Raw genomic sequence first — 917,083 nt, forward strand, 5'->3', positions numbered from 1 at the left:
GTAGAAATTGTAGGCCGGGCAAGGCGCAGCCGCCACCCGGCTTTCTTTTAGCGCTTCTCCCACCCGCTCTCCTGCGCCGTAAACCCTAACGCCTGCATAAACGCCGCCATGACGCCGCGGTCTTCCACGCCCACGTCGGCCATCCACCATGAGGTGACGCCCGGGTTTTCGCGGAGCACTTCTTCAATTAAATACTGCCCCACGCCGCGACGGCGGGTCACGTCACGCACGCGCAGCGAGTCCAGCGCCCCTTCCGTGCCGCTCAGCGTTACGCGAACGGCGGCCAGAAGACGCTCGTTAAAGCGCGCGGCATAGATACGGTGATTTTCGTCGACGGCCAGCGACGAAGGGGAATATTCCGGCCAGATCTTGCCCAGGTCGATATGATCCTGGTCGCTAAAGGTCACCAGACGCACGATTGTCAGTTTCATTAGCTGCTTGTCCAAATCAAATTGAGTAGGGGCAGTGTACTCAATTTATTCGCTCAGCGGCTTCCTCTTTTTATCGCCGTTTGCCAGGTGATTAGTTTTTTGGCAGCGCGTTGGGCAGTTTGAAAACACATGGATCGAAAAATAAGCAGGATTTTAACCTGAATGGCAGTGATTTATTCGGCGCTTTGTACCGTTATTTTATGCTGCAAACTGCACTTTTATTTGTTTATCTCTGCCTGATTTCAGAATATTATCTTTGCTTAATCGCCTGAAAAATAGAGATTTTAGTCTGGTTTTTGACAAAAACCTGCGCTAAACCATTAAAGGCACTGGTAAAAATAGCGTTGTTCATTAAAAGTACAGAATGCTTTTTAACCATAATAAAACAAAATATAAACACGACATCACGAATGGGGATTCAGAGATGAAAAGGAACGCGAAGACGTTAATCGCGGGGATGGTCGCACTGTCGATCTCGCATGCCGCCATGGCGGAAGACATAAAAGTTGCGGTAGTGGGTGCGATGTCCGGCCCTGTTGCCCAGTGGGGTGACATGGAGTTCAACGGTGCGCGCCAGGCCATCAAAGACATCAACGCTAAGGGCGGCATCAAGGGCGACAAGCTGGTGGGCGTGGAGTATGACGACGCCTGCGATCCGAAACAGGCCGTCGCGGTCGCCAACAAAATCGTCAACGATGGCATCCAGTATGTGATCGGCCACCTGTGCTCATCGTCCACCCAGCCCGCGTCTGACATCTACGAAGATGAAGGCATTCTGATGATCACCCCTGGCGCCACTAACCCTGAGCTGACCCAGCGCGGCTACCAGCACATCATGCGCACCGCCGGTCTGGACTCCTCTCAGGGGCCTACCGCCGCCAAATACATCCTTGAAACCGTCAAGCCGCAGCGTATCGCCATTATTCATGACAAGCAGCAGTACGGCGAAGGCCTGGCGCGCTCCGTTCAGGACGGCCTGAAAAAAGGCGGCGCGAACATCGTCTTCTTCGACGGCATTACCGCCGGTGAGAAAGACTTCTCCGCGCTGATCGCCCGTCTGCAAAAAGAGAATATCGACTTTGTTTACTACGGCGGCTACTACCCGGAGATGGGGCAGATGCTGCGTCAGGCGCGCGCCACCGGTCTGAAGACCCAGTTTATGGGGCCAGAGGGTGTGGGCAATGCTTCCCTGTCCAACATCGCCGGGGATTCTGCCGAAGGCATGCTGGTGACGATGCCAAAACGCTATGACCAGGATCCGGCCAACAAGGCTATCGTGGATGCGCTCAAGGCGCAGAAGAAAGATCCGAGTGGTCCGTACGTCTGGATCACCTACGCCGCCGTGCAGTCTCTGGCCACCGCGCTGGATCGTACCGGCAGCAAAGAACCGCTGGATCTGGTGAAAGATTTAAAAGCACACGGGGCGAACACCGTGATTGGGCCGCTGAACTGGGATGAGAAAGGCGATCTGAAGGGATTTGAGTTTGGTGTCTTTAAGTGGCACGCCGACGGTTCGTCTTCGGCCGCCAAATAATTATCCCACCGCCCGGCATGACGGGCGGGTATAAAAAGGTTTGCATATGTCCGAGCAGTTTCTCTATTTCCTGCAGCAGATGTTTAACGGCGTCACGCTGGGAAGCACCTACGCGCTGATCGCCATCGGCTATACGATGGTTTACGGCATTATCGGCATGATCAACTTCGCCCACGGCGAGGTCTACATGATCGGTAGCTATGTCTCCTTTATGATTATCGCCGCCCTGATGATGATGGGCATCGACAGCAGCTGGCTGTTGGTCGCCGCCGGGTTTGTCGGCGCGATTGTGATTGCCAGCGCCTACGGCTGGAGCATCGAGCGCGTGGCCTACCGGCCGGTGCGCAGCTCCAAGCGTCTGATTGCACTGATTTCCGCCATCGGGATGTCGATCTTCCTGCAAAACTACGTCAGCCTGACCGAAGGCTCGCGCGACGTGGCGCTGCCAAGCCTGTTTAACGGCCAGTGGATTGTGGGAGCCAGCGAAAACTTCGCGGCCTCTATCACCACCATGCAGCTGGTTATCTGGGTCGTGACCTTTATTGCGATGCTGGCCCTGACGCTGTTCATCCGCTACTCGCGGATGGGACGCGCCTGCCGCGCGTGCGCAGAAGACCTGAAGATGGCGAGCCTGCTCGGCATCAACACCGACCGCGTGATTGCCCTGACCTTCGTGATTGGCGCCGCGATGGCGGCGGTAGCGGGCGTGCTGCTCGGCCAGTTCTACGGCGTGATCAACCCGTACATCGGCTTTATGGCCGGGATGAAAGCTTTTACCGCGGCGGTGCTGGGCGGTATCGGCAGTATTCCGGGCGCGATGATTGGCGGCCTGATCCTGGGCGTGGCGGAAGCGCTCTCTTCGGCGTACCTGAGCACGGAATATAAAGACGTGGTGTCGTTTGCCCTGCTGATTCTGGTTCTGCTGGTCATGCCTACCGGTATTCTGGGCCGTCCGGAGGTAGAGAAAGTATGAAACCGATGCATTTTGCAATGGCGCTGCTCTCTGCCGCCATGTTCTTCGTGCTGGCGGGCGTCTTTATGGGCGTCCAGCTTGAGCTGAATGGCACCAAACTGGTGGTGGATACCGCCCCCGACATCCGCTGGCAGTGGGTGTTTATCGGTACCGCCGTGGTGTTCCTGTTCCAGCTGCTGCGTCCGCTGTTCCAGAAGTCGCTGAAAAACGTCTCCGGGCCGAAATTCGTCCTGCCGGCCATCGACGGGTCTACCGTTAAGCAGAAGCTGTTCCTCGTGGCGCTGCTGGTGGCTGCCGTGGCGTGGCCGTTCGTGGTGTCTCGTGGAACCGTGGATATCGCTACCCTGACCATGATCTACGTGATCCTCGGTCTCGGTCTGAACGTGGTGGTGGGGCTCTCAGGCCTGCTGGTGCTGGGCTACGGCGGCTTCTACGCCATCGGCGCCTACACCTTCGCGCTGCTGAACCACTATTACGGGCTCGGCTTCTGGACCTGCCTGCCGCTGGCAGGGCTGGTCTCTGCCGCCGCAGGCTTCCTGCTCGGTTTCCCGGTGCTGCGCCTGCGCGGTGACTACCTGGCGATTGTGACCTTAGGCTTCGGTGAAATCGTCCGTATCCTGCTGCTGAACAACACCGAAGTGACCGGCGGCCCGAACGGCATCAGCCAGATCCCGAAACCAACCTTCTTCGGCCTGGAGTTCAGCCGCACCGCCCGCGAAGGCGGCTGGGACACCTTCAGTAACTTCTTCGGCGTGAAGTATGACCCGTCCGACCGCGTCATCTGGCTCTATCTGGTGGCGCTGCTGCTGGTGGTCATCACCCTGTTCGTGATTAACCGCCTGCTGCGCATGCCGCTGGGCCGCGCGTGGGAAGCGCTGCGCGAAGATGAGATCGCCTGCCGCTCCCTGGGCCTGAACCCGACCCGCATCAAGCTGACCGCGTTTACCATCAGCGCCGCGTTTGCCGGTTTCGCCGGGACGCTGTTTGCCGCGCGTCAGGGCTTCGTCAGCCCGGAATCGTTCACCTTTGCCGAATCCGCCTTTGTGCTGGCGATTGTGGTGCTGGGCGGGATGGGCTCGCAGTTTGCCGTTATCCTCGCGGCCATCCTGCTGGTGGTCTCGCGCGAGCTGATGCGCGACTTTAACGAATACAGCATGTTAATGCTGGGTGGTTTGATGGTGCTGATGATGATCTGGCGTCCGCAGGGCTTGCTGCCGATGACCCGTCCACAGCTGAAGCTGAAGAACGGGCAAGCGAAAGGAGAGCAGGCATGAGTCAGCCATTATTATCCGTTAACGGTCTGATGATGCGTTTTGGCGGCCTGCTGGCGGTCAACAACGTGAATCTGGATTTGCACAAGAAAGAGATTGTCTCCCTGATTGGCCCGAACGGCGCGGGGAAAACCACGGTCTTTAACTGCCTGACCGGCTTCTACAAGCCGACGGGCGGCACCATCATGCTGCGCGATAAGCATCTTGAAGGGCTGCCGGGCCAGCAGATTGCCCGCATGGGCGTGGTGCGTACCTTCCAGCACGTGCGTCTGTTCCGCGAGATGACGGTGATTGAGAACCTGCTGGTGGCGCAGCATCAGCAGCTGAAAACCGGGCTGTTCTCCGGCCTGCTGAAAACCCCGGCCTTCCGCCGCGCGCAGGATGAAGCGCTCGATCGCGCCGCCACCTGGCTCGACCGAATTGGCCTGCTGCAGCACGCCAACCGTCAGGCGAGCAACCTGGCCTACGGCGACCAGCGTCGCCTGGAGATTGTGCGCTGCATGGTGACGCAGCCGGAAATCCTGATGCTCGACGAACCGGCGGCGGGCCTCAACCCGAAAGAGACCAAAGAGCTGGACGAGCTGATTGCCGAACTGCGCGATCACCACGACACCACCATTCTGCTGATTGAGCATGACATGAAGCTGGTGATGGGCATTTCCGACCGTATCTACGTGGTTAACCAGGGTACGCCGCTGGCAAACGGCACGCCGGAAGAGATCCGCAACAACCCGGACGTGATCCGCGCATACCTGGGTGAGGCATAAGATGGAAAAAGCGATGTTAACGTTCGACAAGGTCAATGCGCACTACGGCAAGATCCAGGCGCTGCACGACGTCAGCCTGCATATCAACCAGGGTGAAATCGTCACCCTGATTGGCGCCAACGGCGCGGGTAAGACCACGCTGCTCGGCACCCTGTGCGGTGACCCGCGCGCCACCAGCGGGCGGATTGTGTTTGACGGCAAAGACATTACCGACTGGCAGACCGCCAGAATCATGCGCGAGGCGGTGGCGATTGTTCCGGAAGGGCGTCGCGTGTTCTCGCGTATGACGGTGGAAGAGAACCTGGCGATGGGCGGCTTCTTCGCCCACCGCGATGAATACCAGACCCGCATCAAGTGGGTGTACGAACTCTTCCCGCGCCTGTGGGAGCGTCGCATCCAGCGTGCAGGCACCATGTCAGGCGGTGAACAGCAGATGCTGGCGATCGGCCGCGCGCTGATGAGCCAGCCGCGCCTGCTGCTGCTGGATGAGCCGTCGCTCGGCCTGGCGCCGATCATCATCCAGCAGATTTTCGACACCATTGAGCAGCTGCGTAAAGAGGGGATGACCATCTTCCTCGTTGAGCAGAACGCCAACCAGGCGCTGAAGCTGGCTGACCGTGGCTACGTGCTGGAGAACGGCCGCGTGGTGCTGGAAGACACCGGCGACGCGCTGCTGGCGAACGAAGCGGTGCGGAGCGCTTACCTGGGCGGCTGAGCCGTCTGTATCGCCCGGTGGCGCTGCGCTTACCGGGCCTACAGGGATCGACCAGGCCGGGTAAGGCGTAGCCGCCACCCGGCTTTTTTAACCACTACACCCCTTCACACAACCATCATCCCCCTGACCCTTTGCTGTCACTTATCTGTAAACAAACAGTTATTTTTCTGTCATTCGAGCATGTCATGTTACCTCGCGAGCATAAAACGCGTGATATCGCGCATCCGGCACAATAAGAGAGATGACAATGACATCGTTACGACACACAGCTTTGGGTCTGGCACTGGGTCTGGCTTTTGCGACGAATGCAATGGCTGTGACGACCATTCCGTTCTGGCATTCCATGGAAGGGGAGTTGGGTAAAGAAGTTGACTCCCTGGCGCAGCGTTTCAACGACACCCATCCGGATTACAAAATTGTGCCGGTGTACAAAGGCAACTACGAGCAGAGCCTGAGCGCGGGCATCGCCGCCTTCCGTACCGGCAACGCGCCTGCACTGTTACAGGTTTATGAAGTGGGCACCGCCACCATGATGGCCTCCAAAGCCATCAAGCCGGTCTATGAAGTGTTCAAAGAAGCGGGTATTAACTTCGATGAATCCCAGTTCGTGCCAACCGTAGCGGGTTACTACACCGATTCCAAAACCGGACATCTGCTGTCTCAGCCGTTTAACAGCTCCACGCCGGTGCTGTACTACAACAAAGACGCCTTCAAGAAAGCCGGTTTAGACCCGGAGCAGCCGCCAAAAACCTGGCAGGACCTGGCCGAATACACCGCGAAGCTGAAAGCGGCGGGAATGAAGTGCGGCTACGCCAGCGGCTGGCAGGGCTGGATCCAGATCGAAAACTTCAGCGCCTGGCACGGCCTGCCGGTGGCGACCAAAAACAACGGCTTCGACGGCACCGACGCGGTACTGGAGTTTAACAAGCCGGAGCAGGTGAAGCACATCGCGCTGCTGGAAGCACTGAACAAGAAGGGCGACTTCAGCTACTTCGGGCGTAAAGACGAATCCACCGAGAAGTTCTATAACGGCGACTGCGCCATTACCACCGCCTCGTCCGGCTCGCTGGCGGATATCCGTCACTACGCCAAATTCAACTACGGCGTGGGCATGATGCCGTACGATGCCGACGTGAAGGGCGCGCCGCAGAACGCCATCATCGGCGGGGCGAGCCTGTGGGTGATGCAGGGTAAAGACAAGGGCACCTACAAAGGCGTGGCCGAGTTCCTCGACTTCCTGGCGAAGCCGGAAAACGCCGCCGAATGGCACCAGAAGACCGGCTACCTGCCGATCACCAAAGCCGCGTATGACCTGACCCGCGAGCAGGGCTTCTACAGCAAGAACCCGGGCGCGGATATCGCGACGCGTCAGATGCTGAACAAGCCGCCGTTGCCGTTCACCAAAGGCCTGCGCCTGGGCAACATGCCGCAGATCCGCACCATCGTGGATGAAGAGCTGGAAAGCGTCTGGACCGGGAAGAAAACGCCACAGCAGGCGCTGGATTCCGCGGTAGAGCGCGGGAATCAGCTGCTGCGCCGCTTTGAGCAGTCGACGAAATCGTAATCCGTGATTCGCCCGGTGACGCGTAGCGATCCGGGCCTACGGGGATCGTGCGGGCTGATGCCCTCACCCCAACCCTCTCCAACGGGGAGAGGGAGAAATATTTGTAGGCCGGGTAAGGCGTAGCCGCCACCCGGCATTGCTCAGGAACCCAATCTCAATGTCATCATCCCGTCCGGTGTTCCGTTCCCGCTGGCTGCCGTACCTGCTGGTCGCGCCTCAGCTGGTCATCACCGTTATCTTCTTTATCTGGCCTGCGGGCGAAGCGCTGTGGTACTCGGTACAAAGCGTCGATCCGTTTGGGCTCTCCAGCCAGTTTGTCGGGCTGGACAACTTTACCGCGTTGTTCCATGACAGCTACTACCTGGACGCCTTCTGGACGACGATCAGGTTCAGCGCGCTGGTCACCGTCAGCGGCCTTGTTGCCTCGCTGTTTTTCGCCGCGCTGGTGGACTATGTGGTGCGCGGCAGCCGCCTGTATCAGACCCTGATGCTGCTGCCGTACGCCGTGGCGCCCGCCGTCGCCGCTGTGCTGTGGATCTTCCTGTTTAACCCGGGGCGCGGGCTGATTACCCATTTCCTGGCAGAGTTCGGCTACGACTGGAACCACGCCCAGAACAGCGGCCAGGCCATGTTCCTGGTGGTGTTCGCCTCGGTGTGGAAGCAGATCAGCTACAACTTCCTGTTCTTCTTTGCCGCGCTGCAGTCCATCCCGCGTTCGCTGGTGGAGGCCGCCGCGATTGACGGCGCAGGGCCGATTCGTCGCTTCTTCAGGCTGTCGCTGCCGCTGATCGCCCCGGTGAGCTTCTTCCTGCTGGTGGTTAACCTCGTGTACGCCTTCTTCGACACCTTCCCGGTGATCGATGCGGCCACCGCAGGCGGTCCGGTGCAGGCGACCACCACGCTTATCTATAAGATCTACCGCGAAGGCTTCGCCGGGCTGGATCTCTCGGCCTCCGCCGCGCAGTCGGTGGTGCTGATGTTCCTCGTCATCATCCTCACGGTGGTGCAGTTCCGCTATGTTGAAAGTAAGGTGCGCTACCAATGATTGAGAACCGTCGCGGGCTGACGATTTTCAGCCACACCATGCTGATTCTGGGGATCATCGTCATCCTGTTTCCACTGTACGTGGCCTTTGTCGCCGCCACGCTGGACACCAAAGCGGTGTTCGACACGCCGATGACGCTGATCCCAGGCACGCATCTGTTCGAGAACATGAAGACCATCTGGACCCAGGGCGTGGGCGCCAACAGCGCGCCGTTCTGGCTGATGATGCTCAACAGCTTCATCATGGCGTTCGGCATTACGGTCGGCAAAATTACGGTGTCGATGCTCTCGGCCTTCGCCATCGTCTGGTTCCGCTTTCCGCTGCGCAACCTCTTCTTCTGGATGATCTTCATTACCCTGATGCTGCCGGTGGAGGTGCGTATCTTCCCGACGGTGGAAGTGATCGCCAACCTGAAGATGCTCGACAGCTACGCGGGCCTCACCCTGCCGCTGATGGCCTCGGCGACCGCCACCTTCCTGTTCCGCCAGTTCTTTATGACCCTGCCGGACGAGCTGATTGAAGCCGCGCGCATCGACGGCGCCTCGCCGATGCGCTTCTTCCGTGACATCGTGCTGCCGCTGTCGAAAACCAACCTTGCGGCGCTGTTTGTGATCACCTTTATCTACGGCTGGAACCAGTACCTGTGGCCGCTGCTGATTATTCAGGACGTCAATCTCGGCACCGCCGTGGCGGGCATCAAAGGCATGATTGCCACCGGCGAAGGCACCACCCTCTGGAACCAGGTGATGGCGGCGATGCTGCTCACCCTAATCCCACCCGTAGTCATTGTTTTAGCCATGCAGCGCGCGTTTGTCCGCGGCCTGGTCGATAGCGAGAAATAAGATGGCAGGTTTAAAACTTCAGGCAGTAACCAAAAGCTGGGACGGCAAAACCCAGGTGATTCAGCCGCTCACGCTCGACGTGGCGGACGGGGAGTTTATCGTGATGGTCGGCCCGTCCGGCTGCGGCAAATCTACGCTGCTGCGCATGGTGGCGGGGCTGGAGCGCGTGACGTCCGGGGATATCTGGATTGACCGCCAGCGCGTCACCGAGATGGAGCCGAAAGACAGGGGCATCGCGATGGTGTTCCAGAACTACGCCCTCTACCCGCACATGAGCGTGGAGGAGAACATGGCCTGGGGGCTGAAAATCCGCGGCATGGGCAAAGGCCATATTGAGGAGCGCGTGAAAGAAGCGGCGCGTATTCTGGAGCTGGACGGCCTGCTCAAGCGCCGCCCGCGCGAACTCTCCGGCGGCCAACGCCAGCGCGTGGCGATGGGGCGCGCCATCGTGCGCGATCCGGCGGTATTCCTCTTCGACGAGCCGCTCTCTAACCTCGACGCCAAGCTGCGCGTGCAGATGCGTCTTGAGCTGCAGCAGCTGCACCGTCGTCTGAAAACCACGTCACTGTACGTCACCCACGATCAGGTTGAGGCCATGACCCTCGCCCAGCGCGTGATGGTGATGAACAAAGGCGTTGCCGAGCAGATTGGTACCCCCGTGGAAGTCTACGAGAAACCGGCCACCCGCTTTGTGGCGAGCTTTATCGGCAGCCCGGCGATGAACCTGCTCGAAGGGCGCATCAGCAGCACGGGCACGCACTTTGAGCTGGAAAGCGGGATGGCATTGCCGATCAACTGGTACTATCGTGGCTACGCCGGGCGTAAGATGACGCTCGGTATCCGCCCGGAACATATCGGTTTAACCTCTCAGGCGGAAGGCGGCGTGCCGCTGGTGATGGACACGCTGGAGATGTTGGGTGCAGATAACCTGGCGCACGGGCGCTGGGGCGAGCAAAAGATGGTGGTGCGTCTGGCGCATCAGGAGCGCCCGAAAGCGGGCAGCACGCTGTGGCTGCACCTGCCGGAAAATCATCTGCACCTTTTTGACGGTGAAACAGGACAACGAGTATGAGCAACTGGCCTTATCCCCACGTCGTCGCCCACCGCGGCGGCGGTAAACTGGCGCCGGAGAACACCCTGGCGGCGATTGATGTTGGCGCGCGTTACGGCCACACCATGATCGAGTTCGACGCCAAGCTGTCGAAAGACGGCGAGATTTTCCTGCTGCATGACGATAACCTCGAACGCACCAGCAACGGCTGGGGCGTGGCGGGCGAGCTGCCGTGGCGCGATTTGCTGAAAGTCGACGCCGGAAGCTGGTACAGCGGCGAATTCAAAGGCGAACCGCTGCCGCTGCTGGCGGAAGTGGCCGATCGCTGTCGCCAGCACGGCATGATGGCCAATATCGAAATCAAACCGACCTCCGGCACCGGGCCGCTGACCGGCAAAGTGATTGCCCTTGCCGCGCGCGAGCTGTGGGAAGGGATGACCGCGCCGCTGCTCTCCTCGTTTGAAATTGACGCCCTGGAGGCGGCACAGGCGGCCGTGCCGGAGCTGCCGCGCGGGCTGCTGCTGGACGAGTGGCGCGAGGACTGGCGCGAGCTGACGACGCGCTTAGCGTGTGTCTCTATTCATCTTAATCACAAGCTGCTGGATGAGGCGCGGGTGAAGATGCTGAAAGACGCGGGACTGCATATTCTGGTTTACACCGTCAACAAACCCCAGCGTGCGGCCGAACTGCTGCGCTGGGGCGTGGACAGCATCTGTACCGATGCGATTGACCTGATTGGCCCGGACTTTAGTTCTGCGGATTAAGCATACTGCCATTCGACTGCGGCGGCAGCATATGCTGCTGTCCGCTGCCTGACGAAGTCATTCCACCTAACATTCCGCCGTTTCTGTTCGGCAGCGGCTGCTCGCGCACCTGCCCCTGCTGCACGCGCTGGGTGTTGGCGTTCATCTGATTTTGCAGGCTTTGCTGCTGCATCTGGGTCTGCGTTCTCAGCTGCTGATTCAGCATCCCTTTTTGCTGCTGTTGCTGGCTCATCATCTCGGTCTGCATACGCTGCTGGCTCGGGATAACGTAACCCGGCTGGTTCGGGTTATTCATCGTATTGAGTGGCTGTGCGAGCGCGGCAAACGGGATCAGCGCCGTAAGAATCAATAAGCGTTTCATTGTCATTTCCTCCTTTTGAGGTCTCTCTTAAGTTTACCCTGATTTCACCATGACGATGATTTTTTAGGAGTTGTGAACCAGGCTTAAGCGGGGAATATGGATCCCTTCACCTGGAGAACAATAATGATGAAACCAACGTTTTTGCGCTGGGTCGCCCTCGCCGCGCTGATGGCAGGCGGTACATTTAGCGTGGCGGCCAACCCGCCCGCGGCGCCTCCGGTCTCTTACGGCGTGGAGGAAGATGTCTTTCATCCCGTGCGGGCAACCCACGGCATGGTGGCGTCGGTGGATGCGCTGGCGACCCGCGTGGGCGTCGATATTCTCAGGCAGGGCGGTAACGCGGTGGATGCGGCGGTCGCCGTCGGCTATGCGCTGGCGGTGACGCACCCGCAGGCGGGGAACCTGGGCGGCGGCGGCTTTATGATGCTGCGCACCAAAGACGGGAAAACCACCGCCATCGACTTCCGTGAAATGGCGCCTTCTCAGGCGTCACGGGACATGTTCCTCGATGACCAGGGCAACCCGGACAGTAAAAAATCCCTGACCTCGCACCTGGCCTCCGGCACGCCGGGCACCGTTGCGGGCTTCTCGCTGGCGCTGGAAAAATACGGCACGATGCCGCTGAACAAGGTGGTGCAGCCTGCTATCAAGCTGGCGCGGGAGGGCTTTGTGGTGAATGACGCCCTGGAAGACGACCTCAAAACCTACGGCAGCGAAGTCATTCCGAATCACGAAAACAGTAAGGCGATCTTCTGGAAAGACGGTGAACCGCTGAAGAAGGGCGATAAGCTGGTGCAGAAGAATCTCGCCAAAAGCCTGGAGCTGATTGCGGAGCACGGTCCGGACGCTTTCTACAAAGGGGCGATTGCCGACCAGATTGCACAAGAGATGCAGAAGAACGGCGGGCTCATCACCAAAGCGGATCTGGCGGACTACAGGGCGGTGGAGCGCGAGCCGATTAGCGGCACCTACCGCGGGTACGAGGTCTTCTCCATGCCGCCGCCGTCTTCCGGGGGCATTCACATCGTGCAGATCCTCAACATTCTTGAAAACTTCGATATGCACAAGTTCGGCTTCGGCAGCGCGGATGCCATGCAGATAATGGCGGAGGCGGAAAAACGCGCCTACGCTGACCGCTCGGAATATCTCGGCGACCCGGACTTCGTGAAGGTGCCGTGGCAGGCGCTGACCAACAAAGCGTATGCCAAATCTATTGCCGATCAGATCGACATCAACAAGGCTAAGCCGTCGAGCGAGATCCGTCCCGGCAAGCTGGCGCCGTATGAAAGCAACCAGACCACCCACTTCTCGGTGGTGGATAAAGACGGTAACGCGGTGGCGGTGACCTATACGCTCAACACCACCTTCGGAACCGGGATTGTGGCGGGCAACAGCGGCATTCTGCTGAACAACGAGATGGATGACTTCTCTGCCAAGCCGGGCGTGCCGAACGTCTACGGGCTGGTCGGCGGCGATGCGAACGCGGTAGGGCCGAAGAAACGTCCGCTGTCGTCCATGTCGCCCACCATCGTGGTGAAAGAGGGCAAAACCTGGCTGGTAACCGGTAGCCCGGGCGGCAGCCGGATTATCACCACCGTATTGCAGATGGTGGTGAACAGCATCGACTTTGGGATGAACGTCGCCGAAGCGACTAACGCCCCGCGTTTCCACCACCAGTGGCTGCCGGACGAGCTGCGCGTCGAGAAGGGCTTTAGCCCGGACACCATTAAACTGCTTGAGCAGCGTGGGCAGAAGGTGGCGGTGAAGGAGGCGATGGGCAGCACCCAGAGCATTATGGTGGGGCCGGACGGAGCGCTGTTTGGCGCATCAGACCCGCGTTCGGTGGATGATTTGACGGCGGGGTATTGATGTATTGCCCGGTGGCGCTGCGCTTACCGGGCCTACAACTGCACGAACGTAGGCCGGGTAAGGCGAAGCCGCCACCCGGCAAATCACTACTTCATTCTCGCCATATAATACGCGTCCACATGTTCGCCGTTGCGCAGGGCAAATTTCTTGCCGGTCCCTTCGATTTCAAAACCAAAATTTTTATAGAGGGCAACAGCCGCGGGGTTATCGGCAAAGACCGTCAGTTCGATACGTTCAATGCGCAACCAGTTGTCACACAGGTTGATCATCTCGCTCATGAGCCTGCGGCCTACGCCGCGTCCCTGCATATCCGCAGCCACGCTGATGCCGAATGTGGCAACATGGCTGCGACGCGGGTTTTCCATCACGTCCAGCGCCATATGCCCGATAACGCGCTGGTCCAGACAGGCAACGAGATGGCGCCGGCCTGGTTTTGTCGCAACGCGTTCGTGCCATATTTCCATAGAAGGATGAGGGAGCTGTAGCGTGTCGTGATACACATCAGGATGCGACATGATGTCACGTAAAGCTTCTGCATCGCTGGGTTCGATGTGGCGTATCACTATCTCACTCATTCCTTGTTCCTCAGTCAGTTAAACGTCCCTTCCAACATCAATGACTTTAAAATTTGAGTCAACCGCTATTTTTTGCAAAAAGTATTGGACAAGTGCGAATGAGAATGATTATTATTGCTCTGCATTCAGGAAGACTGCTACGGGAACCTGAAAGCACGACATTGCTCACATTGCTTCCAGTATTACTTTAGCCAGCTTTTAGCTGGCTTTTTTTTTGTTATGGTTAGACTCAGTAACCTTCCAAAAGGACTGAGCCATGACACTACACTGTGCATTTATTGGATTTGGCAAAAGCACCACCCGCTATCACCTGCCGTATGTCCTCAACCGTAAAGATACCTGGCATGTGGCCCATATCTACCGCCGCCGCGCGAAGCCGGAAGAGCAATCTCCTCAGTATTCCCACATCCACTTCACCAGCGATCTCGATGAGGTGCTTAACGATCCGCAGGTCACGCTGGTGATTGTCTGCACCCACGCCGACAGCCATTTTGACTATGCGAAACGCGCGCTGGAAGCGGGCAAAAACGTGCTGGTAGAAAAGCCGTTCACCCCGACCATCGCCGAAGCGAAAGCGCTGTTCGCGCTGGCGAAAAGTAAAGGGTTGACCGTCACGCCGTATCAGAACCGTCGCTTTGACAGCTGCTTCCTGACGGCAAAAAAAGCGATTGAAAGCGGCAAGCTCGGCGACATTGTGGAGATAGAAAGCCACTTCGATTACTACCGTCCGGTGGCGGAAACGCAACCCGGACTGCCGCAGGATGGTTCGTTCTATGGTCTGGGGGTGCATACCATGGACCAGATCATCTCCCTGTTTGGCCGCCCGGACCACGTGGCGTATGACATTCGCAGCCTGCGCAACAAAGCCAACCCGGACGATACCTTCGAAGCCCAGCTGTTCTACGGTGACCTGAAGGCCATCGTCAAAACCAGCCATCTGGTGAAAATCGACTACCCGAAATTTATCGTTCACGGCACTAAAGGTTCGTTTATCAAATTCGGCATTGACCAGCAGGAGACCAGCCTGAAGGCCAATATCATGCCGGGTGAGCCAGGCTTTGCCGCGGACGATTCCGTGGGCGTGCTGGAGTATGTGAACGACGAAGGCGTAACGGTCAAAGAAACGCTGAAGCCGGAAACCGGCGACTATGGCCGCGTCTATGATGCGCTGTTTGAGACTCTCACAAACGGCACGGCGAATTACGTCAAGGAATCTGACGTTCTGACCAACCTCGAAATCCTTGAACGGGCCTTCGAACAGGCTTCTCCTGCCACGGTAACCCTCGCGAAATAAGCAAAAACGGCTCCTCTGCACTTGTTCACAATTTTTGAACAGAGGAGTCAATTTTCACCCCCTATGATCCCAGGCCGTTTGCGTCCACACTTACTCCATCGAAACGAACTGAGGGTGAAACAATGATCTACTTACGCAAAGCAAACGAACGTGGTCACGCGAATCATGGCTGGCTGGACTCATGGCATTCATTCTCGTTTGCCGACTACTACGACCCGAACTTCATGGGCTTCTCCGCACTGCGCGTGATTAACGACGACGTGATTGATGCAGGCCAGGGCTTTGGTACCCACCCGCACAAAGACATGGAAATCCTGACCTATGTGCTGGAAGGCGCGGTTGAGCACCAGGACAGCATGGGCAACAAAGAGCAGGTTCCGGCGGGCGAGTTCCAGATTATGAGCGCGGGTACCGGGGTGCGTCACTCCGAGTACAACCCAAGCAAAACGGAAAAACTGCACCTGTATCAAATCTGGATCATTCCAGAAGAGACCGGCATCACGCCGCGCTACGAGCAGCGCCGCTTCGACGCCAAACAGGGTAAACAGCTGGTGCTCTCCCCGGATGCGCGTGAAGGTTCCCTGAAAGTGCATCAGGATATGGAGCTGTACCGCTGGGCGCTGGCGAAAGATGAACAGTCCGTGCATCAGATTGCCGCTAACCGCCGCGTCTGGATCCAGGTGGTTAAAGGCGACGTGTCCATCAACGGCACCAAAGCGACAACCGCCGATGGTCTGGCTATCTGGGATGAGCAGGCGATCTCCGTGCATGCCGACAGCGAAAGCGAAATTCTGCTGTTTGACCTGCCGCCGGTGTAATAAAACATAAATAAATCCCCATCCTTCCCTTTGACAGGGGAAGGATGGGCTTTGTCCGTGGTAAACTGAGCGAATCTCTCACTTCAAGATTTCTCAGGACGATGAAAAAGAAACGCCCCGTACTTCAGGATGTCGCCGATCGCGTCGGTGTGACCAAAATGACGGTCAGCCGTTTTTTACGTAACCCGGAACAGGTTTCCGTGGCGTTACGTGGCAAGATTGCCGCTGCCCTTGATGAACTGGGTTATATCCCCAACCGTGCGCCCGATATTCTCTCCAATGCGACCAGCCGCGCGGTGGGCGTTCTGCTTCCTTCTTTGACCAACCAGGTTTTCGCCGAAGTATTACGTGGAATTGAAAGCGTCACCGATGCGTTTGGCTACCAGACCATGCTCGCCCACTACGGGTACAAGCCGGAACTCGAAGAGGAACGTCTTGAATCGATGCTTTCCTGGAACATTGACGGCCTGATTTTAACCGAACGAACCCACACTGCCCGCACGCTCAAAATGATTGAAGTGGCCGGTATTCCGGTCGTGGAGCTGATGGACAGCCAGTCGCCGTGCCTCGACATCGCCGTCGGCTTTGATAACTTCGAAGCGGCGCGCCAGATGACGGCGGCCATTATCGCCCGCGGGCATCGTCATATCGCCTATCTGGGTGCGCGTCTTGATGAACGTACTATCATCAAACAGAAGGGATACGAGCAGGCGATGCTCGACGCGAACTTAACCCCGTACAGCGTGATGGTGGAGCAGTCCTCTTCCTATACGTCGGGTATTGAGCTGATGCGTCAGGCGCGACGCGAGTATCCGCAACTGGACGGTATTTTCTGTACCAACGATGACCTCGCGGTCGGCGCAGCGTTTGAGTGCCAGCGTCTGGGGCTGAAGATCCCTGATGATATGGCGATCGCCGGTTTCCACGGCCATGACATCGGTCAGGTGATGGAGCCGCGTCTGGCGAGCGTCCTGACGCCGCGTGAACGTATGGGCCGCATTGGCGCAGAACGCCTGCTGGCGCGCATTCGTGGCGAGACGGTGACCCCGAAAATGTTAGATTTAGGTTTCACCTTGTCACCGGGTGGATCTATTTGAACTGACAAATTTGAAGTAGCTCACACTTATTCACTTCGCGCACGTTTGGATATTGCTTCTCTTTTGCCCCAGCAGGACAATGTTACCGATAACTGTTACCCGTAACAATTGACTGAGGGACACCCTTTGAGCACGACTAATCACGATCACCACGTCTACGTCCTGATGGGCGTTTCCGGTAGCGGGAAATCAGCCGTGGCCAGCGAAGTGGCGCATCAACTCCAGGCTGCGTTTCTTGATGGCGACTTCCTCCATCCGCGCAGCAACATCATGAAAATGGCCTCCGGCGAACCGCTGAACGATGACGACCGCAAACCGTGGTTGCAGGCGCTGAATGACGCCGCGTTCGCGATGCAGCGCACTAACAAAGTCTCCCTGATCGTCTGCTCCGCGCTGAAAAAAACCTACCGCGACCTGCTGCGCGACGGCAACCCAAACCTCTCTTTCATCTACCTGAAAGGAGATTTCGAGGTGATTGAAAGCCGCCTGAAGGCGCGCAAAGGTCACTTCTTCAAAACCCAGATGCTGGTAACGCAGTTCGAAGCGCTGCAGGAGCCGGGTGAAGACGAGAAAGACGTCTTAGTGGTTGATATCGATCAGTCACTGGAGGGTGTTGTTGCCAGCACCATCGAGGTCATTAATAAAAGGCAGTAAGTTTTGAGTACATTAACGCTAGTTTTGACAGCAGTGGGTTCGGTATTGCTGCTGCTGTTTTTAGTGATGAAGGCGCGCATGCACGCCTTTGTTGCTTTGATGGTGGTTTCTATTGGTGCAGGTCTCTTTTCCGGTATGCCGCTCGACAAGATCGCCGCGACAATGGAAAAAGGGATGGGCGGTACGCTGGGCTTCCTGGCGATTGTGGTCGCGCTGGGCGCGATGTTTGGCAAGATTTTGCACGAGACGGGCGCGGTCGACCAGATTGCCGTTAAGATGCTGAAATCCTTCGGCCACAGTCGTGCGCATTACGCGATTGGTCTGGCCGGTCTGATTTGCGCGCTGCCGCTGTTCTTCGAAGTGGCCGTTGTGCTGCTGATAAGCGTCGCCTTCTCCATGGCGCGCCATACCGGTACTAACCTCGTGAAGCTGGTCATTCCGCTGTTTGCGGGCGTGGCGGCAGCCGCAGCGTTTCTGCTGCCGGGGCCTGCCCCGATGCTGCTGGCCTCCCAGATGCACGCCGACTTTGGCTGGATGATCCTGATTGGCCTGTGCGCGGCAATCCCGGGGATGATTATCGCCGGTCCGCTGTGGGGCAACTTCATCAGCCGTTACGTTGAGCTGCACATTCCGGACGACATTACCGAGCCGCACCTGGGCGAGGGCAAAATGCCATCCTTCGGCTTCAGCCTGTCGCTGATCCTGCTGCCGCTAGTGCTGGTGGGCCTGAAAACCATCGCCGCGCGCTTTGTGCCGGTCGGTTCTACCGCCTACGAATGGTTTGAGTTCATTGGTCATCCGTTCACGGCGATCCTGGTGGCGTGCCTGGTGGCGATTTACGGCCTGGCGATGCGTCAGGGGATGCCAAAAGACCGGGTGATGGAGATCTGCGGTGCGGCGCTGCAGCCTGCGGGGATTATCCTGCTGGTGATCGGTGCAGGCGGCGTGTTCAAGCAGGTGCTGGTGGATTCCGGCGTGGGCCCGGCTCTGGGCGAAGCGCTGACCGGGATGGGCCTGCCGATTGCGGTCACCTGCTTTGTGCTGGCTGCGGCGGTACGTATCATCCAGGGTTCCGCCACCGTGGCGTGTTTAACCGCCGTGGGTCTGGTGATGCCGGTGATTGAACAGCTGAACTACTCCGGTGCCCAGATGGCCGCGCTCTCTATCTGTATCGCGGGCGGTTCGATTGTGGTCTCTCACGTTAACGACGCCGGCTTCTGGCTGTTCGGTAAGTTTACCGGCGCCACCGAAGCGCAAACCCTGAAAACCTGGACGCTGATGGAAACTATCCTCGGCACGACGGGTGCAATTGTCGGGATGATTGCCTTTACGCTGCTCAGCTAAATGCGGTGATTTAACAAGGCTAAAAATAAGGCCCGGTAGCGTCAGCGCTTACCGGGCCTTTTTATTATCCAGGGCATCAGGCCGGGCCATAACCCGGCATTGTGTTACTCACCCTGCGTGGCGCTCTCAATCGTCAAGCGCACGTCCGAGGTAATCAGCTCCGCCAGCATCTGGTACACCTTCAACGTCTCTTCCGGCTCGGCATCACCCGTATCGCTGATGAAGCCTTCATCGCGCAGCGTCAGCACCAGAGAACTGAAGACCGCTTTGTCGAAGAATTCAGGGGCGTTAATACCGTGCAGAACGGACAGGCGCTGGGCCAGCGTCCGGCTCTCTTTCTCCAGCGTACCGCGGTTGATGGACGGGTTCGCGCTCAGCAGCCAGAACGTGATGGCGTAGCGCTGCAGCGTTTCGCGCGCACCGGCCGCCAGCAGCTGCAGGGTGCGGGAGCGTGACGGATTGATGTGCAGCTCGTCGTTGTTCAGGGTAATCAGCCCCTGGCGACGCATCTCTTCCGTCATCTTATCCAGTTCTGTCGCCAGCTCATCCTTACTCCAGCGCAGGAACAGCTCCGCTTTCAGCATTGGATAGATGGTCTCAAGATGGCGCAATAGCTCCTGACGGGAGATATGACGATGCTGGGTAATAATGGCGGCCATGAGCGACGGCAGCATCAGCATATGCGTGATGTTGTTGCGGTAGTAGGTCATCAGCACCGCCTGCTCGCGCGGCAGAATGATGATGTCGCCGATCGTGTCCTTCTCCACTTCAAACTTGTTCATCTGCAACGCGTGATCGATAAGTTCACTGGCGGTTGCAGAAGGCACGGTCGAGTCAACCGAATACGGCACGTTACGCATCATGTCCAGATAGCAATCCAGCTGCTCCGTGAGCTGTTCACGGGTCAGCGAGCGCTGACGTGAAGCCAGCAGCGCCGTACAGCAGAGGTTCATGGCGTTAGCCGCACCGGCGTTGTTAATGCGCACCATCAGCTCGGACGCGATGCCGTTAACCGTTGGCGTTAGCCAGGCCGGACGCACCGCTTCGATAGGATCGATGGACTCGCGCCACTCCGGCACGTGATGGTTCAGGTAGGTCATCAGCGGCATCGGCTCGCCGAAGTTCACGTAGCCCTGACCGAGATTGCGCAGCTTGCTCAAGCCGCGCAGCATCTGCGGCAGGCTCTCTTTCTCTTTGGTCGCGCCACGCAGCTCTTTCGCGTACGTGCCCACTTCCATCACGTGCTCGTAGCCGATGTAGATAGGCACCAGCGTGATCGGACGGGTACCTCCGCGCAGCATGGCCTGGATGGTCATCGACAGCGTGCCGGTCTTCGGATCGAGCAGACGACCGGTACGGGAACGACCGCCCTCCACGAAGTACTCCACGGAATAGCCGCGGCTGAACAGCTCGCCCAGATACTCGCGGAACACGGTGGAGTAGAGCTTGTTGCCCTTGAAGGTACGACGAATAAAGAACGCGCCCAGGCGGCGGAAAATCGGGCCCGCGGGCCAGAAGTTCAGGTTGATACCGGCTGCGATGTGCGGTGGCACCAGCCCCTGGTGATAGAGCACGTAGGAAAGGAGCAGGTAGTCCATGTGGCTGCGGTGGCAGGGGACATAGACAATCTCATGGCCATCGTGCGCCAGCTGACGCACGCGCTCGGCGTTATGGACGTTGATACCCTGATACAGGCGGTTCCAGGTAAAGCCGAGAATACGATCGGACAGGCGAATCATCTCGTAAGAGAAGTTCGCTGCGATCTCTTCCATCAGCGCAATGGCGTTCTGCTGAGCTTTCTCATGCGAAATTTTCTTGCTGCGCGCTTCATCTTCAACGGCGCGGGCAATCGCTTTTGAAGCCAATAGCTTGTTGAACAGGTCCTGACGCGCCGGGAGGCGTGGCCCTACGGCCGCCAGGCGCTGACGGGCGAAGTGCATACGCGCCACGCGCGCCAGTTTTTGCGCGATGATCTTGTCGGTGCCGTGCTCGTCCGCCATGCGACGCAGCGAAACGGAAGGGGAGAAGCGCACGAAGCTGTCGCGTCCCAGCCAGGAGACCGCGAAGAACTTCTGGATGCCGTTAAGCATGCGCAGCGGCGGATTCTCTTCGCCTTTTTCACGACCCGGACGACGACCAAACATCACCGATACCGGCACCATCTGCACATCCAGATCGGGGTTGCTGCGGTGCAGATCGAGATAGTCATGGAACAGCTTGATGGACTCTTCTTTCGGCGTGTAATAGGTAAACACGCGCGGCCCGCCGTGGATGAAGACGTAGCGCGGGAGCAGCGTACCGTCAACTTCCAGCGGTTCAAGCGGGTCAGGTAAGTCATGCGCCAGACACTGGGCGCGAAGCGTCAGTAAGTCTGCCTTCGAGTTATAAGGCAAAACGTACATAATGGGGCGCGACGTATCGAGCCCCAGTTCCAGCGCGGGTTCTGCTGGGATAGACTTGCTTTTTACCAGGATGCTTAATGGTAAATTAAGTAATTTGTAGTAAATTCGTGGCCAGCCGGACATAAACGATGTAAAGCCTCTGGTTAATAATGCAATTGCGGCGCAAGGATAACAGAAAGCGCGCAAAATTTCTGTTGTTACCCGTCATACTTCAGGCTGTAGCGAAACGCGCTCCGCCTCATGTTAATGACGCTCTTTTTTAAAAAAGGTTCTTTTAATGGCCAATAATACCACTGGGTTAACGCGTATCATCAAAGCCGCCGGCTATTCATGGAAAGGTTTCCGTGCCGCATGGGTCAACGAAGCCGCTTTTCGCCAGGAGGGCGTCGCCGCAATCATCGCGGTGATCGTCGCCTGTTTCCTTGATGTTGATGCGATTACCCGCGTACTGCTTATCGGTTCCGTACTTCTGGTGATGATAGTGGAAATTCTTAATAGCGCTATTGAGGCCGTTGTTGATCGCATTGGTTCCGATTTCCATGAGCTTTCTGGCCGTGCAAAAGACATGGGCTCTGCTGCCGTGTTGCTGGCGATTATCACTGCCGTTATCACCTGGGTCACCCTGCTTTGGTCACATTTCCGATGAGCCTCGAGGAATAATTAAGTCCCTGGTTTTTTGTGCAGTTTTTGGTTCCAAAATCGCCTTTGACTGTATATACTCACAGCATAACTGTATATACACCCAGGGGGCGGAATGAAAGCGTTAACGACCAGGCAGCAAGAGGTGTTTGATCTCATTCGGGATCATATCGGCCAGACGGGTATGCCACCCACGCGTGCGGAAATCGCGCAGCGTCTGGGCTTCCGTTCTCCGAATGCTGCCGAGGAACACCTGAAAGCGCTGGCGCGTAAGGGTGTGATTGAGATTGTGTCAGGCGCGTCGCGTGGTATCCGCCTGCTGGTGGAAGAAGAGACGGGCATTCCGCTGATAGGCCGCGTTGCTGCAGGTGAGCCGCTGCTGGCACAACAGCATATTGAAGGTCACTACCAGGTCGATCCCGGCATGTTCAAACCGAGCGCTGATTTCCTGCTGCGCGTCAGCGGCATGTCGATGAAAGACATCGGCATTCTTGATGGCGATCTGCTTGCGGTGCATAAAACCCAGGACGTGCGAAACGGCCAGGTCGTGGTCGCACGCATTGATGACGAAGTGACCGTTAAGCGTCTGAAAAAGCAGGGTAACACTGTTCAGTTGCTGCCCGAAAACAGCGAGTTCACCCCGATTGTGGTCGACCTCCGCGAACAGAGCTTCTCTATTGAAGGTCTGGCGGTAGGCGTGATTCGCAACGGTGAATGGCTGTAATCTCTTCCTGACAGGCTATGGCACCGCTGTAGCCTGATTCATTCCCCACTCCCGGTATCTTTCATGTCACTGCTGACGGCATCCGATAAGGCATTGTGGCGTCTTGCTCTGCCGATGATTTTCTCCAATATTACCGTGCCCTTGCTGGGGCTGGTTGATACTGCCGTTATAGGCCATCTTGATTCACCGGTTTATCTTGGCGGCGTGGCGATTGGCGCGACGGCAACCAGCTTCCTGTTTATGCTGCTGCTCTTTTTGCGCATGAGTACCACCGGTCTTACCGCACAGGCTTATGGCGCGAAAGATCCGCTGCGTCTGGCGCGCGCACTGGTGCAGCCGCTGATCCTCGCGCTTGGCGCGGGTGCGTTAATCGTTGTATTGCGGGCCCCCCTGATCGATCTTGCGCTTCATATCGTCGGTGGCAGCGAAGCGGTACTGGCGCAGGCGCGACGGTTCCTGGAAATCCGCTGGCTCAGCGCACCCGCCTCGCTGGCAAACCTGGTTCTGCTGGGGTGGCTACTGGGCGTGCAGTACGCCCGCGCGCCCGTGATTTTGCTGGTGGTGGGTAATCTGCTCAACATTGTTCTGGACGTCTGGCTGGTCATGGGTCTGCATATGAACGTGCAGGGCGCGGCGCTGGCGACGGCGATTGCCGAATACGGGACCTTTATCATTGGCTTGTGGATGGTCCGGCGTGTGCTGGCCATGCGCGGGATCTCCCTGGCGCTGCTCAAAACCGCATGGCGCGGCAATATCCGTAAGCTGCTGGCGCTCAACCGTGACATCATGTTGCGCTCGCTTCTTCTTCAGCTCTGCTTTGGTGCGCTGACGGTTTTCGGGGCTCGACTGGGGCCGGAAATCGTTGCGGTGAATGCGGTATTGATGACGCTTCTGACCTTTACCGCCTATGCGTTGGACGGATTTGCCTACGCGGTTGAAGCGCATTCCGGGCAGGCGTACGGCGCGCGCGAAAGCGGGCAGCTTCGGGAGGTGTGGCGGGCTGCCTGCCGTCAGTCGGGGCTGGTGGCGCTGGCCTTTGGTCTGGTTTACGCCTGCTTCGGTGAGCAAATCGTTGCATTGCTTACCTCTCTCCCTGCGCTGCGCGAGCTGGCGAGCCACTATCTGATCTGGCAAGTCGTCTTACCGGTGGTTGGCGTCTGGTGTTATCTGCTGGACGGCATGTTTATTGGGGCGACGCGCGGAGCCGAAATGCGCAACAGTATGGCTGTCGCGGCGGCCGGATTTGGCCTGACGCTGCTGACGCTCCCCTGGCTGGGTAATCATGGCCTGTGGCTGGCCCTGGCCGTCTTCCTCTCGCTGCGCGGGTTATCGCTGGCGTTTATCTGGCACCGGCACTGGCAAAACAATACCTGGTTTCCCTCGCGCTCCGATATATCGTGACGGTTAAAGATTCCGAATATGAAATTAACCACGGAATCCTTAACTACAATAATTATCACGTCCAGCAGAAAAGAACGTAACGGACGTTACGACCCGACGCTTAACGAAGAGGACACGATGATGAATAAAGACGAAATCGGCGGCAACTGGAAGCAGTTCAAAGGTAAAGCGAAAGAACAGTGGGGTAAGCTGACGGATGACGACATGACCGTTATCGAAGGTAAACGCGATCAGCTTGTCGGTAAAATCCAGGAGCGTTACGGCTACGCAAAAGACCAGGCGGAAAAAGAAGTGGGCGACTGGGAAAAACGCAACGACTACCGCTGGTAACCGGGCTACACCCGAAAGTACAAGGAAGTACACCCTGAGGGCGGCCATGAGCCGCCTTTGCTTTTGACGCTAACGCGGCTTTTTCTTCACCAGGATAGAGTGGTCGTGCTGACACGCGTCCTGATGGCGACAGGCTTCCACCTCCACGCACGCGGAACAGAGCCCGTGCGCTTCAATCACGTTATGACGCAGGGCAAAGCCCATTTTCGCTGCCAGCGTATGCATAATATCTTCCACGCCTTCCGCAGCCTCTTCTTTCACCACGCCGCAGCGGTCACAGATAAACATCGCCGATGTGTGGGTGGGCTGATCGAACAGATGGCATAGCACATAGCTGTTGGTGGATTCCACCTTGTGCACGAACCCTTGTTCAAGCAGGAAATCCAGCGCGCGATAGACCGTCGGCGGCTTTGCCTGCGGCTCGCTTTCGCGGAGGAGATCCAGCAGATCGTAGGCGCTGATGGCACCCTGCTGCAGGCTCATCAGACGTAATACTTCAAGGCGCTGCGGAGTCAGGCGCACATTGCGTTGCGCACACAGCTTTTCGGCCTGCGCTAACAGCTCTTTTGTGGACTTATCCATGTAGCACCCCGGATGTTATAGGACGGAAAACCTTCACTTTATCATGTTCTGCTAAAAACACCGAGATCCGCCAGTCTGTGCTATACCTGACCCATCGAAAACCGGGAGAACCAGAATGAAAAGACCTGACTGCATTCGACACTGGCGCGACGTGGAAGGCGCGGATGACTCGACCTACCCCGACAGCGATGAGCTGTTTTCCATTGGCGCACCGCTGGCTCGCAAGCTTGGGCTCGGGCGTATTGGCATCCATCATGAGCGCCTGCCGCCTGGGCGCAGAACGTCCTATCCGCATGCGGAGAGCGACGAAGAAGAGTTTGTTTACGTGCTCGAAGGCTACCCTGAAGCCTGGATTAACGGCCACTTGTGGAAACTGGAGCCTGGCGACAGCGTAGGCTTTCCCGCCGGAACCGGCATCTGTCATACCTTTATCAACAACACGGACGATGAGGTTCGGCTCCTGGTCGTTGGCGAGGCCAACAAGAAGCACAACCGCATCTACTACCCGCTCAACCCCGTGTATGCCGCCACGCGGGAAGATCGCTGGGTAGATCATCCCCCGCAGTTTTTTGGACCGCATGATGGAAAACCTGGGAAAAAATAATTTCCTCTTCTATAAATATTGAGGGCCGTCACAAAATATAACAGGCCGTAAGGGAGTTTTACTTAGGGAAAGAAATAGCGGGTCTTTTACTACTTATTCACAGCAATAGTTCGTTCCTGTTTGGGTGATAACAGACAGGGGTTATTTCATAACAGACTATAACGGGCATACTGTGAAAAAAAATTTTAAATTTTCGGTGGTTAGCATTGCTGTCTCCTTGTTTATGGCAAATCAGGCGGGAGCAGCCAATACCTGGACAGAATCACGCAGCGACGCAATGGGTGGCACCGGCGTGGCTTCGGGAAGCTATGGCAGTGGGGCGTTAATCAACCCCGCGCTGCTGGCAAAGGCAAAACCGGACGATGATGTGACGGTCATATTGCCTTCGGTTGGCGCGCAAATCACGGATGAAGACAATCTTCAGGACGAGATTGATAACATCAACGACAAAATTAATCACTACAAGGATGTGGTTGATAATCTCACGCCACGAGAAATTATCACCAATCCATTAGGTTCCATTAATCAATTCCAGGGCGCGGCCAAAGATCTGGCCGATGAGCTGGACTATCTCAAAGGCAAAACCGCACGCGCAACGGCAGGGGCAGGGCTTGCGGTGAGTATCCCTAACGATGTCCTTTCGGTAGCCTTCATGGCGAAAGGCTATGCCCATGGCCGGGTGAGCTCGTCTATCGATCAGCAAGATATTGATTACCTTCGCCGTATTCAACGAAGCAATGTCGTGGCTGCCGGTGTCGCGCTGGACGCTGCGCTGAATGGTACGGATCAGATCACCAAAAACCTCAACTCAACGGCATCCGGCCGGGCGGCGATAGTCTCCGATTACGGTGTTGCTGTTGCCCGTCAGTTCGATCTGGGTGGCGTCCCGGTTTCCGTGGGGGTTACGCCAAAACTGCAAAAAACCTGGGTCTATAACTACACCACGTCAATCTACGATTACGACAGTAACAAGTGGAACGACAGCCGCTACCGCACTGACGATACGGGCTTCAACGTGGATGCCGGTATTGCGGCCGATTTCGGCGAACACTGGACCGTGGGCGTGAGCGGACAAAACCTGATGTCGCGTGATATCGACACCAAAGACATCCGTATCCGCAACGGCCGTACGGGAGAAGTGGTGAGCTATAAAGACACCTACCAGATCCGTCCGCTGGTGACCGCCGGTGCTGCCTGGCACAACGACCTGGTGACGCTGACCGCCGATGGCGATCTGACCGAAACCAAAGGCTTCAAGAGCGAAGATACGTCGCAGTACGTGGGTGTCGGTGCCGAGGTGACGCCGCTGAGCTGGCTGGCGGTGCGTGCGGGTTATCGTGCCGACGTGAAGGGTAACGACAGCAATGTCTTTACCGGCGGTGTCGGTTTCGCGCCGTTTAGCACCGTGCATGTTGACCTGATGGGCCTGTACGGTGAAGACGAAACCTGGGGCGCAGGGGCTCAGCTGAGCATGACGTTCTAAAGTCCACCGGAGGCGCTGCGCCTCCGGCTTTTCTTTGTGCTATAGTAGCGCCCCTTTTCCACCAGATGCTTAAAACTTCGCCATGTCGTCAGAATTACAGACCGCTTTCCCTGCACACCGTTTTTCCATTGCGCCGATGCTCGACTGGACGGACAGACACTGCCGCTATTTCCTGCGCCAGCTCTCCCACCGTACGCTGCTGTACACCGAAATGGTGACCACAGGCGCAATCATTCACGGCAAGGGCGACTATCTGGCCTATAGCGAAGAAGAGCATCCGGTTGCCCTGCAGCTGGGCGGCAGCGATCCGGCCGCGCTGGCGCAGTGCGCGAAGCTGGCTGAAGCGCGCGGCTACGACGAGATCAACCTCAACGTTGGCTGCCCGTCCGATCGCGTGCAAAACGGCATGTTCGGCGCCTGCCTGATGGGGAACGCGCAGCTGGTGGCGGACTGTATCAAGGCGATGCGCGACGTCGTTTCCATTCCGGTGACGGTCAAAACCCGCATCGGCATTGACGACCAGGACAGCTACGAATTCCTGTGCGATTTCATCAATACGGTCTCCGGCAAGGGCGAATGCGAGATGTTCATCATCCATGCGCGAAAAGCCTGGCTCTCCGGCCTGAGCCCGAAAGAGAACCGTGAGATCCCGCCGCTGGACTACCCGCGCGTGTATCAGCTGAAGCGTGACTTCCCGCACCTGACGATGTCCATTAACGGCGGCATCAAGTCGCTGGAAGAGGCCAAAGCGCATCTTGAACATATGGATGGGGTGATGGTCGGGCGCGAGGCGTATCAGAACCCGGGCATTCTGGCGACGGTCGATCGCGAAATCTTTGGCATCGAAGGTGCAGACACCGATCCGGTTGGCGTGGTGCGTGCGATGTATCCTTACATTGAGCGCGAGCTGAGCAACGGTACGTATCTCGGCCATATCACTCGCCATATGCTTGGGCTGTTCCAGGGCATTCCGGGCGCGCGTCAGTGGCGTCGCTACCTGAGCGAAAATGCCCATAAAACCGGGGCCGATATTGAGGTGCTGGAACATGCGCTGCGCCTGGTGGCGGACAAGCGATAACTTTCGCTAAAAGTTCGTCAAATTCACCACGCCCTGCGAATTCTCGCGGGGCGTTTTGCTTTAAGAACAACACGTTATGTCTGGCATGATTCTTGTAATGTTTGCTGCATCATTCGGGAACTCGTGGGAGAGCACCATGCTGGAACTACTTTTTGTGATTGGCTTTTTTGTCATGCTGTTAGCAACGGGCATTTCGCTGCTCGGCATTCTGGCGGCTATCGTGGTGGCGACGGTCGTCATGTTTATTGGCGGATTGTTTGCCCTGACGATCAAACTGCTGCCGTGGTTACTGCTGGCCGTGGCGGTGGTATGGGTGATACGGGCGATTAAATCGCCAAAAGTGCCCATTTATCAGCGCAATAACCGCTTCCGTTACTAAGGTATTGAGGGGTTCGTCACAGAGTTGTAACTTTTCCGGCAGCCTGGCTTAGAACAGAATAGGATTTACTTATCGAATCTGTCACTATGACTGCCGTTAAAGAATTCATCGCGCTGTACCCTACATACAGCCGAACTAAAAAAAGAAAGGGCTTCCCACGGGAAGCCCAATTTCTTTTTTGGGCTCAGGGAATCAACAAGCTCGATCCCTGCGTTGCCCGGCTCTCCAGCACCTCATGCGCGCGCTGCGCGTCGGCTAGCGGGTATTTCTGCGCTTCTGCCACATCCACCTTAATGACGCCGCTGGCGATCAGCGAGAACAGCTCGTTGCTGGCTTCCTCAAGTTCTTCCCGGTTGGTGATGTAGCCTTGCAGGGAAGGGCGCGTGACGTACAGCGAGCCTTTCTGGTTCAGGATGCCGAGATTCACGCCGGTGACAGCACCTGACGCATTCCCGAAGCTCACCATCAGCCCACGACGCTGCAGGCAGTCCAGCGACGCTTCCCAGGTATCTTTCCCTACCGAGTCATACACCACGCGCACCTTTTTGCCGCTGGTGATCTCCTTCAGCCGTTCGACAATGCTCTCTTCACGGTAGTTAATCACCTGCCAGGCGCCCGCCTGCAGCGCGCGCTGGGCTTTTTGGGCATTGCCCACGGTGCCGATCAGTTTTGCGCCCAGCGCTTTTGCCCACTGACAGGCGATGAGCCCGACGCCACCCGCCGCGGCATGAAACAGGAACTGCTCGTCGGGTTTAATTTCATAGGTTTTGCGCAGCAGGTAGTAAACGGTTAACCCTTTCAGAAAGGAGGCCGCCGCCTGCTCAAAGGAGATGGCGTTGGGCAGCAGGGCGGCTTTATCCGCCGGGACGTTGTGGACGGAGCTGTAAGCGCCCAGCGGAGATTGCGCGTACACCACGCGGTCGCCTTCTTTAATATGCTTAACCGCGCTGCCCACTTTGACGACGACGCCGGCCGCCTCGGTGCCCAGTCCGCTCGGCATCGACGGAGGCGGGTAGAGCCCGCCGCGAATATAGGTGTCGATGTAGTTTATGCCGATGGCTTTGTTTTCAACCTGCACTTCGTTTTCGCCAGGCGCGGCAGGGGTGAACTCCACCGCGTTGAGTACGTCAGGGCCACCATGCTTGTGAAATTCAATACGTGTTGCCATGCTTCCTCCAGAATGTGGTAATCTTTCGACCCACTCTTTATCTCGGTAACTCCATTCACTATGGCAGGAAACAAACCCTTCAACAAACAGACTGAACCTCGCGAGCGTGATTTCCAGGTCGCAGGGTTAAAAGTCCCGCCGCACTCGATTGAAGCGGAACAGTCGGTGTTGGGCGGTTTAATGCTGGATAACGAACGCTGGGACGACGTCGCCGAGCGCGTGGTGTCTGAGGATTTCTACACCCGTCCGCACCGTCATATCTTTACCGAAATGGCGCGCCTGCAGGAGTCGGGTAGCCCAATTGACCTGATCACGCTCGCGGAATCGCTGGAGCGTCAGGGACAGCTGGACAGCGTCGGCGGGTTTGCCTATCTGGCAGAACTGTCAAAAAACACGCCAAGTGCGGCAAACATCAGCGCTTATGCCGACATCGTGCGTGAACGTGCCGTTGTCCGCGAGATGATCTCGGTGGCGAATGAGATCGCCGAAGCCGGTTTTGATCCGCAGGGTCGCACCAGTGAAGACCTGCTCGATCTTGCCGAGTCCCGCGTCTTCAAAATCGCCGAAAGCCGTGCCAACAAAGACGAAGGCCCCAAAAACATCGCCGATGTCCTCGACGCCACCGTCGCCCGTATCGAACAGCTGTTCCAGCAGCCGCACGACGGTGTGACCGGGGTGAACACCGGTTATGACGATCTCAACAAAAAAACCGCCGGTCTGCAGCCGTCGGATTTGATTATCGTCGCCGCGCGTCCGTCGATGGGTAAAACGACATTTGCGATGAACCTCGTCGAAAATGCGGCGATGTTGCAGGATAAGCCGGTACTGATTTTCAGCCTTGAGATGCCCTCCGAGCAGATCATGATGCGTTCTCTGGCATCGCTGTCGCGCGTGGACCAGACCCGCATCCGTACCGGTCAGCTCGACGATGAGGACTGGGCGCGCATCTCCGGCACCATGGGCATTCTGCTGGAAAAACGTAACATCTATATTGATGACTCCTCCGGCCTGACGCCGACGGAAGTCCGTTCCCGCGCGCGTCGTATCGCCCGCGAACACGGCGGTATCGGCCTTATCATGATCGACTACCTTCAGCTGATGCGCGTCCCGTCGCTCTCCGACAACCGTACGCTGGAGATCGCCGAAATTTCCCGCTCGCTCAAGGCGTTAGCCAAAGAGCTGCACGTGCCGGTGGTGGCGCTGTCGCAGCTTAACCGCTCTCTGGAACAACGTGCCGACAAACGTCCGGTCAACTCCGACCTGCGTGAATCCGGCTCGATCGAGCAGGATGCCGACTTAATCATGTTTATCTACCGTGATGAGGTTTATCACGAGAACAGCGACCTGAAAGGGATCGCCGAAATTATTATTGGTAAACAACGTAACGGCCCGATCGGGACGGTGCGTCTGACCTTTAACGGCCAGTGGTCGCGTTTCGACAACTATGCCGGTCCTCAATATGATGATGAGTAATTTCTAAGGAATTCAAATGCAAGCGGCAACTGTTGTCATTAACCGCCGCGCTCTGCGACACAACCTGCAACGTCTGCGTGAACTGGCACCCGCCAGCAAGCTCGTTGCAGTCGTGAAAGCGAACGCTTACGGACACGGTCTTCTTGAGACCGCGCGAACGCTCCCCGATGCCGACGCCTTTGGCGTCGCCCGTCTTGAAGAAGCCCTCCGCCTGCGCGCGGGGGGGATTACCCAGCCGATTCTGCTCCTCGAAGGCTTTTTCGAAGCCGCCGATCTGCCAACTATCGCGGATCAGCATCTGCACACGGCGGTACACAACGAAGAACAGCTGGCCGCGCTGGAAACCGCTGAGCTGAGCGAGCCGGTGACCGTGTGGATGAAGCTTGATACGGGCATGCACCGTCTGGGCGTGCGTCCGGAAAGCGCCGAAGCGTTTTATCAGCGTTTATGCCGGTGCAAAAACGTGCGCCAGCCGGTGAATATTGTCAGCCACTTCGCCCGTGCCGATGAGCCCGAGTGCGGTGCGACCGAGCGACAGCTGGATATCTTTAATACCTTCTGCGAAGGCAAGCCGGGGATGCGCTCGATCGCCGCATCCGGCGGTATTCTGCTGTGGCCGCAGTCGCATTTCGACTGGGCGCGACCGGGCATCATTCTTTACGGCGTATCGCCGCTGGAGAATAAACCCTGGGGGCCGGACATGGGTTTCCAGCCGGTGATGTCTCTGGTGTCTACTCTGATTGCCGTGCGAGAACACAAAGCCGGTGAACCGGTGGGCTATGGTGGCACCTGGACCAGCGAGCGCGACACGCGTCTCGGCGTGGTGGCGATGGGCTACGGCGACGGCTATCCGCGCGCTGCACCAACGGGTACGCCGGTGCTGGTCAACGGTCGCGAGGTAAAGATCGTTGGCCGCGTGGCGATGGACATGATTTGCGTCGATCTGGGGCCAGAAGCGCAGGATAAACCCGGCGACGATGTGGTGATGTGGGGGGAAGGTTTACCCGTTGAACGTATTGCTGAAATCACTAAAGTGAGTGCTTACGAACTTATCACCCGCCTGACGTCGCGGGTGGCGATGAAGTACATCGACTAACATTTCATTCCAGGGAAGGATAATGTCCCCTTCAGAAATCGCTGCATGTCTGGCCTATGCTCTCTCCGTCTGGCTGGCCGCCAGAAACAATATCCATACGTGGTGGATAGGCATCATCGGTAGCGGGCTTTATGCCTGGGTCTTCTATTCTGTGCAGCTTTATGCTGACGTTACCCTTCAGTTCTTTTTCATCATAACGAGCATAAGCGGCTGGCTGCATTGGCTTAAAGGCAATCATGGAGAGGTCTTGCCTATTCGTCGTACCAGACCGGGACATTTTTTTATGCTTTTAGCCTGCGCCGTAAGCGTAGCAGCGGCGTACGGGTGGATATTGAATCTCTATACCAATGCATGGGCCCCCTGGCTGGACTCCATCATTTTGACATTCAGCATTCTTGCTCAGTTTATGTTGATGGGACGGCGTCTGGAAAACTGGTACATCTGGCTTGCCGTTAACACGCTGGCAGTACCGCTGTACGCGACGAGAGAACTGTATCTGACCGCCGGTTTATATCTGGTGTTTTGGTTTAATGCGTGGCACGGACTGTATCAGTGGCGCAAGGAGATCCGTGCGCAATGACGCTGTATGCCAACGGCCTGGTGGTAGGCAAATTCGCACCATTACATGCAGGCCATGAAGCGCTTATCAATACGGCACTTGAGCAGTGCGAGACGGTCTGTATCATCAGCTATTCGTCGCCGGAAATACGCGGTTACGAACCTGAAAAGCGGCTTAACTGGTTAACAACGCGCTTCCCACAATGTCGCCACCTCGTGCTTTCGCCGCAAGTGTTGGCTTCATATGGCCTTGCGCCACCGCCACCGAATGACGCTGATGACGATCTTCACCGGCATTATGTTGCAACGCTATGTGAGGACATTCTGCACTGTCAGCCAGAGGCGGTATTTACTGCCGAAGACTATGGAGACGGGTTTGCCACTGTCCTGAGCCAGCGTTTCGGACGACCGGTTGCGCACGTGCGTCTCCAGCGTCAACAGGGACCAGAAGCTCCATCGGGAACGCTCATCCGCTCTGATGTTCATCGTTATCGCAAGATGATGTCCCCTGAGGTGTATCGCAGCTTTGTTTTTCGTATCTGCTTATTAGGTGGAGAATCGACGGGCAAAAGCACGCTTGCAAAGGCACTGGCGCAAACGCTAAACGTTCCGTACGTTGCAGAGTATGGTCGTGAACACTGGGAAGAGAAGAACGGCATCCTTGATCTGGAGGATTTGCTGCATATTGCCCGCGAGCAGGTGCGTCGGGAAGAATCAGCCTGCACGGCGCCTTATCTGGTCTGTGATACGTCACCTTTAACGACCCTGTTTTACGCGCTCGATCAGTTTGGCTGCGCGCCGCAGGCGTTAATGGCGCTTGCTGAACGAGACTATGCACTGGTCGTGCTTTGCGGAGATGATTTTCCGTTTGTGCAGGATGGCACCCGGCAGGGGGAGGCGTTTCGCCACAGACAGCAGGTATGGTATGAAGCAGAGCTATCACAACGAAACATTCCTTTTCTGCGCGTGCAGGGCTCGGTGCCTGAGCGAATCGATTGCATTTGCCGATATATCGAGTGTCTGGCCTGATATCGCACTCGACCTTCACCTGCTTCCGGTTTATTGTTGAAATCCCTGCCTCATCGAATTCCGGAGAACCATCGCGTGTTTCAGAAAGTTGACGCCTATGCCGGCGACCCTATCCTCTCCTTAATGGAGCGTTTCAAAGAAGATCCTCGCAGCGACAAAGTGAACCTCAGCATCGGTCTGTATTACAACGAGGATGGCATTATTCCTCAATTAAAAGCCGTAGCTGAAGCCGAAACGCGTCTGAACGCTGTTCCACACGGCGCTTCTCTGTATCTGCCGATGGAAGGGCTAAACGCTTATCGCAACACCATCGCGCCGCTGCTGTTCGGCGCCGATCACGCGGTGCTCGCGCAAAAACGCGTGGCGACCATCCAGACGCTGGGCGGCTCGGGTGCGCTGAAAGTGGGCGCAGACTTCCTGAAAAAATATTTCCCGGATTCAGGCGTGTGGGTCAGCGACCCGACGTGGGAAAACCACGTTGCGATCTTCGAGGGCGCGGGCTTTAAGGTGGCGACCTATCCGTGGTTCGACAGCGAAACGAACGGCGTGCGCGTTGACGCGCTGCTGGAAAAACTGAACACCCTGCCGGAGCGCAGTATTGTGCTGCTGCATCCGTGCTGCCATAACCCGACCGGTGCCGATCTCACCAATGCCCAGTGGGATGCGGTGATTGAGGTGCTGAAGGCCCGTAACCTGATCCCATTCCTCGATATCGCCTATCAGGGCTTTGGCGCAGGTATGGAAGAAGACGCCTATGCCATCCGTGCCGCTGCCAGCGCCGGGCTGCCTGTTCTGGTGAGTAACTCCTTCTCTAAAATCTTCTCCCTGTACGGTGAACGCGTTGGTGGTCTTTCCGTGGTATGTGAAGACGCCGAAGCAGCCAGCCGCGTGCTGGGTCAGCTGAAAGCGACGGTGCGCCGTATCTACTCCAGCCCGCCAAACTTTGGTGCGCAGGTGGTGGCAACGGTTCTCGGTGACGAAACGCTGAAAGCGTCCTGGCTTGGCGAAGTGGAGGCGATGCGTAAGCGCATCCTGTCGATGCGTCAGGAGCTGGTTAATGTCCTGAAAGAGGCTGTGCCTGGGCATAACTTTGATTATCTGCTCAAGCAGCGCGGGATGTTCAGCTATACCGGACTGAGCGCGGCGCAGGTCGATCGCCTGCGCGAAGAGTTCGGCGTCTACCTGATCGCCAGCGGCCGTATGTGCGTGGCGGGCCTCAATGCCGGCAACGTTCATCGCGTGGCGCAGGCGTTTGCCTCCGTAATGTAAGTATTCACTTACTTGCATGCTTATATGTAGGCCGGGTAAGGCGCAGCCGCCACCCGGCTTTTTTGTTCGCGCCGGTGCCAGTCATTGCCCGGTGGCGCTGAGCTTTGTGATCGTCTTCTTTTTATTCCGCTTCATAAGCAAAAACTCCTTCCTTTCACCTCCCGCTGGGGTTATGGTCGGATAGTTTTTTGACCATTCACTCAAAATAAAACAATAACAAGCTGAATATTCAGGGGAAAATATGCGCAAGATCACACTGGCGCTCAGCGCCGCCTGCTTATTGTTCTCACTTAACAGCGCCGTCGTCGCGCGAGCTTCCGCCCCGACGCCGCTTTACACCGGCACTACCGCCGCCATTCTCGCCGAGCAGGCGCCCATTCACTGGGTTTCCGTGGCCCAAATCGAAAACAGCCTGATGGGGCGCCCACCAATGGCCGTGGGCTTCGATATTGACGATACCGTGTTGTTCTCAAGCCCGGGATTCTGGCGCGGCAAAAAAATGTATTCTCCCGACAGCGAAGCGTATCTGAAGAACCCGGAGTTCTGGGAAAAGATGAATAACGGCTGGGACGAGTACAGCATTCCGAAAGAGGTCGCCCGGGCGCTTATTGCTATGCACGTTAAGCGCGGTGACAGCATTTACTTCGTTACCGGCCGTAGCCAGACCAAAACGGAAACCGTCTCCAGAACACTGCAGGACGATTTCCAGATCCCGGCTGCCAATATGAATCCGGTCATTTTTGCGGGTGACAAAGAGGGGCAAAACACCAAAATCCAGTGGCTGGAAAAGAAAAACATCAAAGTGTTTTATGGCGATTCGGATAACGACATTACCGCCGCGCAGGATGCTGGTGCCAGAGGGATCAGGGTGTTACGCGCGTCTAACTCGACCTATCGACCGCTGCCGATGGCCGGAAAGTTTGGTGAAGAGGTGATCGTCAACTCGGAGTATTAAGCCTCTGGCAGCGAGTTTGACTCTTTTTTAATCAAATCTCGCTGCTGCGGGTTTTACCTTTCGCCTTCTTGCTGCACACTTAGAAAGATTCATCTTTCATTACGGAGCAGCAGATGTGGTACCAACAGACCCTGACCTTAAGCGCTAAACCACGCGGTTTTCACCTGGTGACGGATGAAGTCATCGGGCAACTCCGCGACCTGTCGCGGGTCAAAACGGGTTTGCTGCATCTGCTGCTTCAGCACACGTCAGCCTCTCTCACGCTGAATGAAAATTGCGATCCCACCGTCCGGTCTGACATGGAGCGTCATTTTCTGAAGAGCGTCCCGGACAACGCGCCCTACGAGCATGACTATGAGGGGGCGGACGATATGCCTTCGCATATCAAATCTTCCCTGCTGGGCGTATCGCTGATGCTGCCGGTCCACAACGGACGGCTGCTGTTGGGCACGTGGCAGGGGATCTGGCTGGGAGAACATCGCATTCACGGTGGTTCGCGTAAAATTATCGCCACGCTACAAGGGGAATAAAGATGACAATTTCGGAGATACTTCAGTACTGCATGAGCAAGCCCGGCGCGGAGCAGAGCGTCCATAGCGACTGGAAAGCCACGCAGGTTAAGGTGGGGGATGTGCTGTTTGCGATGGTGAAAGAGGTGGAGGGCCGTCCGGCGGCGTCGCTGAAAACCAGCCCTGAACTGGCGGATTTACTGCGTCAGCAGCATGATGACGTGAGGCCGAGCCAGCACCTCAATAAGGCGCACTGGAGCACCGTCTATCTGGATGGATCGATTCCAGGCTCGCAAATTTACTACCTGGTGGACGCGTCCTATCAGCAGGCGGTTGAGCTGCTGCCGGAAACGACCCGACAGCAACTCTCCGTGTGACAATTACAGCAACGGTTTAAGGAAGCGCGCGGTGTGCGAGGCTTCGCACTCTGCAACGGTCTCTGGCGTACCGGAGACGAGGATTTCACCGCCGCCGCTGCCGCCTTCCGGGCCAAGATCGACAATCCAGTCCGCGGTTTTAATCACGTCCAGGTTATGCTCGATGACCACGATGGTGTTGCCCTGATCGCGCAGCTGATGCAGCACGTCCAGCAGCTGCTGGATGTCGGCAAAGTGCAGACCGGTGGTCGGCTCATCCAGGATATACAGCGTCTGGCCGGTGCCGCGTTTTGACAGCTCGCGCGCCAGCTTCACGCGCTGCGCTTCACCGCCGGACAGCGTCGTGGCGGACTGCCCCAGACGAATGTAGGTCAGGCCGACGTCCATCAGCGTCTGCAGCTTACGCGCCAGCGCAGGGACGGCGTCAAAGAACTCACGCGCCTCTTCGATGGTCATATCCAGCACTTCGTGGATGGTCTTGCCCTTGTACTTAATCTCCAGCGTTTCGCGGTTATAGCGCTTGCCTTTGCACTGGTCGCACGGCACGTAGATATCCGGCAGGAAGTGCATCTCAACCTTGATCACGCCGTCGCCCTGGCAGGCTTCACAGCGGCCGCCGCGCACGTTAAAGCTGAAACGGCCTGGCGTATAGCCGCGTGAACGCGCTTCCGGCACACCGGCAAACAGTTCACGTACGGGCGTGAAAACACCGGTATAGGTTGCCGGGTTAGAGCGTGGCGTACGGCCAATCGGGCTCTGGTCGATGTCGATAACCTTATCGAAATGCTCCAGCCCCTGGATGTCGCGGTACGGTGCAGGTTCGGCCAGCGTCGCGCCGTTCAGCGCCGTCTGAGCAATCGGGAACAGCGTATCGTTGATCAGCGTCGACTTACCGGAACCGGACACGCCGGTAATGCAGGTAAACAGGCCCACCGGCAGCGTCAGGGTAACGTCTTTCAGGTTGTTGCCGCGCGCGCCGGTCAGCTTCAGCACTTTTTCCGGGTTCGCCGCCACGCGCTGTTTTGGTACTTCAATCTTGCGCTTGCCGCTCATGTACTGGCCGGTCAGCGACTCGGGCACCGCCATAATGTCCTTCAGCGTGCCTTCCGCCACCACCTGGCCGCCGTGCACGCCAGCGCCCGGGCCGATGTCGATCACGTGGTCTGCGGCGCGGATCGCGTCTTCGTCGTGCTCGACCACAATCACCGTGTTGCCGAGGTTACGCAGGTGGACCAGGGTGCCGAGCAGGCGCTCGTTGTCGCGCTGGTGCAGGCCGATGGACGGCTCATCCAGCACGTACATCACGCCCACCAGGCCCGCGCCAATCTGGCTCGCCAGACGAATACGCTGGGCTTCACCGCCGGAGAGCGTTTCTGCCGAGCGTGAAAGCGTCAGGTAGTTCAGGCCGACGTTCACCAGGAACTTCAGGCGATCGCCAATCTCTTTCAAGACTTTTTCGGCAATTTTGGCGCGCTGGCCGGACAGCTTCAGGTTATTGAAGAAGTCCATCGCGTGGCCGATGCTCATGTCTGAGATGGTCGGCAGCGCCGTATTTTCCACAAACACGTGGCGCGCTTCGCGACGCAGGCGCGTGCCCTCGCAGGTGGCGCAGGAGCGGTTGCTGATGAACTTCGCCAGCTCCTCGCGCACCGCGCTGGATTCGGTCTCTTTGTAGCGGCGCTCCATATTGTGCAGCACCCCTTCGAACGGGTGGCGACGCACGGAGGTATCGCCGCGATCGTTCATATACTTGAACTCGATGTTCTCTTTGCCAGAACCGAACAGGATCACTTTGTGTACGTTCGGGCTCAGGCTCGCCCACGGCGCTTCCACGTCGAACTTGTAGTGCTCCGCCAGCGACTTCAGCATCTGGAAGTAATAGAAGTTACGCTTGTCCCAGCCGCGAATGGCGCCACCCGCCAGCGACAGCTCCGGATTCTGGATCACGCGGTCCGGGTCGAAATACTGCTGGACGCCCAGACCGTCACACGTCGGGCAGGCGCCCGCCGGGTTGTTAAACGAGAACAGGCGCGGTTCCAGCTCGCGCATGCTGTAGCCGCAAATCGGGCAGGCAAAGTTGGCGGAGAAGAGCAGCTCTTCCGCCTGCGGGTCGTCCATGTCGGAAACCACGGCCGTGCCGCCGGAGAGCTCCAGCGCCGTTTCAAACGATTCTGCGAGACGCGTGGCGAGATCGTCACGCACCTTAAAGCGGTCAATCACCACCTCAATGGTGTGCTTCTTCTGCAGTTCCAGCTTGGGTGGGTCGGACAGGTCACACACCTCGCCGTCAATACGGGCGCGGATATAGCCCTGGCTTGCCAGGTTCTCCAGCGTTTTGGTGTGTTCGCCCTTACGCTCTTTAATGATTGGCGCCAGCAGCATCAGGCGTTTGCCTTCCGGCTGAGACAGCACGTTATCCACCATCTGGCTCACGGTCTGTGCCGCCAGCGGGACGTCGTGGTCCGGGCAGCGCGGCTCACCCACGCGGGCATACAGCAGACGCAGGTAGTCATGAATTTCAGTAATGGTACCGACCGTGGAGCGCGGGTTATGCGACGTGGACTTCTGCTCGATAGAGATAGCAGGAGACAACCCTTCAATGTGGTCGACATCCGGTTTTTCCATCAGCGACAGGAACTGACGCGCGTACGCCGAGAGCGATTCAACGTAACGACGCTGTCCTTCGGCATACAGAGTGTCGAAAGCCAGTGAGGATTTGCCAGACCCCGAAAGCCCGGTCACGACAATGAGTTTGTCGCGAGGGATTATGAGGTTGATATTCTTGAGATTGTGGGTGCGGGCGCCCCGAACTTCGATCTTATCCATTCACCTTTCCCGGTTGGAACACGGATTGCCTGGTTTGTTTGAAGGACAAACGGCTGTCAGAAACGGCTAATTATGACACAATTTGACCTGTTTGAATATACAGTATTGGAATGCATTTTCTGACGGACTGTGTAACAATGTTATGTTCGCACGAGAACTCTGGAATCCATCTCGCAGCTATCAAAATGCAGCGTGGAAATGGTACACTCGCGCGTTTACACTATTAAGAAACGTATTCAGGAGACACGAACATGGCCAGCAGAGGCGTAAACAAGGTGATTCTCGTCGGTAATCTGGGCCAGGACCCGGAAGTACGCTACATGCCGAGTGGTGGCGCAGTTGCCAACATTACGCTGGCTACTTCCGAATCCTGGCGTGATAAAGCGACCGGTGAGATGAAAGAGCAGACCGAATGGCACCGCGTTGTGCTGTTTGGCAAACTGGCAGAAGTGGCCGGTGAGTATCTGCGTAAAGGTTCTCAGGTCTATATCGAAGGCCAGCTGCGTACCCGCAAATGGACCGATCAGTCCGGTGCTGAGAAGTACACCACTGAAGTCGTGGTTAACGTCGGCGGCACCATGCAGATGCTGGGTGGCCGTCAGGGCGGTGGCGCACCAGCAGGTGGCGGCCAGCAGCAGGGCGGTTGGGGGCAGCCTCAGCAGCCACAGGGCGGCAACCAGTTCAGCGGCGGCGCGCAGTCTCGTCCGCAGCAGCAGTCTGCTCCGGCGCCGTCTAACGAACCGCCAATGGATTTCGACGACGACATTCCGTTCTGATTTGTGCGTCCTTCAAACAAAAAACCCAGACATCGTCTGGGTTTTTTTATTCCATAAAGGGATCAGGTAATCACCATTGGCCAGTCTGGTGGCGTGTGGCTCATCGCTTCAACCATCACCACTTTGATATTTTCCCAGACGGCGGCGATATCCAGCAGGGTAATGCCAAGCAGCCCCGTTGCAAACCAACATGCTGCACCCAGCCCCAACAGCGTGCTGATGACAGCGAGACCCGCGTAGTCAGATTTACGAAACTGAATGTTCAGCGTGCTGGCCAAAAACATCAGTACCGCACTCAACAAAGGCCAGCGCAGGAGAACCATGCTGGTAGTAATGGTTGCCATAAACCCATCCTCTACAAAACAGACGACCTGAATGAAACGGTGTTTCTCGTTACAGAATATGTGTGAACTATATCACATTTGTTGATTTATTCGCCAGTGTCTGTGCGATCAAAAAACGGTTTTTATTCCTCAGGTAAAGAGTGTGTGCAGGCTGGCCCTGCCTTCGGCGCGCGAGGAGGCGCCCCCCAGCGTGCCGGAAACGTCCATCGGGCTAGTGGTGATACCTCAAAATCGGTTTTTATAAGAGGGGGCTCAGTCGAATCATAAAATAGTGCGGCGAAGACTGATTATTTATAAATCAACGCACACAATGCCCCACAGTAAATAGCATAAAACGTCATGATAAAGGTGCGCTTTTTTCATGCTGCCAGAAGTTTGGCTTAATCAACGATCGTCTGTTGTGTTATCTTCCCTCCGTCCTCGAGGGCTGGATAATTATTTTCCTTAATTGAAACGGAACGAATACTTACAGTTTCACTTACGGGAAAATATTATCGTCATAACGAAATTTAAGATTTTTAATACGAAAAGTCAGTTGCTAACTTCGCATGATTCATGCAACGTAATCACCTGTTTAACACAGCATCCGGCCTTCATTACTACAGGCGTACAACATGCAGGGATATAGGGCGGGAAATGAATCGTAGCGCGCGGCGCAAGATGCTCAGGGTGGTAGGGATCATCATGGTAGTTATGCTGCCGGTGATGCTTGCGCTATGGTTTGCCCAGCTAAGAGCCGTGTCTGAAACAAGCGCCCAGCTACGGACATTTGCTGAACTGGCTTTAGACAAAACTGAGCTGGTTATACAACAGGTTGATCTGGCCAGGGACGAGGCAGAAAAATATCGGGGCGAGCTCTGTACCCCGGGACACCGTCAATATATGTTGAACGTTGTTCGTGGTCGCCTGTTTGTTGCCGATTTAATTTACGCTGAAGGTCAGAATTTTCTTTGTTCGACCGTTTTTACACCGGATCAACCCTACGCCATACCCGTCGCTAATTACACGCGAAAACCTGACGTCGCTATCTATTATTATCGCGACACCCCATTTTATACTGGCTATAAAATGACATATATGCAGCGCGGAAATTATGTAGTGGTCGTTAATCCACTTTCATACAGCGAAGTCATGTCCGCGGATCATTCTCTCTCGTGGGGGGTTTACGACACGGTAACCAATGCTTTCTTTTCCGTCAGTCAGAAAGCCAACGTTTCGTTATTAAATTCGCTGATTCGGGATAAGGAATCGGTATTTCAAAAAGATAACCGCTTTTATACGATCGTCACATCCCCTAAAAGACCGATTGCGGCCATCGTGTCGACATCGAATAAACGCTTTTATGAAACGCTTTATCATCAGGCGACATTAACGCTGCCGCTGGGCATGATCTGCAGCATTATTATTTTGCTGGTCTGGTCCCGTACTCATCGTGAGCTTAATTCGCCGGGGCGTTTACTGCATCGGGCGCTGAACAAACGCCAGCTTTGCGTGCACTATCAACCGATTATTGATATTAAGAACAACCGGTGTGTCGGCGCGGAGGCGTTGTTACGCTGGCCGGGTTTTAACGGGCAGGTGATGAGCCCGGCTGAGTTTATTCCGCTGGCTGAAAATGAGGGGATGAGCGAGCGGATTACGGATTACGTCGTTGAGGAAGTGTTCAGCGATTTGGGCCATTTCCTGGCCGAGCATCCGCATCTCTATATTTCGATTAACCTGTCGGCCACGGATTTCCACTCCTCGCGGCTGATCGCCATGATTTCTGAGAAGGCTCGCCACTACGCCGTCCGCGCGCAGCAAATCAAAATTGAAGTGACGGAACGCGGTTTTATCGATGTGCCTAAAACCACGCCGGTGATTCAGGCTTTCCGTCAGGCGGGGTATGAAGTGGCGATCGATGATTTCGGTACCGGCTATTCGAACCTGCACAACCTCTACTCGCTGAACGTCGATATTCTGAAAATCGATAAATCGTTTATCGATACCTTAACGACCAACAGCACCAGCCACCTGATCGCCGAGCATATTATCGAGATGGCGCAAAGCCTGCGGCTGAAAACCATTGCGGAAGGGGTCGAGACGGCAGAGCAGGTGAGCTGGCTGTTGAAGCGCGGCGTCCAGTTTTGTCAGGGATGGCACTTCGCGAAAGCGATGCCGCCCCAGGAATTTATGACCTGGCAGCAGCAACCTTTGCACTGAGAGTAATTAATTCAACTGGTGGCGATAGTCGCTCGGCGTGCGGTCAAACTCGCGGCGAAACACGCGGGAAAAGGTTTGTTGCGACACATAGCCAAGATCCATCGCGATATCAAAAATCGGCCGCTGCGTTGAGCGTAGCGCCTGCGCCGCCAGCAGCAGCCTGCGCTGACGAATGTACTCACCCAGCGTCTGGTGCATGACCGTGCGGAACATTCTCTGTAAATACCATTTCGAATAGCCCGACTTTTTCGCGACCACATCAATGTTCAACGGTTGGTCGATATGATCGTCAATCCATTCAATAAGCGTCTGAATAATCTGCTGATGCGACATAAGGTTGCCCCTCTGTAGATACAACTTTCTCGGTTGATTCGTCGTTTTCTCTGCGGGGGAGTATAATTCCTCAAGTTAACTTGAGGTAAAGAGGTTTTATGGAAAAGAGATTGCCGCGCATTAAAGCGCTGTTAACCCCCGGCGAAGTGGCAAAGCGAAGCGGCGTTGCGGTATCGGCGCTCCACTTCTATGAAAGCAAAGGGTTAATTAAAAGCATCCGCAACGGCGGCAACCAGCGTCGCTATACCCGCGACGTGCTCCGCTACGTGGCGATTATCAAAATTGCGCAACGAATCGGCATTCCCCTGGCTACCATTGGCGAGGCATTTGGCGTGCTGCCGGAAGGGCATACGCTGAGCCCGAAAGAGTGGAAAGAGCTTTCATCCCAGTGGCGAGAAGAGCTGGACAGGCGTATCCATACGCTGGTCGCGCTGCGTGATGAGCTGGACGGTTGTATCGGCTGCGGCTGCCTGTCGCGCAGCGACTGCCCGTTGCGTAACCCCGGCGACAAACTGGGCGAACAGGGGACGGGGGCGCGGTTGCTGGAAGAGGATTGAGATTGTGCGGCCAGTTTGCCGGGTGGCGGCTGCGCCTTACCCGGCCTACAACACCGAGAACGTAGGCCGGGTAAGCGAAGCGCTACCCGGCAAAACCCCGCATACATAAAGAACTAAAGCGCCACAAAGGGCGCTTTAGTTTTTCCCGGTCTTTGTCTTTCTCTCTATCCCGCTGGTTCACGGGAGGGTTTCCCCCGACGTCAGCACCCCTCATGTCGAGCTGGTTGGGGAGGTTCCGGATTGTGCTGACACTTTAATTCTATGCAAGACCCGTTTTTTCGCCAGCGTCGCTGACCGGTTTTTAGCCGAATTTTTTTCGCGGTGTTGTTCGATTTTCTATAGTTAAAAAGTATGAATAACAGGAGAAAACCATGCTCACGGTACACCACCTTAACCAGTCGCGCTCGCACCGCGTGATCTGGGCGCTGGAAGAACTCGGTCTGCCTTATGAGATCGTTCACTATCAGCGCGAAAAGAACATGCTTGCGCCGGAGGCTCTCAAAAAGGTGCATCCGTTGGGCAAATCGCCGGTCATCGAAGATAACGGGCTGATCCTCGCGGAGTCTGGTGCCATTCTGGAGTATCTGCAGGAAACATACGATGCCGAGTCGCGGCTTAAGCCTTTAGATCCGGCGCATAAGGTGCAGTATCGCTTCTGGCTGCACTACGCGGAAGGATCGCTGATGCCGCTGCTGCTAATGAAGCTGGTCTTCAGCAGTCTCGGCAAGCCGCCGGTGCCGTTTGGTATCCGAACCCTGGGCAAAGCGCTTGGGCAGGGGGTGCAGAAAGCGTACCTTAACCGCCAGCTGGAAACCCATGCGCGCTTTATTGAGTCGCACCTTGCTAAAAACAGCTGGTTTGCCGGGGATTCGCTCAGCATGGCCGACATTCAAATGAGCTTCCCGATCTTTGCCCTGCTGGCGCGCGGCGGTATCGACAACCTGCCGCATAGTCAGGCATGGAAAACGAAGGTTGAAAACAGCTCCGGCTGGCAACGAACCCTGGCACAAGGGGGACCGTTATCCATCCCGGGTGAGGATTGAAATGTAAACAAATTGCGCATAGACGATAACGTTTGCGCATCCTCTGTTTATTTCTTCAGCGTCATAAGGGAATTTTAGCGAAAAACGATAAAGTTCAGTTGAAAAGGGCGGGGATTAGGCTAGATAATCGTTTGCCTTAATTTGACCACCCGTTTGTAAGCGCGGAGCTAAACGTTTGCTTTTTCTGTGAGGCCCTTTCGTCGCAAACGCAACACAAGGATTTGACGTTTAGCTGGCAGTGGCGTCTCCACCTCGCTTACGGACTTCCTAAAAAACTCTCAGGGGATGTTTTCTATGTCTACGCCATCTGCGCGTACTGGCGGTTCACTTGACGCCATGTTTAAAATTTCGGCCCGCGGCAGCACCGTGCGCCAGGAAATCGTTGCCGGTTTGACAACGTTTCTGGCGATGGTTTATTCCGTCATCGTTGTGCCGGGTATGCTGGGCAAAGCGGGCTTCCCGCCAGCGGCTGTCTTTGTGGCGACCTGCCTTGTGGCCGGCGTGGGCTCTATCGTGATGGGCCTGTGGGCGAACCTGCCGCTGGCGATTGGTTGCGCCATCTCCCTGACCGCGTTTACCGCGTTCAGCCTGGTGCTGGGCCAGCACATCAGCGTACCGGTTGCGCTGGGCGCCGTGTTCCTGATGGGTGTGCTGTTTACCGTTATTTCAGCGACCGGCATCCGTAGCTGGATCTTGCGCAACCTGCCGCAGGGCGTGGCGCACGGTACCGGCATCGGCATCGGCCTGTTCCTGCTGCTGATCGCCGCCAATGGCGTCGGTCTGGTTATCAAGAACCCGCTGGACGGCCTGCCGGTTGCGCTGGGCCACTTCGCCAGCTTCCCGGTGATCATGTCGCTGATCGGCCTGGCGGTGATTATCGGTCTGGAAAAACTGAAAGTCCCGGGCGGCATTCTGCTGACTATTATCGGCGTGTCCATTGTGGGCCTGATTTTCGATCCGAACGTCCATTTCTCCGGCATTTTCGCCATGCCGTCGCTGAGCGATGACAAAGGCAACTCTCTGATTGGCAGCCTGGATATCGTTGGCGCGCTCAACCCGGTGATCCTGCCAAGCGTGCTGGCGCTGGTGATGACCGCCGTGTTTGACGCGACCGGTACCATTCGTGCGGTGGCCGGTCAGGCGAACCTGCTGGATAAAGACGGTCAGATTATTGACGGCGGCAAAGCGCTGACGACGGACTCCCTGAGCAGCGTCTTCTCGGGCCTGGTGGGCGCAGCGCCTGCGGCGGTGTACATCGAGTCCGCAGCGGGTACGGCGGCGGGCGGTAAAACCGGCCTGACGGCGATCACCGTGGGCGTGCTGTTCATGCTGATCCTGTTCCTCTCCCCGCTCTCCTATCTGGTTCCGGCGTACGCGACCGCGCCAGCGCTGATGTACGTTGGCCTGCTGATGCTGAGCAACGTGGCGAAAATCGACTTTGCGGATTTCGTTGACGCGATGTCTGGCCTGATTACCGCGGTCTTCATCGTACTGACCTGTAACATCGTGACCGGCATTATGATCGGCTTCGCGTCGCTGGTGATTGGTCGTCTGGTCTCCGGTGAATGGCGCAAGCTGAACGTTGGCACCGTTGTGATTGCCGTTGCGCTGGTGGCGTTTTACGCGGGCGGCTGGGCAATCTGAGTTGTCCTTTGATGCGAAAACGGGTGGCTCAGGCCGCCCGTTTTTATTTTCAGGACTCATCCTGTTGCCTTTTGCGTTACTCTGGGGAAGATAGAATAAAAGGCACGACGCCTTCCGGAGTACATAAGCAACACAGCAAACAGGGAACGCATGGAAATCTTCTTCACAATACTCATCATGACCCTTGTGGTCTCGCTATCCGGGGTGGTTACACGCGTACTGCCCTTTCAGGTCCCCCTGCCATTAATGCAAATTGCCATCGGCGCGCTGCTGGCGTGGCCAACGTTTGGCCTGCACGTGGAATTTGACCCCGAACTGTTCCTCGTGCTGTTCATCCCGCCACTGCTGTTTGCCGATGGCTGGAAAACGCCCACGCGCGAGTTCCTTGAGCACGGGCGAGAGATCTTCGGCCTGGCGCTTGCCCTGGTGGTGGTCACCGTCGTCGGGATTGGTTTCCTGATCTACTGGACGGTACCGGGTATCCCGTTAATTCCTGCCTTTGCGCTGGCCGCCGTGCTATCGCCAACCGATGCCGTGGCGCTGTCCGGCATTGTGGGCGAAGGCCGCATTCCGAAGAAAATCATGGGGATTTTACAGGGTGAGGCGCTGATGAATGACGCCTCCGGCCTGGTTGCCCTGAAGTTTGCCGTGGCCGTTGCGATGGGCACGATGGTCTTTACCGTCGGCGGCGCGACGCTTGAGTTCTTTAAGGTAGCCATCGGCGGTATTCTCGCGGGCTTCGTGGTGAGCTGGCTGTACGGCCGCTCATTGCGCTTCCTCAGCCGCTGGGGCGGCGATGAACCCGCGACGCAGATCGTGCTGCTGTTCCTGCTGCCGTTCGCCTCTTATCTGATTGCCGAACATATCGGCGTGTCGGGCATTCTGGCCGCGGTCGCGGCAGGGATGACCATCACCCGCTCCGGCGTGATGCGCCGCGCGCCGCTGGCGATGCGCCTGCGTGCCAACAGCACCTGGGCGATGCTGGAGTTTGTCTTTAACGGCATGGTGTTCCTGCTGTTGGGCCTGCAGCTGCCGGGCATTATGGAATCCTCGCTGGTGGCGGCGGAGGCCGATCCGAACGTTGAAGTCTGGATGCTCTTTACCGACATCGTGCTGATCTACCTGGCGCTGATGCTGGTGCGTTTCGGCTGGCTGTGGACGATGAAAAACTTCAGCGTCCGCTTCCTGAAGAAAAAACCGATGGAGTTCGGCTCGTGGACAACGCGTGAGCTGCTGATTGCCTCTTTTGCGGGCGTACGCGGGGCGATAACCCTCGCCGGTGTGCTCTCCATTCCGCTGCTGCTGCCGACGGGCGATGTCTTCCCGGCGCGTTACGAACTGGTGTTCCTGGCGGCGGGGGTGATTCTGTTCTCCCTGTTCGTCGGCGTGATTATGCTGCCGATTTTGCTCCAGCATATTGATGTTGGCGATTCGACCCAGCAGCACAAGGAAGAGCGTATTGCGCGTGCTGCGACCGCCGAAGTGGCGATTGTCGCCATCCAGAAAATGGAAGAGCGCCTGGCCGCGGATGCGGAAGAGAACATCGACAATCAGCTGCTGACGGAGGTGAGTTCCCGCGTAATTGGTAACCTGCGTCGCCGCGCGGACGGGCGTAACGATGTAGAAAGCTCGCTGCAGGAGGAGAACCTGGAACGCCGGTTCCGTCTGGCCGCGCTGCGCTCAGAGCGTGCCGAACTGTATCACCTGCGCGCCACGCGCCAGATCAGCAACGAGACGCTGCAAAAGCTGCTGCACGATCTGGACCTGCTGGAAGCGCTGTTGATAGAGAATCAGTAGCGCTGTTTTGCCGGGTGGCGGCTTCGCCTTACCCGGCCTACGGTTCGAATGTAGGCCGGGTAAGGCGAAGCCGCCACCCGGCACTATTCAGACCGCACCCAAAACCCCTCACAACACTGCAGCCACGCCTGCGCGCTCTGCGACAAATAGACCCCTTCACGCCAGATCATCCCTAACTGCCAGTGCAGATCGCTCTCCAGCGGGATCCAGCGCAGCGTGTTTTTATCCAGACGCTCGCAAATCGGCTGCGGCAGAATGGCAATCCCCACGCCCGCCTGCACCATCGCGGCCAGGAAATCCCACTGACCGCTGCGCACCGCGATGCGTGGCTTGACGTTATGTTGGTTAAACAGCGTCATCAGCTGGCGGCTGAGAGCGAAGTCTTCGTTGTAGATCAGCAGAGGGTGTTCGCCGAGCAGCTCAGGCTTCACCGCGTCCCTTTTCAGCCAGTCGCCGGAGCGGGGAACCAGCACGCACAGCGGGTGGCTAAAGAGCGGAAGCGTCGCCAGGCCGCTCTCTTCCTCAACGGGGAGGGCGGTCATGGCCACGTCGAGCTCGCCGTTAGTGACGGCCTGCTGGACGGTTAAGCCACCAAACTCCGAAATCTTCAGCTCTACGCCAGGATAGCGCTGGCGAAACAGGCTAATCGGTCCGGCCATCATCATGCCGACCATCGGGGGAATGCCGAGGCGAAGCACCCCTTTGGTCAGATGATTAATATCGTCCAGCTCTGCTTCCAGCTGGCGGAACTCCGCCAGAATCGCCAGCCCGCGTTCGAACACCACGCGTCCGGTGTCGGTCAGCAGAAGCTTGCGCCCGTCGCGGATCAGCAGGGTACAGTTCAGTTCATCTTCGAGGTTTTTCAGCATCTTGCTGATGGTGGGCTGGGTAACAAACAACTTCTCCGCTGCGCGGGTAAAACTTTGCTGGCGAACCACTTCGACAAAATAGCGCAGCGTTCTTATGTCCATGATTATTCCTCGAAACTATACCTGTGATGATTTTAATTCATTTCAGTCCATACCGTGCGCTCACTATACTGGCGCCTCGTCTCATTTTTGAGGAAAACCCCCATGGCCGTGGCGTTAAGCCGTGTTACGCCTGCCGTTGTACAACGACTCCAGGTCCCGGTTCAGGTACTGCTCTACGCGGGACTGTTTGTTTTCGCCGAATATCTTGTCGGCTGGCTCCACCTGCCGCTGCCTGCCAACCTGGTGGGGATGCTGCTGATGTTGACGCTCATCCTCTGTCGCGTGATCCCCCTTAACTGGGTGCGCGCCGGGGCGCGCTGGCTGCTGGCGGAGATGCTGCTGTTCTTTGTGCCTGCCGTGGTGGCGGTGGTGAACTATGCGCAGCTGCTGATGGTGGACGGCTGGCGCATCTTCGCGGTGATCGCGCTGAGTACGCTGATGGTGCTGGGAGCGACCGCCTGGGTGGTGGATAAAGTGTATCGCTTTGAAATCAGCAGGCACAAACATGACTAACTTTCAGATCAGCGTCTTGTGCCTGATCGCGACGCTGGCGATCTACTTTGCCAACAAGTGGCTGTATCGCCGGTTTCATGCGCTGCCGCTGATGCCGCTGGTCTTCACGCCGATCCTGCTGGTGCTGATGCTGGTCTTCGGCCACATCTCCTGGCAGAACTACATTGGTGAATCCCACTGGCTGCTGTGGCTGCTCGGCCCGGCGACCATCGCCTTTGCCGTGCCCGTTTACGACAACCTGGCGATTATCAGGCGCCACTGGATGTCGCTCAGCGCAGGCGTCATCACCGCTACGGTGGTCGCGGTCTGTAGCTCCGTCTGGCTGGCGAGACTGTTTACGCTGCCCGATGAAATTCAGCGCAGCCTGGCCGTGCGCTCGGTGACCACGCCGTTTGCGCTCGCGGCGGCGAAACCCCTCGGCGGACAGCCGGACCTGGTGGCGCTGTTTGTGGTGGTGACGGGCGTCTTTGGGATGGCGGTGGGCGATATGCTCTTTCTGCGGCTTTCTATTCGGGAAGGAATGGCCAAAGGCGCGGGGTTTGGCGCGGCGTCGCACGGCGCGGGCACGGCACGCTCCTATGAGCTGGGCCAGCAGGAGGGGGTTGTCGCGAGCCTGGTGATGATGCTGTCAGGCGTGGTGATGGTGCTGATTGCGCCGCTGGTGGCGTGGGTGATGTTTTAAGCTCCCCGGCCAGAATGGCCGGGGAGAAAGGTTTAGTGCGCGCGGCCCTGCTCAACGCCAAGACCGGTTTGTGAACGAATAAACTGGGCGCGGAATTTCTCGCGCTCCAGGTTACCTTCCGGCGAATTGTCGGTAGCCGAGAAGACCCAGATACCGATAAACGCCACGGCAATGGAGAACAGCGCCGGATATTCATACGGGAAGATGGCGCTGGCGTGACCGAGGATCTGCACCCAGATCGTCGGGCCCAGAATCATCAGGATCACCGCCGTCAGCAGCCCCAGCCAGCCGCCAATCATCGCGCCACGGGTGGTCAGCTTCGACCAGTACATGGAGAGCAGGATGATCGGGAAGTTACAGCTTGCCGCGATGGAGAAGGCCAGCCCCACCATAAAGGCGATGTTCTGCTTCTCGAACAGAATGCCCAGCAGGATCGCCACGACGCCCAGCACCAGCACGGTGATTTTGGAGACCTTCAGCTCATCGCGCTCGCTCGCGCCTTTGCGGAAGACGTTGGCGTAGAGGTCATGCGAAACCGCCGACGCCCCGGCCAGCGTTAAACCCGCAACCACCGCAAGAATGGTGGCGAAGGCCACGGCTGAGATAAAGCCGAGGAACAGGTTGCCGCCCACCGCGTCGGCCAGATGCACCGCCGCCATGTTATTGCCGCCAATCAGCGCGCCCGCGGCGTCTTTAAACGCCGGGTTTGCCCCCACCAGCATGATCGCGCCAAAGCCGATGATAAAGGTCAGGATATAGAAGTAGCCCATGAAGCCGGTCGCGTAGAAGACGCTCTTGCGCGCTTCACGCGCGTCGCTCACGGTGAAGAAGCGCATCAGGATGTGCGGTAAGCCTGCGGTACCAAACATCAGGCCCAGACCGAGCGACAGGGCCGATATCGGGTCTTTCACCAGCCCGCCCGGGCTCATGATGGCTTCCCCTTTCGGGTGGACCGCCATGGCTTCGGTAAACAGGTTATTGAAGCTGAACCCGACGTGCTTCATCACCATAAAGGCCATAAAGCTGGCGCCGAATAGCAGCAGCACGGCTTTGATGATCTGCACCCAGGTCGTCGCCAGCATGCCGCCGAACAGCACGTACATCACCATCAGCACGCCCACCAGCACCACCGCGATGTGGTAGTTCAGGCCGAACAGCAGTTGGATCAGTTTACCCGCGCCCACCATCTGCGCAATCAGATACAGCGCCACCACCACCAGCGAACCGCAGGCGGAGAGGGTGCGAATCGGTCCCTGCTTCAGGCGATACGAGGCCACGTCGGCGAAGGTGTAGCGGCCCAGATTGCGCAGGCGCTCGGCAATCAGGAACAGAATGATCGGCCAGCCGACGAGGAAGCCGAGGGAGTAAATCAGGCCGTCATAGCCGGAGGTGTAGACCAGCGCGGAGATCCCGAGGAACGAGGCGGCGGACATAAAGTCACCCGCAATCGCCAGCCCGTTCTGGAAGCCGGTAATGTTGCCGCCTGCGGTGTAGTAATCGTTACGGGAGCGCACGCGTTTCGACGCCCAGTAAGTGATGTACAGCGTCAGCACCACGAAAATCAGGAACATCACAATCGCCTGCCAGTTGGTTGGCTGGCGCTGTACCTCGCCGGTAATCGCATCTGCCGCGTGGGCGGCAAAGGGAAGCGTGGCGGCGAGCGCCGTCAGAATTCTCTTCATGATGCTTTTACCTCTTGCAGTACCGCTTTATTAAGGCGATCGAATTCACCGTTCGCGCGCCAGACGTAGACGCCGGTCAGCACAAATGAAATCACGATGACGCCAATGCCAATGGGAATACCGCGCGTCACGCTGGTGCCCTCGTGCAGCGGGGTGCCCAGCCAGTGCGGCGCAAAGGCGATCAGCAGAATAAAGCCGACATAGATAATCAGCATGATGATGGAAAGGGTGAAGGCAAACCGTTGCCGCTTATCGACGAGCTCCCTGTAGTGCGCACTATTCTCTATCTGCTGACAAATATGGTCATTCATCACAGAGTCTCCAAAGGTAAGGTTGGTTTGTTTTTATCCCCTCTCCCCTATGGGGAGAGGGTGAGGGGAGAGGGAGAAAACACTAGGAAGGCATTGCGATGGCCTGCTTCTCTTCGAGCAGTTTTTCCACCACGCCAGGATCTGCGAGCGTTGAGGTATCACCGAGGTTGCTGGTGTCCCCTGCCGCGATTTTGCGCAAGATACGGCGCATGATTTTGCCGGAGCGGGTTTTCGGCAGCGAGTCGGTCCAGTGCAGCACGTCCGGCGTCGCCAGCGGGCCAATCTCTTTACGCACCCAGTTGCGCACCTCAGCATAGAGCTCTGGCGACGGCTCTTCCCCGTGGTTCAGGGTGACGTAAGCGTAAATTGCCTGGCCCTTGATGTTGTGTGGAATGCCGACAACGGCGGCTTCGGCAATCTTCGGATGCGACACCAGCGCCGATTCAATCTCCGCGGTGCCCAGACGGTGGCCGGAGACGTTCAGCACGTCGTCCACGCGTCCGGTGATCCAGTAATAGCCATCTTCATCACGACGCGCGCCGTCGCCGCTGAAGTACATGTTTTTAAAGGTCGAGAAGTAGGTCTGCTCGAAGCGATCGTGATCGCCGAACAGGGTACGCGCCTGACCCGGCCACGAGTCCGTGATCACCAGGTTGCCTTCGGTGGCCCCTTCCAGTGGGTTGCCTTCGTTATCCACCAGCGCAGGCTGTACGCCGAAGAACGGACGCGTTGCCGAGCCCGCTTTCAGCTGCGTGGCGCCCGGCATCGGGGTGATCATAAAGCCGCCGGTTTCGGTCTGCCACCAGGTGTCCATGACCGGGCATTTCTCGTTGCCGATTTTCTTCCAGTACCACTCCCAGGCTTCCGGGTTGATGGGCTCACCCACGGAACCGAGGATGCGCAATGAAGAGCGGTCGGTGCCTTCGATGGCTTTGTCGCCTTCCGCCATTAATGCGCGGATGGCCGTTGGTGCGGTGTAGAGAATGTTGACCTGATGCTTATCGACCACCTGGCACATACGCGCCGGGGTCGGCCAGTTCGGTACGCCTTCAAACATCAGCGTTGTTGCGCCACAGGCCAGCGGGCCGTACAGCAGATAGCTGTGCCCGGTGACCCAGCCCACGTCGGCGGTACACCAGTAGATGTCGCCCGGGTGGTAGTCGAAGACGTATTTGAAGGTGGTGGCCGCGTAGACCAGATAGCCGCCGGTGGTGTGCAGCACGCCTTTCGGTTTGCCGGTTGAGCCAGAGGTGTAAAGAATGAAGAGCGGATCTTCCGCGTTCATCTCTTCCGGCTGATGCTGGTCGCTCGCCTTTTCAATCAGATCGCTCCACCACAGGTCGCGCCCCTCGTGCCAGTCGATTTTGCCGCCGGTACGCTTAAGGACGATGACGTTGCTGACCGTGTTGACGTTCGGGTTTTTCAGCGCTTCGTCGACGTTTTTTTTCAGGGGGATACTGCGTCCTGCGCGCACGCCTTCATCGGCGGTGATCACCAGTTTTGAGCTTGAATCGACAATACGACCCGCAACCGCCTCTGGCGAGAACCCACCGAAAATAACGGAATGAATCGCGCCGATACGCGCACAGGCCAGCATGGCCACCGCCGCTTCCGGCACCATCGGCATATAGATAGCGACCACGTCGCCTTTTTTAATGCCTTTATCCAGCAGGACGTTGGCAAAGCGGCACACGTCGCGGTGCAGTTCTTTATAGGTAATGTGTTTGCTCTGCGAGGCATCATCGCCTTCCCAGATAATCGCCGTCTCGTTCCCGCGCGCGGCAAGGTGACGGTCCAGACAGTTTGCCGCCAGGTTCAGCGTGCCATCTTCATACCATTTAATGGAGACGTTACCGGGCGCAAAGGAGGTGTTCTTTACCTTCTGATAAGGTTTGATCCAGTCAAGGATATGGCCCTGCTCACCCCAGAAGGTGTCCGGGGCGGTGATAGATTGCTGATATTTCTCGTGGTACTGCTCCGGGTTGATCAGGCAACGGTCCGCAATGTTTGCGGGAATGTCATGTTTGTGTATTTGGCTCATGGCTTTTTTTCTCCTTGTAAGATGTTAATAATATGTCGCAAAAACGTTAATAGTAGGGGCTTTACAAGCTTTGTTTATTATTTGGGCGACAGATCACGCATTGTTTGAACAGGTTGAAAAATGAGCGAATGAAACTTTGAAGGAAAATAATTTATGCTGACGATTATTCACATTTATGTTTAAAAAAGGTTTTTTATAACAAAAGGTTATTTATTAGAATCAGGAGAAACTCCCGTCACAGACGCTTTTACGAGTGAAATGCGTCGTTCTTTAAGGCTTGCGCAACAGGCCGCGCAAATGATACTCATACGCCGCGTTAAAAAATCCCATAAATCGACGCAACACAATTCATACCCTTTCAGTATGTCCCCATATTCATGCAGTTTAAGTGAATAAGGCGCTTCATTGAGGAAGTCAGTTTCTATGAAAAACGTTAAAGTCAGCCTGGCCTGGCAGATCTTAATCGCCCTTGTGCTGGGCATCCTGCTGGGCAGTTACCTCCACTATCACAGCGACAGCCGCGACTGGCTGATTGCGAACCTGCTTTCACCGGCAGGGGATATCTTTATTCACCTGATCAAGATGATCGTAGTACCGATTGTGATCTCGACGCTGGTGGTGGGTATTGCAGGCGTCGGCGATGCGAAGCAGTTAGGTCGTATTGGTGCGAAAACCATTATCTATTTCGAAGTGATCACTACGGTTGCGATCATTCTCGGTATCACCCTGGCGAACGTTTTCCAGCCGGGTTCCGGGATTGATATGTCGCAGCTGGCGACGGTGGATATTTCGAAATACCAAAGTACGACCGCTGACGTGCAAAGCCATGCACACGGCCTGATGGGCACGATCCTTTCTCTGGTGCCGACCAACATCGTGGCGTCGATGGCGAAGGGCGAGATGCTGCCTATTATCTTCTTCTCGGTTCTGTTTGGTCTGGGGCTCTCTTCACTGCCCGCGACGCACCGCGAACCGCTGGTGACCGTGTTCCGCTCGATCTCCGAAACCATGTTTAAAGTGACCCACATGGTGATGCGTTACGCGCCGGTAGGGGTGTTTGCGCTTATCGCCGTCACCGTGGCGAACTTCGGTTTTGCCTCCCTCTGGCCGCTGGCGAAGCTGGTACTCCTGGTGCACTTTGCCATCCTGTTCTTTGCGCTGGTGGTGCTGGGAATTGTGGCGCGTCTGTGTGGGCTGAGCATCTGGATCCTGATTCGTATCCTGAAAGATGAGCTGATTCTGGCCTACTCCACGGCAAGCTCTGAGAGCGTGCTGCCCCGTATTATTGAGAAGATGGAAGCCTACGGCGCGCCAGCGTCGATCACCAGCTTCGTGGTGCCGACGGGTTACTCCTTTAACCTGGATGGTTCCACGCTGTATCAGAGTATCGCCGCTATCTTTATTGCGCAGCTGTATGGCATTGACCTGTCGCTGTGGCAGGAGATCGTCCTGGTGCTGACCCTGATGGTGACGTCTAAAGGTATCGCAGGCGTACCGGGCGTTTCGTTCGTGGTACTGCTGGCGACGCTGGGCAGCGTAGGCATTCCGCTGGAAGGCCTGGCCTTTATCGCGGGTGTGGACCGTATCCTCGACATGGCGCGTACGGCGCTGAACGTGGTGGGGAATGCGCTGGCGGTGCTGGTTATCGCCAAGTGGGAACACAAATTCGACCGTAAAAAGGCGCTGGCGTATGAACGCGAGGTGCTGGGTCGTTTTGATAAGACGGCTGACCAGTGATGTAAAAAGCCGGGTGGCGGCTTCGCCTTACCCGGCCTACACAAGCCGTAGGCCCGGTAAGCGCAGCGCCACCGGGCAAGGGTTTACTCCCCGCTCAACGCATCAAACTCTTCGCACCCCGTATCAAACCCTTCCGTACAGCTCAGGTTTAACCAGTACAGCGCTTTCTGTTTATTGGGCGTGATAAAGCCTTTCTCCCCCTGCCTGAACAACATCCCTGCCCAGTACTCGGCATAGCCCGTACGCGAAAGGGCTGAACTCCGCTTGAACCACGAGGCGGCCTGCACGTCATCCTGCGCTACCTCGACGCCGTTGGCATAAATCAGCCCCAGCAGCAGCTGTGCATCGACCGCAGAGTCGCTGTCGATATCTTCGGTTGCCGTTTGCAACAGTCTGATAGCCTGCGGATAGTCAGTTTTCCCCGCCTGAGTATTCACCAGAATGCGCGCCAGCATGATCGCGCCGCGTTTGCTGCCAGCAATGTTTGCCTGTTGGGCCAGGGCTTTGGCCTGTGAGTAATCGGCCTGCGTAAAGAGGATTTGCGAGAGCAACCCCATGGCGTCGACATCGCCGCCTTTCGCGGCTTTCTCGGCCCACTGCGCGGCCTGCTTGCTGTCGCCGGAGCTGAAGTACGTATCGGCAAGATAATACTGGGCACGCGCATCACCGGCTTCCGCCTGTTTCCGATACTGGCTGCCTATCTCATCGGCGCGGGCGAAGGACGTTAAAAACACTAACAACAGAAAAATGGCTTTCATGGATTCTTATCATCTGGGTACACGCCGCGCAGTATAATCGCGGGCGCAAAAGAAAAAAATGGGTGCATTAAGACCTCAGCATCCTACAAGCCGGGCGGAACCGTTGTTCCGCCCATAGAGGTTAGCCTGGGTTGCAGGCTAATTTAGCCGCCACCTCCTGATGTTCACTCTTTATTGAAAACTCGCAGAGCCTGCCGCGAGTAATAAAGGTAAAGATCACTATCGTCAGGCAAATAATAAAGACGATGCCTAACGCAGTTTTTAATGGCGTCATGCCTTTTACTCCTTGTGTAAAAAAGAATAAGAGGCTACTCTCAACCTGTTGGGTGTTGAGGGGTAGCCTCGGGTGAATGCAAATTTCCCGGGGCTTTCCACTTTCTGTCCCTCAACAATGCTCAAGACAGAAAGTCTTAAGCACCCGCCGCACATCTTATCCCTCTGAATTAAAATGCAAAGATGTAATTCCTTTTCGCGAAAATTACATTATTTCTGCGAGCCGCTTTCCAGAATGATAATTTCTATTTCTTATGAATTAATCGGAAATAAAAAGGGAGTGAATATATCACTCCCTTTATTCAACGATAAATTAACGGCTTCAACCCATTGCGCTTTCGCGCAGTCGGGCTTTCAGCTTGTTATATTCGTCGATCACGTACTGTTCCGCCGCGTGCTGATCCGCAATCGGCTCAACGTTTACGGCGCAGTATTTATACTCCGGCGTTTTGGTTATCGGGCTTAAGTTCTCCGTTACCAGCTCGTTGCAGGCACCAATCCACCACTGGTAGGTCATATAGACCGCCCCTTTGTTTGGACGATCGCTGACCTGCGCACGGGTGATAATCCGCCCTTTGCGCGAGTTCACCCACACCAGCGCTTCATCCTCAATACCGAGCCGTTCCGCATCGGCGGTGTTGATCTGCGCGTAGCCGGGCTCGTCCGCCAGCGCGGCCAGCGCGGCGCAGTTTCCGGTCATCGAACGACAGGAGTAATGGCCCACTTCGCGTACGGTGGAGAGCACCATCGGATACTCATCGGTGAGTTTATCGATCGGCGCGACCCAGTCGCAGGTGAAGAACTGCGCCAGCCCGTTCGGGGTGTCGAATTTCTCCTTAAAGAGATAGGACGTCCCCTGATCGGCCTCTGACTCGTCCCGGCATGGCCACTGGATGTATCCCAGCTCGCCCATTTTTTCATAGGTGGCGCCGTAGAAGTCCGGACACAGGCTGCGCAACTCATCCCAGATCTCCTGGGTGTTGTTGTAGTGCATCGGGTAGCCCATGCGGGTGGCGATTTCACTGATGATCTGCCAGTCCGTTTTCAGATCCCACTTCGGCTCGACCGCCTTGAAGAAGCGCTGGAAGCCGCGGTCGGCCGCCGTGTAGACGCCTTCATGCTCGCCCCAGGAGGTCGACGGTAAAATGACATCCGCCGCCGCCGCGGTTTTGGTCATGAAGATATCCTGGACAATCACCAGCTCCAGATCCTCAAACCCTTTACGCACTGCAGAAAGCTCGGCGTCGGTCTGAAGCGGATCTTCACCCATGATATAGGCCGCACGCACTTCGCCATGCGCCGCGCGGTGCGGCAACTCGCTGATGCGATACCCGGTGTGTTCCGGCAGGCTTTCCACGCCCCACGCCTTCGCGAACTTGGCGCGGTTTTCCGGGAACTTCACGTACTGGTAGCCCGGATAAGTATCCGGCAGCGCGCCCATATCGCAGGCGCCCTGCACGTTATTCTGACCACGCACCGGGTTCACGCCAACGTGCGCTTTACCCAGATTACCGGTCAGCATCGCGAGGCTGGTGAGCGAGCGCACGGTTTCCACGCCCTGGTAGAACTGGGTCACGCCCATGCCCCAGAGAATGGCGGCGGTTTTTGCCCCGGCATACATTCTGGCCGCTTGACGAATCGCCTGCGCGCTGACGCCGGTTATCGCTTCGACGGATTCAGGCGTATAGCCCTCGACTATTTTCTTATACTCTTCAAAGCCTTCTGTACGGGTCGCGACAAACGCCTGGTCGTACAGGTTCTCCTCAATAATGACGTGCCCCATTGCGTTCAACAGCGCGATGTTTGAGCCGTTTTTCAATGCAATGTGCATATCCGCAATGCGCGCGGTTTCAATTTTGCGCGGATCGCAGACGATGATTTTCGCCCCATTCTGTTTAGCGCGAATAACGTGGTTCGCGACGATAGGGTGAGAATCCGCCGGGTTATAACCAAAGATGAAGACGAGATCGGTATTATCTATCTCGTTGATGGCATTACTCATTGCGCCGTTACCGACCGACTGGTGCAGACCTGCAACCGATGGGCCGTGTCAGACGCGAGCGCAGCAGTCGACGTTATTGGTACCAATAACGGCGCGCGCGAATTTTTGCATCACATAGTTGGTTTCATTTCCCGTCCCGCGGGAAGAGCCGGTGGTCTGAATCGCATCCGGGCCATACTTGGCCTTAATGGCACTCAGGCGCGTGGCGACATAATCCAGCGCCTCGTTCCAGGAGACGGCTTCCAGCTTGCCGCCGCGCTCGCGGCGGATCATAGGGGTTTTCAGGCGCGGGGTAAGAATTTGGGTATCGTTAATAAAATCCCAGCCGTAGTACCCTTTCAGGCACAGCGTGCCCTGGTTGGTTTTCCCCTGCGCGGCCTCCGCCCGGACGATTTTGCCGTTATCGACCACCAGGTGGATCTTGCAACCTGAGGCACAATAAGGGCAAACCGTGACGACTTTTTTCATCAGTCTGCTCCAGTTAATCGAATCGTTCGCACCCACTATGCAGCTTCTATGCCATGTTTTTTGTATGGGTATCCCCTGACTTTACGGCCCATCCGGGGTGAAAACCCTGACAAAAAGCAGTCAATCGTCAAAATTGACGTGTCGACAGGGCGGCGGATGTGACATGGGTTGAATTTCCGTCACTGAAAAAACCTTTTGACTGGAGCCAACGGCAGAATAGTTCAGACTTAACATAATCCCCTGACGGAAGCATACGATGAAACCGGCGATTCTGGTGGTTGATGACGATACGGCAGTCTGCGAACTGCTTCAGGACGTGCTGAGCGAGCACGTCTTTAGCGTGCTTGTCTGCCATAACGGCCAGGATGCGCTGCGCCAGGTGCAGCAGGAGCCGAATATCGCGCTTGTGCTGCTGGATATGATGCTGCCGGATATCAACGGCCTGCAGGTTCTGCTGCAGCTGCAAAAGCAGCGTCCGGCGCTACCGGTTGTGATGTTAACCGGCCTGGGCAGTGAGTCAGACGTGGTGGTGGGGCTGGAGATGGGGGCCGACGATTATATTGGCAAACCGTTCAACCCGCGCGTGGTGGTCGCCCGGGTGAAAGCGGTGTTGCGCCGAACGGGCGCGCTGGCGGCAGAAGCCTCCGCAGCGCCCGTCGCGGGCATTGCGTTTAACGGATGGACGCTTGATACCACCCGCTGTGAGCTGATTGATCCGCAGCGTAATACCGTGCCCTTAACCCAGGGCGAGTACGGCCTGCTGCTGGCGCTCACGCAAAATGCCCGCCGGGTGCTGAGCCGCGATCGGCTGCTTGAGCTGACCCACAGCGAAAGTGCCGACGTGTTCGACCGCACGATTGACGTGCTGATCATGCGCCTGCGCCGGAAAATAGAGGCTAACCCGCATCAGCCTGCGCTCATCAAAACCATCCGCGGGCTGGGTTACGTGTTTGCCACTGACGTGAGCCGGCCCGAACAGGCGGCATAAGGCTTACGTTATCGCCGGAACAATGATGGCGGCAAAAATCGCGATGATGCACAAATACTTGAGGGCGTAATAGGCCTTACGGTTCCTTTTTTTCAGACGCTGCCCCCGTTCGCGGCCCGCATGAACGTATTTAAAAATGCGGTTAATGCCGCCGGTGCTGTCATTCTCGTCATTCGGTGACCTGGCCGCAGACATCAGCGTGGTTCCCACCCAATGGTTAACCGCCTGCGCCCAGCGCCATTTCATCGGACGCTCGATATCGCAGAAGAGAATAATGCGCGTTTGATCCGATTTATTTTCTGCCCAGTGGACGTAGGTCTCATCAAAAATAACGGCTTCACCATCCCGCCAGCTGTGGCGCTGCCCGTCGACTTCAATAAAGCAGCGATCGTCATTCGGGGTGAATAAGCCCAGATGGTAACGAACCGAGCCCGCATACGGATCCCGGTGCTTGCCAAGCTTTGCACCCGCCGGCAGCTCGGCAAACATGGCCGCCTTCACCGAAGGGATTTCACTCACCAGCCGGGTCGTCACCGGGCATAAAGACTGCGCGGAGGGATGGGCATCGGCATACCACTTCAGATAAAAACGTTTCCAGCCGCGTTTAAAAAAGGTGTTAAAGCCGGCGTCGTTATTATTTTCCGCTGCCTTAATATGATGCTGCAAACGCAGCGCCTCTTCGCGAATAACCAGCCAGTTTTCCGTCAGCTTATTTAATTCCGGGAAGCGCTCTGTTTCAAAGAAAGGCTGCCTGGCGGGCAGGGAAGAAAACGCCGTCATAAACATATTGATGGGCGCCATAAACGTCGAATGGTCGAAGAGCTGACGGGAAAGCGTCTGTTTTTCTTTGCCGCGGGAATGCGCATAAATAACGCTGATAATGAAAATACCGATGATGATGACTGCGAACATTTTTCCCTTGTCCTCTTTCTATCTCATTTCGGAAAAGCGTGCGGACAGAGTGCTGCCCACGCCGAATATGCCAGATGGAGAGAGTGTAGTTCGGGAATATAAAATTCATAGAACTGTAATGAAAAATCGCAATTATTGTTAAATTAAATGCTCTCGCGAATAAACGCCTGCAGCTCGGCCAGCGTTTTTGCGCCGTCAATCGCATTGGCGGCCAGCAGGCTTGCCCGCGCGCAGGCGTGCGCCAGATAAATACTCTCTGTCAGCGGGAGCGATTCATGGCAGCCGTATAAAAAGCCCGCGCAAAAGGCATCGCCCGCGCCGACGCTGCCGATAATCTCTTCCTGCTCCAGCATCCATGACGGGATCCAGCGACCCGCTTCACCGCGAGCTTCTCCCCATGCGCCTTCCGGACAGTGGATCACCACCCGCTGGCGTACGCCGGCCGCCAGCAGCTGCGCCGCGGCGTCCGCGATATGGGCAATGTGCGGGGCGTCGTTTTCGTCACGCATTGTCAGGCCGCTAAACTCACCGGCCTCCAGCTCGTTAATCACCAGATAGTCGAGATGGCGAAGGGCAGGGAGCACCAGCGGCTGATAGCGCGGGTCGCCCTTACGGGAAACCAGATCGAGCGAGGTTTCATACCCCTGGTCACGCATCTGCGCCAGCAGCCGCGCGCTGCGGGTGCCAAATTCGTCATCGGGCATATCCAGGCTGTCGAGCAGCAGGAGATAGCCGAGATGGAAGATCTTCATCGATCCGTCTAAGCGATCGAAGGCGGGAAGATCCAGCAGGCGGTTGGCCCCCGGCGAGTGGAAAAAGGTGCGCTGTCCGCTGGGGTCGGTCATCACCTGCGACATGGAGGTTGGCGCAAAGGTGGTGCGCTGTACGCGCTGGCGGTTGACGTGGTACTGGTCGAGCATCGCCAGAATGTAGTCCCCGTCGCCGTCTTCGCCAATCAGCCCCACCGCCTGCAGCGGCAGGCCAACGTGCATTTTTGCCAGCGTCAGCAGGACGTTGAGCGGCGCGCCGCCGGTTGAGCGTTCGCTGTGGGTGATTTCCGCCAGCCAGCCGCGCTCCGGCCACTGCACGATCTGGTGGACGTGGTCCACCAGCATATTGCCTGCGGCGATGATGCCTTTGCGTTCCATCATGCCTGCCCCGCGCTGCCGAAGATGCGCATCTGTTCGGCGACCGTATCGGTAATCGCTTCTTCAATGCCGAGCAGCAGTTCGGCAAACTCGTCGTACAGCGGCTGGCGGTTCGCCATGCGCTGCTCCACGGCGGCGAGCGCGGCCTGCGACATGCCGGTATAGAAATTGATTTTATGAATGCCCAGCTCGATGGCGCGGCGGAAGTCGGCATCGCTAATCCCGGAGCCGCCGTGTAAAACCAGCGGCAGCCCCGTCTGCTGACGAATGGCGTCCAGACGCGGGAAATCGAGCTTCGGCTCGCCTTTATACTTGCCGTGTGCGTTGCCGATGGCGACGGCCAGCGCGTCGATGCCGGTTGAATCAACAAATTCGCGCGCCAGCTGCGGATCGGTGAAGAAGGCTTCATCCGCATGTCCGTAAAGCGCGCCCCCTTCATCCCCCCCGACCGCGCCCAGCTCTGCCTCCACGGAGACGCCCACCGCATGGCACATTTTCACCACTTCTCGCGTCTGGCGAACATTTTCCTCATAGCTCAGCGTAGAGCCATCGAACATCACGGAGCTGAACCCTAAGCGCAGGGCGCGCACGACGGCGTCATAATGCAGGCCGTGGTCGAGGTTGAGCACCACGGGAATAGCGTGACGGGCGGCCTCGAACTTCACCGCTTCGACAAGGGAATCCAGCGATACGTACTTAAAATGCACTTCCGCGATGTTGATGATAAACGGCGAGCGTTCCTGCTTTGCGGCGGCGAACAGCGCGCGCAGGAAGTGGGAGTCGAGCACGTTAAACGCGCCCAGCGCATAGCGGTGTTGTCTGGCGTGCGCAAGACCGTCGGCAAGAGAAATCAATGGCATCATTCACCCCTTATATCCGGAACAGGTTGTACTCGTTGCACAGCACCAGCAGCGCCGGTTCGTCTTCTTCGATGTTGTTATAGCGGGCAACGGGCTGCAAAAAGTGGTTGTCGTGTTCATCGTCATTAACCGAGGAGACTTCCCCCACCAGCACGTCGCCGAAGCCGCGTTCGCCCCAGAAACTGTGGTAAAGAGTGGGCGTCAGGCAGATGCTTTCCCCTGGCGTGAGGCGCAGCTGGCTGCCGGGGGCGTGGGTCTGGCGGCAGCCGTCGACGGTGACGGTCACGTCGGTGTTTTCCGTCTCTTCATGCGCTCCGGCATTCCATAACTCAATGATCAGATTCCCGCCGCCCCGGTTGATGATGTCTTCGCGCTTGCGCCAGTGAAAATGCATCGGCGTCACCTGGCCGTCGCGCACGTGCATGATTTTTTCGGCATAGCTTTTTTCATAAGGCACGCCGTTGGGCGAGCCGTTGCGCAGGGTAAACAGCGTCAGGCCCTCAGCGGCAAAGTTGTTGCCGCCGAACGCCGTCACGTCCCAGCCGAGCTTGAGGTTGAACACTTCCTGCCATGCGGCCTGGTCAAGCTGCTGCCATTTCGTTGGCGGAAAGCTGGCAAAAGGCGGGAGATGAACGTCGTGCATGGAGAAAAACTGCCGCGTGTGGCCGAGGATTTCATTGATGTCGGAGCGTTTCATGGGGACTCCTTGAAAACAGTACCCTCTCCCTGCGGGAGAGGGAAAAGGATCATTTAACCGTCCACCCCTTATACGTGCCGACGTTCTTTTTATCGATCATCGTCACCGGGATCAGCACGGGCGCTTTCGGCGCGGGTTTGCCCTGGAGAATGTCATAGCCGATCTCCACCGCCTTTGCCGCCATGACCTGCGGATCCTGCGCCGGGGTTGCGACAAACAGGGAATTTTCGCGCTTCAGCGCTTCCTCACCGTCCGGCGATCCATCCACGCCAACGATAAAGAACTCATTGCGCTGCGCCTGTTTCGCGGCCAGATCGGCGCCGATCGCGGTCGGATCGTTAATCGCAAACACGCCGTCGATCTTCGGATTGGCCGCCAGCAGGGAGGTCATGACTTCCAGACCGCCTTCACGACTGCCCTTGGCGTTCTGGTTATCCGAGAGCACCTTGATATCAGGATGTTTTTTGAACTCCGTCTGGCACCCTTCCACGCGGTTTTGTACCGCAGAGACCGGCGGTCCGTTGATGATCACCACGTTGCCTTTCCCTTTCAGGCGGTCGGTAATGTACTTACAGGCCATCTCACCCGCCTGGGTGTTATCGGAGGTGATGGTGGCATCAGCCCCTTCCGCCGCCACGTCAACCGCCACGACCACGATCCCGGCGTCCTTCGCGCGCTTCACCGCCGGGCCGATCCCTTTGGAGTCCGCGGCGTTGAGGATGATCATGTCCACCTTCGCGGCGATGAAGTTATCGATCTGCGAAACCTGCTGGCCCAGATCGTACCCGCTGGAGACCAGCGTCACCTTGACGTTATCCCCCGCCAGCTTGCGCGCTTCCAGCTCGGCACCTTTGGTGATCTGCACGAAGAACGGGTTAGCCAGGTCGCCCACCGTCACGCCAATGGACTTCAGATCTTTCGCCTGCGCAAACGGCGTTGCGGCAAGCAGCGCGCCAGCACAGAGCGCGGTCACTAAGGGTTTCAAACGCATCTTGTCTTCCTCACTCGTAGGGTATTGTTGTTATGCACTTTGATGGTGTCGGGTACGGTATTTGTCGATCAGCACCGCAATGATGATCACCGCCCCTTTGATCACCAGCTGCCAGAAGTAGGAGACGCCCATCAGCGTCATGCCGTTGTTGAGGGTGGCGATGATCAAGGCACCGACCAGCGTGCCGGTGATCGTGCCGATCCCGCCGACGAAGCTGGTGCCGCCGAGGATCACCGCCGCAATTGCATCCAGCTCGTAACCCGTGCCGAGGTTGCCGTTGGCACTGTACAGGCGTGAGGCACTCATGACGCCGCCGAGGCCGGAGAGCAGGCCGCTCATGCCGTAGACAAACAGCAGCACCAGCCAGACCTTAATGCCCGTTAAGCGCGCCGCCTGCATGTTGCCGCCCACGGCGTAGATGTGAACGCCGAGCGTGGTGCGGCGCAGGATGAACCAGCACACCACAATGACCGCCAGGGCGATCGCCACCAGCCAGGGGATCGGGCCGAGGTAGTTATTGCCGATCCACTCGAAGTTGATGTTGGAGTTAATGACCGTCGTGCCGTCGGCCAGCAGATAGGCCGCGCCGCGCAGCGCCGTATAGGTGCCGAGCGTGACGATGAAGGGGGGCAGCCCGGCAAAGGCCACCAGTGCGCCGTTGAACAGGCCCAGCACCATGCCGAGCATCAGCGCGGCCGGAATGGACAGCCCGGCGAATTCGGGAATGAGCGACACCACCATCGCCGCCACCGCCGTGGTGCCGAGAATCGACCCCACCGAGAGGTCAATCCCGCCGGTGAGGATAATAAAGGTCATTCCCGCCGCCAGCACGATGTTGATCGACGCCTGACGGGTGATGTTGAGCAGGTTGCTCTCAGTGAAGAAGTTGGGCGCAATAAAGCCAAAAACCGCCACAATCAGGATCAGAATCGGCAAAATACCGACCGTTTGCATCAGATCGCTCATCAGCATTTTTTTGGCGGAGGCGGATTTCGCCACCTGCTGCGGTTGGGTTGGAGTTGTCATGATTGCACCGCCTGATGATGAGTGTCGTTCACGCCGGTTGCCAGCGTCATAATGTTTTCCTGAGAGATGTCACGCCCGTGAAGCTCGCCCGCGATGCTGCCTTCCCGCATCACGTAAACCCGGTCGCTCATGCCCACCACTTCCGGCAGCTCGCTGGAGATCATCAGGATCGCCACGCCTTTGCGCGCCATCTGGTTCATGATGCGGTAGATCTCGCTTTTTGCGCCGACGTCCACGCCGCGCGTGGGTTCGTCCAGAATCAGAATGCGCGGGCCGATGGCGACCCAGCGGGAGATGAGCAGTTTTTGCTGGTTGCCGCCGGAAAGACCGCCTGCGCGCACCTGCGAATGGGGCACGCGGATATTGAGCAGGGCAATGGCGTCATCGGAAATGGACTGGGCTTTTTTGCGGTTCAGCCAGCCGAAGGTGGCGTCGCGCTCCAGCGTCGCCATAGTGATGTTCTCCTGCGCCGCCAGCTCCAGAAACAGCCCCTGCTCCTTGCGGTTCTCGGTGAGAAAACCGATGCCGTTTTCGATGGCCGCGCGCGGGGAGTGGATCACCACCGGCTCGCCGTCGACCTCAATCATGCCGCCCGTGGCTTTACGCACGCCGAAGATAAGCTGTGCCAGCTCGGAACGTCCGGCCCCCACCAGTCCTGCCAGCCCGACGATTTCGCCGGAACGCACCTGCAGGCTGCACGGCTGTACTTTTTTACCGTCGGTGAGGTGGTGGACGTTGAGACGCGGGCTGCCGAGGGGAATATCACGCTCCTTGTTGAACAGGTCGCTTAGCGGGCGGCCCACCATCATCTTTACCAGTTCCGACGCGTTCAGCTTGTCGCGCGTCAGGCTCCCGACGTACTGCCCGTCGCGCAGAACGCTGACGCGGTCAGAGAGTTCATAGACCTCCGCCATGCGGTGGCTGATATAGATGATCGCCATCCCTTCATCGCGCAGGCGCAAAATCAGTTCAAACAGGCGATGGGTTTCGCGGGAGGAGAGGGCGGCGGTGGGTTCATCCATCACCAGAATGCGGCTGTTGCGGTGCAGCGCGCGAGCAATTTCCACCTGCTGCTGTTCGGCGATGGTGAGCTTCATCACCAGATCGGTGGCGCTAAACTGCGCGCCGAGGCGGTCAATCACCGCCTGCGCCTGGGCGGCCATCTCCTTGCGCTGGACCAGCCCGCCGCGCGACAGCTCGCTGCCGAGGAAGATATTTTCGGCTACGGTCAGATTGGGCGCGAGCTGCATCTCCTGGTAAATCAGCGTGATGCCTGCGGCCAGCGCATCCTTCGGCCCTTTAATGTGAAACGGCTGGCCGTCGATCAGGATCTCGCCGCCGGTGGCGGTATAGGCGCCCGCAAGGATTTTCATCAGCGTGCTTTTGCCTGCGCCGTTTTCACCCATCAGCGCGTGGATCTCACCGGCAAAGACCGTCAAATCCACACCCTTGAGCGCGTGGAAACTGCCAAACGTTTTGGCAATGCTGCGCATCTCTAATACCGGGGTTCTGCTCATGGCGGATCTCCTGTGAATGCCGATTTCTGCACTTCATCACAGGTGCGTAAATGCAAAATGTCAGAAGCTGTTCATATTTGTCATAGTTATGAATAGCTAATCGCCGTCACATTTTCCTTTTCCCTCTCCCTGTGGGAGAGGGCCAGGGTGAGGGCACCAAACCGCACAGGAGCCCAACCCCATGCCATCACGCCCCCCGTTCTTCGCCAGCGCCCGAGGCCGCCTGCTGATTTTCAATCTGCTGGTGGTCGCCGTGACGCTGATGGTGAGCGGCGTGGCGGTGCTCGGCTTCCGCCACGCCAGCCAAATCCAGGAGCAGGTCCAGCAGCAAACGCTGGACGACATGACCGGCAGCATGAACCTGGCCCGCGACACCGCCAGCGTGGCAACGGCGGCGGTGCGGCTCTCGCAGGTGGTAGGGGCGCTCGAGTACAAAGGTGAAGCCGAGCGCCTGAAGCAGACGCAAATGGCCCTGCGCCACTCGCTGGAGCAGCTTGCCGAGGCGCCGCTGGCGCAGCAGGAGCCAGCGCTGGTGGCGCGTATTATTCAACGAAGCAATGAGCTACAGCAGAGCGTGACGGAGATGCTGGAGCGCGGACAGCGACGCCATCTGGAGCGTAACGCGCTGCTGAGCTCGCTGTACCAAAGCCAGAGCTACCTGCGCCATCTGCAGGATATCAACCGCCGTTATCACAGTAACGTACCCGATGCGCAGCAGCTGATGGAGATGGACCGGCTGATCGCCGCCGCCATCGACACCCCGTCGCCGCGCGCAACCGTTCAGCAGCTGGACGCGGTGGCCGCAACGCTGTCCCGGAGTGCCGCACAGCCGGTTGTGAAGGCGGTTCTGCCTGATTTTAATGCCGAGCTAGGTCAGCTCGCCCCGCTGTCGAAGCAGCTGGAAGAGAGCGATCTGGCGATAAGCTGGTACATGTTCCACATCAAGGCGCTGGTGGCGATCCTCAACAGCGATATTAATCAGTACGTTGAGCAGGTGGCGCAGGCCTCCCGGCTTCGCACCGACCAGAGCCATCACGAACTGCAATCCATCAGCGTATTTATCACCATTTTCGCCGTGCTGGCGCTGATCATCACCGGGTGTGCCTGCTGGTATATCTACCGCCATCTGGCCTCCAACCTGACGGCCATTTCCCGGGCGATGTCACGCCTTGCGCACGGCGAACAGGATGTTTCCGTTCCCGCGCTGCAGCGGCGCGATGAGCTGGGTGAACTGGCACGCGCGTTCAACGTTTTTGCCCGCAACACCGCCTCGCTTGAGCACACCACGCGTCTGCTGAAAGAGAAGACCACGCAGATGGAGATCGACCGCATTGAGCGTCAGGGGCTGGAAGAGGCGCTCCTGCACAGCCAGAAAATGAAGGCCGTCGGACAGCTGACGGGCGGGCTGGCGCATGATTTTAATAACCTGCTGGCGGTGATCATCGGCAGCCTTGAGCTGACCGACCCCGAATCAAACGACGCGCCGCGCATTACCCGGGCGCTGAAGGCGGCCGAGCGTGGCGCCTTGCTGACCCAGCGCCTGCTGGCGTTTTCCCGCAAGCAATCCCTGACCCCGCATGCGGTAGAGATGCAGCCGCTGCTGGAGAACCTCCGGGAACTGCTGCGTCACTCCCTCCCTGCCACCCTGACCCTGGAGATCGAAGCGCAATCCCCGGCATGGCCCGCCTGGATAGACGTTAGCCAGCTGGAAAACGCCATCATAAACCTGGTGATGAACGCGCGCGATGCAATGGAAGGGCAAAGCGGGGTGATAAAAATCCGCACCTGGAATCAGCGCGTCACCCGCAGCGACGGGCGCAGGCAGGATATGGTGGCGCTGGAGGTCATTGACCGCGGCTGCGGGATGTCTCAGGAGGTGAAATCCCGCGTCTTTGAGCCGTTCTTCACCACCAAACAGACCGGGAGCGGGAGCGGGTTAGGCCTGTCGATGGTGTACGGCTTTGTCCGCCAGTCCGGCGGCCGCGTGGAGATCGAGAGCGCACCGGGGCAAGGGACGACCGTCCGGCTTCACCTTCCGCGATCGACGCTACCTGTAGTTCCTGAAGATGAAACGCTCTCTGCCACCGCCTCCGTCGATAACGAGCGGCTGGTACTGGTGCTGGAAGATGAAGCCGATGTCCGTCAGACCCTGTGCGAGCAGCTGCACCAGCTTGGCTACCTGACGCTCGAAGCGGAAAACGGCGAGCAGGCGCTGAACATGCTGGCGGCGTCGCCGGATATTGGCATGTTTATCAGCGACCTGATGTTGCCGGGAAGCCTGAGCGGGGCCGAGGTGATTAGCCATGTGCGCAGCTACTATCCGCAGCTTCCGGTGCTGCTGATCAGCGGACAGGATTTACGGCCCACGCATAATCCTCAGCTGCCGGACGTTCAGCTACTGCGCAAGCCGTTTACGCGGGTGCAGCTGGCGCAGGCGCTGCGGAAAATATGTTTTTAAATGCCCCTGTTTAGGATTTCATCAAGAGCAACGTTGACGCCGGTGATGTTAATCTGCGCAAAATTTAGCAGATTGGGATATAAAAGGAATTATGCCGGTACTCACAAAGGGGGACTCACAAATGATCGTGATGCCTACAACATACAGCCCGAGCACAATTGCCAGGTCGTTTAAACTCGTTGATGAGTTTGAGCTTTCCGGGCGAGTGCTACATGTTATTTTTGATAGCCAGACGCCAAGAGCTGCGATTATTGAAGCGGATATCGAAACCTTCGATGGGGTGCCCCGGCATCGGGTTGTTGCTGCCCTGGATTTACAACGTAAAACGCATTTGGGTGAAGATATCATTGCCGTCGAGCGCTGTTGGGAAGATGCCAATGTCATTCAGGTAGAAGGTATCTGTGTTGATCCCGCCGAGCGTGACAAGGGACTGGCAACTCGCCTGTATGAAGCCCTGGTATTACAGTGTGGCGTGACACTTGTCAGCGACTTTGAACAATATGAGGGTGGGAAGATGCTCTGGCAGAAAATTGCCCGCGAGTCTGACCAAATCGCTGTATTTGTTCTTGATACCGAGCAGGGCGCATTTTGGCCGTATGATGGTAGCAAGGTTATCTATGACGGAGGGTGTATCCCCGAAGATCGTATCTGGAGCCATTCGCCGGATCAAAAATGCTACGGCATCGTCCTGGTCGCAGAAAATAAACAGCGTGCGAATCAACTGATGAAAGTCCCAGGACATAACTGAATTTGAGATTCCTCCGCTACCCCCACACCCTGCTGTTCATTACCTTAAGGCCAGTTTACCTGCGAGTCTGGCCTTATGAAACGTTACTCTTCCGCTCTGTTATTTGGTCTGCTGTCACTCACCAGCCAACTGGCGCATGCCGATATCGTTGATGATGCTATTGGCAATATTCAACAGGCAATCAACGACGCCTATAACCCCAGCAGCAGCCGCAGCAACGATGATGACGATCGTTATGACGATAACCGTCGCATGGATAGCCGTCAGTATGACGATCGCCGTCGGCAGCTTGAAGACAGACGCCGCCGTTTAGACGAGCGTCAGCGCCAGCTGGATGACGACAGACGCCGTCTGGAAGAGGATGAGCGCAGGTTAGAAGACGATTACGATCGAGGCTAAAGCCTGGTGGCGCTTCGCTGACGCAGGCCTGCAAAACCCTGGCGCGTAGGCCGGGTAAGGCGCAGCCGCCACCCGGCAAAACTCAGTCGAGAACCAGCACCATCCCGTCATACCCCGCTTCAATGCCGGACGGCAGCGGGTTATCCATCATCCACACGTCAAACTGATGGCTGATGTGCGTCAGGATCACCTGCGGGCAGCCAATCACTTCGTTTAACGCCATCACGGTATTTAAGTCGCAATGGTTTCGCGGCGTCTCGTCGCGCGGTTCGTGGCTGCAGTCGATAATCATTGTCTGCGGCTGATTGTTAAGCAGGAACTTCACCGTTTTTTCCGGCAGCCCGGCGGTGTCGGACAGCCAGGCCACGCGGCTGTGGGCCGATTCCAGCAGATACCCGAAGGTCAGTTTCGAATGGTTGAGCGGCAGGGGCGTAACCCGCATACCCTGAAGCTCAAACATGACAAAGGGGTCGACCGTGTGGCTGAAATCCAGAATCCCCGGATGTTTAAACAGGTCGTCACAGCCCACGTCATCCGGCGGACCGTAGACGGGGATCGTCGCGCCAACGCCCCAGCGGAGGGGGAAGAGTCCCTGAACGTGATCCATATGGTAATGGGTCAGCAAAAACTGCTGAAAGCTGCCCGCGGGCCAGTCGTCCATCAGATGTGGAATACCGGCATCCAGCAGGGTCACCGCATCGTTGAATTTGACCACCGCGCTACAGGGGCGACGGCGATAGGTCTCCTGCAGGCGCGCCCGGCGGCACGCCGCGCAGTCGCAGCCAAAGACCGGCACGAGTTGCGCGCTTCCGGTTCCTGTTAACGTGATTGTCAGACTCATAACGCACCTCTACAGCGGTTTGGTGAATCGGAAATGGCTCTGCGTATATCCTTCACGGACGTAAAAACGGTGGGCGTCCACGCGCTTCACGCTGGTGGAGAGTTCGGTCAGCTCCGCACCGGCCTCTCGTGCCACCCCTTCCGCCCAGGCCAGCAGCTGGCTGCCCACCTTTAACCCGCGCGCCTGCGGCATCACCACCAGCTCCTGGATCTCGCCGATCCAGCGTGCGTGGTGGAGGTGAAACTGCATGTGCAGGCCGATCATGCCGATGACCTGGCCGTCCAGTTCGGCAAGCTGGTAGCGCATGTTGTGATCCTGCAGATTGGCAAGATAGCCCGCGTGAAACGCCTGGTGATCAAATTCGGCCTGCTTTAATTCGCAGATTAACGCATAGACGATTTGCGCATCGTCGGCGGTGGCGGGGCGAAGCGTGCAGTCAGGCATGCTGTTTTTCCTTCTGACGGATAAGCGATAAAAAGGTCTCGACTGACTGTAGCAAACTTCCGTCGTTATTAAGGATATGGCAGTCGGACGGGGTGTAGCGCGCCGCACGCGCAAGCCGCTGATCGATCTCACGGGCGGATTCACGACCCCGGCTCTGCAACCGGCTGCGCAGGACGTCCGGTGAAACCTGCAGGCAGACCGGCAGCAGGGCCGCCCCATAGCGGGCGCGCGCTTGCGAAAGATGCGCCCGCGAGCCGTTGACCAGCACGTCGAACCCCGCATGCAGCCACAGATCGGTCTCGATGCCGATCCCATAGTAATAGCCGTTGGCGTGCCAGCTCAGCGCCAGCAGGTTTTGCCCGGCACGAATGAAAAACTCCTGCTCGCTCAGGGCGATATGGTTTTCACTCCCCGCATTCGCCGACCGGGTAATGTACCGGTGCGCCACCAGCAGTTGCGGATGCTCCTGCTGCCGTAAGGCGGACAGCAGGCTGTCCTTACCGGAGCCGGACGGCCCCATTAACCAGATAAGTCTTCCCATCAGAACACCCTTTTTCCCTGACGCCAGACGTGGTCAATATGGATGTGCTCGCCCCTGCGGTGGGCCAGCACCAGATCCGCCCGCTTGCCTTCGGCTATCTCGCCGCGATCCTGCAAGTTAAGCGCCGAGGCCGGGTTTTTCGTCACCAGGCGAATCGCCTGCGGCAGCGTAAAGCGGTTGCCCTCGTCGTCGGCCACCCGGAACGCCGCGTCGAGCAGGCTGGCGGGGTAATAGTCAGAGGAGAGGATATCCAGCAGGCCGAGCGAGGCGAGCTTGCTTGCCGCCACGTTGCCGGAGTGCGACCCGCCGCGCACGATGTTCGGTGCGCCCATCAGGACGTTCATGCCGTGCTTGCGGGAGGCTTCAGCCGCCTCGAACGTGGTGGGGAATTCGGCGATCACGCTGCCAAGCTGGTGGGATTCAAGGACGTGATCGTGCGTGGCATCGTCATGGCTGGCCAGCGCGATATTGCGGTCCCGGCACATCGCCGCAATTCGGACACGGTTAGGCTGCGACCACCGTGCCGCAAGCGCCAGCTGCTCTTCTTCATAACGGGCCATCTCCGCGTCGCTGAGAGAATATTTGCCCTGATAGTATTCGCGATACTTTTCAATGTTGGCGAACTGACGCTGCCCCGGCGAGTGGTCCATCAGGGAGACCAGCGACACCGGCTCGCGGCCGACCAGCTTTTCAAACAGCGGCAGGGTAGTGTGGTGCGGTAGCTCGCAGCGCAGGTGCAGGCGGTGCTCGGCGCGGTTGAGGCCGCGCTTTTGCGTCTCCTCGACGGCGTTGATCATCTTCTCCAGGTTCTCCAGACGGTCGCCGCCGTCGCGCACGTCGCCAATAGCCACCGCGTCCAGTACGGTGGTGATGCCGCTGGCGACCATCAGCGCGTCGTGGCTGCTCATCGCCGAATGCGCGGGCCAGTCCACCTTCGGGCGCGGGGTGAAGAACTTGTCCAGATTATCGGTATGCAGCTCAATCAGCCCCGGCAGCAGCCAGCCGCCGTCGCCGTCCATCGCCTCGGGCGAGCGGCTCTGGGTTTCAGCAAACGCGCGGATTGTTCCGTCCTGGATCTCAATCGAGCCGTCAACCACTTCATTATCCAGTATCAGCTTGACGTTATTGATAATCATGCGGGAGTCCCCATTGGGTGCAGCCTGTCCGCGACGCGGGTGCGAACACTCTCGTCGTGGAAGATCCCGACGATCGCCGCGCCGCGCGCTTTGGCCTGTTCGATCAGCGCCACCACGGCCGCGCTGTTTTTAACGTCGAGCGAGGCGGTAGGTTCATCCAGAAGTAAAATCGGGTAGTCGACGATAAAGCCGCGGGCGATATTGACGCGCTGCTGCTCGCCGCCGGAAAAGGTCGACGGGGCAAGGTGCCACAGGCGCTCCGGCACGTTGAGGCGCGTCAGCAGGCTGGCGGCTTTGGCGGCACAGGGTTCGCGCGGCACGCCAAGATCCAGCAGGGGCTGCATCACCACGTCCAGGGCGGAGATCCGCGGGATCACCCGCAGAAACTGGCTCACCCAGCCGATCGTCGAGCGGCGTACCTCCAGCACTTTGCGCGCGGGAGCCTGGACCAGATCAACCCATTCATTGTTATGGCGGATATGGATATGGCCTTCGTCCGGCAGATAATTGGCGTACAGGGAGCGCAGCAGGGTGGATTTTCCGCTGCCGGAATGGCCATGCAGCACCACGCATTCGCCGTTGCTGACCTCTAATGAGGCATTTTGCAGTACCGGCAGGCGGACACCGTTTTGCTGGTGGAGCACAAAGGTTTTACTGACATTTTCAACGTGGATCATGTTGGCCTCTTAATTCTGTAATACCGAGGACACCAGCAGCTGGGTGTACGGATGATGGGGATCGTCGAGCACGCGGTCGGTTAACCCACTTTCCACCACCTGACCCTGCTTCATCACCAGCAGGCGGTCCGCCAGCAGGCGCGCGACGCCCAAATCGTGGGTGACAATCACCACCGCCAGGTTCAGCTCCACCACCAGACCGCGCAGCAGGTCGAGCAGGCGGGCCTGCACCGAGACGTCCAGCCCGCCGGTCGGTTCATCCATAAACACCAGCTTCGGATGGGTGACCAGGTTGCGGGCAATTTGCAGGCGCTGCTGCATGCCGCCGGAGAAGGTTGTCGGCAGGTCGTCGATACGCGAGGCGGGGATTTCCACTTCTTCCAGCCAGTGCTGTGCCGTGGCGCGGATGTTGCCGTAGTGGCGCGCGCCGGTTGCCATCAGGCGTTCGCCGATATTGCCTCCGGCAGAGACCTGACGGCGCAGGCCGTCCATCGGGTGCTGGTGCACCACGCCCCACTCGGTGCGCAGCAGGCGGCGGCGCTCGGCCTCGCTCATGCCGTAGAGCGAGGCGCCCTCATACAAAATGTCGCCGTTCTGCGGCGTCAGGCGCGCGGAGATGGATTTCAGCAGAGTGGTTTTGCCGGAGCCGGACTCGCCGACGATCCCCAGCACTTCGCCCGGCCACAGCTCGAACGACACGTCGCTGAAGCCTTTGCCCGGCGCATACAGGTGGGTCAGGTGATTTACCGAAAGCAGCGGTTTCATTGGCCGTTCGCCTCGCTCTGTTGGCGGCAGAAATCGGTGTCGGAGCAGACAAACATCCGTTTGCCCGTGTCGTCCAGCACCACTTCATCCAGATAGCTGTGTTTGGATCCGCAGATGGCGCACGGCTCGTCCCACTCCTGCACCGTAAACGGGTGATCGTCGAAATCCAGGCTTTCGACACGCGTGTAGGGCGGGACGGCGTAGATGCGTTTTTCACGTCCGGCACCGAACAGCTGCAGGGCGGGCATCATGTCCATCTTCGGGTTATCGAATTTCGGGATCGGCGACGGGTCCATCACGTAGCGGCCGTTCACCTTCACCGGGTAGGCGTAGGTGGTGGCGATATGGCCGAAGCGGGCGATATCCTCATACAGCTTCACCTGCATCACGCCGTACTCTTCCAGCGCGTGCATGGTGCGGGTTTCGGTTTCGCGCGGCTCGATAAAGCGCAGCGGCTCCGGGATCGGCACCTGGAAAATCAGAATCTGATCTTCAGCCAGAGGGGTTTCCGGAATGCGGTGGCGGGTCTGGATCAGCGTCGCGTCTTCGGTTTTTTCGGTGGTCGTGACGCCCGTTACCCGCTGAAAGAAGGTGCGGATCGATACGGCGTTGGTGGTGTCGTCCGCGCCCTGGTCGATGACCTTCAGCACGTCCGCCTCGCCGATCACGCTGGCGGTAATCTGGATGCCGCCCGTCCCCCAGCCGTAGGGCATCGGCATTTCTCGACCGCCGAACGGCACCTGATAGCCAGGAATCGCCACCGCTTTTAAGATGGCGCGCCGGATCATGCGTTTGGTTTGCTCATCCAGATAGGCAAAGTTGTAGCCGCTTAAGTTAGCCATGTTTGCGCTCCCGTTGCAGGCGTTTCAGCAGTTCCAGTTCGGCCTGGAAATCGACGTAGTGCGGCAGCTTGAGGTGCGAGACGAAGCCCGCGGCCTCGACGTTATCTGCGTGGGCCAGCACAAACTCTTCGTCCTGCGCCGGGCCAGCAACGTGCTCGCCGTAGTCCGGTGCCTGCAGGGCGCGGTCGACCAGCGCCATGGCCATCGCCTTGCGTTCGCCGAGGCCAAACACCAGCCCGTAGCCGCGGGTAAAGTGCGGGTCTTCATTTTCGGGCGCGACAAAACCGTTCACCATTTCACACTCGGTCATCAGCAGTTCGCCGACGTTTACGGCAAAACCCAGCTCTTCCGGCACGATTTCGACGTCGATATAGCCGCTGCGAATTTCGGCGGCAAACGGGTGGTTGCGCCCGTAGCCACGCTGGGTGGAGTAGGCCAGCGCCAGCAGATAGCCTTCGTCGCCGCGCATCAGCTGCTGCAGGCGGGACGAACGCGAGCACGGGTAAACCGGCGGCGTGCGGGTGATGTCATCCGGCTGCGCGCCGGAGTCCTCTTCCGCCTTCGCCAGGCCCTGTTTCGCCAGCAGGCTGAAGACGTGCGGAGACGGTTCCTGTTCGGCGTCAGAGGTACTGAGTCGTGGCGCCTCGCCGTTCGCCAGCAGGGTAAAATCCAGCAGGCGATGGGTGTAGTCATAGGTAGGGCCGAGCCGCTGGCCGCCGGGAATGTCTTTATAAACGGCAGAAATGCGACGCTCCAGGCGCATCTCCGCCGTGTTGATGGGTTCGCTGACCGCCAGCTTCGCCAGCGTGGTGCGGTAGGCGCGCAGCAGGAAGATGGCTTCCACGTTATCGCCGCTGGCCTGCTTGAGGGCCAGCGCCGCCAGCTCGCGGTCGGCGATACCGCCCTCGGTCATCACCCGATCGACGGCAAGATTAAGCTGCTGTTCAATCTGGGCGACGCTCAGCTCAGGGAGCTGTTCATCACCCCGTCGTCTGTGCGCCTGCAGCGCATGGGCGGCGGCGATGGCCTTCTCGCCCCCTTTGACGGCAACGTACATCAGCACACCTCCACGTGGGTGGTCCGCGGGATGGCCAGCAGGCGCTCGCCGCAGGTCAGGATCAGGTCAATGCCCAGCGGGAACGGGTGCGGGCGCTCGGTCAGCTCGTGAATGATGCACTCCGGCAGCTGCGGCGCGACCATGCGTTCGTCGGCGATGCCTGCGCCCGTCAGGCGCAGCATGCGGCCGCCGCTCAGGCTGGCGACCTGCAAAATCAGCGTGGCGCTGGTTTCCGGGGCGACGGCGGTGCCTTCGCTCAGGGCATTCAGCTGTTCATGGCTGATTTGTTCGTCGGCCACGGCAAAGATTGCCTGCTGCGGCTGTTCAACAAGCGGGGCGCCGGTGTGAAAACGCAGGTTCTGGTTGGCGATATCGTTCGACAGCGCGCCCGAAAGCCATACCGGGGTATCGTTATCGGCAAGCGTCAGCAGCACGCTGGTTGTCGCCAGGTTCAGCGGCAGCCAGCCCTGAGAGAGCTGGTGCAGCGAGACAATCACGCCCGGCTCGCTCATGGCCTTCAGCAGGCGACGGAAACTGTGTTGGGCATCCTGGACGGCCAGGGTAAAAGCAGGTTGAAGCGTCATGCGTTGTCTCCGCGAACGAGCGTAAAGAAGTCGACCCGGCTGGTATTTACTTCGGCCTGACGCGCGGCAAGGCGTGCGGCGCGGTCGGCCTCCAGCGGGGAAATAAGGGTTTCCATCAGCGTCTGGAAATGCGGTTGTTCCTGTAAAAGCGCGTCGATGACCGCGCAGCGCTCGGCGTGCGCTTTATCACGCCCCAGCACGTAGCCGTAGCCCAGCGTGCCGCTGTGCAGGCGGATCGCTGCGCGGGTGAGGGTGGCATCCCCGGCGAAGAAGCGCTCGCCGGTGCCGCCCATGCGCGCCTGGATCTGAACGAGGCCGATCTCCGGCGCGCGGAGGAGGTCGTACCCGGGAGCCAGGCTAAGGGCGTTCATGCGGGCAGAGAGCGCAGCAGGCTGGCTGTGGGCCAGCACGCGCATCCAGCGCTGTCGGGTGGCGGTGTCGAAGTGCATTCAGTGCTCCATGGTGAATTCGATCATGTCGGCGCGGGTCAGGCTGACGGAGTATTCCGTCGCGTCGATCTCGCCGTCACGGTGGTTGAGGGTGCGCACGCAGAGCAGCGGGGCCATATTGGGGATCTCCAGCACCTTGCTCTCTTTCGCCTGCGCGCGGCGGGCGCTGATGCGCGTCTGGGTGCGTTTCAGCGCAATGCCTGTCGCATTCTGGAGAAAATCATGCAGCGAACCGCTGGAGAAATTCTGCAGCACCGGCCAGAGGGTGAGATCCGCGAAGTAGTGATCGATCTGGCACACCGCGACGCCGTTGACCCGGCGCAGCGTGCGCAGGTGGATGACGTTGTCGCCCTCCTGAATACCCAGCGCGTCCGCCACGTGGCTGGAGGCCGGGCGTAATACCGAGAGCAGCTTTTCGCTGGTCGGGTGGCTGCCCTGATCCAGCAGGTTCTGGCTAAAGCGCGCCTGGGCGTTAAGCGGGTAGTCGAACGGGCGCATCAGCACCAGCACGCCCACGCCCTGACGGCGCTGGACCCAGCCGCGCTCGACCAGCTGGTCAATGGCGCGGCGCAGGGTGTGTCGGTTCACCTCATAGCGGTCAGCAAGCTGCTGCTCGGCAGGAAGGTAGTCTCCGCAGCGGTAGTGCGTGCGCAGCTCCACTTCGAGCTTTGCCGCGATCTCTTGCCAGCGGGTGGGGTAACTGGTCGGATGTCTGGATAAGTGCATAGAAAACAAAGCCTCGCTTCTCAGATGAAGTGCTTACGCAAACGTTGAGAGAGGAAATCCAGCAGGCTGACGGTGACGATGATGAGCACCATCAGGGCGCAGGTTTGCTGGAACTGGAAACCGCGAATCGCTTCCCACAGGGTGACGCCAATCCCGCCTGCGCCGACCATGCCGACGACGGTGGCGGAGCGGACGTTGGACTCAAAGCGGTACAGGGAGTAGGAGATCAGGAGCGGCATCACCTGCGGCAGGACGCCGTAAAGGATCTCTTCGATTTTATTGGCGCCGGTGGCGCGAATGCCTTCCACCGGACCGGGCTCGATGGCTTCGACCGCCTCGGAAAGCAGCTTGGAGAGCACGCCGGTGGTGTGAATGAACAGCGCCATGACGCCCGCGAACGGACCGAGGCCGACGGCGACCACGAACAGCATCGCAAAGACCATTTCGTTGATCGCCCGACAGGCGTCCATCAGGCGGCGCATGGGCTGGTATATCCACCACGGCACGATGTTTTCAGCGCTCATCAGGCCAAACGGAATGGAGAGAATAACGGCCAGCGCGGTGCCCCAGACGGCGATTTGCAGGGTGACCGCCATTTCACTGAGGTAGTCCTGCCACTGGCTGAAGTCCGGCGGGAAGAAGTCGGCGGCGAAGGTCGCCATATTGCCCGCGTCTTTGAAGAGCAGCAGCGGGTCCATTTCCGCGCCCTTCCAGGAGATAACCAGCACCGCCAGCAGGATGGCCCAGCTTATGAGCGAGAACCAGCTGCGCTTCGGCGGCGGGAGGGTGATGGTTTGCATGTGTAACTCCGCAGGTCTTTGTGTGCCGGATGGCGCTACGCTTATCCGGCCTACGATCCAAAATGTAGGCCCGGTAAGCGCAGCGCCACCGGGCGAAAAGCGTTACTGCACCGCTTTATTCACGCTGGTCATCGCGCCGAGCGCGGCGGTCAGGCGGTCGAGGTCTTCAAGCTGGGCCTGAATCGCGGCCACTTTGCTGGTCTTCTCCTCGTCCTTCAGGCCTTTGTTGTCCTTCACGCCCTGCATCTCTTTAAACAGCGCCAGCTGGCGAATCGGGACCAGCTGCAGGTCGCTTGACGGGCGGAACGGTGCCCAGCCCAGACGTTCGAGGACCGCTTTCTCTTCCGGCGTTTTGCCATAGGTCATAAAGAAGTCGTACACCTTGTCCTTGGTGCTTTCGGACAGGTTTTTACGCCACACAATCGGGTCGCCGGGGATCAGCGGGGATTTCCAGATAACCTTCAGCTCTTTCAGCTTGTCCGGTGCGGAGGTCTTCAGCTTGTCGAGGTTCTCGGTGTTGTTGGTGGCAACGTCCACCTGCTTGTTGGCCACGGCCAGAGCGTTGGTTTCATGGCTGGCGTTTACCGTGCGCTTGAAGTCGCTGGCGGAGGCGTTGTTTTTGGCGAAGACGTAGTAGCCAGGGACCAGGTAACCCGAGGTGGAGTTCGGATCGCCGTTGCCGAAGGTCAGCTCTTTGCGTTTGGCGAGCATGTCGTTGAGGTTGTTGATCGGGCTGTCTTTGTTGACGATCAGCACGCTCCAGTAGCCCGGGGAGCCATCTGCCGCGACGGTCTGGGCAAAGACCTGGCCGTTCGCGCGGTCCACCGCTTCCATGGCGGAGAGGTTGCCGTACCAGGCGATGTCCACTTTATTAAAGCGCATCCCCTGGATGATGCCCGCGTAGTCCGGGGCGAAGAAGGCGTTCACTTTGATCCCCAGCTTGGTTTCCATATCTTTCAGGAACGGTTCCCACTGAGGTTTCAGGTTCTGCTGTGATTCCGTCGAAATAATGCCGAAGTTCAGCGCTTTTTCCTGCTCTTCCGCATACGCCGGGCTTAACAGGGTGCTGAGGCTGAACATGCTGGTAAAGGCCAGCGCGGCAACGGCTTTGTAGCTCATGTACTTTCCTCGGATCGGGTTTATTTAAGCAGCCTGCGCGTTCTCTTCGACGCGGTTAATGCTGCGGTAGAGATGGTCAAAACGTTCGTTATCAAACTGATGGCTCGCGCCATCAAAGAACACGTGCCCCTGACGCAGGGCGACGATGCGTTCGCAGTAGCGCAGGGCGTAATCCACCTGATGCAGCGTGACCACCACGGTAATGCCGTCGTTCTGGTTAATGTCGCGCAGGGTCTCCATCACGATGCGGGCGGACTCCGGGTCCAGCGAGGCGATGGGTTCGTCAGCAAGAATGATTTGCGCTTTTTGCATCAGCGCGCGCGCAATCGCCACGCGCTGCTGTTGTCCACCGGACAGGGTGGAGACGCGCTGGTGGGCGAAATGCGCCATGCCGACGCGGGTCAGCGCCTGTAAAGCTTCCTGCTTCTGGGAAGGGGTGAACCAGCGCAGACAGGTGCGCCAGAACGGGGTGCTGCCGAGCGCGCCAATCAGCACGTTCTCCAGCACCGTCAGGCGGTTTACCAGGTTGAACTGCTGGAAGATGTAGCCCGTCTGGGCGCGGCTCTTGCGGATATCGCTCGCCAGACGCCCGGCGCGCTGTACGGTATTGCCCAGCAGCTCGACGTGGCTTTCCGGCGTTTTATCGCCGGTGATAAGCCCGCTCAAATGGCGCAGAAGGGTGGATTTACCCGAGCCAGAAGGCCCGAGAAGCGCCACCATGTCGCCCTGCCGGACGGTCAGATCAACGGCATGCAGAGCCTTGTTATGATTGAAGGTCTTGCTCAGTTTCTCGACGCGGATGACAGTTTGCATGTGCTGGGCCTCACGATAAATGTGGCCTCATGCTGGCGCATCAATGTGACATTTGGGTTAAGTGCAGGTTGCGGGAGTTTGAAGAGTTGAGCGGAGTTTGATGACAATCATCGTAGGCCCGGTCAGCGCAGCGCCACCGGTCGCTGTTGCCGGCTGCGCTGCGCGTGTCCTGCCTACGACGTTTGTTGCTTGACGACGTTAATCATCCACGGCACGCCGTATTTGTCGGTGACTTTACCGAAACCGTGCGCCCAGAAGGTCTCCTGCCACGCCATGTCGATATTCCCGCCATCGGCAAGGTTGTCGAACCAGCGCTTGCCTTCATTGACGTCCTGGGTGTCGAGAACCAGCGTAAAGCCCGCGTACTGCGCGTTGCTGCCGGGCGGCATCCCGTCGCTCATCATGATATCGCTGCCCGCAATGCGGACGTTGGAGTGGGCGATAGCCGAATCCGGAAACTGCATACCGGACGGACAGCCTTCTTCGCTGTTATCGCTTTTTGGCATTTCGCCGAAGGTAATTTTATAGAGAAGTTCTGCGCCGACGGCTTGCTGGTAAAAGGCGGTGGCCTCAGCGCAGTTGCCGGCGAAAGAGATGTAGGGACTTAACGGCATAATCTTTACCTCACGTAAGAAAAGCCCGTTAAGTTTAGTTCTTTTTTTGTAGGCCAGATAAGCGTAGCGCATCCGGCAAAATCGCCCGGTGGCGCTTCGCTTACCGGGCGTACAGGTGAAAAATCAGTTCTTTTTCACGAACTCAGATTTCAGTTTCATTGGACCGAAGCCGTCAATTTTGCAGTCGATATTATGATCGCCTTCAACCAGACGGATATTCTTCACTTTGGTGCCGATCTTCAGCATGGAAGAACTGCCTTTCACCTTCAGGTCCTTAACGACGGTAACGCTGTCACCGTCCGCCAGCAGGTTGCCGTTCGCATCTTTTACGATGAGCGCATCAGCATCCTGAGCCGGCTCGGCATCATTCCATTCATGAGCGCATTCCGGGCAGATGAACATGCCATTATCTTCATAGGTGTATTCAGAATTGCATTTTGGGCAGTGTGGGAGAGACATATCGGTATCCTCAAAAGTGTAAACGCGCTGGAAAGTGCCAGCTAAATGACGGCAGGGTGCCGAAAAAGGCGGCAAGTATAGCGCAAATCCACACCGTTGTCGGTGATATTGTGAATTAAAAAAGCCAAAAAGCGTATCGGGAGTGACACGTTCTGTCAGTCAGTTACGCGAAGCTTATGTCCATTAACACGGTGGGAAGAAATGACGATAAATATATCGAATATTTTATTGCAGCAAATTGCTACGCTCTGCCATTTCGGATAAGGTGAAGCGACACATTGTTATTTATCTCCGGACTTTGCTGCCATACATATCTTATGGCAGTGGTGCATTACCTCTCTTTTTAGGTGGGTAAATAATGGTGATATATCCTGAAGTTTCTTAAAAATGGGCTACGCTTTTTTCTTTTGGCTATCAGGCCTGGAGAAGAGTTCTACACGCCATGCAAGGATAGGGAATTATTCCTGATTATCTTCAATCAGTTATATTTCGGCGAACATGTTTTCCACACGTGATCATATAAGCCTGAACAACATAATTAAAACCAGTGGCTTAATAAAAGTAATAAATTTGCGTTAAGGAAAGGCTTTTATCATGCACACACAGACCATTTTTGAATTAAGCCAGGAAGCCGAGCGTTTGTTACAGCTTGCCCTGCAAAATCTTGATACGTTGAAATCAATGCCCACTGAGATGCTGGAGAGCACAGAGGCTGCTATTACTGGCGAAACAAACAACGTTTTACCTTTGCATTTTAGCGCGCGCGGTGTCGACGCCCAGCAGGCGATGCTGAATAATGAATTACGCAAAATAACCCGGCTGGAAATGGTCCTGGCCATTGTTGGCACCATGAAAGCGGGGAAATCGACCACCATTAATGCGATTGTGGGTACCGAAGTGTTGCCGAACCGCAATCGTCCAATGACGGCGCTTCCGACGTTGATTCGCCACACGCCGGGTCAGAAGGAACCGGTGCTGCATTTCTCTCATGCCTCCCCGATTGATGAATTGATCCAACTGCTTCAGAAACAGCTCTGTGATTACGACCGCGGGAAGCTGGCTCAGCGTCTGGAAATTGATAAAGACATGAATACGCTGCTGGAGCGCATTGAAAAAGGGGAAGCGTTTGAGAAGCATCACCTGGGCGCGCAGCCGATATTTCATTGTCTGAAAAGCCTCAACGATCTGGTGAGACTTTCCCAGGCGCTGGGTGTGGAGTTTCCGTTCTCTGAATATACGGCTATTGAACATATCCCGGTGATTGAAGTGGAGTTCGTGCATCTTGCGGGCCTGGATGCCCACCTCGGGCAGCTGACGCTGCTCGATACGCCCGGGCCGAACGAGGCCGGACAGCCGCATCTGCAAAAAATGCTCAGCGAGCAGTTGTCCCGCGCATCGGCGGTGCTGGCCGTAATGGATTATACCCAGCTTAAATCCATTTCTGATGAAGAAGTCCGCCAGGCGATTTCCGCGGCGGGAAAATCGGTGCCGCTGTATGCGCTGGTCAATAAATTCGATCAGAAAGATCGCAATAGCGATGATGAAGAACAGATTCGGGCGATGATCTCCGGCACCTTAATGAAAGGCAATATTTCGCCCGGCCAGATTTACCCCGTGTCGTCCATGTGGGCGTATCTGGCGAACCGCGCGCGCTATGAGCTAAGTTCGCATGGACGACTGCCGGATCATCAGGAGCAACCCTGGGTGCAGGATTTTGCCGAAGCCGCACTCGGACGTCGCTGGCGTACGGCGGACCTGGACGATATCGACCATATCCGACATTCTGCCGATTTGCTCTGGGAAGATTCGCTCTTCGAGCAACCGATACGGAAACTGATTTACGCCGCCTATGCCAATGCCTCGCTCTACGCGCTGCGTTCGGCCTCGCATAAGCTTCTTAACTACGCGCAAAACGCCCGCGAGTATCTCGATTTCCGCTATCAGGGGCTGACGGTGGCCTTTGAGGCGCTGGAGGTGAATATCGCACGTCTGGAAGAGGACATGGCGCTTTTGCAGACGCGTCAGCGCGTGGTGAGCGATGAGGTGAAACACGAGGTTGAGGAAGCGCTGAACGCCACCGCGGACTTTATGGGATCCCAAAAAACCGCGCTTCACCAGGCGATTGACCAGGTGTTCAGCACGCCCCCGATTCTTGATTCGGCAGGCACCGAACGGCAGCAACTTCGCGGTGAGAGGGTGAGGCAGCTGGTGCTGGACGATGAAGGGCAGGCGCAGATTGCGCTGAGTAAATTACGCGCCTCCTGCGAGCGGGTGATGCTGGATGCCCAGACGAAGATCGGCCGGGAGCTGGCGTTACGTTTCGATCAGCTGGAGTCCACGCTGGCGCGTTCTCTTAACGAAGCCATGCGTCCCATTGAAACGCGTATTAAAGAGCATCTGAGCCATGCGGGTTTTCGGGCGCGGATCAGCTTCCCGGCGTTTCAGGCAAGCCAGCTTAACTTCAATACGCGAGCGCTGTTTAACGATGCGATTGCGCAGGACGACAGCCGGGCCGCCCCGCCTTCCGGCGGGAGCAGCATGCGCGAAACGGTCTCTCGCTGGCTCAATAATCCTGGCTGGGGCTGGGACGAGTATGTGGAAACGCGCACGCGCTATGTTATCGACATTGCGCAGCTACATGACAAATTTAAGCAACATATTGATCAGTTTTGTGAACAAATACGTAAAGCTTTGTCCGCGCAGGTCGATGTCTCTGTTACGGCAGGAATGGCGACGTTCTTTGCAGAATTTTCGTTGTGCCTGACCGGGTTACAGGAAAGCTTGCGTGATAGCCTCGCAGTGCGTCAGCAAAATGAGCACTCAACCCGAGCGCTCTGCCAGTTGTTGAAGCAAAGCATCACTACTGCGACGTGGATACAGGAAGATACCCGACTGTTACGCGATGATATTCAAACTCTATTCGCGGCAGAGCAACCATGACAACACCACTACTGGACGGCCCCGGGCGAACGCTGGAGTGTATTAATCCAAAATTTATGGTCGATCTGGTGCAGGGGGGAGACGCGGCGCGTCATCCTCGCCTGGGACCACAGCAGCTGCAGTTTCGCGAGCGTTTGACGCAGGAAATCATGACGCATACCCGGCTACGCCCCTGGGCGATGGCGGGGATGCTCAATGAAAATGCGGCGCTGCGCCTGGGGCTGGCGGAAAAGCTGGCCGGGATGCTTGATCCGGGCCATCTCGCGCTGACGCTGATGGCAGAGAAGCTGATCGCGCTGCGTCAGCAGACTCACCCACGCACCCTGCAGTCTCCCGGACTGACGCAGCAGTACGCCGATCTCGTGTCTCATTTTACCCAACGCGCAGCCTGGAAAGAAAAGGCGCTGACCCAGCGCGGGCTAACGGTGCAGGCAGGTGAGCACAGCGAGCAAATTTTTACCCGCTGGCGGGCCGGACATTATGATGGCTGGTCGCTGGCCGGACGCTGTTTTATCGTTCTGGAAGAGCTGCGCTGGGGAGCATTTGGCGACGCATGCCGCCTCGCGAAAGAAGATGTGGCGGCCATGCTTAAGGATAACCTGCGCAGCATGGCGGCTAACTATCTGGCGCAGGGCATTAATGCCTCACCCACGACCCGCCATTTTTATCACCAGTGGCTGACTGCGCCTGCTTCTCCCGGATCGATCGATCATAAAGACATGCTGGGCTGGCTGGGGGACTGGTGTCAGGCGGATAAGCATCCGGTGAGCTGGTCAGTGACGCAAAACTGGCAGACCGTCGCACTGGGGATGCCGAGGCTCTGTTCGGCAAAACGGCTGGTGGACGGGATGGTGGAAGAGATTTTTGGGTAAATCCCTTACCCCTCACCCTCTCCCCGCAGGGAAGAGGGGAGGGTTTGGTGCGGTGTGTTAATGGCGGAGTTCGACCGCTTTTCGTTCGATATTCTGCTCGGGGGTATTGGCGTAGCGTTTCGCATATAGCGCCGTGATGATCGGCACCAGTAGCGCAGTGACAATCACGCTGGCGGCAACCAGCGCCGTCGCTGAAGCGGCTACCGGTTCGAAGGCCGGGTTAATCTGGGCAATAATCACCGGGTTGGCGACGGCAGCGCCTGCGGCTGAAGAGGCGGCGACGCCCGCCGTGCCGTTTCCTCCCCCGATCACGCGGTCGGCAACGATCAGCGGAATACCGGTAATGACGATTACGGCGACACCCAGCACAATACCCAGCAGGCCGGTATCAAGGATAACCTTCAGGTTGATGGTGTTCCCCAGCGCAAAGCCGAAGAACGGGATCAGCACCGGCGTGGCTTTGCTGAAGAAATCACGCAGATCGTGATCGAGGTTGCCAAGGGCAAAGCCGATCAGGAAGGGCAGGATTGCGCCGACAAAGTGGTGGGGTTCAAAAGAGGCCAGGCCAGCTGACCCCAGGATCAGCATCGTCATCAGCGGGCCTGATTCGAGAGACATCAAGACAAATGCGCCGGACTCTTCTTTCGTCCCGTACTGGTTCATCAGGCTGGCGTACAATCCGCCGTTAGTCATATCCATCGCGGAGACAATCGCCAGCACCGATAACCCCGCGAAGAACCCGGTCTGAATTCCATTCTCCGGGATGAACATCGCGCATATCATCGCCACCGCCCAGGCTACCGCTATTTTGGTTATTACCAGCGTGCCGGATTTCCGTAATACGGTACCGGTCGCCCGCAAATTAATGGATGCACCGATACAAAAAAACCAGACGGCAAGAATTGGAACCGTGCCCGTTATCATGCCTTTTGTGAAACCACCAAAATATGCCCCGGTATCAGGGGCAAGGGTATTCAGGATGGCGCCCAGCACCAGCGGAACCAGCATCATACCGCCGGGTATGCGTTCTATCGTGGCTTTAATCTTCATGGACAATCCTCACATCTGACCCCGCAGGACGGGCGTTCGGTGTTAAAAATTAGTCAATAAATTCAATTGATTGGCATTTGTGTTTGAGAGGTGCTTCTCGATTACCCTGCCAGGAAAATAAATGTTTTCTCTCGATTAACTTTCTTAGAAAACACATGAAATGCTGTGTTCGGATTTATCATGCGATCATTGGAATATTGATTCAATCAAAATAAAACATCGTTTTAGTTATCTTTGTCACATATTCAATGTAAAACTATCGGCGGCTTCCTGATGAAGAAAATTTATGTAAATTGAATGTGAGTAAACGTGGTTTGTTTTTTTGTTGCGAAAGAACTCATGACGTGCGTGAGAGAGCTCATGAGGCGGGGATGAGAAAGGGCTTATTTGCACTGATTGACAAATACCGGACTGAGTTGACCTGATGCTGAAATATGTGTGAAGTTGATCACAAATATAAACGCTGGTAGGGTAAAAAGGTCATTAACTGCCCAGGCAGGCGTCAACAGGTTCGGTTGTATCGACGTAAAACGTCAATGTAAGTAAACCTGCTACGCTTGAATAAGGCGATTCGCATGGAGCGGATCCCATGGTTCACAGAACGCACACTGGACTGTGAAACAGACAGGGCCGAGTCAACGAGGATAGCTATGCTGAGAAGGAAAAAGATTAAACCCATCACGCTTCGCGACGTCACCATTATTGATGACGCCAAACTGCGTAAAGCGATTACCGCAGCCTCGCTCGGTAATGCGATGGAATGGTTCGATTTTGGTGTCTACGGCTTTGTGGCCTATGCGTTAGGTAAAGTGTTTTTCCCCGGGGCCGATCCCAGCCTGCAGATGATTGCGGCACTGGGTACGTTCTCCGTTCCCTTCCTGATTCGCCCGCTGGGTGGTCTGTTCTTCGGTATGCTCGGTGATAAATATGGTCGTCAGAAGATCCTGGCTATCACCATCGTCATTATGTCGATCAGTACATTCTGTATCGGCCTTATACCGTCTTACGCCACTATCGGCATTTGGGCACCGATTCTGCTGCTGATCTGTAAGATGGCACAGGGCTTCTCCGTGGGCGGTGAATATACTGGCGCCTCGATCTTCGTTGCCGAGTATTCTCCTGACCGTAAGCGCGGGTTTATGGGAAGCTGGCTGGACTTCGGCTCCATTGCCGGTTTTGTCCTGGGCGCGGGCGTGGTGGTGCTGATTTCAACCGTGGTGGGGGAAGAGAACTTCCTCGACTGGGGCTGGCGTATCCCATTCTTCCTGGCACTGCCGCTGGGGATCATTGGTCTCTACCTGCGTCATGCGCTTGAAGAGACGCCTGCGTTCCAGCAGCACGTTGATAAGCTGGAGCAGGGTGACCGCGAAGGGCTGCAGGACGGTCCGAAGGTATCGTTCAAAGAGATTGCCACTAAGCACTGGCGAAGCCTGCTGGTCTGTATCGGTCTGGTGATCTCCACCAACGTGACCTATTACATGCTGCTGACCTACATGCCGAGCTATCTGTCGCATAACCTGCACTACTCGGAAGATCACGGTGTGCTGATCATTATCGCCATCATGGTGGGTATGCTGTTTGTGCAGCCGATTATGGGCCTGTTGAGTGACCGCTTTGGTCGTCGACCGTTCATTATTCTGGGAAGCGTTGCGCTGTTTGCCCTCGCCATCCCGGCATTTATTCTGATCAACAGTAATGTACTGGGGCTGATTTTTGCCGGTCTGCTGATGCTGGCGGTGATCCTTAACTGCTTTATCGGGGTGATGGCCTCAACGCTGCCCGCGATGTTCCCGACCCATATTCGCTACAGCGCGCTGGCCGCGGCCTTCAACATCTCGGTGCTGATTGCCGGTCTGACCCCGACGCTTGCCGCCTCGCTGGTGGAGAGCACGCAGAACCTGATGATGCCTGCTTATTACCTGATGGTGATCGCGGTGATTGGTTTGATTACCGGTATTACCATGAAGGAGACGGCGAATCGCCCTCTGAAAGGCGCAACGCCTGCGGCATCGGATATCCAGGAAGCGAAAGAGATCCTCCGTGAGCACTACGATAATGTAGAGCAGAAGATTGAGGATATTGACGCCGAGATTGAAGAGCTGCAGAAAAAACGTTCCCGACTGGTGGATCAGCATCCACGCATCAACGAGTAACAAAAAACCCGCCGCTGGCGGGTTTTCTTTTATTAGCATCCTGCGGCGATGTAGTCACCATTGGCGCTGATGGGGATCACCGTCAGGAACAGCACCGTCGCGAACAGGATCAGGACTATCCCTCCGGCTATTTTGACGGTCGGCACCAGCCATTTTAACGAGGCGCTTTCTCCGAACCAGGCCACCGTGCGTTCGCGGGCGTAACGTACAGCCAGTGAAAGCCCCATAATAGAGAGCGCGGTTCCCAGCGACATGGTCATGACTGCGGCCATCCCCCAGGTAACAATGCCCAGCGCGTTCGAAAACATCAGAATCATAATCGCCCCGCTGCACGGGCGTGCGCCAATCGCCAGTATCACGCCCAGACGGGTTTTCCAGTCGCCCTGCGTCAGGTCTGCACCTACGCCGTGATGACCGCAGCCACAGTGTTCGTCGTGCTGATGAAGCGGCTTAATGGCAGAGACAGACATCCTGCGCGGGCGCAGGCTCTTCAGCGCCCGGTAAATGACGAATGCGCCGAATGCGCCAATAAGCACTGCGCTGATCTTCTCCACATACCAGCGGCTGGTACTGATATCCCCAGAGGCGAGGTTAAATCCTACCGCCAGGATAAAGACAAACAGAATAGCGCTGACGCCCTGCATCAGGCTGCCCAGGAAAGGGACGACCCGGGCGGCCAGCTCGCTTTCCTTATTGGTAGTCAGATAGGTCGTCACAATGAATTTTCCGTGCCCGGGGCCAATGGCGTGGAGTACGCCATAAAGGAAAGCCCCCGTTAACAACCATAATCCGCCGCTGTACTGGTGGTTATTCAGCTGCAGCAGGTACATCACCAGATAGCGGTGAAGCGTAATTTGTGTGGCGAGACACCACTGGATAAAGGCGTTCCAGTGCGCATGCAGGGTAAAACCGGCAAAGAGAATTGCCAGCAGCATCAACCCAGCGGTAGGGAGACGCCAGTCACGGGTGAGGCGTTGTGTGGTCATGAAGCGGCCTGCACAGAGAAGAGTATTTGCCGCCAGTATAGTTGATCTTCCCGCTCAGTTCGTGGGATCGCATTGGGATTCGTGCAGAATTGTGGATAACTTTGTGCATAAATGGGTATAAGGAGGGGTTTTGCTGGGGAATGCAGCAGTCAGTCATTTTTTTGCAACTTTTCGGTTGCGGTCGTTCGCGAACTCCCTATAATGCGCCTCCATCGACACGGCGGATGTGAATCACTTCACAGACAACGCGGTCGGTTGAAGAGAAAAAATCCTGAAATAACGGGTTGACTCTGAAAGAGGAAAGCGTAATATACGCCACCTCGCAACGGTGAGCGAAAGCCGTGTTGCACTGCTCTTTAACAATTTATCAGACAATCTGTGTGGGCACTCAAAGTGACATGGATTCTTAATGTCTTCGGACAATAAATGAATACCAAGTCTCTGAGTGAACATACGTAATTCATTACGAAGTTTAATTCACGAGCATCAAACTTAAATTGAAGAGTTTGATCATGGCTCAGATTGAACGCTGGCGGCAGGCCTAACACATGCAAGTCGAGCGGCAGCGGAAAGTAGCTTGCTACTTTGCCGGCGAGCGGCGGACGGGTGAGTAATGTCTGGGAAACTGCCTGATGGAGGGGGATAACTACTGGAAACGGTAGCTAATACCGCATAACGTCGCAAGACCAAAGAGGGGGACCTTCGGGCCTCTTGCCATCAGATGTGCCCAGATGGGATTAGCTAGTAGGTGGGGTAACGGCTCACCTAGGCGACGATCCCTAGCTGGTCTGAGAGGATGACCAGCCACACTGGAACTGAGACACGGTCCAGACTCCTACGGGAGGCAGCAGTGGGGAATATTGCACAATGGGCGCAAGCCTGATGCAGCCATGCCGCGTGTATGAAGAAGGCCTTCGGGTTGTAAAGTACTTTCAGCGGGGAGGAAGGTGTTGAGGTTAATAACCTCAGCAATTGACGTTACCCGCAGAAGAAGCACCGGCTAACTCCGTGCCAGCAGCCGCGGTAATACGGAGGGTGCAAGCGTTAATCGGAATTACTGGGCGTAAAGCGCACGCAGGCGGTCTGTCAAGTCGGATGTGAAATCCCCGGGCTCAACCTGGGAACTGCATTCGAAACTGGCAGGCTAGAGTCTTGTAGAGGGGGGTAGAATTCCAGGTGTAGCGGTGAAATGCGTAGAGATCTGGAGGAATACCGGTGGCGAAGGCGGCCCCCTGGACAAAGACTGACGCTCAGGTGCGAAAGCGTGGGGAGCAAACAGGATTAGATACCCTGGTAGTCCACGCCGTAAACGATGTCGACTTGGAGGTTGTGCCCTTGAGGCGTGGCTTCCGGAGCTAACGCGTTAAGTCGACCGCCTGGGGAGTACGGCCGCAAGGTTAAAACTCAAATGAATTGACGGGGGCCCGCACAAGCGGTGGAGCATGTGGTTTAATTCGATGCAACGCGAAGAACCTTACCTACTCTTGACATCCAGAGAACTTAGCAGAGATGCTTTGGTGCCTTCGGGAACTCTGAGACAGGTGCTGCATGGCTGTCGTCAGCTCGTGTTGTGAAATGTTGGGTTAAGTCCCGCAACGAGCGCAACCCTTATCCTTTGTTGCCAGCGGTTCGGCCGGGAACTCAAAGGAGACTGCCAGTGATAAACTGGAGGAAGGTGGGGATGACGTCAAGTCATCATGGCCCTTACGAGTAGGGCTACACACGTGCTACAATGGCGCATACAAAGAGAAGCGACCTCGCGAGAGCAAGCGGACCTCATAAAGTGCGTCGTAGTCCGGATTGGAGTCTGCAACTCGACTCCATGAAGTCGGAATCGCTAGTAATCGTAGATCAGAATGCTACGGTGAATACGTTCCCGGGCCTTGTACACACCGCCCGTCACACCATGGGAGTGGGTTGCAAAAGAAGTAGGTAGCTTAACCTTCGGGAGGGCGCTTACCACTTTGTGATTCATGACTGGGGTGAAGTCGTAACAAGGTAACCGTAGGGGAACCTGCGGTTGGATCACCTCCTTACCTTAAAGAACCTGCCTTTGTAGTGCTCACACAGATTGTCTGATGAAAAGTAAATAGCAAGGCGTCTTGCGATTGAGACTTCAGTGTCCCCTTCGTCTAGAGGCCCAGGACACCGCCCTTTCACGGCGGTAACAGGGGTTCGAATCCCCTAGGGGACGCCACTTGCTGGTTCGTGAGTGAAAGTCACCTGCCTTAATATCTCAAAACTCATCTTCGGGTGACGTTTGAGATATTTGCTCTTTAAAAATCTGGATCAAGCTGAAAATTGAAACGACACATCTTTAAGGTGTGTTCGAGTCTCTCAAATTTTCGCAATCAGAAGTGAAACATCTTCGGGTTGTGAGGTTAAGCGACTAAGCGTACACGGTGGATGCCCTGGCAGTCAGAGGCGATGAAGGACGTGCTAATCTGCGAAAAGCGCCGGCGAGGTGATATGAACCTTTGACCCGGCGATGTCCGAATGGGGAAACCCAGTGCAATTCGTTGCACTATCGTTAACTGAATACATAGGTTAACGAGGCGAACCGGGGGAACTGAAACATCTAAGTACCCCGAGGAAAAGAAATCAACCGAGATTCCCCCAGTAGCGGCGAGCGAACGGGGAGCAGCCCAGAGTCTGAATCAGCTTGTGTGTTAGTGGAAGCGTCTGGAAAGTCGCACGGTACAGGGTGACAGTCCCGTACACGAAAACACACAGGTTGTGAACTCGAAGAGTAGGGCGGGACACGTGGTATCCTGTCTGAATATGGGGGGACCATCCTCCAAGGCTAAATACTCCTGACTGACCGATAGTGAACCAGTACCGTGAGGGAAAGGCGAAAAGAACCCCGGCGAGGGGAGTGAAAAAGAACCTGAAACCGTGTACGTACAAGCAGTGGGAGCACCTTCGTGGTGTGACTGCGTACCTTTTGTATAATGGGTCAGCGACTTATATTCTGTAGCAAGGTTAACCGTATAGGGGAGCCGAAGGGAAACCGAGTCTTAACTGGGCGTTAAGTTGCAGGGTATAGACCCGAAACCCGGTGATCTAGCCATGGGCAGGTTGAAGGTTGGGTAACACTAACTGGAGGACCGAACCGACTAATGTTGAAAAATTAGCGGATGACTTGTGGCTGGGGGTGAAAGGCCAATCAAACCGGGAGATAGCTGGTTCTCCCCGAAAGCTATTTAGGTAGCGCCTCGTGAACTCATCTTCGGGGGTAGAGCACTGTTTCGGCTAGGGGGCCATCCCGGCTTACCAACCCGATGCAAACTACGAATACCGAAGAATGTTATCACGGGAGACACACGGCGGGTGCTAACGTCCGTCGTGAAGAGGGAAACAACCCAGACCGCCAGCTAAGGTCCCAAAGTCATGGTTAAGTGGGAAACGATGTGGGAAGGCACAGACAGCCAGGATGTTGGCTTAGAAGCAGCCATCATTTAAAGAAAGCGTAATAGCTCACTGGTCGAGTCGGCCTGCGCGGAAGATGTAACGGGGCTAAACCATGCACCGAAGCTGCGGCAGCGACACTTATGTGTTGTTGGGTAGGGGAGCGTTCTGTAAGCCGTTGAAGGTGTGCTGTGAGGCATGCTGGAGGTATCAGAAGTGCGAATGCTGACATAAGTAACGATAAAGCGGGTGAAAAGCCCGCTCGCCGGAAGACCAAGGGTTCCTGTCCAACGTTAATCGGGGCAGGGTGAGTCGACCCCTAAGGCGAGGCCGAAAGGCGTAGTCGATGGGAAACAGGTTAATATTCCTGTACTTGGTGTTACTGCGAAGGGGGGACGGAGAAGGCTATGTTAGCCGGGCGACGGTTGTCCCGGTTTAAGCATGTAGGCGGAACGATTAGGTAAATCCGGTCGTTTATTAACGCTGAGGTGTGATGACGAGGCACTACGGTGCTGAAGTAACAAATGCCCTGCTTCCAGGAAAAGCCTCTAAGCATCAGGTAACATCAAATCGTACCCCAAACCGACACAGGTGGTCAGGTAGAGAATACCAAGGCGCTTGAGAGAACTCGGGTGAAGGAACTAGGCAAAATGGTGCCGTAACTTCGGGAGAAGGCACGCTGATATGTAGGTGAAGCCCCTGCGGGTGGAGCTGAAATCAGTCGAAGATACCAGCTGGCTGCAACTGTTTATTAAAAACACAGCACTGTGCAAACACGAAAGTGGACGTATACGGTGTGACGCCTGCCCGGTGCCGGAAGGTTAATTGATGGGGTTAGCGGCAACGCGAAGCTCTTGATCGAAGCCCCGGTAAACGGCGGCCGTAACTATAACGGTCCTAAGGTAGCGAAATTCCTTGTCGGGTAAGTTCCGACCTGCACGAATGGCGTAATGATGGCCAGGCTGTCTCCACCCGAGACTCAGTGAAATTGAACTCGCTGTGAAGATGCAGTGTACCCGCGGCAAGACGGAAAGACCCCGTGAACCTTTACTATAGCTTGACACTGAACACTGGTCCTTGATGTGTAGGATAGGTGGGAGGCTTTGAAGTGTGGACGCCAGTCTGCATGGAGCCGTCCTTGAAATACCACCCTTTAATGGCTGGTGTTCTAACGTAGACCCGTAATCCGGGTTGCGGACAGTGTCTGGTGGGTAGTTTGACTGGGGCGGTCTCCTCCCAAAGAGTAACGGAGGAGCACGAAGGTTAGCTAATCCTGGTCGGACATCAGGAGGTTAGTGCAATGGCATAAGCTAGCTTGACTGCGAGAGTGACGGCTCGAGCAGGTGCGAAAGCAGGTCATAGTGATCCGGTGGTTCTGAATGGAAGGGCCATCGCTCAACGGATAAAAGGTACTCCGGGGATAACAGGCTGATACCGCCCAAGAGTTCATATCGACGGCGGTGTTTGGCACCTCGATGTCGGCTCATCACATCCTGGGGCTGAAGTAGGTCCCAAGGGTATGGCTGTTCGCCATTTAAAGTGGTACGCGAGCTGGGTTTAGAACGTCGTGAGACAGTTCGGTCCCTATCTGCCGTGGGCGCTGGAGAATTGAGGGGGGCTGCTCCTAGTACGAGAGGACCGGAGTGGACGCATCACTGGTGTTCGGGTTGTCATGCCAATGGCACTGCCCGGTAGCTAAATGCGGAAAAGATAAGTGCTGAAAGCATCTAAGCACGAAACTTGCCCCGAGATGAGTTCTCCCTGAGACTTTAAGTCTCCTGAAGGAACGTTGAAGACGACGACGTTGATAGGTCGGGTGTGTAAGCGCAGCGATGCGTTGAGCTAACCGATACTAATGAACCGTGAGGCTTAACCTTACAACGCCGAAGGTGTTTCGGCGAAGAGACAGATTTTCAGCTTTGATACAGATTAACAGAATTTGCCTGGCGGCTTTAGCGCGGTGGTCCCACCTGACCCCATGCCGAACTCAGAAGTGAAACGCCGTAGCGCCGATGGTAGTGTGGGGTCTCCCCATGTGAGAGTAGGGAACTGCCAGGCATCAAACAAGAAGAACCCCGTACCGAAAGGTGCGGGGTTTTTTGCTTTGTGCGCCAGAAAACATGCCGGATGACGGCTTCGCCTTATCCGGTCTACAAAACCTGTAGGCCCGGTAAGCGCAGCGCCACCGGGCATGGCAGACCGCACGATCCCACGGTAAAAAGAAGCAAGAATACTAAAGAAGGGATTTATAAACGCAGAAAAGCAAAAACCCAGCCATAGGCTGGGTTCTTTAAATAGTGGTGCCCGGACTCGGAATCGAACCAAGGACACGGGGATTTTCAATCCCCTGCTCTACCGACTGAGCTATCCGGGCAACGGAGCGCATTAAACCGCAATCGCGCCTTATCGTCAACATTATTTCGGGAAAAGCTGTTCAATTGCTTAACTTTGCGGCAATCTGATGGTTTACGCGTCGAATACGTCAAATTTAACAGGTTCGCTTACGTTAACGCCCCGCCCATACGGCACTGAGCAAAGCGCAGAATATCTTCTGCCAGCCGGTGCGCCGTATCCACATCGGCCTGGCTACGGTTCACCAGCATGCGGCTCAGGCAGCCCTCCAGCACCAGCTCCATCTGTTTCGCCACCATTGCCGGGTCATCCACTTCAAGACGGGTAAGCAGCTCGTGAGTGAAGTCATGCGCAGCCCGTTTTTGCTGATCCGCCAACTGATGGACAGGATGGTCGGGATCGGGATAGAACGTACAGGCCGCAATAAACAGGCAGCCCGGATAGCGGTTGTTGCTGACACATTCCGTCAGGGCGGTATAGCGCGCCAGAAGCTTTTGTTCCGCAGTCAGTTCTTCATTCAGCATCAGCTGCCTGCGCCAGATATCAACCTGCTGGCTGAGATAGCGCAGAGCATCATAAACGAGCGCCTCTTTATCCGGCCAGAAGCGCTTAAGATCATCCAGGGGGTAATCGATACGGTCGGCTACCATCTCAAGCGTGGTGCTGGCGATCCCATAAATCTCAAGTAATTGCAGGGCTTGTCCCAGTACGTCTTCACGTTGCACGGTTATCTCCTCCGCTATTCCCAACGGTATGTTCCGTTTAAAGTGTTGTTTACGGTTGGCGATTGCGCAAATGCGCGCTAAATGCCGCTGCATCCATAAACCCGGTTACACGCTGTTCTGGCTGCTCCTGACCCTGTTGATTGAAGAACAGAATGGTTGGCAGCCCGAGCACGTTAAGCTGTTTTAGCAGAGCCTTATCCTGCGCATTATTGGCGGTTACGTTCGCCTGGAGCAGAACCGTCTCTTTCAGGGCATTTTGCACCTGTGGATCGCTAAAGGTGTATTTTTCAAACTCTTTGCAGGCGACGCACCAGTCGGCATAGAGATCGAGCATCACCGGTTTGCCCTTCGCCTGCGCAAGCGCGCTGTTGAGCTCATCGACGTTCTTAATCTGCATAAAGTTCAAATGCGCCTGCGTCTGGCCGACCGGCGAGCCGAACGCCCAATCCTGCAGAGGACGCACGCTCACCAGCGCGGCGGCGAGCAGGAGAATTTGCACCAGGCGCATCCACGCTTTTTTGGCCCCCAGACTGACGATAAATGCCCAGGAGAAGAACGCTACGCCGAGCATCGCCCACAGGCGAGTGCCCCATACGTCACCCGTAATGCGTTCCAGCAGGAACACCGGCAGCGCCAGAATCACAAAACCAAATGCGGTTTTCACCGTCTCCATCCACGGGCCGCTCTTCGGCAGCAGGCGGTTGCCAAAAACCGTGACCAGAATGAGCGGCAGGCCCATGCCCAGCGCGTAAAGGTATAACGTACCGCCGCCGAGCCACAGATTGCCGCTCTGGGCAATATAGAGCAGGATGGCGCTCAGCGGGGCAGTGGTGCAAGGGGAGCAAATCAGTCCGGCGATGGCCCCCATCATAAACACGCCGCCTGCCGAACCACCCTGCTGACGATTGCTCATCAGCGTTAAGCGGGTTTGCAGAGCTGACGGTAACTGCAGCGTGAACAGGCCAAACATCGACAGTGCCAGCAGGATAAATATCGCCGACAGGCCAATCAGCACGTACGGGTGCTGAAGCGCGGCCTGGAACTGCAACCCGGCAGCGGCGACCACAAGGCCGAGCGCCGTGTAGGTCAGCGCCATACCCTGCACGTAAATAAAGGCCAGCAGCAGCGCGCGTGCGGTGGAAAGGCGCTGTTTGCCGCCCAGTACGATGCCAGAGATGAGCGGATACATCGGCAGCACGCAGGGGGTAAAGGCAATGCCAATGCCAATCAGTAAGGCCCACAGCGCGGAGAACGGAAGGTCAGCGGTATCCTCATGCTTCTCGCCTGAAGGAAGAGGTGAAATCGTGGGCGACGCTTTCACCTCACTAAGCGGAACCACCTTTGTTTCCGGCGGATAGCAGAATCCGGCATCCGCGCACCCCTGATAGGTCACCGTCAGGGTCGCGCCTTTATCCGCCTGGTTCACCGTAACGGGCACGCTCAGGCGCTGGCGATAGATTTCGCTTTTGCCGTAAAACTCATCTTCATGCCACTCGCCAGCGGGCATCTGTAATGCGCCCACGCTGGCCTGAGCAGGCGTAATGCTCACCTGCTTGCGATAGAGGTAATAGCCCTCTTTCACCTGCCAGTTGAGCGTAAGGTCGTGCTGGTTTTGCTGGAAATCGAAAACAAACGCCCGATCGGCAGGAATGAAGTTCGAACGGCCGGGCGCGTCAAACAGCCCGGCAAAAACTGATGTGCTGCAAAGCAGCAGGATCAGCGTAAGGAAGCGTTGAGCCATGAGAGATAGTCGTTATCGCCATGAACCACTGGCAAGACCAGCAGTTCCGGGGTTTGGTAAGGATGATGAGATTTGAGGCAGTCCAGGAGTGCCTGCTGATTCGCCAGATTGGTTTTAAGCAACATCTGGACTTCGTACTCTTGCTCCAGCTTACCTTCCCAATAGTAAAGAGAGGTAGCGCCGGGGAGGAGCGTGACGCAGGCTGCCCGTTTTTCGGCCAGCACTTTGGCGGCGAGATCCTGGGCAGAAGCTTCATCAGGGGCGGTGCACAGTACGACAACGGCATCAGGCGTGTTCACAAGTCGACCTCCTCATCACGAAAGTCTTCACTATATCACGCAAGACGACTGGTCATTAATGAAACGGGCCGCTGAGCGGCCCGATTTTAACTATTTTTACAACGGCTAACCGTTTACAGCACAATGCCGCCGATGATAAAGCCGAGGACCACGCAAAGCGTAATCGCCACCACGCCCGGGATGAGGAACGCGTGGTTAAACACGTACTTACCGATACGGGTTGAGCCGGTGTCGTCCATCTCCACCGCCGCCAGCAGGGTTGGGTAGGTTGGCAATACGAACAGGGCAGAAACCGCCGCAAAAGAGGCAATTGCCGTCAGCGGCGTCACACCCAGCATCAGCGCCGCAGGCATCAGCGCTTTGGTGGTCGCCGCCTGGGAGTAAAGCAGAGTAGCCGCGAAGAACAGCACGACAGCCAGCAGCCACGGATAGTTGTGCAGCAGGTCACCAGCGACGGTCTGGATATCGCTGATGTGCGCTTTCACGAAGGTATCACCAAGCCACGCCACACCCAGTACGCACACGCAGGCGCTCATACCGGATTTGAAGGTGCTGGCGTTCAGCACTTCGCTGGTATCAATTTTACAGGTGATGCTAATCAGCGTCGCGATGGTCAGCATGAACACCACAATCGCTTCGTTACGCGGCAGGACCGGGTTCTGGATCAGCCCCACGGTATCGCTGATGGCGGTCGCATAGAACATGACGGCGACAATACCAATCAGGAACAGCAGCACGGAGCGTTTCGCATGTGGCTTCAGTTCGAAGACCTGGCTGCCGCGCAGGCTCACTTCACCTTTTGCCAGACGCTCCTGATAAACCGGATCGTCTTTCAGTTCAGCACCGAGGAAGTTACACAGCACGGCGGTAATCATCACCGCAATCAGCGTCACCGGGATACAGATCGCCAGCAGCGTCAGGTAGCTCACGCCCATCGGCTCCAGGATACCGGCGAAGAAGACCACCGCCGCGGAAATCGGCGAGGCGGTAATCGCGATCTGGGACGCGACGACGGCAATAGAGAGCGGACGCGACGGACGGATACCCTGTTCTTTCGCCACTTCGGTAATCACCGGTAACGTGGAGAAAGCGGTGTGGCCAGTACCGGCGAGAATGGTCATAAACCAGGTCACCAGCGGAGCAAGGAAGGTAATGTATTTAGGGTGGCGGCGCAGCATGCGCTCCGCCAGGCTTACCAGGTAGTCCATACCGCCTGCCACCTGCATGGCGGCAATAGCGGCAATAACAGCCATGATGATTTCGATAACGTCGAACGGGATAGCGCCGGGTTTAATCTGAAAGATAAGGGTAAGAACGAGCACTCCAAGACCGCCGGCAAAACCGATGCCGATACCCCCGAGTCGTGCTCCCAAATAAATCGCCAACAAGACGATGACGAGTTCTGCTCCAAACATAAGGACCTGCCTTGCTTATTAACAAGTTGATATTGAATTGTTGTATTTTGGTAACGCCTAAAAAGAAAAAAGGCACGTCACAAGTGACGTGCCTTAAGAAGCCTAGCCTGAACGGTTACTGTTCGCTTTCATCGGTATATCGTTTCGCTTTATAGGCCGGGTGCATCAGGTTCTGGGCTGAGAAAATATCGTCCAGCTCGGCTTCGGTCAACAGCCCGCGCTCCAGCACCACTTCACGCACGCTCTTACCGGTTTCGGCGCAAATCTTACCGACGATGTCGCCGTTATGGTGCCCGATGAACGGGTTGAGGTAGGTGACGATACCGATGGAGTTATAGACATAACCCTCGCAGACTTCTTTATTCGCCGTGATGCCGTTGATGCATTTTTCCAGCAGGTTGTAGCAGGCGTTGGTCAGAATGTGGATAGATTCAAACATCGCCTGGCCAATGACTGGCTCCATCACGTTCAGCTGCAGCTGACCCGCTTCAGAGGCCATGGTCACGGTCGTATCGTTACCGATGACTTTGAAGCAAACCTGATTCACTACTTCTGGCACGACCGGGTTCACCTTGGCTGGCATGATGGACGAACCTGCCTGCAGTTCTGGCAGGTTGATTTCGTTCAGGCCAGCGCGCGGGCCGGAAGAGAGCAGTCGCAGGTCGTTACAAATTTTGGACAGCTTCACCGCCAGACGTTTCAGCGCGCTGTGTACCATGACGTAGGCGCCGCAGTCGGAGGTCGCTTCAATCAGGTCTTCTGCAGGCACAACCGGCAGGTTGGACACTTCAGCCAGCTTCTGTACCGCCAGCTGCTGATAGCCATCCGGGGTGTTCAGACGCGTACCGATGGCGGTAGCGCCCAGGTTCACTTCCAGCAGCAGCTCGGAGGTGCGCAGCAGATTTTTAGTCTCTTCGTTCAGCAGGACGTTAAACGCGTGGAATTCCTGGCCGAGGGTCATCGGCACCGCATCCTGCAGCTGGGTACGACCCATTTTCAGAATGTCCTGGAACTCAACCGCTTTACGCTGGAAGCCATCACCCAGTTGGTTGATCGCATCCACCAGTTTCACCACGGAGGCATACACCGCGATACGGAAGCCGGTAGGGTACGCGTCGTTGGTGGACTGGCATTTATTGACGTGGTCGTTCGGGTTCAGGTACTGGTATTCACCTTTCTGGTGACCCATCAGCTCCAGGCCAATGTTTGCCAGTACTTCGTTGGTATTCATGTTGACGGAGGTGCCCGCGCCGCCCTGATAGACGTCAACCGGGAACTGATCCATGCATTTGCCGTTGTTCAGCACTTCATCGCAGGCTGCGATAATCGCATTTGCCGCGCTTTTAGGAATGGTTTGCAGCTCTTTGTTGGCCAGGGCTGCGGCTTTCTTCACCATCACCATGCCACGAACAAACTCAGGGATGTCGCTGATTTTGCTGTTGCTGATGTAGAAGTTTTCAATCGCTCTCAGAGTGTGGACACCGTAGTAGGCATCCGCTGGAACTTCCCTGGTACCCAACAAGTCTTCTTCGATACGAATGTTGTTTAACATGTGAACCTTCTTTTCAAGCTGCCGATGGATTGTACTAAACACACAGTATTTATGTGGTTTTGAATATTTTCTGACCGACGATTATTCCCTCAATCAGCCAGATGCTCGAGATCATATGCTGATGATAGCGAATTGCCGTAAGCTGGATCACTTATTATCGAGCCGATTCCATGATAATTATTAATCTGTGAAATGGGTCACCGCTTTAATATTTCCAAAAAAAATATCCGTGCAAACTGATTGAATTTTCGCTAACCGTCACCATCTCATACAAACGCGCGTCGCGAACACATTCAGACAGGGGCCGATGGCCTCTGCCACACAGGAGATGCCAGTGCGCTGGATACCGTTTATTGCTTTCTTTCTCTATGTTTACATTGAGATTTCCATTTTCATCCAGGTTGCCCATGTGCTGGGCGTCCTGCTGACGCTGATTCTGGTGATTTTCACCTCCGTCATCGGCATGTCGCTGGTGCGTAATCAGGGTTTCAAAAATTTCCTGATAATGCAGCAAAAGATGGCCGCAGGCGAAAGCCCGGCGGAAGAGATGATCAAAAGCGTGTCGTTGATTATTGCGGGGCTGCTGCTAATTCTGCCCGGGTTCTTCACCGACTTCCTCGGCCTTCTGCTGCTTCTGCCGCCGGTGCAAAAGCACCTGACCATGAAGCTGCTGCCGCATCTGCGCTTTAGCCGTATGCCGGGCGGTGGGTTCAGCACCGGGCCAGGCGACACGTTTGAAGGGGAATATCAGCGTAAGGATGAACAGCACGACCGTCTAGATCACAAAGACGATCGGTGATTTTGTTGCCCGGTGGCGCTTCGCTTACCGGGCCTACTAAAGCGCCAGCCACAACACCGCCAGCATGACGATGGCGTACATACTTTTCCACCCCACCATTGCCAGCAACAGCAGGCACAGTAGCCCCCCGACAAGCGCCAGTGCTTTATAACGGCCTTTCAGCAGACGACAACCTGCCAGCATGCACAGCAGGTAGATCATGATGAAAATGCCATTGGCGTAGACGAGCAGCGTATCCAGATTGACCTTCAGGGCGTAAATGCACAGCGTACTCACCACGCAGCAGCCCAGTACGGCATTCAGGGCATTCAGCGGCAGCTGGCGTTTAGACAGCCGTGCGAGGCGGTTATCAGGTCTGTAAAGCGCCTGAGACCACACCAGACGGGCAAAGCTCTGGATATAAATGTTAAGGCTGGCAAAACAGGCCAGATAGCCGATAACGCAGGCGATCCACAGCGCCTTCACACCAAACAGTTCAACCACGATACCCGGCAGCGATGCCGCGGCGGCGAGATCGGCTCCGAAAGCCTTGAAGTGCAACACCAGCACGGTACACGCCCAGTACACCGTGCCTGCCAGCAGCAGGCCGATCATCAGTGCGCGGGGGAAATCACGTTCAGGCTGCTTAAATTCCGACGCCAGATGAGCAAAGGCTTCCAGACCGACAAAACACCAGAACATGACGGAGAGCGCGGCAAAAAGCTGTGAGTGGTCGACGTCTGTCACGGCCGGAAAGGGAATCTCTTTTACGGTGATATCGCCCGCCCACCAGATAGCGGCAACGAGCGCGACAATCAGCACCGCAACCAGTGTCTGCAGGTTGGCGCTGGAGCGGGCTCCGCGTGAACCCACCCACCAGACGATAACCAGCGTACCCAGTTCGGCCAACAGCAACTGCTCGTCATGCCAGCCAAACAGCGCCTGGCCAAAGCCGGTTGCAATGTGCAGCGCCGCAGGAAGCCCAACCGGAATAACGGAGAGAAACAGCCAGCCGGTCACACGCTCCAGTCGCGGGCCAAATGCCAGCCCGACAAAATGCGCCACGCCGCCCGCGCTGGGGAAATGCCGCCCCAGGATGGCAAACACAATGGCAATCGGGAAAACCAATACAATCAGAACGGGCCACGCCCACAGACTGTTATTTCCGGCTACCAGTGCCGCCAGTGCAGGTACGGCGAACACGCCCGTCCCTAATAAGGAGGTTGAGAGCAGGCCGACGCCCTGCGCCAGCCCCAACTCCTGCTTGAGTCCACTCATTGACATCGTCCTGCCAATTCCAAAAGAGAGGCGATGGTAACACTTTCGCAAAATTTTTTTTCAACTCCCCCTTGAAGGGGTAAAAAGCTATCCCCATCTCTCAGGGCACTAGTCGGAAAACCGCATGCGGGCCGGCGTCATCCATAACTGATAATGACTTTCTCAAAGGAGAGCTATCAATGAGTATTCGTCCGTTACATGATCGTGTGATCGTCAAACGTAAAGAAGTTGAAACCAAGTCTGCTGGCGGCATCGTTCTGACCGGTTCTGCAGCAGCCAAATCAACGCGTGGCGAAATCATCGCTGTCGGTAAGGGCCGCATCCTGGAAAACGGAACTGTGCAGCCACTGGACGTTAAAGTTGGTGACATCGTAATTTTCAACGATGGCTACGGCGTGAAATCCGAGAAGATCGACAATGAAGAAGTGTTGATCATGTCCGAGAGCGACATTCTGGCAATTGTTGAAGCGTAATTTACGCACGAGAATTTGAGGAAATAAGAACATGGCAGCTAAAGACGTAAAATTCGGTAACGACGCTCGTGTAAAAATGCTCCGCGGCGTAAACGTACTGGCAGATGCAGTTAAAGTGACCCTGGGCCCGAAAGGCCGTAACGTAGTGCTGGATAAATCCTTCGGCGCGCCAACCATCACCAAAGACGGTGTTTCCGTAGCACGTGAAATCGAGCTGGAAGACAAGTTCGAAAACATGGGTGCGCAGATGGTGAAAGAAGTGGCCTCTAAAGCGAACGACGCTGCAGGCGACGGTACCACCACCGCGACCGTTCTGGCGCAGGCCATCATCACCGAAGGTCTGAAAGCCGTTGCGGCGGGCATGAACCCAATGGATCTGAAACGTGGTATCGACAAAGCTGTCGCCTCCGCTGTGGAAGAACTGAAAGCGCTGTCCGTACCGTGCTCTGACTCTAAAGCGATTGCTCAGGTTGGTACCATCTCCGCTAACTCCGACGAAACCGTAGGTAAACTGATCGCGGAAGCGATGGACAAAGTCGGTAAAGAAGGCGTAATCACCGTTGAAGACGGTACCGGTCTGGAAGACGAACTGGACGTGGTTGAAGGTATGCAGTTCGACCGCGGTTACCTGTCCCCATACTTCATCAACAAGCCAGAGACTGGAGCTGTTGAGCTGGAAAGCCCGTTCATCCTGCTGGCTGACAAAAAAATCTCCAACATCCGCGAAATGCTGCCAGTGCTGGAAGCCGTTGCGAAAGCAGGCAAACCGCTGGTTATCATCGCTGAAGATGTTGAAGGCGAAGCGCTGGCGACCCTGGTGGTTAACACCATGCGCGGCATCGTGAAAGTGGCTGCGGTTAAAGCACCTGGCTTCGGCGATCGTCGTAAAGCGATGCTGCAGGATATCGCTACCCTGACCGGCGGTACCGTGATCTCTGAAGAGATCGGTATGGAGCTGGAAAAAGCGACCCTGGAAGACCTGGGCCAGGCGAAACGCGTTGTGATCAACAAAGACACCACCACCATCATCGATGGCGTGGGTGAAGAAGCCGCTATTCAGGGCCGCGTTGGTCAGATCCGTAAGCAGATCGAAGAAGCGACTTCCGATTACGACCGTGAAAAACTGCAGGAGCGCGTAGCGAAACTGGCAGGCGGCGTTGCGGTAATCAAAGTCGGTGCTGCGACCGAAGTTGAAATGAAAGAGAAAAAAGCGCGCGTTGACGATGCCCTGCACGCGACCCGTGCTGCGGTAGAAGAAGGCGTGGTTGCGGGTGGTGGCGTTGCGCTGGTGCGCGTTGCCGCTAAACTGGCTGGCCTGACCGCTCAGAACGAAGACCAGAACGTGGGTATCAAAGTTGCGCTGCGTGCAATGGAAGCGCCTCTGCGTCAAATCGTGTCTAACGCCGGTGAAGAGCCATCTGTGGTAGCAAACAAGGTTAAAGCGGGCGAAGGTAACTACGGTTACAACGCGGCAACTGAAGAATACGGCAACATGATCGACTTCGGTATCCTGGACCCAACTAAAGTGACCCGTTCTGCTCTGCAGTACGCGGCCTCTGTTGCTGGTCTGATGATCACCACCGAATGCATGGTGACCGACCTGCCTAAAGGCGATGCGCCTGACTTAGGTGCTGCTGGCATGGGCGGCATGGGTGGAATGGGCGGCATGATGTAATCATGTTGTTCTGAACCTCTCAGAACGAACCCCGGGCAGAAATGCCCGGGGTTTTTTATTATGTGCTATTCGAAAGTCCCTTTGACGCACACGGCACCTTCTCGCACCATCTGGCGACCTTTGGCCCAGACCTCGCGAATCTTCAGATCGTCCGTCAGTACCAGGAAATCCGCGTCGCATCCGGGCGCGAGCCGTCCCTTATGCTCCAGCCCGAGAAACGCCGCCACGTTTCGCGTAAAGGGAAGAAGCGCCTCTTCCAGCGGCAGCTGATGTCGGCTGACCAGCTGCTGCAGCGTTTCGAGCAGGGATTCGAACCCCGCCACGCCCATACCCACCAGATTGCCGCGCTCATCAAATTTCGGCTGACTGCCGTTGCCGTCCGAACTGAGCGTAAGCCGGTTAAACGGCACCTGCGCCTCGCGGGCCATCACGATGGCGCTGGCGGCGTCAATCGGTTCACTGATGCTGGTCGTGATGTCGATAAAGCCGCCTTCGCGGGCATAGCTCAGCGCGGCAAGGAACAGCGCCTGGGCGCGGTTTACGTGCGTTGGCAGCAGTTTCACGCGGGGAACGTCGGCGTTATTCAGGATGCTAAATAGCGGCTCCAGCAGCTTTGGGCTGTTGCCGAGGTGAAACACGGAAATGCCCGCTTTGGCACCCAACAGCCCGCCTACGCGTGACTGGGCAGCCATACTGGCGAGCTGGTCCTCTGCTGGCGCGGAAGAACGATGGTCAGAGATCGCGCATTTCACGCCAATGATTTTATCAATCAGCGCCACGTCTTTTTCGACACTGCCGGTGATGGTCGGCGAAGGCAGCCCGTACGCCCCCGTCAGCATCCATGCGCTGATCCCTTCATGTTCAAGGGCCCGCGTTTTTGCCAGCAGCGATTCAGGATGCCGGGTCACGCCGTCGGTGCCGAGCAGGCCAACAACCGAGGTGATGCCTGCGGCAACGAGTGCAGACAGGCGAACCTCTGGCGTGCGGGTGTGAGGGCCCGCCTCACCGCCGCCACCGATCAAATGCACATGCTGGTCGATAAACCCCGGGCAAACCACCGCCCCAGCCAGATCGCTTTCCGGGCAGTCTGGCCTCGTTGTTCCGTGGTTCGCTTTTTCGATCGCCACGATTTTTCCCGCAGCGATCAGCAGATCGCAACGTCCCTTATCCTCCGGGGCGTAGAGATGTGCGTTGCGGAAAAGGTGAGGGTTCAGCACTGAAAAATCCATTTTTATCTCCTCAGAAGAGTAGCTGCATCACCCACATTGAGAGCAGGGCATTAATGACACAAAGAGTAATAATATGCGGATAATATTTCGGGTTTACGCCGGCGGTACCCAGGCAGCGGCCGGTGTTTTGCACCGGATTGCCCATCAGATAGATGGCGGGCAGCAGGATGGTGGCATCGTGGCCGTTGAGCGTGCCGGCGGCGACCAGGCTGGCGCAGACGCCCACGCCGCCGCCCATACTCATCACCGAGGCCAAAAGAACCGTTGCCGCCGCACCCGGAAGGCCCCACAGCGCCATAATTGGCTCGCATATCTTGCCGACAATATCCAGCAGGCCGGTGACCTTGAGCGCCTGAATGATGACAAACGCCATAACGACGTTCGGCAACAGGCTGGTGGTGGCGATGGTAAAGCCGCGGCGGGCGCCATCAATAAACATATCCATGATATTTTTACGCGGCTGGGCGATCATGTTCTTCCTCCTGAAGACGATTTTCCATGTGGGCGATCCACAGGCGCAGGACGTTCGCGCCAACGAATTTAAACACCAGAATAACGGCCAGCGGCGTAATCACCGGGATGGTGATAACGGTGAAGAGCGCGGCACCGGAAGAAAAATAGTTGGTAATGATGGCGCTACCGCTGGTCTGAAAGGTGGCGAAAATAGCGCGCTCCTGGTCCGTAATCGCGCCTTCATCGGTTAACTCTTTGGTCATCCCTGCCGCCGCATCGGTGTTTTGCAGGTTGGCTATCAGCGCCAGGGAGCAAACGCCCGGCACACCCAGCAGCGGACGTAAAATGGGAGTCATAAGCTGCTGTGCGGCACGCAGCCCGCCCAGACCTTCGGTGACGGCGATGATACCAAGCGATAAAATGACCGAGGGAGCCAGCTCAAGGGCAAAGAGGAAACCGTCTTTCGCCCCCGTTCCGCCCGTTCCGCGAAACGTCAGAGCGCCGTTGACCGGGCCAAAGCTGCCGTTTAAGACGGTAAAATCCAGCACGCGCCACCATTCGGTGCTTTTGGCGAAAAAGCCCGAGAAAAAAACGATGGTAAGTACAAACGCCACATAACCCACCCATGTCACTTTTTCCTCTCCTGAGGATGATGCACTCATAAAACCTCCTTTTTTAGTCGCGTACAAAAGTTGTACGTTGCATCACTAAAAACGATCGGGGGCTAAAACACGATATCCCAAAGGTTATTATCAGAATTCATTTAAGATGTCGGAGGAGTGCCTCGCGGAATCTGGCTCGCAGAAATGCGCGGGGGTTTTTCTTTTAGTCATCTTTTAGGTATAAGATTTACACACGGACAATTACTGTCCAGCTTATTGAAAACGAGGAATAACATGCGCGTAAAAGTCTGTGCAGGGATTGTAGGGGCAGCACTGCTGCTGGCGGGTTGTAGCTCCAGCAATGAGCTGTCGGCAGCGGGCCAGGGCGTTCGCTTTGTGGAAGATAAGCCTGGCAGTGAATGCCAGCTGTTAGGCACGGCAACCGGTGAACAAAGTAACTGGATGTCGGGTCAGCACGGTGAGGAAGGCGGTTCTATGCGCGGAGCGGCGAATGCCCTGCGTAATCAGGCTGCGGCAATGGGCGGCAACGTGATTTACGGCGTAAGTAGCCCAACGCAGAGTATGCTGTCCAGCTTCGTGCCGACCGCCAGCCAGATGACGGGCCAGGTCTATAAGTGCCCGAACTGATGTAATGTGCTAATGGCGCTGCGCCCGGCCCTGTAGGGCGGGTAAGCGTAGCGCCACCTGCCTTTTTAGTGCTGCCGCAGCTGCAAATCGAGCGGCGTCTTGCTCGGCTCTCCGCCAATCTCGCGTGCCAGCTTCGGCACCATATAGCCTGAAACCAGCGTTAACAGTTCGCGCATAATCTGCCGGGCTTCTTCATCCGTCACCATGAAATGCGCCGCGCCCTGAACGCGATCCAGCACGTGCAGGTAATACGGCATCACGCCCGCATCAAACAGAGCATTGCTCAGATCGGCCAGCACGCGGGCGCTATCATTCACGCCGCGCAGCAGCACGCTCTGGTTCAGCAGCGTCACGCCCGCTTTACGCAGTCGCGCCATCGCCGCGCGAAACGCATCGTCAATTTCGTTCGCATGGTTAATATGATTCACCAGCAGCACCTGCAGGCGGGATTGCTCCAGGCGTGCCACAAGGCCGTCGGTGATACGTGCCGGAATAACAATCGGTAAGCGGCTATGAATGCGCAGGCGCTTAATGTGCGGGATGGCTTCAAGCTGAGTCAGTAGCCAGTCCAGCTCATGATCTTTCGCCATCAACGGGTCACCGCCGGAAAAAATAATCTCATCCAGCTCCGGATGGGCGGCTATATAGTCCAGCGCGACCTGCCAGTTGCGTTTATTGCCCTGGTTTTCGGCATAGGGGAAGTGCCGACGGAAGCAATAACGACAATTTACCGCACAGCCGCCTTTTACCAGCAGCAGGGCGCGGTTGAGATACTTGTGCAGTAAACCCGGCACCACGCTGTTCTGCTCTTCCAGCGGATCGGTGCTGTATCCCGGCGCAGTAATGAATTCATCCTGCGAAGTAAGCGTTTGTTTTAATAGCGGATCGTCGGGGTTGCCTTTCTCCATCCGCGCCACAAACGCACGGGGAACGCGCAGGGCGAAAAGGCGCTTTGCCTCGCGGCCTGCAAGCAACTCTGGGTGCTGATCGAGGTCTAAAAGACGCAGCAATTCATCAGGACTGGTGATTACATCGGCAAGTTGCGATAACCAATCTTCTCTGGACGGGGTGTTTAGGGTTACAATATGCGCCATTTTGTGGCTTAGCTACCAGTTAACAAATTTAGAGGGCCTTATGGCAACGTACTATAGCAACGATTTTCGTGCTGGTCTTAAAATCATGATGGACGGCGAACCGTACGCGGTTGAAGCCAGCGAATTCGTTAAACCAGGTAAAGGCCAGGCATTCGCACGCGTTAAGCTGCGCCGTCTGCTGACCGGTACCCGTGTTGAGAAAACCTTCAAGTCTACTGACTCTGCTGAAGGCGCTGATGTTGTTGATATGAACCTGACCTATCTGTACAACGATGGCGAGTTCTGGCATTTCATGAACAACTCCACTTTCGAACAGCTGTCTGCTGATGAGAAAGCGGTAGGTGACAGCGCTAAATGGCTGCTGGATCAGGCTGAGTGCATCGTGACCCTGTGGAACGGCCAGCCTATCGCAGTGACCCCACCAAACTTCGTAGAACTGGAAATCGTTGAAACCGATCCAGGTCTGAAGGGTGATACCGCAGGTACCGGCGGTAAGCCAGCCAAACTGTCTACCGGCGCAGTGGTGAAAGTGCCACTGTTCGTACAGACTGGCGAAGTGATCAAAGTGGATACCCGCTCCGGCGAATACGTATCCCGCGTGAAGTAATTTACGTATGATTGAAGGCGCAGCGCCCGCTGCGCCCGATTTTTTGCAGGCAGGGATGATGAAACGTACCGTTAAAATTCTGCTTCTGTTAGCGCTCTCCAGTGCATTGCTTTCTGGCTGTAACACCACGCGTGGAATGGGACAAGATATCCAGGATCTGGGTCATATCATTTCTCACGCCGCCAGCTAAGTTCGTCTAATTTTCCTAAAAATGCTTCCTCTTCCGTCAACCGGCGGGATTTTGTCTATTCTTAAGTTGCTATACACAAAACAACTTTGGCTATAAAAGGAAGATATTATGGTTAAGAAGACAATTGCAGCGATCTTTTCAGTCCTGGTACTTTCTTCAGTGTTAACGGCCTGTAATACCACGCGTGGCGTCGGTCAGGATATTTCTGAAGGTGGTAGCGCAATCTCTGGTGCGGCAACAAAAGCTCAGCAGTAATGAATAAACGGTACGGGACCAGCCGGGTTTCGTACCGTCAGCTTTCTGATTCCTGCAGGGATAAGAACGGAGAAAAACGCGTATCCATATGTAATTTCATGCGGATATTGCGTTTATAGGTATAAACCGTTTTTCCGTTGATGCTCAGGTAAGCGGCAATTTTTTGATTGCTCGCGCCGTCCATCCATAACGTCAGCACCTTCTCTTCCTGTCGGGTCAGCAAAGGGGCTGCCGCCGTTGGCCTGTCAGCGCTGGCGCGCGAAATTAACGCATCGTTGATAACCGTTGCCACCTCTTCGAGACTGGCGTTTTTTAACAGCGACGACCAGACCGGAAACTTCCCAAGCCAGTCGGTCATCCCGCTGTCCTCTCCCGACTGCAGCAAAATAAACGGTAATCTTTCACTGGCGTTAAGCAGGGAAGAGAGCTGCTGAAAATGGTGAATATCCTGCCTGAAGCCGTACAGGTCAGCGATAACCAGCGTCGGTTTCCATTGCAGAATGTGTTCTCTGGCAAGAAACAGATTATTCAGCCCGGTCACTACGTAGTGTCCCGGGAACAAACCGGAATGATTGAGCCATGCTTCAAACCCCGCGCGGGTGAAGTGACAACGGTCAATCAAAAGAATTTTGAACATATTTTATTCGCAGTCGGCTAGTGGTTTGGCTTCCTGCCATCAGAAAGCACATCATCATAGAGAAGTCGGATGAGTGCTAAAAGCCGGAACTCCGCGCCATACTGCGGCTATTTCTTGCCTTAACGTGTTCAGCAAAAAAGGATTGAAAAAAAATAGCACGCTAACCACAATAGGTGGCGTAATCTCTGCCTTACGGGACGACCCGTAAGCGTTTCTTTCACCGGGGACGGCCCCAACTTGCATTAAGTTAAGGAGCCTGACATGTCCTGGATCATTCTTTTTATTGCTGGCCTGCTCGAAGTGGTATGGGCGATTGGTCTCAAGTACACCCACGGATTTACCCGCCTGACGCCCAGCGTCATTACCGTTACCGCCATGATAGTCAGTATTGTTCTGCTATCCTGGGCGATGCGCTCTTTGCCTGTGGGAACGGCTTATGCCGTCTGGACGGGTATTGGCGCAGTGGGGGCCGCCATCACAGGCATTTTGCTACTCGGCGAGTCAGCGAGTCTGGCGCGTATCGCCAGCCTCGCTCTGATTGTGGCCGGGATCGTTGGGCTTAAGCTCAGCACCCACTAATGGGGCTGTTTTACCCAGATAAGTTTTGATACATCAAACCCTTGCCGGGTCGCGACGTCCAGCATCTGCTGCTTCATTTCTGGTGAAATAGTTGGCGTGCGGGAGAGTATCCACAGGTAGTCGCGATCCGGCCCACAGACCAGCGCATGGCGATACGCTTTGTCGAGCGCTATCACGTTATAACCGCCATAAAACGGACCAAAGAAAGAGACCTTAAGCGCGGCCCGTCGCGGGTCGCCAGTGAAGTACGCTTTTCCCACCGACTGCTGCCACATCTCCCGATCGGGATTATAGCCCCGGTTGATCACCTGAATACCGCCATCATCCATCGGACTGTAATTCGCCGTGACCTTATCTAAACCCTGCTCAAACCGATGGTCGAGGCGCGCGATTTCATACCATGTTCCAAGGAAGCGTTGTGCATCAAAAGGCGTGACGACGGTGACGCCAGGAGGCGGGGTAGGGGAACTGCAGGCAACCACTAAAAACGCGGCTGTCACCGCGGCGATAACAGGCAGAATGCGCATAGGAGTTTCCTTACTGTTTTTTGTTAAGTGTAGATGACAGCAGGAAAAATGCGGAAGATTGTGCGGCGAATTTCGCCGCACATCGTGGTTTTGTAGGCCGGGTAAGGCGAAGCCGCCACCCGGCAATGTTTTACTGCAGCGCGTCAAGGATACGGTATGCCGCCTCAACGCGTGCCGGGTTCGGATAGCTTTTATTCGCCAGCATCACAATGCCGAGCTGCTTTTCAGGAATAAATGCCACGTAGCTGCCAAACCCGCCCGTCGAGCCTGTTTTATGGACCCAGGAGGCCTTGACCGGCGGTGCGGGTGGATTCACTTCTGCCACGGGCAATGGTGCCAGCGCCACCTTGTTATCACTGCCTCCGACGACGGTTTTGGCATCGACCGGCCAGTTGAGCATCTCCCAGCCCAACCCCTGATACATAGCCCCCACGCGCCAGTAGCGAGACTGCGCCAGAGCAATGCCTTGCTTGAGTGAGGGAGCCTGAAGAGAATCCGGCTTCATGTTGGCTATCACCCAGCTCGCCATATCCTTCACGTTAGTTTTTACGCCATAGGCTTCCGCGTCCAGCATCCCTGGCGAAACGTGGACCGCTTTACCCTCACGGTATCCCCAGGCGTAATGCGCCTCTTCCGCTTTCGGGACGTTAATCCAGGTATGGTCCAGCTTGAGGGGTTTAAAGACCCGCGTCGTCATGGCCTGCTCATAGCTCATGCCGGAAGGTTTAACCGCCAACGCACCAAAAAGACCGATGCTGGCGTTAGCGTAAAGACGCGTGGTGCCCGGCTTCCACTGCGGCTGCCAGTTTTGATAAAAGCGCAGCAGAGAGGCGGTATCCGTGACCTCATCCGGCACCTGTAACGGCAGACCGCCTGCGGTATAGGTTGCCAGATCCAGCATGCGAATGCTCTGCCACTGCTTGCCCGTGAGCTCAGGCCAGTATTTTGCTACCGGATCGCCCAGCGCTATTTCACCCCGGGCAATGGCATCGCCGCCCAGTACGCCGGTGAAGGTTTTACTTATAGAGCCCAGCTCAAACAGGGTTTGCGGGGTGACGGGTTTGTTCGCCGCAACATCGGCTTTACCGAAGGTAAAGTAGTGTGGCTGACCCTGATAAATTACCGCCACCGCCATACCCGGAATGGCCTGCGCGTTCATCAGCGGCGTAACGGTACGTTCCACCACCTCAGCCAGCTGTTTTTCGGACATCGGTGCGGCGAATGCAGAACTGGCGACGCTGAGCAGCAGGGCACAGCTTAGGGATTTTGTCATCATCGGTTATCTTCCGTAATAGCAGTTCAAGGGAGTGTCCGGGCCCGTCAGACCGCTGTAGTCTGTTGGATTTGACTGTGGCTGACAAACGGTTAAATTTAGCATTAGCTGTTAATTTTTCTAACGGATGGGACCATGACCCGCAGCTATCTTCCGCTTAATTCGCTTCGCGCCTTCGAAGCGGCCGCAAGGCACCTCAGTTTTACGCATGCCGCTATCGAGCTGAATGTCACCCATTCCGCGATTAGCCAGCACGTAAAGGCGCTGGAGCAGCACCTTAATTGCCAGCTGTTCGTCCGCGTTTCGCGTGGGCTGATGCTGACCACGGAAGGCGAGAATTTGCTGCCGGTACTGAATGACTCGTTCGACCGAATTGCCGGAATGCTGGATCGCTTTGCCAGCCAGCGCGCCCAGGAGAAGCTGAAAATTGGCGTGGTGGGTACCTTTGCTACGGGGGTGTTATTCTCGCAGCTCGCTGACTTTCGTCGCTGCTATCCGCATATCGATCTTCAGCTGTCGACGCACAACAATCGCGTCGATCCGGCAGCCGAGGGGCTTGATTACGCCATTCGTTATGGCGGCGGGGCGTGGCACGGCACGGAAGCGACGTTTCTTTGCCCTGCACCGCTTGCGCCGCTTTGCACGCCTGACATTGCAGCCGCGTTGCACACCCCTGCCGATATTCTGAAGTTTACCCTCCTGCGTTCTTACCGGCGCGACGAGTGGACCGCCTGGATGCAGGCCGCGGGAGAAAACCCGCCTTCGCCGACGCACCGGGTAATGGTATTTGATTCGTCCGTGACCATGCTGGAAGCCGCGCAGGCAGGTACGGGCATCGCGATTGCCCCTGTCGATATGTTCACCCATCTGCTGAACAGTGAGCGCATTGTGCAACCCTTCGCGACGCAGATTGACCTTGGCAGCTACTGGCTCACGAGGCTGCAGTCACGCGCAGAAACGCCCGCAATGCGCGAGTTTGCCCAGTGGCTGGTGGGGAAGATGCAGAAATAAAAGGCCCGCCGGATGGCGGGCCAGAGGCGTCAGATAGTGATCACGGCAATCAGCGTGACCACGGTCAGGATGGTCGCCAGTCCGTAGAAAACCCATTTCCCGCTCGGTACATGGATTTTCAGGTCATGCATCGCATGGTGAATACGGTGCAGGCCACACCACAGCGGCAGGACGATCATCAGGAAGATGAACACGCGGCCGATAAAGCTGCTCGCGAATGCCAGTACGCGTTCGTAGCTCAGCGCATCGCCCGGGAACAGCCCCAGCGGCAGCATAATGCCCACCAGCAAAATGATGACGGGGGCAATGATGGCACTCCACATGCCGCCTGCGCCAAAGAGGCCCCAGAAGACCGGCTCGTCAGAACGTTTTGGATTTGGATTGATCACAGTAGTCTCCTTACCAGAACAGTGCGACAAACAGAATGACCACAGTGACCAGAATCGTCACCGCCCAGAGCCCCTTAATCACCGGCTCTGGCCCCATTTTCTCGCCTTTTACGATGATGTTCGCCGCTTTTGGTGCCAGTTCAAACCAGGTTTTGGTATGCAGCAGCGCGGCCGCAAGCACGATCAGGTTCAGAATGACAATGATCGGGTTTTGCAGGAAACCGATAAAGCTGGCCCAGGTTTCCGGGCCATGCTTGAGGGCAAAAACGCCGTACATCAGCTCAAGGCTGAACCAGACCGCCGGTACCGCTGTGCCTTCACGCAGCATGTAGAAGCGATAAAACGGCAGGTTTTTCCACCAGGTGGACTGCACAGGCCGCACATAGGCTTTGCGTTTAGTCGTCATCATGCACTCCTTAGCGTGGTTTCAGGGTAGCGATAAGAAAGTCTTTCGAGCTTTCCACTTTACCCTGCTGAATAGCGGCGGCCGGGTCGACGTGCTTCGGACAGACTTCGGAGCAATAACCCACAAAGGTACAGGTCCAGACGCCGTTCTGGCTGTTAAGCTGCGCCATACGTTCTTTTTTACCGTGGTCGCGGCTGTCTTCGTTATAGCGGTGCGCCAGCGTAATGGCGGCCGGGCCGATGAACTCGGGGTTCAGGCCAAACTGCGGACAGGCGGCGTAGCAAAGACCGCAGTTGATGCAGCCTGAGAACTGATGGTATTTCGCCATCTGAGCCGGGGTCTGGTTGTTTGGCCCCTGATCCGGCGTGCGCGGGTTGCCAATAATGTAAGGCTTAATGGCTTCCAGACTTTCGATAAAGTGGGTCATATCGACCACCAGATCGCGCTCGATAGGGAAGTTGCCCAGGGCTTCGACCTTGATGCCTTTGGTGTAGTCACGCAGGAAGGTCTTACAGGCCAGCTTCGGCACCTTGTTGACCATCATGCCGCAGGAGCCGCAGATCGCCATGCGGCAGGACCAGCGGTAGCTCAGGTCTGGCGCCAGGTTGTCTTTGATATACCCAAGCGCGTCCAGCAGGGAGGTTTGCTCGTCGTAAGGAACTTCATAGAAAGCGCTGTGCGGTGCGGCATCCACTTCCGGGTTGTAGCGCACCACTTCAACTTTCAGTTTTTGCATCTCAGCCATTCGCCTTCTCCTTCTTCTCGGCGGCTTCTGCTTCTGCACCGTACACGCGTTTAGCCGGCGGCAGCGTGGTGATTTTCACGTCGCTGTAGTCCAGACGTGTGGTGCCATCCGCATCGCGCCAGGCGAGAGTGTGTTTCAGGAAGTTGACGTCGTCACGTTCGGTACAGCCTTCATCAAGACGCTGGTGCGCCCCACGCGACTCTTTACGCGCCAGCGCAGAGTGCGCCATACATTCCGCCACGTTCAGGCCGTGGCCCAGCTCGATGGTGTAGAGCAGGTCGGTGTTGAATACGCTGGAGGTGTCGGTGATGCGCACGCGCTTGAAGCGCTCCTGCAGTTCCGCCAGCTTATCGACGGTTTTTTGCATCAGCTCAGGGGTACGGTAGATACCGCAGCCTTCTTCCATCGACAGGCCCATCTCGTCGCGGATCTTAGACCAGTTCTCGTTACCTTCCTGGTTCACCAGATCTTTCAGGCGTTTTTCAACGTCTGCGACCTGCGCATCCAGCGCGGCACCGTTAGCCTCGCCTGCGGTTGCCGCTCGTTCCATCGCGCGCTCGCCCGCCATGCGGCCAAAGACCACCAGCTCGGCCAGCGAGTTTGAGCCGAGGCGGTTAGCACCGTGCAGGCCCACGGAGGAACATTCACCGACGGCGAACAGACCCTTAATACGGGTTTCGCACTGCTGGTCGGTTTCGATCCCGCCCATGGTGTAGTGCGCCGTTGGGCGTACCGGAATTGGCTCTTTCACCGGATCGACGCCGACATAGGCTTTCGCCAGCTCGCAGATGAACGGCAGACGTTCCAGCAGCTTTTTCTCGCCCAGGTGACGCAGGTCGAGGTGAACCACGTCGCCGCGCGGTGTGGAGATGGTGTTGCCTTTGCGCCACTCGTGCCAGAAGGCCTGAGAGACTTTGTCGCGCGGGCCGAGTTCCATGTACTTGTTCTTTGGCTCGCCGAGCGGGGTTTCCGGGCCCATGCCGTAATCCTGCAGGTAGCGGTAGCCGTTTTTGTTGACCAGGATACCGCCTTCACCGCGGCAGCCTTCCGTCATCAGAATGCCGGAGCCCGGCAGACCGGTTGGGTGATACTGCACGAACTCCATATCGCGCAGCGGCACGCCGTGGCTGAGCGCCATACCCATACCGTCGCCGGTAACGATGCCGCCGTTGGTGTTATAACGATAAACACGGCCCGCACCGCCCGTCGCCATCACCACCGCATTGGCGCGGATCTGGACGAGCGTGCCTTCCATCATGTTCATCGCCACCAGGCCGCGCGCGTGTCCATCATCCACCAGAATGTCGAGGACGAAATGCTCATCAAAGCGCTGGATTTGTGGGAACTGAAGGGAGGTCTGGAACAGGGTGTGCAGCATGTGGAAGCCGGTCTTATCGGCGGCGAACCAGGTACGTTCGATCTTCATGCCGCCGAAGCGACGAACGTTGACGCTGCCGTCCGGGCGGCGGCTCCACGGACATCCCCACTGCTCAAGCTGGGTCATCTCCGTTGGACAATGGTGCACAAAGTAGTCAACGACATCCTGTTCGCAAAGCCAGTCGCCCCCTGCAACCGTGTCGTGGAAATGGTATTCAAAGCTGTCATGATCCTGCGCAACGGCGGCGGATCCTCCTTCTGCGGCCACCGTGTGGCTGCGCATTGGATAGACTTTTGAAATCAATGCGATTTTAGCGTTGGGATTAGCTTGCGCTGCAGCAATCGCAGCACGTAATCCAGCCCCGCCAGCGCCTATTACGGCAAGATCGGCCTGAAAAGTTTGCACGACATTCCTCCAGATTTTTGTTATTTCGCAACGCGACAAACTAAAGGTAGTTCACCCGTCCAAAAGGACGATTGCGAAAGCGTTTCCACTGCTCCTTTATGGGTAAAACAGTATAACCGTGTAGATGTCAGGGAAATTTGACGTGTTCGATTTTTTTGCTGTTCTGTCCGGCGATTTATCATTGAGATTGATGAATTGCATCACGCAATTGTTCACCTAAATGAAATGCGCTTTTTTACTGCGCAAAATTTGTCTCTGTCCCTGCTAACGAGTAGACTTCGTGCCCTTGTCTGAAATCGGAGAACAACTCATGAGCGAAACGGCCACCTGGGAGCCGAGCGCATCCATCCCTAATCTGTTAAAACGCGCTGCAATTATGACGGAGATCCGCCGTTTCTTTGCCGACCGCGGCGTCCTGGAGGTGGAAACCCCGTGCATGAGTCAGGCAACGGTAACGGATATTCATCTGGTCCCGTTTGAAACCCGTTTTGTTGGCCCCGGCCACTCTCAGGGCATGAATTTGTATCTGATGACCAGCCCGGAATACCACATGAAACGCCTGCTGGCGGCGGGATGTGGTCCGGTCTATCAGCTGTGCCGTAGCTTCCGCAACGAAGAGATGGGTCGTCACCACAACCCGGAATTCACCATGCTTGAGTGGTACCGCCCGCATTATGATATGTACCGCCTGATGAATGAGGTGGACGATCTGCTTCAGCAGGTTCTGGATTGCTCAGAAGCGGAAACGCTCTCTTATCAGCAGGCCTTCCAGCGCCATCTGGAAATCGATCCGCTGTCGGCGGACAAAACCCTGCTGCGCGAAGTGGCGGCAAAACTGGATCTGAGCAACGTGGCAGATACCGAAGAGGACCGCGACACGCTGCTGCAGCTGCTGTTCACCTTCGGCGTGGAACCGCAGATTGGCAAAGACCGTCCGACGTTTGTCTATCACTTCCCGGCAAGCCAGGCGTCACTGGCGCAGATCAGCACCGAAGACCACCGTGTGGCAGAGCGTTTTGAGGTCTATTACAAAGGCATTGAGCTGGCGAACGGCTTCCACGAACTGACCGACGCGCGCGAGCAGGCGCAACGTTTCGAGCAGGATAACCGCAAGCGCGCCGCGCGCGGCCTGCCGCAGCAGCCTATTGATGTTAATCTGCTTGAAGCATTAAAAGCAGGTCTGCCGGATTGCTCCGGCGTGGCGCTGGGTGTTGACCGTCTGGTCATGCTGGCCCTGGGCGCAGAGCAGCTTGGCGATGTGATTGCCTTTACGGTCGATCGCGCTTAAAGAATTGCCGGGTGGCGCTGTCGCTTACCCGGCCTACTCGGTCATTTGGCCCTGCCACATTAAAAACTGCCATATTATTAATATACGGGTCTTTTTCTTAATTTGCCCCTTATAGCCACAATATTAGTCTGGTCATCTGCTACCATCCGCGCAGTTTAATTCCTTTTCGGATGGTTCTATGTCCCAGTCACTCAAAAAGATGACCCTCACCGGGCTCATCCTGATGATATTTACCTCAGTCTTTGGCTTTGCCAACAGCCCATCAGCGTTCTATCTGATGGGTTACAGCGCGACGCCGTTTTATATCGTTTCGGCTCTGTTCTTCTTTATCCCGTTTGCGCTGATGATGGCGGAGATGGGCTCGGCTTACCGGAAAGAAGAGGGCGGGATCTACTCATGGATGAACAACAGCGTCGGCCCGCGTTATGCCTTTATCGGCACGTTTATGTGGTTCTCCTCTTATGTCGTCTGGATGGTCAGCACGGCGGCCAAAGTCTGGGTGCCATTCTCCACGTTTCTTTTCGGTGCCGATAAAACGCAGGTCTGGTCTCTGGCGGGGCTGAGCTCCACGCAGGTCGTCGGTATCCTGGCGGTATGCTGGATGGTGGTGGTCACGCTGGTGGCGTCAAAAGGCATCAACAAAATTGCCCGTATCACCGCCGTTGGCGGTATTTCCGTGATGTGTCTGAACCTGGTGCTGCTGTTGGTGAGTATTACCATTCTGTGCCTGAACGGTGGTCATTTTGCGCAGGAGGTGAACTTCGTTTCCTCGCCTAATCCAGGTTACCAGTCCGGGCTGGCCATGCTCTCCTTCGTGGTGTTTGCCATCTTCGCCTACGGCGGTATCGAAGCGGTGGGCGGGCTGGTCGACAAGACCGAGAACCCGGAAAAGAACTTTGCCAAAGGGATTATTTTTGCCGCTATCGTGATTTCCATCGGCTATTCACTGGCGATTTTCCTCTGGGGCGTCAGCACCAACTGGCAGCAGGTATTGAGTAACAACACCACCAACCTCGGGAACATTACCTACGTGCTGATGAAAAGCCTGGGGATGACGCTGGGTAACGCCATGCACCTGACGCCGGAAGCATCGGCCACCATGGGGATCTGGTTTGCGCGCATTACCGGCCTGTCGATGTTCCTTGCCTATACCGGCGCATTCTTCACGCTGATCTACTCGCCGCTGAAAGCGATCATCCAGGGTACGCCAAAAGCGCTGTGGCCGGGACGCATGACCCAGCTCAATACCGCAGGCATGCCTGCCAACGCCATGTGGATGCAGTGTCTGCTGGTGTGCGTGTTTATTCTGCTGGTCTCATTTGGCGGTGATACCGCATCGGCGTTCTATAACAAGCTGACCCTGATGGCGAACGTGTCGATGACCCTGCCGTACCTGTTCCTGACCCTGGCGTTCCCGTTCTTTAAGGCGAAGCAGGAGCTTGAACGTCCGTTTGTGATCTTCAAAACCCGCGCGGCAACGCTGCTGGCCACCACGGTGGTGCTGCTGGTGGTGGCGTTTGCCAACATCTTCACCATTATTCAGCCGGTGATTGAGGCGAACGACTGGAACAGCGCGCTGTGGATGGTGGGCGGCCCAATCTTCTTCTCGCTGTTAGCGATGGGAATTTATGAGAATTACCGTCGACGCGCGACGGCGTACGTTGCAGAAGTGGCGTAGCGGGAATATTCCCCTCCCGAAAGGGAGGGGAGACGCGTTATAAGCTGCCCGCCGGGCGCGTACGCGCCGCTGACGTCAGCGTTCTTCCCGTTTTACGCCCGTCCAGAGTTTCCAGACGCATCTGGAACGGTGGGAACGGCATATCAATACCGTGTTCGCGGAAGCCCGCCAGAATCAGCTGGTGGATCTCATGGCGCAGCGGCATACGGTGGCCCATTTCGGCGGCGTAGATACGCAGCTCGAAAATCTGAATCCCCTGCTGTAAATCCACAAGGAAGACTTCTGGCGCCGGGTTGTCGATCACCAGCGAGCAGCGCTCCGCGGCAGTGTAGAGGATCTGGGTGACCTCTTCGCTGTTCGCGTCCGACGGTGCCGGTACCGTCAGCACCACACGGGTAACGGAGTCTGAGAGCGACCAGTTGATGAACTGCTCGGTAATAAACGCCTTGTTTGGCACGATGATCTCTTTCCGATCCCAGTCGCTGATCGTCGTCGCTCGGGTGTTGATCTTCGTGATGCTGCCGGTCAGATCGCGGATCGTGACGGTATCGCCAATACGGATCGGTTTCTCGAACAGAATAATCAGGCCCGAGATGAAGTTGGCGAAGATCTCCTGTAAACCAAAACCTAACCCAACGCCGAGCGCTGCGACGAGCCACTGGAGCTTCGACCACTCAATGCCGATCATCGAGAAGCCAACCAGACCGCCAAACAGCATGATCAGATACTTGGTAATGGTCGTGATCGCATAGCCCGTACCCGGCGTTAAATCCAGATGCTGCAGCAGCGCCAGCTCCAGCAGTGCCGGGAAGTTGCGCACAAGTTGGGTGGTGATGATCAGCACCAGAATGGCAATCAGCACCGCCCCTAAGGTAATCGGCTCCAGGCTTTCAACGCCCTGCACCGTCGAGGTCACGTCCCACAGCGAGATGTTCTCCAGGAAGCCAAATGCCGAGTGGATCTCCGACCACAGGAAGATGACCGACAGGAGGGCAATCAGCATCAGGATGGAGCGAACCAGACGCAGGGACTGGGTACTGATGGCATCCAGATCCAGCTCGACCTCATCCGCCTCCGTCGTACCTTCCGTACTGTTAACGTGGTTTGGCTCCTCCTCACCCCGCGCGCGCTGGGCGAGGATCTCCGCCCGGCGATGCTTGGCACGGTCAAACGCCAGACGGCGGCGCTGAATCAGCATCCAGCGGCGGATAACGTGATACACCACCAGCAGCAGGAACCAGATGGCCACCGAGGTTTCGAGACGTGCCAACAGCGCCTGCGACGTCGCCAGGTAACCCACCGCGGCTGCCAGCATCGCAATCAACGGTGCGCTGAGCAGCAGGTTCCAGAGCAGCCGGTTGAACATGTTGTCGCCGCTGCCGGTTTTATCCAGATAGAGCGGAATACCCGCGCGCTTCAGGCTGAGCGTGACGATGGCCAGCGCTCCGCATATCAGCATAAAGCAGAGGCGGCCCAGCGAGCCTGAAAACTCCCGGTCGTTGAGATTATCGAACATGATCAGCGCCATAATCAGCGGCACAATCAGCCCGATGCTCATCAGATAGTAACGCATGGCGCGCGCCACGCGATTACGCGGCCAGCCAAAGTGGGCGATAAACAGGCCATTGGGTCGCGCAAAGGTGGCGCAAATCATCACCACCCACAGCAGCGGCACCGTGGCGGTGACGCCATCGCCAATCGCTACCGCGAGCGGATAGGGCCAGGCTTCCCGCAGGCCATAGCCCAGCGTCATCCACAGCACCGGCAGCGGGGAGGCGACGAGAATCGACCAGAATACGGTGCGCAACGTCAGCCAGAAGTGATCCTGGGTAACCTTCCCCACCCGGGAACTGGAACGCTCGAGGAAGCGGGTGAAATGTCTGCGCGAGTAAATGCTGAAGCCCACCAGAATTAACGCCCCCAGCAGCGGGAAAATGGTCTCTTTGCTGGTGAGCATCATCACGCTGGCCTGTCCCAGCTGGCTGAAGGTATCCAGCGAAATCAGACGGCGCAGATCCTGGACAATCTCAATTGGCCACGAGAAGGTCATCGGACGCACGTCGGACGTCCAGAAGAGGTAACGGTGCGTCGCCTCGTTCACCTCTTTCAGGGCATCTTCCAGCTGGCTGTTGGACACTTTTAGCTTGGTCAGCTCAAGAATCAGCGTATCCCCGCCCTGGAGCAGAGAGTTCAGCAGTTCACGCTGGGTACGCAGCTGGGCTTCCAGAATGCGGCTTTGCTCGCCGGTCAGAGGCTGTCCGTCAGCCTGACGGATCTGGCGGATTTGCGGCTGCTTATTGAGAAGATCTTCAAAATGCAGTCGCTGAACACGTAGCTGGGCCATTTCGGTATCCAGCTGCTGCGGCTTCGGCATCTCCGGCAGGCGCGCGACCTGGGCGCGTAGCGCTTCGCCCAGCAGGTTTGACGATCCGAGCCACTGGGACTGTTCGCGCAGGGTGTTGAGCGCCTGGCGAACCTGAAGGGTTTGATTAGTGGCCTGACGCTGCTGCGAGGCCACCAGATCCATACGCTGCGCCTGTTGATTCAGCGCGGCCGAAAGCTCACGGTTGACCTTAAACTGCTCGACGATGCCGGCAGGCAGGTTATCGCTATTTTCTGCCAGCAGCTCGGTACTTTCCAGCGCGCGCTCCGCTTCACGCTGGCGCTGGCTATTGAGCTGGTTGCGCAAGGCCTGAAGATAGGCGTCCAGCTGCTCGCTCTGCTTCTGAGCGAGTTCTGAGCGCATCCGCGACAGCTCCTGGCGGTTATTGGCGGAAAGCTGCGCCAGCTCGAGCTCATCGACAAGGGCCTTCAGGCGAGCCGATTCTGCCTGCAGGCCCAGATTTTGGGCCTGCGCCTGTGGCGTGTTGCCGTTTTGTGTCCCCACGCGGCGCTCAACTTCATTAAGCTGGCGGCGGGCGTCGGTTTGCTGCTGCGGAAGCTGGCTGAGGGAGTCGGCAATTTCGCGCGCTCGCTCCTGCTCCTGCTGAGCAAGGCGGCTCTTTTCCAGAAGCTGGCTGCTGACCTGCAGGATCTCCTGGTTCAACGCGTCGGAGGTCATCCCTGCCGGCACATCGCGCGGTTCGTCGCGCAAGTTATTGAGCTGAGCGCGCAGCGTCTGCGAGAGTTTGGGGAAGTTGTCGATAACCTGCTGATACTGCTGAGCGCGCTCAAGCGAGCCTTTCCGCTCCTCAAGCGCGTTCAGTGCTGACTGGAGCGACTCGACGGTCTCTGGCTGAGCGGGTTTGGCCGCTTTTGCCTGCTCCAGTTCCTGGGTTATCTGTTTGGCGTCGGGGGCTGTCGCTGCGTACGCCCCCATGCTGAGGCACCAGGCCATCAGTAGAACGATAATCGGGCGCACGTCAGCGATCCTTCTGTTGTTAGCCTTCGTCTTTTTTGTCGTCAACCAGCGGGCTGGCGTCGTGCTCGGCGTGAATCTCTTCCTGTGACAGCGGAGCAGGCTCTGCATCCGGCGTCACGAAGGTTTCGGTAGAGACCGCCAGCGGCTGGCCCAGCTTTGTCACCGACAGGCTTTCAAGCTGTTCAGCCAGCTTCACTTTGCCCGGCGCAAACAGGTTGATCACGGTGGAGCCCAGCTTAAAGCGTCCCATCTCCTGACCTTTCAGCAGGGCCACAGAGCCTTCCGCTTCACCGGCAGGCCAGGTCCAGCGTTTGATCACGCCTTCGCGCGGCGGGGTGATGGTGCCTGCCCAGACGGTTTCGATGCTGCCAACGATGGTCGCACCGACCAGAATCTGGGCCATAGGGCCAAATTCAGTATCGAACAGGCAGATGACGCGCTCGTTACGGGCAAACAGGTTTGGCACGTTCTGCGCGGTCAGGTGGTTCACGGAGAACAGATCGCCCGGGACGTAAATCATTTCACGCAGGATGCCGTTACACGGCATGTGCACGCGGTGGTAGTCGCGCGGTGACAGATAGGTGGTGGCAAAGGTACCGTTGCGGAACAGATCCGCCATCAGGTAGTTACCCGCCAGCAGCGCTTCCAGGCTGTAGTTATGGCCCTTCGCCTGCAGAATTTTGTCGTCTTCGATGTTACCCAACTGGCTGATCACGCCGTCTGCCGGCATCACCAGGACGTTAGGGTCGGTGTTCACCGGGCGCACGTCGTCACGCAGCGGGCGCACGAAGAATTCGTTGAAGGTGCGGTAGCTGGCGGTATCCGGCTTCTGCGCCTCTTTCATGTCGACCTTGTAATATTTTACGAAAAGGTCGATGACCAGTTTGGTCAGCCAGCCTGCGCGTTTGCTCGCGCCCCAGCCCGCCAGGCGAGTGAGCCACAGTTTTGGCAGAATGTATTGAAGCGAAAGTTTAAATGCGTTTAACAAGGTAGCCTCCAGGCCATTGTTTTGTCGTTCCTGATCCGGCGGTAAGCCACCGGAACCTGAAAAAAGGGGACGATTTTAGCGATGCTTAGCTTAGTTGTCAGTTATCAGAATCAGAAAAGTTTTTACGCGTTTTTACCTGATCCATGCTCTCAAGAATGCGGTGATAATTCTCGAAGCGGGTCTCCGCGATTTCGCCTTTCTCAACCGCTTCACGGATAGCGCAGCCTGGATCGTTATCGTGTTTACAGTCGCGGTACTTGCAAGCGCCTAAATAATCATGGAATTCGACAAATCCGTTAAAGATTTGTTCCGGCTCCAGGTGCCATAAACCGAACTCTCGCACGCCCGGGGAGTCGATCACGTCGCCGCCATGTGGGAAGTGATACAGGCGTGACGCGGTGGTGGTGTGCTGGCCGAGGCCCGAGACGTCAGACACATCGTTGGTGAGGATCTCTTGCTGGAGGCCAAGCAGGTTGTTCAGCAGGCTCGATTTACCCACGCCGGACTGGCCCGCAAAGATGCTGATGCGGTCGGTCAGTGCCTCTTCAAGCGGTTTCAGGCCATCTTTGGTGTAGCTGGAGACCATCAGGACGCGGTAGCCAATTTTGCGATAGATATCCATCTGCTCATTGACGAAAGCCATCCCGTCGTCGTCCAGCAGATCGATTTTGTTCAGCACGATGATAGGTTCAACCTGCAGCGTTTCGCAGGCGACGAGGTATCGGTCGATAATATTGAGCGACAGTTCGGGCAAAATCGCCGATACGATAACAATCTGGTTAATGTTGGCGGCAATCGGTTTGACCCCGTCGTAGAAATCGGGACGGGTTAACACGGACGTGCGCTCATGGACTGCTTCAACAATACCTTTTACCGTTACGCCTTCCGCCGCCTCTTTACCCGGTCGCCAGACGACGCGGTCGCCGGTCACCAGAGAACGAATGGTCCGGCGGATGTTGCAGCGGTGAATCGCACCATCGGCGGATTCCACGTCAGCGTGCATACCGAAACGGCTGATGACTACGCCTTCCGTTGGGTCGCCAAACAGGTTGTCGTCGTAATCGACCTTCTCCGCAGTGGTTTTAAGACGGCGCTGGTGATTGGCATTCACGCGGCGCTGCTGCCCTTTGGAGAGTTTATTTTTACTCAATCGCACTGGCTCCTGGTCGCCCGTAGGGGGCAAAACCTCTATGATACACTCTAATTAATACTAGTTAACCTGCTACTGCCGGTTATGCGAGAAGGGTGGAAAATAACATGAGCGCGGATGAAAACAACCTGATTTGGATCGATCTCGAAATGACCGGGCTGGATCCCGAGCGCGATCGCATCATTGAAATTGCAACCCTGGTGACGGACGCCAACCTGAATATCCTGGCGGAAGGGCCAACGATAGCGGTGCATCAGTCCGATGACCAGCTGGCGTTGATGGATGAGTGGAACGTGCGTACCCACACCGGCAGTGGTCTGGTGGAGCGCGTGAAGGCGAGCACCATGGGTGACCGTGAGGCGGAGCTGGCGACGCTTGAGTTCCTGAAAAAGTGGGTTCCGGCGGGCAAATCGCCTATCTGTGGGAATAGTATCGGTCAGGATCGTCGTTTCCTGTTTAAGTACATGCCGGAGCTGGAGTCTTACTTCCACTACCGCTATCTGGATGTCAGCACGTTGAAAGAGCTGGCGCGTCGCTGGAAGCCTGAAATCCTCGACGGCTTTAAAAAGCAGGGGACGCATCAGGCGATGGACGATATCCGGGAGTCCGTGGCGGAGCTTTCCTACTACCGCGAAAACTTTATTAAGCTGTGATTTTGAGATCCGGCGCCTTGCGTGGCCGGGTTTTTGTCGTTAAATTGTTCAGCTTGCCGATTAAATAAGCATTTGAACTGAATTTCGAAAAAATCGCTTTAAGGGGGGTTGCAGCTAAAAGGATTTCTCGTATAATGCGCCTCCCGTAACGACAGAGAATTACACGTTACGACAGCAACAAAAGCAGTGCAGATTTGCGGGAATAGCTCAGTTGGTAGAGCACGACCTTGCCAAGGTCGGGGTCGCGAGTTCGAGTCTCGTTTCCCGCTCCAAAATTTGAAAGTGCTTTCACAGCACAGACTGCCCAAGCGGGAATAGCTCAGTTGGTAGAGCACGACCTTGCCAAGGTCGGGGTCGCGAGTTCGAGTCTCGTTTCCCGCTCCAAAATTTGAAAGTGCTTCCACAGCACGGACCACCCAAGCGGGAATAGCTCAGTTGGTAGAGCACGACCTTGCCAAGGTCGGGGTCGCGAGTTCGAGTCTCGTTTCCCGCTCCAAATTCTTCTTCATCTCTAAAATATCCACAGCGAAAAGCGTCGCTGGGGACGTTTTCTATTGTCTCTGAAATACTCTTGTGAACAGAGTTATCCACAGAAACTGCGCTTAACCGAAACAGGGTTAAAACTTAGCAGGGTGAATAATATCTTCATAACGCGCTGTATTTTCAGTATAAAATTTGATTTCAAAATGTTATTGAGATCACTTGACCTCATCTCCAGCCCAGATGGCGCTTGAGTTTGTAATTTTATTCACAGGCTGTGAATAGTTCAGGCATCCCGCGGAAGCCCTTTCTCAATCACCCTCACCAGACGCTGTTTCTTCGGTAGCTGCACCTCGACCACGCAGGCATTACGCTTCTCTATCTGCTGCGCAATCGCCCATTCTATGTGTTCATCAAGAAGTGGGTGCTCACCTCGACGGCTTTCAAGCGCCCGAATATTGGCTTCATCCCACGGGGCATTCCCCAGCGCGACGGCGACATTTCGCAGCCAGCGCAGATGGCCAATACGGCGAATAGCCGAACCCTCCGTCACTTTCAGGAACCAGGCCTCGGACCAGGCGAACAGCTCAATGAGCGGCGGGGCATGGAGCGCCTTACGCGGGCTGAAATCCTCTTCGTCAGTAAGCTGCGAATAGCGGTTCCATGGGCAGATGAGCTGGCAATCATCGCAGCCGTAGATGCGGTTGCCGATAAGCGGTCTGAATTCCTCTGGAATGGCTCCTTCCAGTTCGATAGTCAGGTAGGAGATACAGCGGCGCGCATCAACGGTGTAGGGCTCAACGATGGCGCCGGTAGGGCAGATGGTCATACAGGCCACGCAGCGGCCACAGCCTTCCTCTACCGGGCCGTCTACTGGCAGCGGTAAATCGATCAGAAGTTCACCGAGAAAGAAGAACGATCCGGCGTCGCGGCTAAGGATAAGTGAGTGCTTACCTGTCCAGCCAAGCCCGGCTTTTTCGGCGATCGGACGCTCAAGAATAGGCGCGGAATCGACAAAGGGTCTAAAATTCAGCGAAACACAGTGCTGCTGAATAGTTTCCCCGAGTTTTTTTAAACGGTTACGCAGAAGCTTATGGTAATCACGTCCCAGGGCGTACCGGCTAACGTAACCCAGCGAGGGGTCTTTTAGCGTGCGCGCAAAGGCCGCGTTGGCGGGCAGATAATTCATGCGCACGCTGATGACGCGTAATGTGCCCGGCAAAAGCTCGTGTGGACGGGCGCGCATCATGCCATGACGCGCCATCCACTCCATTTCGCCGTGGTATTGTTTATCCAGCCAGGCCTGCAGTTTCGGCTCGCTGGCGGAAAGGTCGGTATCGGTAATGCCCACCTTCTGGAAGCCAAGCTCAGCACCCCACTGTTTTATTTTATGCGCTAATTCATTGAGATCGAGGGGCTGTGACATGACGGACCATACGGTGAAGAAAAACCCCGCAAGTATACCACATTCCATCTGGCATGCGGATGACCTCCGGCGCGCCGAAAAAGAGGCCGCAGACAGCCTCGGGATTACCCTGTATGAACTGATGCTGCGCGCGGGTGAGGCGGCGTTTGACGTAGCCCGAAGCGCCTTCCCGCAGGCGGCCCACTGGCTGATTCTGTGCGGGCACGGCAACAACGGCGGTGATGGCTACGTCGTTGCCCGTCTCGCGGTGGCTGCGGGTCTCCGCGTGACCTTGCTGGCTCTCGAAAGTGATAAACCGCTGCCGGAAGAGGCCAGCGCGGCGCGGGAGGCATGGCTGAACGCAGGCGGTGTGATTCATGCGCCTGATATCGTCTGGCCAGAGGATGTTGATCTGATTGTTGACGGGCTGCTGGGCACCGGGCTGCGCAGCGCGCCGCGCGAAAACGTTGCCGCGCTTATTGAACACGCTAACAGACATTCCGCGCCGGTAGTCGCCTTGGATATTCCCTCTGGCCTGATGGCACAAACCGGCGCGACGCCGGGGGCGGTGATTCAAGCGGCACATACGGTGACCTTCATCGCCCTCAAGCCGGGGTTACTGAGCGGCAAAGCGCGGGATGTCGTCGGCGTGCTGCACCACAGTGCGCTGGGACTGGAGAGCTGGCTCGCCGGGCAGGACATGCGCATCGCGCGTTTTGATGCATCGCAGCTTGCTGAATGGCTCCCGCCGCGCCGGCCGACGTCCCATAAGGGCGATCACGGCAGGCTGGTCATTGTGGGCGGCGACCACGGTACGGCAGGTGCGATTCGCATGACCGGTGAAGCGGCTTTGCGCAGCGGTGCCGGATTAGTGCGAGTGCTCACTCGCATTGAGAATATTGCGCCAATCATCACCGCCCGACCGGAGCTGATGGTCCATGAGCTTACGCTCCAGACGCTGGAGGAAAGCCTCGAATGGGCGGATGTGGTGGTGATCGGTCCCGGGCTTGGACAGCAGGCGTGGGGTAAACAGGCCCTGCAAAAGGTCGAGAATTTTCGCAAACCGATGCTGTGGGATGCCGACGCGCTTAACCTTCTGGCAATAAACCCGGATAAGCGTCACAATCGCATTCTGACGCCACACCCCGGCGAAGCCGCGCGGCTGCTTAACTGCAGCGTGGCAGAAATTGAAAGCGATCGCTTACTTTCTGCTCAGCGTCTGGTAAAACGTTACGGAGGTGTTGCTGTTTTAAAAGGGGCAGGAACCGTTGTCGCCTGTGACGAGACGCTGGGCATTATTGATGCCGGAAATGCGGGCATGGCGAGCGGCGGCATGGGCGATGTGCTTTCCGGCATCATCGGCGCATTGCTTGGACAGAAACTTCCCCTTTATGATGCAGCCTGTGCGGGCTGCGTGGCCCACGGCGTTGCGGCAGATAAACTGGCTGCGCGTTACGGTACGCGCGGTATGCTGGCCACCGATCTCTTTTGCACGCTGCGGCGTGTAGTTAACCCGGATGTGATTGACGTAGAAAATGACTAATCGAGCGATTCCTTTACCTGATGAACAAGCCACTTTAGATCTCGGCAAGCGCGTGGCGCAGGCCTGTCAGGGGGCAACCGTCATTTATCTGTATGGTGATTTAGGGGCGGGTAAAACCACCTTCAGCCGGGGTTTTTTGCAGGCGTTAGGGCATAACGGGAATGTGAAAAGCCCAACCTACACGCTGGTAGAACCGTACACCCTTGAAAATCTCATGGTGTACCACTTCGATTTATACCGCCTTGCGGATCCTGAGGAGCTGGAATTTATGGGGATCCGTGATTATTTTGCCAACGACGCCATTTGCCTGGTGGAGTGGCCGCAACAAGGTGCGGGTGTGCTGCCTGACCCGGATGTCGAAATTCACTTAGATTACCAGGCTCAAGGGCGTGAGGCACGCATCAGTGCTGTTTCCTCATCAGGCAGTTCCTTACTGGCGCGTCTGGCCGGTTAAGCGTAGGGATGACGGGATGATAAATCGCGTTAAAGGTTGGTTGTTGGCTGCCACCGTGCTGCTGTGCGCGCAGGCCGGGGCGGCAAATCTTTCAGATATTCAGGTCTCGAACGGCGAAAGCCAGGCCCGGATCACGTTCAGCTTTATGGGCGATCCTGAGTATGCGTTTTCACAGCCAGACAGCCACAGCGTGGCGCTGGATATCAAACAGACAGGCGTGATCCAGGGATTACCGCTGCAGTTCAGCGGCAACAACCTGGTGAAAAGTATCCGTTCGGGTACGCCGCAGGATAGCCAGTCGTTACGCCTGGTGGTCGATCTGACCGAAAAGGGCAAAACGAAGGCGGTGAAGCAGCAAAACGGGGCGAACTATACGGTGGTCTTTACCATCAATGCCGATGTCCCGCCACCGCCTCCACCGCCGCCTGTCGTTGCCAAACGCGTGGAAGAACCGGTGTATACGCCGCGTCCTGCTGAACCTGCGCGTAATCCGTTTAAATCGCAGAACGATCGCATCACTGCGGCAACCAGCAGCAATACGGTGACCCGTCCGGCGGTGAGTACGCGCCGTGCTGCGACCAGCGGTGACAAAGTGATTATCGCCATTGATGCAGGTCACGGTGGACAGGACCCGGGTGCGATTGGCCCGGGTGGGACGCAAGAGAAAAATGTCACCATCGCCATTGCCCGTAAGCTGCGTGCACTGCTCAACGACGATCCTACGTTCAAAGGCGTGTTGACCCGCGACGGGGATTACTTCATTTCGGTAATGGGGCGTTCGGACGTCGCGCGCAAGCAGAATGCGAATTTCCTGGTTTCCATCCACGCAGATGCTGCGCCTAACCGTAACGCGACCGGTGCCTCGGTATGGGTACTCTCGAACCGTCGCGCCAACAGCGAAATGGCCAACTGGCTGGAAGAGCATGAGAAGCAGTCTGAACTGCTAGGCGGCGCGGGCGATGTGCTGGCAAACAGCCAGTCAGACCCGTACCTGAGCCAGGCGGTGCTGGATTTACAATTCGGTCATTCTCAGCGCGTCGGGTATGATGTGGCCACTAACGTATTGAACCAGCTGCAAAGCATTGGTGTGCTGCATAAGCGTCGTCCTGAACATGCCAGCCTCGGCGTTCTGCGCTCGCCAGATATCCCATCCATCCTTGTAGAGACGGGCTTTATCAGTAACAACGGTGAAGAGCGTCTGCTGGGAAGCGACAGCTATCAGCAGCAAATTGCCGAAGCGATTTATAACGGTCTGCGTAAATACTTTGATGCCCATCCGCTGCAGTCTGCGCCACAGAGCGGCGCTGCCCAGACGGCCAGCGCAGCGCTACCGGGTGAGATGACCGCGACCAACTAAGGAGAATTCATGCCGATTCAGGTTCTGCCGCCGCAGCTTGCGAACCAAATCGCCGCCGGTGAGGTGGTGGAACGTCCCGCGTCGGTCGTGAAGGAGCTGGTGGAAAACAGCCTCGATGCGGGCGCGACCCGCATCGATATTGATATCGAGCGCGGCGGCGCGAAGCTTATCCGCATTCGCGACAACGGCTGCGGCATTAAAAAAGAGGAGCTGGCGCTGGCGCTGGCCCGTCACGCCACCAGTAAAATTGCTTCTCTGGATGACCTGGAAGCGATTATTAGCCTCGGCTTTCGCGGTGAAGCGCTGGCCAGTATCAGCTCGGTTTCGCGCTTAACGCTGACCTCCCGTACCGCCGAACAGCAGGAAGCCTGGCAGGCTTACGCCGAAGGGCGCGACATGGATGTGACGGTCAAACCCGCGGCGCACCCTGTCGGCACGACGCTTGAAGTATTAGATCTCTTCTACAACACCCCCGCCCGACGCAAGTTCATGCGTACCGAGAAGACCGAATTCGGACACATCGACGAGATCATCCGCCGCATCGCGCTGGCGCGTTTCGATGTCACCATCAACCTCAGCCACAACGGCAAGGTGATGCGCCAGTATCGCGCGGTGGCGGAAGGTGGGCAGAAAGAGCGTCGGCTGGGCGCCATTTGCGGGACCCCGTTTCTGGAACAGGCGCTGGCCATTGAGTGGCAGCACGGCGATCTGGCGCTGCGCGGCTGGGTAGCCGATCCGAACGCGAGCAGCGCTGCGTTTGCGGAGATCCAGTATTGCTACGTCAACGGCCGCATGATGCGCGACCGTCTCATCAATCACGCCATTCGCCAGGCCTGCGAAGACAAGCTCGGGGCCGATCAGCAGCCTGCTTTCGTGCTTTATCTGGAAATCGACCCGCATCAGGTGGATGTGAACGTCCATCCTGCCAAGCATGAAGTGCGGTTCCACCAGTCGCGACTGGTGCATGATTTTATCTATCAGGGCGTGCTGAGCGTGCTGCAGCAGCAGGGTGAAACGCCGTTGCCGCTGGAACACGCAGAACCTGCGCCACGCCCAATTCCTGAAAACCGTGTCGCTGCGGGCCGCAACCATTTTGCGGAGCCCGCCGTTACGCGTGAACCGGAAGCGCCGCGCTTTTCCTCCGCAGGGGCCGCGCCGCGTCCAACGGGCGCCAACTACCCGAATGCCCAGCCTGGCTATCAAAAGCAGCAGGGCGCGTTGTACCGCAAACTGCTGGAGACGCCAGCCGTAGAGCGTAAAGAACCCATTCCGGCACCTCAGCCTTCTCTGGACGGCCATAGCCAGAGTTTTGGCCGGGTGCTGACGATTATCGCGCCGGATATGGCACTGCTGGAACGTGACGGCAAATTGATGCTTCTGGCACTGCCGGTTGCCGAACGCTGGCTTAAACAGGTGCAGCTCACGCCGGGCGAAAATGCCGCCTGTGCGCAGCCGCTGTTAATTCCGGTTCGCCTGAAAATATCCCCTGATGAAACAAGGATATTGCAGCGTGCCGAAGCACAGCTGGCGCAAATGGGTATTGAAATTGTGCTCGAACCACAACATGTGACAATTCGTGCAGTGCCTTTACCCTTACGCCAACAAAATTTACAAAACTTGATTCCTGAACTGATAGGCTACCTGGCGCAGCAAACATCGTTTGATGCCGCTAACACCGCGCAGTGGATCGCCCGCCATCTGGCCAGCGAACACGCGCCGTGGAGCATGGCACAGGCCATCAGCGTGCTGGCGGAGGTGGAACGCCTCTGTCCGCATCTGGTGAAAGCGCCGCCGGGTGGGTTATTACAACCTGTTGATTTAAAAACGGCGATGAACGCCCTGAAACATGATTGACGTAAGTAAGGCGAGCCTGCCTAAGGCAATTTTTTTAATGGGCCCAACGGCCTCCGGCAAAACGGCGCTCGCCATTGAGTTGCGTAAAGTTTTGCCTGTAGAGTTGATTAGCGTCGACTCCGCCCTCATCTACCGAGGGATGGACATCGGCACGGCGAAGCCTGACGCAGAAGAACTGCGCGCGGCACCGCACCGTTTGCTGGATATCCTCGACCCGGCTCAGGCTTACTCCGCAGCGGATTTTCGCCGGGATGCCTTAGCCGAGATGGCCCAGATAACGGCGGCGGGGCGTATACCGCTGTTGGTTGGCGGAACCATGCTCTACTTCAAGGCGCTGCTGGAGGGGTTATCACCTCTGCCATCCGCGGACCCGGAAGTAAGAGCGAAAATTGAGCAGCAGGCGGCAGAGCAGGGGTGGGACGTTTTGCATCAGCAACTGGCGGAGATTGACCCGGTTGCCGCAGCGCGGATCCATCCAAATGATCCGCAAAGGCTTTCCCGGGCACTGGAAGTTTTTTTCATTTCGGGTAAAACTTTAACGGAACTGACGCAAACGTCAGGAGACGCTCTGCCGTATCAGGTGCATCAGTTCGCCATCGCCCCGGCGAGCCGTGAACTGCTCCATCAGCGAATTGAGCAGCGTTTTCATCAGATGTTAGCTTCAGATTTTGAAGCAGAAGTGCGGGCGCTATTTGCCCGTGGAGATTTGCATACGGACATGCCTTCCATTCGTTGTGTGGGATACCGCCAGATGTGGTCGTACCTTGAAGGTGAGATTTCATACGATGAAATGGTTTATCGAGGTGTTTGCGCCACGAGACAGTTAGCGAAGCGCCAGATCACCTGGTTGCGCGGTTGGGAAGGGGTTCACTGGTTAGACAGTGAAAAACCACAACAGGCGTTAAGCGACGTGATTGAGGTTGTTGGTGATATCGCTCACTGAATGTGTACAATTGAGGCGTATCGTGCGCAATTTTTCAGAATCGCAAGGTTCTAAGTACAAAACAAGCATATAAGGAAAAGATAGAATGGCTAAGGGGCAATCTTTACAAGATCCGTTCCTGAACGCATTGCGTCGGGAACGTGTTCCAGTTTCTATTTATTTGGTGAATGGTATTAAGCTGCAAGGTCAGATTGAGTCTTTCGATCAGTTCGTGATTCTGTTGAAAAACACGGTCAGTCAGATGGTCTATAAGCACGCTATTTCTACTGTTGTTCCGTCCCGTCCGGTATCTCATCACAGCAATAACGCTGGCGGCGGCACAGGTAGTAACTACCATCATGGCAGCAACGCGCAGGGTTCTTCAACGCCAGCGCAGGACAGCGACGAGACCGAATAAGGTTTCGCACTGTTATCCACACGGGGAGCCAGGGATCCTGCGTTCCCCGCTGATCTTTTTAGAGAGGTTTACGCTTGTTTGACCGTTATGATGCCGGTGAGCAGGCGGTGCTGGTACACATCTATTTTTCGCAAGACAAAGATATGGAAGACCTCCAGGAGTTTGAATCTCTGGTCTCTTCCGCCGGTGTCGAAGCAATGCAGGTGATTACCGGTAGCCGTAAAGCGCCGCACCCAAAGTATTTTGTTGGTGAAGGTAAAGCAGTCGAAATTGCGGATGCCGTAAAAGCAACCGGCGCGTCAGTCGTGTTGTTTGATCATGCGCTGTCTCCAGCTCAGGAGCGCAACCTGGAAGCTCTCTGCGAATGCCGTGTTATCGATCGCACGGGATTGATTTTAGACATTTTTGCTCAGCGTGCACGTACCCACGAAGGGAAACTGCAGGTTGAGCTGGCGCAGCTGCGTCATCTGGCAACGCGTCTGGTGCGTGGCTGGACCCACCTTGAAAGACAAAAAGGCGGGATTGGTTTGCGCGGCCCGGGTGAAACCCAGCTCGAAACCGACCGTCGTTTGCTGCGTGGCCGAATTACCCAGATCCTCTCACGTCTGGAAAGGGTTGAGAAACAGCGTGAGCAGGGGCGTCGGGCACGCACCAAAGCCGACATCCCGACGGTGTCGCTGGTGGGGTATACCAACGCCGGTAAATCCACCCTGTTTAACCAGATAACCGAGGCCCAGGTTTATGCCGCAGACCAGCTGTTTGCGACCCTGGACCCGACGCTGCGCCGTATTGAGGTTGCAGACGTCGGTGAAACGGTGCTGGCGGATACCGTAGGGTTTATCCGTCACCTGCCGCATGACCTGGTGGCGGCGTTCAAGGCCACCTTGCAGGAGACGCGACAGGCGACCCTGCTGCTGCACGTGATTGATGCGGCAGACGTGCGCGTGCAGGAGAACATCGACGCGGTGAACGTGGTGCTCGAAGAGATCGACGCCCACGAAATCCCAACGCTGTTGGTGATGAACAAGATCGATATGCTGGACGATTTCGAACCGCGTATCGACAGAGATGAAGAGAACAAACCGATTCGGGTCTGGCTTTCTGCCCAGACCGGTCTTGGTGTGCCACTGCTTTTCCAGGCTTTGACAGAACGTCTTTCCGGTGAGGTAGCTCAGCACACGCTGCGACTGCCGCCACAGGAAGGCAGGCTGCGCAGCCGGTTTTATCAGCTTCAGGCGATAGAAAAAGAGTGGATGGAGGATGACGGCAGCGTGGGGATGCAGGTGCGTATGCCGATCGTTGACTGGCGTCGCCTCTGTAAACAAGAACCTGCGCTGGTCGACTATATCGTCTGATCAGAAAGGGGATGCCTGAATAATTCGCCCTTGCATAACAAATATGGAGCATATACATGGCGTGGAATCAGCCCGGTAATAACGGACAGGACCGCGACCCGTGGGGAAGCAGCAATAATCAAGGCGGCAACTCTGGGGGAAATGGCAACAAAGGTGGTCGCGAGCAGGGGCCGCCGGATCTGGATGATATCTTCCGCAAGCTGAGCAAGAAGCTTGGTGGTCTTGGCGGAGGTAAAGGTTCTGGCTCAGGTGGAAATTCCACCCAGGGGCCGCGCCCGCAAATGGGTGGCCGCGTAGTCGGTATTGTTGCCGCTGCAGTGGTAATCATCTGGGCTGCTACCGGGTTCTACACCATTAAAGAAGCGGAACGCGGTGTCGTTACGCGTTTTGGCAAGTTCAGCCATCTGGTTGAGCCGGGCCTGAACTGGAAACCGACCTTCATTGACGACGTGACCGCGGTCAACGTGGAATCGGTCCGTGAACTGGCGGCGTCTGGTGTGATGCTGACGTCTGATGAAAACGTGGTGCGCGTTGAGATGAACGTGCAGTACCGCGTGACCGATCCTGAGCGTTATCTGTTTAGCGTGACCAGCGCTGATGACAGCCTGCGTCAGGCGACCGACAGCGCCCTGCGCGGGGTGATCGGTAAATACACCATGGACCGTATCCTGACCGAAGGTCGTACCGTTATCCGTAGCGATACCCAGCGTGAGCTGGAAGAGACCATTCGTCCATACAACATGGGGATTACCCTGCTGGACGTCAACTTCCAGGCCGCTCGTCCGCCGGAAGAGGTGAAAGCGGCCTTTGACGATGCGATTGCTGCACGTGAAAACGAACAGCAGTACATCCGTGAAGCAGAAGCCTACACCAACGAAGTTCAGCCACGTGCTAACGGTCAGGCGCAGCGTATTCTGGAAGAAGCGCGTGCGTATAAGACGCAGACCATCCTGGAAGCACAGGGTGAGGTCGCTCGCTTCGCGAAGATCCTGCCGGAATATAAAGCGGCGCCGGAAATTACCCGTGAGCGTCTCTATATTGAGACCATGGAAAAAGTGCTGAGCCACACCCGCAAAGTGTTGGTTAACGACAGTAAAGGCGGAAACCTGATGGTGCTGCCGCTGGATCAGATGCTGAAAGGCAGTTCTGCATCGGCAGCAAAAGACAACAGCGGTGCGAACAACCTGCTGCGTCTGCCACCTGCGTCATCCGGTAGCACAAGCGCAACAACCACGTCTTCTTCGAGCGATGGTGACATTATGGACCAACGCCGTGCTAACGCGCAGCGTAACGACTACCAGCGTCAGGGGGAATAAGGATGCGTAAGTCAGTTATTGCGATCATCGTCATCGTACTGGTCGTGCTTTATACCTCGATCTTTGTGGTGAAAGAGGGCGAGCGTGGGATCAAGTTCCAGTTCAGCAGCGTCGTGCGTGATGGCGACAAACGCCCGGTGATCTACGAGCCGGGTCTGCACTTCAAGGTGCCGTTCATTCAGTCAGTGAAAACGCTTGATGCGCGTATCCAGACCATGGATAACCAGGCCGACCGTTTCGTGACTAAAGAGAAGAAAGACCTGATCGTTGATTCCTATATCAAATGGCGCATCAGCGATTTCAGCCGTTACTTCCTGGCAACGGGCGGCGGTGACGTTTCTCAGGCAGAAGTGCTGCTGAAACGTAAGTTCTCTGACCGTCTGCGTTCTGAGATTGGTCGTCTGGATGTGAAAGACATCGTGACCGATTCCCGTGGCCGTCTGACCCTGGAAGTTCGCGATGCGCTGAACTCCGGCACAGCGGGCACGGAAGATGAAGTTTCAACGCCAGCAGCAGATGATGCGATTGCCAAAGCGGCTGAACGCGTTCAGGCTGAAACCAACGGTAAAGTGCCGGTGATCAACCCGAACAGTATGGCTGCGCTGGGTATCGAAGTGGTGGACGTGCGTATCAAGCAGATCAACCTGCCGGTGGAAGTGTCCGAGGCGATTTACAACCGTATGCGCGCTGAGCGTGAAGCGGTCGCCCGTCGTCACCGTTCACAGGGCCAGGAAGAGGCGGAGAAGCTGCGTGCTGCTGCGGACTACGAAGTGGCCAAAACGCTGGCGGAATCTGAGCGTCAGGGCCGTATCCTGCGTGGTGAAGGTGATGCCGAGGCGGCGAAGCTGTTTGCCGATGCCTTCAGTCAGGATCCTGACTTCTATGCCTTTATCCGTAGCCTGCGTGCTTACGAGAATAGCTTCCAGAGCAACCAGGATGTGATGGTGCTCAGCCCGGACAGCGATTTCTTCCGTTATATGAAGACGCCGACTAACGCAACGCGATAAACTCAGGCTCGTTTGAGTATTCAAACCACCGCTCCCCACGGAGCGGTGGTTTTCTTTTATAAGGAACAAAAATGAATTCAACGATCTGGCTCGCGCTGGCCCTGGTCCTGGTGCTGGAAGGTCTGGGACCGATGCTCTATCCACGCGCCTGGCGTCGAATGATCGCCACCATGAGCCAACTGCCGGATAATATTTTACGTCGTTTTGGCGGCGGTCTTGTGGTTGCGGGCATCGTGATCTACTACATGTTGAGGAAAACGATTGGCTGATCAAAAAGTGGTCGGATTTGGGATATTCTGAGGTCAAAAAGTGCTGTATATCTGAAAAAGCGATGGTAGAATCCATTTTTAAGCAAACGGTGATTTTGAAAAAAATGGGTAACAACGTCGTCGTACTGGGCACCCAATGGGGTGACGAAGGTAAAGGGAAGATTGTTGATCTTCTGACTGAACGGGCTAAATATGTTGTGCGCTACCAGGGCGGTCACAACGCAGGCCATACTCTCGTAATCAACGGTGAAAAAACCGTCCTCCATCTTATTCCATCAGGCATTCTTCGCGAAAACGTCACCAGCATCATCGGTAACGGCGTTGTGCTGTCTCCAGCTGCGCTGATGAAAGAGATGAAAGGTCTGGAAGACCGTGGTATCCCGGTTCGCGAGCGTCTGCTGCTCTCCGAAGCCTGCCCGCTGATCCTGGACTATCACGTGGCGCTGGACGTTGCGCGTGAAAAAGCACGCGGCGCGAAAGCGATCGGCACCACCGGTCGTGGTATCGGTCCGGCTTACGAAGATAAAGTTGCACGCCGCGGTCTGCGCGTGGGTGACCTCTTCGACAAAGCAACCTTCGCTGAAAAACTGAAAGAAGTGATGGAATATCACAACTTCCAGCTGGTGAACTTCTACAAAGCTGACGCTGTTGACTACCAGAAAGTGCTGGATGACGTCATGGCGATTGCAGACATTCTGACCGGTATGGTTGTGGATGTGTCCGATCTGCTGGACCAGGCGCGCAAGCGTGGCGATTTCGTCATGTTCGAAGGTGCGCAGGGTACGCTGCTGGACATCGACCACGGTACCTATCCGTACGTAACCTCTTCCAACACCACCGCGGGTGGCGTGGCGACCGGCTCTGGCCTGGGTCCACGTTATGTGGATTACGTTCTGGGCATCATCAAAGCGTATTCCACTCGCGTGGGTGCAGGTCCATTCCCGACCGAACTGTTTGATGAAACCGGCGAGTTCCTGTGCAAGCAGGGTAACGAGTTTGGCGCGACCACCGGTCGTCGTCGTCGTACCGGCTGGCTGGATGCGGTTGCCGTGCGTCGTGCAGTGCAGATCAACTCCCTGTCTGGCTTCTGCCTGACCAAGCTGGACGTGCTGGACGGCCTGAAAGAAGTGAAAATCTGCGTAGGCTACCGTATGCCTGATGGCCGCGAAGTGACCACCACGCCGCTGGCTGCTGACGACTGGGAAGGCATTGAGCCAATCTACGAAACCATGCCGGGCTGGTCTGAGACCACTTTCGGTGTGAAAGAGCGTAGCGGCCTGCCGCAGGCGGCGCTGGATTACATCAAGCGTATTGAAGAACTGACCGAAGTGCCGATCGATATTATTTCTACCGGCCCGGATCGTACTGAAACGATGATCCTGCGCGACCCGTTCGACGCATAATCTTCGTGACTGCTGGCCTGCGGGGAGACCCGTAGGCCGGATAAGCGTAGCGCCATCCGGCGACCGCTCCTGGATCTCCGCTTTTTCGCCCCGTCTGTCAAATAAATTAGCCGCTAACTATCTGGCTGGTTTATCATCATTAATGAATATCTCTGCGGTTTGTCCGCGATTTCCCTTTTTCCTGAGGTTGATGTGCAGTTAACAAGTTTCACCGATTACGGCTTACGCGCCCTGATCTACATGGCGTCGTTACCCGATGGGAAAATGACCAGTATCTCTGAAGTCACAGAGGTCTACGGCGTATCCCGTAATCATATGGTCAAAATAATCAATCAACTTAGTCGTGCCGGATACGTTGCTGCCGTCCGCGGGAAGAATGGTGGGATCCGTCTCGGTAAACCGGCACAGAATATTCGTGTTGGCGATGTGGTACGTGAACTGGAGCCGCTGTCTCTGGTGAACTGCAGCAGCGAGTTCTGCCACATCACGCCCGCTTGCCGCCTGAAAAAGGCGCTTTCTAAGGCCGTGCAAAGTTTTCTCAAGGAGCTGGATAACTACACGCTGGCCGATTTGGTTGAAGAGAATCAACCGCTTTATAAATTATTGCTGGTGGAATGAAGAAAATTTCCACCGGAGCTGACAACGGAGGAACCGACATGTCACACGATCCTTTCCAGGAACGCGAAGCCGAAAAATACGCGAATCCTATCCCCAGCCGCGAGTTCATCATTGAACACTTAACAAAACGCGAAAAACCCGCCAATCGTGAAGAACTTGCTGTTGAATTAAACATTGAAGGTGAAGAGCAAATTGAAGCCCTTCGCCGCCGCCTGCGCGCGATGGAGCGTGACGGGCAGCTGGTCTTTACCCGCCGCCAGTGCTACGCGCTGCCAGAACGCCTCGATCTGCTGAAAGGGACCGTCATTGGTCACCGCGATGGCTTCGGCTTCCTGCGCGTGGAAGGCCGTAAAGACGATCTGTATCTCTCATCTGAACAGATGAAAATGTGCATCCACGGTGACCAAATTCTGGCGCAGCCGCTGGGCGCTGACCGTAAAGGTCGCCGAGAAGCGCGCGTCGTGCGCGTCCTGGTGCCAAAAACCAGCCAGATTGTTGGCCGCTACTTTACCGACGCGGGCGTGGGCTTCGTGGTGCCGGACGACAGCCGTCTGAGCTTCGACATTCTGATCCCACCTGAAGAGGTGATGGGCGCCCGCATGGGCTTTGTGGTGGTGGTGGAACTCACCCAGCGCCCAACCCGTCGCACCAAAGCGGTAGGTAAAATCGTCGAAGTGCTGGGCGATAATATGGGCACCGGCATGGCCGTTGATATGGCGCTGCGCACCCACGAAATTCCATACATCTGGCCGAAAGCGGTTGAAGAGCAGATCGAAAGCCTGCGTGAAGAAGTGCCGGAAGAATCCAAAGTGGGCCGCGTGGATCTCCGCTCCCTGCCGCTGGTTACGATCGATGGTGAAGACGCCCGTGACTTCGATGACGCCGTCTACTGCGAGAAAAAACGCGGCGGCGGCTGGCGTCTGTGGGTAGCGATTGCAGACGTAAGCTACTACGTTCGTCCGCATACTCCGCTGGATAACGAAGCGCGCAGCCGCGGTACTTCGGTCTACTTCCCGTCGCAGGTTGTACCGATGCTGCCGGAAGTGCTGTCTAACGGCCTGTGTTCCCTGAACCCGCAGGTTGACCGCCTCTGTATGGTTTGCGAGATGACCATCTCCACCAAAGGGCGCTTAACTGGCTATAAATTCTACGAAGCGGTGATGAGCTCGCACGCGCGTCTGACCTACACCAAGGTCTGGCATATGCTGCAGGGCGACCAGGATCTTCGCGAACAGTACGCGCCGCTGGTCAAACACATCGAAGAGCTGCATAACCTCTACAAAACGCTGGATCAGGCGCGCGAAGAGCGCGGCGGGATCTCCTTTGAGAGCGAAGAGGCGAAATTTATCTTCAACGCCGAGCGTCGCATTGAGCGCATCGAGCAGACTCAGCGTAACGATGCGCACAAGCTGATTGAAGAGTGTATGATCCTGGCGAACATCTCGGCGGCACGCTTCGTTGAGAAAGCCAAAGAGCCTGCGCTGTTCCGTATTCACGATAAACCGTCGACGGAAGCCATCACCGCGTTCCGCTCCGTGCTGGCTGAACTGGGCCTGGAGCTGCCGGGCGGCAATAAGCCAGAGCCGCGCGATTACGCCGAGCTGCTGGAATCCATTAGCGATCGTCCTGATGCAGAAATGCTACAGACAATGCTGCTGCGCTCGATGAAGCAGGCGATTTACGATCCGGAAAACCGCGGTCACTTCGGCCTGGCGCTGCAGTCTTACGCCCACTTTACGTCGCCGATCCGTCGTTACCCTGACCTTTCGCTGCACCGTGCGATCAAGTATCTGCTGGCGCAGGAGCAGGGCCATAAAGGGAACACCACCGAAACCGGTGGCTACCACTATTCGATGGAAGAGATGCTGCAGCTGGGTCAGCACTGCTCCATGACCGAACGCCGTGCCGATGAAGCTACCCGCGACGTGGCGGACTGGCTGAAGTGTGACTTTATGCTGGACCAGGTCGGTAACGTCTTCAAAGGCGTGATTGCCAGCGTGACCGGCTTTGGCTTCTTCGTTCGTCTGGATGAGCTGTTTATCGACGGTCTGGTGCACGTCTCCAGCCTGGATAACGACTACTACCGCTTCGACCAGGTCGGTCAGCGTCTGATCGGCGAATCTGGCGGCCAGACCTATCGTCTGGGCGACCGTGTGGAAGTGAAGGTTGAGGCCGTGAATATGGACGACCGTAAAATCGACTTCAGCCTGATCTCCAGCGAGCGCGCACCGCGTAACGTCGGTAAAACCGAGCGCGAAAGAGCGAAAAAAGGCGGAAACGGCAAAACGAGCGGCAAGCGCCGTCAGGCCGGTAAGAAGGTGAACTTCGAGCCGGACAGCGCCTTCCGCGGCGAGAAGAAGCAGAAGCCGAAGGCGGCAAAGAAAGAAGCCCGTGCCGCGAAGAAACCTTCCGCGAAGACACAGAAAATAGCGGCCGCCACCAAAGCGAAGCGCGCGGCTAAGAAAAAGCAGGCGGAGTAAATTCTCCCCTCACCCTGACCCTCTCCCCAAGCGGGAGAGGGGAAATACTTATTACGAGAACCATCAATGAGTGAAATGATTTACGGCATCCACGCGGTGCAGGCCCTTCTCGAGCGCGCACCGGAGCGTTTTCAGGAAGTGTTTATTCTGAAAGGGCGTGAAGACAAACGTCTGATGCCGCTGATCCACGCCCTGGAAGCGCAGGGCGTGGTGATCCAGCTGGCTAACCGCCAGTTCCTGGATGAGAAAAGTGAAGGCGCGGTTCACCAGGGGATCATTGCCCGCGTGAAGCCGGGCCGTCAGTATCAGGAAAACGATCTGCCGGATCTGATCGCTGAGCTCGAGAATCCGTTCTTCCTGATCCTCGATGGCGTTACCGATCCGCACAACCTCGGCGCGTGTCTGCGTAGTGCGGATGCGGCGGGCGTGCATGCGGTGATCGTGCCGAAAGATCGCTCCGCGCAGCTGAACGCGACGGCGAAGAAAGTGGCCTGCGGCGCGGCGGAAAACGTTCCGCTGATCCGCGTGACCAACCTGGCGCGCACCATGCGTATGCTGCAGGAAGAGAACATCTGGATCGTCGGTACTGCCGGTGAAGCGGATCATACCCTGTATCAGAGCAAAATGACCGGCCGTCTGGCGCTGGTGATGGGGGCGGAAGGTGAAGGTATGCGTCGCCTGACGCGCGAGCACTGCGACGAGCTGATCAGCATCCCGATGGCGGGCAGCGTGTCCTCCCTGAACGTGTCTGTTGCGACGGGCATCTGCCTGTTTGAAGCGGTGCGTCAGCGCGGGTAGCCTGTTATGCCGGGTGGCGGCTTCGCCTTACCCGGCCTACAAAGGCACGGTACCGTAGGCCCGGTAAGCGTAGCGCCACCGGGCATTAACCTCATTCCTCCAGTGACCGCAGATGGTCATCCTTCCTCAGCGTCATCAGCGCGAAAATACTCATTACTGCCGTCGCCATCACGTAGTACGCCGGAATATCCAGATTGCCCGTCTGCTTAATCAGCCCGGTTATGATTAACCCTGCGCATCCCGAGAAAATCGCGTTCGATAACGAATAGGCCAGCCCCAGCCCCGTATAGCGCACGCGGGTCGGGAACATCTCAGAGAGCATCGCCGGGCCCGGCCCCGCCAGCATGCCCACCAGACCGCCCGCAATCAATACTACTATCGCTTTCACCGCCAGCGTGCTGGACTCCGCCTGCAGAAGTTTCAGCAGCGGCAGGGCGAGGATCAGCAGCAGCGCGGTGGCGATAATCATCACCGTGCGACGCCCGATCCGATCGCTCAGGATCCCCGACGGAATGATCGTCAGCGCAAACCCAACGTTCGAAATCACTGCGATCAACAGCGCCTGATTAAACCCGGTGTGCAGCGCCGACTGCAGATAGGTCGGCATAATGACCAGGTAGGTGTACCCCGCCGCAGACCAGACCATCACGCGGCCAATCCCCATCACGATGGCCCGGAGCGTGGCGGCAATGTCCGCCTGAGCGACGGCCGGTTTGTCCTGCTGCTGCACAAAGCTGGGTGTCTCCTCCATGCTGACGCGAAGCCACAGCGCAACAGCGCCCATGGGCAGCGCCAGGAAGAAAGGAATGCGCCAGCCCCAGTCGTGCAGGGCTTCAGGCGTGAGGAGTGCGGAGAGCAGCGCCACGATGCCGGCGCCCGCTAACAGCCCCAGCGCCACGGTAAAGGACTGCCAGGCACCATAGAGCCCGCGCTTGCCTCGCGGGGCGAACTCCGTCATCAGCGAGACTGCACCGCCGTACTCGCCGCCCGCGAACAGCCCCTGCAGGATCCGAAGCAGCGTAACGATCAGCGGTGCGGCAATCCCGATGCTGGCGTAGACCGGCACAATGCCGATGGCGGCGGTGGCCAGCGTCATCAGCACCAGCACAATAATAAGCGTCGGCTTACGGCCAATTCGGTCACCGATGCGGCCAAACACCACCGCGCCCAGCGGACGGAAGAAGAAGGCGATGGCAAATGAGGCGTAGGTGAGGATCAGGCTGGTAAGCCCCGCTTCCCCTTCAAGCTGAAAGAAGTTCTTCGCAATGACGGTCGCCAGAAAACCGTAGACCGCAAACTCATACCACTCGATAAAGTTACCAATGGAGCCGGCAATTAATGCTCGCTTGTGCGCATCCGGTTGCATAACTTTCCTCACTGAAAGGGGGAGAGAATAAATTATTCAACAAAAGCGAAGTCATGAAATAGTTTATTCTTATGTTCTGTGAGCTATTTCACGAATGATATCAGCGGGATCGTGAACGTGTGACTCCCCTCCCATGCAGCGTGTGCGCGGTCTGTCCATACTTATCGTCATTGCCACTGAAGGAGGGAGACAGTATGCACTGGCAGACTCATACCGTTTTCAATCAACCTGCACCACTCTCTAACAGCAACCTTTTCCTCTCGGACTGCGCGCTGCGTGACGCAGTCTCGCGTGAGGGTGCCGAGTGGGATATCGAACTGCTCGCCAGCATCGGGCAGCAGTTAGGCACCGCAGAGTCGCTGGAGCTGGGCAGGCTGGCGAACGTGAATCCGCCGGAGTTGCTTCGCTATGACGCCACCGGAGAGCGACTGGATGACGTTCGCTTTCACCCGGCATGGCACCTGCTTATGCAGGGGCTGTGTGCCAATCGGGTACATAACCTGGCATGGGAAGAGGAGGCGCGTAAAGGGGCTTTTGTCGCCCGGGCCGCACGCTTTGTGCTTCATGCTCAGGTTGAGGCAGGCACGCTTTGTCCCGTCACCATGACGTTTGCCGCGACACCGCTCCTGCAGCAGGCGCTCCCTAAACTATTTCACGACTGGCTGACGCCGCTGCTCAGCGATCGCTACGATCCTCATCTGGTGCCTGGCGCGCAAAAACGCGGCCTGCTGATCGGTATGGGGATGACGGAAAAACAGGGCGGCTCGGACGTGCTGAGCAACACCACCAAAGCGGAAAAATGCAGCGACGGCAGCTACCGGCTGGTGGGCCATAAATGGTTTTTCTCCGTCCCGCAAAGCGATGCGCATCTGGTGCTGGCACAGGCGAAGGGCGGGTTGTCCTGCTTTTTTGTGCCGCGCTTTTTACCTGACGGACAGCGCAACGCCGTCCGGCTGGAGCGCCTTAAGGACAAGCTCGGGAACCGCTCCAACGCCAGCAGCGAGGTAGAGTTTCTTGATGCCTCCGGCTGGCTGCTGGGGGAAGAGGGCGAAGGGGTACGGCAGATTCTCAAAATGGGCGGCCTGACGCGCTTTGACTGCGCGCTGGGCAGCCACGGACTGATGCGTCGTGCGCTGTCCGTGGCGCTGTACCACGCGCATCAGCGTCAGACCTTCGGCAAAAATCTTATCGATCAGCCGCTCATGCGTGAGGTGTTAAGTCGGATGGCGCTGGTGCTGGAGGGGCAAACGGCGCTGCTGTTTCGCCTGGCCCGGGCGTGGGATAAACGCGCGGATCCCCAGGAAGCGGCATGGGCGCGGCTGTTTACCCCGGCCGCGAAATTTAGCGTGTGCAAAGCGGGCATCCCGTTTGTGGCGGAAGCGATGGAGGTGCTGGGCGGAGTCGGGTACTGCGAGGAGAGCGAACTTCCCCGCCTGTATCGCGAGATGCCGGTGAACAGCATCTGGGAAGGGTCCGGCAACATCATGTGCCTGGACGTGCTGCGCGTGCTAGCGAAGCAGCCGGGTATTCACGATCTGCTTGCCGAGGAGTTTGCACAGGTAAAAGGGCAGGACAGACACTTCGACCGCAGCTGGCGACAGCTTCAGCAAAAACAGCGTAAACCGCAGGAGGCGCAGGGGCGGGAAATTGCGCAGCAGCTTTTCCTGCTGGGTGCCGGAAGCGAAATGCTGCGGCACGCATCGCCCCCGGTGGCGCAGGCGTGGTGCCGCATGATGCTGGATACCCGTGGCGGTACGCTGATGAGCGAGCAGGTGCAAAATGACCTGCTGCTACGTGCGACGGGCAGAGTCGGTTAGTCTTTTAGCTGGAACAGACTCACCAGTTGAGCCAGATGTGACCCTTTCTCGCGCAGCGTTTGAGCGGTTTGTTCGCTGCGTGAGATACGATCCGCATTAATATGCGACGCTTCGCCAATGTGGGTCATGGCGAGATTCACCTGGCCAATCCCTGCGGACTGCTCGCGTGAGGCATGGTTAATCTCGGTGACCAGCTGGCTGATGTTATCGATATGAATGATGATGTCATCCATCGCCAGGCGCGTCTGTTCAGACAGCGCATGGCCTTCGCTCACTTTCCTGAGCGTATCGCCAATCAGCTGTTCAATCTCCTTCACCGCGTTGGCGCTGCGTCCGGCCAGGGCGCGAACTTCCTGCGCAACCACCGCAAACCCTTTCCCATGCTCGCCCGCGCGGGCCGCTTCCACTGCCGCATTCAGCGCCAGGATATTGGTCTGGAAAGCGATGGACTCAATCACGCGCGTGATGTCTTCGATGCGTTTTGACGCCTCGCGAATGTCGTCCATGGTCGACACGGCATGAGTGACCGTCTCACCGCCCTGATGGACCGCGAGGGAGGTTTCACCCACCAGCTGCTGCGTTTGCTCCATGTTGGCGGCATTTTGCTGTACGGTGGCGGCCAGCTGCTCCATGCTGGCGGAGGTCTCTTCCACGCTGCTGGCCTGCTTGTTGATCTGCTCAGAAATCTCGCCGGTATCGGAAGCCAGCGCGTTAGTGCCCAAATGGATCTCGCCTGCGGCCTCGCGAACCTGAAGAACAATTTTTTGCAGGCCGCCGCCGATGCCGTTAATGGCATCGATCAGCTGGCCGACCTCGTCCTGACGCGTCACGGGCAGGCTGGAACGGAGATCCCCTGCAGCATATTGCCGGGCAAGATGGATCACATTGCTCAGCGGTCGGGTCAGCACACGGCGAATAAGGACCACGAACAGACCAGCAAACAGGATAGATAAGACCACGCCGGCCAGCAGGAAGCGATCGCGCATGGCGTTAACGCTTGAGAGCAGCACCGATTTATCCACTTCGCCCACGATAGTCCAGTTCCAGCCTGGCAACGGGGTATACGCCATTTTAAGCGTGCGGCCGTCGTCGCTTACGCGTTCCAGGGTGCCGGGCTTGTCACCCAGAAGCTGCTGCTGCGTCGCGTCGTCCCACTTCGGCAACTGCCCCTCTTCACCGGCATGGAACAGGTATTGCCCGCGCGTTTTGCCGTTGCTGCGATCCAGCACGAAGAAGTGACCGCTCTCGCCCAGGCGGCGGGTGAGGATTTTCTCGCGCATGACGTTCCAGGAGTGCGTAATGTCCACGCCAACAAAGACGATCGCAATGACCTGTCCTTCGGCGTTTTTAACCGGCTGATACTGGGTGATATAGCGTTTGCCAAACAGCAGCGCCAGTCCGCGGTAGACTTCCCCTCTGTTGACGGCGGCAAAGGCCGGGCTGGCGGTATCCAGCACGGTGCCCATCGCCCGCTCGCCATTCTCTTTGCGCAGGGAGGTGGCTACGCGAACAAAGTCATTACCGCTGCGTACAAACAGCGTCGAAATGGCTCCCGTACGGTTCAGGAACTCGTCAGACAGGGTGTTGTTTTGATGCAGTCCGGTGTCACCGCCTTTCAGAAGCGGGACGCTGAGTCCGTTAATCGTCTGAGCCTGGGAAGTATCAATATTCAGTGGCTGCGGTAAAAAGGTGGTAAACAGCCGGGTATAACTCTCAACCTCTTCACTCAGGCTGGTGTTAAACATCTGCACCATGTCGACCATGCCGGTGGACTGATTGTGCAGGTCTTCTACCGCAAGGGCTTCAAGCTGCTGGCTGGCTTTTTGACTGAGCAGAAAAGTGAAAAGCAGAAACAGCGTGGCGACACTGACGCCCGTAAGCAGCGACAGCTTCGCCCCCAGGCCTGCACGGCGAAAAACGTTGATCATAAATTGCTCATCATTGAATAGGTGTGGTTCTTCAACGGCAGAGCGGAGATTACGTTTACTGAATTAATGTAACAAAATGTTATTTTGCTGTTATTGATTGGTTTTTCATAAGATAAAAAATTTGCAAAAGCGAAAAGCCACTAAAAATAAGTGGCTTTTATCAGGAGGGAGTTTACACGTAGAGAATGGCCTGTACCCGCCAGTGGTCGATATGGTTATCTTCCTGCATCTGGATGATGCGATACCAGGAAGCACCCTGCTCATCGGCCTTTAATGCCACGACGCGTTCAACGTCTTGCGGGCTCCCCGAGATATTATTCACGGAGATCTGGCCAATTTCATTCAGGCCAGTTACACAGTCAGCACTGGCGAATTCTGCTGACTGCGCGGTGGTGCTCACCAGGCCTGCGGAGAGCAACAGAGAGGTCAAAGCAAGAGTTCGTTTCATCGTCAGCTCCATTTCACATATTTCCGGTATCCGCCGGGCAATCCTTCGCGAATAAACCCCCATTCCTTGTCGCTGGCATGGAGTTTATTGTGGACAGGAAAATGTCTATGGACGCAAAGCAGTGTAAATGTCGTTCAAAGGTAAACCATTATTTTCGGTACAAAATGGCCTGTGAATACCACTGCCCCGTTATGATGGTTTCGTCGATCATGATAATGACGTAATAATCTGCTTTGGCGGCGACGGCTTGTGCCTTTATTGCCTCTTCTGCGTCATCCGGCGAACCGCGAACCAGCGCGGAGACGGTGCCCATTCGTTGTAATCCTTCCGTCTGATTACGACGAATCTCCTGCGGATGATCGGCAACCGGGGGAGCGGGTTGCGGTGTTCCCTGCAGTGCGCTACAGCCGCTGAGCAGAAACACCAGCAATAAAGCAGCAAACCTGTGCATAACCATATCTCGTTTCCTGATAGCCATAGTGTAGTTGTCTGTGAATTTAGTTTTGGGGGAATGTTCCCGAAGTGTTAGCTGGGACGTAATTTTCGAATGAAAATAGCCTGAAACCGTAATCCAGTTCTCAACATTATGAATCATCCATTCGTGCAGGGTCGACAATGATTGAAATTGAAATACGCCATCTCGGCGACCATGAAATTTTACACGCTATGCCAGCGGGTAAACGTGATAAATCGCTGCCTGTTGTGGTTTTTTATCATGGATTTACCTCATCGAAGCTGGTTTACAGTTACTTTGCGGTCGCGCTGGCGCAGGCAGGTTTTCGCGTGGTGATGCCGGATGCGCCTGACCACGGCGCACGATTTATGGGTAATGAGCAGGCGCGCCTTGGGCAGTTCTGGCACATACTGCACGGGAGTCTGACCGAGTTTGCCAGATTGCGCGATGCGCTTTATGAGGCAGGGCTGGTGGCCGAGAATCGTCTGGCCGTGGCCGGGGCGTCGATGGGCGGTATGACAGCCCTGGGGATCATGACGCACCATCCAGAAGTGAGGTCGGTCGCCTGTCTGATGGGCTCGGGTTATTTTACCTCGCTGGCTAAGACCCTTTTTCCCCCTCAGGATTTAGCGGAAATCACCGCGAGGCTGGAAGAGTGGGAAGTAACCCGGGCATTGCCGCGCCTCGCAGATCGCCCGCTTTTGCTGTGGCACGGTGACGCGGATGATGTGGTGCCACCTGACGGTACCTTCCGCCTGCAGCAGGCGTTAAAGAAGGAAGGGCTGGACGGTAATCTGACCTGTTTGTGGGAATCAGGCGTTCGCCACCGCATTACGCCAGCGGCGCTGGACGCCACGGTAGCGTTTTTCCGCCAGCACCTTTAAACGCGCAGCACTTTTACTCCCTGATCTTCCAGCTTCTGGAGGATCTCGGGGTTAGCCCCTTTGCCGGTGATCACCAGGTCGATCTGTTCTGCGCGGCTGAACAGCATGCCTGCGCGTTCACCGACTTTACTGCTGTCGACCAGCACCACGAGTTTGCCTACCACGTTGAGCATGTTTTGTTCCGCCATCGCGGTCAGCATATCGGTTTTATACAAACCTTCAGCGGTCAGGCCTTTGCCGCTGGTAAACATCCAGTGTCCGGCGTAGAGACTGTTTTCGCTGTCCTGTGGGCTAAGCGTAATCGACTGACTTTTATTGTACTGACCACCCATGATCACCACGCTCTCATGCTCCTGATCGATGAGATAGTTGGCGAGCGGTAAGTAGTTCGTGATGATTTGCACCGGCTTGCCGCACATCTCGCGGCCCAGCAAAAACGCCGTAGAGCCGCAGTTGATAACGACGCTCTCACCGGGATTCACCAGCTGCGACGCGGCTCTGGCGATCCGTACTTTTTCATCGTGATTCTGCGCCTGATGAATGTTCATCGGCGTCCAGCGGGGGCGCTGCTGGCTAATGGCTTCCGCACCGTTGCGAACTTTTTTCAGCTTGCCGCTTTCATCCAGCTTGTTAATGTCTCGCCGCGCGGTGGCAGGGGAAATCCCTAAACGTTCGATCACTTTCTCGACGGTGATAAACCCTGTTTGCGCCAGGAGTTCCAGTAAAATTTGATGCCGTTGCGCTTCCGTCATGAGCTATTCCGATAAGAATTGATTTGAAAAGATGATATTTGAAATAGCGTGAAATTACTAAAATAAATATGAAATCGCCAGACACAAGTCTGGCGATGTGGCCTCGGAATCAGAGGAAGGACTTAAACGGCAGGTCAGGCTCAATGGTGAAGCAATCATCGAAACCACGCGGGTAGTGGTACTCAAGATTGTCTTTGTCCAGCGGCCAGGTGAACTTGCCGCCTACCTGCCAGATAAATGGCTTGAAGCCGTACTTCAGGCGGTCTTTTTTCATCTCCCACAACACGCGAATTTCCTGCGGATCGGCCTGGAAGTTTGACCAGATATCGTGGTGGAACGGAATAACGACTTTGGTGTTCAGCGCTTCCGCCATGCGCAGCATGTCGGCACTGGTCATTTTATCCGTAATACCGCGCGGGTTCTCGCCGTAGGAGCCCAGGGCCACGTCAATCTGATGCTCGTTACCGTGCTTAGCGTAGTAGTTGGAGTAGTGGGAGTCACCGCTGTGATACAGGGAGCCGCCCGGCGTTTTGAACAGGTAGTTCACCGCACGCTCGTCCATGCCGTCTGGCAGTACACCTGCCGCTTTTTGATCGGCCGGCAGCGTAATCAGAGCGGTACGGTCAAAGGCATCAAGAGCATGGATTTCAATGTCTTTGATTTTCACCACGTCGCCCGGTTTCATCACGATGCAGCGCTCTTTCGGCACACCCCAGCCAATCCAGAGATCCACGCAGGTCTGCGGCCCGATAAACGGCACATCGTCCGCGCAGTTTTGCATCACCGCTGCCGCCACGTTCACATCGATATGATCGTTGTGATCGTGAGTGGAGAGCACGGCGTCGATCTGGCGAATGGCAAACGGATCGAGCACAAACGGCGTGGTACGCAGGTTCGGCTGCAGTTTTTCCACGCCCGCCATGCGCTGCATCTGGTGGCCCTTTTTCATCAACGGGTTGCCGTGGCTCTGCTTGCCGGTGCCGCACCAGAAATCGACGCAGATATTGGCGCCGCCTTCTGATTTCAGCCAGATACCGGTGCAGCCCAGCCACCACATCGCAAAGGTACCAGGAGCAACCTGTTCCTGCTCGATCTCTTCATTCAGCCAGCTGCCCCATTCCGGGAAGGTGCTCAGAATCCATGACTCACGGGTGATGGTGTTCACTTTACTCATCGTTTTGACTCCTGGTTTAATCAAAAGTAATCACTTAGTGATTTGTTGTGATTAATGCTGTCACCATTTGATGCGCTTTGCAATGGTAAAAATGCGGATTTTTATCCGTTCAACTTCACAGATTCTCCGCCTCTTACTTGTTATAGTAGTACGCATAAATCATTAATTTGATGAATTATAAGGATTAATTTGCTTCCATAATGCGGTAGTGAAAATCATTATTAACCGCATGGAAATAAATTGCGTGATACGTCACAAATAATCAAATGCAATCTTGTGGTGATTATTTGTGATTAATAGAGTGATGACACCAACCGCACAGGGATTACCCCTCGTGTTCTCATTTCTGGAGAGAGTTATGGAGATCCTCTACAACGTCTTTACCGTGTTCTTTAATCAGGTAATGACCAACGCCCCGCTGCTGCTGGGTATCGTGACGTGTCTGGGCTATATCCTGCTGCGCAAAAGCGTCAGCGTGATTATTAAAGGCACCATCAAAACCATTATCGGTTTCATGCTGTTACAGGCGGGGTCTGGCATTCTGACCAGCACCTTTAAGCCGGTCGTCGCCAAAATGTCCGAAGTGTATGGCATCAACGGTGCGATTTCTGACACTTACGCGTCAATGATGGCGACCATCGAGCGCATGGGTGATGCCTATAGCTGGGTGGGGTATGCAGTGCTGCTCGCCCTGGCGCTGAACATCATCTACGTTCTCCTGCGCCGCATTACCGGCATTCGCACCATCATGCTCACCGGGCACATCATGTTCCAGCAGGCGGGGCTGATCGCGGTTTCTCTCTATATCTTCGGTTACCCAATGTGGACCACGATTATCTGCACCGCGGTGCTGGTCTCGCTCTACTGGGGTATCACCTCCAACATGATGTACAAGCCGACTCAGGAGGTGACGGACGGCTGCGGTTTCTCCATCGGCCATCAGCAGCAGTTTGCTTCCTGGATTGCCTATAAAGTTGCGCCGTACCTGGGCAAAAAAGAAGAGAGCGTTGAAGACCTCAAGCTGCCTGGCTGGCTGAATATCTTCCATGACAACATCGTGTCGACCGCAATTGTCATGACCATCTTCTTCGGTGCCATTCTGCTCTCCTTTGGTATTGACGTGGTGCAGGCGATGGCAGGCAAAACCCACTGGACGGTTTACATCCTGCAGACCGGTTTCTCCTTCGCGGTGGCGATCTTCATCATCACTCAGGGCGTACGTATGTTCGTTGCCGAACTGTCGGAAGCGTTCAACGGTATCTCCCAGCGCCTGATTCCTGGCGCGGTACTGGCCATCGACTGTGCCGCTATCTATAGCTTCGCGCCAAACGCGGTGGTCTGGGGCTTTATGTGGGGCACTATCGGCCAGCTGATTGCGGTGGGCATTCTGGTCGGCTGCGGCTCCTCAATCCTGATTATTCCAGGCTTTATCCCGATGTTCTTCTCCAACGCCACCATCGGCGTATTCGCTAACCACTTCGGCGGCTGGCGTGCGGCGCTCAAAATCTGCCTGGTTATGGGCATGGTGGAAATCTTCGGCTGCGTGTGGGCGGTCAAGCTCACCGGTATGAGCGCCTGGATGGGCATGGCGGACTGGTCAATTCTGGCACCGCCGATGATGCAGGGCTTTGCCTCCATCGGGCTGGTCTTTATGGCCATCATCATCCTGATTGCTCTGGCTTATATGTTCTTCGCTGGCCGTTCGCTGCGAGCAGAAGAAGACGCGGAAAAACAAACAGCAGAAGTCTCTGCTCATTAAGGAGTTTCGATTATGACCGTACGTATCCTGGCTGTGTGTGGTAATGGGCAAGGCAGCTCCATGATCATGAAGATGAAAGTGGACCAGTTTTTAACCCAGTCCAACATCGACCACACGGTGAACAGCTGCGCAGTGGGTGAATACAAAAGTGAGCTGAACGGCGCGGACATCATCATCGCCTCTACTCATATCGCCGGCGAAATCAGTGTGTCGGGTAATAAATACGTGGTGGGCGTGCGCAACATGCTGTCGCCTGCGGATTTCGGACCAAAACTGCTGGAAGTGATTAAAGAGCACTTTCCACAAGACGTGAAGTAAGGACGCCATATGAAACTACGTGATTCGCTGGCAGAGAATAACTCCATCCTTTTACAGGCTGAGGCCAGCACCTGGCAGGAAGCGGTAAAACTGAGCGTGGATCTGCTGGTTAAGGCTGACGTTGTCGAGCCGCGTTACTACCAGGCCATTCTGGATGGCGTGGCGCAACATGGCCCTTATTTTGTGATTGCGCCAGGCCTGGCGATGCCGCATGGCCGCCCGGAAGAGGGCGTCAAGAAAACCGGCTTCGCGCTGGTGACGCTGAAAACGCCGCTGGTGTTTAACCACGAAGATAACGACCCGGTCGACATCCTTATCACTATGGCGGCTGTCGATGCCAATACCCACCAGGAGGTGGGCATCATGCAGATCGTCAATCTGTTTGATGACGAAGCCAATTTTGACCGTTTACGCGCCTGCCACACCGCGCAGGACGTGCTGGATTTAATTGATAACGCCACTGCGGCGGCCGTTTAAGAGGAATTGAATATGTCATTACCCATGTTGCAAGTTGCGCTGGATAACCAAACGCTGTCTCACGCTTACGAAACCACCCGCCTGATTGCGGAAGAAGTGGACATCATTGAAGTGGGCACCATTCTGTGCGTGGGCGAAGGCGTTCGTGCGGTTCGTGACCTGAAAGCGCTCTATCCGCATAAAATCGTGCTGGCGGATGCCAAAATCGCCGACGCAGGCAAAATCCTCTCCCGCATGTGCTTCGAAGCCAACGCCGACTGGGTCACCGTGATCTGCTGTGCGGATATCAACACCGCCAAAGGCGCGCTGGACGTGGCAAAAGAGTTTAATGGCGACGTGCAGATTGAGCTGACCGGCTTCTGGACCTGGGAGCAGGCGCAAGAATGGCGTGACGCAGGCATTCAGCAGGTGGTGTATCACCGCAGCCGTGATGCGCAGGCCGCAGGTGTGGCGTGGGGCGAGGCGGATATCAGCGCCATCAAACGTCTGGCCGATATGGGCTTCAAAGTGACCGTCACTGGCGGTCTGGCGCTGGAAGATCTGCCGCTGTTCAAGGGCATTCCGATTCACGTCTTTATTGCCGGTCGCAGCATTCGTGATGCGGCGTCCCCGGTGGAAGCGGCGCGTCAGTTCAAACGCTCAATCGCTCAGCTTTGGGGCTAAGGAGCGGGTATGTTGTCAAAACAGGTCCCGCTTGGCATCTATGAAAAGGCACTCCCTGCGGGGGAGTGCTGGCTGGAGCGGTTACAGCTCGCAAAACAGCTGGGCTTCGATTTTGTCGAAATGTCGGTGGATGAGACGGACGAGCGTCTTGCTCGCCTCGACTGGAGCCGCGAACAGCGCCTGGCACTGGTAAGCGCCATCGCGGAAACGGGCGTGCGCGTGCCGTCCATGTGCCTGAGCGCTCATCGTCGTTTTCCGCTCGGCAGCGAAGATGATGCCGCGCGCGCGCAGGGGCTGGAGATCATGCGTAAAGCCATCCGCTTTGCGCAGGACGTGGGTATCCGCGTGATCCAGCTGGCGGGTTATGACGTTTACTATCAGGAAGCCAACAATGAAACGCGCCGTCGTTTCCGTGATGGTCTGAAAGAGAGCGTTGAGATGGCCAGCCGTGCGCAGGTGACGCTGGCAATGGAGATCATGGATTACCCGCTGATGAACTCCATCAGTAAGGCGCTGGGCTACGCGCACTATCTGAACAACCCGTGGTTCCAGCTTTATCCCGATATCGGCAACCTGTCGGCATGGGATAACGACGTGCAGATGGAGCTGCAGGCAGGCATAGGGCATATCGTGGCGGTGCACGTCAAAGATACCCGTCCAGGCGTGTTTAAAAACGTACCGTTCGGCACCGGGGTGGTGAATTTCGAACGGTGCTTCGAGACGCTCAAGCAGACAGGCTATTGCGGGCCTTACCTGATTGAGATGTGGAGCGAAACGTCGGACAACCCTGCTGCGGAAGTAGCAAAGGCGCGGGACTGGGTGCGCGAGCGTATGGCGCGCGCGGGATTACTGGAGGCTGAACATGCTTAAGCTTAAACAGCAGGTCTTTGAAGCCAACATGGATCTGCCCCGCTATGGCCTGGTCACCTTCACCTGGGGTAACGTCAGCGCTATCGATCGCGAGCAGGGGCTGATCGTGATTAAGCCGAGCGGTGTGGCGTATGACACCATGAACGCTGACGATATGGTGGTGGTCGATCTTGAAGGAAACGTCGTTGACGGTAAATGGCGTCCTTCTTCGGACACGGCGACCCATCTGGCGCTGTATCGGCGTTATCCGTCCCTTGGCGGTGTGGTGCATACTCACTCCACGCACGCGACCGCCTGGGCACAGGCGGGGCTGGCGATTCCGGCGCTGGGCACGACACATGCGGACTACTTCTTTGGCGACATCCCCTGCACGCGCGCATTAACGCAGGATGAAGTGGAAGGAGAGTACGAGCTCAACACCGGAAAGGTGATTATCGACACGCTGGGAGAATGCGAGCCGCTGCATACGCCGGGGATTGTGGTGTATCAGCACGGCCCGTTCGCCTGGGGAAAAGATGCCCACGACGCCGTTCATAATGCGGTCGTCATGGAGGAAGTGGCACGTATGGCGTGGATTGCCCGCGGCATTAACCCACAGCTTCAGGGCATTGATGATTACCTGATGAACAAGCATTTCATGCGCAAGCATGGCCCGAATGCCTATTACGGGCAGAAGTGAATAAGTGCTCTGGAATACCGAAAAACAGTTGTAACCGGTGGTATTCCGGAGCCATTCACAAAAAAAGCCCCCGGGCAGGGGGCAACGTCAACTATGGCTATGTTCTCGTTGTTGGCTTTCCTGGTGCTAGCGTTAAGGCGTTATCGGTAAATATCTGCACTGGCGTGCATATTGCCGTTGCTGCCGGGCTCACGGATTAACATCACGTGGTAATAGGTTGCGCCCTGGGCGTCGGTCTCTTCATTTAGTGCCTGATCTGCTTCGCTTTCGGTGGCGAAATTATGATTAATATAGATTACGCCTAAGCTATGCACATCATCCATGTTTCTGGCCTGTCGGCTGTCTATCTTGATGGCTGCCATCGCGTTTGCACTGAGCAAAAGCGCCGCCATTATGGCTAATGCGATTTTTTTCATGATATGCGCTCCACGACTGCGTGCTGTGAGAGGGGGATGCTCCTTCTTCTGTTTCGGTTATCTCTGATTAAAGTGTAATCACTCCTCCGGCGGGGATGCGTGACCATTTCTGATGCAGTTGTTCAAAAAAACACCGCTTACGGATGTGAGTAATTTTAAATCACCCACTTAGACCCGCTTCGCGCTTTGTGCGAATTATTTGTGCAATCAGCTTGAGTTTCCAGGGGCGCGCAAGTATTATGACGCGTCAATTTTTCAGCCGACCTTTAACACGTTCCTTGCCTCCCCGGGCCTCGGCTGACCCAGACAGGAGGCTGAATAATCCGTAAGGAGCAATTCGATGCGTCATTACGAAATCGTTTTTATGGTCCATCCTGACCAGAGCGAACAGGTTCCGGGTATGATCGAGCGCTACACTGGTGCAATCACTGCAGCAGCGGGCACGATCCACCGTCTGGAAGACTGGGGCCGCCGTCAGCTGGCTTATCCGATCAACAAACTGCATAAAGCACACTACGTTCTGATGAACGTTGAAGCGCCGCAGGAAGTGATCGATGAGCTGGAAACTAACTTCCGCTTCAACGATGCCGTTATCCGCAGCATGGTTATGCGTACCAAAAACGCAGTGACCGAAGCATCTCCGATGGTTAAAGCGAAAGACGAGCGCCGTGAGCGTCGCGATGATTTCGCAAACGAAACCGCAGATGATTCTGATGCTGGGGATTCTGAAGAGTAATTTCTGATGACCAACCGTCTGGCGTTGTCCGGCATCGTATGCAGGGCTCCCCTTCGAAAGGTCAGTCCATCAGGAATTCCGCATTGCCAGTTCGTGCTTGAGCATCGTTCTGTGCAAGAGGAAGCCGGGTTTCACCGGCAGGCGTGGTGCCAAATGCCCGTTATTATTAGCGGACACGAAAACCAGGCCATTACTCACAGTTTAACGGTCGGTAGTGCAGTAATCGTTCAGGGGTTCATCTCTTGCCACAAGGCAAAGAACGGTCTGAGCAAAATGGTTCTGCATGCCGAGCAGATTGATTTGATAGATTCTGGAGACTAGCCATATGGCACGTTATTTCCGTCGTCGCAAGTTCTGCCGTTTCACCGCGGAAGGCGTTCAAGAGATCGACTATAAAGATATCGCAACGCTGAAAAACTACATCACCGAAAGCGGTAAGATTGTCCCAAGCCGTATCACCGGTACTCGTGCAAAATATCAGCGTCAGCTGGCTCGCGCTATCAAACGCGCTCGCTACCTGTCCCTGCTGCCGTACACTGATCGTCATCAGTAATCGGGCACGGTCCATTAATACGACTTTAAGAGGATAAGGTAATGCAAGTTATTCTGCTTGATAAAGTAGCAAACCTGGGCAGCCTGGGTGATCAGGTAAACGTTAAAGCGGGTTACGCTCGTAACTTCCTGGTTCCACAGGGTAAAGCTGTTCCAGCTACCAAGAAAAACGTAGAGTTTTTCGAAGCACGTCGCGCTGAACTGGAAGCCAAACTGGCTGACGTTCTGGCGGCTGCTAACGCTCGCGCTGAAGCAATCAACGCACTGGGCACCGTTACCATCGCGTCCAAAGCTGGCGACGAAGGTAAACTGTTCGGTTCCATCGGTACCCGCGATATCGCTGATGCAGTTTCTGCAGCAGGCGTTAAAGTGGCTAAGAGCGAAGTTCGTCTGCCGAACGGCGTTCTGCGTACCACTGGTGAGCACGAAGTTGACTTCCAGGTTCACAGCGAAGTGTTCGCTAAACTGGTTGTTAACGTTGTAGCTGAGTAATTTTTTACTCTGCTCACGTTGGAACGCCGGCCTTGTGCCGGCGTTTTGCTTTTTACAGAACCCCGCCCTTAACGTACCCTGATAAAGCTGCCGTCTGGCTGGCGGGTAAACAGCACCTGTTGTCCATTTCCGGTATCAATCGTTAATCCTGTCACCACCCCGCTGGCATTCTGGCGAATTTGCACCATCTGGCCATTCTGCAGGTTACTGAGCGGTTTACCCGCGCCTTCCACCTTCGCCATGGCATACACGTCTGTCGGCGGCAGGTTGTGGTCACGGAACAGCTGCGCCAGCGTTTTCCCCGGCTCTACGCGATAGGAACGCCACTGTTGCTCAATGCCGGTGGGCTGTTGGGTCTGAGGCTGAGACGGGGCGGCGGCCTGATCCTGTGGCTGTTCGTCCTGAATCGGCTCTGGCTCAACCGGCGCGACCTGACCCGGATCGTTAGACGGGGTAACGAGCTGCGTCTGCATCGGCTGTGCGTCAGGCTGCGGTCGCGTTTGCGACTGAAGGTCCAGCTGAGCATTGCGGGTGACGGGGGCAGTATCAACATCATCGCCACCGGAAGGAAGCAGGAAGCCCACAATCACCATCAGCGCACCAATGATGATCCCTCTGCGATGCAGAGGAGGCAGCGGATCCATGATGCGAAAATTGTCCGGCGCCTGCCAGATTTTCGCCAGGGTAGGTTTCAGTTCAAATCGCCCGGGCATGGCACTCCTCCTGCTCCGCGTATTTTTTATCCTGTGCCCCGAAGTATAGTTTGCTAACTGCCTGAACGGCGTAGTAAACCCGACATCCGTGACATCAGTTCGGGATTAATCCTGGTTCTCTCTATTGTTTCTGTTTCGTCGCGGTTTGTCACCTTAACTTCAGACAAAGTTTTACCCATAAGGGCATGGCTGATATGCTGCCCGCTACTTTAAATGTGATGGAAGGAAAACCCATGACCACCCCGACTTTTGACACTATCGAAGCGCAGGCAAGTTACGGTATCGGCTTGCAGGTAGGACAGCAGCTGAGCGAATCCGGCCTGGAAGGTCTGTTACCTGAAGCGCTGGTGGCGGGTATCGCTGACGCGCTGGAAGGTAAACAGCCTGCCGTTCCGGTTGACGTTGTGCACCGTGCGCTGCGTGAAATCCACGAGCGTGCTGACGCCGTGCGTCGCGCGCGCTTTGAAGAGATGGCCGCCGAAGGTGTGAAATATCTGGAAGAGAACCGTGAGCGTGAAGGCGTGAACAGCACCGAGTCTGGTCTGCAGTTCCGCGTGATCAATCAGGGCGATGGCGCAATCCCGGCGCGTACCGACCACGTTCGCGTACACTACACCGGTAAGCTGATCGACGGTACCGTCTTCGACAGCTCCGTCGCGCGCGGCGAACCGGCTGAGTTCCCGGTGAATGGCGTTATCGCGGGCTGGATCGAAGCGCTGACCCTGATGCCAGTCGGTTCCAAATGGGAACTGACTATCCCGCATAACCTGGCTTACGGCGAGCGCGGCGCTGGCGCGTCCATCCCGCCATTCAGCACTCTGGTCTTTGAAGTCGAGCTGCTGGAAATTCTGTAATCGACTTTTCTTATTTCCTCTCCCCGGCTGGGGAGGGGAAAATAGCGTGAAAACCTATAGTTAAGTCGGAATCAATATTTTATCTTGCAAACGAAACTGTTGCGTGTATTTTTGTGAGCTGTTTCGCGCTGCATGAGTGATATGACACTCACTTTCAACATATTATTAACATAATATCTAAATCATAGTATTCATCCCGCCGATTCTTACCTAATATCGATTAGCCCTAACAAGGGAACGTCATTTTTTTGACGTATTTAAAGGCCAGAAGAGCCTTAACAACACAGACAGGCATAAACAGGAAAATATCACATGGTAGATCAGGTCAAAGTCGTCGCCGACGAAGAGGCGTCGTCTGAACAGTCGCTACGGCGCAATCTCACAAACCGTCATATTCAGCTCATTGCTATTGGGGGTGCCATCGGTACCGGGCTGTTTATGGGGTCAGGCAAAACCATCAGTCTCGCCGGACCGTCAATCATATTCGTTTATATGATTATCGGTTTTATGCTGTTCTTCGTGATGCGTGCAATGGGTGAGCTGCTGCTCTCGAACCTCGAATACAAATCCTTCAGCGACTTCGCTTCAGACCTGCTCGGGCCATGGGCGGGCTATTTCACCGGCTGGACCTACTGGTTCTGCTGGGTCGTGACCGGTATGGCGGACGTCGTGGCGATAACCGCCTATGCGCAGTTCTGGTTCCCCGGGCTGTCGGACTGGGTGGCCTCGCTGGCGGTTATTGTTCTGCTGCTGAGCCTGAACCTCGCCACCGTTAAAATGTTCGGTGAGATGGAGTTCTGGTTCGCGATGATCAAAATCGTGGCCATCGTTGGGCTCATCGTAGTAGGCCTGGTGATGGTGCTCACCCACTTCCAGTCACCAACCGGCGTTCAGGCGTCGTTTACCCATCTGTGGAATGATGGAGGCTGGTTCCCGAAAGGCATTAGCGGCTTCTTTGCTGGCTTCCAGATTGCGGTGTTCGCGTTTGTAGGGATTGAGCTTGTCGGAACGACCGCTGCGGAAACCAAAGATCCGGAGAAATCTCTCCCGCGCGCCATCAACTCCATTCCGGTGCGTATCATCATGTTCTACGTCTTCGCGCTGATCATCATTATGTCCGTGACGCCGTGGAGCTCGGTGGTGCCAAGCAAGAGCCCGTTCGTTGAGCTGTTCGTGCTGGTGGGGCTGCCTGCGGCGGCGAGCCTGATTAACTTCGTGGTGCTGACCTCAGCGGCGTCTTCCGCGAACAGCGGCGTGTTCTCAACCAGCCGTATGCTGTTTGGTCTGGCGCAGGAAGGCGTGGCGCCGAGCGCGTTCGCCAAGCTGTCTAAGCGTGCGGTACCTGCGAAAGGGCTGACCTTCTCCTGCATGTGCCTGCTGGGCGGCGTGGTGATGCTCTACGTAAACCCAAGCGTGATTGGCGCGTTCACCATGATTACCACGGTCTCAGCGATCCTGTTTATGTTCGTCTGGACCATCATCCTCTGTTCCTATCTGGTGTACCGCAAACAGCGCCCACACCTGCATGAAAAATCGATCTACAAGATGCCGCTGGGCAAGCTGATGTGCTGGGTGTGCATGGCGTTCTTCGTCTTCGTGCTGGTTCTGCTGACGCTGGAAGATGATACCCGTCAGGCGCTGATCGTCACGCCGCTGTGGTTTATCGCGCTGGGGCTGGGCTGGATGTTTATCGGTAAGAAACGGATGGCTGGCATGCGTTAAGCATGTTGCCGGGTGGCGCTGACGCTTACCCGGCCTACGTTCGAGGACCTTGCAGGCCCGGTAAGCGCTAGCGCCACCGGGCTTTTTTATTCCCCCGCTAATGCCCGCGGGAACAGAACGTTGTTCTCAAGGCTGATGTGTTCCATCAGGTCGTCAATCATCTCGTTAATGCCGTTGTACATCGCTTTCCACGTTGTGCACGCTTCTGGCGGCGGCGTGACGTTGTGGGTGGTGTGTTTGATCACTTCCAGCAGTTCGCCCGCGTCATCATGCTCGCTTTCCATCACGCTGATGGGCCCCATTGCCTGGCTTCCCATTCCCTGTTTAATCATCGGGAAGAGGATCTGCTCTTCTTTCATTATGTGGCTGGAAAGCTCTTCGTGCAGCAGGGTCAGGTATTTCGCCAGACCGCGCGGAACGGAAGGTTTGTCGGCATGCACGCGCTCGACTTTGGTCGCCTGCAGGATCAACTCCGGCAGCTGTTCACGGTGACGGTCATGGTAACGCACGATGATGTGGTCGATGATTTCTGCGAGCGGAGCGGTTCGCCAGTCTTTGTCGACGGGCTGCTCGGCCAGCTTCGCCAGCTCGGCTTCAATCACCTCAACGTTCAGCTCTTTGCGTAAGGCCGCCCGTGCCAGGGTTTGCTTACCGCCGCAGCAGTAGTCCATATCGTATTTGCGAAACAGCGCAGAAGCGCGAGGAATGGAGAGCGCCAGCTCGCCCAGGGGTTGGTCGCGAAAGGCCATAGCAGTTACCTCATCATCAATAATATAAGATGCATATTAAATGCATCTTATAAACGACGCTATAACCCTTTAGAGGGACGGGTAAAAGTGAGATGCAGATCACAAAAAAATATCCGATTTAACTCTCTGAATGGGTTCAGGAAAGTGGTTTCGAAACTTTTTAAAGGTGGAGAAACAGTAAACAACCCGCTGCACCTGCCGATATATCCACGTCAGACAAACCTGCATATAACAAAGGCAACGCATGTTTAAACGTATAAAAGTCATTACCCTTCTGATTTCGGTGCTGCTTGTGCTCGGCATCATGCAAGTGATTTCCGCCGGTATCTTTATCAACGCCCTGAATAACGATAAAGACAACTTTACCGTGTCGCAGCTCTCCAGCAAGAACGTGGCGGAGTTTACCGATGCGTGGATCAGTCTGAACCAGGCGCGCGTCACCCTGAACCGCGGAATGCTGCGCCTGCAAAGCAGCATGGCCTCGCAAATTAACGGCGGTCAGCTGAATGAGCTGGTGACCACGGCGAAAAATCTGCTGACTGAAGCCCAGGTTCATTACGATAAATACTATGCCTTGCCGAATACGCCAGGCCTGGATGAGAACCTGACCAACCAACTCGAGGAGCAGTACCGCATTTACTCTGCAACGCTGACGCAAATGAATGTTCTGCTGAGCCAGGGCAATCTGGAAGATATGTTCAAGCAGAATGCCGAACAAAAACAGAATGCGATGCAGACGGTTTATCGTGAATGGCGTGAAGCGCAGGCCGCGCTCACGGATAAAGGCATTCAGGATAACGAAAGTGATTACAAGCGCATCCTGTGGATCCTCTCTGCGGTCATGCTGCTGGTGATCGTGGTGATTATCTCCAGCTGGATTGCGATGCGCCGCGTGCTGCTGCTGCCGCTGGAAGAGGTGATCAACCATATTCGCGCCATTGCGGCAGGCGATCTCACCCAGCCGATTCAGGCAGACGGAAAAAATGAAATGGCCATCCTGGCGCGCAACGTGCAGGAGATGCAAACTTCGCTGGCGAACACCGTGGGCGTGGTGCGCGAAGGCGCAGATACGATTTACACCGGTGCAGGCGAAATCTCCGCAGGCAGTAACGATCTCTCTTCCCGTACCGAGCAGCAGGCCGCGTCTCTGGAAGAGACGGCAGCCAGCATGGAGCAACTGACGGCAACCGTGAAGCAGAACGCCGATAACGCGCGTCAGGCTTCCCGTCTGGCGCTGGATGCCTCCTCAACGGCGAAGAAGGGCGGTCACGTGGTGGAAGGCGTCGTGCGGACGATGGACGAAATCGCCACCAGCTCCAGCAAAATTGCGCAAATTACCAACGTGATCGACGGGATTGCCTTCCAGACGAATATTCTGGCGCTGAACGCGGCGGTGGAAGCGGCCCGTGCAGGCGAGCAGGGCCGTGGCTTTGCGGTGGTGGCAGGGGAAGTGCGTACCCTTGCGCAGCGCAGCGCTCAGGCGGCGAAAGAGATCAAAGCGCTGATCGATGACTCCGGCGAACGCGTGAACGCGGGCTCGCAGCTGGTTAACGAAGCCGGGGCCACGATGGCTGAGATCGTCAATGCGGTTACTCGCGTCACCGACATTATGGGCGAAATTGCTTCGGCCTCTGACGAGCAGAGCCGCGGTATCGACCAGGTGGGCCAGGCGGTAGCCGAGATGGACCGCGTGACCCAGCAGAACGCCTCGCTGGTGGAGGAGTCTGCGGCGGCGGCGGCGGCGCTGGAAGATCAGGCTGCACGCCTGAACGAAGCGGTGGCGGTGTTCAAAATTACCCGCAACCAGGCGGTCAAAGCGGCGCCGGTAAAAACCTATGTGCCAAAAGCGCAGCCTGTCGCGGCGGCGTCTGAAGCAAACTGGGAAACGTTTTAACATCATGCCGGGTGGCGCTGGCGCTTACCCGGCTTACGAAACGGCTCCTTGTAGGCCGGGTAAGGCGGAGCCGCCACCCGGCAAATATCACACCTCCGACGCCGGAACGACCCTCGGTTTTTCCGGCTTCGCTCTCACCGCCATCACCACCCCCACCACCAGCAGCACGATCCCGCAGGCAGTGAACAGCGGCGGCACGCTCTGGCGCATGAGGAAGGTATAAAGCAGTCCGGCCAGGGTTTCGAAGACAATCAGCGGCCCTAAGATCACCGTCGGCAGCTTCTGGCTGGCAATGTTCCAGCACAGCGCGCCTACCCATGAACACAGCACCGCGATCGCAACCATCAGGCCAATGAACACCCACGGTCTTGGCCCGAAGGGCTGGGTGAAGTCCGGCTGCTGATGGCCCAGCCAGAGGCATGCGCCGAGATACCCCACGACGGATACGGGCAGCGTGACCAGCGCCTGCGCCGTCGCCCACATCATCGGGTGCTTGTCCGGGTTCTCACGCAGCCAGCGCGCGTTGCGCAGGGCATACCACGCCCAGCACGCCACGGAAACGAACGCCAGCAGAATGCCAGAACCGTACCGCCACAGGTCAACGTCCACCTGCCCATGTCGCAGCTCGGCAATATTAACGCATATCAGCCCCAGGGCGGTGCAGACCAGCGCCGGGGCCATTTTTGACCACGCCAGTTTGCCATCGCGGTGGCTGTAGAGCAGGTTAGCAAAGACGGGAATGACGACCGGCAGCGTGCCGATAATCATGGTCGATACCGGCGCACCGGTACGCTGAATGGCACTCGCGAGGCAAACGTAATAGATAAGATTGCCCATCATGGTCAGCGCCAGTGCGGTCCCCCAGTCCTGACGGCTGAGCTGGCGCAAGCGCGCGCGTCCCAGCCACGCCAGGGGCAGGGCAATCAGCCCCAGCGCCAGATAACGTCCGGTCGACTGTAATATTGCCGGATACTCGGGCACGATCAGCGGGCCGACAAAAATCAGTCCCCACATCATCCCGGCCAGCAGGGCATACAACACTCCACTAATCATTTTTCCATCCACAGGTATTTACGCTGTAGTCAGTGTAGGAGGGGCGAATGCGCGCGTATTGTATGAGATTGCGCATTAGCGCCGTGTAACCTGCTTCTGGTAGCGCACGGGCGTAATGCCGTAGCGGTGGGTAAACGCGCGGGTCAGATGTGACTGATCGGTCAGCCCGGTTGCGGCGGCAACCTCTGCGGCGGGCATGCCGTGGGTGAGAAACGCTTTGGCGCGCCAGAGTCGAATGGCCATCAGCATCTGATGCGGCGTCACGTGAAAATGGGCTTTGAACTGGCGCTGGAAATGATACGGGCTGAGCGAGACGACGCTGGCCAGCTCGTCCAGCGTCAGAGCGCGCATATAGTTGTCGTGCAGGTACTCGCGTACCCGTTCGAAGCGGTGCGCGCCTTCCTGAACCCGTGGCGCGTGGTGGGCAAACGGCTGGAAGGTCTCAATCAGATCCAGCAGTAAACCTTTTTGCGCAAGCGGATCGTCCGTGTGCCACAAGCCGTAAATAAGCCTGCCGATTTGCTGTGAGCGTAACGGATCATGACGGGTCACGTCGCTGAACCACCAGTGTCGGAGGCCGGTCACCTCTTCCAGCAGATCGGGTTCGATATAGACCATCCGGTAGCGCCAGCCGCCCTCGGTGGCGGATTCGCCGGTGTGGATCTCGTCCGGGTTCATGGTAACGACGGATTTCTCCGCCGCGAGATGCTGGCTGCCGCGATAGCGAAAGCGTTCGGCACCGGTTTCAATCGTGCCGATGCCGAAGGCTTCATGGGTGTGAGGCTCAAAGGCGTAGTCAGAAATATGCGCGTGATACAGCTCCAGGCCCGGCAGCTGCGCCAGATGGCGAAAGCGCGCGCTGTCTCTTTCATCATTAAACTGTTCCGGTACGCCTTGCACGGTGAGCCTCCTTGTGGGTCATCTTTTCATTATCAAAGATGACCCGAGGGGATGCCACAAAAAATAACCATCCCGTAACAATTACAGAATGGCTTTAATGCTCTCCGCCAGCGTAGTGGTTGGGCGCCCGATCAGTTTGCTCAGCGTATGGCTGTCGTCAAAGAGCCCGCCTTTGGAGGCCCCGATATCGGAGTCCGCCAGCATATCGGCCAGACCGGCAGGCAGGCCGACGCTCTTCAGCGCGGCGGCAAAGTCCGCTTCGCTGAGATTCTGGTAGGTGACCGGCTTTCCGCTCTGTTTGCTCAGTTCAGCCGCCAGTTCGCTCAGCGTCCAGCCGTGGTCGCCCGCCAGTTCATACACCTTGCCCGCATGGCCCTCTTCAGCAATCACTTTCGCTGCCGCCGCGGCATAGTCTCCGCGGGTGGCAGAGGCAATTTTGCCTTCGCCTGCCGCACCAATAAACACGCCGTGTTCCAGCGCAGGCGGCGCGCTCGCCAGATAGTTTTCGGTATACCAGCCGTTGCGCAGCAGGGCATAAGGAATGCCTGACGCCGCCAGCGCTTTTTCAGTGGCAACGTGTTCAACGTGCAGACCGAGCGGCGAGGTATCCGCATGCAGCAGGCTGGTGTAGGCGATAAATTTCACCCCTGCCGCTTTGGCGGCGTTAATCACGTTCTGGTGCTGGATCGCGCGCTGGCCGACTTCGCTGGACGAGATCAGCAGCAGCTTATCCACGCCGTTCAGCGCGGCGGTGAATGCGGCTTCATCCGTGTAGTCCGCCTGACGAACCACAATTCCCTGCTGGCTTAAGGCTTCAGCTTTTGCCGGGTTACGTACGATGGCCACAATCTGGTTAGCCGGTACGGTTTTCAACAGCTGTTCGATAACGAGATGGCCAAGCTGGCCGGTGGCGCCGGTAATCGCGATCATGATGAATCTCCTTCGTGTTTGTCTGGTGTTGTGGCACACTAGCACCATAGCTAACTTTTAGTAAGTACGTACAAAAAGGTAAGTATGAAAACAACGATACCGACGCTCAGCGAACAATTGCGCGATGGCAATCTCTTCGCGGAACAGTGCCCTTCACGAGAGGTGCTCAAACACGTTACCAGCCGCTGGGGGGTACTGATTCTGCTGGCGCTGCGCCAGGGAACGCATCGCTTTAGCGATCTGCGCCGTAAAATGGGCGGGGTGAGCGAAAAGATGCTGTCCCAGTCGCTTCAGGCGCTGGAGCAGGACGGGTTTGTCGATCGCGTATCGTACCCGGTTGTGCCGCCGCACGTAGAGTATAGCCTGACCCCGATGGGGATCGAGGTCAGCGAGAAAGTCGCCGCGCTGGCGGACTGGATTGAGGTGAATACGCCGAAGGTGATGGCGAATCGGGACGATCGCGCGGCGTAAAAGCCGGGTGGCGGCTTCGCCTTACCCGGCCTACCCATAATCTTCCATCCCGTAGGCCGGGTAAGCGAAGCGCCACCCGGCACAATCGCCGCTACTTACTTAAATCCAGGTGATAAATCGCGAACCCAATATCATCCGTCGCGACCTGTTTCATCGGATACTGCGCCTTCTCCTTAATAAACGCGGCTGCCTTCTCGGACGGTGACGTTTCAAAGCGGATATCCAGCGGCGTATCGCTGTGGATCGGCGCCAGACGCCAGTTGTTATCCACCGCCGGATGAATTTCGCCGGCCTTTTTCGACTCCGCGCTGATCCACGCCGCCAGCACAGAGCGGTTCTCGTCCGGCGAGGCAAAGGCGATGTGTCCATCTCCCGTACCGGCAAACTTACCGCCGTAGGCACGGTAGTTATTGGTCACCACCAGGAAAGTGGCATTCGGGTCGATCGCCTTGCCGTTGAAGGTCAGGTTTTTAATGCGCTCCGCCTGCGGGTTGATCGCCTGACACTCGCCGTCATATTTCGCCGGCTGGGTGACGTCAATCTGGTAGTTCACGCCGTCGATCACGTCGAAGTTGTAGGTGCGGAAGCCGTCCCAGTTAATCAGCGACTGCGGCTTGCTGCTGTGTGGGTCAATCTGGTTAAACTGTCCGGCAGAACACTCCAGCCACTCTTTTACCTCTTTCCCGGTGGCTTTAACCACCACCAGCGTATTCGGGTAGAGATAGAGATCGGCGGCATTACGGAAGGTGAGCTGGCCCTTTTCGACCTCCACATAGCTTGCCGGGTCATTCTTACGTCCGCCCACTTTGAATGGCGCTGCGGCGGAGAGTACCGGCAGTTTCGCCAGATCCGGATCGCCCTGCACAAAGTGTTCGGCATAGGCTTTCTGCGCCATGTTGACGACCTGAACGGTCGGATCGTCCTGCACCAGCGCCAGGAAGCTGTACATGCTGTCGGCGGATTTGCCGATCGGCTTGCTGACGAATTCGCGCGTGGCGTCGTGATCGTGCTTCAGCACGTCGACCAGTTTTTTATCTTCCGCCGCCAGCGATTTTTTCGCCGCCGCGTCGTAAATTGGGCGCGCTTCGGCTTTTGACTGCGTGACCTTCCAGCGGCCGCCGTCGTTATTCAGCACCAGATCCACCACGCCAAGATGGTCGCCCCACATGCCCGGCATCACCGACGGCACGCCGTTAAGCGTCCCTTTCTCTATATCGGCCCCTTTGATGCTGGCAAAGTCTTTGCCCGGGAAGACCGCGTGGGCGTGACCGAACAGGATCGCATCGACGCCCGGGACCTCACTCAGGTAGTAAACGGAGTTTTCTGCCATGGCCTGGTATGGGTCGGCGGAGAGGCCCGAGTGGGCGACAACGACCACCAGATCGGCGCCTTTTTCGCGCATTTCCGGCACGTATTTACGCGCGGTTTCGGTGATGTCGTTAACGGTCACCTTACCGTCGAGGTTGGCCTTATCCCACGTCATGATCTGCGGCGGGACAAAACCGATATAGCCGATTTTCAGCGTCTGTTTTTTCCCGTCCTGATCGACAACCTCAGTCTCTTTAATCAGGTAAGGCGTAAAAAGCGGCTTTTGGGTCTTAACGTCGATGATATTGGCGTTAACGTACGGGAATTTTGCGCCTGCCAGGGCATCATGCAGGTATGTCAGACCGTAGTTGAATTCATGGTTGCCGAGGTTACCGACGGTATAGTCCAGGGTGTTCATCGCTTTATAAACAGGATGGATCTCGCCTTTTTTCAGCCCCCTGGTCGCCATGTAGTCCCCGAGCGGACTGCCCTGAATCAGATCGCCGTTATCGACCAGCACGCTATTTTTCACTTCGCCGCGTGCGGCATTGATCAAACTCGCCGTGCGTACCAGTCCGAATTTTTCCGTCGGGGTATCTTTGTAGTAATCGAAATCCATCATGTTGCTGTGCAGATCGGTCGTTTCAAGAATACGTAAATCGACCGTCGCTGCCTGCACGCTCGCCGCAATCAGCGTCGCCAGGAGCGTTGCGCTAAACTTAATCATCAGAAGAGTCCTTTTTTCGATCCAGGCCACAAAAGAGTATGTATCTATAACGTGTTGCTTACATAAATGTGAATCCTGACAGAAAAAAGCAACCTGAAACCGGAATTGCTTCACAGATAGCGGAATTGTTCACATTACGATATAACTAAAACAAAGAGTTAACCTCACTGCGTTAACAAAGAGGTGGAAAATGCTAGATAAAATTTGTCAGCTCGCACGGGATGCGGGGGATGCCATCATGCAGGTGTATGACGGTAGTAAACCCATGGAGGTTGTCAGCAAAGCGGACGACTCTCCGGTCACGGCGGCAGATATCGCGGCGCATAAGGTGATCCTGAAAGGGTTACAGGCCTTAACGCCGGACATCCCCGTCCTGTCAGAAGAAGCGCCGCAAAGCTGGGAAGAGCGCCAGCACTGGCAGCGCTACTGGCTGGTGGACCCCCTGGACGGGACAAAAGAGTTCATCAAGCGCAACGGTGAATTCACCGTCAATATCGCCCTGATTGAGAAGGGTAAAGCGGTGCTGGGCGTGGTCTACGCGCCGGTCATGAAGGTGATGTACAGCGCTGCAGAAGGGAAGGCGTGGAAGGAAGAGTGCGGCGTGCGCAAGCAGATCCAGGTGCGCGACGCGCGTCCGCCGCTGGTGGTGATTAGCCGCTCGCACAGCGACAGCGAGCTGCAGGAGTATCTGCAGCAGCTGGGTGAACACCAGACCACCTCGATTGGCTCATCGCTGAAATTCTGCCTGGTGGCGGAAGGACAGGCGCAGCTCTATCCGCGCTTTGGGCCGACGAACGTCTGGGATACTGCGGCTGGTCACGCCGTGGCTGCGGCCGCCGGGGCGCACGTTCATGACTGGCAGGGCAAGCCGCTGGACTACACCCCGCGCGAATCCTTCCTCAACCCCGGCTTCCGCGTCTCTCTTTATTGAGCCAGCAGCTTATGCAGCAGGTCGACAACCTGCTGCACCTCTTCCTGGGTTAGCGCCCCGTCTTTCACCCACTGTACGCGGCCGTTCTTATCCAGCACGACAATCGCAGAGCTCTCTTCCTCCAGCTGCCAGGCCTTACGGGTGACGCCGTTGCTGTCGACGATAAACTGCGACCATGGGTAGAGCTTTTTATTGCTCTCAAGGCTTGAACGCACAAACATCCCGGAGCCCGGAATGGCGTCATCGGTATTCACGATCGTGGTGGTCTGGTAACGGTCGTGTGGGAATTTTGCCGCCTTGATCGCTTCCACCAGGTTGGCATTTTTCTCTTTTGCGGATGTACGACCGGCAATATGTTGTACAACTCTCACTTTGCCCGCGAGCTGCGCGCTATTCCAGGCTTTATAGCTAAACTTATCATTGTCGAGAATCAATTCTCCCCGGTCAGCAATGCCGACTGGCGGTACACGTTGTCCTTTTTCAATGTTGTGAGCACTCGCCCACAGGGGCAGCAGCAGGCAGGCTGCTGCAAGGATAGTACGTAGGGTCATGGCGTTTCCTTATTGTTTGCAGGTGATCCGACCACTTGGTCATGCACTTTTAATGATAAGTGCGATCAATGTGGTTTTCCCGCAATCCCGATGCCAGTTTGCGGGCGAACGCACATATCCATGAAAAAACGACGGCTTATACTGCTCTCTATCACGCTTTGCAAAGATTATTCTGAATAATTGTAATCAAACGGTAAATAAACTTATGCACACTGGGTAACACCGTAGTTCTGGTCTATAGTCATTGGGCATCAAAATTTGCGCTCAGGACAGTCGGGCCGATTGTGGCACCGCAAGAGCGTATGATTCGCAGGAGATACAAGAATGAAAATTTTCCAACGCTACAACCCGCTTCAGGTGGCGAAGTACGTGAAAATCCTGTTCCGTGGACGGTTGTATATCAAGGATGTTGGCGCTTTTGAGTTTGATAAGGGCAAAATCCTTGTCCCAAAAGTGAAGGACAAACAGCACCTGTCTGTGATGTCCGAAGTCAACCGTCAGGTTATGCGTCTGCAAACTGAGATGGCTTAACCAACGTGCTATGCAGTAGTTAAAAAAACGGCTCCCGATGGGAGCCGTTGATGTTTGTGGAGGCAGGAACCTTACGCCGACACCTTCTCTTCCGCATCCGGCAGCTTCGGCACCAGTACGGTCGGTTTGTTGTCGATGCGCGTCACCAGCAGCTGGTCGATGCGGTAGTTATCAATATCCACCACTTCAAACTTGTAGCCGGAGAACTTCACCGAGTCGGTACGTTTCGGGATCTTACGCAGCATAAACATCATAAAGCCGCCGATGGTCTCGTAGTTTCCGGACTGCGGGAACTCGTCGATATCCAGCACGCGCATCACGTCTTCAATTGGCGTGCCGCCATCAATCAGCCATGAATTATCGTCACGCTGAACAATCTGCTCTTCCAGCCCCTGGCCTACCAGGTCGCCCATCAGCGTGGTCATGACGTCGTTCAGGGTAATAATACCCACCACCAGCGCGTATTCGTTCATGATCACCGCGAAGTCTTCCCCGGCGGTTTTGAAACTTTCCAGCGCTTCTGAGAGCGTCAGGGTGTCCGGCACAATCAGGGTATTGCGGATCTGCACGCCGCTGTTCAGCGCCAGGCTCTGGTTTGCCAGCACGCGGTTCAGCAGGTCTTTGGAGTCGACGTAACCGATGATGTGGTCAATATCTTCATTACAGACCAGGAACTTGGAGTGCGGATGCTGCGCCACTTTGTTCTTCAGGCTCTGCTCATCTTCATGTAAATCGAACCAGATAATGCTTTCACGGCCCGTCATGGAAGAGGGCACGGTACGGGATTCCAGTTCGAATACGTTCTCAATCAGCTCGTGTTCCTGCTTGCGCAGTACCCCGGCCAGGGCACCGGCTTCCACGACCGCATAAATGTCGTCAGAGGTGATGTCATCTTTACGCACCATCGGCAGCTTAAAGATGCGGAAAATGACGTTTGCCAGGCCGTTGAAGAACCACACCAGCGGGCGGAACACAAACAGGCAGAAGCGCATCGGGTTGATGATACGCAAAGCCACGGCTTCTGGCGCAATCATACCGATGCGTTTCGGGGTCAGGTCGGCGAAGAGGATGAACAGCCCGGTCACCAGCGAGAAGGAGAGGATAAAGCTCAGCTGTTCGGCCAGTTCGGCGGACATGTACTGCGCAAAGAGGCTATAAAACGCCGGGGAAAACGCCGCATCGCCCACGATACCACCCAGGATAGCCACCGCGTTCAGACCAATTTGCACCACGGTAAAGAACGTACCGGGGTTTTCCTGCATTTTGAGAATGCGTGAGGCGTTGATGTTGCCCTCGTCGGCGAGCAGCTTCAGTTTGATTTTACGGGACGCGGCCAGCGAAATCTCGGATATCGAGAAAAATGCACTGACGGCAATCAGACAAAGTATTACTAAAATACTGTTTAACATAGTTTATCCGGCTTCTCGCCAGATCCTCAGAAGGGGAGTTGATACCATTTGTGTGGAAACACATTGAACATCAGCTCGTAGCGTTGAGCCGATTATTTCAGCGGCTAGTATAGCGTAAAGAGATGTAAATCTGCCAGAGGTCACATTTTTACATAAAACAGACCGGACAGCGGGTGCTGCCCGGTACGGGCGACGATCTAACGGCTGATAATCAGGCCAGCTGTGGCGGCAGGCAGACGCCGATACCTCCGATTCCGCAGTAGCCGTACGGGTTTTTATGCAGATACTGCTGGTGATCGTCCTCGGCGTAGTAGAACGGTTTCGCGGTGGTGATTTCCGTGGTCACCTCGCGCGTATCGCCCGCTTCACGCATGGCCTGCTGGAAACGCTCAAGGCTGGCGCGCGCGGCGGCATCCTGCTCAGGGGTGAGCGGATAGATAGCCGAGCGGTACTGCGTGCCGTGGTCGTTGCCCTGACGCATGCCCTGCGCCGGGTCGTGGTTTTCCCAGAAGACCTGCAGGAGCTGTTCGAAGCTGATTACCGTCGGGTCGTACACTACGCGTACCGCTTCCGCATGGCCGGTTTCGCCGGAGCAGACTTCGCGGTAGGTTGGATTCGGCGTGTAACCGCCCGTGTAGCCGGCTGCCGTGCTGTAAACGCCAGGCAACTGCCAGAAGAGGCGCTCAACGCCCCAGAAGCAGCCCATAGCGAACAGGGCGATTTCCATGCCATCAGGAACGTTAGTCATGGAATGGCCATTGACGGCGTGTAAAGTCGCCACAGGCATAGGGGTGTTGCGTCCCGGTAATGCATCAGCTTGTGAAACCAGATGCTTTTTGTCGAATAAACTCACGGTGGGGCCTCCCGGGGTGCGATGTTTCGGTTAAGGTTGTCACGGCGCGTTTAATTGAACACAATAAATGCGCTGAATGAGTCTAGATTTAATCATAAGAAATATTTGGGTGTTACACCCATTTTCAACCCGAGATTCGGGTTTTTGGCCAACAGGCCGTATTTTGCCGCGGAGCGGCACTTCATTTGCTTCCAGGGTGGAAACAGGGATATTCAGGAGAAAACGTGACAAAAATCCGCCAGTTATGTTTAGTCAGTCTGTTGCTGACAAGCGGGATTGCCAGCGCGGCGAATGTCCGTTTGCAGGTTGAGGGGTTATCCGGGGCGCTACAAAAAAACGTGCGTGCGCAGCTATCGACCATCCAGAGTGATGAGGTGACGCCGGACCGGCGTTTCCGCGCGCGCGTCGATGATGCCATCCGTGAAGGACTAAAAGCGCTAGGGTATTACGAACCCACCATTGATTTCGATCTCCGCCCGCCCCCAAAGAAGGGGCGCCAGGTGCTTATTGCCCGCGTTTCGCCGGGCGAGCCGGTGCTGATTGGCGGCACCAACGTCATCCTGCGCGGCGGGGCGCGTACCGACCGGGATTACCTGGACCTGCTCAGCACGCGGCCGAAAATCGGCACCGTGCTCAACCACGGTGACTACGACCACTTCAAAAAAGAGCTGACCAGCGTTTCCCTGCGTAAGGGCTACTTTGACAGCCAGTTCAATAAAAGCCAGCTGGGCATTGCGCTGGCGCGACGTCAGGCCTTCTGGGATATCGACTACGACAGCGGAGAACGCTACCGCTTTGGCGACGTGACGTTCGAAGGGTCGCAAATTCGTGAAGAGTACCTGCAAAACCTCGTGCCCTTTAAAAAAGGGGATTACTACCAGTCGAGCGACCTGGGAGAGCTGAACCGACGGCTCTCAGCCACCGGCTGGTTTAACTCCGTGGTTGTCGCCCCTGAATTTGATAAGTCTCGCAAAACCAAGGTGTTGCCGCTGCACGGCGTTGTTTCGCCGCGCACCGAGAACACCATTGAAACCGGTGTGGGCTATTCGACGGACGTTGGCCCGCGCGTGAAGGCCACCTGGAAAAAGCCGTGGATGAACTCCTACGGCCATAGCCTGACCACCAGCGCCAGCATTTCCGCCCCGGAACAGCAGCTCGATTTCAGCTATAAAATGCCGCTGTTGAAAAATCCGCTTGAGCAATATTACCTGGTTCAGGGGGGCTTTAAGCGCACCGACCTCAACGATACCGAGTCCGATTCCACCACGCTTGCCGTGTCGCGTTACTGGGATCTCTCCAGCGGCTGGCAGCGCGCCATCAACCTGCGCTGGAGCCTGGATCACTTTACCCAGGCCAACGTCACCAACACCACCATGCTGCTCTATCCTGGGGTGATGATCAGCCGCACCCGTTCGCGCGGCGGCCTGATGCCGACCTGGGGCGATTCCCAGCGTTACTCTATCGATTACTCCAACACCATGTGGGGTTCCGACGTGGATTTCTCGGTGATTCAGGCGCAGAACGTCTGGATCCGCACGCTGTATGACAAACACCGCTTTGTGGTGCGCGGCAACCTCGGCTGGATTGAAACCGGCGACTTCGACAAGGTTCCGCCGGACCTGCGCTTCTTCGCCGGGGGCGATCGCAGCATCCGCGGCTATAAATACAAATCCATCGCGCCTAAGGACGATGACGGCAAGCTGATCGGTGCCTCTAAGCTGGCTACCGGCTCGCTGGAGTACCAGTACAACGTCAGCGGAAAATGGTGGGGCGCCATGTTCGTCGACGGCGGCGAAGCGGTGAGCGATATCCGCCGCAGCGATTTTAAAACCGGCGCGGGCGTCGGCGTACGCTGGCAGTCACCCGTCGGGCCCATTAAGCTCGATTTCGCCGTGCCGGTGGGCGACAAAGAAGAACACGGATTACAGTTTTACATCGGTCTGGGGCCTGAATTATGAGTTTATGGAAGAAGATAAGCCTCGGGGTGCTGATTTTTATCGTGCTGCTGCTCGGTACGGTGGCGTTTCTGGTAGGAACGACGACCGGGCTGCATCTGCTGTTTAACGCCGCGAACCGCTGGGTGCCGGGGCTGGAGATTGGCCAGGTGACGGGCGGCTGGCGCGACCTGCGCCTGAAGAACATCCGCTATGAGCAGCCGGGCGTGGCGGTGAACGCCGGGGAGTTTCACCTGGCGGTGAAGCTGGGCTGTCTGCGTGACAGCAAGCTCTGCGTCAACGACTTGTCGCTAAAAGACGTCAACGTGGCGATAGATTCGAAGAAAATGCCGAAGTCTGCCCCGATAGAGGAAGAGGACAGCGGTCCGCTGAATCTCTCCACGCCGTACCCGATCGCGCTTTATCGGGTGGCGCTTGATAACGTCAATATCAAAATCGACGACACCACCGTGTCCGTGATGGATTTCAGCTCTGGCCTGCGCTGGCAGGAGAAAAACCTCACCCTGACGCCAACCTCCCTGCAGGGCTTGCTGATCGCGCTGCCGAAAGTGGCCGACGTGGCGCAGGAAGAGATCGTCGAGCCGAAGATCCAGAACCCGCAGCCGGAAGAGAAGCCGCTGGGCGAAACGCTGAAAGACCTCTTCTCGAAGCCTGTCCTGCCGGAAATGACCGATGTGCATCTGCCGCTGAACCTCAATATTGAAGAGTTCAAAGGCGAGCAGCTGCGCCTGACAGGCGATACCGACCTGACGGTCTATAACATGCTGCTGAAAGTCAGCAGCATTGACGGCAATATGAAGCTCGACGCGCTGGATATCGACACCAATCAGGGCTCGGTGAACGCGTCAGGCAACGCCCTGCTGCGCGACAACTGGCCGGTGGATATCACGCTGAATAGCGCCCTGAACATTGACCCGCTCAAAGGCGAGAAGGTGAAGGTCAAAGTGGGCGGGGCGCTGCGCGAGAAGCTGGATGTCGGGGTCAATCTCTCCGGCCCGGTAGACATGGTCCTGCGTGCGCAAACCCAGCTGGCGGAAGCCGGGCTGCCGCTCAATCTTGAGGTGGTCAGCAAGCAGCTTTACTGGCCATTCACCGGCGAAAAACAGTACCAGGCCGATGACCTGAAGCTGAAGCTGAGCGGTAAGATGACCGACTATACGCTCTCGTTCCGCACCGCAGTGAAGGGGCAGGGCGTGCCGCCCGCGAACATCACCCTGGATGCGAAGGGCAACGAACAGCAGGTTAACCTCGACAAGCTGACCGTCGCGGCGCTGGAAGGCAAAACCGAGTTGACCGCGCTGCTCGACTGGCAGCAGGCGATCAGCTGGCGCGGCGAGCTGAAGCTGACGGGCATTAACACCGCCAAAGAGGTGCCGGACTGGCCGTCGAAGCTGGATGGCCTGATCAAAACCCGCGGCAGCCTGTACGGCGGCACGTGGCAGATGGACGTGCCGGAGATCAAGCTCACCGGGAACGTGAAGCAGAACAAGGTAAACGTTGAAGGCTCGGTGAAAGGCAACAGCTACCTGCAGTGGATTATCCCGGGTCTGCACGTGGCGCTGGGCCGCAACACGGCGGATATCAAAGGTGAGCTGGGGGTGAAAGATCTCAATCTGGACGCCACCATCGACGCGCCGAATCTGGATAACGCCCTGCCGGGCCTGGGCGGTACGGCGAAGGGGCTCCTGAAGGTGCGCGGCACGGTAGACGCGCCGCAGCTGCTGGCGGACATTACCGCCAATAACCTGCGCTGGCAGGCGCTGAGCGTTGCCCGCGTTCGTGTGGAAGGGGATGTGAAATCCACTGACCAGATCGGCGGAAACCTGAACCTGCGCGTGGAGCGCATTTCTCAGCCGGACGTCAACATTAACCTGGTGACCCTGGACGCCAAAGGGAACGAGAAGCAGCACGATCTCCAGCTGCGCGTGCAGGGCGAGCCGGTCTCCGGCCAGCTTCACCTGACCGGCAGCTTTGACCGCAAAGAGGAGCGCTGGAAAGGGACGCTGGATAACACCCGTTTCAACACGCCGGTCGGGCCGCTGGCGCTGTCGCGCGCCATCGCGCTGGACTACCGCAACGTCGAGCAGAAGATCAGCATTGGGCCGCACTGCTGGACCAACCCGAATGCGGAACTGTGCGTGCCGCAGACCATCGACGCGGGCGCGGAAGGACGCGCGCAGATCAACCTCAACCGCTTCGATCTGGCGATGCTGAAACCGTTTATGCCGGATACTACCCAGGCCAGCGGCGTCTTCAGCGGAAAAGCCGATGTCGCCTGGGACACCACCAAAGAGGGGCTGCCGCAGGGTAGCGTCACGCTGTCCGGGCGTAACGTGAAGGTGACGCAGGAGGTGAATGACGCGCCGCTGCCGGTGGCCTTCGACACCCTGAACCTGAGCGCGGACCTGCATAACAACCGTGCGGAGCTGGGCTGGCTGATTCGTCTCACCAACAACGGTCAGTTTGACGGCAAGGTTCAAATTACCGACCCACAGGGACGGCGAAATCTGGGCGGCAACGTCACTATCCGCAACTTCAACCTGGCGATGGTGAACCCGATTTTCGCACGCGGGGAAAAAGCCGAGGGCATGGTGAACGCCAACCTGCGCCTGGGGGGCAATGCGCAAAGCCCTCAGCTGTTCGGCCAGCTGCGCCTCAGCGGCGTGGATATTGACGGCAACTTTATGCCGTTTGACATGCAGCCCAGCCAGATCGCGATGAACTTCAACGGCATGAGCTCGACGCTGAGCGGATCGGTACTGACGCAGCAGGGGCAAATCAATCTGAGCGGCGACGCGGACTGGAGCCAGCTCGACAACTGGCGCGCCCGTATTGCCGCGAAGGGCAGTAAGGTGCGCATCACCGTACCGCCAATGGTGCGCCTGGACGTCTCGCCTGATGTGGTCTTTGAAGCTACGCCAAGCCTCTTCACGCTTGACGGTCGCGTTGACGTGCCGTGGGCGCGCATCGTGGTTCACGACGTGCCGGAAAGTGCGGTCGGCGTCTCAAGTGATGAAGTTATGCTCAATGAAAATCTGAAACCGGTCGAACAGAAGAGCGCGGGCATACCGATTAATAGTAACCTTATCGTGCACGTGGGGAATAACGTGCGGTTGGATGCGTTTGGGCTGAAGGCGAGGCTTACGGGCGACCTGAAGGTGGCGCAGGATAAACAAGGGCTTGGCCTGAACGGGCAGATCAATATCCCTGAAGGGCGATTCCACGCCTATGGTCAGGATCTGATTGTCCGCAAAGGCGAGCTGCTGTTCTCCGGTCCACCGGATCAACCGCTGCTGAACATCGAAGCGATTCGTAACCCGGAAGCGACGGAAAACGACGTCATTGCCGGGGTACGCGTCACCGGTTCCGCCGACGAACCGAAGGCGGAGATCTTCTCTGACCCGGCGATGTCCCAGCAGGAAGCCCTCTCTTACCTGCTGCGTGGTCAAGGTCTCGACAGCGGTCAGAGCGACAGCGCGGCGATGACTTCGATGTTAGTGGGGCTGGGGGTTGCACAAAGTGGGCAGGTTGTGGGTAAAATCGGCGAGACGTTCGGCGTAAGCAATCTGGCGCTGGACACCCAGGGCGTGGGTGACTCCTCGCAGGTGGTGGTCAGCGGCTATGTACTGCCGGGTCTGCAGGTAAAATATGGTGTGGGGATCTTTGACTCACTGGCAACACTCACGTTACGCTATCGCCTGATGCCTAAGCTATATCTGGAAGCAGTGTCCGGCGTAGACCAGGCACTTGATCTGCTCTATCAGTTTGAGTTTTAGCAATGCGAATATTTGTCTACGGCAGTTTACGAACCAGGCAAGGCAACAGTCACTGGATGACCAATGCCCAGCTACTGGGGAATTACAATATCGAGAACTACCAGTTGTACAGCCTGGGCCACTATCCAGGCGCGGTTCCGGGCGAAGGAACAGTACAGGGTGAAGTTTATCGTATTGATAACGCGACGCTTGCCGAACTTGATGCCTTGCGCACCAGGGGCGGTGAATACGCACGCCAGTTGATCCAGACGCCGTACGGAAGCGCGTGGATGTATGTCTACCAGCGTCCAGTCGACGGGTTAACGCGGATCGTAAGCGGTAACTGGTTAGACAGAGACCAGTACTGAAAAACGACAACGCCACCGTAAGGTGGCGTTGTTTTTTGTGTCTGGCAGTAAGAATTACTTCTTAGCAGCGCGTTCGAAAGAGGCGATGATTTCCGCTTTCGCTGCTTCTGCGTTGTCCCAGCCGTCAACTTTAACCCACTTGCCTTTTTCGAGGTCTTTGTAGTGCTCGAAGAAGTGAGTGATCTGCGCTTTCAGCAGCTCTGGCAGGTCGTTCACATCTTTGATGTGATCGTATTCTTTGCTCAGCTTGGTGTGCGGTACCGCAACCAGCTTCGCATCTTCACCGGATTCGTCGGTCATTTTCAGCACGCCAACTGGACGGCAGCGAATCACTGCGCCTGGCTGCAGTGGGTATGGCGTTGGGACCAGCACGTCAACCGGATCACCGTCCAGAGACAGGGTGTGGTTGATGTAACCGTAGTTGCACGGATAGAACATCGCGGTAGACATGAAGCGGTCTACGAACAGGGCGCCGCTCTCTTTGTCCACTTCGTATTTGATCGGATCTGCGTTAGCCGGGATTTCGATAACTACGTAGATGTCTTCTGGCAGTTCTTTACCCGCTGGGACGTTGAGTAAGCTCATGTCGGTGTCCTTTAAAATGGATGGTAAACAAGTGGCAGGTATTATAGCCAACTCGCGCTGAATGTCTCCGCCTGTTTTCGCCTTCTCTCCACGTTCTTCCCACTTTTCAGACCGATTCCATGACAGAAAAATCCATAAACTCAGCCGCATTTTTCATGGAGAAATGAAAGCGATTACAAACTTGTGATTAACGTTTTATTCACTTTTCTGAAGTGTGATGTAACGCAATTCGTTACATATTTCATGGGCTATAGTCATTCCGCAGAACATCTTTTAACCAACAATAACTCACCCTACGAGGACGTTCATATGTGGAAGCGCTTACTCCTTGTCACAGCAGTTTCGGCAGCCATGTCGTCTATGGCGATGGCCGCTCCCTTAACCGTAGGTTTTTCGCAGGTCGGCTCTGAATCTGGCTGGCGAGCGGCAGAAACCAACGTGGCGAAAAGCGAAGCTCAGAAACGCGGCATTACCCTGAAAATCGCCGATGGTCAGCAAAAACAAGAGAATCAGATCAAAGCCGTGCGCTCCTTTATCGCCCAAGGCGTGGATGCCATCTTTATTGCACCCGTCGTGGCGACCGGCTGGGAACCCGTCCTGAAGGAAGCGAAAGACGCTGAAATCCCGGTCTTCCTGCTCGATCGTTCCATCGACGTCAAAGACAAATCTCTCTATATGACCACCGTGACGGCCAACAACGTGCTGGAAGGGCAGCTAATCGGCGACTGGCTGATAAAACAGGTCGACGGCAAGCCGTGTAACGTTGTTGAACTGCAGGGCACCGTCGGGGCGAGCGTGGCCATCGACCGTAAAAAAGGCTTTGCTGAAGCCATCGCGAAAGCGCCAAACATCAAGATTATCCGCTCTCAGTCCGGCGACTTTACCCGCAGCAAAGGTAAAGAGGTGATGGAGAGCTTCATTAAGGCTGAAAACAACGGCAAGAACATCTGCATGGTTTACGCCCACAACGATGACATGGCGATCGGTGCGATTCAGGCGATTAAAGAAGCGGGCCTGAAGCCGGGCAAAGATATCCTCACCGGCTCTATCGACGGCGTGCCTGATATCTACAAAGCGATGATCGACGGCGAAGCCAACGCCAGCGTGGAGCTGACGCCAAACATGGCCGGCCCGGCATTCGACGCGCTGGAGAAATTCAAGAAAGACGGCACGATGCCGGAGAAAGTGACGGTCACCAAATCCACGCTCTACCTGCCTGACACGGCGAAAGAAGAGTTAGAGAAGAAGAAAAATATGGGCTACTAAGCCTGTCTGAACATGCCGGGTGACGCTGCGCTTACCCGGCCTACGATACGCTCTTTTGTAGGCCGGATAAGCGTAGCGCCATCCGGCTTGATGCAGGGGGAAACCATGACCACTGAACAACACCAGGAAATCCTCCGCACAGAGGGCTTGAGTAAATTCTTCCCCGGCGTAAAGGCGCTGGATAACGTTGATTTCAGCCTGCGGCGCGGGGAGATCATGGCGCTGCTGGGGGAAAACGGCGCGGGAAAATCGACGCTGATTAAATCTCTGACCGGCGTTTATCACGCCGACCGCGGCACCATCTGGCTGGAAGGTAACGCCATTTCGCCAAAAAACACCGCCCATGCCCAGCAGTTGGGGATCGGGACGGTATACCAGGAAGTGAACCTGCTGCCGAATATGTCCGTGGCGGATAACCTGTTTATTGGCCGTGAGCCACGACGCTTTGGCCTGCTGCGCCGTAAAGAGATGGAGGCGCGGGCGACAAAGCTGATGGAATCCTACGGCTTCTCTCTCGACGTTCGCGAGCCGCTAAACCGCTTTTCCGTGGCGATGCAGCAGATCGTCGCCATTTGCCGCGCGATCGATCTCTCGGCAAAGGTGCTGATCCTCGACGAACCCACCGCCAGCCTCGATACCCAGGAGGTGGAAATGCTCTTTACCCTGATGCGCCAGCTGCGCGATCAGGGCGTCAGCCTGATCTTCGTTACCCACTTCCTCGATCAGGTGTACGAGGTTAGCGATCGCATTACGGTGCTGCGCAACGGCAGCTTTGTCGGCTGCCGCGAAACCCGCGAGCTGCCGCAGATCGAGCTGGTCAAAATGATGCTGGGCCGCGAGCTGGAGACCAACGCCCTTCAGCGCGCGGGCCGCACGCTGCTGAGCGAGAAGCCGGTCGCCGCGTTCAGCGATTACGGCAAAAAAGGGGTCATCTCGCCATTTAACCTTGAGGTGCGGCCGGGCGAAATTGTTGGGCTGGCGGGCCTGCTGGGCTCGGGCCGAACCGAGACCGCCGAGGTGATCTTCGGGATCAAGCCCGCCGACAGCGGCAGCGCGCTGATCAAGGGCAAACCGCAAACCCTGCGATCGCCGCATCAGGCCTCCTGCCTGGGCGTCGGCTTCTGCCCGGAGGACCGGAAAACGGACGGCATTATTGCCGCCGCCTCGGTGCGGGAAAATATCATTCTGGCGCTTCAGGCGCAGCGCGGCTGGCTGCGGCCGATCCCACGCAAAGAGCAGAACGCCATTGCTGAGCGCTTTATCCGCCAGCTCGGCATCCGCACCCCGAGCGCGGAACAGCCCATCGAGTTCCTCTCCGGTGGTAACCAGCAGAAAGTGCTGCTCTCCCGCTGGTTGCTGACCAAACCCCAGTTCCTGATCCTCGACGAACCGACCCGCGGCATTGACGTAGGGGCGCATGCCGAAATTATCCGGCTTATCGAAACCCTGTGCGCAGACGGTCTGGCCCTGCTGGTCATTTCGTCCGAGCTGGAAGAGCTGGTGGGCTATGCCGATCGCGTCATCATCATGCGCGATCGTAAACAGGTGGCAGAGATCCCGCTGGATAAGCTGTCCGTTCCGGCGATCATGAATGCCATCGCGGCATAAGGAGTGAATCGTGATGTCCCGTTCGCTTTCGCAAACCGGTGAGTCAAAGCGCCGCTTCAGCTGGCCGACCGGCACGCCGCAAATCGCGGCGCTGCTGGTGGTTTTACTGGTGGATAGCCTGGTCGCGCCGCATTTCTTCCAGATTATCGTGCAGGATGGCCGCCTGTTTGGCAGCCCGATAGACATTTTAAACCGCGCCGCGCCCGTGGCGCTGCTGGCCATCGGGATGACGCTGGTCATCGCCACCGGCGGGATTGATCTCTCCGTCGGCGCGGTGATGGCTATCGCCGGGGCCACGGCAGCCTCCATGACCGTGGCCGGGCATAGCCTGCCGGTGGTCCTGCTTGCAGCCTTAGGCACTGGCGTGCTGGCCGGATTATGGAACGGCATTCTGGTGGCGGTGCTGAAAATCCAGCCCTTTGTCGCCACGCTCATTTTAATGGTGGCCGGGCGCGGCGTCGCGCAGCTGATTACCTCCGGACAGATTGTCACCTTTAACTCGCCGAGCCTGGCGTGGCTCGGCAGCGGCAACCTTCTGTTCTTCCCGACGCCGGTGATGATTGCCCTGGTGACGCTAGTGGTGTTCTGGCTTTTCACCCGCAAAACGGCGCTGGGCATGTTCATTGAGGCCGTCGGGATCAATATCCGCGCCGCGCGCAACGCCGGGGTTAACACGCGGCTGATGGTGATGCTGACCTACGTGCTGAGCGGTATTTGCGCTGCCATCGCCGGCGTGATCGTCGCGGCGGATATTCGCGGAGCCGATGCCAACAACGCCGGGCTCTGGCTGGAGCTGGATGCGATCCTGGCGGTGGTGATCGGCGGCGGGTCGCTGATGGGCGGGCGCTTTAACCTGCTGCTCTCGGCGATCGGCGCGCTGATCATTCAGGGCATGAACACCGGGATCCTGCTTTCGGGATTCCAGCCGGAACTCAACCAGGTGGTGAAAGCGGTGGTCGTGCTCTGCGTGCTGATCGTCCAGTCGCCGCGCTTTGTCAGCATCATTAAGGGGATCCGTGGCCATGATAAAACGTAATTTGCCGCTAATGATCACGCTGGGCGTGTTTGTGCTGGGCTATCTCTACTGCCTGACCCAGTTCCCGGGGTTTGCCTCGACGCGCGTGATCTGCAATATCCTGACCGATAACGCCTTTTTAGGCATCATCGCCGTCGGGATGACCTTTGTGATCCTCTCCGGCGGGATCGACCTCTCCGTCGGCTCGGTGATCGCGTTTACGGGCGTGTTCCTCGCGAAAGCGATCGGCTTCTGGGGCATCTCACCGCTGCTGGCGTTCCCGCTGGTGCTGGCGATGGGCTGTGCGTTTGGCGCCTTTATGGGGCTGCTGATCGACGCGTTAAAAATTCCTGCGTTTATCATTACCCTCGCGGGGATGTTCTTCCTGCGCGGGGTGAGCTACCTGGTGTCGGAAGAGTCGATTCCCATTAACCATCCGGTGTACGACACGCTCTCCAGCCTGGCGTGGAAAATCCCCGGCGGCGGCCGCCTGAGCGCGATGGGGCTGCTGATGCTGGGCGTGGTAGTGATTGGCATCTTCCTCGCCCACCGCACCCGGTTTGGCAATCAGGTTTACGCTATTGGCGGCAACGCCACGTCGGCCAACCTGATGGGGATCTCGACCCGCAGCACCACCATCCGCATTTATATGCTCTCGACCGGCCTGGCGACGCTGGCGGGGATCGTCTTCTCGGTGTATACCCAGGCGGGCTATGCCCTTGCAGGCGTTGGCGTGGAGCTGGATGCGATTGCTTCTGTGGTCATCGGCGGCACGCTGCTCAGCGGCGGCGTGGGTACGGTGCTAGGGACGCTGTTCGGCGTGGCGATTCAGGGGCTGATCCAGACCTATATCAACTTTGACGGCACGCTCAGCTCCTGGTGGACGAAGATCGCCATCGGCATTCTGCTGTTTATTTTTATTGCCCTGCAGCGCGGCCTGACGGTGCTCTGGGAGAACCGCCAAAGCTCGCCTGTTACCCGTGTGAACACATCGGTAACAGAGCGATAACATGCTGAAAGTCTAAACATTTTCCGGTAGCGGCCGATACTCTTTTTTTATGCCCAGAAATATCTCGCTACCGGAAATAATATCATGCTGAAAACGCTATCGATTCGTACCGGCTTGCTCTCTTTACTGGCCGTTATGACCCTTCTGCTGCTGATTGTCAGCGGCATTGGCATTTATGCCCTCACACAGAGTTCTTCTTCGCTGCAGCGCATTAATCATCTTCAGGGTGAGCAGATGGTGCAGCTTAATTCAGGCTATACGCTGATCCTCCGCGCGCGCAATGAAGCGGGTCAGGCCGTCCGCATGATGGAAATCGGCATGCTGGACGATGCGGCCAGCGCGGTAAAAAACATCAATCAGGAAGTCGCTCTGGCCCAGAAAACGCTGAAGGGCGTGATCGACGGCGGCGTGGCTGACGAGCAGGGGCAGCAGCTGCTCGATAAAGTGGCAGCCAGCCTGGCGGCGTATAACCAGCAGGGGATCAACCCGATGCTGAAAACCCTCAGTGACCAGAGCGCGGACGGGTATTACGACCTGCTGGAGAAGACGCTGATCCCGCTGGCGTCAGCGTTTGATAACGACATGCAGGCGTTTCAGAAATGGAGCGAAGCGCGAGGTCAGGCGGAAGTGAGTGCCGTGCAGGCGAGCAAAACCCGCGTCCTGATCCTGATTATCGTGGCGGCGCTGCTGACGGCGGGCATTATCGTGCTGGCCTGGCTGGCGCTGCGCCATATGCTGCTCAAGCCGCTCTCGGCGTCGATTGCTCAGCTGGAGAACGTGGCGGCGGGCGATTTAACCCATACGCTGGCCGCGCCCGCGAGCCAGGAGTTTAACCGCCTTAACGCGGTCATTGAGGAGATGCGTCAGTCGCTGATGAACTCGGTTCTGCGGGTACGCGATGCCAGCGCGCAGATTGACACCGGCAGCCGCGAGCTGACGCTGGGGAACCGGGATCTCGCCGAGCGAACGGAATCCACCGCCACGTCGCTGGAGCAGACGGCGGCCAGCATGGAACAGATCACCGCCACGGTGAAGCTCAACGCCGATAACGCCGAGCAGGCGCACCAGCTGGCGAAGTCGGTGTCCGACACGGCCGATCACGGCAGCGAAATGGTCTGCTATGTGATTGAAAAAATGCGCGATATCTCCGGCAGCTCGGCGCGCATCGCCGACATCCTGAGCGTGATCGACGGCATTGCCTTCCAGACCAATATCCTGGCGCTTAACGCCTCCGTAGAGGCGGCGCGCGCGGGCGAGCAGGGGCGCGGGTTTGCCGTCGTCGCGGGCGAGGTGCGAAACCTGGCCAGCCGCAGCGCCGACGCGGCGAAGGAGATTCGTTCTCTTATCAGTGATTCGCAAACCCACGTTAACGAGGGCAGCGAGCTGGCCCAGCAGGCGGGCGAAACGATGGATGAGATCGCAACAGAAGTGCTGCGCATGACCAAACTGATGCGTGAGATTGCGACCGCGTCTCAGGAGCAAAGCCGCGGCATTGAGCAGGTGAATATTGCGGTAAACCAGATGGACGAAACCGCGCAACAGAATGCGGCGCTGGTGCAGCAATCCTCCGCCGCGACCCGCTCCCTTGAGGAGCAGTCGCGTCAGCTGATGGAAGCCATGTCATCATTCAAAGTGACGACTCAGAACGCGGCATAATATTACCCAGCCCCGGTACGTTCTGTGCCGGGGTTTTATTCCTTCCGGAATTAAGCGCCCCGATATTATCGTGAATTTCGCCCATTAATATTTCCAGCGAGCTGGTTAAGGCTAATGCTTTTTCAGTCGGCTCAAGATATAAGCCTTTGCGGAGAAATAACGGCTCATCAAAGAGTTGATTAAAACGCTTTAATGCCAGACTCACCGCAGGGCGTGACATCTCCAGACGCAAAGAGGCCTTTGCCATGCTGCCGCAGCGGACGATTTCAATAAATACAGGGATAAGATTTAAATCAATGCCGGTATTAGCACGGGAATAATTTTTCATTGCGTTTCTGCTCCACGAAATATCTGTCAAACTGTTATGGAAATAATGCAGGAGCAGTGGCGAATATTAAAGCGTGTTTTTTATAAACACTTATACGGTAAAATATATAAATGAACAGGGGAGCCGGATCGGCTCCCCTGAAGAGAGGGATTACGCGTCCGGGTACTCGCGGATAAAGCGTTCAACGTCTTCAACCATGTGGTTGTTGCCGACGAAGAACGAACGGCGCTGGTGAAGGCTTTCCGGCACGATCTCCAGAATACGCTCTTTACCGTCGCTCGCCTTACCGCCCGCCTGTTCGGCCAGGAACGCCATCGGGTTGCATTCGTACAGCAGACGCAGTTTCCCGTCCGGGTGGCTGGCGGTGCTTGGGTAGAGGTAGATGCCGCCTTTCAGCAGGTTACGGTGGAAATCCGCGACCAGAGAGCCAATATAGCGGGACGTGTACGGGCGCTGCGTCGCTTTATCTTCTTCCTGGCAGAATTTGATGTACTTCTTCACGCCGTTCGGGAAGCGGATGTAGTTACCTTCGTTAATGGAGTAGGTATTGCCCTTCTCCGGGAAGCGCATGCGTTCCTGGCTCAGACAGAAAACGCCCAGGGAAGGATCGTACGTAAAGGCATGTACGCCGCAACCGGTGGTGTAGACCAGCATGGTGGAGGAGCCATAGACGACGTAACCGGCAGCAACCTGATTAATGCCCGGCTGCAGGAAATCTTCTTCGGTCACCGGCGTGCCAACAGGCGTGACGCGGCGGTAGATGGAGAAAATGGTACCGACAGAAACGTTAACGTCGATGTTGGAGGAGCCGTCGAGCGGATCCATCAGAACAACGTATTTCGCGTGTTCACACCCTTCGAAAACAACAATTTCATCTTCTTCTTCGGAGGCGATACCCGCAACGATGTCGCGCGCGCGCAGTGCAGCTTTCAGTTTTTCATTTGCGAACAGATCGAGTTTCTGTTGAACCTCGCCCTGAACGTTCTCGGCACCGCTGGCACCCAGGATATCGACCAGACCGGCCTTGTTGATATCACGGTGGATGATCTTAGCGCCCAGCTTTATTGCCGACAGCAAAGCAGTGAGTTCACCGGTAGCATGAGAGAACTCGTGCTGCTTTTCGACAATAAATTCACCTAACGTTTTCATAACACTTTCCCTGCATCTTTGTGAGTAGAGCGATTGTATGTTCACTAAAACGACTAAAGCCCAACAATCTTAACAAATATTCAAATAGTAGCGCAGAGGTGAATCGCGCCAGCAACATACGGATTTACCTGAAATGCGTTTCACAGCCGCTAACATGTGAGTAAAATGTGCGCCACATTGAAGAAGGATAGTGACGTATGCGCATTCATATATTGGGGATTTGTGGCACTTTCATGGGCGGACTGGCAATGCTGGCGCGCTCGCTGGGCCATGAGGTGACAGGTTCGGACGCCAATGTGTATCCGCCAATGAGCACACTTCTGGAGAAACAGGGCATCTCTCTTATTCAGGGCTACGATGCCAGCCAGCTGGATCCCGAGCCGGACCTGGTGATTATTGGCAACGCCATGACCCGCGGCAATCCGTGCGTTGAGGCGGTACTGGAACGCAATATTCCGTTCATGTCCGGCCCGCAGTGGCTGCATGACTTCGTCCTGCGCGACCGCTGGGTGGTTGCCGTTGCCGGTACCCACGGCAAAACGACCACCGCGGGCATGGCGACCTGGATCCTCGAAGCCTGCGGCTACAAGCCGGGCTTCGTCATCGGCGGCGTACCGGGCAACTTTGACGTTTCTGCGCGCCTGGGGGACAGCCCGTTCTTTGTGATCGAAGCCGACGAGTATGACTGCGCGTTCTTCGACAAGCGCTCCAAGTTCGTGCACTACTGCCCGCGCACGCTGATCCTCAACAACCTTGAGTTTGACCACGCGGATATTTTTGACGATCTGAAGGCCATACAGAAACAGTTCCACCACCTGGTGCGCATCGTGCCGGGCCAGGGCCGCATCATCCTGCCGGAAAACGACATCAACCTGAAGCAGACCCTGGCGATGGGCTGCTGGAGCGAGCAGGAGCTGGTGGGCGAGCAGGGCCACTGGCAGGCGAAGAAACTCAACGCCGATGCCTCCGAGTGGGAAGTGCTGCTCGACGGCGAAAAAGTGGGCGAGGTGAAGTGGGGCCTGGTGGGCGAACACAACATGCACAACGGCCTGATGGCAATCGCTGCCGCACGCCATGTGGGCGTTCAGCCTGCGGATGCGGCGAATGCGCTGGGCTCGTTTATCAATGCCCGCCGCCGCCTGGAGCTGCGCGGTGAAGCCCACGGCGTCACCGTGTATGACGATTTCGCGCACCACCCAACGGCCATTCTGGCGACGCTTGCCGCCCTGCGTGGCAAAGTCGGCGGTACCGCGCGCATTCTGGCGGTGCTGGAACCGCGTTCGAACACCATGAAGATGGGCATCTGCAAAGACGATCTCGCGCCGTCGTTAGGACGTGCCGATGAAGTCTTCCTGCTGCAGCCGCAGCATATTCCGTGGCAGGTGGCGGAAGTGGCCGATGCCTGCATTCAGCCGGCACACTGGAGCGCGGATGTGGATGCGCTCGCGGATATGGTGGTGAAAGCCGCTCAGCCCGGCGACCATATTCTCGTGATGAGCAACGGCGGTTTTGGTGGGATCCATCAGAAGCTGCTGGACGGTCTGGCGAAGAAAGCGGAAGCGGCCGCCGAGGCGTAAAAAAAAGCCCGGTGGCGCTCACGCTTACCGGGCCTACGTTCTTTTCCCCCTCGCCCCTCCGGGGTGAGGGGAACGGATTACTCTTCGTTCTCAGACAGCTCGCGCAGATACTGGAAAATCAGGCGCGCAGACTTCGGCGGCTTATTCCCTTCTTTCTCTTTCTTCGCGTTGCGGATAAGCGATCGCAGCTGCTGGCGGTCGGCATCCGGCCACAGGTTCAGCACTTCCGGTACGGCGTCATCACCCTGTTCAATCAGACGATCGCGGATCTGCTCCAGCTTATGGAACAGCGCAACCTGCTGGTTGTGGCGGTTTTTCAGCTTGTCCAGCGCCTGGCGGATCGGATCGACGTCGCGCTGACGCAGCATTTTCCCGATAAGCTGAAGCTGGCGACGACGGCCTTCTTTTTTGATTTTCTGTGCCAGTTCAATGGCATCGCGCAGATCCTGGTCGAGCGGGATCTTATCCAGCGCGTTTTTACCCAGTTCTACCATTTCCGCGCCAAGCTGTTTTAACTCTTCGGCGTCACGTTTAATTTCACTTTTACTGACCCAGATGATCTCATCATCTTCGTCTTCGATGTCATCACCGGGAACGTCGTCGAGCCAGTCTTCGGGCTGCTTAGTCATGTCAGGCTCCTTAAAAAAAGAGGCTAATGTTACCAGTTAAGACGCGCACTGAAAAACGGTTCTCTGTTAGACTTCAGTTAACTCTCTCTTACAGTATGGCATTTGCGATGAAAGTAACCTCACAAGTTGAAGCGCAGCGTAAGATTCTGGAAGAAGCCGTCTCCACCGCGCTGATGCTTGCTTCAGAAAAATCAGATGGCGCCGAAGTGGCGGTCAGCAAAACCACCGGCATTAGCGTGAGCACCCGCTATGGCGAAGTGGAGAATGTTGAATTCAACAGCGACGGCGCGCTGGGTATCACGGTATATCACCAGAATCGCAAAGGCAGTGCGTCATCCACCGATCTCAGTCCGGATGCCATCGCCCGTACGGTGCAGGCCGCGCTGGATATCGCCCGTTATACCTCACCGGATCCTTACGCCGGCGTGGCGGATAAAGATCTGCTGGCGTTTGACGCGCCGGATCTCGACCTGTTCCATCCGGCGGAAGTGACGCCGGACGAAGCGATTGAGCTGGCCGCCCGCGCCGAGCAGGCGTCCCTGCAGGCCGACAAGCGCATCACCAATACCGAAGGCGGCAGCTTTAACAGCCACTACGGCATCAAAGTCTTCGGCAACAGCCACGGCATGCTGCAGGGCTACTGCTCTACCCGCCACTCGCTCTCCAGCTGCGTCATCGCCGAAGAGAACGGTGACATGGAGCGCGACTACGCCTACACCATTGGCCGCGCGCTGGGGGATTTGCAGTCTCCTGAGTGGGTGGGTAAAGCGTGCGCCGAACGCACGCTGTCTCGCCTGTCGCCGCGTAAACTCTCCACCATGAAAGCCCCGGTGATTTTTGCCAACGAAGTGGCGACCGGTCTGTTTGGCCATCTGGTGGGCGCTATCGCGGGCGGCTCCGTTTACCGTAAATCGACCTTCCTGCTCGACTCGCTGGGCAAGCAGATCCTGCCGGAATGGCTCACCATCGAAGAGCATCCGCACCTGCTGAAAGGCCTGGCCTCCACGCCGTTCGACAGCGAAGGCGTGCGCACCGAGCGTCGTGACATCGTGAAAGACGGCATTCTGACCCAGTGGCTTCTGACCAACTACTCCGCGCGCAAGCTGGGGCTGAAAAGCACCGGGCACGCGGGCGGCATTCACAACTGGCGCATTGCCGGGCAGGGCCTCAACTTTGAGCAGATGCTGAAAGAGATGGGCACCGGTCTGGTGGTGACCGAGCTGATGGGTCAGGGCGTCAGCGGCATCACCGGCGATTACTCTCGCGGCGCGGCGGGCTTCTGGGTTGAAAATGGCGAAATCCAGTATCCGGTGAGCGAAATTACCATCGCTGGCAATCTGAAGGATATGTGGCGCAATATCGTTACGGTCGGTAACGATATTGAAACACGCAGCAATATACAGTGTGGTTCTGTATTACTCCCGGAAATGAAAATCGCCGGACAATAGAGATAGCGTTTTGTTAATAATAAAAAAGGAAGTGAGCAATGCGTAAACATCTGTTAGCGATCGTCGCGGCTTCAACGCTGGTTCTTGGCTCTTCTGCGTTTGCTGCCGATCTTGAAGACGACATGGGCATCCTCGGGCAAAACCTGAAGGTGGTGCAGAAAACCGACAATGCGGCGGAAATGAAAGACGCGCTGACCAAAATGCGTGAAGCGGCGCTGGACGCACAAAAAGCGACGCCTCCTAAACTGGAAAGCAAAGCGGCAGACAGCGCAGAGATGAAAGACTACCGCCACGGCTTTGACGTGCTGGTCGGCCAGATCGACGGCGCGCTGAAGCTCGCTAACGAAGGCAAAGTGAAGGAAGCCCAGGCGGCGGCCGAGCAGTTTGTGACGACCCGTAATACGTATCACAAGAAATACCGTTAACCGATCGCGCATCTGACAAACAACCAGCGGGGGCCAGTGGCCCCCGTTTTTTTTTGCGCGGTAATAAGTAAACCCTATCGCCATCACATTTTTGCGTCACCACGCCTGAACGTTTTCGTTTCCCCGGCGCGCGTTTTGCCGCTGGAATACGTGATATTCATCACGCAAATGCCGTGATTAATCCAGATTCACCGTATTTATGTGGCACAGATCACTGCTGCGGCTCCCCTTTCCACTTCGAAGTGGAAAACAACTCGCTACAAACAATTCTCCCCCAACGTTAGTTTTATTCCAGAGCCATTAACGGGGTAAGACCAGTGATTAACGGAGCGGTAATGAACGACGTTGGGGAACAGGCAGAGCAAACAGAACAGCTCGCGAACACCATGCTGCAGCAGGTTTATGCCCTGCTGGCCCGGAACAACATCATCCCCAATGCGGTACAGGAGCAGATGCTTACTTCCCACGTGCGCGCCATGGCGCACCGGTCCGTGACCGGCGAGCCGCTGCCGGAGGTTGAAGCAGAGCTGTTTGACGAAATTTCACCGGATTCAATGCGGCTTGCCCGTGAAGTGGTGGCGCAGTTTGGCAACCTTCCAGATGAAGAGGCCTGGCTGCTCTCCGTTCACTTTGAAGTCGCGAAAGACAACCTTTAAGGAGCAACACATGGAACAGATTACAGTCGTGATTGGCGATCGCCTGGGTAAAGGTCAGAAAGTGGCGGCCGGTGTGGAAAAAGCAGGTGGACGCGCGGTTGTCGTACCGGGCATGGCGGCAGACATGAAGCTCGGCGACGTGATGAAAGCGGAAAACGCCACCTTCGGCATCTCCTTCTGCGGCAGCGGCGGCGCGGGTGCCATCACCGCCCAGACCAAATATGGCTACAAAGCCAAATACGGTATGCGTTCCGTGGATGAAGGCGTCACCGCCATCAACGAAGGCTGCAACGTGCTGGGCTTTGGCTTTATGGATAAAGAAGAGCTGGGCGAGCGTCTGGTACAGGCGTGGCAGAAAAAATACGGCGCATAAGCATGAAAGAACAGTTCACAACCACGGTGAGAGTGAAGGGGAAGGGCGACGCCAAAGCGCGCGCCTTTGCTGACGCGCTCAACCACGTTCAGGCCGCGGTGATGAAAGCCTCACCGCATATCTTACTGCGTATTGAGCCACAGGATGTGCAGGTCGTTCAGGCGCAAGAAGCGGTGCGAAAAGAAGCGTTTCTGTTCTTCTTTCTGCGCCGGGAAAGACGCACCTACAGCGTGGAGCTGGATGTGACCGTCAACGTGACAGCCATCAATCTCGACCAGGTGGATTTCGTCACGCAACGCTGATTATTCATAAAAGGGCAGACTGATGTTCTTAATTATATTAATAAAATCGCTCATCATCGGCGGCCTGGTAGGCGTCGGTGTCGGGGCCGGGGCTGCACGCATGTTTCATGCGCCTACCACTCAGGGTATGGGCGCGTTTCGTACGTTGGGGGAACTGAACTCCTGCGAAGGGGATCCGGCGTCCCACTTCTCCTTTGGGTTAGGCTTCTTCTTTAACGCCTGGGCCTCTTCCGTGGCCGCAGGGGCTTTCACACAGGACGTTGACCACCGCATCATCCCAAACTGGGGTGCTGCCGCACTGATGATCAAAAACCGTAACGTCGGCGAAACGCTGCACGATCCGCGCAAAATGGCGATTGCCTGCGGCGTGATCGGCATGATCGTCGTGACCTTCCTTAACCTGACCGCCTCCTCCGTGCCCGCTGCGCTTCAGGTCACCGCCGTGAAGGTGCTGGTGCCTGCCGCGAACCTGCTGGTCAACACCGTGATGCCGGTGATCTTCTGGCTGGCGGCCATCGACGCGGGTAAAAAATCGGGCTTCTGGGCCACCATCTTTGGCGGCGCGGCGCAGCTGATTATGGGCAACGCCGTACCGGGCCTGGTGCTGGGGATCCTGATCGGTAAAGGCGTGGAAGAGAGCGGCTGGAACCACGTCACCAAAGTGATGATGGCGGCGATCGTTCTGCTCTTCGTGCTGAGCGGCTTCTTCCGCGGTTTCGACATGAAGATGATCGAATCCTTCCATCTGACCGTGCCGAACTGGCTCGACATGATCCACAACTCGCTCAGCGGTAAATAACAGGAGCCTCGACATGGAACAGAATAAAGGTTTTTGGTATGCCGACTGGTCGTTCCCGATCTTCGTTGGCCTGCTCTCCTCCGGCGTGTTTGCCGGGACGCACATGTACTACCTCTACGGCATCGGCGCGTTTAACGAAGTGGCCTTCGTGGCGATGCTGAAAGCGGGCATTGATACCGGCGTTTACGGCGCGGTGGCAGCGTTTGGCGCGAGCTTCCTGTTCGCCCGTATTATCGAAGGCTCGCTGGTCGGTATTCTCGACATCGGCGGGGCGATCCAGACCGGCGTGGGCCTCGGGGTTCCGGCGCTGCTGCTGGGCGCGGGGATCATGTTCCCGGTGACCAACTTCATTGCCGCGCTGATTACCGGCCTGGTGATTGGTCTGGCGATTGGCTACGTCATCATCCTGGCGCGTAAGTTCACCATCAACCAGAGCAACTCCACCTACGGCGCGGACGTGATGATGGGGGCGGGCAACGCTTCCGGCCGCTTCCTCGGACCGTTGATTATCCTCAGCGCCATGACCGCCTCCATTCCGATTGGCGTGGGTTCTCTGCTGGGCGCGCTGCTGTTCTACATCTGGCAGAAGCCCATTACCGGTGGCGCTATCCTCGGCGCAATGATTCTGGGCTGGCTGTTCCCGGTTGCCCTTTAATACCCGCGGGCGCTCCGGCGCCCGCCTTTTCAGGAGATCCTCATGTTTGATTTACTCCTGCGCCGTGCGCGCCTCGCCGACGATACCCTGACCGATATCGCCATTCAGGACGGGAAGATCGCCGCGACGGGCGACATAGACGCTCCCGCCCGCAAAACGGTGGAGCTAAACGGTGACGTGTTCGTCAGCGCAGGCTGGATTGACTCCCACGTACACTGCTACCCGAACTCCCCGATTTACCACGACGAGCCGGACAGCGTGGGCATTGCCACCGGCGTGACCACCGTGGTGGACGCGGGCAGCACCGGGGCCGACGACGTGGACGATTTCTACGCGATTACCCGCAAGGCCTCCACCGAGGTCTTTGCCCTGCTGAACATCTCCCGCGTGGGGCTGATTGCCCAGAACGAGCTGGCCAACATGGCCAATATTGACGCCGACGCGGTGAAGCAGGCGGTGACGCGCTACCCTGATTTTATCGTCGGCCTGAAGGCGCGCATGAGCAGCAGCGTGGTCGGTGAAAACGGCATCACGCCGCTGGCGTGCGCCAAAGCCATTCAGAAAGAGAACGGCGACCTGCCGCTGATGGTGCACATTGGCAACAACCCGCCGAACCTCGATGAAATTGCCGAGCTGCTGAGCTCTGGCGACATCATCACCCACTGCTACAACGGCAAGCCTAACCGCATTCTGACGCCCTCCGGCGAGCTGCGCGCCTCCATTACGTCTGCGCTGAAGCGCGGCGTGCGTCTGGATGTCGGCCACGGCACGGCGAGCTTCAGCTTTGAGGTGGCGAAACGCGCCATCGCGATGGGCATTCTGCCGCACACCATCAGCTCTGATATCTACTGCCGCAACCGCATCAACGGCCCGGTCGGCTCGCTGGCAAGCGTGATGTCGAAATTCCTCGCCATCGGCATGTCATTGCCGCAGGTGATTGACTGCGTCACGGCGAACGCCGCCGACGGCCTGCGCCTGACGCGTAAAGGCCGCATTCAGCCGGGTCTCGATGCCGACCTGACGCTGTTCACGCTCAAACGCCAGCCGACGGTGCTGACGGATGCCGAAAACGACAGCCTGCAGGCTGAACACATTCTGGTGCCGCTTGCCGCGATCCGCGCAGGCAAGGGCTACATGACCGAACAAGGGAGCACGGAACATGCCTTCGATTTATGAGAAGTACAACTTAAAGCAGGTTATCAACACCTCTGGCCGCATGACGGCGCTGGGCGTCTCCACGCCGCGTCCGGAGGTGGTACAGGCGGCGATGGACGGCATGAATCACTATTTCGAGATGAAGGATCTGGTCAATAAAACCGGGGAATACATCGCGAAGCTGCTGGACGTGGAAGGCGCGACGGTGGTCTCCTGCGCGTCGGCGGGCATTGCCCAGTCCGTGGCCGCGGTGCTGGTGAAAGACAGCGACTGGCTGCTGGAAAACCTGCACGTGACCCCGATTGAGAACAACGAGATCGTCCTGCCGAAAGGCCACAACGTGAACTTTGGCGCGCCGGTGGGCACTATGGTGGCGCTTGGCGGCGGCAGGCTGGTGGAAGCGGGCTACGCCAACGAATGTTCCGCCGATCAGCTGGCGGCGGCGATTACCCCGCGCACGGCGGCGATCATGTACATCAAATCTCACCACTGCGTGCAGAAAAGCATGCTTAGCGTCGAGCAGGCGGCGGTTGTCGCACGTAAACACGACTTGCCGCTCATCGTCGATGCCGCGGCGGAAGAAGATCTGCACGCGTACTACCGCGCCGGCGCGGACCTGGTGATCTACAGCGGTGCGAAGGCGATCGAAGGCCCCACCAGCGGGCTGGTGATCGGCAAGACCCAGTACGTTGAGTGGGTGAAGCGCCAGACGGCGGGGATTGGCCGCGCCATGAAGGTGGGTAAAGAGGGCATTCTTGGCCTGACCTGCGCCATCGAACACTATCTGACGGCCACCAAAGAGAGCGGTGCCGAGATGGTGGCGAAAATGACGCCGTTTATCGAGGCGCTCAACACCCTGAACGGTGTGACCGCGCGCGTGGTCTGGGACAGCGCCGGACGCGACATTGCCCGCACCGAGATTAAGTTTGACGAAGCCACCACCGGCGTCGGCACGGGTGACCTGGTGGCGAAGCTCAAGCAGGGCGAGTACGCCATTTACTTCCGTGGCTACAAGGCCAACGAAGGGATTATCGAAGCGGACGTGCGCAGCGTAAACGCTGACCAGCTGAACATTGTGTACCGCCGCATTAGTGAAGTATTAGGACAGGAGAAAAACGCATGAAACTGACCCCCAACTTTTACCGTGACCGCGTCTGTCTGAACGTGCTGGCTGGCTCAAAGGCCAACGCCAGCGCCATCTACGAGGCGGCGGAAGGTCATGTGCTGGTGGGCGTGCTCTCCAAAAATTACCCGGACGTAGCCAGCGCGGTAGCGGATATGCGCGAGTACGCGGCGCTGATTGATAACGCGCTCTCCGTTGGCCTGGGCGCGGGCGACCCGAACCAGTCGGCGATGGTGAGCGAGATCTCCCGTCAGGTGCAGCCGCAGCACGTTAACCAGGTCTTTACCGGCGTGGCCACCAGCCGCGCGCTGCTGGGGCAGAACGACTCTGTGGTCAACGGTCTGGTCTCTCCGACCGGCACCGTCGGGATGGTGAAAATCTCCACCGGCCCGCTGAGCAGCGCAGCTATGGACGGCATTGTGCCGGTGGAAACGGCGATTGCTCTGCTGAAAGATTTCGGCGGCAGCTCTATCAAATACTTCCCGATGGGCGGCCTGAAGTGCCGTGACGAGTACAAAGCGGTAGCGGAAGCCTGCGCCCGTCACGACTTCTGGCTGGAGCCGACCGGAGGTATCGATCTGGAAAACTATGAGGAGATCCTGCAGATCGCCCTCGACGCGGGCGTGAGCAAAATCATCCCGCATATCTACAGCTCGATTATCGACAAAGCCAGCGGTGATACGCGTCCGGAAGATGTGCGTACCCTGCTGGCGATGACGAAGAAGCTGGTGAAGTAGAACTCACACCTATACAGGAGCCACCATGCACACCCGTACCTTGCTTGTCGCTTCACTCTCAATGTTCGCCACCGCCGCTGTCGCCCAGACGCAATACGCCTGGGTGGGTACCTATAATCCAAACGGTGAAGGGCTGTACCGTTTTACTGTTAACCCGCAAACCGGCGCGCTGAACGATAAAACGTTGGTAAGCAAACTGCCGAATGCGGCGCAGTTGACCCTTTCACAGGACGGCAAAACGCTGTATCTGGCAAGCGAAGTGGAGCAGGGCGTGGTGCAGGCGCTGCGCGTCGGCGATAACGGTGAGCTGAGCGAGCTCAGTCAGGTGGCCTCCGGCGGTGCGGGGCCGGTTTACCTGTCGCTGACGCCGAACGGTCGCCATCTTCTGGTGGCGAACTACGTCAGCGGATCTATCGCGGTGCTGCCCGTTAACGCAGACGGCAGCCTGGGTGACGCCACGGACACACATCAGGATCAAGGCGAACCGGGCGCGGCGAAGCCGGCAGCTGCCGTCGAGGGCAGTTTCGCGATCAGCGATCATAACGGCCCGCATGCGCACATGATCGCCGCCGATCCGAGCGGGAAATACGTTTTTTCCACCGATCTTGGGCTGGATCGCATCTACCAATACCGCTTTGACGATCGGACAGGAAAGCTGACGCCGAACGATCCGCCGTTTATCAGCGCCTCCTCGAAAGGTGCCGGGCCGCGCCACTTTGTCTTTACGCCGAAGGGCGATGCCCTGTGGCTGATTAACGAAGAGGCGTCTACGCTCACCCGGTATACCGTGAATACCAACGGCACCCTGAAAGAGGGTAAAACGGTTTCTGCCCTGCCGGAAGGCTACAAAGGCACCAGCTTTGCTGCCGGGCTCGCATTAAGCGCCGACGGTAAGCAGCTGTATGTGGCTAACCGTTTGCATAACAGCATCGGGCACTTTACCGTAACGGCAGAGGGCACGCTGACGCATCAGGATGACGTGTGGACGCGCGGTGACTACCCGCGCACCCTGACGCTCGATAAGCAGGGGCGCTGGCTGTACGTCATGAACCAGCGCAGCGACAACATTACCCGCTTCCGCGTGGCGCAGGACGGGAAATTGAGCTTTGAGCCAGACTATACCCCGGTCGGCAGCCCATCCCAGATGGTCATTTCACCTTAAGCCGTAAGAGGACAACGACGTGCGATTTCCGAACCAACGTTTGGCGCAACTTTTCGACCTGTTGCAAAACGAGACGCTGCCGCAGGACGAGCTGGCGCAGCGGCTGTCGGTCTCCACGCGAACCGTCCGTGCGGACATCACCGCCCTGAACGCGCTGCTGGCCAGCCACGGCGCGCAGTTCATCCTGAGCCGGGGCAACGGCTACCAGCTCAAAATTGAAGATGCCGAGCGCTATCAGCAGCTTCAGGCATCCCACCCGCGCGCGCTGCGTATCCCGCGAACCGGGCCGGAGCGCGTGCATTATCTGGTGGTGCGTTTTCTGACCTCGGCGTTTTCTCTTAAGCTGGAGGATCTGGCGGACGAGTGGTTCGTCAGCCGCGCCACGCTGCAAAGCGATATGGCGGAGGTGCGCGAGTGGTTTCATCGCTACAACCTGACGCTGGAAACCCGTCCGCGCCACGGCATGAAGCTGTTTGGCAGCGAGATGTCGACCCGCGCCTGCCTGACCGATCTGCTCTGGGAGCTGGCGCAGCAGGACAGCCTGAACCCGCTGGTAACCGACGTGGCGCTCAATGCGGGCGTGGCGGAGCAGATGGTGCCGGTGCTGCACGACGCCTTGACCCGTCACCACATTCGCCTGACCGATGAAGGCGAGCTGTTCCTGCGCCTGTACTGCGCGGTGTCGGTACGTCGCATCAGCGAAGGTTACCCGCTGCCGGAATTCCATGCCGAAGACGTGGAAGAGAACGTGCGCGAGGCGGCGAAGGATATCGCGGTGACCCTCCAGCAGCTGGCCGGCAAGGCGCTTTCGCCGTCGGAGGAGAGCTGGCTGTGCGTGCACATTGCGGCGCGGCAGATTCAGGAGATCGCGCCCAGCGCCATTAACGCTGACGACGACGAGGCGCTGGTCAACTATATCCTGCGCTATATCAACACCCACTATAACTACAATCTGCTCAGCGACGCGCAGCTGCACGCGGATCTGCTCACGCACATCAAAACCATGATCACCCGCGTGCGGTATCAAATCATGATCCCCAATCCGCTGCTGGATAACATCAAGCAGCACTACCCGATGGCGTGGGACATGACGCTGGCCGCGGTGTCGAGCTGGGGCAAATACACGCCGTATGTGATCAGCGAAAACGAGATTGGCTTCCTGGTGCTGCATATTGGCGTCGGGCTTGAGCGCCACTACAACATCGGCTACCAGCGTCAGCCGCGCGTGCTGCTGGTATGCGACGCCGGTAACGCCATGGTGCGCATGATTGAGGCGGTACTGCAGCGTAAATACCCGCAGATTGAGGTGACGCGCACGCTCACCCTGCGCGAGTACGAGCTGGCAGAAACCATTAGCGAAGACTTTGTGATCGCGACCGCCCGCGTCAGCGAAAAGTCAAAACCGGTGGTAATGATCGCCCCGTTCCCGACCGACTACCAGTTAGAGCAGATTGGCAAGCTGGTGCTGGTGGACCGCACCCGCCCGTGGATGCTGGATAAATACTTCGACGCGGCCCATTTCCGCATTATCGACAAGCCGATCGATCAGCAGACGCTCTTCCGCGAGCTGTGTGAACAGCTTGAAGCAGAGGGCTTTGTCGGCGCGGAGTTTCTGGATTCGGTTGTTGAACGTGAAGCTATCGTCAGCACCATGCTCGGCGACGGCATCGCGCTGCCGCACTCCCTCGGCCTGCTGGCGCAGAAAACGGTGGTCTACACCGTGCTCGCCCCGCACGGCGTGCAGTGGGGCGACGAAACCGCGCACGTTATCTTCCTGCTCGCCATCAGCAAAAGCGAGTACGAAGAGGCCATGGCGATTTACGATATTTTCGTCACTTTCCTGCGCGAGCGGGCGATGTCACGGCTCTGTAGCTGCGAGGATTTCGCCGGGTTTAAGGCGGTGGCGATGGAGAGTTTGAGTCGTTTTTGAGAGGCGATATCCAGAATTCGATGTAATGCGAATGTAATGCTAAACTGCATTACACATTCGATTTTTCTGGAGGCATAATGGCCACGCTAAACGTCCGTTTGGATGACAAACTCAAAAACGAGGCTTATGCCGTGCTGGAAAAACTCAATATTACCCCAACGGAAGCGGTGCGATTGCTGTTTCAGTACGTTGCTGAAACGGGGCGCATGCCGGTGAAAACGGTCACCATCAGCGACAGCGAAGATGCGCTGATACAGACAGTCCGGGAGCGACTGGCTAATCCGCAAAAGGGGATAAAGGTTAGTCTGGATGACTTATGAGTTTGAGTTTGCCTGAGGGCGTTATAATGAGTGATACAGAAAAAGAGAAAAATCAGCCGTTTATCATGACGCAAACAAACGGCTCTAACGCTCACCGCAAATGATGCACAACCTGGTTGCTGCTGCCGCGCCAGATGAGCGCCGGGTCTTTTAAATCCTGCACGAACTTGCCGTCGACCAGCACGTTAATCAGATCCACGACTTCCATTTGCTGCGCATTCAGTTCATCCAGCTTGTAGCCCGTCCAGACCCAGATATCTTTTCCCGGACACTCTGCGCGAATGCGCTCCACCAGCTTCAACATATCCGGCACGTTTTGCGGGTGCAGGGGATCGCCGCCGGAGAGCGAGATCCCCTGGCGTTTGATGCGCGTGTCGTTCAGGTCGTTGATGATTTTATCTTCCATCTCCGCGGTGAACGGCATGCCGGAATTGAGTCGCCAGGTGCTTTTGTTGTAGCAGCCGGGGCATTCGTGGACGCAGCCTGAAACAAACAGGGTGCAGCGGGTGCCGGGGCCGTTGACGATGTCGACAGGGTAGTACTGGTGATAGTTCATTGCGAATAACCACGCCGGGTGGCGCTGCGCTTACCCGGCCTACAAAAGAGAGCGGTCCGTAGGCCCGGTAAGCGCAGCGCCACCGGGCATTAATGTGGCAGCGGATTAACCGATCTGCCCATTTCCCAGATGCTTCACGCGGCGCTTCACTTCTTCCTGTTTGCCAGCGTTAAACGGACGGGCGTCCGGGCTGCCGAGATAGCCGCATACGCGACGGGTCACGGAGACGCGAGCCGCATCGTGGTTGCCGCATTTCGGGCAGGTGAAGCCTTTACTGGTACATTCAAACTCACCGGTGAAGCCGCACTCGTAACACTCATCAATTGGCGTGTTGGTCCCGTAATACGGCACGTGCTGGTAGCTATAGTCCCACACGTCCTCCAGCGCCTTGAGGTTGTGCTGAATGTTTGGGTACTCGCCGTAGCAGATGAAGCCGCCGCTGGCGATCGGTGGATACGCTGCTTCGAAGTCGATCTTGTCGTACGGGTTCACCTTTTTCTCGACGTCGAGGTGGAAGCTGTTGGTGTAGTACCCTTTATCGGTCACGCCTTCCACAATCCCGAACTCGGCGGTGTCCAGGCGGCAGAAGCGGTCGCACAGGTTCTCGCTTGGGGTGCTGTACAGGCTGAAACCGTAGCCGGTTTCCTCTTTCCACTGGTCTACCGCGTCGCGCAGGCGCTGAACGATGGCGATGCCTTTCTCACGCAGGGCTTCGCTGTCGTACATGTGCGTGTCGCCAAACAGGGCGTTGATGGTCTCGTGGATGCCGATGTAGCCCAGCGAAATCGACGCGCGGCCGTTTTTGAAGATCTCGGATACGTCATCGTCCGCCTTCAGGCGCACGCCGCAGGCCCCTTCCATATAGAGGATCGGCGCCACGCGGGCTTTGACCCCTTCGAGGCGCGCAATGCGGGTCATCAGTGCCTTACGCGCCAGCTGCAGGCGCTCATCCAGCAGTTTCCAGAATTCAGCTTCATTACCTTTTGCCTCCAGCGCGATGCGCGGCAGGTTGAGGCTGATCACGCCCAGGTTGTTACGCCCGTCGTGGATCTGCTCGCCGTTTTCATCCTCGTACACGCCGAGGAAGCTGCGGCAGCCCATTGGCGTTTTAAACGAACCGGTCACTTTGACGACCTGATCGTAGTTCAGGATGTCCGGGTACATGCGCTTGCTCGCGCACTCCAGCGCCAGCTGTTTGATGTCGTAGTTCGGGTCACCAAACTTGTGGTTCAGGCCGTCGCGAATCGCGAACACCAGTTTCGGGAACACGGCGGTTTTACGGTTTTTGCCGAGGCCGGAAATACGGTTGCGCAGGATCGACTGCTGGATCAGGCGTGATTCCCAGCTGGTGCCCAGCCCAAAGCCGAAGGTTACAAACGGCGTCTGGCCGTTGGCGGTGTGCAGCGTGTTCACCTCATATTCCAGCGACTGGAAGGCGTCGTAGCACTCTTTCTCGGTACGGGAATGCGCATAGCCGTCCGCGTCCGGAATCTGCCACTCTTCGGCGGTTTTACGGTGCTTGTTGAAGCTCGCCGTCACGAACGGGGCCAGCACTTCGTCAATGCGGTTAATGGTGGTGCCGCCGTAAATATGGCTGGCGACCTGGGCGATGATCTGCGCCGTGACCGCGGTAGCCGTGGAGATCGACTTAGGCGGTTCAATCTCCGCGTTACCCATTTTAAAGCCGTGGGTCAGCATGCCTTTGAGATCGATCAGCATGCAGTTGAACATCGGGAAGAACGGCGAATAGTCGAGATCGTGGTAGTGGATCTCGCCGCGCTCGTGCGCCGAGACCACATCGCGCGGCAGCAGATGCTGACGGGCATAGTGTTTGGCGACGATACCGGCCAGCAGGTCGCGCTGGGTGGGTATCACTTTACTGTCTTTATTGGCGTTTTCATTGAGCAGCGCAGAGTTGGTCTGCTCCACCAGGCCACGGATCTCCTGGTTCAGACGGCCGCGCTTCTCGCGCTGCACGTCACGATCGTGGCGGTACTCAATGTAGGCGCGCGCCAGCTGCTTGTAAGGCCCCGCCATCAGCTGGTTTTCAACCGCGGTCTGGATCTCGTTGATATCAACCTGGCTGCGTTCATTCATCTGGCTGCTAACGACTTCTGCGACGGTGGCGCAGTAATCTGCGTCATCGACTCCCGCTGCTTTAGCTGCACGCAGAATGGCTTCCTGGATGCGCTCTGATTTAAACGGCACTTTACAGCCATCACGTTTCATCACATGCGGTGTCATGATCACTCCATTTTTAAAAACAGGTTATCCACAGAGGTGGAGAAGTATTCACCGGACGCATTTCCCGCCAGGCCAAAGACTTCCCGCGTTCCCAGCTCGTGTTATCCACAATTCCGGCCAGCGTAAGCGCCGTCTTGTTGTTGGAATAGTAGACGATAAATACAAGATGTTGGGTCGGCGTGCATTTTAAGTGCTACATATAGTGATTTGCATCAAACATGTTTGCGATTTATTTGATGCAGAACAAAGTAAAAAGACGAGAGTACAAACGACGGGCGCTTCAGCGATTGTAAAGGCGGGCGAGAAAAATCTGATTAATTATTCAACAAAAACAGTAAAGTAAGCCGGGTGCTGAGCCGCACCCGGCAGGGAAAGTTACTGCTGCAACCACCAGACGGCTTCAAACGGACGCAGCGACGTCGTTTGCGGTGCCGGGTAGTTACTCATCAGCACCTGCGACTTATCGCTGAGAGCCTCTGTCTGCCATTCCTGCGGCGTATGACTCAGGTTCGCCACCACCATCAGCGTCTGCCCCTGCCACTGGCGGCGATAGCACCACAGGGAAGGGTGTTCCGGCAGGAGATCCTCATAATCCCCCCACGTCAGCACCGGCAGGGTTTTGCGCAGGCGAATCAGCGACTGGTAGGTGTAGAACACCGAATCCGCATCGTCCAGCGCCGCGCGGGCGTTCACGGTTTCGTAGTTATCGCAGACCCCAATCCACGGCTCGCCCTCGGTAAAGCCCGCGTTGTGCGACGCGTCCCACTGCATTGGGGTTCGCCCGTTGTCGCGGGATTTACTCGCCAGAATCGCCAGTAATTCATCCGGCTCGCGGCCGCTGGCGCGCAGTTCGGCGAACATGTTCAGACTTTCCACGTCGCGGTAATCGGTGATGCGGCTGAAGTGCGGGTTGGTCATGCCAAGCTCTTCACCCTGATAGATATACGGCGTGCCCTGCATCCCGTGCAGCACCATGCCGAGCATTTTCGCGGCGTGAACCCGGTATTCTCCTTCGTCACCGAAGCGCGACACGATGCGCGGCTGATCGTGGTTACACCAGAACAGCGCATTCCAGGCTTTGTTGTGCATCCCCTGCTGCCAGTGGCGGAAGAGGGTTTTTAGCGCCACGAAGTCCGGCTTCGCCAGCGTCCACTTTTCGCCGCCGGGGTAATCCACCTTCAGATGATGGAAGTTAAAGGTCATCGACAGCTCGCGCCCGTCGAGAGACGCATACTGCTGGCAGTTCTCCAGCGAGGTCGAGGACATCTCGCCTACCGTCATCAGGTTGCGCGGGGTAAAGACGTCGCGGCTCATCTCCTGCAGATATTCATGGATGCGCGGCCCGTCAGTGTAGAAGCGGCGACCGTCACCCGTCTCGTCATTCGGGAAATCCTGATCTTTCGAAATCAGGTTAATGACATCCAGACGCAGGCCGTCGACGCCGCGATCGGCCCAGAACTCGCACACCTTTTTCAGCTCGGCGCGCACGGCCGGATTCTCCCAGTTGAGATCCGCCTGCTCCGGGGCGAACAGGTGCAGGTAATACTGTTCGCTCTCCGCGTGCCAGCGCCAGGCGTTGCCGCCAAACTTGGAGCGCCAGTTGTTGGGCAACTGCTCCGGCGTGCCGTCTCGCCAGATGTAGAACTGGCGGTACGGGCTCGCTTTGTTCAGCGACTCGCGGAACCAGGCGTGCTGCGTGGAGGTGTGGTTAAACACCATGTCCAGCACGATGCGAATGCCGCGCGCGTGCGCCTCAGCGACCAGCTCGTCGAAATCATCCAGCGTGCCGTAGGCCGGATCGATGGCGGTGTAGTTCGCCACGTCGTAGCCGTTGTCCACCTGCGGGGAGATATAAAACGGCGTCAGCCAGATGGCGTCGATGCCGAGGGTTTTCAGGTAGTCCAGACGCTGCGTCACGCCGCGTAAATCGCCGGTGCCGCTGCCGGTGGTGTCCTGGAAACTCTTGGGGTAAATCTGGTAGATAACGCCGTTTTGCCACCAGTGAGGAAGGGTATTCATAATGCGTTCCTGCAAATGCGAAGGGGCGCAACTGCGCCCCGAAAGATGAAGTTAAACAATCTGCAGCGAGCCCTGACGGAACTTACGCTGGTAAACCACGGTGGTGAGCGCCATTGGGACGATAATGGCGATGGCCATTGCCAGGGCAAACACCTGCCAATAAGCGGGCTGGATGGAGAGGATGCCCGGTAAGCCGCCGACGCCAATCCCGTTCGCCATCACGCCGTTCAGTCCACATACCAGGCCTGCCAGACCGGAACCGATCATCGCGCAGAGCATCGGGAAGCGGTATTTCAGGTTGATACCGTACATTGCCGGTTCGGTGACGCCGAGGTAGGCGGAGATGGCCGCCGGAACGGAGATCTCGCGTTCGTTGTGCTTGCGGCTGACGATAATGATGCCGGTCACCGCGGACGCCTGGGCAATGTTAGACAGGGCGATAATCGGCCAGACCGGCGTGCCGCCGAGGCTCTGGATCATCTGCATATCAATTGCCAGCGTGGTCTGGTGCACGCCGGTGATCACCAGCGGGGCATACAGGAAGCCAAACAGCGCGGCGCCAATCGGGGCGAAGCTGCCGGTCATCAGGTGACGCACCGCGAAGGCCACGCCGTCGCCAATCATGCGGCCAAACGGACCGATAAAGGCGTGCGCCAGGAAGACCGCCAGAATCAGCGAGCACACCGGCACCACCACCAGATAAAGGTAGTCCGGCACGATGCGCTTCAGGCGCGTTTCAATAAAGCCCAGCGCCAGGCCCGCCAGCAGGGCCGGAATGACCTGCGCCTGATAGCCCACTTTGGCGATGGTAAACAGGCCAAAGTTCCACACCTCCGGCACCTGTTGACCAAGTAAGTAAGCGTTCATTAACTGCGGAGAGACCAGCGTGACGCCGAGTACAATACCGAGGATCGGCGTACCGCCCATCTTGCGCACTGCGGACCAGCAAATCCCGACCGGTAGATAGAAGAAGATCGCTTCGCCAATCAGCCACAGGAAGTCGTACACGGTTTTCAGCGCCGGGTACATCTGCGCCAGGGTCTTGCCGTCGCTCATCGGCACGTCGCCGATGACGTTACGGAAGCCTAAAATCAGGCCTCCGCTGATCAGCGCCGGCAGCAGCGGGAAGAAGATCTCCGCGAAGTGGGAAATCAGCTGCTCGTGCCACTTCATATTCTGGCGCGCAGCCTTCTTGGCCTGCTCTTTATCCGCCGCGCTGTGCCCGGTGGTCGCCAGCAGAGCCTGATAGTAATCGCCCACTTCGGTACCAATCACCACCTGGAACTGACCGGCGTTGGTGAAGCAGCCTTTTACCATTTTCAGCTCTTCAATCGCCTTCGGGTTCGCTTTGGCCGGATCGTTCAGCACGAAGCGCAGGCGGGTAATGCAATGGCTGACGGTTGCGATGTTTTCGCGGCCGCCGACCAGGACGATCAGCTGATCAATATCTGCTTGTTTGACTTTACTCATCATGAAACCTCATGACAGATGGTGAGGGGTGTAATGACCTGAGCGCAAGCCTACTCCTTCAGCGTGACGGCGAAAATGGGAACGTTCCCGAAATCGGGCGAAGATCACAATAAACCGATTGGTGGGGGTTATGAAAGGTGGGCAGGAATAACGATCTGACGTGGCTCTGCGCGCCCGTTGATCTGCTCGATCAGCTGCGCGGCGGCCTGTCTGCCGGACTCAGCGTAGCCCGGATCGACGGTGATGATCTCCGGGTGCAAAAACTTCATCAGCGGCGTGCTGCCGACGCTCGCCACCTGCAGACCGTCGATACGCTGCTCCTGCAGATATTTACTCGCGCCCAGCGCCAGCGTATCCGTGGCGCACACCAGCGCGGTGGTCTGCGGCGTCAGGACGCTGGCGACCTGCTCGTAGCCCTGCTTCATGCCCAGCCCCGGCAGGGAGGCCACGGCGGAGAGGTTGTGCTTTTTGCAAAACGCCAGATAGGCCTCATGGCGTCGCTTGCCGGTGGTAACGTCCGCGTGCGGTACGCCGAGGAAGCTGATGTGGCGATGGCCTTCGTCAAACAGGCGCTGCATCAGGGTGATAATCGCGCCCTCGTCGTCATAGCAGACGGAGGCAAAACCGTGGGCATCGCGCGCCAGCAGCACCAGCGACGGTTGCCAGGGTTTTAGCATCTCGTCTTTGATGCCGGTAAAACCGAACAGCACCACGCCGTCAATGTTGCGCCGCTGGAGCATCCCCAGATGCTCTTCTACCAGCTGGGGCGAGAACTGGCTCTCCATCATGATCGGGTCATATCCCTGCTCGTAGAAGGCGGGCAGCATGGTCTGCACGGCGAGGTTTTCAGACAGAGAATCCAGACGCGAGACAATGATGGCGACCACTTTGTCACTCTGCCCGCGCATGGCGCGCGCGGAGCGGGAAGGGGAAAAGCCGTGCTGATTCATGACCGCCTCAACGCGCTCGCGGGTGCGTTCGCTGACGCCGCTTTCGTTGTTCAGCACGCGTGAGACGGTCGATTTCCCCACGCCGCTTAAACGCGCGATGTCTTTAATCGTAAGGCGGTTCTGCATGCTGTATTCCCTGTAACAACGACAATGTAATATATTGAGCCTAATGCTATAGCGCGATTTCGCTATGGGCTAAATCTGGTTTACGTTCGGTTTATTTGCAGGGGGGTATAATACCGCCCGAATCATCAAAAAGGGTACGCTTAAATCCTTATACTGCGCGGCGACACCCTACTTTTTACTTACCGGAGGCTTCATGGATCCCGATCCCACACCTCTCCTGAACGGGAGAATGCGTTCTTTCCGGTAAGCCAGCCTGTTGCTGACTCACCGGTGATGTGAGGCAGCAGCGTCCCAAACGTTCCTGCTTGAAAAATTGAGTGCCTCTCAGGTACGGCTTTGCCACGCCTGAAGGAAATGCTGCGTCCGCCTTTGCGGATGCGGAGGAATGACGATGTTTAAAAATATCACCCGGCAGCTGCAGGCCCTGCTGAGCCGCCACCTGCCACACCGTCTTGTTCAGCGCGACCCGCTGCCAAACGCCAAAAACATGGCGGGGGCGGCGATCCCCGCGTCCCTGACCGAACGCTGCCTGAACGTGGCGGCGATGGATGAAAACGAAGTCTGGCGCGCCTTTGGCGGACACCCGGAAGGGCTGAACGCGGCAGAAGTGGAAAAAATCCGCGCCGTGCATGGCGATAACCTCATTCCGGCGCAAAAGCCGTCTCCGTGGTGGGTGCATCTGTGGCTCTGCTACCGCAACCCGTTCAACCTGCTGCTGACCGTGCTCGGCCTCATCTCCTACGCGACGGAAGATCTGTTTGCCGCAGGGGTGATTGCCCTGATGGTGGGCATCTCCACGCTGCTGAACTTTATTCAGGAGGCCCGCTCCACCAAAGCGGCGGACGCCCTGAAGGCGATGGTCAGCAACACCGCGACCGTCTCGCGCGTGATCAACGATCTCGGCGAAAACGCCTGGGTGGAATTGCCTATCGACCAGCTGGTGCCGGGCGATCTGGTGAAGCTGGCCGCGGGGGACATGATCCCGGCGGATTTACGCATCATCCAGGCGCGCGATCTGTTTGTGGCGCAGGCTTCCCTGACCGGCGAATCCCTGCCCGTTGAGAAGGTGGCGCGCAGCCGCGACCCGCAGCAGATGAACCCGCTCGAGTGCGACACCCTCTGCTTTATGGGGACCACGGTCGTCAGCGGCACCGCGCAGGCGATTGTCACCGCCACCGGGGGCAACACCTGGTTTGGTCAGCTTGCCGGGCGCGTCAGCGAGCAGGAGAGCGAGCCGAATGCCTTCCAGAAAGGGATTGGCCGCGTCAGCATGCTGCTGATCCGCTTTATGATGGTGATGACGCCAATCGTGCTGCTGATCAACGGCTACACCAAAGGCGACTGGTGGGAGGCGGCGCTGTTCGCGCTCTCCGTAGCGGTCGGCTTAACGCCGGAAATGCTGCCGATGATTGTCACCTCTACGCTGGCGCGCGGGGCGGTGAAGCTCTCTAAACAGAAGGTGATCGTCAAACACCTCGACGCCATCCAGAACTTTGGCGCGATGGACATTCTCTGCACCGATAAAACCGGCACCCTGACGCAGGACAAAATCGTGCTGGAGAACCACACCGACATTTCCGGCAAAACCAGCGAGCGCGTGCTGCACAGCGCGTGGCTGAACAGCCACTACCAGACCGGGCTGAAAAACCTGCTCGACGTCGCCGTGCTGGAAGGCGTGGACGAGGAGGCCGCCCGCACGCTCTCCGGCCGCTGGCAGAAGGTGGATGAGATCCCGTTCGACTTCGAGCGCCGCCGTATGTCGGTGGTGGTGAGCGAGCAGCCGAACGTGCATCAGCTGATCTGCAAAGGGGCGCTGCAGGAGATCCTCAACGTGTCGACGCAGGTACGCTATAACGGCGACATCGTGCCGCTGGACGACACCATGCTGCGCCGCATCAAGCGCGTCACCGACAACCTCAACCGTCAGGGGCTGCGCGTGGTGGCGGTGGCGAGCAAGTTCCTGCCCGCGCGTGAGGGGGACTATCAGCGTATCGACGAATCCGATCTGATCCTCGAGGGCTACATCGCCTTCCTCGATCCGCCGAAAGAGACCACCGCCCCGGCGCTGAAGGCGCTGAAGGCGAGCGGTATTACCGTGAAAATCCTCACCGGCGACAGCGAGCTGGTGGCGGCCAAAGTGTGCCACGAGGTGGGGCTGGACGCGGGCGACGTGGTGGTGGGGAGCGATATTGAACATCTCTCCGATGACGAGCTGGCGAAGCTGGCCCAGCGCACCACGCTTTTTGCCCGCCTGACGCCGATGCACAAAGAGCGCATCGTTACCCTGCTTAAGCGCGAAGGGCACGTGGTGGGCTTCATGGGCGACGGCATCAACGACGCGCCCGCCCTGCGTGCGGCGGATATCGGTATCTCCGTAGACGGGGCGGTGGATATTGCCCGCGAAGCGGCGGATATCATTCTGCTGGAAAAGAGCCTGATGGTGCTGGAGGAGGGCGTGATTGAAGGGCGCCGTACCTTTGCCAATATGCTCAAGTACATCAAGATGACCGCCAGCTCCAACTTCGGTAACGTCTTCAGCGTGCTGGTGGCGAGCGCGTTTCTGCCGTTCCTGCCGATGCTGCCGCTGCACCTGCTGATCCAGAACCTGATGTACGACGTGTCTCAGGTGGCGATCCCGTTTGATAACGTGGACGACGAGCAGATCCAGAAGCCGCAGCACTGGAACCCGGCAGATCTTGGGCGCTTTATGCTGTTCTTTGGCCCGATCAGCTCCATCTTCGACATCCTGACCTTCTGCCTGATGTGGTTTGTGTTCCACGCCAACACCCCGGAACACCAGACGCTGTTCCAGTCCGGCTGGTTCGTGGTAGGTCTGCTGTCCCAGACGCTGATTGTGCATATGATCCGCACGCGCCGCATTCCGTTTATCCAGAGCCGTGCCGCGTGGCCGCTGATTATGATGACGGGGATTGTGATGGCGCTCGGCATCGCGCTGCCGTTCTCACCGCTGGCAAGCTACCTGCAGCTGCAGGCGCTGCCGCTGAGCTACTTCCCGTGGCTGGTGGCGATCCTCGCCGGTTATATGGTGCTGACCCAGATGGTGAAAGGGTTTTATGCGCGTCGGTATGGGTGGCAGTAACGGCAAGCCCGGTGGCGCTGCGCTTACCGGGCCTACGATCCGAACGTAGGCCGGGTAAGGCGAAGCCGCCACCCGGCAATAGCTTTCCTCCCAAATTCAACAACCTGTGATCTCCGTCGGCGCATTCGCTTGACGACAAATTGAGCGCATGTTAACAGAATGTTTTGCCTTTATTTGGCCCGTCAGATAAGGAACATTCATGTTACGGTACAGCCTCTTAACCGCCGGGCTGATGCTCGGCGCCTCTGCCTTTGCCGCCCCGGCAGGGGATCTCCCCTTAATGCCCTGGCCTGCGAAGGTCGAACGCCCGACGACCCAGGGCGCACTGGTGCTTAGCAACAACGTTTCTGTAAGCGTCAGCGGGGACGATCTCGGTGACGCCGTCAACCGACTGCGCCAGCGCATCGCCCTGCAAACCGGCTGGACGCTGCAGCCTCAGGCTGAAAAGCCAGACAAACCAACTATCCGCATCGCCATCGCTAAAAAGGTGAAGCCGCAGCCGCTGCCGGACAGCGATGAAAGCTATAAGCTCACGGTGGACGCCAACGGCGTGAACATCTCCGCCAACACCCGCTTCGGTGCCTTGCGCGCCATGGAAACTTTGCTCCAGCTGGTGCAGAACGGAGCGGAAAACACCTCGATCCCGTGGGTGACCATTGAAGATTCACCGCGCTTCCCGTGGCGCGGGCTGCTGCTCGATTCGGCACGCCACTTTCTCCCGCTGCCGGATATCAAACGCCAGATCGACGGCATGGCCGCGGCGAAGCTCAACGTGCTGCACTGGCATTTGACCGACGACCAGGGCTGGCGCTTCAGCTCGAAGCGTTATCCAAAATTAACCCAGCTTGCCAGCGACGGGCTGTTCTACACGCCTGAGCAGATGCGCGAGGTGGTGCGTTACGCCGCCGAGCGCGGCATTCGCGTGGTGCCGGAGATCGACATGCCGGGCCACGCCTCGGCGATTGCCGTGGCCTACCCGGAGCTGATGAGCGCCCCGGGACCGTACGCCATGGAACGCCACTGGGGCGTGCTGAAGCCGGTTCTCGATCCCACCAAAGAGGCAACATACGCTTTTGCTGACGCGATGGTCAGCGAACTGGTGGCGATCTTCCCCGATCCGTATCTGCACATCGGCGGCGACGAAGTGGACGACAGCCAGTGGAAAGCGAACCCGGCTATCCAGCAGTTTATGCGCGACAATAGGCTGGCGGACAGCCACGCGCTGCAGGCGTACTTCAACCGCAGGCTGGAAACGATCCTCGAGAAGCATCACCGCCAGATGGTCGGCTGGGATGAGATCTACCATCCCGATCTGCCGAAAAGCATTCTGATCCAGTCCTGGCAGGGCCAGGACGCGCTGGGGCAGGTGGCGCAGAACGGCTACAGGGGCATTCTGTCGACCGGCTTTTATCTCGACCAGCCCCAGTCCACCGCCTATCACTACCGCAACGAGATCGTCCCGCAGGGGTTAAACGGCGTGGACGTGATAGCGGACACCGACAGCGCCCAGAGCTGGGCCTTCTCCATGCCGCGCCTGAAGGGCAAGCCGGTGGAGGGGAGCTTCACGCTGGTGAAAGGGGATGCCGGCTGGCGCGGGTTTATTGATTTTGCCGGGAAATCCCGCCGCGCGGTGCAGGATATTGAATGGCGGGATGACAATCAGGTGACCTTCACCGTCGATACCTGGATGGGCGAAACGCGCCCGGTTGTCACCGTTGATAACGACAAACTCTCCGGTTATTTCCTCGTCGGGAATACGCGCTACCCGATTAGCGGCACGCGTCTGGACGACGTGCCGAAAGGCGTTCCGCCCGTCGTGCCGGACGTGGCGAACCAGTCCAACCTGCTCGGCGGCGAAGCGGCGCTGTGGGCGGAAAACGTGGTGGCGCCGGTGCTGGATATTCGCCTGTGGCCACGTACGTTTGCGGTGGCGGAGCGGCTCTGGTCCGCGCAGGACGTCAACGACGTCGACAACATGTACACCCGCCTGCAGGCGATGGACAGCTGGTCGACGGTGTCGGTCGGGCTGCAGCAGCATACCCAGCAGCAGGTGCAGTTCACGCGCCTCGCCGGTAATGCCGACACCCTGCCGCTGCAGGTCCTCGCGCAGGCGATTGAACCGGCTCAGTATTACACCCGCCAGCACCTGAAGTTCCGGGCCGGAAACTACCATCAGTTCGAGCCGCTCAACCGCTTTGCGGATGCGCTGAACGCCGAAAGCACCACCGTGCGCCAGATGCACAAATGGGCGGACCGTCTGGTGAGCGATGCGGAAGACACGGAAAGCGCCGACGCCCTGCGCCACATCTTTAACCGCTGGCAGAGCAACACCAGCGACGCGCTGGCCTTAAGCGAAAACAGCTATCAGCTGAAGGCGATGAAGCCGGTGATCCAGGAGGTGGATAAGCTGGCCTCGATTGGCCTGCGGCTCACCGACCTGGTGGCGCGTCAGGGCACGCTGGATGACAAAGAGATCGCCTCGATTCAGAGCGAGCTGGATAACGCGGCGAAGGTGCAGGACGAAGTGGTGATTGCGGCGGTGTACCCGCTGGAGACGCTGCTGCGCGCCACGCGGAATCAGTAGCAAGCAACAAAAAAGGCAGCCTGGGCTGCCTTTTTTCATCGCCAAAGCGAATTAGCGACGAACGGCAATCGCTTCGATTTCAATTTTCACGTCTTTTGGCAGACGCGCCACTTCCACGCAGGAGCGCGCCGGGAAGGTGGCGTTATGCTCGGTGAAGAACGCTTCGTAGGTGGCGTTAACGGTCGCGAAATCGTTCAGATCCTTCACGAACACGGTGGTTTTCACGATATCACCCACTTTCAGACCGGCAGATTCCACGATAGCCTGCACGTTTTCCAGCGACTGACGCGCCTGCGCCGCGACATCTTCCGGCACCGCGCCGGTTTTTGGGTTCACGGGGATCTGACCTGAAGTGATGATCATGCTGCCCAGATCAACGCCCTGAACGTAAGGGCCGATAGCGGCTGGTGCATTTTCCGTCGCGAGTACTTTGCTCATGTTTTCTCCAGAATTACAGCGTTAAGAATGTTCCCGGCCATTATAACAGCCGGGATTTCATTACCAACCTCAATTAGTTGGCCAGCACCACATAATGAGAAAACTCTTTTTCGCAGTATTTGCATTTGAGCGCGATGTCATTCGCGCGCTTTTTCACTGCGAAACTGGAGGAAACCGGTTCAGCGTGACTGATGCAGTTGCTGTTCGGGCAGACCAGCACGCTTTCGATACGTTCTGGCAGGCTCGGGCGGGATTTGCCGACCACTTCGTACTCGTCGATGCGGTTGACGGTGGCGTCCGGCGCGTACAGCGACAGCTGGTTAACCTGCTCGTCGGTCAGGAAGGTGTTCTCGATTTTGATCAGGTCTTTGCGGCCCATCTCGCCCGACGGCAGGTTCAGGCCGATGGTGATGCGCTGGTCAGTTTCGGTCAGTTTGAACAGCGTCAGCAGCTTAAAGCCCACCTGCGCAGGGATATGGTCAATCACGGTGCCACGCTTGATGGCTTCAACCTGGAGTTTGTTATCGTGTGTCATGGTCGTCTCCCCTTACAGAGCTAATTCGCGATTCAGAACCAGTGCCAGTAACGCCTGGCGAGCGAAGATGCCGTTCCCGGCCTGCTGGAAGTACCAGGCGTGCGGCGTTTTATCCACATCTGTGGTGATCTCATCGATGCGCGGCAGCGGATGCAGGACCTTCATGTTGTCGCGCGCGCCTTCCAGGTCGCTGGCGCGCAGCACGAACTGCGCCTTCACGTTGGCGTATTCGGACGGGTCAAGACGCTCTTTCTGCACGCGGGTCATGTACAGAATATCCACGTGGCTCATCACCTCTTCGATGCTGGCATGCAGGCTCCACGCAATGCCTTTCTCGTCCAGCATGTCGAGAATGTACTGCGGCATCGCCAGCGCCTCCGGGGCGATGAAGTAGAAGCGGTTGCCGTTAAATTTCGCCAGCGCCTGGGTCAGGGAGTGGACGGTGCGGCCATACTTCAGGTCGCCAACCATGGCGATGTTCAGGTTCTCAAGCGTGCCCTGCGTCTCCTGAATGGTGAACAGATCCAGCAGCGTCTGCGTTGGGTGCTGGTTGGCACCGTCACCGGCGTTCAGCACCGGAATGCCGCCGGAAAACTCGGTTGCCAGGCGCGCCGCGCCCTCCTGCGGGTGACGCATCACAATCGCGTCGACGTAGGTGCTGATCACTGAAATGGTATCCGCCAGGGTCTCGCCTTTTTTACCCAGCGACGTGTTGCTGCTGTCAGAGAAGCCCACCACGCTCGCGCCCAGGCGGTGCATGGAGGTCTCAAAGGAGAGGCGGGTGCGGGTCGAGGCTTCAAAGAAGCAGCTCGCAATCACCTTGTGCTTCAGCAGCTCCGGTTGCGGATTGGCCTTCAGTTTTGCCGCGGTTTCCAGAACCAGTTCCAGCTCTTCGCGGCTGAGGTCGTTTATGGAAATGATGTGTTTTTGATAAAGCGGATTCATGTTTATCTCCTGACGCCGGGCAAAAAAAAGCCCCTCAAATGAGGGGCTCTGGGAATAGGTTTAGCAACGGGAAGAAAAACGGCAGGCCAGCGTCTGATTTCAGACGCGGTAAGACGTTATGTCGTACACGCTTGACCATGCTTCCTCCCGGCAAATTGTCGGGCATTATACGCAGCTCGCTTTTCTGATCAAGCGATTTAATGCACGCTTTACTCAATGCAAACGGTTCTTTGTGAATATTAATGCGTTCTGAGTAAATAATTAATTTGCTTATGCACCAGCGCGGTGCGCTTTACCACCCGGGGGGCGACCCAGACAATACTGCTGCCGGCCACCACGCCTAAAATTTCCGGAAGCTGGTGATAATCCAGAATACGCGCCACCGCGCGGCCATATCCGGCGACGGTGTGGACAAGGATAAACTCGCTATTATGCTCAACGCTGACCACCATTTCCGAAACGGTACGCGCGGCGTCGGGGGCAGGGCGCAGTTGAGGATTCAACGAATAAATCTTTAGCCCTTTGGCATTTCGAATTTTTATGACTCCGAGCAACTTCAGCAATCGCGAAACGGTCGACTGGCTGATGCTGTCAAACCCTCTCTCCTGCAGGTCGCGGCGAATCTCTTCCTGCGAAAGGTAACTCTTTTCGGCGATCAAACGCTGGCACACCGTGAGCTGCAGCTGTTCTTTGGGAGAGTACTCTTCGTAATCCATCATGTTTCCCATATCAGTTCCCGAAATAACCGGTGACACCGCACCGATCCGTAGGCCGGATAAGCGCAGCGCCATCCGGCAAATTACAACAACGCCCCCAGACTTAACGCCACCATAATCACCACCGTCAGGATCGCCAGCAGCGGCGCCACCCATTTCAGGTAGCGCACGTAAGGTACCCGGGCGATAGCCAGCCCGCCCATAACCACCGCAGAGGTCGGCGTGACGAGGTTAACGATGCCGGAGGCCGACTGGTAAGCCGTAACCACCAGGTCGCGGTTGACGTTAGCGAAATCAGCAAGCGGCGCCATGATCGGCATCGTCAGAACGGCCAGGCCGGATGAAGAAGGCACAAGAAACGACAGCACGACTTCCAGCCAGTACATCACGTTGATAAACGCTACCGTGGACAACCCGCTGACCAGCCCTTCCGCGCTGTGCAAAATGGTGTGGGTAATCATGCCCTTATCCATGATGACTACGATACCGCGCGCGATGCCGATAATCAGCGCGACGCCCAGCAAATCTCGCGCGCCGTTGATAAACGTCGACGTCAGCTCCTCTTCGCTCATGCGGGCAATCAGGCCGACGATGATCGCGCTGGCGAGAAATACCGCTGAAATCTCCGCCATCCACCAGCCCAGCACCGCCACGCCGTAAATCATCACCGCGAAGGCCAGAGCGAAAATCACCAGGATGATTTTGCGCACCGGGGTGAATTCCAGGGACTGTTCGCCCTTGTTGCCGAGGAAATGGGCGAGGTTCTCTTCCTGCTTGTCTGCAACGATGGACTGCGAGGGATCCTTACGCACCTTGCGGGCGTAGCGCATCACCCACGCCACGCAGATGATCCAGCCGATGACCAGCAGCGCCACGCGCAGGGCGATGCCGTTGGTGAAGGGGATCCCGGCGGCGTTGGCGGCGATCACCGTGGCAAACGGGTTAATGGTGGAGCCGAGGGTGCCGATCCCCGCCCCGAGCAGCACGGTAGAGGCGGCGACAACCGGATCGAACCGCGCGGCCAGCATCACCGGCACCAGTAAGGTATAGAAGGGCAGTGACTCTTCGGCCATACCGTAAATCGTGCCGCCTGCGGCAAACAGCGCCATCAGGATCGGGATCATCCACTCCTCGCGTCCGCGCAGCCGGGTGGTCACCCGCTCGATCCCGGCGTCAATCGCCCCGGTTTTGGTGACGATCCCGAGGAATCCCCCGATGATCAGAATAAACAGCGCCACGTCGATCGCCCCGGCCTGGCCGGATTCCGGATCGTACAGCCCGGCAATCGGCGCCATCAGCACCGAAACCAGCCCCTGCGGATGCGCCGCGACGTGCGCGTAGGTGCCTGCAACGGGGACGTCTTTGCCGAGCGCCTCGTTCATTGCCATATGGTACTGCCCGGCCGGGACAATCCACGTCAGCACGGCCACGACGGCAATCAGAAAAAAGAGAATGGTGTAAGCGGAGGGAAACTTGAACTTGCCCATGATGTTCTCCTGAAACCCGGCGCACCCCGCGGCGCGCCGGGCGGTGATTAGTCGCCGAGTGTCGCCACCATGACCGCTTTAATGGTGTGCATGCGGTTCTCTGCTTCGTCGAAGACGATGGAGTTCGGTGATTCGAAGACCTCTTCCGTCACCTCCAGCCCCTTCAGCCCGTACGCCATCTCGATTTCGCGGCCCACCTTCGTGTGCTCGTTGTGGAATGCCGGCAGGCAGTGCATGAATTTGACGTTCGGGTTGCCGGTGGCCTTCATCACCTGCGCGTTAATCTGATACGGCTTCATCAGGCTGACGCGCTCGGCCCAGGCTTCCTTCGGCTCGCCCATAGAGACCCACACGTCGGTGTAGAGGAAATCGGTCCCCTGCACGCCTTCTTCCACGTCGTCGGTGAGGGTGATGCGCGCGCCCGTCTCTTTCGCAATGGCGCGGCACTGCTCAACCAGTCCCGCTTCCGGCCAGAAGGATTTCGGCGCAACGAGGCGGATATCCATCCCCATCTTGGCCGCGCCGACCATCAGGGAGTTCCCCATGTTGTTGCGCGCGTCGCCGAGATAGGCAAAGCTCAGCTCCGGCAGGGTTTTGCCCGGGGAGTGCTCCAGCATGGTCATCAGGTCGGCGAGAATTTGCGTTGGGTGGAACTCGTCGGTCAGGCCGTTCCATACCGGCACGCCCGCGTACTCGCCCAGCTCTTCGACGATGACCTGGCCGTAGCCGCGGTATTCGATGCCGTCGTACATGCGGCCCAGCACGCGGGCGGTGTCTTTCATCGACTCTTTGTGACCGATCTGCGAGCCGCTTGGGCCGAGGTAGGTCACCTGCGCGCCCTGGTCGAACGCGCCCACTTCGAAGGCGCAGCGGGTGCGGGTGGAGGTTTTTTCAAAGATCAGGGCGATGTTTTTCCCGACCAGGGTTTGCTTCTCGCGTCCGGCTTTTTTGGCGGCCTTGAGCTCAATGGCGAGGTCGATCAGGTACTGGATCTCCGCCGGGGTATAGTCCAGCAGTTTGAGGAAGTTGCGGTTTTTCAGGTTGATGGTCATGGCTAAATCCTTTTTAAAATGAGTGTTCAGTTACGAATCAGCGTGCCTTTCTCGCCCGCGAGGATCTCCGCGCCGTCGGCCAGCGCGCCGATCCCGGCTATCCCATTGCAGGCTTCAACGAACTCGCGGCAGGCGGCCACCTTCGGCCCCATCGATCCGGCGTCGAACTGCATGCCCCTGAGCAGCTCCGGCGTTACCTGCGCCAGCGGACGCTGGGTTGGTTTGCCCCAGTCGAGGTACACCGCGTCGGCATCGGTCAGGATCAGCAGGGCATCGGCTTCGATCTGGCGCGCCAGCAGGGCGGCGGAGAGGTCTTTATCGATTACCGCCTCGATCCCGCGATAGCCGTTGGCCTGTTCCACCACCGGCACCCCGCCGCCGCCGTTGCAGATCACCAGGTGGTCGCGCTGGATCAGCGCCGTGATGGCGTCGCTCTCGACGATGCGCTTCGGCTGCGGCGACGGCACCACGCGACGGACGTAGCTGCCGTCGGCCTTAAACACCCAGCCTTTCTCGGCGGCCAGCGCTTTTGCCTGGGCTTCGCTGTAGACCGGGCCGATGTATTTGGTCGGGTTACTGAAGGCCGGGTCGGCGGCGTCCACTTCTACCTGGGTGAGCAGAACGCTCACCTCCCGCTGCGGCAGGCTGTTTTTCAGCGCCTGCTGGAGCATGTAGCCGATCATTCCCTGGCTTTCGGCGCCGAGAACGTCCAGCGGGTAGGGCGTGACTTTGTCGTAGGCGCTGTTCTGCAGCGCCAGCAGCCCGACCTGCGGGCCGTTGCCGTGCACCAGCACCACGCGCCACTGCGCCGTTAAGCCGGCGATGGTGCGGGCGGCCTGCTCGATGTTCTGGCGCTGGATCTCCGCTTCCAGCGGCTCGCCGCGCTTGAGCAGCGCGTTGCCGCCCAGGGCCACAACCAGAGTGGGTTTTCGTTCCATGATGGCTCCTTTAAATTCCGTCGCGTTCCAGCGGGCAGCTCATGCAGCGCGCGCCGCCGCGGCCGCGTCCGAGTTCGTCGCCCGGGATGGGCAGCACGGTGATACCCGCTTTGTCGTATTTCTCGTTGGTCCAGACGTTGCGCTCGTAGCCGATCACCACGCCGGGGCGGATGGTCAGGACGTTGTTGGCGTCGTTCCACTGCTCGCGTTCGGCCTCAAAGGCGTCGCCGCCGGTGGTGATCAGACGTACCTGGTTAATGCTGAGCGCTTTCTCGATGGCGTGCAGCAGGTCGGTTTCCTGGGTGCGCAGCAGGCCGCCGCGTCCGTCCGGGGTGAGCGTCCAGCACTGGGCGTCTTTGCGCACCACTTCCGGGTAGACGGAGAAGGTATCCACGTCGATGTGGGTCATGACGGTGTCGAGGTGCATGCAGGAGCGGTGTTTTGGCAGCTCAACGGCGATCACGCGCTCGGCCTGACGGTGTTTGAACAGGCTGTTGGCGAGAAACTCCACGCCCTGCGGCGTCGTGCGTTCGGACATGCCGATCAATACCGCGCCGCGGCCAATCACTAATACGTCACCGCCTTCTAAGGTGGCGTGGTCGTAATTAATATTCTCGTCGCCGAAATACTTAATAAAATCGCCGTCGGCGAACGCCGGGTGCCAGCGATATATTGCCCGCAGGTTATTGGTTTCACGCTGACGCGCCGGTTTGGCCATTGGGTTAATAGAGACGCCGTTATAGATCCAGCAGGAGGTATCGCGGGTAAATAAATGGTTCGGCAGTGGCTTCATAATAAAATCATTCGCCGTGTGGGTATCCACCACCATATTTTTAATGGCTGCCGGAATTTCACCGTAGGTTAATCCGCCGCTTAATCTGCGCGCCAGTTCCCGGTGCGGCATATCCGCCAGCCAGCCGCGTACGTCGCCAGCAAAGGTTGGGCCGAGGCGGTAGTCAGAGATTTGCGTCTCCAGCAGCCAGGCTTTCGCCTCAGCGATATCAAGGGTTTGTGTCAGCAGGTCGGTCAGCAGCAGGACTTCCACCCCCTGCTCGCGCAGCGTGTTGGCGAAGATGTCATGCTCCTCACCCGCCCGCTCAACCGAGAGCACGTCATCAAATAGCAGCTCCTGACAGTTTGATGGCGTTAAGCGTTTCAGACTTAAATTTGGGCGGTGCAGCATAACGCTACGCAATTGACCAATTTCAGAACCGACGTAATGCTTTTCCATAATTATTCCTTTAACTGTTTTTCAGAATAAAAAGGGCATGCGCCATGTCATGTATTTAATTGCATGGCGGCTAAGCTCAATTGATTTCGTGGTTCATACTAGGCAGTTAAATAATCCGTATTGTGATGTTGCTCACGCGAAAATGGATATTATGCGGTTTGTTTTCATTAGCATGATTCGCATCAGATAATGATTAATTGGCTATTCTGGCGAGGTGAATAGCTAAGCACTATCCGTTGTCATTATTTGCAGTTGTTAGTGTTTTGTAGAATTTAATGCTTTGAAATATTTTGTTAAGCCATTGATTTTAAATGTCTTTGTGGTTTTCGTGGAATGACTATGCAATATTGCTAATTAACTATTTTTGGCTTAAGGAAAATCAATAAATATTTATTGAATTTAATAGCAAATTATCAAAGTGCTAAAATGTGAAGCGGTAGCCAGTTTTGTTGTTAAGGCATGACGATCAGTAAGTTAGCGCAAGGCCGTGATAACGAAGAACTGAAGATATGCATAATGACTGCATAAATGCCTGCGAGGGCTTAACAGCAAATTAACACCATTCCCGATAAACATGCGCTCGCGCAAATCCCGCCTAAAAAGGACTGGTATGGCAGTCGGGATTCTCGTATAAAAGATAAAAATGAAACGTTGTTTTATATTGAGGGTATTCTGATGATTATCGGCAACATCCACCATCTGCACTCCTGGCTGCCTGACGAACTGCGACAGGCCATTGAGCACGTTAAAACTCACGTCACCGACGCCACGCCGCTCGGCAAGCACGACGTCAACGGCAACAGCCTGTTTTATCTGGTCTCCGAAGACACGACCCAGCCGTTCGCCGAGCGCCGCGCCGAGTACCACGCGCGCTATCTGGATATTCAGATCGTGATGAAGGGTCAGGAAGGGATGACCTTCAGCACCCTGCCGCCCGGCACGCCGGACACCGACTGGCTGACGGACAAAGACATCGCGTTCCTGCCGGAAGGCGAGCAGGAGAAAACCGTCGTGTTGAGCGAAGGGGATTTTGTGGTGTTCTGGCCGGGTGAGGTGCACAAGCCGCTGTGCGCGGTGGGGGCACCTGCTAAGGTCAGGAAAGTGGTGGTGAAGATGCTTGTAGAGTAACCCCTCTCCCAAGGGGAGAGGGTGTAAAAGTTCCCTCTCCCTGTGGGAGAGGGTTAGGGTGAGGGCATCAGGCCGCCCCTTCCAATTTGTGATCCAGCTTAAATTTCCCGCACTCCTTCTTCCCTTCCCATTTACCTCTCCTTTTTCTGCGTCATAGTATGATCGTTAAATTAATGAACGCTGTTCTATAATGTAGAACAAAATGATTCAGCAAGGAGATCTCATGCCGCAGTCCGCGTTGTTTACTGGAATCATTCCCCCTGTCTCCACCATTTTTACTGCCGATGGCCAACTCGATAAGCAGGGCACCGCCGCGCTGATCGACGATCTCATCAAAGCAGGCGTTGACGGCCTGTTCTTCCTGGGCAGCGGCGGCGAGTTTTCCCAGCTCGGCGCCGAAGAGCGTAAAACCATTGCCCAATTTGCTATCGATCATGTCGATCGTCGCGTACCGGTCCTGATCGGCACCGGCGGCACCAACGCCCGGGAAACCATTGCGCTCAGCCAGCACGCGCAGCAGGCAGGGGCGGACGGCATCGTGGTGATCAACCCTTACTACTGGAAAGTGTCGGAAGCGAACCTGATCCGCTATTTCGAGCAGGTGGCGGACAGCGTCACGCTGCCGGTGATGCTCTATAACTTCCCGGCGCTGACCGGACAGGATCTGACCCCGGCGCTGGTGAAAACCCTGGCCGATTCGCGCAGCAACATCGTCGGCATTAAAGACACCATCGACTCCGTCGCCCACCTGCGCAGCATGATCCACACCGTCAAAGGTGCCCATCCACACTTCACCGTGCTGTGCGGCTACGACGATCATCTGTTTAATACCTTGCTGCTCGGCGGCGACGGGGCGATTTCGGCGAGCGGCAACTTTGCCCCGCAGGTGTCGGTGAATCTTCTGAAAGCCTGGCGGGATAAAGACGTGGCGAAAGCGGCTGAGTATCATCAGACCTTACTGCAAATACCGCAGATGTATCAGCTGGATACGCCGTTTGTGAACGTCATTAAAGAGGCGATTGTGCTCTGCGGCCGCCCGATTTCCACGCACGTGCTGCCGCCCGCCTCTGCGCTGGACGAGCCGCGCAAGGCGCAGCTGAAAACCCTGCTGCAACAGCTCAAGCTCTGCTGAGCCGGACGATAACCATGACCATCGAGAAGATTTTCACCCCGCAGGACGATGCGTTTTATGCGGTGATCACCCACGCGGCGGGGCCGCAGGGCGCGCTGCCGCTGACCCCGCAGATGCTGATGGAATCCCCCAGCGGCAACCTGTTCGGCATGACGCAGAACGCCGGGATGGGCTGGGATGCCAACAAGCTGACTGGCAAAGAGGTGCTGATCATCGGCACCCAGGGCGGCATCCGCGCCGGGGACGGACGCCCGGTCGCGCTGGGCTACCACACCGGGCATTGGGAAATCGGCATGCAGATGCAGGCGGCGGCGAAAGAGATCACCCGCAACGGCGGGATCCCGTTTGCGGCCTTCGTCAGCGATCCGTGCGACGGGCGCTCTCAGGGCACGCACGGCATGTTCGACTCCCTGCCGTACCGTAACGACGCGGCGATCGTGTTTCGCCGCCTGATCCGTTCCCTCCCGACGCGCCGGGCGGTGATTGGCGTCGCCACCTGTGATAAAGGGCTGCCCGCCACCATGATTGCCCTGGCCGCGATGCACGACCTGCCGACCATTCTGGTGCCGGGCGGGGCGACGCTGCCGCCAACCGTGGGGGAAGACGCGGGCAAGGTGCAGACCATCGGCGCGCGCTTTGCCAACCACGAACTCTCCCTGCAGGAGGCCGCCGAGCTGGGCTGTCGCGCCTGCGCCTCGCCGGGCGGCGGGTGTCAGTTCCTCGGCACGGCGGGCACCTCGCAGGTGGTGGCCGAAGCGCTGGGTCTGGCGCTGCCGCACTCCGCGCTGGCGCCGTCCGGGCAGGCGGTGTGGCTGGAGATCGCCCGCCAGTCGGCGCGGGCGGTGAGCGAGCTGGATAACCGCGGCATCACCACGCGCGATATCCTCACCGATAAAGCCATCGAAAACGCCATGGTGATCCACGCGGCGTTCGGCGGCTCGACGAATTTACTGCTGCACATTCCGGCCATTGCCCACGCGGCGGGCTGCACAATCCCGGACGTAGAGCACTGGACGCGCGTCAACCGTAAGGTGCCGCGCCTGGTCAGCGTGCTGCCCAACGGCCCGGACTATCACCCGACCGTGCGCGCGTTCCTCGCGGGCGGCGTGCCGGAGGTGATGCTCCACCTGCGCGATCTCGGTCTGCTGCACCTGGACGCCATGACCGTGACCGGCCAGACGGTGGGCGAAAACCTCGACTGGTGGCAGGCCTCCGAGCGCCGGGCGCGCTTCCGCCAGTGCCTGCGCGAGCAGGACGGCGTGGATCCGGATGGCGTGATCCTGCCGCCGGAGAAGGCAAAAGCGAAAGGGCTGACCTCAACGGTTTGCTTCCCGACGGGCAACATCGCGCCGGAAGGCTCGGTGATCAAGGCCACGGCGATCGACCCGTCGGTCGTCGGTGAAGATGGCGTTTACCGCCACACCGGCCGGGCGCGGGTGTTTGTCTCGGAAGCGCAGGCGATCAAGGCCATCAAGCGGGAAGAGATTAAGCAGGGCGATATCATGGTGGTGATCGGCGGCGGGCCGTCCGGCACCGGCATGGAAGAGACCTACCAGCTTACCTCCGCGCTGAAGCATATCTCGTGGGGCAAAACGGTGTCGTTAATCACCGATGCACGCTTCTCGGGCGTGTCGACGGGCGCCTGCTTCGGCCACGTGTCGCCGGAGGCGCTGGCGGGCGGGCCGATTGGCAAGCTGCGCGATAACGACATCATCGAGATAGCCGTCGACCGACTGACATTAACGGGCAGCGTGAACTTTATCGGCACCGCGGATAACCCGCTGACGCCGGAGGAGGGCGCGCGCGAGCTGGCAATGCGGCAGACGCACCCGGACCTGCACGCCCACGACTTTTTGCCGGACGATACCCGGCTGTGGGCGGCGCTGCAGTCGGTGAGCGGCGGCACCTGGAAAGGCTGTATTTATGACACCGATAAAATTATCGAGGTAATTAACGCCGGTAAAAAAGCGCTCGGCATTTAATTATTTTCTAAGATAAAACCGTCTGCGGGAAATATTCCGCGGACGGTTTTCGCATGTCTGTAATTTGCTAATTTAAACAATACGTTGCGATATATCGTTGGCGTCACAAAAGCAAAATAACGTAATTCGGAAATAAGATATGACCATTGCTGGTTAATTGAACAGCTCATTACACTCCATTAACACGATGTTGTAATTCAGCACACTACATAAGGGTGTAATTCTGATGACGCAATTAACCATGAAAGACAAAATTGGCTACGGGCTGGGTGACACCGCCTGCGGCTTCGTCTGGCAGGCCACGATGTTCCTGCTGGCCTATTTCTACACCGACGTCTTCGGCCTGTCGGCGGGCATTATGGGAACGCTGTTTTTAATCTCCCGCGTGCTCGACGCCGTGACTGACCCGCTGATGGGGCTACTGGTCGACCGCACCCGCACGCGGCACGGCCAGTTCCGCCCGTTCCTGCTGTGGGGCGCCATCCCGTTTGGCATCGTCTGCGTGCTGACCTTCTACACGCCGGACTTCTCCGCGCAGGGCAAAATCATCTACGCCTGCGTGACCTACATTCTTCTGACCCTGGTCTACACCTTCGTTAACGTGCCCTACTGCGCCATGCCCGGCGTCATCACCGCCGACCCAAAAGAGCGTCACGCCCTGCAGTCCTGGCGCTTCTTCCTGGCGGCGGCGGGCTCGCTCGCCATCAGCGGCATTGCCCTGCCGCTGGTGAGCATCATCGGCAAGGGGGATGAGCAGGTGGGCTATTTCGGCGCCATGTGCGTGCTGGGCCTGACCGGCGTGGTGCTGCTCTACGTCTGCTTCTTTACCACCAAAGAGCGCTACACCTTTGAGGTGCAGCCGGGCTCGTCGGTGGCGAAAGATCTGAAGCTGCTGCTCGGCAACGGCCAGTGGCGGATCATGTGCGCGTTCAAGATGATGGCGACCTGCTCCAACGTGGTACGCGGCGGGGCGACGCTCTACTTCGTGAAATACGTGATGGATCACCCGGAGATGGCGACCCAGTTTTTACTTTACGGCAGCCTTGCCACCATGTTTGGCTCGCTCTGCTCCTCCCGCCTGCTGGGCCGCTTCGATCGCGTTACCGCCTTCAAGTGGATCATCGTCGCCTACTCGCTCATCAGCCTGCTGATTTTCGTCACCCCGGCGGAACATATCGCCCTGATTTTCGCTCTCAACATCCTGTTCCTGTTCGTCTTTAACACCACCACGCCGCTGCAGTGGCTGATGGCCTCTGACGTGGTGGACTACGAGGAGAGCCGCAGCGGGCGCCGCCTCGACGGCTTGGTGTTCTCCACCTACCTGTTCAGCCTGAAGATTGGCCTGGCGATTGGCGGGGCGGTGGTGGGCTGGATCCTGGCGTACGTGAACTACTCCGCCAGCAGCAGCGTGCAGCCGGTAGAGGTGCTGACCACCATTAAAATTCTGTTCTGCGTGGTGCCGGTGGTGCTCTACGCGGGCATGTTCATCATGCTGTCGTTCTACAAGCTCACCGACGCCCGCGTGGAGGCCATCAGCCAGCAGCTGATCAAGCACCGCGCGGCGCAGGGCGAGGCCGTTCCCGACGCCGCGACAGCCGCATCCCATTAACCGGAGGCAATATGGAAATCACTAACCCGATACTCACCGGCTTTAACCCGGACCCGTCCCTGTGCCGTCAGGGTGAGGACTACTACATCGCCACCTCGACCTTCGAGTGGTTCCCCGGCGTGCGCATCTACCACTCTCGCGACCTGAAAAACTGGTCGCTGGTCAGCACGCCGCTGGACCGCGTGTCGATGCTGGACATGAAGGGCAACCCGGACTCCGGCGGCATCTGGGCGCCGTGCCTGAGCTACGCCGACGGCAAATTCTGGCTGCTCTACACCGACGTAAAGATTGTCGACTCGCCGTGGAAAAATGGCCGTAACTTCCTGGTTACCGCGCCGTCCATCGAAGGGCCATGGAGCGAGCCGATCCCGATGGGCAACGGCGGGTTTGACCCGTCCCTGTTCCACGACGACGATGGCCGCAAATATTACCTGTATCGCCCGTGGGGGCCGCGCCACCACAGCAACCCGCACAACACCATCGTGTTGCAGGCGTTTGACCCGCAGACCGGCACGCTCTCGCCGGAGCGCAAAACCCTGTTTACCGGCACGCCGCTCTGCTACACCGAAGGCGCGCACCTGTATCGCCACGCGGGATGGTACTACCTGATGGTCGCCGAAGGCGGCACCAGCTACGAGCATGCCGTCGTGGTGCTGCGTTCCAAAAACATCGACGGACCGTACGAGCTGCACCCGGAGGTGACGATGATGACCAGCTGGCACCTGCCGGAGAACCCGCTGCAGAAGAGCGGCCACGGCTCGCTGCTGCAGACCCACACCGGGGAGTGGTACATGGCCTACCTCACCAGCCGCCCGCTGCGTCTGCCCGGCGTGCCGCTGCTGGCCTCCGGCGGACGAGGCTACTGTCCGCTGGGGCGCGAGACCGGTATCGCCCGCATTGAATGGCGCGACGGCTGGCCGTACGTGGAAGGGGGCAAGCACGCGCAGCTGACCGTGAAAGGCCCGCAGGTGGCCGAGCAGCCCGCTGCCGTTCAGCACGGCTGGAGGGACGATTTCGACGGCAACACGCTTGATCCAGAGCTGCAGACCCTGCGCATTCCGTTCGACGACACCCTCGGCTCGCTCACCGCGCGGCCGGGATACTTACGGCTCTACGGGAACGACTCGCTCAACTCCACCTTTACCCAGTCGACCGTGGCGCGCCGCTGGCAGCACTTTGCCTTCCGGGCGGAGACGCGGATGCAGTTCTCGCCGGTCCACTTCCAGCAGAGCGCGGGGCTGACCTGCTACTACAACAGTAAAAACTGGAGCTACTGCTTTGTGGACTACGAGGAGGGGCAGGGGAGAACCATCAAGGTTATTCAGCTCGACCACAACGTGCCGTCATGGCCGCTGCACGAGCAGCCGATTCCGGTGCCGGAGAGTGCGGAGAGCATCTGGCTGCGCGTGGACGTGGATAAGCTGGTCTACCGCTACAGCTACTCGTTCGACGGCGAGACGTGGCACACCGTGCCGGTAACGTATGAGGCGTGGAAGCTGTCGGACGACTACATTGGCGGGCGCGGCTTCTTTACCGGCGCGTTTGTGGGGCTGCACTGCGAGGACATCAGCGGCGACGGCTGCCACGCGGACTTCGACTACTTCACCTACGAGCCGGCCTAACGGCTCAGGCCGGGTAGCCCAGCGCGCGTGAAAGCTGAAGCCCGGCCTGCTGAAGCTGCTCGCGGAAGTTAGCCAGCTCAGCGTCGTCCACGCGCGAGGTCAGGGTCGACAGGCTCAGGGCGGCAATCACGCGGGATTCATGGTTCCACACCGGCACCGCCACGCAGCGCACGCCCTGCTCGTTCTCTTCGCTATCCAGGGCGTAGCCCTGCTCGCGGGTCTGCGCCAGGGCGTTCATTAAGGCTTCGCGAGAGGAGAGAGTGGCGGGCGTAAAGGTGGTGTACTGATAGCCCTCCAGCAGGGCGTTCAGCTCGGTCTCGCCCAGCCAGGCAATCAACACCTTGCCGATGGCGGTGGCGTGAACCGGCAGGCGGCGGCCAATGCGCGAATAGGCGATGGCGGCCAGCTTGCCTTCAATCTTCTCGATATAAACCCCTTCACGCCCGTCCAGTATCCCCAGATGGGTGGTCTGCCCGGTACGCTGGGACAGCTCCGTCAGCCAGCCTTTCGCCTTCTGACGAATATCGATGGAGCCCACGACAAAATGGCCGCGCTCGACCAGCTTCATGCCGAGGCGATACTTACCGTTTTCCGGGTTCTGATCGATATAGCCATGCAGCTGCAGGGTTTTTAGCAGCGAGTGGAGGGTACTCTTGCTCAGCCCCATCAGTTTGCTGATGTCGGTGATCTTAAGCTCGGTGGCCTGCTCGTTGAACAGGTCGAGGATCTGCAACGCACGTTCAACAGACTGAATAATCGGCATAATGCTGGTATGTCCACGCTGGAATTAAGGCGAAAACGTACCTTTTTCGGGGTGAAAAATCAATGAAATGGAGCTGGCCTGAATCGCCCGGCGGCGCTACGCTTGCACGGGCCTACGGGTTTTGTAGGCCGGGTAAGCGCAGCGCCACCCGGCTACATTATTGTTAGCGGAGGAATCAATTATTATCCCGTGCAGCGACAGACTGAATTTTCCAGATCCCATCTTCTTTAACCATGCAATCAATAACTGTGTGCTGGGTCTTTTTGCCAAACGTGATATTCACATTTACACAGACCGGATCAGAATCATACGAATCAATAGCCACATTCTCAGCCCAGTCCTCGCCGATATACTGCGATTTCATAAAAAAATCAGCCTCGTAAAATTCAGCATCGGCATAACGGGGATCGTCTGCATGACGTAATTTTTTCATGGTACTGGCCGTAACGAACTTATCGATTTCATTTCCCTCCTGGATAGGATAATGATCGTTGTTCACCTGTTTGACGTACCAGCGATTGAATTCAAGAGCGCGCTGCATCGGTATCTGAAAATCTTCGGCCCCCAATGCGGCTGTACTGAATAACACAATTAAGATGAGCTTATTCATATTAATAATGCCTGTATAAGGTGACGGCTGGCTGGAGTTGGCGATACGTTAGCCCCGGGTACATTGTTCTCTGTTTAAAATCTGAATACCAGGTTCCAGCACCATCGTAAATGCAGACATGCCCGTACTGATTCGGGCCGGGCAAGGCATCAATCACCGCGATATCCCCCTCTATGGGGGGGCCATAGACTTTTGAGAACCCTGCTTTTTCAAGAGAACGCCAGAAATCCTTAGCGTTTGCCCCTTCGATTTTAAGCCCTCCGGCTCGAATGGCGGCGGCGATTGCGCGAGCGCAATAATGTCCAGTATGGGTTAGTGCGTGGCTACGGGCGTATGACACAGCTTCATGCTTATTCCATGACATAAATAATCCTTATTAACGAAATGCAGCAATAAGGAAATATTACGCCGATAATATACGGTGTTTTGTAACTGATAATGATCTGATATTAACCATTATCTACTCAGTAAATAATGGTTAATAAAAATATAAATATCTATTATGGTTAATGCGTATCTGAGAAAGCGTCAGTAAAATGAATTTGTCTGCCCGACGATAACGCTGTTGTCGTTTTTAGTGTTTTCTCCCTCTCCCCGTGGGAGAGGGCACCAGACCGCAGAGGGGTCAATCACTCTCCAAGCGTCGCCACCATCACCGCCTTAATCGTATGCATCCGGTTTTCCGCCTGGTCAAACACAATGCTCGCCGCCGACTCAAACACCTCGTCCGTCACTTCCATCCCGCCGTGCAGGTCGAACTCCTTCGCCATCTGCTTGCCGAGCGTGGTCTGGTCGTCATGGAACGCCGGCAGACAGTGCAGGAACTTCACGTCCGGATTGCCGGTGAGCGCCATCATCTGCGCGTTCACCTGATACCCGCGCAGCAGCGCAATCCGCTCCGCCCACTTCTCTTTGGCTTCGCCCATCGACACCCACACGTCGGTATAGATAAAGTCCGCGCCCTTCACGCCCGCCGCCACGTCTTCCGTCAGCGTGATTTTCCCACCGTGCTTTTCCGCCAGCGCGCTGCACTCTGCCACCAGGCTCTCTTCCGGCCAGCAGGCTTTCGGGGCCACCAGGCGCAGATCCAGCCCGGTCAGCGCCGCCGCTTCCAGCATCGAGTTGCCCATGTTGTTGCGCGCGTCGCCCGCGTAGACCAGCGTCATCTCGTTAAACGCCTTGCCCGGCAGGTGCTCCTGCATGGTCAGCAGGTCCGCCAGCAGCTGCGTCGGGTGGAACTCATTGGTCAGCCCGTTCCACACCGGTACGCCCGCATACTGCGCCAGCGTTTCGACGACTTCCTGGCCGTGGCCGCGATACTGAATGCCATCGTACATCCGCCCGAGCACGCGCGCGGTGTCCTTAATTGACTCTTTATGCCCAATCTGGCTGCCGCTCGGCCCTAAATAGGTAACGCGCGCGCCCTGGTCAAATGCGGCAACTTCGAAAGAGCAACGGGTACGGGTCGAGTCTTTTTCGAAGATGAGCGCGATGTTCTTACCGGTAAGCTTCTGTACTTCCTTGCCATTTTTCTTATCGGCTTTGAGCTGTGCGGCAAGGGTCAGCAGAGAAGTGAACTGTGCAGGGGTAAAGTCGAGCAATTTCAGAAAGTGTTTCTTGTACAGATCAGACATTTTATCCTCACATGGCGAACGCCACTTATTGAATTAAAATTCACTTTATATGTGTAATTATTCATTTGCAACCCCGTTTCACAAATCTTTCCAACAAAGGTGGAGGCAAACCCGTCCGTGTGTGAAAATAGAAGTATCTGCCGCACTTTAAAGAGGATTGAGCCATGGCAAACCCGGAATTACTGGAAGAGCAACGCGAAGAGACGCGTCTGATTATTGAAGAGCTGCTGGAAGACGGTAGCGATCCGGACGCGCTGTACACCATCGAGCATCATTTCTCTGCGGATGATTTCGACGCGCTGGAAAAAATGGCCGTGGAAGCCTTCAAGCTGGGTTACGAAGTGACCGAGCCGGAAGAGCTGGAAGTGGAAGAGGGCGACACCGTCATCTGCTGCGACATCCTGAGCGAAGGCGCGCTGAAGGCGGAGCTGATCGACGCGCAGGTAGAACAGCTGATGAACCTGGCCGAGAAGTTTGACGTGGAATACGACGGCTGGGGAACCTACTTCGAAGATCCGAACGGTGAAGACGGCGAAGAAGGCGACGACGAAGATTACGTCGACGAAGACGACGACGGCGTGCGTCACTAAGCGTTTCAGGCGGTGGCGCGCGCCACCGCTTTTTCAAGGCAGAACCATGGATTACCCGCAGATACTCGCCCCCGTACTCAACTTCCTCCAGTGCCCGACCCCGCAAGCATGGATTGATAAAGCCCGCGACCCGGCGAACCTGCCGCTGCTGCTCACCGACCACATGGTGTGCGAGCTCAAGGCCGCCCAGACCGCGCTGCTGCTGGTGCGCAAATACGTCGCCGACGAAAGCGGTGCCGACGCGCTGCTCGACTGGCTCAAACCCTACGAACAGTTCACCTTCCGCGACGGCCCGGAGCCGGACTTCATCGCCCTGCACAAGCAGATTGGCAAAAGCGTGATGCCCAAAACCGACGACCCGTGGGGCCAGGCGCTCATCGACAGCATGGTGCTGTTGATTAAAGAGGAGCTGCATCACTTCTGGCAGGTGCGCGAGGCGATGCTGGCCCGCGACATTCCGTACGTCAAAATCACCGCCAGCCGCTACGCCAAAGGGATGCTGAAGGAAGTGCGCACCCATGAACCGCTGACGCTGATCGACAAGCTCATCTGCGGCGCCTACATCGAAGCCCGCTCCTGCGAACGCTTCGCCGCGCTGGCCCCGTTCCTCGACGACGACCTGCAGAAGTTCTATCTCTCGCTGCTGCGCTCGGAAGCGCGCCACTATCAGGACTACCTGACGCTGGCCCAGCAGGTGAGCGACGACGATATCTCACCGCGCATACAGCTTTTTGGCGAAATTGAAGCCACACTTATCTCGACACCGGACAACGAGTTTCGCTTCCACAGCGGCGTGCCGGTGTAAACCGGCATAGCGAAAGGATAAGGATGCGAGATGAATAAAACGTGGACCCGTATTGTGATTGTCGTCGTCGCGGCCGCCGCCGTGGCGTTCTGGGTATTCTTTGATAAGCAGCGCGCCCCCGAACACCAGATTGATACCACCCTCAACGCGATGCCCGCCTGGCAGGTGATTAAGGAGCAGGAGCCCGCGCTGCATCAGCGCATCCTCGACCAGATGGCCGCCCTGCAAAAGGCCGGCGAGCCGGAGCAGCAGATTATCGACACCATCCAGCCGCAGATCCTGCATCTGCAGATGTCGCGCCTGCAAAACGCCCCGGACGCCAACGTGGTGAACTACATGACCATCAACATGGAGCAGACCGCCGCCATCCAGAAGGTGAGCGACGACGCCTGCTTCCGCTTCCTCTACCCGATGGTGAAGGGCGGCGTGAACCCGATGCGCATGCTGGATAAAGACCTGATGACGCGGCGCATGCAGGCCGACGCCGACATGATGCGCGCGGCCTACGGCAAAAACCGCCACACCGTGACCCCGGCCGAACGCGAGGCGGCTGTCGAGGACGTGCGGCCGATTATGAAGGAACTTGCCGATAAGTACGGCGAGGACATCCAGCTGCTGCAGATGCCGGAGAAGGCCGCGGGCAAAGAGAAGCTCTCTTGCGATATGGTGCAGGAGATGTGGGCGAAGGTGCTGGCGCTGCCGGAGCAGAAGGCGGCGGGTGTGATTCGGCTGGCGGTGTCTGAGCTGGAGTGACAAAGGGCGCTGGTTTTTTGGGCACTTAGCGTGGGTTTCGCGCGTCGTCGCTTGCATGGCGGCGCGCGACAGGTATAATCCACAACGTTTCCGCATCCCCTTCAGTGCCGAAGTGGCGAAATCGGTAGACGCAGTTGATTCAAAATCAACCGTAGAAATACGTGCCGGTTCGAGTCCGGCCTTCGGCACCATCGGAACATCAATAGACGTCAACGGACGTCTTTTTTTGTGCCTGAAATCCAGTATCTGCAAGGCTTTCCTCGCTTTTTAACTCAACCTACGTCAACCTGATTCAATCTACATCAACTTACTGATGCGGGTACAACTGCGGGTATATCCTGGTTCGATAATGTTTGTACCCACACAGAACCCTTGAAAGGATACTCATCATGGCACTGAGTGATGTAAAGGTTCGTTCGGCAAAGCCTGAAGCAAAAGCCTATAAACTTACTGATGGTGAAGGCATGGTTTTGCTGGTTCACCCTAACGGTTCTAAATACTGGCGACTTCGTTATCGCTTCGGCGGCAAAGAGAAGATGCTGGCGCTGGGGAAATACCCCGAAGTCTCGCTGGCGGATGCACGGGCTCGCAGGGATGAGGCCCGTAAGCTATTAGCGAATGGCGTCGATCCTAGTGAGAACAAGAAAGTCGTTAAGGTAGAGCAGGAGCAAGAGGCGATAACATTTGAAGTGGTTGCCAGAAACTGGCACGCCAGCAATCAGAAGTGGTCTGCATCACATAGCGCTCGTGTGTTGAAAAGCCTGGAAGATAATCTCTTTGATGCTATCGGAAAGCGGAACATTGCGGAACTGAAGACTCGGGATCTTCTTGTACCCATCAAAGCTGTGGAATCATCCGGACGACTCGAAGTCGCCGCCCGTTTACAGCAACGTACTACTGCCATTATGCGGTTTGCTGTGCAGAGTGGTTTAATCGGCTACAACCCTGCACAAGAAATTGCCGGTGCAGTTGCTACGGCGAAAAGACAGCATCGCGCTGCACTTGAGCTTAATCGCATTCCTGAACTACTTAATCGCATTGATCACTACTCTGGCAGACCGTTAACCCGACTTGCTGTCGAACTTACCTTGTTAGTCTTTATCCGCTCGAGCGAGCTGCGATTTGCCCGTTGGTCAGAAGTGGATTTTGAAACTGCTATGTGGACGATACCAGGAGAGCGTGAGCTTCTGGAAGGAGTCAAGCATTCTCAGCGTGGTTCGAAGATGCGAACTCCCCATCTTGTACCCTTATCACGGCAGGCCTTAGCTATTTTGGAAAAGATCAAAAGCATGAATGGGAACCGAGAGCTGATCTTCGTTGGCGATCACAATCCGCGTAAGCCCATGAGTGAGAACACGGTGAATAAGGCGCTGAGAGTGATGGGTTATGACACGAAAACGGAGGTCTGTGGGCATGGATTCAGGACGATGGCTTGTAGTTCATTGATTGAATCGGGTCTATGGTCGAGGGATGCCGTAGAGCGTCAGATGAGTCATCAGGAACGTAACTCTGTGCGTGCGGCCTATATCCATAAGGCGGAACATCTGGGAGAGAGGAGACTGATGCTGCAGTGGTGGGCGGATTATCTGGATGCTAATCGGGAGAAGGGGGTTAGTCCGTTTGATTTTTCGAAGATTGATAGAGTGAATCGACAGAGCGATAGTTCCGCTCTGTAAAATTTACTTCTTAAAGTTGGGAAGCTAAATAAAAGGACGCCTGGCCGTAAAGATGGCTAAGCGTCTTTTGATCCTGGGATTGATAAAGATCGATATTGTGCGATATCGATCCTTACCTCACTTTTTATTATTTTATTACAGTAGCTTGTGGTCATATGCGGTGTGGCTCAGACATGAAGTCATTTTTTAGAACAATTGATAATTCAGGTCAAAATCTAACTGTGAAAAATGGAATAATTCAGTTTTTCAACGCTACTGCTTCAAAATATCGATTGCTGAAGGGCTCTTGTTTCGATAAAGCAAGATGCAAGAGTTTGTAATCCTGTACCACCAGTGCGGCCTGGCATTAGCAACACAGTAAATTCTATTGCTGACTCCCCCTTACCAATCCTAAGCGGAAGGCAATCCAAGCTTGTCGAAAAATGCCCGGTTACGCTCTCTAGCCGCTTTTACTAATTGATCAAAACTAATCACTTCAATATAGGCATGGGAAGGTTCGTTATAACCGAAATAGCCCATTCCATCAGATGTTATCCGCAGATTGGCTCGACGACAGCGCCGGTGCATGGATTCAGTAAGGTCACAAAGTACATAACAATATCCCGGTATATCATTATTTCCCGGAATTGGGCGACCGGATTTTGTAGTTACTTTACCCTCGCGTATCCGCTCTAAATAACTGAGAGCCTGATCAATAGGGTCTTTATCTTCACCTTCTCGCATATCATTACGCATGGGGCGTTTAATTTCGATAACTGTGATGGCGGCAAGTGGAAAGCTGATCTGGTCGTTAACAAGAAGTGGATTATCAAATACTCTTAGGCTGAGTAAGTCTGGCTCTTTGGTTGATTCATTACCAGTGATTGGCGTAGAATTGAGCGTTTTATCAGAAGCCAAATAGTTATGAAATGCCAAGCGCTCATCAATTAGCCAAAGGTTACAAGAGTCTAGGAAAACCTCGACAGAATCCTTGCGCATAGGCATGATTAGTTCGTGAATCATATCTTCACGGGCGTACTTTCCGTCCTCTAGTCGCTCAATAGATTTTTGTAACAGGTCGATAATAACCTTGCGGTGTGAAACGTAATTGGCAAGATCTGATTTTTTAATGTCTCCTGCTTTGCGTAGGTAGTCGCCTAACCGTTCTTTATATTCTTCTACATGCTCCTTATTCTGAGGCAGCATGATGTCATGGCCTTCGCTCACCAACTGACGCTCCACCTCATACCACTGAGCATGCAGATGTAACTCCAGCTCTTTGTCTGATTTTTCTGGGTCAACGATCAAAAATTCTTCTGCAACATAATTGGCAATGGGGCGATAGCGTGGAGCATGATTGTTGATAAAATCATCCACTCGTCTGCGGCCAGCCGACACGTTTTCTGCCAGAACATCTTGCAGGTACTCTTTGGTACGAATCAACACGGCTTCTCTAATGTCTTTAAAGCTTACTTCGTTGAGCATGTCCTCAACATCTTCAGCAATATCAAACGAGGTACGCTCACTACGCACATGTTGGTTCAGGTAGTCGGAGGATATGTAGCATGTATAAGTAAACTCACCGGAAACGTCAGAAATTTTTCCGTACAGTCCAGGAATTTTTCCTTGAATGGACTCTTCTTTAACCAGCCGATTAGCTGCACAGAGTGCCAGTTGGTGTTTTTTATTAACGGATGCACGAAATTTGATATGAGTTAATTCGAACTGGTGGCCACGAATTTTTATTGTTTCGAGAAAGGCGCTGGCATGCATATGCTCTTGGAGCAAAAGATCTAGGTCAAACACTTCGTCCGCGTCTTCTAGAAGTATCTTAGGTGCGCTTCCTTGTCGTACGAAATACCATAGAACATGTTCCAGCAACTGATTGGCTATGGACTGGCCTTTTGCAGGAACCTGCTTTCGAAAGTTTTCATCAAAATCAAGCAGTTTTATAATAGTGCCAGGTTTTTGGTATGTGGCTTCTAAAACCTTTTCACCGTGGACTCCCGATTTATCGTCGAAGCGGAATATGCGTTTTTTAAGCTCACCATCAACATCAAAAAAGTGGCTTTCCACTTCGACCAGACCAAACACTTTGAGCCACATCAGGCGGCCAACACCCCTGCACCCCTTATCAATTTTGTGGTCAGAATCTAGGGTTTCAAATGACTTAAAGTTGGCTTCGTCAAAACCACAGCCATTATCAATTATAGTGAAGCCGATGATTGGTGATTGTGATTTTGCGTCTAAATCTAGACTGCCTTGAGTGGTGCGATTAATGCGAAGAACAATCTTTCCATCAGTGGTGTTATTAGTCTCCTCAATAGAATGAATGGAGTTTACCACCGCCTCAAATACTGGCATTAGGCCGTGACTCTTAGGTAATGAAGTATTTCGTAAGCGGCCTTTTAAATTTGTTTGTAGGCTCACGGCGCAGCCTCCTCATTGTCATCGCTATTATCGAGAAACTTGTGCAGTTGCTTTAACTTGAGTAAGAGCTCATCAAATGTGGTGATTTGTACGTTCTTCGAATTACGTCGGTACATCTCAAAAGACTTCTTCTCGTCTTCATCACTCGGTATCTTACCAATTACTAAAATACAGTGAATAGCATATGATTCAATGTCATAAATTCGATTGTTATTTTTAATCATAGCGATATTTTGCTGAAGCTGATAACACTGATCGAGTATTTGTGTTACAGAGCCTGTAAGTTCTGTGGAAGCGGAGTATACTGAGCCTCGATAGGGCGTTTTGTTCAGTAAGGCGGAAGAAGGTTTTTTAATTTCAATTAAAGCTAAGTTGTTCGTGATACCATTTTTTATTAGATAGTCCGTTATTTTTTCGCCATCCCCCGTCAAGCGTTTGCCGCCAACACTTGCTTGGTCTGATATTTTTATTGCCGGGTAGCCGAAGGCAAGACTCAAGATAAATGGGTTCTGATTAAATAGTTTCTGCCAGGTATCTTCTTTAGTTTTTGTGTTTAGCAAGCCTTCATAAGAATCAATCAAACGCTCTAATGAGACCAACTCGATATCATTTTTCAACTTGGCCAAGGTGAGTGAGTCAGTTTGTTTTACCACTGATTTGTCTTCCGTGACTAGGCTCATAGCTGCTTGTTTATCAGTATCCGTTATCTTGATCCGAAGCATCTTGCTAATGGTGTCATTATCTGTAGGCAATCGTTTTTGTTCGTTTCCCAAACGATGGGCGATATGGTTGTAAGCGGCTGTTGCTTTTGTAATACGGGCAACTTTCCTTGCTCTTTCTGTAATGCGGTTACAAGCACGGCGCATTTCATCATAATCATTTAAATTAAGAACAAAACATTCATCATCAGTATCGCCCGTTTCCGCCATATTAATCAGAAGGCATTGGTGATCCGTATGCTCTTCAATAGCTGAAATTATCGCACGATATTCTTTTGTCAATCCTAGGCCATAGCGAATGTCTTTGATAAAACCTGCTGGTAGAAATTGTAAACATTCAGATACCTCGCCCTTTGTATAGGGTGCAGAGTCAAGGTTAACTTCGATACCAATTTCATTTATTTGGTCATACTTCTGGCTCAAGTAGTTAGGATGGGTAGCTAGAGTATATATGGGGAAAACCGAGATAAATCCATCCTGACCGCTAAATAGAGCAATCTTTCTTTTATACTTACTGGGATCAACCGAATCTATTCCTGCTTCTTCAAGCTCACTTATACTCGGAAGATAGAATACTTCCGTGCAGTTTGGGAATACTTCTTCAATCTCAATATTCAGATCTTCAGGTCTGAAATATTCAGGTAATAGCTTGGCCATATTCTCTCCTTAGAACTCGCCTTTGAAAGCAGAATCTAGAATTGATGCTTTTAAGCTTTTTAAATAAGCCAATTTGCCCTCTAGTTCATTACTTGCTTCGTTAGTTTTCTCAACTAAACCATCAAGAGATTCACATATAGATACTTGTTCATCTAATGACGGCAAATGGAACGCAAAGCTAAATAAATGGTTGCGGTTGACTTTTGGCATTCCGGCTCGACTGGAGCCTTCTATTGCATATTGAGTAAATTGTTCAGATAGCAGAAGATAGAACAAAAAATCTCTCGTCATCTTTTCCCTAACAGGTGTGAGCGGATAAATATCTGCACTACAAATACCTGATATCATTGGTCTAGCGACTTTCATTAAATAAGGTCGGATCTTGCTATACAAAACCATACTTGTATCAAAAGGAAATTTTCCTGAAATCAGTTGCTCTTCTTTTGCTGTTTTTACATTTATTAGTGAGCCGCTAAACTGTGTGATGTTAGCCCCACCAATATGGAACATATCTAAGTACTGTTCTTCCCTTGGGTCACATAGTTTTGAGGTAATCTGGCAAACATCATTCATTCTAACCCACTCCCAATTCTCACGTGGGGTCAGCATTGAATTCAAAGAGCTTTTCAACAGAGTATCAGCCAGTGTGATGCTTCCTTGCAAATGCTCAATGGTTGCATCGATCCGGGTGAGAAGTGCATCAAGTTTCTCGACGATGAATTTTTGTTCTGAAATTGGAGCTACTGGAACTGGAGTGCTCTTTAGTTTTTTAATATTCGTTCGAGTAATTGCTGCACCAGAAATATCTCCCAAGAGAAAGTTCTGCCCAACATGTGACTGGAGGTAATAGTTCAAGTATTTAGGCAAAATGACTGAACGTTTTTGCTTGATCAATGCGACACTAGACAAGAGAGAAAACGGCTCATCTAATTCGTTTAGGCAGCACGTTCCAGTCATCGCACCATCTTTTGTCAATAACTGGTCTTCAACTTCAGGGGCGCATCTTGCGTAAATTTCATTGTGAATGTCTTGATCAATATATGAGATATCATCCAGCTTCATTCCATTATTTTTGATATTCTTGGATGTGACGTATTTAAATCTGCCTGGTTCCCATTCTGAGTATTGAACCTTTGGGCTGTGATGGGTTCCGTCAGTAATCTTTTCAGATACGTCATCAAGGGTCTTCCAGAACCAATTTTTAGGCAGTGAATATTGTAACTGTTTCATGCTTATTTACCCGCCAAAAGGTCTTCAATTTCATCTAGTAAACTAGATATCAGCTTTTCTTTAGTGCGAATCTTTTTAAGGATATCGCTTGGCGCTAAGTGTTCAGCATCTTTCAGTTTGGCTGGATTTTTGGCAGATAGGTCATAATCTTCAGCCAACTTGCTAGCTGAAACCGTCCACGAATTTTCTGTGGCTTCCCGCCTGCTATATAGCGTAACAAACTCTTTCAGATGGTCATCAGTGATTGGTTTGTTTTTGGTTAGCTTCTGATCTGGTTCGCACTCGTAATACCAAACATCGTTAGTGCCGCCGCTGCGTTCAAAAAACAGTACGTTGGTTTTTACGCCGGAATACGGCAAAAAAACCCCAGCAGGTAAGCTTAAAATGGTGTGTAGGTTAAAGTTTTCCAGCAGTTCTTGTTTTACCTGTTTAAATGCGCTATTGGTTTGGAATAACACACCTTCTGGTACTACGACCGCCGCCTTGCCGCCGCTTTTTAGGGTCTTCATAAAATGTTGTAAAAACAGCAATTCGGTGGCGTTGCTTTGGATAGGGAAGTTTTGCTGAATCTGTGACTTTTCTTTGCCGCCAAACGGCGGATTGGCCAGAATAATGTTGTAACGGTCTTTTTCCTGAATATCGCGAATATTTAGGGTTAAGGTGTTACCACGGAACAGGTTGGGTGATTCGATGCCATGAAGGATCATATTCATCATCCCCATCACATAGGCCAACGAGGTTTTTTCATAGCCGAAGAAAGTATCGCGCTGAATGAAATCCCATTGCTCGGTGGATAGTTCGTTCTTTTTGCTCTTCAGATGTTCAAAGGCTTCGACCAAAAAACCGCATGAACCTGCCGCCGCGTCGTAAATGCTTTCTCCGGGCTTGGGGTCTATCGCCTGCACCATAGCGCGCACTACAGGGCGAGGGGTATAAAACTCACCCGCATAACCACCAGCATCGCCCATGTTTTGCAATAAGCCTTCGTAGACCAGTGAGAGCTCGAACAAATCGGACTCAGATTGGAAGTCCAGACTATCCACAATATCCAGCACTTCGCGCAGGGTATGGCCAGAGACCACTTTGTTATCAAGATACTGAAATATAGCGCCAATTTTGTAGATGAACGACTTTGTATCTGCGCCATTTACGGTTACGTTGGCGAAGCTTTTCAGGTAAGGGAAAAGCTGACTGTTCACATAATCGGTAAGATCATCTCCTGTTTTGGCGCGCGCCAAATCCAGCTTGCCATCGGCTGTCTTGGGGCAAGCCCAGGTTGTCCAGCGGTGCTCCTCATCCAGTACGGGTTGATAGTTTTTGCCGGACAATACTGCTTCGTCTTCTTTTTCGGACTCGTAATCATCGAGAAACTTCAGGAACAATACCCATGAGGTTTGTTCTGTGTAATGCATGGCACCGCTGATACCATCGTCACGGCGCAGAATGTCGGTAATACGGTCAATTTTTGGTTGCAATGACATATTTACTATTTCCCGATGATAAAATCATACATACTTTTGATGTCTTCGCTTATTTCGCTAGGATGCATCATGGATATATATTCTAACAGCAATTCCCGATTTAACCCATAGGGAGGTGCATCAACATTCTCAATAAATGGCGACAGTATGTTTTTTACAAATCTTGATGGTAGTGAAGCAAGATAGTGATTGTAAACTGGACCGCTGGTAATAGTTGTTATTTTCCCTTTGGTTACTTCTTTGTCTTCTATTAACAATTGATAGTCATTATTTTTATATTCTAGTAAGTAATCACTGCTATAGCCTTCACGTAAATATGAAGCTTCAGGTAATCTATTTTTATTATTCAATACAGCAACACAACCGCCGAGTGCGGAATAAGAAAGAAGATAGTGTTTTATTTCACGTCTCCGCCAGCTTAAAACACTTGTTTTAATATTGTTATCACTTCCTATTTTTATACCCTGCACTATAAGAGGTGACTCATCAGTACCTATGCCATCTATAGGGAGATTATCTCTATCACACACTAAGAAAATATCTTTGGTTTTTATGTCCAAACCTTCGCAAAATTTGATGAAATTTTGTACCCAGGAAATTTTTGACTCTGCAAATTTAGCGTTGTGTGTATTCCAGCCAGAGTTAACCTTAACTACTGCGACTTGATCAAAAAGGTGATCAAATGTTGCATCATAATCAAAATCAGGTACGCCGATTATTCTTTTATATTGCTTGTAAAGCTCTTTAAAAATAAACCAATCATTGGTATCATCAATGAGTACTATTTTTTCATAATACGTCAAAGCTCGAAATTCAGATTTTTTTATATTTGATAACTGTGCGAGTCGAGTAATTAATTCACCAGAGTCAGAAGGAAGGTAAATTTTACCTTTATTTATAATTCTTATGTTTTCAACGCCCACGCAATATATTGAATCTAGTAGGTGTGTTGTCGAAATTGTTTTTCCTTTAGTTTCTTTTAGGCAATTCCAAAATCTTTCGACGTTTTTAAAATGAAGATGAGAGTCTGCCTCATCAAAAATAAATATAGTTTCTTCACTATCGAATAGATCAATGATTGAATATAAAAAAAGAATTTGAAACTCACCATCACTTAAGTCTCCGAGCTCTAGACCATTTTTTAAAAATAAAGAGGACGCTTCTTTATCCAAAAAATTAGTGTTATGACAAGCTCTGATAAAGAAACCTATCTCTGGATCAAAAGTTATCTTTGATGCATCACCATCCTCTAATCGCTCAGTGTCAAAAGATACGGATAGCACATCATCTTGACGTATATCAAAAACATTTTTCTTGATTGGTTCATCAAAGTCATATTGATCCTGTATACAATTTTCAATAAAACTTTCCAGTGTGCGATGAAATGCGGTCTGTCTTATCGTGTTCGTATCTCCTCTGACCTCTCTGTTTAGAGCGTCTTGAACTTGCCTAACATATTGTGAGTCTACCCGAAAGGCAATTTTCAGAATACTTGTGGTGTCCAACCCATCGACTACATCGGCATAACCGGAGCTGATGAGAAATTGTCTAACCTTGCCTGATTTTTTTATAGAACTTGCAAGGAATATCAATAACTTAGACCATGATTTATCGAAATAGAAACAAGAGAATTGCAAATTATTCTCATCTGTTTTTGTCTGTCTTAAATAGCGAAGGAATTCATTTGAAAACTTCTCGTTTTGGCCAGAAGAGAAACAAACAATCTTTTGACCTGTATAGTCTTTTTTAGAGAGTTTTTGATTGAAAATTGATTGGAGAACACTTGACTTCCCTGAACCATTTTCACCAATTAAAGTGGTAACTTTATTGAGGTATATTGTTTGTGGATGATCGTATAATACATTAGGTATTAAGTTTAATTCCATTTTAGTTCACATGATAAAGTTGCTGTTGTAATTGTTTAAATGCTGCTAATACAAATGCAGGTTTACCGCCAAAAGCTATTGAAGCGTCTTTGATAGTACCCAAACCCGAGAGCTCGATCAGTGCAGGTAGGCGCTCTCTGGATAATTCCATAACGCCAATCTTCTCATAACGACTCAAAACAAAGTGCAGAAATTTATTAGCTCTGTCCTGTGGATACTGAGCAAAGAAAACAGTATTCGACCGAAGCGCCTCAACTCTGGATTTACGCGTTGCCATCGGTCTTTCAAACGCTAAAAATGCTAGTAGATCGAATATGTCACAGTCGTCGGCCTCGAACATGCGACGCAGAGCGGATAGCTGCTCTGTGTCAAAGCCAGCTTGTACCAGTTTGGTTAGCAGTTGTTCGCGTAAGTCAGGGTCTGACCAAATATCTCTGAGTTCATCGATACTTTTGAATAGTCCTGGCAATTGTTGAATTAGCCGTTCGACAAACTCCTGAATCGAGAGAGGCTTACCGCTCTCGTCGATATAGCGAGTTTCAATATCGATGACCTTGAGTTCACGGTGTTTACCGAGTTTTACTTTCAGTCTTGGGCGTGATTCGCTTGGTTCAGATTCTGTCCTATCTCCACCTTCTGGTAGCTCGGGGGAATAGGGCGGCGGTGTAGGTTCTCTGGTTCCGCCCGGCTCTGGAGCTTGCGGCTCGCCATCCCATTCTTCGTCATAGAAGTTATTAGTCGCACCACGAAAATCCACGATGGTGAAGTAGTCTTTACCGTCGAACACTCGAGTACCACGACCAACAATCTGTTTGAACTCCACCATTGAGTCTATGGTTCGATCCAGCACTACGTTGCGTACGTTACGGGCATCAACTCCGGTAGTGAGCATTTGTGATGAGGTAATAATGGTAGGGATGTTTTTGTCATTGTCCTGAAATTTTTCCAGCAGTTCGCGACCGATCTTGCCTTCGTCACTGGTGACCCGTACACAGTAATGCGGATCTTTAACTGCTTTGTTTTTATTAATCATGTCGCGCATGGTTAGCGCATGATTTTGGTTTTCACAGAAGACAATAGTTTTATCCAGCGGGTTGATGTTTTGCAAAATTGCTTTCGCAACCAACTCAGTGCGTTCATCTACAATGATTTTGCGGTCGTAATCTTCGACCTGATATAAATCTTGACTAGATTCACCTTCGACGATGACATCATCATTGGTGAGAACTAATTCATCCAAATTAGTTCTAATGCGCTTAACCCGGTATGGTGTGAGAAAACCGTCGTTGATACCATCCTTTAGTGAATACACATAGGCAGGCTGGCCAAAATATTCATAGGTGTCCACGTTGTCTGAGCGTTTTGGTGTGGCAGTCAAACCCAAATGCACAGCGCTACTGAAGTGATCAAGAATTGCTCGCCAGGAACCAGCTTCATTGGCAGCACCTCTGTGACATTCATCAATCAATACAATGTCAAAGAAATCTTTGGGATAGGCTTTATAGTAGCCATCAATGTTTTCCCGTTCCGCAATCGCCTGATAGATCGCAAAAAAGATGTGTGCGTTGGTGGGCACCACGCCATTGCGCTTGCGAACTTCCTCCCCATTAATTTTAATCAAATCTTTTTCATAGGGGTTGAAGGTGTTAATGGCTTGGTCTGCAAGGATATTACGATCGGCCAGAAACAGAATGCGTGGTCTGCGCGAACCGGGGTTGTCGCGGTTCCAGCGAGCCTGAAATACTTTATGAACGATTTGGAAGGCAATGAATGTTTTACCAGTGCCAGTAGCTAGTGTGAGCAAGATTCGGGATTTACCCTCACCGATTGCGTCTGTAGCGGAATGGACTGCCAGTTCCTGGTAATAACGTGGTTGCATTGCTCCTTCCAGGTGAAACGGGATGTTTCTTAGTTCTTGACTTAATCCCGTAGTTTCACTTGTATAGCGTTTTTCTAGCTCTACAGGTGTTGGATAGAACTCAATATAGTCGCCTTTGCCTGTTTCCAGATCGAATTCGTAGGTTTGCTTACCGTTGCTTGAATAGACGAAACGAACGCAAAGCTTCTTAGCGTAGTCGATGGCTTGTTGCAGGCCTTTCGTAGGATGCTCGGATTCTTTTTTAGCTTCCACCACTGCCAAATAGCGACTGTCTTTATGAAGCAGATAATCCACAAAACAACGCCGCCCACGCACACCACCTGCCATCTTTCTACCGTCGGTGAAGTAATGCTCCCGGCTGATGTTGCTCGATAGCCAACCAGCTGAAACCAAAGCTGGATCAATATAGTTCGCTCGAGTATCTGCTTCAGAGGCCATTAGGCTGCTCCTTAGTCATTTTGGCTTGGCATCAATTCCAATAGCTCACCAACAGTGCAATCGAATAGTACGCAGATCTGCTTAATGGCATTTAGATCTACCTTCTGTGCCGTCTCTTTATAGAGCAGGGTCACTGTAGCGCGGCTGAGCCCAGTTTCCCTGGCAACGTCTGCAATGCGCAATTTGTGTTCGCCCATCATTCGGGCGAGGTGGCAGCGGATCATGGCTGTGACTCTGGGTATAGTGGTAACTTAAGAGAATACCACGACTTACTGATTTACAAAGTGTTTTGTGAGTTGAAGTTGAATTTTGACGTTTAAACTACGTTTTTAGGTATTGGTAACAATAGGGCTGGCAAAGAAATGACACAGATTGAAGATCGTCGAGTTGGCTTAACTAAGGACCCCTATTAATTGATAACTCTTTGCTAGTTAAAATCTTTGTATCATTTGTCAAATGTACCAGACCAAACAAAAATTATTGCGAACGATACCGCATCGTGGCCAATGCTTAACCATATGTTGCATTTATATCAACGATATCAATAAATTTTATTCAGTCATGGGATGAGCAATGGACAGGAACACTCAGGGATTTGCATCATAACCAACTGCGAGAACAAATACCTCATTTCGCAAACGTCACCGGTATCGTCAGGGTATCAAGGTCATTCATTTCTGTGCTGTAGATATGTTCTCCGCACTCCGGGCAACACCGCTGACCATGATAATCACGTTGACAGAGTACGCAGAAGTAATCTTTTTCTGAAGGTGCTATGACGGATACATCATCACGTTCAATAAGTGCCTTCACTGCCTGCTCAAAGGCTGATATTGGTTTGTACTGCGAAATAACACGGTATTCACAGTGCATCAACCTGTGTACTTCTGCTTCTTCTAGGTGATGTTCAAAATAACCGCCGCAGTCATGCGTCCAGTGTAAGCGCAGGGGATTGTTGCAGGAACGACAGTACCAGGCTCCCCGCGATCGCGGGCTTAAGTTTCTGGTGTGAGCGACTTGGCCCTTGTGGTCAAGGGCGGTACGAATTGTGCGAAATTGCATGGTGTAAATCCTGTGATGATATCGAGATGGCAAGTGGCAGATAGCGCAGCCTCATTCTGCGCAACGTTCAGTGCTGTGGTCACCGGTCCGGCAGTTCTGGCAGTAACGTTCACCGTGGTAATCACTGCCACAACCGCAACAATTCCATTCGGCCCTGCATACCAGCGGTAAGACTTCCGGCACATAGCGACGCAGCATGCGTATCCGTCTGGTTTCTTTCGGCTCAGGGCGTACGTATGGGCAGTGGTGGCGCCCGTTCTCGGTCAGGTCTTCCCGGGTATGCTCGAACCACGGGCGGTTAGTGGCCCATTCCGGGTGGAATACCAGAGCGCTGCCGCAAAGGTGGCAGGTGTATCGGTCGTAAGGATGAAGCTGTGCAGTGACCGCGCCCGTGAGGCGCTGATTGCCGTCAAGCGCGATAAAAGATTTGGCGTATATCGTCATAGTATTGGTCCTTTGCCATACGACAGGGGGCAGTGAGCCGTCCCGGGTAGGGCAGCAGTGCAGGTCATACAACTGGTGGCGTTAATTCAGATGGGGAATGTGATTCCGTTCGATAGATTACTGACGGGACTGCGCGATGCGTTGCTGTAGCCAGGCTTCCACTTCGCTTTCAAGCCAGCGAGAGCTTCTGCCCAGCTTAATTGGCTTCGGGAATTCCCCCGATGAAATCAGTTTGTAGAACCATTTGTCCGTTAAGCCGGTCAGTTTTGTGATAAACGCCATATCGACAAATTTGTCGTTAAGAAGACTGGCAGGAGTGGTCATCGTTTTTCTCCGTTGGTGGTAAGGGAGAAGAAGTCAGGGATGCGAATGGTGCAGACTTCTTCAAACGATGAGGGACTGGCGTAATTTTTTATTCGCTGATGGCACACCTGCGACGTCTACCACCCACCGCAGGAGCGGGAATGTCACTCAACTGGCAAACCACTTTCTCGCCCTTCTGGTCCTGCTTGCTCAGGTAGCTCAGAATGTACAGCATGCCCTTACGGCCTTTCATATCACTATGCGACGTCACCCGCTCGCCCTGCACTTTGTAATACGTCTGAGGCGTACAGCGGTAAGCACAGCCTTCCTCTCTTGTTATCTCACTCCAGAGGGTTTGCAGGGTTTTAAAGGTCGGCCATATCTTCCGATGCTTCTGACCGTTGAGATAAAACGCAGCGTGGATGTGATAGCCATGCTGTTCGGTATATTCAAGTACCCAGGTAAACCCGACAAGCCCTGTTATCGTGTTACACCGCTGGAGTAACAGAATCATATCCGCCGTCGTGGAATGTTTATCAGCGTGGCACCAGGCATTGCTGTCTACCCGGTAGTAGAAATCAACCCGGAACATGAGCAATTTGGAATAGCGTGCAAATAATTCTGAGAGATGATGACGCTGGTAACGTTGTAGCGTGCGGTGCTGGGCGTAGTTAAGATTGGTATCGGTAATGTTGTGGTAAGCCATATGTCGTTTCCTGGTGAATACTTGTCACGGGAATGGACGCAGACTTCAGATTTGACGGATGTATATATCACGAGGTTCAGTAGCGATATGTCGATCTGATGGAAGGCCATTGCTGGATAGCATCAGTCATCAGCATTGGGATAATGTGATAACAGCTAGGGGGAAGCGAGGATTATTAGAAATATATATTCTTTAGAAACAGTATTATTTACCTTAATGACAGCGTATGCCGGATCAACAACACAGCATCGAAACTACTCAATTTATCGTAAGGAAACACCGTTTATGCGTCATTTTTTGACAACTTACCGGGACTCAATCCTCGCACTTACAGGGATCATCATTGCCATTATCTCACTTGGGTTCGCTATCTGGCAGGGCAGAGAGGAAATCAGGCACAACCATATTTCTGTCGAACCGAGAATAAATGCCTATTTCTCCAATGATGGGCGAAAAAATCAGTGGGGAATTTATGCCATCAACAACGGTATGGGAACGGCCTTTGTTAACAGGGTGGTCGTGATGGTCAATGGTAAACCCGTGGAGCCCGTTGACAACAATATCTTCTTTGGAGCAGTTCTGGCACTCGGCCTTAACGCTAAATGTTTTGTGATTGGTGGTCCGCGTCCGAATGATTCCTTCAAGGTTGGAGAAGAAATATTTCTGGTTGAGGCAAGAGGGTCAGATAAAAACTGTGCTGAAGACCGACTACGAGTGAAGTGGGCTTCACAAGATCCACATCTGCTGGACTTTGTGCTGGATACGGAATCCATCTACGGTGATAAATTTCGTTATACCTATTCTCAGAACCGTCAGGTAAAACTGGATTAATGGCTGGAAACACATGAGTGCGGTCTGCCACTCACCGCCGGTGCTGGAACTGAGCTGACTCATATCCGGCTTTCTGTCCGCTGCGAGGGCTTATCCAAAAAGCTCAGGATTCATTGTATGCCCTCCAGTCCTCTGTAGTCGGAAAAGTTCACGTCTCGTTCGCCTCTTACAGAGTCGTGTCCTTTAGGCTCGCATAGCCTTCTTCATCCACGATGCCCTTCCACAGAAACTGTATGGGCTCCCGGAAGCACCAGACCTTCCTGTAACGCTGACCATTGAGATAAAACGCAGCATGGATCTGGTAATGATGATCTTACCCGCATTCCAGCTCCCAGACGTTACCCACCAGCCCCGATAGTGTCGTATATCGTTCCGTCAGCCAGATCATATCTGGCGACCAGTTGATTCACGTCACCTGATTAACATCACCACGCATTCACGAAAGCTGCCGTACAGGTGTTATATGACGCAAATCAAACCGTCACTTACGATAATTTTATGATAAATGCATATAGTAAGAACAAACTTAAATGTATAATTTATTGTTTTGTAAGTGTTTTTTGTAGTTATGCATTGTGTGATATTCGCATTGAATCACGCAAAAATAATCATGAAAGACATATATAAGCAAGCACAAAGTCCCTTTAAAAACATGCTAAATCTGCAATGTATTTGTAAATTAAAACCATTACAAATTGAGTATTATATCGCTTTTTTCATAGTAAATTCCTTGTATGCTTGCCGTTGTAAATCATACATTTTTTATCAGAGGAAGCAGGATGAACAGGCATGTTGAAGTAAGGTCTATCAGAGAGGGTGTCTATATTTTGTGGTATCTCGGCTATACTGATTTAGCCAGCTTGTATGCATCAGGGAGTGAGAGAGAACTTCTCCGTTTCAATGGAGCCATTAACAGACTTATTGAGCAAAATTTAACAGAAAATGATAAATCAGAGATCATTCAGAATTTTCTAGAAAACCAGGGGATGTACAGAAAGTACTGTGTTGATGAAACAATTGCATCCTGGTTCTCTCACGATGAAAAATCCAGTGTCTTTTTTTGGCTTTATCTTTTAAAAAAATTCAGAGAGCAACGGCTTGGTGATGAGATCATATCACTTGCTGGCAACAGTTATTATGACAAAAAAATAGTATGTGATAAAAGTAACTCAAGAATTACCGTTAATGAACTTCCAATCCGAACGCCAGATAATCCAAAGAAGTGTTTTATGGCTGGATTATATATTCTTGACCTGCTCAGCTTTTCACCTGACAAGTTGCAACGTACACTCGACGAAATAAAAATCGATTACTCGCATATAAGAGACCTCCGCCGAAAAGATTTCGCCTGGTTTACAGATGCTGGGCCGGAAGATGTCAAATGGGTCTGGAAACAGTTTAATGGTCACCCGAACTTATTAAATAACATAAACAAGTGGGATCTTAGTGAGTCTCTTCTGTCTCAGGCTATACCATTACTTTACTACTTATGGGATGGTCGAGAAGACACGAAAGTTCTTTACCTTAATACATTGCGTAAGCGTTACGCAAATATGAAACATCGTAAGAAAGTTGCCGATAAGGCACCGGTTAATATTCGTATTTCTCCAGGTGCTAAAAATACGCTGGTCAAACTGGAGAAGCGTTTTAACCGTAACAGGGCTGATGTCATTGAATATTTGATAGAAAAAACCTGGTCTGAGCTGAATCAGAAAAACTAAAAAAGTATCAGTTATATATCACCTTACTGAATTCCCTCCCGTTTATATTTAACAGGCCATCCCCTCCGGATGGCCTTTTTTCATTCAGAGGCCGATATGAAACATCCCTCAGGATATGCCCTTATCCGCCGCCATCTGCGGCGTTATCCGCACGCGCTGCGCCAGCATCTAATCCAGGAACTTAACCGTCTGGTCACTTATGAACCGGTGATTGGCATCATGGGTAAAACTGGTGTCGGTAAATCCTCGCTGTGTAACGCGCTGTTCCGCAGTGAAGTCTGTGCAGTCAATGCAGTGGAGGCCTGTACCCGCCAGCCACAGCGTGTACGGCTACGTTTCGGTAATCATTTCCTGACGCTCGTTGATTTACCCGGCGTGGGTGAAAGTTTTACCCGTGACGGTGAATATCGTGAGCTGTACCGGGACCTCATGCCGCAACTCGATATGGTGCTGTGGGTGCTCAAGGCCGATGACCGGGCTTATGCGGTAGAAGAGCAGTTTTATCGGGACGTGTTCGTGCAGTACTGTGGGCCGCAGCCGCCGGTGTTATGGGTGCTCAATCAGGTGGACAAAACCGAACCGGCGGAGCAGTGGAACTGGTTATCGGCTCAGCCCGCGGCGTTACAGGCTGAGCGTATTGTACAGAAGCAGCAGGCTGTAGCCCGTCAGTTAGGGATTGCTGAGCAGGATATTCTGCCGGTCTCGGTGCGGGGGCGTTATCGCCTGTCACGTCTGGTGGAAGCGATGATTACCCGCCTCCCAAAGCAGGCCCGCAGCCCGCTGGTTCCCCACCTGCAGAACGGGTATCACACCGAAGCCATCATCAGCACCGCCAGCAGCAGCTTTGGCGATGCCGTGGTGGAAGTGATTGATAAAATTATTGATCTGGCCCCGCTACCACAGGTGGCTCGCATTGCGCTGCAGTCTGTAACACACACTGTCGCCCGTGCGGCACGCTCCCTGTGGGGATTTTTCTTCGGTTAGACACTTCGCTTTCGATGAATGGCCTTATCGGTTTCGATAAGTTTTCTTGTTTCATTACGATCGATTTTGTCGATCGAGCCGATCGATATTCATCGTTGTACATGATTAATCCGGTAGCCACATAATCCACAGGGCATTATGTGATTTGTTAATTTTAATCATCAAAATCAATGCGATGTATCGCTGGGATTGTCACGCATTAAGGGAAGTATATGCCGTTAATTCTGTTATGGGGCGCGCTGGCGCTGTTGCTGGGTTTCGTGGCGTCCGCTAACGGACGCTCGTTCTGGGGCTGGTTCATTCTCGGTCTGATAATCGACCCGATACTGGCGGGGCTGCTGTACTGGCTTATTGCAAGGGACCGCACATGAAAACATTTCTGCGTCTGTTCGGTAAGTTAACCCGCTGGTACATCACCCTCATTATCTTTATGGCCTGCCTGCTGTTCATTATCACCACCCTGGGCAATATGGCTGGCTTCTGACAGGACACTCCAATGAAAAATAAACTGTTTATTTCATTTTTACTGACTTCAGTGCTGACGCCTTCTGTCTCGCATGCGTTTGGCAACCGTGATAGCTGGGTAAGTGGCTATGCCCAGGGAACGTCTGAATACACCATCCTCGGTAAAGGGCAATCACAACTATACCTCGCCTGTGACAGTTCCGGCTCACAGCCAGCGACCATTATCTTCACTGACGTGAACGGCCATCAGGTCAGGATAGACAGTGGCCAGACACTTACCATGAGAATTGATAATGCTGAAGAAGTGAATATCAGCGAGAGCGAGTCTCATGTGGGGTCTGACAATGTGATGTGGGCATGGAACAAATTACGCACCGGCAAACGTGTTGTGGTTTCAGGTAGCGGGGTAAAACCTGTCACTTTCACTTTAGCGGGGGCTGCTGCAGTTCTTCCTGCGTTCGGTGACAACGGCTGCGTGCCCGGATTTGCACTGTAGTTCTGCCTCACACTTACAGGTTAAAGGACATTTAATGAAGAAAATCATCACAGTCGCAGCACTCTGTCTGCTGTCATTTTCTTCGCTGGCCGCTTCTTCACCGGTTAGCGTCAGTGTTAGTCCCGGAAGCTACAGCCACTACTCATTGATTCGGATTACATCAAAAGTCGATTCGATTGTGATTAAACAACTCATTGTCAACCGGGGAAACTGCCAGGATGCAGAATTCGCCAGCCCGTGGAAACCAGTACGTCTGGGATTTGGCGGTGCTGTATCCCATGAATTTACCGGCAAGGGGCTGATGGTTCCCTGTAATGTACTGGAAGTGGTGGTCCAGACAAGCGAAGGCGCATGGCAATTTGATTTTGACAGCTGACACTGCGCGCTTTTCCACCCTTCTTTTCTATCTGAACGCCCTGCTCAAACGAGCGGGGCGTTTTCTTTTGCCTCTTTTAAAGGAATTACTCATGAGATTAGCCAGCCGCTTTGGCCATATTAACCAGATTCGCCGTGAACGCCCTCTGACCCATGAAGAGCTGAAGAGTCATGTTCCCAGTGTATTCGGGAGTGACAAACATGAATCGCGTTCAGACCGTTACACCTACATTCCGACCATCACCATCCTCGAAAGCCTGCAGCGCGAGGGTTTTCAGCCGTTCTTTGCCTGCCAGACAAAGGTTCGGGACCAGAGCAAGCGGGAGCATACCAAACACATGCTTCGCCTGCGTCGCGCCGGGCAGCTAAACGGTCATCAGGTACCGGAAATCATTTTACTCAACAGCCATGACGGCTCCTCTAGCTACCAGATGCTGCCGGGGCTATTTCGCGGCGTCTGTACCAACGGCCTGGTTTGCGGTCAGTCATTCGGAGAAGTGCGGGTACCGCATAAAGGTAATGTCGTCGATAAGGTGATTGAAGGGGCTTACGAAGTGCTTGGGGTCTTTGACCGGGTGGATGAGAAACGCGATGCAATGCAGTCTCTGGCGCTACCTGTACCCGCCCGTCACGCACTGGCGAATGCTGCACTGAAGTATCGATTTGGTGAGGACCACCAGCCGGTCACGGTATCGCAGTTGCTGACTCCGCGTCGTCGGGAGGACTACAGCGATGACCTGTGGACCGTTTACCAGCGCGTGCAGGAGAACCTGATGAAAGGTGGTCTGTCAGGGCGAACCGCTCAGGGGAAAAGGAGCCGCACCCGTGCCGTTACCGGCATTGACGGCGATGTGAAGCTCAACCGCGCTCTGTGGGTTATGGCAGAAAACATGCTCGAATTTTTCGGGCGTTAAACAATCATTCCGGCATAAGGAGATAGTTTGATGGATACACAAAACCTTCAGTTCGCTGAGCAGACAGCAATCACGGCCTCAGTGGTCCCTGACGAGTTACGCATCGGCTTCTGGCCACAGCACTTTGGCTCCATCCCACAATGGATAACCCTTGAACCTCGCATTTTCGCCTGGATGGACCGCCTGTGTACCGATTATCACGGTGGTATCTGGAACTTCTCGACGCTCAGCAACGGCGGCGCTTTTATGGCTCCTGAGGCAGAAAGCAATGAGAAGTGGACATTGTTCAATAGTATGAACGGCAACGGCGCGGAACTTACTGGTGAAGCGGCAGGGATAGTCGCCTGTCTGATGGCTTACAGCCACCACGCCTGTCGTACCGAATGTGACGCGATGACTGAGCACTATTATCGCTTACGCGACTACGTGCTAAACCATCCGGAATGCAGCGCCATTATGCATCTAATCGACTGAGGAATACCTGACATGAATATCGCATTATCCCCGGTATCATCACAGCCTGAACTTTTTCCGCTGGCGGTTATGGCCCAGCATGGTTGCCTGCTTCCCGCGACATACGGATTGACACCTTATGCCCAACGGACCATCCGCCGGGCTATCAACCTGCTGGATAAATATCTGCGCCAGCCTGGGATAGCCTTTACCTCAAGCACTGCTGCCCGTGACTGGCTTCGGTTACAACTGGCAGGACAAGAACGGGAAGTGTTTATGGTGCTCTATCTCGATAACCAACACCGTTTACTGGAGAGCGAAACGCTATTTGCCGGTTCGGTTAACCATGTCCAGGTCCATCCTCGTGAGATAGTGAAGTCAGCGCTTCGCTTCAATGCTGCAGCTGTCGTACTGGCGCATAACCATCCATCCGGTGACCCGAAGCCAAGTCAATGCGATCGCAACATTACGGGCAGGCTTAAAGAAGCGCTAGCACTGGTTGATGTGAATATGCTCGATCATTTGGTCATCGGTTCAGAGGGCATTGTGTCGTTCGCAGAGCGAGGCTGGATATGAAAATCATCAGCAAACGCCAGGCAATGACCCTGTACCGGCAACAACCTGGCTCCCGACTGTTTCGCTTCAGTACGGGCAAATATAAATGGTCAGGCAGTATCTGCCATTATGCTGGCCGCGAGGTGGAGGACATACGCGGCGTTCTGGCCGTGTTTGCTGAACGTCGTCAGGACCGCAATGGTCCCTATGTCATTCTTCGAAGCGTTACTCTCAATTAATCCTTTACTTTAATCAGGAACAATAATGAACAATCACTCAGAATCTGGTGACGAGCCGGAGAATCCAGCCTGCCAGCAGTGGGGGCTAAAGAGTGCGATCACACCCTGTTTTGGAGCTCGTCTGGTGCAGGAAGGCAACAGGGTGCATTTTCTCGCTGACCGGGCCGGATTTTACGGTGCTTTCAGCGACGATGACGCGCTACACTTGGATCAGGCCTTTCCGTTGATAATCAAGCAACTTGAGTTGATGCTCACCAGCGGAGAACTCTCTCCCCGGCATGAGAACTGCGTCACGCTATATCACAACGGGCTTACGTGCGAAGCCGATACGCTTGGTAGCTGTGGTTATGTATACATCGCTGTTTATCCCACTCAACGTAAATTACTTTCACGAGAACCATAATGAAATTTCAACCTGCAACAACTCTACGTGCAGCGGAGTCATCCCGTCACTATCTGGCAAATGTTACTTACTCATCTACTATCGGCATCTTCTTTAACAGGATGACTATAAACGGTGACTTAGTGTCCGCTTCGTGCCAGGAACGGATGTTCGTTGCGCTCCTGGATAAATATACAGCATTATTTGCTTTAATCATTAAAAGCTAGCTTTGAGCAAATGATCAGGTATATTTATTTGTTGCTGATTAAGAAAAATAACTATAATTTAGGTGCTTAGCTTGTAACAAACTAGAAATTTTAGGTCAGATATAGACATTACTTTTTCAACACATTTTGGTTGCAGTTAGCAGTAGTTAATTTTAAATAACTACATTTCACCAGCAAGTTACCATACGACGTGTCATCTGGTTAAACCAGAGAAAGCGGGCCAGTACAATATACAACTGTTAGGCTGACAATTAACTTTCCCGAAAATTATAGAGGTAGCAGTGAGCGGAACAAATCGCGCAAAGATAACATTTTTAGAACTAGTTATCCCTCCCATTTCTAATCAAGAAGCAGTTTGGTTTAAAGACGAACCTTTTGCCGAATATATGAAGCAAAGCGATTTCTACATAATTGGTGGAAAAGCCAAGTCAAAATTTTCTAATATTCGTGCCAATGAAGACAATAGCCAAATTTTCTTTGATGTTTTTGTAGGTGGTGATCATAAAAGCAGCGGGGTCATTCATATATATAAGTTGAAGCCAGTTATTGATTTTGAGGGTAATGATTTTGGTGTTGGTTGCGGGGGGGAAGCAATAGAGTTTTTCTACAAAAAAGATGGCGAAAAATTCTTATTGGCTCGATTTACACCAGAAAATATTCTATGGTATCGATCTAGAGAAGAAGAAGGCATATCAGGTTTAGATAATTATGCAGATATTATGGTCTATGATCTACTTTATGTCGGAATAGCAAAAAAAGGAGATAGTTATAGTCGTCTAATAGCTAAAGGACATCATGCGCGTCAAGAAATACTTTCTAATGAGCCACAGCGCTATCCTGGAGCTAGAGTTACTGATGAGATTTTTCTTTTCCTATTCCGCCCGGAGCCTTTATTTATCACTACGTTCGGTCCTGATAGTGATATAGATCTGGACTTTGGTTACGATCACAAAAAAATTATTGCAGATGCAGAGAAAGCCTTCGTAAGTTTGTTGCAGCCAAACTATAACACAGTCAGATTTAAACAATATCCAAAAGGATCAGACGGATTATATGACTCTAAGCTAGATAGGTATGGTTACTCTATAGGTGAAGCTATCACTTTTAATACCCCTCACGGTCAAATTAAAGGAGGTAGAAATGGAGATTTAAGGGGGTTAAGTAACAAAGCTGATTTTATATCAGTCGATAAGGAATCTGCCAAACTTTTCATTTCAGGCGTTGATTTTCCTAATGATGAACCTAATGTCTAACAATCGCACGTTGTCGGACTGGTTTTTTGCTGCGATCTAATCCAGCCGCAAATATGGGCCTTATGTCTGCAATTCGCTTATAGAAGTCTACAAGCGATTAATTTATACCCAGCTTGTACCAGAAGCTATCAATGCCAGTATTGCGATGTATCGAACAACGAGTGAAGGTTAGGAGAAATGATTGTAACTAGGGAAAGCATGAAAAATGGCTCATCGAGTGTCTTCAAGAACGGGGTGGTAGTGCTTGGCCACGTGAAGTCTCAAAGTATGTATGGGACAGCTACGAGGCTGAGCTTAGGGATTTCGGCGATATGTTGTATACGTGGCAATATGACATTCGTTAGGCCGCTCAACAATTGAGAAATGAGGGTACTTTAAAACCAGTAAATAGACGCAGAGATTTGCCATGGGAACTAGCATAGTAACAGTGAGTGTTCGTTTTGCACCGACAGCTGACTTTGCCCTGAGGGAGTTAGTGCCTCTGAAGAAAACTTTCCTACTTGTCTGAATCTTGCTTTGATAGCCATATCGGTGTTCAACTGGTATTGTTTTATACCCACTCGTAATGTCTATTTTTTGTACGGATTTAAACTTGTGGGTACAAGTGTGGGTATAACTATCTGCTATTGATTATAAAATACATTGATATCAGTCTATTGGGTGTGAAATTCGAGTCCGGCCTTCGCACCATAAGATGCAAATTAAAGTCGCTTAAGGGCGGCTTTTTTTGTGTCTGAAATTCCATATCCACCCAATTATTTTCCTTCATGAACAGCAAGCAGAATCCACATTACTCACTCTGCTGATAATCAGTGATTCAATATCATTGTTCATTTCTTTGCCCTGTATCGTTTGCGATAGCCTTTATAGCGGGTATTATTTTGCGCATTGCATTCCAAAACTGAATTTTTGCCTGTGCACATTTGCATTATGGCTGCGATCTCCCCGAGGGTTTCATGACTAACACTAACTTTTCTCAAACGGCTGCGTTTATCTGGTCGGTAGCTGATTTGCTGCGCGGTGATTTTAAACAGTCTCAGTACGGGCGCGTGATCCTTCCCTTTACGCTGCTGCGCCGCCTTGAATGTGTGTTGGCAGAGACTAAAGACGCGGTGGTGGCGAAATATGATGAATTAAAAACCAGCCCGCTGCCGGAAGATGCCAAAGAGAAGTTTCTGCTGCGCGCCAGCGGGCTCTCCTTCTTCAACACCTCGAAGATGGACCTGGGCAAGATGGGCCAGAACGACATCAAAGCTAACCTTGAAAGCTACGTACAGGCGTTCTCTCCGGACGCGCGTGAAATCTTCGAGCACTTCAAATTCAGTGAGTTTGTCGGCCTGCTGGAAGATGCCAACCTGCTGTTCAAAGTGGTGAAGAAATTCGCTACCACCGATCTCAGCCCGAAAGCGATTTCCAACTATGAAATGGGCCTGGTGTTTGAAGAGCTTATCCGTCGTTTCGCGGAGAGCTCTAACGAGACCGCCGGTGAGCACTTCACCCCACGCGATATCGTACGTCTGACCACCTCGCTGGTGTTTATGGAAGATGATGAAGCCCTGACACAGGACGGTATCATCCGCACCATTTACGACCCGACGGCCGGAACCGGCGGTTTCCTCTCTGCGGGCATGGAGTATGTGCACGAGCTGAATCCTAAAGCCGTCATGCGTGCTTTTGGCCAGGAACTGAATCCGGAATCCTATGCTATCTGTAAAGCCGACATGCTGATCAAAGGTCAGGACGTCAGCCGCATTAAGCTGGGGAACACCCTCTCTAACGACCAGCTGCCGCTGGACCAGTTCGACTACATGCTCTCTAACCCACCGTTTGGCGTGGACTGGAAAAAGATTGAGGGCGAGATTAACGACGAACATACGCAGAAAGGCTTTAACGGTCGCTTTGGCCCTGGCCTGCCGCGTGTATCCGACGGCTCTCTGCTGTTCCTGATGCACCTGATCAGCAAAATGCGCGACAACCACAACGTGGATGGCACCGTGAGCAACGGCGGGCGTATCGGGATTATCCTTAACGGTTCACCACTATTTACCGGTGGAGCGGGCAGCGGAGAGAGCGAAATCCGTCGCTACATTCTGGAAGCCGACTTGCTGGAAGGCATTGTCGCGCTGCCAACGGACATGTTCTATAACACTGGCATTGCCACCTACGTCTGGATACTCTCCAACAAGAAAGCGCCTGAGCGTAAAGGCAAAGTGCAGCTGATTGATGGCACTAACCTATGCGGAAAAATGCGTAAATCGCTGGGTTCCAAGCGCAACCTGATGGGCGAAGACGATATTAAACTGATCACCCAGACCTTTGGCGATTTTAAGGTGGTGGATACCACAACTCTGGAAGAACTGGGTCTGGAAAAAGCCACCGAGCAAAAATCCAGCCGTGGCCGTCAACCTGTGACTGCCAAAACCGAAGCGCCGAAAACCTTCGCCAGCAAAATCTTTAACAGCACCGACTTTGGCTACCGCCGCCTGACCATTGAACGTCCGCTGCGTTTATCCGCTCAGATCACGGATGAGGCGATTGCAACTCTGCGTTTTGCACCGAAGCCGTTTAACGCGCCGATGGAACGTCTGTGTGAAGAGTTCGCAGCCCAATGGCAGGAAGATAGCTATGGTGATTTCTCCGAACTGGAAGCCGAAGCGCGCGCCATTATCAAAGCTGAATTTGCCGAGTTGAAAGAGAAGCAGATTAAAGACCTGCTCGACAGCAAGCTGTGGCAGGCACAGCGCGCCTTGATGGAAAAAGCGCAGCAGATTCAGACGGCTCTGGGTTCGCAGGCGGGTGGTAAAACGCTGGCAAGCAATGACTTTAACCAGTTCCAACTGACCCTGAAAGGGGCCATCAAAACGGCTGGCGTGAAGCTGGATGCGAAAGAGAACAAGCAGTTTATCGATGCAATCACCACGAAAAACCCGGATGCTGAGCCAGTGGTGAAGAAGGTGCTGAAAGAAGCCGCTCAGCCGCTGTACGGTGCGTTTGAATACAAAGGCAAAGTGGTGGAGTTTGAGCAGGACGGCGAGCTGCGTGATAACGAGAACGTGCCGCTGAACCCGGCGGTATCCACCAGCGACCTGATTGAAAACTATTTCGAGTCTGAAGTACTACCGCACGTGAATGACGCGTGGATCAACGCTGATAAGCGTGATGCGAAAGATGGTGAGGTGGGGATTGTGGGTTATGAAATTCCGTTTAACCGCCATTTTTACGTCTATCAGCCACCGCGCCCGTTAGAAGAGATTGATGCCGATCTGGATGCAGTGAGCTCCGAGATTATGAAGCTGCTGCAGGAGGTGCATTCCTGATGGCTAAATATACGGCATATCCGGAGTATAAGGATTCAGGGGTTGAGTGGTTGGGGGAGATTCCTAAGGGCTGGACTATCAGTAAAGTAAAGTATCTTGCTCCATTTCAGGTTGGTTGGACCCCGCCAACAAAGAATGATGCCAATTTCATTGGTGATAATCTATGGGTCAATATTTCTGACTTAAAAGATAAATTTATTTCATCTACAGCAAAATGTATCTCTGATAAAGCTGCAAAAGAAGCATCAATGGTTATCACTCCTAGGGGGTCTCTGCTATATAGTTTTAAACTATCGGTTGGCGCAGTTTCATTTGCAGGATGTGATCTTTATACAAATGAAGCTATCGCATCATTTTTGGACCAAGCTCAACTGCCTCTATCATATTTGTACTATGCACTTCCGATATTTATTATTGAAAATGCATCAACTAATATCTATGGTGCAAAGATATTAAACCAAGAGCTTATAAAAAACTCATTTTTACTTGCACCTTCACGTAGTGAAGCAGAGAAAGTTGCTAATTTTTTGGAGCACGAAACCGCAAAAATCGACAACCTGATCGAGAAGCAAAAGCAACTGATTGAACTGCTGAAAGAAAAACGTCAGGCTGTGATTAGCCATTCCGTTACCAAAGGGCTAAACCCTGATGTGCCGATGAAAGATTCTGGTGTTGAGTGGTTGGGGGAAGTTCCGGAGCATTGGAAAATATGCCGCATTAAGCAATTATCAAAACAGATATCTAAAGGTACAACACCGAGCACCATTGGTGGTGATTTTGTTGATGAAGGTATTCGATTTTTAAAAGCAGAAAATATTGGTAAGTCAAAGTTTGTTAATTCATTACCAGAATTCTATATTAGTAATGACGTAGATAAACAAATCTCAAGAAGTCGGCTTCAAGAACGGGATGTCTTAGTTATCATAGCGGGTGCAACTACTGGTATGGCTTCAGTTCTTCAAAAAGAGATACTGCCTGCGAACACAAATCAGGCAGTAAGTTTCATTCGCACTAAAAATAGTAATCATGCCGATTGGGTCTATTACTGGCTTGGGACGGATACCATCCAGAGGATAATAGGAATGGGCGCGGTTCAGGCTGCCCAGCCGAATCTATCAATGGAAGATCTTGGGAATATCCCAATTTTACTTCCATAACAAGATGAACTTGCCTCTATATGCATGGAAATAGAAAAGCAGTTTGTTCAATTTGAGTCCTTAATTTGTAAAGCGGAATCTGCAATAGATTTAATGCAAGAGCGCCGCACCGCTCTTATCTCCGCCGCCGTCACCGGAAAAATCGACGTCCGCGACTGGGTTGCCCCGGACACGCAAAATGTTGAGGAGCCACAGGAGGCCACCGTATGAGCATGGACAGCACCAAAGAGCTGATTTTCCAGAATGAGATGATTGCTCAGATGGAAGCAAGAGGCTGGATTTGTGGCAAAACCGACGGCTACGATCGCGAACGTGCGCTGTATTCCCAGGATGCACTGGCCTTTGTGCAGACCACACAGCCGCAGGAATGGAAGAAATTTGCCAAAATTTACCCTACCGATACCGAGCGTCATTTCCTCGATGCGCTGGTGGCGCAGCTGAAAAAAGCGGACATCAACGCTACCGATATGCTTTCGCGCACTTACGGCACCCTAGGCGTGCTGCGTCATGGTATCAAAAGCCATAATGCGCGTTTTTCCCTGTGTCAGTTTAAGCCGGAACATAATCTCAATCCGGAAACTCTGACGCGCTACAAACAGAATATCTGCCGCATTGTACCGGAGCTGGTTTACAGCCCGCATGCGTCGAGCGCCGTATTTGAAGAGACAGGTGTAAAGGCGAAGAAATGGCGTATCGACCTGGTGTTGTTCGTCAATGGCCTGCCAATAGCGACGCTGGAACTGAAGTCTGAATTTAAGCAAACGGTACAAAACGCCATTACGCAATATAAGAAAACGCGTTTGCCGAAAGATCCCGGCACCAATAAGCCCGAGCCGCTGCTGACCTTTAAACGCGGGGCGCTGGTGCACTTTGCCGTCAGCCAGTACGAAGTATTTATGGCGACCAAACTCGATGGCGATAAAACCTTCTTCCTGCCGTTTAACAAAGGCACCCATGACGGCGGTGCGGGGAACGATATCCCGGAAGATGCCAACGACTACGCCACCAGCTACCTGTGGAATGAGGTGCTGCTGCCGGACAATCTGCTGAAAATTCTCGCGAGGTTCGTGCATCTGCAAATCGTCGAAAAAGAAGATGCCATTGGCCTGAAGTACAAAAGCGAGAGCCTGATTTTCCCGCGCTATCATCAGTGGGATGTGGTGAACAAACTGATCATCGCCGCCACGGTGGAAGGCACCGGCAATAAATACCTGATTCAACACAGTGCCGGGTCGGGCAAATCGAACTCTATCGCCTGGACGGCCCACCAGCTTTCCCGCCTGTACGATGAGAATGGCGAGAAGCAGTTCCACTCGGTGATTGTGGTGACGGACCGCACCGTGCTTGATGACCAGTTGCAGGACACCATCTATCAGTTTGAGCATCAGGATGGCGTAGTCGGGCGTATCAATAACAAAGAGGGCGACGGTTCTAAATCGGAGAAGCTGGCCAGCGCGCTGGAAAACTCGCAGCCAATCATTATCGTCACCATTCAGACCTTCCCGTTTGTCCTGAAGGCGATTGAAAACAGCGTCAGCCTCAAGCAGCGTAAATACGCGGTGATTGCCGATGAAGCGCACTCCTCGCAGAGCGGCTCTACGGCGCGTCAGCTGAAAGAAGTGCTGATGACGGAAGAGGCGGATGACGATGTGGAGATGTCTTCAGAAGATATTCTGGATGCCACCGTCGCCGCGCGTAAAGGCAGCAACAATCTCAACTATTACGCCTTTACCGCTACGCCAAAAGCCAAAACGCTGGAGCTGTTTGGCCGTCGCCCGAATCCGCAGGAACCTGCATCGAAAACGAACAAACCGGAAGCGTTCCACATTTACTCCATGCGCCAGGCCATCGAAGAAGGCTTTATTCTTGATGTGCTGAAGAACTACACCAACTACAAGGTGGCGTATAAGCTGCTGCAAAAGCTGGGCGATCCTGACCGGGAAGTGGACAGCAAGAAAGCGAAGATCAAACTCAACCAATGGGTGTCGCTGCACGATCATAACGTGTCGCAGAAAGTGAAGGTGATTGTTGAGCACTTTCGCAAGCATGTGATGCACTTACTGGCAGGCCAGGCGAAAGCGATGGTAGTAACCAGTTCGCGTAAAGCAGCGGTGCGTTACAAGCTGGCGTTTGATAAATACATCGCCGAGCACAAGTACGACAAGATCAGCGCGATGGTGGCGTTCTCCGGGGAAGTGGAATTCCATGAGGATGACCACAACAGCCTTGCGTTGCTCAACCAGAAATTTACCGAGATCAATATGAATCCAGGCCTGAAAGGCCGGGATATGCGTAAAGCGTTTGATACTGACGACTACCAGGTGATGCTGGTGGCCAACAAATTCCAGACCGGTTTTGATCAGCCTAAGCTGTGCGCCATGTATGTGGATAAAAAGCTGGGCGGCGTGGAATGCGTACAGACGCTTTCGCCTGAACCGTACCTATCCTGGGAAGGCACAGTCCGGCACCTTTGTGCTTGATTTTTACAACGAACCTGACGAGATTTTGGGGGCTTTCCAGCCGTACTACCAGACAGCAGAGCTGATGGATGTCAGCGATCCGCAGTTGGTCTTTGAGCTTTATGAAAAGCTGCGTACCAGCGGTATTTTCCTGTGGAACGAGGTAGAACAGTTCTGTGAGGCGTTCTTCAGTAAAAACAAATCCAACGCGGCCATTAGCAATATCTGCAAACCTGCGGTAGAGCGCTGGAAGCATCGTTACACCTCAGCGATTGATGCCTATGTGCTGGCCAAAGAGATGTTTGAACGCACTAAGAAAACCGGCGATGTTGTGCTGATCACCAATGCGGAAAACACCTTTAAGGACTGCGAGAAAGAAAAAAGTAAGCTGGATATCTTTAAGAAAGATCTCGGCAGCTTTGTCCGCTTCTACGAGTTTATGTCGCAAATCGTCGATTATGACGACAAGAATCTTGAAAAGCTGAGTCTCTTTGCTCGTCATTTGCGTCCGTTACTGCATGAACAGCGTATTGAAGAAGATGAAATTGATTTAAGCAACGTGGAGATGAGCCATTACCGCCTGTCCAAACTCCACGAACAGCACCTGAAGCTGCAAGAGGATGCTGAAGAATACAAAATCAAACCGGGTAATGATGTCGGAACGGCGAAACCAAAGGACAAGAAAGAGGAGTTTCTTTCAAATATCCTGGCTCGTCTGAACGAGCTTTTTGTCACCGATAATCTGACCGATAAAGACATGATCAATTATGCCTTTGCGGTGCGCGACAAGCTGTCAGAAAACCAGGCGGTGATGACCCAGATCGCGAACAATACGCGCGAACAGGCGATGTTGGGGGATTTCCCGAAGGCGATTGATGACGCTGTTATGGACAGCAACGAAGCCCAGCAGGAGATGATGGTGCAATATCTCTCTAATCCTGAACTGGCGAAGGGCTTTGCCCGCGTGGTGTTTGATATGTTGAAAGGGGCATAAGGTTTCACTTTCTGTCAGAATGAGGGATGTTATGTCAGGTGTAAAATAAGACATTTCATCCCTATTCTTAGATTATCAAAATATGTACTGTTGACCGTCAGTAATTAATTCGTGTTGTTTTTTGAACTTCAAATGTAAATTTATCGTGAAAACCAATCAAGTTTTTTTGTTATTTTAGGTTGTTCTATTTCATAGATATCATTGTATGTTAACTTTAATTCGAGATTGGATAATTCAGAACGCAATTGTTGTCTAATGAAATTTTGGCCTGCTTCAAAGCTTGCTTGTATAAGAGTTATTTCTTTATCTACAGAAATAATTCTGCCATCAATATTTCCAGTAAAACGGTCCCAGACAAGATCTCGTTTGATGTGACTTATTGCATCCAGGAGCTGATGGTGATGATTGTTATCTTTCTGCGTTAAAAACTCTTTTATAATTAAAGGGCCTGTTCCTTGATTTTTTATTTTTAAAAAAATTACGTCTTCATAATCCCCGATTAAAAATTCTGCCAATGGTTTTACCGATAATTGATTGTGCTTTTGCTGATTAACTTGTGCTTTATATGCTATGAATAACGATATTATTGAGGTTACCATTGCACAAAATGAAACGATTAATTCTGATTTACTTGCCAAGAAATTTAACATCATTGCTTTTCCTTTAATGTCATATATATTAGTGAGCGTTTTTTTCTATTTTTGTGTTTTTTTCATCAAGGCCTTCAATTCCTCAATAGTAAGTGAGGGTTTTCGCCTGTGGATCATTGCATGGCAATTGGGGCAGACAGGGCGAAGATCATTTACAGGATCGAGTTTGTAGCGCTCTCCAATCTCAGAGAGAGGGGTGATATGGTGGACGTGAATATAGTCCTTGCCGGTTTCACCATACGTTTTCTCAAAGTCCATATTGCATACGCTACATTGACAGCCGTAGTGGTCTATACATTTGTCTCTTGCTGTTTTGCTCCGTTCGTACTTGTTAACTTTGATCTGTTTTACGGCCCCTTCATAAAAGGTTTCGGGCACATCATCTGGATAATCGATATCTAACTTGGTAGAAAGCGATTCTGCTTTTTTGATGCCCTCATGGGTGAGTTTCCAGATGCCAAGGCCTGATTCTTTGGCATTATGAAGATACTTGTAATCAACAAGCTTTTTACGCGCCCATTGGACCATGTTGTTCCATTGGGGACGGTTGCTATCATCAGGAAGTAAGATGCTCATTTCTTCATCGGTAAGGCCGAACTCCCTCCCCAACGGTTCATAACATGAGGAAGAACTAACTTCTCCCCCTCGGTTATAAATATTTAAAAGTAAGGGAATTTCAATCTCTTTATAACTCGGGAATGCCATGTTTATCACCATTAAATGAATATGTTACCTTCTGAAAATTTCGCGTATATGCCACTCTATATAATTAGCCTGCGGATAATTTTCTTTCTGTAGTGGGAGGTGAATTTGAGCTCCTGCGAAGTCCCAAAAGAATCTGGATACAACGCTATTACCATTTACAGCGGAAGATATTTGAACGCGCATGTTTTCATCCACTCCAAGAGAGCCTTTATCAAAGGCTTTATGGTGGATTGAGCAGAGAGCTAAGCCATTCGCGATCTCACATGGCCCTCCAAATTGCTTCCATTTAATATGAGCGGCTTCAAGTGCGACAGAGGTATTATCATGTCGCATATTGAAACCGCAAACGGCGCACTGATAGTTATAGGCTCGCAGTACCTGCTGTCGAAATAAGGGATCGCGCTGTTTGCGAATTTGCAGGAGATTGAATCCCAACTCGTCGGCGAGTTCTTCCTGGATGCTTTCGGTAAAGTGTGCTTCGAGAATTTGCTGAGCTATAGAGTTAATCAGATTCTTACTGTTTATCAAACGAGTGTAATGCGGCTCGTCAAAACCGCCTGCAACATGATTTTCAACCAGCTCTCCCGCAGGAGGTTGTTTGCTGGTACCTGATGTGGAACAGCGCTCCGCATTTTGTAGTTCCCAAAAGCCATCACCTTGTAAACGCCAGAACGGCATATCAGGACGGTACTGTGCACGCTGTGGTCCAAAACGTTCCAACAGGCTGTGCAGCTGATCGCGTACTTCCGTACCGTAATCAAACAATCGCGCATGTCCCTGCTGATAGTTCGCCAGCACGTACAGAAGCAATAAAGGCTTATGCGGCGCACGCTGTTCGCCTTTGCGCCAGATGGTGATGTCGGCAATTGCCTGTTCGAGAGTTTTGCTGGAAGCCATCGCGTTACGGAAGAAGGTAAATAATTGCGATGATGCTCGTAAAACCCGGACCAATCAACCCGCAGTCAACAAAAACATGACCTTACCGCACACTATGTTATTTCCTGAATCCACCTCGCAAATTCCAAATTTACCCCACCCAAAACCGCTGTATTTATATTCAGCCCTGTATAATGATCACCAGAAATTACGCCGAATGGCAAAAGGAAGTATCAAAGAATATTTAAAGAAGAATTCGCGATATGAAGGTGCTGCAACACCCCCATACCGCTAACCACAACCAACTAGTAAGGAGTTGTATATGGCTGCGACGAATTTTAAGCCAGAGTTTACTGTTTGCAAAACAGAATCAGACGCTTTCACCGGCATGATTGAAAACCGCGAGCTGGTACGCAAAAACAGCGCCCGCCGTCTTCACGGCAACCAGACCAACGCGGTGCCCGTCCATCCCCGCGCGGAAACGCCGCAGGACAGTGCCGCCTGTTGCGAACTGTATGCACGCATAGACATGAAATACCTTCTGCTGGGCGGAGACTGGTTAACCCGCGCGGGCTTTATCAACGGCATGCCGGTGAAAATCCGCGCCATGAAAGACTGCATTGTGATTACCCCACAGCATACAAGAGAATTATGGGGATGTCTGGAAGGGATGAGTGTGGTGAATATAAATAAGCAAAAAGTCGCGCAGTGGTTAAAAACGTTTCCGGGGGCGTTGAATGATACTGGCGATATCCCTGTGGTGAAGCGCGGAACTGGTCGGGCAGAATAATATCTAAAATCTCCTTTCATTAATCCTGTAAAAGGATGAGTTAATACGGACGTGAATACACATGTCCGTATTTTTTGTTTTTTACATGAATTATCTAACTCCGCTGGTGCACTCTATAAATCGGTTGTAACATTCTCCGCAAAGCGACAGGGAGGATTGCTATGCAGATTTGTAGGATGGATTACAACGATGTCTCAGCCGATGGAAGAAGGCTGAAACTACACGTTTATGGCGTTGGGACGTTTCCCGTTTTTTCAGGGATAGAACCCGTAACCAATATTGCTGAGTGTGCCTTTATCAGGAATGCTGCATTACCAGTGGGTACGTACTGGATCGTTGATGCACCGGAAGGCAGTATTGCTAATCGGGTTGAGCGGTTTGTAAAAGACTTCAAGAACGGTACCAATCATTCTGAATGGTTCGGCTTGTTTAATGCTTCGACCATGGCTGATAACGTATTTGTGAATGGGGTCGACAGAGGCTCATTTCGACTTCATCCATTGAGGCCGAATGGTAAGGGAGAGTCGTGGGGATGCATAACGTTCTATAATATCCCTGATTTTCAACTGGTCAGACAATCTTTGCTTGCACGTAAGAAGATTCGTGTTCCTGGTGGTAAAGGGTTGATGGCATATGGACGTATTGATGTGACAGGAAGGGCTGATTATGCTTCATGCAAAGTTAAAAAATAATATCCTGATTGGTCTGGCATGCCTCATTGCTTCCTTCTTTATCGTCCTGTTTCCCCTGGGAGGTTTACTCGATTACTTATCTCAAGCCAGCAATGATTTTTTAAATCGTACCGGTTTGGGGTTTGCTGATGGTGAAGCAGACCCATCATTCCTGTGGGTGTTGGGTGGGATGATGGTCGTCGTTACCGCGTTACTGATGTTCGCCATTCGGAAGATATGCAATCTGAGGCAGGGATAAGACATTTCATGGGCATTTTCTATGACAATCCTTTTAAACGCCCTGAAGTTGTCAGCGCTCACGGTTGCCACTGTATGTATCCTCGGAGGGTTGTTTGTATGGCTTGTGGCATCTGATTCTGATGCGACGACCGTTTATACGGAAAACGATTTTTTCCACTACCGGATACTGACAGACAAGGATATTAAGAACGCCCCAAAAGTAACGGACGACTATTATTTTGAGGCGCATTCGGGCGATGGTTACGAACCTTCAAACAGTATCATTTTTAAAGGCGCTACCAGTGCTGCGCCGTTGCGCGCTTATCTCGAAACGTTAGGGTATGTGAAGGAAAAGCGTAGCCTGGAAGTGAAGGAGGTTTGGTCGAAACCCGAACGGTTAAACGCAGATTTTTTCTATCTGTACTTTAATACCGCTACGGGTGACATTGAACTGACCAAAGTGATAGGTTACGGGCATGTCATCCCATGCTCGTAGTAAGAAAAAATCACTCGTGCTTTATCTGCTCTTTCACAGCCTTAATCAATACAGCATGGAGTTCACCAACGGTTAAATCGCGGATAACAGGTTCGGGAATGCCACGTATTCTGCGAATCAAGCGGCAGATACCAAAGTAATCTATGCCCTCGGTGCTAAATAGAAGCTCGTTATCAGCGAGGGAAAACGTTTTCTCATAGCCATCTTCTTCAGTGACAAGCGTAACGCCAAACGCTGCCTCGCAGTCTTCAATAAGGGCTTCGCCATCCATGCCGCATATATCAAGGTCGGCTTCGATTAGGGTATTCGCATCAATGTGCTTGTGATAATGTCCAGAGGACTGACGTACAACCTCAATGACCTGCGAAAGAGTGGGAAGCATTATGTTGGATTCCGTGGGGGAAGAAATGGCGCAGACATTTATGAAGAGACCGAATTAACGCCTGGGACTTATTATTGATGGTCCAAAGAAAATCAAAACAACCCATACAAACATCCCAATGATTTTTAACGGCCAGGGTTCGAACACATCAATACACACCATTGTGCCTATAACTAATAGTGGCCCTCCTACTAATTCCATTATCCCATCGAAAATATTTAACTTATGAGGCAATACACGATTCAGTAAAACGGCCATGAAATGTGCGCATCCTAAAGTAATGATTATAGCTATAGTGCATTCTTTCCAGTTATCAGTGACGCCCACGCATATGAGGCATAACACAATCACAAAAACACAAAGTAACGTATTCAGCATGGAAATAATAAACTTGCTCATAACAGTTGCCGCGACGTTTAAAATATAAAGAGTTTATGAATATCGTGCTCTCAGTAGAATGACAAACAACAATGGCTAATAATGCATTTCAGAATTTATTGCGCCTCGCTGATTTCAGTAATAATCGATCTAGCGGCGTCATGCATATCCCACACACTCCACCGCCCAACCTTAATCAACTCACCTAATCAAAACACCGGCACCCCCAGCCCAACCTTCACCTCCCTCAACGTCGCCTGCGTCACCCCTTGCGCCCGCTCCGTCCCGCGCTTCAGCATCGCCATCAGCTCTCCCTTGTCCCGCATATACATCGCCCTCCGCTCCCGCATCGGCGCAATCAGCTCCTGCAGGCACGCCTCCAGCTCGTTCTTGCACGCCCGGTCACCCAGCCCGCCCGCCTGATAGTGCGCCTTCATCGCCGCCACTTTCTCTTTGTCCGGATGAAACGCGTCGAGGTACGTAAACACCACGTTCCCCTCAATCTGCCCCGGGTCGCTCACCTTCAGGTGGTTAGGGTCGGTGTACATGGCGCTGACCGCACGGTGAATGGTCTCTTCACTGGCAGAAAGGTGCAGCGTGTTACCCAGCGATTTCGACATCTTGGCGCTGCCGTCGATGCCGGGCAGGCGGCTGGTGTCGCTCAGCATCGCCTTGCAGTGGCGCAGCACCGGGGAGGGCAGCAGGCTGTTCATCTTGTGCACAATCTCGTTGGTCTGCTCAATCATCGGCAGCTGGTCGTCGCCGACGGGCACGCACTCGGCCTTAAACGCGGTGATGTCCGCCGCCTGGCTGATGGGGTAGGCCATAAACCCGACCGGCAGCGAGCGGGCGAAGCCTTTCTGCACAATCTCGTTTTTCACCGTTGGGTTACGCTCCACGCGGGCGACGGTGACGATGTTCATATACAGCATCGTCAGCTCGGCGAGGGCGGGCAGGGCGGACTGCAGGCAGATCGTGGTCAGGTTCGGGTCGATGCCTGCGGCGAGGTAGTCGGCCAGCACTTCGGGGATGTTGTCGCGGATCTTCTGCGGGTTGCTGCCGTTGTCGGTCAGCCCCTGCAGGTCGGCAATCAGCACAAACTGGTTGTGCGTCTGCTGGAGCGCCACGCGCTGGCGCAGCGATCCGACGTAGTGGCCGAGGTGCAGCGGGCCGGTTGGGCGGTCGCCGGTGAGGATGGTTTGCGGGTTCATAAAGACTCCTTAACGTTGTAATGCCGAAAGGGGTCTTAGATGTGAGAAAGCCGCCTTTCGGCGGCTATCTGAAAATGGGGAAAACTACTCCGTGCCGCCTTTAAAAAGGCAGCCACCAGCGGTTTACGGTGAGCACGGCGTGGTTTATGTTCATCTCTTTACCGTATCACGTCCGGCGCGAAAAACAAAAGGGCACGTCATGCTGCAATCACTCAACCACCTGACCCTCGCGGTCAGCGACCTGCAAAAAAGCGTCACCTTCTGGCACGAGTTGCTGGGCCTGACCCTGCATGCCCGCTGGAATACCGGGGCCTATCTCACCTGTGGCGATCTGTGGGTCTGCCTGTCGTACGACGAGGCGCGCCAGTATGTGCCGCCGCAGGAGAGCGACTACACCCACTACGCGTTTACCGTGGCGGAAGCGGATTTTGAACCGTTCTCGCAAAGGCTTGAGCAGGCGGGCGTCACCGTCTGGAAGCAGAACAAAAGCGAGGGGGCGTCGTTCTATTTTCTCGACCCGGACGGGCACAAGCTGGAGCTGCACGTGGGCAGCCTCGCCGCGCGGCTGGCGGCGTGTCGCGAGAAGCCCTACGCGGGCATGGTGTTTACCTCAGACGAGGCTTGAGGCGCGCACCTTCAGCCTGCCCGCCAGCGTCACGTGCGTGGCGGCATCTTCCTGATTGCACAGGTACTCCACCGCCAGCCGTCCCAGCTCGCTGTAAGGCAGCTGGATACTGGTTAGCGGCGGGGTGAGCTGCTCGGAGATCTTCTGGTCGTCGTAGCCCGCCAGCAGCATGTCCTGCGGGATGCGCACGCCGTTCACCGCCAGCGCCTGATAGCAGCCAATCGCCAGCCAGTCGCTGGCGCAGAAGATGGCGTCCGGGCGCTCGGCCAGTTCCAGCAGGGAGGTGGTTGCGGTAAAGGACTCGCTGAACTGCCAGTTGGTCTGGCGCACCAGGTCGTCGTCGCACGCGAGTCCAGCCTGCTGCAGCGCGGCCTGGTAGCCCGCCAGACGCTGGCGCGAGGCCTCCATCCAGCTCTCGCCGGTGATGTGGGCGATGCGCGTCGCCCCGCAGGCGATGAGGTGTTTCGTCACCTGGAAGGCGTTGGCGTAGTCGTCCGGGATAAACGACGGCAGCAGCGGCGAGCCGGGGTCGCGCTGGTTGAGCAGCACCAGCGGGATGCGGGTGCAGTCCTGGAAGGCGGTCATGTCCACCAGCGTGGTGACCGGAGAGGCTAGAATAATCCCGATGCAGTTGCGTTTTTCCAGCTGGCGGATAATGTTCAGCGCCAGCTCGATGTCGTCGCCGTAGTCGTAGACGGTGAGCAGGGTCTCGTTGCGCCACGCCGCTTCCCGCGCCTGGCTGATGGCGTCGATAAACGGGTCGAAGCTCTGCAGCGAGCTGACCAGCAGGGCGATCTCTTCCTGGTTGCGCGGGGCGTGAACAGCGGGGAGGCGGTCGTAGCCGAGCTCGGTAGCCACACTAATCACCCTATGACGGGTATCGTCGCTGAGCTTGATGTTGCGGGACTGGTTGAGCACCAGCGATACCGTCGCCTGCGACACCCCGGCCGCCCGCGCAATATCGTTCATCGTCACTTTCGTTTTTCGCTTCATCCGTCCTCTCCCTTTCGCGACTTCGCATCATACCCTAACCGCACGCTTACGCGCCGTCGATCACGTTTCTCATTCATCGAAGCGCGAACTTTGTGAGGGGCATCGCTTTTCTTCGTGCGAGAAATTGCGCATTTATCCCGCAACTAATATTTATTAGCTAAATATTATCAGTAAGAGGACGCGTAATGAAAGAGCAGTGGAGCAGGGAGCAGGCACAGGCGTGGTATCAGCAGAAGGGCTGGCTGTGCGGGTTTAACTATCTGCCGTCGACGGCGGTGAACTGGACCGATATCTGGCAGGCAGAGACCTTCGATGCCGCCACCATCGAGCGCGAGCTGGGCTGGGCGGCGGACGCGGGTTACAACACCTTGCGCATCAACCTGCCGTTTATCGTCTGGGAGCACGACCGCGACGGGCTGATGGCGCGCATCGACCGCTTTTTGACGATTGCCGACGGCCACGGGTTCAGCACCATGCTGACCCTGATGGACGACTGCGGCTTCTCCGGCGACGAGCCGTACCTCGGCCCGCAAAAGCCGCCGGTACCGGGCAAGCACAACAGCCAGGCGGCGGCGAGCCCGGGGCGCGACAAGGTGTGCGATCCCGACTGCTGGGCAGACATTGAACGCTATATCCGCGACGTTGTACGCCAGTACCGCGACGACAGGCGCGTGCTGCTGTGGGATCTCTACAACGAGCCGGGCAACCGCGGCATTTTCGCCACCGGCACGCAGGAAGTGCAGTACGACGCGAAGCTGGAGACCTGCGCCCACGCGCTGATGAAGCTGGCGTTCCAGTGGGTGCGTGAAGAAGATCCGACCCAGCCGCTCACCGTCTGCGCGTGGCGTCTGCCGCCGGAAGAGGAGGGCGAGACGTTCTTTCAGCATCCGCTGGACCAGACCGCGCTGGCGCTCTCGGACGTGGTGAGCTTCCACGCTTACACCCACACCGGGCGCATGACGGCGATTATTCAGCAGCTGCAGGCGCTTGGTCGTCCGCTGTTCTGCACCGAATGGCTGGCGCGCCACGTGGGCAGCACCATCGAAGAGCAGCTTCCGCTGATGTACGCGGCGAAGGTCGCGCCGTACCAGTGGGGTCTGGTGCGCGGCAAAACCCAGACGTGGCTGCCGTGGCCGGTGGTGATGAAGGAGTCCACGGACTACTGCCGCCTCTGGTTCCACGACGTGTTTGAGGAGAACGGCATTCCTTTCTCGCGCCGTGAAATCGCCCTGATGCAGCAGCTGCGCAAGATCGCCCCGCAGGCGCAGGACTCATAATATCGACCCGGCGGTCCACCGCCGGGCAACCAGGCAGGCATATAACAATGGCAATGACAATGAAAATACCGTCTCGCGAGTTGTGGTCTTATTTTGGCTATGGTTTAGGTCAGTGTTTTAGCTTTGGTTTAGTGGGTTCGTTTATTAACTATTTTTACACCGACGTGCTGGGGATCTCGGCGCTGGCGGCGAGCACCATCTTCCTGATTGCCCGCGCGTGGGACGCGGTTCACGATCCGCTTTTTGCCAGCATTATGGACACCATTAACAGCCGGTTCGGTAAGTTTCGCCACTTTTTGCTGATCGCCCCGCTGCTGATCGCCCCGCTGCTGATCACCGGCGTCACGCTGCTGTCGTTCTATAAAATCGAAGCGGACATGACCACCAAAATCCTCTACGCCGGGGTGACCTACATCCTGTGGGGGACGCTGTACGCCATCTCCGATATCCCGTTCTGGTCGATGTCGTCGGTGATGACCAACGACTCCGCCCAGCGCACCCGCGCGGTGACGGCGGCGATGCTCGGGGTGAACGCGGGCATTGCCTGCGCCAACATCTTCTTCCCGAAGCTGGCGGCGTTCTTCGCCCAGTACAGCAACGATAAAGGCTACTTTATGGCGGCGCTGGTGATGATGCTGGTGGGCCTGCCGCTGATGCTTAACGGCTTTATGCAGATCAAAGAGCGCGTGCCGCCGAGCCCGGAAAAGGTGACCATCCGCGACACCTTCCACAACCTGCGCCAGAACAAGCCGCTGTTTATCGTCCTGCTGTCGTTCTTTTTCTGCGTGTTCCACAACGTGGCGGGCGGGCTGTATATCTACTTCTTTATCAACAATCTGGGCGACGGCAGCCTGCAGATGGCGATTGGCGTGATGGGGATTGTGGCGGCGGTGCTGTGCCTGGTTGCCCCGATGCTGACGCGCCGGATGCAGAAGCGGAAGCTGTTTATGATCCTCTGTGGGCTGGACGTGGCGGTGCGCGTGGTGATGTGGTGTGTCGGGTATCAGCAGGTGACGATGCTGTTTATTCTCCTCGGCCTGAGCACGCTGTTCGTGATGATGACCAACATCCTCACCTCGTCGATGATTGCCGACACCATCGAGTACGCGGAGTACCACACCCACAAGCGCTGCGCGGCGATCACCTTCTCCGGGCAGACCTTTACCGGCAAGATGTCGGTGGCGGTAGGCGGCGGGTTAATCGGCGTGTTTCTGACGATGATCGGCTACGTGCCGCAGGCGCAAATCCAGAGTGCAGGCGTGCTGTCGGGGCTGTTCTTCGGGATTTGTTTGTTACCGGCGATTGGCTCGTTGATCCGCATGGGCTTTATGTCGCGCTTTACCTTTACCGAGGAGAAGCACGCGGAGATTTGTCGGCTGCTGGCGGAGCGCAACGCGTCTGCGAAAGCGCCGGGTGGCGGCTGCGCCTTACCCGGCCTACAGGACCAGCCCTTGTAGGCCTGATAAGCGAAGCGCCATCAGGCTTCGCATTTAAAGAGTTAAAGCGACTTCACAAACGCCAGCAGATCTTCGTTAAGCTGGTCCTGGTGGGTCAGCGCGAAGCCGTGCGGCGCGTTGTCGTACACCTTCAGCGTGGCGTTTTTGATCATCTCTGCCGCCAGCTTGCCGGTGCTTTCAAACGGCACGATCTGGTCGTTGCTGCCGTGAATAACCAGCGTCGGCACGTCGATTTTCGCCATATCCGGGCGGAAGTCGGTTTCGCCGAACGCGGTCACGCAGTCGATGGTGCCCTTCAGGGACGCCAGCAGGGCGATGTTCAGCGTCTGGGTCAGGGCACCGGCGGAAACGGTCTGCCCGGCGTTGATGCCGTAGAACGGGGTGGCGAAGTCGCTGATGAACTGGGCGCGATCCTTACGCAGCCCGTCGCGAATGCCGTCGAACACGCTCTGATCCACACCCTGCGGGAAGGAGTCGGATTTACCGAAGATCGGCGTGACCGCGCCCAGCAGCGCCAGACCGGCCACGCGCGCGCTGCCGTAGTTGTTGATGTAGCGGGTCACGTCGCCGCCGCCCATGGAGAAGCCCACCAGCGTCACGTCCTGGAGGTCAAGGGTGGTGATCAGGTCGTTGATGTCGGACGCAAAGGTGTCGTAGTCGTAACCGTTCCACGGCTGATCCGAGCGGCCAAAGCCGCGGCGGTCAAAGGCGATGGCGCGGAAGCCGCGCTCGGCCAGGTAGTTCAGCTGGCTGTCCCACATGTCGCCGTCCAGCGGCCAGCCGTGGCTGAAGAGAACCGGTTTGCCCGCGCCGCCGTCCTTGTAGTAAATCTGCGTGCCGTCTTTTGCCTTAAACGTTGCCATAGTGTGTTCCTGTACAGGTGATGGTTGTGGTTATACCGGCGCGACCAGGTAGCGAATAGCCGGTGATGTTGTGCCCTGATGAAAAGCCAGAACGCGGCTCTGCAGCAGGAGGTCATTCATGGTGTGGCGCTCCTGCTGGCGCAGATGCTCAATCCAGGAGCCCATCAGGAAGGTCTCGATAAACAGTCCGGGACGTTCGATATCCTCATACACCGCCCAGCTCATCGCTCCGGCGCGGCGGCGTACCCGGCGCAGCTCGTGCACTGCCTGCAAAAACGCTTTCGCGTTGTGCGGGTCGATGATGTACTCGTGCGATACCAGCACCGGGCCGCGCTCGTTCGGCAGGTCGATCTCCACGCCGTCCAGCGGCTGACCGCTCAGGTCGAGGTTCAGGTCCGGATCTTTCTCCAGCTTCCAGCGGAACACCGTCGCGCTCGCCAGCACCATCCCCAGCGTGGCGACCACCAGCGCGGTCGGGGTGCCGAACCGGGAGGCAATCTGCCCCCAGAGGGCGCTGCCGGCGGTCATCGAGCCGAAGAACACCGTCAGATAAACCGCCAGCGCGCGGGCTTTCACCCAGCGTGCCGCACTGCGCTGCGCGCCGAGATTGAGGGTAGAGAGCACCGCAATCCACGCGAAGCCGGTGAAGAACTCAAACAGGTTCAGCAGCCAGAAGTGGCGTACGAACGCCAGCGCCAGCATGGTAAGAGCAAACGTCAGGCTGGCGGCCACCATCAGCCGGTCGGCGTTCAGCCGCTGGCGCAGTCGCGGCAGCAGGATGGCCCCGGCGATCGCCCCCAGGCCAATGCAGGCCAGCATCACGCCGTAGCCTGCCGGGCCTAAGCCCAGCTCGCGACGCGCCACCAGCGGCAGCAGGGCCCAGCCCGCGCTGCCAAAAACGAAGAAGGCCACCGTGCGCACCAGCACGTTGCGCAGCACCGGGGCGGCGTGCACGTAGCGGATGCCGGTGCGCACCGCAGAGAAGAAGTGCTCCGGCGGCAGACGCTGAATGGACGGGGCCGGACGCCAGCGCCACAGCACCCATGCCACGCCCACCACGGACAGCGCGTTCAGGGCAAACACCATCCACGGCCCGGCGAGCGACAGCAGGAAACCGCCCAGCGCGGGGCCAATCGCCCGGCTGATGTTCACCCCAAGCGAGTTCAGCGCCACGGCGGCGCCCAGCTCCGGCTTGCTCACCAGATCGGGCACCACGGCCTGGAACGGCGGCGAGCTCATCGCCGCCCCCACGCTCAGCAGAAACGTCGCCACCAGCAGCACGGTGGGGGTAACGTGTCCGGTGAAGGAGAGCGCCGTCAGCCCGGCGGCGGCGATGAACACCCACAGCTGGGAGAAGAGCAGGTATTTACGTCGGTCGACGATGTCCGCCATCACCCCGGACGGCAGGGCGAAAAGGAACATCGGCAGGCTGCTGGCCGCCTGCACCAGGGCGATATCCAGCGGATCGGCGCTCAGGCTCAGCATGCTCCAGTTGATGCCGACGTCGCTCATCCATGAGCCGACGTTAGAGACCACCGTGGCGATCCACAGCATGCGGAACACCGGCTGGCTCAGCGGCTGCCACGGCGAAACCATCGGTGCGGGCGTCGTCTCGACGTGTGCGTCGCGAACGTCGTTAACCTGGGTCATGCGAACCTCTCCGTTGCCTTACGCTGCAGCCGCCACTGGCCTGGCCCGGTGAGGGCGAGAGTGGTGAAGATAATCAGCAGCAGCCAGCCAAACTGCCCTTCGGCAATCGACCAGTTGGGGTGGACCGCCAGCATCGCCACCAGCAGCACGGCGATAATCGGCAGGCACGCCAGGCGGGTGTAAACGCCCGCAATGATCAACAGTGGGCAAACCACCTCGGCAACAATCGCCGGGATCAGGCTGGCGTAAGGCCCGAAGCCGAACGGATCCTCAATGCGCGTCAGCTCTTCGCTGAAGTGCAGCACCTTCGGCAGGCCGTGCACGTAGAGCAGCAGCAGGCTGCCGGTCAGGCGCAGGAAGAACAACCCCAGGTCGACCCGGGGCGGCATAGTGGTGTTTTTCATCAGAATGCAAAGCAGCTGCAGCCCAGCGCCCCCCAGAAAGCGTTATCGTCGGACACCGGCATCGCTGACGTGCGGGCGAAATCGTGCTGGTGGCTGTGAACACCGCACGGGCCGCTGCAGTGGTGGACGGCGCTCATGCCCACGCGTGCGGCCTGCGGCGGCGCGCTGCGGTAGTGGCCCGGCACCTTGACCACCGGGGACCACTCGGGCAGGACCGGGATGGCCGGCGGCGCGAGCGGGCCAAAGTTGCCCGCGGCGTAAACGATATCGCCGTTGACCACCGTGAGAACGGACTCGATGCCCTTGATCTCCTCTTCCGGCACGCGGAAGTAGTCTTTGCTCAGCACGGCCAGATCGGCAAGTTGGCCGACCTTTATCTGCCCCTTCTGGTTCTGCTCGCTGGAGAACCACGCGCTGCCCTGGGTCCAGAGCATCAGGGCGGTATCGCGATCCAGTCGGGCGCTGTGATCGTACATCTGCATCCCGCCGACGGTGCGGCCGGAGACCAGCCAGTAGAGCGCGGTCCACGGGTTGTAGCTCGCCACGCGGGTGGCGTCCGTTCCTAAGCCTACCGGCACGCCGGTCTCGAGCATTTTCGCCACCGGCGGCGTGTGGCGGGTGGCTTCGATGCCGTAACGCTCGGCAAAGTACTCCCCCTGGAAGGCCATGCGGTGCTGCACGGCAATGCCGCCGCCCAGTTCTTTGATGCGGTCGATGTTGGCCTGGGTGACGGTTTCCGCGTGGTCGAAGAACCAGTGCAGGCCGTTGAACGGAATGTCGCGGTTCACCTTCTCGAACACGTCCAGCATGCGGCTGATGGATTCGTTATAGGTGGCGTGCAGGCGGAACGGCCAGCGGTGCTCCACCAGATGGCGCACCACGCGCTCCAGCTCATCCTCCATGCCCGGCGCGAGGTCCGGGCGCGGCTCGAGGAAATCTTCAAAATCGGCGGCAGAGAAGACCAGCATCTCGCCCGCGCCGTTGTGGCGGAAGAAGTCACTGCCCTGGCCCGGCGTGAGCATGTCGGTCCATTTTTCAAAGTCTTCCAGCTCGTGGCCCGGACGCTGGGTAAACAGGTTGTAGGCGATGCGGATGGTCATCTGCTTCTTCTCGTGCAGCTCGGCAATCACATCGTAATCTTCCGGGTAGTTCTGGAAGCCGCCGCCCGCGTCGATGGCGCTGGTCAGCCCCAGGCGGTTCAGCTCGCGCATGAACTGGCGGGTGGAGTTAACCTGTTGCTCCAGCGGCAGCTTCGGCCCTTTGGCCAGCGTGGCGTAGAGGATCATGGCGTTCGGACGGGCAATCAGCATCCCGGTCGGGTTGCCGTTGGCGTCGCGTTGGATCTCGCCGCCCGGCGGGTTTGGCGTGTCTTTGGTGTAGCCGACCACCTTCAGCGCGGCGCGGTTGAGCAGGGCGCGGTCGTAGAGGTGCAGGATGAAGACCGGGGTGTCCGGCGCAGCATCGTTAATTTCGTCAAGGGTCGGCATACGGCGCTCGGCAAACTGGAACTCGGTCCAGCCGCCCACCACGCGCACCCACTGCGGCGACGGGGTGCGCAGCGCCTGCTCTTTCAGCATCCGCAGGGCGTCGGCCAGGGACGGCACGCCTTCCCAGCGCAGCTCGAGGTTGTAGTTCAGCCCGCCGCGGATCAGGTGCAGGTGCGAGTCGTTCAGGCCGGGGATGGCGGTGTGGCCTTTCAGATCGACCACTTTGGTGCCGTCGCCGTGGTGTTGCATCACCTCGGCGACGGTACCCACTTCCAGAAATTTTCCGTCGCGCACGGCAACGGCTTCCGCGACGGGGTTCTCGCGATCGACGGTGTGAAACTGGCCGTTAACCAGAATGAGATCGGCTTTACCGAGGGTAACCATAACTGCTCCTGACTGAGAGGGGAATGGTCAGGATTATGGGAACCGGTTTCGGCAAAGATCCAGTTATACAATAGGATAGGTATACCAAAGTATAACTATACCTAAGGTTAACTATACGAAGAGATAATTACGCGCGGAGAAGGAAAACCGCAGGATGAGGGTGACTTTATCGCCGCGGCGCTCGCGGCGATTTCTACCCTTAACCACTGGAAAATGCTATGACCTCTTCAAAGCTCGAAGTGTTAACCCCTGCGAACTGTCAGATCATCTTTATCGATCACCAGCCTCAGATGGCGTTTGGCGTGCAGTCGATTGACCGCCAGGTGCTGAAAAACAACACCGTGGCGCTGGCGAAAGCGGCTAAGGTGTTCAACATCCCGACCATCATCACCACCGTAGAGACCGAAAGCTTCTCCGGCAATACCTATCCTGAGCTGCTGGACGTGTTCCCGGGTCAGGACATTCTGGAGCGTACCTCCATGAACTCCTGGGACGACCAGAAGGTGCGCGACGCGCTGAAGGCCAACGGCAAGAAGAAGGTCGTGGTGGCCGGTCTGTGGACCGAAGTGTGCAACAACAGCTTTGCCCTGTGCGCGATGCTGGAAGGCGACTACGAAATTTATATGGTGGCGGATGCGTCCGGCGGCACCTCGAAAGAAGCCCACGACTACGCGATGCAGCGCATGATCCAGGCGGGCGTGATCCCGGTGACCTGGCAGCAGGTGATGCTGGAGTGGCAGCGCGACTGGGCGCGTAAAGAGACCTACACCGCGGTGATGGACATCGTGCGCGAGCATTCCGGCGCGTACGGCATGGGCGTGGATTACGCCTACACCATGGTGCATAAAGCGCCGTCTCGCCAGAAGAGCGAGCACCGCACTTTAGCGCCGGTCCCGGCTCGCTAAGTCCCGTCGGCGGGCTGGTCCCTCATCCGGCTCGCCGCTGCCTCTTTCTCTGGAGTTCACGATGAGTACTGGGCTGATATCCCTTGCGGCAGGCGTGTTGATTGGCCTGATGTATGTCGTGCTGAAGGTGCGCTCCCCCGCGCCGCCCGCGCTGGCGCTGATTGGTCTGCTGGGGATGCTGGCGGGTGAACAGGCGACGCGCCATCTCTTATCCCGCGACGGCGCCCCACCTCCTCAGGTGACCGTTCCGCAGGCGGCATCGCAGACGGGAGCGTCATCATGAAAGCATGGATAATTTCGCTGGTGTGCGGCGTGGTTGCTGGGGTAATTTACGCTCTGCTCGACGTCCATTCCCCGGCACCGCCGGTTGTCGCCCTGCTTGGCCTGTTCGGCATGCTGGTGGGCGAACAGCTCATCCCGGTGGGACGACGTTTACTGAGTCGCGAACCGCTCACCCTCGCCTGGTTTCGTCACGAATGCGTACCGAAAATCAGCGGCACGGCGCCCCCTGCGCCCGCGAAGGACCCTCGCGACGTTAAATGACTGGTTAGAGGAATAACAGCATGACGCTGCCGTGGCGCATTGCCATCATTGATGACGAACGTTCCGTCCGCAGCGGGTTGAGTAATCTCCTGGAGTCGGAAGGCTATTCAACCGACACGTTTGATTCGGCAGAGGTATTTCTGAGCCATCCGCTTGCCCTGTCCGGCGCGGCGCTGGTGATCACCGATATCAAGCTCCGGGGCATGAGCGGCCTTGAGCTGTTTGACAAGCTGCGGCTGCTGGCCGTACCGCCTCCGCCCGTGCTCTTTATCTCCGGTCATGCTGATGAAAATATGCAGCGGTACGCTCTCGGTCTGGGCGCCGCTGCTTTTTTGCGTAAGCCGATTAACATCGATATTCTGCTGGATCATATTCAGCGGGAGCTGGCCCGCCGACAATAAGGATCGCGGATGAACGAACACGAGCAGCCTGCATTCTGGCCCGCCCAGGGAAATTTTCACCAGGGGCGGGTTTTTGTCCTTAAAGAGGATGTGATTTTTACCGTGCTGGCGCAGGAGGGCGGAATCGCCTGGATGCATGCGCGACATCCTCATTCCGGCGGCTCGTTCATTATCGCCACCGCGGTCAGCGACGAAGAGGAAGAGCGGGCCACCCGGCTGCTGAAAAACGAGTTTGCGCTGCGTGACGCGCTGCAGGACAGCTGGGCCATTCGCGCCGTCGCGTCCACCCAGTACCGGGGACGCTTCGCGCTGGTGTACGCCCCGTTTTCGTTTGAGCTGCTGGCGCGGCGCGCGGGCAGGGCGATCTCGGGGATCGCGCGCTTTATCGAGCTGGCGATCCAGATCTGCGTTCCTCTGCGCCAGATGCATCTGCAAAACCTGATCCACGGTGATATCAAGCCTGGCAATATTTTTGTTCAGCACGATGCCACCTGCCGTCTGGGCAGCTTTGGCCTTTCATGCAGCCTCTCCGGCGCCTTCGCGCAGACCCGGCTTGCCGTTTCAGGCGGCACGCCGGCGTATATGTCCCCGGAGCACACCTCCCGCACCCAGCGCCCCGTCGATGGCCGCAGCGATCTCTACAGCCTCGGCGTGGTGCTGTATGAACTCCTGACCGGACGCCTGCCGTTTGAACTGGGGGAGGACGATCGGACCAACTGGGCGCACTACCATATTGCCTCGGCGCCGCTGGCCCCGGACGCGATACGCCCGGACGTGCCGGGAATGCTGTCGACCATCATCCTGAAGCTGCTGGAGAAGCACCCCGATAATCGCTACCAGACGGTTGACGGGCTGATTGCCGACCTCCGCCGCTGCCAGGCGACGTTGACCGGTGAGGGCGAGATCGTTGCCTTTACCCCCGGCCAGCAGGACCGCACACCGGCGATTCTTCTGGCGGACTCGCTGTTCGCGACGCATCCGCAGGCGAATGACGTCATTGCCGCGTTTGAGCGGGTGGGGGAGAACCGCGTGCCGGAGCTGGTGACCATCGGCGGGCCGTCGGGGATCGGCAAATCCTCCATCATTGCGACGGCGATGAAAACGCTCCAGCAGCGTACGGTGCTGCTGGCGGTGGGCAAAGTGGATCAGTTTTCACCGTCATTACCCTACGGCGTATTAAGCTCCGCATTCCGCCCCCTGACGCTGCACCTGCTGGGCCTGCCAGCAGACGAGGTGGCGAAGTGGAAAATCCGTCTTTCTCGCGCCCTGGAAGGACACGAGGCGCTGGCCGTCAGCCTCGTGCCCGAGCTGGGCCTGCTGCTTGAGCGCAAGCCGCGCTTCCCGGCGGATACGTTTTCCATTGATGCCCGGGCGCGCTTCAGCCATATGGTGCTGGTGCTGGTGAAAACCTTTGCCTCGCAGGGCTGCCCGCTGGTGCTGGTGCTCGACGATCTCCAGTGGAGCGACGCCGCCAGCCTGCATACGCTCAACTACCTGCTGGTGAACTGCGGCGCGATCCCGCTGCTGGTGGTTGTGGCTCACCGCGACATCGGTTCGTTGTCCGAACCCACACTGCAACAGCAGCTGGCGAGCCTGCCGCAGGCGGCACAGCACGCGAGCGAAATTGTCCCGCAGGCACTCTCTGTCAAAGCCGTGTCCCGCTGGCTGGGGACGGTATTTCGTACCCGCAGCACGGCGACGACCGACCTCGCCACGCTGATCCATGAAAAGACCGGGGGCAACCCGCTCTTTGTACACGAATTTTTCCGCCGCATCGTCGATGATGGGCTGGTGGTGCACAACAAATATCAGGACAAGTGGCACTACGATCTGCAGGCGATCCGCGCCCGGCATTACACCGAAAACGTCGTCACCCTGGTGCTGGAGAAGCTGGAAGAGTTGCCCGACGAGACGCGTCGCCTGCTGGGCAGCCTTGCCTGCCTCGGCGGCACGGGCGAAATGGAGATGATCTGCCGCGTGGTTGGTATATCGATGGCGGAAATGCGCTACGCGCTGCATCCGGCGGTCATGGCGCAGCTGATCGTGCTGACGGAGAAAGCGTACTCCTTCACCCACGACCGGGTGCAGGAGGCCGCCTTTGCGCTGCTGGATCGGCATGAGAAAAGCCATCTTCATCTGACCACCGCCAGCCTGCTGGCTGACGCCGCGCGGCAGGCGGCGGGGAACGAGCTGCTGTTTCGCGCCGTACATCACGTCACGGCCGCGCTGGACAGCATCCAGCCCGCCCCGCAGCGCCAGAGGTTCCGCGAGCTGAGCCTGCTGGCCGCGCGACGCGCGAAGCGTTCGGGAGATTATCTTTCGGCGCTGAGCTATATCCAGACCGCCAGAGCGCTGGGCAACGCCGGGACGGTGTCGGACTTTATGCTCGATATCGAAGAGGCGGGCTGCGAGTTTGCGCTGGGGCACCTGGAGCGGACCCGCGAGCTGTGTGACGCCATCCTCGGCTGCCCCGGCGGGCTGACCGAAAAAGCGCTGGCGGCCAACCTGCTGGTGGAAGTCTACATTCGCCAGTCGGACAGCCGTCTGGCGCTGGAGGCGGCGCTCTGCTGGCTGGGGGTGTTTGGCATCCAGATTGGCCGCTATCCGGAAGATGCCGACTGCGACGAGGCCTGGGAACGCTTTTGCAACCGCGCAAATGACGCGCCGCAACATCTCTTTGCCCCGCTCTCGCGGATGGAGAACCCGGAAACGGAAGCGGTGATGAACCTGCTCTACAGCGCCAGCATTTGCGCCAGCTTCATCTGCCCGCGCCTGCACTTTTTACTGCTCTGCCGCATGATGCACCTGACCCTCGATCACGGCATCACCGGCGCCTCCACCACGGCGATGGCCTGGTTTGGCGTGCTGATGGGTCACCGCTACGCCGAGTATCGCCTCGGGTTTCAGTACGGCACGCTGGCCCGCGAGCTGGTGACCCGCCACGGCTACGATGCCTTTGAAGCCAAGACCCTGCTGCCGCTCGACCAGCTCAGCGTCTGGACCCAGCCTTTGTCGTTCACCATCGAGTGCGCGAAAGCCTGCTTCAGCGCGGCGGTCACCCACGGGGATATGACGATGGCCTGCTTTGCGGCCTGCCACCAGGTGATCAACTTCCTCTCGCGGGGCGATCACCTGGACGGGGTGCTGACCAGCATCGATCGCGGCCTGGCGTTCGTGCGTAAAACCCACTTCCAGGACGTGGAAAGCATTTTGATGGTGCAGCGCGGCTACGTTGAGTTCCTGCGCACGCCGGTCATCGGCACCTGGACCGCGTCGCAGGTCTTGCCCGAGGCGCTGCTTCCCGCGTCGCCGGAGCAGGCCCCGGAGCAGACCTCCACCATGCTGTTCTGGTACTGGCTCTATCGCGGCATGGCGCACTTTACCTGCGGCGAGTACGCCGACGCGCAGGCGGATCTGGAGATGGCGGGGTGGTACGCGTGGTCCGCGCCGGGGCACATCCATCTGCTGGATTACCATCTCTACAGCGCGCTGGCGCTTTCGCGTCAGCTGACGCCGGAGACCTTCTCGGCGAACCACCGCCGCAGCATTCACGCCCACTACGACAAAATCGCCCTCTGGGCGCGCATTAATCCCGGCACGTTCGCGGATAAAGAGGCGCTGATCTACGCCGAAATCGTGCGTCTGGACGGGATGAACAGCATCGCGCTTGAGCAGTACGAGAAGGCGGTCCGGCTCTCCCGCGAGGGCGGGTTTAATCCGATTAACGCCCTGGCCCACGAGCTGGCGGGCCGCTTTGCGCTGGCCTGCGGCTATCCAACCGCCTCGGACGCACACTTCCGTGGCGCCATTGCCGCCTGGGGTCGGGCGGGCGCGCAGGCCAAAGTGCGCCAGCTGGAGCAGGATTTCCCGCACCTGCTGGCCTCCGGGCAGGCGAGCGCCTATGACACGGTAGCGTTCGCCCAGAACGAGACCATCCGCGATCTGCAGAGCGTCATCAAAGCCTCCCGCGCGCTGTCGGAAGAGATCAACCTTGAGCGCTTAATCGAAAACCTGATGACGATCCTCCTCGAACGCGCCGGGGCGCAGCGCGGCCTGCTGCTTCACGTGAGCGATAGCCTCATTCCGGAGATCGAGGCCAGCGCCTGGACCAGCACCGACGGCGTGCGGGTGCGGATCCTGAAAGACGTGCCGACGGCGACCGACCTGCCGCTGTCGGTGCTCGCGGCGGTGATCCGCACCGGGCAGGAGATCCGTACCGGCAGGCCGGAGGAGTTTCACCCCTTCAGTCAGGACCCCTATCTGGTGACCTCGGGGGCGGCGGTGATGTGCGTCCCGATGTTCAAACAGGCGCGGCTGGTGGGCGTGCTGTACCTGGAAAACCGCCTGATGCCGGAAGTGTTTACCGCCGAGCACTCGCGCGTGGTCAGCCTGCTGGGCGCGCAGGCGGCGGTCTCCCTGGAGACGGCGCGGCTGTACGCCGAGCTGCTGGCGGAGAACATCCAGCGCCGCCGGGTGGAGAAAGAGCTGCGCGCCAGCCAGACCTCGCTGATGCTGGGCGAGCAGATCAGCCACACCGGCAGCTGGCGCTGGGAGCTGGAGCAGGATCTGATGTTTGTCTCGGACGAGTACGCCCGCATTCTCGGCCTGCCCGAGCAGCAAAAGACGATCTCCATGGCGGAGTTTTTGACCTTCGTCCATGAGGACGATTACGCCCGCATCAGCGCCATTGTTACCCAAAGCGTGCGCGACGGGCTCTCGATGCGCGCGGAGTTTCGCGTTAAGCGTCCCGACGGCTCAACGCGCTACATCCTCGGCATTGGCGATCCGGTGGGCGTGGGCAGCGAGGTGAACGAGTATTACGGCATCATCACCGATATCACCAGCCAGCGCGCCGCGGAGGATGCCATGCGGGTGGCGCAGGCGGATCTGGCGCGGGTGTCCCGGGCCACCACCGTCGGACAGCTGACCTCCTCCATCGCCCATGAGATCAACCAGCCGCTGATGTCGATCGTCTCGAACGCCGGAGCGAGCCTGCGCTGGCTCAACCGCGAGCCCGCCCGGCTGGATAAAGTGCGGGAAGGGCTGGAGGAGATCGCCGCGGAAGGCGCGCGGGCGGGGGAGATCATTCGCAGCATCCAGTCCCTGACGCGCAAGCAGGATCCCACCTTCTCGCGCATCGATCTACACTATCTGATCCACCATATCATCGCGCTCTCCCGCAGCGAGCTGGAGCAGCGACACATTAGCGTTGATTACCTGTTGAAGGCGCAGGACAGCTTTATCACCGGCGATAGCGTGCAGATCCAGCAGGTGCTGCTTAACCTGGTGATGAACGCCGTTGAGGCGATGGCCGAGGTGAAGGATCGCGCCTGCACCATCACCCTCAGCACCAGCAACGCGGACGGGAAAGCGATCGTTGAGATCGCCGATACAGGGAGCGGCATTGAGCCCGAGCGGCTGGAGCAGATTTTTGACTCGTTCTACTCCACCAAGCCACAGGGAATGGGGATGGGGCTGACCATCAGCGCCAGCATCATTGAGCGCCATTGCGGGAAGCTGAGCGCGCGCCGCCGGGAGCCTTACGGCACGGTGTTTGCCTTTGCGCTGCCGCTGGCGGTACAGGAAGGGTAAACGTTACTCCGCAGGCTGGCTTTTGGTCAGGCGCTCAACGGCCCTGACCAGCTCTGCCACGGAGCGCACCTGCATTTTCTCCATTACGCGGCGGCGATGCACTTTCACCGTGATCTCACTGACGCCCAGCTCGGCGGCAATTTGCTTGTTCAGCATGCCGCTTATCGCCAGCGTGAGCACCTCGTGTTCGCGCGGCGTGAGGGAGAGATGGCGCTGCTTCAGGGCGTAGTGCTCTTTATTGCGCTCGGCGTTGTTTTCCGCCAGCTGCAGCGCGGACTCAATGGCGTCGATAAGCGCGGTGGATTCGACGGGCTTGGTGAGAAATTCGTAAGCGCCGCCTTTTATGGCGCGCACCGACATCGGAATGGTGCCGTGGCCGGTGAGAAAGATAATCGGGATTTCACGCCCGCTGTCCTTGAGGGCATCTGCCACCTCAAAACCCGAGATGGTGGGCATCTGCATATCCAGAACCACGCACGAGGGGAGCTCTTCAAAGCGGTGCTGAAGAAACGCTTCTGCCGATGAAAAGCCGATGGCGTTTAAGTCTGCGGATTCCAGCAGCCCGATTACGGACTGTCTGACTGCGTCATCGTCATCAACCACATACACAATGTGTTCCATTCACCGCCCCGGTGCTGTTTTACATGTCGAGGATGCAAACAGCCCCCAGGAGAGACGTAAGGGACTGTTTATGCTGACTTTCATCTTAACACATTAAATATAATTATCATTTAACAATATGATAATCATATGAAGTATAGCGATCCGGGCGGGGCGGTGAAGGAACGAAACGCGTGCAACATAGGCAATGTGCATAAGCTCCCTCGTTATTTGTCTGTGAGGACTTTGATCGGTAAAACAGGCTACACTCTGGTTTTGAGCGCGACAAGCTGAGGAAAAGACAATGCACTACACACTGAAAGAAAGCGACAAGGATAAAGCGGAAGGGTCAAACGGCGCGGGCGCTCTGCAGCAAAAACTGCTGGAGTCCCGTTCGATTGTGATCTCCGGTGAGATCAACCAGGAGCTGGCGCAGAAAGTGATCACCCAGATGATCCTGCTGCAAAGCGTCAGCAACGATCCGATTAAGCTGTACATCAACAGCCAGGGCGGCCATGTGGAAGCGGGCGACACCATCCACGACTTCATCAAATTCATTCGCCCGGAAGTGCACGTGATCGGCACCGGCTGGGTGGCGAGCGCCGGGATCACCATCTTCCTGGCCGCGAAAAAAGAGCACCGCTACTCGCTGCCAAATACCCGCTTTATGATCCACCAGCCGCTGGGCGGCGTGCGCGGCCAGGCGACGGATATTGAGATCGAAGCGCGCGAGATCATCCGCATGCTGGATCGCGTGAACAAGCTGATCGCTGACGCTACCGGCCAGCCGCTGGAAAAAGTGAAAAAAGACACCGACCGCAACTTCTGGATGTCCCCGGCGGAAGCGCTGGACTACGGCATCGTGGGCAAGCTGATCACCCATTATGACGAGCTGAAGCTGGACTAAGTTTTTACCGCCGTGTACGTGTCGGGTGGCGGCTACGCCTTACCCGACCTACACGCCCTCGTTTGACCCATGACAAGTTCCCCCTCTGCTTTCTTACCTATAATCGCGCCTGTTTCCCCTCTCACTGGTGCTACCCATGGCGTATCAACTGAACCTGAACTGGCCGGAATTTCTTGAGAAATACTGGCAAAAACAACCCGTTGTGCTGAAAAATGCCTTCCCGAATTTTGTCGATCCGATTACCCCGGACGAGCTGGCAGGGCTGGCGATGGAGCCGGAGGTCGATAGCCGTCTGGTGAGCCATTTCAACGGTAAATGGCAGGCCAGCAATGGCCCGTTTGAGCACTTCGACGATCTGGGCGAAACCGGCTGGTCGCTGCTGGCGCAGGCGGTGAACCACTGGCATATGCCCGCCGCGGAGCTGGTGCGTCCGTTCCGCGTTCTGCCGGACTGGCGTCTGGACGATCTGATGATCTCCTTCTCCGTGCCGGGCGGCGGCGTGGGTCCGCATATCGATCAGTACGACGTGTTTATCATTCAGGGGATGGGCAGCCGCCGCTGGCGCGTGGGCGACAAGCTGCCGATGCGTCAGTTCTGCCCGCATCCGGCGCTGCTGCATGTGGATCCGTTTGAGCCGATTATTGACGAAGATCTGGCTCCGGGCGATATCCTCTACATCCCGCCAGGATTCCCGCACGACGGCTTTACCCATGAAACGGCGCTTAACTACTCCGTCGGCTTCCGCGGGCCGAACGGCCGCGATCTGATCAGCAGCTTCGCCGATTATGCGCTGGAAAACGATCTGGGCGGCGAGCACTACAGCGATCCGGATCTGACCTGCCGCGAACACCCGGGCCGCGTGGAGCAGTACGAGCTGGATCGCATTCGTCAGATGATGATCGACATGATCGGCAAGCCTGATGATTTCACAAAATGGTTCGGCAGCTTTGTCTCCACGCCGCGTCACGAGCTGGATATTGCCGCCGCCGAGCCGCCGTACGCGCCGGAAGAGGTGCTGGACGCGCTGCAGGGCGGCGAAACGCTGTCTCGCCTGAGCGGGCTGCGCGTGCTGAACGTTAACGGCAGCTTCTTCATCAACAGCGAACAGCTCGAGACGGTTGACGCGAAGGCGGCGGATGCGCTGTGCCGCTACACCGAACTGGGCCAGGCCGAGCTGGGCGATGCGCTGAAAAACCCGGCGTTTGTCGAGGAGCTCACCGGGCTGATTAATCAGGGGTACTGGTACTTCGACGAGTAGTGCGGCCTGTTGCCCGGTGGCGCTGCGCTTACCAGGCATACAACGGCGAGAACGTAGGCCGGGTAAGGCGAAGCCGCCACCCGGCAAAAACTACTCCTCCATCGCAATCACAATCGCTTCACCCATCTTCCTCAACGCCTCGCGATTTTTCTCCGTTGGCGGCAGCGCCACGTTGATCCGCAGGCAGTTGCGGTACTTCCCGGAGGCGGAAAACAGCGACCCGGCCGCCGCCTGGATTTTCAGCCGGCACAGCTGCTTGCTAACGCACACCATATCCACGTTTTCCGGCAGCTCCACCCACAGCAGGAAGCTGCCCTGCGGGCGCGTGACGCAAATCTCTGCCGGAAAATACTGCCGCACCCAGCAGGTGTAGGTTTCCATATTCTGCTGATAAATCTGGCGCATACGGCGCACGTGGCGATGGTAATGGCCGTCGCGGATAAACGCCGCCACCGCCATCTGCGTGCCCGGCACGTTAAATCCGCCCGCGGCGTATTTCATGTGCATCACCCGGTCGTAGTAGCGCCCCGGCACAATCCAGCCGACGCGCAGGCCCGGCGCCACGGTTTTGGTAAACGAGCTGCAGAGGATCACGCGGCCGTCGATATCCATGGAATGAATGGTGCGCGGGCGTGGGTACTCCGCCGCCAGCTCGCCGTAAATATCATCCTCGACAATCACGATATCGTGCCGCTGGGCGAGGGCCAACACCTGCTTTTTCCGCGCCTCCGGCATGATAAACCCGAGCGGGTTATTGCAGTTGGGCACCAGGATCACCGCCTTGATCGGCCACTGCTCCATTGCCAGCTCTAGCGCTTCGATGCTGATCCCGGTTTCAGAGTCGGTGGGAATTTCAATCGCCTTGATGTCAAACCCGCGCAGCATCTGCATGGTGCCGTGAAACGACGGCGATTCCACCGCCACGATATCCCCCGGTTTGCATACCGACAGCAGGGCGATCGACAGCGCGCCGTGGCAGCCGTTGGTGATCACAATGTCGCTTGCCGAGACGGTGGAGCCGCCGTCCAGCATCAGACGGGCGATCTGCTCGCGCAGCTCCAGGCGCCCGTCGAGCACGTCATAGCTCAGCATCTCGCTTGGGTTATGCTGCGCAAGGCGGCTCATCTCGCGCCACAGGGGCTTCAGGCTCGGCTGGTTAATGTCCGGCGAACCGCCACCAAAGGAGATCATCTCTTTGTCGGCGCGGGCGTCCAGCAGCATCATCACCTCATCCCACTGGGTGACGTCCACCGGGCGCTGCACCGGGCGCGTCATCGCCGGGACGGGCGGCTGGGCTTTGCGTTTCGAGACAAAATAGCCGGAGCGCGGCTGGGGGGTGATCAGCTGAAGGTTTTCGAGGATCTGGTAGGCCTGCTGTATGGTGCTGATGCTCACGCCATGCTCCTGGCTCAGGGCGCGCACCGACGGCAGACGCTCGCCGCTGCGATACAGCCCTTGTTCAATGCGTTCTGCCAGAAGGTTGGCCAGGTGTTGATAGCGTGTCATGCTGTATCCTTTATTTTCACCATACAGATTTTTAAACCAGTACAGATTGCCGCAAAAAACGGCATGCAGATACCGTTTTAGCGGATCTGTATGTTAAAAAAAAGTTGTTTTTGCATCTGTATTGCGCAGGTCGATTTCCAGGATGATAACCCCACTGGCACAGTGAGGAGAGCATTATGGAATTCTACGAGAATCGTTCAAAACGTCCGTTTATTGTGTTTGTCTGGATCGCAAAAACGCTGCGTAGCTGGTATCGCATCAACCGCACCCGCCGCATCCTGAGCCAGATGAGCGACGAGCAGCTCAAGGACGTTGGGTTGTCGCGATATGATGTGTGATCCACATCGTCGCCGGGTGGCGGCTGCGCCTTACCCGGCCTACTCGATCCCGTAGGCCCGGTAAGCGTAGCGCCACTGGGCGATTTTCAGCGCAACAGCGCAAGCGTCTGCCGCTTCGGCCTTTCCAGCAAATCCAGCGCCTCCTGATAAGAACGCACGTTGTTATAGCCCATCACCAGCCCGTAGCGTTTGCCCGACCCGCGATACCACTCCGAGAGCGCATTGACCTGCAGCTGCTGTTCCTGCCAGCAGCGCGCGATTTCCCGGTCACGACTTCCTTTGGTCAGGAACGCCACGATATGCATCCCGCCGTCGTTTTGCTCGGTGAAAAACAGATCGCCATATACCTCCTGCAGGGCGGCAATCATCCAGTCGCGGCGGGTCTGATACAGCGCGCGCATCTTTTTCAGGTGACGAAAAAAATACCCTTCGTTGAGAAACGTGGTGAGGATCTTTTGCGTCAGCACCGGCTGGCCGCTGGTGGTGATGTCCGCGCAGTCGGTAAAGGCCCCGACGGTGCTGGCGGGCATCACCACGTAGCCCATGCGCAGCGACGGCATAATGGTTTTACTGAAGGAGCCCATAAAAATCACCCGATCGCGCTGGTCGAGGCTTTTCAGCGACGGCAGCACCTTGCGCGTATAGTGAAACTCTCCGTCGTAATCGTCTTCGATAATCCACGCCTCGTTCTGGCTGGCCCAGTCGAGCAGCTGCTGTTTACGCGGCAGCGAGAGCGTGACCGCCAGCGGACTCTGGTGCGACGGGGTGACGATGGCAAAACGGGCGTCGCGATGGTGGCGGAGCAGGTAGTCCGTGTCGATGCCGCAGCGATCGACCGGCACCGTGTGCAGGCGCGGCACGATCCGCTTCAGCAGCTGCTGGCCCATAAAATAACCCGGATCCTCAAACACCACCTTGTCGCTGCGGCTGGCGAGGGTATCGAGGATCAGCCGCAGGCTGCCGCTGTAGCCGCTGGTGATCAACACCTGTTCAGCGGTGCAGGACAAGCCGCGCGAGATGTTGAGGTAGCTGGCGATGGCCTGGCGCAGCGGATACCAGCCCAGCACCGGCGGGTTGAGCATCTCCTCCTGACGCATGGCCCGCGTCGCCTGGCCCGCCAGCAGCAGCCACTTTTTATACGGGAAGCTGTCGAGGGCGGGGATGCCTGGGCGCAGAAACCCCGCCCGCTCGCGCTGGCTGATGAGCGAGGCCGGAAGCGTACCGGTGGGCTGCTCCGCCGGGGCATGCTTGTCCGGCAACAGTAAGTCCGGGTTAACCCGCGTGCCGCGCGCCCCCTGGCTCACCAGATACCCTTCACCCGTCAGAATGGCATACGCCGTTTCGACGGTTTTACGCGCCACCTTCAGCTCTTCCGCCAGCACGCGGATGGCAGGTACCTTATCGCCCGGCTTCAGCACGCCGCGCATAATGTTGTCGCGATAGCGGGAATAAATCTCGTGATAGCCCGGCTTCATGTCCTACCTCGTTTCACGCTTTTTGTATCTTTTTACTATGTCATGAACGGCGTAGATTTGCCTCATCGCATGACACATGCCGCACAAAAAGAGGAAAGACCATGAGCACTCGCGTTAACCACCATAAAGTTACACCTGCCCTCGCCAACGCGCTGTCTGCCCTGAGCATGGAGGTGGCAAAAACCTCCATCGATCCGGCGCTGAAGCACCTGATCGACATTCGCGTGTCGCAGCTGAACGGCTGTACGTTCTGTCTGGATATGCATTCAAAAGAGGCGAAAATCGCCGGCGAGCGCGAGCTGCGCCTGTACCATCTGGCGGCCTGGCGCGAGTCCCCGCTGTTTAGCGCCCGCGAAAAAGCGGCGCTGGCCTTCACCGAAGCGCTAACCCAGATTGGCGTTCACGGCGTGAGCGATGCGCTCTACCGCAGCGTGGCGGAGCACTTCTCGGACGTGGAGATTTCAGAGCTGAACTTTGCCATCGTGGCGATCAATGCCTGGAACCGCCTGGGGATCACCTCCCGCATGGCGCCCGGCTCGCTGGACGCGGCGTACGGGCTGAATAAGGCTAACCTGGAATAATCCCGCGCTCGCGGATCATCGCCACCAGCGCCCGCAACCCCGGCGGGACGTGGCGATGGCCTGGATAGTACAGGCGCAGCCCGGCAAACGGCTGCGCCCAGTCGTTTAAGACGCTCACCAGCTCCCCGCTTTTCAGCTCGTCCTGAATATAGAGTTCCGGTAAAAATCCCACCCCTAACCCCGCTTTTACGGCGCGGATCGAGGCAAAAAGATCGGACGTCGCAAAGCGCGGCGGCACGGCAAGCGCGTACGTTTCACCCCGACGGGCCAGCTCCCAGCGGTAGATCCCGCCGTGGGCCATACGCATGCCGATCCCCTGATGTGAAAGCAGATCGTCCGGCGTCTCGGGTATGCCGTGAAGGGCGAAATAGTCCGGCGTGGCGGTGACGAGCTGGCGGATCTCACCGGTCAGCGGCACGGCGATCATGTCCTGCGGAACGGACTCTTCGAGGCGGATCCCCGCGTCATAGCCTTCGGCGACGATGTCGATCATCCTCGCTTCGCTCACCGTTTCCACGCGCATTTTAGGGTAGCGGATCATGAAGTCGATCAGCAGCTGGTCCAGAAACAGCGTGCCGATATGGTTCGGCACGTTGAGGCGCAGCGTTCCGGCGGGTTCCCCGGTGTCGCTGTGGATCTCTTCCCCGGCGAGACGGATCTCCTGTAGCGCCGGGCCGATACGCGCCACGTAGCGCTGCCCGGCGTCGGTGAGCGCCACGCTGCGAGTGGTGCGGTTGAAAAGTCGCGTCTGAAGGCGGCTCTCCAGCCCGGCGATGGCGTTGCTGACCGCCGTGGCGGACATCCCCAGCTCCTGCGCCGCACCGCGAAAGCTGCCGCGCCGCACCACCGCCATCACCACTTCCAGCTCTGTCAGACCTGAACGATGCATAGATTATCCTGAAAATCGAAACAACCCTTGCAGCATAGCGTGGATTATCGCAACGGAGAAGCCGTGACAGACTGGTCTCACACAGCCTGAGGAGGTTTATATGCACACCATCGAACAGATCTTTATTAACGGCGAATTTGTTACCCCGCACGGTACCGAGTGGTTTGATTTGTACAACCCGGCGACGGCGCAGGTTATGGGTCAGGTTCGTCTGGCGGATGAGGTTGACGCAGCGCGCGCCGTTGCGGCGGCGAAAGCGGCGTTTCCGGCGTGGTCCCGGACCACAAAGCAGGAACGCATCGCCGCGCTGAAGCGCATGCACGCCGCCGTGGCCGCCCGTCACGACGATCTGCTGGAAGCGGTCATTGAAGAGTACGGCGCGCCCGCCTCGCGCTCGGCGTGGATGGCAAGCTATCCGGCAGAGGTGATTGCTCAGGCCATCGAGGCGCTTGAGGCGTTTGAGTTTGTCACCTCCGCAGGTGCCGCAACGGTGCAGATGACGCCGCTCGGCGTGGCCGGGCTGATTACGCCGTGGAACAGCGATGCAGGGTTTATCTGCGGCAAACTGGCGGCCGCGCTGGCGGCGGGCTGCACGGCGGTCATCAAGCCGAGCGAAATGAGCGCCCTGCAAACGCAGATTGTCACCGAAGCGCTGCGCGACGCCGCGCTGCCGCCGGGCGTGTTTAACATCGTCACCGGACGCGGCGAGACGGTAGGCGAAACCCTCAGCCGCCATCCGGACGTCGCGAAAATCTCGTTCACCGGTTCCACGAATACCGGCAAGGCGATCCTGCGCAACGCGGCGGAAAGCTTTAAGCGCGTCACGCTGGAGTTGGGCGGTAAATCGCCGACGATCCTGCTGGATGATGTGGATCTCGAGCAGGCGATCCCGCTGGTGATCCAGGCCGGGTTTATGAACAGCGGGCAGGCGTGCGTGGCCGGGACGCGCATTCTGGTGCCTCACTCGCGCAAGGCGGAGATCGAAACCGCGCTGGCGCAGGCCGTGACGGCGGTGAAATCCGGCGACCCGCGCAACAGCACGACAGACGTCGGCCCGATGGTCAGCGAAAAGCAGTGGCTGCGGGTGCAGGGCTATATCCGCAAAGGAATCGCAGAAGGGGCGCGCCTGCTGGCGGGCGGCGAAGGGCGACCGGAAGGCACGCGGGACGGCTGGTTCGTGCGTCCGACGCTGTTTGCCGACGTGAACAACCAGATGACGGTTGCCCGCGACGAGATTTTCGGCCCGGTGCTGTGCGTAATCCCTTATCAGGACGAGGCGGAGGCGATCGCCATTGCCAACGATACCGAGTACGGCCTGAGCGCGATGGTGCTGGGCTGCGATGTGGACCGCGCGCGACGCGTGGCACAGCAGATTGTTTCCGGTCGCGTGCTGGTGAACACCCTGGCTCATGAACCGAAAGCGCCATTTGGTGGCTTCAAACACTCCGGCGTGGGGCGCGAGATGGGCGAGTGGGGAATTCGGGCGTTTATGGAGCCGAGGTCGATGGTGGGCTAAAACCCGCCCGGTGGCGCTGCGCTTACCGGGCCTACATGAGCCGTAGGCCGGATAAGCGCAGCGCCATCCGGCACAACGCTTCGCTCCTTGCCGAAGCATTGTGCTTTTCCCTCCTGCATTCTCTCCCCAACATCACAACGGAGAGAAAACCATGATCGCAGTCCTTTTCGAAGCCAAAGCCGCGCCTGCCCATCAGGCGCGCTATCTTCAGCTTGCCGCAGAGCTTAAGCCGCTGCTGGCGGACATCGACGGCTTTATTGATATCGAACGGTTCCAGAGCCTGACGACCGACGGCAAAATCCTCTCTCTTTCCTGGTGGCGGGATGAAGAGGCCGTCCGCCGCTGGAAGCAGAACGTCTTTCATCAGGCGGCGCAGGCCGAAGGGCGGGCGTCGATTTTTTCTTTCTACCGTATTCGGGTGGCGCAGCTGGTGCGGGAATACAGTTCCGAAACCGGAGGGCACGCGGCGTGTCTATCCTGACTCAGTACAGCGACCATGCGAATCACCTTATTCTGCTGACGGATGATGATAAGCTGGCCGCAGAGATCACCGAACCCTGGGCGGCCCATGCTTAAGACGAGTTTACCCTCCGATAACAGCGCGATGCTGGAAAAGGCGATTGCCGCGGTGGCGGCTGCCATGGCCGATCCGTCGCGCGTGAAGATGCTCTGTGCGCTAATGGACGGGCGGGCGTGGACGGCCACTGAACTGAGCGCGGCGGCAGATGTCGCGCCGTCGACCGCCAGCGGGCATCTTGCCCGGCTGGTTGAAGGGCAGCTAATAACCTGCCTGTCGCAAGGGCGGCATCGCTATTATCGTCTTGCCGGGCACGACGTGGCGGCGCTGGTGGAACAGATGATGGGGCTTTCGTGGAGCCGCATTACCCCGCCGGAAACCACCGCGCCGAAAGCCATGCGTGAAGCCCGGACCTGCTACGACCATCTCGCAGGCGCCGTGGCGGTGCAGATCTATGATTTCATGCAGGCGGAAGGCTGGCTGGAGGCTGACGGTTCCGCATTGACCCTCTATGGCCGGGAGCAGTTCCCGGCGCTCGGTATTCCGTTAAGCGCGCATCCGCGCCGGAAGGCCTGCTGCGCCTGCCTGGACTGGAGCGAGCGACGGTTTCACCTGGGCGGAGAAGCCGGTGCGTTGTTGCTCGACCATCTGGAAAGTAAAGGCTGGATCCAGCGGGTGGCGGGGTATCGGGAGGTGGTGGTGACGGCGTCGGGGAAGGCCGCTGTAAAAAGACTTTTTAGCCGCTAAAAATGCCCGGTGGCGCTGCGCTTACCGGGCCTACGCGTACATCGCCTCCAGTAACACCTTTCGCAATTCCTGCGCTTTAACTTCTCGTTTCTTGATACTTACCCTGATAACTATTATCTTGACCGCGTGTGACGAGAGGTTTCCCCATGAGTGAAGAAGAACTGTTCTGCCGCAGGCCGATGGGCATGCGGATGGCGATGATCGTGCGCCAGTGGCGTGCCGTCATCGACGACGCCATTCTCGATACCGGGTTAACCCAGTCGAGCTGGACGGTGATGATGCAGCTTCATCAGCTCGGGGATAACGTCTCAATGAGTGAGCTGGCGGAGGTGCAGGGCATTGAACTGCCGCCGCTGATGCGCACCCTGACACAGCTGGAAAAACAGGGTTACCTGCTGCGCACCACATCGCCTTATGACAAGCGCATCCGGCTTCTGACGCTGACGCCTGAGGGAAAAGCCATATTACAAAGGCTCACTCAGGTGATTGAGACGTATCAGGCGCGCGTATCGCAAAACATCGCGCCGGAACATCTCGACATTTTCAGCGCCACGTTGAATCAAATCGCCTGCAATTTGCGGACAATCCGCGAAGAAGATAACAAGACCGAAAAATAATGACCCCTGAACAAAAGTTTGCCCGCTGGGTAAGGGTGAGTATTGCCTCTTTCCTGCTGATGTTTGTCTACTTTATCGTCGCGGATATCTGGATCCCGCTGACGCCGGACTCCACCGTGATGCGCGTGGTGACGCCGGTGTCTCCGCGCGTCTCCGGCTACGTGGCGGCGGTACATGTCCATAACAACAGCCAGGTGAAGAAAGGCGATCTGCTGTTTGAACTCGACGACACGCCGTTTCGCAATAAGGTGGAAGCGGCGCAAATCGCGCTCGAGCAGGCTCGCCTGTCTAACGAACAGCTGGATGCGCAGATCGCTGCCGCGCAGGCCAGCCTGAAAACCGCCGTGCTGACCGCGCGTAACGACAAAGTGACCTTTGATCGCTACCAGAAGCTGAGCACCCTGCAGAACGTCTCGCAGGCGGATCTGGATAAGGTTCGCACCACCTGGCAGAGCAGCGAGCAGTCCGTCAGCACGATTCAGGCCAACATCCGCAACCTGCGCATCCAGCGTGGTGAGCGCGAAGAACACCGCAACGTGACGCTGCAAAAATACCGCAACGCGCTGGATGACGCTGAGCTGAACCTCGGCTGGACGAAGGTCTACGCCCAGGCGGACGGCACGGTCAGTAACCTGCAGCTGAGCCCGGGCTTCTACGCTTCCTCCGGTTCGGCCGCGCTGGCGCTGGTAAACAACCAGACCGATATCGTGGCCGATTTCCGTGAGAAGAGCCTGCGCCATACCCATCAGGGCACCGATGCGGCCGTGGTGTTTGACGCCTTCCCGGGACACGTTTTCCGCGCCCACGTCACCAGCAGCGACGCGGGGATCCTGGCAGGTCAGGAGGCCGTTAATGGCCAGCTCTCCGAGCCGGAAACCTCTAACCGCTGGGTGCGCGATGCCCAGCGCATGCGCATTCACGTCTCGCTGGACGAGCCGCTGCCGAAGCATCTGCCGACCGGCGCCCGCGCGACCGTGCAGCTTTACAACAGCGAAGGGCCGTTTGCGCGCTTCTTCTCCGGGATGCAAATCCACCTGGTGAGCCTGCTTCACTATGTCTATTAGCACCCTGGCGCGAGTATTTACCCCGCACGGTAACATCGTCTACACGGCAAACGACTTTCGCCAGACCCTGCGCATCGTCTTTGCCGGGATGATTGCGCTCAGCATCTCCAGTTTCTACAACACCAGCTACGGCGTCTTTTTCGTGGTCTATCCGATCATGCTGCTCTCGCTGGTGCCGGTGTTTAACCGCCACGTGGCGAAGCAGTTTATCTTCAGCGCATCGCTCAACTGCGTCGAAATGGTGATTATCATCGGCTATCTGTCGCAATGGCCGGTCATCATGACGCTGGTGGTCTTTGCCCTGTACGTGATGCGCTTTCGCTTTATGAGTAAAGGCCCGCTGTTTCTGTTCGGTTCGATGGGCGTGGTGTGCCAGAGCGTGATGCTCAACTTTATGAGCTACCCCACCACCAACTGGCACACGCTTTTGTTCTCGAACATCGAAGCCAGCGTGATGGCGGTGTGCCTGAGCGCGCTGATGAACTATCTCCTGCCGGACGTGGAGCCCCGCAAGCCGCCGCCGCTGATCGAGAAAGACGACGCCCGCGTGCGCCACGAGTCGCTGCTCTCCGGCACCGTCGCGACGCTGATATTCGTCGTGTTTCAGATTAGCGACTTAAGCGATTCGCTTTCGGCGCTGATGGCAGGGATTCTGATCCTGTTCCCGATGCACTATCGCGGCGCGGTGATGAGCTCCATCTGGCGCGTGGTCGGCGTGGTGCTGGGCTGCCTCTATATTCTGGTGGTGCAGCTGATCCTCTACGATCACAGCAGTCATATGCTGTTGATGATGCCGCTGATCGGCCTTGGGCTGGCGTTTGGCGCGCGACTCCACGTGATGGAGAAGGTCGGGGCGGGCGTAGGCTTCTCCAGCATCACCACCATCGGGATAATGTTCGGGCAGAACATGCACCCGGACACCGACCTGGTGTTCAGCGATCTGTACCGCATCACCTCCGTCACCTTTTCGCTGGTGGCGACGCTGACGATGGTCTTTCTGATGCACCTGATCCTCAACCGCTTCGAGGCGACGCGCTACGTCATCGCGCCGCCCAAAGTAGATTAATGTCCCAGCACGGCAGGCAGCTGCGAGAGTAAAAACAGGATCAGGCCAATCGTCCCGCCCACAAGGGTGCCGTTGACGCGGATAAACTGCAGATCCTTGCCAATGTTCAGTTCAATCTGGCGGGACATGTCTTTGGCGTCCCAGCTTTTGACCGTGTCGCTGATGTGGCGGGTCAGAAACGCCGCGAAATCCGGCGCCACGCGATGCGCGGCCTGCTCCAGATGCTCGTTCAGCGACGCCCGCAGGCTGGCGTCGTTAGACAGCGTTTCGCCAAACCACAGCCCGGCGTTGGCGATGCGCTGCTTCACGCGCGAGTCCTCACTCTGCATATCCGCCTTCAGCCACTGGCGCAGGTCTGCCCACATCTCCCCCAGATAGCGGTTAAACGCCTCGTCGTTTTTCAGGTAGTGCTTAATGTTGTCGGCTTTTGCCGCCATCTCCGGATCGTTTTTCAGGTTGTCGATAAGCTTCAGCGTGGCGCGGTCAAACGCCTGGCGGATCTGGTGCGTGCGGTCGTGGCTGATATCGTCCAGCAGCGTGTTAACCGCGTTCGATACCATCTCCGCACTCTGATCGCCCAGCCACTCGGTAGGCAGCACCATCGCCTTGCGCGGGTGCTCGGTCTTCAGCCAGTGGACAATCTGGTCGGCAATAAAGTCCCGCGTGCTTTCCCGCTGAATCAGGGTAATCAGACGGTTGATGATGGCGTCCAGCAGCACCTGGTGGCGGTTGTTTTTGGTCATGCTCTCCAGCATCACGGCGCTGGTTTCGGTGAAGTCGACCTTGTCGATGGCCTTATGCACCGCGCGTTTGAGCAGGCGCTGAATGCGCCCGTCGTCGGTGAGTTCGAGAAAACCGCTCATCACCTGCATCAGATGCAGCCCGACGCGCTGGGCGTTGTCGGGCTTGCTGAACCAGGCGCCAATCATCTGTGCGGGCTCATAGCGGCGGATCAACGCCACCAGCGACTGGGTATCCAGAAACTTCTCCTGCACGAACTGGCCGAGATTGTCGCCGATCCGGTCCTTATTGCGCGGGATGATCGCCGTATGGCGGGAGATAAAGGGAATCGGCACCCGGCGGAACAGCGCGACCACCGCAAACCAGTCCGCCAGCGCGCCGACCATTGCCGCCTCGGCAATGGCCTTGACGCCGCGCACCCAGAAGGTCTGCGGCAGGAACAGGGTGGTGATAAAGGCCGCGGCGGCAACCAGCAGCAGCGACAGCGCCAGCAGCTTGGCGCGTTTGAGTTCAGCTATTTTTTCCATGGGTTAAGGATAGAGGGAAGCGGGGGGAAAGTGCAAAATATGTTGTGTAATAAACGAAATAGTCATTTCGCTTTTATACTTATGTGAAAAAAACTGCTTGCATTTTGTCATAATGTAGCAATAGATTTTTTGAAGATTAAATCGATTGTCTTATTCATAGAGTGAAATTAAATGACTTTAAAGATTCGCATCATCAATGGAGTGAAAAGTAAATCTGTCGATCTCTTTTTGTTGTTTTTCTATGTGGTTTGCCTCATTCTTATAAAAATAAAAAGCCCTGCAAGTATATACATATCTTATGTATTATTTGCTGCGCTTATCATCGTAATATATGTAAGAAAAGAAAGAAGTAGCGAGATTGTTAATCTTTTTACACGCTTTGAAAATGAACTATGGATTAGTAAGGTAGCAGGATGGACATCTCTTATTGCATGGTGTTCTTTTATATTAATTCCGTTTTTAATTAATATAAAGTTTATTTATATGGCGAAAGTGCTCCTTATGATTTTCGTCGTTCTAATTGCGATAAGTAGTATTCTTACAATTTTTATCCTGGAAATAAACGGATACAAGAGTATCAAAAAAATAAGGCTGGTATTATTTTCTTTTATATCATTATGCTATGCGTTATCAAGCGCCTTCTCAGCAAGTCTTTTTTTTCAAATCAGCAATCTGGATTTATCTTCTAGCCCTTGGGTTGAGTTCTTATGGAAGCTTACTGCATTCTTCGTGTTATTCTCTTTTATTTTGCAGTTAGTAACCTATGTGATATTTGTTACGACTGCAGATAAATTTCAAGGATATACACTTTTCAATATTTTGGGGGCTTTGATGTTACTGACTTTACTTATGACGTTTGTCACTGGCAGTCTTGACGTTGTTGCCTATTATGTGTTGAATTATTCTACTGATGTTGAGTGGAGGGATAATTTCTCTTGCGGCAGTAAAACTTTCAAGCATCCAAATGAGAAATATTTTGGTTTTGATACTGAGAAATATACAGTTTATTTTTCTGACCGTAATGGTAAATGGGGTTTTGATGAAATAAAATGTATTAAAGGCAATCAGGGGAATGATGGCTACACTGTGAAAAACGTGTCAGAACAAACTATTCCTACATGGGCAAAGTAAGAAGTGTTGAAGGAATATGAAGCAAAGATACGATACTGACCCCTGTCTGTGGATGGCAGGGTCGTAATGTCTTTCAGAAATCTCCGGATATACCCAACTTTACGTCCACAGCCAGTCATGTTGACTACCCTTAATACCCTAAGCGGTAAAACAAGGAGATTCGACATGGCTTATCAGACAGTAAATCCTGCCACTAACCAGCTCATCAAAGAATACCCCTCACATACCGACGCGGATATCGAAGCGGCGCTGAAGGCGGCCGATGCGCTTTACCATTCGGACTGGGCGAAAGGCGACATCAATCAGCGCCTGCCGGTGCTGCATAAGCTTGCCGATCTGATCGACGAGCGCACCGAGGAGCTGGCGAAAATTGCCAGTCAGGAGATGGGTAAGCTCATCGAACAGAGCCGTGGCGAAGTGAAGCTGTGCGCGCAGATCGCCCGCTACTACGCCGACAACGCGAAGCAGTTCCTGGCCCCGGTGAAGTATCAATCCGAACTCGGGGAAGCGTGGGTGGAACATCACCCCATCGGCGTGCTGATGGCCGTTGAGCCGTGGAACTTCCCGTATTACCAGCTGATGCGCGTTCTGGCGCCAAACCTGGCGGCGGGTAACCCCGTTATCGCCAAGCATGCCAGCATCGTGCCGCACTGCGCCGAGACCTTTGCGCACCTGGTGCGCGAGGCGGGGGCGCCGGAAGGCGCATGGACCAACCTGTTTATCTCGTCCGAGCAGGTGGCGAACATCATTGCTGACGATCGCGTGCAGGGTGCAGCGCTGACCGGCTCCGAAAAAGCCGGCAGCGTGGTGGCCGCGCAGGCGGCGAAGCACATCAAGAAATCCACCCTTGAACTGGGCGGTAACGACGTGTTCGTGGTGCTGGACGATGCGGACCTGGACAAAGCCGTCAGGATTGGCGTGAATGCGCGGCTCAACAACGCCGGGCAGGTCTGTACCGCGGCGAAGCGCTTTATCCTGCATGAAAAGATTGCCGACGCCTTCCTGAGCAAATTCACCGAGGCATTTAAGCAGGTGAAGATTGGCGATCCGCTCGACGAAAGCACCACGCTGGGGCCGCTGTCGTCGAAAGATGCTCTGGAAACGCTGACCAAACAGGTCAACGAGGCGGTGAAAAACGGCGCGACGCTGCACTATGGCGGCAAGCCGGTGCAGCGCGACGGGAGCTTTTTTGAACCGACGATCCTGACGAACATCTCGCGCGACAACCCGGCGTACTTTGAAGAGTTCTTCGGCCCGGTGGCGCAGATGTACGTGGTGAAAAACGACGACGAGGCGGTCGCGCTGGCGAACGACTCCCACTACGGCCTGGGTGGGGCGGTATTCAGCCAGAATATCGAGCGTGCGAAGAAGATGGCGTCGCGGATTGAGACCGGGATGGTGTATATCAACTGGCTCACCGATACCGCGCCAGAGCTGCCGTTCGGCGGCGTGAAGCGCTCCGGTTACGGACGCGAGCTGTCGGATCTGGGGATCAAAGAGTTTGTGAACCAGAAGCTGGTGGTGGTGCGTCAGTAAGAGGCCATAAAAAAAACCTGCCAACCGGCAGGTTTTTTTATGGAGTTATTGCACTTCGATCTTGTCCCAGCCGCTTTTGAACATGCAGCTGTCAACCAGCGTATCCCGGCGATATTCATTCGCGTCTTCAACCGTGTAGCTCGTGGAAATATCCTTTTTCTTTTTCGATTTGTCCGTTTTTTCCGAGCTCGAACCGGTCACCACGTTATCCGGGGGAAGATCGATCAGCGCCTGCGCTTCGCATTCCGTGAGCTTTTTATTCATTTCCGCATCGCTGACGCCCGGTTTCACCCATTTGTACTGGACGCAGCCGGTGAGCATCAGCGTGAGGCTCAGAACGCAAAGCGCGGTCATGCGGTGTTTCATCAGAAGGTGACTCCACCGCCTACATATGCGCCGTCAATCAGCGTGTGGCCAGGGCGGCCGTCCTTGCCATCAACGCTCACGTGGCGGTAGCCCACTTTCAGGGTCACTGGCGTAATCGGCGTCCAGCTTACGCCGCCGTTGGCTTCCACGTAGTTTTTCACGCTGTTGTTCAGCCCTTCTGGCGCCACGTAGCCTTCACCGTACACGTGGATGCTGTCGGTCAGGGCAACGTTCACACCGCCGCCGATCGGGAACGCCACGCCGTTATCGCCTTTCTTCGGGCCGATGTAAATGGCTTTGGCACCCGCATTCAGCATCACTGGGCCCACTTCCAGGTTGTAGCCTGCGCCCACGCCGCCGGTCTGGGTACCGTCATCGGTGTTTTTAAGCCAGTTGCTTTCGGCATACAGGCCGGATGAGGATTTCCCCATCTCGAGGTTAAGGTTGGTAAAGTTTTTACCCTGCTCAATGCTGCCGCCCATTGCCAGAGCGGAACCCGAGAGGGCGGTCAGAGCAGAAAGAAGAAGGATATTCAGTTTTTTCATGTTTTATGCCTCGTCATTAAATTCATCTGGGGGCACCTTAACAAGCGATGTTTATGACTGCAAATGTGATGAAGGTCGCTGTTTTATGCTGATATTGTTAACTTTTTTATTTGAAATGTTGCATCGATGTTTGATTGTCGAGGTGTCAACGCGTGATGTTCGGACGTTTAGGCACCGTTTAATTTTTTGACTAAACATAAACTGAACGAGGAAGGGATAGTGATTAGAGGTGAATTAATTGGGTTTCTAATAATTTCCAGAAGTATTTCAGATGTCACACAATACAACACAACCTTACATTTCAGGGCAATGAATATACGTTCACCCGCGCACGCCGGTTGCCTTTCTATGTCATTTTTCTGACACGTTTATTCTTTACGTTGTTGGCTTCACTCACTGGACACTAACAATATGAAAAGAAAAATTATTCCTGTGCTTATCGGTTGTGCGCTCTCTTTCTCTGGCCTGGCTGCGCAGCCTACCGCTGAGCGCTATATCGTCAGCTTCCCTGACGGCTCCCATGTGAAATACAGCGGCGCGTTTGCCGATGCGTTCCCGAACGGGCTTCCGGTGGGGATTGGCTCTGGCCTGCTGTTTACGGGCAAGCAGGGCGATGCCCTGACGTTTGCGACCGTGACCGATCGCGGTCCCAACGCCGATGCGCCAAAAATGGGTAAAAACGAAGCCAAAATCTTTGTTACGCCGGATTTCGCGCCGCTCCTGATGACCATCCGCGTCCAGAACGGCAAAGCGGAGGCGGTTGATGCCCGCCCGCTGCACGACGATAAAGGCGAGATTAACGGTCTGCCGCTGCAAAGCGGCGTGATTGGCTCCACCAATGAAGTGGCGTTCAGCGACACCCTCAAGGTTCTGAAAGGTGATAACCGCGGACTGGATACGGAAGGCATTACGCCGGACGGCAAAGGCGGCTACTGGCTGTGCGACGAGTACGGCCCGTTCCTGATTAACGTCGACAGCAAAGGCAAGATCCTCGCGATCCACGGGCCGCAGGCCGCGGAAGGGGAAAAATCTATCGCGGGCGGTCTGCCAAACATCATCAAATGGCGCCAGCCCAACCGGGGCTTTGAAGGCCTGACCCGGATGCCGGACGGGCGGATTATCGCCGCCGTGCAAAGCACGCTGGACATCGACGGGAAGAGCAAAAAGCAGGCGCTGTTCACCCGTCTGGTGAGTTTCGACCCGGCGACCGGCAAAACCGCGATGTACGGTTACCCTATCGACAGCGCGGCCTACGACAAAAACAGCGATGCCAAAATCGGCGACATCGTGGCGATCGATAATCAGCACATCCTGCTGATTGAGCAGGGAAGCGATAAAAACGACGGGATGCGTAACCTGATTTACAAGGTGGATCTCAGCAAGGCGAGTGACCTGACCGCCTTCGACAAGCCGGGCGAATATCCGGAGTTTGATGATGAGAAAACCCTGGCGCAGCGCGGCATTACCCTTGCGGCAAAAACGCAGGTGGTCGATCTTCGCGCGCTGGGCTGGCAGCAGGAGAAGGCTGAAGGACTGGCGCTGATCGACAGCAAAACGCTTGCGGTGGCGAACGATAACGATTTTGGCGTGAAGGTCGCGATGCAAAACCCGGTCGAGGGCAAGAAGCTTAAGGATTACCGGGTGAACGCGGAAGGCAAGCTGACGCTGGATGATAAACCGGTGGAAACCACGCTCAGCGTGAAGCCGCTGAAGAAGCCGGAGTCCGACAGCGAGCTGTGGATTGTGACGCTGCCGGAGGCGGTGAAATAAGTTTACCGCTCACCCCTCTCCCCATAGGGGAGAGGGGATTGTTCGGATCGCATAGTTAAGCGGGGAGGCTATTTCTTCAGCCCCGCAAACGCCGCCCGAATCTCCTCTTCCGGCAGTTGGATGCCTATAAACACCATCACGCTGTGCGGCGGTTCATCGCCCCACGGTCGGTCCCAGTCGGCGCTGTACAGGCGCTGCACGCCCTGGAACAGCAGGCGGTTGGGCTCGCCGTCAATCCACAGCATCCCTTTGTAGCGCAGCAGCTTGTCGGCAAACGACAGCAGCAGGTTCTCCATTACGCGGGAGACTTCGCTGATATCCACCGGATAATCCAGCTCCACCACAATTGACGCCACGTCGTTTTGCTTGTCTCCCATAAAGTGGAAGCGCGGTTTCGCGGTGACATTCTCCTCCAGCATAAAGCCGTTGGTGTTGAACAGCTGGGACAGGTCGATATCGCCGTGCGTCACCGTGTAAATTGGCGCGCGGGAGTTGATGCGCGTCAGGCGCTCGCGAAGCTTAACGCTTTCGCCCGCCACGTCGGTTTTGGTCAGCAGGATGCGGTCGGCGTAGCCCACCTGAGACTGGGCGATGGTGAACTGGTTCATCTGCTCGTCCGCGTGGACCGCATCGACCAGGGCAATCACGCCGTCCAGCAGGTAGCGCTGGCAGAGGATTTCGTGAGAGAAAAAGGTCTGAATAATCGGGCCGGGGTCAGCCATGCCGGTGCACTCGATCACCAGACGGTCAAAGTCGATTTCACCGCGATCGCGGCTGTCGAGCAGGTCCAGCAGGGCGTCTTCCAGCTCGTTAGAGCGGGTGCAGCAGATGCAGCCGTTGGTCAGGGTTTTGATCTGCGTGGCGCGATCGCCAATCAGCTGGTCGTCTACGGAGACTTCGCCAAATTCGTTTTCGATGACGGCGATTTTGAAGCCGTGCTGCTCGTTCAGAATGTGGCGCAGCAGGGTGGTTTTACCGGCGCCGAGGAAACCGGTCAGCAGGGTAACGGCAATCGGGGTCATGGTCTCTCCTTTAGCAGCAGCGGACGCCGCCTTCTCCACTTCCGCCGTAGCGCGCTTCCTGACGCTCGCGGAAGAATTCGGTGTAGGTCATGTATGGCTTATCCGGATGGTTGGTCTTCATATGCTCAACGTAGTTGTCATAGTCCGGAATGCCAATCAGCATTTTCGCCGCCTGACCGAGGTATTTTTTTGCTTCGCCTAAGTTACCAAACATAACGTGTCCTGATAAGAAAAAGCCCGGTGGCGCGCAGCGATCCGGGCCTACAGTACCGTTGTAGGGCGGGTCAGCGCAGCGCCACCCGCCATTGTTTTAGTGGTGTGAAGAGGTCTTCACGCCGCCTTCCGGCACCGGCACGTACGGGGTTTCTTTATCCGTGCGGCCTTCAGCGTTACGCACTTTCAACCAGGTGTTGATGCCGTAGAAGATAATGCTGTATACCACCACCAGGAACAGAATGCTCAGACCCGCGTTGGTGTAGTTGTTCACCACGATATGGTTCATGTTGGCAATCTGCTGGGCAGTCAGGTCTGCGCCGCCTGCGGCAATCTTCTCTTTGTACTGGTTAGCCATGAAGAAGAAGCCTTCCAGCTGCGGGTTGGCGCTGAACAGCTTCAGGCCAAGCGCCCAGGTGGTGCAGAGCAGCAGCCACAGCGCAGGCACCACGGTGACCCAGATGTATTTGGTGCGCTTCATCTTCACCAGGACCACGGTGCCGAGCACCAGCGCCACGGCAGCCAGCATCTGGTTAGAGATACCGAACAGCGGCCACAGGCTCTTCACGCCGCCGAGCGGGTCGACAACGCCCTGATACAGCAGGTAGCCCCAGAGGCCGACGCAGCCCGCCGTACCCAGAATGCCCGCCACCAGAGAGTCGGTTTTCTTCAGGAACGGCACGAAGTTACCGAGCAGGTCCTGCAGCATGAAGCGGCCCGCACGGGTACCGGCATCCAGCGCGGTCAGGATGAACAGCGCTTCGAACAGAATACCGAAGTGGTACCAGAAGCCCATGTCCGCCCACGGCAGCACTTTGTGGAACACGTGTGCGATACCGACGGCCAGCGTCGGTGCGCCACCGGCGCGGTTCAGCACGGACGGTTCGCCGATGTCCTTCGCGGTCTGCATGATCTGCTCAGGCGAAATCACGAAGCCCCAGGAGCTGACGGTCGCCGCCGCGTGTGCGCTGGCGTCTTTCAACTGCGCCATAATCAGCGCCGCGTTGTCGCCGCCCATCTCATGCAGGTTAGGCATAGTGATGCCGAGACCCGCCGGTGGGGTGTTCATCGCAAAGTACAGACCCGGTTCGATGATGGACGCGGCAACCAGCGCCATGATCGCTACGAAGGACTCCATCAGCATCGCGCCGTAGCCGATCAAGCGTGCGTCTTTCTCGTTCGCCAGCAGCTTAGGCGTGGTACCGGAGGAGATCAGGGCGTGGAAGCCGGAGACCGCACCGCAGGCAATGGTGATGAACAGGAACGGGAACAGGGCGCCTTTCCACAGCGGGCCGGTACCGTCGATGTACTGCGTTACCGCAGGCATTTTCAGATCCGGGTTGATCAGCAGGATGCCGATCGCCAGACCGACGATAACGCCGATTTTAAGGAAGGTGGCCAGGTAGTCACGCGGGGCCAGAATCAGCCAGACCGGCAGCAGCGCGGAGATAAACGCATAGCCAATCAGCGCGAAGGTAATGGTGGTGTCCTTGAAGGTCAGCGCCGGACCCCAGTACGGGTCGTGCGCAATCACGCCGCCGAAGTAGATGGAGGCGACCAGCAGCACGATACCAATCACCGACACTTCACCCACGCGTCCCGGACGCAGGAATCGCATGTAGATCCCCATGAACAGCGCAATCGGTACGGTAGAGCAGACGGTGAAGACACCCCACGGGCTTTCGGCCAGCGCTTTCACCACGATCAGGGCCAGCACCGCAAGGATGATGATCATGATCAGGAAGCAACCGAACAGGGCGATAGTTCCCGGCACGCGGCCCATCTCCTCTTTGACCATCTCACCCAGAGAGGCGCCGTTACGGCGAGAAGAGATAAACAGCACCATAAAGTCCTGCACCGCACCCGCCAGCACCACGCCCGCCAGCAGCCAGAGCGTACCCGGCAGGTAGCCCATCTGCGCGGCCAGTACCGGGCCGACCAGCGGGCCCGCACCGGCGATCGCGGCAAAGTGGTGACCAAACAGCACGTAGCGGTTGGTTGGCACGTAGTTCAGGCCGTCATTGTTAATGACCGCCGGGGTGGCACGCGTCGGGTCGAGCTTCATGACCTTCTGCGCGATGTATAAGCTGTAGTAGCGATAAGCCACAAGATAGACTGAAACCGACGCGACCACGATCCACAGGGCGCTTACGTGTTCGCCCCGGCGTAATGCGACAACCGCCAGACAAAAAGCGCCGAGGATCCCGAGTAAGGCCCAGGGCACGTGCTTCAGTAGTTTTTTAGTATCCATAGTAAGACCTGGTTTTTTATGTAAAGAAAAAAGGGTCAGGGTTCGTTGTGAGGAGGTATTGATTAATGCTGGAGCGATCGTGCCAGATCAACGCGCGCGTAAAGGACGGTAAATGAATGAGTGGTTGAAAGTGCCGGGTGAGCGGTCAAAGGCGGCGACGAGCGGTTTCGGCGCGCCGCCAGTGGGCGAAATTATGTGATTGAGATCACTTGATTATTCGGGGTACGCTCCACGGCCAGATAGCTTTCCAGCGTCCTGATGAGCTTCTCCTTCAGCCAGCTTGGTTCCAGTATCTGAATATGGGGGAGCCAGTAGAACAGCAGCGGCAGGATCTGGTTCTCGTGGGCCGCCTGGCAGCGCAGCGTGACGCCGCCCTGTTGCTCCTCCAGCAGCTCCTGTTCCGGCAGAAGATCGCGGCGCAGGAAGTAATGTGAAATATTATCTTTAATGAATATTTTCACCACGAAAGTATCTTCGGACACCCAGGGATCAAGGCTTTTTTCCAGCAGCTCAAGGACATTTTCTTCAGGAGTGAAGGTCGTTTTCTGAATATCAAACCAGCTAATCTGGCTCAATGAGAAGGATTTCAGCCGGCTATTTTCGGTGGCTTGTAAATACCATATATTTTTTTTGTTAATGAGTTTATAGGGATTAATCAGGCGGGTTTTGCCCTTATAAACGATCTGGCAAACATTATGGTTTTTAATCGATTTCTCGACTTTCGTTAAATGACGGCGAATATCGCGTTCTAACGTGTGTTCCGCTTCATTACCAAGAATAAGAATATGGTTTTCGTCTACGCGCGTTTCAAGCTTTTGCCAGAATTCCGTATTTCTTTCAGGGAAAAAGCTGTCGGCATTCATAAAGTTAGCCAGAGTGTGGTGCAATCCTTGTCCGCCGGGCGATTGTGCAGAATGAATCAGACGATATAGCCCGTTACCGGTATGTTCAACAATGGGCGAGAGGGCATTTAAATCCCGGTAGACGGTGCGCTCGGTAATTTTAAATTTCTCCATTAGCGCACTGCGGTTTACCACACCGTTTAAATGTAGCTCAAGGAGAATATCGACCAGACGTTCAGCCGAGCGGCTCCGCGTCGTTTTAGCCATAAGGTCATCCTGTATATATAGGCATGCGCTGAATGATGCGGGGGCACTGACACAACCTGTCAGTATTCAGGCACAGAAAATTTCTCTTATGGGTATATAACGGCGTGATTTAGCGGAAACCTTAGGAGTTTTTGTAGAAAGCGGCGCTGGCCGGAAAAAAGGGCCAGCGCGAGGGAGATCACACGGCGGCTTCCGTCTCCAGCATGACCGGGTGGAAACGTCGCCTGAAGTAGATCAGGCCGTGGCCCGCATCACTCAGGATGATGTTTTTAATTTCAACAAGATAAACCAGATGCGTGCCGATGGTTTGTACCTGGCTTATTTCACCTTCAAGGCTGGCCAGCGCGCCCTTGAGCACCGGCTGCGCCAGCGGGCCTTTCTGCCAGCAGGAGAGGGCAAAGCGATCCTCCATCGTCATACCGGTCATCCCGGCGAAATGGCGCGCCATGATCTCCTGCTCGTGGTTCAGCACGTTAACGCACAGCCTGCCGTTGCCCTGGAATACCGGGTTCATGGCGCTGTTGGCGTTGATGCATACCATCACCGACGGCGGGGTGTCCGTGACCGAGCAGACGGCGGTGGCGGTGATGCCGCAGCGTCCGGCCTCACCCTCGGTGGTGACAACATTGACCGCGGCCGACAGGCTGGCCATCGCGTCGCGAAAACGCAGGCGTTGTTCTGATTGCATGAAAACCTCCCGCTGCGCTATTTCAGCAGCTTATCCAGCATGTTGATATCGCTGTTATTGTGCAGGTGCGGCACCGTCCAGCCGTGTTGGTCGTATTCGGACATGCAGCGGTCGACCATCGCCATCATCTTGTCCATGTTGCCGGAGCTCTGCGCCTGGCGCAGACACTGCAGGCGGATCTCATCCTGGCTGCCGGAGTAGTTAATTTCGTACAGCTCGTGACGACCGCCAAACTCGCTGCCGATGGCATCCCACATCAGCTTCAAAATCTTGATGCGTTCGACGTGATCCATGCCGTTGGAGCCGCGCACGTATTTCGCCAGATACTGGTCGATCTGCGGGTTGTTCAGATCCCGGGCGCTGGACGGCAGGTAGATCAGCCCGGAGGTGACGTTACGCTCGATGATGTTCTTGATCTTCGCGTAGGCCATTGGGGCCATCACGCGGTAGGTCTGCAGCGCGGCGTGATCCGGCAGATACGCGCCGTTGACCCACGGCGTGGCTTCGGAACACATGGAGTCGCTCAGCGCCCAGAACATGTTGCGCCAGGCCACCACTTCGCCGAGATCCGCCTGCACGCCGCGGAACTCCAGGGTGCCGGTGCACTCCAGGGATTTCTTCAGCAGAGCGGTGATGAAGTCGAGCTTCACCGCCAGGCGCACGCAGGCCTGCAGCGGGTACATTCGCGCAAAGCCGCCTTCCATCGTCCAGCGGCGGCAGCGGTCGAAATCGCGGTAGATCAGCACGTTTTCCCACGGGATCAGCACGTGATCCATCACCAGGATGGCATCGTTCTCGTCAAAGCGGCTGGAGAGCGGATAGTCGTACGGGGATCCGGTTGCGCCTGCCACCATCTCGTAGGAGGCGCGGGAGATCAGCTTCACGCCCTCGGCATCCATCGGCGCGACGAACATCAGCGCGAAGTCCGGGTTTTCGCCCATCACCTGCGCGGATCCAAAGCCGATCATGTTGTAGTGGGTCAGGGCAGAGTTGGTGGCCACCACTTTCGCGCCGCTGACGATAATCCCGGCGTCGGTCTCTTTCTCCAGCTTGATGTAGACGTCTTTTACCTCGTCCGCTGGCTTGTGGCGGTCGATCGGCGGGTTAACGATGGCGTGGTTGAAGTACAGGCCGGTTTCCTGAATGCGGGTGTACCAGTTCCGGGCGTTCTGCTCGAACTGGCCGTAGAAGGCCGGGTTGGCGCCCAGCGCACAACCGAACGCGGCTTTGTAGTCCGGCGTGCGGCCCATCCAGCCGTAGCTCAGTCGCGACCACTCGGCGATGGCATCGCGCTGCTGGCGCAGGTCGTCGGCGCTTTTCGCCACGCGGAAGAACTTGTGGGTATAGCCGCCGCTGCCGGTGTCGGTGCCCCAGCACAGCGTGTCCTGCATGTCCGGCTTGTGCAGCGCGTCGTACATCTGCGCGATGGAGGCTGCCGCATTGCGAAATGCCGGATGGGTGGTGACGTCTTTGACGCGCTCGCCGTAGATATAAATCTCACGCCCGTCCTGCAGGCTTTTTAAATACTCTTCACCGGTTAACGGACGTTTGGTATCGGCGCGGAACTCTTCAGGCTTCATAGGGACCTCGTATCGGAATAGTGTTGTTAAATTTATGTTTTGTTTTTGTTGTTTAATTGAAGCCTGAGAGGGACGTAACGTGAAGGGACGATTGGGACAACGACGGGTACTTTTCGGGTGGGATGTGGTTTTGTGATCTGTGCGGCTTTTCGGCGGGTGGCGCTGCGCTTACCCGCCCTACGAACCGTGATGCGTTCAGGAAACCGGTACTTTCTGCGCCCGATACGCGCTGGGCGAGCACCCCACTAAGCGGTTAAAAAAGCGGGCGAAATAGGCCGGATCTTTGAACCCCAGCTGCCAGGCAATCTCGCTGACGGTGCTGTCGGAGAAGAGCAGCAAGCGTCTGGCCTCCCGCAGCTGGCGGTCGAAGATCAGGCGTTTTGGTGGGCGGTTGGCGAAGCGGCGGCAGATATCGGTCAGGCGAGATTCGGTCAGGTGCAGCTCGCTGGCGTATTCCGGCACCGTCCAGTGCTGGTGGTAGTGGGTGTCGATCAACTGGGTAAAGCGCTGGAACAGCTTCAGCTCGCCGCGCATGCCGCCTGACGCGTGGTCGTCGAGCTTCGCGTTGCGCAGCAGCAGGGTGAAAACTGCCTGGGCCAGCAGGACCAGCGTATGCTCGCGCCCGGGCAGCTGCTCCGTGGATTCCCGGGCAATCAGCTGCCAGTAGTGCTTCAGCGCCGCCAGCTCGTCCGGCCTGTCGGCAAGCGAAAGGCAGATCCCCGGCAGGCCAAACGCCTCCCGCGTGCCGGGGTAGAGCACCTCAAGCAGCGGCCAGATCAGATCCTCGCGCACCGTCAGCACGTGTCCGTCGCTGTCGGATTCGGTGATAAACGCGTGCGGCACCGACGGCGGCGTGAGGACGAACAGCGGGGCCTGCACCGAATAGCGGTGATCGTCGAGCTGGAGCTCAATCTGCCCGGTATCGAGAAAGTGCATCTGAAAATACTGGTCGTGACGATGCGCCTGCATGTCGCGGCCAAAAAAGGCCGCCATGCGGGCGAACGACTGGTAGTGCACATCGTCGGTGCCCAGACTTTCGTCGTACTCCTTGCTGATATCAATGTTGGCGATAGGGCTCTGGCACATGATCGTTCCTCTGTTGATCCCGCTGCGTCATCGGAATACGCGTCAGCACCAGCGCGCCGACCACCAGCAGCCCGGCCACAAACCACAGTCCCGAGCTGAAGCTGCCGGTCGCGTCGCGCAGGATCCCAATCAGCAGCGGGCTAACGGCGGAGCCGACGTTGCCGATGGCGTTGATCACCGCCAGCGCCACCGCGCGGGACTGCAGGCTAATCACCCGATCCGGCGTGGTCCAGAATATCGCCATGGCGGTAAACGATCCGGTTGAGGCCATGATGATGCCAAGCAGCTGGATCAGGCTGTGATCGGTCGCGGAGGCCAGCATCCATCCCGCCGCGGCGAACAGGTACGGCAGGATGGTGTGCTTTTTTCGCTCTTTCAGCCTGTCGGAGCGGCGGCTCCACCAGATCATCCCGAGGATGGTGCAGAACTGCGGGATCGCCGCCAGCAGGCCGATGACGATGTTGCTGCTCCCCGTGTTGAAGCTCTGCAGGATCTGCGGCGTCCAGATGTTGATCGCGCTCAGCGTATTGGTCAGGCAGAAGTAGGCCAGCGTGTAGAGCAGCACCGCCGGGGTCAGCACCTCGCGCAGCGTCGAGCGCGGCGTGACGGATTGGGCAATGGCAACCTCCTGCTCGCGGGCGATCATCGTTTTGAGCGCCCGCTTTTCGTCCTCATCCAGCCAGGTGGCCTGATCCGGCGTGTCGTTGAGGTAAAACCAGGTCACCACGCCGAGCACCACCGACGGCAGCCCTTCCAGCAGGAACAGCCACTGCCAGCCCTTGAGGTTCCACAGTCCGTCCATCGCCAGAATGTACCCGGAGAGGATTGAGCCGAGCATCATGGTGACCGGCATGGCAATCATAAACAGCGCGTTGGCGCGGGCGCGGTGATAGGCCGGGAACCACCAGGTGAGGTAGACCAGAATCCCCGGCAGGAAACCGGCTTCGGCAATGCCCACCAGCATGCGCAGAACGTAGAGGGTTTCGGGGCTGGTGGCGAACATGGTGCAGGTGGAGGCAATACCCCACACTACCATGATCCCGGCGATCCAGCGGCGCGCGCCGATCTTCGCCAGCATGATGTTGCTCGGGATCCCGCACAGCACGTAGGTGACGTAAAAGAGCGTCGCGGCCAGGCCAAACATGGTTGAGGTGAGGCCCAGATCTTTGCCCATCGTCAGCCCGGCGAAGCCGATGTTGATGCGATCGAGAAACGAGAAAACAAACAGGATAAAGAGAAAGACGATCAGGCGTCGGAACAGCTTGTGAATGGCGCGATGTTCAACAGCTTTATTATCATGGGTTTGCAGGGTAGAGGTCGTCATGGTGCGCTCCAGATCTTACGTTTAGTAGACGGATTTATTGTTATTAACTGACGTAACCGGTTTTTCGATAAAGCGTGCCGCCAGCGCTTCCGCGCCGCGGGCGAGCAGGGTCGTGTCGACCCCGACGGCGACAAACCGCGCGCCGAGTTCAAGATAGCGTTTTGCCAGCTGCTCGTTCGCCATCAGGATGCCGGGGGCTTTACCCGCAGCGCGTATCTGTGCGATCGCCTGTTCAATGGCGGCCTGCACCTCCGGGTGCTGAGGATTGCCGGCAAAGCCCATGTCGGCGCTGAGATCCGCCGGGCCGATAAACACGCCGTCGACGCCTTCCACGTCCAGGATCTGCGGCAGGTTTTTCAGCGCCTCGCGGGTTTCGATCTGCACCAGCACGCACATGGCGTCGTTGGCCTGCTGCAGGTAATCCGGAATGCGGTTCCAGCGCGATGCGCGCGCCAGGGCGCTGCCGACGCCGCGAATGCCCGCGGGCGGGTAGCGGGTGGCACGTACCGCCTGCCGCGCTTCGTCGGCGTTTTGCACCATCGGCACCAGCAGGGTTTGCGCACCCACGTCCAGCAGCTGTTTGATTTGCACCGGGTCGTTCCACGACGGGCGCACCACCGGCTGGCTCGGATAAGGGGCGATAGCCTGCAGCTGGGTTAAGACGGTCTGCACGCTGTTCGGCGCGTGTTCGCCGTCGATCAGCAGCCAGTCGAAGCCTGCCCCGGCCAGCAGTTCGGCGCTGTAGCTGCTGGTCAGCCCCAGCCATAACCCAATTTGCGGACGGCCTGCTTTCAGCGCCGCTTTAAATGCGTTTTGCATTGTGCTCTCCTAGACAAAGCGGCAGCTGATGGAGCCCATGTTGCCGTAATCGACGTGGAAGGTGTCGCCTCTGCTGGCGGGCACCGGGCGGGTAAACGAGCCGCCGAGAATGATTTGGCCAGGCTCAAGCTGCACGTCGTACGGCGCAAGCTTGTTGGCCAGCCACGCCACGCCATTGGCCGGGTGGTTCAGGACGCCTGCGGCCACGCCGGTCTCTTCGATCACGCCGTTGCGGTAGAGCAGGGCGGAGATCCAGCGCAGGTCCAGCTCGTCGGGCTTAATCGGACGGCCGCCGAGGATCACCCCCGCGTTGGCGGCGTTATCGGAGATGGTGTCGAAGACCTTGCGCGGACGCTGGGTCTCCGGGTCGACGTTGTGGCAGCGGGCGTCGATCAGCTCCAGCGCGGGGATGACGTAATCCGTGGCGTTATAGACGTCGAAGATCGTGCAGTTCGGGCCGCGCAACGGTTTTGCCAGCACGAACGCCAGCTCCACTTCAATGCGCGGGACGATAAAGCGATCGACGGGAATGTCGCTGCCGTCGTGGAAGAACATGTCGTCCAGCAGCGCACCGTAGTCCGGCTCGCTGATTTGCGAGCTGGCCTGCATCGCTTTGGAGGTCAGGCCGATCTTGTGGCCCTTCAGCACGCGGCCTTCGGCGATCTTCAGGCTCACCCATTCGCGCTGGACGGCGTAGGCGTCTTCAATCGTGATCTCCGGGTAGTCCAGCGAGATCGCGCGGATCTGCTCCCGGGACTGTTCCGCCTGATGCAGACGGTGGGCGATCAGGGTATGGGTATGTTTGTCGAGCATGGCGATATCCTGTTGTTGCCGGGTGGCGCTGCGCTTACCCGGCCTACGTTCGGGGCCGTTGTAGGCCCGGTAAGCGAAGCGCCACCGGGCAAGCAGACGGCTACTTAAACAACGCGTGCACGTTGTTTTGTTTGTAATTGAGCGTCGGATGTAGCTCGTCGAGCTCAAACGACAGCGCCAGGTAGCGGCTCGCCATCAGTTCCGCAAAGTGCGCTTTGATCAGCCCAAACAGCATCTCCCCCACGGCTTCCCGGCTCTCCAGACTGCGCCCCGCGCCAATCTTCAGCGTCATATGGACAAAGGCGTAATCATGCTTGCCGTCGGCCATCTGCCAGGTGTCCAGCCAGTGGGCGCGGCTGCGGATACCGCCGAGCGGGAAGATGCCCGTGGCGGCGAGCGCCTCGTTCACTTTGGCGAACAGCCCCGGCAGGTCGGCCTGCTCGCGGATGTTGTCGGTACATTCAGCAATAAAGTGCGGCATAGTGGCTCCTTATGCGGGCAGCGGGAAAACGGCGTTGACCTGGCCGGTGCCGGAGCTGGCGAACAGCTCGGTGAGAAACTCCACCTTGCCGTCGTATTTGTCCCAGCCGAGCATGCCCAGCAGCATCACCGTGTCGTGCATGTTGCCCTCGCCGTAGCAGTAGTCGGCGTACTCCGGCAGCATGCTGCAAAACTCCTTAAACTGGCCCTCGCGCCACAGCTTCACCACGCGCTCGTCCATCTGGCGGTCGAACTCACGGGTGTAGCTGTTCATCCCTTCTTCCGCGCGCTGGTCGTCGATAAAGCGGTGCGACAGCGAGCCGCTGGCGAGCACCGCCACGGTGCCGTCGTATTTTTCAATGGCGCTGACGATGGCCTCGCCCAGCCTGCGGCTGTCGGCGAAGTCGTGAACCGTGCAGAACGCCGAAATAGAGACCACTTTGAAGTGCTTATCCGCGTTCATGTAGCGCATCGGCACCAGCGTGCCGTACTCGAGCTTCAGGCTTGGAATGTTGTGCGCTTTGGCGCGCACACCAAGCTTCACCGCCTCGTCGGCAATCAGCTGGCCGAGTTCCGGGTTGCCGTCGTAGTCGTAAGTCATGTCGCGAATAAAGTGCGGCAGCTCGTTGCTGGTGTAGACGCCCGAAAAATGGTCCGCACAGTTGATGTGGTAGGCGCTGTTCACCAGCCAGTGGGTGTCGAAGACGATAATGGTATCGACGCCCAGCTCCCGGCAGCGCTTGCTGATCTCTTTGTGTCCGTCGATGGCGCCCTGGCGGCAGCCGTGGTTTTTGCCCGGCAGTTCGGAGAGATACATCGACGGCACGTGGGTGATTTTTGCCGCTAACGCTAATTTGCCCATTTTCAGATCCCCCACTTTGGAATCGGATGGTCGCCCATGGAGATGCAGACGTTCTTCATCTCCGCGAATACCTCGAAGCTGTACTCGCCGCCCTCGCGGCCGGTGCCGGAGGCCTTCACGCCGCCAAACGGCTGGCGCAGGTCGCGCACGTTCTGGGTGTTGACGAACACCATGCCCGCTTCAATGTTGCGCGCCAGGCGCAGCACTTTGCTGACGTCCTGGGTCCAGATGTATGACGCCAGGCCGTACTCCACGTCGTTGGCCAGGCGCAGCCCTTCCGCTTCGTCCTTGAACGGCAGCAGGCAGGCCACCGGCCCGAAGATCTCCTCCTGCGCCACGCGCATGCGGTTGTCGACGTCCGCCAGCACGGTCGGACGCAGGAAGTTGCCGCCCTTCAGGTGCGCAGGCAGATCGGTCGGTTTGTCCGGGCCGCCCGTCAGCAGGGTTGCGCCTTCCTCGATGCCGAGGCGGATATAGCCGGAGACTTTCTCCCAGTGCTGCTGGCTAATCAGCGCGCCAATCTGGGTGTTCGGATCGGTCGGGTCGCCCACGCGCAGGCGGCTGGCGCGCTCGGCAAAGCGCTTGACGAATTCCGGGTAGATGCTCTGCTGGATAAAGATGCGCGAGCCCGCGGTGCAGCGCTCGCCGTTGATGGAGAAGATGGTGAACAGGGCGGCGTCCAGCGCGCGCTCGATATCCGCGTCTTCAAAAATCAGTACCGGGGATTTGCCGCCCAGCTCCATGGAGTACTTCTTCAGCCCGGCGTTTTTCATGATGTTGCGCCCGGTGGCGGTGCCGCCGGTGAAGGAGACGGCGCGCACGTCGTGATGCCGCACCAGCGCATCGCCTGCCGTCGCGCCGTAGCCCTGCACCACGTTGAGCACGCCCGCCGGAATACCCGCCTCCAGGGCGAGCTCGCCCAGACGGTCGGCGGTGAGAGGGGAGAGCTCGGACATCTTCAGCACCGCGGTATTGCCTAAGGCCAGACAGGGCGCGACCTTCCAGGTGGCGGTCATAAACGGCACGTTCCACGGCGACACCAGCGCGCAGACGCCCACCGGCTGCACCAGGGTGTAGTTGAGCATCTTGTCGTCGACCGGGTAGGTCTTGCCGTTCATCTGCTGGCACACCTCGGCGAAGAATTCGAAGTTGTGCGAGGCGCGCGGAATGAGCACGTTTTTGGTCTGGTGGATCGGCAGGCCGGTGTCGGCGGTTTCCATGGCGGCGAGCTCCGGCACGTTCTGGTCGATCAGATCGCCCAGACGACGCATCAGGCGCGCGCGCTCCTTCATCGGCAGGTTGGCCCACTTCGGAAACGCCTCTTTGGCGGCGGCAACGGCCTGATGGATTTCGGCTTCGCCGCCGGAGGCCACTTCTGCCAGGACCTCGCCGGAGGCCGGGTTAGTGGTGTGGAAGTAGTCGCTGCCCGCGACGTTTTTACCGTTGATCCAATGGTTTATCTTTTTCATTTTGCCGTCTCCTCACTCACAATTCGGTTCACCAGGCGTCCCACGCCTTCCACTTCCACCACCACCTCATCGCCCGGCACCACGTCGGACAGCCCCTTCGGCGTGCCGGTGGCAATCATGTCGCCCGGCTGCAGGGTCATAAAGTCGCTCAGGTAGGCGATCAGGTACGGGATGCTGAAGATCAGATCCGCCGTGGTGCCTTCCTGGCGCAGCTCGCCGTTGACGAAGGTGCGCAGGGCGAGGTTGTGCGGGTCGGGAATGGCCTCTTTTGGCACGATGTTGGGGGAAATGGGGGTCAGCCCGTCGCGGCTTTTCACCCGCAGGTTCGGGCGGTAGTAGTTTTCCAGGTAGTCGCGGATGGCGTAGTCGTTGCAGACCGTGTAGCCCGTAACATAGTCCATCGCCTCGGCTTCGCTCACCTTGCGGGCGGTTTTGCCGATGACCACCACCAGCTCCGCTTCATAGTGCATGTACTCGACGTTGTTCGGGCGCACCGAGGTCTGGTTGTCGCCGTTGAAGGTGTTCGGCGCTTTGATAAAGACCAGCGGCTCGGTGGGCGGCTTGAAGTCCAGCTCGCTGGCGTGATCGGCATAGTTCAGGCCGAGGGCAAACAGCGTGGCGTGCGGCGGCGTGCTGTGCGCAATAGTGACGTCGCGCTCGTCCACCACCGGGTTTTCCAGCGGCGGAAACCCTTCTGCCAGAATACGCACGCGATCGCCCGGGCGGATCTCAACGCGGCTGTGCGGGGTACCGAGCAGGATCGCATCGCCGGGATTAAGGGTGGCGAACTCGCTCAGGGCGCTCAGCAGTTCGGCAGCGTTACGCTGCAGATCGGCGGTATTCCAGTGGTCCGCTTCGCGGCCGTTGATCTCCGTGATGATGGTCAGGCTATCCACGTTATCAACGGCGACCGGTTCGCCGAGCGGGCAGAATCCGTCCCGGCATTTGGCCTTGATGGCCGGGCGGTAGAAGCTCTCTTCCGGCAGGCTCACCTCGTTGGCCAGCGCATATCCGGCGATGTACGCCGCGGCGTCCTCCACGCGCACCTTGCTGGCGGTTTTACCGACCACCAGCGCTACCGTGGCGCCGCTCAGCACCGTTTCCCCCTGCGGGTACGGAATGGGGTCGCCCGCGCGAATCACGGTGTTATGCGGTTTGATAAACCACACCGCCGTTTTCGGCGGCGTGTTGTAGGGGGCTTTTTCAAACGCCTCTCGCCAGGCTTCGCGCTGGCTCTGATGGTTGAGGGCGACGGCAAAGACGGTACCTTTCATTCACATACTCCTCAGGCCGGAGGTCCGGTTTGGATTTCATTAATATATTAATGATCTGGTTTTATGCTTTTGCTGATTATTTCGCAATCAGAAGTGAAAGATTTGTGATACGAATAACAATAAATTTACATGTTGGTGTTTATTGATATTAAAATCAGAGAGTTAATAAACTTAATGGGTTTCTGTTAGACTTTTTGACGGAAAACGTGTTGTTTATAAAAGCATCTTTTATGAATTGTTTACGTGTTAATGATGTGAAGGGGAGAGGCTATGCATGATTCATTAACCATCGCGCTGCTGCAGGCGCGGGAAGCGGCGATGTCCTACTTCCGACCGATTGTGAAGCGCCATAACCTGACCGAGCAGCAGTGGCGCATTGTGCGCGTGCTGGCTGAACATCCGTCGATGGATTTTCACGATCTGGCGTTTCGCACCTGTATTTTGCGCCCGAGCCTGACCGGCATTCTGACGCGAATGGAGCGCGACGGCCTGGTGCTGCGCTTAAAGCCGCTGAACGACCAGCGCAAGCTGTACGTCTCGCTGACCAAAGAGGGCAATGCGCTGTATGAGCACGCCCAGGCGCAGGTGGAGGAGGCGTATCAGCAGATTGAGGCGGAATTTACGCCGGAGAAGATGAAACAGCTGACGGCGCTGCTGGAAGAGTTTATTGAACTCGGAAACCGACATAACGCAGCGCGGGAAGAAGAGTAAAAACCACAAATTTCAGGATGAATTTCGTAAAGTTTTCCCTTTCCAGGCCGAAAATTCTGTATCTGTCTGAGGAAAGAGAAAACATGTTAAACCGTATCAAGATTGTCACCAGCTTAATGCTGGTTTTAGCGATATTTGGCCTTTTACAACTCACATCCGGTGGTCTTTTCTTTAATGCTCTGAAGAATGACAAAGAGAATTTCACCGTCCTGCAAACCATTCGCCAGCAACAGTCCACGCTGAACGGCAGCTGGGTAGCGTTGCTGCAAACCCGTAATACCCTGAACCGTGCGGGTATCCGCTACATGATGGATCAGAGCAATATCGGCAGCGGCGCGACCGTTAACGATTTGATGCAAATTGCCTCTGCGTCTCTGAAACAGGCGGAAAAAAACTGGGCTGCCTACGAAGCCCTGCCGCGCGATCCGCGTCAAAGCGATGCGGATGCCATGGAGATCAAGCGTAACTATGATATTTACCACGGCGCGCTGGCGGAGCTGATTCAGCTGCTGGGCGCGGGCAAAATCAACGCCTTCTTCGACCAGCCGACCCAGAGCTACCAGGACGGTTTTGAGAAGCAGTACGTGAGCTATCTGCAGCAGAACGACAAGCTGTACCAAACGGCGGTTGAAGACAGCAACAGCTCCTACAGCCAGGCTATCTGGGTGCTGATCAGCGTCCTGATTGCCGTGCTGGTGGTGATCGTGGCCGTCTGGCTCAACATCAAGCAGACGCTGATCTCTCCGCTGAATCGTCTGATCGACAACATTCGCCATATCGCCAGCGGCGACCTGGTGAAGCGTATTGAAGTTCAGGGCACCAACGAGATGGGTGAACTGGCCGACTCGCTGCGTCATATGCAGGGCGAGCTGGTGCGTACCGTCGGCGACGTGCGTAACGGCGCGAATGCGATCTACAGCGGCGCGAGTGAAATCGCGATGGGCAATAACGACCTCTCCTCCCGTACTGAACAGCAGGCCGCTTCCCTGGAAGAGACCGCTGCCAGCATGGAGCAGCTGACGGCGACCGTTAAGCAGAACGCCGAAAACGCTCGTCAGGCAAGCCACCTTGCGCTGAGCGCCTCTGAAACCGCGCAGAAAGGCGGCAAAGTGGTGGATAACGTGGTGCAGACCATGCGCGATATCGCGGGCAGTTCGCAGAAAATTGCCGACATTATCAGCGTGATCGACGGCATTGCTTTCCAGACCAACATTCTGGCACTGAACGCGGCGGTAGAAGCGGCGCGTGCGGGCGAGCAGGGCCGTGGTTTCGCGGTGGTGGCAGGTGAAGTGCGTAACCTGGCCCAGCGCAGCGCCCAGGCGGCACGCGAGATCAAGAGCCTGATTGAAGACTCCGTGGGTCGCGTGGAAGTGGGTTCAACGCTGGTCGAGAGCGCCGGTGAAACCATGGGTGAGATCGTGAACGCGGTTACCCGCGTAACGGACATCATGGGTGAAATCGCCTCTGCGTCTGACGAGCAGAGCCGCGGTATCGACCAGGTGGGCCTGGCGGTGGCAGAGATGGATCGCGTGACCCAGCAGAACGCCTCGCTGGTGGAAGAGTCTGCCGCAGCGGCAGCCGCACTGGAAGAACAGGCAAGCCGTCTGACCCAGGCCGTGGCGGTGTTCCGCATTCAGCAGGAGCAGATGAAAGCGCGTGAGTTCGCTTCTGCGAAAACCGTTGCAGCACCGGCGATGGCGCGTAAAACGGTTACCGCTGATGCAGGTGATAACTGGGAAACGTTCTAACGCCGTATGTTGTGCCGGGTGGCGGCTGCGCCTTACCCGGCCTACGGTTTGTGGTTTTGTAGGCCCGGTAAGCGCAGCGCCACCGGGCGATATTACAGAGGCAGGCGCATGGCGCAGCGCGTTTCATACGCGAAACCGTGCGCCGTCTCTTCTTCCCTTTTCCGACGCAGTTCAGGCGTCAGGGTCGTCATTTTTTCAAACCCCAGCCGCGCATAGAACGGCGCATTCCACGGTACGTCCCTGAACGTCGTCAGCGTCAGCGCGGTCAGCCCCCTTTTACGGGCGCAATCTGCCACGCGGGCGATGAGCTGCCTGCCGATCCCTTTTCCCTGCCAGTCCAGATCAACCGAGAGTTCGACAATAAACAGTGAAGACGGATGGGCTTCGGCAAGGATAAACCCGACGGGCTGGTCGTTTGCCAGCGCCAGCCAGCTTAACCCGCGTTCGACATAGTCGAGGTGTTGCTCAGCGGAAATGACCTCGCCGTCGGCAAGCCAGGCGAGTGCCGGGAAGTCACGGAAGCGCCCGGCCGCCGCGCGTTCAATGGCGGGCAGGGCGGCAATGTCGTTGAGGGTGGTGGGGCGAATGCGAAGAGTCATGGCGGCAAGTATAGCCTGACCCGTCGACATTATTCCGAGCAGATCAGCACCGGCGAATAGAAATTGCTGATCACCAGCGCGTCTTCCGGCGTGCGCTCGATCGTCAGAAGCCTTTTATTGCCCAGCGTCAGGCCGGCAACGTATTTTTCAAAGACCCCGGGCGGCATGGCGTCATGGCTAAAACGCTCCACTTTTTGAATAGCGATCTCATACAGTTCGCCCTCCACGTGACGCCATTTAAACATCTCCTGGCGAGAAACCTCCCAGCTGCGTGGGGCATTTACCACGCTGCCGTTAACCGTGATGTACCCGGTTTTGTCGGGATGAAAACGCATAATGATCTCACCGTCAAAGGTGAAATCGTGGTTGTCGCGCCGGTCGGAAAAGGTCAGGTTTCCGTCGCAGGCCACCGACAGCGGGGGCGTGTGAAAGTACCACGCCAGCACGGCGCCCAGCAGCAGCAGGTTGAGGATCAGGGTTAGCCAAACTTTTTTGTGTCTCATCATCACCACTCGTAATAGTAAAGCGTACGACAGGCGCTGGCTTTACCCTGCGTGAGGGAACATTGGGAGAGCACCAGCCGCCCTTCGTGGCCGTAGAAAAGCGTTCTCTGAATGTGCATGTAGAAAATTGAATTTTTCAGGCACGGAAGATGGCCGTCCTTCTGAAGCGTTTGCGCCAGCGCTATTGCCTTCCCGTGAAATACGTCCGCCAGCGGCGTAAAGGTGTAGACCGGGCAGGTGCCGATATGCGTCAGCAGATGGATCTCCCTTTGTGAATTTTCTGGCTTGATCAGCACGATCCAGAGGCATAGCGCAACGACGACCAGCGTGAGCGCGCCGCAGAACAGCCATTCAGGGCGAACGCGCCATGCAGGTTTCGCCGTTTCGGCGGTCGGTGGAGCCTCCTCCAGCGGAGTGACCGTAACGTCCGCGCTGAGCATAAAGCCCGTTTTCGGTACGGTAACGATAAGCAGCGCGTCGGGAAGCAGGGCCGCCAGCATCTTGCGCAGAATGCTGATGTACTGGTTTAAGGAGTTGTTAGACCCCTGAAGCCCTCGCCGATCCCAGACTTCCTGGAGAAAGGTTTCCCGTTCAACCACGTTCCCATGATGCTGAACCAGCAGCTTCATGATGGTATTGGCCGTACAGGTGAGGAGCTGCGCATCCTCATCCGGCGCATTGATAAGAGAAACAGAACCGTCCTCGTCGTTATAGACGATGGCGTCAGCAAGCAGGTATTTCATAAGTTGTTGTAATAAAAACAGAGATAAAAAATAAAAAGAGAAGGTCTACGCCTTCCGGGCTGCATTGCTGGCTATTTTAACGCCACTGTTACCGATAACATTGATCCAGACAGGATTTTGGGTGGTTTAATAAGTCAGCGTGATAATCACGTCATCAATAAATTCCCCGGTACCGGTTAGCGGCTGTGCCGGGACCTCGCCGTAAACGGTGTAGTTCTGGGTGCCGCCAGCGGGATTGGTGACCTGCAGCGCATCGCCGCTGCTTTGATCTCCCCAGCGTTGCGTGGCCGCCTCATCCTGCCAGAGCCCGTAGCGCAGGCACTGGCCCTCGTTGTTGCAGAGCTGCCGCTGATTACCGCTGGCATGGTTGCCTTTGCCCATGGCAAGGGTGAATGCGGTTCCGGCCGGACAGCGCGTGGTCAGGGTGGCGGTGGAACGCGTCGGACGCAGGGTCGCGGTGCTGGTCAGGGTGCCGAAGTTAAGGGGCGTCACGCGCTCGATGTAGCATCCCTGGCTGATTTCGGCCTGCGCGCTGGTGCCGCCCTGCACTTGCTCCCCCTCTGCGGAACCGTCCGAGCAGTTTTGCAGGGCATCCTGACGCAGGGCGCTGTGCCAGGCGATGCGCAGATTCATGTTGTAGTTGTAATAGTGGTAGGCCGGAAGCTGGCTTTGCCCTGCCGGAATGGTGGCGATAAGCGGAAAGGTACCGCTGACGTTGGCATTGCTTTGCGCGGCCAGAGTCTGCTGAATCAGGTTCCCGCTGCTGGCAGGCCCCAGCTCCTGAGAGCGTGCTGCGCCGTTCAGCAGGCGGAAGAGGAGGGTGTACTGTTTTCCCTCCTGGTCCCCCGGCGAGATCATCTCAAAGGGCGGGGCGTCTACGCTGCTCAGGCAGACGTTGAGATATTCCGTCCTGCCCTCGTTGTCGGCCTGGCAGCTAAACTTGACCTCGGTGTTGACGGAGGTGGTATTGCCCGCCACGACGTTGCCAAAGTTAATGGCGGGCATGGACGTAATCCAGCAGGCTGCCGCCATCGCCTTCACGGACAGGACGAGCAGCAATAATAACGGTGCTCTTAATGACACAGTTGTTCTCCGATATTCTGTATAGATGACCCGATGCGCGGCGCCGGAAGCGTGACCCGGCACTCCCCTTCACCGGTCTTCACCACCAGCTCACCCGGCAGGGGCGGATCTTCAAGCCAGATAAAGCCGTCGCGTCCCACGATGGTGGCACCCTGCGGCGTTGACACAACGCTGCCCAGCGGGAGCGGCCTGCGGCGGCTGTCGACCAGCTGGGCCTGAACCGTGACGGCGTGATGGACGTTAAACTCGACTTTGACCGCGCTGCTGTTGCCCGGTCTGGCATGCATGTCGGTGACGGGGGCGATCACATCGGCGGGCAGATCGAGCGGGTTAATGCTGACTTTGCTGTTGTGGTAGCGCGGCAGGTCGGTCAGCAGGAGATAACCGTCCTCATCCGTTTCACCGGCCGTGCGGTTTTCCAGCATCACCGGTACGTGCCCAATACCGTGCGTGGACACCAGCGCCATGCCCTGCTGGATGTAGCGCAGCGCGTGCAGGCTGCCGTCCAGCAGCGTCAGGCTCCCTTCGGCTGAGGCGTACTGGTTGCGCTGGCTGGCACCTTGCTGCAGCCCAACGTGCCATTCGCCCGCGCGGCCCAGATAGCCTGCGTCTGCATATCTTTCACGTCGTTCGCCAAAGCCCTGGCCCAGCTCCCATGACCAGCCGCCGGCCTCATCGTCCGGCTGGTGGCGGTAATCCATGCGTGGTTTATCCCGGCTGGCCTGAACGGAGAGCGTGTCCTCGCGACCCAATGGGACGGAAAGCAGTAGCTGAACCTGACTCGACGCATCCGTAAACGAGCGGGTATAGCTCAGCGTGGTGGAGATGTGTGCCGGCAGCGACACCGACCAGGAGGCATTGAGGTAGCGCTGCGTGCTGCCCTGAATGTTCTGCTGTACCCAGCCCGCGCCCACGGTGCCGAAGTGGGGGACGGACTGGCTTACCCAAACGCTGTCGCTGCGTCTGACGGGGGCGGCACCGCTCATGCGGGCGTTGTCGGCGAAATCCGCCTCGGTGCGGACGGTGCTGGCAGAAATGCCCGTTCCTCTGCCGTTCCACTGCCAGCCGAGGCCCCACTGAACGCCCTGACCGTAAGGGCTGTCGCTCACGGCAACGTGCTGGCTAACCACCCCCACGGCGGGAGAGACCAGCCAGTCTGCGCCCGTGCCCACGTTGTGCAGCCTGCGCTGCTGCTCCGTATGCAGCGCCAGCGTCAGGTGATTATTCACTCCATAGCGCCAGCCCGCGTCCAGCAGCGGCGAGGCGGCATAGTCGTCGGAGTGCAGGGCGTAGTTTTCCCGCATCCAGCCGATGTCCAGCGAACCGCTGCTGAGCCCTTCCGCCAGCATGCCCGGCGCGCCGTAGAGATCGAGCTGTACGGTGCGACGCTGGCCGTTGATATCGGTAATCACCACCTCCGCCTGCCCGCTTCCGGTGAAGGAGGGCAGGGTATCCAGCAGAAAGTCACCCGGCGTGACGAGCTGGCTGCTCTGCTTAAGGCCGTCGATATACAAATCGACCGTGGAAGGCAGTACGGCCGTGTCGCTGTAGCGGCTGCGCGGTTCAGTATTGAGTTGCGGATTGAGCTCAAAATTACGTGCCCAGTGCAGCCCGCCAAAGCGCACCTGTCGGCTCCAGCGGGCGCCGGTGGTGATGCTGTCGCCCAGCGCCAGCGTGGTCAGCGAGTCGGTGTTGTCCCACTGCCAGCGGGTTTCGAGACGCGTGTGGGTCGGTCGACCGGCGCTGTTTTCCTCCCCGGCATGGCTTGAGAAACTGCTGCTGAACGTTCCGGGTAATCCTCCGGATGCGGTCAGCATGGTCTGGGCGTTGAGCTGGCGCTGCCCCTGCGCATCGCTGGCGTAGAGCGCGTATCCGAGCGTATAGGCGCTGACGGGTTGCGCATCAGGGTAGCGATACATCGGCGCGGGCTTTGAGGCGGTGAGATGCTGCTGGCCCTCGAGTGCGTCTGCCTCTGCGGTAATCGACACCTGCTGGGACAGCACGTCGAGATTAACCTTCAGGCCCGGCAGGGACGTCAGCTCAACCCATTCGGCGCGATCGTCCGGGGCGTGAAGCCCCAGCTTTTTCATGTCGCTGCGGCTTATCCATAACGCATTATTCACCACCCGGCAGGCCCAGAGCTCGCCTCGCGGGGCGTGGTTTACGGTAATGGCCAGCCATTGTACGGTGTCGGCGGGTTCAGTCCGGGCTGACAGCATGAGCGGTAGCCAAAACAGGAGCGCGAGAAGCGAGCGGGCGCAGGGGTATCTGGCTGGCATGGTGGTCTTCATTGAGATAGACGCGCAGCGTGCTGAGCGCGTGACGTGAAGCGTGTTTAAGCGGCAAAAGGGCGGTTTGTCCCGGGAGCACATAGCCCGCCAGGCCTTTAATCGACCCGACAACCTGCCCATCGGCCGTCAGGGCCTCAAGGTGGCTCAGACGGATGTGGCGGTTTCCGGCATTAAAGCAGCGAAGGGTGGCCGGTATTTCAGACTGCTCACAGCTCAGGGCATCGTGGCTGACGGGCGCGCTCTGGTTCCCGGCAATAAACACCGGAATCGAGTAGCGCAGCAGGAAGTGCACCGCGGTGGGATTGGCGGCACGGGACGTAGCGTCCGGCAGTTCGTCGATGACCAGCCGGTAACTTTGCTCCTGTGCACGGATGCCGGGCTGCATGACGATAATACGCACCAGCTGCTGCTGGCCCGGCGCCAGTGATGTCATCGCCGGGCTGCTGACCACCTCCCCGGTGGCCACCAGAACATCTTTACCGTTTTTTTGCGTCCATTCGTACACCCGAATCTGCGCATGGATGGCCGCTTTCCCACTGTTAGTGAGATAGATAGCCGCTGCCCGCTGGTCGCTCTGCAGATCGAGCGTTACCGGGGCCACCTGAAGCGTGGCGGCCAGCGCGTAGCGTGACAGCAGCGCCAGCATCATGAGCCACAGAATGAAGCAGGAAAGATAGCGACGCACGATCAGTACTCCAGTTTTAACGTGATATCGTCGCTGTAGGTACCTGCCTGGGCGGTTGTCAGCGCCCCGGCGTCAATCACGCCATACAGCGTTTCTTCCTGTTCCGCACCGTTGCCGGTATCGTCCAGGCCATTCGTGCCGGTGATTTGCGTCTGTTTGCCTTCGTCAGCAAAGAGTTTCCACGCAATCTTCTGCGCGCCCGTGTCGCCGTTTTCCGGCTTCAGCCAGAAGGTTCCATTTTCGCCGTCGTTGCTGGTGGCGGTCAGAGTGAACGGCGTGCCGTTGGTGCAGACGATATCGACCTGCGTTTTGGCCTGGATTTCGCTCGACTCATCGGAGCCGTGACGCGAGAAGTTGAGGTCGTTGGCTTTGAGGGTGCACGACTTCACGACCTCAAGTGATACGTGCATCGTCGCGCTTGCGGTGCTGTCTGCGGCGATCGCAGCAGCAGGAAGCAGGAGAACGGAACAACATACAACGGTGGGAATAATTTTCATGATCTTATTTCCTGACGTGAGTAACAGTGCAATTACAAAGCGAATGACTGAGCGTCCAGCAGGCAGCGTTTTTGATGGAATGCCGCCAGGTTGTGGCAGCAACAAGTGGGGCAAGGCCATAAACAGGCATTGCCGCGCAGAACGATGACCTTATCGCCAGCATTCGGAATGAGAGGGGTCATTTTCTGCCCCACAGATAGCCCTGGCCGTAATCGGCCGCGCTGGCGCGGGCCAGCGCGAAATCACCCGCGGTTTCAATGCCTTCGATCAGCACCTTGCTGGCGACGCGCTTGCACTGGCGGGTGAGATGCAGAAACTTCGCCTGCTCGGTCCGTCCGTTCCAGAAGGTATGTTTGTCAATTTTGATGCCGCAGAAGCGGATCTGGCTGGTCAGAAGTTCGGGAAGAAGGTCTTCGCAAACATCGTCTGCCCACACTTCTATCCCCCACTGATGGAGCGTTGCGATGCATTTCCGCAGCGCCCGGCTTTGCGTATCGTCGAGTTGTACCATCGAATGGAGATCGGTGACCTCGATAGCAAGTCTCTCCGGGCAGGGTGTTTCTTCTTTGAGCCTGTCGAGGAAGTCCGTGTCCAGCAGTAAATCCGATGTCGCATTGAGGTAATACTTGTCGCCATCCTTGCAAAACATGGCGTGACGAAGCTGCGCAAAGAAGTGCGCTTTACGCTGGGTCGCGGTCATCGAGCCAAAGTAATCTTCAAGATTGACGTGGGGCTTTGCCGTGGACAATACCTCCCAGGCAATCACATTTTCACTGCGCAGTGCCCGGATGGATTCGAACTTATAGCCGGTTAGCATGATAAAAGTGCGTAACGCTCCGTGGTGATTTCAGGAGCTGCACATTTTATAGATTTGGTTTTTGACAGGATATTTATAGATAAAAATGGCTTATATAAAGTGTTTTTATCTGTTTTATAAGATTTATAAAGGATTATTTATTTTCATAAGCGCCCGGCAGAACGCCGGGCGCGACGCGCATTAACCCGCTTTGCTGATGATTTTGATTTCGACCATGCCAATTCCGATCTCGCGCGGCGAATGCCCAAGGATATTCCCCTCGTTCGTCGACTGCGGGTCCGGCGGTACAATCACCAGGGTATTGCTGCGTGAAGGATTCTCAAAATGCAGCGTTTGTGTGCTCACGTCGTTTCCAAGCGTTAACGTCTGCTCCCGATCGCCCACGCGCACGGGTACGGGCTTGTTAGCATTAGGCCCATAGGCCCTGGCGGTGATCACCAGATCAAATTGTTCCGGCAGGGGATGGGTGTACTCAATTTTCACCTCATTGCCCAACTGCGCGTTGGACCAGCGTCCCCACGACTCCGGCCGCGAGATGCCGCTAAACTGTTTCACTTCCTCCGGCGCGCCGGCCACGTTAAAGATAAAGCTGTCCGCTTTGTAGCGAATATCGTTGTCGACGATTTTCAGCATGTCGACGTTACGCTGATAGCGCGCGGTATCAATCACCGTATCTTTAAAGGCGGTTTTGCCCTTCCACTGCGCCTTATCCACGTGCTGAACGGTTTGCTCTCCGCCAAGCTGGCCCTGCGAGACGCACCAGTCGGTCGAGAGCGCCAGCGGCTGCGACCAGAGCTGGCCCATTTTGTAGCACCGGTCGACCCAGACGAAGTTATCGCGTGGCGCAAAATCGGCCAGCTGGTAGCGCAGCGGCGCGGAATACTCGCTTTCCGGCAGCGGCTCAACGCGTCCTTCCGAGACGCGCAGCAGCAGCGGCAGACGGAAGTTGCTGCCCGAGAAGGCAATGGTGTTTTTATCCCGATCGACGGTGAAGTCCTTCATCTCTTTCGGGAAGTTCCACAGGCGGATGATGTCTGGCTTCCAGGCGAGAATTTTTTCCTTCATGTTGAGGAACACTTCCGACAGGGATTGCCCCGACAGCGTGCTGCGGCCCAGGCCAATAAAGTTGTCGCCGCCCAGAATGTCCAGCACGGTGGCGCCGTTATCCATGGAGTTGCGTTTGGTGGCGATCTCCTCCTGCTGCGGCTTGTCGCCGCGCAGGACGAAGAACAGGTTGCTGCGATCCTGCTTGTTGAGCTGATCCCACGCGCTGTTTTTCATCGCCAGATGGTCAGATGAGACGACGATGACGGTATTTTTAAACCAGGGCGAGGCTTTGATTTTCTCGACCAGTGCGGCGATGTGCTCCTGACTGCAGGTGACGGCGCTGAACGATTTGTTGTTTTTGCCATCAATCTCATAGCTTTTGCGCTTACAGGTGCGCGAGACAAACCCGTCCGGATGGTGGGTATCCACCGTCAGCGCAAAGAGAGAGAAACGCTTGCCCGCGCGGGACAGCTCCTCGAATTTCTTCCAGGTTTCGTCGAGTACCGTATCGTCATAGAAGCCCCAGTCGTTGCGGTAGCTCGGATCGGCAACCGTCGTTTTTAACTCTTCTGAGCCGTACAGGTGGTCAAAACCGTGGGATTTCAGGAACACATCTTTTCCGGCGAAGCGCAGGTTTGCTCCCTGCATAAAATAGTTTTCGTAGCCGGAGTTTTTCAGGATATCGCCGAGGCAAATATTCTGCGGGAAGAAGGTCGACATGGAGGCTGAGGCGTTACCTTCAAAAGGCGCGAACAGCGGGATACCACACTGGGAGGCAACCATCCCGGCAATCGTATAATCCGTGCCGGGCAGCTGCATGGTGTGGCTGAAATCGAGACCTTCATTTTTCAGGGCGCCCAAATCTGGCGTCAGGTCCGGGAAGGCATCGTTATCAAAGTAGGTGCGCTCCAGGCTTTCACCGTAGATATAGACCAGATTGAGCGTCGGGTTGGCGATCGTTTTCGACGGCTCTTTGTAGTAAGCCGCGAAATCCGGATCGCCATCGCGCGACTGGGATTTCACCAGCTCGGTGATTTGATGGAACGCCGGGCTGGCGTCGACGGAGGCCAGCGCCAGGAATAACGCCAGCAGGCTGTAGCCATGATGGTGTGGATGATGGCGACGGCGACGCAGCACCCAGGCCAGCGTGCCAAAAATCATCACCAGCGCGACGATAAGGCCGAGCCCCGGAAGTATGTACTTACCCACACCTGCGCCCGTCAGGCTGTTCGTCAGGGTGTAGAGCACCGCATCGTTAATACCGTCACCGGTAAAGTAATCGCTGGCGTATAAGGTAATGTTTAAAATAATAAAAATGCCGAGCACCACCAGCGTGGCGATAAACCACCAGGTGTGACGGCCGGCTTTCCAGGCGTAAACGCCGACAGAAGCCAGAAAAAGGATAAGAGACAAGAATTCTGACAACAGCATATCCTCATGACGCCAGGTGCTTCGCTGGCTAACTGTTTATTTTTTGGGTGATACAATGTAATTGCGATGTCGTTAAGCTGCAATTTTAGTGTCACGAAAGTGTGCTGTTGTTAGGATTTGGTTTAGAAAATCGTTTTTATGAAGATGTGCACATCCTGACAAACGGACGCTGAGACGGTGGCAGGCAGGAAAAACGCTCATTTAGCGCCGCGCTGCAAGACTATCGCACTAAACGCGGCGTGTTGTGGCAGAAAATGGGGTGGATCAGGAGATGAAATTAACGCCTTGTTTCAGCACCAGATCGCAGGCTTTGGTTTTCACCTGTTTGGCCAGAGAAGAGTTGCCGAGGGTGCTCAGGTTAAGCTGCTGACCGTTCTGCGCGTTAAGCAGGCCCTGAATGCCGTCCATATAGTTGGTGTCCGCTTTTTGCTCCTGAGTATCCAGACCCAGTTTACCCAGCACCTGGTTTTTTACATTTTGCGCGTCGGTCACGGAGGCCAGCTTTTGCTTCGCGCAATATTCCAGAATCCCCGCCGCGTTGTTCATCGTCCCCGCGCTCAGGCTCTGGGAACTGTTGCCCAGCAGGCTGGTGAGGGAAGAGGCGGAGAGTCCGCCCTGCGTGCTGCTGCTCTCTTTGGTCAGCTCATTTGCTGCGCTTGACAGGGATTCCTGCCAGGACGCCGCCTGCGCTGCGCCGGTTACCAGCAGCGCGCCTAAAAAGGTGCTGATTAGAATCTGTTTTTTCATCATGGCTCTCTCAAAAAGGTCCGTTTTGGGCCGAAGGGGTTCCAGTATATACCTGCGACCTGTCGGCGATTCCTGGAACTGTCTTAATACTCTTTCCCGGTGACGCGGCTGCGGTAACTGTCCCAGTCGAAGATGACATAGAGACTGTTACCCAGCTTCATGCGGTCCATGACGCGTTCCCCCAGCAGGCGGGTCATCTCGTCGATGTTGTGGTTCGTCAGCATGCCGGTAGGGCGCTTGGACGAGGAGCGGCGATCGACAATCTGGTTGATGATGACTTTTTCATAGCGGGATTCCGTCTGAACGCCAATCTCATCGATGACCAGCAGGTCGACGTTACTCAGATCGTTAAGCAGCTGTTCTTCGCTGGTTTCACGGTTGCTGAAGGTGTCTTTCATCGCGGACATGATATCGGCCACGGTGATGATGAGGACCGATTTACCGCGCAGAAGCAGCTCGTTGCAGATGGCGGCAGCAAGGTGGTTTTTGCCGGTGCCCGGTTTGCCGCTAAAGATGAAGCTGGCGATATTGCCGTCGAACTCATCCACGTACTGCCGCGCGGCGGCGAGCGCGTTCATCTGCCCGGTGGTCTCAATTTTATAGTTATCGAACGAGCAGTTCTGGTGCAGGGGACGAATACCGGAACGGTTAAAGGTGCGCTGCATTTTCATCGCCCGATTTTCGCGGGCGAGCGCGGCGGCGCGGATCTTGCCTTGCTCTTTTTGCCACGCCAGCAGCTCTTCACCGGTGGTGAAAGCAGGCTTCACGTTGGCAGGCATCATTTTTTGCAGACGTTTCATCAGGTCGCCGACGTTCTTCATTTCGCACCTCGGAATCCGCTGGGGATCTGTTTATCCGGTTCTGAAAAGGCATTGATATCACGTTTTGGCTGGCCGTTGTTGCCGGCGCGGGTAATCTGAAGATGACGCGCGAGCTTTTGCTGCCACTGAATATGGGTGAACACTTTACCCTCCGCCTGCCACCAGGCGGTAAACGCGGCAAGCTCTTCCGCGGTGGCGGGTTGGGTTAACGCAATGCCCCACAGCGCGGCCTGCCGCTGAAAATCTGCATCCGGCTGCCAGCCCGCATAGAGGGCAAATTTACCCATCGGAACGGTCACGGGAACGTTAACCGGTTCATCAAAGAACTGGGTATCCAGCGTGACATCGCTTGCCGGGCGTGCCAATTGCGCTTCGATCTCCAGAAGCTGTGCCAGACGTTCCGGTGTGATTGCGTAAAACGCCGGCGCGTTGTCGGCAAAAACCGCAACCGTGCCGCCTTCGGCGTGGGTCAACACACCACGTGGGTCGCGCATAAAGGCATCAATACCAGCAATGCTGGTGGTCAGAATTCTGGAGGACATAACGCTTACTCTACTGATTACTACGGGCGTGATATGGGCTTATGGTAGCACAGAGAGGGGAAAGGAAAGGAGGGGATTTCCCCGCTGGCGCTGCGCTTACCGGGGCTACAGTCGTAGGCCGAATAAGCGCAGCGCCATCAGGCAGTTATCACGCAATGATGTTCAGCGTGACGTCGATGTTGCCGCGGGTCGCGTTAGAGTACGGGCAAACAATGTGTGCCGCATCGACCAGCTTTTTAGCTTCCGCAGGATCCATACCTTCAACATGGATGTTCAGTTTTGCTTCGATACCAAAACCGGTAGGCAGCGGGCCAATACCCACTTCGCCTTCAATAAAGGCATCTTTTGGCAGGGTAAATTTGTCGCGTGCGGCCACGAACTTCATCGCGCCCAGGAAGCAGGCAGAGTAGCCCGCGGCAAACAGCTGCTCAGGGTTGGTCACGTCTCCCCCCATGCCGCCCATCTCTTTTGGCACACCCAGTTTGACGTCCAGTACGCCATCGGAGGAGGTGGCACGACCGTCACGGCCACCGGTGGCTTTTGCTTTGGCGGTATAAACAACTTTTTCTAAAGACATGGCAGGTTCCTCATTTTGTTTAGATGCGTGCTATTAAATAGCGTGCGATATATACAGGTAAATAATGACGCGTAAAGTATAGCGTTACGCGCGGTGTAGCTGTTGTCGCAAAAGTTCGAGCTGCTGTTTGAGTGCCAGCAAGGTGTCTGTATCACACTGCGCTGCGCAACCCACCGCATGGGGGATACCCAATGCCTGCTGCTGGAGTTCACGTCCCGCTTCACTCAGGGTGACGGCGACCTGACGCTCGTCTTTGCGCGAACGGTGGCGGTTGATGAGCCCGGCGCTTTCCAGACGTTTCAACAGCGGCGTCAGGGTCGCAGAGTCAAGGAACAGCCGTTCACCGATGTCCGACACCGTCATATCATCCTGCTCCCACAGCACCAGCATCACCAGATATTGCGGGTAGGTCAGGTTCAGCGGTGCCAGCAGCTGCCGGTACAGCTTGTTAAGCGCCAGGTTTGCCGAATAGAGGGCAAAGCAGAGCTGGTTATCCAGCTTGAGCGCAGCGGTTGCATCGTTCGTTTTCGCGTTCATGAGAAGAATATAGATAGTGTGCGATTTAATTGCAAGCAATTTTATGGGCAGGTGTAACGGAGCGCCACCTGAACGGCCATTTTACGGTAGTGCTGGCGCTGCGCCTGCTCGTCTGCGCCTTCTTCAAACAGCAGCGTAAAGGTGTAGCTGTTGGCAACGTAGTGAAAGCTGAAGCTGCTTATCAGACGATGAAGATCGCGGGCGTCAACCGTCTCACTGAAGAGCTGTTTTTCTTTCCCCCGGCGCAGGATCTCCTCCAGCAGATCGAGCGCGCTGCGGTTGACCTGGCGGAGATAGCTCGACTGCTGCATAAAGCGGCCGCGCTGCATGTTTTCCATGCAGATAATCCGGATGTAGTCAGGGTGGTCGGCATGATAGTCAAAGGTGGCTTCAACCAGATTGACCAGCGCTTCGACCGGGGGCATTCCCGTCAGGCTTAGCGCTTTTTCGCTGGCGCGAATCTGGGTGTAAACATGTTCAAGTACGAGGAGATAGAGGTTCTCTTTATTCTTGAAATGGTAAACCACCATGCGTTTGGTGGTGCCCGCTTTCTCTGCGATCTGCTCCATCCGTGCACCGTTCAATCCATACTCGGCAAAAAGCGCGATGGCGCTCTGAAAGATTTTCTCTTTCAGGCTGGATTCTTCACTGTGCTCGGGGTGTTCGCTGCCAGGGTTAGCCACATCCTTTCCTTATTTTCACCAAACGGACCAGACGGATTATCTCCACGGCAGCGAAATAACACAAATATCAAACGCGTGGGCGTTTACGGTACAGCCACAGGCCGGGGATCGACAGCCCGATGGAGAGCGCGCCGACGATGGATGACGCCTTAAGAAAGTTGCTGAGAAGAAGGATCATCTGAGGCTCGGTATAGCCGAAATGGCTGATTTTCACCGCGGAAATCATCGCGGTATAGGCCGATATCCCCGGAAACATGGGGATCACGGCCGCAACGGTGAATACTTTGGGATGCGCCAGATACCAGCGCGACCACTGGATGCCGATACTGCCGACCAGCATGGATGCCATAAATGTTGACCATTCGATGTTAAAACCCGCCGTCATCATCACCATTCGCGAGCCATGGCCAATCGCGCCCAGCAGCGCACACCACGGCAGCGCGCGTTGCGGTACGTTAAATACCATCGCGAAGCCGACGGCAGGAATGGCGGCCAGAAGCATGTCCTGAGCAAGCGCCAGCAGAAAATCGATCACGCCCATCCGCGTAACCCCCAAAGTGTCATGGCCATGACCACGCCGATGCAGGTCGCCAGCGTCAGCAGGCTGGCGATAGCCCAGCGAGCCAGGCCGGTATTGATGTGCCCTTTAAACATGTCGGCGACGGCGTTGATCAACGGAAAGCCCGGGACCAGCAGAAGCACGCTGGCGGCCATGGCAACGGTCGGCGTGTTGGCAAACTGCGGCAGGCGCAGCAGCAGACCGGAAACCGTGGTGGCGACAAATGCGGTAATGCAGAAGTTAATTTGCGGATGCAGCTGCCGATGCGTCAGCAGCTGGCGAACATACATGGCGATACTGCTGGCGAAAAAGGTGATGATTGCACCGTCCCAGCCGCCTTTGTTGAGCTTACAAAAGCAGGCGCACGAGAGCCCTACCATCACCACGACGAGCCAGCGCGGATAACGTAATGGCTTGATCTGGTTGAACCGTTTTTCAATGTCACTGAGATCGAGAAGCTTATGTTCTGCAAGGATGACAATGTGCTGCACTTCGGTCACGACGTGCATGTTGATGCCGCGGTCATGGTTTTTGCGCGTGGAGGTCAGGCACTGACCGTCCTTGATTGTGGTCAGCACAATGGCGTTGGATGAGATTGCGCTTTCGACGCTGTCCATCCCTAGCGCCAGCCCCAGCCGGGTGGAAAGCTCCTCAACCAGCGCGCTTTCCGCGCCGTGCTGGAGCAGAAAAAGACCGCACTGAATACATAGCCGCGTGATAGCACGCTGCGTTGACCGCTCTGCCTGCATGTATTGTCCTGAAAAAAGATGGATAGCTATCTGTTAAGTCATAGTGGGTACTTTTAGCACAGAGTGCAGTCCCTCTTGCTGTGGGCCAGATCAAGGTTTGTGCAAACAGTTGCAGTCCGTGTCGTGGAAGGGGGAAGGGATTAATTTATCAATACCATGAATTATAAATACCAAAATATAAAATATTTGTATTTAGTTATTCTAATTTTATATTGTCGTTATTTTAATGTCTCCACAATTAATTTTTGTTTCGCTTTGTGAGATATTACTGCTGTTTAGGCATTTCTTAAACTAAGCATACATCTCATCTTCTGCTTGTATTAACCAGTCTTACACTCAGGGACGAAAATACTCATACGTTGATGCGTTTTAACGTTACTCATCAAATGAAAAATGGACACGGAGGGTCTATGTTGTCATTGCATGGTAAGCATGGCGTTGTCATTAGCCGGATGCCCGTGATGCAAAACGGGTTAGGGGGCCTGATGGCACGTCATTTCCCCGAATTTGAATTGAGCTATTGCCGCTCATTGCAGGAATTAACGCTGCTCCAGTTGCGCCGCGCGGACGTCATTATTGCCGATATTTCAGGCGAATACAGAAACCCTCGGGGGGCGCTTGAAGAGTATTACGGTTTATTGAATCAATACCGGGATATTCACTGGATCTTTTTAGTCTCGCGGCCGCTTTACCCTATTGCGGTTGAGTTACTTATGCGCCCGGAAAGCACGTTGCTTTCTGACATGGAGCCTATTGAAGGCGTGGTTAACGCTATTCGGGCCGGTAGCGAGCGGGCAGAGCGGATTAGCCAGACGTTATTAACTCCGGAACCACAGAGTACGGAGAATGAAAATGAACACGTTATCGTGCTCACGCACTCCGAACGTAAGGTCCTGCGTCTGTTAGGGAAAGGATGGGGGATTAACCAAATCGCCACATTGCTCAAGAAGAGCAATAAAACCATCAGTGCGCAGAAAAACAGTGCGATGCGACGGCTGTCATTACGAAGTAATGCGGATATGTATGCCTGGATCAACAGTACACAGGGAATGAGAGAGCTGAGTTTGCTATCAGCCTATGGAGAGTTCGAGGAATGGAAAAAACCGATTCAACAAGACATATCGCCATCATCGAAAATTGCGCGATGAGTGCCGTCGGGCTACAGCATCTTTTTGCGATGCCCGGCCTGAGCCATTATCAGCTTCACCTGTTTAGTGAATTTGACAGTTTTAAGAATGCACTTCATCACGTTAATTTTTTCTCACTGATCTACTCCCTTTCCGATGCGCGAGAGGAGCGCCGTAACTGCCTGGCGCACCTGCGGGATCTGGCGTTTACGCACGGTCATATCCAGCGCATCATTTTGGTTTCTGACGAGATGGAAGCACGGTTAATTAGCCATCTTTCGCCATCGCGCCTGCACGGAGTAGTCAGTAAATCGGTGACGCTTGAGCATCTGCAGAAGGAACTCGTGGAGTTGCTGAGCGAAACGCTGCGCATCAATGACAATATGCTGAATCACTGGTACCGGAGTCAGAACAGGATGCTAAGCCCCACAGAACGGGCAATATTGCGTTATATGTCCTGCGGGTATTCCATCCCTGAAATCGCGGCACAGCTTGAACGGAATATTAAGACCATTCGGGCACATAAGTTTAATGCGATGGTGAAACTGGGCGTGAATTCAGACGTAGGGTTGCTCGATGCGGCGGATATTATTACGCATCTTCCTGCAAGAGAGCCGCAATGTTTGGCTCTCCTCACGCCCACATTTTTATAACCCGTCTTTTGCGCGCCAGATACACTCTGGCGCGTCAATCAGATACAGACATCCACCCATTTTGCGGAAGTCAGTTCTGCCATTCTGTCAGGTGAAATGCGCACAGCGCTGTGAATTGCGCCTGCGGCGGGCAGCACTTCGGCGTACTGCTTCAAAGAGATATCGCAATATACCGCGAGCGGGTTTTCCAGTCCGAACGGACATACACCGCCAACGGGATGACCGGTAATGGTCACCACTTCATCACTGCTGAGCATGCGCGCTTTGGCACCGAACGTGTCTTTGAGCTTTTTGTTATCCAGACGCGCGTCGCCTTTCGCCACCACCAGGATCACCTCATTTTTAACCTTGAGTGAAAGGGTCTTGGCGATTTGTCCCGGCTCGACACGATGGGCGGCAGCAGCCAACGCAACGGTAGCAGTACTTTGACTAAGCTCAATAACGTCTATATCCGGCGCGTTGTCGGCAAAAAACTGCTGTACAGACTGCAAACTCATTGTTTCCTCCTGACAAATATCCTGCGTAATCTGTCATAAGAATTTATGCTCTGTAAATATCTCTTAAGTAACAAATACCCCAAACGGCTGATTTCTGGATCCTCTTCACAATCACGGAAACCGGTTACAGTAACCGGTTGCAGAGCGCGGAGCGTAGATTAATACTGAGTACGTAACGTCCCCTGTATCCAATAATAAGAGCCAAATATGAAACCATTTCGTCTGAGCAGTACCGCTGGTTGGCAAGCCAGCAAGGTTGTGAAGCTGATGTATGGAACAACGTGCGGTGCGTATGTGCCCGTAACAAACGTCTGACAGGAGATCTGCCATGTCTGCCAACCATGCTGCGTTTAATCTGATATTCCGTTTCGTCGAAAATTACGTCAGCCCGATAGCCGGGCGGATCTCTTCCCAGCGTCACGTTATGGCGATTCGTGACGGGTTCATCTCCGCGATGCCGTTTATGATTGTGGGTTCTTTTTTGTTAGTCTTTGCTTACCCACCTTTTTCGCCTGATACCACCTGGGGTTTCGCCCGCGCCTGGCTGGATATGGCGAAGCAGTTTGAAGGCCAAATCCTGACGCCGTTTGATATGACGATGGGCATCATGTCCATTTATATCTGTGCCGCCATTGCCTATAACCTTGGCAAACACTACGTCAAATCTCACCAGCTGGACCCCTTTATGTGCGCCATGCTGTCGCTGATGGCGTTTCTGCTGGTCGCGGCACCGAAAACCAAAGGCACGCTCCCTGTCGACAGTCTGGGTGGCACGGGCATTTTTACCGCGATTCTGGTGGCGATTTATTGCGTTGAGATGATGCGTTTCCTCAAAGCGCATAACATCGGCATTCGTCTGCCGGAGCAGGTCCCGCCGATGATCAAAAACTCTTTTGATCTGCTGATCCCGGTGCTGGTGGTGGTGTTGACCCTCTATCCTCTGAGCCTGGTGATTCAGTCTCAGTTTGGCATGCTGATCCCGCAGGCCATTATGTCAGTCTTTAAACCTCTGGTTTCCGCGGCAGATTCCCTGCCTGCGATCCTGCTGGCCGTGTTGATTGGTCATCTGCTCTGGTTCGCCGGGATCCACGGCGCCGCCATCGTCTCCGGAATGTTGCAGATGTTCTGGTTGACGAACCTTGGCGCAAACCAGACCGCGCTGGCCGCCGGTCAGCCTTTGCCGCATATTTTTATGGAAGCGTTCTGGACGTTCTTTATCGTGATTGGCGGGTCGGGCGCCACGATGGGATTGGTGATTTGCTATCTGCGTAGCCGTTCAGCGCATTTACGCTCTATCGGGCGTTTGAGCGTGGTACCCAGCTTCTTTAACATCAACGAGCCGGTCATTTTCGGTACGCCAATCGTGATGAACCCGGTGTTCTTTATCCCGTTCCTGCTGGCACCGATGGTTAACGCCGTGCTGGCGTGGGCGGCGATGACCTTTGATTTGATTGGGCGTGTCATCTCCGTGGTTCCCTGGACGGCACCGGCGCCGATAGGCGCAGCGTGGGCCCTGGGCTGGGATTTCCGCGCGGCGATTCTGGTTGTGGTTCTGGCCTGCGTATCGGCGATCATCTACTTCCCGTTCTTCAAAGTGTATGAGAAGCAGCTGCTGGAGCAGGAAGCGGAAGAAGCGCAGCGTAGCGCGGAAGAGGACAATCAGCAGGTGGCCTAGGTAAAAGCAAAACGGCAACTCAGGTTGCCGTTTTTGTTTTTGTCGGCCCGGTAAGCGAAGCGCCACCGGGCAATTCACTGCTCTACTTGAGCGTGCAATCCCCACACTGCTTAACGTCCGGCAGGCGATAGCGCTGGCAGCAGGTGCGGCGAACCAGAAGCCCATCACGGAGCACGACGGTACGGAATAGCGGATTGTCCCGGCCATCGGAAAGCTGCTTTGCAAAGAAACAGGACTGACGCAGGGCCTCAACGTTCTCATCACCGAGAAGCGGCTTCATTTCCGTTAAATACCAGTGGATTAAATAGCCCGTATTGCTCCAGATAAGCTTCCCGTTAATCTCTCCCGTCGCTTCCAGCGCTTCCACCACCGGGATCAGAGCCTGCGTGACGAGCCGCTCCATACGTTCCTGAGCCGTCAGGCGTTCAGCGCTCTGGTCTTCGTGGAGATCAATCCAGAAACAGGCTGCACGTCCGGTTTCGTGAAACTCGACGTGGAAATTATCCGGCGAGAGTTCAAGCATGCTCTTCTGTGTTAACAGCGCCAGCATGAGCGGAGGCACCATCAGCCCGATATACCACTGCGCCCAGAGGGAGAGCAGGGGTTTATTTTCCCGCGTAAGGGTAGGCTGATTGCGATAAATATGGTCGGAATAGGTGGCCAGCAGTGATTGCAGCTTAGACGGTTGGCGCCACTCTGAGAGCGTCATCGCGTGGGACGGGGGCGCTTCATCAAGCCGGATAAAGTCCAGCAGGTGGGCACGCGTTTCCGCAATCTTTTCCCGTATCGCATCTGCAAGCGAAGCATTCCCGCAGGTGAGCGGCGCTCGCCAGAGGAGAGGTTCGACGATGTGTGCGGTATGCGTGGCCATAGTATAGATAGAAATCTAAATGATAATGATTGCCAATCCTAACTATTGCTCATACCAATGGCAAGACTTTTGTCCTGGTGACCTCGTCGGTAGGTTTATGCCGTCTGAATCTCTTCGCTTAGCAGAATGTTATTGCGTCCCATATGCTTTGCTTCATAGAGGGCTTTGTCCGCTTTTTCCAGCGCGCCTTCCACGTCTTCATCCTCGAAAATGGCGATGCCAATGCTGATAGTGACGTTTGTCGCGACGCTTTCGTTAAACAGATGCGGGATTTTCAAATCATACACTTTCTGACGGATCCGCTCGGCCGTCTGGCGAGCGTGTTCGAGTGAAATGTTGGTCAGCAGCACCATAAACTCTTCCCCACCAAAACGCGCCACAATATCGCGAGAACGTACGGCGTCACGGATTGCCGCAGAGACGCGCTTCAGCGCCTGGTCGCCCATCATATGGCCGTAATGGTCGTTATAGGCTTTGAAGTGGTCGATATCCATCAGCAGGACAAAGTGTTCGCCATTTTCTACCGTGGGCAGATTCTCCAGACGGCTTTGCAGACCGCGACGATTATAGAGCCCGGTAAGCGGGTCCATCATGCTGAGGTCGGTAAGGGTTTCTCGTTCTTCCAGAAGGCGAGAGAGCAGCTCCTGAGCGAAACGGTCGTTGCGTCTTTGCAAAATGTTATGAATAGCAATTGCCACCACAGGAAGTGCGAAAGAATAGGTCATTCGCAGCCATATATCGTGATCGCTTAACCACAGGCAGACAATAAAGGTGGGCAATGAATGCAGCGTAAACGCTTTGATATTACTGGCGAACGCCAGCGTGCCGATAAAAAGTACTGTTAAAAGAGCAATTAGCAAATATGTCGCATGGTCCTGAGTAATTAAGGCGAATTTGGAGACAATTTGCCAGGCCCACAAAATACCGAAGATACCTGAAACGACAGGAATATTTATCTTCCGCGCGCGCTTTCTCCAGTGCCAGACGAACAGGCCAGTACTGATGGCGAAAATAGCAATCAGAGGGGCGGAAAACAGGCGTACAGAATTGAGCGGATTTGTTACCGAGAACACTGCCGAAGTTGCGTTCAGAAATAAAAATAAACGTAACGATAATTGATATTTTCTGTGAACCAAAGACCGCCAGGATTGTGATGTCATAGTCGCGTGTTTTTATTAAAATTTAATTAAAACAGATAAATAGGTGTTATTTCGCAATAAAATATGCAAAAAACTCAAAGAGTAATTATCAGAAAATCTTTAGACGTTGTTAACAGGTGCGCAATTTATCACCTTAGACAATTCCTGTCATTACGGGAAAGGTAAAGGTCGATGGATTTTGATTCATTCAGCTGGCAAATGATAATTTTTGTTATATGATATTGGTTATCATTATCGTTGATAGAGGGAAAAGCATGTTGAACAGAGCGCTGGGCAGTGGTTGGGGGGTACTGCTACCGGGAGCCATTCTCGGCGGTTTGACGTTTGCCGATCTCTCTCTCGATACCTGGAAAGTCATCATCGCGTCAGGACTGTTAGTCACGTCAGGCATGATCTGGCATAAGCAACTGCGTCACTTTGTTTTACTGCCATCCTGTGTCGCGCTGGTCAGCGGAATTCTGGTGATACTGATGAGTTTGAAATAACAGGGATAAAGAAGAAATTCAGAGGGGTTGTAAGATAATTGGTGCGAGGGGGGGGACTCGAACCCCCACATCCGTAAGGACACTAACACCTGAAGCTAGCGCGTCTACCAATTCCGCCACCTTCGCACAGTCATCTTACTCTTTATTGCTATGTTGATATCGCCTCGTTGGTGCGAGGGGGGGGACTCGAACCCCCACATCCGTAAGGACACTAACACCTGAAGCTAGCGCGTCTACCAATTCCGCCACCTTCGCCCAGTGCGAGCAATATCATCGTGATTTATGGTGCGAGGGGGGGGACTCGAACCCCCACATCCGTAAGGACACTAACACCTGAAGCTAGCGCGTCTACCAATTCCGCCACCTTCGCATACCATCGATACTGTAAAAGTATCGTAACCACGGAGGCGCATTCTAGATGTTTTCAGCTTTACGTCAACAGAAAAGTGCGCGTGATGCCTTGATTGATGGAAAAATGGCCGATGGACGCGCCCTGTATAGCCGGATGGCGCTTTCGCGTATCCGGCCTACAAGGGAGGCGATTACTTTTTGGCCTGACGCGTCATCACGGTGCGGTAGACCTTAAAGCGGCCGGTCTGGGCGATGACTTCGTGGAAGCCAAAGGTTTCGTCCAGCACTTTCGGGTACGCCAGGAAGGCGTTCGCGACGATACGCAGCTCACCGCCGCTGTTGAGGTGACGGACTGCACCACGGATCAGCGTTTGTGCTGCTTCCAGGCTGGTCTCCATACCGTCATGGAACGGCGGGTTAGAGATGATCATGTCGAAGCGACCGGTGATGTCGGAGAAGACGTTGCTGGCAATCACCTCGCCTTCAATGCCGTTTGCGGCAAGCGTTGCGCGGCTGGCTTCAACCGCCGGGGCGCTCACGTCACACAGGGTTAAGCGCACCTTTGGCGAATGGCTGGCGAGCACGGTAGAGAGCACGCCCGCGCCGCAGCCAACATCCAGCACTTTGCCTTTGGTGTGCGGCGTCAGAGTGGAAAGCAGCAGCTTGCTGCCCGTATCCAGCGCATCGCGGCTGAACACGCCCGGCAGCGTTTTGATGGTCAGGCCGTCAAGCTGGTACTCATCCCAGTATGCCTGCGCATCAAACGTTGTCTGTTTTTCCAGACGGCCATGGTACAGACCACAGCGGCGAGCGCTGTCGACTTTGTTCAGCGGCGCATAGCCTTCCAGCAGCTGTTCTGCGCTACGCACGCCGCTGCGGTTTTCACCGACCACGAAAATATCGCAGCCGACCGGCAGCAGGGAGAGCAGGTTCATCAGCTGGAACTGGGCTTCCGGTTTGTTCTTCGGCCAGTAGTAGATCAGCGTGTCGCAGTCGGCAACGTCGCCCTGTTCTGCCACCAGGCTAAAGCGCGCGCGCTCGCCCATCTGGCGGCTCAGCACCTGCCAGTGGTGGTAGTATTGGGTGTGGGCACGGCTTTCAGCACAGTCGAAACGCGCGGGCAGGTCATCCTGCATATCTCCGGCAAACAGAATACGGCTTTCTTCGAAATCATCACTGTGACGCAGCAAGACTTCACTTGCCGGGGTAAATGCAGACATGAATTGTTCCTCAATAAACTCAGGCGGGGATTATAGTAGGTAGATGGCGCACTTTCGACACATTTGCTATATTTGCGCGCCTGAGAGACAGGAGTTTTCCCTATGACATCCCGACGAGACTGGCAGTTGCAGCAGCTGGGCATTACCCAGTGGGCTTTGCGTCGCCCGACGGCGTTGCAGGGCGAAATCGCTATCTCCATCCCGGCGCACGTTCGCCTGGTGATGGTGGCGGAAGAACTGCCTGCCCTGAATGACCCCCTGATCGATGATGTCCTTCGCAGCCTGAAGCTGACGGCCGACCAGGTTTTACCGCTGACGCCAGAGCGTGTCGCGATGCTGCCTCCTGATAGCCGCTGTAACAGCTGGCGTATCGGAGAGGCAAATGAGATCTCTCTTCAGGGGAGCCAGATCTGCACGCCAGCGCTGGACGAACTGAAAGCCAACCCAAAAGCGCGCAGCGCGCTATGGCAACAAATCTGCGAATATGAACACGATTTCTTCCCTCACGACGCCTGACCTGTCCACCGCGTTCGCGATTGAAACACGCGCCCACGCGTTTCCGTGGAGCGAAAAAACCTTCGCCAGCAATCAGGGCGAACGGTATCTGAACTACCGCCTGGACGTTGACGGCACCATGGCCGCTTTCGCGATCACGCAGGTTGTTCTTGATGAAGCGACGCTGTTTAATATCGCGGTTGATCCCGCGTTTCAGCGCCGCGGGCTGGGAAGAGAACTGCTTCAGCATCTCATCCGTGAGCTCGAAACCCGTGACGTTTTCACCCTGTGGCTGGAGGTGCGCGCGTCGAATGTCGCCGCCATCGCGCTCTATGAAAGCTTAGGCTTTAACGAGGCGACAATCCGCCGTAACTACTACCCCACCGCAGAGGGACGTGAAGACGCCATCATAATGGCTCTGCCGATTGGATAATAAAAAATAAGGTTGTAACGATGAAATGGGACTGGATTTTCTTTGATGCCGACGAAACGCTGTTTACGTTCGACTCGTTCGGCGGCCTGCAGCGGATGTTTCTCGACTATAGCGTAACCTTCACCGCTGAAGATTTTCAGGACTATCAGGCGGTCAACAAACCGCTGTGGGTGGATTACCAGAACGGTGCCATCACTGCGTTACAGCTTCAGCACCAGCGCTTTGACGTCTGGGCGGAACGCTTAAAGGTCAGTCCGGGAACGCTGAACGAGGCTTTCCTCAACGCCATGGCCGATATTTGTGCGCCCCTGCCGGGCGCGGTTTCCCTGCTGAATGCGTTGAAAGGTAAGGTGAAACTGGGGATCATCACCAACGGTTTTACCGCCCTGCAGCAGATCCGCCTTGAGCGCACCGGTCTGCGCGATCATTTCGACGCGCTGGTGATCTCGGAAGAGGTGGGCGTGCCGAAGCCGGATCCGCGAATTTTCGACTACGCGCTGGCGCAGGCTGGCAATCCCGACCGCGATCGTGTCCTGATGGTGGGGGATACCGCAGAGTCAGATATTCTGGGCGGCATGAAGGCTGGTCTGTCGACCGTCTGGCTCAATGCGCATGGCCGCGTGAAGCCTGAAGGCATCGAGCCGACCTGGACCGTGACGTCGTTGAACGAACTGGAGCAACTCCTGTGTAAACAATGATTGCCTGCCCCCCGTTGATGGGTAAAATAGCCGCAATTTTGTATTCCATGATGCGTGGCGTGCTGCCGCGCTTATAAAAGAAGATTTAATTATGACGTTGTCTCCTTATCTGCAAGAGGTGGCCAAGCGCCGCACTTTTGCCATTATCTCGCACCCGGATGCCGGTAAAACGACCATCACTGAGAAGGTGTTGCTGTTCGGACAGGCGATTCAGACTGCGGGTACCGTTAAAGGCCGTGGCTCCAGCCAGCATGCAAAATCCGACTGGATGGAGATGGAAAAACAGCGTGGTATTTCGATCACCACCTCCGTGATGCAGTTCCCGTATCACGACTGCCTGGTGAACCTGCTGGACACCCCGGGTCACGAAGACTTCTCCGAAGATACCTACCGTACCCTGACGGCGGTGGACTGCTGTCTGATGGTGATCGACGCCGCGAAAGGTGTAGAAGATCGTACCCGTAAGCTGATGGAAGTCACCCGTCTGCGCGATACGCCGATCCTCACCTTTATGAACAAACTCGACCGTGACATCCGCGATCCGATGGAGCTGATGGATGAAGTGGAAAACGAGCTGAAGATCGCCTGTGCGCCAATCACCTGGCCAATTGGCTGCGGTAAGCTGTTCAAAGGGGTTTATCACCTCTATAAAGACGAAACCTACCTGTATCAGACCGGTAAAGGCCACACCATTCAGGAAGTGCGCATCGTGAAAGGTCTGGACAACCCGGATCTGGACGCGGCGGTCGGCGAAGAGCTGGCCGCACAGCTGCGCGACGAGCTGGAGCTGGTCAAGGGCGCGTCTCACGAATTCGACAAAGAGCTGTTCCTGAGCGGCGAAATTACCCCGGTCTTCTTCGGTACCGCACTGGGTAACTTCGGCGTTGACCACATGCTCGACGGTCTGGTGGAGTGGGCGCCGCAGCCGATGCCGCGCAAAACCGACACCCGTGAAGTGGAAGCGAAAGAAGAGAAGTTCACCGGCTTCGTGTTTAAGATTCAGGCCAACATGGACCCGAAACACCGTGACCGCGTGGCCTTTATGCGCGTGGTGTCCGGTAAGTATGAAAAGGGCATGAAGCTGCGCCAGGTGCGTATCGGGAAAGACGTTGTCATCTCCGACGCGCTGACCTTTATGGCGGGTGACCGTTCGCACGTTGAAGAGGCCTATCCGGGCGACATCATCGGGCTGCACAACCACGGCACCATCCAGATCGGTGATACCTTCACCCAGGGCGAAATGATGAAGTTCACCGGTATTCCGAACTTCGCGCCGGAGCTGTTCCGTCGCATTCGTCTGCGCGATCCGCTTAAGCAGAAACAGCTGCTGAAAGGCCTGGTTCAGCTCTCCGAAGAGGGCGCCGTGCAGGTCTTCCGCCCAATCGCGAACAACGATCTGATCGTGGGTGCGGTCGGCGTGCTGCAGTTTGACGTGGTCGTTGCGCGCCTGAAGAGCGAATACAACGTAGAAGCGATTTACGAATCGGTGAACGTCGCGACCGCGCGCTGGGTTGAGTGTTCTGACGTGAAGAAATTCGAAGAATTCAAGCGTAAGAATGAAGTTCAGCTGGCGCTGGATGGCGGCGATAACCTGACCTATATCGCGCCAACGATGGTCAACCTGAACCTGACGCAGGAACGTTATCCGGACGTTCAGTTCCGTAAAACCCGCGAGCACTAATCCCCTCTCAGAGCACGGCATTCGCTGTGCTCTTCTTTATTTCCTGTCTTATTAATCCCTTGCGGAATGTTCTTAATTCAACGCAATTTCACGCTATTCGCCCATTTTTTACCCAATTCTGAAAGCGGCTCTGTGAGAGTGATCTATATTTAACTCAGTGTTTAACACCGGGCGTGGATAAATTAACTGTTCAATGCATGGCTTTAGGTTATCCATTTTGCTCGTGTGTTTATTCGCAATATATATCACTACTAAGGAAGTATGTAGCCCGAATAACGGGTCAACACAGGAATAGATCGATGAATATGACAAGACTGAAGATTTCTAAAACTCTGCTGGCTGTAACACTGGGTAGCGTTCTGGTGAGCGGCTCCGCCCTGGCGGAAAGCAGCACCATGGATAAAGCACAATCCACGGCCGATAGCGCAGGGCAAAAAATCGATAGCTCTATGAATAAAGTCGGCAATTTCATGGATGACAGCTCTATCACAGCAAAAGTGAAGGCCGCACTGGTGGATGATGAAGCCATCAAGAGCACCGATATTTCCGTTAAGACCGACAAGAAAGTGGTCACGCTGAGCGGCTTTGTTGAAAGCCAGGCTCAGGCTGAACAGGCGGTGAAAGTGGCGAAAGGCGTCGAAGGCGTCGCCTCCGTCAGCGATAAGCTGCACGTCCGTGACGGCAAAAACGCGTCGGTGAAAGGTTATGCCGGTGATGCAGCCACCACAAGCGAAATCAAAGCTAAACTTTTAGCAGATGACATCGTGCCGTCCCGTAAGGTGAAAGTGGAAACCACCGATGGCGTGGTTCAGCTTTCCGGTACGGTAGATTCGCAGGCGCAAAGTGAACGTGCCGAGTCCATCGCGAAGGCGATTGATGGTGTGAAAAGCGTTAAAAACGATCTGAAAACGAAGTAAATCTTGACCATTCGCCCGTCTGGCTAAACCCTGCGGGCGAAATAAGAACGACTCTGGAAAAACGCCGGTGAGTGACCTGAGCGCTCACGTTTAGCGGCCGACATTAACTATGGTAAAGGAGAAGCTTATGTTTCGTTGGGGCATTATATTTCTGGTTATCGCGTTAATTGCCGCCGCATTGGGCTTTGGTGGACTGGCAGGTACAGCGGCATGGGCAGCTAAAATTGTCTTCGTTGTGGGTATTATTCTGTTCCTGGTCAGCCTGTTTACAGGGCGTCGACGTCCATAGCAAACGCAATATTCCGTCAACAAAATAAAGCCAGTCACTGTGACTGGCTTTTTCTTATTTGCGTAACAGGTCGGGTGCGTTACTGTGGTGTTATAAAATAATCAAAACAGGAAAGCAGAGGTGGGGCAACGAATTCCCGTTACGCTCGGCAATATTGCGCCGCTGACGTTAAAACCGTTTCGCGCGGGTCAACTCGCGCTGGTCTGCGAGGGTGGCGGACAGCGCGGCATTTTCACCGCTGGCGTGCTGGACGAATTTATGCGCGCGCAGTTCAACCCCTTTGACCTTTACTTCGGCACCTCTGCCGGGGCGCAGAACCTCTCTGCCTATGTCTGTAACCAGCCCGGCTACGCGCGAAAGGTCATCATGCGCTACACCACGGCGAAAGAATTTTTTAACCCGGTGCGGTTTGTGCGCGGCGGCAACCTGATCGATCTCGACTGGCTGCTGGAGTCAACCTCCAGCCAGATGCCGCTGGCCATGGATACTGCCGCCCGTCTGTTTGATAGCGGTAAAGAATTCTGGATGTGTGCCAGCCGGGGCGATGACTATTCGCCGGGCTATTTTTCGCCTCAGAAAGAGAACTGGCTGGACATTATCCGCGCCTCCAGCGCGATCCCCGGCTTTTATCGTACCGGTGCCCTGCTGGACGGTATTAGCTATCTGGACGGGGGGATCAGTGACGCGGTGCCGGTGCAGGAAGCCGCCCGTCGCGGGGCGAAAACCATTGTGGTGATCCGTACCGTACCGTCGCAAATGTATTACACCCCGCAGTGGTTTAAGCGGATGGAGCGCTGGCTGGGCGACAGCAGCCTGCAGCCGCTGGTGAACATCGCGAAGCAGCATGAAACCACCTACGGCGCGATGCAGCGCTTCATTGAGAAACCGCCGGGCAAGCTGCGTATTTTTGAAATTTATCCGCCTAAGCCGCTGCTGAGCATGGCGCTGGGCAGCCGCGTTCCTGCGCTGCGCATGGATTACAAAACGGGGCGGCTGTGCGGGCGCTACTTCCTGGCGACGGTGGGGAAAATGCTGGCAGAGCAGCCGCCGCTTCATCGCCATAAACGCATTATTACGCCGCCTGCGATTGTCGCCAACGACGCCCTGACGGTGCCGCTGGTGGACATTCCGCAGGCGAATGACGCTTTACTGGATAACGAGGATCTGGCGTGATGCACCGCTTTGTCGATACCCATTGCCACTTTGATTTCCCGCCGTTTACGGGAGATGAAGAGCAAAGCATTGCGAAAGCGGCCGAGGCAGGCGTTCAGGCCATTATTGTGCCTTCAGTGGAAGCGGCTTACTTTTCCCGGGTGCTGGATCTTGCTGCACAGCACCCCGCGCTCTATGCGGCGCTCGGCCTGCATCCGATCGTGATTGAGCGGCATCGGGATGAGGACATTGAGCGACTTGATGAGATAGTGCAGACCGCAGGCGACAAGCTTGTCGCCATCGGCGAGATCGGCCTCGATCTTTATCGCGAGCATCCGCATTTTGAGCGCCAGCAGACGATCCTCGACGCGCAGCTCAGGCTGGCGAAGCGTCACGATCTGCCGGTGATCCTTCATTCAAGACGCACGCACGATAAGCTGGCAATGCACCTGAAGCGTATCGATTTGCCGCGTAAGGGCGTCGTGCATGGTTTCTCAGGCAGCCTGCAGCAGGCGCAGCGTTTTATCGAGCTGGGCTACAAAATCGGCGTTGGGGGCACCATCACCTATCCGCGCGCCAGCAAAACCCGGGACGTGATGGCACAGCTGCCGCTGTCGGCGCTTCTGCTGGAAACCGACGCGCCGGACATGCCGCTGAACGGTTTTCAGGGCCAGCCGAATCGTCCGGAACAGGCGGCGCGCGTGTTTGCCACCCTGTGCGAACTGCGAAAAGAGACTGAAGAGGCCATAGCCAGTGCGCTGCTGGAAAATACGCGTTCGGTATTTGGCATCACGCTATAGATAAAGCGCCGGACGGATCACCGTTATCTTCTGTTTTTCCAGCGCCCGCGCCAGCGGTTCAACGTCTTCCGGCGTGGCGCTGCGCCATGACGCCGCCTCGCCGTACACGCCATGCGCATGAAACGCGTTGATGCGCACCGGCACGTTTCCAAGCCCGTGGATAAACGCCGTCAGCGGCTTCAGATGTTCCAGATAATCACACTGTTCCGGAATCACCAGCAGGCGGAGCTCCGTTAAACGATTACGATCTGCCAGCCAGCGGATACTCTGCTTGATCTGCGGGTTTTCGCGCCCGGTCAGGAAGCGGTGGTGTTCGTTCCCCCATGCTTTCAGGTCCAGCATCGCGCCATCCAGTACCGGCAGCAGCTTTTGCCAGCCGGTTTCGCTTAACAAACCGTTGCTGTCGACCAGGCAGGTCAGATGATGCAGAGCAGGATCGGCTTTGATCGCGGTGAACAGCGTCACTAAAAACGGCAATTGCGTTGTGGCCTCACCGCCGCTCACGGTGATCCCCTCGATAAACGGTGCGGATTTGCGGATCTGTGAAAGGATCTCCTCCACGCTCAGGCGGTGCGCCATAGGCGTTGCCTGCTGCTGGCACAGGTGCAGGCAGGTGTCGCACTGCTGGCAGTCACTCTCCTGCCACCAGACGCGTCCCGCCTGTATGGTCAGCGCGTCGTGCGGGCAGTGGGGCACGCAGTCCCCGCAGTCGTTGCAGCGGCCGATTGTCCACGGGTTGTGGCAGGTTTTACAGCGCAGGTTGCAGCCCTGCAGGAACAGGGCCAGGCGGCTGCCCGGCCCGTCCACGCAGGAAAAAGGGATGACCTGACTAACTAAAGCGCATCTGCTGTTCATGGCTTATCACGCGCGGCTGACGTTCCAGAATACGGGTATTGCGCGCGGCTTCTTCACCCAGCCAGGTGGTATTGGTGCGCGATCCGGCTTCCCGGTACTTCTCCAGATCCGACAACCGCACCATATAACCGGTAACGCGCACCAGATCGTTACCCGCGACGTTGGCGGTAAACTCGCGCATCCCCGCCCTGAACGCGCCGAGACAGAGCTGGACCACCGCCTGCGGGTTACGTTTTACCGTCTCATCCAGCGTCAAAATATCGCTGATCCCGGAAGCGTAGTGCTTGTGGTGCGGCGCCACCGCCAGCAGGTGGCTGATGGGATCCGGCTCGTCGCCGTAGGGCAGGCGCGCGCCCGGCGTGGTGCCCGAGTCAGAGCTGATCCCCGACTGCGCATGCAGCATCGCGCGCTGCTTCCAGCCGTGTTTCACCGGCGTGTTTTCGACAAACGCCGCAAGCTGTTCGCTGATGCGATAGCCCAGCGCGTTGGCCTGCTCGTCTTTGCCGTAACGCCCAGTCATCCCGGCTTTCTCACAGAGCACGTTTACCGCTTCTGCCAGGCCGTACATGCCAAACATCGGCACAAACCGATCGGCATCAATCAGCCCCTCTTTCACCAGGAAGCTATTCTCAAAGAAGCCGGATTGTTGATACAGGAAATCGCAGCGGGCATCGATGATGGCCATTTGCTGCTGGCAGTAATGCGGGAGGGCGCGGCTGAAGAAGTCTTCCATTGACGTACTGTGTTCGGCGATGGCCTTGAGGTTGAGGCGCACCAGGGTGCTGCCACCGCCTGCCAGAGGCAGGGAGTTGTAACAGCTCACTACGCCGTAATGGCCTTTTGTGAAAATTTTATCATTCACCGGGCCATTACAAATATGCGGTTTGCTGCATTCACATATGTTTTTCGCCACCTCAAGCAGCAAATCATCCGGGGTGATCGCTGGATCATAAATAAAGGTCAGGTTCGGCGCGACCTGCTTCAGCTCTGCATCGGCACGCAGAATGGCGCGCGTGACGGGGGTATCTTCCGGCCCGATATTGGCATGCATAAAGGCATCGGGCAACGTACGGTCGAGATAGCGCCAGAAACGTTTTATTCGGCTATTGATTTCTTCTTGTGTTAGAATTCTAACATAAGGTTGCAGCAACGCATCAAGCTGACCGAGATAGACCGGCATCGATGTGACGGACGGAACATGGTGGTAGAGGATGGTTAACAGTGAGAGGGCGTCGTCGAGATCTTTTGCCCCTTCCAGCTCCAGCCATTCTGAACCATTAGCCAGAAATTTTGCGTAATCCGGCAGAACGTAACGGGGTTTGTAAGGCGCATGGCCTTCGAACATGTCGCAGATGAACCCCTCGTCCAGCGCGGCGCGCGCAGCTTCAGGAAGTGCCGGATACGGCAGGTTGTTTTCCGCTTCCAGCGCCAGAAAAGGACGTTTTTGTTCCGGGGATAACACCGGGCTTGTCACAATCTGCTGGCAACGTTGTTGCAGGGCGTCGGGGCTGGAGTGGGACATGTTCGCTTCCTTGAGTGTTCTGCGGATGATGAACGGATTGTAGAAAGCCTGCCTGTCGGCACTTTTGATCCGACAGGGGGTATCGCTGCTTTAGTCCGCAATATGCGCGCTAAAGTTTGAAGAAGATCTCATTACAGTAATGCAAATTTGCACGCAGTTTTCATTAACTGTGATGAATGTCGAAGTGTGGATGCGGGTGGATGTTAGAATACTCACAGACCCGCAAGGTAAAATTTATACGGCACTGCCGTTGGAGAATGTTATGACCGATTTAACTGCAAGCAGCCTGCGCGCGTTGAAACTGATGGACCTGACTACCCTGAACGATGACGACACCAATGAGAAAGTCATCGCTCTGTGCCATCAGGCGAAAACGCCGGTGGGCAACACCGCAGCCGTCTGTATCTACCCGCGCTTTATCCCGATTGCCCGTAAGACGCTGAAAGAGCAGGGCACCCCGGACGTGCGCATTGCAACCGTCACTAACTTCCCGCATGGCAACGATGATATCGAGATTGCGCTGGCAGAAACCCGCGCGGCGATTGCCTACGGCGCAGACGAAGTGGACGTGGTGTTCCCGTACCGCGCGCTGATCGCCGGCAACGAGCAGGTCGGTTTTGACCTGGTGAAGGCCTGTAAAGACGCGTGTGCGGCGGCAAACGTGCTGCTGAAAGTGATCATCGAAACCGGCGAGCTGAAAGAAGAGGCGCTGATTCGTAAAGCCTCTGAAATCTCCATCAAAGCCGGTGCGGATTTCATTAAAACCTCTACCGGTAAAGTACCGGTAAATGCGACCCCGGAAAGCGCGCGCATCATGATGGAAGTGATCCGCGACATGGGCGTGTCCAAAACCGTGGGCTTCAAACCTGCGGGCGGCGTGCGTACCGCGGAAGACGCGCAGCAGTTCCTGGCGATTGCCGACGAGCTGTTCGGCGCCGACTGGGCCGATTCCCGTCACTACCGCTTCGGCGCCTCCAGCCTGCTGGCCAGCCTGCTGAAAGCGCTGGGTCACGGCGACGGTAAGAGCGCAAGCAGCTACTAAGTTTGAATTGCCGGGTGGCGCCACGCTTACCCGGCCTACCCGGATCGTGGTCGGGTAAACCGTACCCGCCACCATTCACCCGATTCCTCATGGGGGTTACCGTGTTTCTCGCACAAGAAATTATTCGTAAAAAACGTGATGGTCATGCATTAAGCGACGAAGAGATCCGCTTCTTCATCAACGGCATTCGTGATAACACCGTCTCAGAAGGGCAGATTGCGGCTCTGGCGATGACCATTTTCTTCCACGATATGTCGATGCCTGAGCGCGTGTCGCTGACCATGGCGATGCGAGATTCAGGAACCGTTCTGGACTGGAAAAGCCTCAACCTTAACGGCCCGATTGTGGATAAACACTCCACCGGCGGCGTGGGCGACGTGACCTCCCTGATGCTTGGCCCCATGGTGGCAGCCTGTGGCGGTTATATCCCGATGATCTCCGGGCGCGGCCTGGGCCACACCGGCGGTACGCTCGACAAGCTGGAAGCCATTCCGGGCTTCGATATCTTCCCGGATGACAACCGCTTCCGCGACATTATTAAAGACGTTGGTGTGGCGATTATCGGCCAGACCAGCTCTCTTGCTCCGGCAGACAAGCGTTTCTACGCGACCCGCGACATCACCGCGACCGTTGACTCCATCCCGCTGATCACCGCCTCTATCCTGGCGAAGAAGCTGGCAGAAGGGCTGGACGCGCTGGTGATGGACGTGAAGGTAGGCAGCGGCGCGTTTATGCCAACCTATGAACTCTCTGAGGCGCTGGCCGAAGCGATCGTTGGCGTCTCCAACGGCGCGGGCGTGCGCACTACCGCACTGCTCACCGACATGAACCAGGTGCTGGCTTCCAGCGCCGGTAACGCCGTCGAAGTGCGTGAAGCCGTCCAGTTCCTGACGGGGGAATACCGCAACCCGCGTCTGTTCGACGTCACCATGGCGCTGTGCGTGGAGATGTTAATCTCCGGCAAGCTTGCCAAAGACGACGCCGACGCCCGCGCGAAGCTACAGGCGGTACTGGACAACGGCAAAGCGGCGGAGATCTTTGGCCGCATGGTTGCGGCGCAGAAAGGGCCAACCGACTTCGTCGAAAACTATGCGAAGTACCTGCCGACCGCGACGCTCAGCAAAGCGGTGTATGCCGACAGCGAAGGGTTTGTCTCGGCAATGGATACCCGCGCGCTGGGTATGGCGGTCGTGTCTATGGGCGGCGGCCGTCGTCAGGCGTCAGATACCATTGATTACAGCGTCGGCTTCACCGATATGGCCCGTCTGGGCGACAGCGTTGACGGCCAACGTCCGCTGGCGGTGATCCACGCCAAAGATGAAGCCAGCTGGCAGGAAGCGGCGAAAGCGGTGAAAGCGGCCATTACGCTTGACAATAAAGCGCCGGAAACCACACCGACTGTCTATCGCCGTATCACCGAATAGCGGTATACTGATCTGATCGATAATTTTTGAAGCACTACGTACGGAGAACAATTATGAAACGTGCATTTATTATGGTGCTGGACTCATTCGGCATCGGCGCAACCGAAGATGCGGAACGTTTTGGTGACGTGGGTTCCGATACCATGGGTCACATCGCGGAAGCCTGTGCGAAAGGCGAAGCGGACAACGGTCGTAAAGGCCCTCTGACTCTACCTAACCTGACCCGCCTTGGGCTGGTGAAAGCGCATGAAGGTTCTACCGGTAAAATCGCAGCCGGGATGGACGGCAATGCGGAAGTCGTGGGCGCCTATGCCTGGGCGCACGAGCTCTCCTCCGGTAAAGACACCCCGTCTGGCCACTGGGAAATCGCCGGTGTGCCGGTGCTGTTCGACTGGGGTTACTTCTCCGATCACGAGAACAGCTTCCCGCAGGAGCTGCTCGATAAGCTGGTGAAGCGTGCCAACCTGCCGGGCTACCTCGGCAACTGCCACTCCTCCGGTACCGTGATTCTGGACCAGCTCGGCGAAGAGCACATGAAAACCGGCAAGCCGATTTTCTACACCTCTGCTGACTCCGTGTTCCAGATTGCCTGCCACGAAGAGACCTTTGGCCTGGATAAACTCTACGAGCTGTGCGAAATCGCCCGTGAAGAGCTGACCGAAGGCGGCTACAACATTGGCCGCGTGATCGCGCGTCCGTTTATCGGCGACAAAGCGGGTAACTTCCAGCGTACCGGTAACCGTCACGATCTGGCCGTTGAGCCGCCGGTGCCAACCGTGCTGCAGAAGCTGGTCGATGAGAAAGACGGCCACGTGGTGTCCGTGGGCAAAATCGCGGATATCTACGCTAACTGCGGCATCACCAAAAAGGTCAAAGCGACCGGACTCGATGCGCTGTTCGATGCCACCATCAAAGAGATGAAAGAAGCGGGCGACAAGACCATTGTCTTCACCAACTTCGTCGACTTCGACTCCTCCTGGGGTCACCGACGCGACGTAGCGGGTTATGCTGCGGGTCTTGAGCTGTTCGACCGCCGCCTGCCGGAGCTGATGGAGCTGGTGGGTGAAGATGACATTCTGATCCTGACCGCGGACCACGGCTGCGATCCAACCTGGACCGGTACCGATCACACCCGTGAGCACATTCCGGTGCTGGTGTACGGCCCGAAAGTGAAGCCGGGTTCGCTGGGTCACCGTGAAACCTTCGCGGACATTGGCCAGACCCTGGCGAAATACTTTGGTACGTCTGACATGGAATATGGCAAGGCCATGTTCTGATGTCATTGCCCGGTGGCGCTTCGCTTACCGGGCCTACGGTTTTGTAGGCCGGGTAAGGCGTAGCCGCCACCCGGCAAAAACAACAAGTTAAAAGGAACTGAAGATGGCAACTCCTCACATTAATGCAGAAATGGGTGATTTCGCTGACGTCGTATTGATGCCGGGCGACCCGCTGCGCGCGAAGCACATTGCAGAAACCTTCCTGGAAGACGTGCGTGAAGTGAACAACGTTCGCGGCATGCTGGGCTTCACGGGTACTTATAAAGGCCGCAAAATCTCCGTTATGGGCCACGGCATGGGTATCCCATCCTGCTCCATCTACACCAAAGAGCTGATCACCGATTTCGGTGTGAAGAAAATCATCCGCGTAGGCTCCTGCGGTGCGGTGCGTATGGACGTTAAGCTGCGTGACGTGGTGATCGGCATGGGCGCGTGTACCGACTCTAAAGTCAACCGCATCCGCTTTAAGGATCATGACTTTGCGGCCATCGCTGACTTTGACATGGTGCGTAACGCGGTTGACGCGGCAAAAGCGCTGGGCGTTGACGCGCGCGTGGGCAACCTGTTCTCTGCCGATCTGTTCTACTCGCCAGAAGGCGACATGTTCGACGTGATGGAAAAATACGGCATCCTGGGCGTGGAAATGGAAGCGGCCGGTATCTACGGCGTAGCGGCTGAATTCGGTGCGAAAGCGCTGACCATCTGCACCGTATCTGACCATATCCGTACCCACGAGCAGACTACCGCTGCCGAGCGTCAGACCACCTTCAACGACATGATCAAAATCGCGCTGGAATCCGTTCTGCTGGGCGATAAAGAGTAAGAGCTGTTGTGCCGGGTGGCGGCCTCGCCTGACCCGGCCTACGGTTTTGTAAGCCCGCTAAGCGCAGCGCCAGCGGGCTTTTTTACTAGCGCACGGCCTGTGCAACCCATGCTGACAAATCCCTTAACTCTTTTTCCTGCTCCGGAAAATCGCCGATCAGCGCATCACACTCCTGCTGCAACATATCCGCCCGATACAAACAGCCCTGCAGACGAGCGGCTAACGCCTCTAACGGTGCCGGATTGAGACTATCCGTAAAGACCTGCGTGCGGGTGATATGGCCTTTCTCCACGTCGAAGTGCAGCTCCACGCCGCCCCAGGTAAACCGTTCGTCCAGCAGATGGGAAAAGGCAGGGGCCTGACCGAAGTTCCACTCCCAGCTGCTCTGGCGCGCAAAGGTTTCCGCGAAGTTGGGCAGGTCCGGTGTTTTGTCAGGGGAGATCGCTTCAGCTTCTACCCGCTCGCCGTAATGTTCGAAGAAGGCTTCACGAATCGCATCGCAAATCTGCTCGTGAGTAATCCCGGGCAGCAGTTCCACCAGATTCGCCACGCGCCCGCGCACGGAGGTGATGCCCTTAGCCTGTAGCTTTTTCTTATCTGGATTAAGGTAGTTAGCCAGACGGCTGAGATCGGCGTTCAGCAGCAGGGTGCCGTGGTGGAATCCGCGATCCATTGTTTCGCGATAGGCAGAGCCGGATACCTTGCGGTCGCCATCGGGTGTTTTGACCACCAGATCGTTACGTCCGGAGGCTTCAGCCGTCACGCCGAGCGAATTGAGCGCGTTGAGGACGATGGACGTTGAGATGGTTTTGTCGTATTCCGGTTTGCCCGCCATAAAGGTAAAGCAGGTATTGCCCAGATCGTGGAATACCGCGCCGCCGCCGCTGCTGCGGCGCGCCAGACGGACGTTGTCCTCTTCCATACGGCGGGTGTTGCACTCTTTCCACGGGTTTTGCGCACGACCAATAACCACCGTATCGGCATTGCGCCAGAGAAACAGTACGCGCTGGGTGGCAGGCATCTGGCGGAAGATGCACTCCTCCACCGCCAGGTTAAACCAGGGATCGTAAGAGTCAGAGATAAGCAGGCGTAACGTCGACATGGCAGAGTTCCTTTTCCGAATCATTCGCCTACTTTATCACTATTCTTTCTTCTCGCTCTCTTCGTCTTCGGGGACTGACCGGCTGGCGGTCAGCAGGAACGGGGATTGCTGCCAGCGCGTGCGCTTGCCGCGAAGCAGGGTACGCGCCAGCACAACGCCGATGGCGAGTGAAAGCAGCAGCATCAGGCGTAGAATGTTGGTGGTATTATCGACCTGTTTGGCTTCAGTGGGCAGGGTGTGGGTATCAAGGGTGAGGCGCAGATAGCCCAGCGGGCCATTCTTCCCCTGAATAGGTTCAACAAGCTGTTGGTTGAAGTAGCCGCCGGCTTTTTTGCCGTCCAGCGCCAGCCTGTCTCGCACGTCGACGTGCTCACCCGCGCGGGCAATCAGGTTGCCTTGCTCATCATAGACACCGGCATCAAGAATGCGGCTGTTCTCCGTGAGCAGGCGTAAAACCTGGCCTATCCGCTTCTCGTCAGGCGTTTCGTTACGCATGGACGGCGCGACGTTGAGCGTGACCTGGCGTGCCAGCGTGCGGGCCAGCTCTTCAAACTGCGGGTTGCGTTGCCGTTGATGGTTCTGGCTAAACCACGATGCCCCTTGCATCAGCACCACTAAGAGTGCGAGACAGGAAAGGACAATCACGGCGCGATGGAGCCGGAATTTCAGTTTTGCGCGAGCCATATTCCACCTGCTGAAAATTTACGGCTTAATGTTGCCAGAAGTGATGGTTACAGGGTAGCCTCATGCGTTATTTTCCCTCTGCAACCTTCCGGCGCGAACGAAATTACAGGAGCTTTAATGCCGAACATTACCTGGTGTGACCTGCCAACGGATGTCTCTTTATGGCCAGGATTGCCGCTCTCTTTAAGTGGCGATGAGGTGATGCCTCTGGATTACCACGCCGGTCGTAGCGGCTGGCTGCTGTACGGACGCGGTCTGGATAAGCAACGCCTGACCCAGTATCAAACCAAACTGGGGGCCGCGATGGTCATCGTCGCCGCCTGGTGCGTGGAAGACTACCAGGTCATTCGCCTGGCGGGCTCTCTGACCCAGCGCGCCACGCGCCTGGCGCATGACGCCGGGCTGGATGTCGCACCGCTGGGTAAAATTCCGCACCTGAAAACGCCTGGCCTGCTGGTCATGGACATGGACTCTACCGCCATTCAGATCGAGTGTATCGACGAAATTGCGAAGCTGGCGGGCAGCGGCGAGCTGGTGGCTGAAGTCACCGAGCGTGCGATGCGCGGCGAGCTGGATTTCACCGCCAGCCTACGACAGCGCGTGGCGACCCTGAAAGGGGCCGATGCCAACATTCTGCGTCAGGTGCGCGATGAACTGCCCCTGATGCCAGGGCTGACGCAGCTGGTGCTGAAGCTGCAGTCCCTCGGCTGGAAGGTGGCGATCGCCTCCGGTGGCTTCACCTTCTTCGCGGATTATCTGCGGGAAAAACTGCATCTGACCACGGTGGTGGCCAACGAGCTGGAGATCATGGACGGCAAGCTGACCGGCCAGGTGATCGGCGATATTGTGGATGCCCAGTACAAAGCCAATACGCTGACGCGCCTCGCGGAAAAATATGAAATTCCGGTTGTCCAGACCGTCGCCATCGGTGACGGCGCGAACGACCTGCCGATGATCAAAGCGGCCGGCCTGGGCATTGCCTACCATGCCAAGCCAAAAGTGAATGAAAAGACGGAAGTGACTATCCGTCACGCTGACCTGATGGGGGTGTTCTGCATTCTCTCCGGCAGCCTTAATCAGAAATAACGGTCTGCTTTGTAGGCCGGGTAAGCGTAAGCGCCACCCGGCTCGCAGGCCGCAGAGAAATAACGAGGTAAACCGTGGCGAAAGCTCCAAAACGCGCATTTGTCTGTAATGAATGTGGTGCGGATTATCCGCGCTGGCAGGGGCAATGCAGCGCCTGTCATGCCTGGAACACCATCACCGAAGTGCGTGGTGTGGCGGCTTCGCCGAGCGTGGCGCGCAATGAACGCCTGAGCGGCTACGCGGGCAATGCGGGCGTAGCGAAAGTCCAGAAGCTCTCGGACATCAGCCTCGAAGAGCTGCCGCGCTTCTCCACCGGATTTAAAGAGTTCGATCGCGTGCTCGGCGGTGGCGTGGTGCCGGGCAGCGCGATTCTTATCGGCGGTAACCCGGGCGCGGGTAAATCGACCCTGCTGCTGCAAACGCTCTGCAAGCTTGCCGAACAGATGAAAACCCTGTACGTCACGGGGGAAGAGTCTCTGCAGCAGGTGGCGATGCGCGCGCACCGTCTGGGCCTGCCGACCGGCAACCTGAACATGCTGTCGGAAACCAGCATCGAGCAGATCTGCATGATCGCCGAAGAAGAGCAGCCGAAGCTGATGGTGATCGACTCCATCCAGGTGATGCACATGGCGGACATCCAGTCCTCGCCGGGCAGCGTCGCGCAGGTGCGTGAAACCGCGGCCTACCTGACGCGCTTTGCTAAAACACGCGGCGTGGCGATTGTGATGGTGGGCCATGTGACCAAAGATGGCTCGCTGGCGGGGCCGAAAGTGCTCGAACACTGTATCGACTGCTCCGTGATGCTCGATGGCGACGCGGATTCCCGCTTCCGCACCCTGCGCAGTCATAAAAACCGCTTTGGTGCGGTGAACGAGTTAGGCGTGTTTGCCATGACCGAGCAGGGGCTGCGCGAAGTCAGCAACCCGTCGGCCATCTTCCTGAGCCGTGGCGATGAGATCACCTCCGGCAGCTCGGTGATGGTGCTGTGGGAAGGGACGCGCCCGCTGCTCGTCGAAATTCAGGCACTGGTGGATCACTCGATGATGGGCAACCCGCGGCGCGTGGCGGTCGGTCTGGAACAGAACCGCCTGGCGATCCTGCTGGCGGTCCTGCACCGTCACGGTGGGCTGCAGATGGCGGATCAGGACGTTTTCGTTAACGTGGTGGGTGGCGTGAAAGTCACTGAGACCAGCGCAGACCTGGCACTGCTGCTGGCGATGGTCTCCAGCCTGCGCGACAGACCGCTGCCGCAGGATCTGGTCGTCTTCGGCGAAGTGGGCCTTGCCGGGGAAATCCGTCCGGTGCCCAGCGGCCAGGAGCGTATCTCCGAGGCGGCAAAACACGGTTTCCGTCGGGCTATCGTTCCCGCTGCCAACGTGCCGAAAAAAATCCCGGAAGGGATGCAGGTCTTTGGCGTGAAGAAACTCGCAGATGCGTTAAATGTCTTTGACGACTTATAATTACGTATTCGATTTTGCAGGAGGCACCGTAATTTATGTCATCATTTGACTACATCAAGACCGCTATCCGCCAGAAAGGCTGCACGTTGCAGCAGGTGGCAGACGCCAGCGGCATGACCAAAGGCTACCTGAGCCAACTGCTGAACGCCAAAATCAAAAGCCCCAGCGCGCAGAAGCTGGAAGCGCTGCACCGCTTTCTGGGGCTGGAATTCCCGCGTATGCAAAAGAACATCGGCGTGGTGTTCGGCAAGTTTTACCCGCTGCATACCGGGCATATCTATCTGATCCAGCGCGCCTGTAGCCAGGTGGACGAGCTGCACATCATCATGGGGTACGACGAAACCCGCGATCGTCAGCTGTTTGAAGACAGCGCCATGTCGCAGCAGCCGACCGTGCCGGACCGTCTGCGCTGGCTGCTTCAGACCTTCAAGTACCAGAAAAACATTCGCATTCATGCCTTTAACGAAGAGGGTATGGAGCCGTACCCGCACGGCTGGGACGTGTGGAGCAACGGCATCAAAGCGTTTATGGAAGAGAAGGGCATTGCGCCTAACTGGATCTACACCTCTGAAGAGTCCGACGCGCCGCAGTTCCGCGAGCATCTGGGCATCGAGACGGTGCTGATCGACCCGAAACGCACCTTCATGAACATCAGCGGAGCGCAGATCCGCGAGAACCCGTTCCGCTACTGGGATTACATCCCGACCGAGGTGAAGCCGTTCTTCGTGCGCACGGTAGCTATTCTGGGCGGCGAGTCGAGCGGTAAATCAACGCTGGTCAACAAGCTCGCTAACATCTTCAACACCACCAGCGCGTGGGAGTACGGCCGTGACTATGTCTTCTCGCACCTGGGTGGCGACGAGATGGCGCTGCAGTATTCCGACTATGACAAAATTGCGCTCGGGCATGCCCAGTACATTGATTTCGCGGTGAAATACGCCAACAAGGTGGCATTTATCGATACCGATTTTGTCACCACCCAGGCGTTCTGCAAAAAATACGAAGGGCGCGAGCACCCGTTCGTGCAGGCGCTGATTGACGAATACCGCTTTGACCTGGTGATCCTGCTGGAAAACAACACCCCGTGGGTGGCCGACGGCATGCGCAGCCTCGGCAGCTCGGTGGACAGGCGGGAATTCCAGTGCATGCTGGTGGAGATGCTCAACGAAAACAACGTTGAGTTTGTGCACGTTGAAGAGTCAGACTACGACTCCCGTTTCCTGCGCTGCGTCGAACTGGTGAAGGAGATGATGGGGGAGCAGGGGTAAGCGTTAACCGCCCTCTCCCTTTGGAGAGGGCCGGAGTGAGGGAATCAGTCCACTCAGAACTCAACCACCACTTTCCCACGCATATGCCCGTCCAGCACCTTGCGGTGCGCCTCGGTAATGCTTTCCACGCTCAGCCCGTGCAGCGTTTCACTCAGTGAGCTTTCCACCACGCCGTTATCCACCAGCTTCGCCACCTCATTGAGGATCTCACCCTGACGCGCCATATCAGCGGTCTGGTACATGCTGCGGGTGTACATAAATTCCCAGTGCAGGGCGGCGGATTTGGACTTCAGCTTGTCCTGGTTCAGCGGGTGTTCATTCTCCACGATGGAACAGATATGCCCCTGCGGTGCAATCAGGTCGCTGACCGCATCCCAGTGCCCGTCGGTGTCGTTGAGGATGAAAATGTAATCCACAAAGGTCAGCCCGTGCTTCGCCAGTTCGCCTTTCAGATCGCGGTAGTTCACCACCACATCTGCACCGCGATCGCGGCACCACCGGGCGGAATCTTCTCGGGACGCGGTTGCGATCACCTTTACCTTGCTGTTGTGCTTCGCAAACGGGATCGCCAGCGATCCCACCCCGCCCGCCCCGCCGACGATCAGCAGGGTTTTGTCCGCACCGGCGTCCTGAATGTTCAGCCGTTCAAACAGGCCTTCCCACGCGGTGAGCGCGGTCAACGGCAGCGCGGCGGCAGCCGCCCAGCCGAGGCTTGACGGTTTGTGCCCGACAATGCGCGCATCGATCAGCTGATGTGTGGTGTTGCTGCCCGGACGGGTGATGTCGCCTGCGTACCACACTTCATCTCCCGGTTTGAATCCGGTCACGCCAGCCCCAACGGCTTTGACGATCCCGCTGGCATCCCATCCGAGAATACGCGGCTCGTTCAGCCCGTTCTTAGCAATGCCCGCGTGGACTTTGGTATCGACCGGGTTAACGGAGACGGCTTTCACCTCCACCAGCAGATCGTGCTCGCCGGGCTGCGGCATCGGTGGAGTGATTTCAATGAAAGTAGAGGGATTTTCAGGGTTAACGGCGATGGCTTTAACTGACATGGTGTGCTCCTCAATGGCATGCGTTTTGTTGAGGCTAGTCTATTAAGTGGCCATCTGCGTGATAAGATGGACAATTAAGAACTCAGCGTTCGTACAGGATGAACAATCATGTTTAAACAGCTACAGGATATGGCGCTATTCGCGCTGGTGGCCGAGATGGGCAGCTTTACCGCGGCAGCCCAGAAGGCGGAGCTGCCAAAATCCAGCGTGAGCCAGCGGATTAGCCAGCTGGAGCAGCAGGTGGGCATTCGCCTGCTTAACCGCACCACGCGCAGGCTGAACCTGACGTTTGCGGGTGAGCACTATCTGGTGCACTGCCGCGAAATGCTGGCGGCCAGCGAGCGGGCGGAGTACGCCATTCAGCGCCTGCGCGAAAACCCCAGCGGGCGGCTGCGCATCACCTGCCCGGCGGGGATTGGTGCGACGCTGCTGGCGCATATGAATGCCGAGTTCCAGCTTCGCTATCCTGAGGTTTCGCTGGACGTGTCGATCTCTGATGACGTGGTGGATCTGGTCGAGGCCGGCTTTGACGTGGCGCTGCGTACCGGCAAGCCGCAGGACTCCTCCCTGATTGGCCGCATGATCGGGCACTGCCCGCGCTATATGCTGGCCTCGCCGGACTATCTGGTGCGCCGTGGGTCGCTAACGCATCCCCGTCAGCTGGTGGAGCACCGCAGCATTACGCACAGAGCCTGGTCGGAGTGGCTTCTGCGAAGCGAGAGCGAGGATTACCGCTACCTGCCGGATAACGCGCACATGACCGATAACCTGGTATACGCCCGCGAATGTGCGATTGCCGGTGCGGGGATTACGCTGCTTCCTGCATTTCTGGTAGAAGATAAGGTTGAAAAAGGCGCACTGGTTCAGGTGCTGCCGGAATGGAATGTTGAAGGCAACGACCTCTGGCTGGCCTACCCGAGCCGCAAGCTGAATTCGCCCGCGCTGATGAGCTATATCGAGTTTGCGATGCAGTTTGACGAGGTGAAGCGGTATTACGTGGGTAAATAAAAAAGCCGGGTGGCGGCTTCGCCTTACCCGGCCTACAAACAGCGCAGAACCGTAGGCCGGGTAAGCGTGAGCGCCACCCGGCTTTTGGGCACTTACTTAGAAATACGCTTGTACTTAATACGCTTCGGCTCCAGCGCGTCGGCGCCCAGCGTGCGTTTCTTGTACTCTTCGTATTCGGTGAAGTTACCTTCGAAGAACTCCACTTTACCTTCATCCTGGTAGTCCAGAATGTGGGTCGCGATACGGTCGAGGAACCAGCGGTCGTGCGAGATAACCATTGCACAGCCCGGGAACTCCAGCAGGGCGTTTTCCAGCGCGCGCAGGGTTTCGATATCCAGGTCGTTGGTTGGTTCATCGAGCAGCAGTACGTTACCGCCCACCTGCAGCAGCTTCGCCAGGTGCAGACGTCCGCGCTCACCGCCGGACAGCTCGCCCACGCGTTTGCCCTGGTCGGTGCCTTTGAAGTTAAAGCGGCCAACGTAGGCGCGGCTTGGCATCTCGGTGTTGCCGATACGCATGATATCCAGACCGCCGGAGACTTCTTCCCACACGGTTTTGCTGTTATCCATCGCGTCGCGGAACTGGTCAACGGAGGCCAGCTTCACGGTCTCACCCAGGGTGATAGAGCCGCTGTCTGGCTGTTCCTGACCGGACATCATGCGGAACAGGGTTGATTTACCCGCGCCGTTCGGACCGATGATCCCGACGATAGCGCCTTTCGGTACGGAGAAGGTCAGGTCGTCGATCAGCACACGGTCGCCGTAAGACTTACGCAGGTTGGTCACTTCAACCACTTTATCCCCCAGACGTGCTCCAGGTGGAATAAACAGTTCGTTGGTTTCGTTACGTTTCTGGTATTCGGTGTTGTTCAGCTCTTCGAAGCGTGCCAGACGGGCTTTACCCTTAGACTGACGGCCTTTCGCGCCCTGACGCACCCACTCCAGCTCTTTCTCGATAGACTTACGACGGGCCGCTTCCTGAGACGCTTCCTGAGCCAGACGCTGATCTTTCTGCTCCAGCCAGGAGGAGTAGTTGCCTTCCCACGGAATGCCTTCACCGCGGTCCAGCTCCAGGATCCAGCCGGCGACGTTGTCGAGGAAGTAACGGTCGTGGGTAATCGCCACAACGGTGCCTTCGAAGTCGTGCAGGAAGCGCTCCAGCCACGCCACAGATTCCGCATCCAGGTGGTTAGTTGGTTCGTCGAGCAGCAGCATGTCTGGTTTTTCCAGCAGCAGGCGGCACAGCGCCACGCGGCGGCGTTCACCCCCGGAGAGGTTCGCGATTTTTGCATCCCAGTCCGGCAGACGCAGGGCATCCGCCGCGCGCTCCAGCTGCACGTTCAGGTTGTGACCGTCGTGCGCCTGGATGATCTCTTCATACTTGCCCTGCTGTGCGGCCAGCTTGTCGAAGTCCGCATCCGGTTCGGCATATTTGGCATACACTTCATCCAGACCTTTCAGGGCGTTAACCACTTCGGACACCGCTTCTTCAACGGATTCGCGAACGGTGTGTTCCGGGTTCAGCTGAGGTTCCTGCGGCAGGTAGCCAATCTTGATGCCAGGCTGCGGACGGGCTTCACCTTCGATGTCTGTATCAATGCCGGCCATGATGCGCAGCAGGGTGGACTTACCGGCACCGTTGAGACCCAGAACACCGATTTTTGCGCCCGGGAAGAAGCTCAGCGAGATATTTTTAAGAATATGACGTTTCGGCGGGACAACTTTGCCGACACGATGCATGGTATAAACGAATTGAGCCACGTTGGACTTCGCCTCTTTTATCGTAATGAGAAGGAATTTCAGCCTCGAAGTGTAGCCTTTTTCCCGCCCTAATCCCAGCCAGGAACGTCGGGAGTGTTAAAACGCGCAAGAAAGGTAAAAAAGTGTCCATGACGTGGCGCGTTGCAGGATGCCTGGTTAGCATAAGTTAATGAGACTTTGACGTGGCAAGACGCTGCAATTGACGAAAAAACAATGAGGAAGAGCTTGTGGAAAAAGCCAAACGGGTGGTCTGGCGTCTGCTGGCTGCCAGCGTATGCGTAATGGCGGTAAGCCAGGCGGTGCATGCCGATTCACTGGATGAACAACGTAGCCGGTATGCCCAGATTAAGCAGGCATGGGACAACAAGCAGATGGATACCGTGCAGGCGCTGATGCCGACGCTCAAGGATTATCCGCTGTATCCGTATCTGGAGTATCGTCAAATTACGGACGATCTTATGAATCAACCCACCGTTACTGTGAATAACTTCATTCAGGCGAACCCGACCCTGCCGCCTGCCCGAAATCTCCAGTCTCGATTTGTGAACGAACTGGCGCGACGCGAAGACTGGCGCGGACTGCTGGCGTTTAGCCCTGAAAAGCCGAATACCACCGAAGCGCAGTGTAACTACTACTACGCGAAATGGGCGACCGGCCAGCAGGAAGAGGCCTGGGCCGGGGCGAAAGAGCTCTGGCTGACCGGGAAAAACCAGCCGAACGCCTGTGATTCCCTGTTTGGCGCGTGGCGTGCTTCCGGCAAGCAGGATCCGCTGTCCTACCTCGAGCGTATCCGCCTGGCGATGAAAGCCGGTAATACGCGTCTGGTGACTGCGCTGGCGGGGCAGATGCCGTCCGATTACCAGACTATCTCCACGGCAGTTATCTCGCTGGCAAACGATCCCAACAGCGTGCTGACCTTTGCCCGCAGTACGGGCGCGACCGATTTTACCCGCCAGATGGCGGCGGTGGCTTTTGCCAGCGTGGCGCGTGACGATGTGGAAAACGCGCGGCTGATGATCCCGCAGCTGGTGCAGGCGCAGCAGCTTAATGAGGAGCAAACGCAGGAGCTGCGCGATATCGTGGCGTGGCGACTGATGGGCTCCGATGTGACCGACGAGCAGGCGCGCTGGCGAGACGATGCGATTATGCGTTCGAACTCCACGTCGCTGGTGGAGCGCCGCGTGCGAATGGCGCTGGGTACGGGCGACCGTCGTGGGCTCAATACCTGGCTCGCCCGGTTGCCTATGGAGGCCAAAGAGAAAGATGAATGGCGTTACTGGCAGGCCGATCTGCTGCTGGAGCGCGGTCGTGATGATGAGGCCAAAGAAATTCTTCATACGCTGATGCAGCAGCGCGGGTTCTACCCGATGGCGGCCGCGCAGCGCCTGGGCGAGGAGTACACCTTCCGCATCGATAAAGCGCCCGCTAACGCGAATCCGGCGCTGACCCAGGGGCCAGAAATGGCGCGCGTTCGCGAGCTGATGTACTGGAATATGGACAACACCGCGCGCAGCGAGTGGGCGAATCTGGTGACCAGCCGCACCACCGATGAAAAAGCTCAGCTTGCACGGTATGCGTTTGATAACCACTGGTGGGATCTGAGCGTGCAGGCGACGATCGCCGGTAAGCTGTGGGATCATCTCGAAGAGCGTTTCCCGCTGGCTTACAAGGATCTGTTCGATCGCTACACCAGCGGCAAAGATATCCCGCAAAGTTACGCGATGGCGATTGCCCGTCAGGAAAGCGCCTGGAACCCGAAAGTCCGTTCCCCGGTGGGCGCCAGCGGCCTGATGCAGATCATGCCGGGCACGGCGACGCACACGGTGAAGATGTTTAACATCCCTGGATACAGTAGCCCGTCACAGCTTCTCGATCCGGATACCAACATCAACATCGGTACCAGCTACCTGCAGTATGTGTACCAGCAGTTCGGCAATAACCGTATCTTCGCGTCGGCGGCATACAACGCGGGGCCGGGTCGCGTGCGCACCTGGCTCGGCAACAGCGCCGGACGCATCGACGCCGTGGCGTTTGTCGAGAGCATCCCGTTCTCGGAAACGCGCGGCTACGTGAAGAACGTGCTGGCTTATGACGCCTACTATCGCTACTTCATGGGACAGAAAGATACCCTGATGAGCGATGCCGAGTGGCAGAGACGTTACTGATCGGCGTGGGTTGTGTTATGCTGTACTCGCTAAAGAGTACAAGAGGCAGCATAACATGACCCAGCATTCCCCGTATTCCTCGGCAATGGCCGAACAACGTCATCAGGAGTGGCTTCGTTTTGTGGAGCTGCTTCGCCAGTCTTACGAGCAGGATTTGCATTTACCCCTGATGCAGCTAATGCTCACGCCAGACGAGCGTGAGGCGCTGGGCACGCGCGTGCGCATCATTGAAGAGCTGCTGCGCGGCGAGATGAGCCAGCGCGAGCTGAAAAATGAGCTCGGCGCGGGCATTGCGACGATTACCCGCGGATCGAACAGCCTGAAGTCGGCGCCCGTTGAGCTGCGCCAGTGGCTGGAAGCGGTGTTGTTGAAAAACGCCTAACGATAGATCGCGTTATGGAACGGGCTTAACGCCAGGATCACCGCCTGGTGATAAACGCCTGAACGCGTCAGCGCACCGGCGGTAAAGACGCCAATCGCTCCTTCTTTACGGCCAATCTCATCAATGCCGGTGTACTGCGACATCACCGGCCCAAGCGCTTCACCCGCACGCACTTTTTCCAGAATGATCTCCGGCAGGGGCAGGGTGGCCGAACGCGCCTCGCCGCGCTGCTCGCGGCTTTCGATCACCACCCAGCTAAAGGTTGCGCCTTCGTCGATACCGGCTTCAATCGCCACCCAAAAGTCCGCATCCGGGGCCGCAGCTCTGGCATTTGCCACGCGATTTCGTGCGCCAGCGCGCGTTTCCTCGCTGCCAAACGGCTGTTCAGGAACGCCACTCTCGACGCCGATGGCCTCAATATGGCAGGATCCTGCGCCGAAGATCTCGTCAAATGCCCTTAGAATTGCCTGAATTTTGGCAGGATTAGTGGTAGCAGAGACAACATGGTGCATAATTAAGCTCGATTCAAAAAAAACTCATCGCAGTATAACGGAAAAAAAGCATGTTACAGGTATACCTTGTTCGCCACGGTGAAACGCAGTGGAACGCCGAGCGACGTATTCAAGGCCAGTCAGACAGTCCTCTCACTGAGAAGGGTGTGCAGCAAGCGTGGCAGGTGGCGGAACGCGCCAGAACACTGGGCATTACCCACGTGATTACCAGCGACTTAGGTCGCACACAGCAGACGGCGCGCATCATCGCAGACGCCTGCGGCTGTGACGTCATGCTTGAGCCGCGCCTGCGCGAGCTGGATATGGGCGTGCTGGAAAAACGCCATATCGATACGCTGACGGAAACGGAAGAGGGCTGGCGCCGCACGCTGGTAAACGGTACCGAAGATGGCCGTATTCCTGAGGGCGAATCCATGCAGGAGCTCAGCGTACGTATGCATGCCGCCCTGGCGGAATGCCTGAAGCTCCCGGCAGGAAGCCGTCCGCTGCTGGTGAGTCATGGGATTGCGTTGGGATGCCTGGTGAGCACCATTCTGGGACTACCGGCTTACGCTGAGCGCCGTTTGCGTCTGCGCAACTGCTCTATTTCCCGAATTGATTATCAGGAGAGCGCGTGGCTGGCGTCAGGTTGGGTGGTGGAGATGGCAGGGGACATTTCGCATCTCGATGCCCCTGCGCTTGACGAACTGCAGCGTTAACGACGTATCGGAATCAAGAATTCCATACGCAGATTGATTGGGCCTTCTTCCGGTTTGGCATCCTGCGCCGGGTAGTAGCGCTCAATGTCCTGACCTTTACGGCGATTCAGGTTCAGCATCGGCATGCAGGTTCCGTAAACGGTCAGGATGAACTCCTGAACGCCCGTTCCCAGCCCTTCATAGGCGAACATCACATATTCACCGCCTTCCAGCACGACAGGTTTTGAACCCTGAATGTAGCCATTGGCCATCTCTGGCGTCAGCGCGGTGGTGTAGAACACCTCCTGCTCGTCGTCCTTTTCCTGGCTTGGGTGCGTTTCGTTGAGACCATACAGAATAGGCGGGATCGCCGGTGCGTGGCTCAGGAAGTCGCGCCAGAACTGGACGCGCATCTGATGACGGAACTCGGAAATCTGCTCCAGCGAACAGGAGTAGCTCTGCGTCGTGCCGATCAGATGGGTTTCCGGCAGGGTAATAATTTCATACTTCGGCATCGCGAACTCGCCCAGACGCAGCGGCGGACGCATGCCAAACGAGCTCCAGTCAGGCGAGCGACGATACAGCGCTGGCGTCAACGAGAACTGTTTTTTAAAGGCGCGGGTGAAGGTCTGCTGCGAATCGAAACGATATTGCAGGGCAATATCCAGAATCGGGCGCGCGGTCAGGCGCAGAGCCACAGCAGATTTCGATAAACGACGTGCGCGAATATAGGCCCCGATAGCATGACCGGTGACATCCTTGAACATCCTTTGCAGATGCCACTTGGAATAGCCTGCTTTAGCCGCCACATTATCCAGTGACAAAGGCTGGTCGAGATGACCTTCCAGCCAGGTGAGCAGGTCGCGAATAATTCCAGCCTGATCCATATACTATCCTCATCCTTAAAACAGCAGGTGCCTGATAACAGGTTAGCGGATAATAGCATTTTTTGATGTTTTAGCATTCAGTGTTTTTTTTGCGCATTCATGCTTTTTGTAGGGCATTATGGGCAAATATATTCTAATCCTGTGATCTTGCTACATTTTTGTCTAAAGTGTTGAATAATCGCTCAGTGTAATTTTAAAGAATGGTAACAATATGAAATACAAGACTTTGCTCTTCACCGCGCTGATGTTGATGGCCGGGCGCGTGGCACAGGCGGAACAGATAGGTTCTGTCGACACCGTGTTCAAAATGTTTGGCCCGGACCACAAAATCGTGGTGGAGGCGTTTGACGATCCGGACGTGAAAAACGTCACCTGCTATGTCAGCCGTGCGAAAACGGGCGGTATCAAGGGCGGTCTGGGGCTGGCTGAAGACACCTCCGATGCGGCGATCTCCTGTCAGCAGGTGGGCCCGGTTGAATTGAGCGATAAAATTAAAAACGGCAAAGCGCAGGGCGACGTGGTATTCCAAAAACGAACCTCGCTGGTGTTCAAAAAGCTGCAGGTTGTGCGTTTCTATGATGCCAAACGCAATACGCTGGCTTACCTGGCCTATTCCGACAAAGTGGTGGAAGGTTCACCGAAAAACGCGATCAGCGCGGTGCCGATTATGCCGTGGCGGGAATAAAAAAAACGGCGCAAATGCGCCGTTTTTTATTGCGTTAACTGCGGGATTACTCCTGCAGGTCACCGCAGAAACGGTACCCTTCGCCGTGGATCGTGGCGATGATTTCCGGCGTATCTGGCGTAGATTCGAAGTGCTTACGAATACGACGGATGGTGACGTCTACGGTACGGTCGTGCGGCTTCAGCTCACGGCCGGTCATTTTCTTCAGCAGCTCTGCACGGGACTGGATCTTGCCCGGGTTTTCGCAGAAGTGCAGCATCGCGCGGAATTCACTGCGCGGCAGTTTATACTGCTCGCCGTTCGGGCTAATCAGCGAACGGCTATTGATATCAAGTTCCCAGCCGTTGAATTTGTAGCTATCGACGCTACGACGCTCTTCGCTGACCGTGCCCAGGTTCATGGTGCGGGACAGCAGGTTGCGTGCACGAATGGTTAACTCGCGAGGGTTGAACGGCTTGGTGATGTAATCATCCGCACCGATTTCCAGGCCAAGAATTTTATCAACTTCGTTGTCACGGCCCGTCAGGAACATTAACGCGACGTTCGCCTGCTCGCGCAGTTCGCGCGCCAGAAGAAGACCGTTTTTGCCCGGCAGGTTAATATCCATGATCACCAGGTTGATATCATTTTCAGAAAGGATCTGATGCATCTCTGCGCCATCGGTCGCTTCAAAGACATCGTAGCCTTCTGCTTCGAAAATGCTCTTTAACGTGTTGCGTGTTACCAACTCGTCTTCAACGATAAGAATGTGCGGGGTCTGCATGTTTGCTACCTAAATTGCCAACTAAATCGAAACAGGAAGTACAAAAGTCCCTGACCTGCCTGATGCATGTCGCAAATTAACATGATCGGCTTAACGTGACTAAAGTACGTAATTGCGTTCTTGATGCACTTTCCATCAACGTCAACAACATCATTAGCTTGGTCTTGGGTACTTTCCCTTTGGACCCGACAGTGTCAAAAACGGCTGTCATCCTAACCATTTTAACAGCAACATAACAGGCTAAGTGACACCAGACACCCAATAAAACTACGCTTCGTTGACATATATCAAGTTCAATTGTAGCACGTTAACAGTTTGATGAAATCATCGTAGCCGAATGCTAGCCTTTGTCACAATTTTTCAATAAACCAACTAGTTGCGGACATTGATTTATAAACGAAGCGAATCCAATCAGAATAGAGTATTCATGTCACTATTATCATTATAAAACATAGGGATAATAGTGTTCTGTTAACATTCTAACTGATTGTTCAGACACAGAATAGTTTAGCGTTTTTAATTTGTTATGAAACGCTATTTCGGTGATTTGTGTTGCAATTTTGTAAATTCGCGCTGCGTAATATGTTGAAGTGCATCACATTTTTACCGGCTAACTGATTAAAAAGAGAGCATAAATGCATCTGTCGATTGTACTGGTTGCACCAGCCAGAGCAGAAAATATAGGCGCAGCGGCGCGTGCGATGAAGACCATGGGTTTTACCGATTTACGTATTGTGGCCAGCACGGCCCATCTGGAGCCAGCCGCCCGGTGGGTGGCGCACGGTTCGGGAGATATTCTCGATAATATAACCACTTACGCTACGCTTGCCGACGCGCTGCATGACATTTCGTTTACCGTTGCAACCACCGCGCGCAGCCGGGCGAAGTTCCACTATTACGCCACGCCTGCTGAACTGGTACCCATGCTCGAAGAGAAAAGCCAGTGGCTGGAGAAAGCCGCGCTGGTATTTGGACGTGAAGATTCCGGATTAACCAACGAAGAGCTGGAATTGGCGGACGTTCTTACCGGTGCGCCGATGGTGGCCGATTATCCTTCCCTGAATTTGGGCCAGGCGGTCATGGTCTATTGCTATCAATTAGCCTCCCTAATGCAAATCCCTCAACCTCAGCCAGAAGCGGCAAATGAAAATCAGCTGGCCGCGCTGCGAACTCGCGTGCAGGGGCTGTTATCAAGCCTTGGCGTCGCGGACGATCAGAAAATGGCCGACTGGCTGCAGCAGCGTCTTGGTCGTCTTGAGCAACGGGACACCGCCATGTTGCACCGTTTGCTGCACGATATTGAAAAAAAATTGGCCGAGTAAAATACTGCCATAAGTTTTTACTATGGCGAATAAGTCTGTCTGAACGGGTTGCGTTTGGGGTAATCGGATGAAAATAAAGCGGCACGCAGCGGGACCTGAGAGTCTCCCAAAATGTGATCAAATTAAAAATCCATTGACTTAAGGGGCCCGATCCTTTAACCCTAAAAGAATACAGCACAGACAGATAATAATGACAGAGTACACAACATCCATGAAACGTATCAGCATCACCACCATTACCACAACCATCATCATTACCACAGGTAACGATGCGGGCTGACGCGTACAGGAAAAACAGAAAAAAGCCCGCACCTGAACAGTGCGGGCTTTTTTTTCGGCTAAAGGAAACGAGGTAGAACCATGCGAGTGTTGAAGTTCGGCGGTACATCAGTGGCAAATGCAGAACGTTTTCTGCGTGTTGCCGATATCCTGGAAAGCAACGCCAGGCAGGGGCAGGTTGCGACCGTGCTCTCTGCCCCGGCAAAAATCACGAACCATCTGGTGGCGATGATTGAAAAAACCATCGGTGGCCAGGATGCACTTCCGAACATCAGCGACGCAGAGCGTATCTTCGCTGACTTACTGCAAGGCCTGGCAGAAGCGCTGCCTGGCTTCCCGCATGCGCAGCTGAAGTCTTTTGTTGAACAAGAATTCGCGCAAATTAAACATGTCCTGCACGGCATCAGCCTTCTCGGCCAATGCCCGGACAGCATCAATGCAGCGCTGATTTGTCGCGGTGAAAAACTCTCTATCGCCATCATGGCCGGCGTGCTGGAAGCGCGCGGCCATAGCGTGACCGTGATCGATCCCGTTGAAAAACTGCTGGCGGTGGGCCACTACCTCGAATCCACCGTTGATATTGCCGAATCAACCCGCCGTATCGCCGCCAGCAAAATTCCCGCTGACCACATGATCCTGATGGCAGGCTTCACCGCCGGTAACGAGAAGGGCGAGCTGGTGGTGCTGGGCCGTAACGGTTCCGACTACTCCGCCGCCGTGCTGGCCGCCTGTTTACGCGCGGACTGTTGTGAGATCTGGACTGATGTTGACGGCGTGTATACCTGCGATCCGCGCCAGGTACCGGACGCCAGGCTGCTGAAGTCGATGTCGTACCAGGAAGCGATGGAGCTTTCCTACTTCGGCGCCAAAGTACTTCACCCGCGTACCATCTCCCCGATTGCCCAGTTCCAGATCCCTTGCCTGATTAAAAACACCGGTAACCCGCAGGCGCCGGGTACGCTGATTGGCGCGAGTACCGATGAGGACGGACTGCCGGTGAAAGGCATCTCCAACCTGAACAACATGGCGATGTTCAGCGTCTCGGGTCCGGGGATGAAAGGGATGGTCGGCATGGCGGCACGCGTGTTTGCGGCCATGTCCCGCAACGGTATTTCGGTGGTGCTGATCACCCAGTCATCCTCCGAGTACAGCATCAGCTTTTGCGTGCCGCAGGCTGACTGCCTTCGCGCCCGCCGCGCGCTGGAGGAAGAGTTCTATCTGGAGCTGAAAGAAGAATTGCTGGAGCCGCTCGCGATTCAGGAGCGTCTGGCGATCATCTCCGTGGTGGGCGACGGTATGCGCACCCTGCGCGGTATCTCCGCCAAATTCTTTGCCGCGCTGGCGCGCGCCAATATCAATATCGTGGCGATTGCCCAGGGCTCGTCAGAGCGTTCAATTTCTGTTGTTGTGGATAACGACGATGCCACCACCGGCGTTCGTGTGGTTCACCAGATGCTGTTCAACACCGATCAGGTTATCGAGCTGTTCCTGATTGGCGTGGGCGGCGTCGGCGGCGCGCTGCTGGAGCAGGTGAAGCGTCAGCAGGAATGGCTTAAGAAGAAACACATCGATCTGCGCGTCTGCGGGATCGCGAATTCCAGAGCGCTGCTGACCAACGTCCACGGCCTGAACCTGGAAAACTGGCAGGCCGAGATGAATGAGGCAAAAGAGCCGTTCAACCTGGGTCGCCTGATCCGTCTGGTAAAAGAGTATCATCTGCTTAACCCGGTCATCGTCGACTGTACCTCGAACCAGGCGGTGGCCGACCAGTACGCGGACTTCCTGCGCGAAGGTTTCCACGTGGTGACGCCGAACAAAAAGGCCAACACCTCGTCGATGGATTACTATCACCAGCTGCGTCTGGCAGCGAGCAAGTCGCGCCGCAAGTTCCTCTACGACACCAACGTGGGGGCAGGCCTGCCGGTTATAGAGAACCTGCAGAACCTGCTTAACGCGGGCGATGAGCTGCAGCGTTTCTCCGGCATTCTCTCCGGATCGCTGTCGTTTATCTTCGGCAAGCTGGATGAGGGGATGAGCCTCTCGGAGGCCACCCGCGCCGCGCGCGAGCTGGGCTATACCGAGCCGGATCCGCGTGACGACCTTTCCGGTATGGACGTGGCGCGCAAGCTGCTGATCCTCGCGCGCGAAACGGGCCGTGAGCTTGAGCTTTCCGATATTGTGATTGAGCCGGTCCTGCCGGCAGAATTTGACAGCAGCGGTGACGTCAGCGCCTTTATGGCCAGGCTGCCGCAGCTTGACGACGCGTTTGCCGCCCGCGTGGCGAAAGCCCGTGATGAAGGTAAGGTATTGCGCTATGTTGGCAACATTGAAGAAGATGGCGTGTGCCGGGTGAAGATTGCCGAAGTGGATGGCAACGACCCGCTGTACAAAGTCAAAAACGGCGAAAACGCCCTCGCGTTTTACAGCCACTATTATCAGCCACTGCCGTTGGTGCTTCGCGGCTATGGCGCAGGGAACGATGTTACGGCGGCGGGTGTCTTTGCCGATCTGCTGCGTACCCTGTCATGGAAGTTAGGAGTTTAACATGGTCAAAGTTTATGCCCCGGCTTCCAGCGCGAATATGAGCGTCGGATTTGACGTGCTGGGTGCGGCGGTGACGCCGGTAGACGGTTCGCTGCTGGGCGATACGGTGACGGTGGAAGCGGCAGACAGCTTCAGCCTGAATAACGTGGGCCGCTTCGCCAGCAAACTGCCGTCTGAGCCACGCGAGAATATCGTCTATCAGTGCTGGGAGCGTTTCTGTCAGGAGATCGGTAAAAACGTGCCGGTCGCCATGACGCTGGAAAAAAGTATGCCGATTGGCTCCGGGCTGGGTTCCAGCGCCTGCTCGGTGGTCGCCGCGCTGGTGGCGATGAACGAGCACTGCGGCAAGCCGCTGAACAACAACCGCCTGCTGGGTTTAATGGGCGAGCTGGAAGGGCGTATCTCCGGCAGCATTCACTATGACAACGTGGCGCCGTGCTTCCTCGGCGGCATGCAGCTGATGATCGAAGAAAATGGCATCATCAGCCAGCAGGTGCCAGGGTTTGATGAGTGGCTGTGGGTGCTGGCCTATCCGGGTATCAAGGTATCAACCGCGGAAGCGCGTGCGATCCTGCCCGCGCAGTATCGCCGTCAGGACTGTATCGCCCACGGGCGTCATCTGGCGGGCTTTATCCACGCCTGCTACACCCGTCAGCCGCAGCTGGCGGCCAAACTGATGAAGGACGTCATTGCCGAGCCGTACCGCACGAAGCTGCTGCCCGGCTTTAACGAGGCGCGACAGGCGTCCATGGATATCGGCGCGCAGGCGTGCGGCATCTCCGGCTCCGGCCCGACGCTGTTCGCCCTGTGCGACAAGCCTGACACTGCGCAGCGCGTGGCGGACTGGCTCTCTAAACACTACCTGCAAAATCAGGAAGGCTTTGTTCATATTTGCCGTCTGGACACGGCTGGCGCACGAGTACTGGGATAATTAATGAAACTCTACAACCTTAAAGATCATAACGAGCAGGTCAGCTTCGCGCAGGCGGTGACTCAGGGACTGGGCAAAAATCAGGGGCTGTTTTTCCCGCATGACCTGCCGGAATTCCAGCTGACCGAGATTGATGACCTGCTGAAGCAGGATTTTGTCACCCGCAGCACCAAAATTTTGTCCGCGTTTATCGGCGATGAAATTCCGCAGGAGCTGCTGGAAGAGCGCGTACGCGCGGCATTCGCGTTCCCGGCGCCGGTTCAGCAGGTTGAGCCTGATGTTGGCTGCCTGGAGCTGTTCCACGGTCCGACGCTGGCGTTCAAAGACTTCGGCGGCCGCTTTATGGCGCAGATGCTGACCCACATCAGTGGCGACAAGCCGGTGACCATCCTGACCGCGACCTCCGGGGATACCGGCGCGGCGGTCGCCCACGCGTTCTACGGCCTGAAAAACGTCCGCGTGGTGATCCTCTATCCGAAAGGTAAAATCAGCCCGCTGCAGGAGAAACTGTTCTGCACCCTCGGCGGCAACATTGAAACCGTGGCAATTGACGGCGATTTCGATGCCTGCCAGGCGCTGGTCAAGCAGGCCTTCGACGACGAAGAGCTGAAGGTGGCGCTGGGTCTGAACTCCGCCAACTCCATCAACATCAGCCGTCTGCTGGCGCAGATCTGCTACTACTTCGAAGCGGTGGCGCAGCTGCCGCAGGAAGCGCGCAATCAGCTGGTGATCTCCGTGCCGAGCGGTAACTTCGGTGACCTGACGGCTGGCCTGCTGGCGAAATCCCTGGGTCTGCCGGTGAAACGCTTTATCGCCGCCACCAACGCTAACGACACCGTGCCGCGCTTCCTGAAAGACGGTAAGTGGGCGCCGAACGCCACGCAGGCGACGCTCTCCAATGCGATGGATGTGTCTCAGCCGAACAACTGGCCGCGGGTGGAAGAGCTGTTCCGCCGTAAGATCTGGCGTCTGGGCGACCTGGGCTATGCTGCGGTGACGGATGAAACCACCAAATCCACCATGCGCGAGCTGAAGGCGGTGGGGTATACCTCTGAACCGCACGCGGCGATTGCTTACCGCGCGCTGCGCGACCAGATTAACCCAGGTGAATACGGCCTGTTCCTGGGGACCGCACATCCGGCGAAGTTCAAAGAGAGCGTGGAGGCGATCCTGGGCGAAACGCTGCCGCTGCCGAAAGAACTGGCCGAGCGTGCCGACCTGCCGCTGCTGTCCCATGAGCTGCCGGCGGACTTTGCGGCGCTGCGTAAGCTGATGATGACCCGCGCGTGATTTTTGTCGGGTGCGGCTACGCCTTACCCGACCTACAACTGATGATGACGCGTGCGTGATTGTGTTGCCCGGTGGCGGCTTCGCCTTACCGGGCCAACAAAGACGAACAAACCGTAGGCCGGGTAAGCGAAGCGCCACCCGGCTTTTTTTGTGAAGAAATTAAGGAGAAAAATAGCAGGGAAAAAGCAGAAATTCCCAATAAATGCGGTCACTTAGCGTTTAGGATTGCAGAGAATAACATCCCCCGTTCCCCTCGCGTAATCTCCTTACAACGGCCCACGTTGGGCAACGATAATAAGGAGTCACCGATGTCAAAACTGAAACCTGCGCTGATTGCGCTTTCACTGATGCTGGTCGCTCCCATGGCGGTTCAGGCATCCGAAATCACCCTCGTACCTGCGGTCAAACTGCAGATTGGCGACCGGGATAATAACGGGCACTACTGGGACGGTGGCCGCTGGCGCGACCATGACTGGTGGAAGGCGCATTATGACTGGCGCGATAACCGCTGGCGTCCTCACGATGAGCATCGCGAGCGTGACCACCATCATGACGATCGCCGTCCGGGTCCGGACTGGAAACACCACTAATGCAAAACCCCGCCAGCCGGCGGGGTTTGTTTTTACTGCTCGTGGCGCTTAAACACCAGCTCGCCTTTCCCCGACGCTTCTTCGTCAAAGAAATAGCCTTCGCTGTTGAAGGCGGTTAGCTGCTCCGGCTTCGTCAGGCGGTTCTGAATGATGTAGCGGCTCATCAGACCGCGCGCTTTCTTGGCGTAGAAGCTGATCACTTTGAACTTGCCGTTCTTCTCGTCGAGGAACACCGGCTTGATGATGTCGGCATCCAGCTTTTTCGGCTTCACCGACTTGTAGTATTCATCGGACGCCAGGTTAATTACCACGTTATCGCCCTGCGCGCGCAGCGCCGCATTCAGCTTATCGGTAATGATATCGCCCCAGAAATGGTACAGGTCTTTGCCTTTGGCATTCTCCAGACGAATCCCCATCTCCAGACGATAAGGCTGCATCAGATCCAGCGGGCGCAGTACGCCGTACAGGCCCGACAGCATGCGCAGATGCTGCTGGGCAAAATCGAAATCGGCTTCGCTAAAATCTTCCGCCTGCAGGCCGGTGTACACATCACCTTTAAACGCCAGAATCGCCTGGCGAGCGTTAGCCGGGGTGAAATCCGGGTGCCACTCGTGAAAGCGGGTCGCGTTCAAATCGGCCAGCTTGTCGCTGATGCTCATCAGCGAGGCGATTTGCGGCGCTGAGAGCTTACGCGCTTCGCGGATCAGCTGTTGCGAATAGTCCAGCAGTTCAGGCTGGGTATAGCGCTCGGTGGCGAGCGGGCTCTGGTAGTTGAGCGTTTTTGCAGGTGAAATCAGAATCAGCATATCCAGTCCTTGCAGGAAATTTAGAGCGACTTTAGCAAAAAATCGCCCTGAATTGATCGATAGCTGTTATTGCCGCGGCAAATCATCCCACGTGCCGGGGGCAAGCTGCGCCTTGATATCGGGATAGCGGGCGGGATCAAATACCGGCGGAACGCCGAGTTTGCGCTGACGCAGATAGTCTCTGGCAATCAGGGTCACCACGGGCGAGAGCAGCAGGATCGCCGTGAGGTTAGTGATTGCCATCAGCGCCATAATGATATCGGCCAGTTGCCAGACCAGCGGCATACTGAGCAGGGAGCCTGCTACCACCATCAGGATAACCCCCAGACGCAGGGTTCCGATCGCGGCGCGGGAGTCGAGTTTCAGGAAAATAAGGTTATTTTCGGCGTAGAGGTAATTCACCACAATCGAGCTGAAGGCAAACAAGATCAGGATGAGAGAGACAAATCCGGCTCCCCAGCCGCCGGTCAGGGTCACCAGCGCCTGCTGGAGAAGCTGTATCCCGACGGTTCCCGACGCGTGGGGGACGGGGCCTGCCAGCAGCAAAATCATGGCGCTGGCGGAACAGATAATAATGGTATCGGTAAAGACGCCAATCATCTGCACAATGCCTTGTGCGGCCGGGTGTGGCGGCCATGAAGAGGCGGCGGCTGCCGCATTGGGGGTTGACCCCATACCGGCTTCATTGGAGAACATGCCCCGCTGAAAACCCGCCATCAGCGCCTGGCTGAAGGTGTAGCCCAGCGCGCCGGATGCCACTTCGCGCCAGCCAAAGGCGCTTTTGACGATGGTGGCAAGCACGCCCGGCACCTGGTCGAGATGCAGTGCGGCGACGAACAGGCTCGCGGCAACCCAGAGCAGCGCCATAATGGGCACCAGCCATTGCATCAGGCGAGCGATACCCTTGAGACCGAATGAAATGGTAAGCAGAACGATCGAAGCTAAAGCGAGACCCGCGAGCCACTCGGGGCAGGAGAAGGCATAGCGCATGGCATGGGCGACCGAGTTCGCCTGGACGGTATTAAAAATAAGACCGTACGCGAGCAGTAAAAAAAGCGAGAACAGGACGCCCATCCAGCGCATCCCCAGGCCACGCGCCATGTACCAGGCTGGACCACCGCGAAACTGGCCGCGCTTATCTTTCTCTTTGTAGAGTTGCGCAAGCGAACTTTCGGCAAAGGAGGTGGCCATACCGAGAAGTGCCGTCATCCACATCCAGAAGACCGCGCCTGGCCCACCGGCGCTGATGGCCAGTGCTACCCCCGCCAGATTCCCGCTGCCCAGGCGTGCCGCAAGGCTGGTACAGAGCGCCTGAAACGACGTTAATCCGCCCGGCTGGGGCGTGACGCTGTTTTTCAGACTTCTGCCAAACTTGCGAATATAGCGAAACTGGATAAACCCACTGCGTAGCGTAAACCAAATACCTGCTCCCAGAAGCAGGTAAATCATTATCGAACCCCAGAGGACTTCGTTAATAAAGAAAAAGAAATCAGGCATTAACGTCCCTCTTGTTGATGCCAACGTGAATATGTAAGCGCTACCACTGATTGGGCATGCTGTTGCTTAGCAGCCTGTTAATATTCTGAGTTTATCATACTCTGCCTAAGCGCACTGTCTGCGGTTGCGCTACCCCTCCGTCGTGTTATCATCAGGGCAGACCGGTTACATCCCCCTAACAAGTAAACCTGTCATTTTTCCGCTGCAGGCATGCTGTCGGTAGCGTGAATTATCCAGGGCACGTTAAAAGAGAAACACTATCATGACGGATAAATTGACCTCCCTTCGTCAGTTCACCACTGTCGTAGCTGACACCGGAGATATCGCGGCAATGAAGCTGTACCAGCCGCAGGATGCCACAACTAACCCTTCTCTGATCCTTAACGCCGCACAGATCCCTGAGTATCGCAAACTGATTGACGAGGCTGTGACCTGGGCGAAAGCGCAGAGCAACGACCGCGCGCAGCAGGTTGTGGACGCTACTGATAAACTTGCCGTGAACATCGGTCTCGAGATCCTGAAACTGGTTCCGGGCCGTATCTCTACCGAAGTAGACGCACGTCTCTCCTACGACACCGAAGCGTCTATCGCGAAAGCAAAACGTCTGATCAAACTGTACAACGATGCGGGCATCAGCAACGATCGTATCCTGATCAAACTGGCTTCTACCTGGCAGGGTATCCGCGCGGCAGAGCAGCTGGAAAAAGAGGGTATCAACTGTAACCTGACCCTGCTGTTCTCCTTCGCGCAGGCGCGTGCATGTGCAGAAGCTGGCGTATACCTGATTTCTCCGTTCGTGGGCCGTATTCTGGACTGGTACAAAGCCAACACCGATAAGAAAGAGTACGCACCGGCTGAAGATCCAGGCGTGATTTCTGTGACTGAAATCTACGAATACTACAAACAGCATGGCTATGAGACTGTGGTTATGGGCGCAAGCTTCCGTAACGTCGGTGAAATCATCGAGCTGGCTGGCTGTGACCGCCTGACCATCGCGCCAGCGCTGCTGAAAGAGCTGGCAGAAAGCGAAGGCACCCTGGAGCGTAAACTGTCTTACACCGGTGAAGTGAAAGCACGCCCAGAGCGCATCACTGAATCCGAGTTCCTGTGGCAGCACAACCAGGATCCAATGGCGGTAGACAAGCTGGCGGACGGTATCCGTAAGTTTGCTGTTGACCAGGAAAAACTGGAAAAAATGATCGGCGACCTGCTGTAATCATTCCGCGTGACCGGGCTCCCGGTCACGCGACTGCTTTCGTACCCTGTCTGAATTTCCTCTCTGCGTGTATCATTCCCTTTAATCAGTACTCTTTGAATGGAATGGATATGAATACCTTACGCATCGGCTTAGTGTCGATTTCTGACCGCGCCTCCAGCGGTGTTTACCAGGATAAAGGCATCCCCGCTCTGGAAGCGTGGCTGGCCAGTGCACTGACTACCCCGTTTGAGATCCAGACTCGCTTGATTCCCGACGAACAGCCGATTATCGAGCAGACCCTGTGTGAGCTGGTGGATGAGATGAGCTGTCACCTGGTGTTAACCACCGGCGGAACCGGGCCCGCGCGCCGTGATGTGACGCCGGACGCGACGTTGGCGATTGCCGATCGTGAAATGCCGGGCTTCGGCGAACAGATGCGCCAGATCAGTCTACACTTTGTCCCGACAGCCATTCTTTCCCGCCAGGTAGGGGTGATCCGCAAGCAGGCGTTGATTCTGAACCTGCCGGGCCAGCCGAAGTCGATCAAAGAGACGCTGGAAGGGCTAAAAGCGGAAGACGGCAGCGTCATCGTTCACGGCATCTTTGCAAGTGTACCGTATTGTATACAGCTGCTTGACGGCCCGTATGTCGAAACCGATGAGAAAGTGGTAGCAGCTTTTCGTCCTAAAAACGCGCGTCGCGAAACAATCTCCTGAAATTAATCAATATGTGACATAAGCTGAAGCGGCGATAGCGTGGTAACGGTTTTACGGTATAGTAATTTTTTCTTTACGATTTCTGTAAAAATAAATCCACAATACACGCATAATGGTTCGCTATGTCACATAACGCCCGACCTCTGAATCGACAGGACTACAAAACCCTCACGCTCGCGGCCTTAGGCGGTGCGCTGGAGTTTTACGACTTCATTATCTTCGTCTTCTTCGCTGCCGTAGTGGGGGAGCTCTTCTTCCCGGCAGATATACCGGAGTGGCTGCGTCAGGTGCAAACCTTCGGCATTTTTGCTGCCGGGTATCTGGCGCGTCCGCTGGGCGGCATTATCATGGCCCACTTTGGCGATCTGGTCGGGCGTAAAAAGATGTTTACCCTCAGCATCCTGCTGATGGCGGTCCCCACGCTGGCCATTGGTCTGCTGCCCACCTATGCCTCGATGGGCATTCTCGCGCCGTTGCTGCTGTTGCTGATGCGCGTGCTTCAGGGCGCGGCGATTGGCGGTGAAGTGCCGGGCGCGTGGGTGTTTGTCGCAGAGCATGTTCCGGCGCGCCGCATTGGTATCGCCTGTGGAACCTTAACCGCGGGGCTGACCATCGGGATCCTGCTCGGCTCGGTGGTCGCCACCATTGTGAATACCAGCATGACGCAGCAGGCCGTACACGACTGGGGCTGGCGTATTCCGTTCCTGCTGGGCGGGGCGTTTGGCCTGGTGGCGATGTACCTGCGCCGCTGGCTGCAGGAGACACCGATTTTCCTCGAAATGCAGCAGCGTAAAGCGCTGGCGCAGGAGCTGCCGGTGAAGGCGGTTGTGGTACGTCATAAAAAGGCGGTGGTGGTGTCGATGCTGCTCACCTGGCTACTCTCGGCCGGGATTGTGGTGGTGATATTGATGTCTCCGGTGTGGCTGCAAAAGCAGTACGGTTTCGCCCCAGCCCTGACGCTACAGGCAAACAGTATCGCGACAATCATGCTCTGCTTTGGCTGTCTGGCCGCCGGGCTGGCGGCAGATCGTTTCGGGGCCAGCGTTACCTTTATTGTCGGCAGCCTGTTACTGGCCGCCTCAAGCTGGGCGTTTTACCATCTGGCAGGCAGCCATCCTGAACAGCTGTTCCTGCTGTACGGCACTGTAGGGCTGTGCGTGGGCGTTGTCGGGGCGGTACCGTACGTGATGGTCCGCGCGTTCCCGCCGGAGGTACGCTTCACCGGGATCTCATTTTCCTACAACGTGTCGTATGCCATTTTCGGTGGGCTAACGCCGATTGCGGTGACGGTCCTGATGGGCGTCTCTCCCATGGCTCCGGCCTGGTACGTGCTGGCGCTGTCGGTGATGGGGCTGGTATTGGGATTTTGGCTTCGTCAGGCGGGGGGATGTCGTGCCCGCGAGGCGGACACGACAGAGGGATCAGTGTTTTTCACCAATCGGTAGCACGGTGCGGTCAAACTGCTCGTTCAGCACTTCACCCATTGCCAGGTAGATAGCGCTTGCGCCGCAAACCAGACCAATCCAGCCGGCAACGTGAACGATGCCTTCGTTATCCACCAGGTGACCGATTGCCAGCAGGGCAAACAGCACGGTCAGGCTCAGGAAGACGAACTGCAGCATGCGGTTGCCTTTCAGGGTACCGAAGAACATGAACAGGGTGAAGACGCCCCACAGGCCCAGGTAGACGCCCAGGAAGTGGGCGTTTGCCGCGTCTGCCATGCCCATTTTAGGCAGCAGCAGAATGGCGACCAGGGTCAGCCAGAAAGAACCGTAAGAGGTGAAGGCGGTTAAGCCGAAGGTATTGCCTTTCTTATATTCCAGCAGGCCCGCAAAGATTTGCGCGATACCGCCATAAAAAATGCCCATCGCCAGGATGATGCCATCCATCGGGAACATCCCGATATTGTGCAGGTTCAGCAGAATAGTGGTCATGCCAAAACCCATCAGGCCCAGCGGAGCCGGATTAGCCAACTTAGTGTTGCCCATAAGTCCTCAAAAAAATCATCATTAATATGGTGAAATGGTTAAACCCGCGTCAGTTCTCCCTGACGGGGCGCGGCATCATAATGGGCGCAATCGATGGCGTCTATGATCTCATCAGGGTGAAATTAAAATTTTTTTTATGCTTGCCCCTTGATGGATGCCGTCGCGACCCCATCTTGTAGTCAACCGCAGTGTGTGGACCTGAAAAAAATCAAATCTGGGCAGTTGAAAAAGCACGTTCTGCCCTTATTACAGGTACACAACCACATGTTGACTGAATTTTTAGTGGAGACGTTTAGATGGGTAAAATTATTGGTATCGACCTGGGTACTACCAACTCTTGTGTAGCGATTATGGATGGCACTACTGCACGCGTGCTGGAGAACGCCGAGGGCGATCGCACCACGCCTTCTATCATTGCTTATACCCAGGACGGTGAAACTCTGGTTGGTCAGCCGGCTAAACGTCAGGCAGTGACAAACCCGCAAAACACTCTGTTTGCGATTAAACGCCTGATCGGTCGCCGCTTCCAGGACGAAGAAGTTCAGCGTGACGTTTCCATCATGCCTTACAAAATCATCGCGGCAGATAACGGCGATGCATGGCTTGATGTGAAAGGCACCAAAACGGCACCACCGCAGATTTCTGCTGAAGTGCTGAAAAAAATGAAGAAAACCGCGGAAGATTACCTGGGTGAGCCGGTAACTGAAGCTGTTATCACCGTTCCTGCATACTTCAACGATGCTCAGCGTCAGGCAACCAAAGATGCTGGCCGTATCGCAGGTCTGGAAGTAAAACGTATCATCAACGAACCAACCGCGGCTGCTCTGGCTTACGGTCTGGATAAAGAAGTCGGCAACCGTACTATCGCGGTTTACGACCTGGGTGGTGGTACCTTCGATATCTCTATTATCGAAATCGACGAAGTTGACGGCGAAAAAACCTTCGAAGTTCTCGCAACCAACGGTGATACCCACCTGGGTGGTGAAGACTTCGATACCCGTCTGATCAACTACCTCGTTGACGAGTTCAAGAAAGATCAGGGCATTGACCTGCGTAACGACCCGCTGGCTATGCAGCGCCTGAAAGAAGCCGCTGAGAAAGCGAAGATCGAACTGTCTTCCGCTCAGCAGACCGACGTGAACCTGCCGTACATCACTGCAGACGCGACCGGTCCTAAACACATGAACATCAAAGTGACCCGTGCGAAACTGGAAAGCCTGGTAGAAGACCTGGTGAACCGTTCTATCGAGCCGCTGAAAGTTGCTCTGCAGGACGCTGGCCTGTCCGTGTCTGATATCAACGACGTTATCCTCGTTGGTGGCCAGACCCGTATGCCAATGGTGCAGAAGAAAGTGGCTGAGTTCTTTGGTAAAGAGCCACGTAAAGACGTTAACCCGGACGAAGCAGTGGCTATCGGTGCTGCGGTTCAGGGTGGCGTACTGACCGGTGAAGTGAAAGACGTACTGCTGCTGGACGTTACCCCGCTGTCTCTGGGTATCGAAACCATGGGCGGTGTGATGACTGCGCTCATCAACAAAAACACCACCATCCCAACCAAGCACAGCCAGGTGTTCTCTACCGCTGAAGACAACCAGTCTGCGGTAACCATCCATGTGCTGCAGGGTGAGCGTAAGCGTGCGGCGGATAACAAATCTCTGGGTCAGTTCAACCTGGACGGTATTAACCCGGCACCGCGCGGCATGCCACAGATCGAAGTCACCTTCGACATCGATGCTGACGGTATCCTGCACGTGTCTGCGAAAGACAAAAACAGCGGTAAAGAGCAGAAGATCACCATCAAGGCATCTTCTGGTCTGAACGAAGCGGAAATCGAAAAAATGGTTCGCGATGCCGAAGCTAACGCGGAATCCGACCGTAAGTTCGAAGAGCTGGTTCAGACCCGCAACCAGGGTGACCATCTGCTGCACAGCACCCGTAAGCAGGTTGAAGAAGCAGGCGATAAACTGCCAGCGGAAGACAAGACTGCTATCGAAGCTGCACTGAGTGCGCTGGAATCCTCACTGAAAGGTGAAGATAAAGCGGACATCGAAGCGAAGATGCAGGAACTGGCACAGGCTTCTCAGAAGCTGATGGAAATCGCTCAGCAGCAGCACGCTCAACAGCAGGCGGGCGCTGACGCTTCGGCGAACAATGCGAAAGACGACGACGTTGTCGACGCTGAGTTCGAAGAAGTTAAAGATAAAAAATAATCGCCCTGATGCAGGGTAATTAATCGGCACGGGCGTAGGAGAACTCTCCACGCCCGTGCTCGCATGTTAAGGGGCTTAAAAAAACCAATGGCAAAGCAAGACTATTACGAGATTTTAGGCGTTCCGAAAACTGCGGAAGAGCGTGAAATCAAAAAGGCGTATAAGCGCCTGGCCATGAAATTCCACCCGGACCGTAATCAGGGTGACAAAGAGGCTGAAGCCAAATTTAAAGAGATCAAAGAAGCCTACGAAGTCCTGACCGATGCACAAAAACGTGCGGCCTATGACCAGTACGGTCACGCAGCCTTTGAACAGGGCGGCATGGGCGGCGGTGGATTCGGTGGCGGCGGCTTTGGCGGCGGTGCCGACTTCAGCGATATCTTTGGCGATGTCTTCGGCGACATCTTCGGCGGTGGGCGTGGTCGTCAGCGCGCGGCGCGCGGCGCGGATCTGCGCTACAACATGGATCTGACGCTGGAAGAGGCCGTTCGCGGTGTTACCAAAGAGATCCGTATTCCGACGCTGGAAGAGTGTGACGTCTGCCACGGCAGCGGCGCGAAAGCGGGTACCCAGCCTCAGACCTGTCCAACCTGTCACGGCTCCGGTCAGGTCCAGATGCGTCAGGGCTTCTTCGCGGTACAGCAGGCCTGTCCGCACTGTCACGGTCGCGGTACGCTGATTAAAGATCCGTGCACCAAATGCCACGGCCACGGTCGCGTTGAGAAAACCAAGACCCTGTCCGTTAAAATCCCGGCTGGCGTGGATACGGGCGACCGCATCCGTCTGGCGGGTGAGGGTGAAGCTGGCGAACACGGCGCACCGGCAGGCGATCTGTACGTTCAGGTGCAGGTGAAACAGCACGCTATCTTCGAGCGCGAAGGGAACAACCTGTACTGTGAAGTGCCGATCAACTTCGCGATGGCGGCTCTCGGCGGCGAAATCGAAGTGCCGACGCTGGATGGTCGCGTCAATCTGAAGATCCCGGGCGAGACCCAGACCGGTAAGCTGTTCCGCATGCGCGGGAAAGGCGTTAAATCCGTTCGCGGTGGTGCGCAGGGCGACCTGCTGTGCCGCGTCGTCGTGGAAACGCCGGTTGGCCTGAACGATAAGCAGAAACAGCTGCTGAAAGAGTTGCAGGAAAGCTTTGGTGGTCCGACGGGTGAGAAAAACAGCCCGCGTTCCAAAAGCTTCTTCGATGGCGTCAAAAAATTCTTCGATGATTTGACCCGCTAATCCGTTAGCTGGTTTTCATCTTCAAAAAGCCCGGAAGCGATTCCGGGCTTTTTTTATTTACGGTTATTGCTCGGTAAAAGTGAATCTATACTCAATATTAATCTGTTTTTGCCGAGCTATTTGGCTTGGTATTATGGTTTTATCGAGGTATTGTTGTAAAAGAGAGAACTTAAATGAAATTACTACACCGTTTCTTTAGCAGTGAGGCGTCCGGTGGCGTGCTCCTGATTATTGCCGCAGCGGCCGCGATGGTGCTGGCTAATCTTGGCATCACGCGGGATCTCTATCATGCATTTCTGGAAACGCCCGTTGAGCTGAAGGTCGGGGCGCTGGAAATTAACAAGAACATGCTGCTGTGGATCAACGATGCGCTGATGGCGGTGTTCTTCCTGCTGGTGGGGCTTGAAGTTAAGCGTGAGCTGGTTCTGGGCTCGCTTGCCAGCCGCCAGCGCGCGGCGTTCCCGGTTATTGCCGCGCTCGGTGGGATGGTGGTGCCGGCGCTGCTCTTCCTGGCGTTCACCTGGCAGGATCCGGTTGCACGTCACGGCTGGGCGATCCCGGCCGCGACGGATATCGCCTTTGCGCTCGGGGTGCTGGCCTTGCTGGGAAGCCGCGTGCCGGTTGCGCTGAAAATCTTCCTGATGGCGCTGGCGATCATCGATGATCTTGGCGCCATTGTGATTATCGCGCTGTTCTACACCAGCGATCTGTCGATCCTGTCTCTGAGCGTGGCTGCCGGAGCGATTGCGGTGCTGGCGCTGCTGAACATCTTTAATGTGCGCCGCATCGGTATCTACATCCTCGTGGGGATGGTGCTGTGGACGGCGGTGCTGAAATCCGGCGTGCACGCCACGCTGGCTGGGGTGATCGTCGGCTTCTTCGTACCGCTTAAGCCGCAGGACGGCAAGTCGCCGGCCAAACAGCTGGAGCATGTGCTGCACCCGTGGGTCGCCTTTATGATCCTGCCCCTGTTTGCGTTTGCCAACGCCGGGGTTTCGCTGGGCGGCGTGACGCTGGACGGGCTGACGTCCGTGCTGCCGCTGGGCATTATTGCCGGTCTGTTTATCGGTAAGCCGCTGGGTATTAGCCTCTTTTGCTGGCTGGCGACGAAACTGAAGCTGGCGTCATTGCCGCACGGCACCACGTTTAAGCAGATTATGGCCGTCGGCGTGCTGTGTGGAATAGGGTTTACGATGTCGATCTTTATCTCGACGCTGGCGTTTGGCGCGCATGCGCCTGAGCTGATCGTCTGGGCGAAACTCGGCATTCTCATCGGGTCATTACTGGCCGCCGTAATTGGTTATACCTTGTTGAAGGTGAAATTGTCCGGACAGGCCGTCCAGGCATAACGGAACACCGGGAGGAGGCGATCCTTCTCCCGAAACACACTCAAGGAGCGAAGACGCGATGTCTCATTTGAATTACAACCATCTTTACTACTTCTGGCACGTCTATAGACAGGGCTCGGTGGTCGGGGCTGCAGAGGCGCTCTACCTGACGCCGCAAACCATCACCGGGCAAATCAAGGCGCTGGAAGAACGTTTGCAGGGCAAGCTGTTCAAGCGTAAGGGGCGCGGGATTGAACCCAGCGAGCTGGGTGAGTTGGTTTTCCGCTACGCGGACAAAATGTTTACCCTTAGCCAGGAGATGCTGGATATCGTCAACTACCGCAAAGAGTCGAACCTGCTCTTTGATGTTGGCGTGGCGGATGCGCTGTCCAAACGGCTGGTGAGCGGCGTGCTGGATGCGGCGGTGGTCGAAGACGAGCAAATCCACCTGCGCTGCTTTGAATCCACTCACGAGATGCTGCTGGAACAGCTGAGCCAGCACAAGCTGGACATGATTATCTCGGATTGTCCGATCGACTCCACGCAGCAGGAAGGGCTGTTCTCGGTGAAAATTGGGGAATGCGGCGTGAGCTTCTGGTGCATTAATCCGCCGCCGGAGAAACCCTTCCCGGCCTGCCTGGAAGAGCGTCGACTGCTGGTGCCGGGAAGACGTTCCATGCTGGGGCGCAAGCTCCTGAACTGGTTTAACTCGCAGGGGCTGAACGTGGAAATCCTCGGCGAATTTGACGATGCGGCGCTGATGAAAGCCTTTGGTGAAGCCCACAACGCCATCTTCGTTGCGCCGACGCTCTACGCGCACGATCTCTATTCGGACGACAAGATTACGGAGATAGGCAGAGTGGATAACGTGATGGAGGAGTATCACGCCATCTTTGCTGAAAGGATGATTCAGCATCCGGCGGTACAGCGAATCTGTAACCGTGACTACTCGGCGCTGTTTACGCCACCGGCAATCTGAAGATATAAAAAAACCCGCGTTAAGCGGGTTCTTTTAAAACAAGCAACAACAAGCGGCGATTAAGCCAGTTTGTTGATCTGCGCGGTCAGGTTTGCTTTATGACGCGCTGCTTTGTTTTTGTGGATCAGACCTTTAGCAGCCTGACGATCCACGATTGGTTGCATTTCGTTAAATGCGTTCTGCGCAGCAGCTTTGTCGCCAGCTTCGATAGCTGCGTATACTTTCTTGATGAAGGTACGCATCATAGAGCGACGGCTTGCGTTGTGCTTACGAGCCTTCTCAGACTGTACGGCACGTTTCTTAGCTGATTTGATATTAGCCAAGGTCCAACTCCCAAATATGATCTATGTGGACAATTCAAAGGCCGAGGAATATGCCCTCTATACCTTCTTTTGTCAATGGATTTGTGCAAATAAGCGCCGTTAATGTGGCGACGCTACGTTACGTAGTGATGGCGCAGGATTCTACCAGCTTGTTGTCCGTGAATACAGCTTTTCGGCATAAAAATCGCAGTTCGCGAGCAGATTTTTCCGCTGCGAAAGGTCAGCCTGATGAAATCATTACGGCTTTCTGTTTTGCACGAACAATCGCCGGTTAACCTTAACCGCTGTACAAGGTATACTTTGGCGATTTTCACTGTTTTGAGCCAGACATGAAGCTGATACGCGGCATACATAATCTCAGCAGAGCCCCGCACGGGTGCGTGCTGACCATTGGTAATTTCGACGGCGTGCATCGTGGTCATCAGGCGCTGTTGCAGGGATTGCGTAAAGAAGGGGAGGCTCGCGGCCTGCCCGTAGTAGTGATGATTTTCGAACCGCAGCCGCTGGAGCTGTTCGCGGGCGATAAATCTCCCGCCCGTCTTACACGCCTGCGCGAGAAGTTGCGCTATCTGGCTGAGTCCGGCGTGGACTATGTATTGTGCGTACGTTTCGATCGCCGCTTTGCCGCGCTGACAGCACAAAATTTCGTCAGCGACCTGCTGGTGAAGCGTCTTGGCGTGCAGTTTCTTGCCGTGGGCGATGATTTCCGCTTTGGCGCTGGTCGTCAGGGTGATTTCTTGCTATTACAGAAGGCTGGTCTGGAGTACGGTTTTGACGTCACCAGCGCGATGACCTTCTGTGAAGGCGGCGTGCGCGTTAGCAGCACGGCAGTGCGGCAGGCGCTGGCCAACGATGAACTGGATACGGCAGAAAACCTGCTGGGACATCCGTTCACCATCTCTGGTCGCGTGGTCCATGGCGATGCGCTGGGCCGCACGATAGGTTTCCCGACGGCGAATATACCGCTGCGTCGTCAGGTTTCCCCGGTTAAAGGGGTCTATGCGGTGGAAGTGGCAGGACTGGGCGAAAAGCCGTTTTACGGCGTCGCCAACATTGGCACGCGTCCGACCGTCGCCGGTGTGCGTCAACAGTTAGAAGTGCACCTGCTGGACGTTGTAATGGACCTGTATGGGCGCCATATAGATGTAATACTGCGTAAAAAAATACGCAACGAGCAGCGATTTGGTTCGCTGGATGAACTCAAAGCGCAAATTGCGCGAGATGAATTAACAGCCCGCGAGTTTTTTGGGCTTTGAACCCGGCTTAACTGCCTACGTGATAAATACGGAACCGAGAATCTGATGAGTGACTATAAATCAACCCTGAATTTGCCGGAAACAGGGTTCCCGATGCGCGGCGATCTCGCCAAGCGTGAACCGGGAATGCTGGCGCGTTGGACCGATGATGACCTGTACGGCATCATTCGTGCAGCCAAAAAAGGCAAAAAAACCTTCATTCTGCATGATGGCCCTCCCTATGCGAATGGCAGCATTCATATTGGTCACTCTGTAAATAAGATTCTGAAAGACATTATCGTGAAGTCCAAAGGACTCGCGGGATATGACTCGCCTTACGTTCCGGGCTGGGACTGCCACGGCCTGCCAATCGAGCTGAAAGTTGAGCAGGAATTTGGCAAGCCTGGTGAGAAATTCACCGCCGCCGAGTTCCGTGCGAAGTGCCGCGAATACGCAGCCACCCAGGTTGACGGTCAGCGCGCTGACTTCATTCGTCTGGGCGTACTGGGCGACTGGTCGCATCCGTACCTGACCATGGACTTCAAAACCGAAGCCAACATCATCCGTGCGCTGGGCAAAATTATCGGTAACGGCCACCTGCACAAAGGCGCGAAGCCGGTGCACTGGTGCGTGGACTGCCGTTCTGCGCTGGCAGAAGCGGAAGTGGAGTATTACGACAAAACCTCTCCATCTATCGACGTAGCCTTCCATGCCGTCGATCAGGATGCGGTGAAAGCCAAATTTGGCGTGTCGTCCGTTAACGGCCCGATCTCGCTGGTGATCTGGACCACCACCCCGTGGACCCTGCCAGCCAACCGCGCGATCTCCCTGTCCGGTGAATTCGAATACGCGCTGGTGCAGATTGACGGCCAGGCGGTTATCCTGGCGAAAGATCTGGTTGAAAGCGTGCTGAAGCGCGCGAACATCGCCGATTACACCGTGCTGGGCACAGTAAAAGGCGACGCGCTTGAGCTGATGCGCTTCAAACACCCGTTCCTGGACTTCGACGTTCCGGCGATCCTGGGCGACCACGTAACTCTGGACGCGGGTACCGGTGCGGTACATACCGCCGGTGGCCACGGTCCTGACGACTACAACATCAGCCTGAAGTACGGTCTGGAAATCGCTAACCCGGTGGGGCCGGACGGTTCCTACCTGCCTGGCACCTACCCGGCGCTGGACGGTATCAACGTCTTCAAAGCGAACGACATTATTGTCGACATGCTGCGCACCAGCGGCGCGCTGCTGCACGTTGAAAAAATGCAGCACAGCTATCCGTGCTGCTGGCGTCATAAGACGCCAATCATCTTCCGTGCGACCCCGCAGTGGTTCGTCAGCATGGATCAGAAGGGCCTGCGCGAGCAGTCTCTGAAAGAGATCAAAGGCGTGCAGTGGATCCCGGACTGGGGTCAGGCGCGTATCGAATCCATGGTGGCTAACCGTCCTGACTGGTGTATCTCCCGTCAGCGTACCTGGGGCGTGCCGATGTCGCTGTTCGTGCATAAAGAGACGCATGAGCTGCACCCGAACACCCTGGAACTGATGGAAGAAGTGGCGAAGCGCGTCGAAGTTGACGGCATCCAGGCGTGGTGGGATCTCGACGCCCGTGACATCCTGGGCGCTGATGCTGACAACTACGAGAAAGTGCCGGATACCCTGGACGTATGGTTCGATTCCGGGTCTACCCACTCCTCCGTGGTTGACGTGCGTCCGGAGTTTGCCGGTCACGCTGCCGATATGTATCTGGAAGGGTCTGACCAACACCGCGGCTGGTTCATGTCATCTCTGATGATCTCCACCGCCATGAAGGGTAAAGCGCCTTACCGTCAGGTACTGACTCACGGCTTCACCGTGGATGGTCAGGGCCGTAAGATGTCTAAATCTATCGGTAATACCGTTTCTCCGCAGGACGTGATGAACAAGCTGGGCGCAGACATTCTGCGTCTGTGGGTGGCGTCGACCGACTACACCGGCGAAATGGCGGTGTCTGACGAGATCCTGAAACGCGCTGCCGACAGCTATCGTCGTATCCGTAACACCGCGCGCTTCCTGCTGGCGAACCTGAACGGGTTTGATCCGGCAAAAGACATGGTGAAACCGGAAGAGATGGTCGTGCTGGACCGCTGGGCGGTAGGCTGCGCGAAAGCGGCGCAGGAAGATATCCTGAAGGCCTACGAGTCTTATGACTTCCACGAAGTGGTGCAGCGCCTGATGCGCTTCTGCTCCATCGAGATGGGCTCGTTCTACCTCGACATCATCAAAGACCGTCAGTACACCGCGAAAGCGGACAGCGTGGCGCGTCGTAGCTGCCAGACCGCGCTGTTCCATATCGCAGAAGCGCTGGTACGCTGGATGGCGCCGATCATGTCCTTCACCGCGGATGAAATCTGGGGTTATCTGCCGGGCGACCGTGAGAAGTATGTCTTCACCGGCGAGTGGTACGAAGGTCTGTTCGATCTCTCCAGCACCGAAGCAATGAACGATGCCTTCTGGGACGAGCTGCTGAAAGTGCGTGGCGAAGTGAACAAGGTTATCGAGCAGGCGCGTGCTGATAAGAAAGTCGGCGGCTCTCTGGAAGCGGCAGTAACCCTGTACGCGGAGCCAGAGCTGGCGGCGAAGCTGACGGCGCTGGGCGATGAATTACGATTTGTCCTGTTGACCTCCGGTGCGAAAGTTGCGGATTATGCTGACGCGTCTGCTGATGCTCAGCAGAGCGAACTGCTCAAAGGACTGAAAGTCGCGCTGAGCAAAGCCGACGGTGAGAAATGCCCGCGTTGCTGGCATTACACCACCGATGTCGGTCAGGTGGCGGAACACGCAGACATCTGCGGACGCTGTGTAAGCAACGTCGCCGGTGACGGCGAAAAACGTAAGTTTGCCTGATGAGTAAAACTCTCTGTTCAACAGGACTGCGCTGGCTGTGGCTGGTTGTGGTGGTGCTGATTATCGATCTGGGCAGCAAGTTCCTGATCCTCCAGAACTTTGCTCTGGGGGAGACGGTGCCGCTGTTCCCGTCGCTTAACCTGCACTACGCGCGCAACTACGGTGCGGCGTTCAGTTTCCTTGCCGACAGCGGTGGCTGGCAGCGCTGGTTCTTTGCGGGTATCGCTCTCGGTATCTGCGTGATCCTGGCGGTGCTGATGTACCGCTCGAAGGCAACGCAAAAGCTGAATAACATCGCCTACGCGCTGATCATTGGCGGCGCGCTGGGCAACCTGTTTGATCGCCTGTGGCACGGCTTTGTGGTCGATATGATCGACTTCTACGTCGGCGACTGGCACTTCGCGACCTTTAACCTCGCCGATAGCGCCATTTGCATCGGTGCGGCGTTAATCGTGCTGGAAGGCTTCTTGCCTAAACCGGCCGCGAAAGAGCAGGCGTAAGCATCAATGCCGGGTTGCGCTACGCTTACCCGCCTACCGAATATGCCGACACTTGTAGGCCGGGTAAGCGCAGCGCCACCCGGCACACAGGCGAGACAACATTAAAGAGCATTGTGTATGTCTAAATCCGTACAGAGCAACAGCGCGGTTCTCGTTCACTTTACGCTGAAGCTGGATGACGGCTCCACGGCCGAATCCACCCGCAACAACGGCAAACCGGCCCTGTTTCGTCTTGGCGATACCTCCCTGTCTGAAGGTCTTGAGCAGCAGCTTCTCGGTCTGAAAGAGGGGGAGAAAAAAGCCTTTTCGCTGGAGCCGGATGCCGCGTTTGGCGTGCCAAGCCCGGATCTGATCCAGTATTTCTCCCGTCGTGAGTTTATGGACGCGGGTGAACCGGAGATCGGGGCAATTATGCTCTTTACCGCTATGGACGGCAGCGAAATGCCTGGCGTGATCCGCGAAATCAACGGCGACTCGATTACCGTTGACTTCAACCATCCGCTTGCCGGGCGCACTGTCCATTTTGATATTGAAGTGCTGGAGATCGATCCGGCACTGGAGGCCTGAGATGCAGATCCTGTTGGCTAACCCGCGCGGCTTTTGCGCCGGTGTAGACCGCGCTATCAGCATTGTTGAAAACGCGCTGGAGATTTACGGCGCGCCGATTTATGTGCGTCACGAAGTGGTGCATAACCGCTACGTGGTCGACAGCCTGCGCGATCGCGGTGCCATCTTTATCGAGCAGATCAGCGAAGTGCCTGACGGTGCGATCCTGATTTTCTCCGCGCACGGCGTCTCTCAGGCGGTCCGTAACGAAGCGAAAAGTCGCGATCTGACCGTCTTCGATGCCACCTGCCCATTGGTGACCAAGGTGCATATGGAAGTGGCGCGCGCCAGCCGTCGTGGTGAAGAGTCGATTCTGATTGGCCATGCCGGGCATCCGGAAGTCGAAGGCACCATGGGCCAGTACAGCAACCCGGAAGGGGGTATGTATCTGGTTGAGTCGCCTGAAGATGTGTTAACGCTGAACGTGAAAAACGAAGCGCGTCTGTCGTTTATGACCCAGACCACGCTCTCCGTCGACGATACCTCTGACGTGATTGACGCCCTGCGTCAGCGCTTCCCGAAAATCGTCGGGCCGCGCAAGGATGACATCTGCTACGCCACCACCAATCGTCAGGAAGCGGTGCGCGCGCTGGCTGAACAGGCGGACGTGGTGCTGGTGGTCGGCTCCAAAAACTCGTCTAACTCCAACCGTCTGGCTGAACTGGCACAGCGAATGGGCAAAGCGGCGTTCCTGATCGACGATGCCACGGATATTCAGGAAGCGTGGGTTAAAGACGCGGCCTGCGTTGGCGTGACGGCCGGGGCGTCCGCGCCGGATATTCTGGTACAAAACGTCATTTCCCGTCTGCAGGAGCTGGGCGGCGGCGAAGCGGTGCCGCTGGAAGGACGTGAAGAGAACATTGTTTTCGAAGTGCCGAAAGAACTGCGCATCGACGCCCGCGAAGTCGAATAGTCCCTTTTCTGATGAAGGCCAGCACCTCCTGTGCTGGCCTTTTTTTTACCCGTTACTTTATCGTGACGACAAAATCATGTCTTTTACTGATATTTAAGTCGGTTTCACGTTAAATTCTAATTATTGGTGTTTTCAGTTGGCAGTGCTCAGAAAGGCTGGTTAATCTGAAAACGGTTTACATCATTTTAACGTAAGAGAATAACTATGCATGATGCACAGATCCGTGTCGCCATTGCGGGCGCGGGTGGACGTATGGGCCGTCAGCTGATTCAGGCGGCACTTCAGATGGATGGCGTAGCACTTGGCGCGGCGCTGGAGCGTGACGGTTCATCACTTCTGGGGACCGATGCTGGTGAGCTGGCGGGCGCGGGAAAGACCGGCGTAACCGTACAAAGCAGCCTGGATGCGGTTAAAGAGGACTTCGATGTCTTCATCGATTTTACCCGCCCGGAAGGGACGCTCGCGCATCTGGCATTTTGCCGCCAGCACGGCAAGGGGATGGTGATCGGCACCACCGGTTTTGACGATGCGGGCAAGCAGGCTATCCAGGATGCATCCAAAGAGATTGCGATCGTCTTCGCCGCAAACTTTAGCGTGGGCGTTAACGTCATGCTGAAGCTGCTGGAGAAGGCCGCGAAGGTGATGGGCAACTACACCGATATTGAGATTGTTGAAGCTCACCACCGCTATAAGGTTGATGCGCCATCCGGCACGGCGCTGGCGATGGGCGAAGCGATTGCTCATGCACTTGATAAAGATTTAAAAGACTGTGCGGTCTATGCCCGCGAAGGCCACACCGGGGAGCGCGTGCCAGGCACCATTGGTTTCGCAACCGTCCGGGCGGGTGACATCGTCGGCGAACATACCGCGATGTTCGCCGATATTGGCGAGCGCGTCGAAATTACGCATAAAGCGTCCAGCCGAATGACGTTTGCCAATGGTGCCGTTCGATCCGCTTTGTGGTTGAAAGAGAAGAAAAATGGTCTTTTTGATATGAGAGATGTGCTGGATCTCAACAATTTGTAAGTATTATTACCCATCGTGATGTGGTTATTGCAGTCGTAATTACTTGATTGCATAGGGCAATAATTTATTGCCCTTTTATTTTATCTGTTTCGTGATTACTTTGTTCACTTATCCTTGAAAGTATAGCTGTTCCTCTTGATTCTCGTTACAGAAATGTAAATTTTGACCATTTGGTCCACTTTTTGATGCTGCGTCGACTCATTTTTCATTAAACCCGGCGCGCAAGCGTTTTCCGTAGTGATTTACCTGATCTTTTTGTCGCTTAAGCTTCACTCACCTCGTCAGATACGCAAAAGACTAAACAAAATGTCGGTTTTAAGTTGACTTTTACCCACCAAATCTCCAGAATGCCGCCGTTTGCCAAAAATCCGCTGGCAACACATTTGCATTGATCCATGACATGGTTATGAATTAATATGCAAATAAAGTGAGTGAATATTCTCTGGAGGGTGTTTTGATTAAGTCAGCGCTATTGGTTCTGGAAGACGGAACCCAGTTTATCGGTCGGGCCATAGGGGCAACGGGTTCGGCGGTTGGGGAAGTCGTTTTCAATACTTCAATGACCGGTTATCAAGAAATCCTCACTGATCCTTCCTATTCTCGCCAAATCGTTACTCTTACTTATCCTCATATCGGCAATGTCGGCACCAATGCGGCTGACGAAGAATCTTCTCAGGTACATGCGCAAGGCCTTGTCATTCGTGACCTGCCGCTGATTGCCAGCAACTTCCGCAACACTGAAGATCTCTCTTCTTACCTGAAGCGCCATAACATCGTGGCGATTGCCGATATCGATACCCGTAAGTTAACGCGTCTGCTGCGCGAGAAGGGTGCACAGAACGGCTGCATCATCGCAGGTGATAACCTCGATGCGACGCTGGCGCTGGAAAAAGCGAAAGCTTTCCCGGGCCTGAACGGCATGGACCTGGCGAAAGAAGTGACTACCGCTGAAGCCTACAGCTGGACTCAGGGTAGCTGGACGCTGGAAGGCGACCTGCCGGAAGCGAAAAAAGAGAGCGAGCTGCCGTTCCACGTGGTGGCCTACGATTTTGGCGCCAAACGCAACATCCTGCGCATGCTGGTTGACCGCGGCTGCCGCCTGACGGTGGTGCCTGCACAAACGTCTGCCGAAGACGTGTTGAAGATGAATCCGGACGGTATTTTCCTGTCCAACGGCCCTGGCGACCCGGCGCCGTGCGATTATGCCATCGCTGCCATCAAGTCCTTCCTGGAAACCGATATCCCGGTATTCGGCATCTGCCTCGGCCATCAGCTGCTGGCGCTGGCGAGCGGTGCGAACACCGTCAAGATGAAGTTCGGCCACCACGGTGGTAACCACCCGGTGAAAGATATCGATAACAACACGGTGATGATCACCGCGCAAAACCACGGCTTCGCCGTGGATGAAGCCTCAATGCCGGCTAACCTGCGCGTGACCCATAAGTCGCTGTTCGATGGCACCCTGCAGGGGATTCATCGTACCGATAAGCCAGCGTTCAGCTTCCAGGGCCACCCGGAAGCGAGCCCGGGCCCGCACGACGCCGCGCCGCTGTTCGATCACTTCATCGAACTTATCGAGCAATACCGTAAGACCGCTAAATAATCAGGAGCCGAGAAGACAATGCCAAAACGTACAGACATAAAAAGCATCCTGATCCTTGGCGCTGGCCCGATCGTCATCGGCCAGGCCTGCGAATTCGACTACTCCGGCGCGCAGGCGTGTAAAGCCCTGCGTGAAGAGGGTTACCGCGTTATCCTGGTGAACTCTAACCCGGCGACCATCATGACCGACCCGGAAATGGCTGATGCAACCTACATCGAGCCGATTCACTGGGAAGTGGTGCGTAAAATCATCGAAAAAGAGCGCCCGGACGCGGTGCTGCCAACCATGGGCGGCCAGACGGCGCTGAACTGCGCGCTGGAGCTGGAGCGTCAGGGCGTACTGGCCGAATTCGGCGTCACCATGATTGGTGCCACCGCCGACGCGATTGATAAAGCCGAAGACCGTCGCCGCTTCGACGTGGCGATGAAGAAAATCGGCCTCGACACCGCGCGCTCCGGTATCGCACACAACATGGAAGAAGCGCTGGCCGTTGCGGCTGAAGTGGGCTATCCGTGCATCATCCGTCCATCGTTCACCATGGGCGGCACCGGCGGCGGTATTGCCTACAACCGCGAAGAGTTCGAAGAAATTTGCGAACGCGGTCTGGATCTTTCCCCAACCAAAGAGCTGCTGATTGATGAATCGCTGATTGGCTGGAAAGAGTACGAGATGGAAGTGGTGCGTGATAAAAACGACAACTGCATCATCGTCTGCTCCATCGAAAACTTCGATGCGATGGGTATCCACACCGGCGACTCCATCACCGTTGCGCCAGCCCAGACGCTGACCGACAAAGAGTATCAAATCATGCGTAACGCCTCGATGGCGGTACTGCGTGAAATCGGCGTGGAAACCGGCGGTTCTAACGTACAGTTCTCCGTAAACCCGAAAACCGGCCGTCTGATTGTTATCGAAATGAACCCGCGCGTGTCCCGTTCCTCCGCGCTGGCCTCTAAAGCGACCGGCTTCCCGATTGCGAAAGTGGCGGCGAAACTGGCGGTGGGTTATACCCTCGACGAGCTGATGAACGACATCACCGGTGGCCGTACCCCTGCGTCCTTCGAGCCGTCCATCGACTACGTTGTGACCAAAATTCCACGCTTCAACTTCGAGAAATTTGCCGGCGCCAACGACCGTCTGACCACCCAGATGAAATCCGTCGGTGAAGTGATGGCGATTGGCCGCACGCAGCAGGAATCCCTGCAGAAAGCGCTGCGTGGCCTCGAAGTGGGCGCGACCGGCTTTGACCCGAAAGTGAGCCTGGACGACCCTGAAGCGCTGACCAAAATCCGCCGCGAGCTGAAAGACGCGGGTGCGGAGCGCATCTGGTACATCGCCGACGCCTTCCGTGCCGGCCTGTCCGTCGACGGCGTGTTCAACCTGACCAACATCGACCGCTGGTTCCTGGTACAGATTGAAGAGCTGGTGCGTCTGGAAGAGAAAGTGGCAGAGCTGGGCATCAACGGCCTGGACGCAGACTTCCTGCGCATGCTGAAGCGTAAAGGCTTCGCCGACGCGCGTCTGGCTAAACTGGCGGGCGTGCGCGAAGCGGAAATCCGCAAGCTGCGCGACCAGTATGACCTGCACCCGGTGTACAAGCGCGTCGACACCTGTGCGGCAGAGTTTTCTACCGACACCGCGTACATGTACTCCACCTATGAAGACGAGTGCGAAGCGAATCCGTCAGTTGACCGCGACAAGATTATGGTGCTGGGCGGCGGTCCAAACCGTATCGGCCAGGGCATCGAGTTCGACTACTGCTGCGTACACGCCTCGCTGGCGCTGCGTGAAGACGGTTACGAGACCATCATGGTCAACTGTAACCCGGAAACCGTCTCCACCGACTACGACACCTCTGACCGCCTCTACTTCGAGCCGGTGACGCTGGAAGACGTGCTGGAAATCGTGCGCATCGAGAAGCCAAAAGGCGTTATCGTGCAGTACGGTGGCCAGACTCCGCTGAAGCTGGCGCGCGCGCTGGAAGCGGCAGGCGTACCGGTTATCGGTACCAGCCCGGATGCGATTGACCGCGCGGAAGACCGCGAGCGTTTCCAGCAGGCGGTTGACCGTCTGAAGCTGAAACAGCCGGCGAACGCCACGGTGACGGCCATCGAACAGGCCGTAGAGAAGGCGAAAGAGATTGGCTACCCGCTGGTGGTGCGTCCTTCCTACGTCCTGGGCGGCCGCGCGATGGAAATCGTCTACGACGAAGCCGACCTGCGTCGCTACTTCCAGACGGCGGTGAGCGTCTCCAACGATGCACCAGTGCTGCTCGACCGCTTCCTCGACGATGCGGTAGAAGTGGACGTTGACGCCATCTGCGACGGCGAAATGGTGCTGATTGGCGGCATCATGGAGCATATCGAGCAGGCGGGCGTGCACTCCGGCGACTCCGCCTGTTCTCTGCCAGCGTACACCCTGAGCCAGGAGATTCAGGACGTGATGCGCCAGCAGGTGCAGAAGCTGGCCTTCGAGCTGCAGGTTCGCGGCCTGATGAACGTCCAGTTCGCGGTGAAAGATAACGAAGTCTACCTGATTGAAGTCAACCCGCGTGCGGCACGTACCGTACCGTTCGTCTCTAAAGCCACCGGTATTCCGCTGGCGAAAGTGGCGGCGCGCGTGATGGCAGGCCAGACGCTGGCACAGCAGGGCGTGACCAAAGAGATCATTCCACCGTACTACTCGGTGAAAGAAGTGGTGCTGCCGTTCAACAAATTCCCGGGCGTTGACCCGCTGTTAGGGCCAGAAATGCGCTCAACCGGGGAAGTGATGGGCGTGGGTCGCACCTTCGCAGAAGCGTTTGCCAAGGCGCAGCTGGGCAGCAGCTCTACCATGAGAAAATCGGGCCGTGCGCTGCTCTCCGTTCGCGAAGGCGATAAAGAGCGCGTGGTTGACCTGGCAGCCAAGCTGCTGAAGCAGGGCTTTGAGCTGGACGCGACCCACGGTACGGCAATTGTGCTGGGCGAAGCGGGTATCAACCCGCGTCTGGTGAACAAGGTGCATGAAGGTCGTCCGCACATTCAGGATCGTATCAAGAATGGCGAATATACCTACATCATCAACACCACCGCAGGACGCCAGGCGATCGAAGACTCCAAGCTGATTCGCCGCAGCGCGCTGCAGTACAAAGTGCATTACGACACCACCCTGAACGGCGGTTTCGCAACGGCCATGGCGCTAAACGCGGATGCCACCGAGAAGGTGATTTCGGTTCAGGAAATGCACGCGCAGATTAGCAAGTAATCTGTGTAGGCCCGGCAAGCGGTAGCGCCGCCGGGCAAATGGCGGGTGGCGCTTCGCTTACCCGCCCTACTTTTTTCTTTATCTATCTTCAGAACCTTCTGGTTTTTCATCCTCTTTCAGTCAGTTAGCCTAAAATTGTTAGGTCGATAACGAAATTCAACTGAGAGCAGGGGAAAACACCATGCAAAATAAATTACTGATCGCCACCCTTCTTGCCTCCACTGCAACGTTTACCGTCGCGGGCTGTTCCTCTAACCAGGCAGTGAAAACCACCGATGGCAAAACCATTGTCACCGACGGAAAACCACAGGTCGATGACGATACCGGTCTGGTGTCGTATAAAAATGCGGAAACGGGTCAGACCGAGCAGATCAACCGCGATCAGGTGAAATCAATGGGCGAGCTGGATAACTAATAAAAAAAGCCGTGGCGTTTGCCACGGCTTTTAGTCTTTCAGGAACGATTACCAGCGGTGGTTCAGCAGGATATGACCGCCATAAGCAGCATAGCTGTTCTCACCCCACTCGCCGCTGGCGCGCAGGGAGAGCGTCGTGGTTTCGTTCAGGTTGCCGGTGACGCCCAACTCTAACTGACCGCGATCTTCCGGCGTATCGTTGCTGACGGTCTCGCCGTTAAACGCCAGATCGTTCTGACCTGCGCCTTTCAGCCAGTTCACGGCAACGTACGGCTGCCAGGCTTTCACGTCTTTCTGTTCGAAGTAGCTTGATTTGACGCCCAGACGACCAAACAGACCGTCGTTGTCCAGCGTGGTAATCCGCACGCCGTCGCGATCGGTATGGTTTTCCTGATCCAGATAGCTGTAGATAACCTGCGCCTGAGGTTCGATTTTCCAGGTGCGCTCATTTTCTGAATCAATCACCCATGCATGGCCCACTTCGACGGATGCCGCGAAGCCCTCACTGTCGTAATCTTCATCATTACGGTTGCTGGTCACTTTATTGTTGTACCAGCTATAGGCGGCCCAGGTATCAACGTAGCTGCCCAGACGCAGCTTCTGATCTTCCTGCCAGGTTGCATACAGGCCGACGTTAAAGCCATCCACTTTGCCCTGCGCATCACGTACGTTGTGTTTTGCATCAGAGTGGGTCTTCGCCTGGCCTGCCCCGAACATGCCACCCGCACGCAGGATGCCGTTGTCCATTGGCTTACTCATGAAGTCGCTGCCTACCTGAAGGACAGTGGTGGTGGTGTCATAGCTGACTTTGTCACCGCCCGCATTGTTTTCATGGTAGCGGCCTTTGACGTACATCCAGGTGTTGAGATCTTCCTCGTTACGGAAGGTGATCTGATCGCGATCGTCACGCTTGTGCAGGAACATGCTCTGCGCGGCAAGGTAGTTACCTAAGTAAGCGCCGACCTCAGGAGCCATGACTTCGGGACCGCTATTGCTGCCGTTGTCGGTGTTACCACCGTTGTCAGTGTTACTGCTGTTGTCGGTGTTACTGGCGTTGTCGGTATTACCGCCGTTGTCGGTATTACCACCGTTGTCGGTATTACCACCGTTGTCGGTATCGTCTGCCGGAATGTCTGATGGCGTTGCCTTCGATTCCAGATACCAGTTTCCGTCAGCCGTGCTGATAAAGATTATACTCATATGCACCCGCAACAACCGGTTTTGCCAGGGTGAGCTGAGCTTCTGAACTGCCGCCAACTCTGACAATTTCCATACCGTTTACGGTTTGCGCGCCCAGCCCCCCCATGTTGCTGACGCTGACCCCGGATTGGCCAAAGCTGCTCCCGGTGATGGTGAGATGGTCGGTTGGTGCATTATCCTCACCGAGCGTACTGTTTAACACGATCTGGCTGCCCGCGGAGCCGGTATAGTCGCCGTTAATGGTGAAATTGTTGCCAACGCTGTTATTGGCGGCGCTGAGCAACAGTTTGCCGCCATTAGCCACGTTGCCGTTGATAGTATCAACGGCGGCAGCGCTGAGCGTGGCGTTACCCTGGACTGCATTCCATGCCGCCAGCGTACCGCCCGCCAGAACATGAATGTTATTGTTCACTTCACCTGCAGTAGCAAACGTAGTGCCATTTTCAATGGTGACGGTGGCGTTACTGTTCTTTACGCCGAGCGTAGCACCATTAGCGACCAGGGTGGTGCCGCCGTGCAGAACAGTATCGCCCGTGTAGCTGTTCTTGCCGGTGAGGGTCAGGGTGTGTGAATCTACTTTCTCAACCTTGCCGCTACCGGTCATATCGGTGGCGAAAGTGGAATTGTTGCCCTGATTAAATATTACCGTACCGTTGTTTTTCAGACCGCCACTGAGCGAAGCTGTTTTTTGGCCATTGCCTAATTGTAGAGAGGCATCTTTAGTAACCAGCGTATTGCCGCTATTAGAGACGGTTCCCGCCAGCGTTAAATCACCGCTGTTAACCTGAAGGGAATCGCCAGAACCGATCACGTCGAGATCGCCCGTCAGCGTCCAGCTTTCACCCTCCATTTTGACAGAGGCAAAACCGTCTCCCTTATTCAGGCCAACAAAATTGCTGTCTTCCATTCCGGCACCAACCAGCGTGAGGCTATTTCCCGTTGAGCCGGTAGAGATCACATCACCATTGAACGAGGAACCGGTATTGAGTACCAGCGTATTATTTTTATTACTGGCAAAGGAGATTGCCGTATTGCCGCCACCGATTGAACCACTGTTTATGATGTCGACTTTAGCGGTATTCGTTACGTTGATTCCGTGCTGAAAGCCCTCTACGGTACCCGTGTTCGTGAGCTTAATATTGCCATCGCTCAGGGTAATACCGTCAACTTCTGTACCCTTGATGGTGCCAGCGTTATTAATGGCAACACCTACTTCAGCATTAAGACCTGATTTGCCTTTAATAAGACCGGTAGCGGTATTGGAAATACTGACAGCAGATGAGTGTTTACTGACGAAAACACCATTTTCAGCCGCAGTAATATTCCCTTTGTTAATCAAGTCCCCTTGCATGGTATCAATATTAACACCTGTCGCGGAAGTAGAGGAAATTGTCGCCCCTTCCTCGTTATTCACTACTAAACGTTGTGCTCCAGTGCTAATATCAAGTCCATTCCCGTAACCAGAAATATTTCCCATATTTGCAACGTTTGAAACATCAATCCCAATGACCGACACGGCAGCTTCATTCCCGGAAGAGGTTATCGTAACGTCTTTATTAATGACGTATTCAGCGTCGGTGGAGAAGTTTTGTGGAATTGAGGTTGATTGGTCAATCGTGCTGGCAAAAGCGACGGCGGGGGTGAATAACAATAGGGCAGGAAAGAGACTTCCCAGAGTTTTAGTCGTTTTATTGAGTCTGAAATGTTTGTTGCTCATTTACACATCCATTTGAATTAGAAAGGCGCGATACGACGTATTAAAATTACGTCAGTATGCGGAGAAAAAGAATGAGCTCGCTACAAAGAGCGTAAAATTATTATTTTTTCAATGTTTTATGTATAGATCGATTTATTAAATAATTATTTTAGATTTTCTTAAAATATCTCATTCCTTTATGGATTGAAGTGAGGTATTCACGTCCTGGATTTTTTGGAGAGGAAAAATCGTCCAACGAATGATGATTACCAATAGCTGCGCTTTCCTTTTCATGGCTGCTGCGCCCCTTTCACCGGGCGGGTTAACTGTCTACACTCACTGCTACAAGAAGAGAAGAAGACAGGCCATTTGATGATACTCATAATTTACGCGCACCCCTATCCGCAGCACTCGCATGCGAATAAGCGGATGCTTGAGCAGGTAAGGACGCTTGAAAACGTCGAGATACGTTCCCTCTATCAACTCTATCCCGATTTCAACATCGATATTGCCGCCGAACAGGAGGCGCTCTCCCGTGCCGATCTGATCGTCTGGCAGCATCCCATGCAGTGGTACAGCACGCCCCCGCTCCTGAAATTGTGGATTGATAAAGTCTTCTCCCACGGCTGGGCGTATGGCCACAACGGCAATGCGCTAAAAGGGAAAAGCCTGATGTGGGCGGTCACCACGGGTGGAGGGGAAAGCCACTTTGATATTGGTTCCTTCCCGGGGTTTGAGGTTCTGGCACAGCCGCTGCAGGCGACCGCACTTTATTGCGGGCTGAACTGGCTCCCGCCTTTTGCGATGCACTGCACCTTTGTCTGCGACGATGAAACGCTGCAGGCGCAGGCGCGCCATTATAAACAACGCTTACTTGAGTGGCAGGAGGCGCACCATGGATAGCCATACGCTGATACAGGCGCTGATATACCTCGGCGCGGCGGCGCTGATTGTGCCCGTGGCGGTTCGCCTGGGACTGGGCTCTGTTCTCGGCTATCTGATTGCGGGCTGCGTCATTGGGCCGTGGGGCTTTCGACTGGTGACGGATGCAGAGGCAATCCTCCATTTCGCTGAAATCGGCGTTGTGCTGATGCTCTTTGTGATTGGTCTGGAACTCGATCCGCAGCGCCTGTGGAAGCTTCGCGCCTCGGTGTTTGGCGGCGGGGCGCTGCAGATGGTGGCCTGCGGCCTGCTGCTGGGTGGGTTCTGCATCCTGCTGGGCATGGACTGGAAAGTGGCAGAGCTTATCGGCATGACGCTGGCGCTCTCCTCGACCGCCATTGCCATGCAGGCCATGAACGAGCGCAATCTGACGGTCTCCCAGATGGGACGCAGCGCGTTCTCGGTGCTGCTGTTCCAGGACATTGCCGCTATCCCGCTGGTGGCGATGATCCCACTGCTGGCGGCCAGCGGTTCCGCCACGACGCTGGGGGCGTTTGCGCTGTCGGCATTAAAAGTGGTAGGGGCGCTGGCGCTGGTGGTGCTGCTTGGTCGCTACGTCACCCGTCCGCTGCTGCGGTTCGTTGCCCGCTCGGGCCTTCGCGAAGTGTTCAGCGCCGTGGCGCTCTTCCTGGTGTTTGGCTTTGGTTTGCTGCTGGAGGAAGCCGGGCTGTCGATGGCGATGGGGGCGTTCCTCGCAGGCGTTCTGCTGGCGAGTTCCGAATACCGTCACGCGCTGGAAAGCGATATTGAGCCGTTTAAAGGCTTGCTGCTGGGGCTGTTTTTCATCGGCGTGGGGATGTCCGTCGACTTCGGCACGCTGGTGACGCACCCGCTGCGGATCGTCATCCTGCTGGTCGGCTTCCTGATCATTAAAATGGCGATGCTGTGGCTGATTGCGCGTCCGCTCAAGGTGCCGAATAAGCAGCGCAGCTGGTTTGCGGTTCTGCTGGGGCAGGGGAGTGAATTTGCGTTTGTGGTCTTTGGCGCAGCACAGATGGCAAACGTCCTTGACCCAGAGTGGGCGAAAGCGCTGACGCTCGCTGTCGCGCTGTCGATGGCCGCGACGCCTATTCTGCTGGTGGTGCTGACGCGTCTGGAAAAATCGGGTAGCGAGCAGGAGCGCGAAGCCGATGAAATTGACGAAGAGCAGCCGCGCGTCATTATTGCCGGATTTGGCCGCTACGGGCAGATCGTTGGCCGTCTGCTGCTGTCCAGCGGGGTGAAAATGGTTATCCTCGATCACGACCCCGACCATGTCGATACCCTGCGAAAATTTGATATGAAGGTGTTTTACGGCGATGCGACCCGCGTCGATCTGCTGGAATCTGCCGGGGCGGCAAAAGCGGAGGTGTTGATTAACGCCATTGACGATCCGGAGACCAGCATGCAGATGGTGGAAATGGCGAAAGAACATTTCCCGAATCTGACCATCATTTCCCGCGCCCGCGATGTGGATCACTATATCCGGCTGCGGCAGGCAGGGGTAGAAGCACCGGAGCGTGAAACCTTTGAAGGCGCGCTGAAGTCTGGCCGCATGGCGCTGGAAAATCTGGGGCTCGGCGCGTACGAAGCGCGCGAGCGTGCGGACCTGTTCCGCCGCTTTAACACCGAGATGGTCGAAGAGATGGCGGCGATGGCCGGGAGTACGGCCACCGAGCGTGCGGCGGTGTTTAAACGCACCAGCGCGATGCTGACGGAAATCATTAACGAGGACCGTAATCACCTGTCGCTGATCCAGCGTCACGGCTGGCAGGGAACGGAAGAGGGCAAGCATACCGGGGATCCGGCTGACGAGCCGGAGAGTAAACCTTCCGCGTGAAGTGGAGTTGCCAGCAATAATAAAAAATTTCTTTATCTTTACCCTGCCGCCAGTCGACGAAAGATTAAGCTTTCCGTATAGTGGCGGCAATTTTTTGCATCCGGGAAATTTTCAATGATCAGTCTGATTGCAGCGCTGGCGGTGGACCGCGTTATCGGTATGGAAAATGCCATGCCGTGGAACCTGCCTGCCGATCTCGCATGGTTTAAACGTACTACGTTAAACAAGCCGGTAGTGATGGGCCGCCTGACCTGGGAGTCGATTGGTCGTCCATTGCCGGGCCGTAAAAATATCGTTATCAGCAGCCAGCCGGGCACTGACGATCGCGTCGAATGGGTAAAATCAGTCGACGAGGCGATTGCTGCATGCGGCAATGCCGAAGAGATCATGGTGATTGGCGGCGGGCGCGTGTACGAGCAGTTCCTGCCAAAAGCGCAGAAGCTGTATCTGACCCACATTGATGCGGAAGTGGAAGGGGATACCCATTTCCCGGACTACGATCCGGACGAGTGGGAATCGGTATTCAGTGAATTCCACGACGCGGATGCACAGAACTCCCACAGCTACTGCTTCGAGATTCTGGAACGTCGTTAAGTGATTTTTTTCCCTCTCCCGGCCGGGAGAGGGAAGTGCATATCAGGAGGCAACCGCCTCGTCTCCCCCTAAATCCAGCTGTCGGTTGGACGGCTGAACAAAGTAAGTTTTATCTTCCCAGCGTAAGCAGGTTAACTCTCCGCCCCAGCAGCATCCGGTATCCAGACCGTAGATCCCTTCCGGCGTTCCTTTTCCTTCCAGTGCAGCCCAGTGACCAAATACCACGTTGTACTCGCTGGTCACCGGCCCCGGAATGGCAAACCACGGTTTGAGCGGAGCGGGCGCGCTCTCCGGCGTCTCTTTGGAATACATGTCCAGCTGTCCGTTCGGGAAGCAGAAACGCATGCGGGTGAAAGCGTTGGTAATAAAGCGCAGACGCGCCAGACCGCTGAGATCCTCGCTCCAGTGGTTCGGCATATCGCCGTACATGGCATCGAGGAAGAAAGGATAGGAGTCGCTCGCCAGCACCGCCTCAACGTCGCGCGCACAGGTTTTCGCCGTCTCAAGATCCCATTGTGGCGTGATCCCGGCATGCGCCATGACCAGCTTTTTCTCTTCGTCGACCTGCAGCAGCGGCTGACGGCGCAGCCAGTTAATCAGATCGTCGGCATCTGGCGCATCCAGCAGCGGGGTGAGGCGATCTTTAGGCTTGTTGCGGCTGATCCCGGCGAACACCGCCAGCAGATGCAGATCGTGATTGCCCAGCACCATGCGCACGCTGTCGCCTAGCGATTTGACGAAACGTAATACTTCAAGGGAGCCGGGGCCACGCGCGACTAAATCGCCCGTCAGCCAGAGTGTGTCCTGTCCTGGCGTAAAGTCGACCTGTTTTAATAATGCGATCAGTTCATCGTAGCAACCGTGAACGTCGCCAATCAGATATGTAGACATTAGATTAATGAATGAGTGTGGTTACGGCGAGACGGAACACAGGAATGGCAACGCGGAAATCATTGCCATCGACGTCGACCATTTCATAATGGCCTTGCATGGTACCCATCGGCGTTTCAATCACCGCGCCGCTGGTGTACTGGTACTCTTCGCCAGGGGCGATATGAGGCTGTTCACCGACCACACCTTCCCCCTGGACTTCGATTTCGCGGCCATTGCCGTTGGTGATAAGCCAGTAGCGCCCGCGCAGCTGCACGGGCGTCCGCCCCAGATTGCGAATGGTCACGGTGTAAGCAAAGACAAAACGTTCTTCATCCGGTGAGGACTGTGATTCAACATAAACGCTTTGTACATGGACACATACGCGGGGCGAATCAATCATGGCTTAACTCTCCTTCGGCGGCGCATTTTCGCTGATGTAATTAGCCAGCTTGCAGTATTGCTCTACGGAGATGTTCTCCGCACGCATTGCCGGGTCGATCCCAAGCTCAGCTAGCACCTCAACGGTGAAGGAATTGCTGAGGCTGTTACGGATCGTTTTACGACGCTGGTTAAAGGCTTCAGTGGTGATGCGGCTCAGTACACGCAGATCTTTTACCGGGTACGGTTTCGTTTTGTGCGGCACAAGGCGCACAACCGCTGAATCCACTTTCGGTGGTGGTGTGAACGCTGACGGCGGTACTTCGAGTACCGGGATCACGTTGCAGTAATATTGCGCCATCACGCTTAAACGACCATACGCTTTACTGTTCGGGCCTGCAACCAGGCGGTTAACCACCTCTTTTTGCAACATGAAGTGCATGTCGGCAATGGCATCAGTATAGCTAAAGAGGTGGAACATGAGCGGCGTGGAGATGTTATACGGCAGGTTGCCGAATACGCGCAGCGGCTGACCCATTTTTTCTGACAGTTCGCCGAAGTTCATGGTCATGGCGTCCTGCTGAAAGATGGTCAGCTTCGGTCCGAGGAACGGGTGCGTTTGCAGGCGTGCGGCCAGATCGCGGTCCAGTTCGATGACGGTCAGCTCGTCGAGGCGCTCGCCTACCGGTTCGGTCAGCGCGGCAAGACCCGGGCCGATTTCGACCATCGCCTGGCCTTTTTGCGGATTAATAGCCGAGACAATGCTTTCGATCACGAACTGATCGTTTAGGAAGTTTTGCCCGAAACGTTTACGGGCTAAGTGGCCCTGATGGACTCGATTAGTCATTGAGTATTAACAATCATTTTGATGGCGAGATTAAGCGCCGTAATAAAACTGCCGACATCCGCCTTCCCCTGGCCTGCCAGATCCAGCGCAGTACCGTGGTCAACGGACGTTCGAATAAAGGGTAAACCGAGGGTGATATTCACGCCGCGGCCAAAGCCCTGGTATTTTAGCACGGGCAGGCCCTGATCGTGGTACATCGCGAGCACGGCGTCGGCATTATCCAGGTATTTCGGCTGGAAAAGGGTATCAGCAGGCAGCGGACCGCTGAGATTCATCCCCTTCGCCCGCATTTCGTTGAGTACCGGAATGATGGTGTCGATCTCTTCGGTACCCATGTGCCCGCCTTCGCCGGCGTGCGGATTCAGGCCACAGACCAGCACATGCGGCTGCGGGATCCCAAATTTTGTCTGCAGATCGTGATGCAAAATCCCGATGATCTCGCGCAGGAGATCGGGGGTGATCGCATCCGGAATCGCTTTGATCGGCAGATGGGTGGTCACCAGCGCAACGCGCATTTCTTCCGTCGCCAGCATCATCACCACTTTCGGACTGTGCGAGCGCTCTTCAAAGAACTCCGTATGCCCGGTAAACGGTATACCCGCTTCGTTGATGACGCCTTTGTGGACGGGGCCGGTAATCAGGGCGGCAAAATCGCCCTTCAGGCAACCGTCGCAGGCGCGCGCAAGGGTTTCAACGACATAATGGCCATTTTCCGTGCTGAGCTGGCTAGGAATGACCGGCGTACGAAGGGGAACAGAAAGAAGGGGGAGGGTACCGGCTTGCTGCGGTGCAGGCTGTTGACCTTCAACGTAAGGGATGAGCGTTAAAGGCAGACCGAGCAGCGCTGCCCGGTCTTGTAACAGTGTTGCATCGGCGCAGACAACCAGTTCTACTGGCCAGCTGCGCTGGGCAAGCTGGACAACGAGGTCAGGTCCAATCCCGGCGGGTTCGCCGGGCGTGATAACAACACGATGCTGTTTCATTAGTTGCTCAGCACTTTCACGTAAGCACTGGCGCGTTGTTCCTGCATCCAGGTGGCTGCTTCTTCAGAGAACTTACGGTTAAACAGCATGCGGTAGGCTCTGTCTTTCTGTGCTGCATCCGTTTTATCAACGTTACGAGTGTCCATCAGCTCGATCAGATGCCAGCCAAACGAAGAGTGTACCGGCGCGCTGATCTGGCCTTTGTTCAGCTTCATCAACGCGTCACGGAAGGCAGGATCGTAAATATCCGCCGCTGCCCAGCCCAGATCGCCACCCTGGTTAGCAGAGCCAGGATCCTGAGAGAATTCTTTTGCTGCCTTCGCAAACGAGGTTTTACCGCTCTTAATATCTGCCGCAATCTGTTCCAGCTTCGCACGCGCCTGATCGTCAGTCATGATTGGTGACGGCTTCAGCAGAATGTGGCGAGCGTGAACTTCGGTAACGGAGATATTTTGGCTCTGGCCGCGCAGATCGTTCACTTTCAGAATGTGGAAGCCCACGCCTGAACGGATTGGACCGACGATATCGCCTTTCTTAGCCGTGCTCAGTGCCTGAGCAAAGAGGGATGGCAGCTCCTGAATACGTCCCCAGCCCATCTGGCCGCCTTTCAGCGCCTGTTGGTCTGCGGAGTAGGTGATGGCCAGCTTGCCAAAGTCACCGCCGTTACGCGCCTGTTCGACAATTGAACGTGCCTGGCTTTCTGCTTCCGCAGCCTGATCGGACGTAGGGTTCTCTGGCAGTGGGATCAGAATGTGGCTCAGGTTCAGCTCTGTGCTTGCATCGTTCTGGTTACCCACCTGTTTTGCCAGCGCGTCCACTTCCTGAGGCAGGATAGTGACTCGGCGACGCACTTCGTTGTTACGCACTTCCGAAATCAGCATCTCTTTACGGATCTGGTTACGATAGGTAGCGTAGCTGATGCCGTCATAGGCCAGACGGCTGCGCATCTGGTCTAAAGACATATTGTTCTGCTTTGCGATGTTAGCGATCGCCTGATCGAGCTGCTCGTCAGTGACCTTCACACCCATTTTCTGCCCCATCTGAAGAACGATCTGATCCATGATCAGACGCTCCAGGATCTGGTGGCGCAGCGTGGCGTCATCCGGAAGCTGCTGACCCGCTTCGCCCGAATTGAGCTTCACCGATTTCATCAGACTGTCAACGTCACTTTCAAGCACGACGCCGTTGTTAACCACAGCAGCGACTTTATCAACAACCTGGGGGGCCGCGAAGCTGGTATTCGCAACCATAGCGACACCGAGCAGCAGCGTTTTCCAGTTCTTCATACTTTTTCCATTTCAATTAACCGCAAAGCGGATTACGTTGCAAATCAAGCACATTACAAGGAACTGCGGTAAGGCAGAATGTTCGAGCGCAGCATTTTCTGCGTACCCAGACCGTAGTTGGAACTCAGGCCGCGTAACTCGAAGTTAAAGCCAATCACGTTATCGTATTTGCTCTGATTGTTTTCCCAGCCGTTAAGCTTACGTTCGTAACCGACACGCAGCGCGTAGCAGCAGGAGTTATATTGCAGACCTACCATCTGGTCAGCAGCTTTATTGGCGTTAGTGTCAAAGTAGTAAGCGCCTACGATTGACCAACGGTCGGCGATAGGCCAACTCGCTGCCGCACCGACCTGAGAAATACCATCCGAATATTGCGGTGATTTCCAGTAGTTGATGCTGTTCTGGTCATTGCTTTTCGGTAGCGTTGCCTGAATGTATTCCGGGCTAGCGTAGCGATAGCTTACCTGAATCATGCGATCTTCATCACGACGATACTCTATGGCGGCACTACTGTTAGCAACGTTGTCGAGACGCGTGTCATACTGCACACCGCCACGCAGGCCCCAACGGTCAGTCATACGCCAGTAGGTATCTCCCGCCCAAACTATTGCTCCCGTTTTGTTGTCTTTCTCCCACTGAATATTGTCATCGCCCGTGCGAGACTCTGTGAAGTAGTAGATTTGACCCACAGAAACGTTAAAACGTTCAACGGCTGCATCATCATAAACACGTGTTGTGACGCCGGTCGTTAACTGATTCGCTGAGGCGATACGGTCCAGACCTCCGTAGGTACGGTCACGGAACAGACCACTATAGTCAGACTGCAGTAAAGAGGAGTCGTAGTTCTGAATGTTGCTCTGGTCGCGATATGGCACGTACAAATACTGCATACGCGGTTCAAGCGTCTGGGTATAACCATCCGCCAGCAGGGCCATATCACGCTCGAAAATCAGCTTGCCGTCCATTTTAAACTGAGGGAGCGTTCGGTTGACCGACTCTTCGAGATGCGCACTGTTAGTGGAGTTGTAATTATCAAGATTTTTTTGCTGATAGTGAGTCGCCATCAGCTTGGCTTCGGTATTCAGGCTTGCCCAGTCGTTAGACCACGGCAGATTGATCGTCGGCTCAAGGTGAACACGCGTGGCTTCAGGCATATCCGAATTCGTGTTAACGAAATGCACTGCCTGAGCGTAAATCCGGGTGTCGAATGGACCTACGTCATTCTGGTACCAGTTGACGTCCAGCTGTGGCTCAGCACCATAGGTAGGCGTGGACTGGTCAGAAAACACCTGGAATTTCTTGGTCGAGACGGTTGCATCAAAATTCTGCACCGCATAGCCTACGCTGAATTTCTGCGTGGCATAGCCATCAGTACTCGAGCCGTATTTGGACGAAAAGTCATTAAAATAAGCCGAATCGCTGACTTTGGTGTAATCAACATTAAAGCGCCACACCTGATCCATCACCCCGGAATGCTGCCAGTAGTACAGCCAGCGGTGACGGTTATCACCAGAAACGTTTCTGGCGTCGTCCTTGTAAACGTTATCCGACGGCAGATAATCCAGCTCCATCAGACCCGCACCTGCCTGAGTCAGATAGCGGAACTCGTTCTCCCACATGACGTTACCGCGCTTGTGGATATAGTGCGGCGTGATCGTCGCATCCATGTTAGGCGCGATGTTCCAGTAATACGGCAGGTAGAACTCAAAGTAGTTCGTGGTGCTGTATTTGGCATTCGGGATCAGGAAACCGGAGCGACGTTTGTCACCCACGGGAAGCTGCAGATAAGGGCTGTAGAATATGGGGACCGGACCCACCTTGAAGCGGGCGTTCCAGATCTCTGCGACCTGCTCTTCGCGGTCATGGATAACTTCGCTCCCGACCACGCTCCAGGTATTTGAACCCGGCAGACACGACGTGAACGTGCCATTTTCCAGGATCGTATAGCGGTTTTCACCGCGCTGTTTCATCAGGTCTGCGTCACCGCGCCCCTGGCGACCCACCATCTGGTAATCACCTTTCCAGACGTTAGTGTCTTTGGTATTCAGGTTTGACCAGGCTTTCGGACCTTTCAGGATGACCTGATTGTCGTCATAGTGCACATTACCCAGCGCATCCACCGTTCGGACCGGCTCGGCCGCACCTTCCGGCTGCTTCTGGTGCAACTGCACTTCATCTGCCTGCAGGCGGCTATTGCCCTGGTTAATATCGACATTGCCTGTAAAGGTGGCATTGTCAGGGTAAGTCCCTTTTGAACTGTCGGCAGTAATGGTTACCGGCAAGCTATTTGTATCGCCACTCACCAGTGGGCGATTATAACTTGGGACGCCAAGCATACACTGCGAGGCGAGATCGGCCGCCAGCCCCTGTTGACTGTACAGGGCGGTGCCAATCATTGTGGCCAGGAGGGTGGGGATACGTTTTTTCATACGTTGTATTTTATTGTTCCGTCATCAGTGGCTACGGCTTACAAACGCTCAGAGACTATCTTACTCATCTGCGCAGTACCAGCGTTAATCCTGCCCGTTTGCGTGCCAGAGTGTTAGGCTCGCTATCGAATGACGAGTATGATAAAGCAAATTATAGGCGATGTCCTTCAATTGACCGTGACTTGAACACAGTGATGATGACGTTGCGTCGGCCAGGAATATGACTATCCGGGGAGTATATGCAGTATTGGGGTAAAATAATCGGCGTTGCGTTCGCCATCATCATGGGTGCCGGGTTCTGGGGAATAGTGCTGGGGCTTATTATTGGCCATATGTTTGATAAGGCGCGCAGCCGTAAAATGGCCTGGTTTGCCAACCAGCGCGAGCGCCAGTCACTCTTTTTCTCCACCACTTTTGAGGTGATGGGGCATTTAACCAAATCCAAAGGGCGCGTCACGGAAGCCGATATTCAGATTGCCAGCGTCTTTATGGATCGCATGAATCTGCACGGTGACTCCCGCCTGGAGGCGCAAAATGCGTTTCGCATCGGGAAATCCGATAACTACCCGCTTCGCGAAAAAATGCGCCAGTTCCGCAGCATCTGCTTCGGCCGTTTTGATTTAATTCGGATGTTTCTGGAAATCCAGATTCAGGCGGCCTTCGCCGACGGCTCGCTTCACCCTAACGAACGCGATGTTTTATACGTGATTGCGGAAGAGCTGGGTATCTCCCGTATGCAGTTCGATCAGTTCCTGCGCATGATGCAGGGTGGCGCGCAGTTTGGCGGCGGGTATCACCAGCAGTCTTCTGGCGGCGCCTGGCAGCAGGCGCAGCGTGGTCCGACGCTGGAAGATGCCTGCAACGTGCTTGGCGTAAAACCCTCTGACGATCAGACCACCATCAAACGTGCCTATCGTAAGCTCATGAGCGAGCACCATCCAGACAAGCTGGTTGCAAAAGGCTTACCGCCTGAAATGATGGAGATGGCGAAGCAAAAAGCGCAGGAAATTCAGAAAGCGTACGAGCTGATTAAAGAGAAGAAAGGCTTCAAATAAGCCCCTTTTTAGAATGATGAAGGGCCTGACGGCATGAGCTGCCAGGCCCTTTATACAGGGTTACCAGCTGTAGCGCACGTTCAGGCTACCGTTTACATCGCTGTAATCATTATCACCTTTCTGTCCGGAGACCTGGGCAATAACGCTCCATTGCTTGCTCACATTTGCCTGAATACCCGCTTTCAGCTCCGCACGATCGGCAGGAAGGTCCTGTTTGATCTGTGTGTCACCAAAGTTGACTGCCGTGTCTTCAGAGGTATGCAGCCAGTTGGCCTCCGCAAACGGCTGGATAACCGCGTCGTTCGCCTTATTCATCTTGCTGTCAACTCGCAGACCTAAACGGGTGGTCCAGCTGTCACCGTTTTGCCCATCAATCGTTGTGCCGCTGCTGTCTTTGATGTCATCGGCACGGTAATCCTGCCAGACGATCTGTGCCTGCGGCGTGAGGCTCAGCGTGTTGTCGCCGAGTGCGACATCGTAGCGATAGCCCGTTTCCAGCGAAACGGCGTTGGCGTTTGAATCGTAATCCGTTGAGCCAACGTCCCCGTTATCTACGCTGTTGTGGTACATCCCGTACTGATACCAGCTGTCGACATAAAAACCCTGATGCTGTCGGGCATCGGCAAACCAGGTGGCATAGACGCCGAGGTTATAGCCATCGACTTTACCGTCAGCGCTGAAGCGGCTGCCGTCACCACCTCTATTGCCCGTGCTGTCGCTGCTGGCGTTCATATAGCTACCCATAACCCCGACCACCAGGCTTTGTTCGCCGTTGTTCCAGGCGGCAACATCGCCCCCAATCTGGAACTGGGAGTAGTTGCTGTCGATATCAATATTGCTCTCTGCCGCAGTAGACTGGTTCTTACCTGCTTTGAAACGCGCCCATGTCGTGCCGTTTTCCGATTTGAACTGACTGCCTTCTCGGTCTGACAGGGTCTGCATTTGCAGATCGCGAGCCAGCCACTGGTTGCTGAGGTATGAACCGATATCGGCACGATACTGAGGCGTTACGTCGCCATTATCACTCGTGGCCTGGGAACGAAGATACCAGTCCCCTGAGTCCTGATACAGGCGGTATTCGTAGGCGTTAATCTGGACCTGATTACCCTGAACAAAGGTGCCGTTTGATTCACCGCCGACCGTAATCACTGCAATACCGTTTTGGGTCAGTGCGCCCTGACCGCCAGCGTTGTTAATGTACAGGGTGGTGTTCCCGGACGTATTCCCCGTAATGTTAAGCATATCGGTTGGAGACGTGTCGTCGCCTAACTGCGTATTTAGCGTCACAGAACCCTGGTTGCTGGTGTAATCGCCGTTTACGATCAGCGTGTTGCCGGTCGTCGCACCATTGGTTCCTTCAATATTGCCGCTGACAATGCTGCCTGCGTTGCTCAGATTACCATTGATCGTTAGCGTGTCGTTGAACTGAACGGTGCCGTTGCTGTTAACATTGCCGTTCACCACACCGTTGGAACCGCCAAACGTGGCGCCTGCCGCGACATTCACGGCCTGCTCGCTGTTTTGTACGCCGATAACGCCGGCCTCGTCCAGCCAGAGCGTGCCCTGGTTGACATCCGTTGTGCCGCTGTAACTGTTTACGGCATTAAGGATCAGCGTACCTTGCCCCTCTTTGGTCAGCGATTTGCCGTCCCATCCGGTCGTGGCTTCGGCATTTTGATCGACAAGCGCCGTGCTCAGCGTAAAGCTGCCGTCAGGATTGTTCAGAGTGAATGTGCCGTGAGCCGCTGTTGCCGCTGGGTTCTGGCTGGCATACCAGGTTAATGACGGTGTCAGGACGTAATTGGTCACGTCGGCGGGATCAATGGTGCCGCTAAAGGTGATGAAGTCAACGGAGCCAGATGCCATGCCCGCGACGGTGAGGCTGGTAAAATTGCCATTAATTGCATTTTCAGCGTCAATCACCGTGAAGGCGCTATCCGCGGAAAGCGTGCTGGCACTACCGTAACCTGTAATATTTAGTGTGCCATCAAGCGTCGCATTCTGAGCGACAATAGGCGCACTGGTCGCGTTTGCGTCAAGATAGACATCAGTTTGGCTGTTAGCCAGAAGGGTGAAATTACCGACATTGAGTGTACCAGCACTGCCGTTTTCATCGCCGAGTGTGATGCGTCCGCTGCTGGTAAGATTACCGACGCTGGAATCGGCCGTCAGCAGCCATTGGCTGTTCGCATCCAGCGTCATGCTGACGTTATTACCGCTGGCCTTAACGGCGCCGGACAGCTTGCTGTTTTCAGCGCGAAGGGTGACTGCATCAGTGGTATTGGCCACGGTGAGCAGATTGTCTGCGTTCATCGTTTGCACATTCTTCACGTTAATATCGGCAGATCCGGAATCCACCGCAAAAGCACTTCCTCCTGACGCGGTTGCCGTAATGCTCCCTCCGTCAATCGTAGCGACATTTTTTCCACCGCTGAACGAGAAGGCGACATTGCTACCGGAAACGTTGCTGTGGGTGACGGTCGCGCTGCTGGCGCTTTCTAAGGCAATGGCAGCAGATTGTTCGCTGGTGATATCTGTGCTGTTCGCCTCAAGGGCTCCACCGTGAGTCATCGCCACTGCCCGCGAATTTTCTCCGGACGCGATCGTTGAACCGTTATTCAGTACGAATGTGCTCTTTGCCCCGTCAGAGGATATTGCGTCAGCATTTTTCCCCATGAGTGACGATATGAGTGTCAGTGAGTTCTGCGCGTCCGGTATTCATTATGCCAACTGACTGCTCACCGTAAGTTTCAACGTGGGATGCCGCTAAATTAAATGTGTTGGTATAGTTTTGAATACCAAAGCTCTGGCTTCCGGTAGTGGTAATCGTGACGTTTGAGCCGGTCAATTCACCGTCGTTATATATACCTGCATTACCAAAATCTCCCGTGGTGTTTATATTCACATTGTCTAATGAAAGGGTGGCATATCGGTTAACAATAGCCCGAGCCATGCCATACCCGGAAGTCGTAATGGTCGCGTTTTTTATCGTCAGGTCTGCGCCATTCAATATCTCAACACCATAAGAACCCTCTCCCGTCGCCGTATAGCTCCCCCCGTCAATGGTGCCTTTTGCATTAGAGCTAAACAATACGGCAGATGCGATCTCGCCTTCCGTCGAAACGGTAAGGTTGTTCAACATGGCTTCTGAGTTATCACCGACAATGGTTATCGCATGACTGCCTTCCCCGGAAGTGCGGATTGTGGATCCCGAATCATCGAGCGTGATTTTCGCTCCATTCGACACGGATAGCCCCATGCCTGCATCCCCGGTTGTGGATATCGTTAAGGCGCCGTTATCGGTGACGATGACATCAGAGCCAGAGGCGGATACCGCCGAGGTATTAGGGCTCGTCGTTGAATATTCACCACTGATGGTGTTATTACCCGGGACTGCAACAAACGTCGTGTCACTGGCGTGTGCGGTACTCACAACACCTGACAAGATAAACGTTGCGATCGCGCTTCCGGCGCGTACGCAGGATTTGACTTTGCTGTCCCCTTTTGAAAACTCCGAGGCAACGATGTACATATTTCTGGCGCAATTCCAGACGATGTTATACGAACGGTTCATACACTTCCTTGTGAATCAATGAGTAAACTAAGTGTGGCTGTTGAGTAGAAAAATAACTCCGTTTGGATAGGGTAGAGTTAGTATTTCCTTAAAATGAGCTGGATTATCAGTAATAAATTGCATCGTGTTCAATTTAATATTTTTTAATCCAAACCTTAGTCTTTCTAAAAATACTGAGTGTTATTTAAGGAAGAGATAATTATCGTGAATGAACTTGGGCGGGTTTTCAGATGAGCAGGGGAGATATATCTGCTGTGTGAATATTTACCGTCGACAGTGAGCTAACAGTAAATATTCACATCAGGAATTTAAAAATCGACCGGGGCTTTAAACGTCATCGCGTTACCGAAGGCCGGATGGGTGATGGTAAGCGTCTGCGCGTGCAGCTGCAGACGTGGCGCTAAGGCCAGCGCTTCAGGCGGCGCGTAAAAGCGGTCGCCCAGAATCGGATGACCCAGCGCAAGCATATGCACGCGCAGCTGGTGTGAACGTCCGGTAATCGGCTTAAGCAGGACGCGCGCGGTATTATCCGGCGCGTACTCAAGCACTTCATACTCGGTTTGCGCGGCCTTGCCGGTTTCATAACACACCTTCTGCTTTGGCCGATTCGGCCAGTCGCAGATCAGCGGTAAATCCACCAGCCCTTCCGCCTGCGCCGGGTGACCCCAGACGCGGGCGACATACTGCTTCTTCGGCTCGCGCTCGCGGAACTGGCGCTTCAGCTCGCGTTCTGCCGCTTTGTTCAGCGCCACCACAATCACGCCGCTGGTCGCCATGTCCAGGCGATGGACCGACTCCGCCTGAGGATAATCGCGCTGAATGCGCGTCATCACGCTGTCTTTGTGCTCATCCAGACGACCCGGCACGGACAACAGCCCGCTGGGCTTGTTGACCACCATAATGTGTTCATCCTGATACAGAATGACCAGCCAGGGATCCTGTGGCGGATTGTACGGCTCCATCACCATCTTGCGCTCCGTTTACTGATGCGTCACAACGATAAGACGCAGGGCATCCAGACGCCAGCTTGCCTGATCCAGGCTTTCCAGCACCTGCTGACGGTTGCTTTCAATCGCCGCCAGCTCGTCGTCACGGATGTTCGGGTTCACGGCCTTCAACGCCTCCAGACGCGACAGCTCTGCAGACAGTTTCTCGTCGGCTTCACCGCGCGCGGCGTCAATCAGCGCTCTGGCCGCTTTTTCAATCTGGGTTTCACCCTGCTGGAGAATGGCATGCACGTCCTGCTGCACCGCATTGACCAGCTTGCTGCCGGTATGGCGGTTCACCGCGCTCAGCTGGCGGTTGAAGCTCTCAAATTCAACCTGTCCTGCGAGGTTCGTGCCGTTTTTATCCAGCAGCAGACGCACCGGCGTTGGTGGCAGGAAGCGGTTGAGCTGCAGCTGTTTCGGCGCCTGCGCTTCCACAACGTAGATCAGCTCCAGCAGCAGCGTGCCTACGGGCAGCGCCTTGTTTTTCAACAGGGAGATGGTGCTGCTGCCGGTATCGCCAGAGAGGATCAGATCCAGCCCGTTACGGATCAGCGGGTGTTCCCAGGTGATGAACTGAGCATCTTCGCGGGACAGCGCCACATCACGCTCGAAGGTGATGGTGCAGCCATCTTCCGGCAGGCCCGGGAAATCTGGCACCAGCATGTGATCGGACGGGGTCAGGACAATCAGGTTCTCGCCGCGGTCGTCCTGGTTAATGCCAACGATGTCGAACAGGTTCATGGAGAAGCTGATGAGGCTGGTGTCATCATCCTGCTCTTCAATGCTCTCAGCCAGCGCCTGCGCTTTTTCACCGCCGTTGGAGTGGATCTCCAGCAGGCGGTCGCGGCCTTGTTCAAGCTGCGCTTTCAGCGCGTCATGCTTCTCACGACAGGACTTAATCAGATCGTCAAAGCCGTCGGTGTTTTCCGGCGCGGCCAGATAGCCGATCAGATCGCCGTGCACCTGATCGTAAATGGTGCGGCCCGTCGGGCAGGTATGTTCAAACGCATCCAGACCTTCGTGGAACCAGCGCACCAGCACGGACTGGGCCGTTTTTTCCAGATACGGCACGTGGATCTGAATATCGTGCGCCTGACCGATACGATCCAGACGACCGATACGCTGCTCCAGCAGATCCGGGTTGAACGGCAGATCGAACATCACCAGGTTGCTGGCGAACTGGAAGTTACGGCCTTCAGAACCGATTTCAGAGCAGAGCATAACCTGAGCGCCGCTGTCCTCTTCGGCAAACCACGCCGCGGCGCGGTCGCGTTCAACGATGGACATGCCTTCGTGGAACACGGCGGCGCGAATGCCTTCGCGCTCGCGCAGGACCTGCTCCAGCTGCAGCGCGGTGGCCGCCTTGGCGCAGATCACCAGCACCTTCTGGGAGCGGTGCGCGGTCAGGTAGCCCATCAGCCACTCTACGCGCGGATCGAAGTTCCACCAGGTGCCGGTATCGCCTTCAAATTCCTGGTAGATTTGTTCCGGGTAGAGCATGTCGCGGGCGCGCTCTTCCTGCGTTTTGCGCGCACCCATGATGCCGGAAACTTTAATTGCCGTCTGATACTGCGTCGGCAGCGGCAGCTTAATGGTATGCAGCTCGCGTTTCGGGAACCCTTTCACACCGTTACGGGTGTTACGGAACAGGACGCGACTGGTGCCGTGGCGATCCATCAGCATGTCGATCAGCTCTTTACGCGCGGATTCCGCGTTGTCGCTGTCGCTGTTAGCGGCCTGCAGCAGCGGCTCGATATCCTGCTCGCCAATCAGATCGCTCAGGGTGTTGAGTTCATCATCAGAAAGACGCTTGCCCGCCAGCAGCAGCGCGACGGCATCTGCAACCGGACGGTAGTTATTCTGTTCTTCCACAAACTGCCCGAAGTCGTGGAAACGGTTTGGATCGAGCAGGCGCAGACGGGCGAAGTGGCTTTCCAGGCCCAGCTGTTCCGGCGTAGCGGTCAACAGCAGGACGCCAGGCACGCGCTCGGCAAGCTGCTCGATAGCCATATATTCGCGGCTCGGCGCGTCTTCGCTCCAGACCAGGTGGTGCGCTTCGTCGACCACCATCAGGTCCCACTCGGCATCGCACAGGTGCTCAAGACGCTGCTTGCTGCGGCGCACGAAGTCCAGGGAGCAGATCACCAGCTGTTCGGTTTCAAACGGGTTGTCCGCATCGTGCTGGGCTTCGGCGTAGCGTTCGTCATCGAACAGAGAGAAGCGCAGGTTAAAGCGGCGCAGCATCTCAACCAGCCACTGGTGCTGTAAGGTTTCTGGCACCACAATCAGCACGCGCTCGGCAGCGCCGGAAAGCAGCTGCTGGTGCAGGATCATGCCCGCCTCGATGGTTTTACCCAGGCCCACTTCATCTGCCAGCAGCACGCGCGGCGCATGGCGACGGCCCACGTCATGGGCGATGTTCAGCTGGTGGGGGATCAGGCTGGTGCGCTGGCCGCGCAGGCCGCTCCAGGGCATGCGGTACTGTTCACTCTGGAACTTACGCGCGCGATAGCGCAGGGAGAAGCGATCCATACGGTCGATTTGCCCGGCAAACAGGCGGTCCTGCGGCTTGCTGAACACCAGCTTGCTGTCGAGCAGCACTTCGCGCAGGATGACATTGGCCTCGTCGGTGTCCAGGCGAGTGCCGATGTAGGCGAGCAGTCCATTCTCTTCTTTTACGTCTTCAATCTTGAGCTGCCAGCCGTCGTGGCTGGTCACGGTGTCACCCGGATTAAACATCACGCGGGTTACAGGGGAGTCATTGCGGGCGTACAGGCGGTTTTCACCGGTGGCAGGGAAGAGGAGGGTAACCATGCGCGCATCAACGGCAACGACGGTTCCTAATCCAAGTTCGCTTTCTGTATCGCTGATCCAGCGTTGACCAAGTGTAAAAGGCATAGTTGTTCGGCTCTAATCTTTAATTGCAGGCAATAGTTCGACCACCGTCAAAAAAGACGGTCATCGAAAAATGGGTCCGGGAATGGAAAGGGCGCTATGGTACTGGATGGCAGCCATTTCGTCACGCGTCAAAATAGGCCAAGTTGCCCTGTCACTAGTGTAGCAAAATCATCGTCGATGAAGGGCAAAATTCCGTCGGCAACCGGCTGAAGCTGACGCGTCAGATAGTGTTCATAATCCAGAGGCGAGTGCTGATAATCCACCGGTTCCGGACCGTTTATCGTCCAGACGTATTTGATGGTTCCCCGATTCTGATACTGCGGCGCGCGGCCACGGCGGACGTTTTCTTCGTCCGCGAGGCGCGCGGCGCGAACGTGCGGAGGAACGTTACGCTGGTACTCCGCGAGCGGGCGGCGCAGGCGTTTGCGATACACCAGCTGCGCGTCAAGTTCGCCCGCCATCAGGCTGGCTATCGTCTCGCGCACGTAGTCCTGATACGGCTCATTGCGAAATACCCGCAGATAGAGCGTTTGCTGGAACTGCTGGGCCAGCGGCGTCCAGTCGGTACGCACTGTCTCGAGCCCTTTAAAGACCATCCGCTGCGCGTCGCCTTCCTGTATCAGCCCGGCATAGCGCTTCTTGCTGCCCTGATCGGTACCGCGGATGGTGGGCATTAAGAAGCGGGCAAAATGGGTTTCAAATTCCAGCTCCAGCGCGCTGGTTAACCGCACTTTCTGCAGATGTTCCTGCCACCAGTCGTTCACGAAGGCAACCAGCGCTTTGCCGATTTGCGCGGCATCGTCTTCGGAATGCGCGCCCTTAAGCCATACAAAGGTGGAGTCCGTGTCGCCGTAGATGACGTCATAGCCCTGGGATTCAATCAGCGCTTTAGTCTGGCGCATGATCTCGTGCCCGCGCATCGTGATCGACGACGCCAGCCGCGGGTCGAAGAAGCGACAGGCGCTGGTGCCCAGCACCCCGTAGAAGGCGTTCATGATGATTTTCAGCGCCTGTGAGAGGGGCTTGTTGCCGTGGCGCTTGGCCTCGTCGCGGCCGTGCCAGATGTTGCCTACGATGTCGGGCAGGCAGTGTTTTTCCCGCGAGAAGCGTGCGCCGAGGAAGCCTTCGGTGCTGTGTTCATCATCCGGCTGGGCCAGCCCCTCAACCAGCCCGACGGGATCGATCAGGAAGGTGCGAATTATCGACGGGTAGAGGCTTTTGTAGTCCAGGACCAGAACGGAGTCATACAGTCCTGGTCGGGAATCCATGACGTACCCGCCGGGGCTGGCCTGCGGCGGCACGTCCCCGAGGTTGGGGGCGACGTATCCTGCCCGGTGCATTCGGGGAAAATAGAGGTGGCTAAAGGCCGCCACGGAGCCGCCGTGCCTGTCCGCCGCGAGTCCGTTCACCGTCGCGCGCTCCAGCAGGAAGGGCATGATCTCGGTTTTGTGGAAAATCCGCGTGACCAGCTCACAGTCTTTCAGGTTATAGGTGGCGAGCGCGGGCTTGTCTTCGTTAAAGCGCCGGTCGATCTCGTCCATTCTGTCCCAGGGGTTGTCGATGGATTTGCCTTCGCCCAGCAGCTCCTGCGCCACCGCTTCGAGGGCGAATGACGAGAAGTTCCAGAAGGCGGACTTGAGCGCCTCTATGCCGTCGATAATCAGGCGGCCGTTCGCCTGTGCGAAGAAAACGCCGTTCTTAAAACCGTGTTCGCGCCACTCAAGCTCGCTGTTGCCGCGCCCGAGCATCAGCGGGATGCGGTAACGCTCGGCGTGTTTTTGCAGCACGCGCAGGTCGAACTGCACCACGTTCCAGCCGATCAGAACGTCGGGATCGAAGTCGGCAAACCACTGGTTGAGCTTCTCCAGCAGCTGCGGCCGGCTGGTAACATACTCAAGCCGGAAATCCAGCGCGGAGGCATCACCATTCGGTGGCCCGAGCATATAGACAACCCGATCGCCGCAACCTTCAAGTCCTATACAGTACAGTTCGCCGTGACGGGTGGTTTCGATATCCAGGGAGACCCACTTCAGCGGCGGGCGGTAGTGCGGGTTCGGCTTTAGCCGCGCGTTGATGAGACCGCCATTTTGCGGAGAACCATCGACCCAGACGGGCGCGGTAATAAACCGCTCCATCAGAAAGCGTTCGGGTGGGCGGATATCCGCTTCGTAGAGCGTCACGCCTGCTTCACGGAGCAGTTTTTCATAGCGCATCAGCTGACGATGGACGCGACAGTAGAGGCCGTAAACCGGCTGACGGTGGAAATCTTTCAGTTCAAGCGGGGTAATGCGCCAGCCGTTTTCACCGCGCAGCAGCTGTTTCACTTTCTCGACGTGCGCTTCAGGAATAAACGCCACGGACTCCTGCGGCGGCAGCGTCACCTGCAGCGGGCCGTTGTCCGTTGCCAGCCAGAATTCAACCTCGGTGCCCTGAGGGGTATCCCGCCAGTGTCGGGTCAGTAAAAAGCCTTCTTGCGCCTGCGTCACGCCGCTATCCCACAAAACAAAACCAGGCCTGATTATAGCCTGGTTGAATGTTTTATGCTGGGGATATATACAGTTTATTGTCCGTAGTAGGCCTTCGCGCCGTGCTTGCGCAGATAATGCTTATCCAGCAGGGTTTGCTGCATATCCGGCAGCTGCGGCGCCAGCTGTCGACAGAAGATCCCCATATAGGCGATCTCTTCAAGCACGATGGCGTTATGCACCGCGTCTTCTGCGTTTTTACCCCAGGCGAACGGGCCGTGGGAGTGCACCAGCACGCCGGGCATTTGCGCCGCGTCGATTCCCCGTTTTTCGAAGGTTTCAACGATCACGTTGCCGGTTTCCCACTCATACTCGCCGTTGATCTCCGCATCTGTCATCAGACGCGTGCAGGGAATGGTGCCGTAGAAGTAGTCCGCGTGGGTGGTGCCGGTCGCCGGGATGGACTGGCCCGCCTGCGCCCAGATGGTGGCATGGCGTGAATGGGTATGCACGATACCGCCGATGGTTGGGAATGAGCGGTAGAGCAGGCGGTGGGTTGGCGTATCGGAGGAGGGCTTTTTGTTCCCTTCCACCACTTCACCCGTTTCGATGCTGACCACCACCATATCGTTCGCCGTCATCACCGCGTAATCGACGCCGGAAGGCTTGATCACGAACACGCCTTTTCCGCGGTCAACGGCGCTGACGTTGCCCCAGGTCAGGGTGACCAGATTATGTTTCGGCAGCGCCAGGTTGGCTTCGAGCACCTGGCGTTTGAGCTCTTCTAACATTGTTGTCTCCAGTGCCGGATGGCGCTTCGCTTATCCGGCCTACAGAACCGTAGGCCCGGTAAACGCGGTGCCACCGGGCATTCAGGGCTTAGCGTTTTGAACCGTAATAGACTTCGTTCCAGCGCAGCGCGTCTTTAAAGGCGGGCAGGCGGGTATCGTTATCAATCACGGTCAGCTCGATATCATGCAGCTCGGCGAACTGACGCATGTCGTTCAGATCCAGCGCGTGGCTGAAGACGGTATGGTGCGCGCCGCCGGCCAGGATCCAGGCTTCTGACGCGGTCGGCAGATCCGGCTGTGCTTTCCACAAGGCGTTGGCGACCGGCAGTTTCGGCAGGGAGTGTGGCGTTTCAACCGCATCGACGCAGTTCACCAGCAGGCGGAAACGATCGCCCAGATCGATCAGGCTGGCGTTGATGGCCGGGCCCGTGCGGGTGTTGAAGATCAGACGCGCCGGATCGGCTTTACCGCCGATGCCGAGGTACTGCACGTCGAGGATCGGTTTTTCCTCTACCGCGATGGAAGGACACACTTCCAGCATGTGCGAGCCGAGCACCAGGTCATTGCCGTTTTCGAAGTGGTAGGTGTAGTCCTCCATAAAGGAGGTGCCGCCCTGCAGACCGGTCGACATCACCTTCATGATGCGAAGCAGAGCGGCAGTTTTCCAGTCGCCTTCACCCGCAAAGCCGTAGCCCTGCTGCATCAGGCGTTGTACTGCCAGACCCGGCAGCTGTTTCAGACCGTGGAGATCTTCAAAGGTGGTGGTAAAAGCGTGGAAACCGCCCTGTTCCAGGAAGCGCTTCATGCCCAGCTCAATGCGCGCCGCGTCCAGCACGTTCTGGCGCTTGTCGCCGTTGATTTGTGCCGCAGGCGTCAGGCGGTAGCGGCTTTCGTACTCGTCCACCAGCGCGCTCACGTCGCCATCGCTGATGTCATTTACCACCTGCACCAGATCGCCCACCGCCCAGGTATTCACGGAGAAGCCGAACTTGATCTGCGCGGCCACTTTATCGCCGTCGGTGACCGCCACTTCACGCATGTTGTCGCCGAAACGCACCACTTTCAGGTGGCGGGTATCCTGCTTAGAGACCGCCTGACGCATCCAGGCGCCGATACGCTGTTGCGCCTTGCCATCCTGCCAGTGGCCGGTGACCACCGCGTGCTGCTGACGCATACGCGCGCCGATGAAGCCGAACTCGCGGCCGCCGTGTGCGGTCTGGTTCAGGTTCATAAAGTCCATGTCGATGCTGTCCCACGGCAGGGAGGCGTTGAACTGGGTATGGAACTGCAGCAGCGGTTTGTTGAGGATAGACAGGCCGTTGATCCACATTTTTGCCGGTGAGAAGGTGTGCAACCACACCACCAGACCGGCGCATTTATCGTCGTAGTTGGCGTCGCGGCAGATGTGGGTGATTTCGTCCGGCGTCGTGCCCAGCGGTTTCAGCACCAGTTTGCACGGCAGTTTGGCTTCCGCGTTCAGCGCGTTAACGACGTGCTCCGCGTGTTTCGTTACCTGCTGCAGCGCTTCCGGTCCGTAAAGATGCTGGCTGCCAATCACAAACCACACTTCATAGTTATTAAAAATGGTCATCATCGTGTCCTTAATGGGTCAGGGTTGCCGTAGTGTCCGCGGTGCTTTTGGCCGGGGCGGCGACAGGGAGATAGTGAAGTTCGGCGCTTTTTGCCCATTGCTGGTAGCGCTGATAAAGCTGTTCAAAGCGTTGTGCCTGCTGGGCACGCGGCTGAAGGGTGTTTTCGACGGCACTCGCCATATGCTGCTGCGCGGTGGGGATATCCGCATGGACGCCAGCGGCTACGGCGGCGAAAATTGCCGCCCCCAGCGCGCAGCACTGATCGGAGGCCACAATCTGGAGCGGACGGTTCAGCACGTCGCAGCAGGCCTGCATGATCACCGGGTTTTTACGGGCGATGCCGCCCAGCGCCATCACGTTATTCACGTCGATGCCCTGCTCGGTGAAGCACTCCATAATCGCGCGGGCGCCGAAGGCGGTGGCGGCAATCAGACCGCCGAACAGCGCAGGCGCGTCGGTCGCCAGGTTGAGGTCGGTAATCACCCCTTTCAGGCGCTGGTTGGCAAACGGCGTGCGGCGGCCGTTAAACCAGTCCAGGACCACCGGGAGGTGGTCGAGAGACGGATTTTTAGCCCAGGCGTCGGTAAGCTGCGGCAGGAGCTGCTTTTTGCTCTCGGCGATCTGGGTTTTCAGTTCAGGATGTGACGCCGCCAGCCGATCCAGCGGCCAGCCGAGCACGCGGCCAAACCAGGCGTAGATATCGCCAAACGCGGACTGACCGGCTTCGAGGCCGATAAAGTCCGGCACCACGCTGCCGTCAACCTGGCCGCAGATGCCTTTTACCGCGCGGTCGCCGACGGTGGATTTATCTGCCGTCAGGATGTCGCAGGTGGAGGTGCCGATCACTTTGACCAGCGTGTTTGGCTGTGCGCCCGCGCCCACGGCGCCCATATGGCAGTCAAACGCGCCGCCGGAGATAGCTACGTTCTGCGGCAGGCCGAGACGCGTCGCCCACTCTTCGCAGAGGGTGCCGACGGGAATATCGGCGGTGAAGGTGTCGGTAAACAGCGGGTATGACAGGCTCTTGTTGACGATCGGGTCGAGCTCATCAAAGAACGCGGCCGGAGGCAGGCCGCCCCAGCTTTCATGCCACAGGGATTTATGCCCGGCGCTGCAGCGGCCGCGGCGGATATCCTGCGGGCGCGTGGTGCCGGAGAGCAGGGCGGGAACCCAGTCGCATAGCTCAATCCAGGACGCCGCTGCCTGTGCGACAGACGCGTCCGCGCGGGTGACGTGCAGGATCTTGGCCCAGAACCACTCGCTGGAGTAAATCCCGCCGATATACCGTGAGTAGTCAGTTTTGCCCGGCTGATGGCATAAGCGGGTGATGGCTTCGGCCTCTTCCACGGCGGTATGGTCTTTCCACAGCACGAACATGGCGTTCGGGTTGTCGGCAAACTCCGGGCGCAGTGCCAGCACGCGGCCTTCGGCATCGACAGGGGCAGGCGTAGAGCCGGTGCTGTCGACGCCAATCCCCACAACATCGGCCCGCTGGGCGTCGGTCAGGTCCGCCAGAACGGTTTTGAGCGCCGCTTCCATCGACTCGATGTAGTCCCGCGGGTGGTGACGGAACTGGTTGTTTGGCGCATCGCAGTAGCGCCCCTCTTGCCAGCGCGGATACCACTCAACGCTGGTTGCTATCTCCTGGCCGGACGTACAGTCCACTGCCAGCGCGCGAACTGAATCGCTGCCAAAATCGAGGCCAATCGCAATTGCCATGGTGTTGCTCCATCGAAAAAACAGGTATGGAAGAACATTAGAGACTGGGGACAAAAGTCGTCAGGCAGGATCCGCTAATCTTATGGACTAAATTGCTGTTACGACGGAAAGTGTGACGCCGTGCAAATATTCAATGTGGACATTTCTGCCGCACTTATAGACACTTTTGTTACTGGTTATCTGTCTGCTCTGGCGGAGAAATCAGGGGGAAAGGCTGAAACATGGCGGACGTAAAAGCGGCGTGATGCTTTTTGGATCTTTTCGCGGGCCATTTTTAACCTGCATTTAGTGATATGGACAATTGGTTTCCTTCAGGACCCTTGGGAGAACTGAATCTATGGCCGAAACGCAGAACGATCCCCTGCTGCCGGGATACTCGTTTAACGCGCACCTTGTGGCGGGGCTGACCCCTATCGAGGCTGAGGGATATCTCGACTTTTACGTCGACCGACCGCTCGGAATGAAAGGGTATATCCTCAACCTGACCGTGCGGGGGGAAGGGATCATCAAGAACGGTGACCAGCAGTTCGTCTGCCGCCCGGGGGATATCCTGCTGTTCCCGCCGGGGGAGATCCACCACTATGGCCGTCATCCGGATGCCAAAGAGTGGTATCACCAGTGGGTCTACTTCCGTCCGCGCGCCTACTGGCAGGAGTGGCTTTCCTGGCCGGCTATTTTTGCACACACCGGGTTTTATCGCCCGGATGAGGTGCATCTGGCGCAGTTTCGCGAGCTTTTTGCCCAGATAATCGAGGCGGGGCAGGCTGGTGGACGCTATGCCGAACTGCTGGCGATAAACCTCCTTGAACAGCTGCTGTTGCGGCGGATGGAGGCGATTAACGCGTCGCTTAACCCACCGCTGGATAACCGCGTGCGCGACGCCTGCCAGTACATCAGCGACCACCTGGCCGATAGCCAGTTTGATATCGCCAGCGTCGCCCAGCACGTCTGCCTGTCGCCGTCGCGGCTGTCGCACCTGTTCCGCCAGCAGCTTGGCGTCAGCGTACTGAGCTGGCGCGAGGATCAGCGCATCAGCCAGGCGAAGCTGCTGCTCAGCACCACCCGGATGCCCATCGCCACCGTGGGGCGCAACGTGGGCTTTGAGGATCAGCTCTATTTCTCCCGCGTATTTAAAAAATGCACCGGTGCCAGCCCCAGTGAATTCCGCGCGGGATGTGAATAAACGGTAAAAAAAGATAAACAAACAGGTGAATGCGGGAAGCAACCTGTAAACTATTCAGACAATTGTTGCCTTGACGCGGTGCAGGGCGCTAAGCAGAATCGCTGATTCGTTTTCTGACCGGAATAGTTATGCAGGCATTGCTGGAACACTTTATTACCCAGTCCGTTATGTACTCGCTCATCGCCGTGGCGCTGGTGGCGTTTCTGGAATCGCTGGCGCTTGTCGGGTTAATCCTGCCCGGCACCGTGATGATGGCGGGGCTTGGGGCGCTGATCGGCAGCGGTGAGGTCAATTTCTGGCAGGCATGGCTGGCCGGGATTATCGGCTGTCTGCTGGGGGACTGGATCTCCTTCTGGCTGGGCTGGCGCTTTAAGAAGCCGCTGCACCGCTGGTCGTTCATGAAAAAGAACAAAGCGTTGCTCGATAAAACCGAGCATGCGCTGCACCAGCACAGCATGTTTACCATCCTCGTGGGCCGCTTTGTTGGGCCAACGCGTCCGCTGGTGCCGATGGTGGCCGGGATGCTGGATCTCCCCGTCGCGAAGTTTGTGGTGCCGAACATCATCGGCTGCGTCTTTTGGCCGCCGTTCTACTTCCTGCCGGGTATTCTGGCCGGTGCGGCGATTGATATTCCTGACGGCATGCAAAGCGGTGAGTTTAAGTGGCTGCTGCTGGGCACGGCGGTGCTGCTGTGGCTGGCGATCTGGCTCTGCTGGCGGCTGTGGCGCAGCGCGAAAGCGAGCGTCGATCGCCTGACGCGCTATCTCCCGCGCTCTCGTCTTTTGTGGCTGGCCCCGCTGACGCTGGGTGTGGCCGTGGTAGCCCTGGTCGCGCTGATTCGCCACCCGCTGATGCCGGTGTACGGTGAGATCCTGTTGAAAGTTGTGAGCCGTTAAGCGCCGGGCGGCACTGCGTTTGCCCGGCCTACGGTTTTATACCCAATAATCCAGAAGCGCTTTCTTTTCCGCTCATTAATGCTTCTGTTGCTCCATCCCACAAAATGCGTCCCTCCGCGATCACCACCGATCGCGGCGCAATCCGTGCGGCATCTTCGATACTGTGCGACACCATCAGCATCGTCAGCTGCTGGCGCTGGCAGACCTCCTGCACCAGGGCGAGCATCTCCTGGCGCAGCGCGGGATCGAGCGCCGAGAACGGCTCATCCAGCAGCAGCAGCGGCTGCTCGCGCACCAGACAACGCGCCAGCGCCACGCGCTGACGCTGGCCGCCGGAGAGCTCGCCCGGCAGCCTGTCGATGAATTCAGCGATCCCCATCTGTGCGGCAATCACTTCAAGTTTTTCGCGTTGGGCATCGTTCAGCCTGAGCCCCGGATGCATTCCCAGCGCGATGTTTTGCCGCACCGTCAGATGGGTAAACAGGTTGTTTTCCTGAAACAGCATCGACACAGGACGTTTAGCCGGAGGGGCGTCGGTGAAATCACGATTATCGATGGCTATCGACCCGCTGGCAGGTTGCAGAAAACCGGCGATCAAATTGAGCAAGGTGCTTTTCCCGGCACCGCTTGGGCCAAGCACCGCAATCCGCTCGCCCTGCTGAACGGAGAGCGTAAAGCGCATCGGCAGATGCTGATAGAGCCAGGTTATATCAGTCAGTTTTAACATCACGCCCCGGGAGTTTTTCGATAACGGTAAATAAGGCAAAGCAGAGCAGCAGCAGTAACAGCGCGGTGACCGCGCCGTCCTGACTGCGGTAAGAGCCGATTTGCTGATAAAGCCAGTACGGCAGCGTGCGGAAATCGTCATTACCGAACAGCGCCACGACCCCAAAGTCTCCAATGGAGAGCACGCAGGCAAACGCCAGCGCCTGAGCCAGCGGACGTTTTAGCGCGCGCAGTTCCACAACCTTCAGCCGCTGCCAGCCCTGCATGCCCAGCGACTGACACAGCAAACCGTAGCGGCTGTTGACGTCGCGCATCGGGTTTTCCAGCACCTTAAGCGCGTAGGGGATGGCCATTAAGGCGTTAGTGAAAATCACAATGCCATCGGCCCTTTCCGGCAGGCCGAGGGTGCTGTTGAACAGTAAAAAGAAGCCCGTCGCCAGCACGATGCCCGGCATCGCCAGAATCAGCATGCCCGTCAGCTCCAGCGCCTGTCCGGTTTTACGAGCATGACGCGCGTAGAGCTCACGGCTGCTCCACAGCAGCATCATGGTCAGCATAACGCACAGCAGTCCGGCAGCCAGCGCTATGCGTACCGAGGTCCAGGTCGCCTGCCAGAGAACGGGCTGTTGCAGGACGGACATAAGATTGAGGTTCAGGCCGTCAACAATAACGGCCAGCAGCGGCGGCAGCAACAGCAGCAGCGCCAGCGCGATCAGGATAACATCGCTGATGCGGCTGTGCAGGCTGTCCTGCGGATCGCGCCAGCCGGTTATTTGATGACTACCTGCGGGAATGGCTTTACTCAGCTGCTGGCTCAACAGCACCAGCACCAGACAGCACGCCATCTGGACTATCGCCAGCAGCGAGGCGCGACCGGGATCGTAGTCGTAACTCAGCGCCTGGTAAATCGCCAGCTCAATGGTGGTGGCCTGCGGCCCGCCGCCAAGTGACAGCACGGTGGCAAAGCTGGCAAAGCAGAGCATAAAGATTAATGCCGCCACGGGCGGGAGCTGGCGGCGCAGCCACGGCCATTCGACAAAACGGAAGAACGACCAGCCGCGCATGCCTAGCTGGGCGGCAATCTGCCGCTGCTCGCCGGGAATGTTCTCCAGCGCCTGCAAAAAGAGACGCGTTGCCATCGGCATATTGAAAAACACGTGTGCCAGCAGGATACCCTGCAGCCCGTAAGGCGAGAAAGACCATTCCAGACCAAGCTGGCCGAACAGCGAAGCCAGCCAGCCCTGGCGGCCGTAAACGCTCAGAATACCAAATACCGCTACCAGCACGGGCAGGATCAGCGTCATGGCGCACAGGCGCAGCAGGGCCTGCCTGCCGGGAAAACGCCGCCGATAGAGCGCGCGTGCAAGAAAAATAGCCGGGATCGCCGACAGCAGGGCAGAAAGAGACGCCTGCCAGAAGGAGAACCGGATAACGTGCCAGAGGTAGCTGTCGTGCCAGAGGGCGAGCAGGTCGCTCTCCGGCGCGTTAAACCACAGCGCAAGAAAGGCTCCCAGACTGACCGCCACCATGACGACGGCGGCGAGCAATCCGGGGAGTAACCAGCCGGGAATTAACGGCTGACGGCGCGTTGCCATTCACTTACCCATGCGGCACGCTGCGCGGCGACCTGCTGCGGCGTAAACTCCAGCGAGGTTTTCGGCTTGGTCAACTGCTCAAAACCAGTGGGCAGCGCAACGCTGGTGACCGGATACATCCAGTTGCCCGCTGGAATGGCGTTCTGGAATGCCGGTGAAACCATAAACTTCAGGAACTTCTCGGCCAGCTCCGGCTGTTTGCTGGCGGCGGTACGCGCGGCCACTTCCACCTGCAGATAGTGCCCTTCCGCAAAATCAGCCGCAGCATAGTTGTCTTTCTTCTCGGCGATAATGTGGTAGGCCGGGGAGGTGGTGTAGCTCAGCACCAGATCGCTTTCACCTTTCAGGAACAGGCCATAGGCTTCGCTCCAGCCTTTGGTCACGGTGACGGTTTTGGCGGCCAGCTTCTGCCACGCTTCCGGCGCCTTATCGCCGTAGACTTTCTGCATCCACAGCAGCAGGCCCAGGCCCGGCGTGCTGGTCCGCGGGTCTTCGTAAATCACGCGCCACTTCTGGTCGCTTTCCACCAGCTCTTTCAGGCTCTTCGGCGGGTTTTTCAGCTTGTTTTTATCGTAGACGAAAGCAAAGTAGCCGTAGTCGAACGGCACAAAGGTGTCGTTCTTCCAGCCGCCCGGCACGTTAACGGCCTCTGCCGCGACGCCGCTTTTGGCAAAGAGTTTGGTTTGCGAGGCGGCTTCCAGCAGGTTGTTATCCAGGCCGAGCACCACGTCGGCTTTGCTATTTTTCCCTTCCATGCGCAGGCGGTTGAGCAGCGAAACGCCATCTTCCAGCGCCACGAACTTCAGCTCGCAGTTGCAGTCGGCTTCAAAGGCTTTTTTGACGACCGGACCAGGGCCCCAGTCGGCAGAGAAGGAGTCGTAGGTGTAGACCGCCAGAACGGGCTTGGCTAAAGCGGGCAGCGCGAACAGCGCCAGCAGGGGGAGAACTTTTTTTAACACTTTGCACCTCAGGGTTGAGTGGCAAAGGATTTTGAGCGACAGCCTCAAATCCCTTCGCCGGCGTTATCCGGATCAGGTTCGACGGGTATTATCTCAGCGCACATCTGTGATGCAGCACCCCGTTGAGAACGGCGCTATTGTAATGATTTGGTGAATATTACGAAAGCGTTATGGCTCCGGGGGCGCAAACCAGGCGGATTTAAAATCAAACCAGCCCAGGGTGTTCATCCGCAAGCCGCGCATGCTGCGCTGGCCCTGGATCATCAGCCAGTGGTGGATCAGCGGGACGATCGCCTGCTCGGCCAGCAGCTGCTGGCACCATACGGCAAGATTCATCTCGCCCGCACGCCACAGAGCGGCATCCTGCTGCCAGTCCCGGTCGATGCAGTGCTGGATCAGCGGGACTTCATACAAATGCGAGAAGAGGGAAAAATCGAGCGGCAGGGTGAAGTTGGCGCTGTTCAGCCAGATATCGCTGGCGATTTCCCCCTGGTGCCATTCGTCATAGTCCACTTCCCTGATGTCCAGCCTGACCCCCTCCGCTGCCAGCAGTCGGGTCATGATCCTCGCGATAAAACGATGCTCAACATGATCGCGGTAGTAGGTCAGGGTGATGGACTCCAGCCCTGCGGGCTTGTCGCAGCGCGTTGGTCGGGCATGGTGCCAGCGCGGAAGCAGGCCGTACGCCGGGAACCAGTATGTCTGGTACTGCTCTTCCGCATGGTAGATAAGATTGGAAGGAGACAGCACGTGGCTGATCCACTTGCGGACAGCCGGGTTTGCCCCACGGTGGGTGCGGCGGTCAAAGAGGAGATAGTAGCAGCCCTCCTCCAGGCGGCTCTCCACGGCCTTTTCTCCGGTGGTGGGGCCTTCAAGCGTCAGCCCGCAGCTCAGGTCTTCATTGAGATCCGGCAATACCCACACGTTCACTTCGTCGATCAGCGCCCGATAGCCAAAGTAGTCATCGAACGCGCGGATTTTCAGCTGGTTGCTGTTATTGCGGGAGACGGAGTAGGGCCCGGTGCCAATCGGCAGGCTGGCAAAATTGTTCAATGATTCCCACTCGGCAGGCAAAATCATCGACGGCACATAGCCCAGCAGCCAGGGAAGCCACTTGTCCTGCTGCGCCAGCTCGATATCCAGCGTCCAGGCCGTGGGGGAGTGGATGCGCGAAATATGCGAGTAGAGCGGCAGCCTGCGGGCGCGTTCCAGAGAGGCGATGACGTCGTGCATCTCCAGTTCGCGACCGTGGTGAAAGTGGATGCCGGGGCGTAAGAAAAAGCGCCAGTGGCGCGGGGAAAGCTGTTGCCAGTGGTGCGCGATATCCGCCTCCAGTTCCCCGTTTTCCTCATTTATCCGCGTCAGGCCGCTGAAGATTTGTCGGGCCATGTGGGTTTCAGAACGCCGTAACGCCGTGCCGGGCAACAGATTTTTCATCGGACGGTAGTAGAGCACCCGCAGAATGTGTCGGCCCTGACGAAAACTGCGTCCGAGATGGGAGACCAGCATCTGGCGCACGGCGGCCTTGTCGCCCACCAGCTGGACCAGCTGATCGATACGGTCCTGCTCGAGCAGGTCTTCTGCACGCTGCTGCTGCAATGCCAGCCCGGTGTAGAGAAAGGTCAGCCGCGAGCGTTTCCCGCGTCCCGCCTCCGCTTCCCAGCTTAACCACCCCTGCTGCTGCATGGTATTGAGCAGCGTGCGCATATGGCGGCGGGAACAGCTAAGCAGGTCAGCCAGCTCGTTGAGCGTGGTTTCCTGCGATTGCCCCTCGCAGCACTGCCAGAGGCGGATAAATTGTTGCTGCAGACGACCGGAAGGCATAAAAGAGGAACTCCTGACAAAAAACCAGCAATTTATTAATCCCTATATTAGGCCAATAATGCTTCCCGATGAAGTGAGGAGGTAAATGATGAAGAGGTCTACCGCACGTCAGTTTTATCAGCAGTACTTTTCAGCGACAAAAGGATCGTCCTGGCTGGCCCGCCCGTGTGCAGAGCAACGGCTGAAAATGTTAGAAGAACTGATGCAGTGGGACGTTACGAAACCGGCCTCTTCTCGCTGACTCGCCTCGATCATGTGTGACTGAGTATTGGTGCTAATCACCCGCCAGCAAAATGTTTTTGCTGGCTTTTTTCGTTTATTCTTTCACCCAATTTCGATTCGCTTTCACAAGGACTTGCGCATGCTGTGGTTGATGACGATGGGGCGACGCCTGAACGGCGTGTATGCCGCTTTTATGCTGGTGGCCTTTATGATGGGCGTGGCGGGAGCGCTGCAGGCGCCGACGCTGAGCCTGTTTCTCAGCCGCGAGGTGGGGGCACAGCCGTTCTGGGTGGGGCTGTTTTATACCGTCAACGCGATTGCCGGGATCCTGGTCAGCCTCGCGCTGGCGAAACGATCGGACAGCCAGGGCGATCGCCGCAGGCTGATCCTCTTTTGCTGCGCCATGGCCGTGGGCAACGCGCTGCTCTTTGCCTTTAACCGCCATTACCTGACGCTCATTACCTGCGGCGTGCTGCTGGCGTCGCTGGCGAACACCGCCATGCCGCAGCTGTTCGCGCTGGCCCGGGAATATGCGGATAGCTCGGCGCGGGAAGTGGTGATGTTCAGCTCGGTGATGCGTGCCCAGCTCTCGCTGGCGTGGGTCATTGGCCCGCCGCTGGCCTTCATGCTGGCGTTGAACTACGGCTTTACCGCGATGTTCTCCATCGCCGCCGGGATTTTTGTCATCAGCCTGGCGCTGATAGCCTTTGCGCTGCCGTCCGTGGCGCGCGTCGAACAGACAGCGGATAAACCGCTCACCCAGGTGAGCGGCTGGCAGGACAAAAACGTCCGCATGCTGTTTATTGCCTCCACGCTGATGTGGACCTGCAACACCATGTACATCATCGACATGCCGCTGTGGATCAGCAGCGATCTGGGTTTACCGGACAAGCTTGCGGGGATCTTAATGGGGACCGCTGCCGGTCTGGAAATTCCGGCGATGATTCTGGCGGGTTACTACGTTAAGCGCTTTGGAAAGCGTCGGATGATGATCGTCGCCGTGGCGGCCGGGGTGCTGTTCTACGCGGGGCTGATTCTTTTCCATTCGCGCGAAGCGCTGCTGGCGCTGCAGCTGTTTAACGCCGTGTTTATCGGGATTGTTGCCGGGATCGGCATGCTATGGTTTCAGGATCTCATGCCCGGTCGTGCCGGCTCGGCGACCACGCTTTTTACCAACAGTATTTCAACCGGAGTGATTCTGGCAGGCGTGATTCAGGGGGCGCTGGCGCAAAGTTACGGGCATGGCTCAGTTTACTGGATGATTGCGGCGATTTCGGTGGTTACGCTTGGGCTGACTTGCCGGGTTAAGGATGTCTGATTCTGGAAGGCGGCTTCACGAAACAAATCAATGGCCCGCTTTTTGCGGGCCATTGTCTTTAGCCCATAAACGCAGGCTGTTTTTTCTCGTACGCGGAGATGGCGTCTTCGTGCTGGAGCGTCAAACCAATGCTGTCCAGACCGTTCAGCATGCAGTGGCGGCGGAACGCATCAATGCTGAAGCTGTAGGTTTTATCCCCGGCTTTCACCACTTCCGCTTCCAGATCCACTTCAAACGACATGCCCGGATTTGCCTTAACCAGCGCGAACAATTCATCGACCTGTTCGTCGCTCAGCGTCACCGGCAGCAGCTGGTTGTTGAAGCTGTTGCCGTAAAAGATATCCGCGAAGCTGGGGGCAATGACCACCTTAAAGCCGTAGTCTGTCAACGCCCAGGGGGCGTGTTCACGCGACGAGCCGCAGCCAAAGTTTTCCCGCGCCAGCAGGATGGTTGCGCCTTTGTATTCCGGGAAGTTCAGAACGAATTCCGGATTAGGCACCTCGCCTTTATCGTCCAGGAAACGCCAGTCGTTGAACAGGTGCGCGCCAAAGCCGGTGCGGGTCACCTTCTGCAAAAACTGCTTAGGAATGATCGCGTCCGTATCAACGTTAGCGGCGTCCAGCGGGACAACACGGCCCGTATGTTGGGTAAATTTCTCTGCCATGATTGTCTCCTTATTTCAGGCTGCGAATGTCGGCGAAATGGCCGGTGACTGCCGCAGCGGCGGCCATTGCCGGGCTGACCAGATGGGTGCGCCCACCGCGGCCCTGACGGCCTTCAAAGTTACGGTTGCTGGTGGAGGCACAGCGCTCACCCGGATTCAGGCGATCGTTGTTCATGGCCAGGCACATGGAGCAGCCAGGCAGGCGCCACTCGAAGCCTGCTTCGATAAAGATCTTATCCAGACCTTCGGCTTCCGCCTGGGCTTTCACCGGACCGGAGCCTGGAACCACCAGCGCCTGCACGCCCGGTGCGACTTTACGGCCTTTGGCAATCTCTGCCGCCGCACGCAAATCTTCGATACGGGAGTTGGTGCAGGAGCCGATAAAGACCTTATCAATGGTCACGTCGGTCAACGGTACGCCGGGTTTCAGCCCCATATAGGCCAGCGCTTTTTCCGCACTGGCGCGCTCGACCGGATCGGCGAAGGAGGCCGGATCGGGAATGGCGTCGTTGACGGAAATTACCTGGCCCGGGTTGGTTCCCCAGGTCACCTGAGGGGCAATCTCTTCTGCCTGCAGCGTGACAACGGTATCAAACGTTGCCCCGTCGTCGGTTTTCAGGGTTTTCCAGTACGCTACCGCGTCGTCAAAATCCTGGCCTTTCGGCGCGTGCAGACGGCCCTTCACATAGTTGAAGGTCGTTTCATCTGGCGCGACCAGACCGGCTTTGGCACCCATCTCAATGGCCATATTGCAAAGGGTCATGCGACCCTCCATGCTCAGCGCCTGAATCGCGTCGCCGCAGAATTCAACGACGTGGCCGGTACCGCCTGCGCTGCCGGTTTTACCGATGATCGCCAGCACGATGTCTTTCGCGGTAATGCCAGGTGCCGCCTTGCCCTTCACTTCAATCTTCATCGTTTTGGCGCGGCCCTGCTTCAGGGTCTGCGTCGCCAGCACGTGTTCAACTTCAGACGTGCCAATCCCGAACGCCAGGGCGCCAAACGCGCCGTGGGTTGCGGTATGGGAGTCGCCGCAGACGATGGTCATGCCCGGCAGGGTAATTCCCTGCTCTGGCCCCATCACGTGAACAATGCCCTGATAGGGGTGGTTCAGATCGTACAGCTCAACGCCAAATTCGTTGCAGTTCTTGATCAGCTCCTGCATCTGGATACGCGCCATCTCACCCGAGGCATTAATGTCTTTGGTCTGGGTGGAAACGTTGTGATCCATCGTCGCGAAGGTTTTACCCGGCTGACGTACCGGGCGCTTGTGCGCGCGCAGGCCGTCAAATGCCTGAGGAGAGGTCACTTCGTGTACCAGATGACGGTCAATGTACAGCAGTGGGGTTTCGTTTGGTGCCTCGTAGACAACGTGCGCATCAAACAATTTTTCGTATAACGTTTTGGCCATGATTACACCCCTTCAGCGACATAGCGGGCAATAATGTCGCCCATTTCATCGGTACTGACTGCCGCCGCGCCGCGTGATAAATCACCGGTACGAACGCCTTCTTCTAACGCCCGGTTAATGGCATTTTCAATTGCGGTTGCTGCATCGCCTGCATCCAGGCTGTAGCGCAGCAGCAGGGCCAGAGAGAGGATCTGCGCAATCGGGTTAGCGATGTTTTTGCCCGCAATATCCGGCGCGGAACCGCCTGCCGGCTCGTACAGGCCAAAACCTTCTTCATTCAGGCTGGCGGATGGCAGCATGCCCATAGAGCCGGTGATCATCGCGCACTCGTCTGACAAAATGTCGCCGAACAGGTTGGAGCACAGCAGCACGTCAAACTGGGACGGATCTTTAATCAGCTGCATGGTCGCGTTGTCGATGTACATGTGCGACAGCTCAACGTCCGGGTACTGCTTCGCGACTTCGCTGACGATCTCGCGCCACAAGATGGAAGACTGCAGCACGTTCGCTTTATCAATGGAGGTCACTTTATGGCGGCGCTTGCGCGCTGACTCAAAGGCGATATGGGCGATACGTTCAATTTCGAAGCGGTGATACACCTCGGTGTCGAACGCCTTCTCATGCTGGCCGCTGCCTTCGCGCCCTTTTGGCTGACCGAAATAGATCCCGCCGGTCAGTTCACGCACGCACAGAATGTCGAAGCCGTTGGCGGCGATATCCGCGCGCAGCGGGCAGAACTCTTCCAGGCCCTGATACAGCTTCGCCGGACGCAGGTTGCTGAACAGCTTGAAATGTTTACGCAGCGGCAGGAGCGCGCCGCGCTCTGGCTGCTCTGCAGGCGGCAGGTGTTCCCACTTCGGGCCACCGACGGAACCAAACAGCACGGCATCGGCATTTTCACAGCCTTCCACGGTCGCTTTCGGCAGTGGCGTACCGTGGTTATCAATCGCAATACCGCCCACATCGTAGTGGCTGGTGGTGATTTTCATCGCAAAACGCGCGCGAACGGCTTCCAGTACTTTCAGCGCCTGTGCCATCACTTCCGGGCCAATACCGTCGCCCGGTAACACAGCAATATGGTAATTCTTCGACATTACACGGTTTCCTTGTTGTTCTCTTTATTCTGAGCTTTGCGTTGCAACTCTTTTTCGACTTCGGCGGCGCGCCAGATGTTGTTCAGCACATGCACCATCGCTTTCGCGGAGGATTCAACGATATCGGTCGCCAGGCCCACGCCATGGAAACGGCGGCCATTGTGGGTCACAACAATGTCGACCTGGCCCAGCGCATCTTTGCCGTGGCCTTTGGCCGTCAGGTCATATTTCACCAGCTCAACGTCGTACTCGGTGACGCGGTTGATCGCCTGATAAATGGCATCCACAGGGCCGTTTCCGTTCGCCGCTTCGGCCTTAATTTCATCACCGCAGGCCAGCTTGACAGAGGCAGTGGCGATGTCGCTGGAGCCGGACTGCACGTTGAAGTAATCCAGACGGAAGTGCTCTGGCTCTTCCTGCTGCTTGTTAATAAAGGCCAGCGCTTCCAGGTCGTAGTCGAACACCTGACCTTTTTTATCGGCCAGCTTCAGGAAAGCGTCGTACAGCTGATCCATGTTGTAATCGCTGTCCTTATAACCCATCTCTTCCATGCGGTGCTTCACCGCCGCACGGCCGGAACGCGAGGTCAGGTTCAACTGGACCTGATTCAGGCCAATGGATTCCGGGGTCATAATTTCGTAGTTTTCACGGTTCTTCAGCACGCCATCCTGGTGAATACCGGAGGAGTGCGCGAAGGCACCCGTGCCGACGATCGCTTTGTTGGCCGGAATCGGCATGTTGCAAATCTGGCTGACGGTCTGGCTGGTGCGCCAGATCTCGTTGTGATTGATGCGGGTGTGCACATCCATGATGTCTTTGCGCACTTTGATCGCCATGATCACTTCTTCCAGCGAGCAGTTGCCCGCGCGTTCACCGATACCGTTCATCGCGCCTTCTACCTGACGCGCGCCAGCGTGGACGGCTGCGATGGCATTGCCCACGGCCAGACCCAAATCATCGTGGGTGTGGACGGAGATAATCGCTTTATCAATGTTCGGTACGCGGTCATACAGGCCGGTGATGATATTGGCGAACTCAAACGGCATGGTGTAGCCGACAGTGTCCGGAATGTTGATGGTTTTGGCACCGGCATTGATGGCGGCTTCCACCACACGGGCCAGATCTTCAATTGGCGTGCGGCCCGCATCTTCACAGGAGAATTCAACGTCATCGGTGTAGTTGCGTGCGCGTTTCACCATATATACCGCGCGCTCAATCACCTCATCCAGCGTACTGCGCAGCTTGGTGGCGATGTGCATAGGTGAGGTGGCAATAAAGGTGTGAATACGGAACGCTTCGGCCACTTTCAGCGACTCAGCCGCGACGTCGATATCTTTTTCAACACAGCGTGCCAGACCGCACACGCGGCTGTTTTTAATGGTGCGGGCGATAGTCTGGACGGATTCGAAATCACCCGGAGACGAGACCGGGAAACCCACCTCCATCACGTCGACACCCATACGTTCGAGAGCCAGCGCGATCTGCAGTTTCTCTTTTACACTCAGGCTTGCCTGTAATGCCTGTTCACCGTCACGTAAAGTAGTATCGAAAATAATGACTTGCTGGCTCATGGGTTAGGTCCTTGTCAGTCTTAGGGCGCCTTGCTACGAGCATAAAAAAACCCGCGCAGTGGCGCGGGTTTTTAGTCTTACTGGTGACGATTCAACGCTGAATTTCGCCCGCCAGTCTACCGCGCACAGTGGATGCGTTTAGTAGTAGTAGACCGGTGAAACGAATGGTGCGAATCATGAATCGTGCTCCGTTAAATTCAATATGCTTTTAGTGGTACTGGATACGCCAGTTGATGTCAACCCCTGATGATAAAAACGGGCCCGACGGGCGTAATCAGCAGGATAATTACTTTAGCTAATTGTGCTGGTTTTGGCTTTTACGACCCGACTAATTGTCTAATTTTGGACTGAAGAAAACAGTTGCAGAAACAAATAAATATAATTGTTTCAAATGAGTGACGCGCGTTACTGAGAATGTTCTGTACGTAAAGGGTTTTAATATCATTAATTTATAATTATGGTGAATCTATTGCGCTTCGCTGAAAAACGAAAAGAGATAACATGTTATTAACTAACTGCAGAGCGGTGGCGATAACAGTTTAATAATACTTAAGTCATCATTAACCTGGCGGTCATTGTGTATTTGTTTGGTTTATGGTTTCATTTCAATCCTAAAGTCAAACATATCATTTGCGCTATTTTCTTTTCGTTTATATAGCATCTTTATATATTCTGAATTTTAAATAATTCTCTTTCGCTGATCGTATTTGCATGATAAATCATATTTTTCGAGATGATTAGCGTACGTTGGCAAAGGGAGTTTAGCGTGACAGTGGAGTCCGAAGTGCCAGAAAATAATATTAAACAACCTCAAGCTACTGATGGGATTAAACCGCAGTTACGCACGGTGGATCTTAATCTTCTGACGGTGTTTGATGCGGTCATGCAGGAACAGAATATCACCCGCGCCGCCCAGGCGTTGGGGATGTCGCAACCTGCTGTGAGTAATGCCGTTGCCAGACTCAAGCTCATGTTTAACGACGAATTATTCGTTCGTTACGGGAGGGGGATCCAGCCTACGGCACGCGCATTCCAGCTGTTCGGTTCCATCCGCCAGGCGTTGCAGTTGGTGCAAAATGAGCTGCCGGGATCGGGCTTTGAACCCTTGAGCAGCGAGCGCGTATTCCATCTTTGTGTCTGCAGTCCATTAGATAATTATTTAACGTCGATTATTTATAATAAAGTTGAAGAGATCGCACCAAATATCAATCTGGTTTTTAAATCATCCCTGAATCAAAACACGGAACATCAGTTACGCTATCAGGAGATCGAATTCGTTCTGGGGTATGAAGAGTTCCGCCGTCCGGAATTTTCCTGCGTGCCGCTCTTTAAAGATGAAATGGTTCTTGTCGCCAGTAAAAAACACCCACGTCTGAATTCTCCGCTGCGAGAACACGATGTTTATAACGAACAGCACGCCGTTGTTGCTCTCGACAGATATGCTTCCTTTAGCCTGCCGTGGTATGACACTGCGGATAAACAGGCTTGCGTGGCTTATCAGGGCATGGCTATGGTCAGCGTATTAAACGTGGTCTCCCAGACACAGCTGGTGGCGATTGCACCGCGCTGGCTGGCAGAAGAGTTTTCTGACCCATTAAATCTGCAAATTTTGCCATTGCCGCTTAAGTTAAATAGCCGAACCTGTTATCTCTCCTGGCATGAAGCGGCCGGACGGGATAAAGGACACCAGTGGATGGAAGAGTTGCTGGTTGGTATCTGTCGCCGGTAAACGTATCGGGATAAATCGCATCGGATCATGTGATTTATCCTGCGTTTTTTTGGATAGTTGCTATTTTGTTCTGTGAGTCTTTTTTTCGGGCGGCTCTTCGGCACGCAAAAATAGATGATTTCCTGCATTGTCCTGCTTTTCAGCGATGATTTATCACACCGTCCTCTATTCTCAGAGGAATTAACCATATCTTCTGTTAACGGCTGCGTTTTCTGCTTTACGCACCGTTTATCTCCCCGGGTTTGCTAATTGCCTGCCTCATAACGAGCGGTTAAGGTAAAGAACACTCTGCAAAATATAAGATTGGTTCATCCCAATCGTAAGACGGTGCGGAAATGAATTCGGCAGTCCGTCTATAACAAAATGCCTGGAGGCAAAGCATGGAGATGTTGTCTGGCGCGGAAATGGTCGTCCGGTCGCTGATCGATCAGGGCGTAAAGCAAGTTTTCGGCTACCCTGGCGGCGCGGTCCTCGATATTTATGATGCCCTCCATACGGTAGGGGGCATTGACCATGTTCTGGTACGTCACGAGCAGGCGGCCGTACACATGGCCGACGGCCTGGCGCGTGCGACGGGTGAAGTGGGCGTGGTCCTGGTCACGTCCGGCCCCGGCGCGACAAACGCCATTACCGGCATTGCGACGGCGTATATGGACTCTATCCCGCTGGTGATCCTCTCCGGGCAGGTAGCCACCTCGCTGATTGGCTACGATGCTTTTCAGGAGTGCGACATGGTCGGGATTTCGCGTCCCGTGGTGAAGCACAGCTTCCTGGTTAAGCAAACCGAAGATATTCCCGGCGTACTGAAAAAAGCCTTCTGGCTGGCGGCAAGCGGACGCCCGGGACCGGTGGTGGTCGATCTGCCTAAAGACATTCTGAACCCGGCAAACAAGCTGCCTTACGTCTGGCCGGAATCGGTGAGCATGCGTTCTTACAACCCGACAACGCAGGGGCATAAAGGTCAGATCAAGCGGGCGTTGCAAACGCTTCTGGCAGCCAAAAAACCGGTCGTCTATGTCGGGGGCGGAGCGATCAACGCAGCCTGTGAAGCCCAGCTTCGTGAACTGATTGAAAAACTCAACCTTCCTGTTGCGTCGTCGCTGATGGGGCTGGGGGCGTTTCCCGCCACCCACCGCCAGGCGCTGGGTATGCTGGGTATGCACGGTACCTATGAAGCCAACATGACGATGCATCACTCCGATGTGATCTTTGCCGTCGGTGTGCGTTTTGACGATCGTACCACCAACAACCTGGCGAAATATTGCCCGAATGCCACCGTGCTGCATATTGATATCGATCCGACGTCAATATCTAAAACGGTGTCGGCTGATGTGCCGATCGTCGGTGATGCCCGTCAGGTTCTGGAACAGATGCTGGAGCTGCTGGCCCAGGAGAAAGCGACCCAGCCGCTGGATGAGATCCGCGACTGGTGGCAGCAGATTGAACAGTGGCGCGCGCGTCAGTGCCTGAAATATGACACGCAGAGCGAAAACATTAAGCCGCAGGCGGTCATCGAAGCGGTGTGGCGACTGACGAAAGGTGAAGCGTATGTGACCTCAGACGTGGGCCAGCACCAGATGTTTGCTGCCCTGTATTATCCGTTTGATAAACCGCGACACTGGATCAACTCGGGTGGCTTAGGCACCATGGGCTTTGGTCTGCCTGCCGCGCTGGGCGTGAAGCTGGCGCTGCCGGATGAAACCGTCGTCTGCGTGACCGGAGACGGAAGTATCCAGATGAACATTCAGGAACTGTCTACCGCGCTGCAGTATGAACTGCCGGTTCTCGTGCTGAACCTGAATAACGGCTACCTCGGCATGGTGAAGCAGTGGCAGGATATGATTTATTCTGGCCGTCACTCACAGTCATACATGAAATCGCTGCCGGATTTTGTTCGTCTTGCTGAAGCTTACGGCCATGTTGGCATGCGGGTAACCGATCCGGCCGAGCTGGAAACGAAGCTCGCACAAGCGCTTGAGCACGTTAAAAACAACCGCCTCGTCTTTATGGATGTGATTGTTGATGGAACCGAGCACGTCTATCCGATGCATATTCGGGGTGGTGGTATGGATGAAATGTGGTTAAGCAAAACGGAGAGAACCTGATATGCGCCGGATATTATCAGTTTTACTGGAAAACGAGTCTGGCGCACTGTCGCGCGTCATTGGCCTTTTTGCGCAGCGCGGCTATAACATTGAAAGCCTGACCGTCGCCCCGACGGAAGACCCAACGCTGTCGCGCATGACGATCCAAACCGTCGGCGACGCTAAGGTGCTTGAACAGATTGAGAAACAGCTGCATAAGCTGGTCGACGTGCTGCGCGTGAGCGAGCTGGGGCAAGGGGCCTACGTTGAACGTGAGGTCATGCTGGTGAAAATTCAGGCCAGCGGCTACGGGCGTGAAGAAGTCAAACGCAATGCGGATATTTTCCGCGGACAGATTATCGACGTCACGCCTTCTCTTTATACCGTTCAGCTGGTCGGGACGAGCGACAAGCTGGATGCGTTCCTGGCGTCCGTACGGGATGTCGCAAAAATTGTCGAGGTGGCGAGATCGGGGGTTGTGGGTCTGTCACGCGGCGAGAAAATCATGCGTTAGTTGTCAAAAAGGTTCGCCTCTTTCTGCCCGGTCACCAAAGCCGGGCTTTTTTTTGCGTAATCAGCCGACAACGCAGATAAAAGCGGTTGCCGCGAAGGCTTTTCTGCGTTTAGATGTTAAAAGATTTAACCATAACCTTGACAGGGCCATGGACTCTTTTCTTTTTTTAAGGGGCAATTGTGAAACTGGATGAAATCGCCCGGCTAGCCGGCGTGTCACGAACAACGGCCAGCTATGTGATTAACGGTAAAGCAAAGCAGTACCGTGTCAGCGACAAGACCGTTGAAAAAGTTATGGCGGTGGTTCGTGAACATAACTACCATCCGAATGCTGTCGCAGCCGGTCTGCGCGCCGGGCGCACCCGCTCTATTGGTCTGGTGATCCCGGACCTGGAAAACACCAGCTATACCCGTATCGCCAACTATCTTGAACGTCAGGCGCGTCAGCGCGGCTATCAACTGCTGATTGCCTGCTCGGAAGACCAGCCTGATAACGAGATGCGCTGCATTGAACATCTGCTTCAGCGCCAGGTGGATGCCATTATTGTTTCGACCTCCTTACCGCCGGAGCATCCTTTCTACCAGCGCTGGGCGAATGATCCGTTCCCGATCGTTGCGCTTGACCGTGCCCTCGATCGCGAGCACTTCACCAGCGTGGTGGGTGCCGATCAGGACGATGCCGAAATGCTGGCCGCAGAGCTGCGGACGTTCCCGGCGGAAACGGTACTGTATTTGGGCGCGCTGCCTGAACTTTCCGTGAGCTTCCTGCGCGAGCAGGGATTCAGAACGGCCTGGAAAGACGATCCGCGCGAGGTTCACTACCTCTATGCCAACAGCTACGAACGTGAAGCCGCCGCGCAGCTATTCGAAAAATGGCTGGAAACGCATCCGATGCCTCAGGCGCTGTTCACTACCTCGTTTGCGCTCTTGCAGGGTGTCATGGATGTGACCTTACGTCGTGAAGGTAAACTGCCTTCCGATCTGGCGATTGCCACGTTCGGGGATAATGAGCTGCTCGACTTCCTTCAGTGCCCGGTGCTGGCGGTTGCACAGCGCCATCGCGATGTGGCTGAACGCGTGCTGGAGATTGTGCTGGCGAGTCTGGATGAACCCCGCAAACCGAAGCCGGGCCTGACGCGTATCAAACGTAACCTCTACCATCGCGGAATTTTAAGCCGCCAAAAATGAAATGACCGGGGCGGTGAAATCTGCCCCTTTTTGCTGCAATAATTCGTGCAGATAATTCCCGGAGAGAAATTAGGATAATTCTTGGGAGATCATAATCGCCTATTTTTCTTTATTCATTTTGGCTTTTAAATTGCCCTTTAAACAACATCTCAGTGATTTAAAACGGCACTCTTTGTATTATTTTGTTACAAACCCTCTTCGGTCGATGAATATTCAGACGTTTTTTCCTCTTCCTTTGACAGCTTACGCGATAACCACTGCGCTTACCGCTCGCCTGAGTGAATCTGGCGCTGTCATCCCCTGAGAATCTGTCATAAAATGCTGCCCGCGTCGCAAACTGACACTTTATATTTATCTGCGATGATATTGAGTGAGCCTTAACGCTAGTGTGCATATTCGGTTTTTTCTTACAAATATTCATAACGTTAATTTTGCCTCGCCAGTTGTGCAGTTATTAACCAGGACTGTTTATCTCTGTAAATAGAGGGCTTTCGAGTCCTTATGCCGAGAGTCCTGGCTTGACAAGCTTTTCCCTCGCTCCGTAAACTCCTTTAGGTGGGAATTTGTGGGTTAAAGTGGTGAGGAGGGGTGAGACTGGCATGTTCCGTGGAGCTACGTTAGTCAATCTCGACAGTAAAGGGCGTTTATCGGTACCAACCCGATACCGCGACCAGCTGATTGAGAACGCTGCGGGTCAAATGGTTTGCACCATTGACATTAACTCCCCCTGCCTGCTGCTTTACCCCCTGCCTGAATGGGAAATTATTGAGCAAAAGCTGTCGCGACTGTCGAGCATGAACCCGCAGGAACGCCGCGTGCAGCGGTTGTTATTGGGACATGCCAGTGAATGTCAGATGGATAACGCAGGGCGATTACTGATCGCGCCTGTGTTACGGCAACATGCCGGTCTGACCAAAGAAGTGATGCTGGTCGGGCAGTTCAACAAATTTGAACTGTGGGATGAAACGACCTGGTATCAACAGGTCAAGGAAGATATCGACGCTGAGCAGTCTGATTCCGCGACATTATCGGAACGGCTGCAGGACTTGTCTCTATAAATATGATGGAAAATTATAAACATAAAACGGTGTTACTGGACGAGGCCGTTAACGGCCTGAATATTCGTCCGGATGGCATCTACATTGATGGCACTTTTGGTCGCGGTGGTCACTCGCGTTTGATCCTCTCCCAACTGGGTGAGGAGGGGCGTCTGCTGGCAATCGATCGCGATCCGCAGGCAATTGCCGTTGCACAGACTATCAATGACCCACGCTTTTCCATCGTGCATGGACCTTTTTCTGCGCTCGCGGACTATGTGGCTGAGCGCGGCCTGACGGGCAAGATCGACGGGATTCTTCTCGATCTTGGCGTCTCTTCACCCCAACTTGATGATGCTGAACGCGGTTTCTCCTTTATGCGTGATGGTCCGCTGGACATGCGTATGGACCCGACTCGCGGCCAGTCTGCCGCCGAGTGGTTACAGACCGCTGACGAAGCGGATATTGCATGGGTCATCAAAACCTTCGGCGAAGAGCGCTTTGGCAAACGTATTGCGCGCGCCATTGTTGAGCGCAATCGCATTGAGCCGATGACCCGCACCAAAGAGTTGGCCGAGGTGATCGCGGCGGCAACGCCGGTGAAGGATAAGCACAAACATCCCGCGACCCGTACCTTCCAGGCGGTTCGCATCTGGGTAAACAGTGAACTGGAGGAAATAGAGCTGGCGCTAAAAAGCTCGCTCGACGTGCTTGCCCCGGGTGGGCGGTTATCCATCATCAGCTTCCATTCGCTGGAAGACCGTATTGTTAAACGCTTTATGCGTGAACAAAGCCGCGGTCCACAGGTGCCAGCGGGGCTGCCGATGACGGAAGAACAACTCAGGAAGCTGGGTGGCCGTCAGTTGCGAGCATTAGGCAAGTTGATGCCGGGCGAAGAAGAAGTGGCAGAGAATCCACGCGCCCGTAGTTCAGTGCTGCGTGTTGCAGAGAGGACGAACGCATGATCGGCAGAGTGACAGAGACCCTAAGCAAAGTTAAGGATTCGTTAGGAAGCAACGAGCGCCATGCCTTGCCTGGCGTGATCGGCGACGATCTTTTGCGGTTTGGGAAACTGCCACTCTGTCTGTTCATTTGCATCATTGTCACGGCAGTAACGGTGGTGACGACAGCCCACCATACACGTTTATTGACTGCGCAACGCGAGCAGATGGTACTGGAACGCGATGCGCTGGATATTGAATGGCGAAATCTGATCCTTGAAGAAAATGCGCTCGGCGATCACAGCCGGGTTGAACGGATCGCAACGGAAAAGCTGCAGCTGCAGCATGTTGATCCTTCACAGGAAAATATCGTAGTACAAAAATAAGGGAAAACGCGACGCATGAAAGCAGCGGCAAAAACGCTAAAACCAAAACGTCAGGAAGAACAGGCCAACTTTATCAGTTGGCGTTTTGCGTTGCTTTGCGGCTGCATTTTACTGGCGCTGGGTTTTCTTCTGGGCCGCGTGGCCTGGCTGCAAATCGTCGCCCCTGACATGCTGGTACGCCAGGGCGATATGCGCTCTCTGCGCGTTCAGGAGGTTTCCACGTCCCGCGGGATGATCACCGACCGCTCCGGTCGTCCGCTGGCGGTGAGCGTGCCGGTGAAAGCGATCTGGGCCGATCCGAAAGAGCTGCACGACGCCGGTGGCATTACCCTTGATAACCGCTGGAAAGCCCTCTCTGATGCGCTGAAAATGCCGCTGGATCAGCTGGCTTCCCGCGTTAACGCGAACCCGAAAGGACGTTTTATCTATCTGGCGCGTCAGGTTAACCCTGACATGGCGGACTACATTCGCAAACTGAAGCTGCCGGGTATTCATCTGCGTGAAGAATCCCGCCGTTACTACCCATCCGGCGAAGTAACCGCTCACCTCATTGGCTTTACCAACGTCGACAGCCAGGGGATTGAGGGCGTTGAGAAAAGCTTCGATAAGTGGCTCACCGGCCAGCCGGGCGAGCGAATCGTGCGTAAGGACCGTTACGGGCGCGTCATCGAAGATATCTCTTCCACGGACAGTCAGGCAGCGCATAACCTGGCCCTGAGTATCGACGAGCGCCTGCAGGCGCTCGTCTACCGCGAGCTGAACAACGCGGTGGCGTTCAACAAGGCGGAGTCAGGCAGCGCCGTGCTGGTGGATGTCAGCACCGGTGAAGTGCTGGCGATGGCCAACAGCCCGTCCTACAACCCGAACAACTTTACCGGCACCGCAAAAGATGCCATGCGTAACCGGGCAATTACCGACGTGTTCGAACCCGGCTCCACGGTGAAGCCGATGGTGGTGATGACCGCGCTCCAGCGCGGTATTGTCAATGAAAACACGGTCCTGAACACTGTCCCATACCGTATTAACGGCCACGAGATAAAAGACGTGGCGCGCTACAGCGAATTGACCCTGACCGGGGTGTTACAGAAGTCGAGTAACGTCGGTGTTTCAAAGCTGGCGTTAGCGATGCCGTCCTCAGCGTTAGTAGAAACTTACTCACGTTTTGGACTGGGAAAGGCGACCAATTTGGGGTTGGTCGGAGAACGCAGTGGCTTATATCCTCAAAAACAACGGTGGTCTGACATAGAGAGGGCCACCTTCTCTTTCGGCTACGGGCTAATGGTAACCCCGTTACAGTTAGCGCGAGTCTACGCAACGATTGGCAGCTATGGCGTCTATCGCCCGCTGTCGATTACCAAAGTTGATCCACCGGTCCCGGGCGAGCGTATCTTCCCGGAATCTATCGTTCGTACCGTGGTGCACATGATGGAAAGCGTGGCGCTGCCAGGCGGCGGCGGCGTGAAGGCGGCGATTAAAGGCTATCGTATCGCCATTAAAACCGGTACAGCGAAAAAAGTGGGGCCAGACGGCCGCTACATCAACAAATACATTGCCTATACCGCAGGCGTTGCGCCTGCAAGCAATCCGCGTTTTGCGCTGGTGGTCGTGATAAACGATCCACAGGCGGGTAAATACTACGGCGGCGCCGTCTCCGCGCCTGTGTTCGGGGCCATCATGGGCGGCGTGTTACGCACCATGAACATTGAACCGGATGCGCTGGCGACGGGCGAAAAAAGTGAATTTGTAATTAATCAAGGCGAGGGTACAGGTGGCAGATCGTAATTTGCGCGACCTTCTCGCTCCGTGGGTGCCAAATGCACCGGAGCGAGCACTGCGAGAGGTGGTACTGGACAGCCGCGTAGCGGCTTCTGGCGATCTTTTTGTGGCGGTGGTCGGTCATCAGGCGGACGGGCGTCGTTATATCCCGCAGGCGATTGCGCAAGGTGTGGCTGCCATTATTGCTGAGGCCAAAGATGAGGCAACCGACGGTGAGATCCGTGAAATGCACGGCGTGCCGGTCATCTATCTCAGCCAGTTAAACGAACGTCTTTCCGCACTGGCGGGACGTTTTTATCACGAACCTTCCGACCAGCTGCGTCTGGTTGGCGTAACGGGTACGAACGGTAAAACCACCACCACGCAGCTGATGGCGCAGTGGGCACAGCTGCTGGGTGAAACCGGTGCGGTGATGGGGACCGTGGGTAACGGTCTGCTGGGCAAAGTGAGCCCGACGGAAAACACCACCGGCTCGGCGGTTGACGTACAGCACGTGCTTGCCGGTCTGGCAGGGCAGGGCGCAACCTTCGCCGCGATGGAGGTCTCTTCGCACGGTCTGGTACAGCACCGCGTCGCGGCGCTGAAATTTGCCGCGTCCGTATTTACCAACCTGAGCCGCGACCATCTTGATTATCATGGCGATATGGAGCACTACGAAGCCGCGAAATGGCTGCTGTTCTCTACTCACCATTACGGTCAGGCCATCATCAACGCCGACGACGAAGTGGGCCGCCGCTGGCTGGCGAAGCTGCCAGATGCGGTTGCCGTCTCGATGGAAGACCATATCAATCCGAACTGCCACGGCCGCTGGCTGAAGGCGGTTGAGGTGAATTATCACGACAGCGGGGCGACCATCCGCTTTGCCTCTTCCTGGGGGGAAGGCGAAATTGAAAGCCGCCTGATGGGGGCGTTTAACGTCAGCAACCTACTGCTGGCCCTGGCAACGCTGCTGGCGCTGGGTTACCCGATGGCTGAACTGCTGAAAACCGCCGCGCGACTGCAGCCGGTTTGTGGCCGTATGGAAGTATTTAGCGCGCCGGGTAAGCCGACCGTTGTGGTTGATTATGCCCACACGCCGGATGCGCTGGAAAAAGCGCTGGAAGCGGCGCGCCTGCACTGTACCGGTAAGCTCTGGTGCGTGTTTGGCTGCGGCGGCGATCGCGACAAAGGCAAACGCCCGCTGATGGGCGCGATTGCGGAACAGTTCGCGGATATTCCGGTTGTCACCGATGACAACCCGCGTACCGAAGAGCCGCGCGCCATCATTAATGACATTCTGGCGGGTATGCTGGACGCAGGCCGCGCGCGCGTCGTGGAAGGCCGTGCTGAAGCCGTGACAAACGCCATCATGCAGGCACAGGAGAATGATGTTGTTCTGCTGGCGGGCAAAGGCCATGAAGATTATCAGATCGTTGGCAACCGCCGTCTGGATTACTCGGATCGCGTAACGGCAGCTCGCCTGCTGGGAGTCGTCGCATGATTAGCCTCTCGTTAAGCCAGGCCGCAGCGGTACTGCACGGCGACCTGCACGGGCAAGACCTGACCATTGATGCCGTGACGACGGACACCCGTAAAGTCACCGCTGGCTGTCTCTTTGTGGCGCTGAAAGGCGAGCGTTTTGACGCGCATGATTTTGCCGAGCAGGCCAAAGAGAACGGCGCCGGTGCGCTGCTGGTCAGCCGCAAGCTTGATATCGATCTGCCGCAGGTTGTGGTGAAAGATACGCGTCTCGCGTTCGGTGAGCTGGCTGCCTGGGTTCGTCAGCAGGTGCCGGCTCGCGTCGTCGCGCTGACAGGGTCATCAGGCAAAACGTCAGTGAAAGAGATGACGGCGGCGATCCTCAGCCAGTGCGGCAATACGCTTTTTACCGCGGGCAACCTCAATAATGACATCGGCGTGCCGATGACATTGCTTCGCCTGACCAAAGAGCATGACTATGCGGTGATCGAGTTAGGCGCAAACCACCAGGGTGAAATCGCCTGGACCGTAAGCCTGACTCGCCCGGAAGCGGCGCTGGTGAATAACCTCGCGGCTGCGCACCTGGAAGGCTTTGGCTCGCTGGAAGGCGTGGCGAAAGCGAAAGGCGAGATTTACACCGGCCTGCCGGATAACGGTATCGCCATTCTGAACGCCGATAACAACGACTGGCTTAACTGGCAGAGCATCATTGGTGCGCGTAAAACCTGGCGCTTCTCACCAAATGCGGCCAACAGTGATTTTACGGCGACCAATATCCATGTGACGTCGCACGGCACCGAGTTCACCCTCACGACCCCAACGGGTGGCGTGGAGGTGCTGCTGCCGCTGCCGGGTCGCCATAACATCGCCAATGCCCTTGCGGCGGCGGCGCTGGCAACGGCGGTGGGCGCTTCACATGCGGCAATCAAAGCCGGGCTGGCGAACCTGAAAGCCGTGCCGGGACGCCTGTTCCCGATTCAGCTTTCGGAAAACAAGCTGCTGCTGGATGATTCCTACAACGCGAACGTTGGCTCGATGACGGCGGCGGTGCAGGTGTTATCTGAAATGCCGGGCTACCGCATCATGGTGGTTGGCGACATGGCAGAACTGGGCGACGAAAGCGAAGCCTGTCATACCCAGGTCGGTGAAGCGGCGAAAGCGGCGGGGCTGGACTGTGTACTGAGCACAGGAAAATTGAGCCAGGCGATTAGCCAGGCCAGCGGCGTTGGCGAGCATTTTGCCGATAAAGCCGCGATGATTGAGCGCCTTAAGGCATTAATGACAGAAAAACAAATTGTGACAGTGTTAGTGAAAGGTTCACGTAGTGCCGCCATGGAAGAGGTTGTGCACGCATTACAGGAGAACGGGACATGTTAGTTTGGCTGGCCGAACATTTGGTCAAATATTACTCAGGCTTTAACGTCTTTTCATATCTGACGTTTCGCGCCATCGTCAGCCTGCTGACTGCGCTGTTCATCTCGTTGTGGATGGGCCCGCGCATGATTGCCCGTCTGCAAAAGCTCTCTTTCGGCCAGGTTGTGCGTAACGACGGCCCGGAATCGCACTTCAGCAAGCGCGGTACGCCGACCATGGGCGGGATCATGATCCTGACTGCCATCGTCGTTTCCGTGCTGTTGTGGGCGTATCCGTCCAACCCGTACGTCTGGTGTGTGCTGACGGTACTGGTGGGTTACGGGATCATCGGTTTCGTCGATGATTACCGCAAAGTCGTCCGCAAAGATACCAAAGGCCTGATTGCCCGCTGGAAGTATTTCTGGATGTCGGTGATCGCGCTGGGCGTGGCCTTCGCACTGTATCTTGCCGGGAAAGACACGCCAGCGACCGAGCTGGTCGTGCCGTTCTTTAAAGACGTAATGCCGCAACTGGGTCTGTTCTACATTCTGCTGGCGTACTTTGTGATTGTCGGCACCGGTAACGCCGTTAACCTGACCGACGGTCTGGATGGCCTGGCAATCATGCCTACCGTCTTCGTGGCGGCCGGTTTTGCGCTGGTGGCGTGGGCGACCGGTAACATGAACTTTGCGAACTACCTGCACATCCCTTATCTGCGTCATGCGGGTGAACTGGTGATCGTCTGTACGGCGATTGTCGGCGCGGGTCTTGGCTTCCTGTGGTTCAACACCTATCCGGCTCAGGTCTTTATGGGTGACGTCGGTTCACTGGCTTTGGGCGGCGCGCTGGGCATTATTGCCGTGCTGCTGCGCCAGGAGTTCCTGCTGGTGATCATGGGCGGCGTGTTTGTGGTTGAGACGCTGTCGGTGATTTTGCAGGTCGGCTCCTTCAAGCTGCGCGGTCAGCGCATCTTCCGTATGGCGCCGATCCACCACCACTATGAACTGAAAGGCTGGCCGGAGCCGCGCGTCATTGTGCGCTTCTGGATTATTTCGCTGATGCTGGTGCTGATTGGCCTGGCAACGCTGAAGGTACGTTAATCATGGCAGATTACCAGGGCAAAAAAGTCGTTATCATCGGGTTGGGCCTCACGGGGCTCTCCTGCGTGGACTTTTTCCTCGCGCGTGGCGTGACGCCGCGCGTGATGGATACGCGTGTCTCTCCGCCGGGTCTGGACAAGCTGCCGGAACAGGTTGAACGCCACCTGGGTGGTCTGAATGATGACTGGCTGCTGGCAGCCGATCTGATTGTCGCCAGCCCGGGTATGGCGCTGGCGCATCCTTCCCTGAGCGCTGCCGCAGATGCGGGCGTTGAGATTGTTGGCGATATCGAGCTGTTCTGCCGCGAAGCGCAGGCTCCCGTTATCGCGATTACCGGTTCTAACGGTAAAAGCACCGTCACCACCCTGGTGGGGGAAATGGCGAAAGCGGCGGGCATGAACGTCGGCGTTGGCGGTAACATTGGTTTGCCTGCTCTGATGCTGCTGGATAAAGGCTGTGAACTGTATGTTCTCGAGCTTTCCAGCTTCCAGCTGGAAACGACCTCCAGCCTGCATGCTGCCGCTGCGACGATCCTCAACGTGACTGAAGATCATATGGACAGGTATCCCTTTGGTCTGCAGCAGTACCGTGCCGCCAAGCTGCGCGTTTATGAGAATGCCAAAGTCTGCGTGGTGAACGCCGATGATGCGCTGACCATGCCGGTGCGTGGCGCAGACGAGCGCTGCATCAGTTTTGGCATCACCATGGGGGATTACCATCTGAACCGCCAGCTGGGTGAAACCTGGCTGCGCGTGAAAGGTGAGAAAGTGCTGAACGTGAAAGAGATGAAGCTCTCTGGTCAGCACAACTATACCAATGCGCTGGCGGCGCTGGCGCTGGCGGATGCCGTGGGGCTGCCGCGCTCCTCGAGTCTGAAAGCGTTAACCACGTTTTCTGGCCTGGCGCACCGTTTCCAGCTGGCGCTGGAGCACAACGGCGTGCGCTGGATCAACGACTCCAAAGCCACCAACGTGGGCAGCACGGAGGCCGCGCTGAACGGGCTGCACGTTGACGGTACCCTGCATCTGCTGCTGGGTGGCGACGGTAAGTCAGCTGATTTCTCGTCCCTGAAGCCGTATCTCTCCGGCGATAACATCCGTCTCTACTGCTTCGGCCGTGACGGCAGCGAGCTGGCTGAACTGCGCCCTGAGATCGCCGAGCAAACCGAAACCATGGAACAGGCGATGCGGCTGATTGCCCCTCGCGTGAAGCCGGGTGATATGGTGCTGCTCTCTCCGGCCTGTGCAAGTCTGGATCAATTCAAGAATTTCGAACAGCGTGGTGATGTCTTTACCCGCCTGGCGAAGGAGTTAGGCTGATGCGTTTATCTCTCCCTCGCCTGAAAATGCCGCGCCTGCCAGGATTTGGGATCCTGGTGTGGTTGTTTGCGGCGCTTAAAGGCTGGGTGATGGGCTCTCGTCAAAAAGATAACGACAGCCTGATCATGTACGACCGCACGCTGTTCTGGCTCACAATGGGGCTCGCGGCGGTCGGCTTTATTATGGTGACGTCAGCGTCAATGCCCGTCGGGCAGCGTCTGGCGAACGATCCTTTCCTGTTTGCCAAACGTGATGGTCTGTACATCATCCTGGCATTCTGCCTGGCGCTGGTGACCTTGCGTCTACCGATGGAGTTCTGGCAGCGGCACAGTACGGCCATGCTGATCGCCTCGATCATTATGCTGCTGATCGTTCTGGTGGTGGGGAGCTCCGTAAACGGGGCATCACGCTGGATCGCCTTTGGCCCGCTGCGTATTCAGCCTGCGGAATTTACCAAGCTCTCCCTTTTCTGCTACCTGGCGAACTACCTGGTGCGTAAAGTAGATGAAGTGCGTAACAACCTGCGCGGCTTCTTAAAACCGATGGGCGTGATTCTGGTGCTGGCGGTCTTACTGCTGGCGCAGCCTGACCTCGGTACCGTGGTGGTACTGTTTGTGACCACGCTGGCCATGCTGTTCCTGGCGGGCGCGAAGCTGTGGCAGTTCATCGCCATCATTGGGATGGGGATTTCAGCGGTTGTGCTGCTGATCCTCGCCGAGCCTTACCGTATTCGCCGCGTGACCTCTTTCTGGAACCCGTGGGAAGACCCGTTCGGCAGCGGTTATCAGCTGACGCAGTCACTCATGGCCTTTGGTCGTGGTGAGCTCTGGGGACAGGGGCTGGGTAACTCGGTACAGAAACTGGAGTATTTACCGGAAGCGCATACTGACTTCATCTTCTCCATTATTGCGGAAGAACTGGGTTATATCGGTGTGGTATTAGCGCTATTAATGGTATTCTTCGTCGCTTTCCGCGCCATGTCCATCGGCCGGAAAGCGCTGGAGATCGATCACCGTTTCTCAGGCTTCCTGGCCTGCTCAATTGGTATCTGGTTTAGTTTCCAGGCATTGGTTAACGTCGGGGCCGCAGCGGGTATGCTGCCGACCAAAGGTCTGACGTTGCCGCTGATCAGTTATGGTGGTTCCAGTCTGTTGATTATGTCGACGGCCATCATGCTGTTGTTGCGCATAGATTATGAAACGCGTCTGGAAAAAGCCCAGGCGTTTACACGAGGTTCACGATGAATCAACCGAAGCGGTTAATGGTGATGGCAGGCGGTACCGGCGGACATGTGTTCCCGGGACTGGCGGTTGCGCACCATTTAATGGATCAGGGCTGGCAGGTACGCTGGCTGGGAACCGCAGACCGCATGGAGGCCGACCTGGTACCGAAACACGGTATTGAGATCGACTTTATTCGTATTTCCGGCCTGCGCGGCAAAGGCCTCAAGGCAATGCTGCTGGCTCCGGTGCGCATTTTTAACGCCTGGCGTCAGGCGCGCACCATTATGAAGCGCTTTAAGCCCGATGTGGTGCTGGGCATGGGCGGCTATGTCTCGGGGCCGGGCGGGCTGGCAGCATGGTCGTTAGGTATTCCCGTCGTACTGCATGAGCAGAACGGTATTGCCGGTCTGACCAACAAGTGGCTGGCGAAAATCGCCACCAAAGTCATGCAGGCGTTTCCCGGCGCGTTCCCGAAAGCGGACGTGGTAGGTAACCCGGTCCGTGTGGACGTGCTGGCGCTGCCGCTGCCGGACGCTCGCCTGGCGGGCCGTGAAGGGCCGGTTCGTGTGCTGGTCGTCGGTGGCTCTCAGGGGGCACGCATTTTAAACCAGACGATGCCGCAGGTTGCTGCAAAGCTGGGGGATGCCGTCACCATCTGGCACCAGAGCGGAAAAGGCGCTCAGCAGACCGTTGAGCAGGCTTACGCCGAGGCGGGGCAGCCGCAGCATAACGTGACGGAATTTATCGACGACATGGCGGCAGCATATGCCTGGGCCGATGTCGTGGTCTGTCGTTCTGGCGCCTTAACGGTAAGCGAAATCGCTGCCGCGGGTCTGCCAGCCCTGTTTGTGCCTTTCCAGCACAAAGACAGACAGCAGTACTGGAATGCCCTGCCGCTTGAGAAAGCCGGTGCGGCGAAAATTTTTGAGCAGCCACAATTTACCGCCGACGCGGTCGCCACCACCCTGGCGGGCTGGAACAGAGACGTATTGCTTGAGATGGCTGAACGCGCGCGCGCGGCGGCTATCCCTGATGCGACGGAACGGGTGGCAAAAGAAGTGAGCCTGGCAGCCCAGGCTTAACCCTCGCAGCGCGTGTTGCGCTGCACGAATTTTAAGTAGTCGATGGCGTTTAGAGAATGAATACACAACAACTGGCAAAACTGCGTTCAATCGTGCCCGAGATGCGTCGCGTCCGGCACATTCACTTTGTTGGCATCGGTGGTGCCGGCATGGGCGGTATTGCCGAAGTGTTAGCTAACGAAGGCTATCAGATCAGCGGGTCTGACCTGGCGCCAAACCCTGTAACGCAGCAGCTGGCGTCGCTTGGGGCGACTATCTATTTCAACCATCGCCCGGAAAACGTGCGCGATGCGAGCGTGGTCGTGGTCTCAAGCGCCATCTCCTCTGACAACCCGGAAATCGTTGCCGCGCATGACGCGCGCATTCCGGTGATCCGCCGTGCCGAAATGCTGGCGGAACTGATGCGTTTCCGCCACGGCATCGCGATTGCCGGGACCCACGGTAAAACCACGACCACGGCGATGGTTTCCAGTATTTATGCAGAAGCGGGTCTCGACCCGACGTTCGTCAACGGCGGCCTGGTCAAAGCCGCGGGCGTACATGCGCGTCTGGGCCACAGTCGTTATCTGATTGCTGAAGCGGACGAGAGCGACGCGTCGTTCCTGCACCTGCAGCCGATGGTGGCGATTGTCACCAACATCGAAGCTGACCATATGGATACCTACCAGGGTGACTTCGAGAACTTAAAGCAGACCTTTATCAACTTCCTGCACAACCTGCCGTTCTACGGGCGCGCGGTGATGTGCGTGGACGATCCGGTGATCCGCGAGTTGCTGCCGCGCGTGGGTCGTCAAATCACCACCTACGGCTTCAGCGAAGACGCTGACGTCCGCGTGGAAGAGTACAAACAGATTGGCGCGCAGGGACACTTCACGCTGGCGCGTCAGGACAAAGAGCTGCTGCACGTGACGCTGAATGCGCCAGGGCGCCATAACGCGCTCAATGCCGCAGCGGCAGTGGCCGTCGCGACGGAAGAAGGCATTGATGATGATGCGATTCTGCGCGCACTGGAAAGCTTCCAGGGCACCGGGCGTCGTTTCGATTTCCTCGGTGAATTCCCGCTGGATGCCGTGAACGGTAAAGCCGGTACGGCGATGCTGGTGGACGACTATGGCCACCATCCGACCGAAGTGGACGCCACCATTAAAGCCGCTCGTGCAGGCTGGCCAGATAAAAATCTGGTGATGGTGTTCCAGCCGCACCGCTTCACGCGTACACGCGATCTGTATGACGATTTCGCCAGCGTCCTGTCACAGGTAGACACCCTGTTAATGCTGGATGTGTACGCCGCAGGCGAGACGCCGATTCCTGGTGCAGACAGCCGTTCTCTGTGTCGCACCATTCGTGGACGCGGTAAAGTTGACCCTATTCTGGTTTCTGACCCTGCGCAGGTGGCGGAAATTCTGGCACCGGTCCTGACAGGTAACGATCTGATTCTGATTCAGGGTGCGGGAAATATCGGCAAAATCGCCCGTACCTTAGCTGAAATCAAACTGAAGCCGCAAAACCAGGAGGATGAGCATCATGGCTGATAAGATTGCTGTCCTGTCTGGCGGCACCTCCGCCGAGCGCGAGGTTTCCCTGAATTCAGGCGCCGCTGTACTGGCGGGCCTGCGTGAAGGTGGCGTCAATGCGCACCTGGTCGATCCAAAAGAGGTCGACGTGACGCAGTTAAAAGCCATGGGCTTCGATAAAGTCTTTATCGCTTTACACGGTCGTGGCGGCGAAGACGGCACCCTGCAGGGGCTTCTGGATCTGATCGGTCTGCCATACACCGGCAGCGGCGTGATGGCGTCTGCTATCTCTATGGATAAACTGCGCAGCAAGCTGCTGTGGCAGGGCGCAGGTTTACCTGTTGCGCCATGGGTGGCACTGACGCGTCGCGAATTTGAATTGGGCCTGCCGGATAGCGTTAATGCACGCATTGCTGAACTGGGCTTACCGGTTATTGTAAAGCCCAGCCGGGAAGGCTCCAGCGTGGGAATGTCCAAAGTCGACAAAGCTGACGATTTAGCGTCCGCTTTAGCGCTGGCATTTCAACATGATGATGAAGTTCTGATAGAAAAATGGCTTAGCGGGCCGGAATTTACCGTCGCGATGCTTGGCGAAGAAATTTTACCGTCAATCCGTATCCAACCCGCCGGAGTCTTCTATGATTATGAGGCGAAGTATCTCTCTGATGAGACGCAATATTTCTGCCCAAGTGGTCTTGAAGCTGAGCGTGAAGCCGATTTACAGTCCCTGGTGCTTAAAGCCTGGCATGTTCTGGGTTGCCAGGGCTGGGGACGCATCGATGTGATGCAGGACCGGGATGGACAGTTTTATCTGCTGGAAGCCAACACCTCTCCGGGTATGACGAGCCACAGCCTTGTGCCGATGGCTGCGCGTCAGGCGGGGATGAGCTTCTCGCAGTTAGTCGTACGCATTCTGGACCAGGCGGGCTGATATGTCTCAGGCTGCATTGAACACGCGCAACCGCGATGACGAGGAAGAATACACCTCTTCACGCCGCAGTAATGGAACGCGTCTTGCAGGCATCATTTTCCTGCTCGGGGTGCTGTGCACCGTGTTTATCAGCGGCTGGATGGTCCTGGGCTGGATGGAAGATGCGCAGCGGTTGCCGCTTTCTAAGCTGGTGGTCACCGGTGAGCGTCACTACACGCGTAACGACGATATTCGCCAGTCAATACTGGCGCTGGGTTCGCCTGGCACCTTTATGACGCAGGACGTCAATATTATCCAGAGCCAGATTGAACGTCTGCCATGGATAAAACAGGCGAGCGTAAGAAAGCAATGGCCTGATGAATTGAAGATTCATCTGGTTGAATATGTGCCCATTGCGCGTTGGAATGATCAGCACATGGTTGACGTCGACGGAAATTCCTTCAGCGTCCCGACCGATCGTGTCAACAAGCAGAATTTACCGATGTTGTATGGCCCTGAAGGCAGCGAAAACGAGGTTTTACAGGGTTTTCGTGAAATGGGCCAGGTGCTGGCGAAGGACAGGTTTACGTTAAAAGATGCTGCAATGACGGCGCGCCGCTCCTGGCAGCTTACGTTAACGAACGGCATTAAGCTCAACCTGGGACGCGGGGACACCATGAAGCGTCTGGCGCGTTTTGTCGAACTTTACCCGGTTTTACAGCAGCAGGCACAGACTGACGGCAAACGGATAAGCTACGTTGATTTGCGCTATGACTCAGGCGCAGCAGTCGGTTGGGTACCGGCTCCGGTCGAGGAACCTAATCAGCAACAGAATCAGGCACAGGTACAGGCAGAACAACAATGATCAAGGCGACGGACAGAAAACTGGTAGTTGGACTGGAGATTGGCACCGCGAAGGTTGCCGCTTTAGTAGGGGAAGTTCTGCCCGACGGTATGGTCAATATCATTGGCGTGGGCAGTTGCCCGTCACGTGGTATGGATAAAGGTGGGGTAAACGATCTTGAATCGGTGGTGAAATGCGTCCAGCGCGCCATCGATCAGGCTGAATTGATGGCAGATTGCCAGATTTCTTCTGTCTATCTTGCCCTTTCTGGTAAGCACATTAGCTGCCAGAACGAAATCGGCATGGTGCCGATTTCCGAAGAGGAAGTGACGCAGGAAGACGTTGAAAACGTTGTGCATACGGCGAAGTCCGTGCGTGTTCGCGATGAGCATCGCGTATTGCACGTGATCCCGCAGGAATATGCGATTGACTACCAGGAAGGGATCAAAAACCCGGTTGGTCTGTCAGGCGTTCGTATGCAGGCAAAAGTGCACCTGATCACATGTCACAACGATATGGCGAAGAACATTGTAAAAGCCGTTGAACGTTGTGGCCTGAAAGTTGACCAACTTATTTTCGCCGGTCTGGCGGCAAGTTATTCCGTGCTGACCGAAGATGAACGTGAACTGGGTGTCTGTGTGGTCGATATTGGTGGTGGTACAATGGACATGGCCGTGTATACCGGCGGTGCGTTGCGCCACACCAAAGTGATCCCGTACGCAGGAAACGTCGTGACCAGCGATATTGCTTACGCTTTTGGTACGCCACCGAGCGATGCAGAAGCGATTAAAGTGCGCCACGGCTGTGCGCTGGGCTCTATTGTTGGCAAAGATGAGAGCGTTGAAGTGCCAAGCGTCGGTGGTCGTCCACCGCGCAGCCTGCAGCGCCAGACGTTGGCAGAGGTGATCGAGCCGCGCTATACCGAGCTGCTCAACCTGGTCAACGAAGAAATTTTACAGTTACAGGAACAGCTTCGTCAGCAGGGCGTCAAGCATCATCTTGCGGCGGGGATTGTATTAACCGGCGGTGCAGCGCAAATTGAAGGTCTTGCGGCCTGTGCACAGCGCGTGTTCCATACGCAGGTGCGTATTGGTGCGCCGCTGAATATCACCGGTTTAACGGATTATGCTCAGGAGCCGTATTATTCAACGGCTGTGGGCCTGCTCCACTACGGGAAGGAATCTCATCTCAGTGGTGAAGCGGAAGTGGAAAAACGCGTCTCAGTGGGGTCGTGGGTCAAACGACTGAACAACTGGTTGCGAAAAGAGTTTTAATTTTTTTAAGAGACCGGAGAGAATTAGCGGTCTCGGGCGACAGGCACAACGGAGAGAGAAATTATGTTTGAACCTATGGAACTGACCAACGACGCGGTGATTAAAGTCATCGGCGTCGGTGGCGGCGGCGGTAACGCCGTAGAGCATATGGTGCGTGAACGCATTGAAGGTGTTGAATTCTTCGCGGTTAACACCGATGCGCAGGCACTGCGTAAGACGGCGGTAGGCCAGACTATCCAGATCGGCGGTGGTATCACCAAAGGGCTGGGAGCTGGGGCTAACCCGGAAGTGGGTCGCAATGCGGCTGAAGAAGATCGTGAAGCCCTGCGCGCTGCACTGGAAGGTGCGGACATGGTCTTCATCGCAGCAGGTATGGGTGGCGGTACCGGTACCGGCGCAGCACCTGTTGTGGCTGAAGTTGCTAAAGATTTAGGTATTCTGACCGTTGCTGTCGTGACCAAGCCTTTCAATTTTGAAGGCAAGAAGCGTATGGCCTTCGCGGAGCAGGGTATCACCGAGCTGTCCAAACATGTGGACTCGCTGATCACCATCCCGAACGACAAACTGTTGAAGGTTCTGGGTCGCGGTATCTCCCTGCTTGACGCCTTCGGCGCAGCAAACGACGTGCTGAAAGGCGCGGTTCAGGGTATCGCTGAACTGATTACCCGTCCTGGCCTGATGAACGTTGACTTTGCAGACGTTCGCACCGTGATGTCCGAAATGGGCTACGCGATGATGGGCTCTGGCGTGGCGAGCGGCGAAGACCGTGCAGAAGAAGCGGCTGAAATGGCTATCTCTTCTCCACTGCTGGAAGATATCGACCTGTCTGGTGCGCGCGGCGTGCTGGTCAACATTACCGCTGGCTTTGACCTGCGTCTGGATGAGTTCGAAACCGTGGGTAACACCATCCGTGCGTTCGCCTCTGACAACGCTACCGTGGTAATCGGTACTTCACTTGACCCTGAAATGAACGACGAGCTGCGTGTTACCGTTGTTGCAACCGGTATCGGTATGGACAAGCGTCCTGAGATCACCTTAGTAACTAACAAGCAGACTCAGCAACCGGTAATGGATCGTTACCAGCAGCACGGTATGTCTCCGCTGACTCAGGAGCAGAAACCGGCCGCGAAAGTGGTGAACGACCCAACGCCGCAAACGGCGAAAGAGCCAGATTATCTGGATATCCCGGCGTTCCTGCGTAAGCAAGCTGATTAAGAATTGGCTGGAATTAGGGGATTTGCGCTCTTTGTGCTAAACTGGCCCACCGTTAGTGATATACACTCTCGGTTGGATAGTTAATTTGGCGAGATTATACGATGATCAAACAAAGGACACTTAAACGTATCGTTCAGGCGACGGGTGTCGGTTTACATACCGGCAAGAAAGTCACGCTGACGTTACGCCCTGCGCCGGCCAATACCGGGGTCATCTATCGTCGCACCGACTTGAATCCACCGGTAGATTTTCCGGCCGATGCCAAATCTGTGCGTGATACTATGCTCTGTACTTGTCTGGTGAACGAGCATGACGTGCGGATTTCTACCGTAGAGCACCTGAACGCCGCCCTGGCGGGTCTGGGTATCGACAACATTATTGTTGAAGTCGATGCGCCAGAAATCCCGATTATGGATGGCAGTGCTGCACCGTTCGTCTATCTGCTGCTGGATGCTGGCATCGAAGAACTGAACTGCGCGAAGAAATTTGTTCGCATCAAAGAGACCGTTCGCGTCGAAGATGGCGACAAGTGGGCTGAATTCAAACCGTACAATGGTTTCTCGCTGGACTTTACCATCGACTTTAACCATCCGGCGATTGATTCCAGCACCCAGCGCTATGCGATGAACTTCTCTGCCGATGCGTTTATGCGCCAGATCAGCCGAGCCCGTACGTTTGGCTTCATGCGTGATATCGAATATCTGCAGTCCCGCGGCCTGTGCCTGGGCGGCAGCTTCGATTGTGCCATCGTTGTTGACGATTATCGCGTACTGAACGAAGACGGCCTGCGTTTCGAAGATGAATTCGTTCGTCACAAAATGCTGGACGCTATCGGCGACCTGTTCATGTGTGGTCACAACATCATTGGTGCATTTACCGCGTTCAAATCCGGTCATGCGCTGAACAACAAACTGTTGCAGGCCGTCCTGGCAAAACAGGAAGCCTGGGAATATGTGACCTTCGAAGACGAAGCAGAACTGCCGTTGGCTTTCAAAGCGCCAAGCATGGTTCTGGCGTAACGGTTCACGCCGTTTCGTAAAAAATCGACTGGTTAACCTGGTACTCTCTCCGGCCAGGAAGACCAGTCGTTTTTATTTTTACCCTTCTTTGTTTGTCCCAGCGTTATTTCTAGTCTGTCCTGCGTAGAAAGTGTGTGCGTTAGCTGCATTCTTGACCGTTTTTCCCCGCGGCGGCGCCTCATTCCTGCTGATGTGTATTGGCTTTAGTGGTAATATCTGGGCGCTTAAAAAAATAACTGAAGATAGCCTGTAACAGGCTGGCTTATGTGGTGGAGCAAGTGAGCGGAATACTGACGCGCTGGCGACAATTTGGCAGACGTTACTTCTGGCCGCATCTCTTATTAGGGATGGTCGCGGCGAGTTTCGGCTTGCCTGTGCTCAGCAACAGTGCCGAAGCGGCGACGCCGACGAAGACCTCTACCAGCAAACACGATCTCAATACGCGGGTTAACTTTACAAATCTCGCCTGGCTTGAAGCCAGTCGCCGCCCGAATTTCTCCGTTGATTACTGGCACCAGCACGCTATCCGCACGGTTATCCGCCATCTCTCCTTCGCGATGGCGCCGCAGGCAATGCCTGTTGCGGAAGAGGCGCTGCCGGTGCAGGCGCAGCATCTTGCCCTGCTGGACACGCTCAACGCGCTGCTCACGCAGGACAGCCAGCCGCCGGTTATGGTTCGCCAGACGGCGCAACGCGCGCTCGTTCCTCCTGTTTCATTCTCTGTTTCAACCTGGATTAGCCAGGTTCACGGCATTCGCGCCGGGCCTCAACGCCTCAGCTAAATTAACTTTTTCAATACCTTAATTTATCTGCCCATGATGGGGCGTTTGAGAATTTATTATGCTAATCAAATTATTAACTAAAGTTTTTGGTAGTCGTAACGATCGTACCCTGCGCCGTATGCGCAAAGCTGTTGCCGTCATCAACGGTATGGAACCGGCGATGGAGAAGCTCTCTGATGATGAGCTGAAAGCGAAAACGGCGGAATTCCGTGCGCGTCTGGAAAAAGGTGAAACCTTAGAAAGCCTGATCCCGGAAGCATTTGCGGTCGTCCGTGAAGCAAGTAAGCGCGTGTTCGGCATGCGTCACTTCGACGTTCAGCTGCTGGGCGGGATGGTGCTTAACGAACGCTGCATCGCGGAAATGCGTACCGGTGAAGGTAAAACCCTGACCGCAACGCTGCCGGCTTACCTGAATGCGTTGACCGGTAAAGGCGTTCACGTCGTTACCGTCAACGACTATCTGGCGCAGCGTGACGCCGAAAACAACCGTCCACTGTTCGAATTCCTCGGCATGACCGTCGGCATCAACATGTCTGGCCTGCCTGCACCAGCCAAGCGTGAAGCGTATAACGCGGACATTACCTACGGTACCAACAACGAATACGGCTTCGACTACCTGCGTGACAACATGGCGTTCAGCCCTGAAGAGCGCGTCCAGCGTAAGCTGCACTACGCGCTGGTGGATGAGGTGGACTCCATCCTGATCGATGAAGCGCGTACTCCGCTTATCATCTCCGGCCCGGCTGAAGACAGCTCCGAGATGTACCGTAAAGTCGACAAAATCATTCCACACCTGCTGCGCCAGGAGAAAGAAGACTCGGATACCTTCCAGGGTGAAGGTCACTTCTCCGTGGATGAAAAAGCGCGCCAGGTGAACCTGACCGAGCGTGGTCTGGTGAAAATCGAAGAGCTGCTGGTGGCTGAAGGCATTATGGAAGAGGGCGAGTCTCTGTACTCCCCAAGCAACATCATGCTGATGCACCATGTGACCGCTGCGCTGCGTGCCCACGCGCTGTTCACCCGCGACGTCGACTACATCGTAAAAGACGGCGAAGTGATCATTGTCGATGAGCACACCGGTCGTACCATGCAGGGACGTCGCTGGTCTGACGGTCTGCACCAGGCTGTAGAAGCCAAAGAAGGCGTGGATATTCAAAACGAAAACCAGACGCTGGCCTCTATCACCTTCCAGAACTACTTCCGTCTGTACGAGAAGCTGGCGGGCATGACCGGTACAGCCGATACCGAAGCGTTTGAATTCAGCTCTATCTACAAGCTGGATACCGTTGTCGTTCCAACCAACCGTCCAATGATCCGTAAGGACATGCCGGACCTGGTGTACATGACCGAAGCGGAAAAAATTCAGGCAATCATCGAAGATATTCGCGAACGTACTGCTAAAGGCCAGCCGGTTCTGGTGGGGACCATCTCCATTGAAAAATCCGAAGTGGTTTCTCACGAGCTGACGAAAGCGGGCATCAAGCACAACGTACTGAACGCCAAATTCCACGCCAAAGAAGCGGATATTGTTGCGCAGGCAGGTTATCCGGCTGCGGTAACCATCGCCACCAACATGGCGGGTCGTGGTACCGATATTATGCTGGGCGGTAGCTGGCAGGCCGAGGTGGCTGAGCTGGAAAACCCAACGCCTGAACAGATTGCTCAGATTAAGGCCGACTGGCAGGTGCGTCACGACGCGGTGCTGGCATCCGGCGGTCTGCACATTATCGGTACCGAGCGTCACGAATCGCGTCGTATCGATAACCAGCTGCGTGGTCGTGCAGGTCGTCAGGGTGATGCCGGTTCTTCCCGCTTCTACCTGTCGATGGAAGATGCGCTGATGCGTATTTTCGCCTCCGACCGCGTGTCCGGCATGATGCGTAAGCTGGGCATGAAGCCGGGTGAAGCCATTGAGCACCCGTGGGTTACCAAAGCGATCGCGAACGCACAGCGTAAAGTGGAAAGCCGCAACTTCGATATTCGTAAGCAGCTGCTGGAATACGATGACGTGGCTAACGATCAGCGCCGTGCGATCTACACCCAGCGTAACGAACTGCTGGACGTGTCCGACGTGAGCGAAACCATCAACAGCATTCGCGAAGATGTGTTTAAAGCCACGATTGATGCGCACATTCCGCCGCAGTCTCTGGAAGAGATGTGGGACATCGAAGGCCTGCAGGAACGCCTGAAAAACGACTTCGACCTCGACCTGCCAATCAAAGAGTGGCTGGATAAAGAGCCTGAGCTGCACGAAGAGACCCTGCGCGAGCGTATCTACGAAACCGCGCTGGACGTCTACAAGCGCAAGGAAGAGGTCGTTGGCGCTGAGATGATGCGTCACTTCGAAAAAGGCGTGATGCTGCAGACGCTGGACTCCCTGTGGAAAGAGCACCTGGCGGCGATGGACTACCTGCGTCAGGGTATCCACCTGCGTGGCTATGCGCAGAAAGATCCGAAGCAGGAATACAAGCGTGAGTCCTTCTCCATGTTTGCCTCTATGCTTGAGTCGCTGAAGTATGAAGTCATCAGCACCCTGAGCAAGGTTCAGGTGCGTATGCCGGAAGAGGTGGAAGCGATGGAGCAGCAGCGTCGTGAAGAAGCCGAGCGTCTGGCACAAATGCAACAGCTGAGCCATCAGACCGACGACAGCGAAGCCGCAGCGGCGATCGCCGCGCAAACCGGCGATCGTAAAGTGGGTCGTAACGATCCATGCCCGTGCGGTTCTGGTAAAAAGTACAAGGCGTGCCACGGCCGTCTGAGCTAAGTTCATAAAAAAACAAAAAGGCGCAGATTTCTGCGCCTTTTTTATGGAAGTGACAATATGAAAATACTGCAAATTGCCGTCGGGATTATTCGCAACCCGCAAAATCAAATCTTCATCACCCAGCGCGCTGCCGACGCCCATATGGCGAACAAGTGGGAGTTTCCAGGCGGTAAAATCGAGTCAGGTGAAACGCCGGAAGAGGCGCTGGTTCGCGAGCTTCAGGAGGAGGTGGGGATCACCCCGCTTGGCGCAACGCTGTTTGATAAGCTTGAATACCAGTTTCCGGACAGACACATCACGCTGTGGTTCTGGCTGGTGGAAAACTGGGAAGGTGAACCCTGGGGGAAAGAGGGGCAGCCGGGTAACTGGGTGGAGCTTCAGGCAAGTGATGCTGAAAAATTCCCGCCAGCTAATGAACCTGTGATCCTGCGGTTAGTCGAACAACCGAAGGCCTGCTAAGCGACGCGCCAGCAGGCTTTACGGATTACTGCTGGCTTTCACTCCAGTCATCGCTGTCCGAAAGATCGCCTTTACTCGGAATGCGTTTCTCTTCCGCCGCCCATTCGCCCAGGTCAATAAGCTGGCAGCGTTTGCAGCAGAATGGGCGGAACGGACTCACTTCGCCCCAGACAACGGTTTTGCCACAGGTCGGGCAGTTTACGGTGGTGACATCAGACATCGGCACTCCTTAACAACAGGCCAGTTCAAAATCGAGGCGTTCCGGCACGGTGCCATTTTCGCTGTCCAGCGGCATAAAGCGAATCGCAAAGCGGCTCTTATGCCCGGAAATTTGCGGATAAAGCTGTTCGCCAAGCGATAAATTCAGGCGCAGAAGATCGGCATCATCACCGTTGTCCTGGTAGAAACCGTTCAGGCTGGTTTGCTTGCGGAACGGCGCCGAGTTACGGATCAGATCGAGGATCAGCGACAGCGTCTGGTGCATCGGCTCCAGGCTTGCCAGCCAGCTGTTCACCTGCGCGTCACGCTGGGCTTGTGGCATATGGAGCCACATATGCAGCGTCGGCAGGTCGAAGCTGCAGCAACCGCCAGGGATGCTCAGGCGCTGGCGCACCAGGCCAATCAGGCGGTCCTCACGCAAAAACTGCCCGACGCGCGGTGCGGCCATCAGGATGCTGCTGCTGGTTTTAAGCTGCTGACGAAGGGAATCGATACGGCTTACGTCCACCCCCGGAACCTCAGCCCATGCCTGCAATTTACGCTGCTGGCGCTCCAGCTCTTTAAGCAATTCTGTGCGGACATCGCCGCGTTCAATCACATCCAGCAGATCGCCTACATTGCGGAAGAAGTGCAACGCCGTAGCGTGATCGTTAACCGGCAGATGTTGTGAAAGCTGCTGAATGAGGAATTCGATGCGCAGCCAGGTACGCATTTTTTCGTTGAGCGGATGCTCAAAAAGGATGTGAGTCGACATTATGGTTTTTCCTGTGCAACGGCCTGCCCGGCTAGCGTCAGATACTGCGCGTGCAGACGGGCAACATCCGATGCAATAGCATCTGGTGCGCCGTTATTATCAATAACATCATCCGCCACGGCAAGGCGCTGAGCGCGCGTGGCCTGAGCGGCGAGAATATGTTCAGCATGCTCGCGCGAGACGTGGTCTCGCATCATGGTTCTCTGGATTTGCGTCTCGGGTGCGACATCAATCACCAGTACCCGATCGGCTTTCTGATGCAGCTGATTTTCCACCAGCAGCGGAACCACCCACAAGACATAGGGCGAGCGGGCTTCGGCTATCTGACGCTGTGTTTCCTGGTGGATAATGGGATGGAGCAGGGCATTAAGCCAGGCTTTTTCCGCTGAATCGGAAAAAATGCATTCGCGAAGCTGACGGCGATTTAGCGTGCCATCGGCATTGATGATTGCCTGGCCAAAATGTTCTGCGATGGCCTTAAGCGCGGGTGTATTGGGCTCTACCACCTGGCGGGCAATAATATCGGCATCGATAATCGTGATACCCAAACGAGAAAACGCGTCTGCAACGGTACTTTTGCCACTACCGATGCCACCGGTTAATGCAACGATATACCCCATTAAATCAAATCCTGGGAATTATTCATTATTAAAATCAGTTTATTAAAACTCTCAGGTGCGCCAGCAACTGTTTAGCCCTGTTTACCGGCTTTTTACCAGGTAAATTTATAGGATTGTAGCGTAAAAAAAGAGAATTTCGCAGTCTTGCGGAGCAGGTATTAGTGCGTATGATAGCGTCACTGGAGTTGTGCTTTTAACATATTTGCCTCTAACCCCAGGAATCCGCACATGCGTATCGAAGAAGATCTGAAGTTAGGTTTCAAAGACGTTCTTATCCGCCCTAAACGCTCTACACTGAAAAGTCGCTCAGACGTTGAACTCGAACGTCAATTCACCTTTAAGCATTCCGGTCAGACCTGGTCTGGCGTGCCGATCATCGCTGCCAACATGGATACTGTGGGAACCTTTGAGATGGCAACCGCGCTGGCACAGTTCGACATCCTCACCGCCGTGCACAAACATTACAGCCCTGAAGAGTGGGATGCGTTTGTGGCGTCCGCCTCTGCTGATGTGGTGAAGCACGTGATGGTCTCCACCGGTACCTCCGATGCGGATTTCGAGAAGACCAAACAGATTCTGAAGGCTAACCCGGCGCTGAACTTCGTTTGTATTGATGTAGCGAACGGTTACTCCGAGCACTTCGTACAGTTCGTCAGCAAGGCGCGTGAGGCCTGGCCGACGAAAACCATCATCGCGGGCAACGTGGTGACCGGTGAAATGTGTGAAGAGCTGATCCTCTCCGGTGCCGATATCGTGAAAGTGGGCATCGGTCCGGGCTCCGTATGCACCACGCGCGTCAAAACCGGCGTCGGTTATCCGCAGCTCTCTGCCGTCATTGAATGTGCCGATGCGGCGCACGGTCTGGGCGGCCAGATCATCAGCGACGGTGGTTGCACCATGCCGGGTGATGTTGCAAAGGCCTTCGGCGGCGGCGCGGACTTCGTGATGCTCGGCGGTATGCTGGCAGGCCATGAAGAGAGCGGCGGTACCGTAGTAGAAGAGAACGGCGAGAAATTTATGCTGTTCTACGGCATGAGCTCTGAGTCTGCGATGACCCGTCACGTCGGCGGCGTGGCAAAATACCGTGCGGCAGAAGGTAAAACCGTCAAGCTGCCTCTGCGCGGTCCGGTTGAAAACACCGCACGCGATATCCTCGGCGGCCTGCGCTCTGCCTGCACCTACGTTGGCGCCTCCCGCCTGAAAGAGCTGACAAAGCGTACGACGTTTATTCGCGTTCAGGAACAAGAAAACCGCGTATTCAACAGCCTGTAATGGCTATTGCTGGCGCATGCCCGTGCGCCAGCCCTGTTGTATTATCCCGCACTCATCGCATCTCCCAGGTGGAATATCGGCAGGTACATTGCTACCACCAGCGTACCAATAATGACCCCCGTCACTATCAGAAGCACTGGCTCCAGAAGCGCCGCCAGATTCTCTGCACGTTGAAAGGTCTGTTCCGTATGATGGCGGGCAAGGTTTGCCAGCATGATATCCAGCGCACCTGACATTTCACCGGTTCGTAAAAGCTGAACACAGAGCGGGGTAAAGATTGCCGCTCTTTGAAAGGATGACCAGACGGGAAGGCCTTTTTCAATGTCCTCCCGCACGCCGCGCAGTATTCCCTGCCAGTACTGACTTTCAACGGTCTCCTCGGCGCTCTCCAGGCCCTGTAAAAAGGGGATACCCGCCTGTTGCGTGAGTGACAGCACGGTAAAGACGTGTCCCAGCTTTTGACCTTTTGCCAGTGCGCCCATCACGGGCGTATGCAGCAGGATGCACTGCCAGCGAGGATTCTGCCGCAGAGCCCAGGCGACGGCTAAGGGGGCTAATAGCAGGACGAACAACGCAAGGGCATATGACTGCATAAAGGCGGCCATCCCCATAACCATCTGTGTCAGCACGGGAAGCGGGGTATTAAACGTTTTGTAGATCGCGGCAAACTCGGGCAGGACCAGAGTGACCATCGCCAGCACGACGAGCACAGCCAGCGTCAGGACGATCGCCGGGTAGCGCAGCGCCTTTTTCACTTTTGCACTGAGCTGCTGCTGCGCTTTTTGTTGCTGCGCGAGCTGACGACAGCACACCTCCAGCTTCCCCGTCAGCTCTCCGGTTTTCACCATCGAGACATGCAGCGGGCTAAAAACGGCTGGCCACTTTTTTAGCGACTCAGAAAACGGGCATCCTTCACTGAGCTCATCGGCAATGCTTTGCAGCAGCGCCTGCCACGGTTTTGACGGATGTTGCTCTGCCAGCATTTGCAGGCTGTGGGACAGCGTCAGCCCAGCCTGCAGCAGCGAGGCGAGCTGATGAAACATCTCGCCGCAGTGGTGTGGACGCCAGCGGTGTCGCTGCGCGCATCGGGTCAGCGTCAGAGGATGGAGGTCGTTACGCATCAGCCGGGTGAAGGCCGCATTGCGGTCTGTGGCCCAGAGTGTCCCGCTTCGGGGCTCTCCATCTTTGGTGAGCGCACGCCAGCGCCAGAGCTGATTAGCCGCCATTGGGCATTCCCAGGACGCGCAACAACTCTTCAATCGTGGTTAGCCCTTGTTCGACGGCCCTGCAGCCGTGTTCAAAAAGAGAAACCATCCCCGCCTGCCGGGCGCTCGCCTCTATGACGTCAGTTCCCGCCCCGCTGGCAATGGCCTGCCGGAGGGCATTGTCGATGGCGAGTACTTCAAAAATGGCCACGCGGCCATAAAAGCCGTGATAACAGCGATCGCAGCCGGTGGGCTGCCAGCGTGGAAGCGGCCGGGGCCATACTGAGCGAGGTAGTTGAGCCTGATCGCGGGTTTCCCGGCGACAATGTGGGCACAAACGCCGGACCAGTCGCTGGGCAATCACCATCGTCAGCGCGGAAGAAATCATCCAGCGCGCGACGCCCATCTGCTCCAGGCGAATCAGCGTTTCCGTCGTCGAGTTGGTGTGCAGGGTCGACAGCACCAGATGCCCGGTCTGGGCAGCATTAATGGCAATCCCGGCCGTTTCTCCGTCACGGATTTCGCCGACCATAATGATGTCGGGATCCTGACGTAGCAGTGCGCGCAGCACGTTCTGGAAGGTTAAACCCGCCCGGGGATTAATCTGCGTCTGGTTTAATCCGGCAAGGGGGATCTCAATAGGATCTTCCACGCTGCAGATGTTGACGTCAGGGGTGTTACGCGACTGCAAAGCGCTGTACAGCGTCACGGTTTTGCCGCTGCCGGTAGGGCCGGTGACCAGAATCAGCCCCTGCGGCTGGTGGAGAACCGCATTAAAACAGGCCAGCTGTTCAGCATTCATGCCAAGCGCTTTCGGCTCAAGGGCCTGCGGAACCTGATGCAGGAGGCGCAGCACAATTTTTTCGCCGCCGCTGCAGGGAAGCGTCGCGATCCGAAACGAGACCGGCTCATTGGCCAGTTCAATCGTAAACTGGCCGTCCTGAGGCAGCCGGCGTTCTGCAATATCCAGGTTACCCAGCACTTTTAAACGTGCGCTTAACAGGTTAGCCAGTTCAGCGGCAAGCGGAGGCTGCGGACAAAGTACGCCGTCGATACGTAAACGAATCTGGCACGCGTGCTCCATCGGTTCGATATGAATATCAGAGGCGCGCTGGTTGATTGCCTGCTGCAGCGTGTGGTTAAGGACATCTACCGTAGAGTGTGTTTGCGAAACGCCGGGCAGATGCGATTGAGACGTCAGCTGCCGGTGTTTTTCCATGCGCTCCGCGCTCCAGCACTCAATATCAATCCGTTTCTGGGTCGCGAAACGCAACGCCTCCATGAGTTCGGTCGCGGGCTTTCCCACGACGGCAATGTTGATCCTCTCACTGTCGCTGGATAGCAGCAGTGCGTGATGGCGAAGACAAAGCGCCACGAGTTGATCGGTATTCATTATCCGCTCCTCAGTTATTGTTGAAGCGGAAAACGTCTTCGCAGGCCTGCTTCAGAGCGCTATCAGCACTGATGTTGCAGACGCGCGTCCAGCCCGTCATCCCGTTGCCGTTGTTCCACTGCGGCGTCATGACCACTTCCAGCCCGTTAAGACTTTCCTGTCCTGTTAAGGTCACGATCCCTTTCGCTACGCTCATTCCGGAAACGTAGCGTGTCGTGGTGGGGGAAGGGATGCCGTTGCTGTTGGCATCGCAGCTCTCCACACCACCGTGATCCAGCGCGCAAAGTTCAATGGCGGTGCGGTAGGGAACGAAGGTTTGCAGCATATCGGTCAGCGCCGCTTTGCGCAGGTAGTTCTGATAGGCAGGTATGCCGATGGCGCTCAGAATCGCAATAATGCCGATGACCACCATCAGCTCAATAAGAGTGAATCCGTGTTGTCTGTTCATATCTGCTCCTTACGTTAAGTGGCGCTACTCTGTCAGCGCAAAAGGGCAGAAACGAGGGGCAAAAAAGGGAACGGGAAAGCGCGTTCAGAGAATTAATGCGGTGTTGCAGGAAAGAACAGCGGATTTGCGAGCGGGGCTGAAATTCCCCTCTCCAGGCGGAGAGGGGAGGAATCACTATTTAAAACGCATCGAGAGGTCGAGGGCGCGAACGTGCTTGGTCAGCGCGCCGACGGAGATGTAATCCACGCCGGTTTCGGCGAATTCACGGATCGTTTCGAAGGTGACGTTTCCGGAGACTTCGAGCTGAGCCCGGCCATTGGTCAGTTTTACCGCCTCACGCATCTGCTCGGTTTCGAAGTTATCGAGCATGATGATATCGGCCCCGGCCTTAATCGCCTGCTCCAGCTCGTCCAGGTTTTCCACTTCTACTTCAACCGGCACATCCGGATGCAGCCAGAAGGCCTTCTCCACCGCCTGACGTACGGAACCCGATGCAATAATGTGGTTCTCTTTAATCAGGAAAGCGTCGGACAGGCCCAGACGATGGTTTGCGCCGCCGCCGCAGAGCACCGCGTACTTCAGCGCCGTGCGCAGGCCCGGCAGCGTTTTGCGGGTATCCAGCAGCTGGGTTCGGGTGCCGGCCAGCAGGTCAACGTAACGACGCACTTCGCTGGCGACGCCAGAGAGCGTTTGTACAAAATTAAGCGCGGTACGTTCGCCGGTCAGCAAGACGCGGGAAGGGCCGTCCAGCTCGAACAGCGGCTGGTTTGGCGTGACGCTATCGCCGTCCTCCACGTGCCATGTTACCTGCACATCATCGCCCGCCAGCTGGGTAAAGACCTCTTCAACCCAGCGCTTGCCGCAAAACACACCTTCTTCGCGGGTGATAATGACCGCGTGGGAGCGCGTCTCTTTCGGCAACAATTGTGCGGTAATATCTTTATCGGCATTGACGTCACCGCCCAGATCTTCTTTCAAAGCATGGGCAACGCTTGCCGGAATATCCATATTAATACGTTCCAGAAGCGCTTCACGTCGGTGGTCGGGGTTGTAGCGGCGAGGCGGCATGATAAAACTCCAAATTGGTAACGAATCAAAATATTGAAACATGCTACTCTGAACCGAGTAACAGCACCATACATAAGGAGTTCCAGCATGTTGTTAGAAAACGGATGGCTGGTGGATGCGCGGCATGTGCCTTCGCCGCACCACGACTGCCGCCCGGAGGATGAAAAGCCCACACTGCTGGTGGTTCATAATATTAGTCTCCCGCCGGGGGAATTCGGCGGCCCGTGGATCGATGCGTTATTCACGGGAACGATAGATCCCGATGCCCATCCTTTCTTTGCTGAGATTGCGCATCTGCGCGTGTCGGCTCATTGCCTGATTCGTCGCGATGGTGAAGTGGTTCAGTATGTTCCCTTTGATAAGCGCGCCTGGCATGCCGGGGTGTCGATGTATCACGGGCGCGAACGGTGCAACGATTTTTCTATCGGGATAGAACTGGAAGGCACGGATACCACGCCCTACACCGATTCACAGTATCAACAGCTAGCGGCTGTGACCCGCACGCTTATCGGACTTTACCCGGCCATCGCCGACAATATTACCGGGCACAGCGATATCGCTCCGGCGAGAAAAACCGATCCCGGCCCGGCATTTGACTGGCCGCGGTTCCGCGCCATGCTCACCGCGTCGTCAGAATAAGGAGATACCATGACGTTGTTTACTATGCTGCTGGTTATCATCGCTGAACGCCTGTTCAAGCTCGCTGAGCACTGGCATCTGGATCACCGGCTGGAGGTGTTATTCCGCCGTATCAAGCACTTTTCCATGCTGCGCACGCTGCTGATGATGGCGGGTGTGATGGTGATTACGTTCCTGCTGCTGCGCTCGCTGTATGGACTCTTTTTCAACGTGCCGCTGCTGGTGGTGTGGATCCTGCTCGGCGTGCTGTGCATTGGTGCGGGCAAGGTGCGTTTGCACTATCACGCGTACCTTAAAGCCGCCTCCCGTGACGATGCCCATGCGCGCAATGCCATGGCGAGCGAGCTGACGATGATCCACGGCGTGCCGCCGGACTGCGACGAGCGCGAGTTCCTGCGCGAACTGCAGAACGCGCTGCTGTGGATTAACTTCCGTTACTACCTGGCGCCGCTGTTCTGGTTTGTGGTGGGCGGTCCATGGGGACCGGTCTTGCTGATGGGGTATGCGTTCCTGCGCGCCTGGCAGACCTGGCTTGCTCGCTATCTGACGCCGCACGAGCGTTTGCTGTCCGGCATTGATGCCATCCTGCACGTGGTTGACTGGCTTCCGGTGCGTCTGGTGGGCGTGGTGTACGCGTTAATTGGCCACGGTGAAAAAGCGCTGCCCGCGTGGTTCGCCTCGCTTGCCGACCGCCATACGTCGCAGTATCAGGTGTTAACGCGTCTGGCGCAGTTCTCGCTGGCGCGCGAGCCGCATACCGACAAGATTGAAACGCCGAAAGCCGCTGTCTCCATGGCGAAGAAAACGTCGTTTGTGGTCGTGGTTATCGTGGCGCTGCTGACGATCTACGGCACGCTGGTGTAAGCCAGCGCGCCGTAACGATTAAAGCGTGTCCGCAGGCGGGATGCCGAAATCAGGCATCCCGTTTTCATTCCAGCGGACGCGCTTCAGGCGGGTATGGCGGTTTGGATCGTACAGCGGATCGCCCTCAATTTCGGTGTAGTTCCGCGCGTGATACACCAGCACATCTTCCCCTTCCGGCGTTTGCGTAAAGCTGTTGTGTCCCGGGCCGTACTGACGATTTTCGTAGCTGGTGGCGAATACGGGGCGCGGGGATTTGTGCCAGTTCAATGGGTTTTGCGGATCGGCATTCAGGTCTATCCACAGCAGCCCCATGCAGTAGTTCTCGTCGGTGGCGCTGGCGGAGTAGCTGATAAACAGTTTGTTGCCATGGAACAGCACCGCCGGGCCTTCGTTGACCCAGAACCCGCGACACTCCCAGTCATACTCCGGCTTGCTGAGCATCACCGGCTCGCCTTTCAGCGTCCACGGGTTCGCCATTTCACACAGATAAAGGTTGGAGTTCCCGGAGATGTCCGGCGCTTTTTGCGCCCACAGATACCAGCGTTTCCCCTGATGCACAAAGGTGGTGGCGTCCAGGGCGAAGGTGTCGAACGGGGTTTTTATCTGGCCTTTTTCTACCCACCTGCCGGTGAGCGGATCGTCGTCGGTACATTCAATGGCAAACATGCGGTGCTGGAACATCCCGAGCGCGTCGAGCGCCTGGGTGTGCGTCGCGGCAAAATAGATGTACCACTTTCCGTCAATGTGGTGCAGTTCCGGTGCCCAAATCAGCTGGCTCATTGGTCCGGCGTCGGGTTTACGCCAGACCACCACCTCTGCGGCATGACGTAAGCCTTCCAGCGAGTCTGCACGGCGGATCGCCAGCCTGTCGTACTGCGGCACGGAGGCGATAAAGTAATATTGCCCATCGTGGCGCAGGATATACGGGTCGGCGCGTTGTTCAATAAACGGGTTTGGCCAGGTTTGCATTCGGCTTTCCTTATTTAGTCTCAGCGGCTTTCAGTTCCTGATAATCGTTCAGCTCGTGGTAGTTGTTGCGGCGTTTTTCCAGATCGAGCTGGATCTGCTTCATGGTTTCACGATCCACCTTCAGCAGGCGCACCACGCCCGCGGTAATCAAATAACCCACCCCCGGGATAACGGTAAACAGCAGCACAATCCCGTTGATGGCGTCTGCGCTTTGCGCTTTCGCCCCCGCGTCGTAGCCGTACCAGGAGAGCAGAAAACCGACCATCGCCCCGGCAATCGCCAGCCCCAGCTTCAGGAAGAAGATGTTGCCCGAGAAGCTGATGCCGGTGATGCGCTTCCCGGTTTTCCACTCGCCGTAGTCGTCCACGTCGGCCATCAGCGACCAGTGCAGCGGAGACGGGATCTGGTGCAGGATGTTCAGCAGGACGTAGAGCACCACGATGGTGACGGTCGCTTTCGGGTCGAAGAAATAAAAGGCGCAGGAGAAAATCGCCAGCACGATGTTGGTCCAGAAGAAGACCTTCAGCTTGCACCAGCGGTCGGTCAGCACTTTTGCCAGCACGCTGCCGAGCATCATGCCAACAACGCCCAGGCTGATAAACAGCGTGGCGAAGTGGGTGCTCTGGCCCATCACCCAGGTCACGTAATACATGGTGGCCGCCATGCGGATAAAGCCGGGGCAGACGTTGCAGAGCGTCAGGAGCAGAATGCGCACCCACTGGTCGTTCTTCCACACGTCTTTCAGGTCGTTTTTCAACTGGTCATTGGTCTGGACTGCCGGGCGCACGCGCTCGCGCACGGTGGCGAAGCAGAACAGGAACATGCAGGTGCCAATCAGCGCCAGCACGGTCATGGCCATCTGGTAGCCTTTGGCTTTGTTGTCCCCGCCAAACCAGTCTGCCATGGGCAGCAGCGTTAATGAGAGCAGCAGCGTGGCGATGCCGACCAGCACGAAGCGATACGACTGGCAGGCGACGCGTTCTTTTGGATCGTTAGTGATCACCCCGCCCAGCGAGCAGTAGGGGATGTTGATGGCGGTGTAGGTGAGCGACAGCAGGAAATAGGTGACAAAGGCATAGATAACTTTGCTGTTATAGCTCCACTCTGGCGTGGTGAACATCAGGATGCTGAACAGCGCATACGGGAAAGCGATCCACAGCAGCCATGGACGAAAGCGGCCATATTTGCTGCGGGTGCGGTCGGCAATCGCGCCCATGATCGGGTCCGTTACGGCGTCAATCACGCGGACAGACAGCAGCAGCACGCCGACTAGCGCAGGGGCCAGACCAAAAATATCCGTATAAAAATAGTTAACAAACAGCATGATGGCGCCAAAGATAATGTTGCATCCGGCGTCGCCCATCCCATAGCCGATCTTTTCTTTTACTGACAGTGTGTTGTTATCCATCGACAGCTCTCCGGTTTACGGTATGGAGAGAATTATTCGCTGGCGAAGGGATATATGCGTTGCAGTATCAGGGCGGTGATATGGATAAATGCGCTGTGGGCGTGAAAGTGTGAGGGAGGTAACAACGCGCGGCACCCGCAAAAGCAGGCACCGCGGTGGGAGGCTTAGTGCGCCTTCATGGCATTACGGCTTTTCTGACTGAAGAGATAGCCAACGCCGAGTACTGCAATCCAGACCGGGATCAGGTAGACGGAAATCGCCATACCTGGGGTGATCAGCATGATCACCAGCACGGCCGCCATGAACAGCAGGCAGATCCAGTTACCCAGAGGATAGAGCAGGGCAGGGAAGCGCGTGGTGACGCCCTGCTGCTGTTTCGCGCGGCGGAACTTCATGTGCGCAAGGCTGATCATCGCCCAGTTGATGACCAGCGCAGAGACCACCAGCGCCATCAGCAGGCCAAACGCCGATTCCGGTGCCATGTAGTTAATGAGCACGCACAGGGCGGTCACGATGGCGGAAACAATGATGGTATTCACCGGCACGCCGCGTTTATCAACGTTAAGCAGCATCTTCGGCGCGTTACCCTGCTGGGCGAGGCCGAACAGCATGCGGCTGTTGCAGTATACGCAGCTGTTGTAAACGGAGAGCGCTGCGGTCAGCACCACGATGTTCAGCGCGTTGGCGACAAAGGTATCGCCCAGCTCGTGGAAGATCAGCACAAACGGGCTGGTGTCAGCAGTCACGCGCGTCCACGGCAGCAGGGAGAGCAGCACCGCCAGTGAGCCCACATAGAAGATCAGGATGCGGTAGATAACCTGATTTGTGGCTTTCGGGATGCTCTGCTCAGGGTTGTCGGCTTCTGCGGCGGTGATGCCCACCAGCTCCAGGCCGCCGAAGGAGAACATAATGATCGCCATCATCATCACCAGGCCGGTCATGCCGTGAGGCAGGAAGCCACCCTGTTCCCAGAGGTTGCGCACCGTGGCCTGCGGGCCGCCGTTGCCGCTGAACAGCAGCCAGCCGCCGAAGATAATCATCGCCACCACGGCAATGACCTTGATGATGGCAAACCAGAACTCCATCTCCCCGAACACTTTAACGTTGGTCAGGTTAATGGCGTTGATAATAACGAAGAAGGCTGCAGCAGAAGCCCAGGTTGGGATTTCGGGATACCAGAACTGAATGTATTTCCCGACGGCGGTCAGTTCGGCCATGGCAACCAGAACGTACAGCACCCAGTAGTTCCAGCCCGAGGCGAAACCGGCAAAGCTGCCCCAGTACTTATAGGCAAAGTGGCTGAAGGAGCCTGCGACCGGCTCTTCCACGACCATTTCGCCCAGCTGGCGCATGATCAGAAAAGCAATGAAACCCGCAATCGCGTAACCCAAAATAATGCCCGGACCGGCAGACTGGATAACGGATGCGCTGCCCAGAAACAGGCCGGTACCAATCGCACCGCCCAGTGCGATGAGCTGAATATGGCGGTTTTTAAGCCCGCGCTTTAGCTGATCGCCGTGCTGTTGAGCTTCCATTTGAAACCTCGTGTGTGGTTGTTATGTTCACGCTGAGCGTGTGTAATTATGAAAATCCATATTCTGTATTTATTTCTTTACGGTTAACGAGACCGAAAAAATCGGAGATGACTTCCGTAAGCGCCAGAATAGTGGTAAGTGCCTGCGAATGCACCTGCTTTATGAAGGGGTGATGACGACTTGAATAAAAAGAAAGCATTTGTAAATCGGCCCGCTCGTTGTTCCTCACCCAACCTATAGAATAGAAATGCGCCTTAAGTGGGCGAATTTTCATTATTTGCCTTGTTGAATCGCTTCAGATTGCAAAAACCCTCGTTTCATTATGGTTAAAACTCCCTCTTTGGGGGTAATCAACTCATTTGTGCAAAGTTACATTTCTGAAACGTTATTTCTGTAAGGTTGTTAAAATGTGCAGGGTTTACTGATTTCAATCAAAACCAATATGGACAGAAGGTGAATACTTTGTTACTTTAGCGATACGAAATAGAAATTGGTAAGACCAATTGACTCCGGGCAAAAAGGCGTAAGACAGGGAATATGGCCTACAGCAAAATTCGCCAACCAAAACTATCTGATGTGATTGAGCAGCAGCTGGAGTTTTTAATCCTCGAAGGGACTCTGCGCCCGGGTGAGAAACTTCCGCCAGAACGCGAACTGGCAAAACAGTTCGACGTTTCACGTCCCTCTCTGCGTGAGGCGATTCAACGCCTCGAAGCAAAGGGCTTGCTGCTTCGTCGCCAGGGCGGCGGAACCTTTGTGCAAAACAGCCTGTGGCAGAGCTTCAGCGATCCGCTGGTAGAACTTCTCTCTGACCACCCAGAATCCCAGTTTGACCTGCTTGAGACCCGTCACGCGCTGGAAGGTATTGCGGCCTATTACGCCGCCCTTCGCAGCACTGATGAAGATCGCGTGCGTATCCGCGAGCTGCATCAGGCCATTGAACGGGCACAGCAGTCCGGCGATTTAGACGCCGAGTCCAGCGCCGTCGTCCAGTATCAAATTGCCGTCACCGAAGCGGCCCACAACGTGGTGCTCCTCCATCTGCTACGCTGCATGGAGCCGATGCTGGCCCAGAACGTTCGTCAAAATTTTGAATTGTTGTATGCCCGTCGGGACATGCTCCCACTGGTAAGCAACCATCGCACCCGAGTATTCGAGGCGATAATGGCCGGGGAACCGGAGCAGGCGCGCGAAGCGTCGCACCGCCATCTGGCTTTCATTGAGGAAATCTTGCTGGACCGCAGCCGTGAACAATCGCGTCGCGAACGTTCATTACGCCGCATACAGCAACGAAAGGATTAAGCGCCAGGTACTTTTAGAGCGCGGCAACTAAACGCAGAACCTGTCTTATTGTGTTCTTGCCCAAGAGCACAATGGGACAGGTTCCAGACAAATCAACGTATTAGATAGATAAGGAATACCCCCATGTCAGAACGTCTCCAAAATGACGTGGATCCGATCGAAACTCGCGACTGGCTACAGGCGATCGAATCGGTCATCCGTGAAGAAGGTGTTGAGCGCGCTCAGTATCTGATTGATCAGCTGCTTTCTGAAGCCCGCAAAGGCGGCGTGAAGGTTGCTTCAGGTGCAGGGGCTAGCAACTACGTAAACACGATTGCCGTTGAAGACGAACCGGAATACCCGGGCAATCTGGATCTGGAACGTCGTATCCGTTCTGCAATCCGCTGGAACGCCATTATGACCGTTCTGCGCGCATCCAAGAAAGACCTGGAACTGGGTGGCCACATGGCGTCCTTCCAGTCTTCTGCGACCGTTTACGAAGTGTGCTTCAACCACTTCTTCCGTGCAGCGAACGAGAAAGACGGCGGCGATCTGGTGTACTTCCAGGGCCACATCTCTCCGGGCATCTATGCACGTGCATTCCTGGAAGGTCGTCTGACTGAAGAGCAGATGAACAACTTCCGTCAGGAAGTTCACGGTAAAGGTCTGTCTTCTTACCCGCACCCTAAACTGATGCCTGAATTCTGGCAGTTCCCGACCGTATCCATGGGTCTGGGCCCAATTGGTGCGATCTACCAGGCGAAATTCCTGAAGTATCTGGAACACCGTGGTCTGAAAGACACCTCTGAGCAGACCGTATACGCCTTCCTGGGCGACGGCGAAATGGATGAGCCAGAATCTAAAGGCGCGATCACCATCGCGACCCGTGAGAAGCTGGACAACCTGTGCTTCATCATCAACTGTAACCTGCAGCGTCTGGATGGTCCGGTAACCGGTAACGGCAAGATCATCAACGAACTGGAAGGCATCTTCGCAGGTGCTGGCTGGAACGTGATCAAAGTCATGTGGGGTTCCCGTTGGGACGAACTGCTGCGTAAAGACACCAGCGGTAAACTGATCCAGCTGATGAACGAAACCGTTGACGGTGACTACCAGACCTTCAAATCCAAAGACGGTGCCTACGTGCGTGAGCACTTCTTCGGCAAATATCCAGAAACCGCAGCCCTGGTTGCAGACTGGACTGATGAGCAGATCTGGGCCCTGAACCGCGGTGGTCACGATCCGAAGAAAATCTACGCTGCACTGAAAAAAGCGCGTGAAACCAAAGGTAAAGCGACTGTAATCCTGGCCCACACCATCAAAGGTTACGGCATGGGTGATACCGCAGAAGGTAAAAACATCGCTCACCAGGTTAAGAAAATGAACATGGACGGCGTGCGCTATATCCGCGACCGTTTCAACGTTCCAGTGACCGATGAGCAGGTCGAAAACCTGTCTTACATCACCTTCCCGGAAGGCTCCGAAGAGCACAAGTACCTGCACGAACGTCGTCAGGCGCTGAAAGGCTACCTGCCAGCTCGTCAGCCTAACTTCACCGAGAAGCTGGAACTGCCAGCGCTGGAAGACTTCTCTCAGCTGCTGGAAGAGCAGAACAAAGAGATCTCTACCACTATCGCTTTCGTTCGTGCCCTGAACGTGATGCTGAAGAACAAGTCGATCAAAGATCGCCTGGTGCCAATCATCGCCGACGAAGCGCGTACTTTCGGTATGGAAGGTCTGTTCCGTCAGATCGGTATCTACAGCCCGAACGGCCAGCAGTACACCCCGCAGGACCGTGAGCAGGTTGCATACTACAAAGAAGACGAGAAAGGTCAGATCCTGCAGGAAGGTATCAACGAGCTGGGCGCAGGCGCATCCTGGCTGGCTGCTGCGACCTCTTACAGCACCAACAACCTGCCGATGATCCCGTTCTACATTTACTACTCCATGTTCGGGTTCCAGCGTATCGGTGACCTGTGCTGGCAGGCAGGCGACCAGCAGGCTCGCGGCTTCCTGATCGGTGGTACTTCCGGTCGTACGACCCTGAACGGTGAAGGTCTGCAGCACGAAGATGGTCACAGCCACATTCAGTCTCTGACTATCCCTAACTGTATCTCTTACGATCCGTCTTACGCGTACGAAGTGGCAGTCATCATGCATGACGGTCTGCAGCGCATGTACGGTGAAGCGCAAGAGAACATTTACTACTACATCACCACCCTGAACGAAAACTACCACATGCCGGCAATGCCAGCAGGTGCCGAGGAAGGTATCCGTAAAGGTATCTACAAACTCGAAACCATCGAAGGTAGCAAAGGTAAAGTTCAGCTGCTGGGCTCCGGTTCTATCCTGCGTCACGTTCGTGAAGCAGCGCAGATCCTGGCGAAAGACTACGGTGTCGGTTCCGACGTGTACTCTGTGACCTCCTTCACTGAACTGGCGCGTGATGGCCAGGATTGTGAGCGCTGGAACATGCTGCACCCACTGGAAACCCCACGCGTACCGTACATCGCTCAGGTGATGAACGACGCGCCAGTGGTGGCGTCTACTGACTATATGAAACTGTTCGCTGAGCAGGTTCGTACTTACGTTCCAGCTGATGATTATCGCGTTCTGGGTACTGACGGCTTCGGTCGTTCTGACAGCCGCGAAAACCTGCGTCACCACTTCGAAGTTGATGCTTCTTACGTGGTTGTAGCAGCACTGGGCGAACTGGCTAAACGTGGCGAAATCGATAAGAAAGTGGTTGCAGACGCAATTACCAAATTCAACATCGATGCAGAAAAAGTTAACCCGCGTCTGGCGTAAGAGGTAAAAGAATAATGGCTATCGAAATCAATGTACCGGACATCGGGGCTGATGAAGTTGAAATCACCGAGATCCTGGTCAAAGTAGGCGACAAAGTTGAAGCTGAACAGTCGCTGATCACCGTAGAAGGCGACAAAGCCTCTATGGAAGTCCCGTCTCCTCAGGCTGGCATCGTTAAAGAGATCAAAGTCTCTGTTGGCGATAAAACCGAGACTGGCAAACTGATCATGATTTTCGATTCCGCCGACGGTGCAGCAGCTGCTGCACCTGCGCAGGAAGAGAAGAAAGCCGCTCCGGCCGCCGCTGCTCCAGCCGCTGCCGCGAGCGCGAAAGACGTGAACGTGCCTGACATCGGCGGTGACGAAGTTGAAGTCACTGAGATCCTGGTGAAAGTGGGCGATACCGTTGCGGCCGAGCAGTCACTGATCACCGTAGAAGGCGATAAAGCCTCTATGGAAGTGCCAGCGCCGTTCGCAGGTACCGTTAAAGAGATCAAGATCAACACCGGCGACAAAGTGTCTACCGGCTCCCTGATCATGATCTTCGAAGTGGCAGGTGCTGCACCTGCTGCCGCGCCTGCACAGGCCGCTGCTCCGGCTCCGGCCGCTGCACCAGCTGCTGCTGGCGGCGCGAAAGACGTTAACGTACCGGACATCGGCGGTGACGAAGTTGAAGTCACCGAAGTGATGGTAAAAGTGGGCGACAAAGTTGCCGCGGAACAGTCACTGATCACCGTTGAAGGCGACAAGGCTTCCATGGAAGTGCCTGCGCCGTTCGCGGGTACCGTTAAAGAGATCAAAATCAGCACCGGCGACAAAGTCTCTACCGGTTCTCTGATCATGGTCTTCGAAGTGGAAGGCGCTGCGCCTGCTGCCGCTCCGGCTGCCGCGGCTGCTCCAGCACCGGCTGCTGCTCCGGCTCAGGCTGCTAAACCAGCCGCTGCCCCTGCTGCAAAAGCAGAAAAATCAGAGTTCGCTGAAAACGACGCTTACGTCCACGCGACGCCGCTGATTCGTCGCCTGGCGCGCGAATTCGGTGTGAACCTGGCGAAAGTGAAAGGGACTGGCCGTAAAGGTCGTATCCTGCGCGAAGACGTTCAGACCTACGTGAAAGACGCGGTGAAACGCGCCGAAGCTGCACCAGCTGCAGCCGCTGGCGGCGGTATCCCGGGCATGCTGCCATGGCCGAAAGTGGACTTCAGCAAGTTCGGCGAAATCGAAGAAGTGGAGCTGGGCCGTATCCAGAAAATCTCTGGTGCGAACCTGAGCCGTAACTGGGTGATGATCCCGCACGTTACGCACTTCGATAAGACCGATATCACCGATCTGGAAGCGTTCCGTAAACAGCAGAACGCCGAAGCTGAGAAGCGTAAACTGGACGTGAAATTCACCCCAGTGGTCTTCATCATGAAGGCGGTTGCTGCGGCTCTGGAACAGATGCCACGCTTCAACAGCTCCCTGTCCGAAGACGGCCAGAAGCTGACGCTGAAGAAATACATCAACATCGGTGTTGCGGTTGATACGCCAAATGGTCTGGTTGTTCCGGTCTTCAAAGACGTGAACAAGAAGAGCATCACTGAGCTGTCCCGTGAACTGACCACCATCTCCAAGAAAGCGCGTGATGGTAAGCTGACTGCTGGCGAAATGCAGGGCGGCTGCTTCACCATCTCCAGCATCGGCGGCCTGGGTACCACCCACTTCGCGCCGATTGTGAACGCGCCGGAAGTGGCTATCCTCGGTGTGTCCAAGTCCGCGATGGAGCCGGTGTGGAATGGCAAAGAGTTCGTGCCGCGTCTGATGATGCCAATCTCTCTGTCCTTCGACCACCGCGTGATCGACGGTGCTGATGGTGCGCGTTTCATCACCATCATCAACAACATGCTGAGCGACATTCGCCGCCTGGTGATGTAATCGAAAAGCCGGCCAGTCGGCCGGCTTTTTTCTGATAATCTCATGGCGTTTGTGAGGTTATTGGCGAAAGCGACAATTCGTGAGCCGTTTGTTGTTTCAAAATTGTTAACAATTTTGTAAACTGCGGGCGGATAGAACGACCCGGTGGACGACGGGTATAAACTAAGAGGTCATGATGAGCACAGAAATCAAAACTCAGGTCGTAGTACTTGGGGCAGGCCCGGCAGGTTACTCCGCAGCATTTCGCGCAGCGGATTTAGGTCTGGAAACCGTCATCGTAGAACGTTACAGCACCCTCGGCGGTGTTTGTCTGAACGTCGGCTGTATCCCTTCTAAAGCGCTGCTGCACGTAGCGAAAGTTATCGAAGAAGCCAAAGCGCTGGCTGAACACGGTATCGTCTTCGGCGAGCCGAAAACCGACATCGACAAAATTCGTACCTGGAAAGAGAAAGTTATCACTCAGCTGACCGGCGGTCTGGCGGGTATGGCCAAAGGCCGTAAAGTGAAAGTGGTAAACGGTCTGGGTAAATTCACCGGTGCGAACACCCTGGAAGTGGAAGGCGAAAACGGCAAAACCGTGATCCACTTCGACAACGCGATCATCGCGGCAGGCTCTCGCCCAATCGAACTGCCATTCATTCCACATGAAGATCCGCGCGTGTGGGATTCCACCGATGCGCTGGAGCTGAAAACCGTTCCTAAGCGTCTGCTGGTGATGGGCGGCGGTATCATCGGTCTGGAAATGGGTACCGTGTACCACGCGCTGGGTTCAGAGATCGACGTGGTTGAAATGTTCGACCAGGTTATCCCGGCTGCTGACAAAGACATCGTTAAGGTCTTCACCAAGCGCATCAGCAAGAAATTCAACCTGATGCTGGAAACCAAAGTGACTGCCGTTGAAGCGAAAGAAGACGGTATTTACGTTTCCATGGAAGGCAAAAAAGCCCCATCCGAACCACAGCGTTACGACGCCGTGCTGGTGGCGATCGGCCGTGTGCCGAACGGTAAGAACCTCGACGCGGGCAAAGCTGGCGTGGAAGTGGACGACCGTGGCTTTATCCGCGTTGACAAACAGCTGCGCACTAACGTGCCGCACATCTTTGCTATCGGCGATATCGTCGGTCAGCCAATGCTGGCGCACAAAGGTGTTCACGAAGGTCACGTTGCCGCTGAAGTTATCGCCGGCATGAAGCACTACTTCGATCCGAAAGTGATCCCATCTATCGCGTACACCGAGCCAGAAGTGGCATGGGTGGGTCTGACTGAGAAAGAAGCGAAAGAGAAAGGCATCAGCTACGAAACCGCCACCTTCCCGTGGGCTGCTTCTGGCCGTGCTATCGCGTCCGACTGCGCAGACGGTATGACCAAACTGATCTTCGACAAAGAGACTCACCGCGTAATCGGTGGTGCGATTGTCGGTACCAACGGCGGCGAGCTGCTGGGTGAAATCGGTCTGGCTATCGAAATGGGCTGCGACGCGGAAGACATCGCGCTGACCATCCACGCTCACCCAACTCTGCACGAGTCCGTGGGCCTGGCGGCAGAAGTGTTTGAAGGCAGCATCACCGACCTGCCAAACGCGAAAGCGAAGAAGAAATAAGTTTCTTCAGATGAAAAAAAGCGGCCAATGGCCGCTTTTTTTATGCGCTGCGTTCAGGGAGCCACGGGTTGCCAGGTTTTATCCGGGTTATAGGCGGTTAACGCCCGGGCTTTCTGCTCAGAATCCTTGCCGAGATCGGACTGATACACCTTGTCGTCCTGATTTATCACAAAGCTCATCACGCCCGTTTGACCGTAGCTGACCGGCCACGCCACCATCGCAAAACCGTTATTATCCGGCAGGATCCGGAAGCGATAGCCGTGATAGCCGGTACCCGGCTCTTTCGGGCTAAATGCCGGTCCGAGCGGACTGGGCGTTTCGCCGGGTGAGACGGGCCAGTACAAACCGTCTTTCTTCCCTTCCGAGCTGACAATCTTCTGCGCGTATGTCTGGTTCATCGCAAAGTAGCTTTGCTGCGCATCAACATAGGCATGCAGGGCTTCAATGGCGGCAAGTTCGTTACGCCCGATTTCACGGGTCAGGATCTCTTCAGCCCCTTCTTTGATATCGAATTGCCAGCCGGCGGCGGTTTTGATCACCGGGATGGGAAGCTGCCAGTCGTTGTCTCCAACAACAAGATGCGCCGTATCTCCTTCGACAACGGTGTTATGACGAACTTTCCAGTCGCGCAGGAAACGATCGACGGCATCCGGATCAACGCCTTCGGGGGGGAGAAAATCGCGCCAGTTCTCTCCAAGCAGATTGCTCATCGCGCGCTCATTATGCTCACTAATGGCGCTGGCCAGCGCATCGGTCGCCTGGTCGGGCGTGCTAAAGGACTGCTGCGCCATCGCCGAGGCCGAAAGCATGAACAACACCATTCCACTGAGTAGTTTACTTTTCATGTCGGTTCCCTTAGCGATGTCTAAATTCACGGCGTTCAGCGCGTCCACCAGACACCTGACGGGGCTGCTGCTGGCGAGCCGCAAGCTGCCTGCTTTGCGCACCGCGCTGCTGCTGCGCCTGCCAGTTCGCGGAACGGCTGTCGTTGCCGCTCAGCGCATTGGCCCGGGACTGACCGTTTCGCTGCTGCAGAGCGCGTTGCTGCGCGGGCTGTGAAACGCGTTTCTCCTGTCTTTGGGTTACAGCCTGACGATTTTCTCGCTGCTGCGTGGTGATCCGCTTCGCCGTCTGCGGTTTGGTGTCGTAGCCACGGTAGTTGTTGCGCTGCGAAATTTGCTTCAGCTGTTCACTCGAGGCCTGACGCTGCACATCTTTCGTGCCGGGACGTGCCGTTTGCGGGAAGGTTTTCCCCGTGGATTTCTCCATCTGGCTCAGGGCCGCCTGACGCTGGCTATCCCGGTTAACCGGTTTTTGCTGCGTTGAGCTTAGCCCGGTGACTGTGCTGGCGGAGTGGAAACGGGTGTTGAGCTGGTTAGTCGGATAGGGCACACCCTCCCGGTAGGCCGGGTTATGCTGCCAGGTACGGTTGGCGTCCGTCAGACGCTGTCCACTGATTTTATTGAAGTTCTCAACGTTGATATTGATGTTGTTATCACCGTTGCGGTTATAGCCGCCGTGATTATCCCAGTCACCGTCATGGTGGTGGTCCCAGTCATCGTCGTCATCCCAGTCGATATTGCTGAAAATGGCATAGGTTGTGGCAACGCCCAGGCTGAAGCCTAAGCCGTTGACGAAGCTGTTGCCAAACTGCTCTCCGGGCGTGGGCGGGAGATAGGTGGGTGGATAGGCGGTGTTGGGCCAGGTCCCGTAAACCGTATTGGGGTTATAGGTGGGAACATAAACGACCTGCGGATCGGCAGATTCAATTTTGATCACCGTTGGAGCGGGCGCAGACGTGGTTGTTGTCGTTGCCTCGGTGGCGCGGGTTTTCGCTGGTGCTGGCTTTGTCACGGTGGTGACCGTCTGCTGAGGCGTAGATTGTAAAGCTCCGGTCTTCTGTGCCAGCGCGCGCAGGCGTTGAACGGAATCCATCACGTCTTTCGGCTGCGCGAGAAACGCATCGCCCAGATTTTGTACCCACGGCGGGTTTTCACCCATCAGCGACATGAGCTGAGGAAACGCGACCAGCGATTTTACGCTCGGATCCCAGGGCTGGCTGGCAACGGCCTGAATGGCGGCGTCTCCTTCCATTTTAGGGTTGTCTTTTGACCACTGAGCCGCCTGAATCACGTTGGCCGGGTAAGTCGAGGCCATCAGAATTTGTGAAAGCAGGGCGTCAGGGTAGAGCGCAATGGGGGCAACCCACTGATCGATTTGCGCGGCAGTGTAGGTCGGCGCGACCACAGGGGCGGGCTGGGCTACGGCAGGTGCCGCCGGTTGTTGAGCGACGGGGGCTGGCGCAACGGGTTCCGTTGCACGACTTTTGACAAACAAGACGCCTGAGGCGGCAAGCAGCCCGGCACTGCACAGAAGGATGAGCAGATGTGGCTTAAAGGGCAACTTCATAAAATGACTCCAACGAGACCAGCGCTGTGCCGTGAGGCGTTACGGTTGGCGTGAGTATTATTCACCCGTCTTTTACTGTTTTGACTTTTATTGGGAAGCGTCCGGTACGTCCGGATAAAGAGTGTGAGTATTTATTACACAATTATATCTGATGAAGAAAAAACTGAAGCGTCACGGTGCAGAAGAACCGCAAAATGATGCCCTAAATCCCCGCTACACCATGCTTAACGATTCAGCAAACTTTTTAATGTTGCTTTTTTGTAAACGGATTAACACTGTGCAGAAATCCTGCTATGCTGCCCGACGCGGTATCGGGCATTTACCCTACAAACTGCTGTCTCACAGGAGCGTGAAGAGAACGCCCGCCGCATATGACAATGAGAGCGAGGAGAACCGTCGTGCTAGAAGAATACCGTAAGCACGTAGCAGAACGTGCCGCCGAGGGAATTGTACCCAAACCGTTAGATGCAACCCAAATGGCCGCGCTCGTCGAGCTGCTGAAGAACCCGCCTAAGGGCGAAGAAGAATTCCTGTTAGATCTGCTGATCAACCGCGTACCGCCTGGCGTAGATGAAGCTGCCTACGTAAAAGCCGGATTCCTTGCTGCTATCGCCAAAGGCGAAGCCACCTCCCCACTGGTTACTCCTGAAAAAGCCATCGAACTGCTCGGCACCATGCAGGGTGGTTACAACATTCATCCGCTGATTGACGCGCTGGATAACGACAAGCTGGCACCGATTGCCGCTAAAGCGCTCTCGTCTACGCTGCTGATGTTCGATAACTTCTACGATGTGGAAGAAAAAGCCAAAGCAGGCAACGTCTATGCGAAGCAGGTGATGCAGTCCTGGGCCGATGCCGAATGGTTCCTGAATCGTCCAGCGCTGGCTGAAAAAATTACCGTTACTGTTTTCAAAGTGACCGGTGAAACCAACACCGATGACCTCTCTCCGGCACCGGACGCGTGGTCTCGCCCGGATATCCCGCTGCACGCCCTGGCGATGCTGAAAAACGCCCGTGAAGGCATTGAGCCGGATCAGCCGGGCAGCGTCGGCCCGATCAAACAGATCGAAGCGTTGCAGAAAAAAGGCTTCCCGCTGGCTTACGTGGGTGACGTTGTGGGTACCGGCTCTTCCCGTAAGTCTGCCACCAACTCCGTGCTGTGGTTCATGGGCGACGACATTCCGCACGTGCCGAACAAGCGCGGCGGCGGCCTGTGCCTGGGCGGTAAGATTGCCCCAATCTTCTTCAACACCATGGAAGATGCGGGCGCACTGCCGATCGAAGTGGATGTCTCTAACCTGAACATGGGCGACGTGATTGACGTTTACCCGTATAAAGGCGAAGTGCGTAACCACGACACCAACGAGCTGCTGGCAAGCTTCGAGCTGAAAACCGACGTGCTGATTGACGAAGTGCGCGCCGGTGGCCGTATTCCGCTGATCATCGGCCGCGGCCTGACCACCAAAGCGCGTGAAGCACTGGGTCTGCCGCACAGTGATGTATTCCGTCACGCGAAAGACGTGGCGGAAAGCAACCGCGGCTTCTCGCTGGCACAGAAAATGGTCGGTCGCGCCTGCGGCGTGGCCGGTATCCGTCCTGGCGCCTACTGCGAGCCGAAGATGACCTCCGTAGGCTCTCAGGACACCACTGGCCCAATGACCCGTGACGAACTGAAAGACCTGGCGTGCCTGGGCTTCTCTTCCGATCTGGTGATGCAGTCCTTCTGCCACACCGCGGCGTATCCGAAGCCGGTTGACGTGACCACGCACCACACGCTGCCTGACTTCATTATGAACCGTGGTGGCGTGTCTCTGCGCCCGGGCGACGGCGTTATCCACTCCTGGCTGAACCGCATGCTGCTGCCGGATACCGTGGGTACCGGCGGTGACTCCCATACCCGTTTCCCAATCGGTATCTCCTTCCCGGCGGGCTCCGGTCTGGTGGCGTTTGCTGCCGCGACCGGCGTGATGCCGCTGGATATGCCGGAATCGGTGCTGGTGCGCTTCAAAGGTAAAATGCAGCCGGGTATTACCCTGCGCGACCTGGTTCACGCGATCCCGCTGTATGCGATTAAACAGGGTCTGCTGACCGTTGAGAAGAAAGGGAAGAAAAACATCTTCTCTGGCCGCATTCTGGAAATTGAAGGTCTGCCGGATCTGAAAGTAGAGCAGGCGTTCGAGCTGACCGATGCCTCCGCCGAGCGTTCGGCTGCGGGCTGTACCATCAAGCTGAACAAAGAGCCGATCGTTGAGTACCTGAACTCTAACATCGTGCTGCTGAAGTGGATGATTGCAGAAGGCTACGGCGACCGTCGTACGCTGGAGCGTCGTATCCAGGGCATGGAAAAATGGCTGGCCGATCCGCAGCTGCTGGAAGCCGATGCTGACGCAGAGTACGCGGCGGTGATCGACATCGATCTGGCGGATATCAAAGAGCCAATCCTGTGTGCACCGAACGATCCGGACGACGCGCGTCCGCTGTCTGAGGTCCAGGGCGAGAAGATCGACGAAGTGTTCATTGGTTCGTGCATGACCAACATCGGTCACTTCCGCGCGGCCGGTAAGCTGCTGGATACCCACAAAGGCCAGCTGCCAACCCGTCTGTGGGTGGCGCCGCCAACCCGTATGGACGCGGCTCAGCTGACCGAAGAGGGCTACTACAGCGTGTTTGGTAAGAGCGGCGCGCGTATCGAAATTCCTGGCTGTTCCCTGTGTATGGGCAACCAGGCGCGCGTAGCCGACGGCGCGACGGTGGTCTCCACCTCTACCCGTAACTTCCCGAACCGTTTAGGTACCGGTGCGAACGTCTTCCTGGCTTCTGCTGAGCTGGCGGCGGTTGCGGCGCTGATTGGCAAACTGCCAACGCCGGAAGAGTACCAGACCTTCGTGGCGCAGGTGGATAAGACCGCGGTGGATACCTATCGCTACCTGAACTTCGACCAGCTCTCTCAGTACACCGAGAAGGCCGACGGGGTTATCTTCCAGACGGCAGTATAAACAGCAAAACCGTCTCTACGAGACGGTTTTTAGTGTTTGCACCCTCTCCCGTGGGAGAGGGACGGGGTGAGGGCATCAGGCCGCAGGGTCTTGCTCTCACCTTTTTATTTTCATTCCTCCCACCTCCCACGCTTTTTTTCTTCCTCGCTGCTGCGATAATTACCTTAATGGCTTTGCAGAGGAAAACACTATGGATTACGAATTTCTGCGCGACATCACCGGAGTGGTGAAAGTGCGTATGTCGATGGGCCACGAAGCCGTTGGACACTGGTTTAACGAAGAGGTGAAAGAAAATCTCTCCCTTCTTGATGAGGTTGAACAGGCGGCAAAGACGGTGAAAGGCAGTGAGCGCTCCTGGCAACGCGCCGGGCACGAATACACGCTGTGGATGGACGGTGAAGAGGTCATGGTGCGTGCCAACCAGCTCGAGTTTTCAGGCGACGAGATGGAAGAGGGGATGAGCTACTATGACGAAGAAAGCCTGTCGCTGTGCGGCGTAGAAGACTTCCTTCAGGTGGTGAATGCCTACCGCGAGTTCATGAAACAGCGGTAATTTCCCGAAGCATCCCTGCTCCGGGCAACACTTACACGGCCGGAATGTTGCGGCCGTAGTAGATCTCGCGCATCTCTTTCCAGAGCAGGTCAGTAATCGCCTTACGCTCTTCTTCGCTCAAATCTTCCGGCTTCGTGTGGAACATATAGTGCTTAAGGTCGAACTCCTTAAGTAACATCTTGGTATGGAAGATGTTTTCCTGATACACGTTCACGTCCATCATGTCGTACAGCGACTTCATGTCCTCGGACATAAAGTTCTGAATAGAGTTGATCTCGTGGTCGATGAAGTGCTTCATGCCGTTGACGTCACGGGTAAAACCGCGCACGCGGTAATCAATCGTGACGATATCCGATTCCAGCTGGTGGATGAGATAGTTCAGTGCGTTCAGTGGGGAAATCACGCCGCAGGTCGACACTTCAATATCGGCGCGGAACGTACACAGCCCGCCTTCCGGGTGACTCTCCGGGTAGGTATGGACGCAGATATGGCTTTTATCCAGGTGAGCAACCACTACTTCCGGCAGCGGGCCCGGATGTTCCGTTTTGTCGATAAGCTTCGGATCGACCGGCTCTTCGCTGACCAGTATGGTCACGCTGGCGCCCTGGGGTTCATAATCCTGTCGGGCAATATTCAGAATGTTGGCGCCGATAATGGAACAGGTTTCTGACAGGATCTCGGTCAGACGGTTGGCGTTGTAGAGTTCGTCGATATAGGCGATGTAACCATCGCGTTCTTCCGCTGTTTTGGCATAGCAGATATCGTAAATACAAAAACTCAGGCTTTTGGTCAGATTGTTAAAGCCATGCAGTTTAAGCTTTTTCAATTAGCTCACCCCCTTAGTGGATAATGCGTCTTGCAGGTACTGCGGCAGAGCAAACGCTGCGGTATGAATAGCCGGATTGTAGTATCGGCACTGTAGACCTGCCTGATGGAAGCGGGCCTGAATAATTTCGGTGGAAAGATGACGTAATACGTCGTTATCCGTCGCCCAGGCAAAGGTCATGATCCCGCCGTAGTACGTCGGAATGGCCGCCTGATAGAAGCTGACATCCTCGAAATAGGTGCTGAGCTTGCGATGGCTATCCAGCGCTTCATCCTGTTGCAGGAAGCAGACGCCGTTTTGGGCGACGAAGATCCCGCCCGGGTTCAGGCAACGCTTGCAGCCTTCGTAGAACGAGGAGGTAAACAGCGACGCGCCAGGGCCGATAGGATCGGTGCAGTCGGAGATAATGACGTCAAAGGTCTGGGTTGTCTGGTTAACAAAGTTAACCCCGTCATCAATCACCAGATTAAAACGCGGATCGTCATAGCTACCGGCATTGTGGTTGGGCAGGTACTGGCGGCAGAACGAGACGACGCCCGCATCGATTTCCACCATGGTGATGGTTTCAATCGAGCGATGGCGGGAAACTTCACGCAGCATTGCGCCGTCGCCACCGCCGATAATCAGGACATGCTTTGCATGGCCGTGCGCCAGCAGCGGGACGTGGGTCATCATCTCATGATAGATAAACTCATCTCGCTCGGTCGTTTGCACGACGCCGTCCAGCGCCATGACGCGGCCAAAGGCAGCATTCTCGAAGATGATGAGATCCTGGTGATCGGTTTTTTCATGATAGAGCACGTTATCAACGGCAAAGTACTGACCAAACTGGTCATGCAGTGTTTCATGCCACAACGTGTGGTCGGCCATACGCGGACTCCTCCTTTGTTAACATCCGTTACGCTCACAAAAAATGAGCGAAACATGATAGCTAACTATAACCGTGGTTGCACGGCTATAGGTTTAACAGGAGGCGTCGGGAAGGTTATTTGACGTAGGCGAGCAGGCTGAGCGAATCGCGAGCCAGCGCTTTGCATTTTTTAGCCGTGGGAATGCCAATACCGCTTAGGTCACGGTAGCTGTCTTCGCCGAGCGCCTTCATGTCAAAGCTGTCGTAGTTGCTGAGATCCCACTGGTTCTGCTGGGCAAAAAAGACCAGCGCGCGGCGAATTTGCCCGTTGGGTAAATTCTGGTAACCACAATCATTTTTCAGGAATACAAAAACCGCCGTTAAATCGGCCATATCTTCCGCTTCATTTTCACTGAGCGCATAGCTGTTCGCACACATTGCCATCAGGCTACCGAACAAAATTGTCCTGAAAAACGTCTTCATTGCTTCTACCACTTCTTCACGGAAAATTAACGTTAGCATACTTGATGCCAGTGCGACGATCTTTATTATTGCCGCTTTACTTGACCTTCCGGTAAGGGGAGGGTTTATGCTCAAAAGATCGCCTGCTGGAAATAAGGAAATGAACATGCAACGTCGTGATTTTTTAAAATATTCCGTGGCGCTGGGGGCTGCCAGCGCCTTACCCCTCTGGAGCCGTGCGGTTTTCGCGGCTGACAGGCCTGCCTTACCCATCCCTGATTTACTTACCGCTGACGCCCGCAGCCGTATCCAGCTTGTCGTTCAGTCCGGTAACACGCTGTTCGGTGCGCACAACGCGACAACCTGGGGCTATAACGGCAATCTTCTTGGTCCTGCGCTACAGCTGCGCAAAGGTAAAGCGGTGACGGTGGATATCCACAATACGCTTGCTGAAGAGACGACGGTGCACTGGCACGGACTGGAAGTGCCGGGCGAGGTAGACGGCGGGCCGCAGGGCATCATCAAAGCGGGCGGCACGCGCAGCGTCACCTTTACGCCCAACCAGCGCGCCGCGACCTGCTGGTTCCATCCGCATCAGCATGGCAAAACGGGCCATCAGGTAGCGATGGGGCTGGCGGGGCTGGTGCTGATTGAAGACGACGAAAGCCGCCTGCTGCGCCTGCCGAAGCAGTGGGGCATCGACGATGTGCCGGTGATTGTGCAGGACAAGAAATTCACCGCTGACGGGCAAATCGACTACCAGCTGGATGTGATGAGCGCGGCGGTCGGCTGGTTTGGCGACACGCTGCTGACCAACGGCGCCATTTACCCTCAGCACGCCGCGCCGAAAGGCTGGCTGCGCCTGCGTCTGCTTAACGGCTGTAACGCGCGTTCCCTCAACTTCGCCACCAGCGATAAGCGTCCGCTGTACGTGGTCGCCAGCGACGGCGGGCTGCTGCCTGAGCCGGTGAAGGTCAACGAACTGCCGATGCTGATGGGGGAGCGCTTTGAGGTGCTGGTGGATATCAGCGACGGCAAGCCGTTCGATCTTGTGACCCTGCCGGTTAGCCAGATGGGGATGGCGGTCGCGCCGTTTGACAAGCCGCATCCGGTGCTGCGTATCCAGCCGTTACGGGTGACCGCTTCCGGCACGCTCCCTGATACGTTAACCACGCTGCCGGCACTTCCGTCGCTGGATGGGCTTACGCAACGCAAACTGCAGCTCTCCATGAATCCGATGCTCGATATGATGGGCATGCAGGCGCTGATGGCGAAATATGGCGATAAGGCGATGGCGGGGATGCATCACGGACAGATGAGGGGTCACATGAACATGGACCACGGCAACATGGGCGGCATGGGGAACATGAATCACGGCGACCATGGCTTTGATTTCCACAACGCCAACATGATCAACGGCAAAGCGTTCGATATGAACATGCCGATGTTTGCTGCGACAAAAGGGCAGCTTGAGCGCTGGGTGATTTCAGGTGAAGGGGACATGATGCTGCACCCGTTCCACATCCACGGCACGCAGTTCCGCATTCTCTCTGAGAACGGCAAAGCCCCGGACGCGCATCGCGCGGGCTGGAAGGATACGGTGAAGGTGGAAGGCGGCGTCAGCGAGGTGCTGGTGAAGTTTGACCACGACGCGCCGAAGGAGTTTGCCTATATGGCGCACTGCCATCTGCTGGAGCATGAAGATACGGGGATGATGCTGGGCTTTACCGTATAAAAAAAGCCGGGTGGCGGCTTCGCCTTACCCGGCCTACATAGCGTATCCATAGGCCCGGTAAGCGTAAGCGCCACCGGGCTTTTCAGTTACTTGTTTTCGTCAGGCAACGCATACGCGACAATATAGTCGCCCATCTTCGTGCCAAACGAACCGTGACCGCCCGCAGAGATGACAACGTACTGCTTGCCATTCACTTCATAGGTCATCGGCGTGGCTTGTCCACCCGCTGGCAGACGGCCTTGCCACAGTTTTTCACCGTTGGTCATGTTGTACGCGCGCAGGTAGTTATCTGCGGTTGCCGCGATGAACAGCACGTTACCGGCGGTGGAGATTGGGCCACCCAGCATTGGCATACCCATATTGAACGGCACAGGAACCGGCATTGGGAACGGCATGCTGTCCTGTGGCGTACCAATACGTTTTTTCCAGACGATCTGGTTAGTTTTCAGATCCAGACCGGAGATATAACCCCAGGCAGGCTGTTTACACGGCAGACCGAACGGCGACAGGAACGGGTTCAGCGTTACGCCGAACGGTACGCCGTACTGCGGCTGAATGCCGGCTTCGGTACCGCTGCCTTTCGCGTCTTTCGGCTGCTCCATTGGGTTGCCCGGACCGCGTGGGATCAGACGGGAAACGAACGGCAGCGCCATTGGGTTAGCAATCGCGACCTGACGGTTAGGGTCAACGGAGATCCCACCCCACTCGAACATCCCCAGGTTACCCGGGAAGACCAGAGTGCCCTGCTCAGAAGGCGGCGTGAAGATGCCTTCATAGCGCAGCTGATGGAACATCACGCGGCACACCAGCTGGTCAAACATCGTGGCACCCCACATGTCTGCCCCGCTGAGGTCTTTCTTCGGACGGAAGCTCAGATCGGAGAACGGCTGGGTTTTGCTAACGTAATCGCCTTTCGCCGCACCCTGCGGAACCGGTTTTTCCGGTGCAGGCACAACCAGCTTGCCGTTGCTGCGATCCAGCACGAAGATGTTGCCGGTTTTCGCTGGAGCGTAAATCACCGGAACGGTTTTACCGTTTACGGTAATGTCCGCCAGCGTCGGCTGGGACGGCATATCCATATCCCACAGATCGTGGTGAACGGTCTGGTAGCTCCAGGCCAGCTTACCGGTGGTCGCGTTCAATGCCACGATAGCGCTGGCATAACGTTCCTGCTCCGGCGTGCGGTTACCGCCCCAGATATCTGGCGTAGTAACGCCCATCGGCAGGTAGACCAGGTCCAGCTTCGCGTCATACGCCGCAGGCGCCCAGGAGTTTGGCGAGTTAAAGGTAAAGGTGTGTTCGTCCGACGGGATCGCGTTCGGATCTTTCGCGCCCGGGTCGAAGGCCCACAGCAGTTTACCGGTGTTCACGTCGAAACCACGGATAACGCCGGAGGTTTCACGCGTGGAGAAGTTATCCGTTACCGAACCGGCAATCACGATGGTTTTATCGGTGATGATGGGCGGGGAGGTCGGCTCATACAGACCCGGCGTGGTGTCCGGCATTTTGGTCTGCAGATTCAGGATACCTTTGTTGGCAAAGGTTTCGCACAGCTTGCCCGTTTCGGCATTGATGGCGAACAGACGACCATCGTTCACCGGCAGCATGATGCGGCGAGGACAGTCGGCAATGACTTCCGGGCTCGCATTATCCGGGCGCGCTTCGTGATAAGAGACGCCACGGCAGGTCACGTGCTGGAAGGACGGGTTGGAGTTCAGCTGCGGATCGAAGTGCCATTTCTCTTTACCGGTGGCCGCGTCGAGCGCGAACAGACGCTGGTGCGCCGTACACAGATAAAGCATATCGCCGACTTTAATTGGCGTCACTTCGTTGGTCAGTTCACCCGGATCGTTCGGCATCTTCAGATCGCCGGTACGGAATACCCAGGCTTCTTTCAGGTTCTTAACGTTGTCCGCGTTGATCTGCTTCAGCGGAGAGTAACGCTGGCCTTCCTGGTTACGACCATAGGCAGGCCAGTCGCCGTCAGCAACCTGAGAGATCGCCGCCGCAGGCGTCGATTCTGCGTTCAGCGTACCGTTGATCTCCTGCGGATCGTTGAAGCCAGCCCAGGTCAGGATACCGCCGCTGATTAACAGCGCTACCACCAGCGCCGCGACCGCACCGCTGGACGGCACAATCAGGCGACGCCAGACGAACGGCAGGATCAGCCAGATGCCGAAGAAGACCAGGATGTCACTGCGCGGCGTCAGCGCCCAGAAGTCAAAGCCGACTTCCCAGACGCCCCAGATCATGGTGGCAAGAAGGAGTGCGGCATACAGCCACAGTGCAGATTGTTTTCTACGCCAGAGCAGGACGGTTACGCCAAGCATAACCAGGCCCGCAATCGGGTAGTACCAGGAGCCGCCGATCGCGACCAGCCAGACGCCACCGATTAACAGGTACAGGCCGCAGAAGGCGGCGAATAGCGCTGTTAATGTCACCAGTAGACGCGGCTGTTTAGAGTTTGTTTCAGCCATAGAAAGTGTACTCGTCAGTTTTTGTTAATAATTTGCTAGCAACTAATTATAGGTATTAACAAGTGTGATCGGAATCACAATATTTGCTTTTTATAACTCATACGCCAGGGTTATCCATTTGCTGATATAATGGCTGGCTTGCGTATCAGTGCTGGATATTAACGCATCCGTATTGAGAGATTTTCATTAAAATCATTTGGTTAGTAATATGAAACATACTGTTGAAGTGATGATCCCGGAAGCCGAGATCAAAGCGCGTATCGCCGAACTGGGTCGTCAAATCACCGAACATTACAAGGACAGCGGCAGCGAAATGGTGCTGGTCGGTCTGTTGCGCGGCTCTTTCATGTTCATGGCAGACCTGTGCCGTGAGGTGCATGTGCCCCATGAGGTCGATTTTATGACCGCCTCCAGCTACGGCAGCGGCATGTCCACCACCCGTGATGTGAAAATCCTGAAAGATCTGGATGAAGATATTCGTGGCAAAGATGTGTTGATCGTTGAGGACATCATCGACTCCGGCAACACGCTGTCAAAAGTGCGCGAGATCCTGAGCCTGCGTGAGCCAAAATCGCTGGCGATTTGCACCCTGCTGGATAAGCCTGACCGCCGTGAAGTGCAGGTGCCGGTGGAGTTTGTTGGTTTCTCTATCCCGGACGAGTTCGTCGTCGGTTACGGTATTGACTACGCACAGCGTTATCGTCATCTGCCGTATGTTGGGAAAGTGGTATTGCTGGACGAGTAATTGCGGTTTGTTGCCCGGTGGCGCTGCGCTTACCGGGTCTACGAATGGGCACATGTAGGCCGGGTAAGGCGCAGCCGCCACCCGGCTTTGTTTATTTATGGTTTACGTGCTTAAGCTGAAGGTTGGCAATTCCCGAACGGTAACGCTGCTCCAGCGTTTCGCGGTTGGTGGCGGTCACTTCCAGGTTGCGCAGCAGACCATCGTGAATACCGTACGCCCAGCCGTGGATCGAGACCTTCTGCCCGCGCTTCCACGCCGATTGCATGATCGTTGAGTGGCCCAGGTTATACACCTGCTCCATCACGTTGAGTTCGCACAGGGTATCCATGCGGCGCTCCTGCGGCATTTCGCCCAGCAGTGAGCTATGTTTGAACCAGATATCGCGGATGTGGAGCAGCCAGTTATCAATGAGCCCCAGCTCCGTATTTTCAACCGCCGCCTGCACGCCGCCGCAGCCGTAGTGGCCGCAGATGATGATGTGCTCGACTTGCAGAACGTCAACGGCATACTGAACAACAGAAAGACAGTTGAGATCGGTGTGAATCACCAGGTTGGCAACGTTGCGGTGAACAAACAGTTCGCCGGGCTCAAGGCCGGTCAGGCGCTCCGCCGGTACGCGGCTGTCGGAGCATCCAATCCAGAGAAAGCGTGGGTTTTGCGCCTGCGCGAGTTTTCCAAAAAATCCGGGGTCTTCCTCCACCAGCATTTTTGACCATAGTGCATTGTTGCTGATGAGTGTATCTATGTTGTTCATGGAGGTTAGCGACCTGTAACCGAGTAATTGCGTTGCGCTACTATAGGGTAACCCGACTTTTAATGAAACCACACAACGTGTGTCAGAACTGAAGGTAAGTTAATTTCATGGCAATTGCACTGGAGCTTGAGCAGCTTAAAAAAACCTATCCGGGCGGCGTTCAGGCGCTGCGCGGAATAGATCTTAAAGTAGAGGCCGGTGATTTTTACGCGCTTCTGGGGCCGAACGGGGCGGGGAAATCGACTACCATCGGCATCATTAGCTCGCTGGTGAACAAAACCTCCGGCCGCGTCAGCGTGTTCGGATACGACCTGCAAAAAGATGTGGTCAACGCCAAGCGCCAGCTGGGTCTGGTCCCGCAGGAATTCAACTTCAACCCGTTTGAGACGGTGCAGCAGATCGTCGTTAACCAGGCGGGTTATTACGGCGTTGAGCGTAAAGAGGCCCTGGAGCGGAGCGAAAAATACCTCAAGCAGCTCGATCTGTGGGAAAAGCGTAACGAACGCGCCCGGATGTTATCCGGCGGGATGAAGCGCCGCCTGATGATTGCCCGTGCGCTGATGCACGAGCCAAAGCTGCTGATCCTCGATGAGCCGACGGCGGGCGTAGACATTGAGCTGCGCCGCTCCATGTGGGGCTTCCTGAAAGACCTCAATGATAAAGGCACCACCATCATTCTGACTACCCACTACCTGGAAGAGGCGGAAATGCTGTGCCGCAACATCGGCATCATTCAGCACGGCGAGCTGGTGGAAAACACCTCGATGAAGAACCTGCTCTCCAAGCTGAAATCAGAAACCTTTATTCTCGATCTGGCGGCAAAGAGCCCGCTACCGAAGCTTGAAGGGTACCAGTATCGTCTGGTGGATACCTCAACGCTGGAAGTGGAAGTGCTGCGCGAGCAGGGGATTAACAGCGTGTTCTCCCAGCTGAGCGCGCAGGGTATTCAGGTTTTAAGTATGCGTAACAAAGCGAACCGACTGGAAGAGCTGTTTGTCTCTCTGGTGCAGGATAAACAAGGAGACAAGGCATGACGCATCTTTACTGGGTCGCGCTGAAAAGTATCTGGGCGAAAGAGATTAACCGTTTTATGCGCATCTGGGTGCAAACCCTGGTGCCGCCAGTCATCACGATGACGCTCTATTTCATCATCTTCGGTAACCTGATTGGTTCCCGGATTGGTGAGATGCACGGCTTTACCTATATGCAGTTTATCGTGCCTGGCCTGATCATGATGGCGGTGATCACCAACGCCTATGCCAACGTGGCGTCGTCCTTCTTTAGCGCCAAGTTCCAGCGCAATATTGAGGAGCTGCTGGTGGCACCGGTGCCAACGCATGTGATTATTGCCGGTTACGTCGGTGGCGGCGTGGCGCGCGGTCTGTGTGTTGGGATCCTGGTGACGGCCATCTCGCTGTTCTTCGTGCCGTTCCAGGTACACTCCTGGCTTTTCGTGGCCCTGACCCTGCTCCTGACGGCGATCCTCTTCTCGCTGGCCGGTCTGCTGAACGCCGTGTTTGCCAAAACGTTTGACGACATCAGCCTGATCCCGACCTTCGTGCTGACGCCGCTGACCTATCTCGGCGGGGTGTTCTACTCCCTGACGCTGCTGCCGCCGTTCTGGCAAGCGCTGTCGCACCTGAACCCGATCGTCTACATGATCAGCGGTTTCCGCTTTGGCTTCCTCGGCATCACCGATGTGCCGCTGTTTACCACGGTGGCGGTGCTGGTAGTGTTCATCATCGTCTTCTACCTGCTGTGCTGGTATCTGATCCAGCGCGGACGCGGTCTGCGCAGCTAGCCCTCAGCCCGGCGACATTCTGTCTGCCGGGCACTTTCTTTGACAGTTATCACCGAAAGCTAACCTTCACTCCGCTAAACTACTTGCCTGCTAAGGAGAGAGTTATGCTGGGATGGGTTATCACCTGCCACGATGAACGGGCGCAGGACATGCTGCTGAAGCTGGAAGCCAGGTTTGGTCCGCTGCCACAGTGTCGCGCGGTTAACTACTGGCGCGGCTTGAGTACCAACATGCTTGGCCGGATGATGTGCGATGCCCTTCATGAAACCGACACCGGAGACGGCGTGATTTTTCTTACCGATAAATCCGGCGCGGCGCCGTACCGTGCTGCGGCCCTGATGAGCCATAAGCACGACTGCTGCGAGGTGATCTCCGGTATTAGCTTTCCACTGCTTGAAATGATGTATCCCCATCGCGAGACCTTAACCAGCGCAGCGTTCCGTAACGCTATCGTTTCGCTGGGTACCCCGGGCGTCAGCAGCTTGTGGCATCAACAGCAAAAAAATCCTCCCTTTGTCCTGCTGCATGACCTGTATAAGAATTAAACATTGGTATTGATGTCGCTTTTGCTACAATGGCGTAAGTATTTCCGCTTCGAATAAGACCCTCATGTTCACGCGTATTGTTTTCCTGCTATTGATGTTCGTGTCCGGCACTGTTTCTGCCAGTTTATTAAGTCAGCAAAGACTGCCTGCTCAATATATGCAAACCACCGAAGATGCGGCGATTTGGGCGCAGATCGGCAACAGCGTCATTAACGTTGGCAACGTGCGGGCAGGGCAGATCCTCGCGGTGGTGCCTGCGGCGGCGGACTACTATGAATTTCGCTTCGGATTTGGCACGGGCTTTATCGACAAGGGGCATCTGGAGCCGGTTCAGGGCAAACAGCGCGTCGAGGATGGCCTGGGGGATTTGAATAAACCGCTGAGCAATCAAAACCTGATAACGTGGAAAGACACGCCCGTTTATAACGCCCCGAACAACGGCAGCGCACCCTTCGGCACCTTAAGCGCCAATCTTCGCTATCCGATCCTGAACAAACTTAAAGACCGTTTAAACCAGACCTGGTTTCAGATCCGCATCGGTAATCGTCTGGCGTGGATCAGCAGCCTGGATGCGCAGGAAGATAACGGCCTTCCTGTTCTGACCTACCATCATATTTTGCGCGATGAAGAAAACACGCGCTTTCGACATACGTCCACGACGACCAGCGTACGTGCGTTCAATAACCAGATGGCATGGCTTCGCGATCAGGGCTATACCACCCTGACGATGTACCAGCTGGAAGGGTACGTGCGTAACAAAATGAACCTGCCTGCGAAATCGGTGGTGATAACCTTTGACGATGGCCTGAAATCTGTCAGCCGCTATGCTTATCCTGTGCTGAAAGAGTACGGCTTCAAGGCTACCGCGTTTATTATCTCTTCCCGCATAAAAGGCCATCCGCAGAAGTGGGATCCTAAATCCCTGCAGTTTATGAGCGTGCAGGAGATTAAGGGGATTCAGGATGTGTTCGATATTCAGTCTCATACCCACTTCCTGCACCGCGTGGATGCCAATAAGCATCCGATTTTACTGAGCCGCAGCTATCACGTGATTTTGTTTGATTTTGAACGCTCGCGTCGCGCGCTGGCGCAGTTTAACCCGCGCGTGCTGTATGTCTCTTACCCCTTCGGCGGCTACGACAATAAAGCGATAAAGGCGGCGAATGATGCCGGTTTCCATCTGGCGGTGACGACGGTGAAAGGAAAGGTGAAGCCGGGGGATAATCCGTTCTTACTGAAACGCCTGTACATCTTAAGAACGGATTCGCTGGAGACGATGTCGCGGCTGATCAGCAATCAGCCGCAGGGGTAGTTTACTCGTAGGTTATCTGGAAGGTAACAGAGGTACCGAAAGTCCCGACGGTCACAGGTTCGCTGCCGATTTTAACCAGTTGAGCCCAAAGGGTTCTGTCTACAAAATTCACCGGGTCCACTCCAATCACTTCGCCCACAGCAAGGATTCGCGCATAGCTATCAGCTGGAACAGGATAGTTATCACCCTGATTATCCAGAATCCTGACGCCGACGCCTCCTGCCGCGGTTACTCCACTATTACCTTCAACGGCGTTAGTAAAATACTTTTTATCTGAGGTGGTATGAGTGGATGATAATGTATATTCAACCTTCACTGTATTTATACATGTCCCCGTAATCTGAAACCCGACTTTAGTGGTATTACCGTTTTCGACTTCTGCAGGATACCAGTCCCCCAGATTCACCGTTGTCGGGGCGCGTAATGCGCACGTTGGACGGTTTAAGGGAATACTGAATGACATCTGGGACATATTCACCAGCGGACGTGGATGGTCATCTTTTGTTGTCCCATTAGGGTTACCAATAATAATTTGACCGATAGGGCCACTGCTCGCGGTCAGGAAATTCTCATCTGTGGGTACACCTGTGAACCCATTTGTCTGCCAAATTTCCATACGAACGTGCCAGTTTTTCTCATCAAGAAGCCCATAGTCATACCCGATGATACCTGTCCGATAAAATTCGTTCGCGTTTGGGGGGAACCATGCCGTTACGCCATTACCATCCGGGAAAAACGCCAGCGTGTAGTAAATCCCTGGGATGTTTGTACGAAAAGCGGCTTTGCCATCAATGCTCGCCTCCTCCATTGCATTATCGGTTAACTGATAAACATCTCCGCCGTCATCGCCGCCTGCGCAGTGCGATCTTAACGTCGGTGTTGTCTCCATAATGATCGTGGAGCTGATCTGCGTTGGGGCGGTTACCGTGCCCACGGGCAGGGGGGTAATCACCGGTTGTGTACCCGGGGACATAATTAACACATCGTCTGCTCCGGCGTAAAATTTGCACTCGTACGCATGCGTTGCGCCAGAAATCCCGAGCGCCATAAACTCTAATAGAGTCAGTAGTTTCTTCATCATAAATCCCTTTATTCGTAGCTCACATTCACCAGAACGCTGCTCATCACCGTGCCGCTGGTGACGGTTCCTACGTTCTGATAGCGTGCGTAAAATCCATAATCCTTTATATAGCTCTCACTGCTTCCAGCAACGTCGTAAATAACGTTAGACGTACCGTCACTTTTCAAAACGTTCGTTTTGTATTTTTCAGAGAAAATAACGATACCCACATTTTCAGCTGCGCCGGCTGTCGCATCGTTTTTAAACACCTGGTTTTGGTTACTCCAGAAACCATTCTGCGGTGAAAAACTAAATTTCAGTTGGTTAATATCTGCACCCTCTCCACCGCCCGCATAGCAGTTATCTACGTGAATGGTGAAGGGCGTGCCTGCTTCATCATCGGTCGGCGTTAAACGGTCGCTCTTATCTCTGTTATAAAACCAGTCTCGGGCAACGGTGGGCAAATAGATTTCCCCGCCGTTTTCGACGCTGAGCTGGCATGTATTGTTAACAATGTTTGCCGTCAGGTTTACATCCATACCTGAACCTGCCTGACTTACGCCAGGCAGAGTGCTACCAGCCAGACCGATAAGCAACATCAGACCGGGCTGGTGTAAAGTAAACGGTGATTGTTGCATAGTGGTCCCTGGAATTATTGATAGGCGATGGTGAACGTGACCGGTGCACTAACGGCACCTGTGCCAACATCAGCAATGGTTTGACCCTGGCCTACTACGATGCGGGAAGTCATTGGAAATTCACCGATGCCATTAGAAATGGTGACTTCCTGTGCTGCTGGAGGGGTGTTGCAGCTCATGAGTAGCCCAGTATCGACAACGCCTGACCAGATTTCAAAGCCTGTTGCTAAGCCACCTGAGTAGGAGTCACCGTTCTTACCTGTGCCACTGCACTCCCCACCAGCGCCTTTTGCGGCTGCTACTGTTGCCTTCGTTACACCAGAACAGTTGGTGAAGGCAATCTTGAGCGGCTTAACGCGGGTTTTGTTCACCAGATCGGATTTATATACTTCGCCAAAAGCAATTTCAGTGGCTGCAGTACCGGCATCGTTAAGCACTTTTGCAGTACATGTGCCTGATACAACTTTGGTTTTAATCGTCATTTCGACGCTGCTGGTACCTGTAATTGCTGCACTTGCCATTCCAGAGAACAGAAGGGTAGAAACGGACAGGGCGATAAAAGTGGATTTAAATTTCATAATGTTGCTCCGGTTTCCTGCACCAATTACTCGTAGCTAAATTCAAATGTCGCCACAGCCTGAAAATCGCCAATGGTCATTTTGTTTGTTTGGGTTTCACGTAGTGTGGCAACTAAAGGTACTTCCTTGTTTTGGATTTCTGTTGCAGTCCAGACCAGGCGCTCTGTATCAACGGTAGAGTTAATAGTGAATGGAGCCAGCGGTGTATCTGCTCTGGCAATTTCGACCGCAGAATAATCTGCACCACCGTTTGCTTTAGTGATCTGGTTGACTAGCCCCGTGGTCAAATAACCCGATGGTGACCCTTTTACCGTGGTTTTCAGCGAGGTCAGGGATGCCGGACATTCAACGATCACGATTTTGAAATTGGCATTCGCAGTACCGGCCTTCACATCGTCAATACGCACCTGGCTATTGCTACCAATAGTCAGCGTTTGTTGCGTATCGGAGCCCGTACCGCCAACCAGTTTCATATCGCAAGTGGTTTCGCGAATATTGGCGGTGAAGTTCACATCCAGATTGGTGCCGTTGGCAAGCGCTGAACCTGATAACGCAAGCATCGTCATGGCAACGACCGACAGCTTAAGATTTTTTTTCATACTCACTCTCATCTATTTTCCTGAATAATTACATTTGGCACTGTTGGTTATTAAGTACCGTTGTAAGTCCTACTTTTTGAGCGTTTTGTAAAACCTGATAACGGACGTCACATTTACTGTCCTTATCATTTCCCCAGACCACGTGCAGTACGCCTTGATCCTCTACGCCACGGACATAAGCTTGACCCGCCTGACCGACGGTGCCGACAGATTCATTTTTCTCATTTAATACATCTGCACCCAGAGGAATAAACCCTTTATCGGTTCGCTGGAGCTCTAATATCAGTGAACGACCTTCGTTCGTTTCAAAATTAACCAGCACCACAGAACCGCTACGAGGAACAGTAATTTCACTGGTGTTTGTTATTTCAACGTCGTTTTCCAGGGTGCTGATATCCAGATAAACACGGTTTTCACGATAAGCCGACATATAAGGTAAAATGCCGTAACCAGAATCACCAATTTCACTACTGCCGAAGCCAATACCTGCTCCTTTCGCACCGCTGGCTTTTACCAGCGCCAGTGCATCGCTGTCACCAATACTTCCCGGTGCGAATGCAATGCCCCCGGAATGTAATACCATGCCCCCGCTATAGGATGCGGAATATTGCTTGCTGTTGTCATCGCCGAATGAAGCCGATAATCCAAGAGGACCGTATGCGCTATTTAATGAACCATAGCCACTTATTTGATTCAGATTACCGTAATTACCGCTGTTAGAGGCGGCGCTGACGGAATAGCTGATCTTATTATCTTGCGTGTTGCCACCCGCAGAAGTGTTAACGCTCGTGCCACCTTTAAGATCGGAACGCAACCCCATATTAACGTTAGAGAAACCACCTGAACGCGAACCGTCATGTGAAAACACGTTTAGTGGAATACTCAAACTCAAATAAACGCTGTCATCTTTTTTCCCATACTGGTCATAGGTTCGTTGTAATGACAGACTGTAACTGCCATAGGTGAAGCTATTGTTATATCCAATGTTGTAGTTGGACGTTGACCCGGTGGCATTCCAGTAATCCTGCCATGTACCGCTGACGTACAGAGAACCAAAGCTATTTTCACCCGAATTCAAGGGCTGATTAAGACTGATTTGCACCTGATTTTTGGTTCGCTGATAGTCGGCGTATAGCGCGTCGTTTGAGGCATAGCTGCGGTTAGAATATTTCTGTCGCGTGATACTGTCCTGGAGCTGTGCCGCATCGTTAAGACTGAGGTAATCCTCTGTTGAGAAACGATAGGCCGCCACGTTGAAGGACGTATCTGTCGCCTCAATCATTTTGCTGAAGGTAAGGCGATAACTTTGACCGCTAAGCGTATTAAGGCCTTCAATATTCGCATGGGACTGGGTGGCATCAAGTGCGAACGCACCAATTGAGGTGTTCATCGCGAGGCCCAGAATACCCGCATAAAAATCCATGTCGCTGTATTGCGCGCCAATATAACCCGTGAAGGTATTATTCAGGCCATAGTAAAGCGTGCCATAACCGACTTTTGGTGCGTCAATCAGGGAATCGTCGTTTAATTCACCAAGACCCACGTCCCAGCGCGTCGCGCCCGGGCGAAGCATTTGGGTAACGGATGAAAAAGGCACGGTAAAGGAGCGTTTGCTGCCATCTGCTTCTTCGATGGTGACCAGTAAATCATTGCCATAGCCCGTTGTGCTTAGGTCATTAATTTCAAATGCCCCTGGTGGCACCGAGGTTTCATAGATCTTATTGCCGCTCTGCGTGACGCTGACTTTCGCGTTACTGTTTGCTGTCCCGCGGATCACCGGCGCATAGCCAGTAGAGCCCATCGGCAGCATGCGGTCATCGCTGTACATTCGGGTACCGCGTAGGCTTATTGAGTCAAACGCGTCACCGCGAGTATAGGAGTCACCTACGACGAATTGCGCATTGAGTGGCGTAATATCCCGCTGTAAATAGATATCCTGGCTGGAATACTTGGTACCGTTATCTTTGTCCCAGTTAAGATTACCGCGAGAACGTAACCGCCACGGGCCCATATTGATCCCGTAACGTAAACCCATATAGGCGCTTTCTGATGTACTGCCATTGCTCTCGCTATGCCATGCGTTCATATCATAAGAGAGCAGGGCGGCAGGAATACCGTTTTCCCAAAGAGACGGATCGACATAACCTGCCGGGCGTTTCAGGACATAGACCTGCGGGAAATTAAGATCCAGCGCCTGTTTACCGCTGTCATAACTTACCGTTGCGCCGGGAAAGGCCTTTTTAATATCTATGCATGACGCATCATCTTCCTGTACTTTATCCAGCGTCTTGGTATCTATACCTGATTGTGCCAACAGCAGTTTCGTCAGGCATGGCGCCGCGCGCGGTGTTCCGTTATCTTTAAACGTTACATCCACGGTAGATTTTAATTTACCGTTAAGGTTAATCTTTGTGCGATAAGTACCCGGTAATACCGGGTTGCCATGTGCAAAACGGTTAATATCAATATTTGAGCTGCCATTTAAAAGAAACTGATCGTTAAATTCAATCGCTTCTTCATCATCAGGCTGCGTATCTGCTGATGCGATATTTTCTGCACAAGCATAAAAGGGTAATGCTGCGCTTATAGCAAGGCATAAAAGAGAACGTTTAAATAACATGGCAGACCCGCTTGATCAGTGCAGAGAGCGATCTCTCTGCAGAGCTAATGCTATCAATTTTTATAGGAATTAGAGTTTTCTATTTATTTAAGTCCGGTTTCGTAATGGTCTGTTCCACCATAGTCATTAATGGCGTCATACTCTACGCTGCCATTTTCCACGGAAGCTAAACCTTTTATCGTCATCACAGCATCGCTGAAAGGTGCCACTGCCTGATGAATGACCTCATACGTTTTTGGCCCGGTTTTAAAGGTCACCGTTGAAACAGAGATGTTATATGGTGAGCTATTGTGTGCAACGAGTTTAATTGCATTTCCATCTTTCTTCTGCGTCCAGGTTAAACCTTTAGCAGCATCACCTGGAGTGCCTTTTAATCCGTCTGGACGGAAGAAGAATTTAATACGCGTTCTGAATGCCAGCTGAAGCTGGTTAAGGTTTTCTTTATCCACATTTTTGGATTTTGGCGGAATTTCCAGAACGTTGAACCAGAACAGGGATTCACGATCCTGAGGTAACGGTGTACCCGTGTAGGTAATTCGCACGGACTGCCCTTTTTTCGGATCAATACGTGATACTGGCGGGGTAATGATAAATGGGAGCTTAAGCTCTTGCGGGTTTACACCATCGCGACCATCGTCAAGCCAGGTCTGAACCAGAAGGGGTTTAGTGCCATGGTTATCGAGATTTACCACGACATCTTTGGAAGACTGCGTGTATACAATACGCGTGCCGGATATAACGATATCCGCCTTGGCATTTGATGCGCACAAAAAAGCGGTTGCGAGTAATGTGGCCTTCAGACCTTTACCGAATACTAAACGAGACATTTTCCACTTCCTTTTGGAATTACAGAAACAATCCCTCATTAATAATGAGGGATTGTTAAATTATTTTTAATTTACGAATCTCTTATTCGTAAATCATAGTGAAGGCAACCTGTGCCTGCACGGTACCCGCAGATACTGGGTTAGACGCGGCATCCCAACCCTGACCTTGGGTGTAAGCTACACGGTAGTACAGGTTACCTGCGCCAGTAGTAGTATCGATTGTTGCTTTCTGGGTATTGTTAGTCTGGTCAATCTTAATTTGATCGGTAGCGGAGTTACCGTCGTTTGACAGAACCAGGTTGACGTTCTTAGCTGCGCCCTGAGCGTTGCTTGGTGGAACCAGCAGGCCGCCTTCGGTAGAAGAAGAGCCAGCCCATGAAGAGAACTGTGCAGACGCTTTCTTCGCAGTAGCAGTATCACAACCCGTCAGGGACAGGGTGAATTTCTTTTCACCCAGGGTGCTGGTGGTACCCAGTGCGTTAGCGAAATCGCGCACAAATACGGTGTCCAGGTTCACGTCAAAATCGTTACCGTTCTGATCTATCTTCTGGTCAAGAGAAACCTGGCAAGTGTTGTTAGAAACCATACCGTGGAAGGTAATGGTACCCGTATCATTAGCTGCCATTGCGGAACCCGCGCTCAGAACCATTGCTACAGCTGCTGCCATGCCATATTTTTTGAAAGACATTTGATTATCCATATCTATAAGTTTTCGATATCAACAGGGCAAATTATATTTATCTATAATAAACCTTGTCATTTGAAATAATGTTATTTCGGTGCGGAGTTTAAATGCTTGCTGGAGGGAAATAAATAGGGGTGGTTTTATGAAGTTTATAAGATGTTTGTAGATATACTAATAATATTACGTGTGTGAATGTTATTTATGGATGTATATCGTTATGAATATAATTATGGCGGGAATATTTTAATAGGATAGATGGGGGGATTCACTCACCGAAAAAGCATTTCGATGAGTGAATTAGCTTTACGCCACCTGAACCGGAATCGCCTTTGCGGTGCGCTTCATGTCATTGTCGCCTTCGAAGTAGGCGACTTTAGGCTGCCAGCGACGTGCTTCTTCGTCAGACATCATCACGAAACTGGCGATGATCACGATATCACCCACGTCCGCGCAGTGCGCCGCAGCGCCGTTAACGGAGATGATTTTAGAACCGCGCTCGGCGGCAATCGCGTAGGTAGAGAAGCGTTTACCGTTGTTCACGTTCCAGATATCAATCGCTTCGTTTTCGAGGATACCTGCTGCATCAAGGAAATCCTGGTCAATGGCGCAGGAGCCTTCATAGTGCAGGTCGGCCTGCGTGACTTTCACACGGTGAAGCTTACCTTGCAGCATTTTGCGAATCATTACGTTTACCTATAATTATCAGGGGTTAAAGGAACTACGCCAGCTCAACCACTTTATTGTCGATCAGACGCGCCTGACCTAGCCAGGCCGCCACCAGGATGACTGCGCGCTTGCTGTTCTGGGTTAACTCCAGCAGCGTATCAGCATCACGAATTTGTACGTCGTCAGCACGAAGGCCTTTATCGTTAAGCGCCTGCTCGGCAAGGGCGATAATCTCTTCTGCTGTTAACTCTTTTGCCAGCATCTGCTCTGCCATGGTGTTCATGACCTTGCTTAAGCCCGGCGCGATTTTACGCTGTTCGGCAGTCAGGTAGCCATTTCGCGAGCTGAGTGCCAGACCGTCTTTGGCGCGTACAATCGGTACGCCGACAATCTCGATATCGTAACCCATATCCGCAACCATCTTGCGGATCAGCGCCAGCTGCTGGAAATCTTTCTCGCCAAAGCAGGCTACGTCCGGCTGTACCAGGTTGAACAGCTTGCTGACGATGGTGGAAACGCCGCGGAAATGGCCCGGGCGGCTCGCGCCTTCGAGCATGGTGGAAATGCCCGGGACGTCAACGTAGGTTGCCTCTTCGGTACCCTGCGGGTAAACATCCGCCGGTGCAGGTGAGAAAACGATATCCGCATGGCGTTTTTTGAGCTTCTCGCAATCTTCCTGCAGGGTACGCGGGTAGCGTGCCAGATCGTCTGCGCGGTCAAACTGCATGGGGTTCACGAAGATACTGACCACCACGATATCTGCCCGTGCACGGGCTTCGTCGACGAGCTTCATGTGGCCGTCATGCAGATTGCCCATGGTCGGGACCAGTGCGATACGTTTACCTTCCTGTCGTGCGCGGCGGATATGCTGGCGAAGCAGCGGCAGGGTTTCAATGATTAGCACAACGAGACTCCTTAATGGAAACTGTGTTCTTCACCCGGGTAAACACCGGATTCAACGTCGGCAATATACTGCCTGACCGCAGCGCGCATGTCGCCCGCTTCGGCGAGGAAATTTTTGGCAAATTTCGGGATGTGTCCGCCGGTGATACCGAAGGCGTCGTGCATCACCAGAATCTGACCGTCGGTGACGTTGCCTGCACCAATACCAATCACCGGAATGGACAGCGCGTCGGTGATGCGTTTCGCCAGCTCAACCGGCACGCACTCCAGCACCAGCAGCTGGGCACCTGCGGCTTCCAGCGCCAGGGCATCATCCAGCAGCGTCTGGGCGGCATCGCCACGGCCCTGCACCTTATAGCCGCCAAAGATATTGACGGACTGCGGCGTCAGGCCTAAATGCCCGCACACCGGCACGGCGCGCTCGGTGAGCCTCTTCACCGTATCCACAAGCCAGGCGCCGCCTTCAATTTTGACCATATTGGCACCGGCACGCATCACTGCCGCCGCGTTTTCGAATGCCTGTTCCGGCGTGGCATAGGCCATAAACGGCAGATCGGAAAGCAGCAGGCAGGCTGGGGCGCCACGGCGCACGGCGCGGGTATGGTAAGCGATATCCTCAACCGTTACCGGCAGGGTGGAATCATGTCCTTGTACCGTCATCCCTAACGAGTCCCCGACCAGCATGACGTTGATCCCCTCTTCGGCAAACAGTTTGGCGAAGCTGTAGTCATACGCGGTGATGGTGGCGAAGCGTTTTTTTTCCTGTTTGCATTTCTGCAGTAAGGAGATGGTGGTTGGTTTCATACTGTTTCCTGATAGCCCAAAAGCGAATCTTTGCGCATTCTAACAGTAACATTCGAGGGAACAATGATTTTAGGTAAGCGATTAACCATAAATATTTTATGGTTAATCGCTAAAAAAACAGCCTTACCAGCGGGCGGGTTTCTCTGCACCGAGACTGTTGAGAACGGCCTTTAGCGAGAGCCCGTCAGGAAAGGTAAGGGAAGGGGCAACTTCATACAGCGGCCAGAGCATAAACCCGCGATTTTTCATGTCGTAATGCGGTACGGTGAGGCGTTCAGTGTTAATCACCTCATGGCCGAACAGCATAATATCGAGATCAAGCGTGCGCGGCCCCCAGCGTTCGGCTTTGCGTACGCGGCCCTGCTGAAGCTCAATACGCTGGGTATTATCCAGCAGCGCTTCGGGACCCAGCTCAGTCTCAAGAACCACGGCGGCGTTGAGGTAGTCTGGCTGATCCTGCGGCCCCAGCGGCGGGGTGCGATAGAACGAGGAGACCGCCACGATGCGGCTTTGCGGGATCTCACCCAGCGCCTCTACGGCAGCATTCACCTGCTCCAGCGGTGAGGCTAAATTGCTGCCGATGGCGATATACGCGAGGGTCATGCTGTCCCTTCACGACGCGGCGCGCGTTTGCGCGGACGACGATGACGGCGACGCGGTTCCGGCTCTTCATCCAGCCCGGTCAGCATATCTTTCTGCTCTGGCGGGGCGGAGACCTGGAATTCAGCCCACCACTGCGCCAGACGCTGCAGCTCCTGGTTGCGTTCAATTTCAGCGCGCAGCGACAGGAGATCGAAGGCGGCACGGAACTTAGGATGCTCCATCAGCTTCCAGGCGCGTTTGCCCTGACGACGTGACATGCGCAGCTGAAGCTGCCAGATGTCGCGCACCAGAGTGGTAATACGTTTCGGAATGGCGAGCGTGCGGCAGCCTTCGTCCAGCACGTCGTTGGCGGCCAGCGCGAACGCATCGTAATAGGCGAGCCCGCTCTCCTGGGTAATACGCTGGGCCGTTTCCAGCAGCGGATACCAGAACATCGCGGCAAACAGGAACGCCGGGTTCACGCGCATGTCGTTGCGAATGCGGGTATCGGTATTCTTCAGCACCTGCGCAATCATCCGTTCCATTGGGCTGTCACCGTTTTCGGTGAAGTAGCGGGTAATGGTCGGGAACAGCGGCTGGAACAGGTTGTATTCGCGCAGAAGATTATAGGTTTCAAAGCCGTGGCCGGCCTGCAGCAGCTTCAGCGCTTCTTCGAACAGGCGAGCAGGCGGCACGTCGTTAATCAGCGTCGCCAGACGCGGGATCGGCTCGGCCGTTTCCGGGCTGATGCGCATATTGAGCTTGGCGGCAAAACGCACGGCGCGCAGCATACGTACGGGATCTTCACGGTAGCGCGTTTCCGGCGTGCCGATCAGGCGGATCAGACCTTCTTTCAGGTCCTGCATGCCGCCGACGTAATCGCGCACGGTGAAATCCGCCACGCTGTAATAGAGGCTGTTGATGGTGAAGTCGCGACGCTGGGCATCTTCTTCGATAGAGCCGAAGATGTTGTCGCGCAGCAGCATACCGTTCTGGCCGCGCTGCGACGTGGTGCGATCGGATGCGCCCGCTTCGTGGTGGCCGCGGAAGGTCGCCACTTCGATAATTTCCGGCCCAAACATCACGTGAGCCAGACGGAAGCGGCGGCCAACGAGACGACAGTTGCGGAATAATTTGCGCACCTGCTCAGGCGTGGCGCTGGTCGTCACGTCGAAATCTTTCGGTTTTTTGCCCAGCAGTAAATCACGCACCCCACCGCCGACGAGATAGGCCTCGTAGCCCGCTTTATTCAGACGATAGAGTACCTTGAGGGCATTTTCACTGATATCTTTGCGGGAAATAGAGTGCTGCTCACGCGGAATAACCGACATGTGTGGCTGTGCAATAGCATCATTCGCCATGCTCTCTTCGCGGCTTAGCACTTTACGGCAAAAATTAGCGACTCGGGTAAAAATGGTACACCTCGTAGTGTGTTTTGTTATGAAAAAAGCGGCTAATCATAGCTCAGCGCAACGCATTTGAGAATGCTGGATTTTTGGCACAGCCCTGAGCGTCCAGTTGGCGATGGCCATTTTCAGCAGTTCGTCAATACGCAGATCCTGCCATTCGTTGGTTACATTCTGGTTGAGAAAACGCAGCGCGTCGATCAAAACAGGACGCGGATCGCCGTCTGGCAGGGCCGGGGCGTGGTTCTGCTTTGATAATTTTAAGCCCTGCGCATTAACCGCCAGCGGCAGATGAATATAGTCCGGTGCCGTCCAGCCAAACTGGTGATACAGCGAGATTTGCCGTACGGTCGGCTCGACCAGATCCGCCCCGCGCACAATTTCCGTCACGCCCTGAAAATGATCGTCCACCACCACGGCCAGGTTGTAGGCGAACAGGCCATCGCGACGGTGAATAATAAAATCCTCACGCGCCAGACGTTCATCGGCATGAATTTCACCGGAGAGTAAATCGTGAAAGCGCGTCACCGGTGAGCGCTGCAGTATTCGCACGGCGGCATTTTCAGGACCGTTGTTCAACGTGCGGCAGTGGCCGTCATAGACGCCGCCTGCGCTCTGGATACGCGCGCGGGTGCAGGTGCAGTTATAGGAAAGCCCCTGAGCGCGAAGCCAGGCCAGACGTTCCCGATACGCCTCGTGACGTGTTGACTGCCACAGAACCTCGTCATCCCAGTGAAGACCGTAATGTTCCAGCTGACGCAGAATCGTCTCTGCTGCACCGGGAACTTCACGCGGAGGGTCAATATCTTCAATGCGGACGAGCCATTTTCCCTGACGGGCGCGAGCCTGCAGGTAGCTGCCGAGCGCGGCAATTAATGAGCCGAAGTGTAATTCACCGGAAGGAGATGGCGCGAAGCGCCCAATATAGTGTGATTCAGACATATCAACAGTAACAAGGCGGGAGAGACTCCCGCCTTTGGAGTGTGTAAACAGCGCTGGTGTTAACCGGCCATCTGTTTTTCGCGGATTTCGGCCAGCGTTTTGCAGTCGATGCACAGATCGGCGGTTGGACGCGCTTCCAGGCGACGAATGCCAATTTCAACACCGCAGGATTCGCAGTAGCCAAAATCTTCGTCTTCGACTTTTTTCAGCGTTTTCTCGATCTTTTTGATCAGTTTGCGTTCGCGGTCACGGTTACGCAGTTCGAGGCTGAACTCTTCTTCCTGAGCGGCACGGTCTACCGGATCCGGGAAGTTAGCAGCTTCATCCTGCATATGAGTAACGGTGCGATCGACTTCATCCCTGAGTTGATTACGCCATGCTTCAAGAATACGCTTGAAGTGCGACAGCTGGGCTTCGTTCATATACTCTTCGCCCGGTTTCTCTTGATACGGCTCCACCCCAGCGATGGCGAGAATACTCAGGGACGATGTTTTACGGTTTTGCCCTTCTTGCATGTTGCTTCTCCTTAACACGCACTATCGATCCCCGTGTTGGGGGAAAAATCAGGTCGCTATAAATAGCAGATGCTTTTCCGTATGGCAATTATCTAAACGTAACACTTGACAAGCCTGTGAGGAAAAGCGTATTTGCGCACGCGGCCAGAACACTTAATAGTCAATCGTCTAATCCCTTATAAGACAATGGGAAGAGAGGATCTCAGAGTCATATTATCGGCAGAAAGTTCCGCTTTATAAGCGAAAACCTCTACCCCCTGCTTTTGTGCCTCATTCAACAATTGCGCGTATTTAGGATCAATATGGCGGGCAGGGGAGAAACGTTCAATGGCTGAATGCAATACCGCAAACAGCAATACGGCGCGTTTGCCCGCCGCCGCAACACTCATTAGCTCTCGCAGATGCTTCTGGCCACGTAGCGTTACCGCATCCGGGAAGTAGCCATTTTCCTGTTCCGCTAACGTCACTGATTTCACTTCAATATAGCACTCCGGCCTGTCTTCCGCCTGTAACATGAAGTCAATTCTGCTGCCTTCATCGCCATATTTCACTTCGCTTTTATGCGTGCCATAACCGACCAGTTCGGGAATTACGCCATGAGTCAGCGCTTCCTTAACCAGTTGATTGGCGCGCAGGGTATTAACGCAAATAAATGCCCCGTTCTGGGTTTCGGTCATTTCCCAGGTATGGGCATATTTGCGTTTAGTATTTTCTGATGTGGAATACCAGACCCTGTCACCCGGCGTCGCGCATCCCGTCATGGCACCGGTATTGGGGCAGTGCAGGGTGAGCGGTTCGCCTTCAGGCGTGATCACATCGGCGAGGAAGCGTTTGTAGCGTTGGATAAGCGTAGCGTGCTGCAGGGGAGGACTAAACTTCATCAGAGTTCCTTTCGGTGTTGCCCAGCGTCCAGCGCTGTAGCGGCGTATAGCGGGTGCGTCCCTGTGCAAAGACGGATTCATAAAGCGCGAATGTGTTGACCGGAAAGGCCCAGTGAAAACCTGGCGGCGGGATGGCAACGGCCTGACCGGCATCGCGCAGCAGGGTAATGTGCGGATGAAACGGCTGTGGGCTTTGATAACAGCCGCTGCGCGCCGCCTGCGCGCGCAGCATGCTCGCCAGCTGCAATAATCCGCGCGGAGGCTGGCGCGTCCCCAGCCAGACCACGCGCGAACGCAGCCACTGACCCGCGTCGTCGAGGTGTAGCGTAAATTCCGGCTGGGTAATACGCCCGGCCATTGCGGCTAACGCCCGCTGTTTTTCGGCACTGACGTCGCCCAAAAAGGACAGCGTCAGGTGCAGGTTGGCCGCCGCGACAGGGCGACCGGCCTCCGGCGGGAAGTGGTCAGCGCGCCAGCGAACAATTTGACGCTGTAAGGGGGTGGGCAATTCAATGGCAAAAAACAGCCGTTTCGACTCAGGCATACGGAGGACTCGGTAATGATATGCGCCGATGCTACAATGTACGCCGACGAATGTTAACCCTCTGGAGCTGTTAGTGTCCTCATTGCCGGTCGCCGTTGTTCTTCCTGACCTTCTCGCTGCCTTACGCCATTCCCCGCAGGTTTTGCTGAATGCCCCGACGGGGGCGGGTAAGTCCACCTGGCTGCCGCTACAGATCCTGAGAGAGGGCAGTATCAGCGGGAAAATTATCCTGCTGGAGCCGCGCAGGCTGGCCGCACGCAACGTAGCGCAGCGCCTCGCGGAACTGCTGAATGAAAAACCGGGCGAAACGGTAGGGTACAGGATGCGCGCCGAGGCCTGCGTGGGTCCGACAACGCGCCTTGAGGTGGTCACCGAGGGCATTCTCACCCGCATGCTGCAAAACGATCCGGAGCTCACCGGCGTCGGGCTGGTGATCCTGGATGAATTTCACGAGCGCAGCCTGCAGGCGGATCTGGCCCTCGCGCTGTTGCTGGACGTTCAGCAGGGACTGCGTGACGATCTCCGGCTGCTGATAATGTCGGCCACGCTGGACAATGCGCGGCTACGGCAGGCGTTACCCGATGCGCCGGTCATCAGCTCTGAAGGGCGGGCGTTTCCAGTTGAACGCCGCTATCAACCGCTTCCCTCCCATCAGCGTTTTGACGAAGCGGTCGCCATTGCCACCGCAGAACTGCTGCGTCAGGAACCCGGCTCGCTGCTGCTGTTTTTGCCGGGCGTCGGGGAGATCCAGCGCGTGCAGGAGCAGCTTTCCTCTCGCGTAGGCGGTGATGTACTGCTCTGCCCGCTCTACGGCGCGCTGTCGCTGCAGGAGCAGCGTAAAGCTATCCTTCCTGCCCCGGTTGGACAGCGCAAGGTGGTACTGGCAACCAATATTGCTGAAACCAGTTTGACCATCGAAGGTATCCGCCTGGTGGTCGATAGCGCGCAGGAGAGGGTGGCAAGCTTTGACCCGCGCACCGGGCTGACTAAACTCCTGACGCAGCGCATCAGCCAGGCATCAATGGTGCAGCGCGCGGGCCGCGCGGGGCGACTTGAGCCGGGTATCTGCCTGCATTTGACCAGCGCAGAGCAGGCGGAACGCGCGGCGCAGCAAAGCACACCGGAAATTCTACAAAGCGATTTGTCTGGCCTGGTAATGGATCTGCTGCAGTGGGGCTGCCCGGATCCTGGACAGCTTACCTGGCTTGATTCCCCGCCAGCCGTGAACCTCACCGCTGCGCGCAACCTGTTGACCCAGCTTGGTGCGCTGGAAGGCGAACGTCTGACGGTACGCGGCCAGAAAATGGCGGCACTGGGCAACGATCCGCGTCTGGCCGCGATGCTGGTGGCCGCGCAGGGGGAAGATGAGATTGCCACGGCAGCCAAACTGGCGGCTATCCTTGAGGAGCCGCCGCGCGGAGGCAGCAGCGATCTGGGGCAGGCGTTTTCGCGCAATCAGGGGAACTGGCAGCAGCGGGCGCAGCAGCTCTGTAAGCGGCTTAACAGCCGCGGCGGCGTGCCAGACAGTGAGAGCATCTCCCGGCTGTTAGCGCAGGCGTTTCCGGACCGGATTGCGCGTCGGCGCGGGCTGGACGGTCGCTACCAGCTGGCAAACGGCATGGGGGCGATGCTGGACAGTGATGATGCCCTGACGCGTCATGAGTGGCTGATTGCGCCGCTCCTGCTGCAGGGGAGCAACTCCCCGGATGCGCGTATCCTGCAGGCGATTGCCGTCGATATTGACGCCCTGACCCGTACCTGTCCGCATCTGCTCCAGCAATCGGACATCGTCGAGTGGGATGACGCCCAGGGCACGCTGAAGGCGTTTCGTCGTAGCCAGATTGGCAAACTGACACTCGGAACGAAGCCGCTGGCGAAGCCGTCGGAAGACGAGCTCCATCAGGCTATGCTGAACGGCATTCGGGAAAAAGGGCTGAGCGTGCTGAACTGGACACCGGAGGCTGAGCAGTACCGCATTCGCCTGCACTGCGCCGCTCGCTGGTTGCCGGAGTACGCCTGGCCAGCGGTGGATGACGAAACGTTACTCGCGTCGCTGGAGACCTGGCTACTGCCGCAGATGAGCGGCGTACACTCCCTGCGGGCGCTGAAAGCGCTTGATGTTAAGGTCGCGTTACAGAATTTACTGGACTGGTCATTGCGTCAACGTCTGGATAGTGAACTGCCAGGGCATTACACTGTGCCGACCGGAAGCCGGATTGCCATCCGTTATCATGAGGATAATCCGCCGGCGCTGGCGGTTCGAATGCAGGAGATGTTTGGTGAGGCAACCACGCCGTCTATCGCTGAAGGGCGCGTGCCGTTGGTGCTTGAACTGCTGTCGCCTGCGCATCGACCCTTGCAGATCACTCGCGATTTGGGGGCGTTCTGGGCGGGGAGCTACCGTGACGTGCAAAAAGAGATGAAAGGGCGGTACCCCAAACACGTCTGGCCGGACGATCCGGCGAATACGGCGCCGACGAAGCGGACGAAGAAGTATTCCTGATAGGGATGTGCGGCCTGATGCCCTCACCCCGGCCCTCTCCCACAGGGAGAGGGAGAACTAATTTTGAGAGATTTCTTCTTTCACAGACCGGTGGAAGAAAAGAGAATCGGGCCTTTGCGCCTGAAAGTTGCGGAGAAAAAGCATGGCGGGGAATGACCGCGAGCCAATAGGACGTAAGGGAAGACCAACGCGTCCGGCGAAAGAAAAGGTAAGCCGTCGTCGCCTCAGAGATGAGGACTATGACGATGACTATGAAGACGATGATGAGGATGAAGAACCGATGCCGCGTAAAGGGAAAGGCAAAGGGCGCAAGCCTCGGGGCAAACGCGGCTGGTTCTGGCTGCTGCTGAAGCTCTTTATTGTTTTTGTTGTGCTGATGGCAATTTACGGCGTCTATCTGGATCAGAAGATCCGCAGCCGTATCGACGGTAAAGTCTGGCAGTTACCTGCGGCAGTGTATGGCCGTATGGTGAACCTTGAGCCAGATATGTCCATCACGAAAAACGAAATGGTAAAACTGCTGGAAGCCACCCAGTATCGTCAGGTGTCAAAAATGACGCGCCCTGGCGAATTTACCGTGCAGGCCAACAGCATTGAGATGATCCGCCGTCCGTTTGATTTCCCGGACAGCAAAGAGGGTCAGGTGCGCGCGCGTCTGACCTTTGACGGCGATCGTCTGGATACCATCGAGAACATGGATAACAACCGTCAGTTCGGTTTCTTCCGTCTCGATCCCCGCCTGATCACCATGCTCTCGTCGGCGAACGGCGAACAGCGTCTGTTCGTGGCGCGTAACGGCTTCCCGGATCTGCTGGTTGATACCCTGCTGGCAACCGAAGACCGCCACTTCTACGAGCATGACGGCATCAGCCTCTACTCGATTGGCCGTGCGGTCCTGGCGAACCTGACCGCGGGCCGTACCGTGCAGGGGGCAAGTACGCTGACCCAGCAGCTGGTGAAGAACCTGTTTCTCTCCAGCGAGCGCTCTTACTGGCGTAAAGCGAACGAAGCGTATATGGCCGTGCTGATGGATGCACGCTACAGCAAGGATCGTATCCTTGAGCTGTATATGAACGAGGTGTACCTCGGTCAGAGCGGCGACAACGAAATCCGCGGCTTCCCGCTGGCGAGCCTGTACTACTTTGGTCGTCCGGTCGAAGAGCTGAGTCTGGACCAGCAGGCGCTGCTGGTGGGCATGGTGAAAGGGGCATCCATTTATAACCCGTGGCGTAACCCGAAACTGGCGCTGGAGCGTCGTAACCTCGTTCTGCGTCTGCTGCAACAGCAGCAGGTGATTGACCAGGAGCTGTACGACATGTTGAGCGCGCGTCCGCTCGGCGTGCAGCCGCGCGGTGGGGTGATCTCGCCTCAGCCTGCGTTTATGCAGCTGGTGCGTCAGGAGCTGCAGAGCAAGCTTGGCGATAAGGTGAAAGACCTCTCCGGCGTGAAGATCTTTACGACCTTTGACTCCGTGGCGCAGGATGCGGCAGAAAAAGCGGCGGTGGAAGGCATTCCGGCGCTGAAGAAACAGCGTAAGCTCTCCGATCTTGAAACCGCGATGGTGGTGGTTGACCGTAACTCCGGCGAAGTTCGTGCGATGGTGGGCGGTGCCGAGCCGCAGTTTGCTGGCTATAACCGTGCCATGCAGGCGCGTCGCTCGATCGGCTCTCTGGCAAAACCGGCAACCTATCTCACTGCCCTGAGTCAGCCAAACCAGTATCGTCTCAATACCTGGATTGCGGATGCGCCGATCTCCCTGCGCCAGCCTAACGGCCAGGTGTGGTCACCGCAGAACGACGACAAGCAGTTTAGCGGTCAGGTGATGCTGGTGGATGCGTTGACGCGCTCCATGAACGTGCCGACGGTGAACCTGGGCATGTCGCTGGGTCTGCCAGCGATTGTCGATACCTGGCAGAAGCTGGGCGTGGCGAAAGATCAGCTGCACCCGGTACCGGCGATGATCCTGGGGGCGCTCAACCTGACGCCGATCGAAGTGGCGCAGGCGTTCCAGACGATCGCCAGCGGCGGTAACCGCGCGCCGCTCTCCGCTCTGCGTTCGGTGATTGCCGAAGATGGCTCCGTGCTGTATCAGAGCTTCCCGCAGGCGGAACGTGCCGTTCCTGCGCAGGCGGCCTATATGACGCTGTGGACGATGCAGCAGGTGGTGCAGCGCGGTACCGGCCGTCAGCTGGGAGCGAAGTATCCGGGCCTGCATCTGGCGGGTAAAACCGGGACCACCAACAACAACGTTGATACCTGGTTTGCCGGTATTGATGGTCGTGAAGTGGTGATCACCTGGGTAGGCCGCGACAACAACCAGCCGACGAAACTGTACGGCGCGAGCGGGGCGATGTCGATTTACCAGCGCTATCTGGCGAATCAGTCCCCGGTGCCGCTGAACCTGGTTGCGCCGGAAGATATCGTCGATATGGGCGTGGACAGTTCCGGTAACTTCGTCTGCGGCGGCGGAATGCGTACTCTGCCGGTCTGGACAACCAACCCGGATTCCCTGTGCCAGCAAAGCCAGCCAGAACAGCCAACGGGTAACCCGTTTGAGCAGTCTTCTCAGCCACAGCAGCCGCAGCAGCAACAGCCGCAGCAGCAGAACGAGAAGAAAGACAGCGATGGTGTCGCAGGCTGGATTAAAGATATGTTCGGCGGTAACTAACCGCGTGAGGTCCCCCCGCAAGGGGGGATTTTTTTACCCATTCCCCCCCTTTTTTTAACCCTCTTTTTAATATTGATTAACCCTTCGTTCTCTCCTGGTTATTTCTTAAACCCTTAATTCTCGTAGGGCCGCTTACTGCTTGCTATGCAGTCAGCGTTTCGCCTATTATGCTGCGGTCATAATAATAATTCTCGTTTACGTTATCATTCACTTTTCCATCAGAGATACACCATGGCGCTTTCCAATACTGCTCAGCCAATCAATACGTCGCTGCGTAAAATCGCGGTCGTCGTCGCCACAGCGGTTGCCGGCATGTCGGCTTATACACATGCTGCCGAAACCCCGAAAAAAGAAGAAACCATTACGGTAACCGCAGCACCTGCGGCACAGGAAAGTGCCTGGGGACCGGCACCCACGATTGCGGCTAAACGCACCGCCACCGCGACCAAGACCGATACCCCGATTGAGAAAACCCCGCAGTCTATTTCTGTCGTCACCCGTGAGGAGATGGACATGAAGCAGCCGGGGACGGTTAAACAGTCGCTGGCCTATACGCCGAGCGTGTTCGCAACACGCGGGGCGTCTACAACGTATGACGTTGTTTCTATTCGTGGGTTCACCACCTCCAGCACCGTGAATACTAACCAGTATCTGGACGGGATGAAGCTGCAGGGAGATAACTATTCTGAAGCGTCTATGGATCCGTATTTCCTTGAGCGCGTCGAGCTGCTGCGTGGCCCAACGTCCGTTCTGTACGGTAAAAGCCACCCGGGCGGCGTGGTCAGCATGGTCAGCAAGCGCCCAACCACCGAGCCACTGAAAGAAATTCAGTTCAAAATGGGTACCGATAACCTGTGGCAGACCGGGTTTGATTTCAGCGATGCGATTGATGATGACGGCGTGTGGTCATACCGTCTGACCGGTCTGGGGCGCAGCGAAAATGCGCAGCAGGAGATGGTGAAATCTTCCCGCTACGCCATTGCACCTGCTTTCAGCTGGCGTCCTGACGATAAAACCGATTTTACTTTCCTGAGCAACTTCCAGAGCGATCCGGATGCAGGCTATTACGGCTGGCTGCCGCGGGAAGGTACCGTTGTGCCTTACTACGATGCCAACGGCAAAGCACACAAGCTGCCGACCGATTTCAACGAAGGTGAAGAAGATAACAAGATCTCCCGTCGTCAGAAAATGGTGGGTTACAGCTTCTCGCATCAGTTTGATGACACCTTTACCGTGCGTCAAAACCTGCGCTACACCAAAATCAATACGCTTTACCGTTCCGTCTACGGTAACGGCTATATTGCACCGGCTCAGATCAGCCGCGCGTATGTGCGCTCCGATGAGGACCTCAACTCGTTTACCGTTGATACTCAGCTTCAGTCCAAATTCGCGACGGGTGCAGTGGATCATACCCTGTTGACGGGCGTTGATTACCTCCGCATGCGTAATGATATTGATGCTGACTACGGCACGGCCGATCCCATCAGTATGACGAAGCCTGCGTACGGCAATCCAAATGTCGACGTTTACTACCTTTACAAAGTGCTCAACCGTCAGGAACAAACCGGCCTTTATGCGCAGGATCAGGCTGAATGGGATAAGTGGGTACTCACAATGGGTGGCCGCTATGACTTTGCGAAAACCTCAGCACTGACGCGTACAACCGGTACTACCGCGGAAATCAACGATCAGGCATTCACGTGGCGCGGCGGGATTAACTACCTGTTCGACAACGGCATCACGCCTTATTTCAGCTATAGCGAATCGTTCGAACCGATTTCGGGTACCACTCAGGGCGGCAAACCGTTCGATCCTGCACGCGGCAAGCAGTATGAAGCGGGCGTGAAGTACGTACCGAAAGACCTGCCTGTTGTGGTCACGGCTGCTGTTTATCAGTTAACCAAAAACAACAACCTGACGGCCGATCCGGCGAACCCGACCAGCGGCTTTAGCGTGCAGGGCGGTGAAATTCGCTCTCGCGGTTTCGAACTGGAAGCGAAAGCTGCCGTCTCTGCCAACGTGAACGTGACGGCTTCCTATAGCTTTACTGATGCCAAATACACGCACGATACCTGGTATGAAGGCCGTCGTCCGGCGGAGGTGCCGCGCAATATGGCGTCTCTGTGGGCAGATTATACCTTCCACGAGACGGCGTTGAGCGGTCTGACGGTAGGGGCTGGCACCCGTTACATCGGTAACACCGTGTCCTATTACTCTGCTTCGTCGCCAAAAGCCTACCAGTCGTTCAACGTCGCGGGCTATGCCCTGGCGGATGCCACCGTGAAATACGATCTGGCACGCTTTGGACTTCCCGGCTCTTCTGTCGGCGTCAACGTGAATAACATCTTCGATCGCGAATACGTCTCCAGCTGCTACAGCGAATATGCCTGCTACTGGGGAGCAGGACGTCAGGTTGTTGCTACCGCGACCTTCCGCTTCTAATCTCTCTTCGGGCACGGTTCGCCGTGCCCTTTTTATTTAAGTTGGCTGATATGCAGGATAATCAAACGCAACCCGACACCACCTTTACGCTCAACCATCTCTCCTTTCGCGTACCCGGGCGCACCTTGCTGCATCCGCTCTCTTTGACGTTTCCCGCAGGTAAAGTCACAGGCCTGATTGGTCACAACGGTTCCGGTAAGTCCACGCTGCTCAAGATGCTGGGACGACATCAGCCGCCGTCAGAAGGCGACATCCTGCTGGATGACCAACCGCTGGAGAGCTGGAGCAGTAAAGCCTTTGCGCGCAAAGTGGCGTATCTGCCGCAGCAGCTGCCGCAGGCGGAGGGGATGACGGTGCGAGAACTGGTGGCGATTGGGCGTTATCCGTGGCATGGCGCGCTTGGACGCTTTGGCGTGGCCGACAGAGAGAAAGTGGAAGAGGCGATTGCGCTGGTCGGGCTTAAGCCGCTGGCGCACCGTCTGGTGGATAGCCTGTCCGGCGGTGAACGCCAGCGCGCGTGGATTGCAATGCTGGTGGCCCAGGACAGCCGCTGCCTGCTCCTCGACGAACCCACCTCCGCACTTGATATCGCCCATCAGGTCGATGTTCTGGCGCTGGTGCACCGCTTGAGCCAGCAGCGCGGTCTGACGGTGATTGCGGTGCTGCATGATATCAACATGGCGGCACGCTACTGTGATTACCTTGTTGCGCTGCGCGGCGGCGAAATGATTGCGCAGGGAACGCCGTCCGAGCTGATGCGCAGCGAAACGCTGGAACAGATTTATGGTATTCCGATGGGTATTCTGCCTCACCCGGCCGGGGCTGCACCGGTGAGCTTCGTGTACTGATGCTGGACAACATGCGCATTAGCCGCCGTCGCCTGCTGACGGCGATGGCCCTCTCACCGCTGCTGTTAAAAATGAATACGGCGCGTGCCGCCGCCGTCGATCCGCACCGCATAGTGGCGCTGGAGTGGTTGCCGGTCGAGCTGATGATGGCGCTCGGCGTTACGCCCTACGGCGTCGCGGACATTCCCAACTATAACCTCTGGGTGAACGAGCCGAAGCTGCCGGACTCGGTGATCGACGTCGGCCTGCGTACGGAGCCAAACCTCGAGCTGCTCACCCAGATGAAACCCTCGTTCCTGTTCTGGTCCGCGGGCTACGGTCCGTCAGAAGAGGTGATGGCGCGCATTGCACCCGGGCGTGGATTCGCTTTCAGCGACGGTAAAAAACCGCTGGCCGTAGCGAAAAATTCGATTGGCGAGATGGCGCATTTCCTTAACCGGGAAGCGGAGGCCAAACGGCATCTCGACGAATTTGATGCCCTGATCGACTCCCTGAAGCCGCGTTTTGCTCACCGGGGCGATCGTCCGCTGCTGATGGTGACGCTGCTGGATGCCCGCCATATGCTGGTCTTTGGTAAAAACTGCCTGTTCCAGGAGGTGCTGGACAGCTTCGGCATTCGCAACGCCTGGGAAGGGGAGATGACGTTCTGGGGCAGTACCGCTGTGGGTATCGATCGCCTCGCGGCGTTTCGCGATGTGGATGTGCTGTGCTTCGATCACGGCAACGAGCGCGACATGCAAACCCTGATGGCGACCCCGCTCTGGCAGGCGATGCCGTTTGTGCGCGAGCGGCGCTTCCAGCGCGCTCCGGCGGTCTGGTTCTACGGCGCGACGCTGTCGGCGATGCATTTTGCCCGCGTGCTGGATAACGCCCTGGGAGGTAAAGCATGAGTACGCGTATTGCCCGTTTCCCGGCGCTTCTGCTGATGCTGATTTTTCTTGCCGCGCTGGCGTTAACCGGGTTCAACCTCTCTGCCGCGTTACCGCGCGCGCAATGGGGAGCCGCGCTGGCCTCGCCGGATATCGACAATATTCAGCAGATGCTGTTCCACTACAGCCTGCTGCCGCGTCTGGCAATCTCCCTTTTAGTCGGTGCCGGTTTAGGGCTGGTGGGCGTGCTGTTCCAGCAGGTGTTACGTAACCCGCTGGCGGAGCCAACCACGCTCGGCGTCGCGACCGGGGCACAGCTTGGGATCACTATCACCACGCTGTGGGCGCTGCCGGGAGCGTTAACCTCGCAGTTTGCGGCACTCGCGGGGGCGTGTGTGGTGGGCGCACTGGTCTTTGGCGTGGCCTGGGGCAAACGCCTTTCCCCTGTGACGCTCATTCTGGCCGGGCTGGTGGTGAGCCTCTACTGTGGCGCGATTAACCAGCTGCTGGTGCTGTTCCACCACGATCGGCTGCAAAGCATGTTCCTGTGGAGTACCGGTACGCTCACCCAAACCGACTGGAGCGTTGTGCTGCGCCTGTGGCCGCAGCTGGCTGGCGGTGTCGTGCTGACGCTGCTGCTCCTGCGTCCCCTGACGCTGATGGGACTGGATGATGGCGTGGCGCGTAACCTGGGGCTGGCGCTGTCGCTGGCTCGACTGGCGGCGCTGACGCTGGCGATTGTATTGAGCGCCCTGCTGGTGAATGCGGTTGGCATCATCGGGTTTATCGGCCTGTTTGCGCCGCTGCTGGCGAAAATGCTTGGGGCGCGCCGTTTGCTGGCGCGTCTGCTGCTGGCCTCGCTGATTGGGGCGCTGATCCTCTGGCTTTCCGATCAGCTTATTCTCTGGCTGGCGCGGGTGTGGCGGGAAGTCTCTACCGGCTCGGTCACGGCGCTTATCGGTGCGCCGCTGCTGCTTTGGCTGCTGCCGCGTCTGCGCAGCATGAGCGCACCGGCGATGGATGCGGGCGATAAAGTCCATGCTGAACGTCAGTCGGTACTGTGGTTTAGCCTTGCCGGGCTGGCGGTGCTGATTATTGCCTCGTTCGCGGCGCTCTCATTCGGTCGCGATGCCGCGGGCTGGCACTGGGCAGCGGGCGATTTACTCAACGACCTGCTGCAGTGGCGCTGGCCGCGTATCTTTGCTGCGCTGATCGCAGGGGTAATGCTGGCGGTGGCGGGGTGCATTATTCAGCGTCTGACCGGCAACCCGATGGCGAGCCCGGAAGTGCTTGGGATCAGCTCTGGCGCCGCCTTTGGCGTGGTGCTGATGCTGTTCTTTGTGCCGGGCAATGCGTTTGGCTGGCTGATGCCTGCCGGCAGTCTCGGGGCGGCGGTTACGCTGCTGATTATCCTGATTGCCGCCGGTCGCGGCGGGTTTTCACCGCACCGTATGCTGCTGGCGGGGATGGCGCTCAGCACCGCGTTCACCATGCTGCTGATGATGCTGCAGGCAAGCGGCGACCCGCGTATGGCGAAGATCCTGACCTGGATATCCGGCTCAACGTACGGCGCGACCGGCAGCCAGGCGATCGGGTCCGGGATCGTGATGGTCGTGCTGCTGGCGATGGTGCCGCTGTGCCGACGCTGGCTGACTATTCTGCCGCTCGGCGGGGAAACCGCACGTGCGGTGGGAATGGCGCTGACGCCAGCGCGTGTAGCGCTGTTGCTGCTCGCCGCGTGCCTGACGGCGACGGCCACCATGACGATTGGCCCGCTGAGTTTTGTGGGGTTAATGGCGCCGCATATCGCCAGAATGATGGGGTTCCGCCGGACGATGCCGCATATCGTCATGTCGGCCCTCACGGGTGGGGTGATGCTGGTGTTTGCAGACTGGTGCGGAAGAATGGTGCTGTTCCCGTATCAGATCCCGGCGGGGCTGCTGTCGACCTTTATTGGTGCGCCGTATTTTATTTATCTGTTGAGAAAGCAGAGTCGGTAATCAGGTGCGGCTTGATGCCCTCTCCCACGGGGAGAGGGAGAACACCGTAGGCCGGGTAAGCGTTAGCACCACCCGGCAATGCCCTTACAGTTTCGCAAACACCTTACGCGCCGCGTCGATGGTGTTGTTGATATCTTCTTCGCTGTGCGCCACGGACATAAAGCCCGCCTCGAATGCTGAGGGTGCCAGGTAGACGCCTTCTTCCAGCATCAGGTGGAAGAAGCGCTTGAAGCGTTCAACGTCGCACTTCACCACGTCCTGATAGCGGGTCACGGTTTTCGCCTCGGTGAAGAAAATCCCGAACATCCCGCCTACGTGGTTAACCACCAGCGGAATGCCGGCCTCTTCTGCCGCTTCCAGCAGGCCGTTTGCCAGCTGCGTGGTCCGGTCGGTCAGGGTTTCGTGAATACCTGGCTGCGCCACTTCGGTCAGGCAGGCAAAGCCCGCCGCCATGGCGATAGGGTTACCGGAGAGCGTGCCCGCCTGGTAAACCGGGCCGGTTGGAGCCAGCGCTTCCATGACGTCCTTACGTCCACCGAACGCGCCGACCGGCATGCCGCCGCCGATGATTTTACCCAGACAGGTGAGGTCCGGCTCCACGCCGTAATAAGACTGGGCGCCCGCCAGCGCCACGCGGAAGCCGGTCATCACTTCGTCGATGATCAGCAGCGCGCCGAACTCATCGCACAGGGCGCGCAGGCCCGGCAGGAAGTCAGGCTGCGGTGGGATACAGTTCATGTTGCCCGCAACTGGCTCAACGATGATGCAGGCGATCTCCTGCGGATACTGCTCGAACGCCGCGCGAACGGTGTTCAGATCGTTATAGGTGCAGGTCAGGGTATGCTTCGCGAAATCCGCAGGTACGCCAGGCGAGTTTGGCTGGCCGAGCGTCAGCGCGCCGGAACCCGCTTTCACCAGCAGGCAGTCCGCGTGGCCGTGGTAGCAGCCTTCGAACTTGATGATTTTATCGCGGCCGGTAAAACCGCGCGCCAGGCGGATGGCGCTCATGGTCGCTTCGGTGCCGGAGTTCACCATGCGCACCATATCCATGGTCGGGACCAGCTCGGTGACCAGTTCCGCCATCTTCACTTCCATTTCGGTAGGCGCACCGAAGCTCAGGCCGCGCTGGGCGGCTTCAATCACGGCGTTACGAATGGCCGGGTGGTTGTGACCAAGCACCATCGGGCCCCAGGAGCCGACGTAATCGATATAGGCTTTGCCATCGACATCATACAGATACGCGCCGTCAGCACGTTCGATAAACAGCGGCGTGCCGCCCACGCCGGTAAAGGCGCGCACAGGTGAGTTCACGCCACCCGGAATAAGCTCGCGGGCTGCACTGTAGAGGTTTTCAGACTTGCTCATGGCGTCGTTCCTGGTTCGTATAAAATGATTAAGCCCACTATTCTAAGTGATTCGGGGAAGGTTATGAAATTTTTAGCCTGGTAATGCTTTAAGATTTGTTAAGTAATTTTCAGGAGACGGTGGGGCTGTCTCTGGTAAAATCCACGCGGCTTTTTGTATGACGAATAAGTACAGGACATGAAATCAGATTCTCCGTCTTTTGAAGAACAACAGTTTACGCGCGCCCAGCATCGAATCAGTATTCGACGGCTGCTCAATCGCGATAAAACGCCGCTGGCGATCCTGCTGGCCGCTGCCGTGGTGGGAACACTCGCCGGTCTGGTGGGCGTGGCGTTTGAAAAAGCGGTTAATGCCGTGCTCAACTGGCGAGTGGGAACCGTGGCCGGTTTCGCCGACAGCCGATGGCTGGTCTGGGTTGCGGCGTTCGGGCTGTCGGCGCTGTTTGCCATGGTGGGGTATTTTCTGGTGCGTAAATTTGCGCCGGAGGCGGGCGGGTCCGGCATCCCGGAAATTGAAGGGGCGCTGGAGGAGCTGCGTCCTGTGCGCTGGTGGCGAGTCATTCCGGTGAAATTTATCGGCGGCATGGGTACGCTGGGCGCGGGGATGGTTCTTGGCCGGGAAGGACCCACGGTTCAGCTGGGCGGGAACGTCGGCCGGATGGTGGGCGATCTCTTTCGGATGCGCAGCGCCGAAGCGCGCCATACGCTGCTGGCAACCGGTGCGGCGGCGGGGCTGTCGGCGGCCTTTAACGCGCCGCTGGCGGGCATTTTGTTTATCATCGAAGAGATGCGCGCGCAGTTTCGCTACAACCTGATCTCCATTAAAGCGGTGTTTACCGGCGTCATTATGTCGAGCATTGTGTTTCGCCTCTTTAATGGCGAAGGGGCGGTCATTGAGGTGGGTAAACTGACCAACGCGCCGGTTAACACCCTGTGGCTTTACCTGATCCTCGGCATGATTTTTGGCGTGGTGGGACCGCTGTTTAACACCTTTATCCTGCGCGCTCAGGATATGTTCCAGCGTATTCACGGTGGGAATACGACTAAATGGGTGCTGATGGGCGGCCTGCTTGGCGGAATCTGTGGCGTGCTCGGGTTTATCGAGCCAAATGCCGCGGGCGGCGGCTTCGGGCTGATCCCCATTGCGGCGGCAGGGAACTTCAGCGTGGGTCTGCTGCTGTTTATGTTTATCTCCCGCGTCATCACTACGGTGCTGTGCTTCTCCTCCGGCGCGCCCGGCGGGATATTCGCCCCGATGCTGGCGCTGGGAACCTTGTTGGGCACCGCGTTTGGTATGGCGGCTGAAGCGGGCTTTCCCGCCTATCACCTTGATGCAGGGACCTTTGCGGTAGCCGGAATGGGGGCGCTGCTGGCCGCCTCCCTGCGCGCGCCGTTGACCGGGATCGTGCTGGTGCTGGAGATGACGGACAATTACCAGCTCATTTTGCCAATGATCATTACCTGTCTCGGGGCGACACTATTAGCCCAGTTCCTGGGTGGAAAACCGCTATACTCCACCATCCTCGCGCGTACCCTGGCAAAACAAGAGGCGGAGCGGGCCGCCGCGCAGAATACTTGAATGAATTACCAGGGTATTAGATAATGACGAAAAGAATTGGGTGAATTTTACCCAATAGCAGTATTCATGGGAGCATAAGATGAGTGATGACGTAGCTGTGCCGCTGGAATTTACCGAAGCAGCAGCCAACAAAGTGAAAACCCTGATTGCCGACGAAGACAATCCGGATCTGAAACTGCGTGTCTATATTACCGGTGGCGGCTGCAGCGGCTTCCAGTACGGTTTTACCTTTGACGATCAGGTTAACGATGGCGATATGACCATTGAGAAACAGGGCGTCGCGCTGGTGGTTGACCCGATGAGCCTGCAGTATCTGGTAGGTGGTTCGGTCGACTACACCGAAGGTCTGGAAGGTTCACGCTTTGTGGTGACCAACCCGAACGCAACAAGCACCTGCGGGTGTGGGTCTTCGTTCAGCATTTAAGCCTGAATGCGGATTGTAGGCCCGGTAAGCGAAGCGCCACCGGGCTTATAAACGACGCCTATCTTGAAGTTTCATCCAGCGCAAACGTCGGCAGCTTCAGGTGCCAGCGTATCGCCGCTAAACGTATCGCCAGCGTCACGATCATCCCGAGCATCGCGGCGTTTTCCAGCGGAATGGCAAAGGTGTAATACGCGGTCGCGTGGACAATGCCGCCCGCAATACAGGCCGTTGCGTAAATTTCAGTACGCAGGATCATCGGCACCTCACGTGCCAGAATGTCGCGAATGATCCCGCCGCCCACGCCGGTTAATACGCCCATGCAGATCGCCACCATCGGACCGGTGCCCGCATTAAACGCCTTATTGACGCCAATACCGACAAACACGGCCAGACCGACGGCATCCAGTACCGGCAATATCCATTTAGGTAATCGACGGGGCTGGCGAACCAGCACAATGGTTAACAGACAGGTGACCATCGCGACCACCAGGTCGGTTGGATCTTTCACCCAAAACACCGGGCCATTGGCCAGCGCCATATCGCGGATAGTCCCGCCGCCCACGGCGGTCACCACGCCCAGCACCAGCACGCCAAACGGATCCATGCGTAGTTTTCCGGCGAGCAGGACGCCGGAGATAGCAAAAACGGCTGTGCCAAGAATATCCAGCCAATAAACGAGCATCGTTAAATCCTCGAAAAGGGTCTTATGTTAGTGACTCTCTGCCAGCGCGGCACAGAGCTGTTTTGCGGCGAGGATAATACGCGGGCTGGCGCGTTCAAACCAGTCGCTGTTGAGGGGTATTACCGGTATTTTTAGCTGCTTTTGCCAGAATTGCTCGATTTTGGGAATTTCGCTCGCATTTCCGACCACCACGATGGCCTGTGGCTGGCGCGCCAGAACCTGCTCACGGCTTACCTGAGGCCACGGTACCCGGCTGGCTGCAAAGATGTTTTCACCGCCACAGACTTCCAGTACCTGATTCTGAATCGACCCTTTTCCGGTGGTGAACAGCGGCTGGCTGCCAAACTGCAGGAAGATGCGCTTTTTAACAGGGGTATCGTATCGGGATTTCAGCGCGGCATAGTCGCTGAGCAGCTGTTTCGCTGCAGCCTCGGCTTTTTTGGGCGTAGGGCTATAGGGTGCCAGGGCCTGTAGCGCCTGAGCGACCTGCTCAATGCTGACGGCATCAATCCACATGACCTTGATGCCAAGGGAGGTAAGCTGGTTAACCTGCCGCTCGGCGTTTCCGCCGCGCCAGGCCAGCACGAGATCCGGTTTCAGCGCCACGATGCGCTCAAGGTTCATCCCTTGCCAGGTTGCCACCTGTTCAATGCCCGCAGCCTGTGGGGGATAATCCGAAAAGCTGCTCACGCCAACGGGCGTGATCCCGGCGGCAAACGCCAGTTCGGTATTGGCGGGAGAGAGGGTAATCACACGCGGCGCGGCAAAAAGCCACGCCGGTGCGAGCAGAAGCAGGGCGGCCAGCGCCCTGAGGGGATGATTAGCCACGTGCCAGGTTCTGCACCAGGCGTTCCACCATCACGGTGGACTGTTTTGCCGCAACGGTCAGGAACTCGTCGAAGCTGATGTGGGACTGCTGATCTGCCACGTCAGAGATGGCGCGAACCACTACAAACGGTACGTTGAAATTATGGCAAACGTGCGCGATCGCGGTCGCTTCCATCTCAACGGCCACCGCCTGAGGGAAGTTATGACGGATTTTCGCCAGACCGACGGAGCCGTTGATGAACGCATCACCGCTGACAATCAGACCTCGTACCGCGTTGAGGTTGAGCTCCGCAATGCAGGTCTCTGCCGCCGCAATCAGTTTGTCGTCCGCTTTAAACCCTGCCGGGCAGCCCGGAAGCTGGCCGTACTCGTAGCCGAACGCGGTGACGTCCGCATCGTGATAGCGCGCTTCGTCGGAAACAACGATGTCACCCACTTTCAGCGTCGGCGCCAGGCCGCCCGCAGAGCCGGTATTCACGATCACGTCCGGCTTGCAGCGCTCAAGCAGCAGGGTGGCACCCAGCGCCGCAGCGACTTTACCGATGCCTGATTTCAGCAGAGCCACGTCAACACCGTTTAGCTGACCGGTATAGATCTCACAACCTCCCAGAGAGAGGGTCTGACGGTTCTCAATTTTGTCACGCAGAAGCGTAACTTCTTCTTCCATTGCACCAATAATGCCGATTTTCATAGATTTACTCGCGATGTGCCTTGTTAAGATGCATAGTCTATCATGCGGTTAAGGGGAAACGCATTCTCACGCGGGGGAGCACATGTCACCAATCGATTTTCGCACCAAAATTAACTGGCACCGACGTTTCCGTTCGCCGCAGGGCGACAAGAGCGAACATGAGATCCTGCGTATCTTCGAAAGCGATCGCGGGCGGATCATTAACTCGCCCGCCATCCGCCGTCTGCAGCAAAAGACCCAGGTCTTTCCGCTGGAGCGTAACGCCGCGGTGCGCACGCGCTTAACCCACTCCATGGAGGTGCAGCAGGTCGGGCGCTACATCGCCAAAGAGATTTTAAGCCGTCTCAAAGAGCAGCGCTTACTGGAAACCTATGGTCTGGACGAGCTGACGGGGCCTTTTGAGAGCATCGTTGAGATGGCCTGCCTGATGCATGACATCGGCAACCCGCCTTTCGGTCACTTTGGAGAGGCGGCTATCAATGACTGGTTTAAGCAACGGCTTTATCCTTCGGATGCGGTAAGCCAGCCGCTGAGCGACGACCGCTGCATCGTAAGCGATTTACGCCTGCGTGAAGGGGAAGAGGGGTTGAACGATCTGCGCCGCAAGGTGCGCCAGGACCTCTGTCACTTTGAGGGTAACGCGCAAGGGATCCGGCTGGTGCATTCCCTGATGCGTATGAACCTGACCTGGGCGCAGGTCGGCTGCATTCTTAAATATACGCGCCCCGCGTGGTGGATGGGGGAGACGCCCGCGTCCCACAGTTATTTAATGAAAAAACCGGGCTATTACCTTTCCGAAGAGGCTTATATTGAACGGTTACGTAAAGAACTTTCATTGACGCCAAACGGCCGTTTTCCATTGACCTGGATTATGGAAGCCGCCGATGATATTTCCTATTGCGTGGCCGATCTGGAAGACGCCGTTGAGAAAAGAATTTTCAGCGTCGAGGAGCTTTATCAGCATCTTTATACGGCCTGGGGCACCCATGAAAAAGGCTCGCTGTTTGCGCAGGTTGTCGAAAATGCCTGGGAAAAATCGCGCTCAAATACATTAAGCCGCAGTACGGAAGACCAGTTCTTTATGTATTTGCGGGTCAATACATTAAATAAGCTGGTGCCATACGCGGCGTCACGCTTTATTGATAATTTGCCGCTGATTTTCAGCGGGGAATTCAACCACGCCCTGCTGGAAGATGACAGCAGTTTCAGCCAGCTCCTCGAGCTTTATAAACATGTGGCGATGCGGCATGTATTCAGCCATCCGGATGTCGAACAGTTAGAGCTGCAGGGATATAGGGTGATCAGTGGGTTACTGGAAATTTATGCTCCGCTGCTCCAGCTGTCGGTCGACGAATTCAGCGAGCTGGTAGAACACGAGCGCGTGCGCCGTATTCCCATTGAATCACGACTTTATCAAAAACTTTCTACCCGACACCGTCTGGCGTATGTCGAAGCGATTGGCAAGCTGGATCGCCAGTCACCGCAGTGGCCGGTGATGGAATATTATTATCGCTGCCGTCTTATCCAGGACTATATCAGCGGCATGACGGATTTGTATGCCTGGGATGAATATCGCAAGCTGATGGCGGTGGAATAACCCGGAGTTTTGTAAAGACGGCCAATAAATTTTTACCTTTTCCATAAACTTATCGCCGGAACTAAGCGGTATAAAACGAATCTGAGTTACACAGCAATTTTGCGTTACCTGTAAATCGAGATTGAGAAACATGAAAAAAACCACATTAGCAATGAGTGCACTGGCTCTGAGTTTAGGTTTAGCGCTGTCTCCTCTGACTGCTACTGCAGCCGAGACCGCGTCGTCGGCAGCAACCGCGCAGCAGATGCCAAGCCTGGCACCGATGCTCGAAAAAGTGATGCCATCGGTGGTGAGTATTAACGTTGAGGGTAGCACGACCGTCAATACGCCGCGCATGCCGCGTAACTTCCAGCAGTTCTTCGGCGACAACTCGCCGTTCTGCCAGGACGGTTCGCCATTCCAGAGCTCTCCGTTCTGTCAGGGCGGTGGCGCAGGGGATGACAGCCAGGGCGGCGGCCAGCAGCAGAAATTCATGGCGCTTGGCTCGGGGGTAATCATTGATGCAGCGAAAGGCTATGTCGTCACCAACAACCACGTTGTTGATAACGCGAGCAGCATTAAGGTTCAGCTGAGCGATGGCCGTAAGTTTGACGCCAAAGTGGTCGGCAAAGATCCGCGCTCCGACATCGCGCTGATCCAGATTCAGGATCCGAAAAACCTGACGGCGATTAAAATTGCCGACTCCGACGCGCTGCGCGTGGGTGACTATACCGTGGCGATCGGTAACCCGTTCGGTCTGGGTGAAACCGTGACCTCGGGTATCGTCTCTGCACTGGGCCGCAGCGGCCTCAATGCCGAAAACTATGAAAACTTCATCCAGACGGATGCAGCGATCAACCGCGGTAATTCCGGCGGTGCGCTGGTCAACCTGAACGGCGAGCTGATCGGTATCAACACCGCGATCCTGGCACCGGACGGCGGCAACATCGGGATCGGCTTTGCTATCCCAAGTAACATGGTGAAAAACCTGACCGCGCAGATGGTGCAGTATGGCCAGGTGAAACGCGGTGAGCTGGGTATCCTGGGTACGGAACTGAACTCCGAACTGGCTAAGGCAATGAAGGTTGACGCCCAGCGCGGGGCATTCGTCAGCCAGGTGATGCCGAACTCCTCTGCGGCGAAAGCGGGCATTAAAGCGGGGGATGTGATCACCTCCCTGAATGGTAAACCGATCAGCAGCTTTGCCGCCCTGCGTGCGGAAGTCGGCTCTATGCCTATCGGCAGCAAAGTGACCCTTGGTCTGCTGCGCGACGGCAAGGCGGTTAACGTCAGCCTGGAGCTGCAGCAGAGCAGCCAGAATCAGGTGGACTCCAGCACCATCTTCAGCGGTATTGAAGGTGCCGAGATGAGCAACAAAGGCGCAGATAAAGGCGTAGTGGTGAATAACGTGAAGGCGAATTCACCGGCAGCCCGTATTGGCCTGAAAAAAGGCGATGTGATCATGGGCGCTAACCAGCAGCCGGTGAAAAACATCGCTGAACTGCGTAAGATCCTCGACAGCAAACCTTCCGTGCTGGCGCTGAATATCCAGCGTGGTGACACCTCTATTTACCTGCTGATGCAGTAATCCTCTGAAGCCCCTGTTCGCAGGGGCTTTTCTCGTTTCTGTGACCTTTCACACAAGTCCACACTTCTTCCTCTCTCTTTGTGCATCTGCACAATGCAGGCGTCGCTGAACTTCCCTATGCTTGAGCTCTGCTCACGGGAGGGTTCTATGGCTGGCTGGCATCTTGATACCAAAATGGCGCAGGATATTGTGGCGCGCACCATGCGCATCATTGATACCAATATCAACGTAATGGATGCCCGCGGGCGCATTATTGGCAGTGGCGATCGCGAGCGTATTGGGGAATTGCACGAAGGCGCGCTGCTGGTGCTCTCCCAGGGGCGCGTGGTCGATATCGACGATGCGGTAGCGAAACACCTGCACGGCGTCCGTCAGGGCATCAATTTACCGCTGCGCCTTGAAGGCGAGATTGTGGGGGTCATCGGCCTCACCGGCGAGCCCGAGTCACTGCGAAAATATGGCGAGCTGGTCTGCATGACGGCGGAGATGATGCTGGAGCAGTCGCGGCTGATGCACCTGCTGGCTCAGGACAGCCGCCTGCGCGAAGAGCTGGTGATGAACCTCATTCAGGCAGAGGAGCATACGCCTGCGCTGAGCGAGTGGGCGCAGCGTCTGGGGATCGATCTGAACCAGCCGCGCGTGGTGGCGGTCATTGAGGTCGACAGCGGCCAGCTGGGCGTAGACAGCGCGATGGCCGAGCTGCAGCAGCTGCAAAATGCACTGGCGACGCCGGAGCGCGATAACCTGGTGGCGATCGTTTCTCTGACGGAGATGGTGGTGCTCAAACCGGCGCTCAATGCGTTTGGCCGCTGGGATGCGGACGATCATCGCCGTCGCGTGGAGCAGTTAATTTCCCGTATGAAAGAGAATGGTCAGCTGCGTTTTCGCGTTGCGCTGGGCAACTACTTTACCGGTACGGGCAGTATCGCCCGCTCCTGGCGAACCGCGCGCACCACCATGATGGTGGGCAAGCAGCGAATGCCGGAGAGCCGCAGCTATTTTTATCAGGACCTGATGCTGCCGGTGCTGCTCGACAGCCTGCGCGGTGGCTGGCAGGCCAATGAGCTAGCGCGGCCACTGGCGCGCCTGAAAGCCATGGACAATAACGGCCTGCTGCGCCGGACCCTGCAGGCGTGGTTCCGTCATAACGTGCAGCCGCTGGCGACGTCAAAAGCGCTGTTTATTCACCGCAATACCCTGGAGTATCGGTTAAACCGAATTTCAGAGCTGACGGGGTTAGATCTGGGAAATTTCGACGACAGGCTGCTGCTGTATGTGGCGCTGCAGTTGGATGAACAGAGATGAAGCTGTTTGCCGGGGGGCGGCTTCGCCTTACCCGGCCTACATGCGTTCGTAGGCCCGGTAAGCGAAGCGCCACCGGGCAATAAAACGGCTTATTTGTTGCGGGTTAACTTCTCAAGATCCGCTTCAATCTCGCTGATCTTATTGGTAACAACGCTTTCAAGGTGACGCAGGTCGTCAAGGATCTTGCGCTTGAGATCGACTTCGGTGCGGTCGCGCTGGCAGATCTGATCGAGTTCATCGATCACATAGCGCAGGTTAGGGCTGATTTCCTGTACTTCTTTGTATCCCTGTCCTACACCGTCAGCAACAACGGTCTTACGCTGGCGTGGGTATTTAAACTTCACGCTTTTGGCGAAAAACTCTCCTTTGTCCTTGTGAAAATAGATTTTCAAAATATCGTTATTGGCTTCCTGGCGGAGGCTGTAACGATCAATTTCATCAGGATTGGTAATGCCCAGACTTTTCAGATTATCGTACATAGCGGTACCCTTGATCTCAACATAACCTTTGAATAATTAACGAAAAAATCTATTTTCGCCACCCTCAGATATAAAAAAAGCGGGGTTGCCCCCGCTTTTTGTTATACCCGATTAATCGATGGTGCGCAGCAATTCGTTGATGCCCACTTTACCGCGCGTTTTCGCATCCACTTTCTTCACGATAACCGCACAGTACAGGCTGTATTTGCCATCTTTTGACGGCAGGTTGCCGGAAACCACCACGGAGCCCGCCGGAACGCGACCGTAATGCACTTCACCGGTTTCACGGTCGTAAATACGGGTGCTCTGGCCGATGTAAACGCCCATGGAGATCACGGAACCTTCTTCCACGATCACGCCTTCCACCACTTCTGAACGCGCGCCGATGAAGCAGTTATCTTCGATGATGGTTGGGTTAGCCTGCAGTGGCTCCAGAACACCGCCGATGCCCACGCCGCCGGACAGGTGAACGTTTTTCCCGATCTGTGCGCAGGAACCAACCGTTGCCCACGTATCCACCATGGTGCCTTCATCAACGTAGGCACCGATGTTCACGTAGGATGGCATCAGCACGGTGTTGCGTGCGATGAAGGCACCCTGACGCACCGCCGCAGGCGGCACCACGCGGAAACCTTCTTTCTGGAAACGCGCTTCGTCGTAGTCAGCGAACTTCATTGGCACTTTATCGAAGTAGCGGCTTTCTGCTCCGTCGATAACCTGGTTATCGTTGATGCGGAAAGAGAGCAGCACGGCTTTCTTCAGCCATTGATGAGTGACCCACTGACCGTCGATTTTTTCTGCCACGCGCAGCGCGCCGGAATCCAGCAGGGAAATCACCTGGTTTACCGCTTCACGGGTCACGGTATCCACATTTGCCGGGGTAATCTCGGCGCGACGCTCAAAAGCGGACTCAATAACGTTCTGTAACTGCTGCATTGTTTACTCTTTCCATTTCACTAAAAAACATATCACCCTTTATCGTTTGGATTGAGGGCTGCTGTCAACCGTTGTTGCACTTCAAGCTGCAGGTCATTATTAAGGGCACGCCGGTCGGCGGTGGCGATTATAAATAAATCTTCTACTCGCTCGCCAATCGTTGTAATTCGGGCCCCATGAAGCGAAATTCCCAGATCGGCAAAAACCTGGCCGACGCGGGCGAGCAGCCCTGGCTGGTCGAGCGCGATCAGCTCCAGGAACGATTTACGATCGGTGTGGGTCGGCAGGAAATTGACCTCGGTATCCACGGTAAAGTGGCGCAATTTTGCCGGCTGGCGACGCGGCTGCGGGGGCTGCCAGCTGCGCTGGGTAATCGCCTGCTCCAGACCAAAACGTATCCCTTCATGCCTGTCCGACGACAGCGGGCTGCCGTCCGGCTCCAGCACGATAAACGTGTCCATGGCCATGCCGTCGCGGGTGGTGAAAATCTGCGCGTCATGCACGCTCAGGTTACGCCTGTCCAGCTCGGCGCAGACGGCAGCAAACAGATAAGGCCGGTCCGGGCTCCAGATGAAAATCTCCGTTCCGCCGCGCGTGGCCTGCGGGCTTAGCAGGATCATCGGCTGGGACAGATCGTGCTTGAGCAGATGCCGCGCGTGCCACGCCAGCTGGTTTGGGCTGTGGCGGACAAAATAGTTGGCGCGGCAGCGGGCCCAAATCTGATGTAGCGCCTCTTCATCAATGTTATCCATCCGCAGCAGCGCCAGCGCCTGAAGCTGGTGGTGACGCACGCGCTCGCGCATGTCCGGCGTGTTCTGCATCCCGCGACGCAGCTGTTTTTCGGTGGCGAAGTACAGCTCGCGCAGCAGGCTCTGCTTCCAGCTGTTCCAAAGGGTTTCGTTGGTGGCGCAAATATCCGCCACCGTCAGGCAGACCAGATAGCGCAGGCGGTTTTCCGTCTGAACTTCTTCCGCGAACTGCTTAATGACTTCCGGGTCCTGAATGTCCCGACGCTGCGCGGTGACCGACATCAGCAGGTGATGGCGCACCAGCCAGGCCACCAGCTGCGTTTCACGTGAGTTGAGGCCGTGCAGCTCGGCAAATTTCAGCACGTCCTGCGCGCCCAGTACCGAGTGGTCACCGCCGCGGCCTTTGGCGATGTCGTGGAACAGGGCGGCAATCAGGATCAGTTCCGGATGGGTCAGGCGCGGCCACAGCTCCACGCACAGCGGGTGGCGGGAGCGCGTCTCTTCTTTGGCAAAGCTCTCCAGCTTGAGCATCACGCGGATGGTGTGTTCATCCACCGTGTAGGCGTGGAACAGGTCGAACTGCATCTGCCCAACGATGTGCGACCACTGCGGCATATAGGCCCACAGCACGCTGTGGCGGTGCATCGGCAGCAGCCCGCGGCTGACGGCACCCGGATGGCGGAGCATGCTCAGGAACAGCGAGCGCGCTTCCGGGATGTAACACAAAGGCTGCGTCAGATGGCGGCGCGCGTGGCGCAGATGACGCAGGGTGGTGGAGTAGATCCCGGTGATGGTGCTGTTGCGCACCATGGTGTAGAACATCCGCAGGATCGCTTCCGGCTCGCGGATAAACAGCGTTTCGTCGCGCAGATCGATAAGCGTGCCGCGCAGCTGGAATTCATCGTCAATCGGGCGCGGCTTTTCGTCCGCCGTCAGGGCCAGAATGGCCTCGTCGAACAGCTGCAACAGCATCTGGTTCAGCTCGGTCACCCGGCGGGTGACGCGGAAGAAATCCTTCATCATCTGCTCAACCGGCTCGTTGCCTTCGCCCTGATAGTTCAGCCGCTGCGCTACGCTGAGCTGACGGTCAAACAGCAGACGGTTATCGTAGCGGGTGACCTCCAGATGCAGGGCAAAGCGGATGCGCCACAGCAGGTGCAGACACTCGTTGAGCTCGTTACGCTCGGCCTCGGTTAAAAAGCCGAAGCCGACCATCTCGTCCAGCGAGGTGGCGCCGAAATGGCGACGGGCGACCCACTGTAACGTGTGGATGTCGCGCAGGCCGCCGGGGCTGCTTTTAATGTCCGGCTCAAGGTTATAGCTGGTGCCGTGGTAGCGCTGGTGGCGCTGGTTTTGCTCCTCGACCTTCGCGGCGAAGAACTTTTCTGACGGCCAGAAGCCGTCGCTGAAGATGTGTTTTTGCAGCTCCAGGAACAGCGCGACGTCGCCAATCAGCAGACGGGTTTCAATCAGGTTGGTGGCAACGGTCAGGTCCGATAGCCCTTCCAGCAGACACTCTTCCAGGGTGCGAACGCTGTGGCCGACTTCCAGCTTCACGTCCCAGAGCAGGGTCAGAAGCTCGCCGATTTTTTGCGCCTGTTCGTCCGGCAGCTTTTTGCGGCTTAGGATCAGGAGATCGATATCGGAAAGCGGATGCAGCTCACCGCGGCCATAGCCCCCGACGGCAACCAGCGCGACGTCGCTAACCTGCCCGAAACCGTAGTCGATCCATAGACGCTGCAGGAGCTGGTCGATAAACTCGGTGCGCGCCTCAATGAGCTGCTCGGCAGATACGCCTGCATCGAACGCGCTACCCAGCCAGCGATGGAAAACATCCATATGGGCTTTAATATGCGCGCAGGTCAGCTCGTGCGGCGGCCAGACGCCCGGGTTATCGGGCTGGTCGGGGAGGGTGGGAAGGGCTGTGTTAGCATACTGTTCGGGTAAAAGATTACTCATCGTGCGCCACCCATAAGAAAAAGCTATCGCCATTAAAAAAGCCGGCATTTGCCGGCTTCTTATCACTCAATGTTCGTCAGTATCGCCGGGATGGTGTCATCCTTGCGCAACGTCATAATTTCGCAGCCGTTGTCTGTTACCACAATAGTATGCTCGTACTGGGCAGACAAGCTTCTGTCTTTGGTTTTCACGGTCCAGCCGTCTTTCATGGTGCGGATGCGGTAGTCACCGGCGTTGACCATCGGTTCAATGGTGAAGGTCATGCCCTTTTGCAGCACAACGCCGCCGTCGTCTGCATCGTAGTGCAGAACCTGCGGCTCTTCATGGAAGACGCGGCCAATACCGTGACCGCAGTATTCGCGCACCACGGAGAACCCTTCCGCTTCCACAAATTTCTGAATTGCGGCGCCGATAGTACGCAGGCGAATACCCGGCTTCACCATTTTCAGCGCCAGGTAGAGGCTGTCCTGGGTGACTTTGCACAGGCGCTCGCCCAGGATGGTCGGCTTGCCAACGATGAACATTTTTGAGGTGTCACCGTGGTACTCGTCTTTAATGACGGTCACGTCGATGTTGACGATATCGCCGTCTTTCAGCAGTTTTTCATCGTCAGGAATGCCGTGGCACACCACTTCATTAATAGAGATGCAGACGGATTTCGGGAAACCGTGGTAGCCGAGGCAGGCGGAAACCGCGTGCTGCTCGTTCACGATATAGTCGTTACAGATGCGGTCCAGTTCACCCGTGCTGACGCCCGGCTTCACGAACGGCTCGATCATTTCCAGCACTTCCGCGGCCAGACGACCGGCGACGCGCATCTTTTCAATTTCTTCAGGTGTCTTAATAGAGATAGCCATGTAATCTGTCCATCGGTGTCGATTTTTTCGACAATACTAGTCTAAGTGTCGTCAATGGTATCAGTCAGGCACGCTCCGTGCCAAATTGAGAATCATTAACAGCACACTCCGCCAACAACTGTTGGTTTCTGGTCGTGTTTTGTGGTATAAAGCGCGCCGGACTTCCGATCCATCTCAGATACACAGGCTGGACGGAAGCGACAAATCTCACTTTGTGTAACAACACACACGTATCGGCACATATTCCGGGGTGCCCTTCGGGGTCGGTAATATGGGATACGTGGAGGCATAACCCCAACTTTCAATATAGAGGTTTTAAACATGGCAACTGTTTCCATGCGCGACATGCTCAAGGCTGGTGTTCACTTTGGTCACCAGACCCGTTACTGGAACCCGAAAATGAAGCCTTTCATCTTCGGCGCACGTAACAAAGTTCACATCATCAACCTTGAGAAAACTGTACCAATGTTCAACGAAGCCCTGGCTGAGCTGAACAAGATCTCTTCCCGTAAAGGTAAGATTCTGTTCGTTGGTACTAAGCGCGCTGCAAGCGAAGCTGTGAAAGATGCTGCTAACAGCTGCGACCAGTTCTTCGTGAACCATCGCTGGTTGGGCGGCATGCTGACCAACTGGAAAACTGTTCGTCAGTCCATCAAGCGCCTGAAAGATCTGGAAACCCAGTCTCAGGACGGTACTTTCGACAAGCTGACTAAGAAAGAAGCGCTGATGCGCACTCGTGAACTGGACAAGCTGGAAAACAGCCTGGGCGGTATCAAAGATATGGGCGGCCTGCCAGACGCGCTGTTCGTAATCGATGCAGACCACGAGCACATCGCTATCAAAGAAGCTAACAACCTGGGTATCCCGGTATTCGCTATCGTTGATACCAACTCCGATCCGGACGGTGTTGACTTCGTTATCCCGGGTAACGACGACGCAATCCGTGCTGTTAGCCTGTACCTGAGCGCTGTAGCTGCTACCGTTCGTGAAGGCCGTTCCCAGGATCTGGCTTCTCAGGCGGAAGAAAGCTTCGTAGAAGCTGAATAATAAGGTTTTACCCCTTATTAGTACCGTGTATGAATAGGGGCCCATTACCGGCCCCTTTTTTCAATTTACACTGTTTGGCCCCCGGCCGGGCAGTTCACATCTCCCGAGGATTTAAGAATGGCTGAAATTACCGCATCCCTGGTAAAAGAGCTGCGCGAGCGTACTGGCGCAGGCATGATGGATTGCAAAAAAGCGCTGACTGAAGCGAACGGCGACATCGAGCTGGCAATCGAAAACATGCGTAAATCCGGTGCGATCAAAGCAGCTAAAAAAGCAGGCAACGTTGCTGCTGACGGCGTGATCATCACTAAGATCGACGGCAACTACGGCATCATTCTGGAAGTTAACTGCCAGACTGACTTCGTTGCTAAAGATGGTGGTTTCCAGGCATTTGCTAACAAAGTTCTGGACGCAGCGGTTGCTGGCAAAATCACTGACGTTGAAGTTCTGAAAGCACAGTTCGAAGAAGAGCGTGTTGCGCTGGTTGCTAAAATCGGTGAGAACATCAACATCCGTCGCGTTGCTTCTCTGGAAGGCGACGTTCTGGGCTCTTACCAGCACGGTGCTCGTATCGGTGTTCTGGTTGCGGCTAAAGGCGCTGATGAAGAGCTGGTTAAACAGCTGGCAATGCACATCGCTGCAAGCAAGCCAGAATTCGTTAAGCCAGAAGACGTGTCTGCTGAAGTGGTAGAGAAAGAGTACCAGGTTCAGCTGGACATCGCGATGCAGTCTGGTAAACCAAAAGAAATCGCAGAGAAAATGGTTGAAGGCCGCATGAAGAAATTCACCGGCGAAGTTTCTCTGACTGGCCAGCCATTCGTAATGGACCCAAGCAAATCTGTTGCTCAGCTGCTGAAAGAGCACAACGCTGACGTAACTGGCTTCATCCGCTTCGAAGTGGGCGAAGGCATCGAGAAAGTTGAGACTGACTTCGCAGCAGAAGTTGCTGCAATGTCCAAGCAGTCTTAATGATTGAAAAGGAGCCGCCTGAGGGCGGCTTCTTTTTGTCACCCGTCACATGAAATCAGACAGGCTCCAGTATCGCTGTACTGATTTGCGGCATATCATGTCGCCAGAATTAACCCCCATCTTAATCGTTGACAGTCTCAGGAAAGAAACATGGCTACCAATGCAAAACCCGTGTACAAACGCATTCTGCTTAAGCTGAGTGGCGAAGCGCTGCAGGGATCGGAAGGCTTCGGTATTGACGCAAGCATCCTTGATCGCATGGCACAGGAAATCAAAGAACTGGTCGAACTGGGCATCCAGGTTGGCGTGGTCATTGGCGGTGGCAACCTTTTCCGTGGTGCTGGTCTGGCGAAAGCGGGGATGAACCGCGTTGTGGGCGACCACATGGGTATGCTGGCAACCGTGATGAATGGCCTGGCGATGCGTGATGCGCTCCATCGCGCCTATGTGAACGCCCGCCTGATGTCCGCGATCCCCCTGAATGGCGTATGCGATAATTACAGCTGGGCAGAAGCTATCAGCCTGCTGCGCAACAACCGCGTGGTGATCCTCTCCGCCGGTACGGGTAACCCGTTCTTTACGACCGATTCCGCTGCCTGCCTGCGCGGTATCGAGATCGAAGCTGATGTGGTACTGAAAGCGACCAAAGTCGATGGCGTGTTTACTGCCGACCCGGCAAAAGATCCTTCTGCCACCATGTACGATCAGCTGAGCTACAGCGAAGTGCTGGATAAAGAGCTGAAAGTGATGGATCTTGCCGCCTTCACGCTGGCTCGCGACCACAAATTGCCAATTCGTGTCTTCAACATGAACAAACCTGGCGCACTGCGTCGCGTGGTCATGGGCGAAAAAGAAGGCACTTTGATCACGGAATAATTTCCGTTGACGATAAATACAGGTAAGATTCCGCTTTATTTTGTAGTGGTATCTTACCCGGGCGCGCCTTTGGCGTTGTCATGAATTAAACGCGACTATACTTAGCACACCTGTAGCGCTGTGCTGGCGGATAGTCTGCCTGAGACAAGTTTTCAAGGATTCGTAACGTGATTAACGACATCAGAAAAGATGCTGAAGTACGCATGGAAAAATGCGTAGAAGCGTTCAAAACCCAAATCAGCAAAATCCGTACTGGCCGTGCTTCCCCAAGCCTGCTGGATGGCATCATCGTCGAGTACTACGGTACGCCAACCCCTCTGCGTCAGCTGGCGAGCGTGACGGTAGAAGATACCCGTACGCTGAAAATCAACGTATTCGATCGTTCTATGGGCCCGGCGGTTGAGAAAGCGATCATGGCGTCTGACCTCGGTCTGAACCCAAGCTCTGCGGGTGCTGACATCCGCGTTCCACTGCCACCGCTGACCGAAGAGCGTCGTAAAGACCTGATCAAAGTGGTACGTGGCGAAGCTGAGCAGGGTCGTGTATCCGTGCGTAACGTCCGTCGCGACGCGAATGATAAAGTCAAAGCGCTGCTGAAAGAAAAAGAGATCAGTGAAGATGACGATCGTCGTTCTCAGGACGACATTCAGAAAATGACTGACGCTGCCATCAAGAAAATTGATGCGGCGCTGGCAGATAAAGAAGCGGAACTGATGCAGTTCTGATTTCTGTCGTACACTGATAAACGCCGTTCAGAGGGACTTTGGGTCTTGCTGGCGGCGTTTTGCTTTTATCTGGTCTAACTTTTCGGGCATCTCATGAAGCATTTAACACTCCTTGGCTCAACCGGCTCTATCGGTTGCAGCACTCTCGACGTTGTTCGCCATAATCCTGAACTTTACACCGTGACAGCGCTGGTGGCCGGTAAGAATGTGCAGCGAATGGTTGAGCAGTGCCTGGAGTTTACGCCCCGCTATGCGGTGATGGATGACGAAGAGAGCGCGCGCCTGCTGAAAGCAAAGCTGCTTGAGAAGGGCAGTCGAACCGAGGTGCTGAGTGGCCAACAGGCGGCCTGCGAGATGGCGGCGCTGGATGAGGTGGATCAGGTAATGGCGGCCATTGTCGGGGCGGCAGGATTATTGCCGACGCTTGCCGCGATTGATGCCGGTAAGGACGTTCTGCTGGCCAATAAAGAGTCGCTGGTTACCTGCGGACGCCTGTTCATGGAGGCGGTGAAGCAGCGCGGCGCGCGTCTTTTGCCCGTCGACAGCGAGCACAACGCGATTTTTCAGAGTTTACCGCAACCTTTTCAACAGAACCTGGGGTACGCTGACCTGGAGCAGAATGGCGTCGTGTCGATTCTGCTTACCGGGTCTGGTGGCCCGTTCCGTGAAACGCCACTGTCTGAACTGCGTGCGATGACGCCGGATCAGGCGTGCCGTCATCCGAACTGGTCAATGGGGCGTAAAATCTCCGTTGACTCTGCCACCATGATGAACAAAGGTCTGGAATACATTGAAGCGCGCTGGCTGTTTAATGCGTCAGCGAAACAGATGGAAGTACTGATTCACCCGCAATCGGTGATTCATTCGATGGTGCGTTATCAGGATGGCAGCGTGCTGGCGCAGTTGGGTGAACCGGATATGCGTACGCCGATTGCCCATTCCATGGCGTGGCCGAATCGAGTGAAGTCCGGTGTGAAGCCGCTTGATTTCTGCAAGCTAAGTTCCCTGACGTTCAGTGAACCAGACTATGACCGTTACCCTTGTCTGAAGCTTGCAATGACGGCCTTTGACCAGGGGCAGGCGGCGACAACGGCACTGAATGCAGCCAATGAAATTACCGTTGAAGCATTTCTGAATCAGCAAATTCGTTTTACCGATATTGCGGCGTTAAATTTATCGGTACTGGAGATGATGGATTTGCGCGAACCACAGAGCGTGGAAGAGGTGCTGACGGTGGATGCAGCTGCGCGTAATATTGCGCGCCAACAGGTGACACGTCTCGCAAGCTGGTGATAAAGCAACCACTAGTCGTCGTGCTATTTGTTAGCGTTGGGCTTCAGTGATATAGTCTGCGCCATCTGATCGCAGGTATTTGACTTTACGTGGTCAGGTGAGCCGTGGTTTGACACGGCTTTTTTATGTATCGGCTTCAGTATTCCTGAGTACCGTTAAATCCTTTTCAGGGACAAAAAACGCGTTATGTTGTCTGCGAATCAACCAATAAGCGAAAACTTGCCAGCTCATGGCTGCCGTCATGTAGCAATCATTATGGATGGCAATGGCCGCTGGGCGAAAAGACAAGGGAAGATACGAGCCTTTGGGCATAAAGCTGGGGCGAAATCCGTTCGCCGCGCCGTTTCTTTTGCCGCCAATAACGGCATTGATGCGTTAACGCTCTATGCTTTTAGCAGTGAAAACTGGAATCGACCGCTGCAGGAAGTGACTGCGTTGATGGAATTGTTTGTGTGGGCGCTAGACAGCGAAGTAAAAAGCCTGCACCGCCACAACGTCCGCCTGCGTATCATTGGCGATACCAGTCGTTTTAACTCACGTTTGCAGGAACGGATTCGTAAAGCAGAGGCGCTGACTGAAAATAATACCGGTCTGACGCTGAATATTGCGGCGAATTACGGCGGACGCTGGGATATTATCCAGGGCGTTCGGCATCTCGCCGAACAGGTTCAGGAAGGGCTGTTGAGACCCGACCAAATTGATGAAGAAGCGCTGAGCAAGCAAATCTGCATGAATGAACTGGCACCTGTGGATTTAGTAATTAGGACAGGGGGAGAACATCGCATAAGTAACTTTTTGATATGGCAAATTGCCTATGCCGAACTTTACTTTACAGATGTTCTTTGGCCCGATTTTGATGAACAAGACTTTGAAGGTGCGCTGCATGCCTTTGCCAATCGAGAGCGTCGTTTCGGCGGCACCGAGCCTGGTGGCGACAACGCCTGATGGGGGTAGCTTTTGCTGAAGTATCGCCTGATTTCCGCTTTTGTATTAATACCCATTGTCATTGCGGCGCTGTTTTTACTGCCCCCGGTGGGATTCGCTATTGTTACGCTGGTGGTGTGCATGCTCGCCGCGTGGGAATGGGGACAGTTTAGCGGCTTTACCTCGCGTACGCAGCGAGTATGGCTTGCGGTACTTTGTGGCTTTATTCTGGCCGTAATGCTGTTCACGTTGCCTGAATATCATCATGATATTCATCAGCCTCTGGTGGCTGGTTCCTTGTGGATATCGTTGGCCTGGTGGGTTGCCGCGCTGTTACTGGTGCTGTTTTATCCCGGCTCCGCGGCGTTGTGGCGTCATTCAAAAGTGCTGCGACTGATTTTTGGTTTGCTCACTATTATTCCTTTTTTCTGGGGTATGGTTGCGCTGCGCGCCTGGCACTACGACGAAAACCACTACAGCGGTGCGATCTGGCTGCTTTATGTGATGATTCTCGTCTGGGGGGCTGACTCCGGGGCCTATATGTTTGGTAAACTGTTTGGCAAACATAAGCTGGCACCGAAGGTTTCTCCGGGCAAAACCTGGCAAGGATTTATCGGCGGTTTGTTTACGGCCGCGATCATCTCCTGGGGCTACGGCGTCTGGGCGAATCTTGAAGTGGCACCATCAATACTGCTGGTGTGCTCGATTTTTGCTGCGCTTGCCTCCGTGCTCGGTGATTTAACCGAAAGTATGTTCAAGCGTGAAGCAGGGATTAAGGACAGTGGACACCTGATTCCAGGGCATGGCGGTATACTGGATCGCATTGATAGCCTGACAGCGGCTGTTCCAGTGTTTGCGTGTTTGCTTTTACTGGTATTCGGGACGATTTAACGGAAGGTTTTATGCTGAGCATTCTCTGGAATCTGGCGGCGTTCATAGTTGCACTGGGTGTACTGATTACCGTGCATGAATTTGGCCATTTCTGGGTTGCTCGCCGCTGTGGCGTGCGCGTAGAACGGTTTTCCATCGGTTTTGGTAAATCACTCTGGACGCGCACCGACCGCCACGGTACGCAATTTGTCATCGCCCTTATCCCGCTGGGCGGCTACGTCAAAATGCTCGACGAACGCGTCGAGCCTGTCGCGCCTGAACTGCGACACAGCGCATTCAACAATAAAACCGTTGGACAACGCGCCGCCATCATCGCTGCCGGACCGGTAGCCAACTTCATCTTTGCGATTTTCGCTTACTGGCTGGTGTTTATCATCGGCGTCCCTGGCGTGCGTCCGGTAGTAGGTGACATTGCCCCCAACTCCATCGCGGCGAGTGCGCAAATTACATCCGGGATGGAACTTAAAGCGATTGATGGCATCGAAACCCCTGATTGGGATGCCGTGCGACTGCAGCTGGTTGCTAAAATTGGCGATCCGCAGACCACCATCAGCGTATCGCCATTTGGGTCAGACGCCCGTCAGGACAAAGTGCTCGATTTACGTCAATGGCGTTTCGAGCCAGACAAAGAGGATCCCGTCGCTGCGCTGGGCATTCGTCCGCGCGGCGCGCAGATCGAGCCGGTATTAGCCGAAGTACAGGCAAACTCGGCGGCGAGCAAAGCGGGTTTGCAAGCAGGCGACAGGATCGTTAAAGTCGATGGTCAACCATTAACAGAGTGGATGACCTTTGTTACTCTGGTGCGCGATAATCCGGGTACGTCTCTCGCGCTGGAAGTTGAAAGGCAGGGCAGTCCGCTTTCGCTGACGCTGATCCCGGATACGAAGTCGGTCGGCAAGAAGGCAGAAGGGTTTGCAGGCGTTGTGCCAAAAGTGATCCCGCTGCCAGATGAGTACAAGACAATACGCCAGTATGGGCCGTTCAGCGCCATCCTTGAAGCCACGGATAAAACATGGCAACTGATGAAGCTGACGGTCAACATGTTGGGGAAATTGATAACCGGTGATGTGAAACTGAACAACCTCAGTGGGCCAATTTCGATTGCCCAGGGGGCTGGGATGTCAGCGGAATTCGGGGTGATTTACTATCTCATGTTCCTCGCGCTCATTAGCGTGAACCTTGGGATAATCAATCTGTTCCCGCTTCCCGTTTTAGACGGGGGTCATCTGCTGTTTTTAGCGATTGAAAAGCTAAAAGGCGGGCCGGTATCCGAGCGAGTTCAAGACTTTAGTTATCGCATTGGCTCGATTTTGCTGGTGCTGTTAATGGGGCTTGCACTTTTCAATGATTTCTCTCGGTTGTAAGAGAGTTAGTTAGGAAGAACGCATAATAACGATGGCGATGAAAAAGTTGCTCATAGCGTCGCTGCTGTTTAGCAGCGCCACCGTATACGGTGCTGACGGGTTCGTAGTGAAAGACATTCATTTCGAAGGCCTTCAGCGTGTCGCCGTTGGTGCGGCCCTCCTCAGTATGCCTGTGCGCCCCGGCGATACGGTTAATGATGATGATATCAGTAATACCATCCGTGCTCTGTTTGCCACCGGCAACTTCGAGGATGTCCGCGTCCTGCGTGATGGTGATACCCTGCTGGTACAGGTAAAAGAACGTCCAACGATCGCCAGTATCACTTTCTCCGGTAACAAGTCGGTGAAAGATGACATGCTCAAGCAAAACCTTGAAGCATCCGGTGTTCGTGTGGGTGAGTCTCTGGACCGCACAACCCTTTCAGACATTGAAAAAGGTCTGGAAGACTTCTACTACAGCGTCGGTAAATACAGCGCCAGCGTGAAAGCGGTTGTGACTCCGCTGCCGCGTAACCGTGTTGACCTGAAGCTGGTCTTCCAGGAAGGTGTCTCTGCGAAGATCCAGCAGATCAACATTGTGGGTAACCACGCGTTCAGCACCGACGAACTGATCTCCACCTTCCAGCTGCGCGATGAAGTGCCGTGGTGGAACGTGGTGGGCGATCGCAAATACCAGAAACAGAAACTGGCGGGCGACCTTGAAACCCTGCGCAGCTACTATCTGGATCGTGGTTACGCGCGTTTCAACATCGACTCGACGCAGGTGAGCCTGACGCCGGACAAGAAAGGCATCTACATTACGATCAACATCACGGAAGGCGATCAGTACAAGCTTTCGGGTGTTGAGGTGAGTGGTAACCTGGCGGGGCATTCTGCTGAAATCGAATCGCTGACCAAAATTCAGCCAGGCGATCTCTATAGCGGATCCAAAGTCACCAAAATGGAAGACAGCATTAAGAAGCTGCTCGGCCGCTATGGTTATGCCTATCCGCGCGTACAGACTCAGCCGGAAATCAATGACGCGGATAAAACCGTTAAGCTGCACGTGAATGTTGACGCGGGTAACCGTTTCTACGTGCGTAAGATCCGCTTCGTCGGTAACGACACCTCCAAAGACTCCGTTCTGCGTCGCGAAATGCGTCAGATGGAAGGCGCATGGTTAGGTAGCGATCTCGTTGATCAGGGTAAAGAGCGTCTGAACCGTCTGGGCTATTTTGAAACGGTTGATACTGATACCCAGCGCGTACCGGGCAGCCCGGATCAGGTTGATGTCGTTTATAAAGTGAAAGAGCGTAACACCGGTAGCTTTAACTTCGGTGTGGGCTACGGTACTGAAAGTGGCGTCAGCTTCCAGGTTGGCGTGCAGCAGGATAACTGGCTGGGTACGGGTTACTCTGTCGGAATTAACGGTACCAAAAACGACTACCAGACCTACTCTGAGTTCTCTGTAACGAACCCATACTTCACCGTTGACGGTGTGAGCCTGGGCGGTCGTATCTTCTACAACGACTTTAAAGCCGACGATGCGGATCTGTCCTCCTACACCAACAAGAGTTACGGTGTGGACGGTACGCTTGGCTTCCCGATTAACGAATACAACACCCTGCGAGCGGGCTTAGGTTACGTGCATAACGACCTGTCCAATATGCAACCGCAGGTGGCCATGTGGCGTTACCTGGATTCTATTGGCCAGTCGGCGAGCACGACCAGCGATAATAACGGTTTTGCGGCAGATGACTTCACCTTCAACTACGGCTGGACCTATAACCGTCTCGACCGTGGCTACTTCCCAACGGAAGGTTCTCGCGTCAACCTGAACGGTAAAGTCACCGTCCCGGGTTCCGATAACGAGTTCTATAAGGTGACGCTGGATACTGCGTCCTACTTCCCGATCGATGACGATCACAAGTGGGTGGTTCTGGGTCGTACCCGTTGGGGCTATGGTGATGGTTTAGGCGGCAAAGAGATGCCGTTCTATGAAAACTTCTATGCCGGTGGTTCCAGCACCGTTCGTGGCTTCCAGTCCAACAACATTGGTCCGAAAGCGGTTTACTACGGCGGGAACGACAAAGATAACTGCGATAAAGGTCCAGGACAGCTTTGTAGTTCTGACGATGCAGTCGGCGGTAACGCTATGGCCGTTGCCAGCCTGGAGTTCATCACGCCAACGCCGTTTATCAGTGATAAATATGCGAACTCGGTGCGTACGTCCTTCTTCTGGGATGCAGGTACCGTGTGGGATACAAACTGGAGCACGAAAGGTATGCCTAGCGATGTTCCTGACTACAGCGATCCGAGCAATATTCGCATGTCTGCCGGTATCGCATTACAATGGATGTCACCGCTGGGGCCGTTGGTCTTCTCTTACGCCCAGCCGTTTAAGAAATATGATGGAGACAAAGCGGAGCAATTCCAGTTTAACATTGGTAAAACCTGGTAATAATCCGCTGCAAAGGAATGCGTTGGCAGTGTAGCGCTGACAACTGGCGATCGGTAATACGGTCGCCTTGCCACGCAAAGAACGGTACCTTCTGGTGCCAATGGGATGGTAAGGAGTTAATTGTGAAAAAGTGGTTATTAGCTGCAGGTCTCGGTTTAGCGATGGCAACTTCTGCTCAGGCAGCAGACAAAATTGCAATCGTCAACATGGGTAATTTGTTCCAGCAGGTTGCACAGAAAACAGGTGTTTCTGCGACGCTGGAAAACGAATTCAAAGGCCGTGCAAGCGAACTGCAGGGTATGGAAAACGATCTTCAGTCCAAAATGCAGCGTCTGCAGCGTGATGGTTCTACCATGAAGGCAAGCGACCGCAGCAAGCTGGAAAAAGACGTAATGGCTCAGCGCCAGGCGTTCTCCCAGAAAGCGCAGGCTTTCGAGCAGGATCGTCAGCGTCGTTCTAACGAAGAACGCGGCAAGCTGGTGACTCGCATTCAGACCGCTGTTAAAGCAGTGGCTGCCGATCAGAGCATCGATCTGGTTGTTGATGCGAACGCCGTCGCTTTCAACAGCAAAGATGTTAAAGACATCACTGCTGACGTTCTGAAACAGGTTAAATAAGTAATGCCTTCAATTCGACTGGCTGATTTAGCTCAGCAGTTGGATGCAGAATTACACGGTGATGGCGATATCGTCATCACCGCTGTTGCGTCCATGCAATCTGCTAAAGCTGGCACGATTACCTTCATGGTAAGCCCTAAGTACCGTGAGCAACTGGCTCAATGCCAGGCGTCAGCTGTTGTTCTGACGCAGGACGATCTTCCATTTGCCACTGTAAGCGCGCTGGTAGTGAAAAACCCCTACCTGACGTATGCACGCATGGCTCAAATTCTTGATACCACGCCGCAACCGGCCCAGAACATTGCTGCCAGCGCAGCGATTGATGAGACGGCCAGGCTGGGTAACAACGTCGCCGTTGGTGCGAATGCGGTTATCGAATCCGGCGTCGAGCTGGGCGATAACGTCGTCATTGGCCCGGGCTGCTTCGTTGGGAAAAATACGAAAATCGGCGCCGGGACCCGTTTATGGGCCAATGTGTCCGTATACCATGACGTTGAAATTGGCGAAAACTGCCTCGTCCAGTCCAGCACCGTGATTGGTTCTGATGGCTTTGGTTACGCTAACGATCGCGGTAACTGGGTTAAGATCCCGCAGCTTGGTCGCGTTATTATTGGCGATCGCGTGGAGATCGGCGCCTGTACCACCATTGACCGTGGCGCGCTTGACGACACGATCATTGGCAATGGTGTTATCATCGATAACCAGTGCCAGATTGCGCATAACGTTGTGATTGGCGACAATACCGCGGTTGCGGGTGGCGTCATCATGGCGGGCAGCCTGAAAATTGGCCGTTATTGCATGATTGGCGGTGCGAGCGTGATTAATGGCCATATGGAAATCTGCGACAAGGTGACCGTGACGGGAATGGGCATGGTAATGCGTCCTATCACTGAACCTGGCGTCTATTCCTCCGGCATTCCGCTCCAGCCCAACAAGGTATGGCGTAAAACAGCAGCTCTGGTGATGAACATTGATGATATGAGCAAGCGCCTCAAGTCCCTTGAGCGCAAGATCGATCAACAAGACTAAGCGTCATCCGTTTAACGCTATTTTTCCCGGCCTGTCGGCTTTCTAATAAACCGGCAGGCCGTGTTATTATTGTTATCAGTACATTTTGACAGGAAGAGTATTTTGACTACTGACACTCATACTCTGCATATTGAAGAGATTTTAGAACTTCTGCCGCACCGCTACCCGTTTCTGCTGGTAGACCGTGTGCTGGATTTTGAAGAAGGTCGTTTTCTGCGCGCAGTGAAAAATGTTTCCGTGAACGAGCCGTTCTTCCAGGGGCACTTCCCTGGTAAACCTATCTTCCCGGGTGTGTTGATTCTGGAAGCGATGGCTCAGGCTACCGGTATTCTGGCGTTTAAAAGCGTCGGTAAACTGGAACCCGGTGAGCTGTATTACTTCGCGGGTATTGACGAAGCGCGCTTTAAGCGCCCTGTCGTGCCTGGTGATCAGATGATCATGGAAGTCACTTTTGAAAAAACGCGTCGTGGCCTGACTCGCTTCAAAGGCGTAGCGCTGGTTGACGGTAAAGTTGTTTGCGAAGCGACGATGATGTGTGCTCGTAGCCGGGAGTCCTGATACGTGATTGATAAATCCGCCTTTATTCATCCTACCGCCATTGTGGAAACGGGTGCCATCGTTGGTGCTAACGCCCACATTGGCCCGTTTTGTATTGTTGGACCCCATGTCGAAATTGGTGAGGGTACAGTACTGAAATCTCACGTTGTGGTGAATGGTCACACGACCATTGGCTGCAATAACGAGATCTATCAGTTCGCCTCCATCGGCGAAGTTAACCAGGATCTGAAATATGCTGGTGAGTCGACCCGTGTGGAAATCGGCGATCGTAACCGTATTCGCGAAAGCGTCACCATTCATCGTGGAACAGTACAGGGTGGTGGGTTGACGAAGGTGGGCAGCGATAACCTGTTTATGGTGAATGCGCATATCGCGCACGACTGTACCGTGGGTGACCGCTGTATCCTTGCCAACAATGCCACGCTGGCAGGACACGTATCAGTTGATGACTTCGCAATTATTGGCGGCATGACCGCAGTCCATCAGTTCTGCATCATTGGTGCGCACGTGATGGTCGGCGGATGCTCCGGTGTGGCGCAGGACGTCCCACCGTATGTGATTGCGCAGGGCAACCATGCCACGCCGTTTGGCGTGAACATCGAAGGCCTCAAGCGTCGTGGTTTTAGTCGCGAAGCGATTACTGCCATCCGCAACGCGTACAAACTGCTGTACCGTAGCGGTAAAACGCTGGAAGAGGCGAAGCCGGAAATTGCCGAACTGGCGAAAAAGCACCCGGAAGTGGACGCGTTCATGGAGTTCTTTGACCGTTCAACAAGGGGTCTGATTCGTTAATGGTCGACAGTCGTCCGCTTACGATAGCCCTGGTCGCCGGAGAAACCTCCGGCGATATTCTTGGTGCCGGTCTCATCCGTGCGCTTAAGGCACGCGTACCCAATGCTCGCTTTGTCGGTGTTGCTGGCCCGCTGATGCAGGCCGAAGGCTGTGAGGCCTGGTATGAAATGGAAGAGCTGGCCGTGATGGGGATCGTTGAGGTGCTGGGACGGTTACGCCGTTTGCTGCACATCCGTGCCGATCTCACCCGCCGCTTTACCGAACTCAAACCCGATGTGTTTGTCGGTATCGATGCACCTGATTTCAACATTACCCTCGAAGGGAACCTGAAAAAGCAGGGCATTAAAACGATTCACTACGTCAGTCCGTCCGTCTGGGCGTGGCGACAGAAACGCGTTTTCAAAATCGGACGGTCCACCCACCTGGTGCTGGCTTTCCTGCCTTTCGAAAAAGCGTTTTACGACAGATTTAATGTTCCGTGCCGTTTTATCGGTCATACCATGGCGGATGCGATGCCACTGGATCCGGATAAAAACGCGGCGCGCGACGTGCTGGGCATCCCGCATGATGTGCACTGTCTGGCCTTACTGCCAGGCAGCCGTGGCGCAGAAGTTGAGATGCTGAGCGCCGATTTTCTTAAGACTGCGCAAATTCTTCGCCAGACCTGGCCCGATCTTGAAGTGGTCGTGCCGCTGGTGAATGCCAAACGCCGCGAGCAGTTTGAGCGCATCAAAGCTGACGTCGCCCCGGATCTTCACGTCCGTCTTCTGGACGGGCAGGGGCGGGAAGCGATGTATGCGAGCGATGCCGCACTGCTGGCCTCCGGCACGGCGGCGCTGGAGTGTATGCTGGCGAAATGCCCGATGGTGGTCGGTTACCGCATGAAGCCGTTTACCTTCTGGCTGGCAAAACGTCTGGTAAAAACAGATTACGTCTCCCTGCCAAACCTGCTTGCGGGTCGCGAGCTGGTGAAAGAGCTGCTGCAGGATGAATGCCAGCCGCAGGCGCTGGCGGAGGCCCTGCTGCCGCTGCTCGCCAACGGTAAAACCAGCCACCAGATGCACGATACCTTCCGCGAACTGCATCAACTGATCCGCTGTAATGCTGATGAGCAAGCGGCCGATGCGGTGCTGGAGTTAGCAAAATGATGGAATTTGTTTATCCTCACACCCACCTTGTGGCGGGGGTGGACGAAGTGGGTCGTGGTCCGTTAGTGGGAGCCGTGGTGACCGCTGCGGTGATCCTCGATCCGGCTCGGCCGATCGTCGGGCTGAACGACTCAAAAAAATTGTCTGAAAAGCGCCGGCTGGCGCTGTTTAGTGAGATTCAGGAGAAAGCGCTGGCCTGGAGCCTCGGGCGTGCTGAACCGCATGAGATAGACGAGCTGAATATTTTGCATGCCACGATGCTGGCGATGCAGCGTGCGGTGGCGGGGCTGAAAATTTCCCCTGAATATGTCCTGATTGACGGCAACCGCTGTCCGGCATTGCCCATGCCTTCAATGGCAGTGGTCAAAGGCGATAGCCGGGTCGCAGAAATTAGCGCAGCTTCTATTATTGCCAAAGTGACACGCGACGCCGAAATGGCCGCGCTGGATCTCACTTACCCTCAGTATGGTTTCGCCCAGCATAAGGGATATCCCACACCTTTCCACCTGGAGAGGCTGGCTGAACATGGCGCAACCGAACACCATCGGCGCAGTTTTGGCCCGGTAAAACGCGCCCTGGGACGGGTGTCCTGAATCATTACGCAAGCAATTAAGTAACGCGGAATCTGAAGATGGCTGAACCACGTTTCGTACACCTGCGGGTGCATAGCGACTACTCCATGATCGATGGGCTGGCGAAGACCGGGCCGCTGGTAAAAAAGGCGGCCTCGCTTGGCATGCCTGCGCTGGCGATCACCGATTTTACCAACCTGTGTGGTCTGGTGAAGTTCTACGGAACGGCGCACGGCGCGGGGATGAAGCCGATCGTCGGTGCAGATTTCCACGTGCAGAGCGACCTCATCGGGGATGAACTGACGCAAATCTCCGTGCTGGCGATGAACAATACGGGTTACCAAAACCTCACACTTCTGATCTCCAAAGCCTATCAGCGCGGTTACGGCGCGCTGGGACCGTGGATCGACCGCGACTGGCTGGCTGAACTGAACGAAGGGCTGCTCCTGATCTCAGGCGGCCGGATGGGGGACGTCGGAAAATCCCTGCTGCGCGGTAACAGCGCGCTGGTGGATCAATGCGTCTCGTTCTATGAAGAATATTTCCCGAATCGTTATTACCTGGAGTTGATCCGTACCGGCCGTCAGGATGAAGAGAGCTATCTTCATGCCGCGGTGGCGCTCGCAGAAGAGCGCGGGTTGCCCGTAGTGGCCACCAACGACGTGCGGTTCCTTGAGGCGGGCGATTTTGACGCTCACGAAATTCGCGTGGCGATCCACGATGGCTTTACCCTCGACGATCCGAAGCGGCCGCGTAATTACTCCGCTCAACAGTATATGCGCAGCGAGGAGGAGATGTGTGAGCTCTTCTCCGATATCCCCGAAGCGCTGGAAAACAGCGTAGAGATTGCCAAGCGCTGCAACGTCACCGTCCGCCTTGGCGAATACTTCCTGCCGCAGTTCCCGACGGGTGACATGACCACGGAAGATTTCCTGGTCATGAAATCGAAAGAAGGTCTGGAAGAGCGTCTGGAATTCCTGTTCCCGGATGAAGAAGAGCGTAAAAAGCGTCGTCCGGAGTATGACGAACGCCTGGACATTGAACTCCAGGTGATCAACCAGATGGGCTTCCCGGGCTACTTCCTGATCGTTATGGAGTTCATCCAGTGGTCGAAGGATAACGGCGTGCCGGTTGGACCGGGCCGTGGTTCCGGTGCTGGCTCGCTGGTGGCGTACGCGCTGAAAATTACCGACCTCGATCCGCTGGAATTCGACCTGCTGTTCGAACGTTTCCTCAACCCGGAACGTGTCTCGATGCCCGACTTCGACGTTGACTTCTGCATGGAGAAACGTGACCAGGTGATCGAGCATGTGGCCGATATGTACGGCCGTGATGCGGTATCGCAGATCATTACCTTCGGTACGATGGCGGCGAAAGCGGTTATCCGCGACGTGGGCCGCGTGCTGGGCCACCCGTACGGGTTTGTCGATCGCATCTCTAAACTGGTGCCGCCCGATCCGGGCATGACGCTGGCAAAAGCCTTTGAGGCTGAACCGCAGCTGCCGGAAATCTATGAAGCGGACGAAGAGGTCAAAGCGCTGATCGACATGGCGCGCAAGCTGGAAGGCGTCACGCGTAACGCCGGTAAGCATGCGGGGGGCGTGGTTATCGCCCCGACCAAAATCACCGACTTCGCGCCGCTGTATTGCGATGAAGCGGGCCAGCATCCGGTCACCCAGTTCGACAAGAACGACGTAGAATACGCCGGGCTGGTGAAGTTCGACTTCCTTGGCCTGCGTACGCTGACCATCATCAACTGGGCGCTGGAGATGATCAACGCCCGCCGCGAGAAGAACGGCGAGCCGCCGCTGGATATCGCGGCCATCCCGCTGGACGACAAGAAAAGTTTCGACATGCTGCAGCGCTCGGAGACCACCGCCGTCTTCCAGCTTGAATCCCGCGGCATGAAAGATCTGATTAAGCGCCTGCAGCCCGACTGCTTCGAAGATATGATCGCACTGGTGGCCCTGTTCCGTCCGGGCCCTTTGCAGTCAGGGATGGTAGATAACTTTATCGACCGTAAGCACGGGCGCGAAGAGATTTCCTACCCGGACGTTCAGTGGCAGCACGAAAGCCTGAAGCCGGTACTGGAGCCAACCTATGGCATCATCCTGTATCAGGAACAGGTGATGCAGATCGCCCAGGTGCTTTCCGGCTATACGCTTGGCGGCGCGGACATGCTGCGTCGTGCGATGGGTAAGAAAAAGCCGGAAGAGATGGCCAAGCAGCGCTCCATCTTTGAAGACGGTGCGAAGAAAAACGGCGTCGACGGCGAGCTGGCGATGAAAATCTTCGACCTGGTGGAGAAATTCGCCGGGTACGGATTTAACAAATCTCACTCAGCCGCCTATGCTTTGGTGTCGTATCAAACGCTGTGGCTGAAGGCACACTATCCTGCGGAGTTTATGGCGGCGGTAATGACCGCCGATATGGACAACACCGAGAAGGTGGTGGGCCTGGTGGATGAGTGCTGGCGCATGGGGCTGAAGATCCTGCCGCCGGATATTAACTCAGGTCTCTACCATTTCCACGTCAATGACGACGGGGAGATCGTTTACGGGATCGGCGCGATCAAGGGCGTGGGCGAGGGGCCGATCGAGGCGATCATCGAAGCGCGCAACAACGGCGGGTATTTCCGCGAGCTGTTCGATCTTTGCGCCCGTACCGATACCAAAAAGCTGAATCGCCGCGTGCTGGAAAAACTGATCATGTCCGGCGCGTTCGACAGGCTTGGGCCGCACCGCGCCGCGCTGATGAACTCGCTGGGCGACGCCCTGAAAGCGGCGGATCAGCACGCGAAAGCGGAAGCCATTGGCCAGGCGGATATGTTCGGGGTGCTGGCGGAAGAGCCGGAGCAGATTGAACAGTCGTATTCCAACTGCCAGCCGTGGCCAGAGCAGGTGGTGCTGGACGGCGAGCGTGAAACGTTAGGTTTGTACCTGACGGGTCACCCGATCAACCAGTACATTAAAGAAATTGAGCGCTATGTCGGCGGCCACAGGCTAAAAGACATGCATCCGACAGAACGTGGTAAAATCACCACGGCTGCGGGGCTCGTGATTGCTGCAAGGGTTATGGTCACCAAGCGCGGCAATCGTATCGGCATCTGTACGTTGGATGACCGTTCCGGGCGTCTGGAGGTGATGTTGTTCACCGACGCGCTGGATAAATACCAGCAATTGCTGGAAAAAGACCGCATACTTATCGTCAGCGGACAGGTCAGCTTTGATGACTTCAGTGGGGGGCTTAAAATGACCGCCCGCGAAGTGATGGACATTGACGAAGCCCGGGAAAAATATGCTCGCGGGCTTGCTATCTCGCTGACGGACAGGCAAATTGATGACCAGCTTTTAAACCGACTCCGTCAGTCTCTGGAACCCCACCGCTCGGGGACAATTCCAGTACATCTCTACTATCAGAGGGCGGATGCACGTGCGCGGTTGCGCTTTGGTGCAACGTGGCGTGTCTCTCCGAGCGATCGTTTACTGAACGATCTCCGTGGCCTCATTGGTTCGGAGCAGGTGGAACTGGAGTTTGACTAATACAGGAATACTATGAGTCTGAATTTCCTTGATTTCGAACAGCCGATTGCTGAGCTGGAAGCGAAAATCGATTCTCTGACAGCGGTAAGCCGTCAGGATGAAAAACTGGATATTAACATCGACGAAGAAGTGCATCGTCTGCGCGAGAAAAGCGTAGAGCTGACGCGCAAAATCTTTGCCGATCTCGGCGCATGGCAGGTGGCCCAGCTGGCACGCCATCCACAGCGTCCGTACACCCTGGATTATGTCCGCCTGGCGTTTGACGAATTTGACGAACTGGCAGGCGATCGCGCATACGCTGACGACAAAGCTATCGTTGGTGGTATCGCGCGTCTGGACGGACGCCCGGTGATGATCATTGGTCATCAGAAAGGCCGTGAAACCAAAGAGAAAATCCGTCGTAACTTTGGTATGCCAGCACCAGAAGGCTACCGTAAAGCCCTGCGTCTGATGGAGATGGCTGAGCGTTTCAACATGCCAATCATCACCTTCATCGACACCCCGGGTGCCTACCCAGGCGTGGGCGCGGAAGAGCGCGGTCAGTCTGAAGCCATCGCACGCAACCTGCGCGAGATGTCTCGTCTGAAGGTGCCGGTCATCTGTACCGTTATCGGTGAGGGTGGTTCCGGTGGTGCGCTGGCAATTGGCGTGGGTGATAAAGTGAATATGCTGCAGTACAGCACCTATTCCGTAATCTCCCCGGAAGGCTGCGCGTCCATTCTGTGGAAGAGTGCCGACAAAGCGCCTCTGGCTGCCGAAGCGATGGGCATCATTGCGCCACGCCTGAAAGAGCTTAAGCTGATCGATTCCATCATCCCGGAACCACTGGGTGGTGCACATCGTAAGCCGGAAGTGATGGCTGCTTCTCTGAAAGCACAGCTGCTGGCTGACCTGGCGGATCTGGACGTGCTGAGCAAAGAAGATCTGCTCAACCGTCGTTACCAGCGTCTGATGACCTACGGTTACGCGTAAGCTTCACAATTATCTGAAAAGCCGCACAATGTTGCGGCTTTTTTTATACCTGCGGTTTAGCCGGACTATGCTTAGCTAAAGTTTTTAAGGAGGAAGCCCATGAATATCATTGCCGTTATGGGGCCGCACGGCGTCTTTTATAAAGATGAGCCGATTAAGGAGCTGGAGCAAGCCCTGCAGTCGCGCGGGTATCAGCTAATCTGGCCGCACAACAGCGCCGATCTGCTGAAGTTCATCGAGCATAACCCGCGTATCTGCGGCGTGATCTTCGACTGGGATGAATATGACCTCGAACTGTGCAGCGATATCAACAAGCTGAACGAATATCTCCCGCTGTACGCGTTTATTAATACCCACTCAACCATGGACGTCAGCGCCAATGATATGCGTATGGCGCTGTGGTTCTTTGAATATTCCCTCGGCGTGGCGGAAGACATTGCGACCCGAATTCAGCAATACACGAATGAATATCTCGATAACATTACGCCGCCCTTTACCCGGGCGCTCTTCACCTACGTGAAAGAGGGGAAATATACCTTCTGTACGCCTGGGCATATGGCGGGAACGGCCTACCAAAAAAGCCCGGTGGGCTGCCTGTTCTATGATTTCTTTGGTGGCAACACGCTGAAAGCGGACGTGTCCATTTCAGTCACCGAACTAGGCTCGCTGCTGGATCATACCGGACCGCATCTGGAAGCCGAAGAGTATATCGCCCGCACCTTTGGGGCCGAGCAGAGCTATATGGTGACCAACGGCACCTCGACCTCGAACAAAATCGTCGGAATGTATGCCGCGCCTGCGGGGAGCACCCTGCTGATTGACCGTAACTGCCATAAATCGCTGGCGCACCTGCTGATGATGAGCGACGTTGTACCGCTCTGGCTGTCGCCCACGCGCAACGCGCTCGGTATTCTGGGCGGTATTCCGCGGCGGGAGTTCGCGCATGACGCGATTGAACGCAAGGTCGCGACGATCCCTGGCGCAGGCTGGCCTGTCCATGCGGTGATCACCAACTCGACCTATGACGGTCTGCTGTACAACACGGACTGGATCAAAAAGACTTTGGACGTGCCGTCGATCCACTTCGATTCCGCGTGGGTACCGTACACCAATTTCCACCCGATTTACGCGGGTAAAAGCGGCATGAGCGGTGAACGCGTGCCGGGTAAAGTGTTCTTCGAAACGCAGTCGACGCACAAAATGCTGGCCGCGTTTTCCCAGGCTTCGCTGATTCACATCAAAGGCGAATACGACGAAGAGACCTTTAACGAAGCCTTTATGATGCATACCACCACCTCACCAAGCTATCCGCTGGTGGCGTCTATCGAAACGGCTGCGGCGATGCTGCGCGGCAATCCCGGTAAACGTCTTATCAATCGCTCTGTGGAGCGCGCGCTGCATTTCCGTAAAGAGGTTCAGCGGCTGAAAGAGGAAGCCGACGGCTGGTTCTTTGATATCTGGCAGCCGGAAGAGATTGATGAAGCAGAATGCTGGCCGGTTTCGCCCGCCGAAGACTGGCATGGCTTCCGGGATGCCGATAGTGACCATATGTTCCTCGACCCGGTAAAAGTGACGATCCTGACGCCGGGTATGGATGAGCAGGGCAAGATGAGCGAGGAAGGGATCCCGGCTGCGCTGGTGGCGAAGTTCCTTGATGAACGCGGCGTGGTGGTGGAGAAAACAGGCCCCTATAATTTGCTGTTTCTGTTCAGCATCGGGATCGATAAAACCCGGGCGATGGGGCTGCTGCGCGGTCTGATGGAATTTAAGCGCGCCTACGATCTCAACCTGCGGGTGAAGAACATGCTGCCGGATCTCTACGCGGAAGATCCTGACTTCTACCGCAATATGCGTATTCAGGATCTGGCCCAGGGGATCCACAGGCTGATCCGTCAGCACGATCTGCCGCGTCTGATGCTACAGGCGTTCGATGTGTTGCCGGAGATGAAGTTTACCCCGCACAAGGCGTGGCAGCGCCAGGTGAGGGGGGAGGTCGAAACCGTCGAGCTGGAAAATCTGGTTGGGCGCGTATCGGCAAACATGATCCTGCCGTATCCGCCGGGCGTACCGCTCCTGATGCCGGGAGAGATGATTACCGAAGAGAGTCGGGCCGTGCTCGATTTCCTGCTGATGCTCTGTTCGGTAGGGCGTCACTATCCCGGTTTTGAGACGGATATCCACGGTGCGAAGCGCGACGAAAACGGCGTGTACTGGGTGCGAGTCCTAAAATAAGGGTGACCGCTTGCCAGGTGCGGGTTTTCGGTTGTAACGTTCAGGCATCATAAAAAGGAGAAGCTATGCTGGGTTTAAAAGCTGTTCATCATATTGCGATCATTGCGACCGATTACGCGAAGAGTAAGGCCTTCTACTGCGACATTCTCGGCTTTACGCTGTTGAGCGAGGCCTACCGTGAGGAGCGCGACTCCTGGAAGGGCGACCTGGCGTTAAACGGGCAGTATGTGATTGAACTGTTCTCTTTTCCTTTTCCGCCTGCGCGTCCGTCCCGTCCGGAAGCCTGTGGCCTGCGCCATCTTGCCTTCAGCGTCGATGACCTGGATAGCGCAGTAAAACATCTGGAAGCGCACGGCGTGACGTGTGAAGCAATCCGCGTCGATCCGTTTACCGACAAGCGCTTTACCTTTTTCAACGACCCGGACGGCCTGCCGCTGGAGCTTTATCAGCAGTAATCTTCGTCCTGTGTGATAATGCCCGCTCAGTTCGGGCATTTTTTATATGTAATTCCCTATGACCTTACCCGCTATCGCACACGCCGTTTCACCGTACCGCCAGCTGCTGGTGGGGTTTAGCGGTGGCCTGGATTCCACCGTTCTGCTCCATCGTCTTAAACGCTGGCGCGATCGGGAGCCTGACGTCCAGCTGCGGGCGATACATATTCATCACGGATTAAGTCCTCACGCAGAGGAGTGGGTGGCGCACTGCGAAGCTATGTGTGCGGCGTGGGCGATCCCGCTTCTCGTCGAGCGCGTCACGCTTGCGGAGGAAGGGCTGGGCATTGAGGCGCAGGCGCGTAAAGCCCGCTATGCCGCCTTTGCCGGGGCATTGCGTACAGGAGAAGCGCTGGTCACAGCCCAGCACCTGGACGATCAGTGTGAAACCTTTCTGCTGGCGCTTAAGCGGGGCAGCGGACCGGCAGGGCTTTCAGCCATGCCTGAGCGTTCTGAGTTTGCCGGTACAACGTTACTGCGTCCGCTGCTTGGCGAGACGCGCGCCTCGCTTGAGGCCTGGGCGCGAGAACATCAGCTCAGCTGGATTGAAGATGAGAGCAACCAGGATGACGGCTATGACCGTAACTTTCTGCGTCTGCGCGTCCTCCCGCTATTGAGCGAGCGCTGGCCGCATTTCGCCGACGCGACGGCAAGAAGCGCTATGCTGTGCGCCGAACAGGAATCGCTGCTGGACGAGCTGTTGAGTGACGAGCTGGCTGAACTGATTTCTGAAGACGGAGCGCTGGCGATTGCACCGCTGGAAGCGATGAGCCCGGTGCGCCGCGCCGCGCTGCTACGGCGCTGGCTGGCCTCTCATCACGCCGCGATGCCGTCGCGGGCGATGCTAAACCGTATCTGGGACGAAGTTGCCCTGGCGCGGGAGGATGCTTCCCCGTGCGTCCATCTGAACGGTTTTGACGTAAGGCGCTACAAAGGGGAACTCTGGTGGGTAAAATCAACGCCCTCACTGACCAGTGTGGTGCTCGACTGGCTTTCTCCTGCGCTTCCGCTGATATTGCCCAGTGAGGCAGGACGTGTCTCTCTTATACCGTCTGGTCATGTGAGGCTGCCAGAGGCAGGAGAACCGGTAACGGTACGCTTTAAGGCTGGCGGCATGCTGCATATTGTCGGGCGCAACGGGGGACGCAAGCTGAAGAAAATCTGGCAGGAGTGCAACGTGCCGCCGTGGCTGCGCGACACCACGCCGCTGCTGTTCTATGGTGAAACATTGATTGCTGCTGCGGGCATTTTCATCACGGAAGCGGGATGGGCGGAAGAGGGGGTCAGGTTTGAGTGGCAGAAAGCGTAACGGGCAGCCAGGCTGCCCGTTAATGTCATCAGGATTCGCTCACCACGACGGTGCCGATTTGCGGGTGGCTGAAGCTGGCTATTTTATCCAGGCGCAGCTCACGCGTCGCACCGGCATCTTCCACTATCAGGTATTCCACATTCTTACGTGAAACCAGATCGCTGGCCTTCGCCTTCAACACTTCGCCATCTTTTAGCTCCAGCGTCAGTAATAAATGATGCTGGCAGGCGAGTTCGAGGTTGTCATAGTCATCACAATTGATGGGTTGATAAGTATCATTCATCGACATAATCGCTCACCAGTAAATTCGCCGCAGCATACGCTGCTTTTTCCCTGACCGACTCTGAAAGGCTCTCATCAGAGGCCACTTCATTAAGCACTTTCAATACACAGCCCAACGCGTCCGGGACATACCCCAGATCTCCGCTGGCGATTTCCGCATACCGTTTGCGAATTAACTCACAATAATTATTCACATCCCCTCCCGCCAGCGCACTGACTTACTGTGAGATATCATTAAGCCTACGAAGATAAACTCGGTTTAGCAAGGTGACTATACCATACTCATTTAAGCAATATCAGCGCCTTGATAGCGGTGTATTTATCACCCTACAACAGCCTTTTGCCGCGGTTTTCGCTACAATGAGCGCCTGATTCGAATGGAGTTCTCTCATGGCGCTGAAAGCGACAATTTATAAAGCAGTGGTCAATGTGGCCGATCTCGATCGCAACCAGTTCCTGGACGCCTCGCTGACGCTGGCTCGCCACCCCTCCGAAACCCAGGAGCGCATGATGCTGCGCCTGCTGGCGTGGATTAAGTACGCTGACGAGCGTCTGCAGTTTACCCGTGGGTTAAGCGCAGAAGACGAGCCAGAAGCCTGGCTGCGCAACGATCATCTGGGTATCGATTTGTGGATCGAACTTGGACTGCCGGACGAGCGCAGAATTAAGAAGGCCTGCACTCAGTCCGCTGAAGTGGCCTTATTCGCGTATAATCAGCGCGCTGCGGAGATTTGGTGGCAGCAAAACAAGAGCAAGTGCGGACAGTTTAAAAATCTCACGGTCTGGTATCTGGATGATGAGCAGCTGGCGCAGCTGAGCGACTTTGCCAGCCGGACCATGGTGTTGCAGGCGACGATTCAGGACGGTGCCATCTGGCTCTCTGATTCTCAGAATAATCTGGAAATTCATTTGACGGCGTGGCAACCGGCCTCATGATCGTCTTGTCCCGAAACGTCAGCATTCCGGACAACGAGCTGGAGATCACCGCCATCCGTGCTCAGGGGGCAGGTGGGCAGCACGTCAACAAGGCCTCAACGGCAATCCATTTGCGTTTTGACATTCGGGCCTCAAGCCTGCCAGAGTATTATAAAGAAAGTCTGCTTGCTGCCAGCCATCACCTGATCACCAGCGATGGCGTGATGGTGATCAAAGCCCAGGAATACCGCAGCCAGGAGCTCAACCGCGAAGCGGCTATAGCCAGGCTGGTGGCGGTCATCAAAGAATTAACGGCAGTACAAAAAAGCCGCCGGGCAACGCGGCCAACCCGCGCATCGAAAGAGCGTCGGCTGGCCTCGAAGGCCCAAAAATCCACAGTGAAAGCACTACGCGGTAAAGTTCGTCGCCCCACAGAGTGACGAAAGGGAACACACTTTTCATAAGGAATTCATTGTGAAAAAAGCATTATGGTCAGCGCTGGCAGTGAGTACGCTGTTTGCGCTTTTCGGGTGTAACAACCGCTCCGAAACGCAGGTTTTACAACCCACGCAGACGGAAGAATTAAAACCGATGCAGCAGAGCTGGCGCGGCGTATTGCCTTGCGCGGACTGTGAAGGCATTGAAACGTCCCTGTTCCTGCAAAAAGACGGCACCTGGGTGATGAACCAGCGCTATCAGGGCGCAAAAGAGCCTTCTTCTTTTGCAACTTATGGAACATGGGCGCGAACGGCGGAGAAGCTGGTTCTGACGGATACCGCTGGCGAGAAAACTTATTTCCGCGCCAAAGGCGAGGGGATGGAGATGCTGGATCGTGAAGGCAATCCAATTGAATCCCAGTTCAACTACACGCTGGCGCCGGTAAAAGCGGCTCTGCCCGCGACGCCGATGGCGATGCGGGGGATGTACTTCTACATGGCGGATGCGGCGATCTTTACCGACTGCGCAACCGGTAAGAAGGTCAGCGTGGCAAACAATGCGCAGCTTGAACGTGATTACGCGGTGGCGCGCGGCAATGACAGCAAGCCGGTATTGCTGACGGTTGACGGTCACTTTACGCTGGAGCCTAACCCGGATAGTGGAGAGATGGTGAAAACGCTGGTGGCGGATAAAGACGCGAAGTTTGTTGCGGGTAAAGACTGTAACAGTAAATAAGCTGACGCTGAGCCATTAAAAAACCCCGCCTGAGCGGGGTTTTTTGTTTAGCCTTTGATGGCTTTCACCAGGTAATCAAGAATGTCGCCGGTCTTGATCATCTGTTTTTCGCCGCTGCGACGGTATTTGTATTCAATCTCGTCGCTGTCGAGGTTACGGTCGCCGATCACGACGGTGTGTGGGATACCGATCAGTTCCATATCGGCAAACATCACGCCCGGACGCTCTTTACGGTCATCCATCAGCACTTCGATACCCTGCGCACGCAGCTCGGCATACAGCTTCTCGGCCAGTTCCTGCACGCGGTAAGACTTGTGCATGTTCATTGGCAGAATCGCAACCTGGAACGGCGCGATGTTGTCTGGCCAGACGATGCCGCGCTCGTCATAGTTCTGCTCAATGGCGGCAGCTACCACGCGCGTCACCCCGATACCGTAGCAACCCATGGTCAGGATCTGGTTACGGCCATCTTCACCCTGAACAGCGGCGTTCAGCGCGCGAGAGTATTTATCACCCAGCTGGAAGATGTGACCGACTTCAATGCCGCGCTTGATCATCAGGGTACCCTGACCGTCCGGGCTTGGATCGCCTGCGACCACGTTACGGATGTCTGCTACTTCCGGCGTCGCCACGTCGCGATCCCAGTTGATGCCGAAGTAGTGTTTACCGTCGATGTTAGCACCGGCGGAGAAGTCGCTCATCGCGGCTACCGTGCGGTCAATAACAACAGGAACCGGCATATTCACCGGACCGAGAGAACCTGGGCCAGCATTGACCACGGCGCGGATTTCCGCTTCCGTTGCGAACGTCAGCGGGCTGGCAACCTGCGGCAGCTTCTCTGCTTTCACTTCGTTCAGCTCGTGATCGCCACGCACCAGCAGGGCAACCAGCGGGTAAGCGCTCCCTTCAGTGGCTTTCACCAGCAGCGTCTTCACGGTTTTTTCGATCGGCAGGTTGAACTGCTCAACCAGCTCGGCAATGGTTTTCGCGTTTGGCGTATCAACCAGCGTCATCTCTTGCGTTGCCGCAGCACGTGGTTCTTTTGGTGCCAGCGCTTCTGCGAATTCGATGTTCGCCGCGTAATCGGAAGAGTCAGAGAAGATCACATCGTCTTCACCGCTCTGCGCCAGTACCTGGAATTCATGAGATGCGCTACCGCCGATGGAGCCGGTATCAGCCTGCACAGCACGGAAATCCAGACCCATGCGGGAGAAGATTTTGCTGTACGCCGCGTACATTGCGTCGTAGGTCTCTTGCAGGGATTCCTGAGAGGTATGGAAAGAGTAGGCGTCTTTCATCAGGAATTCGCGAGAGCGCATGACGCCGAAACGCGGGCGAACTTCGTCACGGAACTTAGTCTGGATCTGGAAGAAGTTCAGCGGCAGCTGTTTGTAAGAGCTCAGCTCATTACGAATCAGGTCGGTGATGACTTCTTCATGCGTTGGGCCGAGAACGAACGGACGCTCGCCACGATCGACGAAGCGCAGCAGTTCAGGACCATACTGTTCCCAACGACCGCTCTCCTGCCACAGGTCAGCGGGCTGAACCACGGGCATGGACACCTCGATAGCACCGGCGTTGTTCATCTCTTCACGCACGATGTTTTCGACTTTTTTCAGGACGCGCACGCCGGTCGGCAGCCAGGTGTATAACCCGGAGGCCAGCTTGCGGATCATCCCGGCGCGCAGCATCAGCTGATGGCTGATCACTTCGGCGTCGGCAGGCGTCTCCTTCAGAGTGGAGAGCAGATATTGGCTAGTACGCATGTTGTTACGGTTCCATTTCGACGATTGGAACAGGCTGAAACACCAGCCTGACACAAAAAAAGTGGTTTAGTTTACCAGTGTGGCAAAGATGCCAAAAGAGAGGAGAACAAAATTACCTGGGTTCAAGGGCAAACACTTCAAAACCTGCCCCGGTGACGCGCCAGCGAACGTTAAAATCCAGCAGCCAGACGGCGTACGTTTTACCTGCTTCCTCTTCTTTACGGTAGGCCGGACGCGGGTCCTGTGCCAGAACTTCGGTGATGAAATCCCGTAAGCGAGGATAGCGTTTCTCCAGTTGGCCGAACTGAGCGGTTATCTCAGGCGTAAAATATACAGGCATGTCCGCCTGTGGGGCGTCCTGAGCATAACTTGCACGCGCGTCCGGAAGGGCTTCGGCGAAGGGCAAATAGGGTTTGATGTCGATCACCGGCGTGCCGTCGACAAGGTCCAGGCTACCTAACTCCAGTATCACCCGATCTTTCTGGCAGCGTATGCCTTTCAGTTCAACCAGTGACATGCCAACCGGGTTTGGACGGAAGGTCGAGCGCGTCGCAAACACCCCCATTCTCGCATTGCCGCCAAGACGAGGAGGACGCACGGTAGGACGCCAGCCGCCTTCCATCGTCTGGTGAAACACGAACACCACCCACAGGTGGCTGAATGCCTCAAGCCCGCGTACCGCATCGGCCTGATTGTAAGGCGCAATCAGGTGAAGTTCACCGCGTCCGCTGGTGACAAGACCGGGCTGGCGGGGGACGGCGAACTTCTCTTTGTAAGGAGAGTGGATAACGCCTATCTGCTCGAACTGAAATGCACTCATTTCGCCGTGATGTTCAGCGCAGAACCGATGCACACCGCCTGACGGTAGCAGCCCGGCGTGCCGCTGGTGACTTCACAGCTGTGCAGCAGGACCGCGTTGGCTTTCATTTTTGCGGCATTAATCTGCATGCGTTTACGCGCTGTCGGGATATTCGGTGGTGAGTCCTGATTGGTCGCCTGACAGGATTCGCCGCTCACTTCGCCCAGTTCACGGAACGGTTTACCGACGAGTTCATCCGCTTTCGTGATAATGCGAACCGGCGCAGGGCGTACCACTTTCGGTTTCGCAGGCTCGGTCTTTGGCGGGGTTGCCGTGCTTTGAACAGGTTCAACGGGAGATCTGCTTAGCATAGAACAGCCGCTCAGCATGAGTGCTAAAAGACAGATCGGTAAAGCACGCATAATATTTCCTCAATGGATAATCAAAACGTCAGATATTGAATCAGTTGACTGCACAAATGACAAGACGGGCATAAGCCCGTCCTGATGATATTACACTGAGGTGAGATTACCAGCCCTTAACAGCGCCGCCGTTAAACACTTTGTTGGCTTCCTGGTAAACTTCGTCAGACTGATAGGCCTGTACGAATTTCTTCACGTTTTCCGCGTCTTTGTTGTCTTCGCGAGTCACGATCAGGTTTACGTATGGAGAGTCTTTATCTTCAACGAAGATACCGTCTTTAGCTGGGGTCAGGCCAATCTGGCTGGCGTACGTGGTGTTGATAACGGCCAGGGCAATCTGCGCATCGTCCAGAGAACGTGGCAGCTGCGGTGCTTCCAGCTCAACAATTTTCAGATTTTTCGGGTTCTCGGTGACATCCAGAACGGTTGGCAGCAGGCCAACACCGTCTTTCAGTTTGATCAGGCCCACTTTCTGCAGCAGCAGCAGGGAACGACCAAGGTTAGTTGGGTCGTTAGGGACGGCAACCTGAGAGCCCGGCTGCAGCTCGTCCAGGGATTTAATTTTCTTAGAGTAACCGGCAATTGGATAAACGAAGGTGTTACCCACGCCCACCAGTTTATAGCCGCGATCTTTGATCTGTTGGTCCAGGTATGGTTTATGCTGGAAGGCGTTCGCGTCGATATCACCTTTGCTCAGCGCTTCGTTCGGCAGAACGTAATCGTTGAAGGTCACCAGCTCCACGTCCAGGCCATATTTCTCTTTCGCCACTTTCTGAGCAACTTCTGCGACCTGCTGTTCTGCACCTACGATAACGCCCACTTTAATGTGGTTCGGATCTTTTTCATCCTGACCGCAACCCACCAGTGCCAGAGAGCCGATCAGCGCGCCTACTGCTGCGAAGGTCTTTAATTTAAACGCCATGTTTTATCCTTAACTCGTAGAGTTTATGTTGTGTGTAACGTTATTTGTGCGTAACAGCCCGGACGATGCGATCGCCAGAGAACTGGATTAAGTAAACCAGAACAACCAGCAATACCAGAACGGTATTCATCACGGTCGCGTTATATCCAATATAGCCGTACTGGTAACCAATCTGACCTAAACCGCCCGCGCCTACGGCACCGCCCATCGCGGAATAACCGACCAGGGTGATAAGCGTAATGGTTGCCGCATTCACCAGCCCTGGCAGTGCCTCAGGCAGCAGAACCTTGCGGACGATCTGCATCGGCGTGGCGCCCATCGCGCGTGACGCTTCGATCAAACCGGTTGGGATCTCCAGCAGGGCGTTTTCCACCATGCGGGCGATAAACGGCGCAGCGCCTACGGTCAGCGGAACGATCGCCGCCTGCAGACCGATAGACGTTCCGACGATCACGCGGGTAAATGGAATCATCCACACCAGCAGAATAATGAACGGGATAGAACGGAAGATGTTCACCAGCGCAGAGAGCGTACGGTACAGCTTCGCGTTCTCAATGATTTGACCCGGACGCGTCACGTACAGCAACACGCCGACCGGCAGGCCAATCACAAAACCAAAGAAGCCAGAGACAAAGGTCATTGCCAGCGTTTCCCAAACGCCGCGAACCAGCAGCCACATCATCGGCTCAGACATAACCCAGTACCTCTACTTTTACGTGATGTTCTTGCAGCCAGGCAATGGCTGCCTGGGTTTCTTCTTGTGTGCCGTGCATTTCTGTCAGCATGATGCCGAACTTCACGCCACCGGCGTAATCCATCTGCGCGCTGATGATGTTGTTATTCACGTTAAAGCGACGTGCGGTTTCGGAAAGCAGGGGAGCATCAACGGACTGACCGGTGAACTCCATGCGCAGCATCGGGACGCTGTCAGCTGTTGCTTCTGTTTTCAGACGTTCCAAATAGTCTTCCGGAATATCCAGATGCAGCGTGGACTGGATGAACTGCTGCGCCAGCGGGGTTTTCGGATGCGAGAACACTTCGCTTACCGTGTCCTGCTCGATCAGTTCACCGTTACTGATGACCGCCACGCAGTCGCAGATGCGTTTCACCACATCCATCTCGTGCGTAATAAGGAGGATCGTCAGGCCCAGACGACGGTTAATGTCTTTCAGCAGTTCCAGAATAGAACGCGTGGTTGCCGGATCCAGTGCGCTGGTGGCTTCATCACACAGCAGCACCTTAGGATTGCTGGCCAGCGCGCGGGCAATGGCCACACGCTGTTTTTGCCCACCGGACAGATTTGCCGGGTAGCTATCCTGTTTGTCGCCCAGACCCACGAGGTCGAGCAGCTCGGTGACGCGACGCTTCACTTCTTCTTTCGGCGTGTTATCCAGCTCCAGCGGTAAGGCAACGTTGCCGAACACGGTGCGGGAAGCCAGCAGGTTAAAGTGCTGGAAGATCATGCCAATCTGACGGCGCGCTTTGGTGAGTTCTTTCTCTGAAAGGGCGGTAAGTTCCTGGCCGCCAACTTCTACGCTGCCCTGGGTTGGGCGCTCAAGCAGGTTAACACAACGGATCAGCGTACTTTTACCTGCACCCGATGCGCCAATGACGCCATAAATTTGACCAGCAGGAACATGCAGGCTGACGTTGTTCAGTGCCTGAATGGTTCGGTTCCCCTGCTGGAACACTTTGGTGATATTGGAAAGTTTAATCATTAGATTATTTTTATCGTATGTAAGTTAGCCGTGGCATTTTCTTCTGCCAGATACGGGTGATGACCGTAAACAAAACGGATGTTAAGGCATCCAGACGTCTAAATCAATCCAACTCTGTACGATGAGCACTTTATTGCGCTGCGATTCATGAGATACTAGCTGAACATGCCTTTTTCAGGAGCAAACCGGTGGCAAAATCAGTACCCGCAATTTTTCTCGATCGTGACGGCACTATTAATGTGGATCACGGTTATGTCCATGAGATTGATGAGTTCGAGTTTATCGAGGGCGTAATAGATGCCATGCGCCAGCTGAAAGAGATGGGCTATGCGCTGGTGGTGGTGACGAACCAGTCTGGTATTGCACGCGGTAAATTCACCGAAGCGCAGTTCGAGACGCTGACCGAATGGATGGACTGGTCACTTGCCGACCGCGGTGTGGATCTCGATGGCATCTACTATTGTCCGCATCATCCGCAGGGCACCGTAGAAGCATATCGTCAGACCTGTGATTGCCGTAAGCCGCATCCGGGGATGTTTATCTCTGCGCAGGAGTTCCTGCACATTGATATGGCGGCTTCTTATATGGTGGGCGATAAACTGGAAGATATGCAGGCAGCCGCAGCCGCGGGTGTAGGGACTAAAATATTAGTGCGTACCGGCAAGCCAGTGACGCCAGAGGCTGAGAATGCGGCGGATTGGGTGATTAATAGTCTGGCCGATCTGCCAAAAGAGATTAAAAAGCACCAAAAATAGCCTTTTTGGTGAAAAGGTGAGCGGTTGAAATAAAAATGCATTTTTCCGCTTGTCATTCCTCGGCGGCTCCCTATAATGCGCCTCCATCGACACGGCGGATGTGAATCACTTCACAGACAATGCGGTCGGTTGAAGAGAAAAAATCCTGAAATAACGGGTTGACTCTGAAAGAGGAAAGCGTAATATACGCCACCTCGCAACGGTGAGCGAAAGCCGCGTTGCACTGCTCTTTAACAATTTATCAGACAATCTGTGTGGGCACTCAAAGTGACATGGATTCTTAACGTCCTCGGACAAAAAAATGAATACCAAGTCTCTGAGTGAACATACGTAATTCATTACGAAGTTTAATTCACGAGCATCAAACTTAAATTGAAGAGTTTGATCATGGCTCAGATTGAACGCTGGCGGCAGGCCTAACACATGCAAGTCGAGCGGCAGCGGAAAGTAGCTTGCTACTTTGCCGGCGAGCGGCGGACGGGTGAGTAATGTCTGGGAAACTGCCTGATGGAGGGGGATAACTACTGGAAACGGTAGCTAATACCGCATAATGTCGCAAGACCAAAGAGGGGGACCTTCGGGCCTCTTGCCATCAGATGTGCCCAGATGGGATTAGCTAGTAGGTGGGGTAACGGCTCACCTAGGCGACGATCCCTAGCTGGTCTGAGAGGATGACCAGCCACACTGGAACTGAGACACGGTCCAGACTCCTACGGGAGGCAGCAGTGGGGAATATTGCACAATGGGCGCAAGCCTGATGCAGCCATGCCGCGTGTATGAAGAAGGCCTTCGGGTTGTAAAGTACTTTCAGCGGGGAGGAAGGCGTTGAGGTTAATAACCTCAGCGATTGACGTTACCCGCAGAAGAAGCACCGGCTAACTCCGTGCCAGCAGCCGCGGTAATACGGAGGGTGCAAGCGTTAATCGGAATTACTGGGCGTAAAGCGCACGCAGGCGGTCTGTCAAGTCGGATGTGAAATCCCCGGGCTCAACCTGGGAACTGCATTCGAAACTGGCAGGCTAGAGTCTTGTAGAGGGGGGTAGAATTCCAGGTGTAGCGGTGAAATGCGTAGAGATCTGGAGGAATACCGGTGGCGAAGGCGGCCCCCTGGACAAAGACTGACGCTCAGGTGCGAAAGCGTGGGGAGCAAACAGGATTAGATACCCTGGTAGTCCACGCCGTAAACGATGTCGACTTGGAGGTTGTGCCCTTGAGGCGTGGCTTCCGGAGCTAACGCGTTAAGTCGACCGCCTGGGGAGTACGGCCGCAAGGTTAAAACTCAAATGAATTGACGGGGGCCCGCACAAGCGGTGGAGCATGTGGTTTAATTCGATGCAACGCGAAGAACCTTACCTACTCTTGACATCCAGAGAACTTTCCAGAGATGGATTGGTGCCTTCGGGAACTCTGAGACAGGTGCTGCATGGCTGTCGTCAGCTCGTGTTGTGAAATGTTGGGTTAAGTCCCGCAACGAGCGCAACCCTTATCCTTTGTTGCCAGCGGTTCGGCCGGGAACTCAAAGGAGACTGCCAGTGATAAACTGGAGGAAGGTGGGGATGACGTCAAGTCATCATGGCCCTTACGAGTAGGGCTACACACGTGCTACAATGGCGCATACAAAGAGAAGCGACCTCGCGAGAGCAAGCGGACCTCATAAAGTGCGTCGTAGTCCGGATTGGAGTCTGCAACTCGACTCCATGAAGTCGGAATCGCTAGTAATCGTAGATCAGAATGCTACGGTGAATACGTTCCCGGGCCTTGTACACACCGCCCGTCACACCATGGGAGTGGGTTGCAAAAGAAGTAGGTAGCTTAACCTTCGGGAGGGCGCTTACCACTTTGTGATTCATGACTGGGGTGAAGTCGTAACAAGGTAACCGTAGGGGAACCTGCGGTTGGATCACCTCCTTACCTTAAAGAACCTGCCTTTGTAGTGCTCACACAGATTGTCTGATGAAAAACAGTAGTAAAAATCTCTGCAGGCTTGTAGCTCAGGTGGTTAGAGCGCACCCCTGATAAGGGTGAGGTCGGTGGTTCAAGTCCACTCAGGCCTACCAAATTTTCCCTGATACTGCGTTGCGGCAACGCTCACATACTGATGTATGCTTCGCGTTACCACGCCTTGTCTCAGGAAAAATTACCGGTACAGAGATTGCAAAACGATGGGGCTATAGCTCAGCTGGGAGAGCGCCTGCTTTGCACGCAGGAGGTCTGCGGTTCGATCCCGCATAGCTCCACCATCTTTTACTGCGAACCCAAGAAAACTTCAGAGTGAACCTGAAAAGGTGCACTGCGAAGTTTTGCTCTTTAAAAATCTGGATCAAGCTGAAAATTGAAACGACACATCTTTAAGGTGTGTTCGAGTCTCTCAAATTTTCGCAATCAGAAGTGAAACATCTTCGGGTTGTGAGGTTAAGCGACTAAGCGTACACGGTGGATGCCCTGGCAGTCAGAGGCGATGAAGGACGTGCTAATCTGCGAAAAGCGCCGGCGAGGTGATATGAACCTTTGACCCGGCGATGTCCGAATGGGGAAACCCAGTGTGATTCGTCACACTATCGTTAACTGAATACATAGGTTAACGAGGCGAACCGGGGGAACTGAAACATCTAAGTACCCCGAGGAAAAGAAATCAACCGAGATTCCCCCAGTAGCGGCGAGCGAACGGGGAGCAGCCCAGAGTCTGAATCAGCTTGTGTGTTAGTGGAAGCGTCTGGAAAGTCGCACGGTACAGGGTGACAGTCCCGTACACGAAAACGCACAGGTTGTGAACTCGAAGAGTAGGGCGGGACACGTGGTATCCTGTCTGAATATGGGGGGACCATCCTCCAAGGCTAAATACTCCTGACTGACCGATAGTGAACCAGTACCGTGAGGGAAAGGCGAAAAGAACCCCGGCGAGGGGAGTGAAAAAGAACCTGAAACCGTGTACGTACAAGCAGTGGGAGCACCTTCGGGTGTGACTGCGTACCTTTTGTATAATGGGTCAGCGACTTATATTCTGTAGCAAGGTTAACCGTATAGGGGAGCCGAAGGGAAACCGAGTCTTAACTGGGCGTTAAGTTGCAGGGTATAGACCCGAAACCCGGTGATCTAGCCATGGGCAGGTTGAAGGTTGGGTAACACTAACTGGAGGACCGAACCGACTAATGTTGAAAAATTAGCGGATGACTTGTGGCTGGGGGTGAAAGGCCAATCAAACCGGGAGATAGCTGGTTCTCCCCGAAAGCTATTTAGGTAGCGCCTCGTGAACTCATCTTCGGGGGTAGAGCACTGTTTCGGCTAGGGGGCCATCCCGGCTTACCAACCCGATGCAAACTACGAATACCGAAGAATGTTATCACGGGAGACACACGGCGGGTGCTAACGTCCGTCGTGAAGAGGGAAACAACCCAGACCGCCAGCTAAGGTCCCAAAGTCATGGTTAAGTGGGAAACGATGTGGGAAGGCACAGACAGCCAGGATGTTGGCTTAGAAGCAGCCATCATTTAAAGAAAGCGTAATAGCTCACTGGTCGAGTCGGCCTGCGCGGAAGATGTAACGGGGCTAAACCATGCACCGAAGCTGCGGCAGCGACGCTTATGCGTTGTTGGGTAGGGGAGCGTTCTGTAAGCCGTTGAAGGTGGCCTGTGAGGGTTGCTGGAGGTATCAGAAGTGCGAATGCTGACATAAGTAACGATAAAGCGGGTGAAAAGCCCGCTCGCCGGAAGACCAAGGGTTCCTGTCCAACGTTAATCGGGGCAGGGTGAGTCGACCCCTAAGGCGAGGCCGAAAGGCGTAGTCGATGGGAAACAGGTTAATATTCCTGTACTTGGTGTTACTGCGAAGGGGGGACGGAGAAGGCTATGTTAGCCGGGCGACGGTTGTCCCGGTTTAAGCATGTAGGCGGAACGATTAGGTAAATCCGGTCGTTTTTTAACGCTGAGGTGTGATGACGAGGCACTACGGTGCTGAAGTAACAAATGCCCTGCTTCCAGGAAAAGCCTCTAAGCATCAGGTAACATCAAATCGTACCCCAAACCGACACAGGTGGTCAGGTAGAGAATACCAAGGCGCTTGAGAGAACTCGGGTGAAGGAACTAGGCAAAATGGTGCCGTAACTTCGGGAGAAGGCACGCTGATATGTAGGTGAAGCCCCTGCGGGTGGAGCTGAAATCAGTCGAAGATACCAGCTGGCTGCAACTGTTTATTAAAAACACAGCACTGTGCAAACACGAAAGTGGACGTATACGGTGTGACGCCTGCCCGGTGCCGGAAGGTTAATTGATGGGGTTAGCGGCAACGCGAAGCTCTTGATCGAAGCCCCGGTAAACGGCGGCCGTAACTATAACGGTCCTAAGGTAGCGAAATTCCTTGTCGGGTAAGTTCCGACCTGCACGAATGGCGTAATGATGGCCAGGCTGTCTCCACCCGAGACTCAGTGAAATTGAACTCGCTGTGAAGATGCAGTGTACCCGCGGCAAGACGGAAAGACCCCGTGAACCTTTACTATAGCTTGACACTGAACACTGGTCCTTGATGTGTAGGATAGGTGGGAGGCTTTGAAGTGTGGACGCCAGTCTGCATGGAGCCGTCCTTGAAATACCACCCTTTAATGGCTGGTGTTCTAACGTAGACCCGTAATCCGGGTTGCGGACAGTGTCTGGTGGGTAGTTTGACTGGGGCGGTCTCCTCCCAAAGAGTAACGGAGGAGCACGAAGGTTAGCTAATCCTGGTCGGACATCAGGAGGTTAGTGCAATGGCATAAGCTAGCTTGACTGCGAGAGTGACGGCTCGAGCAGGTGCGAAAGCAGGTCATAGTGATCCGGTGGTTCTGAATGGAAGGGCCATCGCTCAACGGATAAAAGGTACTCCGGGGATAACAGGCTGATACCGCCCAAGAGTTCATATCGACGGCGGTGTTTGGCACCTCGATGTCGGCTCATCACATCCTGGGGCTGAAGTAGGTCCCAAGGGTATGGCTGTTCGCCATTTAAAGTGGTACGCGAGCTGGGTTTAGAACGTCGTGAGACAGTTCGGTCCCTATCTGCCGTGGGCGCTGGAGAATTGAGGGGGGCTGCTCCTAGTACGAGAGGACCGGAGTGGACGCATCACTGGTGTTCGGGTTGTCATGCCAATGGCACTGCCCGGTAGCTAAATGCGGAAAAGATAAGTGCTGAAAGCATCTAAGCACGAAACTTGCCCCGAGATGAGTTCTCCCTGAGACTTTAAGTCTCCTGAAGGAACGTTGAAGACGACGACGTTGATAGGTCGGGTGTGTAAGCGCAGCGATGCGTTGAGCTAACCGATACTAATGAACCGTGAGGCTTAACCTTACAACGCCGAAGGTGTTTCGGCGAAGAGACAGATTTTCAGCTTTGATACAGATTAACAGAATTTGCCTGGCGGCTTTAGCGCGGTGGTCCCACCTGACCCCATGCCGAACTCAGAAGTGAAACGCCGTAGCGCCGATGGTAGTGTGGGGTCTCCCCATGTGAGAGTAGGGAACTGCCAGGCATCAAATTTAGTAGTAAGCCGGTGCATTAATCCGGTGGTTACAAGCAGTCTTCGGTGGAGCGGTAGTTCAGTCGGTTAGAATACCTGCCTGTCACGCAGGGGGTCGCGGGTTCGAGTCCCGTCCGTTCCGCCACTTATTAAAAGCCCTGAGCTAACGCTCAGGGCTTTTTTCTTATCTGACGTTTAATTATTGCGAAATTAGCAAAAATCCTCTGCATTTTGCGATCTTTTTCTCTATAACACCGCCAGCGATAATCGTCCTCAGTTTACGAACATAATGATTGAGGAATAGTATGACTCTCCCTGCATTTGGTCTGGGCACTTTCCGCCTGAAAGACGACGTTGTTATCGCATCAGTTAAAACCGCACTCGAACTGGGTTATCGTGCTGTTGATACGGCGCAGATCTATGAAAACGAAGCTGCCGTTGGCCAAGCCCTCGAAGAGAGCGGTGTGCCGCGTAATGAGCTGTTTATTACCACGAAAATCTGGATTGAGAATCTCAGCAAAGACAAGCTGATCCCAAGCCTGAAAGAGAGCCTGAAAAAACTGCGTACTGACTACGTGGATCTGACGCTGGTCCACTGGCCATCACCGAACGATGCCGTCTCCGTGGAAGAATTCATGCAGGCGCTGCTGGAAGCGAAAAAACAGGGCTTAACGCGTGAAATTGGGATCTCCAACTTCACTATCCCGCTGATGGAAAAGGCCATTGCTGCTGTTGGCGCAGAAAATATTGCGACCAACCAGATTGAGCTCTCTCCATATCTGCAAAACCGCAAAGTGGTGGACTGGGCAAAACAGCATGGGATCCACATCACCTCATACATGACGCTGGCCTACGGTAAGGCGCTGAAAGATGAGGTGATTATCCGTATCGCCGAGAAGCATAATGCGACGGCTGCGCAGGTCATTCTGGCATGGGCAATGGGTGAAGGGTATGCCGTGATCCCATCATCCACTAAGCGTGAAAACCTGGCGAGCAACCTGTTAGCAACGGATCTTCATCTGGATGCTGACGATAAAAAAGCGATCGCAGCCCTGGAGTGCAACGATCGCCTGGTCAGCCCGGAAGGCTTAGCGCCAAACTGGGATTAAGTTTGACCCACCCTCTGTAACCTGAACCCTCACACAGCTCCTCCGGGAGCTGTTTTTATATGTTCACTCAGAAAATCGATAAAGGCACGAATGCGCGTACTCACCGCTCTGTCGCTGTAATACACCGCGCTAAAAGGCATTTCCACTGGCAGGCGTTTATCGGCCATCAATTCCACCAGTTCACCCCGCGCAATCTCCTTATCAATCATATAGTCAGACAAACAGGCGATACCATTGCCTTCAAGACACAATTGCTTCAGCGTCTCCCCGCTGTTGGACGACAACCCGCAGGTGATCTCATGCAACTGACCGTCAGGGCAGGCGACGGGCCAGGTATTCAGCGAAACGGGTTCCGTGAAGCCCAGGCACAAATGCTGTTTCAACTCCTCAACCGTCTCCGGTTTGCCATGTTCAGCAATATACTGTGGTGACGCGATAATTTTACGGTAGCTGGCAAACAGCGGGCGGGCCCGCAGGCTGGAATCCGTCAGGGTTCCCGCCCGGATCGCCACATCTACCTTTCGCTCGATGAGGTTAATAAACGTCTCGGACGAGACCAGAGAGAGCGTCATCTCCGGATAGCGTTCACGGAAAGGTTTGATTAGCGGCATCAGAAAGTGCAGCACAACCGGCGTGGCTGCATCAATGCGCAGTAACCCACGCGGCGTGCTGCGGGTCTCCATAATCTCGGTCTCTGCTGCGGCCATCTCCTGCAGTACCGACTGCACGCGGCGAAAATAACGCTCACCTTCCTCCGTCAGGCTCAGCTGCCGCGTCGTTCGGTTGAGCAGACTCACCCCAAGCTTCATCTCCAGCTTTTTTACCGAGCGGCTGATGGCTGAGTTAGCCTGTCCCAGCTGTTCGGCAGCGCGGCTAAAGCTGCCGCTTTCAACCACGGCGACAAAGATTGTCAGCTCTTCTGACGTTGCTTTCATTGTTGCACCACCCGCAAAATTCTATTGAGATTTTGACCATTTTTGTTATTTAAGCACTGGCGCATACTGCCTGTCATCTTAATCCTGATGATACGGAGTATTTTATGCCACTGGCGCTACTTGCCCTGACGATCAGTGCCTTCGCAATTGGCACGACCGAATTTGTTATCGTGGGACTGGTTCCCACCATTGCTAACCAGCTTGCGATCTCGCTGCCCTCCGCCGGATTGCTGGTGTCCATCTACGCCCTGGGCGTTGCTGTCGGTGCGCCAGTCCTGACGGCCCTGACCGGACGCTTTCCGCGTAAGCAGCTGTTAGTTGCACTGATGGTGCTGTTCACCGCCGGCAACGTGCTGGCCTGGCAGGCGCCGGACTACACCACGCTGGTCATCGCTCGGCTGTTGACCGGCCTTGCTCACGGGGTGTTCTTCTCGATTGGTTCCACTATTGCAACCAGCCTGGTACCCAAAGAGAAAGCGGCATCCGCCATTGCGATCATGTTCGGTGGGTTGACCGTTGCACTCGTTACGGGCGTACCGTTGGGCACGTTTATCGGACAACACTTCGGCTGGCGTGAAACGTTCCTGGCCGTCTCCCTACTGGGCGTCATTGCCCTGGTGACCAGCCTGCTGCTGGTGCCGTCGAATATTCCTGGCCGGGCCAGCGCTAGCCTGAGCGATCAGCTGAAGGTACTTACGCATCCGCGTTTGCTGATCATCTACGCGGTTACGGCGCTGGGCTATGGTGGCGTATTCACTGCTTTTACCTTCCTGGCACCGATGATGCAGGACCTGGCGGGCTTCTCTCCCAACGCCGTGAGCTGGATCTTGCTGGGGTACGGTATTTCCGTTGCGATTGGCAATATCTGGGGCGGCAAGCTTGCGGATAAGCATGGTGCGGTACCGGCGCTGAAATTCATCTTCGCCGCGCTGGTTGTTCTGCTAATGATTTTCCAGTTCACCGCCTCGATACAGTACGCCGCGCTGGTTACGGTACTGGTCATGGGGATCTTCGCTTTTGGTAATGTGCCAGGGCTTCAGGTCTACGTTGTACAGAAAGCTGAGCTTTATACGCCAAATGCGGTGGACGTGGCATCGGGGCTGAACATTGCCGCATTTAATATTGGTATTGCGCTGGGTTCAATTATTGGCGGACAAACCGTCGAGCACTTCGGATTGACCCAGACCCCGTGGATTGGCGCGGTGATTGTCCTGATCGCCTTCCTGCTGATTGGCCTGAGCGGACGTCTGGATAAGCCAGCCCGCGTTGCGCTGGGGTAACATCAGTAAGCGCTGGCTTACAAAACTGGAAAGCGGTTTCTCAGAAATTGCGTTGAAAGTGTGGCCTAAAGTCCCTATAACATTAGAACCAGTCCGTTTTCCGGACTGGTTCATGTTACAGAGGCTGTTTCCAAAAGTGCGAAAAAATACCTATGCCATGCGTTATGTTGCCGGAATGCCCGCGGAGAGGATCTTGCCTCCGGGGTCGTTTGCGAGCATCAGTCAGGCATTACCCGCCGGCACACCGTTAAGCAGCGATGAAAAAATCCGCGTACTGGTGTGGAATATCTTTAAGCAGCAGCGTGCGGAGTGGTTATCGGTACTCAAGAATTTTGGCAAAGATGCCCATCTGGTTCTGCTCCAGGAAGCGCAAACCACCCCTGAGCTGGTCCGGTTTGCCACCACTCACTATCTTGCCGCCGACCAGGTACCGGCCTTTGTTCTGCCTCAGCACCCCTCGGGGGTGATGACGCTTTCAGCAGCTCATCCGGTCTATTGTTGTCCATTGCGCGAACGCGAGCCTATCCTGCGTCTGGCGAAATCGGCGCTGGTGACGGTCTATCCACTGCCGGATACCCGTATGCTGATGGTCGTGAATATCCACGCGGTAAACTTCAGCCTGGGCGTGGATGTATATAGTAAGCAGTTACTTCCGATCGGCGATCAGATTGCGCATCACAGTGGGCCGATCATTATGGCCGGTGATTTCAATGCCTGGAGCCGCCCGCGCATGAATGCGCTGTACCGCTTTGCGCGCGAAATGTCGCTGCGTGAAGTCCGTTTTAGCGATGACCAGCGCAAAAAAGCCTTTGGTCGTCCTCTCGATTTTGTCTTCTACCGTGGTTTAAGCGTGCACGACGCCTCTGTGCTGGTGACGCGCGCCTCCGATCATAACCCTCTACTAGTCGAATTCAGTCCCGGCAAACCTGATAAATAATGGTGTGTCAGGTCTGCCGTGGGGCAGACCTGCGCGGGTGCTGCCCTTCTATTTTTAACCCACAAAGGACAGTACGATGACAACAACACACTCCCATCATGACAACGTAGAAAAACAGTTTGGTTCTCAGGCAAATGCCTATCTGAGCAGCGCCGTGCACGCTTCAGGTCGCGATCTGGTGCGTCTCGGTGAACGTCTGTCGGCATTCCCGCAGGCGCACGTGCTGGATTTAGGCTGCGGGGCAGGGCATGCCAGCTTCACGGCTGCGCAGCAGGTGGCGCACGTAACCGCATATGACTTATCCAGCCAGATGCTGGAGGTGGTTGCTGAAGCGGCGAAAGCGAAGGGACTGGGCAACATCGATACGCGCCAGGGCTATGCCGAATCCTTACCTTTTGATGATGCCTCGTTTGAGGTGGTGATCAGCCGTTATTCCGCGCACCACTGGCATGATGTTGGCCAGGCATTACGCGAAGTCAAGCGCGTTCTGAAGCCGGGTGGCATCTTCATTATTATGGATGTCATGTCGCCTGGGCATCCGGTACGTAATATCTGGCTGCAGACGGTGGAAGCGCTGCGCGACACCTCCCATGTGCAAAACTACGCCAGCGGAGAGTGGTTATCGCTGATCACGGAAGCTGGGCTGATCGCGCGTTCGTTAATCACAGACCGTTTACCGCTGGAGTTTAGCTCGTGGATTGCGCGTATGCGCACCCCGGAAACATTAAGCCAGGCTATCAGGCTGTATCAGGAGAGTGCGTCGGCAGAGGTGAAGGCATACTTTGAACTGCAGGACGATGGTTCATTTACCAGCGATACCATCATGGCTGAAGCGCAAAAAGCGGGATAAACAAAAAAGGCACCGAGGGGAATCGGTGCCTTTTTATCTTTCGGTCGTGTTATCAGGAGTCTGGCGTCGCGCTGTTCTTCACAAACAGCGTTAGCTGGTCGCCCGGTTTCAGATTGTCAGTATCGTTGTTCCAGCGCATCACATCTTTGATGTTCACGCCGTGACGTTTTGCGATACTGGACAGCGAATCACCCTTACGCACGCGATAGGTAATGCTATCGCTGTTGCTGGCGAGACGCTGTGCGCTGCTACCTGCACCCACCGTCAGAGTTTGACCCACTTTCAGGCCTGAACTGCGCAGGTTATTCCACTGCTGCAGATCTTTCGCATTCACGCCAAGACGTGACGCAATGCCCGAAAGCGTATCACCTGAACGAACCTTATAGCTGCGGCTGTTAACTGATGATGCATCCGCGATCAGCGTTGACTGAACGGCGGCGATTTCACCCGAAGCTAAAGACTCACGTAACTGCTCAGCATGTTTCTGCGGAACCATTACATACTGCGGGCCACTCGCCCCCAGCGTTGAGCCTTTAACGCCAGCATTAAAGGTTTTCAATTTACTTACCGACATACCCGTCATATCAGCAACCTGTTGAATATCAACCGGATTGCTGAGGCGAACGCGCGCCAGTGCACGACTTTCGTCTGGTGTTGGCAGTTGTACACCGTAACGCTTGCTGTTCTTGAGAATATCGCTCAAAGCCAGCATTTTCGGTACGTAAATCTTTGTTTCCTGTGGCAGTGAGAGCGACCAAAAATCGGTGGATTTACCCCGTGCTTTATTCGCTTTCATTGCCTTCAGTACACGACCTTCGCCGCTATTGTACGCTGCGACCGTTAACAGCCAGTCGCCGTCAAACATCTTGTTCAGACGTTGCATCATGTCGAGAGCGGCTGTCGTTGAAGCGACAACATCGCGACGCGCATCATAGTTGCGGGTCTGTTTCAGACCATAGTTTCGCCCGGTGCTCGGAATGATCTGCCAAATGCCTGCGGCATTGGCGCCAGACGTCGCGTGTGGGTCAAAAGCGCTCTCCACTATGGGTAGGAGTACCAGCTCCATAGGCATGTTACGTTTCTTAACTTGCCCGGCTATCCAGTACATATACGGCTCTGCCCGTAACGTTACATCGTGGAGATAGCTCTTATTACTTAAATACTTCTGTTTCTGTTCGCGAATCCGGCTGTTTTCCGGAATTCCCATCTTTAGCTCGTCGCCAATAGAGGTCCACAAGTCTTGCTCCTGCGCGAAAGATGTCCCATCGTCCATCCAGCGCGCCGAACTTGTAAACTTCCCTGCTTCCCCTTGACCAGCTGCAGAAAGGCTCTGTGCGTGCTGTTGTACGTTGCTGCCGTTCTGCGACTGGCAACCTACAAGCAGGACAGAGGCGAGTAATATCGCTTTTGCCTTCATGTGTGTGTCAATAGTTGCTTAAAAGACGAGCGATGATAACGGCGAATTTTTGAAAAGGCAACCAGCAATTATCTGAAGTTATCTTTCTTTGACCTTAACCATGCAAATCGCTGTTCTGGTTGTTGCAAATTTGTTTCTTGGTTAATTTTGCTAATTAAATCAATATCATCTGTTCGCAAAAATAAATTAATTTGGCGCTCGTTTTTCAGAATTACGGGGAGTGTGTTTTGGTTTTTTGCACGTAACTCCTTCACTTTGTGATAATAATCCTGAATCGCCCGATCCTCAGGCAACAGGCTGACGGCAAACTTCATATTCCCTAATGTATACTCATGCGCGCAACAAATAACGGTGTCATCGGGTAATGCGTTAATCTTCTGTAAAGACTGATACATTTGCGCTGGTGTTCCTTCAAACAGCCTTCCGCAGCCTCCTGAGAACAGCGTGTCACCGCAAAAAAGATAAGGCTTACTGTAGAAACACAGATGTCCCAAAGTGTGACCCGGTGTGGCAAATACGGAAAACTCCCACTCACGTATGAGGATTTTTTCGCCTTCTTCGACTACTTGCGTGACACCCTTATCTTGTGCCTCTGACGGTCCGTAAACCACAACATGCGGAAAATGGGTACGCAGTTCAGGTACACCGCCCGTATGATCGTTATGGTGATGCGTCAACAGAATGGCTTCCGGCTGCCAGCCGTTCTCTTCTATTGCGCGCAGTACGGGGGCGGATTCTCCGGGATCGACAATGACGCATCGACGTTCATCGTCAACCAAAACCCAGATGTAATTGTCCTCAAAAGCAGAAATACTGATAAGATTCATACATTACCTCTTATAGCGTGGCGGGTGTGTTGATGAAACCGGCAAGGATACCTCAGACTGTCGCAGCACCGGAACGTTGGGCGGAACTGCCCTGGGGTGAATACTATCGCGAGGCGTTAGAGCAACAGCTGAAGCCCTGGCTCGCGAAAATGTATGGCTTTCACCTGCTTAAGATTGGCAATCTCAGCGCGGAAATCAATACCGAAAGCTGCGCTATCTCGCATCAGGTGAACGTCTCTCTCGGCGGATCGCCGGTTCAGGTGAAAGCAGACCCGTTACATCTGCCGTTTGCGGAAAAATCCGTTGATGCGTGTTTGCTCGCACATACGTTACCCTGGTGCAGCGATCCGCACCGTCTGCTTCGCGAAGCCGATCGCGTGCTGATTGATGACGGCTGGCTGGTGCTGAGCGGATTCAACCCGCTGAGCCTGATGGGCCTGCGAAAGCTGGTACCGGTGCTGCGCCGGACGCCGCCTTACAACAGCCGGATGTTCACCATGATGCGCCAGCTCGACTGGCTGTCACTGCTTAACTTCGAAGTGCTCTGCTACGGCGGCTTTCAGGTGCTGCCCTGGGCGCGGCAGGGGGGCGTCTTGTTGAGCACGCATTTGCCTGCCTTAGGCTGCATGCAGTTTATCGTCGCGCGTAAGCGAACCATTCCCCTTACGCTTAATCCCATGAAGCAGAGCAAATCGAAAACGCCGATCCGCCAGACCGTTGGCGCCACGCGGCAGTACAGAAAGCCCTGATCAGGATTCAGGCTGATAGCCCGCGTCCTCATGCGCAGGGTTAGCGGCTGCCGCACGCGCCAGTTCGTCACAGCGTTCGTTTTCCGGATGACCGGCGTGCCCTTTAACCCACTCCCACTTAATCTGGTGCTGGCCCAGGGCGGCATCAAGCCGTTTCCAGAGATCGACGTTCTTGACCGGTTTCTTATCGGCAGTCTTCCAGCCGCGTTTTTTCCAGTTATGGATCCACTGGGTAATTCCCTGACGAACGTACTGGCTGTCGGTACTTAACACCACGTCACAATGTTCTTTTAACGCCTCCAGCGCCACAATGGCCGCCATGAGCTCCATCCGGTTGTTGGTGGTCAGAAAATAGCCTTCGCTAAAAGTTTTTTCATGCTGGCGATAACGCATAATCGCGCCGTAGCCGCCGGGACCCGGGTTGCCGAGACAAGATCCATCGGTGAAAATTTCTACCTGTTTACGCATCTCTGGTAGACTTCCTGTATTTGAAACGTTCAGTTAAACGATAAGTCTGACATAAATGACCGCTATGAGCACTGCAATTACTCGCCAGATCGTCCTCGATACCGAAACCACCGGTATGAACCAGATCGGCGCGCACTACGAAGGGCATAAGATCATTGAGATCGGTGCCGTTGAAGTGGTGAACCGTCGTCTTACGGGGAACAACTTCCACGTCTATCTCAAGCCCGATCGGCTGGTGGATCCCGAAGCGTTCGGCGTTCACGGTATTGCCGATGAGTTCTTGCTGGACAAGCCGACTTTTGCGGACGTGGCTGACGAATTCCTGGAATACATCAGGGGCGCTGAGCTTGTTATCCATAACGCCTCGTTCGATATCGGCTTTATGGATTATGAATTCAGCAAGCTTAATCGTGATATCCCGAAGACGAACACCTTCTGTAAGGTGACAGACAGTCTGGCGCTGGCGAGGAAAATGTTCCCCGGCAAGCGTAACAGCCTGGATGCACTGTGTTCGCGCTACGAGATAGATAATACCAAACGAACGCTCCACGGGGCGTTGCTCGATGCCCAGATCCTCGCCGATGTCTATCTGACGATGACCGGTGGGCAGACGTCTATGAAGTTCAGTATGGAAAATGAGTCGCAGCAAACGCAGGGCGAAGCGGGTATTCAGCGTGTCGTCCGTCAGGCAAGTCGGCTGCGGGTTGTTTTAGCCAGTGATGAAGAGCTGCTTAATCACGAATCCCGTCTTGATCTGGTGCAGAAGAAGGGCGGCAGCTGTCTCTGGCGTGCCTGAAAAAACGCCGGAACGCCTGTAAAATCATCGTTTGGGCGATTTTTGCAGCAAACGATTCAAAACGCGAGAAAAAGCGTTGACGAGATCGGAGGCGCACCGTAATATGCGCCTCGTTCCCCAAACGGGAACAGTGGAGCGGTAGTTCAGTCGGTTAGAATACCTGCCTGTCACGCAGGGGGTCGCGGGTTCGAGTCCCGTCCGTTCCGCCACTATTCAGAAGGCCTGAGTCAGAAATGATTCAGGCCTTCGTCGTTTCAGCCAGCTGTGATTCCATTCCCTCTCTTCTGACTTGTAGTTAACAAAAAGTTAATATCAATAGTGCAATTAATTAACAATTGCACATCATTAGTGCATTCTTTGCACTGTTATTGTGCGTTTTTCCACCACCGGCTATTCAGGCACGAGTCAGATTGTGTCTCTCTGTAAAAAAGAATTCATACAGAATCATCTGCTTATAACCCGCTATGCAAAAAATTACTGAACCAATTGCAGATTGGTTTGGTTATTGCTTAATCACTAGCACGATAAGCGTCATTCCATATCAATAACTTATCGTTAATAAAAATAAAGCAATGATGAAAGCGAGCGAACCAATATGGAAAAACCGTCACGGTTTCTGGCAAATTCCAGCACCGCGCTTGAACAGCTGCGCGGGCTAATCAACCAGCACGAGTCAACACCAGGCACTCCGCTGCCCACGGAACGTGAGCTGTCGGACACACTCGGCGTAGGACGACGTGAAGTGCGTCGCGCGCTGGACGTGCTGGAAGAAGAGGGGCGCATCTGGCGTAAGCAGGGCAAAGGGACCTTTATCGGCCCGGCTGCACCCGTTGAACCGCTGGCCCTTCAGGGATTGGTTCAGCAAACCAACCTTCTGGAAGTGATGGAAGCTCGTCTGCAGCTCGAACCCGGCTTAGCCCGGCTTGCGGCACTGCGTGCCACCAGGGAAAACCTTGCGCTCATGCAGCGCATGCTGGAACGCATCGACAAGGTCAGCCCGGATGACCGCGATCTCAACGAACTGTGGGATAGCGCCTTTCACCGCGCCATTGCGGAAGCGGCTGGTAATCGCCTGATGCTCGGCCTGTTTGATGCCATTGATGCCGTGCGGCGTGAACCGGGCTGGCAGCATCTGCGCGAGCTGGCACGCACCCCCGAGCGTGTCGATAGCTATAACGACCACCATCACAAGATCATGGCTGCCATTATCCATCGCCAGCCTAACGAGGCCGCGACCGCGATGCGCGAACACCTGCTTAGCCTGCAAACCGCCCTGATTCAGGCGATCCACCTCGAGGACGACTTCACGCCATGACGACAATCCCCTTCAAGGACGCCACGCCCGTATTGCAAGTAAAAAACCTCAACGTTACGTTCGCGGGCTCGCCGGTAAGCGTGCTTGACGGTATCTCGTTGACCGTCAGGGCGGGCGAAACGCTGGCGCTGGTGGGAGAATCCGGCTGTGGGAAAAGTATCACCTCCCTGGCGCTGATGGGGTTACTGCCCGCCAGCGCACGGATCGTCAGCGGGGAGATGCAGTTTCGTCGCCACGATCTGCGCAAGCTCTCGCCGCGGGAATATGCCGATCTGCGCGGTAGCGAGCTGGCGATGATTTTCCAGGAGCCGATGACCTCGCTCAATCCGGCGTTTACGCTGGGCGATCAGCTGAGCGAGGCGATTATGCGTCATCAGGACGTCTCGCGCGCAGAGGCGATGAAGATCGCGCTGCAGATCCTCGAGAAAGTGCAGATTCCGGCACCAGAGATGCGATTGAAAGCCTATCCCCACCAGCTTTCCGGCGGCATGCGCCAGCGCGTGATGATAGCCATGGCGCTGATCAATCATCCTAAATTATTGATTGCCGACGAGCCGACCACCGCGCTCGACGTCACCATCCAGGCGCAAATCCTCGCCTTACTCAACACCTTGAAAGAGGAAACCGGCACGGCGGTGCTGATGATCACCCACGATTTAGGCGTGGTGGCCGAAGTGGCGCAGCAGGTGGCGGTGATGTATGCCGGACAGGTGGTAGAGCAGGGAAGCGTCGAGGCGATATTTGCCGACCCGCAGCACCCGTACACCATCGGCCTGATGGGCTCGATCCCCTCCCTTAGCGCACGCAAGGGCCCGCTTTCCACTATTCCCGGATCGGTCCCGCTGCCGGAATCCATGCCGCAAGGCTGCCGTTTCGCAACGCGCTGCCCGTTTGCGCAGTCGCGCTGCCATGATGAAAAACCGCCGCTCACCACGCTCGGCGCGGGCCATCGGGTTGCCTGCTTCCGCGTGCCGCTCGAACACCACATCGCCCTGGGAGAGACCGCATGACCACGCCCATTCTGGAAGCTCGGGACCTCAGCAAGCTGTTCCCCGGCCTGAAAAAACTCTTTACCCCGGCCCGGTTCGTCACGGCGGTCGATCGCGTGTCGCTTGCCGTGATGCCGGGCGAAACGCTGGCGATTGTCGGCGAGTCCGGTTCCGGAAAATCCACGCTTGGCCGCCTGCTGCTGCGCCTGCTGGCCGCCAGCGAAGGGCGCGTGTTTTATCAGGGGGAAGAGATCACCCACGCCTCGGGCGCGCGGCTCAATCAGCTCCGCCGCGAGCTGCAGATCATCTTCCAGGATCCCTTCGCCTCCCTGAACCCGCGCATGACGGTGGAGCAGATCGTCGGTGAGCCGCTGTGGCTGCACCAGAACATGAAGAAAGGGGACCGGCAGTACCGCGTTGCCGAACTGCTTAAGACCGTGGGCCTGCCCGCCGCCTGGGCCGGGCGCTACCCGCACGAGTTTTCCGGCGGGCAGCGCCAGCGTATCGGCATTGCGCGCGCGCTGGCCTCAGGACCAAAGCTGCTGCTGGGCGATGAGCCGGTATCCGCGCTGGATGTGTCGGTGCAGGCGCAGGTGGTCAATTTACTGGAAAGCCTGAAGCACCAGCTGGGGCTGACGATGGTGATTGTCGCCCACGGTCTGGCTGTTATTCGCCATATGAGCGACCGCGTGGCGGTCATGTACCTCGGGCAAATCGTCGAGCTTGCCAGCGTCGATGAGATCTTTGACGCACCGCTGCACCCCTATACCCAGGCGCTGATCGCCTCGGCGCCGCAGATGCAGCCGGGCGCTGAACGCGACGCGCCGCTGCTGCAGGGGGATTTACCGAACCCGGCCAGTCCGCCGTCCGGCTGCCGTTTCCACACCCGCTGCCCGTACGTCACTGACGAATGCCGTCAGGTCGAGCCGATTAATCAGGTGCTCGACGGCGGGCGTCAGGTTGCCTGTCATCGCTGGCAGGAGATCAACCGCGATCGCAGCGTTATCCAGATCGCACCGCCATCCGCTGCTTTTCTGCGCCGCCGCGCGCTGTTTGAACACGCGGCCACCCACTCGTCCCTTCCTTCAAGGAACTCATGATAATGACAATGCGTAATTCTCTTTTGACCGTACTGGGAAGTGTTATGTTGCTTGGCGCGGCGCTGCCCGCCCATTCTGAAAGCGTGCTGCGTATTGGCCTGGGGGCTGACCCGGACATGCTCGACCCGCATCTGGCGCGCACCTACTATGGCCGCTTCGTCTTTGCCTCCCTGTGCGACAGGCTGGTGGATGTGGATGAAAACCTGAAGGTCGTCCCCGGTCTGGCCAAAGACTGGGCGTGGAGTGATGACGGTAAAACCCTGACGCTCAACCTGCGCGAAGGCGTGACCTTCCACGACGGTGAGAAATTCGATGCCGCCGCGGCAAAATACAACCTCGACCGCGCCCTGACCTTAAAAGGCTCCCTGCGTAAAAGCGAGGTCTCCTCCGTTGAATCGGTCGAGGTCACCGGTCCGATGCAGATTGCCCTGCACCTGAAAACGCCCGATGCCGCGCTGCTGATGCAGCTCACCGACCGCGCGGGCGCGATGATGGCCCCTGAAGCGGCAAAAAAGCCTGACTTTGCCGCCCATCCGGTCTGTTCCGGCCCGTATAAATTCGACAGCCGCGTGTCCCAGGACCGCATCGTTCTGACCCGCTTCGACAACTACTGGAACAAAGACGCCTACCACTTCGACAAAATTATCTATCTGCCGATCCCGGATGCCTCCGTGCGCCTCGCGAACCTGCGCGCGGGCGATCTTGATCTGACCGAAGGCATCGCCGCCAGCGATGTTAAAACCGTCGAAGCCGACAGCAAGCTGGCGCTGGCGAAGGTGACCGGTCTGGGCTATCAGGGCATCACTTTCAACATCAACAACGGCAAGGTGCCCGCCAACGATCCGTTCAAGGACGCTCGAGTACGCGAGGCGTTTTCTCAGGCCATCGACCGCGATGCGCTAAATCAGGTGGTCTTTGAAGGGTTGTATACGCCAGCCAACCAGGCGTTTTCCACGGTGAGTCCGTATCACGTCAACCTGCCGGTCCCGCCGCGTGACGTCGATAAAGCCAAAGCCCTGCTCAAAGCGGCAGGCGTCACCGCGCCGCTGACCGTCAACCTGCTGGTCCCGAACAACCCAACCTCGCAGCAGGTGGGGCAGGTGCTGCAGGCGATGGTCGCCGAGGCGGGCTTTAACCTGAACCTGCAGATGACCGAATTCGCCACGCTGCTGGACCGCCAGCAGAGCGGGGACTATCAGCTGAGCTTCTCCGGCTGGTCGGGGCGCCCGGATCCGGACGGCAGCATCTACGGCTTTATCAACAGCAAAGGCACCCTGAACGACGGCCGCTACAGCAACGCGCAGGTCGATGAGTGGCTGACCCAGGCGCGCCAGAGTACCGACCAGGCCGCGCGCCAGCCGCTGTACGACAAGGTGGTGAAGCAGTTGCAAACCGACATGCCGATTGCCTACCTCTACTTCGAGCCGCGTATTTTTGGCCTGAACAAAAGCGTGCAGGGCTTTAAGCCGTACCCTGACGGCATCGTGCGTCTGGCCGGTTTGACGCTGGCGAAATAAACGTCCTGAGGAGAGCCCATGCTGGAACTGATTTGCAAACGTCTGCTGCTGGCCGTCCCGACGCTGTTGCTGGTGAGCATGATGGTGTTTGGGCTGCAAAAGCTGCTGCCCGGCGACCCGCTGATCGCCATGGCAGGCGAGGAGCGCGACCCGGCGGTCATCGCTCAGCTGCGTGCGGAGCTGAACCTCGATGCCCCGATCCCGGTGCAGTATTTCCACTGGCTGACGCGGGCGCTGCAGGGCGATCTGGGCGTCTCCTTACGCACGCACGAGCCGGTGACGCAGCTGATTGCCAGCAAGCTGCCGGTGACGCTTGAGCTGTCGCTGCTGGCGATGATTATCGCGCTGGTGTTTGGCATCAGCATGGGGATCCTCGCGGCGGTGAACAAAAACAGCTGGGTCGATCACGGGGCGAACTTCGTGGCGATCTCGGGGATCTCGATCCCGCACTTCTGGCTGGGGATCCTGTTGATTCTGGTCTTTTCGGTAAACCTGCAGTGGCTCCCCGCGTCCGGCTACGTGCCGTTCAGTGAAGATCCGCTCCAGAACCTGCGCACGCTGCTGCTGCCCGCGTCCGTGCTCGGAACGGGCCTGGCGGCAACGCTGATGCGCCACACCCGCGCCTCGATGATTGCGGTACTGAAGGCGGACTACATCCGCACCGCGCGGGCGAAAGGGCTGCTGCCGAAGGCGGTGATCTTAAAGCACGCCTTTCGCAACGCGCTGGTTCCGGTGATCACCCTCACCACGCTGCTGTTTGGCGAACTGCTGGGCGGCGCGGTGCTGACCGAGCAGGTGTTCACCATTCCGGGCTTCGGCAAGATGATCGTCGATTCAGTATTTAACCGTGATTACGCGGTGGTGCAGGGCGTGGTGCTGATCGTCGCCATCGGCTTCCTGATGCTCAACCTGCTGGCCGACGTGCTTTACGTCCTTATCAACCCGAAAATGCGAGGCTAACGATGGCGGAAATGACGACCCAAACCGTTGTGCCCGCACTGCCGCGGGCGCAAAACCGGGTATTGAAAAAATTCCTCGCCAATAAAAGCGCGGTCATTGGCGCGGCAGTGGTGGGGTTCTTTGTGCTGGTGGCGCTGCTGGCGCCGTGGATTGCCCCGTTCGACCCGGTCAAAGCCAACTTCCTGGCGGTGCGCAAAGCGCCGTCGGCGATGTACTGGTTCGGCACCGACGAGCTGGGGCGAGACATCCTATCCCGCATTATCTGGGGAGCGCGCACCTCGCTGATGGCGGGCTGTATGTCGGTGGTTATCGCAGTGGTCATCGGCGTGCCGCTGGGGCTGGTGGCGGGTTACTTCCAGAAGATGTGGGACGGCGTCATCTCGCGCGTGATCGAGGCGCTGCTGGCCTGCCCGTTCCTGATCATGGCGATCGCGCTGGGGGCGTTTTTGGGCCCGAGCCTGACCAACGCGATGATCGCCATCGGCCTTTCCGCGATGCCGATCTTCGCCCGCCTGACGCGCGGCCAGGTGATCGCCATTCGCAACGAAGAGTACATCGACGGCGCGCGGGCAATTGGCCTGCCGGATCGCTGGATCATCATCAAATACGTTCTGCCCAACGTGATGTCGCCGATTCTGGTGCAGGCCACGCTGGCGATTGCCTCGGCGATAATCGCTGAAGCCAGCCTGTCGTTTTTGGGGCTGGGACAGCAGCCGCCCAATCCGTCCTGGGGCTCCATGCTCAACACCGCCAAAGGTTTTCTTGAGCAGGCCCCGTGGATGTCCATTTTCCCCGGCGTGGCGATTTTCCTTGCCGTGCAGGGCTTTAATTTACTCGGCGACGGGCTGCGCGATGCGCTCGATCCGCGCCATGACTAAGGAGTCATGATGACCAAAGCGCTAGATTTTACGTCCGGTTACGCTTCACGCCGCCCGCCGATGCTGGGCCATAACGCCGTTGCGACGTCTCAGCCGCTGGCGGCGCAGGCGGGGATGAAGATGCTGCAGCTGGGCGGGAATGCCGTGGATGCCGCCATTGCCGCCGCCATGGCGCTGACGGTGGTCGAGCCGACCGGCAACGGCATCGGCAGCGACGCCTTTGCTATCGTCTGGGACGGTGAAAAGCTGCACGGCCTGAACGCTTCCGGTCGTTCGCCTGCGAGCTGGCATGCGGATCTGTTTGCCGGAAAAACCGCGGTGCCGGAAATCGGCTGGGACGCGGTGACCGTGCCGGGGGCGGTATCCGGCTGGGTCGCCCTGGCGGAACGCTTCGGCACGCTGCCGCTGACCACCCTGGCGCAGCCCGCCATTGACTACGCGCGCAACGGCTTCCCGGTCTCCCCGCTGATTGGGCATCTCTGGCAGCGCGGCTATAACAAGCTGAAAGATCAGCCGGGCTTCAGCGCCTGTTTCGCCCCGGAAGGCCGCGCCCCGCGCGTGGGGGAGATCTTCCGTAACCCGGCGCAGGCGAATTCGCTTGAGCTGATTGCCCGCACCAACGGCGAAGCCTTTTACCGCGGTGAGCTGGCGCAGAAAATTGCCGCCTTCGCCAGAGAGCATGGCGCGCACCTGACGGCCGAGGATCTGGCCAACCACCGCGTGGACTGGGTAGAACTGCTGTCACGCGACTTTGCGGGCGGCTCGGTGCAGGAGCTGCCGCCAAACGGGCAGGGGATCGCCACGCTGATTGCGCTCGGCATTCTTGAGCAGTGCGGCATTGAGAAGCATCATCCGGATTCCGTGCAGTCTCTGCATCTCTCTATCGAGGCAATGAAGCTGGCGCTGGCGGATCTCGACCGCTACGTGGCAGACGAAGCACACATGGCGATCGCGGCGAAAGAGCTGCTGAGCGACCATTACCTGAAGTCACGCGCGGCGCTGATCAACCACGACAGCGCGTCCGATTTTGTCTACGGTTCCCCGACGCAGAGTGGCACGGTCTACATCAGCACCGCGGACGCCAGCGGGATGATGGTCTCGTTTATTCAGTCCAACTATATGGGCTTCGGTTCAGGCATTGTGGTGCCGGATACCGGGATCAGCCTGCAAAACCGGGGCTGCGGCTTTGTGCTGGATCCGAAGCACCCGAACGCGCTGGCGGGCAGCAAGCGCCCGTTCCACACCATCATTCCGGGCTTTGCGATGGACGGCAACGGCCAGCCGCTGATGTCCTTCGGCGTGATGGGCGGCCCGATGCAGGCGCAGGGGCACATGCAGATGGCGCTACGCATCATGCTGCACGGGCAAAACCCGCAGGCGGCAATCGATGCACCGCGCTGGCGCGTGGTGCAGGGCAGGGAGGTGATCGTTGAATCGACGTTCGATCGCAACACGATTGCCGCGCTGCGCGAGCGCGGGCATCAAATTGTGGTGGAAGATCCGCTTCAGGATTACAACTTCGGTGGTGCACAGGTGATTTACCGCCTGCCGGAAGGACACTACGTGGCGGCGACGGAAAGCCGCAAAGACGGGCAGGCGTTGGTGAGTTAAAAGAAGCGAGCAACATTGGTAGGCCGGGTAAGGCGTAGCTGCCACCCGGCTTTTTTTTCACTCAATGCTAAAAGGATCCGCATCCTGCCACGCCGGAAACTTCTCCCGGTACTCCTTCAGCGCCGTTAACGATAATTCGGCATCAATACGCGTCGCCTGATGTGGCTCGGCGGTGGCAATAATCTCGCCCTGCGGATTCACCACCCGGCTGTCGCCGCGATAGTGATGCCCGTTGCCGTCCGTTCCCACGCGGTTACAGCCCACCACGTACGCCTGGTTCTCAATCGCGCGCGCCACGAGCAGCGACTGCCAGTGCAGGGAGCGCGGTGCAGGCCAGTTGGCCACATATAGCGCCAGGTCGTAATCGTTGCGGTTACGCGACCACACCGGGAAGCGCAGGTCGTAGCAGACCAGCGGCAGAATACGCCAGCCGCGCCACTCGAACACCACGCGTTCGTTACCGGCTTCATAGTGATGGTGCTCATCCGCCATACGGAACAGGTGGCGCTTGTCGTAGAAATGCACCTTTCCTTCCGGCTCGACCAGCAGGAAGCGGTTCACCGGGCCGCGCTCCGTTTGCAGCGCGGCGCTACCGGCGATCAGCGCGTTGGTCTGCTGCGCTTTGGCATGCATCCATGCAACCACCTCATCCTGCGGCATTGACTGTTTTGCCGCTTCCATGGCGAAGCCAGTGGTGAACATTTCCGGCAGGACAATCACATCACGTCCGGTAATGTCTTCGAGTTGACGATCAAAGTGGCGCAGGTTGGCGGGGCCATCCATCCACACTAAAGGTTGCTGCAAAATAGAAATCTTCAGACCAGGCACGATACAGGCTCCTCAAACGACCACTTTTTGACACTGTAGCACGACATAACGAGAAAATGTGGCAATAAAAAACCCCGCGCGAGGCGGGGTTTAGGTAAGCGAAACGCGTTATGCCGCTTCAGGTTTGCGGTGCTTCTCCGGCAGCTTTACCGGCTGCGTCGCCAGCTCGTCCGGCTCGAAATCATCCACGTTAATACTGCGCAGACGGCTCTCTTCGGCTTTCACCAGCAGAGCGGCCTCATCTTTATTGATAATGCCACCGGCGAGTGCCTGTTTTGCCAGTTCGTCCAGACGGGTAAACGGCAGGTTTTTGCCCAGCTGTTTACAGATCTTCTGGTGAATCGGATCGGCGGCCATCACGTCAAGCAGCGCTTCTTCCAGCAGACCCACCGGGTTATGCGGCGTCGGTGCCAGGTACTGGCCGCGGCCGATGCGGGAACGGGTTGCGCTCGGAACCTGCAGGATCTTCGCCACTTTGTGGTCCAGCCTGTCGGACGGTGCCAGATGGTGACGACCGGTCGGGAAGATCACCACGCGCAGGGCGCCTGCCACGAAGCGGTTCGGGAAGTTCGCCAGCAGATCGTCAATCGCCTGTTCAGCCTGATACAACGCATCCTGCACGCCCCAGTGCACCAGCGGCAGATCCGCTTCCTGACGGCCTTCATCGTCGTAACGTTTCAGGACCGCAGAGGCCAGGAAGATCTGGCTCAGCACATCGCCCAGACGGGCAGAGATACGTTCGCGACGCTTCAGGCTGCCGCCCAGCACCGCCATGGAAACGTCAGACAGCAGGGCCAAGTTGGCGCTCAGACGGTTCAGATGCTGATAATAACGTTTGGTTGCATCGCCGGTTGGCGTCGAACTGGTAAGGCCGCGCGTCAGGCCCAGCCAGAAGCTGCGCACCTTGTTGCTGCCCACGTGACCGATATGTTTGAACAGCAGCTTATCGAAGGCATCCACGTCGTTGTTCTGCGCAGCGGCCATCTCTTCCAGCACGTATGGATGGCAGCGAATTGCGCCCTGACCGAAGATCATCATGCTGCGGGTCAGGATGTTTGCCCCTTCCACGGTGATGGCAATCGGTGCGCCCTGATAGCCGCGCGCCAGGAAGTTGCCTTCGCCGAGCATAATGCCTTTACCGCCCGCGATATCCATCGCGTCAATAATTGACTGCTGCGCGCGGTGGGTACAGTGGTACTTCACAATGGCCGACAGTACGGCCGGTTTTTCGCCCAGCATAATGCCGTAGGTAATCAGCGTGGCGGCAGCGTCCATTACGTAGGCGTTGCCCGCGATACGCGCCAGCGGCTCTTCGATACCTTCCATCTTGCCGATGGAGATTTTGAACTGACGGCGGATGTGCGCGTAGGCACCAATCCCCATCGCCACCGACTTCAGACCGCCGGTTGAGTTCGACGGCAGGGTAATGCCGCGGCCCACCGACAGACATTCCACCAGCATACGCCAGCCCTGACCGGCCATTTTTGGACCACCGATGATGTAATCAATCGGCACAAAGATATCCTGGCCGCGGGTTGGACCGTTCTGGAACGGCACGTTCAGCGGGAAGTGACGACGACCAATCTCAACGCCCGGGGTGGAGGTTGGGATCAGCGCACAGGTAATGCCCAGATCTTCTTCGCCGCCCAGCAGTCTTTCCGGGTCAGAGAGCTTAAAGGCCAGACCCAGCACGGTGGCGATAGGGGCCAGCGTGATATAACGCTTGTTCCAGGTCAGGCGCATGCCCAGCACCTGCTCGCCCTGCCACTCGCCCATGCAGACCACGCCGGTATCCGGAATCGCGCCCGCATCGGAGCCTGCTTCCGGGCTGGTCAGCGCGAAGCAAGGGATTTCCTGACCGCGTGCCAGACGCGGCAGATAGTGATCTTTTTGCTCTTCCGTACCGTAATGCTGCAGCAGTTCGCCTGGGCCTAAGGAGTTAGGCACGCCAACGGTAATCGCCAGGATGCCGGAAACGCCTGCCAGCTTTTGCAGCACGCGAGCCTGAGCGTAAGCGGAGAATTCCAGACCGCCGTACTCTTTCTTAATGATCATCGCAAAGAAGCGATGCTCTTTCAGGTACGCCCACAGCTCTGGCGGCAGGTCGGCCATTTCATGGGTGATAGCAAAGTCGTTCGCCATACGGCAGGCTTCTTCTACCGGGCCGTCAATAAACGCCTGCTCTTCCGCGGTCAGACGCGGCTGCGGGTAGTTATGCAGCTTTTTCCAGTCCGGATTACCCTGGAACAGGTCGCCTTCCCACCAGGTGGTGCCCGCATCAATCGCTTCTTTTTCAGTACGCGACATGGGAGGCATCACCTTGCGGAAGCCTTTGAACACCGGTGCAGAGATCATTGATTTACGCATCGGGGCAAAGTTAAACGGCAGAAGGATGATGGCAAGAGGGACTAAAAGCCAGATAGTCCAGAGACCTGCGACGCCAAGCGCAGCCGTCCAGGCCAGAAGAATCAGGCTGCTCAGGAATAAACTTACGCGGTGATAGAACAACACACCGAGCAGAACAACGGTTGCGAGAATGCTCAAAATCATCATAAAGAAAAGCTCCCTTGCTTGTAGGAGGTCTGACCACTTGTGATGATATGGTTGTAGTTGATGTTATTTCCTTTAGCAATGTGTTTACAAAATAATTACAACCTGGTTCACATTGTTCGCGTTTTACCCGGCACGAAAAAGCAAAACGCCGGACGTTTCGCATGGCTTTAGCTTCTCGCTTTTCCCGCTATCCGGTACACTCCACTGTGTTATTTCATCAATACTGAAGGATTATCCTCATGTACCAGGATCTTATTCGTAACGAACTGAACGAAGCGGCGGAAACGCTGGCGAACTTTCTGAAAGATGATGCCAATATTCACGCTATTCAGCGCGCGGCGGTCCTGCTGGCCGACAGCTTCAAAGCGGGTGGCAAAGTGCTCTCCTGCGGTAACGGCGGCTCTCACTGTGACGCGATGCACTTCGCAGAAGAGCTGACCGGACGCTATCGCGAAAACCGTCCTGGCTACCCGGCGATTGCGATTTCCGACGTGAGCCACATCTCCTGCGTAGGCAACGACTTCGGTTACGACCACATCTTCTCTCGCTACGTTGAAGCGGTAGGCCGTGAAGGCGACGTGCTGCTGGGGATTTCTACCTCCGGCAACTCCGGTAACGTGATCAAAGCGATCGCCGCCGCGCGTGAAAAAGGGATGAAAGTCATCACCCTGACGGGCAAAGATGGCGGTAAGATGGACGGTACGGCGGATGTTGAAATTCGCGTTCCGCACTTCGGTTATGCTGACCGCATTCAGGAAATTCACATCAAAGTGATCCACATCCTGATCCAGCTGATCGAAAAAGAGATGGCTAAGTAATACTTCGCTGGGGGGCGCCGGTGCCCCCCGCTGTTGTGGAGGTGATGTATGTGCGAACTGCTCGGGATGAGCGCCAATGTGCCAACCGATATCTGCTTTAGCTTCACCGGGCTGGTTCAGCGCGGTGGGGGAACCGGGCCGCATAAAGACGGCTGGGGCATCACCTTCTACGAAGGCAAAGGGTGTCGCACGTTCAAAGATCCACAGCCCAGCTTTAACTCACCGATTGCCAAACTGGTGCAGGACTATCCCATCAAGTCCCGCTCGGTGATCGCCCATATTCGCCAGGCTAACCGTGGCGAAGTGGCGCTGGAAAATACCCATCCGTTTACCCGTGAGCTGTGGGGGCGTAACTGGACCTACGCGCACAACGGGCAACTCACGGGCTATAAGTCGCTGGAAACGGGCAATTTCCGCCCGGTAGGCGAAACCGACAGTGAAAAAGCCTTCTGCTGGCTGCTGCACAAGCTGACGGAGCGCTATCCCCGCACGCCAGGCAATATGGCCGCCGTGTTTAAATACATCGCAACGCTGGCGACCGAGCTACGTGAAAAAGGCGTGTTCAACATGCTGCTCTCTGACGGCCGCTATGTGATGGCGTTCTGCTCGACGAATTTGTTCTGGATCACCCGACGTGCGCCGTTTGGCGTGGCAACGCTGCTCGATCAGGATGTGGAGATAGACTTTCAGAAGGAGACCACACCGAACGATGTGGTCACTGTTATTGCAACGCAGCCGCTGACGGGCAACGAAACCTGGCAAAAGATTATGCCAGGCGAGTGGGTGCTATTTTGTCTCGGGGACCGTGTAATTTGACGCCAGCTGTGGATGGACAACTTCGTGGCTCAGCGGCTTGCTGACCACGTAACGGCCATCCACAACCGAGACAACAGGCGGCTTGTGAGTCTGCTCGAAGTAGTCATAGCCGGGTTTCAGCTGTTTCCAGAAATCCGCGTAGTACGAGTACTTGTGACGCGCCATGTTGGCATCCGTCATGCGGAACGGATAGATGCTGACCTGAACGTTTGGCTGACCAAAGACCAACGCGCCGGTGACAAACTGGAAAATCTCATCAATGCCGGAATCGGTCATCGCGTAGCAGCCGATAGACACGCAGGCACCGTGAATCATCAGGTATTTACCTTCATAACCGTGTGCACGGTCATAGGCATTCGGGAAACCGATATTGATGGCTTTATAGAAACGGCTGTCTGGTTTGAGCTGGCTACGCTGAACGTTGTAAAACCCTTCCGGACTTTTGAAATCGCCCTGACGCTGTTTTGGCCCTAATCCACCGGAGTAGTTACAGATTTTGTAGCTATCAAGCAGCTGATACGTCTCACCCATTTTTACAAACAGATCGAGAGTGCGTTCTTCCTTGAAGATCTGAATATAAACCGGCGATCCCATTAACTGCTGTTTATATTCTTTGCTGATCGGCGTCGTTGAGCTATTACTGCTGAGCAGTCCGGCAAACGACATGCACGGAATCAGAAGCATCGCAATGAACAATGCGATTTTACGCATACTACTAGTTCCTTGATAAAACCATGACCAACTTGCCAGGACGGCAAAAGAGACCCGAAATCAGATTATTCTGTTAGGAGCGCTCACATTAGCACCGCTATAGATTTTCGCAAGAGCCGGGCGGTGAGTTTACAAATTAGTTTTACTTTATAAACCATCAAAATCGCGATGGCTCCAGGAACTTTGCGCATTAGCTCGCAATTTGGCGCGCGCGACGGCGGATTCGCTGCCCGCGAGAAGGGGAAAATGTTACACTTCGCGGCCACTGGATTGTTGTTCATGGAAACCTGCTAACCACATGTTTAAAATCAAAAAAGGACTTGATCTGCCGATTGCAGGCGTGCCCGCGCAGCGCGTTTCGACAGGCGCAAGTGTCCGTCATGTCGCCATTGTGGGCGACGACTACCTGGGAATGCGACCTTCGATGTTGGTACAGGAAGGCGATCGCGTGATCAAAGGCCAGGCGCTCTTTGAGGACAAAAAAAATCCCGGCGTGATGTTTACAGCCCCCGCGAGCGGCACCGTTGTGGCGATCAACCGTGGCGAACGGCGCGTTCTGCAGTCGGTGGTGATCCGCATTGAAGGCGATGAACAGCGTGAATTCGCCCGTTACGATGCCGCAGATCTCGCGTCGCTGAGCCGTGAGGCTGTTCAGGCTCAGCTTCTGGCGTCCGGCTTATGGACCGCGCTTCGCACGCGTCCCTTCAGTAAATCCCCGGTTCCCGGCACGGAACCGGCCGCGATTTTCGTCACGGCAATGGATACCAATCCGCTCAGCGTGGATCCGCAGCCGGTTATCCTGGCACAGCGCAAAGCTTTTGATGCCGGGCTTACCGTTTTAACCCGTCTGACGTTGGGAAAAGTCCACGTTTGCCAGGCCGGTGGCGGCAAGCTTGGCGGTCATCCTCAGGGGCAGGTCACGTTTAATGAGTTTGCTGGCCCGCATCCGGCGGGTCTGGTCGGGACGCACATCCATTTCCTTGAGCCGGTGAGCCTGACGAAACAGGTCTGGCATCTTAATTATCAGGACGTCATCGCCATCGGTACGCTCTTCACCTCCGGAGAGCTGTGCGCGGAACGCATCATCGCCATCGGTGGGCCGCAGGCTGCAAACCCGCGTCTGGTGAAGACGCTGATTGGCGCGGATATCAATGAACTGCTGAACGAAGAAACCAAGGCAGGCGAAAACCGGCTGATTTCCGGTTCGGTCCTCAGTGGCCGCCATGCCGTGCAGGCGCACGCCTATCTGGGACGTTTCCATTTGCAGGTCAGCATTGTGCAGGAAGGCCGCGAGAAAGAGCTGTTCGGCTGGGTGCTGCCCGGTGCGGAAAAATACTCCGTCACCCGTACCACGCTGGGGCACTTCCTGCGTAATAAGCTGTTTAGCTTCTCGACCAGTACGCACGGTGGCGAGCGCGCTATGGTCCCGATTGGCAACTACGAGCGCGTCATGCCGCTGGATATTCTGCCGACCATGCTGTTGCGCGATCTGCTCGCCGGCGATACCGACAGCGCGCAGGCGCTGGGCTGTCTGGAACTGGACGAAGAAGATCTGGCGCTGTGTACCTATGTCTGTCCGGGAAAATACGAATATGGACCGGTATTGCGCGAGGTGTTAACCCGCATTGAGCAGGAAGGATAACCGATGGGCTTAAAACACCTCTTTGAAAAAATTGAGCCGCACTTTACCGAAGGGAAGCTCAAAAAGTACTACCCGCTGTATGAAGCAACGGCGACCATTTTCTACACGCCGGGGCTGGTGACGAAAGGAGCGGCGCACGTCCGTGACGCCATCGACCTTAAGCGGATGATGATCCTGGTGTGGTTTGCGGTCTTCCCGGCGATGTTCTGGGGGATGTACAACGTCGGTCTGCAGACCATTCCGGCGCTGCACCACATGTACGATGCGCAGCAGCTGGCGCAGGTGCTTCAGTCTGACTGGCACTACCGTCTGGCCCAGTCGTTAGGGGTGAGCTTTGCGCCAGACGCGGGCTGGGTGAGCATGATGACGCTGGGGGCGGTGTTCTTCCTGCCGATTTACATCACGGTCTTTATCGTGGGCGGCTTCTGGGAAGTGCTGTTTGCCATCATCCGTAAACATGAGATCAACGAAGGCTTCTTCGTGACCTCTATTCTATTTGCCCTGATTGTTCCCCCGACGCTACCGCTCTGGCAGGCAGCGCTGGGCATCAGCTTTGGCGTGGTCATTGCCAAAGAGATCTTCGGCGGCACCGGGCGGAACTTCCTTAACCCGGCGCTGGCGGGGCGTGCGTTCCTCTTCTTTGCCTATCCGGCGCAAATCTCCGGCGACCTGGTTTGGACGGCGGCTGACGGTTTTTCCGGCGCGACGCCGCTTTCACAGTGGGCGGCACACGGCGGCGAAACGCTGGTGAACAACGCGACGGGTCAGCCTGTAACCTGGTTTGATGCCTTTATTGGCAACATTCCGGGTTCCATTGGTGAAGTTTCAACGCTGATGATTTTGATTGGTGGAGCGATCATCCTGTTTGGGCGCGTGGCCTCCTGGCGAATTGTGGCGGGCGTGATGATCGGCATGGTGCTGACCGCAACGATGTTCAACGTTATCGGTTCGACCACCAACCCAATGTTCTCCATGCCCTGGTACTGGCATCTGGTACTGGGTGGCTTCGCGTTTGGCATGATGTTCATGGCAACCGACCCCGTCTCAGCCTCGTTTACGGACAAAGGTAAATGGAGCTATGGCGTGCTCATTGGCGCGATGTGTGTCCTGATCCGCGTGGTCAACCCGGCGTACCCGGAAGGAATGATGCTGGCCATTCTGTTTGCCAACCTGTTTGCGCCACTCTTCGATTACCTGGTGGTGCGGGCCAACATTAAGCGGAGGAAGGCGCGTGGCTGAAGTTAAAAATAACGACAGTATCAGCAAAACGCTGCTGGTGGTGCTGGTGCTCTGTCTGGTCTGTTCGATTGTCGTGGCCGGCTCTGCCGTGGGGTTAAAACCCCTGCAGCAGGCGCAACGTGCGCTGGATAAACAGCGCAACATACTGGCCGTGGCCGGGTTGATGCAGGAAGGGATGAGTGCAGACGACGTCTCGGCGGTATTTGCGGAGCGTATTTCACCGCGTCTGGTGGATTTGAAAACAGGCCAGCTGCTGGATAAAGATCCGGCGAAGTATAACCAGGCGCTGGCGCTGAAAGATCCGCAGATGAGCCTGACGCTCGAGGCATCGCAAGATCCCGCCGGGATTAAGCGCCGCAGCAATCTCGCCGAAATTTATCTGGTGCGTGACCCCCAAAAACGCATTCAGGAAGTGGTGCTTCCTGTCTACGGCAACGGCCTGTGGTCAATGATGTATGCCTTTGTGGCGCTTGATACGGATGGCCGTACCGTAAAAGGCATTACGTATTACGACCAGGGCGAAACGCCGGGGCTGGGGGGCGAAGTAGAAAACCCGAACTGGCGGGCACAGTTTATCGGTAAGAAAGTGCTCGACGATAACGGTCTGCCTGCGCTGAAGGTGATGAAAGGGGCGGCACGTCCCGGTGACGACTACGCCGTCGACGGGCTGTCCGGCGCCACGCTCACCTCCAAAGGCGTGCAGCACAGTTTTGATTTCTGGATGGGCGAGCTGGGTTTTGGTCCTTTCCTGAAAAACGTACGTGAAGGAGCGCTGAACAATGGCTGATACCGGTGAACTGAAAGAAGTCAAAAAGGTGCTCATTGGCCCACTGCTGGCCAATAACCCGATCACGCTGCAGGTGCTGGGCGTCTGTTCAGCCCTGGCGGTGACGACCAAGCTGGAAACGGCGGTGGTGATGACGCTGGCGGTCACGCTGGTCACGGCATTTTCGAGCATGTTTATCTCGATGATCCGCCACCACATTCCCAACAGCGTGAGGATCATCGTGCAGATGGCGATCATCGCCTCGCTGGTGATCGTGGTCGATCAACTGCTGCGCGCCTTCGCCTATGAAACCTCCAAACAGCTCTCGGTGTTTGTCGGGCTGATCATCACCAACTGTATTGTGATGGGGCGCGCGGAAGCCTACGCCATGAAAATGCCGCCGCTGGCGAGTTTTATGGACGGTATCGGTAACGGCCTCGGCTACGGTGTGATCCTGCTGACCGTTGGCTTCCTGCGTGAGCTCATTGGCAGCGGTAAGCTGTTTGGCATCACGGTGCTGGACACGGTGCAAAACGGTGGATGGTATCTGCCAAACGGCCTGTTCCTGCTGGCTCCCAGCGCATTTTTCATCATCGGTTTGTTGATCTGGCTGATTCGTACCTTGAGACCAGAACAGCAGGAAAAGGAGTAACCGACGATGGCTCATTACCTGAGTTTGTTTGTGCGCGCGGTGTTTGTTGAAAACATGGCGCTCGCGTTTTTCCTCGGCATGTGTACGTTCCTTGCGGTGTCCAAAAAAGTGTCGACGGCATTTGGGCTGGGTATCGCGGTCACCGTGGTGCTTGGCTTATCTGTACCGATTAACAATCTGGTCTACAACTTTGTGCTGCGGGACGGCGCGCTGGTGGAAGGGGTTGACCTCAGCTTCCTGAACTTCATCACCTTTATTGGCGTGATTGCCGCGCTGGTGCAAATCCTGGAGATGATCCTCGATAAGTACTTCCCGTCGCTGTACAACGCGCTGGGGATCTTCCTGCCGCTGATCGCGGTGAACTGCGCCATCTTCGGCGGCGTCTCGTTTATGGTTCAGCGTGATTACAACTTCAGTGAATCTGTGGTGTACGGTTTCGGCTCCGGCATCGGGTGGATGCTGGCGATTGTCACCATGGCGGGGATCCGCGAAAAAATGAAATATGCCAACGTGCCTGCAGGCCTGCGTGGCTTAGGGATCACCTTTATCACCACCGGGCTGATGGCGCTGGGCTTCATGTCCTTCTCCGGTGTGCAGCTATAAGGGCTAACAGATGGAAATTATTCTTGGCGTGGTGATGTTCACGCTGATTGTACTGGTGCTGTCAGGGCTCATTCTGGCGGCGCGCGCGAAGCTGGTGAATTCCGGCGACGTGGTGATTGATATTAACGACGATCCGCAGAATCAGATCCGCACGCCTGCGGGAGATAAGCTGCTCAACACGCTGTCCGGTAACGGTATTTTTGTCTCCTCGGCCTGCGGCGGCGGCGGCTCCTGCGGGCAGTGCCGCGTGACGGTAAAAGAGGGTGGCGGCGATATTCTGCCCACCGAGCTGTCGCATATCACAAAGCGTGAGGCAAAAGAGGGCTGCCGTCTGGCCTGTCAGGTCGCAGTGCGTCAGAACATGAAGATTGAACTGCCGGAAGAGATTTTCGGCGTCAAAAAATGGGAATGTGAAGTTATCTCTAATGATAACAAAGCTACCTTTATCAAAGAGCTGAAGCTGCGGGTGCCGGAAGGGGAAGATGTCCCGTTCCGCGCCGGAGGATACATTCAGATTGAGTGCCCTGAGCATACCGTGGCGTATGCGGACTTTGACGTTCCGCAGGCGTACCGCGCCGACTGGGACAAATTCAATCTCTTCCGCTTTGTATCTGAGGTGAAAGAGCCGACGCTGCGCGCCTACTCGATGGCCAACTACCCGGAAGAGAAGGGTATTATTATGCTCAACGTGCGTATCGCCACGCCGCCACCGAATGTGCCGGATGCGCCGCCGGGCGTGATGTCATCATACATCTGGTCCCTGAAGCCGGGCGATAAGGTGACCATCTCCGGCCCGTTCGGTGAGTTCTTCGCGAAAGATACCGACGCGGAAATGGTCTTTATCGGCGGCGGTGCCGGCATGGCCCCGATGCGCTCGCACATCTTTGACCAGCTCAAGCGGATCGGCAGCAAGCGTAAAATCAGCTTCTGGTACGGGGCGCGTTCGCTGCGTGAGATGTTCTACGATGATGAGTTTGAACAGCTGGCGCGTGAAAACCCGAACTTTACCTTCCACGTGGCGCTCTCCGATCCGCAGCCGGAAGATAACTGGACGGGCTATACGGGGTTCATCCACAACGTGCTGTATGAAAACTACCTTAAACAGCACCCGGCTCCCGAGGACTGCGAGTTCTATATGTGTGGTCCGCCGATGATGAACGCCGCCGTGATTAAGATGCTGAAAGATCTCGGCGTCGAAGATGAGAACATCATGCTCGATGACTTTGGAGGCTGATGATGCTGACGTTTCTGGCAACCTTTGTGGTTTTTGTACTTGTCATCTTTGGCATGTCTTTAGGCTGGATCGTTAAGCGGAAAAGCATTCAGGGCAGCTGCGGCGGTATTTCCTCCATTGGCATGGAGAAGGTCTGCGACTGCCCGGAACCGTGCGACGCCCGCAAAAAACGCATGGCGCGCGAGCAGCAGCGCATTATTTAAGTTTTTGTAGGCCGGGTAAGGCAAAGCCGCCACCCGGCATTCTTACATCTGCTTCTCAATCCTCATTTGTTTACTGTATACTTATCCAGTGATGAGTGAGGGCTTACTATGCGCAAAATAATCCATGTTGATATGGACTGCTTTTTTGCCGCAGTGGAGATGCGAGACAACCCAGCGCTGCGGGATATTCCCATCGCCATTGGCGGCAGCCGCGTTCAGCGTGGCGTTATCAGCACCGCCAACTACCCTGCGCGCAAATTTGGCGTGCGTAGCGCCATGCCGACGGCGATGGCCTTAAAGCTTTGCCCTCATCTCACGCTTCTGCCCGGGCGGTTCGACGCCTATAAAGAGGCTTCCCTTCATATTCGGGAAATCTTCTCCCGCTATACCTCTTTGATAGAACCGCTGTCGCTGGACGAAGCCTATCTCGATGTGACCGACAGCGTGCACTGCCACGGCTCCGCCACGCTGATGGCGCAGGAGATCCGCCAGACGATTTTCAACGAGCTGAATCTGACGGCATCTGCAGGGGTCGCGCCCGTTAAATTCCTTGCCAAAATCGCTTCGGATTTAAATAAGCCCAACGGCCAGTACGTCATTACGCCGGAAGAGGTGCCTGCATTTTTAAAAACGCTGCCGCTTGGCAAAATCCCCGGCGTCGGGAAAGTCTCCGCCGCAAAGCTGGAAAGCATGGGATTACGCACCTGCGAAGACGTGCAGCGAAGCGACCTCGCCATGCTGCTCAAGCGCTTCGGGAAGTTTGGCCGCGTGCTGTGGGAGCGCAGCCAGGGGATTGACGATCGCGATGTGAACAGCGAACGGCTGCGGAAATCCGTCGGCGTCGAGCGAACCCTCATTGAAGATATTCATGACTGGTCCGAATGCGAAACCATTATCACGGAACAGCTTTATCCTGAGCTGGAACGACGCTTAAGCAAGGTAAAACCGGACCTGCTGATTGCCCGTCAGGGCATCAAGCTCAAATTCAACGATTTTCAGCAGACCACGCAGGAACACGTCTGGCCGCGTCTTAATAAAGACGATCTTATCGCGACGGCAAAAAAGGCATGGGAAGAGCGCAGGGGCGGGCGAGGGGTGAGGCTGGTGGGATTGCACGTCACGCTGCTGGATCCGCAGTTAGAGCGACAGCTGGTATTAGGATTGTAAAAAAGCCCGGTGCGCTACGCTTACCGGGCCTGGGTTTTTCACCCTATCCCTGTGGGAGAGGGTTGGGATGAGGGTATTACTTAACTGGGATCGCCTTCAGCAGTTCAGTCAGCAGCGTCCAGTAGTGACCGACGCTTTCGATATGAACCTGCTCATCCGGCGAGTGCGGGCCGGTAATGGTTGGCCCGATGGACACCATATCCATATCCGGATACGGTTTCTTGAACAGACCGCATTCCAGACCCGCGTGGATCACCTGAATGTTCGGCGTGCTGTTGAACAGACGCTGGTAGGTTTCACGCACCAGTGCCATCACCGGAGAGCTTGCATCCGGCTGCCAGCCCGGGTAGCTGCCTTTAGCGGAGGTTTTTGCGCCCGCCAGCGTACCCAGAGATTCCAGCATGCTCACCACATACTCTTTACCGCTGTCGATAAGGGAGCGGATCAGGCAGATGATCTCCGCGCTGTCGTCGCTCATGGTCACCACGCCCACGTTCAGTGAGGTTTCCACTACGCCTTTCGCCACGTCAGAGTTGCGGATTACGCCGTTTGGCGTCGCGTTCAGCAGCTGAACGAAGGTGTCACGAGACTGCACGGTCAGCGCGGCTTTATCCGTGGAGACGGATTCCAGCACCACGGTCAGGTTCTTCTCTTTCGCCGACAGTTCGTTTTTCAGGATATCCAGGTACACGGTGGAGAGTTTTTTCAGCTCGTCGGCTTTTGCCGCTGGAACCGCTACGGTGGCGAAGGCTTCGCGCGGGATCGCGTTGCGCAGGGTACCGCCGTTGAAGTCTACCAGACGCAGATCCAGCTCGGCCGCATGGCCTGCCAGGAAGCGTGCCAGCAGCTTGTTGGCGTTACCCAGACCCAGATGAATATCACCGCCGGAGTGGCCGCCTTTCAGCCCTTTCAGCGTCAGCTTGAAGGTCTGGAAACCGGCAGGAATCGCTTCGCGTGACAGCGGCAGGGTAGAGATGAAATCAATCCCGCCCGCGCAGCCCATGTAGATCTCGCCTTCTTCTTCGGAGTCGGTGTTGATCAGGATATCCGCCTGCAGCCAGTTCGCCTGCAGACCGAACGCCCCGTCCATGCCCGCTTCTTCGGTCATGGTCAGCAGCACTTCCAGTGGACCGTGCTCAACGCTGTCGTCAGCCAGCACGGCCAGCGCAGAGGCCATACCGATGCCGTTATCCGCACCCAGGGTGGTGCCGCGCGCTTTCACCCAGTCGCCGTCGATGTACGGCTGAATCGGGTCTTTGGTGAAGTCGTGAACGGTGTCGTTGTTCTTCTGTGGCACCATGTCCAGGTGCGCCTGCAGCACAACCGGTTTACGGTTTTCCATGCCTGCGGTGGCGGGTTTGCGGATCAGAATGTTGCCAACCTGGTCACGTTCCGCATGCAGACCTTTTTCCTTCGCCCAGCCCATAATATGTTCGGCAAGCTGTTCTTCATGGTAGGAAGGGTGTGGAATGGAGCAGATTTTGGCAAAAATATCCCACAGCGGCTGCGGAGATAGTTGAGACAGTTCAGACACGATAAGTCTCCTTGTCGAGGCGCTGCAAACAGGGTTGCAGGTCACAGGGTTAGCAGGTTAATAGTTACCACAAGTCAGGCTTGCGAGATGAAACTGAGAATACCACTTTCTCTGCTGGCTGGTAGCATAAAGCATGTAAAAACTCAGGCAGAGGGCGCTAAACACTGGTTTTTAGTGCGTCAGATCTCTATAATCTCGCGCAACCTATTTCCCCCTCGAACACTTTTTAAGCCGTATAAAAACAGGCTGGGACACTTCACATGAGCGAAAAATACGTCGTCACCTGGGACATGTTGCAGATTCACGCACGCAAACTGGCTGCGCGTCTGATGCCTTCCGAACAGTGGAAAGGCATTATTGCCGTCAGCCGTGGCGGTCTGGTACCGGGGGCGCTGCTGGCACGTGAGCTGGGTATTCGTCATGTCGATACCGTTTGCATCTCCAGCTATGACCATGACAACCAGCGCGAGCTGAAAGTGCTGAAACGCGCGGAAGGCGATGGTGAAGGCTTCATCGTTATTGATGACCTGGTGGATACCGGCGGTACCGCGGTGGCTATCCGTGAAATGTATCCGAAAGCACATTTCGTCACTATCTTCGCGAAGCCTGCTGGCCGCCCGCTGGTTGACGATTACGTGATTGATATTCCGCAGGATACCTGGATTGAACAGCCATGGGATATGGGCGTGGTCTTCGTACCGCCAATCTCGGGTCGTTAATCACGTTCCGCAATTAATTTAACGCCCGGTGATGCCGGGCGTTGTTTTTTTTAGTCTGGCGCGCGTTACAATAGTCTCTATACGACGTATTCATGGAGGCAATGCAATGACGCAGGCGAATCTCACCGAGACTCTCTTCAAACCCCGTTTCAAACACCCTGAAACGTCGACGCTGGTGCGTCGCTTCAATCCGGGTACTCAGCCTGCCGTCCAGTCTGCATTAGACGGTAAAAACGTGCCTCACTGGTATCGCATGATTAACCGCCTGATGTGGATCTGGCGCGGTATCGATCCCCGTGAAATCCTTGATGTGCAGGCACGTATCGTGATGAGTGAAGCCGAGCGTACCGACAGCGAACTCTATGATACGGTAGTGGGCTACCGTGGCGGAAACTGGATCTACGAGTGGTCTAAACAGGCGATGCTCTGGCAGCAAAAAGCCAGCCAGGAAGAGGATGCCACGCGCAGCGGCAAACACTGGCTGCATGCGGCCAACCTCTATGCCATTGCCGCCTACCCGCATTTAAAAGGCGATGAGCTGGCTGAACAGGCGCAGGCGCTGGCGAATCGCGCCTACGAAGAGGCGGCTCAACGCCTGCCGGGCCAGATGCGCGAGCTTGAGTTCGCTGTTCCGGGCGGGGCGCCCGTTACCGGGTTCCTGCATATGCCCGAAGGTGAAGGCCCGTTCCCGACCGTGCTGATGTGCGGCGGGCTGGACTCTCTGCAAATTGACTATTACAGCCTGTATGAGCGCTACTTCGCACCAAAAGGGATCGCGATGCTGACGCTGGATATGCCCTCAATTGGCTTCTCCTCCAAATGGAAACTGACTCAGGATTCCAGCCTGCTGCACCAGCATGCGCTAAAAGCGCTGGAAAACATTCCGTGGGTTGACCACACCCGCGTGGCGGCATTTGGCTTCCGCTTTGGCGCAAACGTCGCGGTGCGTCTGGCTTACCTTGAATCCTCCCGCCTGAAAGCAGTCGCCTGCCTTGGACCGGTCGTTCATGCCCTGCTCAGCGATCCCGCACGCCAGGGGAGCGTGCCCGAAATGTACCTTGATGTGCTGGCCAGCCGTCTTGGCATGCATGATGCATCAGACGAAGCGCTGCGCGTTGAGCTCAATCGCTACTCGTTAAAAACGCAAGGGTTGCTGGGACGTCGCTGCCCGACACCGATGCTGTCGGGGTTCTGGAAAAACGATCCGTTCAGTCCGGAAGAAGAGTCGCGCTTAATCACGTCGTCATCTGCGGATGGCAAATTGCTTGAGGTGCCGTTCAGCCCGGTCTATCAGAATTTCGATAAAGCTCTGAAGGAGATTACGCGCTGGATCGCTCAGAGATTGTGTTAATAGATTGCTAAATTTCGCTGGTTTGGTAAAACAGTGGCTTCACAAAAGGAGATCGCAATGACGTTACCGAGTGGACACCCGAAAAGTAGATTGATTAAGAAGTTCATGGCTCTTGGCCCGTATATTCGAGAAGAGCAGTGTGAAGAGAATCGCTTTTTTTTCGACTGCCTGGCTGTATGCGTCAACGTGAAGCCTGCACCCGAAAAACGTGAATTCTGGGGCTGGTGGATGGAAATGGAAGCAGAGGAAAAACGCTTTACGTATAGCTACCAGTTTGGCCTGTTTAATAAAGACGGTAACTGGCAGGCCACCACCATTAAAGATCAGGAAGTGATCGATCGCCTGGAATATACCCTGAAAGAGTTTCACGACAAAGCGAGCGCACTGCTGGCCACCCTGGACCTTAAGTTCGAGCCAGCGGATGATTTTTCCAGCGAAGCGGTGAAGCTGACCGCCTGATAGCGTCACAGCGCCGGGTGGCGGCTTCGCCTTACCCGGCCTACAAAATGCACTATCCCGTAGGCCCGGTAAGCGCAGCGCCACCGGGCAAAAAAAATCCCGGCTTATCTGCCGGGATTTTCTTATTCGGATAATCTTAGAACTGGTAGGTCATACCCAGGGCAACGATATCATCGCTGCTCACGCCCAGTTTATTATCGTCGTCAATCTGGTTAATTTTATAATCAACAAACGCGGACATATTTTTGTTGAAGTAATAGGTCGCGCCAACGTCAATATATTTCACCAGATCTTCGTCACCAATACCTTCGATATCTTTGCCTTTAGACTGGACATAACCCAGGGACGGACGCAGACCGAAGTCGAACTGATATTGTGCGACGACTTCAAAGTTCTGTGCCTTATTGGCAAATCCGCCAGAAATTGGCGTCATATTACGGGTTTCTGAATACATCGCTGCCAGATAAATATCGTTCGCGTCATATTTCAGACCGGTAGCCCAGGCTTCGGCTTTCTGCCCCTGACCACGCGCCAGCAGGTTCTGCGCGTTGGTGCGGTCAGAGTTAGTGTAAGCACCGCTGACGGCAAAATCGCTGCCGCCGAAGTCATAGCTCAGAGAGGTACCAAAACCGTCACCGTTCTGCTTCTTGGCGTCACGGTTTTCGTTTTTACCCTGGTACTGCAGGGTCATGTCCAGGCCGTCAACCGCGCCGAAGAAGTCGGTGTTGCGGTAGGTGGCAAGACCGGTCGCACGCTTGGTCATGAAGTTATCGGTCTGAGCGGAAGAGTCGCCGCCGAACTCAGGGAACATGTCGGTCCATGCTTCGACGTCATACAGCGCACCCAGGTTACGACCGTAATCCAGAGAACCAAAGTTTTTCAGCTTCAGGCCCGCGAACGCCAGGCGGGTTTTCTGAGAGGAGTCGCTCTCGGCTTTGTTACCCGCAAATTCAGATTCCCAACGACCATAGCCCGTCAGCTGATCGTTAATCTGGGTTTCGCCTTTAAAACCGAAACGAACGTAAGTCTGATCGCCATCTTTGGTGGCATCATCGCTGATGTAGTGCATGGCTTTCACTTTGCCGTACACGTCCAGCTTATTACCATCTTTATTATAAACTTCAGCTGCGTGAACGGATGCAGAAGCCACTACGCCCATAACCATTAATGCCAGAGTGCTCTTTTTCATTTTCGATCCTGTCTTATAAACGCGCTAAAAAATTCGCTGGACGATAAGCTCATGCTTAAGTCCCGTGAAAAAACAGGAAGGGTTTTATCGTTCTGGAATGAAACTTTTATGACAAACTAAGAATAATTTTAAAAAACTGTGATTTATTATTTCGGTAATAAAAGTGTCAAATTCTCCCGCTACGCTTCCTGATCCCGCGCAACAAAGTGTTTCGCGATGTGCTAAGGCAGTTGGCAACGGGGCTGACTCCTGCTAAAACGTTCGTTCGACATTACTTTCCCTTATCGTTGAACGGCAGAGAATCATGAGTGACAGCCAGACGCTGGTGGTAAAACTCGGTACCAGTGTTTTAACAGGCGGATCGCGCCGCCTAAATCGCGCCCACATTGTTGAGCTTGTACGTCAGTGCGCTCAGTTACATGCCGCAGGGCATCGTATTGTAATTGTGACCTCCGGGGCGATTGCCGCCGGGCGTGAACACCTGGGTTACCCCGAACTCCCCGCGACGATCGCCTCAAAACAGCTGCTGGCCGCCGTGGGACAAAGCCGACTCATTCAACTCTGGGAACAGCTGTTCTCTATCTATGGCATCCACGTCGGGCAGATGCTGCTGACGCGTGCGGATATGGAAGACAGAGAGCGCTTCCTGAACGCCCGCGATACCCTGCGCGCGCTGCTGGACAACAATATCGTTCCGGTCATTAATGAGAACGATGCCGTTGCTACCGCTGAAATCAAAGTGGGTGATAACGATAACCTCTCTGCGCTGGCCGCCATTCTGGCTGGCGCCGATAAATTACTGCTTCTGACCGATCAGCAGGGGCTGTTCACCGCCGATCCGCGCGCTAACCCGGAAGCCGAGTTGATTACCGACGTTCACGGTATCGACGATGCGCTGCGCGCCATCGCCGGTGACAGCGTGTCCGGCCTCGGAACGGGCGGCATGGGGACCAAGCTGCAGGCCGCCGACGTGGCGTGCCGCGCCGGTATCGACACCATCATTGCCGCGGGCAGCCGCCCTGGCGTGATTGGCGACGTGATGGAAGGCATCTCCGTTGGCACCCGCTTCCACGCCCAGGAATCTCCGCTGGAAAACCGTAAACGCTGGATATTTGGCGCGCCGCCTGCGGGCGAACTCGTCGTTGATGAAGGGGCGACCGCCGCGATTCTGGAACGAGGAAGTTCATTACTTCCTAAAGGAATTAAAAGCGTGACAGGCAACTTCTCCCGTGGTGAAGTGATCCGCATCCGTAACCTCGAAGGCCGCGACATCGCCCACGGCGTAAGCCGTTATAACAGCGATGCCCTGCGCCGCATCGCGGGTCACCATTCGCAGCAGATCGACGCCATTCTGGGCTATGAATATGGCCCGGTTGCCGTGCATCGCGATGACATGATTATTCGTTAAGGAGCCAGAACATGCTGGAACAAATGGGCGCCGCCGCGAAGGCCGCCTCTTATAAACTGGCGCTCCTTTCCAGCCGCGAGAAAAACCGCGTGCTGGAAAAAATCGCTGATTATCTGGAATCTCAGTCCCAGGAGATTTTGCTCGCCAACGAGCAGGATTTACTGGAAGCGCGTCGCAACGGTCTGAGCGAAGCGATGCTCGACCGCCTGGCATTGACCCCGGCCCGCCTGAAAGGCATCGCCGACGATGTTCGTCAGGTCTGCAATTTGGCCGATCCGGTAGGGCAGGTGATTGACGGTGGGTTGCTGGACAGCGGTTTGCGCCTGGAGCGCCGTCGCGTGCCGCTCGGCGTTATCGGCGTTATTTATGAAGCCCGTCCAAACGTGACGGTGGATGTCGCCTCCCTGTGCCTGAAAACCGGCAACGCCGCCATTCTGCGCGGTGGGAAAGAGACCTGGCGCACCAACGCCGCGACGGTGAAAGTCATTCAGCAGGCGCTGGAAGAGTGTGGCTTACCAGCGGGTGCCGTGCAGGCGATTGAGAGCCCGGACCGCGCGCTGGTCAACGAACTGCTGCGCATGGACAAATACATCGACATGCTGATCCCACGCGGCGGCGCGGGGCTGCACAAGCTGTGCCGCGAGCAGTCGACGATTCCGGTTATCACCGGCGGTATTGGCGTGTGTCATATCGTGGTAGACGACAGCGCTGAGATTGCTCCTGCGCTGAAGATTATCGTGAACGCGAAGACCCAGCGTCCAAGCACCTGTAACACCGTGGAAACGCTGCTGGTGCATCAGGACATTGCGAGCACCTTCCTGCCGGCCCTGAGCAAACAGATGGCAGAGAGCGGCGTGACGCTGCACGCTGACGCCAGTGCGCTCGCGCTGCTGCAGGATGGCCCGGCTAACGTCGTTCCCGTCAACGCGGAGCAGTACGACGACGAGTTCCTGTCACTGGATCTGAACGTGAAAATCGTGAGCGATCTTGACGACGCGATTGCGCACATCCGTGAGCATGGCACGCAGCATTCTGACGCCATCCTGACGCGTACGCTGCGCAATGCCGATCGCTTCGTGAACGAAGTGGATTCCTCTGCGGTGTATGTGAATGCCTCCACCCGCTTCACCGACGGCGGCCAGTTCGGCCTCGGCGCTGAGGTGGCGGTCAGCACGCAGAAACTGCACGCCCGCGGTCCGATGGGGCTGGAAGCGCTGACCACGTACAAGTGGATCGGCTTCGGCGACGATACGATTCGTGCGTAAATAATCACGGGTGATGCAAAAATAGCCGTTTGATTCAAAAGGGCATTGACGCATCACCCGGATAGATCTAACCTTTTGCCCCGTGGTTACACTCGTAACCGGCCTCTCAGGGCCGATATAGCTCAGTTGGTAGAGCAGCGCATTCGTAATGCGAAGGTCGTAGGTTCGACTCCTATTATCGGCACCAGTCATATCAAGTAATTACACAGCACTCCTACCTTCTTTACTTTTTGTGGAACAAATTTAGGACAGAAAATTTGGAAATCGAGTCAATTTGCAGTGTATGTTTGGTCAGATGTTATGGGGATAAATGGACCGATCTAAGAAATATTTAGATAGTCTCTCAAACATCCATTTTGTTATAACGAAAAAGCTATCCCAACCTGAAAAGCCAACTATCCCCTATATATTTGAGGTCTTGGAACCTGAATCTTCGCCTCCTGCTGGTGTGAATACGGCTAAGAGCCAAGCACAACTTCACTCCCTTTAAGATTCATTTCTTGTTAGAAATGCTTAATCGATAATTATTTTCAATTCAATCAATGCTTTAATTTTTGACGCATTTTGTTTTTAACCCATGCGATTTAGATGTATTATTTTAAGACTAATCCTCTTGCCATATTTTTCATAAACATCGGCCCGGTATATGTGAAAAGTTATTTTAAGGTTGCTTCTCATGGAGTTATGGATATTTTTAGCGGCGATTTATGTTGTTTATTTGTTGTTTTTCAAAAAGAAAAAGCATAGATCCACCGAGTCTCTTGTTTCAAGGACCGTCAAAGCACCGCCTAAAGAATGGATTGCTGACATCAAGAAAAAGGAGGCGGTTGTGCGAAACGATGATAGTGAAGACGATAACCTTGCAACTTTTACATTGAGCGGTGGCCGGGGTCTTGAACTTCAGGTGACAACCAATCATTACAGGAATACCTCAAAGTCAGCAGGTGCACTAGCTCGATGGGTACTTCCGGGTGAGATGATAACTGTAGCTGGTGTAGCAATTAGCGGTGGCCACATTTACGTGGGGCAACGTATGAAGCCCTCCGGTCAGGAATCAGGCGGCTATTATGACGATGGAAGTGAGGCATCATTAATTGATGACACATGTAAGATAAAACCTACTTCTTATCTTTACGAGGACAGTTCATTAGGATACTGGCCCAGTTTTTCCTCTCTTTCCCCAGAAGCACGCGGTGCGTATGTCAGTTGGCTTGCCAGCGATAGGTCTGATCCATCGTGTCCTATCGGCTATGTTTTTATCTACCTCTACGGCCTGGAAAGAAAAGCGCTCGTAGATTCAACTGACCCAAAATTCCCTGATGCTGAGTTCCGTAATCTGTTCAATGAAGTCGCTCGGTTAAGATCGGTATTCATTGAGAACCGCTCCTTCCGTGGATATTCGACCCAATTACTCGAAGCCATGTCTATTCTGCGCCCGAACATGGGCTTAGCCACTGAGCTCGATAGCAATTCAGGTTTCAGCAACAGCATGCAATTTAAGCTGGCTCTGGCAAAAACTGTACATGAAGGAGTTCCTGTATCAGCTGAACTGGCGTTGAACTGGGTAATAAACCACACCGAGTATTCGCTGCGTACCCCGGCTCGCCGCTGTGCTAAAGAGTTTGCTGCGCTTTTCAAACGGCGTTACACCCTCAAATATGGTGAAGGGATGGTCGTTAAGGCGAATAAAACGCGCCTAAGGTTAGATTACACACCAGCAAGTCCTAGTTTGCGAGGTGTTCGACTTCCTGTTCCCGACCTGCCTGATCCAAGAGCGTTGAAGAGCCCTGTCCAGAAAATTATGGCTCTTGCCGACATATGTACGGATGAACTTGATGCTTATAGTCGCTACCTTGGTAGGAAAGGTACGTCAGTCAATGATACGGCTGCAATTATGTTGCTCCCTTCAGAGATCATTAATGAAAGCGCAGAAAAAATATTAAGCTCATTCAAACGCTGGGCTGATGAGGCGATCCTCGTCAAGGAGGGGTTAGTCTCAGTTGCTGACTTTTGGGCACATATGAATGCCAGTTGCCCCAATAAGATCAATAAAAAAGAGGCCGATTTGATGCAGGCCTTTGCTCTGAAGATGGGTTACGGTCTGGCACCTGACCCGTATTATCACCATGTGAAGGCGGATGTTGATGGGACACTTGTTCTATTCCCTGCCGCCGAAGGTGGACGCTTCTCACCTTCTCCTGAATTTATCTCAGCCGTAATGACGCTCAGATTAGGGGCGATGGTCGCCTTGATTGACGATTCTCTTGATCAAGCTGAACAGAAAGTGCTTGAGAATACCATCAACAACAATCCTGGCTTCACCGATGATGAAAAACGCTCTCTACATGCGTATTTAACGTGGCAACTTCATACCCCAGCCAATATGACAGGAATGAAAAGCAGGATTGAGTTGATGGGGGCCGCGGAAAAAGCTGCTGTGGGTAAGGTTATCGTTAGTGTTGCCTGTTCGGATGGGACAATAGCGCCTGCCGAAATCAAACAGCTTGAGAAGATTTATTCAAGTTTGGGGCTGGATACCTCATCTGTCTCGAGCAATATCCATCAGCATTCCGCAATTGAACATGATCTCGTCTCGTCTGTACCAACTGATCAGACAGCAGCTGGGTTCACACTGGATGCTAATGTACTTGCCCGCCACGAATCTGCCACGGATGATGTTCGTAAATTGCTGAACACAATTTTCACTGAAGAAGAACCGGAAGAGCCAGAAAGCGCTCCAGCCTCATCAACGGAGGTGGGGGGCCTTGATTCCGCACATAGCCAGCTTTATCGCAGTTTGCTGGAGAAAGAACAGTGGTCCCGAAAAGAGGCGACAGAATTGTGCGGAAATTTGAATTTGATGCTCGGCGGTGCACTTGAGGTGATCAATGACTGGTCCTATGCGGTGGTTGATGCTCCGGTGCTGGACGATGCCGATGATGATATCTGGGTTGACCTGGAAATTGCCAAAGAATTAGAGGGATAGTGAATGTCTGTAACACGTATAAGAGTGAAAGAACGCGACGCTATTATTCAGTCACTTAAATCAGGTGTAACGCCAAGGATAGGTATTCAGCATATCCAGGTTGGCCGTGTGAATGAGATCACCGCTCTCCATCAGGATATTGAGAGGATTGCTGACGGTGGGGCAAGCTTCAGACTAATCATCGGTGAATATGGTTCTGGTAAAACGTTCTTTCTGAGTGTTGTGCGCTCTATTGCGCTAGAGAAGAAGCTGGTGTCAGTCAGTGCTGACCTTTCTCCTGATAGACGTATTCACTCATCGGGAGGTCAGGCTCGTAACCTCTATTCAGAGCTTATTAAAAACATGTCCACCAGAAACAAGCCTGATGGTAATGCGTTACTTAGCGTTGTTGAAAGGTTCGTTACGGAGGCAAGAAAGGAAGCTGACACGGACGGCTCCGAGGTTTCATCAGTTATTCATAAGCGCCTGGCTGCCCTGTCAGATATGGTGGGCGGATATGACTTTGCGAAGGTCATTGATGCATTCTGGCGGGGGCACGAACAGGATAATGAAACGCTAAAATCCAATGCAATTCGCTGGTTGCGGGGAGAGTACACTACCAAAACTGATGCCCGTAACGATCTAGACGTTCGGACTATTATCTCAGACGCTTCATTCTATGATTCTTTGAAGCTGATGAGCCTTTTTGTCCGCCAGGCAGGCTATGCCGGTCTTTTGGTCAGCCTCGACGAAATGGTGAACCTCTTTAAGCTGAATAATACGCAAGCAAGAACAGCGAACTACGAACAGATTTTGCGGATCCTGAATGACTGCCTGCAAGGCTCAGCCGAGAACATTGGTTTTATCCTCGGGGGGACGCCAGAGTTTCTTTTCGATCCGCGTAAAGGTCTTTACAGCTATGAGGCTCTCCAGTCGCGTCTGGCGGAAAACCGGTTCGCGCAAAAAGCAGGAGTGATTGACTACTCATCCCCCACTTTGCATCTTGCCAGCCTGACCCCTGAGGAACTGTATATTTTGCTGAGAAATCTTCGCCATGTTTATGCAGGCGGAGATCCAGAGAATTATCTGGTACCAGATGAGGCACTGACTGGATTTCTGCATCACTGTAGTAAAACCATTGGAGACGCTTACTTCCGTACCCCCCGTAATACCATAAAAGGTTTCCTGGACATGCTGGCCGTGCTGGAACAAAACAGAACGATGAACTGGCAAACTCTAATCGAGGGTGTGGCGATTGAAGAGGACAGGCCCAGCGATATGGATGACGCCACTACGGAGGAAAGCGATGACGACGACGGACTGGCGAACTTCAAACTATGAGCAGTGCCTACGATAGCCTCGATCCCCGCGTCCGTAAGTGGGTTTACAAGCAGGGGTGGTCTACATTAAGGCCCTTGCAGGAGAGTTCTATCCCGGCAATTTTAGCCCGTGATCGAGACGTGCTAATCAGTGCAGGTACAGCAGCGGGTAAAACAGAGGCTTTCTTTCTTCCTGCCTGTTCGGCAGTTGCAGATCTCACTAATGGATTTGGCATCGTCTATATCAGTCCGTTGAAGGCATTGATTAACGATCAGTACCGTCGTCTTGAGAGCCTTGGAGATGCATTGGAAATGCCAGTGACTCCCTGGCACGGGGATGTACCACAAAGCAAAAAAAAGAAGGCTCGGACGAACCCTGCTGGCATTTTACTGATTACACCTGAGTCACTTGAGTCTTTGCTCATAAATTCAATGGGCTGGCTCAAACAGGCGTTTTCTTCAGTCGCATACATCGTTATTGATGAGTTTCATGCTTTTATTGGCTCAGAGCGTGGTGTACAGCTGCTTTCTCTGCTCAATAGAATTGACCATGTGCTAGGTCGCCAGGTAAATCCAATTCCCCGCGTTGCGTTGAGTGCCACGCTGGGGGAACTGGAGAAAGTGCCCGAAATGTTGCGCCCGGACAAACGACTCCCCTGCGTAACTGTTACAGATAGTAATAGCACGGCCACTCTTCAGGTACAGGTCAAAGGGTACCTGGAGCGAGTGATCCAAAAAGAGGAAGAACTTCAGAGTTCAGCTGAACATGACGTTTGCGCTGACATTTTTAGACTTTGCCGTGGCGATTCTCATTTGGTCTTTGCAAACAGCCGAAAGCGCACTGAAAGCATTGCGGCAACGCTGAGCGACATGTGTGAGGAACAAATTGTTCCGAATGAATTTTTCCCCCACCATGGTTCCCTTGCCAAGGAATTACGTGAGGCGCTTGAATCTCGTCTTCAGAAAGGAAATTTGCCCACTACAGCTGTTTGTACAATGACGCTTGAGTTGGGAATTGATATCGGTAAGGTTAAGTCGGTTATCCAAGTTACGCCACCACATTCTGTTTCCAGTTTGCGCCAGCGTATGGGGCGTTCTGGGCGACGCGACTCCCCATCAGTACTCAGAATGCTAATTACAGAAAATGAGCTTACTGTGAGTAGCAGTATCGTTGATCATCTACGGCTCCAGTTGGTGCAGTCGATGGCAATGATCAGGTTGATGATCTCTAAACAATGGTTTGAGCCTGCCGATTCCCGCCAGATGCATTACTCCACGCTGCTACACCAGATTCTTGCAATTACCGCACAATGGGGTGGAGTTCGTGCCGACCAGCTCTGGTCCCAACTATGCCAGACAGGGCCGTTCAGAAATGTAGATTTAAACGATTTCAAAAGCCTGCTTAAACATATGGGAGCATGTGGCCTACTCACTCAACTTGCAAGCGGCGAAATGGTTGTTGGGGCAGAGGGAGAGAAACTGACTAACCATTACACGTTTTATGCCGTGTTCAATACACCAGAAGAGTTCCGCATTGTCACCGGAAACAGAACCCTTGGAACATTGCCTGTGGACTCCCCACTGCTACCAGACCAACACATCATCTTCGGTGGGCGGCGCTGGAAAGTGACAGAGATCGAGACAGAGAAAAAAGTTATCTATGTAGAGGCAACCAAAGGCGGTCAGCCACCACAATTTAGTGGGGGAGGTATGTCTGTTCATGATGCCGTTCGTCAGGAAATGCTCGCTATCTATAGGGAAGGTGATTACCGCATAGCAATAGGTAGCAAGAAAGTAGATTATGCCGATACTGCCGCCAGAAACCTATTTGCGGAAGGCTGTAGTAACTTTCAGCGTTTTAAACTTCAAAATGAATGTTTTATTACGAGTAGACAATACTGTTACGTAATACCCTGGATGGGGGATAAAGTTGTCAATACGATTACAGCCTTGCTCATACGCTGTGGTTTTAAAGCTAATTCATTGGCTGGAATTATAGAAATTGACGGCTCAAGTGTCGCTTCTGTTCAACAGGCACTTAAAGGCCTGCTGCTGTCAGGCTTGCCTTCAGCGTTTGATCTTGCTGCAAATGTTCCAGAAAAGTACTTAGATAAATATGACGAATACTTACCAGAGTCGCTGCTTGCGAAAGGATTTGGGGAAAAAGCGTATGACATTGAAGGCACTCGTATTTGGTTGAAGCAGCACCTTCAGTAAACTGGCTACACATAAAGGGGATCCGTTCCCTCTCTAGATTGAGGCCAATTGATGATAGCAATGTTCACTCTTGGCTCGGATCTGCAAGAAATCGAGGTCATAAGGTCTGCTTTGAGCGAGGGACGGACATAGCGATATTCAAATCTGTAATCCAGCATCGAAATTTTTATCATCAACCCTGTGACCTGCTCCCCGTTGATTAACACACCCCGATGTTAGTAATGTCTTCATAAGCCACATGAGGACATACCCATGAAGAAGCGTTTTTCCGACGAACAGATCATCAGTATTCTTCGCGAAGCGGAAGTCGGGGTTTCTGCCCGTGAGCTCTGCCGTAAGCACGCCATTTCCGATGCCACTTTCTACACCTGGCGCAAGAAGTTTGGTGGCATGGAAGTTCCTGAGGTGAAGCGGCTTAAATCTCTTGAAGAGGAGAACGCCCGCCTCAAGAAGCTGCTTGCCGAAGCCATGCTGGATAAGGAGGCGCTTCAGGTGGCTCTGGGGCGAAAGTACTGACGACAGACCACAAGCGGGAAGCCGTTAAGTTTATGTGTGATGCGACCGGTCTGTCGCAACGTCGTGCCTGCAGGCTTACTGCTTTGTCTCTGTCGACCTGCCGCTACGAGGCTCAGCGTCCGGCGGCTGATGCGCATTTATCAGGGCGCATCACTGAGCTGGCACTGGAGCGCAGGCGTTTTGGCTACCGCCGCATCTGGCAGCTGCTGCGTCGGGAGGGCCTTCACGTCAATCACAAGCGGGTATACCGTATTTACCACCTTAATGGACTGAGCGTAAAACGCAGACGACGCCGTAAAGGGCTGGCAACCGAACGGTTTCCGCTTCTGCGCCCGGATGCGCCGAACCTGACATGGTCGATGGATTTCGTTATGGACGCACTGGCCAACGGTCGGAGAATCAAGTGCCTGACCTGTGTGGATGATTTCACGAAGGAGTGTCTGACGATCACCGCTGCTTTCGGTATTTCAGGCGTTCAGGTCACGCGTATTCTGGACAGCATCGCGCTGTTTAGGGGCTTTCCGGCGACAATAAGAAACGATCAGGGCCCAGAATTTACCTGCCGCGCGCTCGATCAATGGGCCTTTGAGCATGGTGTGGAACTACGGCTTATCCAGCCAGGTAAGCCAACGCAGAACGGATTTATTGAGAGTTTTAACGGACGCTTTCGCGATGAGTGTCTGAATGAACACTGGTTCAGCGATATTCTTCATGCCCGGAAAACGATTAATGACTGGCGGCAGGATTATAACGAGTGCCGTCCCCATTCATCGCTGGATTACCAGACACCAGCTGAATTCGCAACGGACTGGCGAAACAGGAAATATGAAGAAAAACCAACCGACATTACTAACTGAAGGTTGTATCTAATCCTGGGGGCAGGTCACCTGTAAAGTAAATGATGCGTGAGTTATTGCGGACCTATTTTTCTTTTACTATAAAAGCAATTATTCAACTTTGCTAATGAACTCTTTATCAAGGAATTGGTTTTGCAACTTCACCCCACCCGACTGTATCTTCGTCCCGTAACTGAGTCTGACCTTGATGATCTTTTCAGAATTTATGGTGACCCGGCTACGAACACCTTTAACCCAGTTGGGCCGTATCCTGATATAAAGCATGCAAAAAATGTTTTAGCTCGTTGGGTCAACCACTGGGAAACCCACGGTTTCGGAAACTGGGCAATCTCTTTGAAGGATAGCCCTGATAGAATCATTGGTTTTGGCGGTCTGAGTATCAGCAGTTATGCTGATATAATAATTAATAACTTAGGATATCGTTTCGCCACAGAGGCATGGGGTAAAGGTCTGGCGACAGAGTTCTCGAAAAACTCTGTCAGATATGGTTTTGGTGAGTTAAAGCTGACCGAGATCTCTGCCGTAGTTAGAGGTAACCACGTGGCATCGCAGAAAGTTCTTCGAAAAGCTGGGTTGAAATACATAAAAGAGATTTATGATGTGAAAGACGCGCCGCCGAGCCTGCTTTTCTCTCTCACGCATGGTGAATGGTTAAAACAATCATTGTGAGCGTACATCCTCTACATCATTTAAATAAAAGAATCATTTCGCGGCGCTTTGGAAAGAACCAACGTCCGCCTTTGGCACTAAGCGGGCTAAATTCGACAGATTTGACGAGATAAGGTTATAGATGAACTATCAATACCCTTGAACGATTACTTCCCTGTTGATTTGCTTGGTTGCAGTCCTGGGGTATTACCGGGTGTATCCTTATTATCACGTCTGCGCTGATCGGGTTTTCCTGTTGATTTTGCAATTGGTTTTGGACCATGTTTAAGCCCCATAATCGTGCTCCTTAGCGTTGTTAGAGGTTATTCCTCAGTGTGGGTATAAGTGGAGCTATAAGAATTATCAAGCTCGAATGGGGGTTGGATAATGACTACTAGAATATTATGTGAGCAATGTCAGTGTTCGACATGTAGCGACCGGTCCGATACTGACGTAGGTTGCAGATTGTTCGCGATGAGCCCTCAACAATGAGGGCCACCTCGGAGATTGTCAGCCTGATTGCGCCAATTGCCGATGCAGGACCTGCAGACTAGTTCCCGCTCCTGCCCATGCAGCAACCGAGCCGACCACATACAGGTTTTGCTTGGCGCGTGAGACGGCTACATTGATTATGTTTGGCGGGCTTGCCGCCCACTGACGCGCCCTTTGCTGACTCGCTTTCGGAGCGCCCAGCAACAGGATGACCGTGTCCGCCTCTCGGCCCTGGAACGTGTGGATCGTGCCTACACGATCACGGCACCACTCATCCAACTTTACGCCGAACGTTCGCAGCAGGTCGGTTTCTCTGTCGAGACGCCGACGCATGTTCTGCTCTACGATCTTGAATGGTGTAATGATAAATACGTCTGGATTTGTAATGCCCGATGCTGCCAGCTCTTTTAGCATTCTTACAACCGCTTCGCCCTCATCGGGACACCACTTCGTCTCAGCATCGCCATTGATATCCACCCAGCGAGATCTCCCCAATGCCGAGCCGATAGATCCAGGTCTTTTAGGCCCGACAGCATGGACCATCTGCCCGGCATAGGCGATGAAGTTAGAAACATCGAACATTGGGTTCTGACAACGCCTGTGAACGAGGAGTGGCAGCCCGACTTCTCGATCACCTACGTCCATGACGAAGGTGGATTTGAAGCGTGATGCCTGATCAGCAAGGGTCTGCGTAGATGCTGCGGGGGCAGACCATTCGACTTGGTCAATGTCAAAGAACTTGCAGATTTCGGCGTTCAGCTTTTCAGGAAGTGAAACTACAGGTGGGATTTGCAACGGGTCACCTACCACGATGGAGCGCTTTGCCCGCATGATAGCTCCAACTGCTGCCTGAGGAACGGCCTGGCCCGCTTCATCTACAAGAAGCCAGCCAATGCTCTCTGGTGGCAGATCCCCGAACATCGTCCGAACAGAGGCGAATGTCGTGGACACGGCAGGCACAACCATGAAAAGGCTCGACCAAAGGTCGGGGAGAAGTTCACGGTGAGCGGAAGACTGGAAGGCACCAGCCACCATGCCCGACATCAATAGCCCAAGATTGTGTTGTAAGCGGCTGGCCGAAGCGTCAATGAACGTTTTATGCACAGTCAGGGCAGCGGCGAAAAGATCCTCTCGCAGGTGATGAACCTCATCGGGAAGCCATGGCGCAGTCAGGTGGATAGCCTCGTGATCGCGCTCGAAGAATCTCTCATCAACGACCCTGTCTCCCATGCGGTTGCGTGCCTCTGCCTCGGTTGCCTTCAATTTCGAGACAGCCTGACATTTGCTGGAAATTTCCTGGTCGAGTTGCTGTAACTGGGACTCAATATTGCTCCACTTAGTCCTTGCAAGCTCTAGGGCACCGTCTGTCTCCTGCGCCCGTAAGACTGATTGCTGCAAGGTCGCCGAGAGCTTCTGCAGTGTCGATCTCCACGACTTCCAGGCCGCAGTTGCGAACAAACGGGAGAAGAAACCTGGACGGCAAGCAAGATGGCTGTTGAGCATGATCTTGTCCTGCTCGATCTGCGATTTTGCCTTCTCATGCTCCCGTTGGCAGGATTCAGCAATCTGGTGTGCCTCTTCGACAGCTTCAATCAGACTCGGACGACGCTGTTCCACCCTTTGTAGTTCGGCAGTCGCTCCCTTGAGTGCCTGGATATCCCGTCGCATCTCTTCGATGCTGGCGATTTCGGCGTCTACCGTCTCCTTGAGTTTAAGGAAAACGGTTCGTGCTTTCCGCCAGGCCGCTAAAGCGTCCGCTTCGTTGGTGCTCGGCCGTTCATTGATGACCACGCTGGGCATCACGCGATCGATGATTTCGCCAGTTTGTTCATCTTTGATCTCACGCAAGACGTTTAAGCCGCGAGCTGCTTTCAGGTAGGTAAGGAAACCACCGTCTTCATTCCACCAGAAACTTTGCTGGAACGCGCCTCGGTTGCTGCTCTTGCCGAGAGCCGCGGCGATCAACCCCCAGGTTTCGACAGGGTCGGAGGGGATGTCCCCCTCGGCCTCGGCTTCGAAATAGCCGGCGCGTTTGGGATTCGCAATCAGGTCGCTGATGGACCGGAAGTAGGCGATCTGTTCATGGCGACCATTGGCTTCCTTGAGAGGAAGCTCTTTACTGACGTTTTCGACTGCTTTGTTATTGGAGGAGGCTACGACGATCTCATGGCCCCTCAAGGACGCATGTAACTTGTAGAAGTGCAGGAATGCATTGGAACCGAATGCCAGCTTCTCGCCTGTTGTGGAAAAGGCATCCTGCGGTTTATTGAAGCCGCACATCGCCGTGGCCCGATCAAGAATGCACCCAACGACAATATCTCGCAGAAGAGTGGTCTTTCCAGTACCCGGCGGCCCATTGACACCGATGATACCTGGAGCATCATTCAGCTCAGCACGCGCCGCATTCACGGCAGCCTGTTGAAGCAGTACCAATGGATGGCCGCCTTTCGAAGGCCAACGAGCCTGCGGCATGAGCGACGGCGCGACGAAAGGCTCAACCGCGGAAATGGGCGATAGCACGTCGATTTTTTGGTCAGGCCTGCCAATTCCCATATAGCGGCGCAAACCGGTTCCGGCTTTGCCCGTCTCGAGCAATTTGGTTGCTTCACCGAGATCTTCAAGATAGAAGGAATTCAGTAACGAAGGTTCAGGCGGCGACTTGGCCTTGAAATGATGAAACACCTTAATCGCGAATGTGGGTGGCTCAACCAAATGTTCGGGTACACCGAACTGAGACACAAGCCATTTATAAGCATTAAGAACGACATCCAAATCGATCGGTATGGGTTCTCCATCCTCGTTGTGGCGGCGAACTATTCGATCCAGATGCTCGATAATGCGCGGCTCAACATTTGGCCAATTCCCTAAGCTCCCAAGCTTCAGATCGAGAGCCGGCTTGAGTGCCCAGGCAAAACTGGAAACGGCAACGCCTTTTTCCTCAAGCACATAACCTTCCTTGTCGATCAGGATCGAGCCGATGGCCGCTTTCTTACCGTCCGGGCGTGAACTCTCCTCATCCTCGCCAAAAACCTTGACCAGCTCGTCCGTCGCCTTGTCGAGAGCGATGGAGCCGAGGACGACCTCGAAATAAAGCTTATAACTAGGCTTGCTGCGGGCATTTGGTCCCCAAGGAACACCTCGCTCCAATAGAGCAACCCTGGAGCGGTCGCCGTTGGCCATATCCTCTGGGCGTTTATAACCTTGAGGCGACAGTGCTTCGAGGGCTGTCCATGCTGCCAGTATTGCTCGCGCATCATTCGCCTTATCTGACGGAGAGAAGGATGGGAGTGGACCTAAATCAATTTGGCCTTTGTCGAATTGCTGTCGCATGGCAGTGTCTGGGATAGCCTTCGGTTGCAGTTGCTCTACAGCTGCAGGTGCACTGTGGGGCACAGCTTGAGAAAATTGTATGGACGCCGAATCGGGATTACATGTTGATGGGTTGGAAGCCGACATGATGGCGACCTCGCTGCGGTCGCTAAGTGCAGCTAGAGATTGCTCGATTTTAGACGTCAGCGTCCGCGCCCTGGCAGTGTTGCGAAAGGTCAGCTCGTTCAACAGCTGTTCAAGTTCACTAACATTGTTGCGGGACTGTTCGAAGATTGCTTCCAGATCGAAGATAGATTTTTGCGCATACTGACGTGTCTTCATTTATTTCTGCGACTCCATATCCCTTCAGTTAAGAGATATTATGCTAATTAGCTTGATTTCTAAAACTATTAACTTGCGCTCATGACGTAGATCCAGATCTCGGTGGGATGCTAACTGGCTGCTTACGTGCGAAGGCGCACTCTGTGCAAATCAATATAATGCAGGTTCGTTGGTATGACTTGATAGTTGAGGGCCAGCCAAAGGCTATTGCCCGTGAACTTGAGGTACGGTATTAAGTTTTCGACATCTAGATAGATTTTTATTCACGAGTCTATGAGCACATTGACTTCGTCCCTGCACATTAATGATATGTAGCATATTGCCCAAGCCCCCATACTTTTTGCCCTCTTGTTAGCAAGTAGATTTCCTTATTCCCATTAGCTAAACTGTGCGGCTGGAGTCCTCCCAGCGAGCACGCGCAGAGTGAACCATGATCCGCAGAAACAAACCATTTAATACTCTTTCCCGCCGTCGGCGTCGTGCCCGGACACAACACGTCAAGAATCTGATCCACCGCGAGCGTCACCGCTGCGGAGGGCTGCATTATGATGATTGCGATTCTGAAAATGCAGAGGCCATTGCTGCGGGTTGGATGTGGACCTGGAGCGATGTTTTATTCTTGGGTAATTCGCCAGATGTGTATTGGAATGCGGAGATCATTACCATTGACGTAGCGCGTGCGGATATTGTGGAAAATCTGGTGTTTGAAGAAGCTCATGCCATGTTGAGCCAAAACCAGCAGGAAGATGAAGCCCGCATGGATACAACACCAAACTACAATGCGAAAGGGAAGGTGGTTAGCCATACGGTGGTAGAACGTACCCGCGTTTCTTATCCTCAATTCGGTGGATTAACCTATTTCGACTACATTGATAAACGCTTGGCCGAAGTCATGCGCGACAACCCGCCTGTAGTTACTCCTGGCTACCGCATTCAATCTGGCTATCGTAGCGGCATTGGTTTGCAAATCATCGTGGAAGAGTCGGTGCTCACTCGCGAGATAATCGACAGTGCGATCCGCTCATTTTTGACTGGGAATATGCCCCTGGTCCCTAAGTAAACAAGATGATGAAGCAAACTCTTTGTAGAGCAACTCAGCAATAAACACTTTAATGCACCCGATGAAATCTTTGGCGGCCGAATGATCGTGTGAACATGAATTCGACCCAGTAGCAGCCTTGGATGCCACAGGAATGATTTCAGATATCAAGGCTGATACCTGATACTTTTGAACGCCACTAAAAAAAGAACTGTGTGACATACTGACATCTGGGGGTACTTATGGGGGGATGCTAAAAGATCGAATAAAATAAAGTGATTGAAAATCAATGTCTTTATGCTGTTGGTTTGTTCCTATTATCGCACCATCTTTAAAAGTAGTCTTCCGACAATCAAATAAACAACATTTGTCCCTTGTGCATTAGCCATTCCTCTCCTCTGAAAGCCCTGGCAAACCATCACACATCTCCTGCAACTCATTAAACATCCTTGCCACATGGAAGCCATCGCACACCGAATGATGGACCTGCACCGCGAGCGGCAGCAGCACTTTTCCATCCTGCTCGTAGTATTTTCCAAACGTGAACATAGGCGAAAAGAAGTTCTTCATGTGCGCAATGTTCATATTAAAGTTGGTAAACGTTACCCACGGAATAGACGACACAAAAAAGACATTTTCCCGGGACTCTTCCTTAGGCCAGTAAGAAAGGCTATTTCCATAGCGGGCCGTATCTTCTGCATACGTGTTCTGGAAGTGATGAATATTGCCGTCATAGTGGCTCCACAATGACGAAAACGTCTCCGTTTCGGGGTGGAAAATGGTGTAGCTGGGATGAACTTCATTCCATATGACAAGCTCATTGTCCTTCATGGCCATACGGAACTCAGGATGCCGGTTCATGATGTTAGACAGGAGAAAAATGATCGTCGGGTAAAACTTCCAGCCCACCGCTTTGATATGTTTTCGCAGCGCGGTAATGTCGATGAGAACGGTTTGGTTAATTGTGCATTCAGCAAATGACTGGAAGACTTCAAAATGCTCCTTCCTTGGCCAACGAGATAAATCAACAGGCGTATACTCCGGGGCTGTTTTTTTCATTGTTTAACCTTTGATTATCAACCGTCTACGTGATTTTGGGCCAGAAACAACCGGACAACCATTTCAACCGTATCTAATCTTCCTGTCAATCTCAGCCTGTGGCTTTCCGAACAGGTATCCCTGCACGAGATCGCAGCCAAGCGCCTGAAGCCGTTCAAGCTGCGCTTCGGTTTCAACACCCTCTGCAATGACCCGCATGTTGAGGCTCTTCGCCATGCCGGTAATCAATTTAACGATATTAAGGGCATCATCCTGCGTGGATATCGGATTCACAAAGGATTTATCTATCTTAATTTTATCAAAATTCAGTTCACTCAGTCGTGAGAGCGAGGAATATCCCGTTCCGAAATCATCGATGGAAATTTTGACACCCAGTGCCCGGAGCTTTTTGAGAATAGTGATCGGCATGTTGCTGTCGCTGAAGAGCGAAGACTCTGTTACCTCTAGCTCAAGTCGGCTGGCCGGTAGCCCAGTCTCTTTCAGGATGGACTGCACCATCGTGGTAAACGATTTTGTGCCTAGCTGAACGGGGGAGACGTTCACCGAGATCCTGGCCGGCACCGCCCAGGACACCGCTTCCCGGCAGGCCATCTCAAGCACCGACTTGCCGATCTCATTAATCATCCCCGTTTTTTCAGCGACGGAAATAAAATAATCTGGCGCGAGTATCCCTTTCACCGGGTGTATCCAGCGAATAAGCGCTTCATAGCCGTAAATTTCATTGCTGAATGAATCGACAATAGGCTGGTAATACACAACGAATTCATTGTGATCGATCGCCAGAGCCATATCATGTTCAAGGGTTCTGCTTTCCTGCAGTCTTTGCAGCATCCACTGCCGGAAGACCTTGATCTGCTGCGAACCTTCTTTTTTCGCTTCGTAGAGGGCCAGGTCGGCAAATTTATAAAGATAATCAGAGCGGCGTTCATTATCTGATAAAACGATGCCCACGCAGGTGGCAATTTTTATCAGCTGGTTATTAATCGTATAGGGCTGGCTGATATGATCGCTGATTTCTTTGGCGCGCGAAACGGCGGCGGTTTCCGTGAGTCCGCTGGAGAGAAGGGCGAATTCATCGCCGCCCAAACGGTAAAACGTATCCGTTGCGCTGCTCATCGAGGTCAGCCGTCGGGAGACCTGATTCAGCAGCAAATCTCCCGTATCATGGCCATAGGTATCGTTGACCTCTTTGAAACGGTCTAAATCAAATAACATCACCGTGACGGGGACGTGGTTTTTATCTGCCTGAAGATTAATTTTGTTGAGATCGTCCCAGAAGAAAAGGCGGTTTTTCATGCCGGTGAGGGAGTCATGATAAACATCATACTCCAGCTTCGCGTTCTGAATTTGCAGCTTTTCTTTTGATATTTGAAGCTCGTCAGCCAGGCTCTTAACCTGCATGTGTGCTTTCAGAATATTTTTATTCTGGTAGATCATTAAGAAGCCGAGAATAAAGCTTAAAATCACCAGGAGCAATGAAAGTGCCGAGTAGATATAATACAGTATCTGTATTTTCTTATTGGATTCGTTAACTGTGTTAATATCTTTTGTTAATGCCGTGGCAGAAAGCTGGCTTAGCGGTGCATCGAGTTCATGCATATTTGTCAGGTATGCTTTTAACGCCGGGTGGCTCATATTTTCAAGATGGCTATCCAGATAGGCCAGTATGTTTTCTAAGCGTAAAGCGAGTTCCTGATGCGTTTTATCGCTGTCAATGTAGCGACCTAAATCGCCCCCCTTCATTAAATCGCCCTGACTGAGCATAATTTCGAGGCGCATGCGGACCTGGTCTATCGTAACGTCATCGGTATCGGTTGCGTATAGACCAAGCCATGATTCAAAACGGTAATACTCTGATACCAGTTGTGCCACGGACCAGGACTCAGTGTATTGAGTCAGTTTTTGCAATTCTTGCTGACGATCATAAACAAGGTATGCAATATATCCTGTCGTGATAAAAAGAGAAAAAATGATACCAACCAGTATCCTGTTCATTATGTTCTCCTGAACGACTACTCAATCTTCATTTTGCTTACCTGCCATGCTGATCGTGAGTAATAAATCTGATTATTCAACTCAGGAAGACTGTCATAGGGGTATACAATGAACGATGGGCCTTTATCGCGGATGCGCATATATTCGCCATTGACCTTTAAGGCAAGGATGGCGTTGTATTTTTTAAAGTCGCTGAGAGGGATGATGGTTGAGTAATCATTAAGCGCAATAACATTCACGTTCGTACCTTTTGCACCCACATAATCCATGAGCTTGCTCATGGGGACACCCTCAAACTTCGTACGACCGTTATACCAGGGGGAGGTTGTCTCGAAACTCACGACACCCAGTTTTTCAAGGCTGGCGAGATCAAACACTGCTTTTCCATTTTCATTGGTATTTTCTATATTACCGGAAATCGTTAAAATGGGTTTACCAACTGGTTTTGGCAGGTCGCCAGCCCAGGTTACACTCTGTACCAGACAGCATAACAGCAGTAGGGTTAATCGCATTTTGACCTCCACCTTTTAACAGAAGTATAAGAATTATAATTTAGATATCACATGAGTTGATATATTTTGTTGGGGAGTAGGGGGTTTTATCGTTTTTATTGATGTAAAGTCATTTTAATCAATGAGTTATGTGTTGCGGGTGTCAGGGTGTTTGATACGCGAGCGACGCTTAACTTTTTGATAAAAGCTAAAATTGCGGGCATAAATGCTCTTCTGTTTAAAAAATAATCGTTTTAATTGAGAGATATTATCTTCCACGATAATTGTGGGGTGTCCATGGCTTTTTGGCGCGCGGAATTTAGCGGCTAAATACGCGCCCCGGTTGTGTGGCTGTTTCAGGATGGCGATGATAAGCGAGGACACGAACATTCTGATTGTGCGTGTCCCCTACCACTTGCCTTACTTCAGGTCCTCCCGGATGGCTTACGCCGACTGGCCCCTTTCGCTATGCTGGCAAACACTGCGTCCCGGTAGATCCACGCGTGAACCAGTGCGGCAGAAAGATGGACCAGCACCACGGCAAAAAGCAATTTTGCCAGAAGGCTGTGGGCGTCGTGACACCAGGCATACAGTGCTGGACTGGTCGGGACAATCGCCGGCAGGTTGATGCCATCAAACATCACAATCGGCAGGCCCGCTGCCGACAGCTGCGCCCAGCCCAGCAGCGGCATTGCCAGCATTAACCCATACAGCATCCAGTGTGATGCCTTTGCGGCAAGCACCTGCCAGACGGGCAAATCGGCAGGAAGTCGGGGCGTCCGGCTCAGAAGTCGGTTGACCAGACGCACCAGTACCAGCAGTAAAATGGCGATACCCAGCGGCCGGTGCAGATCGATTAACCAAATCCGGTGATGTAACGACGTCATCATCGCGGCACCGATGAACAGCATGGCCAGGATCATCACCGCCATCAGCCAGTGCAGGCTTCGCGCCAGGGTATTGAAATGCTGCGGCGCGTGCTCTCGCCTATCTTTATTTGAGCTCATTTTACCTCCTGCTTTTGCACGGCTTCGGTGGCTTTGCCGTAGCCGATTTCCCGCTCACGACGGCTGAAAGAGTGGGAGTAGGCCGCGGAGCGGGCGTTTAAGATGGGATCGTCAGACACCGCAACGCCTGCAGGAACGACAGAAGGGTCAAAGTTAACGTCGCGGCACGCGCCTGTGGATTGTGCTTCGACCCGCGTCACTTCCAGCGTGCCGGCTACCACCTTTTTGCGATCGTCCGGCCATGGCTGGGAAGGGTCATCCACCGGATCGCCCGGCTGTGCGAGCTGCAAAACGTAATCCCAGTAGAGTGGCTTCTGCGCCAGGCGCTGGCGCAGGTTTTCGAACAGGAAGTTGTCATCGGCTTTCTGCCGTTGCTCATCGCTTATCGACAGGAAAGGCTCGTGCGGACGCATCATCCAGCGAACGGCTTGACGTTCCCCCTGCGCGTTCACAAAGTAAAAGGCGTTAATGCTGTAAAACGTCGCGCCCGCGAAGCTGCCGGGGGCGGGTTTTTGTGCCGCCCATTTAAGGTATTTCTCCGCCTCCGGGTACGCTTTTAAAAAGTCCTTGAGACGCTGCGGATCCGGTTTCCCGGTGGCCGCATCAACGGTCGTGGCTTTTCGCAAGGCCAGAAAACCTTCCGGGCTGTGCGTGGCGAAGAAAGGCTCGTTGTTCATCGCCATCCGCCATTGTTGCTTGTCATCTGTCTTCAGCAGCAGCGCCATGCTCAGGGTTTTAGTCGTACTATCCGCGGCATGCGGATCGCCAGTACCAATAGAAAACCGGCCCACCACGGGCACTTCCTGCTGCGAGAAGAGGCGGGAGGTTGAAAGGGAATCCGCCGAGCCGTTTGGCGTAAAGGTGCCGGCAAAGCAGATGCCTTTTCCATGCGCGCGACGAAAACCCGGCGGGAAGGGTTTCGGTGTTTCACCCACCAGTGCCTGGCTGACCGTGCGTGACCCAAGCCAGCCCGCCGTCCATGCAAAAGCAGATGCCAGCGTACCGGCGACAACGGCGATCGCTGCCAGCGCGCCCCTGGTTTTTTTGGACCTCAAATCCAGTTTCGACATAGACGTTTTTCCAGAACAAAATATCTTCACCTGTCATGCGCAACGTATTGCGCGTGGCAGGTGTTAATACAGTGGCGAATATGGCTCGAGTATAGAAACTAAGGGGCGTAAAGAAAGAATATCACGAAAAGTTTAAACCTTTCCGCTGCAATAGACCGGGTTACTCATCGTGGCGGAAGTTGTGACCGAGTCGGTGACCCAGCGAGAAATAGTGGCGAAATAGATAATAGAGGGGGTTCCATTTCTCCACATTAAATTTTACTCCTCTCTGAGTATGAATTAATAATGCCTCAGATATGTGGACGCAGGTTATCGTGGCATCAACGGACACCAGGTTCCCCTGCGAACCGGTCAGGGGCGATATCCCGCAAACCTGAGCCTCTATTTGTACAGGACACTCTTTAATTCTCAACGAGTTAATCGTCACCGCCTTTTCCTTATGGAAATTTCCGCAGCTAAACTTGTCCTGTTCAAAAACATATCCCATTTTTTTCTTCCATTCCGGTGGCGATGCTTTTCCCGTTTTATTTGCGATAGCTTCAATATTCGGCCAGAGCCTGCTGTCCGGGATGTTCAGAACAATATCGGGGTTACCCGTGATATTTTCATAACATTTTCCGGAGGTGCCAAGCCCGAACACGATATTCCGGTCGAGGATCCACCACGAGGAGACCGGGCTCAGGTTGGTTGAACCGTCAGGATTTTGGCTGGAGATAATGGCGACCGGTGTACCAAAATATAAAGAAGCAAAATCGACCTGCTGGGTTTTCATTTTATCATCCTCTGATTAAAGGAGACCCAGTCTACGTTGTGCAAACGTGCGTTACTTCGGTGAAGCGCGAAGTAAAACGCGCCAGGCTAAAATTCCCAGGGGAACTGCAATAGCTGCCTTGTACCCAACTGAGCGAGAACGTGCATAATGCGTCCACCTTTTGCGAGAACGCGTAAGGTTCGTTGTCCCTGCCGGAACAGATTTATTGACTTAAATCATGATGTCTCTTTCATTCGCCGCCTATCGTGTACACCCCTCCTTAAAACGAATCAAAAATGAAAAAAAGACCGTTCCTGATGGTGCTTTGTGCTGTGTGCTGCTTTTTTGTAGCGGACATCGCCATGGCAAAAAACAGTTCAGTTTCCAGTGAACAGGTTAAAGAGAACGTTATTGCAGAGTCGATAGCATCTTATCCCGGAGTATGCGCTTGTCCTTTTAACCGGGCCAGAAACGGAAGCGCTTGCGGGAGACGCAGCGCATGGAGTAAGCCGGGAGGCTATGCTCCCATTTGTTATAAAAATGAAGTAACAGATGAGATGGTAAAGCAGTGGCGTGAAAATAATAGCTAACCCGCCTCCAGCATCCCAAAACTCACAATACGCGCGCGTCCCAGCTCTTTTGCCCGGTATAGCGCCACATCCGCAGCGCGCAGCAGGTTGTCGGTCTGGGCATGTTGTGGGTAGCTGGCAATGCCAATCGACACGTCCACCGGCCCAATCTCGGTCAGCCCGTAGCGAAGCGACAGCTCATGCACGCCGGTGTAAATCTTCTGCGCGCAGGCGTACGCTTCTGCTTCATCGGCACCGGAAAGCAGCACCAGAAACTCCTCGCCGCCGTAGCGGAATGCCAGCCCGTTGTCATGTGCGGCGCGCTGAACAATTGACGCCACGCTTTTGATCACCAGATCGCCCGCTTCATGGCCGAAACGGTCATTAATGCTCTTGAAGTGGTCGATATCAATCATCATGCAGCTTAACGGCACGCCGGTGCGTATCGCCTGTGCCGTTTGGGTTTGCAGCGTATCTTCCAGATGATGACGGTTACGCAGGCCGGTGAGCGGGTCAAACAACGCTTTTTCCAGCAACGCGTCGCGCAGACGCTGGTTGGCCAGCGCCAGCCCGAGCGCCTCGGCCATCAGCTCCAGATACGCGCGGGAAGGTGCATTGTCCGCTGTAATATTCTGGAAGGAGAGCAGGCCAATGGCCTCGCCCTGAGCGATAAGCGGCACGCAAAGCGCGCTTTCCGCCTGGGATGCCGGAAGATGGTAGCAGGCAATATCCGGCTCGCCGTTCACCGGCGGGTGACTCTGCCCGCGACGCACGGCCCAGCACTCGTCCGGGTGGAACGTCGTCTCTTCACCCACCGGCGAAAGCCATTGCGCGACGCAGCGCATCTGCCACGGCTCGCGGTCAAGGACGTAGAGCCGGCCCGCGATCCCCGGCGCGATATTGGGGGCAAACAGCTCCGCCACGTTAATCACATCGTTAAAGTTCTCACACCCCTGCAGCCGCTGGGTCATGCGCGCCAGCAGCTCGCGGATGGCCCAGTCGGCATCGCGCTCTTTTTCCAGACGCTGACGCGCCAGGCCGTTTTCACGGAAGATGCTGATGGCCTGAGCCATATCGCCTATCTCATCGATCTGGTTGAAATTGGGCGTTTCAACCGCGTAATCCTGGGATGCCAGGCGGTGCACCACGTCGCTCAGGCGGACCACGGGGCGCAGCACGCGGCGTTTTAATATAAAGCCGAGCACAAACAGGAACAGCAGGGCGGTCAGGCCGACCGTCAGCTCAGAGGCGGTACGCAGCGCTTTCGATTTTTTAGTCGCCTCCTGAACGGCGGCGATGACGCGCTTGTCGAGTATCTGGCGGAAGTGATCGAGCTGATTCTGCGCGCGCTCAAGCTCCTGCTCATAGGGCTGACCATAGAGCAAGGCTACGGCCTGGGCGTCTTCACCGCGTTCCAGGCTTTCGAGGGCGGTTTGCTGCTCGTCCTGCAGCTCATCGACGATCTTTATTCCTTCATGCAGCAGGGCCAGTTCTTCATCCGATGCGCCGTTATCCTGCAGCTTTTCCAGCCGAAGCTCGATGCGCTTCAGGCTGTTTTCTGCCTGGTTATATTCCTTGAGCACCTGAGGATCTTTTTTAATGGCGTACAGCCGCGCTAAATCAGACTGCGCCCAGATATCGGTTTCGATATCTTCCGTCAGCTGATCAAATTTCTGCCGTTGTTCAACGGCCTGACGCTCGAGGGTATCCGCACTGGACGCCATCAGCATGATGATGCCGGAGGCGATGGTCAGGCAGACCGTGGCCCCATAGGCCCAGTTTGTTATCGTCGCGATTCGCACCAGATGATCCTTTTACGACATGAGTAGGATGGCGTTCTTCAAATTATAGAAAACGTCTGATTTAAGGCGAAAAAAAAGGCGGCACGGCGCCGCCTGGTGTGGTCTTTATCGTCACGTCCTTACAAATCTGGAGGATTTTTTCCTTCTTCGATGAAATCCGCGTCCAGCTCTTCGGCGTTACCTTCGTGATCGCGTCCGGAGAAGAGGTTCCAGCAGGCGATAAACAGCGCGGCGATGAGCGGCCCAATCACAAAGCCGTTAATGCCGTACAGCTCCATGCCGCCGAGGGTGGAGATCAGAATCAGGTAGTCCGGCATTTTGGTGTCTTTCCCCACCAGCAGCGGGCGCAGGATGTTGTCCACCAGCCCGACGACGATCACGAAGAAGCCGACAATAAACAGCCCCTGCCAGATCTGGTGCGTGGCGAACAGGAAGATAGCGGCAGGCACCCAGACAATCGCCGAGCCGATGGCGGGCACCAGCGAGAGGAAAGCCATCAATGCTCCCCAGAGCACGCTGCCGTCGATACCGGCAATGGCAAAGGCAATCCCGCCGAGGATGCCCTGAACCACGGCCACCGCCGCCGTCCCTTTTACCGTGGCGCGCGACACGCCGACGAATTTGGCGAACAGATGCTGCTTGGCAAAATCGGACAGGGGCAGGGAGTCGAGGATCTGGCGTACCAGATACGGGCCGTCTTTCAGCAGGAAGAACAGCAGATACAGCATGATGCCGAAGCTAATCGCAAAGCCAAAGGTGCCTTTGCCGATCAGGAACGCGCTACCCGCCAGATACTGTCCGCCCTGCAGCGCGACGTCGGAGAGTTTTTTCTGGATCTGCGCCGCGTTGGTCAGGTTGTGATCCGCCAGGAAGCCGCTGGCCCAGTCAGGCAGGTGGTTGAAGATGCTCGCCACCACTTCCGGGAACTGGGTATTGTTCTCCTGCAGTTTGGTGTAAACCACGTTCAGCTCAATGGCGAGCGAGGAGAGGATCACCATCAGCGGAATAAAGACGATCAGGCAGATAATACCGATGGTCAACAGCGAGGCCAGCCCGTTGCGATCCCCCAGCGCGGCGCGAAGCTTGTTTTTTACCGGATTGAAGATAACGGTCAGAATGGCGGCCCACAGTATCGCGGAGAAGTAGGGCGACAGCACGTCGAAGAAGGCCCAGGTCACAAGGGCGAGAATGAAAATAAAGAAACCTTTAGTCAGTCCGTTAAAGCGCATCAGTCAGTCCTGGTTACTAAGAAACTGTGACGACTATAGAACTGATTGTGAGAATTACCAACCTTGCGCCGGGTGGCGGCTGCGCCTTACCCGTCCTACGGGGAGTGTTACGGTATGACTTCGCGCTTTACGGATACCACTTTCGACTGACCGAAGATCGACTTTTCCCGCACCATGCTGTAAGTATCTGCTTGCGGAGGTGCTTATGGCCTGGCGTCCGATTCTCTATGTGATCCTCACAACCCACCCCAGACTCAGCGCGCGGCGCGCCCGTTTGCGTCTGGTCATCTAGCTTTTTATTAACAATCGCGGTATAACACACCTTCTTTGGATGTTTAGATGTCCATACGTATAGAAGGTAATATGCAAACACAACAAGAAAATGGGCAGCTTAAGCGCACCATGAAAACACGCCACCTGATCATGCTCTCGCTGGGTGGCGTGATTGGGACAGGGTTATTCTTCAATACCGGCTACATCATTTCCACGACCGGGGCGGCGGGCACGCTGCTGGCCTACCTGATCGGCGCGCTGGTGGTCTGGCTGGTGATGCAGTGTCTGGGCGAACTCTCCGTGGCGATGCCGGAAACCGGCGCGTTTCACGTCTATGCCGCGCGCTATCTTGGCCCGGCGACGGGCTATACCGTGGCGTGGCTCTACTGGCTCACCTGGACGGTGGCGCTCGGGTCGAGCTTTACCGCCGCAGGCTTCTGCATGCAGTACTGGTTCCCGCAGGTGCCCGTCTGGGCGTGGTGCGTGGTCTTCTGCGTGGTGATTTTTGGCCTGAACGTCATTTCCACGCGCTTCTTTGCGGAAGGTGAGTTCTGGTTCTCCCTGGTGAAGGTCATCACCATCATCGCCTTTATTATTCTTGGCGGCGCGGCGGTCTTTGGCTTTATCCCGATGCAGGACGGTTCACCCGCGCCGGGCTTAAGCAACATCACCGCCGAGGGCTGGTTCCCGCACGGCGGCCTGCCGATCCTGATGACCATGGTGGCGGTGAACTTTGCCTTCTCCGGGACCGAACTCATCGGTATCGCCGCAGGGGAAACGGAAAATCCGCACAAGGTGATTCCGGTCGCGATCCGTACCACCATTGCGCGCCTGATCATCTTCTTTATCGGCACCGTGTTTGTGCTGGCGGCGCTGATCCCGATGCAGCAGGCGGGCGTGGAAAAGAGCCCGTTCGTGCTGGTGTTTGAAAAGGTCGGTATTCCTTACGCGGCGGATATTTTTAACTTCGTGATCCTGACGGCGATCCTTTCGGCGGCGAACTCCGGGCTGTACGCCTCCGGGCGCATGCTGTGGTCGCTCTCTAATGAGAAAACGCTCCCGCGCTGTTTTGCCCGCGTAAATAAAAACGGCGTGCCGCTGACGGCGCTTTCGGTTTCTATGCTCGGCGGCGTGCTGGCGCTCTTCTCAAGCGTCGTGGCGCCTGACACGGTGTTTGTCGCACTCTCGGCGATTTCTGGCTTTGCGGTGGTGGCCGTCTGGATCAGCATCTGTGCGTCGCACTTCGTTTTCCGTCGTCGCCATCTGCAGTCCGGCCAGCCGCTCTCTGCGATGCAGTACCGTGCGCCGTGGTATCCGCTGGTGCCGGTGCTCGGTTTTATCCTCTGCGTGGTGGCCTGTGTCGGCCTGTGGTTTGACCCAAGCCAGCGCATTGCCCTTTATTGCGGGATCCCGTTTGTCGCCCTGTGCTATGGTGCCTACTACCTGACCCGAAATATGACATCGCAGGAGCCTGAACATGTCGCAGAATAATCCGCTTACCGCCCTCCTTGAAAAGCAGCCGTTTGTGGTGCTGGATGGCGCGATGGCGACGGAGCTGGAAGCGCGCGGCTGTAACCTGGCAGACAGCCTCTGGTCTGCCAAAGTGCTGATGGAAAACCCGGAGCTTATCCGTGAAGTGCACCTTGATTACTACCGCGCGGGCGCGCAGGTGGCGATCACCGCCAGCTACCAGGCCACGCCTGCGGGTTTTGCGGCGCGCGGCCTGGACGAGGCGCAGTCCCGGGCGCTGATTGGCAGAAGCGTGGAGCTGGCGCGTAAGGCGCGTGAAGCGTATCTGGCGGAAAATCCGCATGCGGGCACGCTGCTGGTGGCGGGATCCGTTGGGCCGTATGGTGCCTATCTGGCGAATGGCTCAGAGTATCGCGGTGACTACGTGCGCAGCGCTGAGGAGTTTACTGCCTTCCACCGCCCGCGCGTGGAAGCGCTGCTGGACGCGGGCGCTGACCTGCTGGCCTGCGAAACGCTGCCGTCTTTTATTGAGATTAAGGCGCTGGCGGCCCTTCTGGCCGGGTATCCCCGCGCCCGGGCGTGGTTCTCCTTTACCCTGCGGGATAGCGAGCACCTGAGCGACGGCACGCCGCTGCGTGACGTGGTCAGCGTGCTGGCCGACTCTCCGCATATCGTCACGCTGGGCATTAACTGCATCGCGCTGGAAAATACCACGGCGGCGCTGAAGCACCTGCAGAGCCTGACGTCGCTGCCGCTGGTGGTCTACCCGAACTCGGGCGAGCATTATGATGCGGTGACCAAAACCTGGCACCACCACGGCGAAGCGTGTGAGACGCTGGCGGGGTATCTGCCCCAGTGGCTGGACGCCGGAGCGAAGCTGATTGGTGGCTGCTGTCGCACCACGCCGAAGGATATTGCTGAGCTTAACGCGAAGCGCTGAGTTTTTTGCCGGGTGGCGGCTGCGCCTTACCCGGCCTACACATTGTGCGATCCGTAGGCCGGGTAAGGCGTAGCCGCCACCCGGCATGAACCAACCGCACAAAACCAACTATCCTTTCCCATTTTTTATCTAAAAACGAATCGTTATGAGCGATTCATTTTTATTCCTTTATCAAAATTCCCGCGTTGGAAATACTGCCCTCATAACAACAAGGGGAGCAGGCACTATGGCAATTTCATCGCGAATCACACTACTCGGCGCGCTGGCGCTGTGGGCATTTCAGGCGCAGGCGGTGGACGTCACCGTCGCGTATCAAACTTCTGCGGAACCGGCGAAAGTCGCGCAGGCGGATAACACCTTTGCCAAAGAGAGCGGCGCGAAAGTCGACTGGCGCAAGTTCGACAGCGGCGCGTCCGTGGTGCGTGCGTTAGCCTCCGGCGACGTGCAGATCGGCAATATCGGCTCCAGCCCGCTGGCGGTTGCGGCCAGCCAGCAGGTGCCGATTGAGGTGTTCCTGCTCGCCTCGCAGCTCGGTAACTCTGAAGCGCTGGTGGTGAAGAAAAACATCACCAAACCGGAAGACCTGATCGGCAAACGCATCGCCGTGCCGTTTATCTCCACCACCCACTACAGCCTGCTGGCGGCGCTGAAACACTGGGGCATCAAGCCGGGTCAGGTTCAAATCATCAACCTGCAGCCGCCGGCGATTATCGCGGCCTGGCAGCGCGGCGACATTGACGGGGCCTATGTGTGGGCGCCTGCGGTGAACGAGCTGGAAAAAGACGGCACCGTGCTGACCGACTCCGAAAAAGTGGGCCAGTGGGGCGCGCCGACCCTCGACGTGTGGGTCGTGCGCAAAGACTTCGCCGAGAAACATCCTGAGGTGGTGAAAGCCTTCGCGAAAAGCGCGATTGACGCCCAGCAGCCGTACATCAGTAACCCGGATGAATGGCTGAAGCAGCCCGCCAACCTGGAGAAACTCTCCCGCCTGAGCGGCGTGCCGGAAGCGGACGTGCCGGGGCTGGTGAAGGGCAATACCTATCTGACGCCCGCGCAGCAGGTGCAGCAGCTGACCGGGCCGGTTAACAAAGCGATTGTGGATACCGCCACCTTCCTGAAGGAGCAGGGCAAAGTGCCCGCGGTAGCGGCGGATTACAGCCAGTACGTGACCGATCGTTTTGTGAAATAAGGAGTTCGCCATGCTGAATATTACAAATCTGTCTGCCGATTACGGTGGTAAACCCGCCTTACAGGACATCAACCTGACGCTGGACAGCGGTGAGCTGCTGGTGGTGCTGGGCCCGTCCGGGTGCGGAAAAACCACCCTGCTGAATCTCATCGCCGGGTTTGTCCCTTATCAGCATGGCACCATTCAACTGGAAGGCAAAAAGGTGGAGGGCCCCGGCGCCGAGCGCGGCGTGGTCTTCCAGAATGAAGGCCTGCTTCCCTGGCGCAACGTGCAGGAAAACGTGGCGTTTGGGCTGCAGCTAGCGGGCATCCATCGCGAACAGCGGCTGGAAACGGCGCGGGCGATGCTGAAAAAAGTGGGGCTGGAAGGCGCGGAAAAACGCTATATCTGGCAGCTTTCCGGCGGCCAGCGACAGCGTGTCGGGATTGCCCGCGCGCTGGCCGCGAATCCGCAGCTGTTGCTGCTGGACGAGCCGTTCGGGGCGCTGGATGCCTTCACCCGCGAGCAGATGCAAACCCTGCTCCTGCGCCTGTGGCATGAGACCGGCAAGCAGGTACTGCTGATTACCCACGATATCGAAGAGGCGGTGTTTATGGCGACCGAGCTGGTGCTGCTCTCGCCCGGGCCGGGCCGCGTGCTGGAGCGTTTGCCGCTGGATTTCGCCCGCCGCTACGTCGCGGGAGAACCCGTGCGCAGCATCAAATCCGATCCGCGGTTTATTGAGCAGCGTGAATACGTCTTAAGCCGCGTGTTTGAACAGCGGGAGGCCTTCTCATGAGTATCGTCTTCAGTGAAAAAACGCGCCGCACGCGTCTGGCGCTGCGCTGGCCTTTCTCGCGCCAAATTACGCTGAGCGTCGGTACGCTGCTGGTGCTGCTGGCGGTGTGGTGGGCAGTTGCTGCCCAGCAGTGGGTCAGCCCGCTGTTTCTGCCGCCGCCGGGACAGGTGCTGAGCAAACTTATTACCATCGCCGGGCCGCAGGGCTTTATGGATGCCACGCTCTGGCAGCACTTAGGCGCCAGCCTGGCGCGCATTCTGGTGGCGCTGCTGGCGGCGGTGATTATCGGCATTCCCGTGGGGATTGCGATGGGGCTGAGCCCGACGGTGCGCGGCATCCTCGACCCGCTGATTGAGCTTTATCGTCCGGTCCCGCCGCTGGCCTATCTGCCGCTGATGGTGATCTGGTTCGGCATCGGTGAAACCTCAAAAATCCTGCTGATCTATCTGGCGATTTTCGCCCCGGTCGCCATGTCGGCGCTGGCGGGCGTGAAGAGCGCCCAGCAGGTGCGGATCCGCGCGGCGCAGTCGCTGGGAGCCAGCCGCACGCAGGTGCTGCTGTTCGTGATTTTACCGGGCGCACTGCCGGAGATTTTAACCGGGCTGCGCATCGGCCTCGGCGTGGGCTGGTCCACGCTGGTGGCGGCTGAGCTGATTGCCGCCACGCGAGGGTTAGGGTTTATGGTGCAGTCGGCGGGTGAGTTCCTGGCGACTGACGTGGTGCTGGCAGGGATTGCGGTCATTGCCGCGATCGCCTTCGGATTAGAACTGGGGCTGCGCGCGTTACAGCGCCGCCTGACGCCCTGGCATGGAGAAATACAATGAGTGAACGTCTGACTATTACCCCGCTGGGGCCGTACATTGGCGCGCAGGTGTCGGGCCTGGATGTGACCCGTCCGCTGAGCGATAACCAGTTCGAGCAGCTGTACCACGCGGTGCTGCGTCATCAGGTGGTGTTCCTGCGCGAACAGGCGATCACCCCGCAGCAGCAGCGCGCGCTGGCCCTGCGGTTTGGCGATCTGCATATCCACCCGGTCTATCCGCATGCGGAAGGGGTGGAGGAGATTATCGTCCTCGACACCCACAACGATAATCCGCCGGATAACGATAACTGGCACACCGATGTGACCTTTATCGAGACGCCGCCTGCGGGGGCGATTCTGGCGGCGAAGCTGCTGCCGGAGACGGGGGGCGATACGCTGTGGGCCAGCGGCATTGCGGCGTATGAGGCGCTCTCCGAGCCGTTCCGGACGCTGCTGAGCGGGCTGCGGGCGGAGCACGACTTCAAAAAATCGTTCCAGGAGTACAAGTACCGTAAAACGGAAGAGGAGCATCAGCGCTGGCAGGAGGCGGTGGCGAAACATCCTCCGCTGCTGCACCCGGTGGTGCGGACCCATCCGGTGACGGGCAAGCAGGCGCTGTTCGTCAACGAAGGGTTCACCACGCGCATCGTGGACGTGACGGAAAAAGAGAGTGAGGCGCTGCTCAGTTTCCTGTTCGCGCATATCACCAAGCCGGAGTTCCAGGTGCGCTGGCGCTGGCAGGAGAACGATCTGGCGATCTGGGATAACCGCGTGACGCAGCATTATGCCAATGCGGACTATCTGCCGCAGCGCCGGATTATGCAGCGGGCGACAATTTTGGGCGATAAGCCGTTTTACCGCCCCTGATCCTGTAGTACCCGTAGGCCGGGTAAGCGCAGCGCCACCCGGCGAAAACGGTGCACAATTGCCGGGTGGCGGCTACGCCTTACCCGGCCTACAAAATACCGCACATTTAAAGGTGCGCCTCAATATACCGCTGATAGCGGTTCGCCTTCAGGTAACACAAATCCACCAGCACCAGGCCGTCAACGCAGTTGTTGAACGCCGGGTCGCTGCCAAAATCAATAAACTGCAGGCCGCCGGGCTCGCACAGCTCGGAATATTGCTTGTAGAGCGGCGGAATGCCGCAGCCAAGATTGCCGAGCAGGGATTTCAGCTTCGTCAGATCGTCCACGTAATCCACGCCGCCAAACTGCGCCAGCACGTCCGGCAGGGACGCGGGATAGGGCTTGCGCGAGGCGGCGAGCGGATGCGTCGCCGGGAACCACAGGCGGTAAAATGCCACCAGCAGATCCCGCGCGGCAGGCGGTAAGCCGCCGGAAATCGAGACCGGGCCAAACAGGTAGCGGTAGTGCGGATAACGCGCCAGATACGCCCCAATGCCGGACCATAAATAGTCCAGGCCGCGGCGCCCCCAGTAGCGCGGCTGAATAAAGCTGCGCCCCAGCTCAATGCCGTGTGCCAGCACGTCCTGCATTTTGTCGTCGTAGTGGAACAGGCTATAGCTGTACAACCCCTCAACGCCGCGCTTTTCGATCTGCATGGCCGTCGGCATAAAGCGATACGCCCCGACGATCTCCAGATCCTCCTCATCCCACAGGATCAGGTGCAGATAATCATCGTCGTAGCTGTCGGTGTCCCGACGTTTGCCGCTCCCTTCCTCCACCGCGCGAAAGGCAATCTCGCGCAGGCGGCCCAGCTCGCGCAGCAGCGGGGCGTCTTCCTGACCGTTTCGCTGCCAAAGATAGATGGTTTTCCCGTCGCTGGTTTTGCCCAGACATTCGGCCTGCGCGAGCGCGCGTTTCAGGGTGGCCCGGTCTTCCGGACGGGCAATGGCGCACTGGGTTTTAAAGACGCCGGGCACTCCCTTGCCAAGACGCATCACGTGCTGACGGCACTGCTCGGCCATCTCACGCGACGAAAGGTTAGCGCTGTGCCAGTGATGCCACGCAATCTGCTGGCCGATTTTAATCGGCAGCTGGCTGTGGCGGCGGCGGAACATCTGCTGCATCAGCAGCAGCATCGACAGCGTCGGAGAGACCAGCGTGCTGGCGTAAAAGAGCAGGCTGTTGTGCGCCTGAATATGCACCGGCAGCAGCGGGACGCGCAGCTTGCCGGCGAGTTTGATAAAGCCAGATTGCCATTTCTTATCGCGAATGCCTTTGCGCGTGGGGCGGGAAACTTCGCCTGCCGGGAAGAAGATCAGTACGCCCGCGTTTTGCAGGTGCTGTTCCATCTGCACCAGCGACGACTTCGCCGTCCTGCCGCCCATATTGTCCACCGGAATAAACAGCGAGCTGAGGGGCTCAAGGTGGGTCAGCATCCGGTTGGTCACGACTTTAACGTCGCGCCGCACGCGGGAGACGGCGTACAGCAACGCCAGACCGTCCAGCGAACCCGTCGGGTGGTTGGCAATGATGACCAGCGGGCCATGTTCGGGGATTTGTTCGAGATCGCGGGCGGAAACGGTGCAGAGAATATCCAGGTGTTCCAGAACCTGCTCCACCATATCCAGGCCTTTCAGATGGCGGTGGGCGGCGGCAAACTGCTGAAACTCGTCTTCGTAGAACAGTCTTTTTAACAGACTTTTTTGCCAGGGTGCGGGCCTCGCCTGAGGCCAAAGATCGTCGAGAACGCTATCGAGGCTAAACATGGTCACTCCTCCTGCCGTCTTGCGAAGACAGTAGAAGGCGCAGATGTCGGTTGTATTGCAGTTGGGTGAAGATTTGAGCAGAGAGCAGGCCGGGTAAGGCGAAGCCGCCACCCGGCGCTAAAGCGGATTAACGCAGAATTTTCTTCTCGGCCAGATCCAGGGCGAAGTAGCTGAAGATCAGATCCGCGCCCGCGCGTTTGATCGCGCCCAGGCTTTCAAGGATCACTTTCTCTTCGTCGATCGCCCCTGCCAGCGCGGCGAACTTGATCATTGCGTACTCGCCGCTCACCTGGTAAGCGCCCAGCGGCAGCTCGGTGCGTTCGCGGATGTCGCGCAGGATATCAAGATATGCGCCAGCCGGTTTTACCATCAGGCAGTCTGCGCCCTGGGCTTCATCGAGCAGGGATTCACGAATCGCTTCGCGGCGGTTCAGCGGGTTCATCTGATAGGTTTTACGATCGCCCTTCAGCGCCGTGCCGGCTGCTTCACGGAACGGGCCGTAGAAGGAGGAGGCAAATTTGGTGGAGTAGGACATGATGGCGGTGTCGGTGAAACCGGCCGCGTCCAGCGCCTGACGAATCGCCTGAACCTGTCCGTCCATCGCCGCAGACGGTGCGATGAAGTCCGCACCCGCAGCGGCCGCGACGACCGCCTGCTTGCCGAGGTTCAGCAGGGTAGCATCGTTATCCACGCCGTGATCGCACAGCACGCCGCAGTGGCCGTGAGAGGTATATTCACAGAAACAGGTGTCGGACATCACCACCATTTCCGGCACCGTCTCTTTGCAGATGCGGGACATGCGGGCGACGAGGCCATCTTCCTTCCACGCGTCGCTGCCGGTGGCGTCGGTATGATGGGAGATGCCGAAGGTCATCACCGAGCGGATCCCCGCGTTGGCGATACGTTCGATCTCACGCGCCAGATATTTCTCCGGAATGCGCATGACGCCCGGCATAGCTTCGATGGCCTTGTAGTCATCGATCTCTTCTTCAACAAAAATCGGCAACACCAGATCGTTTAAGGTCAGGGTTGTCTCTTCAAACATAGCGCGCAGTGCAGGTGACTTGCGCAGGCGGCGTGGGCGTGCAATTAAATCGGTCATGGTATGCCTGATGTTTGTGGAACAAAGAGGGCTAGTGTACATCAAAGTGAAGACGGGTGTTTTACTAAAGTGGGCATTTTGCTTTTGTGAAATGCGGCAGGTGAGTTTGCCTGTCATAAATAATATATAATGCAGGTCAGTATAACGCTGAGAGGAGAATGAAATATTCGTGTTATTTATATATGGAAATGAAAGAATAATTAAAAATGATTTATTATTTTTCGGTGTGTTTTTTCGATTGGTTTAGCCGTGTATTAACATTCTGTTTTTATAATGTTTATTTTATGACGCCTTATGGTTTGTGGTCTGAATGTGTTTTTTGTCTGAATACGGACTTAATGGAAACATTCATTGAACCTTTTCGAAATGAAACTGCATAATTCCCTCCGCAATTAAATATTGCTAATTCATTGATGGACAAACTTGCTTACGTCCCTGAGGAGGGATGACCCAATGCAAACATGGAAAAAGAAACTCGTTGTATCTCAACTTGCATTAGCCTGCACCCTGGCTATCGCTTCTCAGGCCAATGCGAAGGATATTTCCGGTACGACATATAATACCTTCGGATACGATAATACAGCGTCCACTCCCTGGTATTATGGCTATGCCGACTGGGATTTCTCAGATGCCATCCACGATGGTGATATTTACCCGGTGATTAATAAAGCCACCGTGAATGGTGTTATTTCAACGTACTACCTGGATGATGGCATCAATGGCCGGGCGAATGCGTTGAGTATTTCCAATAGCACCATTAACGGCATGATTACTTCTGAGTGTATGACCACCTCGTGTGCTGATGGCGTGGATGCTGACGGCACCCATCATACGCAATACGATCGTTTTAGCCTGACCGTTGATAATTCCACCCTTAACGATACGTACGAGCATTATGCGTATGATGTCGTGAATGGGGAAAATACGGAAAGACACTATCTGGATACGTACGATCTGGGTAATGCGATTACCCTGGATGTGGAATCGGATATTGTTATCCAGAATAATTCTCACGTCGCGGGGATTACCCTGACGCAGGGGTACCAGGAGCTGGATAATACGCCATACGACGGCGTTGAAGGCGTAGCCAACAGCAGCAACGTCTTTACCGACACGCTACTGGTGAAAGATTCGGTACTGACTTCCGGTGCGTACAGCGATTTAGGTACCAGCGGATTCTACGGTCAAACCGCGAAGCCGAGCGACTATGGTGAAACCAGCGCGACAGCGGCAGACGATGCGGCGCTGATTGTGGCCGCCAGCGCGTCTGATAACGCGATGCAAACCACCGCCACGTTCGATCATTCCACCGTTACTGGCGATATTCTGTTCTCCAGCACCTTCGACAACAACTTCTACCCGAACGGCGATCCGGCAACCGATACCACCGAAGACGGCATCTATAACCCAACCACCAACGGCTGGGATGGCACCGATAAGCTGGATGTGACGCTTACCAACGGCAGCAAATGGGTCGGCGCAGCACAGTCCAGCGTCGAGGCTATCGGCACGGCGCAGATGTATGGCCAGGGCTACAGCAACGTAGACTGGAACGCTCTGTCCCCTAACAGCATTTGGCCGGACTCCACCTATGACGACAACGGACATGTTGCGGGTGAAGCAGTGTATCAGAGCGGTCTGTTTAACATCGCGCTGGACAACGGCTCCGAGTGGGATACCCGTAAGGTGTCTAACATCGACACCCTGACGGTCAACAACCAGTCTCAGGTCAACGTTGAAAACTCAGGCCTGCTGGCGGATGCCATCACTCTGACCAATGCGTCCTCATTGAATATCGGCGACAGCGGCGGCGTGGCTACCGACCATCTGTATCTGGACAGCGATAGCCGTGCGGCACTGACGGAAGAAACGGCCGAGCTGTATGCCAACACCATCACCGTGGATAACGGTGCAGAGCTGGCGCTGGGTCTGGGCCAGGTTGATACGCACACTATGGTTCTGACCGATGGCGGCGTGCTGAATGTTGCGAGCCGCGATTACGTGCTGAACAGCGATCTGAACAACGCACGCTATATCACTAACGACAAGCGCAGCGCCGATTATGACTACGGCGTAGTGGCCATTCACTCTGACGGCCATCTGGCGGTGAACGGTGACGTCGCAGGCAACTATAAAGTCCGTATCGACGACGCGACCGGAGCAGGTTCCGTCGCTGATTACAAAAATAAAGAGATTGTCCGTGTCTATGACAATAACGCGGATACGGCGGCCAGCTTTACTGCCGCAAACAAAGCCGATTTAGGTGCTTATACCTACCAGGCGCAGCAGCAGGGTGACACCGTCGTTCTGCAGCAGAAAGAACTGACCGACTATGCCAATATGGCGCTGAGCATCCCTTCTGCTAATACCAATATCTGGAATCTGCAGCAGGATACCGTAGGTGCGCGTCTGACCAACAGCCGTCACGGCCTGGCGGATAACGGCGGGGCGTGGGTGAGCTACTTCGGCGGCAACTTCGACGGTGACAACGGCGTTATCAGCTACGATCAGGACGTGAGCGGTATTATGGTGGGTCTGGATACCCAGATTGACGGTAATAACGCGAAGTGGATCGTCGGTGGTGCGGCAGGTTTCGCGAAGGGCGATATCAGCGATCGTACCGGTCAGGTCGATCAGGATAGCCAGACGGCGATGATCTACGCGTCAGCGAAGTTCATGAACGATCTTTTCCTCGACAGCTCCCTGAGCTACACCCGCTTCAACAACGATCTCTCCGCTAACATGAGCAACGGTCAGTATGTTGACGGCAATACCACCAGTGACGCTGTTGGCTTTGGTCTGAAGCTGGGCTATGACTGGAAGCCAAACCTCTCTGGCTACGTAACGCCATACGCAGCCGTATCGGGTCTGTTCCAGTCAGGCGATGATTATCGCCTCAGCAATGACATGCGCATGGATGGACAATCATACGATAGCCTGCGTTATGAACTCGGTGTTGATACGGGTTACACCTTCAACTACGGCGGCGATCAGGCTCTGACCCCTTACTTCAAACTGGCCTGGGTTTATGACGACGCCGATAACAATGCCGATATTAACGGTGACAGCATTGATAACGGCGTGAAAGGTTCAGCTGTTCGTGTTGGGCTGGGCACCCAGTTCAGCTTCACGAAGAACTTCAGCGCTTACACGGATGCCACTTATCTTGGCGGCGGCGACGTTGACCAGAACTGGGGCGCAAACCTGGGTGTGAAATATACCTGGTAATGAATAAAGCGGGGGAGGGGGTATCTCCTCCGCTTTTTAGCGAAGCAATAAAAATAATATTGAACCGACAAATACGGATGACTTGAGGTCTGCATGAACGTTAATGCGAAACCACTTTCTGAATTACGCCGGCTCGAACAGGGGTTAATAGCAGCCAGTACCCCTTTTACATGTGCACCCCAACAATTAATTACGTCGGGCGAATCGAATGAGCCTCGCACGATCGTATTACAAACCGGCGTTATTGAGATCTATCGCCCTTCTGATGAACTTCTGGTGGGGATTGCGACTGCCCCCTTTATTTTTGGTCTGGCTACGGTGATGATTAATCATTCACAAGAATACAGAGTGATTGCTAAAACGGCCTGTACTGGTTTTTATTTATCCACAGAAACTACCCGACAACAAATCCAGCAATTTTCACTGTGGAAAGAGGCCTTCAGCTGGTTATCCTGGATAAATTACATTCTTGAGAAGCGCGATAAGCAGCTGGTTGGCAATAACTCCTATCACCAGATCCGCGCGATGCTGCTTAATATGGCCGAGTGGGATGAAACGCTGCGTTCAAAAATCGGTGTGATGAATCATATTCAGCAAAGCACACGCATTTCACGTTCTGTTGTTGCTGAGGTTCTGGCCGCCCTGCGGCAGGGAAATTATATCAATATGAGCCGGGGCAAGCTGGTCAGCATCAACCGCTTGCCCACGGAATATTAATCTCAGTTGGATGCGGTAAGCACCTGGGCTTTATTGGCACTCAATTCCGCCACCAGGTTATTAACACCGTCACTCATATTGACGAAACGCGTATGTGGGGAGCGAGTGACCACCACAAACGCGCCCACGTTCGACTGCGGAATCATAGCCATATAGGTGATGAATCCGCCGCCGCCGCCGGTTTTCTGAATAATCCCCGGCCGGCCATTTTTCGGTGCCATATAGACCCAGCCCATGCCGAGCGCATCGGCTTTACCCGGCACGTCCATCCCGATGACCCGATGCAGCTGAGTACGCTGATAAATCAGGGTCTGCATACGATCGGCCTGGCTGCTCCGAGAGTAGAAATCCGAGGAAAGGAACTGCTGCATCCAGCGCATCATGTCGCCAGGCGTAGAGTAAACCCCGCCGCTGCCCACGGCCGCCAGCGTGTTATTACAGGGGCTGGCGCCTTTCTCCGCCACCATCAGGCGACGGCACTGGTCCGGGGACGGAGTGAACGTGGTGTCTTTCATGCCGAGCGGACGGGTGATCTGTTCTTCAAACAGCTGCGTGTAGGGTTTGCCAGCCGCCGTTGAGAGGGCATCCGCCAGCAGGTCAAACGCCAGGTTTGAATATGAGGCCTGCGAACCCGGCGCCGCCTTCAGCGTGGCGGTACTCAGGTAGCTCCAGCGTTGGTCGCGCGTTGGCCAGACGAATACGTCACGATGCGCCGCGCCGCCTGGCTGTTCACGCGGCAGGGCGCTGGTGTGGGTAGCAAGGTTAACAAGCCGGATCGGCGTACCCTGATACGTGGGGACCCGGGCGCCTGGCGGCGCGTATTTGCTGAGTGGATCGTCGAGCTTCACCACGCCCTGGTCGAGCAGTTTCACCAGCATTTCGCTGGTCATCAGCTTGGTTAAGGATGCGATGCGGATAACGGAATCCAGCTGCGGGTGAACGTTATTGCCCGGGCGCGTTTCGCCAAAGCTGCGAAATACACGCTGGTTTCCGTCGATAACGACCATCGCCATACCGGTCGCGCCGCTGCCGTAATAGATAAGGTTCGCGTAGCGATCGGCAATATCTGAAGCTAAAACGGGAGCCGTCAGCGGTTGGGCTGCCTGGGCGGTAGAAAAGCTCACCGCACACAGCGCGGCAAAAGAGAGCAGACAACGTTTCAACGAAAAGCATCCATGAAGTGAATGAGGAAAGTAATGGGTATTTATACTACTAATCGGTACCGTGCAATGCCCCGAATTGCATAACGATAGCGAGAAAAACGTAACCATGGGTAAATATGAACAATTTACTTGCGAGCCATCTCCCATTTTGTGACATCGGGCTTATGATAGGCACCAGTGTCACTCAATCTTACGGAGAACGGTATGTCTGAGAAGCGTGTGGTTATGGTTGTCGATATGCAGAACGGGGTGTTTGAAACCCCTCGTCATCAGCGCGAAAAGTGTGTCTCTCTGATCAACCAGCTTACGCAGGCAGCCGACACGGTGATTTTTATACAGCATACCGAGGCCGGGGGGTTGGAAGAGGGAAGCGAAGGGTTTGCGCTACTGCCTGAACTCCATCAGCCTGCTGGTGCGCTTTACGTGACCAAAACCGCCTGCGATGCCTTCTACGACACCGGGCTTGAGGCGCTGCTGCGGGAGCAGGGCATTCGTGAGTTTGTCATCTGCGGCTGCGCCACCGATTACTGCGTCGATGCGACGATCAAGAACGGCGTTAGCCGGGGTTATCACATCACCGTTGCCGAAGATGCCCATACCACCGCCAACCGTCCGGCTGCTGACGCACAGATCCTGATTAACCATCACAACGACGTCTGGCGTAACTTCATTGCGCCAGCGAATCCTCTCGCGGTGAAACGCACCGAAACAATTCTTGAAAACTGGAAAGCGAACTAATAATTAACGCTCGGGTCTGACCTTTTTGCCGGAGCCGGGAGGCTGGCTCGGGCAGGTTTTCGTGTGGTGACGTGTTGTACACAGCAACAGCCATAACAACAAGAAGGAAGCATTATGTTTAAGTCTTTTTTCCCAAAGCCGGGGCCTTTTTTCCTGTCGGCATTTATTTGGGCACTGATCGCTGTCATTTTCTGGCAGGCGGGCGGCGGCGCATGGCTGACGCGCATCACGGGGGCGACAGGTGAGGTGCCGATTAGCGCGGCGCGCTTCTGGTCGCTCAGCTTTATCGTATTTTATGCCTACTACACGGTATGTGTGGGGCTGTTTGCTCTCTTCTGGTTCAAGTATTCTCCGCATCGTTGGCAGTTTTGGTCGATTTTGGGATCTGCACTGATCATTTTCGTTACCTGGTTCATGGTGGAAGTGAGCGTTGCAATTAATGCATGGTATGCACCCTTCTACGATTTGATCCAAAAAGCATTAAGCGCCCCGAATAAGGTTCCGATTGGTGAACTCTATGCCAGTCTCGTTAGTTTTACCGGCATTGCCATGATTGCAGTAACAGTGGCAGTGCTGAACAATTTCTTCGTTAGCCATTACGTTTTCCGTTGGCGTACTGCTATGAACGAATATTACATGGCAAATTGGCAACGACTGCGGCACATCGAAGGTGCTGCACAGCGTGTGCAGGAAGACACCATGCGTTTTGCCTCAACGCTGGAGGACATGGGGGTCAGCTTGCTTAATGCTGTGATGAAACTTATCGCTTTTTTACCGATTCTGATTGCACTTTCACCCCATGTGCCTGAACTTCCAGTTGTTGGTCATTTACCCTATGGTTTGGTTATTGCGGCACTGGTCTGGTCTCTTATGGGAACGGGGCTTCTTGCTGTGGTGGGGATCAAATTGCCGGGGTTACAATTTAAAAATCAGCGCGTGGAAGCGGCTTACCGTAAAGAACTCGTTTACGGTGAGGATGACCCATCACGAGCTGCGCCACCAACGGTAAAAGAGTTATTTCAGAACGTCCGTTTTAACTACTTTAAGCTCTACTTCCACTACATGTATTTCAACATCGCTCGTATTTTATATCTTCAGGCCGATACTGTTTTTGGAATAGTCCTGTTGTTCCCGTCAATAGTTGCAGGGACAATAACCCTGGGACTGATGACCCAAATTACCAACGTGTTTGATCAGGTCAGAAGTTCATTCCAGTACCTGATCAGCTCCTGGACCACGCTGGTGGAACTGATGTCCATCTACAAACGTCTGCGCAGCTTTGAACGCGAGCTGGACGATCGTGACCTGCAGGAAGTCACCAACACATTTAGCTAATACAGGACGTTGCTATGCCTTTTGCCGTACCGCGCGCGTTACCGTTGACCATACTGGCCGCTTTTGTGCTGGCAGGCTGTGCCGAAAAGGGGGCCGCTCCGCTCAAAAAGGGCGAGAAGCCCGTTGATGTGGCGAGCGTTGTGCGGCAGAAAATGCCCGCCAGCGTGAAGGATCGCAATGCGTGGGCAGACGCGCTGGCAAAAACCTTTGAGAGCCAAAAGATTGCGCCGACCGAGGAGAACATCTGTTCGGTGCTGGCGGTGGCACAGCAGGAGTCGATGTACCAGTCAGACCCGGCTGTGCCGGGGCTGAATAAAATCGCCTGGAAAGAGATCGACCGCCGCGCGGAGTCCATGCATATCCCGGTGTTCCTCGTGCATACCGCGCTTAAAATCACCTCGCCGAACGGCAAAAGCTACAGCGAACGGCTGGACACGGTGAAAACCGAAAAACAGCTTAGCGCTATTTTCGATGATTTCATCAACATGGTGCCGATGGGGCAGAAGCTGTTTGGCTCACTGAACCCGGTCCACACCGGTGGCCCAATGCAGGTAAGCATCGCGTTCGCGGAGAAACACACCGACGGCTATCCGTGGAAAATCGACGGTACGGTGCGCCAGGAGGTCTTCTCCCTGCGCGGCGGACTGTGGTTCGGCACGTATCACCTGTTGAACTACCCGGCGAACTACGATGAGCCGCTGTATCGCTTTGCCGACTTTAACGCTGGCTGGTATGCCAGCCGTAATGCGGCATTCCAGAGTGCGGTCAGCCGCGCAAGCGGCGTTAAGCTGGCGCTTGACGGCGATCTCATCGCTTACGGCAGCAGCGAGGCGGGAAGCACCGAGCTTGCCGTACGGAAATTATCGACAACGCTTGGCTTGAGCAACAGCGACATTCGCCGTCAGCTTGAGAAAGGCGACAGCCTGGCCTTTGAGAAAACGGATCTGTACAAGAAGGTGTTTGCGCTCGCAGAGCAGAAAAGCGGGAAAACGTTACCGAGGGCTATCCTGCCGGGTATTCAGCTGGAAAGCCCGAAGATCACGCGTAACCTGACCACCGCGTGGTTCGCAAAACGCGTGGACGATCGCCGGGCTCGCTGTATGGGGCTTTAACGGCGGCGGCGAAAGCGCAGCACTAATGCCACAACGCCCAGAATCATACATCCCGCGAGGAAGGGAATCAGGCCGAAAAGGGTGCTGACGCCAAAACCAATCTCAACTCGCGGGCGTCCGTTATCCTGCACCTGCATCAGGTGTTCGTAAACGCCAGGCGCATGGACCAGCATATTGAGCAGCTGCGAGCCAGCCCAGAAGCAGAACAGGACAAACAGGGCATACGCGATATTACCCGCCGTGGAGGTTTTTGGTTTTCCGCCAAAAATCGGTTTCGACAATGTAAAGTCAGCCATGATGACCTCCGGATAAATCGCTCTGTTAATACGCTTCGTACAGGGTGAGTTTGACAGGTCATCGCATTTGTCAATATCAGAATCGTGGTAATTTACGCGACGGAATCCTCCTGGATTGTTGATTTCTGCAGCACGTCACAATTTATTAACTTAAGTGAAATTGCGTCGCGTTTCAGAATTTCCGTATCTGCCACAGACCTGGTCGTAAAACTGTGAGAGAATGTCTTTTTTTCCTGCCGGAGTTGTTATGAAGCTCACGTCCAAACTACGCCGTGACTGGCACTACTACGCCTTCGCTATCGGGCTGATCTTTATTCTTAACGGTGTCGTGGGCCTGTTAGGGTTTGAGGCAAAAGGCTGGCAAACCTATGCCGTTGGGCTGGTGACCTGGGTTATCAGTTTCTGGCTGGCGGGGTTGATTATCCGCCGCCGTCCTGAAGAGACGACAGCGGATGAGGCAGAGTCGGCGAAGGGCGCCGATTAACCGTTTACGGAACTTTTAAGCGCGCTGTCGGCGGCGTGACGCTCCAGCGCCAGTTCGATCAGGCGGGTGATCAATTCCGGGTAGCTCAGGCCGCTCGCCTGCCACAGCTTCGGATACATGCTGATGTTAGTGAACCCCGGCAGCGTGTTAATTTCATTGATCACCACCTCGTTTTCCGCCGTCAGGAACACATCCACGCGCGCCATGCCGCAGCAGCCGAGCGTCTGATAAGCGCGAATGGCGATCGCCCGGATCTTATCGTTAACCGCCGGATCGAGATCCGCAGGCACGACAACCTGCGCGCCTTTATCATCAATGTATTTGGTGTCGTACGAGTAGAAGTCGCTGTTTAAGACCACTTCGCCGCAGGTGCTCGCCTGTGGAAAATCGTTGCCCAGCACGGCGCACTCAATTTCACGGCCTTTGATGCCCTGCTCAACCACCACTTTATGGTCGAACTCAAACGCCAGGCGGACAGCTTGCGTGAACTCAGCTTCGCTGGTCACTTTGCTGACGCCCACGGAGGAGCCCTGGTTTGCAGGCTTCACAAACAGCGGCAGACCCAGCTCTCCGCTGATTTGCGCGAAGGTGTGTTTGTCGCGGTTGGCGCGGGTGAGCGTAACGAACCGGGCAATATTTAGCCCGGCGTCGCGCAGCAGGCGTTTGGTCACGTCTTTGTCCATGCAGGCGGCAGAGCCGAGGACATCCGAGCCGACGAACGGCAGGTTGGCCATGCGCAGCATTCCCTGCAGGGAACCATCTTCCCCCAGGGTACCGTGAACGATAGGGAAGACGACGTCGATCTGGGCGAGAGCCTGTGCATTGCCGGCGTCGATAAGCTGCCCCTTCACGACGCCGGGTACGGTGGCGACGCTCACTTCTGAAGGATTCAGGGCGATGTGTGCCGGATCGTGAGCATTGAGCAGATACTGGCTGGCATCGTTAACGTGCCACTGGCCCTGTTTATCAATGCCCAGCAGCACCACGTCGAAACGGCTTTTATCGATCGCATCAACGATATTTTTAGCCGATTGCAATGACACTTCGTGCTCCGCTGATTTTCCCCCAAAGACAATACCTACGCGCTGCTTAGCCATCTCACTCTCTTCCAGTCTGACGAAAAGCCAATAACATACCACGATGCCCGGCGGGTTTCGCGACCTTCTGCCATAATGTTTGGGGGAATGTTCAGGGGGGCGAGTGAAAGGAAAAACGCTGCTGACCGTTTTGATTCTTATCGCCGTCGCAACGGTGGGTTACCGCTGGTTGCCGCCTTACTACAACCCTTTCATACCGCTGACGCTTGACGATCCGCCAGGCCGAATCACCCAGTATAAGCTTCGGCGCTTAACGCCCGAGGCCTGCGCAAGCCTGCTTGCGCAGGCTAATCAACGCGATCTCATCCGCACCCAGCCGGTCGCTGACAGCGCCGGGGAATGCCCGCTGAGCAACGTCGTGCGCGTGCGCAACTTCGGCCCGGTCGGCCTGAACGGCAGTTTTCTTGCCAGCTGTCCGCTGGCGCTCAGCTCAGCCCTCTTTATCAGCCAGCAAGCCCGGCCGCTGACAAAACGCTATACGGGCAGCGACCTCGCGCGTATCGATCACCTCGGCAGCTTTGCCTGCCGCAATATTTACCACCGCCCTGACGCGCGCCGCAGTGAACATGCCACGGCGGAGGCGCTGGATATTGCCGCTTTTCGTCTGGCGAACGGCGACCGCGTCACGGTGCTGAACGGCTGGAAGGCGGCCACGACGCAGCCCTGGCTGAAGGCGATGCTGGCGGCAAGCTGCGGGTACTACGGGAACGGTCTGGGGCCAGAGTACAACGCGGCGCATGCCAACCATTTTCATCTCGGAATGCGCGGTTTTGGCCTGTGCCGGTGAAGCATAATATTCCGCCAGAAAATGGATGAATTGTGACTTATTTCACAAATATGATGACTGGGAAGATAAAACACCAAAGTCGGTCAGGCCGCATCTCTGGTGAGACGTTAACACGCGTAACTTGCTAATCTGACGGCGAATTCGCCTAAAAATGAAGACTATTCTGTATGGAATCCTGGAAAGTTAATCTCATCTCGGTCTGGTTCGGTTGCTTCTTCACCGGGCTGGCCATCAGCCAGATTTTGCCGTTCCTGCCGCTGTACGTGTCGCAGCTGGGGGTCACCTCGCACGAAGCGCTCTCTATGTGGTCCGGCCTGACGTTCAGCGTCACCTTTCTGGTTTCCGCAATAGTGTCACCCATGTGGGGCAGCCTGGCCGATCGAAAAGGCAGAAAACTGATGCTGCTGCGCGCCTCGCTCGGGATGGCGATAGCCATTCTGCTGCAGGCCTTCGCCACCAACGTCTGGCAGCTGTTCTTCCTGCGGGCGGTGATGGGGCTGACGTCCGGGTATATTCCAAACGCCATGGCGCTGGTCGCCTCTCAGGTGCCGCGCGAGCGGAGCGGCTGGGCGCTGAGCACGCTCTCCACGGCGCAGATCAGCGGCGTCATCGGTGGCCCGCTGCTGGGGGGCTTTCTGGCGGACCACCTCGGACTGCGCGCGGTATTTATCATCACTGCGGTTCTGCTGGTGGTCAGTTTTCTGGTCACGCTCTTTCTGATTAAAGAGGGAGGCCGCCCGGTTATCAGTAAATCTGAACGCCTGAGCGGCAAGGCCGTTTTCGCCTCGCTGCCTTATCCGGGGCTGATGATCAGCCTGTTTGTCACCACCATGGTGATCCAGCTCTGTAACGGTTCCGTGGGGCCGATACTGGCGCTGTTTATCAAGTCAATGGAGCCGGAGAGCACGAACATCGCTTTTTTAAGCGGCATGATTGCCGCCGTGCCGGGCGTATCCGCCCTGATTTCCGCGCCGCGTCTCGGAAAACTGGGTGACAGGATCGGTACGGCGCGCATCCTGATGGCGACGCTGATCTTTGCGGTGGTGCTCTTCTTTGCAATGTCGTTCGTCACCTCTCCGCTTCAGCTTGGCGTACTGCGATTTCTGCTCGGCTTTGCCGATGGCGCCATGTTGCCTGCGGTACAGACCCTGCTGGTCAAATATTCCAGCGACCAGGTGACGGGGCGTATTTTTGGATATAACCAGTCATTTATGTATCTGGGGAATGTTGCCGGTCCGCTTATTGGCGCCTCCGTTTCCGCGATGGCCGGTTTTCGTTGGGTATTTGCGGCGACGGCGATTGTCGTTTTAATCAATATTATCCAGCTGGCTATTGCGCTGCGACGCCGCAGACAAATGGCGGAGGCGAAATCGGCGAGATAACGCTTTCGCAGATGTATTATATATTCTTATGGTAGCCGCATTTTTATATAACAAAATGCGGCATCTTTTTATAGAAAAACGTTTCGCTCACGGCGAGGTCTCTTTATTTCCGTTTCTGTATCACTTTTGCATACCATAATTAATTTCTTCTCTTTGCATTATGGATTCAGAGTGATAACGTCAGATAAAACTGAAAAGGAACTGGCACGATGAAAAACCTCATTGCTGAATTGCTGGTCAAGCTGGCACAAAAGGAAGAAGAGTCAAAAGAGCTGGTGGCCCAGGTCGAAGCGCTTGAAATTGTGGTCACCGCGCTGCTGCGACAAATGGCGAAAACCGATCAGCAGGCGTTGATTGAGAGCGTGGAAGGCGCGCTGGAGAGCGTCAGGCCTGAATCGCAGGTACCGGTTGAAGATGCTGAGATGCTCCACCAGTACGTAAAGAAGCTGTTAAGGCATCCGCGCAGCTAAACCGTCACAGGACGTAACGACGTGTCATAGAATTGTCATGCAGGATGCCTATAGTCGCTCTGTTTTTATTTTTATGTATTTTTACATGGAGAAAATAAATTGAAACAGAGCGCACTTTTCATCGCATTACTTCCTCTGTTAATTACCCCTGCCATTTATGCTGACACGACGCAAACCAGCGTCCTGGATAATCGTGCGGCAAAAGGGGATATCACCCAGCCCGGCGGCGCGCGCCGATTGTCGGAAGATCAAACCGCCGCCATTCGCGCTTCGCTTAATGAAAAACCGGCGAAAAATATTATTCTGCTGATTGGCGATGGAATGGGTGATTCCGAAATCACGGCGGCGCGAAATTATGCCGAGGGGGCGGGCGGCTTTTTTAAAGGTATCGACGCATTACCGCTGACCGGACAATATACCCACTACGCGCTGGATAAAAAAACCGGTAAACCGGATTACGTAACGGACTCTGCGGCCTCGGCCACGGCGTGGTCCACCGGCGTGAAAACCTATAATGGCGCGCTGGGCGTGGATATTCACGAAAAAGATCGTCAAACCCTTCTGGAGATGGCAAAAGCGGCGGGCCTGGCGACCGGGAACGTCTCCACCGCTGAACTTCAGGATGCGACGCCTGCGGCGCTGGTGGCACACGTGACCTCGCGTAAATGCTACGGCCCGTCAGTGACCAGCGAAAAATGCCCAACGAACGCGCTGGAAAAAGGTGGCAAAGGCTCGATTACGGAACAGCTGCTGAATGCGCGTCCTGACGTGACGCTGGGCGGCGGCGCGAAAACCTTCGCGGAAACCGCGACGGCGGGCGAGTGGCAGGGCAAAACGCTGCGCGAGCAGGCGCAGGCGCGCGGCTATCAGCTGGTGAGTGACGCGAATTCGCTGGCGGCGATAACCGAGGCGAACCAGGACAAGCCGCTGCTGGGGCTGTTCTCTGACGGCAACATGCCCGTGCGCTGGGAAGGTCCAAAAGCCTCATATCACGGCAATATCGATAAGCCAGCGGTGACCTGTACGCCTAACCCTAAGCGCACGGACAGCGTACCGACGCTGGCGGCGATGACCGATAAAGCGATCGATCTGCTGAGCAAGAGCGAAAAAGGGTTCTTCCTGCAGGTTGAGGGGGCGTCGATCGATAAGCAGGATCATGCGGCAAATCCGTGCGGTCAGATTGGCGAAACCGTCGATCTGGACGAAGCGGTGCAGAAGGCGCTCGCGTTCGCGAAAAAAGACGGTAACACCCTGGTGATCGTCACTGCGGATCACGCGCACGCCAGCCAGATCGTTCCGCCAGATACCAAAGCCCCTGGCCTGACGCAGGCGCTCAACACCAAAGATGGCGCCGTCATGGTAATGAGCTACGGCAACTCTGAAGAAGAGTCCATGGAGCACACCGGCACCCAGCTGCGCATTGCCGCCTACGGCCCGCACGCGGCCAACGTGGTAGGCCTGACCGATCAAACGGATCTGTTCTACACCATGAAGGCGGCGCTGGGTCTGAAATGATAAATTCCCGGCGGAAATCACATCTGCCGGGTGGTTTTTTTCCTGTCACGAACCAGACTTACAGGGAATGTTCACAAAAGGATGGTGCAATGAAAACAACATTACTGGTTACTCTGCTCTCCGGCCTGTTCCTGGTCGCATCGGCGAACGCGGAAGAGAAAACGTTAACGCCGCAGCAGCAGCGTATGACCACCTGTAATCAACAGGCGACGTCTCAGAGTCTGAAGGGCGATGCCCGCAAGACCTACATGAGCGACTGCCTCAAAAACGGCGCTTCAAAGCCAGCTGAAAAAAGCCTGACGCCTCAGCAGCAAAAGATGCGCGAGTGTAATGCCAAGGCAACCGAGCAGTCCCTGAAAGGGGATGACCGCAGCAAGTTCATGAGTGCCTGCCTGAAGAAAAAAGTGTAGTTCGAACGGGTGAGCGGCTCCGGCGGCTCACCCGAAATTTCATACTTTCCCCGCAGACCCCCTCTCTATAATTTGGGAAAATGTTTCAGAATATTCCCAAAAATGATGAATGATGAAACGTATTACAACACAAAGCGCATTCGGGAAGAGTGGAATTTAACCCTTTCTCAGGATGACCCTCACCGCGCCGGCATTCAGTTTGCCCGGCGGGTTCGGCTGGCGCGCGCCGTGGGGCTGGCAGCGATGTTTTTCCCGGTTGCAGGAATGCTGGTCACCCATTTTTTACCCGGCGGCTGGTGGCTTTTACTGGTCGGTTGGGCGTTCGTCTGGCCCCATTTCGCCTGGCAGTTATCCTGCCGGGCCGCGTCACCTCATCAGCAGGAAGAGTTCAATCTTAAGATCGATGCCATTATTGCCGGGCTCTGGATCGGCGTGATGGGGATGAGCGCGTTACCCACGGCAGCGCTGGTGATGATGGTCGGGATGAATATGATGGGCTCCGGGGGCTGTCGTCTGTTTATCCCGGGGATCCTGCTGACTCTGCTCTCCGCGCTGGTGACGCTGCCGCTTGTTGGGCGCGTGGCCGTCTTCAACCCCGACCTCGTGGAGTGGAGCTTAACGCTTCCCGTACTGGTGCTTTATCCCATGCTGTTTGCCTGGCTCAGCCACCGCACCGCCGTCAGGCTTGCGGAACATAAACAGCGGCTGGAAATGATGAGCACCCGCGACGGCATGACCGGGGTCTATAATCGCCGACACTGGGAAATGCTGCTGCGAAATGAATTTGAGCATTGCCGCCGCGATCGCTGCACCGCCACGATTTTACTGATTGATATCGACCACTTTAAAAATATCAACGATACCTGGGGGCACGCCGTGGGGGATGAGGCGATCATTGCCATCACGCGCCAGCTTCAGATGTCGGTGCGGTCAGGTGATGCCATCGGCCGGTTTGGCGGGGATGAGTTTGCGGTGATTATGTCGCAGACCGCAGCGGAAAGCGCCATCGCCGTCATGTCCCGGGTGCATGAGCGGCTGGAAAAGCTGTCGCTACCGTGCGCGCCAAAAGAGGCGCTGCGCATCAGCGTGGGCGTTGCCCCCTGGGGGCCGCAGTTTGCACATTATCGGGAATGGCTAAAGGCGGCTGACGTGGCGCTGTACAGGGCGAAAAATGCCGGGCGCAGCCGCACCGAAGTGGCCGCCTGACGCCCGACTGAAACGATCAGGATTTACTCAGCTTCTCTGATTTTTCCATGCATTTTGCCATTGCTTCAATGACGGCCGAGCGGAATCCGCGCTCCTCCAGCACCCGCACCGCTTCGATGGTGGTACCGCCCGGGGAGCAAACCATATCTTTCAGTTCACCCGGGTGTTTGTCGGTTTCCAGCACCATTTTGGCGGAGCCCATGACGGCCTGCGCGGCGAACTTATACGCCTGGGCGCGCGGCATTCCGCCAAGCACGGCGGCATCGGCCATCGCTTCAAGGAACATGAAGACATACGCAGGCGCAGAACCACTCACGCCCACCACCGGATGGATCATCGATTCGGCAATCACTTCCGCTTCGCCGAAGCAGCGGAAAATGTTCAGCACATCGGCTACGTCTTCCGGGGTCACCAGCGCGTTAGGCGTGACGGAGGTCATGCCGGCGTTAACCAGCGAGGGGGTATTGGGCATTGCGCGAACAATTTTGCGGTCATGGCCCAGCGCGCGCGCCAGCTGGTCAAGCGTCACGCCCGCGGCAATCGACACCACCAGCGTCTCTTTATTCAGGCTGGAGGTGATGTCGCTCAGCACTTTGATCATGATGTTCGGCTTGACGGCGCCAAAGACGATATCGGCGACCTGGGCCACTTCCTGCGCGCTTTCGGCGGCGTTAATCCCGTATTGATCGCGCAGCGCGGCGACCTTGTCCGGTGACGGGGTATAGACCCAAATCTGACCCGGCAGCACCTGCCCGCTGGCGATCAGGCCGCCCAGAATGGCTTTGCCCATGTTACCGCAGCCGATAAACCCGATTTTCTTGTCCATCACGATCCTCCGTCATTATGCGTTGTTTTCTCTGATTGATAGCTTAACAACGAAATGCAGGCGACAATAGTCGGCAGAGTCATTATGGGGAGACAATATGGCGATTTGGGTTGATGCGGACGCGTGTCCGAACGTGATTAAAGAGATTTTATTTCGCGCCGCCGAGCGCGTTCAGATGCCGCTGACGCTGGTGGCGAACCAGAACATTCGCGTGCCGCCTTCGCGCTTCATTCGTTCTTTGCGCGTGCCTGCCGGGTTTGACGTGGCGGACAACGAAATTGTCCGCCTGTGCAGCGCGGAAGATCTGGTGATCACGGCGGACATTCCGCTGGCGGCCGACGTGCTGGAGAAAGGGGCGGCGGCGCTCAATCCGCGCGGAGAGCGATACTCGCCGTCGACCATCCGCGAGAAGCTTACGATGCGCGATTTTATGGATACCATGCGGGCCAGCGGCGTGCAGACCGGTGGGCCGGACAGCCTCTCACAGCGCGATCGCCAGCAGTTTGCTGCCGAGCTGGATAAATGGCTGCTGGAAGTGAAGCGCCGTACAGCGAAATGATAATTATTGTCAATGTGTGGTACAGTGTGGCCTCCACAGGGTTGTCATCCCGTACCGCTTTGCAGTAAAGTAATCGCAACATCTTCTGCAATTATTTCTTTACACTCTTCAGCCTTCCGGCATCAAGGGGAACACCTGGCTATGACCCAACCCATCTTTTTAGTTGGCCCCCGCGGCTGTGGGAAAACCACCGTTGGCCTGGAGCTGGCACGCGTGTGTCATCGCCAGTTTGTGGATACCGACCACTGGCTGCAAACCGAGGCCGGAAAAACTATCGCCGACATTGTTGAGCAGGAAGGCTGGGAGAGCTTTCGCGCACGCGAAACGGCCGCGCTGAAAGCGGTCACGACCCCGTCCGCGGTGATCGCCACCGGCGGTGGCATTGTTCTGGCGGAGTGTAATCGTCACTTTATGCGCGAAAAGGGGATTGTGATTTACCTCAGCGCGCCGGTGTCGGCCCTGGTTGGGCGTCTGGAAGCCTTTCCGGAAGAGGGGCAACGCCCTGCGCTGACCTCCAGGCCGCTGAACGAAGAGGTGAGTGAAGTGCTGGCCGAACGCGATGCGTTATACCGCGAAGCGGCTCACCACGTGGTGGATGCGTCCGCCTCTCCCGAAGACGTTGTGATTCAGATTATTACCGCCCTGCGTTTGGCGTGTGCCAGCTAAGCGGCGTCTATACTTATAGCTCAGACATAAAAAAAGGATGAGCTATGCCAACAAGACCTCCCTATCCGCGTGAAGCGCGCATTGTAACCGTTGAAAAAGGCCAGACAGGTCACACTGTGACCTGGTATCAACTGCGTGCCGATCACCCCAAACCCGACTCGCTGATCAGTGAACACGAGACGGAACAGGAAGCGCTGGATGCGAAGCGGCGCTATGAAGATCCCGACATAACCTGAGCGGTTTCCTAAACGCTCCAGGATCGTGCCTGAATCACACTTTTTACTCATCGTAAAAGTTAAGCAGGAGTTAATATTTAGTTAATACAAGTAACTCTGGTATCGGCAGGCGATCTTTACATTTCGGTGTCGGGATCACCTGCTACGCTTGGTGCTGTTTTGTTGAAAAAACGAACTGTGCAGCGTAGTGAGCCTGTACCTGTGTGCACGATGTTGGAGTAATGGAAGGCGATAAAGATGAAGGCAACGTTGGCGATCCTCACCATTGGTGTGGTCCCTGTAAGCGAAGTGTTACCGCTCTTAACCGAGCATGTATCTGAACAACAGATTACGCATCTCAGCCTGCTGGGCAAGATGAGTCGGGAAGAGGTCATGGAGGACTACGCTGTCGAGGCGGGGGAGGATCCCCTGGCGACGTTATTAAGTGACGGTAAACTGGCGCATGTTTCCCGCCAGAAGATCGAGCGCTCGCTGCAGGGCGTAATAGAAGTGCTCGATAATCAGGGATATGACGTTATTTTGCTGATGAGCACCGCCCCCATAAAGGGACTTACGGCGCGCAATGCGATTTTGCTGGAACCGATGCGCATCATTCCGCCGCTGGTGGCCTCCATCGTGGATGGTCATCAGGTGGGGGTGATTGTCCCCATCGAGGAGCTCATGGATAACCAGGAGGCAAAATGGCACGTGCTGGAAAAAGTGCCCTTGTACGCGCTGGCGAATCCGTTCTGGGACAGCGAGGCCAAACTCATTGCGGCCGGGAAGGAACTGCTGGAAAGAGGGGCCGATGTCCTGATTCTGGACTGCCTGGGGTTCCACCAGCATCATCGTGATTTACTGCAAAAAGCGCTGGATGTGCCGGTGCTGTTATCCAATGTTCTGATGGCTCGCCTGGCCTCGGAACTGCTCATGTAATGATTTTGCGTGACAGGTGATGAGCATGGCCCCTATAGTGAATTTTTATCTAAAAATATAAGGGCCAGTTCATGCTTCAGAGTAACGAATACTTTTCCGGTAAAGTGAAATCCATTGGTTTTACCAGCAGCAGCACTGGCCGCGCCAGCGTTGGCGTCATGGCGGAAGGGGAATACACCTTCGGCACGGCGGAAGCGGAAGAGATGACGGTCGTCAGCGGGGCGCTGAACGTCTTACTGCCGGGTGAAACGGAATGGAAAGTTTACGCAGCCGGACAGGTTTTCAACGTCCCTGGCCACAGTGAGTTCCATCTGCAGGTGGCTGAACCTACCTCTTATCTGTGCCGCTACCTGAAATAAAAAATTAGCCGGGTGGCGCTAACGCTTACCCGGCCTACGGTTTGCCCGTTATCTCTGCGCTTCGCCGCCGAGACCTTCCACCAGATTCTGAATCAACGCGGCCAGCTCGCCGGTCATCAGGATGAAGTCCGCGTCGAAACGCTGGGCGTAATCTTCCCTGTCGATATCTTCGTTCTGATCGCGCAGCTCGTCGCAGAACTTCAGACGCTTCACGGAGCCGTCGTCGCACATCACGAACTGAATACGCTGCTGCCAGTCGAGCGCCAGCTTGGTGACCACTTTGCCCGCTTCGATGTGGACGGCGATTTCGTCGCTCACCAGATCCTGCTTCTTCGCGCGGATCACGCCGCCATCTTCCAGCAGGGCTTTCAGCTCGGCTTCATCAAGGATCTGGAAACCCTGAGCCGCAGCACCGCTGCGTACCCATTCGGTCAGCGTTAACTCAATTGGCGTTTCCAGCGCCAGCGGAACGACCGGTAACGAGCCGATGCTCTTACGCAGCAGGGCCAGCGTATCTTCTGCTTTCTTGGCGCTGGCGCAGTCCACCATGATCAGCCCGTTAACGGTGTCGATCCACATCATGGTCTGGCTGAAGCGGCTGAAGGCGCGCGGCAGCAGGGAGTGCAGTACTTCATCTTTCAGCGAATCTTTTTCGGTCTTTTTCAGCTTGCGGCCCTGTTCGGCTTCCAGCTTGAGAATTTTCGCTTCGAGTGCCTGCTTAACCACCGGCGTCGGCAGTATTTTCTCTTCTTTACGGGCGCAGACGATGATTTGACCCGTGCTGCTGGCGTGGGTCAGTGCATCGCTTTGTGAACCCATTGGCGGAACCCAACCGGTTTTCGCCATATCCTGGCTACCGCAAGGGGAAAAGGTATAAGCGGCTAACTGTTTTTCCATCTCTTCTGCACGCAGCGAAACGTCGCGGCTGAGACGGTAAACCATCAAATTTTTGAACCACAGCATGATAATTTCCACGGCCTTGTCGTTAAATCAGCGGGCATGATAACGAATTGTCGCATCGCTTGCATTGCTAATCGGGAAGCGTGCTTCTACTCTGTTGATAATCAAAATAATGAGGAGAGTCTTGTGCGTATTGGGATCGATTTGGGCGGCACCAAAACAGAAGTCATCGCACTGAGCGAGCAGGGGGAGCAGCTGTTCCGCCATCGTCTGCCAACGCCGCGCGATGATTATCACCAGACTATCGAGACGATTGCCAGGCTGGTCGAGATGGCCGAGCAGGCGACAGGGCAAACCGGCAGCGTCGGGATGGGGATACCGGGGTCGATCTCGCCGTATACCGGCGTGGTTAAAAATGCCAACTCCACCTGGCTCAACGGTCAGCCGTTTGATAAAGATTTAAGCGCGCGCCTGAAGCGGGAAGTGCGTCTGGCCAACGACGCCAACTGCCTGGCGGTCTCTGAGGCCATCGACGGCGCGGCGGCCGGTGCCCAGACCGTGTTTGCCGTGATCGTCGGCACCGGCTGCGGTGCGGGCGTAGCGTTCGGCGGGCGCGCCCATATCGGCGGTAACGGCACCGCGGGCGAGTGGGGGCACAACCCGCTGCCGTGGATGGATGAAGACGAACTCAAATACCGCACCGAAGTGCCGTGCTACTGCGGAAAACAGGGCTGTATTGAGACCTTTATCTCCGGTACCGGTTTTGCGACCGATTACCACCGCCTGAGCGGCCAGCCGCTCAAGGGAAATGAGATCATGCGTCTGGTCGAAGCGCAGGATCCGGTGGCGGAGCTGGCCCTGAGCCGCTATGAAATGCGGCTGGCGAAATCCCTGGCGCACGTGGTGAATATTCTCGATCCGGACGTAATTGTGCTGGGCGGCGGCATGAGCAACGTCGACCGGCTGTACGCCACGGTGCCGAACCTGGTGAAGCAGTGGGTCTTCGGCGGCGAGTGTGAAACGCCGATCCGCAAAGCCGTCCACGGGGACTCCAGCGGCGTGCGCGGCGCGGCGTGGCTGTGGCCAGAATAAACGACTCTGTAAGCCCGGTAAGCGAAGCGCCAGCGGGCGAATTCAGGCAGCCACAATAAAAAAGCCGGGTGGCGGCTACGCCTTACCCGGCCTACATGTGGAGTGGACCTTTACTGCACGGCAAATTCTTTATCCAGCTTGCTGTACCCCAGCCCGTTAATCTTCTTCACTTTGATCTGCACCGGAATACGCTCTTTCATCGCCTCTACGTGGCTGATCACGCCAATGGTTTTCCCGGTGGCGTTCAGCGCGTCGAGCGCATCCAGCGCCGTATCCAGCGTCTCACTGTCGAGCGTGCCGAACCCTTCATCCAGGAACAGGGAATCGATCCGCGTTTTATGACTCACCAGATCGGAAAGCGCCAGCGCCAGCGCCAGGCTGACCAGGAAGCTCTCGCCGCCGGAGAGGGTGCGGGTATCGCGGACCGCATCCGCCTGCCACGTATCCACCACTTCCAGCTCCAGCGCGTCGCTGGCCTTACGCTGCAATAAGTAACGCCCGTGCAGACGGTTAAGCTGCTGGTTAGCAAGCCAGACGAGATTGTCCAGCGTCAGCCCCTGGGCGAACTTGCGGAACTTGTCGCCGGTGCTCGAGCCGATCAGCGCGTTCAGGTACCCCCAGTCGTCTGCCTGGCGCGCGGCCTCTTCAATTTCCTGCATCAACGCCAACTGGTGCTGCCGGTTATCGCTGTCCTGCTTAAGCTGCTGGCGGATCTCGCCCTGATGCGTGGTGTTCTCGCGCAGCTGTTGCGCCAGCTGCTGCAGCTGGATTTGCAGCGTGGCGGCATCGGCGTCGAGCCCTTCCGGGCGCAGCGCCAGATGAGACTGCAGCTGCTGGTTCGCTTGCCCGGACAGCGCCGCGGCCTGCTGGATCTGGTTTTCCAGCGACTGTTTCAGCTGTTCAAGGTGGCGAATAGCATCGTCATCCAGCAGGGCGGCAAGAAACGCGTCCTGGTCGGCAAAGCAGCTCGCCGAGCGCGCCGCGGTGAACTGCGTCTGCGACTGCTGCAGGCGCTCTCGCTCCAGCCCTTCCTGCTGCTGTTGCGCGGTCAGCTGGCTTTGCAGCGACACGCACTCGTCGTGGATGGCGCGCCAGTTATCAGGAATAACCGGTTCGGCGTCTTCGCTGTTCGCTGCCGGAAGCGCGTCGAGCAGCGGCTTCAGGGCGTTTATGCGTTCCTGAAGCACGCCGTGCTGCGTTTGCTTCTCCTGCCACTGCGCGAATTCCGCTTCGCGGGCCTGAAGCCAGGCGGCTTCCTGACCCTCTTCAGGTGCGTTAAGTGAGAGCGCGAGCAGGGCATGTTCCAGCGCCTGCCGCGTGGCCGCCAGCTGCTGCTGATACTGCCGCTCCTGCGCGTCCTGTTCGTTGAGCTGGTTCTGCAGGGTGAGACGCTGACTGAGCTGATAAAGCTGGCGCTCGTACTGTTCCTGTTCGTTCAACCATGGCGCGATATCGTCCTGAATATTCAAGGTAATGTTCAGGGACGTGCAGGCCGCCACCCACTCTTTAGTGAGCGCTTGCTCTTCCTGAGAAAGCGTCTGCGCGTCGTCTGTCTCGCGCTGGATCTGCTGAGTCAGGGCATTGACCTGTCCCAGCACCAGCAGGCCTTCCTCTTTAAGGGCGGCGACCTCTTTTTCCAGGGCATCACGGCGGCGCTGGTTATCCGTCAGCTCAAGTGACTGATATTGCTCAACGGCCGGATGTTCGCAGGAACCGCACAGCGGACAGGGTTTGCCTGCCTCAAGCCGGGAGCGGTAATGCTCCAGCTTCTTAATTGTTGCTTCGGTTTCGCACAGGGCTTTCAGGTCGAGATAGTGCTGGTTTTTCTCTTTGTACTGCTGGCGGCGCAGGGTCAGCGTTTCATTGAGTTTATTTTGTTCGGCCTGCGCCTTCTGCACGTTTTCACCGCTCTGGCGCAGGCGCTTTTGCAGCGGCTGATAGCGGGCATGCAGCGACGTCAGCTGCTGGCGCAGCGTGCGGGACCTGGACTGCTGCTCCATGGCCGCGCTGACCTCATCCGCCGTCAGCGTCAGCGCGTTTTCCGGCATCGCAGCCAGCCTGTTGCGTAATTCACCTATCCGCGCAGCAAGCGAGGCTAACTGCGTTTTATCGCGGTTAAGCTGCGAGAACTGGGCGCGCCAGCCTGCAATCTCCTGGCCTAACAGACGATAGCGCTCGTGCTCCGCCAGCCACTGCGCCAGCGCCGTCAGTTCGGTCTGAAGCTGCTCGTGGTTACGCAGGGCGGTATTGCGAATACGTGAACGCAGCGCGGTTCTGGCTTGTAAGCGAGTATTTACTTCGATAATTCGCTGCTGCGTTTGTGCCAGACGCGCGGTTTGCTCCTGCTGATGTTCCCAGAGCGGTCGCAGCTGGGCGGCGGGCAGAGCGAGCTGCAGTTTTGCCAGCTCAGGCGCAGCGTCCGTCAGCGCGTGTTGCGCCTGCTGCTGCATCGCGGCGGCGCGCTGTTGCTCGCGCACGAGCTCATCATGGCGCGTAAGCCACTGAAAATGTTTCTGTTGGTTTTGCTGCTGTTCCAGCAGGGTTTTCTCTGCGTCAGTAAGTGCCTGCAAACTTTGCTGTAACTGCTGCTGTTGTTCTTCGCTCAACAGCACGACGCCCGCCGCCTGCGCCTCGCACTTTTCAAGCACGCTGCGGGCCGCTTTGTGTTTCTCAAACACCATGGCGGAAATCTGACCGTAGATTTCGGTGCCGGTCAGCTCTTCCAGCAGCTCGGCGCGATCGCTCGGCTTGGCATTAAGGAAGGCGGCAAACTGCCCCTGAGAGAGCAGCATCGAGCGGGTAAAGCGCCCGTAGTCCAGCCCGGTGAGTGCGGCGGTTTGCTCCAGCTTATCCGTCACTTTGTCGGCCAGGATTTTGCCATCTTCGCAGCGCGCCAGCTCCACGCGCGGCGCCTGCAGGTTACCGTCCGGCTGGTTGCGCGCCCGGTTCTGGCTCCAGAAGGCGCGATAGGCGATGCCTTTTACCTCGAACTCCACTTCCGCCAGACATTCGGCGGTGTCGCGGGTCATCAGGTCATTTTGCGCCTGGGAGACTTTATTCAGGCGCGGCGTTTCGTGATAAAGCGCCAGACAGATGGCGTCGAGCAGGGTGGTTTTACCTGCCCCGGTTGCGCCGGTGATGGCAAACAGCCCGTTGCTGGCAAACGGCTCAGCGGTAAAGTCAATTTTCCACTCGCCCTTGAGGGAGTTGAGATTTTTCAGGCGCAGGCTCAGAATTTTCATGCGTTTTCTTCCTCATCATTGAGCGCATGCAGGGTATGGCTGAACAGTTCGCTGAGTCTTGCGCGCTTCGCATCGTCAATCTCCTCCTGTGAGAGCCTGCGTTCAAATACCTCTTCGACCCCCAGTTCACTGAGCGTTTCGCGTTGAGCGCTTAGCAGAATTTTCTCGCGCTGCTCGCGGCTGCGGCGCACCAGCAAGACCTCTACCGGCAGGTCTTCGGTCAGCGCCTGGATTTTCCGCTGCATATCGTGCAGGTAGTCGTCGGTGGTGATTTCGATGTCCAGCCAGATGGGGGGATCTTGCTCGACGCCGCGCCACTGCTCCAGCTGGGCGGTGATGGCATCGAGATCGCCTTTCAGGACCGCCAGCGGTTGAGTTACGGGCACCTCCAGCGTGTCGACGGCGCTGAGTTTGCCCTCGCGAAAGCTCACCAGATGCACGGATTTGGCTTTGCCCGTTTCGTCAAAGCTGAGCGAAAGAGGCGAGCCGCAGTAGCGGATGTGCTCGCAGCCGCCGACGATCTGCGCCCGGTGGATGTGCCCGAGCGCAATGTAGTCGGCTGGCGGGAAGTGCTGCGCCGGAAAGGCATCCAGCGTGCCGATATAGATGTCACGCACGGCGTCACTTTTACTGGCCCCGACGGTGGTGAGGTGCCCGGTCGCAATCACCGGAATCGGCTGGTCACCGCGCAGGGCACAGGCTTCGGCGTGCTGCTGGCGGTAATAATCGGCGATCGCCTGTAACAAATGCTGCTGCTTTTCCGCGCCCGACAGCCCCGCCTGGCTTTGCACGATGTCGCGCGGACGCAAAAAGGGAATCGGACACAGTACCGCCCCGGGCGACCCGTCGCGCTTTTTCAGGATCTGCGGGGCGTGCCCGGCGCTGGCGACGACGGTGGTATTGAGAAACGCCAGGATGTCGCGGGATTCGTTAAGCGTCGCGACGGAATCATGGTTGCCGGCGACAATCACCAGATGACAGCCGGTTTGCTGCAGATTCACCACGAAGCGGTTGTACAGCTCACGGGCATAGCTCGGCGGCGAGCCGGTATCAAAAATATCTCCCGCCACGATAATCGCGTCCACCTCATGCGTCCGGGCCGTTTCCAGCAGCCAGTTCAGGAACGCTTCATGTTCAGCCGCACGGCTTTTGCTGTAAAAATTTTGACCCAGATGCCAGTCCGAGGTGTGAAGTATGCGCATAGCTGATCCGTGGCAAAAAAGAGAAAGCAGGATTATAAACGTTCAGAGAAGGGAAAATAACCGCTGTAATAAAACAACAGTTTGCCATTTATAGTGGTACTGTTTTTCATAAATCTGTCATAAATCTGACGCATAATGGCGCCGAATTACAAACTTGTAACGTAAATAAGATAAGACAGGGCAAAGTATGGCGAGACGTATTCTGGTCGTAGAAGATGAAGCTCCAATTCGTGAAATGGTGTGCTTCGTGCTCGAGCAAAACGGCTTCCAGCCGGTTGAAGCGGAAGATTATGACAGCGCAGTGAACCAGCTGAATGAACCCTGGCCCGATCTGATTCTGCTGGACTGGATGCTGCCCGGCGGCTCCGGACTGCAGTTTATCAAACACCTGAAGCGTGAAGCGCTGACCCGCGACATCCCGGTTGTGATGCTTACGGCGCGCGGAGAAGAAGAGGATCGTGTGCGCGGTCTGGAGACCGGCGCGGACGATTACATTACCAAACCGTTCTCCCCCAAAGAGCTGGTGGCCCGCATTAAAGCCGTGATGCGCCGTATTTCGCCGATGGCGGTGGAAGAGGTGATTGAGATGCAGGGGCTGAGCCTTGATCCGACTTCTCACCGCGTGATGACCGGTGAAAATCCCCTCGACATGGGGCCTACCGAATTTAAACTTCTGCACTTCTTTATGACCCACCCGGAACGCGTGTACAGCCGCGAGCAGTTGCTGAATAACGTCTGGGGAACTAACGTGTATGTCGAAGACCGGACGGTTGACGTACATATCCGCCGCCTGCGAAAAGCGCTGGAACTGAGCGGCCACGATCGCATGGTGCAGACGGTCCGCGGCACGGGTTATCGTTTTTCTACCCGTTTCTGAACAATGACAGGAGTGTGACGCGTGCTGGAACGTCTGTCATGGAAAAGGCTCGTCTTTGAACTGATCTTATGCTGTATTCCGGCCTTCATTCTGGGGGCCTTTCTTGGACATCTGCCGTGGTTTCTGCTGGCGTCGGTCACCGGGCTGCTGATCTGGCATTTCTGGAACCTGCTGCGCCTCTCCTGGTGGCTGTGGGTTGATCGAAGCATGACGCCGCCGCCCGGAAGCGGCAGCTGGGAGCCGCTGCTGTACGGTCTGCACCAGATGCAGATGCGAAATAAAAAGCGCCGCCGCGAGCTGGGAAGCCTGATTAAGCGTTTTCGCAGCGGTGCGGAGTCGCTACCGGATGCGGTCATTCTGACCACCGAAGAAGGGACGATCTTCTGGTGTAACGGCCTGGCGCAGCAGCTGCTGGGCCTGCGCTGGCCGGATGATAATGGCCAGAATATCCTCAACCTTCTGCGTTATCCCGAGTTTACGCTGTACCTGAAAAAGCGTGATTTTACCCGTCCGCACAATCTCAAGCTCAATAACGGTCGCCATCTGGAGATCCGCGTGATGCCCTACAGCGATAAGCAGTGGCTGATGGTGGCGCGCGATGTCACCCAGATGCACCAGCTGGAAGGGGCGCGCCGCAACTTCTTCGCCAACGTCAGTCACGAATTGCGTACCCCGCTGACCGTGCTTCAGGGCTACCTGGAGATGATGCAGGAGCAAACGCTGGAAGGTGCGCCGCGTGAAAAAGCGCTGCACACCATGCGCGAGCAAACGCACCGGATGGAAGGCCTGGTGAAGCAGCTGCTGACGCTCTCGAAGATTGAAGCGGCACCCACGCTCGCGCTGAATGACACTATTGATGTGCCGATGATGCTGCGGGTCGTGGAGCGTGAAGCGCAGACGTTAAGCCACAAAAAGCACCACCTGACCTTTGAGGTCGACAACACGCTAAAGGTGCTGGGCAGTGAAGATGAGCTGCGCAGCGCTATCTCCAACCTGGTGTATAACGCGGTAAACCATACGCCGGAAGGGACGGAGATCGTGGTGCGCTGGCAGCATACTCCAACGGGGGCCGAGTTTAGCGTGGAAGACAACGGGCCGGGGATCGCGCCGGAGCATATTCCGCGTCTGACCGAGCGCTTCTATCGCGTGGATAAAGCGCGATCGCGGCAGACGGGCGGAAGCGGCCTGGGGCTGGCGATTGTGAAACACGCGGTGAATCACCATGAAAGCCGTCTCGATATTCAGAGTACCCTGGGTAAAGGAACCCGCTTCAGCTTCGTGATCCCGGAACGATTAATTGCCAAAAAGATCGCCTGACGGCAGGTGTGTCATTTTACCTTTCCACGGGTCAGCCATCGCTGGCCCGTTTGCTTTGCAGTCAAGCGAAACGCGTGTGAATTTTATACGGCTGGCTGTTTTTTGTTCGCATGATTAGCCATGGGTTTTTCTTATAATTAGCGTATTGTGCTGGAGTGTGTTTTCATGCTGGCATATTGTTCTGGTTTTACGATCCCACCTTGCCTTTAAACGTTATAAGCGTTTAAATTGCCCCCCAGATACTGTCAGACCGACTGTATTTGCGTGGTAAATCGAAAAACTATTCTTCTCCACGCCAGGACGGGAGCATATCCCGCTAAAATTGAGCAAATTTTCGGCTGTATCGTCCCGTCAGGGGCAGCGAAAATCTCAATGTTTTCAACACCACATCCACAGGCAGTAAGGTTTTATGACCCATCACTTAAAATCGCGTGACATCATCGCGCTGGGCTTTATGACATTTGCGCTGTTCGTTGGCGCAGGCAACATCATTTTCCCTCCAATGGTTGGCTTACAGGCGGGTGAACACGTCTGGACCGCCGCGTTTGGTTTCCTGATTACTGCCGTGGGTCTGCCGGTGCTGACCGTCATCGCGCTGGCGAAAGTCGGCGGCGGTGTGGATAGCCTCAGCACCCCGATTGGCAAAGTGGCGGGCGTTCTGCTGGCTACCGTCTGCTACCTGGCCGTGGGTCCGCTGTTTGCCACCCCGCGTACCGCGACCGTTTCCTTCGAAGTGGGTATTGCTCCGCTGACCGGTGACGGCGCGATGCCGCTGTTCATCTACAGCCTGATCTATTTCGCTATCGTGATTCTGGTTTCCCTCTATCCGGGCAAGCTGCTGGATACCGTGGGTAACTTCCTGGCTCCGCTGAAAATTGTGGCGCTGATTGTTCTGGCGGTGGCGGCTATCGTCTGGCCTGCAGGCCCGATTAGCGACGCGATGGACGCCTATAAAAACGCCGCGTTCTCTAACGGCTTTGTGAACGGCTACCTGACGATGGATACGCTGGGCGCGATGGTGTTTGGTATCGTTATCGTTAACGCCGCGCGTTCCCGCGGGGTGACCGAAGCGCGTCTGCTGACCCGCTACACCATCTGGGCTGGCCTGATGGCCGGTGTAGGCCTGACGCTGCTGTATCTGGCGCTGTTCCGCCTGGGCTCCGATAGCGCGATGCTGGTCGATCAGAACGCCAACGGTGCGGCTATCCTGCACGCCTACGTCCAGCACACCTTCGGTGGTGCAGGCAGTATGCTGCTGGCGGCGCTTATCTTCCTGGCCTGCCTGGTTACCGCGGTTGGCCTGACCTGCGCCTGTGCTGAGTTCTTTGCGCAGTACCTGCCGCTCTCTTACCGTACCCTGGTGTTTATCCTTGGTATCTTCTCCATGGCGGTATCCAACCTCGGTCTGAGCCACCTGATTCAGGTCTCTATTCCGGTACTGACGGCAATCTATCCGCCGTGCATCGTGCTGGTGGTGCTGAGCTTCACCCGCCCGTGGTGGAACAACTCCTCACGAATTATTGCGCCAGCCATGTTTATCAGCCTGATTTTTGGTATCCTTGACGGGATTAAAGCATCAGCGTTCGCTGAAATTCTGCCAGCCTGGACACAGCGTCTGCCGCTGTCCGAGCAGGGTCTGGCCTGGCTGATGCCTACCGTTGTTGCACTGGTTCTGGCGGTTATCTGGGACCGTGCTGCAGGGCGTCAGGTCGCATCGAACGCCCATTAATCAACGGCAACAAACTGTTTAACCACGGGGCTTAAGGCCCCGTGGTTTTTTGTTTTTTTCGTGTTGAATGGCAAGATTTAAATGGAAAGCACTAACAAACTTAAACGTGGATTGAGCACGCGCCACATCCGCTTTATGGCGCTGGGCTCTGCTATTGGCACCGGTCTTTTTTATGGCTCGGCAGATGCCATCAAAATGGCCGGTCCAAGCGTGCTGCTGGCGTACATCATCGGCGGCGTGGCGGCGTATATCATCATGCGCGCCCTCGGCGAAATGTCGGTTCATAACCCCTCTGCCAGCTCCTTCTCGCGCTACGCGCAGGAAAACCTCGGCCCGCTGGCCGGGTTTATCACCGGCTGGACCTACTGCTTCGAAATCCTGATCGTGGCGATTGCCGACGTGACGGCGTTTGGCATCTATATGGGCGTCTGGTTCCCGGCGGTGCCGCACTGGATTTGGGTGCTGAGCGTGGTGCTGATCATTTGCGCCGTCAACCTGATGAGCGTGAAGGTGTTCGGCGAGCTGGAGTTCTGGTTCTCCTTCTTCAAGGTCGCCACCATTATCATCATGATTGTGGCCGGTTTCGGGATCATCATCTGGGGGATTGGCAACGGCGGGCAGCCGACCGGGATCCATAACCTCTGGAGCAACGGTGGCTTCTTCAGCAACGGCTGGCTCGGCATGGTGATGTCGCTGCAGATGGTGATGTTCGCCTACGGCGGTATCGAGATTATCGGTATTACTGCCGGGGAAGCGAAAGACCCGGAGAAATCCATTCCGCGCGCCATCAACTCGGTGCCGATGCGTATTCTGGTGTTTTATGTGGGTACGCTGTTTGTGATCATGTCCATCTACCCGTGGAATCAGGTGGGTACCAACGGTAGCCCGTTTGTCCTGACCTTCCAGCATATGGGCATTGCCTTTGCGGCTAGCATTCTGAACTTTGTGGTGCTGACCGCGTCGCTTTCGGCGATCAACAGTGACGTCTTTGGCGTGGGGCGTATGCTGCACGGCATGGCGGAGCAGGGCAGCGCGCCGAAGGTGTTCGCCAAAACCTCACGCCGCGGCACGCCGTGGGTGACCGTTGTGGTGATGACCGTGGCGCTGCTGTTCTCGGTTTATCTGAACTACATCATGCCGGAGAACGTCTTCCTGGTGATTGCATCCCTGGCGACCTTCGCGACGGTGTGGGTGTGGATCATGATCCTGCTGTCGCAGATTGCCTTCCGCCGTCGCCTGTCGCCGGATGAGGCGAAAGCGCTGAAGTTCAAAGTACCGGGCGGGGTGGCGACGACCGTCGTCGGGCTGATCTTCCTGGTGTTTATCATTGGCCTGATTGGCTACCATCCGGACACCCGCATTTCGCTCTACGTGGGCTGCGCGTGGATCGTGCTGCTGCTGGTGGGCTGGGTGTTCAAATGCCGCCGCGACCGTCAGCTGGCAGAAGCACAGTAATATTTGTATTACTTGTTCCGTGGAAGGGGATTGCCAGGAAATTTTTAACCTGAAGCGATGCATGTGGTTTCAGAGAAGTGAATGGCTTACAGCGATGCCAGGTCCGGCTGTAAATCGCCGAAGCGTTTCCGTAAGGCCGGGGCGAGGCGCAGGGATGCGCCGAGAGGGCGTGGCCTGCAGGGATGCAGGCTCATGCCCGACCCGATAGCCTGAAGGAATAAGCTGAGGGCACCGCGAAGCGGCGATTTACCGCCGGGAGCCCGGGTCGCCAGGGTGGTGGCGACTGAGCCACCCTGGCACGTTCACAGGCCATGGCATTACAGAGTAGCAAGGAACATGAAGTGAACGGAATTACCCCAATAGCCGCATGTTTCCCTCTCACCCCAGCCCCCTGCCTCAAGGGAGAGAGAGCCGTCCGTACGGGCATTATTACCTCCTCCCCCGTCCTCCTCCCCCAATAAATCCCATCATGGTGAGCTATCCTTAACCACCCTGTGGCAAGGTGACGTCAATTTCATCAGAGGGGATTCGTGATGTTAAACGCCTGGCACCTTCCGGTTGCCCCATTTGTTAAGCAAAACAAAGACAACCTTGTGATTACGCTCTGGCTGGCGGGGGAAAACCAGCCCGATCGCGTGACGCTCCGCGCCGAAATCGATAACGAAGAGACCGGGTTGAAAATGCACAAGCTGCGCAGCCAGCCGCAGCCGGGTATCACCGCCTGGCGGGCGAATATCGACCTGAACAGCGGACAGCCGCGCCGCCGCTACAGCTTTAAGCTTTTGTGGAACAACCGTCAGCTGTGGTTTACCCCGCAGGGGTTTAGCCGTTTCCCGCCTGCACGGCTGGAGCAGTTTGCGGTCGATTATCCGGATAACGGCCCGCAGTGGGTTAACGATCAGGTCTTTTACCAGATTTTCCCGGACCGTTTTGCGCGCAGCGAAAAGCGCACTGCCGACCAGGATAAGATCTATTACCACCATGCCGCGGGCCACGACATTATCCTGAAAGCGTGGGATGAGCCGTTAACCGCGCAGGCGGGCGGCTCGACCTTCTACGGCGGCGATCTCGACGGTATCAGCGAAAAGCTGCCGTACCTGAAAAAACTGGGCGTGACGGCGCTATACCTCAACCCGGTGTTTAAGGCCCCGAGCGTACACAAATACGATACCGAAGATTATCGCCACGTTGATGAGCAGTTTGGCGGCGACGAGGCGCTGCTGCGCTTGCGTAAGAATACGCAAAAAGAGGGGATGCGCCTGATCCTGGACGGCGTGTTCAACCACAGCGGCGATTCGCATGCGTGGTTTGATCGGCATAACCAGTCGATGGGCGGGGCATGTCATAACCCGGATTCGCCGCAGCGCGACTGGTACAGCTTTAACGAGGAGGGCCGCGCGCTGGACTGGCTGGGCTACCCGAGCCTGCCGAAGCTGGATTTCCAGTCGCCAACGCTCGTTAATGAAATCTACGGCGGCGAAGACAGCATCGTCCGACACTGGCTGAAGGCGCCGTGGAATATGGACGGCTGGCGTCTGGACGTGGTGCATATGCTCGGCGAAGCGGGCGGGGCGCGGAATAACCTTCAGCACGTCGCCGGCATAACGCGCTCGGCAAAAGCCGCACAGCCGGAAGCGTTCGTTTTTGGCGAGCACTTTGTTGACGCGCGCCAGTGGCTGCAGAATGATGCGGAAGATGCGGCGATGAACTATCGCGGCTTTACCTTTCCGCTGTGGGGATTCCTCGCCAACACCGATATCTCCTACGATCCAAATCATATCGACGCGGAAACCTGCATGGCGTGGATGGAGAACTACCGCGCCGGGCTGTCGCATCAGCAGCAGCTGCGGATGTTTAACCAGCTCGATAGCCACGATACCGCGCGTTTTAAATCCCTGCTGGGCAAGGATGTCGCGCGTCTGCCGCTGGCGGTCACCTGGCTCTTCACCTGGCCGGGCGTGCCGTGCATCTACTACGGAGACGAGGTGGGGCTGGACGGCAACAACGATCCGTTCTGCCGCAAAACCTTCCCGTGGTCACCAGAGAAACAGGACAAAGTGCTGTTCAGCCTGTATCAGCGGCTGGCGAAGCTGCGTAAGCAGAGTCTTGCCCTGCGCTACGGCGGCTGCCAGGTGGTATACGCTCATGATAACGTCGTGGTCTTTGCCCGCGTTTATAACCAGCAGCGCGTGCTGGTGGCGATCAACCGGGGCGAGGCCTGCGAAGTGGTGCTGGATGATTCACCGCTGCTGAATGTCGCTGCGTGGAAGAGCAAAGAGGGCAAGGCGACAATACAGGACGGCGTGCTGGCGCTGCCTGCAATATCCGCGACGATCTGGTTCGGCAGCTAATACGCGTTTGTTTCCACCTTTTAAGATGGCGCAAATGCAACGATTTGTGTCAATCTTAACAGATCGTTTACGGTGAAGGTGGAAACATGGACGAGCTTTACATCCTTGGCTGTTTATTCCTGGTTTTTGCGCTGCTGGTTGCGCCCGTGCTTGCGGTTATCGGGTTTAATCGCAGTACGGCGGCGCAGCAGGAGATCGCCCGGCTACGCCAGCGCATAGAGGCGCTTGAGCAGCGCGGCGTGCCTGAGAACGCGTCGGAACCGGTGCAGACCGCCGCGCCGGAGGCAATTACCGCGCCAGTGGTGGAGGACGCTCTCCCGCCTGTCGACCCCTGGCGACCCGATATTCCCGCAGCGGTGGCAGAACCCGCTTCTTCCCAGGCCCCGACCCCTGCGGCAAAACAGCCTTCAGCCTTTGGCGGCATCCTGACGTCGCTGGCGCGCTGGTTCATGCAGGGCAATCCGCTGGCGAAGCTGGGCATTCTGCTGCTCTTCCTTGGCCTCTCTTTCCTGCTGCGCTATACCGTCGAACATTCCCTGTTCCCGCTTGAGCTGCGCCTCGTGGCAGCGGCGCTGTTTGCCGTTGTTCTGCTGGCGATTGGGTGGCGGCTGCGGCACAGGCAGCGGGTCTATGCGCTGATCCTCCAGGGCGGGGCGACCGGGGTGCTTTACCTGACGGTGTTTGGCGCCTTCCGGCTCTGGCAAATGCTGCCGATGACGCTGGCTTTTGCGCTGCTGGTGGTGATCTGCGCGGCGAGCGTCGGGCTGGCGGTGCTGCAGAAGGCCCTGAGCCTGGCCATGCTGGCGAGCCTCGGCGGGTATCTTGCGCCACTGCTGTTGTCTACCGGGGGCGGCAGCTTTGTCGCGCTGTTCTCTTTCTATCTCATGCTGTCCATCGGCATTCTTGCTATCAGCATCTGGCAGCACTGGCGCGAGCTGAACCTGCTCGGGCTGCTGTTCACGTTCGGCGTGGGCGGCCTGTGGGGGCTGAGTGATTACCAGCCTGAAGACTATTGGATCTGCCAGCTGTTCCTGATTGCCAATACGCTGATCTTCGGCGTGCTGAGCGTGGCGCTGTCGCTGCGGGCGCAGGAAAAAGGGAAGCAGATCGTTGACGGCGTGCTGCTGTTTGCCCCGCCGCTGGTCGGCTTCGGGATGCAGTATGGCATGACCCGACACTGGGACTATGGCCCGGCGCTGAGCGCGCTGGGATACGGCGCATTTTATCTCACCCTCGCGTACCTCGCGCTGCGGCGCTATCCCTCCCTCGGACGGCCGCTGGTCATGGCAGCGCTGGCGATCGGCGGCGGGTTTGCCACGCTCGCCATTCCGCTGGCGCTGTCGGCGCGCTGGACGGCAATGGCCTGGGCGCTGGAGGGGCTGGGTATTCTCTGGCTGGGCGTGCAGCAGCACCAGCGGCGCATGAGCTATAGCGGGACGGCGCTGCTGGTGCTTGCCCTCGGCAGCGCGCTGTGGGCGCAAACGGACGGCGTTACGTCGCTGAGCCTGCTCCTTATCTTCGCCATCCTCAGCCTTTGCTGGCTGGCAGCGGCCTGGCTGTGGCGGACTCTTTTTCTGCCGGTCAGCTGGGCGCTGCTGGCAGGCGGGCTGCTGTTCTGGCTGGTAGCGCAGCTGGGTGCGTCGCAGCTTGTACTCACGAAAGAATTACCGGTTCTGGCGGGCGTGCTGGCGCTGACGGCGGCGTCAGCCTGGTGCTGGCGGCAGGTGGCCGCTCGTCTGGCGTGGCGAGAGCTGGACGCCAGCAAATGGCTGCTGTGGCCGGTAATGCTGCTGATGGTGGGGTATCAGATCTGGCATCAGCAGATCGTTGCCGCCGGCTGGTCAAACCTGGCCTGGTGCGTTGCGCTTCCTGCCGCGCTGATGCTGTTGCGGCGCGATGGTGAAAGGGTTCTGCCGCGTATCGCGATGGGGCTACACCTGTCGCTGTGCTGGATGATTTTACTGGCGCTGGCCGCCGAGCTTTACTGGTTTGCCCGGTCTCTGCCGTGGGGCATGGCGGCCTGGGGCAGCGGATTAGCGATGGCCGCAGGCGGCGGGGTGATTATGGCGCTCTCTGCTGCGGTACGGCGTCGCGCGTGGCCGTTCCGGGAATGGCCTGCGCTCTATGCGTGTCTGGCACCGATCCCTGCCGTCGTGGCGCTGCTGGTACTGCTGGTGGTGACCAATTTCCAGGACGGCGTGGTCTATCGTCAAACCTGGCTCCCGCTGGTAAACCCGCTTGAGGAAGGCGCAGCGTTCGCGTTGCTGGGGCTGGTGGTCTTTTATCGGGCGGTGGATCGCTACTACCCGGCATTGCTTGCGCAAGCGCGTCCGTGGCCTGCCGTCGCGCTCATGGCGTTTGGCTTCTGGTGGCTGAACGGTGCGCTGATGCGCGCCCTGGCCTGGTACGGCGACGTGGCCTGGAATATGGCATCGCTGTGGGATTCGCGGCTTATCCAGACCAGCTTTGCCCTGTTCTGGATGCTGAGTGCGCTGGTGGTCATGATCCATGCCACCCGTCGGGCTTCCCGGCAGGAGTGGCTCTGCGGGGCCGCGCTGCTGGGTGTGGTGATGGTTAAGCTGATGCTGGTGGACAGCGCGGGCGGAGGCGGTCTGGCGCGCGCGGTGGCGTTTATCGGCGTGGCGATACTGGTGCTGATCGTGGGCTATTTCTCACCGCTACCGCCAAAAACAGGAGATGAAAAATGAAATGGATGAAAGCGGTAGCGTGTACCGCGCTGCTGGCGCTTTCCGGCCCGGCGTTCTGCGACGAAGTACCAACGGAATCGCCACAGGACTACGCCTTTGGTCGTTCACTCGACACGTCCGTTCCTTCCCGGTGGTATCGAGTGATGCTGCCGCTTGCCGTCTATGAGCAGAGCACATCCGCGGATCTGCATGATGTTCGCGTCTTTAACCAGTCGGGTGAGCCGGTTCCCTTTAGCCTGATCGCCGCGACGCGCCCGCAGGCCACAGTGCAATCCACGGCGCTGCGCCTCTTTCCGCTGGATGCCTCGCCGCTCGCGGCTGCCTCAGACGCCGGTGACAGCGATAAGATCCGGCTCCGTTCCCGAAACGGCGTTGAGATTGTGCTGGAGGGGCAAAAAGCCGCCGCAGCCGGGCAACATTACCTGCTGAGCTTGCCGGAGCAGACGACGGGTGAGCTGGCCATATCCCAGCTGCAGCTGCTCTGGAATACCCCGCAGACGCCGTGGCAGGGAACGGCGTCGGTCTATTACAGCGAGGATCTTAAGCGCTGGTATACCCTTCGCGAAGATATGCCGCTGCTGGACGTCGCCAGCGGCCAGGATCGCCTTAAGCTCGATCGGATCGATACCGACACGGTTTTATCTCCCGAGGCGAATCGCTATCTCATGGTGGTGCTGAATACGCAGAGCCAGGGGGTAACGTTGACCGGCGTAAACGCAATCAGCGCACCTGCGCAGGCGGCCCCGGAAGAGATCAATCTTGAGGGGGAAGGGGAGCAGCTATCGACAACCGAAGCGCAGTGGCGCTGGACGCGTCCGCAGCCGCTGAGCGCTGTCAGCATCTCGCTGAACGGTGATGGCGTCCTTCCCGTGGAGATCGCCTGGCGGCGTACGGAAAAAGACACATGGCATCCCCTGAAAAAAGAGGTGATTTACCGCCTGGAGGGGAAAACATCCGGACCGGTTTCGCTTAACGGGGACCTGGTGCAGGCCGTGAAAATCACGACGCTGAATGCGCGTCTGCCAGAATACCTGCCGAGCGTCACGGGGCATCGCGACCGCTATGACCTGGTGTTCAACGCGCAGGGTAAAGCGCCGTACGTGCTCGCCTGGGGCAACGGCGCCGCAAAGCCTGCACAGGTGGAACCTGACATGCTGATCCCAGCCGATCTGCGCAAGACCTATGATATGGCGAACCTGCCGCAGGCCGATATTCTGGATGATGTCGCGTTGGGCGGTGAGGGGCGGCTAAACGCCACCTCTGCAGGCGAGCGGGCGAGCTGGATGAACGCCCTGCTGGTGTGGGGCGTGCTGATCGCGGGCGTGCTCCTGCTGGCGGGCATGGCCTGGCGCATCTGGCGGGAAACGCAGCGCAAGGCATAAAAAAAGGCCCGCATAAGCGGGCCTTTCTCGTAAACCGTGCCGATTACAGGCTGGATACGTTCTCAGACAGGTATTTAGCTACGCCGTCTGGGGAAGCAGCCATACCTTCTTTACCTTTTTCCCACTGAGCCGGGCACACTTCGCCGTGCTCTTCGTGGAACTGCAGCGCGTCAACCATGCGCAGCATTTCGTCGATGTTACGACCCAGCGGCAGATCGTTCACAACCTGGTGACGAACGATGCCGTTCGCGTCGATCAGGAAGGAACCACGCAGCGCAACGCCAGCGTCCGGATGTTCGATACCGTAAGCCTGCTGGATTTCGCGTTTGATGTCCGCAACCATTGCGTATTTCACCGCACCGATGCCGCCTTTGTCGACAGGGGTGTTACGCCATGCGTTGTGTACAAACTCAGAGTCGAAGGAGACGCCAACCACTTCCACGCCACGCTTCTGGAATTCTTCATAACGTTTGTCGAACGCGATCAGCTCAGACGGGCAAACGAAAGTGAAGTCCATTGGCCAGAAGAACAGAACGGTCGCTTTACCGTTGGTGTGCTGTTTGAAGTTGAAGTTTTCAACGATTTCACCGTTGCCCAGAACTGCTGCAGCTGTAAAATCCGGAGCCGGACGAGTTACCAGAACCATATGATTCTCCTGTAGATACTAAGGTTATTTGGAACGCAACGCGAGCCAGTATAGAGAGTGTTCATGGATAAGACAAAGAGGTGGTGACAATCGTTCCGCCAGCTTTTACCTATCAATACGAATTCTGTCAGAGCTGTTTGTTTTTCGCCTGCGCCATCATGCGCGGGTAAAACCGCCAGAAGCGGGTCTCCAGCGCATCGTAATGTTCATCCAGGTCATACCAGGAATCCCGCAGCGCATCCAGGCGCGGGCGACGGCTCGCCATCCCATTCAACACGTTCTGAATGAAATCCATCTCGCGATAGCGCTCCAGCCAGCGCTCTGACCACAGGTAGTTATTCAGATTCACAAAGCGCGGCGGCGAGTCGGGCAGAATGATCGACACCTGCTGATGGGCATAACGCACAAATTCCGGCAGGGGAAGCTCCGGCGAGAGCTGTGCCCAGTGGCGCGACAGGAAATGGTCCCACATCACATCAAGCGTGATCGGTGCGACGCGTCGCGTTTCCGGCCGAAACCACGCTTTGGCTTCCGTCACTTCCGGCAGCTTATCCGTCAGCACGTCGATGCGGCGGTGCATAAAAATCCCGTCGACAACCTCAGGGGCGTACGCTTCCGCGGGGTTGCCGCGTACGAAATCGGCCAGCAAATTGCCGGACAGGGAGCTGTCAGCGAGGTGAGCGAGATGCAGGTGAGCGAGAAAATTCATGCGTTTTATTTGTCCGGGGGCGGCTAGTTGTTGCAGCAAAAGGGTGTGAGCACTAGACTATGCCGCCTGTTTTTAAGTCACGAGTATACGTCATGCGCGTCGCCGATTTCTCCTTTGAACTACCTGAATCCCTGATTGCTCACTATCCCATGCCTGAGCGCAGCAGCTGTCGTTTACTGTCACTGGATGGGCCAACGGGCGAGCTGACGCACGGTACTTTCACCGATTTGCTCGACAAGCTCAACCCTGGCGATCTGCTGGTCTTTAACAATACCCGCGTGATCCCGGCGCGCCTGTTCGGCCGTAAGGCCAGCGGCGGCAAGATTGAAGTGCTGGTCGAACGTATGCTCGATGATAAACGTATTCTGGCACATATTCGCGCATCCAAAGCGCCAAAGCCGGGCGCGGAGCTGCTGCTGGGCGATGACGAGAGCATCAAGGCGACCATGACCGCGCGCCACGACGCGCTGTTCGAGGTGGAGTTCAACGACGAGCGCACGGTGCTTGATATTCTGAACGCCATCGGCCACATGCCGCTGCCACCGTACATTGAGCGTCCTGACGAAGAGGCTGACCGCGAGCTGTACCAGACCGTCTACAGCCAGAAGCCTGGCGCGGTCGCGGCCCCGACGGCAGGCCTGCACTTTGATGAACCGCTGCTGGAAAAACTGCGCGCGAAAGGCATTGAGATGGCGTTTGTAACGCTGCACGTCGGGGCGGGAACCTTCCAGCCGGTGCGCGTGGACAGCATTGAAGACCACATCATGCACTCTGAGTATGCTGAAGTGCCGCAGGATGTCGTGGACGCGGTGCTGGCGGCGAAAGCGCGCGGTAGCCGCGTCGTGGCGGTCGGTACGACGTCTGTGCGCTCGCTGGAGAGCGCCGCGCAGGCCGCGAAAAGCGAGTTGATTGAGCCGTTCTTTGGCGATACGCAGATCTTTATCTACCCGGGTTACCAGTACAAAGTGATTGACGCGCTGGTGACCAACTTCCATCTGCCTGAATCGACGCTGATTATGCTGGTCTCCGCGTTCGCGGGGTATCAGCATACGATGAATGCCTACAAGTCTGCGGTAGAACAAAAATATCGCTTTTTTAGCTACGGGGACGCGATGTTTATCACGTACAATCCGCAGGCTTTGAATGAGCGTGTCGGGGAATAAGTCCGCGGCACCGTTTTACAACGTTGGACTGTTTTTCTGACGTCGGAGAAAAAATGAAATTTGAACTCGATACCACCGACGGTCGCGCGCGCCGCGGTCGCCTGGTGTTTGATCGCGGCGTGGTGGAAACCCCCGCGTTTATGCCTGTGGGCACTTACGGCACCGTAAAAGGGATGACGCCGGAAGAAGTTGAAGCCACGGGCGCGCAGATTATCCTCGGCAATACCTTCCACCTGTGGCTGCGTCCGGGTCAGGAGATCATGAAGCTCCACGGCGACCTGCACGACTTCATGCAGTGGAAAGGCCCTATCCTGACCGACTCCGGCGGTTTCCAGGTCTTCAGCCTGGGCGATATCCGTAAGATCACCGAGCAGGGCGTTCACTTCCGTAACCCGATCAACGGCGATCCGATTTTCCTCGATCCCGAAAAATCAATGGAGATTCAGTACGATCTCGGCTCTGACATCGTGATGATCTTCGACGAATGCACGCCGTATCCGGCCGACTGGGACTACGCCAAGCGTTCCATGGAGATGTCTCTGCGCTGGGCGAAGCGTAGCCGTGACCGTTTTGACTCCCTGCAGAACAAAAATGCGCTGTTCGGCATTATCCAGGGCAGCGTTTACGAAGATTTACGCGATATCTCTGTTAAAGGTCTGGTAGAGATAGGTTTTGATGGCTACGCTGTCGGCGGTTTGGCTGTGGGTGAGCCGAAGGAAGACATGCACCGCATTCTGGAGCACGTCTGCCCGCAAATCCCGGCGGATAAACCACGATACCTGATGGGCGTGGGCAAACCGGAAGATCTGGTTGAAGGCGTACGCCGCGGCATTGATATGTTCGACTGCGTCATGCCAACCCGCAACGCGCGTAACGGCCATCTGTTCGTTACCGATGGCGTGGTGAAAATCCGTAACGCGAAGCATAAGAGTGACACCAGCCCGCTCGATTCCGAGTGCGATTGCTATACCTGTCGCAATTATTCTCGCGCGTACCTGCATCATCTCGATCGTTGCAACGAGATTTTGGGCGCGCGTCTCAATACCATTCATAATCTTCGTTATTATCAGCGCTTAATGGCTGGTTTACGTAAGGCTATCGAAGAGGGTAAATTAGAGAGCTTCGTGACCGATTTCTACCAACGTCAGGGGCGGGATGTTCCACCGTTGAACGTTGATTAATTTTAATAATGAGGGAATTTGAATGAGCTTTTTTATTTCTGATGCGGTAGCAGCAACAGGCGCTCCAGCGCAGGGCAGCCCAATGTCTCTGATTCTGATGCTGGTTGTGTTCGGTCTGATCTTCTATTTCATGATCCTGCGCCCACAGCAGAAGCGTACCAAAGAGCACAAAAAGCTGATGGACTCCATCGCGAAAGGCGATGAAGTGCTGACCAACGGTGGTCTGGTCGGTCGCGTAACCAAAGTGGCTGAAAGTGGCTACATTGCAATCGCCCTGAACGACACCACTGAAGTGGTCATCAAACGTGACTTCGTAGCTGCCGTTCTGCCGAAAGGCACCATGAAGGCGCTGTAATCCCAACTTTTCCCAAAGGGAACTGCCGTGTTAAACCGTTATCCTTTGTGGAAGTACATCATGCTGGTCGTCGTGATTCTCGTCGGCCTGCTGTACGCGCTTCCCAACCTGTATGGTGAGGATCCGGCTGTTCAAATCACTGGCGCGCGCGGTGTCGCCGCCAGTGAGCAAACGCTGATCCAGGTCCAGAAAACGTTACAAGAAGAAAAAATTACCGCTAAGTCTGTGGCACTGGAAGAGGGCGCAATTCTTGCTCGCTTCGACACCACCGACACGCAGCTCCGCGCACGTGAAGCGCTGATGGGCGTGCTGGGTGATAAATACGTCGTGGCGCTTAACCTTGCCCCTGCAACCCCGCGTTGGCTGGCTGCGATGAATGCAGAGCCAATGAAACTCGGTCTTGACCTGCGTGGCGGCGTTCACTTCCTGATGGAGGTGGATATGGATACCGCGCTCGGCAAGCTGCAGGAACAGAATATCGACAGCCTGCGCAGCGATCTGCGTGATAAAGGCATCGCTTACACCACCGTGCGTAAAGAAGATAACTACGGCATGAGCATCACGTTCCGCGACAGCGCGGCGCGCGATCAGGCTGTAGATTACCTGACCCAACGTCACCGTGACCTGGTGATCTCCTCGCAGGGCAGCAACCAGCTGCGCGCGGTGATGACCGATGCGCGCCTGAAAGAAGCGCGTGAATATGCCGTTCAGCAGAACATCAACATTCTGCGTAACCGTGTAAACCAACTGGGCGTGGCCGAGCCGCTGGTACAGCGTCAGGGTGCTGACCGTATCGTGGTTGAACTGCCGGGTATCCAGGACACCGCGCGTGCGAAAGAGATTCTCGGTGCGACCGCAACGCTGGAATTCCGTCTGGTGAATACCAACGTTGACCAGTCTGCTGCCGCTTCTGGCCGTATTCCGGGTGACTCCGAAGTGAAACAGACCCGCGAAGGTCAGCCAGTTGTGCTGTACAAACGCGTGATTCTGACCGGTGACCACATCACCGACTCCACGTCGAGCCAGGATGAATACAACCAGCCGCAGGTTAACATCTCGCTGGATAGCGCGGGTGGTAACATCATGTCTAACTTCACCAAGGACAACATCGGTAAACCGATGGCGACCCTGTTCGTGGAGTACAAAGACAGCGGTAAGAAAGATGCAAACGGCCGTGCTGTGCTGGTGAAAGAGGAAGAGGTGATTAACATCGCCAATATCCAGTCTCGTCTGGGTAACAGCTTCCGTATTACCGGTATTAACAACCCGAACGAAGCGCGTCAGCTCTCCCTGCTGCTGCGTGCCGGTGCGCTGATTGCGCCAATTCAGATTGTTGAAGAACGTACTATTGGTCCAACTCTGGGTATGCAAAACATCCAGCAGGGCCTGGAAGCGTGTCTGGCCGGTCTGGTGGTCTCTATCCTGTTCATGATCTTCTTCTATAAGAAGTTTGGTCTGATTGCGACCTCCGCGTTGATCGCGAACCTGGTGCTGATTATCGGCATCATGTCCCTGCTGCCGGGAGCGACGCTGACCATGCCGGGGATTGCGGGTATCGTTCTGACCCTTGCGGTGGCGGTCGACGCCAACGTACTGATTAACGAACGTATCAAAGAAGAGTTGAGCAACGGTCGCTCTGTTCAGCAGGCGATTGATGAAGGTTATAAAGGCGCGTTCAGCTCTATCTTCGATGCGAACGTAACAACACTGATTAAGGTTCTTATCCTGTATGCAGTGGGTACTGGCGCGATCAAAGGCTTTGCGATTACAACCGGTATCGGTGTCGCAACGTCAATGTTTACCGCTATTGTCGGCACCCGTGCCATCGTGAACCTGCTGTACGGCGGCAAGCGCGTCAAAAAGCTGTCTATCTGAGGAGTGCGTTGTGGCACAGGAATATACTGTTGAACAATTGAACCACGGCCGTAAAGTCTGGGACTTTATGCGCTGGGACTACTGGGCCTTCGGCATTTCAGGTTTCCTGCTGATTCTGTCCATCGTCATTATGGGCGTGAAAGGCTTTAACTGGGGTCTCGATTTTACCGGTGGTACGGTAATTGAAATCTCCCTGGAAAAACCGGTCGATATGGACCAGATGCGCGAATCGCTGCAGAAAGCGGGCTTTGAAGAGCCGCTGCTGCAGAACTTCGGCAGCAGCCGCGACATCATGGTGCGTATGCCGCCGGTGCACGATGCCAACGGCAGCCAGGAGCTGGGCAGTAAGGTTGTTAGCGTGATTAACGAAACAACCAACCAGAACGCGGCGGTTAAGCGTATTGAGTTCGTCGGCCCAAGCGTGGGTGCTGACCTGGCGCAGACCGGTGCGATGGCGCTGCTGGTGGCGCTGATCTCCATCCTGGTGTACGTCGGTTTCCGCTTTGAGTGGCGACTGGCGGCCGGTGTGGTTATCGCTCTGGCGCACGACGTGGTGATCACCATGGGCATACTGTCGCTGTTCCACATTGAGATTGACCTGACGATTGTGGCATCCCTGATGTCCGTCATCGGTTACTCACTGAACGACAGTATCGTGGTATCTGACCGTATCCGTGAAAACTTCCGTAAGATCCGTCGCGGCACGCCGTACGAAATCTTTAACGTGTCGTTGACCCAGACGCTACACCGTACCTTGATCACATCCGGTACCACCCTGATGGTGATCCTGATGCTGTTCCTGTTCGGTGGTCCGGTTCTGGAAGGCTTCTCGCTGACGATGTTGATTGGTGTCACCATCGGTACGGCGTCGTCTATCTACGTTGCGTCCGCCCTGGCGCTGAAACTCGGCATGAAGCGCGAGCACCTGCTCCAGCAGAAAGTCGAAAAAGAAGGGGCGGATCAGCCGTCCATTCTGCCGTAAGGCGACGTTTAGCGCGTTATCAAAATCCCGGTCTGTTGACCGGGATTTTTTTTATCTGCTCCTGACAAACACTCCTGACAGTATGCTGTCAGGAGCCCTGTCGTAGACTCCTTCTGAACCCAAACAACAGGCAGGAGGATGTATGAAAAGCGTCATTAACTGGTTTGAAATTCCGGTCTCGGATATGGATCGCGCGATTAAATTTTATGAGCCGGTGATGCAGCTTGCGCTGCGTCGCGAGAAAATGGACTGTGCGGAGCTGGCCGTTTTCCCGCATGAGGATCCCGCCACCGGAGGCGCCCTGGCAAAATTTGACGGCGTTACACCGTCTTTGCAGGGCGCTATTATTTACCTGCATACTGACAATCTGGCGGCAACGCTCGATCGCATCGCCTCTGCGGGCGGCGAGTGCGTGTTTGGCCCGCTGGAACTGCCGCATGGCATTGGCACTATCGCCTTGTTTACCGACAGCGAGGGCAACCGCGTCGGGCTCCATCAACCTGCCTGAGAGCGGACAAAGATATGACCCGACGCGCTGACCGTTTGTTTCAGATTGTGCAGATCCTGCGGGGCAGGCGTCTGACAACGGCAGCACATCTGGCGGACCGGCTTGGCGTGTCCGAGCGTACGGTCTATCGCGATATCCGCGACCTGTCGCTTTCCGGCGTGCCGGTGGAAGGTGAGGCGGGGAGCGGATATCGGCTCATGTCGGGCTTTGACCTGCCGCCGCTGATGCTGACAAATAAGGAGTCCGAGGCGCTGATCGTCGCGATTCGCCTGCTCAAAACCTGGGGCGGAGAATCGCTGTCGCGCGAGCTCGAGTCGGCGCAGGAGAAGGTATTGGCTATCCTGCCCGAGGAGAGTCGTCGGAAGGCGGAGCAGACGCGGATCTACGCCCCGGATTTTTGCATGCAAAGCCACTCCCGCAGCGATTTTGACAGGATCCATCAGGCAATTTCCGCCCAGCAGGTGCTGGCGCTGCATTACCGTGATGAAGCAGGACAGCTGTCTAAACGTGAGGTTCAGCCGCTGGGGTTGTTCTTCTGGGGAGAGCGCTGGCTGCTGGCCGCGTGGTGTGAACGGCGCGATGACTATCGCTGTTTCCGGCTCGACAGATGCCTCAATATTGTGGCTACGGAAAGGCGGTTTAGCGAAAGTGCGGACAGGTCTTTGGCGGATTTTTTGCGCAAGGTGAGGCAGTAAAAAGCCGGGTGGCGGCTACGCCTTACCCGGTCTACATTTGGGTCGTAGGCCCGGTAAGCGTAGCGCCACCGGGCGAAACCCGCACTGATTAGAAGTTGTAACCTACAACCAGGTAACCACCCCAACCGGTTGATTTAGACGTGAAGTCACCATCACCCCAGTTCACGGTATCCCCACCTTTCCACTGGCCGCCGTTATGGAAATAACGCGCGACGACAGAGTAGTGCCAGTGATCATAGTTCAGGGCCAGAACGTGGCTGGACGCGATAGAGTTGCTGGTACGGTTCTTGTCATCACCCAGATCTGAGCCCCAGTCGAAGTTGGTGAAGCCGATATAGGTCAGCTGGCCACCCCAAACCTGAGTGATTGGCACAAAGTATTTTACTTTGAAACGGTAACCATCCCACTCATTTTCGTTTGAAGCGCCATAGTTCTGCCACTGGTATTTAGCATACACGTTCAGAGACAGCCCCATTGGCAGACCTGTGTCGATGTCTGTACCCAGACCCATGTACCAGGTGCTCTGACGGCTGCCTTTGTTATCACCCATATCGTAGATGTAGTTGTTGGCGAAATACCATTCTTTGAACGGACCAAAGCTCAGGTCGGTACCCGTCAGTTTATCAATAGAGAAACGCGGTTCAATTTCCATGAACATCGGGGAACCGTCGGACCAAATACCTTTGTCGTTACCGTTACCCCAGTCAAAGGTCTTAGGAATATCGATGTAGCCGTAGAAATCAAACCAGTCTTTTTTAGCAAACGCTTCGTATTCCAGATAAACGTCGTTGTTCAGCTTCGGAGAAAAGCGCGTGTGGTAGCTGCCGACCACGTTAACGCTCTGGTGCCACCAGTCGGAGAGGTATTGTGGTTTGTCGTTTTCCGCTGCGTTAACAGTGAAAGAAGAGGACAGTGCCAGCACGGCGCCAGCTGCGAGTAATGTTTTTTTCATAATCATGCCACTGATTGAAATTCCCTTCCGGGAGTGAAAAATGCGCGAATTGCGTTTCTAAATATTTCGTGTTTCTGCGGTGCCTATTATAGGAATCCCTGCTCACAAAAATATGTGTTGTTTCACATATCTCTCATACGCGTAATCGATTGCGTTCACGTTTGCGTACTTTAAACGGCCGGGATTGTAGCGGCAATCATTAATGTTGCCAATCCATACGAAATGTAAATGTTAGCGGAGTGACATTTCACTCCGCTAAAAAAGAGAGGATTACTGCGCGGCGGGTTGAATGTCGTGAATGCGGATAAAGCCTAACTGTTCCGGCGTAAGGCCGCTTAACTGAAGCGGAATATCCACATCACTGGGTGCTAAAACACTGGCCGGGGCGGTGAAGAGCTGATTCTTCACGTTCACCTCCTGGTAGTTCTCCGTGGTGCCCTGGATCTGGCCCCACTCGACGGTGCCGCTGAAGGCCGGAAGCGGATCGTTGGACTCTCCCTTGATGCGTAATGTTGCGCGAGTACCATCGGCATTCGCCGCCACATTCACCAGAGACATTTTTAGCGTGCCAATCTGGCTGTTCAGCAGGGCAGGCGTATTCGCCCCCGGCAGCAGGTACACCCCGCTGGTAGATTTCGCGTTCAGCGCGTTTTGCTGGGTGATCTTCACCGTTTCTTTGTTTAGCTTGTCCATCGCCGTATTGAGCGAATTGACGCTCTGTTTCATCTGACGGACTTCGGTTTGCTGTGCACAGGCGCTAAGGGTGAAGAGGCTCCCCACCAGCAATATTTTCAGGTAACGTCTTGTCATTGCGTTTATTTCCTTGAAATAACGGATCGTCCTAATGGTAGCCAGCATCATTGTGTCAGACATAGATCCTTTTTCTCAAAAAGCTCTTCCTTTGTTGTCAGGCCAGTTCAGGGTAAAATGAAAATCAGTTAACCAGATAACAGGGATACCGTATGCATTGCCCATTCTGCTCCGCTGTGGATACCAAAGTCATCGACTCTCGCCTTGTGGGCGAAGGGTCTTCAGTGCGCCGTCGTCGGCAGTGTCTGGTGTGTAACGAGCGTTTCACGACCTTTGAGGTGGCAGAGCTGGTCATGCCGCGCGTGGTTAAAAGTAACGACGTGCGTGAGCCGTTTAACGAAGAGAAACTGCGCAGCGGAATGCTGAAGGCCCTTGAAAAGCGTCCCGTCAGCGCGGACGACGTGGAGATGGCGTTAAACCACATAAAATCTTACCTTCGTGGTTTGGGTGAGCGTGAAGTGCCCAGCAAGATGATTGGCAACCTGGTGATGGAGCAGCTGAAAAAGCTCGATAAGGTCGCCTATATCCGCTTCGCCTCGGTCTACCGCAGCTTCGAAGATATCAAAGAGTTTGGCGAAGAGATCGCCCGCTTACAGGATTAAGCTCATGCACGATGAGATGTACATGGCGCGAGCCATGAAGCTGGCGCAGCGCGGTCGTTTTACGACCCATCCCAACCCGAACGTCGGGTGCGTTATCGTGAAAGATGGCGAGATCGTGGGGGAGGGCTTTCACTATCGTGCAGGCGAGCCGCATGCTGAGGTTCATGCCCTGCGCATGGCCGGCGAGAAGGCGCGCGGTGCGACGGCCTACGTTACGCTGGAGCCCTGCAGCCATCACGGGCGTACGCCACCGTGCTGCGACGCGCTGATTGCCGCGGGGGTGTCGCGCGTGGTTGCATCGATGCAGGACCCGAATCCGCAGGTGGCCGGACGAGGTCTGTATCGTCTGCAGCAGGAAGGCATTGACGTCAGCCATGGCCTGATGATGCAGGACGCGGAAGCGCTCAACAAAGGTTTCCTGAAGCGCATGCGTACCGGGTTCCCGTATATCCAGCTTAAGCTGGGTGCCTCGCTGGACGGTCGTACGGCGATGGCAAACGGCGAGAGCCAGTGGATCACGTCGCCGCAGGCAAGGCGCGATGTGCAACGTCTGCGTGCGCAAAGCCATGCTATTCTCACCAGCAGTGAAACCGTTCTGGCTGACGATCCGGCCATGACCGTGCGCTGGGACGAGCTGAATGCCGATACCCAGGCTCTGTATCCGCAGGAGAACCTGCGTCAGCCGCTGCGTATTGTCATTGATAGCCAGAACCGCGTGACGCCGGAGCACCGCATCGTCCAGCAGCCAGGGGAAACCTGGATTGCGCGCACCAAAGAAGATACGCGCGCATGGCCGGAAGGCGTACGCAGCATTACGGTGCCGGAACATAACGGGCATCTGGATCTGGTGGTGCTGATGATGCTGCTCGGCAAGCAGCAGGTGAACAGCATCTGGGTCGAAGCGGGCCCGACGCTTGCCGGCGCGCTGCTTCAGGCGGGGCTGGTGGATGAACTGCTTGTTTACGTTGCGCCTAAACTGTTGGGCAGTGACGCGCGCGGCCTGTTTGTGCTGCCCGGCCTTGAAAAACTGGCCGATGCACCACAACTCAAATTTAGCGAGATTCGTCCGGTAGGTCCGGATGTCTGCCTCCACTTAACGACAGCGTAATTGCTCCCGAAATAGGGAAGCAGTGCGCAAAGTATTATGATAAAATCCGCCCCCCTGCGGGGCCAAATGAACCCGTAAAGGAAGAGTATGAACATTATTGAAGCTGCTGTAGCTACCCCGGACGCTCGCGTCGCCATCACCATTGCGCGTTTCAACAACTTCATCAACGATAGCCTGCTGGAAGGTGCGGTTGACGCCCTGAAACGTATCGGCCAGGTTAAAGATGACAACATTACCGTTGTTTGGGTTCCAGGCGCTTACGAACTGCCACTGGCGGCGGGCGCGCTGGCGAAAACCGGTAAATATGACGCGGTGATTGCGCTGGGTACCGTTATTCGTGGCGGCACTGCGCACTTCGAATACGTTGCGGGCGGTGCAAGCAACGGTCTGGCACACGTTGCGCAGGATGCTGAAATTCCTGTCGCGTTCGGCGTGCTGACCACCGAAAGTATTGAACAAGCCATCGAACGTGCTGGCACCAAAGCCGGTAACAAAGGTGCAGAAGCTGCACTGACCGCGCTTGAAATGATCAATGTATTGAAAGCCATCAAGGCCTGATTTTTTGTAAGGGGAATTCCGTGAAACCTGCTGCTCGTCGCCGCGCCCGTGAATGTGCCGTCCAGGCACTTTACTCCTGGCAGTTGTCCCAGAACGACATCGCTGATGTTGAATACCAGTTCCTGTCAGAACAGGACGTGAAAGACGTTGACGTTCTGTACTTCCGTGAACTGCTGTCGGGAGTGGCGACTAATAGCGCGTATCTCGATGGTCTGATGAAACCTTACCTGTCCCGTCTGCTCGAAGAGCTGGGTCAGGTAGAAAAAGCAGTGTTGCGCATTGCGCTGTTTGAGCTGTCTAAACGTGATGATGTGCCGTACAAAGTGGCCATCAACGAAGCGATCGAACTGGCGAAAACCTTCGGCGCTGAAGACAGCCACAAGTTTGTAAACGGCGTACTTGATAAAGCAGCACCTGCGATCCGTCCCCACAAAAAGTGATCCGCAAACCGGAGTTCTGCATTGCCTGACGGGCAGTGCGGCTCCGGTTTTTTCTTTTATTTGCTGAGGCATAACGTATGGCATGCGGCGAATTTTCCCTGATTGCCCGTTATTTCGACCGTGTCAGAACCTCTCGTCTTGATGTTGAAACCGGCATCGGCGATGACTGTGCACTTCTCAATATTCCCGAAAAACAGACGCTGGCAATCAGCACCGACACCTTAGTGTGCGGACGTCATTTTTTACCGGATATCGATCCTGCCGATCTGGCGTATAAGGCGCTGGCGGTTAACGTCAGCGATCTGGCGGCGATGGGGGCCGATCCCGCGTGGTTAACCCTGGCGCTGACGCTGCCTGAGGTAGACGAAGCCTGGCTTGAAGTATTCAGCGATGCGCTGTTTGAGCAGCTTAACTACTACGATATGCAGCTGATTGGCGGTGATACCACTGCCGGGCCGCTGTCGATGACGCTGGCGATCCATGGCTATGTACCGCTTGGTCGCGCGCTGAAGCGTTCGGGTGCAAAACCCGGCGACTGGATCTACGTGACCGGTACACCGGGCGACAGCGCCGCGGGCCTGGCGATTCTTCAGGATCGCTTAACCGTGAAGAACGCTGACGATGCGGCGTATCTGGTGAAACGCCATCTGCGCCCGACGCCGCGTATTCTGCACGGTCAGGCGCTGCGCGAGCGCGCAAGCTCGGCTATCGATCTCTCTGACGGGCTGATCTCAGATCTTGGCCATATTCTGAAGGCCAGCGGTGTCGGCGCGCGCGTAGACCTGGATCTGTTCCCGCTGTCAGAGGAACTGCTTCGTCATGTCGAACCTGAGCAGGCACTGCGCTGGGCGCTGTCCGGTGGTGAAGATTATGAACTGTGCTTTACCGTTCCGGAGCTGAACCGCGGAACGCTCGACGTGGCGTTAGCGCATCTTGGCGCGAAATTCACCTGTATCGGGCAGATCATGCCGGAGAGTGAAGGGCTGAAGTTTGTGAAAGACGGTGCGCCGGTTACGCTGGACTGGAAAGGGTACGATCACTTCGCGTGATGTTGTACGCTCTGTATTGCCGGGTGGCGGCTCCGCCTTACCCGGCCTACAAAAGAGGGGCTTATTTAAACCCCACCACCGGATGCTGCTGATACGGCGTCTCCAGCTCGGCAACCTGTTCGGGCGTCAGCGTGATATCCACCGCGTTTAACAGTTCGTCCAACTGCTCTTCCCGGGACGTGCCGATAATGGGAGCCGCGACGCCGCGTTTACCCAGCAGCCATGCCAGCGCTACCTGGGCGCGGGTTGCGCCGGTATCGTCGGCAATGCCGGCCAGGCGTTCGGCAATCAGTGCATCGCTGGCCTCTGTTCCTTCATAGAGATTTTTTCCCACTTCATCCGAGACCAGACGGGCCGTAGTTTCGCCCCACGGACGGGTCAGGCGACCGCGCGCGAGCGGGCTCCACGGGATGACCGCCACGCCCTCCTGATGGCACAGCGGCAACATCTCACGCTCTTCTTCACGATAGATCAGATTGTAGTGATCCTGCATGGTGACAAAGCGCGCCCAGCCGTGCTGCGCCTGCAGATCCAGCGCCTGAGCGAACTGCGACGCGTGCATCGACGATGCGCCGATGTAGCGTGCTTTACCGGCTTTGACGACGTCATTGAGCGCCTCAAGCGTCTCCTCGATCGGCGTGTTGTAATCCCAGCGGTGAATTTGCAGCAGGTCGACGTAATCCATGTTCAGGCGCCTGAGGCTGTCGTCAATGGAACGCAGGATCTGCGCGCGAGAAAGGCCCTGCGGCAGGTCCCCCACCGGGTAGTACACCTTGGTGGCAACGACGATGTCATCCCGACGGGCATAATCGCGCAGGGCGCGGCCGACAATCTCCTCGCTGCTGCCGTCGGAGTAGCTGTTGGCGGTGTCAAAGAAGTTAATGCCGCCCTCGATGGCGCGTTTGATGATCGGACGGCTGCTCTCTTCCGGCAGCGTCCAGGCGTGGTTCCCCCGATCGGGCTCGCCAAAGGTCATGCATCCCAGACAAAGTCGGGAAACCTTAAGGTCCGTTTTTCCTAATGTTGTGTATTGCACGGTTCCGCTCCTGCTGTTTAAACAATACGTTTAAGCATAGCAGGAGCGGAAAAGGGGGGAGGGATCAGTCCAGCCAGGCGCGGATTTTAGCTTCGATACCGGCAGCGTCCAGGCCAATCGCCGCGCGGGCTTCGTCCTGGGTACCTTGCGGGATGAAGTAATCCGGCAGGCCGAGGTTCAGTACCGGAACGGCTTTACGGTTTGCCATCAGCACCTCGTTCACGCCGCTGCCCGCACCGCCCATAATCGCGTTCTCTTCCAGCGTGACCAGCACGTCGTGCGCCTCAGCCATACTCAGGATCAGGGATTCGTCGAGCGGCTTCACAAAGCGCATATCCACGAGGGTAGCATTCAGCGTTTCAGCTACTTTCGCCGCCTCTGGCATCAGCGTGCCGAAGTTCAGGATCGCCACTTTCTCACCGCGACGTTTAACCAGACCTTTACCGATCGCCAGCTTCTCCAGCGGCTGCAGCTCAACGCCCACCGCATTGCCGCGCGGATAGCGAACGGCGCTTGGGCCATCCTGATAGTGGTAGCCGGTAAACAGCATCTGACGACATTCGTTCTCGTCGCTTGGCGTCATGATCACCATATCCGGAATGCAGCGCAGGAACGACAGGTCAAACGCGCCCTGGTGCGTCTGGCCGTCGGCACCGACGATGCCCGCACGATCGATAGCAAACAGCACCGGCAGCTTCTGGATCGCCACGTCGTGGATCACCTGATCGTAGGCGCGCTGCAGGAAAGTGGAATAGATAGCGACAACCGGTTTGTAGCCGCCGATCGCCAGGCCCGCTGCAAATGTCACCGCGTGCTGCTCGGCAATGGCCACGTCGAAATACTGGTCAGGGTATTTTTTAGAGAACTCTACCATGCCGGAGCCTTCGCGCATGGCCGGGGTGATCGCCATCAGCTTGTTGTCTTTTGCGGCGGTTTCGCACAGCCAGTCGCCGAAGATTTTTGAATAGCTCGGCATGCCGCCGCTGCTTTTCGGCAGACAGCCGCTGGACGGGTCAAATTTCGGTACCGCGTGGAAGGTAATCGGATCTTTTTCCGCCGGCTCGTAGCCACGCCCTTTTTTGGTCATGATGTGCAGGAACTGCGGGCCTTTCAGGTCGCGCATGTTCTTGAGCGTGGTGACCAGCCCCAGTACGTCGTGACCGTCAACCGGGCCAATATAGTTAAAGCCCAGCTCCTCAAACAGGGTGCCCGGCACGACCATGCCTTTGATGTGCTCTTCGGTACGCTTAAGCAGCTCTTTGATCGGCGGTACGCCGGAGAAGACTTTTTTACCGCCTTCACGCAGCGAGGAGTAAAGCTTGCCGGAGAGCAGCTGTGCCAGATGGTTGTTCAGCGCGCCAACGTTTTCGGAGATCGACATTTCGTTATCGTTGAGGATAACCAGCATGTCCGGCTTGATGTCGCCCGCATGGTTCATGGCTTCGAAGGCCATACCCGCGGTGATGGCACCGTCGCCAATCACGCAGACGGTGCGGCGCTGCTTGTTCTCTTTCTCGGCGGCGACGGCAATACCGATGCCCGCAGAAATGGAGGTGGAGGAATGGCCGACGCTCAGCACGTCATACTCGCTCTCACCGCGCCACGGGAACGGATGCAGGCCACCTTTCTGACGAATAGTGCCAATTTTATCGCGACGTCCGGTCAGAATTTTGTGCGGATAGGCCTGGTGGCCCACGTCCCAGATGAGCTGATCGAACGGCGTGTTATAGACGTAGTGCAGCGCCACGGTCAGCTCTACCGTGCCAAGCCCGGAGGCGAAATGGCCGCTGGAGCGGCTTACGCTGTCGAGCAGGTAGCGACGCAGCTCGTCGCACAGCTTCGGCAGGCTCTCTTTCGGCAACAGACGTAACTCCTGGGTGGAGTCAACTAACGCCAGTGTCGGGTATTTGGCAATATCAAAACTCATCAAAGGCTCATCGAGATATATAGTTTATTTATTACGCTGGATTATATAGTCCGCTAGCGCTTCCAGTGCCGAGGTATCCAGCGATTGCGCAGCCAGTTCATTCAGTGACTGGCGGGCATCGTCAATCAGATCCCGGGCTTTACGTTGGGCTTGCTCAAGACCCAGCAGGGCGGGGTAGGTACTTTTGCCAAGCTGCTGGTCCGCACCCTGACGTTTACCCAATGTTGCAGTATCGCCCACCACATCCAGAATGTCATCCTGAACCTGGAATGCCAGACCGATACTTTCTGCGTATCTGTCCAGAATCGGCAGGGCTTTGCGCCCTTGCTCACCCGCGCTCAGCGCGCCCAGGCGAACGGCGGAACGAATCAATGCCCCGGTTTTATGGCGATGAATACGCTCCAGTTGTTCCAGATTAACCTGACGTCCTTCCGCTTCAAGATCCAGCGCCTGACCGCCGCACATGCCGGCCACGCCGCTGGCCATGGCCAGTTCGGAAATCATTGCCAGACGGTCACGGTCAGCCACTTCGGCCATTGGCGCGTCGCTCAGAATCGAGAACGCCAGCGTCTGCAGGGCATCACCCGCCAGAATGGCATTCGCCTCGCCAAACTTGATGTGGCAGGTGGGTTGACCCCGACGCAAATCGTCGTCGTCCATCGCCGGGAGATCGTCGTGGATCAGCGAGTAGGCATGGATGCACTCAACGGCGGCTGCCGGGGCGTCCAGCGTGTTATCGCTGATGCCAAACATGTTGCCGGTGGCGTACACCAGGAACGGGCGCAGGCGCTTTCCACCCAAGAGTGCGCCATAGTGCATGGCTTCAACCAGAGGAGTGTTCTGAAAAGGCTGTGGCGCAATAAATCGGCGCAGGGCGTCGTTGGCACGCACGACGCGCGCCTGAAGCTCGTTGGCAAAATCCATTTACTCGGCGTCCGGTGTGAAAGGCGTGGTTTTCGCGTCTTCGCTGTCGGAAAGCAGGATCTGCACGCGCTGCTCGGCCTGCTGCAGTTTGACCTGCCCCTGGCGCGCCAGCTGCACGCCGCGCTCGAATTCGTTGAGCGCCTCTTCCAGCGGGAGATCGCCGCTCTCAAGACGGGTAACGATTTGCTCCAGTTCACTCAGCGCAGTTTCGAAACTGGCCGGTGCGTCGTTCTTCTTCGGCATAGTGAATTGACTCTTATATTCTCAGCCCCGACATGGTAACGGACTCAGGGCAATTATCAAATAACGCGCAATGTGCACAGGAGCGGCGCGATGGTGGTATACTTGCGCGCCTGGATGCAGCCACGGGTGTGGGCTGCTGTACTCTTTTCCATTACAAGCCTTAATACGCTTGCCTAAGAAACATTGCCGCCATGAAGTTTATCATTAAATTGTTCCCTGAAATCACCATCAAAAGCCAATCTGTGCGTTTGCGCTTTATTAAAATTCTCACCGGGAACATTCGTAACGTTTTAAAGCACTACGACGAAACCCTCGCCGTAGTGCGCCACTGGGACCACGTTGAGGTTCGTGCGAAAGACGAAAACAAACGTCAGGATATTCGCGACGCGCTGACCCGTATTCCGGGGATCCACCATATTCTGGAAGTGGAAGATGTCCCGTTCAGCGATATGCACGACATCTTCGAAAAAGCGCTGGTTCAGTACCGCGATCGGATCGAAGGCAAAACCTTTTGCGTGCGCGTGAAGCGTCGCGGTAAGCACGAATTCAGCTCCATTGAAGTGGAACGTTACGTTGGCGGCGGTTTGAACCAGCACGTTGAGACGGCGCGCGTGCGTCTGACCAACCCGGACGTGACCGTTAATCTGGAGATCGAAAACGATCGCCTGCTGTTGGTGAAAGGCCGTTATGAAGGTATCGGTGGCTTCCCGATCGGGACTCAGGAGGATGTTCTGTCCCTGATCTCCGGCGGCTTCGACTCCGGCGTGTCCAGCTATATGCTGATGCGCCGCGGCTGCCGCGTACACTACTGCTTCTTCAACCTGGGCGGCGCGGCGCACGAAATCGGCGTTCGTCAGGTGGCGCATTACCTGTGGAACCGCTTCGGCAGCTCCCACCGCGTGCGTTTCGTGGCAATCAATTTCGAACCGGTGGTCGGCGAGATTCTGGAGAAAGTGGACGACGGTCAGATGGGCGTTGTCCTCAAGCGTATGATGGTGCGTGCGGCATCCAAAGTGGCTGAACGCTACGGCGTGCAGGCGCTGGTCACCGGTGAAGCGCTGGGGCAGGTCTCCAGCCAGACGCTGACCAACCTGCGTCTGATCGACAACGTGTCTGATACCCTGATCCTGCGTCCGCTGATCTCCCATGATAAAGAGCACATCATCGATCTGGCGCGCGAAATCGGTACCGAAGATTTTGCCCGCACCATGCCGGAATACTGTGGCGTGATCTCAAAAAGCCCGACCGTCAAAGCGGTGAAGGCGAAGATCGAAGCGGAAGAAGAGAACTTCGATTTCAGCATTCTGGATAAAGTGGTGGAAGAAGCGTCCAACATTGATATCCGCGAGATCGCCCAGCAGACCGAGCAGGAAGTGGTAGAAGTGGAGACCGTGAGCGGTTTCGGCGCCAACGACGCGATTCTGGATATCCGCTCCATTGACGAGCAGGATGACAAGCCGCTGCAGGTGGATGGCGTCGAAGTGGTTTCTCTGCCGTTCTACAAGCTGAGCACGAAGTTTGGCGACCTCGACCAGAGCAAAACGTACCTGCTGTGGTGTGAGCGCGGAGTGATGAGCCGCCTGCAGGCGCTGTATCTGCGCGAGCAGGGCTTTGCGAATGTGAAGGTGTATCGTCCGTAGTTTCTCGCCCGGTGGCGCTTCGCTTACCGGGCCTACGGTACCGTGCATTTGTAGGCCGGGTAAGGCGTAGCCGCCACCCGGCTTTTTTATGCACTACTCTTCATAGTAATTATAAATCCCCGCTGGCATCACCAGCGATGACGCCACTTCGTACGCCTTCTCGCGCCCGACCAGCAGGTCGATAATCTTTAAGCCAAAATCAATCGCGGTGCCGGGGCCCTGGCTGGTCAGCAGGTTGACGCGCGGATCCCAGACGACGCGTTTGTCCACCCATTGATCTTCCGGAATGGTGTCTTTCAGCCCCGGGAAGCCGGTCATATTGCCGATGGGGAAGATGTCATGGGGAACCAGCACCGTGCCGGCGGCGGCACAAATGGCGGCGACGATGCGGCCGGATAAATGGAACTGACGCACGGTCTCAACCAGCAGCGGGCTGTCACGAAAACATTCCGCGCCCTTCAGGCCGCCGGGCAGGACGATGATGTCGTAATCTCCGTCAGCCACCTGTACCAACGGTGCATCTGCAAGGATTTTCACCCCGCGTGAACAGATGATTGCCAGATTACCGTCGCTGGCGACGCTGGCGGTGGTGACCTTAATGCCGCCGCGCACCATCAGATCAATGGTGGTGACCGCCTCCATCTCTTCGCTACCAGGGGCGAGGCAGATCAGTGCCGACGCGCTCATATTCACTCTCCTTACGTTTAACCAGGTCATACAGACGGGCGTTTTCCGGCACCGCGATGCCGTGCGCGCGGGCGCGTTTTAGCAGATATCCCGTAATGTAGTCGATCTCCGTGTGGCGTAATGCCCGAACATCCTGCAGCATCGAGGAGATGTTCTCAGCTGTACTCTCAATAACCTGCTCGACATAACAGCGCAAATCGTCTGCTGAGGTATGCAAGCCTTCCCGCTCAACGACCGCCGCGACTTCTGCACACAGGGACGCCACCTCCTGCGGATGGTTTTTCAGTTCACCGTTCGGGCAGTTCCACAGCGCCGTCAGCGGGTTGATCACACAGTTAACGGCCAGCTTGCGCCAGAGTTGAGGGCGAATGTGGTTATGCCAGGCCACGTCCGGGAGCACCTTCTGCAGCACATCGGCAAGATAGCTGTAGTCCCCATCCTGCGTTCTGGCAGGCCCGATGTGCGTCACGCCGCTGGCGACATGCACGATGATGTTGCCGTCGCGGCGCGCAGCGTGGGTGGTCGTTGCCATCAGCAGGGGCTGCGGAACGCTTTTCAGCTCATCAAGGGTCCCCATGCCGTTATGCAGCAGCAGTATGGGCGAAGTGGGGGGAAGCTGGGCGGCCAGCGTTTTTACCGCGTCTGAGACCTGCCACGCTTTAAGCGTTACCAGTAAAAGGTCGCTTTGCGCCAGGAAATCAGGATCGTTCGCGGTGAGGGATTCGTTAAAGATGCTTCCGTCTTCACCAATCAGGTTTACACTGCAATAAGGCTGGGGCACGCGCAGCCAGCCCTGAACCTCATGTCCGTGCTTGCACAGTGCGGTCAGCCACAGCTGACCAAGCGCTCCGCATCCGAGCACCGTAATTTTCATTGTTCCTCCTCACCTGCAACTGCGCCAGGTGTTACAGCTTAATTATACAGCTAAGCTTCTGTTGAGTTATGCCTCGTAGCGGGTATTATGCAACGCAACAAAAGTGAAGGGAGAAGAAAAGATGCCATCTTTCGATATTGTTTCCGAAGTTGATATCCAGGAAGTTCGCAACGGCGTTGAGAACGCAACCCGCGAAGTTGAGTCACGTTTCGATTTTCGTGGCGTTGAGGCGTCGTTTGAGCTGAACGACGCAAATAAGACCATTAAGGTGCTGAGTGAGTCTGATTTCCAGGTGAATCAGCTGCTCGACATTCTGCGCGCCAAGCTGCTTAAACGCGGCATCGAAGGGACCTCACTGGACGTGCCGGAAGAGTTCGTCCACAGCGGTAAAACGTGGTTCGTTGAAGCGAAGCTGAAGCAGGGCATCGAGAGCGCGGTGCAGAAGAAGATCGTTAAGCTCATCAAAGACAGCAAGCTGAAGGTGCAGGCGCAGATCCAGGGCGAAGAAATTCGCGTGACCGGTAAGTCCCGCGACGACCTGCAGTCCGTGATGGCGCTGGTGCGCGGCGGCGACCTGGGGCAACCGTTCCAGTTTAAAAACTTCCGCGACTAATATAAAAAGCCCGGTTTACCCGGGCTTTTTTCACGCGTTCAGCGCCTGCTCGACCTCAAAGCGGTTGGTCACCTTGCTGTCAATTTTGACATAAGCGCTGCGCTCCTCGGGAACAATCAGCACTTCCGTGACCCCTTCTTTTGCTTCCAGACGCTGTTTCAGCGCGTCGCTAATCTCCACATCATCCGGGATTTCTACGCGCAGGCTGCTCACGTAGCGCGGCTCTTTCATGGTGCCGGCGACCAGCAGCCAGACTGTCGCCAGCAGCGCGCCCGCGAGAAACACGGTTTGCGAATCAAACAGGCCGTCGACCCAGCCGCCAAGCGAGCCGCCGATTGCCACGCCGAGGAACTGGCTGGTGGAGTAAATACCCATCGCCGTGCCTTTGTAACCGGCGGGGGACTCTTTGCTGATCAGCGACGGCAGCAGGGCCTCCATCAGGTTAAACGCCAGGAAGAACAGCTGTACCCCGGCGATCAGTTCCCAGAAGTGCGGGCCGGCGCCCCAGAGCACGATCTCGGCAATCAGCAGGAGCGCCACGCAGCCCACGAAGACGCGTTTCATTTTGCGCTTCACTTCGGCGTAGATGATGAACGGCACGACGGAGACAAACGAAATCAACATCGTGACCAGATAGATTTTCCAGTGCTCAGCCGCCGGGAAACCCGCTGCGGCAAGCTGGCCGGGAAGGGCGACAAAGGTCGACATCAGCAGAATGTGCAGGCACATAATGCCGAAATTCAGCTTAAGCAGGCGCGGCTCGACAATCACCTTGCTGAAGCAGCCTTTTACCATGCCGGATTCACGGTTCAGAACGTGGTTTTTGCTGTCCGGCACCACCCACAGGGTTAAGGCAATGCCGAGGGTCGCCAGCACGGCAATCATCCAGAACAGGGCGTGCAGGCCGAGCGCATGGGTGATTATCGGGCCCAGCACCATCGCAATCGCAAACGTCACGCCAAAGCTGACGCCGATAAAGGCCATGGCTTTGGTGCGGTTCTGCTCGCGGGTTAAGTCTGACAGCAGCGCCATCACCGCGGCGGCAATCGCGCCGGAGCCCTGCAGGGCGCGGCCAAGAATAATCCCCCAGATGGAGTGGGAGAGGGCGGCAATGACGCTTCCGAGCACAAAGACCAGCAGCCCGCCGACAATCAGCGGTTTGCGGCCCACCCGGTCAGAGAGCAGGCCAAACGGGATCTGGAACACCGCCTGCGCCAGACCATAAATGCCAATGGCGAGGCCAATCAGCGCCTCGCTGGCCCCCTGCAGCGCCATACCGTATGTGGTCAGAACAGGCAGGACCATAAACATGCCAAGCATCCGTAGCGAGAAGACAGTCCCTAAGCCCCAGGTCGCGCGCAGCTCGCCTGGCGTCATTTTATAATCGTTCATTACCACCTCAGTTCAAAAGCAGGCCATAGTGTAGTGCGGGGAAGGGGCGGGGTAAATAAAGGGTTATTTAACAAATATTACATGCGTTATTAATGGATTTTATGAATAAAAAAGGGTGCCGAAGCACCCCTTTATTTACCTGTTGTGGCTTACCAGACGTAAGTCAGCAGGTTATGTGAATCTGGCACCATGAAATCCACGGACATCATCACGGACAGCGAGGTGATGGCCACAATCGAGAACACAAACAGCTTGCGCGCCCAGACTTTGTCATCTTCCACTTTGTAACCGCGCAGCGCCATGCCGAGCCACCAGACGCTCACCGCAGCCGCTACCGCCAGATATTTGTATCCGGCGTAACCACCCAGAGAGAGCATCAGCGTTGCCACGGCAAAGGCGATGATGTACAGCGTGATGTGGTTCTTGGCAACGGAGATGCCCTTCACGACCGGCAGAACCGGGATGTTCGCTGCCTGATAATCCTTAAAGCGGAAAATCGCGATGGCATAGGAGTGCGGCATCTGCCACAGGCTAAAGATAGCCAGCAGGATCAGCGCACCGCTATCGAACTCGTTCGTAACCGCGCAGTAGCCAATCACCGGCGGCGCAGCGCCGGAGAGAGAACCAATCAGCGTGCCGTAGACGGAGTGACGTTTCATATACAGGCTATAGATGCCCACATACACCACGAACCCCATCACCCCCAGCCAGCAGGCCAGCGGGTTAGCACCAAACCACAGCAGCATAAAGCCAGCAATACCCAGCAAGGTGGCGTACACCAGCGAGACGGAAGGGGCGATCAGGCCTTTCACCAGCACCCGATTTTTGGTCCTTTCCATCTTCTTGTCGATATCCATGTCGATGTAGTTGTTAAATACACAACCGGACGCAACAACCAGTGACACACCGACCAGCGTGTAGATAAAGAGGGCGTAATCAATGCTGCCCTTAGAGGCCAGCAGGAACCCTCCGATCACGGAGATCAGGTTGCCAAAGATGATGCCTGGTTTCGTTACTTGCAGGTATTGCTTAAACATACTCGCCGCTCTTAGTGAACCATCATGTTGTAGTTGAGGTTCCACATAATCCAGATGGAACCGACTACCAGGATAGCGATGATAATCACGGTAAAGATAAAGGCGGTCATGTTCCAGCCTTCATCGGACTTGGTGTTCATGTGCAGGAAGCAAACCAGATGCACCAGAATCTGAATCACCGCGGTCACCAGGATTGCACCCAGGATAACCGGCTTAGACGCAGAACCGCTCATCACCATCCAGAACGGGATCACCGTCAGGATGATCGACAGGATGAAACCTGTCATGTAGGTTTTTACGCTGCCGTGGGAAGCGCCATGATCGTTAGAATGACTCATTACATCGCCCCCATCAGATAGACAACAGAGAACACACAGATCCACACCACGTCCAGGAAGTGCCAGAACAGGCTCAGGCACAGGATACGGGTACGGTTAGTACTGGTCAGGCCGCGACGGGAGATCTGGAACATCAGTACTGCCATCCAGATCAGACCGGAGGTCACGTGCAGACCGTGGGTGCCAACCAGCGCGAAGAACGCGGACAGGAAGCCACTGCGATCCGGGCCGAAGCCTTCCATGATCAGGTGATGGAATTCATAGATTTCCATCCCGATAAATCCAGCACCAAACAACCAGGTCAACGCCAGCCAGGAGACAACCTGGCTCTTGTTGTTTTTGTACATGGCGATAGCCGCCATGCCGTAGGTGATGGAGCTGAATAACAGCAGTGCGGTTTCAACCAGAACGAACGGCAGTTCAAAGATGTCCTTGCCGGTCGGGCCGCCCGCTGTGCCGTTCACCAGAACGGCATAGGTCGCGAACAGACAGCAGAACAGAATGCAGTCGCTCATCAGGTAGATCCAGAAACCGAAGACTTTGGTCGGTCCTGTATCGTGGTGCGCATGTTCATGCGCGTGGGCAGTTGAGTGCGCCAGAGTATCAGTTGCCATTTTTCAGCCCCGCTTTAGAAATCTCGTCGAAATGCTGATTTTCCAGCTTTTCAACTTCACGGACTGGTACGTAGTAGTCCACGTCCTCGTCAAAGCTCTTCACAATCCAGCTGATTACGATGCCAGCAAAGCCAACAATCGCCATCCACCAGATGTGCCAGATCATTGCGAAACCAAATACCGTTGCGAAGGCGGCAATCACGATGCCCGCACCGCTGTTTTTCGGCATATGGATCTCTTCGTAATGAGCAGGTTGCTTGTACGCTTCACCTTTTTCTTTCATTTCCCAGAATGCGTCACGTTCATGAACCTGAGGCACGATGGCAAAGTTATAGAAAGGCGGTGGAGAAGAGGTCGCCCACTCCAGCGTACGGCCACCCCATGGGTCACCGGTCAGGTCACGGTTCTGGTCGCGGTCGCGAATAGACACGTAGAACTGAATCAGCTGAGACGCGATACCACAGGCAATCAGCACGGCACCGCCCGCTGCAACCATCAGCATTGGGTGGAACTGCGGATCGATCTGCTGGCTCAGACGACGGGTCATACCCATGAAGCCCAGCACGTACAGCGGCATAAAGGCCACGAAGAAGCCGATGATCCAGAACCAGAACGCGCGTTTACCCCATTTCTCGTTCAGCGTGAAGCCGAACGCTTTTGGCCACCAGTAGGTTACGCCAGCGAAGCAGCCGAAGACCACGCCACCGATGATAACGTTATGGAAGTGCGCAATCAGGAACAGACTGTTGTGCAGAACGAAGTCAGCACCCGGTACCGCCAGCAGTACGCCGGTCATCCCACCTACGGAGAAGGTCACGATGAAGCCGATGGTCCACAGCATGGCTGAGTGGAACACGATACGGCCCTGATACATGGTGAACAGCCAGTTGAAGATCTTCACCCCGGTCGGGATGGCGATAATCATGGTGGTAATACCGAAGAAGGCGTTTACGTTCGCGCCCGCACCCATGGTGAAGAAGTGGTGCAGCCAAACGATGAACGACAGAACGGTAATACACACGGTTGCCCACACCAGAGAGGTGTAACCAAACAGACGTTTACGCGAGAAGGTTGCCGCGATTTCGGAGAACACACCGAATACAGGCAGAACCAGGATGTAAACTTCCGGGTGACCCCATGCCCAAATCAGGTTGATGTACATCATCATGTTGCCACCCATATCGTTCGTGAAGAAATGGGTGCCCAGGTAGCGGTCCAGGGTCAGCAGCGCGATGGTGACGGTCAGAATTGGGAAGGACGCAATAATCAGGATGTTGGCGCACAGAGATGCCCAGGTAAATACCGGCATCTTGAACATGGTCATGCCAGGGGCACGCATCTTGATAATGGTCACGAAGAAGTTGATACCGGTCAGGGTCGTACCGACACCGGAGAGCTGAAGCGCCCAAATCCAGTAGTCGACGCCAACGCCCGGGCTGTACTCAATTCCTGACAGCGGTGGGTAAGCCAGCCAGCCGGTCTGCGCGAATTCGCCCACACCCAGTGACAGGTTAACCAGAATAACGCCGACAACGGTGAACCAGAAGCTCAGGTTGTTCAGGAACGGGAACGCAACGTCGCGCGCGCCGATTTGCAGCGGAACGACCACGTTCATCAGACCGATAACCAGCGGCATCGCCACGAAGAAGATCATGATAACGCCGTGGGCGGTAAAGATCTGATCGTAGTGGTGCGGTGGCAGGAAGCCGGCTTCACCCGCAGACGCGAGCGCCTGCTGGCTACGCATCATGATCGCATCCGCAAAGCCACGAATTAACATGACGATACCGACGATGCAGTACATGATACCGAGTTTTTTGTGGTCAACCGAAGTCAGCCACTCATTCCACAGGTAGCTCCACTTACCGAAGTAAGTGATCAGGCCAACTAAGGCCGCGCCACCGATGATAATTGCAGCCACCGTAACCATGATAATCGGTTCATGGTAGGGCACTGCATCCAGTGTCAATTTTCCGAACATTTTCTTCCTCGGCCCCTTAGTGAGCGGTTTCCGCGTGGCTCATGTCCATGCCTTCCATACCTTCGTGCGCGCTGTGCTCGCCTTCTGGCTGGGTCATGTCCATGCTCTTGCCGTGATCCATAAATTTGCCAATAACGTCTTTGAACAAATCAGGCTTCACGTTAGAGAAGTACTCCACCTTGTTGTATTCGCTAGGTGCAGCCACTTTTTCGAACGCCGCCATGTCAGACATGGTGTTTGGAGACTGTTTCGCTTTTTCAACCCACTGGTCGAAAGCGGCACGGTCTGGCGTTGCAATAGCTTTGAACTTCATACCTGAGAAGCCCGGGCCGCTATAGCTGGCGGAGATACCATCGTAGGTGCCTGCTTCATTCGCGATCAGATGCAGGTTAGTCTGCATACCGGCCATCGCGTAAATCTGGCTACCCAGACGCGGGATGAAGAAGGAGTTCATTACGGAGTTGGAGGTCACTTTGAACTGAACCGGAGTGTTCGCCGGGAAGGCGATTTCATTCACGGTAGCAATGCCCTGCTCTGGATAGATGAAGAACCATTTCCAGTCCATGGAGACCACTTCAATGGTAATCGGTTTTTCATCGTGAACCAGCGGCTTGCTTGGCTCAAGTGCGTGAGTGGTTTTCCAGGTCAGTACGGCAAGGAACAGGATGATCAGGATAGGTACCGTCCAGACCACAGCTTCCACTTTGTTGGAGTGTGACCAGTTCGGGCTATACTTCGCATCTTTATTGCTCGCACGATACTTCCAGGCGAAACCAACAGCCATCAAAATGGCTGGAATAACCACAATCAACATCAGGCCAAAAGCCGTCAATATCAGTGAACGTTGTTCCAGTCCAATCTGTCCTTTGGGGTCTAGTAGTGCAGAATCACAGCCACTGAGTAATACAGTGCCTGCGAATAATGACAACCATCCCAAACTTTTATTGTATTTCCTGAGTCTCATTTAACGACCTCAATTCCACGGGAGTCTGGTGGCGTTTAAAGTGTGCGGGCATTTTACGGGAAGGTTACATTACTGTAAACATCATTAGGCCTGTGTCAGGAAGGTGTTACCGGGTTCTGCCGCACGTGTCACAAGTGTTGCAAATTATGTCGGTTTTTATGACCGAAGCCGCATGAGATGGGCTTTATAACGAAAGGACCCCCAAGCATACCCTAAAAGGGACAATTGGTATAACCATTGTTAAAAATAAACAAAAAATTAACAATTAATTATCAATAAAAAGACATCTAAAAAACGAAAAATCAAACTATCGCATGCTGAATCGTTTAATGAAAAATAGCGTTTTGGAACCAGAGCCAATAATTTCCAAATCCTATCCCGCACAAAACAACAAATATTTTTTTAGTCGATGGTGGCTATTTCACCGTTATAATTTCGGTTGGTGATTACAACGGGAAATAACCTTTCGCATTTTTCTTCAGGTCAGCTGCGTTTTACGCAACGCCATGAAATCGAGCAGACCGCCCGTCAGGATCCCAACGATGGCCAGCAGGGCTCCGGCGTCCAGCAGAAGGGCCTCAAACGGGAGCGCCAGTGGTGTGCTGGCATTAATAATGAGCACGATAAGCCAGAGTGCCAGCGCAACGCAGCCCATCATTAACAGACGTAACGCAAAACGGTAGGCGCGGTGATATTCCGTTCGTGGCATAAAGTGTTCGGTCCGCTGGGTATATTCCAGCGTCTGGCGACAGACCAGCAACAATAAAATCCCCGGCACGGCAGCCACGACGGAGAAAAGATAAAACGTTGGCCAACCGTGGGCTTCCACAAACCAGCCGGCAATCGGACCTACGTAAACGCGGCCAACGGCAGAGAGCGCCGAGAGCAGCGCGAACTGCGTGGCGGAAAATGACTTGTTGCACAGGGTCATCAGCAGGGCGACAAAGGCTGCTGTCCCCATACCGCCGCAGAGATTTTCAAAGAACACCGCAGCGGCCATGCTGATCATATGTTTGTCGGTAATCGACAGCAGCCAGTAGCCCGCGTTAGAGGCGCCCTGAAGAATGCCGAAGATCAGCAGTGCGCGGAACAGCGTCAGGCGCTGCATCAGCACGCCACCGTAAAGTGCCCCGACAATGGTCGCAAACAGCCCCAGCGTTTTATTCACTACCCCCACTTCACCGGCATCAAAACCGACACCGCGGATCAGGAAGGTGGTGGTCAGGCTCATGGCAAAGGCGTCGCCAAGCTTATAAAGGACGATCAGCAGCAGGATCAGCCAGGCGTTGTTGCGGCCAAAGAAGTCGCGCAGCGGTTCCGCCACGGCCTGCTCCAGCGAGCGGGGAACCGGAATAACGTCGCTCGGTTCGGGGGCAAAGAGCGTGGCGATAATGCAGGGGATAAGCAGGGCGGCCATCAGCCAGTACATGCCCTGCCAGCCGAGGTAACGGTCGGCCAGCCACAGCGCCAGCCCGCCAGAGACCAGCATCCCGAGGCGATAGCCCAGCACGCTGATGGCCGCACCGGCACCGCGTTCTTCCGCTGGTAACACGTCCGTCTTCCAGGCGTCGAACACGATATCCTGAGAGGCGGAACAGAAGGCAATCACCACCGCAAGCGCGGCCATCCAGCGCAGCTGCGTGGTGGGCTCAAGAAACCCCATCGCCGCGATGGCCAGCAGCAGCAGGACCTGCGTCATCACCAGCCAGCCGCGGCGACGCCCGAGGAACGGCGGCGTATAGCGATCCATCACCGGCGACCACAGGAACTTGAAGACATAGGCCTGACCGACAAGCGAGAAGAAACCAATGGTTTTGAGATCGATGTTCTCGACCGTCATCCACGCCTGAAGCGTGCCGGAGGTGAGCGCGAGGGGTAAACCCGAGGCAAAGCCGAGGATCAGCAGAATCGCTGATTTCGGTTGCTGGAAAATGCGTAAGTAATGGCTGGACATGTTCTTATAAGACTGACCCGGTGTTACACCGGGTCAGTGAGCAGGATTAACGTGCGTTCTGCTTGATAAAGTCGTGGATGCTGGTGTCCTGCGCCATATCGGCGATGGTATCGGTCAGCACGCTGTTAACGGCGTTAGCAATGTTCTGGTTGGATGCCTGGAACGCACCTTCCACAGAGTAGCTCGCGCGGTAGTTTTTGGTCATCTTGTTGCCATTCTTCGCGGTGGCAATGATGGCGATATCCGCTTTGGTGGCGATGTTGTAGCGCACGTTGCCCTGTGACACGTCAGCGTACAGGTTGTTGACGATGATCTGCAGATCAACCGCACCGCTTGGGCCGATCATATAGCCGCGAGCGGTCATTTGTTTCTCCAGCACTTCCTGCAGCAGGAAGCGCAGGTCACGGGACGCGGTGAGCGTCACCTGCTGGTTATCGCGGGTCACTTTTGCCAGCGCCTGATCCTGACGCTGATCGGCACCGTTAATGCTCACGGTGACGCCCATCAGGCTTGGGTCCTGCTGAGGCAGGGTGATTTTTGGTGAGACATCAATGGTGGTAGGCGGGGTAGCACAGCCTGCCAGCATAAAAAGGGCTACCAATGGAAAGAAGAGTTTTTTTAACATTTTTAAGTTCTCACGAATCGTAAGCATAATAGAGAGAAAAATTGCCGCCATCATAACATCGCCAACGGTCAGGGGAAGTGGTCAACGCATGTAAATTCATCGTCTTGTCTGAAAACTGACCATCTCACTCATTTTCTCCTTTCACGGATGATAAAAGGTATGAGCCTCACAGTTAACTTCATTCGTTTGAATGAGAAAATCGGACGAAAGCTAAATATTTGTTGTCAATGTGTAATGGAAACGGTAAAAGCGGCTAATATTTAAAGGGATGGGTGACATCCTGGCGTTGTCGGAGGAGTAATTTCATGATGATACGTGAGCATATAGAAGATAAATTAAGGGCAGCGTTCAACCCTGTGTTCCTCGAAGTCGTCGACGAAAGCTATCGTCATAACGTACCGGCAGGTTCTGAAAGCCACTTTAAAGTGGTTCTGGTTAGCGATCGCTTCACGGGAGAACGTTTCCTGAACCGACATCGCTTGATCTACAGCACCTTGACGGAAGAGCTCTCCACGACCGTGCATGCGCTGGCACTGCATACCTATACCATTAAGGAATGGGAAGGCTTGCAGGATACGGTTTTCGCATCGCCGCCCTGTCGCGGTGCAGGCACTATCGCCTGATAAATCGGATTTGCAACGGCTGGAGCTTTTCCAGTATGTTGCTTACAGATTTCCTCAAAACGGCCTTCGGGCCGTTTTGTTTTGTCTGAGTTTTGAGCGGATGGTGCGATTTTAAGGCTAAAAATAGCCTTAAAGTGTGAAAAAAGCCGCAGCAACATGCCCCAACCGTTCTCGACTCACCTAAGTGATGCCGCTATAATGCCGCGTCTTATTGAATGTCTTCGGGATGATTCTGGCGACAGGGAATGTGAATCTGCACTAAGAGAGCATCCCGGTATAACAGACAGATTCAGAGTTGACCGAGCACTGTGATTTTTTTGAGGTAACAAGATGCAAGTTTCAGTTGAAACCACTCAAGGCCTTGGCCGCCGTGTAACGATTACTATCGCTGCTGACAGCATCGAAACTGCTGTGAAAAGCGAGCTGGTCAACGTAGCAAAAAAAGTACGTATTGACGGCTTCCGTAAGGGCAAAGTACCAATGAATGTTGTTGCTCAGCGTTATGGCGCTTCCGTGCGTCAGGATGTGCTGGGTGAACTGATGAGCCGCAACTTTATCGATGCGATCATCAAAGAAAAAATCAATCCGGCCGGTGCGCCAAACTACGTTCCAGGCGAATACAAACTGGGCGAAGACTTCACCTACTCCGTAGAGTTTGAAGTGTATCCGGAAGTTGAGCTGAAAGGTCTGGAATCTATCGAAGTTGAAAAACCGATTGTCTCCGTGACTGACGAAGACGTTGACGGCATGCTGGACACCCTGCGTAAGCAGCAGGCGAACTGGAAAGAGAAAGAAGGCGCTGTTGACGCGGAAGACCGCGTAACCATCGACTTCACCGGTTCTGTAGACGGCGAAGAGTTCGAAGGCGGCAAAGCGTCTGACTTCGTACTGGCAATGGGCCAGGGTCGTATGATCCCAGGCTTCGAAGACGGTATCAAAGGCCACAAGGCTGGCGAAGAGTTCACCATCGACGTGACCTTCCCGGAAGAGTACCACGCTGAAAACCTGAAAGGTAAAGCAGCGAAGTTCGTCATCAACCTGAAGAAAGTGGAAGAGCGCGAACTGCCAGAACTGACTGAAGAGTTCATCAAACGTTTCGGCGTGGAAGACGGTTCTGTTGCTGGCCTGCGTACCGAAGTGCGTAAAAACATGGAGCGCGAGCTGAACGGTGCTGTGCGTAACCGCGTGAAGTCTCAGGCGATCGAAGGTCTGGTGAAAGCCAACGAAATCGACGTTCCTGCTGCACTGATCGACAGCGAAATCGACGTTCTGCGCCGTCAGGCTGCACAGCGTTTCGGTGGCAACCAGCAGCAAGCGATGGAACTGCCACGCGAGCTGTTCGAAGAGCAGGCAAAACGCCGCGTTGTGGTTGGCCTGCTGCTGGGCGAAGTGATTCGTACCCACGAGCTGAAAGCTGACGAAGAGCGTGTGAAAGGCCTGATCGAAGAGATGGCTTCTGCATACGAAGATCCATCAGAAGTGATCGAGTTCTACGGTAAGAACAAAGAGCTGATGGACAACATGCGCAACGTTGCCCTGGAAGAGCAGGCGGTTGAAGCGGTACTGGCGAAAGCGAAAGTGACCGAAAAAGCGACCTCTTTCAACGAACTGATGAACCAGCAGGCGTAATTTCGCCCCAACGGTTTAAAGTTTGAACAGAAAACCCGTTGCCTTGCGGCAGCGGGTTTTTTTTATCACAGCCAGAGCCCAGGAAGAGTGCTAAAACGCCCTTTCGGTGTTAGCGTAACAACAAAAGGTTGTTATGCTTGAAATAGGGCACTGTGAACCCCATAAGTACGTAATCATGATGAATGAGACTGGCTGATAATCCGTCCGTAAGGTTACAATCAGTACAGCAGGTGTTTTCAATTTTGATCCAGGAGACGGAAATGTCATACAGTGGCGAACGAGATAACTTTGCACCCCATATGGCTCTGGTGCCAATGGTTATTGAACAGACCTCACGTGGTGAGCGTTCTTTTGATATCTATTCCCGTCTGCTCAAGGAACGCGTTATCTTTCTGACCGGCCAGGTGGAAGACCACATGGCTAACCTGATCGTGGCGCAGATGCTGTTTCTGGAAGCGGAAAACCCGGAAAAAGACATTTACCTGTACATTAACTCCCCGGGTGGCGTGATTACCGCAGGGATGTCCATTTATGACACCATGCAATTCATCAAACCGGATGTCAGCACGATCTGTATGGGTCAGGCCGCATCTATGGGCGCGTTCCTGTTAACCGCAGGGGCGAAGGGTAAGCGTTTCTGCTTGCCGAATTCCCGCGTGATGATTCACCAGCCGCTGGGCGGTTACCAGGGCCAGGCGACGGATATTGAAATCCACGCCCGCGAAATCCTGAAAGTAAAAGCGCGCATGAATGAACTTATGGCGCAGCATACGGGTCAACCTCTCGAGCAGATCGAGCGCGATACCGAGCGCGATCGCTTCCTCTCTGCTTCAGAGGCAGTTGAGTACGGCTTAGTCGACTCCGTGTTGACCCATCGTAATTGATGCCCGCGACGCGAGTGTGCCGCTATACTAAGGTAGGGCGGCACGCTGCTTGATGCAGCTTGCGTCTTAGAATGGCATTTGCGTCGTCATGTGCGGCACAAAGAACTTAAAAAGAGGTTTGGACTCATGACAGATAAACGCAAAGATGGTTCGGGCAAACTGCTGTACTGCTCTTTTTGCGGCAAAAGCCAGCATGAAGTGCGTAAACTGATTGCCGGGCCGTCCGTGTATATCTGCGACGAATGCGTCGATTTATGTAACGACATCATTCGCGAAGAGATTAAAGAAGTCGCACCGCACCGTGAGCGCAGCGCGCTGCCAACGCCGCATGAAATTCGTCATCACCTTGACGACTACGTCATCGGCCAGGAGCAGGCCAAGAAAGTGCTGGCGGTAGCGGTCTATAACCACTACAAACGCCTGCGTAACGGCGATACCAGCAATGGCGTGGAACTGGGTAAAAGTAACATTCTGCTCATCGGCCCAACCGGTTCCGGTAAAACGCTGCTGGCTGAAACCCTGGCGCGTCTGCTTGATGTTCCGTTCACCATGGCGGATGCCACCACCCTGACCGAAGCCGGTTACGTGGGTGAGGACGTCGAAAACATCATCCAGAAACTGCTGCAGAAGTGCGATTACGACGTACAGAAAGCCCAGCGCGGGATTGTTTACATCGATGAGATCGACAAGATCTCCCGTAAATCCGACAACCCGTCCATCACTCGTGACGTATCGGGTGAAGGCGTACAGCAGGCACTGCTGAAGCTGATCGAAGGTACGGTTGCCGCCGTTCCGCCACAGGGTGGTCGTAAACATCCGCAGCAGGAGTTCCTGCAGGTTGATACCTCCAAGATCCTGTTCATCTGTGGCGGTGCCTTTGCTGGTCTGGATAAAGTTATCTCTCACCGTGTCGAAACTGGCTCCGGCATTGGTTTTGGCGCAACGGTGAAATCCACATCCGAAAAACCGAACGAAGGCGAGCTCCTGGCACAGGTTGAACCAGAAGATCTGATCAAATTCGGTCTGATCCCTGAATTCATCGGTCGTCTGCCGGTTGTGGCTACGCTGAATGAGCTGAGTGAAGAGGCGCTGATCCAGATCCTGAAAGAGCCGAAAAATGCGCTGACCAAGCAGTATCAGGCGCTGTTCAATCTGGAAGGGGTTGATCTGGAATTCCGCGACGAAGCGCTGGATGCGATTGCCAAAAAAGCAATGAGCCGCAAAACCGGCGCGCGTGGCCTGCGTTCTATCGTTGAAGCGGCACTGCTCGACACCATGTACGATCTGCCGTCGATGGCAGACGTTGAGAAAGTGGTGATTGACGAGTCGGTCATCAGCGGTCAAACCAAACCGCTGCTGATTTACGGTAAACCGGAAGCCCAGCAGGCATCTGGCGAATAATTCACCAAATCATACAAGCAGTTAATCAAAAAGGGGGGATTTTATCTCCCCTTTACTTTTTCCGTATTCATAGCGTTGAATGTGTGGGAAACATCCCCATATACTGGATACATGTTAATGGTTATGTGAAGCACAGTGACATGACCAGCTTACCTGGCGGACACTAACTAAGAGAGAGCTCTATGAATCCTGAGCGTTCTGAACGCATTGAAATCCCCGTATTGCCGTTGCGCGATGTGGTGGTTTATCCGCACATGGTCATACCCTTATTTGTAGGGCGGGAAAAATCTATCCGTTGCCTCGAAGCCGCTATGGATCATGATAAAAAAATCATGCTGGTGGCGCAGAAAGAAGCATCAACGGATGAGCCGGGTGTAAACGATCTTTTCACCGTCGGGACCGTGGCCTCTATTTTGCAGATGCTGAAGCTGCCTGACGGCACCGTGAAGGTGCTGGTAGAAGGCCTGCAGCGTGCGCGTATTACCACTCTGTCAGACGACGGCGAACACTTCTCTGCGAAGGCAGAGTACCTTGATTCGCCTGAACTTGATGAGCGCGAACAGGAAGTGCTGGTTCGCACCGCGATTAGCCAGTTTGAAGGCTATATCAAGCTGAACAAGAAAATCCCACCAGAAGTGCTGACGTCGCTGAACAGCATCGACGATCCTGCACGTCTGGCGGACACCATCGCTGCCCATATGCCGCTGAAGCTGGCTGACAAACAGTCCGTGCTGGAAATGTCCGACGTTAACGAACGTCTGGAATACCTGATGGCGATGATGGAGTCTGAAATCGATCTGCTGCAGGTTGAGAAGCGTATTCGCAACCGCGTGAAAAAGCAGATGGAAAAATCTCAGCGTGAGTACTATCTGAATGAGCAAATGAAGGCTATTCAGAAAGAGCTGGGCGAGATGGACGACGCGCCGGACGAAAACGAAGCGCTGAAGCGTAAGATCGACGCGGCGAAGATGCCGAAAGAGGCGAAAGAGAAAGCCGAAGCAGAACTGCAGAAGCTGAAAATGATGTCTCCGATGTCGGCTGAAGCGACCGTCGTACGCGGCTACATTGAGTGGATGGTGCAGGTTCCGTGGAACGCCCGCAGCAAGGTCAAAAAAGACCTGCGTCAGGCGCAGGAGATCCTGGATACCGACCACTACGGCCTGGAACGCGTGAAAGACCGCATTCTTGAGTACCTCGCGGTACAAAGCCGTGTAAACAAAATCAAAGGCCCAATTCTGTGCCTGGTAGGACCGCCGGGGGTGGGTAAAACCTCTCTGGGCCAGTCCATCGCTAAAGCGACCGGACGTAAGTATATCCGTATGGCGCTGGGCGGCGTACGCGATGAAGCGGAAATCCGCGGTCACCGCCGTACCTACATCGGTTCTATGCCGGGTAAACTGATCCAGAAGATGGCGAAAGTGGGCGTTAAAAACCCGCTGTTCCTGCTCGATGAGATCGACAAAATGTCCTCGGACATGCGTGGTGACCCGGCGTCTGCGCTGCTGGAGGTGCTTGATCCAGAACAGAACGTGGCGTTCAGCGATCACTACCTGGAAGTGGATTACGACCTGAGCGACGTGATGTTTGTCGCGACGTCGAACTCCATGAATATTCCGGCCCCGCTGCTGGACCGTATGGAAGTGATCCGTCTCTCCGGCTATACCGAAGACGAGAAGCTGAACATCGCGAAACAGCACCTGCTGCCGAAACAGATTGAGCGTAACGCGCTGAAAGCCAACGAGCTGACCGTCGAGGACAGCGCGATTATTGGCATCATCCGCTACTATACCCGTGAAGCGGGCGTGCGTAGCCTTGAGCGTGAAATCTCTAAACTGTGCCGTAAGGCGGTGAAACAGCTGTTGCTGGATAAGAGCCTGAAACACATCACGATTAATGGTGATAACCTGCATGCCTATCTCGGCGTTCAGCGCTTCGACTATGGTCGCGCGGATAACGAAAACCGCGTTGGCCAGGTCACCGGTCTGGCATGGACGGAAGTGGGCGGCGATCTGCTGACCATCGAAACCGCCTGTGTACCGGGTAAAGGCAAGCTGACCTATACCGGCTCGCTGGGTGAAGTGATGCAGGAGTCCATTCAGGCGGCGCTGACCGTGGTGCGCGCGCGCGCGGAGAAACTGGGTATCAACCCGGATTTCTACGAAAAACGCGACATCCACGTACACGTACCTGAAGGGGCGACGCCGAAAGATGGTCCAAGCGCGGGTATTGCCATGTGTACCGCTCTGGTTTCTTGCCTGACAGGTAACCCGGTGCGTGCTGATGTGGCAATGACCGGTGAAATCACCCTGCGCGGTCAGGTTCTGCCAATCGGTGGCTTAAAAGAAAAACTGCTGGCGGCGCATCGTGGTGGGATCAAAACCGTATTGATCCCTTACGAAAACAAACGCGATCTGGAAGAGATTCCGGACAACGTGATTGCCGACCTGCAGATCCATCCTGTTAAGCGAATTGAGGAAGTACTTAGTCTCGCATTGCAGAATGAACCGTCCGGAATGCAGGTTGTAACCGCAAAATAGTGACCTCGCGCAAAGAGCGTCAATAAAAACAAGGCTGGTAAGTCATTTCGCACTTGCCAGCCTTTTTTTGTATAGCTAATTTAGATTGCTGATTAGGTCAGCCATCAACAACGGGTGTTGTAAGGTCATGGCAGGCCTGATATAACTGCTGCGCGGTCGCGTTGTGAAGGATTCAGGCGCGATATAAATTATAAAGAGAGGAAGAGAACAGTGAATAAATCTCAACTGATTGACAAAATTGCTGCTGGTGCTGATATTTCTAAAGCTGCAGCTGGACGTGCGTTAGATGCATTAATTGCTTCTGTTACTGAATCTCTGCAGGCTGGGGACGACGTTGCACTGGTAGGCTTCGGTACTTTTGCTGTTAAAGAGCGTGCTGCCCGTACTGGCCGCAACCCTCAGACCGGTAAAGAGATCACCATTGCTGCCGCTAAAGTGCCGGGTTTCCGTGCAGGTAAAGCGCTGAAAGACGCAGTAAACTGATTGCTTTCCCGTTTCAGGGAAGCCGGATAGTACAAGGGCGCATCTTTTGATGTGCCTTTTTTGTTTGTCCAGACCTGATTTGTGCGAGTTTATGCGAGTTGTGGGCTGACAATCGCCCCGTTTTCTTGTCACAATACGACTTTACGCGCGACGGGCAGGATTTTCCGTCAGCGTCAGGTAACCAGTCACATACAGCGGAGTGTTGTTACACCATGATGGACAGCTTACGCACGGCTGCTAACAGTCTCGTGCTCAAGATTATTTTCGGTATCATTATCGTGTCGTTCATATTGACCGGCGTGAGCAGTTACCTTATTGGCGGTGGCGCGAACTATGCCGCAAAAGTGAATGGCCAGGAGATCAGCCGCGGCCAGTTCGAGAATGCTTTTGCCGGTGAACGTAACCGTATGCAGCAACAGCTGGGCGACCAATTCTCTGAACTGGCAGCAAACGAAGGGTATATGAAGACCCTGCGTCAGCAGACGCTGAACCGTCTTATCGACGAAGCGCTGCTGGATCAGTATGCCAAAAAACTCGGCCTTGGCATTAGCGATGAGCAGGTGAAAAAAGCCATCTTCTCCACGCAAGCCTTCCAGTCTAACGGTAAATTCGACAACGCGCGTTACAACAGCATCGTCAACCAGATGGGGATGACGGCCGATCAGTACGCGCAGGCGCTGCGTAACCAACTGACCACCCAGCAGCTCATCAATGCCGTTGTTGGCACCGATTTCATGCTCAAAGGCGAAACGGATGAACTGGCTGCGCTGGTGGCGCAGCAGCGCGTTGTACGTGAAGCGACCATTGATGTTAACGCCCTGGCGGCGAAACAGCAGGTGAGCGACGCTGACATTAACGCCTGGTACGAGCAGAACAAGAATACCTTTGTTTCTCCTGAACAGTTCCGCGTGAGCTACATCAAGCTGGATGCGGCTGCGCTGCAGGAAAGCGCGTCTGACGCGGAAATCCAGTCTTACTACGACCAGCATCAGGATCAGTTCACACAGCCGCAGCGTAACCGCTACAGCGTGATTCAGACCAAAACCGAGGCGGATGCCAAAGCGGCACTGGATGAGCTGAACAAAGGCGCTGATTTTGCGACCGTCGCGAAAGCGAAATCCACCGACATTATCTCTGCGAAAAACGGCGGCGATATGGGCTGGCTGGAAGACGCGACCACGCCGGACGAGCTGAAAAATGCCGGTCTGAAAGAGAAAGGCCAACTGTCTGGCGTCATTAAATCATCCGTAGGTTTCCTGGTCGTGCGTCTGGACGACATCACCGCGGCGAAAACCAAGCCGCTGGCTGAGGTTCGTGACGATATCGCGGCAAAAGTGAAGCAGGAAAAAGCGCTGGATGCCTACTATGCGCTGCAGCAGAAAGTGAGTGATGCTGCCAGCAACGACAACGAATCTCTGGCGGGTGCCGAGCAGGCGGCTGGGGTGAAAGCGGTTGAGACGGGCTGGTTTGGTCGTGACAACCTGCCGGAAGAGCTGAACTTCAAACCGGTTTCTGATGCCATCTTCAACGGTGGTCTGGTTGGTGAGAACGGCACGCCGGGCAGTAACTCAGACATCATTACCGTCGATGGCGATCGTGCGTTTGTGCTGCGCGTCAGCGAGCACAAGCCAGAAGCGGTCAAACCGCTGGCGGAAGTGAAGGATCAGGTCGTCGCTCAGGTTAAGCACAACAAAGCGGAACAGCAGGCGAAACTGGATGCTGAGAAGATTCTGGCCGATCTGAAAGCAGGTAAACAGGACGCGCTGAAAGCGGCTGGCCTGAGCTTCGGTGAAGCGAAAACGCTGAGCCGTACTGGTCAGGACCCTATCAGCCAGGCCGCGTTTGGCCTGACTCTGCCGGCGAAAGACAAGCCAAGCTTCGGCACCACTACCGATATGCAGGGTAACGTCGTTCTGCTGGCGCTGGATGAAGTGAAAGCCGGCACTCTGCCAGACGCGCAGAAGAAGGCGATGGTCCAGGGGATTACCCAGAACAATGCCCAGATTGCCTTCGAAGCCATGATGAGCAACCTGCGTAAAGAGGCCAAAATTAAGCTGGGCGATATCATTACTCAGCAGCAATAATTACGTATCTGCTTGCAGATTTTCGCAACGCTCTGCAATAACTAAAGGCCGCTTTCGCGGCCTTTTCCATTTCTGCACTCTGCTGTTTGTGCCTCTTTTATCGGGCGGCTATCGTGACGTGGCTGTCTACAAACAAGGAGATAACAGCATGAAATGTGGAATCAAAGCACTGTTAATTACGCTGGCTATTGCCACCACTGGTATGAGCGCGGGCGCACTGGCGGCGGCACCTGCCGCTAAACCACAGGCGGTACAGAGTAAGACCGACGCCGCAGCGCCGGGGCAGGGGCAAACCAAAGCGACTGACGTTGGTAAAAACGTGGATGATGACGGTACGCGAGTCAGCATCAATTCGGCCTCTGCGGAAGAGCTGGCCCGCGTGATGAATGGCGTCGGGCTGAAAAAAGCGCAGGCCATCGTAAGCTATCGTGAAGAGTATGGTCCTTTCAAAACGGTCGACGATCTCAAGCAGGTTCCGGGCATGGGGAGCGCGCTGGTTGAGCGCAACCTCGCACACCTGACGTTGTAATCTCACAATTACTTGCACAGCGGCAAAATTTTGCCAGGATAAAGAGGTCATACCAGTTATGACCTCTCATCCTACAATAACAGTAAAGGCTATTGCGCTATGCAGACAAAAATAAAAGTACGCGGTTTTCACCTCGACGTTTACCAGCATGTGAACAATGCCCGCTACCTGGAGTTTCTTGAGGAAGCGCGCTGGGACGGGCTGGAAAACAGCGAAAGCTTTCAGTGGATGACCGCGCACAACATCGCGTTCGTGGTCGTCAATATTAATATCAACTACCGTCGCCCTGCCGTGTTGGGCGATGTGCTCACGGTGACCAGCCAGGTGCAGCAGATCAATGGCAAAAGCGGCGTGTTAAGCCAGGTGGTTACGCTCGATCCCGAAGGGCCGGTGGTGGCTGATGCGTTGATCACCTTTGTCTGTATCGATCTGAAAACGCAGAAAGCGCTGCCGCTGGAAGGGGAATTGCGCGAAAAGCTGGAACTGATGATCGTGTAACACAGGTTCAGGCTTACCCGTGCTGTCGACACCTGTTATGCGACAGCACGGTCAGGTCGCCCTATTTAAGCCCGGTTTTTTTCTGCATTGCGGCCATCACGCCGGCTTTATTGGCAAGATAGTGGTTCAGCCCGTTAGCGCGCAGATTACAGGCGGCGCACTGGCCGCAACCGTCGCCTTTAATGCCGTTGTAGCAGGTGAGGGTTTCGCTGCGAACCAGGTCCAGCTTGCCCCAGTAGTCGGCCAGCGCCCAGGTTTCGGCTTTATCCAGCCACATCAGCGGGGTTTCAAAGCGCGTCTCTTTCGCCATCCCCAGATTGACGGCGTGATTTAACGCCTTCACGAACTCATCACGACAGTCCGGGTAGCCGGAGAAGTCTGTTTCACACACGCCCGTGATCACCGCTTCGGCTTTTACCTGGTAGGCATAAATTGCCGTCAGGGTGAGGAACAGAATATTGCGGCCCGGCACGAAGGTATTCGGAATGCCGCTGGCATCGGGTTCGTAGTCCGGGACGGGAATACTGTCCCGGGTGAGGCTACTCACGGCCAGTTCATTTAACAGCGTAACGTCCAGCACCTTGTGCGCGCGTGCGCCCAGTTTCAGGGCCAGTTCAAGGGCAACGTCGATCTCAGCGCGATGACGCTGACCATAATCGAAAGTGACACAGTGAACCTCATCGTACTGATGAAGAGCCTGGACCAGGCAGGTAGTAGAGTCTTGTCCTCCGCTGAACACGACGACGGCACGTTTCATAAATCATCTCGACTGTTACGGTAAAAACGTTATGTTACCGTCTGCCTGTGGCGGCGACCAGCTTCTTCACGATTTGGGGGCGGGCAGCCAGGCTTCGGTAAAATCAAACCAGCCGCGGGTGTTGAGGCGAATCCCATTCACGCCCGGCGGCGCGCTGATCTGATACTGATAATTAAAGAGCGGCGTCAGCACCGCATTTTCCATTAATCGGCTAAAAATGGCCTTCAGGCCCGCGTGCCGATCCCGAGCTTCGGCCTGAGTCTGTACCGCATCCAGCGTGGCTTGCAAATGGGCGTACGCCGGTGCGCTTAACACGTGTGGCCAAAGCGTATCGCAGCGCAGCCACTGCTCAAGCGTATACGCTGGCGCTTCGCCAATCAGCCTGTCGCCCATCATGATGTCTGCTTCGGCAAGCTGCTGGCATCCGTCCCACGTCTTGGCGTCATGAAAGATGACGGTCAGCTCACAACCCTGTAGCGCCAGGTACGTCTTCAACTGGCTGGCCATGGTGTGAAGCTCAACGGGAAGATGGTAAACCAGCGTCAGTGCTTCAGGCAGGGCAACATCGGTTAAATCAGTCCAGTCGGGGATTGTCCAGCCGGGAAGCAGTTCCCCGGTGGGGGTGATGAGCCCTTCGTTTAGCGGAAGCGTGTGGAGAAGCCTGGAGTGATGAATGATATTAATCAGCCGCTTTGCCTGGTTCTCACTCAGGCGTGCGCTCTGTTTTAGCGTGAGGTAACAGAACCCCAGGCTGGTGCTGCTGCTTACCAGCCGCAGACTTTCCAGCTCGTCGGCCTCACCAATCGCGATTTGCACCGGGTGACGGCAGCTGGTACCCAACCTGTGATCAAAAAGCTGGGGTGTGATCCAGTATTCGATGGCTTTGAGCAGCGGATGGCTCAGGTGGTACTGCTCATGGCTTTCAAGACGAACCAGGTCGGGTTCAAAGGCGACCAGCCGAAAGGGGCCGCTGCCAATCGTCGAATGGTCGGGATGCGCCAGACGGCTACAGTAGGTCGCCAGCCTGTGCGGCAGCCAGTAATCCGGATGATGTAGCGTAAACGTCAGGCACTGCGGATGCGTTGTTTCGATACAGAGGACGCTCTGAAACAGGGTGCGCAGGGCGGGAAGCGTCAACAGCGCGGTCAGGCTCCGCTGGAGATGCGCCGTTTCAATTTTATCGCCGTTATGCCAGTGCAGCGTGGAGCGAATGTAGAAATGCCAGCGCAGGCCATCATCCGACACATCCCAGTGATGCGCCAGATCGCCCGTCGGCTCACTGCTGTTGCCGTGAAATCGCGTCAAACCTGAGAAGACTTGCCCTGCCAGATGCTGCTCTGCCCGACCCGGTAAAAAGCCCGGCTGAAGCGGCTCAAGTGAGCGGTAGTAGGGAATGCGCAGCGTCGGCGTGTCGTTTTGCCACTGCCCACCCAAAAACGGGTGCAGCAGGGCACGCAAATCTTCGGGAGCAAGCTGCGCCAGCTCGAGGGCGTTATGTTGCTGCCCGCTTTTTAGCGCTTCTTCCATCATCGTGTTGCGCAGTGATTCCGGAGTGACGTGAAACGTCAGCGCACCGCGCCTTCCACGCCCGGACTGCGCGCGCCAGGTCAGCCAGCCCGCCTCCTGGGCCTGACGCAGCAGAGTACGGACATGTCGCTCGCTACAAAAGCAGCGGCTGGCAAGTTCATTTACGGTTACCTGCTGCGGCGCGCCAGCGGAAGGTTGCCACAGGCGTTGATACTGGTTAAGACGGTTAAGTTGGCGCATAAGAAACCCGGAACAATAATTCTCATCTATTCACTATTACTTCCGTATATCTCACACGATACTGATGCACAAGTTAACCGCATCACATTTCGGGAGTAATCATGGCTCGGCTCGCTGCATTTGATATGGACGGTACGCTGTTAATGCCGGATCACCGTTTAGGGGAGAAAACCCTGAACACGCTGAAGCGCCTGCACGAGCGTAATGTCACCCTGACGTTTGCCACCGGGCGCCATGTTCTGGAAATGCGCCATTTGCTGGGCGCGTTTGCCCTCGATGCCTTTCTGATCACCGGTAACGGGACGCGAATTCACTCTGTAGAAGGCGATGTGCTGTACCGACAGGATCTCAACCCGGAAGTGGCAGATATCGTGCTGCACAGTACCTGGGACACGCAGGCCAGCATCCACGTCTTTAACGATCGGGGCTGGTTTACCGGAAGCGACATCCCGGAATTATTGCACGCGCATGTGTATAGCGGTTTTAAATACCAGCTTATCGATCTGCGTCGGATCCCCGCCCATGCGGTGACCAAGATCTGCTTCTGCGGCGATCACGACGATCTCTGTCGCTTACGGATCCAACTGAATGAGGCGCTGGGCGACCGGGCGCACCTGACCTTCTCGGCGGTGGATTGCCTGGAAGTGCTGCCGGTGGGCTGTAACAAAGGTTCCGCTCTGGCGGTGCTGAGCGACCACCTGGGATTAACGCTGCAGGAGTGCATGGCGTTCGGTGACGCCATGAACGACCGCGAAATGCTGGGTAGCGTAGGTCGCGGTCTGATCATGGGGAATGCGATGGCGCAGCTGAAAGCAGAACTTCCCCATCTGCCGGTTATCGGTCACTGCCGTAATGAAGCAGTGTCCCATTTTTTGACGCATTGGCTGGACAATAACAACCTCCCATATTCCCCCGAATAGTGAGACCCTTCCAGCAAGCCAGGCTTCGGTCTGGCTTTTTTTATTTCAGCAGTTGAGCAATCTGCGCCTTCCAGGGGGCGATATCACCGATGTTGGCCTGCACCCACTCCGCATTGTAGTAGGTCTCGAGATAACGCTCTCCGCTGTCGCACAGCAGCGTGACGATGGAACCGGTGCGTCCCGCTTCGCGCATACGTGCGGCAAGCTGCAGCGCGCCCCACATATTGGTGCCTGTCGAGGCGCCCACTTTGCGGCCCAGCTGCGTTTCCAGCCAGTGCGCCGTTGCCACGCTGGCGGCATCCGGCACGCGCATCATCTCGTCCACAACGTCGGGGATGAAAGAGGGCTCAACGCGCGGACGGCCAATCCCTTCAATCTTACTCCCCACCGGGCTGCGCAGACCGGCATCGCGGTTTTGCCAGTAGTCGAGGAACACGGAGTTCTGCGGGTCAACTACCATCAGCTGGGTATCGTAACCCTGGCAGCGGATATAGCGTCCGATCGTGGCTGACGTGCCGCCGGTACCGGCGCTCATCACAATATAGGACGGAACCGGATGCGGTTCGTGGGTCATCTGGCGGAAAATACTGTCGGCAATGTTGTTATTCCCGCGCCAGTCCGTTGCGCGCTCGGCGAAGGTGAACTGGTCCATATAGTGGCCGTTCAGCTCACGGGCCAGCATTTCGGAGGCGGCGTAGATTTCGCAGGCGCTTTCCACAAAGTGGCAGCGACCGCCGTAAAATTCGATCTGTTCGATTTTGCGTTTTGCGGTGCAGGAGGGCATCACCGCAATAAACGGCAGGCCCAGCAGGCGGGCGAAATAGGCTTCGGACACCGCCGTTGAACCGGAAGAGGATTCAATGATGGTGGTGCCTTCTTTAATCCAGCCGTTACATAAACCGTATAAAAACAGCGAGCGCGCCAGGCGATGCTTTAGGCTGCCGGTAGGATGGGTGCTTTCATCTTTCAGATAGAGCTGAATGCCGTCAAATCCCGGCAGGGAAAGGCGAATCAGGTGCGTATCCGCCGAGCGCTGATAGTCGGCATTGATTTCGCTGATCGCATGTTTAACCCAGGTGCTATTCATCGTCGTTATCCGTTTGTCATTTTGTGCCTAGCATAGCGAAAAGCACAGAAAAAATTGTTGCTATCTGGCCTTTAAAATAGAATTAAGGGAGAAAAATTTTCTCTGTGAGGTGGGTATGCTAGATAAAATTGACCGCAAGCTCCTTTCATTGCTGCAAAGTGACTGTACCCTCTCTTTGCAGGCGCTGGCAGATGCCGTTAATCTGACCACCACCCCGTGCTGGAAGCGGCTTAAGAAGCTGGAAGATGACGGTATTCTGCTGGGGCGCGTCGCGCTGTTAGATCCTGAAAAACTGGGGCTTGGGTTGACGGCATTTGTGCTGATAAAAACCCAGCATCACAGCAGCGAGTGGTATTGCCGCTTCGTTACCCAGGTGTCTGAGATGCCCGAAGTGCTCGGTTTCTGGCGTATGGCCGGCGAGTACGATTACCTGATGCGCGTCCAGGTGGCCGACATGAAGCGTTATGATGACTTCTACAAGCGGCTGGTGAACAGCGTGCCGGGGTTATCGGACGTCACCTCAAGCTTCGCCATGGAACAGATTAAATACACCACAGCATTACCCATTGAATAACTTCGTAAAATACCTTCAGGAACAAACCGCGTGCGATTATTTGCCCAATTAAGCTGGTACTTTCGTCGGGAGTGGCAACGCTACCTCGGTGCAGTCGCCCTGCTTATTATCATTGCTATCCTGCAGCTGATCCCGCCGAAAGTGGTGGGCTACGTCGTGGATGGCGTCACCGAACAGCATTACACCACCGCACGGGTGTTGATGTGGGTTGGCACGCTGGTGCTGACGGCGGTCATTGTTTATCTGCTGCGCTACGTCTGGCGCGTGCTGCTGTTTGGTGCGTCCTATCAGCTGGCCGTTGAGCTGCGTGAAGATTTTTATCGCCAGCTGAGTCGACAGCATCCCGAATTTTATCTGCGCCATCGCACCGGGGATCTTATCGCGCGCGCGACTAACGACGTCGATCGCGTGGTCTTTGCCGCCGGGGAAGGGGTGCTGACGCTGGTGGACTCGCTGGTAATGGGCTGCGCGGTTCTGATCGTCATGTCAACGCAGATTAGCTGGCAGCTGACCCTGCTGGCGCTGCTGCCGATGCCGCTCATGGCGCTGGCGATCAATCGCTATGGCGAACAACTGCACGAGCGCTTCAAGCTGGCGCAGGCGGCGTTTTCGTCGCTGAACGATCGCACCCAGGAGAGCATGACCAGCATCCGCATGATCAAAGCGTTTGGTCTGGAAGACCGGCAGTCCGCGCTGTTTGCCGCCGATGCGGCCGACACGGGGGCGAAAAACATGCGCGTCGCGCGTATTGACGCGCGATTTGATCCAACGATTTATATCGCAATCGGCATGGCAAATATGCTGGCGATTGGCGGCGGGAGCTGGATGGTGGTGCAGGGCACGCTCACCCTGGGCCAGTTGACCAGCTTTGCCATGTATCTGGGGCTGATGATCTGGCCGATGCTGGCGCTGGCCTGGATGTTTAACATCGTGGAGCGCGGCAGCGCCGCCTACAGCCGTATTCGCGCCATGCTGGCCGAAGCGCCGGTGGTCAATGACGGCAGCGAAGCGTTGCCGGAAGGACGCGGCGTCATGAAAGTCGACGTCCGCAAGTTTATCTATCCGCAAACGGAACATCCGGTACTGGAGAACGTCAGTTTTACCCTTCAGCCGGGCCAGATGCTCGGCATCTGCGGCCCGACGGGATCCGGTAAAAGCACCGTGCTGTCGCTGCTCCAGCGTCACTTTGACGTCACCGAGGGCGATATTCGTTTCCATGATATTCCGCTGACCAGGCTGCTGCTGGATGAGTGGCGTGGTCGCCTGGCGGTCGTCAGCCAGACGCCGTTTCTTTTTTCTGACACCGTGGCGAACAACATCGCGCTTGGGTGCCCTGCGGCAACGCAGGAAGAGATCGAGCATGTGGCACGTTTGGCCAGCGTGCATGATGACATTTTGCGCCTGCCGCAGGGGTACGAAACGGAAGTCGGGGAACGCGGCGTCATGCTGTCCGGCGGGCAAAAACAGCGTATCTCCATTGCCCGCGCGCTGCTGCTCAATGCCGAGATCCTGATTCTGGACGATGCGCTCTCCGCCGTGGACGGCCGTACCGAGCATCAGATCCTGCATAACCTGCGCCAGTGGGGCGACGGACGCACGATAATTATCAGTGCCCACCGTTTGTCAGCGCTCACCGAAGCCAGCGAAATTCTGGTTTTGCAGCACGGCCATATTGCCCAGCGCGGGCAGCATGAAACGCTTAGCGAGCAGCCGGGCTGGTATCGCGATATGTACCGCTATCAGCAGCTTGAGGCGGCGCTGGACGATGCGCCGGAGCAGGATGAGGAGGCCGCCAATGCGTAAGCTTGGAACGATGTGGCCGACGCTCAAACGTCTGCTGGCCTACGGCTCGCCGTGGCGTAAACCGCTCTCCGTTGCCGTGCTTTTACTCTGGATTGCGGCGATTGCCGAAGTGAGCGGACCGCTGCTCATCAGCTATTTCATCGACAATATGGTCGCCAAAAGCTACCTGCCGCTCGGGCTGGTGGCGGGATTAGGCGTGGCCTACGTTGGCTTACAGCTGACGGCGGCAGGATTGCACTATGCGCAGTCGCTGCTGTTTAACCGTGCCGCCGTGGGCGTGGTTCAGCAGTTGCGTACCGATGTGATGGACGCGGCGCTTCGCCAGCCGCTCAGCGAATTTGATACCCAGCCGGTCGGGCAGGTGATTTCGCGCGTGACCAACGATACCGAGGTGATCCGCGATCTGTACGTCACCGTGGTGGCAACCGTGCTGCGCAGCGCGGCGCTGATTGGCGCGATGCTGGTGGCAATGTTCAGCCTCGACTGGCGCATGGCGCTGGTGGCGATAACGATCTTCCCGGCGGTGCTGATCGTGATGATCATCTACCAGCGCTACAGCACGCCGATCGTGCGCCGGGTGCGCGCCTATCTGGCCGATATCAACGATGGCTTCAACGAAGTGATCAACGGCATGAGCGTCATCCAGCAGTTCCGCCAGCAGGCGCGCTTTGGCGAGCGCATGGGCGAAGCCAGCCGTTCGCACTATATGGCGCGTATGCAGACGCTGCGCCTGGACGGTTTCCTGCTGCGACCGCTGCTGAGCCTGTTCTCGGCGCTGGTGCTTTGCGGGCTGCTGATGCTCTTTGGCCTGAGCGCAAACGGTACGATTGAAGTGGGCGTGCTGTACGCTTTCATTAGCTATCTGGGACGCCTTAACGAGCCGCTGATCGAACTCACTACGCAGCAATCGATGCTGCAACAGGCGGTTGTCGCCGGTGAGCGCGTCTTTGAGCTGATGGACAGGCCGCGCCAGGCCTACGGCAATGACGAGCGACCTCTGCAAAGCGGGGCTATCACCTTTGATAACGTCTCATTTGCCTATCGCGAAGACCGTCTGGTGTTGCAGGAGATTACGCTCGATGTGCCGTCACGCGGTTTCGTCGCGCTGGTGGGCCACACCGGCAGCGGTAAAAGCACGCTCGCCAGCCTGCTGATGGGCTACTATCCGGTCACGCAAGGCGAAATCCGCCTCGACGGACGTCCGCTCGCGTCGCTCAGCCACACGGTGTTACGCAAAGGCGTTGCGATGGTGCAGCAGGATCCGGTCGTGCTGGCCGATACCTTCTACGCCAACGTAACCCTGGGACGGGACTATTCAGAAGCGCAGGTTTGGGCGGTACTGGAAACGGTGCAGCTGGCAGAGCTGGCGCGCGGGTTTAGCGACGGGATCAACACGAAGCTGGGCGAGCAGGGCAACAATCTCTCCGTGGGGCAAAAACAGCTCCTGGCGCTGGCGCGCGTCCTGATTGAAACGCCGCAGGTGCTGATTCTGGACGAAGCCACGGCCAGCATAGATTCTGGAACCGAGCAGGCGATTCAGCAGGCGCTGGCCGCCGTACGCGACCACACGACGCTGGTGGTGATTGCTCACCGGCTCTCCACCATCGTCGACGCGGACACGATTCTGGTGCTGCATCGCGGACAGGCCGTGGAGCGAGGTACGCACCGCGAGCTGCTGGAAGCACAAGGGCGCTACTGGCAGATGTACCAGCTGCAGCTGGCGGGCGAAGAGCTGGCCGCCAGCGTGCGTGATGAAGAGTCCCTTAGCGCCTGATGCACTAAAATGAGGCGCCGCGCTAACAGTCATTCCTGTTGGTGCAAAACTGAAACGCACCCTGCACCGGCATGGTGCGTTTTTTTCACCGGTTCATTTATCAGAACCGTGTAACGCACATCGCACCGCGATTCCCTCACGTTTTCATTTCTGGCACATCCCTTGCAATACCTTCCGCGTAAGCTGCGGCCATTACCGAATTCTGACTGGAGGGGATCTATGAAGCTGGTTACGGTTGTAATCAAACCATTCAAACTCGAAGACGTGCGTGAAGCATTGTCTTCAATCGGTATTCAGGGACTGACTGTCACCGAAGTGAAAGGCTTTGGTCGTCAGAAGGGTCATGCCGAGCTTTATCGCGGGGCGGAATACAGCGTTAACTTTCTGCCAAAAGTAAAAATTGATGTCGCGATTGCTGACGATCAGCTTGATGAAGTCATTGATGTCATTAGCAAAGCGGCCTACACCGGCAAAATTGGCGACGGCAAAATTTTCGTTGCCGAACTGCAGCGCGTCATTCGCATCCGTACCGGCGAATCTGACGAAGCGGCACTGTAATTAACGCCTGGCACACAGTGATAGGGATCGAGAAAATGAAGATAGCAACACTTAAAACGGGTCTGGGTTCGCTGGCGCTGCTGCCGGGCCTGGCGCTGGCTGCTGCCCCTGCGGTGGCCGACAAAGCCGATAACGCCTTTATGATGATCAGCACCGCGCTGGTGCTTTTCATGTCCATTCCGGGCATTGCGCTGTTCTACGGCGGTCTGATCCGTGGCAAAAACGTTCTCTCCATGCTGACGCAGGTTGCCGTGACGTTTGCACTGGTCTGCGTGCTTTGGGTGGTTTACGGTTACTCTCTGGCGTTCGGCACGGGTAACGCGTTCTTTGGTAACTTCGACTGGGTGATGCTGAAAAACATTGAACTGACCGCGCTGATGGGCAGCTTCTATCAGTATATTCACGTGGCGTTCCAGGGCTCGTTCGCCTGCATTACCGTCGGGCTGATTGTGGGCGCGCTCGCCGAGCGCATTCGTTTCTCTGCGGTCCTGATCTTCGTTGTGGTCTGGCTAACGCTCTCCTATGTGCCGATTGCGCACATGGTCTGGGGCGGTGGTCTGCTGGCCACGCACGGCGCGCTGGACTTCGCGGGCGGTACCGTTGTCCACATTAACGCCGCGGTCGCGGGTCTGGTGGGCGCTTATCTGATTGGCAAACGCGTGGGCTTCGGTAAAGAGGCGTTCAAACCGCACAACCTGCCGATGGTCTTTACCGGTACTGCGATCCTCTACTTTGGCTGGTTTGGCTTCAACGCCGGCTCAGCCAGTGCCGCGAACGAAATCGCCGCGCTGGCCTTCGTGAACACCGTTGTAGCCACGGCGGGTGCAATCCTCTCCTGGGTGTTTGGCGAGTGGGCGGTGCGCGGTAAACCTTCCCTGCTGGGTGCCTGTTCAGGTGCGATTGCCGGTCTGGTTGGTATCACTCCTGCGTGTGGTTATGTCGGTGTCGGCGGTGCGCTGCTGGTCGGCCTGGTGTCGGGTCTGGCGGGTCTGTGGGGCGTCACCGCACTGAAACGAGTTCTGCGCGTGGATGACCCTTGCGATGTGTTCGGCGTGCACGGCGTGTGCGGGATTGTCGGCTGTATCATGACCGGTATCTTCGCGGCGAAATCGCTCGGTGGCGTGGGCTACGCAGAAGGCGTCACTATGGTTCATCAGGTGCTGGTGCAGCTGGAAAGCATCGCTATCACCGTGGTGTGGTCTGCGGTCGTCGCTTTCATCGGCTACAAGCTGGCGGACATGACGGTCGGCCTGCGCGTACCGGAAGAGCAGGAGCGCGAAGGTCTGGATGTGAACAGCCACGGCGAGAATGCGTATAACGCATGATCTGAGTGTCTTGCCGGGTGGCGGCTTCGCCTTACCCGGCCTACAACAGCACAAAACGTAGGCCCGGTAAGCGTCGCGCCACCGGGCTTTTTACATCAACCTCTGTTACGCATCACCCCTTCCTGCACCGTTGAAGCGACCAGCACGCCGTCCTGAGTATAAAACTCCCCACGTACAAACCCGCGGGCGCTGGATGCCGACGTACTCTCCACGCTGTAGAGCAGCCACTCGTTCATGTTGAAGGGACGGTGGAACCACATCGAGTGATCGATCGTCGCGACCTGCATCCCTTTTTCGAGGAAGCCGACGCCGTGCGGCTGCAGCGCCACCGGCAGGAAGTTGAAGTCAGACGCATAGCCCAGCAGATACTGATGGACGCGGAAATCTTCCGGCACGGTGCCGTTGGCGCGGATCCACACCTGACGCTTTGGCTCGGCGGTGTGGCCCTTCATCGGGTTGTGGAACTCGACGGGGCGGATCTCAAGCGGCTTATCGCAGAGAAACTTCTCTTTAACCTGCGGCGGCAGCAGATGCGCCAATGCGCGAGCGATATCCGTTTCCGATTTAAGATCGTCCGGCGAGGGGGCAGGGGGCATGACCTTCTGATGCTCGTAGCCCGGCTCCGGTGCCTGGAAAGAGGCGGTCATGTAAAAGATCGGCTTACCGTTCTGGATGGCCGCGACGCGGCGCGCGCTGAAGCTGTTGCCGTCTCGCAGAACTTCAACGTCATACACGATGGGTTTGGCGCTATCGCCAGGGCGTAAAAAGTAGCTGTGGAATGAATGCACCAGACGGTCTGCCGGGACAGTCTCCTTTGCAGCGTACAGCGCTTGTCCAACGACTTGCCCACCGAAGACCTGGCGTAAGCCTAAATCTTCGCTCTGTCCGCGAAAGAGTCCTTCCTCAATTTTTTCCAGATTCAGTAATGTCAGCAGATTGTTCAGTGCCTGACTCATAGTTGTCCTCAATAAACGCCGTAGCGAAAGATAGGCAGAGTATAACGCAGAAATGAAAGTGGTCCGATGGGTAGAATAATCTGAATATCGGGATGATTTCAGGCATTAATCAGTGAGTTGTGCCACACTTAAAAACGTTATGTGATTGAAACGACATCGGATGGGATCGATCCCGCTGGTGCATTGATGATAAGGAGACTTCAATGAAACTCGTGCCTATGCTAAGTGGTGTAGCGATTGCGGTGGCGTTGTCCGCCTGTGCCGGTAAGAGCGCCCAGGTGCCAGTGCCAGCAGCTGACCCGAACGGGATTAATACCCTTTCGCAGCAGTCCATTCAGCAGCCTAACGTTTCCGGTACCATCTGGATTAAACAGAAAGTTGCGTTGCCGCCGGATGCGGTATTAACGGTGACGCTGTCTGATGCTTCCCTGGCCGACGCGCCATCGAAAGTCGTGGCCCAGCGTGCCGTCCGTACTGAAGGCAAGCAGGCGCCGTTTAGCTTCGTGTTGCCGTATAACCCGTCTGACGTGCAGCCTAATGCCCGTATTCTGCTGAGCGCAGCGGTCACCATCAACGGTAAGCTGGTGTTTATCACCGATACGGTCCAGGAAGCGATTAACAACGGTGGAACCAAAATCGATCTGAACCTGGTGCCAGTACAGCAGACCGAAGTGCCGGTCGCACCGCAAACCAATCAGCCGTCTCTGCCAACCCCACCGACGCAGATGTAATAGGGTTATTCCCCTCTCCTTAGGGAGAGGGGTCAGTACACCCACCGGTACTTCTGTAAATCGATCTTACCCGACCCTGACACCTGCACCCCTTCTGAAAGTAACGCCTGACGCTGACGCTGGAGATCCGGCCCGGTGAGTGAGATGGCGCCATGACGGTTCACCACCCGATGCCAGGGCAGCGTGCTGCCTTCCGGCAGCCGTTTCAGGACGCCTCCAACCTGTCGCGCCGCGCGAGGGGAACCGGCCAGGCGCGCGACATCACCATAGGTGGTGACATAGCCTTCCGGGATTGAAGCCACGATTTGCCATACGCGCTGTGGAAAAGAGTCCTGCTCGTCCATACCTTCACCTGCGGGGAGTTTCTGGAGAGCCATGGTAAACGAAGATCGCCCTGATTGCTGCGCCTGTTTGCGCAAGAAACCAGCATCCGGTTCCTGGCGGCTTGCAATTGGGCCTTCGCACAGGGATAATGCGCCAGCGCGTTGGTTATCAACGCTCTCAATGGGGGCTCTGTTGGTTCTCCCGCAACGCTACTCTGTTCACCAGGTCAGGTCCGGAAGGAAGCAGCCAGGGCAGACGACGTGTGTGCCGGGATGTAGCTGGCAGGGCCCTCACCCATTTCTGAGCCTCTGCGTTCTTCCCTGATTTTTGCCCTCTTCCCTGACGTTATTCCCTAATAAGATTATGCCTATAGCATGTAATATATATTTCATCGCGCTGAAATATTAATGTCATAAACTTGTAATAATAGTCGGGCATTTTATCCTTGGCCGTCTATTTTCTGGCAAAACTCAAAAAAATATATATCTGGATAACATTGTTAACTTCGTGTATTAAATAAAGTACTTATTCCGAAGGGAAGTGACAAACATGGCTACAGCGGTATTAAACGTTAAGATTGATGACGCGCTAAAAGAAAGGCTTCGCCACTATGCGGAAGTGAATAACGAGAACTTAAGCGTGACGACAGAGAAACTGCTGCTGCTGGCGTTCGAAGCAGTAGAAGAGGCGGGAGTATCGGAAGAGGATATTGATAATCAGCATACGGAAGAAGAGAGTGTTTCTCCATTTACTCCTAAAGAAATCAAGGCTCTACGTAAACTTCTGAAGAAGAGAAAATGAAACAACAACTGTCAACTGCCAGTGACTACAAAGAGGCCTGCGATCTGCTGCGTTCAGGCTACGTGAAGCATGTACGTCTTGGCTGGAATGTCGGAAGTGATGAGTTCTTTCGTATTGCGTCTGACTGGTGTGATACTGGCGCAAAAATAAAGAAAGACGGTGAAAACTTCGTTATTTCACTGAAAGGGTTTCCTATTCCTGCTCAGCATTAATTCCGGATGGGTGAAAACTGCTGACTGTATCCGTGACAGTCAGCAGTTTTTATTTTTTATGATCGGCTTCAAACTTTTGCTATTAAATCACGCTGCGTTTAACGGCTGGCACGTTTTTATTCAGGGCGAGCCATAACGGTTTAATCCTCAGCAGCGCCTGTTCAAGCTCTGTTGGTTCGAGCGAGAAGGGCATCCGCAAATAGCGGTCAAACGCGCCCGATAAGCCAAACCGCGTACCGGTTCCCAGATTAATCCCCAGAATCTCAGCCCGCGCGGCAAGCTGTGTCGCCAGCATGCCCGGTAGCTCGATCCAGTAAGAGAGCCCGCCTTCCGCTTCATGGAATGTCCAGTCCGGAAAATGTTCACGCAGCAGTTCACCGCATCGATCGCGTCGCTCCGCCAGCATTTTGCGGCGGGCGGGGAGAAACGTCTCGCTGTTGTTGATGAGCCACAGCGCCGCCAGCTGTTCCAGCAGCGGTGAACCTAAATCGAGGGTATCGCGCGTCTGGGCAAGCGTGGCGATCGTGCGCGAGGAGGCGCGGATCCAGCCGAGACGCAGCCCGCCCCAGAAACTTTTTCCGGCGGAGCCTAAGGTGATGACGGTGGCCTGCGGGTTAAAGGAGGCCAGCGGAGGCGGAGGAGGGGCGTCAAACCAGAGATCCACCATCGTTTCATCCACCACCAGCGCCGTACGGGTTTGCGCAGCAATATCGGTAATGGCCTGGCGCGTCGCGATATCCATACAGCGCCCGGTGGGGTTATGAAAATCAGGCATCAGGTACGCCAGGCGCGGCGCGGTTTGGGCAAGCGTGGCGGCAAAGCCATCCGTATCCCAGCCCGTTTCCGGCAGCGACACCCCCACGGGCCGACACTGCGCGCCCTGAATGGCGGCAATCGCCAGCGGATAGGTGGGGTGATCGACCACGACGCGATCCCCGGGCCCGGTCATCATCCGCAGGACCAGCGCGAAGCCGCTGACGGCGCCATTGACCACCATCACTTCGTCCGCGCGGGTGGGAAGGCCCCGCGCGGTATAACGCGCAGCGATGGCCTCCCGCAGCGTTGGCAGTCCTAGCTGATCGTAGCCCGTCAGCGAGAGGTGCTGCGTAATGGCCGTGAGCGCATGGGTATACGCCTGGTGGATCTCCGGCCCGGCATTGAGAGCGGCAGTGGAGAGATCCAGTGCGGCACTCGCTGCGGAAAGCGTGGGAACGGCGCGCGTATCCGGGAGGATCACGCGTGACCCGCTGCCGTGGCGGCTTTCAAGATATCCCTCCTCGCGCAGATGGGCGAGGGCGCTGCTGATGGTGGTCCGGCTCACGTCCAGCGCCGTGGCCAGCTCGCGCTCCCCCGGTAGCCGTGTATTCAATGCCAGACGTCCATCAAGGATTAACAGGCGCAGCGCATCGGCCAACTGCCGCCAGAGCGGCGTGCGGGATGAGGTTTGCTGCCAGTGGCCTAAAAGGCGTACCAGCGACTGGCTTCCGAAGCGACGTGACGACATATGCAGTCCACTATTTGAAAACTGGACATTAATCATAGTGCCATTTTAGGTCAGGATCAAAGCCTGGTTCACTGGAGAAGATAAAAATGGTACGTCGTCTGCTACAACTCTATGTCGGTTTAGGACTGTATGGCCTGTCTACCGCGATGTTTATTCGTTCCGATTTGGGTGTCGATCCCTGGGATGTTTTTCACCTTGGGGTGGGGATACAGCTGGGGATGACTATCGGGACGGTGATCATTTTAACCGGTGCTGCGGTGCTGCTGCTGTGGATCCCCCTGCGCCAGATGCCGGGCCTGGGCACCATCAGCAACGTGATTTGTATCGGTCTGGCGGCGGACGCCAGCATGGCGGTTATTCCGGAACTGGATTCGTTACCTGTTCGCATCGCTTTCCTGGTGTCGGGCATCGTGATGAACGCGATTGCGACCAGCATGTACATTGGCGCCGGTTTTGGGCCTGGCCCGCGCGACGGCCTGATGACCGGCATTCATGCCCGGCTGGGGTGGTCCATTCGCAGCGTGCGTACCTCCATTGAGGTGTCCGTCCTGCTGATTGGGTGCGTGCTTGGCGGCACGTTTGGGGTGGGAACGGTCGTGTATGCCCTGACCATTGGCCCACTTATCCAGCTCTGTCTGCCCTGGTTCCGCCAGAAGCCGCGCGTTGCTGAAATCGCGCAGCCGGAGCGGGTTGTTTAATTTTGCGAAGCGCTCACATGTTTTAGCAGCGTCGCTGTGCCACAATAATGGGCCACAACTCACGCGATGCCACAATGCATGAAAGCGATCACTCTCTATGATGTCGCCCTCCTTGCGGGGGTTTCTTATCAGACCGTCTCTCGCGTCATTAACGACGCGGAGCATGTCTCTGCCCGCACGCGGGAAAAGGTGCAGCAGGCGATGGCGGAGCTGCACTACGTGCCTAACCTGCGGGCACAGCAGCTGGCGGGTAAACGCACCCGCACGCTGGGACTCATCACCACCGATCTGGCCCTGCATGCGCCCTCGCAAATTGTGTCGGCGGTAAAATCACGTGCGGCCGAAAAAGGGGCGAGCGTCCTTATCTCCATGGTCGAGCAACCGCAGCAGTGTCAGGCCGCGCTTCAGGCGCTGCTGGCGCAGCGGGTGGAGGCGTTGCTGGTGAATGTGCCGCTTGACGATCCTGACGCTGAAGCGCTCAGGGCGCTGGCATCACCCGTTCCGGTGCTGTTCCTTGATGTCTCGCCTTCAGCACAGGTAAACAGCCTCGTGTTTAACGCCGGGCAGGGGGCGCATCTGGGCGTTGAGCACCTGCTTTCGCTGGGGCATCAGCATATTGCCCTGCTGAGCGGGCCGGAAAGCTCGGTCTCTGCTCGGGCGCGTCTGGCAGGATGGAAAGCGGCTCTGGCCCGCGCGGGGCATGACGCCGCTGCGGTGGCTTATGGAGACTGGAGCGCGGCCAGCGGTTATGAGAAAGGACATGTGCTGCTGTCGGGTAGCGCATTGCCGGATGCCATTCTGGTAGCTAACGATCAAATGGCGCTCGGGGTAATGCGCGCCTGCGCGGAAAAGGGGATCGCGATCCCGGGCCAGATGTCGGTGGTCGGGTTCGACGATACGGCTGACAGCGCCTGGTTTTCCCCGCCGCTGACGACCATTCGCCAGGCATTTCGCGAGGCGGGCGAGCGCAGCGTGGAGTGGCTGCTGGCCCCCACCGAAGGCGAGACGTGCTGGCAGGTTCAGCTGCCGGTGGCGCTGGTTACCCGGCATTCCACCGCGCGCCGCGCGCCACAGCAGGCCGAACGCGAGGATCTGGCGCAGCAGCTCAGAAGTCTGGCACTTCTGGCCGAGCAGCTTGCCCGCAAATAAAACTTTGTGATCGGACTCGCTACCCTGCGATCGAACGCTTTACCGTCGCATAATGCCAGGGCATGTTAACCAAAATTGTGAGCGCTTCGCAAAGAGGTTGATATGTCTCATACACCTTCGCTGACCCTCAGCGACATCATGGCCCGTCGGGACTGGGAAAACCCCGGCGTTACCCAGTGGAACCGCCTGCCCGCACACGCGCCGTTGCACAGTTGGCGTCATGAATCTTCCGCCAGAGATGACGCTGGATCCCTCAGCAGGCGCTCCCTCAACGGGATCTGGCGGTTTAGCTACTTTTCTGCTCCCGAGCGGGTTCCTCAGGCATGGGTCACCGAAGATTGCGCTGATGTCGTCGCGATGCCCGTGCCGTCTAACTGGCAGATGCAGGGGTTCGATACGCCCATCTATACCAATGTTACCTATCCGATCCCCGTTAACCCGCCTTTTGTACCGCAGGAAAACCCGACAGGTTGTTACTCGCTCACATTCGACGTGGATGACGCCTGGCTTCAGAGCGGGCAAACCCGAATTATTTTTGATGGCGTGAACTCGGCGTTCCATCTGTGGTGCAACGGGCAGTGGATAGGCTATTCCCAGGACAGTCGATTGCCCGCCGAGTTTGACCTCTCGGCGGTATTACGCCCCGGGCAAAACCGCCTGGCGGTCATGGTCTTGCGCTGGTGTGACGGCAGCTATCTGGAAGATCAGGACATGTGGCGCATGAGCGGCATTTTCCGTGATGTCTCCCTGCTGCATAAGCCGGAGACGCACATTGCGGATTATCATGTGGTCACCGATCTGAATGCGGAGCTGGACCGCGCGGTGCTGAAAGTCGAGGTCGCGTTGACAGGCGCTGACTACGCGGAGTGCGGCGTGGCGATAACGCTGTGGCGCAACGGTGAACGCTGTGGCAGCACTACCCAACGGCCAGGCTCTGCCATTGTGGACGAGCGCGGCAACTGGGCCGAGCGGTTAACGGCGGCGATCCCGGTTACAGCCCCGGCGTTATGGAGTGCGGAAACCCCGGAACTCTATCGCCTGACGATCGCGCTTTTGGATGCGCAGGGCAACGTGCTGGAGACGGAAGCCTGCGATGTCGGCTTCCGCCGGGTTGACATCAGCAACGGCCTGCTGAAGCTCAACGGTAAACCGCTGTTGATCCGCGGGGTTAACCGGCACGAGCATCATCCGGAAAACGGCCAGGTGATGGACGAAGCGACGATGCGTCGCGATATCGAGATCATGAAGCAGTACAACTTCAACGCCGTGCGCTGCTCGCATTACCCGAATCATCCGCTGTGGTACCGGCTTTGCGACCGCTATGGACTGTACGTTGTTGACGAAGCCAATATCGAAACCCACGGCATGGTGCCGATGAGCCGCCTTGCTGACGATCCGCGCTGGCTGCCCGCCATGAGCGAGCGCGTGACCCGTATGGTGCAGCGCGATCGTAATCATCCCTCAATTATCCTCTGGTCGCTGGGCAATGAGTCCGGGCACGGTGCAAACCACGACGCGCTGTACCGCTGGGTGAAATCCACGGATCCGACGCGTCCGGTGCAGTATGAAGGTGGCGGCGCGAACACGGCGGCGACCGATATTGTCTGTCCGATGTATGCCCGGGTCGATCAGGATCAGCCCTTCCCGGCAGTGCCTAAATGGTCAATCAAGAAATGGATCGGCATGCCGGATGAAACACGCCCGCTGATCCTCTGCGAATACGCCCACGCGATGGGGAACAGCTTCGGCGGGTTCGCGAAGTACTGGCAGGCGTTTCGCAGCCACCCTCGGTTGCAGGGGGGATTTGTCTGGGACTGGGTCGATCAGGCTCTGACGAAGCAAGATGAAGAGGGCAATTCGTTCTGGGCATACGGCGGGGACTTTGGCGATAAGCCAAACGACCGACAGTTCTGCCTGAATGGGCTGGTCTTCCCCGATCGCACGCCGCACCCGGCGCTGTACGAGGCGCAGCGCGCGCAGCAGTTCTTCACCTTTACGCGGGTCAGCACCTCTCCGCTGGTGATTGAGGTGCAAAGCGGCTACCTGTTCCGCCATACCGATAACGAAGTGCTGAGCTGGACGGTCGCCCGGGATGGGGAGGTGCTGGCTTCGGGCGAGGTGACGCTGGCGATAGCCCCTGAAGGCGCTCAGCGTCTGGAGATCGCTCTGCCGGAATTGAAAGCCGAACCGGGGGAAGTCTGGCTGAATGTTGAAGTGCGCCAGCCGCGGGCAACGCCGTGGTCACCGGCTGACCATCGCTGCGCGTGGGAGCAGTGGCCGCTTCCGTCTCCGCTGTTTGTCGCACCGCCAGCCTCAGCGGGCGAGCAGCCGGTTTTGACGCAAAACGACCGCATCCTGGCGATCGCGCATGGTCAACAGCGCTGGCAGTTCGATCGCGCATCCGGAAACCTGACCCAATGGTGGCGAAATGGCGTGGAAACGCTGATGTCACCTTTGACGGATAACGTCAGCCGTGCGCCGCTGGACAATGATATTGGCGTGAGTGAAGCGACGAGGATCGATCCGAATGCCTGGGTTGAACGCTGGAAAGCGGTGGGCATGTACAATTTCACCTCGCGCGTTCTGTACTGTGAGGCAGAGCAGCATGCGGGCGAAGTTGTGGTTAACACCCTTCACGTCGGGGAGTATCATGGCAAAACGCTGTTCCTGAGCCGTAAAGTCTGGCGGGTGGATGACCAGGGGAGGGTGCACGGCGATATTCAGGTGGATATGGCGTCCGATATCCCGGAACCCGCACGTATTGGCCTGAGCGTTCATCTCGCCGAAACGCCGGAAAATGTGTCTTGGCTGGGGCTGGGGCCGCATGAAAACTACCCGGACAGAACGCTGGCGGCACAGCAGGGACGCTGGATATTACCCCTGGCGGAGATGCACACCCCGTATATCTTCCCGACGGAAAATGGTTTGCGCTGTGATACGCGGGAGCTGGTGCTGGGAACGCATCAGCTACATGGCCGGTTCCATTTCTCGGTGAGCCGCTACAGCCAGCAGCAGCTGCGCGAGACAACCCATCACCATCTGCTGCGGGAAGAGCCGGGGTGCTGGCTCAACCTCGACGCGTTCCATATGGGCGTGGGCGGCGACGACTCCTGGAGCCCCAGCGTTTCACCGGAATTCATTCTGCAAACACGCCAGCTTCGCTACACCTTTAGCTGGCAGCAAAATCCTTAACGGATCATTGAGATGCGGCCACAGGGCGTGGCCGCAGGCTTACGCCAGAATGCCGCTCAGACCGTGCAGGCTCATATAAATTCCTACTACGGTAATCAGCGCAGCGGAAATCCACGGCGCTTTACGGGAAAGCTCGTTAAACCCGGGCCAGCGTTTTGTCGCGTGCTTGAGGCTTAAGGCGGCAATCGCACCGGAAGCCACCAGGGTTAACGCCAGACCAATACTGAAGCTGAACACCAGCGTCGCGCCGAGGGCAAAATGCTTCAGCTGCAGGCAGATCAGCAGAACGGTGATGGATGCCGGGCAGGGGATAAGCCCGCCGGTCAGGCCAAACATGACGATCTGTCCTGTGGTGACGTTTTGTCCGCTAAAGCGCCGGTTGATATCCTGCGCGTGCGCGCGCTGGTGGGCGTCCTGCCACTCTTCTTCAACCAGCGGGTGTTCGTGGTGATGATGGTCATGATCATGGTGGTGGTGATGATCATGGTCGTGATGATGATCGTGTGGCTGGCTCTCTTTCCAGGTTCGCCACGCCATCCACAGGGCGATCGCAACGATCAATACCCCTGAGATCAGCTGGAACCAGGGTTCAGACGTATGCGCATCCCATCCCCGACCAAACCATAAACCCGCCATGGCGATAATCCAGACTACTGCCGTATGCGAAAGCGTGGCTGCCAGGCCGAGCAGGACCGCCTGTTTCAGCGTGCCGCGGATAGCCACGATAAAGGCGGCCATCATGGTTTTTGAGTGACCCGGCTCCAGGCCATGTAGTGCACCGAGCAGGATAGCGCTGGGAACAAACAGCCAGGCATTACCCTGCTGCAGGAGTGAGGCGAAATCGTTCATTGAAATTTCCGGAGTGGAAGCGTGCGCAAATAGTACTCCCCCCCAGTAGCTTAATACTACCCCCCAGTAGAAAAATACTCAGGGGGAGTAGAGCGTGATATGCTCTAAAAGCCAAAACTGAGGGAGACAGAGATGTCACATACCGTTCGCGACAAGAAGATGTTACTGACTCGCCTGAAGAAAATTCAGGGGCAGAGCACCGCGCTCGAAAAAATGCTCAACAGCGAACACGAATGCGCCGAGGTGTTACAGCAGCTGGCGGCGATCCGTGGAGCGGTCAACGGCATGATGATGCAGGTGATTGAAGGGCACCTTACCGATCACGTGGTGAAAGAGCCCGAAGAGGCGCAGCGTGAAGCCGATCTTGGCGTGGTGCTGCAGGTGATGAAATCCTACCTTAAGTAGCGTGCGTGCCGAGGTTATTTTCTGCCCAAAGAATAAATTCCGTCTTTGGTAGCGCTTTGCTGTAGTACCAGCCCTGTCCGTACTGCACGCCGTGCTGGTGCAGCCAGGCGAGCTGCCCGGCGGTCTCGACGCCTTCCGCCACCATCGCCAGCTTCAGCGACTTCGCCATTTCAATAATGTGCGGCGTCACGTTTTTATACTCCAGCGCATCCACGAACGATTTATCAATTTTTAGCGTGTCGACATCCAGATCCTGCAGATAGCTCAGGCTGGAATAGCCCGTACCAAAATCATCAATATAGACAGGGTGCCCCGAACGGCGGAATGCGGCGATAGCCGGCGCGCTGATTTTGGGATCGGCAAAGCCGCGCTCGGTGACCTCAAGAGCGATTTGGCCTGGGTGGACCTTCCATTTGTTCAGCAAGTGACTCAGCAGCGGCGGCAGCGTGCCGGAGGTCAAATCGGCGGGCGCGAGGTTGATGGAGATATGCTGATCGGGGTGAAGATGCAGCCAGCTGCCCATATCCTCGAATACCTTTTCGATAACGAGCTGCGTCAGATGGGAGATAAGCCCGGTTTGTTCAGCAAGAGGGATAAAAATATCAGGTGAGAGGCTGCTTCCGTCCGGCTGCGGCCAGCGCGTCAGCGCCTCTGCGCCGACAATTTTTCCGCTACACAGCGCCACGATGGGCTGATAGTGAACCACAAAATCGCGGCTGTTAATGGCATCAAGCAGGCGGTTGCGCGGCGACTGGATGCGACGCAGTATCCGCAGGACAAAGAGCGCGGCAAGCAGGCTTATCAGGATGCCGAAGGGCAGCCACAAAAGCAGCTGCCGGTGCCATGTTTCAGCCAGCGGTTTGAGCGTAGCCCATGCAACGACGGTAAACCCCAGTTCAGGGACGGGCTTCATAACGTACATTGAACCGTCGTACTGTATGCTGGTCATCTCCTGACCCATGATCATGTCACGGATATGCGGATCGAGCGTATTGCTGCTGGCAAAGATGCGGCGTGTGGTATTTCCTACCAGGGCAGCATCAATCGCTATCTCGCCGAAGGGGATCACATCCACAAGCGAGGCCGGATCGACCAGAACAAGATAGTGACCTTGCCCCAGTACGGCCATGTAGCGATGAAACCCCAGATCGTTTTGCGTGGTCAGCCATGCGCTGTAACCATCTTCGGTAACGCGCATCGGCGGGGGGAAAGGGGCGGCATGGCTGGTTTGTTCAAGAGAGGAGCAGAGTGGCCTGAGGTTGTCGATATAAATCACTTCCTGCACATATCGCCACGAGAAAGCGACCCGTCGCATCTCCCTTAACTGCAGGGGGCTGCACGGCACACCCTCAAAGGCCTGCAGATGATTGAGCGCTTCCTTCGCCTGAGCCACGACCTTGTCGGTTCGTATCAGCACGCGTGAGGCATAGTTATCCAGCGCATCGACAAATTTATCTTCCGCCTGACGATGAGCCAGCCAGATGCTCAGGCAAATGGGGACCAGCACGGAAAAGATAAGTATGCCAGTCACCAGACTGACCAGATGTCGGGTTTTCATGCTGTCGTTTCCTTCCTCGTATACCCGTTCCTGAGCACTGAGTTCCCTGCCTGAAGAGAAAGATTTTACCGCGAAATGATATAGTTATAGCACGTGGGTGGCGTGGTTTTCATTTTATCTCAGGTAAACCAGAAAATATCGTCAGAAGGAAGGGGTTGTTTTTTCAACCTGGCCTGGATATTATTTTGTTATGTTATAACAAAACACAAAGGGTTTACGATGAAACCAAACATCCATCCAGCGTATCGCACCGTGGTCTTCCATGACACCAGCGCGAATGAATACTTCAAAGTGGGCTCAACCATTAAGACCGACCGCGAAATTGAACTCGACGGTGAAACGTATCCGTACATCACCATCGAGGTTTCTTCAAAATCGCACCCGTTTTATACCGGTAAGCAGAAAACGTTCTCCACGGACGGCAGCGCAGCGCGCTTCCGCAAGCGTTTTGGTGGATTTCTCAATGCGAAGCGGGGCTAACCATGCAGGTACTTAACTCATTGCGCAGTGCAAAACAGCGTCACCCGGATTGCCAGATAGTCAAACGCAAGGGACGCCTGTACGTGATTTGCAAATCCAATCCGCGCTTTAAGGCGGTTCAGGGACGTAAAAAAAGACGCTAAACGCGCGTTTCTCGCCAGCTTTCCAGGGATCTTTTCTGTTTGCCATCGGCAGTAAAATTGTCGGTGGCAAGCCAGCTTTCAAAGGCGTTTGCCAGCGCCGGCCACTCTTTGTCGAGAATCGAAAACCAGTCGGTATCCCGGTTATGACCTTTTATGACCAGCGCCTGACGAAAACGCCCCTCAAACTGAAAACCCAGACGCAGTGCCGCTTTGCGGGAAGGCTCGTTCAAACTATTGCACTTCCACTCATAACGCCGGTAGCCCAGGGTATCGAACACATATCGCATCAGCAGATATTGCGCCTCTGTTGACATGGGCGTGCGGCTTAAAAGAGGCGAGAAGTGAACGTGCCCCACCTCCACGACCCCATTTTTAGGATCGATCCGCATCAGGGACAGCGTCCCGACCGGAGACCGGGTCTGGTTATCGATAACGGTAAAGTGTATGGGGTCGGATAACTCGCTTACGCTCGCCACCCATTCGGCAAAATCCTCTGCTGTGGCATCGGGTTCACGCAGTAGCCACGTCCAGCTGCGCGTATCTTCAGCCAGGGAATAGGCGGAAAACAGCGCGTTGGCATGCTCCACGCGCAGCGGTTCAAGCCGACAAAAGCGTCCCTGAAGCACGACCCGGGACGGGGGCTGACGAGGCTGCCAGTCGCTAAGCGCTTCGCCTACGGGCTGTCCGAACTGATTGAATGTCTTCATCTTAATTTCCGTGACGTTGAAAAGAGTTCCAGACTAGTGAATTGCTGGTTCCTTAAAAAGAACCACTGCGCTATGTTTTGATGGTGCCACGAGGAGGCGAGATGAATATACCGGGTGATGAATTTTATACCTTGCTCAATGCTGCCCTGCAAAAACGTGGGGAAGAGACGCGCCAGCGCGCGCTTTATCTTGCGTTACGGGAGGCCATCCTGTGCGGAAGGCTACTGTCCGGCAGCCAGCTTCCCGGTTCGCGAACGCTGGCTCAGCAGCTCTCCCTTTCCCGCAATACCGTCAATGCGGCGCTGGACCAGCTCACGCTGGAAGGGTATTTGCAGCGTAACCGCCAGGGAACGCGGGTGGCACAGCTCGCTCACCGCTCTGTCGCCCGGACATTGCCGGACCCTGCCATCAGGCTCGCCCGGCGGGTCGGCCTGCTGCCAGCGCCCGTGCCCCGGGACATGCCGGTGCTGGCGTTTACCCCGGGAACCCCGGCTATCAACTATTTTCCGCTACCGCTGTGGCGGCGATTGTACGATCGCGTGATGCGCGAGGAGGGAAGTGCCCTGCTAGGGTATGGCGACCCGGCCGGTGAACCGTCGCTGCGGGCAGCAATTGCCCGACACCTCGCCCTGTCCCGCGGTATCGACTGCGACGCCGGCCAGATAGTGATAACGGAAGGGGCGCTTGAGGGGGTTAACCTGTGCACCATGCTGTTGAGTGAGCCTGGCGATGTCGCGTGGGTGGAAAACCCCGGTTATAGCGGGGCAAAGAGCGCGTTTGTTAAAACAGGCCTGACCATGACGGGAATCCCTGTTGATGACGAGGGAATGTGCTGGGAAGGACGGGATGCGCCTGCTCCCTCGCTGATTTTTACCTCACCTTCGCACCAGTTCCCCTACGGAAGCGTGCTCAGTGCCCGGCGACGTCTGGCGCTGCTGGAGCTCGCCCGGCAGCAGAATGCGTGGATCATTGAAGACGATTACGACAGCGAATTCCGTTATGCCGGTGAGCCTGTGCCCGCGATGCTGGGGATGGTCAACAACGCGCCCGTGGTTTATCTGGGAACGTTCAGTAAAACGCTGTTTCCGTCGCTCAGAATGGGGTTCATGGTCTTGCCGCCAGCGCTGGCGAAAGCGGCTCGCCCGGCCATCGGCTCGCTGTTGCGGGGCGGGCATCGTGCCGAACAGCGTACGCTGGCGCTGTTCATTGAAGAAGGCCACTATGCCCGTCATCTTGCCGCCATGCGTCGGCTCTATCGTAAGCGATACCGCCAGCTGCGGGAGGTGCTGGGGGCAGAGCTTCACACGCCGCACCGTATACTGGCCGGTGAAGGCGGGATGCATCTGACGCTGGCGATAGACGATATTGACGACCAGAAGCTGGTGGCGCAGGCGAGGGCGTTTCAGCTGGCACCCGCTGCACTGAGCGGGTATTACCTGGAGGCGAAGCAGGGGCAAACCGGTCTGGTTTTAGGTTACGGCAACACCTCTGCTTCGCAGTTTGCGCCGGGGATCCGGCGTCTGCAGGCGTTAATTACGCAGCAGCAGGGCGCGAAAGGGTAAAGACATCATAGAAAGAGAGCTGGCCTTTGGTGGAGACCATTTTCTGCAGCTTCTCTTTTTGCGCTGTTTCAACGGCCGGAGAGTGCATGATGCTGTCGATCAGCTCCGTGGGCACGAAACGTGTGTTATACCATTCACCGTTGTAGCAGACCCGAAAATCGAGAACGTCGATATCTTCGTAACGGTAGCGCGGATTCACGTCGAAAAAGAAAAAGGCGTTAAAGACCACAAACAGCACAACCAGCAGCCAGACGGAGTCCACCAGCGTTTCGGACTTCAGCATCACAATCAGCGTCGCCAGCCAGGCGGCATACATGGCGACAAACAGTCCAGGATGTTTGCGAATAAAGCTAATGCTAAAGCGCGGGCGATTGTCGCGCTTTTCGCGGAGGTTAAGATCGTCGATGGTGGCGGTAAGCAGGCGCTGTATCTCGGTCATTTTTTGCCTTCATAAGAGTTGACAATACAGGGTGTCTGCCAATTTTAGGGGAGCCATCGGGCTGAAAAAAGTAACAGTCAGGCGCTAAAAGACCATAACAGTTGGCTCCCCGCGCCCTTATAAAGTTTTGATGATTTTTGCCGGATTGCCGCCCACGACGACGTTAGCCGGGACGTCTTTTGTCACCACGGCGCCGGAGGCCACCACCACATTATCACCGATCGTGACGCCAGGGTTAATGACCGCCCGGCCACCAATCCAGACATTATTCCCAATGTTGACCGGTTTCCCAAACTCCACGCCGCTGTTCCGTTCCTCTGCATCCAGCGGGTGGGTGGCCGTATAAATGTGCACACCCGGCGCGAGCATGCAGTTATCGCCGATGCGAACAGGGCAGACATCCAGCATCACGCAGTCGAAGTTCGCGTAAAAGTTTTTGCCCAGATAAATATTGTATCCGTAGTCGCAGCGGAAGCTTGGTTCTATATAAGCGCCTTCGCTTTGCCCCAGAAGTTCCGCCAGGATGTTCTGGCGTTCTGTCTTTTCATCGGGCGCGGTGTGGTTATAGCGGTAAACCAGATGGCGGGCCCGCAGTCGGTCGGCCCGTAACGTCTCATCGCCGGGGCGATAATGTTCACCGGCAATCATCTTCTGTTTTTCTACGCTCATAGGAAACCTCTCTGGAAATGATTACCGCAGGGTAATCGGAACAGGTCGAGAGGGGAACGTTCCCGAAAAGCCGATGTGATTGTCGTCACAACATTGTTGCTGATGAACACGTTTTACACGGAGACCTGGCCTGGGCACAGGGAACATAACGGGATAGGTAAAAAACTCAGAACGTGGCGTAGAACTCTACAGACACCCTTCAAAGATTAACGGACAAATTTCCATACAGAAGTAGGGATTTTGTCATACAACTTATTCATGGTCAGCTCAGCAAGACGATGGTCAGCGGCTGAATAAAATACGGCCAGTTCATTATCAGAAAGCTCGTATTTATTCTTTTCAATCACGCGTTCGAGGGTGTCAATTGACTGACAACGTCGTAAGCGCATTAAATAATCGATTTTAGTGAGTGGTTTATCAGACATAAATTCACCTTAGTAATTGTAATAATTTTAACAGGAAAGGCTAACCGGGTTAGCTCTGCTCACGTTGACGAAACAGCGGAATAGCCGGTTTCCCGATTTACGCCATTTTTGCAAATCCTGGGCGTTAATGCCGTAACTACTGAACAACATAAAGGTGTCGTCCAGGTATTCATCAATTTGCTCAATGAGCTTATTATCTTCATTGTACTTAATTTTATAATTAAGTGCGAAGGTTGCGATATGCTCTATCAGCTCATTCAACTGTAAATTGATGGCAGACGTTGGGTCGTTTACCCAGCCATGGTTGCTTTCATCAAGGTTGGCAAGGCAGTCATGGTACAAGGATTCGCAGAGAAATTTCAACTGCGCGATATCATGCCTTTTTGGCGAGTACTCGTCCATAGCGCATCCCCTTCTGAGTGATTTCTTACTCACCGAACATCATTGTCGGGATGGATACAACTGACTTAGCTACATGAGTGCTGTGTTCCTGATAACCTAACTATAAGCCACTCCTTCCTGGATTTCATCGCGCTATTACGAAAAATTACAAATAAAACCGTAGACTGCGAGCATGTACGCAATGTTCCACCCTGGACACCCCTTTTTTATCCAAATTAACGCGCTGTTTTATCGCTTCCTTACGTTTCATTGGCTTAGCAAAAATGGCGAGAAAAGTTCAGATTCGAACTTCACGTTGTCAGAACTTCTTATTAGGAATATTCCTAATAGCTTAAGCGGGGAAATGAAATTAAAAAAATCCTGAATTCACCGATTAAGTTATCAGTTAATTATGATATGTCTAATTAAGATGGCAGAAAATAAATTGAATCACAATAAGCGTAATTTATGATTTTTTCTGAAAATGAAAAAGGCCGCTAATGCGGCCTTTTTATCATGTGAAACCGGTATCAGTGAGGTTCTACCGAATGCGCGTGTTCAACATCTTCATTCTTACGGCTGAAGCGGCGGCGAACCACCACGAAGAACACCGGTACGAAGAAGATAGCGAGTACGGTTGCGGTGATCATACCCCCCATAACGCCCGTACCGACCGCGTTCTGCGCACCGGAGCCCGCACCGGAGCTGATAACCAGCGGCAGTACGCCGAGGATAAACGCCAGTGACGTCATCAGGATTGGGCGCAGACGCATACGAACAGCCTCAAGCGTCGCCTCAATAAGACCTTTGCCTTCTTTCTCCATCAGATCTTTGGCGAATTCAACGATAAGTATCGCGTTCTTCGCCGACAAGCCAATGGTTGTCAGCAGGCCTACCTGGAAGTACACGTCGTTGGTCAGTCCGCGGAACGTTGCCGCAAGCAGCGCACCGATAACCCCGAGCGGTACCACCAGCATAACGGAGAACGGAATTGACCAGCTCTCATACAGCGCTGCCAGACACAGGAAGACGACGATCAGTGAAATCGCGTACAGGGCAGGGGCCTGGTTACCGGACAGACGCTCCTGATAGGACATCCCGGTCCAGTCGTAGCCAACACCCGAAGGCAGTTTGCTCGCCAGCTCTTCCATCAGGTTCATGGCTTCACCGGTGCTTCGGCCCGGCGCAGCCTGACCCAGGATCTCCATTGATGGCAGACCGTTATAGCGTTCCAGACGCGGCGAACCGTATTCCCAGCGTGACGTTGAGAATGCCGAGAACGGTACCATCTGACCATTGCTGCCGCGCACGAACCAGCTGTTGATATCGTTTGGCAACATACGGTACTGCGCCTCGGACATCACGTACACTTTCTTCACGCGACCGCGGTCGATGAAGTCGTTAACGTAGCTACCGCCCCAGGCGGCGCCCAGCGTGGTATTGATGTCACTGATGGACACGCCCAGCGCCTGAGCTTTCTCCTGGTCGATGTCGATTTTGTACTGCGGCGTATCTTCCAGGCCGTTTGGACGCACGCCGACCAGCAGGTCAGGGTGCTTAGCCACTTCGCCAAACAGCTGGTTACGCGCCTGCGTCAGTTTTTCGTGACCCAGACCGCCCTGGTCAATCAGCTGGAAGTCGAAGCCGGTCGCGGTACCCAGTTCAACAATCGCCGGCAGGTTGAAGGCGAACACCATCGCATCTTTAATCTGCGAGAAGGTGCCCATCGCACGGCCGGTAATGGCTTCAACCTTGTTCTCTTTGCCCGGACGTTCAGACCAGTCTTTCAGAGAAACGAAGGCGATACCGGTGTTCTGACCACGACCCGCAAAGCCAAAGCCGTTAACCGCAAACACGGATTCAACGTTGTCTTTCTCTTTGGTGAGGTAGTAGTCCGTCACTTCGTCCAGCACTTTCTGGGTACGCTCTTGCGACGCACCCGCAGGAAGCTGTGCCATCGTCAGGAACACGCCCTGGTCTTCATCCGGCAGGAACGAGCTGGGCAGACGAACGAACAGAATCGCCATCCCCGCCACGATGATGATATAGAGCAGCAGGTAACGACCGGTGCTGCGCAGGATGTTGCCCACGCTGTCGGTGTAGTGGTGCGTGCTCTTATCAAACATGCGGTTAAACCAGCCGAAGAACCCTTTATGCTCGCCATGACCGCCTTTCTGAATCGGCTTCAGCATGGTGGCACACAGCGCAGGGGTCAGGATCAACGCAACCAGTACCGACAGCGCCATCGCGGAAACGATGGTGATCGAGAACTGACGGTAAATCGCACCGGTAGAGCCACCGAAGAAGGCCATCGGGATAAATACCGCAGACAGTACCATCGCGATACCAACCAGCGCGCCCTGGATCTGACCCATTGATTTACGGGTAGCTTCCTTCGGCGGCAGACCCTCTTCCGCCATCACGCGCTCGACGTTCTCTACCACGACGATGGCGTCATCCACCAGCAGGCCGATGGCAAGCACCATCCCGAACATCGTCAGGGTGTTTATCGAGAAGCCAAAGGCCGCGAGGATAGCAAAGGTCCCCAGCAGAACGACCGGAACGGCGATGGTTGGGATCAGCGTCGCGCGGAAGTTTTGCAGGAACAGATACATGACCAGGAACACCAGGATGATCGCTTCTGCCAGCGTTTTAACCACTTCGTGAATCGAAATTTTAACGAATGGCGTGGTGTCGTACGGATAAACGATCTTCAGGCCTGACGGGAAGTACGGTTCCATTTTCTTCAGTTCTGCACGGATCGCCGTGGCGGTATCCAGGGCGTTCGCGCCTGTCGCCAGTTTGATACCCAGACCGGAAGCCGGTTTACCGTTGAACTTCGCGATGATGTCGTAGTTCTCACCGCCCAGCTCGACTTTCGCCACGTCGCGCAGGCGAACCTGCGAGCCGTCCTGATTCACTTTCAGCAGAATTTTGCTGAACTCATCCGCGGAGGTCAGACGGGTTTGCGCGATGATCGAGGCGTTAAGCTGCTGGCCCTTCACCGGCGGCGTACCGCCTAACTGACCGGCTGCCACCTGGGCGTTCTGCGCTTTAATGGCGTTAATCACGTCAACCGGCGTCAGTTGGAAGTTGTTCAGCTTGTTCGGATCCATCCAGATACGCATTGCGTACTGAGAACCGAACAGCTGCACGTCACCCACACCGGACGTACGGCTGATGGCGTCCTTCATGTTGGCGCCCACGTAGTCGGAAATATCTTCCTGCGTCATGGTGCCGTTGGTGTTGATAACGCCGACAACCATCAGGAAGCTACTGGACGATTTCTCGACGCTCACGCCCTGCTGTTGTACTTCCTGCGGCAGCAGCGGCATCGCCAGCTGCAGTTTGTTCTGCACCTGAACCTGCGCAATGTCAGCATCCGTACCTGACTCGAAGGTCAGGGTGATCTGAACTGTACCGGTAGAGTCACTGTTTGAGGACATGTACATCAGGTTATCGATACCGTTCATGTTCTGTTCGATAACCTGAGTGACGGTGTCCTGCACCGTTTTTGCATCAGCTCCTGGGTAGGTTGCGGAAATCGTCACCGCCGGTGGCGCAATCGTTGGATATTGCGCGACAGGCAGCTTCAGGATCGCAAGTCCCCCGGCCAGCATGATGATAATGGCGATCACCCACGCAAATATGGGGCGATCGATAAAGAAATTAGGCATGTCTTAACGGCTCCTGTTTAAGTTAAGACTTGGTTTGTTCTGACTGGCCAGCGGCCGAAGCTTGTTGTTTATCGTCAGATTTCACTTCCTGTGCTTTAACCTGCGCGCCAGGACGAACTTTTTGCAAACCAGTAACAATCACGCGATCGCCATCTTTCAGACCTTCCGTCACCAGCCATTTATCCCCAATCGCCTGGGTGGCGGTGATATTGCGCATTTCGACTTTGTTATCAGCCCCAACAACCAGTGCGCTCGCATCGCCGCGTGGCGTACGGGTCACACCCTGCTGTGGAACCAGAAGGGCGGTTGGATTCGTTCCTTCTTCCAGACGTGCGCGAACGAACATACCTGGCAGCAGATTTTTGTCAGGGTTCGGGAAAATCGCACGTAAGGTGATGGAACCGGTGGTCTGGTCGACCGTCACGTCAGAGAATTCCAGCGTCCCTTCCTGCGGGAACTTGATACCGTCGTTGGTAATCAGCTCCACTTTGGCTTTGCCGTTTTCCTGTTTCAGGGTGCCGTTAGCCAGCTCCTGTTTCAGGCGCAGGAAATCATTGCTGGACTGCGTGACGTCAACATAGATCGGATCGAGCTGCTGCACGGTCGCCAGCGCAGTGGTCTGACCGTTCTGCACCAGAGCCCCTTCCGTGACGGAAGATTTACCAATACGACCGCTGATAGGGGAGGTCACTTTGGTATAGGCCAGGTTAATGCGCGCGGTTTCGACGGACGCTTTGGCTGCCACCACGGCGGCGTTAGCCTGCTGGGCATCCGCCAGGGCGGTATCGTAATCCTGCTGACTGATGTACTTGGTACCGAGCAGTTTTTGATAGCGGTTCAGCGTCAGCTGGGCAATTTTAGCCGCGGCCTGTGCTTTAGCCAGATCGCCTTTCGCGCTTTCATAAGACGCCTGATAGGTTGCGGGATCAATCTGATACAGAGACTCACCGGCCTGCACATCACCGCCTTCGGTGAAGTTGCGTTTCAGGATAATGCCGCTAACCTGAGGACGCACTTCCGCAATGCGGTAAGCATTTGTACGGCCGGGTAATTCGGTGGTGATTTGTAGAGGTTCAGATTTGAGCGTCACAACGCCTACTTCTGGCGCCTGCTGAGCTCCTTGTTGAGCCGGTTTGTCGTCACATCCTGTTAGCGCTAAGCTGCCTGAAAGCATCAGAACGACCGCCAGAGGCGTTAACCCTCTGTTTTTGTTCATATGTAAACCTCGAGTGTCCGATTTCAAATTGATCAAGGGTCCTGAGTCTAAAACCCATTGCTGCGTTTATATTATCGTCATGCTATGGTACATACATTCACAAATGTATGTAAATCTGACTCCTGTAAATTCACTCACCTATGGCACGAAAAACTAAACAACAAGCGCTGGAAACCCGACAACATATTCTGGATGTGGCGATACGTTTGTTCTCGCAGCAAGGTGTTTCAGCAACCTCGCTGGCGCAAATTGCTCAGGCCGCCGGTGTGACGCGAGGAGCGATTTACTGGCATTTTAAAAACAAGTCAGATCTGTTCAGTGAAATCTGGGAGCTTTCAGAGTCCAGCATTAGCGATCTCGAGAGTGAGTATCGGGCAAAATTCCCAGACGATCCACTCTCAGTATTGAGAGAAATATTAGTATATATCCTTGAAGCAACGGTAGTTGAAGAACGTCGCAGATTAATGATGGAGATTATTTTTCATAAATGCGAGTTCGTGGGCGAGATGGCGGTCGTGCAGCAGGCGCAACGAAGCCTCAGTCTGGAAAGCTATGACCGTATTGAGCACAACCTGAACCTCTGTATGGAGGCAAAACTGCTACCGGCCAATCTGTTGACCCGTCGGGCGGCGATTCTGATGCGCAGCTACATTTCTGGTCTGATGGAAAACTGGCTTTTTGCACCGCAATCGTTTGATCTTAAAGCGGAAGCTCGCAGCTACGTGGCGATTTTACTGGAAATGCTACAGCTTAGCCCGACGCTGCGCAGCGACGCGCCTTCGCTAACGGCCTGACCCCTTTCCAGGATTTATCTCAGAGGCTTACGTTCGCGCTATTCTGCATCTGACGAGCGTGATATTCTTCACGCCGGACTATTTTCGGTCATCTTCTGACATCATTCACAACTATGCTGCCCATCAATCGCTCGCAACATCCTGTTTTTGCATTGCTCTTTGCGATGCTGTTTTTCTTCGCCACGGCGCCGCTGACCTGGGCCCGCGCCGATAACAGCAACGATATTCCCACGCGTGCTGACGTTCAGTCGCAGCTCGACACGCTGAACAAACAAAAAGAACTCTCTCCTCAGGAAAAACTGACGCAGCAGGATCTGACGGAAACGCTGGAGACGCTGGATAAAATTGAACGCGTTAAGGCTGAAACCGCACAGCTTCGTCAGAAGGTGGCGCAGGCCCCTGAAAACATGCGCAAAGCGACGGAGTCGCTGAATGCCCTGAGTGACGTTGATAACGACAACGAAACGCGCAAAACGCTCGCCACGCTCTCCTTACGCCAGCTGGAATCGCGCGTCGCCCAGTTGCTCGACGATCTGCAAACCGCGCAGTCCGATCTCGCGACCTACAACAGCCAGCTTGTCTCCCTGCAAACCCAGCCCGAGCGCGTGCAAAATGCGATGTATACCGCGTCTCAGCAGCTGCAGCAGATCCGCAACCGCCTGAACGGCACGACGGTGGGCGAAGGCACGCTGCGCCCGACGCAGCAAACCCTGCTGCTGGTTCAGCAGTCGTTGCTCAATGCGCAGATCGAACAGCAGCGTAAAAGCCTGGAAGGGAATACGGTGATGCAGGACACTCTGCAGAAACAGCGTGATTACGTCACCGCGAACATTAATCGTCTGGAGCATCAGCTTCAGCTTTTGCAGGAGGCGGTTAACAGCAAACGCCTGACCCTGACGGAAAAAACCGCCCAGGAGGCCGTATCCCCTGACGAAACCGCCCGTATTCAGGCCAACCCGCTGGTAAAACAGGAGCTTGAGGCTAACCATCAGCTCAGTCAGCGCCTGATACTGGCGACGGAAAACGGCAACTCGCTGGTTCAGCAAAATATCAAGGTGAAGAACTGGCTGGATCGCGCCCTGCAGGCGGAACGCAACATCAAAGAGCAGATCGCGGTCCTGAAGGGCAGCCTCCTGCTGTCGCGTATTCTCTACCAGCAGCAGCAGACGCTTCCGTCCGCCGACGAGCTGGAGGACATGACCAACCGCATTGCGGATTTACGTCTGGAGCAGTTTGACGTCAACCAGCAGCGCGATGCCCTTTTCCAGAGCGATACCTTTGTCGCCAAAATTGAAGAGGGGCATTCCAGCGACGTGAACCCGGAAGTGCATGACGCGCTGCTCCAGGTCGTGGATATGCGTCGCGAGCTGCTGGACCAGCTCAATAAACAGCTGGGTAACCAGCTGATGATGGCCATTAACCTGCAAATCAACCAGCAGCAGCTGGTTAGCGTCTCGAAAAGTCTGCAGGAGATCCTGACCCAGCAGATTTTCTGGGTAAACAGCAACAAGCCGATGGACTGGGACTGGGTTAAATCCTTCCCTGAGACGCTGAAAACGCAGATTAAGAGCATGAAGATCACCGTAAACTGGGAGAAAGCCTGGCCTGCGGTAATGATTGCTTTCCTGGCCGGTTTGCCGCTGCTGCTGATTGCCGGTCTCATCCGCTGGCGTCTGGGCTGGCTGAAAAAATACCAGGCGAAGCTGGCCTCCGAAGTAGGGCAGCTGCGCAACGATAGCCAGCTCCATACGCCAAAAGCGATTCTGATTGACCTTATTCGCGCCCTGCCGGTGTGCCTGATTATTCTGGCTGTGGGTCTGATTCTGCTCACTATGCAGCTCAACGTCAGCGATCTGCTGTGGGCGTTCAGTAAAAAACTGGCGCTGTTCTGGCTGGTGTTTGGCCTGTGCTGGAAGGTACTGGAAAAAGACGGCGTGGCGGTGCGTCATTTCAACATGCCAGCGCAGCTGACCAGCCACTGGCGTCGTCAGATCGTGCGCATCAGCCTGGCGCTGCTGCCGCTGCACTTCTGGTCGGTTGTCTCTGAGCTTTCCCCGCTGCATCTGATGGATGACGTGCTGGGCCAGCTGGTCATCCTGCTGAACCTGCTGCTGATTGCGATCCTGATGTGGCCGATGTGTCGCGACAGCTGGCGTGATAAAGAGTCCCACAATATTCGTCTGGCCACCGTGACGGTGCTGGCGATCATTCCGCTGGCGCTGATGGTGCTGACGGCAACGGGCTACTTCTATACCACGCTGCGCCTGTCCGGGCGCTGGATTGAAACGGTCTATCTGGTGATCGTCTGGAACCTGCTCTATCAGACCGTACTGCGTGGCCTGAGCGTGGCGGCGCGCCGCATTGCCTATCGCCGCGCCATCGCGCGTCGTCAGCATCAGGTGAAAGAGGGGGCCGAAGGCGCTGAGCCGCAGGAAGAGCCGACCATCGCGCTGGAGCAGGTTAACCAGCAGACGCTGCGTATCACCATGCTGGTGATGATCGCCCTGTTTGCGGTGATGTTCTGGGCGATCTGGTCCGATCTTATTACCGTTTTCGCCTATCTCGACAGTATTACCCTCTGGCAATACAACGGAACCGAAGCCGGCGCGGCGGTCATGAAAAGCGTGACCATGGGCAGCCTGCTGTTTGCGCTGGTGTCGTCGGTGGTGGCCTGGGCGCTGATCCGCAACCTGCCAGGCCTGCTCGAAGTGCTGCTTCTGTCACGTCTGAATCTTCGCCAGGGGGCGTCCTACGCCATTACCACGATCCTCAACTACGTCATCATCATTGTCGGAGCGATGACGGTCTTTGGCTCGCTTGGCGTCTCGTGGGATAAACTGCAGTGGCTGGCGGCGGCCCTCTCGGTCGGTCTTGGTTTTGGCCTGCAGGAGATCTTCGGTAACTTTGTCTCCGGCCTGATCATCCTGTTCGAACGTCCGGTACGTATCGGTGATACCGTCACCATCGGCACGTTCTCGGGAACGGTCAGCAAGATCCGCATTCGTGCCACCACCATCACTGACTTCGATCGCAAAGAGGTGATCATCCCGAACAAAGCGTTCGTGACCGAGCGTCTGATCAACTGGTCGCTTTCCGATACGGTGACGCGCGTGGTGATCCGCCTGGGCGTGGCCTATGGATCGGATCTGGATAAGGTGAAAGAGGTGCTGCTGAAGGCGGCGTCTGAGCATCCGAAAGTGATGCACGATCCGGCCCCGGCGGTCTTCTTCACCACCTTTGGGCCGAGTACGCTGGATCACGAGCTGCGTTTATACGTGCGTGAACTGCGTGACCGCAGCTACACGGTGGATGAGCTTAACCGCTCTATCGATCGTCTGTGCCGTGAAAACGATATTAATATCGCCTTTAACCAGCTTGAGGTTCACCTGCGTAACGAGAAAGGTGATGAGCATACGGAAGTGAAGCGCGACATTAAGGGTGATGACCCGACTCCGGCTTAATCTATTTTCCCTCTCCCCTCTGGGGAGAGGGCAGGGTGAGGGGGAAGTTTCCCCTCAAAATCCCGCCGCACAATCTCCAGCGCCTTAAGCACCGTCTCGGCGGGGATCTCATGATTCTCCAGCAGCATAATCAAATCGACGGCCAGCTTGACCTCATCGGGTGCATTTTCCAGTGACATGGGTGTGGCTCCTGTTAACGGGTCAAACGTTCTATGACGCGTTCAATGTCATCCAGCGCCTGACGGCAGCGGACGATGCGTCCTTCCAGCGCGCTAATCTCGCGCATCAATAGCTGCTGCTCTTCCAGCGTTTCGCTGTTGTTCAGACGCACCTCGCGTTCACGCTTCATCTCAAACAGCCGGCGCTCAAACTCCTGGTTCTCGAGCCGCTTGCGCTGCCATTTGCCGAGCCCCGGCGAGGCGCTGTCCCAGGCGCGCAGCGGCCAGGCGGCGATTTCGCGATGCAGTGCGGTGATCTGCTCGGTGAGATGCTCTGCAAGCCACGCCACCTGTTCCTGTTGTTCATTCTCAACCGCATGGCGAAGCTCGTCGAGGTTCGTCTGCGCTTCAGACAGGTAATCCTGAATGACGGTGCTGCGGGTACGAAAAAGCTGCCGGTCAAAGCGCGGCTTCAGCGTGGCGTGCCCCATCAGCGGCGTGGCCTGCGCCCGCAGAGCGATCAGCTGATTTTGCAGCCTCTCAAGAAGCAGTGCTGTTTTCAAGGCGCTCTCCAGTGGTAAAGTAGCCGTTCAGTTTGATAACGATTCGCATTATGCAGCGTACTATTTTAATCATCATTGGCTGGCTTGCGGTAGTGCTGGGCACGCTGGGTGTAGTATTACCCCTGCTGCCAACCACGCCGTTTATCCTGCTGGCGGCCTGGTGTTTCGCCCGCTCGTCGCCGCGTTTTCACCACTGGCTGCTCTACCGCTCATGGTTTGGCGGCTACCTGCGGCACTGGCAAAAACACCGTGCCATGCCGCCTGGCGCCAAGCCGCGCGCGATCGCGGTGATCCTCATTACCTTCGCCATTTCATTATGGCTGGTGAAAATGATGTGGGTGCGGATCCTGCTGCTGATCATTCTCTCCTGTCTGCTTATCTTTATGTGGCGGATCCCCGTGGTTGATGAAAAGCAACAAAAGCACTGAAGCCTCATCATGGCTGTTGCAATTATCACGCGCAGCCAGTAAATTCGACCGTTTTCGAGCACAGGTGCGCCTGGTCAAAGGTTAAACAATTGTTGCCTTGGCCGACTCGTTGCGCGCTGTGAGTAACACTGTTTCATTTAGGCACAAACCGATGACCGCAACTGCACAGCAGCTTGAATATCTGAAAAACAGCATCAAAAGCATCCAGGACTACCCAAAGCCTGGCATTCTTTTCCGTGATGTCACCAGCTTGCTGGAAGACCCGAAAGCGTACGCACTCAGCATTGAACTGCTGGTCGAGCGTTACAAAAACGCCGGGATCACCAAAGTAGTAGGTACCGAAGCCCGTGGCTTCCTGTTTGGCGCACCGGTTGCGCTGGCAATGGGCGTGGGTTTTGTGCCGGTGCGTAAGCCGCGCAAACTGCCGCGTGAAACCATCGCAGAAAGCTACGAGCTGGAGTACGGCACCGATCAGCTGGAGATCCACGTTGACGCGATCAAGCCTGGCGACAAAGTGCTGGTGGTCGACGATCTGCTGGCAACCGGCGGAACCATTGAAGCGACCGTGAAGCTGATCCGCCGTCTGGGTGGGGAAGTGACCGACGCGGCCTTCATCATCAACCTGTTCGATCTCGGCGGTGAACAGCGCCTGGAAAAACAGGGTATTACCAGCTACAGCCTGGTGCCTTTCCCGGGTCACTAATCCCGGTTTTCACAACCTCGCTCAATGGGTGAGGTTGTGATAGCATTCCCCTCCATAAATTCACCTTCCAGCGTTGCAGAGCCTGCCCATGAGTTATCAGGTGTTAGCCCGTAAATGGCGACCACAAACCTTTGCTGACGTTGTCGGTCAGGAACATGTGCTGACGGCCCTGGCGAACGGCTTGTCGCTAGGTCGCATCCATCACGCCTATCTTTTTTCCGGCACCCGCGGCGTCGGTAAGACCTCTATTGCCCGTTTGCTGGCAAAAGGTCTCAACTGCGAAACCGGGATCACCGCCACGCCGTGCGGCGTGTGTGATAACTGCCGGGAGATCGAGCAGGGGCGTTTTGTCGATCTGATCGAGATCGACGCCGCCTCGCGCACCAAAGTTGAAGATACCCGCGACCTGCTGGACAACGTCCAGTACGCCCCGGCGCGCGGCCGCTTCAAGGTCTACCTGATCGATGAAGTGCACATGCTCTCGCGCCACAGCTTCAACGCCCTGCTGAAGACGCTGGAAGAGCCGCCCGCGCACGTGAAGTTCCTGCTGGCGACCACCGATCCGCAAAAGCTGCCGGTCACGATTTTATCGCGCTGCCTGCAGTTCCACCTGAAGGCGCTGGACGTCGAGCAGATCCGCGCGCAGCTCGAGCACATTCTCGATGAAGAGAACATTGTCCACGAACCGCGCGCCCTGCAGCTGCTGGCCCGCGCGGCGGACGGCAGCCTGCGCGATGCGCTCAGTCTGACCGATCAGGCGATTGCCAGCGGTGACGGCAAACTCTCCACCGAGGCGGTCAGCACCATGCTCGGCACGCTGGATGACGATCAGGCGCTGTCGCTTATCGAAGCGATGATTGCCGCTAACGGCGAACGCGTGATGTCGCTGGTGAACGCGGCCGCTGCCCGCGGTATTGAGTGGGAAGGGCTGCTGGTTGAGATGCTCAGCCTGCTGCACCGGGTGGCAATGCTGCAGCTTTCTCCCTCCGCCATTGGTGCGGATATGGCCGCCATTGAACAGCGGATGCGTGAGCTTGCCCGCACCGTGCCGCCTGCCGACGTGCAGCTTTATTACCAGACGCTGCTGATTGGTCGCAAAGAGCTACCGTTTGCGCCGGATCCGCGGATGGGCGTTGAAATGACGCTGCTGCGCGCGCTGGCGTTCCACCCGCGCATGCCGCTGCCGGAGCCGGACGTGCCACGGCAGTCTTTCGCCCCGGTCGCCCCGACGGCGGTGATGTCACCGCAGCAGGTGCCGCCGCAGCCGACGCCGCCACCGCAGCAGAATGTACCGCTGTCGGATGCCACCAGTTCGGTGCTTGCCGCGCGCAGCCAGCTGCAGCGTGCGCAGGGAGTAACCAAACCAAAAAAGAGTGAACCGGCAGCGCCAGGAAGAGCGCGGCCGGTGAACAACGCCGCGCTTGAACGGCTGGCCTCGGTAACGGAGCGCGTACAGTCGCGTCCGGCACCGTCCGCGCTCGAGCAGAAAGCCCCGGTGAAAGAAGAGGCTTACCGCTGGAAGGCAACCACTATCACCGAAACGGTGAAGGAAGAGGTTGCCACGCCGAAAGCGCTGAAAAAGGCGCTGGAGCATGAAAAAACGCCGGAGCTGGCCGCGAAGCTTGCCGAAGAGTCCATTGCGCGCGACGCCTGGGCCGCCGAGGTCAGCAAACTCCAGCTGCCGAAGCTGGTCGAGCAGGTCGCGCTGAATGCCTGGAAAGAGCAGGACGGCAATCAGGTGCGTCTGCACCTGCGTCCGGGCCAGCGGCACCTGAATTCCCCTGGCGCGCAAAAGGCGCTGGCCGAGGCGCTCGCCACATTACAGGGTGCGCCGGTTGAATTGACTATCATTGAAGATGATAATCCGGCAGTGAAAACGCCGCTCGAGTGGCGCCAGGCCATTTATGAAGAGAAGCTCGCGCAGGCGCGCGAGGCGATTATTGCGGATAACAACATTCAGACCCTGCGCCGGTTCTTCGACGCCGATCTGGATGAAGAGAGTATTCGCCCCATTTGATCGTGAGTCTGACTTACGGTTGTAATCCTTAAACGTGAAAGAAGAGAGAAGCCTATGTTTGGTGGAAAAGGCGGTCTGGGTGGCCTGATGAAGCAGGCTCAGCAGATGCAGGAAAAAATGCAGAAGATGCAGGAAGAGATCGCTCAGCTGGAAGTCACGGGTGAGTCCGGTGCCGGTCTGGTCAAGGTGACCATCAACGGCGCGCACAACTGCCGTCGCGTGGAAATCGATCCGAGCCTGCTCGAAGACGACAAAGAGATGCTGGAAGATCTGGTTGCAGCCGCGTTTAACGATGCCGCTCGCCGTATCGACGAAACCCAGAAAGAGAAAATGGCCTCCGTTTCCAGCGGCATGCAGCTGCCGCCTGGCTTCAAGATGCCGTTCTGATGCAAACCAGTCCGCTGCTCACGCAGTTAATGGAAGCACTGCGCTGTCTGCCGGGCGTTGGCCCGAAGTCGGCGCAGCGCATGGCGTTTACGCTATTGCAGCGCGACCGCAGCGGCGGGATGCGCCTGGCGCAGGCTCTGACCCGCGCCATGTCAGAAATTGGTCACTGTGCGGATTGCCGCACCTTTACCGAGCAGGACGTGTGTAACATCTGTACGAACCCGCGTCGTCAGGAAAACGGTCAGATTTGCGTGGTGGAGAGTCCGGCGGACATCTACGCCATCGAACAAACCGGGCAGTTTTCCGGGCGCTACTTCGTGCTGATGGGGCATCTGTCCCCGCTGGACGGCATCGGCCCGGACGATATCGGTCTTGACCGCCTTGAACAGCGTCTCGAGTCTGAAACCATCAAAGAGGTGATCCTCGCCACCAACCCCACGGTGGAAGGGGAGGCAACCGCCAACTACATCGCCGAGCTGTGCTCGCAGTATGGCGTTGACGCCAGCCGCATCGCCCACGGCGTGCCGGTCGGCGGCGAGCTGGAGATGGTGGACGGCACCACGCTGTCGCACTCTCTGGCCGGACGTCACAAGATTATTTTCTGACCAAACGGAGGCTGCGCGCGCGGCCTCCGCTTGAAAATTTCCCCCCGTATCCCCATCTCTCACTCAACGTTTTAAAACCCCATTAAATGGCATTGTTGAGGTCGACATAGATGAAAGGACAAGAAACCCGTGGTTTCCAGTCAGAAGTAAAACAGCTTCTGCACCTGATGATCCATTCCCTGTATTCCAACAAAGAAATTTTCCTGCGTGAGCTGATTTCCAACGCCTCGGATGCGGCGGACAAGCTGCGCTTCCGCGCGCTGTCTAACCCGGATCTGTACGAAGGCGACGGCGAGCTGCGCGTGCGCGTCTCTTTCAATAAAGAGAACCGCACCCTGACGATTGCCGATAATGGCATCGGGATGAACCGCGACGAGGTGATCGACCACCTCGGGACCATCGCGAAATCAGGCACCAAAGCGTTCCTGGAGTCCATGGGCTCTGACCAGGCGAAAGACAGCCAGCTGATCGGCCAGTTCGGCGTCGGTTTCTACTCGGCGTTCATCGTGGCGGACAAAGTCACCGTGCGCACCCGCGCGGCGGGCGACAGCGCCGAGAACGGCGTGCTGTGGGAATCCAAAGGGGAAGGCGAATACACCGTTGATGACATCACCAAAGCGGACCGCGGCACCGAAATCACCCTGCACCTGCGTGAAGGGGAAGATGATTTCCTGAACGACTGGCGCGTGCGCTCCATCATCAGCAAATATTCCGACCACATCGCGCTGCCGGTAGAGATTGAAAAACAGGAAGAGAAAGACGGTGAAACCGTGGTTTCCTGGGAGAAAATCAACAAGGCGCAGGCGCTGTGGACGCGCAACAAGTCTGAGATTAAAGACGACGAGTACAACGAATTCTACAAGCACATCGCCCACGACTTTACCGACCCGCTGACCTGGAGCCACAACCGTGTGGAAGGTAAGCAGGAGTACACCAGCCTGCTGTACATCCCGGCGCAGGCGCCGTGGGACATGTGGAACCGCGATCACAAGCATGGCCTGAAGCTGTACGTGCAGCGCGTGTTCATCATGGACGACGCCGAGCAGTTCATGCCGAACTATCTGCGCTTTGTGCGCGGCCTGATCGATTCCAACGATCTGCCGCTGAACGTCTCCCGCGAAATTCTGCAGGACAGCACCGTCACCCGTAATCTGCGCAACGCCCTGACCAAACGTGCGCTGCAGATGCTGGAAAAACTGGCGAAAGACGATGCGGAAAAATATCAGACCTTCTGGAAACAGTTCGGTCTGGTGCTGAAAGAAGGCCCGGCTGAAGACATGGCGAACGTTGAAACCATCGCCAAACTGCTGCGCTTTGCTTCTACGCACACCGACTCCTCCGCGCAGACCGTGTCGCTGGAAGAGTACATCTCCCGCATGAAAGAAGGGCAGGAGAAGATCTACTACATCACCGCCGACAGCTACGCCGCGGCGAAGAGCAGCCCGCACCTGGAGCTGCTGCGTAAGAAAGGCATCGAAGTGCTGCTGCTTTCCGACCGCATCGACGAGTGGATGATGAACTACCTGACCGAGTTCGACGGGAAGGCGTTCCAGTCCGTTGCCAAAGCCGATGAGTCCATCGACAAGCTGGCAGATGAAGTGGATGAAAATGCGAAAGAAGCCGAGAAGGCGCTGGAGCCGTTCATTGAGCGCGTGAAAACCCTGCTGGGCGACCGCGTGAAAGAGGTGCGCTTCACGCATCGTCTGACCGACACTCCGGCCATTGTCACCACCGATGCCGACGAAATGAGCACCCAGATGGCGAAGCTGTTCGCCGCGGCGGGCCAGGCAGTGCCGGAAGTGAAATATATCTTTGAGCTTAATCCGGATCATCCGCTGGTGAAACGCGCGGCGGATACCCAGGACGACGCCCGCTTTGCCGAGTGGGTTGAACTCCTGCTGGATCAGTCCCTGCTGGCCGAACGCGGCACGCTGGAAGATCCTAACCTCTTCATTAAACGTGTGAATGCGCTGCTGCTGGCGTAATTGACCACGCCTCTCCTGGTCTTCTCCCTCTCCCCGAGGGAGAGGGCCAGGGTGAGGGCACCAGACCGCACTATCCCAAATTATCTCCCCCCATTAACCGTTTCAGCCTTCCTGCCTTCCTTGAGCGATGCCCGTTCTGGTGGTATTGTTTAGCGCTTTTGAAAAATTGAAACGACTTTTGAGGGGATTTTCGCAATGCGTATTATTCTGCTTGGCGCTCCGGGCGCGGGTAAAGGAACTCAGGCTCAGTTCATCATGGAGAAATACGGTATTCCGCAAATCTCCACCGGTGATATGCTGCGCGCCGCTGTTAAATCTGGCTCCGAGCTGGGTAAACAGGCGAAAGACATCATGGACGCAGGCAAGCTGGTGACCGACGAGCTGGTGATTGCTCTGGTCAAAGAGCGCATTGCTCAGGAAGACTGCCGTAACGGTTTCCTGCTGGACGGCTTCCCACGTACCATTCCTCAGGCTGACGCCATGAAGGAAGCGGGCATCAACGTGGACTACGTTCTGGAGTTCGACGTACCGGACGAGCTGATCGTTGACCGCATCGTTGGCCGTCGCGTACACGCTGCCTCTGGCCGCGTTTACCACATCAAATTCAACCCGCCTAAGGTTGAAGGCAAAGACGACGTGACCGGCGAAGAGCTGACCACCCGTAAAGACGATCAGGAAGAGACCGTGCGCAAGCGCCTGGTGGAATACCATCAGATGACTGCGCCGCTGATCGGCTACTACACCAAAGAAGCGCAGGCGGGTAACACCAAATACGCCAAAGTTGACGGCACCAAAGCCGTGGCTGACGTGCGTGCTGAGCTGGAAAAAATCCTCGGCTAATCGCATCTCTCTCACCCGGGCCACCGGGTGAGAAAAATTCTCATCTTACCTATTACAGCAATGGGTTTCGTTTAAACGCATTTCCGCTACAATTGACAACCATTCAAATGGTTAAGAGGCGTGAATGAGTCAGGCGAAAACCGGCATCCTGCTTGCCAATCTGGGCACTCCAGAAGCACCTACATCAGACGCGGTAAAACGCTACCTGCGACAATTTTTAAGCGACACGCGCGTCGTGGATTTTCCGCGACTGCTGTGGTGGCCGCTGCTGCGTGGCGTCATTCTGCCGATCCGTTCTCCGCGCGTCGCCAAACTCTATCAGTCCGTGTGGATGGAAGAGGGCTCGCCGCTGATGGTCTACAGCCGTCGTCAGGAGAAGGCGCTGGCCGCCCGCCTGCCGGAGATGCCCGTCGCGCTCGGCATGAGCTACGGCAAACCGTCACTGGAAAGCGCGGTGGACTCGCTGCTGGCGCAGGGCGTGGACCATATCGTGGTGCTGGCGCTCTACCCGCAGTACTCCTGCTCGACGGTGGCCGCCGTCTGGGACGAGCTGGCGCGCATTCTGGCGACCCGCCGCCGCATTCCGGGCGTGACCTTTATTCGCGACTACGCGGATAACGAGCTGTACATCAAGGCGCTCGCCAACAGCGCGCGCGCGTCGTTTGAAAAACACGGCGAGCCGGATCTGCTGCTGCTCTCCTATCACGGCATCCCGCAGCGTTTCGCCAATGAAGGGGATGATTACCCGCAGCGCTGCCGCGATACCACCCGCGAGCTGGTTTCCGCCCTCGGCCTGCCGCCGGAGAAGGTGATGATGACCTTCCAGTCGCGCTTCGGCCGCGAGCCGTGGCTGACGCCATACACCGATGAAACCCTCAAAATGCTGGGTGAGAAGGGCGTGAAGCACATTCAGGTGATGTCGCCGGGCTTCTCGGCAGACTGTCTGGAGACGCTGGAGGAGATCGCGGTGCAAAACCGGGAATTTTTCCTGGAGGCTGGCGGCGAAAAGTACGAGTACATTCCGGCGCTTAACGACTCCCCTGAGCATATCGACATGATGGTCTCGCTGGTGACCAACAGCCGCTGATCGCACTCCGGGCCGGGTTTGTGCTACCATTCCCGGCCCATATTCTTCGTACAGTTCAGACCATGAAATTTCCCGGTAAACGCAAATCCAAACACTACTTCCCCGTGGATGCCCGCGATCCGCTCCTGCAGCAAATCCAGCCAGAAAATGAAACCAGCGCGGCGTGGGTCGTCGGTATCGACCAGACGCTGGTGGACATTGAAGCGAAAGTGGATGATGCGTTTGTCGCCCGTTACGGTCTGAGCGCCGGTCACTCGCTGGTGATTGAAGATGACGTTGCCGAAGCGCTGTACCAGGAGCTGGTGCGCGAAAACCTGATTACCCATCAGTTCGCCGGTGGCACCATCGGCAACACCATGCACAACTACTCCGTGCTGGCGGACGACCGCTCTGTCCTGCTCGGCGTAATGTGCAGCAATATCGAAATCGGTGGCTACGCCTACCGTTACCTGTGCAACACCTCCAGCCGTACCGATCTGAACTATCTCCAGGGCGTCGACGGGCCGATTGGCCGCTGCTTTACGCTGATCGGCGAATCCGGCGAGCGTACCTTTGCCATCAGCCCGGGTCATATGAACAAGCTGCGCGCGGACAGCATTCCCGAAGAGGTGATCGCGGGCGCCTCGGCGCTGGTGCTGACCTCCTACCTGGTGCGCTGCAAGCCGGGCGAGCCGATGCCGGAAGCGACCATGAAGGCGATTGAGTACGCGAAGAAGTACGACGTGCCCGTCGTTCTGACGCTGGGCACCAAATTCGTGATTGCCGATAATCCTGAATGGTGGCAGGCGTTCCTGAAAGAGCACGTCTCGATTCTGGCGATGAACGAAGAGGAGGCCGAAGCGCTGACCGGTGAAAGCGATCCGCTGCTGGCGTCTGACAAAGCGCTGGACTGGGTGGATCTGGTGCTCTGCACCGCGGGTCCGGTTGGGCTGTATATGGCTGGCTTCACCGAAGAAGAGAGCAAACGCAAAACCCAGCACCCGCTGCTGCCCGGCGCGATTGCCGAGTTCAACCAGTACGAGTTCAGCCGCGGCATGCGTTTTAAAGACTGTGTTAATCCGCTGCGTATCTACTCGCACATCGCCCCTTACATGGGCGGGCCGGAGAAGATCATGAATACCAACGGCGCGGGCGACGGCGCGCTGGCCGCGCTGCTGCACGACATCACCGCTAACGCCTACCACAAAACCAACGTGCCAAATTCCAGCAAGCACAAGTTCAGCTGGCTGACCTATTCGTCGCTGGCGCAGGTATGCAAGTACGCCAACCGCGTAAGCTATCAGGTGCTGAACCAGCACTCACCGCGCTTAACGCGTGGCCTGCCGGAACGGGAAGACAGCCTCGAAGAGGCGTACTGGGACAGGTAAAAGCAAAACGGCAACCTGTGGTTGCCGTTTTTAGTGTTTGTTCCCTCTCCCTGTGGGAGAGGGCCAGGGTGAGGGCATCAGGCCGCACAAAACTTAACCCGTCACCGCCTCTTCAACCGGCGGTTTTTCCAGCAGCGTCAGCATCGTATTCGCAATCTCGCGCTCGCCCATCACCACCTTATCCGCACCGCGCTCGGTAATGTAATCCACCTCGTCGTCGTAGTGAGCCCGGGCGATAATCTCAATGTTTGGACACTTCGCGCGCGCGGAGGCGACAATCTCACCCGCCTCATAGCCGTTGGGAATGGTCAGCAGCAGCCAGCGGGCGCAGTCCAGATGCGCCAGCTCCATGATCTCTTCGTTCGCCGCATTGCCCAGCACCGCACGAATACCGCGCTCGCGCAGCTCGTCAACGCGGGTGCGTGACGTTTCAATTACCACCAGCGGAATGCCCTGCGCCATCAGCTTCTCGCCAAGCAGGCTGCCGACGCGGCCAAAGCCGACCAGCAGGGCGTGATTGCAAATATCGACCGGGATCTGCTTCTCTTCTTCGATGGCCTCTTCCAGCGTCTGCTCTTCCAGCGTTTCGGTTTTATCGAGGTATTTTTCCAGCAGGGCAAACAGCACCGGGTTCAGCATAATTGACAGGATCGCCCCCGCCAGCACCAGGTTTTGTCCGGCCTGCGGCAGCAGATTCAGGGCCATGCCCAGACCGGCCAGAATAAAGGCGAACTCGCCAATCTGCGCCAGGCTGGCGGCAATGGTCAGCGCCGTCCGCGGAGAGTGGCCGAACATTCGCACCAGGAAGAAGGCGGCGAGCGACTTACCAAAGATAATGATCGCCAGCGTGCCCAGCACGGCCAGCGGCTGCTGAATCAGAATAAGCGGGTCAAACAGCATCCCGACGGAGACGAAGAACAGCACGGCAAAGGCGTCGCGCAGCGGCAGGGTGTCGTGTGCAGCGCGGTGGCTCAGCTCGGATTCGTTCAGCACCATCCCGGCGAAGAACGCGCCCAGCGCGAAGGAGACATCAAACAGCTCAACGGCACCAAACGCGATACCCAGCGCCAGCGCCAGCACGGAGAGGGTAAACAGCTCGCGGGATCCGGTCGCCGCACTGCGGGACATGATCCACGGCACCAGACGGCGACCCACCAGCATCATGATGGCGATAAACGCCACCACCTTCCCGATGGTGATGCTCATATCCAGCGCCAGCGAGGCGAAGCCGATATTGTCTTTTTCCATCATGCCGGCGACGGCGGGCAGCAGCACCAGCGTCAGAACCATCACCAGATCTTCCACAATCAGCCAGCCTATCGCGATCTGTCCGCGCTGGCTGTCTATCAGCTGTCTCTCCTCAAGCGCGCGCAGCAGCACCACGGTACTGGCGGTTGAAAGACACAGCCCAAATACGATACCGGTCATCAGCGACCAGCCCAGCACGGCCGAAAGCGCCATCCCAAGCAGCGTCGCCACCCCTATCTGGGCGATCGCTCCCGGTATGGCAATCGACTTTACCGCCATCAAATCCTTCAGGGAGAAGTGCAGGCCGACGCCGAACATCAGCAGAATCACGCCCAATTCCGCCAGCTCAGGGGCCAGTTTGGTATCCGCAACAAAACCTGGCGTAAACGGTCCCGCCAGCACACCTGCCAGCAGATAGCCGACAAGAGGAGAAATACGCAGCTTATTGGCAATCATGCCGAGAATAAAAGCGAGCACAAGTCCACCAACAATGGTGGTGATAAGCGGTGTGGCGTGGTGCATTCCGTCTCCTTTCGTGGTGAGTGTTCCATTTTTGGCGTGAATACCAAAAAACCAGGTAATAGTTTATGACAATTTTTACCCTTATGTTTATGAATAATTGTTGAAGTTTGAATAAAACAGCAATATGCACGTAAAAAAGCGCATTTTGATAAATTCAGCGCGGGGATGAAGAGGAACCCCTTATGGTATAAGGGTATCAGGTAGCTAAAGCATAAGTTTAGCTACCCGTAATTCACGCTTTATGGCGGTTATCAGGCAGGAATATGGTCAATATGCCAAGAAGTGGCAGGAAAGCGCAGATTTTATAAACCAGGAAGATGCTGGTGTGATCCGCAACCATCCCTAACACCGCTGCACCCAGCCCGCCCATGCCGAAGGCGAAACCGAAAAACAGTCCGGAAACCATACCGATACGTCCGGGCAGCAGCTCCTGGGCATAGACCAGAATGGCGGAAAACGCGGAGGCGAGAATAAAACCAATAATTACGGTCAAAATCCCCGTCCATTCAAGGCTGGCGTACGGCAAAATGAGGGTAAAAGGCGCTACGCCGAGGATAGAGCCCCAAATGACATATTTACGGCCAATTTTATCGCCCACCGGCCCGCCAATTACCGTCCCTGCGGCCACCGCGAACAGGAAGGCAAACAGGTGGATCTGCGCGTTTTGTACCGATAATCCGAATTTTTGCATCAGATAAAAGGTGTAATAGCTGCTGATGCTCGCCATATAGAAGTATTTCGAGAAAATCAGCACCAGCAGGACGGCAACCGCCAGGATAACCTTATTGCGCGGCAGGGGATTGATAACCTTCGCTTTAGGTTTTCCTTTATTCACCCGATGCTGAGCGGCATACCAGCGGCTAATCTGCGCCAGCACGATAATCGCCAGCAGCGCGGCCAGCACAAACCACGCCACGTTGCCTTTACCGTAAGGGGCAATAATAACCGCGGCCAGCAGCGGGCCGAGAGAGCTACCGAAGTTGCCCCCTACCTGGAAAAGTGACTGCGCCAGGCCATGACGACCGCCGGACGCCATGCGCGCCACGCGGGAAGACTCCGGATGGAAAACGGACGAGCCGGTGCCTACCAGTGCGGCGGCAATCAGCACGGCTTTAAAACTTCCGGCCATGGCCAGCAGCACCAGCCCGCTTAGGGTAAAGCACATGCCTATGGGCAGCGACCACGGCATAGGATATTTATCCGTCCAGTAGCCCACCACCGGCTGCAGCAGCGAGGAAGCCAGCTGGAAGGTCAGGGTGATCATCCCAATCTGCACAAAGGTTAACGAAAATTCGGACTGCAGCAGCGGGTAAATTGCCAGAATCAACGACTGGATCATATCGTTGAGCAGGTGCGAGAGACTGATTGCGCCTAAGACTTTAAAGGAGGTGCGCGACGCTGGCGCGCCCGGAACGGGCTGAGTTGATTCACTGATTGCCATAGAGAGAATTACCACGTCTTGAGTTATTAGCGATGCAGGGTGTAATTATTATCCGACTAACATACCCGCCCGGGACATTTGAAGAAAGTCGCAATTCTGAAAACTTATTTGTCTATTCTTATTAGTCACTGTAATTTCTGCCTTTGTCTATTGGTCAGGGAGAGAGAAGATGAAGTTAATGAAGCGGGGCGTCGCGCTGGCGCTCATCGCGGCGTGGGGGCTGGTAAGCCTGCCCGTGCAGGCGTATGAAAAAGACAAAACCTATAAAATCACTATTCTGCATACCAACGATCACCACGGTCATTTCTGGCGCAGTGAATACGGCGAATATGGCCTGTCGGCGCAAAAAACGCTGGTGGACGGCATTCGTAAAGAGGTGGCAGCCCAGGGCGGCAGCGTGCTGCTGCTGTCGGGAGGCGATATCAATACCGGCGTGCCGGAATCCGATTTGCAGGACGCCGAGCCCGACTTTCGCGGCATGAACCTGATTGGCTACGACGCGATGGCCGTCGGTAACCATGAGTTTGATAATCCGCTGAGCGTCCTGCGTCAGCAGGAGAAGTGGGCCAAATTCCCGTTCCTCTCCGCCAACATTTACCAGAAAAGCACCGGCGAACGCCTGTTCAAGCCGTGGGCGCTGTTTAAGCGTCAGGATCTGAAGATCGCGGTCATCGGCCTAACCACCGACGACACGGCGAAAATTGGCAACCCAGAGTTCTTCACCGATATCGAATTCCGCAAACCGGCAGACGAAGCGAAGCTGGTGATTCAGGAGCTGCAGCAAAACGAAAAGCCGGACGTGATTATCGCCACCACCCACATGGGGCACTACGACAACGGTGAGCACGGCTCCAATGCGCCGGGCGACGTGGAGATGGCGCGCAGCCTGCCGGCGGGCTCGCTGGCGATGATTGTGGGTGGTCACTCACAGGATCCGGTCTGCATGGCATCCGAGAATAAAAAGCAGGTGGACTACGTGCCGGGCACGCCGTGTGCGCCAGACCGTCAGAACGGTATCTGGATTGTGCAGGCGCACGAGTGGGGCAAATACGTAGGCCGGGCGGACTTCGAGTTCCGTAACGGCGAGATGAAGCTGGTGCACTATCAGCTCATTCCGGTCAACCTGAAGAAGAAGGTCACCTACCCGGACGGGAAAAGCGAGCGCGTACTTTACACCCCAGAGATTCCAGAAAACCAGCAGATGCTCTCCCTGCTGACGCCGTTCCAGAACAAAGGCAAGGCGCAGCTGGACGTGAAAATCGGCACGCTGAACGGTCGTCTGGAAGGGGACCGCAGCAAAGTTCGCTTCGTGCAGACCAACATGGGGCACCTGGTGCTGGCGGCGCAAATGGCGCGCACCGGGGCTGATTTTGGCGTGATGAGCGGCGGCGGCATTCGTGATTCCATCGAAGGTGGAAACATCACCTATAAAGACGTTCTGAAGGTGCAGCCGTTCGGTAACGTGGTGGTTTATGCCGACATGAGCGGGAAAGAGGTTGTTGAGTACCTGACCGCCGTGGCGCAGATGAAGCCGGATTCCGGGGCCTATCCGCAGTTTGCCAACGTGAGCTTCGTAGCGAAAGACGGCAAGCTTAACGACCTGAAGATCAAAGGCGAACCGGTTGACCCGGCGAAAACCTACCGTCTGGCGACGTTAAGCTTTAACGCCACCGGCGGCGACGGCTATCCGCATATTGATAATAAACCGGGCTACGTGAACACCGGCTTTATCGATGCAGAAGTGCTGAAGCAGTATATCGAGCAGAATTCGCCGATTGACGTGAATGCGTATGAGCCGAAAGGCGAGGTGAGCTGGCAGTAGTGCAGCTGTGTTGCCCGGTGGCGCTGCGCTTACCGGGCCTACGGGTGCAAAATGTAGGCCGGGTAAGGCGTAGCCGCCACCCGGCTTTTTTTACTCCCTGCGCGCAATATCCGCAAACTTCGCATCCAGCATTTTCGCCAGGTCGCCCGCGGCCAGCTCAATATCCAGCCCGCGCTTGCCGCCGGAAATATAGATGGTCTCAAATTCCTGTGAAGGGGCATCAATCAGCGTCGGCAGGCGTTTTTTCTGCCCGAGCGGGCTGATGCCGCCCACCAGGTAGCCCGTGGTGCGCTGCGCCACCATCGGATCCGCCATATCCACCTTCTTCGCCCCCAGCGCTTTAGCGACCTTTTTCAGATCCAGCTGTCCCGCCACGGGAGTCACCGCCACGGCGAGATGCTTCATATCGCCATTCACCGCCACCAGCAGCGTTTTATAGACCTGGTCCGCGTTCAGCCCCAGCTTACGCACCACTTCATCACCAAAGTTGGTTTCATTCGGATCGTGATCGTAGGTGTGGATCCGGAAAGAAATGTTGTTTTTTTCAAGTAATTTAACGGCGGGAGTCATAGCTATCCTTCTTACGACAGACAATTCATGCAGCCAGCATACGCCTGACGTTTGTCTAAAAAATAGCACCATCTTGCGCAATAGTGTTGGCAGTGATGGTCACTTTGAGCGACAATCGGCTCAGCCGAAGGTCACTTCGGTATAATAAAAACGATGAAATTCCTCTTTGACGGGCCAATAGAGATATTGGCCATTTTTTTATTTCAGCAACGACGGCAAATTCCCTTCGCCGTATAAATGTAACGCCCCAACCGCCACCACGTATTCCCCCGCAGGCAGAGCATGCAGCGTCTCTCGCCAGGCTTTGTTACGCGCATTCATCAGCACATCATACAGCGATTCACTGAACGTCGACGGTAACGCCAGCCTGCCGTCCGCGGGCGGCGCATCCAGCCACCAGCCAATCATGGTCTGCAGCAGGCGTGCGTTGGTGTGCCAGTGGGTGAGGGTATCATCCAGCAGCATCAGACCGTCGTCGGGAAGCTCTCGCAGGAGAGCAATCTGGCTGTCCGTACCTTCCAGTTCGATGATCGGCATACGGCGCGCCCGCGCCACGTTCAGCAGCTGGTAATCAATGCCGTAATCACCCCGCAGCCCCAGACGCTGGGCCTGCGTGGCCTGTAATACCATTGCGATTTGCCACAGCGGCAGGGTGTCAATCATGGAGAGCGATACGCCGGTTTCCTCGGCGACGCGCGTCAGTTCCGCGAGCTGGGCCTCATTCAGACGTTCCGCCAGCGGGAGATCGCTTTCAAGCCCGGCAAACGGTGACTCATGGCCCGAGATGTCCGCCTCGACGACCAGCGCGTCGGCGCGCTTCAGGCGCTTTATCAGACCGGGCGGCAGAGGTGACATACCCTGCGTGCCCATATGGATACTGCCGACCAGGTGCAGGTGTTGCCCGCCGGGAAGCGAGATATCCAGACCGGGCCAGGCGTAACGGCGAGGGAAAAGGGCGCGAAACGATGTTTTTATACGATGAAACAGACCCATACGCGCTCCATAAACGGAAAGGTTCATGCTAGCGCGTACGGGTACAAGGTTCAATCCTTCGGTTTAAAGCGCAACAGCCGGTTGGCGTTGCTGACCACGGTGATGGAGGAGAGCGCCATCGCCGCGCCCGCGACCACCGGGTTCAGCAGCGTACCGGTCAGCGGCCACAAAATACCGGCCGCGATTGGGATCCCGAGGGTGTTATAGACGAACGCCCCCAGCAGGTTCTGCTTCATGTTGCGCAGCGTGGCTTTCGAAATGGCCAGCGCATCGGCCACGCCCATCAGGCTGTGGCGCATCAGCGTAATGGCGGCGGTTTCGATGGCCACGTCGCTGCCGCCGCCCATCGCGATCCCTACATCCGCCTGGGCCAGCGCCGGGGCATCGTTGATGCCGTCGCCGACCATTGCCACCTGACGGCCCTGACGTTGCAGTTTTTTAATGGCGTCCGCTTTGCCGTCCGGCAGTACGCCCGCAATCACCTCATCAATACCGGCTTCTTTCGCGATGGCGTTGGCGGTGGTCGGGTTATCCCCGGTCAGCATCACCAGACGGTAGCCCGCACGGTGCAGGCGCTGTAAGGCGTCCACGCTGTCCTGGCGAAGCGGATCGCGCACGGCCAGCAGCGCGGCGGCTTTGCCGTCCACCGCCAGCAGAACCGGGGTAGCGCCCTGAGACGCCTGCGCCTTCAGCTCGTTTTCCAGCGCAGCGGTATCAATACCGTTTTCATTGAGCAACGCCTGGTTGCCCAGCAGCAGCGCATGGCCTTCTGCCTCACCGCTCACGCCGAGCCCGCGCAGGGTGCGGAAGTTGCTCACCTGCGGCAGGGCAGACGCATTGGCTTTATCGAGAATAGCGCGCGCCAGCGGATGGCTTGAGCCTTGCTCCAGCGCGGCGGCGAGACGCAGCGCGTCCGCTTCGGCAATGCCTGCGGTCGTGACGGCGACCACCTGCGGTTTACCTTCCGTCAGCGTGCCGGTTTTATCAAACACCAGCGTGTCCAGGGTACTGGCCCGCTGCAGCGCATCCGCGTCCCGTACCAGTACGCCAAATTCGGCCGCGCGCCCTACGCCGGAGATAATCGACATCGGCGTCGCCAGGCCAAGGGCGCAAGGACAGGCGATGATCAGCACCGTGGTGGCGATCACCAGGGTATACACAATCTGCGGCGCGGGGCCGAAGAAGTACCAGATCGCCGCGCTTAGCAGGGCAATGCCGACCACCACCGGCACAAAAATGGCCGAGATTTTGTCAGCAAGCTGGCCAATCTCCGGCTTGCTGCTCTGCGCCTGACGCACCATGCGGATAATACGCGACAGCGTCGTATGGCTGCCGACGGCGCTGGCGGTGAACAGCACGCTGCCGTCCTGCACGACCGTACCGGCATGCACGGCGTCGCCGTCTGATTTCTGCTGAGGGATAGGCTCCCCGGTCAGCATCGCTTCATCCAGCCAGGCTTCGCCCTGCGTTATCTTGCCGTCAACGGGAACCCGGTCGCCGGTGGTCAGACGCAGCGTCATGCCGGGCTGAACTTCCGCCAGCGGGACGCTTTTCTCCCCTTCGTCCGTGACCACGCGGGCCGTCGGTGGGGTTAAATCAAGCAATCTTTCCAGCGCTTTCGAGGAGCGCTGGCGGGCGCGGGCTTCCAGCATATGGCCTAAGTTAATCAGGCCGATAATCATCGCGCTCGCTTCATAATAGAGATGCCGCGCTTCCATCGGGAACCACTGGGGCCAGACGTTCACGCTCATGGAATAGAGCCAGGCCGCGCCGGTCCCGAGGGCGACCAGGGTATCCATCGTCGCGGTGCGGTTTTTCAGGCTCTTCCAGGCGCTGGTATAGAAATGCCCGCCTGCAAACACCATCACCGCAAGGGTAATCAGACCAATCACCAGCCACAGGGTGCGGTTGTCGTCGGTGACCATCATGTTGTCACCCATCATGCCCCACACCATCACCGGAATACCCACCAGCAGGGCAACGATGGCCTGCCAGCGGAAGCGCTTCATGGTGGCGATAGCCGTTTCCTGCTGGCGCTCGCGGCGTTCGGCATCATCTTCGATGGCCTCCGCGCCGTAGCCCGCTTTTTCAACGGCCTGCACTAACTCTGCGGCGGAGGCGCTGCCCATCACCAGCGCAGTGCGCTCCGCAAGATTCACCCGTGCCTGCGCGACGCCCGGGACCGCCTGCAGGGCGTTTTGTACCCGGGAGACGCAGCTGGCGCAGCTCATGCCGTTGATCAGCAGCTGTTGGCTGTCATCAATATCATCCGCTGCCGGAAGCTCAGGAGTGGCCGCTGTCAGTGCTTCCGACGGGGATGATGACTCTGCCAGCGGTTTAGCCTTTGGGTGGCTTAACTCCGCCCCGTAACCGGCCTGTTTGATGGTATCAATCAGCGCGTCCGCGCTGGCGCTGCCGGTCACGGCGGCATGGTCGATAGTCACTTCAGCGCTTTCAACGTCAGGACGCTGTTCCAGGCTTTCTTTAACGCGTTTGACGCAGTGGCCGCAGGAGAGGCCGTCCAGCGTCAGGTCGATAGTGTGAGACATAACAAAACTCCCGTATAATATATTGGTCAGTTGTTGACCGGAGTAACGCTTTTCGCTAACTGTTATGAAGGTTAAACCTTCCATCAAGGGGAAGGTCAAGGGGGAAATGTGAATATCAGTGACGTGGCAAAAAAAACCGGCTTAACCAGCAAGGCGATCCGCTTTTATGAAGAGAAGGGGCTGGTAACGCCGCCGCTGCGCAGTGAAAACGGCTACCGCAGCTACACGCAGCTGCATCTGGATGAGCTGACGCTGCTGCGCCAGGCAAGACAGGTCGGGTTCAATCTGGAAGAGTGCGGCGAGCTGGTTAACCTGTTCAACGATCCTAAGCGTCACAGCGCGGACGTGAAAAAACGCACCCTGGAAAAGGTGGCCGAAATTGAACGCCACATCGTCGAACTGCAGGCGATGCGCGAACAGCTGCTGCAGCTCGCGGACTCCTGTCCGGGGGATGACAGCGCCGATTGCCCGATTATTGATAACCTTGCCGGCTGCTGCCACCGCAAAACCCACGCTTAACAGGCTTTTACCCGCAGGGTAATACCTTCCACCGCAATGACTTCAACCCGCGTGCCGGCGCTGAGGTCATCGTCGGCCACCACCGGCCACGAGCTGTCGCCTACGCGCATATGTCCGCGTCCGTTCACCAGCGCGGTGTCGAGGGTAAAACGCTTGCCGACAATCTGCTGTCCGCGCTGGTTAAGGTGGGCGTCCACCGGTTTCTGCTCGTTAACCCGCCGGTTAAGCCAGCGCCACCACAGCCAGGCGGCCACCAGCGTCAGCGCGGCAAACAGCGCCCCCTGCCACGCCCAGTCCAGGGGAAGGATCCAGACCAGAAGACCGGTAATGACGGCGGCCACACCGCTCCAGAGCAGGTAGCCGTTGCCGCCCAGCATCTCCGCTGCCAGCAATAAGCCACCGAGACTTAGCCAGAAGGCATGAGGATGTGCAACGATGAGCTCAATCATTTTTTACGCTCGTTTCCGCTGTCCTTGATCAGTTCGGCGATCCCCGCGATAGAGCCCATCAGGCTGCTGGCATCCAGCGGCATCATCACCACTTTGCTGTTGTTCGCCGAGCCGATCTCTTTCAGCGCGTCGGTATATTTTTGCGCAACGAAGTAGTTCACGGCCTGAATATCACCGGCGGCAATTGCCTCGGACACCATCTGGGTCGCGCGGGCTTCCGCTTCGGCGGAACGTTCACGCGCTTCCGCCTGTAAGAACGCGGACTGACGGTCGCCTTCCGCTTTCAGGATCTGCGACTGTTTTTCCCCTTCCGCTTTGAGGATCTCCGCCTGGCGCACCCCTTCGGCTTCCAGAATGTAGGCACGTTTGGTTCGCTCAGCTTTCATCTGGGCGTTCATGGAGGCGATCAGCTCCGCCGGCGGGCGCACGTCGCGGATCTCGATGCGGGTGACTTTGATCCCCCACGGGTTGGTGGCCTCATCGACAATGTGCAGCAGGCGGGTGTTGATGCTGTCGCGCTGGGAAAGCATCTCGTCCAGCTCCATCGAGCCGAGTACGGTACGGATGTTGGTCATCGTCAGGTTGACGATCGCCAGCTCCAGGTTGCTGACCTCATAGGCCGCTTTTGGCGCATCAATCACCTGAATAAAACAGACGGCGTCGATGGTGACGTTGGCGTTATCCTTGGAGATCACTTCCTGGGACGGAATGTCCAGAACCTGCTCCATCATGTTGATCTTGCGGCCTATCCTGTCCATGAACGGGACAATCAGGCTTAAGCCGGGCTGGAGCGTGTTGGTGTAACGGCCGAAACGCTCGACGGTCCACTGATAACCCTGAGGGACAATTTTGACGCCGGCGCCCACGATAACCAGCGCAACGAAAATAAGGACGGGAACAACGATAAGCATAAAAACCTCCTGTTTTGCATGCCGTGATGAGTGAAAGTGTGTGTTTATTGCTCGTAAGTATAGGTAAAGTCAGAGATGAAGCCATTACCCGCTTCGGCAATGGCTTTGGATAATCCCTGGTAGTAATTCTCCAGCCCCCGCGCTTCGATACGCTGGATCTGTTCGCGAAGGGGGGCGCAGAACAGAACGGCATTTCCCGCCTCAACGCGTTTGTTATTCGGCGGAAGGTCGCCCGCGATGGCTTTAAACCAGGTTCTGATGCCCTGCTTTAAATTATGCGGCGCTTTTGCCAGGTTATCCATGCCCGTCAGGATCTGCAGAGTAGGGAACTCATCGGCCTGCACGGCGGTTTTCATGCGCGCAAAGAACTGGCTGAACAGCTCGAACGAGCCCAGATCGGTGACGCGGGGCTTGGTGGTTTTACCGTTTTTATTGCCGATTTTACCTGCCGCTGACGCCGTGGCCGGAGCCGCGTTGACTTTTTCCAGCTCCAGCCCGAATAACAAATTGCAGTGCGCGCGGCGCGCTTTCAGCGGGTAGGACATCAGGACGTCAATGAACTGGGTGGCTTTCACATCCGCAAGATTGTGGTTGATAAGCCACTGGGTGCGCGAAAATTCCGCCGGAGAGACGAACCAGTCCGGCACCTCATTGAAGCGTTTTGATTTGCCTTTACCGTCAAATTCAAGGAAGTGTGTCCCGTTGTCGAAGGCAAAATAGCAATTTTTGAAGCTGCCGATCGTGGTGTTCACGATGAGCGCCTTCTTAACAAAATCGACCACCTCTTCACCCATCACAAAACGCGTGCGTTCCGACGATTTGATGACGTCCATTAATGTTTCGACATCAGGAACACCAGGCTTCAGGGAGGGAAACTCATAAAAAATATGTGCCATGCTGCATACTTCCTGTAGTGATGGTGGTGACAATTTGCAAACAAAAAGCTTAACACTTGCTTCAGCGTGAGGCTATTCGCGCTGCGCGGGCGAAAGGATTATGCTACAGACGGTTATGACAAAAAGCGGTCAACGGAAGCGCAATGAACGATAAAAAAAACGTATTACTTCTCAGGGATGTCGGATTTCGAGTCGGGGAAAACACGATCCTGCAGCACGTCGGGTTTAGCCTGTCGCCGGGCGAGTTTAAATTAATCACGGGTCCCTCAGGCTGTGGGAAAAGCACGCTGCTGAAGATTGTGGCGTCACTCCTCAGCCCGACGGAGGGAGCCATTCTGTTTGAAGGCGAAGATATCGCCTCGCTTTCCCCGGAAAGCTATCGCCAGCAGGTCTCGTACTGCGTGCAAACGCCCGTGCTTTTTGGCGATACGGTCTATGACAACCTGATTTTTCCGTGGCAAATCCGCAATAAAACGCCGGAGCCGGAAAAGTTTATCCACGATCTGGCCCGCTTTGGCCTGGCGCAGGAGACGCTGAGCAAATCCATCAACGCGCTGTCGGGCGGCGAAAAGCAGCGGGTCTCGCTGATCCGCAACCTGCAGTTTTTACCGAAGGTGTTGTTGCTGGACGAAATCACCAGCGCGCTCGATGACGTCAACAAGCGCAACGTTAACGAGATTATTCATCGTTACGCCCGGGAGCAGAACATTGCCGTGCTGTGGGTGACGCACGACGCTAACGAAATAACCCATGCGGATGACGTAATCACGCTCCAGCCGCACGGCGGGAAAATGCAGGAGGCAAACCGTGGGTGAGCATAACATTACGAACGAATCGCTGGCCTTTTCGATGGTGCTGGTGCTGATTGCGATTGTGGTCAGCTACCGGGAAAAGCTTGGGCTGGAAAAAGATATCGTGTGGAGTATTTGCCGCGCGGTGATTCAGCTCATCATCGTCGGCTATGTGCTGAAGTATATCTTCAACGTTAACCACGCGGTGCTGACGCTGCTGATGGTGCTGTTTATCTGCTTTAACGCGGCGTGGAATGCGCAAAAGCGCAGTAAATACATTGATAAGGCGTTTGTCTCATCGTTTATCGCGATTACCACCGGAACGGCGCTCACGCTGGCGGTGCTGGTGCTCTCCGGCTCGATTGAGTTTACGCCGATGCAGGTCATCCCTATCTCGGGGATGATCGCGGGGAACGCGATGGTGGCCGTTGGGCTCTGTTATAACAACCTCGGCCAGCGTTTCAGCAGCGAACAGCAGCAGCTGCAGGAGAAACTAAGCCTGGGGGCAACGCCAAAAGTGGCCTCGGCGCGGCTGATTCGCGAGAGCATTCGGTCATCGCTGATTCCAACGGTAGATTCCGCCAAAACGGTGGGGCTGGTGAGCCTGCCGGGCATGATGTCGGGGCTGATTTTTGCCGGTATCGATCCGGTAAAAGCGATTAAGTATCAGATCATGGTGACGTTTATGCTGCTTTCCACGGCAAGCCTGTCGACCATCATTGCCTGCTACCTGACCTATCGGAAGTTCTACAACGCGCGCCACCAGCTGGTGGTGACGCAGTTGAAAAAGACGGGGTAACATCGTCTTTGTAGGCCCGGTAAGGCGAAGCCGCCACCGGGCTTTTTTATCAATACAACAGCGCGTAAAGCTGACGACGATACTTCGACGCCAGCGCGTCGCCGGTGCCCAGCGCGGCCAGGATCTCCTGGAACATTTTGCGCGCCTGACCGTCTGCGGCGGCTAAATCTTTTTGCAGATGGCCGAAGAGCAGCTCAAGCGCCTCTTCGTTACGCCCCACCTGATGCAGCTGTAGTGCAAGCTGGCTTGCCAGCGCGGCGTCCGCCGGGTTGTCGGCAACCTGCTGCTGCAGCTGCTGAATTTCCGGGGTATCCGCCGCCTGCTTCAGCAGCTCAATTTGTGCAACCAGCCCCTGATAGCGGGTGTCCTGATCCTGCAGCGGAACCGTCTTAAGTACGGCCTCCGCGTCCTCTGAGCGGTGCAGGGCGATCTGCGTCTCCGCCAGCAGCAGGCCAATCTGGCTGTTCTGTTTTGACAGCTGCCACGCCTCTTTCAGCAGCGGCAGCGCCTCGTCGTATTTGCCTTCCTGCATCAGCGCCATGCCTTCCTGCGCTTTCAGCTCTTCTTCGCGCGGCAGCACCTTATCCAGCAGGGCGCGGATAGCTTCTTCCGGCTGCGGCCCCTGGAAGCCATCAACAGGCTGGCCGTTCTGGAACAGATAGACGGTAGGAATGGCGCGCAGACCAAACTGAGACGCGACCATCGGCTCGGCGTCACAGTCCAGCTTCGCGAGAATGAACTGGCCGTTGTACTGGGCGGCAAGGCTTTCCAGCACCGGCGTCAGCTGTAGACAGTGTTGGCTACGTTCAGACCAGAAGTAGAACAGGACCGGTTTGGTCATCGACTGTTCAAGAGTCTGTTGCAGGTTAGCTTCTGTGATATTGACGATATTCTGTACGGACATGCGGCTTTCTCTTTTGTCGGTTTGTTCTTTACATGGGGATGCGCGTCGTCGCTTCAACTCAACCGTGTAAAATTTTGTCCATTATCCGGCCCGGCAGCAGGCGTTTTAACCAGCCGACGGCGTGGGTGACCAGCGTCACCGGATAGCGCATTTTGGGATGTTCACTCTCAAAAGCATGGCGCACTTTGGCCACCACCGCCTCGGGCCCGAGGGTAAAACGTGCGGCGATGCCGGGGTTCTCGACCGGTTTATCCGCCTGCGTCTGGTTAACGTTTTCGGTAAAGCGGGTGCGGATCGGGCCGGGTTCAATCAGGCTGACCTTAATGCCGCTGTGGCGTAGCTCCATGCGCAGGGCGTCGGACCAGGCCTCCAGCGCATATTTACTGGCGGCGTAAGCGCCGCGGCCCGGGGTGGAAATCAGCCCCATCACCGACGACGTCATCACGATGCGCCCTTCACCGTGCGGCAGCATCGCGGGGAGCAGACGCATGGTGAGCTGATGTACGCCGAAAAAGTTGGTCGAAAACTGCTTCTCCAGCGTTTCGCGGGAGAGGGTATCCAGCGGGCCATACACGCCGTAACCGGCATTATTAAACAGGCCGTAAAGACGATTACCGGTCAGGGCGATCACCTCATCGGCGGCGCGGTCAACGCTCTCCGGCGAGTCCATATCCAGCAGCACGCCGGTAAAGCCCAGCCCGTTCATGCGTTCGACATCGTCGGGTTTGCGACAGGCCGCCAGAACCCGAAACCCCTGGCGCTTCAATTCGAGCGCGCTTTCCAGACCGATTCCACTGGAACATCCTGTAATTAAGACCGATTTTTGCATAACTTTACCTGTCAGGATCTCCGCTTAATCAGGAGTCATGTTTAACTAAAGGAGCCAGCCGCGTTGCCATCCAGTCGGCAATAAACGGCTGCGCATCGCGATTGGGGTGGATCCCGTCGTCTTGCATCCACTGGGGTTTGAGATAGACCTCTTCCATGAAAAATGGCAGCAGCGGAATATCAAACTCTTTGGCAAGCTTGGGGTAGATCGCGCTAAAGGCCTCATTATACCGACGACCGTAGTTGGCGGGCAGGCGAATTTGCATCAGCAGCGGCTGGGCGTTTGCCGCCTTGATCTCCTGCAAAATGGTGCGCAGCGTATCCTCCGTTTGCTGTGGCTGGAAACCGCGCAGGCCATCATTACCGCCGAGCTCAACCAGCACCCAGCGCGGCTGATGCTGCTTGAGCAGCGCAGGCAGGCGCGATAAACCTTGCTGTGAGGTATCGCCGCTGATGCTGGCGTTGATTACAGGCGTTTTGCTCTGCCATTTGTCATTGAGCAGAGCGGGCCAGGCCGCGCCAGCCGCCATGCGATAGCCTGCGCTCAGGCTGTCGCCGAGAACCAGTAACGTGTCCGCTGCCGCCGCGCGGAAGGTCATCAGAATCAAAAACAGGAAGGGCAAATGCCAGCGGAAAACAGTGTTGAAGTTCATCATCTTAAGAAGTCCGTCGGTCAGGGGGAACACGAGCTTTCCATCCTTACTGGAGTTGAACTCGTTGTCAAACGCGCTGAAACCATCGCGCTGATTGGCGAATCCGGTTCCGGCAAGTCCACGCTGCTGGCGATTTTAGCCGGTCTGGACGACGGCAGCAGCGGCGAGGTCCACCTTGTCGGGCAGCCGCTGCATCAGCTTGATGAAGAGGCGCGGGCCGCGCTGCGCGCGCGTCACGTTGGTTTTGTCTTTCAGTCCTTTATGCTGATCCCAACCCTGAACGCCCTGGAAAACGTCGAGCTCCCGGCGCTGTTGCGCGGTGAAAACAGCCGTGAAAGCCGCGCTCATGCGAAGGCGCTGCTGGAACAGCTCGGTCTGGGGAAACGTCTCGACCATCTTCCCGCCCAGCTTTCCGGCGGTGAGCAGCAGCGCGTGGCGCTGGCCCGCGCGTTTAACGGCCGCCCTGAGGTGCTCTTTGCCGATGAGCCTACCGGCAACCTTGACCGTAAAACCGGCGACAGGATTGCCGACCTGCTGTTTTCGCTCAACCGCGAGCACGGCACCACGCTGATCCTCGTCACCCACGATCCGCAGCTCGCGGCGCGCTGCGACCGTCGCCTGCGGCTGGTGAACGGTGTTCTGCAGGAGGAAGCATGATTGCCCGCTGGTTCTGGCGCGAGTGGCGCTCGCCCTCGCTGCTGATTGTCTGGCTGGCGTTAAGCCTGGCGGTGGCCTGCGTGCTGGCGCTCGGCAGCGTCAGCGACCGCATGGAAAAAGGGCTCAGCCAGCAGAGCCGGGAGTTTATGGCGGGGGACAGGGCGCTGGAAAGCTCCCGCCCCGTGCCGCCGGGCTGGATTGAAGCAGCGCGTAAAGAAGGGCTGAAGGTGGGAGAGCAGCTCACCTTCCAGACCATGACCTTCGCGGGCGACATGCCGCAGCTGGCGAGCGTCAAGGCCGTCGATGATATCTACCCGATGTACGGTGACTTGCAGACCAGTCCGCCGGGGTTAAAGCCGACGCCCGGTACGGTGCTGCTGGCATCGCGTCTGATGGCGCTGCTGAACCTCAAACCCGGCGACAGTATCGACGTCGGCGACGCCACGCTGAAAATCGCCGGGGAAGTGGTGCAGGAGCCCGACGGCGGTTTTAACCCGTTCCAGCTTGCGCCGCGTCTGATGATGAACACCGCGGATGTCGCGGCCACCCATGCGGTACAGCCGGGCAGCCGCGTTACCTGGCGCTATAAATTTGGCGGCACGCCCGCCCAGCTTGACGCGTATGAAAAATGGCTTCTGCCGCAGCTCAAACCGGAACACCGCTGGTACGGGCTGGAGCAGGACGAGGGGGCGCTCGGTAAATCTCTGGAGCGCTCTCAGCAGTTCCTGCTGCTGTCGGCCCTGTTGACCCTGCTGCTGGCGGTGGCGGCGGTGGCCGTGGCGATGGGGCACTACTGCCGCAGCCGCTACGACCTGGTGGCGATCCTCAAAACCCTGGGGGCGGGCCGGGCGCAGCTGCGCAAGCTCATTGTCGGCCAGTGGCTGATGCTGCTGGTCCTGTCGGCGCTGACCGGCGGAATAATGGGGCTGCTGTTTGAAAAACTGCTGATGGTGATGCTGAAGCCGGTGCTCCCGGCCGCCTTGCCGCCGGCCAGCCTCTGGCCGTGGCTGTGGGCGATGGGCGCGATGACGGTGATCTCGGTGCTGGTGGGGCTCCGGCCCTACCGCCTGCTGCTCGCCACGCAGCCGCTGCGCGTGCTTCGCAACGATGTGGTGGCGAACGTCTGGCCGCTGAAGTTCTACCTTCCGCTGATTATTGCGGTGGCAGTGGGGCTGCTGGCGTGGCTGATGGGCGGCAGCACGCTGCTGTGGGCGGTGCTGGCCGGGGCGGTTGTGCTGGCGCTGCTGTGCGGCGTGCTGGGCTGGATACTGCTCAACCTCCTGAAAAGGGTGACGGTAAAATCCCTGCCCGTGCGCCTGGCGGTCAACCGTCTGCTGCACCAGCCCTGGTCTACGCTCAGCCAGCTGTCGGCGTTCTCGCTGTCGTTTATGCTGCTGGCGCTGCTGCTGGTGCTGCGCGGCGATCTGCTCGACCGCTGGCAGCAGCAGCTTCCACCGGAAAGCCCGAACTATTTCCTGATCAATATCGCGCCTGAGCAGGTTACGCCGCTGAAGGGCTTCCTGGCGGAGCATCACATCATCCCCGAGTCGTTCTATCCCATCGTTCGCGCGCGTCTGACGCAGATCAACGGCCAGCCAACGGAGGGGAACAAGGACGAGTCGCTGAACCGCGAGCTGAATCTGACATGGCAGGATAAACGCCCTGATCACAACCCGATAACCGCCGGCACCTGGCCGCCAAAAGCGGGGGAGGTGTCGATGGAGGAGGGGCTGGCGACGCGCCTGAACGTGAAGCTGGGAGACAGCGTGACCTTCACCGGCGATACCCAGGATTTCACCGCGAAAGTCACCAGCCTGCGTAAAGTGGACTGGGAAAGCCTGCGGCCCAACTTCTTCTTTATCTTCCCGCCGGGGGCGCTGGACGGGCAGCCGCAGAGCTGGCTGACCAGCTTCCGCTGGGAAAACGGCAACGGCATGCTGACCCAGCTCAACCGGGAGTTTCCGACGGTCAGCCTGCTGGATATCGGCGCGATCCTCAAACAGGTGGGGCAGGTGCTGGAGCAGGTGAGCCGCGCGCTGGAGGTCATGGTGGTGCTGGTGACGATCTGCGGCGTGCTGTTGCTGCTGGCCCAGGTGCAGGTGGGCATGCGCCAGCGCTATCAGGAACTGGTAGTTTACCGCACGCTGGGGGCGGGTAAGCGGCTGCTGCGAATGACGCTCTGGAGCGAGTTTGCGCTGCTGGGGCTGGTGGCCGGTCTGGTGGCCGCCATTGGCGCAGAGACGGCGCTGGCGGTGCTGCAGACAAAGGTCTTCGACTTCCCGTGGGAGCCTGACTGGCGTCTTTGGTTGACTCTGCCTCTGTGCGGCGCGGGGCTGCTTTCCCTCTGCGGAGGCTGGCTCGGCACGCGGCTGCTAAAGGGCAAAGCCCTGTTCCGTCAGTTTGCGAGTTGATTTAGTATAGTGATAATTACGCACCGGATTTTTATGCCGGTGCGTAGTGTTTAAATAGCACAAAGTGATAATACCCACTCATTTAGTAGCACAAAACATTAAAAACCCGTCCACACAGCCCGATTATTTCCAGTTAATATTCACCCGCTAAATATTTAGCAGCGTGTCTATTAAGGAAAAATAATGACTATAAAAAAATCAGCGCTGGCGGCAACGATTGGCGCGGCAGTGGCATTAACGACCTTCGCTTCTCAGGCGGAAATCACCGTTCTTAAGCAGGATCCTCAGGCGGGTAACCCGCTGAGCCGCCTGAACTTCACCGTTGGCGGCAGTATTCGTCCTCAGTTCCAGAACATGACCGGCGACGACGGGAAAAACAGCTACAAGCGTAACGGCTTTGACGGCGGCACCCGCTTCCGTTTCGCGGCAGATTACTACCTGTTTGATGACATCAGCTGGATCAGCTACTACGAGCTGGGTGTGAATATTCCTGCGCAGTTTAACTGGGATCACCACTACGCCGAAGGCGCACACGACACCACGCGTCGTATGCTCTATACCGGTCTGAAGAGCGACACCTGGGGTACGCTGACCTTCGGTCAACAGAACAGCGTTTACTATGATGTGGTTGGCGCGAAAACCGATATCTGGGACTACGACATGATCGCTCAGGCACCGGGTAACGGGATCAACGGCGACTACGACGGTTCTTACCGTTCACGCCAGATGCTGAAATATAAGAAAACCGTGGGCGATGCGGACATTTATGCATCCTACCTGTTTGAAGACAGCGAATTCCTGCCGGGCAACGGCCTGCGCTACAAGCGTAAAGGCGGCGGCTCGCTGGGCCTGGATTACCACCTGACTACCGACCTGACCTGGGGCGCCGCGTGGAACTACACCCGCGCCGACATGCGTAACCCGGACAACGGCGACAGCAAAACCTACGACCAGAACATTCTCGGTACCGCGCTGAGCTGGACCCCGGACAACTGGACCTTCTCCGCAGGCGGCGGCTGGTACCAGAACTTCCTGACCACCAAAAAAGTGTCTGTTAACGACTACTTTGCGGGCGACGCGTGGGGTATTGAGTACTTCGCAGGGTACAAGTTCCCAGTCGGTCAGTACGCGGTGAAATCCATCCAGCCTTACTTCATGGGGGACCGCATTGAGTACGTGAACGGCCGTAACTACCAGCGCATCGACAACGGCGTGGGGATCAGCTTCCAGCTGGATTACGGTTTCCGCGTGGATTACGAACACGTGTTCACCTCCAGCACCGACAACCTGGGCGACATGAACCTGGTGCGTCTGCGTTACGACTTCTAAGCCGTCTGTTCCCCGGTGGCGCTGCGCTTACCGGGGCCACAACAGTACGCGTAGGCCGGGTAAGGCGTAGCCGCCACCCGGCTTTTTTCAGCGATCAAGCCACTCAGCAATTTCTTCGTACGTCCCGCGATACACAATCTTTTCCGCCTTTTTCTCCAGCTGATAGCCGTACATCGGGTCGTAATAGTCGTTCAGGAGCGGTACAAGCCAGCTGAAGTGCGCGTCAGTGCGGCCAGAGCGTTGCTGTTCCAGCAGCGCGGAGTCTAACAGCGCGGTAAATTCCGCAAAGCGCTGCAGCCCAAGACGGCGGCGTATGGCGAACAGGCCGTGATGCAGGTACTCGCTGTATTCTTTCCAGCCCGCTTCCTCGCCGTAGGCGGCAGAAAAATCCGTCCACATATGGTCGAAATACTCTTCGCGCAGCCGTTCAAGACGGATCTCAAACGGATCATCGACCACCACGATAGGGGCTTCAACCATGCGGTCGCGCAGGCAGGCCGGCAGGTGGTTGGAGCCAATCATCCGGCCCTCATCTTCCAGCACCCAGCGCGCGGCGTCTTTTTTCAATAGCTCAACCGCAAGGTGATTTTCAAAGCTGGCCTGAGAAAGCTGCGGCGTGAGCGTGCGGCCAAATGACGAGCCGCGATGGTGCGCGAGCCCTTCCAGATCGATACCCTGCGCGTGCTGCTTCACCAGCAGGGTTTTACCGTTTCCGGTACAGCCGCCGATAAGCACCATCGGCTTTTGCGACTGCTCGATGGTCACCTGAATCGCCGTCTGGCGCAGGGCCTTATAGCCGCCGCGGATCAGCGGGTAGTCGATACCCGCCTCTTTCAGCCAGGCCTGCGAGATATGCGAGCGCTGGCCGCCGCGCGCGCAGCAGAGAAAGCCCTCAGGATGGGCAAGGCTGGCTTCGCGCCAGGCGTTGATGCGGGCGTCACGCGTGTCGCCGCTTACCAGGCGATGGCCGAGCGCCAGCGCGGCGTCCGGTCCCTGACGTTTATAACAGGTGCCGACGGCGGCGCGCTCGTCATCGTTCATTAAAGGCAGGTTGACTGCCGCTGGCATCGCGCCCTGGGCAAATTCGATCGGCGCGCGAACGTCGATTAAAGGGGTATCGGACGCGAGGATCGCGCGATAGTCCGTTCCATCGTTCATGGTTATTCCAGAAGAAAGCTAAGCAGCAATGGGCGGGAATTGTACGCCGGGGAAAGAGGAGGTCAACTCCCCGGCGGAGGGAGAACTATTTAAGCTTAGATTGTGCCCAGACAATACCGCTCGCGTATTCCGGCGGCAGGAGCGGGATCATGGCTTCCAGCGTGGCGCTCAGACGGCCCGTGTCGCTGTCGTTCAGGTTCAGGTGGCCGACTTTACGACCCTCGCGGACCTCTTTGTCATACCAGTGCAGATGCACCAGCGGCAGCTTCAGCCAGTCGTAGTTCAGATCGGTCCCGATCAGGTTGATCATCACCGACGGGCTGTTCACCACCGGCTGCGGCAGCGGCAGGTCGGTAATGGCGCGCAGGTGCAGCTCAAACTGGCTGATGGAGGCGCCGTTTTGCGTCCAGTGGCCGCTGTTGTGCACGCGCGGTGCCAGCTCGTTGATCAGCAGACCGGACGGGGTGATAAAGCACTCCATCGCCATGACGCCGACATAACCGAGTTCGTGCATGATGGCAGAGAGCATCTCTTCCGCCTGCGCCTGCTGGTCGGCATTGGCGTGCGGGAAGGCGACGCTGGTGCGCAGAATGCCGTCCTGATGCAGGTTATGCGTCAGCGGATAAAACACCGTGCGGCCGTCATGCCCGCGCGCGCCAACCAGCGACACTTCACCGCTAAAGTTAATGCCCTGCTCAACGATGCACTCGCCGTAGCAGTCATTCGGCAGCTCGGCGGTGTCGCCTGCGCGCAGGCGCCACTGGCCGCGGCCGTCGTAGCCACCCACGCGGCGCTTCACGATCGCCAGCTCGCCCAGCATGGCGAAGACGTCGTTCCACTCGCTTTTATCAGACAGGAGCTGCCACGGCGCGGTCGCGAGGCCGAGCTTGTCGAACAGCTGCTTTTGCGTCAGGCGGTCGGCAACGATCGGGAACACGTCGCGGTTAACGAAGGCGTTATGACGCGCCAGCTCGCGGGTCAGAGCGGTCTCCGGCCAGCGTTCAATCTCGGCGGTGATCACGCTCTGGTGGAATGGGACGGCTTCTGGCTCGGCGTCCAGCCCGACGGGCCAGACGGCAATACCCAGCGGCTCACCGGCCTGACGCAGCATGCGGCCTAACTGGCCGTTACCAAGGACGCAAACCTGCTTCATGCCGCACCCCGCGGGTCCGGGTTGTCCAGCACTTCGTCGGTCTGGGCTTTACGCCACGCCGCCAGACGCTGATGTAAGTCTTTATCGTGCGTCGCCAGGATCTGCGCGGCCAGCAGGGCGGCGTTTGCGGCACCCGCTTTGCCAATCGCCAGCGTGCCGACAGGAATACCGCGCGGCATCTGAACGATGGAGTAGAGGCTGTCCACACCGCTTAACGCGGCGCTCTGAACCGGTACGCCCAGAACCGGCACCAGGGTTTTGGCGGCAATCATGCCCGGCAGATGTGCTGCGCCGCCCGCACCGGCGATGATCACCTCATAACCGTTCTCTTCGGCGCTTTCGGCGAAGCTGAACAGTTTGTCCGGCGTACGGTGTGCAGAGACCACTTCAACGTGGTGCGGAACATTCAGGATGTCAAAGATTTCGGCGGCGAACTGCATGGTAGCCCAGTCGCTTTTGGACCCCATCACGATGGCGACACGCGCCGGATTATTGCGGGAAGACATGCGTCTTAAAACTCCTGTGGTGCGAAACACACTGCTTTCGAGGGCACAGAGAATAGCATGTTATACGGGCAAGGAAAACGGTTGCGCGGTTAAATCTTGAGCCGTTGTTGCCATCAATTCATAACAAAACAGACCGCATTCTGGCGGTCTGTTTTCGTCGAGGGGCAATCATTATTTCGTCAGTTCTGCGGTCATATACACGCGATTGTCGACCTTCGCGCTGGTGATTTTATAAGACGCGCCCTGTTCAGCAGCCTGTGCAGCGATTTTCGCTTCTGCGCGGTCAAGGGTAGAGGCGGTTGCGCTCACGCTCTGCGCGAAAGAACCGAAAGAAACCAGGGAGAGAGCCGCAACTGCAACGAAAGTTTTGATGGATTTCATGGTCGTATTCCTTAAGTGTTTTGTCTGGGATAGGGCGTGTTGCCCTGATGTGATAAATAATAGGCCGACCAAGGGCGGATTAAAATCGAAACAATTTGCCGATATTGTTCAAAAAAATAGAATGATGTGGAGGGGTTAAAACGGAAACGCGATCAGCTCCACGCCCTCAGGCGTGACTTTGACCATAGAACCTTCGGTGTGCCAGGCACCCAATACCACGCGGTGTGCGGGCTGGCCGTTGGCGATGAGGGAATGCACGTCAGGACGATGGGTATGACCGTGGATCAGCCACTGAACGTCATGCTTTTCCATCACCCGCACGACCGCCTGCGGATTGACGTCCATGATGGTCATGGATTTGCTGCTGTTGGCGGCTTTACTGCCTGCGCGCATTCTGGCGGCGATGCGGTTGCGGATAAAGAGCGGCAGGGCAAGGAACACCTTCTGGATCCACGGGGTGTGGACTTTGGCGCGAAACGCCAGGTAGCCGGTATCGTCGGTGCAGAGCGTGTCGCCGTGCATGATCAGCACCTTGCGGCCGTAGAGGTCGAGCACCTGTTCTTCCGGCAGCAGCGTCATGCCGCTTTCACGGGCGTAGCGCTTGCCGATCAGGAAATCACGGTTGCCGTGAATGAAGTAGCAGGGGACGCCCGAATCCACCAGCGCGTGAATGGCGGCGGCCATTTCACGGTGCAGCGGGTTAGGATCGTCGTCGCCAATCCAGGCTTCAAAGAGGTCGCCCAGGATGTACAGCGCATCGGCGCTTTTCGCTTCACCGCGTAAAAAACGCAGAAAACCGGCGGTTATCGCCGGTTCTTCTGTTTGCAGATGAAGATCCGCAATAAAGAGTGTCGCCACCAATTACTCGCTGACGGTCACGCTGGTAATCACAACGTCTTCTTTTGGAACGTCCTGGTGCATACCGCTGCGGCCAGTAGAGACGGCTTTGATCTTGTCAACCACGTCCATACCTTCAACCACTTCTGCGAATACGCAGTAGCCCCAACCCTGCAGGCTTTCGCCGGAGAAGTTCAGGAAGTCGTTGTCCGCCACGTTAATGAAGAACTGTGCAGTAGCAGAGTGAGGCGCCTGAGTACGTGCCATCGCCAGCGTGCCGCGGGTGTTTTTCAGGCCGTTGTTCGCTTCGTTCTTGATCGGCTCTTTAGTGGCCTTCTGGTTCATGCCAGGTTCGAAACCGCCGCCCTGGATCATGAAACCGTTGATCACGCGGTGGAAAATGGTGTTGTTGTAGAAACCTTCGCGGCAGTAGTCCAGGAAGTTTTTAACTGTTTCAGGCGCTTTGTCATCAAAGGTTTTGATTACGATATCGCCATGATTAGTGTGGAAAGTAACCATTTTTGCATCCTGTTCCGTTATTGTGGTACGTCGACCCGCCTTCGGGTCATCTATAGGGGCTTGTTATAGCATAACCACAGGATGCGATCACCTTGCATTGTGTGCTGCTTCGGGTTTGAATTACGGGTAGAATAGCCAGTTTTCAACCACACACGTGTTTACATGGAATCTTCGATGTTAAAAATCTTTAATACAATGACGCGCCAAAAAGAGGAATTTAAACCTATCCATGCCGGGGAAGTCGGCATGTACGTGTGTGGTATTACGGTTTACGATCTCTGTCACATTGGCCATGGCCGTACCTTTGTCGCCTTCGACGTGGTGTCACGCTACCTGCGTTTTCTCGGGTACAAGCTGAAATACGTGCGCAACATCACCGACATCGACGATAAGATCATCAAGCGCGCGAATGAAAACGGCGAAAGCTTTGTCGCGCTGGTGGATCGCATGATTGCTGAGATGCACAAAGACTTCGACGCCCTGAATATTCTGCGTCCGGACAGCGAGCCGCGCGCGACCCACCATATTCACGAAATCATCGAGATCACCGAAAAGCTGATCGCCCGCGGTCACGCGTATGTTGCCGACAACGGCGACGTGATGTTCTCCGTGCCGACGGACCCAACCTACGGTGCGCTTTCCCGTCAGGATCTGGACCAGCTCCAGGCCGGTGCCCGCGTTGACGTGGTTGACGTGAAGCGTAACCCGATGGACTTCGTGCTGTGGAAGATGTCCAAAGAGGGTGAACCAAGCTGGCCATCCCCGTGGGGCGACGGCCGTCCGGGCTGGCACATTGAGTGTTCGGCGATGAACTGCAAGCAGCTGGGCAAGCACTTCGACATTCACGGCGGCGGTTCAGACCTGATGTTCCCGCACCACGAAAACGAAATCGCGCAGTCCACCTGCGCCCACGGCGGCGAGTACGTGAACTACTGGATGCACTCCGGGATGGTAATGGTTGACCGCGAGAAGATGTCGAAATCGCTGGGTAACTTCTTTACCGTGCGCGACGTGCTGAAGTATTACGACGCGGAAACCGTGCGCTACTTCCTGATGTCTGGCCACTATCGCAGCCAGCTGAACTACAGCGAAGAGAACCTGAAGCAGGCGCGCTCGGCGCTGGAGCGTCTGTACACCGCGCTGCGCGGAACCGACAGGTCTGTTCCGGCGGCAGGCGGCGAAGCGTTCGAAGCGCGCTTCGTTGAGGTGATGAACGACGACTTCAACACCCCGGAAGCTTACTCCGTGCTGTTCGACATGGCGCGCGAAGTGAACCGCCTGAAGTCCGAGGATATGGCGGCCGCGAATGCGCTGGCGTCACATCTGCGTAAGCTCTCTGCCGTGCTCGGCCTGCTGGAGCAGGAGCCGGACGCGTTCCTGCAGAGCGGTGCACAGGCGGATGACGGTGAAGTGGCGGAGATTGAAGCGTTGATCAAGGCGCGTCTGGAAGCGCGTCAGGCGAAGGACTGGGCGGCGGCCGATGCGGCGCGTAACCGTCTGACCGAGATGGGCATCATTCTGGAAGACGGCCCGCAGGGAACGACCTGGCGCCGTAAGTAAGTCTGTAACGCCCGGTGACGCTTACGCTTACCGGGCCTACGGGCAAAAGTAGGCCGGGTAAGGCGCAGCCGCCACCCGGCTTTTTTTTACCTTCTTTTCCACCACAGCAACCCCATCAGCACCACACCCGGCAGCCACACCCACAGCAGTTCTGAAATAATCACCTGATGCCCGTACGGCGTGGTATAGCGTGAGAGCGCAAACGGCGCGACCTTAATCACCTGCCACGGCGCAAAGAAGCGTTCATCCGACCACGGCCACAGCCAGCCGACGCCTTTCCCGCCTGTGGTAATCGAATCCAGCAGGCTGTGCGACAGCAGTGACACGGTTAAAAACAGCCAGCACCGCGTCAGGCTGGCCCGGAACCATCGTCGTCCAGTCAGTACGCAAAGTATCGGCACCACGAGGGCAAAAAGCAGGGAGTGGGTAAAGCCGCGATGGCCGAAAACGTTGCCGTACGCGACGCCGAACTTGAACGCCAGCACGTCGGCGTCCGGCAGCATGGCGAGAACAATTCCGGCAAACAGCAGGCGGGGTGGGATAACTTTTGTCCCCAGGCCTAAGCCCAGGCAAAGCGGAACAGCAGCGTGTGTAATGACGGTCGGCATTGTGATTATCCATGGCAAATCATGGAAATATAGCAGTCCTCTCGCGCTAAAAGACCCGGGCTAAATTCTGATTTTACGCCGACTCGCGTGCGATAAGCTGCCCGGAGAGCGTAATACGCTGGGTTTGCAGCGTCGGCTCCTTCAGCGTGCGAATCATCAGCCCGGCCGCCTGACGCCCCGTCTCTTCGCTGGCGGACGAAACGTAGGTAAACGAGGGCGAGGTGAGGTTAACGTGGAGCATATCTTCGAAACCGACCAGGGCGACCTGCTGCGTCAGAAACACATCTTTACCCACCGTACGCCCGACCTGATGAATACCGGAGATGGAGCCGATCATGGCATCCGGCGAGTGGCAGAGCAGGGCGGTGATGGTATTGTTTTTTTCCAGCAGCTGGCGGGTGGCAAAACCCGCTGCCAGCGTGTCATCGCTGCAGGCCGGCGAGTATTCATCGCGCCAGACCAGCCCGTTTTGCGCCATCGCGCTGCGAAAGCCGAGCAGGCGCTGCTCGCGGATAAGGCAGCCTTCCCGTCCGCCTATGTAGGCGATATTACGATGACCGCGCTCGATAAGATAACGCACCGCCAGACTGGCCGCCTGTCGGTTATCGCGCATCACCAGATTGCATTTTTCATCCAGCAGCGACTGCGAGACCACCACCAGCGGCAGCGGGCAGTGGCGAATCTTTTCCGGCAGGGTGGCGGTGCGGGTATCCGAGGCCAGATAGATCACCCCGGCGACGCCCTGCTGCTTAAACGACAGCAGGCAGCGCTCAAGCTGGTCATGGTCGTTCTGGGGCTGACCGAGAAAAACCATATATCCCTGTTTTTCAAGATCCTGAACAATGCTCGCCATCACCTTGATGGAGAAGCTGTCGCTAAAGTCGCGAAGGATCAGGCCAATCAGATTAGAGGTATTGGCGCGGAGGTTGGCAGCGGCAACGTTATGAACATAGCCCAGGGTATTGATGGCAGCGTTGACCTTCTCGATCGTTGCCTCTGAGATTTTCCCTTTCTGGCGCAGCACCAGCGATACGGTGGAAACCGACACGCCCGCGTGCTTCGCGACATCAATAATGCTGACTTTCTTCAAAACCGCTCCCTGAAATTTACCGATTATCAGCCAGATAAAACACGCCTCCCAGCGTACAGGAGACGTGTCGTTCAGGCATCTTATTATTTGCCGATCATGGTGGACATGGTCTGGGCGATAAACTGTGCTCTGGCACCGAAAATCACCTGAATACCGTTGTCGCCGACAAACACCACGCCGCGCGCGCCGAGTCCGTTAAGACCGTCTTTATCCACCGCGTCGCTTTTTGCCACTTCCAGACGCAGGCGGGTGATACAGGCGCCGACGGAGTCAATGTTATGCGCGCCGCCCAGCAGGGTGATGATCTCGGTCGCGAGCTCGGAATCCGATTTTTCATCCGCGTTGGCGGTTACTTCGGTGCGGCCCGGCGTTTTCACGTCGAAACGACGGATCACAAAGCGGAACGTGAAGTAATAAATCAGGCCCATTGGAATGCCGATGATAATGGCGCTCAGGAAGTGGGTCTGGTAGCCGTTAAACGACGGCAGGATCCCGAATGACAGATAGTCGATAAAGCCCGCAGAGAACGACTTGGCGATATGCGCATGCAGCAGGTACATGGTCATGTAGGCCAGACCCGCCATGATGGCGTTAAAGACGTACAGAATCGGCGCCACGAAGATAAAGGTAAACTCAACCGGTTCGGTGATCCCCGTCAGGAAGCAGGTCAGCGCCGCGGAGAACAGAATACCGGCCGCGATTTTCTTATTCTTCGTATGGGCTTCGTGATACATCGCCAGGCACGCCGCAGGCAGCGCGAACAGCATCAGCGGGAATTCACCCTGCATGAACTTACCGGCGTTCTGGTAGGTATCGCTGCTGAAGGATTTCACCCCTTCTTCCAGCATCTTGAACCAGATGGTCTGGTCGCCGTGGATCACCTGGCCTGCCTGGGTGGTGTAATCCCCAAACGAATACCAGAACGACGGATACCAGATATGGTGCAGACCGAGCGGGATCAGCGCGCGCTCCACCAGACCGAAGATAAAGGTCGAGGCCGCCTGGTTGTCGCCGTTAACGACCACGGAGAGGGCGTCGATACCGGCCTGGATATGCTGCCACACGTACGGCAGCAGCAGCCCCATCAGGAACGAGAGGAACGCCGTTGCAATCGCCACGAAGCGCTTGCCTGAGAAGAAGCCCAGGAACTCCGGAAGCTGCATGGTGTGGAAGCGGTTATAGCACCAGGCCGCGAGAATACCGCAGATCAGGCCGCCGAAGACGCCCATCTGCAGCGTCGGAATGCCCACCACCATGGCGTATTTCCCGCCCTGAGAGGCCATTTCCGGCGTGATGCTCAGCACGGTACTGATGGTGATATTGGTGACAAACACCGACACCGCCGCAGACAGCGCCGCAATGCCGGATTCTGACGCCAGGCCCACGGCAGAGCCAATGGCAAACAGCATCGGCAGGTTATCAAAGATAACCCCGCCCGCGTTCATCATCAGCGGCAGATGGAACTTATCGCCGAAGGCCAGCAGCAGGCCCGCAGCGGGAAGCAGTGAAATTGGCAGCATTAAGGCGCGACCAATCATCGATAACTTAGACAGCGATTTAACAAACCCTGATATCAGACTCATGCTGATTTCCCCCGAGTAGCGCTTTTTTTGGCGCTGTTATTGTAAGTAGAACGTTTTAGTAGAACGTTCTACTTATCGTGGGCAAAGCGTGAAAAACGCGCAACTGAATTTTCACTTTTCAACAGACGAAATATTGATTATTTGAAGTGGATCGATAAATAACCGTGATGGATGTGAGGGGATAGAGATAGAAATTGCCGGGTGGCGGCTTCGCCTTACCCGGCCTACAAACGGAGACAGTACGTAGGCCCGGTAAGCGCAGCGCCACCGGGCATCAAACGGCTTACGCCGTCACGGTCACGCTCTGGCCTTCAAAGCTCACGGTCTGGCCCGCGACAATCTTGCAGCGCTTGCGGGTTTCCACCGCACCGTCCACTTTGACAAGCCCGTCGGCAATGGCAATTTTCGCCTGCGCGCCGCTTTCGCTCCAGCCTTCCAGCTTGAGCAGATCGCACAGCTCAACGTGCGGGTGTTTGCCTAATGAAAATGTGGCCATCTTACGCGTCCTCTACGTCGTGATATTCTTCGCATGCCTGCAGGGTATTCTGAATCAGCGTTGCGACGGTCATCGGGCCTACGCCGCCCGGTACGGGGGTAATGTAAGAGGCGCGCGCGGCGGCATCTTCATACACCACGTCGCCGACCACTTTGCCGTTTTCCAGACGGTTAATCCCGACGTCCACGACAATTGCGCCCTCTTTAATCCACTCGCCCGGAATAAAGCCCGGCTTACCGACCGCGACGATCAGCAGATCGGCGTTCTCAACGTGGTGACGCAGGTTTTTGGTGAAGCGGTGGGTAACGGTGGTGGTGCAGCCAGCCAGCAGCAGCTCCATGCTCATCGGGCGGCCCACGATGTTGGACGCGCCGATGACCACGGCGTTCAGGCCGTAAGTATCGATGTTATAACGCTCCAGCAGCGTCACGATACCGCGCGGCGTGCACGGACGCAGGCGCGGCGCGCGCTGGCACAGGCGGCCAACGTTGTAAGGATGGAAGCCGTCCACGTCTTTATCCGGTGCAATACGCTCCAGCACCTTCACGTTGTCGATACCGGCGGGCAGCGGCAGCTGAACCAGAATACCGTCGATCTCTTTATCGGCATTCAGAGTGTCAATAAGTTCCAGCAGTTCTGCTTCGCTGGTGGTTTCCGGCAAATCGTAAGAGCGGGAGACGAACCCCACCTCTTCACACGCTTTGCGCTTGCTGCCGACATAAATCTGCGATGCCGGGTTACTGCCAACCAGCACAACGGCCAGCCCGGGGGCGCGTTTTCCGGCCGCTTTACGCGCCTTCACTTTTTCCGCGACCTCAGAGCGCACCTGCTGCGCAATCGTTTTACCGTCAATAATCTTTGCTGCCATCAGAGAGAAGATTCCGTCTGTAACGTTCGAAAGGGGGGATGCGTGTATTTTGTCAGAAGCGAGCCCCGCTGTCAGTCACCCTTTGCGCGTTTTTATCCGCAAGACGCAAAAAACCTTCTTAAGGGATGGTCAATTTCTTAGGCGGGATTAGGATGTGACCTGGTAAAATGGCAGCGTTTTGACATATTTAAAAATCACCTACTGAGCTACTTTGTCTCCTCCGAAATAAGCTTTCAATTACTCAATTGAACGTATTTCTTATTCCCGATTTTTCGCGGGAAGGGTTATTTACATTTTAAAGGAATAGACATGAAACTCAGCAACATTGCTTCTACTGTTATTGCAACTTTGGCCCTGGTTGCGGGTGCCGCAAATGCAGCGGATCCTGCTGCGCCGGTTTCCGTAAATGGCGGTACCGTACATTTTAAAGGTGAGCTGGTTAATGCGGCTTGTTCAGTAAATACTGATTCTTCCGAGCAGACCGTTAATCTGGGTCAGTATCGTACCGCGAAATTCACCAAAGTGGGCGACACCACCTCTAATATTCCGTTCAACATTGAACTGAACGATTGCGATCCGCTGGTGGCCAAAACTGCCGCTGTTGCGTTCACCGGTCAGATCGACCCAACCGACAAAACCCTGCTGGCCGTCACCTCCGGCAGCAACGACAATACCGCGAAAGGCGTGGGTATCGAGATCCTCGACAGCAAATCCAGCGTTCTGACGCCAGACGGTGCGACCTTCTCTGCTGCGCAGACGCTGATCGAAGGGACCAACACCCTGAAGTTCACCGCGCGTTATAAATCCACGGCTGCGACTACCGAGCCAGGCCAGGCGAACGCTGACGCCACCTTCGTAATGAAATACGAATAATTCCTCCGCACAGGGATGTTCAGGCCTCAGGGACGAGGCCCGTCATACGCTATTGCCAGGAACAAAGGATGACAAGGACAGGAACACTACTGCTGTTAACCCTTGCGATGGCTTGCCCGGCATCGGCGCATACCGTGGTGATCGAAGGCGGCAAGGTTCATCTCAGAGGTGAACTGGTGAACGGCGGCTGCGCCGTGGCGCCCGACAGCCAGAATATGCGCATCGATATGGGGCAGTACCGAACCAATTCATTTTCCGGCGTGGGCAGTTTTTCCACGGTGAATGTGCCTTTCACCGTACGGCTGCTGGACTGCAGCGTTGATGTTTCGCGCACCGTGGGGATCCAGTTTCAGGGGGCCACACCCGCAGAAGATCCTCAGGTCTTTCTGGCGACATCGCGACCAGGTGAAACGCCTGTCAGCAGCGGCGTTGGGCTGGCGCTCTTTGACGAGCAGCAGCGTCAGATTATCCCAAACGCCACGGCCGTCAGCTGGCTGCCGATCGATACCCGCGAGCTGGCGTTCCATTTTAGCGCCCGCTATCGGGCTATTTCCGAACACCTCGAGCCAGGCAAAATTCAGTCGGATGTCTGGTTTACGTTGATTTATCCATAACACCTGCGAACACATTATTAAAGGTACGGTTGTGATGAATACCCTAATTAAACCAGGACTTTTTTTATCGTTTATTTTAATGATGGTTTCTGCCTGCGCGAATGCATCCGGCGGTATTGCGCTGGGAGCCACCCGCGTTATTTACCCGGCGGACGCGAAGCAAACGTCGCTGGCGATCACCAACAGCAATAAACAGGAGCGCTATTTAATTAACGCGTGGATCGAAAATGCGAACGGGCAAAAAGAAAAAACGTTTGCCGTCACGCCGCCCCTGTTTGTTAGCGAGCCGGACAGTGAAAACACGCTGCGCATTATTTACGCCGGGCCTGCGCTGCCTGCCGACCGTGAATCGCTGTTTTACATGAACGTGAAAGCGATCCCGTCAGTGAACAAAGCCAAAACGGAAAACAATAACGTGCTGCAGCTGGCTATCCTCTCGCGCATCAAGCTGTTTGTGCGCCCGAACAACCTGGCAATGCAGCCGGAAGAGGCGCTTTCCCAGCTGCGGTTTGAGCGCGCGGGTAACCATCTCAAAGTCAGCAACGCGTCTCCGTATTACATCACCCTCGTCAATCTGAAGCTGGGCGGGAAGACGCTGGATAACCTGATGGTGGCGCCGAAAAGCGCGGCACAGCAGGTGCTGCCAGCCGGTGCCGGCGGCACGCTCTCCTGGCAGAGCGTGAATGACTACGGTGCCATCACGCCGGCGCGTAGCGTCAACCTGTGAGCAGAGTCAGGGCGATGAAAAACCATCAGGGACGTTACTGCCCGGTTGCACTGGCGCTGATGGCTGCGCTCTGGCCGCAGGCTGGCTGGAGCGAAAGCTATTTCAACCCGGCCTTCCTGTCCGACGACACCGCCAGCGTGGCGGATTTGTCGCGTTTTGAACAAGGGCACCAGCAGGCACCCGGCGTTTATCGCGTGGATATCTGGCGTAACGATGAATTTATCGGGACTCAGGACGTGCGTTTTGAGCAGGCGGAGAACACGCCGCCGGTGGCGGGCGGGCTATCGCCGTGTATTACGCGCGCGATGCTGGACCGCTTTGGCGTCAACGTTGCGGCGTTTCCCGAGCTGGCTCAGGTTCAGGGTGAGGCCTGCGTCCCGTTGACCACGGCCATTCCCGGCAGCGAAACGGTATTCAACTTTGCCTCACAGCGCCTGAACGTCAGCCTGCCGCAGGTGGCATTGCAGAACAGCGCCCGGGGCTACATTCCGCCGGAACAGTGGGATGAAGGCATTCCCGCCGCGCTGCTGAACTACAGCTTTACGGGCAACCGGGGCAGCGAAGACGACAGCTATTACCTCAACCTGCAGAGCGGGCTGAACTATGGCGCCTGGCGCCTGCGCAACAACGGCGCATGGCGATACACGCAGACCAACGGGCAGCGGCACAGCGAGTGGCAGAATATTGGCACCTGGGCGCAGCGCACCGTGATCCCGCTGAAAAGCGAACTGGTCCTGGGCGACAGCAATACCGGTAATGACGTCTTCGACAGCATGGGGTTCCGCGGCGGACGGCTCTTCTCGTCTGACAGCATGTACCCGGACAGCCTGCAGGGCTACGCGCCCACCGTGCGCGGGATCGCCCGGACGCCCGCCAAAGTGGTGGTGCGTCAGAATGGCTACGTGATCTATCAAAGCTATGTGCAGCCGGGCGCATTTGCGATTACCGATCTCAACCCCACCTCCTCAAGCGGTGACCTGGAAGTGACGGTAGAAGAGAAAGACGGTACCCAGCAGCGCTATACCGTGCCGTACTCCACCGTGCCGCTTCTGCAGCGTGAAGGGCGCTGGAAGTATGACCTCGTCGCGGGGGATTACCGCAGCGGTAACAGCGATCAGGATACGCCGTTCTTCACCCAGGGCACCCTGATTACCGGGCTTGCCAACGGCTTTACGCTCTACGGCGGGACGCAGCTGGCGTCACGCTATACCGCGGTCGCCGTCGGGGCCGGAAAAAACCTGGGCGACTGGGGCGCGGTTTCGCTCGATATCACCCACGCCCGCAGCCAGCTCGCGGACGACAGCAAGCATGAAGGACAGTCCCTGCGCTTCCTCTATGCGAAATCCCTTAACGGCTTTGGCACCAACTTCCAGCTGCTGGGCTACCGCTATTCCACAAAAGGGTTTTACACCCTGGACGATGTGGCATGGCGCTCAATGGAAGGCTATCAGTATGCCGACAGCCAGGACGATAACGATGTGCCGGACGTGCAGAGCTATCACAACCTGACGTGGAATAAAAAAGGCCGCTTCCAGCTTAACGTTTCTCAGTCGCTGGGGGATTACGGCTCGGTCTATATCTCCGGCAGCGAGCAGACCTACTGGGGTACCGACGAGTCGAACCTCTGGTACCAGCTGGGGTATGCGGGGGGCATGAAGGGGATCAACTACTCCGTTTCGTGGTCGTGGAACAAATCCGTCGGGATCGACGGCACCGACCGGATCGCGTCGTTTAACGTCTCCGTGCCGTTCAGTATCTTTACCCGTCAGGGCTATCGCCGGGACAGCGCCATCGACAGGGCCTACGCCACGGCATCCGCCAGCCGGAACAGCGATGGCGACACGAGCTGGCAAACCGGCGTCAGTGGCACGCTGTTGGAAGACCGCAACCTGAACTACAGCGTGACTCAGGGACACACCAGCACCAACGGGTCAAGCGGAAGCGCCAGCGCCAACTGGCAGGCGACCTACGGCACGTTGGGCCTGGGTTACAACTACAGCGACGATCAGCACGATCTCAACTGGCAGCTCTCCGGCGGGGTCGTCGGTCATGCCGACGGCGTGACCTTCAGCCAGCCGCTGGGCGACACCAACGTGCTGATCAAAGCGCCGGGGGCATCCGGCGTCAGCGTGGAAAACCAGACCGGCGTGAGAACCGACTGGCGAGGCTATGCGGTGATGCCGTATGCCACCGTCTACCGCTACAACCGCGTGGCGCTGGATACCAACACCATGAGCAACAACACCGACATCGAAAACAACGTGAGCAGCGTGGTGCCGACCAAAGGCGCGCTGGTGCGCGCCAGCTTTGATACTCGCATTGGCGTGCGCGCCCTGCTGACGGTAACGCGCGGCAACCAGCCCGTGCCGTTTGGTGCGGTGGTCCGTGAGACCCGGAGCGGTGTCACCAGCATGGTAGGGGACGACGGGCAAATTTACCTGAGCGGGCTGCCGCTGGAGGGCGAACTGCTGATCCAGTGGGGCGAAGGGGCGCAGTCTCAGTGTCGCGCGCCTTACAGCTTGCCTGAAAAGAGCCTGCAACAGGCAATCACAATGAAGGGGATTCGCTGTGAATAAAACCCACATCTTAGGCTTGTCGCTTCTGGCGCTACTGCCTGCGGCAAGCGCATTCGCCACCGTGTGCGTCAATGAAAAAGGCGTGCCGACGGAAGTGCATTACGACCTGACGGACAAATTCAATAGCTCGAATAACCAGATTGGACAGGTCGTGACGCTCAGCGAGAAGTCGCAGTGGGTAGGGGTCAATGCCGTCTGCCCGAAGGGCACGGTCGGGAATACCACCAAGCGTAGCTACGTGACCGATTATCAGGTTACGGGAACAAGCGATGGCTATCAGTATCTGAAGCTGAACGACTATCTGGACGGAGCCATGAAAATCACGGACAGCTATGCTGGCGTGTTTTATCCGCCAAAAAACTATATCCAGATGGGGAGCCATCCTAACGTCTCCAAAAACAGACCGTTTGGCGTTCAGGACTCCAGCCTTGTCTTCCGCCTTAAGGTAACCCGACGTTTTATTAATATGGTCGTGATCCCGCGCGCCACCATGTTCCGCGTTTACGTCACCACCACCTCCTCGGATCCGCTCACCACGCCGGTCTATACCATCAGCTACAGCGGTACCATTCAGGTGCCGCAAAGCTGCGCTATCAACGCCGGGAACGTGGTGGAGTTTGATTTCGGCGACATTGGCGCCTCCCTGTTCAGCAAGGCGGGCGTAGGTAACAAACCGGAGGGCGTCTCATCGCAAAGCAAAACCATTGCGATCAAATGCACCAACGTGGAGGCAAACGCCATGCTGACGATGCGCGTAGAGGCGGAGAAAGTCTCTGATAATATGCTGGTGTCGGATAACCCGGACGTCGGGTTCATCATTGCCAACGAGAGCGGTGCGCCGCTAACGCCTAACAACCTGACAAGCAAAATTCCGTTCCGCCTCGACGACAGCGCGCAGGCAAAGGTGGGGATCCGCGTCTGGCCGGTGAGCGTGACGGGCAACAAGCCAGCGGAAGGGCGTTTCACCTCGCGCGGGTATTTGCGCGTGGATTACGACTAAGGAGCCGATATGCGAAACGGGATCCGTTTTCTCACCGTGGCGCTCTTTGCGCTTTGCACACAGGCTCAGGCGGACACCGCGTTGGGTGAAATTAACATTCGGCTCTACGGCAATATTGTCGATTTTACCTGCGTTGCGGAAGGCAGCGACAGCGACAAGACCGTCACGCTGGGCACCTGGCCCACGAAACAGCTCAGCACCACCGGGAGCCGCACGCAGCCCATGCCGTTTACGCTGAAGCTGACCGGCTGTCCGCCGGGCGCGGCGTCGATTACGTTTTCGGGTAAAGCCGACGGGAGCAATAACGGTTTGCTGGCGCTGAACGACGCCAGTACAGCGAGCCGTGTCGCGGTAGAGATCAGGGATGCGGATAAAACGCGTCTGGCTCTCCAGCAGGCCAGCCAGCCGGTCTCGGTTGATGCGCAGGGGAATGCAACATTGTCGTTTTATGCCAATTATATTGCCACTGCAGATAACCCTCAGCCCGGACGAGCCGATGCGGATGCCACCTTTATGATTAACTATAATTAGCACTGACCGCACTCCCTGCAGCTCAGATAAGCTGCAGGGAGTGAATTCAGGTTAAAGCAGCTCGTGCGCTTTGGCGTAATCAATTAATTCCACGATGCTTTGCACGCCCAGCTTGGAATAAATATTGGATTTATGCGCGCTAATGGTTTTGTTGCTTAATAGTAGCTGTTCAGCAATTTCCTTATTGGATAATCCATTCGCCAGATAGCGTAATACCGTGACCTCGCGATTTGATAATGGCATATCGACTGCCATCCCTTTCCCTGAACCCAAATGGTTTATAAAGTTCAGCGTTTCCGATGGGAAAAAGGAATAGCCCATCAGGATCATTTCTACGGCGTTGTAGATCTCACCCAAATCTTTTCGTTTACTGACGAAGCCATTTGCCCCGGCGCGAATGGCGCGACCTGCGTAAAATAACTCTGATTTAGATGAGAGGAACAGAACCTTAATGTCTTTGTTTAAGTTTCTGATTCTCTTAAGTAAAGCGAAAGCATCCGTGCCCGTGAGTTCAATGTCAAGGATCACCAGATCGATAGGGTGATTACGGATACAGTCAAGGACTTCATGGCTATCGCCAGACTTGAGCTTGACTGTGATATTCTTATTTTTCTGTAGCAGGACTTCTATCGACATTCTGACGATAGGATGTTCGTCCATAATGATAACGGATGCCGGTTTCATTTTTAATGCCTCAGATTGTTAAAAGCGTTATGCAGAGTTTGGTAAAACTCTCGAAATGCCGGAAGGATATAATGTGCAGATCCCTATACCGTAGTATTTCCCTGGAAAGAGCGAAAGCATCCTTGTTTACGTAATGAAAAGAACTATGCCTCAGCGCGGTCATCTCATTTGGCTGGTGTTGGCAAAAAGGTTTTTCTTATTCAGATTTGGTACGCTTCTTATTATACAGGGTAAGTTTTTTCCGAAAACCCTGTAAATTAATCACAGGATATTGGTTTGTATTATCTTCTGGATCTGAATCGCTATTTTTTTAAATTTAGCGGAAATATCCTGTTATCCCATTTACCGCATATTTTCATCTTTATGTAATAACAAAAAATAACAGATATCTCTGTATGTTGATCAATTGTTAACAAAAATACGCATCATTTTGGGGGACTCGCCCGGTCTGATGAGGTGAACAATTGCCCTCGCAGGCCGTCAGACCTTCATCTGAAAGCGTGAAGGTTGACCTTCAGCTCCGCAACTCCTGCACAGGAGAACATGCTATCTGCTTCGCTTTTCCCTCCAGGGCGCAGTCGCTAAGCTGCTTGTTTTTACATCATTATCATCTTGTTAACGCTGTCTGCATTCACTTAACGGATGGAGGAAAGTGCTGCCGTTCGTTCAATTTGTGGCATATCACAAGGTTCTCGCCCATAAATTAGGAATAGTTATAATTTCGACTTTATTGTTAAAAATTAACATTTTTGAAACGCGAATGGTAAGTAAATTCTTAAAGCGCTTTAGGAAATAAGGGGTTAGGACGTGAGTGAAAACGTGCAGTCTGAGAGGTTATTAAGAAGATGCAACAATTCCTGTCGATGACTCAGCCCCAGCTTCACCAGGATGCAGCTAAGACGATAGATAATGCGGCTATAGGGACGATTCTGCATAAGGGCAATCTGACGTAACGTCTTGCCCCGGGAGAGTTCCTGCAGGATCGGCCATTCATTGCGGTTGAACCAGTCTTTGTCGGAGCCCTGTGGCGGGCGGGCATCCAGCAGGCTGTGCTGGAGTGCCGCGGCGTTCAGCTGGCGCTCGAGCACATGAAAGGGACCTGCCGCTTTGCAGAAAAGGCGGGTGTCGTAATTATCGGCCCGGACTAACAGCCAGGGCGTCAGGAACGGAGGAAACAGGCTATGCCTTCTCAACTGATCCAGTTTCTCCAGAAGCCCCGTTGACCGGCTTTCAATATCCACGACCAGACGGGCGGAGGGCCATTGCGTCTGTGCGACAAGGGCGTCGTCCAGCGTGGCGTAATCGCAGCAGCTGCTCAGGGGAAACTGCCCGTTGAGAAAACCGGTGCGCAGGAAATGATCCTCCGTCACCAGGAGAATAAACGGGGCGTCTGTTTTGCGGGGCTGGCTGATGGACTGGCTCAAAAATTCGAGCCGGTCGAAAAAGGGGGGAGCAAAAGGTGAGCGCGTAAATCCCAGTGCATCACTTCCTGTACGCCGCCGCCGGTAACGGCGCACTGTCATTCGCATGGTCTCCCTCCTGGAAATGGCGTTTTAATCCTCCGGCCATGTCCAGGACGGCCAGTAATATCCCTGGCCGAAGTCTGCGCCTGCCTGCAGTGCCCAGGTACGATCGCGTTCAGTCTCAATACCTTCGATAAGCACTTTCCCGGCAAGCTGAAAGCAAAGGGAAACCAGTTGCCTCAGCGCAGGGGTGTCGCGTAAACGCCAGAATGCTTCCTTATCTATTTTGATGCCGCTTAACGGAAGTCGACAGGATAAAAACGACTGCACTAAGACATCATCAATGTCATCCAGCCAGATAGCGTGCCCCTGTCTGCTCAGCTGCTGCAGATTCTGAACCACGCGCTGCTTCTGCGCGACGGACAGCGCCAAAAAAGCCGCAAGGTCGACAAACTCAATATTGAGCGGCACGCAGGGGAGTCTGATGAGCCGCTGGAAGGACGCAGGCTCTGTTAGGACGGTTATCGGCAGATTAATAAAAAGGTTATGACCGTGCGGCGTATTTTTTAACGCAGCAAGCTGCGCCTCAAGCAGCGTTAGCGACCAGCCAGCGGACCGATCGCAAAAAAAATCCTCACTGTGCCGCGTATCGGCCAGGACGCTAAGGACCTCCACGCCAACCTGCCGCAAAGAGGCGAGGGTGACGATAGGCTCAAGCTTAATGCCGACGATGTCCTGAGAGAGGTACTGTAACCGGGGGGGCGTATCGATCAGGTTTTGCGCTGTCACTCCATTGTCCTGTTGTCTGTCAGCCTCCAGGCGGCCGGGATACCTGGCTCTAGTGTGACGAGCTGACGTTCAGGAAAACAGCAGGCGTTACTTAAATGCAACTAAGCCTTTTCGCAGCGCTAAATTTTACGGTAAAACAGGGAGGAATGTTGAGAAAATAGCCGTATTTACAATTGGCTAGCGGTAATTGGCCCTGAAAACGGAAAAGGCATTGACTCACCTGCCATTGACCGTATAATTCTTCGCGTTTCACCACCGCGAAGTACACGCTTCTCAGTGCGCCCTTAGCTCAGTTGGATAGAGCAACGGCCTTCTAAGCCGTAGGTCGTAGGTTCGAATCCTACAGGGCGTGCCATTTCATTTCATAGAGTTACGCCTCACTCACATCCTCCTGATTTCCGTTGTGGGACATATTTGGGACATCGACCCTAAAATTTATCGGTCATGAAGGACATTTATGTGGTATCTACTCGCAATTTCGCTTGCCGCACTTTCCCTTAATAAAAGCCTGGCTTACCTGCTGCTGGGATTAACGGCATTTCTCGGCTGGAACCAGAGCATTCTTGACGCCCCGGCGCTGCTGGTTATTGCGTCAATCGTTATTGGCTGGTCTGTTGTTGAATGGCTACGTAATAAGGATGATAAATATACTTATCTGATTGAAGGCCTGTGTGTGATCATCGCCGTTGCCCTGGTTATGCATGTGCTCCCGGGCTTCCATAATCCCAAAGTGCTGGATGCTGTCGTCGTTGGTCCGCAAAGCATACCGTTCAGTATGTACTTTAATATTGACAAGGCGGTGGTGCCGTTCTTTTTAATTACGTGCATGCCAACGCTATTCGTAGCAAAACCCCTCTATAAAATTGGCAAGCTCGGCTGGGTAATATTGGTACTTGCGGTACCCGCGCTGTTACTTCTGGCTGTGGCGTTGGGCGGGCTGAGAATTGAGCCACATGCGCCAGAATGGTTCGCGCAATTTGCCCTTGCGAATATTTTCTTCGTCTCTTTGGCCGAGGAAGCCCTGTTCAGAGGCTACCTGCAGCAGCGCTTGTCCCGGATCGTTCATCCTGTTGTCGCGTTGTTGATGGCCTCAGTCCTCTTTGGGCTGATGCATTATAGCGGCGGTTTACTGCTGATTATTTTTGCCAGCCTCTCCGGCATTATTTACGGCCTGGCGTGGATGTGGAGCGGCAGGCTCTGGGTTGCAACGTTATTCCATTTTGGGCTGAACTGCGTGCATTTATTGTTCTTCACCTATCCTGTGTATGCCCCTCATGCAGCTATGTGATGCTTTTTAAATGAGTAGCCAAATAAATTTAGCTACCTCCGGATAAGCATAAAAAGCCCCCGCACTATCGGGGCTTTTTTATATCTGCCGGGCGCGCGAATAACAGTTTTACCTTCGCGCTATAATGAATAGAAGGCTAATGAATTTCGTTGTTGGCAGGCTTAAGGTTTTCTTAATCTAGAAATTATCTCGCATTAAAATTTGGATTTTTATCATTACAAAATCGGCTAAAAAGAAATTTTACACTTTTACGCGTAAACTGGATTGATACTAATTATCATTAGCGTTGTTGTATGCTTTAATCCTGTCCCACAAAGCTATGAGTGGTTACTCCCGTTGGTCTATTAAGGATATGTTCATGAATTCTCGCCTGCTGTCCTGCTTCTCGCTTGCCTTGTTGTCATCATCCCTTTTCCTTTCCACACAGTCGGTTGCCGCCGATAACAACGACGGTATCGTTATTTATAACGCGCAGCATGAAAACCTGGTGAAGTCGTGGGTTGACGGTTTTACCAAAGAAACCGGGATTAAAGTCACTTTGCGTAATGGTGATGACAGCGAGCTGGGTAACCAGCTGGTGCAGGAAGGCAGCGCATCGCCGGCAGACGTGTTCCTGACGGAAAACTCGCCGTCCATGGTGCTGGTGGATAACGCCAACCTGTTTGCCCCGCTGGATTCAGACACCCTGAAGCAGGTACCGGCAGAGTATCGTCCGGCGCATGGCCGCTGGATCGGCATTGCTGCCCGCAGCACGGTGTTCGTCTATAACCCGGCGAAACTGAGCGAACAGCAGCTGCCTAAATCACTGATGGATCTGGCGAAACCCGAGTGGAAAGGCCGCTGGGCGGCATCACCGTCAGGCGCGGATTTCCAGGCTATCGTGAGCGCGATGCTGGCCCTGAAGGGCGAGAAGGCCACCCTGGAATGGCTCAAGGCGATGAAAGCCAACTTCGTGGCCTATAAAGGCAACAGCACCGTGATGAAAGCGGTCAATGCCGGTCAGATTGATGGCGGGGTGATTTACCACTACTACCGCTTTGTCGATCAGTCCAAAACCGGTGAAAACAGCAAAAACACCCAGCTCTACTACTTCAAGCACCAGGACCCGGGCGCGTTTGTGAGCCTCTCCGGCGGTGGCGTGCTGGCGTCCAGCAAGCACAAAGCGCAGGCGCAGGCCTTCATCAAATACATTACCGGCAAAGAAGGTCAGGAAAGCCTGCGTACCAACAACGCCTTTGAATACGCCGTGGGCTTGAACTCGGCCTCAAACCCGAAACTGGTCCCGCTGAAAGATCTTGATGCACCGAAAGTTGAACCTTCAACGCTCAACAGTAAAAAAGTTATCGAGCTGATGACGCAAGCCGGCCTGCTGTGATCCTGAGAGTGAAGTGAAGGTCTTATGTCTGGTCTAAGTCTCGACATCGGAAAAAACAGAGTGCAGGAGCCTGCCCGCAGGCGTCCTGCACTGCCGATGGTTGCGTTAGCTGTCTTGTTTTCATTACTGGCGCTTCTGCCTTTGGGTTTTATCATTGCTATTGGCATTGAGACGGGCTGGGAAACCATTAAGGCGCTGGTGTTTCGCCCGCGTGTGGCTGAGCTGCTCAGCAACACGCTGTGGCTGACGGCCCTGGCGGTTCCGCTGTGTATCGTGACGGGCGTGGCGATTGCCTGGCTCACCGAGCGCACGCAGCTTGCCGGACGGGGCATCTGGTCCGCGCTGGCGGTCGCCCCGCTGGCCATTCCCGCGTTTGTGCAAAGCTATGCCTGGGTGAGCGTGGTTCCGTCGATGCACGGGCTCTCCGCGGGCGTGTTTCTCTCCGTGCTTGCCTACTATCCCTTTATCTACATGCCGGTTGCCGCGGTGCTCCGCCGCCTTGACCCGACGCTCGAAGATGTCGCCGCGTCGCTCGGCACCCCGCCGTGGAAGGTCTTTTTCCGCGTGGTGCTACCCCAGCTCAAGCTGGCTATCTGCGGCGGCGCGCTGCTGGTGGCGCTGCACCTGCTGGCGGAATATGGTCTGTACGTGATGATCCGCTTTGATACCTTCACCACGGCCATTTATGACCAGTTTCAGTCAACCTTCAGCGGCCCGGCAGCAAACATGCTGGCGGGCGTGCTGGCGTTATGCTGCCTCGCTATCCTGGTGCTGGAAGGCGTGACGCGTGGAAAAGCACGCTACGCGCGCATTGGCGCCGGGGCTGCGCGCGAGCAGAAACGCTGGCCGCTGAAGCCTGCGGTTGCCGCGCTGGGGCAGCTGTTTTTCATGGTGCTGATCGTCCTGGCGCTGGGCGTGCCGTTAGCTGTTCTGTGTCGCTGGATTTGGCTCGGCGGGGTGGAAAACTGGATGAGCGCCGATCTCTGGCACTCGCTGCGCCAGACGCTGATGCTCGGCGTGGGCGGCGCGCTGCTGACGACGACGTGTGTGATCCCCATTGCGTGGCTCGGTATCCGCTACCCGCACCGTATCTTCCGGATGCTGGAAGGGTGCATCTATATCACCAGTTCGCTGCCGGGCATTGTCACGGCGCTGGCGCTGGTCACCGTCACCATTCATTACGCCCGTCCCATTTACCAGACGGAAATTACCCTGTTCCTTGCCTATCTGCTGATGTTTATGCCCCGTGCGCTCATCAACCTGCGGGCGGGGATAGCGCAGGCGCCGGTTGAGCTGGAAAACGTGGCGCGCAGCCTTGGCAGCACGCCCGTGAAGGCGCTCTGGAGCGTCACGATGCGGCTGGCCGCGCCGGGTGCGGCGGCGGGGGCCGCGCTGGTGTTCCTCGGCGTCAGCAACGAGTTGACTGCCACGCTGTTACTCTCTCCCCTGGGCACGCGCACGCTCTCTACCGGATTCTGGGCGCTGACCAGCGAAATTGACTATGTCGCCGCCGCGCCTTACGCGATGCTGATGATCCTGATTTCCCTCCCGCTGACCGCCATTCTCTATATGCAGTCGAAGAAAATTGCAGGGCTATGACATGCTTGAATTAACCGCCATTTCTAAATCGTTTGCTGATGTGCAGGTGCTCGACAGCTTAAACCTGAGCGTTGCGCCGGGGAGCAGAACGGCCATTGTCGGGCCGTCGGGGTCAGGTAAAACCACGCTGCTGCGTATTCTTGCCGGGTTTGAGACGCCCGACACCGGTCGTATTGTTATGCAGGGGAGAACCCTGTTTGATGAAAACCGTTTTGTCCCTGCCCACCAGCGCGGGATCGGTTTTGTGCCTCAGGAGGGCGCGCTGTTCCCGCACCTCAACGTGGCAGACAACATTGCCTGGGGGCTGGACGGGACCCGCCACGAAAAACGCCAGCGCGTTGAGGCGCTGATGGAGATGGTTTCGCTGGACAGGCAGCTCGCCACGCACTGGCCTCACGAGATTTCCGGCGGACAGCAGCAGCGCGTGGCCCTTGCCCGTGCGCTGGCCCAGCGTCCTTCACTGATGCTGCTGGATGAACCGTTCTCGGCGCTGGATACCGGCCTGCGCGCCATGACGCGAAAGGCCACGGCCGATCTGCTGGCCGAAGCGGGCGTGGCCTCGATTCTGGTTACCCACGATCAGAACGAAGCGCTCTCCTTTGCCACGCAGGTTGCCGTCATGCGTTCCGGACGCTTCACGCAGGTCGGGACGCCTTATGAGGTTTACACCCGTCCCGTTGACGAAGAGACGGCGCTGTTTCTTGGTGATGCGCTGATCCTGCCTGCGCAGCTCACCGCGGGCTACGCCCTCTGCGCGCTGGGTAAGGTGCTCACAGACAACCCGCTGGCGACAGGGCAGGGCAGAGTGATGCTGCGCCCGGAGCAGCTGAGCGTGACGGCATGCGCCTCACATGAAAGCCCGATCTCCATTCTTGATGTGGATTTTACCGGTCACCTGTCGACGCTCACCCTTGGGCTTACCGGACAGCCGCAGCCCGTGACCCTCAAGACCGTCAGCCAGCCAGGATGGAACCCGGGCACGGCGGTTCGCATTGATATTGCTGGCACCGCGCGTGTATTCGACTATTCTTAATATTCATTAATAATTTCATGCAATGGACTGTTATAAAAGAATTTTCCAGAATATATGGCATTTCCTGAGATTCTCTACCATGCTCATAAAACCTCACCATCATGCGTGAGGTTTTTCGTAGTTGCTGATTAATCTCAAGGAAAAAGGTTATGAAAAAGACGACTGCTATTTTGTTGGGAACGGCGTTACTGTTTACGACCAATGCTTTTGCTGCCCAACTGCTGACTAAAAATGAGTTCAAGAAAGTCGAGTCTCAGTATCAAAAAATCGGTACGGTAAGCACTTCAAATGAAGTATCGGTTGATGATGCAAAAAAAGAACTGATTGAGAAAGCCGATAAGCAAGGCGCGGATGTTCTGGTGCTCACCTCAGGGAACACCAACAATAAAATTCACGGTACGGCTAATATCTACAAGAAAAAATAACGTCATTGCAGCCACCCCATTTTGGGGTGGTTGTTCCTCATCCTGTCTCCCCACCTCTTCCTGTTGTTCGTGGTTACGCTTGCTAACGCATGGATAATGCGTATAGTTCTCATTTGCATTGCTATCAGTACATTCTAAGGCCTGACAACGGGCTATTTTTGCGCGCACTTTCAAATGAGTTAACGATGAACAACACCAGAATACACAAAACGCTGCTGGCGCTCGCCGTTGGCGCGGTAACGCATTCCGCCTTCGCGGCAGAGGATAAAAAAGAAGACACCCTCGTTGTGCAGTCTGCACCTGCCGGCGACTTTAAACCCGGTGGCGACCAGCTGGTACCGGCCTTCCTTGACGGACAGGTGGCGAACGGCGGGCGTATGGGGATGCTCGGTCAGCAGAACGCCATGGACGTGCCGTTCAACATCATCAGCTATACCTCGAAGCTGGTGGAAGATCAGCAGGCGAAAACCATTGCTGATGTGGTCGCCAACGACGCGGGCGTACAGTTCGTTCAGGGGTACGGCAACAGCGCGGAAACCTACCGCATCCGTGGCCTGAAGTTCGACGGCGACGACATGACCTTTGGCGGACTGTCCGGCGTGCTGCCGCGTCAGGTGGTGGATACGCAGATGGTTGAGCGCATTGAGATCTTCAAAGGGGCAAACGCCCTGATGAACGGCGCGGCGAGCTCGGGCGTGGGCGGGATGATCAACCTTGAGCCAAAACACGCGGGCGAACTCCCGCAGGCGAAAGTGGGCGTCGACTACACCTCGGACTCCCAGATTGGCACCACGCTGGATGCGGGCCGTCGCTACGGCGACAGCGACCAGTTTGGCGCGCGGGTGAACCTCGTGCATCGTGAAGGGGAAACCGGCGTACCGAACGACCGCCGCCGCACCACGCTGCTCTCCACCGGCCTGGACTACAAAGGCGACCGTTTCCGCACCTCGCTGGATCTGGGTTATCAGAAGAAAACCTTCCACGGCAGCCCGACCAGCGTCAATATTTCGGCGGTGGATTTCGTGCCCGAGCCGCCGAAAAACGATCGTAACTTCTCGCAGAAGTGGGCCTACAGCAACATCGAAAACGAATTTGGGATGTGGCGCAGCGAGTACGACATCACCGACGGCTGGACCGCCTATACCGGCCTGGGCGCGCAGCACGCGCACGAGGAAGGGATCTACAGCGCGCCGAAGCTGCTGGATAAAAGCGGTAAAGCAACGGTCAGCCGCCTTGATACCAACCGCATCAGCGATTCCGTCAGCGGCATGGCGGGCATTCGCGGTAATTTCAATACCGGCTTCGTCTCGCACAAGGTCAACGTTGGCTATTCTGCGATGACCAAAAATGAAAAGATCGCGTGGAAAATGTCGGCGACGAAGGATAACCCGACCACCAACATCTACCACAACACCGGCGTCGATATGCCGGACAGCACCAATCTCAACGGCTCAGGCGGGAAGTACAGCGATCCGCTGACCAGCGGGCGCACCCGCACCCAGGGCTGGCTGTTGAGCGATACCCTGGGCGTGCTGGACGACAAGCTGCTGTTCACTGCTGGCGCGCGCCATCAGAAGGTGGTCATTCGCGGGTATAACAAAGTTACCGGTGCGGAAAACGCGGCAGACGGCTTCGACGGCAGCCGCTGGATGCCAACCTACGGCGTGGTCTACAAGCCGTGGGAAGACATCTCCCTCTATGCTAACCACACCGAAGCGCTGCAGCCGGGCAAAACCGCGCCTAACACCGCCACCAACTACGGCCAGAGCACCGGCATCGTTCACTCTAAGCAGAACGAAGTGGGCGTGAAGGCGGACTTTGGGCGCGTGGGCGGATCGCTTGCGCTGTTTGAGATCAAGATGCCGTCGGCGATCCTCGACAGCAACAATCACTACGGCCTGGACGCCGAGCAGCGTAACCGCGGCGTGGAGCTGAACGTCTTCGGCGAGCCGATGCTCGGGATGCGCCTCAACGCCAGCGCCACCTGGCTGCAGGCGGAGCTGACCAAAACCAAAAACGGCGTAAATCAGGGCAACGATGCCATTGGTGTCCCGAACTTCTACGCCGTGCTGGGGGCAGAGTATGACATCAAGCCGATTGATGGCCTGACGGCGACCGCCCGCGTCAACCACTCTGGCGCGCAGTACGCCGATCTTGCCAACACCAAAAAGATCGACAGCTACACCACGCTGGATCTGGGGATGCGCTATCGCTTCGCGGTGAACCACAATGCAAACCAGATGACGGTGCGCGCGGGCATCGACAACGTGACCAATGAAAACTACTGGGCCAGCGTGGACGATTCCGGCACCTACATCACGCAGGGCGAGCCGCGTACCTTTAAGGTCTCGGTTGGCTACGAGTTCTAAGCGTTCCACCTCGTTATCCGGGGCAGGGACGCCCCACACCTCCGCCGTTGTGTTATAAAATTGTAATAAAAGCTTCTTAGACTGGTCGCCGACTCCTTACCTCTTGGCCAATGACAGGAAGCCGCTATGGGCAGACCCCTCAAATCCGTTTTTAAAAAAGAACATCGCGACGACATCGCTAACCGCAGCGCGAACCCGGTATTCTCCGAGGTGGCAGAGGTGTTCCTCTCCCGCCGTCGTTTTCTCCAGATGGGCGCCGTGGCGGGCGCTGCCGTTTCATTCCCCTTTCTGATCAAACCCGAAAATGCGATTGCCGCGGTATCAAAGCCTTCTGCACTGGCAAAAGCGGTTTCCCTGGGCTTTACCAGCATCGACGTCTCCACGGAAGATACGGTGAGGGTGCCGGAAGGCTATATTGCCCGCCCGTTCTATCGCTGGGGTGACCCGACGGGGATCAAAAACAACATGCCGGCCTTTAAGCCGGATGCCAGCAACACCGCGGACGAACAGGCTGCGCAGGCGGGCATGCATCATGACGGCATGGCGTGGTTTAGCCTGCCGCAGGGGGAGCAAAACCCGGAGCATGGCCTGCTGGCAATGAACCATGAGTACATCGACAACGGGATGCTGTTTACCGACGGTACGGCGAACTGGAGCCTCGACAAGGCCCGCAAGGGGCAGAACGCGATGGGCGTGTCGGTGGTGGAAGTGAAAAAATCGGGCAGCGACTGGCAGGTGGTTCGCCCGTCTTCGTATGCCCGCCGCATTACCGTCAATACGCCGATGCAGCTTACCGGCCCGGCGCGGCATCAGGACTTAATGAAAACCGCCGCCGACCCGCAGGGGGAGCGCGTGCTGGGCACCATGCAGAACTGCGCCAACGGCCATACGCCATGGGGCACCTATCTCACCTGCGAGGAGAACTGGTCGGATATTTTTGTCAAAAAAACCGATCTCAACCCGCTGGAAAAACGCTACGGGATCAGCGACAGCGATGAATCCTACCGCTGGAACGAGGTGGACGAGCGATTTAGCGTTGATAAAACCCCTAACGAACCTAACCGCTTCGGCTGGGTCGTGGAGATCGATCCCTATAACCCGACCTCCACGCCGCGCAAGCACACCGCCCTGGGCCGCTTCAAGCATGAGGGGGCGGCCGTCACGCTTGCCGCCGATAGCCGCGTGGTGGTCTATATGGGGGACGACCAGAAGTTCGAGTACATCTATAAGTTTGTCTCGGACAAAAAATACGATCCCGCGAACCGTGAAGCCAATATGCAGCTGCTGACGTCCGGCACGCTGTACGTTGCCCGCTTCAACGAAGACGGGAGCGGCGACTGGCTGCCGCTGATCTTCGGGCAAAAGGGTCTGGATAAGAGCAACGGGTTTGAAAACCAGGGCGATCTGCTGATTAAAACCCGCCTGGCGGCAGACGCCGTGGGGGCAACGAAGATGGATCGCCCCGAGTGGATAGCGGTCGACCCGCACGCCAGCGGCAGCGTCTACTGTACGCTCACCAACAACAGCGATCGCGGGAAGGAGGGTAAGGCACCGGTTGATGCTGCCAACCCGCGCGCTAATAACGTGTTTGGTCATATTATGCACTGGCACGAAGAGGGGGCCGATCCTGCTGCCGCTCGCTTTAAGTGGGATATTCTGGTGATGGGCGGGCGGACCGACAGCGACGATCCGAAGGCTAAAGGTTCCATGCAGGGGGCGGCCTTCGGCAGCCCCGATGGCCTGTCGTTCGATCATCAGGGCGTGCTGTGGATCCAGACCGACGTCTCTTCCAGCACCATCAATAAGAAAGCCTACGAGGGGATGGGCAATAACCAGATGGTGGCCACCATTCCGGGCACCAACGAGTATCGTCGTTTCCTGACCGGACCGCGCGGGTGTGAAATCACCGGGATTGCGTTTACGCCGGATAACCGGACGCTGTTCATCAACATTCAGCATCCGGGGGAGGGCGGGGATGATATCACCGACCCTGCTAACCCTCGCGCTGTTTCCAACTGGCCAGACGTGAACCCGAACGGACGCCCGCGTTCCTCAACGGTGGTCATCGTCAAAGCGGACGGCGGGATCATCGGCTCATAACCTTGCATCGCCGGGGGCATGCCGTGCTCCCGGCGTTAAACTTGCTACCGCCAGCATGAAGTGTTAAAACGTGCCCCTTCTAAAAAAGAGACAGGGGTAGGACGTGAAAGACGCGTCATCCGCTTCAGGCCATGGTAGCGCTGAAGCCTCGTCGGATCAGAATCCGACGCTGCAACGTGGTTTGCAAAATCGACATATTCAGTTAATTGCCCTTGGCGGCGCAATCGGTACCGGGCTCTTTCTCGGCATCGGCCCCGCTATTCAGATGGCCGGTCCTGCGGTGCTGCTGGGTTACGGTATCGCCGGGATTATCGCCTTCCTGATCATGCGCCAGCTTGGCGAGATGGTCGTTGAAGAGCCGGTGTCAGGCTCATTCGCGCATTTTGCCTATAAATACTGGGGTCCGTTCGCAGGCTTCCTCTCCGGCTGGAACTACTGGGTGATGTTCGTGCTGGTGGGGATGGCGGAGCTGACCGCCGCCGGCATCTACATGCAGTACTGGCTGCCGGACGTGCCCACGTGGATCTGGGCGGCGGCCTTCTTCATCATCATTAACGCCGTTAACCTCGTCAACGTGCGCCTGTATGGTGAAACCGAGTTCTGGTTTGCGCTGATCAAGGTGCTGGCGATTATCGGCATGATCGGCTTCGGCCTGTGGCTGCTGTTCTCTGGCCACGGCGGCGAGCGCGCCACGATCGATAACCTTTGGCAGCACGGCGGCTTCCTGGCAACCGGCTGGAAAGGGCTCATCCTCTCGCTGGCGGTGATCATGTTCTCCTTCGGCGGGCTGGAGCTGATTGGCATCACCGCCGCGGAAGCGCGCGACCCGCATACAAGCATTCCGAAAGCGGTTAACCAGGTGGTGTACCGTATCCTGCTGTTCTATATCGGCTCGCTGGTGGTGCTGCTGGCGCTCTACCCGTGGGTGGAAGTGAAGTCAGACAGCAGCCCGTTCGTGATGATTTTCCACGATCTGAACAGCAACGTGGTGGCTTCTGCGCTGAACTTCGTCATTCTGGTGGCGTCGCTGTCGGTCTATAACAGCGGCGTTTACTCCAACAGCCGCATGCTGTTTGGTCTCTCCGTGCAGGGTAACGCGCCGAAATTCCTCACCCGCGTCAGCCGTCGCGGCGTGCCGGTGAACTCGCTGTTCCTTTCCGGGGCGATTACCTCGCTGGTGGTGCTGATCAACTATCTGCTGCCGAAAGAGGCCTTCGGCCTGCTGATGGCGCTGGTTGTCGCTACGCTGCTGCTGAACTGGATCATGATCTGCCTCGCGCACCTGCGATTCCGCGCCGCGATGCGCCGCAAGGGGCGCGAAACGCAGTTCAAGGCGCTGCTTTACCCGGCGGGGAACTACCTCTGTATCGCGTTTCTGGCGTTGATTCTGGTGCTGATGTGCACCATGGATGAGATGCGACTTTCAGCAATGCTGCTGCCGGTATGGGTGGTGTTCCTGTTTATCGCGTTTAAGCTCTCACGCAAAAAGTAGCCCGTTTTTCTCCCTCTCCCTGTGGGAGAGGGCCGGGGTGAGGGCAACAGACCGCACCAAACCAGACCGCAACTGCCTTCACGCCCGGTGGCGCTGCGCTTACCGGGCCTACAAAACACTGCTTCATCTTTATCGTGACCCCCCTCCCAAATCTGTTTCGATCCACAGGATCTTTATTTTGTAATCGATTACTTTTCATTTGAATCATTTTGTAATCGATTACTTTTTCCGGGTGAGGCTTATTATGGTGTCAACTGAAAGTAGTGAAAAGACGATAGCGCAGCATCGGCTGCTGGTGCCGCGGCTGTCGCTGATGATGTTTCTGCAGTTTTTTATCTGGGGTAGCTGGTCGGTTACGCTCGGCCTGGTGATGACCCAGCACAACATGTCTCTGCTGATTGGCGATGCGTTCTCCGCCGGGCCTATCGCCTCCATTCTCTCGCCGTTCGTGCTCGGCATGCTGGTGGACCGCTTCTTCGCCTCGCAGAAGGTGATGGCGGTGATGCACCTGGCGGGCGCGGCGATCCTCTGGTTCGTGCCGGGGGCGCTGATTGCCGAGAACGGCGCGCTGCTGATTGGCCTGCTGTTTGGCTACACGCTCTGCTACATGCCGACGCTGGCGCTGACCAACAACATCGCGTTTCACAGCCTGGCAAACGTGGATAAAACCTTCCCGGTGGTGCGCGTGTTCGGCACCATCGGCTGGATCGTGGCGGGCATTTTCATCGGCGTCACCGGCGTGGCGTCCAGCGTTACCATCTTTCAGGTGGCGGCGGCCAGCTCCGTGCTGCTGGCGCTTTACAGCCTGACGCTGCCGCACACGCCTGCTCCGGCGAAAGGCCTGCCGGTGAAGGTGCGCGATCTTTTCTGCGCGGATGCCTTTGCGCTGCTCAAAACCCGCCACTTTTTCGTCTTCTCCGTCTGCGCGATGCTGATCTCCGTCCCGCTCGGCACCTATTACGCCTACACCGCCTCGTATCTGGCGGATGCGGGAATTGCCGACGTCAGCACCGCCATGTCCTTCGGGCAGATGTCCGAGATCGTCTTCATGCTGGTTATTCCGCTGCTGTTCCGCCGTCTGGGCGTGAAGGTCATGCTGCTGATCGGCATGCTGGCGTGGTTTGTGCGTTACGCCATGTTCGCACTGGGCGTCAGCGAGGAGGGGCGCATCCTGCTGTATCTCGGCATCCTGCTCCACGGCGTCTGCTACGATTTCTTCTTTGTCGTCGGCTTTATCTACACCGACCGCGTGGCGGGCGAAAAGGTGAAAGGCCAGGCCCAGAGCATGATCGTGATGTTCACCTACGGCATCGGCATGCTGCTCGGCTCGCAGATTTCCGGCGCGCTCTATAACCGCCTGGTGGCAGGGCAGACCGTGCCGCAGGCGTGGGTGACATTCTGGTGGATCCCGGCGGTAGCGGCCGCGGCGATCGCGCTGATTTTCCTTCTCACGTTTAAGTATGACGATGACAAGGCGTAACGTTCAGGGGGTGGTATGAGGACGATGAAAGGACCCGGCATTTTTCTGTCGCAGTTTATTGGCGCAGAAGCGCCGTTTAATTCGCTCGACGGGCTGGCTGAATGGGCGGCAGGTAAAGGTTATAAGGCGGTACAGATCCCCTGCAACCATCCGCACATCTTTGACGTCGAGAAAGCGGCGGAGAGCCAGACCTACTGCGACGACATCGCCGCTAAGCTGGCCGCGCACGGGCTGGTTATCAGCGAACTGTCGACCCATCTGGAAGGGCAGCTCGTGGCGGTGAACCCTGCCTACAGCGACGCGTTTGACCACTTTGCGCCCGCTTCCGTGCGCGGTAACGATGCTGCGCGTCGGGCGTGGGCCACGGAGAAGCTGAAGCAGGGGGCGGTCGCCTCGGCAAGATTAGGTCTGAAAGCACACGCGACCTTCTCCGGCTCGCTGGCGTGGCCGTTTTTCTATCCGTGGCCGCCGCATAACGAGCAGCGCTTTCAGGAGGCGTTCGAGGAGCTGGCGACCCGCTGGCGGCCGATTCTGGATACCTTCGACGAGCAGGGCGTGGACGTCTGCTTTGAGCTGCATCCCGGGGAAGATCTGCACGACGGCGTGACCTTCGAGCGTTTTCTTGCGCTGGTGGACAACCATCCGCGCTGCAACATTCTCTACGACCCGAGCCATATGCTGCTTCAGCAGATGGACTACCTGGCCTTTATCGATATCTTCCACGCGCGCATTAAAGCGTTCCACGTCAAGGATGCGGAGTTCCGCCCCAGCGGGCGCAGCGGCGTCTACGGCGGCTACCAGCCGTGGATCAACCGCGCCGGACGCTTTCGCTCGCCCGGTGACGGGCAAATCGACTTTAAGGGCATCTTCAGCAAGCTGACCCAGTACGACTATGACGGCTGGGCGGTGCTGGAGTGGGAGTGCTGCCTGAAGGATGGCGATACCGGCGCGAGTGAGGGCAGCGAATTTATCCGCCGCCACATCATTCCGGTTGCCGGGCGCGCGTTTGACGATTTCGCCGCAGGGGGCAGCCATGATTAACGTCGGGATCGTCGGCAGCGGGTTTATTGGCCCGGCACATATCGAGGCGCTCAGGCGCCTTGGGTTTGTTCAGGTGGTCGCGCTGTGCGACGGCTCGCTCGTTAAGGCGCAGGAAAAGGCGCGCCTGCTAAACGTACCGCACGTGTACGGTAGCGTTGAGGAGCTGCTCGCGCACCCTGATTTGCACGTGGTGCACAACTGCACGCCGAACCACCTGCATGCACAGATTAACCGCCAGATCCTGCGCGCGGGCAAGCACGTGTTTTCCGAAAAGCCGCTGTGCATGACGCCGGACGAGGCGCGCGAGCTGGTGGCGCTGGCGGAGCAGACGGGCGTGGTGCATGGCGTGAGCTTTGTCTATCGCCAGTTTGCGATGGTGCGTCAGGCGGCGAGCATGATGCGCGCAAGCAGCCTCGGGCGGCTGTTTGCCTCGCACGGCAGCTATCTGCAGGACTGGATGCTGCTGGAAACCGACTACAACTGGCGGGTGGATGCCGCGCTCGGCGGCGCGTCGCGGGCGGTGGCGGATATCGGTTCCCACTGGTGCGATACGGTGCAGTTCGTCACCGGCCGACGTATCACCGAGGTGATGGCCGATCTCACCATCGTCTGGCCGACGCGCAAAGCCAGTGTGTCGGGCAGTCAGACCTTTACCCACGATGTGCACGCGCAGTATGAAGACAAGCCGGTCACCACCGAAGACTTCGGCTCGGTGCTGTTCCGCTTCGACGACGGCAGCAAGGGCAGCTTCAGCGTCTCGCAGGTAAGCGCGGGGCGCAAAAATCGCCTGACGTTTGAGATCAACGGCAGCGAGCGGTCGGTGGCGTGGGATCAGGAGATCCCGCAGCGGCTGTGGGTCGGCCATCGCGCGCAGGCCAACCAGACGCTCACCGACGATCCGGGGCTGATGAACCCTGACGTGGCCGACAGCGCCCACTTCCCCGGCGGACATATCGAAGGCTGGCCGGACGCCTTCAAAAATATGATGGCGCAGTTCTACCGCGCCGTGCAGGCGGGCGCGATGCCGGATACGCCGCAGTTTGCGACGTTTCACGATGGCGCAAACGTGATGTATATCATTGATGCCATTGTGAAAAGCCATCAGCAGCAGCGCTGGGTGCGCGTGGAACAATAACGCGTTGCCCGGTTCGCCGGGCAATAAATTTATGGTAGCCTGCACAAAACGCTAACCGCAGGATGTGTCGTCGCTATGTCAATTCAGAAAATCGCTCAGCTGGCCGGGGTCTCCGTGGCGACGGTCTCCCGCGTGCTGAATAACAGCGACACCGTGAAGGCGAAAAACCGCGAGCGCGTTCTGCGGGCGATTCAGGAGAGCAACTACCAGCCAAACCTGCTCGCCCGTCAGCTGCGCACCGCCCGCAGCTATATGATCCTGGTGATGGTGTCCAACATTGCCAACCCATTCTGCGCCGAAGTGGTGAAGGGCATCGAAGCCGAGGCGGAGAAAAACGGCTACCGCATTCTGCTGTGCAACTCCGGCTCGGACATCGAGCGCTCCCGCTCGGGCTTAAGCCTGCTCTCCGGCAAAATCGTCGACGGCATTATCACCATGGACGCCTTCTCGAAGCTGCCGGAACTTGCCGCGCTGATTGGTTCTGCACCGTGGGTGCAGTGCGCCGAATATGCCGATGCGGGCGCGGTCTCCTGCGTCGGCATCAACGATGTGGACGCTTCACAGCATGCCGTCAGCCAGCTGGCCGACGGCGGCCGCAAACGTATCGCGATGATCAACCACGATCTCAGCTACAAATATGCCCGCCTGCGCGAACGCGGCTACAAGAGCGTGATCCACCTGCGGGATCTGGACTATCAGGCGGTGGAGTATGCCAGCGATCTCAGCTCCGGGGCGGGCATGGCGGCGATGCAAAACCTGTTAAAAGATAATCCTCCGGATGCGGTATTTGCCGTTTCCGATACGCTGGCGGCGGGCGCGCTGCGCGCCATTCAGCAGGCAGGTCTTCGGGTGCCGGAGGATATTGCCGTGGTCGGCTTTGACGGTACGGAGCTGGCGGACATGATTTCGCTCACCACCATCGAACAGCCGTCGCGGGATATCGGGCGCAAGGCGGTCGATCTTCTCTTAAACAAAATCGACAACCCGGATGCGCCCACGGAAAGGGTGATGATGGACTGGCGCTTTATTTCCCGCGCCAGCACCTGATTATTGCGCGATGACGCCAGCCAGGGAGCGAATATCGTTCCCGGTTGGCGACTGGTGAATGCGCAGACCAAATTCATCCACCACCGCGAAAATATGGTCGAAGATGTCGGCCTGAATCTCCTCATATTCTGCCCAGACCACCGTGTTGGTGAAGGCATATATTTCAATCGGCAAGCCATTCGCGTCAGGCGCGAGCTGACGCACCATCAGCGTCATATCTTTACGAATGCGCGGGTGGTTGCGCAGATATTCGTTCAGGTAGGCGCGGAAGGTGCCGATATTGGTCATCTTGCGCAGGTTTAATACCGATTCCCCTTCACCGTTTTTCTGATTCCACAGGCTAATTTCCTCATGGCGTGCGGCCAGATAAGGCTTCAGCAGCTTCGCCTGAATGAGTTTCTGCTGCTCCTGCTCGTCGAGAAAATGAATGCTGGTGGTATCAATGTTCAGGCTGCGCTTAATGCGTCGTCCGCCGGAGGCCGACATGCCGCTCCAGTTGATAAAGGCGTCGGAGACCAGCGCCCACGTCGGAATGGTCGTAATCGTATTATCGAAATTGCGCACTTTCACGGTGGTCAGGCCGATATCCGTCACCGTGCCGTTGGCACCGTATTTCGGCATCTCCAGCCAGTCGCCGAGCTTGAGCATATCGTTGGCGGAAAGCTGGATACCCGCTACAAGTCCAAGTATCGGGTCTTTAAACACCAGCATCAGCACGGCGGCCATGGCGCCCAGACCGCTTATCAGAATCGCAGGGGACTGGCCAATCAGCAGGGAGATAATCAATATCCCCACCAGAATGGCGCTCACCAGCTTGATGCCCTGGAAAATCCCTTTCAGCGGCAGCTGCGACGCGGTGGCCATTTTCTGCGACAGATTGAAAATCACGTCCAGCAGCGAGAAGAAGGAGAGCAGGGCATAGACCATCACCCACAGCTTCGCGCAGGTGGTGAGTATTTCCGCCGCTTCGCTGCCTTTTTGCAGCCACAGTACCGCCTGGACGTTGACGATTATCCCCTGCAGGGTAAAGGCCAGACGGTGAAATAATTTATTCTGAGTGATGATCTGCAGCCATAAATGGCTGCTGGCCTGCGCGCGCTTTTCGAATGCGCGAAGTACCCCTTTGTGCAGAATAAAATGAACGATGATGGCGGTAAGAAAAATAATACCAAAGATAATCACTAAAGAGGTGGTGTGATTAATTTCAATGCCTAACTCTTCAACCTGAGCAATCAATTCCTGCATAACGTCTCCTGTATTTTTGCAGCCCCATAATGGCGGCTGCGGATCTATTATGCAAATTCACGAACTTATTTGGCGGCCTGACAGATCTTCGCCACCGGCAGGCACAGGCTATGGCGGATACGCAGCGTCGCCAGAGCAAGTACCACCATCATAGCTGTTTCTACCATCAGGAAGACGTTCACCGCCTGGGTGTAATCCCCGTGATGGTTTTGAAGCGCGTGCAGCAAAATGGCGCCAAAAATGGCCGGGCCAAGGCCCAGTGCGGCCTGCTGCAGGGTGCTTAAAATAGCGCTCGCGGCTCCCGCGTCGTCAGGCTGAATGTCGCGCATCCCGATGCGATAGAAGCTGTTCACGATCAGCGCCTGCCCGTAGCCCACCAGTCCGGTCGCGGGTGCCAGCGTCAGGGTGGTATTCTCCATGCCCCAAACGCGGAACGTGGCGATCAGCGCCAGCAGGCCGGTAATCTGGATCGCCAGACCCGTCAGCAGAATAGTGCTGGTGCTGTAGCGGGCAATCAGCCGCGGCGCGAACCACGCCGAAACAAAGTAGGTCACGCCCAGGGCGATAAAACTGTTCCCGGACTGCCACGGCGCCATCCCCAGACCGGTTTGCATGGTCAGGGCCATACAGAACATAAACCCGGACCAGGCGCTGAAAAAGAGCATCGCAATCAGGACGCCAAAGCGCACGCTGCGAAGCGCAAGCAGGCGCGGCGGGATCAGCGGGTGGGCATTCTCACGCTCTTTTTTGCGCGCGTTCAGCGCCATCAGCCAGGCCAGCGGGACAAGGGCGAGCAGCATCGCCTTCAGCGGCCAGGACCAGTGCCACTGGGGGCCGAGCGCCATCGGGAACAGCAGGCAGCAAAGCATGACCGCCAGCAGCGCGGTACCCGGCCAGTCGATGCGTGACGGCGTCTCGCGACGGGTTTCCGGTACGAAGCGGCGGCTCAGCGCCAGCACCACCAGACAAATCGGCACGTTGATAAAGAAGGCGTTACGCCAGCCCAGCCCGGCGATATCCGCCGATACCAGCCAGCCGCCGCCCATCTGCCCCACGATAAACGCAATCCCGCCGATGCCGCCGAACAGGCTGATGGCTTTGGCGTGGGCGGTGCCTTTCAGCGTGACGTGCAGCGTGGCAAGAATTTGCGGCACGATCAGTGCGGCCCCCGCGCCCTGAACGATGCGCGCGGCGAGCAGCTGTTCAATGTTCCCCGCCATTCCGCACAGCAGCGAGGCCAGGCCAAAGCTCGCGACACCCCACATGAACAGACGACGACGGCCAAAGTTATCCCCCAGCTTGCTGCCGAGCGCGAGACAGACGGCAAAGGCCACGCCGTAGAGGGCGACGATCAGCTCCAGTTCGGTAGCGGTCGCATGCAGTGAATGGGTGATGGCATCCAGCGCCACGTTAGTGATTGAGGTATCAATCATGGGCAGCATCTGGCCGGTCAACAGCAGTATCAGGCCAGCGCGACCCGGTGAAACAACTGACGTATTCATGGTAATTCCATTGCGTCATTCAACAGATGGTCGTAGCATCTACCATCAGATAAACGGGTACCAGTTCTTACTTATACTGGTACTGGCACTACCATGCAGGGGGATTTATGGCGCTGATGTCTGAACCGGTCGTTTCACGTCAGGATGACACCCGAAAACAGCTCGGGGCATTTTTACGCGCCCGGCGGGAAAGTCTCGATCCGCAGCGCTTAGGTTTGCCGCGCAGCGGTCGCCGCCGCACGCCGGGCCTGCGCCGGGAAGAGGTGGCGATGCTCGCTGATGTGGGCGTCACCTGGTACACCTGGCTTGAGCAGGGCAGGGACGTCAATCCGTCCAGCGCGGTGATGGCGGCCGTGGCAAAAGCGCTGCAATGTACCCCGACCGAGGCCCGACATCTGTTTGTGTTAGCAGGTTTACCGCCGGGTGAAGCGCCGCAGGCGGCCTGCTGCGAGGGCATTAGCGAAGGCACGCGCCGCCTGCTGGATACGCTGATGCCGAAACCCGCCAGCATTCAGAAACCGAACTTCGATATCGTGGCGTGGAACGACAGCTTCGGGCATCTGATGGGCGTCGATTTCAATGACATCCCTCCCGAAGATCGCAACTGTATTTATCTGTTCCTCACGCATCCGGCGTGGCGCGCGCGCCTCGGCAGACGCGACGACGTGCTGCCCATCTTTGTCTCCTATTTCCGCGCGGCGATGGCCGAACACCGGGGCGATCCGCTGTGGGAGGCCAAGCTGGCGCGCTTCTTTGCAGTGTCCGAAGAGTTTAAAACCCTGTGGCACCAGCGCAACGACGTGCGCGGCGTGGAGAACCAGCTCAAGCTGTTTACCCACCCCGAGCTGGGGGATTTTACGCTGCAGCAGATGTACTGGTATTCCGCGCCGCGAAACGGATCGCGGCTGCTGGTGTATCTGCCGGTGGATGAGGCGGGAGAGCGGGCGATGGCGTGGCTGGCGGCGCAGGGGAAATAATTTTTGCGAGGGGCTTTCAGGGAATAAGAGCCGTCTCTGTTAAGTGGAGAAGACTGGCGTAATGTGGGGATTAACTTAAACCCATCACTGAATCGACATCATTTCGACGGGGTGTTAAGTCGTCTATACTCACGTCATGAGAAACCACCATGTCGCCACTGATGATTGATTTCGCAGATTTCAGCCAAAAATTAGGCCTTATCTCCCGAAACGTCGAACATACCGAAGCGTTTCTTGCGCGGGGTACGGTGGATTTTCATCTGCCCGGATTTATGCTGCCTGTGGGATATCGCTTGTTAAAATCGCGCTACGGCGATGAATACCGTCTCGTGACCACCGAGGACGGAAAACCCTATACGGCGTATGCGGTCAAGCTGACGTTTCATAAAGAAATTACGTTCCCCCACGGTGCTGCGACACAGGTCATGGTGTGGCGTACGCCACGCGCTGTCCATCAGCGGGTTATAAGTGGTTTACCACAATCCTTCTTTCAATGGGTGCTAAGCGAATACGACATTGTTGTGTCTGACAGCGAACAAACCGGCGACGGACAGCGGTTTTGGTTACGCATGATAGACTGGGCGTTCAGCATGAATTATCGGATAAGCGTGGCTGACGGTACGGTAGGAGAAGAGTGGCACTTAACGCCGGTGAGCTCATATGCCGAGCTGGAAGAGCGCTGGATTGCGTTTGCCTGGGGACACGATCGTGATGTGCACCCACATCGCAGGTTAGTCATCAGTAAAGCGTAACGGGCCGCACAGAGCGGCCCGTTTTGTTTAGCACTCGGTCACAATCGTGCTCAGCGGCAGGCGAGATTTCGGCAGCGTGGCGTTGAAATCTTCCACGCTGTGATGCCCAACCGGCACCACCACCAGGCTGGTGAAGCCTTTCTCTTTCAGGCCAAACTCTTCGTCGAGGATCGCGGCGTCGAAACCTTCAATCGGTACCGCGTCCAGGCCCAGCGCAGCCACGCCCAGCAGGAAGTTACCGACGTTCAGGTAAACCTGCTTCGCCATCCACTGGTCGTCATCTTTCAGATCCACGCGGTGCATGTCGGCAAAGTAGGTACGGCCCTTATGGTTTGCCGCTTTCGCTTCTGGGGTATTAAAGCGACCATCGGCTTCTTCCTGATCGACAACGCGCTCCAGCCAGGCGTCGTCCATCGCGGTTTTCGCGCAGAACACCACCACGTGAGAGGCATCCAGCATTTTGCGTTCGTTGAACACATAGGTGCCCGCCGCGGACTTCGCCACGCGCGCTTTTCCTTCCTCGGTGCTGGCGACAATAAAGTGCCACGGCTGGGAGTTGGTGCTGGACGGGCTGTACTGCAGCAGGGTTTTGATTTTTTCCGCTTCTTCAGCGGTCAGTTTTTTGCTTGCGTCGAACGCCTTGGTGGAGTGGCGTTTCAGCGCAACAGAAATGATATCCATAACAACTCCTGATGATGAAATTCGCCCGCGTGCGGGCGCGAAAGGTGAGCAGATTACAGCGGGACGCGGAAAAAGATAAGGGCAATTCGAGCGCTTAATCTGTTCGTCTCAGACGAACAATCAGACCGGCCGGATCCACTTCTGGTCTTTTTTCGGCAGTTTATCCACCACCAGATGCCAGGAATCATTGATGAGATCGGTAACCAGTTCCGGCGTCACGTCGTCCGTACCGTAAAGGGAAATCCAGTGCTTTTTGTTGAGGTGATAGCCCGGTTCAACGCCGCGATAAATCTGCTGATTTAACAGCGATTTTTCCGGGTCTGACTTCAGGCTAACGTGCGGCCGCCCGTGGGCGACGGCCACAATCATGAAAATTTTCCCGCCCACTTTAAACACGTCAAACTCCGGCCCAAACGGCCAGCAGTGTTCGGTGAACGGCAGTTCCAGCGCCACGCGTTTTGCGTGTTCCTGCAACGTTTTACTGTCCATCGCTCTCTTCCTGGGCAAGCCCGCGCCACATTACCTCAAAGCCGAGCGCTTTAAACTCAACGGCGCGGGACGGATCGCGGGTGGCAAATTCCATCGTGCTTTCGGCCAGCGATAAGAAAAGCGCATCGCCAAACGTTTTAAATTCATCAGACATAAACACCTGACGCACCGAGCGGCGGCAGAGCTCATGCAGCTCCGGGAACATCTCTTTCACCGCCTGTTCCGTTTCGGCGCTCAGCTTTTCACTGACGCCAATCTGGCGGATCGCCGCATGGGCAACGGGGTTACGAATACCCCAGTCCACATAGCTGTTCCAGATATTGCGGGTATGTTCTTTGGGCAGCGTGATGGTGCGATCGAGGTTCGCCAGCATGGTCTGGCAGAGATCCTGCTTCAGGTGCAGATAGAGGGCATTCAGCAGATCGTCTTTCGTAGCAAAGTAGCGGAACAGGGTGCCTTCGGCGACGCCCGCCTTACGGGCAATGAGCGCCGTTGAGGCGGCAATACCTGACTGTGCAAACGCCGTGGTTGCGGCGTCCAGTAAGGCCTGTTTTTTATCTTCACTCTTCGGACGTGCCACTAAATTTTTCCTCCTGTCAATTATAAAAACCCTGATTGAAACACGTGCTTTGACACGCTGCAACGCGGAATGTCAAAGATCGAAAACGTCTTGACGACTTTATCATCATATCTATAATGAGTGCTTACTCACTCATAATCAAGTTTACCCTGCGCACGCTATCGGATGGGGCGCGTTTTCGGGTCAGGATATGAAAAAACCTCTCTTCATCTGCGTGGTGTTAATCATGATTATTGCTTCAGCCGCGAGTTTACCGTTTGTTCTGAATGCCGGATTCGGCCAGCCGCCGCAGGGTGAACGGCTTACTGAAGTGGAGGCCTCTCCACAGTATCGCGAGGGGAAATTCCACAATACGCTGCCGACGCCGGGTTATAACGGTGACAAAAATATGCTGGTCGCGATGTGGGAGTTTCTGACCAAAAAAACCGAAAACGCCCGCCCGGCCCAGCCGCTGCCGCTGGTGAAAACCGATCTTGCGAGCCTGCCGCTGGAGCAGGACACCCTGGTGTGGCTCGGTCACTCCTCGTGGTATCTGCAGCTCGCGGGTAAACGGATCCTCATTGACCCGGTTCTTGGCAACTATGCCGCGCCGTTCTCGTTCCTCAATAAGGCTTTTGCCGGCGAGTATCCGTGGCGGGCAGAAATTATGCCGGCGATCGACCTGCTGATTATCTCGCACGATCACTACGATCATCTGGATTACGCCACCATCAGGGCGTTACTGCCGAAGGTGAAGCGGGTGGTGACGCCACTGGGCGTCGGCTCCCACCTGCGTTACTGGGGGATGAAGCCCGAGATTATTGACGAACGCGACTGGAACCAGTCGGTGCGCATCAGCGATGCGTTGACGGTGCACGTTCTGCCGGCGCGTCACTTCTCCGGCCGCGGCATCAAACGCGATCGCACCTTGTGGGGCAGCTTCATGTTCGTCACGCCAGAGCAGAAGGTTTACTACAGCGGGGATTCCGGTTACGGCCCGCACTTCAGGGCCATCGGTGAACAGTTTGGCGAAGTGGACGTCGCCATCATGGAAAACGGCCAGTACGACCAGGACTGGAAGTACATCCACATGCTGCCGGAGGAAACGGCGCAGGCCTCGGCGGATCTGAACGCGAAAGCCGTGGTGCCCGGGCATAACGGACGCTTCGTGCTGGCGAAACACGCCTGGAACGATCCGCTGATCCAGCTGGCAAAAGCCAGCCAGGATAAAAATTATCGGTTGCTGACGCCGGAACTGGGCGAGCCCGTCCGGGTAAGCGACACCGCGCAAACCTTTCGTGCGTGGTGGGAATAATGTTTAAGCGAGAAGCAGAGGGGGACAGCAGTATGACCATTTCCGCTCAAGTCATCGACACTATCGTCGAATGGATCGACGACAATCTGCACCAGCCATTACGAATAGAAGAGATTGCCCGCCACGCGGGTTACTCGAAGTGGCACCTGCAGCGGCTGTTTATGCAGTACAAAGGGGAGAGTCTGGGGCGCTATATCCGTGAACGCAAGCTGCTGCTGGCGGCGCGCGATCTGCGTGAATCCGACGCCCGGGTCTACGACATCTGCCTGCGTTACGGGTTTGACTCGCAGCAGACGTTTACCCGCATCTTTACCCGCACGTTCAACCAGCCGCCTGGCGCGTACCGTAAAGAGAACCATAGCCAGACACATTAACCTGTCGCGTGTAGGCCGGGTAAGGCGTAGTTGCCACCCGGCCTTTTTATGGGCTCACGACGCCAGTGAAAACCAGCGTCGCCAGATGAAACGCAGCACAAAGAATTCAATCGCCCCGAGCAGTAAAAACCACACGCAGAACAGAATGGTATAGAGCTGGTTAAGATCGACCATGTGAAAGGTCTGAACCAGCTTCTGCGCCAGTACCAGCCCAAGCGAAGGCGCAGGGAGCAGCAGGCATGAAAGCAGTGCCAGCAATAAAATGCCGCCTGCGGTGAGCAGCGACTCTAGCGGGTGTTTCATCGTAATGTTAATCGTCAGTTAAAAATGTCATTGTCCGGCATCCCGGAACGTAAAGCAATATAAACCCGGCGCACGTTTACGGATAAAACGAATGCGCTATTCTGTGAATAATTAACAGAAATAGATAAATATCCCAGACGCGATTAAATAATTATCGCGTAGTGTAAATAAACGTCCGCATCAGGAAAATAATTTTACAAATGTATAGGTGCTATAACCAATTAACGTGGCAATAACAATGGCCGCGATAACGTATAACACCAGCCTGCGCCCGCGATAAATACCCCACATGGTTCCCCCTCGTTTAGTTTTGGTTTAGAAATATTTTGTAAAAATCAGATCGTCGAAATAGTTTTAATCAGTTTTGAATAACCGAGAAGTCATTATATTGCGGTAGATCAATTTTACCCGCAAGACTTTAAAATGATTTATTTAAGCCCGAAAGGAATTCAGGCTTCTGTTCACCGGAAATTGAAGGAAAAATACGATGACTGAAAAAAAAGTGATTCCGAACGTGCCGCCTTCCGGCGGGCTGGCATACCAGCAGACCGTAGAGCAGGTGCTTGCACACGCGCAGAGCCAGGCCTGCGGTCTGGACCGTGCAGAGGCGCAGGCGCGTCTGCAAAAAACAGGGCCGAACGCGCTGCCGGAGAAAAAAGGGAAACCCGCCTGGCTGCGTTTCCTGGCCCATTTTAATGATGTCCTGATTTATGTCCTGCTGGCCGCCGCCGTATTAACGGCAGTAATGGGCCACTGGGTCGATACGCTGGTTATTTTGGGCGTGGCGGTAATCAATGCATTAATTGGTCATATTCAGGAAAGCAACGCGGAAAAATCCCTGAAGAGTATTCGTAATATGCTCGCCAGCGAGGCGCGCGTTATTCGTAACGGCAACCATGAAACAATTCCCACAACTGAAATAGTCCCGGGCGATATTATTGTATTACGCGCGGGAGATCGTATTCCGGCGGATATGCGTTTAATTGAAGCGCATAATTTACGCGTGGAAGAGGCGATTCTGACCGGTGAATCCACCGTGGTGGATAAACACGTTAATCCGCTGAGCGGCGAATTACCGCTGGGCGATCGCACCAACATGGTCTTCTCCGGAACGACCGTCAGCGCGGGCGGCGGCGTCGGTGTGGTCACCGCCACCGGTCAGGATACGGAACTCGGCCACATCAACCAGATGATGGCGGGGATCGAGAAGCACCGTACGCCGCTGCTGGTGCAAATGGACAAGCTGGGTAAGGCGATCTTCGCGATTATTCTGGCGATGATGGCCGCGCTGTTTGTTTTCAGCCTGGCGTTCCGCGAGATCCCGATGGGCGAGCTGCTGCTCTCCCTGATCAGCCTGGCGGTCGCCTCCGTACCGGAAGGTCTGCCGGCGATTATCTCCATCATCCTCTCCCTGGGCGTGCAGGCAATGGCGCGCAAGCGGGCCATCATCCGCAAGCTGCCGACGGTGGAAACGCTTGGCGCGATGACCGTGGTCTGCTCGGATAAAACCGGCACCCTGACCATGAACGAGATGACGGTCAAAGCCATCATCACCGCCGACGCCTGCTACCGCGTGGACGGCAACAGCTACGAGCCGGTGGGCAACCTCTATCTGGAAGGCAGCGACGAGCCGGTCCACATCCAGCCGGGCACCGTGCTGGAGCAGTACCTGCGCACCATCGACCTGTGCAACGATAGTCAGCTGATTCAGGACGAGCGCGGGCTGTGGGGCATTACCGGCGGCCCAACCGAGGGCGCGCTGAAGGTGCTGGCGGCGAAGGCCAACCTTGAGCCGGTCACGACCACGCTGGTTAACAAAATCCCGTTCGACTCGCAGTACAAGTACATGAGCACCCACTACCAGATTGGCGGTGAGGAGCAGATCCTGATTACCGGGGCGCCGGACGTCATTTTCGCCTTGTGCGCCGAGCAGCTGACCCGTCACGGTGCGGAAGCCTTCAACCGCGCGTACTGGGAAAGTGAGATGGAGCGCTATGCGCGTCAGGGACTGCGCATGGTCGCCGCGGCGTTCAAGCCGGCGAACGGCGAGCAGGAACTGACGCACGATGACCTGAGCCACGGCCTGATCTTCCTCGGCATCGCCGGGATGATGGATCCGCCGCGCCCGGAAGCGATTGACGCGATTAACGCCTGCCAGCAGGCGGGGATCCGCGTGAAGATGATCACCGGCGATCACCCGCAGACGGCAATGAGCATCGGGCAGATGCTGGGGATCAGCAACAGCGAGCAGGCGGTCACCGGCTATGAGCTGGAGAAGATGGACGATGCCGCCCTGGCGGACGCGGCGGTGAAGTATGACATCTTCGCCCGTACCAGCCCGGAGCATAAGCTGCGCCTGGTGAAAGCGCTGCAGGACAAAGGTGAAATTGTCGGCATGACCGGCGACGGCGTGAACGACGCCCCGGCGCTGCGTCAGGCGGACGTGGGCATTGCGATGGGCATTAAGGGCACGGAAGTGACCAAAGAGGCGGCGGACATGGTCCTGACGGACGATAACTTCGCCACCATCGCCAGCGCGGTGAAAGAGGGGCGTCGCGTTTACGACAACCTGAAGAAGACCATCCTGTTCATCATGCCGACCAACCTGGCGCAGGGGCTGCTGATTGTGATTGCGCTGCTGGCGGGGAACATCATTCCGCTGACGCCGGTGCTGATCCTGTGGATGAACATGGCGACCTCCGCCACGCTCTCCTTCGGCCTGGCCTTTGAAGCCGCCGAGCGCAACATCATGCGCCGTCCGCCGCGTCAGACCGGCCAGCACGTGATGGACGCCTACGCCGTCTGGCGCGTGGCCTTCGTCGGCACCATGATTGCCATCGCCGCCTTTGCGCTGGAAGCCTGGCTGGCCCCGCGCGGCCACAGCGCGGAGTTCATCCGCACCGTGCTGCTGCAGATGCTGGTCTGCGCCCAGTGGGTATACATGATTAACTGCCGCAACACCGAAGGGTTCTCCCTCAACCGTGGCCTGCTGGCGAACAAAGGGATCTGGCTGGTGACGGGCGTGCTGTTCCTGCTCCAGGCGGCGATTATCTACCTGCCGTTTATGCAGATGCTGTTCGGTACCGAAGCCCTGCCGCTGCGTTACTGGTTTGTGACCCTGGCCGTTGCAGGCGTGATGTTCTTCGTCGTCGAAATCGAGAAGCGGCTGACCCGCAGGTTCCGTAAGGCTGCATAACCTTTTGCCCTCACCCTAACCCTCTCCCACGGGGAGAGGGGACTCTGACCTCCCTCTCCCTGTGGGAGAGGGCCGGGGTGAGTGCAACAACCCTGAGGTACTCCCATGAAACTCCCACTCCTGTTCGCGCTTCTCGCCTGCACTCTGCAACCCGCATTCGCTGCCGCCATTCCCGTTCGCATCGCCACCGTGGAGCAAACCGCCCACGCCGCCGAGCGCCAAATCCCGGGCCGCATCGAAGCCATTCACACCGTTGAGCTACGCGCACGCACGGAGGGCACGATCGCCAAAATCCACTTCCGCGACGGGCAGTACGTGAAAAAAGGCGACGTGCTGTTTGAGCTGGACGACGCCGAGCCGCGCGCCGCCCTGCGCCTGGCGCAGGCCGAAGTGAAAAGCGCTGAAGCCACGCTGCGCCAGGCGCAGCAGCAGCTCTCCCGCTTTGAAAGCCTCGGCAGCAGCAACGCCATCAGCCGTCACGACGTGGACAACGCCCGCATGCAGCGCGACGTCGCCAGCGCCGCTCTCGAGCAGGCGAAGGCCCGGCTCGACGCCCGCCGCGTCACCCTGGGCTACACCCGCATCACCTCGCCGATTGACGGCCGCGTGGGGCACAGCAGCTTCCACGTGGGTAGCCTGGTCAACCCGGCGAGCGGGGTTTTGGTGGAGGTGGTGCAGCTTGACCCGATCCGCATCGCCTTTGCGCTGGAAGAGGGGGCGTTTGCCGCCAAAGCCGGACAGCATGCGGATATCAACGCCATGAAGCGTGCCTGGCAGGCGCTGATCGACAGCAACGGCCAGCGCGTCAGCGGCGAGCTGACGTCGGTGGATAACCGCGTTGACCCGCGTACCGCCAGCGTGATGCTGCGCGCCGAGTTTGCCAATCCGCGCCATCAGCTGCTGCCCGGCGGCAACGTGAATGTCTATTTGCGCCCGGCAAGCGAGCAGCCGGTGCTGACCCTCCCCGCCGCCGCAGTCCAGCAGAACGGCGACGGCTTCTTTGCCTGGGTGGTTAATGCCGACGGCAACGCCGAAATGCGCCCGCTGAACGTGGCCGGGCAGATCGGCCAGCAGTTTCAGATTGCCTCTGGCGTGAAGCCCGGTGAGCGAGCGATTACTGACGGCGCGCAGCGCGTGCAGCCAGGCGCTGCAGTCCAGATACTCAATTAAGGAGCCATCATGCTGACGTTTTTCATCAAACGCCCGCGCTTCGCGATGGTGATTGCGCTGGTCATCACCCTGCTGGGGGCCATTGCGCTGAGGATTATCCCGGTGGAGCAGTACCCGCAGATCACGCCGCCGGTGGTGAACGTCTCTGCCAGCTGGCCCGGTGCCAGCTCCGCTGACGTGGCGGAGGCCATCGCCACGCCGCTGGAGACGCAGCTGAACGGCGTGGACCATATGCTTTACATGGAGTCCACCAGTTCGGACGAAGGCTCGTACAGCCTGAACATCACCTTTGCGGCGGGCACCGATCCGGATCTCGCGGCCATCGACGTGCAAAACCGCGTGGCGCAGGCCGTGGCGCAGCTGCCGACCGAGGCGCAGCAAAACGGCGTGCAGGTGCGCAAGCGGGCCACCAACCTGATGATGGGGGTAAGTCTTTACTCACCGAATAACACCCACACGCCGCTGTTCGTCAGCAACTACGCCAGCACCCAGGTGCGCGAGGCGCTGTCGCGTCTGCCCGGCGTGGGGCAGGTGCAGATGTTCGGCGCGCGCGACTACAGCATGCGCATCTGGCTGCGCCCGGACCGCATGAACGCCCTGAACGTCACCACTGATGACGTGGCGCAGGCGTTGCGTGAGCAGAACGTACAGGGCGCGGCGGGTCAGGTGGGCACGCCGCCGGTGTTTAACGGCCAGCAGCAGACCCTGACCATCAACGGGCTGGGGCGCTTAAGCCAGGCCGACGAGTTTGCCGATATCATCATCCGCGCGGGGGAAATGGGCCAGCTGGTGCGCCTGAAGGACGTCGCCACCATCGAGCTCGGCTCGCGCAGCTACAGCTCCGGCGCGCAGCTGAACGGGCACGACTCCGCCTATTTGGGTATCTACCCGACGCCGTCCGCCAACGCCCTGCGCGTGGCCGACGCGGTGCGCGCGGAGCTGGAACGGTTATCCACGCGCTTCCCGGACGATCTGGTCTATGAAGTCAAATTCGACACCACCTCGTTTGTGGCCGCCACCATCAAAGAGATTGGCGTCTCGCTGGCGCTGACGATGCTGGCGGTGGTGGTCGTGGTGTCCCTGTTCCTGCAAAGCTGGCGCGCGACGCTGATTGTCGCCCTTGCCATTCCGGTGTCGCTGGTGGGCACCTTCGCGGTGCTCTATACGCTCGGCTACTCCGCCAATACGCTGAGCCTGTTCGCCATCATTCTGGCGCTGACCATGGTGGTGGATGACGCCATCGTGGTGGTGGAGAGCGTCGAAACCCTGATGGCGGAAGGGCAGAGCCGCACGGCGGCGACCGCGCTGGCGCTGCGCCAGATTGCCGGGCCGGTGATTGCCACTACGCTGGTGCTGCTGGCGGTGTTTGTACCGGTGGCGCTCCTGCCAGGGATCGTGGGCGAGCTGTACCGCCAGTTCGCGGTGACCCTCTCGACGGCCGTGACGCTCTCAAGCCTGGTGGCGCTGACCCTGACGCCCGCGCTGTGCGCGATGCTGCTGCGTCCGCGCCCGGGGAAACCGGCGGCCGTTTATCGCGTCTTCAACCGCGGGCTGGACGCCACGCGCGGTTTCTACACCCGTATCGTGCAGGTCTTAAACCTGCGTCCGTGGCTGGCGCTGCTGGCCACCGCAGGCGCGGCGGCCGTCGTGCTGTTCAGCTTTACGTCGATGCCAAAAGGCTTCCTGCCGCAGGAGGACCAGGGCTACTTCTTCGCCAGCGTTCAGCTGCCGGAAGCGGCTTCGCTGGAGCGCACCGAAGCGGTGATGACCACCGCGCGCGAATTAATCGCCCAAAATCCGGCGGTGGAAGACGTGATTCAGGTCTCCGGGTTTAACATTCTCAACGGCACCAGCGCCTCCAACGGCGGGTTTATCTCCATCATGCTCAAAGACTGGAGCGAGCGTCCGCCGCTGGATGAGGTGATGGGTACCCTTCAGCGCCAGCTGCTGGCCCTGCCGGAGGCGACCATCATGACCTTCGCGCCGCCGACGCTGCCGGGGCTGGGCAACGCCTCGGGCTTTGACCTGCGTATCCAGTCTCAGGCGGGGCAGAGCCCGGCGGAGCTGGAGCGCGTGACGCGTGAGGTGCTGGCGAAAGCCAACCAGCACCCGCAGCTGAGCCGCGTGTTCACCACCTGGAGCAGCAACGTGCCGCAGATGACGCTCACCGTTGACCGCGAGCGCGCGGCCCGCCTCGACGTGCCGGTGTCACGCATCTTCAGCAGCCTGCAAACCGCCTTTGGCGGCACCCGCGCCGGGGATTTCAGCATCAACAACCGCGTCTACCACGTGGTAATGCAGAACGAGATGCAGTGGCGCGAGCGCGCCGAGCAGATCGGCGAGCTGTTCGTGCGCAGCAACAGCGGCGAGCGGGTGCGCCTGAGCAACCTCGTCACCATCACGCCGACCGTCGGCGCGCCGTTCCTGCAGCAGTACAACCAGTTCCCGTCCGTGTCGGTGAGCGGCTCGGCAGCCGCTGGGGTGAGCAGCAGCACCGCCATGGCGGCGATGGGCGAGATTCTGGCGCAGAGCCTGCCAGCCGGCTACGACTACGCCTGGAGCGGCATGTCGTACCAGGAACAGCAGACCGGCAATCAGGCGATCTGGATCGTGCTGGCGGCGGTGGTGATGGCGTGGCTGTTCCTCGTCGCCCAGTACGAGAGCTGGACGCTCCCGGCAAGCGTGATGCTCTCGGTGCTGTTCGCCCTCGGTGGGGCGCTGGTCTGGTTGTGGCTGGCGGGCTACGCCAACGACGTGTACGTGCAGATTGGTCTGGTATTGCTGATCGCGTTAGCGGCCAAGAACGCGATTCTTATCGTCGAGTTCGCCCGCGCGCGGCGCATGGACGGAATGGCGATTGTCGATGCCGCGCGGGAAGGGGCCTCGCGCCGCTTCCGGGCGGTGATGATGACCGCCGTGTCGTTCATTATCGGCGTATTGCCGATGATGCTGGCGACCGGGGCGGGCGCCCAGAGCCGCCGCATCATCGGCACCACGGTCTTCAGCGGCATGCTGGTGGCGACCGTGGTGGGGATTCTGTTCATCCCGGCCCTGTTCGTGCTGTTCCAGCGCCTGCGGGAGTGGGGCCACGGCCTTACGGACTCGTCGCCCACAGCTCGCAGTGCTTCTGCACCAGAGAAATCAGCGAGCCGCCGTCGGCGATAAAGTCCCGCATGCGCTGCGCCTCGCTCTTGCCCTGCTTTAACAGCAGGGCAATTTCATTGATTGCGCTTGTCGCGCCGAGCTTCTCGGCCGACGGCGCCACCTGCTCCAGCAGCCAGGCGATATCTTCCGCCACGGTTTTGTGCTCGCCGGTGTGCACGTCCGTCAGGATCCCCTCCAGCCCGTAGCGACACGCCTGAAAACGGTTAAAACGGTAGAGCAGAAAATCCCGTTCCTGATGCTTATACGGCCGCGTGGTCAGCAGCCAGTGCGACGTGGCCTGAATCAGCCCGGCGATGTTAATCGCGTGGCCGAGCGTCAGCGGCGTATCCATCACCCGCACCTCCACGGTGCCAAAATGCGGGCTGGGGCGAATATCCCAGTGCAGATCTTTGATGCTGTCGATCATGCTGGTGGCGCTCAGGCGGCGGAACAGCCCTTCGAACTCCTGCCAGCTGTTGACCCACGGCATCTGTCCGTTATCCGGGAACCCGGAGAAGATGTTGAGCCGCGACGTGGAGAACTTCGTGTCCGTGCCCTGCATGTACGGCGAGGCGGCCGCCAGGGCAATAAAGTGCGGTACAAAGCGCGACAGGCCGTGCAGGAGGTAAATGGCGTCATCCCCGGTCCGGCAGCCGACGTGAACGTGCTGACCGAACACCGTCGCCTGCAAAATCAGGTAGCCAAAGCGCTCCAGCGTGACGTTATAGCGCTCGTCGTCGCACACCTCCTGGCGCTGCCACTTCTGGAACGGGTGCGTTCCGCCGCCGCAGATCTGAATGTGCTGCTCCGCCGCCGCGCGCAGGATGCTCTGCTGCATCACCGAGAACTGCGCCGCCGCCTGGTCGATGGTCTGACACACGCCGGTGGCGATTTCGAGCATGCTTTCGGTGATGTCGTGTTTGACTTCACCGCCTTTGATGTCGTCTTTGACGGCGGCGATGAGCGCGGAGGAGTCCTGGCTGAGATCGTACCCCGGCGGGTTAACCACCTGCAGTTCGAGCTCGATGCCAAGGGTGAACGGTTCAGAGGATTTAAAATCAGGTAAAGGCATGGCGCACTCCGTTGTCTGTGAATGTTGAGTATAGACAACGGGTGTGGCGCGCTCGTCTCAGGGTGGTATAACTGATAGCAGGCTTAGCAAAAGGGGAGTGACACATGTCTGACTATCCAACCATTGCGCTGATTGGTCCCGGTGCGATTGGCACCACCATTGCCGCGGTGTTGCATGACGCGGGCCGCACGCCGCTGCTCTGCGGACGCACCGCGCATCCGGAATTACGCCTGCGTCACGATGAGGGTGAAACGGTGGTGCCCGGTCCGGTATTAACCGATCCAGCGGCCATCACGCGCCCCGTTGACCTCGTGTTTATCGCGGTGAAAACGACGCAAAATGCCGACAGCGCCGGGTGGCTGCGCGCCCTTTGCGATGAAAATACCGTGGTCTGCGCCCTGCAAAATGGCGTAGAGCAGAAGGCGCAGCTTGAGCCTTTGGTCAGTGGCGCAACGGTGCTGCCGTCGGTGGTCTGGTTCCCGGCGCAGCGCGAGCCGGATGCCTCCGTCTGGCTACGGGCGAAGCCGCGCCTGACGCTGCCGGACGTGCCGCAGGCGCAGCGGGTGGTCGAGGCGCTTCGCGGTACGCGCTGTGAAGTTGAACTGTCGGCTGATTTTCCCACCGTCGCCTGGCGCAAGCTGCTGCAAAACGCGGTCGCCGGGCTGATGGTGCTCGCTAACCGCCGTGCCGGGATGTTCAGGCGCGAGGATATCAGCGAACTTTCGCTGGCCTACCTGCGCGAGGGGCTTACTGTCGCCCGCGCCGAGGGGGCGAAGCTGGCCGATGACGTGGCGCAGGAGATTCTGGCGAACTTTCAGCGCGCGCCTGAGGACCTCGGCACGTCGATTCTCGCTGACCGTCAGGCGGATCGCCCGATGGAGTGGGACATCCGCAACGGCGTGATCCAGCGCTACGGCCGCAAACACGGGATTGCGGTGCCCATCAGCGACGTGGTGGTGCCGCTGTTGGCGGCGGGGAGCGAGGGGCCGGGTTAACGGTTACTGTTTTTCCGTTCGGCAAAATAATGGGCAAGCGTGGCTGTGGGGCGAAAGAGGGGGAAGATGATAGATGTGAATATGAATGTCTGCTTTGTGCCAAAAGCAGACGTGGATAATGTTGAGATATGTTAATTTATGGGGAGCAGGTCAACAAATAAAAGGAGAAGAAGATGCAAATCAAATTTGGGGTGTTGTTACTCGTGGTGCTTGTGCCATTGACATCGACTGCAGCAAAAGGGAGTTTTATTTTTTCGGTCGGTAATGAGAAAACTTTGTTTGATTCTGGATGTGTAAAGACAATTGATTATGTAGAGAAGGATGAGATAGGTGCAGAGAATTTAGTCTTTAGATTTTCCGATGAATGTGGCAAAAGGTTGTCGGACATGACCCGACAGAATATCGGAAAGCATATGACCATCGCCTACGATGATAATAAAATTACTTCCGCTATGATTGCCTCGCGCCTGAGTACCAGTTTCAGAATATCCACAAAAGACATACCAAGAATAATGTTAATGCAAATACTTAACGATTATGATGGTGTTCGTGATTAACCAGAAAAAGCGGAAAATAATAATTTATTTGGCAATGTAAAAGTCATTCATAAAGACAATTTCCGCTCTACGCTCACAGCGGACATCGATCTTCGAGCCGATCCGCGCTGTGACAAGATCGGACTTTCTATGGCTATTATTTGTCAAAAAATTGAGCACAGGTCGCATCAGCACATCATATCTATAAGTCAATTTCTCTTTCTGCAACATAAATCACGCCTTTCACTTCATTTGGCAATATTTCATATTTCAATGGTGTTTTTGGTTTCGAAATTAATTTATATCCACCTTGTTCATAGTCGTAGCTGAACAATCCTTTACTTGACATCTCAACAAATGAGCGCAGATAGGAAGAACGTTGATTGTCATTTGAAAATGCAGGCAAATTGCCTTCTATCACATACACCTCTGACAAGGGTTCCAGCGAGTAAATATAATCAAAAATAAAATTATAGTCCTCGACAGATGACTTGATCCTTTCAGGAATCGGCCCCTGATCTGCTGTTGCAAAATGCGCTAAGTACCCTTCCTGGCTGGATAAAAACCAGTCCAGATCATATTGTAAAAAGTCATCGTCCATTTTCGTCATTTTTTTACACCAAATATCTTTTTTCATTTCTCACAACGTAGAATCACATCGCCACTACCTGACCGGATGCGATGACCTATCCCCGGTTGATTATCACATGCTAGTGTTAGACCTGCATCTGATACAGAATGGATTAAAGGACCGTTTTTCGCTCATAGCTGTCGCTCTTAAAGGTTTTCCATATAATAAAACGCATTCATTAACTCATCTTCTGTGAGTGGCGATATCAGACTTGCGCCTGTATCACTCTCAACCTTCATCAGTAGCTCGCTGCGGGTGATTCCCAATCTATTCGCTACGTGGTTTGCGCAACTCCGTGCGTGTGATGCTCTATGCGCAAGAGGAGCTTCTATGTCTAAGACTTTTCTTTTTGATGATGAATGTGACATTGATTCCTCCTTTAATCGAAATTGCTGTCCAATCAGGCATGATGCGATAAGAAAAAAACTGATGTTTCTTGCGAGCTTCTACCTGAAGGGGAAAGAGCGCCTCAAATAAAACTTCGTAAACCATAATAGCTGAAGTTGGTGATCGTGTCCGCTCTTCAAACATAACGGCCGTTGCCGACCAAATTCTCTGATTTCATGCTCATGTTATCGGTTTAGCGTCCGATAAATAATGTAAACTAGCGTAGTTTGAATGAGGGAAAAGGATGAGGGAACTAGCTGAATTAATTGATAAAAAGAGATCTGGCTGGCATTCAGTGAAACAATGGCTGCAAGAAGCAAGCAATAGCTATGAAGTCTTACCTTGTAACCTTGCGCAAGCTCGCGCTGATTTACATCAGCTTCAGATAACTACTTTCTCTCCGCTTGGGGCAATTTCATATGAAACGGGAGGAATACTCATTGATAATGGTTGGTTGCGAATTTTAGGCTCAGGTCACACCAGACTGTCAAGAAGTCTGGCTTCATGGACGCAATTGGTAACTGCTGGTCAGACATTTCAGGCATTATTAATTGCTGATGATGCATCTGGAGGTTTTTTTGCACTTAACGGGGGAGAATTAGGTAAAGATCTCGGTGGGATATATTACTTTGCTCCGGATACTCTTGAATGGAGAGCCTCGATACCCACTATTCAGGTTTTCTGCATTGGGCACTTTGCGGAGATTTGGATTTATTCTATAAAAATGTACGCTGGACGGGTTGGCGCGAAGAGATGGCTTTAATGAATTGTAATCTCGTTTATTCTTTCTATCCTTTTCTCTGGACCGAACAGCAGTTGTCTGTAGAAAAGCGTTCGCGAGTTACGATACCTGTTGAAAAGCACTGGGCACTTTGCCTGGATTTACAACATCAATTAACCAACATGCAGAGCGACGATTTGCTTCCTCCTTGATTAACCAACGTGATAAATGTTTAGAGAATAAGCTAATTTTTATATAAATGATTTTTATTGAATGAGTAAGTTGATTTAAACCGAAACGGAACGAGAAATGGAAAAAATAACGTGCATGCTTTTTATTACTCTGATGTTAACTTCTTGCGCTGTCAAGAAAAACAACCAAAGTGATATAAGTCCTGAACTGCAAAATAAAATGGGAGTTATGTACGCGAAAGGGCTAGGTGTTGAGGTGGATTACCATAAAGCTTTTGAATTTTATATGAAATCAGCTCTTCGAAATTATGCTCAAGCCCAAAATAATGTGGCATTTTGTTATGTTTCTGGGCAAGGGGTTAAAAAAGATTATTCAAAAGCGATGCAGTGGTATTTAAAAGCCGCACAACAAAACCATGCTGAAGCTCAAAATAACATTGGCGTCATGTATGAAAAAGCAGAGGGTATACCGCAAGATTATGCTCAGGCTATGAAGTGGTATCTTAAAGCGGCCAGTAACGGTAATGCCAATGCTAAAAAAAATATTGGAAATCTTTATTACTACGGGAAAGGAGTGCCGCAAGATTATGCAAAAGCTATGGAGTGGTATGAAAGCATTAAAAACACTGATATTTATTTACCAGAGTGATAAGCTTCCCCATGCAGTTTGCCTGTAGGGAAATAGTTTCAGTTATTGAGGTATGTCCTTTCTTTGCTAAAAGCGGACCTTGCCCGCTTTTCTGCCCTTTCCCTATCATGAGCGGAGGGTGATAGCCTCCGCTCAGTTTTGATGTCGGGACGTTGAACAATAGAGCTCTGCATGCACAGGCATCAAATGATGAAGCCACACGTGCTTTTATCTGATAAACGTTCTTTTTACGCGAACAGATGTTATGAAATAAGGAATCCAAATCAAAGCTGTTATCACGTTTCTAAAAACAGGTACAAGTTCATTATATCCAATTTCAGCGCCAGGAATTAATATGTAAAGCAAGTAGGTATTAAATGACATTGTCGTCACGATTGATATTAAAAACAAAATATAAAGCTTTGGTAGCGATTTCTTCTTTCTTAGGAAAAATGAAAAAACAGTGACTGTAAAAAGAAATTCGCCAATATAAATAACCAGGGAAAGCATGAAGAAGATTTTTGCATTTGCATTCAAATGCGAATAGTTTTCTATCGTAAATTTAAATGCATCTGTCATTGCAAAAAGATAGGAAGCAGCAGTGACCACTAATCCTATAAGAGGGAGAAAAAGAAAGCCTCCAATTTTCCTGAAGATTTTATCTTCGCAACTGTCGCAAAACTCTCTGTCCTGAGGTATTTCGACCCCACACTTTATGCATCCCCATTCCATATATGGACCTTTGGTAAATTTTATAATTAACAATAGATTAAACGAAGTCTATTACAAACACAACTGACCGATAAATAAGTGTACTGTACAGGTAATTTTTCGCGTAAATTTGTGTTAAGGGTGAATATCCGCCGCGCAGGTATTCATTTTAAAGGCGGTTGATCGGTACCGCTTTTTGCTAATAACCGCTCCTCAAACATTTCTTCCCGGCAGTTCTCGTCCGGAAACGGATATTTAAAGCGAAGTGCTAACGCTGAACGCCATAAGGTTATCTGTTGCACTTCAGTCCAGCTTCTCGATATTCAACCTAACCGCTTTCAGCGTTCTCCTGCGGATCCAGCCGCTGCCCGCCCGGATTATCAGCCAGTAAGCCGCCATCCTGAGCCGGGTGCTTCTGTCCGGGCAATCGACGAACGTTTCTGTACTGAGTTCATGCTGGCCTGGCGCCAATTCCGTTACCTGATAGCGCAGCAACAATGTCGCGCTGCCCGGCGTCACTGACGTCTGAAAAGCGCTGACATCCGGTACTTTTTCCAGACCAAAATCTGAACGCCAGAACTGTCCTCGCAAGCCATAGCAGAGCTCAGATGCTGAGTTTTTCAAAAGGGTAAAACTGTGCAGGCCAAAGTTGCCGATGGAGTTAGCCTGCTGATTACGCAGAAATTTCTGGGGTAATTGCCGTAAAAACATCAGCCGCCGAATGACGACATCTTGCCGGACGTCAAAGTTTGCAATCAACGGCAGAATATGTTCGGGATGCGCAGTATGAATGACCGTTCGGTGTTTTTCATGAAACTGGAACTGAGGTAAAAAAGCGGGGACATCCTGCCACTGAGCAAGCGCTTTGCGGGTTACGAATCCAGGATTCAGCATTTCTCTTCCTTGTCATCCCTTGAGTGCAGCCAGAGTATCAGATGGCGTTCCGCAAGCAATTACCAGGAAAAGAGAGGGGTATCTGGCCGAAATGCTCCCCCATCCGCAGCAGCAGAATTCCGGCCCATCACCCGTCTCAGTGCGCCGTAATATACGGCTCCTTCACAAACTCCGCCAGCAGCCAGACCATATCGTGCAGCAACCCGGTGAGTTCTTTCGCCACGCTTGCAGGCAGTGTCCCGCCCATCACCGCCAGCGTTAACGCCAGAGCATAATCCACCTGCAACGCCGTCTCCTGCCAGCAGTCTGGCACGCAGGAAACGATCTTCTCCCCCGCGATGAGCCTTTCAACCAGATGCGAGGGAAGTTCTGTATCGCAACATTCACGCAGGCGTTTAAGCAGTGCCAGCAAGCGCTTGCAAAGTATGGAAAACGTCACGGGATCGTCAGTTTCAACCAGCACGCTCACACAGGCGGCGCAGGTGTCAGCCAGTTCGAAGAGATCTGCGGAATCGCAAAGTTGATGATTGATGAGGTGGTGAACCGCGCTTTCTTCGGAGAGCGCATAAGAAAACTCAGGGACAGTAGCCATTTAGCATCCTCTTTAAGTAAAAATGTCACGTTATGCTAACGGGTTCCTACGCCCGGTTACGGATGGGCCGCAACGCAGGCACTTTACGGCGGTGAAAAAAGGAAGGAAAGGGGATGCCCCTGAATTACATAAGGTTGCTTGCAGGTTTGCGAGGCGGCTTCCAGAAGGGCATTGCCGGGTGGCGGCTACGCCTTACCCAGCCTACAAAAACCACCAACCAAATCCACCTGGCTCGGCCGCTACCCCTCGCTCATCATCGCCAGAAACCGCTTCACCGTCCGCGAGCGTTCAAAGCGCCGCCAGCAGAGCGCGATATCGGTGTAAAGCTCCGGCGAGCTCAGCGCGTGGTAGGTGACATTTGGCGGAGAAATGGCCGCCATGGATTTCGGCACCAGCGCAAACCCGCCGCCGGCGGAAACCATGCTCAGTGAAGATGAAAGCTGTGATGACTGCAGCGCGTGCTGCACGTCGATCCCGGCCCGCTCGCAGCAGCCGTGAACCCGGTCGTACAGGCCGGGCGCGACCTCCTGCGGGAACAACACCACCGGCGTATCCCGAAGCTGCTCTAACGCCAGCGAATCGTGCGCCGCCAGCGGATGATCGCGATGCAGCGCCACCACCATCGGCTCCCGGTCGAGGATGGTTAACTCGAACGCCTTGCTGCTCTCGCACGGCAGGCGCACGAAGGCGATATCCAGTTCACCCTCCGCCAGCATCGTCGTCAGCGACGACATATTGGCTTCCACCTGGTGAACCTGCACCGCCATGTTCTGCACCTGAAACTGGCGAATCAGCGCGAAAATTTTGGGATGAAAAGCATCGGAGCTGGTGATGCCAATCGACAGGTTACCGTTCAGCCCGCGCGCGATGCCGCGGGCTTTCTCCAGCGCGGCGTCGCTCAGCGCCAGGATCTTGCAGGCGTCCTCGTAGAAGGCTTCTCCCGCTTCGGTCAGCTCCACGCCCCGCGTCAGGCGTCTGAACAGCGGCGTGCCCACTTCCTCTTCGAGCCGTTTGATCTGCTGACTCAGAGGAGGCTGTGAAATACCCAGCGCTTCGGCCGCCCTGGTGAAGTGTCGCTCGCGTGCAACCGCGACAAAATACCGCAGATAACGAAGTTCCATATCTAAAACGTCTCAAACCAGCATGGTTTCTATATTGGAACTCTCTGCTGAATCGGGTCAACATTTATTTAACCTTTCTAAATAAAGTTGAAGAGGACGAGCATGATGGTGCATTCATCTGCCTGCGACTGTGAAGCCAGCCTGTGCGAGACCCTGCGCGGGTTCTCCGCCCAGCATCCTGACAGCGTGATCTATCAGACATCGCTAATGAGCGCCCTGCTAAGCGGCGTGTACGAGGGGGAGACCACCATCGCCGATCTGCTGGCACACGGTGATTTTGGTCTGGGCACCTTCAACGAGCTGGACGGCGAAATGATTGCCTTCAGCAGCCAGGTGTACCAGCTGCGCGCCGACGGCAGCGCCCGGGCCGCGAAGCCGGAGCAGAAAACGCCGTTCGCGGTGATGACCTGGTTCCAGCCGCAGTACCGTAAAACCTTCGACGCGCCGGTCAGCCGTCAGCAGATCCACGACGTCATCGACCAGCAGATCCCCTCCGATAACCTGTTCTGCGCGCTGCGCATTGACGGCAACTTCCGCCATGCCCACACCCGCACCGTACCGCGCCAGACGCCGCCGTACCGCGCGATGACCGACGTGCTGGACGACCAGCCGGTGTTCCGCTTTAACCAGCGCGAAGGGGTGCTGGTCGGGTTCCGCACGCCGCAGCACATGCAGGGGATCAACGTGGCGGGTTACCACGAACACTTCATCACCGACGACCGTCAGGGCGGGGGCCATCTGCTTGACTACCAGCTGGAGAGCGGCGTGCTCACCTTCGGTGAAATTCACAAGCTGATGATTGACCTGCCCGCCGACAGCGCCTTTTTACAGGCCAACCTTCACCCCAGCAATCTGGATGCGGCGATCCGTGCCGTCGAAAACTAACAGGAGAACTACCGTGAACAGTGAGAAACAGTCACGTCAGTGGGCGCACGGCGCCGATTTGGTTGTCGGCCAGCTGGAAGCGCAGGGCGTGAAGCAGGTGTTCGGGATCCCGGGGGCGAAAATCGACAAGGTCTTTGACTCTCTGCTGGACTCCTCCATTGAGATCATCCCGGTGCGTCACGAGGCGAACGCGGCGTTTATGGCGGCGGCGGTAGGGCGGTTGACCGGCAAGGCCGGGGTGGCGCTGGTCACTTCCGGGCCGGGCTGCTCGAACCTGATCACCGGCATTGCTACCGCCAACAGCGAAGGCGACCCGGTGGTGGCGCTGGGCGGGGCGGTGAAGCGGGCGGATAAAGCCAAGCTGGTGCACCAGAGCATGGACACCGTCGCCATGTTCAGCCCGGTCACCAAATACGCCGTGGAGGTGAGTGCGCCGGACGCGATTGCCGAGGTGGTATCGAATGCGTTTCGCGCCGCCGAGCACGGCAGGCCGGGGGGCGCGTTCGTCAGCCTGCCGCAGGACATTGTTGACCAGCCCGCCACGGGGGCGATTTTACCCGCCAGCGGTCCCGCGCTGATGGGCCCGGCACCGGAATCCGCTATCAACGATGTGGCGAAGCTTATCGAAAAGGTTAAAAACCCGGTCATCCTGCTGGGGCTGATGGCGAGCCAGCCCGCCAACAGCGCGGCGCTGCGCAAGCTGCTGGAGAAAAGCCGTATTCCGGTCACCAGCACCTATCAGGCCGCCGGCGCGGTGAATCAGGAGCACTTCACCCGCTTCGCCGGACGCGTCGGTCTGTTCAATAACCAGGCGGGCGACAGGCTGCTCCATCTGGCGGACCTGATTATCTGCATCGGCTACAGCCCGGTGGAGTACGAGCCGTCCATGTGGAACAGCGGCGACGCCACGCTGGTGCACATCGACGTGCTGCCTGCCTATGAAGAACGTAACTACGTGCCGGATCTGGAGCTGGTGGGGGACATCGCCGAAACGCTGAATCAGCTCGCTAACCGTATCGATCACAAGCTGGAGCTGAGCCAGCGGGCCTCCGAAATTCTGGTCGACCGCCAGCATCAGCGCGATCTGCTCGATCGTCGCGGCGCCTCGCTTAATCAGTTCGCCCTGCATCCGCTGCGCATCGTGCGGGCCATGCAGGACATCGTGAATAACGACGTGACCCTGACCGTCGACATGGGCAGCTTCCACATCTGGATCGCCCGCTACCTCTACAGCTTCCGGGCGCGCCAGGTGATGATCTCCAACGGCCAGCAGACCATGGGCGTCGCGCTGCCGTGGGCCATTGGCGCGTGGCTGGTCAACCCGGGCCGCAAGGTGGTGTCGGTCTCCGGTGACGGCGGCTTCCTGCAGTCAAGCATGGAGCTGGAAACCGCGGTGCGCCTCAACGCTAACGTGCTGCACATCATCTGGGTGGATAACGGCTACAACATGGTTGCCATTCAGGAAGAGAAAAAATACCAGCGTCTTTCCGGCGTCGAGTTCGGCCCGGTCGATTTCAAAGTCTATGCCGACGCCTTTGGCGCGAAAGGCTTTGCCGTGGAGAGCGCCGACGCGCTCGAACCCACGCTGCGCGCGGCAATGGATGTGGATGGCCCGGCCGTGGTGGCCATTCCCGTCGACTACAGCGATAACCCGCTGCTGATGGGCCAGCTCCATCTCAGCCAGATTTTGTGACTCAACATAAGGACAGAGAAATGCAAAAAGTTGCTCTCGTAACAGGCTCAGGCCAGGGGATTGGTAAAGCGATTGCGCTTCGCCTGGTGAAAGATGGCTTTGCCGTCGCCATCGCCGACTATAACGCGGAAACGGCCAGAGCGGTGGCCGATGAAATTATCCGTAACGGCGGTAACGCCGTCGCCGTGAAGGTAGACGTTTCTGACCGCGAGCAGGTATTTGCGGCGGTGGAGAAAGCCCGCACCGCGCTGGGCGGTTTCCACGTGATCGTCAATAACGCCGGGGTCGCGCCGTCCACGCCAATCGAATCCATCACGCCGGAGATTGTCGATAAGGTCTACAACATCAACGTGAAAGGGGTGATCTGGGGCATTCAGGCCGCGATTGACGCGTTTCGTAAAGAAGGGCACGGCGGGAAAATCATCAACGCCTGCTCCCAGGCGGGCCACACCGGTAACCCGGAGCTGGCCGTCTACAGTTCCAGTAAATTCGCGGTGCGCGGCCTAACTCAGACCGCCGCGCGGGATCTTGCTCCGCTGGGGATCACCGTTAACGCCTACTGCCCGGGCATCGTGAAAACGCCGATGTGGGCGGAGATCGACCGTCAGGTCTCCGAGGCGGCGGGTAAACCGCTCGGCTATGGAACCGAGACTTTTGCCAAACGCATTACGCTTGGCCGCCTGTCCGAGCCGGAAGATGTCGCCGCCTGCGTCTCATACCTGGCAGGACCGGACTCTGACTACATGACAGGCCAGTCTCTGCTCATCGATGGTGGGATGGTGTTCAACTAAATTCTAATAAGCTCTGACATGAGTTTTCCCCTGCCCCCGTGCAGGGGCTTTTTTTTGTCTCCTCCGTCATTGTGCATTACACTGCGCGCTGCAAAACTTTAGTCATTACGATCTGACAGGCGGTAACAGCGATGAACGGTACAATCACAACGTGGTTTAAAGATAAAGGCTTTGGATTTATCAAAGATGAAAACGGCGACAACCGCTATTTTCATGTGATTAAGGTCGCGAACCCCGATCTGATTAAGAAAGATGCCGCGGTGACCTTCGAGCCTACCACCAACAACAAAGGCCTTTCCGCCTACGCGGTGAAGGTGATCCCCGAAAGCAAACATCTCTATATCGCAGGCGAGCGCGTAAAGCTCACCTCGATCAAATCCTTCGTGGTGTTCAACGAAGAAGAGCCCGTTGATACCAAAATCGACAAAGAGAACGCGGTGCTGTCGGTGGGCCTGCTGATGAACAGCATCAAGCCAAAATCCGATAAAAAGCCGGGCGAAATGCGCACGGTGAAGAAGCTGGCGATCACCACCTTCCAGAATACGACGCTGATCTTCACCGAAGATGAGATCGACATCGATGCCACGGTGAAGCTGCTGAAGTAATTGTTTGCCGGGTGGCGGCTACGCCTTACCCGGCCTACGAAAAACCATCAACGCGGCACGAAACGTAGGCCCGGTAAGCGCAGCGCCACCGGGCACCGCCGCACGCACTTAACCCATCCTGTGCTCGCCCCGTAACATCGCCTCACGGTTAAACACCTTCTGGATCTTCCCGTGCGCCATCAATGCCGCCCGGTCGGACATATGGGCAATCACGTCCGCGTCGTGACTCACCAGCAGATAGGTCATCTCATGCTCGGCCTTCAGGCGATTAAGCAGGTTCAGGATTTCCGCCTGCACCGACATATCCAGCGCCGAGGTCGGCTCGTCCAGCAGCAGTAGCTGCGGGCGCAGCAGCAGCGCGCGGGCAATCGCAACGCGCTGACGCTGGCCGCCGGAAAGCTGGTGCGGGTAGCGCCTGCCCGCGTCGGCGGAGAGCCCCACCTCGTGCAGCGCATTGGCCACCTTCTCCGCGACCTGCGTCTCGCCGCGAATGTTCAACGGCTCCGACAGCGTGCGAGAAATCGTGTGGTTGGGATGCAGCGACGCCCACGGATCCTGAAACACCATCTGCACGTTGCGGCGAAGCTCGCCTTCAAAGCGTCGCCCTGGCGTTAACGCTTCTCCCAGCATCGCAATACTGCCGCGCCACTCGCGCTGCAGCCCCGCCAGCACGCGCAGAATAGTCGATTTCCCGCAGCCGGATTCACCGATCAGGCTGAACGTCTCGCCTTTCTCAATGCTAAAGCTGGCGGCCGAAACCGCCGTTTTTTCCCCGAAGGCGACCTGCACCTGGTTAACCTCAACGATCGCCATCGCTGGCCTCCTTCCACGGCTGCGAACGATCGAGCGTCGGCAGCATCTGCCCATAGGTATGGGCGTCTGGACGACAGGTCCACAGGGTGCGCGTGTACGGATGCGTCGCCTGCGGGAGCTGGCTTGCCGCCATCTCATCGACCTTTTCGCCCTGATACATCACCAGCACGCGGTCGCAGTGCTCCGCCACCAGCGGCAGATCGTGGCTGATGAGCAGCATCGCCATCTGGCGTTCTTCGCACTGCTGCACCAGCAGCTCGAGGATCTGGTTGCGCAGGCGGGCGTCCAGCGCGGAGGTCGGTTCGTCGGCAATCAGCACCTGCGGGTTGTTGATCAGCGCCATCGCAATCATCACCCGCTGGCCCATGCCCCCGGAAAGCTCACCGGGGTAGCGTGACAGCACGCTCTCGCTCAGCCCGACGGCGCGGAGGATGTCGTGAATGCGCGCCGCACGCTCCGGGCGCGACAGGCGCTGATGCAGCGTGAGCGCCTCATCAAGCTGGGCGGCGACGCTTTTCACAGGGTTAAGGGCGTAGCGCGGGTCCTGCAGGACCATCGCAATCCCGTTGCCGCGCAGCGCCTGCCAGCGACGGGCGTTCAGGGTCAGCAGATCGTTGCCCAGCACGTTAAGCCGGTTGGCGCTCACGATACCGGGTTTGCGCACCAGACCCATCAGGGCGCGGGCGGACATGGACTTGCCGGAGCCGGATTCCCCCACCAGCGCCAGCCGCTCGTTGCCAAGCGTAAAGCTCAGGTTGTTGACCACGCATGCGGCGGGGTAGTCGATATTCAGCGCATCGACGATGACGCGGTGTTCAGTCATGCTGTGGCTCCAGTACATCGCGCAGGCCATCGCCCAGCAGGTTAAACGCCAGGCTGGCAAACAGAATCGCTCCGCCCGGAATAGCGGCAATCCACCACTGGTCGAAAATCACCTGCATGCCGTCGGCAATCATCGCCCCCCATTCGGCCATGGGCGGACGTGCGCCAAGGCCGAGGAAGCCGAGACCGGCGGCGGCCAGAATAATCCCCGCCAGATCCAGCGCCAGCCGCACAATCGCGGACGGCAGGCACAGGGGCAGAATATGGCCGACCAGCAGGCGCGGGCCGCGGATCCCCATCATCTCCGCGGCGGCCAGGTAATCGCTGTGGCGCAGACGCTGAATCTCGCTCCGGGCCTGACGCGCATAGGCCGGCCAGGTGGTTAAGGCCAGCGCCAGCGTGCCGTTGACCAGCCCCGGGCCGAGCATCGCCACAAACGCGAAGGCGAGGATCAGGCGCGGCATCGACATCACCACGTCGGTAAAGCGCATCAGGACTCGCTCCAGCCAGCCGCCGTAGTAGCCGGACAGGATCCCCACCAGCAGCCCGGCGGGCAGGGTGATAACGGTGACTAATGCCACCAGCCCGAGCGCCGGACGGGTGCCGTAAATCAGGCGCGAGAGCAGATCGCGCCCGTAGCTGTCGGTGCCCAGCCAGTGCTGGCCGTTCGGTGCCTGCAGGCGCGCGGCGGCGTCCTGCCAGTTCGGATCAACCGGTGCCAGCCAGGGCGCGAACAGGGCGATCAGTACCAGCAGCGCGAGGGCAATCAGCCCGCAAACGGCGGCAGGGGAGCGGCGCAGGCGGCGTAAGAAGAGATAAAACGGCATCAGCGCACCCTGGGATCGGTCGCCCGCACAAGCAGGTCGGTAAGGTTATTGATCAGGACAAAGCAGACGCCAATCAGCAGCGTGCCGCCCATGACCGCGGTGGTGTCTCCGGCGAACAGGGCGGTGGTGAGATAGCGTCCGATGCCCGGCCACGAGAAGACGGTCTCTGTTAATACCGCACCTTCCAGCATGCTGGTATAGGCCAGGGCGATCACCGTCAGCAGGGTGCTGCGAATGTTCGGCAGCACGTGGCGCAGCAGAATGGTCATCTCCCCGGCGCCCTTGGCGCGGGCAAGCAGGATGTACTCCTTGTTCATTTCGCTGAGGCAGGCGGAGCGGGTCAGACGGGTAATGCTCGCCAGCGAGTAGTACGCCAGCAGCAGCACCGGCAGCACCAGGTGGCTGATGGCGTTGCGAAACGCCTCGCGATCGCCGGAAAGCCAGGTATCTATCAGCGCAAAGCCGGTGCGCGGCTCGACGGTAAACTGCCAGATGTCGTCCAGCCTGCCGGGGCCCACGCTCCACTGCAGCTTCGCGTAGAACAGGGCCAGCATCAGCAGGCCAAGCCAGAAAATCGGCACCGAGTTGCCGAGCAGGGTGAGCGTTCTGATCGCTAAGTCCAGTGGCGAACCGGCGTAGCGGGCGCACAGCACACCCGCAATCACGCCGAGTATCGTGCCGATAATTAGCGCCAGCGTTGCCAGCTCCAGCGTGGCGGGGAAGGCGTGCAGCAGATCCTGCAGCACCGGCTGCCCGGTGGCGCTGGCGGTGCCTAAATCCCCGTGGGCAAGGTTTTGCAGGTAGTGCCAGAACTGCACGGGCAGGGGACGATCCAGCCCGAGCTGGTGGCGAACCTGATCGTACGTTGACTGGCTGGCGTGATCGCCGACGATCTGCAGCACGCGATCGACCGGTGAAAACGCCGAGAGCGCAAACGTGACCAGCAGCAGCCCGAAGAGCGTCAGCAGCAGGGTCAGCAGACCCTGAAGCACGCGGGTGGAAAGATGTGGCATGGAAAATCTCTTCATGCCGGGTGGCGGCTTCGCCTTACCCGGCCTACAAAAACCGAGAACACAGGCCGGGTAAGCGCAGCGCCACCCGGCAACAAGGGCTACTTCGTGACGCGATCGTACCAGACCATATCCGCGTTCAGCCCCTGCTGATACCCCTTCACGTTATCGCGCACCACGATCTGGGTTTTGCCCTGATCGACGAACACGTACGGCGAGCTCTGCTGCAGCTGTTCCTGCATCTTCTTGTACAGATCCAGACGTTTCGCTGGATCCGGTTCGGCAACCGCCGCCAGCGTGGCCTTGTTCAGCTCCGGGATTTTCCAGCCGTTCAGACCGGCCACGGTGCTGGACTTCCCGTCGTTCCACGCGAAGGCGCTGGCGTTGGAGTGCGCGTCGAAGTAGTCCGGGATCCACAGACGGATCGCCGCCTGATGCTGCTTAGCGCGCACGCGGGCATAGACCTGGCTCCCGGCGGCAGGCAGCAGATCCACCTTCACGCCACCCTGCGCAAAGCTCGCCTGCATCGACTGGGCAATAGTGATAAACGGCGGCTTGTTCTCCACGTCCAGCGTGAAGTGCGCGTCCTTAATGCCCGCTTTGGCAAGAATGGCTTTCGCTTTTGCCGGGTCAAATTTAAACGGATTGTCTTCCAGCGCGCCCGGCAGGCCGACCGGCAGGAAGCTCTGGTGAACAAAATACTGGCCTTTCAGCAGGTTCTTCGTGATGCCGTCATAGTCGACCAGCCAGCGCGACGCTTCCCAGAACGCCGGGTTGTTCAGCAGCGGATTAGCGCTGTTGCCGGTGTTAAACACCAGGTAATTCTGCTCCGCAGACGGGATGCTCAGCACCTTCACGCCCGGCTTGCCGTCCAGGGCGCTAATCTGGTCTGCACCCAGATCGCGCGCCACGTCCGCGTCCCCCTGCTGGATCAGCAGGCGGCGTGAAGCGGGGTCGGGGACGTTCTTAATGATGATGCTTTTGAGCTTCGGCGCGCCGCCGGGCGCGGCGTCGTTAGCTTCCAGCACGATGGCCTGATGCGGCTGATAGACGCGCATTTTGAACGCGCCGCTGCCCGCCGAGTGCATTTTCAGCCACGCGTTACCGAAGTCGTTATCCTTGACGTTTGCGGCGACCTGCTTTTCATCGACGATGGAGGCTATCGGCGTGGAGAGGATATTCAGCGCCACCGAGGGGCTAACGTCCGCCGTCCAGTGAAGCTGGAGGGTATGATCGTCCACCTTTTTCAGCTGGCTGGCGATGTTGCTCGCGTCCCAGCCCAGCACGTTGAGGATAAGGCCGGGGATTTGTTCAGCGTCACGGCGCGGGTATAAGAGAAGATCGCGTCTTCCGGGCGCAGCGGGTTGCCGGAGGCGAATTTCGCATCGGGTTTAAGCTTGATGGTCAGGGTTTTTGCTGCCGCGTCCGCGTCCCAGCTTTCTGCCAGAACAGGCGTGATTTTTTCCGGATTATCGCGGTCCGGCTGCACCAGACGCTGGTACAGGCTCGGCACGGTCTGGATGCTGGAGAGCTCGTTGGCTTCGGCCGGGTCGAGGCTCACGATGTCATCAAGCCCCTGGGCAACCACCAGCGTGTTGGGCGGCGTAGCGGCGTGGGCGGCGCCTGAGAGCGCAGCCAGCACCAGTAACGGCAACAGTTTTTTTGTCATAGCGATCCCTGAGAAGAATATATTGTGATTGTTTTATGCTCCGCTACGTTAGGGCGACTGTGCCATTCCACAAAGTCGAAATTCAGCTTTACTTATGCCTTCCGGGAATATCGCATGCGGTCGGGCTATTAAAACACGCTGCTTTTCGCCTGCTTTTTAACCTGCTATAACAAATGCCTTACCTTTCAGGGAGTCACCGCCGTGCCCGAAATCAATCAACATGGTCAAACCGTTAACGATATCGTTCCCGACTGGAAAGGCGCGCGCGCGTTAACCCGCACGCCGCTGTTCGGCCAGTATTGTCGCCTGGAGCCGCTGGACGCCGATCGCCACGCGGCCGATCTCTTTGAGGCCTACGCGCTGGGCGACGACAGCGACTGGACGTGGCTTGCCAGCACGCAGCCCACGAGCGTGGAAGCCACCGCGCACTGGATCATGGCGAAGGTCATGGACGATGAGCTGGTGCCGTTTGCCGTCATTGACTTACGCAACGAACGGGCGGTGGGGCTGGTGAGCTATATGGCCAACGAGCGGCTGCTGGGGTCGGTGGAAATTGGTCACGTCACCTGGTCGCGCAAAATGAAAGGTTCCCGCATCGGCACCGAAACGGTGTGGCTGCTGCTGAAAAATGCGTTTGAGCACGGCTACCGGCGCCTCGAGTGGAAGTGCGATTCCATGAACGTGGCGTCGCGCAGGGCGGCGGAGCGGCTGGGGTTTGTCTGGGAAGGACGCCTGCGCCAGAAGCTGGTGCGTAAAGGGCGCAACCGCGACAGCGATATGCTTTCTATTATTGACGGCGAATGGCCGCAAAGAGACGCGGAGCTGCGCGCCTGGCTGGCGGCAGAGAATTTTGACGATGAAGGGCGGCAGATAAAGCGGCTTGAGGCGTTTCGGTTATAAGTTTTTTATGTAGGGTACAGCGTAAACGCGCGGTTAATCCGCGGAAATCGCGATTTCAATCAGGTTGGTTTTTCCTGACTGCAGGCCGCGCGTTACCGCTTCGGCGATATCCGCAGCCTCGGTCACCCGGCAGCAGTGGACGCCCATGGCGGTGGCCAGCGACTGAAAATCAATATGCGGGTTCACCAGGTCCATCCCGATAAAACGCCCCAACCGCGTTGAGCTGTAGTCAGCCTGGCTCTTCATAAAGTTTTTCAGGATGTTGTACTCCCTGTTATTCATGACGATAAAGGTGACCGGCAGATTTTCGTGTGCCGCCGTCCAGAGCGCCTGCGGCGAGTAGAGGGAGGCTCCGTCTCCAACTAAACACACTACCGGCTCGCGACCCAGCCCCAGCGAGTGGCCTACTGCTGCGGGCATCCCCCAGCCCAGTCCGCCGCCGCGCATAAAGTAGTAGCGCTGGTGCTGCTGGTCAGAGATGAACCGGCGGACATGCCTGGCGGTCGCTATCGCCTCATCCACGATGGTGGTACCCGCCGGAATGGATCGGATGACTTCCCAGGCTGCGACCATCGGCGAAAGGGCCGGGCGTAGCCGCTCGACGGCCAGACGTTCCTCCTGCTGCTGCCACTCCTTCTCTCGTTCGTCGCGGGCCGCCACCAGCAGCCGCTGGTGGGCCAGCGTGCTGGCGATCAGGCGCTGCTTAAGCTTTGGCAGCAGTTCGTGCAGGGACAGTTTGATATCCCCCATCACCGAAAGGCGAGTGGCATAGGTGCGGCCAAGCTCGTGCATATCCGCCGAGAGCTGGTACACCGCGCAGGTCGCCGGAATAGCCTCGCCCTCGCTGTACAAAATGGTGATCAGGCTTCTGCCGCCGATGATGAATACGGCATCGTAGGCATTGATGATGCTGGCGATTTCGCTGGCGGTGGTGGGCATATTGCCCCGCCAGAGCGCGTGCTGAGTGGGAAAAGGCAAATTCAGCGGCCAGGAGGAGCCGTAGACGTGGGCGCTGAGCGCTTCCGCCAGCTCGACAATCTCCTGCGTCGAGCCGCTGGAGTGCACCTCATCGCCCGCCACAATCATGATCCTGCCCGGCGCGATCTCGCTGAGCGCCTCCGCCAGCTCGTCCAGCGAGCCCGCCACGGTGTGGTAGTTCACTCTCGACGGCGTCTGTATCCCGGCATCGCTCAGCTCTTCCATCACGTTCATCGGCAGGGAGAGCAGTACCGGACCGGCCGGAGGATAGCTGGCAGCGTGAAACGCGCGGCGCACCAGCACCGGGAGCTGGTCGGCGCTGGTGACCTCCTGCGCCCATTTCATGACCGGGGAGCCAATGGAAACAATATCATCATACAGCAGCGGGTCGCGGACGTAGTGCCGCGTATCCTGCTGTCCAACGGTCACCACCAGCGGGGTTTTCATGATCCGCGAATTAATGAGATTCCCCATGCCGTGCCCCAGGCCGCTCGCGGTATGCAAATTGATAAAGCCCGTTTTGCCGGAGGCTTTCGCGAAGCCGTCGGCAATCGCCACCACGGTGCTCTCCTGAAGCGCCAGAATATAGTGAATATTTTCATGGCGAAGCAGGGCATCAATCAGAGGAAGCTCGGTGGTGCCGGGGTTGCCAAAAATATATTCCACGCCTTCACTCTCCAGCACTTCAAGAAGAATATCGGCACCCGTTCGCATATTGAGATCTAATAAGGACGTTAATGATTTAATCATACTGACACCTCATTCAGTATTATTTAACCCAGGCTAAAATTCTTCCTGCGTCGGACGCACAACAATTTCATTAATATCAACGTCGCCAGGCTGTTCTATGGCAAATAAAACCGCGCGGGCAATTGCGTCAGCCGGAATAGCCTGCTTATAAAACTCATGGAGAAATTTTTTACTCTCTTCGTCAGAGCTGCCGAATTGCAGTTCGCTTTCGACGGCGCCGGGCGAAATAAGCGTCGTGCGGATAGTTTTACCCGCCTCCTGACGTAAGCCTTCACTCAGCGCGCGGACGGCGAATTTTGTGGCGCTGTACACCACGCCGCCAGGTGCCAGCACCTTGATGCCCGCGACGGAGGCAACGTTAATAAAATGCCCGCTGCCCTGACGCTGGAACACCGGCAACGCGGCCGCGATGCCGTACAGCACCCCTTTCAGATTGGTGTCAATCATCTTGTCCCATTCGTCGGTTTTCAGCTCGCTCAAGGGGGCGATAGCCATAAAGCCCGCGTTGTTGATTAGCACATCCACGCGCTGGTAGGCGGCAACGGCAGCGTCAATGGCGCGCTGAACCTCCTCCTGACGGGTGACATCGGCCTTCACGGCTATCGCCTTGCCGCCTTGCTGAATAATCTGATCCACCAGGGCATTAATTCTGTCCAGACGGCGCGCCACCAGCACCAGCGAAAACGCGTTATTCGCTAAATGGAGGGCAATCGCCTGACCAATACCGCTGCTGGCACCGGTAATGACAACAACCTTGTTTGCACTATTATTCATGATCTTATCTCGCTATTGAGTGATGCAAAAAATAAAAGGCAGAGAAGCATTAATGAATAATGACAAATTCATTAATGCGGTTTTTGATATATTGTGTATCGGGAATAAAATGATGTTCGTTTAAAACTTAATGGAGTACGCAAGAGTCTGTCAATGTCGTTTTTTAATAATTACATTAATTACAGGCTTAATATTTAATTCTTATAGGTAACCGAGAAAAGTATATAAATGAAATGGGGGCACGATAGCGGCCCTGCGAACAGGGCCTGAGAATTACAATTTGCCACTGTAAAGCACCGGGCCTGTGGGGAGTCCAGTGGGCGATCCGCCCTCTGGTTCAAGGCTTATGGCTATCGTGGCGTCAGGAGGGAGCGTTGTGTTCCTGAGGGTGACGCGTGTCGGTATGTCGTTATGCAGCAGCCCCATGGAGACCGGCGCCTGCCCGCCTGGGATCAGCCAAAGCTGGAGGCTGTGTTGCGCCGCGACGGCCGTCGGCCGAAGAGGGGCAATGCTCAGGTGCTGGCGGCTGGCATCCGCGCTGACGACCCATTCCCCGTGCTGTTGGGCATCGTTGAGGACCATCAGCGGAGCGAGTTCCGGTGTACGGGTGGCATACCAGGCAACGACCGACAGGGCGGCGAGGGAGGCCGCAACCATCCAGCCGACATAAGGCCGACTTTGGCGTAAAGGCTTTTTGGGCGGCAGATCGAGGGCAATTCTTTTCCACACCGTCTCGGGTGGAGGGACGGGCACAAGATGACTATCCAGCGTGCTGAACATGTCCTGCCAGTACGCCACGCGGGCGGCCAGAGCGGGTTCATGGGCAATCCGTTTCTGGAACTGAAGCCGTGCTCCTCCCCGCAGCGTGCCGAGGGCATACTCTGCTGCCAGCATGTCATCGCGTTTTTCTGCGTCATTCATAGCCCCACGCACTCCCGAAGATGATCCATTGCCCGACGTATCCAGCTTTTCACCGAGCCTACAGGCTGCTGGAGCCAGTCGGCAATGTCGCTGTGAGACATTCCCTGATAGTAGGCGAGCGTAATGCTCTGGCGCTGCTCGCTGCTCAAATGTTCGAGACAATGCCTGAGCCGCTCTGCCTGCGCATCGTCGTGCCAGTTATTCTGCTCATCGCTTTCGCTCAGCAGAATATCTTCCGAATACGACTCTTCACGGGCTGCAGCCCGGGTTTGCCCGCTGCGCAGCCAGTCAATACAGCGGTTGCGAACAATATGCGTAAGCCAGGTCATCGGGGAGCTCAGGGTAGCGTTATAGGTTTCGGCTTTACTCCAGACGGTGACAAAACAGTCGTGCAGGATCTCTTCTGCCCAGGCGCGGTCGCGCAGCATGCGCAGCGCAACGGCAAACAGGTGAGGCGATGTGAGTCGGTAAAGTTGTTCAAATGCGCGGCGATCGCCGTTAGCGATCGCCTGCATTAATTTCAACTGCTGTTCAGCCAGCGCGTTATCCATGTTTTTTCCGGAAGGCAACGTCACACTTCCGAAGTATAGACAACTACTTAGGCATCAGGACGGTATCAATCACATCGATCACGCCATTTTTCTGATGGACGTCATAGGTGCTGATGTTCGCCACGTTACCTTTACCATCCTTAAGCTGAATATTGTGCGGGCCGTTGCTCATGATCCACAGCGGTTGACCGTTAACGGTCTTCAGCTCCGCGTGGCCGCCGCCCTGTTTAATTTTCTGCTCCAGCGCTTTCATATCGTAATTACCGGCGACCACGTGATAGGTCAGGATGCTGGTGAGCGTGGCTTTGTTTTCGGGTTTGACCAGGTTCTCGACCGTGCCGTCAGGCAATTTCGCAAACGCCGCATTGGTTGGGGCAAACACGGTGAAGGGCCCTTTGCTCTGGAGCGTATCCACCAGCCCGGCCGCTTTGACGGCGGCCACCAGCGTAGTGTGATCTTTCGAGTTCACGGCGTTTTCAACAATATTTTTGCTCGGGAACATCGCCGCTCCGCCCACCATCACGGTGTCTGACGTCATGGCTGCTGATGCGCCTGCACAGAAGAGTATCGCGCTGGATACGAATGCAACACTGAGTAGCTTTTTCATCATTTATCCTCGGATTAAGGAGCAAAGGCGTTGCTCACATACTCATATACGAGGGGCGGGGGGAAACTGGATGCAGGGAAATGAAAATAAATTTGTGGCGGGGAAGTGAATCCCCTCTCCCCGGTGGGGAGAGGGCAAATGACTTAGCGTCTCACCGGTGCCCCGTTCGCCACATAATACGCCGCCGTGCTCTTCGCCAGCGGCTCGCGACCGCGAATGGCGTCGGCAATCTTCTCGCCAATCATAATGGTGGTGGCGTTCAGGTTGCCGGTGATGATCTGCGGCATAATCGATGCATCCACCACGCGCAGCCCTTCCAGCCCGTGAACGCGGCCTTCGCCGTCGACCACCGCCATCTCGTCATAGCCCATCTTGCAGGTGCCGCACGGATGGAAGGCGGTTTCGGCGTGGTTACGCACAAACTCGTCCAGCTGCTCGTCGGTCTGGCAGTCAATACCCGGACTGATTTCACGGCCGCGGTACTTGTCCAGCGCGGGCTGGTGCATGATCTCGCGGGTGATGCGGATCGCGTCGCGAAACTCCTGCCAGTCCTGCTCGTGGGACATATAGTTGAACAGGATCGCCGGATGCTGGTGCGGATCGCGCGACTGGATGCGCACGTGTCCACGGCTCGGGGAGCGCATGGAGCCGACGTGGCACTGGAAGCCGTGTTCTTTCAACGCGTTCGAGCCGTTGTAGTTAATTGCCACCGGCAGGAAGTGGTACTGAATGTTTGGCCACTCAAACTCCTCGCGGCTGCGGATAAACCCGCCCGCTTCGAAGTGGTTGCTCGCACCTATGCCGGTGCCGCCAAACAGCCACTCCGCGCCAATCTTCGGCTGGTTCCACCACTGCAGGGCAGGGTAGAGGGAGACCGGCTCTTTGCATTCGTACTGGAGGTACATCTCAAGGTGATCCTGCAGGTTTTCCCCCACGCCGGGCAGATCGTGCACCAGCGGGATATCGAACTGCTTCAGCAGGTCAGCGTTGCCCACGCCGGAGCGCTGGAGGATCTGCGGGGAGGCAATCGCCCCGGCGCTCAGCAGCACTTCTTTTTTTGCCGTCGCTTTGGATGGGATGGTGCTTTCACCCTCCAGCCACTCGACGCCCACCGCGCGCTTGCCCTCAAAGAGGATGCGATCGGTCATGGCGTGGGTGCGGATGGTCAGGTTCGGACGCGGTTTCGCCTGATCCAGATAGCCGCGCGCGGTGCTGGCGCGTCGGCCCTGCGGCGTGACCGTGCGGTCCATCGGGCCGAAGCCCTCCTGCTGATAACCGTTGAGATCGTCTGTGCGCGGATAGCCCGCCTGTACGCCCGCCTCCACCATCGCCTCGAACAGCGGGTTCACGCCCGGTTTCGAGGTGGTAACGCTCACCGGGCCGTCGCCGCCGTGGTAGTCGTTCGGCCCCACGTCGCGCGTCTCTGCCTTGCGGTAGTAGGGCAGGCAGTTGAGGTAGCTCCAGTGCTCCAGGCCCGGCTCTTTCGCCCAGTGGTCGAGGTCCATCGCGTTACCGCGAATGTAGCACATGCCGTTGATCAGCGACGAGCCGCCCAGCCCTTTGCCGCGTCCGCACTCCATGCGGCGGTTGTTCATGAAGGGCTCTGGCTCGGTTTCGTACGCCCAGTTGTAGCGCTTGCCCTGCAGCGGGAACGCCAGCGCGGCGGGCATCTGGGTGCGGAAGTCAAATCGGTAATCCGGCCCGCCTGCTTCAAGCAGCAGGACGGTGGTGTTCGGATCTTCAGTCAGTCGTGTCGCCAGCACGTTGCCGGCAGAGCCGGCCCCGATAATGATGTAGTCAAATTGCAAATAAACCTCCCGGTTAAAATATGGACTGGAATTTACCCATCTCAACCTGGATGGACTTCACCTGGGTGTAGCTCTGCAGCGTCATCACGCCATTCTCGCGGCCAATGCCGGAGTGCTTGTAGCCGCCGACCGGCATCTCTGCGGCGGATTCACCCCAGGTGTTGATCCAGCAGATGCCCGCTTCGAGCTGGTGAATGGCGCCGTGGGCGCGGTTCAGGTCGGCCGTGACGATGCCTGCCGCCAGCCCGTAGTCGGTGTTGTTGGCGCGGCGAATCGCTTCTTCATCGGATTCGTAGGTGAGGATGGACATCACCGGGCCGAAGATCTCTTCGCGCACGATGGTCATCTCGTCGGTGCAGTCGGTGAACACGGTTGGGGCCACCCACGCGCCGTTATCGAAGCCTTCGCCCTTCAGCACGTCGCCGCCGCACAGCACGCGCGCGCCTTCCTCTTTGCCTTTGGCGATGTAGCGCATCACGCTGTCGCGGTGCGGGAAGCTGACCATCGGGCCAAAGTTGGTAGCTCCATCGAACAGATCGCCCGCGCGGATGCGGCCCACGCGCTCAACGATTTTCTGCTCAAACGCGGCTTTGAACTTAGCCGGGACAAACACGCGGGTGCCGTTGGTGCACACCTGGCCGGAGCTGAAGAAGTTGGCCATCATGGCGATGTCCGCCGCGAGATCCAGATCCGCATCGTCGAAAATAATCAGCGGGGATTTACCGCCCAGCTCCATCGTCACCTCTTTCAGGGACGAGGCCGCCGAGTTGGCCATCACCTTTTTGCCGCTGGCGACGCCGCCGGTGAAAGAGACTTTCGCGATGCCCGGATGCTCGGTCAGGTACTGGCCGGTCTCTGCGCCCACGCCAGGCAGGACGTTAAACACGCCGTCCGGCAGGCCCGCTTCGGTGTAGATCTCGGCAAGCTTCAGGGCGGTAAGCGGCGTCACTTCGCTCGGCTTGAAGATCATCGCGTTGCCCGCCGCCAGCGCCGGGGCCGATTTCCACAGGGCGATCTGGATCGGGTAGTTCCACGCGCCGATGCCCGCCACCACGCCCAGCGGCTCGCGGCGGGTGTAGACGAATGAGGTCTCACGCAGCGGGATCTGGCTGCCTTCCAGCGCCGGGATCAGCCCCGCGTAGTACTCCAGCACGTCCGCGCCGGTGACGATATCCACGGTTGAGGTTTCGGAATACGCTTTACCGGTGTCGAGGGTTTCCAGCTTTGCCAGATCGTCGTTGCGCTCGCGCAGGATGTCGACGGCGCGACGCAGGATGCGAGAGCGCTCCATGGCGGTCATCGCCGCCCAGACTTTTTGCCCGCGCGTTGCGCTTTCTACGGCGCGATCGACGTCTTCGCGCCCGGCGGCCTGTACGGTCGCCAGGACTTCACCGTTGGCCGGGTTGATGGTCTCGAAGGTGCGACCGCTGGTGGCAGATGTATAACCACCATTGATATAAAGCTGCTGTTCTGCCATTCGGGACATAAATTCTCCTCGGTTAGTCGGTCGGTAAATGCTGGCTGATAAAGTGGCTGGTGAGCGACTGCGCCAGGGTCTTATCCAGCGGCTTGCCGCTCAGCGCGGCGCGCAGCCACAGTCCGTCGATCAGCGCCGCCAGCCCGTAGCCCGCCTCCTGGGCCTGCTCGCGCGGAAGCTCGCGGCGGAACTCGTACACCAGGTTCGACAGCAGGCGGCGGCTGCTCACCTGCTGCAGGCGGTAGAGCATGGGCTGATGCATGCTGCTTGCCCAGAAGGCCAGCCAGGCCTTCATCGCCGCGCTGCTCACCTGGGTTTCATCAAAGTTACCGCCGACAATCGCCTGCAGACGCTGCTCCGCGCTGCCGTTCGGCAGGGCGTGCAGGCGGCTTAATACCGCATCGCGCAGCTGGCCGGTGATGTCGCGCATGGTCGCTTCCAGCAGACCATTTTTGTCTTTGAAATAGTGACTGATGATCCCCGTGGAAACGCCTGCCCGACGGGCGATCTGCGCGATCGTCGCGTCATGCATTCCCACTTCATTTATTGCTTCCAGCGTGGCGTCGATAAGCTGCCTGCGCCGGATCGGCTGCATCCCCACTTTGGGCATTATTGCCACTCCATTCATCAGCGTTGGTTAACCATTAAAGCGGTTTTTGATTGGACGTTCAATATAAAATGTGTCTTAATTGTTGCGGATTTGGATTTTAATGGTTACAAAAACAGTGAGGATACTGGATGACAGACCTTTCACAGGACAGAGAAAAAGACAAAATCAACCCGGTCGTTTTTTATACGTCCGCCGGGCTGATTTTGTTGTTTTCCCTGACAACGATCTTCTTTCGCGATTTTTCTGCCGAGTGGATTGGGCGCACCCTGAACTGGGTATCGAAGACCTTCGGCTGGTACTACCTGCTGGCGGCCACGCTCTACATCGTCTTTGTGGTCTGCATTGCCTGCTCGCGCTTCGGCTCCGTGAAGCTCGGGCCAGAGCAGTCCAAGCCCGAGTTCAGCCTGCTGAGCTGGGCCGCGATGCTGTTTGCCGCGGGCATCGGCATTGACCTGATGTTCTTCTCCGTGGCGGAACCGGTCACGCAGTATATGCAGCCGCCGGAAGGGGCAGGGCAGACGATGGAGGCCGCGCGCCAGGCGATGGTCTGGACGCTGTTCCACTACGGCCTGACCGGCTGGTCAATGTACGCCCTGATGGGCATGGCGCTGGGATACTTTAGCTATCGTTATAATTTGCCCCTCACCATTCGCTCCGCGCTGTACCCGATTTGCGGTAAAAAGATTAACGGCCCGATTGGCCACAGCGTCGATATCGCGGCGGTGATCGGCACCATCTTCGGTATTGCGACCACGCTCGGGATTGGCGTGGTGCAGCTCAACTACGGGCTGAGCGTGCTGTTTGATATTCCGGATTCGATGGCGGCGAAAGCGGCGCTGATTGCGCTCTCCGTCATTATTGCCACCATTTCGGTGACGTCGGGCGTCGATAAAGGCATCCGCGTGCTCTCCGAACTGAACGTGGCGCTGGCGCTGGGCCTGATTCTGTTCGTGCTGTTTATGGGCGACACCTCGTTCCTGCTCAATGCCTTAGTGCTGAACGTGGGCGACTACGTGAACCGCTTTATGGGCATGACGCTGAACAGCTTCGCCTTTGACCGTCCGGTGGAGTGGATGAACAACTGGACGCTGTTCTTCTGGGCGTGGTGGGTCGCATGGTCGCCGTTTGTTGGCCTGTTCCTGGCGCGTATTTCGCGCGGGCGCACCATTCGTCAGTTTGTGATGGGCACCCTGATCATCCCGTTCACCTTTACCCTGCTGTGGCTGTCGATTTTCGGCAACAGCGCGCTGCACGAGATCATCCACGGCAACGCGACCTTTGCACAGGAAGCGATGGCGCACCCGGAGCGCGGCTTCTACAGCCTGTTGGCGCAGTACCCGGCGTTCACCTTTAGCGCCTCCGTGGCGACCATTACCGGCCTGCTGTTCTACGTCACCTCGGCGGATTCCGGCGCGCTGGTGCTGGGCAACTTCACCTCGAAGCTGAAGGATATCAACAGCGATGCCCCGAACTGGCTGCGCATCTTCTGGTCCGTCGCCATCGGCCTGCTGACGCTTGGGATGCTGATGACCAACGGCATCTCGGCGCTACAGAACACCACGGTGATCATGGGGCTGCCGTTCAGCTTCGTCATCTTCTTTGTGATGGCCGGGCTGTATAAATCGCTCAAGGTGGAAGATTACCGCCGCGTCAGCGCCAGCCGCGATACCGCACCGCGTCCGATGGGGGCGCAGGACAGACTGAGCTGGAAGAAACGCCTGTCGCGCCTGATGAACTACCCGGGCACGCGCTACACCAAACAGATGATGGAGACGGTCTGCTTCCCGGCAATGGAAGAGGTGGCGCAGGAACTGAAGCTGCGTGGCGCCTACGTGGAGCTGAAAAACCTGCCGCCGGAGGAGGGCGAGACCCTGGGGCACCTGGACCTGCTGGTGCACATGGGCGACGAGCAGAACTTTGTCTATAAGATCTGGCCGCAGCAGTACTCGGTTCCCGGTTTTACCTACCGGGCGCGCAGCGGGAAGTCGACCTACTACCGGCTTGAGACCTTCCTGCTGGAAGGGAGCCAGGGGAATGATTTGATGGACTACAGCAAGGAGCAGGTGATTACGGACATTCTGGACCAGTATGAGCGGCACCTGAACTTTATCCATCTGCACAGGGAAGCGCCGGGGAATAGCGTGATGTTCCCGGATGTTTGAACCTTGAAGTGAAGAACGTAAAAAGGCATCGCCGCTGCCTTCATGCCGGGTGGCGGCGATGCCTTACCCGGCCTACAAAACCGGTTTACCATAGGCCTGATAAGCGAAGCGCCATCAGGCGTTAAATGTGCTTTGGGACTGAAAGGCAATATTTCCTTTATTTATATTCACCATTCTGTTTTTCTTTCTGCGCAGATTTCATCCATGCATCATCATAAATAATATTGCCTTTAACATAGTTCCATTGAATGCCACGAAATCGCAGGCCTACTACTTCATGCATGTTAGGGGCAGAACTGCCTGGATAGTATACATGCGTAAAATCTAAAGATGATATTACCACGCTATCAAGCGTGATGGTGTAGATCTCTCTTTCTGCTCCCGCTTCAATAATTTCATAATATTTAATAATGGCTTTTTGCAGGCGTCTTCCTTCGCAAGCGACAACGGCAAGGTAAGGACTTACCTTATCTAATTGCTTATGCAGCGTAACCGGGCCATGCTGTCGTGTTCCGGTCATATTTCCGGTATGACTATCGACGGCTTGTTTTACACCATAGCTGCTGTTCATGATTTCGATAGCACCTTCTCGACCTGGCATCATACATTCGCCCTGTACGAGCATTCCGTTCTCGTCGTAGAGAAATAGGTAAGCGGGTAGTGACATTATCGTTCTCCTAAATTTATTAGCTTGCCATTTTTATCGATATCGAACTGATGTACATATTCTTTGCCATTTAAGCCGTAGTGAATTACGTAAGTATGTTCATTCTCCCATTTAATATTCATACAGGTATCAGGATAGGAAAGGTTTAAATCACCGTATCCGGAACCAGCCACTATGCTTATCTGATGGGATTTGCTTGAATATATTGTATAATACTTCAATATGTCATTTTTATTAATGCTGAAACAAATATGATTGCCATTAATAAAAGTTAGTCGTGTTTTTGGGGCTCGTTTACCACCGGGACAACCGGTAATTGAAATACACATAGCTATAATGAACAGCAGTTTTTTCATCCGGGAAATCCTTTTAAGACTGTTTGGTATTTACTCAGGAGATAATAGAGTGTTTCTTTAAGATGCAGATCGCGATATTGTAATAAACTTTGATTTTTATCCAGACCAAAGTATTTCAATAACCAGTAATCGCTTACAATTGATGCTTGTTGTTCTAACCCATAATGCAATAGAGATACTTTATCTAAACTATAAGTATAGTCAGCAATACCGGAAAATAATCCTCTGGTCCTGACAAACATCCCTTTTTGTGTTTGCCAGACGTGCATCATCTCATGCATAAATCTATGCTTCTTAACTAAGTCGTCCTCTAATGAGAAATCAGGTGAATAAGTTTCTTCTCTAAACCACATTTCACCATTGGGACTCATCGCTATATCGACAGGCTGGAGATTAAAAGGAAGATAACTTTCCCTGTGCACCCACACCAGATGATAATGGATACTGTAACCGTAAAGCGTCTTCGCGAGGGCTATCTCACCGATGGTGAGTTGTCGGATACCGCCTGGGTTAATCGGGGTTCCTGAGGTGGGAATAATGCGTTCATTTACCGGCATTATAAATCCATTGTAATAGTGTGGTTATTGGGTTTTTATCCTACTCCTGTCGAAATGGAAAAGAAGATTGATATATTCCTAAAAAACGATTTTTGCGTTGTGAGAAATAAATCAAATAGGGAATGAAAGAAGATTTTCGAAACCTGATGAGCGTTACAGCAAAGTGATCGCGTGGTCGCCATGAAGCAGCCAGTGAAGTGTAAATAGAGTTCCTACTTTAAACTCAGCCTGTGGGTAGGTCAGCGCTAGCGTGAGTGTTTTCTCATTGAGTCTTGTTATGCGGGCACAGTCAAAACCCATGTAAATCTTCACCCGCGGGTAGAGTGCCTTAAACAGACTCTCTTTGGCGCTGAATGCAAGCGTCAACGCCAGCGCAAAGGGGTAGCCCGAGCGCGTCAGGCACATCGCTTCCTGTGCATCAATGATGCCGTCCTGGATTTCTCGGGCTTCACGGTCAGGAAGAATGGCTTCGCAATCAATACCCACAAGCGCGTCTGGATAACGGACGGCAACCGCCATCGCCTGCGTGCCGCTGTGGGTGATGCTCCCTGAAACGCCTTCCGGCCAGAGCGGTTCACCGCTGGGGCCGATGCCGGGCACGGTGTGGTCAGGTAAGGCATGCGCGGCGGCGATGCGGCCTGCCAGATGCTCGGCTTTGCGTTTGCGCCCGGCGTTTGCAAGCTCAGCGTGGTGGGGGAGCCAGAGGATATCGGCGTCGGTGAAGGTGGTTGGGTCGAAGGTGACGTGGTGTACGGTATGGCCGGCGAGAATGAACGTGCGGTGGGTGGTGTGCATGGTTTCCCCTCTATCAATAAATAGTGCGGCCTGATGCCCTCACCCAGCCCTCTCCCACGGGGAGAGGGCGGCGTTGTTGCCTTTATCAGAATCGCGTATTCACGCTCATATACCACGTGCGGCCTGGCTCATTATAGGTATAAGCCCCCGCGCCGTACATATACGCGCCGGTGGTGGCGTTCCCGGTCGTCTGGGCATTACCCGCACGCCACTGACGCTTGTCGAAGACGTTATCCACGCCGCCGGTCAGGCTGACGTTTTTGGTCATGTCCCAGGTTGCGCTCAGACCAACGATGCTGTACGGGCTGACCTCGTCTTTTTCAGACCCGGTCACCGGCTGACCTTTGTAGTTGTACTTCTTCGGCTGCTGCTTGCCGTACCAGGTAAAGGTCGACTGGAGCGACACGTCCTGATGAACCTGCCAGCTCAGGGTCGAGTTCAGCGTGTACTCCGGAATGATCGACAGACGGTCGCCGGTCTCCTTGTTCTTGCTCTGCAGCATGTAGGTGATGTTGTTGGTCCAGTTAATGGTGTCGCTGACCGGCACGTTCAGGGAGCCTTCCAGCCCTTCAACCACCGCTTTCGGCACGTTTTCCCACTGGTAGATATCCGTCTGCACTTTACCAGATGAGGTGTGGCCGATCGGCGCGTAGCCCGCTTCGATCTTGTTGCGGTAGTCGTTGCGGAACCAGGTCACGCCCGCCAGCCAGCCGTCGCGCTTCCACTCCAGACCAATCTCTTTGTTGATGCTGGTTTCGGCCTTAAGGTCGTCGTTACCCATCATGTAGCAGCCTACGCCGTCGGAGCTGGCGTAGCAGCCCTGACCTTTGCTGTAGAGCAGGTAGTTCGGGTTGGTCTGATACAGGCTCGGCGCCTTATAGGCGCGGGCGATGCCCATCTTCAGCGTGAAGTCATCCCCCAGACCCTGCGACAGGTTCAGGGACGGGCTCCAGTTGTTGCCGACGATGGTGTGGTGGTCGAAGCGCAGGGCAGGGGTCAGCATGGTGCTGTCGGTCAGCTCCATGTTGTTTTCGGCGAACAGAGAGAAAATCTCTGCCGACGTGTACGGGCTCCGATCGTTACTCATGCCCGGAATGGTGCCGCCCTGCAGGGTTTGCGTGAAGGAGGTGGAATCTTTCATGCGCTGCTGGTTCCACTCGGTACCCAGCGTCAGGTTCTGGTTAACGAGGAAATCAATCGGCAGGTTGATTTCGCTGTGCAGCATCACGTCGGCCAGATCGGTGTCGGTGAATTTATTGCTGTTGAATAAGCCTTCCGTACCGCCCGCCAGCCCTTCACCCAGACGGGAGTTGCGGGTGTGCTCGTACTGCGCCCAGTTGCTGGTGGTAATGCCGTTATCCCAGCCGCCGTTCCAGGTCACCGCGAAGTTCTGGCGATAGATACGGTTGGTTTCTTTGCCGTAGTTCTTTTTCACCAGGCCGTTGGAGCTGTTGTCGTTGTTAGTGTTCTGGGTATCACCGGCGTAGAGGTTGTTCTGGCGGCTGTAGCCCGCCTCAAATTCCAGAGACTGCATCGGCGCAAAGTCCCAGCGCACCACGCCGTTGATGTCTTTATTTTCTACACCCTCGCGGCCAGCAGGCAGCGTGTCGGCGTAGGCACCGGTACGGTCAGACTGGTGACCCTGGTTGATGTCCCACGCGTCGGCCTGGGTTTTGTCCAGGTTACCGAACATGCGGAAGCTGAAGTCGCCGCCCAGCGGGCCGCTCAGGCTGAAGTTGGTGCGTTTGGTGGAACCTTCATCCTTGTGCTCAGGCGCATTCAGGTAGGTGTTCCAGGAGCCGTGCCACTGGTCGTCGAATTTTTTGGTGATGATATTCACCACGCCGCCTGCCGCGCCGTTGCCATAGCGCGCGGCGGCCGGACCGCGAATCACTTCGATGCGCTCGATCATCTCCGGCGGCACCCAGCCGGTATCGCCGCGGGTGTCGCGCTCGCCGCGCCAGCCCAGACGGATGGAGTTACGGCTGGTCACCGGCTTGCCGTCGATCAGGATCAGGGTGTTTTCTGGCCCCATGCCGCGGATATCAATCTGACGGTTATTCCCGCGCTGGCCGCTGGTGGAGTTACCGGTCAGGTTAACGCCCGGCATGGTGCGGATGATTTCCGCCACGTCGCGCGCGGGCGGGTTTTTCCGGATCTCATCGGCGGTGATGGTCGATACCCCCGGCGCCTGCAGATTCTGCTCGGCGGCGGTGATCACCATCGTGTCTTCGTGCTGCGCAGAGGCGGTGTTGTCGTCTGCCAGAGCAGGCAGCGCGACGCCATAAATCCCTAAATTGACCAGCAAGGCCAGAGAGTGAATCTTCTTATTCATTGTACGTCCTGCTTTTGTGGTTGTTTTATGAGCGCTTCCCACAGCGCGGGCACTACGCTATTGCAAATGCAAATAGTTATCAATAATATTATCAATAAAATTTGCTCTGAAACAAAAAAGACTGTTAAACATGAGGTTATAAGGGTGACGGCGTTAACAACGGGAAGTGAAGCGTGGTGGCAGTCGAAAAACGGGCCTGAATGGAGGCCGGAAAAGGGAAACTATCGCGTCACGTTCTGGTGGCGTGACCCGGCAGGAACGCAAAGAACGTCACCAATCAAACGCGTCTGGCTCTACGTCACCGGCGTGACCGATCACCACCAAAATGCCCGCCCGCAGTCCCTCGAACGCATTCCCGATACCGACGTCTGGCAGTGGCAGGGCGAGTTCAGCCCCGAGTGGCGCGGAAGCTACTGTTTTATCCCTTCCGTGAATGAAAACGATTTTGCCAGCGTCGTGTTTGAAGGCGAGCAGCCGGAGCGCATGGCGCTGCGCGAAGGGTGGCGCAAGCTGCTGCCGCACGCGGTTTCAGACCCGCTGAACCCGCAGAGCTGGCGCGGCGGGCGCGGCCATGCCGTCTCCGCGCTGGAGATGCCGGAAGCGCCGGTTCAGCCGGGGTGGAATCATCCCGATACGCCGTATCAGCCGCCAGTCTGCATTGAGTGGGAATGCGTGCGCCTGAAAAATCGCCGTCGCGTCTGGATTTTCACTACCGGGGGCGACGACCCGGAACGTCCGCTGGCGGTGCTGCTTGACGGGCAGTTCTGGGCCGAAAGTATGCCGGTCTGGCCTGCGCTGGCGTCGCTCACCAGCGAGCGCAAACTGCCGCCTGCGGTCTACGTCTTAATCGATGTTATCGACATGGCGCATCGCAACCGCGAGCTGCCGTGCAATTCCGATTTCTGGCTGGCGGTGCAGGAAGAACTTCTCCCCCTTGTTAAAAAACGCGTGCCGTTCAGCGACCGCGCCGACCGTACGGTGGTCGCAGGGCAAAGCTTTGGCGGTCTCTCTTCCCTTTATGCCGCACTGCACTGGCCGCAGCGTTTTGGCTGCGTGCTTAGCCAGTCCGGCTCCTACTGGTGGCCGCACCGCGGCGGCCAGCAGGACGGGCTGTTAATCGAACAACTTAAAGCCGGCGAAATATCCCCTCGCGGGTTACGCATCCTTCTTGAGGCCGGGCGCAACGAGCCGCTCATCTTCCGCGCGAATCAGGCGATATATGCCGAACTGCACACACACCAACCGGTTATCTGGCGTCAGGTTGACGGCGGACACGATGCGCTTTGCTGGCGCGGTGGGCTGACGCAGGGGCTTATCACCCTCTGGCAGCCGCTTATTCACTAACGGAGTCTGTATGGAATTCAGCAATCCTTTCGATAATCCGCAGGGACAGTTCGCCATTTTGCAAAACGACCAGGGGCAGTACAGCCTGTGGCCACAGCAGTGCGAACTGCCGGCAGGGTGGGGCGTGGTGTGCGAAGCACGGTCTCAGGAGGCGTGCCAGCAGTGGCTGGCGGAACGCTGGCAGACGCTTGAGCCGTCTTATTTCGCGGGGGAGAACGCATGAACCGTCTTCCTCTCGTCGCCGCCCAGCCGGGGATCTGGATGGCGGAACAGCTGTCCACGCTGCCAAACGCCTGGAGCGTGGCGCACTACACCGAGCTGAAAGGCGATATCGATGCGCCGCTGCTGGCTAAAGCCATTGCCGCGGGCATGATGCAGGCCGATACCCTGCGCATGCGCTTTGCCGAAGATAACGGCGAGGTATGGCAGTGGGTGGATGGCACCGTCATTTTGCCGGAACCGTCCATCGTTCGCGTTGATTCCCACGCCGCCGCCGTGGCGCTGATGGACGCCGATCTCAGTCAGGATCTGCGCGTGGACAGCGGTCAGCCGCTCGCTTTCCATCAGCTGATTCAGGTCGGTGAAAACCACTGGTACTGGTATCAGCGCTATCACCATCTTGTGGTGGATGGCTTCAGCTTCCCGGCCATTACCCGCCAGATCGCCGCGATTTATGCCGCGTGGAAAAAGGGCGAACCCACGCCGGAATCCCCGTTTACGCCATTCGCAGAGGTGGTGGACGAGTATCAGCGCTATCGCGACAGCGAGGCGTACCGGCGCGACGGCGCCTTCTGGGCCGGGCAGCGCAAAGAGCTGCCTTCTCCGGTCTCGCTCTCCTCCGCGCCGCTGCCGGGCCGCGCCGCCACGACCGACATTCTGCGTCTGAAAATTACCGCCGACGGCCGCGCCTTCAGCCAGCTTGCACAGGCGGCAGGGCAGGTACAACGCACCGACCTGGCGCTTGCGCTGGTGGCGCTGTGGCTGGGGCGCCTCACCGGACGGCTGGACTACGCCGCCGGGTTTATCTTTATGCGAAGGATGGGGTCCGCGGCGCTGACCGCGACCGGGCCGGTGCTTAACGTCCTGCCGCTGGCGGTCAATATCGATCCCCAGGAGAGCCTGCCCTCGCTGGCGCTGCGCCTGGCGAACCAGCTGAAAAAAATGCGCCGCCACCAGCGCTACGACGCCGAGCAGATCGTGCGCGACAGCGGGAAAGCGGCGGGTGATGAAGCGCTGTTTGGGCCGGTGCTGAACGTTAAAGTGTTCGACTACCAGCTGGATATCGACGGCGTGGAGGCCATCACCCACACGCTGGCGACCGGCCCGGTGAACGATCTGGAGCTGGCGCTGTTCCCGGACGAGCAGGGCGGGCTGAGCATGGAGATCCTCGCCAATAAGCAGCGCTACGATGAGGCGACGCTGACGCGTCACGTCGCGCGCCTGAACGCGATGCTGGTGCAGTTTGCGGCCAACCCGGACCTGCGCTGCGGCGAGGTGGAAACCGTTTCAGAACAGGAATACGCAAAGCTCGCGCGCATCAACGATACCGGACTGGCGCTGCCGTCCACCACGCTCGCGGATCTGGTGGCGGAACAGGCGAGCAAAACGCCGGATGCCCCGGCGCTGGCGGATGCGCACGTTGAACTCAGCTATCGTCAGATGCGCGAGCAGGTCGTCGCGCTGGCAAACCTGCTGCGCGCGCGCGGCGTGAAGCCGGGCGACAGCGTGGCGGTGGCCCTGCCGCGCTCGGTATTCCTGACGTTAGCCTTGCACGGGATTGTGGAGGCGGGCGCCGCGTGGCTGCCGCTCGACACCGGCTACCCGGACGATCGCCTGCGGATGATGCTCGAGGACGCGAAGCCGTCCCTGCTCATTACCACCGACGAACAGCTTCCGCGCTTTAGCGATCTGCCTATTACGACGTGTAGTTACAACACACTGTTACCGGCCACCGATGCTGAGCCGCTGCGTCTGGCGAAGCCGGAGCAGACGGCGTACATCATCTTTACCTCCGGTTCGACCGGGCGTCCAAAAGGGGTCATGGTCGGCCATACCGCCATCGTTAACCGCCTGAAGTGGATGCAGGACCATTATCCGCTGGGCGCGAACGATGTGGTGGCGCAGAAAACGCCGTGCAGCTTTGACGTGTCGGTGTGGGAGTTCTGGTGGCCGTTTATCGCCGGGGCGAAGCTGGTGATGGCGGAGCCGGACGCGCACCGCGACCCGCAGGCAATGCAGAGCTTCTTCGGGCACTACGGCGTGACCACTACCCACTTCGTGCCGTCGATGCTGGCGGCGTTTGTTGCCTCGCTGACGCCGGAAAACGTCGGGTGCTGCAACACGCTTAAGCAGGTGTTCTGCAGCGGCGAAGCGCTGCCGACGGCGCTGTGCCGCGAGTGGGAACAGCTGACGCACGTGCCGCTGCATAACCTTTACGGCCCGACGGAAGCGGCGGTGGATGTCAGCTGGTATCCGGCTTTTGGGCCCGAGCTGGCGGCGGTGGAAGGCAACAGCGTGCCGATCGGTTTCCCGGTGTGGAATACGGGGCTGCGCATTCTGGATGCGATGATGCGCCCGGTACCGTTCGGCGTGGCGGGGGATCTCTACCTCACCGGCATTCAGCTGGCGCAGGGGTATCTGGGACGCCCCGATCTCACCGCCAGCCGCTTTATCGCCGACCCGTTCGCGCCGGGCGAGCGGATGTACCGCACCGGGGACGTTGCCCGCTGGCTGGATAACGGCGCGGTGGAATATCTGGGCCGCAGCGATGACCAGCTCAAAATCCGCGGCCAGCGCATCGAGCTGGGTGAAATCGACCGGGCGATGCTGTCGCTGCCGGACGTGGCCCAGGCCGTGGCGCACGCCTGCGTGTTCAACCAGGCGGCGGCGACGGGCGGCGATGCGCGCCAGCTGGTGGGGTACGTGGTTTCTGAATCCGGCTTACCGCTGGACCGCGACGCGCTGCTGGAATCGCTCAAAACCCAGCTACCACCGCATATGGTGCCGGTGGTGCTGCTGCAAATCAGCGCGCTGCCGCTGAGCGCCAACGGCAAACTGGATCGCAAGGCGCTGCCGCTGCCGGAACTGACCGGTAAAACCTCCGGTCGCGCGCCGGAAAGCGAAACCGAAATCGCCGTGGCGCAGGCGTTTGCCGCGCTGCTGGGCTGTGAGATCAGCGACATTGAGGCGGATTTCTTTGCCCTCGGCGGCCACTCGCTGCTGGCGATGCGCCTCGCGGCGCAGCTCAGCCGCGCGTTCAACCGCAAGGTCACGCCGGGGCAGATTATGGTCGCCTCGACGGTCGGCAAGCTCAGCGCGCTGCTGGACTCGCAACTGAGCGACGAGCAGGCGCAGCGTCTGGGGTATGAAACCCTTCTGCCGCTGCGTGAAAGCAACGGCCCGACGCTGTTCTGCTTCCATCCGGCGTCCGGCTTTGCCTGGCAGTTTAGCGTCCTGGCGCGCTACCTCAGCCCGCGCTGGTCCATCGTCGGCATTCAGTCGCCGCGTCCGGACGGCCCGATGCAGCAGTGCGCGGATCTCGATGGGGTCATCGACCATCACCTGAACACGTTGCGTAAGCAGCAGCCGCAGGGGCCGTATTACCTGTTCGGCTATTCCCTCGGCGGCACGCTGGCGCAGGGCATTGCGGCCCGCCTGCGCAAGCAGGGTGAAGCGGTGGCGTTCCTCGGCCTGCTGGATACCTGGCCGCCGGAAACCCAGAACTGGGCGGAAAAAGAGGCCAACGGCCTCGACCCGGCGGTGCTGGCGGAGATCGAGCGCGAGCGTCAGGCGTTTATCGCCGCGCAGCAGGGGCAGGGCTCCAGCGAGCTGTTTAACGCTATCGAAGGCAACTACGCCGATGCGGTGCGGCTGCTCACCACGGCGCACAGTTCACGCTTTGACGGTAAGGCGACGCTGTTTGTTGCCGAACGCACGCGCATGATGGATCCGCAGGCCGCCTGGGCACCGTGGGTGGGGGAACTGGAGGTGTACAGCCAGGACTGCGCCCACGTGGATATCATTTCACCGCAGGCGTTTGAGAAAATTGGGCCAGTGTTGAGGGAGATTTTGGGGTAACGTCAAAAGCGCCGGGTGGCGGCTACGCCTTACCCGGCCTACGGGAGCCGAGTGTAGGCCGGGTCAGGCGTAGCCGCCACCCGGCAATTACCGCCGACCTAACGGCACCACCAGCGGCGTTCCCGCCACCGGATCGTCAATAATCATGCAGCGCATACCGTAGATCCGCGCGATCAGCTCCGGCGTGACAATCTCTTTCGGCGCACCCTGCGCCACAATCTCCCCGTCGCGCAAGGCAATCAGGTGCGTGGCGTAGCGGCACGCCTGGTTTAAATCGTGCAGCACCGCCGCCAGAGTATACCCCTGCGTGCGGTTCAGCTCGCTCAGCAGCTCCAGCAGATCAATCTGGTGGCTGATGTCCAGCCAGGTTGTCGGCTCGTCCAGCAGCATGATCGACGTTTCCTGCGCCAGCACCATCGCAATCCACGCCCGCTGACGCTGACCGCCGGAAAGGGTGTCCACGCTCTGCTGGGCGAGATCGGTGATGCCCGTCGCCCGCATCGCGCGGTTCACCGCCTCGTCATCTTCCTTGCGCCAGCGGGTAAACAGCGGCTGGTGCGGGTAGCGCCCGCGCGAGACCAGCTCCTGCACCGTGATGTCCCCCGGCGTGGTGGCGTTTTGCGCCAGCAGCCCGATGCGCCTGGCCACCTCTTTGCTGGCGAAGCGCTGGATCTGCTCCCCGTCCAGGAAGACACTGCCCTCCACCGGCGTCATCAGGCGGCTCAGCGTGCGCAGCAGGGTCGATTTTCCGCAGCCGTTCGGGCCGATAATCGCCGTAAAGTGGCCGTCCGGAATGGCGACGGATAAATCGCGGGCAACGATTTTTTTGCCGTAGCCTAGGGTGAGATGTTCGCCGCGCAAGCGGGTGGTTGTGTCTGTCATTTCTTGCGTGACTCCTGGACGAGCAAGACGATAAGGTAAATCCCGCCGAGGCTGACGGTCACTACGCCCACCGGCAGTTGATAAGGCATAAACAGCCGCTGGGCGCAGAGATCGGCGGCCAGTAGCAGCAGCGCGCCGCACAGCGCCGCCTGAGTTAATCCCCAGCGCGCCGTCCCGCTTAGACGTCGTGCGATATGCGGCGCGACAAGGGCGATAAACGAGATCGGCCCGGCGATGGCGGTGGAGGCGGCGGTCAGCAATACCGCCACCAGCATCAGCATCAGGCGCGAGCGTTCGACGCTCACGCCCAGCGCGCAGGCGCTGTCGTCGCCCATCTCCAGCAGCCGCATGCGTCGCACCAGCAGCAGCGCGCCGATAAACATCAGCACAATCAGCGGCGCGGCGGGCCAGGTTTTGCCCCACGTCAGGCCGTTGAGAGAACCTGCGTACCACAGCCCGGCGGAAAGCGCCGTTTCCAGCGAGGCCTGCAGCAGCAGCCAGGTGTTAAAGGCCATCAGCATCGCGCGGATGCCGATACCGATAATGATCAGCCGGAAGGTGTCGATGCCGTTGCGCCAGGCCAGCAGCCAGATAACCAGCGACGTCAGAATGCCGCCCGCCATCGCCGTGAAGGTAATCGCCGTCAGGTGCTGGCCGAACAGCACCATCGCCACCAGCACGCCGCTCCAGGCCCCGGTATTGAGGCCCATCACGTCCGGGCTGCCGAGCGGGTTGCGCATCAGCGACTGGAATATCGCGCCGCTGACGCCGAGCGCCGCGCCGACCAGGATTGCCATCGCCACGCGCGGCAGCCGCCATTCGGTGACCACCATGGTGATGTTACGCGGCGCGTTGCCGGTGAGAGCGTGAAAGACCTGCGCGAAATCAAGCGTTACGGCACCGCTTTGCAGGCTCCAGACCGCCAGCAGCAGACTGGCGACGACCAGCAGGGAGACGCTGGTGACTAAACGCCGGGACGGGGCCCTCATGCGCCACCTCCGCGTTTACGGCGCACCAGGAAAATCAGCACCGGCGCGCCGATAAAGGCGCTGACCACCGAGACGCGCAGTTCACCCGGCACCAGCAGGCGGCCCAGCACGTCGGCAAACAGCAGCAGGGCAGGCGTCGCCAGCAGCGTGACCGGCAGCGACCAGCGGTGATCCGCCCCTACCAGCCAGCGCGCCATGTGCGGCATCATCAGGCCGATAAAGGCGATTGGCCCGACCACGGCGGTCGCGCTGCCGCACAGGACGGTGATGGCCAACAGGCCAATCAGCTGCGTGCGCGCGACGCGGTTGCCGAGCGCGGTGGCGGTGTCGCTGCCGAGGCTCAGGCTGTTCAGCGCCCGGCTTAAACACAGCGCCACGGCGGCGGCAATCATCACCGGGATCGCCACCACTTTCAGGGTTTCAAGGGTGCGGATATCCAGCGAGCCGGCCTGCCAGAAGCGCAGCTGGTCGTAGACGTCCGGGTTGAGCAGGGCGATGCCGTTAGATAAGCCTTCCAACACCGCCGCGAGCGCCACGCCCGCCAGCGTCAGGCGTACCGGGCTCAGCTGCCCACCGCCCTGGCTGCCGGTAAACGCCACCACCAGAGAGGCGACCAGCGCGCCGCAGAAGGCCATTACCAGCTGCTCAGACGGAGAGGTGAAGCCGAACAGCGCCGCGCCCAGCACGATGGCAAAGCTGGCGCCGGCGTTCACGCCGAGAATGCCGGGGTCCGCCAGCGGGTTGCGGGTGAGGGTTTGCATCAGGGCACCGGCAAGGCCGAGCGCGCCGCCGGCCAGCAGTCCAGCAAGGGTGCGGGGCAGGCGGGCGTCGAGCACGATGGTGCAGTCAGCGCTCTGACAGGTGCCGGAGAGCGCATCAACAATAACGGACGCAGGCAGCGGCCTGGCGCCAACCAGCAGGCTGAGTGCAATCGCGAGGCTCAATAGCAGCAATAAAACGGGCACGGCAACGGCGCGCACCGAAGATGAGGAAAACGACATAGCAACATCCATGATTTGATAATGATAGTGATTATCGTTATCTATCTTATTTGGCTATGTTAGCATGTGCGCCCATGGAATGGGTAGAAATAGACTCAAGGCTTTGTCATGAATCAAAAATCCTGGCTGCTCAACCTCAGCCTGCTTAAAACGCACCCGGCGTATCGCGCCGTGTTTATCGCCCGCTTTATCTCCATTTTATCCCTCGGCCTGCTCGGCGTAGCCGTGCCGGTACAGATCCAGACGATGACGCACTCCAGCTGGCTGGTGGGGTTATCGGTGACGTTAACCGGCGGGGCGATGTTTATCGGCCTGATGGTCGGCGGCGTGCTGGCGGACCGCTACGAGCGTAAAAAGCTGATCCTGCTGGCACGCGGCACCTGCGGCGTGGGCTTTATCGGGCTGTGTCTGAACGCCATGCTGCCGGAGCCGTCGCTGATGGCCATATATGCCCTCGGGCTGTGGGACGGCTTTTTTGCCTCCTTAGGCGTGACGGCGCTGCTGGCGGCGACGCCCGCGCTGGTCGGGCGAGAAAATCTGATGCAGGCGGGGGCGATCACCATGCTCACCGTGCGCCTCGGCTCGGTGATTTCGCCGATGGTCGGCGGCCTGCTGCTGGCAACCGGCAACGTGGCGTGGAACTACGGCCTGGCCGCGGCGGGGACCTTTATCACCACGCTGACGCTGCTGCGCCTGCCGCTGCTGCCACCTCCGCCGCAGCCGCGCGAGCATCCGCTGAAGTCCCTGATGGCCGCGATTCGTTTCCTGTTCAGCAACCCGCTGATTGGCGGGATTGCGCTGCTCGGCGGCCTGCTGACGATGGCGAGCGCCGTGCGCGTGCTCTACCCGGCGCTGGCGGGAGAGTGGCAGATGAGCGCCTCGGAAATAGGCATTATCTACGCCGCCATTCCGCTCGGCGCGGCGTGCGGGGCGCTGACCAGCGGCAACCTGGCACAGAGCGCGCGGCCGGGGTTGATTATGCTGCTTGCCACGCTGGCCTCGTTTATCGCCATTGGCTTCTTTAGCCTGATGCCGGTCTGGGCACTGGGGGTGATGTGTCTGGTGATCTTCGGCTGGCTGAGCGCCATCAGCTCGCTGCTGCAGTACACCCTGATCCAGACCCAGACGCCGGAAGGAATGCTCGGGCGCATTAACGGCCTGTGGACCGCGCAGAACGTCACGGGCGATGCCATTGGCGCGGCGATCCTCGGCGGGCTGGGGGCAATAATGACCCCGGCGGCGTCCGCGAGCAGCAGCGGGTTTGTGTTAGCAATGGTTGGTGTGATCTTATTGGTGGCGCTGGTGGAATTGCGCCGGTTCAGGCAGGAGAGTGTGGTGACCTTGTAGGTCGGGTAAGGCGGAGCCGCCACCCGACAAAACGCCCGGTGGCGCTGCGCTTACCGGGCCTACGGGGAACGTGCCTGTTATTTAAACATCGCATTCAAACGCTGCAACACCAGCATCGCGCTGTAATAATCCAGGCGGAACGTCTCGGTTCCCAACGCCCATACGCGCTTGTTTTTTACCGACGGCAGGTGCGCCAGCAGCGGGTTAGCGTAAATCGCCGCCACGTCTTTCTCGTCACCGGCAAACACAAACAGCCCTTCGCCGTTCAGCCCCGTCGCCAGGTTTTCACCGCCCAGCTGGATAATGTCGTGGCGCTTGCCCTGGCTTGTTGAGGTCTGCAACCCGGCAGGCAGGTCCGCCAGCGTAAAGCCCAGCTGGTGCAGCAGCTTGCCCTGCGCCGATTCGGCGGTCCACAGGTTGGCGGAATGCGCGGCGGCGGTGTAGACGATGGCGTTCACCGGCTGCGGCGGCAGCGTCATCTGCTGTTTCACCTGCGCGAGCTGTTTATCAAACGCGGCAATGCGCTCTGCGGCCTGCTTTTCGTGTCCGGTGATCGCGCCCAGCTGGGTCAGCAGCGCCTGCCAGCTCTTGTCGTCGTAGTTGATGATAAGCGTCGGCGCAATGGCGGAAAGCTGATCGTACAGCGCCAGCGCGGAATCCCCGCCGGTGGCGCTGATCAAAATCAGGTCCGGCATTTGCGCGGCCACAGCTTCAGCGCTCGGCTCGCCGATATACAGCCGTGCAACCTTGCGCTGCTTCGCGATATCGCCCCACTGGCGCAGGAAACCCTGTCCATCCGCCACGCGGTTGTTCGGCGTGGTCGCGCCGCTGGCGACGACCGGTGCGTCAATGGCCAACAGGGAGCCGGTTAAGGTCACGCTGGTGGAGACAATGCGCGTCGGTTTGCTCTCAAGCGTGTGAACGCCGCGGCTGTCGGTCACCTGACGGGGCCAGTCGGCGGCAGCGGCTGAGGTAAGTCCTAAAACAAAAAGTGATAATAAAAGCAGGGGATTACGGAAAACGGCAGGGAATTTCACAGCACGGGATCCTGTTTTTGTTGGAGATAATGCTTCTCATTTTCATATTTGCCGCAACGGGATGCAAGCTTTTGTCGCACAAGTTATTTGCCCGACGGTTGACAGCGAAGCGATGTGGGATTAGGTTAGCCGACGAAAATATAAATGATAATCATTATTGCTTCTTTTATCATTTTGAGGAGGATGATATGGATACGTCCCTGGCTGAGGAAGTTCAGCACGCCGCAACCACGCTGGAATCAGACCGTTTTTTCTTTATGTCGCCTTACCGCAGCTTTACCACGTCCGGCTGCTTTTCCCGCTTCAGTGAACCCGCCGTCGGCGGTGACGATCCGGCGGGTCGCTTCCAGCAAAAATTAGCCCAGGCCTTCCGCACGGCAAAAGCCAGCGGTATTGCTCACCCGGTGATGGTGGGGGCGATCCCGTTCGACACCCGCAAGCCCTCGTCGCTGTTTATTCCGCAACGCTGGGAGACCTTTTCCCGTCCCGCACGTCAGCAGTCAGCACGCTATTTTTCCGGCGCGCAGGCCCTGAAGGTGGCACAACGCACCGAGATCCCGCCGCAGCCCGTCTTCGAAGAGATGGTCGCTCGCGCCGCGTCGCTGACCGCCACGCCGCAGGTGAACAAGGTGGTCCTGTCGCGCCTGATTGATATCGCGACCGACAAACGCCTGGACAGCGGCGCCCTGATGGAGCGCCTGATCGCCCAGAACCCGGCGAGCTTCAACTTCCACGTGCCGCTGGAAGACGGCGGGGTGCTGCTGGGCGCCAGCCCGGAGCTGCTGCTGCGCAAAGAGGGAGCGCACTTTAGCTCGCTGCCGCTGGCGGGCTCCGCGCGCCGTCAGCCTGACGATGTGCTGGATCGCGAGGCGGGCAACAAGCTGCTGGCCTCCGAAAAGGACCGTCACGAGCACGACCTGGTCACCCAGGCGATGAAGGCCATTCTGGCACCGCGCAGCCACCATCTCAGCATGCCAGATTCTCCTCAGCTGATTACCACGCCGACGCTGTGGCATCTGGCGACGCCGGTAGAAGGCAAGGCGCGTGAAAACGAGAACGCTCTGACCCTGGCCTGCCTGCTGCACCCGACTCCGGCGCTGAGCGGCTTCCCGCATCAGGCGGCGAAAGAGCTGATTGCCGAGCTGGAGCCGTTCGACCGCGAGCTGTTCGGTGGCATCGTTGGCTGGTGCGACAGCGAAGGCAACGGCGAGTGGGTGGTGACCATCCGCTGCGCGCGTCTTCGCGAAAATACCGTTCGCCTGTTTGCCGGCGCGGGCATTGTGCCTGCCTCCTCCCCGGTGGGCGAGTGGCGCGAGACGGGCGTGAAGCTCTCCACCATGCTCAACGTTTTTGGTTTGCACTAAGGAAGACTCATGACCATTCCCTTTACCCGCTGGCCTGAGGATTTTGCCCGCCGCTACCGTGAAAAAGGCTACTGGCAGGATCTGCCGTTGACTCACATCCTGACGGATCGGGCGGACAGCGATGCGGTGGCGATTATCGATAGCGATCGCCACATTACCTACCGCGCGCTGAATCAGGCCGTAAGCAACCTGGCCTCAGCCCTTCAGGCGCGAGGATTGCAGCGCGGCGAGACGGCGCTGGTGCAGCTTGGCAACGTGGCCGAGTTCTACATGACCTTCTTCGCGCTGCTGCAAATCGGCGTCGCGCCGGTCAACGCGCTCTTTAGCCACCAGCGCAGCGAGCTGAACGCCTACGCGGCGCAGATCAACCCCGCCGTGCTGATCGCCGATCGCGACCACGCGCTGTTTGCGGGCGATGACTTCCTCAACGCTTTCGTGGGTGAACACCGTTCGGTACGCGTCGTGCTGCTGCGCGGCGATAAGGGTGAACATGCCCTGGACGCGGCGATTGCGCGTCCCGCGGACAACTTCATCCCGAACCCGACGCCCGCCGACGAGGTGGCGTTTTTCCAGCTCTCCGGCGGCAGCACTGGCACGCCGAAGCTGATCCCTCGCACGCATAACGATTACGACTACAGCATCCGCCGCAGCAACGAGATCTGCGGCATTACAGCCGAAACGCGTTACCTGAACGCGCTGCCCGCGGCGCACAACTACGCCATGAGCTCGCCGGGGTCGTTAGGCGTCTTTACCGCGGGCGGCTGCGTGGTGCTGGCGAACGATCCGAGCGCCACGCTCTGCTTCCCGCTGATTGAACAGCATCAGGTTAACGTGACCTCGCTGGTACCGCCGGCGGTCAGCCTGTGGCTGCAGACGATTGCCGACGGCGCGGGGAACGCGCAGCTGAAATCCCTCAAGCTGCTCCAGGTGGGCGGCGCGCGCCTCTCCGCCACGCTCGCGGCGCGCATTCCGGCGGAAATTGGCTGCCAGCTGCAGCAGGTGTTCGGCATGGCGGAAGGGCTGGTGAACTACACCGCGCTCGACGACGCCCCGGAACGCATCATCAACACCCAGGGCCGCCCGATGTGCCCGGACGACGAAGTGTGGGTGGCGGACGAGCACGGCAATCCGCTGCCGCGCGGGGAGGTCGGGCGTCTG

Annotated in this window: 829 protein-coding genes, 15 tRNA genes, 6 rRNA genes, 1 other RNA gene, 8 pseudogenes, 1 riboswitch and 2 other annotated features (1 of these 862 cut by a window edge); of the genes and pseudogenes, 482 read left to right on the forward strand and 377 right to left on the reverse strand. The window is 56.2% G+C overall.

All coding sequences use genetic code 11. The features are described 5' to 3' along the window. Positions 1–47 precede the first annotated feature (47 nt). Positions 48–431 carry an aspartate 1-decarboxylase autocleavage activator PanM gene (gene panM, locus ACEPLT_RS01305; protein WP_008500097.1) on the reverse strand — a complete coding sequence of 128 codons (384 nt, stop codon included), beginning with the start codon at positions 429–431 and terminating at the stop codon, positions 48–50. 424 nt (positions 432–855) lie between these two features. Here panM and livK point away from each other — a divergent pair, with 424 nt between their 5' ends. The 10 genes from livK (at position 856) to ugpQ (ending at position 10,957) form a co-directional block, all read left to right on the forward strand. Continuing rightward, positions 856–1,965 carry a high-affinity branched-chain amino acid ABC transporter substrate-binding protein LivK gene (gene livK, locus ACEPLT_RS01310; protein WP_008500098.1) on the forward strand — a complete coding sequence of 370 codons (1,110 nt, stop codon included), beginning with the start codon at positions 856–858 and terminating at the stop codon, positions 1,963–1,965. Between the two features lie 46 nt (positions 1,966–2,011). After that, on the forward strand, positions 2,012–2,938 hold the full coding sequence (gene livH / locus ACEPLT_RS01315) for a high-affinity branched-chain amino acid ABC transporter permease LivH (protein WP_008500099.1): 927 nt from the start codon (positions 2,012–2,014) through the stop codon (positions 2,936–2,938). Beyond that, the gene (livM, locus tag ACEPLT_RS01320; RefSeq protein WP_008500100.1) at positions 2,935–4,212 is read left to right on the forward strand and encodes a branched chain amino acid ABC transporter permease LivM; all 1,278 of its coding nucleotides are present in this window, start codon (positions 2,935–2,937) and stop codon (positions 4,210–4,212) included. Before livH ends, livM begins: the two co-directional genes overlap by 4 nt. Then, the gene (gene livG / locus ACEPLT_RS01325) at positions 4,209–4,976 is read left to right on the forward strand and encodes a high-affinity branched-chain amino acid ABC transporter ATP-binding protein LivG (protein ID WP_232929239.1); all 768 of its coding nucleotides are present in this window, start codon (positions 4,209–4,211) and stop codon (positions 4,974–4,976) included. Before livM ends, livG begins: the two co-directional genes overlap by 4 nt. Before the next feature lies 1 nt (position 4,977). Then, positions 4,978–5,691, forward strand: coding sequence for a high-affinity branched-chain amino acid ABC transporter ATP-binding protein LivF (gene livF, locus ACEPLT_RS01330; RefSeq protein WP_008500102.1), 714 nt, complete (start codon positions 4,978–4,980; stop codon positions 5,689–5,691). Positions 5,692–5,938: 247 nt separating this feature from the next. Beyond that, entirely contained in the window at positions 5,939–7,255 is a 1,317-nt protein-coding gene (gene ugpB, locus ACEPLT_RS01335; RefSeq protein WP_023326491.1) for a sn-glycerol-3-phosphate ABC transporter substrate-binding protein UgpB, read from the forward strand. A 157-nt stretch (positions 7,256–7,412) separates the two neighbouring features. Beyond that, the gene (gene ugpA, locus ACEPLT_RS01340; RefSeq protein ID WP_008503352.1) at positions 7,413–8,300 is read left to right on the forward strand and encodes a sn-glycerol-3-phosphate ABC transporter permease UgpA; all 888 of its coding nucleotides are present in this window, start codon (positions 7,413–7,415) and stop codon (positions 8,298–8,300) included. Further along, positions 8,297–9,142 carry a sn-glycerol-3-phosphate ABC transporter permease UgpE gene (gene ugpE / locus ACEPLT_RS01345; protein WP_013099125.1) on the forward strand — a complete coding sequence of 282 codons (846 nt, stop codon included), beginning with the start codon at positions 8,297–8,299 and terminating at the stop codon, positions 9,140–9,142. Before ugpA ends, ugpE begins: the two co-directional genes overlap by 4 nt. 1 nt (position 9,143) lies before the next feature. Next, positions 9,144–10,214, forward strand: a complete 1,071-nt coding sequence (locus ACEPLT_RS01350) for a sn-glycerol-3-phosphate import ATP-binding protein UgpC (RefSeq protein WP_008503354.1) — start codon at positions 9,144–9,146, stop codon at positions 10,212–10,214. Beyond that, positions 10,211–10,957, forward strand: coding sequence for a glycerophosphodiester phosphodiesterase (ugpQ, locus tag ACEPLT_RS01355; protein WP_039024666.1), 747 nt, complete (start codon positions 10,211–10,213; stop codon positions 10,955–10,957). The genes ACEPLT_RS01350 and ugpQ overlap by 4 nt, the downstream gene beginning before the upstream one ends. Here ugpQ and ACEPLT_RS01360 read toward each other — a convergent pair. Next, complete coding sequence (locus ACEPLT_RS01360; protein ID WP_008503356.1) at positions 10,941–11,318, reverse strand: DUF2756 family protein; 378 nt, start codon at positions 11,316–11,318, stop codon at positions 10,941–10,943. The two genes, ugpQ and ACEPLT_RS01360, sit on opposite strands and share 17 nt — an antisense overlap. Positions 11,319–11,441: 123 nt before the next feature. Here ACEPLT_RS01360 and ggt point away from each other — a divergent pair, with 123 nt between their 5' ends. Then, positions 11,442–13,187, forward strand: coding sequence for a gamma-glutamyltransferase (gene ggt / locus ACEPLT_RS01365; protein WP_232929240.1), 1,746 nt, complete (start codon positions 11,442–11,444; stop codon positions 13,185–13,187). Positions 13,188–13,273: 86 nt separating this feature from the next. Here the strand turns inward: ggt and yhhY are convergent, their stop codons facing one another. Then, the gene (yhhY, locus tag ACEPLT_RS01370) at positions 13,274–13,762 is read right to left on the reverse strand and encodes an N-acetyltransferase (protein ID WP_447088321.1); all 489 of its coding nucleotides are present in this window, start codon (positions 13,760–13,762) and stop codon (positions 13,274–13,276) included. Between the two features lie 256 nt (positions 13,763–14,018). On the opposite strand from yhhY, the gene ACEPLT_RS01375 reads away from it, so the two are divergent. The 5 genes from ACEPLT_RS01375 (at position 14,019) to gntU (ending at position 18,969) form a co-directional block, all read left to right on the forward strand. Next, positions 14,019–15,056, forward strand: coding sequence for an oxidoreductase (locus ACEPLT_RS01375; RefSeq protein WP_232929244.1), 1,038 nt, complete (start codon positions 14,019–14,021; stop codon positions 15,054–15,056). A gap of 122 nt (positions 15,057–15,178) precedes the next feature. Beyond that, positions 15,179–15,874 carry a pirin family protein gene (locus ACEPLT_RS01380; protein ID WP_021242746.1) on the forward strand — a complete coding sequence of 232 codons (696 nt, stop codon included), beginning with the start codon at positions 15,179–15,181 and terminating at the stop codon, positions 15,872–15,874. Between the two features lie 101 nt (positions 15,875–15,975). Beyond that, complete coding sequence (gntR, locus tag ACEPLT_RS01385) at positions 15,976–16,971, forward strand: gluconate operon transcriptional repressor GntR (RefSeq protein ID WP_021242747.1); 996 nt, start codon at positions 15,976–15,978, stop codon at positions 16,969–16,971. A gap of 126 nt (positions 16,972–17,097) precedes the next feature. Next, on the forward strand, positions 17,098–17,625 hold the full coding sequence (gene gntK / locus ACEPLT_RS01390; protein WP_008503362.1) for a gluconokinase: 528 nt from the start codon (positions 17,098–17,100) through the stop codon (positions 17,623–17,625). A 3-nt stretch (positions 17,626–17,628) separates the two neighbouring features. After that, the gene (gene gntU / locus ACEPLT_RS01395) at positions 17,629–18,969 is read left to right on the forward strand and encodes a gluconate transporter (protein WP_014833577.1); all 1,341 of its coding nucleotides are present in this window, start codon (positions 17,629–17,631) and stop codon (positions 18,967–18,969) included. 104 nt (positions 18,970–19,073) lie between these two features. On the opposite strand, the gene plsB is transcribed toward gntU, so the two are convergent. Further along, the gene (gene plsB / locus ACEPLT_RS01400) at positions 19,074–21,494 is read right to left on the reverse strand and encodes a glycerol-3-phosphate 1-O-acyltransferase PlsB (protein ID WP_021242749.1); all 2,421 of its coding nucleotides are present in this window, start codon (positions 21,492–21,494) and stop codon (positions 19,074–19,076) included. A 154-nt stretch (positions 21,495–21,648) separates the two neighbouring features. On the opposite strand from plsB, the gene ACEPLT_RS01405 reads away from it, so the two are divergent. From ACEPLT_RS01405 to ACEPLT_RS01420, 4 genes are all read left to right on the forward strand, one after another. Then, complete coding sequence (locus tag ACEPLT_RS01405; RefSeq protein WP_021242750.1) at positions 21,649–22,017, forward strand: diacylglycerol kinase; 369 nt, start codon at positions 21,649–21,651, stop codon at positions 22,015–22,017. Positions 22,018–22,125: 108 nt separating this feature from the next. Next, complete coding sequence (gene lexA / locus ACEPLT_RS01410; RefSeq protein WP_008503366.1) at positions 22,126–22,734, forward strand: transcriptional repressor LexA; 609 nt, start codon at positions 22,126–22,128, stop codon at positions 22,732–22,734. Positions 22,735–22,797: 63 nt separating this feature from the next. Beyond that, positions 22,798–24,135 (forward strand): MATE family efflux transporter DinF, encoded by a 1,338-nt coding sequence (gene dinF, locus ACEPLT_RS01415; protein WP_021242751.1) that lies wholly within the window; start codon positions 22,798–22,800, stop codon positions 24,133–24,135. Positions 24,136–24,255: 120 nt separating this feature from the next. Next, entirely contained in the window at positions 24,256–24,465 is a 210-nt protein-coding gene (locus ACEPLT_RS01420; RefSeq protein WP_014830284.1) for a CsbD family protein, read from the forward strand. A 69-nt stretch (positions 24,466–24,534) separates the two neighbouring features. Here ACEPLT_RS01420 and zur read toward each other — a convergent pair whose 3' ends face one another. After that, entirely contained in the window at positions 24,535–25,047 is a 513-nt protein-coding gene (gene zur, locus ACEPLT_RS01425; protein WP_008503369.1) for a zinc uptake transcriptional repressor Zur, read from the reverse strand. A 115-nt stretch (positions 25,048–25,162) separates the two neighbouring features. Here zur and ACEPLT_RS01430 point away from each other — a divergent pair, with 115 nt between their 5' ends. The 4 genes from ACEPLT_RS01430 to pspG all read left to right on the forward strand — a co-directional run bounded on the left by ACEPLT_RS01430 (position 25,163) and on the right by pspG (position 28,591). Then, complete coding sequence (locus tag ACEPLT_RS01430) at positions 25,163–25,651, forward strand: cupin domain-containing protein (RefSeq protein ID WP_023293524.1); 489 nt, start codon at positions 25,163–25,165, stop codon at positions 25,649–25,651. A 172-nt stretch (positions 25,652–25,823) separates the two neighbouring features. Further along, positions 25,824–27,134, forward strand: coding sequence for a conjugal transfer protein TraF (locus ACEPLT_RS01435; protein ID WP_021242754.1), 1,311 nt, complete (start codon positions 25,824–25,826; stop codon positions 27,132–27,134). 82 nt (positions 27,135–27,216) lie between these two features. Further along, positions 27,217–28,212 carry a tRNA dihydrouridine(20/20a) synthase DusA gene (gene dusA, locus ACEPLT_RS01440; protein ID WP_232929249.1) on the forward strand — a complete coding sequence of 332 codons (996 nt, stop codon included), beginning with the start codon at positions 27,217–27,219 and terminating at the stop codon, positions 28,210–28,212. Positions 28,213–28,348: 136 nt separating this feature from the next. Further along, positions 28,349–28,591: an envelope stress response protein PspG gene (gene pspG, locus ACEPLT_RS01445; protein ID WP_232929252.1), complete on the forward strand. Its 243-nt coding sequence runs from the start codon at positions 28,349–28,351 to the stop codon at positions 28,589–28,591. Positions 28,592–28,775: 184 nt separating this feature from the next. On the opposite strand, the gene ACEPLT_RS01450 is transcribed toward pspG, so the two are convergent. Next, the gene (locus ACEPLT_RS01450; RefSeq protein WP_049121149.1) at positions 28,776–29,759 is read right to left on the reverse strand and encodes a quinone oxidoreductase; all 984 of its coding nucleotides are present in this window, start codon (positions 29,757–29,759) and stop codon (positions 28,776–28,778) included. Positions 29,760–29,819: 60 nt separating this feature from the next. Between ACEPLT_RS01450 and dnaB the strand changes: the two genes are divergently transcribed. The 8 genes from dnaB (at position 29,820) to ACEPLT_RS01490 (ending at position 37,025) form a co-directional block, all read left to right on the forward strand. Beyond that, positions 29,820–31,232, forward strand: a complete 1,413-nt coding sequence (gene dnaB / locus ACEPLT_RS01455) for a replicative DNA helicase (RefSeq protein WP_008503375.1) — start codon at positions 29,820–29,822, stop codon at positions 31,230–31,232. A 16-nt stretch (positions 31,233–31,248) separates the two neighbouring features. Next, on the forward strand, positions 31,249–32,328 hold the full coding sequence (gene alr, locus ACEPLT_RS01460; protein ID WP_008503376.1) for an alanine racemase: 1,080 nt from the start codon (positions 31,249–31,251) through the stop codon (positions 32,326–32,328). Between the two features lie 22 nt (positions 32,329–32,350). Next, entirely contained in the window at positions 32,351–32,908 is a 558-nt protein-coding gene (gene pnuC, locus ACEPLT_RS01465; RefSeq protein ID WP_232929253.1) for a nicotinamide riboside transporter PnuC, read from the forward strand. Next, positions 32,905–33,915: an AAA family ATPase gene (locus ACEPLT_RS01470; RefSeq protein ID WP_232929254.1), complete on the forward strand. Its 1,011-nt coding sequence runs from the start codon at positions 32,905–32,907 to the stop codon at positions 33,913–33,915. The genes pnuC and ACEPLT_RS01470 overlap by 4 nt, the downstream gene beginning before the upstream one ends. A 75-nt stretch (positions 33,916–33,990) precedes the next feature. After that, positions 33,991–35,184 (forward strand): aromatic amino acid transaminase, encoded by a 1,194-nt coding sequence (gene tyrB, locus ACEPLT_RS01475; protein WP_196365645.1) that lies wholly within the window; start codon positions 33,991–33,993, stop codon positions 35,182–35,184. A 241-nt stretch (positions 35,185–35,425) separates the two neighbouring features. After that, complete coding sequence (gene aphA, locus ACEPLT_RS01480) at positions 35,426–36,139, forward strand: acid phosphatase AphA (protein ID WP_232929255.1); 714 nt, start codon at positions 35,426–35,428, stop codon at positions 36,137–36,139. A 113-nt stretch (positions 36,140–36,252) separates the two neighbouring features. Further along, complete coding sequence (locus ACEPLT_RS01485; protein ID WP_008503381.1) at positions 36,253–36,669, forward strand: secondary thiamine-phosphate synthase enzyme YjbQ; 417 nt, start codon at positions 36,253–36,255, stop codon at positions 36,667–36,669. Positions 36,670–36,671: 2 nt separating this feature from the next. After that, positions 36,672–37,025 (forward strand): MmcQ/YjbR family DNA-binding protein, encoded by a 354-nt coding sequence (locus tag ACEPLT_RS01490; RefSeq protein ID WP_008503382.1) that lies wholly within the window; start codon positions 36,672–36,674, stop codon positions 37,023–37,025. 3 nt (positions 37,026–37,028) lie between these two features. Here ACEPLT_RS01490 and uvrA read toward each other — a convergent pair whose 3' ends face one another. After that, entirely contained in the window at positions 37,029–39,851 is a 2,823-nt protein-coding gene (gene uvrA / locus ACEPLT_RS01495; protein ID WP_008503383.1) for an excinuclease ABC subunit UvrA, read from the reverse strand. 251 nt (positions 39,852–40,102) lie between these two features. On the opposite strand from uvrA, the gene ssb1 reads away from it, so the two are divergent. After that, positions 40,103–40,627 carry a single-stranded DNA-binding protein SSB1 gene (gene ssb1 / locus ACEPLT_RS01500; protein WP_008503384.1) on the forward strand — a complete coding sequence of 175 codons (525 nt, stop codon included), beginning with the start codon at positions 40,103–40,105 and terminating at the stop codon, positions 40,625–40,627. A gap of 62 nt (positions 40,628–40,689) precedes the next feature. Here the strand turns inward: ssb1 and ACEPLT_RS01505 are convergent, their stop codons facing one another. Continuing rightward, a complete protein-coding gene (locus ACEPLT_RS01505; RefSeq protein WP_008503385.1) occupies positions 40,690–40,971 on the reverse strand; it encodes a YjcB family protein in 282 nt (93 codons plus the stop codon). 636 nt (positions 40,972–41,607) lie between these two features. Between ACEPLT_RS01505 and ACEPLT_RS01510 the strand changes: the two genes are divergently transcribed. Next, the gene (locus tag ACEPLT_RS01510; protein WP_023293514.1) at positions 41,608–43,173 is read left to right on the forward strand and encodes an EAL domain-containing protein; all 1,566 of its coding nucleotides are present in this window, start codon (positions 41,608–41,610) and stop codon (positions 43,171–43,173) included. A gap of 6 nt (positions 43,174–43,179) precedes the next feature. Here the strand turns inward: ACEPLT_RS01510 and soxS are convergent, their stop codons facing one another. Further along, positions 43,180–43,506, reverse strand: coding sequence for a superoxide response transcriptional regulator SoxS (gene soxS / locus ACEPLT_RS01515; RefSeq protein WP_008503387.1), 327 nt, complete (start codon positions 43,504–43,506; stop codon positions 43,180–43,182). Positions 43,507–43,604: 98 nt separating this feature from the next. On the opposite strand from soxS, the gene soxR reads away from it, so the two are divergent. The 4 genes from soxR (at position 43,605) to ACEPLT_RS01535 (ending at position 48,547) form a co-directional block, all read left to right on the forward strand. Next, entirely contained in the window at positions 43,605–44,063 is a 459-nt protein-coding gene (soxR, locus tag ACEPLT_RS01520) for a redox-sensitive transcriptional activator SoxR (protein WP_008503388.1), read from the forward strand. A gap of 371 nt (positions 44,064–44,434) precedes the next feature. Beyond that, a complete protein-coding gene (locus ACEPLT_RS01525) occupies positions 44,435–45,106 on the forward strand; it encodes a glutathione S-transferase family protein (RefSeq protein ID WP_135345720.1) in 672 nt (223 codons plus the stop codon). Between the two features lie 294 nt (positions 45,107–45,400). Further along, on the forward strand, positions 45,401–46,750 hold the full coding sequence (ghxP, locus tag ACEPLT_RS01530) for a guanine/hypoxanthine transporter GhxP (RefSeq protein WP_008503390.1): 1,350 nt from the start codon (positions 45,401–45,403) through the stop codon (positions 46,748–46,750). Between the two features lie 150 nt (positions 46,751–46,900). After that, entirely contained in the window at positions 46,901–48,547 is a 1,647-nt protein-coding gene (locus ACEPLT_RS01535) for a Na+/H+ antiporter (protein ID WP_008503391.1), read from the forward strand. Between the two features lie 83 nt (positions 48,548–48,630). On the opposite strand, the gene ACEPLT_RS01540 is transcribed toward ACEPLT_RS01535, so the two are convergent. After that, a complete protein-coding gene (locus ACEPLT_RS01540) occupies positions 48,631–49,518 on the reverse strand; it encodes a LysR family transcriptional regulator (protein ID WP_023345272.1) in 888 nt (295 codons plus the stop codon). Positions 49,519–49,620: 102 nt separating this feature from the next. Between ACEPLT_RS01540 and ACEPLT_RS01545 the strand changes: the two genes are divergently transcribed. After that, the gene (locus ACEPLT_RS01545; protein WP_021242769.1) at positions 49,621–50,031 is read left to right on the forward strand and encodes a CidA/LrgA family protein; all 411 of its coding nucleotides are present in this window, start codon (positions 49,621–49,623) and stop codon (positions 50,029–50,031) included. Beyond that, a complete protein-coding gene (locus ACEPLT_RS01550) occupies positions 50,024–50,713 on the forward strand; it encodes an LrgB family protein (RefSeq protein ID WP_063616556.1) in 690 nt (229 codons plus the stop codon). Before ACEPLT_RS01545 ends, ACEPLT_RS01550 begins: the two co-directional genes overlap by 8 nt. A 32-nt stretch (positions 50,714–50,745) precedes the next feature. Here ACEPLT_RS01550 and actP read toward each other — a convergent pair whose 3' ends face one another. The 3 genes from actP to acs form a co-directional block, all read right to left on the reverse strand. Further along, complete coding sequence (gene actP, locus ACEPLT_RS01555) at positions 50,746–52,395, reverse strand: cation/acetate symporter ActP (RefSeq protein WP_008503395.1); 1,650 nt, start codon at positions 52,393–52,395, stop codon at positions 50,746–50,748. Further along, positions 52,392–52,706 carry a DUF485 domain-containing protein gene (locus ACEPLT_RS01560; RefSeq protein WP_008503396.1) on the reverse strand — a complete coding sequence of 105 codons (315 nt, stop codon included), beginning with the start codon at positions 52,704–52,706 and terminating at the stop codon, positions 52,392–52,394. Before ACEPLT_RS01560 ends, actP begins: the two co-directional genes overlap by 4 nt. A gap of 82 nt (positions 52,707–52,788) precedes the next feature. Then, positions 52,789–54,747, reverse strand: coding sequence for an acetate--CoA ligase (gene acs / locus ACEPLT_RS01565; RefSeq protein ID WP_008503397.1), 1,959 nt, complete (start codon positions 54,745–54,747; stop codon positions 52,789–52,791). Between the two features lie 423 nt (positions 54,748–55,170). On the opposite strand from acs, the gene gltP reads away from it, so the two are divergent. After that, entirely contained in the window at positions 55,171–56,484 is a 1,314-nt protein-coding gene (gene gltP / locus ACEPLT_RS01570) for a glutamate/aspartate:proton symporter GltP (protein WP_008503398.1), read from the forward strand. An 83-nt stretch (positions 56,485–56,567) separates the two neighbouring features. Here gltP and ACEPLT_RS01575 read toward each other — a convergent pair whose 3' ends face one another. The 3 genes from ACEPLT_RS01575 to fdhF form a co-directional block, all read right to left on the reverse strand. Then, entirely contained in the window at positions 56,568–57,242 is a 675-nt protein-coding gene (locus tag ACEPLT_RS01575) for a tetratricopeptide repeat protein (RefSeq protein ID WP_063616558.1), read from the reverse strand. A gap of 121 nt (positions 57,243–57,363) precedes the next feature. Next, complete coding sequence (locus ACEPLT_RS01580) at positions 57,364–57,516, reverse strand: Hok/Gef family protein (RefSeq protein ID WP_032650616.1); 153 nt, start codon at positions 57,514–57,516, stop codon at positions 57,364–57,366. Between the two features lie 321 nt (positions 57,517–57,837). After that, the gene (fdhF, locus tag ACEPLT_RS01585) at positions 57,838–59,985 is read right to left on the reverse strand and encodes a formate dehydrogenase subunit alpha (protein WP_082087749.1); all 2,148 of its coding nucleotides are present in this window, start codon (positions 59,983–59,985) and stop codon (positions 57,838–57,840) included. A gap of 256 nt (positions 59,986–60,241) precedes the next feature. Between fdhF and ACEPLT_RS01590 the strand changes: the two genes are divergently transcribed. Further along, on the forward strand, positions 60,242–60,973 hold the full coding sequence (locus tag ACEPLT_RS01590; RefSeq protein WP_023293508.1) for a response regulator: 732 nt from the start codon (positions 60,242–60,244) through the stop codon (positions 60,971–60,973). A 3-nt stretch (positions 60,974–60,976) separates the two neighbouring features. Here ACEPLT_RS01590 and lpxO read toward each other — a convergent pair whose 3' ends face one another. The 7 genes from lpxO to ACEPLT_RS01625 all read right to left on the reverse strand — a co-directional run bounded on the left by lpxO (position 60,977) and on the right by ACEPLT_RS01625 (position 68,124). After that, entirely contained in the window at positions 60,977–61,885 is a 909-nt protein-coding gene (lpxO, locus tag ACEPLT_RS01595) for a lipid A hydroxylase LpxO (protein ID WP_021242939.1), read from the reverse strand. A gap of 143 nt (positions 61,886–62,028) precedes the next feature. Continuing rightward, positions 62,029–63,033, reverse strand: coding sequence for a carbohydrate kinase family protein (locus tag ACEPLT_RS01600; RefSeq protein ID WP_032655361.1), 1,005 nt, complete (start codon positions 63,031–63,033; stop codon positions 62,029–62,031). Further along, positions 63,033–63,893: a ketose 1,6-bisphosphate aldolase gene (locus ACEPLT_RS01605; RefSeq protein ID WP_025912336.1), complete on the reverse strand. Its 861-nt coding sequence runs from the start codon at positions 63,891–63,893 to the stop codon at positions 63,033–63,035. Before ACEPLT_RS01605 ends, ACEPLT_RS01600 begins: the two co-directional genes overlap by 1 nt. 10 nt (positions 63,894–63,903) lie before the next feature. Further along, the gene (locus ACEPLT_RS01610; protein WP_032675785.1) at positions 63,904–64,590 is read right to left on the reverse strand and encodes a D-lyxose/D-mannose isomerase; all 687 of its coding nucleotides are present in this window, start codon (positions 64,588–64,590) and stop codon (positions 63,904–63,906) included. Between the two features lie 49 nt (positions 64,591–64,639). After that, positions 64,640–65,581, reverse strand: coding sequence for an ABC transporter substrate-binding protein (locus tag ACEPLT_RS01615; RefSeq protein ID WP_008500045.1), 942 nt, complete (start codon positions 65,579–65,581; stop codon positions 64,640–64,642). A gap of 30 nt (positions 65,582–65,611) precedes the next feature. After that, positions 65,612–66,607 carry an ABC transporter permease subunit gene (locus ACEPLT_RS01620; RefSeq protein WP_023293503.1) on the reverse strand — a complete coding sequence of 332 codons (996 nt, stop codon included), beginning with the start codon at positions 66,605–66,607 and terminating at the stop codon, positions 65,612–65,614. Beyond that, entirely contained in the window at positions 66,604–68,124 is a 1,521-nt protein-coding gene (locus ACEPLT_RS01625; protein ID WP_021242933.1) for a sugar ABC transporter ATP-binding protein, read from the reverse strand. The genes ACEPLT_RS01620 and ACEPLT_RS01625 overlap by 4 nt, the downstream gene beginning before the upstream one ends. Before the next feature lie 181 nt (positions 68,125–68,305). Here ACEPLT_RS01625 and ACEPLT_RS01630 point away from each other — a divergent pair, with 181 nt between their 5' ends. The 3 genes from ACEPLT_RS01630 (at position 68,306) to yjdP (ending at position 71,729) form a co-directional block, all read left to right on the forward strand. Next, positions 68,306–70,582 carry an ATP-binding protein gene (locus ACEPLT_RS01630; RefSeq protein WP_032675786.1) on the forward strand — a complete coding sequence of 759 codons (2,277 nt, stop codon included), beginning with the start codon at positions 68,306–68,308 and terminating at the stop codon, positions 70,580–70,582. A gap of 121 nt (positions 70,583–70,703) precedes the next feature. Further along, entirely contained in the window at positions 70,704–71,330 is a 627-nt protein-coding gene (locus ACEPLT_RS01635; protein ID WP_032676070.1) for a GNAT family N-acetyltransferase, read from the forward strand. A 75-nt stretch (positions 71,331–71,405) separates the two neighbouring features. Further along, on the forward strand, positions 71,406–71,729 hold the full coding sequence (gene yjdP / locus ACEPLT_RS01640) for a DDRRRQL repeat protein YjdP (protein ID WP_032675787.1): 324 nt from the start codon (positions 71,406–71,408) through the stop codon (positions 71,727–71,729). Positions 71,730–71,811: 82 nt separating this feature from the next. Here the strand turns inward: yjdP and phnP are convergent, their stop codons facing one another. From phnP to ACEPLT_RS01720, 16 genes are all read right to left on the reverse strand, one after another. Beyond that, a complete protein-coding gene (gene phnP, locus ACEPLT_RS01645; RefSeq protein WP_232929275.1) occupies positions 71,812–72,570 on the reverse strand; it encodes a phosphonate metabolism protein PhnP in 759 nt (252 codons plus the stop codon). 9 nt (positions 72,571–72,579) lie between these two features. Then, positions 72,580–73,014 (reverse strand): aminoalkylphosphonate N-acetyltransferase, encoded by a 435-nt coding sequence (phnO, locus tag ACEPLT_RS01650; RefSeq protein WP_044597303.1) that lies wholly within the window; start codon positions 73,012–73,014, stop codon positions 72,580–72,582. Continuing rightward, entirely contained in the window at positions 73,007–73,558 is a 552-nt protein-coding gene (phnN, locus tag ACEPLT_RS01655; protein ID WP_115437274.1) for a ribose 1,5-bisphosphokinase, read from the reverse strand. Before phnN ends, phnO begins: the two co-directional genes overlap by 8 nt. Continuing rightward, the gene (phnM, locus tag ACEPLT_RS01660; RefSeq protein ID WP_032675791.1) at positions 73,555–74,691 is read right to left on the reverse strand and encodes an alpha-D-ribose 1-methylphosphonate 5-triphosphate diphosphatase; all 1,137 of its coding nucleotides are present in this window, start codon (positions 74,689–74,691) and stop codon (positions 73,555–73,557) included. Before phnM ends, phnN begins: the two co-directional genes overlap by 4 nt. Continuing rightward, a complete protein-coding gene (gene phnL / locus ACEPLT_RS01665; RefSeq protein ID WP_032675792.1) occupies positions 74,688–75,368 on the reverse strand; it encodes a phosphonate C-P lyase system protein PhnL in 681 nt (226 codons plus the stop codon). Before phnL ends, phnM begins: the two co-directional genes overlap by 4 nt. 9 nt (positions 75,369–75,377) lie before the next feature. After that, positions 75,378–76,133: a phosphonate C-P lyase system protein PhnK gene (phnK, locus tag ACEPLT_RS01670; protein WP_008500057.1), complete on the reverse strand. Its 756-nt coding sequence runs from the start codon at positions 76,131–76,133 to the stop codon at positions 75,378–75,380. Further along, positions 76,130–76,975 (reverse strand): alpha-D-ribose 1-methylphosphonate 5-phosphate C-P-lyase PhnJ, encoded by an 846-nt coding sequence (locus tag ACEPLT_RS01675; protein ID WP_032675794.1) that lies wholly within the window; start codon positions 76,973–76,975, stop codon positions 76,130–76,132. The genes phnK and ACEPLT_RS01675 overlap by 4 nt, the downstream gene beginning before the upstream one ends. Beyond that, positions 76,968–78,032: a carbon-phosphorus lyase complex subunit PhnI gene (locus ACEPLT_RS01680; RefSeq protein ID WP_021242918.1), complete on the reverse strand. Its 1,065-nt coding sequence runs from the start codon at positions 78,030–78,032 to the stop codon at positions 76,968–76,970. The genes ACEPLT_RS01675 and ACEPLT_RS01680 overlap by 8 nt, the downstream gene beginning before the upstream one ends. Next, positions 78,032–78,616, reverse strand: a complete 585-nt coding sequence (gene phnH / locus ACEPLT_RS01685; RefSeq protein ID WP_008500060.1) for a phosphonate C-P lyase system protein PhnH — start codon at positions 78,614–78,616, stop codon at positions 78,032–78,034. The genes ACEPLT_RS01680 and phnH overlap by 1 nt, the downstream gene beginning before the upstream one ends. Continuing rightward, a complete protein-coding gene (gene phnG / locus ACEPLT_RS01690; protein ID WP_021242917.1) occupies positions 78,613–79,065 on the reverse strand; it encodes a phosphonate C-P lyase system protein PhnG in 453 nt (150 codons plus the stop codon). The genes phnH and phnG overlap by 4 nt, the downstream gene beginning before the upstream one ends. After that, on the reverse strand, positions 79,066–79,791 hold the full coding sequence (gene phnF / locus ACEPLT_RS01695) for a phosphonate metabolism transcriptional regulator PhnF (RefSeq protein WP_023326523.1): 726 nt from the start codon (positions 79,789–79,791) through the stop codon (positions 79,066–79,068). Positions 79,792–79,811: 20 nt separating this feature from the next. After that, positions 79,812–80,591, reverse strand: coding sequence for a phosphonate ABC transporter, permease protein PhnE (gene phnE / locus ACEPLT_RS01700; protein WP_021242916.1), 780 nt, complete (start codon positions 80,589–80,591; stop codon positions 79,812–79,814). A 102-nt stretch (positions 80,592–80,693) separates the two neighbouring features. Continuing rightward, positions 80,694–81,710 (reverse strand): phosphonate ABC transporter substrate-binding protein, encoded by a 1,017-nt coding sequence (gene phnD, locus ACEPLT_RS01705; RefSeq protein WP_008500064.1) that lies wholly within the window; start codon positions 81,708–81,710, stop codon positions 80,694–80,696. A 24-nt stretch (positions 81,711–81,734) separates the two neighbouring features. Beyond that, entirely contained in the window at positions 81,735–82,523 is a 789-nt protein-coding gene (gene phnC, locus ACEPLT_RS01710) for a phosphonate ABC transporter ATP-binding protein (protein ID WP_023618659.1), read from the reverse strand. A 173-nt stretch (positions 82,524–82,696) separates the two neighbouring features. Beyond that, positions 82,697–83,137: a VOC family metalloprotein YjdN gene (gene yjdN, locus ACEPLT_RS01715; RefSeq protein WP_023345287.1), complete on the reverse strand. Its 441-nt coding sequence runs from the start codon at positions 83,135–83,137 to the stop codon at positions 82,697–82,699. A gap of 123 nt (positions 83,138–83,260) precedes the next feature. Continuing rightward, positions 83,261–83,596, reverse strand: a complete 336-nt coding sequence (locus ACEPLT_RS01720) for a zinc ribbon domain-containing protein YjdM (protein WP_008500067.1) — start codon at positions 83,594–83,596, stop codon at positions 83,261–83,263. Positions 83,597–84,190: 594 nt separating this feature from the next. Here ACEPLT_RS01720 and crfC point away from each other — a divergent pair. Both crfC and ACEPLT_RS01730 read left to right on the forward strand, forming a co-directional pair. Continuing rightward, positions 84,191–86,536: a clamp-binding protein CrfC gene (gene crfC, locus ACEPLT_RS01725; RefSeq protein WP_232929277.1), complete on the forward strand. Its 2,346-nt coding sequence runs from the start codon at positions 84,191–84,193 to the stop codon at positions 86,534–86,536. Continuing rightward, positions 86,533–87,408 carry a diguanylate cyclase regulator RdcB family protein gene (locus ACEPLT_RS01730; protein WP_008500070.1) on the forward strand — a complete coding sequence of 292 codons (876 nt, stop codon included), beginning with the start codon at positions 86,533–86,535 and terminating at the stop codon, positions 87,406–87,408. Before crfC ends, ACEPLT_RS01730 begins: the two co-directional genes overlap by 4 nt. A gap of 57 nt (positions 87,409–87,465) precedes the next feature. Here the strand turns inward: ACEPLT_RS01730 and kdgT are convergent, their stop codons facing one another. Next, positions 87,466–88,458, reverse strand: coding sequence for a 2-keto-3-deoxygluconate transporter (gene kdgT, locus ACEPLT_RS01735; RefSeq protein ID WP_032675799.1), 993 nt, complete (start codon positions 88,456–88,458; stop codon positions 87,466–87,468). 650 nt (positions 88,459–89,108) lie between these two features. Between kdgT and proP the strand changes: the two genes are divergently transcribed. After that, entirely contained in the window at positions 89,109–90,611 is a 1,503-nt protein-coding gene (proP, locus tag ACEPLT_RS01740; protein ID WP_008500072.1) for a glycine betaine/L-proline transporter ProP, read from the forward strand. 32 nt (positions 90,612–90,643) lie between these two features. Here proP and ACEPLT_RS01745 read toward each other — a convergent pair whose 3' ends face one another. Continuing rightward, complete coding sequence (locus ACEPLT_RS01745) at positions 90,644–91,597, reverse strand: nickel/cobalt transporter (protein WP_045335196.1); 954 nt, start codon at positions 91,595–91,597, stop codon at positions 90,644–90,646. Between the two features lie 494 nt (positions 91,598–92,091). Here ACEPLT_RS01745 and ACEPLT_RS01750 point away from each other — a divergent pair. The 4 genes from ACEPLT_RS01750 to rrf (ACEPLT_RS01765) all read left to right on the forward strand — a co-directional run bounded on the left by ACEPLT_RS01750 (position 92,092) and on the right by rrf (ACEPLT_RS01765) (position 97,063). Then, positions 92,092–93,633, forward strand: a 16S ribosomal RNA gene (locus ACEPLT_RS01750). Positions 93,634–93,718: 85 nt separating this feature from the next. Then, a tRNA-Glu gene (locus ACEPLT_RS01755) sits at positions 93,719–93,794 on the forward strand. 182 nt (positions 93,795–93,976) lie between these two features. After that, positions 93,977–96,882: ribosomal RNA gene (locus tag ACEPLT_RS01760) — 23S ribosomal RNA — on the forward strand. Positions 96,883–96,947: 65 nt separating this feature from the next. Then, positions 96,948–97,063, forward strand: a 5S ribosomal RNA gene (gene rrf / locus ACEPLT_RS01765). The 16S, 23S and 5S rRNA genes sit together here with 1 tRNA gene alongside, the layout of an rRNA operon. 240 nt (positions 97,064–97,303) lie before the next feature. Here the strand turns inward: rrf (ACEPLT_RS01765) and ACEPLT_RS01770 are convergent. The 6 genes from ACEPLT_RS01770 to aspA form a co-directional block, all read right to left on the reverse strand. Further along, positions 97,304–97,379: transfer RNA gene (locus ACEPLT_RS01770), tRNA-Phe, on the reverse strand. 127 nt (positions 97,380–97,506) lie between these two features. Continuing rightward, positions 97,507–98,082 carry a transcriptional regulator gene (locus tag ACEPLT_RS01775; RefSeq protein ID WP_021240733.1) on the reverse strand — a complete coding sequence of 192 codons (576 nt, stop codon included), beginning with the start codon at positions 98,080–98,082 and terminating at the stop codon, positions 97,507–97,509. A 49-nt stretch (positions 98,083–98,131) separates the two neighbouring features. Next, positions 98,132–99,823 (reverse strand): protein-disulfide reductase DsbD, encoded by a 1,692-nt coding sequence (locus ACEPLT_RS01780; protein ID WP_023293470.1) that lies wholly within the window; start codon positions 99,821–99,823, stop codon positions 98,132–98,134. Continuing rightward, a complete protein-coding gene (cutA, locus tag ACEPLT_RS01785; RefSeq protein ID WP_008502950.1) occupies positions 99,799–100,122 on the reverse strand; it encodes a divalent cation tolerance protein CutA in 324 nt (107 codons plus the stop codon). Before cutA ends, ACEPLT_RS01780 begins: the two co-directional genes overlap by 25 nt. Positions 100,123–100,235: 113 nt before the next feature. Further along, positions 100,236–101,537, reverse strand: coding sequence for an anaerobic C4-dicarboxylate transporter (locus ACEPLT_RS01790; protein ID WP_008502949.1), 1,302 nt, complete (start codon positions 101,535–101,537; stop codon positions 100,236–100,238). 115 nt (positions 101,538–101,652) lie between these two features. Continuing rightward, the gene (aspA, locus tag ACEPLT_RS01795) at positions 101,653–103,089 is read right to left on the reverse strand and encodes an aspartate ammonia-lyase (protein ID WP_003855923.1); all 1,437 of its coding nucleotides are present in this window, start codon (positions 103,087–103,089) and stop codon (positions 101,653–101,655) included. A 334-nt stretch (positions 103,090–103,423) separates the two neighbouring features. Between aspA and ACEPLT_RS01800 the strand changes: the two genes are divergently transcribed. Continuing rightward, positions 103,424–103,888, forward strand: coding sequence for an FxsA family protein (locus ACEPLT_RS01800; protein ID WP_023616652.1), 465 nt, complete (start codon positions 103,424–103,426; stop codon positions 103,886–103,888). A 36-nt stretch (positions 103,889–103,924) separates the two neighbouring features. Here ACEPLT_RS01800 and yjeH read toward each other — a convergent pair whose 3' ends face one another. Further along, positions 103,925–105,145: an L-methionine/branched-chain amino acid transporter gene (yjeH, locus tag ACEPLT_RS01805; protein WP_032675802.1), complete on the reverse strand. Its 1,221-nt coding sequence runs from the start codon at positions 105,143–105,145 to the stop codon at positions 103,925–103,927. Positions 105,146–105,324: 179 nt separating this feature from the next. Between yjeH and ACEPLT_RS01810 the strand changes: the two genes are divergently transcribed. Beyond that, on the forward strand, positions 105,325–105,618 hold the full coding sequence (locus ACEPLT_RS01810; RefSeq protein WP_003855929.1) for a co-chaperone GroES: 294 nt from the start codon (positions 105,325–105,327) through the stop codon (positions 105,616–105,618). Between the two features lie 31 nt (positions 105,619–105,649). Beyond that, the gene (groL, locus tag ACEPLT_RS01815) at positions 105,650–107,293 is read left to right on the forward strand and encodes a chaperonin GroEL (protein WP_008502946.1); all 1,644 of its coding nucleotides are present in this window, start codon (positions 105,650–105,652) and stop codon (positions 107,291–107,293) included. Between the two features lie 65 nt (positions 107,294–107,358). Here groL and iadA read toward each other — a convergent pair whose 3' ends face one another. From iadA to ACEPLT_RS01830, 3 genes are read right to left on the reverse strand one after another with little or no spacing between them, the layout of a single operon-like run. Further along, positions 107,359–108,522, reverse strand: coding sequence for a beta-aspartyl-peptidase (gene iadA, locus ACEPLT_RS01820; protein WP_232928624.1), 1,164 nt, complete (start codon positions 108,520–108,522; stop codon positions 107,359–107,361). 10 nt (positions 108,523–108,532) lie between these two features. Further along, entirely contained in the window at positions 108,533–108,994 is a 462-nt protein-coding gene (locus ACEPLT_RS01825) for a YjiG family protein (RefSeq protein WP_023293466.1), read from the reverse strand. Beyond that, complete coding sequence (locus tag ACEPLT_RS01830) at positions 108,975–109,637, reverse strand: nucleoside recognition domain-containing protein (RefSeq protein WP_023326538.1); 663 nt, start codon at positions 109,635–109,637, stop codon at positions 108,975–108,977. The genes ACEPLT_RS01825 and ACEPLT_RS01830 overlap by 20 nt, the downstream gene beginning before the upstream one ends. 234 nt (positions 109,638–109,871) lie before the next feature. Between ACEPLT_RS01830 and ACEPLT_RS01835 the strand changes: the two genes are divergently transcribed. Next, positions 109,872–110,225, forward strand: coding sequence for a DUF4156 domain-containing protein (locus tag ACEPLT_RS01835; protein ID WP_008502942.1), 354 nt, complete (start codon positions 109,872–109,874; stop codon positions 110,223–110,225). A 65-nt stretch (positions 110,226–110,290) separates the two neighbouring features. Here ACEPLT_RS01835 and epmB read toward each other — a convergent pair whose 3' ends face one another. Continuing rightward, on the reverse strand, positions 110,291–111,319 hold the full coding sequence (gene epmB / locus ACEPLT_RS01840) for an EF-P beta-lysylation protein EpmB (protein ID WP_008502941.1): 1,029 nt from the start codon (positions 111,317–111,319) through the stop codon (positions 110,291–110,293). 40 nt (positions 111,320–111,359) lie between these two features. Between epmB and efp the strand changes: the two genes are divergently transcribed. From efp to ecnB, 3 genes are all read left to right on the forward strand, one after another. Then, the gene (gene efp / locus ACEPLT_RS01845; RefSeq protein ID WP_008502940.1) at positions 111,360–111,926 is read left to right on the forward strand and encodes an elongation factor P; all 567 of its coding nucleotides are present in this window, start codon (positions 111,360–111,362) and stop codon (positions 111,924–111,926) included. A 58-nt stretch (positions 111,927–111,984) separates the two neighbouring features. Continuing rightward, on the forward strand, positions 111,985–112,116 hold the full coding sequence (locus tag ACEPLT_RS01850) for an entericidin A/B family lipoprotein (protein ID WP_024907352.1): 132 nt from the start codon (positions 111,985–111,987) through the stop codon (positions 112,114–112,116). A gap of 108 nt (positions 112,117–112,224) precedes the next feature. Then, positions 112,225–112,371, forward strand: coding sequence for a lipoprotein toxin entericidin B (ecnB, locus tag ACEPLT_RS01855; protein WP_003025482.1), 147 nt, complete (start codon positions 112,225–112,227; stop codon positions 112,369–112,371). A 37-nt stretch (positions 112,372–112,408) separates the two neighbouring features. Here the strand turns inward: ecnB and ACEPLT_RS01860 are convergent, their stop codons facing one another. After that, positions 112,409–113,008: a helix-turn-helix transcriptional regulator gene (locus tag ACEPLT_RS01860; protein WP_032675803.1), complete on the reverse strand. Its 600-nt coding sequence runs from the start codon at positions 113,006–113,008 to the stop codon at positions 112,409–112,411. Between the two features lie 261 nt (positions 113,009–113,269). On the opposite strand from ACEPLT_RS01860, the gene sugE reads away from it, so the two are divergent. Continuing rightward, positions 113,270–113,587, forward strand: coding sequence for a quaternary ammonium compound efflux SMR transporter SugE (gene sugE, locus ACEPLT_RS01865; protein WP_008502938.1), 318 nt, complete (start codon positions 113,270–113,272; stop codon positions 113,585–113,587). On the opposite strand, the gene ACEPLT_RS01870 is transcribed toward sugE, so the two are convergent. Further along, positions 113,584–114,114: a lipocalin family protein gene (locus tag ACEPLT_RS01870; RefSeq protein WP_032675804.1), complete on the reverse strand. Its 531-nt coding sequence runs from the start codon at positions 114,112–114,114 to the stop codon at positions 113,584–113,586. The two genes, sugE and ACEPLT_RS01870, sit on opposite strands and share 4 nt — an antisense overlap. 130 nt (positions 114,115–114,244) lie before the next feature. Further along, the gene (locus ACEPLT_RS01875) at positions 114,245–115,390 is read right to left on the reverse strand and encodes a cephalosporin-hydrolyzing class C beta-lactamase MIR-9 (protein WP_032675805.1); all 1,146 of its coding nucleotides are present in this window, start codon (positions 115,388–115,390) and stop codon (positions 114,245–114,247) included. 132 nt (positions 115,391–115,522) lie between these two features. Between ACEPLT_RS01875 and ampR the strand changes: the two genes are divergently transcribed. Beyond that, positions 115,523–116,398, forward strand: coding sequence for a LysR family transcriptional regulator AmpR (gene ampR / locus ACEPLT_RS01880; protein ID WP_023293463.1), 876 nt, complete (start codon positions 115,523–115,525; stop codon positions 116,396–116,398). A 29-nt stretch (positions 116,399–116,427) separates the two neighbouring features. Here the strand turns inward: ampR and frdD are convergent, their stop codons facing one another. Genes frdD through frdA form a run of 4 tightly spaced genes read right to left on the reverse strand, consistent with a single transcriptional unit; the run spans position 116,428 to position 119,721 of the window. Then, a complete protein-coding gene (gene frdD, locus ACEPLT_RS01885) occupies positions 116,428–116,787 on the reverse strand; it encodes a fumarate reductase subunit FrdD (protein ID WP_008502934.1) in 360 nt (119 codons plus the stop codon). Between the two features lie 10 nt (positions 116,788–116,797). Continuing rightward, on the reverse strand, positions 116,798–117,193 hold the full coding sequence (gene frdC / locus ACEPLT_RS01890) for a fumarate reductase subunit FrdC (protein WP_063616745.1): 396 nt from the start codon (positions 117,191–117,193) through the stop codon (positions 116,798–116,800). Positions 117,194–117,203: 10 nt separating this feature from the next. Further along, the gene (locus tag ACEPLT_RS01895; RefSeq protein WP_021240721.1) at positions 117,204–117,938 is read right to left on the reverse strand and encodes a succinate dehydrogenase/fumarate reductase iron-sulfur subunit; all 735 of its coding nucleotides are present in this window, start codon (positions 117,936–117,938) and stop codon (positions 117,204–117,206) included. After that, positions 117,931–119,721: a fumarate reductase (quinol) flavoprotein subunit gene (gene frdA, locus ACEPLT_RS01900; RefSeq protein WP_008502932.1), complete on the reverse strand. Its 1,791-nt coding sequence runs from the start codon at positions 119,719–119,721 to the stop codon at positions 117,931–117,933. The genes ACEPLT_RS01895 and frdA overlap by 8 nt, the downstream gene beginning before the upstream one ends. 310 nt (positions 119,722–120,031) lie before the next feature. Between frdA and epmA the strand changes: the two genes are divergently transcribed. Both epmA and yjeM read left to right on the forward strand, forming a co-directional pair. Next, on the forward strand, positions 120,032–121,009 hold the full coding sequence (epmA, locus tag ACEPLT_RS01905; protein ID WP_008502931.1) for an elongation factor P--(R)-beta-lysine ligase: 978 nt from the start codon (positions 120,032–120,034) through the stop codon (positions 121,007–121,009). A gap of 178 nt (positions 121,010–121,187) precedes the next feature. Then, a complete protein-coding gene (yjeM, locus tag ACEPLT_RS01910; RefSeq protein WP_248214313.1) occupies positions 121,188–122,687 on the forward strand; it encodes a glutamate/gamma-aminobutyrate family transporter YjeM in 1,500 nt (499 codons plus the stop codon). A gap of 37 nt (positions 122,688–122,724) precedes the next feature. Here yjeM and mscM read toward each other — a convergent pair whose 3' ends face one another. From mscM to rsgA, 3 genes are all read right to left on the reverse strand, one after another. Beyond that, the gene (gene mscM / locus ACEPLT_RS01915; protein ID WP_232928618.1) at positions 122,725–126,048 is read right to left on the reverse strand and encodes a miniconductance mechanosensitive channel MscM; all 3,324 of its coding nucleotides are present in this window, start codon (positions 126,046–126,048) and stop codon (positions 122,725–122,727) included. A gap of 19 nt (positions 126,049–126,067) precedes the next feature. Then, positions 126,068–127,036 (reverse strand): archaetidylserine decarboxylase, encoded by a 969-nt coding sequence (gene asd / locus ACEPLT_RS01920; protein ID WP_025911888.1) that lies wholly within the window; start codon positions 127,034–127,036, stop codon positions 126,068–126,070. A gap of 97 nt (positions 127,037–127,133) precedes the next feature. Further along, positions 127,134–128,186, reverse strand: a complete 1,053-nt coding sequence (gene rsgA, locus ACEPLT_RS01925) for a small ribosomal subunit biogenesis GTPase RsgA (RefSeq protein WP_008502927.1) — start codon at positions 128,184–128,186, stop codon at positions 127,134–127,136. A gap of 107 nt (positions 128,187–128,293) precedes the next feature. On the opposite strand from rsgA, the gene orn reads away from it, so the two are divergent. The 4 genes from orn (at position 128,294) to ACEPLT_RS01945 (ending at position 129,335) form a co-directional block, all read left to right on the forward strand. Further along, positions 128,294–128,839, forward strand: a complete 546-nt coding sequence (gene orn, locus ACEPLT_RS01930) for an oligoribonuclease (protein ID WP_045909541.1) — start codon at positions 128,294–128,296, stop codon at positions 128,837–128,839. A gap of 196 nt (positions 128,840–129,035) precedes the next feature. Beyond that, positions 129,036–129,111, forward strand: a tRNA-Gly gene (locus ACEPLT_RS01935). A 36-nt stretch (positions 129,112–129,147) separates the two neighbouring features. Further along, positions 129,148–129,223: transfer RNA gene (locus ACEPLT_RS01940), tRNA-Gly, on the forward strand. A gap of 36 nt (positions 129,224–129,259) precedes the next feature. After that, positions 129,260–129,335, forward strand: a tRNA-Gly gene (locus tag ACEPLT_RS01945). Between the two features lie 270 nt (positions 129,336–129,605). On the opposite strand, the gene queG is transcribed toward ACEPLT_RS01945, so the two are convergent. Continuing rightward, the gene (queG, locus tag ACEPLT_RS01950) at positions 129,606–130,745 is read right to left on the reverse strand and encodes a tRNA epoxyqueuosine(34) reductase QueG (RefSeq protein WP_232928615.1); all 1,140 of its coding nucleotides are present in this window, start codon (positions 130,743–130,745) and stop codon (positions 129,606–129,608) included. Here queG and nnr point away from each other — a divergent pair. The 14 genes from nnr (at position 130,744) to rlmB (ending at position 146,518) form a co-directional block, all read left to right on the forward strand. Beyond that, positions 130,744–132,267, forward strand: coding sequence for a bifunctional ADP-dependent NAD(P)H-hydrate dehydratase/NAD(P)H-hydrate epimerase (gene nnr, locus ACEPLT_RS01955; protein WP_232928613.1), 1,524 nt, complete (start codon positions 130,744–130,746; stop codon positions 132,265–132,267). The genes queG and nnr overlap by 2 nt on opposite strands. After that, a complete protein-coding gene (gene tsaE, locus ACEPLT_RS01960) occupies positions 132,260–132,721 on the forward strand; it encodes a tRNA (adenosine(37)-N6)-threonylcarbamoyltransferase complex ATPase subunit type 1 TsaE (RefSeq protein ID WP_008502923.1) in 462 nt (153 codons plus the stop codon). Before nnr ends, tsaE begins: the two co-directional genes overlap by 8 nt. 16 nt (positions 132,722–132,737) lie before the next feature. Further along, the gene (gene amiB, locus ACEPLT_RS01965; RefSeq protein WP_021240715.1) at positions 132,738–134,078 is read left to right on the forward strand and encodes an N-acetylmuramoyl-L-alanine amidase AmiB; all 1,341 of its coding nucleotides are present in this window, start codon (positions 132,738–132,740) and stop codon (positions 134,076–134,078) included. Between the two features lie 9 nt (positions 134,079–134,087). Next, positions 134,088–135,932 (forward strand): DNA mismatch repair endonuclease MutL, encoded by a 1,845-nt coding sequence (gene mutL / locus ACEPLT_RS01970; protein ID WP_232928611.1) that lies wholly within the window; start codon positions 134,088–134,090, stop codon positions 135,930–135,932. Further along, complete coding sequence (miaA, locus tag ACEPLT_RS01975) at positions 135,925–136,875, forward strand: tRNA (adenosine(37)-N6)-dimethylallyltransferase MiaA (protein WP_023293455.1); 951 nt, start codon at positions 135,925–135,927, stop codon at positions 136,873–136,875. The genes mutL and miaA overlap by 8 nt, the downstream gene beginning before the upstream one ends. A gap of 85 nt (positions 136,876–136,960) precedes the next feature. Beyond that, the gene (gene hfq, locus ACEPLT_RS01980; RefSeq protein ID WP_008502919.1) at positions 136,961–137,272 is read left to right on the forward strand and encodes an RNA chaperone Hfq; all 312 of its coding nucleotides are present in this window, start codon (positions 136,961–136,963) and stop codon (positions 137,270–137,272) included. Positions 137,273–137,346: 74 nt separating this feature from the next. Beyond that, positions 137,347–138,627, forward strand: coding sequence for a ribosome rescue GTPase HflX (gene hflX, locus ACEPLT_RS01985; RefSeq protein WP_032675813.1), 1,281 nt, complete (start codon positions 137,347–137,349; stop codon positions 138,625–138,627). A gap of 56 nt (positions 138,628–138,683) precedes the next feature. Beyond that, complete coding sequence (gene hflK, locus ACEPLT_RS01990; RefSeq protein WP_032675814.1) at positions 138,684–139,943, forward strand: FtsH protease activity modulator HflK; 1,260 nt, start codon at positions 138,684–138,686, stop codon at positions 139,941–139,943. 2 nt (positions 139,944–139,945) lie between these two features. Then, positions 139,946–140,950, forward strand: a complete 1,005-nt coding sequence (gene hflC / locus ACEPLT_RS01995) for a protease modulator HflC (protein ID WP_008502916.1) — start codon at positions 139,946–139,948, stop codon at positions 140,948–140,950. A gap of 71 nt (positions 140,951–141,021) precedes the next feature. Then, entirely contained in the window at positions 141,022–141,219 is a 198-nt protein-coding gene (locus ACEPLT_RS02000) for a DUF2065 domain-containing protein (RefSeq protein ID WP_003855996.1), read from the forward strand. A 104-nt stretch (positions 141,220–141,323) separates the two neighbouring features. Continuing rightward, positions 141,324–142,622: an adenylosuccinate synthase gene (locus tag ACEPLT_RS02005; RefSeq protein WP_006178975.1), complete on the forward strand. Its 1,299-nt coding sequence runs from the start codon at positions 141,324–141,326 to the stop codon at positions 142,620–142,622. A 192-nt stretch (positions 142,623–142,814) separates the two neighbouring features. Continuing rightward, a complete protein-coding gene (gene nsrR, locus ACEPLT_RS02010) occupies positions 142,815–143,240 on the forward strand; it encodes a nitric oxide-sensing transcriptional repressor NsrR (protein WP_063418739.1) in 426 nt (141 codons plus the stop codon). A gap of 38 nt (positions 143,241–143,278) precedes the next feature. Continuing rightward, on the forward strand, positions 143,279–145,720 hold the full coding sequence (rnr, locus tag ACEPLT_RS02015; protein WP_023293452.1) for a ribonuclease R: 2,442 nt from the start codon (positions 143,279–143,281) through the stop codon (positions 145,718–145,720). 66 nt (positions 145,721–145,786) lie between these two features. Continuing rightward, positions 145,787–146,518, forward strand: coding sequence for a 23S rRNA (guanosine(2251)-2'-O)-methyltransferase RlmB (gene rlmB / locus ACEPLT_RS02020; RefSeq protein WP_008502911.1), 732 nt, complete (start codon positions 145,787–145,789; stop codon positions 146,516–146,518). A gap of 91 nt (positions 146,519–146,609) precedes the next feature. Here the strand turns inward: rlmB and ACEPLT_RS02025 are convergent, their stop codons facing one another. Continuing rightward, a complete protein-coding gene (locus ACEPLT_RS02025; protein ID WP_008502910.1) occupies positions 146,610–147,884 on the reverse strand; it encodes an MFS transporter in 1,275 nt (424 codons plus the stop codon). 194 nt (positions 147,885–148,078) lie between these two features. On the opposite strand from ACEPLT_RS02025, the gene ACEPLT_RS02030 reads away from it, so the two are divergent. Then, complete coding sequence (locus tag ACEPLT_RS02030) at positions 148,079–149,701, forward strand: isovaleryl-CoA dehydrogenase (RefSeq protein WP_232928603.1); 1,623 nt, start codon at positions 148,079–148,081, stop codon at positions 149,699–149,701. Here the strand turns inward: ACEPLT_RS02030 and ACEPLT_RS02035 are convergent. From ACEPLT_RS02035 to bsmA, 3 genes are all read right to left on the reverse strand, one after another. After that, on the reverse strand, positions 149,698–151,629 hold the full coding sequence (locus tag ACEPLT_RS02035; protein WP_023326553.1) for a methyl-accepting chemotaxis protein: 1,932 nt from the start codon (positions 151,627–151,629) through the stop codon (positions 149,698–149,700). The genes ACEPLT_RS02030 and ACEPLT_RS02035 overlap by 4 nt on opposite strands. 172 nt (positions 151,630–151,801) lie before the next feature. Further along, complete coding sequence (yjfN, locus tag ACEPLT_RS02040) at positions 151,802–152,089, reverse strand: DUF1471 family protease activator YjfN (RefSeq protein WP_021240708.1); 288 nt, start codon at positions 152,087–152,089, stop codon at positions 151,802–151,804. A 136-nt stretch (positions 152,090–152,225) separates the two neighbouring features. Then, positions 152,226–152,555 carry a biofilm peroxide resistance protein BsmA gene (bsmA, locus tag ACEPLT_RS02045; RefSeq protein ID WP_023616161.1) on the reverse strand — a complete coding sequence of 110 codons (330 nt, stop codon included), beginning with the start codon at positions 152,553–152,555 and terminating at the stop codon, positions 152,226–152,228. A gap of 137 nt (positions 152,556–152,692) precedes the next feature. Here bsmA and yjfP point away from each other — a divergent pair, with 137 nt between their 5' ends. Then, positions 152,693–153,415 carry an esterase gene (gene yjfP, locus ACEPLT_RS02050; protein ID WP_232928601.1) on the forward strand — a complete coding sequence of 241 codons (723 nt, stop codon included), beginning with the start codon at positions 152,693–152,695 and terminating at the stop codon, positions 153,413–153,415. Here yjfP and ulaR read toward each other — a convergent pair. Continuing rightward, positions 153,412–154,167, reverse strand: coding sequence for an HTH-type transcriptional regulator UlaR (gene ulaR, locus ACEPLT_RS02055; RefSeq protein WP_008502904.1), 756 nt, complete (start codon positions 154,165–154,167; stop codon positions 153,412–153,414). The genes yjfP and ulaR overlap by 4 nt on opposite strands. A gap of 109 nt (positions 154,168–154,276) precedes the next feature. Then, the gene (ulaG, locus tag ACEPLT_RS02060; RefSeq protein ID WP_010427455.1) at positions 154,277–155,341 is read right to left on the reverse strand and encodes an L-ascorbate 6-phosphate lactonase; all 1,065 of its coding nucleotides are present in this window, start codon (positions 155,339–155,341) and stop codon (positions 154,277–154,279) included. Between the two features lie 358 nt (positions 155,342–155,699). On the opposite strand from ulaG, the gene ulaA reads away from it, so the two are divergent. From ulaA to ACEPLT_RS02090, 6 genes are read left to right on the forward strand one after another with little or no spacing between them, the layout of a single operon-like run. Next, positions 155,700–157,100, forward strand: coding sequence for a PTS ascorbate transporter subunit IIC (ulaA, locus tag ACEPLT_RS02065; RefSeq protein WP_032675818.1), 1,401 nt, complete (start codon positions 155,700–155,702; stop codon positions 157,098–157,100). Positions 157,101–157,112: 12 nt separating this feature from the next. Beyond that, the gene (gene ulaB, locus ACEPLT_RS02070; protein ID WP_003856022.1) at positions 157,113–157,418 is read left to right on the forward strand and encodes a PTS ascorbate transporter subunit IIB; all 306 of its coding nucleotides are present in this window, start codon (positions 157,113–157,115) and stop codon (positions 157,416–157,418) included. 9 nt (positions 157,419–157,427) lie between these two features. Next, positions 157,428–157,895 (forward strand): PTS ascorbate transporter subunit IIA, encoded by a 468-nt coding sequence (gene ulaC, locus ACEPLT_RS02075; RefSeq protein WP_032675819.1) that lies wholly within the window; start codon positions 157,428–157,430, stop codon positions 157,893–157,895. A gap of 12 nt (positions 157,896–157,907) precedes the next feature. Beyond that, positions 157,908–158,558 (forward strand): 3-keto-L-gulonate-6-phosphate decarboxylase UlaD, encoded by a 651-nt coding sequence (gene ulaD, locus ACEPLT_RS02080; protein ID WP_008502901.1) that lies wholly within the window; start codon positions 157,908–157,910, stop codon positions 158,556–158,558. Positions 158,559–158,567: 9 nt separating this feature from the next. Continuing rightward, positions 158,568–159,428 carry an L-ribulose-5-phosphate 3-epimerase gene (locus ACEPLT_RS02085; protein ID WP_063616754.1) on the forward strand — a complete coding sequence of 287 codons (861 nt, stop codon included), beginning with the start codon at positions 158,568–158,570 and terminating at the stop codon, positions 159,426–159,428. Then, positions 159,421–160,107 (forward strand): L-ribulose-5-phosphate 4-epimerase, encoded by a 687-nt coding sequence (locus ACEPLT_RS02090; protein WP_045335503.1) that lies wholly within the window; start codon positions 159,421–159,423, stop codon positions 160,105–160,107. Before ACEPLT_RS02085 ends, ACEPLT_RS02090 begins: the two co-directional genes overlap by 8 nt. Before the next feature lie 140 nt (positions 160,108–160,247). Here the strand turns inward: ACEPLT_RS02090 and yjfY are convergent, their stop codons facing one another. Beyond that, positions 160,248–160,523: a DUF1471 family protein YjfY gene (yjfY, locus tag ACEPLT_RS02095; protein ID WP_008502898.1), complete on the reverse strand. Its 276-nt coding sequence runs from the start codon at positions 160,521–160,523 to the stop codon at positions 160,248–160,250. A gap of 340 nt (positions 160,524–160,863) precedes the next feature. On the opposite strand from yjfY, the gene rpsF reads away from it, so the two are divergent. From rpsF to rplI, 4 genes are read left to right on the forward strand one after another with little or no spacing between them, the layout of a single operon-like run. Further along, a complete protein-coding gene (gene rpsF / locus ACEPLT_RS02100; RefSeq protein WP_008502896.1) occupies positions 160,864–161,259 on the forward strand; it encodes a 30S ribosomal protein S6 in 396 nt (131 codons plus the stop codon). A 6-nt stretch (positions 161,260–161,265) separates the two neighbouring features. Further along, positions 161,266–161,580, forward strand: coding sequence for a primosomal replication protein N (gene priB / locus ACEPLT_RS02105; protein WP_008502895.1), 315 nt, complete (start codon positions 161,266–161,268; stop codon positions 161,578–161,580). Positions 161,581–161,584: 4 nt separating this feature from the next. Next, complete coding sequence (gene rpsR, locus ACEPLT_RS02110; RefSeq protein WP_000135199.1) at positions 161,585–161,812, forward strand: 30S ribosomal protein S18; 228 nt, start codon at positions 161,585–161,587, stop codon at positions 161,810–161,812. 41 nt (positions 161,813–161,853) lie between these two features. Then, positions 161,854–162,303, forward strand: coding sequence for a 50S ribosomal protein L9 (rplI, locus tag ACEPLT_RS02115; protein ID WP_008502894.1), 450 nt, complete (start codon positions 161,854–161,856; stop codon positions 162,301–162,303). A 68-nt stretch (positions 162,304–162,371) separates the two neighbouring features. Here the strand turns inward: rplI and ACEPLT_RS02120 are convergent, their stop codons facing one another. Continuing rightward, positions 162,372–163,016: an OapA family protein gene (locus tag ACEPLT_RS02120; protein ID WP_181239086.1), complete on the reverse strand. Its 645-nt coding sequence runs from the start codon at positions 163,014–163,016 to the stop codon at positions 162,372–162,374. A 233-nt stretch (positions 163,017–163,249) separates the two neighbouring features. Between ACEPLT_RS02120 and fklB the strand changes: the two genes are divergently transcribed. Both fklB and cycA read left to right on the forward strand, forming a co-directional pair. Next, positions 163,250–163,870, forward strand: coding sequence for an FKBP-type peptidyl-prolyl cis-trans isomerase (fklB, locus tag ACEPLT_RS02125; RefSeq protein WP_008502892.1), 621 nt, complete (start codon positions 163,250–163,252; stop codon positions 163,868–163,870). A 312-nt stretch (positions 163,871–164,182) separates the two neighbouring features. Beyond that, positions 164,183–165,592 carry a D-serine/D-alanine/glycine transporter gene (gene cycA / locus ACEPLT_RS02130; protein WP_008502891.1) on the forward strand — a complete coding sequence of 470 codons (1,410 nt, stop codon included), beginning with the start codon at positions 164,183–164,185 and terminating at the stop codon, positions 165,590–165,592. 86 nt (positions 165,593–165,678) lie between these two features. On the opposite strand, the gene ytfE is transcribed toward cycA, so the two are convergent. After that, positions 165,679–166,341: an iron-sulfur cluster repair protein YtfE gene (gene ytfE / locus ACEPLT_RS02135; protein ID WP_032675824.1), complete on the reverse strand. Its 663-nt coding sequence runs from the start codon at positions 166,339–166,341 to the stop codon at positions 165,679–165,681. 244 nt (positions 166,342–166,585) lie between these two features. Here ytfE and ACEPLT_RS02140 point away from each other — a divergent pair, with 244 nt between their 5' ends. Continuing rightward, a complete protein-coding gene (locus ACEPLT_RS02140; protein ID WP_021240703.1) occupies positions 166,586–168,235 on the forward strand; it encodes a methyl-accepting chemotaxis protein in 1,650 nt (549 codons plus the stop codon). 87 nt (positions 168,236–168,322) lie between these two features. Here ACEPLT_RS02140 and ACEPLT_RS02145 read toward each other — a convergent pair whose 3' ends face one another. From ACEPLT_RS02145 to ACEPLT_RS02155, 3 genes are all read right to left on the reverse strand, one after another. Beyond that, positions 168,323–169,288: a DMT family transporter gene (locus ACEPLT_RS02145; RefSeq protein WP_032675825.1), complete on the reverse strand. Its 966-nt coding sequence runs from the start codon at positions 169,286–169,288 to the stop codon at positions 168,323–168,325. 75 nt (positions 169,289–169,363) lie between these two features. Beyond that, the gene (locus ACEPLT_RS02150) at positions 169,364–170,188 is read right to left on the reverse strand and encodes an AraC family transcriptional regulator (protein WP_008502887.1); all 825 of its coding nucleotides are present in this window, start codon (positions 170,186–170,188) and stop codon (positions 169,364–169,366) included. A gap of 81 nt (positions 170,189–170,269) precedes the next feature. After that, positions 170,270–171,118 carry an SDR family oxidoreductase gene (locus tag ACEPLT_RS02155; RefSeq protein WP_032675827.1) on the reverse strand — a complete coding sequence of 283 codons (849 nt, stop codon included), beginning with the start codon at positions 171,116–171,118 and terminating at the stop codon, positions 170,270–170,272. Between the two features lie 84 nt (positions 171,119–171,202). Between ACEPLT_RS02155 and ACEPLT_RS02160 the strand changes: the two genes are divergently transcribed. Beyond that, positions 171,203–171,589 (forward strand): winged helix-turn-helix transcriptional regulator, encoded by a 387-nt coding sequence (locus tag ACEPLT_RS02160; RefSeq protein ID WP_008502885.1) that lies wholly within the window; start codon positions 171,203–171,205, stop codon positions 171,587–171,589. A 91-nt stretch (positions 171,590–171,680) separates the two neighbouring features. Here the strand turns inward: ACEPLT_RS02160 and ACEPLT_RS02165 are convergent, their stop codons facing one another. Next, on the reverse strand, positions 171,681–173,624 hold the full coding sequence (locus tag ACEPLT_RS02165) for a bifunctional 2',3'-cyclic-nucleotide 2'-phosphodiesterase/3'-nucleotidase (protein WP_021240699.1): 1,944 nt from the start codon (positions 173,622–173,624) through the stop codon (positions 171,681–171,683). Positions 173,625–173,814: 190 nt separating this feature from the next. On the opposite strand from ACEPLT_RS02165, the gene cysQ reads away from it, so the two are divergent. Beyond that, positions 173,815–174,555, forward strand: coding sequence for a 3'(2'),5'-bisphosphate nucleotidase CysQ (cysQ, locus tag ACEPLT_RS02170; RefSeq protein WP_008501432.1), 741 nt, complete (start codon positions 173,815–173,817; stop codon positions 174,553–174,555). On the opposite strand, the gene ACEPLT_RS02175 is transcribed toward cysQ, so the two are convergent. Next, entirely contained in the window at positions 174,549–175,106 is a 558-nt protein-coding gene (locus tag ACEPLT_RS02175) for a YtfJ family protein (RefSeq protein WP_023326561.1), read from the reverse strand. The two genes, cysQ and ACEPLT_RS02175, sit on opposite strands and share 7 nt — an antisense overlap. Positions 175,107–175,430: 324 nt before the next feature. Between ACEPLT_RS02175 and ACEPLT_RS02180 the strand changes: the two genes are divergently transcribed. Continuing rightward, the gene (locus ACEPLT_RS02180; protein WP_008501430.1) at positions 175,431–175,637 is read left to right on the forward strand and encodes a DUF1107 domain-containing protein; all 207 of its coding nucleotides are present in this window, start codon (positions 175,431–175,433) and stop codon (positions 175,635–175,637) included. Between the two features lie 71 nt (positions 175,638–175,708). Here ACEPLT_RS02180 and ACEPLT_RS02185 read toward each other — a convergent pair whose 3' ends face one another. Together ACEPLT_RS02185 and msrA are read right to left on the reverse strand one after the other, a co-directional pair. Next, entirely contained in the window at positions 175,709–177,046 is a 1,338-nt protein-coding gene (locus ACEPLT_RS02185) for a hemolysin family protein (protein WP_008501429.1), read from the reverse strand. A 211-nt stretch (positions 177,047–177,257) separates the two neighbouring features. Next, complete coding sequence (gene msrA / locus ACEPLT_RS02190; protein WP_032675828.1) at positions 177,258–177,899, reverse strand: peptide-methionine (S)-S-oxide reductase MsrA; 642 nt, start codon at positions 177,897–177,899, stop codon at positions 177,258–177,260. Positions 177,900–178,123: 224 nt separating this feature from the next. On the opposite strand from msrA, the gene tamA reads away from it, so the two are divergent. Genes tamA through ACEPLT_RS02205 form a run of 3 tightly spaced genes read left to right on the forward strand, consistent with a single transcriptional unit; the run spans position 178,124 to position 183,977 of the window. Further along, the gene (gene tamA, locus ACEPLT_RS02195; protein ID WP_008501426.1) at positions 178,124–179,857 is read left to right on the forward strand and encodes an autotransporter assembly complex protein TamA; all 1,734 of its coding nucleotides are present in this window, start codon (positions 178,124–178,126) and stop codon (positions 179,855–179,857) included. Next, on the forward strand, positions 179,854–183,630 hold the full coding sequence (gene tamB / locus ACEPLT_RS02200; protein WP_032675829.1) for an autotransporter assembly complex protein TamB: 3,777 nt from the start codon (positions 179,854–179,856) through the stop codon (positions 183,628–183,630). The genes tamA and tamB overlap by 4 nt, the downstream gene beginning before the upstream one ends. A 2-nt stretch (positions 183,631–183,632) precedes the next feature. Next, positions 183,633–183,977, forward strand: coding sequence for a gamma-glutamylcyclotransferase family protein (locus tag ACEPLT_RS02205; RefSeq protein ID WP_008501424.1), 345 nt, complete (start codon positions 183,633–183,635; stop codon positions 183,975–183,977). 54 nt (positions 183,978–184,031) lie between these two features. Here the strand turns inward: ACEPLT_RS02205 and ppa are convergent, their stop codons facing one another. Next, on the reverse strand, positions 184,032–184,562 hold the full coding sequence (ppa, locus tag ACEPLT_RS02210) for an inorganic diphosphatase (RefSeq protein WP_008501423.1): 531 nt from the start codon (positions 184,560–184,562) through the stop codon (positions 184,032–184,034). 309 nt (positions 184,563–184,871) lie between these two features. On the opposite strand from ppa, the gene ytfQ reads away from it, so the two are divergent. The 5 genes from ytfQ to ACEPLT_RS02235 all read left to right on the forward strand — a co-directional run bounded on the left by ytfQ (position 184,872) and on the right by ACEPLT_RS02235 (position 191,116). Next, a complete protein-coding gene (gene ytfQ, locus ACEPLT_RS02215; RefSeq protein ID WP_021240696.1) occupies positions 184,872–185,828 on the forward strand; it encodes a galactofuranose ABC transporter substrate-binding protein YtfQ in 957 nt (318 codons plus the stop codon). 105 nt (positions 185,829–185,933) lie between these two features. Then, positions 185,934–187,436: a galactofuranose ABC transporter, ATP-binding protein YtfR gene (gene ytfR, locus ACEPLT_RS02220; RefSeq protein WP_008501421.1), complete on the forward strand. Its 1,503-nt coding sequence runs from the start codon at positions 185,934–185,936 to the stop codon at positions 187,434–187,436. A 10-nt stretch (positions 187,437–187,446) separates the two neighbouring features. Continuing rightward, positions 187,447–188,472, forward strand: coding sequence for a galactofuranose ABC transporter, ATP-binding protein YtfT (gene ytfT / locus ACEPLT_RS02225; RefSeq protein WP_021240695.1), 1,026 nt, complete (start codon positions 187,447–187,449; stop codon positions 188,470–188,472). Continuing rightward, on the forward strand, positions 188,459–189,460 hold the full coding sequence (yjfF, locus tag ACEPLT_RS02230) for a galactofuranose ABC transporter, permease protein YjfF (RefSeq protein ID WP_032675830.1): 1,002 nt from the start codon (positions 188,459–188,461) through the stop codon (positions 189,458–189,460). The genes ytfT and yjfF overlap by 14 nt, the downstream gene beginning before the upstream one ends. Positions 189,461–189,544: 84 nt before the next feature. Continuing rightward, positions 189,545–191,116, forward strand: a complete 1,572-nt coding sequence (locus ACEPLT_RS02235) for a methyl-accepting chemotaxis protein (RefSeq protein ID WP_032675831.1) — start codon at positions 189,545–189,547, stop codon at positions 191,114–191,116. On the opposite strand, the gene ACEPLT_RS02240 is transcribed toward ACEPLT_RS02235, so the two are convergent. Both ACEPLT_RS02240 and fbp read right to left on the reverse strand, forming a co-directional pair. Continuing rightward, complete coding sequence (locus ACEPLT_RS02240; protein WP_008501417.1) at positions 191,088–191,444, reverse strand: helix-turn-helix domain-containing protein; 357 nt, start codon at positions 191,442–191,444, stop codon at positions 191,088–191,090. The two genes, ACEPLT_RS02235 and ACEPLT_RS02240, sit on opposite strands and share 29 nt — an antisense overlap. Before the next feature lie 150 nt (positions 191,445–191,594). Continuing rightward, positions 191,595–192,593, reverse strand: a complete 999-nt coding sequence (gene fbp, locus ACEPLT_RS02245; RefSeq protein ID WP_008501416.1) for a class 1 fructose-bisphosphatase — start codon at positions 192,591–192,593, stop codon at positions 191,595–191,597. A gap of 197 nt (positions 192,594–192,790) precedes the next feature. Here fbp and mpl point away from each other — a divergent pair, with 197 nt between their 5' ends. After that, positions 192,791–194,170, forward strand: coding sequence for a UDP-N-acetylmuramate:L-alanyl-gamma-D-glutamyl-meso-diaminopimelate ligase (gene mpl, locus ACEPLT_RS02250; protein WP_025911962.1), 1,380 nt, complete (start codon positions 192,791–192,793; stop codon positions 194,168–194,170). Positions 194,171–194,247: 77 nt separating this feature from the next. On the opposite strand, the gene yjgA is transcribed toward mpl, so the two are convergent. Continuing rightward, positions 194,248–194,799 carry a ribosome biogenesis factor YjgA gene (gene yjgA / locus ACEPLT_RS02255; RefSeq protein ID WP_008501414.1) on the reverse strand — a complete coding sequence of 184 codons (552 nt, stop codon included), beginning with the start codon at positions 194,797–194,799 and terminating at the stop codon, positions 194,248–194,250. A 95-nt stretch (positions 194,800–194,894) separates the two neighbouring features. Here yjgA and pmbA point away from each other — a divergent pair, with 95 nt between their 5' ends. The 13 genes from pmbA to ACEPLT_RS02320 all read left to right on the forward strand — a co-directional run bounded on the left by pmbA (position 194,895) and on the right by ACEPLT_RS02320 (position 205,884). Further along, positions 194,895–196,247, forward strand: coding sequence for a metalloprotease PmbA (gene pmbA, locus ACEPLT_RS02260; protein WP_032675833.1), 1,353 nt, complete (start codon positions 194,895–194,897; stop codon positions 196,245–196,247). 38 nt (positions 196,248–196,285) lie between these two features. Further along, positions 196,286–196,672: a cytochrome b562 gene (gene cybC, locus ACEPLT_RS02265; protein ID WP_008501412.1), complete on the forward strand. Its 387-nt coding sequence runs from the start codon at positions 196,286–196,288 to the stop codon at positions 196,670–196,672. A 317-nt stretch (positions 196,673–196,989) separates the two neighbouring features. Continuing rightward, positions 196,990–197,328 carry a glycine dehydrogenase gene (locus tag ACEPLT_RS02270; protein WP_025911967.1) on the forward strand — a complete coding sequence of 113 codons (339 nt, stop codon included), beginning with the start codon at positions 196,990–196,992 and terminating at the stop codon, positions 197,326–197,328. A 10-nt stretch (positions 197,329–197,338) separates the two neighbouring features. Next, positions 197,339–197,701: an SFCGS family glycine-rich protein gene (locus ACEPLT_RS02275; protein WP_006810339.1), complete on the forward strand. Its 363-nt coding sequence runs from the start codon at positions 197,339–197,341 to the stop codon at positions 197,699–197,701. Between the two features lie 2 nt (positions 197,702–197,703). Then, positions 197,704–198,003 (forward strand): DUF4312 family protein, encoded by a 300-nt coding sequence (locus ACEPLT_RS02280; protein WP_006810338.1) that lies wholly within the window; start codon positions 197,704–197,706, stop codon positions 198,001–198,003. 22 nt (positions 198,004–198,025) lie between these two features. Further along, positions 198,026–198,802: a DUF4311 domain-containing protein gene (locus ACEPLT_RS02285; protein ID WP_008501408.1), complete on the forward strand. Its 777-nt coding sequence runs from the start codon at positions 198,026–198,028 to the stop codon at positions 198,800–198,802. 13 nt (positions 198,803–198,815) lie between these two features. Continuing rightward, positions 198,816–199,457, forward strand: a complete 642-nt coding sequence (locus ACEPLT_RS02290; protein WP_008501407.1) for a DUF4310 family protein — start codon at positions 198,816–198,818, stop codon at positions 199,455–199,457. Positions 199,458–199,499: 42 nt separating this feature from the next. Further along, entirely contained in the window at positions 199,500–200,633 is a 1,134-nt protein-coding gene (locus ACEPLT_RS02295) for an amidohydrolase/deacetylase family metallohydrolase (protein WP_032675834.1), read from the forward strand. Then, on the forward strand, positions 200,617–201,735 hold the full coding sequence (locus ACEPLT_RS02300; RefSeq protein WP_021240687.1) for a DgaE family pyridoxal phosphate-dependent ammonia lyase: 1,119 nt from the start codon (positions 200,617–200,619) through the stop codon (positions 201,733–201,735). Before ACEPLT_RS02295 ends, ACEPLT_RS02300 begins: the two co-directional genes overlap by 17 nt. Then, positions 201,732–202,472 carry a 2-dehydro-3-deoxy-phosphogluconate aldolase gene (dagF, locus tag ACEPLT_RS02305; protein WP_032675835.1) on the forward strand — a complete coding sequence of 247 codons (741 nt, stop codon included), beginning with the start codon at positions 201,732–201,734 and terminating at the stop codon, positions 202,470–202,472. The genes ACEPLT_RS02300 and dagF overlap by 4 nt, the downstream gene beginning before the upstream one ends. A gap of 25 nt (positions 202,473–202,497) precedes the next feature. Further along, positions 202,498–203,634: a lactonase family protein gene (locus ACEPLT_RS02310; RefSeq protein WP_032675836.1), complete on the forward strand. Its 1,137-nt coding sequence runs from the start codon at positions 202,498–202,500 to the stop codon at positions 203,632–203,634. 19 nt (positions 203,635–203,653) lie between these two features. Next, complete coding sequence (locus tag ACEPLT_RS02315) at positions 203,654–205,564, forward strand: BglG family transcription antiterminator (protein ID WP_023326576.1); 1,911 nt, start codon at positions 203,654–203,656, stop codon at positions 205,562–205,564. Positions 205,565–205,641: 77 nt separating this feature from the next. Further along, complete coding sequence (locus ACEPLT_RS02320; RefSeq protein ID WP_008501400.1) at positions 205,642–205,884, forward strand: type II toxin-antitoxin system RelB/DinJ family antitoxin; 243 nt, start codon at positions 205,642–205,644, stop codon at positions 205,882–205,884. 91 nt (positions 205,885–205,975) lie between these two features. Here ACEPLT_RS02320 and nrdG read toward each other — a convergent pair whose 3' ends face one another. From nrdG to treR, 5 genes are all read right to left on the reverse strand, one after another. After that, the gene (nrdG, locus tag ACEPLT_RS02325) at positions 205,976–206,440 is read right to left on the reverse strand and encodes an anaerobic ribonucleoside-triphosphate reductase-activating protein (protein ID WP_023293423.1); all 465 of its coding nucleotides are present in this window, start codon (positions 206,438–206,440) and stop codon (positions 205,976–205,978) included. Between the two features lie 105 nt (positions 206,441–206,545). Beyond that, positions 206,546–208,684, reverse strand: a complete 2,139-nt coding sequence (nrdD, locus tag ACEPLT_RS02330) for an anaerobic ribonucleoside-triphosphate reductase (protein WP_008501397.1) — start codon at positions 208,682–208,684, stop codon at positions 206,546–206,548. A gap of 375 nt (positions 208,685–209,059) precedes the next feature. Beyond that, positions 209,060–210,703: an alpha,alpha-phosphotrehalase gene (gene treC / locus ACEPLT_RS02335; protein WP_232928596.1), complete on the reverse strand. Its 1,644-nt coding sequence runs from the start codon at positions 210,701–210,703 to the stop codon at positions 209,060–209,062. A 51-nt stretch (positions 210,704–210,754) separates the two neighbouring features. Then, the gene (gene treB, locus ACEPLT_RS02340; protein ID WP_032664631.1) at positions 210,755–212,173 is read right to left on the reverse strand and encodes a PTS trehalose transporter subunit IIBC; all 1,419 of its coding nucleotides are present in this window, start codon (positions 212,171–212,173) and stop codon (positions 210,755–210,757) included. A 128-nt stretch (positions 212,174–212,301) separates the two neighbouring features. Next, positions 212,302–213,249 (reverse strand): trehalose operon repressor TreR, encoded by a 948-nt coding sequence (treR, locus tag ACEPLT_RS02345; protein ID WP_021240675.1) that lies wholly within the window; start codon positions 213,247–213,249, stop codon positions 212,302–212,304. A 391-nt stretch (positions 213,250–213,640) separates the two neighbouring features. Between treR and mgtA the strand changes: the two genes are divergently transcribed. Together mgtA and ACEPLT_RS02355 are read left to right on the forward strand one after the other, a co-directional pair. Then, positions 213,641–216,349 carry a magnesium-translocating P-type ATPase gene (gene mgtA / locus ACEPLT_RS02350; protein WP_044597250.1) on the forward strand — a complete coding sequence of 903 codons (2,709 nt, stop codon included), beginning with the start codon at positions 213,641–213,643 and terminating at the stop codon, positions 216,347–216,349. A 199-nt stretch (positions 216,350–216,548) separates the two neighbouring features. Continuing rightward, positions 216,549–218,933, forward strand: a complete 2,385-nt coding sequence (locus tag ACEPLT_RS02355; protein ID WP_232928594.1) for a beta-N-acetylhexosaminidase — start codon at positions 216,549–216,551, stop codon at positions 218,931–218,933. Between the two features lie 51 nt (positions 218,934–218,984). Here the strand turns inward: ACEPLT_RS02355 and ridA are convergent, their stop codons facing one another. The 4 genes from ridA to ACEPLT_RS02375 all read right to left on the reverse strand — a co-directional run bounded on the left by ridA (position 218,985) and on the right by ACEPLT_RS02375 (position 220,990). Then, entirely contained in the window at positions 218,985–219,371 is a 387-nt protein-coding gene (gene ridA / locus ACEPLT_RS02360; protein WP_008501391.1) for a 2-iminobutanoate/2-iminopropanoate deaminase, read from the reverse strand. A 73-nt stretch (positions 219,372–219,444) separates the two neighbouring features. Next, positions 219,445–219,906 carry an aspartate carbamoyltransferase regulatory subunit gene (gene pyrI / locus ACEPLT_RS02365; RefSeq protein WP_008501390.1) on the reverse strand — a complete coding sequence of 154 codons (462 nt, stop codon included), beginning with the start codon at positions 219,904–219,906 and terminating at the stop codon, positions 219,445–219,447. Positions 219,907–219,918: 12 nt separating this feature from the next. Beyond that, positions 219,919–220,851, reverse strand: coding sequence for an aspartate carbamoyltransferase (pyrB, locus tag ACEPLT_RS02370; protein WP_023326589.1), 933 nt, complete (start codon positions 220,849–220,851; stop codon positions 219,919–219,921). 34 nt (positions 220,852–220,885) lie between these two features. Next, a complete protein-coding gene (locus ACEPLT_RS02375) occupies positions 220,886–220,990 on the reverse strand; it encodes a pyrBI operon leader peptide (RefSeq protein ID WP_022646880.1) in 105 nt (34 codons plus the stop codon). Here ACEPLT_RS02375 and ACEPLT_RS02380 point away from each other — a divergent pair. Continuing rightward, positions 220,970–221,087, forward strand: a pseudogene (locus ACEPLT_RS02380) (hypothetical protein). The gene ACEPLT_RS02375 and the pseudogene ACEPLT_RS02380 overlap by 21 nt on opposite strands. 3 nt (positions 221,088–221,090) lie before the next feature. Here ACEPLT_RS02380 and ACEPLT_RS02385 read toward each other — a convergent pair. The 5 genes from ACEPLT_RS02385 to arcA (ACEPLT_RS02405) all read right to left on the reverse strand — a co-directional run bounded on the left by ACEPLT_RS02385 (position 221,091) and on the right by arcA (ACEPLT_RS02405) (position 226,275). Beyond that, the gene (locus ACEPLT_RS02385; protein WP_025912003.1) at positions 221,091–221,570 is read right to left on the reverse strand and encodes an arginine repressor; all 480 of its coding nucleotides are present in this window, start codon (positions 221,568–221,570) and stop codon (positions 221,091–221,093) included. Positions 221,571–221,650: 80 nt separating this feature from the next. After that, positions 221,651–223,054 (reverse strand): YfcC family protein, encoded by a 1,404-nt coding sequence (locus ACEPLT_RS02390; protein WP_008501387.1) that lies wholly within the window; start codon positions 223,052–223,054, stop codon positions 221,651–221,653. Between the two features lie 47 nt (positions 223,055–223,101). After that, positions 223,102–224,106: an ornithine carbamoyltransferase gene (gene argF / locus ACEPLT_RS02395; protein WP_232928591.1), complete on the reverse strand. Its 1,005-nt coding sequence runs from the start codon at positions 224,104–224,106 to the stop codon at positions 223,102–223,104. Between the two features lie 26 nt (positions 224,107–224,132). Beyond that, a complete protein-coding gene (gene arcC, locus ACEPLT_RS02400; protein ID WP_032655171.1) occupies positions 224,133–225,044 on the reverse strand; it encodes a carbamate kinase in 912 nt (303 codons plus the stop codon). Between the two features lie 10 nt (positions 225,045–225,054). Further along, the gene (gene arcA / locus ACEPLT_RS02405; protein ID WP_165557161.1) at positions 225,055–226,275 is read right to left on the reverse strand and encodes an arginine deiminase; all 1,221 of its coding nucleotides are present in this window, start codon (positions 226,273–226,275) and stop codon (positions 225,055–225,057) included. 675 nt (positions 226,276–226,950) lie between these two features. Between arcA (ACEPLT_RS02405) and ACEPLT_RS02410 the strand changes: the two genes are divergently transcribed. The 5 genes from ACEPLT_RS02410 (at position 226,951) to ACEPLT_RS02430 (ending at position 233,748) form a co-directional block, all read left to right on the forward strand. Beyond that, positions 226,951–227,403 carry a YhcH/YjgK/YiaL family protein gene (locus ACEPLT_RS02410; RefSeq protein ID WP_232928589.1) on the forward strand — a complete coding sequence of 151 codons (453 nt, stop codon included), beginning with the start codon at positions 226,951–226,953 and terminating at the stop codon, positions 227,401–227,403. A 223-nt stretch (positions 227,404–227,626) separates the two neighbouring features. Then, on the forward strand, positions 227,627–228,535 hold the full coding sequence (gene yagE, locus ACEPLT_RS02415) for a 2-keto-3-deoxygluconate aldolase (protein ID WP_059362821.1): 909 nt from the start codon (positions 227,627–227,629) through the stop codon (positions 228,533–228,535). Positions 228,536–228,549: 14 nt separating this feature from the next. Beyond that, positions 228,550–230,517, forward strand: a complete 1,968-nt coding sequence (gene yagF / locus ACEPLT_RS02420) for a xylonate dehydratase YagF (protein ID WP_232928587.1) — start codon at positions 228,550–228,552, stop codon at positions 230,515–230,517. 226 nt (positions 230,518–230,743) lie between these two features. Then, positions 230,744–232,126, forward strand: a complete 1,383-nt coding sequence (locus tag ACEPLT_RS02425; protein ID WP_023293405.1) for an MFS transporter — start codon at positions 230,744–230,746, stop codon at positions 232,124–232,126. 11 nt (positions 232,127–232,137) lie between these two features. Further along, positions 232,138–233,748, forward strand: coding sequence for a glycoside hydrolase family 43 protein (locus tag ACEPLT_RS02430; RefSeq protein ID WP_232928585.1), 1,611 nt, complete (start codon positions 232,138–232,140; stop codon positions 233,746–233,748). 4 nt (positions 233,749–233,752) lie between these two features. On the opposite strand, the gene xynR is transcribed toward ACEPLT_RS02430, so the two are convergent. The 5 genes from xynR to argL all read right to left on the reverse strand — a co-directional run bounded on the left by xynR (position 233,753) and on the right by argL (position 236,820). Next, positions 233,753–234,511, reverse strand: a complete 759-nt coding sequence (gene xynR / locus ACEPLT_RS02435) for a DNA-binding transcriptional repressor XynR (protein ID WP_232928583.1) — start codon at positions 234,509–234,511, stop codon at positions 233,753–233,755. A 175-nt stretch (positions 234,512–234,686) separates the two neighbouring features. Then, complete coding sequence (locus ACEPLT_RS02440) at positions 234,687–235,121, reverse strand: DUF3828 domain-containing protein (RefSeq protein ID WP_100170993.1); 435 nt, start codon at positions 235,119–235,121, stop codon at positions 234,687–234,689. Position 235,122: 1 nt separating this feature from the next. Continuing rightward, positions 235,123–235,485 (reverse strand): CHAP domain-containing protein, encoded by a 363-nt coding sequence (locus ACEPLT_RS02445; protein ID WP_248214451.1) that lies wholly within the window; start codon positions 235,483–235,485, stop codon positions 235,123–235,125. Between the two features lie 265 nt (positions 235,486–235,750). Further along, the gene (gene argF / locus ACEPLT_RS02450) at positions 235,751–236,755 is read right to left on the reverse strand and encodes an ornithine carbamoyltransferase (RefSeq protein ID WP_010427327.1); all 1,005 of its coding nucleotides are present in this window, start codon (positions 236,753–236,755) and stop codon (positions 235,751–235,753) included. After that, on the reverse strand, positions 236,725–236,820 hold the full coding sequence (gene argL / locus ACEPLT_RS02455; RefSeq protein ID WP_213014347.1) for a putative translational regulatory protein ArgL: 96 nt from the start codon (positions 236,818–236,820) through the stop codon (positions 236,725–236,727). The genes argF (ACEPLT_RS02450) and argL overlap by 31 nt, the downstream gene beginning before the upstream one ends. 99 nt (positions 236,821–236,919) lie before the next feature. Here argL and rraB point away from each other — a divergent pair, with 99 nt between their 5' ends. The 5 genes from rraB (at position 236,920) to ACEPLT_RS02480 (ending at position 240,579) form a co-directional block, all read left to right on the forward strand. Continuing rightward, positions 236,920–237,345 carry a ribonuclease E inhibitor RraB gene (gene rraB / locus ACEPLT_RS02460; protein ID WP_008501374.1) on the forward strand — a complete coding sequence of 142 codons (426 nt, stop codon included), beginning with the start codon at positions 236,920–236,922 and terminating at the stop codon, positions 237,343–237,345. 46 nt (positions 237,346–237,391) lie between these two features. Beyond that, positions 237,392–238,150 carry a tRNA isopentenyl-2-thiomethyl-A-37 hydroxylase MiaE gene (gene miaE, locus ACEPLT_RS02465; protein ID WP_045908070.1) on the forward strand — a complete coding sequence of 253 codons (759 nt, stop codon included), beginning with the start codon at positions 237,392–237,394 and terminating at the stop codon, positions 238,148–238,150. Between the two features lie 30 nt (positions 238,151–238,180). Next, positions 238,181–238,903, forward strand: a complete 723-nt coding sequence (locus ACEPLT_RS02470) for a topoisomerase II (protein ID WP_232928579.1) — start codon at positions 238,181–238,183, stop codon at positions 238,901–238,903. A gap of 106 nt (positions 238,904–239,009) precedes the next feature. Continuing rightward, positions 239,010–239,094: transfer RNA gene (locus ACEPLT_RS02475), tRNA-Leu, on the forward strand. A gap of 198 nt (positions 239,095–239,292) precedes the next feature. Beyond that, entirely contained in the window at positions 239,293–240,579 is a 1,287-nt protein-coding gene (locus tag ACEPLT_RS02480) for a tyrosine-type recombinase/integrase (RefSeq protein ID WP_048294082.1), read from the forward strand. A 390-nt stretch (positions 240,580–240,969) separates the two neighbouring features. Here the strand turns inward: ACEPLT_RS02480 and ACEPLT_RS02485 are convergent, their stop codons facing one another. The 11 genes from ACEPLT_RS02485 to ACEPLT_RS02535 all read right to left on the reverse strand — a co-directional run bounded on the left by ACEPLT_RS02485 (position 240,970) and on the right by ACEPLT_RS02535 (position 253,793). After that, a complete protein-coding gene (locus tag ACEPLT_RS02485; RefSeq protein WP_196557803.1) occupies positions 240,970–242,988 on the reverse strand; it encodes an ATP-binding protein in 2,019 nt (672 codons plus the stop codon). Then, positions 242,985–244,364 (reverse strand): Shedu immune nuclease family protein, encoded by a 1,380-nt coding sequence (locus ACEPLT_RS02490; protein WP_196557806.1) that lies wholly within the window; start codon positions 244,362–244,364, stop codon positions 242,985–242,987. Before ACEPLT_RS02490 ends, ACEPLT_RS02485 begins: the two co-directional genes overlap by 4 nt. 9 nt (positions 244,365–244,373) lie before the next feature. Continuing rightward, positions 244,374–245,594: a restriction endonuclease subunit S gene (locus tag ACEPLT_RS02495; protein ID WP_196557808.1), complete on the reverse strand. Its 1,221-nt coding sequence runs from the start codon at positions 245,592–245,594 to the stop codon at positions 244,374–244,376. A gap of 2 nt (positions 245,595–245,596) precedes the next feature. After that, positions 245,597–247,075, reverse strand: a complete 1,479-nt coding sequence (locus ACEPLT_RS02500) for a class I SAM-dependent DNA methyltransferase (RefSeq protein WP_196557809.1) — start codon at positions 247,073–247,075, stop codon at positions 245,597–245,599. Between the two features lie 5 nt (positions 247,076–247,080). Beyond that, positions 247,081–248,961 carry an AAA family ATPase gene (locus ACEPLT_RS02505; protein WP_196557811.1) on the reverse strand — a complete coding sequence of 627 codons (1,881 nt, stop codon included), beginning with the start codon at positions 248,959–248,961 and terminating at the stop codon, positions 247,081–247,083. A 1-nt stretch (position 248,962) separates the two neighbouring features. Beyond that, positions 248,963–251,278: an EcoAI/FtnUII family type I restriction enzme subunit R gene (gene hsdR, locus ACEPLT_RS02510; protein WP_196557813.1), complete on the reverse strand. Its 2,316-nt coding sequence runs from the start codon at positions 251,276–251,278 to the stop codon at positions 248,963–248,965. Between the two features lie 11 nt (positions 251,279–251,289). Beyond that, positions 251,290–251,502, reverse strand: coding sequence for a helix-turn-helix domain-containing protein (locus ACEPLT_RS02515; RefSeq protein WP_032616279.1), 213 nt, complete (start codon positions 251,500–251,502; stop codon positions 251,290–251,292). A gap of 403 nt (positions 251,503–251,905) precedes the next feature. Then, positions 251,906–252,340 (reverse strand): putative zinc ribbon protein, encoded by a 435-nt coding sequence (locus tag ACEPLT_RS02520; RefSeq protein ID WP_196557815.1) that lies wholly within the window; start codon positions 252,338–252,340, stop codon positions 251,906–251,908. Between the two features lie 51 nt (positions 252,341–252,391). Beyond that, on the reverse strand, positions 252,392–252,784 hold the full coding sequence (locus ACEPLT_RS02525) for a putative zinc ribbon protein (protein WP_174159340.1): 393 nt from the start codon (positions 252,782–252,784) through the stop codon (positions 252,392–252,394). Positions 252,785–252,901: 117 nt separating this feature from the next. Then, the gene (locus ACEPLT_RS02530; RefSeq protein WP_032616280.1) at positions 252,902–253,108 is read right to left on the reverse strand and encodes a helix-turn-helix transcriptional regulator; all 207 of its coding nucleotides are present in this window, start codon (positions 253,106–253,108) and stop codon (positions 252,902–252,904) included. Positions 253,109–253,196: 88 nt separating this feature from the next. Beyond that, positions 253,197–253,793 (reverse strand): inovirus-type Gp2 protein, encoded by a 597-nt coding sequence (locus ACEPLT_RS02535; protein WP_196557817.1) that lies wholly within the window; start codon positions 253,791–253,793, stop codon positions 253,197–253,199. Positions 253,794–254,078: 285 nt separating this feature from the next. On the opposite strand from ACEPLT_RS02535, the gene ACEPLT_RS02540 reads away from it, so the two are divergent. The 16 genes and pseudogenes from ACEPLT_RS02540 (at position 254,079) to ACEPLT_RS02615 (ending at position 270,615) form a co-directional block, all read left to right on the forward strand. Continuing rightward, positions 254,079–254,624, forward strand: coding sequence for a hypothetical protein (locus tag ACEPLT_RS02540; protein ID WP_447088322.1), 546 nt, complete (start codon positions 254,079–254,081; stop codon positions 254,622–254,624). 779 nt (positions 254,625–255,403) lie between these two features. After that, positions 255,404–256,345: a hypothetical protein gene (locus tag ACEPLT_RS02545; RefSeq protein ID WP_196557821.1), complete on the forward strand. Its 942-nt coding sequence runs from the start codon at positions 255,404–255,406 to the stop codon at positions 256,343–256,345. 96 nt (positions 256,346–256,441) lie between these two features. Next, positions 256,442–257,329, forward strand: a complete 888-nt coding sequence (locus ACEPLT_RS02550) for a GTPase family protein (RefSeq protein WP_196557823.1) — start codon at positions 256,442–256,444, stop codon at positions 257,327–257,329. Positions 257,330–257,541: 212 nt separating this feature from the next. Continuing rightward, complete coding sequence (locus ACEPLT_RS02555; RefSeq protein ID WP_196557825.1) at positions 257,542–257,700, forward strand: hypothetical protein; 159 nt, start codon at positions 257,542–257,544, stop codon at positions 257,698–257,700. A 125-nt stretch (positions 257,701–257,825) separates the two neighbouring features. Next, on the forward strand, positions 257,826–258,290 hold the full coding sequence (locus ACEPLT_RS02560; protein WP_196557827.1) for a hypothetical protein: 465 nt from the start codon (positions 257,826–257,828) through the stop codon (positions 258,288–258,290). Positions 258,291–258,324: 34 nt separating this feature from the next. Continuing rightward, complete coding sequence (locus tag ACEPLT_RS02565; protein WP_196557829.1) at positions 258,325–258,666, forward strand: hypothetical protein; 342 nt, start codon at positions 258,325–258,327, stop codon at positions 258,664–258,666. Positions 258,667–258,757: 91 nt separating this feature from the next. Then, positions 258,758–259,579 (forward strand): DUF932 domain-containing protein, encoded by an 822-nt coding sequence (locus ACEPLT_RS02570; protein WP_196557831.1) that lies wholly within the window; start codon positions 258,758–258,760, stop codon positions 259,577–259,579. A gap of 30 nt (positions 259,580–259,609) precedes the next feature. Next, a complete protein-coding gene (locus tag ACEPLT_RS02575; RefSeq protein ID WP_196557833.1) occupies positions 259,610–260,053 on the forward strand; it encodes an antirestriction protein in 444 nt (147 codons plus the stop codon). A gap of 12 nt (positions 260,054–260,065) precedes the next feature. After that, the gene (radC, locus tag ACEPLT_RS02580; protein WP_265926181.1) at positions 260,066–260,608 is read left to right on the forward strand and encodes a RadC family protein; all 543 of its coding nucleotides are present in this window, start codon (positions 260,066–260,068) and stop codon (positions 260,606–260,608) included. Further along, entirely contained in the window at positions 260,605–260,826 is a 222-nt protein-coding gene (locus tag ACEPLT_RS02585) for a DUF987 family protein (RefSeq protein ID WP_161398214.1), read from the forward strand. Before radC ends, ACEPLT_RS02585 begins: the two co-directional genes overlap by 4 nt. Positions 260,827–260,851: 25 nt before the next feature. After that, positions 260,852–261,229, forward strand: a complete 378-nt coding sequence (locus ACEPLT_RS02590) for a type IV toxin-antitoxin system YeeU family antitoxin (RefSeq protein ID WP_048294094.1) — start codon at positions 260,852–260,854, stop codon at positions 261,227–261,229. A 487-nt stretch (positions 261,230–261,716) separates the two neighbouring features. Continuing rightward, positions 261,717–262,688 (forward strand): hypothetical protein, encoded by a 972-nt coding sequence (locus tag ACEPLT_RS02595; RefSeq protein WP_196557836.1) that lies wholly within the window; start codon positions 261,717–261,719, stop codon positions 262,686–262,688. Positions 262,689–263,644: 956 nt separating this feature from the next. Then, positions 263,645–266,005 (forward strand): type I restriction-modification system subunit M, encoded by a 2,361-nt coding sequence (locus tag ACEPLT_RS02600; RefSeq protein ID WP_232928577.1) that lies wholly within the window; start codon positions 263,645–263,647, stop codon positions 266,003–266,005. Beyond that, positions 266,005–267,162, forward strand: a complete 1,158-nt coding sequence (locus tag ACEPLT_RS02605) for a restriction endonuclease subunit S (RefSeq protein ID WP_447088323.1) — start codon at positions 266,005–266,007, stop codon at positions 267,160–267,162. Before ACEPLT_RS02600 ends, ACEPLT_RS02605 begins: the two co-directional genes overlap by 1 nt. A gap of 90 nt (positions 267,163–267,252) precedes the next feature. Beyond that, positions 267,253–267,372: pseudogene (locus ACEPLT_RS02610) on the forward strand (restriction endonuclease subunit S); the annotation flags it as partial. Continuing rightward, positions 267,369–270,615: pseudogene (locus tag ACEPLT_RS02615) on the forward strand (type I restriction endonuclease subunit R). The pseudogenes ACEPLT_RS02610 and ACEPLT_RS02615, both read left to right, overlap by 4 nt. A gap of 140 nt (positions 270,616–270,755) precedes the next feature. Here the strand turns inward: ACEPLT_RS02615 and ACEPLT_RS02620 are convergent. Genes ACEPLT_RS02620 through ACEPLT_RS02630 form a run of 3 tightly spaced genes read right to left on the reverse strand, consistent with a single transcriptional unit; the run spans position 270,756 to position 272,867 of the window. Beyond that, positions 270,756–271,268 (reverse strand): hypothetical protein, encoded by a 513-nt coding sequence (locus ACEPLT_RS02620; RefSeq protein ID WP_232928572.1) that lies wholly within the window; start codon positions 271,266–271,268, stop codon positions 270,756–270,758. A gap of 42 nt (positions 271,269–271,310) precedes the next feature. Next, entirely contained in the window at positions 271,311–271,970 is a 660-nt protein-coding gene (locus tag ACEPLT_RS02625) for a winged helix-turn-helix domain-containing protein (protein ID WP_232928565.1), read from the reverse strand. A 24-nt stretch (positions 271,971–271,994) separates the two neighbouring features. Further along, on the reverse strand, positions 271,995–272,867 hold the full coding sequence (locus ACEPLT_RS02630) for a phosphorothioated DNA-binding restriction endonuclease (RefSeq protein ID WP_232928563.1): 873 nt from the start codon (positions 272,865–272,867) through the stop codon (positions 271,995–271,997). Positions 272,868–273,168: 301 nt separating this feature from the next. On the opposite strand from ACEPLT_RS02630, the gene ACEPLT_RS02635 reads away from it, so the two are divergent. The 4 genes from ACEPLT_RS02635 to ACEPLT_RS02650 all read left to right on the forward strand — a co-directional run bounded on the left by ACEPLT_RS02635 (position 273,169) and on the right by ACEPLT_RS02650 (position 275,043). Then, positions 273,169–273,636 (forward strand): SymE family type I addiction module toxin, encoded by a 468-nt coding sequence (locus ACEPLT_RS02635; protein WP_232928560.1) that lies wholly within the window; start codon positions 273,169–273,171, stop codon positions 273,634–273,636. Positions 273,637–273,797: 161 nt separating this feature from the next. Continuing rightward, positions 273,798–274,328, forward strand: coding sequence for a DUF2778 domain-containing protein (locus tag ACEPLT_RS02640; protein WP_232928558.1), 531 nt, complete (start codon positions 273,798–273,800; stop codon positions 274,326–274,328). Further along, complete coding sequence (locus ACEPLT_RS02645) at positions 274,303–274,566, forward strand: hypothetical protein (protein WP_046621075.1); 264 nt, start codon at positions 274,303–274,305, stop codon at positions 274,564–274,566. Before ACEPLT_RS02640 ends, ACEPLT_RS02645 begins: the two co-directional genes overlap by 26 nt. A 21-nt stretch (positions 274,567–274,587) precedes the next feature. Beyond that, on the forward strand, positions 274,588–275,043 hold the full coding sequence (locus tag ACEPLT_RS02650) for a hypothetical protein (RefSeq protein ID WP_232928556.1): 456 nt from the start codon (positions 274,588–274,590) through the stop codon (positions 275,041–275,043). A 10-nt stretch (positions 275,044–275,053) separates the two neighbouring features. Here the strand turns inward: ACEPLT_RS02650 and ACEPLT_RS02655 are convergent, their stop codons facing one another. Together ACEPLT_RS02655 and trpS are read right to left on the reverse strand one after the other, a co-directional pair. Next, positions 275,054–275,425: a hypothetical protein gene (locus ACEPLT_RS02655; RefSeq protein WP_232928554.1), complete on the reverse strand. Its 372-nt coding sequence runs from the start codon at positions 275,423–275,425 to the stop codon at positions 275,054–275,056. A gap of 587 nt (positions 275,426–276,012) precedes the next feature. Next, positions 276,013–277,014: a tryptophan--tRNA ligase gene (trpS, locus tag ACEPLT_RS02660; protein WP_232928552.1), complete on the reverse strand. Its 1,002-nt coding sequence runs from the start codon at positions 277,012–277,014 to the stop codon at positions 276,013–276,015. Positions 277,015–277,213: 199 nt separating this feature from the next. Here trpS and fosA point away from each other — a divergent pair, with 199 nt between their 5' ends. Then, positions 277,214–277,639: a FosA/FosA2 family fosfomycin resistance glutathione transferase gene (gene fosA / locus ACEPLT_RS02665; RefSeq protein WP_021240641.1), complete on the forward strand. Its 426-nt coding sequence runs from the start codon at positions 277,214–277,216 to the stop codon at positions 277,637–277,639. Here the strand turns inward: fosA and ACEPLT_RS02670 are convergent. Continuing rightward, the gene (locus tag ACEPLT_RS02670; protein ID WP_021240640.1) at positions 277,625–278,632 is read right to left on the reverse strand and encodes a LacI family DNA-binding transcriptional regulator; all 1,008 of its coding nucleotides are present in this window, start codon (positions 278,630–278,632) and stop codon (positions 277,625–277,627) included. The two genes, fosA and ACEPLT_RS02670, sit on opposite strands and share 15 nt — an antisense overlap. A gap of 185 nt (positions 278,633–278,817) precedes the next feature. Between ACEPLT_RS02670 and ACEPLT_RS02675 the strand changes: the two genes are divergently transcribed. Together ACEPLT_RS02675 and ACEPLT_RS02680 are read left to right on the forward strand one after the other, a co-directional pair. Beyond that, positions 278,818–279,909 carry a cellulase family glycosylhydrolase gene (locus ACEPLT_RS02675; RefSeq protein ID WP_232928550.1) on the forward strand — a complete coding sequence of 364 codons (1,092 nt, stop codon included), beginning with the start codon at positions 278,818–278,820 and terminating at the stop codon, positions 279,907–279,909. A gap of 47 nt (positions 279,910–279,956) precedes the next feature. After that, complete coding sequence (locus ACEPLT_RS02680) at positions 279,957–281,366, forward strand: MFS transporter (protein WP_447088324.1); 1,410 nt, start codon at positions 279,957–279,959, stop codon at positions 281,364–281,366. Between the two features lie 41 nt (positions 281,367–281,407). Here ACEPLT_RS02680 and ACEPLT_RS02685 read toward each other — a convergent pair whose 3' ends face one another. The 4 genes from ACEPLT_RS02685 to ACEPLT_RS02700 are packed head-to-tail and all read right to left on the reverse strand — an operon-like array spanning position 281,408 to position 286,154. Beyond that, a complete protein-coding gene (locus ACEPLT_RS02685; protein ID WP_033144516.1) occupies positions 281,408–282,229 on the reverse strand; it encodes an alpha/beta fold hydrolase in 822 nt (273 codons plus the stop codon). A 30-nt stretch (positions 282,230–282,259) separates the two neighbouring features. Then, the gene (locus ACEPLT_RS02690) at positions 282,260–283,879 is read right to left on the reverse strand and encodes an MFS transporter (RefSeq protein WP_232928544.1); all 1,620 of its coding nucleotides are present in this window, start codon (positions 283,877–283,879) and stop codon (positions 282,260–282,262) included. After that, the gene (locus tag ACEPLT_RS02695; protein ID WP_045371527.1) at positions 283,876–284,283 is read right to left on the reverse strand and encodes a DoxX family protein; all 408 of its coding nucleotides are present in this window, start codon (positions 284,281–284,283) and stop codon (positions 283,876–283,878) included. The genes ACEPLT_RS02690 and ACEPLT_RS02695 overlap by 4 nt, the downstream gene beginning before the upstream one ends. Further along, complete coding sequence (locus ACEPLT_RS02700) at positions 284,283–286,154, reverse strand: amidohydrolase (protein WP_232928542.1); 1,872 nt, start codon at positions 286,152–286,154, stop codon at positions 284,283–284,285. Before ACEPLT_RS02700 ends, ACEPLT_RS02695 begins: the two co-directional genes overlap by 1 nt. Positions 286,155–286,372: 218 nt before the next feature. On the opposite strand from ACEPLT_RS02700, the gene ACEPLT_RS02705 reads away from it, so the two are divergent. From ACEPLT_RS02705 to ACEPLT_RS02725, 5 genes are all read left to right on the forward strand, one after another. Next, positions 286,373–287,059, forward strand: a complete 687-nt coding sequence (locus ACEPLT_RS02705; RefSeq protein ID WP_008501349.1) for a hydrolase — start codon at positions 286,373–286,375, stop codon at positions 287,057–287,059. Positions 287,060–287,120: 61 nt separating this feature from the next. Continuing rightward, positions 287,121–287,342 (forward strand): DUF1427 family protein, encoded by a 222-nt coding sequence (locus ACEPLT_RS02710; protein WP_232928540.1) that lies wholly within the window; start codon positions 287,121–287,123, stop codon positions 287,340–287,342. Further along, on the forward strand, positions 287,339–287,602 hold the full coding sequence (locus ACEPLT_RS02715) for a XapX domain-containing protein (RefSeq protein ID WP_024909507.1): 264 nt from the start codon (positions 287,339–287,341) through the stop codon (positions 287,600–287,602). The genes ACEPLT_RS02710 and ACEPLT_RS02715 overlap by 4 nt, the downstream gene beginning before the upstream one ends. A 20-nt stretch (positions 287,603–287,622) precedes the next feature. Continuing rightward, positions 287,623–288,003 (forward strand): response regulator transcription factor, encoded by a 381-nt coding sequence (locus ACEPLT_RS02720; protein ID WP_008501346.1) that lies wholly within the window; start codon positions 287,623–287,625, stop codon positions 288,001–288,003. 9 nt (positions 288,004–288,012) lie between these two features. Continuing rightward, on the forward strand, positions 288,013–293,595 hold the full coding sequence (locus ACEPLT_RS02725; protein WP_447088325.1) for a trifunctional serine/threonine-protein kinase/ATP-binding protein/sensor histidine kinase: 5,583 nt from the start codon (positions 288,013–288,015) through the stop codon (positions 293,593–293,595). Positions 293,596–293,598: 3 nt separating this feature from the next. Here the strand turns inward: ACEPLT_RS02725 and ACEPLT_RS02730 are convergent, their stop codons facing one another. After that, the gene (locus tag ACEPLT_RS02730; protein WP_048028672.1) at positions 293,599–294,216 is read right to left on the reverse strand and encodes a response regulator transcription factor; all 618 of its coding nucleotides are present in this window, start codon (positions 294,214–294,216) and stop codon (positions 293,599–293,601) included. Positions 294,217–294,499: 283 nt separating this feature from the next. Here ACEPLT_RS02730 and ACEPLT_RS02735 point away from each other — a divergent pair, with 283 nt between their 5' ends. Beyond that, positions 294,500–295,102 carry an ATP-dependent Clp protease proteolytic subunit gene (locus ACEPLT_RS02735; protein WP_008501342.1) on the forward strand — a complete coding sequence of 201 codons (603 nt, stop codon included), beginning with the start codon at positions 294,500–294,502 and terminating at the stop codon, positions 295,100–295,102. Between the two features lie 136 nt (positions 295,103–295,238). Then, positions 295,239–296,360: a ribosomal protein uL16 3-hydroxylase gene (locus ACEPLT_RS02740; protein ID WP_008501341.1), complete on the forward strand. Its 1,122-nt coding sequence runs from the start codon at positions 295,239–295,241 to the stop codon at positions 296,358–296,360. 90 nt (positions 296,361–296,450) lie between these two features. Here ACEPLT_RS02740 and ACEPLT_RS02745 read toward each other — a convergent pair whose 3' ends face one another. Continuing rightward, positions 296,451–297,866, reverse strand: coding sequence for an aminotransferase-like domain-containing protein (locus ACEPLT_RS02745; RefSeq protein WP_232928531.1), 1,416 nt, complete (start codon positions 297,864–297,866; stop codon positions 296,451–296,453). A 176-nt stretch (positions 297,867–298,042) separates the two neighbouring features. Here ACEPLT_RS02745 and ACEPLT_RS02750 point away from each other — a divergent pair, with 176 nt between their 5' ends. Beyond that, the gene (locus ACEPLT_RS02750) at positions 298,043–298,204 is read left to right on the forward strand and encodes a DUF1127 domain-containing protein (RefSeq protein WP_032675878.1); all 162 of its coding nucleotides are present in this window, start codon (positions 298,043–298,045) and stop codon (positions 298,202–298,204) included. A gap of 86 nt (positions 298,205–298,290) precedes the next feature. On the opposite strand, the gene pdxR (ACEPLT_RS02755) is transcribed toward ACEPLT_RS02750, so the two are convergent. After that, a complete protein-coding gene (gene pdxR, locus ACEPLT_RS02755) occupies positions 298,291–299,679 on the reverse strand; it encodes a MocR-like pyridoxine biosynthesis transcription factor PdxR (protein ID WP_032675880.1) in 1,389 nt (462 codons plus the stop codon). 101 nt (positions 299,680–299,780) lie between these two features. Between pdxR (ACEPLT_RS02755) and ACEPLT_RS02760 the strand changes: the two genes are divergently transcribed. Next, positions 299,781–300,260 (forward strand): carboxymuconolactone decarboxylase family protein, encoded by a 480-nt coding sequence (locus ACEPLT_RS02760; RefSeq protein ID WP_014882392.1) that lies wholly within the window; start codon positions 299,781–299,783, stop codon positions 300,258–300,260. On the opposite strand, the gene ACEPLT_RS02765 is transcribed toward ACEPLT_RS02760, so the two are convergent. Beyond that, the gene (locus ACEPLT_RS02765) at positions 300,247–301,149 is read right to left on the reverse strand and encodes a LysR family transcriptional regulator (protein ID WP_447088326.1); all 903 of its coding nucleotides are present in this window, start codon (positions 301,147–301,149) and stop codon (positions 300,247–300,249) included. The two genes, ACEPLT_RS02760 and ACEPLT_RS02765, sit on opposite strands and share 14 nt — an antisense overlap. A gap of 100 nt (positions 301,150–301,249) precedes the next feature. Here ACEPLT_RS02765 and ACEPLT_RS02770 point away from each other — a divergent pair, with 100 nt between their 5' ends. The 7 genes and pseudogenes from ACEPLT_RS02770 (at position 301,250) to ACEPLT_RS02800 (ending at position 306,676) form a co-directional block, all read left to right on the forward strand. After that, positions 301,250–302,665, forward strand: coding sequence for an aldehyde dehydrogenase family protein (locus tag ACEPLT_RS02770; RefSeq protein WP_232928529.1), 1,416 nt, complete (start codon positions 301,250–301,252; stop codon positions 302,663–302,665). A gap of 151 nt (positions 302,666–302,816) precedes the next feature. After that, positions 302,817–303,146 carry an antibiotic biosynthesis monooxygenase family protein gene (locus ACEPLT_RS02775; RefSeq protein WP_008501327.1) on the forward strand — a complete coding sequence of 110 codons (330 nt, stop codon included), beginning with the start codon at positions 302,817–302,819 and terminating at the stop codon, positions 303,144–303,146. Beyond that, a pseudogene (locus tag ACEPLT_RS02780) lies at positions 303,125–303,241 on the forward strand (amino acid-binding protein); the annotation flags it as partial. The gene ACEPLT_RS02775 and the pseudogene ACEPLT_RS02780, both read left to right, overlap by 22 nt. Then, positions 303,234–303,929: an ArsR/SmtB family transcription factor gene (locus ACEPLT_RS02785; protein WP_232928527.1), complete on the forward strand. Its 696-nt coding sequence runs from the start codon at positions 303,234–303,236 to the stop codon at positions 303,927–303,929. The pseudogene ACEPLT_RS02780 and the gene ACEPLT_RS02785, both read left to right, overlap by 8 nt. Before the next feature lie 146 nt (positions 303,930–304,075). Next, positions 304,076–304,546, forward strand: coding sequence for a MarR family winged helix-turn-helix transcriptional regulator (locus ACEPLT_RS02790; protein WP_021240623.1), 471 nt, complete (start codon positions 304,076–304,078; stop codon positions 304,544–304,546). Continuing rightward, positions 304,543–305,610, forward strand: coding sequence for an HlyD family secretion protein (locus ACEPLT_RS02795; protein WP_025912094.1), 1,068 nt, complete (start codon positions 304,543–304,545; stop codon positions 305,608–305,610). Before ACEPLT_RS02790 ends, ACEPLT_RS02795 begins: the two co-directional genes overlap by 4 nt. Next, complete coding sequence (locus ACEPLT_RS02800) at positions 305,600–306,676, forward strand: DUF2955 domain-containing protein (protein WP_232928525.1); 1,077 nt, start codon at positions 305,600–305,602, stop codon at positions 306,674–306,676. Before ACEPLT_RS02795 ends, ACEPLT_RS02800 begins: the two co-directional genes overlap by 11 nt. Here the strand turns inward: ACEPLT_RS02800 and ACEPLT_RS02805 are convergent. Then, positions 306,673–307,944, reverse strand: coding sequence for a DUF445 domain-containing protein (locus ACEPLT_RS02805; RefSeq protein ID WP_126348752.1), 1,272 nt, complete (start codon positions 307,942–307,944; stop codon positions 306,673–306,675). The genes ACEPLT_RS02800 and ACEPLT_RS02805 overlap by 4 nt on opposite strands. A 171-nt stretch (positions 307,945–308,115) precedes the next feature. Between ACEPLT_RS02805 and ACEPLT_RS02810 the strand changes: the two genes are divergently transcribed. Both ACEPLT_RS02810 and ACEPLT_RS02815 read left to right on the forward strand, forming a co-directional pair. Then, complete coding sequence (locus tag ACEPLT_RS02810) at positions 308,116–309,075, forward strand: hypothetical protein (RefSeq protein ID WP_447088327.1); 960 nt, start codon at positions 308,116–308,118, stop codon at positions 309,073–309,075. A gap of 165 nt (positions 309,076–309,240) precedes the next feature. Continuing rightward, positions 309,241–310,611 carry an NAD-dependent succinate-semialdehyde dehydrogenase gene (locus tag ACEPLT_RS02815; protein WP_232928520.1) on the forward strand — a complete coding sequence of 457 codons (1,371 nt, stop codon included), beginning with the start codon at positions 309,241–309,243 and terminating at the stop codon, positions 310,609–310,611. Positions 310,612–310,656: 45 nt separating this feature from the next. Here ACEPLT_RS02815 and ACEPLT_RS02820 read toward each other — a convergent pair whose 3' ends face one another. Then, positions 310,657–310,977, reverse strand: coding sequence for a hypothetical protein (locus tag ACEPLT_RS02820; RefSeq protein WP_008501314.1), 321 nt, complete (start codon positions 310,975–310,977; stop codon positions 310,657–310,659). Next, positions 310,977–311,522 carry a YfaZ family outer membrane protein gene (locus ACEPLT_RS02825; protein ID WP_008501313.1) on the reverse strand — a complete coding sequence of 182 codons (546 nt, stop codon included), beginning with the start codon at positions 311,520–311,522 and terminating at the stop codon, positions 310,977–310,979. Before ACEPLT_RS02825 ends, ACEPLT_RS02820 begins: the two co-directional genes overlap by 1 nt. A gap of 411 nt (positions 311,523–311,933) precedes the next feature. On the opposite strand from ACEPLT_RS02825, the gene ACEPLT_RS02830 reads away from it, so the two are divergent. Beyond that, positions 311,934–313,292: an esterase-like activity of phytase family protein gene (locus ACEPLT_RS02830; RefSeq protein WP_032675894.1), complete on the forward strand. Its 1,359-nt coding sequence runs from the start codon at positions 311,934–311,936 to the stop codon at positions 313,290–313,292. A 68-nt stretch (positions 313,293–313,360) separates the two neighbouring features. On the opposite strand, the gene yjiA is transcribed toward ACEPLT_RS02830, so the two are convergent. The 14 genes from yjiA to hpaG all read right to left on the reverse strand — a co-directional run bounded on the left by yjiA (position 313,361) and on the right by hpaG (position 328,282). Beyond that, positions 313,361–314,314, reverse strand: coding sequence for a GTPase (gene yjiA / locus ACEPLT_RS02835; RefSeq protein WP_063622614.1), 954 nt, complete (start codon positions 314,312–314,314; stop codon positions 313,361–313,363). A 10-nt stretch (positions 314,315–314,324) separates the two neighbouring features. Further along, positions 314,325–314,528, reverse strand: coding sequence for a YbdD/YjiX family protein (locus ACEPLT_RS02840; protein ID WP_003856610.1), 204 nt, complete (start codon positions 314,526–314,528; stop codon positions 314,325–314,327). Positions 314,529–314,624: 96 nt separating this feature from the next. Beyond that, positions 314,625–316,778, reverse strand: coding sequence for a carbon starvation CstA family protein (locus tag ACEPLT_RS02845; RefSeq protein ID WP_223539976.1), 2,154 nt, complete (start codon positions 316,776–316,778; stop codon positions 314,625–314,627). Positions 316,779–316,969: 191 nt separating this feature from the next. Next, complete coding sequence (locus ACEPLT_RS02850; RefSeq protein WP_232928518.1) at positions 316,970–317,887, reverse strand: helix-turn-helix transcriptional regulator; 918 nt, start codon at positions 317,885–317,887, stop codon at positions 316,970–316,972. A 178-nt stretch (positions 317,888–318,065) separates the two neighbouring features. Further along, a complete protein-coding gene (locus ACEPLT_RS02855) occupies positions 318,066–318,575 on the reverse strand; it encodes a 4-hydroxyphenylacetate 3-monooxygenase reductase subunit (RefSeq protein ID WP_045907710.1) in 510 nt (169 codons plus the stop codon). 17 nt (positions 318,576–318,592) lie between these two features. Then, positions 318,593–320,155 (reverse strand): 4-hydroxyphenylacetate 3-monooxygenase, oxygenase component, encoded by a 1,563-nt coding sequence (gene hpaB / locus ACEPLT_RS02860; protein ID WP_219369255.1) that lies wholly within the window; start codon positions 320,153–320,155, stop codon positions 318,593–318,595. 195 nt (positions 320,156–320,350) lie between these two features. After that, entirely contained in the window at positions 320,351–321,241 is an 891-nt protein-coding gene (gene hpaA, locus ACEPLT_RS02865) for a 4-hydroxyphenylacetate catabolism regulatory protein HpaA (protein ID WP_008501306.1), read from the reverse strand. Next, positions 321,213–322,565 carry a 4-hydroxyphenylacetate permease gene (hpaX, locus tag ACEPLT_RS02870; protein WP_032655012.1) on the reverse strand — a complete coding sequence of 451 codons (1,353 nt, stop codon included), beginning with the start codon at positions 322,563–322,565 and terminating at the stop codon, positions 321,213–321,215. Before hpaX ends, hpaA begins: the two co-directional genes overlap by 29 nt. Before the next feature lie 21 nt (positions 322,566–322,586). Next, the gene (gene hpaI, locus ACEPLT_RS02875; protein ID WP_032655009.1) at positions 322,587–323,384 is read right to left on the reverse strand and encodes a 4-hydroxy-2-oxoheptanedioate aldolase; all 798 of its coding nucleotides are present in this window, start codon (positions 323,382–323,384) and stop codon (positions 322,587–322,589) included. Between the two features lie 9 nt (positions 323,385–323,393). Then, positions 323,394–324,197, reverse strand: a complete 804-nt coding sequence (gene hpaH, locus ACEPLT_RS02880) for a 2-oxo-hept-4-ene-1,7-dioate hydratase (protein WP_024908290.1) — start codon at positions 324,195–324,197, stop codon at positions 323,394–323,396. A 100-nt stretch (positions 324,198–324,297) separates the two neighbouring features. Next, positions 324,298–324,678 carry a 5-carboxymethyl-2-hydroxymuconate Delta-isomerase gene (locus ACEPLT_RS02885; RefSeq protein WP_032655006.1) on the reverse strand — a complete coding sequence of 127 codons (381 nt, stop codon included), beginning with the start codon at positions 324,676–324,678 and terminating at the stop codon, positions 324,298–324,300. A gap of 9 nt (positions 324,679–324,687) precedes the next feature. Further along, positions 324,688–325,539, reverse strand: a complete 852-nt coding sequence (gene hpaD / locus ACEPLT_RS02890; protein WP_014830538.1) for a 3,4-dihydroxyphenylacetate 2,3-dioxygenase — start codon at positions 325,537–325,539, stop codon at positions 324,688–324,690. Between the two features lie 2 nt (positions 325,540–325,541). Continuing rightward, positions 325,542–327,008 (reverse strand): 5-carboxymethyl-2-hydroxymuconate semialdehyde dehydrogenase, encoded by a 1,467-nt coding sequence (gene hpaE / locus ACEPLT_RS02895; RefSeq protein WP_032655003.1) that lies wholly within the window; start codon positions 327,006–327,008, stop codon positions 325,542–325,544. Continuing rightward, entirely contained in the window at positions 327,005–328,282 is a 1,278-nt protein-coding gene (gene hpaG, locus ACEPLT_RS02900) for a 4-hydroxyphenylacetate degradation bifunctional isomerase/decarboxylase (protein WP_032655000.1), read from the reverse strand. The genes hpaE and hpaG overlap by 4 nt, the downstream gene beginning before the upstream one ends. A gap of 270 nt (positions 328,283–328,552) precedes the next feature. Between hpaG and hpaR the strand changes: the two genes are divergently transcribed. Both hpaR and tsr read left to right on the forward strand, forming a co-directional pair. After that, entirely contained in the window at positions 328,553–328,993 is a 441-nt protein-coding gene (hpaR, locus tag ACEPLT_RS02905) for a homoprotocatechuate degradation operon regulator HpaR (protein WP_032654998.1), read from the forward strand. 83 nt (positions 328,994–329,076) lie between these two features. Beyond that, entirely contained in the window at positions 329,077–330,741 is a 1,665-nt protein-coding gene (gene tsr / locus ACEPLT_RS02910; protein ID WP_232928516.1) for a methyl-accepting chemotaxis protein, read from the forward strand. A 92-nt stretch (positions 330,742–330,833) separates the two neighbouring features. Here the strand turns inward: tsr and ACEPLT_RS02915 are convergent, their stop codons facing one another. From ACEPLT_RS02915 to ACEPLT_RS02995, 17 genes are all read right to left on the reverse strand, one after another. After that, on the reverse strand, positions 330,834–331,340 hold the full coding sequence (locus ACEPLT_RS02915; RefSeq protein ID WP_232928514.1) for a GNAT family N-acetyltransferase: 507 nt from the start codon (positions 331,338–331,340) through the stop codon (positions 330,834–330,836). A gap of 29 nt (positions 331,341–331,369) precedes the next feature. After that, positions 331,370–331,843, reverse strand: a complete 474-nt coding sequence (locus ACEPLT_RS02920) for a hypothetical protein (protein ID WP_063453606.1) — start codon at positions 331,841–331,843, stop codon at positions 331,370–331,372. A gap of 2 nt (positions 331,844–331,845) precedes the next feature. Further along, a complete protein-coding gene (locus ACEPLT_RS02925; RefSeq protein ID WP_008502102.1) occupies positions 331,846–332,586 on the reverse strand; it encodes a winged helix-turn-helix domain-containing protein in 741 nt (246 codons plus the stop codon). Positions 332,587–332,712: 126 nt separating this feature from the next. Continuing rightward, a complete protein-coding gene (locus ACEPLT_RS02930; RefSeq protein WP_025912122.1) occupies positions 332,713–333,669 on the reverse strand; it encodes a Csu type fimbrial protein in 957 nt (318 codons plus the stop codon). Then, complete coding sequence (locus tag ACEPLT_RS02935) at positions 333,660–335,948, reverse strand: fimbria/pilus outer membrane usher protein (protein ID WP_232928512.1); 2,289 nt, start codon at positions 335,946–335,948, stop codon at positions 333,660–333,662. The genes ACEPLT_RS02930 and ACEPLT_RS02935 overlap by 10 nt, the downstream gene beginning before the upstream one ends. Beyond that, positions 335,869–336,645: a fimbrial biogenesis chaperone gene (locus tag ACEPLT_RS02940; RefSeq protein WP_032654985.1), complete on the reverse strand. Its 777-nt coding sequence runs from the start codon at positions 336,643–336,645 to the stop codon at positions 335,869–335,871. The genes ACEPLT_RS02935 and ACEPLT_RS02940 overlap by 80 nt, the downstream gene beginning before the upstream one ends. A gap of 2 nt (positions 336,646–336,647) precedes the next feature. Continuing rightward, positions 336,648–337,142 (reverse strand): Csu type fimbrial protein, encoded by a 495-nt coding sequence (locus ACEPLT_RS02945; RefSeq protein WP_023293340.1) that lies wholly within the window; start codon positions 337,140–337,142, stop codon positions 336,648–336,650. Between the two features lie 178 nt (positions 337,143–337,320). Next, positions 337,321–337,959 (reverse strand): EAL domain-containing protein, encoded by a 639-nt coding sequence (locus tag ACEPLT_RS02950; RefSeq protein WP_021240598.1) that lies wholly within the window; start codon positions 337,957–337,959, stop codon positions 337,321–337,323. Positions 337,960–338,139: 180 nt separating this feature from the next. Beyond that, on the reverse strand, positions 338,140–340,431 hold the full coding sequence (opgB, locus tag ACEPLT_RS02955) for a phosphatidylglycerol--membrane-oligosaccharide glycerophosphotransferase (protein ID WP_232928510.1): 2,292 nt from the start codon (positions 340,429–340,431) through the stop codon (positions 338,140–338,142). 270 nt (positions 340,432–340,701) lie between these two features. Further along, positions 340,702–341,184 (reverse strand): DUF2501 domain-containing protein, encoded by a 483-nt coding sequence (locus ACEPLT_RS02960; protein WP_021240596.1) that lies wholly within the window; start codon positions 341,182–341,184, stop codon positions 340,702–340,704. Between the two features lie 83 nt (positions 341,185–341,267). Further along, complete coding sequence (gene dnaC, locus ACEPLT_RS02965; protein WP_008502094.1) at positions 341,268–342,005, reverse strand: DNA replication protein DnaC; 738 nt, start codon at positions 342,003–342,005, stop codon at positions 341,268–341,270. Continuing rightward, complete coding sequence (gene dnaT / locus ACEPLT_RS02970; RefSeq protein WP_021240595.1) at positions 342,002–342,547, reverse strand: primosomal protein DnaT; 546 nt, start codon at positions 342,545–342,547, stop codon at positions 342,002–342,004. Before dnaT ends, dnaC begins: the two co-directional genes overlap by 4 nt. A gap of 148 nt (positions 342,548–342,695) precedes the next feature. Next, on the reverse strand, positions 342,696–343,124 hold the full coding sequence (locus ACEPLT_RS02975) for an organic hydroperoxide resistance protein (protein WP_008502092.1): 429 nt from the start codon (positions 343,122–343,124) through the stop codon (positions 342,696–342,698). Between the two features lie 84 nt (positions 343,125–343,208). After that, entirely contained in the window at positions 343,209–343,661 is a 453-nt protein-coding gene (locus tag ACEPLT_RS02980; protein ID WP_023293337.1) for a MarR family winged helix-turn-helix transcriptional regulator, read from the reverse strand. A gap of 41 nt (positions 343,662–343,702) precedes the next feature. Next, complete coding sequence (locus ACEPLT_RS02985) at positions 343,703–344,344, reverse strand: TetR family transcriptional regulator (protein ID WP_008502090.1); 642 nt, start codon at positions 344,342–344,344, stop codon at positions 343,703–343,705. A gap of 67 nt (positions 344,345–344,411) precedes the next feature. Continuing rightward, the gene (locus tag ACEPLT_RS02990; RefSeq protein WP_020885295.1) at positions 344,412–344,885 is read right to left on the reverse strand and encodes a threonine/serine exporter; all 474 of its coding nucleotides are present in this window, start codon (positions 344,883–344,885) and stop codon (positions 344,412–344,414) included. Continuing rightward, a complete protein-coding gene (locus ACEPLT_RS02995; RefSeq protein WP_021240591.1) occupies positions 344,876–345,652 on the reverse strand; it encodes a threonine/serine exporter family protein in 777 nt (258 codons plus the stop codon). Before ACEPLT_RS02995 ends, ACEPLT_RS02990 begins: the two co-directional genes overlap by 10 nt. 410 nt (positions 345,653–346,062) lie before the next feature. Here ACEPLT_RS02995 and ACEPLT_RS03000 point away from each other — a divergent pair, with 410 nt between their 5' ends. Then, positions 346,063–346,800, forward strand: a complete 738-nt coding sequence (locus ACEPLT_RS03000) for a helix-turn-helix transcriptional regulator (RefSeq protein ID WP_232928508.1) — start codon at positions 346,063–346,065, stop codon at positions 346,798–346,800. Then, the gene (gene bglJ, locus ACEPLT_RS03005; protein WP_032622978.1) at positions 346,797–347,432 is read left to right on the forward strand and encodes a DNA-binding transcriptional activator BglJ; all 636 of its coding nucleotides are present in this window, start codon (positions 346,797–346,799) and stop codon (positions 347,430–347,432) included. The genes ACEPLT_RS03000 and bglJ overlap by 4 nt, the downstream gene beginning before the upstream one ends. Positions 347,433–347,470: 38 nt before the next feature. Here bglJ and ACEPLT_RS03010 read toward each other — a convergent pair whose 3' ends face one another. Beyond that, positions 347,471–347,929 (reverse strand): YbaK/EbsC family protein, encoded by a 459-nt coding sequence (locus ACEPLT_RS03010; RefSeq protein WP_008502085.1) that lies wholly within the window; start codon positions 347,927–347,929, stop codon positions 347,471–347,473. A gap of 328 nt (positions 347,930–348,257) precedes the next feature. On the opposite strand from ACEPLT_RS03010, the gene ACEPLT_RS03015 reads away from it, so the two are divergent. Then, positions 348,258–349,604 carry a PTS sugar transporter subunit IIC gene (locus ACEPLT_RS03015; protein ID WP_032675905.1) on the forward strand — a complete coding sequence of 449 codons (1,347 nt, stop codon included), beginning with the start codon at positions 348,258–348,260 and terminating at the stop codon, positions 349,602–349,604. Positions 349,605–349,686: 82 nt separating this feature from the next. Here ACEPLT_RS03015 and fhuF read toward each other — a convergent pair whose 3' ends face one another. Both fhuF and ACEPLT_RS03025 read right to left on the reverse strand, forming a co-directional pair. Continuing rightward, complete coding sequence (fhuF, locus tag ACEPLT_RS03020) at positions 349,687–350,475, reverse strand: siderophore-iron reductase FhuF (RefSeq protein WP_126287594.1); 789 nt, start codon at positions 350,473–350,475, stop codon at positions 349,687–349,689. 95 nt (positions 350,476–350,570) lie between these two features. Next, positions 350,571–351,635 carry a GGDEF domain-containing protein gene (locus tag ACEPLT_RS03025; protein ID WP_008502082.1) on the reverse strand — a complete coding sequence of 355 codons (1,065 nt, stop codon included), beginning with the start codon at positions 351,633–351,635 and terminating at the stop codon, positions 350,571–350,573. A 215-nt stretch (positions 351,636–351,850) separates the two neighbouring features. Between ACEPLT_RS03025 and ACEPLT_RS03030 the strand changes: the two genes are divergently transcribed. Then, positions 351,851–352,120, forward strand: a complete 270-nt coding sequence (locus ACEPLT_RS03030; protein WP_175441116.1) for a DUF1435 domain-containing protein — start codon at positions 351,851–351,853, stop codon at positions 352,118–352,120. A gap of 39 nt (positions 352,121–352,159) precedes the next feature. On the opposite strand, the gene ACEPLT_RS03035 is transcribed toward ACEPLT_RS03030, so the two are convergent. From ACEPLT_RS03035 to rsmC, 4 genes are all read right to left on the reverse strand, one after another. Beyond that, positions 352,160–352,246: transfer RNA gene (locus ACEPLT_RS03035), tRNA-Leu, on the reverse strand. A gap of 42 nt (positions 352,247–352,288) precedes the next feature. Further along, positions 352,289–352,375 (reverse strand) — tRNA-Leu (locus ACEPLT_RS03040). Positions 352,376–352,403: 28 nt separating this feature from the next. Next, positions 352,404–352,490: transfer RNA gene (locus ACEPLT_RS03045), tRNA-Leu, on the reverse strand. Positions 352,491–352,662: 172 nt separating this feature from the next. After that, complete coding sequence (rsmC, locus tag ACEPLT_RS03050) at positions 352,663–353,691, reverse strand: 16S rRNA (guanine(1207)-N(2))-methyltransferase RsmC (protein WP_126287595.1); 1,029 nt, start codon at positions 353,689–353,691, stop codon at positions 352,663–352,665. A gap of 102 nt (positions 353,692–353,793) precedes the next feature. Here rsmC and ACEPLT_RS03055 point away from each other — a divergent pair, with 102 nt between their 5' ends. The 8 genes from ACEPLT_RS03055 to ACEPLT_RS03090 all read left to right on the forward strand — a co-directional run bounded on the left by ACEPLT_RS03055 (position 353,794) and on the right by ACEPLT_RS03090 (position 360,156). Further along, positions 353,794–354,207 (forward strand): DNA polymerase III subunit psi, encoded by a 414-nt coding sequence (locus ACEPLT_RS03055; protein ID WP_032675908.1) that lies wholly within the window; start codon positions 353,794–353,796, stop codon positions 354,205–354,207. Continuing rightward, positions 354,176–354,619 (forward strand): ribosomal protein S18-alanine N-acetyltransferase, encoded by a 444-nt coding sequence (gene rimI, locus ACEPLT_RS03060; RefSeq protein ID WP_447088328.1) that lies wholly within the window; start codon positions 354,176–354,178, stop codon positions 354,617–354,619. The genes ACEPLT_RS03055 and rimI overlap by 32 nt, the downstream gene beginning before the upstream one ends. A 20-nt stretch (positions 354,620–354,639) precedes the next feature. Then, entirely contained in the window at positions 354,640–355,317 is a 678-nt protein-coding gene (gene yjjG / locus ACEPLT_RS03065) for a pyrimidine 5'-nucleotidase (RefSeq protein WP_008502077.1), read from the forward strand. 91 nt (positions 355,318–355,408) lie between these two features. Beyond that, complete coding sequence (gene prfC / locus ACEPLT_RS03070) at positions 355,409–356,998, forward strand: peptide chain release factor 3 (protein ID WP_008502076.1); 1,590 nt, start codon at positions 355,409–355,411, stop codon at positions 356,996–356,998. A 299-nt stretch (positions 356,999–357,297) separates the two neighbouring features. Then, positions 357,298–357,915 carry a molecular chaperone OsmY gene (gene osmY, locus ACEPLT_RS03075; protein WP_008502075.1) on the forward strand — a complete coding sequence of 206 codons (618 nt, stop codon included), beginning with the start codon at positions 357,298–357,300 and terminating at the stop codon, positions 357,913–357,915. A gap of 127 nt (positions 357,916–358,042) precedes the next feature. After that, entirely contained in the window at positions 358,043–358,204 is a 162-nt protein-coding gene (locus ACEPLT_RS03080; protein ID WP_003856556.1) for a DUF1328 domain-containing protein, read from the forward strand. Between the two features lie 120 nt (positions 358,205–358,324). Further along, positions 358,325–359,377 carry a patatin-like phospholipase family protein gene (locus ACEPLT_RS03085; RefSeq protein WP_008502074.1) on the forward strand — a complete coding sequence of 351 codons (1,053 nt, stop codon included), beginning with the start codon at positions 358,325–358,327 and terminating at the stop codon, positions 359,375–359,377. Then, entirely contained in the window at positions 359,374–360,156 is a 783-nt protein-coding gene (locus ACEPLT_RS03090) for a TatD family hydrolase (RefSeq protein ID WP_074173162.1), read from the forward strand. Before ACEPLT_RS03085 ends, ACEPLT_RS03090 begins: the two co-directional genes overlap by 4 nt. On the opposite strand, the gene ACEPLT_RS03095 is transcribed toward ACEPLT_RS03090, so the two are convergent. Both ACEPLT_RS03095 and ACEPLT_RS03100 read right to left on the reverse strand, forming a co-directional pair. Then, on the reverse strand, positions 360,151–361,011 hold the full coding sequence (locus ACEPLT_RS03095) for a YjjW family glycine radical enzyme activase (protein WP_232928506.1): 861 nt from the start codon (positions 361,009–361,011) through the stop codon (positions 360,151–360,153). The genes ACEPLT_RS03090 and ACEPLT_RS03095 overlap by 6 nt on opposite strands. Then, the gene (locus ACEPLT_RS03100; protein ID WP_232928504.1) at positions 360,986–362,533 is read right to left on the reverse strand and encodes a YjjI family glycine radical enzyme; all 1,548 of its coding nucleotides are present in this window, start codon (positions 362,531–362,533) and stop codon (positions 360,986–360,988) included. The genes ACEPLT_RS03095 and ACEPLT_RS03100 overlap by 26 nt, the downstream gene beginning before the upstream one ends. A 262-nt stretch (positions 362,534–362,795) precedes the next feature. Here ACEPLT_RS03100 and deoC point away from each other — a divergent pair, with 262 nt between their 5' ends. The 4 genes from deoC to deoD all read left to right on the forward strand — a co-directional run bounded on the left by deoC (position 362,796) and on the right by deoD (position 367,099). Next, positions 362,796–363,575 carry a deoxyribose-phosphate aldolase gene (gene deoC, locus ACEPLT_RS03105; RefSeq protein ID WP_003856543.1) on the forward strand — a complete coding sequence of 260 codons (780 nt, stop codon included), beginning with the start codon at positions 362,796–362,798 and terminating at the stop codon, positions 363,573–363,575. Between the two features lie 101 nt (positions 363,576–363,676). Further along, entirely contained in the window at positions 363,677–364,999 is a 1,323-nt protein-coding gene (gene deoA / locus ACEPLT_RS03110; protein WP_021240582.1) for a thymidine phosphorylase, read from the forward strand. A gap of 53 nt (positions 365,000–365,052) precedes the next feature. After that, entirely contained in the window at positions 365,053–366,276 is a 1,224-nt protein-coding gene (gene deoB / locus ACEPLT_RS03115; RefSeq protein ID WP_232928502.1) for a phosphopentomutase, read from the forward strand. 103 nt (positions 366,277–366,379) lie between these two features. After that, on the forward strand, positions 366,380–367,099 hold the full coding sequence (deoD, locus tag ACEPLT_RS03120; protein ID WP_003856538.1) for a purine-nucleoside phosphorylase: 720 nt from the start codon (positions 366,380–366,382) through the stop codon (positions 367,097–367,099). Positions 367,100–367,184: 85 nt separating this feature from the next. Here the strand turns inward: deoD and lplA are convergent, their stop codons facing one another. Together lplA and ACEPLT_RS03130 are read right to left on the reverse strand one after the other, a co-directional pair. Further along, on the reverse strand, positions 367,185–368,201 hold the full coding sequence (gene lplA, locus ACEPLT_RS03125) for a lipoate--protein ligase LplA (RefSeq protein WP_039023920.1): 1,017 nt from the start codon (positions 368,199–368,201) through the stop codon (positions 367,185–367,187). A 39-nt stretch (positions 368,202–368,240) separates the two neighbouring features. After that, positions 368,241–368,885: a YtjB family periplasmic protein gene (locus ACEPLT_RS03130; protein WP_008502067.1), complete on the reverse strand. Its 645-nt coding sequence runs from the start codon at positions 368,883–368,885 to the stop codon at positions 368,241–368,243. Between the two features lie 117 nt (positions 368,886–369,002). Between ACEPLT_RS03130 and serB the strand changes: the two genes are divergently transcribed. The 3 genes from serB (at position 369,003) to nadR (ending at position 372,699) form a co-directional block, all read left to right on the forward strand. Continuing rightward, positions 369,003–369,971: a phosphoserine phosphatase gene (gene serB, locus ACEPLT_RS03135; protein ID WP_021240580.1), complete on the forward strand. Its 969-nt coding sequence runs from the start codon at positions 369,003–369,005 to the stop codon at positions 369,969–369,971. A 74-nt stretch (positions 369,972–370,045) separates the two neighbouring features. Beyond that, complete coding sequence (radA, locus tag ACEPLT_RS03140) at positions 370,046–371,431, forward strand: DNA repair protein RadA (protein ID WP_023293325.1); 1,386 nt, start codon at positions 370,046–370,048, stop codon at positions 371,429–371,431. 35 nt (positions 371,432–371,466) lie between these two features. Next, complete coding sequence (gene nadR, locus ACEPLT_RS03145; protein WP_008502064.1) at positions 371,467–372,699, forward strand: multifunctional transcriptional regulator/nicotinamide-nucleotide adenylyltransferase/ribosylnicotinamide kinase NadR; 1,233 nt, start codon at positions 371,467–371,469, stop codon at positions 372,697–372,699. Positions 372,700–372,752: 53 nt separating this feature from the next. Here nadR and ACEPLT_RS03150 read toward each other — a convergent pair whose 3' ends face one another. Further along, positions 372,753–373,754, reverse strand: a complete 1,002-nt coding sequence (locus tag ACEPLT_RS03150) for a zinc-binding alcohol dehydrogenase family protein (RefSeq protein WP_232928497.1) — start codon at positions 373,752–373,754, stop codon at positions 372,753–372,755. A 108-nt stretch (positions 373,755–373,862) separates the two neighbouring features. Between ACEPLT_RS03150 and ACEPLT_RS03155 the strand changes: the two genes are divergently transcribed. After that, positions 373,863–374,762, forward strand: coding sequence for a LysR family transcriptional regulator (locus ACEPLT_RS03155; protein ID WP_032654947.1), 900 nt, complete (start codon positions 373,863–373,865; stop codon positions 374,760–374,762). Positions 374,763–374,854: 92 nt separating this feature from the next. Here the strand turns inward: ACEPLT_RS03155 and ettA are convergent, their stop codons facing one another. Next, on the reverse strand, positions 374,855–376,522 hold the full coding sequence (gene ettA, locus ACEPLT_RS03160; protein WP_032654944.1) for an energy-dependent translational throttle protein EttA: 1,668 nt from the start codon (positions 376,520–376,522) through the stop codon (positions 374,855–374,857). A 227-nt stretch (positions 376,523–376,749) separates the two neighbouring features. Between ettA and sltY the strand changes: the two genes are divergently transcribed. After that, positions 376,750–378,687: a murein transglycosylase gene (gene sltY, locus ACEPLT_RS03165; RefSeq protein WP_447088329.1), complete on the forward strand. Its 1,938-nt coding sequence runs from the start codon at positions 376,750–376,752 to the stop codon at positions 378,685–378,687. Positions 378,688–378,742: 55 nt separating this feature from the next. Continuing rightward, complete coding sequence (trpR, locus tag ACEPLT_RS03170; protein WP_021240574.1) at positions 378,743–379,069, forward strand: trp operon repressor; 327 nt, start codon at positions 378,743–378,745, stop codon at positions 379,067–379,069. Here trpR and yjjX read toward each other — a convergent pair. Further along, on the reverse strand, positions 379,066–379,581 hold the full coding sequence (yjjX, locus tag ACEPLT_RS03175; RefSeq protein WP_008502058.1) for an inosine/xanthosine triphosphatase: 516 nt from the start codon (positions 379,579–379,581) through the stop codon (positions 379,066–379,068). The two genes, trpR and yjjX, sit on opposite strands and share 4 nt — an antisense overlap. A 50-nt stretch (positions 379,582–379,631) precedes the next feature. Here yjjX and gpmB point away from each other — a divergent pair, with 50 nt between their 5' ends. Further along, the gene (gene gpmB, locus ACEPLT_RS03180) at positions 379,632–380,279 is read left to right on the forward strand and encodes a 2,3-diphosphoglycerate-dependent phosphoglycerate mutase GpmB (RefSeq protein ID WP_008502057.1); all 648 of its coding nucleotides are present in this window, start codon (positions 379,632–379,634) and stop codon (positions 380,277–380,279) included. Here gpmB and robA read toward each other — a convergent pair. After that, positions 380,276–381,145 carry an MDR efflux pump AcrAB transcriptional activator RobA gene (gene robA, locus ACEPLT_RS03185; protein ID WP_008502056.1) on the reverse strand — a complete coding sequence of 290 codons (870 nt, stop codon included), beginning with the start codon at positions 381,143–381,145 and terminating at the stop codon, positions 380,276–380,278. The genes gpmB and robA overlap by 4 nt on opposite strands. 211 nt (positions 381,146–381,356) lie before the next feature. Between robA and creA the strand changes: the two genes are divergently transcribed. Beyond that, positions 381,357–381,830, forward strand: a complete 474-nt coding sequence (gene creA / locus ACEPLT_RS03190; protein ID WP_023293322.1) for a protein CreA — start codon at positions 381,357–381,359, stop codon at positions 381,828–381,830. Positions 381,831–381,876: 46 nt separating this feature from the next. Here the strand turns inward: creA and arcA (ACEPLT_RS03195) are convergent, their stop codons facing one another. Beyond that, positions 381,877–382,593 (reverse strand): two-component system response regulator ArcA, encoded by a 717-nt coding sequence (arcA, locus tag ACEPLT_RS03195; protein ID WP_003856501.1) that lies wholly within the window; start codon positions 382,591–382,593, stop codon positions 381,877–381,879. A 95-nt stretch (positions 382,594–382,688) separates the two neighbouring features. Between arcA (ACEPLT_RS03195) and yjjY the strand changes: the two genes are divergently transcribed. From yjjY to ACEPLT_RS03230, 7 genes are all read left to right on the forward strand, one after another. Continuing rightward, complete coding sequence (gene yjjY / locus ACEPLT_RS03200) at positions 382,689–382,829, forward strand: YjjY family protein (RefSeq protein ID WP_085928893.1); 141 nt, start codon at positions 382,689–382,691, stop codon at positions 382,827–382,829. A gap of 399 nt (positions 382,830–383,228) precedes the next feature. Beyond that, positions 383,229–383,915 carry a tRNA/rRNA methyltransferase gene (locus ACEPLT_RS03205; protein ID WP_232928494.1) on the forward strand — a complete coding sequence of 229 codons (687 nt, stop codon included), beginning with the start codon at positions 383,229–383,231 and terminating at the stop codon, positions 383,913–383,915. A gap of 211 nt (positions 383,916–384,126) precedes the next feature. Next, positions 384,127–384,195: a thr operon leader peptide gene (thrL, locus tag ACEPLT_RS03210; protein WP_015572623.1), complete on the forward strand. Its 69-nt coding sequence runs from the start codon at positions 384,127–384,129 to the stop codon at positions 384,193–384,195. Continuing rightward, positions 384,134–384,251 (forward strand) — a sequence feature (Thr leader region). Its footprint overlaps the gene before it by 62 nt. Before the next feature lie 24 nt (positions 384,252–384,275). Next, a complete protein-coding gene (gene thrA / locus ACEPLT_RS03215; RefSeq protein ID WP_008502052.1) occupies positions 384,276–386,738 on the forward strand; it encodes a bifunctional aspartate kinase/homoserine dehydrogenase I in 2,463 nt (820 codons plus the stop codon). Between the two features lies 1 nt (position 386,739). Then, on the forward strand, positions 386,740–387,669 hold the full coding sequence (gene thrB / locus ACEPLT_RS03220) for a homoserine kinase (protein WP_032660770.1): 930 nt from the start codon (positions 386,740–386,742) through the stop codon (positions 387,667–387,669). Between the two features lie 3 nt (positions 387,670–387,672). After that, positions 387,673–388,959: a threonine synthase gene (gene thrC, locus ACEPLT_RS03225; protein ID WP_232928492.1), complete on the forward strand. Its 1,287-nt coding sequence runs from the start codon at positions 387,673–387,675 to the stop codon at positions 388,957–388,959. Between the two features lie 308 nt (positions 388,960–389,267). Beyond that, positions 389,268–389,549 (forward strand): DUF2502 domain-containing protein, encoded by a 282-nt coding sequence (locus ACEPLT_RS03230; protein ID WP_008502049.1) that lies wholly within the window; start codon positions 389,268–389,270, stop codon positions 389,547–389,549. A gap of 32 nt (positions 389,550–389,581) precedes the next feature. Here the strand turns inward: ACEPLT_RS03230 and yaaA are convergent, their stop codons facing one another. Both yaaA and ACEPLT_RS03240 read right to left on the reverse strand, forming a co-directional pair. After that, entirely contained in the window at positions 389,582–390,355 is a 774-nt protein-coding gene (yaaA, locus tag ACEPLT_RS03235) for a peroxide stress protein YaaA (RefSeq protein WP_232928490.1), read from the reverse strand. A gap of 66 nt (positions 390,356–390,421) precedes the next feature. After that, entirely contained in the window at positions 390,422–391,852 is a 1,431-nt protein-coding gene (locus tag ACEPLT_RS03240) for an alanine/glycine:cation symporter family protein (RefSeq protein WP_021240561.1), read from the reverse strand. A 262-nt stretch (positions 391,853–392,114) separates the two neighbouring features. Between ACEPLT_RS03240 and tal the strand changes: the two genes are divergently transcribed. The 3 genes from tal to ACEPLT_RS03255 all read left to right on the forward strand — a co-directional run bounded on the left by tal (position 392,115) and on the right by ACEPLT_RS03255 (position 395,211). Then, on the forward strand, positions 392,115–393,068 hold the full coding sequence (tal, locus tag ACEPLT_RS03245; RefSeq protein WP_008502045.1) for a transaldolase: 954 nt from the start codon (positions 392,115–392,117) through the stop codon (positions 393,066–393,068). A gap of 110 nt (positions 393,069–393,178) precedes the next feature. Further along, the gene (mog, locus tag ACEPLT_RS03250) at positions 393,179–393,766 is read left to right on the forward strand and encodes a molybdopterin adenylyltransferase (RefSeq protein ID WP_008502044.1); all 588 of its coding nucleotides are present in this window, start codon (positions 393,179–393,181) and stop codon (positions 393,764–393,766) included. A 122-nt stretch (positions 393,767–393,888) separates the two neighbouring features. Continuing rightward, entirely contained in the window at positions 393,889–395,211 is a 1,323-nt protein-coding gene (locus tag ACEPLT_RS03255) for an MFS transporter (RefSeq protein WP_232928488.1), read from the forward strand. Here the strand turns inward: ACEPLT_RS03255 and satP are convergent. Next, positions 395,188–395,754 carry an acetate uptake transporter gene (satP, locus tag ACEPLT_RS03260; protein WP_008502042.1) on the reverse strand — a complete coding sequence of 189 codons (567 nt, stop codon included), beginning with the start codon at positions 395,752–395,754 and terminating at the stop codon, positions 395,188–395,190. The two genes, ACEPLT_RS03255 and satP, sit on opposite strands and share 24 nt — an antisense overlap. Positions 395,755–396,050: 296 nt before the next feature. On the opposite strand from satP, the gene dnaK reads away from it, so the two are divergent. The 4 genes from dnaK to nhaR all read left to right on the forward strand — a co-directional run bounded on the left by dnaK (position 396,051) and on the right by nhaR (position 401,504). Further along, positions 396,051–397,964: a molecular chaperone DnaK gene (gene dnaK, locus ACEPLT_RS03265; RefSeq protein WP_008502041.1), complete on the forward strand. Its 1,914-nt coding sequence runs from the start codon at positions 396,051–396,053 to the stop codon at positions 397,962–397,964. Positions 397,965–398,051: 87 nt separating this feature from the next. Further along, positions 398,052–399,197 carry a molecular chaperone DnaJ gene (gene dnaJ, locus ACEPLT_RS03270; protein ID WP_008502040.1) on the forward strand — a complete coding sequence of 382 codons (1,146 nt, stop codon included), beginning with the start codon at positions 398,052–398,054 and terminating at the stop codon, positions 399,195–399,197. A 173-nt stretch (positions 399,198–399,370) separates the two neighbouring features. Beyond that, positions 399,371–400,546, forward strand: coding sequence for a Na+/H+ antiporter NhaA (gene nhaA / locus ACEPLT_RS03275; RefSeq protein ID WP_023326672.1), 1,176 nt, complete (start codon positions 399,371–399,373; stop codon positions 400,544–400,546). A gap of 58 nt (positions 400,547–400,604) precedes the next feature. After that, positions 400,605–401,504 (forward strand): transcriptional activator NhaR, encoded by a 900-nt coding sequence (gene nhaR, locus ACEPLT_RS03280; RefSeq protein ID WP_008502038.1) that lies wholly within the window; start codon positions 400,605–400,607, stop codon positions 401,502–401,504. 59 nt (positions 401,505–401,563) lie between these two features. On the opposite strand, the gene rpsT is transcribed toward nhaR, so the two are convergent. Next, positions 401,564–401,827 (reverse strand): 30S ribosomal protein S20, encoded by a 264-nt coding sequence (gene rpsT, locus ACEPLT_RS03285; protein WP_003856458.1) that lies wholly within the window; start codon positions 401,825–401,827, stop codon positions 401,564–401,566. A 115-nt stretch (positions 401,828–401,942) separates the two neighbouring features. Between rpsT and ACEPLT_RS03290 the strand changes: the two are divergent. The 10 genes and pseudogenes from ACEPLT_RS03290 to ACEPLT_RS03335 form a co-directional block, all read left to right on the forward strand. After that, positions 401,943–402,149 (forward strand): annotated as a pseudogene (locus ACEPLT_RS03290) (DUF2575 domain-containing protein); the annotation flags it as partial. A gap of 7 nt (positions 402,150–402,156) precedes the next feature. Next, positions 402,157–403,083 carry a bifunctional riboflavin kinase/FAD synthetase gene (gene ribF / locus ACEPLT_RS03295; protein ID WP_023326674.1) on the forward strand — a complete coding sequence of 309 codons (927 nt, stop codon included), beginning with the start codon at positions 402,157–402,159 and terminating at the stop codon, positions 403,081–403,083. A gap of 45 nt (positions 403,084–403,128) precedes the next feature. Next, positions 403,129–405,945: an isoleucine--tRNA ligase gene (gene ileS, locus ACEPLT_RS03300; protein ID WP_025912149.1), complete on the forward strand. Its 2,817-nt coding sequence runs from the start codon at positions 403,129–403,131 to the stop codon at positions 405,943–405,945. Next, complete coding sequence (lspA, locus tag ACEPLT_RS03305; RefSeq protein WP_008502034.1) at positions 405,945–406,445, forward strand: signal peptidase II; 501 nt, start codon at positions 405,945–405,947, stop codon at positions 406,443–406,445. Before ileS ends, lspA begins: the two co-directional genes overlap by 1 nt. 117 nt (positions 406,446–406,562) lie before the next feature. Further along, complete coding sequence (gene fkpB / locus ACEPLT_RS03310; protein WP_023345412.1) at positions 406,563–407,012, forward strand: FKBP-type peptidyl-prolyl cis-trans isomerase; 450 nt, start codon at positions 406,563–406,565, stop codon at positions 407,010–407,012. Position 407,013: 1 nt separating this feature from the next. Next, the gene (ispH, locus tag ACEPLT_RS03315) at positions 407,014–407,964 is read left to right on the forward strand and encodes a 4-hydroxy-3-methylbut-2-enyl diphosphate reductase (protein WP_023293312.1); all 951 of its coding nucleotides are present in this window, start codon (positions 407,014–407,016) and stop codon (positions 407,962–407,964) included. 204 nt (positions 407,965–408,168) lie between these two features. Beyond that, positions 408,169–408,990 (forward strand): 4-hydroxy-tetrahydrodipicolinate reductase, encoded by an 822-nt coding sequence (gene dapB, locus ACEPLT_RS03320; protein WP_008502030.1) that lies wholly within the window; start codon positions 408,169–408,171, stop codon positions 408,988–408,990. 454 nt (positions 408,991–409,444) lie between these two features. Beyond that, a complete protein-coding gene (gene carA / locus ACEPLT_RS03325; RefSeq protein WP_010427050.1) occupies positions 409,445–410,593 on the forward strand; it encodes a glutamine-hydrolyzing carbamoyl-phosphate synthase small subunit in 1,149 nt (382 codons plus the stop codon). 18 nt (positions 410,594–410,611) lie between these two features. Then, positions 410,612–413,836 (forward strand): carbamoyl-phosphate synthase large subunit, encoded by a 3,225-nt coding sequence (gene carB / locus ACEPLT_RS03330; protein WP_008502028.1) that lies wholly within the window; start codon positions 410,612–410,614, stop codon positions 413,834–413,836. Between the two features lie 181 nt (positions 413,837–414,017). Then, positions 414,018–414,251: a YgdI/YgdR family lipoprotein gene (locus ACEPLT_RS03335; RefSeq protein ID WP_163341899.1), complete on the forward strand. Its 234-nt coding sequence runs from the start codon at positions 414,018–414,020 to the stop codon at positions 414,249–414,251. Positions 414,252–414,299: 48 nt separating this feature from the next. Here ACEPLT_RS03335 and ACEPLT_RS03340 read toward each other — a convergent pair. Then, positions 414,300–417,168 (reverse strand): annotated as a pseudogene (locus tag ACEPLT_RS03340) (autotransporter family protein). 351 nt (positions 417,169–417,519) lie between these two features. Between ACEPLT_RS03340 and kefF the strand changes: the two are divergent. From kefF to folA, 3 genes are all read left to right on the forward strand, one after another. Further along, a complete protein-coding gene (gene kefF, locus ACEPLT_RS03345) occupies positions 417,520–418,050 on the forward strand; it encodes a glutathione-regulated potassium-efflux system oxidoreductase KefF (protein ID WP_032675927.1) in 531 nt (176 codons plus the stop codon). Next, a complete protein-coding gene (gene kefC / locus ACEPLT_RS03350) occupies positions 418,043–419,908 on the forward strand; it encodes a glutathione-regulated potassium-efflux system protein KefC (protein WP_023345417.1) in 1,866 nt (621 codons plus the stop codon). Before kefF ends, kefC begins: the two co-directional genes overlap by 8 nt. A gap of 114 nt (positions 419,909–420,022) precedes the next feature. Next, complete coding sequence (folA, locus tag ACEPLT_RS03355) at positions 420,023–420,502, forward strand: type 3 dihydrofolate reductase (RefSeq protein WP_008502023.1); 480 nt, start codon at positions 420,023–420,025, stop codon at positions 420,500–420,502. A gap of 42 nt (positions 420,503–420,544) precedes the next feature. Here the strand turns inward: folA and apaH are convergent, their stop codons facing one another. From apaH to lptD, 6 genes are read right to left on the reverse strand one after another with little or no spacing between them, the layout of a single operon-like run. After that, positions 420,545–421,393: a bis(5'-nucleosyl)-tetraphosphatase (symmetrical) ApaH gene (apaH, locus tag ACEPLT_RS03360; protein ID WP_032654900.1), complete on the reverse strand. Its 849-nt coding sequence runs from the start codon at positions 421,391–421,393 to the stop codon at positions 420,545–420,547. 4 nt (positions 421,394–421,397) lie between these two features. Then, positions 421,398–421,775 carry a Co2+/Mg2+ efflux protein ApaG gene (apaG, locus tag ACEPLT_RS03365; RefSeq protein WP_008502021.1) on the reverse strand — a complete coding sequence of 126 codons (378 nt, stop codon included), beginning with the start codon at positions 421,773–421,775 and terminating at the stop codon, positions 421,398–421,400. A gap of 3 nt (positions 421,776–421,778) precedes the next feature. Next, positions 421,779–422,600 carry a 16S rRNA (adenine(1518)-N(6)/adenine(1519)-N(6))-dimethyltransferase RsmA gene (gene rsmA / locus ACEPLT_RS03370; RefSeq protein WP_232928486.1) on the reverse strand — a complete coding sequence of 274 codons (822 nt, stop codon included), beginning with the start codon at positions 422,598–422,600 and terminating at the stop codon, positions 421,779–421,781. Continuing rightward, a complete protein-coding gene (gene pdxA / locus ACEPLT_RS03375; protein WP_447088330.1) occupies positions 422,597–423,583 on the reverse strand; it encodes a 4-hydroxythreonine-4-phosphate dehydrogenase PdxA in 987 nt (328 codons plus the stop codon). Before pdxA ends, rsmA begins: the two co-directional genes overlap by 4 nt. Continuing rightward, positions 423,583–424,869 carry a peptidylprolyl isomerase SurA gene (gene surA / locus ACEPLT_RS03380; RefSeq protein WP_219284316.1) on the reverse strand — a complete coding sequence of 429 codons (1,287 nt, stop codon included), beginning with the start codon at positions 424,867–424,869 and terminating at the stop codon, positions 423,583–423,585. Before surA ends, pdxA begins: the two co-directional genes overlap by 1 nt. 53 nt (positions 424,870–424,922) lie before the next feature. After that, on the reverse strand, positions 424,923–427,298 hold the full coding sequence (gene lptD, locus ACEPLT_RS03385) for an LPS assembly protein LptD (protein ID WP_032654894.1): 2,376 nt from the start codon (positions 427,296–427,298) through the stop codon (positions 424,923–424,925). Positions 427,299–427,537: 239 nt separating this feature from the next. Here lptD and djlA point away from each other — a divergent pair, with 239 nt between their 5' ends. Next, complete coding sequence (gene djlA / locus ACEPLT_RS03390) at positions 427,538–428,353, forward strand: co-chaperone DjlA (RefSeq protein WP_008502016.1); 816 nt, start codon at positions 427,538–427,540, stop codon at positions 428,351–428,353. Between the two features lie 60 nt (positions 428,354–428,413). On the opposite strand, the gene ACEPLT_RS03395 is transcribed toward djlA, so the two are convergent. The 8 genes from ACEPLT_RS03395 to araB form a co-directional block, all read right to left on the reverse strand. Beyond that, on the reverse strand, positions 428,414–430,924 hold the full coding sequence (locus ACEPLT_RS03395; protein WP_050484854.1) for an autotransporter outer membrane beta-barrel domain-containing protein: 2,511 nt from the start codon (positions 430,922–430,924) through the stop codon (positions 428,414–428,416). Between the two features lie 88 nt (positions 430,925–431,012). After that, positions 431,013–431,927, reverse strand: coding sequence for an ESPR domain-containing protein (locus ACEPLT_RS03400; RefSeq protein ID WP_232928482.1), 915 nt, complete (start codon positions 431,925–431,927; stop codon positions 431,013–431,015). A gap of 308 nt (positions 431,928–432,235) precedes the next feature. Next, positions 432,236–432,895, reverse strand: coding sequence for a bifunctional tRNA pseudouridine(32) synthase/23S rRNA pseudouridine(746) synthase RluA (gene rluA, locus ACEPLT_RS03405; RefSeq protein WP_008502014.1), 660 nt, complete (start codon positions 432,893–432,895; stop codon positions 432,236–432,238). Positions 432,896–432,907: 12 nt separating this feature from the next. Next, a complete protein-coding gene (gene rapA / locus ACEPLT_RS03410) occupies positions 432,908–435,814 on the reverse strand; it encodes an RNA polymerase-associated protein RapA (RefSeq protein ID WP_021240544.1) in 2,907 nt (968 codons plus the stop codon). A 128-nt stretch (positions 435,815–435,942) separates the two neighbouring features. Continuing rightward, on the reverse strand, positions 435,943–438,300 hold the full coding sequence (gene polB / locus ACEPLT_RS03415; protein ID WP_232928480.1) for a DNA polymerase II: 2,358 nt from the start codon (positions 438,298–438,300) through the stop codon (positions 435,943–435,945). A 74-nt stretch (positions 438,301–438,374) separates the two neighbouring features. Continuing rightward, positions 438,375–439,070, reverse strand: coding sequence for an L-ribulose-5-phosphate 4-epimerase (gene araD, locus ACEPLT_RS03420; RefSeq protein ID WP_232928478.1), 696 nt, complete (start codon positions 439,068–439,070; stop codon positions 438,375–438,377). A gap of 88 nt (positions 439,071–439,158) precedes the next feature. After that, on the reverse strand, positions 439,159–440,661 hold the full coding sequence (gene araA / locus ACEPLT_RS03425) for an L-arabinose isomerase (RefSeq protein ID WP_008502010.1): 1,503 nt from the start codon (positions 440,659–440,661) through the stop codon (positions 439,159–439,161). A 10-nt stretch (positions 440,662–440,671) separates the two neighbouring features. Next, positions 440,672–442,381 carry a ribulokinase gene (araB, locus tag ACEPLT_RS03430; protein ID WP_232928473.1) on the reverse strand — a complete coding sequence of 570 codons (1,710 nt, stop codon included), beginning with the start codon at positions 442,379–442,381 and terminating at the stop codon, positions 440,672–440,674. A 337-nt stretch (positions 442,382–442,718) separates the two neighbouring features. Here araB and araC point away from each other — a divergent pair, with 337 nt between their 5' ends. After that, positions 442,719–443,564, forward strand: a complete 846-nt coding sequence (gene araC, locus ACEPLT_RS03435; RefSeq protein ID WP_023293301.1) for an arabinose operon transcriptional regulator AraC — start codon at positions 442,719–442,721, stop codon at positions 443,562–443,564. A 128-nt stretch (positions 443,565–443,692) separates the two neighbouring features. Beyond that, positions 443,693–444,460 carry a DedA family protein gene (locus tag ACEPLT_RS03440; RefSeq protein ID WP_032675935.1) on the forward strand — a complete coding sequence of 256 codons (768 nt, stop codon included), beginning with the start codon at positions 443,693–443,695 and terminating at the stop codon, positions 444,458–444,460. 28 nt (positions 444,461–444,488) lie between these two features. Here the strand turns inward: ACEPLT_RS03440 and thiQ are convergent, their stop codons facing one another. The 4 genes from thiQ to sgrR all read right to left on the reverse strand — a co-directional run bounded on the left by thiQ (position 444,489) and on the right by sgrR (position 449,564). Further along, positions 444,489–445,187 (reverse strand): thiamine ABC transporter ATP-binding protein ThiQ, encoded by a 699-nt coding sequence (thiQ, locus tag ACEPLT_RS03445; protein ID WP_032675936.1) that lies wholly within the window; start codon positions 445,185–445,187, stop codon positions 444,489–444,491. Further along, positions 445,171–446,781 (reverse strand): thiamine/thiamine pyrophosphate ABC transporter permease ThiP, encoded by a 1,611-nt coding sequence (gene thiP / locus ACEPLT_RS03450; protein ID WP_032675937.1) that lies wholly within the window; start codon positions 446,779–446,781, stop codon positions 445,171–445,173. The genes thiQ and thiP overlap by 17 nt, the downstream gene beginning before the upstream one ends. Next, positions 446,757–447,740 carry a thiamine ABC transporter substrate binding subunit gene (thiB, locus tag ACEPLT_RS03455; RefSeq protein ID WP_032675939.1) on the reverse strand — a complete coding sequence of 328 codons (984 nt, stop codon included), beginning with the start codon at positions 447,738–447,740 and terminating at the stop codon, positions 446,757–446,759. The genes thiP and thiB overlap by 25 nt, the downstream gene beginning before the upstream one ends. 31 nt (positions 447,741–447,771) lie before the next feature. Then, positions 447,772–447,872, reverse strand: a riboswitch (TPP riboswitch). 36 nt (positions 447,873–447,908) lie between these two features. Continuing rightward, positions 447,909–449,564, reverse strand: coding sequence for an HTH-type transcriptional regulator SgrR (gene sgrR / locus ACEPLT_RS03460; protein WP_008502003.1), 1,656 nt, complete (start codon positions 449,562–449,564; stop codon positions 447,909–447,911). An 88-nt stretch (positions 449,565–449,652) separates the two neighbouring features. On the opposite strand from sgrR, the gene sgrT reads away from it, so the two are divergent. Continuing rightward, positions 449,653–449,805 carry a glucose uptake inhibitor SgrT gene (sgrT, locus tag ACEPLT_RS03465; RefSeq protein WP_008502002.1) on the forward strand — a complete coding sequence of 51 codons (153 nt, stop codon included), beginning with the start codon at positions 449,653–449,655 and terminating at the stop codon, positions 449,803–449,805. A 120-nt stretch (positions 449,806–449,925) separates the two neighbouring features. Beyond that, positions 449,926–451,104 carry a sugar efflux transporter gene (locus ACEPLT_RS03470; protein WP_008502001.1) on the forward strand — a complete coding sequence of 393 codons (1,179 nt, stop codon included), beginning with the start codon at positions 449,926–449,928 and terminating at the stop codon, positions 451,102–451,104. A 58-nt stretch (positions 451,105–451,162) separates the two neighbouring features. Here the strand turns inward: ACEPLT_RS03470 and leuD are convergent, their stop codons facing one another. The 5 genes from leuD to leuL form a co-directional block, all read right to left on the reverse strand. After that, positions 451,163–451,768, reverse strand: coding sequence for a 3-isopropylmalate dehydratase small subunit (gene leuD, locus ACEPLT_RS03475; RefSeq protein ID WP_021240533.1), 606 nt, complete (start codon positions 451,766–451,768; stop codon positions 451,163–451,165). A 10-nt stretch (positions 451,769–451,778) separates the two neighbouring features. Next, on the reverse strand, positions 451,779–453,179 hold the full coding sequence (leuC, locus tag ACEPLT_RS03480) for a 3-isopropylmalate dehydratase large subunit (RefSeq protein ID WP_008501999.1): 1,401 nt from the start codon (positions 453,177–453,179) through the stop codon (positions 451,779–451,781). Positions 453,180–453,181: 2 nt separating this feature from the next. Continuing rightward, positions 453,182–454,273 (reverse strand): 3-isopropylmalate dehydrogenase, encoded by a 1,092-nt coding sequence (leuB, locus tag ACEPLT_RS03485; RefSeq protein ID WP_021240531.1) that lies wholly within the window; start codon positions 454,271–454,273, stop codon positions 453,182–453,184. Beyond that, a complete protein-coding gene (gene leuA / locus ACEPLT_RS03490; RefSeq protein WP_021240530.1) occupies positions 454,273–455,844 on the reverse strand; it encodes a 2-isopropylmalate synthase in 1,572 nt (523 codons plus the stop codon). The genes leuB and leuA overlap by 1 nt, the downstream gene beginning before the upstream one ends. 91 nt (positions 455,845–455,935) lie before the next feature. Then, a complete protein-coding gene (leuL, locus tag ACEPLT_RS03495) occupies positions 455,936–456,022 on the reverse strand; it encodes a leu operon leader peptide (RefSeq protein WP_071530973.1) in 87 nt (28 codons plus the stop codon). 606 nt (positions 456,023–456,628) lie between these two features. Here leuL and leuO point away from each other — a divergent pair. From leuO to mutT, 23 genes are all read left to right on the forward strand, one after another. Beyond that, complete coding sequence (leuO, locus tag ACEPLT_RS03500) at positions 456,629–457,573, forward strand: transcriptional regulator LeuO (protein WP_025912169.1); 945 nt, start codon at positions 456,629–456,631, stop codon at positions 457,571–457,573. A gap of 380 nt (positions 457,574–457,953) precedes the next feature. Then, positions 457,954–459,678: an acetolactate synthase 3 large subunit gene (gene ilvI, locus ACEPLT_RS03505; RefSeq protein ID WP_008501995.1), complete on the forward strand. Its 1,725-nt coding sequence runs from the start codon at positions 457,954–457,956 to the stop codon at positions 459,676–459,678. A gap of 1 nt (position 459,679) precedes the next feature. Further along, positions 459,680–460,171 carry an acetolactate synthase small subunit gene (gene ilvN / locus ACEPLT_RS03510; RefSeq protein ID WP_008501994.1) on the forward strand — a complete coding sequence of 164 codons (492 nt, stop codon included), beginning with the start codon at positions 459,680–459,682 and terminating at the stop codon, positions 460,169–460,171. Between the two features lie 179 nt (positions 460,172–460,350). Then, positions 460,351–461,358 (forward strand): catabolite repressor/activator, encoded by a 1,008-nt coding sequence (gene cra / locus ACEPLT_RS03515; protein WP_008501993.1) that lies wholly within the window; start codon positions 460,351–460,353, stop codon positions 461,356–461,358. A gap of 599 nt (positions 461,359–461,957) precedes the next feature. Continuing rightward, positions 461,958–462,416 (forward strand): division/cell wall cluster transcriptional repressor MraZ, encoded by a 459-nt coding sequence (gene mraZ, locus ACEPLT_RS03520; protein WP_021240528.1) that lies wholly within the window; start codon positions 461,958–461,960, stop codon positions 462,414–462,416. A gap of 2 nt (positions 462,417–462,418) precedes the next feature. Beyond that, positions 462,419–463,360 (forward strand): 16S rRNA (cytosine(1402)-N(4))-methyltransferase RsmH, encoded by a 942-nt coding sequence (rsmH, locus tag ACEPLT_RS03525; protein ID WP_021240527.1) that lies wholly within the window; start codon positions 462,419–462,421, stop codon positions 463,358–463,360. Next, positions 463,357–463,722: a cell division protein FtsL gene (gene ftsL / locus ACEPLT_RS03530; RefSeq protein WP_008501989.1), complete on the forward strand. Its 366-nt coding sequence runs from the start codon at positions 463,357–463,359 to the stop codon at positions 463,720–463,722. The genes rsmH and ftsL overlap by 4 nt, the downstream gene beginning before the upstream one ends. Before the next feature lie 15 nt (positions 463,723–463,737). Next, positions 463,738–465,504, forward strand: a complete 1,767-nt coding sequence (locus ACEPLT_RS03535) for a peptidoglycan glycosyltransferase FtsI (RefSeq protein ID WP_008501988.1) — start codon at positions 463,738–463,740, stop codon at positions 465,502–465,504. Then, entirely contained in the window at positions 465,491–466,978 is a 1,488-nt protein-coding gene (murE, locus tag ACEPLT_RS03540; protein ID WP_232928469.1) for a UDP-N-acetylmuramoyl-L-alanyl-D-glutamate--2,6-diaminopimelate ligase, read from the forward strand. The genes ACEPLT_RS03535 and murE overlap by 14 nt, the downstream gene beginning before the upstream one ends. Further along, the gene (gene murF / locus ACEPLT_RS03545) at positions 466,975–468,333 is read left to right on the forward strand and encodes a UDP-N-acetylmuramoyl-tripeptide--D-alanyl-D-alanine ligase (protein WP_047747742.1); all 1,359 of its coding nucleotides are present in this window, start codon (positions 466,975–466,977) and stop codon (positions 468,331–468,333) included. Before murE ends, murF begins: the two co-directional genes overlap by 4 nt. Continuing rightward, positions 468,327–469,409 carry a phospho-N-acetylmuramoyl-pentapeptide-transferase gene (mraY, locus tag ACEPLT_RS03550; RefSeq protein WP_008501985.1) on the forward strand — a complete coding sequence of 361 codons (1,083 nt, stop codon included), beginning with the start codon at positions 468,327–468,329 and terminating at the stop codon, positions 469,407–469,409. The genes murF and mraY overlap by 7 nt, the downstream gene beginning before the upstream one ends. 2 nt (positions 469,410–469,411) lie before the next feature. Continuing rightward, positions 469,412–470,728: a UDP-N-acetylmuramoyl-L-alanine--D-glutamate ligase gene (gene murD, locus ACEPLT_RS03555; RefSeq protein ID WP_023345434.1), complete on the forward strand. Its 1,317-nt coding sequence runs from the start codon at positions 469,412–469,414 to the stop codon at positions 470,726–470,728. Then, positions 470,728–471,972 carry a cell division protein FtsW gene (ftsW, locus tag ACEPLT_RS03560; protein WP_008501983.1) on the forward strand — a complete coding sequence of 415 codons (1,245 nt, stop codon included), beginning with the start codon at positions 470,728–470,730 and terminating at the stop codon, positions 471,970–471,972. The genes murD and ftsW overlap by 1 nt, the downstream gene beginning before the upstream one ends. Continuing rightward, the gene (murG, locus tag ACEPLT_RS03565) at positions 471,969–473,033 is read left to right on the forward strand and encodes an undecaprenyldiphospho-muramoylpentapeptide beta-N-acetylglucosaminyltransferase (protein ID WP_021240525.1); all 1,065 of its coding nucleotides are present in this window, start codon (positions 471,969–471,971) and stop codon (positions 473,031–473,033) included. The genes ftsW and murG overlap by 4 nt, the downstream gene beginning before the upstream one ends. A gap of 56 nt (positions 473,034–473,089) precedes the next feature. Then, entirely contained in the window at positions 473,090–474,565 is a 1,476-nt protein-coding gene (gene murC, locus ACEPLT_RS03570) for a UDP-N-acetylmuramate--L-alanine ligase (RefSeq protein WP_023326695.1), read from the forward strand. Further along, a complete protein-coding gene (locus ACEPLT_RS03575; RefSeq protein ID WP_021240523.1) occupies positions 474,558–475,478 on the forward strand; it encodes a D-alanine--D-alanine ligase in 921 nt (306 codons plus the stop codon). The genes murC and ACEPLT_RS03575 overlap by 8 nt, the downstream gene beginning before the upstream one ends. Before the next feature lies 1 nt (position 475,479). Beyond that, positions 475,480–476,322: a cell division protein FtsQ gene (gene ftsQ, locus ACEPLT_RS03580; RefSeq protein ID WP_008501979.1), complete on the forward strand. Its 843-nt coding sequence runs from the start codon at positions 475,480–475,482 to the stop codon at positions 476,320–476,322. Further along, positions 476,319–477,575, forward strand: coding sequence for a cell division protein FtsA (ftsA, locus tag ACEPLT_RS03585; RefSeq protein WP_006173845.1), 1,257 nt, complete (start codon positions 476,319–476,321; stop codon positions 477,573–477,575). Before ftsQ ends, ftsA begins: the two co-directional genes overlap by 4 nt. A gap of 63 nt (positions 477,576–477,638) precedes the next feature. Further along, on the forward strand, positions 477,639–478,790 hold the full coding sequence (ftsZ, locus tag ACEPLT_RS03590; RefSeq protein WP_008501978.1) for a cell division protein FtsZ: 1,152 nt from the start codon (positions 477,639–477,641) through the stop codon (positions 478,788–478,790). 101 nt (positions 478,791–478,891) lie between these two features. After that, positions 478,892–479,809: a UDP-3-O-acyl-N-acetylglucosamine deacetylase gene (lpxC, locus tag ACEPLT_RS03595; RefSeq protein WP_008501977.1), complete on the forward strand. Its 918-nt coding sequence runs from the start codon at positions 478,892–478,894 to the stop codon at positions 479,807–479,809. 278 nt (positions 479,810–480,087) lie between these two features. Next, the gene (gene secM / locus ACEPLT_RS03600; RefSeq protein WP_074164300.1) at positions 480,088–480,591 is read left to right on the forward strand and encodes a secA translation cis-regulator SecM; all 504 of its coding nucleotides are present in this window, start codon (positions 480,088–480,090) and stop codon (positions 480,589–480,591) included. Between the two features lie 58 nt (positions 480,592–480,649). After that, positions 480,650–483,355: a preprotein translocase subunit SecA gene (gene secA / locus ACEPLT_RS03605; protein WP_021240521.1), complete on the forward strand. Its 2,706-nt coding sequence runs from the start codon at positions 480,650–480,652 to the stop codon at positions 483,353–483,355. Between the two features lie 57 nt (positions 483,356–483,412). Further along, positions 483,413–483,814, forward strand: a complete 402-nt coding sequence (mutT, locus tag ACEPLT_RS03610) for an 8-oxo-dGTP diphosphatase MutT (RefSeq protein WP_039265675.1) — start codon at positions 483,413–483,415, stop codon at positions 483,812–483,814. A gap of 25 nt (positions 483,815–483,839) precedes the next feature. On the opposite strand, the gene yacG is transcribed toward mutT, so the two are convergent. From yacG to coaE, 3 genes are read right to left on the reverse strand one after another with little or no spacing between them, the layout of a single operon-like run. Next, positions 483,840–484,034: a DNA gyrase inhibitor YacG gene (gene yacG / locus ACEPLT_RS03615; RefSeq protein ID WP_021240519.1), complete on the reverse strand. Its 195-nt coding sequence runs from the start codon at positions 484,032–484,034 to the stop codon at positions 483,840–483,842. A gap of 9 nt (positions 484,035–484,043) precedes the next feature. Beyond that, complete coding sequence (gene zapD / locus ACEPLT_RS03620) at positions 484,044–484,787, reverse strand: cell division protein ZapD (RefSeq protein ID WP_008501972.1); 744 nt, start codon at positions 484,785–484,787, stop codon at positions 484,044–484,046. Further along, a complete protein-coding gene (gene coaE / locus ACEPLT_RS03625) occupies positions 484,787–485,407 on the reverse strand; it encodes a dephospho-CoA kinase (RefSeq protein WP_008501971.1) in 621 nt (206 codons plus the stop codon). The genes zapD and coaE overlap by 1 nt, the downstream gene beginning before the upstream one ends. Positions 485,408–485,635: 228 nt before the next feature. Here coaE and ACEPLT_RS03630 point away from each other — a divergent pair, with 228 nt between their 5' ends. Further along, a complete protein-coding gene (locus ACEPLT_RS03630; protein ID WP_023293282.1) occupies positions 485,636–486,679 on the forward strand; it encodes a GMP reductase in 1,044 nt (347 codons plus the stop codon). Positions 486,680–486,720: 41 nt separating this feature from the next. Here ACEPLT_RS03630 and hofC read toward each other — a convergent pair whose 3' ends face one another. The 4 genes from hofC to nadC form a co-directional block, all read right to left on the reverse strand. Further along, on the reverse strand, positions 486,721–487,905 hold the full coding sequence (hofC, locus tag ACEPLT_RS03635) for a protein transport protein HofC (protein WP_232928466.1): 1,185 nt from the start codon (positions 487,903–487,905) through the stop codon (positions 486,721–486,723). After that, positions 487,895–489,277, reverse strand: a complete 1,383-nt coding sequence (gene gspE, locus ACEPLT_RS03640; protein ID WP_023326701.1) for a type II secretion system protein GspE — start codon at positions 489,275–489,277, stop codon at positions 487,895–487,897. The genes hofC and gspE overlap by 11 nt, the downstream gene beginning before the upstream one ends. Positions 489,278–489,287: 10 nt before the next feature. Further along, positions 489,288–489,725: a prepilin peptidase-dependent pilin gene (gene ppdD, locus ACEPLT_RS03645; RefSeq protein ID WP_021240515.1), complete on the reverse strand. Its 438-nt coding sequence runs from the start codon at positions 489,723–489,725 to the stop codon at positions 489,288–489,290. A gap of 174 nt (positions 489,726–489,899) precedes the next feature. Beyond that, the gene (gene nadC / locus ACEPLT_RS03650) at positions 489,900–490,793 is read right to left on the reverse strand and encodes a carboxylating nicotinate-nucleotide diphosphorylase (protein WP_021240514.1); all 894 of its coding nucleotides are present in this window, start codon (positions 490,791–490,793) and stop codon (positions 489,900–489,902) included. An 87-nt stretch (positions 490,794–490,880) separates the two neighbouring features. On the opposite strand from nadC, the gene ampD reads away from it, so the two are divergent. Then, positions 490,881–491,432 (forward strand): 1,6-anhydro-N-acetylmuramyl-L-alanine amidase AmpD, encoded by a 552-nt coding sequence (gene ampD, locus ACEPLT_RS03655; RefSeq protein WP_008501965.1) that lies wholly within the window; start codon positions 490,881–490,883, stop codon positions 491,430–491,432. Positions 491,433–491,441: 9 nt separating this feature from the next. Next, positions 491,442–492,296 carry a beta-lactamase regulator AmpE gene (ampE, locus tag ACEPLT_RS03660; RefSeq protein WP_447088331.1) on the forward strand — a complete coding sequence of 285 codons (855 nt, stop codon included), beginning with the start codon at positions 491,442–491,444 and terminating at the stop codon, positions 492,294–492,296. 18 nt (positions 492,297–492,314) lie between these two features. Here ampE and ACEPLT_RS03665 read toward each other — a convergent pair whose 3' ends face one another. From ACEPLT_RS03665 to ACEPLT_RS03680, 4 genes are all read right to left on the reverse strand, one after another. Continuing rightward, positions 492,315–493,265, reverse strand: a complete 951-nt coding sequence (locus ACEPLT_RS03665) for a glycoside hydrolase family 43 protein (RefSeq protein WP_063616183.1) — start codon at positions 493,263–493,265, stop codon at positions 492,315–492,317. 10 nt (positions 493,266–493,275) lie between these two features. Next, complete coding sequence (locus ACEPLT_RS03670) at positions 493,276–494,673, reverse strand: glycoside-pentoside-hexuronide (GPH):cation symporter (protein WP_039265684.1); 1,398 nt, start codon at positions 494,671–494,673, stop codon at positions 493,276–493,278. A 164-nt stretch (positions 494,674–494,837) separates the two neighbouring features. Continuing rightward, positions 494,838–496,208, reverse strand: coding sequence for an aromatic amino acid transporter AroP (gene aroP / locus ACEPLT_RS03675; RefSeq protein WP_008501961.1), 1,371 nt, complete (start codon positions 496,206–496,208; stop codon positions 494,838–494,840). Positions 496,209–496,254: 46 nt separating this feature from the next. After that, positions 496,255–496,482, reverse strand: coding sequence for a hypothetical protein (locus ACEPLT_RS03680; RefSeq protein ID WP_084832031.1), 228 nt, complete (start codon positions 496,480–496,482; stop codon positions 496,255–496,257). A 263-nt stretch (positions 496,483–496,745) separates the two neighbouring features. Between ACEPLT_RS03680 and pdhR the strand changes: the two genes are divergently transcribed. The 4 genes from pdhR (at position 496,746) to lpdA (ending at position 503,807) form a co-directional block, all read left to right on the forward strand. Beyond that, the gene (gene pdhR, locus ACEPLT_RS03685) at positions 496,746–497,510 is read left to right on the forward strand and encodes a pyruvate dehydrogenase complex transcriptional repressor PdhR (protein WP_008501960.1); all 765 of its coding nucleotides are present in this window, start codon (positions 496,746–496,748) and stop codon (positions 497,508–497,510) included. Positions 497,511–497,633: 123 nt separating this feature from the next. Beyond that, positions 497,634–500,297 (forward strand): pyruvate dehydrogenase (acetyl-transferring), homodimeric type, encoded by a 2,664-nt coding sequence (gene aceE, locus ACEPLT_RS03690; protein ID WP_447088332.1) that lies wholly within the window; start codon positions 497,634–497,636, stop codon positions 500,295–500,297. Between the two features lie 14 nt (positions 500,298–500,311). Continuing rightward, the gene (aceF, locus tag ACEPLT_RS03695) at positions 500,312–502,207 is read left to right on the forward strand and encodes a pyruvate dehydrogenase complex dihydrolipoyllysine-residue acetyltransferase (RefSeq protein WP_021240508.1); all 1,896 of its coding nucleotides are present in this window, start codon (positions 500,312–500,314) and stop codon (positions 502,205–502,207) included. Positions 502,208–502,382: 175 nt separating this feature from the next. Further along, positions 502,383–503,807 (forward strand): dihydrolipoyl dehydrogenase, encoded by a 1,425-nt coding sequence (gene lpdA, locus ACEPLT_RS03700; protein WP_232928461.1) that lies wholly within the window; start codon positions 502,383–502,385, stop codon positions 503,805–503,807. A gap of 53 nt (positions 503,808–503,860) precedes the next feature. On the opposite strand, the gene ACEPLT_RS03705 is transcribed toward lpdA, so the two are convergent. Both ACEPLT_RS03705 and ACEPLT_RS03710 read right to left on the reverse strand, forming a co-directional pair. Further along, on the reverse strand, positions 503,861–504,652 hold the full coding sequence (locus ACEPLT_RS03705; protein WP_063435564.1) for a DUF2950 domain-containing protein: 792 nt from the start codon (positions 504,650–504,652) through the stop codon (positions 503,861–503,863). A 10-nt stretch (positions 504,653–504,662) separates the two neighbouring features. Continuing rightward, complete coding sequence (locus ACEPLT_RS03710) at positions 504,663–506,216, reverse strand: DUF3300 domain-containing protein (protein ID WP_232928459.1); 1,554 nt, start codon at positions 506,214–506,216, stop codon at positions 504,663–504,665. 398 nt (positions 506,217–506,614) lie between these two features. Between ACEPLT_RS03710 and acnB the strand changes: the two genes are divergently transcribed. Beyond that, positions 506,615–509,212, forward strand: coding sequence for a bifunctional aconitate hydratase 2/2-methylisocitrate dehydratase (acnB, locus tag ACEPLT_RS03715; protein WP_163341836.1), 2,598 nt, complete (start codon positions 506,615–506,617; stop codon positions 509,210–509,212). Between the two features lie 190 nt (positions 509,213–509,402). Then, positions 509,403–509,765, forward strand: coding sequence for a protein YacL (gene yacL, locus ACEPLT_RS03720; RefSeq protein WP_008501954.1), 363 nt, complete (start codon positions 509,403–509,405; stop codon positions 509,763–509,765). A 31-nt stretch (positions 509,766–509,796) separates the two neighbouring features. Here the strand turns inward: yacL and speD are convergent, their stop codons facing one another. The 3 genes from speD to ACEPLT_RS03735 all read right to left on the reverse strand — a co-directional run bounded on the left by speD (position 509,797) and on the right by ACEPLT_RS03735 (position 511,924). Further along, positions 509,797–510,591, reverse strand: coding sequence for an adenosylmethionine decarboxylase (gene speD / locus ACEPLT_RS03725; protein ID WP_008501953.1), 795 nt, complete (start codon positions 510,589–510,591; stop codon positions 509,797–509,799). Next, positions 510,592–511,461 (reverse strand): polyamine aminopropyltransferase, encoded by an 870-nt coding sequence (gene speE, locus ACEPLT_RS03730; protein WP_008501952.1) that lies wholly within the window; start codon positions 511,459–511,461, stop codon positions 510,592–510,594. A 115-nt stretch (positions 511,462–511,576) separates the two neighbouring features. Continuing rightward, the gene (locus tag ACEPLT_RS03735; RefSeq protein ID WP_014882582.1) at positions 511,577–511,924 is read right to left on the reverse strand and encodes a YacC family pilotin-like protein; all 348 of its coding nucleotides are present in this window, start codon (positions 511,922–511,924) and stop codon (positions 511,577–511,579) included. A gap of 145 nt (positions 511,925–512,069) precedes the next feature. On the opposite strand from ACEPLT_RS03735, the gene cueO reads away from it, so the two are divergent. Continuing rightward, the gene (cueO, locus tag ACEPLT_RS03740; RefSeq protein ID WP_032654687.1) at positions 512,070–513,638 is read left to right on the forward strand and encodes a multicopper oxidase CueO; all 1,569 of its coding nucleotides are present in this window, start codon (positions 512,070–512,072) and stop codon (positions 513,636–513,638) included. An 86-nt stretch (positions 513,639–513,724) separates the two neighbouring features. Here the strand turns inward: cueO and ACEPLT_RS03745 are convergent, their stop codons facing one another. After that, entirely contained in the window at positions 513,725–516,115 is a 2,391-nt protein-coding gene (locus ACEPLT_RS03745) for a glucose/quinate/shikimate family membrane-bound PQQ-dependent dehydrogenase (RefSeq protein WP_232928457.1), read from the reverse strand. Between the two features lie 208 nt (positions 516,116–516,323). Here ACEPLT_RS03745 and hpt point away from each other — a divergent pair, with 208 nt between their 5' ends. Continuing rightward, a complete protein-coding gene (gene hpt, locus ACEPLT_RS03750; protein WP_008501948.1) occupies positions 516,324–516,860 on the forward strand; it encodes a hypoxanthine phosphoribosyltransferase in 537 nt (178 codons plus the stop codon). Positions 516,861–516,951: 91 nt separating this feature from the next. Here the strand turns inward: hpt and can are convergent, their stop codons facing one another. Then, entirely contained in the window at positions 516,952–517,614 is a 663-nt protein-coding gene (gene can, locus ACEPLT_RS03755) for a carbonate dehydratase (RefSeq protein WP_008501947.1), read from the reverse strand. 107 nt (positions 517,615–517,721) lie between these two features. On the opposite strand from can, the gene ACEPLT_RS03760 reads away from it, so the two are divergent. The 4 genes from ACEPLT_RS03760 (at position 517,722) to ACEPLT_RS03775 (ending at position 521,272) form a co-directional block, all read left to right on the forward strand. Continuing rightward, positions 517,722–518,648: an ABC transporter ATP-binding protein gene (locus ACEPLT_RS03760; RefSeq protein WP_008501946.1), complete on the forward strand. Its 927-nt coding sequence runs from the start codon at positions 517,722–517,724 to the stop codon at positions 518,646–518,648. Then, on the forward strand, positions 518,645–519,415 hold the full coding sequence (locus tag ACEPLT_RS03765) for an ABC transporter permease (protein ID WP_008501945.1): 771 nt from the start codon (positions 518,645–518,647) through the stop codon (positions 519,413–519,415). Before ACEPLT_RS03760 ends, ACEPLT_RS03765 begins: the two co-directional genes overlap by 4 nt. A 104-nt stretch (positions 519,416–519,519) precedes the next feature. Next, positions 519,520–519,960: a PTS sugar transporter subunit IIA gene (locus ACEPLT_RS03770; protein ID WP_008501944.1), complete on the forward strand. Its 441-nt coding sequence runs from the start codon at positions 519,520–519,522 to the stop codon at positions 519,958–519,960. A 64-nt stretch (positions 519,961–520,024) separates the two neighbouring features. Then, positions 520,025–521,272 carry a polysaccharide deacetylase family protein gene (locus ACEPLT_RS03775; RefSeq protein ID WP_008501943.1) on the forward strand — a complete coding sequence of 416 codons (1,248 nt, stop codon included), beginning with the start codon at positions 520,025–520,027 and terminating at the stop codon, positions 521,270–521,272. 1 nt (position 521,273) lies between these two features. Here the strand turns inward: ACEPLT_RS03775 and ACEPLT_RS03780 are convergent, their stop codons facing one another. From ACEPLT_RS03780 to thpR, 16 genes are all read right to left on the reverse strand, one after another. Beyond that, positions 521,274–522,353, reverse strand: a complete 1,080-nt coding sequence (locus ACEPLT_RS03780; RefSeq protein WP_248214320.1) for a fimbrial protein StkG — start codon at positions 522,351–522,353, stop codon at positions 521,274–521,276. A gap of 8 nt (positions 522,354–522,361) precedes the next feature. Beyond that, positions 522,362–522,970, reverse strand: coding sequence for a fimbrial-like protein (locus tag ACEPLT_RS03785; protein ID WP_032654694.1), 609 nt, complete (start codon positions 522,968–522,970; stop codon positions 522,362–522,364). A 14-nt stretch (positions 522,971–522,984) separates the two neighbouring features. Next, on the reverse strand, positions 522,985–523,548 hold the full coding sequence (locus ACEPLT_RS03790) for a fimbrial protein (RefSeq protein ID WP_032654698.1): 564 nt from the start codon (positions 523,546–523,548) through the stop codon (positions 522,985–522,987). A gap of 26 nt (positions 523,549–523,574) precedes the next feature. Next, positions 523,575–524,147, reverse strand: a complete 573-nt coding sequence (locus tag ACEPLT_RS03795; protein WP_032654701.1) for a fimbrial protein — start codon at positions 524,145–524,147, stop codon at positions 523,575–523,577. Positions 524,148–524,175: 28 nt separating this feature from the next. After that, entirely contained in the window at positions 524,176–526,767 is a 2,592-nt protein-coding gene (locus ACEPLT_RS03800; RefSeq protein ID WP_063616192.1) for an outer membrane usher protein, read from the reverse strand. Positions 526,768–526,850: 83 nt separating this feature from the next. Next, on the reverse strand, positions 526,851–527,594 hold the full coding sequence (locus tag ACEPLT_RS03805; protein WP_032654704.1) for a fimbrial chaperone: 744 nt from the start codon (positions 527,592–527,594) through the stop codon (positions 526,851–526,853). An 82-nt stretch (positions 527,595–527,676) separates the two neighbouring features. Beyond that, on the reverse strand, positions 527,677–528,282 hold the full coding sequence (locus tag ACEPLT_RS03810) for a fimbrial protein (protein WP_032654709.1): 606 nt from the start codon (positions 528,280–528,282) through the stop codon (positions 527,677–527,679). A 300-nt stretch (positions 528,283–528,582) separates the two neighbouring features. Beyond that, a complete protein-coding gene (gene panD / locus ACEPLT_RS03815; RefSeq protein WP_006810068.1) occupies positions 528,583–528,963 on the reverse strand; it encodes an aspartate 1-decarboxylase in 381 nt (126 codons plus the stop codon). Positions 528,964–528,997: 34 nt separating this feature from the next. Further along, a complete protein-coding gene (gene panC / locus ACEPLT_RS03820; RefSeq protein ID WP_008501942.1) occupies positions 528,998–529,849 on the reverse strand; it encodes a pantoate--beta-alanine ligase in 852 nt (283 codons plus the stop codon). Between the two features lie 11 nt (positions 529,850–529,860). Further along, entirely contained in the window at positions 529,861–530,652 is a 792-nt protein-coding gene (gene panB / locus ACEPLT_RS03825; protein ID WP_023293249.1) for a 3-methyl-2-oxobutanoate hydroxymethyltransferase, read from the reverse strand. Between the two features lie 123 nt (positions 530,653–530,775). Beyond that, positions 530,776–531,255, reverse strand: a complete 480-nt coding sequence (gene folK / locus ACEPLT_RS03830) for a 2-amino-4-hydroxy-6-hydroxymethyldihydropteridine diphosphokinase (protein ID WP_021240500.1) — start codon at positions 531,253–531,255, stop codon at positions 530,776–530,778. After that, positions 531,252–532,649, reverse strand: coding sequence for a polynucleotide adenylyltransferase PcnB (pcnB, locus tag ACEPLT_RS03835; RefSeq protein WP_072203850.1), 1,398 nt, complete (start codon positions 532,647–532,649; stop codon positions 531,252–531,254). The genes folK and pcnB overlap by 4 nt, the downstream gene beginning before the upstream one ends. Before the next feature lie 42 nt (positions 532,650–532,691). Beyond that, on the reverse strand, positions 532,692–533,582 hold the full coding sequence (gluQRS, locus tag ACEPLT_RS03840; RefSeq protein ID WP_008501938.1) for a tRNA glutamyl-Q(34) synthetase GluQRS: 891 nt from the start codon (positions 533,580–533,582) through the stop codon (positions 532,692–532,694). A 59-nt stretch (positions 533,583–533,641) separates the two neighbouring features. Further along, positions 533,642–534,097 carry an RNA polymerase-binding protein DksA gene (gene dksA / locus ACEPLT_RS03845; protein WP_001155232.1) on the reverse strand — a complete coding sequence of 152 codons (456 nt, stop codon included), beginning with the start codon at positions 534,095–534,097 and terminating at the stop codon, positions 533,642–533,644. A gap of 176 nt (positions 534,098–534,273) precedes the next feature. Next, the gene (gene sfsA, locus ACEPLT_RS03850) at positions 534,274–534,978 is read right to left on the reverse strand and encodes a DNA/RNA nuclease SfsA (RefSeq protein ID WP_039265695.1); all 705 of its coding nucleotides are present in this window, start codon (positions 534,976–534,978) and stop codon (positions 534,274–534,276) included. Beyond that, a complete protein-coding gene (gene thpR, locus ACEPLT_RS03855) occupies positions 534,968–535,522 on the reverse strand; it encodes an RNA 2',3'-cyclic phosphodiesterase (RefSeq protein ID WP_232928453.1) in 555 nt (184 codons plus the stop codon). Before thpR ends, sfsA begins: the two co-directional genes overlap by 11 nt. A 73-nt stretch (positions 535,523–535,595) precedes the next feature. On the opposite strand from thpR, the gene hrpB reads away from it, so the two are divergent. The 6 genes from hrpB to fhuB all read left to right on the forward strand — a co-directional run bounded on the left by hrpB (position 535,596) and on the right by fhuB (position 546,852). Then, positions 535,596–538,025, forward strand: coding sequence for an ATP-dependent helicase HrpB (hrpB, locus tag ACEPLT_RS03860; protein ID WP_232928450.1), 2,430 nt, complete (start codon positions 535,596–535,598; stop codon positions 538,023–538,025). A gap of 142 nt (positions 538,026–538,167) precedes the next feature. Next, complete coding sequence (gene mrcB, locus ACEPLT_RS03865) at positions 538,168–540,693, forward strand: bifunctional glycosyl transferase/transpeptidase (RefSeq protein WP_008501930.1); 2,526 nt, start codon at positions 538,168–538,170, stop codon at positions 540,691–540,693. Positions 540,694–540,924: 231 nt separating this feature from the next. Beyond that, positions 540,925–543,135, forward strand: a complete 2,211-nt coding sequence (fhuA, locus tag ACEPLT_RS03870) for a ferrichrome porin FhuA (RefSeq protein ID WP_094944054.1) — start codon at positions 540,925–540,927, stop codon at positions 543,133–543,135. A gap of 50 nt (positions 543,136–543,185) precedes the next feature. After that, positions 543,186–543,983: a Fe3+-hydroxamate ABC transporter ATP-binding protein FhuC gene (fhuC, locus tag ACEPLT_RS03875; RefSeq protein WP_008501928.1), complete on the forward strand. Its 798-nt coding sequence runs from the start codon at positions 543,186–543,188 to the stop codon at positions 543,981–543,983. After that, complete coding sequence (gene fhuD, locus ACEPLT_RS03880; protein ID WP_023293241.1) at positions 543,983–544,873, forward strand: Fe(3+)-hydroxamate ABC transporter substrate-binding protein FhuD; 891 nt, start codon at positions 543,983–543,985, stop codon at positions 544,871–544,873. The genes fhuC and fhuD overlap by 1 nt, the downstream gene beginning before the upstream one ends. Beyond that, positions 544,870–546,852 carry a Fe(3+)-hydroxamate ABC transporter permease FhuB gene (gene fhuB / locus ACEPLT_RS03885; RefSeq protein WP_232928448.1) on the forward strand — a complete coding sequence of 661 codons (1,983 nt, stop codon included), beginning with the start codon at positions 544,870–544,872 and terminating at the stop codon, positions 546,850–546,852. The genes fhuD and fhuB overlap by 4 nt, the downstream gene beginning before the upstream one ends. 84 nt (positions 546,853–546,936) lie before the next feature. Here the strand turns inward: fhuB and hemL are convergent, their stop codons facing one another. Then, complete coding sequence (gene hemL, locus ACEPLT_RS03890) at positions 546,937–548,217, reverse strand: glutamate-1-semialdehyde 2,1-aminomutase (protein WP_008501925.1); 1,281 nt, start codon at positions 548,215–548,217, stop codon at positions 546,937–546,939. A 177-nt stretch (positions 548,218–548,394) separates the two neighbouring features. On the opposite strand from hemL, the gene clcA reads away from it, so the two are divergent. Both clcA and erpA read left to right on the forward strand, forming a co-directional pair. Continuing rightward, positions 548,395–549,795 (forward strand): H(+)/Cl(-) exchange transporter ClcA, encoded by a 1,401-nt coding sequence (gene clcA, locus ACEPLT_RS03895; RefSeq protein ID WP_021240492.1) that lies wholly within the window; start codon positions 548,395–548,397, stop codon positions 549,793–549,795. Between the two features lie 79 nt (positions 549,796–549,874). Further along, complete coding sequence (gene erpA / locus ACEPLT_RS03900; protein ID WP_008501923.1) at positions 549,875–550,219, forward strand: iron-sulfur cluster insertion protein ErpA; 345 nt, start codon at positions 549,875–549,877, stop codon at positions 550,217–550,219. A 58-nt stretch (positions 550,220–550,277) separates the two neighbouring features. On the opposite strand, the gene ACEPLT_RS03905 is transcribed toward erpA, so the two are convergent. From ACEPLT_RS03905 to mtnN, 3 genes are read right to left on the reverse strand one after another with little or no spacing between them, the layout of a single operon-like run. Beyond that, positions 550,278–550,901 carry a TRIC cation channel family protein gene (locus tag ACEPLT_RS03905; protein WP_008501922.1) on the reverse strand — a complete coding sequence of 208 codons (624 nt, stop codon included), beginning with the start codon at positions 550,899–550,901 and terminating at the stop codon, positions 550,278–550,280. A 27-nt stretch (positions 550,902–550,928) separates the two neighbouring features. Then, entirely contained in the window at positions 550,929–551,729 is an 801-nt protein-coding gene (gene btuF / locus ACEPLT_RS03910; protein WP_032654734.1) for a vitamin B12 ABC transporter substrate-binding protein BtuF, read from the reverse strand. After that, positions 551,722–552,420, reverse strand: coding sequence for a 5'-methylthioadenosine/S-adenosylhomocysteine nucleosidase (gene mtnN, locus ACEPLT_RS03915; protein ID WP_008501920.1), 699 nt, complete (start codon positions 552,418–552,420; stop codon positions 551,722–551,724). Before mtnN ends, btuF begins: the two co-directional genes overlap by 8 nt. A gap of 82 nt (positions 552,421–552,502) precedes the next feature. Here mtnN and dgt point away from each other — a divergent pair, with 82 nt between their 5' ends. The 3 genes from dgt to cdaR all read left to right on the forward strand — a co-directional run bounded on the left by dgt (position 552,503) and on the right by cdaR (position 556,889). Continuing rightward, positions 552,503–554,017 carry a dGTPase gene (dgt, locus tag ACEPLT_RS03920; protein ID WP_232928446.1) on the forward strand — a complete coding sequence of 505 codons (1,515 nt, stop codon included), beginning with the start codon at positions 552,503–552,505 and terminating at the stop codon, positions 554,015–554,017. Positions 554,018–554,147: 130 nt separating this feature from the next. Then, a complete protein-coding gene (gene degP / locus ACEPLT_RS03925) occupies positions 554,148–555,584 on the forward strand; it encodes a serine endoprotease DegP (RefSeq protein WP_008501918.1) in 1,437 nt (478 codons plus the stop codon). Between the two features lie 147 nt (positions 555,585–555,731). Next, positions 555,732–556,889, forward strand: coding sequence for a DNA-binding transcriptional regulator CdaR (cdaR, locus tag ACEPLT_RS03930; protein WP_232928444.1), 1,158 nt, complete (start codon positions 555,732–555,734; stop codon positions 556,887–556,889). An 89-nt stretch (positions 556,890–556,978) separates the two neighbouring features. On the opposite strand, the gene ACEPLT_RS03935 is transcribed toward cdaR, so the two are convergent. From ACEPLT_RS03935 to map, 4 genes are all read right to left on the reverse strand, one after another. After that, positions 556,979–557,368, reverse strand: a complete 390-nt coding sequence (locus ACEPLT_RS03935; RefSeq protein ID WP_008501916.1) for a DUF3461 family protein — start codon at positions 557,366–557,368, stop codon at positions 556,979–556,981. Positions 557,369–557,479: 111 nt separating this feature from the next. Next, complete coding sequence (gene dapD / locus ACEPLT_RS03940; protein WP_008501915.1) at positions 557,480–558,304, reverse strand: 2,3,4,5-tetrahydropyridine-2,6-dicarboxylate N-succinyltransferase; 825 nt, start codon at positions 558,302–558,304, stop codon at positions 557,480–557,482. Between the two features lie 32 nt (positions 558,305–558,336). Beyond that, complete coding sequence (glnD, locus tag ACEPLT_RS03945; RefSeq protein WP_023345458.1) at positions 558,337–561,012, reverse strand: bifunctional uridylyltransferase/uridylyl-removing protein GlnD; 2,676 nt, start codon at positions 561,010–561,012, stop codon at positions 558,337–558,339. 62 nt (positions 561,013–561,074) lie between these two features. Next, positions 561,075–561,869 (reverse strand): type I methionyl aminopeptidase, encoded by a 795-nt coding sequence (map, locus tag ACEPLT_RS03950; protein WP_008501913.1) that lies wholly within the window; start codon positions 561,867–561,869, stop codon positions 561,075–561,077. A gap of 321 nt (positions 561,870–562,190) precedes the next feature. Here map and rpsB point away from each other — a divergent pair, with 321 nt between their 5' ends. The 20 genes from rpsB (at position 562,191) to tilS (ending at position 585,663) form a co-directional block, all read left to right on the forward strand. After that, a complete protein-coding gene (gene rpsB, locus ACEPLT_RS03955) occupies positions 562,191–562,916 on the forward strand; it encodes a 30S ribosomal protein S2 (protein ID WP_003856207.1) in 726 nt (241 codons plus the stop codon). A gap of 117 nt (positions 562,917–563,033) precedes the next feature. After that, positions 563,034–563,885, forward strand: coding sequence for a translation elongation factor Ts (tsf, locus tag ACEPLT_RS03960; RefSeq protein WP_008501911.1), 852 nt, complete (start codon positions 563,034–563,036; stop codon positions 563,883–563,885). A 150-nt stretch (positions 563,886–564,035) separates the two neighbouring features. Further along, positions 564,036–564,761: a UMP kinase gene (gene pyrH / locus ACEPLT_RS03965; protein WP_008501910.1), complete on the forward strand. Its 726-nt coding sequence runs from the start codon at positions 564,036–564,038 to the stop codon at positions 564,759–564,761. A 167-nt stretch (positions 564,762–564,928) separates the two neighbouring features. Beyond that, on the forward strand, positions 564,929–565,486 hold the full coding sequence (frr, locus tag ACEPLT_RS03970) for a ribosome recycling factor (protein ID WP_008501909.1): 558 nt from the start codon (positions 564,929–564,931) through the stop codon (positions 565,484–565,486). A 93-nt stretch (positions 565,487–565,579) separates the two neighbouring features. Continuing rightward, on the forward strand, positions 565,580–566,779 hold the full coding sequence (ispC, locus tag ACEPLT_RS03975; RefSeq protein WP_232928442.1) for a 1-deoxy-D-xylulose-5-phosphate reductoisomerase: 1,200 nt from the start codon (positions 565,580–565,582) through the stop codon (positions 566,777–566,779). 186 nt (positions 566,780–566,965) lie between these two features. Continuing rightward, a complete protein-coding gene (ispU, locus tag ACEPLT_RS03980) occupies positions 566,966–567,724 on the forward strand; it encodes a (2E,6E)-farnesyl-diphosphate-specific ditrans,polycis-undecaprenyl-diphosphate synthase (RefSeq protein WP_021240487.1) in 759 nt (252 codons plus the stop codon). 12 nt (positions 567,725–567,736) lie between these two features. After that, positions 567,737–568,594, forward strand: coding sequence for a phosphatidate cytidylyltransferase (cdsA, locus tag ACEPLT_RS03985; protein WP_008501906.1), 858 nt, complete (start codon positions 567,737–567,739; stop codon positions 568,592–568,594). Between the two features lie 11 nt (positions 568,595–568,605). Further along, positions 568,606–569,958 (forward strand): sigma E protease regulator RseP, encoded by a 1,353-nt coding sequence (gene rseP / locus ACEPLT_RS03990; protein ID WP_008501905.1) that lies wholly within the window; start codon positions 568,606–568,608, stop codon positions 569,956–569,958. A 31-nt stretch (positions 569,959–569,989) separates the two neighbouring features. Next, on the forward strand, positions 569,990–572,398 hold the full coding sequence (gene bamA, locus ACEPLT_RS03995) for an outer membrane protein assembly factor BamA (RefSeq protein WP_046092879.1): 2,409 nt from the start codon (positions 569,990–569,992) through the stop codon (positions 572,396–572,398). Between the two features lie 122 nt (positions 572,399–572,520). Next, positions 572,521–573,015 carry a molecular chaperone Skp gene (gene skp, locus ACEPLT_RS04000; RefSeq protein ID WP_008501902.1) on the forward strand — a complete coding sequence of 165 codons (495 nt, stop codon included), beginning with the start codon at positions 572,521–572,523 and terminating at the stop codon, positions 573,013–573,015. A gap of 3 nt (positions 573,016–573,018) precedes the next feature. After that, positions 573,019–574,044 (forward strand): UDP-3-O-(3-hydroxymyristoyl)glucosamine N-acyltransferase, encoded by a 1,026-nt coding sequence (gene lpxD / locus ACEPLT_RS04005; protein ID WP_008501901.1) that lies wholly within the window; start codon positions 573,019–573,021, stop codon positions 574,042–574,044. A 102-nt stretch (positions 574,045–574,146) separates the two neighbouring features. Beyond that, complete coding sequence (fabZ, locus tag ACEPLT_RS04010) at positions 574,147–574,602, forward strand: 3-hydroxyacyl-ACP dehydratase FabZ (RefSeq protein ID WP_010426706.1); 456 nt, start codon at positions 574,147–574,149, stop codon at positions 574,600–574,602. A gap of 3 nt (positions 574,603–574,605) precedes the next feature. Then, a complete protein-coding gene (gene lpxA, locus ACEPLT_RS04015; RefSeq protein WP_008501899.1) occupies positions 574,606–575,394 on the forward strand; it encodes an acyl-ACP--UDP-N-acetylglucosamine O-acyltransferase in 789 nt (262 codons plus the stop codon). After that, a complete protein-coding gene (gene lpxB / locus ACEPLT_RS04020; protein WP_032675978.1) occupies positions 575,394–576,542 on the forward strand; it encodes a lipid-A-disaccharide synthase in 1,149 nt (382 codons plus the stop codon). Before lpxA ends, lpxB begins: the two co-directional genes overlap by 1 nt. Continuing rightward, positions 576,539–577,135, forward strand: coding sequence for a ribonuclease HII (gene rnhB / locus ACEPLT_RS04025; RefSeq protein WP_008501897.1), 597 nt, complete (start codon positions 576,539–576,541; stop codon positions 577,133–577,135). The genes lpxB and rnhB overlap by 4 nt, the downstream gene beginning before the upstream one ends. Positions 577,136–577,173: 38 nt before the next feature. Beyond that, positions 577,174–580,656 carry a DNA polymerase III subunit alpha gene (dnaE, locus tag ACEPLT_RS04030; protein ID WP_008501896.1) on the forward strand — a complete coding sequence of 1,161 codons (3,483 nt, stop codon included), beginning with the start codon at positions 577,174–577,176 and terminating at the stop codon, positions 580,654–580,656. A 12-nt stretch (positions 580,657–580,668) separates the two neighbouring features. Continuing rightward, complete coding sequence (accA, locus tag ACEPLT_RS04035) at positions 580,669–581,628, forward strand: acetyl-CoA carboxylase carboxyl transferase subunit alpha (protein ID WP_008501895.1); 960 nt, start codon at positions 580,669–580,671, stop codon at positions 581,626–581,628. Positions 581,629–581,727: 99 nt separating this feature from the next. Continuing rightward, positions 581,728–583,860, forward strand: a complete 2,133-nt coding sequence (locus ACEPLT_RS04040; RefSeq protein WP_032675979.1) for a lysine decarboxylase LdcC — start codon at positions 581,728–581,730, stop codon at positions 583,858–583,860. A 65-nt stretch (positions 583,861–583,925) separates the two neighbouring features. Further along, positions 583,926–584,315: a VOC family protein gene (locus ACEPLT_RS04045; protein WP_008501893.1), complete on the forward strand. Its 390-nt coding sequence runs from the start codon at positions 583,926–583,928 to the stop codon at positions 584,313–584,315. A gap of 58 nt (positions 584,316–584,373) precedes the next feature. Then, positions 584,374–585,663, forward strand: a complete 1,290-nt coding sequence (gene tilS / locus ACEPLT_RS04050) for a tRNA lysidine(34) synthetase TilS (protein WP_032675980.1) — start codon at positions 584,374–584,376, stop codon at positions 585,661–585,663. A gap of 28 nt (positions 585,664–585,691) precedes the next feature. Here the strand turns inward: tilS and rof are convergent, their stop codons facing one another. Beyond that, positions 585,692–585,952, reverse strand: a complete 261-nt coding sequence (gene rof / locus ACEPLT_RS04055) for a Rho-binding antiterminator (RefSeq protein WP_008501890.1) — start codon at positions 585,950–585,952, stop codon at positions 585,692–585,694. Continuing rightward, on the reverse strand, positions 585,939–586,139 hold the full coding sequence (locus ACEPLT_RS04060) for a YaeP family protein (protein ID WP_008501889.1): 201 nt from the start codon (positions 586,137–586,139) through the stop codon (positions 585,939–585,941). The genes rof and ACEPLT_RS04060 overlap by 14 nt, the downstream gene beginning before the upstream one ends. Before the next feature lie 196 nt (positions 586,140–586,335). Between ACEPLT_RS04060 and ACEPLT_RS04065 the strand changes: the two genes are divergently transcribed. Genes ACEPLT_RS04065 through nlpE form a run of 3 tightly spaced genes read left to right on the forward strand, consistent with a single transcriptional unit; the run spans position 586,336 to position 588,033 of the window. After that, a complete protein-coding gene (locus ACEPLT_RS04065) occupies positions 586,336–586,881 on the forward strand; it encodes a YaeQ family protein (RefSeq protein ID WP_021240481.1) in 546 nt (181 codons plus the stop codon). After that, positions 586,878–587,300: an alternative ribosome rescue aminoacyl-tRNA hydrolase ArfB gene (gene arfB, locus ACEPLT_RS04070; RefSeq protein ID WP_008501887.1), complete on the forward strand. Its 423-nt coding sequence runs from the start codon at positions 586,878–586,880 to the stop codon at positions 587,298–587,300. The genes ACEPLT_RS04065 and arfB overlap by 4 nt, the downstream gene beginning before the upstream one ends. A 34-nt stretch (positions 587,301–587,334) precedes the next feature. Beyond that, entirely contained in the window at positions 587,335–588,033 is a 699-nt protein-coding gene (gene nlpE, locus ACEPLT_RS04075; protein ID WP_021240479.1) for an envelope stress response activation lipoprotein NlpE, read from the forward strand. Positions 588,034–588,080: 47 nt separating this feature from the next. Here the strand turns inward: nlpE and proS are convergent, their stop codons facing one another. The 6 genes from proS to metN form a co-directional block, all read right to left on the reverse strand. Beyond that, a complete protein-coding gene (gene proS / locus ACEPLT_RS04080) occupies positions 588,081–589,799 on the reverse strand; it encodes a proline--tRNA ligase (RefSeq protein ID WP_025912202.1) in 1,719 nt (572 codons plus the stop codon). A gap of 112 nt (positions 589,800–589,911) precedes the next feature. After that, positions 589,912–590,619 carry a tRNA (N6-threonylcarbamoyladenosine(37)-N6)-methyltransferase TrmO gene (tsaA, locus tag ACEPLT_RS04085; protein ID WP_032675982.1) on the reverse strand — a complete coding sequence of 236 codons (708 nt, stop codon included), beginning with the start codon at positions 590,617–590,619 and terminating at the stop codon, positions 589,912–589,914. After that, positions 590,616–591,020, reverse strand: coding sequence for an Rcs stress response system protein RcsF (gene rcsF, locus ACEPLT_RS04090; protein ID WP_008501883.1), 405 nt, complete (start codon positions 591,018–591,020; stop codon positions 590,616–590,618). Before rcsF ends, tsaA begins: the two co-directional genes overlap by 4 nt. A 106-nt stretch (positions 591,021–591,126) precedes the next feature. Further along, positions 591,127–591,942, reverse strand: a complete 816-nt coding sequence (gene metQ / locus ACEPLT_RS04095) for a methionine ABC transporter substrate-binding lipoprotein MetQ (protein ID WP_014168729.1) — start codon at positions 591,940–591,942, stop codon at positions 591,127–591,129. 40 nt (positions 591,943–591,982) lie between these two features. Further along, complete coding sequence (locus tag ACEPLT_RS04100) at positions 591,983–592,636, reverse strand: methionine ABC transporter permease MetI (protein WP_003856130.1); 654 nt, start codon at positions 592,634–592,636, stop codon at positions 591,983–591,985. Beyond that, positions 592,629–593,660: a methionine ABC transporter ATP-binding protein MetN gene (gene metN, locus ACEPLT_RS04105; protein WP_008501880.1), complete on the reverse strand. Its 1,032-nt coding sequence runs from the start codon at positions 593,658–593,660 to the stop codon at positions 592,629–592,631. The genes ACEPLT_RS04100 and metN overlap by 8 nt, the downstream gene beginning before the upstream one ends. Positions 593,661–593,848: 188 nt before the next feature. Between metN and gmhB the strand changes: the two genes are divergently transcribed. The 8 genes from gmhB (at position 593,849) to dkgB (ending at position 601,008) form a co-directional block, all read left to right on the forward strand. Then, positions 593,849–594,415 carry a D-glycero-beta-D-manno-heptose 1,7-bisphosphate 7-phosphatase gene (gene gmhB, locus ACEPLT_RS04110; RefSeq protein WP_008501879.1) on the forward strand — a complete coding sequence of 189 codons (567 nt, stop codon included), beginning with the start codon at positions 593,849–593,851 and terminating at the stop codon, positions 594,413–594,415. Positions 594,416–594,784: 369 nt separating this feature from the next. Beyond that, a 16S ribosomal RNA gene (locus ACEPLT_RS04115) occupies positions 594,785–596,326 on the forward strand. Positions 596,327–596,395: 69 nt separating this feature from the next. Continuing rightward, positions 596,396–596,472, forward strand: a tRNA-Ile gene (locus tag ACEPLT_RS04120). 107 nt (positions 596,473–596,579) lie between these two features. Continuing rightward, positions 596,580–596,655, forward strand: a tRNA-Ala gene (locus tag ACEPLT_RS04125). A gap of 170 nt (positions 596,656–596,825) precedes the next feature. Beyond that, positions 596,826–599,730: ribosomal RNA gene (locus ACEPLT_RS04130) — 23S ribosomal RNA — on the forward strand. Between the two features lie 65 nt (positions 599,731–599,795). Then, positions 599,796–599,911 (forward strand): 5S ribosomal RNA (gene rrf / locus ACEPLT_RS04135). 56 nt (positions 599,912–599,967) lie between these two features. Continuing rightward, positions 599,968–600,044, forward strand: a tRNA-Asp gene (locus ACEPLT_RS04140). A gap of 160 nt (positions 600,045–600,204) precedes the next feature. Next, the gene (gene dkgB, locus ACEPLT_RS04145) at positions 600,205–601,008 is read left to right on the forward strand and encodes a 2,5-didehydrogluconate reductase DkgB (protein WP_008500284.1); all 804 of its coding nucleotides are present in this window, start codon (positions 600,205–600,207) and stop codon (positions 601,006–601,008) included. Between the two features lie 29 nt (positions 601,009–601,037). Here the strand turns inward: dkgB and yafC are convergent, their stop codons facing one another. Beyond that, positions 601,038–601,943: a DNA-binding transcriptional regulator YafC gene (gene yafC / locus ACEPLT_RS04150; protein ID WP_021242864.1), complete on the reverse strand. Its 906-nt coding sequence runs from the start codon at positions 601,941–601,943 to the stop codon at positions 601,038–601,040. A 104-nt stretch (positions 601,944–602,047) separates the two neighbouring features. On the opposite strand from yafC, the gene ACEPLT_RS04155 reads away from it, so the two are divergent. The 3 genes from ACEPLT_RS04155 (at position 602,048) to ACEPLT_RS04165 (ending at position 605,010) form a co-directional block, all read left to right on the forward strand. Beyond that, positions 602,048–603,223, forward strand: a complete 1,176-nt coding sequence (locus ACEPLT_RS04155) for an MFS transporter (RefSeq protein WP_032674203.1) — start codon at positions 602,048–602,050, stop codon at positions 603,221–603,223. 136 nt (positions 603,224–603,359) lie between these two features. Continuing rightward, positions 603,360–604,160 (forward strand): endonuclease/exonuclease/phosphatase family protein, encoded by an 801-nt coding sequence (locus ACEPLT_RS04160; RefSeq protein WP_025912579.1) that lies wholly within the window; start codon positions 603,360–603,362, stop codon positions 604,158–604,160. A gap of 76 nt (positions 604,161–604,236) precedes the next feature. Continuing rightward, positions 604,237–605,010, forward strand: a complete 774-nt coding sequence (locus tag ACEPLT_RS04165; protein ID WP_032674204.1) for a class I SAM-dependent methyltransferase — start codon at positions 604,237–604,239, stop codon at positions 605,008–605,010. Between the two features lie 52 nt (positions 605,011–605,062). On the opposite strand, the gene mltD is transcribed toward ACEPLT_RS04165, so the two are convergent. Both mltD and gloB read right to left on the reverse strand, forming a co-directional pair. Continuing rightward, the gene (gene mltD, locus ACEPLT_RS04170) at positions 605,063–606,427 is read right to left on the reverse strand and encodes a murein transglycosylase D (RefSeq protein WP_023293221.1); all 1,365 of its coding nucleotides are present in this window, start codon (positions 606,425–606,427) and stop codon (positions 605,063–605,065) included. Positions 606,428–606,495: 68 nt separating this feature from the next. Then, a complete protein-coding gene (gene gloB / locus ACEPLT_RS04175; RefSeq protein WP_021242868.1) occupies positions 606,496–607,254 on the reverse strand; it encodes a hydroxyacylglutathione hydrolase in 759 nt (252 codons plus the stop codon). A gap of 32 nt (positions 607,255–607,286) precedes the next feature. On the opposite strand from gloB, the gene ACEPLT_RS04180 reads away from it, so the two are divergent. Next, positions 607,287–608,003, forward strand: a complete 717-nt coding sequence (locus tag ACEPLT_RS04180; RefSeq protein WP_008500277.1) for a class I SAM-dependent methyltransferase — start codon at positions 607,287–607,289, stop codon at positions 608,001–608,003. Here ACEPLT_RS04180 and rnhA read toward each other — a convergent pair whose 3' ends face one another. Next, positions 608,004–608,471: a ribonuclease HI gene (gene rnhA / locus ACEPLT_RS04185; RefSeq protein ID WP_008500276.1), complete on the reverse strand. Its 468-nt coding sequence runs from the start codon at positions 608,469–608,471 to the stop codon at positions 608,004–608,006. Positions 608,472–608,535: 64 nt separating this feature from the next. Between rnhA and dnaQ the strand changes: the two genes are divergently transcribed. The 9 genes from dnaQ to ACEPLT_RS04230 all read left to right on the forward strand — a co-directional run bounded on the left by dnaQ (position 608,536) and on the right by ACEPLT_RS04230 (position 617,637). Continuing rightward, positions 608,536–609,267 carry a DNA polymerase III subunit epsilon gene (gene dnaQ / locus ACEPLT_RS04190; RefSeq protein ID WP_025912581.1) on the forward strand — a complete coding sequence of 244 codons (732 nt, stop codon included), beginning with the start codon at positions 608,536–608,538 and terminating at the stop codon, positions 609,265–609,267. Between the two features lie 132 nt (positions 609,268–609,399). Further along, positions 609,400–609,476 (forward strand) — tRNA-Asp (locus ACEPLT_RS04195). 386 nt (positions 609,477–609,862) lie between these two features. Then, positions 609,863–610,582 carry a FadR/GntR family transcriptional regulator gene (locus ACEPLT_RS04200; protein ID WP_021242871.1) on the forward strand — a complete coding sequence of 240 codons (720 nt, stop codon included), beginning with the start codon at positions 609,863–609,865 and terminating at the stop codon, positions 610,580–610,582. Further along, positions 610,579–611,592: an ABC transporter ATP-binding protein gene (locus ACEPLT_RS04205; RefSeq protein WP_032674206.1), complete on the forward strand. Its 1,014-nt coding sequence runs from the start codon at positions 610,579–610,581 to the stop codon at positions 611,590–611,592. Before ACEPLT_RS04200 ends, ACEPLT_RS04205 begins: the two co-directional genes overlap by 4 nt. Further along, positions 611,589–612,671, forward strand: a complete 1,083-nt coding sequence (locus ACEPLT_RS04210; RefSeq protein ID WP_032674207.1) for an ABC transporter ATP-binding protein — start codon at positions 611,589–611,591, stop codon at positions 612,669–612,671. Before ACEPLT_RS04205 ends, ACEPLT_RS04210 begins: the two co-directional genes overlap by 4 nt. Positions 612,672–612,673: 2 nt before the next feature. Beyond that, positions 612,674–614,188 carry an ABC transporter substrate-binding protein gene (locus ACEPLT_RS04215; RefSeq protein WP_447088333.1) on the forward strand — a complete coding sequence of 505 codons (1,515 nt, stop codon included), beginning with the start codon at positions 612,674–612,676 and terminating at the stop codon, positions 614,186–614,188. Between the two features lie 18 nt (positions 614,189–614,206). Next, complete coding sequence (locus tag ACEPLT_RS04220; protein ID WP_008500268.1) at positions 614,207–615,148, forward strand: ABC transporter permease; 942 nt, start codon at positions 614,207–614,209, stop codon at positions 615,146–615,148. A gap of 2 nt (positions 615,149–615,150) precedes the next feature. Next, positions 615,151–616,026: an ABC transporter permease gene (locus tag ACEPLT_RS04225; protein WP_032654781.1), complete on the forward strand. Its 876-nt coding sequence runs from the start codon at positions 615,151–615,153 to the stop codon at positions 616,024–616,026. A 9-nt stretch (positions 616,027–616,035) separates the two neighbouring features. Beyond that, positions 616,036–617,637 (forward strand): gamma-glutamyltransferase family protein, encoded by a 1,602-nt coding sequence (locus tag ACEPLT_RS04230; RefSeq protein ID WP_232927814.1) that lies wholly within the window; start codon positions 616,036–616,038, stop codon positions 617,635–617,637. A 57-nt stretch (positions 617,638–617,694) separates the two neighbouring features. On the opposite strand, the gene ACEPLT_RS04235 is transcribed toward ACEPLT_RS04230, so the two are convergent. Then, a complete protein-coding gene (locus ACEPLT_RS04235) occupies positions 617,695–618,465 on the reverse strand; it encodes an amidohydrolase (RefSeq protein ID WP_023343415.1) in 771 nt (256 codons plus the stop codon). Between the two features lie 108 nt (positions 618,466–618,573). Next, the gene (gene fadE, locus ACEPLT_RS04240) at positions 618,574–621,018 is read right to left on the reverse strand and encodes an acyl-CoA dehydrogenase FadE (protein WP_063616809.1); all 2,445 of its coding nucleotides are present in this window, start codon (positions 621,016–621,018) and stop codon (positions 618,574–618,576) included. Positions 621,019–621,257: 239 nt separating this feature from the next. Here fadE and lpcA point away from each other — a divergent pair, with 239 nt between their 5' ends. Both lpcA and ACEPLT_RS04250 read left to right on the forward strand, forming a co-directional pair. Next, positions 621,258–621,836 (forward strand): D-sedoheptulose 7-phosphate isomerase, encoded by a 579-nt coding sequence (gene lpcA / locus ACEPLT_RS04245; RefSeq protein WP_021242877.1) that lies wholly within the window; start codon positions 621,258–621,260, stop codon positions 621,834–621,836. Between the two features lie 48 nt (positions 621,837–621,884). Continuing rightward, the gene (locus ACEPLT_RS04250) at positions 621,885–622,652 is read left to right on the forward strand and encodes a class II glutamine amidotransferase (RefSeq protein ID WP_008500262.1); all 768 of its coding nucleotides are present in this window, start codon (positions 621,885–621,887) and stop codon (positions 622,650–622,652) included. On the opposite strand, the gene dpaA is transcribed toward ACEPLT_RS04250, so the two are convergent. Next, positions 622,623–623,363: a peptidoglycan meso-diaminopimelic acid protein amidase gene (dpaA, locus tag ACEPLT_RS04255; protein WP_008500261.1), complete on the reverse strand. Its 741-nt coding sequence runs from the start codon at positions 623,361–623,363 to the stop codon at positions 622,623–622,625. The genes ACEPLT_RS04250 and dpaA overlap by 30 nt on opposite strands. Positions 623,364–623,661: 298 nt before the next feature. On the opposite strand from dpaA, the gene ACEPLT_RS04260 reads away from it, so the two are divergent. The 8 genes from ACEPLT_RS04260 to dinB all read left to right on the forward strand — a co-directional run bounded on the left by ACEPLT_RS04260 (position 623,662) and on the right by dinB (position 630,869). Further along, a complete protein-coding gene (locus tag ACEPLT_RS04260) occupies positions 623,662–625,005 on the forward strand; it encodes a Na(+)-translocating NADH-quinone reductase subunit A (protein ID WP_232927817.1) in 1,344 nt (447 codons plus the stop codon). A 3-nt stretch (positions 625,006–625,008) separates the two neighbouring features. Next, the gene (locus ACEPLT_RS04265) at positions 625,009–626,244 is read left to right on the forward strand and encodes an NADH:ubiquinone reductase (Na(+)-transporting) subunit B (protein ID WP_008500258.1); all 1,236 of its coding nucleotides are present in this window, start codon (positions 625,009–625,011) and stop codon (positions 626,242–626,244) included. Further along, the gene (locus tag ACEPLT_RS04270) at positions 626,237–627,031 is read left to right on the forward strand and encodes a Na(+)-translocating NADH-quinone reductase subunit C (RefSeq protein ID WP_023293210.1); all 795 of its coding nucleotides are present in this window, start codon (positions 626,237–626,239) and stop codon (positions 627,029–627,031) included. Before ACEPLT_RS04265 ends, ACEPLT_RS04270 begins: the two co-directional genes overlap by 8 nt. Next, positions 627,024–627,662 (forward strand): NADH:ubiquinone reductase (Na(+)-transporting) subunit D, encoded by a 639-nt coding sequence (locus tag ACEPLT_RS04275; protein ID WP_008500256.1) that lies wholly within the window; start codon positions 627,024–627,026, stop codon positions 627,660–627,662. Before ACEPLT_RS04270 ends, ACEPLT_RS04275 begins: the two co-directional genes overlap by 8 nt. Positions 627,663–627,668: 6 nt before the next feature. Then, the gene (gene nqrE / locus ACEPLT_RS04280) at positions 627,669–628,265 is read left to right on the forward strand and encodes an NADH:ubiquinone reductase (Na(+)-transporting) subunit E (RefSeq protein WP_008500255.1); all 597 of its coding nucleotides are present in this window, start codon (positions 627,669–627,671) and stop codon (positions 628,263–628,265) included. Between the two features lie 10 nt (positions 628,266–628,275). Then, positions 628,276–629,499, forward strand: a complete 1,224-nt coding sequence (nqrF, locus tag ACEPLT_RS04285) for an NADH:ubiquinone reductase (Na(+)-transporting) subunit F (protein ID WP_232927819.1) — start codon at positions 628,276–628,278, stop codon at positions 629,497–629,499. Beyond that, entirely contained in the window at positions 629,499–629,702 is a 204-nt protein-coding gene (gene nqrM, locus ACEPLT_RS04290; protein WP_023615899.1) for a (Na+)-NQR maturation NqrM, read from the forward strand. Before nqrF ends, nqrM begins: the two co-directional genes overlap by 1 nt. 108 nt (positions 629,703–629,810) lie before the next feature. Then, complete coding sequence (gene dinB, locus ACEPLT_RS04295; RefSeq protein ID WP_008500252.1) at positions 629,811–630,869, forward strand: DNA polymerase IV; 1,059 nt, start codon at positions 629,811–629,813, stop codon at positions 630,867–630,869. Between the two features lie 76 nt (positions 630,870–630,945). Here dinB and pepD read toward each other — a convergent pair whose 3' ends face one another. Next, positions 630,946–632,403 (reverse strand): cytosol nonspecific dipeptidase, encoded by a 1,458-nt coding sequence (gene pepD / locus ACEPLT_RS04300; RefSeq protein WP_023293206.1) that lies wholly within the window; start codon positions 632,401–632,403, stop codon positions 630,946–630,948. A 260-nt stretch (positions 632,404–632,663) separates the two neighbouring features. Between pepD and gpt the strand changes: the two genes are divergently transcribed. From gpt to crl, 3 genes are all read left to right on the forward strand, one after another. Beyond that, positions 632,664–633,122, forward strand: a complete 459-nt coding sequence (gene gpt, locus ACEPLT_RS04305; RefSeq protein ID WP_003863205.1) for a xanthine phosphoribosyltransferase — start codon at positions 632,664–632,666, stop codon at positions 633,120–633,122. 106 nt (positions 633,123–633,228) lie between these two features. After that, a complete protein-coding gene (gene frsA, locus ACEPLT_RS04310; protein WP_008500250.1) occupies positions 633,229–634,473 on the forward strand; it encodes an esterase FrsA in 1,245 nt (414 codons plus the stop codon). Positions 634,474–634,530: 57 nt separating this feature from the next. Next, positions 634,531–634,932, forward strand: coding sequence for a sigma factor-binding protein Crl (gene crl, locus ACEPLT_RS04315; RefSeq protein ID WP_008500249.1), 402 nt, complete (start codon positions 634,531–634,533; stop codon positions 634,930–634,932). Between the two features lie 136 nt (positions 634,933–635,068). Here the strand turns inward: crl and phoE are convergent, their stop codons facing one another. Then, complete coding sequence (gene phoE / locus ACEPLT_RS04320; protein WP_008501878.1) at positions 635,069–636,121, reverse strand: phosphoporin PhoE; 1,053 nt, start codon at positions 636,119–636,121, stop codon at positions 635,069–635,071. A gap of 304 nt (positions 636,122–636,425) precedes the next feature. Here phoE and proB point away from each other — a divergent pair, with 304 nt between their 5' ends. From proB to ACEPLT_RS04360, 8 genes are all read left to right on the forward strand, one after another. Continuing rightward, positions 636,426–637,529, forward strand: coding sequence for a glutamate 5-kinase (gene proB, locus ACEPLT_RS04325; protein WP_021242883.1), 1,104 nt, complete (start codon positions 636,426–636,428; stop codon positions 637,527–637,529). Positions 637,530–637,540: 11 nt separating this feature from the next. After that, complete coding sequence (gene proA / locus ACEPLT_RS04330; protein ID WP_232927822.1) at positions 637,541–638,794, forward strand: glutamate-5-semialdehyde dehydrogenase; 1,254 nt, start codon at positions 637,541–637,543, stop codon at positions 638,792–638,794. A 111-nt stretch (positions 638,795–638,905) separates the two neighbouring features. After that, positions 638,906–638,981, forward strand: a tRNA-Thr gene (locus tag ACEPLT_RS04335). A 489-nt stretch (positions 638,982–639,470) separates the two neighbouring features. Continuing rightward, positions 639,471–641,780 (forward strand): tellurite resistance TerB family protein, encoded by a 2,310-nt coding sequence (locus ACEPLT_RS04340; RefSeq protein WP_045416779.1) that lies wholly within the window; start codon positions 639,471–639,473, stop codon positions 641,778–641,780. Between the two features lie 3 nt (positions 641,781–641,783). Then, the gene (locus tag ACEPLT_RS04345) at positions 641,784–643,100 is read left to right on the forward strand and encodes an ATP-binding protein (RefSeq protein WP_045416777.1); all 1,317 of its coding nucleotides are present in this window, start codon (positions 641,784–641,786) and stop codon (positions 643,098–643,100) included. After that, a complete protein-coding gene (locus ACEPLT_RS04350; RefSeq protein WP_264862916.1) occupies positions 643,097–645,295 on the forward strand; it encodes a DEAD/DEAH box helicase in 2,199 nt (732 codons plus the stop codon). Before ACEPLT_RS04345 ends, ACEPLT_RS04350 begins: the two co-directional genes overlap by 4 nt. 252 nt (positions 645,296–645,547) lie before the next feature. Beyond that, positions 645,548–646,668 (forward strand): IS3 family transposase gene (locus tag ACEPLT_RS04355; protein ID WP_232927840.1). Its coding sequence is split into 2 segments (ribosomal slippage): positions 645,548–645,806 and positions 645,806–646,668, totalling 1,122 coding nucleotides; the frame shifts between segments, so codons are not numbered across the junction. A gap of 132 nt (positions 646,669–646,800) precedes the next feature. Beyond that, complete coding sequence (locus ACEPLT_RS04360) at positions 646,801–647,337, forward strand: GNAT family N-acetyltransferase (RefSeq protein WP_232927842.1); 537 nt, start codon at positions 646,801–646,803, stop codon at positions 647,335–647,337. A gap of 489 nt (positions 647,338–647,826) precedes the next feature. On the opposite strand, the gene ACEPLT_RS04365 is transcribed toward ACEPLT_RS04360, so the two are convergent. Then, positions 647,827–651,459, reverse strand: coding sequence for a DEAD/DEAH box helicase (locus ACEPLT_RS04365; RefSeq protein ID WP_264862917.1), 3,633 nt, complete (start codon positions 651,457–651,459; stop codon positions 647,827–647,829). A gap of 430 nt (positions 651,460–651,889) precedes the next feature. On the opposite strand from ACEPLT_RS04365, the gene ACEPLT_RS04370 reads away from it, so the two are divergent. Further along, positions 651,890–652,519: a hypothetical protein gene (locus ACEPLT_RS04370; protein ID WP_045416760.1), complete on the forward strand. Its 630-nt coding sequence runs from the start codon at positions 651,890–651,892 to the stop codon at positions 652,517–652,519. Between the two features lie 360 nt (positions 652,520–652,879). Here ACEPLT_RS04370 and catA read toward each other — a convergent pair whose 3' ends face one another. From catA to ACEPLT_RS04405, 7 genes are all read right to left on the reverse strand, one after another. Further along, entirely contained in the window at positions 652,880–653,557 is a 678-nt protein-coding gene (gene catA, locus ACEPLT_RS04375) for a type A chloramphenicol O-acetyltransferase (RefSeq protein ID WP_059362621.1), read from the reverse strand. Positions 653,558–653,620: 63 nt separating this feature from the next. Further along, on the reverse strand, positions 653,621–655,552 hold the full coding sequence (locus tag ACEPLT_RS04380) for a putative bifunctional diguanylate cyclase/phosphodiesterase (protein WP_032664040.1): 1,932 nt from the start codon (positions 655,550–655,552) through the stop codon (positions 653,621–653,623). 17 nt (positions 655,553–655,569) lie between these two features. After that, a complete protein-coding gene (locus ACEPLT_RS04385) occupies positions 655,570–656,064 on the reverse strand; it encodes a molybdopterin-dependent oxidoreductase (protein ID WP_008503255.1) in 495 nt (164 codons plus the stop codon). Positions 656,065–656,190: 126 nt separating this feature from the next. After that, complete coding sequence (locus ACEPLT_RS04390; protein WP_145974644.1) at positions 656,191–656,427, reverse strand: hypothetical protein; 237 nt, start codon at positions 656,425–656,427, stop codon at positions 656,191–656,193. Between the two features lie 41 nt (positions 656,428–656,468). Next, entirely contained in the window at positions 656,469–657,050 is a 582-nt protein-coding gene (locus tag ACEPLT_RS04395) for a cytochrome b (protein WP_047721510.1), read from the reverse strand. After that, positions 657,047–658,120 (reverse strand): catalase family peroxidase, encoded by a 1,074-nt coding sequence (locus tag ACEPLT_RS04400; protein WP_047721511.1) that lies wholly within the window; start codon positions 658,118–658,120, stop codon positions 657,047–657,049. Before ACEPLT_RS04400 ends, ACEPLT_RS04395 begins: the two co-directional genes overlap by 4 nt. Positions 658,121–658,280: 160 nt before the next feature. Next, the gene (locus ACEPLT_RS04405; protein WP_047721512.1) at positions 658,281–658,892 is read right to left on the reverse strand and encodes a flavin reductase family protein; all 612 of its coding nucleotides are present in this window, start codon (positions 658,890–658,892) and stop codon (positions 658,281–658,283) included. A gap of 275 nt (positions 658,893–659,167) precedes the next feature. Between ACEPLT_RS04405 and ACEPLT_RS04410 the strand changes: the two genes are divergently transcribed. Further along, the gene (locus tag ACEPLT_RS04410) at positions 659,168–659,461 is read left to right on the forward strand and encodes a hypothetical protein (RefSeq protein WP_072025720.1); all 294 of its coding nucleotides are present in this window, start codon (positions 659,168–659,170) and stop codon (positions 659,459–659,461) included. On the opposite strand, the gene ACEPLT_RS04415 is transcribed toward ACEPLT_RS04410, so the two are convergent. Further along, positions 659,458–661,242: a diguanylate cyclase gene (locus ACEPLT_RS04415; protein WP_023293190.1), complete on the reverse strand. Its 1,785-nt coding sequence runs from the start codon at positions 661,240–661,242 to the stop codon at positions 659,458–659,460. The two genes, ACEPLT_RS04410 and ACEPLT_RS04415, sit on opposite strands and share 4 nt — an antisense overlap. Before the next feature lie 119 nt (positions 661,243–661,361). Then, positions 661,362–662,471, reverse strand: coding sequence for an AI-2E family transporter (locus ACEPLT_RS04420; protein ID WP_008503245.1), 1,110 nt, complete (start codon positions 662,469–662,471; stop codon positions 661,362–661,364). Positions 662,472–662,834: 363 nt separating this feature from the next. On the opposite strand from ACEPLT_RS04420, the gene mmuP reads away from it, so the two are divergent. The 6 genes from mmuP (at position 662,835) to tauD (ending at position 668,790) form a co-directional block, all read left to right on the forward strand. Continuing rightward, positions 662,835–664,235: an S-methylmethionine permease gene (gene mmuP, locus ACEPLT_RS04425; RefSeq protein ID WP_232927848.1), complete on the forward strand. Its 1,401-nt coding sequence runs from the start codon at positions 662,835–662,837 to the stop codon at positions 664,233–664,235. Continuing rightward, positions 664,222–665,154, forward strand: coding sequence for a homocysteine S-methyltransferase (gene mmuM, locus ACEPLT_RS04430; RefSeq protein WP_232927853.1), 933 nt, complete (start codon positions 664,222–664,224; stop codon positions 665,152–665,154). The genes mmuP and mmuM overlap by 14 nt, the downstream gene beginning before the upstream one ends. 226 nt (positions 665,155–665,380) lie before the next feature. After that, positions 665,381–666,343: a taurine ABC transporter substrate-binding protein gene (gene tauA / locus ACEPLT_RS04435; protein ID WP_023293188.1), complete on the forward strand. Its 963-nt coding sequence runs from the start codon at positions 665,381–665,383 to the stop codon at positions 666,341–666,343. 10 nt (positions 666,344–666,353) lie between these two features. Further along, positions 666,354–667,121, forward strand: coding sequence for a taurine ABC transporter ATP-binding subunit (gene tauB, locus ACEPLT_RS04440; RefSeq protein ID WP_032656511.1), 768 nt, complete (start codon positions 666,354–666,356; stop codon positions 667,119–667,121). Beyond that, a complete protein-coding gene (gene tauC / locus ACEPLT_RS04445) occupies positions 667,118–667,945 on the forward strand; it encodes a taurine ABC transporter permease TauC (protein ID WP_032656513.1) in 828 nt (275 codons plus the stop codon). Before tauB ends, tauC begins: the two co-directional genes overlap by 4 nt. Further along, positions 667,942–668,790, forward strand: coding sequence for a taurine dioxygenase (tauD, locus tag ACEPLT_RS04450; RefSeq protein WP_008503402.1), 849 nt, complete (start codon positions 667,942–667,944; stop codon positions 668,788–668,790). Before tauC ends, tauD begins: the two co-directional genes overlap by 4 nt. Before the next feature lie 106 nt (positions 668,791–668,896). On the opposite strand, the gene ACEPLT_RS04455 is transcribed toward tauD, so the two are convergent. Further along, the gene (locus ACEPLT_RS04455) at positions 668,897–670,597 is read right to left on the reverse strand and encodes a lysophospholipid acyltransferase family protein (protein WP_447088467.1); all 1,701 of its coding nucleotides are present in this window, start codon (positions 670,595–670,597) and stop codon (positions 668,897–668,899) included. A 127-nt stretch (positions 670,598–670,724) separates the two neighbouring features. Beyond that, entirely contained in the window at positions 670,725–671,699 is a 975-nt protein-coding gene (gene hemB / locus ACEPLT_RS04460; protein WP_021241687.1) for a porphobilinogen synthase, read from the reverse strand. 453 nt (positions 671,700–672,152) lie between these two features. Between hemB and ACEPLT_RS04465 the strand changes: the two genes are divergently transcribed. Together ACEPLT_RS04465 and ACEPLT_RS04470 are read left to right on the forward strand one after the other, a co-directional pair. After that, positions 672,153–674,927 (forward strand): autotransporter outer membrane beta-barrel domain-containing protein, encoded by a 2,775-nt coding sequence (locus tag ACEPLT_RS04465; protein ID WP_248213739.1) that lies wholly within the window; start codon positions 672,153–672,155, stop codon positions 674,925–674,927. A gap of 93 nt (positions 674,928–675,020) precedes the next feature. Continuing rightward, entirely contained in the window at positions 675,021–675,644 is a 624-nt protein-coding gene (locus ACEPLT_RS04470) for a helix-turn-helix domain-containing protein (protein ID WP_008503292.1), read from the forward strand. Positions 675,645–675,646: 2 nt separating this feature from the next. Here the strand turns inward: ACEPLT_RS04470 and ampH are convergent, their stop codons facing one another. Further along, positions 675,647–676,807 (reverse strand): D-alanyl-D-alanine-carboxypeptidase/endopeptidase AmpH, encoded by a 1,161-nt coding sequence (gene ampH, locus ACEPLT_RS04475; protein WP_008503291.1) that lies wholly within the window; start codon positions 676,805–676,807, stop codon positions 675,647–675,649. Between the two features lie 204 nt (positions 676,808–677,011). On the opposite strand from ampH, the gene ACEPLT_RS04480 reads away from it, so the two are divergent. The 3 genes from ACEPLT_RS04480 (at position 677,012) to ACEPLT_RS04490 (ending at position 679,992) form a co-directional block, all read left to right on the forward strand. After that, positions 677,012–677,545: an isochorismatase family protein gene (locus ACEPLT_RS04480; RefSeq protein ID WP_032656519.1), complete on the forward strand. Its 534-nt coding sequence runs from the start codon at positions 677,012–677,014 to the stop codon at positions 677,543–677,545. Positions 677,546–677,659: 114 nt separating this feature from the next. Further along, a complete protein-coding gene (gene sbmA / locus ACEPLT_RS04485; protein WP_032646127.1) occupies positions 677,660–678,880 on the forward strand; it encodes a peptide antibiotic transporter SbmA in 1,221 nt (406 codons plus the stop codon). A 14-nt stretch (positions 678,881–678,894) separates the two neighbouring features. After that, complete coding sequence (locus ACEPLT_RS04490; protein WP_045408005.1) at positions 678,895–679,992, forward strand: DUF1615 domain-containing protein; 1,098 nt, start codon at positions 678,895–678,897, stop codon at positions 679,990–679,992. Here the strand turns inward: ACEPLT_RS04490 and ACEPLT_RS04495 are convergent. Continuing rightward, positions 679,989–680,288 (reverse strand): DUF2755 family protein, encoded by a 300-nt coding sequence (locus ACEPLT_RS04495; protein WP_008503287.1) that lies wholly within the window; start codon positions 680,286–680,288, stop codon positions 679,989–679,991. The two genes, ACEPLT_RS04490 and ACEPLT_RS04495, sit on opposite strands and share 4 nt — an antisense overlap. 247 nt (positions 680,289–680,535) lie before the next feature. On the opposite strand from ACEPLT_RS04495, the gene ACEPLT_RS04500 reads away from it, so the two are divergent. Then, complete coding sequence (locus ACEPLT_RS04500) at positions 680,536–680,772, forward strand: DUF2754 domain-containing protein (protein ID WP_032656524.1); 237 nt, start codon at positions 680,536–680,538, stop codon at positions 680,770–680,772. Here the strand turns inward: ACEPLT_RS04500 and ddlA are convergent. Next, a complete protein-coding gene (gene ddlA, locus ACEPLT_RS04505) occupies positions 680,769–681,869 on the reverse strand; it encodes a D-alanine--D-alanine ligase (protein ID WP_232927862.1) in 1,101 nt (366 codons plus the stop codon). The two genes, ACEPLT_RS04500 and ddlA, sit on opposite strands and share 4 nt — an antisense overlap. A gap of 103 nt (positions 681,870–681,972) precedes the next feature. Between ddlA and ACEPLT_RS04510 the strand changes: the two genes are divergently transcribed. The 6 genes from ACEPLT_RS04510 (at position 681,973) to adrA (ending at position 687,639) form a co-directional block, all read left to right on the forward strand. Continuing rightward, complete coding sequence (locus tag ACEPLT_RS04510) at positions 681,973–682,656, forward strand: extensin-like domain-containing protein (RefSeq protein ID WP_023343472.1); 684 nt, start codon at positions 681,973–681,975, stop codon at positions 682,654–682,656. A 167-nt stretch (positions 682,657–682,823) separates the two neighbouring features. Next, positions 682,824–684,038: a multidrug efflux MFS transporter gene (locus ACEPLT_RS04515; RefSeq protein WP_232927871.1), complete on the forward strand. Its 1,215-nt coding sequence runs from the start codon at positions 682,824–682,826 to the stop codon at positions 684,036–684,038. A 209-nt stretch (positions 684,039–684,247) separates the two neighbouring features. Beyond that, positions 684,248–684,508: an anti-adapter protein IraP gene (iraP, locus tag ACEPLT_RS04520; RefSeq protein ID WP_023293178.1), complete on the forward strand. Its 261-nt coding sequence runs from the start codon at positions 684,248–684,250 to the stop codon at positions 684,506–684,508. Between the two features lie 99 nt (positions 684,509–684,607). Then, positions 684,608–686,023, forward strand: coding sequence for an alkaline phosphatase (phoA, locus tag ACEPLT_RS04525; RefSeq protein ID WP_021241677.1), 1,416 nt, complete (start codon positions 684,608–684,610; stop codon positions 686,021–686,023). Positions 686,024–686,112: 89 nt separating this feature from the next. Continuing rightward, positions 686,113–686,433, forward strand: a complete 321-nt coding sequence (gene psiF / locus ACEPLT_RS04530; RefSeq protein WP_008503278.1) for a phosphate starvation-inducible protein PsiF — start codon at positions 686,113–686,115, stop codon at positions 686,431–686,433. 102 nt (positions 686,434–686,535) lie between these two features. Continuing rightward, positions 686,536–687,639, forward strand: a complete 1,104-nt coding sequence (gene adrA, locus ACEPLT_RS04535) for a diguanylate cyclase AdrA (protein ID WP_059359583.1) — start codon at positions 686,536–686,538, stop codon at positions 687,637–687,639. Positions 687,640–687,655: 16 nt separating this feature from the next. Here the strand turns inward: adrA and proC are convergent, their stop codons facing one another. After that, positions 687,656–688,465 (reverse strand): pyrroline-5-carboxylate reductase, encoded by an 810-nt coding sequence (proC, locus tag ACEPLT_RS04540; protein ID WP_232927874.1) that lies wholly within the window; start codon positions 688,463–688,465, stop codon positions 687,656–687,658. A 97-nt stretch (positions 688,466–688,562) separates the two neighbouring features. Between proC and ACEPLT_RS04545 the strand changes: the two genes are divergently transcribed. From ACEPLT_RS04545 to ppnP, 5 genes are all read left to right on the forward strand, one after another. Continuing rightward, entirely contained in the window at positions 688,563–689,024 is a 462-nt protein-coding gene (locus ACEPLT_RS04545; protein WP_021241674.1) for a YaiI/YqxD family protein, read from the forward strand. Between the two features lie 141 nt (positions 689,025–689,165). Then, entirely contained in the window at positions 689,166–689,690 is a 525-nt protein-coding gene (gene aroL / locus ACEPLT_RS04550) for a shikimate kinase AroL (RefSeq protein ID WP_008503273.1), read from the forward strand. Between the two features lie 44 nt (positions 689,691–689,734). Next, the gene (gene yaiA, locus ACEPLT_RS04555; protein ID WP_008503272.1) at positions 689,735–689,926 is read left to right on the forward strand and encodes a protein YaiA; all 192 of its coding nucleotides are present in this window, start codon (positions 689,735–689,737) and stop codon (positions 689,924–689,926) included. Between the two features lie 237 nt (positions 689,927–690,163). After that, positions 690,164–690,841 carry an AroM family protein gene (locus tag ACEPLT_RS04560; protein ID WP_008503271.1) on the forward strand — a complete coding sequence of 226 codons (678 nt, stop codon included), beginning with the start codon at positions 690,164–690,166 and terminating at the stop codon, positions 690,839–690,841. Between the two features lie 71 nt (positions 690,842–690,912). Then, on the forward strand, positions 690,913–691,200 hold the full coding sequence (ppnP, locus tag ACEPLT_RS04565) for a pyrimidine/purine nucleoside phosphorylase (protein WP_008503270.1): 288 nt from the start codon (positions 690,913–690,915) through the stop codon (positions 691,198–691,200). A gap of 48 nt (positions 691,201–691,248) precedes the next feature. Here ppnP and rdgC read toward each other — a convergent pair whose 3' ends face one another. Continuing rightward, complete coding sequence (gene rdgC, locus ACEPLT_RS04570; RefSeq protein ID WP_008503269.1) at positions 691,249–692,163, reverse strand: recombination-associated protein RdgC; 915 nt, start codon at positions 692,161–692,163, stop codon at positions 691,249–691,251. A gap of 123 nt (positions 692,164–692,286) precedes the next feature. Here rdgC and mak point away from each other — a divergent pair, with 123 nt between their 5' ends. Beyond that, the gene (mak, locus tag ACEPLT_RS04575; protein ID WP_008503268.1) at positions 692,287–693,192 is read left to right on the forward strand and encodes a fructokinase; all 906 of its coding nucleotides are present in this window, start codon (positions 692,287–692,289) and stop codon (positions 693,190–693,192) included. Positions 693,193–693,302: 110 nt separating this feature from the next. Here the strand turns inward: mak and sbcC are convergent, their stop codons facing one another. Together sbcC and sbcD are read right to left on the reverse strand one after the other, a co-directional pair. Next, complete coding sequence (gene sbcC / locus ACEPLT_RS04580; protein ID WP_232927880.1) at positions 693,303–696,434, reverse strand: exonuclease subunit SbcC; 3,132 nt, start codon at positions 696,432–696,434, stop codon at positions 693,303–693,305. Further along, a complete protein-coding gene (sbcD, locus tag ACEPLT_RS04585; RefSeq protein WP_039023723.1) occupies positions 696,431–697,636 on the reverse strand; it encodes an exonuclease subunit SbcD in 1,206 nt (401 codons plus the stop codon). Before sbcD ends, sbcC begins: the two co-directional genes overlap by 4 nt. A gap of 187 nt (positions 697,637–697,823) precedes the next feature. Between sbcD and phoB the strand changes: the two genes are divergently transcribed. The 7 genes from phoB to ACEPLT_RS04620 all read left to right on the forward strand — a co-directional run bounded on the left by phoB (position 697,824) and on the right by ACEPLT_RS04620 (position 709,455). After that, positions 697,824–698,513, forward strand: coding sequence for a phosphate response regulator transcription factor PhoB (phoB, locus tag ACEPLT_RS04590; RefSeq protein ID WP_008503265.1), 690 nt, complete (start codon positions 697,824–697,826; stop codon positions 698,511–698,513). A 21-nt stretch (positions 698,514–698,534) separates the two neighbouring features. After that, complete coding sequence (gene phoR, locus ACEPLT_RS04595; protein WP_008503264.1) at positions 698,535–699,830, forward strand: phosphate regulon sensor histidine kinase PhoR; 1,296 nt, start codon at positions 698,535–698,537, stop codon at positions 699,828–699,830. A 409-nt stretch (positions 699,831–700,239) separates the two neighbouring features. Then, positions 700,240–701,559: a branched-chain amino acid transporter carrier protein BrnQ gene (brnQ, locus tag ACEPLT_RS04600; RefSeq protein ID WP_008503262.1), complete on the forward strand. Its 1,320-nt coding sequence runs from the start codon at positions 700,240–700,242 to the stop codon at positions 701,557–701,559. A gap of 81 nt (positions 701,560–701,640) precedes the next feature. Then, positions 701,641–703,014: a proline-specific permease ProY gene (proY, locus tag ACEPLT_RS04605; protein ID WP_008503261.1), complete on the forward strand. Its 1,374-nt coding sequence runs from the start codon at positions 701,641–701,643 to the stop codon at positions 703,012–703,014. A 533-nt stretch (positions 703,015–703,547) separates the two neighbouring features. Beyond that, positions 703,548–705,365: a maltodextrin glucosidase gene (malZ, locus tag ACEPLT_RS04610; protein WP_232927882.1), complete on the forward strand. Its 1,818-nt coding sequence runs from the start codon at positions 703,548–703,550 to the stop codon at positions 705,363–705,365. A gap of 86 nt (positions 705,366–705,451) precedes the next feature. Continuing rightward, positions 705,452–708,073 carry a DUF2339 domain-containing protein gene (locus ACEPLT_RS04615; RefSeq protein WP_232927885.1) on the forward strand — a complete coding sequence of 874 codons (2,622 nt, stop codon included), beginning with the start codon at positions 705,452–705,454 and terminating at the stop codon, positions 708,071–708,073. Next, positions 708,070–709,455, forward strand: a complete 1,386-nt coding sequence (locus ACEPLT_RS04620) for a DUF3999 domain-containing protein (RefSeq protein WP_248213731.1) — start codon at positions 708,070–708,072, stop codon at positions 709,453–709,455. Before ACEPLT_RS04615 ends, ACEPLT_RS04620 begins: the two co-directional genes overlap by 4 nt. A gap of 43 nt (positions 709,456–709,498) precedes the next feature. Here the strand turns inward: ACEPLT_RS04620 and ACEPLT_RS04625 are convergent, their stop codons facing one another. Continuing rightward, positions 709,499–710,101 (reverse strand): peroxiredoxin, encoded by a 603-nt coding sequence (locus tag ACEPLT_RS04625; RefSeq protein ID WP_008503347.1) that lies wholly within the window; start codon positions 710,099–710,101, stop codon positions 709,499–709,501. 127 nt (positions 710,102–710,228) lie between these two features. After that, on the reverse strand, positions 710,229–710,810 hold the full coding sequence (gene acpH / locus ACEPLT_RS04630) for an ACP phosphodiesterase (RefSeq protein ID WP_023293170.1): 582 nt from the start codon (positions 710,808–710,810) through the stop codon (positions 710,229–710,231). A gap of 92 nt (positions 710,811–710,902) precedes the next feature. Here acpH and queA point away from each other — a divergent pair, with 92 nt between their 5' ends. From queA to ACEPLT_RS04665, 7 genes are all read left to right on the forward strand, one after another. After that, a complete protein-coding gene (gene queA, locus ACEPLT_RS04635; RefSeq protein WP_008503345.1) occupies positions 710,903–711,973 on the forward strand; it encodes a tRNA preQ1(34) S-adenosylmethionine ribosyltransferase-isomerase QueA in 1,071 nt (356 codons plus the stop codon). A gap of 53 nt (positions 711,974–712,026) precedes the next feature. Next, positions 712,027–713,154, forward strand: coding sequence for a tRNA guanosine(34) transglycosylase Tgt (tgt, locus tag ACEPLT_RS04640; RefSeq protein ID WP_003859110.1), 1,128 nt, complete (start codon positions 712,027–712,029; stop codon positions 713,152–713,154). A gap of 22 nt (positions 713,155–713,176) precedes the next feature. Further along, a complete protein-coding gene (gene yajC / locus ACEPLT_RS04645) occupies positions 713,177–713,509 on the forward strand; it encodes a preprotein translocase subunit YajC (RefSeq protein ID WP_000007630.1) in 333 nt (110 codons plus the stop codon). A gap of 27 nt (positions 713,510–713,536) precedes the next feature. After that, positions 713,537–715,384 (forward strand): protein translocase subunit SecD, encoded by a 1,848-nt coding sequence (gene secD / locus ACEPLT_RS04650; RefSeq protein ID WP_021241665.1) that lies wholly within the window; start codon positions 713,537–713,539, stop codon positions 715,382–715,384. Between the two features lie 10 nt (positions 715,385–715,394). After that, a complete protein-coding gene (secF, locus tag ACEPLT_RS04655; protein WP_063618520.1) occupies positions 715,395–716,366 on the forward strand; it encodes a protein translocase subunit SecF in 972 nt (323 codons plus the stop codon). Positions 716,367–716,508: 142 nt separating this feature from the next. Then, positions 716,509–716,874, forward strand: coding sequence for a VOC family protein (locus tag ACEPLT_RS04660; RefSeq protein ID WP_008503341.1), 366 nt, complete (start codon positions 716,509–716,511; stop codon positions 716,872–716,874). Between the two features lie 14 nt (positions 716,875–716,888). Then, positions 716,889–717,569 carry a helix-turn-helix transcriptional regulator gene (locus tag ACEPLT_RS04665; protein ID WP_008503340.1) on the forward strand — a complete coding sequence of 227 codons (681 nt, stop codon included), beginning with the start codon at positions 716,889–716,891 and terminating at the stop codon, positions 717,567–717,569. An 88-nt stretch (positions 717,570–717,657) separates the two neighbouring features. Here the strand turns inward: ACEPLT_RS04665 and ACEPLT_RS04670 are convergent, their stop codons facing one another. Together ACEPLT_RS04670 and ACEPLT_RS04675 are read right to left on the reverse strand one after the other, a co-directional pair. Next, positions 717,658–718,521 (reverse strand): nucleoside-specific channel-forming protein Tsx, encoded by an 864-nt coding sequence (locus ACEPLT_RS04670; protein ID WP_028015691.1) that lies wholly within the window; start codon positions 718,519–718,521, stop codon positions 717,658–717,660. 270 nt (positions 718,522–718,791) lie between these two features. Beyond that, positions 718,792–719,331, reverse strand: a complete 540-nt coding sequence (locus ACEPLT_RS04675) for a SadB/YajI family lipoprotein (protein ID WP_058655076.1) — start codon at positions 719,329–719,331, stop codon at positions 718,792–718,794. Positions 719,332–719,483: 152 nt separating this feature from the next. Here ACEPLT_RS04675 and nrdR point away from each other — a divergent pair, with 152 nt between their 5' ends. From nrdR to thiL, 5 genes are all read left to right on the forward strand, one after another. Further along, a complete protein-coding gene (gene nrdR / locus ACEPLT_RS04680) occupies positions 719,484–719,933 on the forward strand; it encodes a transcriptional regulator NrdR (protein WP_008503337.1) in 450 nt (149 codons plus the stop codon). A gap of 4 nt (positions 719,934–719,937) precedes the next feature. After that, positions 719,938–721,041 (forward strand): bifunctional diaminohydroxyphosphoribosylaminopyrimidine deaminase/5-amino-6-(5-phosphoribosylamino)uracil reductase RibD, encoded by a 1,104-nt coding sequence (ribD, locus tag ACEPLT_RS04685; protein ID WP_008503336.1) that lies wholly within the window; start codon positions 719,938–719,940, stop codon positions 721,039–721,041. Between the two features lie 87 nt (positions 721,042–721,128). Further along, positions 721,129–721,599, forward strand: coding sequence for a 6,7-dimethyl-8-ribityllumazine synthase (ribH, locus tag ACEPLT_RS04690; protein WP_003859098.1), 471 nt, complete (start codon positions 721,129–721,131; stop codon positions 721,597–721,599). A 20-nt stretch (positions 721,600–721,619) separates the two neighbouring features. Continuing rightward, positions 721,620–722,039 carry a transcription antitermination factor NusB gene (gene nusB / locus ACEPLT_RS04695; RefSeq protein ID WP_006809908.1) on the forward strand — a complete coding sequence of 140 codons (420 nt, stop codon included), beginning with the start codon at positions 721,620–721,622 and terminating at the stop codon, positions 722,037–722,039. Positions 722,040–722,116: 77 nt separating this feature from the next. Continuing rightward, positions 722,117–723,088, forward strand: a complete 972-nt coding sequence (thiL, locus tag ACEPLT_RS04700) for a thiamine-phosphate kinase (protein WP_232927890.1) — start codon at positions 722,117–722,119, stop codon at positions 723,086–723,088. A gap of 61 nt (positions 723,089–723,149) precedes the next feature. Here thiL and ACEPLT_RS04705 read toward each other — a convergent pair whose 3' ends face one another. The 4 genes from ACEPLT_RS04705 to xseB all read right to left on the reverse strand — a co-directional run bounded on the left by ACEPLT_RS04705 (position 723,150) and on the right by xseB (position 727,218). Then, on the reverse strand, positions 723,150–724,124 hold the full coding sequence (locus ACEPLT_RS04705) for an aldo/keto reductase (RefSeq protein WP_232927893.1): 975 nt from the start codon (positions 724,122–724,124) through the stop codon (positions 723,150–723,152). A 64-nt stretch (positions 724,125–724,188) separates the two neighbouring features. After that, the gene (dxs, locus tag ACEPLT_RS04710) at positions 724,189–726,051 is read right to left on the reverse strand and encodes a 1-deoxy-D-xylulose-5-phosphate synthase (protein WP_008503333.1); all 1,863 of its coding nucleotides are present in this window, start codon (positions 726,049–726,051) and stop codon (positions 724,189–724,191) included. Positions 726,052–726,075: 24 nt separating this feature from the next. Beyond that, on the reverse strand, positions 726,076–726,975 hold the full coding sequence (ispA, locus tag ACEPLT_RS04715; protein ID WP_029741669.1) for a (2E,6E)-farnesyl diphosphate synthase: 900 nt from the start codon (positions 726,973–726,975) through the stop codon (positions 726,076–726,078). Further along, the gene (gene xseB / locus ACEPLT_RS04720) at positions 726,976–727,218 is read right to left on the reverse strand and encodes an exodeoxyribonuclease VII small subunit (protein ID WP_008503331.1); all 243 of its coding nucleotides are present in this window, start codon (positions 727,216–727,218) and stop codon (positions 726,976–726,978) included. Between the two features lie 191 nt (positions 727,219–727,409). On the opposite strand from xseB, the gene thiI reads away from it, so the two are divergent. Further along, on the forward strand, positions 727,410–728,858 hold the full coding sequence (thiI, locus tag ACEPLT_RS04725) for a tRNA uracil 4-sulfurtransferase ThiI (protein WP_045335394.1): 1,449 nt from the start codon (positions 727,410–727,412) through the stop codon (positions 728,856–728,858). A 93-nt stretch (positions 728,859–728,951) separates the two neighbouring features. On the opposite strand, the gene yajL is transcribed toward thiI, so the two are convergent. After that, a complete protein-coding gene (gene yajL, locus ACEPLT_RS04730) occupies positions 728,952–729,545 on the reverse strand; it encodes a protein deglycase YajL (protein ID WP_232927896.1) in 594 nt (197 codons plus the stop codon). Next, complete coding sequence (gene panE / locus ACEPLT_RS04735; RefSeq protein ID WP_008503328.1) at positions 729,508–730,419, reverse strand: 2-dehydropantoate 2-reductase; 912 nt, start codon at positions 730,417–730,419, stop codon at positions 729,508–729,510. Before panE ends, yajL begins: the two co-directional genes overlap by 38 nt. A 121-nt stretch (positions 730,420–730,540) precedes the next feature. On the opposite strand from panE, the gene ACEPLT_RS04740 reads away from it, so the two are divergent. Next, a complete protein-coding gene (locus ACEPLT_RS04740) occupies positions 730,541–731,032 on the forward strand; it encodes a YajQ family cyclic di-GMP-binding protein (RefSeq protein ID WP_008503327.1) in 492 nt (163 codons plus the stop codon). A gap of 30 nt (positions 731,033–731,062) precedes the next feature. Here ACEPLT_RS04740 and ACEPLT_RS04745 read toward each other — a convergent pair whose 3' ends face one another. The 8 genes from ACEPLT_RS04745 to ACEPLT_RS04780 form a co-directional block, all read right to left on the reverse strand. After that, positions 731,063–732,424, reverse strand: coding sequence for an MFS transporter (locus ACEPLT_RS04745; RefSeq protein ID WP_232927902.1), 1,362 nt, complete (start codon positions 732,422–732,424; stop codon positions 731,063–731,065). Between the two features lie 149 nt (positions 732,425–732,573). Continuing rightward, positions 732,574–733,461 carry a heme o synthase gene (gene cyoE, locus ACEPLT_RS04750; RefSeq protein WP_008503325.1) on the reverse strand — a complete coding sequence of 296 codons (888 nt, stop codon included), beginning with the start codon at positions 733,459–733,461 and terminating at the stop codon, positions 732,574–732,576. Positions 733,462–733,472: 11 nt separating this feature from the next. Next, entirely contained in the window at positions 733,473–733,799 is a 327-nt protein-coding gene (locus tag ACEPLT_RS04755; RefSeq protein ID WP_006176899.1) for a cytochrome o ubiquinol oxidase subunit IV, read from the reverse strand. Beyond that, positions 733,799–734,413: a cytochrome o ubiquinol oxidase subunit III gene (locus ACEPLT_RS04760; RefSeq protein ID WP_008503324.1), complete on the reverse strand. Its 615-nt coding sequence runs from the start codon at positions 734,411–734,413 to the stop codon at positions 733,799–733,801. Before ACEPLT_RS04760 ends, ACEPLT_RS04755 begins: the two co-directional genes overlap by 1 nt. Then, complete coding sequence (cyoB, locus tag ACEPLT_RS04765) at positions 734,403–736,394, reverse strand: cytochrome o ubiquinol oxidase subunit I (protein WP_008503323.1); 1,992 nt, start codon at positions 736,392–736,394, stop codon at positions 734,403–734,405. The genes ACEPLT_RS04760 and cyoB overlap by 11 nt, the downstream gene beginning before the upstream one ends. 16 nt (positions 736,395–736,410) lie before the next feature. Next, a complete protein-coding gene (gene cyoA / locus ACEPLT_RS04770) occupies positions 736,411–737,358 on the reverse strand; it encodes a cytochrome o ubiquinol oxidase subunit II (protein ID WP_008503322.1) in 948 nt (315 codons plus the stop codon). Positions 737,359–737,836: 478 nt separating this feature from the next. After that, positions 737,837–739,312: a muropeptide MFS transporter AmpG gene (ampG, locus tag ACEPLT_RS04775; RefSeq protein ID WP_023343488.1), complete on the reverse strand. Its 1,476-nt coding sequence runs from the start codon at positions 739,310–739,312 to the stop codon at positions 737,837–737,839. Between the two features lie 46 nt (positions 739,313–739,358). Continuing rightward, on the reverse strand, positions 739,359–739,937 hold the full coding sequence (locus tag ACEPLT_RS04780) for a lipoprotein (protein WP_023310568.1): 579 nt from the start codon (positions 739,935–739,937) through the stop codon (positions 739,359–739,361). A 305-nt stretch (positions 739,938–740,242) separates the two neighbouring features. On the opposite strand from ACEPLT_RS04780, the gene bolA reads away from it, so the two are divergent. The 9 genes from bolA to ACEPLT_RS04825 all read left to right on the forward strand — a co-directional run bounded on the left by bolA (position 740,243) and on the right by ACEPLT_RS04825 (position 750,605). Continuing rightward, positions 740,243–740,560: a transcriptional regulator BolA gene (bolA, locus tag ACEPLT_RS04785; RefSeq protein ID WP_021241655.1), complete on the forward strand. Its 318-nt coding sequence runs from the start codon at positions 740,243–740,245 to the stop codon at positions 740,558–740,560. A 330-nt stretch (positions 740,561–740,890) separates the two neighbouring features. Beyond that, positions 740,891–742,189 (forward strand): trigger factor, encoded by a 1,299-nt coding sequence (gene tig / locus ACEPLT_RS04790; RefSeq protein WP_008503318.1) that lies wholly within the window; start codon positions 740,891–740,893, stop codon positions 742,187–742,189. Between the two features lie 260 nt (positions 742,190–742,449). After that, positions 742,450–743,073, forward strand: a complete 624-nt coding sequence (gene clpP, locus ACEPLT_RS04795) for an ATP-dependent Clp endopeptidase proteolytic subunit ClpP (protein WP_008503317.1) — start codon at positions 742,450–742,452, stop codon at positions 743,071–743,073. 126 nt (positions 743,074–743,199) lie between these two features. Then, complete coding sequence (clpX, locus tag ACEPLT_RS04800; RefSeq protein WP_232927905.1) at positions 743,200–744,474, forward strand: ATP-dependent protease ATP-binding subunit ClpX; 1,275 nt, start codon at positions 743,200–743,202, stop codon at positions 744,472–744,474. Positions 744,475–744,656: 182 nt separating this feature from the next. Beyond that, complete coding sequence (lon, locus tag ACEPLT_RS04805; protein ID WP_008503315.1) at positions 744,657–747,011, forward strand: endopeptidase La; 2,355 nt, start codon at positions 744,657–744,659, stop codon at positions 747,009–747,011. Positions 747,012–747,221: 210 nt separating this feature from the next. Next, positions 747,222–747,494, forward strand: coding sequence for a nucleoid-associated protein HU-beta (gene hupB / locus ACEPLT_RS04810; protein WP_002444653.1), 273 nt, complete (start codon positions 747,222–747,224; stop codon positions 747,492–747,494). A gap of 212 nt (positions 747,495–747,706) precedes the next feature. Next, complete coding sequence (gene ppiD, locus ACEPLT_RS04815; protein ID WP_032674258.1) at positions 747,707–749,578, forward strand: peptidylprolyl isomerase; 1,872 nt, start codon at positions 747,707–747,709, stop codon at positions 749,576–749,578. 148 nt (positions 749,579–749,726) lie between these two features. Continuing rightward, positions 749,727–750,107 carry a helix-hairpin-helix domain-containing protein gene (locus ACEPLT_RS04820; protein WP_023343490.1) on the forward strand — a complete coding sequence of 127 codons (381 nt, stop codon included), beginning with the start codon at positions 749,727–749,729 and terminating at the stop codon, positions 750,105–750,107. A 99-nt stretch (positions 750,108–750,206) separates the two neighbouring features. Further along, positions 750,207–750,605, forward strand: coding sequence for a YbgC/FadM family acyl-CoA thioesterase (locus tag ACEPLT_RS04825; RefSeq protein ID WP_232927908.1), 399 nt, complete (start codon positions 750,207–750,209; stop codon positions 750,603–750,605). Positions 750,606–750,666: 61 nt separating this feature from the next. Here ACEPLT_RS04825 and queC read toward each other — a convergent pair whose 3' ends face one another. Next, positions 750,667–751,362 (reverse strand): 7-cyano-7-deazaguanine synthase QueC, encoded by a 696-nt coding sequence (gene queC, locus ACEPLT_RS04830; protein ID WP_032674259.1) that lies wholly within the window; start codon positions 751,360–751,362, stop codon positions 750,667–750,669. Positions 751,363–751,428: 66 nt separating this feature from the next. Then, positions 751,429–753,129, reverse strand: coding sequence for an SgrR family transcriptional regulator (locus tag ACEPLT_RS04835; RefSeq protein ID WP_023326794.1), 1,701 nt, complete (start codon positions 753,127–753,129; stop codon positions 751,429–751,431). Positions 753,130–753,230: 101 nt separating this feature from the next. Here ACEPLT_RS04835 and cof point away from each other — a divergent pair, with 101 nt between their 5' ends. Then, entirely contained in the window at positions 753,231–754,049 is an 819-nt protein-coding gene (gene cof, locus ACEPLT_RS04840; protein ID WP_008503309.1) for an HMP-PP phosphatase, read from the forward strand. A 40-nt stretch (positions 754,050–754,089) separates the two neighbouring features. On the opposite strand, the gene ACEPLT_RS04845 is transcribed toward cof, so the two are convergent. Beyond that, complete coding sequence (locus ACEPLT_RS04845; RefSeq protein ID WP_008503308.1) at positions 754,090–755,136, reverse strand: PLP-dependent cysteine synthase family protein; 1,047 nt, start codon at positions 755,134–755,136, stop codon at positions 754,090–754,092. 115 nt (positions 755,137–755,251) lie between these two features. Here ACEPLT_RS04845 and ACEPLT_RS04850 point away from each other — a divergent pair, with 115 nt between their 5' ends. From ACEPLT_RS04850 to amtB, 5 genes are all read left to right on the forward strand, one after another. Beyond that, complete coding sequence (locus ACEPLT_RS04850; RefSeq protein WP_008503307.1) at positions 755,252–755,710, forward strand: Lrp/AsnC family transcriptional regulator; 459 nt, start codon at positions 755,252–755,254, stop codon at positions 755,708–755,710. A 30-nt stretch (positions 755,711–755,740) separates the two neighbouring features. Further along, entirely contained in the window at positions 755,741–757,513 is a 1,773-nt protein-coding gene (locus ACEPLT_RS04855; protein ID WP_021241647.1) for a SmdA family multidrug ABC transporter permease/ATP-binding protein, read from the forward strand. Further along, positions 757,506–759,287 carry a SmdB family multidrug efflux ABC transporter permease/ATP-binding protein gene (locus ACEPLT_RS04860; RefSeq protein ID WP_032656558.1) on the forward strand — a complete coding sequence of 594 codons (1,782 nt, stop codon included), beginning with the start codon at positions 757,506–757,508 and terminating at the stop codon, positions 759,285–759,287. The genes ACEPLT_RS04855 and ACEPLT_RS04860 overlap by 8 nt, the downstream gene beginning before the upstream one ends. Positions 759,288–759,506: 219 nt before the next feature. Next, entirely contained in the window at positions 759,507–759,845 is a 339-nt protein-coding gene (gene glnK / locus ACEPLT_RS04865) for a P-II family nitrogen regulator (RefSeq protein WP_232927911.1), read from the forward strand. Positions 759,846–759,880: 35 nt separating this feature from the next. After that, positions 759,881–761,170, forward strand: a complete 1,290-nt coding sequence (amtB, locus tag ACEPLT_RS04870) for an ammonium transporter AmtB (protein WP_008503303.1) — start codon at positions 759,881–759,883, stop codon at positions 761,168–761,170. A gap of 95 nt (positions 761,171–761,265) precedes the next feature. Here amtB and tesB read toward each other — a convergent pair whose 3' ends face one another. Beyond that, entirely contained in the window at positions 761,266–762,126 is an 861-nt protein-coding gene (gene tesB, locus ACEPLT_RS04875) for an acyl-CoA thioesterase II (RefSeq protein WP_023293157.1), read from the reverse strand. Positions 762,127–762,329: 203 nt separating this feature from the next. Between tesB and ACEPLT_RS04880 the strand changes: the two genes are divergently transcribed. Further along, positions 762,330–762,857, forward strand: a complete 528-nt coding sequence (locus ACEPLT_RS04880) for a YbaY family lipoprotein (RefSeq protein ID WP_008503301.1) — start codon at positions 762,330–762,332, stop codon at positions 762,855–762,857. Positions 762,858–762,889: 32 nt separating this feature from the next. Here the strand turns inward: ACEPLT_RS04880 and ACEPLT_RS04885 are convergent, their stop codons facing one another. Beyond that, the gene (locus ACEPLT_RS04885; RefSeq protein ID WP_032674266.1) at positions 762,890–763,201 is read right to left on the reverse strand and encodes an MGMT family protein; all 312 of its coding nucleotides are present in this window, start codon (positions 763,199–763,201) and stop codon (positions 762,890–762,892) included. Positions 763,202–763,371: 170 nt separating this feature from the next. On the opposite strand from ACEPLT_RS04885, the gene ffs reads away from it, so the two are divergent. The 3 genes from ffs to ACEPLT_RS04900 all read left to right on the forward strand — a co-directional run bounded on the left by ffs (position 763,372) and on the right by ACEPLT_RS04900 (position 764,194). Next, positions 763,372–763,468, forward strand: an RNA gene (ffs, locus tag ACEPLT_RS04890) — signal recognition particle sRNA small type. A gap of 262 nt (positions 763,469–763,730) precedes the next feature. Beyond that, positions 763,731–763,982, forward strand: coding sequence for a hypothetical protein (locus tag ACEPLT_RS04895; protein ID WP_023310587.1), 252 nt, complete (start codon positions 763,731–763,733; stop codon positions 763,980–763,982). Beyond that, positions 763,979–764,194: a hypothetical protein gene (locus tag ACEPLT_RS04900; RefSeq protein ID WP_008503298.1), complete on the forward strand. Its 216-nt coding sequence runs from the start codon at positions 763,979–763,981 to the stop codon at positions 764,192–764,194. The genes ACEPLT_RS04895 and ACEPLT_RS04900 overlap by 4 nt, the downstream gene beginning before the upstream one ends. 82 nt (positions 764,195–764,276) lie before the next feature. Here ACEPLT_RS04900 and yczR read toward each other — a convergent pair whose 3' ends face one another. Then, positions 764,277–765,698, reverse strand: coding sequence for a MocR-like transcription factor YczR (gene yczR / locus ACEPLT_RS04905; protein WP_232927914.1), 1,422 nt, complete (start codon positions 765,696–765,698; stop codon positions 764,277–764,279). A gap of 86 nt (positions 765,699–765,784) precedes the next feature. Between yczR and yczE the strand changes: the two genes are divergently transcribed. The 3 genes from yczE to ACEPLT_RS04920 all read left to right on the forward strand — a co-directional run bounded on the left by yczE (position 765,785) and on the right by ACEPLT_RS04920 (position 770,737). After that, the gene (yczE, locus tag ACEPLT_RS04910) at positions 765,785–766,396 is read left to right on the forward strand and encodes a membrane protein YczE (RefSeq protein WP_232927916.1); all 612 of its coding nucleotides are present in this window, start codon (positions 765,785–765,787) and stop codon (positions 766,394–766,396) included. A 78-nt stretch (positions 766,397–766,474) separates the two neighbouring features. Then, positions 766,475–767,545: a LacI family DNA-binding transcriptional regulator gene (locus ACEPLT_RS04915; RefSeq protein WP_232927921.1), complete on the forward strand. Its 1,071-nt coding sequence runs from the start codon at positions 766,475–766,477 to the stop codon at positions 767,543–767,545. Positions 767,546–767,647: 102 nt separating this feature from the next. Then, positions 767,648–770,737, forward strand: a complete 3,090-nt coding sequence (locus ACEPLT_RS04920; protein ID WP_232927924.1) for a beta-galactosidase — start codon at positions 767,648–767,650, stop codon at positions 770,735–770,737. A gap of 39 nt (positions 770,738–770,776) precedes the next feature. Here the strand turns inward: ACEPLT_RS04920 and ACEPLT_RS04925 are convergent, their stop codons facing one another. Next, a complete protein-coding gene (locus ACEPLT_RS04925; RefSeq protein WP_232927926.1) occupies positions 770,777–771,586 on the reverse strand; it encodes a nickel/cobalt efflux protein RcnA in 810 nt (269 codons plus the stop codon). Positions 771,587–771,718: 132 nt separating this feature from the next. Here ACEPLT_RS04925 and ACEPLT_RS04930 point away from each other — a divergent pair, with 132 nt between their 5' ends. Then, entirely contained in the window at positions 771,719–771,991 is a 273-nt protein-coding gene (locus ACEPLT_RS04930) for a metal-sensing transcriptional repressor (protein ID WP_008499280.1), read from the forward strand. Here the strand turns inward: ACEPLT_RS04930 and ACEPLT_RS04935 are convergent. After that, positions 771,984–773,549 (reverse strand): EAL domain-containing protein, encoded by a 1,566-nt coding sequence (locus ACEPLT_RS04935; RefSeq protein WP_032674272.1) that lies wholly within the window; start codon positions 773,547–773,549, stop codon positions 771,984–771,986. The genes ACEPLT_RS04930 and ACEPLT_RS04935 overlap by 8 nt on opposite strands. A gap of 219 nt (positions 773,550–773,768) precedes the next feature. Between ACEPLT_RS04935 and ACEPLT_RS04940 the strand changes: the two genes are divergently transcribed. Both ACEPLT_RS04940 and ykgO read left to right on the forward strand, forming a co-directional pair. Continuing rightward, positions 773,769–774,029, forward strand: a complete 261-nt coding sequence (locus ACEPLT_RS04940; protein WP_006176933.1) for a type B 50S ribosomal protein L31 — start codon at positions 773,769–773,771, stop codon at positions 774,027–774,029. Between the two features lie 2 nt (positions 774,030–774,031). Beyond that, on the forward strand, positions 774,032–774,172 hold the full coding sequence (gene ykgO / locus ACEPLT_RS04945) for a type B 50S ribosomal protein L36 (protein ID WP_003859006.1): 141 nt from the start codon (positions 774,032–774,034) through the stop codon (positions 774,170–774,172). Here ykgO and ACEPLT_RS04950 read toward each other — a convergent pair. Continuing rightward, complete coding sequence (locus ACEPLT_RS04950; RefSeq protein WP_032674273.1) at positions 774,169–774,879, reverse strand: GNAT family N-acetyltransferase; 711 nt, start codon at positions 774,877–774,879, stop codon at positions 774,169–774,171. The genes ykgO and ACEPLT_RS04950 overlap by 4 nt on opposite strands. Before the next feature lie 101 nt (positions 774,880–774,980). On the opposite strand from ACEPLT_RS04950, the gene pdxR (ACEPLT_RS04955) reads away from it, so the two are divergent. Beyond that, complete coding sequence (pdxR, locus tag ACEPLT_RS04955; RefSeq protein ID WP_032674274.1) at positions 774,981–776,441, forward strand: MocR-like pyridoxine biosynthesis transcription factor PdxR; 1,461 nt, start codon at positions 774,981–774,983, stop codon at positions 776,439–776,441. Here pdxR (ACEPLT_RS04955) and ACEPLT_RS04960 read toward each other — a convergent pair. The 6 genes from ACEPLT_RS04960 to acrA all read right to left on the reverse strand — a co-directional run bounded on the left by ACEPLT_RS04960 (position 776,413) and on the right by acrA (position 783,248). Then, complete coding sequence (locus ACEPLT_RS04960) at positions 776,413–776,880, reverse strand: YlaC family protein (protein ID WP_008499285.1); 468 nt, start codon at positions 776,878–776,880, stop codon at positions 776,413–776,415. The two genes, pdxR (ACEPLT_RS04955) and ACEPLT_RS04960, sit on opposite strands and share 29 nt — an antisense overlap. 117 nt (positions 776,881–776,997) lie before the next feature. Then, positions 776,998–777,549 carry a maltose O-acetyltransferase gene (gene maa, locus ACEPLT_RS04965; RefSeq protein ID WP_008499286.1) on the reverse strand — a complete coding sequence of 184 codons (552 nt, stop codon included), beginning with the start codon at positions 777,547–777,549 and terminating at the stop codon, positions 776,998–777,000. 206 nt (positions 777,550–777,755) lie between these two features. After that, a complete protein-coding gene (locus tag ACEPLT_RS04970; RefSeq protein WP_008499287.1) occupies positions 777,756–777,974 on the reverse strand; it encodes an HHA domain-containing protein in 219 nt (72 codons plus the stop codon). Between the two features lie 27 nt (positions 777,975–778,001). Continuing rightward, positions 778,002–778,376: an Hha toxicity modulator TomB gene (tomB, locus tag ACEPLT_RS04975; protein WP_008499288.1), complete on the reverse strand. Its 375-nt coding sequence runs from the start codon at positions 778,374–778,376 to the stop codon at positions 778,002–778,004. 509 nt (positions 778,377–778,885) lie between these two features. After that, positions 778,886–782,032: a multidrug efflux RND transporter permease subunit AcrB gene (gene acrB, locus ACEPLT_RS04980; RefSeq protein WP_008499289.1), complete on the reverse strand. Its 3,147-nt coding sequence runs from the start codon at positions 782,030–782,032 to the stop codon at positions 778,886–778,888. Between the two features lie 22 nt (positions 782,033–782,054). Then, positions 782,055–783,248, reverse strand: coding sequence for a multidrug efflux RND transporter periplasmic adaptor subunit AcrA (acrA, locus tag ACEPLT_RS04985; RefSeq protein WP_232927929.1), 1,194 nt, complete (start codon positions 783,246–783,248; stop codon positions 782,055–782,057). 140 nt (positions 783,249–783,388) lie between these two features. Here acrA and acrR point away from each other — a divergent pair, with 140 nt between their 5' ends. Both acrR and mscK read left to right on the forward strand, forming a co-directional pair. Further along, positions 783,389–784,042, forward strand: a complete 654-nt coding sequence (acrR, locus tag ACEPLT_RS04990) for a multidrug efflux transporter transcriptional repressor AcrR (RefSeq protein ID WP_008499291.1) — start codon at positions 783,389–783,391, stop codon at positions 784,040–784,042. Positions 784,043–784,155: 113 nt separating this feature from the next. Then, positions 784,156–787,503, forward strand: a complete 3,348-nt coding sequence (gene mscK, locus ACEPLT_RS04995) for a mechanosensitive channel MscK (protein ID WP_447088334.1) — start codon at positions 784,156–784,158, stop codon at positions 787,501–787,503. On the opposite strand, the gene rsmS is transcribed toward mscK, so the two are convergent. Next, a complete protein-coding gene (gene rsmS, locus ACEPLT_RS05000; RefSeq protein ID WP_008499294.1) occupies positions 787,500–787,682 on the reverse strand; it encodes a pleiotropic regulatory protein RsmS in 183 nt (60 codons plus the stop codon). The two genes, mscK and rsmS, sit on opposite strands and share 4 nt — an antisense overlap. 14 nt (positions 787,683–787,696) lie before the next feature. Continuing rightward, complete coding sequence (priC, locus tag ACEPLT_RS05005; protein ID WP_021241631.1) at positions 787,697–788,224, reverse strand: primosomal replication protein N''; 528 nt, start codon at positions 788,222–788,224, stop codon at positions 787,697–787,699. Between the two features lie 50 nt (positions 788,225–788,274). On the opposite strand from priC, the gene ACEPLT_RS05010 reads away from it, so the two are divergent. The 9 genes from ACEPLT_RS05010 to ACEPLT_RS05050 all read left to right on the forward strand — a co-directional run bounded on the left by ACEPLT_RS05010 (position 788,275) and on the right by ACEPLT_RS05050 (position 797,643). After that, complete coding sequence (locus ACEPLT_RS05010; RefSeq protein ID WP_008499296.1) at positions 788,275–788,652, forward strand: DUF454 family protein; 378 nt, start codon at positions 788,275–788,277, stop codon at positions 788,650–788,652. A gap of 151 nt (positions 788,653–788,803) precedes the next feature. Continuing rightward, positions 788,804–789,355, forward strand: coding sequence for an adenine phosphoribosyltransferase (gene apt, locus ACEPLT_RS05015; RefSeq protein WP_000127359.1), 552 nt, complete (start codon positions 788,804–788,806; stop codon positions 789,353–789,355). A gap of 88 nt (positions 789,356–789,443) precedes the next feature. After that, positions 789,444–791,372, forward strand: coding sequence for a DNA polymerase III subunit gamma/tau (gene dnaX / locus ACEPLT_RS05020; RefSeq protein WP_039023754.1), 1,929 nt, complete (start codon positions 789,444–789,446; stop codon positions 791,370–791,372). Beyond that, positions 790,702–790,766 (forward strand) — a sequence feature (DnaX frameshifting element). It overlaps the preceding gene by 65 nt. 54 nt (positions 791,373–791,426) lie before the next feature. Next, positions 791,427–791,759 (forward strand): YbaB/EbfC family nucleoid-associated protein, encoded by a 333-nt coding sequence (locus tag ACEPLT_RS05025; protein WP_003858972.1) that lies wholly within the window; start codon positions 791,427–791,429, stop codon positions 791,757–791,759. Beyond that, positions 791,759–792,364, forward strand: coding sequence for a recombination mediator RecR (recR, locus tag ACEPLT_RS05030; protein WP_008499298.1), 606 nt, complete (start codon positions 791,759–791,761; stop codon positions 792,362–792,364). The genes ACEPLT_RS05025 and recR overlap by 1 nt, the downstream gene beginning before the upstream one ends. A gap of 110 nt (positions 792,365–792,474) precedes the next feature. After that, a complete protein-coding gene (gene htpG, locus ACEPLT_RS05035; protein WP_021241627.1) occupies positions 792,475–794,349 on the forward strand; it encodes a molecular chaperone HtpG in 1,875 nt (624 codons plus the stop codon). A gap of 195 nt (positions 794,350–794,544) precedes the next feature. Next, positions 794,545–795,189 (forward strand): adenylate kinase, encoded by a 645-nt coding sequence (gene adk, locus ACEPLT_RS05040; RefSeq protein WP_006809841.1) that lies wholly within the window; start codon positions 794,545–794,547, stop codon positions 795,187–795,189. Between the two features lie 124 nt (positions 795,190–795,313). Continuing rightward, positions 795,314–796,276, forward strand: coding sequence for a ferrochelatase (hemH, locus tag ACEPLT_RS05045; RefSeq protein WP_126348509.1), 963 nt, complete (start codon positions 795,314–795,316; stop codon positions 796,274–796,276). 62 nt (positions 796,277–796,338) lie between these two features. Continuing rightward, complete coding sequence (locus ACEPLT_RS05050) at positions 796,339–797,643, forward strand: inosine/guanosine kinase (protein ID WP_021241626.1); 1,305 nt, start codon at positions 796,339–796,341, stop codon at positions 797,641–797,643. Between the two features lie 93 nt (positions 797,644–797,736). Here the strand turns inward: ACEPLT_RS05050 and ybaL are convergent, their stop codons facing one another. After that, complete coding sequence (gene ybaL, locus ACEPLT_RS05055) at positions 797,737–799,413, reverse strand: YbaL family putative K(+) efflux transporter (RefSeq protein WP_008499303.1); 1,677 nt, start codon at positions 799,411–799,413, stop codon at positions 797,737–797,739. Between the two features lie 232 nt (positions 799,414–799,645). Next, positions 799,646–800,854, reverse strand: a complete 1,209-nt coding sequence (locus ACEPLT_RS05060) for an MFS transporter (RefSeq protein WP_232927931.1) — start codon at positions 800,852–800,854, stop codon at positions 799,646–799,648. Between the two features lie 169 nt (positions 800,855–801,023). Between ACEPLT_RS05060 and ushA the strand changes: the two genes are divergently transcribed. Then, positions 801,024–802,676, forward strand: a complete 1,653-nt coding sequence (gene ushA / locus ACEPLT_RS05065; protein WP_021241624.1) for a bifunctional UDP-sugar hydrolase/5'-nucleotidase UshA — start codon at positions 801,024–801,026, stop codon at positions 802,674–802,676. Between the two features lie 90 nt (positions 802,677–802,766). Here ushA and ybaK read toward each other — a convergent pair whose 3' ends face one another. From ybaK to copA, 3 genes are all read right to left on the reverse strand, one after another. After that, positions 802,767–803,246, reverse strand: coding sequence for a Cys-tRNA(Pro)/Cys-tRNA(Cys) deacylase YbaK (gene ybaK / locus ACEPLT_RS05070; RefSeq protein WP_008499307.1), 480 nt, complete (start codon positions 803,244–803,246; stop codon positions 802,767–802,769). Between the two features lie 198 nt (positions 803,247–803,444). After that, positions 803,445–804,239, reverse strand: coding sequence for a TraB/GumN family protein (locus ACEPLT_RS05075; RefSeq protein WP_023293131.1), 795 nt, complete (start codon positions 804,237–804,239; stop codon positions 803,445–803,447). 50 nt (positions 804,240–804,289) lie between these two features. Then, positions 804,290–806,788 carry a copper-exporting P-type ATPase CopA gene (gene copA, locus ACEPLT_RS05080; RefSeq protein ID WP_232927934.1) on the reverse strand — a complete coding sequence of 833 codons (2,499 nt, stop codon included), beginning with the start codon at positions 806,786–806,788 and terminating at the stop codon, positions 804,290–804,292. Between the two features lie 108 nt (positions 806,789–806,896). Between copA and cueR the strand changes: the two genes are divergently transcribed. Continuing rightward, a complete protein-coding gene (cueR, locus tag ACEPLT_RS05085; protein ID WP_021241620.1) occupies positions 806,897–807,307 on the forward strand; it encodes a Cu(I)-responsive transcriptional regulator in 411 nt (136 codons plus the stop codon). On the opposite strand, the gene ACEPLT_RS05090 is transcribed toward cueR, so the two are convergent. Genes ACEPLT_RS05090 through ACEPLT_RS05100 form a run of 3 tightly spaced genes read right to left on the reverse strand, consistent with a single transcriptional unit; the run spans position 807,304 to position 809,563 of the window. After that, on the reverse strand, positions 807,304–807,756 hold the full coding sequence (locus tag ACEPLT_RS05090) for an NfeD family protein (RefSeq protein WP_008499311.1): 453 nt from the start codon (positions 807,754–807,756) through the stop codon (positions 807,304–807,306). The genes cueR and ACEPLT_RS05090 overlap by 4 nt on opposite strands. Then, a complete protein-coding gene (locus tag ACEPLT_RS05095) occupies positions 807,753–808,667 on the reverse strand; it encodes an SPFH domain-containing protein (RefSeq protein WP_008499312.1) in 915 nt (304 codons plus the stop codon). The genes ACEPLT_RS05090 and ACEPLT_RS05095 overlap by 4 nt, the downstream gene beginning before the upstream one ends. A 44-nt stretch (positions 808,668–808,711) precedes the next feature. Then, complete coding sequence (locus tag ACEPLT_RS05100) at positions 808,712–809,563, reverse strand: hypothetical protein (RefSeq protein ID WP_232927937.1); 852 nt, start codon at positions 809,561–809,563, stop codon at positions 808,712–808,714. A gap of 143 nt (positions 809,564–809,706) precedes the next feature. Between ACEPLT_RS05100 and fetA the strand changes: the two genes are divergently transcribed. Both fetA and fetB read left to right on the forward strand, forming a co-directional pair. After that, the gene (fetA, locus tag ACEPLT_RS05105) at positions 809,707–810,378 is read left to right on the forward strand and encodes an iron efflux ABC transporter ATP-binding subunit FetA (protein WP_008499314.1); all 672 of its coding nucleotides are present in this window, start codon (positions 809,707–809,709) and stop codon (positions 810,376–810,378) included. Further along, complete coding sequence (gene fetB / locus ACEPLT_RS05110) at positions 810,371–811,153, forward strand: iron efflux ABC transporter permease subunit FetB (protein WP_023293126.1); 783 nt, start codon at positions 810,371–810,373, stop codon at positions 811,151–811,153. The genes fetA and fetB overlap by 8 nt, the downstream gene beginning before the upstream one ends. 49 nt (positions 811,154–811,202) lie before the next feature. On the opposite strand, the gene ACEPLT_RS05115 is transcribed toward fetB, so the two are convergent. Genes ACEPLT_RS05115 through tesA form a run of 3 tightly spaced genes read right to left on the reverse strand, consistent with a single transcriptional unit; the run spans position 811,203 to position 813,541 of the window. Further along, complete coding sequence (locus ACEPLT_RS05115) at positions 811,203–812,057, reverse strand: co-chaperone YbbN (RefSeq protein ID WP_008499316.1); 855 nt, start codon at positions 812,055–812,057, stop codon at positions 811,203–811,205. A 58-nt stretch (positions 812,058–812,115) separates the two neighbouring features. Beyond that, entirely contained in the window at positions 812,116–812,886 is a 771-nt protein-coding gene (locus tag ACEPLT_RS05120; RefSeq protein WP_008499317.1) for an SDR family oxidoreductase, read from the reverse strand. A gap of 28 nt (positions 812,887–812,914) precedes the next feature. Beyond that, positions 812,915–813,541, reverse strand: coding sequence for a multifunctional acyl-CoA thioesterase I/protease I/lysophospholipase L1 (tesA, locus tag ACEPLT_RS05125; RefSeq protein ID WP_122008371.1), 627 nt, complete (start codon positions 813,539–813,541; stop codon positions 812,915–812,917). On the opposite strand from tesA, the gene ybbA reads away from it, so the two are divergent. From ybbA to ACEPLT_RS05140, 3 genes are all read left to right on the forward strand, one after another. Continuing rightward, positions 813,509–814,195: a putative ABC transporter ATP-binding protein YbbA gene (gene ybbA, locus ACEPLT_RS05130; protein ID WP_008499319.1), complete on the forward strand. Its 687-nt coding sequence runs from the start codon at positions 813,509–813,511 to the stop codon at positions 814,193–814,195. The genes tesA and ybbA overlap by 33 nt on opposite strands. Beyond that, complete coding sequence (gene ybbP / locus ACEPLT_RS05135; RefSeq protein ID WP_447088335.1) at positions 814,192–816,606, forward strand: putative ABC transporter permease subunit YbbP; 2,415 nt, start codon at positions 814,192–814,194, stop codon at positions 816,604–816,606. Before ybbA ends, ybbP begins: the two co-directional genes overlap by 4 nt. 183 nt (positions 816,607–816,789) lie before the next feature. Beyond that, positions 816,790–817,935, forward strand: a complete 1,146-nt coding sequence (locus ACEPLT_RS05140; RefSeq protein ID WP_023293123.1) for a porin — start codon at positions 816,790–816,792, stop codon at positions 817,933–817,935. A gap of 87 nt (positions 817,936–818,022) precedes the next feature. On the opposite strand, the gene mnmH is transcribed toward ACEPLT_RS05140, so the two are convergent. The 6 genes from mnmH to ppiB all read right to left on the reverse strand — a co-directional run bounded on the left by mnmH (position 818,023) and on the right by ppiB (position 822,489). Continuing rightward, positions 818,023–819,093: a tRNA 2-selenouridine(34) synthase MnmH gene (gene mnmH, locus ACEPLT_RS05145; RefSeq protein WP_045416655.1), complete on the reverse strand. Its 1,071-nt coding sequence runs from the start codon at positions 819,091–819,093 to the stop codon at positions 818,023–818,025. 85 nt (positions 819,094–819,178) lie between these two features. After that, positions 819,179–820,246, reverse strand: coding sequence for a 5-(carboxyamino)imidazole ribonucleotide synthase (purK, locus tag ACEPLT_RS05150; protein WP_008499323.1), 1,068 nt, complete (start codon positions 820,244–820,246; stop codon positions 819,179–819,181). Beyond that, positions 820,243–820,752, reverse strand: a complete 510-nt coding sequence (gene purE / locus ACEPLT_RS05155; protein ID WP_023616863.1) for a 5-(carboxyamino)imidazole ribonucleotide mutase — start codon at positions 820,750–820,752, stop codon at positions 820,243–820,245. Before purE ends, purK begins: the two co-directional genes overlap by 4 nt. Before the next feature lie 171 nt (positions 820,753–820,923). Beyond that, positions 820,924–821,133, reverse strand: coding sequence for a YdgH/BhsA/McbA-like domain containing protein (locus tag ACEPLT_RS05160; protein WP_008499325.1), 210 nt, complete (start codon positions 821,131–821,133; stop codon positions 820,924–820,926). A 135-nt stretch (positions 821,134–821,268) separates the two neighbouring features. After that, positions 821,269–821,991 (reverse strand): UDP-2,3-diacylglucosamine diphosphatase, encoded by a 723-nt coding sequence (gene lpxH / locus ACEPLT_RS05165; RefSeq protein WP_023293120.1) that lies wholly within the window; start codon positions 821,989–821,991, stop codon positions 821,269–821,271. Between the two features lie 3 nt (positions 821,992–821,994). Continuing rightward, complete coding sequence (gene ppiB, locus ACEPLT_RS05170; protein WP_008499327.1) at positions 821,995–822,489, reverse strand: peptidylprolyl isomerase B; 495 nt, start codon at positions 822,487–822,489, stop codon at positions 821,995–821,997. 174 nt (positions 822,490–822,663) lie between these two features. Here ppiB and cysS point away from each other — a divergent pair, with 174 nt between their 5' ends. Next, entirely contained in the window at positions 822,664–824,049 is a 1,386-nt protein-coding gene (gene cysS / locus ACEPLT_RS05175; protein ID WP_008499328.1) for a cysteine--tRNA ligase, read from the forward strand. Positions 824,050–824,135: 86 nt separating this feature from the next. Here cysS and ACEPLT_RS05180 read toward each other — a convergent pair whose 3' ends face one another. The 5 genes from ACEPLT_RS05180 to folD all read right to left on the reverse strand — a co-directional run bounded on the left by ACEPLT_RS05180 (position 824,136) and on the right by folD (position 828,694). Further along, on the reverse strand, positions 824,136–824,657 hold the full coding sequence (locus ACEPLT_RS05180; protein WP_232927945.1) for a metal-dependent hydrolase: 522 nt from the start codon (positions 824,655–824,657) through the stop codon (positions 824,136–824,138). A 73-nt stretch (positions 824,658–824,730) separates the two neighbouring features. Then, positions 824,731–825,747 carry a Mal regulon transcriptional regulator MalI gene (malI, locus tag ACEPLT_RS05185; RefSeq protein ID WP_025912647.1) on the reverse strand — a complete coding sequence of 339 codons (1,017 nt, stop codon included), beginning with the start codon at positions 825,745–825,747 and terminating at the stop codon, positions 824,731–824,733. Between the two features lie 83 nt (positions 825,748–825,830). Continuing rightward, positions 825,831–827,330, reverse strand: coding sequence for a PTS transporter subunit EIIC (locus ACEPLT_RS05190; protein WP_008499331.1), 1,500 nt, complete (start codon positions 827,328–827,330; stop codon positions 825,831–825,833). Positions 827,331–827,613: 283 nt separating this feature from the next. Beyond that, positions 827,614–827,826: a ribosome-associated protein YbcJ gene (ybcJ, locus tag ACEPLT_RS05195; RefSeq protein ID WP_004143016.1), complete on the reverse strand. Its 213-nt coding sequence runs from the start codon at positions 827,824–827,826 to the stop codon at positions 827,614–827,616. 1 nt (position 827,827) lies between these two features. Further along, the gene (gene folD / locus ACEPLT_RS05200; protein WP_008499332.1) at positions 827,828–828,694 is read right to left on the reverse strand and encodes a bifunctional methylenetetrahydrofolate dehydrogenase/methenyltetrahydrofolate cyclohydrolase FolD; all 867 of its coding nucleotides are present in this window, start codon (positions 828,692–828,694) and stop codon (positions 827,828–827,830) included. A gap of 309 nt (positions 828,695–829,003) precedes the next feature. Between folD and fimA the strand changes: the two genes are divergently transcribed. The 6 genes from fimA to sfmF all read left to right on the forward strand — a co-directional run bounded on the left by fimA (position 829,004) and on the right by sfmF (position 835,015). Beyond that, positions 829,004–829,567: a type 1 fimbrial major subunit FimA gene (gene fimA / locus ACEPLT_RS05205; protein WP_008499333.1), complete on the forward strand. Its 564-nt coding sequence runs from the start codon at positions 829,004–829,006 to the stop codon at positions 829,565–829,567. A 68-nt stretch (positions 829,568–829,635) separates the two neighbouring features. Next, entirely contained in the window at positions 829,636–830,181 is a 546-nt protein-coding gene (gene fimI / locus ACEPLT_RS05210) for a type 1 fimbrial protein subunit FimI (protein WP_008499334.1), read from the forward strand. Positions 830,182–830,215: 34 nt separating this feature from the next. Further along, positions 830,216–830,908: a type 1 fimbria chaperone FimC gene (fimC, locus tag ACEPLT_RS05215; RefSeq protein WP_023326827.1), complete on the forward strand. Its 693-nt coding sequence runs from the start codon at positions 830,216–830,218 to the stop codon at positions 830,906–830,908. Positions 830,909–830,922: 14 nt separating this feature from the next. Next, positions 830,923–833,484, forward strand: a complete 2,562-nt coding sequence (locus tag ACEPLT_RS05220) for a fimbrial biogenesis usher protein (protein ID WP_232927948.1) — start codon at positions 830,923–830,925, stop codon at positions 833,482–833,484. After that, positions 833,477–834,484, forward strand: a complete 1,008-nt coding sequence (gene fimH / locus ACEPLT_RS05225; protein ID WP_232927951.1) for a type 1 fimbria D-mannose specific adhesin FimH — start codon at positions 833,477–833,479, stop codon at positions 834,482–834,484. The genes ACEPLT_RS05220 and fimH overlap by 8 nt, the downstream gene beginning before the upstream one ends. A 9-nt stretch (positions 834,485–834,493) precedes the next feature. Next, positions 834,494–835,015, forward strand: a complete 522-nt coding sequence (gene sfmF / locus ACEPLT_RS05230) for a fimbria assembly protein (RefSeq protein WP_008499338.1) — start codon at positions 834,494–834,496, stop codon at positions 835,013–835,015. Between the two features lie 51 nt (positions 835,016–835,066). Here sfmF and fimZ read toward each other — a convergent pair whose 3' ends face one another. The 3 genes from fimZ to ACEPLT_RS05245 all read right to left on the reverse strand — a co-directional run bounded on the left by fimZ (position 835,067) and on the right by ACEPLT_RS05245 (position 837,951). Next, positions 835,067–835,699 carry a fimbria biosynthesis transcriptional regulator FimZ gene (gene fimZ / locus ACEPLT_RS05235; protein ID WP_008499339.1) on the reverse strand — a complete coding sequence of 211 codons (633 nt, stop codon included), beginning with the start codon at positions 835,697–835,699 and terminating at the stop codon, positions 835,067–835,069. A gap of 800 nt (positions 835,700–836,499) precedes the next feature. Then, positions 836,500–837,228, reverse strand: coding sequence for a helix-turn-helix transcriptional regulator (locus ACEPLT_RS05240; RefSeq protein WP_008499340.1), 729 nt, complete (start codon positions 837,226–837,228; stop codon positions 836,500–836,502). A 24-nt stretch (positions 837,229–837,252) separates the two neighbouring features. Then, positions 837,253–837,951 carry an EAL domain-containing protein gene (locus ACEPLT_RS05245; RefSeq protein ID WP_058655045.1) on the reverse strand — a complete coding sequence of 233 codons (699 nt, stop codon included), beginning with the start codon at positions 837,949–837,951 and terminating at the stop codon, positions 837,253–837,255. Between the two features lie 278 nt (positions 837,952–838,229). Between ACEPLT_RS05245 and ACEPLT_RS05250 the strand changes: the two genes are divergently transcribed. The 13 genes from ACEPLT_RS05250 (at position 838,230) to ACEPLT_RS05310 (ending at position 854,335) form a co-directional block, all read left to right on the forward strand. Then, positions 838,230–838,306, forward strand: a tRNA-Arg gene (locus ACEPLT_RS05250). A gap of 102 nt (positions 838,307–838,408) precedes the next feature. Then, positions 838,409–839,239, forward strand: a complete 831-nt coding sequence (locus ACEPLT_RS05255; protein WP_058654321.1) for a CPBP family intramembrane glutamic endopeptidase — start codon at positions 838,409–838,411, stop codon at positions 839,237–839,239. 358 nt (positions 839,240–839,597) lie between these two features. After that, positions 839,598–840,614 (forward strand): iron ABC transporter substrate-binding protein, encoded by a 1,017-nt coding sequence (locus tag ACEPLT_RS05260; RefSeq protein ID WP_232927958.1) that lies wholly within the window; start codon positions 839,598–839,600, stop codon positions 840,612–840,614. Between the two features lie 24 nt (positions 840,615–840,638). Then, the gene (locus ACEPLT_RS05265; RefSeq protein WP_232927961.1) at positions 840,639–842,213 is read left to right on the forward strand and encodes an ABC transporter permease; all 1,575 of its coding nucleotides are present in this window, start codon (positions 840,639–840,641) and stop codon (positions 842,211–842,213) included. A gap of 1 nt (position 842,214) precedes the next feature. Continuing rightward, positions 842,215–843,246 carry an ABC transporter ATP-binding protein gene (locus ACEPLT_RS05270; protein ID WP_232927964.1) on the forward strand — a complete coding sequence of 344 codons (1,032 nt, stop codon included), beginning with the start codon at positions 842,215–842,217 and terminating at the stop codon, positions 843,244–843,246. Positions 843,247–843,395: 149 nt separating this feature from the next. Next, on the forward strand, positions 843,396–843,671 hold the full coding sequence (gene yahO, locus ACEPLT_RS05275) for a DUF1471 family periplasmic protein YahO (RefSeq protein WP_021241596.1): 276 nt from the start codon (positions 843,396–843,398) through the stop codon (positions 843,669–843,671). Between the two features lie 185 nt (positions 843,672–843,856). Further along, positions 843,857–846,040 (forward strand): TonB-dependent receptor, encoded by a 2,184-nt coding sequence (locus ACEPLT_RS05280; protein WP_232927967.1) that lies wholly within the window; start codon positions 843,857–843,859, stop codon positions 846,038–846,040. Between the two features lie 126 nt (positions 846,041–846,166). Continuing rightward, on the forward strand, positions 846,167–848,140 hold the full coding sequence (locus ACEPLT_RS05285; protein ID WP_032674299.1) for a PhoX family protein: 1,974 nt from the start codon (positions 846,167–846,169) through the stop codon (positions 848,138–848,140). 103 nt (positions 848,141–848,243) lie between these two features. After that, on the forward strand, positions 848,244–849,632 hold the full coding sequence (gene pheP, locus ACEPLT_RS05290; RefSeq protein ID WP_129318735.1) for a phenylalanine transporter: 1,389 nt from the start codon (positions 848,244–848,246) through the stop codon (positions 849,630–849,632). Between the two features lie 244 nt (positions 849,633–849,876). After that, the gene (locus tag ACEPLT_RS05295; RefSeq protein WP_021241592.1) at positions 849,877–851,112 is read left to right on the forward strand and encodes an MFS transporter; all 1,236 of its coding nucleotides are present in this window, start codon (positions 849,877–849,879) and stop codon (positions 851,110–851,112) included. Positions 851,113–851,127: 15 nt separating this feature from the next. Then, complete coding sequence (locus ACEPLT_RS05300) at positions 851,128–852,153, forward strand: sugar phosphate isomerase/epimerase family protein (protein WP_232927987.1); 1,026 nt, start codon at positions 851,128–851,130, stop codon at positions 852,151–852,153. Further along, positions 852,146–853,288, forward strand: a complete 1,143-nt coding sequence (locus ACEPLT_RS05305) for a Gfo/Idh/MocA family protein (RefSeq protein WP_232927990.1) — start codon at positions 852,146–852,148, stop codon at positions 853,286–853,288. Before ACEPLT_RS05300 ends, ACEPLT_RS05305 begins: the two co-directional genes overlap by 8 nt. A 75-nt stretch (positions 853,289–853,363) precedes the next feature. After that, positions 853,364–854,335, forward strand: a complete 972-nt coding sequence (locus ACEPLT_RS05310) for a LacI family DNA-binding transcriptional regulator (protein ID WP_021241589.1) — start codon at positions 853,364–853,366, stop codon at positions 854,333–854,335. On the opposite strand, the gene ACEPLT_RS05315 is transcribed toward ACEPLT_RS05310, so the two are convergent. Both ACEPLT_RS05315 and ACEPLT_RS05320 read right to left on the reverse strand, forming a co-directional pair. Continuing rightward, positions 854,336–855,580, reverse strand: a complete 1,245-nt coding sequence (locus ACEPLT_RS05315) for a mechanosensitive ion channel family protein (RefSeq protein WP_021241588.1) — start codon at positions 855,578–855,580, stop codon at positions 854,336–854,338. A gap of 65 nt (positions 855,581–855,645) precedes the next feature. Beyond that, a complete protein-coding gene (locus tag ACEPLT_RS05320; RefSeq protein WP_039265894.1) occupies positions 855,646–857,082 on the reverse strand; it encodes an MFS transporter in 1,437 nt (478 codons plus the stop codon). Between the two features lie 107 nt (positions 857,083–857,189). Here ACEPLT_RS05320 and ACEPLT_RS05325 point away from each other — a divergent pair, with 107 nt between their 5' ends. Both ACEPLT_RS05325 and ACEPLT_RS05330 read left to right on the forward strand, forming a co-directional pair. Then, positions 857,190–858,059, forward strand: coding sequence for a helix-turn-helix transcriptional regulator (locus ACEPLT_RS05325; protein WP_063418508.1), 870 nt, complete (start codon positions 857,190–857,192; stop codon positions 858,057–858,059). A 149-nt stretch (positions 858,060–858,208) separates the two neighbouring features. Continuing rightward, positions 858,209–858,811, forward strand: coding sequence for a hypothetical protein (locus ACEPLT_RS05330; protein WP_032663988.1), 603 nt, complete (start codon positions 858,209–858,211; stop codon positions 858,809–858,811). A gap of 27 nt (positions 858,812–858,838) precedes the next feature. On the opposite strand, the gene nfsB is transcribed toward ACEPLT_RS05330, so the two are convergent. The 3 genes from nfsB to ACEPLT_RS05345 form a co-directional block, all read right to left on the reverse strand. Next, positions 858,839–859,492, reverse strand: coding sequence for an oxygen-insensitive NAD(P)H nitroreductase (gene nfsB, locus ACEPLT_RS05335; protein ID WP_021241586.1), 654 nt, complete (start codon positions 859,490–859,492; stop codon positions 858,839–858,841). Positions 859,493–859,612: 120 nt separating this feature from the next. Continuing rightward, positions 859,613–859,981, reverse strand: coding sequence for an MmcQ/YjbR family DNA-binding protein (locus tag ACEPLT_RS05340; RefSeq protein WP_023293103.1), 369 nt, complete (start codon positions 859,979–859,981; stop codon positions 859,613–859,615). Beyond that, positions 859,971–860,561, reverse strand: coding sequence for a TetR/AcrR family transcriptional regulator (locus ACEPLT_RS05345; protein WP_008499387.1), 591 nt, complete (start codon positions 860,559–860,561; stop codon positions 859,971–859,973). The genes ACEPLT_RS05340 and ACEPLT_RS05345 overlap by 11 nt, the downstream gene beginning before the upstream one ends. A gap of 190 nt (positions 860,562–860,751) precedes the next feature. On the opposite strand from ACEPLT_RS05345, the gene ACEPLT_RS05350 reads away from it, so the two are divergent. After that, on the forward strand, positions 860,752–861,855 hold the full coding sequence (locus tag ACEPLT_RS05350; RefSeq protein ID WP_021241583.1) for an MBL fold metallo-hydrolase: 1,104 nt from the start codon (positions 860,752–860,754) through the stop codon (positions 861,853–861,855). Positions 861,856–861,887: 32 nt separating this feature from the next. After that, a complete protein-coding gene (locus ACEPLT_RS05355) occupies positions 861,888–862,229 on the forward strand; it encodes a RamA family antibiotic efflux transcriptional regulator (protein WP_010428317.1) in 342 nt (113 codons plus the stop codon). A 54-nt stretch (positions 862,230–862,283) separates the two neighbouring features. Here the strand turns inward: ACEPLT_RS05355 and ACEPLT_RS05360 are convergent, their stop codons facing one another. Beyond that, positions 862,284–862,532 (reverse strand): DUF1158 domain-containing protein, encoded by a 249-nt coding sequence (locus tag ACEPLT_RS05360; RefSeq protein WP_008499390.1) that lies wholly within the window; start codon positions 862,530–862,532, stop codon positions 862,284–862,286. A gap of 487 nt (positions 862,533–863,019) precedes the next feature. Here ACEPLT_RS05360 and ACEPLT_RS05365 point away from each other — a divergent pair, with 487 nt between their 5' ends. The 3 genes from ACEPLT_RS05365 (at position 863,020) to ACEPLT_RS05375 (ending at position 870,063) form a co-directional block, all read left to right on the forward strand. Next, entirely contained in the window at positions 863,020–865,728 is a 2,709-nt protein-coding gene (locus ACEPLT_RS05365; RefSeq protein ID WP_032674305.1) for a cation-transporting P-type ATPase, read from the forward strand. A 105-nt stretch (positions 865,729–865,833) separates the two neighbouring features. Next, the gene (locus ACEPLT_RS05370; protein ID WP_032674306.1) at positions 865,834–866,898 is read left to right on the forward strand and encodes an efflux RND transporter periplasmic adaptor subunit; all 1,065 of its coding nucleotides are present in this window, start codon (positions 865,834–865,836) and stop codon (positions 866,896–866,898) included. 9 nt (positions 866,899–866,907) lie between these two features. Continuing rightward, complete coding sequence (locus ACEPLT_RS05375) at positions 866,908–870,063, forward strand: efflux RND transporter permease subunit (RefSeq protein ID WP_032674307.1); 3,156 nt, start codon at positions 866,908–866,910, stop codon at positions 870,061–870,063. Here ACEPLT_RS05375 and ACEPLT_RS05380 read toward each other — a convergent pair. After that, on the reverse strand, positions 869,993–871,114 hold the full coding sequence (locus ACEPLT_RS05380) for a YbdK family carboxylate-amine ligase (protein ID WP_032674308.1): 1,122 nt from the start codon (positions 871,112–871,114) through the stop codon (positions 869,993–869,995). The two genes, ACEPLT_RS05375 and ACEPLT_RS05380, sit on opposite strands and share 71 nt — an antisense overlap. Positions 871,115–871,218: 104 nt before the next feature. On the opposite strand from ACEPLT_RS05380, the gene ACEPLT_RS05385 reads away from it, so the two are divergent. Together ACEPLT_RS05385 and ACEPLT_RS05390 are read left to right on the forward strand one after the other, a co-directional pair. Further along, the gene (locus tag ACEPLT_RS05385; protein ID WP_032656089.1) at positions 871,219–872,109 is read left to right on the forward strand and encodes an oxidoreductase; all 891 of its coding nucleotides are present in this window, start codon (positions 871,219–871,221) and stop codon (positions 872,107–872,109) included. A 173-nt stretch (positions 872,110–872,282) separates the two neighbouring features. Then, positions 872,283–872,666, forward strand: a complete 384-nt coding sequence (locus tag ACEPLT_RS05390) for a SecDF P1 head subdomain-containing protein (protein WP_023326846.1) — start codon at positions 872,283–872,285, stop codon at positions 872,664–872,666. 181 nt (positions 872,667–872,847) lie between these two features. On the opposite strand, the gene ACEPLT_RS05395 is transcribed toward ACEPLT_RS05390, so the two are convergent. Beyond that, positions 872,848–873,282 (reverse strand): hypothetical protein, encoded by a 435-nt coding sequence (locus tag ACEPLT_RS05395; RefSeq protein WP_232927995.1) that lies wholly within the window; start codon positions 873,280–873,282, stop codon positions 872,848–872,850. Between the two features lie 625 nt (positions 873,283–873,907). Between ACEPLT_RS05395 and ACEPLT_RS05400 the strand changes: the two are divergent. Continuing rightward, positions 873,908–874,596 (forward strand): annotated as a pseudogene (locus ACEPLT_RS05400) (DUF2625 domain-containing protein). Between the two features lie 97 nt (positions 874,597–874,693). Next, positions 874,694–875,224 carry a tetratricopeptide repeat protein gene (locus ACEPLT_RS05405; RefSeq protein WP_050484877.1) on the forward strand — a complete coding sequence of 177 codons (531 nt, stop codon included), beginning with the start codon at positions 874,694–874,696 and terminating at the stop codon, positions 875,222–875,224. Between the two features lie 207 nt (positions 875,225–875,431). On the opposite strand, the gene ACEPLT_RS05410 is transcribed toward ACEPLT_RS05405, so the two are convergent. The 4 genes from ACEPLT_RS05410 to ACEPLT_RS05425 form a co-directional block, all read right to left on the reverse strand. Next, complete coding sequence (locus ACEPLT_RS05410) at positions 875,432–875,935, reverse strand: DUF2569 domain-containing protein (protein WP_232927998.1); 504 nt, start codon at positions 875,933–875,935, stop codon at positions 875,432–875,434. Positions 875,936–876,217: 282 nt separating this feature from the next. Next, on the reverse strand, positions 876,218–876,808 hold the full coding sequence (locus ACEPLT_RS05415) for a hypothetical protein (RefSeq protein WP_032656095.1): 591 nt from the start codon (positions 876,806–876,808) through the stop codon (positions 876,218–876,220). A gap of 136 nt (positions 876,809–876,944) precedes the next feature. Further along, complete coding sequence (locus ACEPLT_RS05420; protein WP_232928001.1) at positions 876,945–877,400, reverse strand: hypothetical protein; 456 nt, start codon at positions 877,398–877,400, stop codon at positions 876,945–876,947. Between the two features lie 239 nt (positions 877,401–877,639). After that, on the reverse strand, positions 877,640–878,521 hold the full coding sequence (locus ACEPLT_RS05425) for a LysR family transcriptional regulator (RefSeq protein WP_126348490.1): 882 nt from the start codon (positions 878,519–878,521) through the stop codon (positions 877,640–877,642). Between the two features lie 105 nt (positions 878,522–878,626). Between ACEPLT_RS05425 and budA the strand changes: the two genes are divergently transcribed. The 4 genes from budA (at position 878,627) to ACEPLT_RS05445 (ending at position 882,495) form a co-directional block, all read left to right on the forward strand. After that, positions 878,627–879,406, forward strand: a complete 780-nt coding sequence (gene budA / locus ACEPLT_RS05430; RefSeq protein ID WP_031275271.1) for an acetolactate decarboxylase — start codon at positions 878,627–878,629, stop codon at positions 879,404–879,406. Continuing rightward, the gene (gene alsS / locus ACEPLT_RS05435; protein ID WP_249429221.1) at positions 879,378–881,099 is read left to right on the forward strand and encodes an acetolactate synthase AlsS; all 1,722 of its coding nucleotides are present in this window, start codon (positions 879,378–879,380) and stop codon (positions 881,097–881,099) included. Before budA ends, alsS begins: the two co-directional genes overlap by 29 nt. Positions 881,100–881,119: 20 nt before the next feature. Then, positions 881,120–881,890 (forward strand): (S)-acetoin forming diacetyl reductase, encoded by a 771-nt coding sequence (locus tag ACEPLT_RS05440; RefSeq protein ID WP_008499406.1) that lies wholly within the window; start codon positions 881,120–881,122, stop codon positions 881,888–881,890. 131 nt (positions 881,891–882,021) lie between these two features. After that, on the forward strand, positions 882,022–882,495 hold the full coding sequence (locus tag ACEPLT_RS05445) for a cold-shock protein (protein ID WP_032674316.1): 474 nt from the start codon (positions 882,022–882,024) through the stop codon (positions 882,493–882,495). Positions 882,496–882,603: 108 nt separating this feature from the next. Here the strand turns inward: ACEPLT_RS05445 and ACEPLT_RS05450 are convergent, their stop codons facing one another. The 5 genes and pseudogenes from ACEPLT_RS05450 to ACEPLT_RS05470 all read right to left on the reverse strand — a co-directional run bounded on the left by ACEPLT_RS05450 (position 882,604) and on the right by ACEPLT_RS05470 (position 887,636). After that, the gene (locus ACEPLT_RS05450) at positions 882,604–883,308 is read right to left on the reverse strand and encodes an ABC transporter ATP-binding protein (protein ID WP_032674317.1); all 705 of its coding nucleotides are present in this window, start codon (positions 883,306–883,308) and stop codon (positions 882,604–882,606) included. After that, a complete protein-coding gene (locus ACEPLT_RS05455) occupies positions 883,295–884,131 on the reverse strand; it encodes an ABC transporter ATP-binding protein (RefSeq protein WP_032674318.1) in 837 nt (278 codons plus the stop codon). Before ACEPLT_RS05455 ends, ACEPLT_RS05450 begins: the two co-directional genes overlap by 14 nt. Next, complete coding sequence (locus tag ACEPLT_RS05460) at positions 884,124–884,957, reverse strand: ABC transporter permease (protein WP_032674319.1); 834 nt, start codon at positions 884,955–884,957, stop codon at positions 884,124–884,126. The genes ACEPLT_RS05455 and ACEPLT_RS05460 overlap by 8 nt, the downstream gene beginning before the upstream one ends. Beyond that, positions 884,957–885,970, reverse strand: coding sequence for an ABC transporter permease (locus tag ACEPLT_RS05465; RefSeq protein WP_023293080.1), 1,014 nt, complete (start codon positions 885,968–885,970; stop codon positions 884,957–884,959). Before ACEPLT_RS05465 ends, ACEPLT_RS05460 begins: the two co-directional genes overlap by 1 nt. 98 nt (positions 885,971–886,068) lie before the next feature. Further along, a pseudogene (locus ACEPLT_RS05470) lies at positions 886,069–887,636 on the reverse strand (ABC transporter substrate-binding protein). 201 nt (positions 887,637–887,837) lie between these two features. On the opposite strand from ACEPLT_RS05470, the gene ACEPLT_RS05475 reads away from it, so the two are divergent. Then, on the forward strand, positions 887,838–888,536 hold the full coding sequence (locus ACEPLT_RS05475; protein ID WP_021242634.1) for a GNAT family N-acetyltransferase: 699 nt from the start codon (positions 887,838–887,840) through the stop codon (positions 888,534–888,536). 33 nt (positions 888,537–888,569) lie between these two features. Here the strand turns inward: ACEPLT_RS05475 and ACEPLT_RS05480 are convergent, their stop codons facing one another. From ACEPLT_RS05480 to betI, 8 genes are all read right to left on the reverse strand, one after another. Continuing rightward, positions 888,570–890,264: a thiamine pyrophosphate-binding protein gene (locus ACEPLT_RS05480; protein WP_248248789.1), complete on the reverse strand. Its 1,695-nt coding sequence runs from the start codon at positions 890,262–890,264 to the stop codon at positions 888,570–888,572. 33 nt (positions 890,265–890,297) lie between these two features. Beyond that, on the reverse strand, positions 890,298–891,038 hold the full coding sequence (locus ACEPLT_RS05485; RefSeq protein ID WP_032674323.1) for an SDR family oxidoreductase: 741 nt from the start codon (positions 891,036–891,038) through the stop codon (positions 890,298–890,300). Between the two features lie 273 nt (positions 891,039–891,311). Further along, on the reverse strand, positions 891,312–891,959 hold the full coding sequence (locus ACEPLT_RS05490; RefSeq protein WP_032674324.1) for an anti-sigma factor: 648 nt from the start codon (positions 891,957–891,959) through the stop codon (positions 891,312–891,314). Next, positions 891,956–892,510 carry an RNA polymerase sigma factor gene (locus ACEPLT_RS05495; protein WP_032674326.1) on the reverse strand — a complete coding sequence of 185 codons (555 nt, stop codon included), beginning with the start codon at positions 892,508–892,510 and terminating at the stop codon, positions 891,956–891,958. The genes ACEPLT_RS05490 and ACEPLT_RS05495 overlap by 4 nt, the downstream gene beginning before the upstream one ends. Positions 892,511–892,553: 43 nt before the next feature. Then, positions 892,554–893,117 carry a fasciclin domain-containing protein gene (locus ACEPLT_RS05500; RefSeq protein ID WP_032674327.1) on the reverse strand — a complete coding sequence of 188 codons (564 nt, stop codon included), beginning with the start codon at positions 893,115–893,117 and terminating at the stop codon, positions 892,554–892,556. A gap of 143 nt (positions 893,118–893,260) precedes the next feature. Continuing rightward, positions 893,261–894,925, reverse strand: coding sequence for a choline dehydrogenase (gene betA / locus ACEPLT_RS05505; protein WP_032674328.1), 1,665 nt, complete (start codon positions 894,923–894,925; stop codon positions 893,261–893,263). Between the two features lie 13 nt (positions 894,926–894,938). After that, positions 894,939–896,411, reverse strand: coding sequence for a betaine-aldehyde dehydrogenase (betB, locus tag ACEPLT_RS05510; RefSeq protein ID WP_032674329.1), 1,473 nt, complete (start codon positions 896,409–896,411; stop codon positions 894,939–894,941). A gap of 13 nt (positions 896,412–896,424) precedes the next feature. Continuing rightward, on the reverse strand, positions 896,425–897,012 hold the full coding sequence (betI, locus tag ACEPLT_RS05515) for a transcriptional regulator BetI (RefSeq protein ID WP_008500977.1): 588 nt from the start codon (positions 897,010–897,012) through the stop codon (positions 896,425–896,427). 128 nt (positions 897,013–897,140) lie between these two features. Here betI and betT point away from each other — a divergent pair, with 128 nt between their 5' ends. After that, on the forward strand, positions 897,141–899,174 hold the full coding sequence (gene betT / locus ACEPLT_RS05520) for a choline BCCT transporter BetT (RefSeq protein WP_447088336.1): 2,034 nt from the start codon (positions 897,141–897,143) through the stop codon (positions 899,172–899,174). A gap of 157 nt (positions 899,175–899,331) precedes the next feature. Here betT and ACEPLT_RS05525 read toward each other — a convergent pair whose 3' ends face one another. From ACEPLT_RS05525 to ACEPLT_RS05545, 5 genes are all read right to left on the reverse strand, one after another. Beyond that, complete coding sequence (locus tag ACEPLT_RS05525; protein WP_032656127.1) at positions 899,332–899,841, reverse strand: Hcp family type VI secretion system effector; 510 nt, start codon at positions 899,839–899,841, stop codon at positions 899,332–899,334. Continuing rightward, entirely contained in the window at positions 899,841–900,197 is a 357-nt protein-coding gene (locus tag ACEPLT_RS05530) for a putative T6SS immunity periplasmic lipoprotein (RefSeq protein WP_032656129.1), read from the reverse strand. Before ACEPLT_RS05530 ends, ACEPLT_RS05525 begins: the two co-directional genes overlap by 1 nt. Then, positions 900,194–900,754, reverse strand: a complete 561-nt coding sequence (locus ACEPLT_RS05535; protein ID WP_021242623.1) for a hypothetical protein — start codon at positions 900,752–900,754, stop codon at positions 900,194–900,196. Before ACEPLT_RS05535 ends, ACEPLT_RS05530 begins: the two co-directional genes overlap by 4 nt. A 153-nt stretch (positions 900,755–900,907) precedes the next feature. Next, on the reverse strand, positions 900,908–901,549 hold the full coding sequence (gene entD, locus ACEPLT_RS05540; protein WP_032674331.1) for an enterobactin synthase subunit EntD: 642 nt from the start codon (positions 901,547–901,549) through the stop codon (positions 900,908–900,910). Positions 901,550–901,634: 85 nt separating this feature from the next. Next, positions 901,635–903,884 (reverse strand): TonB-dependent siderophore receptor, encoded by a 2,250-nt coding sequence (locus ACEPLT_RS05545; RefSeq protein WP_032674332.1) that lies wholly within the window; start codon positions 903,882–903,884, stop codon positions 901,635–901,637. Between the two features lie 144 nt (positions 903,885–904,028). Here ACEPLT_RS05545 and fes point away from each other — a divergent pair, with 144 nt between their 5' ends. The 3 genes from fes to entF are packed head-to-tail and all read left to right on the forward strand — an operon-like array spanning position 904,029 to position 909,305. Next, a complete protein-coding gene (gene fes, locus ACEPLT_RS05550; protein ID WP_032674333.1) occupies positions 904,029–905,228 on the forward strand; it encodes an enterochelin esterase in 1,200 nt (399 codons plus the stop codon). A 10-nt stretch (positions 905,229–905,238) separates the two neighbouring features. Continuing rightward, entirely contained in the window at positions 905,239–905,451 is a 213-nt protein-coding gene (locus tag ACEPLT_RS05555; protein WP_023343555.1) for an MbtH family protein, read from the forward strand. Beyond that, positions 905,448–909,305 carry an enterobactin non-ribosomal peptide synthetase EntF gene (entF, locus tag ACEPLT_RS05560; protein ID WP_232928016.1) on the forward strand — a complete coding sequence of 1,286 codons (3,858 nt, stop codon included), beginning with the start codon at positions 905,448–905,450 and terminating at the stop codon, positions 909,303–909,305. The genes ACEPLT_RS05555 and entF overlap by 4 nt, the downstream gene beginning before the upstream one ends. 87 nt (positions 909,306–909,392) lie before the next feature. Here entF and fepC read toward each other — a convergent pair whose 3' ends face one another. From fepC to fepD, 3 genes are read right to left on the reverse strand one after another with little or no spacing between them, the layout of a single operon-like run. Continuing rightward, on the reverse strand, positions 909,393–910,187 hold the full coding sequence (gene fepC / locus ACEPLT_RS05565; RefSeq protein WP_232928019.1) for an iron-enterobactin ABC transporter ATP-binding protein: 795 nt from the start codon (positions 910,185–910,187) through the stop codon (positions 909,393–909,395). Beyond that, complete coding sequence (gene fepG, locus ACEPLT_RS05570) at positions 910,184–911,176, reverse strand: iron-enterobactin ABC transporter permease (RefSeq protein WP_044597018.1); 993 nt, start codon at positions 911,174–911,176, stop codon at positions 910,184–910,186. The genes fepC and fepG overlap by 4 nt, the downstream gene beginning before the upstream one ends. Continuing rightward, positions 911,173–912,177 carry a Fe(3+)-siderophore ABC transporter permease gene (gene fepD, locus ACEPLT_RS05575; RefSeq protein ID WP_232928031.1) on the reverse strand — a complete coding sequence of 335 codons (1,005 nt, stop codon included), beginning with the start codon at positions 912,175–912,177 and terminating at the stop codon, positions 911,173–911,175. The genes fepG and fepD overlap by 4 nt, the downstream gene beginning before the upstream one ends. A 108-nt stretch (positions 912,178–912,285) precedes the next feature. Between fepD and entS the strand changes: the two genes are divergently transcribed. After that, positions 912,286–913,524 carry an enterobactin transporter EntS gene (gene entS, locus ACEPLT_RS05580; RefSeq protein ID WP_232928034.1) on the forward strand — a complete coding sequence of 413 codons (1,239 nt, stop codon included), beginning with the start codon at positions 912,286–912,288 and terminating at the stop codon, positions 913,522–913,524. A gap of 77 nt (positions 913,525–913,601) precedes the next feature. On the opposite strand, the gene fepB is transcribed toward entS, so the two are convergent. Beyond that, complete coding sequence (fepB, locus tag ACEPLT_RS05585; protein ID WP_032656151.1) at positions 913,602–914,561, reverse strand: Fe2+-enterobactin ABC transporter substrate-binding protein; 960 nt, start codon at positions 914,559–914,561, stop codon at positions 913,602–913,604. A 188-nt stretch (positions 914,562–914,749) separates the two neighbouring features. Between fepB and entC the strand changes: the two genes are divergently transcribed. Then, the gene (entC, locus tag ACEPLT_RS05590; protein ID WP_232928037.1) at positions 914,750–915,925 is read left to right on the forward strand and encodes an isochorismate synthase EntC; all 1,176 of its coding nucleotides are present in this window, start codon (positions 914,750–914,752) and stop codon (positions 915,923–915,925) included. 9 nt (positions 915,926–915,934) lie between these two features. Next, a protein-coding gene (entE, locus tag ACEPLT_RS05595) for a (2,3-dihydroxybenzoyl)adenylate synthase EntE (RefSeq protein WP_232928040.1) crosses the window boundary here: on the forward strand, positions 915,935–917,083 show its 5' portion. The gene runs 462 nt beyond the window's last position; only the first 1,149 of its 1,611 coding nucleotides appear in the window; the start codon lies at positions 915,935–915,937; its stop codon lies off the right edge, out of view.

It is taken from the genome of Enterobacter sp. fkY84-1 (genome assembly GCF_052974705.1).

Excerpts from the sequence above, each read along its gene's own strand:
- orn (WP_045909541.1), top strand. The coding sequence starts at position 128,294 with ATGAGCGCGGATGAAAACAACCTGATTTGGATCGATCTCGAAATGACC.
- ACEPLT_RS05555 (WP_023343555.1), top strand. The coding sequence starts at position 905,239 with ATGGAATTCAGCAATCCTTTCGATAATCCGCAGGGACAGTTCGCCATT.
- ACEPLT_RS03770 (WP_008501944.1), top strand. The coding sequence starts at position 519,520 with ATGCTGGGATGGGTTATCACCTGCCACGATGAACGGGCGCAGGACATG.
- ACEPLT_RS04200 (WP_021242871.1), top strand. The coding sequence starts at position 609,863 with ATGGAAAAACCGTCACGGTTTCTGGCAAATTCCAGCACCGCGCTTGAA.
- rpsB (WP_003856207.1), top strand. The coding sequence starts at position 562,191 with ATGGCAACTGTTTCCATGCGCGACATGCTCAAGGCTGGTGTTCACTTT.
- cycA (WP_008502891.1), top strand. The coding sequence starts at position 164,183 with ATGGTAGATCAGGTCAAAGTCGTCGCCGACGAAGAGGCGTCGTCTGAA.
- ACEPLT_RS02565 (WP_196557829.1), top strand. The coding sequence starts at position 258,325 with ATGAAGAAAATCATCACAGTCGCAGCACTCTGTCTGCTGTCATTTTCT.
- livH (WP_008500099.1), top strand. The coding sequence starts at position 2,012 with ATGTCCGAGCAGTTTCTCTATTTCCTGCAGCAGATGTTTAACGGCGTC.
- ACEPLT_RS02810 (WP_447088327.1), top strand. The coding sequence starts at position 308,116 with ATGACTTTAAAGATTCGCATCATCAATGGAGTGAAAAGTAAATCTGTC.
- ACEPLT_RS01810 (WP_003855929.1), top strand. The coding sequence starts at position 105,325 with ATGAGTATTCGTCCGTTACATGATCGTGTGATCGTCAAACGTAAAGAA.
- leuL (WP_071530973.1), bottom strand. The coding sequence starts at position 456,022 with ATGATTCGCACCATTCGTTTCACCGGTCTACTACTACTAAACGCATCC.
- yjfY (WP_008502898.1), bottom strand. The coding sequence starts at position 160,523 with ATGAAAAAAATCGCATTAGCCATAATGGCGGCGCTTTTGCTCAGTGCA.
- ppdD (WP_021240515.1), bottom strand. The coding sequence starts at position 489,725 with ATGAACAGACAACACGGATTCACTCTTATTGAGCTGATGGTGGTCATC.
- tilS (WP_032675980.1), top strand. The coding sequence starts at position 584,374 with ATGACCTTACCCGCTATCGCACACGCCGTTTCACCGTACCGCCAGCTG.
- tsr (WP_232928516.1), top strand. The coding sequence starts at position 329,077 with ATGTTAAACCGTATCAAGATTGTCACCAGCTTAATGCTGGTTTTAGCG.
- sgrR (WP_008502003.1), bottom strand. The coding sequence starts at position 449,564 with ATGCCTTCCGGTCGTCTGCAGCAACAATTTATCCGCCTCTGGCAGTGC.
- pyrI (WP_008501390.1), bottom strand. The coding sequence starts at position 219,906 with ATGACACACGATAACAAACTCCAGGTTGAAGCCATCAAGCGTGGCACC.
- ACEPLT_RS02505 (WP_196557811.1), bottom strand. The coding sequence starts at position 248,961 with ATGGAATTAAACTTAATACCTAATGTATTATACGATCATCCACAAACA.
- arcA (WP_003856501.1), bottom strand. The coding sequence starts at position 382,593 with ATGCAGACCCCGCACATTCTTATCGTTGAAGACGAGTTGGTAACACGC.
- yacL (WP_008501954.1), top strand. The coding sequence starts at position 509,403 with ATGGATTACGAATTTCTGCGCGACATCACCGGAGTGGTGAAAGTGCGT.
- entS (WP_232928034.1), top strand. The coding sequence starts at position 912,286 with ATGAATCAAAAATCCTGGCTGCTCAACCTCAGCCTGCTTAAAACGCAC.
- mrcB (WP_008501930.1), top strand. The coding sequence starts at position 538,168 with ATGGCGGGGAATGACCGCGAGCCAATAGGACGTAAGGGAAGACCAACG.
- ACEPLT_RS04940 (WP_006176933.1), top strand. The coding sequence starts at position 773,769 with ATGAAACCAAACATCCATCCAGCGTATCGCACCGTGGTCTTCCATGAC.
- ACEPLT_RS02720 (WP_008501346.1), top strand. The coding sequence starts at position 287,623 with ATGACGCTGCCGTGGCGCATTGCCATCATTGATGACGAACGTTCCGTC.
- miaE (WP_045908070.1), top strand. The coding sequence starts at position 237,392 with ATGGATTACCCGCAGATACTCGCCCCCGTACTCAACTTCCTCCAGTGC.
- satP (WP_008502042.1), bottom strand. The coding sequence starts at position 395,754 with ATGGGCAACACTAAGTTGGCTAATCCGGCTCCGCTGGGCCTGATGGGT.
- cof (WP_008503309.1), top strand. The coding sequence starts at position 753,231 with ATGGCTCGGCTCGCTGCATTTGATATGGACGGTACGCTGTTAATGCCG.
- ACEPLT_RS04225 (WP_032654781.1), top strand. The coding sequence starts at position 615,151 with ATGGCGGAAATGACGACCCAAACCGTTGTGCCCGCACTGCCGCGGGCG.
- ACEPLT_RS04920 (WP_232927924.1), top strand. The coding sequence starts at position 767,648 with ATGTCTCATACACCTTCGCTGACCCTCAGCGACATCATGGCCCGTCGG.
- pdxA (WP_447088330.1), bottom strand. The coding sequence starts at position 423,583 with ATGAAACAGCATCGTGTTGTTATCACGCCCGGCGAACCCGCCGGGATT.
- ileS (WP_025912149.1), top strand. The coding sequence starts at position 403,129 with ATGAGTGACTATAAATCAACCCTGAATTTGCCGGAAACAGGGTTCCCG.
- ACEPLT_RS03790 (WP_032654698.1), bottom strand. The coding sequence starts at position 523,548 with ATGAAATTTAAATCCACTTTTATCGCCCTGTCCGTTTCTACCCTTCTG.
- apt (WP_000127359.1), top strand. The coding sequence starts at position 788,804 with ATGACCGCAACTGCACAGCAGCTTGAATATCTGAAAAACAGCATCAAA.
- cysS (WP_008499328.1), top strand. The coding sequence starts at position 822,664 with ATGTTAAAAATCTTTAATACAATGACGCGCCAAAAAGAGGAATTTAAA.
- ACEPLT_RS02575 (WP_196557833.1), top strand. The coding sequence starts at position 259,610 with ATGGATACACAAAACCTTCAGTTCGCTGAGCAGACAGCAATCACGGCC.
- ACEPLT_RS01380 (WP_021242746.1), top strand. The coding sequence starts at position 15,179 with ATGATCTACTTACGCAAAGCAAACGAACGTGGTCACGCGAATCATGGC.
- arcA (WP_165557161.1), bottom strand. The coding sequence starts at position 226,275 with ATGGAAAAGCATTACGTCGGTTCTGAAATTGGTCAATTGCGTAGCGTT.
- ACEPLT_RS05330 (WP_032663988.1), top strand. The coding sequence starts at position 858,209 with ATGTCGCCACTGATGATTGATTTCGCAGATTTCAGCCAAAAATTAGGC.
- purK (WP_008499323.1), bottom strand. The coding sequence starts at position 820,246 with ATGAAGCAGGTTTGCGTCCTTGGTAACGGCCAGTTAGGCCGCATGCTG.
- ACEPLT_RS02520 (WP_196557815.1), bottom strand. The coding sequence starts at position 252,340 with ATGCAATTTCGCACAATTCGTACCGCCCTTGACCACAAGGGCCAAGTC.
- fosA (WP_021240641.1), top strand. The coding sequence starts at position 277,214 with ATGCTGCAATCACTCAACCACCTGACCCTCGCGGTCAGCGACCTGCAA.
- ACEPLT_RS03810 (WP_032654709.1), bottom strand. The coding sequence starts at position 528,282 with ATGTCTTTCAAAAAATATGGCATGGCAGCAGCTGTAGCAATGGTTCTG.
- ACEPLT_RS03760 (WP_008501946.1), top strand. The coding sequence starts at position 517,722 with ATGGCAATTGCACTGGAGCTTGAGCAGCTTAAAAAAACCTATCCGGGC.
- ACEPLT_RS04620 (WP_248213731.1), top strand. The coding sequence starts at position 708,070 with ATGAAATGGATGAAAGCGGTAGCGTGTACCGCGCTGCTGGCGCTTTCC.
- ACEPLT_RS04340 (WP_045416779.1), top strand. The coding sequence starts at position 639,471 with ATGGAGTTATGGATATTTTTAGCGGCGATTTATGTTGTTTATTTGTTG.
- ACEPLT_RS01680 (WP_021242918.1), bottom strand. The coding sequence starts at position 78,032 with ATGTACGTTGCCGTCAAAGGGGGCGAGAAGGCCATCGCCGCCGCCCAT.
- entF (WP_232928016.1), top strand. The coding sequence starts at position 905,448 with ATGAACCGTCTTCCTCTCGTCGCCGCCCAGCCGGGGATCTGGATGGCG.
- proB (WP_021242883.1), top strand. The coding sequence starts at position 636,426 with ATGAGTGACAGCCAGACGCTGGTGGTAAAACTCGGTACCAGTGTTTTA.
- thpR (WP_232928453.1), bottom strand. The coding sequence starts at position 535,522 with ATGCCTGAGTCGAAACGGCTGTTTTTTGCCATTGAATTGCCCACCCCC.
- ACEPLT_RS02805 (WP_126348752.1), bottom strand. The coding sequence starts at position 307,944 with ATGGAAAAAATAGCTGAACTCAAACGCGCCAAGCTGCTGGCGCTGTCG.
- yagF (WP_232928587.1), top strand. The coding sequence starts at position 228,550 with ATGACCATCGAGAAGATTTTCACCCCGCAGGACGATGCGTTTTATGCG.
- ACEPLT_RS04180 (WP_008500277.1), top strand. The coding sequence starts at position 607,287 with ATGAAACCGGCAAGGATACCTCAGACTGTCGCAGCACCGGAACGTTGG.
- hemH (WP_126348509.1), top strand. The coding sequence starts at position 795,314 with ATGAGTCAGGCGAAAACCGGCATCCTGCTTGCCAATCTGGGCACTCCA.
- yafC (WP_021242864.1), bottom strand. The coding sequence starts at position 601,943 with ATGAAAGCAACGTCAGAAGAGCTGACAATCTTTGTCGCCGTGGTTGAA.
- ACEPLT_RS01360 (WP_008503356.1), bottom strand. The coding sequence starts at position 11,318 with ATGAAACGCTTATTGATTCTTACGGCGCTGATCCCGTTTGCCGCGCTC.
- hpaG (WP_032655000.1), bottom strand. The coding sequence starts at position 328,282 with ATGAAAGGTACCGTCTTTGCCGTCGCCCTCAACCATCAGAGCCAGCGC.
- ACEPLT_RS03575 (WP_021240523.1), top strand. The coding sequence starts at position 474,558 with ATGGCTGATAAGATTGCTGTCCTGTCTGGCGGCACCTCCGCCGAGCGC.
- panB (WP_023293249.1), bottom strand. The coding sequence starts at position 530,652 with ATGAAACCAACCACCATCTCCTTACTGCAGAAATGCAAACAGGAAAAA.
- ACEPLT_RS05285 (WP_032674299.1), top strand. The coding sequence starts at position 846,167 with ATGGGCAGACCCCTCAAATCCGTTTTTAAAAAAGAACATCGCGACGAC.
- ACEPLT_RS04370 (WP_045416760.1), top strand. The coding sequence starts at position 651,890 with ATGATCCGCAGAAACAAACCATTTAATACTCTTTCCCGCCGTCGGCGT.
- ACEPLT_RS02700 (WP_232928542.1), bottom strand. The coding sequence starts at position 286,154 with ATGGTTACCCTCGGTAAAGCCGATCTCATTCTGGTTAACGGCCAGTTT.
- ACEPLT_RS05455 (WP_032674318.1), bottom strand. The coding sequence starts at position 884,131 with ATGACTGAACACCGCGTCATCGTCGATGCGCTGAATATCGACTACCCC.
- ACEPLT_RS01450 (WP_049121149.1), bottom strand. The coding sequence starts at position 29,759 with ATGGCAACACGTATTGAATTTCACAAGCATGGTGGCCCTGACGTACTC.
- tauB (WP_032656511.1), top strand. The coding sequence starts at position 666,354 with ATGCTGAATATTACAAATCTGTCTGCCGATTACGGTGGTAAACCCGCC.
- ilvN (WP_008501994.1), top strand. The coding sequence starts at position 459,680 with ATGCGCCGGATATTATCAGTTTTACTGGAAAACGAGTCTGGCGCACTG.
- ACEPLT_RS02560 (WP_196557827.1), top strand. The coding sequence starts at position 257,826 with ATGAAAAATAAACTGTTTATTTCATTTTTACTGACTTCAGTGCTGACG.
- ACEPLT_RS05415 (WP_032656095.1), bottom strand. The coding sequence starts at position 876,808 with ATGCTGAATCCTGGATTCGTAACCCGCAAAGCGCTTGCTCAGTGGCAG.
- degP (WP_008501918.1), top strand. The coding sequence starts at position 554,148 with ATGAAAAAAACCACATTAGCAATGAGTGCACTGGCTCTGAGTTTAGGT.
- ACEPLT_RS02500 (WP_196557809.1), bottom strand. The coding sequence starts at position 247,075 with ATGTCATTGCAACCAAAAATTGACCGTATTACCGACATTCTGCGCCGT.
- ACEPLT_RS04660 (WP_008503341.1), top strand. The coding sequence starts at position 716,509 with ATGAAAAGCGTCATTAACTGGTTTGAAATTCCGGTCTCGGATATGGAT.
- leuD (WP_021240533.1), bottom strand. The coding sequence starts at position 451,768 with ATGGCAGAGAAATTTACCCAACATACGGGCCGTGTTGTCCCGCTGGAC.
- xynR (WP_232928583.1), bottom strand. The coding sequence starts at position 234,511 with ATGCCGATTATTCAGTCTGTTGAACGTGCGTTGCAGATCCTCGACCTG.
- nfsB (WP_021241586.1), bottom strand. The coding sequence starts at position 859,492 with ATGGATATCATTTCTGTTGCGCTGAAACGCCACTCCACCAAGGCGTTC.
- yahO (WP_021241596.1), top strand. The coding sequence starts at position 843,396 with ATGAAAAAGACGACTGCTATTTTGTTGGGAACGGCGTTACTGTTTACG.
- ACEPLT_RS02705 (WP_008501349.1), top strand. The coding sequence starts at position 286,373 with ATGACCTCTTCAAAGCTCGAAGTGTTAACCCCTGCGAACTGTCAGATC.
- thrA (WP_008502052.1), top strand. The coding sequence starts at position 384,276 with ATGCGAGTGTTGAAGTTCGGCGGTACATCAGTGGCAAATGCAGAACGT.
- ulaR (WP_008502904.1), bottom strand. The coding sequence starts at position 154,167 with ATGACGGAAGCGCAACGGCATCAAATTTTACTGGAACTCCTGGCGCAA.
- ACEPLT_RS04895 (WP_023310587.1), top strand. The coding sequence starts at position 763,731 with ATGGCTACAGCGGTATTAAACGTTAAGATTGATGACGCGCTAAAAGAA.
- ACEPLT_RS04155 (WP_032674203.1), top strand. The coding sequence starts at position 602,048 with ATGCCACTGGCGCTACTTGCCCTGACGATCAGTGCCTTCGCAATTGGC.
- ACEPLT_RS01895 (WP_021240721.1), bottom strand. The coding sequence starts at position 117,938 with ATGGCTGAGATGCAAAAACTGAAAGTTGAAGTGGTGCGCTACAACCCG.
- ACEPLT_RS01590 (WP_023293508.1), top strand. The coding sequence starts at position 60,242 with ATGAAACCGGCGATTCTGGTGGTTGATGACGATACGGCAGTCTGCGAA.
- yjjG (WP_008502077.1), top strand. The coding sequence starts at position 354,640 with ATGAAATGGGACTGGATTTTCTTTGATGCCGACGAAACGCTGTTTACG.
- yjfF (WP_032675830.1), top strand. The coding sequence starts at position 188,459 with ATGATAAAACGTAATTTGCCGCTAATGATCACGCTGGGCGTGTTTGTG.
- ACEPLT_RS04230 (WP_232927814.1), top strand. The coding sequence starts at position 616,036 with ATGACCAAAGCGCTAGATTTTACGTCCGGTTACGCTTCACGCCGCCCG.
- ACEPLT_RS02695 (WP_045371527.1), bottom strand. The coding sequence starts at position 284,283 with ATGAAAAACACCACTATGCCGCCCCGGGTCGACCTGGGGTTGTTCTTC.
- murG (WP_021240525.1), top strand. The coding sequence starts at position 471,969 with ATGAATCAACCGAAGCGGTTAATGGTGATGGCAGGCGGTACCGGCGGA.
- cueO (WP_032654687.1), top strand. The coding sequence starts at position 512,070 with ATGCAACGTCGTGATTTTTTAAAATATTCCGTGGCGCTGGGGGCTGCC.
- ACEPLT_RS02625 (WP_232928565.1), bottom strand. The coding sequence starts at position 271,970 with ATGGCATTCCCGAGTTATAAAGAGATTGAAATTCCCTTACTTTTAAAT.
- ACEPLT_RS04045 (WP_008501893.1), top strand. The coding sequence starts at position 583,926 with ATGCTGGGTTTAAAAGCTGTTCATCATATTGCGATCATTGCGACCGAT.
- ispC (WP_232928442.1), top strand. The coding sequence starts at position 565,580 with ATGAAGCATTTAACACTCCTTGGCTCAACCGGCTCTATCGGTTGCAGC.
- ACEPLT_RS02680 (WP_447088324.1), top strand. The coding sequence starts at position 279,957 with ATGGCAATGACAATGAAAATACCGTCTCGCGAGTTGTGGTCTTATTTT.
- livG (WP_232929239.1), top strand. The coding sequence starts at position 4,209 with ATGAGTCAGCCATTATTATCCGTTAACGGTCTGATGATGCGTTTTGGC.
- ACEPLT_RS02815 (WP_232928520.1), top strand. The coding sequence starts at position 309,241 with ATGGCTTATCAGACAGTAAATCCTGCCACTAACCAGCTCATCAAAGAA.
- ACEPLT_RS03015 (WP_032675905.1), top strand. The coding sequence starts at position 348,258 with ATGTCTGCCAACCATGCTGCGTTTAATCTGATATTCCGTTTCGTCGAA.
- ACEPLT_RS04625 (WP_008503347.1), bottom strand. The coding sequence starts at position 710,101 with ATGGTTCTGGTAACTCGTCCGGCTCCGGATTTTACAGCTGCAGCAGTT.
- thiL (WP_232927890.1), top strand. The coding sequence starts at position 722,117 with ATGGCATGCGGCGAATTTTCCCTGATTGCCCGTTATTTCGACCGTGTC.
- gntR (WP_021242747.1), top strand. The coding sequence starts at position 15,976 with ATGAAAAAGAAACGCCCCGTACTTCAGGATGTCGCCGATCGCGTCGGT.
- glnD (WP_023345458.1), bottom strand. The coding sequence starts at position 561,012 with ATGAGTAATCTTTTACCCGAACAGTATGCTAACACAGCCCTTCCCACC.
- ACEPLT_RS03030 (WP_175441116.1), top strand. The coding sequence starts at position 351,851 with ATGATATTGGTTATCATTATCGTTGATAGAGGGAAAAGCATGTTGAAC.
- ACEPLT_RS02490 (WP_196557806.1), bottom strand. The coding sequence starts at position 244,364 with ATGGCCAAGCTATTACCTGAATATTTCAGACCTGAAGATCTGAATATT.
- ACEPLT_RS05530 (WP_032656129.1), bottom strand. The coding sequence starts at position 900,197 with ATGAAAAAACTGCTGTTCATTATAGCTATGTGTATTTCAATTACCGGT.
- lpdA (WP_232928461.1), top strand. The coding sequence starts at position 502,383 with ATGAGCACAGAAATCAAAACTCAGGTCGTAGTACTTGGGGCAGGCCCG.
- ACEPLT_RS05480 (WP_248248789.1), bottom strand. The coding sequence starts at position 890,264 with ATGATTAAATCATTAACGTCCTTATTAGATCTCAATATGCGAACGGGT.
- aroP (WP_008501961.1), bottom strand. The coding sequence starts at position 496,208 with ATGGAAGCTCAACAGCACGGCGATCAGCTAAAGCGCGGGCTTAAAAAC.
- ACEPLT_RS04760 (WP_008503324.1), bottom strand. The coding sequence starts at position 734,413 with ATGGCAACTGATACTCTGGCGCACTCAACTGCCCACGCGCATGAACAT.
- folD (WP_008499332.1), bottom strand. The coding sequence starts at position 828,694 with ATGGCAGCAAAGATTATTGACGGTAAAACGATTGCGCAGCAGGTGCGC.
- ACEPLT_RS02675 (WP_232928550.1), top strand. The coding sequence starts at position 278,818 with ATGAAAGAGCAGTGGAGCAGGGAGCAGGCACAGGCGTGGTATCAGCAG.
- ridA (WP_008501391.1), bottom strand. The coding sequence starts at position 219,371 with ATGAGCAAAGTACTCGCGACGGAAAATGCACCAGCCGCTATCGGCCCT.
- epmB (WP_008502941.1), bottom strand. The coding sequence starts at position 111,319 with ATGGCGCATATTGTAACCCTAAACACCCCGTCCAGAGAAGATTGGTTA.
- nadC (WP_021240514.1), bottom strand. The coding sequence starts at position 490,793 with ATGCCGCCTCGCCGCTACAACCCCGACCACCGACGTGAAGCGCTTCTG.
- ACEPLT_RS04350 (WP_264862916.1), top strand. The coding sequence starts at position 643,097 with ATGAGCAGTGCCTACGATAGCCTCGATCCCCGCGTCCGTAAGTGGGTT.
- ACEPLT_RS04470 (WP_008503292.1), top strand. The coding sequence starts at position 675,021 with ATGAACGTTAATGCGAAACCACTTTCTGAATTACGCCGGCTCGAACAG.
- ACEPLT_RS02355 (WP_232928594.1), top strand. The coding sequence starts at position 216,549 with ATGTTACGGTACAGCCTCTTAACCGCCGGGCTGATGCTCGGCGCCTCT.
- nqrM (WP_023615899.1), top strand. The coding sequence starts at position 629,499 with ATGATGCTGACGTTTCTGGCAACCTTTGTGGTTTTTGTACTTGTCATC.
- ACEPLT_RS04885 (WP_032674266.1), bottom strand. The coding sequence starts at position 763,201 with ATGGACGAGCAGGACTCTTTTCCACAGCGCGTATGGCAAATCGTGGCT.
- ACEPLT_RS04665 (WP_008503340.1), top strand. The coding sequence starts at position 716,889 with ATGACCCGACGCGCTGACCGTTTGTTTCAGATTGTGCAGATCCTGCGG.
- trpS (WP_232928552.1), bottom strand. The coding sequence starts at position 277,014 with ATGAACCCGCAAACCATCCTCACCGGCGACCGCCCAACCGGCCCGCTG.
- ACEPLT_RS02425 (WP_023293405.1), top strand. The coding sequence starts at position 230,744 with ATGACGCAATTAACCATGAAAGACAAAATTGGCTACGGGCTGGGTGAC.
- ampR (WP_023293463.1), top strand. The coding sequence starts at position 115,523 with ATGACCCGCAGCTATCTTCCGCTTAATTCGCTTCGCGCCTTCGAAGCG.
- ACEPLT_RS05295 (WP_021241592.1), top strand. The coding sequence starts at position 849,877 with ATGGTGTCAACTGAAAGTAGTGAAAAGACGATAGCGCAGCATCGGCTG.
- ytfE (WP_032675824.1), bottom strand. The coding sequence starts at position 166,341 with ATGGCCTTTCGCGACCAACCCCTGGGCGAGCTGGCGCTCTCCATTCCT.
- alr (WP_008503376.1), top strand. The coding sequence starts at position 31,249 with ATGCAAGCGGCAACTGTTGTCATTAACCGCCGCGCTCTGCGACACAAC.
- ACEPLT_RS01780 (WP_023293470.1), bottom strand. The coding sequence starts at position 99,823 with ATGGCTCAACGCTTCCTTACGCTGATCCTGCTGCTTTGCAGCACATCA.
- yjjX (WP_008502058.1), bottom strand. The coding sequence starts at position 379,581 with ATGCACCATGTTGTCTCTGCTACCACTAATCCTGCCAAAATTCAGGCA.
- dnaJ (WP_008502040.1), top strand. The coding sequence starts at position 398,052 with ATGGCAAAGCAAGACTATTACGAGATTTTAGGCGTTCCGAAAACTGCG.
- yjgA (WP_008501414.1), bottom strand. The coding sequence starts at position 194,799 with ATGACTAAGCAGCCCGAAGACTGGCTCGACGACGTTCCCGGTGATGAC.
- ACEPLT_RS02980 (WP_023293337.1), bottom strand. The coding sequence starts at position 343,661 with ATGAACGCGAAAACGAACGATGCAACCGCTGCGCTCAAGCTGGATAAC.
- gpt (WP_003863205.1), top strand. The coding sequence starts at position 632,664 with ATGAGCGAAAAATACGTCGTCACCTGGGACATGTTGCAGATTCACGCA.
- ACEPLT_RS05315 (WP_021241588.1), bottom strand. The coding sequence starts at position 855,580 with ATGCAGGAATTGATTGCTCAGGTTGAAGAGTTAGGCATTGAAATTAAT.
- tesA (WP_122008371.1), bottom strand. The coding sequence starts at position 813,541 with ATGATGAACTTCAACACTGTTTTCCGCTGGCATTTGCCCTTCCTGTTT.
- ACEPLT_RS02235 (WP_032675831.1), top strand. The coding sequence starts at position 189,545 with ATGCTGAAAACGCTATCGATTCGTACCGGCTTGCTCTCTTTACTGGCC.
- ACEPLT_RS05255 (WP_058654321.1), top strand. The coding sequence starts at position 838,409 with ATGTGGTATCTACTCGCAATTTCGCTTGCCGCACTTTCCCTTAATAAA.
- ACEPLT_RS04850 (WP_008503307.1), top strand. The coding sequence starts at position 755,252 with ATGCTAGATAAAATTGACCGCAAGCTCCTTTCATTGCTGCAAAGTGAC.
- lon (WP_008503315.1), top strand. The coding sequence starts at position 744,657 with ATGAATCCTGAGCGTTCTGAACGCATTGAAATCCCCGTATTGCCGTTG.
- ggt (WP_232929240.1), top strand. The coding sequence starts at position 11,442 with ATGATGAAACCAACGTTTTTGCGCTGGGTCGCCCTCGCCGCGCTGATG.
- rseP (WP_008501905.1), top strand. The coding sequence starts at position 568,606 with ATGCTGAGCATTCTCTGGAATCTGGCGGCGTTCATAGTTGCACTGGGT.
- ACEPLT_RS01525 (WP_135345720.1), top strand. The coding sequence starts at position 44,435 with ATGCTCACGGTACACCACCTTAACCAGTCGCGCTCGCACCGCGTGATC.
- rlmB (WP_008502911.1), top strand. The coding sequence starts at position 145,787 with ATGAGTGAAATGATTTACGGCATCCACGCGGTGCAGGCCCTTCTCGAG.
- ybbA (WP_008499319.1), top strand. The coding sequence starts at position 813,509 with ATGCCAGCGGAAAACAGTGTTGAAGTTCATCATCTTAAGAAGTCCGTC.
- ACEPLT_RS03800 (WP_063616192.1), bottom strand. The coding sequence starts at position 526,767 with ATGTTATTTAAACGTTCTCTTTTATGCCTTGCTATAAGCGCAGCATTA.
- ACEPLT_RS05380 (WP_032674308.1), bottom strand. The coding sequence starts at position 871,114 with ATGCCTTTACCTGATTTTAAATCCTCTGAACCGTTCACCCTTGGCATC.
- araB (WP_232928473.1), bottom strand. The coding sequence starts at position 442,381 with ATGGCAATTGCGATTGGCCTCGATTTTGGCAGCGATTCAGTTCGCGCG.
- ACEPLT_RS04845 (WP_008503308.1), bottom strand. The coding sequence starts at position 755,136 with ATGAATAGCACCTGGGTTAAACATGCGATCAGCGAAATCAATGCCGAC.
- ACEPLT_RS04215 (WP_447088333.1), top strand. The coding sequence starts at position 612,674 with ATGACAATGCGTAATTCTCTTTTGACCGTACTGGGAAGTGTTATGTTG.
- ACEPLT_RS02390 (WP_008501387.1), bottom strand. The coding sequence starts at position 223,054 with ATGGGCAAGTTCAAGTTTCCCTCCGCTTACACCATTCTCTTTTTTCTG.
- ACEPLT_RS02600 (WP_232928577.1), top strand. The coding sequence starts at position 263,645 with ATGACTAACACTAACTTTTCTCAAACGGCTGCGTTTATCTGGTCGGTA.
- mutT (WP_039265675.1), top strand. The coding sequence starts at position 483,413 with ATGAAAATACTGCAAATTGCCGTCGGGATTATTCGCAACCCGCAAAAT.
- dusA (WP_232929249.1), top strand. The coding sequence starts at position 27,217 with ATGTCGTCAGAATTACAGACCGCTTTCCCTGCACACCGTTTTTCCATT.
- phnC (WP_023618659.1), bottom strand. The coding sequence starts at position 82,523 with ATGCAAACTGTCATCCGCGTCGAGAAACTGAGCAAGACCTTCAATCAT.
- ACEPLT_RS02275 (WP_006810339.1), top strand. The coding sequence starts at position 197,339 with ATGGAACAGATTACAGTCGTGATTGGCGATCGCCTGGGTAAAGGTCAG.
- gluQRS (WP_008501938.1), bottom strand. The coding sequence starts at position 533,582 with ATGTCTGAATCACACTATATTGGGCGCTTCGCGCCATCTCCTTCCGGT.
- ACEPLT_RS05390 (WP_023326846.1), top strand. The coding sequence starts at position 872,283 with ATGCAAATCAAATTTGGGGTGTTGTTACTCGTGGTGCTTGTGCCATTG.
- ACEPLT_RS03705 (WP_063435564.1), bottom strand. The coding sequence starts at position 504,652 with ATGAAAAGTAAACTACTCAGTGGAATGGTGTTGTTCATGCTTTCGGCC.
- proP (WP_008500072.1), top strand. The coding sequence starts at position 89,109 with ATGCTGAGAAGGAAAAAGATTAAACCCATCACGCTTCGCGACGTCACC.
- ACEPLT_RS02590 (WP_048294094.1), top strand. The coding sequence starts at position 260,852 with ATGAACAATCACTCAGAATCTGGTGACGAGCCGGAGAATCCAGCCTGC.
- ACEPLT_RS05445 (WP_032674316.1), top strand. The coding sequence starts at position 882,022 with ATGAACGGTACAATCACAACGTGGTTTAAAGATAAAGGCTTTGGATTT.
- ACEPLT_RS04395 (WP_047721510.1), bottom strand. The coding sequence starts at position 657,050 with ATGAGCTCAAATAAAGATAGGCGAGAGCACGCGCCGCAGCATTTCAAT.
- ACEPLT_RS03795 (WP_032654701.1), bottom strand. The coding sequence starts at position 524,147 with ATGAAAAAAAATCTTAAGCTGTCGGTCGTTGCCATGACGATGCTTGCG.
- soxR (WP_008503388.1), top strand. The coding sequence starts at position 43,605 with ATGGAAAAGAGATTGCCGCGCATTAAAGCGCTGTTAACCCCCGGCGAA.
- murC (WP_023326695.1), top strand. The coding sequence starts at position 473,090 with ATGAATACACAACAACTGGCAAAACTGCGTTCAATCGTGCCCGAGATG.
- ACEPLT_RS04545 (WP_021241674.1), top strand. The coding sequence starts at position 688,563 with ATGGCGATTTGGGTTGATGCGGACGCGTGTCCGAACGTGATTAAAGAG.
- tomB (WP_008499288.1), bottom strand. The coding sequence starts at position 778,376 with ATGGACGAGTACTCGCCAAAAAGGCATGATATCGCGCAGTTGAAATTT.
- tauC (WP_032656513.1), top strand. The coding sequence starts at position 667,118 with ATGAGTATCGTCTTCAGTGAAAAAACGCGCCGCACGCGTCTGGCGCTG.
- araD (WP_232928478.1), bottom strand. The coding sequence starts at position 439,070 with ATGTTAGAAGAGCTCAAACGCCAGGTGCTCGAAGCCAACCTGGCGCTG.
- ugpE (WP_013099125.1), top strand. The coding sequence starts at position 8,297 with ATGATTGAGAACCGTCGCGGGCTGACGATTTTCAGCCACACCATGCTG.
- ACEPLT_RS03000 (WP_232928508.1), top strand. The coding sequence starts at position 346,063 with ATGTTGTCATTGCATGGTAAGCATGGCGTTGTCATTAGCCGGATGCCC.
- ACEPLT_RS01720 (WP_008500067.1), bottom strand. The coding sequence starts at position 83,596 with ATGTCTCTCCCACACTGCCCAAAATGCAATTCTGAATACACCTATGAA.
- crl (WP_008500249.1), top strand. The coding sequence starts at position 634,531 with ATGACGTTACCGAGTGGACACCCGAAAAGTAGATTGATTAAGAAGTTC.
- ACEPLT_RS02540 (WP_447088322.1), top strand. The coding sequence starts at position 254,079 with ATGCGTCATTTTTTGACAACTTACCGGGACTCAATCCTCGCACTTACA.
- ACEPLT_RS01405 (WP_021242750.1), top strand. The coding sequence starts at position 21,649 with ATGGCCAATAATACCACTGGGTTAACGCGTATCATCAAAGCCGCCGGC.
- ACEPLT_RS02710 (WP_232928540.1), top strand. The coding sequence starts at position 287,121 with ATGAGTACTGGGCTGATATCCCTTGCGGCAGGCGTGTTGATTGGCCTG.
- ACEPLT_RS03785 (WP_032654694.1), bottom strand. The coding sequence starts at position 522,970 with ATGCAACAATCACCGTTTACTTTACACCAGCCCGGTCTGATGTTGCTT.
- ACEPLT_RS04900 (WP_008503298.1), top strand. The coding sequence starts at position 763,979 with ATGAAACAACAACTGTCAACTGCCAGTGACTACAAAGAGGCCTGCGAT.
- ACEPLT_RS05095 (WP_008499312.1), bottom strand. The coding sequence starts at position 808,667 with ATGCTTATCGTTGTTCCCGTCCTTATTTTCGTTGCGCTGGTTATCGTG.
- ACEPLT_RS02035 (WP_023326553.1), bottom strand. The coding sequence starts at position 151,629 with ATGATCAACGTTTTTCGCCGTGCAGGCCTGGGGGCGAAGCTGTCGCTG.
- arcC (WP_032655171.1), bottom strand. The coding sequence starts at position 225,044 with ATGGAACGAAAACCCACTCTGGTTGTGGCCCTGGGCGGCAACGCGCTG.
- ACEPLT_RS05075 (WP_023293131.1), bottom strand. The coding sequence starts at position 804,239 with ATGGGTCTGTTTCATCGTATAAAAACATCGTTTCGCGCCCTTTTCCCT.
- ACEPLT_RS04615 (WP_232927885.1), top strand. The coding sequence starts at position 705,452 with ATGGACGAGCTTTACATCCTTGGCTGTTTATTCCTGGTTTTTGCGCTG.
- hpaI (WP_032655009.1), bottom strand. The coding sequence starts at position 323,384 with ATGCAAAACGCATTTAAAGCGGCGCTGAAAGCAGGCCGTCCGCAAATT.
- ACEPLT_RS01870 (WP_032675804.1), bottom strand. The coding sequence starts at position 114,114 with ATGCGCATTCTGCCTGTTATCGCCGCGGTGACAGCCGCGTTTTTAGTG.
- ACEPLT_RS05375 (WP_032674307.1), top strand. The coding sequence starts at position 866,908 with ATGCTGACGTTTTTCATCAAACGCCCGCGCTTCGCGATGGTGATTGCG.
- ACEPLT_RS02545 (WP_196557821.1), top strand. The coding sequence starts at position 255,404 with ATGAACAGGCATGTTGAAGTAAGGTCTATCAGAGAGGGTGTCTATATT.
- yjdN (WP_023345287.1), bottom strand. The coding sequence starts at position 83,137 with ATGCCGTTAAGTCCCTACATCTCTTTCGCCGGCAACTGCGCTGAGGCC.
- coaE (WP_008501971.1), bottom strand. The coding sequence starts at position 485,407 with ATGGGGTATATCGTTGCATTAACCGGTGGCATCGGTAGTGGCAAAAGT.
- ACEPLT_RS02525 (WP_174159340.1), bottom strand. The coding sequence starts at position 252,784 with ATGACGATATACGCCAAATCTTTTATCGCGCTTGACGGCAATCAGCGC.
- can (WP_008501947.1), bottom strand. The coding sequence starts at position 517,614 with ATGAACAACATAGATACACTCATCAGCAACAATGCACTATGGTCAAAA.
- ACEPLT_RS02670 (WP_021240640.1), bottom strand. The coding sequence starts at position 278,632 with ATGAAGCGAAAAACGAAAGTGACGATGAACGATATTGCGCGGGCGGCC.
- ftsW (WP_008501983.1), top strand. The coding sequence starts at position 470,728 with ATGCGTTTATCTCTCCCTCGCCTGAAAATGCCGCGCCTGCCAGGATTT.
- nnr (WP_232928613.1), top strand. The coding sequence starts at position 130,744 with ATGACGGACCATACGGTGAAGAAAAACCCCGCAAGTATACCACATTCC.
- ACEPLT_RS05050 (WP_021241626.1), top strand. The coding sequence starts at position 796,339 with ATGAAATTTCCCGGTAAACGCAAATCCAAACACTACTTCCCCGTGGAT.
- apaG (WP_008502021.1), bottom strand. The coding sequence starts at position 421,775 with ATGATTGATTCGCCCCGCGTATGTGTCCATGTACAAAGCGTTTATGTT.
- ACEPLT_RS02470 (WP_232928579.1), top strand. The coding sequence starts at position 238,181 with ATGAATAAAACGTGGACCCGTATTGTGATTGTCGTCGTCGCGGCCGCC.
- rpsF (WP_008502896.1), top strand. The coding sequence starts at position 160,864 with ATGCGTCATTACGAAATCGTTTTTATGGTCCATCCTGACCAGAGCGAA.
- ACEPLT_RS04560 (WP_008503271.1), top strand. The coding sequence starts at position 690,164 with ATGAAGGCAACGTTGGCGATCCTCACCATTGGTGTGGTCCCTGTAAGC.
- ACEPLT_RS01630 (WP_032675786.1), top strand. The coding sequence starts at position 68,306 with ATGCCATCACGCCCCCCGTTCTTCGCCAGCGCCCGAGGCCGCCTGCTG.
- dnaK (WP_008502041.1), top strand. The coding sequence starts at position 396,051 with ATGGGTAAAATTATTGGTATCGACCTGGGTACTACCAACTCTTGTGTA.
- ACEPLT_RS05160 (WP_008499325.1), bottom strand. The coding sequence starts at position 821,133 with ATGAAATCCATCAAAACTTTCGTTGCAGTTGCGGCTCTCTCCCTGGTT.
- pspG (WP_232929252.1), top strand. The coding sequence starts at position 28,349 with ATGCTGGAACTACTTTTTGTGATTGGCTTTTTTGTCATGCTGTTAGCA.
- ACEPLT_RS03535 (WP_008501988.1), top strand. The coding sequence starts at position 463,738 with ATGAAAGCAGCGGCAAAAACGCTAAAACCAAAACGTCAGGAAGAACAG.
- dnaT (WP_021240595.1), bottom strand. The coding sequence starts at position 342,547 with ATGTCCTCCAGAATTCTGACCACCAGCATTGCTGGTATTGATGCCTTT.
- rsmS (WP_008499294.1), bottom strand. The coding sequence starts at position 787,682 with ATGTCACTGGAAAATGCACCCGATGAGGTCAAGCTGGCCGTCGATTTG.
- ACEPLT_RS04930 (WP_008499280.1), top strand. The coding sequence starts at position 771,719 with ATGTCACATACCGTTCGCGACAAGAAGATGTTACTGACTCGCCTGAAG.
- ACEPLT_RS04385 (WP_008503255.1), bottom strand. The coding sequence starts at position 656,064 with ATGCGATTAACCCTACTGCTGTTATGCTGTCTGGTACAGAGTGTAACC.
- fbp (WP_008501416.1), bottom strand. The coding sequence starts at position 192,593 with ATGAAAACGTTAGGTGAATTTATTGTCGAAAAGCAGCACGAGTTCTCT.
- ACEPLT_RS02295 (WP_032675834.1), top strand. The coding sequence starts at position 199,500 with ATGTTTGATTTACTCCTGCGCCGTGCGCGCCTCGCCGACGATACCCTG.
- dinF (WP_021242751.1), top strand. The coding sequence starts at position 22,798 with ATGTCACTGCTGACGGCATCCGATAAGGCATTGTGGCGTCTTGCTCTG.
- cyoB (WP_008503323.1), bottom strand. The coding sequence starts at position 736,394 with ATGTTCGGAAAATTGACACTGGATGCAGTGCCCTACCATGAACCGATT.
- purE (WP_023616863.1), bottom strand. The coding sequence starts at position 820,752 with ATGTCTTCCCGCAATAATCCGGCGCGTGTCGCCATCGTGATGGGGTCC.
- ACEPLT_RS05060 (WP_232927931.1), bottom strand. The coding sequence starts at position 800,854 with ATGGCAATCAGTGAATCAACTCAGCCCGTTCCGGGCGCGCCAGCGTCG.
- ddlA (WP_232927862.1), bottom strand. The coding sequence starts at position 681,869 with ATGGCTAAGCAGCGCGTAGGTATTGTCTTTGGGGGAAAATCAGCGGAG.
- ACEPLT_RS04970 (WP_008499287.1), bottom strand. The coding sequence starts at position 777,974 with ATGTCTGATAAACCACTCACTAAAATCGATTATTTAATGCGCTTACGA.
- osmY (WP_008502075.1), top strand. The coding sequence starts at position 357,298 with ATGAATATGACAAGACTGAAGATTTCTAAAACTCTGCTGGCTGTAACA.
- araA (WP_008502010.1), bottom strand. The coding sequence starts at position 440,661 with ATGACCATTTTTAATAACTATGAAGTGTGGTTTGTGATTGGCAGCCAG.
- nrdG (WP_023293423.1), bottom strand. The coding sequence starts at position 206,440 with ATGAACTATCACCAGTACTACCCTGTCGACATCGTCAACGGCCCCGGC.
- ACEPLT_RS02830 (WP_032675894.1), top strand. The coding sequence starts at position 311,934 with ATGAAAAGAAAAATTATTCCTGTGCTTATCGGTTGTGCGCTCTCTTTC.
- brnQ (WP_008503262.1), top strand. The coding sequence starts at position 700,240 with ATGACCCATCACTTAAAATCGCGTGACATCATCGCGCTGGGCTTTATG.
- ACEPLT_RS01575 (WP_063616558.1), bottom strand. The coding sequence starts at position 57,242 with ATGAAAGCCATTTTTCTGTTGTTAGTGTTTTTAACGTCCTTCGCCCGC.
- ACEPLT_RS04925 (WP_232927926.1), bottom strand. The coding sequence starts at position 771,586 with ATGAACGATTTCGCCTCACTCCTGCAGCAGGGTAATGCCTGGCTGTTT.
- tgt (WP_003859110.1), top strand. The coding sequence starts at position 712,027 with ATGAAATTTGAACTCGATACCACCGACGGTCGCGCGCGCCGCGGTCGC.
- yaaA (WP_232928490.1), bottom strand. The coding sequence starts at position 390,355 with ATGCTGATTCTGATTTCACCTGCAAAAACGCTCAACTACCAGAGCCCG.
- ACEPLT_RS02845 (WP_223539976.1), bottom strand. The coding sequence starts at position 316,778 with ATGGATACTAAAAAACTACTGAAGCACGTGCCCTGGGCCTTACTCGGG.
- ampG (WP_023343488.1), bottom strand. The coding sequence starts at position 739,312 with ATGTCCAGCCATTACTTACGCATTTTCCAGCAACCGAAATCAGCGATT.
- ACEPLT_RS01430 (WP_023293524.1), top strand. The coding sequence starts at position 25,163 with ATGAAAAGACCTGACTGCATTCGACACTGGCGCGACGTGGAAGGCGCG.
- betI (WP_008500977.1), bottom strand. The coding sequence starts at position 897,012 with ATGCCCAAAGTGGGGATGCAGCCGATCCGGCGCAGGCAGCTTATCGAC.
- tesB (WP_023293157.1), bottom strand. The coding sequence starts at position 762,126 with ATGAGTCAGGCACTGAACAATCTGCTGACATTACTGAATCTGGAAAAA.
- hemL (WP_008501925.1), bottom strand. The coding sequence starts at position 548,217 with ATGAGCAAGTCTGAAAACCTCTACAGTGCAGCCCGCGAGCTTATTCCG.
- ACEPLT_RS04465 (WP_248213739.1), top strand. The coding sequence starts at position 672,153 with ATGCAAACATGGAAAAAGAAACTCGTTGTATCTCAACTTGCATTAGCC.
- hpt (WP_008501948.1), top strand. The coding sequence starts at position 516,324 with ATGAAACATACTGTTGAAGTGATGATCCCGGAAGCCGAGATCAAAGCG.
- rnhA (WP_008500276.1), bottom strand. The coding sequence starts at position 608,471 with ATGCGTAAACAGGTAGAAATTTTCACCGATGGATCTTGTCTCGGCAAC.
- hpaB (WP_219369255.1), bottom strand. The coding sequence starts at position 320,155 with ATGAAGCCTGAAGAGTTCCGCGCCGATACCAAACGTCCGTTAACCGGT.
- ACEPLT_RS03230 (WP_008502049.1), top strand. The coding sequence starts at position 389,268 with ATGTCAAAACTGAAACCTGCGCTGATTGCGCTTTCACTGATGCTGGTC.
- dapB (WP_008502030.1), top strand. The coding sequence starts at position 408,169 with ATGCATGATGCACAGATCCGTGTCGCCATTGCGGGCGCGGGTGGACGT.
- ugpQ (WP_039024666.1), top strand. The coding sequence starts at position 10,211 with ATGAGCAACTGGCCTTATCCCCACGTCGTCGCCCACCGCGGCGGCGGT.
- cyoE (WP_008503325.1), bottom strand. The coding sequence starts at position 733,461 with ATGTTTAAGCAATACCTGCAAGTAACGAAACCAGGCATCATCTTTGGC.
- ACEPLT_RS01625 (WP_021242933.1), bottom strand. The coding sequence starts at position 68,124 with ATGAGCAGAACCCCGGTATTAGAGATGCGCAGCATTGCCAAAACGTTT.
- trpR (WP_021240574.1), top strand. The coding sequence starts at position 378,743 with ATGACCCAGCATTCCCCGTATTCCTCGGCAATGGCCGAACAACGTCAT.
- ACEPLT_RS01545 (WP_021242769.1), top strand. The coding sequence starts at position 49,621 with ATGGCCGTGGCGTTAAGCCGTGTTACGCCTGCCGTTGTACAACGACTC.
- mmuP (WP_232927848.1), top strand. The coding sequence starts at position 662,835 with ATGCAAACACAACAAGAAAATGGGCAGCTTAAGCGCACCATGAAAACA.
- ACEPLT_RS02155 (WP_032675827.1), bottom strand. The coding sequence starts at position 171,118 with ATGATCGCGATTACCGGCGCCACCGGCCAGCTTGGCCATCTCGTTATC.
- ssb1 (WP_008503384.1), top strand. The coding sequence starts at position 40,103 with ATGGCCAGCAGAGGCGTAAACAAGGTGATTCTCGTCGGTAATCTGGGC.
- ACEPLT_RS02285 (WP_008501408.1), top strand. The coding sequence starts at position 198,026 with ATGTTCTTAATTATATTAATAAAATCGCTCATCATCGGCGGCCTGGTA.
- ACEPLT_RS04100 (WP_003856130.1), bottom strand. The coding sequence starts at position 592,636 with ATGTCTGAGCCGATGATGTGGCTGCTGGTTCGCGGCGTTTGGGAAACG.
- tauA (WP_023293188.1), top strand. The coding sequence starts at position 665,381 with ATGGCAATTTCATCGCGAATCACACTACTCGGCGCGCTGGCGCTGTGG.
- dkgB (WP_008500284.1), top strand. The coding sequence starts at position 600,205 with ATGACTCTCCCTGCATTTGGTCTGGGCACTTTCCGCCTGAAAGACGAC.
- ACEPLT_RS02725 (WP_447088325.1), top strand. The coding sequence starts at position 288,013 with ATGAACGAACACGAGCAGCCTGCATTCTGGCCCGCCCAGGGAAATTTT.
- hfq (WP_008502919.1), top strand. The coding sequence starts at position 136,961 with ATGGCTAAGGGGCAATCTTTACAAGATCCGTTCCTGAACGCATTGCGT.
- amtB (WP_008503303.1), top strand. The coding sequence starts at position 759,881 with ATGAAGATAGCAACACTTAAAACGGGTCTGGGTTCGCTGGCGCTGCTG.
- phnO (WP_044597303.1), bottom strand. The coding sequence starts at position 73,014 with ATGCCTGACTGCACGCTTCGCCCCGCCACCGCCGACGATGCGCAAATC.
- ACEPLT_RS05360 (WP_008499390.1), bottom strand. The coding sequence starts at position 862,532 with ATGAAACACCCGCTAGAGTCGCTGCTCACCGCAGGCGGCATTTTATTG.
- ACEPLT_RS02440 (WP_100170993.1), bottom strand. The coding sequence starts at position 235,121 with ATGAATAAGCTCATCTTAATTGTGTTATTCAGTACAGCCGCATTGGGG.
- ACEPLT_RS04040 (WP_032675979.1), top strand. The coding sequence starts at position 581,728 with ATGAATATCATTGCCGTTATGGGGCCGCACGGCGTCTTTTATAAAGAT.
- ACEPLT_RS05465 (WP_023293080.1), bottom strand. The coding sequence starts at position 885,970 with ATGCCACATCTTTCCACCCGCGTGCTTCAGGGTCTGCTGACCCTGCTG.
- treC (WP_232928596.1), bottom strand. The coding sequence starts at position 210,703 with ATGAATACCCTTCCTCACTGGTGGCAAAACGGCGTTATCTACCAGATT.
- sbcC (WP_232927880.1), bottom strand. The coding sequence starts at position 696,434 with ATGAAAATTCTGAGCCTGCGCCTGAAAAATCTCAACTCCCTCAAGGGC.
- phnP (WP_232929275.1), bottom strand. The coding sequence starts at position 72,570 with ATGAGTCTGACAATCACGTTAACAGGAACCGGAAGCGCGCAACTCGTG.
- acrA (WP_232927929.1), bottom strand. The coding sequence starts at position 783,248 with ATGAACAAAAACAGAGGGTTAACGCCTCTGGCGGTCGTTCTGATGCTT.
- ACEPLT_RS04820 (WP_023343490.1), top strand. The coding sequence starts at position 749,727 with ATGAAATGTGGAATCAAAGCACTGTTAATTACGCTGGCTATTGCCACC.
- mtnN (WP_008501920.1), bottom strand. The coding sequence starts at position 552,420 with ATGAAAATCGGCATTATTGGTGCAATGGAAGAAGAAGTTACGCTTCTG.
- ugpA (WP_008503352.1), top strand. The coding sequence starts at position 7,413 with ATGTCATCATCCCGTCCGGTGTTCCGTTCCCGCTGGCTGCCGTACCTG.
- ACEPLT_RS03710 (WP_232928459.1), bottom strand. The coding sequence starts at position 506,216 with ATGAAGTTGCCCTTTAAGCCACATCTGCTCATCCTTCTGTGCAGTGCC.
- ACEPLT_RS04480 (WP_032656519.1), top strand. The coding sequence starts at position 677,012 with ATGTCTGAGAAGCGTGTGGTTATGGTTGTCGATATGCAGAACGGGGTG.
- ACEPLT_RS02960 (WP_021240596.1), bottom strand. The coding sequence starts at position 341,184 with ATGAAAAAACAGATTCTAATCAGCACCTTTTTAGGCGCGCTGCTGGTA.
- ACEPLT_RS05140 (WP_023293123.1), top strand. The coding sequence starts at position 816,790 with ATGACTATAAAAAAATCAGCGCTGGCGGCAACGATTGGCGCGGCAGTG.
- ACEPLT_RS02635 (WP_232928560.1), top strand. The coding sequence starts at position 273,169 with ATGGCTGCGACGAATTTTAAGCCAGAGTTTACTGTTTGCAAAACAGAA.
- fkpB (WP_023345412.1), top strand. The coding sequence starts at position 406,563 with ATGTCTAAATCCGTACAGAGCAACAGCGCGGTTCTCGTTCACTTTACG.
- ACEPLT_RS04380 (WP_032664040.1), bottom strand. The coding sequence starts at position 655,552 with ATGAACAGGATACTGGTTGGTATCATTTTTTCTCTTTTTATCACGACA.
- efp (WP_008502940.1), top strand. The coding sequence starts at position 111,360 with ATGGCAACGTACTATAGCAACGATTTTCGTGCTGGTCTTAAAATCATG.
- ACEPLT_RS05410 (WP_232927998.1), bottom strand. The coding sequence starts at position 875,935 with ATGGAATGGGGATGCATAAAGTGTGGGGTCGAAATACCTCAGGACAGA.
- ribF (WP_023326674.1), top strand. The coding sequence starts at position 402,157 with ATGAAGCTGATACGCGGCATACATAATCTCAGCAGAGCCCCGCACGGG.
- ACEPLT_RS01610 (WP_032675785.1), bottom strand. The coding sequence starts at position 64,590 with ATGAAACGCTCCGACATCAATGAAATCCTCGGCCACACGCGGCAGTTT.
- ACEPLT_RS03440 (WP_032675935.1), top strand. The coding sequence starts at position 443,693 with ATGCAGGCATTGCTGGAACACTTTATTACCCAGTCCGTTATGTACTCG.
- ugpB (WP_023326491.1), top strand. The coding sequence starts at position 5,939 with ATGACATCGTTACGACACACAGCTTTGGGTCTGGCACTGGGTCTGGCT.
- ACEPLT_RS02995 (WP_021240591.1), bottom strand. The coding sequence starts at position 345,652 with ATGCAGGCAGAGCGGTCAACGCAGCGTGCTATCACGCGGCTATGTATT.
- ACEPLT_RS05260 (WP_232927958.1), top strand. The coding sequence starts at position 839,598 with ATGAATTCTCGCCTGCTGTCCTGCTTCTCGCTTGCCTTGTTGTCATCA.
- ribH (WP_003859098.1), top strand. The coding sequence starts at position 721,129 with ATGAACATTATTGAAGCTGCTGTAGCTACCCCGGACGCTCGCGTCGCC.
- phnD (WP_008500064.1), bottom strand. The coding sequence starts at position 81,710 with ATGAGCTACAAAGCCGTTGCCGCGCTGGCCTTTACCAGCATGTTCAGC.
- ulaB (WP_003856022.1), top strand. The coding sequence starts at position 157,113 with ATGACCGTACGTATCCTGGCTGTGTGTGGTAATGGGCAAGGCAGCTCC.
- rof (WP_008501890.1), bottom strand. The coding sequence starts at position 585,952 with ATGTCGATGAATGATACTTATCAACCCATCAATTGTGATGACTATGAC.
- thrB (WP_032660770.1), top strand. The coding sequence starts at position 386,740 with ATGGTCAAAGTTTATGCCCCGGCTTCCAGCGCGAATATGAGCGTCGGA.
- ACEPLT_RS03205 (WP_232928494.1), top strand. The coding sequence starts at position 383,229 with ATGCATCTGTCGATTGTACTGGTTGCACCAGCCAGAGCAGAAAATATA.
- fhuA (WP_094944054.1), top strand. The coding sequence starts at position 540,925 with ATGGCGCTTTCCAATACTGCTCAGCCAATCAATACGTCGCTGCGTAAA.
- ACEPLT_RS05450 (WP_032674317.1), bottom strand. The coding sequence starts at position 883,308 with ATGGCGATCGTTGAGGTTAACCAGGTGCAGGTCGCCTTCGGGGAAAAA.
- rraB (WP_008501374.1), top strand. The coding sequence starts at position 236,920 with ATGGCAAACCCGGAATTACTGGAAGAGCAACGCGAAGAGACGCGTCTG.
- ACEPLT_RS05425 (WP_126348490.1), bottom strand. The coding sequence starts at position 878,521 with ATGGAACTTCGTTATCTGCGGTATTTTGTCGCGGTTGCACGCGAGCGA.
- clpP (WP_008503317.1), top strand. The coding sequence starts at position 742,450 with ATGTCATACAGTGGCGAACGAGATAACTTTGCACCCCATATGGCTCTG.
- ACEPLT_RS02280 (WP_006810338.1), top strand. The coding sequence starts at position 197,704 with ATGAAAGAACAGTTCACAACCACGGTGAGAGTGAAGGGGAAGGGCGAC.
- ACEPLT_RS05370 (WP_032674306.1), top strand. The coding sequence starts at position 865,834 with ATGAAACTCCCACTCCTGTTCGCGCTTCTCGCCTGCACTCTGCAACCC.
- kdgT (WP_032675799.1), bottom strand. The coding sequence starts at position 88,458 with ATGAAGATTAAAGCCACGATAGAACGCATACCCGGCGGTATGATGCTG.
- dagF (WP_032675835.1), top strand. The coding sequence starts at position 201,732 with ATGAAACTGACCCCCAACTTTTACCGTGACCGCGTCTGTCTGAACGTG.
- ACEPLT_RS02935 (WP_232928512.1), bottom strand. The coding sequence starts at position 335,948 with ATGCCAGCCAGATACCCCTGCGCCCGCTCGCTTCTCGCGCTCCTGTTT.
- radC (WP_265926181.1), top strand. The coding sequence starts at position 260,066 with ATGAATATCGCATTATCCCCGGTATCATCACAGCCTGAACTTTTTCCG.
- ACEPLT_RS02025 (WP_008502910.1), bottom strand. The coding sequence starts at position 147,884 with ATGCAACCGGATGCGCACAAGCGAGCATTAATTGCCGGCTCCATTGGT.
- iraP (WP_023293178.1), top strand. The coding sequence starts at position 684,248 with ATGAAAAACCTCATTGCTGAATTGCTGGTCAAGCTGGCACAAAAGGAA.
- ACEPLT_RS01560 (WP_008503396.1), bottom strand. The coding sequence starts at position 52,706 with ATGAATGACCATATTTGTCAGCAGATAGAGAATAGTGCGCACTACAGG.
- ACEPLT_RS03010 (WP_008502085.1), bottom strand. The coding sequence starts at position 347,929 with ATGAGTTTGCAGTCTGTACAGCAGTTTTTTGCCGACAACGCGCCGGAT.
- hpaE (WP_032655003.1), bottom strand. The coding sequence starts at position 327,008 with ATGAAAAAGATAAACCATTGGATCAACGGTAAAAACGTCGCGGGCAGC.
- yjfP (WP_232928601.1), top strand. The coding sequence starts at position 152,693 with ATGATTGAAATTGAAATACGCCATCTCGGCGACCATGAAATTTTACAC.
- ACEPLT_RS02760 (WP_014882392.1), top strand. The coding sequence starts at position 299,781 with ATGAGCACTCGCGTTAACCACCATAAAGTTACACCTGCCCTCGCCAAC.
- aceF (WP_021240508.1), top strand. The coding sequence starts at position 500,312 with ATGGCTATCGAAATCAATGTACCGGACATCGGGGCTGATGAAGTTGAA.
- speE (WP_008501952.1), bottom strand. The coding sequence starts at position 511,461 with ATGGCCGACCACACGTTGTGGCATGAAACACTGCATGACCAGTTTGGT.
- ACEPLT_RS05010 (WP_008499296.1), top strand. The coding sequence starts at position 788,275 with ATGCAGCGTACTATTTTAATCATCATTGGCTGGCTTGCGGTAGTGCTG.
- proY (WP_008503261.1), top strand. The coding sequence starts at position 701,641 with ATGGAAAGCACTAACAAACTTAAACGTGGATTGAGCACGCGCCACATC.
- fimA (WP_008499333.1), top strand. The coding sequence starts at position 829,004 with ATGAAACTCAGCAACATTGCTTCTACTGTTATTGCAACTTTGGCCCTG.
- dnaX (WP_039023754.1), top strand. The coding sequence starts at position 789,444 with ATGAGTTATCAGGTGTTAGCCCGTAAATGGCGACCACAAACCTTTGCT.
- ampD (WP_008501965.1), top strand. The coding sequence starts at position 490,881 with ATGTTGTTAGAAAACGGATGGCTGGTGGATGCGCGGCATGTGCCTTCG.
- cdaR (WP_232928444.1), top strand. The coding sequence starts at position 555,732 with ATGGCTGGCTGGCATCTTGATACCAAAATGGCGCAGGATATTGTGGCG.
- thrC (WP_232928492.1), top strand. The coding sequence starts at position 387,673 with ATGAAACTCTACAACCTTAAAGATCATAACGAGCAGGTCAGCTTCGCG.
- cyoA (WP_008503322.1), bottom strand. The coding sequence starts at position 737,358 with ATGAGACTCAGGAAATACAATAAAAGTTTGGGATGGTTGTCATTATTC.
- hflK (WP_032675814.1), top strand. The coding sequence starts at position 138,684 with ATGGCGTGGAATCAGCCCGGTAATAACGGACAGGACCGCGACCCGTGG.
- fepC (WP_232928019.1), bottom strand. The coding sequence starts at position 910,187 with ATGACAGACACAACCACCCGCTTGCGCGGCGAACATCTCACCCTAGGC.
- ftsQ (WP_008501979.1), top strand. The coding sequence starts at position 475,480 with ATGTCTCAGGCTGCATTGAACACGCGCAACCGCGATGACGAGGAAGAA.
- phnH (WP_008500060.1), bottom strand. The coding sequence starts at position 78,616 with ATGACGCTTCAACCTGCTTTTACCCTGGCCGTCCAGGATGCCCAACAC.
- ACEPLT_RS02740 (WP_008501341.1), top strand. The coding sequence starts at position 295,239 with ATGGCGTATCAACTGAACCTGAACTGGCCGGAATTTCTTGAGAAATAC.
- ulaA (WP_032675818.1), top strand. The coding sequence starts at position 155,700 with ATGGAGATCCTCTACAACGTCTTTACCGTGTTCTTTAATCAGGTAATG.
- ACEPLT_RS02825 (WP_008501313.1), bottom strand. The coding sequence starts at position 311,522 with ATGAAAAAACTGAATATCCTTCTTCTTTCTGCTCTGACCGCCCTCTCG.
- ispA (WP_029741669.1), bottom strand. The coding sequence starts at position 726,975 with ATGGATTTTGCCAACGAGCTTCAGGCGCGCGTCGTGCGTGCCAACGAC.
- ACEPLT_RS02640 (WP_232928558.1), top strand. The coding sequence starts at position 273,798 with ATGCAGATTTGTAGGATGGATTACAACGATGTCTCAGCCGATGGAAGA.
- ACEPLT_RS01875 (WP_032675805.1), bottom strand. The coding sequence starts at position 115,390 with ATGATGACAAAATCCCTAAGCTGTGCCCTGCTGCTCAGCGTCGCCAGT.
- hpaD (WP_014830538.1), bottom strand. The coding sequence starts at position 325,539 with ATGGGCAAATTAGCGTTAGCGGCAAAAATCACCCACGTGCCGTCGATG.
- ACEPLT_RS03780 (WP_248214320.1), bottom strand. The coding sequence starts at position 522,353 with ATGATGAAGAAACTACTGACTCTATTAGAGTTTATGGCGCTCGGGATT.
- hpaX (WP_032655012.1), bottom strand. The coding sequence starts at position 322,565 with ATGACGACCTCTACCCTGCAAACCCATGATAATAAAGCTGTTGAACAT.
- malZ (WP_232927882.1), top strand. The coding sequence starts at position 703,548 with ATGTTAAACGCCTGGCACCTTCCGGTTGCCCCATTTGTTAAGCAAAAC.
- tig (WP_008503318.1), top strand. The coding sequence starts at position 740,891 with ATGCAAGTTTCAGTTGAAACCACTCAAGGCCTTGGCCGCCGTGTAACG.
- nrdR (WP_008503337.1), top strand. The coding sequence starts at position 719,484 with ATGCATTGCCCATTCTGCTCCGCTGTGGATACCAAAGTCATCGACTCT.
- deoB (WP_232928502.1), top strand. The coding sequence starts at position 365,053 with ATGAAACGTGCATTTATTATGGTGCTGGACTCATTCGGCATCGGCGCA.
- arfB (WP_008501887.1), top strand. The coding sequence starts at position 586,878 with ATGATCGTCTTGTCCCGAAACGTCAGCATTCCGGACAACGAGCTGGAG.
- copA (WP_232927934.1), bottom strand. The coding sequence starts at position 806,788 with ATGTCTCACACTATCGACCTGACGCTGGACGGCCTCTCCTGCGGCCAC.
- xseB (WP_008503331.1), bottom strand. The coding sequence starts at position 727,218 with ATGCCGAAGAAGAACGACGCACCGGCCAGTTTCGAAACTGCGCTGAGT.
- ACEPLT_RS04950 (WP_032674273.1), bottom strand. The coding sequence starts at position 774,879 with ATGAAGACATTCAATCAGTTCGGACAGCCCGTAGGCGAAGCGCTTAGC.
- ecnB (WP_003025482.1), top strand. The coding sequence starts at position 112,225 with ATGGTTAAGAAGACAATTGCAGCGATCTTTTCAGTCCTGGTACTTTCT.
- nhaA (WP_023326672.1), top strand. The coding sequence starts at position 399,371 with ATGAAATTACTACACCGTTTCTTTAGCAGTGAGGCGTCCGGTGGCGTG.
- ACEPLT_RS03775 (WP_008501943.1), top strand. The coding sequence starts at position 520,025 with ATGTTCACGCGTATTGTTTTCCTGCTATTGATGTTCGTGTCCGGCACT.
- ytfR (WP_008501421.1), top strand. The coding sequence starts at position 185,934 with ATGACCACTGAACAACACCAGGAAATCCTCCGCACAGAGGGCTTGAGT.
- ACEPLT_RS02920 (WP_063453606.1), bottom strand. The coding sequence starts at position 331,843 with ATGAGACACAAAAAAGTTTGGCTAACCCTGATCCTCAACCTGCTGCTG.
- lpxD (WP_008501901.1), top strand. The coding sequence starts at position 573,019 with ATGCCTTCAATTCGACTGGCTGATTTAGCTCAGCAGTTGGATGCAGAA.
- ACEPLT_RS03100 (WP_232928504.1), bottom strand. The coding sequence starts at position 362,533 with ATGTCCCACTCCAGCCCCGACGCCCTGCAACAACGTTGCCAGCAGATT.
- panM (WP_008500097.1), bottom strand. The coding sequence starts at position 431 with ATGAAACTGACAATCGTGCGTCTGGTGACCTTTAGCGACCAGGATCAT.
- ACEPLT_RS01850 (WP_024907352.1), top strand. The coding sequence starts at position 111,985 with ATGAAACGTACCGTTAAAATTCTGCTTCTGTTAGCGCTCTCCAGTGCA.
- ACEPLT_RS05490 (WP_032674324.1), bottom strand. The coding sequence starts at position 891,959 with ATGAATGACGCAGAAAAACGCGATGACATGCTGGCAGCAGAGTATGCC.
- ACEPLT_RS02555 (WP_196557825.1), top strand. The coding sequence starts at position 257,542 with ATGCCGTTAATTCTGTTATGGGGCGCGCTGGCGCTGTTGCTGGGTTTC.
- mmuM (WP_232927853.1), top strand. The coding sequence starts at position 664,222 with ATGTCGCAGAATAATCCGCTTACCGCCCTCCTTGAAAAGCAGCCGTTT.
- ACEPLT_RS01730 (WP_008500070.1), top strand. The coding sequence starts at position 86,533 with ATGACAACACCACTACTGGACGGCCCCGGGCGAACGCTGGAGTGTATT.
- amiB (WP_021240715.1), top strand. The coding sequence starts at position 132,738 with ATGATAAATCGCGTTAAAGGTTGGTTGTTGGCTGCCACCGTGCTGCTG.
- ACEPLT_RS01675 (WP_032675794.1), bottom strand. The coding sequence starts at position 76,975 with ATGGCTAACTTAAGCGGCTACAACTTTGCCTATCTGGATGAGCAAACC.
- plsB (WP_021242749.1), bottom strand. The coding sequence starts at position 21,494 with ATGTCCGGCTGGCCACGAATTTACTACAAATTACTTAATTTACCATTA.
- ACEPLT_RS01615 (WP_008500045.1), bottom strand. The coding sequence starts at position 65,581 with ATGCGTTTGAAACCCTTAGTGACCGCGCTCTGTGCTGGCGCGCTGCTT.
- lplA (WP_039023920.1), bottom strand. The coding sequence starts at position 368,201 with ATGTCGACGTTACGCCTGCTTATCTCTGACTCTTACGATCCCTGGTTT.
- adrA (WP_059359583.1), top strand. The coding sequence starts at position 686,536 with ATGATGAATGATGAAACGTATTACAACACAAAGCGCATTCGGGAAGAG.
- ACEPLT_RS02655 (WP_232928554.1), bottom strand. The coding sequence starts at position 275,425 with ATGCTTCCCACTCTTTCGCAGGTCATTGAGGTTGTACGTCAGTCCTCT.
- sfmF (WP_008499338.1), top strand. The coding sequence starts at position 834,494 with ATGCGAAACGGGATCCGTTTTCTCACCGTGGCGCTCTTTGCGCTTTGC.
- nqrE (WP_008500255.1), top strand. The coding sequence starts at position 627,669 with ATGGCTCATTACCTGAGTTTGTTTGTGCGCGCGGTGTTTGTTGAAAAC.
- ACEPLT_RS02515 (WP_032616279.1), bottom strand. The coding sequence starts at position 251,502 with ATGATCCGCTGCCACCTCGCCCGAATGATGGGCGAACACAAATTGCGC.
- proA (WP_232927822.1), top strand. The coding sequence starts at position 637,541 with ATGCTGGAACAAATGGGCGCCGCCGCGAAGGCCGCCTCTTATAAACTG.
- ACEPLT_RS01550 (WP_063616556.1), top strand. The coding sequence starts at position 50,024 with ATGACTAACTTTCAGATCAGCGTCTTGTGCCTGATCGCGACGCTGGCG.
- dnaC (WP_008502094.1), bottom strand. The coding sequence starts at position 342,005 with ATGAAGAACGTCGGCGACCTGATGAAACGTCTGCAAAAAATGATGCCT.
- ACEPLT_RS04405 (WP_047721512.1), bottom strand. The coding sequence starts at position 658,892 with ATGAAAACCCAGCAGGTCGATTTTGCTTCTTTATATTTTGGTACACCG.
- ACEPLT_RS01490 (WP_008503382.1), top strand. The coding sequence starts at position 36,672 with ATGACAATTTCGGAGATACTTCAGTACTGCATGAGCAAGCCCGGCGCG.
- ACEPLT_RS03805 (WP_032654704.1), bottom strand. The coding sequence starts at position 527,594 with ATGTCTCGTTTAGTATTCGGTAAAGGTCTGAAGGCCACATTACTCGCA.
- lpxB (WP_032675978.1), top strand. The coding sequence starts at position 575,394 with ATGGTCGACAGTCGTCCGCTTACGATAGCCCTGGTCGCCGGAGAAACC.
- ACEPLT_RS02800 (WP_232928525.1), top strand. The coding sequence starts at position 305,600 with ATGTCTATTAGCACCCTGGCGCGAGTATTTACCCCGCACGGTAACATC.
- ACEPLT_RS02205 (WP_008501424.1), top strand. The coding sequence starts at position 183,633 with ATGCGAATATTTGTCTACGGCAGTTTACGAACCAGGCAAGGCAACAGT.
- cybC (WP_008501412.1), top strand. The coding sequence starts at position 196,286 with ATGCGTAAACATCTGTTAGCGATCGTCGCGGCTTCAACGCTGGTTCTT.
- ACEPLT_RS03335 (WP_163341899.1), top strand. The coding sequence starts at position 414,018 with ATGCAAAATAAATTACTGATCGCCACCCTTCTTGCCTCCACTGCAACG.
- hpaH (WP_024908290.1), bottom strand. The coding sequence starts at position 324,197 with ATGCTCGACAAACATACCCATACCCTGATCGCCCACCGTCTGCATCAG.
- ACEPLT_RS05495 (WP_032674326.1), bottom strand. The coding sequence starts at position 892,510 with ATGGATAACGCGCTGGCTGAACAGCAGTTGAAATTAATGCAGGCGATC.
- ACEPLT_RS02945 (WP_023293340.1), bottom strand. The coding sequence starts at position 337,142 with ATGAAAATTATTCCCACCGTTGTATGTTGTTCCGTTCTCCTGCTTCCT.
- ACEPLT_RS02145 (WP_032675825.1), bottom strand. The coding sequence starts at position 169,288 with ATGATTAGTGGAGTGTTGTATGCCCTGCTGGCCGGGATGATGTGGGGA.
- ACEPLT_RS02685 (WP_033144516.1), bottom strand. The coding sequence starts at position 282,229 with ATGGCAACGTTTAAGGCAAAAGACGGCACGCAGATTTACTACAAGGAC.
- ACEPLT_RS04825 (WP_232927908.1), top strand. The coding sequence starts at position 750,207 with ATGCAGACAAAAATAAAAGTACGCGGTTTTCACCTCGACGTTTACCAG.
- ACEPLT_RS05270 (WP_232927964.1), top strand. The coding sequence starts at position 842,215 with ATGCTTGAATTAACCGCCATTTCTAAATCGTTTGCTGATGTGCAGGTG.
- bsmA (WP_023616161.1), bottom strand. The coding sequence starts at position 152,555 with ATGGCTATCAGGAAACGAGATATGGTTATGCACAGGTTTGCTGCTTTA.
- deoC (WP_003856543.1), top strand. The coding sequence starts at position 362,796 with ATGACCGATTTAACTGCAAGCAGCCTGCGCGCGTTGAAACTGATGGAC.
- lpxO (WP_021242939.1), bottom strand. The coding sequence starts at position 61,885 with ATGTTCGCAGTCATCATCATCGGTATTTTCATTATCAGCGTTATTTAT.
- miaA (WP_023293455.1), top strand. The coding sequence starts at position 135,925 with ATGATTGACGTAAGTAAGGCGAGCCTGCCTAAGGCAATTTTTTTAATG.
- ACEPLT_RS05100 (WP_232927937.1), bottom strand. The coding sequence starts at position 809,563 with ATGGCACATATTTTTTATGAGTTTCCCTCCCTGAAGCCTGGTGTTCCT.
- ACEPLT_RS02445 (WP_248214451.1), bottom strand. The coding sequence starts at position 235,485 with ATGTCATGGAATAAGCATGAAGCTGTGTCATACGCCCGTAGCCACGCA.
- yacG (WP_021240519.1), bottom strand. The coding sequence starts at position 484,034 with ATGTCTGATGTCACCACCGTAAACTGCCCGACCTGTGGCAAAACCGTT.
- surA (WP_219284316.1), bottom strand. The coding sequence starts at position 424,869 with ATGAAGAACTGGAAAACGCTGCTGCTCGGTGTCGCTATGGTTGCGAAT.
- ACEPLT_RS05525 (WP_032656127.1), bottom strand. The coding sequence starts at position 899,841 with ATGTCACTACCCGCTTACCTATTTCTCTACGACGAGAACGGAATGCTC.
- mraY (WP_008501985.1), top strand. The coding sequence starts at position 468,327 with ATGTTAGTTTGGCTGGCCGAACATTTGGTCAAATATTACTCAGGCTTT.
- araC (WP_023293301.1), top strand. The coding sequence starts at position 442,719 with ATGGCCGAAACGCAGAACGATCCCCTGCTGCCGGGATACTCGTTTAAC.
- ACEPLT_RS05350 (WP_021241583.1), top strand. The coding sequence starts at position 860,752 with ATGAAAAAACCTCTCTTCATCTGCGTGGTGTTAATCATGATTATTGCT.
- ACEPLT_RS02570 (WP_196557831.1), top strand. The coding sequence starts at position 258,758 with ATGAGATTAGCCAGCCGCTTTGGCCATATTAACCAGATTCGCCGTGAA.
- hpaR (WP_032654998.1), top strand. The coding sequence starts at position 328,553 with ATGCATGATTCATTAACCATCGCGCTGCTGCAGGCGCGGGAAGCGGCG.
- ACEPLT_RS05365 (WP_032674305.1), top strand. The coding sequence starts at position 863,020 with ATGACTGAAAAAAAAGTGATTCCGAACGTGCCGCCTTCCGGCGGGCTG.
- ACEPLT_RS05190 (WP_008499331.1), bottom strand. The coding sequence starts at position 827,330 with ATGAGTCTGATATCAGGGTTTGTTAAATCGCTGTCTAAGTTATCGATG.
- ACEPLT_RS02885 (WP_032655006.1), bottom strand. The coding sequence starts at position 324,678 with ATGCCGCACTTTATTGCTGAATGTACCGACAACATCCGCGAGCAGGCC.
- iadA (WP_232928624.1), bottom strand. The coding sequence starts at position 108,522 with ATGGATTTTTCAGTGCTGAACCCTCACCTTTTCCGCAACGCACATCTC.
- pyrB (WP_023326589.1), bottom strand. The coding sequence starts at position 220,851 with ATGAATCCGCTTTATCAAAAACACATCATTTCCATAAACGACCTCAGC.
- phoE (WP_008501878.1), bottom strand. The coding sequence starts at position 636,121 with ATGAAAAAGAGCACTCTGGCATTAATGGTTATGGGCGTAGTGGCTTCT.
- kefC (WP_023345417.1), top strand. The coding sequence starts at position 418,043 with ATGGATAGCCATACGCTGATACAGGCGCTGATATACCTCGGCGCGGCG.
- ACEPLT_RS02410 (WP_232928589.1), top strand. The coding sequence starts at position 226,951 with ATGATTATCGGCAACATCCACCATCTGCACTCCTGGCTGCCTGACGAA.
- ACEPLT_RS04265 (WP_008500258.1), top strand. The coding sequence starts at position 625,009 with ATGGGCTTAAAACACCTCTTTGAAAAAATTGAGCCGCACTTTACCGAA.
- ushA (WP_021241624.1), top strand. The coding sequence starts at position 801,024 with ATGAAGTTAATGAAGCGGGGCGTCGCGCTGGCGCTCATCGCGGCGTGG.
- ACEPLT_RS03630 (WP_023293282.1), top strand. The coding sequence starts at position 485,636 with ATGCGTATCGAAGAAGATCTGAAGTTAGGTTTCAAAGACGTTCTTATC.
- yjfN (WP_021240708.1), bottom strand. The coding sequence starts at position 152,089 with ATGGAGCTGACGATGAAACGAACTCTTGCTTTGACCTCTCTGTTGCTC.
- ACEPLT_RS05420 (WP_232928001.1), bottom strand. The coding sequence starts at position 877,400 with ATGGCTACTGTCCCTGAGTTTTCTTATGCGCTCTCCGAAGAAAGCGCG.
- nhaR (WP_008502038.1), top strand. The coding sequence starts at position 400,605 with ATGTCTCATTTGAATTACAACCATCTTTACTACTTCTGGCACGTCTAT.
- rnhB (WP_008501897.1), top strand. The coding sequence starts at position 576,539 with ATGATGGAATTTGTTTATCCTCACACCCACCTTGTGGCGGGGGTGGAC.
- ACEPLT_RS03765 (WP_008501945.1), top strand. The coding sequence starts at position 518,645 with ATGACGCATCTTTACTGGGTCGCGCTGAAAAGTATCTGGGCGAAAGAG.
- ppiB (WP_008499327.1), bottom strand. The coding sequence starts at position 822,489 with ATGGTTACTTTCCACACTAATCATGGCGATATCGTAATCAAAACCTTT.
- ACEPLT_RS02240 (WP_008501417.1), bottom strand. The coding sequence starts at position 191,444 with ATGAAAAATTATTCCCGTGCTAATACCGGCATTGATTTAAATCTTATC.
- prfC (WP_008502076.1), top strand. The coding sequence starts at position 355,409 with ATGACGTTGTCTCCTTATCTGCAAGAGGTGGCCAAGCGCCGCACTTTT.
- ybbP (WP_447088335.1), top strand. The coding sequence starts at position 814,192 with ATGATTGCCCGCTGGTTCTGGCGCGAGTGGCGCTCGCCCTCGCTGCTG.
- ACEPLT_RS02375 (WP_022646880.1), bottom strand. The coding sequence starts at position 220,990 with ATGGTCAAGCGTGTACGACATAACGTCTTACCGCGTCTGAAATCAGAC.
- ACEPLT_RS04675 (WP_058655076.1), bottom strand. The coding sequence starts at position 719,331 with ATGACAAGACGTTACCTGAAAATATTGCTGGTGGGGAGCCTCTTCACC.
- nadR (WP_008502064.1), top strand. The coding sequence starts at position 371,467 with ATGTCATCATTTGACTACATCAAGACCGCTATCCGCCAGAAAGGCTGC.
- carB (WP_008502028.1), top strand. The coding sequence starts at position 410,612 with ATGCCAAAACGTACAGACATAAAAAGCATCCTGATCCTTGGCGCTGGC.
- treR (WP_021240675.1), bottom strand. The coding sequence starts at position 213,249 with ATGCAGAACCGCCTTACGATTAAAGACATCGCGCGTTTAAGCGGCGTG.
- clpX (WP_232927905.1), top strand. The coding sequence starts at position 743,200 with ATGACAGATAAACGCAAAGATGGTTCGGGCAAACTGCTGTACTGCTCT.
- ACEPLT_RS02535 (WP_196557817.1), bottom strand. The coding sequence starts at position 253,793 with ATGGCTTACCACAACATTACCGATACCAATCTTAACTACGCCCAGCAC.
- ACEPLT_RS01375 (WP_232929244.1), top strand. The coding sequence starts at position 14,019 with ATGACACTACACTGTGCATTTATTGGATTTGGCAAAAGCACCACCCGC.
- pdxR (WP_032675880.1), bottom strand. The coding sequence starts at position 299,679 with ATGAAGCCGGGCTATCACGAGATTTATTCCCGCTATCGCGACAACATT.
- frsA (WP_008500250.1), top strand. The coding sequence starts at position 633,229 with ATGACGCAGGCGAATCTCACCGAGACTCTCTTCAAACCCCGTTTCAAA.
- ACEPLT_RS03055 (WP_032675908.1), top strand. The coding sequence starts at position 353,794 with ATGACATCCCGACGAGACTGGCAGTTGCAGCAGCTGGGCATTACCCAG.
- mltD (WP_023293221.1), bottom strand. The coding sequence starts at position 606,427 with ATGAAGGCAAAAGCGATATTACTCGCCTCTGTCCTGCTTGTAGGTTGC.
- yaiA (WP_008503272.1), top strand. The coding sequence starts at position 689,735 with ATGCCAACAAGACCTCCCTATCCGCGTGAAGCGCGCATTGTAACCGTT.
- ACEPLT_RS02530 (WP_032616280.1), bottom strand. The coding sequence starts at position 253,108 with ATGACCACTCCTGCCAGTCTTCTTAACGACAAATTTGTCGATATGGCG.
- zapD (WP_008501972.1), bottom strand. The coding sequence starts at position 484,787 with ATGTCGACTCACATCCTTTTTGAGCATCCGCTCAACGAAAAAATGCGT.
- ACEPLT_RS05310 (WP_021241589.1), top strand. The coding sequence starts at position 853,364 with ATGTCAATTCAGAAAATCGCTCAGCTGGCCGGGGTCTCCGTGGCGACG.
- tauD (WP_008503402.1), top strand. The coding sequence starts at position 667,942 with ATGAGTGAACGTCTGACTATTACCCCGCTGGGGCCGTACATTGGCGCG.
- bolA (WP_021241655.1), top strand. The coding sequence starts at position 740,243 with ATGATGATACGTGAGCATATAGAAGATAAATTAAGGGCAGCGTTCAAC.
- ACEPLT_RS02915 (WP_232928514.1), bottom strand. The coding sequence starts at position 331,340 with ATGACTCTTCGCATTCGCCCCACCACCCTCAACGACATTGCCGCCCTG.
- psiF (WP_008503278.1), top strand. The coding sequence starts at position 686,113 with ATGAAAACAACATTACTGGTTACTCTGCTCTCCGGCCTGTTCCTGGTC.
- ACEPLT_RS02290 (WP_008501407.1), top strand. The coding sequence starts at position 198,816 with ATGGAACAGAATAAAGGTTTTTGGTATGCCGACTGGTCGTTCCCGATC.
- yhhY (WP_447088321.1), bottom strand. The coding sequence starts at position 13,762 with ATGAGTGAGATAGTGATACGCCACATCGAACCCAGCGATGCAGAAGCT.
- murD (WP_023345434.1), top strand. The coding sequence starts at position 469,412 with ATGGCAGATTACCAGGGCAAAAAAGTCGTTATCATCGGGTTGGGCCTC.
- cysQ (WP_008501432.1), top strand. The coding sequence starts at position 173,815 with ATGCTAGATAAAATTTGTCAGCTCGCACGGGATGCGGGGGATGCCATC.
- phoB (WP_008503265.1), top strand. The coding sequence starts at position 697,824 with ATGGCGAGACGTATTCTGGTCGTAGAAGATGAAGCTCCAATTCGTGAA.
- ACEPLT_RS05180 (WP_232927945.1), bottom strand. The coding sequence starts at position 824,657 with ATGCCGACCGTCATTACACACGCTGCTGTTCCGCTTTGCCTGGGCTTA.
- ybcJ (WP_004143016.1), bottom strand. The coding sequence starts at position 827,826 with ATGGCCACATTTTCATTAGGCAAACACCCGCACGTTGAGCTGTGCGAT.
- ACEPLT_RS04420 (WP_008503245.1), bottom strand. The coding sequence starts at position 662,471 with ATGCGCTTTAACGGACTGACTAAAGGTTTCTTTATTTTCATTCTCGCC.
- ACEPLT_RS03670 (WP_039265684.1), bottom strand. The coding sequence starts at position 494,673 with ATGGATAACAACACACTGTCAGTAAAAGAAAAGATCGGCTATGGGATG.
- ACEPLT_RS04275 (WP_008500256.1), top strand. The coding sequence starts at position 627,024 with ATGGCTGATACCGGTGAACTGAAAGAAGTCAAAAAGGTGCTCATTGGC.
- murF (WP_047747742.1), top strand. The coding sequence starts at position 466,975 with ATGATTAGCCTCTCGTTAAGCCAGGCCGCAGCGGTACTGCACGGCGAC.
- ACEPLT_RS04365 (WP_264862917.1), bottom strand. The coding sequence starts at position 651,459 with ATGAAGACACGTCAGTATGCGCAAAAATCTATCTTCGATCTGGAAGCA.
- yczR (WP_232927914.1), bottom strand. The coding sequence starts at position 765,698 with ATGTCGTCACGTCGCTTCGGAAGCCAGTCGCTGGTACGCCTTTTAGGC.
- entC (WP_232928037.1), top strand. The coding sequence starts at position 914,750 with ATGGATACGTCCCTGGCTGAGGAAGTTCAGCACGCCGCAACCACGCTG.
- ACEPLT_RS02925 (WP_008502102.1), bottom strand. The coding sequence starts at position 332,586 with ATGAAATACCTGCTTGCTGACGCCATCGTCTATAACGACGAGGACGGT.
- tsaE (WP_008502923.1), top strand. The coding sequence starts at position 132,260 with ATGACTAATCGAGCGATTCCTTTACCTGATGAACAAGCCACTTTAGAT.
- ACEPLT_RS02840 (WP_003856610.1), bottom strand. The coding sequence starts at position 314,528 with ATGTTTGGTAACTTAGGCGAAGCAAAAAAATACCTCGGTCAGGCGGCG.
- bglJ (WP_032622978.1), top strand. The coding sequence starts at position 346,797 with ATGAGTGCCGTCGGGCTACAGCATCTTTTTGCGATGCCCGGCCTGAGC.
- ACEPLT_RS01605 (WP_025912336.1), bottom strand. The coding sequence starts at position 63,893 with ATGCCATTGATTTCTCTTGCCGACGGTCTTGCGCACGCCAGACAACAC.
- ACEPLT_RS02000 (WP_003855996.1), top strand. The coding sequence starts at position 141,022 with ATGAATTCAACGATCTGGCTCGCGCTGGCCCTGGTCCTGGTGCTGGAA.
- ACEPLT_RS05460 (WP_032674319.1), bottom strand. The coding sequence starts at position 884,957 with ATGCCGTTTTATCTCTTCTTACGCCGCCTGCGCCGCTCCCCTGCCGCC.
- leuC (WP_008501999.1), bottom strand. The coding sequence starts at position 453,179 with ATGGCCAAAACGTTATACGAAAAATTGTTTGATGCGCACGTTGTCTAC.
- ACEPLT_RS05115 (WP_008499316.1), bottom strand. The coding sequence starts at position 812,057 with ATGTCCGTACAGAATATCGTCAATATCACAGAAGCTAACCTGCAACAG.
- ACEPLT_RS02630 (WP_232928563.1), bottom strand. The coding sequence starts at position 272,867 with ATGGCTTCCAGCAAAACTCTCGAACAGGCAATTGCCGACATCACCATC.
- fimZ (WP_008499339.1), bottom strand. The coding sequence starts at position 835,699 with ATGAAACCGGCATCCGTTATCATTATGGACGAACATCCTATCGTCAGA.
- ACEPLT_RS02620 (WP_232928572.1), bottom strand. The coding sequence starts at position 271,268 with ATGATGTTAAATTTCTTGGCAAGTAAATCAGAATTAATCGTTTCATTT.
- thiI (WP_045335394.1), top strand. The coding sequence starts at position 727,410 with ATGAAGTTTATCATTAAATTGTTCCCTGAAATCACCATCAAAAGCCAA.
- htpG (WP_021241627.1), top strand. The coding sequence starts at position 792,475 with ATGAAAGGACAAGAAACCCGTGGTTTCCAGTCAGAAGTAAAACAGCTT.
- ACEPLT_RS02690 (WP_232928544.1), bottom strand. The coding sequence starts at position 283,879 with ATGACCCAGGTTAACGACGTTCGCGACGCACACGTCGAGACGACGCCC.
- mgtA (WP_044597250.1), top strand. The coding sequence starts at position 213,641 with ATGTTTAAAAATATCACCCGGCAGCTGCAGGCCCTGCTGAGCCGCCAC.
- crfC (WP_232929277.1), top strand. The coding sequence starts at position 84,191 with ATGCACACACAGACCATTTTTGAATTAAGCCAGGAAGCCGAGCGTTTG.
- ACEPLT_RS05300 (WP_232927987.1), top strand. The coding sequence starts at position 851,128 with ATGAGGACGATGAAAGGACCCGGCATTTTTCTGTCGCAGTTTATTGGC.
- ACEPLT_RS02650 (WP_232928556.1), top strand. The coding sequence starts at position 274,588 with ATGACAATCCTTTTAAACGCCCTGAAGTTGTCAGCGCTCACGGTTGCC.
- ACEPLT_RS01420 (WP_014830284.1), top strand. The coding sequence starts at position 24,256 with ATGAATAAAGACGAAATCGGCGGCAACTGGAAGCAGTTCAAAGGTAAA.
- ACEPLT_RS01745 (WP_045335196.1), bottom strand. The coding sequence starts at position 91,597 with ATGACCACACAACGCCTCACCCGTGACTGGCGTCTCCCTACCGCTGGG.
- ACEPLT_RS02990 (WP_020885295.1), bottom strand. The coding sequence starts at position 344,885 with ATGGGCGTGATCGATTTTCTGCTGGCGCTTGCTCAGGACATGCTTCTG.
- mscK (WP_447088334.1), top strand. The coding sequence starts at position 784,156 with ATGCTGCCCATCAATCGCTCGCAACATCCTGTTTTTGCATTGCTCTTT.
- hemB (WP_021241687.1), bottom strand. The coding sequence starts at position 671,699 with ATGACCGATTTAATTGCACGCCCACGCCGCCTGCGCAAGTCACCTGCA.
- ybaL (WP_008499303.1), bottom strand. The coding sequence starts at position 799,413 with ATGCACCACGCCACACCGCTTATCACCACCATTGTTGGTGGACTTGTG.
- ACEPLT_RS01620 (WP_023293503.1), bottom strand. The coding sequence starts at position 66,607 with ATGACAACTCCAACCCAACCGCAGCAGGTGGCGAAATCCGCCTCCGCC.
- ispU (WP_021240487.1), top strand. The coding sequence starts at position 566,966 with ATGTTGTCTGCGAATCAACCAATAAGCGAAAACTTGCCAGCTCATGGC.
- queA (WP_008503345.1), top strand. The coding sequence starts at position 710,903 with ATGCGCGTCGCCGATTTCTCCTTTGAACTACCTGAATCCCTGATTGCT.
- rdgC (WP_008503269.1), bottom strand. The coding sequence starts at position 692,163 with ATGCTGTGGTTCAAAAATTTGATGGTTTACCGTCTCAGCCGCGACGTT.
- ACEPLT_RS01830 (WP_023326538.1), bottom strand. The coding sequence starts at position 109,637 with ATGAGTGCATCATCCTCAGGAGAGGAAAAAGTGACATGGGTGGGTTAT.
- ACEPLT_RS04515 (WP_232927871.1), top strand. The coding sequence starts at position 682,824 with ATGGAATCCTGGAAAGTTAATCTCATCTCGGTCTGGTTCGGTTGCTTC.
- phnG (WP_021242917.1), bottom strand. The coding sequence starts at position 79,065 with ATGCACTTCGACACCGCCACCCGACAGCGCTGGATGCGCGTGCTGGCC.
- aceE (WP_447088332.1), top strand. The coding sequence starts at position 497,634 with ATGTCAGAACGTCTCCAAAATGACGTGGATCCGATCGAAACTCGCGAC.
- sugE (WP_008502938.1), top strand. The coding sequence starts at position 113,270 with ATGTCCTGGATCATTCTTTTTATTGCTGGCCTGCTCGAAGTGGTATGG.
- ACEPLT_RS02160 (WP_008502885.1), top strand. The coding sequence starts at position 171,203 with ATGAAAACAACGATACCGACGCTCAGCGAACAATTGCGCGATGGCAAT.
- pnuC (WP_232929253.1), top strand. The coding sequence starts at position 32,351 with ATGTCCCCTTCAGAAATCGCTGCATGTCTGGCCTATGCTCTCTCCGTC.
- frdC (WP_063616745.1), bottom strand. The coding sequence starts at position 117,193 with ATGACGACTAAACGCAAAGCCTATGTGCGGCCTGTGCAGTCCACCTGG.
- ACEPLT_RS02300 (WP_021240687.1), top strand. The coding sequence starts at position 200,617 with ATGCCTTCGATTTATGAGAAGTACAACTTAAAGCAGGTTATCAACACC.
- ACEPLT_RS01600 (WP_032655361.1), bottom strand. The coding sequence starts at position 63,033 with ATGGAACGCAAAGGCATCATCGCCGCAGGCAATATGCTGGTGGACCAC.
- ACEPLT_RS04860 (WP_032656558.1), top strand. The coding sequence starts at position 757,506 with ATGCGTAAGCTTGGAACGATGTGGCCGACGCTCAAACGTCTGCTGGCC.
- yjdP (WP_032675787.1), top strand. The coding sequence starts at position 71,406 with ATGAAACGTTACTCTTCCGCTCTGTTATTTGGTCTGCTGTCACTCACC.
- maa (WP_008499286.1), bottom strand. The coding sequence starts at position 777,549 with ATGAGCGTAGAAAAACAGAAGATGATTGCCGGTGAACATTATCGCCCC.
- lpcA (WP_021242877.1), top strand. The coding sequence starts at position 621,258 with ATGTACCAGGATCTTATTCGTAACGAACTGAACGAAGCGGCGGAAACG.
- ACEPLT_RS04490 (WP_045408005.1), top strand. The coding sequence starts at position 678,895 with ATGCCTTTTGCCGTACCGCGCGCGTTACCGTTGACCATACTGGCCGCT.
- ACEPLT_RS02715 (WP_024909507.1), top strand. The coding sequence starts at position 287,339 with ATGAAAGCATGGATAATTTCGCTGGTGTGCGGCGTGGTTGCTGGGGTA.
- livK (WP_008500098.1), top strand. The coding sequence starts at position 856 with ATGAAAAGGAACGCGAAGACGTTAATCGCGGGGATGGTCGCACTGTCG.
- ppa (WP_008501423.1), bottom strand. The coding sequence starts at position 184,562 with ATGAGCTTACTCAACGTCCCAGCGGGTAAAGAACTGCCAGAAGACATC.
- fhuC (WP_008501928.1), top strand. The coding sequence starts at position 543,186 with ATGCAGGATAATCAAACGCAACCCGACACCACCTTTACGCTCAACCAT.
- queC (WP_032674259.1), bottom strand. The coding sequence starts at position 751,362 with ATGAAACGTGCCGTCGTCGTGTTCAGCGGAGGACAAGACTCTACTACC.
- pmbA (WP_032675833.1), top strand. The coding sequence starts at position 194,895 with ATGGCATTTGCGATGAAAGTAACCTCACAAGTTGAAGCGCAGCGTAAG.
- phnE (WP_021242916.1), bottom strand. The coding sequence starts at position 80,591 with ATGCAAACCATCACCCTCCCGCCGCCGAAGCGCAGCTGGTTCTCGCTC.
- ACEPLT_RS04400 (WP_047721511.1), bottom strand. The coding sequence starts at position 658,120 with ATGTCGAAACTGGATTTGAGGTCCAAAAAAACCAGGGGCGCGCTGGCA.
- metN (WP_008501880.1), bottom strand. The coding sequence starts at position 593,660 with ATGATTAAACTTTCCAATATCACCAAAGTGTTCCAGCAGGGGAACCGA.
- proC (WP_232927874.1), bottom strand. The coding sequence starts at position 688,465 with ATGGACAAGAAAATCGGGTTTATCGGCTGCGGTAACATGGGCAAAGCC.
- ACEPLT_RS04740 (WP_008503327.1), top strand. The coding sequence starts at position 730,541 with ATGCCATCTTTCGATATTGTTTCCGAAGTTGATATCCAGGAAGTTCGC.
- acrR (WP_008499291.1), top strand. The coding sequence starts at position 783,389 with ATGGCACGAAAAACTAAACAACAAGCGCTGGAAACCCGACAACATATT.
- ACEPLT_RS05340 (WP_023293103.1), bottom strand. The coding sequence starts at position 859,981 with ATGGACAGTAAAACGTTGCAGGAACACGCAAAACGCGTGGCGCTGGAA.
- ACEPLT_RS02785 (WP_232928527.1), top strand. The coding sequence starts at position 303,234 with ATGCTTAAGACGAGTTTACCCTCCGATAACAGCGCGATGCTGGAAAAG.
- ytfQ (WP_021240696.1), top strand. The coding sequence starts at position 184,872 with ATGTGGAAGCGCTTACTCCTTGTCACAGCAGTTTCGGCAGCCATGTCG.
- ribD (WP_008503336.1), top strand. The coding sequence starts at position 719,938 with ATGCACGATGAGATGTACATGGCGCGAGCCATGAAGCTGGCGCAGCGC.
- ispH (WP_023293312.1), top strand. The coding sequence starts at position 407,014 with ATGCAGATCCTGTTGGCTAACCCGCGCGGCTTTTGCGCCGGTGTAGAC.
- ACEPLT_RS02730 (WP_048028672.1), bottom strand. The coding sequence starts at position 294,216 with ATGGAACACATTGTGTATGTGGTTGATGACGATGACGCAGTCAGACAG.
- ACEPLT_RS02645 (WP_046621075.1), top strand. The coding sequence starts at position 274,303 with ATGCTTCATGCAAAGTTAAAAAATAATATCCTGATTGGTCTGGCATGC.
- hofC (WP_232928466.1), bottom strand. The coding sequence starts at position 487,905 with ATGGCGGCTAATCAGCTCTGGCGCTGGCGTGCGCTCACCAAAGATGGA.
- pdhR (WP_008501960.1), top strand. The coding sequence starts at position 496,746 with ATGGCCTACAGCAAAATTCGCCAACCAAAACTATCTGATGTGATTGAG.
- ACEPLT_RS01510 (WP_023293514.1), top strand. The coding sequence starts at position 41,608 with ATGAATCGTAGCGCGCGGCGCAAGATGCTCAGGGTGGTAGGGATCATC.
- ACEPLT_RS05120 (WP_008499317.1), bottom strand. The coding sequence starts at position 812,886 with ATGCAAAAATCGGTCTTAATTACAGGATGTTCCAGTGGAATCGGTCTG.
- lpxC (WP_008501977.1), top strand. The coding sequence starts at position 478,892 with ATGATCAAACAAAGGACACTTAAACGTATCGTTCAGGCGACGGGTGTC.
- ACEPLT_RS04745 (WP_232927902.1), bottom strand. The coding sequence starts at position 732,424 with ATGAACGATTATAAAATGACGCCAGGCGAGCTGCGCGCGACCTGGGGC.
- ACEPLT_RS05355 (WP_010428317.1), top strand. The coding sequence starts at position 861,888 with ATGACCATTTCCGCTCAAGTCATCGACACTATCGTCGAATGGATCGAC.
- ACEPLT_RS01470 (WP_232929254.1), top strand. The coding sequence starts at position 32,905 with ATGACGCTGTATGCCAACGGCCTGGTGGTAGGCAAATTCGCACCATTA.
- fimC (WP_023326827.1), top strand. The coding sequence starts at position 830,216 with ATGAATACCCTAATTAAACCAGGACTTTTTTTATCGTTTATTTTAATG.
- panD (WP_006810068.1), bottom strand. The coding sequence starts at position 528,963 with ATGATTCGCAAAATGCTGCAAGGTAAGCTTCACCGTGTGAAAGTCACG.
- ACEPLT_RS05440 (WP_008499406.1), top strand. The coding sequence starts at position 881,120 with ATGCAAAAAGTTGCTCTCGTAACAGGCTCAGGCCAGGGGATTGGTAAA.
- ACEPLT_RS05305 (WP_232927990.1), top strand. The coding sequence starts at position 852,146 with ATGATTAACGTCGGGATCGTCGGCAGCGGGTTTATTGGCCCGGCACAT.
- ACEPLT_RS02430 (WP_232928585.1), top strand. The coding sequence starts at position 232,138 with ATGGAAATCACTAACCCGATACTCACCGGCTTTAACCCGGACCCGTCC.
- phnL (WP_032675792.1), bottom strand. The coding sequence starts at position 75,368 with ATGATCCACGTTGAAAATGTCAGTAAAACCTTTGTGCTCCACCAGCAA.
- sgrT (WP_008502002.1), top strand. The coding sequence starts at position 449,653 with ATGAAGAGGTCTACCGCACGTCAGTTTTATCAGCAGTACTTTTCAGCG.
- ppiD (WP_032674258.1), top strand. The coding sequence starts at position 747,707 with ATGATGGACAGCTTACGCACGGCTGCTAACAGTCTCGTGCTCAAGATT.
- nqrF (WP_232927819.1), top strand. The coding sequence starts at position 628,276 with ATGGAAATTATTCTTGGCGTGGTGATGTTCACGCTGATTGTACTGGTG.
- phnM (WP_032675791.1), bottom strand. The coding sequence starts at position 74,691 with ATGATTATCAATAACGTCAAGCTGATACTGGATAATGAAGTGGTTGAC.
- ACEPLT_RS05325 (WP_063418508.1), top strand. The coding sequence starts at position 857,190 with ATGGCGCTGATGTCTGAACCGGTCGTTTCACGTCAGGATGACACCCGA.
- ACEPLT_RS04165 (WP_032674204.1), top strand. The coding sequence starts at position 604,237 with ATGACAACAACACACTCCCATCATGACAACGTAGAAAAACAGTTTGGT.
- ACEPLT_RS02855 (WP_045907710.1), bottom strand. The coding sequence starts at position 318,575 with ATGCAATCAGAACAACGCCTGCGTTTTCGCGACGCGATGGCCAGCCTG.
- ACEPLT_RS02185 (WP_008501429.1), bottom strand. The coding sequence starts at position 177,046 with ATGTTAAACAGTATTTTAGTAATACTTTGTCTGATTGCCGTCAGTGCA.
- ftsA (WP_006173845.1), top strand. The coding sequence starts at position 476,319 with ATGATCAAGGCGACGGACAGAAAACTGGTAGTTGGACTGGAGATTGGC.
- ACEPLT_RS03395 (WP_050484854.1), bottom strand. The coding sequence starts at position 430,924 with ATGACTCACGGTGGAGCCCTTGAGGCGAACAGCACAGATATCACCAGC.
- mraZ (WP_021240528.1), top strand. The coding sequence starts at position 461,958 with ATGTTCCGTGGAGCTACGTTAGTCAATCTCGACAGTAAAGGGCGTTTA.
- fetA (WP_008499314.1), top strand. The coding sequence starts at position 809,707 with ATGAACGATAAAAAAAACGTATTACTTCTCAGGGATGTCGGATTTCGA.
- ACEPLT_RS05090 (WP_008499311.1), bottom strand. The coding sequence starts at position 807,756 with ATGATTGAGCTCATCGTTGCACATCCTCATGCCTTCTGGCTAAGTCTC.
- ACEPLT_RS05535 (WP_021242623.1), bottom strand. The coding sequence starts at position 900,754 with ATGCCGGTAAATGAACGCATTATTCCCACCTCAGGAACCCCGATTAAC.
- folK (WP_021240500.1), bottom strand. The coding sequence starts at position 531,255 with ATGACCCTCGCGTATATCGCCATCGGCAGCAATTTAGCCTCACCGCTG.
- alsS (WP_249429221.1), top strand. The coding sequence starts at position 879,378 with ATGCGGCGATCCGTGCCGTCGAAAACTAACAGGAGAACTACCGTGAAC.
- ACEPLT_RS02950 (WP_021240598.1), bottom strand. The coding sequence starts at position 337,959 with ATGCTAACCGGCTATAAGTTCGAATCCATCCGGGCACTGCGCAGTGAA.
- ACEPLT_RS05320 (WP_039265894.1), bottom strand. The coding sequence starts at position 857,082 with ATGAATACGTCAGTTGTTTCACCGGGTCGCGCTGGCCTGATACTGCTG.
- gloB (WP_021242868.1), bottom strand. The coding sequence starts at position 607,254 with ATGAATCTTATCAGTATTTCTGCTTTTGAGGACAATTACATCTGGGTT.
- leuB (WP_021240531.1), bottom strand. The coding sequence starts at position 454,273 with ATGTCGAAGAATTACCATATTGCTGTGTTACCGGGCGACGGTATTGGC.
- acpH (WP_023293170.1), bottom strand. The coding sequence starts at position 710,810 with ATGAATTTTCTCGCTCACCTGCATCTCGCTCACCTCGCTGACAGCTCC.
- ACEPLT_RS02175 (WP_023326561.1), bottom strand. The coding sequence starts at position 175,106 with ATGACCCTACGTACTATCCTTGCAGCAGCCTGCCTGCTGCTGCCCCTG.
- ACEPLT_RS03080 (WP_003856556.1), top strand. The coding sequence starts at position 358,043 with ATGTTTCGTTGGGGCATTATATTTCTGGTTATCGCGTTAATTGCCGCC.
- folA (WP_008502023.1), top strand. The coding sequence starts at position 420,023 with ATGATCAGTCTGATTGCAGCGCTGGCGGTGGACCGCGTTATCGGTATG.
- ACEPLT_RS04915 (WP_232927921.1), top strand. The coding sequence starts at position 766,475 with ATGAAAGCGATCACTCTCTATGATGTCGCCCTCCTTGCGGGGGTTTCT.
- ACEPLT_RS02550 (WP_196557823.1), top strand. The coding sequence starts at position 256,442 with ATGAAACATCCCTCAGGATATGCCCTTATCCGCCGCCATCTGCGGCGT.
- ACEPLT_RS02765 (WP_447088326.1), bottom strand. The coding sequence starts at position 301,149 with ATGCATCGTTCAGGTCTGACAGAGCTGGAAGTGGTGATGGCGGTGGTG.
- dapD (WP_008501915.1), bottom strand. The coding sequence starts at position 558,304 with ATGCAGCAGTTACAGAACGTTATTGAGTCCGCTTTTGAGCGTCGCGCC.
- ACEPLT_RS04250 (WP_008500262.1), top strand. The coding sequence starts at position 621,885 with ATGTGCGAACTGCTCGGGATGAGCGCCAATGTGCCAACCGATATCTGC.
- livM (WP_008500100.1), top strand. The coding sequence starts at position 2,935 with ATGAAACCGATGCATTTTGCAATGGCGCTGCTCTCTGCCGCCATGTTC.
- thiQ (WP_032675936.1), bottom strand. The coding sequence starts at position 445,187 with ATGTTAAAACTGACTGATATAACCTGGCTCTATCAGCATCTGCCGATG.
- panE (WP_008503328.1), bottom strand. The coding sequence starts at position 730,419 with ATGAAAATTACGGTGCTCGGATGCGGAGCGCTTGGTCAGCTGTGGCTG.
- hflC (WP_008502916.1), top strand. The coding sequence starts at position 139,946 with ATGCGTAAGTCAGTTATTGCGATCATCGTCATCGTACTGGTCGTGCTT.
- ACEPLT_RS02385 (WP_025912003.1), bottom strand. The coding sequence starts at position 221,570 with ATGATGGATTACGAAGAGTACTCTCCCAAAGAACAGCTGCAGCTCACG.
- aspA (WP_003855923.1), bottom strand. The coding sequence starts at position 103,089 with ATGTTAAACAACATTCGTATCGAAGAAGACTTGTTGGGTACCAGGGAA.
- ACEPLT_RS04210 (WP_032674207.1), top strand. The coding sequence starts at position 611,589 with ATGACCACGCCCATTCTGGAAGCTCGGGACCTCAGCAAGCTGTTCCCC.
- dnaQ (WP_025912581.1), top strand. The coding sequence starts at position 608,536 with ATGAGCACTGCAATTACTCGCCAGATCGTCCTCGATACCGAAACCACC.
- ACEPLT_RS05405 (WP_050484877.1), top strand. The coding sequence starts at position 874,694 with ATGGAAAAAATAACGTGCATGCTTTTTATTACTCTGATGTTAACTTCT.
- ACEPLT_RS01860 (WP_032675803.1), bottom strand. The coding sequence starts at position 113,008 with ATGTTCAAAATTCTTTTGATTGACCGTTGTCACTTCACCCGCGCGGGG.
- zur (WP_008503369.1), bottom strand. The coding sequence starts at position 25,047 with ATGGATAAGTCCACAAAAGAGCTGTTAGCGCAGGCCGAAAAGCTGTGT.
- dnaE (WP_008501896.1), top strand. The coding sequence starts at position 577,174 with ATGGCTGAACCACGTTTCGTACACCTGCGGGTGCATAGCGACTACTCC.
- fklB (WP_008502892.1), top strand. The coding sequence starts at position 163,250 with ATGACCACCCCGACTTTTGACACTATCGAAGCGCAGGCAAGTTACGGT.
- hsdR (WP_196557813.1), bottom strand. The coding sequence starts at position 251,278 with ATGGCCTCTGAAGCAGATACTCGAGCGAACTATATTGATCCAGCTTTG.
- robA (WP_008502056.1), bottom strand. The coding sequence starts at position 381,145 with ATGGATCAGGCTGGAATTATTCGCGACCTGCTCACCTGGCTGGAAGGT.
- ACEPLT_RS02005 (WP_006178975.1), top strand. The coding sequence starts at position 141,324 with ATGGGTAACAACGTCGTCGTACTGGGCACCCAATGGGGTGACGAAGGT.
- ilvI (WP_008501995.1), top strand. The coding sequence starts at position 457,954 with ATGGAGATGTTGTCTGGCGCGGAAATGGTCGTCCGGTCGCTGATCGAT.
- dxs (WP_008503333.1), bottom strand. The coding sequence starts at position 726,051 with ATGAGTTTTGATATTGCCAAATACCCGACACTGGCGTTAGTTGACTCC.
- ACEPLT_RS02790 (WP_021240623.1), top strand. The coding sequence starts at position 304,076 with ATGAGTGAAGAAGAACTGTTCTGCCGCAGGCCGATGGGCATGCGGATG.
- ACEPLT_RS04935 (WP_032674272.1), bottom strand. The coding sequence starts at position 773,549 with ATGAAAACCCGACATCTGGTCAGTCTGGTGACTGGCATACTTATCTTT.
- ACEPLT_RS04495 (WP_008503287.1), bottom strand. The coding sequence starts at position 680,288 with ATGGCTGACTTTACATTGTCGAAACCGATTTTTGGCGGAAAACCAAAA.
- betB (WP_032674329.1), bottom strand. The coding sequence starts at position 896,411 with ATGTCCCGAATGGCAGAACAGCAGCTTTATATCAATGGTGGTTATACA.
- proS (WP_025912202.1), bottom strand. The coding sequence starts at position 589,799 with ATGCGTACTAGCCAATATCTGCTCTCCACTCTGAAGGAGACGCCTGCC.
- ACEPLT_RS03025 (WP_008502082.1), bottom strand. The coding sequence starts at position 351,635 with ATGACATCACAATCCTGGCGGTCTTTGGTTCACAGAAAATATCAATTA.
- tamB (WP_032675829.1), top strand. The coding sequence starts at position 179,854 with ATGAGTTTATGGAAGAAGATAAGCCTCGGGGTGCTGATTTTTATCGTG.
- ACEPLT_RS03905 (WP_008501922.1), bottom strand. The coding sequence starts at position 550,901 with ATGCTCGTTTATTGGCTGGATATTCTTGGCACAGCCGTTTTTGCTATC.
- dksA (WP_001155232.1), bottom strand. The coding sequence starts at position 534,097 with ATGCAAGAAGGGCAAAACCGTAAAACATCGTCCCTGAGTATTCTCGCC.
- uvrA (WP_008503383.1), bottom strand. The coding sequence starts at position 39,851 with ATGGATAAGATCGAAGTTCGGGGCGCCCGCACCCACAATCTCAAGAAT.
- ghxP (WP_008503390.1), top strand. The coding sequence starts at position 45,401 with ATGTCTACGCCATCTGCGCGTACTGGCGGTTCACTTGACGCCATGTTT.
- ACEPLT_RS03680 (WP_084832031.1), bottom strand. The coding sequence starts at position 496,482 with ATGAAAATTCGCCCACTTAAGGCGCATTTCTATTCTATAGGTTGGGTG.
- acs (WP_008503397.1), bottom strand. The coding sequence starts at position 54,747 with ATGAGCCAAATACACAAACATGACATTCCCGCAAACATTGCGGACCGT.
- ACEPLT_RS01835 (WP_008502942.1), top strand. The coding sequence starts at position 109,872 with ATGCGCGTAAAAGTCTGTGCAGGGATTGTAGGGGCAGCACTGCTGCTG.
- mutL (WP_232928611.1), top strand. The coding sequence starts at position 134,088 with ATGCCGATTCAGGTTCTGCCGCCGCAGCTTGCGAACCAAATCGCCGCC.
- ftsL (WP_008501989.1), top strand. The coding sequence starts at position 463,357 with ATGATCGGCAGAGTGACAGAGACCCTAAGCAAAGTTAAGGATTCGTTA.
- aroL (WP_008503273.1), top strand. The coding sequence starts at position 689,166 with ATGACCCAACCCATCTTTTTAGTTGGCCCCCGCGGCTGTGGGAAAACC.
- ACEPLT_RS05240 (WP_008499340.1), bottom strand. The coding sequence starts at position 837,228 with ATGCGAATGACAGTGCGCCGTTACCGGCGGCGGCGTACAGGAAGTGAT.
- groL (WP_008502946.1), top strand. The coding sequence starts at position 105,650 with ATGGCAGCTAAAGACGTAAAATTCGGTAACGACGCTCGTGTAAAAATG.
- fhuB (WP_232928448.1), top strand. The coding sequence starts at position 544,870 with ATGAGTACGCGTATTGCCCGTTTCCCGGCGCTTCTGCTGATGCTGATT.
- ACEPLT_RS04755 (WP_006176899.1), bottom strand. The coding sequence starts at position 733,799 with ATGAGTCATTCTAACGATCATGGCGCTTCCCACGGCAGCGTAAAAACC.
- apaH (WP_032654900.1), bottom strand. The coding sequence starts at position 421,393 with ATGTCTACATATCTGATTGGCGACGTTCACGGTTGCTACGATGAACTG.
- ACEPLT_RS01505 (WP_008503385.1), bottom strand. The coding sequence starts at position 40,971 with ATGGCAACCATTACTACCAGCATGGTTCTCCTGCGCTGGCCTTTGTTG.
- dnaB (WP_008503375.1), top strand. The coding sequence starts at position 29,820 with ATGGCAGGAAACAAACCCTTCAACAAACAGACTGAACCTCGCGAGCGT.
- thiP (WP_032675937.1), bottom strand. The coding sequence starts at position 446,781 with ATGGCAACGCGCCGTCAGCCGTTAATTCCCGGCTGGTTACTCCCCGGA.
- fadE (WP_063616809.1), bottom strand. The coding sequence starts at position 621,018 with ATGATGATTTTGAGCATTCTCGCAACCGTTGTTCTGCTCGGTGTGTTG.
- entD (WP_032674331.1), bottom strand. The coding sequence starts at position 901,549 with ATGCACACCACCCACCGCACGTTCATTCTCGCCGGCCATACCGTACAC.
- ACEPLT_RS02090 (WP_045335503.1), top strand. The coding sequence starts at position 159,421 with ATGCTTAAGCTTAAACAGCAGGTCTTTGAAGCCAACATGGATCTGCCC.
- rcsF (WP_008501883.1), bottom strand. The coding sequence starts at position 591,020 with ATGCGTGCTTTACCGATCTGTCTTTTAGCACTCATGCTGAGCGGCTGT.
- ACEPLT_RS02120 (WP_181239086.1), bottom strand. The coding sequence starts at position 163,016 with ATGCCCGGGCGATTTGAACTGAAACCTACCCTGGCGAAAATCTGGCAG.
- fepG (WP_044597018.1), bottom strand. The coding sequence starts at position 911,176 with ATGAGGGCCCCGTCCCGGCGTTTAGTCACCAGCGTCTCCCTGCTGGTC.
- fhuD (WP_023293241.1), top strand. The coding sequence starts at position 543,983 with ATGCTGGACAACATGCGCATTAGCCGCCGTCGCCTGCTGACGGCGATG.
- sbcD (WP_039023723.1), bottom strand. The coding sequence starts at position 697,636 with ATGCGCATACTTCACACCTCGGACTGGCATCTGGGTCAAAATTTTTAC.
- argF (WP_232928591.1), bottom strand. The coding sequence starts at position 224,106 with ATGACCATCAACCTGAAAAACCGCAACTTCCTCAAACTGCTGGACTAT.
- erpA (WP_008501923.1), top strand. The coding sequence starts at position 549,875 with ATGAGTGATGACGTAGCTGTGCCGCTGGAATTTACCGAAGCAGCAGCC.
- yajL (WP_232927896.1), bottom strand. The coding sequence starts at position 729,545 with ATGAGCGCGTCGGCACTGATCTGCCTCGCCCCTGGTAGCGAAGAGATG.
- actP (WP_008503395.1), bottom strand. The coding sequence starts at position 52,395 with ATGAAGAGAATTCTGACGGCGCTCGCCGCCACGCTTCCCTTTGCCGCC.
- ACEPLT_RS05220 (WP_232927948.1), top strand. The coding sequence starts at position 830,923 with ATGAAAAACCATCAGGGACGTTACTGCCCGGTTGCACTGGCGCTGATG.
- sfsA (WP_039265695.1), bottom strand. The coding sequence starts at position 534,978 with ATGAAGTTTAGTCCTCCCCTGCAGCACGCTACGCTTATCCAACGCTAC.
- ACEPLT_RS05280 (WP_232927967.1), top strand. The coding sequence starts at position 843,857 with ATGAACAACACCAGAATACACAAAACGCTGCTGGCGCTCGCCGTTGGC.
- phnK (WP_008500057.1), bottom strand. The coding sequence starts at position 76,133 with ATGAAACCGCTGCTTTCGGTAAATCACCTGACCCACCTGTATGCGCCG.
- yjeH (WP_032675802.1), bottom strand. The coding sequence starts at position 105,145 with ATGAGTGGACTCAAGCAGGAGTTGGGGCTGGCGCAGGGCGTCGGCCTG.
- rapA (WP_021240544.1), bottom strand. The coding sequence starts at position 435,814 with ATGCCTTTTACACTTGGTCAACGCTGGATCAGCGATACAGAAAGCGAA.
- ACEPLT_RS04960 (WP_008499285.1), bottom strand. The coding sequence starts at position 776,880 with ATGACCGAGATACAGCGCCTGCTTACCGCCACCATCGACGATCTTAAC.
- djlA (WP_008502016.1), top strand. The coding sequence starts at position 427,538 with ATGCAGTATTGGGGTAAAATAATCGGCGTTGCGTTCGCCATCATCATG.
- argF (WP_010427327.1), bottom strand. The coding sequence starts at position 236,755 with ATGTCTGATCTGTACAAGAAACACTTTCTGAAATTGCTCGACTTTACC.
- ACEPLT_RS04065 (WP_021240481.1), top strand. The coding sequence starts at position 586,336 with ATGGCGCTGAAAGCGACAATTTATAAAGCAGTGGTCAATGTGGCCGAT.
- ACEPLT_RS04670 (WP_028015691.1), bottom strand. The coding sequence starts at position 718,521 with ATGAAAAAAACATTACTCGCAGCTGGCGCCGTGCTGGCACTGTCCTCT.
- ACEPLT_RS01350 (WP_008503354.1), top strand. The coding sequence starts at position 9,144 with ATGGCAGGTTTAAAACTTCAGGCAGTAACCAAAAGCTGGGACGGCAAA.
- ulaD (WP_008502901.1), top strand. The coding sequence starts at position 157,908 with ATGTCATTACCCATGTTGCAAGTTGCGCTGGATAACCAAACGCTGTCT.
- ACEPLT_RS02480 (WP_048294082.1), top strand. The coding sequence starts at position 239,293 with ATGGCACTGAGTGATGTAAAGGTTCGTTCGGCAAAGCCTGAAGCAAAA.
- ACEPLT_RS01635 (WP_032676070.1), top strand. The coding sequence starts at position 70,704 with ATGATCGTGATGCCTACAACATACAGCCCGAGCACAATTGCCAGGTCG.
- bamA (WP_046092879.1), top strand. The coding sequence starts at position 569,990 with ATGGCGATGAAAAAGTTGCTCATAGCGTCGCTGCTGTTTAGCAGCGCC.
- ACEPLT_RS05025 (WP_003858972.1), top strand. The coding sequence starts at position 791,427 with ATGTTTGGTGGAAAAGGCGGTCTGGGTGGCCTGATGAAGCAGGCTCAG.
- livF (WP_008500102.1), top strand. The coding sequence starts at position 4,978 with ATGGAAAAAGCGATGTTAACGTTCGACAAGGTCAATGCGCACTACGGC.
- ACEPLT_RS05265 (WP_232927961.1), top strand. The coding sequence starts at position 840,639 with ATGTCTGGTCTAAGTCTCGACATCGGAAAAAACAGAGTGCAGGAGCCT.
- ACEPLT_RS04835 (WP_023326794.1), bottom strand. The coding sequence starts at position 753,129 with ATGCGCCAACTTAACCGTCTTAACCAGTATCAACGCCTGTGGCAACCT.
- ACEPLT_RS02605 (WP_447088323.1), top strand. The coding sequence starts at position 266,005 with ATGGCTAAATATACGGCATATCCGGAGTATAAGGATTCAGGGGTTGAG.
- ACEPLT_RS05395 (WP_232927995.1), bottom strand. The coding sequence starts at position 873,282 with ATGAAAAAAGATATTTGGTGTAAAAAAATGACGAAAATGGACGATGAC.
- yjeM (WP_248214313.1), top strand. The coding sequence starts at position 121,188 with ATGTCCCAGTCACTCAAAAAGATGACCCTCACCGGGCTCATCCTGATG.
- ACEPLT_RS03735 (WP_014882582.1), bottom strand. The coding sequence starts at position 511,924 with ATGAAGACGTTTTTCAGGACAATTTTGTTCGGTAGCCTGATGGCAATG.
- priB (WP_008502895.1), top strand. The coding sequence starts at position 161,266 with ATGACCAACCGTCTGGCGTTGTCCGGCATCGTATGCAGGGCTCCCCTT.
- aphA (WP_232929255.1), top strand. The coding sequence starts at position 35,426 with ATGCGCAAGATCACACTGGCGCTCAGCGCCGCCTGCTTATTGTTCTCA.
- ACEPLT_RS05385 (WP_032656089.1), top strand. The coding sequence starts at position 871,219 with ATGTCTGACTATCCAACCATTGCGCTGATTGGTCCCGGTGCGATTGGC.
- ACEPLT_RS02085 (WP_063616754.1), top strand. The coding sequence starts at position 158,568 with ATGTTGTCAAAACAGGTCCCGCTTGGCATCTATGAAAAGGCACTCCCT.
- ACEPLT_RS01790 (WP_008502949.1), bottom strand. The coding sequence starts at position 101,537 with ATGTTTGGAGCAGAACTCGTCATCGTCTTGTTGGCGATTTATTTGGGA.
- ACEPLT_RS02745 (WP_232928531.1), bottom strand. The coding sequence starts at position 297,866 with ATGACACGCTATCAACACCTGGCCAACCTTCTGGCAGAACGCATTGAA.
- ftsZ (WP_008501978.1), top strand. The coding sequence starts at position 477,639 with ATGTTTGAACCTATGGAACTGACCAACGACGCGGTGATTAAAGTCATC.
- ACEPLT_RS03400 (WP_232928482.1), bottom strand. The coding sequence starts at position 431,927 with ATGAACCGTTCGTATAACATCGTCTGGAATTGCGCCAGAAATATGTAC.
- ACEPLT_RS02310 (WP_032675836.1), top strand. The coding sequence starts at position 202,498 with ATGCACACCCGTACCTTGCTTGTCGCTTCACTCTCAATGTTCGCCACC.
- kefF (WP_032675927.1), top strand. The coding sequence starts at position 417,520 with ATGATACTCATAATTTACGCGCACCCCTATCCGCAGCACTCGCATGCG.
- lexA (WP_008503366.1), top strand. The coding sequence starts at position 22,126 with ATGAAAGCGTTAACGACCAGGCAGCAAGAGGTGTTTGATCTCATTCGG.
- pyrH (WP_008501910.1), top strand. The coding sequence starts at position 564,036 with ATGGCTACCAATGCAAAACCCGTGTACAAACGCATTCTGCTTAAGCTG.
- mog (WP_008502044.1), top strand. The coding sequence starts at position 393,179 with ATGAATACCTTACGCATCGGCTTAGTGTCGATTTCTGACCGCGCCTCC.
- fimI (WP_008499334.1), top strand. The coding sequence starts at position 829,636 with ATGACAAGGACAGGAACACTACTGCTGTTAACCCTTGCGATGGCTTGC.
- ACEPLT_RS02735 (WP_008501342.1), top strand. The coding sequence starts at position 294,500 with ATGCACTACACACTGAAAGAAAGCGACAAGGATAAAGCGGAAGGGTCA.
- budA (WP_031275271.1), top strand. The coding sequence starts at position 878,627 with ATGGTGCATTCATCTGCCTGCGACTGTGAAGCCAGCCTGTGCGAGACC.
- ACEPLT_RS03155 (WP_032654947.1), top strand. The coding sequence starts at position 373,863 with ATGTTTAAACAGCTACAGGATATGGCGCTATTCGCGCTGGTGGCCGAG.
- ACEPLT_RS04880 (WP_008503301.1), top strand. The coding sequence starts at position 762,330 with ATGAAACTCGTGCCTATGCTAAGTGGTGTAGCGATTGCGGTGGCGTTG.
- rsmH (WP_021240527.1), top strand. The coding sequence starts at position 462,419 with ATGATGGAAAATTATAAACATAAAACGGTGTTACTGGACGAGGCCGTT.
- ACEPLT_RS02850 (WP_232928518.1), bottom strand. The coding sequence starts at position 317,887 with ATGGCTAAAACGACGCGGAGCCGCTCGGCTGAACGTCTGGTCGATATT.
- epmA (WP_008502931.1), top strand. The coding sequence starts at position 120,032 with ATGAGCGAAACGGCCACCTGGGAGCCGAGCGCATCCATCCCTAATCTG.
- ACEPLT_RS03095 (WP_232928506.1), bottom strand. The coding sequence starts at position 361,011 with ATGAACAGCAGATGCGCTTTAGTTAGTCAGGTCATCCCTTTTTCCTGC.
- creA (WP_023293322.1), top strand. The coding sequence starts at position 381,357 with ATGAAATACAAGACTTTGCTCTTCACCGCGCTGATGTTGATGGCCGGG.
- ACEPLT_RS02320 (WP_008501400.1), top strand. The coding sequence starts at position 205,642 with ATGGCCACGCTAAACGTCCGTTTGGATGACAAACTCAAAAACGAGGCT.
- ACEPLT_RS03240 (WP_021240561.1), bottom strand. The coding sequence starts at position 391,852 with ATGCCTGATTTCTTTTTCTTTATTAACGAAGTCCTCTGGGGTTCGATA.
- acrB (WP_008499289.1), bottom strand. The coding sequence starts at position 782,032 with ATGCCTAATTTCTTTATCGATCGCCCCATATTTGCGTGGGTGATCGCC.
- ybaK (WP_008499307.1), bottom strand. The coding sequence starts at position 803,246 with ATGACTCCCGCCGTTAAATTACTTGAAAAAAACAACATTTCTTTCCGG.
- ACEPLT_RS02770 (WP_232928529.1), top strand. The coding sequence starts at position 301,250 with ATGCACACCATCGAACAGATCTTTATTAACGGCGAATTTGTTACCCCG.
- ppnP (WP_008503270.1), top strand. The coding sequence starts at position 690,913 with ATGCTTCAGAGTAACGAATACTTTTCCGGTAAAGTGAAATCCATTGGT.
- treB (WP_032664631.1), bottom strand. The coding sequence starts at position 212,173 with ATGAGTAAAGTCAAACAAGCAGATATTGATCAGCTGATCGTCCTGGTC.
- ACEPLT_RS02140 (WP_021240703.1), top strand. The coding sequence starts at position 166,586 with ATGTTTAAACGTATAAAAGTCATTACCCTTCTGATTTCGGTGCTGCTT.
- ACEPLT_RS03665 (WP_063616183.1), bottom strand. The coding sequence starts at position 493,265 with ATGCAAACCTGGCCAAACCCGTTTATTGAACAACGCGCCGACCCGTAT.
- sbmA (WP_032646127.1), top strand. The coding sequence starts at position 677,660 with ATGTTTAAGTCTTTTTTCCCAAAGCCGGGGCCTTTTTTCCTGTCGGCA.
- hpaA (WP_008501306.1), bottom strand. The coding sequence starts at position 321,241 with ATGTGCCAGAGCCCTATCGCCAACATTGATATCAGCAAGGAGTACGAC.
- ACEPLT_RS04780 (WP_023310568.1), bottom strand. The coding sequence starts at position 739,937 with ATGTTAAAAAAACTCTTCTTTCCATTGGTAGCCCTTTTTATGCTGGCA.
- ACEPLT_RS02750 (WP_032675878.1), top strand. The coding sequence starts at position 298,043 with ATGGAATTCTACGAGAATCGTTCAAAACGTCCGTTTATTGTGTTTGTC.
- fhuF (WP_126287594.1), bottom strand. The coding sequence starts at position 350,475 with ATGGCCACGCATACCGCACACATCGTCGAACCTCTCCTCTGGCGAGCG.
- ACEPLT_RS04205 (WP_032674206.1), top strand. The coding sequence starts at position 610,579 with ATGACGACAATCCCCTTCAAGGACGCCACGCCCGTATTGCAAGTAAAA.
- ACEPLT_RS04260 (WP_232927817.1), top strand. The coding sequence starts at position 623,662 with ATGTTTAAAATCAAAAAAGGACTTGATCTGCCGATTGCAGGCGTGCCC.
- lptD (WP_032654894.1), bottom strand. The coding sequence starts at position 427,298 with ATGAAAAAACGTATCCCCACCCTCCTGGCCACAATGATTGGCACCGCC.
- ampE (WP_447088331.1), top strand. The coding sequence starts at position 491,442 with ATGACGTTGTTTACTATGCTGCTGGTTATCATCGCTGAACGCCTGTTC.
- ACEPLT_RS03470 (WP_008502001.1), top strand. The coding sequence starts at position 449,926 with ATGCTGTGGTTGATGACGATGGGGCGACGCCTGAACGGCGTGTATGCC.
- lspA (WP_008502034.1), top strand. The coding sequence starts at position 405,945 with ATGAGTAAAACTCTCTGTTCAACAGGACTGCGCTGGCTGTGGCTGGTT.
- metQ (WP_014168729.1), bottom strand. The coding sequence starts at position 591,942 with ATGGCGTTTAAATTAAAGACCTTCGCAGCAGTAGGCGCGCTGATCGGC.
- yagE (WP_059362821.1), top strand. The coding sequence starts at position 227,627 with ATGCCGCAGTCCGCGTTGTTTACTGGAATCATTCCCCCTGTCTCCACC.
- ACEPLT_RS01580 (WP_032650616.1), bottom strand. The coding sequence starts at position 57,516 with ATGACGCCATTAAAAACTGCGTTAGGCATCGTCTTTATTATTTGCCTG.
- yczE (WP_232927916.1), top strand. The coding sequence starts at position 765,785 with ATGGTACGTCGTCTGCTACAACTCTATGTCGGTTTAGGACTGTATGGC.
- ACEPLT_RS03745 (WP_232928457.1), bottom strand. The coding sequence starts at position 516,115 with ATGGCTGAAACAAACTCTAAACAGCCGCGTCTACTGGTGACATTAACA.
- gpmB (WP_008502057.1), top strand. The coding sequence starts at position 379,632 with ATGTTACAGGTATACCTTGTTCGCCACGGTGAAACGCAGTGGAACGCC.
- rpsR (WP_000135199.1), top strand. The coding sequence starts at position 161,585 with ATGGCACGTTATTTCCGTCGTCGCAAGTTCTGCCGTTTCACCGCGGAA.
- dinB (WP_008500252.1), top strand. The coding sequence starts at position 629,811 with ATGCGCAAAATAATCCATGTTGATATGGACTGCTTTTTTGCCGCAGTG.
- mnmH (WP_045416655.1), bottom strand. The coding sequence starts at position 819,093 with ATGAACGATGGAACGGACTATCGCGCGATCCTCGCGTCCGATACCCCT.
- ACEPLT_RS05545 (WP_032674332.1), bottom strand. The coding sequence starts at position 903,884 with ATGAATAAGAAGATTCACTCTCTGGCCTTGCTGGTCAATTTAGGGATT.
- tsf (WP_008501911.1), top strand. The coding sequence starts at position 563,034 with ATGGCTGAAATTACCGCATCCCTGGTAAAAGAGCTGCGCGAGCGTACT.
- glnK (WP_232927911.1), top strand. The coding sequence starts at position 759,507 with ATGAAGCTGGTTACGGTTGTAATCAAACCATTCAAACTCGAAGACGTG.
- ACEPLT_RS01485 (WP_008503381.1), top strand. The coding sequence starts at position 36,253 with ATGTGGTACCAACAGACCCTGACCTTAAGCGCTAAACCACGCGGTTTT.
- map (WP_008501913.1), bottom strand. The coding sequence starts at position 561,869 with ATGGCTATCTCTATTAAGACACCTGAAGAAATTGAAAAGATGCGCGTC.
- ACEPLT_RS02975 (WP_008502092.1), bottom strand. The coding sequence starts at position 343,124 with ATGTCTTTAGAAAAAGTTGTTTATACCGCCAAAGCAAAAGCCACCGGT.
- recR (WP_008499298.1), top strand. The coding sequence starts at position 791,759 with ATGCAAACCAGTCCGCTGCTCACGCAGTTAATGGAAGCACTGCGCTGT.
- tal (WP_008502045.1), top strand. The coding sequence starts at position 392,115 with ATGACGGATAAATTGACCTCCCTTCGTCAGTTCACCACTGTCGTAGCT.
- phnF (WP_023326523.1), bottom strand. The coding sequence starts at position 79,791 with ATGCACTTATCCAGACATCCGACCAGTTACCCCACCCGCTGGCAAGAG.
- ACEPLT_RS03255 (WP_232928488.1), top strand. The coding sequence starts at position 393,889 with ATGTCACATAACGCCCGACCTCTGAATCGACAGGACTACAAAACCCTC.
- gspE (WP_023326701.1), bottom strand. The coding sequence starts at position 489,277 with ATGAATACCGATCAACTCGTGGCGCTTTGTCTTCGCCATCACGCACTG.
- betT (WP_447088336.1), top strand. The coding sequence starts at position 897,141 with ATGACAGACCTTTCACAGGACAGAGAAAAAGACAAAATCAACCCGGTC.
- ACEPLT_RS01535 (WP_008503391.1), top strand. The coding sequence starts at position 46,901 with ATGGAAATCTTCTTCACAATACTCATCATGACCCTTGTGGTCTCGCTA.
- ulaC (WP_032675819.1), top strand. The coding sequence starts at position 157,428 with ATGAAACTACGTGATTCGCTGGCAGAGAATAACTCCATCCTTTTACAG.
- secA (WP_021240521.1), top strand. The coding sequence starts at position 480,650 with ATGCTAATCAAATTATTAACTAAAGTTTTTGGTAGTCGTAACGATCGT.
- ulaG (WP_010427455.1), bottom strand. The coding sequence starts at position 155,341 with ATGAGTAAAGTGAACACCATCACCCGTGAGTCATGGATTCTGAGCACC.
- argL (WP_213014347.1), bottom strand. The coding sequence starts at position 236,820 with ATGAATAATTACACATATAAAGTGAATTTTAATTCAATAAGTGGCGTT.
- clcA (WP_021240492.1), top strand. The coding sequence starts at position 548,395 with ATGAAATCAGATTCTCCGTCTTTTGAAGAACAACAGTTTACGCGCGCC.
- ACEPLT_RS01540 (WP_023345272.1), bottom strand. The coding sequence starts at position 49,518 with ATGGACATAAGAACGCTGCGCTATTTTGTCGAAGTGGTTCGCCAGCAA.
- fepD (WP_232928031.1), bottom strand. The coding sequence starts at position 912,177 with ATGTCGTTTTCCTCATCTTCGGTGCGCGCCGTTGCCGTGCCCGTTTTA.
- ACEPLT_RS02030 (WP_232928603.1), top strand. The coding sequence starts at position 148,079 with ATGCACTGGCAGACTCATACCGTTTTCAATCAACCTGCACCACTCTCT.
- ACEPLT_RS04500 (WP_032656524.1), top strand. The coding sequence starts at position 680,536 with ATGAAGCTCACGTCCAAACTACGCCGTGACTGGCACTACTACGCCTTC.
- ACEPLT_RS02820 (WP_008501314.1), bottom strand. The coding sequence starts at position 310,977 with ATGAAACACCGCATGACCGCGCTTTGCGTTCTGAGCCTCACGCTGATG.
- ACEPLT_RS02165 (WP_021240699.1), bottom strand. The coding sequence starts at position 173,624 with ATGATTAAGTTTAGCGCAACGCTCCTGGCGACGCTGATTGCGGCGAGC.
- ACEPLT_RS01825 (WP_023293466.1), bottom strand. The coding sequence starts at position 108,994 with ATGATCGCCCAGCCGCGTAAAAATATCATGGATATGTTTATTGATGGC.
- catA (WP_059362621.1), bottom strand. The coding sequence starts at position 653,557 with ATGAAAAAAACAGCCCCGGAGTATACGCCTGTTGATTTATCTCGTTGG.
- rplI (WP_008502894.1), top strand. The coding sequence starts at position 161,854 with ATGCAAGTTATTCTGCTTGATAAAGTAGCAAACCTGGGCAGCCTGGGT.
- serB (WP_021240580.1), top strand. The coding sequence starts at position 369,003 with ATGCCGAACATTACCTGGTGTGACCTGCCAACGGATGTCTCTTTATGG.
- ACEPLT_RS03935 (WP_008501916.1), bottom strand. The coding sequence starts at position 557,368 with ATGTACGATAATCTGAAAAGTCTGGGCATTACCAATCCTGATGAAATT.
- dgt (WP_232928446.1), top strand. The coding sequence starts at position 552,503 with ATGTCACCAATCGATTTTCGCACCAAAATTAACTGGCACCGACGTTTC.
- rluA (WP_008502014.1), bottom strand. The coding sequence starts at position 432,895 with ATGGTGATGGAGCCGTACAATCCGCCACAGGATCCCTGGCTGGTCATT.
- rimI (WP_447088328.1), top strand. The coding sequence starts at position 354,176 with ATGAACACGATTTCTTCCCTCACGACGCCTGACCTGTCCACCGCGTTC.
- gltP (WP_008503398.1), top strand. The coding sequence starts at position 55,171 with ATGAAAAACGTTAAAGTCAGCCTGGCCTGGCAGATCTTAATCGCCCTT.
- rsmA (WP_232928486.1), bottom strand. The coding sequence starts at position 422,600 with ATGACTAATCGAGTCCATCAGGGCCACTTAGCCCGTAAACGTTTCGGG.
- soxS (WP_008503387.1), bottom strand. The coding sequence starts at position 43,506 with ATGTCGCATCAGCAGATTATTCAGACGCTTATTGAATGGATTGACGAT.
- leuA (WP_021240530.1), bottom strand. The coding sequence starts at position 455,844 with ATGAGCCAGCAAGTCATTATTTTCGATACTACTTTACGTGACGGTGAA.
- queG (WP_232928615.1), bottom strand. The coding sequence starts at position 130,745 with ATGTCACAGCCCCTCGATCTCAATGAATTAGCGCATAAAATAAAACAG.
- accA (WP_008501895.1), top strand. The coding sequence starts at position 580,669 with ATGAGTCTGAATTTCCTTGATTTCGAACAGCCGATTGCTGAGCTGGAA.
- ACEPLT_RS04455 (WP_447088467.1), bottom strand. The coding sequence starts at position 670,597 with ATGTTTAGCCTCGATAGCGTTCTCGACGATCTTTGGCCTCAGGCGAGG.
- ACEPLT_RS02180 (WP_008501430.1), top strand. The coding sequence starts at position 175,431 with ATGAAAATTTTCCAACGCTACAACCCGCTTCAGGTGGCGAAGTACGTG.
- deoD (WP_003856538.1), top strand. The coding sequence starts at position 366,380 with ATGGCAACTCCTCACATTAATGCAGAAATGGGTGATTTCGCTGACGTC.
- yajC (WP_000007630.1), top strand. The coding sequence starts at position 713,177 with ATGAGCTTTTTTATTTCTGATGCGGTAGCAGCAACAGGCGCTCCAGCG.
- rnr (WP_023293452.1), top strand. The coding sequence starts at position 143,279 with ATGTCACACGATCCTTTCCAGGAACGCGAAGCCGAAAAATACGCGAAT.
- ykgO (WP_003859006.1), top strand. The coding sequence starts at position 774,032 with ATGCAGGTACTTAACTCATTGCGCAGTGCAAAACAGCGTCACCCGGAT.
- ACEPLT_RS02775 (WP_008501327.1), top strand. The coding sequence starts at position 302,817 with ATGATCGCAGTCCTTTTCGAAGCCAAAGCCGCGCCTGCCCATCAGGCG.
- nrdD (WP_008501397.1), bottom strand. The coding sequence starts at position 208,684 with ATGACACCGCATGTGATGAAACGTGATGGCTGTAAAGTGCCGTTTAAA.
- ACEPLT_RS05485 (WP_032674323.1), bottom strand. The coding sequence starts at position 891,038 with ATGAATAATAGTGCAAACAAGGTTGTTGTCATTACCGGTGCCAGCAGC.
- ACEPLT_RS03150 (WP_232928497.1), bottom strand. The coding sequence starts at position 373,754 with ATGTCAGTTAAAGCCATCGCCGTTAACCCTGAAAATCCCTCTACTTTC.
- yjiA (WP_063622614.1), bottom strand. The coding sequence starts at position 314,314 with ATGACCCCGATTGCCGTTACCCTGCTGACCGGTTTCCTCGGCGCCGGT.
- ACEPLT_RS02585 (WP_161398214.1), top strand. The coding sequence starts at position 260,605 with ATGAAAATCATCAGCAAACGCCAGGCAATGACCCTGTACCGGCAACAA.
- rsmC (WP_126287595.1), bottom strand. The coding sequence starts at position 353,691 with ATGTCTGCATTTACCCCGGCAAGTGAAGTCTTGCTGCGTCACAGTGAT.
- ACEPLT_RS04410 (WP_072025720.1), top strand. The coding sequence starts at position 659,168 with ATGAAAAAAAGACCGTTCCTGATGGTGCTTTGTGCTGTGTGCTGCTTT.
- tsaA (WP_032675982.1), bottom strand. The coding sequence starts at position 590,619 with ATGAGTGCATTTCAGTTCGAGCAGATAGGCGTTATCCACTCTCCTTAC.
- ACEPLT_RS02495 (WP_196557808.1), bottom strand. The coding sequence starts at position 245,594 with ATGAAACAGTTACAATATTCACTGCCTAAAAATTGGTTCTGGAAGACC.
- pdxR (WP_032674274.1), top strand. The coding sequence starts at position 774,981 with ATGAATATACCGGGTGATGAATTTTATACCTTGCTCAATGCTGCCCTG.
- ACEPLT_RS04345 (WP_045416777.1), top strand. The coding sequence starts at position 641,784 with ATGTCTGTAACACGTATAAGAGTGAAAGAACGCGACGCTATTATTCAG.
- ACEPLT_RS03130 (WP_008502067.1), bottom strand. The coding sequence starts at position 368,885 with ATGGCTCGCGCAAAACTGAAATTCCGGCTCCATCGCGCCGTGATTGTC.
- adk (WP_006809841.1), top strand. The coding sequence starts at position 794,545 with ATGCGTATTATTCTGCTTGGCGCTCCGGGCGCGGGTAAAGGAACTCAG.
- ACEPLT_RS04220 (WP_008500268.1), top strand. The coding sequence starts at position 614,207 with ATGCTGGAACTGATTTGCAAACGTCTGCTGCTGGCCGTCCCGACGCTG.
- dpaA (WP_008500261.1), bottom strand. The coding sequence starts at position 623,363 with ATGCGTAAAATCGCATTGTTCATTGCGATGCTTCTGATTCCGTGCATG.
- ACEPLT_RS05500 (WP_032674327.1), bottom strand. The coding sequence starts at position 893,117 with ATGAAAAAGCTACTCAGTGTTGCATTCGTATCCAGCGCGATACTCTTC.
- mpl (WP_025911962.1), top strand. The coding sequence starts at position 192,791 with ATGCGCATTCATATATTGGGGATTTGTGGCACTTTCATGGGCGGACTG.